The sequence below is a fragment of the Streptomyces sp. Ag82_O1-12 genome (assembly GCF_900182715.1).
GTDB classification, from domain to species: domain Bacteria; phylum Actinomycetota; class Actinomycetes; order Streptomycetales; family Streptomycetaceae; genus Streptomyces; species Streptomyces massasporeus.
Window position 1 is genome coordinate 1,539,521 of record NZ_FXUW01000001.1, and the last position, 908,774, is coordinate 2,448,294.

Sequence of the window (908,774 nt, forward strand, 5' to 3'; positions counted from 1 at the left end):
GGCGAGCAGCTTCGCCAGCTGGCTCTGCGAGCGGACCGGCTGCCGGTTGAGGATGTCCACGATCCGGCGGTGGCGGGCGGTGCGGGTCTGCGGCACGGCGGGCCCGTTCGCCCCCGGCTGCTCGTGGTCCTGCGCCTGGCTCATCGTCGTCTCATTCCCCGGATCGTCCGTCCCCGCTCACTGCCTGGAGGATGCCGGGCAGCGCCCCGAGAAGCGCGTCCACCTCGTCGTCGCCGAGGTTCAGCGGCGGCATCAGCCGGACGACGTCGGGGGCGGGCACGTTCACCAGGAATCCGGCCTCCTGAGCCGCCTGGCGCACCTGGGGCGCGAGCGGCTTCGTGAGCACGATACCCAGGAGAAGTCCCGTACCCCGGACGAAATCGATCAACGGATGGCCGAGGCCCTCGATTCCGTCCCGCAACCTTTCGCTCTGCCGCTTGACGTTCTCCAGCAACCCCTCGTTCTCGATGGTGTCGAGGACGGCGAGCCCGGCGGCGCAGGCGACGGGATTGCCGCCGAACGTCGTGCCGTGCTGGCCGGGCTGGAGCAGGTCGGCGGCCCGGCCGAAGGCGACGGTCGCGCCGAGCGGCAGTCCGCCGCCGAGCTGCTTGGCGAGGGTGACGACGTCGGGCAGGACACCCTCGTGGGCCTGGTACTCGAACCAGTGCCCGGTCCGGCCGATGCCGGTCTGCACCTCGTCGAGGACGAGCAGCGCCCCGGTCGCGGCGGTGATGGCCCGGGCGGCCTTGAGGTAGCCGGCGGGCGGGACGACGACGCCGAGCTCGCCCTGGATCGGCTCCAGGATGACGAGCGCGGTCTCGTCGGTGACCGCGGCGGCCAGCGCCTGCGCGTCGCCGAACGGCACGTGGGTGACCTCGCCCGGCAGCGGCAGGAACGGCTCGCGCTTGCCGGCCTGGCCGGTCATCGCCAGGGCGCCCATGGTGCGCCCGTGGAAGGCGCCCTCGGTGGCCACGACGTGGGTGCGCCCGGTCAGCCGGCCGATCTTGAAGGCGGCCTCGTTGGCCTCGGCGCCTGAGTTGCAGAAGAAGACCTTGCCGTCCCGGCCGAAGAGGCGCAGCAGCCGTTCGGCGAGGGCGACGGTGGGCTCGGCCATGAAGAAGTTGGAGATGTGGCCGAGGGAGCCGATCTGCCGGGTGACGGCCTCGACGACGGCCGGGTGGGCGTGGCCGAGGGCGTTGGTGGCGATGCCGCCGACGAAGTCGAGGTAGGAGGTGCCGTCGGCGTCAAAGACGCGGGTGCCCTCGCCGCGTGCCAGGGGCAGCAGCGGGGTGCCGTAGTTGTTCATGAGCGCGCCCTGCCACCGCTCGGCGTACTCCTGGTGGGCGGTCATACGGCTTCCCCCTGTTGCTCGTCGGGCACGACCATCGTGCCGATGCCCTCGTCGGTGAAGATCTCCAGCAGGATCGAGTGCTGGACCCGGCCGTCGATGACGCGGGCGGTGGTGACGCCGTTGCGTACGGCGTGCAGGCAGCCCTCCATCTTCGGCACCATGCCGGACGACAGGTCCGGCAGCAGCCGTTCCAGTTCGGCGGCGGTGAGGCGGCTGATCACCTCGTCGCTGTGCGGCCAGTCCTCGTAGAGGCCCTCGACGTCCGTGAGGACCATGAGGGTTTCGGCGCCCAGAGCAGCAGCGAGTGCCGCAGCCGCCGTATCAGCATTGACGTTGTAGACATGTCCGTCGTCCTGGGAGCGGGCGATCGAGGAGACGACCGGGATGCGGCCGTCGGCGAGCAGGGCCTCGATGGCGCCGGTGTCGATCGCGGTGATCTCGCCCACCCGCCCGATGTCGACCAGCTCGCCGTCGATCTCGGGCTGGTGCTTGGTGGCGGTGATGGTGTGCGCGTCCTCGCCGGTCAGGCCGACGGCGAGGGGGCCGTGCTGGTTGAGCAGCCCGACCAGTTCGCGCTGGACCTGCCCTGCCAGCACCATCCGTACGACGTCCATGGCGTCCTCGGTGGTCACCCTCAGGCCGGCCTTGAACTCGCTGACGATGCCGTGTTGATCGAGCGCCCGACTGATCTGCGGGCCGCCGCCGTGCACGACGACGGGCTTGAGGCCGGCGTGGTGCAGGAACACCACGTCCTGGGCGAACGCGGCCTTGAGGTCCTCGTCGATCATGGCGTTGCCGCCGAACTTGATGACGACCGTCTTGCCGTTGTGCCGGACCAGCCAGGGCAGGGCCTCGATGAGGATCTGCGCCTTGGGCAGGGCGGTGTGCTTGCGCGTGGCTCCACTGCTCATGACGAGTACGCGCTGTTCTCGTGGACGTAGTCCGCGGTGAGGTCGTTGGTCCAGATGGTGGCGGTCTCGGACCCGGCGGCGAGGTCGGCGACGATGTGCACCTCGCGGTAGCGCATGTCGACCTTGTCGCGGTCCTCTCCGACGCCGCCGTTCTTGCAGACCCAGACGCCGTTGATGGCGACGTTGAGCCGGTCGGGCTCGAAGGCGGCCTGCGTGGTGCCGATCGCGGAGAGCACGCGGCCCCAGTTGGGGTCCTCGCCGTGGAGGGCGCATTTGAGGAGGTTGTTGCGGGCGATGGAGCGGCCCACCTCGACGGCGTCGTCCTCGGTCGCGGCGTTGACCACCTCGACCTTGATGTCCTTGCTGGCGCCCTCGGCGTCCCGGATGAGCTGCTGGCCGAGGTCGTCGCAGACCTGCCGTACCGCCTCGGCGAACTCCTCGTACTCCGGGGTGACTTCGGCGGACCCGGAGGCGAGCAGCAGCACGGTGTCGTTGGTGGACATGCAGCCGTCGGAGTCGACCCGGTCGAAGGTCGTGCGGGTGGCCGCGCGCAGGGCCTGGTCGAGGACGTCGTTGTCCAGGGCCGCGTCGGTGGTGAGGACGACGAGCATGGTGGCGAGGCCGGGGGCGAGCATGCCCGCGCCCTTCGCCATGCCGCCGACGGTCCAGCCGTCCTTGGTGACGACGGACGTCTTGTGGACGGTGTCGGTGGTCTTGATGGCGATGGCGGCCTTCTCACCGCCGTGCTCGCTCAGGGATCCGGCGGCCGTCTCGATGCCCGGGAGCAGTTTGTCCATGGGGAGCAGGAGGCCGATGAGGCCGGTCGAGCAGACGGCCACCTCGATGGCGCCGCGGCCGAGGACCTCGGCGACCTTCTCGGCGGTCGCGTGCGCGTCCTGGAAGCCCTTGGGCCCCGTGCAGGCGTTGGCACCACCGGAGTTGAGGACGACGGCGGACACCTGGCCGCTCTTCAGCACCTGCTCGGACCACAGGACCGGCGCGGCCTTCACGCGGTTGGAGGTGAACACGCCCGCGGCGGCACGGCGGGGGCCGGTGTTGACCACGAGGGCCAGGTCGGGGTTGCCGTTCTCCTTGATCCCGGCGGCGATGCCCGCCGCCGTGAATCCCTTTGCTGCCGTCACACTCACGGCGCAACTCCGATCGTCGTCAGTCCGGTGGTCTCGTCGAGACCCAGGGCGATGTTCATGCTCTGGACGGCACCGCCCGCGGTGCCCTTGGTGAGGTTGTCGATGGCGCTGATCACGATGATCCGGCCGGCGTCCGCGTCGTACGCGACCTGCACCTGAACGGCGTTCGAACCGTAGACGGACGCCGTGGCGGGCCACTGACCCTCGGGGAGCAGGTGCACGAACGGCTCGTCGGCGAAGGCCTTCTCGTAGACGGCGCGCAGGGACTCGCCCGTGACTCCGTCGGCGGCCTTGGCGCTGCACGTGGCGAGGATGCCGCGGGGCATCGGCGCGAGGGTCGGTGTGAAGGACACGGACACCGTCTCCCCCGCCGCCGCGCTGAGGTTCTGGGTGATCTCGGGGGTGTGCCGGTGCCCGCCGCCGACGCCGTAGGGGGACATCGAGCCCATGACCTCACTGCCGAGCAGATGCGGCTTGGGCGCCTTGCCCGCGCCGGACGTGCCGGACGCGGCGACGATCACGGCCTCGGGTCCGGCCAGGCCCGCCGCGTACGCCGGGAAGAGGGCGAGGGAGACGGCGGTGGGGTAGCAACCGGGCACCGCGACGCGCTTGGACCCCTCCAGCGCGGCGCGGGCACCCGGCAGTTCGGGAAGGCCGTAGGGCCAGGCTCCGGCGTGCGGGGAGCCGTAGAACCGCTCCCAGGCGGCGGCGTCGGTCAGCCGGAAGTCGGCGCCCATGTCGACGACGAGCACGTCCGGGCCGAGCTGCTCGGCGACGGCGGCGGACTGCCCGTGCGGCAGCGCGAGGAAGACGACGTCATGGCCGGCGAGGATCTCCGGGGTGGTCTCCTGGAGCACTCGGCCGGCCAGGGGCAGCAGGTGCGGCTGGAGCGCACCGAGCTTCTGCCCCGCGTTGGAGTTGCCGGTCAGGGCGCCGACCTCGACCTCGGGGTGTGCCAGGAGCAGACGCAGCAGTTCTCCGCCCGCGTATCCACTCGCTCCGGCCACTGCCGCACGTACCGCCATGGAACCTCCTCCTAGAGGGCATGACTATACGTTTCGATGCACGTTTATGCAATCCCATGCGGAGGCGGCGCGGCCGTCGCGAGGGCACGCCCGGAAACCGGTTTTGTCCTGACCATGACGACAGGTTAGGGTCCGCGGGCACATTTCAGGGGATCACGGTGGGTGGGGGAACATGACCGGGGACATCGACGCGCCCATGAAGAGCGTGAACGCGTGGGGGCAGGCGCTCGCGGCGGTGGTACTGGTGGGGGCGCTCGGCGCCGGTTTCTGGGGGCTCGCGAAGACGTCGGCCGCGGAGAGCGAGCCGAAGCCGGCCGCCTGCTCCGACGGTGCCACCCCGGCCGCCAAGGGCAAGCACCTCTCCGGGGCGCAGTTGTGCGAGGCGCTGAACCGGTCCGACCTGGCCGCGCTGCTGGGCACGCCGACGGAGATCGCGAAGACCGCCTCCGGCAGCGACAGCTCCATCGGGAAGATCGCCACTCCGCAGGCCCAGGTCGAGTTCGAGACGTACACCGTGACACTCTCGGCGACCTACGACGGCCTGCCGGTGGCAGGGTCGGAGGCTCTCCTCGGACCCGACGCCCGCCCGCGCAAGACACTGGGCCGCCCGGGTGTCCTCTATTCGACCCGCACCATCAGCATCAGCTTCCGGCTCGACGGCGGGGACGCCGACAGCGGGCCCGGCGTTCCGGCCCGGGCCCTGACCGTGGCCCGGGACAGCAAGGACCGTGGCGGCTCCCTCGACGTCACCCTGTGGCGCGCGGACGGAGTGGTACCGGACGACGCGGTGCTGCTGCGCGTCGCCGAGAAGGTGTTGCCGACGGTCCCTGGTTGGAAGTCCGGCGCGTGACACTCCCGCGATGACGGCGCTGTGCGGCCGCCGCCCGGGGACGGCGGCCGCACAGCGGGATATCACCTCTGCTTGATCCTCAGGAACGTCACGGAGTTCGCGGGGAAGGTGTAGGTGAACTTCTTCGCCACACCCCGGAACGTGGACGTCACCGGCGTCACCGGGGTGTCCGTCTCGGTGTTCACGGCCGTCTCGTCGGCGGCCAGCGTGGTGACACGGGCCGTGGAGGCGACCTTGGCGCCACCGAGGTCGACGGCCGTACGGGCCTCGGCCGACTGGGCGTTGACGACCTTGACGACCAGGTCCCCGGTCCGGGCGTCCTTGGTGACGACCTGGCGGAACGGCTCGGCCGGCTTGTCGTCCTTGAAGCTGCCCCACTCCTTGCCGTCGAGGAACAGGGTGACCTGGCGGCCGCGCACCTTGATGTCGATGTCGTAGGCCCGGCCCGTCTCGATCGACCCGGCCTTCGTCATCAGGGTGCCCTTGCCGCCGTCCACGGCCTGCTCGATCGCGGACTGGGTGTTGTTCCAGCCGCCCAGGTTCCACCAGTAGTAGTTGCCGGTGTCCTTGACGCCGAAGGCGACGAGGAAGCCCTCCTTGCCGGACTTCTTGGTGGCCTTCACATGCAGGTCGTAGTCCTTCCAGGCCGGGTCGCCCGCCGTGACCATGGTGTTCTCGGCGGCGGTGTCGGTCTGGACGTAGGCCCCGTCCTGGATGCTCCAGCTGCCGGTGCCGGCGTGCTTCCACTTCGAGGCGTCACCGGAGAAGTCGTCGCCGAACAGGGTCGAGCCGTCGGCGGAGGTGACCTTTACGTCGTCGTACGCGGCGCTGGTCGCCCACGTCGACAGGCCGACGGCGCCGGTGATGGGACCGCTGACGTCCGGGGTCCCGGTGGCCTTGGAGGGGACCACGCGGTCGCCGACGTTGTTCATGAACAGCTTCTGGACCTCGTAGTTGGCCGAGTTCCAGGAGGCCCGGTTGTTGAACCAGATCATGTCCGGCCGCCACTGGACGTAGTCCTCGTTGGCGAGCAGCGGGGCGTACGAGGCGAGCTTGACGACGTCCGCGTTGCGCTCCAGGCCGGTCATGAAGGCGGCTTCGGAGAGGCCGTTCTTCCAGGCGTTGCCCTGGGAGGCGTACTCGCCGAGGAAGACCTTGGGACCGTTGCGGTCGTAGGAGTCGTAGCGGTCGTTGTTCTGCAGGAACCAGTTCGGGCTGTTGTAGTAGTGCTCGTCGACCATGTCGACCTTGGCCTCGCGGTTGAGCTGCCAGGCGGTGTCGAAGGTCGAGCCGGCGTCGTCCGGGCCCGAGTTGGAGATGACGGTGATGTCCGGGTACTTCGCCTCGATGGCGGCCCGGAAGTGCTGGAAGCGGGCGAAGAACTCCTTGGGGAGGTTCTCCTCGTTGCCCACCTCGATGTGGGTCAGGTGGAAGGGCTTGGGGTGGCCCATCCGCGCGCGGACCTTGCCCCAGGTGGAGGTCGCCGGGCCGTTGGCGAACTCGATGAGGTCGAGGGTGTCCTGGATGTGCCGCTTGAGCAGCGCCTCGTTGTCGGTGGCCTTGTTCTGGCCGCAGCCGGTCACCAGGGCGGGGACGACGGGCAGCGGCATGGCGCCGATGTCCTCGGAGAAGCGGAAGTACTCGTAGTACCCGAGGCCGTAGCTCTGGTTGTAGCCCCAGAAGTTGGCGTTGGTGGCACGCTCCTCGACCGGGCCTACGGTGTCCTTCCACTGGTAGCTGCGCTTGCGCTGCCAGTTCGAGGCCGCGCTGTAGTCCTCCATGGAGCCGGTGTTGACCAGGCAGCCGCCGGGGAAGCGCACGAAGCCCGGCTTCAGGGCCGCGATCTTCTCGGCGAGGTCCTTGCGCAGGCCGTTCGGCTGGTTCTTGTACGTCTCGCGCGGGAACAGCGACACCTCGTCGAGCGCGGCGGCGTCCGCCGAGGCGACGGCGAGCCGGCCGCGGTTGCTCGTGCGGGTCGCCGTGAAGGTGGCCTTGTACTTGGCCCAGCCGCCCTTCACGGCGACCTGGCGGGCGGTGGCCAGGCTGCCCGCGGCGTCCTTCAGCGAGACGGTGAGCGTACTGCCGCTCGCGGCGCGGGCCCACACGGAGAAGTCGTAGCGCTTGCCCTGCTCGACCCTGATGCCGGTGTTGTAGCCGGAGTTCGTGACGGACGAACCGGCGCCCAGGGAGAGGTAGTTGCGGTTGCGTTCGTTGAGCCGTCCGGAGTCGTCGACGACCTGGGCCGTGCCGCCCGCCGACCAGGAGGTCAGGGGCGTGTAGGAGCCGTTGTCGGCGGTGGAGTACTCGAAGGATCGGTTCTGCACGAGCTCGGCGTACAGACCGCCGTCGGCGGCCCGGTTGATGTCCTCGAAGAAGACGCCGTACATCGTGTCGTCGATCTTCGCGCCCTGGGCGGACGGGTCGACGGTGATCGCGTAGTCGGGGGCGTCCTCGGCGTGCGCGGGGGCCGGTACGAGGGCTGTCGCCGTCAGGAGGGCGGTGGTCGTGAGACCCAGTCTCCATCGGGGGCGGGCGGCGGTGCGTGGCATGGATACTCCGCGGCTCTCTGGTAGAGGAGTGTTCGAAATATCAGACATTGGTCAGCACTTCGAACGGCAAGATAGGGAGGGGGCGGATGCGCGTCAATGGGTCGCGCAGGAACGGTGGGGACGGAGAGCGGGGCAGGATGGGCGAGTTCTGGCCAGTGCCGGACGCGCTGGCGTATCTGGCCGGGCGCTGGCGGGTGTCACGGTCGGTGCGGGATCTCGCGAGCGGCGCGGAAGGCGAGTTCACCGGAACCACCGAGTTCCGCGAGGACGGAGAGACGCCCGGCGGGCTGCTGCACCACGAGTCGGGCACCTTCGTCTGGCACGGCGTCGCCCGGCCCGCCGAGCGGACGCTGCGCTTCCTGCGGGGCCCGGGCGGCACGGCTCAGGTGCGGTTCGCCGACGGGAGGCTGTTCCACGACCTGGACCTGACGTCCGGCCGGCATGTCGCCGCCCATCCCTGTGCGGCGGACCTCTACCGCGGCGAGTTCACCGTCCACGACTTCGACCGCTGGCGGACGGTGTGGCGCGTCGGCGGCCCCGCCAAGGACCTGGTCCTGCGGACCGACTACGCGCGCGAGGGCTGAGACGCCCCGTCGAAGCGCAGGTTCCAGCGACCCGCCCGGCCCGTCACGGCGGTCGTCGACAGCGGGCGGACGTCGATGTTCCAGTACGTCGAGGGCGGTGCCTTCAGGGCGTACACCAGGGCGGCCCGGATCACGGACGGCTCGGCCACCGCCACCACCCGGCAGCCGTCCTCGACGGGCCGGGTGTCGAGCCAGCCGCCGACGCGGGTGATGAAGTCGACCAACGACTCACCTCCGTGCGGTGTGGCTCGGGGGTCGGCGAGCCACGCGTCCACGGCGTCCGGCTCCCGCGCCATCGCCTCGCCGAGGGTCAGCCCTCGCCACCGGCCCATGTCGCAGTCGCGCAGGCCCAGCTGGACCAGCGGCGCGTACCCGAGCCCCTCCCCCGTCGACCGGCTGCGCGGAGTCGGCGAGCAGTAGCGCAGTTCGGCCGCGGCGAGCGGCAGCAGATCCTGCGCGAGGCGCTCCACCTCACCCCATCCGGCCTGGTCCAGCGGCCGGTCGTCCTCGAAACGCTCGGCGAGCAGCGGAGAGCTGCGCGCGGAGGCGACGAACGTGACCCGAAGTGGCATGCGGCGATCGTGGGCGCAGCAAGTGCGCAGGTCAAGAGGTGTTACCTACGAGTTACCGAGGGTGTGCCGGCCTTCACTGGCCGAAGACGAGCGCCATCCAGTGCTCGGGCCGTTCCAGCTGCGCGAACCCGAGTTTCGCGTACACCCCGTGCGCGTCGTGCGTGGCGAGGAGGACGCGCCGCACCCCGTACTGCCGCATCTCGTCCCGTACGGCGGCCACGAGCGTGCTGCCGACGCCCTTGCCGCGCACCGACGGATCGACGTACACGTCACACAGCCATCCGAAGGTCGCCCGGTCGGTGATCACCCGGGCGTACGCGACCTGCTCCCCCGACACCGTCTCGTGGACGCCGAAGTTGAGCGAGCCGTCGATCGCCCGGTCCTGCTTCTCCCTCGAACGCCCCAGCGCCCAGTACGCGTCGGTGGACAGCCAGTGGTGCACGCGCGCGCGGTCGACGCGTCCGGGGTCGGTGGAGATCTCGTAGCCCTCGGGCAGGCTCGGCGTGTCGGTCATGTCCGCGATGCTCGCAGTTGGCCCGCAGGCGCGTCGAGCGGTTATCCCAGCACCTCGTCACAGGCCCTGCGCAGCCGTCGTACGCCCTCCGCGATCTCTCCGGTCCCGGCGACCGCCGCGAAGCTGAGCCGCAGGTGCGCGGCCGGTGGCTCGGCGCTGAAGTACGGGCGGCCGGGTGTGAGGGCGACGCCGGCGCGCAGGGCCGCGGAGGTCAGGGCCGAGTCGTCCGTGCCGTCGGGCAGGCGGGGCCACAGGTGGTAGCCGCCGGAGGGGATGTGCGGCAGGGCCAGCTCCGGCAGGTGCAGGGCGAGGGCGCCGGTCATCGCGTCCCGCCGGGTCTTCAACTCCGCGGAGACGGCCCGCAGATGACGCGGCCAGGCGGGCGAGCCGACGAGTTCGAGGGCGGCCTCCTGGAGCGGGCGCGGCACGAAGAACGTGTCGACGACCTGGATGGCGCGCAGTCGCTCCAGCACCGGCCCGCGCGCGGCCAGGGCGCTCACCCGGAAGCTCGGCGAGGTCGCCTTGGTCAGCGAGCAGACGTGGACGACGACGCCGTCGGGGTCGTCGGCGGCCAGCGGGCGCGGCAGGGGCCCGGCGTCCTCGTGCACGAGCCTGCGCACGAAGTCGTCCTCGACGACGAACGCGCCCGCCTCGCGGGCGATGCGCTGCACCTCGGCACGCCGCTCGGGCGCGAGCACCGCGCCGGTGGGGTTCTGGAAGAGCGGCTGGCAGACGAAGGCCGGGGCTCCGGTGGCGCGGAAGGCGTCGGCGAGCAGCGCGGGTTTCACGCCGTCGGCGTCCACCGGGACCGGCACCGGGCGCAGACCGGCGGCCCGGGCGATGGCGAGCATGCCAGGGTAGGTGGGCGACTCGACCAGGACGGGGGCGCCGGGCGGGGCGAGGGCGCGCAGGGCGGTGGTGAGCGCGGACTGACCGCCCGCGGTGACCAGCACTTCGGCGGCGGTGAAGGACCCGCCGATGCCGCGCGCGAACCACTCGCGCAGCTCCGGCAGCCCCTCCATGGGCGGGCGTCCCCAGGCGCCGGGACGCCGCCCGGCCCGCGAGAGGGCTGCGGCCATCGCCCGCTCCGGCTGCAACGACGGGTGGAGATAGCCGCCGTTGAACTCGATCACGCCGGGCGGCGGGGCGGCCAGCGACACCAGCACCCCCGAGGCGTCGACCGAGCGTGGGACGAGGTCGGCCGCGCCGTCGGCGCTGAGGGCGACCTCCTGCCAGGAGGTGTCCCCGGCGGGGGCCGGCGCCGTCCGGGCCGGTGCGCGGAACGCGCCCGCGCCGGGCCGGGTGACCACGAGACCCTCGGCGGCGAGCTGAGCCAGGGCCCGCGACACCGTCACGGGGCTCACCCGGAACCGCTCCACCAGAGCACGACTCGACGGCAGCTTTCCACCGGGAGAGTAGCGGTCGAGCTCCCGCTTCAGCTGTTCCGCCAGGTCACCTACGCTGCTACGCTCTTGCATGAGAGCACAGAGTAGCGCTACTGCCGCACCTTCGATAGCGGTCGCCAGCTCGGAACCGGAGCGTCCCGGCTTCGGCACCCTCCAGGCCGCCCTCGGCGTCGTCGCCTTCTCCCTCACGTTCCCGGCCACCGCCTGGGGGCTGGAGGGCTTCGGACCCTGGTCGCTGGTCGCCGTGCGGAGCGTTCTGGCAGCGGTGATCGCGGGCGGCTGTCTGCTGACCCTGCGCGTGCCGCTGCCCGCCCGCCGGCACTGGGCGGGGCTCGCGGTGGTCGGGGCCGGTGTCGTCCTCGGCTTCCCCCTGCTGACCACGCTGGCGCTGGAGACCTCCACCACCGCGCACGCCGCCGTCGTGGTCGGACTGCTTCCGCTGACCACCGCGCTCTTCTCCGCGCTGCGCGTCGGCACCCGGCCCTCGCGCACCTTCTGGGTCGCGGCCCTGGCGGGCGCGGCGGCGGTGCTGGCCTTCACCGTGCAGCAGAGCGGCGGCGCCCTGACCACCGCCGACCTGTACCTCTTCGCCGCGCTGCTGGTCTGCGCGGCCGGCTACACCGAGGGCGGCCGGCTGGCCCGGATCATGCCGGGCTGGCAGGTGATCGGCTGGGCGCTGGTGCTGTGCCTGCCGCTGACCGTGCCGGTCGCCGCGCTCGCCCTGGCGCACGAACCCGTGCGGCTGACCGCGCACAGCGTCACCGGCCTGCTGTGGGTCGCGGCGGGCTCGCAGTTCGTCGGGCTGGTCGTCTGGTACCGCGGCATGGCGGCCATCGGCATCCCCAAGGCCAGCCAGTTGCAGCTCGCCCAGCCGCTGCTCACACTGGTGTGGTCGGTGCTGCTGCTGGGCGAGCACCTCACGGTCGCCGCCCCGTTGACGGCCGCGGCGGTGCTGCTCTGCATCGCCGTCACGCAGCGATCACGCGGCTGAGCGGGAGCGCGCACGGCCACTGCCGACAGGCGCCCCCCGCCGTAGACTCAAAGGCCACGGACCGCTGCTCCGCACATCGTGAGGAGGCCCCAGATGCTCGCAACCGTGGGCGACCAGCTTGTCCAGCACGGCAGGGTGGTCGGTCAGCACGACAGGATCGGCGAGATCGTCGAAGTGCTCGGCCCGGAGGGCAACCCCCCGTACCGCGTCCGGTTCGAGGACGGGCACGAGGGCGTGTGCTCCCCGGGACCCGACACCGAGATCCGGCACCGGGAGACCACCACCGGGCCATGACTCAGCGCGGGGGCGGCGCCGGCTGCCCGTAGTGGTCGGCGACGACCCGCGCCATCGCCCCGATCCGGTCGGCCGCCACGTCCTTGGCGGCGAAGTAGACGTGCCCGCGCACCTGTGCGTGCTCCCCGGCGAGCGTCAGGTGCCGGGACAGCTCGCCCGTCTGCTGCCACGCCGCGGGCTGCGCCGGATCGCCGGCCTTGTACAACGCCTCCCCCACGTAGAGCTGCGTCGAGCTGCCGCGTGCGACCTCCGCCCACCAGGGCACCAGCTTCGCGTAGTCGGCGGCGGCGAAGCCGATGTTCCAGTACAGCTGCGGGACGATGTAGTCGATCCAGCCCTCGCGCACCCACTTGCGGGTGTCCGCGTGCAGATCGTCGTACGTCTCCACGCCCGCCTCGGTGTCCGAACCGAGCGGGTCGGTCCCGGCGTTGCGCCATACGCCGAAGGGGCTGATGCCGAAGCGTGCGTCCGGCCGGACCTCCTTGACGCGGTCCGCCGTCTCCCGCACCAGCCGGTCGATGTTGTCCCGGCGCCAGGCGGCCCGGTCCGGGAAGCCGCCGCCGTGCTCGTCGTAGGCGGCGTCGTCGTCGAAGGTCTGCCCGGCCACGGGGTACGGGTAGAAGTAGTCGTCGAAGTGGACGCCGTCCACACGGTACTTCGCCACCGCGTCGAGCATCGCGTCCTCGACGAACGCGCGGACCTCGGGCAGCCCCGGGTTGTAGAAGAGCTTCCCGCCGTACGTCACCACCCAGTGGGGGTTCTCGCGGGCGGGGTGGGAGGCGGTCAGGCGGGACGGGTCGGCGTGCACGGCGATGCGGTACGGGTTGAACCAGGCGTGCAGCCGAAGACCCCGGGCATGGGCCTCCTCGACGGCCGTGCCCAGCGGGTCCCAGCCGGGGTCCTTGCCCTGGGTGCCGGTGAGGTACTGCGACCAGGGCTCGTACGGCGAGGGCCACATCGCGTCCGCCGTGGGCCGGACCTGGAAGAACACGGTGTTGAGGCGGTTGTCGGCCGCCGTGTCGAGATGGGTGAGCAGTTCGGCGCGCTGCTGCGACGCGGTCAGCCCGGACTTCGACGGCCAGTCGCGGTTGGCCACGGACGCGATCCAGACACCCCGCATCTCGGAGGCCGCTGCCCCGCCCCGGTGCCCGGTCGCGGCGGACGCCCGAGGCATCATCGTGAAAGCCGACAGCGCCGCCACCGCGAACGCCCTGCGTGAGACTCGTCCCATCCGCATGCCCCAAAAAGCCGCGGATCCGCCCGGTCGCGGATCGCTCCGGGCCCAGCATGCCCGAAGCGGAGCCGACCCCCGCGATCGATCATCGATACTTCGGAGTAACGTGCTCGAACGGAGCAGGCACCGGGACCCGGCGAACCTGCCCGGACGTGGATCAGCAGCGAAAGGGACGATGTGACGGACATCCCAGCGGGAGACATTGCACGCGTCGGAGTCGTGGGCTGCGGTCAGATGGGCGCGGGCATCGCCGAGGTGTGCGCCCGGGCCGGCCTGGACGTCATGGTCGCCGAGACCACCGGCGAGGCCCTGGAGATCGGCCGCACCCGGCTGTTCACCTCCCTGGCCAAGGCAGCCGAGCGCGGCAAGATCACCGAGGAGGAGCAGGAGGCCACGCTGGCCCGCCTGAGCTTCACCACGGACCTCGGCGAGTTCGCCGACCGTGACCTGGTGATCGAGGCCGTCGTCGAGAACGAGCAGGTCAAGACCGAGATCTTCCAGGTGCTCGACCAGGTCGTGACCCGGCCTGACGCGATCCTGGCCTCCAACACCTCCTCGATCCCGCTGGTGAAGCTCGCGGTGGCGACCTCGCGGCCCGACCAGGTCATCGGCATCCACTTCTTCAACCCGGCCCCGGTGCAGAAGCTCGTCGAGCTGATCCCGGCGCTCACCACGTCCGAGGGCACGATCAGCCGCGCCCAGGTGTTCACCGAGAAGCTGCTCGGCAAGCACGCCATCCGCGCCCAGGACCGCTCCGGATTCGTGGTCAACGCGCTGCTGATCCCGTATCTGCTCTCCGCGATCCGGATGTTCGAGACGGGCATCGCCAGCCGCGAGGACATCGACAACGGCATGGAGATGGGCTGCGCCCACCCGATGGGCCCCCTGAAGCTCTCCGACCTGATCGGCCTGGACACGGTCGCCTCGGTGGCCCAGTCCATGTACGAGGAGTACAAGGAGCCCCTGTACGCCGCTCCCCCGCTCCTGCAGCGCATGGTCGACGCGGGCCGGCTGGGCCGCAAGACGGGCTCGGGCTTCTACACGTACGCCTGACCGCCACCCGAGGCCGATTACGGACGGTCAGATTTCGGCCAAGCAGCGGGCCCGACACCTGAACAGGTGCCGGGCCCGTTGCATTCACACACCGTGTGCGCGCCGGGCTCGCATATGCCCCTCGCACACTCTCCCCAGGCGCCCACCAGGCGAGTTGACTCCTCATGCGCATGCAAGGGATGTAAAACGACTACGGAAAGGAGCGGACTCGTGACCGCCGATCCCGAGCATCCCGCCGTATCCGGAGAACTCGCAGAGTTACGACGCCGCCTCGACGTGGCGTACGCCCGCGTCGAGGGCGGCCTGGCTCTGCTCAGCCACCGCACCGAGGAGACCGCCAAGGAGATCGACGAGCTCAACACCCGGATCCACACGCTCGAACACACGCGTTGGCCGCTGCCCGCGGTCGCCGCCCTCACCGCCGTGGGTGCCCTCGTCCTGGCGATCTGGCAGGCGCTGGGACGCTGAGACCCTGTAGGACCTTAAGGCAACGCGTCCTGTCCGAGCCTGAGATGGTGCAGCAGAAGTAACGCGGCCGCCATGTTGGCGGCCGGGACCTCGCCGCGGGCGACCATGTCGGGGACGAGCTTGAGAGGCACCCATTCCCGGCGGTCCGACTCGAAGTCGTCCACGGGGTGCCCGACGTAGTCGCCCTCGTCGGCCCAGTACACGTGGTGCCGGGCGTCGGTGAGCCCGTTGGACGGCTCCACGCTCATGAGGTGGCGCAGGGGTCCCGGCCGCCAGCCGGTTTCCTCCTCCAGTTCCCTGGCGGCCGCGCGGGCGATGTCCTCGCCGTCCTCGACCACCCCGGCCGCGAGTTCCCACCCCCAGCTGTCGGTGATGAAGCGGTGCCGCCAGAGCAGCAGCACCTCGTTGGCCTCGTTGACGACCGTGGCCACCGCAACGGGCCGCAGCCGTATGAGGAAGTGGTCCAGATGCCGGCCGTCAGGCAGTTCGACATCCGCGAGATTGACGCTGAACCAGCGGTTTGAGTACACAGTTTGTTCGTTGCGTTTCGTCCACTGCACGGTTCTGCCACCTTCCGTCGAGTAAGTGGCAATATCGCAGCAGGGACGGAGGGACAGCAGGCGCACGGGAAGCGCCTTGGAGTGACACGGGCACCACCGCCCGGATCTACAACGGTACGCGCAAGGCCCCGTCGATGAGTTCGGCCGCCTCGGTCGTGCCCGCGCAACCGCTGCGCACCAGGTGCTCCCGCACCGCGCGCAGCCGGTCGCGCAGCCGCTGGGACTCCATGCCCCGGGCCTGCTCGGCCATCTGCACGGCGATGGCCACCGCCTTGTCGGCGTTGCCCTGCCGCAGCTCGATGGTGCTGAGCATCGCCAGCCGGTGCACCCGGCCGCGGTCGTGCGCCGGATTGCCGACGGCGGCCGCGGCGTGCTCCCCTGCGGCCGCGATCTCGCCGAGGCTCAGCAGCGCCTCCGCCACCTGCACGTTGACGAGCCCGGGCTGGACATAACCGGTCTCGTCGGGCTCGTAGCCGCGCCGGATGCGCTCGGCGGACTGCTCGGCCCGCCGGATGCAGGACAGGGCGCTGCTGCCGTCGCCGAGATGCGCGTACGCCTTGGCCTGCATCGCGTACAGGTCGGAGGCGAGCGCCGGGGTGATGTGCTTGCCGGCGGCCCGCAGCGCGGCCTCCGCGAAGGCCACCGACTGCCGGTACTCCCGCATGAACAGCGACTGGTTGACGAGCAGGGCGATCACATACGCCCCGAGCCCCCGGTCCCCGCTTGCCTTGGCGAGCCGCAGCGCCTGGTGGAAGTAGCGCTGGGCGAGTCCGTGGGCGTCGGAGTCGTACGCGCAGATGCCGGCGACCGCCACCAACCCGCCGGTGGCCCGGTGCAGTTGCCGGCCGGTCTGGTCGGTGTAGCTGCCGCGCAGCAGCGGGGCGGCCTCGGCGTTGAGGAAGCCGACGATCCGGGCCCGCGTCGCGATGCCCCCGGCCTTGCGGTACAGCTGCTCGTAGTGCGCGCGGGCGGCCCGCAGCATCTCCAGGTCGCCCGTGGTGACCCGGTGTCTGCCGCCGCGTGAGACGTCCACGTCCTCGGGCGGGTTCTCCCACTCCCACACCGGCATCACGGCGGGCGTGCCGGTGAGCGCGGGTGCGCCCAGGATGTGCGGACGCTGCTGCTGGTCGGAGCGCCACAGGGCGGTGGCCCGTTCGACGAACCCGGACAGCGAGCCGGTGTGCGGGGCGGACGGCTCGCCGGGTACGCCGAGGCCGATGTCGTCCAGGGTGACCTGCCGTTGCAGCCGGCCCGCGAGCACCTCGCAGATCAGGTCGGGCACCTGGCCCCGGGGCCGCTGCCCCTTCAACCACCGGGCGACGGCGGTGTGTTCGTACCTCAGGGACAGACCACGTGCCCGTCCCGCTTGGTTGACGTGTGCGGCCAGCCCCGCGTGCGAGATCCCCGCCTCGTCCAGGATCGCGTCGAGCAGAGTGTTGGGCTGCATGTGGGCCCCCCGGATGGCTCGGTGCGGACAGGTTAGTGGCTCCGCCTTCACACGGGGTGTGAACGGAGTGCTCGAATCCGCACGGTGTGCGCACTGTCGCACACAGTCGCCGACCGGTTGACTGAATTTCCTCGAAAGAGGCCGGCCGGGCCGCCGGCTCCCCCTCGTACAGTGCGGCGGCCCGCACCCGCCGTCCGCCCGGCTGCCTGCCCGACACTCCGTGGCGGGGCGGACGGCTCCGCCGGCAGTGTTCTCTCTCGCCGTGGTGTCTAAGGTGCCGTCGTAGGCTGCGGGTGCGTCGTGGCCGTTCGCGCAGTTCCCCGCGCCCCCAGGTTGGCAGGCCCCCCGTTTCTCAGGACCAGCAGCGCGATGTCATCCGGCGGTGTGCCCCTGGTGTGGTGTCGCAGAGCGGTCGAGATCCTGCCGACGACCGCCTGTGAGAAGAGCGGGCCTTCCGCCACCGCACTCGACAGCGCGGCCGCCAGGGGGAAGAAGCGGCCACGGGCGTCCCGGGCGTCCTGCGCGCCGTCGGTGAAGAGGAACAACGCCTCGTCGGGCTCGAGGCGGCCGAGTCCCGCCGTCGGAAGAACCGGCGGCAGCGGAAACAGGCCCAGGGGCGGATGCGGGTCGCCGGGGGCGAGTTGGTCCGCCCGGACGCCGCTCAGCAGGTACGGCCAGGGATGGCCGCAGTTCAGCGCGAGCATCTCGCCGTCGGGCCGGATCTCCACGAGGAGCAGGGTCACGAACTCCTCGGCGGCGCCCACGGGATGCTCCTGGCGCAGATGACGGGCCAGGGCGCGATCGAGCCGGCGCAGCACCCCGTCGAGGCCCTGCTCGTCGTGAGCGGCCTCGCGGAAGCAGCCCAGCACGGCGGCGACGGTCCCGAACGCGCCGATCCCGTGCCCGCGTACGTCACCCATCACGGCCCGCACGCCGTGCTCGGTGGCGACGACCTCGTACAGGTCGCCCCCGACCGCGGCGCCACGCTCCGCCGACACCTGTGCGGCGGCCACCTCCAGCCCGTCGATCCGTGAGGGCAGCGGCCGCAGCAGTGCGCGCTGCGCGGCGCCGGCGACCCGGCGCAACTGGCGCAGCTCCCGCGTCAGCGAGTGCCGCACGTGCAGGATCAGCGCGGTCCCGACGGCGAAGAACACGGCGCTGGTGACGATCCGCGCCTGGAGACCGGACGCCCGGGCTAGCGGACAGAGCAGCTTGTACGCGACGGCCGCCGCGCCCCAGGCGATGGGAAGACCGAGGCTGCGCACCCGACCCCTGACGCGGATCATGCCGATGGCCCCCCAATAGGCCCTGACACACAGAATCGGACCGGCCCGAGAAGGCCGGTCCGATTCTGTCGACAGCACGCCGGAAAAGGGGAGATCACCCACCTTTACCACTCAAACGAGTGAGGTGACCCGCCCCTCTCCTGGGGCCCCTTGGGCACTCAGCTCCGCAGCTCGGCACCCACACGCTCGCCCGCGAGGGCGACCGCCGCGTCCCGGGCCGCGGACGCCTCGTCCACGGTCAGCGTCCGGTCGGGGGCACGGAACCGCAGCGCGTACGCCAGCGACTTCCGCCCCTCGCCCAGCTGCTCGGCGTTCTCGTACACGTCGAACAGCCGGATGGACTCCAGCAGTTCCCCGGCTCCGTCCCGCAGCGCCGCCTCGACCTCCACGGCCGGCACGAACGCGTCGACGACCAGGGCGACGTCCTGCGTGGCGACGGGGAACGTGGAGATCCGGGGTGCCGCCACCGTGGCGTCACCGGCGGTCTCCACCGCGTCCAGGTCGAGCTCCATCGCGCAGGTGCGCGCGGGCAGCCCGAGGGCCTTCACGACCCGCGGGTGCAACTCGCCCGCGTGCCCGACGACCCGCTCGGCGCCGTCCACGGTGACCGCCAGCTCGGCGCACCGCCCGGGGTGCCACGGCCCGTACTGGCCCTTGCGGATGACGAGCTCGGCGCCGGCCTCACGGGCGACGGACCGTGCGGCCTCGACCGCGTCGGCCCAGTCGGCCGGACGGCCCTTGCCCCACCAGCCGGCCTGCTCGCGCGCCCCGGCGAGGACGACGGCGATGTGCCGCGGCTGGTCGGGCAGCGCCGCGTTCAGTTCGGCGAGCTCCTCGTCGGTCGGGCGGCGGTCGACGGGCAGCACGGCCGCGACCCGCTGCTCCTCGCGCGGCCGGAAGACCAGACCGGACTCGAACAGCGCGAGGTCGTGCGAGCCCCGGCCGTCGTTGCGGCGCAGGGCGGCGAGCAGACCCGGCAGCAGCGACGTGCGCAGCGCGGGCTCCTCGTCGCTCAGCGGGTTGCTGAGCTTGACGACGCGGCGGGCCGGGTCGTCCGCCTCGAGCCCGAGCTGGTCGAAGACCTGCTCGCCGATGAACGGGTAGTTCAGCGCCTCGACGTATCCGGCACCGGCCAGGGCGCGGCCGACGCGGCGGTGCAGCCGCTGCCGGTCCGTCAGGCCGAGGCCCGCCGGCGGCTTGGGCAGCGTGGAGGGCAGGTTCTCGTAGCCCTCCAGCCGGATGACCTCTTCGGCCAGGTCGTTCGGGTCGGTGAGGTCGGGCCGCCAGGACGGGACGGTGACGATCAGCTCGTCCTGCCCGTACACGTCGCAGCCGACCTCCTGGAGGCGGCGCACGACGGTCTCGCGGCCGTAGGCGACGCCCGCGACCTTGTCCGGGTGGTCGGCCGGGATGGTGATGGTGCGCGGCGCGGAGGGAGCGAGGACCTCGGTGACGCCGGCCTCGGCGGTGCCGCCCGCGAGCAGGACCAGCAGGTCGACGGTGCGCTGCGCGGCGGCCGCCGCGGCCTGCGGGTCGACGCCGCGCTCGAAGCGCCGGGACGCCTCGGAGGACAGCTTGTGCCGGCGGGCGGTGCGCGCGATCGACACGGCGTCGAAGTGCGCGGCCTCGATGACGACGTCCGCCGTGGCGTTGTCGACGTTGTCGTGATCGGCGATCTCCGTGTTGGCGCCGCCCATGACACCGGCGAGCCCGATCGGGCCGCGGTCGTCGGTGATCACCAGGTCCTCGGCGTCCAGCGTGCGCTCGACGCCGTCGAGGGTGGTGAGCTTCTCGCCCGCCTCGGCCCGGCGGACCCCGATGGTGCCCTGGACCAGGCCGCGGTCGTAGGCGTGCAGGGGCTGGCCGAGCTCCATCATCACGTAGTTCGTGACGTCGACGGCGAGCGAGATCGGGCGCATGCCGACCTTCTGCAGGCGGCGCTGGAGCCAGATCGGGGAGCGCGCCTCGGCGCTGAGGCCGGTCACCGTGCGGGCGGTGAAGCGGTCGCAGCCGATGGGGTCGGAGATCCGCACCGGGTAGCCGTACGCGTTCGGGCCGGGCACGTCGATCAGGGCCGGGTCGCGCAGCGGCAGCCCGTACGCGGTGGCCGTCTCGCGGGCGACGCCGCGGATGGACAGGCAGTAGCCGCGATCGGGCGTGACGGCGATGTCGAGGACCTCGTCGACCAGTTCCAGCAGCTCGACGGCGTCCTTGCCGATCTCGGTCTCCGGCGGCAGGACGATGATGCCCTTGGTGCCGTCGTCGCCCATGTTCAGCTCGTCGCTGGAGCAGATCATGCCGCGCGACATCCGGCCGTAGGTCTTGCGCTCGGCGATCTGGAAGTCGCCGGGCAGGACGGCGCCGGGCAGGGCCACGACGACCTTGTCGCCCACGGCGAAGTTGCGGGCGCCGCAGATGATCTCCTGCGGCTCGCCGGTGTTGTTCGCCTGGCCGACGTCGACGGTGCAGAAGCGGATCGGCTTCTTGAAGTCCGTCAGCTCCTCGATCGTCGCCACCTGGCCGACGACCAGCGGACCCTTGAGGTCGGCGCCGAGCTGCTCGACGGTCTCGACCTCCAGACCGGCCGAAATGAGCTTGGCCTGCACGTCGCGACCGGTCTCCGTCTCCGGCAGGTCGACGTACTCCCGCAGCCAAGAAAGCGGGACCCGCATCAGATCTCCATCCCGAACGGCCGGGTGAACCGGACGTCACCCTCGACCATGTCTCGCATGTCTTCGACGTTGTGGCGGAACATCAGCATCCGCTCGATGCCGAACCCGAAGGCGAACCCGCTGTACTTCTCGGGGTCGACGCCGCAGGCGGTGAGCACCCGCGGGTTGACCATGCCGCAGCCGCCGAGCTCGATCCAGCCCTCGGAGGAGCAGGTGCGGCAGGGGCGGTCGGGGTTGCCGGCGGACTCGCCCTTGCACACGTAGCAGAGCATGTCCATCTCGGCGCTCGGCTCGGTGAACGGGAAGTAGGCCGGCCGCAGCCGAGTCTCCATGTCCGCGCCGAACAGGGCCTGGACCATGTGGTCCATCGTGCCCTTGAGGTCCGCCATCGTCAGGCCCTCGTCGATGGCCAGCAGCTCGATCTGGTGGAAGACCGGCGTGTGCGTGGCGTCCAGCTCGTCGGTGCGGAACACCCGGCCGGGGCAGACGATGTAGACCGGCAGCTCACGGTCGAGCAGCGCGCGGGCCTGTACCGGGGAGGTGTGGGTGCGCAGCACGACGCCGGACCCGGACTCGTCGGTGCCCTCGGGGCCCTGCACGAAGAAGGTGTCCTGCATCTGCCGGGCCGGGTGGTCGGGCAGGAAGTTCAGGGCGTCGAAGTTGAACCACTCCGCCTCGGCCTCCGGCCCCTCGGCGACCTCGTAGCCCATGGCCACGAAGACGTCCGCGACCCGCTCCATCATGGTGGTGAGCGGGTGCCGGGCGCCGGACGGTACGCGGTCGTACGGCAGCGTGACGTCCACCGCCTCCTCGACGAGCACGCGCGCGTCCCGCTCGGCCTCGAGCTCCACCTGGCGGGCGGCGAGGGCCTTGTTCACGGCGCCTCGGGCCTGGCCGACGCGCTTGCCGGCCTCGGCCTTGGCGTGCGGGGGCAGGGCGCCGATCTCGCGGTTGGCGAGGGCCAGCGGGGAGGTGGGGCCGGTCTGGGCGACCTTGGCCTCGTGGAGCGCGTCGAGGGAGTCCGCGGCGGCGAAGGCGGCGAGCGCCTCGTCCCGCATGCGCTCGATCTCTTCCGGTTTCAACGTCTCGACCTCGACAGGGTCGTACGACTTATTCGGTGCCGACATCTCTTCCCGTGCTTCCGATTGGCTGGCTGGAGGTCCCCGTCTCCGACTCGGACGGCCGCCTGAAGGGACACAAAGGTGCCAATGGCCGAGTCTAACGGGGTGGAGGTACGCGAATGCGCCCGCGGTGCTCAGGCGAGATAGGCCGGAGCGCTCACGGGCAACGTAAATCGGAACTCGGCGCCGGCGCCGGGGGCGCGGCCGACCGTGATGGTGCCGCCGTGGGCCTCGACGATGCCCTTGACGATGTAGAGCCCGAGGCCCGTCCCACCGCGCTTGCTGCCCCGCCAGAAGCGGGTGAAGACGCGGTTCATGGACTCCTCCGGGATGCCGGGCCCCTCGTCGCTCACCGTGACCGACGTGCCGGTGTCCTCGTCCTCGCGGGGGGACACCGTGGCCGTGACGTCGATCGTGACAGTTCCCTCGCCGTGCCGCACCGCGTTTTCCAGCAGGTTGCTCAGCACCTGGTCGATCTTGTCCGGGTCGGCCCACAGGTCGGGCAGCGGCTGCTGGACACGCAGCAGGAACCGGTCGGCGGGCTGCCCCGCGGCGACGTAGGCCTGGATGTGCCGTCCGACGGCGGCGCCGATGTCGACGGGCTGGCGCCGCACCTCCAGGCGGCCGGAGTCGATCCGGGAGATGTCGAGCAGCTCGGCGATGAGCCGGGTGACCCGGTCGGCGTCGGCGTCGACGGTCTCCAGCATCAGGCGTTTCTGGTCGTCGGTGAAGCGTTCCCACTTGGCGAGCAGGGTGGCGGTGAAGCCCTTGACGGAGGTCAGCGGGGAGCGCAGTTCGTGGGCGACGGTGGCGATCAGCTCGGCGTGGCTGCGCTCGGTGCGGCGGCGGGCCTCGGTGTCGCGCAGGGTGACGACCAGGCGCCGGAGGGGCCCGGTGGGCCGGGTGCGGACGTAGCGCGCGCAGACCAGCACCTCGCGGCCGCCGGGCAGGAGCAGGTTGCGCTCGGGCTGTCCGACGCGGATGGCGAGGCCCCCGTACGGGTCGGTCAGCTGCCACCAGCGCCGGCCCTCCAGGTCCTCTAACGGCAGGACCTTCTCCAGGCGCTGCCCGAGAGCGTCCTGGGCACGGACGGCCGTGATGCGCTCGGCGGCCGTGTTGAAGCAGATGACGTGGCCCTGCTCGTCGGCGACGACGAGTCCGTCGGGCAGCTGGTCGGGGTCGATGCCGAGTCCGGCGGGATCACCGGGTGGCCGGGACGCGGCGGGCGGGTTCCCGGCGTCCTGGGCTCCCGGTGCGCTGCTCGTGCCGACACTCATCCCCGTACCCCACCTCCAAGGCTCCGCAGAGGGGTCCCTGAGCTGGTCACCCTACTAGTTCCCGGTGACGGAGCGGCACCCTCCGGAGGCGCGCTGTGCACGCGCCGACGCATAGAGACATACGGCGGCCGCGGTGGCGAGGTTCAGACTCTCGGCCTTCCCGTGGATCGGAACGCGCACGACGGCGTCCGTGAGGGCGCGGGTCTCTTCCGGAAGGCCCCACGCCTCGTTGCCGAAGACCCAGGCGGTCGGCCCGCCCATGGTGCCCTTGTCGAGCTCGTCGTCGAGGTCGCGGTCGCCCGCGCCGTCGGCGGCGACGACCCGGACGCCGGCGTCCCGCAACCGGTCGACGGCCTGCTCCACGGGGACGCCGACGGCGACGGGCAGATGGAACAGGGAGCCGACGGAGGCGCGGACGGCCTTGGGGTTGTACACGTCGACGGAGGCGTCGGTCAGCACGACGGCCTCGGCTCCGGCGGCGTCGGCGCAGCGCAGCACGGTCCCGGCGTTGCCGGGGTCACGGACGTTGGCGAGGAGGGCGACGAGCCGCGGTCGGGCCGCGAGGACCTCCTCGAAGGGCGTGTCCAGGAACCGGCAGACACCGACGAGGCCCTGCGGGGTGACGGTGGTGGAGATGTCGGCGATGACCTGCTCGGCGGCGAGGTGCACGCGGGCTCCGGCGTCCCGGGCCGCTCCGACGATGTCGGCGTAGCGCTCGGCGGCCTCCAGGGTGGCGAACAGCTCCACGAGCGTCGCCGCGTCCCCGGCCCGGTGCCCGGCGGCTTCCCGCACGGCCTGCGGTCCCTCCGCGAGGAACAGCCGGTCCTTCCCCCGGAAGTTCCGCTTGGCCAGCCGCCGCGCGGCCAGGACGCGGGGGGAGCGGGGGGAGATGAGCTCGGGGGTGGCGGGAGGCATCCGGTTCGCTTTCTGGGTAGCTGCACAGCAGGACCCGCAGACCGTCCGGCCTGCGGGTCCTTCAGTCACATCGGCTCGGAGCCGGCGTCACGCAGCCTTCGGCGCGTTCACGTCGCTCGGCAGCGCCTTCTGGGCGACCTCGATGAGCGCGGCGAAAGCACCGGCGTCGTTGACGGCCAGCTCGGCCAGGATCTTGCGGTCGACCTCGATGTTCGCGGCCTTCAGACCCTGGATGAAGCGGTTGTAGGTCATGCCGTTGGCGCGGGCAGCGGCGTTGATGCGCTGGATCCACAGCTGACGGAAGTCGCCCTTGCGCTTCTTGCGGTCGTTGTAGTTGTAGACCAGCGAGTGGGTGACCTGCTCCTTGGCCTTGCGGTACAGGCGCGAGCGCTGACCGCGGTAGCCGGAGGCCTGCTCGAGGATCGCCCGACGCTTCTTGTGGGCGTTGACTGCCCGCTTGACGCGTGCCACTTGTTAACTCCTTGTAGCGGGGCCGTGGGGGTGCTCACACGACCCGAAATCGATTGGGTCCCGGTCTGACGTACGTCCGGCGCTCACGCGCCCGGACGTCACTTGCCGAGAAGCTTCTTGATCTTCGCGGCGTCGCCCGGGGCCATCTCGGCGTTGCCGGTGAGGCGACGCGTCACACGGGACGACTTGTGCTCGAGCAGGTGGCGCTTGCCGGCGCGCTCGCGCAGCACCTTGCCGGAGCCGGTGATCTTGAAGCGCTTGCTGGCACCGCTGTGCGACTTGTTCTTCGGCATAGCGCCGTTCTCTCCTCGTCGGTGGCACTCCGGTGCCCGGTCGCGAAACCGGGCACGGTGGAGCGTCGTCTTGTTTCGGTTGCTTCCTGGGACTGGCGTCCCGGGAGTCACGCCTCGGCGGGCTCCTCAGCCGGCGCCTCGGCCATCGCCTCGGCCTCCGCGGCGTTCTGCGACTTGCCGGGGTTGGCCTTCGCTTCCGCCTTGCGGGCTTCCTGCGCCTGGCGAGCCTCGGCCATCGCCTCGGTCTTCTTCTTGTGCGGACCGAGAACCATGATCATGTTGCGGCCGTCCTGCTTCGGGTTCGACTCAACGAAACCGAGGTCGGCCACGTCCTCCGCGAGACGCTGCAGCAGTCGGTAGCCCAGCTCGGGCCGGGACTGCTCGCGACCACGGAACATGATCGTGATCTTGACCTTGTCGCCCTGCTTGAGGAACCGAACGACGTGACCCTTCTTGGTGTCATAGTCGTGCGGGTCGATCTTCGGCCGGAGCTTCATCTCCTTGATGACCGTGTGCGCCTGGTTCTTGCGCGCCTCACGGGCCTTCATGGCCGACTCGTACTTGAACTTCCCGTAGTCCATGAGCTTGCACACAGGCGGACGGGCGGTCGCCGCCACCTCGACCAGGTCCAGGTCGTACTCCTGCGCAAGCTCCAGTGCCTTGGCCAGGGGAACGATGCCCACCTGCTCGCCACTGGGACCGACAAGTCGCACCTCTGGAACGCGAATCCGGTCGTTGATGCGGGGCTCGGCGCTGATGGATCCTCCTCGGTAGCACCACGCGACGGTCTGGCGGACGGCCGCGTAACGTCTCTATTCGATAGACCTAACCGCGCCGAAGCACAAAAAATGCCCCGGACGATTCCCAGGCGGGGCTCCTCGAACTACCGGAGCACCGCCGCGGGAAGCCGCGGGGCGCGCTTTCGGACGGATCGCCGCCGCTGGGACGGGACCGCCTGACCGGTGACCCGCCGCCCTGAGGGTGATCGGGTGGGAGTTCGAAAGCCTCCACTTGTGGGCCGAACTCGCGGGCTGTGAGGCACACGTGTCCGACCGGTCGTTACACGAGGTTACCAGCAATGGCCAGGAACGGCCAATTGGGGCGAGCCGGGGCCACGTGGGGTTCGCCCGCTCCCTGCGCCTATCGTGTGGGGCATGAGTGACACCCCTCCTGAGTCCCCCGACTTCGACGCCATGGCCCGCGACATCGCCGAGGTCCCGGCGGTCGAGGTGATCGTGACGGTCGCCGTCAACCTGATGAGCGCCGCCGCGGTGAAGCTCGGTCTGACCGAGGAGGGCGAGCACCACAAGGACCTGGACGAGGCCCGCAAGCTGGTGCACGCGCTGGCCGGTCTGCTGGACGCGACGGCGACCGAGATCAGCTCCTTCCACGCGGCTCCCCTGCGCGACGGCCTGAAGTCCTTGCAGCTGGCGTTCCGCGAGGCCTCCCTCGTCCCGGACGAGCCGGGCCAGGGACCGGGCGAGAAGTACACGGGCCCGGTCTACGGCTAGCCCGACGGACGTCCCTCTCCTCAGCGTACGAACAGGGGCTCGCCCGGGGGCGTGACCTCGGCCGGCAGCAGTGCCAGGTCGAGGCCGCGCACCAGGCGGGCCCTCAGTGTTTCGTCGGCGGCGAGCCGCTCCGCGACGGCCCGGGCGGCCTCGGCGGGTACCGCGGAGGGGTCCAGCACCAGGGCGAGGGTGCCGTCGGCCTGCCCCGGCCCGAGGTGGGCCCGCACCACGGCGGGCTCGGCGGCCACGGCGTCCCGTACGGCCGCCACGACGACCGGGTCGGCGAGCGGGTCGGTGCTCGCGCGGCCCTCGGCGAGGGCGAGCAGCGCGGGACCCGTCAGTTCGAAGGGCACCGGTCCGGCCATGTCGAGCACGACCGTGTCCGCCTTCTCGTGCGCTGCGGCCTGGAGGGCCTGGTGCAGGGGTACGGCGACGGGGCGGGCCTGCGGGTCCCAGCGGGCGAGGGAGTCCGTGGAGGTGAAGGCGGGCAGGGCGGTGCGGTCGCCGGCCTTCAGGGTGGGGACGGCCATGTCGCTGGTCTTCTCGCGGCGCAGCCCTCGCTCGTCCTCCTCGACCTCGCCGAGCACGGCCACGACGGGGACGAGCAGCCGGGCGCCCTTGAGGGCGGCCAGGACCGGACCCACGGCGCTTCGGTCCGCGGACCAGGCGGCGAGTGCCGCGCTCAGCCGGGGGTCGGCGGAGCCGTCGTCGTCGGAGAAGCCGGAGTCCGGGATGTTCTTGTTCGCCACGCGTCGACCCTATCGGCCGGATGGTGTGCGTCCGGCAGCGGCTCAGTAGTCCTCGCGGCCGGTACGGCGGCCGCGCCACAGGACGACCGCCGAGACCAGCAGGACGCCGCCGGCGCCGCCCGCGAGGGGGGCGGCCCAGTCGGCGGTGCCGTCGTCGGAGGCCTCGGCGTCCGGTCCGCTGCCGAAGTACTTCGCACCGTAGGACGCCGACCGGAGGCCCTCGGGCTCGATCCGGCCGGCGGCCTCGATGGCGGCGGCCGGGTCGATGAAGCCGAAGCCGCGGGAGTCGTCGCGGCCGCCGGACGGGGCGTTGCGGGCGGTGTCCTCCAGCAGCGACTTGATCTGGGCCGGGGCGAGGCCGGGGTGGGCGGCCTTGACCAGGGCGGCGGCGCCGGAGACGAAGGCGGCGGCGGCGCTGGTGCCCCAGCCCTCGTAGTACTTGTGGTCGGGATCGGCGATGACGACGTCGACGCCGGGGGCGCTGACGGTGGCGTACCAGCGGCGGGTGGAGAAGGAGGCGCGGGTGCCGGCCCGGTCGACGGCCGTGGCGGCTATGACGCCGGGGTAGGCGGCCGGGTAGGAGATGTGGTCGCCCTTCTCGCCGCCGTTCCCGGCGGAGGCGACGACGACCACGCCCTTCTTCAGCGCGTACTGGACGGCCTGGTCCTCACTGGGCTCGGGGTGCGCCGAGGCCGAGTCGTCGCCGAGGGAGAGGTTGATGACATCGGCGCCGTGGTCGGCGGCCCAGCGGATGCCCTCGGCGAGGGCGTTGCCGCGGGTGGAGCGGGCCTTGGCGCGGGAGGGGTCGCCGTCCTCGAGGATCACGCGGACGGGGAGGATCTTCGCCTCGGGTGCGATGCCGAGGACGCCGTCGCCGTTGCCGGGGCCGTGTCCGTGGCCGGCGATGATACTGGCCATGGCGGTGCCGTGCCGGGCCCAGGCGCGGTCCCCGGGTTCGGCTCCGAAGCCGACCAGGTCCTTGCCGGGCAGGACGTTGCCGGCCAGGTCGGGGTGGTCGTCCTCGACGCCGGTGTCCAGGACGGCGACGGTGATGCCCCGGCCCTTCGTGGTCTGCCAGGCCTGCTCGGTGTGCATGGCGTCCAGGGCCCACTGCTGGGCGCGGATGCCGTCGGCGTGCGCGGTGGCGGCGGGGAGGAGGACGAGGCCGGCGGTGAGCAGGGCACCGAGGGCGACGGCCGTGCGGGAGGGCTTGCGCGGGCGTGTCCCGGCAGGGGTGTGGTCGGCGTTCACGACGGCTGCTCCGAGGCCGAGCGGACGTTTCTGCGGAAGTCGCGTTCGACGCGGTCGGCCAGGCCCTGTGCCTCGTTGCCGAGGCCGGCCTGTGCGGCGGCGGTGGTGGCGTCGGCCTCGACGGCGTCCCCGGCGGGCTGGGGGTCGTCGACGGTACGGCCGTCGGCCCAGCCGGAGACGGCGTAGACGACGACCGGGGCCTCGGTGAGCACGGAGACGGTCCAGGAGGCGCGTTGCGGGGCACCGAAGCCGGCGGCGGGCGTGCCCTTCGCGGCGTACGGCAGCGGCATCAGGTCGCTGCGGCGGTCCAGGCGTTCCTTGCGGAAACGGTTCGCGAGGGCGGTCATGCCGGGGGCGTCGGCCGTGGTGAAGAGCAGGCCGACGGTGGTCACGTAGCTCTCGGTGGCGTCGGTGTAGGTGGCGCGCAGGAGGCGTTCGCAGCCGACGGGGGCGAGGGCCTTGCGCAGCAGCGGGTCGAAGGCGTCCTTGCAGCCGCTGTCGGGGGCGACGGCGATGCGGGTCCAGGTGCGGTCGGCTCCGCCGGGGCCGGCGCCCCGGCCCTGCACGGTGGGCGGGAACAGCTGGTCGACGGGGACGCTGTGCCAGAGACTTCCGGCGGCGGCGAAGCTGCTGGGCGAGCCTTCTGCCCCGGAGTCGCCGACGAGCCAACTGCCGGTGACCGCTCCCGAGATGAGGCCCAGCCCGAGCACGAGGCAGACGGCTGCCGCGGCGGCCTGCGACGCCCCGCGGCGGCCGAGCGGCCGGGGCCGGGCGTCGCCGTCGTAGCCCTCGGGCTCACCGAACGACACCAGGGGGCGTGTGGCGCTCCAGGAGAGGGCGGGGTCGGGAGTGACAGGGGCGGAGGGGACCGGCGGTTGGTGCGCGGGACGGGGCGGTGTGGCGGGGCGAGTGGTCGTCGTCCGCTGCGCGGCGGGGCGGCCGAAGGGTGCGGCGGGCTCGTCCGGCGTCGGGTCGGCGGGGATCGGGCGCAGGCGTGCGGTCGTCTCGGACGAGTGCTCGTCGGGTGCGCCGGTACGGCGGGGCGCGGGCAGGCGGAACGGCCGCCCGGTCGTCTCCGACGCCACCCCGGCCGAAGCGTCCGAACGGCCGGGCACGGAGAGGCGGAAGGGCCTGCCGGAGGCCTCCGACGAGGTCCCGTCCGATGTGTCCGAACGACCCGCGCGCTCGGAGGATCCCGACGAGGGGAGGTGACGCGGCCGCGGGGGGACGTCAGGTGCCGGGGCGGTGGAGGCCGTGCCCGGGCCGGGGCGCGCCGCACGGCCTGTGCCGGGGGCCGTGGACGACTCGGGGCGCGTCCAACGACCGACACCGGGAGCGATGTCCGTCCCCGGGCGGGTCTCGCGGCCGACACCGGACGCCGTGGACGACTCGGGACGCGTCGCACGAACGCCGCCGGGCGCCGCGTCCGTCCCCGGGCGGGCCTCGCGCGCTGTGCCGGGCGCCGTGGTCGACTCAGGACGCGTCCCACGACCGACACCAGGCGCCGCGTCCGACTCATGGCGGACCTGGCGGCCGACACCGGACGCCGCGTCCGACTCAAGACGGGCCCCGGGGCCGACCGTGGGCGGCGTGTCCGGGAAGCGGGTGGAGGCTCGGGGCGGGGGCGGTGCGGCGGGCTCGGAGCGGCCGGGTGGCGTGGGCTCGGAGAGACGGGACGCGGCGGCGTCGAGGTTCGTGGCGTCGAGGGTCGGGAAGCGGGGGTGGCCGTTCGGTCGGTCGGAGGGGCGCGCGGCGTCCGTCCCGGGCGGGGTCGTCGCGGGGCCGGAGGCTGTGCCCGGGGTGTCCCGCTCGTCCGTCGCAGGGGAATCCTGCGTGGCCGGGGAGTGGGACGGGCGGGGTGGGGTGCTGGGGCGCGGGGGGAAGGAGGCACGTTGCGCTTCCGTGCTCATGCACCCCCCGTTTCCTGATGCCCGGGCCGCTCGTCCGACGCGGGCGGTGTCGTCCTGCCCGAGGCCCGGCACCAAAACGTCCCGGGCACACATACCCGTACGGATGGGGCGTCATCCCGGCGCGGGTCCCCGGCCGGCGTCGCCCCCCGTACGTGCGCGTCACTCTACGGCTTGTTCCTGGGCGAACGGGAACCAGTCCACGAGGCCGGGGCATCTGCCCGGTACGTCCCCCTACCCCGCGGTAATCCAGTCTGGCAGGCTGCGTTCATGACTGCGCGTGCCGCCGACCGGCCCCGTTACGACCGTGCCACCGCCCATCTCGACGCCCCTCTCGCGATCGTGGACCTGGAGGCTTTCGACGCCAACGCCGCCGATCTGGTCCGCCGCGCCGGGGGCAAGCCGATCCGCGTCGCCAGCAAGTCCGTGCGCTGCCGGGCGCTACTGGAGCGCGTCCTGGCCCGGGACGGCTTCGCGGGGATCATGTCGTTCACGCTCGCCGAGTCGCTGTGGCTGGCCCGGTCGGGGTTCGACGACGTGCTGCTCGCCTACCCGTCCGCCGACCGTGCGGCCTACGCCGAACTCGCCGGTGATCCCAAGCTCGCCGCCGCCGTGACCGTGATGGTCGACGACGTCGCCCAGCTGGATCTGATCGACGCCTCCCGGGGTGGCGGGCGTGAAGTGGTGCGGGTGTGCCTGGAGTTGGACACCTCTCTGAAGCTGCTCGGCGGGCGGGTGCGGGTCGGGGCCCTGCGTTCACCGCTGCACTCCCCCGCCCAGGTCGCCGACGTGGCGCGGGCGGTGGCCCGGCGGCCCGGCTTCGAGGTCGTGGGGATCATGGCGTACGAGGGGCATGTCGCCGGGGTCGGGGACTCGCTGGCCGGCCGTCCGCTGCGGTCCCGTGCCATCCGGCTGATGCAGGCCGCGGCCAAGCGTGAACTCGCCGAGCGGCGTGCGGAGGTGGTGCGCGCGGTGCGGGCCGTCGTGCCGGACCTGGAGTTCGTCAACGGCGGCGGCACCGGCTCGGTGCAGCACACGGCGGCCGAGGACGCGGTGACGGAGATCGCCGCCGGTTCGGGGCTGTACGTGCCGCGTCTCTTCGACAACTACACGTCGTTCAGCGGCCGTCCGTCGGCCCTCTTCGCCATGCCCGTGGTGCGGCGGCCGGGGGTCGGGGTCGTGACCGTCCTCGGCGGCGGGTATCCCGCCTCGGGTGCGGCCGGGGCCGACCGGTCGCCCGTGCCGTATCTGCCCGAGGGGCTGCGCTACGACCCTCAGGAGGGTGCCGGTGAGGTGCAGACGCCGCTGCTCGGCTCGCCCGCCGACGATCTGCTGATCGGGGACAAGGTGTGGTTCCGGCACGCGAAGGCCGGTGAGCTGTGCGAGCGGTTCGACGCGCTGCATCTGATCGAGGGCGACGCGGTGACGGCGACCGTGCCCACCTACCGCGGCGAGGGCCACACGTTCCTGTAGGGGCCGTGGGACGTCAGTCCGTCGGGCCGATGCTGCTGCCGACGCCGCCGCCGGTGTCCGCGTCGCCGAACGGGCGGATGCCCTTGGTGACGCGGTCCATGTCGGCGAGCGGCGGTCCGTCCGCGCCGGCGTCGAAGACGTACCGGACGAGGACCGGCGACTCGGTGCCGACGCTGGACGGGAAGACGAGCGACTGGACGTAGCCGCCGGGCCCCTTGGCGGTGGTGACGCGCCAGCGCACCAGGTACCCGGCGCGGCCCGCCACCGCGACCGGCCCGGACTTGACGACCTGGTGCGCCTTCATGCCGCCGTGGAGTTCGCGGCCGAGGCTGTCGCGGTCGTAGGCCTCGTCGGCCGCCTCGGAGATGTCGGCCTTGGCGAGGGCCTCGGGGGACTTCTCGTCGTTCTCGGTCACCGTGCGGGAGAAGACCATGCCGTGCCGGCACAGGCCCACGCCGCCGGGGCAGTCGTAGGTGCCGTCGGTCGTCATGACGACGTCGTCCTGGGCGACGTACTGCGGGCGGACCCAGCCGTCGAGCAGCGGGAACGTGATGCCGTTGAGCTGGTCCTCGACGACCTTGGGGTCGTCGGCGGAGGGCGCGGAGGTGGACGCCTCGGGGGTCGGCTCCGGCGAGTCCGGGGTGTGAGCGGGGGTGGTGGGGGCCGTCCTGGTTCTGGTGCCGTCGCCGTCACCCCCGCCGAGGGCGACGGCTCCGGTGACGATCGCCGCGACCAGCACCACGGCCGTGGCCGTGAGCGCGACCGCCTTGGTGCGCCCGGTGCCGCCGCCCGGCGGCGGGGCGGCGGGGCCCTCGGGCGCGCGGCGGTGCTCGGTCCAGGCCGTGCCGTCCCACCAGCGCTGCCGGTGCGGGGCGTGCGGGTCGGGATACCAGCCGGGCGGAGGCGTCATGCTCATCCCGGCACTGTAGGGCGCGGCCCGGCCCGTCGGACCCGCGGCTACAGGGGTGTGACGTACGCCCCCGCGATCCCGCCGTCGACCAGGAAGTCGGTGGCGTTCACGAACGAGGAGTCGTCGCTGGCGAGGAAGGCCACGGCGGCGGCGATCTCCTCGGCCTCGGCGAACCGGCCCAGCGGGATGTGCACCAGGCGGCGCGCGGCCCGCTCCGGGTCCTTGGCGAACAGTTCCTGGAGGAGGGGGGTGTTGACCGGGCCGGGGCACAGGGCGTTCACGCGGATGCCCTCGCGGGCGAACTGCACGCCCAGTTCTCGGGACATGGCGAGGACGCCGCCCTTGGAGGCCGTGTACGAGATCTGGGAGGTCGCCGCGCCCATCCGGGCGACGAAGGACGCGGTGTTGATGATCGAGCCCCGGCCCTGGCTCCGCATGTAGGGGATGGCGGCCTTGCAGCACAGGTAGACGGAGGTGAGGTTGACCTCCTGGACGCGCTTCCAGGCCTCCAGGCCGGTCTCCAGGATGGAGTCGTCGTCGGGCGGGGAGATGCCGGCGTTGTTGAAGGCGATGTCGACGCTGCCGTAGGTGTCGTGGGCGGTCCTGAAGAGGGTCTCGACCTCGTCGGGATCGGTGACGTCGACCTTCACGAAGGTGCCGCCGACCTCCTCGGCGGCGGCCTTGCCGCGGGTGTCGTCGACGTCGCCGCAGACGACGTGGGCGCCCTCGGAGGCGAGGCGGCGGGCGGCGGCGAGGCCGATGCCGCTGCCGGCTCCGGTGACGACGGCGGTGCGGCCGACCAGGCGGCGGCAGATGTTTTCCTGGGCAGTCACTGTGCGGGGCCCTCCGTGCTGATGAAGACGTTCTTGGTTTCGGTGAAGGCGGCCAGGGCGTCGGGGCCGAGCTCACGGCCGACGCCGGACTGCTTGTAGCCGCCGAACGGGGTCCAGTAGCGGACGCTGGCATGGGAGTTGACGGACAGGTTGCCGGCGCGGACGGCCTGGGAGACGCGCAGGGCGCGGCCGACGTCGCGGGTCCAGATGGAGCCGGAGAGGCCGTAGGGGGTGTCGTTGGCGAGGCGGATGGCGTCCTGCTCGTCGGTGAAGGGCAGGAGGACGGCGACGGGGCCGAAGATCTCCTCGCAGGCCGCCGCCGAGTCGGGGCTCTCGCCGGTCAGGACGGTGGGCGGGAACCAGAAGCCCGGGCCCTCGGGGGCGCTGCCGCGCAGGGCCGGGGCGCCGTCCGGTACGAAGCCGCGGACCCGGTCGAGCTGCTGCCGGGAGATCAGCGGGCCCATCTGGGTCTTCTCGTCGGCCGGGTCGCCCACCACCACGTCGGCCAGGGTCTTCGCGAGGAGCTCACGGACCTCGTCGTAGACCTGCTCCTGGACCAGGACGCGGGTGCGGGCGCAGCAGTCCTGGCCGGAGTTGTCCAGGAAGGAGAAGGGGTCGACGGCCGTCTTGAGGTCGGCGTCGGCGAAGACGATGTTGGGGCTCTTGCCGCCGAGTTCGAGGGTGACGGGCTTGACCTGCTCGGCGCCGAGGGCCGCGACGCGCGTCCCGGTCCGGGTGGAGCCCGTGAAGACGATCTTGGCGACTCCGGGGTGGCGGACCAGGGCGTCGCCCGTGATGTCGCCGCGTCCGGGCAGGACCTGGAAGAGGTGCTCCGGGAGTCCGGACTCCAGGGCGAGTTCGGCGAGGCGCAGCGCGGTGAGCGGGGTGGTCTCGGCGGGCTTGAGGATGACGGCGTTGCCGGCCGCGAGGGCGGGGGCGGTGCCCCAGGCGGCGATCGGCATGGGGAAGTTCCAGGGCGCGATCACGCCGACGACGCCGAGCGGTTCGAGGATCGTGACGTTCAGGCCGCCGGGCACCGGGATCTGACGGCCGGTGAGCCGCTCCACTCCCCCGGCCGCGTAGTCCAGCAGGTCGCGGACGTTGCCGGCCTCCCAGCGGGCGTTGCCGATGAGGTGGCCGGCCTCGCGGACCTCCAGGCGGGCCAGTTCCTCCAGGTGCTCGTCGACGGTGGCCGCGAAGCGGCGCAGCAGCCGGGCACGCTCCCCGGGCGCGAGGGCGGCCCAGATCCGCTGTGCCCTGGCGGCGTGGGTGACGGCCGCGTCGACGTCGGCCGGGCTCGCCCCGGCGATGGCGGCGACGACCTCCTCGGTCGCGGGGTTCAGTACTTCCAGAAGGTGCTCGGAGGACAAGAGGGGCCTCACAGACGTTCGAAGGAGCGGCGCAGCTCCCAGTCGGTCACCGCGGCGTCGTAGGCGTCCAGTTCGACGCGCGCCATGTTGCGGTAGTGCGCGACGACCTCGTCGCCGAAGGCGGCCCGGGCGACGGTGCTGTTCTCCCAGAGCTCGGCGGCCTCGCGCAGGGTGGTGGGGACGTGGTCGAGGTCGGCGGCGTAGGCGTTGCCGGGGCAGGGTTCGGGCAGTTCCAGCTTCTGCTCGATGCCGTGCAGTCCGGCCGCGACCAGTCCGGCGACGGCGAGGTAGGGGTTGACGTCGCCGCCGGGCAGGCGGTTCTCGAAGCGCAGGGAGCGGCCGTGGCCGACCACGCGCAGGGCGCAGGTGCGGTTGTCCTGGCCCCAGGCGACGGCGGTCGGGGCGAAGGAGCCGGGCTGGAAGCGCTTGTAGGAGTTGATGTTGGGGGCGTAGAGGAGGGAGAAGTCGCGCAGGGCCGCCAGCTGTCCGGCGAGGAAGTGCCGCATGACCTCGGACATGCCGCCGTCGAGGTCGCCGGCCATGGCGTTGGTGCCGTCGGCGTCGGCGAGCGAGAGGTGGATGTGGCAGGAGTTGCCCTCGCGCTCGTTGTACTTGGCCATGAAGGTGATCGACATGCCCTCCTGGGCGGCGATCTCCTTGGCGCCGGTCTTGTACACCGTGTGCTGGTCGCAGGTGACCAGGGCCTCGTCGTAGCGGAAGGCGATCTCGTGCTGGCCGGGGTTGCACTCGCCCTTGGCGGACTCGACGGTCAGGCCGGCGCCGGCCATCTCGTTGCGGATGCGGCGCAGCAGGGGCTCGATACGGCCGGTGCCGAGGACGGAGTAGTCGATGTTGTACTGGTTGGCCGGGGTGAGGCCCTTGTAGCCGGCGTCCCAGGCCTGTTCGTAGGTGTCCTTGAAGACGATGAACTCCAGCTCCGTGCCGACCTGGGCGGTGTAGCCGAGCTCGGCCAGGCGCTCCAGCTGGCGGCGCAGGATCTGGCGGGGGGCGGCGACGACCGGGGAGCCGTCGCTCCAGGCGAGGTCGGCGTGGAGCATGGCCGTGCCCGCGTTCCAGGGGACGCGGCGCAGGGTGGTGAGGTCGGGGTGCATGGCGAAGTCGCCGTAGCCGCGGTCCCAGGAGGACATGGCGTAGCCGTCGACCGTGTTCATCTCGGTGTCGACGGCGAGCAGGTAGTTGCAGCCCTCGGTGCCGTGCTGGAGGACCTCGTCGAGGAAGAAGCGTGCGGCGAACCGCTTGCCCTGGAGCCGCCCTTGCATGTCGGGGAAGGCCAGGACGACAGTGTCGATCTCACCGCCGGCGACGAGGGTGTGCAGTTCCTCGACGCTCAGCGGGGCTGTGCGGTCTGCCACGGGAAGGCCTCCTAGGCTCCTTGGATCCGCTGCCTTGGATCCGCCGGGAGCCATAAGGTATTGCCGAGAACCATTGCTTGGGAAGGGGGTGCGGCCACATGTCGGAAGAAGCTGGTGGCGGCGACGTGCGGGACGGGCTGACGCCGGTGCTGCGGCCGGTGCGCGCGGGCAACGGCTTCGAGGAGGCGCTGGAGCAGATCCTCCAGGTCGTACGGCTGGGTCTGGTGCCGGGGGGAGAGCGGCTGCCGGCCGAGCGGGAGCTGGCGGAGCGGCTGGGGATCAGCCGGGTGACGCTGCGCGAGGTGCTGAAGGTGCTCCAGGACCAGGGGCTGGTCGAGTCGCGGCGCGGCCGGTACGGGGGGACGTTCGTGCTGCCGCGTGCCGAGGCCGTCGGCGAGGACGAGCTGCGGCGCCGGGTCGCCGAGGTCGACATAGAGGACGTGCTGCGGTTCCGGGAGGTGCTGGAGGTGGGCGCGGCCGGGCTGTGCGCGGCGCACGGGCTGGAGGAGAAGCAGGCGGACCGGCTGCGCGAGGCCCTGGCGCGCACGCACGACGCGCCGCTCGCCGAGTACCGCCGCCTGGACACGCTGCTGCACCTCACGATCGCCGAGCTGTCCGGCTCCCCCACGCTCACCGCCCAGTACGCGGCCGTCCGCGCGACCGTCAACGACCTGCTCGACGGCATCCCGCTGCTGGTGCGCAACCTGGAGCACTCCCAGCGGCAGCACACCGCCCTGGTGGAGGCGGTGATCGAGGGCGACGCCGACCAGTCGCGGGAGATCATGCGCGAGCACTGCGGGGGCACGGCGGCACTGCTGCGGGGGTTCCTCGGCTGAGCCGGGCGGCGCCCCGGAACGGCGTCGCGGCGACTCGGCGCCCCGGCGTCTCGGCGTCTCGGCGTCTCGGCGGGGTGAGGATTTACGGGCGATTAACGCAGAGGTATTGCCTTCCCGGGTCGGCACCGCAAAGGTATGGCTCCATTCCATTGAGTCGGAGCCCGCTCGCCCCGTGACCGCCGCCGCCCCGTCGGGAGTCTGCTTATGTCCCAGGAACCCACTCTCACACCCGCCGCCCCGGAGGGCGACGACTATCTCGAACGCAGAGCGCTGCGCCGCGGCAGCGCCGGTTGGGTGCTGCTGACCGGCCTCGGCGTCGCCTACGTCGTCTCCGGCGACTACTCGGGCTGGAACTTCGGCCTGGCCGAGGGCGGCTTCGGAGGCCTCGCGATCGCCATGGTGCTCATGGGCGCGATGTACGCGTGCATGGTCTTCGCCCTCGCCGAGCTGTCCTCGGTCCTGCCCACCGCGGGCGGCGGCTACGGCTTCGCCCGGCGGGCGCTCGGCCCCTGGGGCGGCTTCCTGACCGGCACGGCGATCCTCATCGAGTACGTCCTCGCGCCCGCCGCCATCGTCATCTTCATCGGCGACTACGTCGAGTCGCTGGGCCTGTTCGGCCTGGAGTCCGGCTGGCCGATGTATCTGGTCTGCTTCGCGATCTTCCTCGGCATCCACCTGTGGGGTGTCGGCGAGGCGCTGCGCTTCAGCTTCGTCGTCACTGGCATAGCCGTGGCCGCGCTGATCGTGTTCGCGCTGGCGGCTCTGCCCGACTTCTCCTTCGCGTCGCTGGACGACATCCCGGTCGACTCCTCCGCCGCGGGCTCGAACTCCTGGCTGCCGTTCGGCCTGCTCGGCATCTGGGCGGCGTTCCCCTTCGGCATGTGGTTCTTCCTCGGCGTCGAGGGCGTGCCGCTGGCGGCCGAGGAGACCAAGGACCCGGCCCGTACGCTGCCGAAGGCGATCCGCTGGTCGATGGGCATCCTGGTGGTGCTGGCGGTGGTCACGTTCTTCGCGGCGGCCGGGGCACGCGGTTCCGCCGCGATCCAGGAGGCGGGCAACCCGCTGGTCGAGGCGCTCCAGCCGAACGGCAAGGCGACGACCCTGAGCCGGATCGTCAACTACGCCGGGCTCGCCGGCCTGGTGGCGTCCTTCTTCTCCCTGATCTACGCGGGCTCGCGCCAGCTGTTCGCCCTGTCCCGCGCGGGGTACCTGCCCCGCTTCCTGTCGCTCACCAGCGGCCGCAAGGCGCCGTACCTGGGCCTGCTGGTGCCCGGCACGATCGGCTTCCTGCTGGCGGCGGTCTCGGGCAACGGCGCGCGGATGCTGAACATCGCCGTCTTCGGCGCGACCATCTCCTACGCGCTGATGTCCCTGTCGCACATCGTGCTGCGCCGCAGGGAGCCCGAGCTGGAGCGGCCGTACCGGACGCCGGGCGGGGTGCTGACCTCCTCGGTCGCCCTGGTGCTGGCCTGCGCGGCGCTGGTCGCCACCTTCCTGGTGGACGTGACGGCGGCGCTGATCGCCCTCGCGGTGTACGTCGTGGCGCTCGGGTACTTCGGCCTGTACAGCCGCAAGCGGCTGGTGGCGAAGGCGCCGGAGGAGGAGTTCGCGGCGCTGGCGGCGGCCGAGGCAGAGTTGGCAAGGGACTGAGTGGTTCGACCGTGAGGGAGTTGTCGTGGGCAGGCCGTTGATCGGGGTCAGCACCTATCTGGAGTCCGGTGCGCGCTGGGGTGTGTGGGAGCTGGAGGCCGCCCTGCTGCCGGTCGGCTACCCCCGGCTGGTCCAGCGGGCCGGCGGCCTGGCCGCGATGCTGCCGCCGGACGACACGCGGTACGCCGCGGAGGCCGTGGCCCGGCTGGACGGGGTGGTCATCGCGGGCGGGCCGGATGTCGAGCCGGTGCGCTACGGGGCGGAACGCGAGCCGCGGACGGGGCCGCCGGCGCCGGAGCGGGACGCGTGGGAACTGGCGCTGATCGATGCGGCGCTGGCGGCCCGGGTGCCGCTGCTGGGGATCTGCCGGGGGATGCAGCTGCTGAACGTCGCTCTCGGGGGGACGCTCGTGCAGCACATCGACGGGCACGCCGAGGCCGTGGGCGTCTTCGGCGGGCATGCCGTCAAGCCGGTGCCGGGGAGCCTGTACGCCGGTGTCGTCCCGGAGGAGACGTTCGTGCCGACGTACCACCACCAGGCCGTGGACCGTCTGGGCGAGGGCCTCATCCCCTCGGCGTACGCGGCGGACGGCACGGTGGAGGCGGTGGAACTGCCCTCCGCCGACTGGGTGCTGGGCGTGCAGTGGCATCCGGAGATGGGCGAGGACGTGCGGGTGATGAGGGCACTGGTGGAGGCGGCGACAGGAGGCTGAACCCCAGGGGGTCCGCCTCCTGGACCCCCGTCCCATGCCCTCCCACCACCCGAATCGGGCGGCCAGGAGCCCCGACTCGCCCTCCGGACGCCGAGACACAGTTACGGGGCGAGACCCTACCCCCGCGTCAGCGACAGCAGGTCCCGCGCCGGCCCCGTAGGCCGGTGCCCTGTAGGCCACACCGCCCTCAGGTCCCGCGCCAGGGCCACCCCCTCCACCGGCACCGACACCAGCCGCCGCATCGCCAGCTCCTCCCCCACCGCCAGCTCGCTCAGCACCGCCGGACCCGCCCCGCTCACCACGGCCGCCTTCACCGCCGTCGTCGAGGACAGCTCGATCAGCGGCCGGGCCAGTCCGCCGAGCGCCGCGTCCAGCACCTGCCGCGTTCCCGACCCCTTCTCGCGGAGGATCAACGGCGTCGACGCCAGTTCCTCCGCCGCCAGCGACCGCCGCCGCCTGGCCCACGCATGCCCCGGCGCGGTCACCACTATCAGCCGGTCATGGGCGATGACCGCCGAGTCGAGACCGGCCGGCACCGACAGCCCCTCCACGAACCCCAGATCCGCCTCGTCCGACAGCAGCCGCTCCGCCACCGCCGTCGAGTTCCCCGCGTGCAGCGACACCGCCGTGTCGGGCCGCTGCGCGCGCAGCGCGAGGAGCCAGCCCGGCAGCAGATACTCGGCGATGGTCATGCTGGCGGCGACCCGCAACCGGGAGTCGCGCCGGTCGCGCAGCGCCTGCGCCCCCACGTCGAACGCCTCCGCCGCCTCCACGATCCGCCGCGCCCAGTCCGTCACCAGCGCACCGGCGTCCGTCAGCCGGGACCCGCGGGGCGACCGGTCGACCAGCGCGACACCGAGCTGCCGCTCCATCGACCGGATACGGCTGCTGGCCGCGGGCTGGGTGATGCCGAGCTCCCGCGCCGCGCCACCGAGGCTGCCCAGTCGCGCCACCGCCAGCAGCAGCTCCAGTGCGCCCAGATCCGGCACCCGGTGCGCCACGGAGCCGGTGACGGCCGGCCCGGTCTGCTCATCCGCGTTGCTCATAAACCCAGCTTATGCCGCCATAGAGGCATGATCCCTGGTGGTGCGCCTCCCTGGGCCCCACCGTGGAACCATGGTCACCGCAGCCCGGCCCCGCGCGTATCCGCTCTCCGTCCGCCATCTCGGACCCAACTGGTACGCCACCGTCATGGGCACCGCCGTCGTCGCCACCGCCGGGGGCGCCCTCGCACCGCACGTCCCGGGGCTGCGCGGCGTGCTCGCGGCTGTCTGGGCGCTGTCGCTGGCGCTGCTCGTGACGCTGCTCGGCGCGCGGGCCGTGCACTGGAGCCGGCACCGGGACCAGGCCCGCTCCCACCTCCTCGACCCGGCGGCGGCGCCCTTCTACGGCTGCCTCGCCATGGCCCTGCTCGCCGTGGGCGGCGGTGCCCTCACCGTCGGCCGGGACTGGATCGGGCCGCGGACGGCCGTGGCGCTCGACGCGGTGCTGTTCACCGCCGGCACGGTTCTCGGGCTCGCAGCGGCGGTCGTGGTGCCGTATCTGATGGCCGTACGGCATCGGGTGGAGCCGGGGCAGGCCACGCCCGTCTGGCTGCTGCCGCTCGTCGCGCCCATGGTGTCGGCCGCCGTCGGGCCGCTGCTGGTGCCGCATCTGCCGCCCGGGCAGGCCCAGGAGACGCTGCTGCTCGGCTGCTTCGCGCTGTTCGGACTCAGCCTGCTCGCGACCCTGGTCATGCTGCCGCTGGTCTTCGCCCGGTCGCTCACCGGCGGGCCGCTGCCCCTCGCCCTCACCCCGACGCTGTTCCTGGTGCTCGGCCCGCTCGGGCAGTCCACCACCGCCGTCGGCGCCTTCGCGGACGTCGCACCCGGGGTCGTGCCGGTGCCGTACAGCGAGGGTTTCGGTGCTCTCGCCGTGCTCTACGGCGTGCCCGTGATGGGGTTCGCGCTGCTCTGGTTCTGCCTGGCGAGCGCCCATGTCGTCCGCGCGCTGCGGCACGGGATGCGGTTCTCGATGACCTGGTGGTCGTTCACCTTCCCGGTCGGCACCTGTGTCACGGGTGCCGAGGCGCTGGCCCGGCACACCGGGCTCGTCGTCTACGCGGGCCCGGCGGTCGTGCTCTACGGGGTGCTGGTCGCGGCGTGGGGCACGGCCGCCGTGGGCACCGTGCGCGGGTTGCTCAGGGGCGAGCTGCTCGCAGCGCCTCGCCCAGCACCCGTGGCGCCTCGGCCAGTGACGGCCCGTACCACGTCAGGTGCCGTCCGCTGACGAGCGCGCAGGGCAGGCCGGGGAAGGCCTCGGGGCCGTCGTCGGCGGTGAAGCGGTACGGCTCGTCGGGGAGGACCACCACGTCCGGTGCGCAGGCGCGCAGTTCCTCCAGCGGGAGGCGGGGGTAGCGGTCGGGGTGCGTCGCGTGCGCGGGGTCGACGCCGAGGCGGGCGAGGACGTCGCCGGCGAAGGTGTCGCGGCCCAGCACCATCCACGGCCTGCGCCAGATCGGCACGACCGCCGTGCGGCGCGTCCCGGGCTCCGGCAGGGACGACCAAGTCCGCTCCGCCTCGTCCAGCCAGCGCGGCCGGGCCGTCACCCCGCAGGCGTCCAGCACCCGGGCCAGTTCACGGAAGGCCTGCGGCACGTCGCGGATCTCCGTCACCAGGACCTCGGCGCCCGCCGCCCGCAGGGCCGCGAGGTCGGGTGCGCGGTTCTCCTCCTCGTTGGCGATCACCAGGTCGGGCGCCAGGGAGAGGATCCGGTCGGTCGCGGGGTTCTTGGTGCCGCCGACGCGTACGACGTCGAGGCCGGGGGGATGCGTGCACCAGTCGGTGACGCCGACGAGGGCTCCGGGCGCGGAGCGGGCCACGGCCTCGGTCAGCGAGGGGACCAGCGAGACGACTCTCACCGGCGAGGCCGGTCCCGGACCGCCTCGATGTGCTCCGCCACGGCGACGACGACCACGCGGGTGTCCGACTCGGTCGCCCGCCAGCGGTGCCGTACGCCACCGGTCAGGTACAGCGTGTCGCCGCGGCCCAGGCGGTAGGCGCGGCCCTCCGCCTCGATCTCCACCGCGCCGTCGGCCACGTACATCAACTGGTCGTTGCGGTACTGGAATTCACGGCCCGCGTCATGGTCGCCGGTGAACTCGGAGGCATGCATCTGGTGGTGGCCGCGGACCAGGGAGCGGGTCCGGGGCTGAGGCTGGGGATCGGTGCCGTCGGCGCGGACGACGTCCACGCTGCACGCCGGGTCGGCCGCGGCCAGGAGCTCCACGGCGGTGGTGCGCAGGGCGTCGGCGACCTTCTCCAGGGAGCTGGTGCTGGGCCGGGCCCTGTCGTTCTCGATCTGGCTCAGGAAGGGGACGGACAGGCCGCTGCGCGCGGCCACGACGGCAAGGGTGAGCTCCAGCGCGCGGCGCCGCCGGCGCACGGCCGCGCCCACCCGAAGGGGTTGCTCTTTGTGGTCGCCCATCGCTCCGGCTCCCTCCTTCGCCCGTCGTTCCGCTCCCCGTGCGGCGGTGTCCCGGCGCACTGCTCCTGTTGAGTTGTCTGCACCCTACGCACGTTCGGCAAACCGTTTCATGCGCCCGTCACATCGACGTCATACGGGACGGTGCACGACCTCACACTTCGCGCCAGGGGATGCGCCGCCGAAGGGGCGGAGCGGGTGTTCCTCCCGCGGGAGGAACAGGCAGGGAGAGGGGGTTCAGGGGGTCGCGTAGCGCTCTGTGGTTGTCCGGATCCCGCTCGTGGGATCGGGGGCGGGGTGGGGCGCGGCGTGTCGCGTCCCACCCCGGAACCCTACTGCGGTGTCATGCGCTGCACCATGTCCGGGTGCTGCTCGAGCCACTCGGCCACGGCCTCTTCCTCATGGCCCTGACCGCGGTCCTTGATCTCGCTCTCCAGCGTGCCGAGCTCCTCCTCGCTCATCTTGAAGTTCTTGATCCACTTCGTGAGCTGCGGGTACTCCTCGGGGAACTTCTCGTTGGAGATGGTGCGGATCGTGTTGCCCTCGCCGAAGGCCTTCTTGGGGTCCTTCAGCTTGGTCAGCTCGTAGTCGCTGTACGCCCAGTGCGGCGACCAGAGGGTGACGGCGATCGGTTCCTTCTTGGCGTACGCGCGCTTCAGCTCGGCCAGCATCGCGGGCGTGGAGCCGTCGACGACCTCGTACTCCTCGTCCAGGCCGTAGCCGGGCAGGACCTTGTTCTTCAGCAGGTCCATCTCGCCGGTGCCCGGCTCGATGCCGATGATCTTCCCCTTGAAGGTGGAGGACTTGCCCTTGAGGTCCTCCAGGGAGTCGACGCCCTTCACGTAGGACGGTACGGCGAGCTCCAGGGAGGTCGGCTCGTACCAGGTGCCGAGGTCCTTGAGCCGGTCCTTGTTCTTGTCCCAGTAGTTCTTCTGGGCGTAGGGCAGCCAGGCGTCGAAGTTGAGGTCGAGATCGCCCGAGGCGAGGCCCGTGTAGACCGGGCCGACGTCCATCTGCTTCAGGTTCAGCTTGTAGCCGCGCCGCTCCAGGACGTTCTTCCACAGGTAGGTGACGGCGATGTCCTCGTCCCAGGGGAACCAGGCGACGTCCAGGGGCTGCTTGGCCTCGGCGGGTGTGCTGCCGGCGGCGTTGCGCACCGGGGCCATCTTGTCGACGAAGCCGGGGTTCTGCTTCAGCCAGGCACGGACGGCCTCCTGCTGGTTGCCCTTGCCGGCCTTGTTGATCTCGGCTTCGAGGCTGGTGAGCTCCTTCTCGCTCATCTTGAACTTCTTCAGCCACGTGGCGACCGTCGGGTCGTCGTCCGCGAAGCCCTCGCGGGACAGGGTGTGCACGCCGTCGCCCGCGCCCCAGGCGCCCCTGGGGTCCTTGAGCTTCTTGAGGTCGTAGTCGTTGTACGCCCAGTGCGGCGACCAGAGGGTGGTGACGATCGGCTTCTTCTGGGCGTAGGCGCGCTTCAGCTCGGCCAGCATGGCGGGCGTGGAGCTGTCGACGACCTTGTACTCCTTGTCGAGGCCGTAGTCCTTGAGGACCTTGCTCTTCAGCAGGGCCATCTCGCCGGCGCTGGCCTCGATGCCGGTGATCTTGCCGCCGAACTCGGAGGCCTTGCCCTTGAGGTCCGCCAGGGAGTCGATGCCCTTCATGTAGGAGGGCACGGCGAGCTCCAGGGACGTCTTGTCGTACCAGGCGCCGAGGTCGTCGAGCTGCTTGCCGTACTTCTTCCAGTACTGGGCGTGCGTGGTGGGCAGCCAGGCGTCCGTCTGGAAGTCGACGTCGCCCTGGGCGAGGGAGGTGTACAGCGGGCCCGCGTCGAACTGCTTGGCCTCGACCTCGTAGCCGCGCTGCTCCAGGGCTTCCTTCCACAGGAAGGTGGAGGCGACGCCCTCGTCCCAGGGGATGTAGCCGATGGTGATCTTCTTGCCCTGGCCGACGTTCTTGCCGTCCGCCACGGCCTCGGTGCCGCTGCCGCCACCGAAGGCGCCCATGCCGCCCGCGGTGAGCGCGAGGACGACGACGCCGATCATGGCGACGACCGGGCGGGGCCGGTACGACCAGATCTTCAGCCCCTGGGTGGCGCGCAGCTTGGCGGCGGCGCGGCGGCCGAGCGGGGAGACCTGGGTGCCCAGCGCGCTGGTCATGCGGTCGAGGTAGATCGCGAGGATCACGATGCCGACACCGGCCTCGGCACCCAGGCCGACGTTGAGCTGGCCGATGGCCTGGTTGACGTCGCCGCCGAGGCCGCCGGTGCCGACCATGCCGGCGATCGCGGCCATGGACAGACCGAGCATGATCACCTGGTTGACGCCGGCCATGACGGTGGGCAGCGCCAGCGGGAGCTGCACCCGCAGCAGGGTGTTGCGCGGCGAGGTGCCGAACGCCTCGGCCGCCTCGACCAGTTCCTTGTCGACCTGCCGGATGCCCAGCTCGGTCATGCGCACGCCCGGGGCGAGCGCGAAGATCAGAGTGGCGACGATGCCCGCGGCTGCGCCGCTGCCGAAGAAGAGGATCGCCGGGACGAGGTACACCATCGCCGGCAGCGTCTGCATGAAGTCCAGGACGGGCCGCACCAGACCGCTGACCCGGTCGGAACGGGCTGCCCAGATGCCCACCGGTATCGAGATCACGAGTGCGATGACGGTCGCCACGAGAACGAGCGACAGGGTCATCATCGCGTTCTCCCACAGTTCGAGGGAGTCGATGAACGCGAATCCCACGAACGCGAGGACACCGGCGAGGGTGCCGCGCAGCCAGAAGGCGATCACGGCGAAGATACCGGCGAGGAGCAGCGGTTCGGGCGCCTGGAGGACGGCGTTGATGCCGTCGTACAGGCCGAGGAAGACGGTCTTGCAGAAGTCGAACAGCCACGCCATGTGGGTGGTGAGCCAGTCGACCGCGTCGTTGACCCAGCTGCCGAGTTGAATCCTAGGCACGGGCGGTCACCTTCTCTCCGCCCTTGTCCCGCGGGGAGTCGCAGGGCTCCGGGGTGGCGTCCTGCGCGTCACCGAGGAAGCCGACCAGGCGCTGCCGGGGGACGACGCCGATCTGCTTGTTGTCCTTGTCCACGACCGAGACGGGGTGGGTGAGCCGGGCGCTGATGGCGCACAGCTCCGTGAACGGGGTGTCGGGCGTGGCGGTCTCGCAGTGGCAGCCGGGGTCGTCGGCGGTGACCGCGGCGTCCATGAGCTCGCCCGCGGTCAGGACGCGGGAGCGGTCGACGTCCTGGGTGAAGGAGGCGACGTAGTCGTTCTCCGGCCGCAGCAGGATGTCCTGGGCGGTGCCGATCTGGACGATGCGGCCGTCACGCATGACGGCGATGCGGTCGCCCAGGCGCATGGCCTCGTTCAGGTCGTGGGTGATGAAGACGATCGTCTTCTTGAGCTTCTGCTGGAGTTCCAGCAGCTGGTCCTGCATGTCACGGCGGATCAGCGGGTCCAGGGCGCTGAAGGACTCGTCCATCAGCAGCAGGTCGGCGTCGGTGGCGAGCGCGCGGGCGAGGCCGACGCGCTGCTGCATGCCGCCGGACAGCTCGTCGGGCCAGGACTTCTCCCAGCCGGCCAGGCCGCACAGGGCGAGCGCCTCGTCGGCGCGGCGTGCGCGCTCGGCGCGGGGCACGCCCTGCACTTCCAGACCGTAGGCGGCGTTCTCGCGCACGCTGCGGTGCGGGAAGAGCGCGAAGTGCTGGAACACCATGCTGATCTTCTTGGAGCGGACCTCGCGCAGTTCGCGGGCGCCGAGCGTGGTCAGGTCCTGGCCGTCGAAGCGCACATGCCCGGCGGTCGGCTCGAGCAGGCCGTTCAGCATGCGCAGCAGGGTGGACTTGCCGGAGCCGGACAGGCCCATGACGACGAAGATCTGGCCGGGCTCCACGGTGAAGGACGCGTCGATCACGGCGGCGGTCGTGCCCTCGGCGCGCAGTTCGTCACGGTCGGCTCCCTCGCGGAGCCGCTCGACCGCTCGGTCCGGTCTTCTGCCGAACACTTTGTAGAGGCTCTCGGCCTCGAGGGTTGCTGACACGTGCACCTCTATTTCGATGACAACAGAACAGAGCGAGGACAGGGCGCAAACAGTTGAAATGCGCAACCAGCCTCGCTCCGGGGCGGCGCCTCCCCCCGATCCCCGGCAGCAAACTCGAAAGTGGGGCGCTTCACACGGAACGCGCAGGGCGCAACGCGTTGCGCTGCGGCGAGTCACTGTCGGCGGCGTACGGCATGATGCGTGGCGTGACCGGACGACTGATGCTCCTCGACACCGCCTCCCTGTACTTCCGCGCCTACTTCGGCGTCCCGGACTCGGTCCGGGCCCCGGACGGCACGCCGGTGAACGCCGTGCGCGGACTGCTCGACTTCATCGACCGCCTGGTCAAGGACCACCGGCCGGACCTCCTGGTGGCCTGCATGGACGCCGACTGGCGGCCGCAGTGGCGGGTGGACCTGATCCCCTCCTACAAGGCGCACCGGGTCGCCGAGGAGCACGCGGTCGGCCCGGACGAGGAGGAGGTGCCCGACACGCTGTCGCCGCAGGTGCCGGTCATCGAGGCGGTGCTGGACGCGGTGGGCATCGCGCGCGTGGGTGTCGCCGGGTACGAGGCGGACGACGTGATCGGCACGTTCACCGCCGGGGCGAAGGGTCCGGTCGACATCGTCACGGGCGACCGCGACCTGTACCAGCTGGTGGACGACGCACGCGGGGTGCGCGTGCTGTACCCGCTGAAGGGCGTGGGCACGTTGCAGCACACCGATGAGGCGGTGCTGCGTGAGAAGTATGGGGTCGACGGCAGGGGGTACGCGGATCTGGCCTTGCTGCGCGGCGACCCGAGCGACGGCCTGCCGGGCGTGCCGGGCATCGGTGAGAAGACAGCCGCCAAGCTGCTGGCCGAGTTCGGGGACCTGGCCGGGATCATGGCGGCGATCGAGGACCGGGGGGCGAAGCTGACGCCGACCCAGCGCAGGCGACTGGACGAGGCGCGTCCCTATCTGGCGGTCGCCCCGAAGGTGGTCCGGGTCGCGGACGACGTACCCCTGCCCGACGTTTCCACGGCGCTGCCGCGCAGGCCGCGCGACCCGGCGGCACTTGAGGCGCTGGCGGCCCGCTGGGGACTGGGCGGATCCCTGGAGCGGCTGATGGCCACGCTCTCGGCGTGATCTCTCGCCACAGGAGGTGTGAAGTGGGGGCGGGGTGTTAACTTAGGTTAGCCTAACTATGTGAGACAGGGAGGTCCTCATGGCAGAGCGACCGGGCCGCCAGCCGCGCAGGCTCCACTCCGCGCAGGTCGTGCGCACCGAGCGGCTGACCCCGCACATGCAGCGCGTGGTGCTCGGCGGCGAGGGCCTCGCCGACTTCGCGGCGGGCACGTGCACCGACCACTATGTGAAGCTGCTGTTCCCGCCCGCGGGCGTCACCTATCCGGAACCCTTCGACCTGCAGCGCGTCAAGGACGAACTGCCGCGCGACCAGTGGCCGGTGACCCGGACTTACACGGTCCGCCAGTGGGACGCCGAGCACCGCGAGCTGACGCTGGACTTCGTCATCCACGGTGACGAGGGCCTGGCCGGTCCGTGGGCCCGCCGCGTCCGGCCGGGCGAGACCGTGCGCTTCATGGGACCCGGCGGGGCTTACGCGCCCGACGCGGACGCCGACTGGCACCTGCTCGTCGGCGACGAGAGCGCGCTGCCCGCGATCGCCTGCGCCTTGGAGGCGTTGCCGCGCGGGGCCAGGGCGTACGCCTTCGTGGAGGTCTCCGGCTCCGAGGAGGAGCTGAAGATCGACTCGGACGTGGACGTCGTCTGGCTGCACCGCGGCGCGCGGCCCCTGGGCGAGGCGCTGGTCGAGGCCGTCCGGGACCTGGAGTTCCCCGAGGGCCGGGTGCACGCCTTCGTCCACGGCGAGGCGCACTTCGTCAAGCAGCTGCGCCATCTGCTCCGCGTGGAGCGCCAGGTCGCGCGCGAGGACCTCTCGATCTCCGGCTATTGGCGCCGCGGGCACAACGAGGACGGCTGGCAGGCCTCCAAGCGCGAGTGGAACGCCCGGATCGAGGCGGAGCAGGAGAGCGTGTCCGCGGCCTGACGGCTCACCGGCGCGCCGCGGTGCCCGGCTCAGTCCCTGCGGATCCGCGCGTGCAGGTGCATGTCGTGCCAGCCGTCCGGCTGCAGGATCGCGCTGCGCTTGGTGCCCTCGAGGGCGAAGCCGGTCCGGGAGGCGACGCGGCAGGACGCCTCGTTGCGCACGGCGTGCAGGAGCTCCAGGCGGTGGAAGCCGATCTCGTCGAGCGCCCAGTGGGTGAGCGCGGTCGTGGCGCGGGCGGCGACGCCCCGGCCCCGCGCCTGCGGGGCGGTCCAGTACGCCACCTCCGCCGTCCCGTCGTCGAGCCGTAGCTCGCGCAGCGCCACCCTGCCCAGCAGCTCTCCGGACTCCGCGTCGGCCACGGCCCAGTGCGCCTCCCGCTCGCCCTCCCACGCCTGGTGCCAGGCCTGGATCCAGGCACCGGCCTCCGCCACGGAGTCCGCGGCGCGGGCGTGCCACTGGTGCATCACGGGGTCCTGGAAGACCTCGTACACCGCGGGCGCGTCCCCGGCCCGCCAGGGGCGCAGCGCGAGTCCGCCGTCGGCGGGGAGAGTCGGTTGCGGGCGGTCCGCGAGGGTACCGGCGGTCAGGACCGGGCTGATGAGGAACGGCATGCCCGCATCCTGACAAGGTCCGGCCGGGCGGCCCCAGTCATTTTCCGGCCCGGAACACCGGGGCTTCCGTCCCCGCACGCCAGGGACGTTCATCCCCGCCACCGGGTCTTCCACCCATGGCGGCGACGAACCGCACGCAGCGTCTTCCGCCCCCGCACACCGACTCTTACGCCCCTGCACACCGGGGCCGTCCGCCCCGCACGCCGGGGTCGTCCACCCACGCGGACCAGGGCTTTCCGCCCCCGCACCTCCGCCTCGTACGCTGGGCCGCGATGAGACGCAAGACCCGCATCCCGCCCTCTCCCCTGCCGCAGCGCCACGGGGTGGATCCGGTGCGCGTGCGGCTGCCCGCCGCGGGGGCGTGGGGCACGGTGCGTGCGCACCTGGTGGAGCGGCTCTCGGGGGCGGGTACGGGAGTCGTCGACGGCATGTTCGAGGCAGGCCTGATCGTCGGGGCGGACGGACGGCCCGTGGCGGCCGACGCGCCCTTCGTGCCGGGGATGTTCGTCTGGTTCCACCGGGACCTGCCCGACGAGGTGCCGGTGCCCTTCTCGGTGCGGGTCGTGCACCGGGACGAGCACATCGTCGTCGCCGACAAGCCGCACTTCCTCGCCACCACCCCGCGCGGCGGCCACGTCGCCGAGACCGCGCTGGCCCGGCTCCGCCGCGACCTGGACCTCCCCGAGCTCACCGCGGCGCACCGGCTGGACCGGCTCACCGCGGGACTCGTGCTGTTCACGGTGCGCCCGGAGGAGCGCGGGGCGTACCAGTCGCTGTTCCGCGACCGCCGGATCCGCAAGGAGTACGAGGCCGTCGCCCCGTACGACCCCGCTCTCGCCCTGCCCCGGACCGTCCGCAGCCGGATCGTGAAGGAGCGCGGGGTGCTCACCGCCCGGGAGGTTCCCGGCGAGCCCAACGCCGTGAGCCGTGTCGAGCTGGTCGAGCACCGCGAGAGCCCCGGCGGGCCCGGCGGGCTCGCCCGGTACCGGCTCGCGCCCGCCACCGGGCAGACGCACCAGCTTCGCGTGCACCTGAGCGCGCTGGGCGTGCCGATCCTCGGCGACCCGCTCTACCCGGACGTGACCGCGCCCGGGCCGGCCGGTGACTTCCGCCGTCCGCTCCAACTGCTGGCGCGGTCCCTGGAGTTCACCGACCCGGTCACGGGCGCGGAGCACCGGTTCCGCAGCGGCCGGGTGCTCGCGGCCTGGGCGTCGTACGACCGGTGGGCCGCCGGCGGGTACGACGGCCCGTCAGACGGTCAGTAGCCGCGCCACCAGCTCAGGAACCGCTGCCAGACACCCTTGCGGCGGGCCGGTTCCGCGACGGCGGGCTGCCCCGGCACCGGCACCGGCACCGGCACCGGCACCGGCTGGGGCTGTACCGGGTCCGGCTGCGGCTGTGCGGTGACCGGCTGCGGCTGCGCCGCGGCCGGCTGGGGCTGCGCCGCGGCCGGTGCGGCCTGCGGCTGCGCGATGCCGATCTGCCAGTCCGAGCGCTGGGCTGCGACTGGCTTGTGGTTGGGCACCTCCTGCACGTCCTGCGGCGGCTTGGGCGCGAACTGCACCGGCAGTTCGACCAGGTGCCGGGAGGCGATGGACGCCGTCCAGCGCAACTCCTCCTCGTCGCAGTCGAGTTCCACGTCCGGCAGCCGCATCAGCAGCGCGTCGACGCCCACGTCGGCGATGGAGCGGCCGATGTCCTGCCCGGGGCACTCGTGCGGACCGCCGCCGAAGGCGAGGTGGGAGCGGTTGCCCTGCATGCTGGCCTTCAGGTCCGGCCGTACCCGCGGGTCGACGTTGGCCGGGAGCGGCGCGAAGAGCAGCCCGTCGCCCCGGCGGATGCGCTGCCCGCCCAGTTCGGTCTCCTGCTTGGCGAAGTAGGCGAACACCGTGCTGAACGGCGGTTCGTTCCACAGGGACTGCTCCACCGCCTCCGGCACCGTCATCTGGCCGCCGTTGAGCTGGGCCCGGAAGCGCGGGTCGATCAGCACCGTGAGCAGCACGTTGGACAGCAGGTTGGTGGTGGCCTCGTAGGCGGCGAAGAGCACCAGGCGCAGGTGCTCCCTGACCTCGTCGTCGCTCAGCCGGGCCGGGTGCGTGATCAGGTAGCTGGCGAGGTCCTCCTCCGGCTGCGCGCGGCGGATGGTGGTGAGCCGGCTCAGGGCGTCCATGACGTAGGAGTGGCTGGCGATGGCGGTCTCGGTGCCCTTGAGCGCGTCACGGGCGGCCTCGACGATCCGGTCGTTGTACTCGTCGGGCATGCCGAGGATCTCGCACATGACCGCCATCGGCAGGTGCTCGGTGAACTGGCCGACGAGGTCGGCTTCGCCCGCCTCGCAGAACCGGTTGACGATCACCTGCGTACTGCGGTTGATGTAGCGGCGCAGGCTGCGGAAGTCGATCGTGGAGATGGCGCCCATGACCGCGCCGCGCAGCCGCTTGTGCTCGTCGCCCTCGGCGTGCGAGGCGATGGGCTGCCAGGCGATGTGCGGCATCAGCGGGTGGTCGGGCTTGACGAGGCCCTCCCTGAGCGGGGTCCAGATCCGGCTGTCCCGGCAGTACTGCGAGGGCGAGCGCACCATGTGCAGGTTCTCGGCGTGGCCGAGGACGATCCACATCGGCACGTCGTCGTGGAGCAGCACGGGCGCCACGGGACCGTGCTGCTCCCGCAGTTGCTCGTACAGCGCTCCGAGGTCCTCCGCCTCGTGCAGCCGGTGCAGTCCCCCGGGCCCGAGGCCGTGCGCGGGGCAGCCGGGGGGCGGGCCGGGCCGGAGGTCGTCGTCCGTACTGGTCGGGGCGTGGGATTCAGGCGTCACAGTGATCGCTCCGAAGCTTTCCAGGTGTCATGGGGGGAGGGGCGGGGTGGACGGACACGGATCAGGTGAGCGAGCCCGTCATGGCGAGCGAGTGCAGGAAGCGCATGAGCGTCATCAGGACGTCGCGGCTGGAGGCGCGCCGCCGCGCGTCGCACTCGATGATCGGGATGTCCGGCGTGAGGTCGAGGGCCGTGCGCAGCTCCTCGACGGCGTAACGGGGGGCGTCCGGGAAGGAGTTGATGGCGACCACGAACGGCACGCCGCGCTCCTCCAGGCGTCCCATGACGTCGAAGCTGACCTCCAGCCGCCGGGTGTCGACCAGCACCACCGCGCCGAGCGCGCCCTCGAACAGGCCGTTCCACAGGAACCAGAAGCGCTGCTGGCCGGGCGTGCCGAAGAGGTACAGCACCAGCTGTTCGGTGATGCTGATCCGGCCGAAGTCCATGGCCACGGTGGTGGCCGTCTTGGACGCGGAGCCGAAGTTGTCGTCGACACCGATGCCGGCCTGCGTCATGGTCTCCTCGGTGGTCAGCGGTGTGATCTCGCTGACCGAGCCGACCATGGTCGTCTTGCCGACGCCGAAGCCACCCACGATCACGATCTTGGCCGCGGCCTGTGCCGTGTGGGGCAGCTGGTCCTCGGCCCGGGGGCCCGGGATGGTGTCAGAGCCGTTGAAGTCCATTCATCACCGCTTCGAGGAGGGAACGGTCGGAGCGCGCCTTGCGGACGATCGGGGCGCGCGCCTGCACCAGTTCCGCCGTCAGCAACTCGGTGAGCAGCACGCCCATCGCGCTGAACGGCAGGTGGAGGTAGGCCGACAGCTCGGCCACGGACAGGGGGGCGGCGCAGAGTCGGAGCAGCGCCGCCTGCTCGGGAGAGGCGGACGGCGGCGGGTCCGTGGCACGCGCCACGATTAACGTCACGAGGTCGAGCTCGGCCCGTTCACCGTCCGGGCCGGCCACCACGTACATCCGCTCCGGGTTCCCGGGTTTGCCGTCGCCCTCCTGGGGCGTGGCCGGTTCCGGGACGAGGTCGCGCCTCTGGCGTTGGGGAGGCGTCATACGATCTGCCCGTTCCGCCGGGGCGGACTGGTGAGGTGGCCGCCGATCCGGACGACCAGGTCGCGCATCATCGCGCTCATCCGGCCGGGTTCGCATCGCACGTCGGAGAGCACCGCCAGGAAGGCGTTGGCGCCCGCGCCCATGAGGTAGAAGTAGCCGCGGTCGATCTCGATCATGACGAGCTTCATCTCGCCGTCGCCCACGGTGAGTTCCTGGCAGATGCTGCCCGCGAGGGACTGCAGGCCGGCGCAGGCCGCGGCGACCCGGTCGGCCGCGTCCGGCTCGCCGCCGTAGCGTGCGATGCGCAGACCGTCGGCCGAGAGCACCACGATCATCTCGATGCCCGGAACGCCGTCGGCGAGCTGCTTGAGCATCCAGTCGAAGTTGCCTCGCTGCTGGATCACTTGAGGTCCCCCTCGTCGTCGGCCTCGGTGGGGGCCGGGTCGTTGATCAGGTGCAGGTACTTGGTCGGGTTCCGGATGAAGTCCGTCGGGTGGGTGCCGGGCTCGATGCCCTGCTTGAGCCCCTCCCAGAAGGCTTCGAGACCCTTTCCGGGGGCGTCGGGGGACGACATGTCGTGCCATGACTTGGGCTCGGGCTCCGGTGTCGCCCAGGGGTTGAACTCGCCCCGTTCGGCGGCCTCCCGGTCGGCCTTCTCGTTGGCGGCCTGCTGGGCGAGCCGCTCGGCGAGGGGCATCTTCACCTTGCTGCGGCGCTGCGGCAGGCCGTTCGCGGTCCACTCGGTGACCTCGGGGACGTCGTCGTCCTCCATGGAGACCGTGGCGGGGATCTTCGGGCTGGTGGGGCGTCGCCTCTTGGGCGCGCGCTTGGGGCCCTCGGGGATACCGACCGTCATGGGGATGCCGGTGGCACCGATGCCGTGCGCGAGTCCGACACCGGGCTCGTGGGTGATCATCTCGCTCGGCACGATGAGGATGGCCCGGACGCCGCCGTACGCGGAGGCGCGCAGCGAGACCTGCATGTTGTACGCCGTGCAGAGGCGGCCCACGACGGCCAGTCCCAGGCGCGGGTGCTCACCGATGTCCTGGAGGTCGACGCCGGCCTTGGCGGCCTCCAGCATGCCCTCGATCCGGGCGCGGGCCTCCTCGTTGAGGTTGACACCGCCGTCCTCGATCTCGATGCAGACGCCGGTCTGCACCTCGGTGGCGGTGACGTGCACCTTGGTCTGCGGCGGCGAGTAGCGCGTGGCGTTGTCGAGGAGCTCGGCGGCGGCGTGGATGACCGGCTCGACGTAGATGCCCTTGACGCTGACCTTGGCGATGGAGGACAGCTGGATGCGCCGGTACTCCAGGATGCGGGACATGGCGCCGCGCAGGGTGCTGTACAGGGACACCGGCTCGGGCCACTGCCGCCCGGGGCGGCCGCCGCCGAGGACGGAGACGGAGTCGGCCAGGCGGCCGATCAGGGCGTTGCCGTGGTCGATGCGCAGCAGGTCGTCGAAGACCTCGGGGTTGCGGCCGTGGTCCTCCTCCATCTCCCGGAGTTCCTCGGCCTGCTGGTGGATGATCGCCTGGACGCGCCGGGCGACACTGACGAAGGAGCGCGCGGCCGCGTCACGCATGGTCACTTCGCGGTCGACGATCTTGAGCACCGTCAGCAGCGTCTCGGCCTGTGGGGCCGGCAGGTCGCGGAACGCGGGGTTGGCGAGGGTGAGCTTGCGCATCACCCCCCTGGGGGATTCTCCGGTGCGCAGCAGGTCGAGCGCGGCGGGGACGAGCTCCCTGGAGAAGCGGACCAGATCGTTCTCGTGGGCGCCGATCCGCTGTTCCAGATGCGCGCTGTGCCGGGCGTGCTCCGCACGCTGGTCGCGCAGCGCACGGCCGCGGCGCACCGCCTCGGCCGCCGTCGCGAGCACCAGCGCGGTGGCGATGCCGCCGCACCAGCCGACGGCGCCCCGGGCGGGCTCCGCCACCAGGGCGACGGCGGCTCCGGTCGCCGCGGCCATGACTATGGCCGGCAGCAACAGCACGCGCGCGTAGGGCAGTTCACGGCGACCGGGAGGGGATTGAACACTCACCATGTGGGCCTTCTGACAGGAGTCGACTGAGGTTCGGGGGACTTACAGGGGGGTATGTCATGAAGCAGTCGGGATCTTCCACACATTGGGGAACAAGCGCACGAATTCATCTCAAGCCGGTGCGCTGCGGGCGAGCTTAGTCCGACCGGATCATCGCCGTGTCATATTCAGCAACTGCCGGAAACCGGACGCGAAGGGATAGTACGCTCGGTCGTTTACACGGTGCGACATCGTTCGAATACCGTGCGTAGCGGCGAACGGGCATACGAAAGCCCACTCACCGTGAGGGTGAATGGACTTCAGTACGACGCCGCTTCAGGGGCGCGGGGAACTGCGCGAGCACCCCCCCACAACCGGCACCCGCGCGCCAACGGTCACCCCACCGACGAGTAGGCGACCACTCCCCGAAGCAACAGATCGACGGCCTTACGCGCGTTCTTCACCACCGACGACCCCTGCGGAGCAGCCGCGGCGACCTGGCCCAGCACGTCGATGACCTGCTTGCACCACCGCACGAAGTCCCCCGCCGGCATCTCCGCCTCGCGCAGCACCTCGTCGAGCCCCTTCCCGGAGGCCCACTCGTACGCCGCCCAGGCGAAGCCGAGATCGGGCTCGCGCTGCCCGACCCCCTCGGTCTGGGTGATCCGGAAGTCCTCCTCCAGCGCGTCCAGCCGCCCCCAGATCCGCACCATCTCGCCCAGCGCGGCCTTGGCCTTCCCGGACGGCACCTTCGGCGCCATCGCGTCGTCCGCGGCTCGCGCCTCGAACACCAACGCCGAGACGCACGCGGCCAGTTCGGCCGGGCCCAGGTCCTCCCAGACACCCGCGCGCAGACACTCGCTGGCGAGCAGGTCCAGCTCGCCGTACAGCCGCGCGAGCCGCTTGCCGTGCTCGGTGACCTCGTCGCCGCGCAGGTAGTCCAGCTCGGTCAGCAGCGCCACGATGCGGTCGAACGTCCGGGCGATCGTGTTCGTACGGCCCTCGATCCGCCGCTCCAGCTGCGAGGTGTCGCGCACCAGCCGGTGGTACCGCTCGGCCCAACGGGCGTGGTCCTCACGGTCGTTGCAGCCGTGGCAGGGATGAGCGCGGAGCGCTGTCCGCAGCCGGGCGATCTCACGGTCGTCGGCCGCCTGGGAGCGCCGCTTGCGGTGCTTCTCGGCCGGGATGTGCCCGGCCTTGGTGCGCAGCGCCGACGCGAGGTCCCGACGAGACTGCGGGGAGCGGGGGTTGAAGGACTTCGGGATCCGCATCCGCTCCAGCGGTTCGACGGGCACCGGGAAGTCCATGGACGCCAGCCGCTTCACCTGCCGCTCGGCGGTCAGCACCAGCGGGCGCGGTCCGTCGTGGTGCTCGAAGCCGCGGTGGCCGTTCGAACGGCCCGCCGGCAGGCCCGGGTCGAGCACCAGCGCCAGGCCGGCGAACTTGCCGGTGGGCACGTGGATGACGTCACCGGGCTTCAGCTTCTCCAGCGCGACGGCGGCCTCGGCGCGCCGCTGTGCCGCGCCCTGCCGGGCGATCTCGTTCTCCCGGTCCTTCAGTTCGCGGCGCAGCCGTGCGTACTCCTCGAAGTCGCCGAGGTGGCAGGTCATGGAGGCCTTGTAGCCCTCCAGACCTTCCTCGTTGCGCTGCACCTGCCGGGAGATGCCGACGACCGACTTGTCCGCCTGGAACTGTGCGAAGGACGTCTCCAGCAGCTCACGCGAGCGGTGCCGCCCGAACTGCTCGACCAGGTTGACCGCCATGTTGTACGACGGCTTGAAGCTGGACCGCAGCGGGTAGGTGCGCGTGCCGGCCAGGCCCGCGAGGTGCTCGGGGCTGGAGCCGCGCTGCCACAGCACCACGGCGTGGCCCTCGACGTCGATGCCGCGTCGCCCCGCGCGTCCCGTCAGCTGCGTGTACTCGCCCGGCGTGATGTCAGCGTGCTGCTCGCCGTTCCACTTGACCAGCTTCTCCAGCACCACCGAGCGGGCGGGCATGTTGATGCCGAGGGCGAGGGTCTCGGTCGCGAACACGGCCTTGACCAGGCCGCGCACGAAGAGTTCCTCGACGACCTCCTTGAAGGTCGGCAGCATGCCCGCGTGGTGGGCGGCGATGCCGCGCTCCAGGCCCTCGAGCCACTCGTAGTAGCCGAGGACGTGCAGGTCCTCGGTCGGGATCGAGGCGGTGCGCTCCTCGACCAGGGTGCGGACCCGTTCCCGCGCCTCCTCGTCGTTGAGGCGCAGTCCCGCGTGCAGGCACTGCTGGACGGCGGCCTCGCAGGCGGCGCGGCTGAAGATGAAGGTGATGGCGGGCAGCAGCCCCTCGGCGTCGAGCCGCTCGATGACCTCGGGCCGGCTCGGCGTCCAGATCCGGGACCGCTGCCGGCGCTCGCGCTCACGGTCGGCCTCGCGCATGGACCGGCCGCGCCGCCGGTCCTGGTACGACGGCCGGCTCGCCTCCATGCGCGCCATGCGCGTGAGGTCGGGGTTGACGGCCTTCTTGTGGCCCTCGCCCTCCTCGAACAGGTCGTACATCCGCCGTCCCGCCAGCACGTGCTGGAACAGCGGTACGGGCCGGTGCTCGGAGACGATCACCTCGGTGTCGCCGCGGACCGTGTCGAGCCAGTCGCCGAACTCCTCGGCGTTCGACACGGTCGCCGAGAGCGAGACGAGCGTGACCGACTCGGGAAGGTGAATGATCACTTCTTCCCATACCGCACCCCGGAACCGGTCGGAGAGGTAGTGCACCTCGTCCATGACCACGTATCCGAGGCCCAGGAGGGTCTGGGAACCGGCGTACAGCATGTTCCGCAGCACCTCGGTGGTCATCACGACCACCGGCGCCTCGGAGTTGACGCTGTTGTCGCCGGTGAGCAGGCCCACCTTGTCCGTGCCGTAGCGGCGGCACAGGTCGGCGTACTTCTGGTTCGACAGCGCCTTGATGGGTGTCGTGTAGAAGCACTTCTTGCCCTGCTGGAGGGCGAGGTGGACGGCGAACTCGCCGACGATCGTCTTGCCGGAGCCGGTGGGCGCCGCGACGAGCACGCCCTTCCCCGCTTCGAGCGCCTGACAGGCCTCGATCTGGAAGGGGTCGAGACCGAAGTCGTACATCTCGCGGAAGCCCGCGAGCGCGGTGGCCTGCTCGGCTGCCCGCAGGCGGGCTGCCGCGTACCGCTCGGCCGGTGAGAGGTCCTCTGTCATCGTGCTTTCGAGCGTACCGGGCCGCACTGACAACAGGACGATCATTATCCGGATCCGTTCCTGTGAAACCAGGGATCGGCGCAGCTCAGGGGCAGCGGACCTCAGGGGCCGACGACCCGCACGCCCCCGCGCACGCAGCGCGCACGCAGCGGCAGGGGGCCGAGCGGCTCCCCGTCGGCGTAGCCGGTGACGCCCTCGGCGGCGATCTCGACCTGGGCCGCCCGCAGCACGGTCACCTTGGGATGGTCGACGTGCGTCCCCCGGTACACCTTCGGGAAGACCCGCAGCAGTGTGGTGCGGGTGCAGTCCCCGACCACCGTGATGTCGAACAGTCCGTCGGTCAGGTCGGCGCCGGGGCAGATCCGCATGCCGCCGCCGTAGGAGGAGCCGTTGCCGACGGCCACGAGGGTCGCCTCGACCTCCAGGACCTCGTCGTCGAGCCGGATCCGGTACGGGACGGGACGGAACCCGGCGAGTTCGCCGATCATCGCCAGGTCGTACTTGAGACGGCCGGTGGGCCATCTCATGCGGTTGCCGCGGTCGTTGACGCGGGAGTCGAAGCCGGAGGCGAGGACCGTGCCGAACCAGCGGTCGCCGACCTGCCCGAGGTCGATGTCGCGGATCCGGCCGCACTTGAGGGCGTCTGCGATCATGCGGCCCGCGGCGGCCGGCTCCCGCACGGGCAGGCCGAGGGCGCGGGCGAAGTCGTTGCCGGTGCCGACGGCGACCAGGCCGAGCGGGGTGCGGGTGCCCGCGACCGCCCGCAGCGCGAGGGCCGCCATCCCGTCGCCCCCGACGGCGATCAGCGCGCCCGTGCCGGCCTCGACGGCGGCACGCGCGCGGACCAGGGCGTCCGCGGCGTCCTCCCCGAGGACCGTCCGCACCGAGAAGCCGGCCGCCCGCAACGCGGAAGCGGCCGGCCGCGCCGCGCGGGCGCCCCGGCCGCGGCCCGCGGTGGGGTTGACGAAGAGGGTGATCTCGCTGGTCACGGGACCGACCCTATGAGCTGTCCGTCGATCTTCAGGTCACGTCGTCATAACCGTTGACCCGGTCCGAGCGGTCCGAGCTCGCCTGCTCGGGCAGGGCGGCCCGGCTGGTGGTCACGGGCTCGATCTCGCCGATGTCGTCGGGGGTGAGATCCAGCTCGGAGGCCTCGTCGTCGGCGGGTCCGAGGGCGTCGCGTCGGGCCTTACGGCGATCGTTGACCAGGGAGAAGGCGACGGCTGCGAAGTACAGGATCCAGATCGGCGCCGCCAGCGCCAGCATGGTCAGCGGGTCGGTGCTGGGGGTGGCGATGGCCGCGAAGACCGTGATGCCCATGATCATGCCGCGCCACCAGCCGAGCATGCGCTTGCCGGTCAGTACCCCGGTGAGGTTGAGCATGGCCAGGAGCAGCGGCAGCTCGAAGGACAGGCCGAAGACGAGCACCATCCGCATGACCAGGTCGAGCAGGTCGTCCAGCGGAAGGAGGTTGGACGTGCCGCCCGGGGTGAACTCCAGGAGCACCTTGGCCGTGGTGGGGAGCACCGTGTAGGCGAAGTAGGCGCCGACGATGAACAGCGGCGCGCCCGTGCCGACGAAGGCGTAGGCGTACTTCTTCTCGTGCCGGTGCAGGCCCGGGGCGACGAAGGCCCACAGCTGGTAGAGCCAGATCGGCGAGGCCAGCACGACACCGGCCATCAGCGACACCTTCAGCGCCAGCGTGAAGGGGGTGAGCAGGCCGTTGATGGTGATCTGCGCACAGGGCTTCGTACCCGGCTGCGACTGGGCCAGTTCCGCGAAGGTCTTGTCACAGCCGACCGAGTCGAGGATCGGCTTGGTGATCAAGTTGATGATGTCGTTGTAGAAGAAGGCGGCGAAGACCGTGACGACGACGATCGCCAGCATCGCCTTGGCGAGCCGGTTGCGGAGCTCGCGAAGGTGCTCCGCGAGGGGCATGCGCCCCTCGGGATCCCTCTCCTGCTTGCGGGCAGACTTCAGCAACCCACGTTCCCATCTCGTGCGGCGGGCCGGAGGTCACCGGCCCTGCGTCAGCGCTTGGTCGTGTCCGTGGGCTCGCTGACCGGGCGCGAGCTGTTCACGTCACCGGGCGCCGCCTGGATGGTGCGCTGCGAGGACTCGTCGGTGTTGGGCGGGCCCGCCGGGGTCGTGGAGGACTTGCTCTCGTCCTTCATCGCCTTCGCCTCGCTCTTGAGGATGCGGGCGGACTTGCCGAGCGACCGAGCCATGTCCGGAAGCTTCTTCGCGCCGAACAGCAGGATGATGACGACGAGGATGAGAATGATCTCGGGGGCTCCGAGCCTTCCGAACATAAGTCTTTACCTTCTCACCGAGGCGGCTGTGGTGGGGTGCTGTCCGACCGGTCGGACACCTGTCCGAACGATCGTGTTGGCAGCGATCGTAACGCTCGGGGGTGAACGTGAGGCAATCCCTCTGCATCCCCTGTGCGTACTCCCGTCCGCGACCAGTGCCTCGTTAACCGGGCCGCGACCAGCAGCGTACCTGCACGAACCGCCGAGGTGACAGGGCGAAGTGTCCCAAAAGCAACTCATGGCCGACGCTTGGACGACTCATAGAGCGTCCACGGATCGGGCCGCGGTCTCCGCCGCCCGCTCCAGGTCCTCGGCGGCCCGGTTGATGCGGCGCGCCGAGTCCGTGACCTGCCTGCCCAGCCGCTGTGCCTCCACGAAGACCCGCACGGCGAGCACCCCGAGCACGACAAGACCCACGAAACCCACAGCAACCGCGAACATCGGCCAGAACATGACGCCGAGCCTAGACCTTCCTGAACGGGCGAACGCCCCGACCCTCTAGACGGCGGAGTGCAGCCGCAGGGTCCGCACACCGCCGCCGGTGAGCAGCTCCACGATCCGCTCCCCCGCGGGCTTGCGGACCGACGCGCCGCACTGCGGGCAGGTGAAGGAGTAGAAGGTGGTGCGGCTCGTGGCACCGATGGCCAGGCGCAGGGCGCCCGCGGCGAGCTCGAAGGACCCGCGGCAGTCGGGGCAGCCCGCCCTGAACACGACCGGGGCCACGCTTCTCATTCCGGCGAACGCGGACTCCACCGTCATGCCCCCGACACCACCGGACGTCGCCGACTCGTTCAAGCCCTCGCTCCTCTTTCTGGGGTCGTTCGCCTCCGGGGCGCCACGCCCGGTGCCGCGGGTCCGGCGGGCCTGCCCGGCCGTGGACCCCGAGGGGGCGCCCGCGGCTCACTCGGGTCGCTCGCCCGGCCCGTCCGGAACCGCGTGCGCCGCGTGCGGCCCTCGCGCGTCGGCCTCCGCGACGCGCGTCGTCCGCGCCGCCTCGATCCCGTCGTACGCCGCCAGCGCCTCGCGGGCCGCCCGGCGGGCGCTGTCGGCGAGGTCCGGCGGCGAGACGATCCGGCCGTCCCGCCCGAGCCGCAGCGCCAGGCGCCGCAGCGACGCCGGGTCGGGGGTCCGCAGGGTGATACGCAGTCCGCCGTCCGGCAGCTCATCCGCACTGTCGTGCGGGTAGTACTCCGCGACCCAGCGGCCGCCGGGCCCGACCTCGACCACGACCTCCGGGTCCTCGGCCGCGGGCTGCACCAGCGCTTCCGACAGATCCCGCAGCTCGATCTCCGGCGGTGCCGACGGCTCGTCCAGGATCTTGATCTCGGCCACCCGGTCGAGCCGGAAGGTGCGGCGCGCCTCGGAACGGCGGCACCAGGCCTCGACGTACGTGTGCCCGACGCTGACCAGGCGGATGGGGTCGATCTCCCGCTCGGTGACCTCGTCACGCGCGGGCGAGTAGTAGCGGATCCACAGCCTGCGGCGCTCGGCGATCGCCCGGTCGACGTCCGCGAAGACACCGCCCTCGGACTCGAAGGTCACCGACAGGCGCGAGCTGGCGCCCGCCGCCTCGCCGGCCGCGGTCTCCACCTTGGCCGTCGCCCGCAGCAGCGCCTGCCGGTCGCTCTCGCGCAGCCCGGGCAGCGTGGACACCGCGCGAGCGGCGACGAGCAGGGCGGTGGCCTCGTCGGCGGCGAGTCTGAGCGGCTCGGCCGCTTCCGCCGCGAGGGCGGCCGGGTTGTGCCACCAGATGCGCTCGCCGTCGGTGTCGATGTCGAGCAGGTCGCCGCCGCGGAAGCTGGTGCCGCACATGGGCAGCACGTCGAGGTCGGAGACCAGCTCGTCCTCGCTGATGCCGAAGGCACGCGCGACGTCCTCGACCCTGGCTCCGGGGCGCTCCTTCAGATACGTCACCAGCGAGAGCATCCGCCGGGTCTGGTCGATGGCGTTCACGGGCCTGACCGGTTTGCCTGCCACTGTCTTTCCGCTCCCCCTCAACCCTTGGCCACGGCCCGCAGCCGGTCCACCACGTCGGCCCGCAGCTCGGCGGGCTCCAGGACGACCACGTCCGGCCCGAACTCCACCAGCCAGGCGTCCAGCCCGTGGCCGTACGGAATCTCCAACTCGTCCCAGCCGTCGCCGAGTTCCCGGACGGAGGTGGCCTTCGCCCGAAGGGGGTACCCCGCGCCGGCACGCAGCCGGATCCGCGCCGAGCGGTCGGCGACCTCGCCGGCCCAGCTCGCCACGGTCTCCCGGACGGTGACGACGTCCGGTACGGGAGCGGTGTACCGGCCGCCGCGCGAGCGGACCTTGCCGGTGATCCGCGACAGCCGGAAGACCCGCTCGGCGCCCCGGTCGCGGTCCCAGCCCGCCAGGTACCAGTGGCCCCGCCAGCACTCCAGCGCCCACGGCTCCACGTGCCGCTGCTCGGGGTGGGCCGCGGTGGCCTTGCGGTAGTCGAAGGCGACGGGCCTGCGGTCCCGGCAGGCCAGCATCAGCGGCTCGAAGGCGGCCTCGTGCACGGGGATACGCGGCTCCAGCGCGCCGTGCGACCCGTACGGGTCGACGTCCTCGGGGAGCCCGGCCGCGCGCAGCTTCTGCAGGGCGCCGCTGGCCGCTCCGGCGAGCCGGGCCTGCTGCCACACCTTGGCGGCGAGCCCGAGGGCGGCGGCCTCCTCGGCGTCCAGGGTGATGGGCGGGAGGCGGTTGCTGTCGCGGCGGGCCAGATAGCCGACCTCGCCGTCGAGGTTCTCGACGGTCTCGATGACCAGCCCGAGTTCGCGCAGGTCGTCCTTGTCGCGCTCGAACATGCGGTTGAAGGAATCATCGGAGCCGGTCGCGCCGTTGCCCGGCCCGAAGGCCTCGACGTAGGCCTCGATGGAGTCGCGCAGCTCACGCTTGCTGAGCGGCCGGCGTGTCCCGAGCAGACACAGCGCCAGATTCATCAGCCGCTCCGCCTTGGCAATGGCCATCGACGCGCTTCGCCTCCCTATGGTGCTTACGAGCGATGACCGTACCGCCACACGGTGGCACGGCAAAAGCCGAGGGCCCATGCCCGAACAGGCATGGGCCCCACATGATCGAGTCTGTCGGAGCTTGCTCAGACCCCGAGCAGGTCGACCACGAAGATCAGCGTCTCGCCGGCCTTGATCAGAGGCGACGGGCTCTGGTTGCCGTAGGCGAGGTGGGCGGGGATGGTCAGCTGGCGACGGCCACCGACCTTCATGCCCTGCACGCCCTGGTCCCAGCCCTTGATGACGCGGCCGCCGCCCAGCGGGAAGCGGAACGGGGCGCCGCGGTTCCAGCTGGCGTCGAACTCCTCGCCCGTGCTGAAGGAGACACCCACGTAGTGCACGGTGACGGTCTGGCCGGCCTGCGCGACCGGGCCGTCACCCTCCCAGATGTCCTTGATCTCGAGGTCCGCCGGGGGCTCGCCGCCCGGGAAGTCGATCTCGGGCTTGTCGATGCTCACTTCATCTCTCCTTGTTACGTGACCTGCGTCGGGGACAGTCTCACAGACCGGCCGGGTCAGACCGTGCCGAGGATGTCCACCGTGAAGACCAGTGTGTTCTTGGCCAGCTCGCTCTGCGGGCTCGCGCCGTAACCCAGCTTGGGCGGGATCACCAGCAGCACCCGGTCGCCCACGTGCTTGCCGACGAGGCCCTTGTCCCAGCCTGCCACGACGGAGCCGTTGCCGATCTGGAAGGCGGTGGCGCCGCCGTGGTCCCAGGAGGAGTCGAACTTCTTGCCGTCCTCCCACTTGACGCCGGTGTACTGGGCGATGAGGCCCTGGCCGGCCTCGACCTTCTTGCCGTCGCCCTTGATCAGCACCTGCTCCTTGAGGTCCTTGGGAGCCTTCTCCCCCTTGGGGACGGTGATGACCGCGGCCTTCTGCGACGGGGACTTCACCTCGGGCATGCCCGGCTCGGAGGGCGCCTGCTCACCCTTGGCCTCGGCCTTGGCGTCGACACTCGCGGCACCGACCGGGTCGACCACCCAGATCAGCACGTCCTTGGCGGAGATCCCGGAGGAGGTGTTCAGGCTCTGGCCGATCAGATCGCCCGCGGTGCCCTGCACCAGGATGCGGCTGCCCGGCTTCTCGCCCTTCACCGCGTCGAGGACCTTCTCGGGAAGCTGCTGGCTCGGCTTGCCGATCTGCTCGATGGACTGCCTGCGAGGCGCCTTGTCACCCGTCGCGCCCGCGGCCCACGTGCCTCCGAGCTCCTGCTTCCCGCCCCACTTCTCGACGGTCCAGTCCAGCCGGACGAAGTCGGAGCCCTTGATCGGGGTTCCGCTGCCCGCCGAGACCGTCTTGACCACGGTCTTGTCGGACGGCTTGCCGTCCTTGGGCACGGAGATCTCGGGCTTCGCCCCGACCTTCCCCTTGATCTCGGCGACGCCTCCGGCCGCGTCGCCGTTGTTCCCGTCGTCCGATCCGCACGCGGCGGTGAACAACAGGGCGGGAACGGCCAGCAGCGCGGCCACGAGTCGTTTCGTGTTGTAGTTCATCAGTCCAACTGGGATCGGGAGTGGGGGGCAATGGGCGCCACTCTACGGCGTACACGCTCCGCACTCGCCTCACCCCGCGACACGACGTCGCCCGGGCCGCTCCCCACAGCCGGAGCCGGGCCGGAAAAGGCCGGTGCCCGAAGGTGTGAAAACCTCCGGGCACCGGCATTCGGAAGGCCGGCTCAGGCTCACATTCCGGCGATCAGCTTCTCCACCCGGTCGTCCACGGAACGGAACGGGTCCTTGCACAGCACGGTCCGCTGCGCCTGGTCGTTGAGCTTGAGGTGAACCCAGTCGACCGTGAAGTCACGGCGCTGTTCCTGGGCCCGCCGGATGAAGTCGCCGCGCAGCCGGGCCCGAGTGGTCTGCGGCGGAACGGACTTGCCCTCGAAGATCTTCAAGTCGTTGCAGATACGGGCCGCCTGGCCCTTCTTCTCGAGCAGGTAGTACAGGCCACGACGACGGTGGATGTCGTGGTAGGCGAGGTCTATCTGCGCGACCCGCGGGTGCGACATGGTCATGTTGTGCTTGGCGCGGTACCGCTCGATGAGCTTGTACTTCATGACCCAGTCGATCTCGGTGCCGATGCGGTCGAGGTCCTCGGCCTCGATCGCGTCCAGTGTGCGGCCCCACAGCTCCAGGACCTGATCGACGGTGCCGGTGCGGATGCCCCGGCGCTCGCAGAAGTCCAGGGCCTTCTCGTAGTACTCGCGCTGTACCTCCAGGGCGGAGGCCTCGCGTCCGCTGGCCAGGCGCACCTTGCGGCGACCCGTGATGTCGTGGCTGACCTCGCGGATCGCCCGGATCGGGTTCTCCAGGGTGAGGTCCCGCATCACCGTGCCCGCCTCGATCATGCGCAGCACCAGGTCGGTGGCCCCGACCTTGAGCAGCATGGTCGTCTCGGACATGTTGGAGTCGCCCACGATGACGTGCAGGCGGCGGTAGCGCTCGGCGTCCGCGTGCGGCTCGTCACGCGTGTTGATGATGGGCCGGGAGCGGGTCGTCGCCGAGGAGACGCCCTCCCAGATGTGTTCGGCCCGCTGGCTGACGCAGTACACGGCGCCGCGCGGCGTCTGCAGCACCTTGCCGGCACCGCACAGCAGTTGCCGGGTGACCAGGAACGGAATCAGAATGTCCGCGAGTCGGGAGAACTCCCCGTGCCGGGCGACCAGATAGTTCTCATGGCAGCCGTAGGAGTTGCCCGCCGAGTCGGTGTTGTTCTTGAAGAGGTAGACGTCGCCCGCGATTCCCTCCTCGTGCAGGCGTCGTTCGGCGTCCACCAGGAGTCCTTCGAGAATGCGCTCGCCTGCTTTGTCGTGGGTGACCAGTTCGGTCACGTTGTCGCATTCCGGTGTCGCGTATTCCGGATGCGATCCCACGTCGAGATAGAGGCGGGCGCCGTTTCGCAGAAAGACATTGCTGCTGCGGCCCCATGACACGACACGGCGGAAGAGGTACCGCGCCACCTCGTCAGGAGACAGGCGGCGCTGTCCCCTGAACGTGCACGTGACGCCGTACTCGTTCTCCAGCCCGAAAATGCGGCGGTCCATGAGGGAACATTACGCCCGATCCCCTGAACTGAAACGGGGTTCGGGGGCACGGTTTGGATCATTTTCCGAACCGGACACAACAACCGCTCCCTGGCCGGGAGCTGCGACTACCCGTCCTGTGGCGATCAAAACCAGCAGAGACACGCCACCGGCGACACCCGGCACGGCGAAGCCCCACAGGGCCCCGCCCGCCTCGACGACGGGCCCCGCGACGCCCGCTCCGACCGAGTGGCCCACCGTGAACGTCGTCACCAGCCAGGAGAACGCCTCGGTCACCGTGCCCCGCGGGGCATGACGGTCGACCAGGACGAACGCGCAGGCGATGGCGGGCGCGAGGAAGACCCCGGCGAGCGCGGTGAGCGCCACCATGGGCACCGCGCCCGGCATGAGCGTCAGCGGGAGGTAACACACCACCAGAAGGGCCACCAGCACCTGGAGTCGCCGCGCGGGCTCACCGGCCCACTGCCGGGCCCCGTAGACGGTGCCGCCGACCAGCGCACCGAATCCCAGGGCCGCCATCAGCCAGCCGTACACGGCGTCGCCCCCGTGGGCGTCCGCGTAGGGCACCGAGGCGACCGTGATGGATCCGAGCGCCATCCCGATGAACAGGAACGCCGCCAGCAGCGCGAGCAGTCCCGCCGAGCGCAGCGCGCCGAGCCAGTGCGCCTCCCGCGGCGCCGACCGCCAGGCACGCGAGGGCGGCGAGACGACGACGGACAACGCCCCCAGCACCCCGATCACGTTCAGCACGAGCAGCGCGGCCTGGGCCGACCACAGAGACGTGCACAGCGTCACGAGCAGCGGCCCGACGGTGAACATCACCTCCTGGGCCACGGCGTCCATCGCGTACGCCGTGTGCACCTGGTCCTCCCGCCGCAGCACGGAGGGCCACAGCGCCCGCAGCCCGCCCTCCAGCGGCGGCGTGAAGAGCCCGGCTCCGGCGACGGCCACGTAGGCGAGCGGCAGCGACCCGATGCCGGAGAAGGCGAAGAGGGCCATCGCGAGCGCGGAGAGGACGGCCGCCGGCAGCTGCACACGCGGCTGCCCGCGCAGGTCCACTCTCCTGCCCAGCACGGGCTGCCCGACGGCGTTGGCGACGCCGTAGACGGCCGCCAGCGCCCCCGCCAGGCTGTACGAGCCACCCTCCGCCCGGACGAACAGCACGATCGCGATGGCGGCCGTGGCGTTGGGCAGCCGGCCGACCAGCGTCCCTGCGAGCAGGCGGGCGGCGTGCCGCGCCCGAAGGATCTCCAGATATCCCGTGGCCATGTCCCCGCCGTCCCCGCCTAAGGTTGTACGTATAACTTCGGTTTCCATACGTACCATGTCCGCTGTTCACGAGTCCAGACGAAGGAGCAGGCCACCGGTGGCACGAGGCAGCACCCGCCCCACGAGCCGGGACGTCGCCCAGGCCGCCGGCGTCTCCCAGGCAGCCGTGTCCCTGGTCCTCGGCGACAAATGGCGCGGCCGGGTCTCCGAGGCGACCGCCGAACGCGTCCGCGAGGCCGCCCGCGACCTGGGCTACCGCCCGAACCTGGCCGCCCGCAACCTGCGCCTGGGCCGTACCCGCACCGTCCTCCTGGTCGTCCCCGCCCTCACCACCGAGTTCTTCGCCGGCGTCTACACCGGCGCCACCCGCGTCGCGGCCGAGCACGGCTTCGGCGTGGTCCTGTACCCCTCCCCCGAGGGCATCGGTCCCGCCCGCGACCCCTTCGCCTCGGCGCAGGCCGCGCTGGACGGCGTCATCGCCTCGTCCATGGCCGCCGACGCGCTGACCGCCATCCGCGGCGAGGCACTCCCCCTGGTGATGCTCGACAGCGACCCCGCCGGGAGCCTCGGCGCGGCGACCGTGAACCTGGACATCGCCGACGGCGTCCGCCAGGTCACCAGGCACCTGCTGTCCCTGGGCCACCGCCGCTTCCTCCACCTGGCGGCGGACGTGCCCTCCTGGACCTTCGAAGTACGCGCCCGGGAGCTGACGGCGAGACTGGCGGAGGTACCGGACACGTCGGTCCGCACGGCCCGGGCCCCGATCTCCATCGAGGGAGCCGTGGCCGCCGCCGAGGCCGCCCTCTCGGCTCCCGGCACCCGCCCCACCGCCGTGATCTGTGACGACGACCAGCTCGCGGCCGGCACGTACAAGGCGGCCCGCCGTCTGGGGCTGCGCATCCCGGACGACCTGTCGGTCACGGGCATCGACGACCTCGCCCTCGCGACGGCCATGGACCCGGAACTGACCACGGTCCACCTCAACGCCGAACTCTTCGGCGAGCACGGCATGCGCGCCCTGCTGGCCGTCCTGGAGGACCGCACCCCCGAGAGCGGAGACATCCCGGTACAGCTGATCGTACGAAGCTCCACGGCACCACCGCGTTGACTGTGCGGGCCATTGCCGCTGGGGCCGGGTGGGTGGACCCCCACGCCCACCCGTGCCGCCCCAAGCGGCACGCATGCCCGCAGCGGGGGCGAAAGCCACGACGCGCCCGCACCCACGTACGGCGAGATGGGCCGTGTCGGGGGGTGTCCGCCCGCAGCGGTTGGCGCGTCAAGGAACAGTCAGTCGGTACGCAACCCCATCGCGCCGTTCCGAGGACGGACACCCCCCGGCGCGGCCCCGACCCCCACCCACCGCGAAGGCGAAACGAACGAACACCCCCACCGGCGCCAGACACAGCGGACGCGCCCCCGTACACGGCAACGCGCCCCGGCCACGAACCACCGGCCGGAGCGCGTCACACCACGTCAGAACTACTCGGCGTCCTCCGACGCCCCCTCGTCACCGCCGGAAGCACCCGCAGCGAGCAGACGGGACAGCTGAGGCCCGCTGATCCGCCTGAACTTGCGCTTTTGCGGCCGGGTGCGGTCCAGCACCGCCACCTCGAGCCGCTCCGCGGGGATCTCCCGCTCGCTGCCGTTGGTGTCACGGGACAGCGCCTGCACCGCCAGCTTCAGCGCCTCCGCCAGCGTCATGCCCTCCTGGTGGCGCTGGTCCAGATAGCTGCTGATCTGCTCGGCATTGCCGCCCACCGCGACCGAGCCGTGCTCGTCCACGATGGAACCGTCGTGCGGGAGCCGGTAGATCTGGTCGCCCTCGGGCGTCTCCCCGACCTCGGCGACGACCAGCTCCACCTCGTACGGCTTCTCGGCCGCGCTCGAGAAGATCGTGCCCAGCGTCTGCGCGTACACGTTCGCCAGGCCCCGGGCCGTCACATCGTCCCGGTCGTAGGTGTAACCCCTCAGGTCGGCGTAACGGACACCGCCGATCCGCAGGTTCTCGTACTCGTTGTACTTGCCGGCGGCCGCGAAGCCGATCCGGTCGTAGATCTCGCTGAACTTGTGCAGCGCACGGGACGGGTTCTCGCCGACGAACACGATGCCGTCGGCGAACTGCAGCACGACCAGGCTGCGACCACGGGCGATGCCCTTCCGGGCGTATTCCGCCCGGTCGGCCATGGCCTGCTGGGGTGAGACATAGAACGGCGTCGACACCGGTTATCCGTCCCTCTCTTGAAGATTCCGTCGGTTCACTGGACCACCCTCACGAAGACGATCGCCGCTACAGCAGCGCGGCCCGCGGCCCGTCGGGCTGCTCCAGCCGCCGCTCGAGAATCGAGCGGGCGATCTCGGACGCCTCGTTCTCGGTGAGCCGGCGGAAGCCGTCGTCGGTGATCACGGTGACGATGGGATAGATCCGACGGGCGACATCGGGACCACCGGTCGCCGAGTCGTCGTCTGCCGCGTCGTAGAGCGCCTGGACCACCAGCGTGGTGGCCTCGGCCTCGCTGAGGTCGTCCCGGAAGAGCTTCTTCATCGCACCGCGCGCGAAGATCGACCCGGAGCCGGTGGCCGCGTAGTGGTGCTCCTCGGAGCGGCCGCCGGTGACGTCGTAGGAGAAGATCCGGCCCTTGCCGCGGTCCACGTCGTACCCGGCGAACAGCGGCACCACGGCCAGGCCCTGCATGGCCATGCCGAGGTTGGAGCGGATCATCGTCGACAGCCGGTTCGCCTTGCCCTCGAGGGACAGCTGCGCGCCCTCGACCTTCTCGAAGTGCTCCAGCTCCAGCTGGAACAGCTTCACCATCTCCACGGCCAGGCCCGCCGTGCCGGCGATGCCCACCGCCGAGTACTCGTCGGCCGGGAAGACCTTCTCGATGTCCCGCTGCGCGATGACGTTGCCCATGGTGGCCCGCCGGTCACCGGCGAGGACCACACCGCCGGGGAACGTCACGGCGACGATCGTGGTCCCGTGCGGTGCCTCGATCACGCCCTGGGTGGGGGGCAGTTGCCGGTTGCCGGGCAGGATCTCCGGCTGGTGCTCGGACAGGAAGTCCATGAAGGAGGAGGACCCTGGCGTCAGGAAGGCAGCCGGTAGACGCCCGGTGCTACGAGTGTTGGCTTCCACGCGATTCCTTCCAAGTAAGCGGCGGCCCGGCGGACGGCGTCGGGATCGTCACCCAACTTGCCGATGGCCGAATTGCAGTTGAAGCACAGTACGCCACGGACCTTACCCGTCTCGTGGCAGTGATCCACATGGACAGCCGGGGCTTTCAGGCAGATCACGCAGAGGCCCCTTTGAGAGGCGATCATCTCGTCGCGCTCAGCTTCGGTCAGCCCGTAGTGGCGCTTCAGATGACGCGCACGCCCTTCGATGGCTCGGCATGCCTTGCAGGCTGTCGAAAGGCCATCGGAAGCCGTTCTGTTGCGATCCCACTCGGAGTGCGGCTTGATCTCCCGGCAGCGTTGGCAGTACTTGTGCCCTTCCGGAGCGGCAACCCTCGGGCGGGGCTTCCTGCCCTGGGCATCCTGGCGCTGCCGGTAGTACGCCGCAGAGCACTCGCGGCAGTACGCCTGGAGACCGCCCCTCATCGCCTTGTTACTCGCGAAGGCCGCTCGCGGCTTGTACTGCTTGCACCGCGAGCAGCGCTTCACGCTCTCACTGTCGAGCAACCCCACTCCCCCACCCAGCCTTCGAATCGAAGGAGGAAGTCACTCTCCACCCTTCTGAACGAAGGAGCGCACGAAGTCCTCGGCATTTTCTTCGAGCACATCATCGATTTCGTCCAGGACCGAGTCCACGTCGTCGCTCAGCTTCTCCTGACGCTCCTTGAGGTCCTCGGAGCCCTGCGCGTCCTGCGCCTGCTCCTCGACCTCCTCGGTGGACCGGGTGGCCTTCTGCTGTCCGCCGCCGGTGTCCTTGGTCGCCATATCCCTCACCCCGCTCGGTTCGCCCGACACAGTTGCTCGGTCAAGATCAGACCCTACTCGCCGGGTCTGACAATGGCCCCGCAGTTGCTCCAACGTACGGGGGCCACCTCGATGATTCCCGGACCAGGGCTTTTCCACCCTGTCCGGCCGGTTCCCGACGAGTACCCGCTCAGCGCGTTCACCCGCCCGACAGGACCCTGACCAGGTCTTCCGCGGTGCGGCAGCGGTCCAGGAGCTCCTTGACGTGATTACGCGTTCCGCGAAGCGGTTCCAGGGTTGGGACCCGCTGCAGCGAATCCCGGCCCGGCAGGTCGAAGATCACCGAGTCCCAGGAGGCCGCCGCGACGTCGTCCGCGTACTGCTCCAGGCAGCGGCCTCGGAAGTACGCCCGAGTGTCCTCCGGCGGCGCCGTACGGGCCCGCTCCACGTCCGCGTCGGTCAGCAGCCGCTTCATGCGCCCGCGGGCCACCAGACGGTTGTACAGACCCTTCTCGGGCCGTACGTCCGCGTACTGGAGGTCGACCAGGTGCAGTCGCGCCGCGTCCCAGTCGAGGTTGTCCCGGCGCCGGTAGCCCTCCATGAGCTCCCGCTTGGCGACCCAGTCCAGCTCCCCGGCCAGACTCATCGGGTCGTGCTCCAGACGGGTGAGGGTGTCCTCCCAGCGGGACAGGACGTCCTTGGTCTGGTCGTCGGCGTCGGCGCCGAACCGCTCCTCCACGTACTTGCGCGCCAGCTCGTAGTACTCCATCTGCAACTGGACCGCCGTGAGCGTGCGGCCGCTGCGGAGTGTGACCAGGCGCTTCAGTGACGGGTCGTGCGAGACCTGGTGGAGCGTGCGGACGGGCTGGTCGACGGCCAGGTCGACGGCGATGAAACCGTCCTCGATCATCGACAGCACCAGCGCGGTCGTGCCGAGCTTGAGGTAGGTCGAGATCTCCGACAGGTTCGCGTCGCCGATGATCACATGGAGGCGCCGGTGCTTCTCGGCGTCCGCGTGCGGCTCGTCGCGGGTGTTGATGATCGGGCGCTTGAGCGTCGTCTCGAGGCCGACCTCGACCTCGAAGTAGTCGGCCCGCTGGCTGAGCTGGAAGCCGTGCTCGTGCCCGTCCTGGCCGATGCCGACGCGGCCGGCTCCGGCGAAGACCTGGCGGGAGACGAAGAACGGCGTCAGGTGGCGCACGATGTCCGAGAAGGGGGTTTCCCGCTTCATCAGGTAGTTCTCGTGGGTGCCGTAGGACGCGCCCTTGTTGTCGGTGTTGTTCTTGTACAGGTGGATCGGCTGGGCACCGGGCAGCTGAGCGGCCCGTTCCGCGGCCTCTGCCATGATCCGCTCGCCGGCTTTGTCCCAGAGGACGGCGTCCCGGGGATTGGTCACCTCGGGGGAGCTGTACTCGGGGTGTGCGTGGTCGACGTAGAGCCGTGCACCGTTGGTGAGGATCACGTTGGCGAGGCCGATGTCCTCATCGGTGAGCTGGCTGGAGTCCGCGGCCTCGCGGGCGAGGTCGAAGCCTCGCGCGTCCCGCAGCGGGTTCTCCTCCTCGAAGTCCCAGCGGGCCCGGCGGGCCCGGTGCATCGCCGCCGCGTAGGCGTTCACGATCTGGGACGAGGTGAGCATGGCATTGGCGTTGGGGTGGCCGGGGACGGAGATCCCGTACTCCGTCTCGATGCCCATTACTCGCCGTACGGTCATGCGGCCCTCCTTGCCCGGCGGCACCCTCGGTCGTGGGCGCCACTCAGATACCGCTGGCGCTCGGTTGCGTGTGCGGTGCCCGTCCCCGCACTGCGCGACTCGGCGGTATGGAAGAGCCTAGAACGCCTTTGCGCTGGTGGGGAGATCATTTGCGTCATTGCGTTGCTCCAGCCGTGGCCTGAAAAGCAGTCGGCTGCGGGTACCCGCCGAGGGCACCCGCAGCCGCCCTGCCTTTTACAGGTACTGACCGGTGTTCGCCACCGTGTCGATGGAGCGTCCGGTGTCCGCGCCCTGCTTTCCGGTGATGAGCGTACGGATGTACACGATCCGTTCGCCCTTCTTTCCGGAGATCCGGGCCCAGTCGTCGGGGTTGGTGGTGTTCGGCAGGTCCTCGTTCTCCTTGAACTCGTCCACGCAGGCCTGGAGGAGGTGGGAGACGCGGAGGCCCTTCTGGTTCTTCTCGAGGAAGTCCTTGATCGCCATCTTCTTGGCGCGGCCGACGATGTTCTCGATCATGGCGCCGGAGTTGAAGTCCTTGAAGTAGAGGACTTCCTTGTCACCGTTGGCGTAGGTGACCTCCAGGAAGCGGTTTTCCTCGGACTCGGCGTACATGTGTTCGACAGCCGTCTGGATCATGCTCTGGACCGTGGTGGCCTTGGAGCCGCTGTGTTCGGCGAGGTCGTCGCCGTGCAGCGGGAGGCGCTCGGTGAGGTACTTGCCGAAGATGTCCTTGGCCGCCTCGGCGTCCGGACGCTCGATCTTGATCTTCACGTCGAGCCGGCCGGGCCGCAGGATGGCGGGGTCGATCATGTCCTCACGGTTGGAGGCGCCGATCACGACCACGTTCTGCAGGCCCTCCACACCGTCGATCTCGGCGAGCAGCTGCGGGACGATGGTGTTCTCCACGTCCGAGCTGACACCGGAGCCACGGGTGCGGAAGAGGGACTCCATCTCGTCGAAGAAGACGATGACGGGGGTGCCCTCGCTGGCCTTCTCGCGGGCCCGCTGGAAGACGAGGCGGATCTGCCGCTCCGTCTCACCGACGTACTTGTTCAGGAGCTCGGGGCCCTTGATGTTGAGGAAGAAGCTCTTGCCGGCGGCCTGGCCGGTCACCTCGGCGACCTTCTTGGCCAGTGAGTTGGCCACGGCCTTGGCGATGAGCGTCTTGCCGCATCCGGGGGGCCCGTACAGCAGGACGCCCTTCGGCGGCCGCAGTTCGTGCTCCTTGAACAGGTCCGGGTAGAGGTAGGGGAGCTCGACGGCGTCCCGGATGGCCTCGATCTGGCCGCCGAGACCACCGATCTGCTCGTAGCCGATGTCGGGGACCTCTTCGAGGACGAGTTCCTCGACCTCGCTCTTCGGAACGATCTCGTAGACGTAGCCCGAGCGGGGTTCGAGCAGCAGGGCGTCACCGGGCCGGATGTTCACGTCCAGCAGCGGCTCGGCGAGCCGTACCACCCGCTCCTCGTCGGTGTGCCCGAGCACGAGGGCCCGCTCGCCGTCCTCGAGGATCTCCTTGAGGGTGACGATGTCACCGACGCGCTCGTACTCCATGGCCTCGACCACGTTGAGCGCTTCGTTGAGCATTACTTCCTGGCCGCGCCGGAGCTCCTCGAGCTCGACGCTGGGGCTGACGTTCACCCTGAGCTTGCGGCCGCCGGTGAAGATGTCGGCGGTGCCGTCCTCGTTCGCCGTCAGGAAGACCCCGAAGCCGGCCGGCGGCTGCGCGAGCCGGTCGACTTCCTCCTTGAGGGCCACGATCTGGTCACGGGCCTCACGGAGCGTGTTGGCGAGTCGTTCGTTCTGCGCGGACACGCCGGCCAGGTTGGTCTGCAGCTCGACGATCCGCTCTTCGAGAATCCTCGTGTGTCGCGGAGAGTCGGCGAGCTTGCGCCGCAGGACGGCGATCTCCTGCTCAAGGTAAGCAATCTGCCCGGCCGGGTCGTCGGACCCGCGTCCCGGGCGGATGCCGCGGTTCATGTCGTCGTCGTGGGCTGCCACGGTCCTCACCTCCTCCAAGGGGAGCTGGACGCTTCCAGACCCTACCTGGGCGGGTGTCGATTGAAACCCCTAGATCACAAAGACGGTCGGGGTGTGTCCGATCTTCACCCTTGCGCTCTCCCTCACGCCAGGGGAATACCCAGCGAACATGATTGGAACCCAGCCGGAGGTAGGGTCGAACTGTTCAACACCCGCCAGAGCTGGCCGGATTCCCGATACGGCTCGGCGGAGAAACGGCAGGAGAGATGAGCGTGCAGCAGGTGGCCGGGGTCGACGGCGAGGCGCTGGAGGTCTGGATCGACCAGGACCTGTGTACCGGCGACGGCATCTGCGCGCAGTACGCGCCCGAGGTGTTCGAGCTGGACATCGACGGTCTGGCCTATGTGAAGAGTGCCGACGACGAGTTGCTCCAGGACAAGGGCGCGACAACGCCCGTTCCGCTGCCACTCCTCACGGACGTGATCGACTCCGCGAAGGAGTGTCCGGGCGACTGCATCCACGTGCGACGGGTTTCGGACAGGACCGAGGTCTACGGACCGGACGCAGAGTGACTACTTCTCTACGTTCCGTCACCGCTGTCTGATATCTCACACGCGCCGTCGCATGCGCCTCACACGCTGCGAGCCCCGGCCGGGGTCGAGCGGACGAACGAGCCGCCCTGCCAACGCCATTTCGCGTCGGTCTTCTCGTCGGGGCAGCAACGCGGCACGTCGGCCGACGAGTAGCCGAGGAGCGTGGCCGTGACGGCGCCGTGGCGAACGGCGAAGTCGCTGACGGTGGTGCCGTCCTTGGGGTCGAGCAGGGTGGCCACGACGCGGGGTTTGCCCCCGTCGGCGTCGCGCGTCAGGACGTACACGCCGTCCGGCGGGGTGCCCATCGGCGAGTCGCAGTGGACCACGGCCACCGTCTCGGGCCTGCCGTCGCCGTCGAGGTCGCCGGAGCCCCGCTTCTGCACGACGGCCTTCACCGGGCCGCACTCGATCGGGAACGTCACCGCGGCCGGGTCGGGCGGAGTCATGTGCGCCGGAGCGCGCTTGGTCTCGGGAGCGGCCGGCTGGGCCGCCGTCGCCGCGCCGGGCTGCAGGACCGAGGAGAAGGCGACGACGCCCGCGACGGCGGTCGCGGTGGCGAGCCAGTGGATGGGACGGGTGTGGGTGTGGGCGAGCTCCGGGACGGCGGAAGACTGCACTAGGAGGGTCTCCTGAGGCTGTGCCGGTGGGGTGGCCAGCATGGTGCCACACGTCACACCGCGAGGGAACGGCGGGGTGTGCACGTCCTGCGCCGGGGAAGTCTGAGGGGTTGCGGTTCCTGCCGCTGCGTCAGCGGGCCTGTGCGGGCCCGGCTCCCGCTCACCGCGCCGTGGCCCCGTGCGGTCCGCGCGGCAGGTCAACGGCGTCGGGTGAGGGTTCACCCGGGGCGGCAACGGAAAGGCGCCGTGGCGGAGTTCCGATAGGTATCCGGGAACTCCGGCACGGCGCCGGTGCGTTGGACGCGGTGACGGGCCGCCTCAGCGGCCGGCGCCGCCGTCGGCGTTGGGACCTGCGTAGTCCTCGCCGTAGGCGCCCTTGGCGGGGCGGCGGCGGCGCATGGGCGGCTCGACGCCGTCGGCGAGGCGGCGCGCGGTGAGCAGAAAGCCGGTGTGGCCGATCATCCGGTGGTCCGGGCGGACGGCCAGGCCCTCGATGTGCCAGTTGCGGATCATCGATTCCCAGGCGCTCGGCTCGTTGAAGCAGCCGATCTCGCGGATGGACTCGACGGTCCGGGCGAGCTGGGTGGTGGTCGCCACGTAGCAGCACAGGATGCCGCCGGGGACGAGCGCCTTGGAGACGGCCTCCAGGCACTCCCAGGGAGCCAGCATGTCGAGGATGACGCGGTCGACGTCGGCGTCGGACAGGTTGTCCTGGAGGTCGCCGACGGTGAGCTGCCAGGCGGGGTGCGGGCCGCCGAAGTAGCGCTCGACGTTCCCCTGGGCGATCTCTGCGAAGTCGGCGCGGCGCTCGTAGCTGTGCAGCATGCCCTGGTCGCCGATGGCCCGCAGCAGGAAGCTGCTGAGCGAGCCGGAGCCGACGCCCGCTTCCACGACGCGGGCGCCGGGGAAGATGTCGGCGAAGGCCAGGATCTGCCCCGCGTCCTTGGGGTAGACCACGGCGGCGCCGCGGGGCATGGACAGGACGTAGTCGGGGAGCAGGGGGCGCAGCGCGAGGTAGGCGACGTTCCCCGTGGTGCGGACAACGCTGCCCTCGGGAGCGCCGATCAGCTCGTCGTGGGGGAAGGAACCCTTGTGGGTGTGGAAGTTCTTCCCGGCCTCGAGCGTGAACGTGTAGTGGCGGCCCTTGGGGTCGGTCAGCTGAACCTGGTCCCCGACCTTGAAGGGCCCGCGCCTGCGGGCGGCACCGGTCGGTTCGGACATGTGACCAGCCTACCGGCCCCGGAGAGGGCCACCGACCACTAGGAGGGCCTCGCCATCGCTTTCACGAAGGCGCGCTCCACGTCGGCCGCCGACAGGACGCCGTAGATCTCGCCGGTCTCCTCCACCACGAGGTATTCGGTGGCCGGGGTGGCTCGCAGGGCGTCCAGGAGTTCCTCGCCGGAGAGCTCCGCCGAGACGCGCATGCCGTCGGTGAGGTCCTGGGCGAGACCGCTGACGGCGACCCAGGGACGGCGGTGTTCGGGCACGCCGACGATGGCGGCCTCGCGGACGAGGGAGAGGGGCTTGCCGTCGGGGTCGACGACGACCAGGGCGCGGGCCCCGGCGGTGTTGGCGCGGCGCAGCGCCTCGGAGAGCGGGGTGTCCGATTCGACGGGTACCGCGCGGCGGGTGAGTGCGCGGGCGCGCAGCTCGGGCAGGTGCTCGCGCAGGCGGGCCATGCGCAGGCTGTTGCCGGCGCCGGTCCAGATGATCGCGGCGAGGATGGCGGCGAGCAGCGCGTCGAGGACGGTGTCCATGCCCACGTTGTCGACGGCGTCGGTGCCGAGTGCGCCGGACTGGGTCAGCAGGGGCAGTCCGATGAGCACGGAGATGGCGAGGGCGCGGCCGACCCAGGCGGCGGCGATGGTGCCCTTCATCGGCTTGCCGGTGATCTTCCAGACGACGGCGCGGAGCATGCGGCCGCCGTCGAGGGGCAGGCCGGGCAGGAGGTTGAACGCGGCCACGATGAGGTTGGAGATCATCAGGCCCGCGAGCAGGACGCCCGGGACGGTGCCGGGTTCCACGGTCTGCGCGGCGGCGTAGAAGACGCCGGCGAGGACGAGGGAGAGCAGGGGCCCGACGAAGGCCAGCACGAACTCCCGGCCGGGGGTCTCGGCCTCCTTCTCGATCTCGGAGACGCCGCCGAAGAACTGGAGCTGGATGCGGCGGACCGGGAGCTTGAAGCGGAGGGCGGCGACGGTGTGCGCCAGTTCGTGGACGAGCACGGAGGCGTAGAAGGCGACCGCGAAGAAGAGGGAGACCAGGTAGCGGGCGGCGCCGAGCTCGGGCAGCACTCGCTCCAGCTGGCCGCCGAACACCCAGGTGATCAGCGCGGCGACGAGGAACCAGCTCGGGGCGACGTACACCGGCACGCCGAAGGGCCGGCCCATGAGCAGGCCGCCCCGGGGCTCCGGCCGCTGGGGGGCGGGGCCCTTGCCGTCGGCGGAGTGGGCGAGGTGGCGGTCGCCCTGGGGGTGGTTCGGATGGCCGGTGCCCGGGGCCGGGGCCGAGGGCTGCTGCGGGCGGTTCTGGTCACCGGAGCCGGGGGCCGGGGCGTGTGCCTTGTGCAGACGGTCCGCCTCGGGCCGGCCGGAGACGGGTGCCGAGTGCGGGCCGCTGGCGTAGGCGCGGTCGGGGTGCGTGTCGCCGTCCGGCGCGTCACCGCCCTCGCGGTCGCCTCGGGCGGGTGCCGGCTGCGATACGGCGGCGTCGGCGGGGGCCGTGTGCGGGGTCTCGGCGTCGGCGCGGTCGGGGTGGGTGTCGCCCTGCGGCGCGTCACCGCCGTCGCGGTCGCCTCCGGCGGGTGCCGGCTGCGACACGGCGGCGTCGGCGGGGGCCGTGTGCGGGGTCTCGGCGTCGGCGCGGTCGGGGTGCGTGTCGCCCTGCGGAAGACGGTTCGCGGCGGGCTCGGCGGGCGTTTCGTCACCCGGCGCCGGGCCGTCCGCCGCCGAGTCGTCCCGCGCGGCGTCCGAGGGGGTCACCGGCGTGTCCGCGGGCGTGGCCGGGCCGGGCGGCTCCGGGGCGGGGGTGGGCTGTTCAGGGGTGAAGGGGCGCTCGTCCGTGGGCTGTTCGTCGGTGGGGGTCGGCTCGGCGGCCCGGGCCGCGGGCCCCGCGTGGCGCTCGGCCGACTCGTCGTTGCCGGACCGCGGCCGCCCGCGCCCGCCGCTCTCGTCCACCGGTGTCCCCTCGATCGAAGCGTCTCCCGTGCCTGCCGGACGGGAGGTCTCGAGTCGATGGTATGCGTCCGTCGAGGTGCGTTCCGCCCCGGCACCCCTGTGTTTCCCGTACGTCGACCTCCTCTCCCGGCTTCCCCCACGGAACACGGCTGGGTCACTGTCAGTGGCGGGCCGTATGGTCTGGGGCATGGAGACGAGCACCGAGGGCGCGCCGCGGCCCGACAGCAGCCGGGCCGCGGCGGAAGAACCGCCGGGCCCGGCCGGGCCCGTGGAGACGGCAGTGGAGACGGCGGCGGACGCGCGGACGGTGGCGGAGGCGGCGGCCGAGACCGCCGCCGTGAGCGACCTCGTGACCGGGACCACCGCCATAGCGCCCGCCTCGCTGTCCCCCTCGCGAGCGAGTGACTTCATGCAGTGCCCGCTGCTCTACCGCTTCCGGGTCATCGACCGGCTGCCGGAGAAGCCGAGCGAGGCGGCGACCAGGGGCACGCTGGTGCACGCGGTCCTGGAGCGGCTCTTCGACGCCCCGGCCGCCGAGCGCACGCCGCCCCGGGCGAAGTCGCTGATCCCCGGACAGTGGGACCGGCTGCGCGAGACGCGGCCGGAGGTCGTGGAGCTGTTCGCCGACGATCCGCAGGGCGAGCGGCTGGCGCGCTGGCTGGGTGAGGCGGAGCAGCTCGTGGAGCGCTGGTTCTCCCTGGAGGACCCCAGCCGTCTGGAGCCGGCCGAGCGGGAGCTGTTCGTCGAGACCGAGCTGGAGTCCGGGCTGCGGCTGCGCGGCATCATCGACCGGGTCGACGTGGCTCCCACGGGCGAGGTCCGGATCGTCGACTACAAGACGGGAAAGGCGCCCCGGCCCGAGTACTCCGAGGGCGCCCTGTTCCAGATGAAGTTCTACGCCCTGGTGGTGTGGCGGCTGAAGAACGTGATCCCCCGGCGGCTCCAGCTGGTCTACCTCGGCAGCGGCCAGGTCCTGACGTACGACCCGGTCCTCGCCGACCTGGAGCGGGTCGAGCGCAAGTTGCTGGCGCTGTGGGAGGCGATCCGGCTGGCCACCGAGACGGGCGACTGGCGGCCGCGCCCCACGAAGCTGTGCGGCTGGTGCGACCACCAGGCCCACTGTCCGGAGTTCGGCGGTACTCCCCCGCCCTATCCGCTGCCGGTGCGCGCGGCGGAGCTGCCGGTGCGGCCGGCGCCGGGCGAGGGCGGCTGAGTCGGGCAGGCCCGCGCAGGGCAGAATGGGGCCGGACGAGCGAAGGAGACTTACGTGGCCATCCGCGTCCTACTGGTCGACGACCAGCCGCTGCTCCGTACCGGCTTCCGGATGATCCTGGAGGCCGAGCAGGACATCGCGGTCGTCGGGGAGGCCGGTGACGGACTGCAGGCACTCGACCAGGTGCGTGCGCTTCAGCCCGATGTGGTTCTGATGGACATCCGTATGCCGCGGATGGACGGTGTGGAGGCGACCCGGCAGATCACCGGGCCGGGGCGGGACGGCCCGGCGAAGGTGCTGGTCCTGACCACCTTCGATCTCGACGAGTACGTGGTGGAGGCGCTGCGCGCCGGCGCCAGCGGGTTCCTGCTGAAGGACGCGCCGGCCAACGAGCTGGTGCAGGCGATCCGGGTCGTGGCCTCGGGCGAGGCGATGCTCGCGCCGAGCATCACGCGCCGGCTGCTCGACAAGTACGCCACGCATCTGCCCTCCGGTGAGGAGCCGGTGCCGGACACGCTGCACACGCTCACCGACCGCGAGGTCGAGGTGCTGAAGCTGGTGGCGCGGGGGCTGTCCAACGCGGAGATCGCCGCCGACCTGTTCGTCAGCGAGACCACCGTCAAGACGCACGTGGGGCATGTACTGACCAAGCTGGGGCTGCGCGACCGCGTCCAGGCGGCGGTGTACGCGTACGAGAGCGGACTGGTGCGCCCCGGCGCGCAGTAGCGGCCGCGAGCCGGCATGTGAGAGGGCGCCCCCCGCCGAGCGGGAGGCGCCCTTCTTCAGATCGGTGCGTCAGGCGTCCTTGCTGAGCTCCCAGAAGCGGAAGACCGTCGACGCGTCGAGGCAGTACTCCAGGCCGTAGACGCCTTCGCGGACGACCGCGTACTGCTTGGCCTGCCACACCGGCAGGACGGGGAGTTCGTCGGCGACGATGTCCTGCAGCTCCCCGAACTCCTTGTCCGTGGCGGCCCGGTTGGTCAGAGCGGCGGTGCGCGGGACGAGCGAACCGGTGATCGTGCCGTTGTCGTAGTTGTTGCCCAGCACGTTGCCCTTGCCGAAGAAGGGGGCCGTGAAGTTGTCGGCGTCCGGGTAGTCCGGCACCCAGCCCTTCACGTAGACGCCGTACTTGCCGGCGGCGATGTCCTTCTCGTACCGGCCGAAGGAGACGGACTTGACGTCGGCGTCGAACAGGCCGCTGGCGTTGAGCTGGCCGGCGATGGCGTTCAGCTCCTGGTCGGTCGCGGGGCCGTAGCGGGACGGGGTCGACCAGAGGGTCAGCTTCACCTTGCCGGTGATGCCGTCCTCGCGCAGCGCGGCCTGGGCCTTCGCCTTGGACGGGCGGGCGCCGTAGGTGTCGAAGAAGGCGGTGTTGTGGCCCGCGATCCCGGCCGGGATGATCGAGTACAGCGGGGTCGCGGTGCCCTGGTAGACGTCCTTGATGAGGGCTTCGCGGTCGAGCAGGTGGGCGATGGCCTTGCGGACGCCGAGCTTGCCGGCGACCGGGTCGTCCATGTTGAACACCAGGTGCTGGACCTCGGCGCTGCTGCCCTCGACGACCTCGACGCCGGTGTCGTCGTCGGCCTTCTCGGTGTCGGCGATGTCGCCCGCGGTGAGACCGCGGTAGGCGATGTCGACGTCCCCGTTCTGGATGGCCTGCTTGAGGGCCGTCTGGTCGCCGTCGAAGAACTTGAGCGTCACGCCGGTGTTGTTCACCTTGGCGGTGCCCTTGTAGTTCTCGTTGACGGAGAAGACCGCCTGGCCGTCGTCGAACGAGTCGAGCCGGTAGGGGCCGGAGCCGACGGCCTCGCCGTCCTTGCGGAGTCCGTCCGCGTCGTACTGGTCGTGGTCGACGATGGAGCCGGCGCCGGAGGCGATCTTGCTCGGGAAGGTGGCGTCGGCCGTGTTGAGGCGGAAGACAACCGTCTTGGCGTCGGGCGTCTCGACCTTGTCCAGCATGGGGAACATGATCGCGGGCCCGTCGGGGTCGTTGATCTTCAGCATGCGGTCGAAGGAGAACTTGACGTCCTTGGAGGTGAGCTCGTCACCGTTGCTGAACTTGAGGCCGTCCTTCAGCGTGCACGTGTAGACCGTGGTCTGCGTGTCGGTGAACGCGCAGCTCTCGGCCGCCTCGGGCTGCGGTTCCGTGGCGCCCTTGGGGAAGCTCAGCAGGGACTGGAAGACGTTGTTGAACAACAGCCAGGAGCCGGGGTCGTAGCCGGAGGCCGGGTCCGTGGCCAGGACGTCGTCGGACATCCCCACCACCACGTTGGAGCCGTCCCCCGCGGAGTCTCCACTCTCCGTGCCACAGCCGGTCAGCAGTCCGGAGGCGAGGCCCGCCACGATGGGCAGGACCGGCCACTGGTTGCGAATCTTCACGTGTGTGCCTTGTCGTCGGTTCTCGAGAACTCCCGGAGCATGTCCCTGGCTCCGGGGCACGGCTCCCCGGGGGCCGCGGTCACAGGCCCCGGGGATCCAGCGGGTGCGTCAGCCGCTCACGCCCCGCCCGAGCTCCCACAGCTGGAGCGTCGAGGCGGAGTTGAGCGCGTAGGCGGTACCCGTGACGTCGTCGCGAGCGGCGACGTACTGCTTGCCCTGCCACAGCGGCAGCACCGGCACATCGCCGGCGACGATGTCCTGAATGTCCGTCAGGCTGGAGGAGGCGGAGAGCCGGTCCGCCTCACGGCGGGATTCGGGGATCAGGGTGTCCCGGATCCGGCTGCTGTCGTACGGCGAGCCGAGGGTGTTGTCCGCGTCGAGGAACGGCGCGAGGAAGTTGTCGGCGTCCGGGAAGTCCGGGAACCAGCCCATGCCGTAGACGTCGTACTCGCCCTTCTTCTCGGCCGGGCGGAACGTGTCCCAGGGGGTGCCCTTGATGTCGACGTCGAACAGGCCGCTGGAGTTCAGCTGCTCGCGCAGGACCTCGAACTCCTTCTTGGTGGCCGGGCCGTAGTGGTCGGTGGTGTAGTGCAGCGTCAGCTTCACGGGCGTGGTGATGTTCGCCTGGTTGAGCAGGGAACGGGCCTTGGTGACGCTCGGCTCGCCGTACTTGTTGAAGAACGAGTTGGAGTGGCCGGTGACGCTGGCCGGAACCAGCGAGTACAGCGGCTCGGCCTGGGAGCCGTAGACCTTGGAGATCAGTTCGCTGCGGTTGACGATCTGGGCCATGGCCTGGCGCACGGCCTTGGACTTCACCGTCGGGGCGTCGGTGTTGAAGCCCAGGTAGCGGATCTCGAGGCCGGGCATCTCGACGAGGTCGACATCGGTGTCCGCGTCGTCCGAGAGCTTGCGGATCTGATCCGGCGACATGGCGCGGGTCATCAGGTCGATGTCGCCCTTGTCCAGCGCCTCGCCCATGGCGTCGGCGTCCTTGAAGGAGACCATGTCGACCTTGTCGTTGTTCACCTTGAGGGTCCCCTTGTAGTCGGGGTTCTTGGTGAACTCGGCCTTGACCAGCTCGCCGTTCTCGACGTCGGCCTTGAGGGTGTACGGGCCGGAGCCCTCCAGGTCGAAGCCGTCACGCAGCTTGTTCTTCGGGTAGTCGTCGGGGTCGACGATGCCGGCGACCGGGGTCGACAGCTTGTACGGGAACGTCGCGTCGGCGGTCTTCAGGTGGAAGATGACCTCGCGGTCGCCCTGTGTCTCGACGGTGTCGATGGTGGACAGCAGCGCGAACACGCCGCTGTCGGCCTTGAGGGACCGGGCGCGGTCGATGGAGTACTTCACGTCGGCCGCCGTGACAGCTTTGCCGCCTGCGAACGTCAGGCCGTCCCGCAGGGTGCAGGCGTAGCGCTCATTGCCGGTGTCGGTGAAGCCGCACCGCTCGGCGGCCTCCGGTACGGGCTCGCCCTCGCCGCGCGGCTGGACCATCAGGGTCTGCACGGTCTGGCGCAGGATGTTCCAGGTGCCGACGTCGTAGGCGTAGGCGGGATCGAGGGGCGCGGGGGCGTCCTTCGAAGCGGTGAACCGGTCCGTGGTGCCGACGACGATCGCGCCGCTGTCGCCGCTCCCGCTGTCGGACCCGCCGCAGGCGGCGAGCACCGGCGCGAGCAGGCCGATCACGGCCGGCAGCACCAAAGTCTTGCGGTTCATGCTCGAGTTTCTCCAGAGCTGTCGACTCCGTGTACCCGGCATGCAGGGGTGGCGCAGCGGATCACGGGGGTGGGGCGATGTTCTCGCGACGAGATTAGTCGGGGCCGGCAGGAGGGTTCACAGCCACCGGAGTTGAGCACCCCTCACGCTGCGGAACCGGGCGTGGACAGACCGAAGGCCCGACAGTGGAAGCTTTGGTGCAGCGTTCCATCAATCGGGACACAAGGGCACGCCCACGACCCGCTGGAGGGGGTGCGCAGCACACGCCGGATCGACTGTCGACCCCGGACCGCGTGGGGAACGTCACACGCGTAAACGGGTTCGAAGGTACGGGAATTCGATCGCCCGTCGGGCTTCGAATTCACCTTGGGAATTACCGCCCTAACGCCGCTGCACGCTGGGTGAACGCCTAGCGCATTTCCGTCATCAGCCCGTGCAGAAATGTCAGGTCGACCTCTTCGAGGGAGGTCACGACCGTGCGGCGCAGGGCCGGGGCGATGGGGGCCACGGAGGGCACGGCCACGACCTGGCAGCCTGCGGCCTCGGCGGCGGCGACCCCCGTCGCGGTGTCCTCGATGACGGCACACCGGGCCGGGTCCACTCCGAGCCCGGAGGCGGCGGCCAGATACGGGTCGGGGTGCGGCTTGGTGCGCGGGACCTCGTCACCGGCCACCGTCAGGCTGAAGTGGTGGGCACCGAGCGAAGTCAGGACCCGGTCGATGATGCGCCGGTGGGAGGCGGAGACGAGGGCGGTGGGGATCTCGTACTCGTACAGCTCGGCGAGCAGCCGTCCGGCGCCCGGCATCAGCGGCAGGGCGCGGTCGATGCGGGCCTCGAAGCCGTCGTTCAGGAGCACGGTGAGCTCGTCGAGGGTGACGTCGGCGCCGGTGGCCTCGATGAGGAAGCCCGCGCTGCGGGTCATGGGGCCGCCGACCACGACATGCCGCCAGGACTCGTCGAGCGTGTGGCCGAGGGAGGCGAAGACCTCGACCTCGACGTCCCACCAGAAGCCCTCGGTGTCCACCAGGGTGCCGTCCATGTCGAGGAGCACGGCTTGGAGGGCCGATCCTTCGGCTGTTGGGGTATCCCCTGCTCGAGCGGAGCCGAGAGCTTGGGGAAGGGTTCCGAGCGCGGGGACCGTACTGGTCATCCACGTACCTCCTTGAGGGACGTTCAGGCCGGCTCCCACGAGGGGAACCGGCCTGCGGTGGACCGACCAGTCTACGTCGTGCGCGCTCGAAGCGCCTCTTTTGGCCCGTGTGCCCGGTGGGACGGCTCAGCGGGCGTTGAAGTACTTCGCCTCCGGGTGGTGGATCACGATGGCGTCCGTGGACTGCTCGGGGTGCAGCTGGAACTCCTCGGACAGCTCGACGCCGATGCGCCCCGGTTCGAGCAGGTCGGCGATCTTGGCTCGGTCCTCCAGGTTGGGGCAGGCGCCGTAGCCGAGGGAGAAGCGGGCGCCCCGGTACTTCAACTCGAACATGCCCTGCATCTCGTCGGGGTCCTCGCCGGCGAAGCCGAGCTCGGAGCGCACGCGTGCGTGCCAGTACTCGGCGAGCGCCTCGGCCAGCTGCACGGACAGCCCGTGCAGTTCGAGGTAGTCGCGGTAGGCGTTGGCCTCGAAGAGCCGCGCGGTCTCCTCGCCGATGCGCGAGCCGACGGTGACGACCTGGAGGCCGACGACGTCGATCTCTCCGGACTCCTCCGGACGGAAGAAGTCGGCCAGGCACAGCCGGCGGCCCCGGCGCTGGCGCGGGAAGGTGAAGCGGGTGCGTTCGTTGCCCTGCTCGTCCAGGATGATCAGGTCGTCGTCCTTGGAGACGCACGGGAAGTAGCCGTAGACCACGGCCGCCTCCAGCATGTTCTCCGTCTGGAGCCGGTCCAGCAGGCCGCGCAGCCGGGGCCGGCCCTCGCTCTCGACGAGCTCCTCGTAGGACGGGCCCTCGCCGGTGCGGGCCTGCTTCAGACCCCACTGGCCCTTGAACAGGGCGCCCTCGTCGAGCCAGCTCGCGTACTCCTTGAGCTGGATGCCCTTGATGACGCGGGTGCCGCGGAAGGGCGGCTCGGGGACGGGGTTGTCGATGGCGACGTCGGAGCGGACGTGCCCCTCCTCGGGGCGCTCCTCGGTGGCGGCCGGGGCCGCGGCCCTGACCCGGCGCTGCTTGAGCTCGGGGAGCTTCGCGCCGGGCACGCCGCGCTTGACGCCGATGAGGGCGTCCATCAGGCGCAGGCCCTCGAAGGCGTCGCGGGCGTAGCGGACCTCGCCCTGGTAGATCTCGTGCAGGTCCTGCTCGACGTAGGCGCGGGTGAGGGCGGCACCGCCGAGGATGACCGGGTAGCCGGAGGCCAGGCCGCGCTGGTTGAGCTCCTCCAGGTTCTCCTTCATGATCACCGTGGACTTCACCAGCAGTCCGGACATGCCGATGACGTCGGCCTTGTGCTCCGCGGCGGCTTCCAGGATCGCGGAGACCGGCTGCTTGATGCCGAGGTTGACGACGTTGTAGCCGTTGTTGGACAGGATGATGTCGACGAGGTTCTTGCCGATGTCGTGCACGTCGCCGCGCACGGTGGCCAGCACGATGGTGCCCTTGCCGGCCTCGTCGGTCTTCTCCATGTGGGGTTCGAGGTGGGCGACGGCCGTCTTCATGACCTCGGCGGACTGCAGGACGAACGGCAGCTGCATCTGGCCGGAGCCGAACAGTTCGCCGACGACCTTCATGCCGTCCAGCAGGGTCTCGTTGACGATGTCGAGCGCGGGCCGCTCCGTCAGGGCCGCGTCGAGGTCCGCCTCGAGGCCGTTCTTCTCGCCGTCGATGATCCGTCGCTTCAGGCGCTCGTCCAGCGGCAGGGCGGCCAGTTCCTCGGCCTTGCCGGCCTTGAGGGACTTGGCGGTGGCGCCCTCGAACAGCTGCATGAGCTTCTGCAGCGGGTCGTAGCCCTCGGCGCGGCGGTCGTGGATGAGGTCCAGGGCGGTCTGGACCTCCTCCTCGCTGAAGCGGGCGATCGGCAGGATCTTCGAGGCGTGCACGATCGCCGAGTCCAGACCCGCCTTGACGCACTCGTCGAGGAAGACGGAGTTCAGCAGGATGCGGGCGGCCGGGTTGAGGCCGAAGGAGATGTTGGACAGGCCGAGCGTGGTCTGCACCTTCGGGTGGCGCCGCTTGAGCTCGCGGATCCCCTCGATGGTGGCGATGCCGTCCCCCCGGGACTCCTCCTGGCCGGTGCAGATGGTGAAGGTCAGGCAGTCGACGAGGATGTCCTCCTCGTGGATGCCCCAGTTGCCTGTCAGGTCCTCGATGAGCCGTTCGGCGATCTCGACCTTCTTCTCGGCGGTGCGGGCCTGGCCCTCCTCGTCGATGGTGAGCGCGATGAGGGCGGCGCCGTGCTCCCCTGCGAGGGCCGTGACCTTGGCGAAGCGGGACTCGGGGCCGTCGCCGTCCTCGTAGTTCACCGAGTTGATCACCGCGCGGCCGCCGAGCTTCTCCAGGCCGGCCCGGAGGACGTCGACCTCGGTGGAGTCCAGCACGATCGGCAGGGTGGAGGCGGTGGCGAAGCGGCCGGCCAGCTCCTGCATGTCGGCGACGCCGTCGCGGCCGACGTAGTCCACGCACAGGTCGAGCATGTGCGCGCCCTCGCGGATCTGGTCGCGGGCCATCTCCACGCAGTCGTCCCAGCGGCCGTCCAGCATGGCCTCACGGAACTTCTTCGAGCCGTTGGCGTTGGTGCGCTCGCCGATGGCCAGGTAGGAGGTGTCCTGCCGGAACGGCACGGACTGGTACAGGGAGGCCGCGCCGGGCTCGGGCTGCGGGGCGCGCTCGGTCGGGGCGGTGTCCCGGACGCGCTCGACCAGCTGCCGCAGGTGTTCCGGGGTGGTGCCGCAGCAGCCGCCGACGAGGGAGAGTCCGTAGTCCCGGACGAAGGTGCCCTGCGCCTCGGCCAGCTCGGGCGCGGTCAGCGGGTAGTGGGCGCCGTCCTTGGTCAGCACCGGCAGGCCCGCGTTGGGCATGCAGGACAGCGGGATGCGCGAGTGCCGGGACAGGAAGCGCAGGTGCTCGCTCATCTCGGCCGGGCCCGTGGCGCAGTTCAGGCCGATCATGTCGATGCCGAGCGGCTCCAGCGCGGTCAGGGCCGCGCCGATCTCGGAGCCGAGCAGCATGGTCCCGGTCGTCTCGACCGTGACGGAGACGATCAGCGGTACGGACTGGCCGGTGGCCTCCATGGCCCGGCGGGCGGCGATGACGGAGGCCTTGGTCTGGAGCAGGTCCTGGGTGGTCTCCACGAGCAGCGCGTCGGCGCCGCCGGCGAGCAGGCCCTCGGCGTTCTGCTGGTAGGCGTCCCGGATGGCGCCGAAGGTGGTGTGGCCGAGGGTGGGCAGCTTGGTGCCGGGCCCCATCGAGCCGAGCACCCAGCGCTGCTGCCCGGTGCCGCGGGTGAACTCGTCGGCCACCTCGCGGGCGATCCGGGCACCGGCCTCGGACAGCTCGGTGACGCGTTCGGGGATGTCGTACTCGCCGAGGGCGGTGAGGTTGGCGCCGAAGGTGTTGGTCTCCACGCAGTCCACACCGACGTCGAAGTAGGCGGAGTGGACCGAACGGACGATGTCCGGGCGCGTCAGGTTGAGGATCTCGTTACAGCCCTCGAGATTCTCGAAGTCCTCGAGCGTGGGGTCCTGCGCCTGGAGCATGGTGCCCATCGCTCCGTCGGCCACGACCACGCGGGTGGCCAGGGCTTCTCGGAGCGCGGACACACGGGCCCGGCTGTCTGCGGAAGGGGTCGGCGGCAACGAGGCCATGAAAAGGGCTCCCTCGGATGCGACGGCTGTCGGCTTTGCGGCTTCCCGGACAGCCGGAGGGCATCCGGGATGGGCGCACCGCGCCAGCGTAACCGGGAGTGGGCTTGGATGGGCAGCACGTCCACGGGGCGGACGCCGGTGGTGCCGGATCGGCCGCCGGGCGGCGTATCGGCCACCGGTGGCGCAAAAATGGCGTCCTGCCATTAGCGAGAGGTCGACATCGACCGGTAGTGTTCGACATTGCCGAACGACGGCTGTGGTGCCGCTTGTCGGCGGTCGAAGGGGACGGAGGCAGGACGGCGATGGCACGGAACATCCAGTCGCTCGAGCGGGCGGCCGCGATGCTGCGGCTGCTCGCGGGCGGCGAGCGGCGGCTCGGCCTGTCGGACATCGCCTCGTCGCTGGGCCTGGCCAAAGGCACCGCCCACGGCATCCTGCGCACTCTCCAACAGGAGGGTTTCGTGGAGCAGGACGACGCCTCCGGGCGCTACCAGCTGGGCGCCGAGCTGTTGCGCCTGGGCACCACCTACCTCGATGTGCACGAGCTGCGGGCGCGCGCTCTGGTGTGGGCCGACGACCTGGCCCGCTCCAGCGGCGAGAGCGTCTATCTGGGCGTCCTGCACCAGCAGGGCGTGCTGATCGTGCACCACGTCTTCCGGCCCGACGACAGCCGGCAGGTGCTGGAGATCGGCGCCATGCAGCCGCTGCACTCCACGGCCCTGGGCAAGGTGCTGTCCGCCTACGACCCGGTGGCGCACAGCGAGGCGCTGGAGGCCGACCGCAAGGCGTTCACCGACCGGACCGTGTGCGAGCCGGAGGGCTTCGAGCACATCCTCGACGTCACGCGGGCGCGTGGGTACGCGGCGGACGTGGAGGAGACCTGGGAGGGCGTGGCGTCCCTCGCCGCCCCCATCCACGACCGGCGGCGCATGCCGGTCGGCTCGGTCGGCATCACCGGCGCCGTGGAGCGGCTGTGCCGGTCCGACGAAGAGGGAGCGCTGCGGCCGGAGCTGATCGCGGCGGTGCGGGACTGCGCCCGCGCGGTCTCGCGGGACCTGGGCGCCGGGCGGTTCTGACGGGTCACGAGCGGACCGGGGCGCCGTACGGCGTTCCGGTCCTCGGCATACCCGCGCCCACCTGCGGCAAAGATCCTCGGGACCGCAGCGATCAGTAACGATCGTATTTTCGACAACACAGCCCTTGACGTGCTCGTAACCCCGAAGCAAGACTCCCGTCCATCGGTCGACATTGTCGAACAGCTACCGGCAATACGCGCTAGAGTGTGACAACGCCAGGCCGGTATCGAACTTCCCTGGACGTATGACAAAGGAGTCGCGGGTGTCCAGCTCCGACATCTTCATCGGCGAGACCATCGGTACCGCCATACTCATCCTCCTCGGCGGCGGCGTCTGTGCCGCCGTCACGCTGAAGGCCTCCAAGGCTCGTAACGCCGGCTGGCTCGCCATCACCTTCGGGTGGGGCTTCGCGGTGCTCACGGCCGTCTACACCTCGGCACCGCTGTCGGGTGCCCATCTGAACCCGGCCGTGACGCTGGCCATCGCCATCAAGGACGGCGACTGGAAGAACGTCCCGGTCTATTGGGCCGGCCAGATCCTCGGCGCCATGATCGGTGCCGCTCTGGTCTGGATCGCTTACTACGGTCAGTTCCACGCCCACCTCACCGACCGCGAGATAGTCGGCGGTCCGGGTGCGCAGGACACCACGGCCAAGGCCGTCGAGGCCCAGGAGAAGGGCGCCGGCCCCGTGCTGGGCGTCTTCTCCACCGGCCCCGAGGTCCGTGTCGCCTGGCAGAACATCGCGACGGAGGTCATCGGCACCATCGTGCTGGTGCTCGCCGTGCTCACCCAGGGCCTGAACGACAAGGGCAACGGCCTGGGCAACCTCGGCGCCCTGATCACCGCGCTCGTCGTGGTCTCCATCGGCCTGTCCCTCGGCGGTCCGACGGGGTACGCGATCAACCCGGCCCGTGACCTCGGTCCGCGCATCGTCCACGCCCTGCTGCCGCTGCCCAACAAGGGCGGCTCCGACTGGGGCTACGCCTGGATTCCGGTGGTCGGCCCGCTCATCGGCGGGGCCATCGCCGCAGGCATCTACAACGTCGCGTTCGCCTAGGAGCGGTATTCACCGCCGCTTCGCGAAACTCTCGGCACGCGCCGTACGTAAAGCCCCATAAACACGGAACTTTCCAGGAGACACAGTGACCGACGCGCACACCGCCGGCCCCTTCATCGCCGCCATCGACCAGGGCACCACCTCCAGCCGCTGCATCGTCTTCGACCGGGACGGTCGGATCGTCTCCGTCGACCAGAAGGAGCACGAGCAGATCTTCCCGAAGCCGGGCTGGGTCGAGCACAACGCCACCGAGATCTGGACGAACGTCCAGGAGGTCGTGGCCGGAGCGATCGCCAAGGCCGGCATCACCCGTGACGACATCAAGGCCATCGGCATCACCAACCAGCGCGAGACGACCGTGCTGTGGGACAAGAACACCGGTGAGCCCGTCCACAACGCCATCGTGTGGCAGGACACCCGCACCGACGCCCTCTGCCGCGAGCTCGGCCGCAACGTCGGCCAGGACCGCTTCCGCCGTGAGACGGGCCTGCCGCTCGCCTCCTACTTCGCCGGCCCCAAGGCCCGCTGGCTGCTCGACAACGTCGACGGCCTGAAGGAGCGCGCCGAGGCGGGCGACATCCTCTTCGGCACCATGGACTCCTGGGTCATCTGGAACCTGACCGGTGGTGTCAACGGCGGCGAGCACGTCACGGACGTCACCAACGCCTCGCGCACGATGCTCATGAACCTGCACACCATGCAGTGGGACGCCAAGATCTGCGAGTCCATCGGCGTCCCGCAGCAGATCCTGCCCGAGATCCGCTCCTCCGCCGAGGTCTACGGCGAGATCACCGGCGGCAAGCTGGGCGACCTGCTCGGCGGCATCCCGGTCGCCTCGGCGCTCGGCGACCAGCAGGCGGCCCTGTTCGGCCAGACCTGTTTCGCCGAGGGCGAGACCAAGTCGACCTACGGCACCGGCACCTTCATGGTGATGAACACCGGTGACAAGATCATCAACTCCTACAGCGGCCTGCTGACCACCGTCGGCTACAAGATCGGCGACCAGAAGACGGTCTACGCCCTGGAGGGCTCGATCGCGGTCACCGGTTCGCTGGTGCAGTGGATGCGCGACCAGATGGGCCTCATCTCCACCGCCGCCGAGATCGAGACCCTCGCCCTGTCGGTCGAGGACAACGGCGGCGCCTACTTCGTGCCGGCCTTCTCCGGCCTGTTCGCCCCGTACTGGCGCTCCGACGCCCGCGGTGTGATCGCCGGCCTGACCCGGTACGTCACCAAGGCGCACCTCGCGCGCGCCGTCCTGGAGGCGACCGCCTGGCAGACGCGGGAGATCGCCGACGCCATGACGAAGGACTCCGGCGTTGAGCTGGCCGCCCTGAAGGTCGACGGCGGCATGACCTCCAACAACCTGCTGATGCAGACCCTCGCCGACTTCGTGGACGCCCCCGTGGTGCGCCCGATGGTCGCCGAGACCACCTGCCTCGGCGCCGCCTACGCCGCCGGCCTCGCCGTCGGCTTCTGGAACAGCACCGACGACCTGCGCGCCAACTGGCGCCGGGCCGCCGAGTGGACCCCCCGCATGGACGCGGAGACCCGCGCCCATGAGTACAAGAACTGGCTCAAGGCCGTCGAGCGGACCATGGGCTGGCTCGAGGACGAGGAGTAAGAAACAGCATGACCACCAAGTCCACCCTGCAGTCCGTGCCTGCCCTGGGGACGCACCCGGCCTCCGGCTCGAACCCGAGCCGAGCCGAGACCAGGGAGCAGCTCTCCAAGGCGTCGTACGACCTTCTCGTGATCGGCGGCGGCATCCTGGGCATCTCCACCGCCTGGCACGCCGCGCAGTCCGGCCTCAGGGTGGCTCTGGTGGACGCCGGCGACTTCGCCGGCGCCACGTCCTCCGCCTCCTCCAAGCTCCTCCACGGCGGTCTGCGCTACCTGCAGACCGGCGCGGTGAAGCTGGTGGCGGAGAACCACTTCGAGCGCCGTGCGGTCTCCCGCCAGGTGGCCCCCCACCTGGCGAACCCGCTCACGTTCTACCTCCCCGTGTACAAGGGCGGGCCGCACGGCGCGGCGAAGCTCGGCGCGGGTGTCTTCGCCTACTCCGCGCTCTCCGCGTTCGGTGACGGTGTCGGACACCTGCTCTCCCCCGCCAAGGCGGCGCAGGACGTGCCCGAGCTGCGCACCGAGAACCTCAAGGCCGTGGCCGTCTACGGCGACGACCAGATGAACGACGCCCGCATGGCGCTGATGACGGTCCGCGGAGCCGTCGAGGCGGGTGCGGTCGTCCTGAACCACGCCGAGGTGACGGGCCTGCGCTTCACGCAGGGCCGGGTCACCGGCGCCGACCTGAAGGACCGCCTGTCCGGCGACGAGTTCGGCGTCAACGCCCGGCTGGTGCTGAACGCGACCGGCCCCTGGGTCGACCACCTGCGCAAGATGGAGAACCCGAACGCGGCGCCGTCCATCCGCCTGTCGAAGGGCGCGCACCTGGTCCTCAAGCGCACCTCCCCCTGGAAGGCCGCGCTCGCCACCCCGATCGACAAGTACCGCATCACCTTCGCCCTCCCCTGGGAGGACATGCTGCTGCTCGGCACCACCGACGAGGTGTTCGAGGGCGACCCGGCGGACGTCTCGGTCACCGAGCAGGACATAACCCAGATCCTCGACGAGGCCGCCTTCTCGGTCCGCGACCAGCAGCTCAGCCGCGACCTCATCACCTACTCGTTCGCCGGCCTGCGGGTGCTGCCGGGCGGCCCCGGCGACACCGCCAAGGCCAAGCGCGAGACGGTGGTGACCGAGGGACGGGGCGGCATGCTGTCCATCGCGGGCGGCAAGTGGACCACCTTCCGCCACATCGGCCGCACGATCATGAAGAAGCTGGAGACGCTGCCGGGCCACCCGCTGGGCGACGACTTCGAGCCGATCAGCGCGCTGCCGAAGAAGCTGCCGCTGCCCGGCATCGCCAACCCGCGCGCGGTCGCCCACCGGCTGCTCACCGACCGGCCGGCGCCCGGCCCGCGCATGGCGGCCGACACGGCCAAGCACCTGGCCACGCACTACGGCTCGCTGGCCTTCGACATCGCCCGCATGGCCAACGAGAGCCCCGAGCTCGCCGAGCGCGTCCACCCCGACGCCCCGGAGATCTGGGCACAGGTCGTCTGGGCCCGGGACCACGAGTGGGCCGAGACGCAGGACGACGTGCTGCGCCGCCGCACGACGCTGACGATCCGCGGCCTCGCCACGGACGACGTCCGCGCCAAGGTGCAGGACCTGCTCGACAAGAAGTAGGCACGGGTCCGGGGGATCCCCGATCCGGGAGGGGTGGTTCCACGCCGACGGAGCCGCCCCTTCCGCGTTTCCGCGCCCGCATAATGACCTGATACGTCGGAGGTCTTGAACGCACTGGGAGGCCGGCCATGGCAGTCACCGACGAGGCGATCGAGAAGATCAAGGGAATGATCGTCTCCGGCGCGCTGCGCCCGGGCGACCGGCTGCCCAAGGAGAGCGAACTCGCCGCCGACCTCGGGCTGTCCCGCAACTCCCTGCGGGAGGCGGTGCGCGCCCTGTCACTGATCCGGATCCTGGACGTGCGGCAGGGCGACGGCACGTACGTCACCAGCCTCGACCCGCAACTCCTGCTGGAGGCGCTGAGCTTCGTCGTCGACTTCCACCGCGACGACACGGTCCTGGAGTTCCTGGCGGTGCGCCGCATCCTGGAGCCGGCCGCGACCGCGATGGCGGCCGTGCGGATCAGCGAGCAGCAGCTGGACGCGCTGACGGCCCAGCTGGACAAGCTCGGTGAGGCCCCGTCGGTGGAGGATCTGGTCGCCTGCGACCTGGAGTTCCACCGGGGCATCGTGCACAGCTCGGGCAACTCCGTGCTGTGCTCGCTGCTCGACGGACTCTCTGGCCCCACCACCCGGGCCCGGATCTGGCGCGGCCTCACACAGGAGGACGCCGTCGCCCGCACCCTGCGCGAGCACCGTGCGATCCTCGCCGCGCTGCGCGACCGGGACGCCGAGGCGGCCCGTTCGTGGGCGACCGTGCACATCGCGAGTGTGGAGCAGTGGCTGCGCTCCACGCTGTGACCAGGGCCTCACGGACCGCTCGGATGAATCCGGGGTGTGTTCAGGGGCGGATCGCGGGGCAGTGATGGGGGCACTCCCCCTGCGAGGGGGCTGCGGGCGCCCCCGCGGCACGCCGTAAGGTTGGGTGGTCAAGCGAGGGCACGTCGGAAGGAGGCGCTGGGTGATCGAGCTCGAGGGGGTTCCCGAGCTGGTCGACCCGGTCATGGTGGCCGCGTTCGAGGGCTGGAACGACGCCGGCGACGCCGCCTCCACCGCGGTCGCGCATCTGGACAGGGAATGGAAGGGCGAGGTCTTCGCGGCGCTGGACGCCGAGGACTACTACGACTTCCAGGTGAACCGCCCCACGGTGTTCATGGAAGCGGGCGTCCGCAAGATCACCTGGCCCACGACCAGGCTGTCGGTGGTCCGGGTCGGCGGCGAGAAGCCGCGCGACCTCGTCCTCGTGAGGGGCATCGAACCGTCCATGCGGTGGCGGTCGTTCTGCAACGAACTGCTCGGCTTCGCGCACGAACTGGGCGTGGAACTGGTGGTCGTCCTGGGCGCCCTGCTCGGCGACACCCCGCACACCCGTCCGGTCCCGATCAGCGGCACGACGTCCGACCCGGACCTGGCCCGCCGCATGGATCTGGAGGAGACCAAGTACGAGGGCCCCACGGGCATCGTCGGCGTCCTCCAGGAGGCGTGCACGCACGCGGGCGTCCCGGCCGTGTCGCTCTGGGCGGCGGTGCCGCACTACGTGTCACAGCCGCCGAACCCGAAGGCCACGATGGCCCTGCTGAACCGCCTGGAGGACCTGATCGACGTGCGCATCCCGCTGGGCGAGCTGCCCGAGGACGCGCGCGCCTGGCAGGTCGGCGTGGACCAGCTGGCCGCCGAGGACAGCGAGGTCGCCGAGTACGTCCAGTCGCTGGAGGAGGCCCGGGACACCGCCGAGTTGCCGGAGGCGTCCGGCGAGGCCATCGCCCGGGAGTTCGAGCGCTATCTGCGGCGCCACGACGGCGGCGGACCGCCCGCGCCGGGCGGTCACGCCACGGCGGACGGCAGCGACAGCACGTCGTACCTGCGGGACAACCCCAGCGGCCGCACCCGCCCGCCCAAGCCGCCGAAGCCGGGCACGGACGACGACGAGTCGTCGGACGACTGAGCACACGGCAGCAACAGCCAAGAGGGGCGTCTCCCGGCCGGGAGACGCCCCTCTGCGTACTTCTCGCTGTGGCTACAGCGCTACACCCAGCAGCGCGTCGACCGCCCGGGAGACCACCCCGGGCGCGCCGATGTCCGTACCGCCGCCCCGCTCCTGGAGCGCGGCCCAGCGGTCGACCGCGGTGAGCGCGGCCGGCGCGTCCAGGTCGTCGGCGAGGGCCTCGCGGATCTCGTCGACGAGCGCCTCCGCCGGCGGCCCGTCGGGCCGGGACACGGCGGCCCGCCAGCGGCCGAGCCGTGCGACGGCGTCCTGGAGGACCTGGTCGGTGTACTCCCAGTCGGCGCGGTAGTGGTGGGCGAGCAGCGCGAGCCGGATGGCGGCCGGGTCGACGCCGTCATGCCGGAGCTTGGAGACGAAGACCAGGTTGCCCTTGGACTTGGACATCTTCTCGCCGTCCAGGGCGACCATGCCGGCGTGCACGTACGCCTTGGCCATGGGGAACTCGCCGGTGAGGGCCTGGGCGTGCGAGGCGCCCATCTCGTGGTGCGGGAAGGCGAGGTCGGAGCCGCCGCCCTGGATGTCGAAGCCCATGCCGAGGTGGTCGAGGGCGATGGCCACGCACTCGATGTGCCAGCCGGGCCGTCCGCGCCCGAGCGATCCGCCGTCCCAGCTGGGTTCGCCCTCGCGGGCCGCCATCCACAGCATCGGGTCGAGCGGGTTCTTCTTCCCGGGGCGGTCGGGGTCGCCGCCGCGCTCGGCGGACAGCAGCCGCATCGCCGCGGCGTCGAGGTTCGAGACCTTGCCGAAGTGCGGGTCGGACTCGACGGAGAAGTAGACGTCCCCCTCCAGTTCGTAGGCCGCGCCGACGTCCCGGAGCCGCTCGACGAGCGGGACGATCCCGGGTATGGCCTCGACGGCGCCTATGTACTGCCGCGGCGGCAGCATCCGCAGGGCCGTCATGTCCTCGCGGAAGAGGGCCGTCTCCTTCTCGGCGAGCGCGGTCCAGTCGAGGCCGTCGCGCTGCGCCCGCTCCAGGAGGGGGTCGTCGACGTCGGTGACGTTCTGGACGTAGTGAACCTGCCGCTTGGTGTCGAGCCACACGCGCTGCACGAGGTCGAACGCGTTGTACGTCGCCGCGTGTCCCAGGTGCGTGGCGTCGTACGGGGTGATGCCACAGACGTAGATACGGGCGACGGGACCGGGGTCGAGGGTGACAAGACCGCCGGTCGCGGTGTCGTGGATCCTCAGGTCGCGGCCCTGACCAGGCAGGGCGGGGACCTCGGAAGCGGGCCAGGCATGCATGCCTTGAGCCTAACCGGACTGGAGTTCCAGATACGAACGGGAGCGGGCCACACGGCCGAGAAGGCGCTCTTGCGGTGTTCCGGGTGCCTGTGCTGCTACACGGGTGGCCAGGGAATCGCCGGCCACTCGCCGCTCGGCTCCGGGTGGGTCCCCGAGGAGAGCAGGGCGCCGACCCGCGCGCGGGTGGCGTCGATCTCGGCGCCGGTGATCAGCGGTTCGAGCCGCGCGGCGAGCGGACCGCCCTCGGCCAACCCCTTCCTGAGGCCTTCGAGGACGTCGACGGCCTCCTCGGTGAGGGCCTCCCCCGCCCAGCCCCACAGCAGGGTCCGCAGTTTGTTCTCGGCGTTGAACGTGACCCCGTGGTCGATGCCGTACAGCCGTCCTTCGCCGGTGGGCAGCAGGTGCCCGCCCTTGCGGTCGGCGTTGTTGATGACCGCGTCGAGGACCGCGAGCCGCCGCAGCCGTTCGTCGTCGGCGTGCACGAGCAGCGCGGTGCGCCCCTCGCCGACCTCGGCGAAGCCGATCGCCTTCCAGCCCGGCTCGGGCTCCTCGCCGTCGACCAGGGCGAGCAGTTCCGCCTCGGGCGTCACCTCGACCCACAGCTGGCACATGCCCTCGCCGTAGGGGCCCTCGCGCAGCACGGTGGGGGGCACGAGGCCCCAGCCGGTGGCCTCGGAGACCTCGTAGGCGGCGACCTCGCGCTGGGCCAGCGTCCCGTCGGGGAAGTCCCACAGGGGCCGCTCCCCCGCGACCGGCTTGTAGACGCAGGCCGCGTCCTGGCCGTCGTAGGACACCGTGCAGTACAGGGCCGCGTTGGAGGCCTCACGGATGCGTCCGCGTACGGTCAGTTCGCCGCGGGCGAGCAGCCCGGCGGCGTCCGGTGGAGGCGTCACGCTCCGCGGCGGTATCCGTTCTGGCGCGGACATACGTGTCCTTCCGGGTCGAGCGGGAGGCTGCACAGCGGGCACGGCGGCCGCCCGGCGTTGACGACGTCGAGGGCGCGCTTGGCGAAGGCCCTGGCCTGCGTGCCGGTGAGCCGCACCCGCAGCATCGGCGGACCGTTCTCCTCGTCCTGGAGCAGCCGCTCCTCGGCCTCGGCGAGGTCCTCCTCTGATTCGGCGTCGAGCTCCACGAGCGCCTGCGCCTCGACGATCATGAGCTGCTCGTCGCCGTCCCAGGCGAGCGCCATGGTGCCGACCCGGAACTCCTCCTCGATGGGGGTGTCCAGCGGGCCGGTGTCGGTGTCCGACGGCGCGACGGCGGGGACGTGGGCGCTGCCGCCGCTACGGCGTACGACCTCGTCGAGCAGTTCGTCCATGCGTTCGGCGAGCGCTGCGACCTGCGTCTTCTCCAGGGCCACGCTGGTCACCCGGGAGCCTGCGGTGGCCTGGAGGAAGAACGAGCGGCGCCCGGGCAGTCCGACCGTACCGGCCACGAAACGCTCCGGATGGTCGTAGAGGAACACCTGACGGGACACGTCCTGTCTCCATTGGGATCGTGGGAACCGTGTGAGCACGGCACTGCTGCGACCGCTTCACCCTACTGCGGCGAACGATCACGGTGCGCCCGCACCACCCCCGACTTCGGCCGCGCCGCCCGGCGGTTCCTCGCGCGGCGCCAGGGACGTGAAGTCGCCCGTGTCACCGAGGCGGACGAGAAACGGTCGCAGTCGTGTGTAGCGGATCGCGGTGATGGAACACGGTTCAACGGAAATCCGCTGGAAGAGGTCCAAGTGAAGTCCGAGTGCGTCGGCGACGAGCGACTTGATGATGTCGCCGTGCGAGCACATGAGGTAGACGGCGTCGGCGCCGTGGTCGCGCTCCACGCGCGCGTTCCACTCGCGTACGGCCTCGGCGGCGCGCGTCTGCATGGCCCGCATGGACTCCCCGCCCGGGAACGCGGCCGCGGACGGATGGGCCTGCACCACCTCCATCAGGGGCTCGTCCGTGAGCTCGGCGAGCTTGCGTCCGGACCAGTCGCCGTAGTGGCACTCTCCGATGCGCTCATCGGTGTGCGGGCTCAGGTCGGGCCGGGCCTCCAGCAGCGGCCGGAGGGTTTCCCGGCAGCGCTGGAGCGGGCTGGTGACGATTTCGGCGAGGGGCAGTTCGGCCAGCCGCCCGGGGAGCGCGGCGGCCTGGGCGGCGCCGCGCTCGTCGAGGGCGACGCCGGGCGTCCAGCCGGCGAGGAGTCCCTCGGTGTTGGCGGTGGAGCGTCCGTGCCTGACCAGGATCAGCGTGGGCATGCGCTCCAGCGTAGGCGCACGCGCGCGTGCGGTGTCGTTCGAGTGACGGGAGACTCGCTTCGTGATCGTCGACTGTGCCATCTACCGCGACGGACAGCGGACGGAAGGGCCCGAGGACCTCTCCGACGCCCTGGGTGAGGCCCGCACGGCGGGCGGGTTCGTGTGGATCGGGCTGCACGAGCCGACGGAGGCCGAGTTCGACCATGTGACCCGGGAGTTCGGGCTGCATCCGCTGGCCGTCGAGGACGCCCTGAAGGCCCACCAGCGGCCCAAGCTGGAGGTGTACGACGACTCGCTCTTCGTGGTGGTCAAGCCGGTGGCGTACGAGCAGCGGAGCGACACCGTCTCCTCCGGCGAGATCATGATCTTCCTGGGCGACTCGTTCGTGGTGACCGTCCGGCACGGCGAGGGCTCCCCGCTCAAAGCCGTGCGCCAACGGCTGGAGCAGGAGCCGGAGCTGCTCGTCAAAGGCCCCACGGCCGTGCTGTACGCGGTCGCCGACGCGACCGTCGACCACTACCTGGACGTGGCGACCGAGTTGCAGACCGACCTGGAGGGCCTGGAGGCGGAGGTGTTCTCGCCGGACGGCGGGGGCTCACGGAACACGGCGTCCCGGATCTACGGCTTCAAGCGGCAGGTCCTGGAGTTCCGCCGGGCGACCGGGCCGCTGGCCCCGCCGATGAGCCGGCTGGCGGGCACGGCCTCGACCGGAGTGACCGTGCCGTTCGTGGACGACCGTGCCCGGCCGTTCTTCCGCGACGTCAACGACCACCTGACGCGCGTCAACGACTCCGTGGAGAACCTGGACCGGCTGGTGTCGGACATCCTCTCGGCGCACCTGGCGCAGATGAGCGTCCGGCAGAACGACGACATGCGGAAGATCTCCGCGTGGGCGGCCATGGCCGCGATCCCCACGATGGTCGCGGGGATCTACGGCATGAACTTCGAGCACATGCCCGAGCTGCGCTGGGTCTGGTCCTATCCGGCGCTGCTCGCCCTGATGGCCGTCGCGGAGCTGATGATCTTCCGGCTGTTCAAGCGCCGCGGGTGGCTGTAGCCGGTCCGGCTCAGGCGAACTCGGGCTCCGGGGTCGCGGGCCCGCCGAGGGCGTTGCGGCGCTCGGGAGTCGTCAGCGACACCATCCGGCGCCAGCCGCCCATGCGTTCGTAGGCGTACACCGCGTGGATGCCCGCCGCGAGCACCGCCGACTTGGCCTTGGACCAGCCGAGGACGCGGCCCATGTGCGCCATGACGGCGAGGCTGACGTCGCGGTAGATCCGGATCTCGGCCAGCGCGCACTCGCGCAGGGTGCGCTGGATGACCCGGCCGTGGCCCGCGTAGGCGAAGCGCAGCAGTTCCTCGTGGCAGTAGGCGAGGTGGTTGTCCTCGTCGTTGGAGATCTGCTTGACCGCACGGCCGATGTCGGGGTGGTCGGCGAAGTGCTTGCGCAGCAGGTCCATCTGCTCGGAGGCGCGCTGCTCGGTGACCCTGCTGTGCGAGAGATAGGTGACGATGTCCTGGACCGTGAGCCGCTCGTCGCGGTTGAGCTGCTCGTGCGCGAGGCCGATGCCGTTCTTCTCCAGGAGCATGGTGTAGTCGGTCTCCGGCGGGACCGGGACGGGGTCGAGTCCGCGCTTCTTCATCAGGGCGCTGAAGATCCGGCCGTGCTTGTCCTCGTCGGCGCCGTGCCGGCTGATCTTGGGGGCGAGGTCACGCTCGGCCTCGGGCACGAGCGCGGCGATACGTGCGTTCTCCCAGCCGCCCTGGGACTCGCCGCTCGCGGCGATGGAGCAGAACAGGGCGAAGGACTCGTCGTTGTCGAGGATCTCCTGGAACAGACTCTTGGCCGAAAGCATCGTGGGCACCTCTCCCGCGCGCGTGGGCGTACTGCGGCTTTCCCGCAGGTTCCGCGAACAACGAGTCAAGTGCGGGGCGGGGGGTGCTGCAACAGGTGTGAGGGACAACTCCGCCGAATGGAGGACGCCGGGGAGGCGCGCCGGGCCGGGCGAGGGGCCGCCGTGCCGTAACCGCAGGGGGCCCCACGCGTTGTTCTGCGTGACGGCCGTGGCGGGGTAGACCCCCGAGCCCCCACCACGGCCGCTGAAACCTCCCGGTCGGTTCAGGCGAGCCCGGCGCGCTCCAGGGCCTGGGTGCCGGCCCGCAGGGACGCGAGCCGCTCGTCGAGCGTGAAGCCCGCCGGCGCGAGGGACAGGGTGGTGACCCCGGCCGCGGCGTAGGCCTTCATCCGGTCCGCGATCCGGTCCACGGAACCGAGCAGGGTCGTCTGGTCGATCAGGTCGTGCGGTACGGCGGCCGCGGCCCCCTGCTTGTCGCCGGAGAGGTACTTGCTCTGGATCTCGGCGGCTTCCTGCTCGTAGCCCATGCGCCGGGCGAGCTGGTTGTAGAAGTTCTGCTTGGGGCTGCCCATGCCGCCGACGTACAGCGCGGTGTACGGGCGGAAGGTGTCGGCGAGCGCGGCCACGTCCTTGTCGTCGCCGACGGCGAGCGGCAGGGTCGGGCAGACGTCGAACCCGTCGAGGGTCTTGCCGGCCTTCTCGCGCCCGGCCCGCAGGTGGGAGATCGTCGTGTCCTCGAGGTGCTCGGCGGACGGGAAGATCAGCAGGGCGCCGTCGGCGATCTCGCCGGTCTGCTCGAGGTTCTTAGGGCCGATCGCGGCGATGTACAGGGGGATGTGCTCGCGCTGCGGGTGCACGGTCAGCTTGATCGGCTTGCCGGGGCCGCCGGGCAGGGGCAGCGTCCAGTGCTGCCCCTCGTAGGACAGCCGCTCGCGGGTCATGGCCTTGCGGACGATCTCGACGTACTCGCGGGTGCGGGCGAGCGGCTTGTCGAACTTGACGCCGTACCAGCCCTCGGAGACCTGCGGGCCGGAGACGCCGAGGCCGAGGCGGAAGCGGCCGCCGGAGAGGGAGTCGAGGGTGGCGGCGGTCATCGCCGTCATCGCGGGCTGGCGGGCCGGGATCTGGAAGATGGCGGAGCCGACGTCGATGCGCTCGGTCTGGGCGGCGACCCAGCTCAGCACGGTGGCGGCGTCGGAGCCGTAGGCCTCGGCGGCCCAGCAGACGGCGTATCCGAGCCGGTCGGCCTCCTGGGCGACGGCCAGGTTGTCCGCGTCCATTCCGGCACCCCAGTAGCCGAGGTTGATACCGAGCTGCATGCCGCATCCCCTTACTGATCAGTAACGTGCCTTGTGCGGGCACCTTAGCGCGGGGGCCGGGGCGAGGTACACGGCCACAGTCGGTCGGTCGCGCCGATCCGTCGTTTAGATGAGTGAACAGGAATCATGGACGCGACCATTGACGCGTCCACGACGAGTCCCTACCTTTCGCGGGAAAGCGCTTTCCACCCTCTATCTTCCGCAGTCGAACGGAGAGGCACCGATGAAGCGAGCACTCCCCCTGCGACTCCCCGCGGCCCTGGCCACGATGGCCCTCGCCGCCGCGACCGGCACCCTCGTGTCGATGCCCGCCGCGTCGGCGGCCACCGGCAGCGCCACCGGCTACGCGACCCAGAACGGCGGAACCACCGGCGGCGCCGGAGGCCAGACGGTCCGGGCGACGACCGGAACGGCGATCCACCAGGCCCTGTGCAGCCGGGCGAGCACCAGCACTCCGATCACCATCGAAGTCACCGGGACCATCAACCACGCCAACACCAAGAAGGTCTCCGGCACCGGCTGCGACACCGCCGACGGCGTGATCGAGCTCAAGAAGGTCAGCAACGTGACCCTCGTCGGGGTCGGCAGCGGCGCCGTCTTCGATCAACTGGGCATCCACATCCGCGAATCGAAGAACATCATCGTCCAGAACGTGACCGTCCGGAACGTCAAGAAGTCGGGCTCCCCCACGTCCAACGGCGGGGACGCCATCGGCATCGAGCGCAACGTCCGCAACGTCTGGATCGATCACACCACCCTGGAGGCGTCGGGCGGCGAGTCGGAGGGCTACGACGGCCTGTTCGACCTCAAGGACAACACCCAGTACGTCACCCTGTCCTACAGCGTCCTGCGCAACTCCGGCCGCGGCGGCCTGGTCGGGAACAGCGAGAGCGACCGGACCAACGGCTACATCACGTACCACCACAACCGGTACGAGAACATCGACTCCCGCGCCCCGCTGCTGCGCGGCGGCATCGCACACCTCTACAACAACCACTACGTGCGCCTCAACGAGTCCGGCATCAACTCCCGCGCCGGCGCCCGCGCCAAGGTGGACAACAACTACTTCGAGGACTCCAAGGACGTCCTCGGCACCTTCTACACCGACGAGGCCGGATACTGGCAGGTCGGCGGCAACATCTTCGACAACGTGACCTGGTCCGGTCCCGGCAGCGAGAACCATCCGGCCGGCCCGGACCCGAAGTCGAACACCACCGTCGCCATCCCGTACGCGTTCGGTGCGGACGCCGCCGCCTGCGTGCCGGCCATCGTGAGCCGGACCGCGGGCGCCGGAAAGGGCCTTCAGGTGTCGGACGGCAGGTGCTAGCCGAGCGCTCCCGGCACCACCGGATCGCGCGGGGTCACGGTCCCGCCCCCGCCCCGTCCTCGGAAAATCCGTGGTCCGCAGCCACCCACACCGTAGGTTCTGGCCAGTAATCTCGGCGTTCATGGAGCAGAGGCATCTCGGCCGCACCGGCCTTCGTGTGTCCCGGATCGGGCTCGGCACCCTGACCTGGGGGCGGGACACCGACGAGCATGACGCCGCGGACCTCATGAAGACGTTCTGGGAAGCGGGCGGGACCCTCGTCGACACCGCGGACGTGTACGGCGACGGCGAGGCCGAGTACCTCCTCGGCAGGCTCATGGACGGCCTCGTGCCGCGCCGTGACCTGGTCATCTCGACCAAGGCCGGCAGCGTGCCGGACCCGGACCGCCGCTTCGACGGTTCCCGCGGCCATCTGCTCTCCGCGCTGGACGCCTCGCTGGCGCGGCTCGGCACCGACTACGTCGACCTGTGGCATGTACACGCGTACGACCCGGACACCCCGCTGGAGGAGACCCTCCAGGCCCTCGACCTGGCGGTCTCCAGCGGGCGTGCCCGCTACGCCGCCGTCTCCAACTTCTGCGGCTGGCAGCTGGCCAGGGCCGCGACCTGGCAGCTGGCGGCTCCCGGCATCCGGACCCGGGTTGCCGGTACGCAGCTGGAGTACTCCCTGCTCCAGCGTGGTGTCGAGCGCGAGGTGCTGCCGGCCGCGCTGGACCTCGGCATAGGCCTGCTGCCGTCCTCGCCGCTCGGGCGCGGGGTGCTGACGGGCAAGTACCGGGGCGACACGATGCCGCCGGACTCACGCGGTGCGTCGGAGCATCTCGCGCCCTTCGTCGCGCCGTACCTCGACGACACGGCGAGCCGCATCGTGGACGCCGTGGCGACCGCGGCCGACGGCCTCGCGGTGACGCCGCTCCACGTCGCCCTGGCGTGGGTGCGCGACCGGCCCGGCGTGACCGCCCCGATCGTCGGCGCGCGCAACGCACTGCAGCTCACGGCGGCATTGTCAGTGGAGACCCTTAGTCTTCCTGACGAGATCTGCCGGGCGCTCGACGATGTGTCGGCGCCCGTGCACCGCTATCCCGATCACGACTGGAGCACGCTGTGAGCACGGAGCCCGAGACCACGGAGGACACCGAGCCGGGGACGCCGGGCACCGGGCAGGTACCCGACACCGTGGGCGGGGGCGCGGGAGCCGGGCAGGCCCCTGGCCCTGGGGCGGAGGACGGCGGGCAGGGCCCCGAGGCAGAAGCCGCCGACGCGGACGCCGGGCAGGTGTCCCAAGCCGAGGGCACTGAAGCGGGCGTCGCGCGGAAGTCCGAAGCCGAGACCGCCGACTCGGACGCCGGGGAGACGTCCGGGGCCGAGGGCACTGAAGCGGGTGTCGGGCAGGTGTCCGAGGCCGAGGCCGAGTTGCGGGCCCAGCAGGCCGAGCGGGAGCGCATCGAGCAGCGCAAGGCCGAGAAGAAGGCGCCGATCGAGAGCGGCACCAAGCTGAGCGGCAAGGCCGCCGACCTGCTCGCGGCCGTACGGGCCGTCGAGAGCGGCGAGAAGCCGGTGGCCGCGGTGTTCGAGGAGTCCCGGCCGGCCCCCCGGCGCTCCGCTCCCGAGCCGGAGCGGCGCCCGCAGCCGGTTGCGCCCCCGCCCGCCGCCACGTCGGCGGCTCCCGCGCCGGAGGCGGTCCAGGCCGTGCGGCGGGTGCTCGCCGAGGGCGGTGCCCCGGAGGTGCTCGCACCGCAGGTCGCCGCGGCACTCGGCGAGGGTGCGGACGACCAGTTGCGCGCCGACCCCTGGCAGTTGCTCCGGACCGCCGGCGTGCGGCCCGAGCAGGCCGACGGATTCGCGCGTTCCCTGCTCGGTGCCGAGTGCGGGCCGGACGACGAGCGGCGCGGCCGGGCCGTCACCGGCTGGCTCCTGGAGCAGGCGGCGCTGGCCGGGCACACGGCCCTGGAGATGCCGGCGCTCCTCGCGGCCCTGGCCCAGCGCGGTGTTCCGGAACCCGAGAGCGCCGTGCAGGACGCGATCGCGGAGGGGGACGCGCTGGTCTTCCAGGACGCCCTGGAGGAGGCCGGCACCCCGGCCCCGACGGCCGCGGAGGGAGACGAGGAGGACGCGGAGCGCCCGGTCCGTGTCCTGGTCGGCCTCGAGCGGTACGCGCTGGCGGAGGAGAGTCTGGCCGACGGCCTGGGCCGGCTCGTCAACTCGGTGCCCAAGCAGGACGGTTCGGCCGAGGACTGGGAGCGGGCGGCCGCCGCGGCCCAGGGGTCGACGGCGGAGCTGATCCGCGCGGTGGCCGGCCAGGGCCTGGTGCTGCACACCGGCGGGGAGGCGTCCCTGGCCGAGCCCGCGGCACTGCTGAACGCCGCGAGGACCCTCGGACTGCGGGCCTGGGCTGCCGCGCACGGCCCGATCGGCCGCAGCCGCTTCGCGGCCCTGCTACGGCGGTCCGGCCAGGCGGCGGACGTCCCCGAGCGAGCCGGCGGGCCCCCCGCCGGACCGGGCGACTCTCCCGTCGCCACCGTCTCCGGGCTGCTCGCCGGCGCCGAAGGGCCCGGCCGGGACGCGGACGGGGCCCTCGATCTCGATCTGCTCGTCGTGCTCGACGCACCGCAGCTGGATGTCGAGACGGCGGCTCTGCTGACGGAGTCGCTGCCGGACGGGGCACGGCTGGTGCTGGCCGGGGATCCGGCGGTGCTGTGGTCCGTGGGGCCGGGGCGGGTGTTCGCGGATCTGCTCGCGGCGCGGATCTGCCCCCAGGTGGCCTCGCGGCGGCCCGATCCGGGGCCGCTGGGCGAGCTGGTCTCCGGCATCGGCATCGGCGAGCTGAACCAGGTCGAGGCCCCCGGCAAGGAGGTCGTGATCGTGCCGGTGCGGGACGCGGGCGAGGCCGTGCACCGGACGGTGCAGCTCGTCGCGGACTCGGTGCCCCGGGCGATCGGTGTACCGGCCGAGGAGACCCAGGTGATCACCCCCGGGCACGGCGGCGCCGTCGGGACGCGTGCGCTCAACGCGGCCCTGAAGGAACGGCTCAATCCGGGCCCGGGCCGCTTCGGCGGCTTCGACCCCGGTGACCGGATCGTTTACTCCCCCACCCCGGGGCGTGCGCTGCCGGGCCGGGTGGTGACGGCGGACGCCGAGGGACTGCACCTGTCGTGCGAGGGCGAGACGGTCGTCGTACCGAAGGAGCGGGTGGAGCAGTCGGTGCGGCACGGATGGGCGCTGACCGCGCACCAGGCCGTGGGGAGCCGGTGGCCCGCGGTGGTCGTGGTGCTCCCCGGCGATGCGGCGCAGGCGCTCAGCAGGCCGTGGGTGTACACGGCGTTCGGGCGGGCCGACCGGCATCTGTCCGTGGTGCACGGGGTGGAACAGGCACTGCCCCGGGCCGTGGCCGAGGTCCCGGCGAAGCCGCGGACGACCCGGCTTCCGGTGCTGCTCGCGCCGCAGATCAGCGGCACGTGACGGGGGTGGTGGTCAGGGGCCCGGGCCCCTGACCACCACCCCCGTGGTCGCCGTCGTGCGTGCTCAGCGGCGGTCCGCGTCCAGCGGTTCCAGGTCCTCGTCCTCGTCCAGGTGGCTGTCGAGCTCGTCCTCGAGCTCGTCCTCGAGATCGTCGCCGTCCTCGTCGTCGACGTCGTCGAAGACGGCGCTGACGTCGAAGCGGCAGACCACCTGCTGCGGGTCGACCTGCTCGAACGGCGCCTCCAGCCACTCGCCGGGCTCGGCCGGTTCGTCCGCCGCCGTCACCCAGAGGGTGGAGTCGCCCTCCTCCAGCCCGAACTCCTTGTGCCGGGACGCGATCTCGTCGGGCTCGAACTCGCCGAACAGCAGCCCCAGCGCGCCGTGCACGGTCCCGGAGGCCGGGGAGCCGTCATCACCCTCCGCCGCCTCGATCCGCTCGGCGTGCGCCAGCAGGCGCTGCGGCTCGGCGACGGCGTAGTCACGACGGATCAGCACGCTCAGCGCGTTCGGTTCCTCGGGGCCCGTGTACGGGGGCAGCGCGTCCTCCGCACCGGGGATCTCGAAGGGCGTGACCTCGTCGTAGCGGTCGTAGAGCAGTTCGTCGTACACCTCTGCGGCCGCGGCCAGCTGGTTGAACGCCTCGAACACGGCCGGGTCGTCCTCCCCCGACCGGCGTTCGACCGCGGCCAGGTGGCGGTCGAGCGCGGTCTTGACCGCCTCGGCGGCGGCGCGTACCTCGGCAGCGGTGGGCTGCGCAGCATCAGACATAGTGCAGACGCTATCCGTACCGGGCCCCAGCCCGCACAATAGATGCGATGCCGGAATACGAATTTGTCGACGTGTACGTCCCCCGCGGGGTCTCCCGCAAGGAGACGGCACGTCTGCTGACGGACCACGCGGAGTACGGACACTGGGAATTGCACCGTCTGACCCTGCTGCGCGACGGCAGCCGCAAGGTGCGGTTGCGCCGGCGGATCATCCGCCAGGTGCGGGCCACGTGGTGAGCGGGGACGGGGCACTGGGAGAACACACATGACGGAGCGGGCCCCGCGGCAGCGGGGCCCGCTCCGTGTGCGGCGCGTGTCAGGCTGAGGCGCGGGCCTTGCGGTAGAGGATCGCGCCCGCGAGCAGCGCGCCCGCGCCGGCCGGCAGGGCGAGACCGAGCGGCAGATCGCTGCCGGTGCTGGCGAGCTGGGCGTCGCCGTCGGGCTGCGTGACGAACTGGCCGCCCGGCTTGTTGCCGTGCGAGGAGCCGACCGGGGTCACGCCACCCGTGGAGGGTGGGGTGCCCGGGGTGCCGGGGTGACCGGGGTTGCCCGGGTGACCGGGGTTGCCCGGGTTACCGGGATTGCCCGGGTTACCGGGATTGCCCGGGTTACCGGGATTGCCCGGGTTACCGGGGTTACCCGGGTTACCGGGGTTTCCCGGCTTGCCCGGGGTCTCGTGGCCGCCGCCCGGCGGGGTGCCGTGGTGGCCGCCGTTGGAGCAGTCGTTGCCCGTGCTGGGGTTACCGACGCCGATGACGTCGACGCTGTTGCCGCAGACGTTCACCGGCACGTGGATCGGCGCCTGGACGTGGTTGCCCGAGCCGACGCCGGGCGAGTCGGTGGCGTGCCCACCAGCGTGGGAGCCGCCGTGACCACCGTGGCCGCCGTGTTCGCCGTATCCCCCCGACGACGATCCACCGCCCTGGTTGGCGCACGAGTTGCCCACCGACGGGTTGAGCACACCGACGACGTTGACTGTGTTCCCGCACACGTTGACCGGCGCGTACACCGGCGCCTGCACCGAGTTTCCGGACAGTACGCCGGGCGAGCCCGACGCCGAACCCTGGGCGCCCGAGTCGGCGTGAGCGGAGCCGCCCGCGGCGGCGATCACGCCGGTCGCGGCCGCCACGGTCATCAGACCCTTGCGGGTAGCCTGTCGCATTTGCTGAATACCTGCCTTCGACCCTGTCTCGAATTCTTCTCGAATTCCTCGAAAGAAGCGTTCGGTCCCGGGGCGCATGGCACGCGCTCCGGGACCGATGGCTTCGAACTCCCCTCAGCGAGGGGAAAGCATCACTTGTTGATGCAGGTGTTGCCGAAGGCGGGGTTCAGCAGCCCGATCACGGAGACCGTGTTGCCGCAGACGTTCACCGGGACGTGAACGGGCACCTGGACAACGTTGCCGGACAGGACGCCCGGGGAGTGCACGGCGGCACCCTGAGCACCCGAGTCGGCGACGGCCAGGCCCGCGCCCGCGAGAACCAGCCCACCGGTGGCAGCCGCAGCAGCGACGACCTTCTTGATCATTATTCCTCCTAGTTGGCAAAGCGACCCATCTTGCGATCGCATTACCTGTAACGAGGAGGGAGTAATGAGGCTACGAGCTTATGGTCGCATTCACTCTTCCCAGTCGATTCCGTACGCGCGACCGAATACCGGCGTTGCGCAGGGGTGGCTCAGGACAGGTCGATGAAGCGGTCCAGCACCCGCACGCCGAACTGCAGGCCCTCCACCGGCACCCGCTCGTCCACACCGTGGAACATGCCGGCGAAGTCCAGCTCCGGCGGCAGCTTCAGCGGCACGAAGCCGAAACCGCGGATGCCCAGGTCGTCGAAGGACTTCGCGTCCGTGCCGCCGGAGAGCATGTAGGGGATCGCCTTCGCGGTCGGGTCCTCGGCCAGCAGCGCGGACTGCATCGCCCCCACGAGCGCCCCGTCGAAGGTGGTCTCCACGGCCTTGTCGGCGTGGACGTCCTCGCGCCGCACGTTCGGGCCGAGGATCCGGTCGAGGTCGGCGAGGAACTCCTCCTCGTGGCCGGGCAGGAACCGTCCGTCGACATGCGCGGTCGCCTCGCCCGGGATGACGTTGACCTTGTAACCGGCACCGAGCTGCGTCGGGTTGGCCGTGTTGCTCAGGGTCGCGCCGATGAACTTGGCGATGCCGCCGAGCCTGACGAGGGTGGACTCCATGTCCTCCGGGTCGAGCTCGGTGCCGAGCGCGTCGCCGAGTTCGTCGAGGAAGGCGCGGGTGGTCTTGGTGACCCGCACCGGGAACGTGTGCCGCCCGAGCCGCGCGACGGCCTCCGACAGCTCGGTGATCGCGTTGTCCCGGTGGATCATCGATCCGTGCCCGGCGGTGCCGGCCACGGTGAGCTTCATCCAGTGCATGCCCTTCTCGGCCGTCTGGATCATGTAGAGCCGCCGCTGCTCGCTGACGGTGAACGAGAACCCGCCCACCTCGCTGATCGCCTCGGTGACGCCCTCGAACAGCTCGGGGTGCTTGCGCACGAGGTGCTTCGCGCCGTAGGTGCCGCCCGCCTCCTCGTCGGCGAGGAACGCGAGGACGATGTCGCGCGGAGGCTTGCGCCCGCTGCGCAGCCGGTCGCGGACGACCGCCAGGGTCATCGCGTCCATGTCCTTCATGTCGACGGCGCCGCGGCCCCACACACAGCCGTCGGCGACCTCGCCGGAGAAGGGGTGGTGGGTCCAGTCGTCCGCGTTGGCCGGTACGACGTCGGTGTGGCCGTGGATGAGGAGCGCGGGCCGCGAGGGGTCCTCGCCCTCGATCCGGGCCACGGTGGAGGCGCGGCCCGGGTGGGACTCGAAGATCTGCGGTTCGAGCCCGACCTCGGCGAGCTTCTCGGCGACGTACTCGGCCGCCTTGCGCTCACCGGGACCCGAGTGGTCGCCGTAGTTGCTGGTGTCGATCTGGATCAGCTCGCGGCAGAGGTCCACGACCTCGTCCTCGCCGGTGACGCTCCTGGCCGTGTCCGTCTCGCTCACGTGCTTCCTCCCGCTGTCACTGCTGGTGGGTCCCCCTCATCCTCTCTCTCCCGCGGCCGCACCCCAAGAGCGCTCCCGGCCCGTCACACGCCGTTCACGCCTCGCCGGGGTGCGGCCGGGGGGTGATCGGCCACCCAGGAAAGCCTGGTAATGTTTACGTCGTCGCCGCGGGGAGAACCCACGCGACAGACACCTTGTCCGGGTGGCGGAATGGCAGACGCGCTAGCTTGAGGTGCTAGTGCCCTTTATCGGGCGTGGGGGTTCAAGTCCCCCCTCGGACACATGAAGCCTGAGGGCCGTGACCACGAGGTCACGGCCCTCAGGCGTTTCCCGGAGAGGTGACCATGACCAGCCGTTCCTGCCCGTGCGGGCTCCCCCAGGCCTACGAGGCGTGCTGCGGCCGGTTGCATTCCGGGACCGCCGCCGCGCCGACCGCCGAGGCGCTGATGCGGTCGCGGTACTGCGCCTTCGTGAAGGGGGATGCCGGGTACCTGCTGCGGACCTGGCATCCGCGGACGCGGCCGGGGCGGCTGGAGCTGGATCCGGGGATGCGGTGGACCGGGCTGGAGGTCCTGGGGACGAGCGAGGGGTCCGCTTTCCACACCACCGGCACCGTGGAGTTCCGGGCGTCCTACCGGGGCGGGTCCCTGCACGAGCTGAGCCGCTTCGAGCGGGTCGACGGGGCCTGGGTGTACGTCGACGGGGAGTTTCCCGCGTAGCCGCTACGGCGCCAGGATGTCGAGTTCCTGGAGGGCGCCGACCGTGATCTCGCGGGTCAGTTCCTCCGCCCGGGCGGCGTCGCCCTCGCGGACCGCCTCGGCGACCTTGACGTGCAGGGTGACGGCGGCCGGGTCGGGGTCCTCGAACATCACGTCGTGCTGGGTGCGGCCCGTCAGGACCTCGGCGACGACGTCGCCGAGGCGGGCGAACATCTCGTTGCCGGAGGCGACGAGGACGACGCGGTGGAAAGCGACGTCGTGGTGGAGGTACCCCTCCAGTTTGTGACCGCGTGAGTGGGCGACCATGCCCAGCGCGCACTCGGTGAGCTCGGCGCACTGCTCGGCCGTGGCGTGCCGGGCGGCGAGTCCTGCCGCGACCGGTTCGATGGCCGAGCGCAGCACCGTGAGGGACCGCAGCTGCCCGGGGCGGTCGGCTCCGGTCAGGCGCCAGCGGATGACCTGCGGGTCGTAGACGTTCCACTCGGACTTCGGGCGGACCGTCACGCCGACGCGGCGGCGGGACTCGACCAGGTACATGGACTCCAGGACGCGGACCGCCTCGCGCATCACGGAGCGCGACACGTCGAAACGCTGGGCGAGCTCGTCGGTGCGCAGAACACTACCCGGCGGGTACTCACCCGCCGTGATCTCGGGGCCGAGGGTGTCCAGTACCCGGCCGTGCAGCCCCCGGCCCGTTGCGCTCATGCACTCAGCGTACGGGGTAGATCACGGAGACAAAAAGTCAGACTTATTCATCACGGCCTCTTGAATTCGTCGTACCTAATGGGTTTCAGTGGCGTCGACATCACGTGTCGACCTCGGACAGCAGACAGTGAGGCAGCGATGAACACCCCCCATGTCGTCGTGGTCATGGGCGTAGCGGGCACCGGCAAGACCACCATCGGTCCCCTGCTCGCGGCCCGGCTCGGCGTTCCGTACGCCGAGGGCGACGACTTCCACCCGCAGGCCAACATCGCCAAGATGTCGGCCGGCACCCCGCTCACCGACGAGGACCGCCTGCCCTGGCTCGACGCCATCGGCGCGTGGGCGCACGGGCGGGCCGGGCACGGCGGGGTCGTCAGCTGCTCGGCGCTGAAGCGGTCGTACCGCGACCGGCTGCGGGCCGTCGCGCCGGGCGTGGTCTTCGTGCATCTCACGGGTGACCGCGCGCTGATCGAGGACCGGATGTCGCACCGGCAGGGGCACTTCATGCCCACGGCGCTGCTCGACTCCCAGTTCGCCACGCTCCAGCCCCTCGCGGCGGACGAGGCAGGGGTCGGTGTGGACGTCGCGGGCGGCCCGGAGGAGATCACCGAGCGGGCGGTGCACGCCCTGCGGGACCTCCCCGAGCCCGTTCAGTAGCCCCTGGCGGTTCCCCCCTTTCCTCTCCCCTTCTCCCCAACGCAAGGGAACCCACCGTGACCAGACTCAGCGTCGAGATGCTGGCAGCGGACGCACCCGAGCCGATCACCTCGGCCGGCCACGCTCAGCTGGGCATCGCCGTCCTGGCGGGCATCGCCGTCATCGTCCTGCTCATCACTAAGTTCAAGCTGCACGCCTTCCTGTCGCTGACCATCGGGTCACTGGCGCTCGGCGCGATCGCCGGGGCGCCCCTGGACAAGGTGCTGCTCAGCTTCAGCGCCGGCCTCGGCTCCACGGTCGCCGGCGTCGGTGTGCTGATCGCCCTCGGGGCGATCCTCGGCAAGATGCTCGCCGACTCCGGCGGCGCCGACCAGATCGTCGACACCATCCTCGCCAAGGCCGGCGGGCGGTCGATGCCGTGGGCGATGGTGCTGATCGCTTCCGTGATCGGGCTGCCGCTGTTCTTCGAGGTCGGCATCGTGCTGCTGATCCCGGTCGTGCTGATGGTCGCCAAGCGCGGCAACTACTCGCTGATGCGCATCGGCATCCCGGCGCTCGCGGGCCTGTCCGTGATGCACGGCCTGGTGCCGCCGCACCCCGGCCCGTTGGTCGCGATCGACGCCGTCGGGGCCGACCTCGGCGTGACGCTGGCGCTCGGCGTTCTCGTCGCCGTCCCGACGGTGATCATCGCCGGGCCGGTGTTCTCCAAGTACGCGGCTCGCTGGGTCGACGTCCCGGCCCCCGAGAAGATGATCCCGCAGCGCGCCTCCGAGGAACTCGACAAGCGTCCCGGCTTCGGCGCCACGCTCTTCACCGTGCTGCTCCCGGTGATCCTCATGCTCGCCAAGGCCCTGGTCGACATCGTCGTGGACGACCCCGAGAACGCGGTGCAGCGCGTCTTCGACGTCGTCGGCGCCCCGATGATCGCTCTGCTCGCCTCGGTGCTGGTCGGCATCTTCACGCTGCTGCGGCCCGCCGGGTTCTCCAAGGAGCGGATCTCGCCGCTCGTCGAGAAGAGCCTCATGCCGATCGCGGGCATCCTGCTGATCGTCGGCGCTGGCGGCGGCTTCAAGCAGACGCTCATCGACACGGGCGTGGGGCAGATGGTCCTGGACATCTCCGAGGACTGGGCCATCCCCGCGCTGCTGCTGGCCTGGCTGATCGCGGTGGTGATCCGGCTCGCGACCGGTTCGGCGACGGTGGCCACGGTCTCGGCGGCCGGCCTGGTCGCCCCGCTCGCGGCGGACATGTCCACCACGCACACCGCTCTGCTCGTCCTGGCCATCGGTGCCGGCTCGCTGTTCTTCAGCCACGTCAACGACGCCGGGTTCTGGATGGTGAAGGAGTACTTCGGGCTGAGCGTCGGTCAGAACATCAAGACCTGGTCCGTCATGGAGACGATCATCTCGGTGGTCGCCGGCGGTCTGGTCCTGCTGTTGTCCCTCGTGATCTAGGAGCGCCGCGGCGATGACGGCTCATCCCCTCTTCGACATCGGCGGCCGTACGGCCCTGGTCACCGGCTCCAGCCGGGGCATCGGACTCGCCCTCGCGCGCGGTCTGGCGGAAGCCGGCTGCACGGTCGTGCTGAACGGACGCGACGAGGACCGGCTCGCCGAGGCCGCCGCCGGACTGCCCGGCGACCGGGTGCACACGGCCGCGTTCGACGTGACCGACGGATCATCGGTGGCCTCGGGGGTCTCCGAGGTCGAGGAGCGGGTGGGTCCGCTCGACATCCTCGTCAACAACGCGGGCCTGCAACTGCGCGCCCCGCTGCTGGAGTTCGGGGAGTCCGACTGGCACCGGATCCTGGACACCAACCTGACCAGCGCCTTCCTGGTCGGCCGGGAGGCGGCGCGCCGGATGACGGAACGCGGCCACGGGAAGATCATCAACATCTGCTCGCTGCAGAGCGAGGTGGTGCGGCCCGGGATCGCGCCGTACGCCGCCACCAAGGGCGCGCTGAAGATGCTCACCAAGGGCATGTGCGCGGACTGGGGGCCGTACGGAGTGCAGGTCAACGGCCTGGGCCCGGGTTACATCGAGACCGAGCTGACCCGGCCGCTGGTGGAGGACGAGGAGTTCAGCGCCTGGGTGCGGCGGCGTACCCCCGCCGGGCGCTGGGGGCGTACGCAGGACCTGGTGGGCGGGGTGCTGTTCCTCGCCTCCCCCGCGGCGGACTTCGTCAGCGGTCAGGTGCTGTATGTCGACGGCGGTATGACGAGCGTGCTGTGACCTGCCGGGAGGCCTCGATGCTGGGTTGTGTGATCCACGGTCAGGGCGATCTGCGGGTGGCGGAGCTGCCGGTGCCGCGGCCCGGACCGGGGCAGGCGCTGGTCGCCGTGCGGTACGGCGGGGTGTGCGGGTCCGATCTGCACTACTGGCGGCACGGCGGGGTCGGCGATTTCCGGCTGCGGGAGCCGATGGTGCTCGGGCACGAGGTCGTGGGCACCGTCGTGGAGTACGGCGCCGACACCTCGGGACCGGCACCGGGCAGCGCCGTCGCCGTGCATCCGGCCACTGTCTGCGGGGGCTGCCCGGAGTGCGCGGCCGGGCGGCGCAACGTCTGCCGGGACACGCGGTATCTCGGCAGCGCGGCGCGGTTCCCTCATGTCCAGGGAGGTTTCGCGGCCCGGGTGGTCGTGCCGGTGGAGCAGGTGCGGGCGCTGCCCGAGGGGCTGGAGCTGCGGCGGGCCGCGCTGGCCGAGCCCCTGTCGGTCGCGTTGCACGCGGTGCGGCGGGCCGGTGGGGTGGCGGGCCGGCAGGTGCTGGTGACGGGCGCCGGGCCCATCGGGTGTCTGGTGGTCGCGGCGGCGAAGGCGGCCGGGGCCGCGCACGTCACCGTCTCGGATCTGCTGCCCGAGGCGCTCGCGTGCGGGCGGATCGCCGGGGCCGGGACGGTCGTACGGGCCGATGATCCCGACGACCGCGGGTGGCCGGACGAGGTCGATGTGGCCATCGAGGCGTCCGGGGTGGCCGCGGGGCTCGACGCGTGTCTGCGGCGGGTGCGGCGGGGCGGGGTCGTCGTACAGCTGGGGATGCTGCCGGCGGGGCACAGTCCGTTCGCGGGGAACCTCGTGGTGAGCCGGGAGATCGAGCTGCGCGGGGCGTTCCGCTTCGACGGTGAGTTCGACGAGGCGTTGGCGCTGCTGGCCGGGGAGCCGGCGTTCGACGGGCTGATCAGTGCGGTGGTTCCCGTGGGGGAAGCCGAGTCTGCCTTCGCCCTGGCCGGTGATCGGAGTCGGTCCTGCAAGGTGCTGTTGGATTTCGCCCCCGAGCCGTAGACCTGACCGTCGCTGCGCGCGTGCGGGTGCGTCGTGGTTGTTCGCGCGGGTCCCCGCGCTCCTGAAGACTCAAGGACGCCACAGAGGGTGCTCTTGGTCCGCCCACTCTCCGCTCACCTTGCCCGTGCGCATACCCCTCCTGGATTCCGGGTCCGCCAGGGCCATGCCGATGTGGCCGGCCAGGACGATGCCGATGGTGAGGGCCAGCCAGTCGTGGACGAAGGTGGCGCTGGTGCGCCAGAGCAGGGGGGTGAGGTGGGTGAACCACATGACCAGGCCCGTGGCGAGCATGACCAGTGTGGCGCCGGCGATCCAGGCCGCGTAGAGCTTCTGGCCGGCGTTGAACTTGGCCGCGGGGCGGGACGACCGGCGCTTGTCGCGGTGCAGGGCGGCGCGCAGCCAGGTGCGGTCGTGCGGGCCGAAGCGGTTGAGGCGGCCGAGGTCGGCGCGGAAGGCCCGGGAGGCGAGGGCGGCCAGGACGGGGACGGGCAGGGCGAGGCCGGCCCACTGGTGCAGGGTGACGACCAGGGCGCGGCGGCCGACGAGTTCGGCGAGCTGGGGGATGTAGAGGCAGGCCGCGGTGACGACGCAGATGCCCATCAGGACGGCCGTGGTGCGGTGGGTCCAGCGCTGCAGCGTGGTGAAGCGGCGCACGTCGGCCGTGACCGGCGGTGTGTCAGCTCGTAGGGTCATCGTCGCGTCCGTTCGAGCGGCCCACCCAGGCGTCGACGTCGTAGCCGCGCTCCTCCCAGTAGCCCGGCCGGACCTCGTCGGTGACGGTGATGCCGGAGAGCCACTTGGCGGACTTGTAGAAGTACATGGGCGCCACGTAGAGGCGGACCGGGCCGCCGTGGGAGTGGCCGAGGTCCTTGCCCTGCATGCGCAGGGCGACCAGGACGTCCGCGCGGCGGGCCTGGCCGAGGGTGAGGCTCTCGGTGTACGTGCCGTCGAAGCAGGTGAAGCGGATGGCCTTGGCCGTAGGGCGGACCCGGGCGGCGTCCAGGATCCGGGACAGGCGTACGCCCTCGAAGGGGGTGTCGGGGACGCGCCAGCCCGTGACGCACTGGACGTCGCGGACCATGCGGGTCTGGGGCAGGGCCTTGAGGTCGTCGAGGGTGTACGTCGTGGGGCGGTCGACCAGGCCGTCCACGGTGAGGCGGTAGCTGCCGGCGTTCTTGCGCGGGACGGAGGAGGCGACCGAGTAGTAGCGGAAGCCGCCGCCGTTGGGGAGCAGGCCGGTCAGGCCGGTGGGGTCCTGGTCGGCCGCTCCGCCGAGGAAGGCCTCCAGGCCGCGTTGCAGCGGGGGTGCGGCGACCACGCCCGCGGCCCCCAGGGCGAGGGTGCCGAGGAAGACGCGGCGGCCGATCGGGGTGCCCCGCTCTTCGGGGTGCTCGTCGTTCACACCCTTGGGTACGTCCTGGTTCACGTTCTCATTCGAACACCCGCGGCCCCGCTACGACAGGGATCGCGGGTGCTCGTCAGACTTGCGTAACCACTTCTTACGCGGGCCGCGTCAGGAGGAGGCCGCCTTGTCGAGCTGGAACGCCTCGTTGCCGAGGCCGATCCGGGCGTGCTTCTCGGGGGCGCGGGCGCGCAGCACCAGGCCGAGGACCACACCGGCGAGTGCCGCGAGGCCGATGATGCCGGGCAGCACCCAGCTCAGCGAGGAACCGGGGCCGGCGCCGACCAGCACCTCGAAGTCCTTCACCGTGTAGCCCGCGATCACCAGCAGGGCGATGCCCGCCAGCGCGGACGTGACCAGCCGCCAGGCCTGGGTGCCGGCGGCGCCGCGGCGGACGAAGAAGACGACGACGGACAGGGACGCCGCCGCCATCAGCACGATCACGCCGAGGGCGCCGACGTTGCCGAACCAGGTGAACAGGTGCAGGACGGGCGCGGTCGGGTCGCCGGCCGGCTTGTCGTCGGCGATGGCGAAGGCGGCCACGACCACCACGGCCACGACGGTCTGGAGCAGCGAACCGGTGCCCGGGGCGCCGCTGCTGCCGCTGGTGCGGCCGAAGGCGGCCGGCAGCAGCCCCTCGCGGCCCATGGCGAAGGCGTAGCGGGCGACGACGTTGTGGAAGCTGAGCAGCGCGGCGAACATGCCGGTGACGAACAGGATGTGCAGGACGTCGGTGAAGGTGCCGCCCAGGCGGGACTCGGTGAGGAAGAACAACAGCCCGGCGCTCTGCTTCTGGGACGTGCCGACGATCGCGGAGGGGCCGGTGGCGACGGTGAGGGCCCAGGAGCTCAGCGCGAAGAAGACGGCGACCCCGCCGACGGCGAAGAACATCACGCGCGGCACCAGGACGTGCGGGCGGCTGGTCTCCTCGGCGTAGACGGGGGCCTGCTCGAAGCCGAGGAAGGCGGCGATGCAGAAGCACAGCGCGGTGCCGACGCCCGCGCCGGTGAGCGTGTCGGGGTTGAAGGCGTGCAGCGACAGGCCCTCCTTGCCGGGGTCGGCGAGGGCGGCGATGTCGAAGATCACGACGAGGAGCACCTCGATGACCAGCAGCACGCCGAGCACGCGGGCGTTGACGTCGATCTTCAGCCAGCCGAGCAGCCCGACGGCGAGCGCGGCCACGAGCGCCGGTATCCACCAGGCGATCTCCACGTCGGCGTAGGTGGCGAAGAGCCCGGAGACCTCGAAACCGAAGATGCCGTAGATGCCGACCTGGAGCGCGTTGTAGGCGACGAGGGCGACCAGGGCGGCGCCCGCGCCGGCGGTGCCGCCGAGGCCGCGGGAGATGTAGGCGTAGAAGGCGCCCGCGTTGTGGACGTGGCGGCTCATCTCGGCGTATCCGACGCTGAACAGGATCAGGACGACGCCGAGGACGACGAAGAGCAGCGGCTGCCCGACGATGCCCATCACCGCGAATGTGGTGGGCATGACACCCGCGACGACCATGAGCGGGGCGGTCGCGGCGAGGACGGAGAGCAGCAGGCCCCCCGTGCCGAGCCGGTCGGCGCGCAGGGCGCGCTCCTGCCCCTTGAACGTACTGATGCCGCTGGAGGCGGATGGGCTCGTTCTCGAACTGTCCGTGGTCATCGGGGGGAGCGTCCTCACTCTTCGGGTCGGGGGGTCAGGCCGTGCCGAGCGCGCGGGCGCGGGCGGCGGCGAAAGCGGTGTGCGGGTCGCGGTCCGGGTACGACCAGGGCGCCGGGGTGGCGTGGCGGCCGATCCGGTGGAACAGGGCGGCGGCCTCGGCGCCCCGCCCTTCGCAGAACTTGGCGTGGGCGAGGAAGTTCAGGTCGATCAGCCGCCGCGGGTGCCCCTCCAGCTCCCACTCCAGCCACCAGTCGAAGGCGGCCTTCATGACCTGCCGGGCACGGCGGCCCGTCCAGTGACCGGAGGCGGCCGGGTCGGCGGGTTCGTGCCCGGCGGCGGCCAGCGCGCGGTACCGCTCGGCGTGCGCGATGACCGGCAGGATCGCGAGGGGGGAGTCGGCGGGGGCCTGTTCGGCGGCCCAGTTGGCGAAGTCGTAGACCTCGTGCAGCGGGTCCGGACCGGCCTCGGTACGGCGGCCGGCGAGCTGGGCGACCATCAGGTGGTGGGCGTGGTGGTGGTCGGCGTAGCGGGCGCGGACCGCCTCGAAGCCGCGGACCGCGTCCTGGTCGGCGCCGACCGCGCAGTCCAGCATGAGCAGGCCGAGCCAGGGGGTGGGGTCGGCGGGGGCACGGGTCGCGGCGGTCCGGCAGGCCTCGCGGGCCCGGACCGGTTTGGCCTTACCGTGCAGGGCGCGCCGGACCTGGGCGAGGGCGAGCAGCACGGCGGCGTCGGCGGACTCGGGTTCGGCGAGCAGCCACTCCCGGGCCCACGCGGCGCAGTAGGACTCGCGGGCGAGGACGGTGACGCGGTGGCCGCGCCGGTCCCAGTCGTCCCCGGTGTGGACCAGGAGGGAACGGGCGTTCTGCCAGCGGCCCTGCGCCAGTGCGGCACGGGCGGCCACGAGCTCGGCGTCGTCGAGGGCCTCGTCGAAGGCCTGCGCCGCACGTCTGCGGCCACGGCCGAGGGGAGGCGGGGGTGGGGGCACCGCGAACTTCCTCACGCGCTCTTCTTGTGTTCCGGCTCACGGCGACAGGGGGAGCGCGGATGTGCGCACTGCCATGAACTGATCACGCACAGACAACCTCCAGCCAACGGTTGTCGTCAAGGGGCGTCAGGGCGTTACACGCGTCAACTGGCGTCACCTGTGAGGGAATTGTGATCCAAGGGGTATGAGCGACGGGCGTGACGGGCGGGCGATTTTTCCGTTTCGCCCTTTGTGACGTACGTCATAGCGTGGGCTGCCTCCGCCCCCGACGATGGCATGACGTACGGGCGCGCCGGGTGGAGCCGGCCGGTACAGTCGGCCCCTACGCAACCGTGAACCCGACCTGACGATCGAGGTACACCGCGTGTCGGTTCTAGTTCTGGCGCTCGCCCTGGGTGCCGCCTGCTGTCTGGGCTTCGGCTTCGTGCTCCAGCAGAACGCGGCTCAGCGTGCCCCGCTGGGCGACTTCCTCTCCTTCCGGCTACTGCTCGACCTCGTGAAGGTGCCGCGTTGGCTCGGCGGCATCGCGCTGATGGTGGTCGGCATGGGGTTGGGCGCCGCCGCCCTGGGGCAGGGTGAGCTGTCGCTGGTGGAGCCCCTGCTGGCGACGAACCTGCTCTTCGCGCTCGCGCTCTCCCGCAAGCAGACCCGGCAGCCGCTCGGCCGCCAGGGCTGGGCGGGCCTCTTCCTGCTGGGGGGCGGTGTGACCGCGTTCATCGTGGCGGGCCGGCCGGAGGGCGGCGCCGCGACGGCCGACCCGGTGCGGCAGTGGCTGATCATCGGGGTCATGATCGGGCTCGCCCTGCTCCTCACGACCCATGGCAAGCGGTCCCGGCTCAGCTCCGGCCCGGTGCTGCTGGCCCTGGCCGCCGGGCTGCTCTACGGCGTGCAGGACGCGCTGACCAGGGTCAGCGGGCAGAAGGCCGCCGACGGCGGCTTCGCCGAGCTGCTCACGGGCTGGGAGCCGTACGCGGTACTGGCGCTGGGCGTCACGGGGCTGGTCCTCGTGCAGAGCGCCTTCGAGACCGCGTCCCTGCGCAAGTCGCTGCCCGCCCTGACCGCGGCGCAGCCGCTCGCCGGGATCGTCTGCGGCGTCGGCTTCCTCGGCGACCGGCTGCGCACCGACGCGGTGGCCCTGAGCTGGGAGGCCGGTGGTCTGCTGGCCGTGGTCGCCGGGATCGTGCTGCTGGGTCTGCATCCGGCGATGCCGCAGGGTGCACCGGAGCGGGCCCGGGTGGCCACGCCCGCGGTCAGCCCGGCCTCGCCCTGACGGGGTCCGTGCCCCCCGGGAGCGCGTGTCCCGCGAGGATCGCCCGGGGCGTGTGTGCTGCTTGGATGAGGACATGAGCGCTGCTGACGAGATCCTCGACATCGTCGACGAGAACGACCAGGTCGTCGGGCAGTGCCCGCGCGGCGAGGTCTACGCCCGGGGGTTGCGCCACCGCTGTGTGTTCATCCAGGCCCGGGACGCCGAGGGCCGGATTTTCGTGCACCGGCGCACCCCGACCAAGCTGGTCTTCCCCTCCCTCCACGACATGTTCGTCGGCGGAGTCGTCGGGGCGGGCGAGTCCTACGACACGGCGGCCCTGCGCGAGGCCGAGGAGGAGCTGGGCGTGAGCGGCCTGCCGCAGCCGCGGCACCTCTTCACCTTCCTCTACGACGACGGCGCCGGCCGGACCTGGTGGTCGGCGGTCTACGACGTCCGCTGCGAGCTCCCGGTGCGGCCGCAGGCCGAGGAGGTGGCCTGGCACGACTTCCTGTCCGAGGCGGAGGTCGAGCGGCGCCTGACCGACTGGGAGTGGGTGCCGGACGGGCTGGCGGCGTACGAGCGGCTCAAGGTGTTCCGGTCGGCCGGCTGAAGCGGAGGCGGGCCGGGCGCCCGGGTAGGGTCGCGCACGTGATCGAGTTCGTACGGAACGTCCGGTTGTGGTTCGCGCCCGCGGAGGTACGGGAGGACGGCGAGACGCCCGACTACCGGTTCTCGCTGGCGAACGAACGCACCTTCCTGGCCTGGCTGCGCACCGCGCTCGCGCTGATCGGCGGCGGCTTCGCCGTGGACCAGTTCCTGCCGGACCTGCGCTGGGCCTGGCGGGCCGGACTGGCTCTCGCGCTGCTGGCGGCGGGCGTGCTGTGCTCCCTGCGGGCGGTCAACCACTGGGTGCGCTGCGAACGGGCCATGCGCCGGGGCGAGGACCTTCCGGTGTCCCGGTTCCCGGCGCTCCTGAGCCTGGTCGTCGCGGTCGTGGCCGTCGCCATGGTCGTGGTGGTGCTCGTGGGGTGGGAGGGGTGAGCGCCCCGGCCGCCCGGCCGCGGGGCCCCGACCGCGATCCCCGAGTGCGGCCCATCGGGACCCGGCGCACGGCGCCGTCGGACACGGGCGTCGCCGTACTCGCGGGGAGCGAGCGGTGAGCGCCCCGGCGCCCCGGCCGCGGGACCCCGACCGCGATCCCGGGTTGCAGCCCGAGCGCACCCGGCTCGCGTGGCGGCGTACGACGCTGTCGGGCACGGTCGTCGCCGTGCTCGCGGTGAAGACCGTGCTGCACGGTGGGGCGTCGGCGGCCGGGGTCGTCGCGTGCGCGCTGTGCTGTGTGCTCTGGCTGGGCTTCCTGCGCGTCGCCCACCGGCGCATCCACACCCTCTCGACCGCCCCGAGCCCCGCCGCGTTCGCCCCCCGGCACGCGGCGGCCGCGGTGCTGTGCACGGTGGCCATGGCGGTGTGCGGAGCCGCCCTCGTGCTCTAGGGCGTCCCGGCCCTCACTGGCCTCCAGGGCGTGGTTCCTCACTCGCCGTCCAGGGCGTGGTTCCTCAGTCGCCCTCGACCTCGCTGCCCCAGTCCACCGTCACCACGATCTTGCCGCGGGTGCGGCCCTCCTGGTTCAGCCGGTGCGCGTCCGCAGCCCGCTCCAGGGGGAACGTCTCGTCGACGTGCACGCTCACCACGCCCTGCTCCGCGAGGTCGGCCAGGTGCCGGAGGTCCTGCGCGTCGGGGCGGACGAAGTAGTAGCGGCCGCCGTAGTTCACGACGTCGTTGTCCGCGATCGAGGCCAGGCGGCCCTCGGGGGCCAGCAGGTTCGCCGACACCTTCAGCGCGTCCCCGCCCACCGTGTCGAACACCGCGTCCACCCCCTCGGGGGCCAGCCCGCGCACCCGCTCGCCGAGCCCCTCGCCATACACCACCGGCTCCCCGCCGAGGCCCCGCACGAAGTCGTGGTTGGGCTCGCTCGCCGTACCGATCACCCGGGCACCGAGGTGGACGCCGAGTTGCACGGCGATCGAGCCGACGCCCCCGGCCGCGGCGTGCACCAGGACGGTCTCGCCCCGCTTCACCTGGAGCACCTTGGTCAGCACCTGGTACGCGGTGAGCCCGACCAGCGGCAGCCCGGCCGCCTCCTCGAAGGAGAGGTTGCGCGGCTTGCGGGCGAGGGTGCGCACGGGCGCGGCCACGTACTCGGCGAAGGTGCCGCGGGAGAGGAAGTCCTCGCGCACGTACCCGATGACCTCGTCCCCGACGCCGAACTCCGAGACGGCCACGCCGGGCCGTACGACGATGCCCGAGACGTCCCAGCCCGGCACCACGGGGAAGACGGGGGCGAGGATCCCGTCGAGGTATCCCTCACGGGCCTTCCAGTCGACGGGGTTCACGGCCGCCGCCCGCACCTTCACCAGCACCGCGTCGGGGCCGACCTTCGGATCGCGGACCTCGCCGAACGCCAGCGCCTCGGGTCCGCCGTACCGTGAGTAGCTGATGGCCTTCATGGCTCTGACCTTCCGGGCTCGTCGGGCGCCACGCAAGCCGGATGGCCTGAACGAACCGGCCGAAACCTCCCCCGTCGCCTCCCGTGGGCAGTGATCGGCCTATCGTGGCTCCGATCACGTTTCGGCCCCGCTCTGGACGACATACCGACCGGTCGGCATCATGAGTCGGGAACTGTCCACCCTGCCCGTAGGAGCGACGCATGAGCCCCGACCACCCGCCCGGACTCGATCTCGAACGGTTGCGCGGCCTGCTCGACCGCGAGCGGCCCGGCCTGGTGACCGGACCGCTGTCCGGCCGGCTGATCGAGGGCGGACGGTCGAACCTCACCTACGCGGTCTCCGACGGCACCTCCCGGTGGGTCGTCAGACGGCCCCCGCTCGGCCACGTCCTGGCCACCGCGCACGACATGAAGCGCGAGCACCGGGTGATCAGCGCCCTGCACCCGACCGCCGTGCCGGTGCCGGAGCCGGTGCTGCTGTGCGAGGACGAGGAGGTGCTCGGATCGCCGTTCTACGTCATGGAGTTCGTCGAGGGCACCCCCTACCGCACCGCCGACCAGCTCCTCCCGCTCGGTGCGGAGCGGACCCGGGGCGCCGTGCTGAACCTGGTCGACACACTGGTGGAGCTGCACGCGGTCGACCCGGGCGAGGTGGGTCTCGCCGACTTCGGACGGCCCGAGGGCTTCCTGGACCGGCAGCTGCGGCGCTGGGGCAAGCAGCTGGACGCCTCGCGCAACCGCGACCTGGACGGCATCGACGAGCTGCACGCCGCCCTCGGGCGCGAGCTGCCCGACTCCCCCGCCCCGGCCGTCGTGCACGGCGACTACCGGCTCGACAACGTGCTGATCGGCGAGGACGACCAGATCAAGGCGATCCTCGACTGGGAGATGTCGACGCTGGGCGACCCGCTCACCGACCTCGGCCTGCTGGTCATGTACAGCATGCCGCTGGCCATGCCCGAGTCCCCCGTCTCCACGACCGCCGAGGCGCCCGGGCACCCGGCGCCGTCGGAACTGATCGAGCGGTACGCCGCGCGCTCGGGGCGCGACGTCTCCGCGGTCTCCTGGTACACGGCGTTCGCCTGGTTCAAGCTCGCCGTGATCCTCGAGGGCATCCACTACCGCTACACGCTGGGCCAGACGGTCGGGCGCGGCTTCGACCGCATCGGCGACCTCGTCCCCGTCTTCGTCCGGCACGGACTGACCACGCTCCACGAAGGCCTCCAGGAGGGCTGATCCACATGGACTTCGCTTATGACGCGCGCACCGAAGAGCTGCGCGGCAAGCTCCTCGCCTTCATGGACGAGTACGTCTATCCCGCCGAGGCGGTCGCCCACGAGCAGCGCGAGCGGCTCGCCTCGCCGTGGGAGACCGTGCCCGTGGTGGAGGAGCTGAAGGCCGAGGCCCGCAGGCAGGGCCTGTGGAACCTCTTCCTGCCGGACTCCGAGTACGGGGCCGGGCTCACCAACCTCCAGTACGCGCCGCTCGCCGAGATCATGGGCCGCTCCCCGCAGCTGGCGCCGACGGTGACGAACTGCGCGGCGCCCGACACCGGGAACATGGAGGTGCTCACCCAGTTCGGCGACGAGCAGCAGCGCAAGCAGTGGCTGGAGCCGCTGCTGGCCGGCGAGATCCGCTCGGCGTTCGCGATGACCGAGCCGGAGGTGGCCTCCTCCGACGCCACCAACATCACCACCCACATCGAGCGGGACGGCGACGAGTACGTCATCACCGGCCGCAAGTGGTACATCTCCGGGGCGATGCACCCCGACTGCAAGATCTTCATCGTGATGGGCAAGACCGACCCGGACGGGGAGGACATCCGCCGCCAGCAGTCGATGGTGCTGGTGCCGCGCGACACCCCGGGCGTCACCATCAAGCGGGCCATGCAGGTGTTCGGCTACGAGGACCACTACCACGGCGGTCACGCCGAGGTGATCTTCGACCAGGCGCGCGTGCCGGTGTCGAACCTGATCGGTGAGGAGGGCGGCGGTTTCGCCATCGCGCAGGCGCGGCTCGGGCCGGGGCGGATCCACCACTGCATGCGGCTGATCGGCATGGCCGAGCGGGCGATCGAGCTGATGTGCCGCCGGGCCGTGTCGCGGACCGCGTTCGGGAAGGCGCTGGCGCAGCAGGGTGTGGTGCACAACTGGATCGCGGACGCGCGGGTGACGGTGGAGCAGTTGCGGCTGCTGGTGCTGAAGACCGCGTGGCTGATGGACACGGTGGGCAATCGCGGTGCGCACACCGAGATCCAGTCCATCAAGATCGCCACGCCTCGGGCGGTGGTGGACATCCTCGACCGGGCGATCCAGTTGCACGGTGCCGGTGGGGTGAGCCAGGACTTCCCGCTGGCGGAGCTGTACGCGGGGGCGCGGACGCTGATGATCGCGGACGGGCCGGACGAGGTGCACCAGCGGTCGCTGGCGCGGCGGGAGTTGAAGCGGCACGTGTGACGTGCTGCGGGCGGCCGGGGCGACGGGGACTTCCCCAACGCGCCGGCCGCCCCTTCCCGTCGACGGACGGCTGCGGTCGCCCGGGGTGTGGACGGGATGTGAACCTTCGCACGGTCTCGTGACCGGCCTTCGGGGTGGACAGTGCGCCTGGAACAGCACATCCCCGCGATACGGGACTGCAGCGCACCGGCCCGCACACCGTGCGCCTGGCCCTCACCGGCGATCTGGACCACGACACCTGCGGGGAACTGCTCCGGCGGGTGCGGACCGCCCTCGACGGCCGCCGGGAGGTCACGGACCCGCACCTGGACTGCCGGGGCCTGACGAGCCCTCAACGGTCCGGGACGTCCGCCGGGGGCCGCCACGGCCGCACCTGAGGCGGGGCGGGGCGGCCGCTACGGGCGCAGGGCGCGCAGCAGGAGGTCGGCCAGGTGGTCCGCGACCTGCTGGGGCGTGAGGGGCCCGTCGGGGCGGTACCAGGTCGACAGGTGGTGGACCGAGCCGAAGTGGTAGTCGACCACGAGGTCCGCCGGGGTCGCCTTGGAGAAGACGCCGGACTCCTGGCCCTCCTCCACGAGCGCGCGGAAGCGTTCGTGGTAGCGGCGGCGCTCGGCGCGGACCTGCTTGTTCTTCTCGGGGCTGAGGTGGTGCATGGAGCGCCAGAAGATCATCGCGTCGTCGAGGCTTTCGATGGTCGTCACCACGACGTCCGCGGCCGCGGCCCGCAGCCGCATCTCCACCGGCTCGTCGGCACCGGCCACGGCGTCCAGCCGCTCCTGCTGGATGCGCAGCACGCGCGCGTACACCTCGTGCAGCAGGTCGTCCTTGGAGCCGAAGTAGTGGTACAGCGCCCCCTTGGTGACGCCGGCCGCCTCGACGATCTCCTGCACCGAGGTGCGGTCGTAGCCCTGCTCGGCGAAGAGCCGGGTGGCGGCGGCCAGGAGCCGCTGAGGCACGGGCGTGCCGTCCGAGTCCGTGGTCCTGGGCACTGCCGCCACCTGCCTTTCCGTTCTGCTGTCAGTTGCCTTGCGTACGGGAACGCAGTTCCCGCCGGAGGATCTTCCCACTGGCCGTCTTCGGCAAGTCCGGCAGGATCTCCACCTGGCGCGGATATTTGTAGGCGGCCAGTCTCTCCTTGCAGTAGGCGGCGAGTGCATCCGGGTCCGTGTCGGCGTCCGGTCGCAGGCTGATGTACGCCTTGACGGTCTCCCCGCGGTACCCGTCGGGCACGCCGACGACGGCGGCCTCGCGCACCGCCGGATGCGTGTAGAGGACGTCCTCGACCTCGCGCGGCCACACCTTGAAGCCGGAGGCGTTGATCATGTCCTTCTTGCGGTCGACGACGTAGAGCCAGCCCTGTTCGTCCATGAAGCCGATGTCGCCGGTGCGCAGTTCGGCGCCGGGGAAGGTCTCGGCGGTGGCGTCGGGGCGGCGCCAGTAGCCGGGCACGACCTGCGGGCCCCGGACGACGATCTCGCCCTGCTCCCCGAAGGGCACCTCCTCGCCGGCCTCGTCGACGATCCGTACGACCGTGTCGGGGCCGGGCAGTCCCACGGCGAGGGTCCCGGACACCGGGTCGACCGGCGCCTCCAGACCGGGCGGCACGGAGGCGCAGGGCGCGGTGCACTCGGTCAGTCCGTAGCCGTTGCGAATGTACGGGCCGAAGCCGGCCCGGAACTTCTCCACCAGGGCGGGCGGCAGCGGGGCGCCGCCGGAGGAGATCACCCGGAAGGAGGAGAAGTGGTCGCGGGTGACGGAGGGGTGAGCGGCCAGCGCCATGAAGGCCGTGGAGGGTCCGACGGTGTAGTGCGGGCGGTGCTCGGCGAACGCGTCCAGCACCACGCCCGACTCGAAGCGGTAGGCCAGCACGAGCGTGCCGCGGCTGTTCAGACAGGCGCCGAACTGGCAGACCATGCCGGTGATGTGGAACAGCGGCGCCATCGCGAAGTACACGGGCCGCTCGGGCAGACCGAGGCCGGTCCGCTGCCGCTCGGCGTTGTACATGATGTTGCCGTGCGTGTTGGTGGCGCCCTTGGGCGTGCCGCTGGTGCCCGACGTGTAGCTGATCAGCGCGATGTCGGAGGGGCCGGGATCACGATCCTCGGGCGCCTTGTGCCCGGCCCGTGCCACGGTCACCAGGTCGTCGGCGTCGGGGGCCTGCGGCAGGCGCTCGAAGGTCAGCACGCGCGCGTCGTCGCGGCTCTGGAAGTCCAGCTCGCACCCGGTGAGCACGATCCGCACGGGCGAGTCGGCGGCCGTCTCGCGCAGATACGACTCCCAGGCCCGGTCCGAGCAGATCAGCGCGGCCACCTCGCCGTCCCGCAGGACGTGGGCCACCTCGCCCGACTTGTACATCGGGTTGACGGGCACGACGACCGCGCCCGCCTTCCACGCGCCCAGCAGGGCGAGCACGAAGTGCGGGGAGTTCTGCAGCAGCACCGCGACGCGGTCGCCGCGCCGGAGACCGCGGGCGGCGAGGTGCCCGGCGACTGAGTCGCTGAGCTCGTCGACCTCCCGGTAGGTGAGCCGGCCGTCGAAGTAGGCCAGGAAGTCGCTGCCGGGCGTCTCGGCCACGGCGGCGCGCAGGGCGTGCACAAGGGAGCCGGCCGGGCTGATCGCGCCCTTCTGGGCGTCGCTGAGCAGGCCGAGCCAGGGCTTGGCCGCGTAACGGGACTCGGTCACCGGGCCTCCTCCCACTGCTGCTGGATGCGGTTCATGCCGGACAGCCACCGGTCGGGGTCACCGGCCCGGGCCTGGTGATAGGCGGCGACCTCGGGGTGCGGCAGGATCAGGAAGCGGTCCGCCTCGATGCCCTGGAGCAGCGCGTCCGCCACGGCCTCCGGCTCGATCGCGGTCGGCCGCAGCACCAGGTCGCCCGCGCTGCCGGTGGCGGCCAGCATGTCGGTGCGCACGCCCTGCGGGCAGATCGCGTGGACCTTCACGCCCCGGTGCCGGTACGTCAGGGAGAGCCACTCGGCGAAGGCGAGCGCGCCGTGCTTGGTGACGGCGTAGGGCGCGGCGCCGATCATGGTGAGCAGCCCGGCGGCGGACACGGTGGAGACGAACCGGCCGCTGCCGCGCTCCAGCCAGGCGGGCAGCAGTTCCTGCGCGGCCCGCACATGAGCCATGACGTTCACGTCCCAGGACAGGGCCCACGCCTTCTCGTCCAGCGGCTGCCCGGGTTCGATGCCGTCGGCGGCGACACCGGCGTTGGCGCAGTAGACGTCGACGGTCCCGCCGAGTGCGTCGCGGGCGTCGCCGACGATCGCCGAGGCGTCGCCGGGCACGGCGATGCCTCCGATGTCGTCCGCGATCTGCTTGGCCCGCTCGGCGTCGAGGTCGTTGACGACGACCCGGGCCCCTTCGGCGGCGAACCGCCGGGCGAGCGCGGCCCCGATCCCGCCGCCGGCCCCCGTGACAACGACTCCGGCCTCTTGAAAGGCTCCCACCATCGGTCTCCTCAGTCGCGGCTCTGCAATGGCGCCAGACTAACCGGTCGGTATGTACCAGGGAAGGGGTGCCGGGAACGCCCCTGCAAGGGCCGCGCGGAACGCCCCGAAAGGGGCGCGGGGAACTGCGCGACAAGCCACCGACGACCCGCGGCCTCCCCACAACCCGCAGAAGCGCATACCGTGCCCATGCCGACCGTCCCCGCTCAAGGAGGTCACCGTATGCGCCCTTCCAGACGAGCCGTCATCACCACCGCCACGGCGGCAGCCGTATCGGCCACATCCACCGCCTCCGCCGCCCAGCGCCGCAGGCACCTGCGCACCGGCTTCGAACAACTCGCCCAGGACGGCTACTCTCTGCTCGACGGCCAGAAGGTCGGCATCGTCACCAACCCCACCGGCATCACTCGCGACGCCCGCCACATCGTCGACGTCATGCACGCCGACGCCCGCGTCGACCTCACCGCCGTCTTCGGCCCGGAGCACGGCTTCCGCGGCACCGCCCAGGCCGGCGGCTCCGAGGGCCGTTACGACGACCCGGCGACCGGCCTGCCCGTCTACGACACGTACCTCAAGAGCGGCCGGGCGCTCGCGGACATCTTCACCGCGTCCGGCGTGGACACGGTCGTCTTCGACATCCAGGACGTCGGCGCCCGTTTCTACACGTACATCTGGACGCTGTACGACTGCATGGAGGCCGCCCAGCTCGCCGGCAAGCGGTTCGTCGTGCTGGACCGGCCGAACCCGGTGACCGGCCGCACGGCCCTCGGCCCGGTCCTGCACAAGGAGTTCGCCACGTTCGTCGGGCGGCAGCCCATCGCCCAGGCGCACGGGATGACCGTCGCCGAGCTGGCGCGGCTGTTCAACGAGGAGTTCCTGACCGAGGCCGTACCGCTGGAGACCGTGACGATGTCCGGCTGGAGGCGCTCGGACTTCTACGACGCCTCCGGGCTGCCCTGGGTGCCGCCGAGCCCGAACATGCCGACGCCTGAGACGGCCCTGGTGTACTCGGGGACGTGTCTGTTCGAGGGCACGAACCTGTCGGAGGGGCGCGGCACGACCCGGCCGTTCGAGTTGCTGGGCGCTGAGGGCGTCGACCGGCGCTGGGCGGCCGCGGCGAACGAACTCGCCCTGCCCGGGGTTCGGTTCGGGGAGGCGTACTTCGCGCCCACGTTCTCGAAGTTCCAGGGGAGGACGATCGGCGGTGTGCAGGTGCATGTGCACGACCGGGCCGCGTTCGATCCGGTGCGGACGGGGATCGCCCTGCTCGTCACCGCCAAACGGGTCTGGAGCGGTTTCGCCTGGCGCCCGGACAACTGGATCGACAAGCTCACGGGCTCCACCCGCGTGCGGACGATGATCGACGCGGGCGCGGACACCGACGAGGTGGTGGCGGGGTGGCAGCGGGATCTGGCGGCGTTCCGCAGGACGCGGCGGACGTACCTGCTCTACCGCTGAGGCGAATGCGCCCGTGACGTATGGCCAAGCTCCCCCGTTGGCAGGACGATGCGCCACATCGTGGCGTCACCCGGGGACCAGGGGGCCTGTCATGGCGGATCCGGCGATGAGTGTGACTCCCTACTGGGAGCTGACCTTCGACGCGGACGGGGACCCCGGGGACCGCGGGCGCGACCGGCTGCTCGCCGGGGTGCGGGAGCGGGGCGTGCGCGATCTGATCGTCTTCGCGCACGGCTGGAACACCGACCGCTCGGGCGCGAACCGCCTCTACGACCGCTTCTTCGCGCCCGTGCCGCGGCTGGCCCCGGGGGCCCGGGTCGGATACGTCGGGGTGCTGTGGCCGGCGATGCGGTTCTCCGACGAGCCGATCCCGGACTTCCCGCGGGCCGTGGCGGCCGAGCCGGCGAGGCGTCCGGTGCTGGACAAGGACACCCGGCACGCGCTGCTGGAGACGTTCCCGGGCCGGGCGATCCTGGTCGACCAGATCGCCCGGCTGCTGGAGCAGCAGCCGCCGGAGGTGGGCGAACTGGAGGAGTTCGGGCGGCTGGTGCGGACGCTGGTGGAGGTGGTGGCGCCCGGGCCGCAGGCACTGTTCGCGGCGGACACGGTGGCGGAGGGCGTGCCGCAGAGCGAGCCGGAGATGTTCGCCGGGTCGTCGGCGGCGGCCTGCGAGGAGTTCGCGCGGGCACTGGCGGAGCTCGAAGCGTCCGGGCCGCAGCGGGGATGCAGGATCCCCGACCCCTGGGACGGTGCGCACGAACTGCTGCGGCAGGCGACGTACTACGCGATGAAGCGGCGTGCGGGAACTGTCGGGGAGCGGGGCCTGGGCCGGGTCGTCGGGCAGCTCGCGAAGGCGGCTCCGAAGGTGCGGGTGCACCTGGTCGGGCACAGTTTCGGCGCGCGGCTGGTGTCGTTCGCGCTGCGGGGCCTGCCCGAGGGCGTGCGCACGGTGAAGTCGGTGACGCTGCTCCAAGGGGCCTTCTCGCACTACGCGTTCGCGGCCCGGCTGCCGCACGACGCCCGGGCCGGAGGGGTGCTCCAGGGGCAGCAGAACCGCATCGACGGGCCCCTGGTGTGCTGCCACTCCCGGCACGACGCGGCCCTGGGCACGATGTACCCGCTGGCCTCGCGGATGGCGGGCGACAGCCGGACGGCCGGCGACCTGGACCTGGGGCGGGCCCTGGGCGCCACGTGGGGCGCGATGGGCCACGACGGGGTGCAGGCGGTGCCGGGCACGCGTGCGTACACCCTCGCCGAGGCCCTGGAGGCGAGCCTGCCCGCCTCGGGGTGCGTGAACGTCGACGCGGCCGCGGTGGTCCGACGCGGCGGGCCGCCGGCCGGTGCGCACAGCGACATCCTGCACGCGGAGCTGGCCCGGCTGGTGCTGGCGGCGGGCCGCGTGCGCTGACCCGCCGCCGGTTCACGCGTCACCGGTGTGAGGTGGTCACCGGTGTGAGGTGGTCACTGGTGTGCGGTTGTCACCGGTGTGAGGTGAATTCCACGACCTGCTGGTAGGTCGGCCGGTTCTGCCAGCTGATCTTGCCGTGCTTGATGCCGCCGAGGGTGCGGTGGTTGATGGAGTCGGCGCACCACTGGTCGCCCGCCGCGCACACGTCGTCGCCGGGGTAGACCTGGGCCGCGGTCTTCGTGGCCGCCTGCTTCAGGGTGCCGATGAGGGTGTCCCGGCAGGCGCCGAGGCTGCCGTCGCCGCAGTACGTGCGGGCCAGTGGCCCCTTCACCTGCTCACCGAGGACCGTACGGATGTCCTTGTCGACGTAGCTCCACCAGCCGTACTGGAAGGAGCTGCCCGCGTGGGAGCCGGTCGGGCCGTGCGCGGCCGAGGGGGACTCGTCGACGGGGAGGTTGGCGGTGACGGCCGTGTAGAGGTCGCTGCCGAGGCCCGGTTCGAACTCGGCCTTGACCAGGAGCGGCCACCAGGCGTCCAGGATGCGGATCGCGTCGGCGTCGGCGTACTTCTTCGAGTCGGCGGCGGTCTCCGTGCGCTTGCCGCCGGCGGCGACCCAGGCCTGGAGTTTGCCGACGGCGGCCGACGCGGCCGGGTCGGTGACGGGCGAGCTGGTGACGACCTTCAGGAGCTTGGGCAGCACGTCCTCGGCCCGCAGGTCCGCCAGTGCGGCGTCGGCCATGGCCTTCACCAGGGCGGCCCGGGTCACCCCGCCCTGCTGGACCAGCTTCTTCACCCGGTCCTCGAGGAGGTTGCCGCGGTGCACCGAGCCGTTGCCCCAGGGCGCGGTCGTGTAGTCCCTGGCCTGCTTGTTGTTCCAGGAGACGTAGTAGTCCTGGTCGGTGGAGTGGGGGTGGGCGGAGGGCGGGGTGTAGTCGGCCGTGTTGGTCGCCGGGTCCCAGCCGCGCCACTCGTACGCCGGCCGCGCCCACGCCGGGAACTCGGCGTCGACGCCGCTCGCGCGGACCGGGTTGTCGCCGCTGTTGTAGTACGCGGTGTGCTCGGAGTCGGCGTAGAACCAGTTGAAGGTGTAGTTGATGTGCTGGACGGCCTTCTGGAAGGTGTCCGGGCCCCTGACGTAGTCCGGGTCGTTCAGCATCTGGAAGCCGATGATGGAGTCGGCCTCGTGCATGAAGGACGAGCGCAGGGTGGTGTAGGCGACCTTCTTGCCGCCGACCGTCGCGCGGTACTCGACGGGGCCGTACTTCGTGCGCCAGACGCGCATGGTGTAGGAGCCGGCCGCGGTGCCGTCGGCGGTCGTGGGCTTCCAGGCGTTCTTCTGCTCGATCTTCTCCATCGGCGTGCAGGTGCCGCGGTACAGGTAGTGGTAGTCGTCCTGGCACAGCTCGACGGCGTAGGAGTCGATGATGTCCTGGCCGGAGGTCGTGGCGCTCCAGGCGTAGTCCTGGCCGCGGCCGAGCTCGACGTACATGCTCAGGCCGGCGAAGGAGGCGCCGCGGGCGCTGATGCCCGGGCCCTGGATCTCCTGGAGCAGGAGCAGCTGGGGGGCGAAGTAGCCGGTCTGCGGGCCGAACACGGCGACGGGGTGGCCGCTCGCGGTGTGCTCGCCGCTGACCACGAGGGCGTTGGACATGCCGCGTTTGGCGGAGGACCGGGCGGCCTTCGCGGCGTCGCCGGACGCACTGGTCGCGCCGGCGGCCGTGGCGCTGCCGGTGCGGTCGTACACGAGCGGCTCGGGCTCCACCGAACCGGCGTCGGGCAGAGCCGTGCCCTGCGGGTCGGCCGGCTTGGCGCCGTAGGGGAAGCTGCCGTCGTGCTGGGTGAGGACGGCCTCCGGGTCGTTGCGCATCCGGAAGGACTCCCAGACCTTGGTGCCCTCGGTGACGCCGTACTTCTCCTGGGCGGCCATGAGCGAGAGGGCGTTGTTCACTTCGCCGCCTCCGCCCGAGCCGAACAGCGCGCCGATGACGGAGGCCAGCGCGACCATGTCGGTGATCTTGAAGTGTTCGATCGTGCCGGCGTTGGTGACTGAGTCCTTGTGCCCGGTGAGTACGTACTCACCGGGGAAGGTGCGCCCGCTGTCGGAGGCGTCGATGTAGGAGTTGATGCCGTCGAGGTAGGCCTTGACGTCGGCGAGGGCCTGCTGTCCGCGCTCGCCGTTCGTGGCCACGGCGTTGTCGATCTGCGCCTGCAGATCGGCCTCGCTGTACGGGGCGTGCCGCCAGAACTGCTGCTCGAGGCCCTGGTTGGAGGGCGCGCCGCCCGCGAAGGAGGTCAGCTGACCGCGACCCACGTGACGGAAGACGTCCATCAGCCACAGCCGGTCCTGGGCTGCCGCATATCCGGCGCCGAACTCCGTGCCGTATCTGGTGGTGCCGGTGATGTGCGGCACACCGGTCTTCTTGTCCCGGACGATCGTCACGTCACCGCGTCCGGCGGGTTTGACGCTGGAGGCGACCTGGTCGGCGGGAACCCCGAAGGACGCGTCGTTGAAGAAGTTGTTGATCTTGTCGTTGGTGAGGCCGGGGTAGCCCTTGGCCAGGTTGGCGTAGGGCCCGAGCTGGTCCTCGGCGTGCTCGGGCTGGGTGCCGAAGGCCTGGTTGAGGAGGATCTGGGCGAGGGTGGCGTTGCCGTTCTGGCCGGGCGGGAGGATGTCCGAACACTGGTTGCCGCAGTGGTCGTTCGCCGCGGCCGTGACCTGCGCGGCCGCTGTTTCCGAGGCGGCAGCCGGGGCAAGCGGCGACAAGAGACCTGCGATCAGGGCGCATACCGATGCCGTCTTCAGGAACCCGGGGATTCCGCTGGGAGTTCTCATTCTGTCGAGAACGGTGCGTGGGGCACGCCGTGACATGGGGGCTCCTCCCGACGGGGGTGGGCCGGATGTTACCGCCGGTATCCCCCGGCTTGAAGATGAACAAGCGTCACTTTTCGAAGTCAGTACAACAGGCACACGGACCACGGCAGTCGACTCGCGAGCCTCTTCGGCCCGCTTATGGAGGCCATTTGAAATCGGATGGAGCCGATTCGCTTGTCGATACGTCTATTCGGCGACGTCCGTACGACGACGCCGAAGTGACCGGATTACAGGTGCAGGTGTGACGGAGGTGCAGGACGATGGCGGGTTTCCGGAGTCTGGCGAGACAGGTCCGCGATCCGCGGTGCGATCTGGCCTTGCGGCGTTATTCGCTGCGCAAGTGCCTTGAGAGGTTCGCGCCTTACGGACACAGGGCGACCTGGGACCATCTGTGCTCCCGGGCGGGGTTCGGCCCCGAGGACCGCTCCCCCGATCCGGTGCGGCTCGTGGCCGCACTGGACGAACTGGAGGAGGCACGGGCGGTCTGGCTGGCCTACGAGGTCGAGTTCGCCGAGCGCCGCAAGAAGGAGAAGCACGACGGGCTGCGCAGGCCGGGCAGTGTGGACGACTGGCACCGGCTGACCTGGGGCGGTTTCGGTGTGGCGTGGTGCGACGATCCGGCGGTCCATCCCCGTGAACCGCTGGCCGAGGTGCTGCGCCGGCTGATCGCCGCGCTGGAGCGCGAGCCGGGCTCGGAGTGCCCGGTGTGCGACGGGCAGCGGCTCATGTGGAGGTACGGCCTGGACCACGAACCCTCGTCCGGGCCGGTCTGCACGGACTGCGGAATCCTGGTGCCGCGCCCCGTGCTCACGCCCGAGTCCCTGGCGTACGCCCGGCGGACGAGGCTGTTGGTGTCGGCTTGACGGATGCGGGTGCGCGGGGGGTGCGCCGGGGATGCCGCACCCCCACTGTCGGTGGTGACTGGCACCATCGACACCATGATGCAGGTGTGCCTGAACGGTTCACGGACGGCCGCTGACGGTGTGGCCGTGCCGCTGACACCCGAGTCGATCGCCGACTCGGCCGCCGAGGCCGTCGCCGCCGGGGCGACGGACATCCATGTCCACCCCAAGACGCCCTGCGGGCAGGACACGTTGTCGCCGCGGGTGCTCGCGCCGGTGCTGTCGGCGATCCGGGCGCGGGTACCGGTGCCGGTGGGTGTGACCACGGGCGCGTGGGCGGAACCCGACCCCGCCGCCCGGCTGCAACGGATCCGCGACTGGACCGTGCTGCCCGACCACGCCTCGGTCAACTGGCACGAGCCGGGGGCGGAGGAGACGGCCGCGCTGCTCATGGAGCTCGGAGTGGGTGTGGAGGCCGGCATCTGGTCGGGCACGGACGGAGCCGAGAAGTTCGCGGCCTCCCCGCTCGGGCCGAAGGTCCTGAGGGTCCTGGCGGAGGTGACGGACACGGACCCATCGGTCGCCGTTTCCTCCGCGCGGGCGCTGCTGTCCGGCCTCGGGCCGGCGCACGGACGCCCGGTGCTGCTGCACGGCGAGGACGGGGGCGCCTGGCCGGTGCTGCGGCTCGCGGGCCGGCTGGGCATGGCCACGCGGATCGGGCTGGAGGACGTCCTGGTCCTGCCGGACGGGGAGCGTGCGGGGTCGAACGCGCACCTGGTCGCGGCCGGGCTGGCGGAGTACGGGGCGAGCCGGGCGGACGTTACCCGCGACCGCCCCGGTCGACCATCAGGCGGGAACCCGTGAGGCGTTCACCGAAGACGTCGTCGGGGTTGGACAGGACACAGGTGTCGAGGGAGAGGCAGCCGCAGCCGATGCAGTCGGCGAGGTGGTCCCGCAGCCGGTTCAGCTGCTTGATGCGCTCTTCCAGTTCGGTGCGCCAGACGTCCGAGAGGTGCGCCCAGTCCTCCCGGGTGGGCGTGCGCCCCTCGGGGAGTTCCGCGAGCGCTTCACGGATCGTCGCCAGGGGGATGCCGACCCGTTGCGCGGCCCGGATGAAGGCGACCCGGCGGAGCGTGTCACGCGCGTAGCGACGCTGGTTGCCCGAGGTCCGGCGACTGCTGATCAGGCCCTTGGACTCGTAGAAGTGCAGGGCCGAGACGGCGGCACCGCTGCGCGCCGCGAGCTGGCCGACCGTGAGCTCATGGATCTTCTCTGGAATCTGGGGCACCCCTCGAACCCTACCGAGTCCGTTGACACAGCCCCCACGGCCGACCATGCTAAGCAGTCGCTTAGACATTGAGCGCGCAGACCCCCTGCATACGAGAGGCCTGGAAGACATGGCAGAGCCGAGGATCTTCACGTCCGTCGACGACCTGAAGTCGGCGGTGGGCGAACAACTGGGGTACACCGACTGGCTGGACATCGACCAGAAGCGGATCGACCTCTTCGCGGAGGCCACCGGCGACCACCAGTGGATCCACGTCGACCCGGAGAAGGCCGCGGCCGGTCCCTTCGGCACCACCATCGCGCACGGCTATCTGACCCTGTCGCTGCTGCCCCTCTTCGGACCGCAGCTGATCGCTGTCGAGGGCGTGAAGATGGGCGTCAACTACGGCACGAACAAGGTGCGCTTCCCCGCCCCGGTCCCCGTCGGCTCCCGGCTGCGGGCCACGGCGACGATCAGCGCCGTCGACGAGGTGCCGGGCGGCGTCCAGGTGGCCGTCGCCTTCAGTGTCGAGCGCGAGGGCGGCGACAAGCCGGTCTGCGTCGCCGAGTCCGTGGCGCGCTACTACTTCTGAGGCCCCGGCTCCCGGACCTCAGGCCGCCGCACCCCGGGCCCCGACCATCCGCAGCACCAGGTCGGCGTACAACTCGCCGACCTGCTCCGGCGTCCGGGGCCCGTCGACGTTGAACCACCGCGCCACGTCGATGCAGAGGGACAGCACGGCCAGCGTCGTGCCGTGCACGTCGATGACCTCGAACTCGCCCGAGCGCGTGCCCTCCTCGATGATCCCGCGCACCTCGCCGTCGACCTGGCGCCGGAGCGCGAGGATCTCGGCGCGGGCGTCGGGCCCGAGCGACTCGAGTTCGTACTGCACGACCCGCGCGGTGGTGCGCCCGCCCGCGTGCCAGCGCACGAAGGAGCTCACCGCGTCGGCGAGCCGCTCGGTGGGGCTGCCCTCGCGCCGGGACGCCGTCCGCAGGATCTCCAGGGCCTTCTCGTGCCCGATCCTGCTGATGCGGTGCAGCAGCTCTTCCTTGGTCTTGTAGTGGATGTAGAGCGCCGCCGGGCTCATCCCGGCGCGGCCCGCGATGTCGCGGGTCGTCGTGGCGTGGTAGCCACGCTCGGCGAAGGCCTCCACCGCGGCGACCAGCAGCCGCCGCGCCGCGTCGGGCGTGACCTCGCCCCACGCCTGCGCCTCGCCGCCGGCCGTCTCCTCCGCCGTACTCATCGCTCGCCCCTCTCCACTGGCAGGAGCAACACCATACCGCCGAAGGTGAGCGAGCGCTTAGTGCGGCTGCTCAGTGCTTCTCGTAGGGGGCGTACGAGGGGGCCGCCCCCGCGCTCTCCTGCCGGTCCCGGATCACCTTGGACAGGGTGAAGGCCGAGGTGACCAGGTACAGGACGGCGATGGCGAGGAAGGCCCGCACCCAGGCGTCGGCGCTCAGCTGGTAGATGCCGATGGCGGTGGCCGCCATGGCGACGGCGAAGGAGGCGACGGCCTGGCCGTAGAAGGCGGCCGTGTTCTGCTGCTTGCCCGGTGTGTCACTCATGAGGGAAAGCATCGGCGGACGTGGCCCGCGCCACATCCGCCGAAGTACTCAGGCACGTACTCAGAAGGCCGAAACCCCCGTCAGCGCCCGCCCGATGAGCAGCTTCTGGATCTGGCTCGTGCCCTCGTAGAGGGTCATCACGCGGGCGTCCCGCAGTAGCTTGCCCGCCGGGTACTCGTCGATGTAGCCGTAGCCGCCGAAGACCTGGAGCGCGTTGTTCGCGGCGCGGACGGCGGCCTCCGAGGCGAACAGCTTGGCCTTGGACGACTCCACGGCGAACGACTGCCCCCGGTCGATCAGGTCGGCGACCCGCCAGGTGAGCAGGCGGGCGGCGTCGACGTCGAGGGCGATGTCGCTGAGCAGCTCCTGGACGAGCTGGTGGTGGGCGATGGTCCTGCCGAACTGCTCGCGCTCCCCCGCGTACCGCACGGCCGCGTCCAGGGCGGCCTGGGCTAGGCCCACGCAGCCCGCCGCGACCGACATCCGGCCCTTGGCGAGGGCCGACATGGCGATCGAGAAGCCCTTGCCCTCCTCCCCCAGCAGGGCGGAGGCCGGTACGCGCACGCCTTCCAAAACGAGTTCGGCGGTGGCCTGGCCGCGCAGCCCGAGCTTGCCGTGGATGGTGCGGCGGGTCAGGCCGGGCGTGTCGGTGGGGACGAGGAAGGCGGAGACGCCCTTGTGGCCGGGGGCGTCCGTGGAGCGGGCGAAGAGCAGGACGACGTCGGCCCAGGTGCCGTTGGTGATGAACATCTTGGTGCCGTCGAGGACGTAGTCGTCACCGTCCCGTACCGCCCGGGTCGCGAGACTGCCCGCGTCCGAGCCCGTGCCCGGCTCGGTCAGGCCGAAGCAGCCGACCGACGCTCCGGACGTCAGGCCGGGCAGCCAGCGGCGCCTCTGCTCCTCGCTGCCATGGGCGGCGACGGTCTTGGCGACCAGCCCGAGGGAGACCGAGACGATGCCGCGCACCGACGAGTCGCCCCGGCCCAGCTCCTCCGTGACCAGGCAGTACGCGAGGTGGTCGCCGCCGGAGCCGCCGTACTCCTCGTCGATCGTCAGGCCCAGGAAGCCGACTTCGCCGAGCTTCTTCACGATCGCCCGGTCGACCTCCTCGGCGCGGTCCCACGCGACGACGTGCGGGGTGATCTCGCGCTCCACGAAGTCCCGCGCGAGCTGCCGGACCGCGCTCTGCTCCTCGCTGAGCTCCAGATTCACCACGAGTCACCCCACTTGGAAGCCATACATTTAAATTAGCACTGCTAGTTTTGTGCCCAGCCCTACTATGTGCGCCATGGCCCGACCGCGCAAGCCCCTGCTCAGCACCGACCGGATCGTCGAGACGGCCCGCGCGCTCGTGGACGCGGAGGGTCTGGCCGCCGTCTCCACGCGGCGGCTCGCCGCCGAACTGGGCGTCAGCGGACCCTCGCTGTACAACCACTTCCGCACCAAGGACGAGATCCTGGAGGCGGTCGCCGACTCCGTGAGCGGCCAGGTGGACCTGTCGATGTTCCAGGACGGCCGGGACTGGCGGACCGCGCTGCACGACTGGGCCGTCTCCTACCGGGCCGCCCTGCGCGACCACCCGAACATCGTGCCGGTGCTGGCCCGCGGCCCCGGCCGCCGCCCGGCCGGACTGCGCCTCGCGGACGCCGTCTACGGCGCGATGGTCGCCGCGGGCTGGCCGCCGGCGCAGGCCACGTCCATCGGCGCGCTGATGCGGTACTTCGTGATGGGCTCCGCGCTCGGCTCCTTCGCCGGGGGTTTCGTGGACGACGCGAGCGCCTACGACCCCGCCGACTACCCCCACCTCCAGCAGGCCCACCTCCTCGCCGAGCAGCAGGAGAAGATCGACGAGCGCGCCTTCGAGACCGGGCTGACGGCCCTGCTGGACGGGCTGGCGCAGCAGTACGCGCAGGTGCGGCGCACGGCGTAGGGCCACGCCACGGACACTTCGGCGGTGACCGAACCGTTCGTGTTCCATGCTGGTGGCATGACGACGAGGGACCCGCAGGCGACGGCCCTGGCACGGCTCGCCGCGCTGTTCGCCGACGAGACCCGGGCCGCGTGCCTGCTGGCGCTGCTGGACGGACGGGCCTGGACCGCGAGCGAGCTGGCACGGCACGCGGGCGTGGCCGCGTCGACGCTGAGCGAGCATCTGGGCCGGCTGGTCGCGGGCGGGCTGCTCGCCGAGGAGCGCCAGGGCCGCCACCGGTACGTCCGGCTGGCCGACACCCGCGTCGCCCAGTTGGTGGAGGACCTGGCCGCCCAGGTCTCGCCGGGTACGGCCGTACGGCCGCGGAGTCTTCGGGAGTCGAGCGCCGGCTCGGCGATGGCCCGGGGCCGCACCTGCTACGACCATCTCGCCGGGCGGCTCGGCATCGCGGTCACCGACGCACTGACGGCCCGCGGTCTGCTGGAGCAGGAGACGGGGTTCGCGCTCACCGACGCCGGGCTGGCGTGGTTCGCGTCGGCCGGGATCGGCCTGGAGCGGCGGGGCCGTCGTCCCCTGGCCCGGGCCTGTCTCGACTGGACCGAACGCCGCCCTCACCTGGCGGGCGTCGCGGGCGCGGCCCTGTGCCGGCACGCCCTGGAGACGGGCTGGTGCGTGCGCATCGGCTCGGAGCGGGCCGTGAAGGTGACGGCGGCCGGTGAACGGGCCCTGTGGGATCTGCTGGGGGTGGAGGCGGTGGCATTGCGATAACCCCGCACGGCTCCCGGTCCGGCCCGACGCCATGCCCCTCCGGCCCGGCACGGCATCCCCCTCCGACCACGCGCGCCGCCCGACCGGCCCGGCACCACGCCCCCGACCCGCGCAGCGCCGGACCGGCCCCGCACGGCAACCCCTCCGACCACGCGCAGCACCCGACCGGCCCCGCACGGCAACCCCTCCGACCACGCGCAGCACCCGACCGGCCCCGCACGGCAACCCCTCCGACCACGCGCAGCACCCGACCGCCCCGGCACGGCAACCCCTCCGACCACCCCCGGCGGCTTTGCGGCCGTGGCTGGTGTGCCGTCCGAAATCCGCGAGCTTCCGGCCCCTCCCCCTCCTAGTCTCTGGAGCATGATGTCGAACACCTCCCCGTCCCGCCCCGCCCGGCGGGCGGAGCTGCTGGCCGCCGGTGCGGCCGCGGTGACCGTCGTGCTGTGGGCCTCCGCCTTCGTCTCGATCCGCAGCGCGGGGGACGCGTACTCGCCGGGTGCGCTGGCGCTCGGGCGGCTGCTGGCCGGGGCGCTGACACTGGGGGTGATCTGCCTGCTGCGGCGGGAGGGGCTGCCGCCGCGCTCGGCCTGGCGCGGCATCGCGATATCGGGGCTGCTGTGGTTCGGCTTCTACATGGTCGCCCTCAACTGGGGCGAGCAGCAGGTCGACGCGGGTACGGCCGCCCTGGTCGTGAACACCGGGCCGATCCTCATCGCCCTGCTCGGGGCCCGGCTGCTCGGCGACCCGATGCCGCCGCGGCTGCTGGCGGGGATGGCGGTGTCGTTCGCCGGCGCGGTGACGGTGGGTCTGTCGATGTCGGGCGAGGGCGGTTCCTCGGTGTTCGGTGTGGTGCTGTGCCTGCTGGCGGCGATCGCGTACGCCGGTGGTGTCGTGGCGCAGAAGCCGGCGCTGAGCACGGCGAGCCCGCTGCAGGTGACGACGTTCGGCTGCCTGGTCGGCGCGGTGCTGTGCCTGCCGTTCGCGGGGCAGCTCGTCCAGGAGGCCGCGTCGGCGCCCGCCTCGGCGACGCTGAACATGGTCTACCTGGGCGTCTTCCCGACCGCGCTGGCCTTCACGACGTGGGCGTACGCCCTGTCCCGCACGACCGCGAGCAAGATGGGCGCGACGACGTACGCGGCGCCCGCGCTGGTCGTCCTGATGTCGTGGCTGTTCCTCGGCGAGGTGCCGGGGGTGCTGACGCTGGTGGGCGGTGTGCTGTGCCTGGCCGGTGTGGCGGTGTCCCGGTCGAGGTCGCGGGCGGCGGCGCGGGCCGTGGCTCCGGGAGCGGTTCCGGAGCCACGGCCCGAGGAGGCCAAGGCGGCCGAGGACTCAGCCCGCTGACTCGGCCTTCGTCTCCGTCTCGGCCTTCGTCTCCGGCACGGCGCCCGTCTCCGGCACGGCGCCCGTCACTGACACGGCGCCCGTCTCCGGCTCGGCGTTCGTCCGGGGTTCCGCCGACGCCTCCGCCGCGCGCGTCCGGTCCGCGAGGATCTTGATCGACACCAGGGCGATCACCGAGAGCGCGACGATGTACCCGGACACCGCCATCGACGTGCCCGTCGCCTCAAGCAGCAGCACCATCATGAAGGGAGCGAGCCCGCCGCCCGCGACAGCCGCGATCTGGTAGCCGAGGGAGGCGCCGGTGTAGCGCATCTCGGGCGTGAACAGCTCGGCGAACAGGGCGGCCTGGGGGCCGTACATGATGCTCAGGAAGCAGCTGGCGACGAACGTGCCGACCGCGAGCCACAGCAGTGAGCCCGTGTCGATCAGCAGGAAGAGCGGTACGGCCCACAGGGCGATACCGGCCGCGCCGAGGGCGTAGATCCGGATGCGGCCGACGCGGTCGGAGAGTGCGGCGGCGGCCGGGATCAGTACGAGCTGGGTGAGGCTGACGCAGAGCGAGACGGTGAGCACCGCGCTCTTCTTCATGTCCAGCTCGCGGGTCGTGTAGTCGAGGACGCCGGTGATGAGGATGTAGAAGGTGGCGGTGTTCACGGCGAAGGAGCCGCCCGCCAGGAACACGGTGCCGAGGTGGCCGCGCAGGATCGTGCGCAGCGGCGAGCTCTGCTCGGTCTTCTCCTTCTCGGCGAGCGCCCGCTCGGCCTCGCGGAACGCCGGGGTCTCCTCGACGCGTGTGTGGATGTACCAGGCGAGGACGAGGACCAGCAGCCCGGCCAGGAACGGCACGCGCCAGCCCCAGGCCTCGAACGCCGAGTCGGTGGTGAGGGCTCCGGCCAGCAGGAAGACGGTGTTGGCGGTGACCACGCCGATGGGGACGCCGAGCTGGACGACACTGCCGTAGACACCGCGCTTGCCCTCCGGGGCGTACTCGGTGGCCAGGAGCATCGCGCCGCCCCACTGGGCGCCGACGGCGACGCCCTGCGCGACCCGGAGCAGGACGAGCAGGATCGGGGCGGCCACGCCGATCGTGTCGTAGGTCGGCAGCAGGCCGATGGCCGTGGTGGACACGCCCATGAGCGTGAGCGCGAGGACGAGCATCGGCTTGCGGCCGCGCTTGTCGCCGAGGTGGCCGGCGACGATGCCGCCGATGGGGCGGGCGAGGAAGCCGACGGCGAAGGTCGCGAACGAGGCGAGGACGCCTGCCGTGGCGCTGCCGGCGGGGAAGTAGAGGTCGCCGAGCACGAGGGCGGCGGCGATGCCGAAGACGAAGTAGTCGTACCACTCGACGGCCGAGGCGAGCGCCGCCGCGGTGGCCACCCTTCGGCGGTTGCCGACGGCGGGCGTGGTCGTGGCGGGCTGAGCGGAAGGTGCCGTGTCCATGCGGTGCACGCTCCGGGGGTGCGGGGGACGGAACGGGGGGGTGGCTCGAGTTCCGGGGAACGTACTGACCGGACGGTATGCCCGTCAACGGGTCGCGCACCAGGAGTTTTGCCTGCACTTGGCATCGACCGCGGGCCCGGACATGCCGAAGACCCCGGCCTCGCGAGGAGGCCGGGGTGCCCCGGAGCCGGGGCTAGAAGACGATCAGGGCCCGGCCGCCCTTGCCCGCCAGCATGTTCTCGAAGGCCGCCGGAATGCCGTCCAGGGAGATGCGTTCCGTCACCAGCGCGCTCAGGTCGAGGCGGCCCGCCCGGATGTGCTCGGCCAGGATGGGGAGGTCCTGAGCCGGGTCGGAGTTGCCGTAGACGCAGCCGGAGAGGGTGCGGCCCCAGTGGAAGATCTCCAGGGCGTTGAAGGTGACCTGCTGGTCCTTGCCGCCGATGCCGACGACCGTGGTGCGGCCGCCGCGGCGGGTCGAGTCCCAGGCCGCGCGGATGCTGACCGCGCGTCCGGCGCACTCCACGGCGACGTCGACGCCCTGCTTGCCGGTGAGCCCGCGGATCTCGCGGGCGGTGGTGTCGGAGGCGACGACGTAGTCGGTGGCGCCGGCCGCCCTGGCCAGCTCCTCCTTCTCGGCGGACACGTCCACCGCGACGATCTTCGAGGCACCCGCGATCCGGGCGGCCTGGAGGGCGGAGAGACCCACTCCCCCGACGCCGAACACCGCGACCGTCTCGCCGGCCCGGACCCGGGCCGAGTGGTGGACGGCGCCGTAGCCGGTGAGGACGGCGCAGCCGAGGAGGGCCGCGTCGGTCAGCGGGACGCCGTGCGGGACCGGCAGGACGCAGGACGCGGAGACGACCGTCTCCTCGGCGAACGCGGCGACGTTCAGGCCGGGGTGCAGGTCGGTGCCCTCGGTGGTGCGGGCGTAGACGTCGGCGGCGCCGCTGAGGGCGTTGGCGCACAGCCACACCTCGCCGAGCGAGCAGGCGTGGCAGGCGCCGCAGGACGGCGCCCAGTTGAGGACGACCCCGTCGCCGGGCGAGACGTGGCCGACGCCCTCGCCGACGGCGACGACCGTGCCGGCGCCCTCGTGGCCGAGGACCGCGGGGACGGGCACGCGCATGGTGCCGTCGGACAGGGACAGGTCGGAGTGGCAGACCCCGGCCGCGGCGAGCCGGACGCGGACCTGGCCGGGTCCGGGGTCGGGCAGGTCGATGCCGGTGATCTCCAGCGGGGAGCCGATGGCGGGCAGGACGGCGGCGCGGACAGCCATGACGGAAGGGACTCCCTGACTAGAACTGGAGGGACTTGGTCTGGAGGTACTCGGCCAGGCCGTGCACGCCGAGTTCACGGCCCACGCCCGACTGCTTGTAGCCGCCGAAGGGCGCGAGCGGGTTGAAGCGGCCGCCGTTGATGTCGACCTGGCCGGTCTCCATCCGGCGCGCGAAGGCCACCGCCTCGGCCTCGTCACCGGCCCAGACGGCGCCGGCCAGGCCGTACACCGTGCCGTTGGCGATGCGCAGGGCCTCCTCCTCGTCCTCGTACTTCAGGATCGACAGGACCGGGCCGAAGATCTCCTCCTGCGCGATGGTCATGTTTTCGGTGACGTCCGCGAAGACGGTGGGGGCCACGAACCAGCCCTGCTCGCGCGGGGCTTCGGGGCCGCCGGCGACCAGGCGGGCGCCCTCCGCGACGCCCTTCTCGATGTAGCCGCGCACCCGGTCCTGCTGCTTGGCGTTGACGACCGGGCCGATGCGGTCGCCGTACTTGGCGGCGGCGGCAGCGGCGAGCTCGACGGCCTCGTCGTACCGGTCGCGGTGGACCAGCATCCGCGTCCAGGCGCTGCACGTCTGCCCGGAGTTGGACATGACGTTGGCGACCCCGACGTTGACCGCCTTGGCCAGGTCGGCGCTCGGGAGGATGACGTTGGCGGACTTGCCGCCCAGTTCGAGGGCGACCTTCTTGACCTGCCCGGCGGCGATCGCGGCGATCCGGCGTCCCACGGCGGTGGAGCCGGTGAAGGAGACCAGGTCGACGCCGGGGTGTTCGGCGAGGGCCTGTCCCGCCACCGGGCCGAGGCCGGTGACCAGGTTGAAGACGCCCGCCGGGAGACCGGCCTCGTGCACGGCGTCGGCGAACAGCCGGGCGACCAGCGGCGTGTCCTCGGCGGGCTTCACCACGACAGTGCAGCCCGCCGCGAGGGCCGGGGCGACCTTGGCGACGATCTGGTGCAGCGGGTAGTTCCAGGGCGTGATCGCGGCCACGACACCGACCGGCTCGTGGTGAACGACCGAGTTGCCGGTCTTCTCCTCGAAGGCGTACGTCGCCGCGAGCTCGGCGTAGGAGCCCGCCACCGCGATCGGCACGCCCGCGTGGACGGCCTGCGAGAACTTCAGCGGGGAGCCGAGTTCGGCCGTGACGGTCTCGGCGATCTCGTCCGCGCGAGTCACGAGCGCGTCCCGCAGGGCGGCCAGGCGCGCCGCGCGCTCGGCGGGCGGGGTCGCGGCCCAGTCCGGCAGGGCGGCGCGGGCGGCCCGTACGGCGGCGTCGACGTCCTCGGCGGTGCCCGCCGGGACCGTGCCGATGACCTGCTCGTCGACCGGGTTCAGGACCTCGATCACGTCCTGGCCGGCGGCGGGGCGCCAGGCGCCGTCGATGTACATGCCGTCATGAGCCTTCATCGCGCATCCTCCGGGGCGGGGCGTCGTCGTCCGACACATAAACTAGCGACGATAGTTTTCTGGCGCCAGACATCCCTGCCCATCACAGCACCCGGACGGCTACGTCCGGGTGTGCCGCTCCTCACTCCCCCAGGTCGGGCAGGCGATCCGGGTGCGGGCAGATCCGGTCGCCGTGCTGGTCGAAGACGAAGAGGTGGGCGAGGTCCACGAGGAGCGGTACCTGCATGCCGTGACGGAGGGCCAGGTCCGGGGTGGTGCGGACGATGAGATCGCCGGGCAGGCGCGCTTCGGCGGTCGCGGGGACGGCGGCGGCCTCCGGGTGGTCCAGGGCGATCACGGGTCCGGCCCGTCCGGCCCCGGACCGCTCCCGGAGCCTCGTGAGGACCGAGCCGTCGCGGCGGCGCCGCCGGGCGGGGCGTCCGGGGCGGGGGCGCGGGGCCTCCAGTTCGGGGACGACGGCGGGGCTGGAGCCGGTGTTGAAGTGGACGAGGATCTCGTGCCCCTGGAACTCCACGTGCTCGACCAGGCCGGTGATAGGCACCTCGCCGGGGCGGGCCGCGCTGTGCTTGGCGATCCGGACGGCCTCGGAGCGCAGACCGACGATGACCTCGCGGCCCTGCTGGACGCGCAGCAGTTGGTGGTCCAGGGAGAGCGGCTCGGGCAGGCGCAGGAACTGCTTGCCCAGGCTGATGGTCATCGCCCCGTCGAGCGGGGCACGCACCAGGCCGCGCAGCAGGTTGATGCGCGGGGTGCCGATGAACGCGGCGACGAAGACGTTCCTGGGCAGCGCGTAGACCACGCGTGGGCTGTCGACCTGCTGGAGCACACCGCCGCGCAGCACGGCGACGCGGTCTCCGAGCGACATGGCCTCGGCCTGGTCGTGGGTGACGTAGATCGTGGTGACGCCCAGCTCCTGGGTGAGCTGGGAGATCTCGGCCCGCAGATGGGTGCGGAGCTTGGCGTCGAGGTTGGACAGCGGCTCGTCCATCAGGAACGCGGAGGGGTGGCGGGCGATGGCCCGGCCCATCGCGACGCGCTGGCGTTCGCCGCCGGAGAGCTGGCCGGGCAGCCGGTCGAGGAGGTCCTCGATGCCGAGCATGCGGGCGGTGGCGTCGACACGGGGGCGGTGGTCCGCGCCCGGATCCTCGATGCGCAGTGGGAACCCGATGTTCGCGCGGCTGGTCATGTTCGGGTACAGGGCGAAGTTCTGGAAGACCATCGCCATGTCCCGGCCGGACGGCGGCAGGTCGTTGGCGTACTCGCCGTCGAGCAGCAGTCGGCCCTCGTCGATCTCCTCCAGCCCGGCGATCATTCTGAGCACGGTCGACTTGCCGCAGCCGGACGGGCCGAGCAGCACGAGGAACTCGCCGGGGGTGATGTCCAGCGACAGCCGGTCCACCACGCGGGCGCCCCGCGTGTAGGACTTGCTCACATCGTGCAGGGAGATGGCGCGTGTCATGAGGTGCCCCCGAGGGGTCATCAGGGCGCTGGTGCTCCGCGGTCGGAAGCCCCGTACGGGTCGTACGGGGCTGTGGGTCACGGAAGTTAACGGAATGTGTGCGGCCTGGGGAAGAGACCGGACAGGATCGGGGGCTCCGGTCCATCTGGTGAGAAGGCGGACGACCAGGCCCGGCCGCCGGTGAGGGAGTGGTCCGGGTCAGCGGATGCCGGTGAGGGAGTGGCCGGGTCAGCGGATGCCGGTGAGGTGGGCGAAGACGACCACGTTTCCGGAGTAGCCCTTCCTGCGGTCGTAGCTGCCGCCGCAGGTGATCAGGCGCAGCTCGGGACGGCCCCGGGCGCCGTAGACCTCCTGACTGGGGAAGTGCGCCTTCTCGTACGACTTGATCTTGTCGACCGTGTAGACGGCGATCCGCCCGTCGGCGCGGCGGGCCTGGACGATCCGGCCGCGCTTCAGCTCGGGCAGCCCGGCGAAGACGGCCGGTCCGCTGTCCGTGTCCAGGTGTCCGACGGCCACGGCGGTGCCCTGCTCGCCGGGCGAGGCGCCGTGCCGGTACCAGCCGACGAGTGTGGGGTCGTCGTCCGGCGGCGCGGTGAGGCGGCGGTCGCGGTCGAGGCCGAGGTCCATGACCGGGGCGTCGAGGCGGAGGTAGGGGATGAGGAGGCGGGTGGCCCGGGAGCGGGGCAGGGGGCGGGGGCCGGTCGCGGGGCGGGGCTTGCGGACGGCGGGGGCGGCTGGCTTGGGAGCGGGGCGGGGGGCGGCGGCTGCGGGCCGGGGGTGGGGCGGGAGCGTGGCGGGGTTGGGGGTGCGGGGCGCTGGACTCCGGCGGGTGTTGGTGACGCCGCCGCCCGGGGGCTGGAGCCCTTGGGCGCGGGGGGCGTTGCCGGCGGGCCCTGGGGTGCGGGCCGGGGGTGCGGGGGGCCGGGATGGGCCGGTGCGGGGGCCGGCGGGGTCGTGGGGGTCGGCCGGCCGAGCAGCGGTGCCGGTGCCGGTGCCGGAGGGTCGCGGCAGGGCGGCCTCACCTGCGCCGGAGGCACCGGGCAGGGGGGCATCGCCCGCACCGGGCGCCCCGGGCAGGGCAGCCGTCCCCGTGCCGGAGCCCGCCGGGTGGGCGGCCGTGGTGAAGTCCGGCGGGAGGGCCGTGACCGTGCCGCCGGCGTCTTCGCCCCGGTCCCAGGAGACGCCGACCACCACCAGCAGCGAAACGGCCACCACGATCGTCCGCGTCAGCCGATAGGCACGCGTCCGGCGCCAGGGCCTACGGGGCCGTCGGGGCCACGCGCCGGGGGAGCCGGGGGCAGCTGCGTACCGCCCCGCCCGGACGGAACCGGAGCCGGAGCCGGAACCGGAGCCGGAGACGGAGCCGGAGACGGAGACGGAGCCGGAGACAGAGACGGAACCACGCCCGGCCCGGGGGCCCGCACCAGAGCCGGCCCCCCGGCGAATCCCCGGAACATCGGCAGCAGCAGGCCCGCGCCGACGCACCGGGGCGGCGGTGGATCCGGAACCCGAACGGGCGCCCCGGGCCCCGAGGCCGGCGGCGGCACCCCGTCGGCCCGGCGGAGCCGCCGCGGCCCCGGCCCCTCCCCCGCGCCGCCCCGACGGCGCGTCGGCGGAACCGGAACCGGAACCCGAACCGAGACCAACACCGACACCGGCACCGGCACCGGCACCGGCACCGGAGCCTGAACCGACACCGGAGCCGGAGCCGGCGCCACGCCGAACCGCCGAGGCGGCACCGTGTCCGGCACCGCCTCCACGCCGCCTTTCCGGCCCGGCGTCGGGACCGAGCGCGTCCCCGCTCCGCCCCGGCCGGGGGGCGGAGCGCTCCGCGGATCGTGCCTTACGCGGCGCCATCGGGGCGGCGACGGAGCCGGAACCAGACCGTCCCGGCGACGGCGGCCAGGCCGACCGCGGCCGCGCCGGTGACCGGCGTGAAGGCCTCACCGCGGGCGATGCCGCCACCGCCCGCGGGCGGGCCGCCGACCGGCGTCGTCGGCTTCGAGGTCGGGCAGTCGACCTTGAACACCTTGAACTTGCCCGCGCCGTGGGCCTGGTCGGTGAGCCACGTCAGCTTGTACTGCCCGTTGGGCAGGTCGACGGCCGTGGTACGGCCCGCACCGGTCGCGTCGGCGGTGAAGGTGCCGGTGCGTGTGGCTCCACCCGGGACCTCGGGCTGGGTCTGGATGGTCCAGTTGACCTTCTCGCGCGCGTCGAAGTTGAACGCGGCGAGGTAGAAGTCGCAGACCTTCGGGTCGTTGCGCTGATTGGCCGCGGCCGTCGTGCTGGCGTGGATCTTGACGTCTCCGTTGTCCCCCGGGATCGGAGCGGCGACGGCGGACACCCCGCTCAGGGTGGTCCCTGCGAGGGTGAGGGCGGCGAGGACGGCGGTGCGGGTGCCGGCACGACGCGCGAGGGGTACGACGGGCATGAACATGCCTCCAAGTCAGATGATTTACATACAAACACCTCGTCACCTGACTCTCTGTCACCTCACGGCCGAAAAGGCCGCAGCACCGCCCTACGACGCGTCAGATATCGCTCTTCCGGCGCAGCGACACCCCACGCCTGAGGCCTCTGCGTGCCTCGGGGACCTCGCCGCCCGCCTCCTCCGACACGTCGGGCTCGTCCGGCTCATCCGGGTCGCCCGGCATCTCCCGCCCCTCCGGCTCCTCCGGCTCCTTCGGCGACCGCACCGCGACCCCGGACGAGAGCAGCAACAGCACGCCCAGCATGACGAACGGCGCCGCCACACCCGCGACTCCGGCGATCAGTCCCGCCGCGGCGGGCGCGGCGACCTGGCCGAGCCGGTTGCCGGTCAGGCGCAGGGCCAGAGCCGTGGAGCGGGCGTCGTCGGGGGCGGCCTGGACGACCGTCGTCATGGACAGCGGCTGACCGACCCCGAGGCAGAAGCCCAGCGCGGCCAGCAGCAGGCCGAGCGCCCACACCGGCACCGGCAGGGCGATGCCCGCGCAGAGCAGGGCGGCGAGCAGACAGGTGAGCGTCAGCAGCAGGGTCCGGCCGAGCAGCCGCAGCAGGGGCGTGAGCACCATGCGGCAGGCGATCGTCGCCGCGGCGCGCAGGCTGAGCAGGACGCCGATCACGGACGGCGCGATGCCCCGGTGTTCGCCGACGACCGGCAGGTAGGCGGTCAGGATGTCCGTCGCGGACAGCACGGCGAGGCTGATGAAGATGCCCGCCGGCACCCCCCGGGTGCGCAGGATGCCCCCGACCGGGATCCGGTCGCCCTTGTCCGGGCGGGACGCGGACGCCGTGCTGCGATGCTCGATGCGCCACAGCGAGGTGAACGCGACCGCCGCCGTCGCACCCGCCACGATCAGGGCCAGCGCGCTGCTGCCCGCCATGTCGTCGCCGCCGATGAGCGCGCCCGCGGCGACCGGGCCGACCAGCTGGCCGAGGGCGGCGCCGATGGTGAAGTGGCCGAAGTTGCGGTCCTGTTCGTGCGGCGCGGACTGGCGGGCGACCAGGGACTGGGAGCCGATGACGAAGCACAGGTGCCCGAGGCCCATCACCCCGCTCCACAGGGACATCGTCCACAGGGAGCCGGCGACGCCGCTGAGGGCGCAGCCGCCGGATATGAGCACCACGCCGACCGGCAGCAGGGGCGCGCAGCGGCCGTGGTCGGTGCGGCGGCCCAGGGGCACGGCGGCGAACAGGGGCAGCAGCGCGTAGACACCGGCGATCACACCGATCGCGCGCTCGTCCGCGCCCAGAGCGAGGGCCCGGTAGGAGACGGCGGGCCGGGCCATCGACACCGCCCCCTGCGCGAAACTGAAGGCGACGACGAGGCGGAGCAGCCAGCCGCGGTTCCCACCGGGCCTCACGATGGCGTCCTCCATGGGTGGCTAGATGATCCCGAACAGCATGCCCGCGCCGAGGATGACCAGGCAGGTGAGGGCGGCCCACTTCACGACGAACTTGGTGTGGTCGCCGAACTCCACCTTGGCCATGCCGACCAGGACGTAGACGGCCGGCACGAGCGGGCTGGACATGTGCAGCGGCTGGCCGACCAGCGAGGCGCGGGCCATCTCCAGCGGGGTGACCCCGTGCGCGGCACCGGCCTCGGCGAGGACGGGCAGGACACCGAAGTAGAAGCCGTCGTTCGACATGAAGTACGTGAGCGGCAGGCTCAGGATGCCGGTGACGAGGGCCATGTGCGGGCCCATGCTGCCGGGGATGACGTCCACCATCCACTTGGCCATGTGGTCGACCATGCCGGTGCCCTGGAGGACGCCGGTGAAGACGGCGGCGGCGAAGACCATGCCGGAGACGTTGAGGACGTTGTCGGCGTGGGCGGCCAGGCGGGCCCTCTGGGCGGGGATGTGCGGGAAGTTCACGGAGAGGGCGAGCGCGGCGCCGATCAGGAACAGCACCGGGATCGGCAGCCACTCCATGATCATGGCGGTGAGCAGGGAGACCGTGAGGAGCGCGTTGAACCAGTAGAGCTTGGGACGCAGGGTCGCCCGGTTCGGGTCGAGGCCCTGGAAGTCGTCGTCGTCCGCGGAGTCCGTGGAGTCCCCGGAGCCCTCGGGAACGTCGGTGCCGGAGCCCGTGCCACCCGTACCGGCCGCGGCGCCCTTGCGCATCGAGACCTTGCCGTCGCCGGAGCCGCCGGAGCCGACGAGGACCGTCTCGGTCTCCTTCTCCTCCTCCAGCACGTCGTCCAGCGTCAGCACGCCCAGCCGCCGGCGCTCGCGCACACCGAGCACGTAGGAGAGGACGAAGACGAAGAGCAGGCCCACCAGGAGCGCCGGGATCATCGGGACGAAGATGTCGCTGGCGTCGAGCTTCAGCGCGGTCGCGGCGCGGGCGGTCGGGCCGCCCCACGGAAGGGTGTTCATCACGCCGTTGGCCATGGCGGCGACACCGGTCATCACGACCAGGCTCATCTTCAGGCGCTTGTACAGCGGGTACATCGCCGAGACGGTGATCATGAAGGTCGTCGAGCCGTCGCCGTCCAGCGACACGATCGCGGCGAGCACGGCGGTGCCGACGACGATCCGCATCGGGTCGGCTTTACAGAATTTGAGAATGCCGCGGACGATCGGGTCGAAGAGACCGACATCGATCATCACGCCGAAATAGACGATCGCGAACATGAGCATCGCCGCGGTGGGGGCGAGGTCGGTCACGCCGTCGAGGACGTAGTCGCCGAGGTGGGCGCCCTTGCCGACGAACACGCAGAACAGCGCGGGAATCAGCACGAGCGCCGCGATCGGCGACATCTTCTTCATCATGATCAGGACCAGGAAGGTCGCGATCATGGCGAAGCCGAGGATGGTCAGCATGAGTGGATACCTAACGTTCGCCCTTGAACATCCCACCAGGGCCGGCGGTGTCCGAGACGTTAGGTGCCGTCAAGCAGCGTTAACAAGACGTTGACGTGCGAGCAATAAGAGCAAAACTGCTGGTCACAGCTTTGCTCAGGTCAGAGCGGTGAGCTTTTCGGTCACTGTGGGGGATTCCGGCGCGGTCCCGGGGGCGACTTCGACGGGTACGCCGTTGAGGACCGCGTTGCCCGACAGCGGGTCGAGCAGACGGCCGTCGAGGAGCTGGTTGACGTTGACGCCGGGGTCGGTGGAGGCGTGGCTGAGGCGGGTGCCGGGACGGTCGTGGCCCCAGCCGTGGGGCAGACTCACCACACCCCGGCGGACCGCGTCGGTGACCTCGGCCTTCACCGTCACCTCTCCCCCGGCGCCCTTCACCCGCACCGGCTCCGCGTTCCGCACGCCCAGCCGCTCGGCGTCCTCGGGGTGGATGTGCAGGGTGCAGCGGTTCGAGCCGCCGGTGAGGGCGGGCACGTTGTGCATCCAGCTGTTGTTGGAGCGCAGATGACGGCGGCCGACCAGGACGAGTCCCTCGGGGCGTTCCGCGAGGGCCGCGCGCAGGCGGGGCAGGTCGTCCGCGATCGGGCCGGGCAGCAGCTCCACCTGGCCGCTGCGGGTCTTCAGGGGCTGCGGCAGGCGGGGTTCGAGCGGGCCGAGGTCGATGCCGTGCGGGTGCGCGAGCAGCTTCTCCAGGCTGAGTCCGTCCGGTCGTACGCCGAAGCCGTCGCCGTAGGGGCCGAGGCGCAGCATCATGTCGAGCCGGCGCTCGGGGCCGGTGTCGCCGGTGAGCCGGCCGGCGAGCTCGCGCGGGTCGCCGCCGTGGACCGGCGAGTGCGGCTCCTTCACCGCCTTGCCGAGGGTCTGGTCGATGACCATCCGGTCGACGGCCGCCGGGTCGGCTCCGTGCATGCCCGTGACGGCCAGGATCAGCCGCGCCAGGATCTCCGTCTCCGCCATGCGGCCGGGTTCCAGGGGGATCGCGGGGCGGGTGTAGCGGACCTGGTTGCGTACGGCGAGGGTGTTGAAGGCGAAGTCGTGGTGCGGGCTCTGGGAGGGCGGGGGCGGGGGCAGGACCACGTCGGCGTGGCGCGAGGTCTCGTTGAGGTACGGGTCGACGCTGACCATGAAGTCGAGCGAGTCGAGGGCCTTGTCGAGGCGGTCGCCGTCGGGCGCGGACAGCACGGGGTTGGCGGCGACGGCGATCAGCGCGCGCACCGGCTCGCCCTCCTCGGTGGCGGTGTCGATCTCCTCCGCGAGGGCGGAGAGGGGGAGTTCGCCCTTCGCCTCGGGGTGCCGGCTCACCCGGGAGTGCCAGCGCCCGAGGGCGAAGCCGCGGCCGGGTCCGGCGGGGCGCGGGGTCTTGTCGGTGGCGGCCTGCGGGAAGAGCGCGCCGCCGGGCCGGTCGAGGTTGCCGGTGAGGATGTTCAGGACGTCGACGAGCCAGCTGGCCAGGGTGCCGTGCGGGACGGTGCAGCTGCCGATCCGGCCGTAGACGGCGGCGGTGGGGGCGGCGGCCAGCTCGCGGGCGAGGGTGCGGATGACGCCGGCCTCGACGTCACAGGCCTCCGCGACCGCCTCGGGCGTGAACTCCCGCAGTTCCCCGGCGAGTTCCTCGACGCCCTGGACGTGCGGGGTCGGGTCGACGAGGCCCTCGTCGTAGAGCACCTGGGCCATCGCCGCGAGCAGCAGCGCGTCGGTGCCGGGCCGGACGGCGACGTGCCGGTCGGCGAGCTTCGCGGTGCGGGTGCGCCGCGGGTCGATCACGACGAGGGTGCCGCCGCGGGCCTTGAGGGCCTTCAGCTTGCCGGGGAAGTCGGGGGCGGTGCACAGACTGCCGTTGGACTCCAGCGGGTTGGCGCCGATCAGGAGCAGATGGTCGGTGCGGTCGAGGTCGGGCACCGGGATGGCGTTGGCGTCGCCGAAGAGGAGGCCGCTGGAGACGTGCTTGGGCATCTGGTCGACCGTGGAGGCGGTGAAGACGCTGCGGGTGCCGAGCCCGGCGAGCAGGACGGTCGGGTAGAGGGCACCGGCCATGGTGTGCACGTTGGGGTTGCCGAGAACGACGCCGACGGAGTTCGGGCCGTGCCGTTCCACGACGGGCCGGATGCCGGCGGCGACCGCGTCGAAGGCCTCCTCCCAGGTGGCCTCGCGCAGCTCGCCGTCCCGTCGTACCAGCGGGGTGCGCAGCCGGTCGGGGTCGGAGTCGACGGCCCCGAAGGAGGCGCCCTTGGGGCAGATGAACCCCTGACTGAACACGTCGTCGCGGTCACCTCGGGCGTGGGTGACGCGCGTTCCCTCGATGGTGAGGGTCAGGCCGCAGGTGGCCTCGCACAGGGGGCAGATACGCAGGGCGGTGCGGGACACGGGTCCTCCCGGGGCGGCGGCTACGGTGACGCGCTGACGCGCCCGAGCATACCGACCGGTATGCACGGTGGGGAGGCCCTCGCGGGATTCGGCCGGTCGAGCAGTGGAGGCCTGCGCGGGATCCAGGTCAGTCGAGCACCCGCGCCAGATAGGCCCGCAGCATCTCCCGGGCCTCGTCGATGATCCGCCGGTCCCCCTCCGGCGCGACCCGGAACGCCAGGTGCACGAGGGTGTCGGCGGTCTCGACGGCGATGAGGAAGACGCGGCGCAGATCCTCGTCGGGCTCGCGGTCGAGGTATCCGGAGAGAAGCTCGGTGAGGCGGTCGGCGACGCGGTGGTTGGGTTCGGCGCGGGCGCCGACCGGGATCTGGTTGCCGAAGTCGACGAGAGAGAAGCCGGGCGCGGTGCGCTTCATCTCCAGGTACTCGTCGAGCATGACGTCCATGGCCGTGCGCCAGCCGCCGTCCTCGCCGGTCTGCCGCAGGCGCTCGGTCACGCGCACGGTGTACCGCTCCAGGTTGCGCTGCGCCAGCGCGTCGACCATCTGACGCTTGTTGCCGAAGAAGCGGTAGACCGAACCGATCGGGACCGAGGCCCGCTGGGCGACGGCACGGGTGCTCAGGGCGTCGTAGCCGACCTCGTCGAGGAGATCGGCGCAGGCGTCGAGGATCCGGGTCAGCCGTTCGGCACTGCGCCGCTGCACGGGCGCACGACGGAGCGATGTCGCGGGGGGCACGGGCTTCATGATGCCCCTCCGGCGCGGTCGGGTGAACCTCGCCCCCCGGTGTCCGTGCCCTGTGTCCGGGCCTTGCGCCGGGAGGCCGCGTCCGGCGGGACGCCCGGGCCGGGCTCCGAGGACGTGATGTCGGCCGTGCTCTCCACGGGCTTGCCGTCCACCGCCCACACGGTGCCGTCGTCGGCGTAGAGGCGGGCCGTGACGTGGTGGGTGCCGCGCGGCACGAGGCGGGTGTCCAGGCGGTAGGCAAGGGCGCGCAGCCGGGTGACGGGACGGCCGTCGACGAAGAGGCGCGCGAGACCTCGTCCGGCCACCGCGCGGGCCGCCGCGCCGGTCGGGGAGAAGCGGAAGTTCCGCACGCTCAGGCGCACGTCCCAACCGCCGGCGGCGTCGGGCTGCACCTCGATCCCGACGTCGGGGGCGTCCTCCTGCCCGACCTCGCGATAGGGCCGCCCCTCCTGGTCCCGGTCCTCCAGGATCTTGCCCACCGGTGCCGCCGACCCGGCACCGTCCTGGGCGTCGCCGGAGCCGCAGCCCGCGGATCCGGCCAGCAGGAGAACACAGACCGCGAGCGCGGCAAGAGGTCTCCGTGTCCACGTCATGTCCGGGAGCGTAGAACACACGTCCGGCCCGGCGGATCGTTCTCAAGTCGGGTTCAGGTCATCCGTCGAGAGGATGCCGCGCGCCCCTCTTGCGTCGGGGAAAACGCAATCCTACGGTACTGCATAGGAATCAATCGGCAAGGGAGCAGCGATCATGGGCGATGGGGGCACCACCCGCGCGAGCGGGTTCGAGCCTGGAGGAGCGCGGAAGACCGCCGAAGGGCTGACCTACCTCTCCGGCTTCGGCAACGAGCACAGCTCGGAGGCCGTCCCGGGCGCACTGCCCGAGGGCCGCAACTCGCCCCAGCGGGCCCCGCTCGGGCTGTACGCGGAGCAGCTGAGCGGTTCGGCGTTCACCGAACCGCGGGCGCACAACCGCCGCTCGTGGCTGTACCGGATCCGCCCCTCGGCCGCGCACCCGGCGTTCACCCGGACCCACAGCGGCTCGATCCGCACCGCCCCCTTCACCCAGACCGTGCCCGATCCCAACCGCCTGCGCTGGAACCCGCTGCCCGACCCGGCACCCGAGACCGACTTCCTGGCGGGCCTGTGGACCCTGGGCGGCAACGGTGACGCCACCCAGCGGACCGGCATCGCCGTGCATCTCTACTCGGCCAACGCCTCGATGGACCGGGTGTTCAGCGACGCCGACGGCGAGTTGCTGATCGTCCCCGAGCGCGGCGGGCTGCTGCTGCACACCGAGTTCGGCCTGCTCCATGTGGAGCCGGGACATGTGGCGCTCGTTCCCCGTGGGGTCCGCTTCCGTGTGGAGCTCCTGGACACGGCGTCCGACGGCGGGCAGAGCCCGACGGCCCGCGGCTATGTGTGCGAGAACTACGGCGCCCCCTTCCGCCTCCCCGACCTGGGTCCGATCGGCGCCAACGGGCTCGCCAACCCCCGGGACTTCCGCGCACCGGTGGCGGCGTACGAGGACGTCGAGGGCCCGGTGGAGGTGGTGAACAAGTTCTGCGGCAACCTGTGGACGGCCACCTACGACCACTCCCCGCTCGACGTCGTCGCCTGGCACGGCAACCATGTGCCGTACGTCTATGACCTGCGGCGTTTCAATGTGCTCGGCACCATCACCTACGACCACCCCGACCCGTCGATCTTCACGGTGCTGACGTCTCCGTCGGACACCCCGGGGCTGGCGGGTGTCGACTTCGTGGTGTTCGCGCCGCGCTGGCTGGTGGGCGAGGACACGTTCCGGCCGCCGTACTTCCACCGGAACGTGATGACCGAGTACATGGGCCTGATCGAGGGCGCGTACGACGCGAAGGCGGAGGGCTTCGTGCCGGGCGGCGGTTCGCTGCACAACATGATGTCGGCGCACGGCCCGGACCGGGAGACGTTCGACCGGGCGAGCGCCGCGGAGCTGAAGCCGCAGAAGATCGACGACGGTCTGGCGTTCATGTTCGAGACGCGCTGGCCGCTCACCCTCACCCCGCACGCGGCACGCGCGGAACACCTCCAGCAGCGCTACGACGACGTCTGGCGGGGCCTGGAGCGGCACTTCCGCCCCTGAGGGACCCCTTGCACTGATCATTTCCTACCGGTACGGATGGCCCGTGACCTCCTTCGCCCCGGATTCCATCGTCCTGAACCGCAAGCTGCCGCTGTGGTATCAGGTGTCGCAGTCGCTGCGCGCCTCGATCCTCGGCCGCTCGCCCCAGGACCCGCTGCGGCTGCCCACCGAGGAGCAGCTGGCCGGGCACTACGGCGTGAGCGTGCTGACGATGCGGCAGGCGCTGAAGGAGCTGGAGGACGAGGGGCTGATCTCGCGCCACCGCCGGCGGGGCACGTTCATCGAGCCGCACGCGCGACGGGGTTCCCCGGTGCGCCTGCTCGGCTCGGTGGACGCGATCGTGGCCCAGCAGTCCGGCATGACGACCGAGCTGCTGGACCACGGCAGCGGGGCCGTGCCGGGCGAACTCGCCGAGTTCTTCCCGGATGTCCGGGAGGTGTCGACGTACCACCGGCTGCGCAGCGACGAGAAGACCGGTGAGCCGACGAACCACGCCCGCAACTACGTGCGCCCCGAACTGGCCGCGCGGATCGACCTGGACGACCTCGTCCGGTGGCCCATGACCAAGGTGCTGCGGGACGTGGTGGGGGCGGACATCAGCCGCATCACGGACACGGTGGAGGCGCGGCTGGCCGACCCGGAGACCTCGAAGCTGCTCCAAGTCCCCCTGCTGAGCCCGATCCTGCACTACACCGGGGTGACGTACGACGCCGACGGGCGGCCTCTGGACGTGGCCGTCATCCACTACCGGGGGGACCGGTTCTCCTTCACGGTGACCCTGGACGCCACGTGAGCGCTCCGCTGGAAGCACCGCGCCCGTCCGCGCGCCGGCGGGGGCCGGTCGCGCCGTTCCCCGCGCCCGTTCGGGGCGCTGGATCCGTCGTACGATGCCCAGCGTGACGCACGACGACGCTCCGCTGCTGGCGGACCTCATGCCGTGGTCCGTCGCACCGCCGCGGCTCGGCCGGGGCTGGCCGGCGGCCCCCGACGCGGGGTCCCTGAAGGCCCGCTGGGACGCCCTGGTCAAGGCCGAGGGCCCCGACCGCGAGTCGCTGTTCGAACCGACGCGGTCGCGCACGCTGCACACGGCGGTCGGCCGGTTGCCGGGCCGAAGCGGCAGCGGCGGCACGGAGAAGCTGGTGCGCGCCTCGGGACCCTGCCCGGAGCCGGTGCGCGTGCTGCTCGCGCCCTACGACGAGCAGTGGCTGATCCCCGACCAGCGGCTGATCGACGCGGCCCGCCCGGAGCTGTGGCGGGTGGCGGACGAGCGGCAGGTCTTCGCGGCGGAGGCACCCGGGGCCACCCCTCCCCTGCTCGTCACCTCCCTGCTCCCGCTGCTCCGCCCCGGCCGGGTCCGCCCGCTGTTCCGCCGCCCGGGCGGCAGAGAGCCGAATCTGGCCCCGGGTCTGCTGGAGCACCTCGGCAGCAGGCTGGGCAGCGTCCCGGCGCCGCTGGACGTGCTCGCCTGGATCACGGCCACGGTCCGCCCGGACCTCACCGTCCCGCTCACCGGGGACGCCGACGCGTGGGAGCGGGGCCTGGAGCTGGGGCACCGGCTGCTGTGGCTGATGCGCCGCGACGGCGAACGCCCGAAGCTGCCCGGCGGCCGCCGCCCCTATGTCCGCGCCCCACTGCCCTCCCGGCCCGTGACGCTGCGCTACGACCGGGACGAGGAGGCCCTGTTCCTGGACGAGGGCCGCGTCTCCCCGGTGCCGCCGCAGGCCTGGGACTTCGAGGTGAGCGGAGTGCGCGTCCTGGAGCAGTGGTTCGCGACCCGCGTCGCCGTCCCCGAGCCGGGCACGCTGGCGGCGATCCGTCCCGCCACCTGGCCCCAGGTCTGGACGTCGGAGCTGCTGGAGCTGATCACCGTCCTCGCGCTCCTGGCCGAACTGCGTCCCCTGGAGGAGCCGGAGGTCCCCGACCCTGTCACGGCGACGGACCTGGGCAAGGCCGGCGTCCTCCCGGTGCCGAGCGCGGCCCGCCGCCCGGCGTCGGTGCTGGAGGGGCCCGAGGAGGGCCCCGAGGGGCAACTGGCGCTGCTCTAGCCGCGCCGGCTGCTTCAGCCGCGCCGGCTGCTCCGGCTGGTCTGGCTGGTCTGGCTGGTCTGGCTGGTCTGGCTGCTTCAGCGCGACTCGGGGTCGAAGGCGTCCAGGACGCGTTCGAGCGCCCGTCTGAACACGGCCTCCAGATCGACCGGCCCGCTCTGCTCCGTGAAGGCCGCCATCATCCGCGGATAGGCGCCGGTGGCGATCTGGCTGCCGAGATAGGCCATGCGGACCGCGTTCTCCTCCTCCGCCGTCCACGGCATGGAGCGGGTGCGCTCAGCGGTCGCGATCTCGTTCCCGGCGTAGGCCGTCACGACGGCGTTGAGGAGCGCGACCAGTTCCGTCTTCGTGCCGGCCGGCACGTCGAGCGGTTCGAGGCACGCCAGACAGTGCTCCAGGTAGCGCAGGGTGTTGGGGCTGAAGCCGAACACCCCCGGCATCAGACGCGGCACCCAGGTGTGGCGGTACATGATCGCGCGCGTCTCCTCCGCGTTGCGGAGCATGTCGGCGCGCCAGTCGCCGGTGGGCTCGAACATCTCGTGCTCGGCACCGACGGCGTCGATCATCAGCTCGTAGAGGTCCTCCTTGCGGGGGACGTAGTTGTACAGCGACATCGTGCCGCAGCCCAGTTCGGTCGCGACATGGCGCATCGTCACCCCGTCCAGCCCGTCCGCGTCGGCGATCCGCACCGCCGCCGCCGCGATGTCGGCGCGGGTGAACGCCGGTTTCGGCCCACGGCCGGTGCGCTCGGGGCGCGCCCAGATCACTTCGGGTACGGCCGCTCGGCCCGCCATCGATCATCACCTCTGCCTCCATCCTAGTTACGTACAGCGTACGTAGTGCGCTATGGTCATGCCATGACTTCTACGTACGCTGTACTTAGTGAAGGTCTGGAGAAGCGGTTCGGGGAGGTCCATGCCCTGCGCGGGCTGGACCTCGCGATCGCCGAGGGGACGGTCTGCGGGGTCCTCGGGCCGAACGGGGCGGGCAAGACGACGGCCGTACGGCTGTTGACGACGCTGCTGCGGCCGGACGCGGGCTCCGCCCGGGTGGCGGGCCACGACCTCGTCCGGGAGCCCGCCGCCGTACGGGCCCGGATCGGCGTCACCGGGCAGGACACGTCGATCGACGGAGACCTCACCGGACGCCAGAACCTCCAGCTGTTCGGCCGGCTCCACCGGGTGCGCGGCCCGGCCGCCCGGACCGCGGAACTCCTCGACCGCTTCGGCCTGTCCGAGGCCGCCGACCGTCCCGCGTCCACCTACTCCGGCGGCATGCGCCGCCGCCTGGACCTCGCGGCGAGCCTGACCCGCCGCCCCGACGTGCTGTTCCTGGACGAGCCGACGACCGGCCTCGATCCGGCCAGCCGCACCCTCATCTGGGACGTGGTGCGCGGCCTGACCGCCGAGGGCACGACCGTGCTGCTCACCACCCAGTACCTGGAGGAGGCCGACCAACTGGCCGACGACATCGCCCTGGTGGACCGGGGCCGGGTCGCGCACACCGGCTCCCCGGCGCAGCTCAAGTCGCTCGTCGGCGCGCACGCCGAGGTCGTCGTGCCGGACGCGGACGTGCTGGCGAAGGCCGCGGCCGTGCTCGACCGGCTGACGGGCGCGCAGCCGTCGTTCGACCACGAGCGCAACGCCGTCGGCGCGGTCAGCAAGGACCCGACGCTCACGATCCCGCTGCTGGTGCGCGCGTTGGACACGGCCGGGGTGCCGCTGCTCGACGTGAGCCTGCGCCCGCCGACCCTCGACGACGTGTTCCTGCGTCTGACGGAGACCTCGACCGAGACGACCGACGAGAAGGAGCGTGCCGCATGAGCATGCTGGCGTACGACGGGACCGCGATGCTGGGCCGCCAGCTGCTGCGGATGCGGAACAACCCGGGGCTGCTGATCCTCACGCAGGTCATGCCGATCAGCATGCTGCTGTTCTTCGGCTACGTCTTCGGCAGCGCGCTGGCGGTGCCGGGCGAGGCGTACCGGTCGTTCCTGGTGCCGGGCCTGCTGGTGGCGACCGCCTCGGGCGGGATCATGACCGGCATGTTCCAGGCGGCCGGGGACACGCACCGGGGTGTGACGAACCGCTTCCGTACGCTGCCGATGAGCCGGGCGGCGGTGCCGCTGGGGCAGGCCGCGGCGGACCTCGTGGCCACGACCGCGGGGACCGTGCCGTTCCTGCTGGTGGGTCTCGCCGTGGGCTGGCGGATCGAGGGCAGCCCGCTCGCGGCTCTGGGGGCGTTCGCGCTGCTGCTGCTGTTCCGCTTCGCGTGCACCTGGGCCGGGATCTACCTCGGCCTGCTCACCCGCAACGAGGAGGCGGCCGGTCAGCTGGGCGGTGCGACATTCCTGCTGCCGCTGCTGTCCAGCGCCTACATCCCGACGAGCGGGCTGCCGGGCTGGCTGCGGACGGTCGCGGAGTGGAATCCGATCAGCGCGGTGGCCACGGCCCTGCGGGACCTCTTCGGCAACGCGCCGGTGCCCGACGGGGCGGCCTGGCCGGTGGCCCACCCTGTCGCGGGGTCGCTGTTGTGGTGCGCCGTACTGCTCGGGGTGTTCGTGCCGCTGGCCGTGCGCCAGTACGCGCACGGGGAGCGGTGAACGAGCGGCCGCCTGAGCCGCGGGCGTGGCCCCCGGTCACTGCCGGGCGGGGATGAGGCACCGACAGGGGGCGTGCCGCGCTCGGGAACACACCTGGCGTCGCTGCGAGCCGCGGGGATGACGGACGACGAGTGTCGCAGCGCTGTGCCAGGAGCGGTGTGACCGCCCGAGCGCGGGCCCCTACCTGCTGCCGAACAGCGAGCGGCGCAGTCGGCGCAGCGGCGCGAAGAGCGAGACGCGACGCACGCGCGCGCCCCTGCCACTGCGGTCGTGCGGCTGACGCGCGGTCAGTTCCCGCATCAGCGAGGTCGCCTCGACCGTCTCCCGCTGGGGGACGGCAGGGCCGCCCAGCACCGAGAGGTGGCGGTCGAGGCGCGAACTGGTCGCGCTGCTCCCGCAGGTGATCGCAGGGACCCTGGCCCTGCTGCGCACTGTTATCTGATCCATGTCACTCCCCACCCGTACGAGTCCACCCGGCCCGGGCAGGTTAACCCTATCGCCCCGTCCGGGCACTCGTGTATCGCGGTCACAGGATTCACCTTCCCCATAAGGGGGTTGACGATGTATCTCCGATTACTCTCCGAATCCAACAGATTTCAGGGCGAGTTGGACGATCGGCTGCGTAGTGGGCTGCGGCGATCCTCCACCGGGCTCGACGGTCACGGCCAGTGACGTCGCGGAAGTCCCCAGACCCGTTGCGACCAGGGGCGTGTCGCCCTCGAAGAGCCCGAGGGAGCGGGGTTGCGCGCCCGGGCGCATGAGCCACAACTGGTGCACGCGGCCACCCGAAGGGGCTCCGTATCCGCCGAGGGTGACCACCGCACTCCCCTCCGTGGCGGAAGCGACCACTCCGATGGTGCGGCCCCGGCCGTCCCGGCCACTGCTCGCACGGGCGTCCGGAGCTGCCAGAACGTGGGCGATCTCACGTGACCGATCTTGCTCGGCGGTCAGCCGGTCCTGGGTCCGGTTCGCCTGTACGGCGAACAGCGAGGCGACGACGAGGGCCGCGGCGGCGGTGGCCGTGGCGAAGGGCACGAACAGCGGGATCCGGCGCCGCTGCCGCGGCGGCGGCTGGGCGCCCCAGACGTGCGGCGGCAGCTTCGTCGCCCGCGCCCGGGCCGGCTCACGCTCCGCGCCCCGCGGCGCCGGGTCCTGCGGAGTCGTCCGGACGGCGAGCATGACCCGGTCGCGCAGCGCGGCCGGGGGCGGGGCGGTCGTGGACCAGGCGAGCCGGACGGCGTCCTCGGTCAGGGCGCGCACCTCGGCGGCGCAGCGGTCGCAGTCCCGAAGGTGCTTTTGGAAGCGGACCCGCTCCGGGGGCTCGAGGGCGTCCAGCGCGTAGGGCGCGGCGAGCGAGTGAAGGTCCTCGCGGCGGAAGAGGCTCATGCCACTCCTCCCAGGCACTCGCGCATCCGGGTCAGCCCGTCCCGCATGCGCGTCTTGACGGTGCCCAGCGGCAGGGAGAGCTGCTCGGCCACTTCACGGTACGTGTAGCCCTCGTAGTAGGCGAGGGTGACCGACTGGCGTTGCAGGACGGTGAGCCGGTCCAGGCAGCGGCGCACCCACTCGCGTTCGAGACCGGCCTCGACCTCCTCGGTGACCTGGTCGAAGGCGGGCTGGTTCGCGCGCAGTGCCTCGCGCCGCTCGCGCTCCCCGGCCGCCCGGGCGCTGCGGACCCGGTCGACGGCGCGGCGGTGGGCGAGGGTGAGGATCCAGGACATCGCGCTGCCCCGGCCCGGGTCGAACTTCGCCGCGGAGCGCCACAGTTCGAGCAGCACTTCCTGAGCCACCTCCTCCGACTGGGCGGGGTCGCGCACCACGCGCCGTACGAGTCCGAACACCGGGCCGGACACCACTGCGTACAGCTCCTCGAAAGCCTTCTGGTCCCCACCTGCCACGAGCAGCAGCAGCTCGTCCGCCTCCACTCGGTCCCCCTCTCCGAGGCCGCACCGGGCCTGTCCCCTCACGCGAGGCATTCGCAACGCACACACCTCCGGACGGTGTTACGGATCAGCGCGCCGAAAACGCGGGTCGCCCGGCGATGAAACAACTTCATCCACTCGCCGTAAGAACGTTTGAGATTCGACCAATCCGCTCTGCCGACCGCTCCGAATGGCGTGTGTCAGGCAAGTTGGCACGGAGGACGGACGGCATGACACCTATCTCCAGGACCGGTGCGGGACGCGCGAGCATCGCGACCGTGATCTGTGGCGCGCTGGCCGCCGGCGGGCTCGCAGCCGCCGGTGTGACCGCGCTGGAACCTGAGGCGGCCTCCGCCTCCAGCCACCGCGAGGCCCCGCTGATCTCGGGGACCCCGCAGTACGACAACACCGATGTGTACGCGTTCGTCAGCCCGGACAAGCCGGACACGACGACCATCGTCGCGAACTGGATCCCGTTCGAGGAACCGGCCGGCGGGCCCAACTTCTTCCCGTTCGCGGAGGACGCCCAGTACGACCTGCGCATCGACAGCAACGGGGACGCGCAGGAAGACCTGCTCTTCCGGTACACGTTCAAGACTCATACGAAGAACGAGAAGACGTTCCTGTACAACACGGGCCCGGTCGAGAGCCTCGACGACCCCGACCTCAACATCACGCAGACGTACGACCTCGAGCTGATCAAGCTGAAGCACCTCAAGGCCGTGTCGAAGACCAAGGTCGCCGACGACGTGCCGGTGGCGCCGTCGAACGTGGGCAAGGCGTCGATGCCGGACTACGACACCCTGCGCAAACAGGCGGTCCACAAACTCGCCGGGGGCGCCCAGACGTTCGCCGGGCAGGCCGACGACCCGTTCTTCCTGGATCTGCGCGTCTTCGACCTGCTGTACGGCGGGAACCTCTCCGAGGTCGGCAACGACACCCTCAAGGGCTACAACGTCAACTCGATCGCCCTCCAGGTGCCCAACAGCTTCATCACCGAGTCGCACGAGCAGCCGGTCGTCGGCGTCTGGTCGACGACCCAGCGCAAGAACGCCAAGGGTTACTTCTCCCAGGTGTCGCGCCTGGGCAACCCGCTGGTGAACGAGGTCGTCAACCCGCTGAAGGACAAGGACAAGTTCAACGCGTCCACGCCGCGGGACGACGCCGAGTTCCTGGAGAACGTCACCAACCCGGAGCTGCCCAAGCTCATCGAGGCGATCTACAAGATCCCGGCCCCCGCCGAGCCGCGCAACGACCTGGTCGACGTCTTCCTCAAGGGCGTCAAGGACCTCAACCAGCCGCCGCACGTGACGCCGTCGGAGCAGCTGCGCCTCAACACGTCCATCGAGCCGGCCGCCGAGCCCAAGCGGCTGGGCGTCCTGGACGGTGACAACGCGGGCTTCCCGAACGGCCGTCGCCTCACCGACGACGTGATCGACGCCTCGCTCCAGGTCGTCGAGGGCGAACTGCTGGGCGCGAAGAACGACCTCGGTGACGCGGTCGACAAGAACGACAAGAAGTTCGAGAAGTCCTTCCCGTACGTGGCCCTGCCGACCGAGGGTTCGCGCGGCCCGCTCGCCAAGGGCGTGGACGGCGGCAACGACGTCCGCAGCCAGCTGGGCGACGCGCTCCAGCCGGCCGGTGCGGAGGGCTCGGACGACATGCGCCTGATGGCCGCCTCCGCCGGGGCCGGGGCGGGCGGCATCGTCCTGATCGGCGCGGCCCTGATGTGGTGGCGCCGCATGCGGAACCGGGCCTACTGACCCGCTCCGCACTCACGAACTGGCGCGGCCCGTTTCCCCGTCCCCCCACGGCGCGGGCCGCGCCGCCGATTCCACTCACCCACCAGCACATCCGATCGAGGAGAGGTCATGCCTGCGCGTACGACCGACAGCACACCGGAGAGGCCCGACGACGACCGCGCGCCGTCGACGGCCCCGGAGCCCTGCGCCGGTGACGACGCGCACACCCCTCCTCCGGCCGGCGGAGGCGAGGCCGAGAGCAAGGCCGACATCGCGGCCGAGAGCAAGGCCGACGTCGAGGCCGAGAGCAAGGCCGACGTCGAGGCCGAGAGCAAGGCCGACGTCGAGGCCGAGAGCAAGGAAGAGAAAGTAGAGAAAGGGGACAAGGCCGAGGTGGACTCCGGTCAGCGGATCGCTGCGGTGCGGCGGGCCGCCGCAGGAGGGCGGCGGTGGCGGGCTCTGCGTCTGACGGGGTGCGCCGTGCTGCTGGCGGTCGCGGTGACCGGTGGGGCCATCGCGGTCGGGGGTGGGCAGGACCGCGGGGCCGGGGTCGACGCCGTCTCGGCGGCCGGGGCGTTGTCGCCGGGCGATCTCGCCCGGGGGGATCTCGACGCGGGGATCGCCTCCTTGCAGCAGCATCTCCGGGCCCAGCCCAAGGACTTCGGCAGTTGGGCCACCCTCGGGGTCGCCTACGTCGAGCAGGCCCGCACGAAGGGCGACCCCTCCCGGTACCCGCAGGCGCAGCGTGCTCTGAAGCGATCCCTCGGACTGGAGCCCGGCAACGACCAGGCCCTGGCGGGGCAGGCCGCCCTCGCCGCCGCCCGGCACGACTTCCCCGGCGCCCTGGCCCACGCCGACCGGGCCCTGAAGCAGAACCCCTACAACGAACGCGCCCTGTGCACCCGGATCGACGCCCTCGTCGAACTCGGCCGGTACGACGACGCCGCGAAGGCCGCCGACACCGCCGACGACAGGCGCCCCGGGATCCCCGTCTTCACGCGGTACGCGTACGTGCGCGAGCTGCGCGGCGACGTCCGCACGGCGCGTGAGGTGCTGGAGCGCGCCCTGAGCTCGGCGCACGCGCCCGCAGACGTCGCCTACGTCGCCACCGCCCTCGGCCAACTCGCCTGGAATCAGGGCGAGTACAAGACGGCCCTCGACCACTACGCCCGTGCCCTCGCCGCCGACGACGCGTACCTGCCCGCCCTGGAGGGCCGCGCCCGCGCCCAGGCCGCGAGCGGGGACCGGACGGCCGCCGTGCGGGGGCTGGAGCAGGTCGTCGCCCGGTTCCCGCTCCCCGGCCCGCTCGTCGCCCTCGGCGAGCTGTACGAGGACCGCGGCGCCGACGGCGACCGTGCGAAGGCCGGCGACCAGTACGCCCTCGTCGACGCCTGGACGGCCCTCGCCCGCGCCGGCGGCGCCAACACCGACCTCGAGACGGCCCTGGCCGCCGCCGACCACGGCGACGAGAAGGAAGCACTGCGCGCCGCCCGCGCCGAGTGGGACCGCCGCCACAGCGTGCACACCGCCGACGCCCTCGCCTGGGCCCTGCACGTCAACGGCCAGGACGAGGAGGCCCTGCCGTACGCCCGCCGGGCGACCGCCACGGGCTACCGCAACGCCGTCTTCCTCTACCACCGCGGCGTCATCGAGCGCGACGCCGGCGACAAGCGCGAGGCCCGCACGCACCTGAAGGCCGCGCTGGACCTGAACCCCGGCTTCTCGCCCCTCGGCGCGCGTGAGGCCCGTACCGCTCTCAAGGACCTGGAGGGGAACCGGTGACCCTGCGCCGGCTGTTCGCGTCCGGCGCCGCCGTCCTCACGGCCGCCTGCGCGCTCACCCTGCTGCCCGCCGCCACGGCGAGCGCCCACCCGCTGGGCAACTTCACCGTCAACCGCTACGACGGCCTGGTCGCGGCCCCCGGCGAGCTGCGGGTCCATCACGTCGAGGACCTCGCCGAGATCCCGGCGACCCAGGCGGGGCCGGACATCGAACGGCTGGGCATCGCCATGTGGGCGCGCGAGCGGTGCGCCACGGCCGCCGAGGACAGCCGCGCGACCGTCGACGGACGCGCGGTCGCCCTCACCGCCGAGCGCAGCCACGCGCGCGTGCGGCCCGGGCAGGCGGGGCTCGACACCCTCCGGGTGGAGTGCGAGCTGACCGCGCCGCTCCCGTCGGACGAGAGGACCCTGTCCCTCGGCTTCCGCGGCGCGGGTGCCTCGACCGGCCCGGGCTGGCGGGAGATCACGGCACGGGGCGACCGTATGACGCTCGCCGCCTCGGACGTGCCGGAGAAGTCGATATCGGACGAACTGACCGGCTACCCGGAGGAGTTGCTGTCCTCCCCCGCCGACACCGCGTCGGCCGCCCTGCGGGTGCGCCCCGGCGGCGTCGCCCTGGCCGAGGAGGAGCCGGACGCTCCCGCGGCCTCCGTGCTCCCGCGCGGCGCGGACCGCTGGACGCGTGCCCTGGACGACCTGGTGGCCCGGCAGGACCTCACCGCCGGCTTCGCCGCGCTGGCGCTGCTCATCGCCGTCGTCCTGGGTGCGATGCACGCGCTCGCCCCGGGCCACGGCAAGACCATCATGGCCGCGACGGCGGCGGCCCGGGGTGGCCGGGCGAGGATGAAGGACGTCCTGCCCATGGCCGCCTCGGTGACCATCACGCACACCCTGGGCGTGGTCGCCCTGGGCCTGCTGGTCACGGCCGGCTCGGCCGCGGCGCCCTCGGTGATCGCCTGGCTCGGCGTCGCCAGCGGCCTCCTGGTGACGCTGGCGGGCGCGAGCCTGGTCCGCCGCGCCCTGCGCAACCGCGCGCACACCCACCACCCGCACGGTCATCAGCACGGCCGCCCTCACGACCACGGAAGCCACACCCACGACCACGACGGCCACACCCACGACCACGACCACGACCATCACGGCAAGCAGGACCACGACCGCAAGCACAGCCACGACCACCCGCACGATCACAGCCACTCCCACTCCCACCCCCACACGGTCGAGCACACCCACGGCGGTTCCACCCACAGCCACGCCATCGCCCCCACCCTGCGCGGCACGATCCTCATGGGCTTCGCGGGCGGTCTCGTGCCCAGCCCGTCCGCCGTGGTGGTGCTGGTCGGCGCCGCCGCCCTCGGGCAGGCCTGGTTCGGTCTGCTCCTCGTTCTCGCGTACGGCGTCGGGCTGGCGCTCACCCTCACGGCCGCCGGGTACGCCGTCGTCAAGGCGGGCAGCGGCATGACCCGGCTCCTGGACCGGCGCCCCCGCTGGACGGGAGGCCCGATGGCGGCCCTGGTGCGCCGCACCGCACCGCTCGGTTCGGCCTTCGCCGTGGTGGTTCTCGGCGCCGGACTGGTGTTCAAGGGGGCGGCATCCGCACTCGGCTGAATTACGTTCGTGAGACATCGGGCGTCAGGAGAAAAGCGGACGTCGTGAGGAAAACCGACCTCAGGGGGAAGACACACCCCATGGAGATTTCGCCCGGCTGCGAATGGGGGCGCCGTGTTCGAAGAACCGGGCCATGAGCGTGTGATCGCGGGCCGCTACCGGCTCCTGGCACCGCTGGGCGAGGGTGGCATGGGAACGGTGTGGCGCGCCCGCGACGAGGTGCTGCACCGCGAGGTCGCCGTCAAGGAGGTGCGCGCCCCGTCCGGCCTGGCGGGCGACGACGTGCAGCGGATGTACGCGCGACTGGAGCGGGAGGCGTGGGCGGCGGCCCGGGTCGCCAACCGCAACGTGGTGACCGTGTACGACGTGGCCACGGACGACGGCCGGCCGTGGATCGTCATGGAACTGGTCCGTGGCCTCTCCCTGGCCGAGGTCCTCGACGCCGAGGGCCCGATGGCACCGCAGCGCGCCGCGCACATCGGCGCCGAGGTGCTGGCCGCGCTGCGGTCCGCGCACGAGGCCGGGGTGCTGCACCGCGACGTGAAGCCGGCCAACGTGCTGATCTCGAACGACGGCCGGATCGTGCTCACCGACTTCGGCATCGCCATGGTCGAGGGCAGCTCGGCGCTGACCATGACCGGAGAGGTCATCGGCTCGCCCGAGTTCCTCGCCCCGGAGCGGGCGCTGGGCCGCACGCCGGGACCGGAGTCGGACCTGTGGTCGCTCGGGGTGCTGCTGTACGCGGCGGTCGAGGGCCACTCCCCCTTCCGTCACGACACCCCGCTGAGCACGCTGCGGGCGATCGTCGACGAGGAGTTGCCGCCGCCGTACCGGGCCGGGCCGCTCGCCCCGGTGATCGAGGGGCTGCTGCGCAAGGATCCGGAGCAGCGACTGCCACCCGAGCGGGCCGAGGAGGATCTGCGGGTCGTCGCCGCAGGGGGTTCGCCTCGTGCGGACACCACACGGGCGGTTCCGTTCCCGCCGACGGTCGCGGGCCACCCCGAGCCCGCTCCCACGCCCCCGATGCCGTTCCCGGGCCGTCCGGCGGCGTCCGGGTCGACCGCGCCCACGACGGCCGCCGACCGGGACGGAGAGCGCAGGACCGGGCGGGTGCTGGTCGCGGGTGTGATCGCGCTGGCGCTCGCGGTGGGCGGGCTGACGTACGCGCTGCTGAACAACGGGGACGGCTCCGACGGCAACGACCAGGGCGCCGGGGACGGTACGCCCACGGCGACCAAGAGCCCGCCGCGCAGCACCGGGAAGGAGAAGTCCAGCCCGTCGCCGACCCCGAGCGAGTCGAAGGAGAGCAGTGCGCCGCAGCAGTCGGTGCGGGTCGCCGTGCAGGGCCGGCGCACGGACTACTCGGGCCCGTGTCCGCCGCCGAACGCCCGGGCGCCCGAGTTCACGGCGACCCTCACGGTGGGCCGGTTGCCGGCCGAGGTGAGCTACCGCTGGGTGACCCAGGACGGCCAGGTCCTCGACGGGGGCTGGAAGACGCTGTCGTTCGCGGAGGGCGGCGGCCGTTCGAAGCGGGACAGGGTGCGGGTGACGACCGAGGCGGAGAGCGGGACGTTCGAGAACGAGATCAGCGTGGAGGTGCGCGAGCCGGTGCGGACGACGTCCGAGTCGGTGCCGTTCTCGGTGGCGTGCGAGACGGAGACCCCGACGGGCGGGGCCTCCCCTTCTCCCTCCGGCACGGACCCGGACTCGGGCTCGGATCCGGAGTCGAATACGGACTCGGGTTCGGACTCCGGGTGAGCGGTCAGTCGTTGCTGTTGAGCACGGGCAGATAGCCGCCCGACTGGCCGGGCGCCTTCGGGTGGTACGACTCGCCGATGTTCAGCCAGCTGACGCTGTGCAGCCAGGAATCGCCGGAGCAGATCTCGTGGCCGGTGAAGGTGGTGCGTACGTCGCCGAAGGCGAAGCCGTGGTTCGCGGCGCGCTTGGCGAGGGCGGTGTTGAGGTGGTCGGAGGCGTCGTTGATGGCCTTGCGCTTGGTCTCGGACAGACCGAGGCAGGTGGCGCCGAGCTGGTAGAAGCGGGGGTAGCCGAGGACGACGACCCGGGCGGCGGGGGCCTTGGAGCGGATGGCCGAGTACACGCCGTCGAGCTTGCCGGGCAGCGTGGAGTCGACGTACGCGCGGGCGGTGTCGATGCGGGAGACGCAGGAGCTGTCGGACTGGGTCACGCAGGTCGTCATGACGTCGGCGAATCCGGCGTCGTTGCCGCCGACGCTGATCGAGACGAGGGCGGTGGAGGCGCTGAGCGGGGTGAGCTGATTCGCCAGAACATCACCCGTTCGGGCGCCCGAGCAGGCGGTGAAGTCGAAGGTCGAGGGTGAGTGGGCGGCGGCCCAGAGGTAGGGGTAGGCCTTGGTGCTGCGCTTGCAGTCGCCGCTGGAACTGATGTAGCTGCCGGCTCCGACTCCCGAGGAATAGGAGTCACCGAGCGCCACATAGCCGCCAGTTGCGGCGAGTGAGGACGCCTGCGCCGTCGCTGCCCCGGTGAGGGCGGTGCCGACGGCGAGGAGGAGCGAGCTCACGAGGACGACAAGTCGGGAACGTCTCATGGAACCTCCCTTTAGCAGGATCTCTGCCATAACCGTCGTAGCAGCTACGCGTGTTGACAGGAAGTGTCCATGCCAAGCCTTTTCGGCCCTTCCCGGCTCCACGTGGCCTGTTCACGGCGGGTTGTGTTACGCACCCACCTCCCTTGTTGCGCGGACATGACAAATATGTTGACGGGTGCTCAACTCTCTTGTTCTACGCCGGTAGTTGGCCGACGCTTTACTCCGGCCGGGAGCGGAACGCGACGCTCCCCGGCCCGTGTGCGCGAGCACGCGCACATCCCCCACACGACGCGCGCCCCACCCAGGCGCGCGCCGCCCAGAGGAGGACTCCCTCGAATGGCACAACTGCGCAGCAAGAGACTCGGGGCCGCCGCACTCACCTCGCTGGCGACCGCCGCCCTCGTGGGCGGGCTCACCACGCTTCCCGCCCAGGCCGCACCCGCCGAGGGCCGGGTGCTCGCCGCGGACTCCCCGACCGCGATCAAGGACAGCTACCTCGTCACGCTCAAGAAGAGCGCGGGTGTCAAGGCGTCCTCGGCCGCGGGCAAGGGCCTGGTGAAGGAGTACGGCGGCTCGGTCGACAAGACGTTCGGCAAGGCACTGAACGGCTACTCCGCCACCCTCTCCGCCGCCGAGGCCAGGCAGCTCGCCGCCGATCCGGCCGTGGCCTCCGTCGAGCAGAACCAGCGCGTCACGCTCGCCGCCACCCAGACGAACGCCCCCTGGGGCCTGGACCGCGTCGACCAGGCCTCGCTCCCGCTGTCCGGCACCTACACCTACCCGGACAGCGCGGGCAGCGGTGTGACGGTCTATGTGATCGACACTGGTGTGCGCATCACCCACCAGCAGATCAGCGGCCGTGCCTCACACGGCTACGACGCGGTCGACGGCGACAACAACGCCTCCGACGGCAACGGCCACGGCACCCATGTGGCCACCACGATCGCGGGCACGACCTACGGCGTCGCCAAGAAGGCGAAGATCGTGGGGGTGCGGGTGCTGGACAACAGCGGCTCCGGCACCACGGCCGGTGTGATCGCGGGCATCGACTGGGTCACGCAGAACCACTCCGGCCCCTCGGTCGCCAACATGTCGCTCGGCGGCGGCGCCTCCGCCACCCTGGACACGGCCGTCCGCAACTCCATAGCCAGCGGTGTCACGTACGCCGTCGCCGCGGGCAACAGCAGCACCACCGCCTCCTCGTCCTCCCCCGCCCGGGTCGCCGAGGCCATCACGGTCGGCGCCACCACCAGCACCGACGCCAAGGCGAGCTACTCCAACTACGGCTCCGCCCTGGACATCTTCGCGCCCGGCTCCTCCATCACGGCCGGCTGGAACACCAGCGACACCGCGACCAACACCATCTCCGGCACCTCGATGGCGACCCCGCACGTCGCGGGCGCGGCGGCGGTCTACCTGGCCGGTCACACCTCGTCCACCCCGGCCCAGGTCGCCACGGCCCTGGTGAACGGCGCCGTCACCGGCAAGGTCACCAGCGCGGGTTCCGGCTCGCCGAACCGGCTGCTGCAGATCGTGCAGTGACCGACGTCAGCACCGGCACCTGAACACGTGTTCCCCGGAGGCCCTGATCGCCTCCGGGGAACGCATGTTTATGGGACGGGAACGTGCAACTTGCGTCGCACAAGGCGTCTGACGCAACGCCCAAACCAACAAAAACGTGAGCGGCCGTTCCAGGTCTTGCCATACGGGTTCAATCGTCAATACCGTCATACATCTCACCCGCATCGGTCCGTCAGTACGCGGCTCTAGGGGAGGGCTCAAGGACCGCGACGAACCGGCGCGGGGCGCGGTAGGGGGGTGCCGTGCTCGGTGACCGCATTTGGTGACCGGGCCGTGCCGCGCGGTCGGCTGCCGTTTTTCGCGTCCGGCCAGCTTTGCCAGCTCACCCGGCGTGCCCGAAGTTCCATGTCGGCGTGCCTCGAGTGAGAACCCCCCTTTCGAACCGGATTGGATCCGGACTGCCCTGGGGGGGCGGTCCACCGGACGAGAGGGACCAGACCCATGAGCTCAGTTCTGCAGCCGGCCGCCGCGGAGCAGCATCCGCCGGTCGCCGGGAAGTACCGGCCCGTCTCCTCGCACCTGGCCATCGCGCCGCCGGTGAGCGTGGTCATCCCGGCCATGAACGAGGCGGAGAACCTTCCGTACGTCTTCAAGTCCCTGCCCGACTGGATACACGAAGTGGTCCTGGTCGACGGCAACTCCACCGACGACACCATCAAGGTCGCCCGCGAGCTGTGGCCCGAGGTCAAGGTCGTCGAGCAGCGCGGCAAGGGCAAGGGCGACGCCCTGATCACCGGGTTCCAGGCCTGCACCGGCGACATCATCGTGATGATCGACGCGGACGGCTCGGCCGACGGCGGCGAGATCCTCTCGTACGTCTCCGCCCTGGTCTCCGGCGCGGACTTCGCCAAGGGCTCCCGCTTCGCCAACGGCGGCGGCACCGACGACATGACCTTCATCCGCAAGCTCGGCAACTGGGCGCTGTGCACGGTCGTCAACCGCAAGTTCGGCGCCCGCTACACCGACCTCTGCTACGGCTACAACGCGTTCTGGCGGCACTGCCTCGACAAGATCGACCTCGACTGCACCGGCTTCGAGGTCGAGACCCTGATGAACATCCGCGTCGTCAAGGCCGGGCTGAAGGTGCAGGAGATCCCGAGCCACGAGTACCTCCGCATCCACGGCGTCAGCAATCTGCGGGCCGTGCGGGACGGACTGCGCGTGCTCCGGGTGATCCTTCAGGAGCGCTCCAACCGCCGTGCGCTGCGCCGCCGTTCGCCCCAGTCGCCGATGCTGGACGCGATGCGGGGAGAGGTGTCTTGAGCGGTCCCGGCATCTCCGTCGTGATCTGCGCGTACACCGAGGACCGCTGGGAGGACATCCTCGCCGCGGTCTCCTCGGTCCACGCGCAGTCGCGGCCGGCCCTGGAGACGCTGCTGGTCGTCGATCACAACGACACGCTCCGGGAGCGGCTGGCCAAGGAGTACAAGGAGTCCTCCGACGGCGCCGTGGTGCGGGTGCTCGCCAACGCGGGCCCCCGCGGCCTGTCCGCCGGCCGCAACACCGGCATCGCCGCGGCCCGCGGCGAGATCGTGGCCTTCCTCGACGACGACGCCGTGGCCGAGCGCGACTGGCTGCGGCACTTCGCCGAGGCGTACACCGACGAGCGGGTGATGGCGGTGGGCGGGCGCACGGTGCCGGTCTGGGCGTCGGGGCGGCGGCCGGACTGGTTCCCGGAGGAGTTCGACTGGGTGGTGGGCTGCACGTACCGGGGCCTGCCGCGCGGCCGGGTGCGGGTGCGCAACGTGCTCGGCGGCAACGCCTCGTTCCGCCGCAGCGCCTTCGACGCGGCGGGGGGCTTCGCCACCGGCATCGGCCGGGACGGCGACAAACGCCCGCTGGGCTGCGAGGAGACGGAACTGTGCATCCGCCTCAGCCGGGCCCGGCCCGACGCGGTGCTGCTGATCGACGACCGGGCGGTGATTCACCACCGGGTGCCCGAGATCCGAGAGCACTTCCGCTACTTCCGCACCCGCACCTACGCCGAGGGCCTGTCCAAGGCCCTGGTGGCCCGCAGCGTCGGCGCCGAGAAGGGCTTGGAGTCGGAGCGCCGGTACGCCACCCGGGTCCTGCCGGCCGGGGTGGCCCGGGGGCTGCGGGACGCCCTGCTGGCCCGGCCGGGCGGTGCGGGCCGGGCGGGGGCGATCGTGGCCGGGGTGCTGACGGCGGCGGGCGGTTACGTCGTCGGCAGCGTCCGGGCGCGCCGGGGCGGGACCACGTTCTCGGTGCCGAAGGTGGAGGCGGCGGGCCCGCGTGTGCCGGTCGAGGGAGCGGCGAGGGAAGGGGCGAGTCCGTGAGTGACGTCCGCGTCCCGATCCTCATGTACCACGCGGTGGCGACCGACCCGAACGAGGCGACCCGCGCCCTGTCGGTGCCCCCGGAGGCGTTCGCCGAGCAGATGGCGGTGCTCGCCGACCGGGGCCTCACGCCGGTCACCACGGCCGAACTGGCGGCGTATTGGCGCTCCGGTCGCGCGCTGCCCGAGCGGCCCGTCCTCATCACCTTCGACGACGGCTACGAGGGCGTGCACCGGCACGCCCTTCCCGCGCTCGCCAAGCACGGCTTCCCGGCCACCCTGTTCGTCTCGACCGGGTGGCTGAGGGGGCCGTACGACACCGGGGGCGGCCTGGACACCATGCTGGACTGGGACCAGGTGCGCGAACTCGCGGCGGCGGGCGTCGAGATCGGCGGGCACAGCCACAGCCACCCGCAGCTCGACCAGGTCTCCGACGCCACCCTGCGGTTCGAGCTGATCCACTGCAAGGAGATCGTCTCGGACCAACTGGGCACCGTCCCCACCTCGTTCGCCTACCCCTACGGCTACTCCAGCCGCCGGGTCCGGCAGGCGGTGCGCGAGACGGGCTACGCCCAGGCCCTCGCCGTGGGCAACGGCCTCGCGCGGCGTGCGCAGGGGCCGTACGCGCTGCGGCGGGTGACGGTGCGCCGCGGCACGGAGATCGAGGAGTTCGAGCGGGTCGTCGAGGGCCGCGCGATCGCCCGTACGTTCGCCGGGGACCGTGCCCTGACCAAGGGGTACGCCGTCGTCCGCAGGGTTCGGCAGGCTCGTCGGCTGGTCTCCCGCTCCGTGGGCTGACCTGCGCGGGGCGACATGCCGCGTGCACCTGGAAACCGGGTGCACGCGGCGTCCCCGTGCCGGATCATGGCGGGCATGTCTGGAAACCCGCACGAGGCGCTGCCGATCCGGCTCAACGTCGACGACTCCGACTCCCCGTCCGACGTCGTCGACGCGCTGTTCCTCGGCCGCTTCGCGACGGGCGAGCAGCCGTACTCCCACGCGGTGAACATCGACCGCGTGCGGTCCGGTGCGACGCTGATGCCGCCCGGCGCCCGGGTGCTGCGCGTCGCCCGGGACGACGACCGCAGCGCGACGCTCGCCGAGGGCGACGGCTGGACGCTGCTGGTCTCCCGCTGGAACCGGGGCGCCGACGTCACGGTGACGGCGACCGGCGAGGACCTCGCGAAGAAGATCCTCGACCAGGCCACGGACGGCGCGGCGGACGAGCCCGAACCGCAGCCGGAGAACGTCACGATGGGCTTCTGGTACGTCTCCCCGCGCCGCGGCCCGCACCGCACCACCCGCCAGATCGCGGCCGGCACCTGGGACGAGGTCCGGCCCAACTACACCGCGCCGGTGGCGGACGCCATGGACCGTCTGATGAAGACGACCCCCGAGGACATCGCGGGCCGGCTCCTGCTGCTGCACGGCCCGCCGGGCACCGGCAAGACCTCGGCGCTGCGGACGCTGGCCCGGTCCTGGCGCGACTGGTGCCAGGTGGACTGCGTCCTGGACCCCGAGCGGCTCTTCTCCGACGTCGGCTACCTCATGGACATCGCCATCGGCGAGGAGGACGCGACGGGCAAGGGCCGCTGGCGGCTGCTGCTCCTGGAGGACTGCGACGAACTGATCCGCGGCGAGGCCAAGCACACGGCGGGCCAGGCCCTGTCGAGGCTGCTGAACCTGACGGACGGCCTGCTCGGCCAGGGCCGCAACGTCCTGGTCGGCGTCACGACCAACGAGGACCTGGAGCGTCTGCACCCGGCCGTGGTCCGCCCCGGCCGCTGCCTCGCCCGGATCGAGGTCGGTCCGCTGACCCGCTCCGAGGCGGTGAACTGGCTGGGCCAGGAGGACGGCGTCGGCCGTGAGGGCGCGACGCTGGCGGAGCTGTACGCGCTGCGCCGGGGCACGTCCCCGACGTCCCTGCCGGAGCCGCGCGGGGGCGTCGACGCGGGCCTGTATCTGTAGGAGGTCCACGCCCACCGGTGTTTTGATGGGTGTATGACCCTGTTCGTCGGCACGTCCGGGTGGCAGTACAAGGACTGGCGGGACGTCCTGTACCCGTCCGGGCTGCCGATGCGGCTCTGGCTGGAGGAGTACACGCGGCACTTCGCCACCGTCGAGATCAACAACGCCTTCTACCGGCTGCCCGCGCGCGAGACGTTCGAGGACTGGCGGGGGCGGGTGCCCGGGGACTTCGTCGTCGCGGTCAAGGCGAGCCGCTATCTGACCCACATCAAGCGGCTCAAGGACCCGGAGGAGCCGGTGCACCGCCTGATGAGCCACGCGGCGGGTCTCGGCGACCGGCTCGGCCCGGTGCTGCTCCAGCTGCCGCCCACCCTGCGCGCCGACCCGGGCCTGCTGGACGCGTGCCTGGCCTGCTTCCCGGCCTCGACGCGGGTCGCGGTCGAGCCGCGCCACGACTCCTGGTGGACACCGGAGGTCCGCCGCGTCCTGGAGTCCCGGCGCGCCGCCCTGTGCTGGGCCGACATCCTGGCCCGCCCCGCGACCCCCCTGTGGCGCACCACCGACTGGGGCTACGTCCGCTTCCACCAGGGCCGCGCCCGACCCTGGCCCCGCTACGGCCGCCGCTCGCTGGCCACCTGGCTCGACCGCATCGCCACGACGTGGTCCGGCGGCGAGGACGTCCACGCGTACTTCAACAACGACCCGGGCGGCGCGGCGGTGGAGGACGCGATGGCGTTCGCACGGGCGGGGAGGTCTGCGGGGCTGGACATCACGCGGACGCCGGGCCGTCTGACGCGGGCCGGCTGAACCGATCTTCTCCGCCGCGGAAGGCCGTACGCCGACTGCGGCGCCGTTGTGGCCGGTCGCGCAGTTCCCCGCGCCCCTAGGGCGACGCCCTCTAGGGGCGCGGGGAACTGCGCGAACAAGCCCCACCGGCCCGCACCCGGACGACAACCGAACCCGAGCAGCAAGCCCGACGCCCTACTCCCCGTAAGCCGCCCGCAGGGCATCGCGTACCGCCGCCAGCGCATCGGCCTCCGTGAACCCGAGCCTCCGGCCGCGCTCCGCATAGGCCTGGGCGGCCGAGGCCAGTTCGCGGTCCGCCGCCGAGCCGGCGGCGGCCACGAACGTGCCGTTGCGGCCCCGCGTCTCGATCACCCCGTCCGCCTCCAGCGCCCGGTACGCCTTGGCGACCGTGTTCGCGGCGAGGCCCAGCGACTCGGCCAGCCCTCGCACGGTCGGCAGGCGGTAGCCCACCGGCAGCGCACCTGAGCGCGCCTGCTCGGAGATCCGCGCCCGCACCTGCTCGTAGGGCGGGGCACTGTCGTCGATGTCGATCTTCAAGGTCACAGGCCGATTGTCGCGCACCCGGCGGAAAATGAGAGGCACCCCGGTCGGCTCCCCGCGTAGCGTGCGCCTCCATGACCGTGATCGTGCGCGACCTGCGCCCCGACGTCCGAGCCGATGCCGAGGGGTTCTCCGACACCCGGCGCCTCGCCCTGCCGTACATGCTCTCCACGGCCGAGTCCGTGGTGCACACCCTGACGCACGCCCACCCGGACGCCCACTTCGGGCAGCTCGTCGCCGAGGAGGACGGCGAGATCATCGGTACCGCCCAGGTCAGCGTCGCCCACGACAGCCCCGAACCGGGCCGGGGCTCGGCCAACATCTATGTGCGCCCCGACCGCAGGAACCGCGGCGCCGGTGCGCTCCTGCTGCGCACCGCGGAGGAGCGCCTGGGGCGCCTGGGCGTCACGAAGCTGTTCGCCTGGGTGCTGGACGAGCCGGACAACCGCGCCTTCGCCGAGCGGCACGGCTTCCGGGCCAGCCGTTCCGCCTGGTTCCTGCGCCTGGACCTGGCGACGGGCACGCTGCCGCCCCGAGCTGACGTCCCCTCCGGCGTCGAGCTGCGCACGGCCGCCGACTTCGCGGACGACCCGCGCCCGATGTTCGAACTGGACGCGGCGACGTCGTCGGACGAACCGAGCGACATCGACGTCGAGTTCACCGACTACGAGGCCTGGGTCGAGGAGCACTGGAAGCACCCGCTCCTGAACCGCGATCTGACCACGGTCGCGGTCGTCGACGGCCGGCCCGCCGCGTTCAGCGTGGCGTACACCGACGGCGCGTCCCGCTATGCCACGGCCATGACCGGCACCGCCCGTGAGTTCCGCGGCCGGGGCCTGGCGAAGCTCGCCAAGAACGACTCCCTGCACCGCGCCCGCGCGGCGGGATGCACGGAGGCGTTCACCGGCAACGACACCGGCAACGAGCCGATGATCGCCATCAACAAGTGGTTCGGCTACGAGATCTGTGCTAAGGAAGTGCGCTATGTCCGTGAACTCGGCTGATCTGCCCGCGCGGCTGGAGGTCGTGCTCGTCAAGGCGGGCCGTACGAAGATCCGTTACACCGGTGAGCTGCTGGCGGACGACGGGACGCGCGTGGCGGTCCGCGCCCCCTGGGCGGGGTCCGGCGTCCGCGACTTCGGGTTCGTCCGCTTCGAGCCCGGGGACGTCTTCACGGAGTACTACTGGCGCGACCGCTGGTACGCGGTGAAGGAGGTCCGCTCCGCCGCGGGCGCGCTGAAGGGCTGGTACTGCGACATCACCCGCCCCGCGCGGCGCTCCGGTCCGGAGCTGGTCGTGGAGGATCTCGACCTGGACCTGTGGCGCTCCGCGGACGGCACGGACGTACGGCGCTTGGACGAGGACGAGTTCGCCGAGAGCGGCCTCGGCGCGTCGGATCCGGAGGCGGCGCGGGCCGCCCTGGCCGCGCTCGACGAACTGGAGTCACTGGCCCGGGGCGGCGGTTTCACCGCGCTCCTGGCCTGACGGGAGGATCTCGGCGACCACCGCGTACCGCTCGTCCGTCACCTCCCCGCCCCACAGCAGCGGGTCGTCCGAGAGCCGCTCCACACGCACCGGTCCGGCGATCGGGTCGAGCAGTGCGGTGAGCCGCTCGGCGGGTATGCCGACCGGCTCGATGCCGCCCCACACGCCCTCGACCAGCACGAGCCGCCCGCCCGGCCGCAGCAGCCCGCGCCAGTACCTCAGGGCGCGGCCGGGGTCGGGCAGGGCCCACAGGACGTGGCGGACGAGCACGGTGTCGAAGCGCTGCTCCCCGACCGGCGGTGACGCGGCGTCCCCCACGAGGAACACCGCGTCGCGACCGGCGAGCTTCTCCCGGGCGAGCGCCACCATGGCCGGGGAGAGGTCCACGCCCGTCACCCGGTGCCCCTGCTCGGACGCGAGGAGTGACAGGCTGCCGGTGCCGCAGCCGAGATCGAGGACGTCTCCCGCCCTTCCGGGCAGCCAGCCGCGCAACCGCCCGGCCCAGGCGCGGCGCACCTCGGGGTCACGCAGGCCGTGGTCCGGTTCCTCGTCGAAGGAGGCGGCCTCGGCGTCCCAGTCCACGTTCGTCATGGGCCCAAGAGTGACACCCGCCACTGACACTCGAATCGTGACTGCCGCCACTGACAGACCAGGAACGATGAGTAACCCTCCCCCGAAAGGTCTACCTCCGTGAGAACGCGGAACCCGGTAGACCCTTAAGGAGGCAGCCATGCGCCGTGTGACCGTGCAGAAGCCCCTGAAGAAGACGGATGTCCGCCGGGTCCGCGAAGAGGCCGACGAGTGCCCCGCGGGGCGCCCGGAGGTCCGCAAGGACATCGCACGCACCTGGTGGCCGGACGCCTGAAGGGCCGGTACCGATCATGAGACGCACGCCTCAGAGCAGCCGCTTGCGGTAGTGGACGCGGTCGTAGGGCCCTTCCACGCGGCGTTCCACCAGTTCGTAGCCGTATCTCGGATAGATCTTCTGGTTCTCCCACATCAACGCGTTCGTGTGGAGCCTCACCTCGGGAAGCCCGCGCGCACGCGCGTGTGCGTCCACGAACCGCAGCAGCCGCCGCCCCACTCCCCTGCCGTGCGCGGAGGGGTGGACGGCGATGATGTCGAGGAAGAGATGGTCCGCGAACGCCTCGACCACGACGAGCCCGGTCACGGGATCGCCCGTCACGAACACCTTGCCCGCGGCCACGTTCGCCGCGTGGTCCTCCTCCATGGGCTGCGGCACCCGCCCGATGCGCGCGATGTAGGGGCGGAAGGCCGCGTCGATCACGTCCGCGACGACCGGTACGTCGGCAGCCCCGGCCGGCCGGATGTCCTCGTCTGCCATGCCGCGACGGTACCTACCTGATGCCAGTCCGAACACCCCCTTAAGCGGGCCATAAGGATCTCCTCCACCCGCCCTCAGCAGGCGATTTCGCGGTTCTCACGGGCTAGCTTCGGATCACCCCACGGGATCCGGTCCACCCAGCCGGACCTGTCCCACGAACCGTTCGAGGAGTTCCCGTATGCCCGCACGTCGCCAGGTGGCCACCGTCGCAGCCCTCGGCAGCCTCCCGCTCGCCCTGACCGCGCTGACCGCCGCCCCGGCCGCCGCGCACGGTTCGATGGGCGACCCGGTCAGCCGGGTCTCGCAGTGCTACGCGGAGGGTCCCGAGAGCCCGAAGTCGGCCGCGTGCAAGGCGGCGGTCGCGGCGGCCGGCACCCAGGCCCTCTACGACTGGAACGGCATCCGCATCGGCGACGCGGGCGGTCGGCACCAGCAGCTCATACCGGACGGCAAGCTCTGCAGCGCGAACAACGCGGAGTTCAAGGGGCTCGACCTCCCCCGCGCCGACTGGCCCGCGACCGGCGTCCACAGCGGCTCGCACACCTTCAGGTACCGCGTGACGGCCCCTCACAAAGGCACCTTCAAGGTCTACATCACCAAGCCCGGCTACAACCCGGCCAAGCCGCTCGCCTGGAAGGACCTGGATCTCGCGAAGCCGGTCGCGACGTCCACCGACCCGGCCGCCGCCGGCGGTTTCTACACCTTCTCCGGCACCCTGCCCCAGCGCTCCGGCAAGCACCTGCTGTACGCGGTCTGGCAGCGGTCGGACAGCCCGGAGGCGTTCTACTCCTGCTCGGACGTCAGCTTCGGCGGCGATGGCGGTGCGGCAGGCGGCGCCGCTCCGGCCCCGTCCGCCTCCGCTCCCAGCGAGAAGCAGATCGAGGACGGCAACGCCAAATCGACCGTCGAGCACCACGGGCACGGCGACGACGACCCCAGCACCTCGGCGGAGCCGGCCGCGGCTCCGAAGGAGAGCACCCCGAACCGGCCGAAGGCCGCCGCACCCGCGCCCAACCGGCCCGAGGCGGCCGGTGCCACGGAGAACCTCGCCGAGACCGGCGGTGACAGCACCACCCCGTACGTCGCGATCGGCGGCGCGGCGGCGCTGGCACTCGGCGCCTCGGCGCTGTTCCTCTCGCCCAGGCGCCGGACGGTGAGCGGCGGCCGCCAGGGCCGCTGACCCCCACCGCCCCACGACCCGGGGCCTGTCCGGCGGCTCAGGCCGGGCAGGCCCCGAAACGTTTCCCTGGCACGTGTCAACGGGCGACACGTCAACGGGTGACACGTGTCATTCGAAGGCCGAAAGGCAGGTGGTGGGCGTGGCACGCCCCGGATCGAGGGCGTTGGCCACCTCGTGGAAGACGACCCGGTCCAGCAGCCCGACGGCCACGTGCTCGGACAGGTCGACGGAGCACAGGTCCTGGAGCAGGACGTTGCGCACGTCCGGCCCGTTCAGGTACTGGCTGCGCCACGGCGTGACCACCTCGTCGTACTGGGTGGCGATGACGGTGTACCGCACGCCGGGCACGGTGTCGCCTCCCGTGTTGAGCTTGGTGAGGAAGGCGGAGCCGGTGACCTGGTCGGCGAGGGCGGGGGTGTTCTTCGACAGCAGGTCCGCCGCGCCCGGGAAGTAGGGCAGCAGTTTGGTGAATCCGTTCAGGTCGGTGCCGTGGTTGCTGGGGGCGATGCCGACCAGGGCGTTCACCTTGGCGGCTCCGCCGAGGAACTTCAGGTAGTAGCGGGGCATCATGCCGCCCTGCGAGTGCCCGACGACGTCGGTCTCGGCGGCTCCGGTCGCGGCGAGCACCTGGTCGACGAAGTCCTTCAGCTGCCCGGCGGACTTCTCGGCGGGTCCGAGGCCGTGGAAGAAGGGGACGCCCTCCAACTGGCCGTAGTCGAGGGAGAAGACGCAGTAGCCGCGGACCTTCAGGTAGGGGGCGAGGCCCAGCCAGTTGTCGACGGAGTTCCCGAGGGTGCCGTGGACGAGGACGACGGGGCGGGGGTGGGCGGCGGACGGCTTGCAGGAGTAGTCGTTCCAGCCGGAACTCGGGGCGCCGGCGGCCTCGGCGGTGGTGGCGGGAACGGTGACGGCGGCGGCGGTCAGCAGCAGCGCGGACAGGGGTCTGAGCACTCGCTTCCAGGGCAGCATCGGGTGATCTCCTTGCGGCTCAAGGGGGATGCGACGGCACGGGGCCCTGTGATCCGGATCACGAGGATGCTGTTCACTCGTCAAGTTACGGGCGAGTAGTCAAACTGGGAAGTTACGCGTCAGTAAAAACTTGCGGCGGTAACCTGCGCGTGAGGCTCCAGCCGACACGCCCTCACCAGGCGGGCCGGATGGGCCCGTGCGGCGCGATGCGCAGCAACTGCCGAGCCAGCGAGCGCACTTCCCGCTCCCCCAGCAGGTCTCCCCACTCCCGCACGGCTTCCGCGGCCGCCTCCTCCGCGGCCCGCGTGCAGGCCCACCCCCGCTCGGTCAGCACGACCAGCCGCGCCCGCGCGTCCTCGGGGTGCGGCCGCCGCTCGGCGTACCCCTTGCGCACCATCTCGTCGACGAGCTGGCTCGCGGCCTGCTTCGTCACCCTCCATCGGTCTGGAGGCACGGCTGGCCGACGGCACCCGCATCGTGCCGCCGTGGGCCAACTGACGTCACGGGCAGGGAGCTACGCCGCCCGCCCCCCTAGTCCCCCGGGCATCACCGCCCGCGGCCCGAACTTCGCCCGCGCCTGGTCCGCGACCTCCTCGATGCGGCGGACCTTCTCGTCCACCGGGTCGAAGGTCAGCTGGTGGGAGGCCTGGTCGGCGGGGTCGAGCCCCTCGGCGCGCAGGGCGATGGCCCGCACCCGGGCCCGCTGCAGCCCGAGTGCCTCGTACATGCCGTACGCGGCCCTGGTCAGTGCCGGGGAGTGCGCGGTCGGTTCGGTCAGGGTGCGACTGCGGGTGGTGGCGGACCGGTCGGCGTAGCGCACGGTGAGGGTGAGCGTGCGGCAGACCTTCTCCAGGGCGCGCAGCCGGGCGCCGATCTCCTCGGCCGCCGACAGCAGCGCCCGGCGGTGCCGCTCCGGGTCCAGCTCGTCGCGTCCGAAGGGGCGTTCCGTCGCGAGGGACCGGGAGACGGCGTTCGGCACGACCCGGCCGCGGTCGACGCCGTTCGCCTTCTCGCGCAGCTCACGGCCGGGCTTCGCGCCGATCAGCCGTTGCAGTGTGGACAGCGGCGCGGCGGCGACCCGGCCGAGGGTGTCGAGGCCGTAGTCGCCCAGCGTGCGGGCGGTCGCGGTGCCCACGCCGGGCAGCGCGGCGACGGGTTGGTCCGCGAGGAACTCCGCGATGGCGTCCGGCTCGTCGGGCACCGTACGCGTCACCCCGGGGGCCGCGTCGCGCAGCGCCATCCGGGCCAGCATCGGCCCGGGCCCGGCCCCGATCACGCAGTCGACGCCGTGCAGCGCGAGCGAGCGCACCCGGATCACCGAGGCCAGTTCGACGGCGTCCCGCCGGAAGTACCGCTCGGCGCCGCGCAGGTCGGCCAGCGCACCGTCCGGTGGCAGGGCCTGGACGACGGGGGTGAACTCCTCGAGCATCCCGAGCAGATGGGGCAGATCCGCCTCGCTCGTCGGAGGCGGCTGGAAACGTACGCAGAGGATGGTCATCCCGCACTCCCCGGACTCTGGTGCCACAACTTCCTTGTGTTCGCGGGCCCTTCGCCCGCCGGACGCAGATCGGCCCAGGGGTGCATCTCGTACCCCGTGGACATGCGGATCTTCCGCTGCTCCATCGGATCCTTGGCCGCGGAACCCGTCGGCGCGGGCGCACCGTCCGATCCGGCGAGCCGCCGCCGCGCGGCTCCCTCGCCGTCGTCACCGGAACCGCCGTCGCCGGAACCCTCCTCGCCGGAACCACCGGAGCCGGGGCCGGGGCCGGGGCCGACCAGCCGGGCCGCGACCCCCTCCAGCCCCTCCTCCCGGCGCACTTCCAGCAGGTCCGCGAGGTTCCAGGCGGCGGCGCCCACCACGCTGAGGCTGCGCGGGCCGCGGCGCTGCACCACCCCGCGCACCAGCAGCAGCCAGGAATGGAAGACGGTGTGGGCGCAGGCGTCGTGGGAGTCGTCGAAGAAGGCGAGGTCGACCAGGCCCGTGCCGTCGTCCAGGGTGGAGAAGATGACGCGCTTGCCGGACCGGATCGGCGGCGTCTGGGTGGCCGCCTTGGCGCCCGCGACCAGCACGGTCTCCCCGTGCCGGGCCTCGCGCAGCCGCCGCGCCGAGACGACGCCCAACTCGTCGAGGAAGACACGGTGGTCGTCCATCAGATTGCGCGAGGCGTCCATGGACAGCACGCCCAGCTCGGCGCTGAGCCGCTCCGAGGAGGTGAGGTCGGGCAGCCCGGCCGGCGCGGTCCTGCGCCCCCCGGCCAACGGCAACTGACCACCGCCCCCGCCCCGGGCACCCCGGTGCAGCTCGGTCAGATGCAGTTGCAGATCACGGCGGTTGGCGCCGAACGCGTCCAGCGCTCCCACCTGCGCGAGCCGCTGGGCCAGCGGACGACTGGGCCGGCCCCGCTCCCAGAAGTCGACCAGCGAGTCGTACGGCTGCCCCTCGGCGATCCGCGCCGCCTCGGCCTCGCTGATGCCGTGGACATCGGAGAGGGCCAACCTCAGCCCCCATTTACCGGACACCAGTTCGATACGATGTGCGACTCCCGACGCGTTCACGTCCAACGGCAGCACCGGCACCCCTCGTCGCCGCGCGTCCGCCAGCAGCAGCCGCTTCGGGTACATCCCGGGGTCATGCGTCAGCAGCCCGGCGTAGAAGGCGGCCGGGTGATGCGTTTTCAGCCACGCCGACTGGTAGGTCGGCACGGCGAAGGCGACCGCGTGCGCCTTGCAGAATCCGTACGAACCGAAGGCCTCGACGATCTCCCAGGTCCGCTGAATCGTTTCCGCGTCATATCCCCGGGCCGCCGCGTGCTGCGCGAACCACACCTTGATCCGCGCCTGCGACTCCGCGTCCGACAACCCGCGCCGCACCCGGTCCGCCTCACCGCGTCCGCAGCCGGTCATGATGTCGACGATGTCGATGATCTGCTCGTGGAAGACGACCACCCCGTACGTGTCCCGCAGCGGTCCCTCCAGATCAGGGTGCGGATAACGGATCGGCGCCCGCCCGTGCCGCGCCTCGATGAACGGCCGCACCATGTCGGCGGCGACCGGCCCGGGCCGGAACAGCGAGATGTCGACGACGAGGTCGTGGAACGTGGCCGGCTGGAGCCGCCCGACCAGATCCCGCTGGCCGGGCGACTCGATCTGGAAGCACCCGAGCGTCTCGGTGGACTGGACCAACCGGTACGTCTCCGGATCCCCCGGCGGCAGGGCGTCCAGATCGACCCTCACCCCCGACACCCGCTCCACCTCCCCCACCGCGTGCGCCATGGCCGACTGCATCCGCACACCCAGCACATCGAGCTTCAGCAGCCCGAGGTCCTCGACGTCGTCCTTGTCGAACTGCGACATCGGAAAGCCCTCGCCACTGGTCGGCATGACCGGCGTACGCGCGAGCAGCGAGGCGTCCGACAGCAGCACCCCGCACGGATGCATGGCCACCCCGCGCGGCAGGGCGTCCAGCGCCTCGACCAGCTCCCACAGCCTCCCGTACTTCTCCTTCTCCCCGGCCAGCGCGCGCAGCTCGGGCAGTTCCTCCAGTGCCGCACGGGCGTCCCGCGCCCGGATATGGGGAAAGGACTTGGCGACCCGGTCGATCTCGGCCGGGTCCATGGACAGGGCGGCGCCCACATCCCGGATCGCGTGCCGCACGCGGTACGTCTCCGGCATCGCGACGGTCGCGACCCGCTCGGTGCCGAACCGGCCGATGATCGCGCGGTAGACCTCCAGCCGGCGCGCGGACTCCACGTCGATGTCGATGTCGGGCAGCACGACCCGTTCCTTCGACAGGAAGCGTTCCATCAGCAGCCGGTGCTCGATCGGATCGGCGTGCGCGATCCCGAGCAGATGGTTGACGAGCGACCCGGCCCCGGACCCGCGGGCGGCGACCCGGATCCCCATCGTCCGTACGTCCTCCACCACCTGGGAGACGGTCAGGAAGTAGGAGGCGAACCCGTGGTGGGCGATGATGTCCAGCTCGTGGTGCATCCGCTCCCAGTACTCCCGCCGCCGGTCGTACCCGCGCAGCACCATCCCGGCCGCCGCCCGCGAGGCCAGCGTCCGCTGGGCGGTGCGGCGCCCCGCGCCGACCAGATGCGGCTCGGGAAAGTGGACGGTGCCGATCCCGAGATCGTCCTCGGGGTCGACCAGGCACTCGGCGGCCGTGGCCTCTGTCTGCTCCACCAGCCGGTGAGCGGTCTCCCGACGGAACCCCGCGGCCTCCACGATCCGCTCCGCCACACCGACCATGTCCCCGGCACCCTTGAGCCAGGCCGCACCGGAGTCCAGCCCCTTGGCCGGGTCGATGGGCACCAGCCGCCGGGCGGCGTCCAGCACGTCGGCGACCGGCCCGAGCCCCGGGTCGGCGTACCGCACCGCGTTGGTGAGCACGGGCCGGATGCGCTGCTCGGCGGCGAACCCGACGGTACGGGCGGCCAGCCGCAGCGACCCCGGCCCCGTCCCCTCCCGGCCGTGCCAGACGGCCTCCAACCGCAGGTCGTCGCCGTAGACGTCCCGCCAGGGCACGAGCAGCCGCGCCGCCCGGTCGGGCCGCCCCGCGGCCAGGGCGCGCCCGACGTCCGACGCGGGCCCGAGCAGCACGGTCAGCCCCTCGGCATGATTGCGCCCCCAGGGCAGCAGGGGTGTCCCCTCCCCCTCATGGGCAGCCGAGACGAGCCGGCACAGCTCCCCCCACCCTCGGGCACCGTCCCGGGCAAGAAAGGTCACGCGGGGAGCCGACTCGTCGACAAAGGCACCACCCCGCACCGGGGTCCGCCGCCGCTCAACCCTGGGCTCCGTACCCGCCACCGCCAGACCGACCCCGAACAGCGGCCGGACCCCCGCCTTCCCGCAGGCCTTCGAGAACCGGACCGCGCCGGCGAGCGTGTCGCGGTCGGTCAGCGCCAGGGCGTCCATGCCCCGCTCGGAGGCACGTTCGGCCAGCCGCTCCGGGTGCGAGGCTCCATAGCGCAACGAGAATCCGGAGACGGTGTGCAGATGCGTGAACTCCGGCACACGCACCTCCCGTACTCGTGAGCCACACCAGCCCTCGAACATCTGTTCCCAACTACCTCACCCCCACCATACCCCCATCCTCGAATGTATGTGCGACATCCGTTCGGCCCCGCCCCACCTGCGGAAACACCCCATATCCCCCGACCGTGGAGGCATGCCGCACAGCTCGTTCCTCGCCGAGGTGAGAGACGCCGTCACCCCGCGGGCCACCCTGCTCATCGTCGGCGTGATCGCGCTCCAGCTGCTGTTCATCGCCTCGTACGTGGGAGCGCTGCACGACCCGAAACCCAAGGACGTGCCCTTCGGTCTCGTCGCCCCCCAGGCCGCGGCCGCACAGGCGATCACCCGACTCGAACGCCTCCCCGGCTCCCCCCTGGACCCTCGCGCCCTGCCCGACGAGGCAGCAGCACGGAACCAGCTCACCCGGCGCGACATCGACGCGGCCCTGATCATCGACCCCAGAGGCAGCACCGACACCCTCCTGGTCGCCTCCGGCGGCGGCAGAGTCCTCTCCACCACGCTGACGGCCCTCGTCACCACCCTGGAGAAGTCCGAGCGGCGCACGATCCGGACGATCGACGTGATCCCGTCCGCGCCCCACGACCCCAACGGACTCTCGTCCTTCTACCTGGTGATCGGCTGGTGCGTGGGCGGCTACCTGGGCGCCGCGGCCCTGGCCATCAGCGCCGGGGCGAAACCCTCCAACCCCACCCGCGCCGCGATCCGCCTGGCGGTCATGGCCCTGGTCGCGATCACCGGCGGCCTCGGCGGAGCCCTCATCACCGGCCCGATCCTGGACGCCCTGCCGGGCAGCACCGCGGCCCTCTGGGGCCTGGGCACCCTGATCATCTTCGCCGTAGGCGCGGCCACCCTCGCCCTCCAGGGCGTCTTCGGCACGATCGGCATCGGCCTGGTCATCCTGCTGGTGGTCATCCTCGGCAACCCCAGCGCGGGCGGCGCCCTCCCCCCGCCCCTCCTCCCACCCTTCTGGAAGGCGATCGGCCCGGCCCTCCCCCCGGGCGCCGGCACCTGGTCGACGCGCTCCATCGCCTACTTCGACAACAACGCGATGACGGCATCACTCCTGGTCCTGGCAGCGTGGGCGGTGGCAGGAACGGCGATCACCCTGGCGGCGGCCACGGTACGAAAGCGCGCAAACACGACGTAACCCGCCACGACCCGCACCCGCGTACGGCGAGAAGGGGCCGTGTCGGGGGGTGTCCGCCCGCAGCGGTTGGCGCGTCAACGAACAGTCAGTCGGTACGCAACCCCATCGCGCCGTTCCGAGGACGGACACCCCCCGGCGCGGCCCCGACCCACCACCCACCGCGAAGGCGAAACGCACGCGCACCCCCACCCACCACGAAGGCGAAACGAACGCGCCCCCCACCCACCGCCAGGCGAAACGAACGCGCACCCCCACCCGAAACACACGCGCACCCCCACCGGAGCCCGCCACACACAGCGGAAAGCCCCACCCCTCACAAGGGGCGGGGCTCCACGAACTCCGAGCGTCAGCCGATCTCGGTCCCGGTCGCCGACAGCGCCTCGGTCACCGGCTGGAAGAACGTCTCCCCGCCCGAGGTGCAGTCACCGCTGCCACCGGACGTGAGCCCGACCGCCTTGTCGCCCGAGAACAGCGACCCGCCACTGTCACCCGGCTCCGCGCACACGTCGGTCTGGATCAGCCCGTTCACGATGTCGCCGTTGCCGTAGTTCACGGTGGCGTCCAGCCCCGTGACCTTGCCCTCGTGCACCTGCGTGGTCGACCCGCTCCGGGTCACCGCCATGCCGACGGTCGCGTTCGCCGCACCCGAGATCTTCTGGGTGGACCCGTTGTACAGGTTCACCTCACTCGGGTGAGCAACCTCCGCGGTGTACTTGACCAGCCCGTAGTCGTTGCCCGGGAACTGGGAGTCCGCGTTGGTGCCGATCTCCTTGCCGCTGGAGTCCGACCACGTGGAGATGCCCTCGGTGCAGTGCCCGGCGGTCAGGAAGAACGGCTCGCCGCCCTTGACCACGTTGAAGCCCAGCGAGCAGCGCCCGCTGCCACCGGTGATCGCGTCGCCACCGGCGATGAAGGGCTTGTACTCCCCCTTCGACCGCTTGAGTTCGGCCTTCGCCCCGAGCCCGTCCACGACCTTCGTCAGCGTCGTCCACTCGGCCTTGGACACCGTGCGGTCGGCGGTCACGACGACCTTGTTCGTCGTCGGGTCGGTCACCCAGGCGGTGCCCGGGATCGTCGCGTCCTGCTTCAGCGTGCTGCGGGCGCTCTTGAGCTCGGCGAGGGAGTTCGCCACGACTCTCGCCTTGGCGCCGGCCTTCTCGACGGCCTGCGCGGCGGCCTCGTCGAGCACGTTCACCACGAGGCTCTTGCTCTTGGTGTCGTAGTACGTCCCGGCCGCGTCGCCACCGAGGTCCTCAGTCAGCGTCGAGGCGAGCTTTCCGGCCGCCGTGACCGACAGGGTCCGGGGTGCGGACGCCTCAGGGGTCTCACTGGCGTTCGCGGTCTGGAACGTCACTCCCGCGGCAACCAGCGCGGCCATGCCCGCGCCTGCCACGACTGCACGCCGCTTGGGTATGCGTCGGTGCTTCAACTTCTGTCCTCCTGTGGGGGGTCGGCACGAGAGGTTGTGGGGACCTCACGAGCCGGAAGGCTTCGTTGACGAGCGCCCACTATTCCGAGGACAACGGGGAGCACACAAGGGTGAGTTCGAGACGCGCGTAGACAGCGCTTCGCGCGCCCTCTCATTTTGACCGTCCGCGATCAAATCGGACCCAACTCCCGCGCGTTCACACTGCAAACATTACGCGTGAGTAATGTGTGCCCACTCTGTGAGGTCTACCCGTGGCTGAATTTCGCCCCCTTGACGGCCGGTTCGGAGAGCCACCCACACACAGCCCAAACCCCCGCGAACAACACGAAGCCCCCGCACGCGACGCGTGCGGGGGCGATGAGCCGTGAAGTGCTGCGAACTGCCGCCGGGGCCTGGCGGACGACCTAGTAGACGCTGACGCCGTAGGCGCTCAGGGCCTCCGTGACGGGCTGGAAGAACGTCGTGCCACCGGAGGTGCAGTCGCCGCTGCCGCCGGAGGTCAGCCCGTACGCCGTGCCGTTGCTGCCGTAGAGCGAGCCGCCGGAGTCACCGGGCTCGGCGCAGACGGTGGTCTGGATCAGGCCGGACACGACGTCTCCGCCGCCGTAGTTGACGGTGGCGTTGAGGGCCGTGACACGACCGCTGTGCGTACCGCTCGTGGAGCCGTCACGGATGACCGTGGTGCCCACGCTCGGGGTGGCCGCGCGCGTGATGTCCACGCCGTTCGCGGTACCGGGACGGCTGACGGACCCGCTGTAGCGCACGAGGCCGTAGTCGTTGCCCGGGAAGCTGGAGCCGGCGGTGGAGCCGATGACCGTGGTGCGGCCGGAGTTGGAGTACCAGGTGCCCGCGCCGTCGGTGCAGTGACCGGCGGTCAGGAAGTACTCGGTGCCGTTGCTGGCACGGACGTTGAAGCCGAGGGAGCAGCGCCAGCTACTCGCATAGATGGCGTCGCCGCCTTGGATGAGCTTGTTGAACTTGCCCGGGGTGCGCTTGATCGTGAGCGCGTCGGCGCTGCCGCCGGCCTGCTGCTTGATCTTCGCTATCTCGGCCTGCGTGACCGTGCTGTCCACGGTCAGGAGCACGCGGTTGGTCTTGCTGTCGACGGCCCAGGCGGTACCCGGGATGTCGGCCTTCAGCAACGAGCCGCTGGCGCTCTTGAGCTCGGCGGCGCTGAAGGTGGTGGGGGCGTCGGACGCGTTCGCGCTGGGGATCGCGATCGCTGCGGCGGCAACGAGGCCGGTGGAAACGGCGATCAGCCGGGTCCGTCTCGAAATGCCACTGCGAGGGGTGGTGCGCTTGATCCTCACTTTTCGTTCCTCCACAAAGGAAGTCGGGGGCCCTCGTGGGGTTTCGGGCCCGTGAGGCGCAGCCTGGGACCGGCTGTCCGGATTCCGAACACGCCGTGCCCCTGACAAGCGCTGAGGGGGAGTATTCGGCCGAACGGCCGGTCGGCGCAAGAGTGCCTTTCGGACTTCGACCTTTGACGGTTCTTTACGAAGCACCCCCGGGCCTGCGCCCGCACTCCCGCCCCGGCGTCACGAAAGTGTGCGCTCCCCCGCCGCGACCTCGACGTCCAGCGTGTTCCCCGGCGGCGGGAAGGGGCAGACGAAGTGGTCGGCGAAGGCGCACGGCGGCAGCAGCGCGCGGTTGAAGTCGACCGTCGTACGCCCCTCGGCGTCCGGCGCGGCGGGATGCAGGAACCGGAAGCGGTAACTGCCGCTCCCGCTGGTGGCGTCGGCGAACACCGCCCACAGCGAGCCGTCGTCCTGGAGCGACACCTGAAGGCTCAGCTCCCGCCCCTCCAGCTCGAAGACCAGTTCCCCGCCGAGCCCGAGCCCGCGCTCCCGCCCGTCGACGTTCGGCACCCGGACCGTGCGGCCGGTGTCGTACGGGGTGAAGCGCCCCGGCACCGCCCAGCGCGGGTCGTACGGCGTGACGCGCAGACCGTCGAACGCCCGGCGTGCGGAGGATTCCGGGTCGAAGTCCCGCACGCCCCACGCCCCCTCACGCACCAGCACGACCAGCCGCCGCTCCCCGTACGCCACCCGGGCCGCGCTCGCGGGCCCCGGGTCGGCGGCGATCCGCACCTCGCCGCCGAAGGGCTGTCCGTCAACGGTGAGTCCGTCCGCCTCGGGGGCGGTCAGCACCACCGCGTCGCCGTCGGCCCGCCAGGACCCGGGGATGTCCGGAAGTCGACCGTCCGGATAGTCCTCGAGCCAGTGGGTGCCGATGAGCGCGAGCGGCCCGTACGGCGCCGACACCGTCGCGACGCGTCGCTCGTGCCACCGCCGCCAGTCCTCGAAAGCGTCCGTCGTCATACGGGCGACCCTGCCACACGGGGCGGGCCGACCCTCGTAGGGCCGGCGAGCGCGGACGGGTCAGCCGTCGCAGGCGCGGACGGGTCAGCCGTCGCAGGGGCAGCAGCAGTCGCACCCGTCGCAGTCACAGTCCCGGCAGACGCCCTCGCGCTTCTTACGGGACCACGGCCCCTCGTACTCCTCGGCGCAGCACAGCTTGCAGGTGCAGCACAGCAGCCAGAACATCCCGCAGCCTGCCCAGAACCCACGCCGGCGGGGCGGCTGGGGCGCCGGAACGCCCCCACCGAAACCACCGCCGAATCCGTCGCCGCCGTACGCCCCTCCCCCACCGGCGTACGGATTCCCGCCACCGCCCGCGTACGGGGGCTGCGGGGAGCCGTAGGGCCCCTGCGGCTGCTGCCCGTAAGGTCCCTGCGGCTGCTGCCCGTAAGGCTGTCCGGGATGTCCGGGCTGTCCGTGGGGTCCGCCGCCCTGGTGGGAGGCGCAGACCGGCACCGTGCCGAACGCGCGGTCGACCGAGCGCCGCAGTTCGTGCACGAGCAGCAGATGCACGAGCTGCGCGTCGGTGAACTCGGCGTCGCGCAGCGCGAGCCGCACGCCGTGCACCGCGTCGTCGGCGAGCCGCCGGACTTCCATCAGGGAGGTGCCGGTCGCGGCGATCGGGTTCCAGGCGCCTGACGCGGCATCAGCGTGCAGGTCCTCCACGGCGTCCAGCAGATGCGCGAGCCGCCCGAAGAGCCGCCCGGCCTCGGCGAGCGGCCCGGCGTTGTCCGGCCGGCCGGCGAGGACCGCGGTGTGCGCGAAGGCCGCGGCGGTCGCGGTCTCGGTCGGTTCGGTGATGGTCAGGAGCGGCGTCCCGGGCCCGGCCAGCGCCTCGATCCCGGCCTGCCGGTCCACGGCGTCGACCAGGAGCGCGGTGTCGAATCCCACGGCGGAGCCGGTCCGCGCACCGGCCGTGTCCCAACTCACTGCGACCCGGCGCGCGGCACGCGCCACCGGTTTGCGGGCCAACAGCCCGTCACCGTCGGTGACGTGGTCGCGCACCTTCGCCGAGGCCAGCACCAGGGACACGGCCGCCGCGAGCCGGGCTCCCTCGCCGTGTGCGACGGAGGCGGTGCGCATGCCGCGCAGCGGGCACGGCCCGGCCGTACGCCGGCCACTGCCGTCCGCCTTCGCCTGAGCCTCCGTCAAAACAGAGACGAGCAGTCCGTCATAGTTCGTGACAATCCGGGCGAACTGCCCGTGGTCACCGCGCAACGCGAGGCAAAGCCCGCACAAATGCGCCATCCACTGGCTGGTGAGCTTCTCCCCGAGCCGGTGTCTACAAGGTCTGACGATTCCGAACACGACGCTCCCCCGAACTCCATGACGACGTTGAGCTGCGGCATCGTACCGGCCCCGCATTCACCCGTACGCCCCGGCCGTCACCCGTACGCCGGGAAGAATCATATTTCACTCACAGTCAGCAGCCGTTTGGGAAACGGCCCTTGGGACACACGGACTCTCGACGGATTCGCTGTGCACCAGTACCGTCACAAACCCCCCGTGCGGCGTCTATCCACTTGGCGCGCCATCCGCATCATGGACGACCATAGGGATGCGGAAAGCAGAAAGACCGCTGTGAGAGGAGGCGTCCATGGGATCGGTACGCAAGGCAAGTGCCTGGCTTGGCCTCGTCGACGACAACGAAGACGAGCGTTACTACGACGACGACGACTACTCCGACGGAAACGAGCCCGGGGAAGCCTGGGTGACCGATCCGCGCGTCAAGGTGGCCTCGGACGTCGCCGAGGAGAAGGGCCGACGCATCGGCACGGTGACCCCGGACAGCTTCCGGGACGCCCGCGCCATCGGCGAGCTGTTCCGCGAGGGCGTGCCGGTCATCATGAACCTCACGGCCATGGAGGCCTCCGACGCCAAGCGCGTGGTCGACTTCGCGGCCGGGCTGATCTTCGGCCTGCGCGGCTCGATCGAGAGAGTGTCGACGCGCGTGTTCCTGCTGACCCCGGCGAACACGGAGATCGTCAACGGCGATCCGGCCGGGCACCGCACGGACGGCTTCTTCAATCAGAGCTGAGGCAGGGCCGCTCACCGGCCCTGCCCCCGCGCAGGGATTACCGGACCGGCCTACCGGAAGGCATCGAGTCCGGTGAGCGCCTTGCCCAGCACGAGCTGGTGCATCTCGACGGTGCCCTCATAGGTGAGCACCGACTCGAGGTTGGTCGCGTGCCGCATCACGGGGTATTCGAGCGAGATCCCGTTGGCGCCGAGAATGGTCCGGGCCGTGCGGCAGATCTCGATCGCCTCCCGGACGTTGTTGAGCTTGCCGAAGCTGACCTGCTCGGGACGCAGGCGGCCGGCGTCCATCCGCCGCCCCAGATGATGGGCGAGCAGAATCCCCTTGTGCAGTTCGACCGCCATGTCGGCGAGTTTGGCCTGGGTGAGCTGGAAACCGCCGATGGGCCGCCCGAACTGCTCCCGCGACTTCGCGTAGTCGACCGCGGCCTCGAAACTGCTGCGGGCCGCGCCCATGGCGCCCCAGACGATTCCGTAGCGGGCGTGGGACAGACAGCTAAGGGGTCCGCGCAGGCCGGTGACCTCCGGGAGGACGGCGTCGGCGGGCAGCCGCACGTCGTCGAGCACGAGCTCGCTGGTGACGGAGGCCCTGAGGGACCACTTGTGCTTGATCTCGGGAGCGGAGAACCCGCGGCTGTCGGTGGGCACCGCGAACCCGCGGATCCCGTCCTCGGTCCGCGCCCACACGACGGCGACGCCGGCGACCGACCCGTTGGTGATCCACATCTTGCGGCCGTTGAGGATCCAGTCGGAGCCGTCGCGCTTGGCGTGCGTCGTCATGGCGGCGGGGTCGGAGCCGTGGTCGGGCTCGGTGAGACCGAAGCAGCCGATGACCTCGCCGGCGGCCATACGCGGCAGCCACTGCTGCTTCTGCTCCTCGCTGCCGAAGCGGTGGATCGCGTACATGGCGAGGGAGCCCTGCACGGAGACGAGGGAGCGGATGCCGGAGTCGGCGGCCTCCAGCTCCAGGCAGGCGAGTCCGTACTGCACGGCTGACGCGCCGGCGCAGCCGTACCCCTCCAGGGACATCCCGAGGGCACCGATGCCGCCGAGCTCCTTGGCCAGCTCCCGGATCCCCGGCAGCTCCCCCTTCTCGTACCACTCGGCGACGTACGGCAGCACCCGGTCCGCGGCCCAGGCCCGCACGGTGTCCCTGATCCCGAGGTCCTCCGGCTCCAGCAGGTCGTCCAGGCCGAGGGGATCGCCGGGATCGAAGGGAGGCAGCTTGGACGAACCGGACATGACGACACCCTCCGAAACTCTTTAACTAGCACCGCTAGCCAAGACGCTACGACGTCCGCCCGCCTCCGCACCACCCGTAGCCGCCAACTGTGAGCGGAACTCGCCGGCGGCCATCACCACACCGCGGGCATCCGCGAGCCGTGGATCGAGGAAACAGCGAGTGGCGGATACAGATCAGCCCGACGACGGGACCGGGACCGGTGCGGAGGGCATCAGACCGAGACGCGTGACTCCGCCGCGTCCCTGGGTGCAGGGAGTTCCACCGGGCCCGGCTCGCAACTCATGACCCGCGGCAACCGCAACGCCATCACCGCACCGAGCAGCAACAATCCCGCACTCACCAGCAACGTCACATGCAGCCCGTGCACGAACGCGTCCCGGGCGGCATGCCGCAGCGCGGCACCGGCGGACCCGCCCAGCTGCGCGGCGACCTCGTACGCCTCCCCCAGCGAATGCCCCGCGGAGGAGGACGCCGACGCCGGAACCCCGTGCACCCCGGACAGCCCCGGCGCGTACGCCGCGTTCATCACCGTGCCGAGCAGCGCGATCCCGATCCCCGCCCCGAGCTGGTACGACGTCTCCCCGATCGCCGCCGCCCCACCGGCCTGCTCCTGCGGCGCCTCGCTCAGCATCGACTCGTACGCCCCGAAGAGCGTCGTCTCCAGCCCGAAGCCGAGCAGGACGAACCCGCTCACCATCAGCGCACAGTCGTCGGTCCGGCCCAGCGCCGTCAGCAGCACCACCGCGATCGCCGTGAGGCAGAACCCGGCGCACACCATCCGCCGCGGCCCGAACCGCCGAAGCAGCCGCGCCCCGGCCAGCCCGGCCGCCATCGCCGCGAACGTCAGCGGCAGCAGCCGCAGCCCGGTCTCCAGCGGCGACAGCCCGAGCACCAGCTGCAGGTACTGCGCCGCGATCAGTTCCAGACCCACCAGCGCGAGCATCGCCAGCACGATGCACCCGACGGACGTGCTGAACGCCGGCCGCGCGAACATCGTGAGGTCCACCAGCGGATACGCCCGCCGCCGCTGCCGCCGTACGAAGGCGACCAGCAGCGCGGCGCCCACCACCAGTGACGGCACGGTGAGCAGACTGCCCAGCGACTCCCCGCTGCCGAGCCGCTTCACGCCCAGCACGACACCGAACAACCCGACCGCCGCCATCAGCGCGCCGACCACATCCCAGGGACCCCTGCCGTCACCCTTCGACTCGGGCAGCAGCAGCCGTCCCACCGGGAGGCTGACCAGCATCAACGGAATGTTGACGAGGAACACCGAGCCCCACCAGAAGTGCTCCAGCAGGAAGCCGCCGAGCAGCGGACCGACCGCCGCGCCCACCGCGGCCACGGCGCTCCAGATGCCGATCGCGAGCGCCCGCTCGCGCCGGTCCGGGAAGACCTGCCGCAGGATCGAAAGGGTCGCGGGCATGATCATCGCGCCGCCCACGCCGAGCAGCGCCCGCGCCACGATGAGTACCTGGGCGCTGTCGGCCAGGGCCGCGAGGCCGGAGGCGACGCCGAACAGCGCGTATCCGAGGAGCAGGACTCTTCGGCGGCCGATGCGGTCGCCCAGCGTGCCGAACAGGATCAGCAGCGAGGCGCAGACCAGTGGGTAGACGTCGACGATCCAGAGCAGCTCGATTCCGCCGGGCCTCAGGTCCTCGGTGACGGCGGGGACCGCCACGTGCAGCACGGTGGCGTCGACGGCGACCAGCAGCAGGCTGACGCAGAGGACGACGAGCACCACCCAGCGGTTGGCACCGGCCCCGGCCGCCCGACGGCGCAGCGCAGCGGCGGCCGTGGTCGTCCCGGACATGTACGTACCTCCCAGATGTTCCTCGCGATCGGCGGGCTCACGGGGTGGGGGACGCCCCCGCGACTCGGCCGGAGAGGAGCGGTGGTCCCCGGCCCGCGCAAACGAAAAGCGAGTGACACGTCAGAGTACGCGAGTCCTCGACGGAGACCAGTGGCGGACCTCTCACACCTCCGGCGGAAGGATGTGGCGTACGCCACTCCCTCCCACCTCGTCCACGCCCCGGCCGGCCGGGTGGTTCCGGCCCGGGTCGATAATCGGGCGCGTGACGGATCTTGAGACGGGCGCGGCTCCGACCCGCGCCGGGGCGCTGCGCCGGGCGGCCCCGGCGCTCGCCGGATACGTGGCCGTCCGCGCCCTGGGCCTGCTGGCCCTGTTCCTGTGGAGCGCGGCGCGGGACAAGAGCGCGTACACGCTGCTGACCGCTCGCTGGGACGCGCTCTGGTACGTCAGGGTCGCCGAGCTCGGCTACGGCTACGAGGTGCGGCTGGCGAACGGGGACGTGCACTCGAACCTGGCGTTCTTCCCGCTGCTGCCCTGGCTGGAGCGGTTCGTGGCGGCGGTGTCTCCGCTGTCGTACGCGGACGGCGGGTTCCTCGTGAGCGTGGTCTCCTCGCTCGCCGCGGCCTGGGGGATCTTCGCGGTGGCGGACCGTGTGTACGGCCGCCGGGCCGGGGTGTGCGCGGTGCTGCTGTGGGCTGTCCTGCCGGTCGGGATCGTGCAGTCGATGGCGTACAGCGAGTCCTTGTTCACGGCGCTCGCGGCGTGGTCGCTGTACGCGGTGCTGACCGGCCGCTGGGTGACGGCGGGCACGCTGGCCCTGTGCGCGGGACTGACCCGTCCGGTGGGACTGGCCGTGGTGGCCGCGGTGTGGGTGGCGGCGCCGGCCTCCTTCGCACGGGACAGGCGTGCGGCCGCCGCGGGTGCCCCCCGGGACACGTTGGACACCCCCGACGCCCAGGGCATCCCGCCCGGCCCGGAAGCCTCACCCGCCCCCGGGATCCGGCTCCGGCGGATCCTCGGCATGGTCCTGGCCCCGCTCGGCGCCGTCGGCTACGTGCTCTGGGTCGGGCACCACACCGGCAAGGGCCCGCTGGGGTATCTGGACGTCCAGGCCGGATGGCGCAACGGCTTCGACGGCGGCTGGGCATTCGCCCGGTTCGTCGCCGACAAGTTCACGTCGTTCCCGGCGGCTCTGGCCGGCGTGGGGCTGATCATCGGGGTCGCGTCAGTCGTCTGGCTGTATGCGACCGGAGTACGTCAGCGCCAGCCGCTGCCGCTGCTGGTCTACACGGGGGTCGTGACCGCGCTGGCCCTGTGCGCGTCGAGCTACTTCGGCTCGAAACCGCGTCTTCTGCTGCCCGCCTTCCCCCTGCTCCTGCCTCTCGCGCGGGCCTTGGCCGGAGCGCGTATCCGCAGGTCAGCGGCGGTGCTCGGGGTCGTGGCGGTGGCATCCGCGGTGTACGGGGCGTTCTGGCTGAACGGCTCCGGTCCGCCCTGACCGGCTGTGAGCGCCAGGGGAATTCCGCGCCATGCCCCGGTGAACGAATTCAAAAGCGCAATAAAACCCCCATCCGGAATGATCAAAGGAATTGAAGGCCGCAGCGGCCGACGATTGCAGATTCGCTGGAAATAAACCTCCTCCTGAGAGGAATCCCACATCACATCGTCATCACAAAGCCGTTGATTCGCCCGGGATCTGAGCTCACTCGCTGTAACGTCGATTGGGTGCGTACCGAACCGAAGCTCACCCGTCTGGACCGGGTGTTCGCCCGGCTGGACCGTGAGCCGGAACGACCGGCCCACATCGATGTGCCGAAGATGAGCAGGCACCGCATCGTGCTCTTCGCGGCGACCCTGGCCTTCTACGGCGCGATCGTGTGGGCCGTGGTGATCACGTCCTGGCTGGTCCGGCTCGACTGGCAGGTCATGTTCTTCCGCCCGTACCAGCAGTGGTCGGAGATCCACTGGTTCGTCGACTACTACGTGGTCCTCGGCCAGCGCGGCCCGACCGCCGTGATGGTCGCGGCGTGGCTGGGCTGGCGCTCCTGGCGGCAGCACACCCTGCGGCCGCTGCTCGCGCTCGGCGTCTCACTGCTGCTGCTGAACATCACGGTGGGCGCCGCCAAGTACGGCATGGGGCGTCTGGGGCCCCACTACGCGACCACGATCGGCGCGAACGAGATGTGGCTCGGCGGCGATATATTTCCGAGCGGTCACACCGCGAATGCCGTGGTGACCTGGGGAATCCTGGCCTACCTGGCGTCCGGCGCGAGAGCGCAGCGCTGGCTGTCCGCCGTGTCCGCGGTGACCTCGCTCGGCGTCGGGATGGCCACCGTCTACCTCGGTACGCACTGGCTGAGCGATGTGCTCCTCGGCTGGACCGCGGGGCTGCTGATCCTGCTCGGTCTGCCGTGGTTCGAGCCGCTGATCGCCCGTGCCGAGGACGCGATCTTCGACCTGCGCGACCGCCTGCGGGCCCGCCGCCGCACCCCGGCCGTCCCGGCCGGCGCGCCGCCCGTGCTGGTCACGCCGGTGCCGGCCGACCGCGACGACGTCGCGGCCCACTCGCCCCGGACTCCGGCCTACCTGGCGCCGGGCCCGCACACCACTCGCTCGGAGCGCACCCCGACCACCCCGGCCGGCAGTCGTCGCCCGCCGCACCCGGAGCGCCACCCCCGCGGCTCGACCCCGTCCGCCCGCCCCGTGACGGGCGGCTGACCACGGGACGGCGCGCACCCCGTCCGGCATGGCTAAGGCCCCGATTCCGCTGCGGAACCGGGGCCTTAGCCGGGTCTCAGCCCTTCCAGGCCCGCGCCACCCGGCCGCCCTTGACCTCGAAGTTCAGCCGGCCCACGCGGTACTCCATGGTGATGATCGCCCCGGACGGCAGCGCGCGCACCGTCGGCCAGCCGCGCTCACGCGCGAGGTGTTCGGCCCGGCCGGCCTCCAGGCCGACGTAGGTGTCCGGGCTGTCGTCGGGTTCCGTGGGAGGTGTCGGAGTCGGTGCCATGCCGCCACGCTATGTCCTGCCCGGCGAGCGCGGAAGTCCGGGGCCCCGGGCGGTCACTGTCCGCCTCCGGTCACGCTTCTGTCACAAGATCACGACAGGAGTTTCGGGCGTCCCCCGTCACACGGACGAGCGGTTCCGTACGCCTTCCGCACGCATTCGATCGCAATTCCCGCGTGTCACATGAGCTCATGGAAAAGCCCGGCGGAAAGTGCCGGGAGAAGTGCCGGTGAGGCCCCATTCCTTTCCGGTGCCGCACCGGCCCGGCGGCGTCGGCGCGGTACGGGAAATGCATGGCTTCGGCACCGAGAGGCCGGTACGCCCCCTGTCGGAGCGCGCGGTGACGCGAGCATCATGGCGTGAGCTCGCGGGCATGTGAGGCGCGGGCTGCGGGCCCGGCACGCGATGAGCGAAGGGGCGAGCGAGCGATGGGGACGCAGACCGTACAGGCCGTGGCGCCCTCCGAACCGCGCACGCGGCACGGACGGGTGGTGGTCGACTGGCTGACGACGACGGACCACAAGAAGATCGGCCATCTCTACCTGGTCACGTCGTTCCTGTTCTTCCTGATCGCCGGGGCGATGGCGCTCCTGATGCGCGCCGAGCTCGCCCGCCCGGGCCTGCAGATCATCGACCACGAGCAGTACAACCAGGCGTTCACGATGCACGGCACGATCATGCTGCTGCTGTTCGCGACGCCGAGCTTCGCGGGCTTCGCCAACGAGCTGATGCCGTTGCAGATCGGCGCGCCCGACGTCGCCTTCCCGCGGCTCAACATGTTCTCGTACTGGCTGTTCCTGTTCGGCGGGCTGATCGTGCTCGGCTCGCTGCTGGTGCCCTCCGGGCCCGCCGACTTCGGCTGGTTCGCCTACGCCCCGCTCAACAGCGCGGAGCGCTCGCCGGGTCTCGGAGCGGATCTGTGGATCATGGGGCTCGCGTTGTCGGGCTTCGGCACGATCCTCGGCGCGGTCAACTTCATCACCACGATCATCGGGATGCGCGCCCCGGGCATGACGATGTTCCGGATGCCGATCTTCGTGTGGAACACCCTGTTCACGTCGATCCTGATCCTGATGGCGTTCCCGGTGCTCGCGGCGGCGCTGCTGGTGCTGGAGGCGGACCGGCGGTTCGGCGCGCAGGTCTTCGACGCGGCCAACGGCGGGGCGATCCTGTGGCAGCACCTGTTCTGGTTCTTCGGTCATCCCGAGGTGTACATCATCGCGCTGCCGTTCTTCGGCATCATCACGGAGATCATCCCGGTCTTCAGCCGCAAGCCGCTGTTCGGCTATCTGACGCTGGTCGGCGCGACGATGGCGATCACCGGCCTCTCGATGATCGTGTGGGCGCACCACATGTTCGCCACGGGCGCGGTGCTGCTGCCGTTCTTCTCCTTCACGAGCTTCCTGATCGCGGTGCCGACGGGTGTGAAGTTCTTCAACTGGGCCGGCACCATGCTCAAGGGCTCGCTGTCCTTCGAGACGCCGATGCTGTGGGCGACGGGCTTCCTGGTGACGTTCCTGTTCGGCGGGCTGACCGGGGTGATCCTGGCGTCGCCGCCGATGGACTTCCACGTGACGGACTCGTACTTCGTGGTCGCGCACTTCCACTACGTCGTCTTCGGCACGGTCGTCTTCGCGATCTTCGCCGGCTTCTACTTCTGGTGGCCGAAGTTCACCGGGAAGATGCTGGACGAACGGCTCGGCAAGATCCAGTTCTGGGCGCTGTTCGTCGGCTTCCACACCACGTTCCTGGTGCAGCACTGGCTGGGCGCCGAGGGCATGCCCCGCCGGTACGCGGACTACCTCGCCGCGGACGGGTTCACCGCGCTCAACACCGTGTCGACGATCGGTGCGTTCCTGCTCGGCATCTCGACGCTGCCGTTCCTCTACAACGTGTGGAAGACCGCCAAGTACGGCGAGAGGGTCGAGGTCGACGACCCCTGGGGCTACGGCCGTTCCCTGGAGTGGGCGACCTCGTGCCCGCCACCGCGGCACAACTTCACGACGCTGCCCCGGATCCGCTCCGAGTCGCCGGCGTTCGACCTGCACCATCCGGAGTACGCGGCGGTGACTGCGCAGCCCGAGCCAAAGCGCCATCAAGCCGGTCCCGAGTCCTCCTGATCGCCTCGACCAGCTCGACCGGCTCCAGCACCTCGAAGTCGAAGCCCAGCATCACCACGTGGATGACCATCACGTCGAGGCTGCCGGCGCCGCAGCGCAGCAGACAGGTGTCCGCGCTCTCCGCCTCCAGCACCCCGGCGGAGGGCGAGATGTTCTGGACGGCCTCCTCCAGGGGCGCCAGGAGCCGCACGAGGGCGTGAGCGGCGTACGCGCGCGTGGAGACGCCCTGGGAGACGTAGGCGGCCAGGTCCTCGGCCGGCGGGTCGCGCGGCACGAAGCGCGGCCCGTGCGGGGGCCTGGGCGTGATGCGGTCCGCGCGGAACGTACGCCAGTCGTCGCGGTCGAGGTCCCAGGCGACCAGGTACCAGCGGCGTTCGGTGCACACCAGGCGGTGCGGCTCGACGCTGCGGCGGGTGGAGGTGCCGTCGTGGCCGCGGTATTCGAACCGCAGCCGTTCGGCGTCCCGGCACAGGTGCGCGAGATCGGTGAGCACGGCCGGGTCGACCGAGGAGGGCAGCGTGCTGCGCAGCATCGGCACGGTGACGGCGTTCAGGGCGCTCACGCGGCGGCGCAGCCGGTTCGGCAGCACCTGCTCCAGCTTGGCGAGAGCGCGTACCGAGGTCTCGCCGATGCCGTCGATGCCCTGTCCGGCGGCGGTGCGCAGTCCGACCGCCACGGCGACGGCCTCGTCGTCGTCCAGGAGCAGCGGCGGCAGTTCGGCTCCGGCGCCGAGCTGGTAGCCGCCGCCGGTGCCGGGGCTGGCGTTGACCGGGTAGCCGAGCTCGCGCAGCCGGTCGACGTCCCGGCGCAGGGTTCGGGCGCTGACGCCGAGCCGGCCGGCCAGGTCGGCGCCGGACCACTCGCGGTGGGCCTGGAGCAGGGACAGCAGACGCAGCAGGCGGGCCGAGGTCTCCAACATGGGGCGAGTCTGTCAGGCCTTGCGGACAGCCGCTGTCCTCAAGGTGCGTAGGCCAGTTGCGGGACGGTGAAGCAGGTGCGGTTCATGTCCCCCTGCCCCACCCAGCCCTTGCCGTCCTGCCAGCGGGCCACCGACAGGCAGGTCCGGCTGGTCTTCGGCGGCTCGGGCAGGCGGTCGAAGCGGACGGGGAGCAGCAGTCCTCCGGCGGTGTAGCCCTGGCTGCGGTTCATGTGGGCGTCGACGCACGCGCGCGTGATGCCCGTGGCCGCGCAGGACGTCGCGGCGTCCGTGAACCACCGCGCGGCGGCCCATCCCTCCAGCTGCCACTGGGAGTGCGTCTTCAGGCCCTTGGTCGCCTCGCGGAACTCCCGTACGGCCGGGTTGCCGGTGTCCTCGAAGTTGCGGCTGGCGCCGGTCGCCCACAGGGCGTTGCGGCAGCGCGGGGCGTCCTTGTAGTCGTCGGCGACGGTGGACGTCCAGTTCTGCACGTTGGTCACCTTGGCGGTGACGTGGGCGCCGGCCTCGTCCATGGCCTGGCAGAGCCGGGCGTTGCCGTGCCCGTCGATGGCGTCGAACACCAGGTCGGCGCCCTGTTCCTTGAGGTCGGCGGCGACGGCGCGGAAGTTGGGCAGGGCGAAGTCGACCTGCTCGGTCACGACCTTGTAGCCCTCGGCGCGCAGGCCGCGCTCGACGAGCCGGGCGTAGGCGGCCGAGGCGGACTGGTTGTAGGAGACGACGGCGGCGGTGCGGGCGCCGTGCTCGCGTTTGAAGTAGCGGTAGACCTCGGTGCCGCCGTACAGCTTTCCGTCCCAGCCCGGGGTGCCGTCGCGGGGGGCGAGGCTGCCGTAGATGCCGTAGAGGTGCGGGTAGGTGTCGTAGGCGGTGCCGATGGGCTGGCCGCCGATGTCGGGGACGCCCGCTCGGGAGACGCGGGAGGCGCCCGCGTAGTCGAGGGCGGTGGTGGCGACCAGGGCGACGACCTCGTCCTCCTCGACGAGTTTGTGCACGCATTCGTTGTTGCCGACGCCGCTGCCTCCGTCGTCGCAGGTGCGCACCTCGACCGGGCGGCCGTCGATGCCCCCGCGCGCGTTGAGCCGGTCGAAGTAGGCCCGGGCGCCGTCGCGCGGGCCGGTGAAGGCGCTGCCGCCGACCGGGCTGGTGGCGCTGGTGATGATGCCGACCCGCAGGGGCGCGGACTCGCGGGGCGCGGGGGTGCGGTCGTCGTGCTCGAAGTCGCTCTCCGGGAGCCGGCTGCCGCAGGCCGCGCTCAGGGCGAGCAGCAGCGCCGCGGCAATGGCCTCAGCAGCCCGGGATCGGTGACGCATTGCCGCTCAGTTGCACCAACGCGCACAGCGTCTTCGCGGACACCTTCCAGGTGCCGTCCTGCTCGACGGCGCTGCCGGAGGCGTCCGGCAGGGCGGTGGCGCCCTTCAGCGTGAGCGTGTACGTCACGTCCGCGCCGGTCGCCGAGGTGAACGCGACCTTGGTGACCTTCGCCTGGACCTGTCCGCCGCGCTTGTCGCCGCTGAAGGCCTGGAGAACCGGGCCCATCCGGTCGCCGTTCTCCAGGACGGCCTGCTTCTCCTCGGTCGAGGTCTTCGGGTCGAAGAACTTCTGCCAGTTCTGCCGAATCTCCGCCTCCGCCGCGGCCCGGTCCGCCGGCGCGGAGGCCGGGGCGCTCGTGGTCCGCTCCGCGGTCGGGGTGGGAGGCGTGGACTCGCTGCCGCCGCCGCTGTCGTCGCTGCAGGCCGCCAGGGCCGGGGCGAGAGCGAGGACCAGGGCGGCGGCGATCGCCGTACCCCGGCCCGCGGTGCGTGGACCCCCCGTCGCGTTCCCCCGCTTGAGGTCGCTGCCGAGAACCATCTGGCTCACCACCGGGTGTCGGTCCGGGCCATGTGCGCCCGGTGCTTTCAGGGTCAGCTTCCACAGGGCATAGTGCAAGCGATCGGCGGACTTGAACAGGCAGCCCGACGCACGCACAGCCGAATCCGACGTGTGGGAGCCAGCGATGCGGACCAGCCGACTGCGGACCGTGCATCCCGTCCTGTGGGCCGGCTGGGCGGCCCTGGCCGCCGGCGCGGTGCTGTGCGTCGTCGGCTGGTACGGAGTCTCCGGCGAGCGTTACGCCGAACGGCAGCTGCCCTACCTGGCCTCCTGCACGATCCCCGGCGCCGCGCTGATCATCGCCGGGGCGGTGCTGCTGGCCCGCGGCCGGGAGTCGATCGCCGCCCGGCGCGTGGAGGAGCTGTACGGCCTGCTGGTGGAGGACGGGCCCGCCGGGCCGGAGGAGGAGACCGGGCGGGCCGCGCTCGCGCCGCTCGCGGTCAGCGGCGACCTGCTGATGGTGCCGGGCGGCACGCTGTGGCACCGCGCGGACTGCCCACTGGTCGCGGGCAAGGCGGAGGCGGTCCCGGTCGACTCCAAACTGGTGGCCGGCGGCGAGCTGGACCCCTGCCCGATCTGCGAGCCCGCCGAAGAAACCGACTGATGTCCTCGCTGACGTACGACCTCACGCTCGCCGGGCTCTCGGTCGGCAGTGCGGCGGCGCTGACCGGGATCGGCCTGATCGTGACGTACCGCGCGACGGGCGTGCTGAACTTCGCGCACGGCGCGATCGCGATGGTGTGCGCGTACGTGCTGCGGCAGTGCGTGGTCGAGTGGGGCTGGCCGCTGTGGCTCGGGGCGTCGGTGACGCTGCTGGTGCTGGCGCCGGGGCTGGGTGTGCTCCTGGAACGGTTCGTGTTCCGGCCCCTGGCTGTCCTGGGCGGTGATCCGGCGCAGACGCTGGTGGCGTCCATCGGGGTGTTCGTGCTGCTGGTGGGCGGGGCGGCGCTGGTGTGGGGGCAGGGGGCGCGGGACGACGCGCCGGTGCTGGTGCCGGACGAGCCGTGGGGGCAGCTGGCGGTGGTGCTGGTGCTGGCCGCCGGGGTCGCGGCGGTGGTCCGCCGGACGCGGTTCGGGCGGGAGCTGCGGGCCGTGGTCGACGACCGGCGGCTCGCCGAGCTGGGTGGCATCGACGCGGATCGGGTCGCGGCCACGGGGTGGGCGTTCGGCTCGTTCACGGCCGGTCTGACGGGTGTGCTGCTGGCGCCGTACGTGCGGCTCGACCCGTACGGCCTTTCGCTGCTCGTGATGGAGGTCGTCGCGGTCGCGGTGGCCGCCCGGATGCGGAGCCTGACCGTCGCGGTGGTCGTCGCGCTGGGCATCGGGGTGGCGCAGAGCCAGCTGACCCGGCTGCACCCGTCGGGCTGGGCCGAGCCGCTGCTCCAGGCGGCCGGCACGAATCTGTTCGTCGTCGCGCTGCTGGTCGCGGCCCTGGTCCTGCCGGGCGTCGGGGAGCGGGACGCGCTGCCCCGCACGGCCACGGCGCGCGTGCCGACCCCGCCGGGTGCCTGGATCGTGGTGCTCGTGCTGTTCCTGCTGCCGCTGGGGCTCGCCGGCCGGGACCTGCACACCTCGGTCCAGGTCCCGGCGCTGGCCGTGATCCTGCTGTCCCTGGTGGTGGTCACCGGCCGCGGCGGCCAGATCTCGCTGGGGCAGGCGGCGTACGCGGGCCTGGGCGCCCTGTTCACGGCCCTGCTGGCGGCGGGCCGGTTCCCGGGGCTGCCCGCGTTGCCGGAACTGGCCGCCCTCGCGGTGGCGGTGGTCCTGGTGGCGCCGCTCGGTCTGCTGACGGGCTGGCCGGCGATCGGCCGCCGGGGCCTGGCGCTGGCGCTGGCGACGTTCGCGGTCGGCGTGGGGGTGAGCCGCTTCGTCTTCGCCCAGCCGTACGTCACCGCGGGCCTGTCGCTGGGCCGCCCCGCGGGCTTCGACGGGGACCGGGCGTACTACGTCCTGGAGCTGCTGCTGCTCGCGGTCGCGCTGCTGGCGGCGCACACGCTGCGCCGGGGGCGGACGGGCCGGGCCCTGGCGGCGATGCGGGATCACGAGCGGGGCGCGCAGGCGGCGGGCGTCGGCGTGCCTTCTCTGAAGCTGCTGGCCTTCGTCGCGGGCGCCGCGCTGGCCGCGCTGGGCGGTGGCATGCTCGGCATGGGTCTGCGTGCGTTCGACGCCGCCGCCTATGACCCCGTGCGGGGCCTGCTGTGGTTCGCGGCGGTGGTGGTGCTGGGCGCCGACAGCACGCTCGGCGCCCTCGCCGCGGCGGCTCTCCTGGTCGGGCTGGACGCGGGCACCCGCGGCGGGTTCGCGGCGGCCCTCATCGGCATCCTGGCGATCCTGGTGGGCCGGTTCCCCGGCGGCCCGTACGAGGCCCTGCGCACGGCGGCGCAACGCCTGCGGCCGCGCCGCGCCCCGGCCCTGACGGCGGCGGGCGCCCGAGCCCGCGGGAGGCTGCGCCCGGCGTCGCCGGAGACGGCCCGGAGGACACCGGTGCCGAGCGGCGCGACGGGCGTGACAGGCGGGACGGAGGGCGCGGGAGCGGGGGGCCGACGCGAACTCCGGAGCGACGCGAGCGGTTCGGGCCCACGGAGCGACGCGAGCCGTTCGGGCCCCAGAGGCGACACGGACCGTTCGGGCCCATGGGGCGACGCGAGCCGCTCAGACCCCCAGCGCGACACGAACCGCCCGGCCCCCCAGCGCGACACGAACCGCTCCGAGTCCCGGCGCGACACGGACCGCACGGACCGCACGGACCGCACGGACCGCACGGACCCCAGAGGCGACACGGACCGCACGGGACGCGGCCCGTCGGGACGCGCCGTCACCCACCTGTCGAGCAACGGCGGCCACCCGTCGGCCGGAGGGCACGAGAGGGGCCCCGAGCCACCCGACTCCTCCGCAGCCGCCAGGCCGGAGGCGACGCCCGAGGCTTCCGGGCGCTCCTCCGCCACCCGGGCCGACGCGGCCCTCGGCCCCTCTTCTGGCCCTCGGCGGCGCCCGGCGGCGCCCGGCGGCGGCGCGCCGCCGTCCACGGGACCGGCCACCGCCGCCGCCCCCGCCCGCCCCCTTCTCACCGCCCGCCACCTCCACGCGCACTACGGCCGCTTCACCGCCCTCGACGGGGTGGACCTGGACCTCTCCCCCGGCCGGATCACCGCAGTCGTGGGGCCCAACGGGGCCGGGAAGAGCACCCTGTTCCACTGTCTGGCCGGGACGCTGCGGCCCGCGCGCGGGGCGGTGCGGCTCGGCGGGCGGGACATCACCGCGCTGCCCGCCCACGCCCGCACCCGGCTCGGTGTCGCACGCACCTTCCAGCAGCTGGCCGTCTTCCCCTCGCTGACCGTGGCCGAGAACGTGCGGGTGGGTGCCGAGCAGGGGCGGGTGACCGACCCGGGCGCCGTGGAACGCACCCTGAGGCTGCTCGGCCTCGACGGCCCCGTGCGCGCGCTGCCCGCCGCCGGGCTGCCCACCGGGACGCTGCGCCGCGTCGAACTGGCCCGGGTCCTCGCGGGCGGCCCCCGCGTCCTCCTCCTCGACGAACCCGCCGCGGGTCTGGACACCGCCGAGGTGTCCGCACTGACCCGGGTCCTGAAGGCGCTGGCCGCCGAGGGCACGGCTCTCCTCGTCGTGGAGCACGACCTGGACCTGGTGGCCGGTCTCGCCGACGTCGTGCACGTGATGACCGCGGGCCGGATCGTCGCCTCCGGGCCGCCCGGACGCGTCCTGGACACCCTGGAACCGGAGGCCGGCCGATGACGACCGTCGCCCTGCGCCACGCGCGCGTGCGCTACGGCCCCCTGGAGGCCCTGCACGGCATCGGCCTCACCGCCCCCGGCCCGGGCCTCACCGTGCTGCTGGGCCGCAACGGCTCCGGCCGCACCACCGCCCTGCGCGCCCTGGCGGGCACGGTGCCCCTGTCGGGCGGCGCGGTGCTGTGGGACGGCGCCGACGTGACCCGCGTACCCGCCTACGAACGCGCCCGGCGCGGCATGTGCCTGGTGCCGGAGCGGCAGGCCGTGTTCGGCTCGCTCACCGTGCGCGAGAACCTCGAACTCGTCGCGCGCGACCCCGCCGTGGCCCTCGACGCCTACCCGCAGCTGCGGCCCCTGCTCCAGCGGCGGGCGGGCACTCTCTCCGGCGGGGAGCAGCGGATGCTCGCCCTCTGCCGGGCGCTGCTCGCCCGCGCGCGTGTGGTGCTCGTCGACGAGCCCGCCCAGGGCATGTCGCCCGCGGTCGCGGCCCGGACGTACGCACTGCTGGGCGCGCTCGACGCGTGCGTGGTGGTGGCCGAACAGCGGCTGCCGCCCGCTCTGCGGGGGCGGCCCGCGATCGTCTACGAACTGCGCCGCGGGGCCGTCGTGTTCGCCGGGGAGGCGAGTGAGCTCGACGGGTGATCCGGGACGCCGAGACCCCGCCCGGTCGGTCGACCGGACGGGGCCCGTGTCCCGGCGAGGGGGAGCAGCGGCTCAGAACTCGAGGCGCAGGCCGGGCACGATCACGTCGGGATCTTTGCCGATGGCGGCCTTGTTGACGGCGTAGAGGCGCTGCCAGGTGGTCCCGTGCCGGGCGGCGACGCCGCTCAGTGTGTCGCCCCGGCGGACGGTGTAGTCACCGCGGGAGGAGCCTCGGTCCGCGTGTTCCGTGGCACGCGCCGGCGCCTTCGACGGTTTCGCCGGGGCCTGTTCGGTGGAGGTGACCGGGTCGGCGGCGGGTGCGCCGCCGCTCGCCCCGGCGCGTGCCGAGCAGGTCGGCCAGGCGCCCCATCCCTGGGCGCGCTGGACCTTGGTGGCGACGGCTATCTGCTGGGACCTGCTCGCCCGGTCGGCGGTGGGCGCGTAGGCCGTGCCGCCGTAGGCGTTCCAGGTGGAGGGGGCGAACTGGAGTCCGCCGTAGTAGCCGTTGCCGGTGTTGATGTGCCAGTCGCCGCCGCTCTCGCACTGGGCGATGCGGTCCCACACTCCGCTGTCGGCCGCCGCGGCGTTTCCGGTCGCGGCCAGCAGTCCGAGGGGCGCGAGCAGTGCGGCCCCGGCGAGGACCGCCGTCGTTCGAACCTGGTTCCTCCGGGCGGTGGAGCGAGTGGTATCGGCACATTCGGACATGTAGGTCCCTCTCGGAACACCCGGGCTTCCCCCAAGGCGGAGCGCCACTCCCGCGCCATGGGGCGCGGGGGCCGCGCTCGCCCCGTCCACCGGAGCGGTGCTGCGCCCGGTTCCTGGGAACCCGGCGGCCGGCGGACGTACCCGAGCGGTGCTCGTTGCACACGGCGGAGGAATCTAAGGAGGCCGGCGGCTTCCATCAACCAGTCGCCCGTCCTGGCAGGCCAGTTCGGTAATACCTCGGGTAACGGCTATTTCCGGACACCCACTTCATTAGCGGATTTCCGGATTTGTCGGCCCACCCTCCCGACGACCTGTGACCCACTTCACTCCCTCAAGAGCCTTGCCACAACGGCGAGTTGACGGTGAGTGCTGGATTCCGCGCCGAGCGTGACCCTGTGCGCTGGTTGGTTCGATTCCGTTCGCCCTGGGGCGTGACTCCCGCCACAGATCACCCGTTGTCTCCTTCATGAGCCGGGACCTACCCGGACCACGGGCCGGGAGCCACCCGGCTTTGCCACGCACCGCATCCCCGAGGGAGCCACCCGTGCCGCGCATGCTCGACGTCAGCGACGAGGTACGCGCCGAGATCGGCGACGAAGAAGCCGACCGCCTGCTCGCCGGAGAGACCGCCCCGGGCAGCTACGACTGCACGTCGTGCCGCACTCCGGGCGACTCCGAGCAGGAGCGCACCAGCACCGTCCTGTTCATCGGGGACGAGACCGCCGTCCTCGCCTTCGCCCACGCCGGCTGTCTGCCCTCGCAGGTCGTGCAGGTCACCGAGGAGCAGCTGCGGGGCGCCGTGAAGTCCATCGCCGGCGACACCGTCGACCTGGAGCCCGACAAGATGGTGCCCGAGCAGGCGGTGCTCGGCGTGACCAGCGGGCTCGTCCTGATCGGCGGGGAGCTGCACCCGGCCCTGGTGGTGGAGCCGACGGGGCCCATCGCCCGGCCCGGCACGACCGGGTCCGGCGACGACTTCCTGCCGCTGCTCATCGAGCAGGGCTTCATGCCCCTGACCGACCTGTCCGCCGTACCGCCGGTGCTGCACGGCTGGTCGGTGCTGCTCGCCGTGGGCCAGCTGCACGCGGTGCTCCAGCCGGGCAGCAACGGCGGCCAGCCGGTGGCCTGGTGGCAGGCGCACCAGCCGCTCCAGGTGACCGACCCCTGGCGCGCGGCCGCCAACAAGCACCAGCAGGTGCTGATGTTCGCCGCGCCCGCCGGCTCGATCGGCCGCCAGCCGCGCGAGGACCTGCTGCGGGACGCGCTGGACAAGGCGGCGGCCAACGGCAAGCTGGTCGCCTCGGCGCTGCCGCTGGCCGGCACCTGAGCCACGCGTCACCCGCGCGGCCCGTACACCCGCGAAAGCCGTACCCGGGCCGCATCCCTTGACCCGCGGGGTCGTTTGGACATACGTGCACGCATACGACGTTCCCCGCCGCCACTCCTTCTCGCCGATCCCGTCCGCGCGATCGGCTCAGGACTCCCACGGCGGCCCATCGGCCACGCCGATCTACGACGCGCTCTACGCCGAGTACGTCAAGTCCTTCCGCGCACTGCCCGGCGATCGCAGCGGCGAGGAGAAGCTGGGCTTCACCGCCTTCGGGAACACCCCGCACGGTTCGGGCTCGTACGGGGGCGGGTCGTACGGGGGCACGTACGGCAGCTCGTACAGCGCCTACAGCGCGGGCGCCCAGAGCGCCCGCCATGCCGCCGGGCAGCAGCCGCAGTGGCAGCGCGTCGGCACCATCGGCTCGCACGGCACGGGGATGCACTACGTGCCCGCCGGGCTGCCGCCGGGGCGGCGCGGCGGCGTCTGAGCGAGCACCGGACACCGGAAAGGGCGGCCCCGTCGGGGCCGCCCTTTCCGGTGTTCTCGCGCTACTTCTTCTTGCCGCGCTTCTCGCGCACCCGCACGGAGATGTGGATCGGCGTCCCGTCGAAGCCGAACTCCTCGCGCAGACGGCGCTCGATGAAGCGCCGGTAGCCCGCCTCGATGAAGCCGGAGGCGAAGAGCACGAACCGCGGCGGCTTGGTGCCCGCCTGCGTGCCGAACAGGATGCGGGGCTGCTTGCCGCCCCGGACCGGGTGCGGGTGGGCGGCGACGAGCTCACCGAGGAAGGCGTTCAGCCGGCCCGTCGGGACCCGGGTCTCCCAGCCCGCCAGGGCCGTCTCGATCGCCGGGACCAGCTTCTCCATGTGCCGCCCGGTGCGCGCCGAGACGTTGACCCGCGGCGCCCAGGTCACCTGGCCGAGCTCGGTCTCGATCTCCCGCTCCAGGTAGTAGCGGCGCTCCTCGTCGAGGGTGTCCCACTTGTTGTAGGCGAGGACGATCGCGCGGCCCGCCTCGACGGCCATGGTGACGATCCGCTGGTCCTGCACCGAGATGGACTCGGAGCCGTCGATCAGGATGACCGCGACCTCCGCCTTCTCGACGGCGGCCGCCGTGCGCAGCGAGGCGTAGTAGTCGGCGCCCTGCTGGAGGTGGACGCGCTTGCGGATGCCCGCCGTGTCGACGAACTTCCAGGTGACGCCGCCGAGTTCGATCAGCTCGTCGACCGGGTCACGGGTGGTGCCCGCCAGCTCGTTGACGACGACGCGCTCCTCGCCCGCCACCTTGTTCAGCAGCGAGGACTTGCCGACGTTCGGGCGCCCGATCAGGGCGATGCGGCGCGGGCCGCCGATGCCGCCCCCGCCGAACGTCTCGCGCGGCGCCTCGGGGAGCACTTCGAGGACCTGGTCGAGCATGTCGCCGGTGCCGCGGCCGTGCAGCGCGGAGACCGGGTGCGGCTCCCCCAGGCCCAGCGCCCACAGGTATGACGCGTCGGCCTCGCCGCTCGGGCCGTCCACCTTGTTGGCGCACAGCACGACCGGCTTGCCGGCCTTGCGCAGCAGCCGGACGACGGCCTCGTCGGTGTCGGTGGCACCGACCTTGGCGTCGACGACGAAGACGACCGCGTCGGCGGCCTCGATGGCGTACTCGGCCTGGGCGGCGACGGAGGCGTCGATGCCGAGGACGTCCTGCTCCCAGCCGCCGGTGTCGACGACCTTGAAGCGGCGGCCGGCCCACTCGGCCTCGTAGGTGACGCGGTCGCGGGTGACGCCGGGCTTGTCCTCGACGACGGCTTCGCGGCGCCCGATGATGCGGTTCACCAGAGTCGACTTGCCGACATTGGGGCGGCCGACGACGGCGAGCACGGGCAGCGGGCCGTGGCCCGCCGCCTCGATGGCGCCCTCGACGTCCTCGGGGTCGAAGCCCTCTTCCGCGGCGAGCTCCATGAACTCCGCGAACTCGGCGTCGCCGAGCGCCCCGTGGTCATGCTCGAGCGCGCCCTCGGACGCGTCCGAGCCGTCGGGCTGGATGTGGTCGTTCATGAAGTCCGTACCTCGTCGTTCATCGTGGTGGTCGGTGGAGTACCCGCTGTTCCGGGCTGATCCACTACTCAGTGTCGTCTAGCGCCCGGTGAGGCGCCTGGCGTTTTCCAGGTGGGCCGCGAGCTGCTTCTGGATGCGCCCGGTCGCCTCGTCCAGCGCCTTGCGCGTCCGGCGGCCGCTGCCGTCGCCCGCCTCGAAGGGCTCTCCGAAGACGACGTCGACGCGGGAGCGCAGCGGAGGCAGCCCCTTTATCAACCGTCCGGGCTTGTCGGAACTTCCCAGCACGGCCACCGGGACGATCGGTGCGTCGCCGCGCACCGCGAAGTACGCGAGGCCGGCGCGCAGCGACGCGAAGTCGCCCTCGCCCCGGGTGCCCTCCGGGAAGATGCCGAGCACGCCGCCGTCGGCCAGGACGCCGAGCGCCTGGGTGATCGCCGTGCGGTCGGTGGTGTCGCGGTCGACCTTCACCTGCCCGATACCGAGCAGAAAGGGGTCCAGCGGCCCGATGAACGCTTCCTTCTTGATCAGGAAGTGGGTCGGCCGGGGCGCCACACCCATGACCATCGGACCGTCGATGTTGTGGGAGTGGTTGACCGCGAAGATCACCGGCCCGGTCGCGGGCACCCGCCAGGCGCCGAGCACGCGCGGCTTCCACAGCCCGTACATCAGGCCGACGCCGATACGCCGCCCGACCTCGGCACCCCGCGCCGAAGGCAGCTCGGTCACTTTCCGGCCCGCTTCTCCTCGACGAGGGTGACGACGCACTCGATGACCTGGGCCAGCGTGAGCTCGGTGGTGTCCACCTCGACGGCGTCGTCCGCCTTGGCGAGCGGGGAGGCCTTGCGGCTGGAGTCGGCGGCGTCCCGCTTGATCAGGGCCTCGCGGGTGGACTGGACGTCGGAGCCCTTCAGCTCGCCGCTGCGGCGGGCGGCACGCGCCTCCGGGGAGGCGGTGAGGAAGATCTTGAGGTCGGCGTCCGGCAGCACGGTCGTGCCGATGTCCCGGCCCTCGACGACGATGCCCTGCTCGGCGGAGGCGGCGATCGAGCGCTGCAGCTCGGTGATCCGGGTGCGCACCTCGGGTACCGCGCTGACCGCGCTGACCTTGGCGGAGACCTCCTGGGTGCGGATCGGACCGGCCACGTCCACGCCGTCGACCGTGATGGCCGGCCCCTCCGGGTCGGTGCCGGAGACGATCTCGGGCTTGCCCGCGGCGGCGGCGATGGCGGACGGGTCGTCTATGTCGATGCCGTTGCTCACCATCCACCAGGTGATCGCCCGGTACTGGGCGCCGGTGTCCAGGTAGCTCAGCCCGAGCTGGGCCGCCACGGCCTTCGAGGTGCTCGACTTGCCGGTGCCGGCGGGGCCGTCGATGGCGACAATCACTGGCGTGGCGCTTTCCACAGTGGGGGACCTTCCTGGACCGGGCTCGGCGGGGGTGAGGGCGAGAGTGCCCCGCACAAGGTTACTGGGTTCGCGTCACTCGTCCGGCCGCGCGTCGGTCGGCCCCTCGCGGCCCGCCCTACTGCCGGAGCGCCCAGCCCCTCTCCCGCAGCGCGGCGCTCAGGACCGGGGCCGCCTTCGGCTCCACCATCAGCTGCACCAGACCGGCCTGCTGCCCCGTGGCGTGCTCGATCCGTACGTCCTCGATGTTGACGCCGGCCAGGCCCGCGTCGGCGAAGATCCGGGCCAGCTGTCCCGGCTGGTCGTCGATGAGCACGGCCACGACCTCGTAGGCCCGGGGCGCGGAGCCGTGCTTGCCGGGGACGCGGACCTGCCCGGCGTTGCCGCGCCGCAGCACGTCCTCGATACCGCCGGCGCCCTCGCGGCGCTTGTGGTCGTCGGAGGACTGCAGGGCGCGCAGGGCCCGCACGGTCTCCTCCAGGTCGGCGGCGACGTCCGTGAGCAGGTCGGCGACCGGCGCGGGGTTCGCGGAGAGGATGTCGATCCACATCCGGGGGTCGGAGGCGGCGATCCGCGTCACGTCCCGGATGCCCTGCCCGCACAGCCGTACGGCGGACTCCTCTGCGTGCTCCAGCCGCGCGGCGACCAGGCTGGAGACCAGGTGGGGCATGTGGGAGACGAGGGCGACGGCACGGTCGTGGGCGTCGGCGTCCATGACCACCGGCACGGCCCGGCAGTGCGAGACCAGCTCGAGGGCGAGGTTCAGCACCTCGGCGTCGGTGTCCCGGGTCGGGGTCAGCACCCAGGGCCGGCCCTCGAAGAGGTCGCCGGTCGCGGCCAGCGGTCCGGACTTCTCCCGGCCCGACATGGGGTGCGAGCCGATGTACGCCGACAGGTCGAGGCCGCGTGCCTCCAGTTCGCGGCGCGGCCCGCCCTTCACGCTGGCGACGTCGAGGTAGCCGCGTCCCGCACCGCGGCTGAGGGCATCGGTGAGCACGTCCGCCACGTGCGCGGGCGGGGCGGCGACGATCACGAGGTCGACGGGCCCGTCCGGCGCCTCGTCGGTGCCGGCGCCGAGGGCGGCCGCCGTACGGGCCTGCTCCGGGTCCGGGTCGGCGAGGTGCACGGTGACGCCCCGCTGGGACAGGGCCAGGGCGGCGGACGTCCCGATCAGGCCGGTGCCGATGACGAGTGCGGTCCTCACTGGGCGATGTCCTTGCGCAGGGCGGCGGCGGCACCGAGGTAGACGTGGGCGATGTCGGCGCGGGGCCGGTCGGACTCGATGTGCGCGAGGACCCGGACGACACGCGGCATGGCGCCTTCGATGTCCAGCTCCTGGGCGCAGATGAGGGGCACGTCGACGATGCCCAGCTTGCGGGCGGCGGCGGCCGGGAAGTCGCTGTGCAGGTCGGGCGTGGCCGTGAACCAGATACTGATCAGGTCGTCGGCGGCGAGATCGTTGCGCTCCAGGATCTCCGTGAGCAGGGCTCCGACCTGCTCGTCCATGTGCCCGGCCTCGTCCCGTTCGAGTTGGACGGCGCCCCGGACCGCTCGTACCGCCACGGCGATGCTCCTTGCTGACGTGCGTGTCGCTCTACGTCCGACCAGCCTAGTCAGCCCGGGCTGCCCGGGGGCGCGGCGCCCGCCCGGTGAGACGCCAGGGTCGGCACGTTTGGGTAAGTTCGGTGCCAAGATGATGCAAATTCCGATTTACCCCTCTTCGGCACTTTCGGAGTGACGACATGACCTACGAGACCACGCGCCGCACGGTTCTCCTCGCGACGGGCGCGACCGGTGCGACGGCGCTCGTCGCGGCCTGTGGCGGGGGCGGTGACGACAGCGGCTCCGCGTCGACGCAGTCCCCCACCGGCGACGGCGCGACGAGCGGGGCCGCCGGCCAGGTCCTGGCCAACCTCGACGAGATCCCGGTCGGCGGCGGCAAGATCTTCAGTGACGAGAAGGTCGTGGTGACCCAGCCGGAGCAGGGTCAGCTCAAGGCCTTCTCGGCGATCTGCACCCACATGCACTGCCTGGTGGGGTCCGTTTCCGACGGCACGATCAACTGTCCCTGCCACGGCAGCAAGTTCAAGATCGCCGACGGTGCGGTGGCCCACGGCCCGGCGACCCAGCCCCTGCCCGCCGAGCAGATCACCGTGGAGGGGAACTCGATCCGCCTCACCTGAGCGCCCGCGCCCGGCACCGGGCCGTCACGCGTCCCACAGTGCCCCGAGGGTGAGCAGGTCGGTCCGGTACTCGACGCGGTCGGCCCACTCGGCGGGCCAGGCCTCCGCACCCAGGTAGGCGCCCGCGAAGGCGCCCGTGAGGCAGGCGATCGAGTCCGAGTCGCCGGCGGTGCACGCGGCGCGGCGCAGGGCCGTCACCGGTTCGTCGGCGAAGAGCAGGAAACACAGCAGCCCGGTCGCCAGGGCCTCCTCGGCGATCCAGCCCTCGCCGGTGGCCAGGCAGGGGTCGGTCTCCGGCGAGACGGTGCGCACGGCGTGCTGGAGCCGTTCGAGGATCTCCAGGCACTCGTCCCAGCCGCGCGCGATGAACTGCCCGGGGCTGGGGTCCCCGGCGCGCCGCCACAGGTCACCGAGCCAGCGCTCGTGGTAGTGGCCGCGGTTCTCCAGGGCGTACGAGCGGAGCAGCCCGATCAGCCCGGTCGGCTCCGCGCCCTGCGCGAGCAGGCGTACGGCGTGCGCGGTGAGGTCGGACGCGGCGAGCGCGGTGGGGTGCCCGTGGGTGAGGGCGGACTGCAACTGGGCGGCTCCCGCGCGCTGTTCGTCACTCAGGCCGGACACCAGGCCCAGCGGCGCGACGCGCATGTTGGCACCGCAGCCCTTGGATTCGATCTGGCTGGCGTCCTGCCAGGGGCGGGATTCGTCCTTCAGCAGGGAGCAGGCCTTCATGCAGGTGCGGCCCGGAGCCCGGTTGTTCTCCGGGGACTGGTACCAGGTCACGAACTCCTCCCGCAGAGGCCGGGCCAGCCCCAGCGGGGTGAGCAGCCCCCGGTCCGTCGCCGTGCGCACCGCCCGGCCGAGCGCCAGCGTCATCTGGGTGTCGTCCGAGACGAAGGCACGCTTCGGCAGCTCCATCTGCCGCCACGGCCCGCACTTGGCGAGGATCGAGGGGACGTCGTAGAACTCGGTGGGATAGCCCAGCGCATCCCCGAGCGCGAGACCCGTGAGCGCTCCGGTGGCGGCCTGCTTGTGGACGAGGGTGGTCATGCGGGGCGTCCTTCCCGGGTGGGCCGGAGGAGAGGCGGGTGGAGGGCGGTGGCGGTGCCGGCGCGGTACAGGGCGGCGGGTTTGCCGCGGCCGCCGGTCAGTCGCGCGGCGCCGGGAACGGGTGCGACGAAGCCCGGCGTGGCGAGCACCTTGCGCCGGAAGTTGGGCCGGTCGAGTTCGGTGCCCCACACGGTCTCATAGACCTGCTGGAGCTCGCCGAGGGTGAACTCGGGCGCGCAGAAGGCGGTGGCGAGGCAGGTGTACTCGAGCTTGGCGCCGACGCGGTCGTGGGCGTCCGCCAGGATGCGGTCGTGGTCGAAGGCGAGCGGCCCCGCTGTGCCGTACGGCACCCAGCGGGCCTGCGCCGCGTCGCTGCCGCCGTGCGCCTCGGGGGCGTCGGGCAGCAGCGCCGCGAAGGCGACCGAGACGACCCGCATCCGGGGGTCGCGGCCGGGCTCGCTGTAGGTCCGCAGCTGCTCCAGATGCAGCCCCGAGACGTCGGACAGGCCGGTCTCCTCGGCGAGTTCACGCCGGGCCGCCGTCTCCGCCGACTCGTCCGGCTGCACGAACCCGCCGGGCAGGGCCCAGCACCCGGCGTACGGCTCCTGCCCTCGCTCGACGAGCAGCACGTGCAGCGCGCCCTCCCGCAGCGTGAACACCGCGAGGTCGACAGTGACGGCGAAGGGCTCGTGAGCGTACTTGTCGTAGCCGTTCATGCACCGGCACCCCCTTTATGGTCAGCACGACTATAAAGGGGGTGCCGGTCACTCACAAGGTCTAGAGGTCGACCTCCTGCATCAGCATGCCGACCTCCGTGTTGGACAGCCGCCGCAGCCAGCCCGACTTCTGGTCGCCCAGGGTGATCGGCCCGAAGGAGACCCGGACCAGCTTGTCGACCGGGAAACCGGCCTCAGCCAGCATCCGGCGCACGATGTGCTTGCGGCCCTCGTGGAGGGTGACCTCGACGAGGTAGTTCTTGCCGGTCTGCTGGACGACCCGGAAGTGGTCCGCGCGGGCGTAGCCGTCCTCCAGCTGGATGCCGTCCTTGAGCTGCTTGCCCAGGTCACGCGGGATGGGCCCGACGATGTGCGCGAGGTAGGTCTTCTTCACGCCGTACTTCGGGTGGGTCAGCCGGTGGGCCAGCTCACCGTGGTTGGTGAGCAGGATGACGCCCTCGGTCTCGGTGTCGAGCCGGCCGACGTGGAAGAGCCGCGTCTCGCGGTTGGTGACGTAGTCACCGAGGCACTGCCGGCCCTCCGGGTCCTCCATCGTGGACACGACACCGGCGGGCTTGTTGAGCGAGAAGAACTGGTAGCTCTGTGTGGCGACGGTCAGGCCGTCGACCTTGATCTCGTCCTTCTCCGGGTCGACGCGCCGCCCCTGCTCCAGGACGATCTCGCCGTTGATCTCGACGCGGGCCTGCTCGATCAGCTCCTCGCAGGAGCGCCGGGAGCCGAAGCCCGCGCGGGCGAGGACCTTCTGCAGCCGCTCGCCCTCCTGCTCGGCGCCGGGGAAGGTCTTCGGGAGCTTGACCTCCTTCTTCCCGGCGTACCGGTCGCGGTTGCGCTCCTCCGTGCGCGTCTCGTACTCGCGGGAGCGCGCCGGAGCCGTCCCGCCGGAGCGCTGGCCCTGCTTGGGGCCGCCCTTGGCGCCACCGCGGGCCGAGGGGCCGCGGCCCGACTTCGGGCCGTCCTGCGTGGCGCCGGGGCCGACGTCGTAGCGCCGCTCCTCCGGGCGCGGCTTCTTCGGACGGCCGCTGCCCTGCTTGTCGTCGCGGTTGTTGCCGGCGCCGCGGAAGTTTCCGCGGCCACCGCCACTCCCGCCGCGGCCGCCGCTGTTGCCACCACGGCTCCCGCCGTTGTTTCCGCTGCTGTTCCTGCCGCTGCTGCTTCGCATCAATATTCCGTCTAGTCGTCTGCGTCGTCGGAACCCGGCGCATCGGGTGCGTCCGGGTCGAACGACGGTACGCCTTCCTGGGTCTCGGCCTCGATCGCCTCCGCCTCCGGGAGGAAGGGCGCGAGCTCCGGGAGCTCGTCCAGACCGCGCAGGCCCATCCGCTCCAGGAAGTAGTTCGTCGTCCTGTACAGGATCGCACCTGTTTCGGGTTCCGTGCCCGCCTCCTCTATCAGACCGCGCTGGAGGAGGGTGCGCATGACACCGTCGCAGTTGACTCCGCGGACGGCCGAGACCCGGCTGCGGGTGACCGGCTGCCGGTAGGCGACGACCGCCAGGGTCTCCAGGGCTGCCTGGGTGAGGCGGGCCTGCTGGCCGTCCAGGACGAAGCGCTCGACGGCCGGGGCGTAGGCGGCCCGGGTGTAGAAGCGCCAGCCGTTCGCGACGTAGCGCAGCTCGAAACCGCGGCCCTGGACGGTGTACTCGTCGGCCAGCTCGCGCAGGGCGTCCGCGATCTGGCGTCCGGGCCGCTCCAGTATCTTCGCGAGGTGCTCCTCGGTCGCCGGCTCGTCCACGACCATGAGGACGGCCTCCAGGGCCGGCTTCAGATCGAGGTCGGCGACGGTACGCGGTCCGGTCGGCAGCTCGGTCGTTCGCTCGCTCACGCCTTCTTCTCCTCCTTCGGCGGCTCGGGAGGCCGGTCGAACTCGTCGGTGACGGTCGGGGTCTCGTCACCGTCGCCGCCGGTCCACCGTACGAGCAGGTCCCCGAGCGCGGTCTCCTGCTCCAGCGCGACGGCCTTCTCGCGGTACAGCTCCAGCAGGGCGAGGAACCTCGCCACGACGGTCAGGGTGTCGTCGGTGTCCGCCACGAGCGCCCGGAAACTGGCCTCGCCGAGCTCTCTGAGCCGGGCCACGACGATCTGCGCCTGTTCCTGCACGCTGACCAGCGGGGCGTGGATGTGGTCCACGTAGACCTGCGGCTTGGGACGCGGCTGCATCGCCTTCACGGCGAGCTTGGCGAATCCTTCCGCCCCGATGCTGATGACGACGTCGGGCAGCAGCTCGGCGTGGTGCGCTTCGAGGCCGACGGTACGGGGGTAGCGCCGGCCCTCGTCGTCGAGCCGCCCGCTGAAGATGTCGGCGATCTGCTTGTACGCGCGGTACTGCAGCAGCCGGGCGAACAGCAGGTCCCGTGCTTCGAGCAGCGCCAGATCGCCCTCGTCCTCCACCTCGGCGGCGGGCAGCAGCCGGGCGGCCTTCAGATCGAGCAGGGTGGCGGCGACGACCAGGAACTCGGTCGTCTCGTCCAGGTCCCAGTCCGGCCCCATCGCCCGGATGTGGGCCATGAACTCATCGGTCACCTTCGACAGCGCGACTTCGGTGACATCCATCTTGTGCCGCGAGATCAACTGCAACAGCAGATCGAAGGGCCCCTCGAAGTTGGCGAGCCGAACCTTGAAGACCCCGTCGTCCGCCGCCGCGTCGGCGTCCCCGGCGGGGGGCGTGGGGCTCGGGGCGGATGCGGAAGACCCCTCGGACACGGTCACCACACCGGCGGCCCGCGCCTCGGCACCATTCCCGCTCGCCTCCCCCACGACCACCGCCCCGGCCGCACCCGCAGGCCGCGCGACGGGCCCGGCCGGGTCCGCAGGCGGCTTCACCGGCCCGGCCGCGTTCGCGTTCGGCTCGATGGGTTCGACCACGTCCGCAGGCGGCGCCATGCGCCCGGCGGCCTCCGCAGGCAGTGCCATGGGCCCGGGGGCGGTGGCTTTCAGGGATCCGGCCCGCTCAGTCACGGGCCCGGCGTCGCGGGGCGAGGAACTCGGCTCGGCCACCGGGGCAACGCGCCCCAGCGGCGCGACGCTCTCACTCGCGGGCGACGCCCCGTACGAAACCGCCTCCGCCCCCAGCCCGACCGGCGAAGCCGTCCCGTCACCATCCACGGAGGGCCCGGGCGACTCGGCCGCCTCGGTGCCGGTCCGCTCGACCGGCAGAGCAGCGGGGCCGGCTTCCTCCGGTGAGGTATGCGGCGCGGCCTCTCTCGGCTCAGCCGGCGGAGCCGCCGGCCCCCTCCCCAGCGCACGCCGGCGGCCGGCCGGGCCGCCGGGGGGAGGTGGGGAAGCGTTCGAGGTCATGGCCCCCGCAGGCTACCGCTACCGCCCGCGCAGTCGTCGTACGAGGATGCTGGCGTCTCCGCGGGTCTCCAGGTCGGCGAGGACCACCGCGACCGCCTCGCGGACGATGCGTCCGCGGTCCACGGCCAGGCCGTGCTCGCCGCGGAGCACCAGACGGGCGTGCTCCAGGTCCATGAGCTCCTCGGCCGACACGTACACCGTGATCTTCTCGTCGTGCCGCTCACGGCCGCTGGGGCGGCGCGAGGGACTCCGACCGCGCTTGCGGGGCGCGGCCCCCGCGGCACCGGCGGCAGAACCTTCCTGCGCCGTCTGCCGACCGGCGGAGCCGGAGCGCTCGGCGGCAGCGGAACGGCTGTGGGCCTCCCCGGCCTCGGCCGGCTCCGCGTCCGCCGCGACGTGCTCCGGACCCTCACCGTCACCGCCCTGCGCGGGCACCGACTGCGGCGCGTCCTCCGCGGCCGCCGCGTCGCCCTCCCCCGCCGGAGCGGGCACCCGGGCGTCACCGTTGGCCTGACGCCTGGGCTGGGACGACTGAAGCGCCATCCCCCCTGTCGTACGGAAGAGTTCGTCGGCCCCCGGCAGACTCACTCGGCGTGACACCGGGCGAGCACCTCCCTGGCGAGCTGGCGATAGGCGGCGGCACCGACGGAGTTGGAGGCGTACGTGGTGATCGGCTCTCCGGCGACCGTGGTCTCCGGGAAGCGGACCGTGCGCCCGATGACCGTGTGGTAGACGTGGTCGTCGAACGCCTCGACCACACGCGCGAGCACCTCACGGCTGTGCACCGTGCGCGAGTCGTACATCGTGGCGAGGATGCCGTCGAGCTCCAGCTCCGGGTTGAGCCGTTCCTGGACCTTCTCGATGGTCTCCGTCAGCAGGGCCACACCACGCAGCGCGAAGAACTCGCACTCCAAAGGCACTATCACCTTGTGCGCGGCCGTCAGGGCGTTCACCGTGAGCAGGCCGAGCGAGGGCTGGCAGTCGATGACGATGAAGTCGTAGTCGGGCAGCAGCGGCTTCAGGGCGCGCTGCAGCGTCGACTCGCGGGCGACCTCGGAGACGAGCTGGACCTCGGCCGCCGACAGGTCGATGTTGCTGGGCAGCAGGTCCATGTTGGGGACCGCCGTCTTCAGCAGCACCTCGTCGGCCGCCATCCCCCGCTCCATGAGCAGGTTGTAGACGGTGAGGTCGAGCTCCATCGGGTTGACGCCGAGTCCGACCGACAGCGCGCCCTGCGGATCGAAGTCCACGAGCAGGACCCGGCGTCCGTACTCCGCGAGCGCGGCACCCAGGTTGATGGTCGACGTGGTCTTGCCCACGCCGCCCTTCTGGTTGCACATCGCGATGATCTTCGCGGGTCCGTGTTCGGGCAGCGGGCCCGGGATCGGGAAGTACGGCAGCGGGCGCCCGGTCGGACCGACGCGCTCGCGGCGCTGTCTGGCAGCGTCGGGCGCGAGAGTGGCCGCGTACTCGGGATCGGGCTCGTACTCCGCGTCGGGGTCGTAGAAGTGCCCCTCGGGCAGTTCGTCGTAGTCGGCGAAGTGGTTGTGGGGCGCGCCACTTCCGTCGCCGGCCATGGCGTTCACGTGATGGCCATCCATCTTCTGGTGTGCTGTGTGAGTCGCCTGCTGACTCTGGTGGGCTGCGAAGGTGCGCACAGCGACGGAGCCGACAGCCGCGAATCCCGCGGGCTCCTGGTCCCGTGCAGGCATTCCTGGTTGGCCACCCCCGGGAGTAAATGTCGACTCATTCACAAGTCGTCTTACCTCCTTGGTGACCAGGAAACTTCTAGACAGGTCAGCGTGGCACCATGCCGACAGCTGGCGACTCTATGGCGTGTCGGGCGTCCGCAGCAACACAATCCGCCGGACCCGGCCCGATGTGTCGGCAATGAAACATCCCGCTGTCAAGGGCGTACGGCCGTCGCACGGCAGGTTTCACCGGTGTGCGAATCGGTTGAAGGGTTACGTTCGAGGCGAGTTGCGCGAGAATCGCGAAGTGACCATACACACATCCGGCCGGACCTTGTCGGGCAAGGTCCGGCCGGGTGCGCGGCGTTGACGACCGGGGTTGACGTATCGCCTTTGCCGGTTGGTCACTTAGCCGACTTTGCGGCTGTGGGGGCTCAGCCGAGCAGCGAGGTCAGCTCCACGTGCTCCACGCCGTGCGCCTCGGCGACCTCGCGGTAAACGACCTTGCCGTCATGCGTGTTGAGGCCCTTGGCCAGCGCCGGGTCGCGGCGCAGCGCGTCCGCCCAGCCGTGGTTGGCCAGCTCGACGATGTACGGCAGCGTCGCGTTGGTCAGCGCGTAGGTGGAGGTGTTCGGCACCGCGCCGGGCATGTTGGCGACGCAGTAGAAGACCGAGTTGTGGACCCGGAAGGCCGGTTCGGCGTGGGTGGTCGGGCGGGAGTCCTCGAAGCAGCCGCCCTGGTCGATCGCGATGTCGACAAGGACACTTCCGGGCTTCATCCGCGAGACGAGCTCGTTGGTGACCAGCTTCGGGGCCTTGGCGCCGGGGATCAGCACGGCGCCGATGACGAGGTCGGCCTCCAGGCAGGCCTTCTCCAGCTCGAAGGCGTTGGAGACGACGGTCTGGATCTTCGTGCCGAAGACCTTGTCCGCCTCGCGGAGCTTGTTGATGTCCTTGTCGAGCAGGGTCACGTGGAAGCCCATGCCGATGGCGATCTGCGCGGCGTTCCAGCCGGAGACACCGCCGCCGATCACGACGGCACGGCCGGCCAGCACGCCGGGGACACCGCCGGGCAGCACACCGCGGCCACCGTTGGCGCGCATCAGGTGGTAGGCGCCGACCTGCGGGGCCAGTCGGCCCGCGACCTCGGACATCGGGGCGAGCAGCGGCAGCGCGCGGCTGGGCAGCTCGACGGTCTCGTAGGCGATGGCGGTGGTGCCGGACTCAAGGAGGGCGTCCGTGCACTCCTTGGAGGCGGCCAGGTGCAGGTAGGTGAAGAGCGTCTGGTCCTTGCGGAGGCGGTGGTACTCCTCGGCGATGGGCTCCTTGACCTTCAGCAGCAGGTCGGCGGTGGCCCACACCTCGTCGGCGGTGTCCAGGATCCGCCCGCCGGCGGCGACGTACTCCTCGTTCGTGATCGAGGAGCCGACGCCGGCGTCGCGCTCGATGACGACCTGGTGGCCGTGGCGCACCAGCTCGTGCACGCCGGCGGGGGTGATGGCCACCCGGAACTCGTTGTTCTTGACCTCGCGGGGGATGCCGACCTTCACGTCGATCACGGTCCTTGGCTCAGAGGGTATGGGGGGTCTTACTAAGACATACCCGGGCACGCACGGGCACACCGGGAGAGACCGCAGGAGAACGTGCGGCAGAGCCAGTCTAATGAAGGTGTTCTCGCTGTCTAGCCTTTCATTGCATCAATCTTCGAGTGATGCGGTACGGATTTCGCAGGCGTCAGGGTCATTTTGAAGGTTTGACTCGCCGAGAATCCGCTCGGCGGCGCCCCGGTGCAGCGCGGCCGAGGCAGGGTCACCGAGGTGTTCCAGGGTGTCGGCGACCCGCAGGTGCAGGGCCGCCTGCAACCGCGGATCCTCGGCGCGCCGGGCCCACTCCACGGCCTCCCGGCAGGTGCGCAGCGACTCCTCCGGGCGGCCCGCGTACTCCTGGACCCGCGCCAGCTCGCTCAGGGCCCGCGCCTGGGCGGCCACGTCGCCGTTCTTGCGGTGTCCGGCGATCGCCGCGCGCCAGTTCCGCAGGGCCTCGCCGTAGCGGCCGGCGAAGGTGTGGGCGGCGGCGATCCGCCCGTAGAGCCGGGCGGCCTCCGCGCGCTCGCCCCGGGCGAGCCGCTCGACCAGGGCGCGTCCGAACCAGTCGGCGGCCCGGTCGAAGTCGCCGAGGTCCAGATGCGCGCCGCCTACGGATTCCATCGCGCGGCCGGTCGCGTACGGGTCGTTCACCTCGCGCCCGGCGTCCAGCGCGGCCCGGTAGCGCGTCAGCGCGTCGGCCGTGCGGCCGGTGCGGGCGTCGAGGTCGCCGAGGTTGAGCAGGGCGGCGGCGCGCTCGCGGGGCAGGTTCCGGCGCTCGGCGACGCCGAGGACCATCCGGTGGATGTCGTAGAGGTCGGGCGCGGCGGCCTGGGTGCCGATGTGGGCCGCCATCGCCCGGACCAGCTGGGACATCAGCCGTCGTGCCAGGGTGTCGAGCTCGCCGTCGGCGACCGCGAGCCGGGCCGAGGCCAGCAGGGCGGGCCGGGTCAGGCGCAGCCAGTCGGCGGCGGCCCGCGGGGTGGCGAAGCGCAGGGCGCGCGGCATGTCGAGGAGTTTCTGGCGGGCCTGGGGGCTGTCGGTCTCGGTGATGGCCCGGCAGGCCTGGAGCAGCCGTACGGTCCGCTCCAGCATGCGGGCACGGGCCAGCTGGAGCTCGGCGGGGCGTTCGTGGTGCTCGGCGAGGATCCGCAGCTGCGGGTGCAGACAGCCGGGTACCTCGTACTGCGGCAGCGGGGAGTCCACCGCGTGCAGGAAGCCCAGGGCGACGAAGTCGTCGAGGAGGGTGCGGGCGCTGCCGACCGAGGAGCCGACGAGGGCGGAGGCGGTCTGCGGGTCGACCAGCCCGGCCGGGGCGAGGGCGAGCAGGCGCAGCATCCGGGCCGCGGTCGCGGGCAGGGCGGCGTGGGCGAGCCGGAAGACCCGGGTGAGGGCGGTGCCCTCGGTGTCCTCGGCGCGCAGCTGCTTGGCGAGGTCGGAGACGGCGGCTTGGGGGCGGGCCGCGAGCCAGCCGCCCGCCAGCATCAGCGCGGCGGGCTGCCCCTGGCACTCCTCGGCGAGGCCCTCGGCGGCCCGGGGGTCGACGGTGATGCGGACCGAGCCGGTGTGACGGGCCAGCAGCTCCACTCCGGACTTGGCGTCCAGACCGCCCAGGGTGCAGGGGCGGACGTCGGAGATGCCGGTCAGCGGGCCTTCGGAGACCGCGACGACGAGGCAGTCCGGTGTGTCGGGCAACAGGGCGTCGACCTGTTCGGCGTCGGCCGCGTCGTCCAGCAGGAGCAGCACCCGGCGGTCGGCCAGGGCGGTGCGCAGGGCGTCGGTGAGGTCGTCCTCGCAGGCCCCGGCCGGCGCCTGCTCGTCCAGGGCGGTGAGGAGGTCCCGGGCGGCCCGTCCGACGGGGACGGGGGTGCCGTCGGGTTCGGTGAGGCTTGCGCGCAGTACCCCGTCGGGGTAACGGTCCGCGACCTGCCGGACGAGTTCCCCGGCGAGTGCGGTGCGGCCCGAGCCGGGCCGGCCGGCGATGAGCAGCACGCGGGCGCGGGGTGCTTTGCGGCCGGCCAGGGTGTCCAGTCCGGCGCGCTCGATGTCGGCGCGCAGTTCCTTCAACTCCCGTGTGCGGCCCAGGAACTCGATGTCCCCGGCAGCGCGCCCGGCCGGCCGCACGTCGCCTGTCTCCACGACCTGATCCGTCACGGGCCACACTCCCGTCCCACCGCACACGCGAGCCCGCCGGGACTCCGGTTCGGGCGTGCCACAGAGCCTAGTTCACGCTCTGCAACGGCCCGGGTGGAGCGCGGCGGGCGGGACGACCACTTCCCCCGATCGGATCAGCAGATCGTAGGACCGACAGCGTCAGGGTCGCGCCCCAAAGGGGCGCGGGGCTGTGCCTGATCTGCGGCTCCGCCGCGCGGGCGCGCCAAGCCACGACGCAGCCGCACCCGAACGACGACCCGCGCGGCACGAACCCCTCGCAGCACCCAGCGGAGCGCCTACGCCTCGAACGGCCGCGCCGGCCAGGGCGCCTGTGCCGGACGCAGGGCGTCCAGGCCGTCGCCACCGCGCGCGGCCACCAGGGACAGCACGCCCACGACGAGGCAGTTGTTGTGGAGCTCGCCGGCCAGGACACCCCGGACGAGGTCCGCCACCGGCACCCGGTCGAGCTCCATGTCGGCCTCTTCCTCCTCGACCGCGAAGCGTTCGCCCTCGGCCTCGGACAGATCGCGCGCGAGGAAGATCCGGACGGCCTCGTCGCAGCCGCCGGGTGTGGTGTAGACGTCGGTCAGCACCCGCCAGTCCTCGGCCTTGACGTGCGCCTCCTCGTACAGCTCGCGCTGCGCGGCGTGCAGCGGGTTCTCGCCGGGGACGTCGAGCAGTCCGGCCGGGATCTCCCACAGCTTGTGGCGGACGGGGTGGCGGTACTGGCGCAGGACCAGGACACGGTCGGCCTCGTCGAGGGCGAGGACGGCCACGGAGCCGGGGTGGACCTGGTAGTCACGGCCGACCACGGTGCCGTCGGGCATGACCACGTCGTCGGTGCGGACGGAGGTCTTGTTGCCCGTGAAGGGGGTCTGAGTCGCCCGGATCTCCCACTCCTCCGGGGTGTCCTTGATCGTCATGCCTGTCCTTCCACGTGCCGCGCGACCTGCCGAAACGAAACCGGGGTGCACACCCTTTGAAGGGATGCACCCCGGCCACCGTACAACTGGTGTGTTACTTCGAAGTCTTCCGCTCGACCGAAGCCTTGACGAGCCCGGCGAACAGCGGGTGCGGACGCGTCGGCCGGGAGCGCAGCTCCGGGTGGGCCTGCGTGGCGACCAGGTACGGGTGGACGTCGCGCGGGTACTCGACGTACTCGACGAGCTTGCCGTCCGGGGAGGTGCCGGAGAACTGGATGCCCGCCTTCTTCTCCAGCTCGGCGCGGTAGGCGTTGTTCACCTCGTAGCGGTGCCGGTGGCGCTCCTCGACGTACTCCTTGCCGTCGTACACCTCGCGCACGATCGAGCCCTCGGCCAGCTTCGCCGGGTACATGCCGAGCCGCATGGTGCCGCCCATGTCACCCTCACCGGCGACGATGTCGAGCTGCTCGGCCATGGTGGAGATGACGGGGTGGCCGGTGGCCGGGTCGAACTCGGTGGAGTTGGCGTCGGTGATGTCGGCCAGGCTGCGCGCGGCCTCGATCACGATGCACTGCAGGCCGAGGCAGAGGCCGAGCAGCGGGATCTTGTTCTCGCGGGCGTACTTGATCGCGCCGACCTTGCCGAGCACGCCGCGGTCGCCGAAGCCGCCGGGGATGCAGATGCCGTCGACGTCGCCGAGCTGCTGGGCCGCGCCCGCCGGGGTCTTGCAGTCGTCGGAGGTGACCCACTTGATCTTCACGCGGGCCCGGTTGGCGAAGCCGCCGGCGCGCAGCGCCTCGGTGACCGACAGGTAGGCGTCGGGCAGGTCGATGTACTTGCCGACCAGGGCGAGGGTGATCTCGTGGTCGGGGTTGTGCACGCGGTCGAGCAGGTCGTCCCAGGTCGTCCAGTCCACGTCGCGGAACGGCAGGTCCAGCTTGCGGACGACGTAGGCGTCCAGGCCCTCGCCGTGCACGGTCTTCGGGATGTCGTAGATCGAGCGGGCGTCGGGGCAGGCCACGACGGCGGCCTCGTCGACGTCGCACATCAGCGAGATCTTCCGCTTGATCGCGGTGGGCACCTCGCGGTCGCAGCGCAGCACGATCGCGTCCGGCTGGATACCGATGTTGCGCAGGGCCGCAACCGAGTGCTGGGTGGGCTTCGTCTTCAGCTCACCCGAGGGGCCGATGTACGGCAGGAGCGAGATATGGACGACGAAGACGTTGTCACGGCCGACCTCGTGACGGACCTGACGGACGGTCTCCAGGAACGGCAGCGACTCGATGTCGCCGACCGTGCCGCCGACCTCGGTGATCACGACGTCGACCTCGTCCGTCGCCATGCGGCGGATGCGGTGCTTGATCTCGTTGGTGATGTGCGGGATGACCTGCACGGTGTCACCCAGGTACTCGCCGCGCCGCTCCTTGGCGATCACGGTGTTGTACACCTGACCCGTGGTGACGTTGGCGGAGCCGTCCAGGTCGCGGTCGAGGAAACGCTCGTAGTGGCCGATGTCCAGGTCGGTCTCGGCGCCGTCGTTCGTGACGAACACCTCACCGTGCTGGAAGGGGTTCATCGTGCCGGGGTCGACGTTCAGGTACGGGTCGAGCTTCTGCATCACGACGCGCAGACCGCGGGCCTTGAGCAGCATGCCGAGGCTGGAGGCCGTCAGCCCCTTGCCGAGCGAGGAGGCGACACCCCCGGTGACGAAGATGTGCTTGGTCGTCGAATTACGAAAAGCGGCGGGCGGCATGGCCAAGACGGGGCTCCCGTGGTCGCGGTCTGGAGGTGCGGTGCGGCTGCCTGCCGGAAAACTCCGGGGCGCCGTCGCTGCGGTTCGGGGGTTCCCTGTCGGGAAGGGGCCCACCGGTCCACGGGCTACCAGCGTATCAGCGCCGCGGGGCGACGGCTTCCGGCCACGCTCCGCACACATCCCGACACGGAGACGATCACCGTCACCGGTCCCTCACCCGTTGCTCACTCGTTCGGCGTATCCACCTTGCCTGGACGGGCACCCGGATCATCTGCGTGCGTCGTATCCTGCTCGGACACTCGCTGCCGAGCCCGTCCGGCCCAACGGCACCACCCCCCGCCCGTAAGCACCGGAACAACGTGAGCTCGTCAGTTCGTTGAGCAACAATTGGCGCTTTGCATCACGGCCGAGTGACCTGTTTTGCTTCATCTCTCAATGACGCAACGCGAGACCTGCTGAACCCCCCTTGACCGCACTAGCGACAGCCCCCTCGTGGGGTGACGTGGCCGTTCGACTGGAGTTGCACGTGGCCGGGCGCATCGAAGACTACGCACTCATCGGAGACATGCAGACCGCCGCTCTGGTCTGCCGGGACGGCACAGTCGACTGGCTGTGCCTGCCCCGCTTCGACTCGCACGCCATCTTCGCCGGCCTGCTGGGCACCGAGGAGCACGGCTTCTGGCGGCTGGGTCCCGCGTACGCCTCCGACCAGCAGCCCCCCACCGCCGCGCGGCGCAGCTACCGGGGCGACTCGTTGGTCCTGGAGTCCGAGTGGGACACCCAGCGGGGCACGGTCCGGGTGACCGACTTCATGCCGCCGCGTGACGGCGCCCCGCAGCTGATCCGGATCGTCGAGGGCGTCTCGGGCCGGGTGCCGATGCGCTCGGCGCTCCGGATGCGGTTCTCCTACGGGCGGGTGGTGCCGTGGGTGCACAAGCACGAGGGGCGCACGGTGGCCGTGGCGGGTCCCGACTCCGTGTGGTTCGACACATCCGCGGAGACCTACGGCAAGTCGCTGACGACCTACGCGGACTTCACGGTCGCGCCGGGTGACCGGATCGCGTTCACGATCTCCTGGCAGCCCTCGCACAAGGAGCCGCCGCCGCTGCCGGAGCCGGAGCAGTCGCTGGAGGCGACGGAGGACTTCTGGCGCGAGTGGGTCGACCACTGTACGTACCACGGCCCCTACCGGGAGGCAGTGGTCCGCTCGCTGATCACGCTGAAGGCCCTGACGTACGCCCCGACCGGCGGCATCGTCGCCGCGCCGACCACCTCCCTGCCGGAGGACATCGGCGGCGTCCGCAACTGGGACTACCGCTACACCTGGCTGCGCGACGCGGCGATCACGCTGTCCTCGCTGCTGCGCACCGGCTACCGCGAGGAGGCCCGCGCCTGGCGCGAGTGGCTGCTGCGGGCGGTGGCCGGCGACCCGGAGAACCTGCAGATCATGTACGGCATCGCCGGCGAGCGCGAGCTCGGCGAGGCGGAGCTGGACTGGCTGCCGGGCTACGAGAACTCCGGCCCGGTCCGGGTCGGCAACGGCGCGGCCCACCAGCTCCAGCTGGACGTGTACGGCGAGGTCACCGAGGCCTTGCACCTGGCCCACATGACGGGCCTCGCGCGCAACGACTACGCCGCGCTGCTCCAGCTGAAGCTGATCCGCTACCTGGAGGACCACTGGCAGGAGCCGGACGAGGGCATCTGGGAGGTGCGCGGCCCGCGCCGCCACTTCGTGCACTCCAAGGTGATGGCCTGGGTCGCGGTCGACCGCACGATCAAGCTGATCGAGTCCGGTGACGCGGACGGCCCGCTGGAGCGCTGGCGCGAGCTGCGCGACGACATCCACCGGGACGTGTGCGAGCGGGGCTACGACAAGGAGCGCAACACCTTCACCCAGTCGTACGGCTCGAAGGAGCTGGACGCCTCCCTGCTGCTGATCCCGCAGATGGGCTTCCTGCCGCCGGACGACAAGCGGGTCATCGGCACGATCGAGGCGATCCAGCGTGAGCTGTCCACGTCGGACGGCTTCATCCTGCGCTACCCGACCACCAGCGGCGACGAGAACGTCGACGGTCTGCCCGGAGACGAGGGCGCGTTCCTGGCCTGCTCGTTCTGGATGGCCGACGACCTGGCGATGATCGGCCGCGTCGACGAGGCCCGCAAGCTGTTCGAGAAGCTGCTGTCCCTGCGCAACGACCTCGGTCTGCTGGCCGAGGAGTGGGACCCGCGCCTGCAGCGTCAGGTGGGCAACTTCCCCCAGGCGTTCAGCCACGTGCCGCTCATCGACACGGCGCTGCGTCTGACGGCCTCGGGCGCGTACGGGGGCTGAGCGGGGCGGCCCGCGGGGGAGCGCACGCTCACGGCCCTCGCGGGCCTCACTGCGGCCCTCGCGGGGACGTCACTGCGGCCCTCGCGGGCCTCACTCCAGCCCCTCACCGGGCCTCACTCCAGCCCCTCGCGGGGCGTCACCTCGGCCTGAGGGCCGTGAGCGTGCGCTCCCCCGCGGGATCCGCGGCCGTGGCGGGGACGAGGGCTATCTCGTCCAGCCCGGCCTCCGCGTAGGCGGCGATACGGGCGCGGACGGTGTCGGTGTCGCCCACGAGGGCGACCGTGCCCGCGGCCTCGGGCGGCAGTGCCCGCAGCAGGGTGTCGGCGTCGGCGCCCTTGGCGGCCAGCTCGACGACCTCGGCGAACCCCGCGTCGACGAACATGTCGCTGTAGCCCGGCACGGCGAGATAGCCGACGACGCTGCGCAGGACCTGGGTGAGCGACTCCGGCTCCGGATCCACGGCGGCGGGCAGCCAGGCAGCCAGCCGCGGCGGCGTGCGGCCCGCCTTCTCGGCGGCGGCGAGCATCCGGTCCCGCAGTATCCGGACCTGCTCGGGCGAGACGATGTCGAGCAGCATCCGGTCGGCGTGCGCGACGGCCGCGCCGACCGCCTTCTCCCCGAACGCGGCGACGGTGACCGTGCCGCCGGGCGGCGGCAGCCGGCGCGGGAAGCCGCTGCCGGGCACGATCGGCTCGCCCGGCACGCTGTCCATCAGCGCCCGTACGGCCGCCGCCGACTCCGCGAGGGTGGCGGCGGGCCGGGTGCGCGGCCGACCGTGCACGCCCTCGACGACGCGTTTGCTGGAGGTGCCCAGGGCCACGCCGACGGGCCGGCCGGTGACGGCCGCGGTGGAGGCGGCGCCCCGGACGATGGTCAGCGGATCGCGCACCGACACCGGCACGGGTCCGGCGGTCAGCGCGACCCGCTCGGTGGCGGCGCCGATCGCCGTCGCGAGGACGAACGAGTCCCATGTGGGTCCCTCGCCCGCCCACACCTCCCGGTAACCGAGCCGGTCGGCGAGCACCGCGACCCGCAACGGCTCCTCGACCGGACTGTCGTCCTCCCGCCCCACCGCGACCACGCTCATGTCCATGGGGCGCCCGTACCCGGTCGAACACGCGGCAATCCGGGGAGATCCACGGCGGGATCCGGGAAGTGATCGTCCCGGTGCCCGTCCGGAGATGTCCGGGAGGCACCCGCGCGGGTAGCGTCCGGCACATGGACAGCGGGACGGACAGCGGTTACGACACCCAGGGCGCCGGGATCACCGTGCAGCGGGCGCTGGAGCTGCCGGGGCTGCGCAGCGGGCTGCCCGAGGTGCTGGCGGGCGCGGAGCGGCTCGGGCGGACCGTGCGCTGGGTGCACGCCGGAGAGGTGCCGCACATCGCCTCCCTGCTCAAGGGCGGCGAGCTCCTGCTGACCACGGGCTACGGCCTGGGCACCCGCCCCGCCGAGCAGCGGGCGTTCGTGCGCACCCTGGCCGAGCGCGGCATCGCGGCCCTGGTCGTGGAGCTCGGCCCGCGCTTCACCCGGCTGCCCGCGGCCCTCGTCGACACGGCACGCACGGCCGGGCTGCCGCTGGTCCAGCTGCACCGCGAGGTGCCGTTCGTGACGGTCACGGAGGAGGTCCACACCGAGATCGTCAACGGCCACTACGCCCTGCTCCAGCGGGCCGAGGAGGTGCACCGGCGCTGCACGCAGGCCGTGCTGGGCGGCGGCGGTGTGCCCCAAGTGCTGGGCATCCTGGCCGACTTCGCCGGAAATCCGGTGTTCCTGGAGACGGCGGACGGGCAGTTGCTGTACGCGGCCGGGGCCGGTCCCGAGGGCGCGGACCCGCTCCAGGTGTGGGAGGGGCTGCGCGGCCAGCACAGGGACGAGCCGCCGCTCGCGGGTTCGGTGCTGGTGGACGTGCCGGGCGGCGGGCCCGGCAGCGGGGGCGTCCGGGCGCGTCTGGTCCTGCTGCCCGTGCGCACGCCCCTGGCGCCGGTGCACCGGATGGCGACCGAGCGGGCCGCGGGCATCCTGGCCGTGGTGCTGATGCAGGCCCGCCAGGAGGAGGAGCTGGCGGCGCGCGGGCGGGGCGACTTCCTCACGGACCTCGCCGAGGGCCGGGTGACGGCCGAGGACGCCCCGGCTCAGGCACGCGTGCTGGGCTTCCGGCCGGGCGAAGGGCCGCTGCTGCCGGTGGTGATGCGGCTCGGGGACGCCCTGTCCCCGGATGGGGGTACCGCCCGCTCGAGCGGAGCCGAGAGTGGGGGAGGCTGGGCGGTGCTGGCCCGGGCCGTCTCGGAGGAGCTGGCGTCGGTGGGGGTGCCGGTGCTGCTGGGCGTGCGGCCGATGGAGGGCCGGGTGCTGGTGCTGCTCGGGCTGCGGGCGGAGTCGGAGCGGGCGGCGGTCGCGGACCGGGTCGCGGCGGCGCTGCGGGCCGGTGTGGGCCGGGCCGGGATGCCGCGGCCGGGCGGACAGCCGCCCGTGGTGGTCGTGGGGACGGCCGGCGGCTGGCCGGCCGCGGCCTCGGGGCTGCGGCACGCGGCCGAGACGGCCACGGCGGCGCAGGGTCTGCCGGACCGGCCCTGGTACGACGCCCGTCGCCTCGACATCGACCTGCTGTTGTGGCGGTTGCGGGACCAACCGGACCTGGCGGCCTTCGTCGACCGGGCCCTCGGCCCGCTCCTGGAGCACGACCGCCGCTCCCGGCCGCCGCTGCTGCCCACGTTGACGACCTACCTCGCCCACGCCGGGCGCAAGGCGGAGACCGCCCGGGAGCTGCATCTGAACCGGCAGACCCTGTACAACCGGCTGGCGCGCATCGGGGAGTTGCTGGGCACGGACCTCGACGACCCGCAGACGGTCCTGGCCCTGAGCCTGGCCCTGCGGGCCCGCAGGCATGTCCCGTAGGGCTGCCGGGGCTGTTACGGGAGGGGCCGGGGTGGTTACGGGAGGGGCCGGGGCTGGGTCAACTCGTCGTACACGCTGAGCACTTGGGCGACCGTCTCGTCCTCGGTCGGCCAGCTGGCCGCCTGCCGGGCGCCCTTGGCGGTCAGCGCGTCCCGGCGGGCCCGGTCGCCGAGAAGCCGTACGACGGATTCGGCGAGGGCCTTCGCGTCCCCGTACGGGACGAGTTCGGCCGCGTCGCCGACGAGTTCGGGGATGCCGCCGACGTTCGTCGCGACGAGCGGCACGCGCGCGTGAAGGGCCTCCTGGGCGAGGACGGAGCGCGCCTCCCAGCGGCTCGGCAGCAGGGCGAGGTCGGCGGCGGCGAGCAGGTCGGTGACGTCGTCGCGCCGCCCGATGAGCCGGACCGGCAGCCCCTCCTCCTCGATCCGCCCCTGGAGTTCACCGCGCAGCGGCCCCTCCCCCGCGATCACGACCAGGGGCACGGGATCGAGCCGGCGCCAGGCGCGCGCGGCGTCCAGCAGCACGTCGTATCCGCGGTGCCGTTCCAGGGAGCCGACGGCGATCAGCAAGGGCCGTCCGATGGCGCCGAGTTCGGCACGCACCTTGGGCCGCAGCCGGTCGGGGTCGTCGGGTTCGAGTGGCCTGCTGGGGCCGGGCAGCGCGACGGCCGCGAGCCGTGCGTCCCGCGCGCCGGTGCGCCGGGCCCGGTCCACGAGCGGCGAGGTCGTGCCCAGCACGACGGTGGCCGCCTTCACGACCCTGCGCTCCAGGGCCCGCAGCATGTGGGCACGCGCGCCGTCGGCGTGCGCCCGGTCGTGCCACGTCACGACCAGCGGGGTCCGCACCCGTCGGCCGCTGAGGGCCAGCACGGTGCGGAAGGAGGCGTGCAGTCCGTGCGCGTGCACCAGATCGGCGTTGGCGCAGGCCGCCCGCAGGGCCGCCACCGACACCGGGTCGCTGCTGCGCGGCACGTGCACGTGGTCGGCCCCGACACCGCTGAAGTCATAGGCGCGGTCGGCCTCGTAGGGGGCGCACACCGTGACTTTCACGCCCCGCGCGACGAGCCCCGCGGCCAGCGAGCGCACATGCGCACTGCTGGCGGCATTGCCTCCGCCCAGCACCTGCACGGTGCGCAGCGGCAACTGGCCGTGCGGTGAGGGGCTGCTCACGGGGGTCACGTGGCCGGGCTCCTGGTTCGGGTCGGGCGGTCACGACGCGTACTCCGCCAAGGATGCCAGGACATACGGGGGTTCCGGGAACGCCGGAACCCCCCGCGGCGCGACAGCGGGGCGCGGCAGCGGGGGAATGCGCCGGGCCGGGTCACCCACACGAGTGAAATCGGGCGACCCGCCCGGCCTTGCCGCACCGCCGCCGGTACGCCGCTGACTACTAGCCGTCCGCCCGGGCCGCCGCGAGCAGCTCCTCCGCGTGCGCCCGGGCCGTCTCGGAGTCCTCCTGGCCGGCGAGCATGCGGGACAGCTCCCGAACCCGGTCCTCGCCCTCGAGGACCTTGACGCCCGAGCGGGTCACGGACCCGTCGTTGGTCTTCTCCACCAGCAGCTGCCGGTCGGCGAAGGCGGCCACCTGGGGCAGGTGCGTCACGACCACGACCTGCGCGCTCTTCGCCAGCCGTGCGAGCCGTCGGCCGATCTCGACCGCCGCCTTGCCGCCGACCCCGGCGTCGACCTCGTCGAAGAGGTACGTCGGCACCGGATCCGTCCCCGCGAACACGACCTCCACGGCCAGCATCACCCGCGACAGTTCGCCGCCGGACGCGCCCTTGGCGATCGGCCGGGGCGGCGCGCCCGGGTGCGGGGCGAGCAGCAGCTCGACCTCGTCGGCGCCGGCGGGACCGTAGGCGACCGGACGGCCGCCGACCTCGACGCCCTCGGGGTCCTCGGTCTGCCGGATGTCGAAGGACACGCGCGCGTGCGGCATGGCGAGCGAGGCCAGCTCGGCGGTCACGGCGGCGGCGAACCGCTCGGCGGCCTCCGTCCGGGCGTCCGTCAACGCCTGCGCCAGCCCGCCCAGTTCCGACCGCAGGGCGTCCCGCTCGGCGGTCAGCTCCCCGATCCGCTCGTCGTCGCCGTCGAGTTCGGTCAGCCGGGCGGCGCTCTGCTCGGCCCATGCCAACACGGTGGCGATGTCCTCGCCGTACTTGCGCGTCAGCCCGGTGAGCGCGGCCCGGCGCTCCTCGACGGCCGAAAGCCGCAGCGGATCGGCGTCCAGGTCGTCGGCGTAACCCGCCAGGTCCCCCGCCGCGTCGCGGAGCAGGATCCCGATCTCCCCGATGCGGTCCGCGAGCGCGGCCAGCGCCGGATCGTGCGACCGTACGGCGTCCAGAGCCCGCTGGGAGCCCGCGACGAGCGTCCCGGCGTCGACGCCCTCGGGGTCCTCGGGGTTGCCCGCGAGGGCGGCGTGCGCGGACGCGGCGGCGGACGCCAGCGCCTCGGCGTGCCCGAGCCGCTCGGCCTCCTCGGCCAGCTCCACGTCCTCACCGGCGCGGGGTTCGACGGCGGCGATCTCGTCGAGCCCGAAGCGCAGCAGGTCGGCCTCCTGGGCCCGTTCACGCGCCCGGGTGGTGATCTCGTCGAGTTCGGCGGAGACGGCCCGCAGCCGCTTGTACGCCTCGCCGTACTTGGCCAGCGGCCCGCCGACCGCGTCGCCCGCGTACCGGTCGAGCGCCTGCCGCTGCCGGGACAGCTTGAGCAGCCCCTGCTGGTCGGTCTGCCCGTGCACGGCCACCAGCTCGTCGGCGAGCTCGGCCAGCACGCCCACCGGCACGCTGCGCCCGCCCAGGTGCGCCCGCGAGCGCCCCTCGGCCGAAACGGTACGGCTGATCAGCAGGGCCCCGTCGTCGAGCTCCGCCCCGGCCTCCTCGGCGCGTACCGCGGCCGTGGCGTCGCGGGCGACGGTGATCCGCCCCTCCACGACGGCCTTGCCGGCCCCGATCCGTACGAGCGCGGGGTCGGCCCGCCCGCCCAGCAGCAACCCCAGGCTGGTGACCACCATGGTCTTGCCCGCACCCGTCTCACCGGTGACCGCGGTGAACCCGGGCGACAGCTCGACCACGGCGTCGTCAATCACGCCGAGCGACCGTATCCGCATCTCCTCCAACACGGACACGACCTTACGAGGTCCCAGCCACGGATTGCGACTGGCCCACTCTTGTCACCCACGAGTGTGGCGGCGCCCATTCCCTGGGGACGCGGGGAACTGCGCGAACAGCCACAATCCACCCGCCACATCCGCCGCACCCGCCGCACCCGCCGCACCCGCCGCACCCGCCGCACCCGCTGACGAAGCGGAACCACCCCCTAGACCGCTAGTGAGGCGCTCCCCGCCACCCGGAAACAGGCAGCGCGAACTTGGCCACCAGCCGGTCCGTGAAGGACGCATGATGCAGCCGGGCCAGCCGAACCGGCACAGCGCCCCGCCGCACCTCCACCCGCGCTCCCGGCGGCAGCTCCACGGTCCGCCGCCCGTCGCACCACAGCACACCCGGCGGAATGTGGGGCAGAACCTCCACAGCCAACACAGAATCCGGCGATGTCACCAACGGCTTCGCGAACAGCGCGTGCGCGGAGATCGGCACCATCAGCAGCGCCTCGACCTCCGGCCACACCACCGGCCCGCCCGCCGAGAACGCGTACGCCGTCGACCCCGTGGGCGTCGCGCAGACGATCCCGTCGCAGCCGAAGCCCGTCACCGGCCGCCCGTCGATCTCCAGGACGATCTCCAGCATCCGCTCGGCGGACACCTTCTGCACGGCCGCCTCGTTCAGCGCCCAGTCCGTGTGCACGATGTCCCCGTTGCGGTGCACGACGACATCGACGGTCATCCGTTCCTCGACCTCGTACGCCTTGGTCACCACCCGGTCGACGACCTTGTCGAGGTCGTCCCGCTCGGCCTCCGCGAGGAACCCGACGCGCCCGAGGTTGACCCCGAGCATCGGCACGCCCGACGCCCGCGCGAACTCGGCGCCGCGCAGCAGCGTGCCGTCGCCGCCCAGCACGATGAGCAGCTCACACCCGTCGAGGCACTGCGGCGTGGCCTCCCTGACCAGCTCCACCTCCGCCGGCAGGGGCAGGTCCCGCGCCTCGGCCTCCAGGACGCGCACGCCCAGCCCGGAGCGCAGCAGCCCCTTCACCACGAGCTCGGCACTGCGCACGGCCGCGGGCCGGCCCGTGTGGGCGAGCAGGAAAACAGTACGAGCTCGGTTCTCGGTCAACGCGGCCCCTCCGCCACTGCACGGTCTGCCTCGGCCGGGTCCAGTGCCGGTGCCCCGGACCGCAGCCACAAGAAGTATTCGACATTCCCCGACGGCCCGGGCAGCGGACTGGCCGTCACGCCCTTCACCCCGAGCCCCAGCCCCCAGGCCTTCTCGGCCACCCCCCGTACCGCGTCGGCCCGCAGCTGGGTGCTGCGTACCACTCCCCCGCTGCCGAGGCGCTCCTTGCCCACCTCGAACTGCGGCTTGACCATCATCACCAGGTCGGCGTCCGGTTTCACGCACCGCACCAAGGCGGGCAGGACCAGCCCGAGCGGGATGAAGGACAGATCCCCCACGACAAGATCCACTGGCTCCCCATCGATCGCTTCAAGCGTCAACTCGCGTACGTTCGTACGGTCCTTGACGGTGACGCGTTCATCCTTCTGGAGGGACCACGCGAGTTGTCCGTATCCGACGTCCACGGCGACGACGTGGGCGGCGCCCGCCCGCAGCAGGACGTCGGTGAAACCGCCGGTGGAGGCGCCCGCGTCGAGCGCCCTGCACCCCTCGACGGGCAGCCCCTGCGGAGCGAACACCGCGAGCGCCCCGGCCAGCTTGTGACCGCCGCGCGAGACGTAGTCCGGGTCGCTGTCGTCCTCGGCCACCAGGATCGCGGCCGCGGTCTCCACTTGCGTGGCGGGTTTGGTCGCGACGGTCTTGCCGACGGAGACCCGCCCCGCGGCGATCAGCTGCGCGGCGTGCTCACGCGAGCGCGCGAGCTTCCGGCGGACCAGCTCCGCGTCCAGACGGCGACGTGCGACTCCTGCCACGTTCGGTTCAGCTCCTGTGCTCGTAAGGCCGCGGGGGCACCGGAGGTCCCGGGCGTACGTCGAGCGCGGTGAGCGCGTCGCGCAGCCCCCGGTGTACATCCTCGTACACCTCGACATGCCCGTCCGTGGCGAGGTGGTCCGCATCGCCGAGCCGGCCCAGGGCGGCGTCCACATCGGCGTCGCCGGTGGGCGTGCGGGGCACGTTCAGGGGAGCGGGGGCGGCGGGGTCGTACGCCGGCTCCTCCTCCGCCGCCGGAGGGGCCTCGGGAACTGCGTCGTCCATGCCCCGACGCTACCGCGAACCGCTGCGGTACCGTCGACCGCGATGGCCACGATCGAGGAGTGCCGCAGCGCGCTCGACAAGCTCTCGGACAACATGCAGCGCGCCGAAGGGGACGTCCGCGACGCCGCGGCCCTGGACCGCTCGGTGAGCTGCCACATCACGGACCTCGACGTCACCTTCGTCGGCCGGATGCGCGGCGGGCGGATCGAGGTGCACGACACCGTGCCGGGGCCGCCGCCCGGCAGGGCCGAGATCAGACTCGCCATGACCGGCGACGACCTGGTGGCCCTGGTGGGCGGCGAGCTGAGCTTCGCCAAGGCCTGGGGCTCCGGCCGGGTGAGGCTGCACGCGGGCGTGCGGGACCTGCTCCAGCTCAGGAAGCTTCTGTAGCCGCGACAGCTCAGGAGACTTCCGCAGCCGTGGCCTTCCCGCCCGCGGTCCCGGCCCGGGCCTTGCGGGCCGCCGGCACGACCAGCGGTGTGCCCGTCTCCGGGTCGTCGATCACCTGGCAGCGCAGCCCGAAGACCTCCTCGACCAGTGCGGCCGTGACGATGTCCTTCGGCGCGCCCTCGGCGATGACCCGGCCCTCGCGCAGGGCGATGAGGTGGGTGGCGTAGCGGGCGGCGTGGTTCAGGTCGTGCAGCACGGCGACGAGCGTGCGCCCCTGCTCCTCGTGCAGCTCGGCGCACAGATCCAGGACGTCGATCTGGTGCTGGATGTCCAGGTACGTCGTCGGCTCGTCGAGCAGCAGCAGCGGCGTCTGCTGGGCGAGGGCCATGGCGATCCACACGCGCTGACGCTGACCACCCGAGAGCTCGTCGACGTAGCGGTCGCCGAGCTCGGCGACGCCCGTCTGCCGCATGGATTCCTGGACGACCCGCTCGTCCTGCGTCGACCACTGGCGCAGGATGCCCTGGTGCGGGTAGCGGCCGCGGCCGACGAGGTCGGCGACGGTGATGCCGTCGGGCGCGACGGACGACTGGGGCAGCAGGCCGAGGGTCCGCGCGACCTTCTTGGCGGGCATCGACTGGATGACGTTCCCGTCCAGCAGCACCCGGCCCTCGCTCGGCTTGAGCATCCGCGACAGCGCCCGCAGCAGCGTCGACTTGCCGCAGGCGTTGGGGCCGACGATCACCGTGAACGACTGGTCGGGTATCTCCACCGACAGTTGCTCGGCGATGACCCGCTGGTCGTAGGCGAGGGTGACGTTCTCGGCGGACAGGCGGTTCACGGGGCTCCTTCGGTTGTTCAGTCCGCTGTTGGTGCTGCTCTCGGCGCTCTTACCGGCCCTCATATCCGGCCCGCCCTGCGCTCGCCGACCAGCAGCCACAGCAGGTAGACCCCGCCGAGCACGCCGGTGACCACGCCCACGGGCAGCTGCTCGGAGCCGAACGCCCGCTGCGACACCCAGTCGGCGACGACCAGCAGGGTGGCGCCCATGCACAGCGAGGGCAGCAGGTTCGGCCCGGGCGATCGGGTCAGGCGCCGGGCCAGCTGCGGCGCGGTGAGTGCGACGAAACTGACGGGACCGGCCGCGGCGGTGGCGGACGCGGTGAGCAGCACCGCCGCCACCATCAGCAGCAGCCGCACCCGCTCGACCCGCACCCCGAGGGCGTACGACACGTCGTCGCCCATCTCCATCATCCGCAGCCCCCGCGCGTTGACGAGGACGAGCGGCACCAGCACGGCGGTCAGTGCGAGCAGCGGCCACACCTGGTCCCAGTCCCGGCCGTCGAGGGAGCCGGTCATCCACACGACCGCGCGGGTCGCGTCCACGATGTCGGACTTGGTCAGCAGATAGCCGTTGACGGCCGTGACGATCGCGGAGACGCCGATACCGACCAGGACCAGCCGGTAGCCGTGCACCCCCCGCTTCCAGGCGAGCACGTAGATGGCGAGGCCGGTCACCAGGCCGCCCACCAGCGCCCCGACGGCGACCTGGTTGGCGCTGCCGGAGGTCAGCACGATCACCGCGAGGGCGCCGGCCGTCGCCCCCTGCCCGAGACCGAGCACGTCCGGACTGCCCAGCGGGTTGCGGGAGATGGCCTGGAACAGCGCGCCCCCGAGCCCGAGCGAGGCGCCGACCAGCAGCCCGACCAGGACCCGCGGCAGCCGCAGCTCGTTGACGATGAACTCCTGGCCCGGGTTGCCCTCGCCGACCAGCGTCCGCAGCACGTCGGCGGCCGGGATCGGGAAGTCGCCGGTGCCGATGAGCACGACACTCGCCGCGAGCGCCGCGACGAGCAGCAGGAGCACGACGGTGACGGCCCGCAGGTCCAGGCGTATGGAGAGCCCGCCCGGGGTCCGCACGGCACGGTTGGTGGTCTTCACAGCTGCGCCGTCCTCCGCCGTCGTACGAGAAAGATGAACACCGGTCCGCCGAGGATCGCGGTGACGATGCCCACCTGGAGCTCCGCGGGCCGGGCCACGATCCGGCCGACGACATCGGCGCCGAGCAGCAGCACGGGCGACAGGATCGCCGCGTACGGCAGGATCCAGCGCAGGTCGGGTCCGGTGAAGGAGCGCACGACGTGCGGCACCATCAGCCCGACGAACACGATCGGCCCGCAGGCGGCGGTCGCGGCCCCGCACAGCACGGTCGCGGCCAGCATGGACAGCGCCCGCGTGCGGTTGAGGTTGGCGCCGAGGGCCTTGGCGGTGTCATCGCCCATGGCCATGGCGTTGAGCGGCCGGGCCAGGGCGAGGGCCAGGACCGTGCCGGCCAGCAGGAACGGCAGGACCTGCGTGATGGTCGAGTTCGTCGCCGAGGCCAGCGAACCGACCGTCCAGAAGCGCATCTTGCCGAGCGCCGCCTCGTCCATGATCATCACGGCCTGGAGGTAGCCGTACAACGCGGCGCTGATGGCCGTGCCGGCGAGCGCGAGCCGCACCGGCGTCGCGCCCCGGCTGCCGCCGAGGAACCAGACCAGCGCCCCGACCGCGGCCGCGCCGAAGAACGCGAACCAGACGTAGCCGCTGAGCGAGGTGACCCCGAAGTACGTGATGGCCGTGACGACCGCGGCGGACGCTCCCGCGTTGATGCCGAGCAGGCCGGGATCGGCCAGCGGGTTGCGCGTGAGGGCTTGCAGGACCGCCCCGGCCAGGCCGAGAGCGGCGCCGGCGAGGAGTCCGAGCAGCGTCCGCGACACCCGCTCGGCCACGACGACGTCACCGTAGGTCCCCGAGTCCTGGAACAGGCCGTGCCAGACCTGCCCGAGGGACAGCTCTTTCGCTCCGATCGCGATACTCGCCAGCGCGACGAGCACGAGGAGCACGACGGACAGGAGGAGCCCGAAGGCTCGGACCGCCCGTCGGGGCGGGGGCGCGGGGGCGGTCTCCGCGCGCTGTTCGGGGGGACTCTCGACCAACACGTAGTTAGGTTAGCCTACCCTCGCATTCGAGCAAGATTCGGATGTCCGACCCGGCCGCGGGGGTTCCCGGCTCGGCCACGGCTGCCGGGCGGCGCCACGAGTACCCGGCCACGCAGCCGCACCACAGGCAACGACAGGCACCGACAGGCACTGACAAAGACTCAGAGACCCAGCCGCGCCAGTGCCTTCCCCCCGTCCAGCTCGCACACACCCTCACCGGCCGCCGTCCACGCCACGGCACACAGCGCGCGCAGCCCGTCCAGAGCCTCACCCTCGCCGTCGAGCTCCAGCCGGTCCGCCCCGGCCGTCGCCGTCCAGCCCCCGCACCGGAATCCGCCCTCGCCGGCCTCGACGACGTCCGGCTGACCGCCGAGCATCCCGCGCAGATCGGCGTCCACATACGTCGGCCGGTGCTGCGGCGGCGCGGACAGCAGCTGGGCGCCGTCGGTCACACCGGTCAGGACGAGCAGCGAGTCGACCTCCCCGTTGAACGCGCCCTCGATGTCCGTGTCCAGCCGGTCCCCGACCACCAGCGGCCGCCGCGCACCGGTGCGCAGGATGGTCTCCCGGTGCATGGGAGGCAGCGGCTTGCCCGCGACCTGCGGCTCCGCGCCCGTGGCGATCCGCACGACCTCCACCGCGGCTCCGTTGCCCGGTGCGATCCCCCGCCCGCTCGGAATCGTCAGGTCGGTGTTGGACGCGAACCACGGCACACCGCGCGCCACCGCGTAGGACGCCTCGGCGAAGCGGCCCCACGGCAGATCCGGACCACCGAACCCCTGCACCACCGCCGCCGGATCGTCGTCCGCCGACTCCACGGGCACCAGCCCGCGCTCGCGCAGCGCGACCCGCAGCCCCTCACCGCCGATCACCAGCACGCGGGCACCCTGCGGCACCTGCTCGCTGATCAGCCGCGCGACGGCCTGCGCCGACGTGATGACGTCCTCCGCACCCGTCGGTATCCCCAGCTCCGTCAGATGCCCGGCCACGGTGTCCGGGGTCCGCAGCGCGTTGTTCGTCACGTACGCCAGGCGCATACCGCCCTCCCGGGCCGTCGCCAGCGACTCGACGGCGTGCGCGATCGCGTTCCCGCCCGCGTACACCACACCGTCCAGATCGAGCAGGGCCGTGTCGTACGCCTCGCTCAGGGCCTGCCCACTGCCCTCGGGCCTCGTCCTGACGCTCCGGCTCATCCCGTATCGCTCCTTGTTCGACGGCTTTCCCCCGATCATCCCCCATGCCACCGACAGCCGTACGATGCCCTGATGAAGACAGCAGGTCACTCGGAGGCAACGGCGCACCGAGGCCTGGAACTCACCCCGTTCCGTGGCCTTCGTTACGACCCCGACCGGGTCGGCAGCCTTGCCGCCGTCACATCCCCGCCCTACGACGTCGTGGTGCGCCCCGACGGCCTGCACCACCTCGAGTCCGCCGACCCGTACAACATCGTCCGTCTGATCCTCCCCCAGGCCGCGACGCCCAGCGCCCGCAACGAACGGGCCGCCGACACCCTGCGCCGCTGGCTGTCCGAGGGCATCCTGACCACCGACCCGGAACCCGGCCTCTACGTCTACGAGCAGCAGGACGGCAACGGCATGCTGCAACGCGGCATCATCGGCGCCCTGCGCGTCTCGGACCCCGCCGAGCAGGTGGTGCTGCCGCACGAGGACGTCATGCCGCACGTCGTCGCCGACCGCGCTGCCCTCATGCGCGCCACCTCGGCCAACCTCGAACCCCTGCTGCTCACCTACCGGGGCGACAGCTCGACGACCACCACGGCGGACCTGATCGAGCGCACCGCCGACCGGCCCCCGCTCCTCGCCACCACCACGGAGGACGGTTTCAGCCATCGTCTGTGGTCGGTCACCGACCCCGACGACCTGGCCGCGATCCAGACGGATCTGGCGCGGCACCAGGCACTCATCGCCGACGGCCATCACCGCTGGGCGACCTACCGCCGGCTCCGCACGGAGCACGCCTCGCCCAGCCCGTGGGATCACGGCCTGGTCCTCCTAGTCGACACGGCCCGCTACCCCCTGCGGGTCCGCGCCATCCACCGCCTCTTGCACGACCTGCCGGTCGGCGACGCCGTGGCCGCCCTGGAAGGTCACTTCCGCGTGCGCCGGCTCGAAGTCCCGCTGGCCGAGGCCCTCGACACGCTCGCCGACGCGGCCTGTGCCGGCAACGCGTTCCTGCTGGCCGGCGACGGCGCCTTCCACCTGGCCGACCAGCCGGACCCGGGACTGCTGGCCCGTACGATCCCCGCCGACCGCCCCGCCGCCTGGCGCACCCTGGACGCGACGGTCCTGCACGCCACGCTCCTCGAGCACGTCTGGCGCATCTCCGAGGACTCCCCCGCCCACATCGCCTACATCCACGACACGGCGGCCACGGTGGAGAAGGCGGAACGCGACGGCGGCACGGCGGTCCTGATGCACCCGGTCCGCGAGGAGGTCGTCCGCGACCTGGCCCGCCAGGGCGTCACGATGCCCCGCAAGTCGACGTCGTTCGGCCCGAAGCCGGCGACGGGCCTGGTGCTGCGGGCCCTGGATCTCTGACAGGCGAAAGCCGGCTTAGACATGACGAAGGGGCGGGACCCCAGGCCTCACGGCCGGGATCCCGCCCCTCTCTGCTACGGACGTCAGTCCTTGTCGTTCTCGCCGTCGCCCTGGGTCTCGCCCTCGACGTCGGCCTGGGTCTCGCCCTCAACGTCGGCCTGGGTCTCGCCCTCGACCTCCGCCTCGACCTCGGCCTCCGCCTCGTCAGCCTTCGGCGTGTTCGAAGCCGGGGCCTGGTCGTTCTCGCCCTCGTCCGCATCGCCGGCCATGGCGTCCACGAACTCCACGCCGTCCAGCTCGGCGAGCCGGTCCGAGGCGTCGGTGCTGCCGTCGCGGTCGGCCTCGACGGCCTTGGCGAACCACTCCCGCGCCTCGCTCTCCCGTCCGGCGGCGAGCAGCGCGTCGGCGTAGGCGTAGCGCAGGCGCGCGGTCCACGGCTGCACGGCGTTGGCGGCCAGCTCCGGGCTCTGCAGCGTCACGATGGCCGCGTCCAGCTGCCCCAGGTCCCGCCGCGCACCGGCCGCGACGAGCCGCATCTCGACCTGGCCCGCCTTGTCGAGCTTGTGCACCTCGGGCGCCCCGGCCATGTCGAGCGCCTTCTCCGGCCGCTCGAGCCCACGCTCGCAGTCGGCCATGACGGGCCACAGGTCGATGTTCCCGGTCATCCGCTTCGCGGCCCGGAACTCGGCCAGCGCCTCGCCGTACTTCTGGCTGGCGTACGCGGCGAACCCGGCGGCCTCCCGTACGGCAGCGACACGCGACGCCAGCCGCAACGCCACCCTGGAGTAGCCGTACGCGCCCTCAGGGTCCTCGTCGAGGAGCCGCGCGACCATCACCAGGTTCTTGGCGACGTCCTCCGCGAGCGTCTTGGGCAGGCTCTGCAGCTCCTGCCGTACGTCCTTGTCGATCTCGTCGCCCGTGACGTCCTCGGGGATCGGCAGCCGCTTGATGGGCTCCCTGTCCCGCTCCCGCTCGTCACGGAACCGGCCGGTGCCACGCCGGTCGTCCCGACCGCGAAAGCCGCCCCGGTCGCCATCGCGCCGGTCGCCGTCACGCCGGAAACCCCGGTCGCCCCGGTCGTCCCGTCGGGGACCGCGTCCGCCGCGGTCATCGCGTCGGTCGTCACGGCGGTCGTCACGTCCGCGGAAACCACCGCGGTCACCGCGGTCACCGCGGGTGTCGTCCCGTCGGAAATCGCCCCGGTCGCTGCGGGGGCCGTCGTCGCGACGGAAGCCGGGGCGCCCACCCCGACCCGCGTCGTCGCGACGGAAACCACCGCGCTCCCCACGGTCGTCTCCACGCCGCTCGTCGCGTCGGTCATCACGGCGGTCGTCACGGCGGTCGTCACGGCCGCGGAAACCACCACGGTCGTCACGCCGGAAGCCGCGGTCGCCGTCCCTGGAACGGTCCCGGTCATCGCTACGGAAGCCACGGTCGCGGTTGTCGTCACGACGGAAGCCACCACGGTCGTCGCGGCGGTCGTCGCGGCGGGGGAACCCACCGCGGTCGCCGTCACGCCTCTCGCCACGCCGGTCATCACGGCGGTCGTCCCGCCGGTCATCCCGACGGTCGTCGCGCCGGAAGGCGGGCCGGTCGCCTCGGTCGTCACGGCGGAAGGCGGGGCGGTCACCGCGGTCGTCACGGCCACGGAAGCCGCCGCGGTCGCGGTCGTCCCTGCGCGGACCGCGGTCACGGTCATCGCGTCGGCCGTACCCACCGCCACGGTTGTCACCGCCACGGCTGTCATCACGACGGAAACCACCGCGGTCCCGGTCGTCGCGACGCTCACCACGGTCGTCGCGGTCGTCACGCCGGAAGGGGGGGCGGTCGCCCCGATCGTCACGACGGAAGCCACCGCGGTCGCGGTCGTCCCTGCGCGGTCCACGGTCACGGTCGTCGCGCCGGCCGTACCCACCGCCACGGTTGTCACCGCCACGGCTGTCATCACGACGGCTGTCATCACGACGGCTGTCATCACGACGGCTGTCATCACGACGGAAACTACCGCGCTCGCCGCGCTCGGGGCGATCACCGCGGTCGCCGCGGTCCCCTCGGTCGCCTCGGTCGCCTCGGTCGCCTTCACGACGTCCGTAGCCGCCACGGTCGTTGCCGCCACGGTCGTCGCGGCGGAAGCCTCCACGGTCCCCGCGGCCCCCGCGCTGACCGCCGCGGTCGTTGCGGTCGCTCCGGTCCCCCTCCCGTCGCCGCTGGTCGCGCTCCGGTCGGTCGTCGGGAGAGTTGGTGGACATGGTGACTCCTGTCTTCGGTACCGCAAGTCATTCTCGCGCAGCCGGGTACCCGGCGCGCACTGCAAAAACAAAAAGGACCCCTGGTCCCAGCTGAACGCTGGGACCAGGGGTCCTTCCAAAGATTGTTCGGCGGCGTCCTACTCTCCCACAGGGTCCCCCCTGCAGTACCATCGGCGCTGTAAGGCTTAGCTTCCGGGTTCGAAATGTAACCGGGCGTTTCCCCTACGCTATAACCACCGAAACCCTAATGGTTTCGAGCGAACAAGCACACTCTTTAATTGTTTGTTCTGCTCAAAGCCGACAACTGTTCGTTGTCTCAGAACTAACACAGTGGACGCGAGCAACTGAGGACAAGCCCTCGGCCTATTAGTACCGGTCAACTCCACACGTTACCGTGCTTCCATATCCGGCCTATCAACCCAGTCGTCTACTGGGAGCCTTACCCTCTCAAGGAGGTGGGAATACTCATCTCGAAGCAGGCTTCCCGCTTAGATGCTTTCAGCGGTTATCCCTCCCGAACGTAGCCAACCAGCCATGCCCTTGGCAGAACAACTGGCACACCAGAGGTTCGTCCGTCCCGGTCCTCTCGTACTAGGGACAGCCCTTCTCAATATTCCTACGCGCACAGCGGATAGGGACCGAACTGTCTCACGACGTTCTAAACCCAGCTCGCGTACCGCTTTAATGGGCGAACAGCCCAACCCTTGGGACCGACTCCAGCCCCAGGATGCGACGAGCCGACATCGAGGTGCCAAACCATCCCGTCGATATGGACTCTTGGGGAAGATCAGCCTGTTATCCCCGGGGTACCTTTTATCCGTTGAGCGACGGCGCTTCCACAAGCCACCGCCGGATCACTAGTCCCGACTTTCGTCCCTGCTCGACCCGTCGGTCTCACAGTCAAGCTCCCTTGTGCACTTACACTCAACACCTGATTGCCAACCAGGCTGAGGGAACCTTTGGGCGCCTCCGTTACTCTTTAGGAGGCAACCGCCCCAGTTAAACTACCCATCAGACACTGTCCCTGATCCGGATCACGGACCCAGGTTAGACATCCAGCACGACCAGACTGGTATTTCAACGACGACTCCCCCTGAACTGGCGTCCAGAGTTCACAGTCTCCCAGCTATCCTACACAAGCCGAACCGAACACCAATATCAAACTGTAGTAAAGGTCCCGGGGTCTTTCCGTCCTGCTGCGCGAAACGAGCATCTTTACTCGTAGTGCAATTTCACCGGGCCTATGGTTGAGACAGTCGAGAAGTCGTTACGCCATTCGTGCAGGTCGGAACTTACCCGACAAGGAATTTCGCTACCTTAGGATGGTTATAGTTACCACCGCCGTTTACTGGCGCTTAAGTTCTCAGCTTCGCCCCACCGAAATGGAGCTAACCGGTCCCCTTAACGTTCCAGCACCGGGCAGGCGTCAGTCCGTATACATCGCCTTACGGCTTCGCACGGACCTGTGTTTTTAGTAAACAGTCGCTTCTCGCTGGTCTCTGCGGCCACCCCCAGCTCGAACAGCAAGTGTTCTCACCAGGTGTGGCCCCCCTTCTCCCGAAGTTACGGGGGCATTTTGCCGAGTTCCTTAACCATAGTTCACCCGAACGCCTCGGTATTCTCTACCTGACCACCTGAGTCGGTTTAGGGTACGGGCCGCCATGAAACTCGCTAGAGGCTTTTCTCGACAGCATAGGATCATCCACTTCACCACAATCGGCTCGGCATCAGGTCTCAGCCTTATGTGCGACGGATTTGCCTATCGCACGGCCTACACCCTTACCCCGGGACAACCACCGCCCGGGATGGACTACCTTCCTGCGTCACCCCATCACTCACCTACTAACCGCTTGGTCCGGCGGCTCCACCACTTTCCTTTCCCCGAAGGGTCCGGAACGGCTTCACGGCCTTAGCATCACGATGCTCGATGTTTGACGCTTCACAGCGGGTACCGGAATATCAACCGGTTATCCATCGACTACGCCTGTCGGCCTCGCCTTAGGTCCCGACTTACCCTGGGCAGATCAGCTTGACCCAGGAACCCTTAGTCAATCGGCGCACACGTTTCTCACGTGTGTATCGCTACTCATGCCTGCATTCTCACTCGTGAACCGTCCACAACTCGCTTCCGCGGCTGCTTCACCCGGCACACGACGCTCCCCTACCCATCCACACAGGCGTTGGCCCTATTGTGTGAATGACACGACTTCGGCGGTACGCTTGAGCCCCGCTACATTGTCGGCGCGGAATCACTAGACCAGTGAGCTATTACGCACTCTTTCAAGGGTGGCTGCTTCTAAGCCAACCTCCTGGTTGTCTCTGCGACTCCACATCCTTTCCCACTTAGCGTACGCTTAGGGGCCTTAGTCGATGCTCTGGGCTGTTTCCCTCTCGACCATGGAGCTTATCCCCCACAGTCTCACTGCCGCGCTCTCACTTACCGGCATTCGGAGTTTGGCTAAGGTCAGTAACCCGGTAGGGCCCATCGCCTATCCAGTGCTCTACCTCCGGCAAGAAACACACGACGCTGCACCTAAATGCATTTCGGGGAGAACCAGCTATCACGGAGTTTGATTGGCCTTTCACCCCTAACCACAGGTCATCCCCCAGGTTTTCAACCCTGGTGGGTTCGGTCCTCCACGAAGTCTTACCTCCGCTTCAACCTGCCCATGGCTAGATCACTCCGCTTCGGGTCTTGAGCGTGCTACTGAAACGCCCTATTCGGACTCGCTTTCGCTACGGCTTCCCCACACGGGTTAACCTCGCAACACACCGCAAACTCGCAGGCTCATTCTTCAAAAGGCACGCAGTCACGAGAATGAAGCAAGCTTCATTCCGACGCTCCCACGGCTTGTAGGCACACGGTTTCAGGTACTATTTCACTCCCCTCCCGGGGTACTTTTCACCATTCCCTCACGGTACTATCCGCTATCGGTCACCAGGGAATATTTAGGCTTAGCGGGTGGTCCCGCCAGATTCACACGGGATTTCTCGGGCCCCGTGCTACTTGGGTGTCTCTCAAACGAGCCGCTGATGTTTCGACTACGGGGGTCTTACCCTCTACGCCGGACCTTTCGCATGTCCTTCGCCTACATCAACGGTTTCTGACTCGTCCTGTCGCCGGCAGACGACAGAAGAGAGATCCCACAACCCCGCATACGCAACCCCTGCCGGGTCTCACACGTATACGGTTTAGCCTCATCCGGTTTCGCTCGCCACTACTCCCGGAATCACGGTTGTTTTCTCTTCCTGCGGGTACTGAGATGTTTCACTTCCCCGCGTTCCCTCCACACTGCCTATGTGTTCAGCAGCGGGTGACAGCCCATGACGACTGCCGGGTTTCCCCATTCGGAAACCCCCGGATCAAAGCCTGGTTGACGACTCCCCGGGGACTATCGTGGCCTCCCACGTCCTTCATCGGTTCCTGGTGCCAAGGCATCCACCGTGCGCCCTTAAAAACTTGGCCACAGATGCTCGCGTCCACTGTGCAGTTCTCAAACAACGACCAGCCACCCATCACCCCGAACCATCCGATTCGAGTGCACTGGGGCCGGCGACTGAGGAAATTTCGTTCCCTCAGACACCCAACAGCGTGCCCGACACACTCCCCGCTCCCCTCAACGTTCCACGCTCCGAAGAGCAGTACTAGAAGGAGAAGACGATCAAGTATGCCGAATAGTCAACGTTCCACCCATGAGCAACCAGCATCAGACATTCGCTGATGTACTGGCCTCTGACCTCGCCCCGAAGGACTCGGTAAGAAGTGCTCCTTAGAAAGGAGGTGATCCAGCCGCACCTTCCGGTACGGCTACCTTGTTACGACTTCGTCCCAATCGCCAGTCCCACCTTCGACAGCTCCCTCCCACAAGGGGTTGGGCCACCGGCTTCGGGTGTTACCGACTTTCGTGACGTGACGGGCGGTGTGTACAAGGCCCGGGAACGTATTCACCGCAGCAATGCTGATCTGCGATTACTAGCGACTCCGACTTCATGGGGTCGAGTTGCAGACCCCAATCCGAACTGAGACCGGCTTTTTGAGATTCGCTCCACCTCGCGGTATCGCAGCTCATTGTACCGGCCATTGTAGCACGTGTGCAGCCCAAGACATAAGGGGCATGATGACTTGACGTCGTCCCCACCTTCCTCCGAGTTGACCCCGGCGGTCTCCCGTGAGTCCCCAGCACCACAAGGGCCTGCTGGCAACACGGGACAAGGGTTGCGCTCGTTGCGGGACTTAACCCAACATCTCACGACACGAGCTGACGACAGCCATGCACCACCTGTACACCGACCACAAGGGGGCGCCTGTCTCCAGACGTTTCCGGTGTATGTCAAGCCTTGGTAAGGTTCTTCGCGTTGCGTCGAATTAAGCCACATGCTCCGCCGCTTGTGCGGGCCCCCGTCAATTCCTTTGAGTTTTAGCCTTGCGGCCGTACTCCCCAGGCGGGGCACTTAATGCGTTAGCTGCGGCACGGACAACGTGGAATGTTGCCCACACCTAGTGCCCACCGTTTACGGCGTGGACTACCAGGGTATCTAATCCTGTTCGCTCCCCACGCTTTCGCTCCTCAGCGTCAGTATCGGCCCAGAGATCCGCCTTCGCCACCGGTGTTCCTCCTGATATCTGCGCATTTCACCGCTACACCAGGAATTCCGATCTCCCCTACCGAACTCTAGCCTGCCCGTATCGACTGCAGACCCGGGGTTAAGCCCCGGGCTTTCACAACCGACGTGACAAGCCGCCTACGAGCTCTTTACGCCCAATAATTCCGGACAACGCTCGCGCCCTACGTATTACCGCGGCTGCTGGCACGTAGTTAGCCGGCGCTTCTTCTGCAGGTACCGTCACTTTCGCTTCTTCCCTGCTGAAAGAGGTTTACAACCCGAAGGCCGTCATCCCTCACGCGGCGTCGCTGCATCAGGCTTTCGCCCATTGTGCAATATTCCCCACTGCTGCCTCCCGTAGGAGTCTGGGCCGTGTCTCAGTCCCAGTGTGGCCGGTCGCCCTCTCAGGCCGGCTACCCGTCGTCGCCTTGGTGAGCCACTACCTCACCAACAAGCTGATAGGCCGCGGGCTCATCCTGCACCGCCGGAGCTTTCGACCACCATGGATGCCCAAGGTGGTCAGTATCCGGTATTAGACCCCGTTTCCAGGGCTTGTCCCAGAGTGCAGGGCAGATTGCCCACGTGTTACTCACCCGTTCGCCACTAATCCCCACCGAAGTGGTTCATCGTTCGACTTGCATGTGTTAAGCACGCCGCCAGCGTTCGTCCTGAGCCAGGATCAAACTCTCCGTGAATGTTTTCCCGTAATCGGGATGACACGCACGAGAGCGGAACAGTCAGGCGGAATAAGCCCGACCGTTCACAGCGTCCTCGCTGTGTTTTCTTCAAAGGAACCTCGACCATCGGGTATCCGATGGACGGGGTATCAACATATCTGGCGTTGACTTTTGGCACGCTGTTGAGTTCTCAAGGAACGGTCGCTTCCTTTGTACTCACCCTCTCGGGCTTTCCTCCGGGCTTCCCTTCGGTCTTGCGTTTCCGACTCTATCAGATCCTTTTCGATCCGATTCCCTGTCGGCGGGATTTGCCGTTCGGCCCGGGCTTTCGCTCGTCGGCCTTTCGACATTCACTACGTTAGCGGATTCCCCGTCCAACTCATAATCGAGTCTGTCGGCGTCGAATTCAGGCATGCGGGCACGCCGAATTCGCCCCTGCTGAGGGGAGTCGCTAGGTAGTGGTTTGGCCGCTTCCGACTGCAGGGCGAGTGCCCCACCTGGAACAGCGGCTCGGGCTACATTACGCACCCCGGCAGGGCTCGTCAACTTCGGCGGCGCCTCGGGACATGGGCGCGATAGGGGCTCACCGTCGGGACGTTGGCGACCCAGAAGCGCCAGGGGTGCACGGCTCCGTCCCCGCCCACACCGGTGCGGGGGCCGTTGAGTACCTGGTCGGAGGGCACGGGAGTGCCCGTCAGCATGCGGAGCGGGGTGTCCTCCGAGGTACACGCGTCCGTGCCGTCCAGGGATCGGTCCACGTTCAGGGCTGTGGCCAGCCGGGCCGGTCCTTTGGCCAGTTCCTTGTCGTTACGGGCCGAGAGTCGACGGGGCCGGGCCAGTTCGGCACCCTCGATGATCTCCCCTGCGCGGAGCAGGACCGCGCTCGCCTTTCCCTCGGGGCCGCAGACCAGGTTCATGCAGAACCACATGCCATAGGTGAAGTAGACGTACACATGACCGGGCGGACCGAACATCACCTCGTTGCGGGCCGTGCGGCCGCGATAGGCGTGCGAGCCGGGGTCGTCGGCGCCGTCGTAGGCCTCGACCTCGGTGAGGCGGAGGGCGATCGGACCGTCCGGGGTGCTGCGTACCAGGATGCGGCCGAGCAGGTCGGGGGCGACATCGAGGACGGGCCGGTCGAAGAACTCCCTGGACAGGGGCGTACGGTCGGGGGTCGCGATCATGCCGACCGAGGGTACTGGAGACGAGTGGTGCCGGGGGGTGGCCGTCGGGCACCCGCCTTGCCAGGGTGGGGCACGGAACCGGTCACGGCCGGATCGCGTTTGTATGGATCAAGGATCCACCCGTAGTGGGCGAGAGGGAGAGACATGGCGTTCAAGAAGCTGCTCGCGAGCCTGGGGGCCGGCGGGGCTTCGGTAGAGACGGTGCTGCACGAGGTCAACGTCGTCCCGGGCGGTGTCGTCCAGGGCGAGGTGCGTATCCAGGGCGGATCCGTCAACCAGCAGATCGAGGGGCTCTCGGTCGGGCTGCAGGCCAAGGTCGAGGTGGAGAGCGGCGACCAGGAGTACAAGCAGGACATCGAGTTCACGAAGTCGCGACTGGGTGGGGCGTTCGAGCTCCAGGCGAACGCCGTGCACGCGGTGCAGTTCGGGCTGGAGATCCCGTGGGAGACGCCGATCACGATGATCGACGGTCAGGCCCTGCGCGGTATGAACATCGGGGTCTCGACCGAGCTGGAGATCGCGCGTGCGGTGGACTCCGGTGACCTGGACCCGGTCAACGTGCACCCGCTGCCGGCGCAGAAGGCGATCCTCGACGCCTTCATCCAGCTGGGCTTCCGGTTCAAGAACGCGGACATGGAGCGCGGTGTCATCCGGGGTACGCGGCAGAAGCTGCCGTTCTACCAGGAGATCGAGTTCTACCCGCCGCAGCAGTACCGCGGGCTGAACCAGGTCGAGCTGAGCTTCGTCGCCGACCAGAACGCCATGGACGTGGTGCTGGAGATGGACAAGAAGCCGGGGCTGTTCAGCGAGGGCAGCGACACCTTCCGCTCCTTCCAGGTGGGTCTGAACGACTACCAGGGGACAGACTGGACCGCGTACCTGAACCAGTGGCTGTCGGAGGTCGGCAGCAAGCGCAACTGGTTCTAGGCTCGGGGGCTACTGCACGAAACGATCAGGAGGTACCGAGGTGACCGAGCTCAAGCGGCGGCCGCTCCCCCACGACTTCCATCCGCCCGTCGCGTCGTTCACGGTGACGAGCGAGGACGTCGAGGAAGGTGCGACGCTCAAGGACGCTCAGGTCCACGCGGCCGGCAACACCTCGCCGCAGCTGCGGTGGGAGGGCTTTCCGCCCGAGACCAAGAGCTTCGCCGTGACCTGCTACGACCCCGACGCTCCGACGGGCAGCGGCTTCTGGCACTGGGTGCTGTTCGACATCCCGGTGTCGGTGACCGAGCTGCCGGTGGGTGCCGGCGGCGGCAAGTTCGAGGGCCTGCCGGAGGGCGCGGTCCACGCTCGTAACGACTACGGCGGCAAGGAGTTCGTCGGGGCCGCTCCGCCTCCCGGGGACGGTCCGCACCGGTACGTGTTCACGGTGTACGCCGTGGACCAGGAGAAGCTCGGTCCGGACTCGGACGCGTCGCCTGCGGTCGTGGGCTTCAACCTGCGGTTCCACACGATCGGGCGGGCCCAGCTGATCGGCGAGTACGAGGTGCCCGCCGAAGGCTGAGCGGGTCGCCCGCAATCCCAGCGTTCATGGAACGTTTGCCCGCTCCTGGTCTTGGAATTGATCAGGAGCGGGCATTTTTGTTGCCGGGGGTCGCGGGGGTCACCCCCCGTGGGAGCAGCAGATATTGCGTTGTCCATCTCGGCGTGCCCGGCCAGAGTTGATCCCAGCCCGCCAGGGGGTGGGCCGGTGCACACGGGAGGTGGGCTGGTATGCGGGACACGCTGGTACTGAACGCGAGCTTCGAGCCGCTGTCGACGGTGACGTTGAACCGAGCCGTCGTTCTGGTGCTTCAGGACAAGGCCGTCGTCGAGCAGGCCCACCCCGAGCTGCGGATGCGGGGAGCCGCGGTCGACATACCGGCGCCTCGGGTGATCAGGCTCTGCCAGTACGTACGGGTGCCGTTCCGAAGACAAGCGCCGTGGTCGAGGCGGGGTGTGCTGGTCAGGGACCGGCACCGGTGCGCGTACTGCGGGAGGCGGGCGACGACCGTGGACCACGTGGTGCCGCGGTCGCAGGGTGGGCAGGACACGTGGCTGAACACGGTGGCCTCGTGTGCGCAGGACAATCACCGCAAGGCGAACCGGACTCCGGAGGAGGCGGGGATGCCGCTGCTGCGGCGACCGTTCGAGCCGACTCCGGCGAATGCGATGTTGCTGACGCTGGCGCAGGAGGACTTCGCGGCGCTGCCGGATTGGCTGGTGCTGGACGCGGCGTGAGCAGGCGCCGTAGGGCTTTCGGCGGCTCTTCGGCCGCCGGTTCGTCGTGGTTGATCGCGCAGTTCCCCGCGCCCCTGAAAGACGGTGGGTGCGGGGAACGTGCGCGGTAGGTGCCGTCAGTCGATGGACGGCTTCTCGCGGCGTTCCTGGGCCGGGACGGTGCCGCCGTTGCCGCCGGAACCGCCGCCGATGCCGCCGAAGTTGCCCATGGCGCCGGAGAGGCCCTTGAGGGCGTCTCCGATCTCGCTGGGGACGATCCAGAGCTTGTTGGCGTCGCCCTCGGCGATCTTGGGGAGCATCTGGAGGTACTGGTAGGAAAGCAGCTTCTGGTCCGGGTCGCCGGCGTGGATGGCCTCGAAGACCGTGCGGACGGCCTGGGCTTCGCCCTCGGCGCGCAGGGCTGCCGCCTTGGCCTCACCTTCGGCGCGCAGGATCTGGGACTGCTTCTCACCTTCGGCGCGCAGGATCTCGGACTGCCGGACACCCTCGGCCTGGAGGATCGCGGCGCGCTTGTCGCGGTCGGCTCGCATCTGCTTCTCCATCGAGTCCTGGATGGAGGTGGGCGGCTCGATCGCCTTGAGCTCGACGCGGTTGACGCGGATGCCCCACTTGCCGGTGGCCTCGTCGAGGACGCCGCGCAGGGCCGCGTTGATCTCCTCGCGGGAGGTCAGGGTCCGCTCCAGGTCCATGCCGCCGATGATGTTGCGGAGCGTGGTGACGGTGAGCTGCTCGATCGCCTGGATGTAGCTGGCGACCTCGTACGTCGCTGCCCGCGCGTCGGTCACCTGGTAGTAGATGACGGTGTCGATGTTGACCACCAGGTTGTCCTGGGTGATCACCGGCTGCGGTGGGAAGGGGACGACCTGCTCACGCAGGTCGATGCGGTTGCGGATGGTGTCGATGAACGGGACGACGATGTTGAGGCCCGCGTTGAGTGTCCGTGTGTAGCGCCCGAAGCGCTCGACGATGGCCGCGCTGGCCTGTGGGATGACTTGGATCGTCTTGATCAGGGCGATGAAGACCAACACCACCAGAATGATCAGGACGATGATGACCGGTTCCATCGTCGTTCCCCGTGTCCCTTCTCCGCTTCGGCGCCTTCGGCAGATCTTATGGTTGTCGAAGATCTTGCTGGTCGAGTCTGACAGACCGTCGTGCGGCTGGCGAGGAGTTCACTCCAGTTACGTCTCGCGAGGTCACATGACGATCGCGGTGGCTCCCTCGATGTCCACGACATCCACTTCCTGGCCCACTTCGTAGGCGTGGCCGGTGTCGAGGGCACGGGCCGACCAGACCTCGCCGGCCAGCTTGATCCGGCCGCCGGAGGCGTCGACGCGTTCCAGCACGACGGCTTGTCTGCCCTTCAACGCGTCCACTCCGGAGGCGAATTGGGGTCGCTGGGCGCGATGGCGGTTCGCGATGGGCCGTACGACGGCGATGCCCGCGGTCGAGATGACGGCGAAGACCGCGACCTGGGCGACGGCTCCGCCGCCGAAGACGCCGGTGACCACCGCCGCGGCGATGGCTCCCACCGCCAGCATGCCGAGTTCGGGCATCGCGGTGACCACGAGCGCGATGCCGAGCGCTGCCGCGCCGATCAGCCACCACAGCCATGCGTCGATTTCCACATGGTCATGGTAGGTCCGCGGGCCCTGTCGCCGACAGGGCGCCCGTGGTGTGAAATGCCGTTCCTACTCCGGCATTTGTGGGGTGGCGGTCCGGTTCAGGAGAGCGGGAGGCCCTGTGCGGTCCAGCGCTCGCCCGACTGTTCGACGACGAGCGGGAGGCCGAAGCAGAGGGAGAGGTTGCGGGAGGTGAGCTCCAGCTCCAGCGGGCCGGCGGCGAGGACCTTGCCCTGGCGGATCATGAGGACGTGGGTGAAGCCCGGGGGGATCTCCTCGACATGGTGGGTGACCATGAGCATCGAGGGGGCGATCGGGTCGAGGGCGAGACGGCCGAGGCGGCGGACGAGGTCCTCGCGGCCGCCGAGGTCGAGGCCGGCTGCGGGCTCGTCGAGGAGGAGCAGCTCGGGGTCGGTCATCAGGGCGCGGGCGATCAGGGTCCGCTTGCGCTCGCCCTCGGAGAGCGTGCCGAACCGGCGCTCCAGGTAGTCGCTCATGCCGAGGCGGTCGAGGAAGGCGCGGGCGCGCTGCTCGTCGATGTCCTCGTAGTCCTCGTGCCACGTGGCGGTCATGCCGTACGCGGCGGTCAGGACCGTCTCCAGGACCGTCTGGCGCTTGGGGAGCTTCTCGGTCATGGCGATGCCGGCCATGCCGATGCGGGGGCGCAGCTCGAAGACGTCGGCGCCGGGCCGGCCGAGGGTTTCGCCGAGGATGGCGGCGGTGCCCGAGCTGGGGAAGAGGTAGGTGGAAGCGAGGTTGAGGAGGGTGGTCTTGCCGGCGCCGTTCGGGCCGAGGATGACCCAGCGCTCGCCCTCCTTGACCGACCAGGAGACCTGGTCCACCAGAGCCCGGCCCTCACGGACCACGGATACGTCCTGAAGCTCCAGAACATCGCTCATGAGCGCGTTGTCTCCCCTTGCAGTGTGCCGGTCTCGGCTGTCGCGTAAGCCTGTGGCTCGGTCCGCCGCGCCGGTGGGCGCAGCCCTCCATGAAATCTACGCCACCGGTCGGCCCGGGCATTCCCTCGGTCCGGTCCTTGGAGGGTCCTAGGGTGGAGACATGCTCTCGGAACCACGTGCTGGACGTCTCGCAGCTTGGGGAAATGCCCTTTTGGCCGGACATGTCTCACCGGACGACGCTGTGCTCGCCGTCGTCGGTGAGGACGCGGTGCATCGGGTGGAGGGGCTGCCCGGGGAGTCGGCGCCCGTGGGGCTCACTCTCGCCCTCGGGCGGCTGCGGACGCTCGGGGTGACCGGACTACGGGTCGCGCTGCCCGCGCCGGGGCATCCGCTGGGGTTGAGCGGGCCGCCGGAGTTCAACGCGCGGGCGCTGGACGCGGAGCAGGCGGTGCTCTGTCACGGCGCCGCGCTCGGGCTGGTGCCGGAGGTCCACGAGGCCGGGCCCCGGGGTGATGTGCACGTCGAGGTCGTGTGGCGGGTGCTGCCCGTGCGGGAGGCGCCGCCGGCGGATGTGCCGTCGCTGGGTGAGGCGGAGCGGGAGTTGGCGGAGGCCCTGCGGGAGGCCACCGAGTTGCTGACGCGGCTGGACGTGGCCGGGTCGGGGCCGGTGGCCCAGGCGGCGATCGACGCGTACCGGGCGCGGGCCGAGCGGGGGCGGGAGGTGCTGGCGCCGGGGTATCCGCCGCGGGCGGTGCGGGTGCTGGAGCTGGCGCAGCGGGTGGGGGCGTTGATCGCCGTGGCGGCGGAGAGTGGGCACGGGGGTGCGGTGAGTTCGTCGGAGATCTCTGCGCGGCGGGAGGCGTTGCGGCCGGTGGAGCGGACGGCTCGGCGGGCGCAGGTCGCGGCGTACAACTCCGTTGTGGAGGAGCGGGAGCGGGGGGTGCGGTGACGGTTCTTCGTGGGGTGCTCGGCGTTTGTGCTGGGGGCGGGGGGTTTCTCAGCCCGGCGTAGCTGGGTGCTCGGCGTTTGCGCTGAGGCCGGGTGGGTCCGCAGCCCGGACGGAACGGGGTGCTCGGCGTTTGCGCTGAGGCCGGGTGGGTCCGCAGCCCGGGCGGAACGGGGTGCTCGGCGTTTGCGCTGAGGCCGGGTGGGTCCGCAGCCCGGCGTAGCGGGGTGCCGCTGCGCCCACCTGTGCCGCCCCACCGGCACGCATGCCCGCAGCTGGGGGCGCACATGCCGAACGGCCTCCCGGGCAGGACCGGGAGGCCGGGGGCACCTCCGGCTCGGAGACGGAGGTGGGGCGTCAGTGGTTGACGGCGAGGTTGCCGAAGGCCGGGTTCAGGATGCCCACGACGTTCACGCTGTTGCCGGACACGTTGACCGGGACGTGCACCGGGGCCTGGACGACGTTGCCCGAGCCGACGCCCGGGGAGCCCACGGCCTGGCCGTCGGCGTGGGCGCTGGTGGCGGAGGCCATGCCCGCGCCGGCGGCCAGCAGGCCACCCGTCACCATCGTCACGGCCGCTGCCTTCTTCAGGTTCTTCACTTCTGAGCCCTCCTTGCGATCGCCGCGGCAGGCGCCGCGGCACGCATGGAGAACGGTGGAGATCCATCGAGGTTGCGCCATATGAGGGACGTTCCCACGACAGTATGAATCTCGGTCCGGAACGCAACCTTCCGTGTTGCCGTGGGGTGAGCGGGTCAGCCGGTCACGCCATGGCGAACGGCCCACAGGGCGGCCTGTGTCCGGTCGGACAGGTCGAGTTTCATCAGGATGTTGGAGACGTGGGTCTTGACGGTCTTCTCGGAGAGGACGAGCGCGCGGGCGATCTCCCGGTTGGAGCGGCCGTCCGCTATGAGGCCGAGCACCTCGCGCTCGCGCTCGGTGAGCGAACCGGCCCTTCCCGTACCCGAGTTGGACTCCTCCTGCGCCAACAGGGCGTCGGCGACCTCCGGCTGGAGGAGGATGTGTCCGGCGTGGACCGAGCGGATCGCGCCGGCGAGGGCGTCCGGGTCGACGTCCTTGTAGACGTACCCGGCGGCGCCCGCGCGCAGGGCGGGGACCACCGTCCGCTGCTCGGTGAAGCTGGTGACGACGAGCACGCGCGCGGGGTTGCCCAGCTCTCGGAGTCGGCGCAGGGCGTCGACTCCGTCCATGCCCGGCATCTTGACGTCCATGAGGATGACGTCGGGCCTCAACTCCTCGGCGCGGTCGACTCCTTCGGCGCCGTCCGCCGCCTCCCCGACGACCTCGATGTCGTCCTGCACTTCGAGGAAGGTGCGCAGGCCCCGGCGGACGACCTGGTGGTCGTCGACGAGCAGCACCTTGATCGCGTCAGCCACCGGGGACCTCCATCTCGATCGCGGTGCCCTTGCCGGGCACCGATTCCACGGTCAGCGTGCCGCCGACGCCGCTCGCCCGGTCCCGCATCGAGACCAGGCCGAGGTGGCGTCCCGCGTGCCGGACCGCCCTGGTGTCGAAGCCGCTGCCGTCGTCCGTGACCCTGAGGACGGCTCCGCCGCCGCGGCGGTCCAGGGTCACGTCGACGTGGTCGGCACCGGAGTGGCGCAGGGCGTTGTGCAGGGCCTCCTGGGCGACCCGCAGAAGGGCTTCCTCCTGGGAGGCGGGCAGGGCCTTCACGCCGTGGCCGGCGAAGGTGACGCGGGCGCTGTGAGCCCGGTCGAGGACCTGGATCTGCGTCCGGAGGGTCGCGACGAGGCCGTCCTCGTCGAGCGCGGCGGGGCGCAACTCGACGACCGCCGCGCGCAGTTCGTCGGCGGCCTCGGCGGCGAGGACGGCCACCTGCTGGAGTTCGCCCTTGGCGCGGGAGGGGTCGCGGTCCACCAGGCGGGCCGCGGCCTGGGCGGTCAGGCGCAGGGAGAACAGCTTCTGGCTGACCGCGTCGTGCAGTTCGTGGGCGAGGCGGGAGCGCTCCTCGGCGATGGTCAGTTCGCGGCTGCGCTCGTAGAGGCGGGCGTTGGTGAGGGCGATCGCGGCGTGCTGGGCGAGGATGCCGAGCAGTTCCTCGTCGTCCTGTGTGAAGCCGCAGCCGCCGTCCGGCTCGGGGCACGGGGCGTGTCCCGCCTCGGGACGCAGCTTGTTGGCGAGGAACAGGGCGCCGATGACCTCGTCGCCGTCGCGGATCGGCAGGCCGAGGAAGTCGACCAGGTCGGGGTGGGCCTTCGGCCAGCCCTCGAAGCGGGGGTCCTTGCGGACGTCCGCGAGGCGCTCGGCCCTGGCCTCGTGCAGCATCGCGGCGAGGATGCCGTGCTGGCGCGGGAGGGGGCCGATGGCCTTCCACTGCTCCTCGCTGACGCCGTCGACCACGAACTGGGCGAAGCCGCCGTGGTCGTCCGGGACGCCGAGCGCGGCGTACTCGGCGTCGAGCAGCTCGCGGGCCGAGGCGACGATCGTCTTGAGGACGTCGCGCACCTCGAGATGCCTGCTCATGGCCAGCAACGCGGAACTCACCGCGGCGAGGCCGGACCGGGGACCGTGACTCATGTCCTCACGGTACCGGCGGGCTGTGACAGGGCGGATCGGACCGCCGGCGGCCGGGCGCCCGGCCGGTGGGCCTAGGTCCCGGGGCCGAGGCGGCCGGGCGGCGGGCCTACGGCCGGGGCCGCCGGGCCCATGGCGTAGGGCGAAGGGACCCGGCGGATTGCGGCTCGCGTCCGAGGCGGCGCGGGTGGCCCCGTTCCTAGGTTGAGGGCACGCGATCACGACGAGGGAGCGGATCATGCCGGTTGCGATCATCACCGGGGCATCGAAGGGGCTGGGGCGGGCGCTCGCCCTGGCCCTGGCCGGGCGGGGCTGGGACCTGGTGCTCGACGCCAGGGGCGCACAGGCGCTGGCGGAGACGGCGGAGGCCGTGTCCGCGCAGGGCACGCGGGTGTCGGCCCTGCCCGGGGACGTCACGGACGCCGGGCATCGGGTGGAGCTGGTGGCGGCGGCCTGGCGGCTGGGCGGCGTCGACCTGCTGGTGCACAACGCGAGCGCGCTGGGTGCCGAGCCGCTGGTCAGGCTGGAGGAGCTGCCTCTGGACGGGCTGCGCCGGGCGCTGGAGGTGAACCTGGTGGCGGGGCTGGGTCTGGTCCAGGAGGCGCTTCCGCTGCTGCGGGCCTCGAGGGCGGGCGCTGTCGTCGCGGTGAGCTCGGACGCGGCCGCCGAGGCGTACGAGACCTGGGGCGGATACGGGGCGTCCAAGGCGGCCCTGGACCATCTGGTGGCCGTGCTCGCCGTGGAGGAGCCGGGGCTGCGGGTCTGGGCGGTCGATCCCGGGGACATGGCCACGGACCTGTACGCGGCGGCCGTACCGGAGGACCGGGAGCCGCGGACGGAGCCGGAGGATGTCGTGCCGGGGTTCCTGCGGCTGCTGGACGAGCGTCCGGCGAGCGGGCGCTACGGGGCGCCGGCGCTGCTGGACGGAGCCCGATGACACTGGCCGTGCGAGTGCCGGAGGAGTTGTCGGCCCGGGTGCCCGTCGAGCAGCGGGGGCCGGGACTGGAGCGGGACGCCGTACGGATGCTGGTGTCGCGGGGTGCCGAGGTGGCGCATCACACGTTCCGGGAGCTGCCGCGGTTGCTGCGGGCCGGGGACCTGCTCGTGGTCAACACCTCGGCCACGCTGGCGGCGGCCGTGGACGGATGGACCGGGCACGCGCGCGTGGTGGTGCATTTCTCGACGCGCGGGGACGACGGCCGCTGGGCGGTGGAGCTGCGGGAGCCCGACGGGCGGGGCACCACGCGCGCGCGAGCGGGTGGGCCTGCGGGGAGGGAGGTGTGCCTGCCGGGAGGCGTGCGGCTGGTTCTGGAGGAACCGCTGAGCGGGCGGGGCGAGCGGCTGTGGTGGGCGCGGGTGTCCGGGGCGGGGGTGCCGGGGCTGCTGCGGGAGTGCGGGCGGCCCATTCGCTACGCCTATACGGAGCGGGACCAGCCGCTGTCCGCCTATCAGACGGTGTTCGCGCTGCCGTCGGCGGACGGGACGGGCAGTGCGGAGATGCCGAGCGCGGCGCGGCCCTTCACGGCGCGGCTGGTGGCGGAGCTGGTGAGCCGGGGGGTGCTGTTCGCGCCGGTCACGCTGCACACGGGGGTGGCCTCGGCGGAGGCGCACGAGCCGCCGTATCCGGAGCGTTTCGCGGTGCCGGAGGCGTCGGCGCGGCTGATCGGGGCCGCGAGGGCCGGTGGGGGCCGGGTGGTGGCGGTGGGGACGACGGCGGTGCGGGCCGTGGAGTCGGCGGTGGGCGCCGACGGGGCCGTACGCGCGCGTGCGGGGTGGACGGACCTCGTCGTCACGCCGGAGCGCGGGGTGCGGGGGGTGGACGGGCTGCTGACCGGGCTGCACGAGCCGGAGGCCTCGCACCTGCTGATGCTGGAGGCGGTCGCGGGGCGGGTGGCGGTCGAGCGGGGGTACGAGGCCGCGCTGCAAGGGCGCTATCTGTGGCACGAGTTCGGCGACGTGCACCTCGTCCTGCCCTGAGTACACCCCTGAAAGGGCCTCACCCAGAGCATCACTTGTGCAACTGCGCGTGAGACTGATCTAGGGGCGGTGTGAGCCCTCGCATAGGACCCACGTCACGTACGAATGGACGTAGGAGACAAAGCCGCCCCTATTGAGCGGCGCGGATAGTCCAATCTGCCCGTATTTACCCAACCCTGATCCACTATCTTCCTTCGTACGTCACACCTTTGCCACGCCATTTTGCTGCCGCTAAGAATTGGCGACGTCGCTCAGCGCCGTGGGTTCACCTCCGCGGCGTTTGTGTCGGAAACACACCGAGTCCAACGCCGGACGCCGAGCGACTCCCGCGCTATTCGAAGAGGTCCACGCAGCATGCCCAAGAACATCTTCAGCCGTGTTCAGAGTCGTAGCCTGACCCGTCACCACAAGATCGCCATGGCCGGTGTCGCCACCCTCGGCGCCGTCGCCATCGGGGTCTCCGCGGTACCGAGCGGCGCCTCGACCAAGACCACGACCGAGGCCGCTCAGCCGGCTGCGGTGGCGTACAGCACCCAGCAGATCAAGGACGTCAAGGCGAGCGTCACGGACCAGATGGCCGGCGCCAGCCTGAAGGCCGAGCAGATCGCGGCGAAGAAGAAGGCCGACGCCGCGGCCGCCGCCAAGAAGAAGGCCGCCGCCGAGGCGGCGAAGAAGAAGGCCGAGGCCGCGCGCCAGGCCAAGGAGGCCGCGAGCCGCGCCGCCAAGCGCGCCGAAGCCAAGAAGGTCGTCAGCTACCCGAACAACCTCGACGGCTGGATCCGCGAGTCGCTCTCCATCCTGAAGAAGAACGACATCCCGGCGTCCTACGACGGCATCCACCGCAACATCATGCGGGAGTCCTCGGGTAACCCGAAGGCGATCAACAACTGGGACATCAACGCCATCAACGGCATCCCGTCGAAGGGCCTGCTCCAGGTCATCCCGCCGACCTTCAAGACCTGGCACGTCCCCGGTACCTCCTGGGACATCTACGACCCGGTAGCCAACATCACCGCCGCCTGCAACTACGCGGCCGACAAGTACGGCTCCATGGACAACGTCGACAGCGCGTACTGAGGTCGGCGCGGACCTCTCTGACCGCTGTACGAACGCCGAAGGGCGGCACCCTCCTGACGGGGTGCCGCCCTTCGGGCGTCGTGTCGTATCGCGGTGACTACTTGCGCATGACCTCGGGCTCGTGGCGGCGCAGGAAGCGGGCCACGAAGAAGCCGCAGATCACGCCGAGGACGAGGAGCGCGCCCATGTCCATCGCCCAGGCCCCGACCGTGTGCTCCCACAGCGGGTCGGTGTCGCCGGCCGTCTCGGGCGGGCTGATCTTGTTGAAGTCCAGCGTTGCGCCGGAGGCGGCGACCGCCCAGCGCGACGGCATCAGGAACGAGAACTGGTTGACGCCGACCGAGCCGTGCAGCGTGAACAGGCAGCCGGTGAAGACGACCTGGATGATGGCGAACATCACCAGCAGCGGCATGGTCTTCTCGGCGGTCTTCACCAGCGAGGAGATGATCAGGCCGAACATCATCGACGTGAAGCCCAGGGCCATGATCGGCACAGACAGCTCGACGAGCGTGGCACTGCCGAAGACCAGGCCCTCCTCGGGGATCTCCCGGCTGGAGAAGCCGATGACGCCGACGAGCAGGCCCTGGAGCACGGTGATCATGCCGAGCACGAACACCTTGGACATCAGGTACGCCGAGCGCGAGAGGCCGGTGGCGCGCTCCCGCTCGTAGATGACTCGTTCCTTGATCAGCTCTCGGACCGAGTTCGCCGCGCCCGCGAAGCAGGCGCCGACCGCGAGGATCAGCAGGACCGTGGTGGCCGTGCCGTTCGGGATGACGCGGCCGGTCTGCGGGTTGGCCGGGTTGGGCAGCAGGCCCTTGTCGGCGTCGATGAGCAGGCTGACCGCGCCGAGCACGGCCGGCAGGATCACCATCAGGGCGAGGAAGCCCTTGTCCGAGGCGATCACCGAGACGTATCGCCGGACAAGCGTGACGAACTGCGACATCCATCCCTGCGGCTTCGGCGGCTTCATCGCCTGCATCTGCGGGACCTGTACGGACTGCGGCGCGACGGCGTCGATGTCCGCGGCGTACATCTGGTAGTGCTGCGAGCCCTTCCAGCGGCCCGCCCAGTCGTAGTCGCGGTAGTTCTCGAAGGCGGAGAAGACATCGGCCCAGGTGTCGTAGCCGAAGAAGTTCAGCGCCTCCTCGGGCGGGCCGAAGTAGGCGACCGAGCCGCCCGGCGCCATCACCAGCAGCTTGTCGCAGATCGCCAGCTCGGCCACCGAGTGGGTGACGACCAGGACCGTACGGCCGTCGTCCGCGAGGCCGCGCAGCAACTGCATGACGTCGCGGTCCATGCCCGGGTCGAGGCCGGAGGTGGGCTCGTCCAGGAAGATCAGCGACGGCTTGGTGAGCAGCTCCAGGGCGACCGAGACGCGCTTGCGCTGGCCGCCGGAGAGGGACGTGACCTTCTTGTCCTTGTGGATGTCGAGCTTGAGCTCGCGCAGCACCTCGTCGATGCGGGCCTCGCGCTCGGCGCCGGTGGTGTCGGCGGGGAAGCGCAGCTTGGCCGCGTACTTGAGGGCCTTCTTGACGGTCAGCTCCTTGTGCAGGATGTCGTCCTGCGGGACCAGACCGATGCGCTGGCGCAGCTCGGCGAACTGCTTGTAGAGGTTCCGGTTGTCGTAGAGCACCTCGCCCTGGTTGGCGGGGCGGTAGCCCGTGAGCGCCTTGAGCAGGGTCGACTTGCCGGAGCCGGACGGGCCGATGACCGCGATCAGCGACTTCTCCGGGACGCCGAAGGAGACGTCCTTGAGGATCTGCTTGCCGCCGTCGACCGTGACGGTCAGGTGGCGGGCGGAGAAGGACACCTCACCGGTGTCGACGAACTCCTCGAGCCGGTCACCGACGATGCGGAACGTCGAGTGGCCGACGCCGACGACGTCGGTCGGGCCGAGCAGCTGCGTGCCGCCCTTGGTGATGGGCTGGCCGTTGACGTACGTGCCGTTGTGCGAGCCGAGGTCGCGGATCTCCATGCGGCCGTCGGGCGTGGCGTGGAATTCGGCGTGGTGCCGGGAGACCTGGAGGTCAGAGACGACCAGTTCGTTCTCCAGGGCACGGCCGATGCGCATCACGCGGCCGAGGGAGAACTGGTGGAACGTGGTCGGGCTGCGGTCGCCGTGGACCGGCGGCGCCCCCGCGACACCGCCGGGACCCTGCTGCTGCGGGATGTGCGCCGCGGCGTGCTGCGGCTGCTGCCAGCCGGCCTGGGGGGCCTGCTGGTGCGGCTGCTGGTGCGGCGGCTGCTGGGCCGGAGCCTGCTGGCCCCAGCCGGGGTTCGCGCCCTGCGCCGCGTACGGCTGCTTCTGGGGCTGGACCTGCGGCGTGGCGACGGAGGCCGCGGCGCCGGACAGGTTCAGGCGCGGGCCGTCGGTCGCGTTGCCCAGGTTGACGGCCGAACCGGGGCCGAGCTCCATCTGATGGATGCGTTGCCCCTGCACGAACGTGCCGTTGGTGCTGCCGTGGTCCTCGATGACCCAACTGCGGCCGTTGAAGCTGACCGTGGCGTGACGCCAGGAGACCCTGGCGTCGTCGAAGACGACGTCCCCCTGCGGATCACGTCCGAGGGTGTAAGCCCTGGACGGATCGAGCGTCCAGGTACGTCCGTTTGATTCCAGTACGAGTTCCGGCACTCCATGCCCCACTGAGTTGTCCCCCGAGTTACCCCCGACATGGGGAGTCTAGGGATGTCGAACATCGGGGGGAACTATTTCAGGAGCGGCCCCCTGACCGAAAGTCGGGCCTTGTGAAGACCGCGTTCGGACGCATCGGCCGATTCCGTTGACGGGGTTGAAACCGGGCCGGAGAGTGGTATTTCGACGCGAGGGGGACATGCGTGTGTTCCCGTCGCGCAGCGGATCGGGGGGTCTGCCATGAGTACTGCCGCAGGGGTCGAGACGGCGAGGGACGGCGCGCGCGTGCCGTGGGGGGACGTGCTGATGTCCGCCGTGGCCGCGGTGAGCTGGGCGTTGATCGGCATGGCGGGGGCGGCGGCGCTGGGCCTGCGGATGCTGGAGGCGGACGCGGCGGGCTCGTTGGGGCCGATGGCCGCGGCGGTGGTGGCTCTCGGGGCGGGCGGTTCGGTCACGCCGTCCGGTGATGTGTCGGCGTTCGGCCTCACGGGCGCGGAGGCGGACACGGCCATCGAGATCACGCCACTGGGGGTGAGCCTGGTCGGGGCGGTGCTGCTGGCGTGGTTCTTCCTGCGGTCCCTGCGGGCGGCGGGAGTTGTGATCTCGCCGGCCGAACTGCTCGCGCGGGCGGGGTCGGTGGTGGTGTTGTTCGTGGCGATGCTCGGCGGGCTGGCCTGGGCGGGACACGACGTCATCACGGTCGACGGGGGCTCGCTGGGGCTCGACGACGTCACCGGCGGGAGCGGGGGCGTCGACATCCCGGGACTCGGGGACATCGGGGGGATGCTGCCGGACCGGCTCGGCGACCTGGTCGACGCGCAGGCCGCGGTCGGCTTCACGGTCGACACGGCACCGACGCTGCTCGGCGGGCTCGGCTGGTCGACCGGCATCCTCGTCATCGCTCTGCTGGCCTCGCGCCGTACGCCGCTGCCGCGGGGCTGGGAGGCCGTGCACCGGGTTGTGCGGCCGGCCGTGTCGGCGCTGGTCACGGTGCTGCTGGTGGCGGTGGCGGCGGGGGGCGCGGCGGCGGCGTACGCGGCGGTCGGCGACGACCATCCCCGGCGCATCGCCGGCGCGGCGCTGCTCGGGGCGCCGAACGGGGTGTGGCTGGGTGTGCCGCTCGGCCTGCTGGTGCCCTGGGACGGGCGTGCGACGGGCGAACTGACCCGTTTCCTGCCGGACCCGCTGGACGACCTGCTCGGCTCCGGGACCGACCGGCCGGTGACGCTGGGCCGGCTGGCCGAGCTGGACGGGCGGGTGTGGCTGCTGGGGGTGGCGACGGCGTCGATGATGCTGCTGGCGGGTGTGCTGGCGGGAGTCCGGACGCCGCTCGGGGCGGCGGTCGGGGAGGGTTCCGGCGCCCTGCGCTTCGCGGGCCGGTGTGCGCTGCGACTGGGGGTGGCGACCGCACTCACCCTGCCCCTGCTGGCCTGGCTGACGGACGTCTCCGTGACCGCGTCCCTGTCGGTGCTCGGCTTCGACGCCTTCGGCGCGGGCATCGACCTGCACGGCCACCTCGGCATGGCCTTGCTCCTGGGCGCGGCGTGGGGCGCGGGGGCCGGGGCACTGGGCGCGCTGCTCGCGTGGGGGTGCGGGGCGGCGGGACTGCGGGCTACGGCGTTGGCGCGGGGGAATGGGTTGTCGGCGGGGACGGGAGGGCCGTCGGCGGGGGCGGGTGGGACGGCGGGTCTGATGGGTGCCGGGGGGTCTGGGTACGGGGGTGGGGGCGGTGGGGCAGGCGGGCTGCCGGAAGCCGGGGCGGCGCAGTACGGGACCGGGACGGCTGAGGCAGAGGGTCGGGCGGCGGGGTACGGGGACGGCGCCGGGCAGGCGGAGGCTTGGGGTGACCTGGGGCCGGGGCGGGCGGGGTATGGCGGGGGCAGCGGGCAGAGGGCTTGGCCGGAGGCCGGTGCGGGACGGGCGGGATATGGCGGGGGCAGCGGGCAGCAGGCTTGGCCGGAGGCCAATGCGGGGCGGGTCGGGGACGATGCCGACGCCCGGCCCGCCGCGACCTGGGGCGGCCCGGGCCCTGTGGGGCACAGCCAGGACAGCGGGTACGCCGGAGCAAGGCCCGGGGACGGCATCGCCCGGTCCGGAGCCGGCACCGGGCCCGAGGGTGACGCCGAGGCCGGGAGGCCCGGGGCCCGGGGCGAGGGACGAGACGGCTGGGCGGCACCGGGCGAGGAGGCCGGGCCCTACGCGCCGGGTACGCCGCACCGGCCGCCCAACCCGGGTACCAACCCGTACCTCCGGGTGCCGGACGAGTTGCGAGAGCCCGAGGACGCACGGCCTTCCTGGGCCGCACCGCCCTCCGATGCTGCGCCCGAGGGGGCCTCCGGACCCCCGCCCGGGCCCGACGCCCACACCGACACCGGCACACCGGCGGACGACGAGCCCCCCGCCCCCGGCGACGTCTACGGCGCCCCTACCGTCGTACGGCCGGTCGGGCCGCCGCCGCGTGGTCCCCGGCAGGCGCCCGGTCCGCGGAACGGGAACGGGCCGCCGCCTCCTCCCCCGCCGCCACCACGGAAGCCGCGCGGGGGGAAATGATCAGCGAGGGACGGGCCGGAGGTACGGGGCGGCGTACCCGTGCGTAAGGTTCGTGTCATCGGCGCGACATGCAGTGTTCGCTGTCCGCCAGACGGACCTCGGGGGCGGTACGCCCCGCCCGCCGGATACGGTGGAACCACCATGAGCGCTTCGCAGACCTCGTCTTCCGACATCCCTGCCGACGTCCCCACCCTCCTTGTGAAGATCTTCGGCAAGGACAGGCCGGGCATCACCGCCGGGCTCTTCGACACCCTCGCCGCCTACTCCGTCGACGTCGTCGACATCGAGCAGGTCGTCACCCGTGGCCGGATGGTGCTGTGCGCGCTCGTGACCGAGCCGCCTCCCGGGCAGGAGGGGGATCTGCGGGCGACGGTCCACAGCTGGGCCGAGTCGATGAAGATGCAGGCGGAGATCATCTCCGGCCTCGGCGACAACCGCCCGCGCGGGCTGGGCCGCTCCCTGGTCACCGTGCTCGGACACCCGCTCACCGCCGAGGCGACGGCCGCGATCGCCGCCCGGATCACGAAGACCGGCGGCAACATCGACCGTATCTTCCGGCTCGCCAAGTACCCCGTGACCGCCGTGGAGTTCGCCGTCTCGGGCGTGGAGACCGAACCGCTGCGCACCGCCCTGATGACGGACGCGGCGCGGCTCGGCATCGACGTGGCGGTCGTCGCCGCCGGTCTGTACCGGCGCGCGCAGCGCCTGGTCGTCATGGACGTCGACTCGACGCTGATCCAGGACGAGGTCATCGAACTGTTCGCCGCGCACGCCGGCTGCGAGGACGAGGTCGCCGAGGTGACGGCGGCCGCGATGCGCGGGGAGCTGGACTTCGAGCAGTCCCTGCACGCCCGCGTGGCGCTGCTTCAGGGGCTGGACGCCTCGGTCGTGGACAAGGTGCGCAGCGAGGTGCGGCTGACGCCGGGCGCCCGCACCCTGATCCGTACGCTGAAGCGGCTCGGCTACCAAGTCGGTGTCGTCTCGGGCGGGTTCACCCAGGTCACGGACGATCTGAAGGAGCGGCTGGGGCTGGACTTCGCCCACGCCAACACCCTGGAGATCGTCGACGGCAGGCTGACCGGCAAGGTCACCGGCGAGATCGTCGACCGTGCGGGCAAGGCCCGGCTGCTGCGCCGGTTCGCCGCGGAGGCGGGTGTGCCGCTGTCACAGACCGTGGCGATCGGTGACGGTGCCAACGATCTGGACATGCTGAACGCGGCCGGTCTCGGCGTCGCCTTCAACGCCAAGCCGGTGGTGCGCGAGGCCGCACACGCCGCGGTGAACTTCCCCTTCCTCGACACGGTCCTGTACCTGCTGGGCGTCACACGCGAAGAGGTCGAGGCGGCGGACACCCTCGACATCGACTGAACCGGGATCGGTCGGGAAGGGCCCGGCGCCGCACCGGCGCCGGGCCCTGTTCACGCGGAGATCGTCACTCGGCCGGGGCCCAGTAGTCCCGCAGCGCGGCGGCACCCGGCTCCAGGCTCTTCCACGTGCTGCCGAACGACAGCACGGCGAAGGCGGCGGCCGGGAAGCCGCGGCGGGTCATCCGCTCGCGGGCCTCGTCCTCGCCCGAGCCCGCCAGTACCTCGGCGAGGCCCTGGATGCCCGGGTTGTGCCCGATCATGAGGATGTTCCGCACGTCGTCGGGGGTCTCGTTGAGCAGGGCGATCAGCTCGCCCGGCGAGGCCTCGTAGATCCGCTCCTCGTAGACGGTTTTCGGCCGCTGCGGGAACTCCTGGACGGCGAGCTTCCAGGTCTCCCGGGTCCGGACCGCGGTGGAGCACAGGGCCAGGTCGAAGGCGATACCGGTGTCGGTCAGCCTGCGCCCGGCCTCCGCCGCTTCCGTTCGGCCCCGGTCGGCGAGCGGACGCTCGTGATCCGTGACCTGTGGCCAGTCGGCTTTCGCATGGCGGAAGAGGACAATCCTGCGGGGTTCTGCGACGCTCATGAGATCCAGCTTCGCATGAAACACGCCACGGGGCGCAGGGAGTTGACCACGGTGTTCGGCCGTGATCAGCGGGTCATCAGCTGCTGCACGTGCTCGAAGAGCCGGGTGATCGCGGGGTCGCCGGTGGCCGCGTGGGCGTCGGACGGGTTGAGGATCAGGGCGAGCAGCGCGGTGAAGGCCAGCACGGGCAGGGCGAGAGCCCACCAGGGCAGTCGGCCGGCGGCACCGGCCCGGCTCGCCGGGTGAGGCCGCGTGTGCGTAGGGGCCGACATGGGTGCCTCCGCTCTTCGAGTGGTCGGTGACCGTCTCGCGGTCACACACTTGAAGCTACGGAATCCTCGGCAGCCAACCCATCCGGTGATCCACCCACTTGACCCTGACCCTCACCCCCTAGGGGACAGGGGGGCCAACCCCACCACGGGCCGCGCGGGCGCGGGTCATGGTGAGGCGATGGTCGCGATGACGGCGATGACGATGAAGATCGCGAAGAAGGCTCCGAAGACGAGCAGCATCTTCTTCTGACCGTGCTGGGGATTCGGATCGAGCACTGGCATGGGGCCAGTCTCCCACCCTCCGTACCGGCCGGGCGCCCCGGGGTGACCACGGCTCCCCGGGTCGGGGCTCAGCGGGCGGCCTCGTCCTCCACCGTGCGGTCCCGCCCGGCCAGGAAGCCGACGACCATCTGCGGGATCAGCAGGGCGCTCATCAGCGCGATCGGCAGGCCCCAACCGCCGCTGTGCTGGTAGAGGACACCGACCAGGAGCGGTCCGGGGATGGAGATGAGGTAGCCGGTGCTCTGCGCGAACGCCGACAGCTGGGCCACGCCCGGGCCGGTCCTGGCCCGCATGCCGACCATGGTCAGGGCGAGCGGGAAGGCGCAGTTGGCGACGCCGAGCAGCACGGCCCAGGCCCAGGCGCCGGCGGCGGGTGCGAGGTACAGCCCGGCGTAGCCGACGAGGCCGCTGATGCCCAGGGCGAGCACGATCGGGCCCTGGTGGGGCAGCCGGGTGGCCAGGCGGGGTATGACGAAGGCCAGGGGCACGCCCATCACCATGGTGACCGCCAGCAGCAGGCCCGCGGTGCCGGCGGGGACACCGGCGTCCCGGAAGATCTGCGCCATCCAGCCCATCGTGATGTAGGCGGCGGTGGCCTGGAGGCCGAAGAAGACGGCCAGGGCCCAGGCGGTGCGGCTGCGGGCCATGCGCAGCCGGGGGGCCTCTACGCGCGCGTGCTCCGCGGGGGCGGAGGCATGCACCCCTGCCGCCTCGTCCCGGTCCCGGGACACGTGCCCCGCGAGGGCGGAGGCCTGCGCCCCCGCCGCCTCGTCCCGGTCCCGGTCGGACGTGTCACCGTCAGACACGTCACCGCCGGTCGCGGCCTCCGCCGTCTTCTCCGCCCCGGGGGGCGTGGCGCGTCCCCGGACGAAGGGCAGCCACGGCAGCACGGCCGCCACGGCGAGCCCCGCCCACAGGGCCAGGCCGGTCTGCCAGCTGCCGCCGAGGGTGTCGGTCAGGGGGACCGTCACAGCGGCCGCGAGGGCCGTGCCGAGGGCGAGGGCCATGGAGTACAGGCCGGTCATGGACCCCACGCGGTCGGGGAACCAGTGCTTGACGATGACCGGCATCAGGACGTTGCTGACCGCGATGCCCATGAGGGCCAGGGCGCTGCCCGCCAGGAAGCCGGCCGTGCCGCCCGCGTACGGCCGTATCAGCAGGCCGGTGGCGATGGCGACCATGCCGGCGCACACCACGGCGCCGGCGCCGAACCGGCGGGCGAGCCGCGGGGCCATGACGCCGAAGACGGCGAAGCACAGCGGCGGCACGGAGGTGAGCAGCCCGGCCACGCTGCCGCTCATGCCCAGCCCGTCGCGGACCTCCTCCAGGAGGGCGCCGAGGCTGGTGATGGCGGGGCGGAGGTTCAGCGCGGACAGCACGATGCCGAGGACGAGCAGTCGCATCGTCCACGCGCGCGTGGACGCGCCGCCGGCTTTCCCCGCGTCGTGCGCGGCCGAGCTGCGTACGGTCGGGGGCGTCATCGTCCGGGTTTCCTCACTAGGCATGAGACCCATCATAGAATCATGGGATGATTGACTGTCCACTCCCCGGCTGCCCCCGGGCGCCCCGGTCGTGCGAAGGTGTGCCATGCCCCTGAGCCATCCCCGCCGCTCGGCCCTGTCCGAGCAGGTCATCGCCGCGCTGCGGGCCCAGATCACCTCGGGCGAGTGGCCGGTCGGCTCCCGGATCCCGACCGAGCCGGAACTGGTCGAGCAGCTGGGCGTCGCCCGCAACACGGTCCGTGAGGCCGTCCGTGCCCTGTCGCACAACGGCCTGCTGGACATCCGCCAGGGTTCCGGCACGTACGTCGTGGCGACGAGCGAGCTGGCGGGCGTGATGCAGCGGCGGTTCGCCGAGGCCGACCCCCGGCACATCGCCGAGCTGCGCTCCACGCTGGAGTCGGCCGCCGCCCGGCTGGCCGCCGAGCGGCGCACGGAGAAGGACCTCAAGCAGCTCGACGCGCTGTTGCGGCGGCGCGAGGAGGCCTGGGAGTCGGGTGACAAGGAGGCGTTCGTGACCGCGGACGCGACGTTCCACCTGGCCGTGGTGTCCGCGTCTCACAACGACGTGATGACGGCCATGTACGCGGACCTGGGCGAGGTGCTGCGGGACTGGCTGCGTGAGGACGTCGGCGAGAAGCTGACGCCGGAGACGTACATGGACCACGGGCGGCTGCTGGAGGCCATCCGCGCGGGCGAGGCGGACACGGCGGCGGCGGAGGCGGCCCGTTACCCGTTCCTGTGCCGCCTGGGCGGCGTCACCTCCCCCACCGGTGACTGACACCGCCCGCCGGGCTCAGCTCAGCTCTCCCGCCGGTGGCTGATCCACACGTCGCCGACCTCTTTCCAGCACCGCCCCGTCAGCCGCACGGTCTGCGTGGGCCCGGCCTCGACCGGTGAGCTGTCGGTGTCGATGTCCCACCAGCGGGCGCACTCGACGTGCAGGCTCACGCGGTCGGGCTCCGGGTAGGGGTTGTGGCAGTACGCGGTCACCTTGGAGCCGGTCACGCGGATCCGGCACGCGGCGCCGAAGGGATCGGCGGACTCCCGCTCGTCGGCGGGCACGCGCGCGTGGGGCACCGCCTCGTACGCCAGGGTCAGCACGAGCGCGACGGCGAGGGACACTGAGGCCGTTCGGCGGGAGAAGCGCACAAGCTGACCTCCTCGGCCGTGCATGGGGAGGGACTCGGGTGGTGAACGCGTACTCCAGAGTGCCCAGTTGTGGGCCTCCCCCGCCCGGTCGGCTGAGCCGAACGGGTGACGCCCCGCTCCCCGCGCGCGGCGGGAAACGGGGCGTCGAGGACGTGCGGGAGATCAGGCTCCGATGGCGTGCAGACCGCCGTCCACGTGGACGATCTCGCCGGTGGTCTTCGGGAACCAGTCGCTCAGCAGGGCGACGATGCCGCGTCCGGCCGGCTCGGGGTCCTTCAGGTCCCACTCCAGCGGGGAGCGACTGTCCCACACCGAGGCCAGCTCGCTGAAGCCCGGGATGGACTTGGCGGCCATGGAACCGATCGGGCCCGCCGAGACCAGGTTGCAGCGGATGTTCTGCTTGCCCAGGTCACGGGCCATGTAGCGGCTGGTGGCCTCCAGCGCGGCCTTGGCCGGGCCCATCCAGTCGTACTGCGGCCAGGCGAACTGCGCGTCGAAGGTGAGGCCGACGACGGAACCGCCGTTCTGCATCAGCGGCAGGCAGGCCATGGTCAGCGACTTCAGGGAGTACGCCGAGACGTGCATGGCGGTGGCGACGGACTCGAACGGCGCGTTGAGGAAGTTGCCGCCGAGGGCGTCCTGCGGGGCGAAGCCGATGGAGTGCACGACACCGTCGAGGCCGCCCAGCTCCTCGCCGACGAGGTCGGCGAGCCGCCCGAGGTGCTCGTCGTTGGTCACGTCCAGCTCGATGACCTTGGTGGGCTTGGGGAGCTTCTTGGCGATGCGCTCGGTCAGCGTGGGCCGCGGGAACGCGGTGAGGATGACCTCGGCGCCCTGCTCCTGGGCCAGCTTCGCGGCGTGGAAGGCGATGGAGGCCTCCGTCAGCACACCGGTGATCAGGATGCGCTTGCCCTCGAGAATTCCGCTCATGGTGATCAGTGACCCATTCCCAGTCCGCCGTCAACGGGAATGACGGCTCCAGTGATGTACGAGGCGTCGTCGGAGGCGAGGAACCGCACCGTGGCGGCGATCTCCTCGGGCTGGGCGTACCGGCCGAGCGGGACCTGCTTCACGATGTTCTCGCGCTGCTCGTCGGTGAGCGCCTTGGTCATGTCCGTGTCGACGAAGCCGGGCGCGACGACGTTGAAAGTGAGGTTGCGCGAGCCCAGCTCACGGGCGAGGGAACGCGCGAAGCCGACCAGGGCGGCCTTGGAGGCGGCGTAGTTCGACTGGCCGGGGCCGCCGTACAGACCGACGACCGAGGAGATGAGCACCACGCGGCCCTTCTTGGCGCGCAGCATGCCGCGGTTGGCGCGCTTGACGACGCGGAAGGTGCCGGTGAGGTTGGTGTCGATGACCGAGGTGAAGTCCTCCTCGGACATGCGCATCAGGAGCTGGTCCTTGGTGATGCCGGCATTGGCGATGAGGACCTCGACGGGGCCGTGGGCTTCTTCGATCTCCTTGTAGGCCTGCTCCACCTGCTCGGCGTCGGTGATGTCGCACTTGACGGCCAGGCAGCCCAATTCCGTCAGGGCGGCCGGCGGCTCACCCGAGCGGTACGTGATGGCGACCTTGTCGCCGGCATCGGCGAAAGCGCGGGCGATGGCGAGGCCGATGCCCCGGTTGCCTCCGGTGACGAGAACCGAGCGGCTCAACGGATCACCCTTTCGATAGCGGTCTGATACCCGCCCGGCCACCTGGACGACAGGCGGTGATGACAGGCGGCTTCTTCGAAAACCTATCGGTCCGGGCACGCCCGCGGACAATCGGGCACCGACAGTGGCGTACGGGACTCACTGTCGGGTCCCTACAGAAACCCGTCGGCCCGGCTCCGGAAACTCATGGCCCGCGCGCGGGATGGACGACATGATCGGAGCAGTCACGACGTACGGCAACCACGGTCACCTCGACAGAAAGAGACGGCGGTGCCTCATACCATCGACGAGGCCTTCACGGCCCTCCCCCTACGCGCCCTCGCCGACGCGGCCCTCGCACGCGCGCGTGCGCTGGGCGCCGAGCACGCGGACTTCCGGTTCGAGCGGGTGCGGGGCGCCTCCTGGCGGTTCCGGGACGCCAAGCCCGCCGGCTCGTCGGACACCACCGACCTCGGGTACGCGGTGCGGGTGGTGCACGGCGGTACGTGGGGCTTCGCGTCCGGCGTCGACCTCACCATGGACGCCGCCGCCCGGGTCGCCGGGCAGGCGGTGGCGATGGCCAAGCTGTCCGCCCAGGTGATCAAGGCGGCCGGCTCGGACGAGCGTGTGGAACTGGCCGACGAGCCGGTGCACGCCGAGAAGACGTGGATCTCCTCGTACGAGACCGACCCCTTCTCCGTGCCCGACGAGGAGAAGGCCGGGCTGATCGCGGACTGGAGTGCCCGGCTGCTGGCGGCCGACGGCGTCGACCACGTCGACTCCTCACTGCTCACGGTCCACGAGAACAAGTTCTACGCCGACACCGCGGGGACGGTGACCACACAGCAGCGGGTGCGGCTGCACCCGGTGTTCAACGCCGTGTCGGTGGACGAGTCGAGCGGCGAGTTCGACTCCATGCGCACCCTCGCACCGCCGGTGGGACGCGGCTGGGAGTACCTGACGGGCACCGGCTGGGACTGGGCGGGCGAGCTGGAGCGCATCCCGGAGCTGCTCGCCGAGAAGATGCGCGCACCGAGCGTGGAACCGGGCCTTTACGACCTGGTCGTCGACCCGTCCAACCTGTGGCTGACCATCCACGAGTCCATCGGGCACGCCACCGAGCTCGACCGGGCGCTCGGCTACGAGGCCGCCTACGCCGGCACCTCCTTCGCCACGTTCGACCAGCTCGGCAAGTTGCGCTACGGCTCGGAGCTGATGAACGTCACCGGCGACCGCACCGCCGAGCACGGCCTGGCCACCATCGGCTACGACGACGAGGGCGTCCAGGGCCAGTCCTGGGACCTGGTCAAGGACGGCACGCTCGTCGGCTACCAGCTGGACCGCCGGATCGCGAAGCTGACCGGCTTCGAGCGGTCCAACGGCTGCGCCTACGCCGACTCCCCCGGGCACGTACCGGTGCAGCGCATGGCCAATGTGTCGCTGCGGCCGGACCCGGCCGGGATGTCCACCGAGGACCTGATCGGGGGTGTGGAGCGCGGCATCTACGTCGTCGGCGACCGGTCCTGGTCGATCGACATGCAGCGCTACAACTTCCAGTTCACCGGTCAGCGCTTCTACCGCATCGAGAACGGGCGGCTCGCCGGGCAGCTGCGCGATGTCGCCTACCAGGCGACGACCACCGACTTCTGGGGCTCGATGTCCGCGGTGGGCGGGCCGCAGACCTATGTGCTCGGCGGCGCCTTCAACTGCGGCAAGGCCCAGCCCGGGCAGGTCGCCGCCGTCTCGCACGGCTGCCCGTCGGCCCTGTTCAAGGGCGTCAACATTCTGAACACGACCCAGGAGGCCGGTCGATGAGCGCGCGTTCCAGCAAGCCGCACGAGGTCGTCGAGCGCGCCCTCGAACTGTCCCGGGCGGACGGCTGTGTCGTCATCGCCGACGAGCAGTCCACCGCGAACCTCCGCTGGGCGGGCAACGCGCTGACCACGAACGGCGTCACCCGCGGGCGCACGCTCACCGTCGTCGCCACGGTCGACGGCAAGGAGGGCACGGCCTCCGGGGTCGTGTCGCGGTCCGCCGTGACCCCCGACGAGCTGGAGCCCCTGGTGCGGGCCGCCGAGGCCGCCGCGCGCGGCGCCGGACCCGCCGAGGACGCGCAGCCGCTGGTCACTGGGGTGACCCAGGCGCCGGCGTTCACGGAGCCGCCCGTCGAGACCTCTTCCGCCGTGTTCGCCGACTTCGCCCCCGCCCTCGGCGAGGCCTTCGCACGCGCGCGTGCGGGCGGCCGCGAGCTGTACGGCTTCGCCAACCACGAGCTGGTGTCCTCGTACGTCGGCACGTCCACGGGGCTGCGGCTGCGGCACGACCAGCCGAACGGGACGCTGGAGCTGAACGCCAAGTCACCGGACCGGACCCGGTCCGCGTGGGCCGGGCGCTCCACGCGGGACTTCAAGGACGTCGACCCGGCGGCCCTGGACGCGGAGCTGGCCGTGCGCCTCGGGTGGGCCGAGCGGCGGGTGGAGCTGCCGGCGGGGCGCTACGAGACGCTGCTGCCGCCGACGGCCGTGGCGGACCTGCTGATCTACCAGATGTGGTCGGCGTCGGGCCGGGACGCTGTCGAGGGCCGCACGGTGTTCTCCAAGCCGGGCGGGGGCACGCGGGTCGGCGAGAAGCTGACCGACCTGCCGCTGACCCTGCGCAGCGACCCGAACGAGCCGGGCCTGGAATCGGCGCCGTTCGTGATCGCGCACTCCTCCGGGGGCGATCAGTCGGTGTTCGACAACGGGCTGCCGCTGGCGGCCACCGAGTGGATGCGCGAGGGCGAGCTGCGGCATCTGACGACCAGCAGGCACAGCGCGGGCCTGACCGGTCTGCCCGTGGCGCCGGGGATCGACAACATCATCCTGGACGGGGGCGAGGACCGGTCCCTGGAGGAGATGGTCGCGAACACGGACCATCGCGGGCCCTGCCTGCTGCTGACCTGCCTGTGGTACATCCGCGAGGTCGACCCGGCGTCGCTGCTGCTCACCGGTCTGACCCGGGACGGCGTCTACCTGGTCGAGAACGGCGAGGTGACGGGCGAGGTGAACAACTTCCGGTTCAACGAGTCGCCGGTCGGGGTGCTGGGCCGGGCCACGGAGGCGGGGCGGACCGAGAAGACGCTGCCGCGGGAATGGAGCGACTGGTTCACCAGGGCCGCGATGCCGGCCCTGCGGGTGCCGGACTTCAATATGAGCTCTGTCAGCCAGGGCGTATAACCTCGTACCTGATTACGAGCCCACGCAAGGAGATACGAGAACCGTGACGGACATCGTCGACGAGCTGAAGTGGCGCGGGCTGTTCGCCCTGTCCACTGACGAGGACGCTTTGCGCAAGGCGCTCGCGGACGGTCCCGTCACGTTCTATTGCGGTTTCGACCCGACGGCGCCGTCGCTGCACGTGGGGCACCTGGTGCAGGTGCTCACCGTGCGCCGGCTCCAGCAGGCCGGTCACCGGCCGCTGGCGCTGGTCGGCGGTGCCACGGGCCTGATCGGCGACCCGCGCCCGACCGCGGAGCGCACGCTGAACGACCCGGAGACGGTCACCGGCTGGGTCGCCAAGCTGCGCGCCCAGATCGAGCCGTTCCTGGACTTCGAGGGCGAGAACGCGGCCGTCATGGTCAACAACCTCGACTGGACGGAGAACCTCTCCGCGATCGAGTTCCTCCGTGACATCGGCAAGCACTTCCGCGTCAACAAGATGCTGACGAAGGACTCCGTGGCCCGGCGCCTGGAGTCCTCCGAGGGCATCAGCTACACGGAGTTCAGCTACCAGCTGTTGCAGGGCATGGACTTCCTCCAGCTGTACCGGCGCTACGGCTGCACGCTCCAGCAGGGCGGCAGCGACCAGTGGGGCAACCTCACGGCGGGCCTGGACCTGATCCACCGCCTGGAGCCGGACGCGACCGCGCATGCGCTGGCGACGCCGCTGATGACCAAGGCGGACGGCACCAAGTTCGGCAAGACCGAGGGCGGCGCCGTCTGGCTCGACCCGGAGATGACGACGCCGTACGCGTTCTACCAGTTCTGGCTGAACGTGGACGACCGGGACATCTCCCGGTACATGCGCATCCTGTCCTTCCGCTCCCGTGCGGAGCTGGAGGAGCTGGAGCGGCAGACCGAGGAGCGTCCGCAGGCCCGGGCCGCGCAGCGCGCGCTGGCCGAGGAGCTGACGACGCTGGTACATGGCGCCGACCAGACGGCCGCCGTGATCGCGGCGTCCAAGGCCCTCTTCGGCCAGGGCGAGCTGGCGGAGCTGGACGAGCGGACGCTGGCCGCGGCCCTGTCGGAGGTGCCGCACATCCAGGTCTCCGAGCCCGGCCCGGTCGTCGACCTGTTCGCCGAGGTCGGCCTGGTGGCCAGCAAGTCGGCCGCGCGCCGCACGGTCAAGGAGGGCGGCGCCTACGTGAACAACGTCAAGGTCGCCGGTGAGGACGCCGTCCCCGCCAAGGAGGACCTGCTGCACGGCCGCTGGCTGGTGCTGCGCCGGGGCAAGAAGAACCTGGCCGCGGTCGAGGTCACGGGCGGCTGAGCGCGCGTGGAGGGGGGCGGTCTCCGGTGCCGGAGGCCGCCCCCTTCGCCGTGCGCCCCGTCAGGCCTTTGCCTTGCCTCTGTCTCCCCTGGCCGCCGTCCAGGCCCGGTCGCCGAGACCGACGAGGATGATCGCCATCACCAGCTGGAAGATGTGCCGCCACCAGTCGATTCCCGACGTGGCCTCGACACCGGCCGCCCGCGCGATGGCGTTGCCGGCGATACCGCCGATCATGCCGAGGATGACGGTCAGCCACAGGGGAATGTGCTGCTTGCCAGGGATGATCGCCTTGGCGAGCAGGCCGAGCACCAGTCCTACGATGATCGCCCACAACCAGCCCATTGCTGCCTCCTCGTACGGCTCGACGCGAGCATTACGGCCAGTGTCGGCCCAGGCGTCGTACGCCGCATGCCGACGCGGGCCGTACGCGGGACGGCGCAGGGCGTACGCCGGGGCGGTGCGCCACCCGGTCTCGTAGCCGACCCGGCCGCGGCGTAACGTGGGAGCTGTCCTGGTCAGGTTTCCCCGACCGGCCGAGGGCGGCTACGGGGCGGGGAGAGTCCGATACGGGCGGATGGTGGAATGCGATGCGGAAGCAGCATGGCGGCGGCAACGTCCAGGTTTTCCGGATCACCGGCGCCCGGGCGGGACTCCAGGAGGACGTACGCGGGCGGCAGCGCCGGTACGTGATCTCGATGACGGTCCGCACGATCTCCGTGATCCTGGCGGCGACGTTGTGGAACGTCGAACGGCACGTCGCCATCGTGGCGTTGGTGCTCGGCTTGGTGCTGCCGTACATCGCGGTGGTGATCGCGAACGCGGGGCGCGAGAACGCGCCGTCTCTGCCGTCGACGTACGTGGTGTCGCAGACGCGTCCGATGATCGCGCCGCCGGGCCCCGGTGGAGAGCGGGCGGAATCCGTCGCGGAAGACGCCGTGTCCGGGCCGGTGCCAGGTGCGGGGAGCGAATCGCACGAGCGGTAGGGGCACCCGCGGGGAGATCACGAGGGCTCGGGAAGGGAAGTCACCTTCCCGCCAAGCTCAAGAAAAGCTCAGATCAATCATGTTGTTCCAGTGCCGGGCCCGGGGTTACCCGTGACATACTTCGTACGCGCTCCGCATCCCCCGTCGGAGCGACGGACCGACGCCGGGCAGCTCCCCCCGTGGCTGCTCGGCGTCGCCTTTTGTGCCGTGATGATGTGCAGTGGTGAGACGAAGCTGTGAGTGACGAGACGCCCATCTGTTCCGCGAAGGGCTGCCGCGCCGAGGCCGTGTGGGTGCTGGCGTGGAACAACCCGAAGATCCACACGCCGGAGCGGCGCAAGACGTGGCTGGCCTGCGAGGAGCATCGCGAGCATCTATCGCAGTTCCTCGGAGTGCGGGGGTTCCTGAAGGACGTGGTCCTGCTGAAGGAGTGGGAGTCGGAGGACTCCCCGCCCCGGAACGCCTGACGGCGGGCCTCAGCCTCCGATGGCCGACATCGGCCGGTCGGGCTGCACGAACGTCGGGTCGTCCAGGCCCGCTCCCGCCTTCTTGCCCCACATGGCCAGGCGCCAGATGCGGGCGATCTCCTCGTCCGGGGCGCCCGAGCGCAGTGCGGCGCGCAGGTCCGTCTCCTCCTGGGCGAACAGGCAGGTGCGGACCTGGCCGTCGGCCGTGAGGCGGGTGCGGTCGCAGGCCGCGCAGAACGGCCGGGTCACGGAGGCGATGACGCCGACGACATGCGGTCCGCCGTCGACGAGCCAGCGCTCCGCCGGTGCCGAGCCGCGCTTCTCCTCGCCCTCGGCGGTCAGTTCGAAGCGGGTGCGCAGGGAGGCCAGGATGTCCCCGGCCGTGATCATGCCGTCGCGCTTCCAGCCGTGCTGGGCGTCCAGGGGCATCTGCTCGATGAAGCGCAGCTCGTAGTCGTGCTCCACGGCCCAGGCGAGGAGGTCGGGGGCCTCGTCGCCGTTGAGCCCCGGCATCAGGACCGAGTTGACCTTGACCGGGGTCAGGCCCGCGTCGCGGGCGGCGTACAGGCCCTCGATGACGTCCTTGTGGCGGTCGCGGCGGGTGAGGGTCTTGAAGACGTCCGGGCGGAGGGTGTCCAGGGAGACGTTGACCCGGTCCAGGCCCGCCTCCTTCAGGGCCGCCGCCGTGCGCTTGAGGCCGATGCCGTTGGTCGTCAACGACATCTGGGGGCGGGGCTCCAGCGCCGCGACCCGCTCGACGATGCCGACCAGGCCCGGGCGCAGCAGCGGCTCGCCGCCGGTGAAACGGACCTCCTCGATCCCGAGGGACGTGACCGCGATGTCGATCAGGCGGACGATCTCGTCGTCCGTGAGCAGATCGGGCTTGGCCAGCCACTGCAGGCCCTCCTCGGGCATGCAGTACGTACAGCGCAGGTTGCACCGGTCGGTCAGTGAGACCCTCAGGTCGGTGGCCACCCGGCCGTAGGTGTCGATGAGCACGTGGGCCCCCTCCCTCGTCGCGGATCATGCGTGCGGCACTGCTTCTCCGACACCTGCGAGCCTACGTGACGCCACCGACAACGCCACAGGCCCGATCCCACGACGCACGGCGCGGCCGGGTCGCAGGGACCTGGAGGTTCCTACGACACGGCCGCGCGGGAGGGGTCGTGCTCAGTGGGCTCCGGTGCCGGTCAGGGACCGGACCTCCAGCTCCGCGTACTTCTTGGCGTCGGGCTCCTCCTTGGACAGGACCGTGCCGAGCCAGCCCATGAGGAAGCCGAAGGGGATGGAGATGATGCCCGGGTTCTTCAGCGGGAACCAGGCGAAATCGACCTCGGGGAACATCGCCTTGGGGTCGCCGGAGACGACGGGCGAGAACAGCACCAGGCCGACGGCGACGATCAGACCGCCGTAGATCGACCACAGTGCGCCCTGGGTGGTGAAGCGCTTCCAGAACAGGCTGTAGAGGATCGTGGGGAGGTTGGCGGAGGCGGCGACCGCGAAGGCGAGGGCGACCAGGCCGGCCACGTTCAGGTCGCGGGCGAGGGCACCGAGGCCGATGGAGACGATGCCGATGAACAGGGTCGCCCAGCGGGCCGCGCGGACCTCCTCGGCGCCGGAGGCCTGCCCCTTGCGGATGACGTTGGCGTAGATGTCGTGCGCGAAGGAGGACGACGAGGCGAGGGTGAGGCCGGCGACGACGGCCAGGATCGTCGCGAAGGCCACCGCCGAGATGGTGGCGAGCAGGATCGCGCCCCAGGTCGAGTCGACACCGCCCAGATGCAGGGCGAGCAGGGGTGCGGCCGTGTTCCCGGACGGGTTGGACGCGATGATCTCGTCCTGGGAGATCAGTGCGGCGGCGCCGAAGCCGAGGGCGATGGTCATCAGGTAGAAGCCGCCGATGATGCCGATGGCCCAGTTCACGGACTTACGGGCGGCCTTGGCGTCGGGCACCGTGTAGAAGCGGATCAGGATGTGCGGCAGGCCGGCGGTGCCGAGGACCAGGGCGATGCCGAGGGAGATGAAGTCGAGCTTGGAGGTGCCGGTCGCGCCGTACTGCAGGCCGGGCTCCAGGAAGGCGGCGCCCTTGCCGCTGTTCTCGGCGGCCTGGCCGAGCAGGTCGGAGATGTTGAAGTTGAACTTCAGCAGCACCAGGAAGGTGATCAGGATGGTGCCGCCGATGAGCAGCACGGCCTTGACCATCTGCACCCAGGTGGTGCCCTTCATGCCGCCGATGGAGACGTAGACGATCATCAGGACGCCGACGAGGGCGACGATGAGGATCTTGCCGGCGTCGGAGGTGATGCCGAGCAGCAGCGAGACGAGGACGCCCGCTCCGGCCATCTGGGCCAGCAGGTAGAAGATCGACACCACGATGGTGGAGGTGCCGGCGGCGGTGCGCACCGGGCGCTGGCGCATGCGGTACGCGAGGACGTCGCCCATGGTGTAGCGGCCGGAGTTCCTCAGTGGTTCGGCCACCAGGAGCAGGGCGACCAGCCAGGCGACCAGGAAGCCGATGGAGTAGAGGAAGCCGTCGTAGCCGAAGAGGGCGATGGCGCCGGCGATGCCGAGGAACGACGCGGCGGACATGTAGTCGCCGGAGACGGCGAGGCCGTTCTGGAAGGCGCTGAACTGGCGGCCGCCGGCGTAGAAGTCGGCGGCGTCCTTGGTCTGGCGGCCCGCCCAGATGGTGATGCCGAGGGTCGCGAGGACGAACAGCGCGAACAGGGTGATGATCAGCGGGCGGTGCTCGCTGGCCTCGTTCGCGGCGAGAAGGGTGTGCTGTACGGGGCTCATGCGCCGCTCTCCATCCGGGTCTTGATGGCCTCGGCCTTGGGGTCGAGCTTCGCGGCGGCGTGCCGCGAGTACCACCAGGCGATGAGGAACGTGGTGACGAACTGGGCGATGCCGAGGACGAGGGCGACGTTGATGTTGCCGAAGAGCTTGGTGCCCATGAAGCCGCCCGCGTAGTTCGAGAGCAGGACGTACAGCAGGTACCAGGCGATGAAGCCGACGGTCAGCGGGAAGGCGAAGGAGCGGTAGGAGCGGCGCAGTTCACCGAACTCCGCGCTCTCCTGCACCTCGGCGAACTCCTCGGGTGAGGGGAGCTTGTGTTGCTCTTTCGACGGGGGCGGTGCGTCGGTGGCCACGGAGTCTCCTCGCAGGGACGGAAGCGGTTGTGAACGGGGGCGGAGGCGAGTGTCCTCGCGCTCCTTGTTCAACGTCACGGCGGCACGGGAGAACCGGTTCAACCACCCGGCGTTCTTTCCGAAGTCGTTTCGACAAAGCGTTGCTGGCCAGCGAGAGGCCGGGATAGCTTCGCCCTGCACCACCACGTCATGTACCTGCCCGAGCACCACCTGTGCCTCGGGCCGGTTTCGTTTCCGGAGGATGTGGAGACCCCATGTCTCACTTGCGTTCCAGACGCCGGCTCGCTCTCGCTGTGCCCGTCGTGCTGTCCCTGACGGCCTCGCTGGGCTTCCTGCCGGCCGCCGCGTCGGCGGCCCCGCAGGCGGAGTCGGCCACCCGGACGGCGGACGCGCCGATGCTGGCGTACGTCGTCAACACCAAGGTGGACCGCCACACGATCGCCTCGGTGAAGAAGGCGATCGCGAAGGCCGACGGCTCGGTCGTGACCACGTACGAGCGGATCGGCGTCATCGTCGTCCACTCCTCGAACCCCGACTTCGCCACGACCGTCCGCAAGGCGCGCGGGGTGCGGTCGGCCGGCGCCACGCGGACGACGCCGCTGACGGCCGCGGGGACGAAGGAGGAGGGCGCGGTCGAGTACCTGACGGGCGCCCAGGCGAAGCGCACCGAGGCCGCCTCGGCGAAGACGCCCGAGAGCGAGCCCCTCGAGGCGGACCAGTGGGACCTCCGCGCGATCGGCGCCGACAAGGCCGCCCGGATCAACCCGGGCAGCCGCAAGGTGACCGTCGCCGTGATCGACACCGGCGTGGACGACACCCACCCCGACATCGCCCCGAACTTCTCCGCGTCCCAGTCCGCCAACTGCGCCGGCGGCAAGCCCGACACCAGCGAGGGCGCCTGGCGGCCGTACACCGCCGAGGACTACCACGGCACGCACGTCGCGGGTGAGATAGCCGCCGCCCGCAACGGCGTGGGCGTCGCGGGCGTCGCGCCCGGTGTGAAGGTGTCCAGCATCAATGTGACCGACCGGGCGAACGGCCTCTTCTACCCGGAGAGCGTCGTGTGCGCGTTCGTGTTCGCCGCCGACCACGGCGTCGAGATCACGAACAACAGCTACTACGTCGACCCGTGGTTGTACAACTGCATGGACGACCCGGACCAGCGGGCCATCGTCGACGCGGTCAACCGGGCACAGCTGTACGCCCAGAAGAAGGGCACGCTCAACGTCGCCGCCGCGGGCAACTCCAACCACGACCTGGACTCGGACGCGATCGTCGACGACTCCAGCCCCGACGACTCCACCCCGGTGGAGCGCACCATCGACCCGCACGAGTGCTTCGACGTGCCGAACCAGCTGCCGGGTGTCGTCACGGTGAGCTCGACGGGTGTCGACAACGTCAAGTCGTACTTCTCGACGTACGGCAAGGGCGTCGTCGACGTGGCGGCGCCGGGTGGCGACGGGCGCTACCAGACCCCGGACACGCCCTCGAAGAACGGCCGCATCCTGTCCACCCTGCCGGGCGGCACATGGGGCTTCCTGCAAGGCACCTCGATGGCCTCGCCGCACGCCTCCGGGGTCGCCGCGCTGCTGAAGTCCAAGCACCCCTGGGCGTCTCCGGCCCAGCTCCAGGCGCTGCTGAAGGCACAGGCCGACGAGACCGCCTGCCCCACCTCCTACGACCAGGACGGCGACGGCACCCAGGACGCGGTCTGCAAGGGCGGCAAGCGCCTCAACGGCTTCTACGGGCACGGGATCGTCAACGCGCTGCGCGCGGTCAAGTGACCCGACCGCTCACCGGGACCCCTCGCAAGATCAGCTCGTACCGTGAACGAACTGGAGACACCATGACTGCGCCGTACGCGCGCTACCGTCGCGCCGCCGCGATCCCGGCCGGGATGGCCATGGCCACGGCCCTCGCGTTCCTGCCGAACACCGCGGCCACGGCCGCCGAGGACGCCCCGGCCCCCGCTGCCGCCCAGGCCGACGCGACCTCGCTCAGCTACGTCGTCAACGTCAAGCCGGGGCACGGCACTTCGGCGCACGTGAAGAAGGCCGTCGTGAAGGCCGGCGGCACGATCGTGACGTCGTACGACCAGATCGGCGTCATCGTCGTCCACTCCTCGAACGCCGACTTCGCCAGCACCATCCGCAAGGTCCGCGGCGTGCAGTCGGCGGGCGCCACCCGTACCGCGCCGCTCCCGTCGGCGTCGACCGGTGACCTGGGCGCGCCGAAGGTGCTGAGCGCGGCCGAGGTCGCCGCGGCTGACGCGCCCGCCGGGCAGGACCCGCTGCAGCCCCAGCAGTGGGACCTGCCGGCCATCAAGGCCGACAAGGCGCACGAGAAGACGCTGGGCAGCAAGAGGGTCACGGTCGCCGTGATCGACACCGGTGTCGACGACACCCACCCCGACATCGCGCCCAACTTCGACCGCAAGGCGTCGGTCAACTGCGTGTCGGGCAAGCCGGACACGGCCGACGGGGCCTGGCGGCCGAGCGCCGAGGAGAGCCCGCACGGCACCCATGTCGCTGGTGAGATCGCCGCCGCCAAGAACGGCGTCGGCATGACCGGTGTCGCGCCCGGTGTGAAGGTCTCCGGCATCAAGGTGTCCACCACGGCCGGCTTCTTCTACACCGAGGCCGTGGTCTGCGGCTTCGTGTGGGCGGCCGAGCACGGGGTCGACGTCACGAACAACAGCTATTACACGGACCCCTGGTACTTCAACTGCAAGAACGACCCGGACCAGAAGGCGCTCGTGGAGGCCGTCGGCCGGGCCTCGCGGTACGCGGAGAAGAAGGGCGCGGTCAACGTCGCCGCGGCGGGCAACGAGAACTACGACCTCGCCTCCGACGAGATCACCGACCCGTCGTCCCCGAACGACACGACGCCGGGCGACCGGGTCGTCGACCCCTCGAAGTGCCTCGACATCCCCACGCAGCTGCCGGGTGTCGTCACGGTCGCCTCGACGGGTGCGAAGGGCATCAAGTCGTCCTTCTCCAACCACGGGCTGGGCGTCATCGACATAGCCGCCCCGGGCGGCGACTCGACCGCCTACCAGAAGCCGGACGCGCCGGCCACGAGCGGCCTCATCCTGGGCACGCTGCCGGGCGGCAAGTGGGGCTACATGGCCGGTACGTCGATGGCGTCCCCGCACGTCGCGGGCGTCGCCGCGCTCATCAAGTCGACGCACCCGTACGCCTCTCCGGCGCTGGTGAAGGCCCTGCTGTACGCGGAGGCCGACGCCACGCCGTGCACGGATCCGTACGACATCAACGGCGACGGCAAGATCGACGCGGTGTGCGAGGGCTCGAAGAACCGCAACGGTTTCTACGGCTGGGGCATCGCGGACGCGCTGGACGCGGTGACCAAGTAGAGCAAGCAGAGCAAGTAGAGCTTGTGTGAAGGTGATCCGGGCTGGGCGGGGGTATCCGTCCGGCCCGTTTCACGCCTGCGGCAGGATTCCTTGTCATGGACGTGTACGAGGATCCGATGACCTGGACAGCCCGACCCACGCGACCGCAGTGGCAGTTGGCCCTGCGGTTCGCCGGCAGTGTGCTGTGGTTCCCGGTCGTGTGTGTGCTGTGGGCGGCGGTGTTCGCCGTGTTCCTCGTCGTGGGCATGTTCGCGGAGGTCGTCACGACCTTCAGCAAAACCCTCGAACGGGGCTACCTCGACGCGCTGGGCGGGGCGCTGGACCGCGTCGGGTGGCTGGCCTCCTGGTGCGTGTCCTGGCGGGAGCTGCGTCACGAGGGCGACGTGGAGTACTACAAGGCGCGCGTGGAGAAGGTGGTGGGCAAGTGGACCGCCCGGGCCTCCGCCCCGGTCGAGCCGAAGAAGCCGAGGCCGCCCGTGGAGTGCGCGATACCCCTGCGGCACTACCGGGGGGTCGGCGGGTGGTACGTCGCCGAGGTCGCGCTCGCGCAGGGGTGGGAGCTGCGGCCGACGGACGAGAACAAGGAGGTGCGGCTGTGGTGGGCGGCGGCGTCCCGGGGTGAGTGAGTACGGCCGACTTGCCCCGCCGTGTGGAGGTTGGTGAAGATCCTGGGGTGACTTCGCCAAGACCGATACCCGGGGCGACCGGTTCGCGCGGCCCGCTGCGGCCCATCGGTGCGGGCCGGGCCGTCGCCGTCCTGGTGCTGGTGGCACTGGCCGCGTCGATCCCGCTGCTCGGCCCGTCCGCCGCGCTGCACGGCACCGGTGAGGCCGAAGTGCCCGGCGCCGGCGGCATGGCCCTGCTGCGCACGGTGCTGTTCGCGGCGCTGTGCATACCCGTCGGCGAACTGTTCGTGAACCGGCTGGCGCGTTCGCTGCCCGGCACGCGGGCCGGGCCCCCGGCTCTTCCCCGCAGTTGGTCCCCCGTCGCGGCCGCCGCCGGTTTCGTCGCCGCCCTCGGGCTCGCCACGCTCGTGGCCACCGGCAATCTCGTGCCGGGCGAGGTGGCGGACATCGACGTCGGCGGACTCTACGCGTCCCGGGACGGCAAGCTGGCCCTGCTGGAGGTCAACGCGTTCCTCGCGGCGGGGCTGTGCGCCGTGTCGCGCCGTCCGGCCACACAGGTGTGGCCGCTGGCCGCCCTGGTCGTCGCCGAGGCCCTGCGCGCCCACCCCACGACCGAGCAGAGCCCGCTGACCGGCTCCGCGCTGACGCTCGTCCATCTGACCTGCGCGGCACTGTGGGTGGGGGGACTCCTGCACGCCTTGCGCGTGCTGCGGCTCTGGTCCGGCCGGGGCGGCACGGCGGCCGGTGCGGCCCTGCTGGGTCACTACGCGCGCGTGGCGGTGGTGCTGCTGGCCGCCATCACCGCTACGGGCGTGTGCAGTTCACTGCGCCGGATGCCGCCGGAGACGGTCCTGGAGCAGCTGACGGGGACGGCGTACGGGCGCGCCCTGCTCGCCAAGGTGCTCCTCGTGGTGGTCGTAGCCACCCTCGCCGCTTGGGCCCGGCGGAGGCTGCGCCGGGCGGCCGACCCGCTGACCGCCTGCGCGCCGGCCCGGGCCGAGGTCGCCGCCCTGGGCCTGGCGGTCGCGGCGTCCGGACTGCTGACGGTGCTTCCGGTGCCCATCCGCTGGTGACGCCGTTGCGCCGGCCGGTCTCAGGCGGTGCGCATCTCCACGGTACGCGCTTGCTCCTTGGCGGTCCCCGCCCATCCGACACGGGATGAAGAGGGACGTCGACGGGCGAGACGTACGTCTGATCGACTGAGCATCGATCAGACGTACGCCCCGTGAACGGACAGACCGGACAACACGCCTGAGGGGGCGTCGGAGGACCCCGGCAGGCGCACCTGGCGGACGGGGCTGTCAGTCGAGGCCCGTATCCTCAGGAACCATGCTGGAAGACCTCACGACCGCAGTGTTCTCCGCCACGCCGTGGCCGACCGCGTATCCCAAGGGGTACGCGGTCGTTGACGTGGAGACCACGGGCCTGGCCCGGGACGACCGCATCATCTCCGCGGCGGTCTACCGGCTGGACGAGCGCGGCGAGGTCGAGGACCACTGGTACACGACCGTCAACCCCGAGCGCGACCCGGGACCGGTGTGGATCCACGGGCTGACGAGCGAGGCGCTCGAGGGGGCGCCCCTCTTCCCGGACATCGCCGAGGAGTTCACCGCCCGGCTGGCCGACCGGGTCCTCGTCGCGCACAACGCCGTCTTCGACTGGCAGATGATCGCCCGGGAGTACGCACGCGCCGAGCGCGAGGCGCCGGTGCGGCAGCGGCTGTGCACCATCGCGCTCTCCAAGGAGCTCGGACTGCCGCTGCCCAACCACAAGCTGGAGTCCCTCGCCGCGCACTTCGGCGTCGTCCAGCAGCGGGCGCACCACGCGCTGGACGACGCGCGCGTACTGGCGGAGGCGTTCCGCCCGAGCCTGCGGGCCGCGGCGGCGAAGAACGTACGGCTGCCGCTGCACGAGTGCCGGCCGCTGACCGAATGGGCGGACCGCCCCGCCACGCCCCGCATCGGACAGCAGGCGGGCCCCGGGGGCTACGGCGGCTACCGGCCGAGCAGCTGGCGCCCGTCCCGCAAGCGCCCCGCCTGCCCCTACCCCAATCCCGGGCGGTACGAGCCGGGCGGGCGGCTCAAGCAGGGCATGCGGGTCGCCTTCTCCGGCGACACCTCCACCGAGCGGGACCTGCTGGAGGACCGCGCGACCGAGGCCGGGCTGCACGTGGCCACGAGCCTGTCCCGGCTGACCAGCCTGCTCGTCACGAACGACCCGGACTCGGGCACCTCCAAGGTCGTCAAGGCCCGGCAGTTCGGCACGCCGGTCGTGGACGAGGCGGCGTTCGGGCAACTCCTCGCGGATGTGGAGCCCGCGTCGGAGGGGTGACCGTACGGACGGGTGATTGCCGGGCGACTCGCCCGGCGCCCGCTCGCCCGCGCGGGGACGACGGCCCACCCTGTGGCGCATGGCGACCTGTGAGGTATGTGGCAATCAGTACGGAATGACCTTCGAGGTGCACGCGCAGGGCTCGGTGCACGTCTTCGACTGCTTCTCCTGCGCGATCCACCGCATGGCCCCGATCTGCGAGCACTGCCGGGTGCAGATCATCGGCCAGGGCGTCGAGGTCGAGGGCCACTGGTACTGCGGCGCCCACTGCGCCCGCGCGGAGGGAAAGGTAGGAATTGTCGACAAGGTGTGAACCCGTACCCGCCTGAATGCACCCCACGACCGAGTTGTACGGTCGTGGGGTGTACCGCTTCCTGATGTCCCGGCAGTGGGTGATCCTCACGCTGATCGCCCTGCTTCTCATCCCCACGATGATCAGGCTGGGCATCTGGCAGATGCATCGCTACGAGGAGCGCACCGCCCGGAACCAGCTGGTCACCGACGCGCTGGCGGCCGAGCCGGTGCCCGTGGAGAAGCTGACGGCGCCCGGGCACACCGTGACCAGCGCCGAGCGGTACCGCACGGTGACCGCGAAGGGCCGCTTCGACACCGAGGGCGAGGTCGTCGTCCGGCGCCGCACCAACTCCGACGACGAGGTCGGCTACCACGTGCTGACCCCGCTCGTCCTGGACGACGGCAAGGTGCTGCTGGTCAACCGGGGCTGGATCCCCTCCGACGGCCCGAGCCAGACGACGTTCCCGAAGGTCCCGGCACCGCCGGGCGGCGAGGTCACCGTCAAGGGGCGGCTGATGCCCGACGAGACGACCGCGGCGAGCGGCATCAAGAACCTCCAGGGCCTGCCCGACCGGCAGATCATGCTGATCAGCAGCGAGCAGCAGGCCCGGCGCCTGGACGCCCGGGTGCTCGGCGGCTACATCGCCCAGACGTCCCCCGAGCCCAAGGGCGACACCCCCGAGCTGATGGGCAACCCGGGCAAGGAGGACGCGGCGCTGAACTACGCGTACGCCATCCAGTGGTGGCTGTTCGCCGCGGCCGTCCCGGTCGGCTGGACGGTCCTGGCCCGCCGCGAGGCCAGGGACCGGGCCCGGAAGGCGGCCGAGGCGGCCGACACGACGGAGGCGGAGCCGGCGGCGGTGTAGGCACCGGCGCCGGCGGTGGACGGGGTGGAGACACCGGCGGTGGACGGGCCCCGGGGCGTCGGGGCCGGCGCCCCCGTTCTGCCGGCCGGGGCACATCACTCCCCCGGCCCCCGCCCTGATTGCCACGCCGAGTTGCCGGGAACCCGCACTCCGTGCACCCCAGCATCGAGGACTACGCGCTCATCGGCGACGAGCAGACCGCGGCCCTGGTCGGTACGGACGGATCCGTCGACTGGTTGTGCCTGCCCCGCTTCGACTCGGCCGCCTGCTTCGCCAGAATGCTCGGTGACGAGGACAACGGCTACTGGCGCATCGCCCCCGTGGGCGCGGACCGCTGCACCCGGCGCTCCTACCGCCGCGACACCCTCGTCCTGGACACCGAGTGGGAGACGGAGCAAGGGTCCGTCCGGGTCACCGACCTGATGCCACAACGCGACCGCGCCCCCGACCTCGTACGCGTCATCGAGGGCCTCGACGGCGAGGTGACGCTGCACAGCGTCCTCAAGCTCCGCTTCGACTACGGCTCGATCATCCCCTGGGTACGCCGGGTCGACGGCCACCGCGTGGCGGTCGCCGGCCCGGACTCGACCTGGCTGCGCAGCGAGCCGGAGGCGAGCAGCTGGGGCGAGGACTACGGCACGCACGCGGAGTTCACCGTCAAAAAGGGGGAGAAGGTCGCGTTCGTCCTCACCTGGCACCCCTCCCACGAGCCGCGGCCGCCGCTCATCGACCCGTACGACGCACTGCGCCACAGCGTGGAGGACTGGCGGGCCTGGGTGTCGCGCTGCCGCTACAAGGGCCCGTACCGGGACGCCGTCGTCCGCTCCCTGATCACCCTCAAGGCGCTCACCTACGCCCCGACGGGCGGCATCGTCGCCGCCCCCACCACCTCGCTGCCCGAGGAACCGGGCGGGGTCCGCAACTGGGACTACCGCTACTGCTGGCTGCGCGACTCCACCCTCACCCTGAACGCGCTGCTCGCCGCGGGCTATCAGGATGAGGCGGAGGCCTGGCGCAACTGGCTGCTGCGCGCGGTCGCGGGCGACCCCGCGGACCTGCAGATCATGTACGGCGTCGCGGGCGAGCGACGGCTGCCCGAGTTCGAGCTGCCGTGGCTCTCCGGCTTCCTCGGGTCCGCCCCCGTACGCATCGGCAACGACGCCGTGAAACAGCTCCAGCTGGACGTCTACGGCGAGGTCATGGACTCCCTGTCGTTCGCCCGTGAGTCGGGCCTGTCCGCCCAGCCGGACGTGTGGGCGCTGCAGACCGCCCTGATGGACTTCCTCCAGACGAACTGGCGGCAGCCGGACGAGGGACTGTGGGAGGTGCGCGGCGGCCGGCGCCAGTTCGTGCACTCCAAGGTGATGGTGTGGGTGGCCGCCGACCGGGCCGTGCGCACCCTGGAGCGTCATCCGGAGCTGGGCGGCGACCTGGACGGCTGGCGCGCGCTGCGCGACGAGGTGCACGAGGAGGTGTGCGAGAAGGGCTATGACGCCGAACGCAACACCTTCACGCAGTCCTACGGCTCTCGCGAACTGGACGCCGCGCTGCTGCTCATCCCGCGCGTGGGATTCCTGCCTCCGGACGATCCGCGGGTGATCGGCACGATCGACGCGGTCCGCGAGGAACTGGCCCACGGCGGCTTCCTGCGCCGCTACAGCACGGACGACGGGGAGGTCGACGGGCTGCCCGGCGGCGAGGGCACCTTCCTGGTGTGCTCGTTCTGGCTCGCGGACGCCCTGTACATGACGGGTCGCACGAAGGAGGCCCGCGAGCTGTTCGAGCGGCTGGCGGGGCTCGCCAACGACGTCGGGCTGCTGTCCGAGGAGTTCGATCCGGTGACGGGCCGGCACCTCGGCAACTTCCCGCAGGCGTTCAGCCACATCGGGCTGGTGAACACCGCCCTCGCCCTGTTCGGTGAGGACGGGGCAGGATAGGGACCATGGATCTTGGACTGAAGGACCGGGTGTACGTCGTCACCGGGGCCACGCGGGGCCTCGGCAACGCCACCGCGCGTGAGCTCGTCGCGGACGGGGCGAAGGTGATCGTCTCGGGGCGGGACGAGAAGACCGTCGCCGAGGCGGCGGCCGAGCTGGGACCGAACGCGGTCGGGGTCGCCGTCGACAACGCCGACCCGGAGGCGGCGGCCCGGCTGATCGCGGCCGCGCGGGAGCACTGGGGCCGTTTCAACGGCGTGCTCATCAGCGTGGGCGGCCCGCCGGCCGGCTTCGTCGCGGACAACACGGACGAGCAGTGGCAGACGGCGTTCGAGTCGGTGTTCCTCGGCGCGGTACGGCTGGCCCGCGCCGCCGCCGCCGAGATGGAGGCCGGCGGCGTCATCGGGTTCGTGCTGTCCGGGTCGGTCTACGAGCCGATCCCGGGGCTGACCATCTCCAACGGGCTGCGGCCGGGGCTGGCCGGGTTCGCCAAGTCGCTCTCCGACGAGCTGGGGCCGCGCGGCATCCGGGTGGTCGGTGTCCTGCCCGGGCGGATCGACACCGACCGGGTGCGGCAGCTGGACGCGCTGTCGGCGGACCCCGAGGCGACCCGGGCGGCGTCCGAGTCGCGGATCCCGCTGCGGCGGTACGGGGCTCCGGAGGAGTTCGGGCGGGTGGCGGCGTTCCTGATGTCGCCCGCGGCTTCCTACCTGACCGGCGTCATGGTGCCGGTCGACGGTGGAGCGCGGCACGGCTTCTGACGGGCCCCGACCGGCTCTGCGGGTCCTCAACTCACCCGTTCGGCGCCGTGCTTGACGCCCTTGAGCCTCACCTCCGCCGGGAGTGAGGCGAGGCCCGCCGACGTCTTGGCGTGGGTGAGGGGGCCGGTCGTGAAGTCGGTCAGTGCCGTCCCCGGGTCCACGTGCGGCTCCAGTGCGAGGCGTACGTGGGCCTCGGGGACGCTGTGGCGGCGTCCCTTGAGGTGCGCGTGTGCTCCGCCCACGCCGTCGATGTGGGCCGCCTCCTGGGTGAGGACGTTCTCCAGGGCCCTGCCGCGCAGGAGCGCGCCCTCACCGTCGCCGGTGTCGACGAGTACCTCGGCCAGGCGGCGTCGGCGCAGCACCGCGACGAGCCACCACAGGGCGAGCAGCAGCAGGACCGCGAGGACGGCGATGACGACCGGCCACCACCAGCCGTCGTCGCGCCAGCGGGTGCGCTCGGCGTTGCTCAGCAGCACGTCGTGCTTGCTGTCGTGGATCCACCACGAGGGTGCCGAGACGCCGAGGCCGACGGCCAGGACGGAGCCGCCCAGCACCAGCAGGACCAGGCCCACAAGGCCGAGGAACACGCGGTTGACGGTCCTGAGCACCACTCTCACCCCTTCGGGCCGGGCCGCCGGACGCGGACCGACGGCGAGGGCGGCCGGGACAGCCCCAGTCCGCGGACCGCGTCGGCGAGCACGGCGTCCAGATCGGTTCGTACGTCGTCCGGTTCCCGGAAGTGCGACACGGCGCGGACGCGCGCCCGCCTCCGGCGCACCCGTACCCGTGCCGACTGCACGCCGGACACTTCCATGGCCCGGTCCCGCAGCGCGGTGGCGGCGGCGTCCCGGTGCAGTCCGGCGCGTACGCCGGCATGTCTGCGCCGCATCGGGAGCACGTCCCGCAGGCCGGGTGTGGCGGCCAGGATCAGCAGCCAGAGGCCGAGGACGGCGGCCACCCCGGCGCCGACGAGCACCCAGGTGTCGTCCAGCGGCCGTTCGGCGAGCTGGTCGGCCAGTTCCCGGCGCCAAGCCATGCCGGGACGGCCGGCGCGCACGGAGACGATGTCGTAGAGGAACAGCCCGGTGAGGCCCAGGAGCAGCAGGGCGACGATGCCGGCGGGGACGCGCCGTGCCGACCAGAAGCGGCTCTCGTGGCCGCCCTCGCCCTCGAGTTCGGGCGGTGGCCCGGGGGCGGGCGACGACTCGGCCCGGTCGGGTCCGTCGCCGTTGTCCGTCCCCTGTTTGTCGAGGACGGGCAGGCGCTGTGTGCTGTCCTCGGGGGGCTGAGTGCCCCGGGGTTCGCTCATTGCGTCCTCCCCTGTACCGCGCCGAGCGCCGCGTCCAGGTGCAGCCGCTCCACCTGGACGACGACCTCCGGCACCTGCATGCCCGCCAAGGTGTTCACCCGCTCGACGACTTGGTGACGCACCGTGCGGCAGCGGGCGCCGATGTCGCAGGGGTAGCCGAGTTCGAGCTGGATCCGGACGTGGGCGACCTCATGGTGGACGGCGACGGACGCGGAGGGCCTGTCGGCGTCGGGAGGCAGCGTGCCGACGGCCTCGCGGGCCGCCTGCGCGGCGATCTTCGCGACGACCCGGTCGGCGATCCGCGTCGCGCCGCGCTCACCCGGCGGGACGACGGTCCGGGGTCTGTCGAGCTCACCGGCCCCCGTACTCATGGGCGTCACCGCCGCCGTTCACGTTCGCGAGGGCGGAAGAAGTCGCCGAACTCCAGGTCCCCGTCCAGGAACCGGCCGACGACGAAGCCGACGGCGCCCAGTGCCGCCACCAGCAGGAAGGCGCCGAATCCGCCGAAATATCCGGCGAAGGCCAGCGCCATGCCGGCGATCATGCCGACCACGGCCATGCTCATGCGCTCCTCAGCTCCTCAGCCGCTGTGTCGTTGTCCGATGGCCCGTGCCTCACTGGATCCGGCGCTCCGGTTCCTCTTCCTCCTCGTCCGGCAGCTTCACGTCGCTCACCGCGATGTTGACCTCGACGACCTCCAGGCCGGTCATCCGCTCCACGGCGGTGATGACGTTCTCCCGTACGTCGCGGGCCACATCGGCGATCGACACGCCGTACTCGACCACGATTTCCAGGTCGAGGGCCGCCTGCACTTCGCCGACCTCGGCCTTCACACCGCGCGACACCGACTTGGTGCCGCCGGGCACGCGGTCGCGCACTGCTCCGAACGTGCGGGACATGCCGCTGCCCATGGCGTGCACCCCGTCGACGTCCCGTGCGGCGAGGCCGGCGATCTTCTCCACGACGCCGTCCGCGATGGTCGTCCGCCCGCGGGAACCGGCGTCTCCGCTGTGCTTGGCCAACGGGCTCCTGCGTACCGCCGCGGTCTCGCTCTCCCCGCCCCGGTTCTCGGTCATGTCAGTCATCGCCGTACGTCCTTTTCGTCGTCCTTCGACCACGGTAAGCACGGTTGCGGGGAAGCGCGCCTCTGATGCGGCAGGCTGGAGGAATGACGGCCGATCGATGGACACAGGCAGTGAGACATCAGCTGGGAATCGGCAGGCTTCTGCCGTTGGGTGACGCGCGGGACGGCGCGTGGATCGCGGAGCGGGCAGCCGAGGCGGTGCTGCGGAGCGCGGCGTGGGACGCGCCGGGCGTGCGTCTCGACGCGCTCCGTGTCGCGGGCGCCGACCCGGAGGACACCGAGGAGCCGGCCGTACCGGCGCCGCCGAGTGCGCTGCCGCCCGGTCCGCTGCGGGTGACGGCGGAGTTCGCCGCGACGGCCTCACAGCCCCTGCCGGCGACGGCGGCCCTGCTGCGGGAGACCCTGGCGGCCGCGGCGACCCAGCGGCTCGGCCTGACGGTGACGGAGGTGGACCTGCGGGTGACGGGGCTGCTGGAGGAGGAGGGACCCGGGGAGGCCGGGGTCGCCGCGCGGCTTCCCGAGCCCCCGAGTGCCGCCCTGGCCGAGGGCGACGACGAGGGCCGGGTGGCCGCCGCCGCGCTCGGGGTCCGGGGCGTACTCCATCTGACCGGCACGCTGGGCCACCCCGTGCACATCGAGCTGCTGTTCCCCGAGGGCGCAGCGCTGCCCCACCGGCATGTCCGGCTGGAGCTGGCGGTGGGTGCGGACCAGCGGGCCCGGGACGTGGCCCACGAGGTCCGCAGGGCGGTCAGGAGGACGCTGTCGGATCACCCGACGGTGGCGGTCGTGGTGAGCGCGGTCGGCTGACCACGCTCCCGGCCTGCCGGTGGTCCTCAGTCGCCTACGCCGGCGAGGTCGCGCAGGCGGCGGGCCTGGGACTGGCGCTCGGCCGTGCGCTGCTCCTCGTACGTGCGGTCCTGGGCGCCGCGCAGCAGCGCCTTGGTCTCGATGACCGCGTCGCGGGGCGCGGCGAGGACGGCCGACGCGAGGTCGCGCACGGCGTCGTCGAGCTGCCCGGCGGGCACGGCGAGGTTCGCGAGACCGGTGTTCACGGCCTCCTCGGCCGCGACGAAGCGCCCGGTCACGCAGATCTCCAGCGCGCGGGCGTATCCGACGAGTCCCACCAGCGGATGCGTACCCGTCAGGTCGGGCACGAGTCCGAGGCTGGTCTCGCGCATGGCGAATTGCACGTCGTCGGCGACGACGCGCAGGTCGCAGGCGAGGGCGAGCTGGAAGCCCGCCCCGATGGCATGCCCCTGGACAGCGGCGACGGAGACGATGTCGCTGCGCCGCCACCAGGTGAACGCCTCCTGGTATTCGGCGATGGTCGCGTCCAGCTCGGCGTCGGCGCCGCGCGCGAGGTCGACGAACGACGGTTCGCCGTCGAAGCCCTCGGGCGTGAACGCCTGCCGGTCGAGCCCGGCCGAGAAGGACTTGCCCTCGGCCCGCAGCACCACGACACGGACGGTGCCCGGCAGCTGCCGCCCGGCCTCGGTCAGCGCCCGCCACAGAGCGGGGCTCTGGGCGTTGCGCTTGGTCGGGTTGGTCAGCGTCACCGTGGCGATCGCGTCGTCGACGGTGAGCCGTACGCCGTCCTTGTCGAGTACGGGAACGAGGTCCTGGTCGGACGAAGCCATGGGACGCCTCCGATGTGTGCGGTCGTCTGACGTGCCCCGCGACGGCTTCACCGCCGCAGCAGGCCACGCTTAAGTGACTGCACAGTAACCACCCGGCCGATCAGTCGACCGACCGGGTGGCCACCATCGAAGCCGAGGGGCCACCCGGGGTCAGGCCGTGGCCTTCTTGCCCCGGGTCGCCCCGCCACGCCCTCGCAGCGTGACGCCCGACTCACTGAGCATGCGGTGCACAAAGCCATACGAGCGGCCGGTCTCCTCGGCCAACGCCCGGATGCTCGCACCGGCGTCGTACTTCTTCTTCAGGTCTGCCGCGAGCTTGTCGCGCGCGGCGCCGGTCACCCGGCTGCCCTTCTTCAGAGTCTCGGCCACCCGTGCCTCCTCATGGGAAGTGCGCTCTGGTCTCCTCATGATCACCCCTCAAGGCCTTCATGGCCACCCATTCGGCAAGGTCCGTGAGACAAGGTTGTGACGACGGGAGCGCATCCCCACATGCGGAATGCCGAATTCCGAAGAGCGGTATCCGCACGACCGAACGGATGATGGAGGAAAAGGCCAGGTCAGAAAGGCAACGCGGCCGAGCCCGGAAGAATCGGGGGCTCGGCCGCGAAATCGTTGTAGGACACACCTCGGTACGAGGAGATCTCACACAGATGATGGATCACCGCTAGGCCGAATGATCCATACGCCGTTGATCACGCATTCGATCAAGCGAACGCGACACTCGGTCAAGCGAGGGCGACGAGATCCGCGTAGTCGGCGCCCCACAGGTCCTCGACGCCGTCGGGCAGCAGGATGATCCGCTCCGGCTGGAGCGCCTCGACCGCGCCCTCGTCGTGGGTGACGAGGACGACAGCGCCCTTGTAGGTGCGCAGCGCGCCGAGGATCTCCTCGCGGCTGGCGGGGTCGAGGTTGTTCGTCGGCTCGTCGAGGAGCAGCACGTTCGCCGAGGACACCACGAGGGTGGCGAGGGCGAGACGGGTCTTCTCACCGCCGGAGAGGACCCCGGCCGGCTTGTCGACGTCGTCGCCGGAGAACAGGAAGGAGCCGAGCGTCTTGCGGACGTCCACCAGGTCCAGGTCGGGGGCGGCCGAGCGCATGTTCTCCAGGACCGTGCGGTCCGGGTCGAGGGTCTCGTGCTCCTGCGCGTAGTAGCCGAGCTTGAGGCCGTGCCCCTCGATGACCTTGCCGGTGTCGGGCTGCTCCGTCCCGCCGAGGAGGCGGAGCAGGGTCGTCTTGCCGGCGCCGTTGAGGCCGAGGATGACCACGCGCGAACCCTTGTCGATGGCCAGGTCGACGTCGGTGAAGATCTCCAGCGAGCCGTAGGACTTCGACAGACCCTCGGCCATCAGCGGGGTCTTGCCGCACGGGGAGGGCTCGGGGAAGCGCAGCTTGGCGACCTTGTCGGACTTCCGCTCGGCCTCCAGGCCCGCCAGCAGCTTGTCCGCCCGGCGGGCCATGTTCTGCGCGGCGACGGTCTTGGTGGCCTTGGCCCGCATCTTGTCGGCCTGCGAGTGCAGCGCGGAGGCCTTCTTCTCGGCGTTCTGCCGCTCGCGCTTGCGGCGCTTCTCGTCGGCCTCGCGCTGCTGCTGGTAGAGCTTCCAGCCCATGTTGTAGATGTCGATCTGGGCGCGGTTGGCGTCCAGGTAGAACACCTTGTTGACGACCGTCTCCATCAGGTCGACGTCGTGGGAGATCACGATGAAGCCGCCGCGGTAGGACTTCAGGTAGTCCCGCAGCCAGACGATCGAGTCGGCGTCGAGGTGGTTGGTGGGCTCGTCGAGCAGCAGGGTGTCCGCGTCGGAGAAGAGGATCCGGGCCAGCTCGATACGGCGGCGCTGACCGCCGGAGAGCGTGTGCAGCGGCTGGCCGAGCACCCGGTCGGGCAGGTTGAGCGCGGCGGCGATGGTGGCGGCCTCGGCCTCGGCGGCGTACCCGCCCTTGGTGAGGAACTCCGTCTCCTGGCGCTCGTACTGCTTGAGGGCCTTCTCACGGGTGGCGCCCTGGCCGTTGGCGATGCGCTGTTCGTTGTCGCGCATCTTGCGGAGCAGCACGTCCAGGCCGCGCGCGGACAGGATGCGGTCGCGGGCGAGGATGTCGAGGTCGCCGGTGCGGGGGTCCTGCGGGAGGTAGCCGACCTCGCCGGAGCGGGTGATGGTGCCGCCGGCGGGCATGCCCTCGCCCGCCAGGCACTTGGTGAGGGTGGTCTTCCCCGCGCCGTTGCGGCCGACGAGGCCGATGCGGTCGCCCTTGGCGATGCGGAACGAGGCGTTTTCGATGAGGACGCGGGCACCGGCGCGCAGCTCGATACCGGAGGCGGAGATCACGGACAGACTCCAGGGCGGATACGGGGGCGGGATGGGCGGCTGAGGACGTTCCCGCCGTCTAATGCGCGAGGAGAATGGCCATGGGGACAGTCTAACGGGGGCGTGCAACCACTTTTTCTGTGTGCGGGTGTTCGATCACCCGGCGGTCGGGCGAGGGCCGTTGTCGGTGGCCGATGGAACACTGAAGGCACAGCCCCGCGAGACACGAGGAAGTGATCGCCATGGCAGGTATGTCCGGCGGGCGTCCGAGCATCTATCCGACGCTGCTGTACGCGGACGCGAAAGCCGCGATCCGGCAGCTCACGGAGGCCTTCGGCTTCACGGAGCTGTCGGTGTACGAGGGCGAGGACGGCTCGGTGATGCACGCCGAGCTGGCACAGGGCAACGGCGCGGTGATGGTCGGCACCAAGGGCCGGGGCGGCCAGTTCGACGCGGCCATGAAGGACGCGGGCACCACGGGGGTGTACGTGGTGGTGGACGACGTGGACGGCCACCACCGCCACGCCGTCGACCACGGCGTGGAGGTGCTGATGCCCCCGACGGACCAGGACTACGGCTCGCGGGACTACATGGCCCGGGACCTCGAAGGCAATGTGTGGAGCTTCGGGACGTACGCGCCCGAGATAGCGGCGGGCTGACGTCCCGCGGGTCGGGCCGCGGCCCTAGGGCCTGTCGTTTGGATCAGGTCGCAGACGCGGGGCTTGGCACGCGCATCTGCCGCGTTGTCGTCAGTCGCCGACTCCCCCACGCTCGGCTGCGCTCGCGCGGGAGGGACCCCCATCGCGTCGACTCCCTCCTCCGCCTTGCAGCTACACGCACCAAGCCCCGCTCACCGGCATCGAGAAGCACCGCCGATTTCCTGCGACCTGATCCAAACGACAGGCCCTAGCTGCCGCCGGTGTGCACCTGGAAGGCGGCCCGGCGCACCGCCTTGGCCAGGGCCGGGTCGGGGTGTGCGGCGGCGAGGGCGACCAGGACCTGCACGGTGCGCGGGTGCCCCACCGCGCGTACCTCGTCCAGGAGCATCGGGACGGTCGGCTGCACCGCGGACTCCAGGTGGCGCACCAGCAGCGGCGCCTCACCGTGGTCGGCGACGGCGGCCGCGGTGTCCACCCACAGCCATGTCGCCTCCTCGCGGGTGAGGACCTCGTGGGCGTCCTCGGGGTCGGCGCCGTCGTGCTCGGCCAGCCACAGCAGCCCGTAGGGCCTGAGCGTGGGCTCCTCCAGCACGCCGCGGACGTCCGGCTCGGCGGGCGCGCCGACCACGCGCAGCGCCTCGAAGGCGAGGCCGCGCAGCAGGGCGTCCTCACCGCGCGCGGCGCCGAGGAGCTCGGTGACGGCGCTGCCGACGGGGCGGGCGGCGAGCCAGGCGCGGTACTCGGCGCGGGCCGCGTTCGGGCGCAGCTGGGCGCAGCCGCGGAGCATGTCCTCGGCGGCCTGCTCGATGTTCCCGGCGGGGCTCTGCGCGGCGACGCAAATCTGCTCCAGCTTGACCCAGACGGCCCAGCTGCCGAGGGGGGTGAGGGTGGCCTGGCCGTCGCCGTAGGTGAGGGCGCCGACGGAGGCGAGGGCGCGCAGGGCCCAGTCGAGCAGCGGGGCGAGCGGGGCGTCGGTGTGCTCCGGTTCGGCCGACGGCTCGGGCTGGGGGCCGTAGGGGATCTCGCAGCGGGCGGTGCGCAGCTCGGTGACGCGCTGCTCAAGGAGGTCGAGGAGCTGCTCCACGGGGACGGGCCCGGCGGACAGCTGGAGGAAGGAGAGCGCCTGCGGCATGGCGGAGACGACCTCGGCGACGGCGGCGGGCTCGTGCTCCGCGGGCTCCGGGTGGGCGAGCGACCAGGCGTCGAAGAGGGCGACCCAGCCGCGCAGCACGGCGCTGTCGTCGCGGTTCCAGGCGCGCAGCCGCCAGCCGGGGCGGGCGCTGTCGCCGTGCACCTCGATGAGACCGGCGAGGCGGGCGGTGTCCCAGTCGGCTCTGACCTGAGCCGGGGTCAGCCCCAGGTCGCGGGCCGCCCGTTCGGCGGTCGCCTCGGAGAGGGTGGCCTTGCCGTCGTCGGTTCCGCTGTCCCGGCCGGGGCCGAGCGCGGCGTCGGCCCAGCGGGCGACGCGGGCCGCGTCGGCCAGGCCTGAGCGTGCCATTCTGGCCAGCTCCGCCGGTGCCGGGGTGCCCTCCGGAGGGCGCGGTGCGGGGCGGCGCGAGCGCCGCTGGTTCATCGCTGGGGGGGCGGCGGCCAGGGGTCGCGGGCGGACGAGTCGAAGCCTGGAGTCGCGCGGGATACGGGACGTCACGGGGGCAGTCTTCCGGTTGACGGTCCGAAAACCCAAACGGAATGTCACGGCGGGCGACGGGGATGGCCAACGCACCTGTTCGCAGGAGTGGCCGAGGACCGGGAACAGGCCAGTGGTACGACGCTAAACGGAATCGTCGCGACCGGTCGGTGCCGAGCGGGACGGGACGTGGTTGCGGCAGGGCGAAGGGGGCGTGAACGGGGGGTGTGTGAGCGGGCGGCAGGGGGGTTGCGTGGACGGGTGCGGGAGAGGCCGGCAGGGCAGCCGCATCGACGGGTGCGCGAGAGACCGGCAGGGGCAACCGCGCCGACGGGGGCGTTGGAGACCGGCAGGGCAACCGCGCCGACGGGTGTGCGAGAGACCGGCAAGTGGCACCGCGTCCATGCGTGCGCCACCGAGCGGCGACAGGGCCGCATCGTCGGGCGGATGTGAGTGGGGTCACATGAGGGGCGTCATGAAGCGGCGGAGCGCCTCCTCGTAGGCCTCCGGGTCGGCGTTCCACATGGCCCCGTGGGGCGCGTCGGCGACGGTGCGCAGGGCGACCATGTCGGGGCGGGCGTCGGCGAGCCGGCGCGAGAGCTGCCAGGGGGCGACGGTGTCGTCCGGTCCGTGGAAGACGAGCGCCGGGACGCGCAGGTTGTCGGCCGGGGCCGGGCCCGTGGCGCGGTCGCCGGTCAGGCCGGTGCGGCCCTGGGCGGCGCGGACCGCCAGGGGCAGCAGCGCGCCCGGGGTGCGGCGGGCCGAGGCGAGGGCACGCAGGGTGGCCTCCCAGCTGAGCACCGGGGAGTCCAGGACGAGCCCGGAGACGCGGTCACGCAGTCCCGAGTGGGCGGCGGCGCGCAGGGCCATGGTGGCGCCGGTGGACCAGCCGTGCAGGACGACCTGGCGGGCTCCGTAGCGCACGGCGTAGCGGATGGCGGCGTCCAGGTCGCGCCACTCGGTCTCGCCGAGGTGGTTCAGGCCGTCGGGCGGGCGGGGCGCGCCCAGGTCGCCGCGGTAGGCGAGGGCGAGCACCGGGAAGCGGCTGCGGTGCAGGAACCCCATGACGTTCATGGCGAGTTCCCGGGTGGTGCCCAGGCCGTGCACGGCGATCACCCAGGTGTCCCGCTTGCCCGGCACGAACCACGCGGGCAGGGCGCCGAGTTCACCGGGGACGTCGACGTCGGCGTGTTCGAGGCCGAGGGCTGCGCCCGGGTTGCCGACGTACACGTTCGGGGTGAGCCAGACCTTGTCGCCGGACGTCAGCGTGCCGTGCGTGACGCCCTCCAGGCGGCGCACGACGGTGTCGGCGGAGTGCGAGGCGCCGGTCAGGACGGGGCCGACGACCGCGTGGGAGCCGCTGCCGGAGAGGCCGTAGCGGCCGGGGCGCAGGGCGGCGAGGTCCCGGGTGAGGGTGATCTGCCCGGCGGCGGTGCCGTGCACGGTGAGCCGGGGTTCGGTGGGCAGGGGCCTGCCGGGGGGCGCCTTGAGCGCGGCGTCGCTGGCGAGCCGGCCGGCGGCCACCGCGGCGGCACCGGCCCCGATCACGGCGGTGACGGCAGCGGCCGTCGCTTTGACAGTGCGCACGGGTCCAGTGTCCTGGCGGATGCCGTGGGCGACCAGTGGGAGGCAGCGGCGGGGTGACGTCCGTGGCGGCCTGGGGGCGGCTCAGTCCCGCTGGCCGTAGCCGCGCAGGCGTTCTTCCACCTCCGTCAGCTGTTCCCGGGACAGCAGGCTCGGGGCCGGGCCGGGCACCGAGGAGGCCGTGAGCCACAGGCGGCACATCCACTCCAGCTGGGCGGTGCGGTCGTAGGCCTGGGCGAGGGTGGCGCCGTGGGCGATGGTGCCGTGGTTCTGGAGGAGGCAGCCGGAGCGGTCGGCGAGGGCGCGGAGCATGTTCTCGGCCAACTCGTCGGTGCCGTAGGTGGCATAGGGGGCGACCCGGACGGGGCCGCCGAGCGCGGCGGCCATGTAGTGGATCAGCGGGAGCTCGCTCACGAGCGTCGAGACGGCCGTCGCGTGGACGGCGTGGGTGTGGACGACGGCCAGGGCGCCGGTGGTGCGGTAGACCGCGAGGTGCATGGGCAGCTCGCTGGTCGGGACCAGCGTGCCGAGGACCTGCCGGCCGTCGAGGTCCACGCCGGTCACGTCGTCCGGCGCCAGCCGGTCGTAGGGGACACCCGACGGTGTGACGAGGACGGTGTCCCCGACGCGTACCGAGACGTTGCCGGACGTGCCGACGACGAGTCCGTCCGAGACCGTCCGGCGGGCCGTCGTGACGAGGTCCTCCCAGGCGCGTGCCTCCTCGGGGCGCGCACTCCCGCGCCGCGCCTCCCCCGCACCCTTTTCGCTCTCCCGCGCGTCTGCCGTGTCCCGCTCGTCGCCTCGCTGCTCAGCCATGCCGCGATCCTGCCAGGCAAGGGCTCAAAGCGCCGCCGGGCGGGGGCACTTCGGCCCCGCAACCGAAACGGTCCCGACCGCCGGCCCTGCTGGACGGAACGTGTTCGACGGGTCACTCGATCGACTGAAGCGGTTCGCTCGGGGCACCTGGTCGTGCGGGCGCGGAGGCCGCTGTTCCGGTGCGGAACGAGGACCCCTCATCGCAGTCATCCCTGCGCCCCTCCCAGTTCATCTTCCGTTCACTCAGGTTGCCTACGTTCGTCTGGCCAATGACCTCGAACGATTGCCTGGGTAAATGGAAAGCTTCTCGCTGATCCTCGCGATTGTGGTAGTAACCGCTCTCGCGTTCGATTTCACGAACGGTTTCCACGACACCGCGAATGCGATGGCCACGACCATTTCCACGGGCGCCATGAAGCCCAAGGTTGCGGTGGCCATGTCCGCGGTCCTCAACCTGGTCGGCGCCTTCCTGTCCGTCGAAGTCGCCAACACGATCTCCAAGGGCCTCGTCGACGAGGCCGGCATCCGTCCCGAGGTCATCTTCGCCGCCCTGGTCGGCGCGATCCTCTGGAACCTGCTGACCTGGCTGGTCGGTCTGCCGTCCAGCTCCTCCCACGCCCTCATGGGCGGTCTGATCGGTGCCACGATCGCCTCGGCGGGCGTCGGCGCGGTGCACGGCGACGTGCTGGTCACCAAGGTGCTCATCCCGGCGATCGCCGCTCCGATCGTCGCGGGCATCGCGGCGTTGCTCGCCACGCGGCTGACGTACTCCCTCGGCAGGAAGGCCGACGGCAACGCGTCCAAGAAGGGCTACCGGGCCGGCCAGATCGCCTCCGCGGGCCTGGTCTCCCTGGCCCACGGCACCAACGACGCGCAGAAGACGATGGGTGTCATCACCCTCGCCCTGGTCGCCGGCGGCGCCGTCGCGCCCGACTCCGACCCGCCCATGTGGGTCATCCTCTCGGCGGGTCTCGCCATCGCGCTCGGCACGTACCTGGGGGGCTGGCGCATCATCCGCACCATGGGCAAGGGCCTGACCGACCTCCAGCCGCAGCAGGGCTTCGCCGCCCAGACCTCCGCGGCCACGGTCATCCTCGCCTCCTCGCACCTCGGCTTCTCCCTCTCCACGACGCACTCCGTGTCCGGCTCGGTGATGGGCGCCGGGCTCGGCCGCAAGGGCGGCGTGGTCCGCTGGTCCACCGCGACGCGGATGTTCGTCGCGTGGGGCCTGACGCTGCCGGCGGCGGCTCTGGTGGGCGCGCTCGCCGAGTACGTCACCGGCTTCGGCAGCTGGGGCACCGCCGTGGTGGCGGTCTTCCTCATCGCCTCCAGCGCGGCGATCTGGAAGTTGTCGCGGCGCGAGGTGGTCGACCACACCAACGTCAACGACACCGACGACGCGGAGCCCGCCGGCGTGGTCACCACGGCGATGGCCGCGGTGACGCCGCCCCCCGCGAGTGGTTCGGCCACGGCGTCGGAGGACCCGATCCCCGCGTTCCCGTCGCAGGCCACCGCCGAGCGCACGCCGACCACGACCACCACGGTCTGACCCCGCCACCGGTTACAAGGAAGAGTCTCCGATATGAAGATCGACTGGGCGGCCCTCGGTTCCGTCTTCGGTGTCAGCCTCGTGGTCACCGTGGCCCTCGTCGGCCTGTTCACCCTCGGCGTCACGGGCCTGTCGCGCCGCGAGCGTGCGGTGGCGCAGGGCGGGACCGCGGGACTCGCGGTCACCGGCGCGTACGCGTGCTTCGCGGCGTGTGCGGCGGCCGTGGGGTACGGGATCTATCTGATCGTGGCCTGAGGGCCTGACGTCACGTCGTGTCCGCCGGGCGGCACGGAACTCCGGTTCCGTGCCGCCCGGTCGTCGTGTGTACACAAGGGGGCGATGTGGGGTTCTCCACACTCTCCCCTCGCAGGTCAACGGCAAGTTGACGGCGGTTCCCGGCCGTGGTGGACTGCCGGGGCCAATACGGCGGCAGGAGAGGAAGCCGGTGAAAGTCCGGCGCGGTCCCGCCACTGTCACCGGGGTAGCAATCCCCGGGAGCCAGGAACTCTCACCGCCGGTCTCGTCGAACCAGGGCGTGGACACCCTGAGTGAGGACACATATCGCCATGCGCGGCTGCCGATCGAGGTTCAACACCCCACCCCTGCCCGCCCTCCTGGCCGGCTGAGCCCATGGGTGCCGATCGCGTCTTCGCGTACGGCGCCGCCGCCGGCCTGATCGGTGACCTGCTGCTCGGTGATCCTCGCCGGGGGCATCCGGTCGCCGCGTTCGGGCGGGCCGCGGGTGCCGTGGAACGGGTGTTGTGGCGGGACCACCGCGGGTGGGGCGCGCTGCACACCGCCGTGTGTGCCGGAGGGGCCGTCGCCCTCGGGTCCGTCGCCGCGCGTGCCGTGCGGCCGTCCGCCGTCGCCTCCGTCGCGCTGACCGGCGCCGCCACCTGGGCCGTCGTCGGGGGTACGTCGCTGGCCCGGGAGGCGCGGACCATCGGGCGTGCCCTGGAGGCCGGGGACGTCGAGGCGGCCCGGGCCCGGCTGCCGCATCTGTGCGGGCGGGACCCGCACGCCCTCGACGCCGACGGCATGGCCCGGGCCGTGGTCGAGTCGGTCGCCGAGAACACCTCCGACGCCGTGGTGGGGGCGCTGGTGTGGGGGGCCGTCGGCGGGGTGCCGGGGCTGCTGGGGTTCCGGGCCGTCAACACCCTGGACGCCATGGTCGGGCACAAGTCGGCCCGGTACCGCCGGTACGGGTGGGCCTCCGCGCGGCTGGACGACCTCGCGGGGTGGCCGGGAGCGCGGCTGACCGCCGTACTCGCCGTGCTGGCCGGACCGGATCCGCGGGGGGCCGTACGGGCGTGGCGGGCCGACGCGGCGCGGCATCCGAGTCCCAACGCCGGTCCTGTGGAGGCCTCGTTCGCGGGGGCGCTCGGGGTGCGGCTGGGCGGGACGCTCTCGTACGGCGGGCGGGTGGAGCACCGGCCCGTGCTGAACACGCAGGGGCGGGCCGTCGGCACGCACGACGTCGAGCGGGCCGTGCGGCTGTCGAAGCGCGTCACCTGGCTCGCGCTCGGGGTGTGCGCCGGTGCGCGGTTGCTGAAGAGTGCGCCGTCGCTCGCGAGTGCGCGGTCGCCGAAGAGGGGGAAATGACATGAGCGGTGGGCTTCTCGTCGCCGGAACCACCTCCGACGCCGGCAAGAGCGTCGTGACCGCCGGGATCTGCCGGTGGCTGGTGCGCCAAGGCGTCAAGGTCGCGCCCTTCAAGGCGCAGAACATGTCCCTGAACTCCTTCGTGACGACGGAGGGGGCCGAGATCGGGCGGGCGCAGGCCATGCAGGCGCAGGCCTGCCGCGTCGAGCCGACCGCGCTGATGAATCCGGTGCTGCTCAAGCCCGGTGGCGAGCAGAGCAGTCAGGTCGTGCTGCTGGGCAAGCCGGTCGGGGAGCTGAGTGCGCGCGGCTACCACGGCGGCCGGCAGCAGCAGTTGCTCGGGACGGTGCTGGACTGCCTGGAGCAGTTGCGGGGCACGTATGACGCGGTGATCTGTGAGGGGGCCGGTTCTCCCGCCGAGATCAATCTGCGGCGGACGGACATCGTGAACATGGGGATCGCCCGGAACGCCGGGCTGCCCGTGCTCGTCGTCGGCGACATCGACCGGGGCGGTGTGTTCGCCTCGTTCTTCGGGACGGTGGCGCTGCTGTCGCCCGAGGACCAGGCCTGTGTCGCCGGGTTCCTCGTCAACAAGTTCCGCGGGGACGTCTCCCTGCTGGAGCCGGGCCTGGACATGCTGTACGGGCTCACGGGGCGCAAGACGTACGGCGTGCTGCCCTTCCGGCACGGGCTCGGGATCGACGAGGAGGACGGGCTGCGCGTCTCCCTTCGGGGAGCCGTCCGGGAGTCCGTCGTCGCCCCGCCGGTCGGCGAGGACGTGCTGCGCGTCGCGGTCTGTGCCGTGCCGCTCATGTCCAACTTCACCGACGTGGACGCGCTGGCCGCCGAACCGGGCGTCGTGGTGCGGTTCGTGGACCGGCCGGAGGAGCTGTCCGACGCCGACCTCGTCATCGTGCCCGGCACCCGCGGGACGGTCCGGGCGCTGGAGTGGCTGCGCGAGCGGGGGCTCGCCGAGGCCCTGGCCCGCCGGGCCGCCGAGGGGCGGCCCGTCCTCGGTATCTGCGGCGGCTTCCAGATCCTCGGCGAGCACATCGAGGACGACGTCGAGAGCCGGCGAGGGCACGTCGACGGGCTCGGGATCCTGCCCGTGCGGGTGCGGTTCGCCCGCGAGAAGACCCTCACCCGGCCGCAGGGCGAGGCCCTCGGGGAACGCGTCGAGGGATACGAGATCCACCACGGGGTCGCCGACGTCCAGGGAGGCACCGCCTTCCTGGACGGCTGCCGGGTCGGCCAGACCTGGGGCACGCACTGGCACGGCTCACTGGAGTCGGACGGCTTCCGGCGGGCCTTTCTGCGCGAGGTGGCGGCCGCCGCGGGCCGCCGCTTCGTGCCCGCGCCGGACACCTCGTTCGCCGCGCTGCGCGAGGAGCAGCTCGACCGGCTCGGCGACCTGATCGAACAGCACGCGGACACCGACGCGCTGTGGCGGCTCATCGAGTCCGGCGCGCCGCAAGGACTGCCCTTCATTCCACCGGGAGCACCCGCATGAGCACTGTGTTGTTGTTGTCCACCGCCGACACGGACCTGCTGGCGGCCCGGGCCGCCTCCGGTGCCGACTACCGGATCGGCAACCCGACCCGCGTGGACGTCCGGGAGGAGCTTCCGGCCCTGCTGGACGGGGCGGGCATCGCCGTCGTCCGGCTGCTCGGCGGCAAGCGGGCCTGGGAGGACGGGCTCGCCGCGCTGAAGGCCTCCGGCATCCCCACCGTGCTGCTGGGCGGCGAGGCCGTGCCGGACGCGGAGCTGATGGCCGAGTCGTCCGTGCCGGCCGGTGTCGTCGCGGAGGCGCTGCGGTACCTCGTGGAGGGCGGGCCGGACAACCTCACCGAACTCGCCCGGTTCCTCTCCGACACCGTGCTGCTGACGGGCGAGGGGTTCGACGAGCCGCGGAAGATGCCCGAATACGGCGTCCACGGCGAGCGTGAACTCGTGCCGGGCCGTCCGACCGTCGGCGTGCTCTTCTACCGGGCGCACGAGCTGAGCGGCAACACCGGGTTCGTGGACACGCTGTGCGACGCGATCGAGGCGCGGGGCGCCAACGCGCTTCCCGTGTACTGCGGTTCGCTGCGCGGGGCGGACGCGGGGCTGTACGAGATCCTCGGGCAGGCGGACACCCTGGTCGCCACCGTCCTCGCCGCGGGCGGCACCCACGCCTCGCAGGCCTCGGCGGGCGGTGACGAGGAGGCCTGGGACATCGGCGCTCTCGCCGAGCTGGACATCCCCGTGTTGCAGGGCCTGTGCCTGACGTCCTCGCGGCAGGCCTGGGCGGACTCGGACGCCGCCCTGTCCCCCATGGACGCCGCGATGCAGGTGGCCATCCCGGAGTTCGACGGGCGGCTGATCACCGTGCCGTTCTCCTTCAAGGAGCAGGGCCCGGACGATGTGCCCGTCTACGTCGCCGATCCGGAGCGGGCCGCCCGCGTCGCCGGCATCGCCGTACGGCACGCGCGGCTGAAGCACAAGGAGAACGCCGAGAAGAAGCTGGCGCTGGTCTTCACCGCGTACCCGACCAAGCACTCGCGGGTCGGCAACGCGGTCGGGCTGGACACCCCGGCCTCGGCGGTGCGGGTGCTGGACGCGCTGCGGGACGCCGGGTACCTCGTCGAGGGGCATCCGGACGAGGGCGACGAGCTGATCCACCGGCTCATCAACGCCGGCGGGCACGACGTGGAGTGGCTGACGGAGGAGCAGCTGGCCGCCGCGCCCGCGCGGGTGCCGCTGGCCGACTACCGGGCGTGGTTCGAGAAGCTCGACCCGGAGCTGAAGGACGCCATGACCGAGGCGTGGGGCGAGCCGCCGGGCAGCCTCTACGTCGACGGCGACGACATCGTGCTGGCGTCCCTGCAGTTCGGGAACGTCGTGGTGATGATCCAGCCGCCGCGCGGCTTCGGCGAGAACCCGATCGCGATCTACCACGACCCGGACATGCCTCCGTCCCACCACTACATGGCGGCCTACCGCTGGCTGGAGAACAGTTTCGGCGCCGACGCCATCGTGCACATGGGCAAGCACGGCACCATGGAGTGGCTGCCGGGCAAGGGCCTCGGACTCAGCGGCGGCTGCGCCCCGGACGCGGTCCTCGGGGACCTGCCGCTGATCTACCCGTTCATCGTCAACGACCCGGGCGAGGGCACCCAGGCCAAGCGGCGCGGGCACGCCACGGTCGTCGACCACCTCGTGCCGCCGATGGCCCGCGCCGACACCTACGGCGACCTGGCCAAGCTGGAGCAGCTCCTCGACGAGTACGCGCTGGTCTCCGACCTGGACCCGGCGAAGGCCCCGACCGTGCGCGCCCAGATCTGGACGCTGGTGAAGGCGGCCGAACTCCACCACGACCTGCACGTCGACGAGCAGCCGGACGACGCGGAGTTCGACGAGTTCGTCATGCACATCGACGGCTATCTGTGCGAGATCAAGGACGTGCAGATCCGCGACGGACTGCACATCCTGGGCGGCGGACCGGTCGGCGAGCCGCGGGTGAACCTCGTACTGGCCGTGCTGCGCGCCTCGCAGGTGTGGGGCGGGCAGGCCAACGCGCTGCCGGGCCTGAGGGCGTCGCTGGCGCAGCACTTCGGGCTGGTGGAGAAGGAGTTGCTGGCCGAGCCCGGCGCTCCGGTGAAGGTGCCGGTCGAGCTGACGGACCTGGTGGACGGCCCCTCGCGCAGTGCCGCCGACGCGATCGACCTGCTGGAGCAGCTGTGCCGGCGGATCGCCGAGGGCATGGAGGAGCGCGGCTGGGCGGTCGCCGAGAGCGCGCCGCTGGTCCGGGAGGTCCTGCGCACCGAACTGCCGGACGCCGTCGCCGTGCTGGAGTTCGCCTGCACCGAGGTCGTGCCCCGGCTGGAGAAGACCACCGACGAGATCGGGCACATCCTGCGGGCGCTGAACGGCGGCTACGTCCCGGCGGGCCCCTCCGGTTCGCCGACCCGCGGGCTGGTCAACGTCCTGCCGACGGGCCGGAACTTCTACTCCGTCGACCCCAAGGCCATTCCGTCCCGGCTGAGCTGGGAGGTCGGGCAGTCCCTCGCGGACTCGCTGGTGCAGCGGTATCTGCAGGACACCGGTGAGTACCCGACGTCCGTCGGCCTGACGGTGTGGGGCACCTCGGCGATGCGCACCCAGGGCGACGACATCGCCGAGATCCTGGCGCTGCTGGGCTGCCGTCCGGTGTGGGACGACGCCTCGCGGCGCGTGACCGGGTTCGAGGTGGTCCCCCTGGCGGAACTCGGCCGGCCGCGCATCGACGTGACGGTCCGCATCTCGGGCTTCTTCCGGGACGCGTTCCCGCACGTCGTGGGCCTGATCGACGACGCCGTCCGCGCCGTCGCCGAGCTGGACGAGCCCGCGGAGTCCAACTACGTCCGGGCCCACGCCGACCAGGACACCGCCGAGCACGGCGACCGCCGCCGGGCCACGGCCCGCATCTTCGGCTCCAAGCCGGGGGCGTACGGGGCCGGTCTGCTGCCGCTGATCGACGCCCGCAACTGGCGCTCCGACGCGGACCTCGCCGAGGTGTACGCGGTGTGGGGCGGCTACGCCTACGGGCGGGGGCTCGACGGGCGGGCCGCGCGCGGGGACATGGAGACGGCGTTCAAGCGGATCGCGGTCGCCGCGAAGAACGTCGACACCCGTGAGCACGACCTGGTCGACGCCGACGACTACTTCCAGTACCACGGCGGCATGGTGGCCATGGTGCGGCACCTGACGGGCGCGAGCCCCGAGGCGTACGTCGGTGACTCGGCCACCCCGGACCAGGTGAAGACCCGCACGCTCGGCGAGGAGACGCACCGCGTCTTCCGCGCCCGGGTGGTCAACCCGCGCTGGATGGCGGCGATGCGGCGGCACGGCTACAAGGGCGCCTTCGAGATGGCGGCGACCGTGGACTACCTGTTCGGGTACGACGCCACCGCCGGGGTCGTGGACGACTGGATGTACGAGAAGCTCAGCGCCGAGTACGTCTTCGACCCGGAGAACCGGGACTTCATGAAGAAGTCCAACCCCTGGGCGCTGCGCGGCATCACCGAGCGGCTGCTGGAGGCCGCGGACCGCGGGCTGTGGGCCGAGCCGGACGCGGAGACGCTGGAACGGCTGCGCGCCACCTACCTGGAACTCGAAGGCGACTTGGAGGGCGACGAGAAGTGACCACCCCCTTTCCGTTCACGGCCGTCGTGGGCCAGGACGACCTACGGCTCGCGCTGCTGCTGAACGCGGTGTCCCCGGCGGTCGGCGGAGTGCTGGTGCGCGGCGAGAAGGGCACGGCCAAGTCGACGGCGGTGCGGGCGCTGTCGGCGCTCATGCCGACGCTGGACGTCGTCTCCGGCTGCCGCTTCTCCTGCGACCCCGGCTCCCCCGACCCCGGCTGCCCGGACGGGCCGCACGAGCCGGGGGCGTTCGAGACCCGGGCCGCGCGCATGGTCGAGCTGCCCGTCGGCGCCTCCGAGGACCGACTGGTCGGCGCACTGGACATCGAGCGGGCCCTCTCGGAGGGCGTGAAGGCCTTCGAGCCGGGCCTGCTGGCCGACGCGCACCGCGGGATCCTCTACGTCGACGAGGTCAACCTCCTCCACGACCACCTCGTCGACCTGCTGCTGGACGCCGCCGCGATGGGCGCCTCGTACGTCGAGCGCGAGGGCGTCTCCGTGCGGCACGCCGCCCGTTTCCTGCTCGTCGGCACCATGAACCCCGAGGAGGGCGAGCTGCGGCCGCAGTTGCTCGACCGGTTCGGGCTGACCGTGGAAGTCGCGGCCTCGCGGGAGCCGGACCAGCGGGTGGAGGTCGTCAGGCGGCGCCTGGCCTACGACGACGACCCGGCCGCCTTCGCCGCGCGCTGGGCCGAGGAGGAGGCCGCTGTACGGGCCCGGATCGTCGCCGCGCGGGAGCTGCTGCCGTCGGTGCGGCTGGGCGACGGGGCGCTGCGGCAGATCGCGGCGACCTGCGCGGCCTTCGAGGTGGACGGTATGCGCGCCGACATCGTGATGGCGCGGACCGCCACCGCGCTGGCGGCCTGGGCCGGGCGTACGGACGTGCTCGCGGAGGACGTCCGGCAGGCGGCGCTGCTCGCGCTGCCGCACCGGCGGCGGCGCAACCCCTTCGACGCGCCGGGGCTCGACGAGGACAAGCTCGACGAGACCCTGGAGGAGTTCGGCGGCTCGGACGACGACAACCCCGACCCGGACCCCGGGCCGGACGGGCCCGGCGGGGGCGGCGGACAGCCGGAACCCGACGACGCGCCCCAGGGCGGCGACGACACCGCGGCCCGGCCGGAGGCCGGAGAGGGCGGGCAGCCGCAGCCGTCGGGCGCCGGCGAGCAGTCGGCCGTACGGGCGTCGGAGCCGTTTCGCACCAAGGTGCTGAGCGTGCCCGGCATCGGCGAGGGTGCCGCCGGGCGGCGTTCGCGGGCGCGGACCGAGCACGGGCGGACGACCGGGGCCCGGCGGCCCCGGGGCGCGCTCACAAAGTTGCACCTGGCGGCGACCGTGCAGGCGGCGGCCCCGCACCAGCGGGCGCGCGGACGGTCCGGGCCGGGCCTGGTCGTGCGCCGGGACGATCTGCGGCAGGCCACCCGCGAGGGGCGCGAGGGCAATCTCGTGCTGTTCGTCGTGGACGCCTCCGGGTCGATGGCGGCACGGCAGCGGATGAGCGCCGTGAAGGGCGCCGTGCTGTCGCTGCTGCTGGACGCCTACCAGCGGCGCGACAAGGTGGGCCTGGTGACCTTCCGCGGCACGGGCGCGGACGTCGCGCTGCCGCCGACCTCGTCGGTGGACGCGGCGGCGGCCCGCCTGGAGACGCTGCCGACGGGCGGGCGTACCCCGCTCGCCGCGGGGCTGCTGCGCGCCCATGACGTGCTGCGCGTGGAGCGGCTGCGCGATCCCGCGCGGCGGCCGCTGGTCGTACTGGTGACGGACGGGCGCGCCACCGGCGGCCCGGAGCCGGTCGCCCTGGCCGGGCGGGCGGCGCGGCTGTTCGCGGCCGACGGGGTCGCCTCGGTCGTCGTGGACTGCGAGTCGGGGCCGGTGCGGCTGGGGCTCGCCGGGCAGCTCGCGGGCGAACTGGGCGGTACGGCGGTGACATTGGACGAGCTGCGGGCGGACAGCATCGCCGGGCTCGTGAAGGACGTGCAGAGGAGGGCCGCGTAATGCCGCAGGGACAGCCGAGTGTGGTGCCGGACGACGGACTGACGACCCGACAGCGGCGGAACCGGCCGCTGGTCGTCGTCCACACGGGCGTCGGCAAGGGCAAGTCCACCGCTGCCTTCGGGCTCGCGCTGCGGGCCTGGAACCAGGGGTGGCCGATCGGGGTGTTCCAGTTCGTCAAGTCGGCGAAGTGGAAGGTCGGCGAGGAGAACGCGCTGCGGGTGCTCGGCGCCTCCGGCGAGGGCGGGTCCGTCGACTGGCACAAGATGGGCGAGGGCTGGTCCTGGGTGCAGCGCGACGCGCAGATGGACAACGAGGAGAAGGCCCGGGAGGGCTGGGAGCAGGTCAAGCGGGACCTGGCGGCCGAGACGTACAAGCTGTACGTGCTCGACGAGTTCGCCTACCCGATGCACTGGGGGTGGGTGGACACCGACGAGGTGATCTCCGTCCTGCGCGACCGGCCCGGGACCCAGCACGTCGTCATCACCGGGCGGAACGCCCCGGAGAAGCTCGTGGACTTCGCCGATCTCGTGACCGACATGTCCAAGGTCAAGCACCCCATGGACGCGGGGCAGAAGGGCCAGAGGGGCATCGAGTGGTGAGTGCTTCCGTCCCTCGGCTGGTCATCGCCGCGCCCTCCTCGGGCAGCGGCAAGACCACCGTCGCCACGGGGCTGATGGCCGCGTTCGCCGCGCGGGGGCTCGCCGTGTCCCCGCACAAGGTCGGGCCGGACTACATCGACCCCGGGTACCACGCGCTCGCGACCGGGCGGGTGGGACGGAACCTCGACGCGTACCTGTGCGGGCCCGAGATGGTCGGACCGCTGTTCCTGCACGGGGCACAGGGCTGTGACATCGCCGTCGTCGAGGGCGTGATGGGGCTGTACGACGGGGCCGCGGGCGAGGGGGAACTCGCGTCCACGGCTCATGTCGCCAAGCTGTTGCGGGCGCCGGTGGTGCTGGTCGTGGACGCGTCGTCGCAGTCCCGGTCGGTGGCGGCGCTGGTGCACGGGTTCGCCTCCTGGGACCCGGAGGTGCGGGTCGGGGGCGTGATCCTGAACAAGGTCGCCTCGGACCGGCACGAGGAGCTGTTGCGGGAGGCGTTGGAGCAGGCCGGGGTGCCGGTCCTCGGGGTGTTGCGGCGCGTTCCTCAGGTGGACACGCCGTCGCGGCACCTGGGGCTGGTGCCGGTCGCCGAGCGGCACGAGGACGCCGTGGAGGCGATTGCGGCGATGGCGGCGCAGGTCTCCGAGGGTTGTGATCTGGACGCGTTGGCGGGGCTGGCGCGCAGTGCCGGTGCGTTGTGGGGGGCGGCTTGGGATGCGGCCGAGGTCGTTTCCTCGCCCCCGCCGCCCCTACCCTTCCCGTCCTCCAGGGGCTCCGCCCCTTCGACCCTGCCGGGGGGCTCCACCCCCCGGACCCCCGGTCGGCCTGAACGGCCTCGTCCTCAAACGCCGGACAGGCTGGTTGTCGCTGTTGCCGGCGGGGAGGCGTTCACCTTCTCCTACGCCGAGACCACCGAACTCCTCACCGCCGCCGGTGCCGACGTCGTCACGTTCGACCCCCTGCGGGACGAGGAACTGCCCGACGGAACCGCCGGCTTGGTGATCGGGGGCGGGTTCCCCGAGGTGTACGCCTCGGAGCTGTCCGCCAACGAACCCCTGCGCGAGGCCGTCGCCGAGCTGGCGGCAAGCGGCGCTCCCGTCGCCGCCGAGTGTGCCGGGCTGCTGTATCTGTGCCGGGAGCTGGACGGGCTGCCGATGTGCGGGGTGCTGGACGCCTCGGCGCGGATGACCGAGCGGCTCACTCTGGGCTACCGGGACGCCGTGGCCGTGGGCGACAGTGTGCTCGCGGCGGCCGGGACACGGATGCGGGGGCACGAGTTCCACCGGACCGCCGTGGAGCCCGGCTCGGGGGCGGAGCCCGCCTGGGGGGTCCGCGGTCCCCGGCCGCGGGTCGAAGGTTTCGTGGAGCGCGGTGTGCACGCGAGCTATCTGCACACGCACTGGGCGTCCGAGCCCGGTGTCGCCCGTAGGTTCGTCGAGAGGTGCCGGACGTCATGAGCAGCAGGCTGGTCGGAGTCGGGGTGGGTCCCGGGGATCCGGAGCTGGTGACCGTCAAGGGCGTCAACGCCCTGCGGGAGGCCGATGTCGTGGTGGTCCCCGTGATGGACACCATGGAGCGCGGCCGGGCCGAGGCGACCGTGTTGCACTACGTGCCCGAGGAGAAGGTCGTCCGGGTCGTGTTCGCGCTGAACGAGCGCAGCGACCGGGGGCGACGCGAGGCCGCGTGGGACGCGGCGGGCGGACGCGTCGCCGAGCTGCTGCGCGCGCACGACGGCGTGGCCTTCGCGACCATCGGCGACCCCAACGTGTACTCGACCTTCACCTATCTCGCGCAGACCATCGCCGAGCTGGTGCCGGGGACCGTCGTCGAGACCGTCCCCGGGATCACCGCCATGCAGGACCTCGCCGCCCGGTCGGGCGCCGTGCTGACCGAGGGCACCGAGCCGCTCACGCTGGTGCCGGTCACCGCCGGGGCGACCGTGCTGAAGGAAGCCCTCGCCGGGCCCGGCACCGTCGTCGCCTACAAGTTCGGCCGACAGGCGCACGAGGTCGCCGAGGCGCTGCGCGAGACCGGGCGGATCGACGACGCGGTCTGGGGCTCGGCGCTGGGGCTCACGGAGGAGTCGATCCGCCCGGCCGCCGACCTCGACGGCGCTCCCCTGCCTTACCTGTCGACGCTCATCGCGCCCGCCCGGCGCGACGGCGGACGCGGCGGCAAGTTGTGACACCCGTGAACCACGAAAGGACCCTTCCCATGGCCGACGCCCCTGCCGGCAAAGTGACCTTCGTCGGTGCCGGCCCCGGCGCCGCCGACCTGCTGACGTTCCGCGCCGCGCGTGCCATCGCCGAGGCCGACGTCGTGATCTGGGCGGCCAGCCTGGTCCAGGAGGAGGTCCTGGAACACGCCCGTGAGGACGCGGAGATCCTCGACTCGGCGACCATGTCCCTGGAAGACGTCGTCGCCGTGTACGAGCGGGCCCGCGCCGAGGGGCTGAAGGTCGCCCGTATCCACTCCGGCGACCCGGCCCTGTGGGGCGGCACGCAGGAGCAGGTCGACCGCTGCGCGGAGATCGGCATCGCCACCGAGATCGTGCCCGGGGTGTCCTCCTTCTCGGCCGTCGCGGCGCTCGCGCAGCGCGAGCTGACCATCCCGGAGGTCGCGCAGTCGGTCGTGCTGACCCGGCTCGGCGGCGGCAAGACGCCCATGCCGCCCGGGGAGGAGGTCCGGGAGTTCGCCAAGCACGGCACCACCATGGCGGTGTTCCTCTCCGCCGCCCGCAGCGGGCAGCTCGTGCGGGAGCTGCTGGAGGGCGGCTACCCGACGACGACGCCGGTCGTGGTGGCGTACCAGGCGACCTGGCCGGAGGAACTGGTCGTGCGGTGCACCATCGGCACGCTGGAGGAGACGGTCAAGGAGCACAAGCTCTGGAAGCACACCCTGTTCCTGGTCGGCCCGGCGCTCGACGCGCACGGCACGCGCTCGCACCTGTACCACCCGGGTCACTTCCACGGCTACCGCAAGGCCGACCCGGAGGCCCGCAGAGCGCTGCGCGAGCGGGGTGCCAGTACATGATCACCGTGGTCGGGACCGGCACCGGTGCGCCGCTGGGCGAGGACGTCCTGGCCGGGGCCGGGCTGGTCGTCGGCGGGCGGCGGCATCTGGACGCCGTACGGCTGCCGGAGTCGGCCGAGCGGATCGTGCTCGGGCCGCTGGCGCCCGCCCTCGACGCCGTCGAGAAGCAGGTCGGCAAGGGGGGCCGGGTCGTCGTGCTGGCGTCCGGGGATCCGGGGTTCTTCGGGATCGTGCGGGTGCTGGCGGAGCGGTTCGGGCCGGAGCGGCTGGATGTGCGGCCCGGGGTGTCGTCGGTCGCCGCCGCGTTCGCCCGGATCGGGCTGCCGTGGGACGACGCCGTGGTGGTGAGCGCCCACGGGCGGGAGCTGCGGACGGCCGTCAACGTGTGCCGGGCGCAGCCGAAGACGGCCGTGCTGACCGGTCCGGGCGCGGGTCCGGCGGAGCTGGGTGCCGCGTTGCGGGACGCTGCGCGGATGCTGGTCGTCGCCTCCGGGCTCGGCTCGGACGCGGAGCGCGTGGAGCGGGTGACGCCCGCCGAGGCCGCCGCCCGGGACTGGGGCACCGCGGTGAACGTGGTGCTGTGCCTGGACGAAGCACGGGCGCTCGGCCCGGTGCGGACGGTCGCGGGCCCCGGGGAGCTACCTGCCGGATGGGCCTTGGACGAGGCGGAGTTCACCCACCGGGACTCGATGATCACCAAGTTCGAGGTGCGGGCACTGGCCCTGGCGCGGCTGGGGCCGCGCCAGGGCGACCTGGTGTGGGACGTGGGCGCGGGCTCGGGGTCCGTGGCCGTGGAGTGCGCGCGGCTCGGTGCGGCCGTCACCGCCGTGGAGAAGACCGCGGACGGCGTGGAGCGGATCCGCGCCAACGCCGCCGCGCACGGCGTGGACGTGCGGGTGGTGCGGGGCACGGCACCGGAGGCGCTGGCGGAGCTCGCCGAGAACCCGGACGCCGTGTTCGTGGGAGGCGGCGGGCGCGAACTGCCCGCGATCGTCGCCGCGTGCGCGCGGCGTGCCCGGCGCACGGTGGTCGTCGCCATGGCGGCGCTCGACCGGGTGCCGGCCGCACGCGAGGCCCTGACGAGCGCCGGTCTCCGCTGCGACGGCGTGCTGCTGCAGTCGTCGCGGCTCTCGCCGCTGCCCGGGGACGTGACCCGGCTCGCGGCGACCAACCCCGTTTTCCTGCTGTGGGGCGTCCGGCCCCCGGCAGCTGTCGAAGAAGGAGTCGCCCAGTGATCGGCCTCATTTCCGCCACCGCGGCGGGAGCGGCTGCCCGGGACCGGCTGGCCGCCGCGTGGCCGGACCGCACCCGGGTGTACGAGGGTCCCGTCGGGGACGCCGTACGGACCGCGTTCGCGCAGTGCGAGCAGCTCGTGTGCTTCCTGGCGACGGGCGCGGTGGTGCGGCTGGTGGCACCGCTGCTGTCCGGCAAGACCGAGGACCCGGGCGTGGTGTGCGTCGACGAGGGCGGGCGGTTCGCGGTGTCCCTGCTGGGCGGGCACGCGGGCGGCGCGAACGAACTGGCCCGCGAGGTGGGTGACCTGCTGGGTGCCGAGCCGGTGGTGACGACGGCCACGGACGCCGTGGACCTGGCGGGCCTGGACACCTTCGGCCTGCCCGTGGAGGGCGATGTCGCCGCGGTGTCGCGGGCGCTGCTGGACGGTGAGGCGGTGGCGCTGCGGGCCGAGGTGGCCTGGCCGCTGCCGCCGCTGCCGGTGACGGACGAGGGGCCGTACACGATCCGGCTCACCGACCGGCTCGTGGCGGCGGCCGAGCGCGAGGCCGTGCTGCGTCCGCCGACCCTGGTCGTCGGGGTCGGGGCGTCGAAGGGCGCCCCCGTGGAGGAGGTGTTCGGACTGGTCCGGGACGCCCTGCGGGAGGCCGGGCTGTCGGTGGCGTCCGTCGCCGAACTCGCCACCGTCGACGCCAAGGCCGGGGAGCCTGGCATCGTCGAGGCCGCGCGGCGGCTCGGGGTGCCCCTGGTGACGTACTCCGCGCAGGAGCTGGCCGGGGTCGACGTGCCCAATCCGTCCGACGCGCCGCTCGCGGCCGTCGGGACCCCGTCCGTGGCGGAGGCCGCCGCGCTTGTCGGCGGGGGCGAACTCCTCGTCCCCAAGCGTAAGTCGGCCACGAGCCCGGCGATGGCGACCTGTGCCGTCGTACGGCGGCCGGGGCGCGGGCGGCTCGCGGTGGTCGGGCTCGGGCCGGGCGCCCGGGACCTGCTCACGCCGCGCGCCCAGACCGAACTGCGGCGCGCTTCCGTGCTCGTGGGGCTCGACCAGTACGTCGACCAGATCCGTGATCTGCTGCGACCCGGCACCCGGGTCGTGGAGTCGGGGCTCGGCGCCGAGGAGGAGCGGGCGCGCACGGCCGTCGAGGAGGCCCGCAAGGGGCAGGCCGTCGCGCTGATCGGCAGCGGGGACGCGGGCGTCTACGCCATGGCCTCCCCCGCGCTGGCCGAGGCCTCGGACGACATCGACGTGGTCGGCGTGCCCGGGGTGACGGCGGCGCTCGCGGCCGGTGCGATCCTGGGCGCCCCGCTGGGCCACGACCACGTGTCGATCAGCCTGTCCGACCTGCACACGCCATGGGAGGTCATCGAGCGGCGGGTCCGGGCGGCGGCCGAGGCGGACATCGTGGTCACCTTCTACAACCCCCGTTCGCGCGGCCGTGACTGGCAGCTTCCCAAGGCGCTGGGCATCCTCGCCGAGCACCGGACCCCGGCGACGCCGGTCGGTGTCGTGCGCAACGCCTCGCGGCCGGACGAGTCCAGCCGGCTCACCACCCTGGGCGCCCTCGACCCGGCCACGGTCGACATGATGACGGTCGTGACCGTGGGCAACACGGCGACCCGGGACATCGCGGGGCGCATGGTGACGCCGCGCGGCTACCGCTGGCAGGCAGCGCGGGAGGGCGCCGAGTGAACCGTGTCGTTCATCCGATCGAGGTGGAGTCCTACCGGCGTATGCGCGCCCGGCTGGACACCTCGCACCTCCCGCCGTTGACCCGGGCGGTCGTGGAGCGGGTCGTCCACTCCGCCGCCGACCTCGACTACGCCGACGACCTCGTCCTGGACGAGGCCGACCTGGCGACGGCGCACGCGGCGCTGCACGCCGGGGCGCCCGTGGTCGTGGATGTGGAGATGGTCGGCGCCGGCATCACCCGCCGCGAGACCGTCTGCCGCCTGAGGGACGCCGAGTCCGGTCCCGGTCTGACCCGGTCCGCGCACGCCATCCGGCTCGCTTTCGAACAGGTCGGTCCCGGCGCCCTCTGGGTGATCGGCAACGCGCCGACCGCGCTGGAGGAGCTGCTGACGCTCGACGCCGACCCCGCGCTCGTCATCGGCCTGCCCGTCGGCTTCGTCGGAGCCGTCGAATCGAAGGCCGCGCTGCGCGAGAGCGGCCTGCCCGCCGTGAGCAACGTGTCCGAGAAGGGCGGGTCGGCGGTCGCCGCCGCCGCGCTCAACGCCCTGCTGTACCACCCCACTTCCGCCGAGGAGAAACTGTGACCACCCCGCCCGCCCTGCTCATCGCCGGCCACGGCACCCGGGACGACGCCGGAGCCGAGGCGTTCCGCGACTTCGTACGGCAGCTGGGGGCCCGGCACCCCGAACTGCCCGTCGCGGGGGGCTTCATCGAGCTGTCCCCGCCGCCGCTGGGCGAGGCCGTCACCGAGCTGGTCGAGCAGGGCGTGCGGCGCTTCGCCGCCGTCCCGCTGATGCTGGTGTCCGCCGGGCACGCCAAGGGCGACATCCCGGCGGCCCTGGCCCGCGAGAAGGAGCGGCACCCGGGCATCTCGTACACCTACGGGCGTCCGCTCGGCCCGCACCCGGCGCTGCTGAACGTGCTGGAGCGGCGGCTGGACGAGGCCCTGGGGTCGGCGGGTCGCACGCCCGGCGACCGGGCCGACGTGACGGTGCTGCTGGTCGGGCGCGGCTCCACGGACCCGGACGCCAACGCCGAGGTGCACAAGGCGGCCCGGCTGCTGTGGGAGGGACGCGGCTACGCGGGCGTCGAGACGGCGTTCGTGTCGCTGGCGGCGCCGGACGTGCCGAGCGGACTCGACCGCTGTGTGCGGCTGGGCGCGCGCCGGATCGTGGTCCTGCCCTACTTCCTGTTCACGGGCATCCTGCCGGACCGGGTGCGGCACCAGACGGAGGGCTGGGCCGCCGCGCACCCGGAGGTCGAGGTGCTGTCGGCTGACGTCATCGGACCGGAGCCGGAGCTGCTGGACCTGGTGTGGGAGCGGTACGAGGAGGCCGTCAAGGGCGATCTGCGGATGAACTGCGACTCGTGCGTGTACCGCATCGCGCTGCCGGGCTTCGAGGACAAGGTGGGCATGCCGCAGCAGCCGCACTTCCACCCGGACGACGACGACCACCACCACGGGCACGGACACGGCCACCACCACGGCGCTCCCTCGCATGCGCACTGAGAGCGGGCACGATCTGCGTCACCACGGTGACGCGGAGGTCCGGGACGACGGCGGCTCGCTCGTCGACCTGGCCGTGAACGTCCGCGCGGACACGCCGCCGGTCTGGCTGCGGGAGCACATCGCCGCGTCGCTCGGCGGACTCGCGGCCTACCCGGACGGCCGGGCGGCGCGGGCGGCGGTGGCCGCACGGCACGGGCTGCCGGCGGAGCGGGTGCTGCTGACGGCGGGCGCGGCGGAGGCGTTCGTGCTGCTGGCGCGGGCGCTGAAGGTGCGCCGGCCGGTCGTCGTGCATCCCCAGTTCACCGAGCCGGAGGCGGCTCTTCGGGACGCCGGGCACACGGTCGGCCGGGTGCTCCTGCGGGAGCGGGACGGCTTCCGGCTGGACCCGGCGGCCGCCCCCGAGGACGCGGACCTGGTGGTGATCGGCAACCCGACGAACCCGACGTCGGTGCTGCACCCGGCGGACGCGATCGCCTCACTCGCCCGGCCCGGGCGGGTGCTGGTGGTGGACGAGGCGTTCATGGACGCGGTGCCGGGCGAGAGCGAGACCCTGGCCGGGCGGGTCGACGTGCCCGGGCTCGTGGTGCTGCGCAGCCTGACCAAGACGTGGGGCCTGGCCGGGCTGCGGATCGGGTACGTGCTGGCGGCGCCGGAGACGATCGAGGACCTCCAGCGGGCGCAGCCGCTGTGGCCGGTGTCGACGCCGGCGCTGGCCGCGGCCGAGGCGTGCGTGGGGCCGCGGGCGGTGGCGGAGGCGGCCCACGCGGCGCACCGCATCGCCGCGGACCGCGCTCATCTGCTGGCCGGCCTCGCCCGCTTGGCCCCGGCCGGGCTGCGGGTGGCCGGGCCCGCGCAGGGCCCGTTCGTCCTGCTCCGCCTGCCGGGGGCGTCCGCCGTCCGCCGGCGCCTGCGCGACCTCGGCTACGCCGTGCGCCGCGGGGACACGTTCCCCGGACTGGACGGGGAGTGGCTGCGGCTTGCGGTACGGGACCGCAGGACGACCGACGGATTTCTGAAGGCGCTGGAACGGGCGCTGGAGGCCTGAGGGCCTGGTTCGCCCGGGCTCCGGACAGGGCTCAGACGCCCCGCCGGGACGCGAACGGATCCGAACCGCTGAAGCCCGGAGTTCCGCGGGCGTACCGGGCCTCGCTCATCGAGCTCCGGGATTCCGAGGACGCCGGGCAGACCCGTGGCACGCGCTGGGCCGAGGGCCCCGACGGGACTTGAGCGGCCGCTGGACCCGGGTTCTGCGGTCCCCGGCGCGCCTGTGATCCGAGCCCCTCCGGCCCCGTTCCCCCGGAGGGATCAGCTCCGGCGGCGGGCCAGGACCACCGCTCCCCCGCCTGCCGCGAGCATGACGATCGCGGCGCCCACGAGGTACGGCGTGGTCGAGCTGCCGCCCGTCTCGGCCAGGTCCGCCTCGGCGGGTTCGCCCTGCGGCTTCACGTCGGCGGGCGGGGCGGACGGCTCGGCCGGGGGCTGTGCGGCGGGCTCGGCCTTCGGTGTCCGGCACGTCGCCTCGGCCAGGGTGACCGTGCCGTCGACCTCCGCGACGTTCAGTTTCAACGGGTTGACGGACACCTTGAGTTCGAGGGCGGTGGCGGCGGCCGTACGGGCCGTGGTCCGGGTGCTGGAGAGGTCCAGGCGCACCTCGCCGACGCCCGGCACCTTGACGTCCGTCGGGCCGCCGGCGGTCAGCGCCACGCGCTTGCCGAGCACGGTCACCGAGCCGGGCAGGCCGGTCGTGGCGAACGGCTTCTTCCCGACCTCGCAGGTGGCCCTGGCCGTGACCTTCTCGACCTCGATCAGCGACAGCAGCGGCAGGCCGGGGACATGGAGGCGGGCGTGGGCCAGGGTCGTGCTCCCCTCGGCCTTGCCGGCGGTCGTCGTGGCTCTCGCCTCGGCCACCTCCGCGCGCAGCACGCTGAACGGCCGGCCGCCGTCCACCGCGTCGAGGGTGGCCGTCAGCGTGGTCTTGTCGGCGCTGCGGGGAGCCCGGACGTCATTGAGGGAGACCGTGAGGGGGACGTTCACCGACTTGTTCAGCAGGGAGACGTCCAGGCCGGTGCGCAGAACGACGGCGCTCGCGCGGCCGTGGTCGCCGGTGGCGTGCGCCGGGCTCACGCCGGTCAGAGCGAGGGGCCCGGCGGCGAGGGCCGAAACGGTCGCGACGGTCGCCAGCCGGCGTGCGGGCATGCGGAAGGAAGGGCTGTTCACGGTGGGGACTCCAGGAGAGACAGGCTCGGGACCCGGAAAGAATCGCCGCACCGCGCGCACGGCGTCAGCGATCTGACACCGCTTCACTCCAACGTGGCGATACCGAGGATCCATTCGAATCCCCCGGCACAGGCGTTCCCCGCCGTCACCCTCGCGGTGGCCCGACCATCACGCTCACGATCCGCCCACCGCCCGACCACCACGCTCGCGATCCGCCCACCGCCCTCGCGGCTAGCCGACCACGCGTCCGTTCAGCACCACCCGGCGCGGCGAGGCCAGGACGCGTACGTCGGCCCGCGGGTCCTCGTCGTAGACGACGAGGTCGGCCGGGGCGCCCTCGTCCAGGCCCGGGCGGCCGAGCCAGGCGCGGGCCGTCCAGGTGCCCGCGGCGAGGGCCTCGACCGGCGGGATGCCGGCGGTGACGAGTTCGCCGACCTCGGCCGCGGCCAGGCCGTGGGCGAGGCCGCCGCCGGCGTCGGTGCCGACGAAGACCGGGATCCCGGCGTCGTAGGCGCCCCGGACGGTGTCGTAGCGGCGTTCGTGGAGCCGGCGCATATGGGCCGACCAGCGCGGGAACCGGGCCTCGCCGCCGTCGGCGAGCTGCGGGAAGGTGGCGATGTTGACCAGCGTCGGGACGATGGCGACGCCGCGTTCGGCGAACAGCGGGACGAGGTCCTCGGTCAGGCCCGTCGCGTGTTCGATGCAGTCGATGCCCGCCTCGACGAGGTCCCGCAGGGAGTCCTCGGAGAAGCAGTGCGCGGTCACCCGGGCGCCCAGGCGGTGGGCCTCGGCGATCGCCGCCTCGACGGCCTCGCGCGGCCAGCACGCCGACAGGTCGCCGAGGTCGCGGTCGATCCAGTCGCCGACCAGCTTGACCCAGCCGTCGCCGCGCCGGGCCTCCTGGGCGACGTAGGCGACCAGGTCCTCCGGCTCGATCTCCCAGGCGTAGTTGCGGATGTAGCGGCGGGTACGGGCGATGTGCCGCCCCGCGCGGATGATCTTCGGCAGGTCCTCGCGGTCGTCGATCCAGCGAGTGTCGGAGGGCGAGCCGGCGTCGCGGATGAGCAGTGTGCCCGCGTCCCGGTCGGTCAGGGCCTGCTTCTCGGCGACGTCCTCGGGGACCGGGCCGTGGCGGTCGAGTCCGACGTGGCAGTGGGCGTCGACGAGGCCGGGCAGGGCCCAGCCGACGACCGTGCGGATGTCGCGGGCGCCGGCGGGACGGTCGTAGGAGATGCGGCCGTCGACCACCCACAGCTCGTCCCGGACGTCCTCGGGCCCGACGAGCACCCGTCCCTTCACGTGCAGCACCGTGCGATCGCTCATGCACCGCACCTTAATGAGCCGCCCGGCGGGACTCGAAGGGGGCCGGTGTGCGCGGGACTCGGCGCGCAGGGGGGTGCGGGCCGCCGGTTACCCTCGATGCGATCGAACCTGCTGTGAGTGAAGAGAGCTTTGCCGTGACGCATCCGTTTCTGGACCTGGCCCCGCTCGGCGCGGACCGCTTCGCCGCGATCGAGGACCGCGTGGCGCGGCTGCTGAGCACCGAGCAGGACATCGTGATCATGCAGGGCGAGGCGCTGCTGCCGCTGGAGGGCGCGATCCGTGCCGCGGCCGGTGCGGGCACGACGGCGCTGAACGTCGTCACGGGGCCGTACGGACAGACCTTCGGCGACTGGCTGCGGGACTGCGGTGCCACGGTGATCGACCTGGCGGTGCCCTTCCACACGGCGGTGACGGCCGAGGAGATCCGGCAGGCCTTCGCCGACCACCCGGAGATCGACTTCGTGTCGCTGGTGCACGCGGAGGCGGCGACCGGCAACACCAACCCGGTCGCGGAGATCGGCGAGGTCGTGCGGGCGCACGGGGCGCTGTTCTACCTGGACGCGGTGGCGTCGATCGGGGCCGAGCCGGTACTGCCGGACGCGTGGGGCGTGGACCTGTGCGTGATCGGCGCGCAGAAGGCGATGGGCGGTCCGGCCGGAGTGTCGGCGGTGTCGGTGAGCGAGCGGGCCTGGGCGCGGATGGCGGCCAACCCGAAGGCGCCGCGACGGTCGTACTTGTCGCTCCTCGACTGGAAGGAGCGGTGGATCGACGGTGGCCGCAAGGCGCTGCTGCACGCGCCGGCGCAGCTGGAGATGCTGGCCCTCGAGGCCTGTGTGGAGCGGATCGAGGCGGCCGGTCTCGACGCGGTGATGGCCCGGCACGCGTCCGCCGCGGCGGCGACCCGGGCCGGGGCGGTCGCGCTCGGTGGCGGGCTGGAGCCGTACGTGTACGAGGCGCGGGACGCGGCGCCCGTCGCCACGACGCTGCGGGCGCCGTCCGGGGTGGTGGCGTCGGAGCTGGTCCGGCGGGCGCTGGAGGCGGATCCGGCGGTGCCGCTGGCCGCGGGCGGGGGCCCGCTGGCCAAGGAGATGATCCGGGTCAACCACTACGGCGCCGACGCGACGCCGGGCGCGGTGCGGGCGAGTCTGGCGGCGCTGGGCGCGGCGCTCTCCGAGCAGGGGCTGCCGGTGGATGTGGAGGCGGCGCTGCGGGCCGTCGAGGGGGCGTGGCGGTAGTCGTCGGCTGTCGTGAACCGGGGCACCGGTGTCGGTGCCCCGTGCCATGCTCCCCGTATGACCGCCAACACACCTGCTGACACCCCTGCCCTGCCCGACGGCCGTCCCGTTCCCCGCCTCACGGGCGACGAGCGGGCCATGCTCGAGAGCTGGCTGGACTTCCACCGGGCCACGCTGGAGCTGAAGTGCGCCGGGCTGGACGACGCGCAGGTGCGGATCGCGGCGGCCGAGCCGTCGTCGCTGACCCTGCTCGGGCTGGTGCAGCACCTCGCCGAGGTCGAGCGGAACTGGTTCCAGCGGGTGGCCGGCGGGCTCGCCGTGCCGCCCGTGTTCGAGGACGCGACCGGCTACGCGCTGGATCCGGCGCGTGGGCTCGACGAGGCGCTCGGGATCTGGCGGCGGGAGATCGCACGGGGACGGGAGCTGTGCGCCGGGCTGCCGCTGGACCAGGTCGGGCGGGTGGCCGAGGGGCCGGTGCCCGGCATGGAGGTCAGCCTGCGCTGGGTCCTCATCCACATGATCGAGGAGTACGCACGGCACAACGGTCACGCCGATCTCCTGCGGGAACGCATCGACGGAGTGACCGGGGCTTGAATTCCTCGTGCTATCCGGACCATCCCACATGTAAGCTGGCACACAATTAAGAATTGAATTCTTCCAAGAACAGGTTGCCCTATTCTTCTGCCCGCTTTTCCCGGTCCTAAACGCGCAGATTTTGAGGACACTTCGAGGGGAAATTCGGGCAGATCCCGTGGGACTTACACGGCTGTGACGCGTTACACACTGTGACCGCTTTGCCCGGTAATTACCGGACAAAATCGGGCGCTCTGCCGCCTCGATACGTCGATCCGCACGGTCGCGCGATAACACAGACGAGGTCCATATGTAACCCCGACCGGCGATGCAATTTTGAATTTCGCTGGGTAAGTTCAATTCACATGACCGCCGTACAAGCAGATCCGCAAATCGACCGCCCCACAGTGGCCGACGGAGCCGCACTCTGGCGGATGGCGAAGGACTCGAAGGTTCTCGACCTGAACTCGTCCTACAGCTATCTGCTGTGGTGCCGTGACTTCGCCGCCACCTCGGCCGTCGCCCGCGACGAGCAGGGCGAGCCGATGGGCTTCATCACCGGGTACGTGCGGCCGGACAGCCCGCGCACCCTGCTGGTCTGGCAGGTGGCGGTGGACGAGGCCCACCGCGGGCGCGGACTGGCCGCCGCGCTGCTGGACGGCCTGGTCGCACGGACCACGGCCGAACTGGAGGTGACGACGGTGGAGACCACCATCACCCCGGGCAACACCGCCTCGGAGCGCCTGTTCACGTCGTTCGCCGAGCGTCACGGCGCCCGGCTGGAGCGCGAGGTGCTGTTCGACACGGGCCTGTTCCCCGACGGGCCGCACGACGCAGAGGTGCTGTACCGCATCGGCCCCCTGCCCCACTGACTTTCCCGACGTACCGCCCGACCCCCGCAGACTTCCCCCACGCACCGAGGAGCGATTCTTCGTGACCATCACCCAGCCGGACCTGAGTGTCTTCGAGACCGTCGAGTCCGAGGTACGCAGCTACTGCCGCGGCTGGCCCACCGTCTTCGACCGTGCGGTGGGAAGCCGTATGTACGACGAGGACGGCCATGAGTACCTCGACTTCTTCGCCGGAGCGGGGTCACTGAACTACGGGCACAACAACCCGGTCCTGAAACGCGCGCTGATCGACTACCTGGAGCGCGACGGCGTCACGCACGGGCTCGACATGTCGACCACCGCCAAGCGCACGTTCCTGGAGGCCTTCCAGAACCTGCTGCTGCGCCCGCGCGACCTGCCGTACAAGGTCATGTTCCCGGGCCCGACCGGCACCAACGCCGTCGAGGCCGCGCTGAAGCTGGCGCGCAAGGTGAAGGGGCGCGAGTCGATCGTGTCGTTCACCAACGCCTTCCACGGCATGTCGCTGGGCTCGCTGGCCGTCACCGGCAACGCCTTCAAGCGCGCCGGCGCCGGTATCCCGCTGGTGCACGGCACCCCGATGCCGTTCGACAACTACTTCGACGGCACGGTCGAGGACTTCCTGTGGTTCGAGCGACTGCTGGAGGACCAGGGCTCCGGCCTCAACAAGCCGGCCGCCGTGATCGTCGAGACCGTGCAGGGCGAGGGCGGCATCAACGTGGCCCGGCCCGAGTGGCTGCGCGCCCTGTCCGAGCTCTGCGAGCGGCAGGACATGCTGCTGATCGTCGACGACATCCAGATGGGCTGCGGCCGTACCGGCGCCTTCTTCTCCTTCGAGGAGGCGGGCATCGTGCCGGACATCGTCACCGTCTCGAAGTCGATCAGCGGTTACGGCATGCCCATGTCGCTGTGCCTGTTCAAGCCGGAGCTGGACGTCTGGGAGCCCGGCGAGCACAACGGCACCTTCCGCGGCAACAACCCCGCGTTCGTCACGGCCACCGCGACCCTGGAGACCTACTGGGCCGACGGTTCCGCGATGGAGAAGCAGACCCGCAAGCGCGGCGAGCAGGTCGAGCAGGCGCTGATCTCCATCACCGAGGAGAACCTGGCCGACGTGAAGGAGTACCGGGGCCGCGGTCTGGTGTGGGGCCTGGAGTTCCACGACAAGGCCCGCGCGGGCAAGGTCGCCAAGCGCGCCTTCGAGCTCGGACTGCTCATCGAGACGTCCGGCCCGGAGAGCGAGGTCGTGAAGATGCTCCCGGCCCTCACCATCACGCCCGAGGAGCTGGACGAGGGCCTGAGCGTGCTGGCCCGCGCCGTCCGAGAGACCGCCTGACCAACCGAGCACCACTCATCTAGGAGGCATCGCAGCACCGTGATTGTCCGTTCGTTCAAGGAGATCGAAGGTACCGACCGGCACGTGAAGGCGGCGTCCGGTACGTGGGAGAGCAAGCGCATCGTCCTCGCCAAGGAGAAAGTTGGCTTCTCCCTGCACGAGACGGTCCTCTACGCGGGTACGGAGACGTCGATGTGGTACGCGAACCACATCGAGGCCGTCGTCTGCGTGGAGGGCGAGGCCGAGCTGACCGACCACGAGACCGGGCTGACGCACACCATCACGCCCGGCACCATGTACCTCCTGGACGGGCACGAGAGGCACACGCTGCGGGTCAAGCAGGACTTCCGCTGCCTCTGCGTGTTCAACCCGCCCGTGACCGGACGGGAGGACCACGACGAGAACGGCGTCTACCCGCTGCTCACCGAGGAGGTGTGACGTTTCCATGACCGCCACCACCGACACCACCACCGGTATCCCCGACCTCTACCCCAGTCGCGGTGCCGCCGAGGCAGTGACCCCGCGCCAGGACCCGGTCGTCTGGGGCGCACCCGACGCCCCGGGCCCGGTCGCCCCGGCCGACCTGCTGTCCTTCGAGCGCGACGGCTTCCTGGCCATCGACGAGCTCATCACCGAGGACGAGGTCGCGGTCTACCGCAACGAGCTGAACCGGCTGGTGCACGACCCGGACATGCGGGCCGACGAGCGGTCGATCGTCGAGCCGAAGTCCAAGGAGATCCGCACGGTCTTCGAGGTGCACAAGATCAGCGAGGTGTTCGCCCGGCTGGTCCGCGACGAGCGGGTCGTCGGACGGGCGCGGCAGATCCTCGGCTCGGACGTGTACGTCCACCAGTCGCGGATCAACGTCAAGCCGGGGTTCGGCGCCAGTGGCTTCTACTGGCACTCGGACTTCGAGACGTGGCACGCCGAGGACGGTCTGCCGCGGATGCGCACGGTGTCGGTCTCGATCGCGCTGACCGAGAACTACGACACCAACGGCGGACTCATGATCATGCCGGGGTCGCACAAGACGTTCCTCGGGTGTGCGGGTGAGACGCCGAAGGACAACTACAAGAAGTCGCTGCAGATGCAGGACGCGGGCACGCCCTCGGACGAGGCGCTGACCCAGCTGGCCACGCAGCACGGCATCAAGTTGTTCACGGGCAAGGCCGGTTCGGCGACCTGGTTCGACTGCAACGCCATGCACGGTTCCGGCGACAACATCACGCCGTTCCCGCGCAGCAACGTGTTCATCGTGTTCAACAGTGTGGAGAACACGGCGGTGGAACCCTTCGCGGCGCCGGTGCGGCGGCCGGAGTTCATTGGCGCGCGGGACTTCACACCGGTCCGGTGACCGCTCTTCGGCCGGGGGTCCGGGGGTTGCTCCCCGGACGGCACAGCATTGGCGCGCGGGACTTCACACCGGTCCGGTGACCGCTCTTCGGCCGGGGGTCCGGGGGTTGCTCCCCGGACGGCACAGCATCGGGGCGCGGGACTTCACGTCCGTGCGGTGACCGCTCTTCGGCCGAGGGCGGTGACCGCCGGTCAGCGGTGGGACGACCGTGTGACAGAGCTGCCGGGTGGGGCCTCCTCGTGTGGGACGGGAGGCCCCACCCGGTTTTTTCATGCCGCCAAGACGTCCAGGAGCCGGTCGACGTCCGCCGCGGTGTTGTAGAGGTGGAACGCCGCCCGCAGGTTCCCGGCCCGGTCGGAGACCTCGATGCCGGCCCGGCTCAGCTCACCCTGCCGGTGGCCCAGCCCCGGCACCGACACGATCGCCGAGCCCGGCGCGGGCACCGGCTCGTGGCCAAGACCGGCGAGCCCGGCACGGAACCGGTCCGCGAGGCCGACGTCGTGGGCGTGCACGACGTCGACGCCGATCTCCTCCAGCAGCTCCAGCGAGACACGCAGCCCGGCGTAGGTGAAGAGGGCCGGGCTGACGTCGAACCGCCGTGCGGAGTGGGCGAGTTCCTCGACGGGGCCGTAGCAGCTGTCCCAGGGGCGTTCCCCGGCGACCCAGCCCGCGAGCAGCGGCGTGAGCCCGCCGAAGTCCCGCGGGGCGACGAAGAACGAGGCCCCGTGCGGGCCCAGCAGCCACTTGAATCCGACGGCGGCGAGGAAGTCGTCCGCCTCGGCCTCCATCGGCAGCCAGCCGGCCGACTGCGAGGCGTCGACGTAGGTACGGGCGCCGTGGGCCCGGGCCGCCGCCCGCACGGCCGGCAGATCGGCGAGGCGGCCGTCGGCGGACTGCGCGGCGCTCACTGCGACCAGCGCGGTGTCCGGGCGGACGGACTCGGCGAGCCGCTCCAGCGGCACGGCGCGCACCTTGAGGTCGCCGCGCGTGTGGAACGGGTTCACCAGCGAGGAGAAGTCGCCCTCGGCCGTGAGGACTTCGGCCCCCGCGGGCAGCGAGGCGGCGATCAGCCCGCCGTACTCCGCGACCGAGGCCCCGGTCGCGACGCGTTCGGCCGGAACGCCCGCCAGCCGGGCGAAGGACGCGCGGGCGGCCTCCACGTCCTCGTACAGGGGACCCAGGGGCGTGCCCTCGGCACGCATCCGCACCGCCGCCTGCACGGCGCCGACGGTCCGGGCGGGCAGGAGCCCGTTGCTCGCGGTGTTGAGGTAGGTGTGCTTCGGGGTGAACTCGGCACGGACGAGGTTCTCGAAGGTCTCCATGGAACCACTCTGCGTCCCCGGGATCTCCCCGTCCATTGCCGATTTCTGCGTGACGCCGCTAAGGAGCGCTTATGGGTGCGCTCCGACCTGGGCGTTTCAGTGCTGGGGCACGGCGCAGCCGTCCGGGCCGCAGGCGTCCGCGTCGCCGTCGCCGTCGACGATCTTCAGGGGCGAGGGCTCGCCGTACGCCTGGGTGAGGGCTCGGGCGAAGACCTCGGCGGGCTGGGCGCCGGAGACGCCGTACTTGCGGTCGAGGACGAAGAAGGGCACGCCGTTCGCCCCGAGCCGCGCGGCCTCGCGCTCGTCGGCGCGGACCGCGTCGGCGTACGCGCCCGGGTCGGCGAGCACCGCGCGCACGGCCTCCGTGTCGAGACCGGCTGCCGAGGCGAGCTCCACCAGCCGCTCGTCGTCGTCGAAGACGGACCGCTCCTCGGCGAAGTTGGCCCGGTAGAGCAGGTCGAGCAGCTGCTCCTGGCGGCCCTGCTCCTTGGCGAAGTGCAGCAGGCGGTGCATGTCGAAGGTGCTGCCGTGGTCGCGGCCCCGGGTGCGGTAGTCGAGGCCCTCCGCCGAGGCCTGGACGCCGAGGTTGTCCTCGCCGGCCTCGGCCTGCGCGGCGCTCATCCCGTACTTCTTGGTGAGCATCGTGATCACGGGCTGGATGTCGTCCTTGGCGCGGCCGGGGTCCAGCTCGAAGGAGCGGTGCACGACCTCGACCTGGTCGCGGTAGGGGAAGTCCCGCAGCGCCTTGTCGAAGCGGGCCTTGCCCACATAGCACCAGGGGCAGGCGATGTCGCTCCAGATCTCGACGCGCATGTCTCGGCTCTCTCCAGGTCGTACGAATACGGAGACTCCCTCCGCCGAGTGGATGAACGTTCAAGCAGCGGGCTTCATTCCCCGGGCAGGGCGCATCGCATCCGCAGGTGGTGGTCCCCCGGCCCGGCCGGTTCGGGGACCCACCCCTGCCGCCGGTAGAACTCCTGCGCCCGCCGGTTGCCGACGTGCACCTCCAGGAGGGCCGTCCGTCTGCCGTCGGCCCGCCACTCCTCCACACAGGCCGCGTGCAGGGCGGTGCCGATGCCTGCGCGCCAGTGGTCGGGGTCGACGTGGAACTGGAACAGCTTCACCGTGTCCGCCGGGGCGTCCTGCGGGGTGCGGAAGGAGGCCAGAGCGACGATGCGCCCCGCCTCGACGAGGCACAGCACCCGCCCGTCCGGCCGCGTGAGGGCACCGCGCCAGGCCTCGGTCCAGTCGGTGCCGTCCTGCGGCACCCCGCCGGGGTAGTACGTCGCCCGGGCCCGCGCGTGCAGCGCGACGACGTCCGCCACCTCGGCGGGCAGGACGGTACGGATCACACGGCCCGGAACCACTCGGTTGCTGATCATGGAACGGAGGACGAGACCGGGCCGGGACACGGTTCCCGGCCGGCCCTCAGCTGCCGTCGCGCAGGTCGTCAGGCCAGCTCGGCCGGAACTCGATGTGGTCGTACGTCACCACGCACCCCTCCCCCATCGGGGACTGCGCCATGAAGCCGACCAGGGCCGCGCCGGTCTCCTTCTCGTCGCCGAGGGTGAAGAGGCGGACGAAGGTCCAACGTTGGCCGTCACGGGAGGCGTGGAAGGCGAAGGCGCGGCCGGTGCGGCTGATCCGGAGCCAGACGGAACTGCCGTCCACGGTGAAGGAGTTGGCGTCGTCGGAGTGCCCTCGGGTGACCACCGTGCAGACGGTCGGGACGTCCGGGGAGTACTCCAGGCAGAGCTTGGCCCAGGCCCGCTCCCCCACGTGCGCGTAGAGCACCCCGGCGTCGAAGGCCGCGCCGAACCCGACGGTGACCTTGGCGATCAGCTGGAAGTCCCCTTCGGGCGCCCCGAGCAGCCGGGGAGCGTCGGAAGCGGGGTCCAGCTGCTCGTCGGTGGGCGGAACGAACCGGTCCTGCCGCGATCCGGCCCACCCGGTGAGCACGCCGTCCTCGTAGGACCAGTGACCGTCGGGCCCGTACGTACGCAGGGGGAAAGGGAGTTCGGGAAGTTCGAGATCCATTCGACCGAGTCTTTCAGGTCCGCCTCTCAGGGGCGCGGGGAACTGCGCGACAAGCCACAGCGAACCGCAAGCCGGCAACCCACCGCGCCCCTACGGCGCTTACCGCTCCAAACGCCCGTTGAACCTACGAGGCAGCCCCAAGGGGTTCTCGTCCCTCAGCTCCTGCGGCAGCAACGCCTCGGGGGCGTTCTGGTACGCAACCGGCCGCATCCACCGCTCGATCGCCGTACCACCCACCGACGTGGACGTCGACGTCGTCGCCGGGTACGGCCCGCCGTGGTGCTGAGCCGGCGCGACGGCGACCCCCGTCGGCCAGCCGTTCACCAGCACGCGCCCCGCGAGCGGCGTCAGCTCCGCGAGGATCTCGGCGCCGCGGCCCTGGCCCGCCGCCTCCTCCTCGGACAGCTGCACCGTCGCCGTGAGGTTGCCCGGCAGCCGCGACAGCACCGCCTTCACCTCGGTCTCGTCCTCGTAGCGGGCGACGACGGTGACCGGCCCGAAGCACTCCTCCAGCAGCAGGTCGTGCTCACCCTCCGCGGCCAGCCGGCTCGCCGGCACGGTGAGGAAGCCCGCGCTGACGGTGTGCTCGCCGCCCGCGCCGGGGGTGACCGGGGAGTCGACGTCGGGCAGCTCGGCCCGCTCGGCGACGCCGGCCACGAAGTTGTCGCGCATGCGGTGGTCGAGCAGGACCCCGGCGTCGGTGTCGCTGACGGCGTCCGTCAAGGACTTCAGCAGGGCGTCACCCGCGGCACCGGCCGGCGCGAGGACGAGGCCCGGCTTCACGCAGAACTGGCCGACGCCCAGCGTCATCGAACCGGCGAGCCCGGCGCCGATCGCCTCGGCCCGCTCGGCCGCCGCGGCCTCGGTGACGACGACCGGGTTCAGGGAGCCCAGCTCGCCGTGGAAGGGGATCGGGACCGGGCGGGCCGCCGCCGCGTCGAAGAGGGCGCGGCCACCGCGCACGGAGCCGGTGAAGCCGGCCGCCGCGACCAGCGGGTGCTTGATCAGCTCGACGCCCGCCTCGAAGCCGTGGACCAGACCCACGACGCCCTCGGGGATGTCGTGCCGGGCGGCGGCGCGGCGCAGCACCTTGGCGACGTACTCGGACAGGGCCGGGTGGTCCGGGTGGGACTTGACGACGACCGGGCAGCCGGCCGCGAGGGCGCTCGCGGTGTCGCCGCCCGCGACCGAGAAGGCGAAGGGGAAGTTCGACGCCGAGTAGACGGCGACGACGCCCAGCGACACCTTGTAGCGGCGCAGGTCGGGGATGGGCGGGGTCGCGGTGTCGTCGGGGTGGTTGATGACGACGTCGAGGAAGGCGCCCTCGTCGACGATGTCCGCGAAGGCGCGCAGCTGGTAGCAGGTGCGGGCGAGCTCGCCGGTCAGCCGGACCGGGCCGAGCGCGGTCTCGGCGTCGGCGGTCTCCACGAGACCGTCCTTGGCCGCCTCCAGCTCGTCGGCGGCGGTGCGCAGGAAGGCCGCGCGGACCGTGCGGTCGGCGAGGGCGCCGCGCGCCTCGTGCGCGGCGCGGACGGCGGCGTCCACCTCCTGGGCTGTGGCCTCCACCGCAACCTGTTCACGCTGCTTCCCGGTTCGGGGGTCGACACTCCAGACTGGTGCTGCTGCCACCGCGGGTCCCTCCACACATGTATTGCCGCAGTACTGGGTCACCCACCAGGGACGTTCGATATACTGAACGCTGTCTCTGATGATGAATATGCTGTGGAGACTATTTCCCGTCCAACGAAGGGGTCAAGGGCGATGTCGGCTGGCGAGACGGGCGGCGGGGCGCAGGTCAAGTCCGCGGTACGAACGGTTGAACTGCTCGAATACTTCGCCGGACGCCCCGGCATGCACTCCCTCGCGGCGGTCCAGGAGGCCGTCGGGTATCCCAAATCCAGCCTCTACATGCTGCTGCGCACCCTGGTCGACCTGGGCTGGGTGGAGACGGACGCGACGGGCACGCGATACGGCATCGGCGTGCGGGCCCTGCTGGTCGGCACGTCGTACATCGACGGTGACGAGGTCGTCGCGGCGGCCCGCCCGACGCTGGACCGGCTCTCGGACGACACGACCGAGACGATCCACCTCGCCCGCCTCGACGGCACGAACGTCGTCTATCTGGCCACCCGCCAGTCCCAGCACTACCTGCGTCCCTTCACCCGGGTCGGCCGCCGGCTGCCCGCGCATTCCACGTCCCTCGGCAAGGCGCTGCTGAGCACGTACGCGGACGAGCAGGTGCGCAAGATGCTCCCGGAGACGCTGCCCGCGCTGACCGAGCACACGATCACCGACCGCGAGAAGCTCATCGAGGAGCTGCACCAGATCCGGGAGCAGGGCTTCTCCGTGGACCGCGAGGAGAACACCCTGGGGCTGCGCTGCTTCGGCGTGGCGATCCCGTACCGCACCCCGGCGCGGGACGCGATCAGCTGCTCGGTGCCGGTGGCGCGGCTGACGCCGGCGCACGAACAGCTGGTCAAGGACGCGCTCTTCGACGCGCGGGACCGGTTGACACTGGCCACCCGTAGGCTCTGAGACATGAACGTCGAGCTGCGCCAGGTCCACGACAGCGATCTGCCGGTCTTCTTCCGGCAGATGAACGACCCCGAGTCCCTGAGCATGGCGGCCTTCACCCCGGAGGACCCGGCCGACCGGGCCGCCTTCGACACCCGCTGGTCCCGGATGCGCTCCTCGCCCGACGTCGTCGTCCGTACGGTCCTGGCCGACGGGGACGTGGTCGGCAGCGCGGGGGTGTACGGGGTGCCGGGCGAGCGCGAGGTGACGTACTGGGTCGACCGCGCGTACTGGGGCAAGGGCATCGCCACGCGGGCGCTGCGGGCGCTGCTCGCCGAGGTGCCCGAGCGCCCGCTGTACGCGCGGGCGGCGTCGGACAACACGGGGTCGCTGCGCGTGCTGGAGAAGTGCGGGTTCCGGGTGACGGCGACGGCCCGCGGGTACGCCCCGGCCCGAGGCGCCGAGATCGACGAAGCGGTGCTCATCCTGGAGGGCTGAGCGGCCGCGGACCGGGGCGGTGACTTCTACGTCCTGGAGGCCCCCTGTACGTCGTGTTCCTGCTCGCTGCGGTCACCGGGGCCGTGCTGCCGGCCTTCCGGCGCGGCCGGGCCCTGCCCGTGTCGGTGCCCCCTCGCTCGTCCGGATCGGCTCGGGGGCCTTGGCCTGCTGGGACGGGTGGCTGCCGCCGGCCTCCCTCGGCGGCCCGGCGGACCTCGCCGACCGCGCCACGCCGCCGATGAACCTCGCCTACGCTGGCCAGATGCTCGTCGGCCTCCTCGTCTCCGCCATCGGCGTCCACCACTTCGCCGAACGCTCGGCCGGGACCGCGCGGCGGGCGGCGTGAGCGCAGTCGTCCGGTCGCTGTTCGGCCGGCGGGCTCGGCTGCGCTGGATCCATCTGATCCTCGGCGGTGCGCTGGCCATGCCGTACGTGCTGGTCGGCTCGGTTGTCATCGGCCCGGTCACCGGCTCCGCGGACGTCTTCGGCTCCTTCCCCCCTCCAACTCGCCTCGTTCGCCGTGGGCCTGCCGCTCGCGGCCGTCACCTCGCTGTTCCCGCTGACCCGGCCGCTGGAGTCGGCGGCGGTGCGCTGGCTGTGCGGGGTGGACACGGACCGGCTCGCCCTCGGGCCCGCGCGCACACGGGGCGAGAAGGGCCGTACGGCCGCCTGGTTCACGCTGCATCTCGGGTTCGGCGGGATCATCGCGGGGATGTCGCTGGCGCTGCCGCCGTTCGCCGCCACGCTGATCGTGCTGCCGGTCCTCTCGGGGCTGCTCGGCAGCCGGCTCAGGCTGCCCGAAGTCTTCGACCACGCCTGGGTGTTGGCGCTCGCCCCGGTCGCGGGCGCGGTCGGGCTCGTCGCTCTCGCCGGCTGCGCGGCCTGCTGCGGTGCGCTGCTGGCCCGCTGGGCGCCCCTGCTGCTCGGTCCCACGCCCCGGGAGCGGCTCGCCGCCGCCGAGGCCCGCGCGGCCGACCTGGCCGTGCGCAACCGGCTGGCGCGGGAGCTGCACGACTCCGTGGGCCACGCCCTGAGCGCGGTCACGCTCCAGGCGAGCGCGGCCCGCCGGGTCCTCGACTCCGACCCGGAGTTCGTCCGCGAGGCCCTCGCCGCGATCGAGGACACGACCCGGCGCACGGTCGGTGAACTCGACGCCGTGCTGGGCGTGTTGCGTGAGGGCGACGCCCCCGGCACGGCCCCGGCGCCGACCCTCGCCGCCGACCTCGACGGGCTGCTGCGGCGTACCCGGGCGGGCGGGCAGCGAGTGAGCGCCGCCGTGGACGCCGACCCGGAGGCGCTGCCCCCGCTGCTGTCCCGGGAGGCCTACCGCATCGTGCAGGAGGGGCTGAGCAACGCCCTCAAGCACGCCGGTGAGCGGGCGGCCGTGGACGTGCGGATCGCGGTGGCGGACGGGGAGCTGGAGATCACCGTGGAGAACCCGGTCACCGGCCCCGCGCCCTCCCGCGCCGGTGGCGGCCACGGGCTGCGGGGCATCGCGGACCGGGCAAGGCTGCTGGGCGGCACGGCAACGGCGGGACCGGCGGCGGCCCCCCGGCCGGGCAGCACCCCGACAACCGAACCGACCGCGACACCACCCCCGGGCAGCACCCCGACAGCCGGAGCGGCTCCGGCGCAGACCTGGCGGCTGCACGCACGCCTGCCGATGAAAGGACCCGTATGAACCGCCCGGCCCCGATCCGTGTCGTCCTCGCCGACGACGAGCGCATGGTGCGCACCGCGCTGCGCGCCATCCTCTCCGCCGAGCCCGACCTGGACGTGGTGGGCGAGGCGGCCACCGGCGCCGAGGCGATCTCGGTCGTCCGGGAGATGCGGCCGGACGTCGTCCTCATGGACGTGCGGATGCCGGAGACCGACGGGATCCGCGCCACCGAACAGATCCTCGCCACGCTGGACGATCCGCCGCGGATCGTCGTGGTGACGACGTTCGAGAACGACGCCTACGTGTACGACGCGCTGCGGGCCGGAGCCGCCGGGTTCCTGCTGAAGCGGGCGGACGCCGACGCGCTCGTGCAGGCGATCCGGCTGGTGGCGCGCAGCGACAGCCTGCTGTTCCCGGCGGCCGTGCGCACCCTGGCGACCGAACACGCCCGCGCGCACCCGGCGCCGCCCGCGTGGGTGGCGAAGCTCACGGGGCGCGAGGGGGAGGTGCTGCGCCACATGGCGCGAGGCCTGACCAACGCGGAGATCGCCTCTCTGATGGAGGTCGGCCCGGCCACGGTGAAGTCCCACGTCGCGGCGGTCCTGGCCAAGACCGGCACCCGGGACCGCACGCAGGCGGTGATCGCCGCGTACGAGGCCGGTTTTCTGAACGGCGGATGAGAAAACCGGCCCGCCGGATGAGAAACCAGGACGGACGGGAACGATCCGCCCGGTGTGGCTCGTCCTCCAGTTCGGAATGAACAAGACGATCAGGCGCGCTTCGGTCTTCTCGCTGCTCCTGGTGCTCGCTCTGCTGGTCAGGGCGACCTGGGTGCAGTTCTACGACGGCCGGGCGCTCGCAGACGACAAGGACAACCGGCGGAACGCGATCGAGACGTACTCGGCGCCGCTCGGGAACATCATCGTGGGCGGCCGGTCGGTGACCGGCTCGGCGCCGACGAAGAAGAGCGACCTCAAGTACAAGCGGACGTACACCGACGGCGCGCTGTACGCGGCGGTGACGGGGTACGCGTCGCAGGCGTACGCCCCGACCCAGCTGGAGGGCATCTACAGCGACCTGCTCAACGGCACGGACAGCCGGCTGAAGTCCGTGATGGACACGCTCACCAACCAGCGGGCCGAGCCGGGCAACGTGGTCACGACCATCGACCCGGACGTGCAGAAGGCCGCCTACGAGGCGCTCGGCGGCAAGAAGGGCGGTGCCGTCGCCGTCGACCCGAAGACCGGGAAGATCCTCGCGGTCGTGTCGACGCCGTCGTACAACCCCTCCTCGCTGACCGACGCCAACACCGCGGGGGCGGCCTGGCAGCAGCTCACCTCGGACCCCGAGAAGCCGCTGGTCAACCGTGCGCTGCGGCAGCCGCTGCCGCCCGGTTCGACGTTCAAGCTGGTCGTGGCGGCGGCCGCGCTGGAGGACGGGCTGTACTCGTCGGTGGACGAGCGGACGGACAGCCCGGACCCGTACACGCTGCCGGGCACCAGCCAGGACCTGACGAACGAGAACCCGAACGCGCCCTGCACGAACGCGACCATCCGCACGGCGCTGGAGTACTCGTGCAACAACGTCTTCGCCAAGATGGCCGTGAAGCTCGGCCAGGACAAGGTGAAGGCGATGGCCGAGAAGTTCGGCTTCAACGACGACAAGCTGGACGTGCCGGTCCGCGCCTACCCGAGCGTGTACCCGTCGGACATGGACCCGGCGCAGACGGCCCTGACGGGCATCGGCCAGTTCGACGTCACGGCCACCCCGCTGCAGATGGCCATGGTGTCGGCGGCCATCGCCAACGGCGGCAAGCTGGTGTCGCCTCACATGGTCTCGCAGATCACCGACAGCGGCGGTGATGTGCTGGAGGACTACGACGACGACGCGGGCACGAAGGAGATCGTCAGTTCCTCGACCGCCGAGCAGTTGCAGTCGGCGATGGAGACCGTCGTGAACAAGGGCACCGGCACGAACGCCAGGGTCCCGGGCGCGACCGTGGGCGGCAAGACGGGCACGGCCCAGCACGGCGAGAAGAACAGCCAGGTGCCATACGCCTGGTTCACCTCGTACGGCAAGTCCGACTCGTCGGGCAAGGAGGTCGCCGTGGCGGTCATGGTCGAGCAGTCGGACGCGGCCCGCTCGGAGGTCAGCGGCAACGGCCTGGCGGCGCCGGTCGCCAAGGCCATGATGCAGGCGGCGCTGAAGGACTGAGCCTCCGCCACTGAACCTCCGCGGCCGACAATCCGTCTGTACGGACGAGACGGGCCGCCCCCTTCCCCCCGGGGGCGGCCCGTCCTCGTGTCAGCGCGCGCTCGGCGTCACTTCGCTCCCAGCAGCTGCTCGATCGGGTCGATGGCGAAGTACACGAGGAACAGCGCCGAGGTCCCCCACAGCAGCCAGTGGACCTCCTTGGCCTTGCCGAGGACGGTCTTGATGACGACGTAGGCGAGGAAGCCGGCCCCGATGCCGTTGGTGATGGAGTAGGTGAACGGCATCACGGCGATGGTGAGGAACGCGGGGATGGCGATGTCGTAGCGGTCCCAGTCGATGTGCTTGACCTGGGTCATCATCAGGAAGCCGACGGCGACCAGGGCCGGGGCGGCCGCCTGCAGCGGGACTATGGTGAGCAGCGGGGTCAGGAACAGCGCGAGGCCGAACAGGCCGCCGGTGACGAGGTTGGAGAAGCCGGTGCGCGAGCCCTCGCCGACACCGGCCGCGGACTCGATGTAGGAGGTCGCCGAGGAGGCGGAGGCCGCGCCGCCGGCGACCGCGGCGGCACCGTCGATGAGCAGCACCCGGCCGAGGTTCGGGACCTTGCCCTCCTCGTCGAGCAGGCCGGCCTCGGCGCTGATGCCGACGACCGTGCCCATGGTGTCGAAGAAGTCGGACAGGATCAGCGTGAAGATCAGCAGGACGACGGTGATGACGCCGACGCCTGGAGCGCTGAAGGCGCCGAACAGGTCGAAGTCACCGATGAGGCCGAAGTCGGGGGCGTCGACGAGGTTGTCCGGCCAGGAGGGCGTGGTCAGGCCCCAGGACTTGATGTCGGCGAGGGAGTTGATCACGATCGCCAGCGCGGTCATGGTGACGATGCTGATGAGGATGGCGCCCTTGACCTTGCGGGCGAGCAGCCCGATCGTCAGCAGCACGCCGAGGCAGAAGACCAGCATCGGCCAGCCGGCGAGGGTGCCGGTGCCGCCCAGCTGAACGGGGACGGTGGTGTTGGCGGCGTCCGGAATGCGGCTGACGAATCCGGCGTCGACGAAGCCGATGAAGGCGATGAACAGGCCGATGCCGACGCTGATCGCCTGCTTGAGCGGCTGGGGTATCGCGTGCATGACGGCCTCGCGCAGACCGGTCACCACCAGCACGCAGATCAGCAGGCCTTCGAGGACGATCAGGCCCATCGCGTCGTCCCAGCTCATCAGCGGGGCGATCTGGAAGGCGACGACGGCGTTCAGGCCGAGTCCGGCGGCGAGCGCCAGGGGCAGGTTCCCGCCGACGCCCATGATGATCGTCATGACCGCGGCCACCAGGGCGGTGGCGGTGGTGAGCTGGACGGCGTCCAGCTGGTGCCCGAACTTGTCCTTCGCGCTGCCCAGGATGATGGGATTCAGGACAAGGATGTAGGCCATCGTGAAGAACGTGGCGAAGCCGCCGCGTATCTCACGGCCGAAGGTGGACCCCCGCTCGGAGATCTTGAAGAACCGGTCGACGCTGTTCGCCGCGGGTGGCGCGGCGTCGGACCGGTCGGCCACCTTCTGCGATTCGGACATGGCGCGTGCTCCTCGATGCCTGGGTGATCGGTGTGCGGGTGCTGGCTGGATTTTCGTCGTGTTGAACCACGTTCAGGTTGTCTTCGTGTTACGAAATCGAAGTCCGGCCTGCCATACGACGTTCGAAGCTCCGTACGAACCATCCGACGATCGCTGCTACGCTTCCCGATCTCGTCCGGGCCTCCCCCGGATGATCACATGTCATCTACATGACAGCCACAGGGCGCCCCGGCCGGGAGCGCCCGTAGCCGCTGCGAGGAGAGGTCGCCCGTGGGCACAGTCGTCGACGACGCCGCCTCCGTGGAGTTCCACGCCTTCTTCGAGCGTCACTACGCCGAACTGTCCCGCCTCGCCTATCTGTTGATGGGCGAGTCGGACACCGCCGACGACCTGGCGGCGGACGCGTTGCTGGCGCTGTGGCACCGCTGGGACCGGGTGCGCGCGGCCGACCATCCGGCCGCGTACGCGCGCGGTGTGGTCGCCAACCTGGCCCGGACCCGCATCCGCAGCGCGGTGCGCGAGCGGCGGCGCATCGCCCTGTTCTGGTCGCAGCGCGAGGAGAACACCGAGAACCCGGACATCGCGGGTGTGGTCGACGTGCAGGAGGCGTTGCGCAGGCTGCCGTTCCGCAAGCGGGCCTGTGTGGTGCTGCGGCACGCGTTCGACCTGTCGGAGAAGGACACCGCGCTGGCGCTGGGTGTGTCGGTCGGTACGGTGAAGAGCCAGACCTCCAAGGGGATGGCCGAACTCCAGCGGTTGCTGGGGACGCAGGGGGTGCCGCGGCGGATGCACGCGGCGCTGGGCGCTCCCCGCTGCTCGCCCGCCGTGGAGGGCGTGCGCACCGGCCAGGGCGGAGGGAGGGACCGATGAGCATGCGGCGGGACATGCACGAGGAGGTGCGCTCCCGGCTGCACGAGGCGGCCGGGGCACACGAGCCCGACCGGGAGCGCATCCTGGCCCGGGTCGAGCGCGGCATGACCGGTCCGGCCGGCTCCGGCCACCGGGAGACGCGTCCGCCGGTGTTCGGCTGGATGCGGGTGGCCGGTGCGACGGCCGCGGTCGCCGGCGTGCTGGCGGTGGGCGGTTACGCGGTGGCGTCCGCGGTGAAGGACGAGGCCGCCCCGCGGCAGCGGGAGGTCGCGACATCGCCGACCCCCACCCCGTCCCCGGAGGCGACGAGCCGGCCCCCCGCGCCACCGGCTCCGGTGGAGCCGACGCCGAGCCGGTCGACCGAGCGCCGCGAGTCCGGCCCTCCGCCGTCGAGGACACCGAGCGCCCCGGCCACCGAGCGGCCGCCCGCCGCCACCGAGGACGGTCCGCTCTGGTCGGACGGCTCGGTCGACCCGCACAGCAACGACTTCTGGGCGCAGAGCAACATCACCCTCAAGACCCGCGGGCAACTGACCGCGCTGACCGTGCGGTTGAAGGTCGCGCAGACCGGCGGGGTCTCGAACGCGGGCGCCTGGCGCTCCCTGCCCGAGAACGACTTCACTCTCACGGTCGCCGAGCGGGACGGCTTCCTCGTCTACACCTGGACCCTCAAGGAGGGCCGTACGGTGCCGGCGGGCGAGTGGGTGTTCGCCGGGCAGTTCGACCACGCCCGCGGCGGCCGTGACGCGGGGAAGGACGCCTACTCGGCGACGGCCACCGCCGCTTCGCGGCAGCTGTCGGTGGGCGGCGGCTTCGCCGCGGTCGACGACGGCGACGGCGACTCGTGAAAAAAACCTGGAGAGGCGGCAACCCTTTCCTCACCGGTGACCACCACAACGCGCAAGAGTCACCCCCCATCTGAGGAATCGGTACATGACTGCACCAGCAGAACAGCGCGTCCGCCATCGCCGCAGTGCCACCAAGCGGCGGGCCGTGATCGCCGCGGTGTCCGCGCTCGGCATCACGGGTGCGGCGATCGTCACCACGTCGATGCTGTCGACGGCGGGCGCCGCGTCCTCCTGGCCCACGGACACGGGCAAGACCCCTGTGTCCAAGACGATCCCGGTCTCCGGTGTGCGCGACGGCGGGATGAAGATGTTCTACGGCACCGGCGCGCTCGGCGGCGGCAGCCAGGACGAGGGTCAGGACCCGCTCTTCGAGCTGGCGGACGGCGCGGTCCTCAAGAACGTCATCATCGGCACCCCGGCGGCGGACGGCGTGCACTGCAAGGGCAGTTGCACGCTGCAGAACGTGTGGTGGACGGACGTCGGCGAGGACGCGGCCAGCTTCAAGGGAAAGTCCTCCTCCGCGGTGTACAAGGTGATCGGCGGCGGCGCGAAGAACGCCGACGACAAGGTGCTGCAGTTCAACGGCGCCGGCACGCTGAACGTGTCCGGCTTCCAGGTGCAGAACGCCGGCAAACTGGTCCGCTCCTGCGGCAACTGCAAGACGCAGTACAAGCGCACGATCGTGCTCAGCGACATCGACGTCACGGCGCCGATGAACTCCATCGTCGGGGTGAACGCCAACTACGGCGACACGGCGACGCTGTCGAAGATCCGCATCCACGGCGACGACAAGAAGAAGATCAAGACGTGTGTGCGCTTCGAGGGCAACAACACGGGCAAGGAGCCCAAGGAGCTGACACCGCCCGGTCCGGACGGCAAGAGCTGCAAGTTCAAGGCGTCCGACATCAGCTACCAGTAGGACCCGCCCCCCTGTGACTCCGGTCGGCCCTCGTCCCCCTGTGACTCCGGTCGGCCCTCGTCCCCCCTTGGGCCGACCGGAACGCCGGGAGTCCGTCCCCCCAGCCGGACTTCCTGGCACCTCGGCCCTCCGGAGCCCCCCTCCGGACGGCCGGACGGTACCGGCCGAGCCCCCCTCGGCCGGTCGGCAGGACGCCCCCGCCGTTTCGCACCGGCGGGGGCGTCGTCGTGCGAGCGGGAGCGCGGCCTCAGTCCATCGTGGAGCCGACGGTCGTGGAGCCGGTCGTCAGGAACGTCGTCACGGGCAGGGAGCCGTCCGCCCGGCGCGCTCCGTACGCACCGGTCGCGTCGGTCGACCTGAAGGGCGGCGTGGCGATGCCGCTGTCCCAGGTGTTGCCCGCCGAGACCGTCGAGGAGCCGAGCTTCGCCGCTCCGCCCTTGTCGCCGGCGGCGAGGTTCCTTCCGAGGCGGGCCGTGCCGGTCGCGAAGTAGAAACCGCTCTGGGCGTTGGCGTACGCGGTGTTGCGGTTCAGGGTGATGGCGCCGGTGTTGGAGTTCTCGGTGAAGCCGTGCAGCGTGTTGTCCCAGGCCGCGTTGTTGTTGACGACGTGGGCGACGGACGCGCCCCCGCCGCCCAGCTTGAAGCCGTTGCCGTTGCCCTCGAAGGCCGCGTCGTTCCAGCGGTTCTCGCCGTTGCCGAAGGCCCAGGAGTGCTCGATGGTGACCGGTGAGGAGAACTGCCACAGGTCGAGGCCGTCGTCGGAGTTGTTGTACAGCCGGGCTCCGGTGATCCGGTTCCCGCTCCCGGAGCCGAACTTGACGGCGATCCCGTCGGCGTTCTGGCCGTGCCCCGCCGGGTCGTAGTTGCCGTGGCTGTCCAGGTTCTGCACGAGGTTGCCGGTGGTGCCGTCGCCGCGCAGGGTGAAGCCGGAGTCGCCGTTGTCCGCGGTGACCAGGTTCCTGAAGACGCCGCCGACCGAGGACGTGGCGACGAATCCCTGGGCCGGGGAGTTGACGAAGGCCAGGTCCTGGACGGTCCAGTGGTCGCCGTAGATCCCGGCCAGCCAGGAGCCGGCGGGCAGCTTGGACCCGTCGATCCGCACCTTCTCGGCGCCGTGGGCCCGCAGGGTGATGGGTGCGGAACTGGTGCCGTTCGCCGTGGACTTGAGGGTGGCGGCCGGGTAGTAGGTGCCGCCGCGGACCTCGATCACGGTGCCGGCGGCGGCGTTCCTCACGGCCTGTTCGAGCTGGGCGGTGGTGGACACGGTGATCGTCGTCGAGGCGGCCTGCGCGCCGCCGGTCGACAGCCCGAGGTAGACGCCGCCGGCCCCCGCGGCACAGGCGACGGCCGCGGCGATGGAGAGCGTACGGGTCCTGCGATGACGTCCGGTGCTCGGCAGCACGGAGCGTTCCTTTCCTAGGGGATCGGGGACGGAAACGGCTCGGAGGGGCCCGCTCCGGCACGTTTTCCGTCCACCAGTCGCCGCCGCGCCGGAAAGGGTTGCCGCCGTCACGTGCGCCGGAGACCTCGACGTTCCGAAAGTTTCGGAACCACCGGCCTCACACGCACCCGTTGACGCCCTGCGTCCCTCCGGTGAGACTCCCAAGGCCGCTACCCAACAGAATCCCCCAGACTCCGACAGGAAGTGTCATGCGCCCCCGCATCGCCCGCACGCTCCTGCTCCCCTTCCTGGCCCTGACCGGTCTTCTACTGACCCTCCTCAGCGCGCCGCCCAGCACCGCAGACCCCGGAGCCCCACCCGTGAAGCACAGCAAGTACGCCGGTTACCTCTTCGCCTACTTCACCGGTGAGGGCACCGCCGACGGCGAGCAGATCCGCTACGCCCTCAGCCGCGGCAACGACCCGCTGCACTGGCGTGAGCTGAACGCCGGCAAGCCGGTGCTGACGTCCACGACCGGCGAGAAGGGCCTGCGCGACCCCTTCGTGATCCGCTCCCCGAAGGGCGACAAGTTCTACCTGATCGCCACCGACCTGCGGATGTACCAGAACTCCAGCGGCAGCTGGGACGACGTCCAACGGCACGGCAGCAAGTCGATCATGGTCTGGGAGTCCACCGACCTGGTCCACTGGACCGACCAGCGCCTGGTGAAGGTCTCCCCGGACAGCGCGGGCAACACCTGGGCCCCGGAGGCCTACTGGGACGACGAGCTCGACTCGTACGTCGTCTTCTGGGCGTCGAAGCTGTACGCCGACGACGACCCGGACCACAAGGGCAACACGTACAACAAGATGCTCTACGCGACCACGAAGGACTTCCGCACCTTCAGCGAGCCGAAGGTCTGGAACGACCCGGGCTACTCGGTGATCGACTCCACGGTCGTGAAGTACAAGGACGAGTACTACCGCTACACCAAGGACGAGCGCGACCCCAGCTCCTCCAGCCCCTGCTCGAAGTTCATCACCGGCGAGAAGTCGACCTCGCTGACGTCCACGAAGTACGACCTCGTGGCCGACTGCATCGGCAAGGGCGCGATGGACCGCGGCGAGGGCCCGACGGTGTTCAAGTCGAACACCGAGAAGAAGTGGTACCTGTTCATCGACGAGTACGGCGGCCGCGGCTACGTCCCCTTCGAGACCACCGACCTCGCCTCCGGCAAGTGGACCCCGTCGACGGACTACCAGCTCCCGGCGAGCCCCCGGCACGGCACCGTCCTGCCGGTGACGCAGAAGGAGTACGACCGCCTGCTGGCCGCCTACCCGGCGACCTCCACCTCGGTCGTGGACGCGACGGCGAAGCACCAGAAGGGCTACGCGATCGTCACGGACAGCGCCTCCAAGGTCGTTCTGCCCATGAAGCCGGACGCCGGCCTGCGGGACCTCGCCCCGAAGCTGTGGGTCGGTGAGGGCGCGAAGCTCAGCCCGAAGTCCGGCACCCGCCGCGACTTCCGCACACCGCAGACGTACACGGTCACGGCCGCCGACGGCACCAAGCGCACCTGGACGGTCGAAGCGGTGCGCACCCGCAGCCCGATCCTGCCGGGTCTGAACGCCGACCCCGACGTGCACTACCTGAACGGCCGGTACTGGATCTACCCGACCACGGACGGCTTCCAGGGCTGGAGCGGCACCAAGTTCAAGGCGTACTCGTCGAAGGACCTGGTGAACTGGAAGGACCACGGCGTCATCCTCGACCTCGGGCCGGACGTGAGCTGGGCCGACAAGAACGCCTGGGCACCGGCGATCGCCGAGCGGAACGGCAAGTACTACTTCTACTTCTGCGCCGAGCAGCAGATCGGCGTGGCCGTCGCCGACTCCCCCGCCGGCCCGTTCAAGGACGCGCTCGGCAAGCCGCTGGTGGCCAAGGGCGGTTCGCTCAAGGGCCAGATGATCGACCCGGCGGTCTTCACGGACGACGACGGCCAGGCCTACCTGTACTGGGGCAACGGCCACGGGTACGTGGTGCCGCTCGACGACGACATGGTGTCGTACGACGCGTCCAAGGTGAAGGACATCACCCCGGACAACTTCCGCGAGGGCTCCTTCGTCATCAAGCGGAAGGGCACGTACTACTTCATGTGGTCCGAGGACGACACCCGCAGCGAGAACTACCACGTGGCGTACGCGACGGGACCGTCCCCGCTCGGCCCGTGGACCAAGCGCGGGACGATCCTTCAGAAGCGGCCCGAGTACGGCATCCTCGCCACCGGCCACCACTCGGTGGTGAACACCCCCGGCACCGACGACTGGTACATGGTCTACCACCGCTTCGCCCTCAACGGCCCCGGCCTGCCGGGCGGCGACGGCATGCACCGCGAGACCACCGTCGACCGCATGGAGTTCGCGGCCGACGGCACCATCAAGCCCGTGGTGCCGACGCTGGAGGGGATCAAGCCGGTCCGGCGGTGACGCCGCCCTGCCTCAGCTGACGAAGTACGTCGGGTTCGGGAGCTTGTACGTCCGGTCGGCGTGACCGCCCTGGAGGTCCGAGTACTGGTCGCCGAAGTTGGCGATGATCTCGTACCCGAGGTCCTTCTCGATGTGCCCCCGGGTACCGGACTTGTACTGCACGGTCGTGCAGGTCCAGGTGCCCGGGGTGGCGCATCCGCTGAGGTAGGACGGCGGGTTGTCCTTGTCCTTGAGGAACATGTGGCCGGCGTCGAGGTTCACCTCGGCGCCGGCCTTCTTCAGGTTCTCGACGGCGGCGGAGCGCTGCGCCTCGCTCAGGCCCGAGTTGTAGAAGACCTCGACGCCCTTGCGGTCCGCGTAGCGGACGAGCTCGGGGCTGCCGAAGACGGCGGGCCGGTCGGCCCGGTCGACGTAGGCGGCCCAGGTGGCGCTGTTGTAGCCGTAGTTGTTCTTCTTCTCGTAGTCGAGGCTGAGCAGCAGGGTGTCGTCGATGTCGAAGACGACGGCCGGCTTCTCGCCCTTGTGCAAAGCCTTGCGGGCCGCCTTGTCGATGTACGCCCGGGCGGACGCGTCGAGGCGGGCGAGGTCCTTGGCGTAGGGACTGTCCGGGGAGGCCTGGTAGACGCCGTTCGCGTCGAGGGTGGTGCCGTAGTAGGTGTCGATGTCCTTGGCCAGCAGTCCGATGTTGTAGGGCTCACGGGTGGAGTTCGCCGTCGACTGGCCGGCCGTGGCGGCGCCGGTCCCGTACAGGGTGACACCGGCGACGGCACAGGCCGCGGTGACCGCGGCGATACGCAGTGGCTTATGCATGACAGGGTTTCTACGCGCGTCACCCCCGTGGGCGCGAGACCCGCCGGGCAAAAAGCGGGTCAAGCGCCCGGGGCGTGGCGGACCGGACGTCAGTCCATCGTCGCCCCGATGCTGGTGCTGCCCGTCGTCAGGAACGTGGTCGCGGGAAGCGCGCCGCCCGACTGGCGGGCGTTGTAGACCGTCGAGGCGTTGGTGGACCGGAAGGCCGGGGTCGCGATCCCGGAGTCCCAGTTGTTGCCGGACGACACCACCGACGAGCCCCTGCTCACCGACCCGCCGCCGTTGCTCACGGCGAGGTTCTTGCCGAGCCTCGCCGAGCCGGTCGCGAAGTAGTAGCCCCACTTGGCGTTGGCGTAGGCGGTGGTCCGGTTGATGACGATGGCGCCCTTGTTGCTGTTCTCGGTGAAGCCGTTGCCGGCGTTGTCCCAGGCGGCCGAGTTGTTGATGACGTGGGCGACCACCTCCCCGTCCCCGCCCAGTTTGTAGCCGTTGCCGTCACCCGCGAAGGCGGAGTCGCTCCAACGGTTCTTTCCGTTGCCGAACGCCCAGGTGTGCTCGACGGTGACCGGCGAGGAGAAGGACCAGAAGTCGAGTCCGTCGTCCGAGTTGTTGTACAGGCGTGCCCCGGTGATGAGGTTGCCGGAGCCGGAGCCGAACTTCACGGCGATGCCGTCCGCGTTCTCGCCGTGCGTGGCCTTGTCGTAGTGGCCGTAGGAGTCGAGGTTGCGCACCGTGTTGTTCACGGTGCCGTCGCCGGTGAGCGTGAAGCCGGAGTCGCCGCCGTCGATGGTCTTGATGTTGTTCCAGTTGGTGCCGGTGCAGGACTGGCAGACGACCGCGCTGTCCGGGGAGTTCTGGAAGGTGAGGTTCGAGACGTTCCAGTAGTCGGCGGTGAGCTTGAGAATCCAGTCTCCGGCGGGCAGGTTCGAACCGTCGATCTTGACGGTCTCCGAGCCGTACGCCGTGAGGGTGACCGGCGACGAGGACGTGCCGTTGGCCGTGGACTGGAGGGTGGCCGTCGGGTAGTAGGTGCCGCCGCGCACCTGGATGACGGTTCCCGGTACGGCGTTCTTGATCGCATCGGCCAGGGCGGTGGAGTTGGCGACGACCACGGTGGCGGCCTGGGCCTGGGTGGGGAGTACGGCAAGGCCGGTGGCCAGGGTGAGGGCCGCCAGGGCGGCGAGGGCGCTACGACGGGACATGGGAGCGGTTCCCTTCTCGTACGGGTGGGGGGATGGTTCACAGGACGGAGTCGAGCCAGCGGAAGACCTCGTCCTGGAGGGGGTCGGTGAAGACGTGGCCGAGCTCCGGCCATGTCTTCAGCCGCAAGCGCTCCTCGGCGTGGCGGGACCGCCAGACGGCGCGCAGCTTGTCGTGGGCGACGCGCACGCCGTCCGCGGGGAACAGCGGGTCGAGCCCGCCGTTGAGGAAGAGCATCGGCCTGGGGGCGGCGATGCTCGCCACGTCGGGGATGTCGAGGTGCCGGGCGAGGCCGGGGTGGAGCATGTGGAACGACGACTGCCCGCGCAGCGTGTTGTTGCCGGGCACCATCATCTCCTTCAGGCCGGTCATCCAGCAGACGCTCGCGGCTGCCGCGACGTGGTCGCTGAGGGCGGCGGTCTGCCAGGCGCGGTAGGCGCCCATGGAGAAGCCGACGGCCGCGACCCGCCGGGCGTCCACCCGGTCGAGCCCCGCCAGGAACGCGGCGGCCCGTTGGTCCTCCCGGGCCATGAGCCCGGCGAGCGAGGAGCCGAGGTTGTAGAAGGTGGATGCCAGGGCCTGCTGCTGGTCGTAGGCGAGGGGGCCGCGGTCGCCCCAGCCGAGGGCGTCCAGGCACAGCACCACATAGCCGCGCCGGGCCAGTTCGTCCCCGACGAAGCGCCCGCTGAAGTACTTCTCCGCCCATGCCCGGGCGGAGGCGAGGCGCGTGTCGTCGTACCAGGGCCGGACGAGCTTCTCCTTCCCGATGTCGAACCTCGCTCCGTGGTCGTGCAGGAGCAGCACGGCGGGGAACGGCCCGCGGCCGTGCGGGGTGAGGAGGGCGCCGCGGACCCGTTCGTAGCGGGTGAGGGAGACGGTCACCAACTCCCGGGTATATCCCGCGCCTTGAGAGCGGCCGCCGAACTCGGGTGCGTACGGCGTCCCGTCCTGCCGCTCGACGAGGAGGTGTTCCTCGACGGTGGCCCGGGCGGCACGCCGCCAGGCGCGGAACTCGCGGATCGGGGACCGGCCCCAGGCGAGCGGGAAGGTCAGGGCGTCCTTCAGCGCCGGGTGGAAGTCGGGAAGCGGGCCGTCCACGACCGCCGCCTCCGCCCCGCTCACCGCTCCCCCGCCCAGCAGCGCGGTCCCCGCCCCGACCACGAACGTCCTTCGTCCCAGGGCTTCATGGGCGTCCATGGGGCCTCCCGGCTCCGGCGTGCCGAGTCACGTACCGCTCGACCGCCGCCGGGGAGGTCAGGGCACGGTGGTCGTAGACGTCGGCCGGGTCCCAGCCGACGTCGTTCCCGAGGCCCAGAGCGCTCGCCACGGCGTCGAGTCGGGCGGGCCGGCCGTTGAACCAGGAGCCGGTGTCGTGGAACTGCGCGCCCCCGTAGGCGGCGACGGCGAGCGACGGCGCTGCGCCGGGATACCGGAAGACGTTGCGTTCGGAGAAGATCGCCGACTCCACGCCGACGCCCAGGGCGTAGAGCGGTGCCCGGCCCCGGTGGACGTTGTTGACGACGTGCACCTGCCCGAAGCGGACCCGGGGGGCGCGCTGCACGATGTCGCTGAACAGGTTGCGGGCGAAGGTCACCTTGAGGTGCCCGCGGTCGCGGTCGCCGCGCCCGTCGCCCGACCCGATGAGGATCGCCTTGTCGTGGTTGTAGAAACGGCTGTCGGAGACGGTGACGAAGTCGGAGCCGTCCTCGATGTCCAGCAGCCCGTCGTGCCGCTGCACGCGCTCGCCGTGGAAGCCGAGGGGCGCCTCGCGGTCGGGGAAGCGCCCGTCGGTGAAGGTGCAGTGGTCGATCCGGATGTACTTGCCGGTGATCACGGTCATGGCGTCGAAGCGGGCGTTCCAGTTGCCGTGGGTGCCGTCGTCCGGGGACCAACTGGTGAAGTGGTCGACGGGTGCTTCGAGGTGCAGGTTCCGCACGATGATGTTGCTGCCGGTGTTGACGGTCAGGAACACCCCGAGCAGCCGGGCGTCGCGGCCGGCACCGACGAGCGTGGTGTTGCTCGGCACGGTGAGCTGGATCTGCGCCTTCTCGTTGTTCGACCCGGTCTGCCGGAGCTGCCGCTGCCGCTTGCAGTAGTCGAAGCGGGTGTCGGACCAGGTGGAACCGTCCTCGCCGAAGCAGGACATGTACGTGGCGAGGTCGTATCCGGGCGCGTAGTCCTGCTCGCCGAGCAGGGAACCGTCGTCGCTCTCGTGGCCGTTGATGTCGCCGTGGACGCGGATCACCTTGGGCGCGCTCGGGTCGCCGTCGTTCGCGAGAGCTGCCTTGAGCTCGGCGCGCGTGTGCACGGTCCAGGTCCGGCCGCCCGCCCCGCCGGTCGTGCCGGGTCCGGTGGAGGCCCAGCCGGTGGGGGCGCGGTCGGCGGGGGCGCGGTCGGCGGCGGTGGCCGGTGCGGCCGGCCAGAGCAGGCACAGTCCCAGGAGGAGCGCGGCGGCCCTACGCATACGGCCGCCAGTCGCCGAGATAGGTCTCCCTGGTGTGCGACCGGGCCTGTGCGCGGCTCAGCAGGGGCCGGTTCCCGGGCACCTGGACCGCCGCCCCCGGCCCCGTGTTCCGGTACTCGGCGAACCGCATGCTCTGCCACGGGTAGGCGTCCCGCATGTTCGTGTACGGCGCCACCGCGTCGATGCCGGGCCCGATCCGGGTCTCCCGCACGACCAGCGAGGGCCATGCCGTGGTCTCGTACGACGGCACCCAGGGCCGGGCCAGTTTGTACGCCGCGTCCTCGGCGCCGGAGGTGATCCGGCAGCGCACGGCGAGGATGCCGTGCGGATTGGCCCGGGCCGTGGAGGGGGCGAAGACCATGCCCTTGGGCGTGAAGTCCACGTCCCGCGCCAGCGTGCGGAAGTGGCAGTGCTCGAACACCGCCGTGGCGCGCCCGAAGACGAAGTCCACGTCGCCCTCGATGTAGCAGTCGCGGAAGTACTGCCGGTCGAAGGTGTCCAGGGCGCCGGTCTCGACGAAGAGGGTGTCCTGGTGGGCCAGGAGCCGCACGTTCTCGAAGCGGGTCCGGTCGCCGTACGTGTACGCCGCCACGGCCTGCGTCCCCGTGATCTCGGGGTGGTCGGCGCGCAGCCAGTCGTTGGCCAGGGTCAGATCGCGGACGGTCAGCCCGGGAGCCGCCGAGGTGAAGGTGGCGGAACCGGCGGTGCCGTAGGTGCCCGAACCGTCCGGCCTGGGCGTGCCGTTCGCGTTGTCGTGGATGATGACGGTGTCGCGTGGGTCCCTGCTCGCACCCCTGAGGGTCAGTCCGGCCTTGGCGGCCGGGACACTGACGACCTCGCGGTACGTCCCCGGGTGCACGACGACGGTCCAGCCCGGGCCGTCCACGGCGTCGACGGCGGCCTGGACGGAGTCGCCGGGGCGGACCTGCAGGACGCGCCGGCCCGCCGAGGCGAAGGCGGGTGCGGTGCCCGCGGCGGCCAGCCCGGCGGTGATCCCGGTGAGAAGGGCGCGCCGGTGCACTCAGCACACCTCCTTCCACGGCTCCCAGTCGCCGAGCCAGGCGGCGCGGGTCGCGGACCGGGCCTGCCTCGGGGTGAGCTGGGGCCGGTTGGCGGGGACCGTGACGGCCGCGCCCGGCCCGGTGTTGCGGTACTCGGCGAAGCGCTGGGCCTGCCACGGGTACGCGTCCGACATGTTGGCGTAGGGCGCGACCGCGTCGATGCCCGGGCCGAGCCGGGTGTCCCGCACGGTGAGCATGGGGCGGGCGGTGGTGTCGGAGCTGGGCACCCAGGGCCGGGCCAGCTTGTAGTAGCCGTCGGGTGCCTCGCTGCTGACGCGGCTGCGGGTCACCAGGTAGCCGAGCGGATTGGCCCCCGCGGTCGACGGCGCGAAGACGAAACCGTAGGGGGCGCCGGCCAGGTCGGTCCGGGACAGGGTCCGGAAGTGGCACTGCTCGAAGACGGCGGTCGCCCGTCCGAAGACGAAGTCGACGTCGCCCTCGGCGTAGCAGTGGCCGAAGTACTGGCGGGCGAAGGTGCCGAGGGCCATGGAGTCGGCGTACAGGGTGTCCTGGTGGCCGAGGAACCGGCAGTGGTGGAAGGCCGAGCGGTCGCCCTGGACCTTGAGGGCGACGGCCTGGGTGCCGGTGATGTCGGGGTGGTCGGCGCGCAGCCAGTCGTTGGCGAAGGTGATCCAGCGGGCGCTGAAGCCGTCGGCCTGGACGGTGGTGGTCGCGGAGCCTGTCGTGCCGTGGGTGCCGCCACCCGGCTTGGGCGTCCCGGCCGCGTTGTCGTAGACGACCACGACGTCACGGGGGTCCTCGCTCGCCCCGATCCAGGTCATGGCGGTGCGGGTACGGTCGACGGCCACCGTCTCCCGGTAGGTGCCGGGGGCGATGACGAGGGTGTGCCCGGACCCGTTCGCGGCGGCCACCGCGTCCTGGACGGTGGTGACGTCACCGGCGCCGCCCGGATGGACGTACAGCGTCCCGGGCGTCAGGCGCGCGGCCGGTGAGCCGTACCGGCCGAACGGGCGGGGGCGGCCGGCGGCCCGCGCGGGGGCCGCACCGAGCGCGGCGCCCGCTCCGGCGCTCACCGTCAGGAATCGTCTTCTGGACAGGGGCATGCGGGTGCTCCTTCGATGTCACTGCGGGAGAAGCCGGGGCGGGCGCACCCCCAGGGGTGCGGGCCGCCCCGGCCGGTGTCCGGGAGCGTCAGCAGATCCGGCCCGCGCCGGCCTGCCGGTCGACGATCTGCGGCACGGCCTTCGGCGAGTCCACCTTCGTGCGCAGGGTCGGCTTCCAGCCCGCGCCGGGCTTGAGGATCTCGCCGGGGATCTCCGCGTTGTGCACGGCGATGAGATCGGTCCGCTTGCCGTTGACGTAGTTGTTCTCTGCGGTGAGCGGCGCCTCGTTCCACTTCTTCAGGGTCTTGCCGGCGCCGGCCCCGGCGGGCAGCGAGAAGGCGTTGTCCGTGGCGTACAGCTGCGAGGAGGCTCCGATGCCGAAGGTGTAGGCGTACGGCTGGTCCTTGGTGACCACGAAGTGGTTGTTGTACGAGTCGACCTGCCCGAACCGCACGCGCGGGGCCCGCTCGACGATGCCCTCGAAGCGGTTGTGGTGCAGGGTGACCTTGAGTTTGCCCGTGTCGTCGGCGCCGGCGGCGTCGCTGTTGCCGATCAGCATGGTCTTGTCGTGGTCCTCGAAGGAGTTCCAGGACACCGTCACGTGGTTGGCGCCGCGCACGACGTCGAGCAGGCCGTCGTGCTGCTGGTAGACCTTGCCGAAGTAGGTCGGCAGGCTGCTGTCGGGGTAGCGCCCGTCGGTGAGGGTGTTGTGGTCGATCCACACATGGGTGGAGCCGTACACCACCACGCCGTCGTACTCGGAGTTCCAGGCGCCGGTCTTGTTGTCGTCGGTCGGGTCCCACTGCGGGAAGCAGTCGATCGGGGCCTCGAAGGCGAGGTTGCGGACGATGACGTTGTCCACGCCCTTGATCTGCAGGCTGCCGCCGCGGATCCCGGCGTCCTTCCCCACACCGACGATGGTGGTGTTGGCGGGCACGTTCGCCTTGATGGTCTTGTCCTGCGCGGCGGCCGACGCGGCCCTCAGGTCCTCCTGCTCGCCGCTGACCGGCTTGTCGTGGCCCCAGACGGCGGGGTCGTAGGCGGCGAGGTACTTCTGGAGGTCGTACCCGGCGGCCGCGAACGCGTCGCAGCCCTCGGACACGGCGTCGATCACGCCCTTGACCTTGATGATCTTCGGGGCGGACCCGCCGTCCTTCAGGGCGGCGCGGAACTGCTCCCAGGTGGTGACGGTGTAGACGTGCGCGGCGTCCGCCTGGGAGCCGCCCGTGGTCCCGGAGCCGTAGGAGGCCCACCCGTCGTTCGCCGCGAGGGTCTGGCGGGCGACGTCCCGGGGCTGGGCCTGCGCGCCGGTGCCGCTCAGGGACAGCACGAGCGCGGTGCAGCCGATGAGCACGGCCGCTCTCGCAATGGCATGATCATGACACTTCTGAACGCTCATGGTGCGGCTCTCTTCCTTCTTCGTCAGGGGTGGCACGCCGGACTACGGCCAGGTGATCCAGGACCCGGGAATCCGCTCGTCCAGCCGCCGCACATCACGCGGCCCGAGCACCCGGGTCCGCAGCAGCTCACGCGCCACGAGCCGGGCCACCTCGATGGCCCCCGGCGGATTGAAGTGCGTGTTGTCCTGCTCGGTGGCGGTCCAGTTGAAGTACTTCTTGGTCTCCTCGACCCCGAGCCGCTGCCACAGGGCGAGCGACAGCGCCTGGACGTCGAGCAGCGGGACCCGCTCCTCGCCGGCGAGCGCCCGCATGGCCGCCGGGTACTCCCCGTGCGTCGGCAGGGCCTTACCGGCGGCGTCGAACCGCCGCCGCTCCACGGAGGTCGCCAGCACCGGCCGCGCCCCACGCGCCCGGGCCCCGTCCAGGTACATCCGCAGATACTGCTGATACGTCGACCAGGGCTCGGTGTACCGGGTGGGATCCTCCGCCTTCTCGTCGTTGTGCGCGAACTGGACGAGCAGGAAGTCCCCGGGCCGGATGGCGGACAGAATCACCTTCAACCGCCCCTCGTCGACGAAGCTCTTCGAACTCCGCCCGTTCACGGCATGATTGGAGACGGCGACCCGGGATCCCTGCAGAAAGAACGGAATCGCCATTCCCCACCCGGTCTCGGGCGCGGCGTCCTTGTACTTCTGCGCGGCGGTGGAATCACCGGCGATGTAGAGAGTGGGGGTACGACGAGCACCGGCGTGAGCGGTACCGGTAGCGGCAAACGCCAGCGGAACAGAGGCTGCGGCAACAGCAACCTGTCTACGACTGAGAGACACGCGGAGTCCCTTTCTGGGGGGCGGTGTATGTCCTGCTTCAGGGGCGCGGGGCTGTGTCGATGTGCGGCTCCGCCGCGTGGGCGCGACCAGCCAGGGGCGGCCCGTACCCTGCAATCCACAGGCCGCCCCTGCGGCGAAACTCAGCAGACATCAACCCTTCTGCTGGTCCCATTCCTCCTGCGCGGCATTCAGCTGCTCGGCCATCGTGTCCAGGAAGTCCTTCGCACTCATCTTCCCGAGCAGCACCTTCTGGAAGTTCGGCTCGTTGTCGGCCTTGGAGATCGTGTTCCAGTCCGGCAGGTAATACGGCAGCTGCACGATCGTCGTCGACCCGTCCGACAACGCGTCAGCGGCCAGCTTCGTCGGCTCGGCCTTCGAGATCCACGCGTCCTTCGCCGCGTCCGTGTTCGACGGCACCTGCCCCGCCGCCTCGTTGAACTTCGAGTTCTCCGCCTTGGACGTGGCGAACTCGATGAACTTCCAGGCCGCGTCCTTGTTCTTGCCGCTCTTGAACAGCCCCAGCCCGTCGACCGGGTTGGACACCTGCACCCGCTTGCCGCCGGCACCGACCGGCTGCGGAATGCCCCGGAACTTCTCGACCCCGAGCGCCTTCACATGGTCCTGGTACGACCCCAGGTTGTGGTTCAGCATCCCGATCGTGCCGGAGTCCCACTGCGCGACCATCTTCGTGAAGTCGTTGTTGAGGTCGGCGGCCGGAGTGACCTTCTTGTACAGCGCCGCGTACTTCTCCAGCGCCGCCACGTTCTTGGGGTCGTTGACCGTGGTCTTCTCACCACTGGAGTCCCAGAACGACGTGATGCCGGACTGCCCGTACATGGCGTCCAGCGCCTGGGCGATGGAACCCGCACCACCGCGAATGGTGTAGCCGAACTCGTTCTTGCCCGAGTTCGTCAGCTTCTTCGCGGCCTCGTAGAACCGCTCCCACGTCGTCGGCTCCTCGAGCCCCGCCTTCTTGAACAGATCGGTGCGGTAGTACAGCACCCCGTTGTTCGCGGAGGTCGGGATCGAATACAGCTTGTCGTCCCCGCCGCCGGCCGCCTTCAGCGACTCGACCATGTCCTTGTTGAGCTTGCCGCTCAGCGACGACGAGCCGAGCCGCTCGTCCAGCGGTTCCAGCGCGCCCTGCGCGGCGAACCCGGCGAGCATCGCCGCGCCCACGCCGCCGACGTCCGGCAGGCCACCGCCCTGGAGGGCGGTGTCGACCTTGGACTGATATTCGGTCGAGGCGATCCCGACGTACTCGACCTTGATGTCGGGGTTGGCCTTCTCGAAGTCGGCGATGATCTCCTTCCAGCTCTCGGTGCGGACACCGCCGTTGTTGTCCCAGAAGACGATCTTGCCCTTGCCGCTTCCGTCGGCGCCCTTGTCGCCGCCCGCCCCGCTGCCGTCGTCGCCGCAGGCGGTCGCGGTCAGCGCGAGCACGGCCCCCAGGGCCACGGCGGCCGAGGTGCGGCGGCGCCCGCCTCTGCTGCCAGTGTGATTGCTGATCTTCATTGGTCGGCTCTCTTCTTCTGGATCCAGCGAACTTGACGGTGTGGGGGTGGGTGTGGGGGTGGGTCAGCGGTGGGTGTGCGGTGCCCAGCCGTCGGCGCCCGCCAGATAGGCGGTGACGGTGTGGGAGCGCGCGTCCCGGTCGCTCATCTGCGGGCGGTCCGGGGTGACCGACGCGCCCGGGCCGTAGGTGCGGTACTCGGTGAACCGCGCGTCCTTCCACGAGAAGCCGCTCATGTCGGTCCACGGCGAGGCCTTGATCGCGGCGGGCAGGCGGGTGTCGCGGATCAGCACCTGGGCGACCGCGTTCGGCTCGCCGCCGGGGTGCCAGGGCCTGCCGAGGTGGAAGCTGCCGGCCGGCGCGTCGCTCACGATCTTCGAGCGGGTGATCAGGAACCCGTGCGGGTTGCCCGTCCAGGTCGAAGCGGCGGTGACCCACCCGTTGTTGGTCGTCGACCCGCGGCTGAGCGCCTTGATGACGGACCGTTCGATCACGGTCGTGGCACGCCCGTAGATGAAGTCGACGTCGCCCTCGATGTAGGAGTCGCGGACATACACCCGGCTGATCACGTTCAGCTTGGGGCTGTCGGTCATCAGGGTGTCCTGGTTCCCCAGGAAGGCCGTGTTCTCGAAGACGATCCGGTCGCCGGTCGTCTTCATGGCGAGGGCCTGCTCGCCCTTCAGCTCGAAGGCGGCCTCGTCGAAGTCGTTGCTGAAGGTGAGGTTGCGGGCGGTGACGTCGTTCGCCGCGATCCGCACCGTGGCGCTACCCGTCGAACCCCCGTACTCGGCCGGCGTGTCGAAGACGATGACGGTGTCGGAACGGTCGTGTCCGGTCCCCCGCAGCAGGATCTTCGGCTTGGCCGCCGGGATGAACACCTTCTCGCGGTAGGTGCCCGGCGCGACGGCGATCGTCACCGGCACGTCGTTGCCGTCGGGGACGGCGTCCACGGCGGCCTGCACGGTCGGGTAGGCCCCCGGGACGTCGAGGGTCACACCGATCCGCTGCTGCGGCCCGGAGGACTTCTTCACCAGGGCGGGGACGGCAGCGGCGGGGTCGAGCCGGTAGTCGTAGAAGTCCCGCGGGTCGAAGGCGGCACCCCACTCGTCGGTCCGCCCGCTCGTCTTCCTCAGGATCGATCCGCGCTCGACCAGCTCCGCGGTGGTGTCGGCCTGGTAGGGGTGCTGGACCCGGTCGTAGTAGCTGTTCTCGATGACCATCTTGGTGCGGCCCCGGGACCAGTTCCCGTACGTCCACACAGGGTCGCCGTCGGCCACCTGCGCCGAGACGTAGTTGTTGTAGAGGTGCGCGTAGGCGCAGTTGTCCGCCGAGGGGTTGCGCTGCTTCGTGCCGGTGAACCAGTTGTGGTCGATGGTGATCTGGGTCCGGACGTTGTCCGTCCAGCCGATCCCGAACGCCTTGTTGTGGTTGCTGAACTGGTTGTAGGAGACGGTGACGTACTGGCTGTCCTTGCGGATGTCGAGCAGGCCGTCGCCCATGTGCGTGAAGCGGTTGTGGTCGATCCATACGTGGTGGACGGAGTCCATCTGGATGGCGTCGAAGTCGGTGGTCTTGCCGTCCCAGTCGCCCTCGACGTAGGAGTCGCGGATCGTCAGGTTGCGGATGATGACGTTGTGCGTGCCCGGGTTGAGGTGCAGTTCGCCGTGGACGATCTCACCGGCGTCCCCGACGCCGATGATCGTCTTGTTCGAGGCGACGACGATGTTCGAGCCGAAGGGCTCGACGGCGACCGTCCCCGCCACCCGGATGACGTACGGCTCCTCGGCGGCCGCGTACTTCGCCAGCGAGGCCTGGTCGGTGACCGTGACGACCTTGCCGCCCGCCCCTCCCGTGGTGCCTCCCGCCAGCGAGGCGAAGCCATGGGCCTGGTCGGTCCAGCGGGCTGCCGTCGGTGCGGACATCGCGGCGGGGGCGGGTTCGGCGGCCCCCGCCTCACTGGTCACGCCAAGTCCCAGGGCGGCGACCAGACCGGCTACGGCGGCCAGGGCGACACCCGGTCTGGGCAAGCGCTTGCTACGGAGGTGCGTCATTGCGGCTCCAACAGGCGTGAGGGGGTACGGGCGCGGTGGATTACAGGGCGGTGATCCGGAACTGCGTGAACGTCGCGGCGCCCGCGTGCCCCTGACCGGCGGGCGCGAGGGCGAAGAGGCCGAGCAGGGCTCCGACCCAGCGCCACGGGGTGGCGGTGAAGACGGGGCCGGACGGACGGAATCCGTCGCCGTCGCCGACGTCCGCGGAGAAGCGGCACCGTGCCCCCGCGCCGATCTCGATCCGCAGCCGGGCCCGGCCCTCGGGGGCGATGCGGGGGTGCGCGGCGTCGCGCTCCCTCTCCGCGACGCCCTCGGCGAACCGGTGCACGAGGTGGACGGTGCCGTCCGTGCCCCGCTGGAGGCCGATCCAGCCGAACGCGTCCCCGAGGAGCGCGAGCCCGGCCCGGGCGCCGGGCTCGTCGCTGTCGAGGCGCAGCTCCACCTCGGCGGCGCAGGGCGCGCCGGGCAGCCGTTGGGTCAGCACGTGGGGCAGTTTCCGCAGGTCGTGGGCGTCTGCCGAGCGGACGCAGGTGAGCCGCAGTCCGTCCCCGGAGTGCTGGGTGGCCCAGCCGTCGCCCGGGTTGGCCGTCCACTGCCACTGGCGGCCGTACCGTCCGCCGGGGAAGTCGTCGTCGGTGGCGGGGGCGGAGGGCGGCTGCGGCGGCAGGGCGGGGCGTCGGTGTTCGGCGACGGGGGCGCCGTCGTCCCCGAGCACCGGCCAGTCTCCCCCACTCTCGGCTTCGCTCGAGCGGGAGGTGCCCCCATGGCCCCAGCGCATGGGCTGGAGGTGGACGACCCGGCCGTAGGCGCCGCGCTGCTGGAAGTGCAGGAACCAGTCCTCGCCGGACGGGGTGCGCACCCAGCCGCCCTGATGGGGGCCGTTGACGTCGGTGTCCTTCTGCTCCAGGACGATCCGCTCCTCGTACGGCCCGAAGAAGCCGCGCGAACGGAAGGCGCCCTGCCAGCCGGTCTCCACGCCGCCGGCCGGGGCGAAGATCCAGAACCAGCCGTCGTGACGGTAGACCTTGGGGCCTTCGAGGGTGAACCAGCCGGGTATGCGGTCCCCGTCGACGATGACCTTGCCCTCGTCGAGGAGGCCGGTGGCGTCGGGGCGCATCCGGTGGCCGGTGAGGCGGTTCTTGACGCCGGAGCGGGACTTGGCCCAGGCGTGGACCAGGTAGGCCTCTCCGGTCTCCTCGTCCCACAGGGGGCAGGGGTCGATCAGGCCCTTGCCGGCCTTCAGCAGGTGCGGGCGGGTCCAGGGACCCCTGATCTGCGGGGCGTTGATCTGGAAGACGCCCTGGTCGGGGTCGCCCCAGAAGATCCAGAAGCGTTCGTCGTGATACCTGAGAGACGGGGCCCAGACGCCGCAGTCGTGCCGGGGTCTGTCGAACTCGGCGGCCGGTTCGAGGCGTTCCAGGGCGTGGCCCACCAGGGTCCAGTTGACCAGGTCCCGGGAGTGCAGCAGTGGCAGTCCGGGGGCCCGGCCGAAGCTGGAGGCGGTCAGGTAGAAGTCGTCGCCGACGCGGACGACGTCGGGGTCGGACCAGTCGGCGTCGAGGATGGGGTTGCGGTAGGTCTCAGAGGTCACGGGCTCACCAACAGGCGAGGTCTCGGACGTCACGGGCTCACCCCCTTGCGAGGTCTCTGCGGTCACGGGCTCACCGCCTTGCGGACCAGGGATGCCGCAGCGTCCCGGTCGAGTCGGCCGTCGGCGACGACGGTGACCACCCGGCGCACCACGGTCTCGCCCGGCGGGAGTGGTACGCGCTCCTCGTGCGCCAGGGAGGATCCGACGCCCGGGTACTCCCCGGTGCGCACGAACCACGGGTCGCGGCGGGTCTGTTCGGTCGCGCCGGCGAAGACCAGCGTCCAGGTGCCGCCCCGCAGGGCGAGCCAGTCGGCGGGCCGGCCGTGGACCTCGTCCTCACCGTCGGCCCCGGCCGTGAAGACCTCCGCCGCCGAGTCCTCCTTGCGGGCCCGCCAGAAGAAGCCCCCGTAGGCCGCGCCCGGGCGCCCGTTGGTCGCGGGGCTGCCGATCGACAGGGGGCCCTCGGTGACGTTGGTGAGGGAGAAGGTGAGGTCCAGCGCCCAGGCCTGGTCGGTGAGTTCGGTGGCGGCCACCGTACGGCGCTCGCGCAGCAGCTCGCCGTCCGCGGCCACCCAGCGCAGCTCCTCCACGAAGCCGTCGGGGTCGCGCAGCTGGAAGGCGATGTGCCGCTGCGAGCCGTGGTTGTCGAGCTCGGTCGGGCCCTGGTCGCGGACGTAGGTGCGCCCGCCCCAGAAGTTGAACCCCTCGACGTCGGGAACGGCGACACCGACGCCGAGGTGGTGTGCGTGGTCGGCCGGGGCGAGTTCGGTCACGGCCGTGCCGGCCAGGGTGGTGACGGGGTGCAGGTAGGGGCGCGGGGAGAGCCGGGCGGGCAGTTCGGGCCGGGTGACGTAGCGGCCGACAGGCCGGCCCGCGACGCGCAGGACCGTGGTGTCGTTGCTGGTCATCGGGTGTTCACCTCGTTCGGCAGGTGCTCCGCGGACAGGGCCCAGGGGGCGCCGAGCTCGGAGTAGAGGGAGAGGGTGTCGGCGGCGGCCGCGACGAGTCCGTCGATGCCGGGCACCACCCGGCGGTTCTCGCCGGGGATCCGGTGCCAGGCGGTGTCCGGCAGCGGCGCCGGGTCGGGGGCGGTGCGGATGGCCTCCACGACCTTCATGAAGGCCCCGGTCTCGTCCGGCGGGACCAGCAGGTCCGCGCCGGTGGTGAGGTGGTCGACGAGGTTCTCCAGCAGGTCGGTGCGACCGTGCTCGGACTCCTGCGGGCCGTGCCCCGCACGCTGCAGCAGCACCCGGTCCTGCTTGTACCAGAAGGTGATCCGGCCGCTGTCGCCGTGCACGAGGACGTACGGCTCGTCCGACTCCTCGGCGCACAGCGTCGCGGCGACGGTCACCGGGTGGCCCTGCGTGGTGGTGACGCGGACACAGGAGGTGTCGTCGGACTCGATGGCGTTGGCGCGCAGCAGCTCGGTCTCGATGCCGGTGACGTGCTCGGCGCGGGTGCTGCCGCCGAGCGCGAGGGCGGTGGCGACGGCGTGGGCGAGGGGGTTGGTCAGCGCCCCGTCGATCACGTCGACGCCGTTCAGCCGCCGCTTGCCCGCCCAGGGCGCCCGCCGGAAGTAGTCCTCGTCGCGGACCCAGGCACCGGCCCCGCCGAGCCCGACCAGTTTCCCGATCGCGCCCTGCTCGATCAGCTCGCGGACGGCGGGCAGGGCGTGCGAGCCGAGCGACTGGAAGCCGATCTGGCAGACGACTTTGGCCGCGGCGACCCCGTCGGCCATCCGGCGGAACTCGGCATAGGAGGGGGCGGGCGGCTTCTCCAGGAGGAGGTGCACCCCCCGCTCGGCCGCCGTGAGGGCGAGGTCGGTGTGGGTCGGGATCGGGGTGCAGATCACCGCGACCCGGGCGCCGGTGGCGTCCAGCAGGGCGCCGAAGTCGGCGGACTGCTCAGGTGTGCCCAGGTCGCCCAGTTCCTCCTCGGTCAGCGGTGTCAGCTCGCAGATCCCGACGAGCCGGACGATGCCCTTGTGCTGGAGGCGGCGGATGTTCTCGACGTGCCAGCGGCCGTGACCGCGGGCCCCGGCGAGGACGACGGGCAGGGGTGTGCTCGGGGATTCGCTCATGGTGTCGATCATGCGACCGGTCATGGGATCCTCCCCGCACCCGCGCCGCGGGCCACCGCCCGGTCGGCCGCGCGGGCGCTGTCGATCGGGCCGTGCAGCGTGGGCGTCCAGCCCACATCGGCCGTCAGATCGCGCTCGCTGCCCGAGTTGTAGGCGTTGTAGATCGCGAGCAGGTCGACCGGGAAGCCGTTGAAGAGCGTGCCGCTCTGGTGCAGGGCGCTGCCGTTCCAGCTCTTGACCAGGTCGGCGACCTCCACGTGGCCGGGCGCGTGGAAGGCGTTGTTCTCGGCGTGGATCCTCGACTCGGTGGAGACGCCGAGGGAGTAGCGGTAGTCGTCGCCGGTGATGTCGTAGCGGTTGTTGTAGACGTGGACCTGGCCGAAGCGGACGCGTGGGGCGCGCTGGAGGACGGACTCGAAGGCGTTGTGGTGCAGGGTGACGCGGAGTTTGCCGCGGTCGCTGGTCGCCGTGTCGCTGTTGCCGATCAGCATCGCCTTGTCGTGGCCGGCGAAGCGGCTCCAGGAGACGGTGACGAGGTCGGAGCCGCCTGTGATGTCCAGCAGGCCGTCGTGGCGCAGGTAGTTGCGGGCGAAGTAGGTGGGTTCCTTCGCGTCGGGGTGGCCCTTGTCGCTCAGGGTCACATGGTCCACCCACACATGGGTGGCCCCGGTCAGCCAGATGTTGTCGTAGGCCGTCTTCCAGTCGCCGAGGCCGCCGGTGTTGGGCTGCCAGACGGGGAAGCAGTCGTAGGCGTCGCGCAGGTCGAGGTTGCGGACGATGACGTTGTCCGCGTCCTTGATCTGGAGGCTCGCGCCCTTCAGGACGGCCGAGTCGCCGAGTCCGACGAGGGTGGTGTTCGAGCCGACGGGCAGCACGACCCGTTCGGCCTGCCGCGCGGCGGACGCCTTGCGGGCCTCCTCCTGGGGGCCGCTGGGCTTGGCGGAGCCCCAGGTGCGGGGGTCGTAGGCGGCGAGGTACTTCTTCAGGGCGTAGCCGCCGGTGGCGTAGTCGGCGCAGTCCAGGCGGTCGCCGTCGTCGTCGGTGTTGGCGTCGATCGTCCCGGCGATCTTGATGATCTTCGGGGTGTCGCTGCCGCCGTCGAGGGCGCGGGCGAGGCCGGCCCGGTCGGTCACGGTGAAGACGTGGGCGTCGTCGGCGGCGGCACCTCCGGTGGTCCCGGCGCCCTCCGCCGCCCAGCCGTCGTTCGCCGGGAGGGTGTCGCGGCCGATGTCCCGGGCCTCGGCGTGCGCGGGCACGCAGAGCACGCCCAGCAGGGAACAGGCGACGGTCAGCTGCCGGAGCCTCATCCCTTCACCGCCCCCGCGCTGAACCCGGTGATCAGCCACTTCTGGATGAAGGCGAACACGATCACCACCGGGACGGCCGCGATGATGCCGCCCGCGGCGAGGGCGCCCAGGTCGACGCTGTCGGCGCTCATCAGGGAGTTGAGGCCGACGGGGATCGTCTGCTTGTCCTGGTTGTTCAGGAACATCAGGGCGAACAGGAAGTGGTTCCAGGAGTGGACGAAGGCGAACGAGCCGACGGCGATCAGACCGGGCCGCAGCAACGGCAGCACCACGATACGAAAGGCCGTCATGCGGTTGCAGCCGTCGACCCAGGCCGCCTCCTCCAGGGTGTAGGGCACGTTCTTGATGAAGTTGCTGATCAGGATCATCGACAGCGGCAGCTGGAAGACCGTCTCGGCGAGGATGACACTGCCGAGCGAGTTGATCATCTGGAGCTCGGCGAAGATCTCGAACAGCGGCACCAGCAGCAGCGCGCCCGGCACGAACTGGGAGCACAGCAGGGCCAGCATGAACGCCCGCTTGACCTTGAAGTCGAACCGGGCCAGGGCGTAGCCGCCGGCCAGCGCGACGAGGGTCGTCATGAGCAGGGTGGCGACGCCGACGAGCACGCTGTTGGTGAAGTAGGTGCCGAAGCTGCGGTCCGTCCAGACCTTCTCGAAGTGGTCGAAGGTCATCGGCCAGGGCACGAGCGAGGTCGAGCCGGCCGGGCGCAGCGAGAAGAGCAGGATCCAGTAGAAGGGGATGAGGGTGAAGATCAGGTAGATGCCCAGGGGCAGGTAGATCTGCCAGCGGGGTGCCTCGTCCCAGGCCCGCTGGCCCTTGGTGGGGCGCGGCGGTTCGGGGGTGGCGGGCACGGGGGCGGGCACCGTCTTGGTGGCTTCCTTGACGCTCACTTGCTCTCGCCTCCGAACTTGCTCAGGCGCAGGTAGACCATCGAGCAGAAGAGCAGGATCACGAACGCCACCGTGGTCAGGGCCGACGCGTAGCCGAAGTTGTGGGCGTCGACGGATGTGTTGGCGATGTACAGCGGCAGCGTGGTCGTCTCGCCCGCGGGGCCGCCGCCGGTCAGGGTGTAGAGCAGGTCGACGTTGTTGAACTCCCACACCGCGCGCAGCAGCGTGGACAGGATGATGGCGTCCTTCAGGTGCGGCAGCGTGATGTGCCAGAACTGCTTGACGCGGCTCGCGCCGTCGACCTCGGCGGCCTCGTAGAGGTCCTTGGAGACGGACTGGAGGTCGGCGAGGATGAGGATCGCGAAGAACGGCACCCCGCGCCACAGGTCCGCCACGACCGCCGCCGGGAACACGGTCGAGGTGTCCGACAGCCAGCTCGTCCCGTAGGAGCCGATGCCCATGTCGGCCAGGTAACGGGTGACGCCCGTCTGGGAGTTGTAGAGCAGCACCCAGATCGCGGAGGTCAGCACGCCGGAGACGGCCCACGGGGAGAACACCAGGGCGCGTCCCAGGCCCCGGCCCACGAAGGTCTGGTTGACGATGAGGGCGAGCGCGAGGCCGAACAGCAGTTGGAGGCCGACCTCGACGACGACCCACTTGGCGCTGAAGACCAGCGTGTCCCAGAAGACGGGGTCCTTGGTGAAGGCGTGGACGAAGTTGTCGAAGCCCGCGTAGCCGTTCCGCCACGGCTTGGTGGGGTTGTAGTTCTGCAGGCTGTAGTAGAAGACGCTGATGACCGGGTAGGCGATGAACCCCAGCATCAGCAGGGCGGCCGGCGCGATCAGCAGGTACGGGAGCCTGCGCGGCGTGGCGGAGGCCCGGCGCCGCCGGGGTGGCGCGGGCGGTTTCGCCACGGCTGCGGCTTGGGCCATGACAGGGTCTCCGATCTGGGTACGGTCGTACGGGAAGCGCTTTCTCGATGTGCGGGAGTCCGCCGGGAAGCGCGGTACGGGTGCCTCGTGCGGCGATGGTGCCTCGTGCGGCGGTGTGGCGAGTGCGGACTCGTTGTGCTCTGTCGCGCCGTTCCCCGCGCCCCTGAGTGGGACCGGTCAACCGGCGTAGGGATCCGGGGCCTTGCCGGGCCGTGCCAGGAACTCGAAGTCGCAGCCGGTGTCGGCCTGGGTGATCTGGTCGTTGTACAAGGCGCCGTAGCCGCGTTCGTAGCGGGTGGGCGGTGGCGTCCAGTCCTTGCGGCGGATCTCCAACTCCTCGTCACTCACGTTGAGTTGGAGGGTGCGGGCCTCGACGTCCAGGGTGATCGAGTCACCGCTGCGGACCAGGGCCAGCGGGCCCCCGACGTACGACTCGGGCGCGATGTGCAGGGCGCACGCGCCGTAGCTCGTGCCGCTCATCCGCGCGTCGGAGATGCGGACCATGTCCCGGACGCCCTGCTTGAGCAGGTGGTCGGGGATGGGGAGCATGCCGTACTCGGGCATGCCCGGGCCACCCTTGGGTCCGGAGTTGCGCAGCACCAGGACGCTGTCCGCGGTGATCCCCAACTCCGGGTCGTTGATGGTGCGTTGCATGGTCTTGTAGTCGTCGAAGACGACGGCGGGGCCGGTGTGCTTGAGCAGGCGCCGCTCGGCGGCGATGTGCTTGATGACCGCGCCGTCCGGACAGAGGTTGCCGCGCAGTACGGCGACACCGCCCTCGGCGGCGACCGGGTTCTCGCGGGTGCGGATGACGTCGTCGTCGTGGACGACGGCGCTCTCGATCTGCTCCCCCAGGGTGCCGTTGACGGTGGGCCGGTCCAGGTGCAGCAGGTCGGTGATCCGCGAGAGGAAGGCGGGCAGACCTCCGGCGAAGTGGAAGTCCTCCATGAGGTACCTCTGCCCGCCGGGGCGGACGTTGGCGAGCACCGGCACGGTCCGGGCGATGCGGTCGAAGTCGTCGAGGGTGAGCTCGACCTGGCAGCGCCCCGCCATCGCGATCAGGTGGATGACGGCGTTGGTGGAGCCGCCGAGCCCGAGCACCGTGGTGACGGCGTCCTCGAAGGCCTCGCGGGTGAGGATCCGTGACGGCTTGAGCCCGGTCCAGGCGAGCTCCACGGCACGGCGCCCGGAGGCGGCGGCCATCCGCTCGTGCCCGGAGTCGACGGCCGGGATGGAGGAGGCGCCCGGCAGGGTCATACCGAGGGCCTCGGCCGCGGCCGTCATGGTCGACGCCGTCCCCATGGTCATGCAGTGACCGGGCGACCGCGCCAACCCGCCCTGTAGCTCCCGCAGTTCGCAGTCGGTCAGGTTGCCCGCGCGGTGCTCGTCCCAGTACTTCCACATGTCGGTGCCGGACCCGAGGGTCTCGCCGCGCCAGTGGCCCGGCAGCATCGGCCCCGCGGGCACGAAGAGGGCCGGCGCGTCGGCCGAGGCCGCGCCCATGAGCAGGGCGGGCGTCGACTTGTCGCAGCCGCCGAGCAGCACCGCCGCGTCGACCGGGTACGACCGCAGCAGCTCCTCCGTCTCCATCGCGAGCAGGTTGCGGTAGAGCATCGGGGTCGGCTTCTGGTACGTCTCGGAGAGCGTGGCGACCGGGAACTCCAGTGGGAAGCCGCCGGCCTGCCACACCCCCCGCTTGACCGCCTCGGCCCGCTCGCGCAGATGGACGTGGCAGGGGTTGATGTCGGACCAGGTGTTCAGGACGGCGATCACCGGGCGGCCCTGGTACTCCTCCGCCTCGTAACCGAGCTGGCGCATCCGGGCGTTGTGCGACCAGGTGCGCAGCTGGCCCTCGGCGCCGTACCACTGATGACTCCTGAGGTCCTCGGGGCGCAGTCTGCCGGTCATATCGACCACCCCGCGGCGATCGCGGCGACCTCGGCGCGCTGTTCCTCCCGGAGGGTGCGGCTCGGCGGGCGGACCTCGCGGCGGCACAGGCCGAGGGAGGCGAGGGCCTCCTTGACGACGGTGACGTTGTCGGCGGAGCCGTTCGCGGCGCGCAGCTCCTCGAAGCGGCGGATCTGCTCCCAGACCTTCATCGCGGCCCGGTAGTCGCCGGCGCGCAACGCCTCGATCATGTTCAGGGAGACCGCCGGGGCGACGTTCACCAGCCCCGAGGTGAAGCCGGTGGCACCGGCGGAGAAGTAGGAGGGGGCGTACGGCTCGGCGAGCCCGGCGACCCACACGAAGCGTTCCAGACCCGCGTCCCGGGCGAACGCGGCGAACCTGGCCGCGTCGGGAACGGCGTACTTCACGCCGATGACGTTCGGGCAGTGGTCGGCGAGTTCGGCGAGCCGGGCGCCGGTGAGCTGCGCGTTGCGGATGTACGGCACGACGCCCAGCTCGGGCACGGCCTCGGCGATGGCGCGGTGGTAGTCGACCCAGCCGGCCTGCGAGACATAGGGGTGGACGGGCTGGTGGACCATCACCATCTGGGCGCCGAGCTCCCGGGCGTGCCGGGCGGAGGCGACGGCGGTCGGGATGTCGTGTCCGACACCGACCAGGACGACGGCCCGCTCCCCGGCCTCGTCGATCGTCAGCTCCGTGACGAGCCGGCGCTCTTCGGGGGTGAGGGCGTAGAACTCGCCGGTGTTGCCGTTCGGAGTGAGGGTGGTGATGCCGCCGTCGAGCAGGCGGCGCAGCAGGGCCCGGTGGGTGTCCCGCGCGACGGAGCCGTCCTCGGCGAACGGGGTCACCGGGATCGCCACCACGTCGGCCAGGGCCGCCCGCTGGGTCTCGAACGCCACGCTGCTCATTACTGACCTTCCTGTTCCAGTGCCGCCTCGGGGAAAGCGCGCTGCACGAAGGACGCGATGTGGGCGTGCAGGGCACGCGCCGCGCCGTCGGCGTCACCGTCGAGGGCGAGCCGCAGGATCTCCCGGTGCTCGCCGGCCTCCCGCTCCCAGGAGGGAGAGGCTGCCCAGGCGACGGCGGAGACCAGGGCGGCCTGGTCGCGGACCTCGTCGAGCATCCGGCCGAGCAGCGGGTTGCCGCACGGCAGGTACAGGGCGCGGTGGAACTCCCGGTTGGCGAGGGAGCGTTCGGCGGTGTCGGTGGCGGCGTCGGCCCGGGTCAGCGCCTCGCGGGCGACGTCCAAGGAGGCCCCGCGCTGCACGGCCCGCTTCAGCGCCTCGGGCTCCAGCAACAGCCGTACGTCGTAGACCTCGCGCGCCATGTCCGCGTCCACCATGCGCACGGTGACGCCCTTGTACTGGCTCATCACGACCAGCCCGGTCCCGGCGAGGGTCTTGAGCGCCTCGCGCACCGGGGTCTTCGACACCCCGAACTGCGCGGCGAGCTCGGTCTCGACCAGCGCCTGCCCGGGCGTCAACTGCCCGGTGAGGATGCGGTGTTTGATCCCCTCCAGCACGTACTGCGTGCGGGAGGGGATCGGCGTGGGCACAGAGGTCATGCGCGCCTCTCGGATCTCGCGTCTCGGTGGATCGCGTATCGGATCTCGCGTATCGCGTCTCATATATGACGTACGAAGTACGACGCGATGACGGTAGGAGGGCGCGTGGGGTTCGTCAATGCTTTCGGCAAAGAAACAGCAATCGCTTTCTACGAAGCGCCTTCTGGGGTGATGCGTTCGCACGTGGTGCGTTCTGGCGTGGTGCGTCCTGGCCTGGCGCATCCTGACCTGGCGCATCCTGACCTGGCGCATCCTGGCCTGGCGCGGGCTGGCCTGCGTCCTACCTGGCGCGTCCTGACCTGACGCGGGCTGGCCTGGCGCGTCCTACAGGGCGCGCGTCCACCCCGGGTCCCGCCCGCTCAGCCCGATCGCGCGGTCCAGCAGGGACGCGTCCGCCTCGGCGGCGACGATCGGGCCGAAGATGGCGCCGCGCTGTGGGTCGTCGGCGGACGCGGCGAGGAAGTCGTGGCTGGCCCGGAGTGCGGCCGGGTCGGGGGTGTACGGCCGGCCGGTCGCGCGGGCCAGGTCCCAGCCGTGGATCACCAGTTCGTCGGCGGCGACGAGGCCGGCGATCTCACCGGGCAGGTCGACGCCGCCGGCCCGGGTCATGCCGGTCCAGGCGGCCGGGTCCCGCCAGGCCTCGGCCATCTCGGCGAGCACCTTGGGCAGTTCCTCGCGCCAGTCGGGCCCGAGCTCCGGCAGGGAGGAGCCCGGGCTGGTGTCGGTCGTGACGCCGAGGTCCTTGCCGCCGGCGTCCCGGAAGGCGCCGGCCAGGTGGGTCAGGTGGGCCAGCATGTTGCGTACCGCGTACTCGGGGCAGGGTGTCGGGTCGGCCAGTTGCTCGTCGGTGACGGCCTCGGCGAGGCGGGCCACGACCGCCGCCTGCGGTCCGAGGTCGAGGGTCGGGTTCGGGGTCGTGTCGGTCATCCGCTGCTCCTCCTGGTTGCGCTCTCGGGAGGTAGACCGACGGCGGCCGCGGAACTCATCGCCCGGACGCGCGTTTCCCAAGGCACCTTCCCGATGCCCGCGCACGGGCCTTAGCGCCACGATGACCAGGCATGACGACCAAGACGACCTGGCCCGTGGCGCGCGTCCTGCGGGACCGCGACGCGGGCCTGTACCTCTCCGGCGTGGTGGTCTCCGGCTTCGGCACCTCCGCCCTGTGGCTGGCGTCCGGCGTGTGGGTGAAGGACCTGACCGGCTCGGACGGCCTGGCCGCGCTGTGCATGCTCGCCATGTGGCTGCCGACCCTGGCGGGGCCGCTGCTGGGCGGCCTGGCCGACGGCCGCCGCCGCAGACCCCTGCTGATCGGCGTGAACCTGCTCCTGGGCGTGCTGCTGCTCGCCCTCGTGCGCGTCGACACCCCGGGCGACCTGTGGCTGCTGTACGCGGTGCTGTTCGTGTACGGCGCGGCGGGTGTCGTTCACGACGCGGCCGAGTCGGCGCTCGTGGCGACCGCCGTCGAGCCGTCCCTGCTGGGCGACTTCAACGGCCTGCGCACCACCGCCACCGAGGGCATGAAACTCCTGGCCCCGCTGGCGGGCGCGGGTCTCTACGCGGCGCACGGCGGCGCGGGCGTCGCCCTCCTGGACGCGGCCACCTTCGTGCTGGCCGCGGGGCTGTACACGGCGCTGCGGGTGAGGGAGGAGAAGCCCGCGCCGCCCACCGGCAGCCGTCGGCGGCGGACCGCCGAGGGCGTCCGGCACCTGTGGGCGCACCCCGTGCTGCGCCCCCTGGTCCTGGCGGGCGGCGCCACGATGCTGTGCGCCGGCCTGAACGGGGCGATGGTGTACGCCGTCGTCGACGGCCTGGGGCACTCCCCCGCGTACACGGGCGTGCTCTACGCCGTGCAGGGCGCCGGTTCGGTCGCGGTCGGTCTGCTCTCCGGCCCCGCCCTGCGCCATCTGGGGGCGCGGCGCTTCGCGGCGTCCGGCATCGCCCTGCTGGCTCTCGCGGTGGCACTGCGGGCGGTGCCGTCCGACCCGGTGGCGCTGGTGTGCGGCGCGGCGATCGGCATGGGGCTGCCCGCGGTGCTGATCGCCGCGCTGACGTCCGTGCAGCGCGAGACGCCCGGTGCGCTGCTGGGCCGGGTCACGGCCACCGCCCACACGCTGGTGTTCACACCGAACGTGATCGGGCTGGCCGCCGGGGCGGCCCTGGTCGAGCTGGTGGACCACCGGCTGGTGCTGGTGACCCTGGGCATGGCCCTGCTGGTGACGGCGGCAGCGCTGTGCGCTCCTCCGGCCGGTGTCGAAGCCGTCCCGCTCCGGTGACGGCCGACCCGCCGCCTCAGAGCCCGGCGAGGGCGGAGCGGACCGTCTCCAGGTCGTCGTCGGATGCCAGCCCGGCGTGATACAGCCGCAGTTCGGTGGCGCCGAGCCGCCGTGCCTCGGCGGCGTCGGCGGCGAGGGTGCCCGGGCTGCCGCCCATCCCCGAGACCACGGTGAAGTTGGCCGCGATGACGGCGCCCTCGCGCTCCTGCCGTGCGAACGGCGTGAGCGTGCCGGTGCCACCCGCGCAGGGCACGACCACACCGTCCGCGACGGACAGGATGTGTGCCGGGTCGACCCCGGGGTTGGCGCCGACGTGGTACGACACCGGGTCCGCGTGCAGCAGCACCTGGAAGCCGTCGGGAGCGGCCGCCCGGACCGCCGCGACGGCCTGCTCCTGGAGCGTGCGGGCGGTGTCGTCGCGGTACGCGCGCGTGGTGTGCGCGAGCGTCTCGCCGAGGAGCTTCTCGATGCCCGCCCAGCCTCCGTCGGAGGGCGCCCCCTGCCACACCGGCTCCAGGGCGGTCCGTACGGCGGCCGCCAGCCGGTCGGCGTCGAGGCCGTGCCGGCCGTAACCCTCCCGGCAGGACGGGCAGAAGCACAGCGCCATCAGGTACTGCCCGGCGTCCCCGAGGCCGATGCCGCCGGTCTTGTCGTGGGCGTGCAGATGCTGCAGGCCGTACCAGCCGAGGGACTCCAGCTCGGTGCCGCGCGCCCCGGGCCGGACGGCCGCCTCGGCCGCCAGGTCGGTCAGGTACGCGCGGGTGGCGGGCTGCGCGATGCACGGCGCCCAGGGGTAGCGGTCGCCGTAGGCGTTGACGACCGAGGTGTCCGGGTGTTCGGCGCCCAGGCGGGAGTTGTGTGCGAGGACGACCCAGGTGTGCACCTCCAGACCGGCCTCGGTGAGCGCGCCGGCGGCCTGGCCGAAGGCGTCCCCCGGGGCCCAGTCGCCGGCCGCGTAGGGGCGCAGCTCGCGTCCGGCCCAGCGGTCGTCCGCCGGGTACAGCACCGCGGCGTGCTCGGCGGTGACGATGCGGTGGCGCGGGTGACGGGGCGTGAGGGCGCGGGTGGAGTGGTAGGCGGCGGCGAGCGTCACCTGTGCCACGCCCAGCGCGGCGATGCGCGCGGGTGCCTCCGGGTCGCCGTTGACGTCCCAGGGGTAGACGAATGTCGACGCCTTCACGTGGCCTCCTCCAGCAGTGCGTAGCCCCGCTCGATCACTTCGGCGAGCTGCTTCACATGATCCCCGGCCGGCTCGTGCAGCGGGGGCCGCACCTCCCCGACGTCGAGGCCGCGCAGCCGTACACCGGCCTTGACCAGGGCGACCGCGTAACCGCGGCCCTGGGCGCGCAGTTCGACGAACGGGCGGTAGAAGCCGTCCAGGAGCTTGTCCACGGTGGTGGCGTCGCCGGTCCGCAGGGCCTGGTGGAAGGCGAGGGCGATCTCCGGCGCGAAGCAGAACACGGCGGACGAGTAGAGCGTCACGCCGAGGGCGCGGTAGGCGAGCTGGGTCTGCTCGGCGGTCGGCAGGCCGTTGAAGTAGAGGAAGTCGCCCGGGGTCTCGGCGCGGACGGCGCTGATTATGCGCTGCATGAGGTCGAGGTCGCCGAGCCCGTCCTTCAGGCCGATGATCCCGTCCGTGCGGGCGAGTCCGACGACCGTCCCCGGGGTGAACACGGCGTTGTCGCGCTGGTAGACGATGACCGGCAGGGCGGTGGCGGCGGCCACTTCGCGGTAGTGCCGCAGCAGCCCCTCCTGGCCGGCGACGACGAGGTAGGGCGGCATGGCGAGCAGCCCGTCCGCCCCGGCGGCCTCGGCGAGGCGGGCGTAGCGCACGGCGAGCGCGGTGCCGTACCCGGCGCCGGCGACGACCGGGACGCGCCCGTCGGCGGCCTCGACGGCGGCCCGTACGCAGGCTTCGAACTCCTCGGGCGTCAGCGCGTGGAACTCGCCGGTGCCGCAGCAGGCGAACACCGCGGCGGCTCCGGCCTCCACCCCGCGCCGGACGTGCGTGCGGTAGGTGTAGAGGTCCACGGAGCCGTCGGGTCCGTAGGCGGTGACCGGGAAGAACAGCGGCCCGCTGGGGATGTCGAGTCGAGCGGCGAGAGGGGCTGACGTCACAAGCTCTCCCGGTTCCATATTCATGATTGGCGTCTATATTTCTGAACGACTCCACGCTAAAGCGCCCCCTTGGCGCCGGTCAAGCGCGCACACCCGCGACGCACCTGCGGATTCACCCCCTCCGCGACATACTTGACGGGCTCCGCCCCGGATCCTTAGCGTGTCCACGCATATGAATGCCGTGCGCTCATCTGCACGCCTGGCGATCAGCACGGTTGGCGATCAAGGAGACCCGAGGATGCCCGCTCCCCGCACCGTCCTGCTCACCGGCGCCGCCGGCGGCCTCGGCACCCTGATGCGGGACCTGCTCCCGGCCTACGGCTACGACCTGCGCCTGCTGGACCTGCGTCCGATCGAGGGCGAGCCCGACGCGATCGCCGCCGACCTGGTCGACCGGGACGCCGTGCGCGAGGCGGTCCGGGGCGTCGACGCGATCATCCACCTCGCGGGCATCTCCCTGGAAGCCCCCTTCGAGAAGATCCTCAAGGCGAACATCGAGGGCACCTACCACCTGTACGAGGCCGCCCGCGAGGAGGGCGTCGGCAGGATCGTCTTCGCCTCCTCCAACCACGCCGTCGGCTACACCCCGCGCCCCCGGGGCGACGACCCCCTGATCCCGGTCGACACCCCGCGCCGCCCGGACACCTTCTACGGCCTGTCCAAGTGCTTCGGCGAGGACCTCGCGCAGCTCTACTGGGACCGGCACGGCCTGGAGACGGTCTCGGTGCGCATCGGCTCGTGTTTCCCCGAGCCGACCAGCGTGCGCATGCTCTCCGTGTGGATGAGCCCCGAAGACGGCGCCCGCCTCTTCCACGCGGCCCTGACCGCCGAGCACGTCGGCCACACCGTCGTCCACGGCTCCTCCGCCAACACCCGGCTGTGGTGGGATCTCACCAGCGCACGGGCGCTCGGCTACGAGCCGCAGGACGACTCCGAGCCCTACGCCGAGAAGCTCATCGCCGAGCAGGGCGAACTGCGGGACGGCAACGAGGCGCACGCCTACCTGGGCGGCCAGTTCGTGACGGACCCGCCGATCTGGCCGTACTGACCGGAAACGGTCGTCACCAGGGCGGGCGGGCAGAGAACGGGCCCGCCCGCTCGGGCATTCGGGCATGACCCGGAGAGGGCAGGGAAGCGCCCTCAGGGGCGCGGAGAACCGCGCGACCAGCCACAACGCATCCGCAGACGCCCACGGCCTCCCCTCGCCGCTCCGCGCACCCGCACGACCGAACGGGCACATCCGGGCAGGATCACGCCCGCAACAGACCTGGTCACCGCGGAACACCCGCTGTAGAACTTCCCCCAAGGCCCCACCGAGGGCCCGAACGGGCAGCACAGCAGGAAGGCGGGTGACGGTCATGGACAGGACGGCGGAAGAACGCCGGCGCGACATCGTGCTGGCCGCGCGGCGCGACGGCTCGGTCGACGTCACCGCCCTCGCCGCGGAACTGGGCGTGGCCAAGGAGACCGTACGAAGGGACCTGCGCGTCCTGGAGGACCACGGCCTGCTCCGCCGCACCCACGGTGGCGCCTACCCCGTCGAGAGCGCCGGCTTCGAGACGACGCTCGCCTTCCGGGCCACCAGTCACGTCCCCGAGAAGCGCCGGGTCGCGGCCGCCGCGGCCGAACTGCTCGGCGACGCCGAGACCGTGTTCGTCGACGAGGGCTACACCCCGCAGCTCATCGCCGAGGCACTCCCCCGGGGCCGGCCGCTGACCGTGGTCACCGCGTCCCTGCCCGTCGCGGGCGCACTCGCCGAGGCCGAGCAGGTCTCCGTGCTGCTGCTCGGCGGCCGGGTGCGGCGCGGCACCCTCGCCACCGTCGACCACTGGACGACGAAGATGCTGGCCGGCTTCGTCGTCGACCTGGCCTTCATCGGCGCCAACGGCATCTCCCGCGAACACGGCCTCACCACCCCCGACCCGGCCGTCAGCGAGGTCAAGGCCCAGGCGATCCGGGCCGCCCGGCGCGTGGTCTTCGCCGGCGTGCACACCAAGTTCGGAGCGGTCAGCTTCTGCCGGTTCGCCGAGGTGGGCACGCTGGAGACGATCGTGACGAGCACCCTGCTGCCGGCCGCCGAGGCCCACCGCTACTCACTGCTCGGGCCCCAGGTCGTCCGGGTCTGACACACCGCACCGACGTCCCCCACCGGGCGCAGCCACGCCCTGTGCTGCCCCTTATCTCCCCATACATCCAGGAGCGATCCATGCGAACCCAGAGCCGACGACGGCCACCGCGAGCCCCGCTCGCCCTGGCCGCCGCAGGGACGCTGCTCGCCCCGCTGCTCTCCGGCTGCTGGGTCGGCGCGGGCGGGGCCGGATCCGGCGGCGACGCCATCAACGTCCTGATGGTCAACAACCCCCAGATGGTCGAGCTGCAGAAGCTGACTCGCGCCCACTTCACCAAGGAGACGGGCATCAAGGTCAACTTCACGGTCCTGCCCGAGAACGACGTCCGCGACAAGATCAGTCAGGACTTCGCCAACCAGGCCGGCCAGTACGACGTGGCCACCCTGTCCAACTACGAGATACCGATCTACGCCCGCAACGGCTGGCTGCACGAGATGAACGGCTACGTCGCCGAGGACCCGGCCTACGACGAGCAGGACGTCCTGAAGCCGATGCGCCAGTCCCTCACCGCGGACGACGGCAAGCTCTACGGCCAGCCCTTCTACGGCGAGTCCTCGTTCCTCATGTACCGCAAGGACATCTTCGAGAAGAAGGGCCTGACGATGCCCGAGCGCCCCACCTGGCAGCAGGTGGCGGACCTCGCGGCGAAGGCCGACGGCGCCGAACCGGGCATGAAGGGCATCTGCCTGCGCGGCCTGCCCGGCTGGGGCGAGGTGATGGCCCCGCTCACCACGGTCGTCAACACCTTCGGCGGCACCTGGTTCGACAAGGACTGGAAGGCGCGGCTCGACTCCCCCGCCTTCGAAAAGGCGACGAAGTTCTATGTCGACCTGGTGCGCGGGCACGGCGAGTCCGGCGCCGCCCAGGCCGGCTTCGCCGAGTGCCTGAACAACATGACCCAGGGCAAGGTCGCCATGTGGTACGACGCCACCTCCGCGGCCGGATCCCTGGAGGCGGCGAACTCCCCGGTCAAGGGCAAGGTCGGCTACGCCCCCGCTCCCGTCGAGAAGACCGAGTCCTCCGGCTGGCTCTACACCTGGGCCTGGGGCATCCAGCAGGCCTCCCGCAACCCGGACAACGCCTGGAAGTTCGTCTCCTGGGCGTCCGGAAAGGGCTACGAGGAGCTGGTCGGCGACCAGGTGGGCTGGTCGAACGTCCCGGCCGGCAAACGGGCGTCGACCTACGCCAACGCCGACTACCGCAAGGAGGCCGGGGCCTTCCAGGAGATGACCAAGGAGGCCATCGAGCGGGCCCGCCCGACCGACCCCGGCGTGCAGCCGCGGCCCGCTCCCGGCATCCAGTTCGTCGGCATCCCCGAGTTCACCGACCTCGGCACCAAGGTCTCCCAGGAGATCAGCGCGGCCATCGCCGGACGCCAGTCCGTCGAGTCGGCCCTGAAGAAGTCCCAGGCGCTCGCCGAGAAGATCTCCGAGGAGTACGAGGGACGATGACCGCCACGACAACGGCCCCCGCGGCCTCCCCCGAGCTCCGCACCCCGGTCCGCCGGCCCTCCGCCCGGCTGCGCGCCTGGGCCACCCGGGCCCCGCTGCTGCCCGCCCTGATCTTCATGATCGTCGTCACCCAGCTGCCCTTCGTGGCCACGCTGGTGATCTCGTTCTTCGACTGGAACTCCCTGTATCCCGACGCCCGGCACTTCACCGGCGTCGACAACTACCAGGAGGTCCTCACCGACCCGGACCTGCGCCACTCGGTGTGGACGACCGTGCTGCTGACGGTGGCGGTGGTGCTGGCCAGCCTGGTCCTGGGACTCGCGCTCGCCCTGCTGCTGGACCGGAGGTTCCGGGGCCGCGGCATCGTCCGCACCCTGCTGATCGCGCCGTTCCTGGTGGTGCCGGTCGCGGCCGCCCTGCTCTGGAAGCATGTGCTCTACAACCCTGAATACGGCCTGTTCAATGGGTTGTTGCACTATGTGGGCGGCCCACAGCCCGACTGGATCTCGAACACCCCGCTGCTCGCGGTCGAGGCGTCCCTCGTCTGGCAGTGGACACCGTTCATGATGCTGATCCTGCTGGCCGGACTGCAGAGCCGCGACCACGAGCAGATCGAGGCGGCCCGGGTCGACGGCGCGAGCGACTGGCAGATCTTCGTCCATCTGACGCTGCCGCACCTGCGCCGCTACCTCGAACTGGGCGCCCTGCTGGGCTCGATCTACATCGTGCAGAACTTCGACGCGGTCTTCACGATCACGTCCGGGGGCCTCGGCACCGCCAACCTCCCCTACACCGTCTACCAGAGCTTCTACCAGGCCCACGAGAACGGCCTCGCCTCGGCCGCGGGCGTCCTGGTGGTCATCGGCTCGATCGTCATCGCCACCTTCGCCCTGCGCGTGGTGTCGTCCCTGTTCCGCGAGGAGGTGTCCCGCGCATGAGCACGACCGCACTGCGTGCCCGCCGTGTCCGTGGCCAGGGTGCGGGCCTGGGCCTGCTGGCCTGGCTGCTCGGCATCGCGTTCTTCCTGCCCATCGCGTGGATGGCGCTGACGTCCTTCCACTCGGAGACGGACGCGGCGACCAACCCGCCGTCCTTCGCGGCCGCGCTCACCCTGGACGGCTACCGCGAGTTCTTCGGCGCGGGCGGCGGCGCGAGCCCCTGGCCGGCCCTGATCAACTCGACGGTCGCCTCGCTGGCGTCGACCCTGCTGGTCCTGCTGCTGGCCTTCCCGGCGGCGTACGCACTGTCCGTCAACCGCGTCCGCAAGTGGACGGACGTGCTGTTCTTCTTCCTCTCCACGAAGATGCTGCCGGCCGTGGCGGGCCTGCTGCCGATCTACCTGTTCGCCAAGAACGCCGGGATGCTCGACAACATCTGGCTGCTGGTCATCCTCTACACGTCCATGAACCTGCCGATCGCGGTGTGGATGATGCAGTCCTTCCTCGCCGAGATCCCGGTCGCGGTGATCGAGGCGGCGAAGGTGGACGGGGCCCGGCTGCCCACGATCCTCGCGCGCGTGGTCGCCCCGATCTCCCTCCCCGGTATCGCCGCCACCGCCCTGATCTGCTTCATCTTCAGCTGGAACGAGCTGCTGTTCGCCCGGGTGCTCACGGGTGTGGTCGCCGAGACCGCGCCCGTCTTCCTGACCGGCTTCATCACCAGCCAGGGCCTGTTCCTGGCGAAGGTGTGCGCCGCGTCGCTCGTCATCTCCCTGCCGGTGCTCGCCGCGGGGTTCGCCGCCCAGGACAAGCTGGTCCAGGGCCTGTCGTTGGGAGCCGTGAAATGAAGGCCGCCGTCATCGAGTCCGTGGGCAAGGCCGTCGTCGCCGAGGTCCCCGACCCGACGCCCGGCCCGCGCGAGGTCGTCGTCGAGGTCGCGGCCTGCGGCCTGTGCGGAACCGATCTGCACATCCTCCAGGGCGAGTTCGCCCCGAAGCTGCCGATCGTGCCCGGGCACGAGTTCGCGGGCGAGGTGGTCGGGGTCGGCACCCGGGTCACGGAGGTGGCGGTGGGCGACCGGGTCGCCGTCGACCCGTCCCTGTACTGCTACGAGTGCCGCTACTGCCGTACCGGCCACAACAACCTCTGCGAACGCTGGGCGGCGATCGGCGTGACGACGGCCGGGGGCGCGGCGCAGTACGCCGTCGCCCCGGTGGCGAACTGCGTGAAGCTCCCGGAACACGTCCGCACCGAGGACGCCGCCCTCGTGGAACCGCTGTCCTGCGCGGTACGCGGCTACGACGTGCTCCAGTCCCGCCTCGGCGCGCACGTCCTGATCTACGGCTCCGGCACCATGGGCCTGATGATGCTGGAGCTGGCCAAGCGCACCGGCGCGGCGAGCGTGGACATCGTCGACGTGAACCCGGCCCGCCTGGAGACCGCCCGCGGCCTCGGCGTCTCGGCGTCGGCGGCGAACCCCGACGAACTGGACCGTCCACAGGGCTGGGACCTGGTCGTCGACGCCACGGGCAACGCGGCGGCGATCCAGGACGGCCTGGACCGGGTGGCGAAGGCGGGCACGTTCCTGCAGTTCGGCGTGGCCGACTACGCGACGCGCGTGACGATCGACCCGTACCGCATCTACAACCAGGAGATCACCATCACGGGCTCGATGGCGGTGCTGCACAGCTTCGAGCGGGCGGCGGAGCTCTTCGCGAACGGTGTCCTCGACCCGGACGTCTTCATCAGCGACCGCATCCCGCTGGAGCGCTACCCCCAGGCGCTGGACCAGTTCGCGGCGGGCGTCGGCCGCAAGATCGTGGTCGTGCCGTAGGGGGGAAAGGACCACCGCGGGCGGGGGCGGGCGAAATTCGCTGGGGCGCCTGCTCCCCGCCTCTTACCCTCACGGCATGCCGAGACCTCATGGATTCACCTACGAGCAGCACGCGGGCGGCTCCGTCCGCATCAGCCACCACGGCCGCCCCGCCACCACCCTGAACGGCCCCCGCGCCGCGCAGTTCCTCGCCGAGGCCGAGACCTCCGACCCCCAGCTCGTCATGGCCCGCTGGACGGGCAACTACAAGCGCGGCAACGAACGCACCGCCCGGGATCACCCCCGCAATCGCCGGTGACCCGATTGGCGGCAAGGTAAGGGAACGGCAAAACCGCTTCGCTCGTTCACCCGGCATGACAGCTATGACCCCCGGCTCGAACATCCCCCTGTCCGCCGCCCGCGTGACGGTGGACGTCGCCGCTCCGGTGCGGCTCGACGTATCGGGCCTGCTGCTCACCGCCGACGGCAAGGTGCGCTCCGACGACGACTTCATCTTCTACAACCAGCCGTCGGGCCCGGGCGTGACATACCGCTCGGGCGGTGGCAGCGCGCCCGACGCGATCGTGGTCGACACCACGGCCCTTCCCCCCGGCATCGAGAAGATCGTCGTCACGGCGAGCCCGGACGCCGCGGGCCAGACCTTCCGCGGCATCGAGCCGACGGCCACGATCCGCAGCGCGGACGACAACTCCGTCCTGGCCTCCTTCACGCCCCCGCAGCTCGGCGACGAGACGGCCCTGGTCATCGTGGAGGTCTACCAGCGAGGCGGGCAGTGGAAGGCCCGCGCCGTCGGCCAGGGTTACGCCAACGGCCTGGCGGGCATCGCCACGGACTTCGGGGTCACGGTGGAGGAACCGGCCGCCGCCGCCCCGCCGCAGCCGGTGACCCCGCCGCCGGCCCCGGTGCAGCCGCCCGCCCCGCCCGTCTCCACCCCCGCCGCGCCCCCGGCCGCCCCGGCCACACCTCCCCCGCCCGCACCCGGCGCCGGGAAGATCAACCTCGACAAGGGGCGCGTCAGCCTCCAGAAGAACCAGACGGTCTCCTTGATCAAGGGCGGCCAGCCCCTGCTCTCCCAGGTCCGCATGGGTCTCGGCTGGGAGCCGGCCTACCGCGGCAAGGACATCGACCTGGACGCCTCGGTCATCGCCTACGGGCCGCAGCGCAACCACATCGACAGCTGCTACTTCGGCAAGCTCCAGATCGTGGGCGGCGCGATCCAGCACTCCGGCGACAACCTCACGGGCGAGGGCGGCGGGGACGACGAGACCATCATGGTCGACCTCGGCCGACTGCCCCAGGAGGTCACGGGCCTGGTCTTCGTTGTGAACTCCTTCTCCGGCCAGAAGTTCACCGAGGTCGCCAAGGCCTACTGCCGCCTCCTGGACGGCACGACCGGCGAGGAACTGGTCCGCTTCGACCTCACCGGCGCCGAACCGCAGACCGGCGTCCTGATGGCCAAGCTCATCCGCCAGTACTCCGGCGAGTGGGAGATGACCGCCATGGGCGACTTCGTGAAGTCCCGCACGGTGAGGGGCATGGTGAAGCCGGCGGCGCAGGCGCTCTGACCCGCCACCGGACCGGACTCCGCGGACGCCCCCTCACCAGGGGGCGTCCGGCTCACCACGTCAGCGGCGCCCCGCGCCCAGCCCCTCCATCAACAGCGTCAGATACCGCCGGAGGTGCCGGTCCTCCCCGTCGGCCAGTTCCGACGCCGTCGCCATCCCATGAGCCAGCCGCAGCACATCGCCCGGCTCGACGTCCGCCCGCAGCGTGCCCTCTTCCTGCGCCGCCCGGACCAGCCGCCCCGCCGCGGCCCTGACCGAGTCGCCGCAGGCCGTGTTCACGAGGGAGCCGGAGTCCGTCACGGCCGGACCCAGCAGCGCCTTCAGCCCCCGCATCCGGATCATCCCGGCGCCCAGTTCGTACAGCCACTCCCCCAGCGCCGCGCCCGGCGGCAGTTCGTCCGCCAGCACACCGGCCCGGGCCGCGATCGCCTCGACACGGTCCAGATACGCGGCCTCCAGCAACGCCTGCCGGGTCGGGAAATGCCGGTACAGCGTGCCGGAGCCGACCCCGGCACGCTTGGCGATGTCGTCGAGCGAGGCGCCCTCCCCGTGCTCGGCGAAGGCCTCCGCGGCGACCGTCAGCAACCGCTCGTGATTGCGCCGGGCATCCGCCCGCATGGGCCTGACCTGCGCCACGCGACCTCTCCTCACGAACCGGGGACTTTCTTGGCACTCTACCGAGACGGCGCGCCGGCACCCGGCTCCTACATCTTCATCGCCCCCGCCGCCAGGTCCCGCAGGAAGTGCCGCGCCCCGAACAGGAACATCACGATCAACGGGATGACACTCATCAGCGCACCGGCCATCACCAGGGCGTAGTCCGCGTTGTAGAGGACGTTCAGGTTCGCCAGCGCCACCTGGAGTGTGACCTTCTCCGGGTCGATCATCACGACCAGGGGCCAGATGTAGTCGTTCCAGAGGCCGATGAACGTGAAGATGCCGAGGAACGCCAGGGCCGGGCGGAAGAGCGGCAGGGCGACCTGCCCGTAGAGGCGGAAGAAGCCGGCGCCGTCGATGCGCCCGGCGTCCAGCAGTTCGTCGGGCAGGGAGTTCTGCGCGTACTGGCGCATCCAGAAGATGCCGAAGGCGTTGGCCGCGCCGGGGACGATCAGCGCCTTCAGCGAGCCGGCCCAGCCGAACTCGGCGATGGTGACGAACTGCGGCACCAGGGACAGCTGCGCGGGGATCATGTACGTGACCAGCAGCATGCCGAAGAGGAACTTCTTCGCCGGGAACTCGTACTTGGCGAAGGCGAAGGCCGCCAGCGAGTCGAAGAACAGCACGAGCGCGGTGCCGACGACGGCCACCACGACCGTGTTGAACAGCGAGCCGAAGAAGTCGATCGTGTCGAGCACCCGGCTCATGTTGTCCAGCAGATGCGGGCCCGGCACCAGCTTGGGCGGGTAGTCGTAGATGTCCTGGGTCGTGCCGGAGGCCATCACCACCAGCCAGTAGAAGGGGAACAGCGACATCAGCACACCGAGCAGCAGCACGCCCCGGACGCAGATCCGGGAGAGCCTGCTGCCGGAGCCGATCGCGAGCCCCGCGTGTCCGGTCGCCCGGCGTTCAGCGGCCATCACGAGCCCCCTTGCGGCGCAGCAGTCCGGCGATGCCGGGCCGGCGGTCGTCGCGGTCGGAGCCGGACACCAGCCGCCAGTTGATGATCGTGAACACCGCGATGATGGCGAAGAGCAGCCAGCCCATCGCGGCGCCGTAGCCGAACTGGTGCTCCTTGAAGGCCTTCTGCCACAGATAGAGCACGATGGTCATCCCTTCCTGACCCGGTCCGCCCGTGGTTCCGACGTCGGTCGACTGGAAGAGCACCTGGGACTCGGTGAAGATCTGCAGGCCGTTGATGGTGGAGGTGACCGCGGCGAAGAGGACCACCGGACGCAGCTGCGGCACCACGACCCGGAACAGGGTCTGCCAACTGTTCGCGCCGTCCACGCGCGCGGCCTCGAAGTGCTCGGTGGGGATGGCCTGGAGCCCCGCGAGGAAGATCAGCGCGTTGTAGCCGACCCACCGCCAGATGATCATGATGGACACCGACGACTTGATGCCCCACTCGGAGGACAGCCAGCCGATGCCGTCCAGCCCGACGGCCCTGAGCAGCGCGTTGGCGAGACCCGCCTGGGCGAAGACCGAGCCGAAGACGATGGTCATGGCGACCATCGAGGTGACGTTGGGGATGAAGTACGCCACCCGGTAGGCCCCGGCGAAGCGGACCTGCGAGTGCAGCAGGAACGCCAGCACGAGCGCCAGGAAGAGCATCGGCACCGTCGACAGGAACCAGATCTCGAAGGTGTTGAGCACCGAGTGCCAGAAGACCGAGTCCTTCAGCAGCCAGCCGTACTGCTTGAGCCCCACGAAGCGCATGTCCCCGATGCCGTCCCAGTCCTGGAAGGACAGGTACATGGAGAAGACCACGGGAAAGGCGCCGAAGACGGCGAACAGCGCGTAGAACGGCGAGATGGCGAGCAGCGGCGGGACATACCTCCGGTGTCCGGGAGGGGTGGATCCCCCACGGCGATCGGTATGCCGCTCGCCGGCCGCCGGCGCACCGGCCGGGTCGAGAACCGTGGTCATGTCAGCTCACCCCCAGCCGTGTCAGCGCGGTCTCGGCCGTGTTCACGGCGTCCCGCCAGGCCCGCTCGGGGTTCTTGCCGAGCGTCTCGACATTGGTCAGCTCCTGGAAGAACGGGGTTTTGGCGGTCTCCTCGTAGGGGCTGAAGTAGACGATGGGCGCCTTTTGGGCGGCCGGGCCGAAGACGTCGATGGGCTGCTGGCCGCCGAAGAAGGGGTCGGGCGTGCGCATCGCCGGGTCGGCGTAGGAGGCGGGGGTGGTGGGGAACAGGGCCATCTCCTGGTAGCTCTTGAGCTGGTTCGCCGGGCTGAGCAGCCACGTCAGGAAGGCGAAGGCCGCCTCCGGTTCCCGGCAGTAGCGGGTCAACGTCACGTAGGAGCCGCCGTAGTTGCAGGGGCCGTCCGGCAGCGTGGTCAGCCGCCAGGACCCCGAGGTCTTCGGCGCGGTGTCCTTCAGGCCGTTGATGGCCCACACGGCCGTGGTCATGGTGGCGACCCGGCCGCCGCTCATGGCCGCGTTGAAGTCGGGCGTGCCGTCCGTGATCCGGGCGCTGAGGCCCTGGCGAAGGATGTCCACCGACAGGTCCCAGGCGCGCCGGATGTGCTCCTGGTCGCCGATGAAGCGGTTGTCGGCGTCCACGAACTGCTTCGGGCTCTGCAGCAGCACCTGCTGGAAGACGTTGCCGATGTTGCTCACGAGGCAGGGCTTGCCCGGCCCCTTCCGCCGCAGCGTCCGTCCGGCGGCGATGAACTCCTCCCACGTGGAGAGCTTCTCGGCGACATCCGCCGGCTCGTGGGGCAGCCCGGCCCGCTCGAACAGATCGCGGCGGTAGTAGAGCGCCGTGGGACCGGCGTCGAGGGGAAAGCCGATCATCCGGCCCGTCGGCGTGAAGCAGGCCTTCCACTTCCAGTCGAGGTAGCGGTCGCGGACGGACTCGGCGCCGAGGTCCCGCAGGTCGAGGAACTCGTCCTCGTCCGGGAAGAACGTGGCGAGGCTGTCGTTGTTGACGACCGTCAGGTCCGGAACGTAGGCGCGGGCGGCCAGACTTGTGCGCACCTTGGAGTCGATGTCGCCGTCCGGGACCTGGGAGCTCTTCACCTTCAGCCCCGGGACGCCGGGGACGCCGCGCCGGGCGGTGGCGAGCAGCTTGTCGCTGAGTGAGCCCTTCCAGTACCAGAGGCTGAGGTGGTCGGAGCCGGCGGACGCGGATCCCTCGGCGGTCCCGCATCCCGAGAGCGTCAGCAGGCCGGCGCCCGCGCCGCCCAGGGAGGCCCCCAGAAAGCGTCTGCGGGACATCGTTCGGTGTTCCATGGGCGCGCACTCGCTTTCCGGGCGTGCCGCGGCCGAGGCACAGCGCTGCCGCGGGCCCGTTCGCACAGGGGTGGGGGGAATGCTTCCGGGATGAGGAAGCGAAGACAACGATGTCGGCGGGCGGCTGGTGGTCGGGCCGACGATCTCGCGGGGGGGGATTCCGAGCGCCCGTGAACGTTCACGTGAGCGCTGCCGTCGAGTATCAGGGGGCTCGAAATCCGGTGTCAAGGGAACGGCCGGGCTGATCCATCGGGCCGGTCAGGCGGAGTCGCGCACCACGAGTTCGGGTGTCACCCACGCGTCCGCGCCCCGCAGCGGCTCCTCCCCCGCGCGCAGGCGGGCCACCTGCTCCACGGCCAGCCGCCCCAACTGCCGCTTGTCGATGTGCAGGGTGGTCAGGGCGGGTTCGACGAGCTCGCCCAGCGAGAGGCCGTCGAAGCCGAGCACGGCCAGGTCGCCCGGAACGCTCCGGCCATTGCGGCGAGCGGCACGCATCGCCCCGACCGCGATCAGGTCGTTGAAGCCGAAGACCGCGGTGACGTCGGGCCGCTGGGCCAGCAGCCGCTCCATGCCGGCCTCGCCACCGGCCACGCTGTGCTCGGGGCACACCACGACCCAGTCCTCGTCGACCGGCAGACCGAGCCGCCGTGCCTGCTCCACGAAGGCCTGTCTGCGGGGGCCGGGGCCGTGCACACCGTCCAGCATGCCGATCCTGCGGTGCCCGGCGCGGAACAGATGGTCCATGCCCTGCTCGACACCGGAGGCGGCGTCGATGCCCACGGCCGCGAACCGGGTCTGCTGCGGGCCGCGCTCCAGCAGCACCAGCGGCACGCCCCCGAGGTGCCGGGTGAGCACGTCGTCCGGGTCCTTGAAGTAGCCGACGACCGCGTCCGCCTGGTGGGAGAGCACGTCGAGCGCCTCCCGTTCCCTGGCCTCGTCGATCCGGGAGTCCCACACCACGACCTGCCAGCCCCGCTGCTCGGCCGCCTCCAGCACTCCGGCGGCCACCTCGGGGAAGAACGGATTGCGCAGGTCCGGGATGACCAGACCGGCCGTCACCGCGCCCTTCTGGACGAGTCCGCGCGCGAACCGGCTGGGCCGGTAGTCCAGGAGCCGCGCCGCCTCGAGGACCCGCTCCTTGGTGCCGGGGTCGATCTCACCCTTGTCGTTGACCGCCCGCGAGACCGTCTGACGCGACACCCCGGCGAGCCGTGCGACGTCGTGGATCGTGGCCCGGCGCCGGGCACCGTCGGACCGCTCTGCACGCTGATTGTCCGTCCACACGTCCAGCACTGTATCCGTCCCCGAACCCTGCCCGGCAGGGGAAGCCGGACGGACGCCCTCCGCCACAGACGCCACCGCGCTCCCGCACCCGCGTACGGCGAGAAGGGGCCGTGTCGGGGGGTGTCCGCCCGCAGCGGTTGGCGCGTCAACGGACAGTAAGTCGGTGTGAGGGTCCATCGCGCCGTTCCGAGAACGGACACCCCCCGGCGCGGCCCCGACCCACACCCACGGTCAGGCGAAACGAGCGCCGCCGCACCCGGCACCGCCCCGCCCGGCATCCACCGCCCCGTCACTCTCCGAGCTCGGTGAAGAGCGTCAGCTGAAGCGCACCAGGCGCTTCGAGCCGGGAGTTCAGGGAGTTCCACGGAGTGCGTGTCGGCTCGGCCACGACCTCGGCCCCCGCGGCGGCCAGCTTCGCCGTCGTGGCGATGGAGTCGTCCACCTGGAAGGCGACCCGGATGTGCCCGGCCACCCGCCGCCCCACCTCCACCTCGTCGATGAACGCGGCGTGGTTCGGGTCGGTCAGCTCCAGGGTGGCCCGCCCGGCGTCGAGGATCGTGACCCGCCCGTCCTCCGAGGCGAACGCGCCCTGCTCGGTCAGGCCGAGCACGTCCCGGTAGAAGTGCAGCGCGGCGTCGTAGTCCTCGGCGGTGACGACCAGGCGCAGTTCGCGGACGGCGGGCTGATCGGACATGGCGGCTCCTCCAGGACGTCGACTGACCGCCACAACCCGAGGGCCTGCCGGATGATTCCCCCACACCCTCCACCCCCCGCAGCCCCCGCCGATCAGAACAACGCGCTGTAAGCGTTGAGCGCTGGCTGCCCACCCAGATGGGCGTAGAGCACCGTGGCGTCGGAGCCGATCTCGCCCTTCGACACCAGGTCGATCATCCCGGCCATGGACTTGCCCTCGTAGACGGGGTCGGTGACCATCCCCTCCGTCCGGGCGGCGAGCCGCATCGCCGCCAGGGTGGTCTCGTCGGGGACGCCGTAGACACCCGCGTGGTACCGCTCGTCGAGTTCGACGTCGGACTCGGTCAACTCGCGCTTCAAGCCGATGAGCTGCCCGGTGCTGTCGGCGATACGGGCGATCTGGCCGCGGGTCGCGGCCGGTTTCGCCGAGGCGTCGATGCCGAGCACACGCCGGGCCATCCCACCCGCCTCCTCCAGCGCGGCGAACCCGGCGACCATGCCGGCCTGGGTCGACCCGGTCACCGAGCACACCACGACGGTGTCGAAGAAGACGCCCAGCTCCCGCTCCTGCTCGGCGACCTCGTACGCCCAGCCGGCGAAGCCGAGTCCGCCGAGCGGATGGTCGGAGGCCCCGGCCGGGATGGCGTACGGCTTCCCGCCGCCCTCCTCGACCTCCCTGAGCGCCCGCTCCCAGCTCTCCTTGAAGCCGATGCCGAACCCGGCCTTCACCAGCCGCACATCGGCCCCGGCGAGCCGGCTGATCAGGATGTTGCCGACCTTGTCGTACACGGCGTCGGGCCAGTCCACCCAACTTTCCTGCACGAGGACGCACTTGAGCCCGGCCCGGGCGGCGACGGCCGCGACCTGACGGGTGTGGTTGGACTGCACGCCACCGATCGACACGAGGGTGTCGCAGCCCTGGGCGAGCGCGTCGGCGACCAGGTACTCCAGCTTGCGGGTCTTGTTGCCGCCGTACGCCACACCGGAGTTGCAGTCCTCGCGCTTGGCCCAGAGGGAGGCGCCGCCGAGATGCGCGGTGAGCCGCTCCAGGGGGTGCACGGGCGAGGGCCCGAAGAGCAGGGGGTAACGCTCGTACGAGGAAAGGGACATGAGTCCTCCCGGGTAGGTCTGGATCGATACCGGCCGGTGCCCCACCGGTCTCAGCCGGTGCCGGCCGGTCTCAGTCGGCGAGTTCCTCGAGCCCTCGCCAGATCTCCGCCGTGACGAGCACCGCCGCGTCCACGTCACCGGCCGCGCAGGCCCCGATCAGCCGCTCGTGCATCCCGGAGGATCGGCAGCTGCCGCCCTCGCCGAAGCGCCGTCGCTCCAGGCGGCGGATGAGCGGGGTGTAGCGGGCGACGGTCGCGGCAGCCGCGCGGTTGCCGCTCACCCGGACGAGGACGTCGTGCAGGTCGTCGTCGGCCCGCAGCGCCGCGTCCACGTCTCCGGCGGACACGGCGGCGGCGAACCGCTCGTTCGCGGCGCGCATCACCGTGAGGTCGGCGGCACCCAGCCGGGGCACGGCCACCCTCGTCACGAGTTCGTGCAGGGCCCCCACGACGGCGGCGGCGTCCCGGACGTCGGAAGCCACGAGCGGGGTCACGCGGGTGTAGCTCTGCGGCTTGCTCTCCAGCAGCCCGTCGTCCACCAGCCGGGAGAACGCATCGCGCACCGGCGCCCGGGACAGCCCGAGCCGCTCCGCGAGCTCGGCGTCGCGCACCACCGCGCCGGGCTCGATCTCCCCAGCCACGATGGCGTCCCTGATCGCCTCGTACGCACGGTCCCTGAGCAAGGTCCGGGGCACGGGCCGGATGGCGTCCACAGACTGAAATGTTAAATGTCAGCTGCGTCGCCGACAAGGGAGTGACCCTGGCATGCGTTGGCCACCTGCTCGGGGACCGAGGCGTCCGGTCACTCGGCTACTGAACTTCCTGCGACAGCGCGCAATCTGCCACCGCTGCGGAGGTCGCATCGCCTGCCCCCGTGACCAGGCCATTGACCACGAACAGGCCGGAAGGATTCACAGCGACGCCGTGCACGAGGCGGACACCTACTGAGGAAATGCTCTTGACGCGATCCAGAGCCACGGACTCGTCATAGCCGTGCATCTCACTGCGTGCCGGAGCAACGTGCCCGACCGTGGACCTCAGCCTCTGCAGCCTGGACGCCTTGTACCCAATGCGAAGGTCCAACAGCCCGGCGACACGAACGAGGGCAGTGGCTCGTGAAATCTCGACGCGCTGAATCGGGCGTCGGCTCGTGATGACGTAACCGCTGATCGAGCGTGCGGGCTCCTGCTGCCTTCTGGCCTCCCGCACCCTGTTGGCGACTCCCAAGCGCAAGAGAGCGTCGGACACCTGCATGGCGAGCGGAGGGGACACTGTGGCGAACTCGACGGAGCCGTGCTTCGTGCCCCGAGGATTGACCCTTTCTCGAACACAGCCATCGGTGTCAATGAGTCCGGAAAGGCATCCGATCCAGAAGTCACGGCTGAACGGGACAGCGGGCAACTGCTTCTCATCGCATCGCTGGCCCCAGACGCCGAAGCGCCGCAGACAGTCTGTTACCGGGTTGCGCCGCCCCGCCCTGAAGGGAAAGCGCAGGCGCACGATCGAGCCCTGCGGAATTTCACGCACGCCGCATCCGTGTTCCACAGCGAACTGCCGCATGAATTCCACGGCACCATCCCGCGGGTCTCCGTGAAACTCCGGAGTGCAGGACGTCATCCCACCGTCCCCGAGCATGGCGCCGACGAAGTACCCCTCGCGGGCACTGCCCTCCGTCCCGAAAAATGCAGCGGACAACGGAAACGGCACACGGTCACCCGGAACCAGATCAACGCTGCGCTTCCACTGCCACGCCTTCCGTCCCGTCCGCCTTTGCGTCACCCACGGCTGGCTGGACGCTGCTTCGACAACGCGGCCGGACGCGAATCCGATTCTCATCACCTCTTGGGACGTGCCACCGAAAGCAGCGTCCGGTACCCGGGCAACGAGTTCACCGACCGAATGATCTCGCGGGCCCTGGTTCGCTCCGTACCGAACCGGCCTGGTGTCCCACTGCTTGCTGAAGGAAAGGACAGGGAGGCGCTGAGCGACCACGTCCTCGACCGCGCGCACCGATCCGTCGGGCAGCCACACGCGCGAGCCCTCGACAAGCCCGCCGTGCCAGACCGCATCCACAGCCCACCCCCACATCGAGCGACAACCAGCGCGAGTGACAAACACTATTGCGATGCAGGAGTGATCTGGGAAAAACGATCAGTAGCCACTCGTGTGAGGGACTGTGCCCCTCACCGGCGCTGGCGCTTCCAGGGACCGGTGATGGCGAGCATGATGCCGGGCGTCTGGATGTTGGCGTAGAGGGTCCGGCCGTCCGGAGAGAAGGTGACGCCGGTGAACTCGCTGTATTCCGGCTCCTCTTCGGTGCCGATGTTCAGCTCGTTGCGGGCGATCGGGTAGGTGCGTCCGCTGTCGGTGGCGCCGAACAGGTGCTGCACGCCTTCCCCGTCCTCGGCGATGACGAGGCCGCCGTACGGGGAGACGGTGATGTTGTCCGGACCGTCGAACGCCCCGTCCTTCGACGGGTCGGGGTTCACTCCGAGCAGGACCTTGAGTGTCAGCGTGCGGCGCTTGGGGTCGTAGAACCAGACCTGGCCGTCGTGCCGGACCGGGCTCTCCTCACGGGCGTAGGAGGAGACGATGTAGGCACCGCCGTCGCCCCACCACATGCCCTCCAGCTTGCGGGCGCGGGTGACCTCGCCGTCCTTGAACTGCTTGCGCACGGGCGTGGTGCGGGCGTCGCGGTCGGGGACGTCCACCCAGTCGACGCCGTACACGGTGCCGATCTTCGTGGCGCGGGACAGGTCGTCGACGAACGTGCCGCCGGAGTCGAAGCACTTGGGCGCCTGGAGCACGCCGGCGTCGTCGGCGAGCCCCCGGAACTTCCCGGGGCCGTACTCGAAGCCGCGGGGCGGGGTCCAGCGGAAGAAGAGGCCGTTGGGGCCGGAGGCGTCCTCGGTGAGGTAGGCGTGGCCGCGCTTGGGGTCGATGACGACGGCCTCGTGGTCGTAGCGGCCGAAGAACTTCAGCGGCTTGGGACCGCGATTGGCGCGCCGGTCGCACGGATCGACCTCGAACACGTAACCGTGGTCCTTGGTCATGCCGTTGACGCCGGCCTTGTCGGAGTTCTCCTCGCAGGTGAGCCAGGTTCCCCAGGGGGTGGCGCCGCCCGCGCAGTTGGTGGAGGTGCCGGCGATGCCGACCCATTCCGCGACCCGTCCGTCGGGCCGCACCTCGACGACGGTGCAGCCGCCGGCGGCCGCGGGGTCGTAGACGAGGCCCTCGGTGAGGGGCACCGGGTGCTCCCAGTTGGCGCGTGGGCCCTTCAGCTCGTGGTTGTTGACGAGCAGGGTGGTGCCGCGGGGGCCGTCGAAGGCGGCGGTGCCGTCGTGGTTGGACGGCGTGGACTCGCCGGACTCCAGCTTGGTTGTGCCGCTGTGGGTGATGACCCGGTACGCGAAGCCGGCGGGCAGGGCGAGGATGCCCTCGGGGTCCGGGACGAGCGGCCCGTAGCCGACTCCGTGCCGGGCGTCCGCCGACCGGTCCCCCGCGCTGCCGGTGTCGTCGGAGGCGAGGGCGTTCGGCGCGGTGGCGAGGGCGCCGACACTGCCCGCCAGCGCGACACCGGCACCGGTGATCGCGGAGTTTCTGGCGAAGTCCCTACGGGTGAGCGACATGGTGTCTCCTGTGACGGTGGTTATGCCGTGGAGGGTGGCGGACCTCGTTCGGCGAAACCGTCCCGCTCGTCCATGAACGCCGGTTGAACAACACCCCAGGGGCGCGGGGAACTGCGCGACAAGCCGAAACGACGCGGCACCCGCGAGACGGGATCAACCCCCCTGTTGGGATCGCGCCTTGAACGCCGCCTTCCGCGCTTCCTTCGCCACCTTCTTGTCGGGATGCAACCGCCCCATGGCCTCCAGCACATCAGCGGTCGCAGGATGGTCGACCCGCCACACCGCCGCGAAGAACCCCCTGTGCTGTTGCGCAAGCCCCTGCACCAAGGCCCGCAGCTCCTCGGAGTTCCCTTCCGCCGCGAGCTGCGCGGCCACCGTGTCGATGGTCAGCCAGTACACCATCGCCTCGGACGGCGCGGGCACATCCACCGCGCCGTTCTCGGTCAGCCACACCCGCGCGAGGCCGCCCAGTTCGGCGTCGTCGAGCACCTCCCGCAGTGCGGGCTCGGCCGAGGCCCCCACCAGCGACAGGGCCTGCTGGCACCGCAGCCGCCGCAGCGGCGCCCCGGCGTCGGAGCCCCGGGCCGCGGCGAGCAACTCCCGCGCCGCGCCCAGCGACTCCCGCCGCCGGAGCCACTGCTCGGTCTCGGCCTGCGCGGCACCGGGCGGGAACTCGGCCGTGCCGTCGAGCAGTACGTCGGCGCCCTTGTCGGCGAGGTCCCCGACGGCCGGCACCTCGTACCCGGCCTCCATCAGCCGTGCGCGCATGCCGTACAGCCCGAGCGGGGTGAGCCGGACCATGCCGTACCGGGACACGTCGGTGTCGTCGACGGGTGCCGCGGGCTCCTCGTCGGCGTCGGCCATGAGCGCCTCGTCGACCGGCTGGTACGCGACGAACCCCATCGGCTCCAGCATCCGGAACTGGTCGTCCAGCCGCATCATGGCGTCGGACACCTGCTCCAGGACGTCGTTGGTGGGCTCGCCCATGTCGCTGGGCACGATCACCGAGGCGGCCAGCGCGGGCAGCGGCACCGGGGCGCCGTCGGGTGCGTCGTCGCCGGCGGTCAGGAGGTAGAGGTTGCCGAGGACGCCGTCGAGGAACTCGGCCTCGGCCTCGGGGTCCCAGTCGAGGGAGGAGAGGTCGACCTCGCCGTCCTCGTCCACGAGCCCGTCCAGGTCGGGCACGCTCGCGTCGGCTAGCACGGTCTCCAGGGCGGCGAGCCACACGGCGAGCACGTCCTGCGGGGAGCCACCGGTGAGCAGGGCCAGGTCCTCACCGGCCGTCACGGTGCCTTCCTCCTCGTCGACGATCTCGACGAGCCCGGCGTCCACGGCGACCCGCCACGCCTCGCTCGCGTCGGCGGCGGCGTCGTCCCCGCTCAGTCCGAGCGCCTCGACGGCCGCGGGCAGCTGCTCGTCGACGAGCCCGCCCCCGGCGTCGACACGGGTGTCCGGCCCGGCCCAGCGGGCGAGCCGGGCGGCCCGGGACAACAACGGCGTGGACAGGGCGTCGCGCGCCAGCTCCGCTTCGGGGTGCAGCCGCACCGGCGGCAGGGGGGAGCTGTCTGACATCGGCTGTTTCTCCTAGGGCGCCTCATACGACTCAGCCGCTCAGCCTAGACGGATTTCCACCCATGCCGCCCACTTCATCTCCCCGTCAGCCGCCGTACATGGCCGAAACCTTGACAAGTGACATGAGCAGGCTGGAGATTGACGCGCGTAGAAGTCGGCGGACACTTGTTCACCGGGCCGGCCCCACCCGGTCCGCCCGTCCCCTCCTTCTACGCGCGTCACCGCATCCGCCCCACAGGTAGCGACAGCCAGCCATTCCACACGTGTCCGCCCTCGTCCCGGCGCCCTGTCACGTCCCCGGAGGGAATCCCGTTGCCGAGCAAGTCGTCCGCGCGTCTCGCCGCGCTCACCGTCGCCGCCGCGTGTTCCGCGGCATCCACGATCGTCCTCACCAGCCCCGCGCACGCGGAGTCGGTCCGCATCCACGACATCCAGGGCAGCACCCGGATGTCCCCGTACGCCGGCCGGCAGGTGACGGACGTGGCCGGAATCGTCACCGGCATCCGGACCTACGGCTCCTCCCGCGGCTTCTGGATCCAGGACCCGAGCCCGGACGCCGACCCGGCGACCAGCGAGGGCGTGTTCGTCTTCACCAGCTCGGCCCCGAAGGGGGTCGCCGTCGGTGACTCCGTCACGGTCGCCGGCACGGTCTCGGAGTACGTCCCCGGCGGCGCGACCTCCGGCAACCAGTCGCTGACGGAGATCACCAAGCCGACGACCACGGTCGTCTCCAGCGGCAACGCGCTCCCCGCCGCCACGGCGATCACCTCACGCTCGGTCCCGGCCGCCTACGCACCGGCCGGCGACAGCGCCGCGAACGGCTCGGTCAACACGCTCCCGCTGAAGCCCTCGAAGTACGCACTCGACTACTACGAGGCGCTGGAGGGCATGTCCGTACGGGTCACCGACACCCGCGTCGTCGGCGCCACCGACCCGTACACCGAGCTCTGGGTGACGGTGAAGCCGCACGAGAACCGCAACCGCGACGGCGGCACGGTCTACGGCTCCTACGACGACCAGAACTCCGGCCGCCTCCAGATCCAGTCCCTCGGTGCGACGGCGGAGTTCCCCAAGGCGAACGTGGGCGACACCCTCGCCGGCATCACCGCGGGCCCCCTGGACTACAACCAGTTCGGTGGCTACACCCTGGTCGCGAGCGAACTCGGCACCCTGAAGAGCGCGGGCCTGGAGCGCGAGACGACCCGCAAGCAGCGCTCCTCCGAACTCGCGGTCGCCACCTACAACGTCGAGAACCTCGACCCGACCGACGACACGTTCGCCGCCCACGCCTCGGCGATCGTGCACCACCTGAAGTCGCCCGACATCGTGTCCCTGGAGGAGATCCAGGACAACAACGGCGCGAAGAACGACGGCACCGTCGCCGCCGACCAGACGCTGACCAAGCTGATCGACGCGATCGTCGCGGCCGGCGGCCCCAAGTACGACTGGCGCTCGATCGACCCAGCGGACAACACCGACGGCGGCGAGCCGGGCGGCAACATCCGCCAGGCCTTCCTGTTCAACCCGGAGCGGGTCTCGTTCACGGATCACCCCGGCGGCGACGCCACCACGGCCACCGCCGTGACGAAGATCCGCGGCAAGGCCCACCTCACCCTCAGCCCCGGCCGCATCGCCCCCGCCGACGAGGCCTGGAAGAGCAGCCGCAAGCCGCTGGCCGGCGAGTTCGTCTTCCGCGGCCGCACGGTCTTCGTGATCGCCAACCACTTCAACTCCAAGGGCGGCGACCAGGGCCTGACTTCCCAGTACCAGCCGCCGTCCCGCAGCTCCGAGACGCAGCGCCACCAGCAGGCCACCCTGGTGAACGCCTTCGTCAAGGACATCCTCGACACCCAGAAGAACGCGGACGTCATCGCGCTGGGCGACATCAACGACTTCGAGTTCTCGAAGACCGCACAGCTCCTCGAGGGCCGCGGCGAGCTCTGGTCGGCGGTCAAGTCACTCCCCCGCAGCGAGCGTTACTCGTACGTCTACCAGGGCAACAGCCAGGTCCTCGACCAGATCCTGATCAGCCCGTCGATCCGCCGCGACTGCGACTTCGAGTACGACAGCGTGCACGTCAACGCGGAGTTCAACGACCAGATCAGCGACCACGACCCGCAGGTCCTGCGCTTCCGCCCGTAACACCCGTCAGGAGCCGGCCGGGAAGGACAAGACCCGGCCGGCCCCTCCATGCTCACCCAGGCACCAGCCCCAGGGCACCCTCGTACCGGCTGCCGACGCTCCCCTTCAGACCCGGATACGTCCGCACCCGCTCCCACCCCTCACTCGACGGCGCGGCGAGAGCCCGGTCGTAGTCGTCGGCACTGGCCCACTCCGCGTAGTTCAGCACGTGTCCGCCGTCCGTACTCAGATGGAAGTGCGCGGACACCAGCCCGGCGTGCCCCTCCGGGTCGTCGTCCAGGGCCTTCACCACGAGATCGACCCACTCCTCCCGACGCTCCTCAGCCTCGAAGTCGACCCGCACGGTGACGATCAGCCCCGGCACCCTCGCGTCTCCCACGGCGCGCTCCCGGCTCCGGTACCGCCGGTACCGCCCGAGCCCGACCCGCTCGATGCCCGGTACGGCGGTGTCGATCTCGTCGACGCGCTCCTGCCGGTGTGTCTTCACGAACGACTCGTAGGCGTGCTCGACGGTCCACTGCGAGTAGTGCATCAGGGTGGACCCGTCGTGCCCCGCGTACACGTAATACCCCAGCAGATCCTTGGCGGGCCAGGGCCGCCGCTCCCAAGTACGCCCGATGGCCTCCACCGTCCGCCGCTGCCGCTCGGGGGTGTCCACCCGCCACGTACTGAAGCAGGGAGCACCGACGCGGGGGTCGGTGAGGTCGGGATGCTGCTCGGTTCGACGGCTCATGAACACTCCAGTCGTAGCGCCGGTCGCGAACACACCCCACCTTTCAACCTCGACCAAGCTTGAGGTCAAGAGGCGACAGAACGACGTCACAACTGGAGCCAGCCGGGTCCGCAGCCCGGCGTAACGGGATGCCACCCCAGCGGCACGCATGCCCGCAGCGGGGGCGGAAGCCACGACGCGCCCGCACCCGCGTACGGCGAGAAGGGGCCGTGTCGGGGGGTGTCCGCCCGCAGCGGTTGGCGCGTCAACGGACAGTCAGTCGGTATGAAGGCCCATCGCGCCGTTCCGAGGACGGACACCCCCCGGCGCGGCCCCGACCCACCCCCACCGCGACAGCGAAACGCACGCGCACCCCCACCCACCGCGAAGTCGAAACGACCGCACACCCCCACCCACCGCGAAGTCGAAACGACCGCACACCCCCACCGGCGTCAACGATGCCCGTGCGCATGCCTCCACCGCACCACCCCGACAGCCACCACGGCCCCCGCCGCCCCAGCTACCAGCACCGGCTTCGGATGCCGCATCCCGGCCTGGACAACGGTCCGCACCGGCCCGGGCCCCGCATGCGTCGCCCTGTCGTGCACGGAGTGCCCCGCCTGCGCGGCGCTGCTCCGCAACTGCACCGTCATCGCCCCGGCCTTGTCCCGCAGATCGGCGGCCCGCGCCCGCGCACGCCCCTTCACGTCCGCCTTCCCCGCCAACTCCTCCACCGTGTTGCCCAGTTCACTACGGGTCCGCTCGATCTGCCGCCGCAGCTCATCGGGCCCCTTCGCCCCACCCGTCGCGTCCGTCATCGATGCGCCCTCTCCTTGATCTCCTCCATGTCCGCCCTGACACTCCCGAGAGCCTGCTCAGGCGTAGGCGGCGTGGCCCGCCGCAGCTGCGCCCGCCCGGTCGCCGCCAGCACGGCCGCGATCACGAACAGCACCCCCGTCACGATCAGCGCCGCGGCCCACACCGGCAGCACCAGCGAGAGCGCCGCGACACCCGCACCGGACAGAACGAGCAGCCCGGCGTACGCGACGGCGCCCGCCGCCCCGAGCAGCCCGCCGCCGCGCCCCGCACGCCGCCCCTTCTCGGCCAGCTCCTCCTTGGCGAGTGCCACTTCCTGCCGCATGAGCGTGGAGAGCTGCTCCGTGGCCTGCCCGACGAGCTCACCCACGGAGCGGCGCTCGTCGTGCACGGCCCGGTGATCGATGGTCCCGGTCACGGTTCCGCCTCCTCCCGAAGTCAGGACCAGCCGAGTACCCGAACGACCCCGCGGCTATCCCAGCGGAGACGACTACCCGCACCGTGCCGCCAACTATTAACCAATACTTACCAATACTCGGTAACAAAATTAAGTGGAGCTACACAAACATCGAGCCGAGACTACCCCCATGACCACATCGCCACCACCACCGCCACCACCGCCACCGCCACCGCCACCGCCACCCGCACCACTCCTAGGCCGCACCCTCTGCGCCATGATCACCCCCTTCACGCCGTCCGGAACCCTGGACCTCGACGGCGCCCAGCACCTCGCCACCCACCTCGTGGCGAACGGCTGCGACGGCCTGATCCTCTCCGGCACGACGGGCGAGTCCCCCACCACCACGGACGCCGAGAAGTCGGCCCTCGTGGCTGCCGTCAAGGAGGCGGTGGGCGACCGGGCGAAGGTCGTGGCAGGCATCGGCACCCCCGACACCCGGCACACCACAGAACTGGCCCGGGAGGCCGAGAAGGCGGGCGCGGACGGCCTGTTGGTGGTGTCGCCGTACTACAGCAGACCCCCGCAGGACGCGATCGAGGCCCACTTCCGAGAGATCGCGGACGCCTGCGAACTCCCGCTCATGCTCTACGACATCCCGGCCCGCACCGGCACCCGCATCGAACCGGAGACGATCCTCCGCCTCGCCGACCACCCCGGGATCGTCGCGGTCAAGGACTGCTCCCAGGACTTCCTGGGAGCCCAGAAGGTACTGGCCCGCACCGCCCTGGCGTACTACGCGGGCTGCGACGAACACAACCTCGCGCTGTACGCCGTGGGCGGCACCGGGTACGTCAGCACGGTCGCGAACGTGATCCCGGCCCACCTCCGAGCAGTCCTGGACGCGTTCGACGCGGGTGACACGGCCCGGGCGGCCCGCCTCCAGCAGCAGGCGATCCCCCTCATCGAGGCGATCATGTCGGCGGGCCTGCCGGGCACCGTCACGGTCAAGGCTCTCCTCGGCGAACTGACCCTCCCCGCGGGCCCCGTCCGCCGCCCCCTTCGGCCCGCCGACCGCAGCACGACCGACGAGCTACGGGCGCTCCGCGAAGACCTGGTCAGCGGATGATCACCGCTCCGCGAACACGGCTCCCACCGCCCCTTGGTGTTGTCCTTGGGCGACCGGAAGTCGCTGAGCGGGATCGTCTGACAAGAACGGGGACGGCCCGCGCCGCAGTTCCCTGCGGCACGGGCCATCCCGTCTGTCTGCCTGCCTGATCCGCGCGTTCAGTTCCAGGCGTACCCGTCGCCGAACAGCAGCGTGTGCTCCAGCACGTCCTCCGCCGGGTCGTCGATCTGACCGACGTTGACGTTGATCAGACCGACCCGGTGGCCGTTGTGCGAGCCGGTGTTGGTCTCGTCGGCGTGCGCGGCCCCCGCGGGGAGCCAGCACACCGCCAGCGCCGCGACCACTCCGGCCAGCCGGCGCGCCCCGGCCCGCCCCCGCTCGTTCCTCATGCCCCGGTCCTCGTTTCGTCGGTTCGGCGTCTGATCGGACACTGCGTCCACCCGTTCATCTGCCAAAACCATCGTGAGGTCACGCCGGGTCATCCGTACGGGAAGGCCCGGGGCCGTCAGTTGTGGCTGTGGAGGATCTCGTTCAGGCCGCCCCACACCGCGTTGTTCGGCCGGGCCTCGACCGTGCCGGTGACCGAGTTGCGGCGGAAGAGGATGTTGGAGGCGCCGGAGAGGTCGCGGGCCTTGACGATCTGCCCGTCGGGCATGGTGACGCGGGTGCCGGCGGTGACGTAGAGGCCGGCCTCGATGACGCACTCGTCGCCGAGCGCGATGCCCACGCCCGCCTCGGCGCCGATCAGGCAACGCTCGCCGACGGAGATGATGACGTTGCCGCCGCCGGACAGGGTGCCCATGGTGGAGGCGCCGCCGCCGATGTCCGAACCGTCGCCGATCACGACGCCGGCGGAGATACGGCCCTCGACCATCGACGTGCCGAGCGTGCCGGCGTTGAAGTTGACGAAGCCCTCGTGCATGACGGTGGTGCCCTCGGCGAGGTGCGCGCCGAGGCGGACCCGGTCGGCGTCGGCGATCCGGACGCCCTTGGGGGCCACGTAGTCCGTCATGCGCGGGAACTTGTCGACGGAGGTCACCTGGAGGTGCAGACCCTCGGCGCGGGCGTTCAGCCGCACCTTCTCGAGGTCGTCGACGGCGACCGGGCCGAGCGAGGTCCAGGCGACGTTGGCGAGGAAGCCGAACTGGCCCTCCAGGCTCAGGCCGTGCGGCTTGACCAGACGGTGGGAGAGCAGGTGCAGACGCAGGTAGACGTCGTGCGCGTCGACCGGCTTCTCGTCGAGCGAGGCGATGACCGAGCGGACCGCGACCACCTCGACGCCCCGGCGGGCGTCCGGGCCGATCGCCGCGGTCGCGCCACCGCCGAGCAGCTCCGCGGCACGCTCGGCGGACAGCCGCTCGGTGCCGGACGGGCCGGGCTGGTCGGCCAGCTCGGGCGCGGGGAACCAGGTGTCGAGAACGGTGCCGTCGGCGGCGATCGTGGCGAGGCCGGCGGCCACCGCGCCGGTGGTGCGAGGAGCAGTCGTGTCGGTCATGAGGGCAACCTAACCGGCGGACGCCGATGGACGCGAACCGGTGTGGGGGCGTCTCACGGGACGGGCGGTATCCGCACCGGCGAAGACCCCCTCAACAGCACGTACACCCACCCGGGGGCGCCTCGCTCACGGACGCCCCAGCCGGACTGGTCCCGCCTGGAAACGCCCCCTGCGGATGCCCCCGCGCTCTGGCCCCCAGGGAACGACTCACTCACGAACACCCGCCCGTACGGGCCCCGCCCAGGCACGCCTCACCCCTCGGCCCCCGCCCCAACCCGACCCGTGTGCGCCCCGCCCACGGACACCCACCGGGCTGACGCTCACCCCCCGGAACACCCGGACGCACCCCGCACCTCGCCCTCACCCGCCCGCCCCCGCAAGCACCCGCCCCAGCACCCCCCGCGCGTACGCCTCGTCATACGGCACCCCCGTCAGCAGCACCTGCAGACAGATGCCGTCGACGACCGCCACCAGTGCCCGCGCGGTCACCGGATCCGTGTGCCGGGACAGCAGCTCGGCGACGCCCTCGGCCCACTCGGCGGCGACGGGCCGCAGGGCGGGCCGACGCAGCGCGGCGAGGTACAGCTCGTACTCCAGCTCCACCCCCGTCCGGTCGCCCGCGAGCCACTCCCCCATCCACGCGGCGAGTTCGGCCGCCAGATCGGTGCCCGGGTCCTCCAGGCCGCCGCGCGAGGCGACCACCTTGGCGAAGCCCTCGTTGGCCTGCCGCAGCGCGGCGACCAGCAGCTCGTCGAGGGTTTTGAAGTGGTACGTCGTCGAGCCGAGCGGCACATCGGCCTCGGCGGCCGCACTGCGGTGACTCAGCCCGGCGATCCCCTTCGCTCCGACGACCCGGATCGCCGCGTCGATGATCCGCTGGCGCCGCTCGGGGTCGTGACGCCGGGCCATCAGTGGGCTCCGCCCAGGTTCAGCACCACGACCCCGACGATGATCAGCGCGATGCCGGCGGCCTTGGCGCCGGTCATGCCCTCGCCCATGAACGCGATCCCGATCGTGGCGATGGCTGCGGTGCCGACTCCGGCCCAGATGGCGTAGGCCGTGCCGACCGAGACGGTCTTCAGGGTCTGCGCGAGCAGCGCGAAGGAGACGACGTAGCCGAAAACCGTGAGCAGCGACGGTCCGAACCTGCTGAAGCCGTCGCTGTACTTCATTGCGGTGGTCGCACCGACTTCGGCGGCTATGGCCCCGGCCAGCAGCAGATATCCCATATGTACAAGCGTACAGAGCGGATGTACACCCGTACACAACGCGATGTGGATATCGGAGGGAAACCGCTCTCCCAAAACCAGTCACAGGCGCCCCACGTGTCCACTACGGTGTCACCGATCACACCCCGGGCCACCACTACTGCGCCGCCGTCAAGGGTGCCCCGCTGGAGGAACAGCGCATGTCAGAAGACAAGTCCCGGCCACCACAGGACCGCCCCTGGGAGAGCGGCTGGGCTCCGGACACCACCCGGGCGCCGGGGACGCGACGGCTCTGGCTGGCGGGCACGCTGGCCCTCGCCACGATCACCGCGTGCGTCACGGCCATCGCCGTGATGGACAGCGAGTCCAATGAGCCGGAATCCCGGGCGGCGGTGCCGACCACCCTGAGCAGTTCGGCACCGGGAGGCCTGATCTCCTTCGCGACCCCCTCCAAGGACGGCACCGAGAAACCAGGCGCGGACCGTGCCGAGCCGTCCCCCACCCCCAGCACCAGCGCTTCGAGCGCCTCCGCGAGTCCGAAGCCCGGGGAGAAGGCCCCGAAGCCGCCGAAGACGTCCCCGCCCCCCTCGAAGCAGCCGAAGCCCCCGTCCACGCACGGCATATCCATACGCGCGGTCAACTTCCCCGACCGCTACTGGCGGGTGCGCGACGGCTACGTGCGTCTGGACCAGATCGGATCGGGCTCCGAGCAGCGTGAGGACGCCACCTTCAGGCGCGTCGCGGGCCTCGCCGACTCCTCCTGCTACTCCTTCACCACCGCGGACGGCCGCTATCTGCGCCACCGCAGCTTCGTCCTGGTCGCGAACACGAACGACGGCTCGTCCCTCTTCCGCGAGGACGCCACGTTCTGCCCCCGCTACTGGTTCGCGTCCGGCACGCTCTCGCTGGAGTCGGTCAACTACCCGGGCCGCTTCCTGCGCCACCGTAACTTCCAGCTCCGCCTGGACCCCTACGAGAACAGCCAGCAGTACCGCTCGGACTCGTCGTTCCAGATGGTGGCCGGGCTGGACTGAGCGCAATGCGTGAGGGCGGCACCCGGTCCGGGTGCCGCCCTCACGTGGGTCGGTGGATCTCAGACGTTGAAGCCGAGAGCCCGCAGCTGCTCGCGTCCGTCGTCCGTGATCTTGTCGGGGCCCCACGGGGGCATCCAGACCCAGTTGATCCGCAGCTCGCTCACGAGGCCGTCCGTGGCGGACTTCGCCTGGTCCTCGATGACGTCCGTCAGCGGGCAGGCCGCCGACGTCAGGGTCATGTCGAGCGTCGCGATGTTCGCGTCGTCGATGTGGATGCCGTAGATCAGGCCGAGGTTGACGACGTCGATGCCCAGCTCGGGGTCGACCACGTCGTACAGCGCCTCACGGACCTCTTCCTCAGAGGCCGGCTTCATCTCAACGGTCTCGCTCATGCCGTCGTCTCCTTCTCGGCGTCGGCTCCGCCCAGTACCTGGGCCGTCGCGTCCTTCCAGGCCATCCAGCTCAGCAGGGCGCACTTCACCCGGGCCGGGTACTTGGACACCCCGGCGAACGCGACCGCGTCCTCCAGGATCTCCTCCATCGCGTCGTCGGGTTCGAGCTTCCCCTTGGACTGCATCAGCTCCAGGAAGGTCTCCTGGATCTTCCGCGCGTCGGAGAGGTCCTTGCCGACGAGGAGGTCGTTCAGTACGGACGCGCTCGCCTGGCTGATCGAACAGCCCTGGCCCTCGTACGAGACGTCCTCGATCGTGGTGCCCTCGTACTTCACGCGCAGCGTGATCTCGTCACCGCACGTCGGGTTGACGTGGTGCACCTCGGCGTCGCCATCCCGCAAGCCCCGCCCGTGCGGGTTCTTGTAGTGGTCCAGGATGACTTCCTGGTACATGGAGTCCAGTTTCACCGTTCAGCACGCCCCTCAGCCGAAGAAGTTCCGTACGTGCTCCAAGCCGTCGACCAGTGCGTCGATCTCGGCCGGCGTGGAGTACAGATAGAACGACGCTCGCGTGGTCGCAGGAATTCCGTAGCGGAGGCAGACCGGCCGTGCGCAGTGGTGGCCGACCCGGACCGCGATGCCCTGCTCGTCGAGGACCTGGCCCACGTCGTGCGGGTGGATGTCCCCGAGGGTGAAGCTGATGGCCGCGCCGCGGTCCTCGGCCGTGGTCGGGCCGATGATGCGCAGGTCGGGGACCTCCGCGAACCGCTTCACCGCGTACTCGGTGAGTGCGTGCTCGTGGGCGAGGACCTTGTCCATGCCGATCGAGTTGAGGTAGTCGATCGCCGCGCCGAGTCCGACCGCCTGGGCGATCGGGGGCGTGCCCGCCTCGAACTTGTGGGGCGCCGGGGCGTAGGTCGAGGAGTGCATCGACACCGTCTCGATCATCTCGCCGCCGCCGAGGAACGGAGGCAGGTCCTCCAGCAGCTCCTGGCGGCCCCAGAGGACACCGATGCCGGTCGGGCCGCACATCTTGTGGCCGGTGAAGGCCACGAAGTCGGCCTGAAGGGCCTGTACGTCCAGCGGCATGTGCGGCGCGGCCTGGGAGGCGTCGATGCACACCAGCGCACCGACCTCCTGGGCGCGGCGCACGATCGCCTCGACCGGGTTCTGCGTGCCGAGGATGTTGGAGACCAGCACGAAGGAGACGATCTTCGTCTTCTCCGTGATGACCTCGTCGATGTTCGACAGGTCGAGGCGGCCGTCGTCGGTCAGGCCGAACCACTTCAGCTTCGCGCCCGTGCGCTGCGCGAGCAGCTGCCACGGCACGATGTTGGAGTGGTGCTCCATCTCCGTGATGACGATCTCGGTCTCGGAGTCCACGCGGTAGGGCTCGTCGGCCCAGCCCAGCATGTTCGCCACGAGGTTGAGCGACTCCGAGGCGTTCTTGGTGAAGATCACCTCGTCACGGCTGGGTGCGTTGATGAACTCCGCGACCTTGTCGCGCGCACCTTCGTACAGCGCCGTGGCCTCCTCGGCGAGCACATGCACACCGCGGTGGACGTTGGCGTTGTAGCGCTCGTAGTACTCGCTCAGGGCGTCCAGCACCTGGCGCGGCTTCTGGCTGGTCGCCGCGTTGTCCAGGTACACGAGCTTCCGGCCTTCGTGGACCTGGCGGTCCAGGATGGGGAAGTCCTTGCGGATCGCCTCTGTGTCGAGGAGGCCCGGCAGCAATGTCACGCGGATGCGCCACCCTTCGTGTCGGCTCCGTCGTGCTTCGCGTAGGCCTCGTAGCCCTCGTTCTCCAGCTTGTCGGCGAGCTCGGCGCCGCCGGATTCGACGATCCGGCCGCCGGAGAAGACGTGCACGTGGTCGGGCTTGATGTAGCGGAGGATGCGCGTGTAGTGCGTGATCAGCAGGGTGCCGACCTCGCCCGTCTCGCGGACCCGGTTCACGCCCTCCGACACGACACGCAGCGCGTCGACGTCCAGGCCGGAGTCGGTCTCGTCGAGGACCGCGACCTTCGGCTTGAGCAGTTCGAGCTGGAGGATCTCGTGGCGCTTCTTCTCACCGCCGGAGAAGCCCTCGTTGACGTTGCGCTCGGCGAAGGACGGGTCGATGTTGAGGCGCTCCATGGCCTCCTTGACCTCCTTCACCCAGGTGCGCAGCTTGGGGGCCTCGCCGCGGACGGCAGTGGCGGAGGTGCGCAGGAAGTTCGACACGGAGACGCCCGGGACCTCGACCGGGTACTGCATGGCGAGGAACAGGCCGGCGCGGGCGCGCTCGTCGACGGACATCTCCAGGACGTCCTCGCCGTCGAGGGTGACGGTGCCGCCGGTGATCGTGTACTTCGGGTGACCCGCGAGGGAGTAGGCGAGAGTCGACTTGCCGGAGCCGTTGGGGCCCATGATGGCGTGCGTCTCGCCCTGCTTCACGGTGAGGTCGACACCCTTGAGGATTTCCTTCGTACCGTTCTCGACCTCGACGGTGACGTGCAGGTCTCGGATTTCAAGCGTTGCCATGGGTGCCTCAGGACTCCTGGGTGAGGGAGACGAGCACGTCGTCCCCATCGATCTGTACGGGGTATACGGGGACGGGGCGCGTCGCCGGAAGGGCGTCGGGCTTGCCGGAACGGAGGTCGAAACGCGAGCCGTGCAGCCAGCACTCGATGTGGCAGTCGTCGACCTCGCCCTCCGACAGGGAGACGTTCGCGTGCGAGCAGATGTCGTGGATCGCGAACACCTCGCCCTCGGTCTGCACGATGGACAGGGGCGTGCCGTCGAGTTCCACCCGTTTGGGGGTGTCCTCCTCCAGCTCGCCCAGTCCACAGACGCGTACGAAGGTCATGCGACCGCCGCCTCCAGCTCCTCCTCGATCCGGGCGATCAGGCGCTCCTCGATGTCGGGGAGGCCGATCTGCTGGACGAGTTCGGCGAAGAAGCCGCGGACCACCAGACGGCGGGCCTCGTACTCCGGGATGCCGCGGGCCATGAGGTAGAAGAGCTGCTCGTCGTCGAAGCGGCCGGTCGTCGAGGCGTGGCCGGCGCCGACGATCTCCCCGGTCTCGATCTCGAGGTTCGGTACGGAGTCCACCCGCGCCCCGTCCGTGAGGACCAGGTTGCGGTTCATCTCGTACGTGTCGGTGCCCTCGGCCTTGGCCTCGATGAGCACGTCGCCGATCCACACCGCGTGCGCGTCCTCGCCCTGGAGCGCGCCCTTGTAGACGACGTGCGACTTGCAGTGCGGGACGTTGTGGTCGACCAGGAGGCGATGCTCCTGGTGCTGGCCCTGGTCGGTGAAGTACAGGCCGAACAGCTCGGCCTCGGCGCCGGGGCCGGCGTACTGCACGCGGGGGTGCAGTCGGACGAGGTCGCCGCCGAAGGTGACGACGACCGACTTGAAGGAGGCGTCGCGGCCGACGAGCGCGTTGTGCTGGGCGACGTGGACGGCCTTGTCGTCCCAGTCCTGGACGGAGACGACGGTGAGCTTGGCGCCGTCGCCCAGGAGGTAGTCGACGTTGGCGGCGAGCACCGCGTCACCGGTGTGGTCGATGACCACGACCGCTTCGGCGAAGGCGCCCAGCTCGATCACCTGGTGGCCGAAGGCGGTGCCGCCCTCGCCGTGCACCGCGATGCGGATGGGCTCGGTGAGGACGGTCTCCTTGGGGACGGTCACGACACCGGCCTTCTCGAACGCCGAGTAGGCCTGGGCGGCGACGCGGTCCACCGGGGTGCCGGCCTTGCCGAGGCGCGCGTCGTCACGGCCGACGGCCTCGACGGTGACGCCCTCGGGGGCCTGGACCTCGACCTTGACGCCGTTGCCGGTGGCGACGGCGGTGCCGTCGTGCAGGCCGCGCAGGCGCTCCAGCGGGGTGAACCGCCACTCCTCCTCACGGCCGTGCGGGACGGGGAAGTCCGCCACGTCGAAGGAGGGGGGCGCGCTCATGCGCGTGGCGACGGTCGACTCCGCGGCGACCGCGATCGAGCCCGCGGTGGTGGATCCCACGGGGATGTTCTGGGCCTCAGCCATGGCTGTCGTAGTGCTCTCTTTCCTGGGTAGGACGTCTGCTGTCGAGGGGGCGGGTCAGCCGACCGCGCCTTCCATCTGCAGCTCGATCAGCCGGTTGAGCTCCAGCGCGTACTCCATGGGGAGCTCCTTGGCGATGGGCTCGACGAAGCCGCGCACGATCATCGCCATGGCTTCGAACTCGCTCAGGCCGCGGCTCATCAGGTAGAAGAGCTGGTCCTCGGAGACCTTGGAGACGGTCGCCTCGTGGCCCATGGACACGTCGTCCTCGCGGACGTCCACGTAGGGGTAGGTGTCCGAGCGGGAGATGGTGTCGACGAGCAGCGCGTCGCAGAGCACGTTCGACTTGGAGCCGTGGGCGCCCTCGCCGATCTCGACGAGGCCGCGGTAGGACGTACGGCCGCCACCACGCGCCACGGACTTCGAGACGATGTTGGAGGACGTGTTCGGCGCCATGTGGACCATCTTGGAGCCGGCGTCCTGGTGCTGGCCCTCGCCGGCGAAGGCGATGGACAGGGTCTCGCCCTTGGCGTGCTCGCCCATCAGGTAGACGGCCGGGTACTTCATCGTCACCTTGGAGCCGATGTTGCCGTCGATCCACTCCATGGTCGCGCCCTCGTAGGCGACGGCGCGCTTGGTGACCAGGTTGTAGACGTTGTTCGACCAGTTCTGGATGGTCGTGTAGCGGCAGCGGGCGTTCTTCTTGACGATGATCTCGACGACCGCGGAGTGCAGCGAGTCCGACTTGTAGATCGGGGCGGTGCAGCCCTCGACGTAGTGCACGTAGGCACCCTCGTCGACGATGATCAGGGTCCGCTCGAACTGGCCCATGTTCTCCGTGTTGATGCGGAAGTAGGCCTGGAGCGGAATCTCCACGTGGACGCCCGGCGGCACGTAGATGAAGGAGCCGCCCGACCACACGGCGGAGTTCAGCGACGCGAACTTGTTGTCGCCGACGGGGATGACGGTCCCGAAGTACTCCTTGAAGAGCTCCGGGTGCTCCTTCAGCGCGGTGTCGGTGTCGAGGAAGATGACGCCCTGCTCCTCCAGGTCCTCACGGATCTGGTGGTAGACGACCTCGGACTCGTACTGCGCGGCGACACCGGCGACGAGGCGCTGCTTCTCCGCCTCGGGGATGCCGAGCTTGTCGTACGTGGCCTTGATGTCCTCGGGCAGGTCCTCCCAGGACTCCGCCTGCTTCTCCGTGGAGCGCACGAAGTACTTGATGTTGTCGAAGTCGATGCCCGACAGGTCCGAGCCCCAGTTCGGCATGGGCTTCTTCTCGAACAGGCGCAGGCCCTTGAGCCGGAGCTTGGTCATCCACTCCGGCTCGCTCTTCTTGGAGGAGATGTCCCGGACGACGTCCTCGTTGATGCCGCGCTTGGCAGAGGCGCCGGCCGTGTCGGAGTCGGCCCAGCCGTACTCGTACTTGCCCAGGCCCTCGAGCTCGGGGTGGGCAGTCTCCGTGGGGAGAGTCATGCGGGGTTCCTCCCGGCCGTGCTTGCAGATGCGTTGTGGGAAATCTTGGGGATGAACGTCGTGCAGACACCGTCGCCGTGCGCGATGGTGGCGAGCCGCTGTACGTGCGTACCGAGCAGCTCGGCGAAGAATTCCGTCTCCGCCTCGCACAGTTGCGGGAACTGCTCGGCGACGTGGGCGACCGGGCAGTGGTGCTGACAGAGCTGCTCACCCTTCTGGGGGTGGGGCGCGTTGCGCGCCGTAGCAGCGTACCCGTCGGCACTCAGAGCCTTGGCCAGCGCTTCGGCCCGCTTCTCGGGCGGTACGCCCTCGACCGCCCGGCGGTAGGCGCCCGCCTGTGCGGCGATCCTGGCGCGGGCGAAGGCGGCGATCGCCTCGTTGCCGCCCTCGCGGTCGGCGATCCAGCGCAGGGCGTCCGCCGCGAGCGTGTCGTACGACTGGTCGAAGGCGTCCCGGCCGCAGTCCGTCAGGGCGAACGCCTTGGCCGGCCGGCCGCGGGTCCGCGCGCCGTACACCCGCTGCTCGCGCGCCTCCACGACACCGTCGCCCGTGAGGGCGTCGAGGTGCCGGCGCACGGCCGCCTGGGTGAGGCCCAGCCGCTCGGCGAGCTCGGCGACGGTCGAGGGGCCGTGGTCCAGGATGGACCGGGCGACCCGGTTGCGGGTGGACCGCTCCCCGGTCACCAGCTCCTCGTGGGATGCCTCGCCGACGTTTTTCACAACGCCATTGTTGCGTAATTCTTCCGGACCGGGCAAGCCGCGTGTGCCGCACACCACGGTGCCCTGCGTCACTTAGGTGAACCTAATCTGACCTGCGGAAACGATCTCTGATCGATCAAACGGGTGGCATCCGGCAGCCGCATCGGGGACACTCCGGAACCATGCCCACACCCCCTCCGACCGGCCCTCTTGTCACCCGCGAGACGCTCCGGACGCAGCTCGGCGACCTCGGTGTACAGCCCGGCGAGACCCTTCTCGTGCACTCCTCGCTCAGCGCCCTCGGATGGGTCAACGGCGGCACTGTGGCTGTGGTACGGGGATTGCTCGACGCACTCGGCCCCGAGGGCACGCTCGTGGTCCCCACCCAGACCGGCGACCTGTCCGACCCGGCCCTGTGGAGCAACCCGCCCGTGCCCCCCGAATGGTGGACGGCCATCCGCGCCACCATGCCCGCCTACGACCCGCTGACCACGCCCTCCCGCGGGGTCGGCGTCGTCCCGGAGACGGTGCGGACCTGGCCCGGCGCCCTGCGCAGCGCGCACCCGCAGACCTCGTTCGCGGCGCTCGGCCCGCGCGCGGCGGAAGTGCTCGAGGGACACGCACCCGACTGCCGGCTCGGTGAGCGGAGCCCCCTGGCGAAGCTGGAGGCGATGGGCGCCCGGGTGCTGCTGCTCGGCGCCGGCTACGCCTCCTGTACGAGCTTCCACCTGGCCGAGTACCGGATCCCGTCTCCGACCGTCGCCGTGGGCCGCCCGGGTCCGGAAGGCTGGGAGACCGTGACCGAGGTGTCGATCAGCTCGGACCGTTTCGACGAGCTGGGCTACGACTTCGAACGGGACCGTCCCGTCGTGCGCGGCAAGGTCGGGGCCGCCGAGGCGCGGCTGTTCCCGGTGAAGGACGCGGTGGACTACGCCGGACGGTGGCTCGCGGTGCACCGGCCGCGCGACGAGGAGTAGCCGCACCCCCCGGTCCGGACCGCCGCGCGCCTACCTAGACTCTGGACCCATGCGAAGTGAGCCCGTGGTCCAGGTCCAGGCCCTGGTGAAGCGGTACGGCACGAAGACCGCGGTGGACGGGCTCGACCTGGTGGCCCGGGCGGGCGTGACCGCCGTACTCGGCCCCAACGGGGCGGGCAAGACGACCACGGTCGAGACCTGCGAGGGGTACCGGAAGCCGGATTCCGGCACGGTGCGCGTCCTGGGCCTCGACCCGGTGAGACAGTCCGCCGCCCTGCGGCCCCGCATCGGCGTGATGCTCCAGTCCGGCGGCGTCTACTCGGGCTCCCGGGCCGACGAGATGCTCCGCCACGTCGCCAGGCTGCACGCGCATCCGCTGGACGTGGACGCGCTGATCGAGCGACTGGGGCTCGGCTCCTGCGGCCGTACGACGTACCGGCGGCTGTCCGGCGGGCAGCAGCAGCGGCTCGCCCTGGCCATGGCCGTGGTCGGGCGACCGGAACTGGTCTTCCTCGACGAGCCCACCGCCGGGCTCGACCCCCAGGCCCGCCACGCCACCTGGGACCTCGTCCGGGACCTGCGCGCGGACGGTGTCTCGGTGATCCTCACCACCCACTACATGGACGAGGCCGAGCAGCTCGCCGACGACGTCGCGATCATCGACGCCGGCCGGGTCATCGCCCACGGCTCCCCGGAGGAGCTGTGCCGGGGCGGCGCCGAGAACACGCTCCGCTTCACGGGCCGGCCCGGCCTCGACGTGGGCTCGCTGCTGAAGGCCCTGCCCGCCGACTGCTCGGCCGCCGAGCTGACGCCGGGTTCCTACCGGGTCGTCGGCAAGGTCGACCCGCAACTGCTCGCCACGGTCACCTCCTGGTGCGCCCAGCACGGCGTGATGCCGGAGAGGATCTCGGTCGAGCGCCACACCCTCGAGGACGTCTTCTTGGAGCTCACCGGCAAGGAGCTGCGCTCATGACCGCCACCGGGATGTACACGCCGAGGCCCGGCGCGGCCCCGCTCCCCCGCATGATCGCGGCCCAGGCCGCGCTCGAGACGAAGATGCTGCTGCGCAACGGCGAGCAGCTGCTGCTGACCGTCGTCATCCCGACCCTGCTCCTGGTGCTCTTCAGCACCGTGGACATCGTCGACACCGGCGCCGGCGAGGCGGTCGACTTCCTCGCGCCCGGCATCCTCGCCCTCGCGGTGATGTCGACGGCGTTCACCGGCCAGGCCATCGCCACCGGCTTCGAGCGCCGCTACGGCGTGCTGAAGCGGCTCGCGTCCTCGCCCCTGCCCCGCTGGGGCCTGATGACGGCGAAGACGCTGTCCGTCCTGGTCACCGAGATCCTCCAGGTGATCCTGCTGACGGTGATCGCCTTCGCCCTCGGCTGGTCGCCGCAGGGCAATCCGGTCGCGGTCCTGCTGCTCCTGGTCCTCGGCACGGCGGCCTTCTCGGGCCTGGGCCTGCTGATGGCCGGGACGCTGAAGGCCGAGGCGACGCTGGCCGCGGCCAACCTGGTGTTCCTGCTGCTGCTCGTCGGCGGCGGGGTCGTCGTGCCGCTGGACAAGTTCCCCGCCGGCGCGCAGGACGTGCTGGGTCTGCTGCCGATCGCGGCCCTGTCCGACGGGCTGCGGGACGTGCTCCAGCACGGCGCCGGGATGCCCTGGGGCGACCTCGGGATCCTGGCCGTCTGGGCGGTCGTGGGGCTGGCGGCGGCCGGGAAGTTCTTCCGCTGGGAGTAGGCGAGGTGTTCTGTGACCGACCCTCGTGAAAGCGTGCACAAGCGGCGGCCTACGATGGTTCGCGTGCCAAACGTGACCCGCGCCGACGCCACCGCCGCCCTGCGCAACCCGCTCGCCTTCATCGCCGAGCGCTGGACCCCCGAACCCCGGACGGTCCGGCGCGCGGCCCTCACCGCGCTGCTGATGTCGGTGATCATCGTCGTCACCGGTGGCGCGGTGCGGCTGACCGGCTCGGGCCTGGGCTGCCCGACCTGGCCCAAGTGCACCGACGACTCGCTCACCGCGACCAGCGCGATGGGCTTCCACGGCGCCATCGAGTTCGGCAACCGCATGCTGACGTACGTGCTGTGCGCCGCGGTCGGCTGGGCGATCATCGCCGCGCGGTCGCAGAAGCCGTACCGGCGCGCTCTGGTCCGGCTGGGCTGGGCGCAGTTCTGGATCGTCATGAGCAACGCGGTGCTCGGCGGCATCGTGGTGCTGGTCGGCCTCAACCCGTACACGGTCGCGGCGCACTTCGTGGCGACGTCCGCGCTCATCGCGGTGGCCACGGTGATGTGGCAGCGCACCCGGGAGGGTGACGCGGCACCGCGCCCGCTGGTCGGAAAGGCCGTGCAGCAACTGGTGTGGTTCCTGGTCGCGGCGGCCGTCCTGCTCATCCTGGTCGGCACGGTCGTCACCGGCGCGGGCCCGCACGCGGGCGACTCCAGCGAGGTCGAGCGGATGCCGGTCGACTGGGAGACGGTGAGCAAGCTGCACGCCGTGCTGGCGTGGATCGTGGTGACGCTGACGTTCGCCCTGTGGTTCGTCCTCAAGGCGGTCGACGCGCCCAGGAACCCGCTGAACCGCACCCGCGAGCTGTTCCTGATCCTGCTCGCGCAGGGCGTCATCGGCTACGTCCAGTACTTCACGGACCTGCCCGAGGTGCTGGTCGGCCTGCACATGCTCGGTTCGGCCGTGATGTGGATCTGGGTGCTGCGGGTGGTGCTGTCGCTGCGCGAGCGGCCGGAGGCCGCTGTGGACCTGCCCGGTCCCACCGCCGAGGCCACCCTGACCAAGGCCTAGTCGAGCCCGTACACCCGTCGCGCGTTCCCCGACGCCAGCATGGCCGCCACCCGCTGCGCGTCGGCGAGCGACCAGGCACCCTCGGCCACCCAGGTGCCGAGCACGCGGCCGAGGGCCTCGCGGAACAGGCGGGCGCCCACCACGTGCAGTTCGGGCAGGCCCTGAGCCCCGGTGGAGAAGAGGATCTTGCCGAACGGGGCCAGCTCCAGGATCTCCGCGAGGACGGTCGCGGCCCGGGCGCCCGTGCGGACCAGGGCGGCGCCGCAGTCGACGTGGACGTGCGGGAAGACACCGGCGAGATGGGCGGCGTGCCGGTGGTACGGGTAGCCGTGCAGCAGCACGAGGTCCGTGCCCAGGCCGGCCGTGGCCCGCACGAAGTCCGTCAGCAGCACCGGGTCCGTACGGTCGATCCGCAGCCCCGGCGCGCCCAGCCCCGCGTGCAGCTGGAGCGGCAGGCCGGAGGCGACGGCGCTCCACAGCAGATGCCGCAGCAGCACCGGGTCGCTCAGCTCCCCGCCGACCCCGCGCCCGGCGAGCCAGCGGCCGGCCGCCCCGCGCACCTCCCCCGGCCCGGGCGGCTCCGGTGCGAGCGCGAGACCGTGCCGTACGCCCGCGACCGAGGTGAAGGCGACGGCGTCGGCGGCGGCCGCGTGCACCGACTCGGCGAGGTTGGCGAGGAAGGACTCGACGGTCCCGGAGGTGTCGGCGACCTGCTCGGCGAGGAGTTCCAGACGCACGATCTCGCGGGCCTCGGCGGCTCCGGCGGAGGCCAGCTCACCGGGTTCCGTCAGATCGCCGGGGAGTCCGGTGTCGACCAGGTACGTGGTGATGCCGCTGCCGCGCAGGAGCCGACGGCCGGATTCAAGGACGCCCAGTTCCCGGCGTCGGCCCAGGTAGCGGGCGGGCGTGCAGTGCGGTTCCAGGCCGAGCAGGGGTGGGCACCAGCGCCGCACGGCGAAGCCGGTCTGGGTGTCGAACAGGGTGGTGCCAGGAGCGGGTGGGCCCTCGGTGCGGCTGAGCTGGGCCTCGAAGGTGCCGAGGCCCAGCTCTGTGCGGAGCACTCCGTGGCAGTACTGGTCCACCAGTGACGGAGTTTCGATCATCCGGGCCTCCCGGTTGGACCTTGTTGCTCTCAAGGGTCCTAACGGGTGAACCGGGTTCGAGGTCGCGGCCCCCATGGGGGGGTGCGGGTGTTCTGGCGGCCGCGGGAGGTGTGTGGCTGGTCGCGCCCACGCGGCGGAGCCGCACATCGACGCAGCCCCGCACCCCTTGAGGTCAGTCGTTCTTGGGGCCGCCCACCTGGATCCCGGCCATCCGCGACCACTCGTAGCGGCCCGTCTTCACCTTCGCCGCGAACTCGCCGTCGAAGGACTCGTGGGTCGTGATGCCCGACTTCTCCACGGCCTGCACGGCGATCTCGTGGGAGGGTGCGACCAGGTCGCCCCAGTTGCCGTCCTCGCCGACCAGGACGATGCGGGCGCCGCGCTCGCCGAGGTAGGCGACCTGGCCCTCGGCGCCGCCGTGGGCCTTGGAGAAGGAGGAGATCTGCTGGGCCAGCCGGGCCACCTTGCGCTCGGCCTTCGGGTCAACCTGCTGCGTGTCTGCCATGGCCAGGATGCTACTCACGAGTAGATCGACTGGCGAGGGCAGGGGCCTGTGACGTACGTCGGTGCGTCAGCGCAGGAACGGGTCGACCGCGACCGCCACGAACAGCAGCGAGACGTAGGTGATCGACCAGTGGAACAGGCGCATCTCCTTCAGCTTCGCGCCCGTCACCTCCGCCTTCGCGCGGTTCTGAAGGCCGTGCGCCTCCCAGAGCCAGAAGCCGCCCGCGAGCAGCGCGACCGAGGTGTAGAACCAGCCGGTGTAGCCGAGCGGGGTCAGCAGGAGCGAGACGGCGACCATGACCCAGCTGTAGATCACGATCTGCTTGGCGACCACCTTGTTGGAGGCGACCACCGGCAGCATGGGCACCCCGACGCGCGCGTAGTCCTCCTTGACCTTCATGGACAGCGGCCAGTAGTGCGGCGGCGTCCAGAAGAACATGACCATGAAGAGGATGACCGGCGCCCACGACATCGAGTTCGTGACCGAGGACCAGCCGATCAGCACCGGCAGGCAGCCGGCGATGCCGCCCCACACGATGTTCTGCGAGGTACGGCGCTTGAGGATCATCGTGTAGACGACCACGTAGAAGAGGAGCGCGCCGAGGGCGAGCCAGGCGCTCAGCCAGTTCACCGTGAGGCCGAAGAGCAGGGTGGACGTGATGGCCAGGGTGATGCCGAAGGCCAGGCACTCGCGCGGGCTGACCATGCCGGTGACCAGCGGGCGCTGCGAGGTGCGGTCCATCAGCGCGTCGATGTCGCGGTCGATGTACATGTTGAGCGCGTTGGCGCCACCCGCGGACAGGTAGCCGCCGAGGCACGTCAGCAGCACCAGCGTCAGGTCGGGCACGCCCTGCTGCGCCAGGAACATCACCGGCACCGTCGTGATCAGCAGCAGTTCGATGATCCGCGGCTTGGTGAGAGCCACGAATGCCATGACACGGGCCCCGAGCGGCCGGTGGGCCGGGCTCTGGTCCGTCCCGGTCATCCCCGCTGGACGGGATTCAACGGCCGTCACGCACACCCCTACAGAGACATCCCAGCAAGCCTCACCCCTGTGAAGTCCCGGTAAAGGCTCGCGCGTACCACGCCACTTTAGACGTTGCCCAGACTCGGACATTCGCGGGGGTCCGGTCGTGTTGGCGGACACCTTCCGAAGGGCGCGCCGAAGCTCGATTGAGCACCCGGATGAGCGGCTCCGTATTCACCTGTCGACTGCGCTACGGCCCAGTCAGGAAGCGGATCGGGATCCGTCCCGGCACTCTGGAGTGACTCGAAAAAACGCACGTCCCACGGGGGTAGGCTCGACTGCGGCCGGTGGGCGCCCCGATACACCGGCATCCGACATGTGGAGAGGAGCCCTGACTCAGGGTGAGCACCAAGCCGACCACCACAGACCTCGAGTGGACCGAGTTGGACCAGCGGTCCGTCGACACCGCGCGTGTCCTGGCCGCCGATGCCGTACAGAAGGTCGGTAACGGCCATCCGGGTACGGCGATGAGCCTGGCGCCTGCCGCCTACACCCTCTTCCAGAAGGTGATGCGGCACGACCCGGCGGACGCCGACTGGGTCGGGCGGGACCGCTTCGTGCTGTCCGCCGGCCACTCGTCCCTGACCCTCTACACCCAGCTGTACCTGGCCGGCTTCGGCCTGGAGCTGGACGACCTGAAGTCCTTCCGCACCTGGGGCTCGAAGACCCCCGGCCACCCCGAGTACGGGCACACGACCGGTGTGGAGACGACGACCGGGCCGCTCGGCCAGGGTGTCGCCAACGCGGTGGGCATGGCGATGGCCGCCCGCTACGAGCGCGGCCTGTTCGACCCGGAGGCCGCCGAGGGCGAGTCGCCGTTCGACCACTTCATCTACTGCATCGCCGGTGACGGCTGCCTCCAGGAGGGCATTTCCTCCGAGGCCTCGTCCCTCGCGGGCCACCAGAAGCTCGGCAACCTGATCCTGCTGTGGGACGACAACCACATCTCGATCGAGGGCGACACCGAGACGGCCGTCTCCGAGGACACGGCGAAGCGGTACGAGGCCTACGGCTGGCACGTGCAGCGCGTGGAGCCGAAGGCCGACGGCGACCTGGACCCGGCCGCGATCTTCGAGGCGATCCAGAAGGCCAAGGCCGTCACGGACCGGCCGTCGTTCATCGCGATGCGCTCGATCATCGCCTGGCCGGCCCCGAACGCGCAGAACACCGAGGCCGCACACGGCTCGGCGCTCGGCGACGACGAGGTCGCGGCGACCAAGCGCGTCCTGGGCTTCGACCCGGAGCAGTCCTTCGAGGTCTCCGACGAGGTCATCACGCACACCCGCAAGGCGCTGGAGCGGGGCCAGGCGGCCCGCGCGGTGTGGGACAAGGCGTACCAGCAGTGGCGGGACAACAACCCCGAGCGCGCCGCGGAGTACGACCGGATCGCCAAGGGTGAGCTGCCCACCGGCTGGGAGGAGAAGATCCCGGTCTTCGAGGTCGGCAAGGGCGTGGCCACGCGTGCCGCCTCCGGCAAGGTGCTGCAGGCCCTCGGCGGGGTCATCCCGGAACTGTGGGGCGGCTCGGCCGACCTGGCCGGCTCCAACAACACCACGATCGACAAGACCAGCTCCTTCCTCCCGGCGGACAACCCGCTGCCGGAGGCGGACCCGTACGGCCGCACGATCCACTTCGGTATCCGCGAGCACGCGATGGCCGCCGAGATGAACGGCATCGCGCTGCACGGCAACACCCGCATCTACGGCGGCACCTTCCTGGTGTTCTCCGACTACATGCGCAACGCGGTGCGGCTGTCGGCGCTGATGCACCTTCCGGTGACGTACGTGTGGACGCACGACTCCATCGGTCTGGGCGAGGACGGCCCGACGCACCAGCCGGTCGAGCACCTGGCCGCGCTGCGCGCGATCCCGGGCCTGAACGTCGTGCGTCCGGCCGACGCCAACGAGACCGCCATCGCCTGGCGCGAGATCCTGGGGCGCTGGACGAAGGAGTTCGGCAAGGGGCAGCCGCACGGTCTGGCGCTGACGCGTCAGGGCGTTCCGACGTACGAGCCCAACGAGGACGCGGCCAAGGGCGGTTACGTCCTGTTCGAGGCCGAGGGCGGTGACGCCGAGGTGATCCTCATCGCCACCGGCTCCGAGGTGCACGTCGCCGTCGAGGCGCGCGAGCAGCTCCAGGGCGCCGGCGTGCCCACGCGCGTGGTGTCCATGCCGTCGGTGGAGTGGTTCGAGCAGCAGGACCAGGGGTACCGGGACAGCGTCCTGCCGCCGTCCGTCCGGGCCCGTGTCGCGGTGGAGGCCGGTATCGGTCTCACGTGGCACAAGTACGTGGGGGACGCCGGCCGCATCGTTTCCCTGGAGCACTTCGGTGCTTCGGCCGACGGCAAGGTCCTTTTCCGCGAGTTCGGCTTCACTCCCGAGAACGTGGCCGCCGCCGCGCGGGAATCGATCGCCGCAGCTCAGCGCTGACGCTTATACACGACACGTAGGAGATGGAATTTCCATGACAGACGCACTCAAGCGCCTCTCCGAGGAAGGCGTGGCGATCTGGCTGGACGACCTGTCGCGCAAGCGGATCACGTCCGGCAACCTCGCCGAGCTGATCGACCAGCAGCACGTCGTGGGCGTCACCACCAACCCGTCGATCTTCCAGAAGGCGATCTCGCAGGGCGACGGCTACGACACCCAGCTGACCGACCTCGCCGCCCGCAAGGTCACCGTCGAAGAGGCCATCCGCATGATCACGACGGCGGACGTCCGTGACGCCGCCGACATCCTGCGCCCGGTCTTCGACGCCACCGGCGGCAAGGACGGCCGGGTCTCGATCGAGGTCGACCCGCGCCTGGCGCACAACACGCGGGCGACGGTCGCCGAGGCCAAGCAGCTCGCCTGGCTGGTGGACCGGCCCAACACGCTGATCAAGATCCCGGCGACCGAGGCGGGCATCCCGGCCATCGCCGAGACCATCGGCCTGGGCATCAGCGTCAACGTCACGCTGATCTTCTCGCTGGAGCGCTACCGCCTGGTCATGGACGCGTTCCTGGAGGGCCTGGAGAAGGCCAAGGAGCGCGGCCTGGACCTGTCGCAGATCCACTCCGTGGCGTCGTTCTTCGTGTCCCGCGTGGACACCGAGATCGACAAGCGGATCGACGCGCTGGGCACCGACGAGGCCAAGGCCGCGCGCGGCAAGGCCGGCGTCGCCAACGCCCGGCTGGCCTACCAGGCGTACGAGGAGGTCTTCTCCTCGGACCGCTGGAGCGCCCTGGAGAAGGCGGGCGCCAACAAGCAGCGTCCGCTGTGGGCGTCCACCGGCGTCAAGGACAAGGCGTACAAGGCCACCCTGTACGTCGACGAGCTGGTGGCTCCGAACACGGTGAACACCATGCCGGAGGCGACCCTGTTCGCCACGGAGGAGCAGGGCGAGATCCGCGGCAACGCCGTCGCCGGCACGTACGAGCAGGCCCGCGCCGACCTCGACGCGGTCGAGAAGCTCGGGATCAAGTACGACGACGTGGTCCGGCTGCTGGAGGAGGAGGGCGTCGAGAAGTTCGAGGCGTCCTGGACCGACCTGCTGAAGTCGACCGAGGCCGAGCTCAAGCGCCTCGCCCCCTCGGAGGGCTGAACAGGTGTCGAGCAGCAACCCGCTGCGTGACCCCGCGGACCGACGGCTCCCGCGTATCGCGGGGCCGTCGGGCCTGGTCATCTTCGGCGTCACGGGAGACCTGTCCCGCAAGAAGCTCATGCCCGCCGTGTACGACCTCGCCAACCGGGGTCTGTTGCCTCCGGGCTTCTCGCTGGTGGGCTTCGCCCGCCGTGAGTGGGCGCACGAGGACTTCGCGCAGGTAGTGCACGACGCGGTCAAGGAGCACGCCCGCACGCCCTTCCGCGAGGAGGTCTGGCAGCAGCTCATCCAGGGCATGCGCTTCGTGCAGGGCACGTTCGACGACGACGACGCGTTCGAGCGGCTGCGCTCCACGATCGACGAGCTCGACAAGGCACAGGGCACGGGCGGCAACTTCGCCTTCTACCTGTCCGTGCCGCCGTCGGCCTTCCCGGTGGTCATCCAGCAGCTGAAGAAGCACCAGCTGGCCGACCAGACGGGCGGCTCCTGGCGGCGCGCGGTCATCGAGAAGCCGTTCGGCCACGACCTCGCCTCGGCGGAGGAGCTCAACAAGGTCGTCCACGAGGTCTTCGCCCCGGACCAGGTCTTCCGCATCGACCACTACCTGGGCAAGGAGACCGTCCAGAACATCCTGGCGCTGCGCTTCGCCAACACGATGTTCGAGCCGATCTGGAACCGGTCCTTCGTGGACCATGTGCAGATCACCATGGCCGAGGACATCGGCATCGGCGGCCGGGCCGGCTACTACGACGGCATCGGCGCCGCCCGTGACGTCATCCAGAACCACCTGCTCCAGCTCATGGCCCTCACGGCCATGGAGGAGCCGGCCTCCTTCGACGCGGACGCGCTGGCCGCCGAGAAGACCAAGGTGCTCGGCGCCGTGCGGCTACCGAAGGACATGGGCCGGGACACCGTGCGCGGCCAGTACTCCGCGGGCTGGCAGGGCGGCGCGAAGGTGATCGGCTACCTCGAGGAGGACGGCATCAACGCCTCCTCGAAGACGGACACCTACGCCGCGATCAAGCTGGAGATCGACAACCGCCGCTGGGCGGGCGTCCCCTTCTACCTGCGCACCGGCAAGCGGCTGGGCCGCCGCGTGACGGAGATCGCCGTCGTCTTCCAGCGGGCTCCGCACTCCCCCTTCGACTCCACGGCCACCGAGGAGCTCGGCTCCAACGCGATCGTCATCCGCGTCCAGCCGGACGAGGGCGTCACGGTCCGCTTCGGCTCGAAGGTGCCGGGCACCTCGATGGAGATCCGGGACGTGTCGATGGACTTCGCCTACGGCGAGTCCTTCACGGAGTCCAGCCCGGAGGCGTACGAGCGTCTGATCCTGGACGTTCTGCTCGGTGACTCCAACCTCTTCCCGCGTACCGAGGAGGTCGAGCTGTCCTGGGAGATCCTCGACCCGATCGAGCAGTACTGGGACAAGAACGGCAAGCCCGCCCAGTACCAGGCCGGTACCTGGGGGCCCGTCGAGGCGGACGAAATGCTCGAGCGACACGGACGGAGCTGGCGCCGGCCATGAAGATAGACCTCACGGACACCACCGCCAGCAAGGTCAACAAGGCGCTGGTGCAGGGCCGCCGGGCGATCGGTACCCCGGCGGTGGGCATGGTGCTCACGCTGGTCATCGTGACGGACGAGGAGAACGCCTACGACGCGCTGAAGGCCGCGAACGACGCCTCGCACGAGCATCCCGCACGCACGCTCGTGGTCATCAAGCGCGTCTCCCGCTCACCGCGTGACCGTACGCAGTCCCGCCTCGACGCGGAGGTCCGGGTCGGCGCGGACGCCGGCTCCGGCGAGACGGTGGTGCTCCGGCTGTACGGCGAGGTCGTCGACCACGCCCAGTCGGTGGTGCTGCCGCTGCTGCTCCCGGACGCCCCGGTGGTGGTGTGGTGGCCGGTGAACGCGCCGCTCGACCCGGCGAAGGACCCCCTGGGTGCCCTCGCCCAGCGCCGCGTCACCGACACGTACGCCTCCGAGCAGCCGGTACGGGACCTGGCCACCCGGTCCCGGGCCTACACCCCCGGTGACACGGACCTGTCCTGGACCCGCATCACGCCCTGGCGCTCCATGCTGGCGGCGGCCCTCGACCAGGTCACCTGCGAGGTGCGGACCGTCGAGGTGGAGGGCGAGGAGTTCAACCCGAGCTGTGAGCTGCTGGCGATGTGGCTCGCGGACCGGCTGGACGTCCCCGTGAAGCGGTCGCTGTCCAGCGGGCCCGGCCTGACGGCGGTCCGGATGGACACCAACTGCGGCCCGATCAAGCTGGACCGCGCCGACGGCTCCCTGGCGACGCTCTCCATCGAGGGCCAGCCGGACCGGGCGGTGGCGCTCAAGCGCCGGGAGACCGCCGAGCTGATGGCGGAGGAGCTGCGGCGGCTGGACCCGGACGACACGTACGCGTCCGCGCTGCGGTACGGGGTGGACCGGCTGAAGTCCTCGTCCTCGGTGCCGTCGGTGTCGTCGGTGCCCAAAAGTGAGGGGCGAGCAGGACTCGCCCTCCCCGCTCCCGTTGAAAGGGCTGCGAAAGCACCCGCTGCGGCAGCGACGGCGCAGGCACCGGTGAGGCGGGAACCGCCCGAGCTGGAACCGGTACGGAAGGCGACGAAGAAGTGAGTACGGCACCGCAGCTGGTCGTGCACCGCGACAAGGAGCTGATGGCGCAGGCCGCGGCGGCGCGGCTGATCACCAGGATCGTGGACGCGCAGGCCTCCCGGGGCTCGGCGTCCGTGGTCCTGACGGGCGGCCGCAACGGCAACGGCCTGCTGGCCGCGCTGGCCGCGGCGCCCGCCCGGGACGCGATCGACTGGAGCCGGCTCGACCTCTGGTGGGGCGACGAGCGGTTCCTGCCCGAGGGTGACCCCGAGCGCAACGTCACCCAGGCGAGGGAGGCTCTCCTCGATTCGGTGCCGCTCGATCCGAAGCGGGTGCACGCGATGCCCGCGTCGGACGGGCCGCACGGCACCGACGTGGACGCGGCGGCCGCCGCGTACGCGGAGGAACTGGCAGCGGCGGCGGGCCCGGAGAACCACGGGCCCGTGCCCACGTTCGACGTGCTGATGCTGGGCGTCGGACCGGACACGCATGTCGCGTCGCTGTTCCCGGAGCTGCCGGCGGTCAGGGAGACCGACCGCACGGTGGTCGGCGTCCACGGCGCACCCAAGCCGCCACCGACCCGGGTGACGCTGACGCTGCCGGCGATCCGGGCGGCGCGGGAGGTATGGCTGCTGGCCGCGGGCGAGGACAAGGCCCAGGCGGCGGCGATCGCCCTGTCGGGAGCGGGAGAGATCCAGGCTCCTGCGGCGGGGGCGTACGGCAGGAGCCGGACCCTGTGGCTCCTGGACGGGGCGGCGGCGTCGCAACTGCCGCGTTCCTTGTATCCGCCGGCTTCGGCGTGAACGTCTTCGGGCCCCCGCTTCGTGACGAAGTGGGGGCCCGAAACGCATGCGCTACTTGACCGACCCCGCCATCACGCCCTGCACGAAGTGCCGTTGGAAGGCGAAGAACACGACCACCGGGACGACCAAGGACACGAACGCCCCCGGCGCCAGGACGTCGATGTTGCTTCCGAACTGGCGTATCTGGGACTGGAGTTCCACGGTCAGCGGCTGGGACGCGCTGTCCGCGAACAGCAGCGCCACCAGCATGTCGTTCCACACCCACAGGAACTGGAAGATGGCCAGGGAGGCGATCGCGGGCCGCCCCACGGGCAGGACGAGCCGCGTGAAGATGCGCCACTCGCTGCCGCCGTCCATGCGCGCGGCCTCCAGCATCTCCTTCGGCATCTCGGCGAAGTAGTTGCGGAGCAGGAACACCGCGAACGGCAGGCCGTAGGCCACGTGGAAGAGAACGACGCCGGGGATCGTGCCGAACAGGCCGAGCTGCCCGAAGAGTTTGGCGACCGGCAGCAGGCCGATCTGCACGGGCACCACCAGCAGCGCGACCACGACCAGGAAGATCGCCTCCCGCCCGGGGAAGTCCAGCCACGCGAAGGCGTACCCCGCGAGTGCCGCGACGACCACGACCAGCACGGTCGTCGGCACCGATATCAGCACCGTGTTCCAGAACGCCTGCGTGATCCCGGCGTTCCCGAGCAGCGACGAGTAGTTGTCGAAGGACAGCTGCCCGGGGCTGGAGAACACCGTCCACCAGCCGCCCTTCGCCGTGTCCTCGGCGGACCGCAGCGAGGACAGGAACAGTCCGGCCAGGGGCGTCATCCAGACCAGCCCGACCACCACGAGGAAGGCCTGAACGACCCCGTTGCCCAATCCGCGCCGAACCGCGTTCATCGCTGACTCCTTCGGAAACGGCGGACGTTGAACACCATGGCCGGGACGACCAGCAGCAGCAGGAGCACGCCGAGCGCGCTGCCGAGCCCCTGGTTGTTGCCGCCGCCGAACGACACCAGCCACATCTGCGTCGCGAGGACGGTCGCGTCCTCCTGCACGGGACCGGGCGCGATGATGTAGACGAGGTCGAAGACCTTCATCACGTTGATGACGAGGGTGATGAAGACGACCGACAGCACCGGTGCCAGCAGCGGCACGGTGATCCGCCGGAAGATCTGCCACTCGTTGGCGCCGTCCATCCGCGCCGCCTCCAGGGCGTCCCGCGGCAGCGTCGACAGACCCGCCCCGATCAGCACCATGGCGAAGCCGGTCCAGATCCACAGGTACGCGCCGATGATCGCCGGGGTGACCAGCGCCGGGCCCAGCCAGGAGACGCCCTCGTAGGGCTGGGCGAAGTTCGACGACGGCAGTCTCACCTCGTAGGAGCCCGATGCGAGGCCCTCGAAGCGGAAGGAACCGTCGGCGGCCGTGGTGGTCGCGGCGATCGTCTCGCCGTCGCGGACCGCCTCGACCTTCATCTCCGGCAGTCCGCTCTCCCTCCGGTCGACCTTCCCCTGCTCCCCTCCGCCGCCGGGCGTGAAGTCCAGGTAGACGACACCGCGCAGTTCGTCGGCGGCGGCCTTGCGCCCCGCCGCCGCGTACGCCGGCTCGGCCCCGCCCGGCAGGTCGACGGGCTGCACTCCGACCAGGCCCAGCGCCACCGCGTCCCCGGGCGCCACGCTCGTGCTCGTGCGGTACGAGCCGTCCTTGTCCTTCGTCAGGCCCTGGGCGTCACGCGCCCGGGCCGTCGGGTAGGAGGACTCTTCCTTGAAGGCGTCGTGGACGGAGACGACCGCGGCGTTGAGCACGCCCTTGTCGGGGTCCTCGTCGTAGGCGAGCCGGAAGATGATGCCCGCGGCGAGGAAGGAGACCGCCATCGGCATGAAGAGGAGCAGTTTGAAGGCCGTGGCCCAGCGGACCTTCTCCACCAGTACGGCGAGGATCAGCCCGAGGCCGGTGAGCAGGGCCGGGGCGATGACGACCCAGATGGCCGTGTTGCGGACGGCCTTGAGGGTCGCCGGGTCGCGGAACATCTCGGCGTAGTTGTCGCCGCCGACGAAGCTCGTCCCGGAGGCGTCGAAGAAGCTGCGGCCGATGCTGAACAGCACGGGGTAGACGACGAGCGCGCCGAGCAGCAGCAGCGCGGGGAGCACGAACAGCAGGGCGATGATCTTCCCGCGCCGGCGCAGTCGCCGGGTGCGGTCGGCGACCGGGCCGGGCGGTGGGGTGCTCGTGTCTTTCACGAGGGTCGCTGTCATGGCGTATCAGTCCTGGTACGCCTTGGCCGCCGCGGCCTCCAGCTTCGCCGCGGTGCCCTTCGGGTCGGACGGGTCGCGCAGGAAGTCCTGGAGGAGCTTCCACTCGCCGGTGCCCTTCGTGCCGCCGAAGGCCGCCGGGGCCTGGTCGGACATGTCGAAGCGGACCGAGTCCCCGGCCCCGACGAGGGACTTGGCGGTGGCGCGGGTGACGTCGTCGCCGTAGGAGGCGAGGTCGACCTTCTTGTTCGGGGAGAGGAAGCCGCCGGCCTCGGCCCACACCGCGGAGGCCTCGGGGGTCGACAGGTACTCCAGAAGGGCCTGGGCGGCCTTCTGGTTCTTGCCGTCCTTGAGGACGACGGCGGCGTCACCGCCGCTGACGACCGGTGCCTCGCCGCCGCCGACCGCCGGGAACGGGAAGAAGTTCGCGTCCTGGCCGACCTTCTTGCCGAACTGGTCCTTGGCGACACCGGCGACGAAGTCGCCCTCGTAGACCATGCCGGCCTCGGGTTCGGGGCCGAACACCTTCTCCACCGAGCCGGGGAAGTCGGTGTTCAGGGCGCCCTTCTGGCCGCCGGCGATGAGCTGCTTGTCCTTGAAGAGCTTGCCGAGGGTGGTGAGGGCGTCGACGACGGACGCGTCGGTCCACTTCAGCTTGTGGGCGGCGAGGGCGTCGTACTTCTCGGGTCCGGCCTGTGAGAGGTAGACGTTCTCGAACCAGTCGGTGAGGGTCCAGCCGTCCTCTCCGGCGACGGAGAACGCGGCGAGGCCGGAGTCGGACACGGTCTGCCCGGCCTTCAGCATCTCGTCGTAGGACTTCGGGGGCTTCACGCCGGCCTGTTCGAGGGCGTCGGGGCTGTACCAGACGGTCGACTTGTGGGCGGCCTTGAAGTACAGGCCGTAGAAGGTGCCGTCGACGCTGCCGTACTTCTTCCACACGGGGGCGTACCCGGCGTCCACGGCCTCCTCGGTCTTCTTCGACAGCGGCTTGAGCCAGCCCTTCTGTGCGAACTGCTTGAGCACGCCGACCTGCGGGACCATCACGACGTCGGGGGCGTTGCCGCCCTCGATCTTGCTGCCGACGACGGTGGAGACGTTGTCGCCGGTGGACGTGAACTGCGTCTTGGCGCCGGTCTTCTCGGTGAAGGCGTCGAGCACCTTCTGGAAGTTCTTCTGCTCGGTGCCGGACCAGACACCGGCCACGGTGACCGACTGGCCGCTGAGCGCCTTGTCGCCGCCGCCGGCCGAGACGGGGCCGCCGCCGCAGGCGGTCGCGCCGAGCGCCAGTCCGCCAAGGATGCCGGTGCAGCCGGTGAGCAGGGTGGTACGTCGTCGCATCATCGTTGATGTCCCTTCGGAGGGTTCGCTTGCGGAAGTTCGCTCGCGCGGACGTTGCTTACGCGGAGGTCGCTTTCGGGTGTTCAGGAACGGATCCACCAGGCGGCCGTCGAGCCGGAGAGCACTCCGGGCGGGCAGGGGCCGCTGGCGAGCAGGGGGGTGCCGGAGACCGGCGCGGGGGTGGGGGCGGTGCCGAAGTTGACGGCGCAGACCAGGTCGCCGCGTTCGAAGGCCAGGACGCCGGGCGAGGCGTCCAGCCAGCGCAGGGTTCCCTCGCCCAGCTGCGGCAGGGTGCCTCGCAGTTGGAGGCCGTCGCGGTACAGGTGCCAGAAGGAGCGGGTGTCGGCGAGGGCACGGTCGGTGGCGTACTCGGCGAAGTACTCCGGCTGCGGCAGCCACGGCTTGGCGCTCTCCACGCCCGGGGTGAAGCCGAACGGCGAGGCCTGGCCCGACCAGGGCAGCGGGACCCGGCAGCCGTCGCGGATGCGGGCCCTGCTGCCGGTGCGGCGGAAGATCGGGTCGGTGAGCACGTCGTCGGGCAGGTCCACGACCTCCGGCAGCCCCAGCTCCTCGCCCTGGTAGATGTAGGCGGCACCGGGCAGGGCCAGCATGAGCAGCGCGGCGGCGCGGGCGCGGGCGGCGCCGAGGCCGCTGCCCTCGGTGGCGGGTTCGCCGTAGCGGGTGACGGTGCGGACCTGGTCGTGGTTGTTGAGGACCCAGGTGACGGTCGAGCCGGTCCCGGCGATGTCCTGCATGGCCTCCGAGATGACCTTCCGGAAGGCGTCGGCGTCCCAGGAGGCGCTCAGCAGGTCGAAGAAGAAGGCCTGGTGCAGTTCGTCGGAGCGGACGTACTGCGCGTGCTCGCGGGCGGTCGGCACGGACACCTCACCGACGAGGAGGCGTTCGCTGCCGTCGCGCTCGGTGTACTCCTCGCATATGGAGCGCCAGCGGCGCCACACGTCGTGCACCTCCGGCTGGTTCCAGGCGAGCGGGTTGACCGAGTCGCGGGTGCGGGCGTCGGCCTCGGGGTCGTCGGAGTCGGGCAGCTCGGGGTGCTTGTAGAGGCCGGCGGCGACGTCGATGCGGAAGCCGTCGACACCCCGGTCCAGCCAGAAGCGCAGCACCCGGTCGAACTCGGCTGCGACCTGCGGGCTGCGCCAGTTCCAGTCGGGCTGCTCGGGCGTGAACATGTGCAGGTACCACTGACCGGGACGCCCGTCCGACTCGGTCACCCGGCTCCACGCCGGGCCGCCGAACATCGCGTGCCAGTTGTTGGGCGGCTCGTCACCGCCGGGGCCGCGGCCGTCGGCGAAGTGGAAGCGGGCCCGGGCCGGGCTGCCGGGAGCCGCCGCGAGCGCCTCGCGGAACCAGGGGTGTTCGCTGGAGCAGTGGTTCGGGACGATGTCGAGCAGCACCTTGACGCCGTGCCGCCGGGCGGCCCCCACGAGCCGGTCGAACTCGTCGAGGTCGCCGAAGACCGGGTCGACGCCGCAGTAGTCGGCCACGTCGTAGCCGTGGTCGTGCTGCGGCGAGGGGTAGAAGGGGCTCAGCCAGATCCCGTCGACGCCGAGCTTCTTGAGGTACGGCAGTCCGGCCCGGACGCCGGCGAGGTCGCCGATGCCGTCGCCGGTGCTGTCGAGGAAGCTGCGGACGTACACCTGATAGATCACTGCGTCACGCCACCAGTGGTGCCTGTTCAACCCATCGACCTGTCTCTGTGGAGGGCAGCGGTTATGCATGCATGTTAAGTAGGCGTGTCGAGAGGGTGTCAATGAAAAGGCGGAAGATACCGAGCGGTTGTGGTGGCTGAATCCGGACAGACCAGGGCGAAATTCAGCGTTTCGAGACGTCCGCGTTACCTAACAAGTAACTAGGAGGTCGATGAGCGAGCGGCGCGGGGGCGGCTAGCGGCGCGAGATGGCGGCGAGCTCGCGCGCCAGACGGCGCATCGCGGCGGCGGGCGTCTGGTGCCCGGCCATCGCGTCGTGCACGACCGCCTGCACGACCAGGCTGACCTGGTCGTAGCGCGGGCTCTTGGGGCGCGGCTCGGCGGCGAGGACGCTCGTCCGCAGCGTCGGCAGGTACGGGAACCTGCGGATGAGCGCGGGGTCCTGGTAGAGATCGGCCCGCACGGGCGGCAGCGCGCCGCGGGTGAGGACCTGGCGCTGGACGCGCTCACTGGTGAGGTACGCGATCAGACGGGCCGCCGAGTCGGGGTGCCGCGCGTGCGCGCTGACGGCCAGGTTGGAGCCGCCGAGGACACTGGTCCCCGGCCCGTCGGACCCGGGCAGGGGGACCGCGCCGACCTTCCCGGCGATCTTCGAACCGGGGGCGGAGGCGCCGACGTAGGCGTACGGCCAGTTCCGCAGGAAGAGCAGCCGGCCGTCCTGGAAGGCCTGTTTGGACTCTTCTTCCTTGTAGGTCAGCGCTTCCCTGGGGATCCAGCCCTCGCGCACTCCGCGCGCCAGGAACCCGATGCCCTCGCGGGCCGCCGCCGAGTCGACGGTGACGCGTTCGCCCTCGTCGCCGAGGATCGAGCCGCCCGCCGAGTAGACGGCCTCGGCGGCGTTCACGGTGAGGCCCTCGTAGGGCAGGAACTGTCCGGCGTAGCCGTCGAGGCCGTGCTTCGGAGCGATGGTCTTCGCGTACCGCTCCAGCTCCGCCCAGGTGCGCGGCGGCGCGACGCCCTCCTCGGCCAGGACGTCCTTGCGGTACAGGAGCAGGCCGGCGTTGGTGACGTACGGGACGGCGTAGAGCTGCCGGTCGTAGGTCGCCGTGTCCACGACCGGCTGGAGGAAGGTCTTCAGGGGGAAGCGGTCGCGGGGCAGCGGTCTGATCCAGCCCGCCGCCGCGAACTCCGAGGTCCAGTTGACGTCGATGTTGAGCACGTCGAAGCGGCTGCGGTCGCCGTCGCGCAGGTCGGTGACCATCTGGGCCTGAGTCTCGTCGGCCGAGTCCGGCAGCTCGACGAGGGTGACCTTCTCGCCGGGGTGGGTACGATTCCAGCCTTCGAGCAGGGGGCCGAGGTAGCCGGTGAGGTCTCCGGCGGTGGCCAGGGTCAGGGGGCCGCGGCTGCTCCCGGAGGGCTCTCCCGCCCGCGCTCCGGCGGCGACGTAGCCGGTCAGGACCACGACGAGAACGAGGAGGCCCCTACCCGCGGCATGGATCCACCGCATAGGTTCCTCCCTGTACACCGGCGCTGGGCACCCTTGCCCGGAATCAGAGGCCATGTATACCTGTTAGGTATGGGCGATACTAGGGCCTGGAGCACATTGGACCAGACAGGAGGACTGCACGCGTGCGCCTGCACCTCCTGGCACTCCTCGCCCGCGGACCCGCCCACGGCTACGAGCTCAAGCAGGACCTTGAGCAACTGCTGGGCTCCGCGTACCCTCAGCCGAACGTCGGCCAGATCTATGTGACCCTCGGCCGCCTCGAGAAGTCGGGACTGATCGAGGGCGAGGACGTGGCGCAGTCCAGCCGGCCCAACAAAAAGGTCTACCACCTCACCGACGCCGGGCGGGAGGCGCTGCGCGCCTGGTTCGAGGAGCCCGAGGACGAGCCGCGGGTACGGGACGACTTCTTCATGAAGCTGGCGCTCGCTCCGCGGACCGGTCTCGCCGAGCAGATCACCCTGATCAACCAGCAGCGGCGTCAGTACCTGAACACCATGCGGCAGATGTCGAGGCTGGCCGCCGCCGAAGACCGCGACAACCGCATCGCCCATCTGCTGATCGAGGGCGCGATGCTGCACCTGCAGGCCGACCTCGACTGGCTGGAACGGTGCCAGGAAGAGCTGGAGGAGCTGGAGTGAGCGACAACCGTCCCGCTCCTGTGCTGCGCGCCGAGGGGCTGGTGAAGACCCACCACGGCGAGGGCGCCCCGGCGCAGGCCGTGCGCGGGGTCGACCTGTGCGTACGGCAGGGCGAGTTCGTGGCGATCACCGGCCCGTCCGGCGCCGGCAAGTCGACGCTGCTGCATCTGCTCGGCGGGCTCCAGCGTCCGGACGCGGGGCACATCCTGCTCGACGGCGAGTCCACCGCCACCTACAGCGAGGCCCGCTGGGCGGTGGAGCGCAGGAAGCGGATCGGGATCGTCTTCCAGTTCTTCAACCTCGTCTCCAACCTGTCCGTCGCCGACAACGTGGAGCTGCCCGCCCTGCTCGCCGGGACCCCGCCGAAGCAGGCGCGCGCCGAGCGCGAGGCGCTGCTGGCCGAGCTGGGCCTGACGGGCAAGGAACGCAGCATGCCGGGCGAGCTGTCCGGCGGCGAGCAGCAGCGCGTCGCGCTGGCCCGTGCCCTGGTCAACCACCCGCCGCTGCTGCTGGCCGACGAGCCGGCCGGCAGCCTCGACAGCAAGGGCACCCGCGAGGTGATGCGGCTGCTGTCCCGTTTCCACCAGCGCGGCCAGACGATCGTGCTGGTCACGCACGACGCCCGGCTGGCGAGCGCCGCGGACCGGGTGATCAGCTTCTTCGACGGCCGGATCGCCGACGACGCGGAACTCGACGGCGGCACCACCCCGCCGCGCCGCTCCGGCATATCCGGTGTGCTGGAACTCAAGGACTGACATGCGCGTCCACGACGGCTGTGCCGGCCTGTGTGTCCACGACCGTGCCGGGAGGCGCGTCCACGGCCGTGCCGACAGGCGCGTCCTCGTCGACCGCGTGACCCGCGGGCCGAGGGGCTGAGGCCCGTGCGAGCCACTCTGCGCTGGGCGCACTCCGATCTGCGCACACACCGCGGCGAGGCACTGTTCCTCGTCCTCGCCACCGCGGGCATCGTCGCCTCCCTGCTGCTGGCCACGGCCCTGTTCGGTTACGCGACCAACCCCTGGCAGCGTGTGTTCACGCAGTCGCACGGTGCCCATGTGTGGCTGCACACCGACAAGGCGGCCGACACCGGGAAGCTGGCCGATCTGGCCGGCGTGGACTCCGTCACCGGCCCCTACCCGACCGCCGCCACCACCGTCTCCTCGCGCGGCAGCCGCGCCGCCGTCGAGCTGCGCGGCACCCCGGAACGGCCCTCCGCCGACCGTCCGCCGATCGTCTCCGGGCACTGGCTGGACCCCTCCACCCCGAACGGCGTGGTCCTGGAGAGCCGCCTCGCCCGTGCCCTGCTGACCGAGCCCGGCGACACCCTCACCATGCCCGGCACCGCCCGCGAGCTGACCGTCGTGGGCCTCGCCGACAGCGCCGAGCCGCGCTACCGGCCCGGTGAGCAGCCGGGCCTGGTGTGGGCACTGCCGTCGGCGGTGCCGGACCCCGGTGGCCAGGTGATCGGGCTGCGGCTGACGGATCCGGGCGACACGTCCTACGTCGTCCAGCGCGCGGTGACCGTGCTGGGCTCCGGGGCGATCGGCGAGGTCTCCACCTGGCAGCAGGCACGGGCCGAGGCGCAGGGCGACAACCGGCTGCTCGGGCAGGTGCTGGGCCTGTTCGGGCTGGGCGCGCTGGTCGCGGCCGGGTTCGCCGTGCACGGGGCGATCGGCACCCGCATCCGCGGCCACCTGCGGGACCTCTCCGTCCTGAAGGCCATCGGCTTCACCCCCGGCCAGGTGGTCCGGATCTTCCTGCTCCAGCACCTCGCCTACGCCCTGCTCGGTGCCTTGGCCGCCGCCGGTCTCGCCGAGGCCCTGGGCAGCCGGATCCCGGGGCGGCTCGGGGACGCGGTCGGAGTGTGGCAGGGGCTGCCCGGGCACACCGTGGCGCTGCTCGTGATCCCGGCCGGCGCGGTGCTGTTCATCGGTGCGACCACCGGGCTGGCCGCCTGGCGGGCCGGACGCGTGCCGCCGGTGCCGGTGCCGCGCCCCGCCGCCCCCTCGGGCGGACGGCTGTCCGAAGTGGCGCGCCGGGCCCTCGGCGTGCGGATCCCGCCCGCGCTCGTGCTGGGCTGGCACAAGGCGTTCACCCGCCGCCCCCGGTCCCTGGCCACGGTCGCCCGCCTCACGCTGCCGCTGCTGCTGATCGTCGTGGCGATGAGCGCCTGGACCACGCTCGACCGCTTCCACAGCGAGCCCGAGCGGATCGGCCTGCCCACCACGCTCAGTGTCCGCGCCGACGACTCCGGCCTGAGTGAACAGCAGACCCGTTCCCTCCTGGAACGCGACCCCGACGTCGCCGCCGCCTACCCGGGCGTCGAGACGGCGGCCCTGGGTGCGAGTCAGACGGCGACCATCGCGCTGCGCGGCCTCGGCACCCACCAGGACCCCTACCCGTACACCCTCGCCGAGGGCCGCCCCGCCCGCGGCGCCGACGAGGCCGTGGCCGGGCAGGGGTTCCTCGACCTGCTGAACGTGCGGGTCGGCGACTGGGTCCGGATGACCGTCGGCGACCAGCCGCAGATCCTGCACATCGTGGGCCGCAGCATCGAGCCGGAGAACGCCGGCCGGGTCATCTCGACGTCCCTCGACACCCTCCGCGAGAACGACCCGGATCTCCGCCCGACCCTCTACGAACTCCGCCTGGCCCCCGGCGCCGACCCGCGCGAGGTCGCCGGCCGGCTCGCCGAGGCCGGGGGCGGCCACCTGGACGTGCACACGGTGACCAACCCGGCCGACGGGCTCTCGCCACTGCGCGCCGTCGTCGCCGGGCTGATCGCCGTGCTCGCCCTCATCGGGCTCATCGAGCTGCTGACCGCGATCGGCGGCACCGTCCGCGAGAGCGAACGGGACCTGCTGGCCCTGAAGGCCATCGGGCTGTCCCCCCGGCAGATCACGGCGATCACCGTCACGGCCACCGGCCTGACGGCTTTGGCGGCCGTCCTCGCCGCCACCGCCCTCGGTCTGCCGCTTGCCCGGTGGCTGATCGACGCCCAGGGCCGGTCCAGCGGCATCGGGGCGGGGATCGCCCAAGCCCCCTCCGCGATCCTGATGGTGCTGCTCGGGGCGGCAGCGGTGCTCTGCGCGGCCGTGCTGGCCGCCGTCCCCGCGGCCCGGGCGGCCCGGCGGCGCCTCGCGGACACGCTGAGCGCGGTGGCCTGACGCCGGGCGCGGCCCGGGGATCAGCCTCCGTACGGGTGCTGCGGGTTGTACGGCGGCTGCGGGTGCGGGGCGTAGGGGTGCTGCCCATTCGGCGCGTAGGGATGACCGTACGGGTTCCCCTGCGGCGGGAGGTACGGCGATCCCGCCGGGGGCATCGGCGGGACCGGCCCGGGCACGGGAGGGTGGGTCGCCGGGTGGGCGTTCAGCCGGATTCCGTAGCGGCGCTTCAGCCGTCGCATCTCCAGCAGCGCGATGGCGGTGACCGTCACCGGCGCGCCCAGGATGAAGACGATGCCGAGGGTGAGGCTGAGTCCGTGCAGATCACCGGTCACCAGGTCCGGGACGGCCACCAGCCAGCTGATCACCATGGCGAGCAGCGGCGGCAGGCAGCGGTGGACGGCGGCCGTGCCGAAGAAGTTGCCCGAGACCCGCACGGCTCCGGAGGCCGTGAAGACGAGCAGCCACAGCATCGTCATGCCGAACCCGATGATCACGGCGACGTTCGCGGACGCGTTCACCGTCCGCACCAGCAGCAGCACCGCGGCCACGCAGCCGACGAACAGCATCAGCAGTGCGAGGGACCTGAGCAGCGGCGTCCGCACCTGCCGCACCGTGCCGCCACGCCGCCACACCCAGAGCATGGCCCCGACGGTGAGCGGGGTGAGGAAGAGCAGGACGACCGAGGCCGTCATCGCGTTCTCCAGCAGCTCCGTGAGGTCGAAGCCGCCCTCGACGAAGGTGTAGACACCGAGCGAGGTGACCGCCCCGGCGATGACACGGACCCGCTTCAGGCGCTCCACGGACGGGTCGAGCGGCTGCGGGATCCAGGCGGGGTGGAACACCGCCCGCGCCACGTCCTGAGGTTTGAGCAGGGACCGGGCCGTCAGCGTGCCACCGGTCCAACTTCCGCGTGTGCGTGCCACTTCGCGCTCCCCCGAGCACTCGCCCTGATGATCGCCCGGGAGTCTACGGGAAGCGGACGGCGCGCGCTGCCGCCCACCCCCCCGTCCGGCGCCCGTGGCTACCGGCCGCGCAGCTCCCGGTATGTGGCGACCAGCGCCTTGGTGGAGGCGTCCAGGCCCTCGACCTCGGCGCCCTCGGACAGCGCGGGCTCGACGCGCTTGGCGAGGACCTTGCCCAGCTCCACGCCCCACTGGTCGAAGGAGTCGATGTTCCACACCGCGCCCTGCACGAACACCTTGTGCTCGTAGAGGGCGACCAGCTGACCGAGGACGGACGGCGTCAGCTCGGGCGCGAGGATCGTGGTCGTCGGGTGGTTGCCCTGGAACGTCTTGTGCGGCACCAGCTCCTCGGGCGCGCCCTCGGCCCGGACCTCGTCGGGCGTCTTGCCGAACGCGAGTGCCTGCGTCTGCGCGAAGAAGTTGGCCATCAGCAGGTCGTGCTGCGCCTTCAGTTGCTCGCTCAGCTCGTCGACCGGCCGCGCGAAGCCGATGAAGTCCGCCGGGACGATCTTCGTGCCCTGGTGGATCAACTGGTAGTAGGCGTGCTGCCCGTTGGTGCCCGGCGTGCCCCACACCACCGGCCCGGTCTGCCACTCCACCGGGTTCCCGTCGCGGTCCACCGACTTGCCGTTGGACTCCATGTCGAGCTGCTGGAGGTAGGCGGTGAACTTGGACAGGTAGTGGCTGTAGGGCAGGACGGCGTGCGACTGGGCGTCGTGGAAGTTGCCGTACCAGATGCCCAGCAGGCCCAGCAGCAGCGGCACGTTGGACTCGGCGGGCGCGGTCCGGAAGTGCTCGTCGACGATGCGGAAGCCGTCGAGCATCTCCCGGAATCGGTCCGGGCCGATCGCGATCATCAGGGCGAGACCGATCGCGGAGTCGTACGAGTAGCGGCCGCCGACCCAGTCCCAGAACTCGAACATGTTGGCCGTGTCGATGCCGAACTCGGCGACCTTCTCGGCGTTCGTCGACAACGCGACGAAGTGCTTGGCGACAGCGGTCTCTCCCCCAGCGAGGGTGTCCAGCAGCCAGGAACGCGCCGACGTGGCGTTGGTGACCGTCTCGATGGTGGTGAAGGTCTTGGAGGCGATGACGAACAGCGTCTCCGCGGGGTCCAGGTCCCGTACCGCCTCGTGCAGGTCGGCGCCGTCCACGTTCGACACGAAACGCACCGTCAGCGAGCGGTCGGTGAAGGCCCGCAGGACTTCGTACGCCATCGCGGGGCCGAGGTCGGAGCCGCCGATGCCGACGTTGACGATGTTCCGGATCCGCTTGCCGGTGTGGCCGGTCCACTCGCCCGAACGCACCCGGTCCGCGAAGGCGGCCATCTTGTCGAGCACGGCGTGCACATCCGGCACCACGTTCTCACCGTCGACCTCGATCACCGCGTCCCGCGGGGCGCGCAGCGCGGTGTGCAGCACGGCCCGGTCCTCGGTGGTGTTGATCTTCTCGCCGCGGAACATGGCGTCCCGGAGCCCGAAGACGTCGGTGGCGGCGGCCAGTTCGCGCAGCAGCCGCAGGGTGTCGTCGGTGACGAGGTGCTTGGAGTAGTCGACGTACAGGTCGCCGACCCGGAGGGTGTACGCGGTGCCGCGGCCGGAGTCGGCGGCGAACAGCTCGCGCAGCCGGACTTCACCCAGCTCCTCACGGTGCTTGGCCAGTGCCGTCCACTCGGGCGTCTGGTTGAGCCTGGTACGGCCGTCTGCGTTCATCTGGGACTTCAGCCTTCTTCCTTGCCTGCCTGTGCTGCCGCGTACCTGCCCCGCTGCCGGTCCAACCTAATTGATCAGCGGTTGCCGTGGCCTGTCGTCGCGCCGTCGTCCGGCGCAACAACAGGTACGTCCGACCGGCGCGCGGGTATCAGCGCGGAGACGGACAGAACGAAGAAGGCGGCCGCCAGCAACGCGGGGGTGTTCTCCCCCCAGGCGCCGGCGACGGCTCCGCCCAGCAGCGCGCCCAGGGGTGCGCCCGCGACCGCGAGTGTCCGGAAGGCGGAGCTCACCCGGCCCAGCAGCTCGGCGGGGCAGCGCTGCTGCATCAGCGTCGTGGTGTTGACGTTCCACACCATCCCCATGAACCCGAAGACGGCCAGGGCGGCCACGAGCGCGACCATGCTGCGCACCGAGCCCATGACAAGGAGGGCGGCGGTCTGCGCCGTCCCGGCGGCGAGCACCAGGCGCATCCGTCCGAAGCGGGCGGCGAGCCGACCACCCGCCGCTCCCCCGGCCAGGCTGCCGACCGTGTACGCGGTCATCGCCACCGCGTATCCGGCGTTGCCCGCGTCGAGCCAGCCGGTCACCAGGATCACGAGCGTGGCGACAAGGGCACCCATGCCGATGTTGCACAGGGCGGTGGCGGTGCACAGTCCGCGCAGGGCCTTGTCGCGGCTCAGGACGCGCAGCCCCTCGGCGATCTCCCGCCGCAGTGTGCTGCCCGCCGGCCGCGGCTCACGGTCCGCCGCGGCAGCCGGCAGCGTGGCGATGAGCGCGGCGGCCACCAGGAAGGTCACCGCGTCCGCCGCGAACGGCACCGCCACCCCGGCGGCCAGCAGCAGCGGCACGACCGGTCCGCCCAGCAGGCCGCCCGCGATGCGCTGGCCGGTCAGCAGCCGGGTGTTGGCACTGCCCAGCGCGTCCCGGTCGACCAGGGCGGGCAGCAGCGCGGTGGCGGCGTTGTCGAAGAGGGTCTGAAGGGTGGTCAGCGCGAAGGCCAGCACGATCAGCAGGGCGATCGAGGCGTGGCCGAGGGCGACGGCCACCGCGAAGGCGGCGACCAGCAGCCCGCGTAGGGCGTCCACCATCCACATGGCCCGCCGCTGGTCCACCCGGTCGGCGACGGCCCCGCCGAGCAGGCCGAAGACGATCCAGGGCAGATAGCCGCAGGCCGTGACGGAGGCGATGAGCAGCGGATCCTCGGTCAGCGTGACGGCGAGCAGGGGCAGTGCCGCCGTCCGCAGGGCGTCACCGAAGCTGGACAGGACGGCGGCGCTCCACAGCCGCCCGAACCCCCCGCGCCACGCGGGGGCGCGAACTCCCCCGCGCTTTTCGCGCAGGGAGGTATCCCCACCCACCTCGCCCGTCGCCACAGCTCCCCCTCATGGTTCGTCCGATGCACAAACCGTAGAGGGCACCACTGACAATCGGTCCGCGAGCGGTCCGCGAGAGCAGCTCCGGCCGGGCACCTGCTGGTGCCCGGCCGGTCTCGACGTCTAGATCTCGCCCCGCAGTTTGGCGAGCGCCTCGGCGAGGATCGCCTCGCCGTCGGCGTCGCTGCGCCGCTCCCGCACATACGCCAGGTGCGTCTTGTAGGGCTCGGTGCGCGGCGGGTCCGGGGGGTTGTCCCGGTCCTGGCCTGCCGGAAAGCCGCAGCGGGGACAGTCCCAGGTATCGGGCACCTGCGCGTCGCTGGCGAAGCTCGGCTGGGTCTCGTGTCCGTTGGAGCACCAGAAGGAGATGCGCAGCCGCGGCGCGGACTCGCCGCGCTCGGCCTCGCCCATCGGCCCCGCCCCGACCCGGCTTCCCCGGATCGCGTTGCCACTTGCCACGGTCGTAACTCCCTGCGTGATGGTGCCGCGAAGCGAGTCGGCGTTCCGCTTCGCTGCGAGCGCCTCAGTCTACGTAAGGCCCAACGCGCGTCCAGTGATTGGAGTTACAACCCTCACACCTAGACGCAAGCCCCATGATAGGCCGCGCTCAGCTGCGCGTACCGAACATGGGGCCTTACGTACGGGTTCCGTGCGGATTGCGGCTCGGTCAGTTGTTCACCTTCATCAGGATGCCGAGCACGACAATGCACGCGAACCATCCCAGACCGATCACGACGGTGATCCGGTCGAGGTTGCGCTCGGCGACCGAGGAGCCGCCGACGGAGGACTGCATGCCGCCGCCGAACATGTCGGAGAGGCCGCCGCCCTTCCCCTTGTGCATCAGCACCAGCAGCATCAGCAGCAGGCTGAAGACGATCAGGGCGATCGAGAACCCCAAAACCACGGCTGGACCAACTTCCTCGGATTCGGATGGACGACGCGGGGCCCAGCACAGAGCTGGACCCCGCAAGGGTACGACGGATCGCCGCTAGCGCATACTCACTGGTCGCGGAAGCGCACGATCTTGACGAACTCGTCGGCGTCCAGCGAGGCGCCGCCGACCAGGGCGCCGTCGATGTCGGCCTGGGCCATGATCTCCGCGACGTTGCCGGCCTTGACCGAGCCGCCGTACTGGATGCGGACCTTGTCGGCCAGGTCCTGCGAGTACAGCTCGGCGATCTTGCCGCGGATCGCCGCGCAGACCTCCTGGGCGTCCTCGGCGCCGCAGACCTTGCCGGTGCCGATGGCCCAGACGGGCTCGTAGGCGATCACGACGGTCTCGGCCTGCTCGGCGGGGAGGTCCTTCAGGCCGCCCTCGACCTGCGCGAGGGTGTGGGAGACGTGGTTGCCCGCCTCGCGGACCTCCAGTTCCTCGCCGACGCACAGGATCGGGGTCAGGCCGTGCTTGTAGGCGGCCTTGACCTTGGCGTTCACCAGCTCGTCGGTCTCGGCGTGGTACTGCCGGCGCTCGCTGTGGCCGATGGCGACGTACGTGCACTTCAGCTTGGCCAGCATGGGGCCGGAGATCTCACCGGTGAAGGCACCGCTGTCGTGCGCCGAGATGTCCTGGGCGCCGTACTTGATCTTGAGCTTGTCGCCGTCGACCAGGGTCTGCACGGAGCGCAGGTCGGTGAAGGGCGGCAGGACGGCGACCTCGACGGCCTCGTAGTCCTTGTCGGCCAGGGCGAAGGCGAGTTTCTGGACGTGCGCGATGGCCTCGAGGTGGTTGAGGTTCATCTTCCAGTTGCCCGCCATCAGCGGCGTGCGCGTGCTCATTAAGGTCAGTCCTCCAGTGCGGCGAGGCCGGGGAGCGTCTTGCCCTCGAGGTATTCGAGGGAGGCGCCGCCACCGGTCGAGATGTGGCCGAATGCGTTCTCGTCGAAGCCCAGGATGCGGACGGCCGCGGCGGAGTCGCCACCGCCGACCACCGTGAAGGCCTGGGAGTCGAGGAGGGCCTGGGCGACCGCCTTGGTGCCCTCGGCGAAATCGGGGTGCTCGAAGACGCCCATGGGGCCGTTCCAGAAGACGGTGGCGGCGTCGACGATCTTCGATGCGTACAGCTTGCGGGACTCGGGGCCGATGTCCAGGCCCATCTGCCCGGCCGGCATGGCGTCCGCGGCTACGGTGCTGGGCCGGCCCGGGGCCTTGGTCTTGAGGTCCGGGAACTCCGGCGCGACCACGACGTCCACCGGCAGGACCAGTTCGACGCCGTTCTTCTCGGCGCGCTCGATGTACTCCAGGACGACCGGGAGCTGGTCCTCCTGGACCAGGGAAGAGCCGATCTCGTGGCCCTTGGCCTTGAGGAAGGTGAAGACCATGCCGCCGCCGATGAGGAGTCGGTCGGCCTTGCCGAGCAGCTGGTCGATGACGGCGAGCTTGTCGGACACCTTGGCGCCGCCGAGGACCACGGCGTAGGGCCGCTTGACGTCGTCGGTGAGCTTCTTCAGGACGCCGACCTCGGTGGCGATGAGGTATCCGGCATAGTGCGGCAGGCGGGCCGGAAGGTCGAAGACGGAGGCGTGCTTTCGGTGCACCGCGCCGAAGCCGTCGCCGACGTAGACGTCCGCGAGGGCGGCGAGCTGGTCGGCGAAGGCGCCGCGCTCGGCGTCGTCCTTGCTCGTCTCACCGGCGTTGAAGCGCAAATTCTCGACGACCGCGACCTGGCCGTCGGCGAGGTCGGCGACGGTGGTCCGGGCGGAGTCGCCGACCGTGTCGGTCGCGAAGGCCACGTCCGACCCGAGGAGCTCACCGAGGCGCGCGGCGGCCGGGGCGAGGGAGAAGGCCGGGTCCGGGGCGCCCTTGGGGCGGCCCAGGTGGGAGGCGACGACGACCCGGGCACCCGCGTCGGCGAGGGCCTTGACCGTGGGCAGCACGGCGCGGATACGGCCGTCGTCGGTGATGCGCGTGCCGTCCAGCGGCACGTTCAGATCGGCGCGGACGAAGACTCGCTTGCCCGCGACCCCTTCGGTGAGGAGTTCGTCGATCGTCTTCATGAGGGGACTCCTGAAAGAGCTCGTGATCGGTCGTAAGCGCTCGTGATCGAACAGCTCTGATCTGTACGTGAGTCAGGGCTCGGACGGCGCGTCCTCGCGCCGCCCGAGCCCTGCTCTCACATGGACGTGCCTACTGGGTTGATCAGAGCTGGTTGCCGACGAAGACCGTAAGGTCCACGAGGCGGTTGGAGTAGCCCCACTCGTTGTCGTACCAGCCGATGACCTTCACGCTCTTGCCCTCCTGGACCATGGTCAGGGAGGAGTCGAAGGTGCAGGACGCCGGGGCGTTCACGATGTCGGAGGAGACGATCGGGTCCTCGGTGTACTCGAGGATGCCCTTGAGCTCGCCCTCCGCGGCCTTCTGGAAGGCGGCGTTGACCTCTTCCTTGGTGACCTCGCGGGACAGCTCGAGAACCAGGTCGGTGACCGAGCCGGTCGGGACCGGGACGCGCATGGCGATGCCGTCCAGCTTGCCCTTGAGCTGCGGCAGGACCAGCGCGGTGGCCTTGGCGGCACCCGTGGTGGTCGGAATGATGTTCTCGGCGGCGGCACGCGCGCGACGCAGGTCCTTGTGCGGGAAGTCCAGGATGCGCTGGTCGTTGGTGTACGCGTGCACCGTCGTCATCAGGCCCTTGACGATGCCGAAGTTCTCGTCGAGGACCTTCGCCATCGGCGCCACACAGTTGGTGGTGCAGGAGGCGTTGGAGATGACGTGGTGGTTCGCCGGGTCGTACTTGTCCTGGTTGACGCCCATCACGATGGTGACGTCCTCGTCCTTGGCCGGAGCCGAGATGAGGACCTTCTTCGCGCCACCGGCGATGTGCTTCTCGGCGTCGGCCTTCTTGGTGAAGATGCCGGTCGACTCGATGACGATGTCGACGCCCAGCTCGCCCCACGGGATGTCGGCGGGGTTGCGCTCGGCCAGGACCTTGATCGTCTTGCCGTCGACGGTGATCGTGTCGGCGGTGTGGGTGACCTCCTGCTTGAGGCGGCCCAGGATCGTGTCGTACTTCAGCAGGTGAGCGGTGGTCGCGGTGTCACCCAGGTCGTTGACAGCCACGATCTCGATGTCTGCACCCTGCTCCAGGAGCGCGCGGAAGTAGTTACGACCGATGCGGCCGAAGCCGTTGATGCCTACGCGGATCGTCACGAACCGATCTCCTCGTTGGTACGCCGGCCATGAAGTGCCGGCGAGCTCTGTTTGGGATGTCCCCGACCGCCTACGACCCTACCTCCCTGGAGCTCTGGTGGTGACATCCAGATGCCCCATACACGGCAGGGCGGTCCGTACCCGCCAGTAGGGGTACGGACCGCCCACCGCCGAGAGCAGGATCACTCGAACTGGCTACCCCTGGCGTGTCCCGTTGACCTGGGACGTCACCCGTCGAGGGAAGCGAGCGCCTTCCTCATCAGCGCCGTCCGGGCGGCCGGTGCGGTGACGTGCTCCAGGCCGAAACCCAGCAGCACGGTGTCGTCCGTGGTGACCGCGCCGTACGTCTGGAACAGGGCGCCGGTGCGGGCCCAGTCCTTGAGGACGGCCGGGCTGCCCTCGGGCGGTCCGGCGACCTTCCAGGCGCCGAGCGAGGTCTCGAAGCCCTCGGTCTCCTTGGCCGTGCCGCCGACGACGAGCGAGGCGTCGTCGGCGAGGACGCCGTGCCCGCCGCTGCCCGGGTCGGTGACGTAGCTGATCGAGATCTCGACCGTCTTGCCGGCGTAGGCGCTCAGGTCGAAGTTCACCTGCTGCCAGCCGCCCGAGGCGCCGGTGAGGCTGTTCCACGCGCCGGTGGTGCCGGTCGCGGTGCAGCCGTCGTCCGCCGCGGTCAGGTAGTGCTTGAGCCAGGGGTGCTCGTTGACGTAGAAGCCGCCCTGGCACTCCGTCGGCACCGCGCTCTTGGTGGCACCGCCCGCCTCGGGGAGAGTCGTCCAGTCGTCGGCCCCGGTGGTGTGGGCCTCGACGATGGCGTGGTCGTAGCCGGACTCGGTGTCCCAGAGGAGCTGGGTGCGCAGGGTCGGCCTGTCGGCCGCGGTGGTGCCGGTGAGGTCCACGGTGCGGGTGAGGCGCTTGTAGGCGTCGTCGGTGTGGACGGCGGCCGCCATCGAGGAGCCCGCGAACGGGCCGTAGGGGTTGACCGTGCCGGCGAACTGCCCGGCGCCCTTGCTCGCGAACTGCGGGAAGTCGCCGGTCCCCAGTTCGTCCGAGGTGACGCTGTAGGTGCCGGCCTTGTCCAGCGGGTTGCCGGGGGCCGTGCCCAGGGGGCCGGTGACGCCGCCCAGCTCGCCGGAGCCGGTGAAGCCGGTGGCCCCGGGGGTGGCGGTGCGGGTGTAGGCGCCCAGGTAGTACTGGCTGAAGTCGTTCGACAGCGCGCCGCCGCCGAGATCGACGTTGCCGCCGGCCTGCTCGCCGGCCTCGATCAGCCGGCCGCCCTCGTTGAGGAAGGCCCGCAGCTGGAGCTGGGTGGCGTTGCCCGGGACGCTCGCGCCCGTGTAGTGGACGACGGTGTCGAAGTGGCTCAGCACGCCGAGCGCGTCCGGCGCGCCCTGCTGGGCGACGTCCCAGACGATCGCCTTGCGGCCGCTCGCCTTGAGCGCGTCCACGTACGTCTGCGCCTGCGTGGCGGCCGCGCCTTCCTCGGCGACGACGAGGGTGTTCGCCCGGGGCCGCTCGGCGACGGTGTAGGTGAAGCGCTGGCTGGAGAGCTTCTTGCCGTTCCTCGCCTCGCCGGTGAACCACACCTCGACCTTGTCGCCCGGCTCGCCGTCCTTGACCTTCGCCCGGTACTCGTCGAAGTAGAGGTTGTCCTCACCGCCGTAGGTCTCGCCGCCCTTCCAGGGCTTGAGCGCCATGTCCAGGGTGCGGCCGCCGTTGACGCGGTACTTGAGCTCCTTGTCGCGCACCGACTTCCGGACGACGACGGAGACCTCCTGGTCGGCGCCGCGGGAGTACGACGTGGCGAACGCGGCCGGGGTGAAGTCGGCGGCGCTCAGGCCGACCGACGAGGACGGCCGGTCGGGGTGGGCGGCGGACTCGGCGACGGAGAGCGCGAACGGGACGTTCTTGGCGAACTCCCGCTGGATCAGCTTCTCGTCGTCCGGGAAGGTGAAGACCGACTGGCAGTCGGACGCCTTCCACTCGTCGTTCGGGTCGAGGTCCGAGGCGGTCTGGCAGGTCGACATCTCGGGGGTGAACATCGCCAGGCCGTTGACGTTCGCCGCGTGGCCGTCGGCCTCACCGTTGGTGGTGTACAGCTCGGAGGAGAGCTGCGGGTGGTAGCCGGGGATCGCGGAGTCCTCGGGCGTCCCGGCGAGCGCCTCGTACAGGACGTCGTCGGGAGTGTGCGTGGCCACCTGCCAGCCGACCCCGTAGAGGAGGAGTTCGGCGGCGGAGTGGTAGTTGATGCCGTACGTGAAGCCGATGCGCTTCTGGAAGGCGTCCAGGGCCTGGGTCTCCGGCTCGGAGTTCGGGCCCGCACCGCGGTAGGTCTGGCTGGTGGGGTTGGGGGACGAGCCCTCGTCGTCGTAGCCCCACTTGTAGGCGAAGTTGCGGTTGAGGTCGACGCCGTCGCCGGTGGTGATGGTGCCGTCGCCGTTGACGTCCCGCAGGTTCTTGCGCCACTGGCGGTTGGCCGGGTCCGCGAAGGTGTAGTCGTAGCCGTCGGGGTTGGCCGACAGCAGGAACCACAGTTCGGTGGAGTCGACGATCTTCTTGACGCGCCGGTCCTTCTTGTAGTTGTCCAAGTAGTGGTGCATCAGGCGCCGGGTCATCTCCGGCGTGATCCACTCGCGGGCGTGCTGGTTGGACATGTAGAGGACGGAGGGCTTGGAGCCGTCCTTCGCCTTCTTCGCGCCCTTGGTGAGCTTCAGCGCGAGGATGTCCTGGCCCTTGACGGTCTTGCCGATGGAGACGACCTTGGTGAGGTCCGGGTTCTCCTGGGCGGTGCGCAGGAGTTCCTCCCGCAGGCCCCCCTTGCCGCTGTACGGGCGGAACACGCCCTCTGCGGCGTCCTCGACGCGGGCCTCGGCCCGGGTGGAGAGTTCGTGCTCGGTGAGGCCGACGCCCTGCTTCTCCAGCTTCTTCGCCTGCTGGTCCGTCAGGTAGACCTCGACGGTCGCGGTGCCCTTCTCGGGCACCCGCTCGCTCAGTTCGTGGCCGTCCTGGCCGGCCGCCAGCAGCAGGGGTACCTGCTTCTGGGTGACCTCGGCGCGGAAGACTTTGACTTCGTCCGGGTCGGACGGGGTCGAACTCCCCGGTTGTGCCTGGGCGATGGGCGCGAAGCTCGCTCCGCCGATCAGGAGCGCGCCGACAGCGAGGATCGATCTCGCTCTTCGTCTCATGAACCCCCCTAGCGTGGGTCCGCCACAGCAGCGAACAGATGCCAGGCTCATGACAGACCATGATCGAGTCAAGGGTGCCTCAGCGACACGCAAAAGCCGGTGCCGGTCACCCAAGTGGGCTCCGGCACCGGCTTCTTGACGTCGTGGGGGATCAGCCCACCAGGTTGTCGGCCAGCTCGTCGCTGAGATTGGCCTCCGTGCCCGGGATGCCGAGGTCGGAGGCGCGCTTGTCGGCCATGGCCAGCAGGCGCCGGATCCGGCCGGCGACCGCGTCCTTGGTCAGCGGCGGGTCCGCGAGCGCGCCCAGCTCCTCCAAGGAAGCCTGCTTGTGGTCCATGCGCAGCCGGCCGGCCGCGGCGAGGTGCTCGGGCACGTCGTCGGCGAGGATCTCCAGGGCGCGCTGCACCCGGGCCCCGGCGGCGACGGCCGCGCGGGCCGAGCGGCGCAGGTTGGCGTCGTCGAAGTTGGCCAGCCGGTTCGCCGTGGCGCGCACCTCGCGGCGCATCCGGCGCTCCTCCCAGGCCAGCACCGACTCGTGCGCGCCGAGGCGGGTCAACAGGGCGCCGATCGCGTCACCGTCCCGGACGACGACCCGGTCCACGGTGCGCACCTCGCGGGCCTTGGCGGGGATCTGGAGGCGCCGGGCGGCGCCGACCAGGGCGAGCGCCGCCTCGGGGCCCGGGCAGGTCACCTCCAGGGAGGAGGAGCGGCCGGGCTCGGTGAGCGAGCCGTGCGCCAGGAACGCGCCACGCCAGGCGGCCTCGGCGTCGCAGGTGGCCCCTGAGACCACCTGCGGGGGCAGGCCTCGGATCGGGCGGCCCCGCCCGTCGACCAGGCCGGTCTGGCGGGCGAGCTGGTCGCCGCCCGCCACCACGCGCACCACGTAGCGTGAGCCTCGCCGCAGCCCGCCCGGAGCCATCACGATCAGCTCGGAGCTGTGGCCGAAGATCTCCAGGATGTCCCGCTTGAGACGGCGGGCCGCCATCGCGGTGTCCAGCTCCGCCTCGATCACGATCCGACCGCTCACCAGGTGAAGGCCGCCGGCGAACCGCAGAATGGCGGAGACCTCCGCCTTTCTGCAGCAGGTCCGGGTGACGGGGAGCCGGGAGATCTCATCCTTCACCGCTGCCGTCATCGCCATGGGCCGATCCTTCCATGCATCCGAAAAATACGGTCGTACGCGGCGGCCAACAGCTCCGGGTCGTGCCTCGGGGTTCCGTCGGGTCTGGCCACCGGCGCCAGCTCGACCGCGGCCCCGAACCGCTTGGCGGCATCGGTCAGGGAGTCACGGTCGGGCACGGCGGCCTCGTCGGCCAGCACCACGTCCAGGGCGAGTTTAGGGGCGTGTCGTCCCAAAACCTCCAAATGACGCTGCGGGGAGAAGCCCTCGGTTTCTCCGGGCTGCGGCGCGAGGTTCAGGGAGAGTACCCGGCGGGCCTTCGTCTGCGTGAGCGCGTCCAGCAGCTCGGGCACCAGCAGGTGCGGGATGACCGAGGAGAACCAGGAGCCGGGGCCGAGCACCACCCAGTCCGCGTCCAGGACGGCCTCGACCGCCTCGGGCACGGCCGGCGGGTCGTTCGGCACGAGGTGCACGGACTGCACCTCGCCCGGGGTGAGGGCGACGGTCGCCTGGCCGCGGACCGTGTCGACCTCCTCCGGGCGCTCCGGGTCGTGCCCCTTGACCAGGGCCTGCAGCTCCAGCGGCACGGCGGACATGGGCAGCACGCGCCCTTGGGCGCCGAGCAGGCGTCCGACCAGGTCGAGGGCCTGCACGTGGTCGCCGAGCTGCTCCCAGAGGGCGACGATCAGCAGGTTGCCGACCGCGTGTTCGTGCAGGTCGCCCTGGGACTGGAAGCGGTGCTGGATGACCCGGGCCCAGGTCTGGCCCCAGTCGTCGTCACCGCACAGGGCGGCCAGCGCCTTGCGCAGGTCGCCGGGCGGCAGCACGCCCAGCTCGTCGCGCAGCCGGCCGCTGGAGCCGCCGTCGTCGGCCACGGTGACGACGGCGGTGAGGTCGCCGGTGATCCGGCGCAGCGCGGCGAGCGAGGCGGACAGGCCCATGCCGCCGCCGAGGGCGACGACCTTGGGCTGGGTGCCCCGGCGGCGCGGCTTGCCGCCCCGGGCCTCGGCGGGCCGGCCGCTCTTGCCGCCGGGAACGTCCTTCCCGCCGTGGCCTTCGGGCACCACCCGGCGCAGCCGGCTCAGCCGCGGTGTACGTCGTGTCATTCGCGTCCCATGTCCCGGTGTACGACCACCGTCTCCACGCTCTCGGCGGCGAGCCGGGCGGCGAGCTTCTCCGACATGGCGACGGAGCGGTGCTTGCCGCCCGTGCAGCCCACGGCGATGGTCACGTAGCGCTTGCCCTCGCGGCGGTAGCCGGTGGCGACGAGCTGGAGGAGCTCCGTGTAGCGGTCCAGGAACTCCTTGGCGCCCGGCTGGTTGAAGACGTACCCGGCGACCTCCTCGTTGAGGCCGGTGAACGGGCGCAGCTCCGGGACCCAGTGCGGGTTCGGCAGGAAGCGGCAGTCGACGACGAGGTCGGCGTCGACCGGGAGGCCGTACTTGTAGCCGAACGACATGACCGTGGCCCGCAGCTCCGGCTCCTCCTCGCCGGCGAACTGGGCGTCCATCTTGGCGCGCAGCTCGTGCACGTTCAGGCTGGAGGTGTCGATCACCAGGTCGGCGTCGCCGCGCAGCTCGCGCAGCAGCTCGCGCTCGGCGGCGATGCCGTCGACGATGCGGCCGTCGCCCTGGAGGGGGTGCGGGCGGCGCACCGACTCGAAGCGGCGGACCAGGGCCTCGTCCGAGGACTCCAGGAAGACGATCCGCCGCGTGACGCTCTTCGCCTCCAGGTCGGCGAGGGACTCACGGAGATTGTCGAAGAAGCGGCGGCCGCGGACGTCGACGACGACGGCGATCCTCGCCACGTTGCCCTGGGAGCGGGCGCCGAGCTCCACCATGGTGGGGATCAGCGCGGGCGGCAGGTTGTCCACGACGAACCAGCCGAGGTCCTCCAGGCACTTCGCGGCCGTCGAGCGGCCCGCCCCGGACATGCCGGAGATGATCACCAGCTCGGGGATGGCCGCGTCCGGGACCTGGGCCTTGTCGTTGGGCGTGCCCGTACTCACCTGTGCTCCGTCTCCGGCTTGCTCTTGTTGCCCGTGGTGCTCGTTCACATTCATGTCTCCTGCCCCCGTCGTTCGTCCGGGGCGCCCGCTGCCACGGGCTCCCCACTGGAACCCATGGTGCCCGGTTCCTCTTCCATGATCTCTCCAGTCGCCGTGTTGACGGCGGGTGCGGCCGGGGCCGAGCGGGCGAGGGCCACGGCGATCGTCTCGGCCGTCTTGCGGCCTATGCCGGGGACCTCGCAGATCTGGTCGATCGTGGCGGATCGCAGTTTCTTCAACGAACCGAAGTGCTTCAGAAGTGCCTGCTTGCGCGTGTCCCCGAGGCCGGGGACGTCGTCCAGGGGGCTGGAACGGAAGCGCTTGGACCGCTTCGCGCGCTGGTAGGTGATCGCGAACCTGTGGGCCTCGTCACGGACGCGCTGGAGCAGGTACAGGCCCTCGCTGGTGCGGGGCAGGACCACCGGGTCGTCGTCGCCGGGCAGCCAGACCTCCTCGAGGCGCTTGGCGAGGCCGCACACGGCGATGTCGTCGATGCCGAGCTCGTCCAGGGCGCGCCGGGCGGCCGCGACCTGCGGGGCGCCGCCGTCGACGACCACGAGCTGGGGCGGGTAGGCGAACTTCTTGGGGCGGCCGTCGTCCTCGGTGGGGCCGGTCCCGACGATCTCGCCGTTCCTGTCGATCTCGGGGGTCTCGGCGCTCTCGCCGTCGGTCCACTCCCCCGTCTTCTCCTTCTCGGCGAGATAGCGGCGGAAGCGGCGGGTGATCACCTCGTGCATGGAGCGGACGTCGTCCTGCCCGGCGAAGCCCTTGATCTGGAAGCGGCGGTACTCGCTCTTGCGTGCGAGCCCGTCCTCGAAGACGACCATGGAGGCCACGACGTCGTCACCCTGGAGGTGGGAGATGTCGTAGCACTCGACCCTGAGCGGGGCGCTGTCCAGGTCGAGGGCGTCGGCGATCTCCTCCAGGGCGCGCGAGCGCGTGGTCAGGTCGGAGGCGCGCTTGGTCTTGTGCAGCACGAGCGCCTGCTGGGCATTGCGCTCCACGGTCTCCATGAGGGCTTTCTTGTCGCCGCGCTGCGGGATGCGCAGGGAGACGCCGGAGCCGCGCCGCCCGGCGAGCCACTCCTGGACCGGCTCGACGGGGTCGGGCAGGGCCGGGACCAGGACCTCCTTGGGGACGGCGTCGCCCGTCTCCTCCCCGTACAGCTGCTGCAGGGCGTGCTCGACGAGGGCGCCGGTGGTGATTTCCTCCACCTTGTCGGTGACCCAGCCGCGCTGGCCGCGCACGCGTCCGCCGCGTACGTGGAAGATCTGGACGGCCGCCTCCAGCTCGTCCTCGGCGACCGCGATCAGGTCGGCGTCGGTCGCGTCGGCGAGCACGACCGCGTTCTTCTCCATGGCCTTCTTCAGGGCCCCGATGTCGTCGCGCAGCCGGGCCGCCCGCTCGTACTCCATCTCGTCGGCCGCTTCCGCCATCTGCTTCTCCAGCCGGCGGATGTACGTGTTGGTCCGGCCGGTCATGAAGTCGCAGAACTCGTCGGCCAGTTCGCGGTGCTCCTCGGCGGAGACGCGGTCCACGCAGGGGGCCGAGCACTTGCCGATGTAGCCGAGGAGGCAAGGGCGGCCGGTGCGGGCCGCGTTCTTGAACACGCCGGCCGAGCAGGTGCGTACGGGGAAGACGCGCAACAGCAGGTCGACGGTGTCGCGGATCGCCCACGCGTGCGCGTACGGCCCGAAGTACCGGACGCCCTTCTTCTTGTGACCGCGCATCACCTGCACGCGCGGGTACTCCTCGTTCATCGTCACCGCGAGGTACGGGTAGCTCTTGTCGTCGCGGTACTTGACGTTGAACCGGGGGTCGTACTCCTTGATCCACGAGTACTCCAGCTGGAGCGCCTCGACCTCCGTGGACACCACCGTCCACTCCACGGACGCCGCCGTGGTGACCATGGAGCGGGTGCGCGGGTGCAGGCCCGCCAGGTCCTGGAAGTAGTTCGCCAGGCGCTGGCGCAGGCTTTTCGCCTTTCCGACGTAGATCACCCGGCGGTGCTCGTCACGGAACCTGTAGACCCCCGGTGAGTCGGGGATCTCACCCGGTTTGGGGCGGTAGCTGGAGGGGTCGGCCATGTCTCACACCCTACTGGCGAGCACCGACACTCCGGCGCGGCCGTGGGGCACGATCGGGGCCCGGCTGTGGGGCACGATCGGGGCCCGGCCGGGAGGCAGTTTCCTGCGGCATGCCCCACCCCGGGGTTACGGCCCCCCGGGAGCGGGAATGTGGCTCACCCACGGGACACGGCGACGTCCGGCGGGCGGGGCCCGTCCCGGGTGCAGGCACAGGTTGTCGGTGCGGACCGTCCTTCCCCCCTGGGGGCGGGCGGGCCACGGGTCGGAGGGCTGCGCACATGAAGCAGATGCGGATCGAGAAAACCCGGCGGGCGGTCCGTGCCCGCAGGTACACGGACGAGCCGTTGGCGCTGCGCGACGCCCTGGACCCGCGCGATCCCGACATCGCGCGGGCCAAGCGCCTGGCCCTGAGGGAACAGGGCGGAAGCGACCGCTCCTAGACGCACACGTCGACTGCGAACGCCCGGGGCGCACGCCCCGGGCGTTCGCATGTCCGGACGGAACCGGCCGGGAGCCCGTACGTCACTGTCCGGCATCAGGTGTTGTCGGGACCAGGTCAACACGCTTCAATGCGGGGGAACTCGGGGCCCTGAACGACGGCGTACGGATGTGAAGAGCTGCCCTGCGCCTCTGTGACGGCCCCGCGCGAACGGTCTGACCAGCCGTTGCCGACTCAGAGAGAGGCCCCTGCATGCCGCACGCCACACAGAACGCGGACGTCGCCACCGCGGAACTGGACTCGGCCCTGCGAGGCGGCCCCTTCCACGTCGCCCTGCGGGCCGCGATCGCCGCCCGCGGACTGCCCCTGCAGCGCGTGCAGCACCATCTATCCCGCCACGGTGTGAAGGTCGGCGTCACGAGCCTGAGTTACTGGCAGCAGGGGGCCCGGCGCCCGCAGCGCCCCGAGTCGCTGCGGGCCGTGCGCGCGCTGGAGGAGATCCTGGAGCTTCCGGAGGAGTCGCTGATCCGGTTGCTCGCCGAGTCCGGGGAGAGCCCGTCCGGGCTGCGGTCCGCCGCCCGCTCCTACCGCTCCCTCGTCGAGGCCTCCGGGGTCCTGGACCAGTTGCTGGCCGAGCTGGACTGCCCGCCGGACGGGGGCCTGCACACCCTCGGCCACCACGAACGGCTGCGGATCGGCGCGCGGCGCGAGCTGGCCGAGCGCGAATCGCACCACATCGTGCGCGCCCACCGGGACGGCATCGACCGCTTCGTGGCCGTCCACCACGGCGACCGGGGAGCCACGCCGGAGCTGATGCGGGTGCACGCCCTGGAGAACTGCCGTACCGGACGCGTCCGTTGGCACCGCGACACGGGAGTTCTCGCGGCCGAGCTGCTCTTCGACACCCGGCTGCGGGCCGGGGACACCTTCCTGTTCCGCTACGGCGTCGAGGACGGGACGGCGGGTGTGTCACGCGAGTACGTGCGCGGCTGCGACTCCCCCGGCGGCCAGTACGCCCTCCAGGTGTGCTTCGACGCGGCGGCCGTGCCGGTGCGCTGCCACCGCTTCGCCCAGCACTCGGCGGCGGCGCCGCGCAGCGGATGCCAGGACCTGGCGCTGAGCGGACGGCACCGGTCCGTCCATCTGGTCGAGCCGCGGCTCCGGGCGGGGTTCCTGGGGATCGGCTGGGACTGGGAGTAGGGACTCGCCCGGGCGGCGGCCGGCTGTTCGTGCCGCTGCCCTGGTGTCTGGCCTGTGCTCGGTGTCTGACCTGTTGCCCGGTGTCCGTCCTCCTGCCCGGCGTCCGTCCTGCTGCCCGTGTCTGGGCGCCGGACGTAAACGCTTGCGCAATCGTTTACGTCCGTCGCGGGATGCGATACGTTCCCCGCCTGGACCTGATGGAGGAGGCGGGAACGGCATGGCGACCATGGCCGATGTCGCGCGGAGTGCCGGTGTCTCCGTGGCGACGGTCTCGCATGTGCTGAACGGCACCCGGCCGGTGCTGCCGCACACCCGCCAGGCGGTCCTGGACGCCGTGGAGGAGCTCGGCTACACCACGAACACGCTGGCCCGTTCCCTGGTGACGGCCCGCACCCGTTCCATCGGGCTTGCGGTGTCGGCGATCAGCAACCCGTACTTCACGGAAATCCTCCAGGGCGTGGAGGCCGCCGCGCTGGAGGCCGGCTACAGCCTGCTGATCGCCGATCCGCACGACGACCCGGGGCACGAGCGCAAGGTCGTCCAGCTGCTGCACGAGCGCCGCGTGGACGGCATGATCGTCGCCCCCTCCGCCGATCCGCGCGACCTGCTCGCCTACCTCGAGCGGCACGACGTGCCGGCCGTGTTCCTGGATCGGCTGGTGGACGCGCCGGGGGCGGACGGCGGTCCGCGGTTCGACCAGGTGTGCGCCGACAACGCCGAACCGATGTCCCGGCTGGTCACCCATCTCGCCGGGCTGGGTCACCGGCGGATCGGGCTGGTGGCGGGGCGGCCGGGGCTCAGCACCACGAGCGAGCGGATCATCGGCTACCGCAGCGGTCTGGCCTTCGCGGGGCTGGCGTACGACGAGCGGTTGCTGGTGCACGGCGACTCCGAGTCGGCCGGTGCCGAGCAGGCCACCGAGGCCCTGCTGTCCCTGGGCGTGCCGCCCACCGCGCTCGTCACCGGCAACAACGCCATGACCATCGGGGTGCTGCGCGCCCTGGGCGCGCACGGCCTGTCCGTGCCGGGCGACATCGCGTTGTGCTGCTTCGACGACTTCGCGTGGGCGGATCTGTTCTCGCCCCGGCTCACGGCGATCGCGCAGCCCGGCAGGGACATCGGCGCGCGGGCCGTCCGCGTGCTCCTGGAGCGCCTCGCCGAGCCGGACCGGTCCGCTCGGACCGTGCGTCTGCCCTGCACCTTCATCCACCGCACGTCGTGCGGCTGTACCAGCCCGTCCGAGGAAGGAACCCCGTCATGATCGTCGTCGCCGGTGAGGCACTGATCGACCTGGTGCCACAGGGCACGGGTGCCCTGGCGGCGCTGCAGCCGGCGCTCGGCGGTGGCCCGTTCAACACGGCCGTGGCGCTGGGCCGCCTCGGCTCCCCCGCCGCCTTCTGCTCCCGGGTGTCGGTCGACGCCTTCGGGGAGGCCCTGCTGGACCGGTTGCGGGAGACCGGGGTCGACGTGGCCTCGGTGCAGCGCGGCTCCGAGCCCACGACCCTCGCCGTCGCCACGGTCGGCGCGGACGGCTCGGCGGCGTACTCCTTCTACGTCGACGGGACGGCGGACCGGCTGTTCGCGGCGCCCCCCACGCTGCCGTCCGATACCCGGGCGATCTCCTTCGGTACCTGCTCGCTGGTGCTGGAGCCGGGGGCGAGCGCGTACGAGGAGCTGATGCGCCGGGCGGCCGCGCAAGGCGTGTTCACCGCGCTGGACCCGAACATCAGGGCCGGCCTGATCCCGGACCCGGACGCCTACCGAGCGCGGTTCAAGAGCTGGCTGCCGTCGGTGTCGCTGCTGAAGCTGTCCGAGGAGGACGCCGCGTGGCTGGGCGGCACGCCCCGGGAGTGGCTGTCGGCCGGTCCGGCAGCGGTCGTGATCACCCGGGGCGGCGACGGGCTGACCGCTTTCACCGCCGAGGGCGGCGAGTACGCGGTGCCGGGCGAACGTGTGGAGGTCGTGGACACGATCGGCGCGGGCGACACGGTCAACGCGGCCCTGCTGCACGGGCTCGCGGTGCGCGACGCCCTCAGCGCCCGCGCGCTCACCGGACTGGGATCCGCGGGCTGGACGGAACTGCTGGGCTTCGCGGCCCGTGCGGCGGCGGTGACCTGCTCGCGGGCCGGGGCGGAGCCGCCCTACGCGCACGAGCTGGAGAGCTGACTCCGGCAGGGTCCCGTGGTGCGCCGGCGGTGCTTCAGCCGGTCTCCCTCATCGCGACCGCCCGCAGTGCGCCCGGGCGGCGGCCGTGGAGGCGTTCCAGGGCGACGGCCGTGGGCTCTGCTCGGCGACGTGGTCAAGATCCAGCTCGACATGCAGTTCGTGGAGCCGAAGGCCGCCTGACCGCACACGAAACGCGCCGTGCCCCACAGGTCGTGGCCTGTGGGGCACGGCGCGTTCGGCAGGGAGGGCCTCAGCCCTTGCTGGTCCGGGTCGTCTTCTTCGCGGCGGCCTTGGTGGTCTTGGTCGCCGTCTTCTTGGCGGCCGTGCTGTCGACCGACTTGGTCGCGGTCTTGCGGGTCGACGCCGTCTTGGCGGCGACCGTCTTACGAGCCGCCGTCTTGCGGGCGGTCGTCTTGCGGGGCGCCTTGACCGAGGACGCGTCGCTGACCCGGTCGGCGCCGAGGATCTCCCGCAGGAACTTGCCGGTGTGGCTGGCCGGGACGCCGGCCACCTGCTCGGGCGTGCCCTCGGCGACGACCAGGCCGCCGCCGGCGCCTCCTTCGGGCCCCATGTCGACGATCCAGTCGGCCGTCTTGATCACGTCGAGGTTGTGCTCGATGACGATGACCGTGTTGCCCTTGTCGACCAGCCCGGACAGGACCGTCAGCAGCTTGCTGATGTCCTCGAAGTGCAGACCGGTGGTCGGCTCGTCCAGGACGTAGACCGTGCGGCCGGTGGAGCGCTTCTGCAGCTCGCTGGCGAGCTTCACGCGCTGTGCCTCACCGCCGGACAGGGTGGTCGCGGCCTGACCGAGGCGGACGTAGCCGAGGCCGACGTCCTTCAGCGTGTTGAGGTGCCGGGCGATCGCGGGGACCGCCTCGAAGAACGCCGTGGCCTCCTCGATCGGCATGTTCAGGACCTCGGCGATGGACTTGCCCTTGTAGTGGACCTCCAGGGTCTCCCGGTTGTACCGGGCGCCGTGGCAGACCTCGCACGGGACGTAGACGTCCGGGAGGAAGTTCATCTCGATCTTGATGGTGCCGTCGCCCGCGCAGTTCTCGCAGCGGCCGCCCTTGACGTTGAAGGAGAAGCGGCCGGGCAGGTAGCCGCGGACCTTCGCCTCGGTGGTCTCGGCGAACAGCTTGCGGATGTGGTCGAAGACGCCGGTGTACGTGGCCGGGTTGGAGCGCGGGGTTCGGCCGATGGGCGACTGGTCCACGTGCACGACCTTGTCGACGAGGTCGTCGCCGTCCACGCGCGTGTGCCGCCCGGGCACGCTCCGGGCGCCGTTCAGCTCGCGGGCCAGGTGCGTGTAGAGGATGTCGTTGACCAGCGTCGACTTGCCGGAGCCGGACACGCCGGTGACGGCGGTGAACACGCCCAGGGGGAACGAGACGTCGATGTCCTGGAGGTTGTTCTCCCGGGCGCCGTGCACCGTGAGCTGCCGGGAGGGGTCCAGCGGGCGGCGGATGTCGGGCAGCGGGATGGCCTTCTTGCCGGACAGGTACTGACCGGTCTGCGACTCGGCGTTGGCGAGGAGCTCCTTCAGGGAGCCGCTGTGCACGACCTTGCCGCCGTGCTCACCGGCGCCGGGGCCGATGTCGACGATCCAGTCGGCCATCTTGATCGTGTCCTCGTCGTGCTCGACGACGATGAGCGTGTTGCCCATGTCGCGCAGCCGGACCAGGGTCTCGATCAGCCGGTGGTTGTCGCGCTGGTGCAGACCGATGGACGGCTCGTCGAGAACGTACAGGACGCCGACGAGGCCGGAGCCGATCTGGGTGGCCAGACGGATGCGCTGGGCCTCGCCGCCGGACAGGGTGCCGGCCGCGCGGTTCAGCGAGAGGTAGTCGAGGCCGACATCGACCAGGAACCGCAGCCGCTCGTTGACCTCCTTCAGCACGCGCTCGGCGATCTTCTTGTCGCGGGCGGTGAGCTTCAGCTCGCCCAGGAAGTCCGCGCAGTCGCTGATCGACATCGCGGAGACCTCGGCAATGGACTTGTCCATGACCGTGACCGCGAGGACGATCGGCTTCAGGCGCGTGCCCGAACAGGTCGGGCAGGGCACCTCGCGCATGTAGCCCTCGAAGCGCTCGCGGCTGGAGTCGCTCTCGGCCTCGCTGTGCCGGCGCTTGACGAACGGGACGGCGCCCTCGAAGGCCGTGGTGTACCGGCGCTCACGGCCGTAGCGGTTGCGGTAGCGGACCTCGACCTGGGTCTTGTGGCCGTGGAGCAGGGCCTTCTTGGCGCGCTGCGGCAGGCCGCCGAAGGGGATGTCCGTGCGGAAGCCCAGCGCGTCGGCGAGGGCGCCGATCAGACGGCCGAAGTAGTCCTTGGTGTGGCCGTGCGACCAGGGGTGGATGGCGCCCTCGTCGAGGCTCTTGTCCGGGTCCGGGACGATCAGCTCCGGGTCGACCTCCATGCGCGTGCCGATGCCGGTGCAGTCCGGGCAGGCGCCGAAGGGCGAGTTGAAGGAGAAGGATCGGGGCTCGAGCTCCTCGAAGGACAGGTCGTCGTACGGGCAGTACAGGTGCTCCGAGAACATGCGCTCGCGCTCGGGGTCGTCCTCGGGGAGGTCGACGAAGTCGAGCACGACCATGCCGCCGGACAGTCCGAGGGCGGTCTCGACGGAGTCGGTGAGGCGGCGCTTGGCGCCGTCCTTGACCGTGAGGCGGTCGACGACCACCTCGATGGTGTGCTTCTCCTGCTTCTTCAGCGTGGGCGGGTTCGACAGCTGGATCGTCTCGCCGTCCACCCGCGCGCGGGAGTAGCCCTTGGTCTGGAGGTCGCCGAAGAGGTCGACGAACTCACCCTTGCGCTCGCGCACCAGCGGCGACAGCACCTGGAAGCGGCTGCCCTCGGGCAGCTCGAGGACCCGGTCGACGATGGCCTGGGGCGACTGGCGCGCGATCGGGCGGGAGCACTCGGGGCAGTGCGGCTTGCCGATGCGCGCGAAGAGCAGACGCAGGTAGTCGTAGACCTCGGTGATGGTGCCGACCGTGGAGCGCGGGTTGCGCGAGGTCGACTTCTGGTCGATGGAGACGGCCGGGGAGAGGCCCTCGATGAAGTCGACGTCCGGCTTGTCCATCTGGCCGAGGAACTGCCGGGCGTACGAGGAGAGGGACTCCACGTAGCGCCGCTGTCCCTCCGCGAAGATGGTGTCGAAGGCCAGCGAGGACTTGCCCGACCCCGACAGGCCCGTGAAGACGATGAGCGAGTCGCGCGGGAGGTCGAGCGAGACGTTCTTGAGGTTGTGCTCGCGCGCTCCACGGACGATGAGACGGTCGGCCACGCCGGTCCGCACCTTTCTTGAGAGAAGTGACAGGGGCGGGGCCCCCGTCTTTCTCAGACTAGGGGGAGCCACTGACAACGCCGGACGGATTCACGGGTTGTCAACAAACCCCGGCTCTCCAGCATGCCCGACGCCACGTCCGACCTTATAGCACGTGCTTTCGATTTACGGCACTGCTTCACCACCTTCACCCGAAGGAGTGGCGGAGCTAAGGTCAGCACCATGATTGATCACGCTCATGACCTGGCGTCTGTACGTGACGCGACGGAGCGGCTGCTGACCGCAGTCGGCAAACTGGACAACGCGTCTGTGACCCACCCGTCACGGCTGCCCGCCTGGAGCCGCGGCCACGTCCTGGCCCACCTCGCCCGCAACGCGGACGCCCTCGTGAACGTGCTCCAGGGACGCCCCATGTACGTATCCGGAGAGGCCCGGGACGCGGACATCGAGCGGGACGCCCCGCGCGGCCTCGACGTCCAGCTCGCCGACCTGCGCGAGAGCGCGGCCCGCTTCCAGGAGGCCGGGGACACCCCGGCGGACTGGGCGCGCACGGTGGAGCTGCGCAACGGGGTCACGGACTCCGCGTCCCGGGTGCCGTTCCGGCGGTGGGTCGAGGTGGAGCTGCATCACGTGGACCTGGGGATCGGGTACGAGCTGGAGGATCTTCCGGCGGATTTCACCGAGCGGGAGATCGACTTCCTCGCCGACCGGTTCGCCGGGCACCCTGACGTACCCCCCACACACCTCACCGACGGCACGCGCGCGTGGATCACGGGACGGGAGGCGGAGGGCGGACCGGAGGTGACCGTCACGGGCTCCCCGGCGGACCTGCTGGGCTGGCTCGCCGGCCGCCGCACCGGCGCCGCACTGACGGTGGACGGAGGCCCGCTGCCGGCACTGCCCCCGCTGTAGGACAGCCGCCCCGGCCGCCGCACCGGGGCCGCTCCCCCGCTATAGGCTGGCGGACATGACGTACAGCGGAGAGGTGACGGTCGGCGGACCGGCCGATGTGCACGAGCTCAAGGACCTGATGATCACCAAGATCGCGGTGGGTCCGATGAACAACAACGCCTATCTGCTGCGCTGCAGGGCCACGGACGAGCAGTTGCTGATCGACGCCGCGAACGAGGCGGACACGCTGCTCGGCATGATCGGCGGCGACGGCATCGCCTCCGTCGTCACCACCCACCGGCACGGTGACCACTGGCAGGCGCTCGCCGAGGTCGTGGCGGCCACCGGCGCCCGTACCTACGCGGGCCGGGAGGACGCCGAGGGCATCCCCGTACGGACCGACGTGCCGGTCGACGACGGCGACACCATCCGGGTGGGGCGCGTGGAACTCACCGCGCGCCACCTGGTCGGGCACACGCCCGGTTCGATCGCGCTCGTCTACGACGACCCGCACGGGCACCCCCATGTGTTCACCGGGGACTGCCTGTTCCCGGGGGGGCCTGGGCGGACAACACGTCCCCAGGACTTCGAGTCGCTGATGTCGGGCCTGGAGGCGAAGGTCTTCGCACTCCCGGACGAGACCTGGATCTACCCGGGCCACGGCAACGACACCACACTCGGCGCCGAGCGGCCTCACCTCGGGGAGTGGCACAAGCGGGGCTGGTAGGTCGGCGGCATCGCCGCCCCGGTGCTCTCAGGGAAATAGCCGCGCCTCTGGCAGTCGGTCGGAGTCTCGACTGTGTTGCGCAAGTACTCGGCAGCGGTGAAGCAAGCCGCGCCCACTACGAAGGCGCCTGCCCCTGCTGTGGGCGCTCCCGCCAACGCCGCTCCCGCCGTGCACGCCTCTCCGGCCATGAGCCAGGAGACGTGCTCGATCAACTCGGGCGGAAAGTCGTGCATGGAAGGATCCAGTAGGCCACGCCGATGCCCTGGTCCATTGTTTTGGAAGCGCCGAGCAGCTTTGCTCCGATTCCCACCTTGCCGCCCACCGCACCCACAAGAGCTACGGCGGCAATCGAGGACCCGATCTTTCCTTGCATGGCCCCGCCTGCAGCCTCCATACCGATCGATGCAGCGCTGAGGCCGGCCGCTACGAGCGCGCCGCCGGGTACGAAAATGGAGGCAAACCCCAGCGCTTGGCCACCGTAGCTGAGCCATTCGCCCCCGGACAACCCGAGGAATTCCAGGCCACTCGGGTCGATGCGGTTGACGGAATCTCCGGCGGCGTAGGCGTAGGGGTTGCTTTCCTTGCCGGAGGGGTCGGACTGGGTGAAGCGGCCGAGTTGGGGGCCGTAGTAGCGGGCGCCCATCTTGTAGAGGCCGCCGGGGTCGAGGTAGGTGCCGGTGTAGCGGTAGGGCTGCTTCCACCTCGTCCGGCTCCACCTGGAGGCCGGCCACCCGCTGCCGACCGAGCCCGGCGACGTCGTGCACCAGGGCGAGGACCTCGGCCGGTGCGCTCGGTCCGGCTCGGGTGGGACAACCTGACGACCGTGCAGCAGTGGGTGTGCGAGCAGGTGCTTGGGTCGAGCCCGCGGCCGAGGACGAGAAGCCGCCCCCGCGCCGTACACAGGCCGACAAATGGGCGCTGAACTACCAGGCCGCAACGCTGTCCCCGGAACGGGTGGAGCTACTGTCCGCCATCGGCATGCGATGGGCATAGGTTGCAGACACCAGCAACCTGACAAGAAGAGCCCCCGGCCGAGAGTCAGCCGGGGGCTCCGTGTGTAGTGGCTTCAGCCAGATCAGAGCGTCTCGCTACTTCTTTTCACGCTTGAGTCGCCAGTAGAGCAGGGCGAATGCCACCACCATGACTATCGCTCCGAGGATGACGGTGGCTGCTGTGTTGTCCTCGAACCCGATGCCCACTACCGCTAGGTCCACTCGTTTTCACCTTTCAGAGCCATCCGCCCGTATTCCTGCACCGCCGAAGTAACCCAATGCGGTTATCCGAGGTCAACCCTCAGCCTTGTTTTCCCCCTATACCTGGAGACCAAGCTCTTCGACGTCCTGCCCGACGAGACGTGGATCTACCCCGGCCACGGCAACGACACCACCATGGGCACGGAGCAGCCCCACCTCGCGGAGTGGCGCGCACGAGGCTGGTAACCGTCCGACGCCGACCGCTCCAGTTTCGAAACCGAAGCGGGGGCGGTCGCGCGTTCAGGCCCGTTCCGCGCTCGGGCCGGGAGGGTCATACCCCACGGACGATGGCCTCCAGAGCAACGTCACCGACGTCGGCAGCCGTGACCGCCATGATCAGGGGGACTGCTGTATGGGCTGCGGTCTGCCGGGCCGGGTTCCCTCACGGCCCTTGGCCTCCGGGCCGCCCCGGAGGAGAGCCCCGGGGCGGCCCGGAGGCCGAGGACGGTGAGGTGTTCCGGCAGAGGATCCGCGTGGCCGTGGACCGTGGACCACGCCCGCGCCCGGCGCGTCTCGCGCCGCCGGGCTCCTGCCCGACGCGCCTGGCGGACGATCCGACGGAGGCGGTGCCCGGCGACGCGGCGGACGCGGCCCCGGCAATCCGGTGGACGCCCCGCCGGCGAGCTAGCGGGTGGACCCGGTGTGCTCCCGCACAGTCGCCGCCTCGCTCGCCGTCGTCCCGGCCCCCGGCTCGGCGCTCTTCTTCGCGGACCCGCGCCGGCCCGGCAGGATGGCGAGGACGATCAGTGTTCCGGCGGCCATGATGATCCCGCCGATGAGGCTGGTCTGGGCGACTCCGTGGGCGAATGCCTGGTGGACGGCGTCCACGGCGGCCTGGGCCTGTTGGGGCCCGGCGGAGGGATCCTGCGCGACCCGCTCCGCGACGGCCAGGCCGGCGCCGACCGAGTCCTTGGCGGTCTCCATCGCCTGCGCCGGGAGCCGGTTGCCCACCAGGTCGGTCAGCTCGTCCCGGTAGGCCGTGCCCAGGAGCGAGCCCAGCACCGCGATGCCCAGCGCCCCGCCCAGCTCCAGCGCGGTGTCGTTGACACCGCCGCCGACGCCCAGCTCGGACTCGGGGAAGGAGCCCATGATCGTGTCGGTCGCCGGGGAGATGGCCAGTCCGAGCGCGAGGCCCAGCATCATCAGCGGCGCCAGGAAGTCCCCGTACGTCGACCCCTTGTCGATCTGGGTGAGCAGGAACATGCCCGCCGTGCCGACGGCCAGGCCGGTCACGGCCATCACCCTCACCCCCAGCTTCGGGGCGAGCACCCCGGTCACCGCGGACCCGAGGAACACCGCACCGCCCAGCGGCAGCAGCCGTACACCCGTGTCCAGGGCGCCGTAGCCGAGGACGAACTGCAGGAACTGCGTCGAGTAATAGATCACGGCGAACATGCCGAAGAAGAAGAACATCACCGCGAGCATCGAGCCGCTGAAGGGCCGCAGCGCGAACCTTCGGACATCCAGCATCGGGTGCGGGTGCCGCAGCTCCCAGGCCACGAAGGCGACCAGACCGACACCGGCGATCACGGCGGCGGTGACAGGGCCGACGCCCCAGCCGGCGTGCGGGCCCTCGATGACGGCGTAGATCAGGGAGCCGACCGTGACGATCGACAGCAGACCACCGACGTAGTCGATCCGGCCCATGCCCTCCGCCTTGGACGGCGGTACCAGGGCGAGCGCGCCGAACACGGCGAGGACGGCGATCGGCACGTTGATCAGGAAGGTCGAGCCCCAGGCGTGGTCCTCAAGCAGCCAGCCGGAGACCAGCGGGCCGACGGCTACCGCCACCCCGGAGGTCGCGGCCCAGGCGGTGATGGCCTTGGCCCGCTCGCTCCGGGGGAAGGTCGCGACCACCAGGGACAGCGTGGCCGGCATCACGACCGCGGCACCGACACCCATGATCGCGCGGGCCACGATGACCAGCGAGGTCTCGTCGACCATGCTCCCCATCACCGAACCTCCGGCGAAGATCAGCAGACCCAGCACCAGCGCGCCGCGTCGGCTGTACTTGTCGCCGATCGCGCCCAGCACCAGCATCAGCGCCGCGTACGGAACGGTGTAGGAGTCGACGACCCACTGCAGATCACTGCTGCTCAGGCCTAGGTCGGTGGTCATGTCGGGGGCGGCGACGATCAGCGACGTGTTCGCCATCACCGTGATCAGCAGGCTCAGGCACAGCACGAGCAGCGCCCACCAGCGCTGCGCGTAAGGCCCGGTCATCTTCTCCACGGGGGTATGTGCAAGGAAGGGCATCAGTAGCTCCTGAGAGGGACGGGGCGGACGAGGGGAATCACGTAATTGCCCGTGCGGGGAGCGGGCGACGGGCTAGATCTCAGGGCTTCGAGATCATCCTGTGGCCCCTTGTGGGCTTCCCTCGGCGATCCCCTGGAGGGCCGCGTCGGTGTCCGCGGTGGCCAGCATCCTGTTGATGTAGTCGCCGGCCAGTGCGCCGGCCGCTGCGGAGGCCCCGACCTGGGCGACCGGATCGGTGGCGTTGCCGGCCACCCACACACCCGGCACCTCAGTGGTGCCGGCCGTGCCAGAGGCGAAACCGCGGCCCATGTTGTTCGGCAGGTCCTGCACCGGCAGGCCCAGACCTTCCAGTCCCTGGGTGCGGGCCTGCATCTGCGGGGCGACCGCGAGGACGCGGCGGGCCACGACCTGGCCGTCGGCCAGGCGCACCCCGGCGAGGGCACCGTCCTCGTCGTTGACGACCTCGGTGACCGGGGTGTCGATGATGCGGATGCCGCGGGCGGCGAAGCGGGCGCGGCTGTCCTCGTCCAGGTCGGTGCCGTGGGTGAAGTAGGTCAGGTCCTCGGTCAGCTGACGGAACAGATACGCGTGGCCGATGGAGGCCGGGCCGGTGGCGAGAATGCCGATGGGCTCGTCGCGCATCTCCCAGCCGTGGCAGTACGGGCAGTGCACCACACTGTGCCCCCAGTGCTCGGCGAGCCCGGGCACCTGTGGCAGCACATCCGTGAGGCCGGTGGCCACCAGGATGCGGCGGGCGGTGATGCTGCGGCCGTCGGCCAGGGTGACGGTGAACCGCAGGTCCCCGTCCGCCGACGGGGCGGCGGACTCGGCCGAGACCACCTCGCCGAACACGACGCGTCCACCGTACTGGCGCACCTGCTCCCGGCCCCGTCGAAGGATCTCGGACGGCGGGGTGCCGTCCAGGACGATGAAGCCGTGCATGGCCTCCGCGGGCGCGTTGCGCGGGGAGCCGCTGTCGATCACGACGACCGAGCGGCGGGAGCGGGCGAGGATCAGTGCACCGTTCAGCCCCGCGGCGCCCCCGCCGATCACCACCGCGTCGACGGCCCCCTCGGCCAGTGCGTCGCTCACGTACGGAGGAGTCGCCACAGCCATGGCCTCCTGCGTTTCCTTATCAGTCATGGTTCGGTCAACCCTTCGAGTTCTGGGTGGTTGGAGGGGGCAGCTGATCAGAAAGCCGAGGATGCGGTCGGCGACCGTCTTGGGATGTTCGAGGTGCAGGAAGTGCCCCGCGCCGAGGACGGCCAGCATGGGTTGCTCTCCATCGCGCCAGGCGTGCACGCGGCCTGTCCGGTGAGCTCAGGACCGTTATGGACTGAACAGTCAGAAACCTAGGCGGTTCTGTACTGAGTTGTCAAATACGGTGGGTCGGCTTTACCTTCGATGTATGGCGAGACCACGAAGCTTCGACCCCGACCACGTCCTCCACGCCGCCGAGCGGCAGTTCCGCACCTCGGGCTACAACGGCACGAGCGTCGACGACATCAGCGCCGCCACCGGCCTGGGCCGCGGCAGCCTCTACGCCGCGTTCGACGGCAAACACGGCGTGCTGCTGCAGGCGATGGCCGGCTACTTCGCCCGGCTGGGGCAGGGCCCGCGGAAGTTGCTCGCCGGACCGGACGAGGGCGCCCTGGATCGACTGCACGCGTACCTGCTCCGCGCCGTCCACGGGGTGCCACTCGCCGCCGACGTACCCCCCGCCCCCGACCGGACGGCCGCAGCCTGCTTCGCCGCCAAAATGGCCCTGGAGATCGGCGCCTCCGACCCCGAGGTGAAACGCCTGGCCAACGACTGCTTCTCCGTAGTCCGGACGGCGGTGGCCGAGTGTGTGCGAGCGGCCCAGCGCAACGGCGACATCGACCCCGACGCGGATCCCGACGACCTCGCCTACCTCCTGCTGACCATCATCCGCGGGACCGATGTCGTAGGCGCGTACGGCCACAGCCCCGACCGCCTGACCTCGATCGCGGAGAGCGCGTTCGCCTTGCTGCCTCGCCCGCGCCACCGCTGAGAAGAGCACGGGCGGCCTCATTGCACAGGCATCTGATGCGGTCGGCCCACTTCGACGCCGCGGAGGCACGGCCCGTAGGTCTACGCGCCGCCGTGACCTCGTGTGTTGGCGCGTGCTGTGGTGCTCCCCGGCGATGTGGGCAACACCCACAAGGACCCGAAGGCGTTCGCCAGCCTCATCCACGACGTCGAGACCAAGATCTTCGGCACCCTCCCGGACGAGACCTGGGTCTACCCCGGGCACGGCAACGACACGTCGCTGGGCACGGAGCGCCCGCACCTGCCGGAGTGGCACGCGCGCGGGTGGTGAGGTTCGAGCGGGTGGTGAGGTACTAGCGCGGGTGGTGAGGTACGCGCACCCCTCGGCGCGCGCCGCGCACGTGCGCCCCGTGTGAATCGTTCGCACACGCCGATGTCGCACACGCGCTCCCCTCGAACGTAGTTGCGCGGTCAACTGGTATCAGCCCCGCGCAGGATGACGGCTCCTGTGCGGTTGGGCCGCCGGCCTGTCGATCCCCGCCCTCGGCCGGCGGCCCCGGCACACGCTGACACGACCGGGATCGGGGCCCGTTCACAGAACCGCAACACCCGTTCCCACCATCCGGACAGGTGGTGCCGTGACCTCGACAAACGGGGCCGTCGGCTGCCAATCTCCCGCCATGCATCCTGCCCCGCGTGCCCTGCGCCGCGCCGCCGTCGCAGTCGTCGTCCTCGCCGCCGCCGTGAGCTGCGCCCCGCAGCCCGAGGAGGCGGACAAGCCGTCGTCGTCCGCCGGGAACGCGTGCGAGAAGGGCGAGTTGGCCACCCGGACGTCGGGCAAGCTGACGATCGCCACCGACGAGCCCGCCTACGAGCCGTGGTTCAAGGACGACAAGCCGGCCAACGGCGAGGGCTTCGAGTCCGCGGTCGCCTACGCCGTCGCCGAACAACTCGGCTACGGCAAGGACAAGGTCGCCTGGCAGACCGTCCCCTTCAACAAGGCCTTCGCGCCCGGCGAGAAGACCTTCGACTTCGACATCAACCAGGTGTCCGTCAGCGAGGAGCGCAAGAAGGCCGTGGACTTCTCCTCCGGCTACTACGACGTGCGCCAGGCCGTCGTCGCGCTGAAGGGCTCCAAGGCCGCGAAAGCGAAGAGCGTGGCCGACCTGAAGGGCATGAAGCTGGGCGCGCAGGTCGGCACCACCAGCCTGAACTACATCGACGACGTGGTGAAGCCGAAGCAGGCGGCGGCCGTGTACAGCAAGAACGACCAGGCCAAATCCGCGCTGAAGAACGGCCAGGTCGACGCCATCGTCGTCGACCTGCCGACCGCCTTCTACATCACCGGGGCCGAGATCACCGACGCGACGATCGTCGGTCAGTTCGCGCACCAGGGCGGCACGCCGGAGCAGTTCGGCCTCGTGCTGGACAAGGGCAGCGCTCTCACCTCCTGTGTCTCGCGGGCCGTGGACGCCCTGCGCGAGGACGGCACGCTCGCGAAGATCGAGCAGCGGTGGCTGTCGGACGCCGTCGACGCGCCGGTGCTCAAGTGACCATCCCCAAGGAGGAGCTGGGCTCCGGCGAGCAGGAAGCGGCGGACGACTACGTGCCGTCGCCGCGACGGCTGGACCGGGAGCGCTACAAGCGCGCCCGCGCCCGGCGCGCGACGGCGATCGGCGCGCTCTCGACCCTCGTCACCGCGGTCGTCCTCTACCTGGTCGTCGTCAACGCCCCGGGCTGGCCGCGCACCAAGGAGACCTTCTTCGACTGGGGGTACGCGCGCGAGGCGTTCCCGAAGGTCCTCGAAGGCCTGTGGCTGAACGTCCGGCTGCTGCTGATCTGCGGGGCCGCGGTGCTCGTCCTCGGCATGCTGATCGCCGTCGCCCGCACGCTGCGCGGACCGGTGTTCTTCCCGCTGCGCTTCCTGGCCGCCGCGTACACGGACTTCTTCCGGGGGCTGCCGCTCATCATCAACCTGATGATCGTGGTCCTCGGCGTCCCGGCGCTGCGGCTCCAGGGGGTGACCGTCGACCCGGTGCTGCTCGGCGGTACCGCGCTCACCCTGACGTACTCGGCGTACGTCGCCGAGGTGTTCCGCGCCGGCATCGAGTCCGTGCACCCCTCGCAGCGCGCCGCGGCCCGCTCGCTCGGGCTGAACAACCGGCAGGCGCTGCGGTACGTGGTGCTGCCCCAGGCGGTGCGCCGCCAGGTGCCGCCGCTCCTGAACGACCTGGTGTCGCTGCAGAAGGACACCGGGCTGGTCTCGATCGGCGGTGCGGTGGACGCCGTACGGGCCGCCGACATCATCGTGGGCCGCAGCCTCAACTACACGCCGTACATCGTCGCCGGGCTGGTCTTCGTCGCGCTGACCATCCCCATGACCCGCTTCACGGACTGGGTGACGGCCCGGATGGACCGCCGCCAGGCCCATGGAGGAGCCGTATGAGCCAGACGCCCGTGCTGCGCATGGAGTCCGTCCGCAAGACCTTCGGCGGCTCGGTCGTCCTGCGGGACGTCGACCTGGAGGTCGCCCCTCACACGGTCACCGCGTTGATCGGCGCCTCCGGCTCCGGCAAGTCCACCCTGCTGCGGTGTGCCAACCTGCTGGAGGAGATCGACGACGGGGCGATCTGGCTGGACGACGAGGAGATCACCGACCCGCGCGCCGACCAGGACGCCGTGCGCCGCCGGATCGGCGTGGTCTTCCAGGCGTACAACCTGTTCCCGCACATGACCGTGTCGGAGAACATCACGCTCGCGCCGCGGCGTGTGCACGGTGTCGCCCGCGCCGAGGCCGAGGCACGCGCGCGTGAGCTGCTGGAGCGGCTGGGGCTCGGTGGAAAGGCGGACGCGTACCCGGACCGGCTGAGCGGCGGACAGCAGCAACGGGTCGCGATCGTCCGCGCCCTGGCCGTACGGCCCCGGCTGCTGCTGCTCGACGAGATCACCGCCGCCCTCGATCCCGAGCTGGTGGGCGAGGTGCTCACCGTCGTCCGCGGCCTGAAGGACGAGGGCATGACCATGGTGCTGGCCACGCACGAGATGAGCTTCGCCCGCGAGGTCGCCGACCAGGTGTGCTTCCTGGAGGGCGGCGTGGTGCTGGAACGCGGCACCGCCGAGCAGGTCTTCGGGGATCCGCAACAGGAGCGCACGCGGCGCTTCCTGCGGCGGATCGTGGAGGCGGGGCGGCTGTAGGAAGCAGGGCGGTAAGGGGCGCCCGCCATGGCCGGCGGGGCTTACAGGCTCCTGCTCACGTGTCGGCCTTGCCCGCCCCCGCCAGCGCCGCGACGCGCTCCACACCGAACACGTACCCCTGCACCCCGCAGCCCGCGATGACCCCGTCGGCGCGCAGCGAGACGTAGGAGTGGTGCCGGAACGACTCGCGCTGGTGGATGTTGGAGATGTGGACCTCCAGCACCGGCATGCCGTCACATGTGTTGAGGGCGTCCAGGATGGCGACGGAGGTGTGCGAGTAGGCACCGGGGTTGATCACGATGCCGCAGTGGTTCAGCCGCGCCTCGTGGATCCAGTCGACCAGCTCGCCCTCGTGGTTGGACTGGCGGAAGTCGACCGTGCCCCCGTGCGCGGCCGCCGCCTTGGCGCACAGTGCCTCGACGTCGGCGAGGGTGTCGGAGCCGTAGATCTCCGGCTGGCGCTGGCCGAGCAGGTTCAGGTTGGGGCCGTTGAGGATCATGATCGGGGCGTGGGCCAGGGTGCGGGGCACGGTTCCTCCGGTCCGTTCGGGGTCGGGCGGCCCGGGGCGGACCGCTGCTCACTGCCGGTTTATCACGGTGCGACGGCGGCCTGTCGGGCCGTAACCTCCCGGCATGACGAGCCTGACCAGCCCGACCTATCCGCCGAAGCCGTCCCCCGGTGACCGCATCGCCGTGCTCTCGCCCTCCTCCGGTCTGCCGGGGCTCTTCCCGCTCCCCTACGAGCTGGGCCTGGAGCGGCTGCGCAAGGAGTACGGGCTGGAGCCGGTCGAGTATCCGGCGACCCGCACGATGGGCTCCACGCCCCGGGAACGGGCCGCCGACATCCACGCCGCCTTCGCCGACCCGGGGATCAAGGCCGTCATCGCCTCGATCGGCGGAGACGACCAGATCACCGTGCTGCCGTACCTGGACCGGGAGTTGATCCGGGCCAACCCGAAGCCCTTCTTCGGGATGAGCGACAACACGAACCTGCTCGCCTTCCTGCGCACCTGCGGCATCGTCGGCTTCCACGGCGGGAGCGTGATGTGCGAACTGGGCCGCCCCGGCGCCATGCACCCGCAGACCGCCGAGTCCCTGCGCGCGGCCTTGTTCACCCCGGGACCGTACGAGTTGAGGCCCGCCGAGCGGTGGCGTGACATCGACCGGGACTGGGCGGACCCGGCGACCTTCGACGCGGAGCCGGAGACCCGGCCCGGGTCCGGCTGGACCTGGGTGAACCCCGACCGGGTGGTCGAGGGCCGCAGTTGGGGCGGCTGCCTGGAGATCGTCGGCTGGCTGCTGATGGCCGACCGGGAGATCGCACGCGACCTGTCCGAGTACGACGGCGGGGTCCTGCTCCTGGAGACCTCGGAGGACATGCCGAGTGCCACGGAGGTCTTCTCCACCCTGCGGAACATGGGCGAACGCGGGCTGCTGGGGCGCTTCCCGGCCCTGCTGATGGGGCGACCGAAGACATGGTTCTTCGAGCGGCCCAACACCCCCGAACAGGCTGCCCGTTACGCAGCCGACCAGCGCGAGGCCGTACTGCGCGCGATGCGGACCTACGCGCCCGACACCACGATCGTCTTCGACGTGGACTTCGGGCACACCGATCCGCAGCTGGTGATCCCGTACGGCGGCACCGTACGCGTGGACGGGCCCGCCCGGCGCATCACGGTCACGTACTGAGGGCCCGAGCCCCCCGCGCGCCCCCGTAACCGCCGATCACGGTGGGCATCATGGGGGCGGTGCGATCGGGTGCGCGGCCCGCGGCCCCGTGGTGTCCCGATGGTCGCGCCCCTCTCCACCGGGGCGCCGCTGCCGATGTTCCTCGGCTTCCTCGGGGCGTTGCTCGCGTCATCACGATGATCGCCGTGATCGCCGCGTACTTGCCGGAGCTGTACGAGCCCCGGGTGCGCTGAACCGGCGCCGCCGTCGGCTACCACCTCGGCGGGGTGGTCGGGGGTGCGTAAGCGCTTGCGCGAGCGCTTACGCATGCCCTACGGGTTGATCGCCAGCTCCAGATACGCCGCGAACAGCACCAGGTGGACCCCGCCCTGGAGCGGCGTGGCCCGGCCCGGCACCACGGTCAGCGAGGCGACCACCACCGTCAGGGCGAGCAGGACCATGTGGGTGGCGCCGAGACCGAGGACGAGAGGGCCGGAGAGCCACACGGAGGCGAGTGCGACGGCCGGAATGGTCAGGCCGATGCTGGCCATGGCCGAACCGAAGGCCAGGTTCAGACTGGTCTGCACACGGTCGCGGCGGGCGGAGCGCAGAGCGGCGATGGTCTCCGGGAGCAACACCAGCAACGCGATGATCACGCCGACGACCGCCTGGTGGAGCCCGGCGGCGTCCACCCCGGACTCGATGGTGGGTGAGACCCCCTTGGCCAGGCCGACCACGCCGACCAGGGCAAGACCCAGCAGGGCCAGGCTGGTCCGGGCGGAGGCGGAGGTGGGCGCCTCGGCGTGCTCCTCGGCGGTGATCACCTCGCCGTGGCGGGTGATCGGCAGGAAGTAGTCCCGGTGCCGCACGGTCTGCGTGGCGACGAACAGGCCGTACAGGATCAGCGAGGACAGCGCCGCGAAGGTCAGCTGGACGGTGGAGAACTCCGGTCCCGGCTTGCTGGTGGTGAACGTCGGCAGGACCAGGCTGAGTGTGGCCAGGGTCGCGACGGTGGCGAGTGCGGCGCCGGTGCCCTCCGGGTTGAAGACGGCCGTGCCGTGCCGCAGTGAGGCGACGAGGAGGCACAGGCCGACGATGCCGTTGCAGGTGATCATCACCGCCGCGAAGACCGTGTCCCGGGCCAGGGTCGCGCTCTTGTCCCCGCCATCGACCATCAGGGTGACGATGAGAGCGACCTCGATGATCGTGACGGCGACGGCGAGCACGAGGGAGCCGAACGGTTCTCCGACCCGATGAGCCACCACTTCGGCATGGTGCACAGCGGCCAGGACCGCTCCCGCGAGGACCAGGGTCACCAGGGCGACGACGGCGACCGGAAGGTCCCGTCCCCAGGTCAGGACCAGCAGCACGGCCGCGAGCAGGGGCACCAGGGTCGTCCACTGTGCCGCGAGCCGCCTGCGCCGAGCGATCATGCAGAGATGGTCGCAGACCCGCGGGGGCCCCGCACTCCGGTCGTGCCGGGCCCCCGGGGCACCCTTGTTGGGCTACGTGAGGTCACGCATGTCCAGGACGTCGCAGTTGGTGTACACCCGCTCGCCGATGCTGAGCGCGTTGAGCCGCTCCGCCATCCTGGTCGTCTCGGGGTCGTCGCTGTTGCGCATGGCCTCGTCGAACGATTCGAACTCGACCAGCGCCAGATAGCGGTGGGGCTTGTCCCGGTCCCTCAGCAGCGTGCTGCGGGTGGGACCGCCCGCGCGGTCGGCGTTGCGCTGCCCCGCCTCGTCGAGCACCTGCTGCATCTCTTCCAGACGCTCGGTCTCGAACTCGATGATCTGCACGAACTTCATGGCACCTCCAGCCGGCCGCGGCGCCCCCGGGCCGGGGAACGCGCTCAGGAACAAGCAAGCACCGGGACCGGTGGTCGGCAATTCGCCGAGCACCGATCCCGGTGTTGGTTGTTCCTATGCCCGACGCCGTCAGACGTCGATGCTGTCCTTCGGAGCGCCTCCGCTCTCGCTCTGCGCCGCCTCGGCCGCCGCCTGCTTCTTGGAAGCGTGCAGGCTGGTGATCGTGGTGACGATCAGCACGGCACAGATCACGCCGAGCGAGACCGGAATGCTGATCTCGGGGACGTGCACCCCGGACTCGTGCAGGGCGTGCAGCACCAGCTTCACGCCGATGAAGCCCAGGATGATCGACAGGCCGTAGGAGAGGTGGACCAGCTTCTTCAGCAGGCCGCCGATGAGGAAGTACAGCTGGCGCAGGCCCATCAGGGCGAACGCGTTCGCCGTGAAGACGATGTACGGGTCCTGCGTCAGGCCGAAGATCGCCGGGATGGAGTCGAGGGCGAACAGGACGTCGGTGGTGCCGATCGCGAGCATCACGACCAGCATCGGGGTCATGACCCGCTTGCCGTTCTCCTCGATCCACAGCTTGGTGCCGTGGTACCGGTCCGCCACGCCGAAGCGGCGCTCGGCGGCCTTGAGCAGCTTGTTCTCCTCGAACTCCTCGTCCTCCTCGTCCGCGCGGGCCTCTTGGATGAGCTTCCAGGCGGTGTAGATGAGGAAGGCGCCGAAGATGTAGAAGACCCAGGCGAAGCTGGCGAGGATCGCCGCGCCGGCGGCGATGAAGATCGCTCGTAGGACCAGGGCGATGAGGACACCGATCAACAGCACACGCTGCTGGTACTGCGACGGCACCGCGAACTTCGCCATGATCAGGACGAAGACGAAGAGGTTGTCGACGCTGAGCGACTTCTCGGTGATGAAGCCCGCGAAGAACTCACCGGCGGGCTGGCCACCGGCGAACAGGAGCAGACCGAGCCCGAAGAGCGCGGCCAGCACGATCCAGACGACCGTCCAGATCCCGGCTTCCTTGATCGACACGTCGTGCGGCTTGCGGCCGATGAAGAAGTCGACCGCGATGAGGGCGGCAAGGCCCACGATCGTCAGGACCCATAGGGTCACGGAAACATCCACTGCGCCTCCGGCAGTCGTAACGGCAAATGTCAGCGTCGTCGCTGCCGGAGGTCTCTTCCACCCAATGATGGGCCGACGCCCCGGGATCTGGCCTGATCCGTATTGACGGGTACGTCGCAGCAGACAGGGAGTACTCCCCTCCGTGCCGTCAACAGTACCCAATCACCAAGAGAAGGTAAAGCGCTTGGCAAAGGAAGGGCCAAAGTCCCTGATCAGGGGGCTTTACATGAACTTGGTGCGGGCGGCTGCGACCTGGGCGAGCACCTGCTGGAGAACCTGACTGCCGGGCGGCACGAGCGACGGCTCGTACGTCCAGGCATGACCGACCCACGGGTCGGCGAGGTGATCGTCGGCCACCGGCGTCAGTCGCAGCAGCGAACGCCACAGCGGGTCGAGCAGGGGCCCGTAACCGGAGGACTCCTCCCGGTCGGCCACCATCATCAGGTGCACGCCGAAGGCGGGACCCTCGTCGGCCAGGTAGCGCAGCTGGTTCACGGCCCGGTCGTCGAACCCGTGCGGGAAGTCGTTGACGATCAGGAGCTGCTGCGAGGTGTCGAACCCGGGCGGGAGGGAGTCGGCGGCGCCGCCCCGGACCGCCATCTGCACCAGGTCGACCCGCTGGGTGAGCCGGCCCAGCACGTCCGCCACCCCGGCGGCGCCGAGCGCGGGCGGGCCCGCGAGCACCCCGGTCTGCACCAGGGGCGCCAACGGCTGCGCCCCGGAGCCGGCCGGGTCGATGACATGGACGGTGAACTCGCCCGCCGGGTAGACGGCGAGCAGCCGGGCCGCGTGCGCGACCGCCGTCTCCATGGCGAGACGACTCATGGTGTGCGAGTCGGTGAACGAACCGTCGGACGCCCCGGCCGCTCCGCTGTCGATCCACAGGCCCCGCTCCAGCGGCAGCCGGACCAGCATCGGGATGCGGATCCGGTCGGCCTCGGGGAGGTGGAGGTCGCCCAGCCGCAGGGCCATGGGGATCTCCATCGGCACCCGGTAGGCGTGCCACGCCGGGTTGTCCCAGCGGGCGTACGCCGGTGGCAGGGCCGGTTCGACGACGTCGGCCTCGGCCGCGAGCTGGGTGAGGTCCCGGTCGAGTGCCTCGCGGGCCTGGGTGACGAGCTGGGTGTGCCGGGCCCGGGCCGCCTCGCGGGCCGCGTCGCCCTGTCCGCCTATCCGGCTGCGCGGGTCGGAGAGGGCCTGCTCCAGCTCCTTGTCCATGCGCGACTCGGCGAAGTCGACGGCGCTGCGGTAGGCGGCGGTGGTGCGGGCCAGGTCCTCGAACATGCCCCACACCTGGTTGTAGAGCCGCTCCTCCATGGACCAGCCGGTCGCGTCGCCCGCGACGGGCCGGGCGGGCTGCCCGGGTGCGGCCGGGGGCGCGGTGGGCGGAGGCGGGGGCGGGGCGGCGTTCTGACGGCGCGGATGGCTGTAGTCGATCGGGCCGCCCGCCGTGGGCGCGGACGGCTGGGTGACGGCACCCGGGTCCGGCGCGGTGCCGGGATACGGCTGCTGCGGGGCGGGCTGTCCGGGGCCGCCGGGCGTCTGGCCGCCGTACGGGGACACCGGTGGCACGGGACCGGGCTGGGGCGCGGTGCCACCCTGGTCCGGGCCGAGAGCGGGAGCCGCTGTCTGCCGGGAGCGGTCGCCGTCCGCCGTGCGGGGCGGGGGCGCCTGCACCGAGCGGGCGAGTCCCTGGGCCACCGCGTCGTTGATGGTGCCGGCGAACTGGTGGGCCTGCGGCAGGCCCTGGTCGGTGAGGAGTTCCGCGAGGCCGCCCGCGTAGCCCTGGCCGACGGCGCGCACCTTCCAGGCGTCTTGGCGGCGGTAGAGCTCCAGGGCGACGACGGCCGACTCGGCCTCCAGGCCGGTGATGGTGTAGCTGGCGACCTCGTCGCCGCCGAGGCCGGTGACGGCGACGAACGGGGCCGCCACGGCGCCGAAACGGACCGGGCCCGTCCCGCCGACGGGCAGGGCGAGCAGCACGCTGACACGGTGGACGGCCTCCGGCACGGCGCCCAGGTCCACCGCGAGGCGGTGGTCGGCGGCGGCCTGCCGGGAGACCTCGAGACCCGGCTGGGTGGGTGCGCCCGGGTGGGCCACCCACTCCACGCCGTGGATCCGGCCGTTCTCGTCGCCGAGCGCGGCCACGGCCACGATCGGTGTACCGGCCGAGATCCGGATCTCGAGACGGGCCTGGGAGAGCGGATGGTTCTGCCCCCGCACCAGCTCGGCCGTCATCGCCTTCGTCCCCCTGTGTCGTTGTGTGAAGTCGGGTGCTGCTCGCCGGGCCCGCCGGTCCGGGCCCGGGGTGCGTCAGAGCACCGGCAGGATCGCCGGCATCAGGTCCTGGAAGGTGCGGCCGTTGGCCGGGTTGCCCAGGGCCGTCATCGACCAGCCCTGGCCCGCGCGGTGGACCTTGGCCATGATCTGGGCCGTGTACTGGCCGCCGCCGGCGAGCGTGTAGCGGGCGAGCTCCTGGCCGTTGGTCTCGTCGACCAGGCGGCAGAACGCGTTCTGCACCTCCTGGAAGGTCTGGCCCGTGAAGGAGTTCACGGTGAAGACGATCTGGTCGATGTGGACCGGGACCCGCGCGAGGTCGACGAGGATCGCCTCGTCGTCGCCGCCCTGGCCGACACCGCCGACGAGGTTGTCACCGGTGTGGCGAACCGAGCCGTCGTCGCTCACCAGGTGGCGGAAGAAGACGACGTCGACGGGCTGCTTGTCCGCGAACAGGACGGCGGAGGCGTCGAGGTCGATCTCGCGCGTGCGCGAGCCGAACAGGCCGCGCCGGGGTGCCGCCTGCCAGCCGAGACCCATACGAACCGCAGTCAGGCTGCCGCCGTCGTTCTTCTGCAGACTGATGGCCTGACCCTTGGTCATGTTGACGGTCACGCGCTGATTCCCCTCTCGAACGTCCCCTGTTGCCGCGTAATCGCGGTTGCCCAGAACCCTACGCAGGGGCACTGACAGCGACGTACCCCGGTCCGCACTTTGTGTCGGTCTTGCAACACTGCGCGTACGGGGCACGCTGTCAGGACAGACCCGCCTCCTTCATCTGGCGCAGTTCCTTCTTCATCTCGGAGACCTCGTCGCGCAGCCGGGCCGCGATCTCGAACTGGAGCTCCGCGGCGGCGGCCCGCATCCGCGCGGTGAGCTCCTCGATCTGCCCGGCCAGTTCGGCGGCGGGACGGTCGGTCGGCACCGTCTCCTCGGCCTTGCCCTTGCCCTTGGCGGACTTGGCCGCCCCGGCCGCCTTGCCGAGGGAGGGCACGGGCGCCTTGGTGCCCCCGCCGTCCTTCTTCGCCTTGCGGTAGCCCGAGCCGAGCAACTGCTCGGTGTCGATGTCCTCGCGGGCGATCTGGGCGACGATGTCGTTGATCTTCTTGCGCAGCGGCTGGGGGTCGATGCCCCGCTCCGTGTTGTACGCGATCTGCTTCTCACGGCGCCGGTTGGTCTCCTCGATGGCCTTCTCCATCGCCGGAGTGATCTTGTCGGCGTACATGTGGACCTGACCTGACACGTTGCGCGCGGCGCGGCCGATGGTCTGGATCAGGGACGTCCCGGAGCGCAGGAAGCCCTCCTTGTCGGCGTCGAGGATCGCCACCAGGGACACCTCGGGCAGGTCGAGGCCCTCGCGCAGGAGGTTGATGCCGACCAGCACGTCGTACTCGCCGGCGCGCAGTTCACGCAGCAGTTCGACGCGGCGCAGAGTGTCGACGTCGCTGTGCAGATAGCGCACCTGGATGCCCAGCTCCAGGAAGTAGTCCGTGAGGTCCTCGGCCATCTTCTTGGTGAGCGTGGTGACCAGGACGCGTTCGTCCTTCTCCGTGCGCAGCCGGATCTCGTGCACCAGGTCGTCGATCTGACCCTCGGTGGGCTTGACGACGACTTCCGGGTCGACGAGGCCGGTAGGTCGGATGATCTGCTCGACGAAGCCGTCCGAGCGGGACATCTCGTAGTTGCCCGGGGTGGCCGACAGATAGACCGTCTGGCCGATGCGCTTCTGGAACTCCTCCCATTTCAGGGGGCGGTTGTCCAGGGCGGAGGGCAGCCGGAAGCCGTGGTCGACGAGGGTGCGCTTGCGGGAGGCGTCGCCCTCGTACATGGCGCCGATCTGCGGGACGGTCACGTGCGACTCGTCGATGACGAGGAGGAAGTCGTCGGGGAAGTAGTCCAGCAGGGTGTTCGGCGGGGAGCCGGGCGAGCGGCCGTCGAAGTGCATCGAGTAGTTCTCCACGCCGGAGCAGCTGCCGATCTGGCGCAGCATCTCGATGTCGTACGTGGTCCGCATGCGCAGGCGCTGGGCCTCCAGCAGCTTCCCCTGCTTCTCCAGCTCCGTCAGGCGCTCGACCAGCTCCTTCTCGATGTCGTTGACGGCCCGCTCCAGGCGCTCGGGTCCCGCGACGTAGTGGGAGGCCGGGAAGACGTAGAGGTGCTCGTCGTCGCTGATGATCTCGCCGGTGAGCGGGTGCAGGGTGGACAGCGCCTCGATCTCGTCGCCGAACATCTCGATGCGGACGGCCAGCTCCTCGTAGACCGGGAAGATCTCGATGGTGTCGCCGCGGACGCGGAAGGTGCCACGAGTGAAGGCCAGGTCGTTGCGTGTGTACTGGATGTCCACGAAGCGTCGCAGCAGCTCGTCGCGGTCGATCTCCTCGCCGACCTTGAGGGGGACCATGCGGTCCACGTACTCCTGCGGGGTGCCGAGGCCGTAGATGCAGGAGACCGAGGCGACCACGACGACGTCGCGGCGGGTGAGCAGCGAGTTGGTCGCGGAGTGGCGCAGGCGCTCGACCTCCTCGTTGATCGAGGAGTCCTTCTCGATGTAGGTGTCCGACTGCGGGACGTACGCCTCGGGCTGGTAGTAGTCGTAGTACGAGACGAAGTACTCGACGGCGTTGTTCGGGAGGAGCTCGCGGAACTCGTTGGCCAGCTGGGCGGCCAGTGTCTTGTTCGGCGCCATCACGAGTGTGGGGCGCTGGAGCTTCTCGATCATCCACGCGGTGGTGGCGGACTTGCCGGTGCCGGTCGCGCCGAGCAGTACGACGTCCTTCTCGCCCGCCTCGACGCGCCGGGCGAGGTCGGCGATGGCCGTCGGCTGGTCGCCGTTCGGCTGGTAGGGGCTGACGACCTCGAAGGGCGCCACCGTGCGTTCGATCTTTGAAACGGGCCGCATGGGATCCACCGTACGACCCCGCACTGACAATGGGCTCTGATCAGCGGTTCTGCGGGGTGCGGGAACCCCTGTGCTCCATGGTGCGGCGGGGGCGGAACCGCAGGCGGCGGGCGGAGTGCCGGACGTGGGTGTGGGCGGGGATGCCGGGCTTGTGCTCGACGGGGACGACGGCGGGCTTCCCCATGACCATCAGCGGGTCGAACATCACCACGACGCCCGCGAGGAGCAGGAAGGCGAGCGGCCCGATCAGCATGGGTGCGAGCAGGCTCGCGGGCGAGTCCCCCGTGGCGGGTTCGGACGTGCCGTGCAGGTGGACGCTGAGGGCGGCCATGCCGGTGTAGTGCATGCCGCTGACGGCCAGTCCCATGACGAGACTCGCACCCACGCTCCACAGGAAGCCCCTGACCTGGCCGGCGGCCCAGAGGGCGGCGGTCGCGGCGGCCATGGCGATGGCGACGGAGATGCCGACGGTGACGGTGTTGTACTCCAGCTTTCCGTCCAGGCTCATGCTGGCCATGCCGAGGTAGTGCATCGACGCGATGCCGAGGCCGGTGATGGTGCCGCCGGTGAACAGGGCCGTCCCCCGGGGTCCCCGGTAGCCGACGATGAAGATCCCGACGCCCACCATGACGATGGCGACGGCCAGGCTCGCGAAGGTCATCGCCTTGTCGTAGTGGATCGGGGTGCCGCGGACCGTGAACCCCATCATCGCGACGAAGTGCATGGTCCATATGCCGGAGCCGATGGCTGCGGAGCCGAGGGCGAGCCAGCCGGGGCGCCAGGACTGGGCGACGAGCATGGATCTGGTGGTGCAGCGCAGGCCCAGCGCGCCGCCGAGGCAGGCCATGAAGTAGGCCACCAGGGGTGTGACCAGGCCATAGCTGAATCCGTCGACCGTGCCCTGCATGCGCGGCTGCCCTTCCCGCCCTTGTACGTCCCGGAATTCCCGATGTACGCCCCCTCCCAGGACCGCCACGAGCGGTCAGGGTTGTCGCAGAGAGTATGACCCCCACCGGAATGGTCGAACGACTTTCCGGCAAAGAAACACGGCCTTGCCGCAGTTGTGCGGTACCAGTGAGCGGAGTTGGGTCATCTCCGTTCAACGTGTGGCCATCCTGTACTCCTCTCGCGTTGACCCTCTGCTGTCACAGTTGTGCTGTCTGTGATGTCGCCGTTCGCTCGTCGCGAGGAGTACGCATGCACGCGCGCGCTGTTGCCGCCTCGACCACCGCACTCCTGGGGACCGCCGCCCTGCTGTTCCCCGTCTCCCCCGCCCGTGCCGCGCATGGCGGCACATCGCCGCTGGTCATCGCGCACCGGGGTGCCTCCGCCTACGCCCCCGAGAACACCCTGGCCTCCGTGGACAGAGCGGCGGAGCTCGGCATCCGCTGGGTGGAGAACGACGTACAGCGCACGAGGGACGGCGAGCTGGTCGTCATCCACGACGACAACCTGCGCCGCACCACCGACGCCGAGGAGGTCTTCCCGGGCCGGGCCCCCTGGAAGGTGAAGGACTTCACCGCCGCGGAGATCGCCCGGCTGGACGCGGGCAGCTGGTTCGGACCCGCGTACGCGGGCGCGCGCGTGCCGACGCTGGAGCAGTTCGTGCACCGCCTGGAGCGCCATCGCCAGAAGCTGCTCCTGGAGATCAAGAATCCCGAGCTGTACCCGGGCATCGAACGGCAGACGCTGAAGGTCCTCAGCAACGAGGGCTGGCTCGACCGGTCGCATCTGCCGGGCCGGCTGATCGTGCAGAGCTTCAGCGCGGACAGCGTGCGGACGGTGCACGAGCTGAAGCCCGGTGTGAAGACGGGCCTGCTGGGGACGCCGCCGGTGTCGGACCTGCTCGACTGCGCCGAGTTCGCCGACCAGATCAACCCCTCATACAGCTCGCTGTCCCCTGCGTACGTGGCCTCCGTGCAGGCGTTCGACGGGCCGCACGGCAGGCCGATGGAGGTCTTCGCCTGGACGGTCGACGACGCGCGGACGGCCCGGCGGGTCGCCGGGTACGGGGTCGACGGGATCATCACGAACAAGCCGGACGTGGTGCGCAAGGCCGTGGGCGGCTGATCCGGCGTTCGGCCCGGGGCGTTGTCAGTGAGGGGTCCTACTGTGGGCGCATGGACAGCCGAGAGCAGGTCGAGCCGCGGGTCGTGTGGGCGGTCGTCGAGAGCGGGATCGGGCCGTTGCTGCTGGCCGCGAGCCGGGACGGTCTGGTCAACGTCGTCTTCCACGCCACGGACGCGGTGCGGGACAAGGCCGTCGAGCGGCTGGCGTCGCGGCTGGGCACCGAGCCCGTCGAGGCGCCCGGCTCCCCCCTGCTGGCCGAGGCGATACGCCAGGTCGAGGCGTACTTCGCGGGTGAGCGACGCGACTTCGACCTGCCGCTGGACTGGTCGCTGATCTCCGGCTTCAACCGGGAGGTCCTGCGCGAGCTGGCCTCGGGCGTGCCGTACGGCCAGGTGGTCGGATACGGCGACCTGGCCGTACGGGTCGGCCAGCCGGGCGCCGCCCAGGCCGTGGGCATGGCGATGGGCGCCAACCCGCTGCCGGTGGTGGTGCCCTGTCACCGGGTCGTCGAGAGCGGCGGCGGCATCGGCGGCTTCGGGGGCGGGCTGGAGACCAAGCGGAGGCTGCTCGCCCTGGAGGGCGTTCTCCCGGAGCCGCTCTTCTAGGAAGCGTGCCCGGTCAGTCGTAGTGCCGGGCCTCGAAGACATTGCCGTCCGGGTCGCGGAAGTAGAAGCTGCGGGTGGCCTTGCCCCGGGCTCCGAAGGAGTCGTGCGCGAGGTCGGACATCGGTACGGAGCGCTCCGCGAGGCGGCTGAGGAGGGCGTCGAAGTCGCCGCGTGGCAGCGACAGGCAGACGTGGTTGACCGGGTGCCCCGCGCTCTCGGCGGAGCCGGGCAGCATCGTCATGCGCTCCACGAAGCTCTGCGGCATGAGGTCGAGGATGGTCTCGTCGTTGACGCGCACGGAGGGGAACGGCGCCTCACCCGCCGCGAACTCCGCGAGCCGTACCGCCTCCAAGCCGACGGCCTTCTCGTAGAAGTCGGCGGCGGTGAGCGGGTCGCGCACCCAGAGGACGACATGGTCGAGGCGTGGTGTGTGGTCCGTCATGCACCCCAGGCTCGTGAATGACTCCGGCAGCCCGCAAGGGTTTGGCCCGGCCCGCCGGTCGCCAGAGATGAGGGAAGACGACTGACCGACTGACAGGAGGCAGGCGCGTGGTGCTGGTGGTGTCCGAGGAAGTGCGGGAGGCGATCGACGCGGGCCGGCCCGTCGTCGCCCTGGAGTCCACGATCATCGCGCACGGGCTGCCCCGGCCGCGCAACCTCCAGGTGGCGCTGGAGCTGGAGGCGGCCGTACGGCAGGAGGGCGCGGTCCCCGCCACGATCGCCGTGCTGGACGGGCGCCCTCACGTGGGCCTGGACAAGGAGCAGCTGGAACGGGTCGCGAACGAGGACGGGATCCGCAAGCTCGGCCACCGTGATCTGCCGCTCGCGGTGGCGTCCGGGGCGAGCGGGGCGACCACGGTGTCGGCCACCGCGCTGCTGGCGGCGCGGGCGGGCGTGCGGGTCTTCGCGACGGGCGGGCTCGGCGGGGTGCACCGGGAGTGGACGGTGACGCAGGACGAGTCGGCCGATCTGGGGCTGCTGGCGCGCACGCGCATCACGGTGGTGTGTGCCGGGGTGAAGTCGATCCTGGACGTGCCGGCGACCCTGCAGCGGCTGGAGACGCTGGGGGTCGCCGTGGCGGGTTACGGCACCGGCCGGTTCCCCGGCTTCTACCTCGCCGACTCGGGGCATCCGGTGGACTGGACGCTGGAGACGCCGGAGCAGGTGGCGGACGTCATGCGGGCGCAGGACGCGCTCGGCGGGCCGGAGTCGGCACTGATCGTCGCCAACCCCGTCCCCGAGGAGGAGCAGCTCGATCCGGATCTGCACGCGCGCGTGCTCGCGGCCGCGCTGCACGCGTGCCAGGAGGAAGGCGTCACCGGGCAGGCGGTCACGCCGTTCCTGCTCGACTATCTGGTGCGGCACACGGACGGCGCCTCCCTGAGCGCCAATCTGGCCGCGGTCCGCGGCAACGTACGCCTCGCGGCACGGATCGCGGCGGCCCGGGCCCGGGGATGACGGCGGGCGGCGGGGCGGAGCCGGAAGGGGGACCCGCTTCCCGGGGCACGGATTCGGCGGCGGGCGGGGGGCTGCTGGTCGTCGGGGATGTCATCACCGACGTCGTCGCGCGGCACCGAGGACCGCTCGCGGCCGGCACGGACACGGCTGCCTCGATCCGGACGGTGGCGGGCGGGGCGGGCGCCAATGTCGCGTGCTGGGCGGCGCACCGGGGCGCGGCGGACGTACGTCTGCTCGGGTGCGTCGGGGCGGACGCGGCAGCCTGGCACGAGCGGGAACTGGTCGCCCAGGGAGTACGTCCACAGCTCGTCGTCGACCCGCTCGCGCCGACCGGCACGGTGATCTGCATGGTCGACGGGGGCGCTTCTGCGGAGCGGACGTTCCTCACCGACAGTGGCGCGGCCTTGCGGCTCGGGCCCGCCGACTGGTCGGACGCGCTGCTCGACGGCGTGGGCCGGCTGCATCTGTCGGGCTACCTCCTGTTCTCCGGGCCGAGCCGGGACCTGGTGGCGGTGGCGCTGAAGGCCGCACGCGCGCGGGGAGTGCCGGTGAGTCTGGATCCGGCGTCGGCCGGTTTCCTCGCGGAGCTGGGCGCGGAGCGGTTCCTGTCCCTCGTCGAGGGCGTGGACGTCCTGCTGCCCAGCCGGGACGAGGCGTGCCTGCTGACGGGGCTGGCGGACCCGGCTGAGGCGGCGGCCGAGCTGAGCCGGCGCGTGCCGTTGGTCGTCGCCAAGCAGGGCCACGAGGGGGCGCTCGTGGCCCGCTCGGGAAAGGTGCGTGCCCGTGTTCCGGCCCTACCGGCGGCTCCGCGGGACACCACCGGCGCCGGTGACGCCTTCACCGGCGCGTTCCTCGCCGCCCTGCTGGCGGGCGCCGGGCCGCAGGACGCCGCGGCGGAGGGGTGCCGGGCGGGCGCGCGAGCGGTGGAACGGGTGGGTGGCAGACCGCCCGCGCCGGGCTGACCGGCCCGGCCCGGGGCACCGACTACTGCTTGCGCCCCCACGCCGAGATCATCGGTGCCGTCGTCAGATCGAGCGCGCCGGACGTGACGTTCTCGAGGTGCCGGTCGATGTCCTGGTCCGTGGCCAGGCCGGCGGTGACGAGCTGGTCGCGGATCTGGCGGATCGTGACCGACTCCAGAGCCGCGCAGGCCGGGGAGGCGAGGGGGAAGTAGGCGTCGGCGTGGACCCGGGTCAGCCCGGCGTCCCGGAGCAGGCGCGGCAGAGTGCGGCCGCACGGCAGGTCGGTCCCGCGATCGGCGAGCAGTCTGCGGAAGCCGTGCCGCAGCCGGTTCGCGAGCTGCTGCTCGGGGCCGTGCTCGTCGGGGCAGAGGAGCGGCTGGAGCCCGGGGTCGGCGTCCTCGACGAGGAGCCGGCCTCCGGGGCGCAGAGCCTTGACCATGGAGCGCAAGGCCCGTTCGCGGTCGGTGACGTGGGCGAGGGCGAGGCGGGCGTGCACCAGGTCGAAGCCCTCCCCGGGCGGCTCCTGCCCGCCGAGGTCGTGGGCCCGCACCTCGACGGGCGGCCGGGCGGCGGAGGCGAGCCGGGCGGTGTCGGTGTCGGTCGCGACGACGCGGCCGGTCGGGCCGACCTTCTTGGCCAGCCAGGACACCACGGTGGTGCCGGCGCCGACCTCCCAGCATCGCCAGCCGGATCCGACGCCGAGCTCTTCGAGGTGCCGGAAGGTCGTGGGGTCGAAGAGGGCGGCGAAGGCGCTGAAGTGCTCTGCCGCCGCGGTCTGCCGGTTGTCCAGGAGGTACCCGTCGGTTCGCGTCATGCCGCGATCATCCCAGTTGTCCGACTTATCCGTACCGGTCGACGCTCCGGCACGGAGAAGCGCGTCGGACGCGTCCGTACGGAGAACCGTCCGGCACCGGCATGCGTCGATGGGGCAGGGCACGGTGTCGGCGCCGTGGTTCGTCCACAGCCGGGAACCAAGCGGAATGGGGCGTATCCACAGGCTTACCCGCAGCTCACGCAGGCCTGGCAGACTGGCGCGCCACGGCACAGGAACGGCGCGATGGGTTCCACGCAAGGAGATCCGGATGTCCATGGCAGGGAATCTGCGGAAGGTCACGAGCCTCGGCGGGGTCGGCGGTCTGCGCAAAGTGGCTCGGCTGGCCCGGCGGCGCCCGCGCGTCGACCTGAGTCACCCGGCCCGCTCCCCGCTGGGCTCCTCGGTGGTGAACTGCGTGACGTACCGGGAGGGTGTCCGCACCCCCGAGCGCGGCGATCTGGTGGACACCGTGGAGCGGGTGCGCAAGAGCCGGGAGGGCTTCGTCTGGCTCGGTCTGCACGAGCCCACCGACCAGGAGTTCGCCGGCGTCGCCGAGCTCTTCGACCTGCACCCGCTGGCCGTCGAGGACGCGATCGAGGCCCATCAGCGTCCCAAGCTGGAGCGCTACGGCGAGACGCTCTTCGCGGTCTTCAAGACGGTCTGTTACGTCGAGCACGAGGAGCTGACGGCCACCAGCGAGGTGGTGAACACCGGCGAGATCATGGTGTTCGTCGGCGCGGACTTCGTGATCACGGTGCGGCACGGCCGGCACGGCTCACTGGGCCCGCTGCGCGAGGAGCTGGAGTCCGATCCCGGTCAGCTCGCCAAGGGCCCGTCGGCGGTGTTGCACGCGCTCGCGGACCACGTGGTCGACGACTACCTCACGGTCACGGACGCGGTGCAGGCGGACATCGACCAGGTCGAGACCGACGTGTTCTCGGAGACCGGCGCGCGGGCCGACCCGGGGCGTATCTACCAGCTCAAGCGTGAACTGCTCGAGCTGAAGCGGGCGGTGGTGCCGCTCAGCCGGCCGCTCGAGGATCTCGCCACCCGGCCGATCCGGGCGGTCGACCCGGAGATACAGGCGTACTTCCGCGACGTCTCGGACCATCTTCTGCGGGCCAAGGAGCAGATCGCCGCCTTCGACGAACTGCTCAACTCCATCCTCCAGGCGCACCTCGCCCAGGTCACGGTCGCGCAGAACGAGGACATGCGGAAGATCACGGCCTGGGCCGCGATCGTCGCCGTGCCGACGATGGTCTGCGGGGTCTACGGCATGAACTTCGACCACATGCCGGAGCTGCACTGGCAGTACGGCTACGGCATGGTCATCGGCGTGATATCCGTGGCGTGTCTCGCGCTGTACCGGGGGTTCCGGCGCAGCGGCTGGCTCTGACACGGGCGGCGCCCCGCACAGAACCGGTGGGGCGCGGGCGAAGTGACCCGCGGGGTCAGTGCATCGCGGTCGTGGCGTAGACGCTCTCCGCCCAGGAGGCGATCTGGTCCTTCGCGAGATGCCGGGCCAGGTCGGCTTCGCTGATCATGCCGACGAGCCGCTTGTCCTTGATCACGGGCAGCCGGCGGATCTGGTACTCCCGCATCTCGTGGAGCACCTCGCCGACATCGGCGTCCGCGTCGATCCAGCGGGGCGTGCCCTTGGCCATCTCGCCCGCCGTGATCCTGGCGGGGTCGTGGCCCATGGCGACGCAGCCGACGACGATGTCACGGTCGGTGAGGATGCCGCAGAGCCGCTCGTTCTCGTCGCTGATGGGCAGGGCGCCGACGTTCAGCTCGCGCATGAGCTGGGCGGCGCGGTCGAGGGTTTCGTGGGCGGGGATCCATTGCACGCCGCGGTGCATGATGTCTCCGGCGGTGGTCATGGAGTACCTCCCGGTGCCGGACGGCCGGCGCGGAGCGGGACGCACCGCGAGTCCCGGCGCCCCTAATTCTCGCCGTGCGACCGGACGCCCGCACATGGAAGCCGGGCGCCTGCCGCCCGGGCGGTGAACTCGGGCCCGCTTCAGCCGCCCCACGCCGGATGGCGCGGATCGTCGGCCCGCACCAGGACGTCCGCCGTCGCCACCGGGTCCGTCTCCTGCGCGTAGCGCTCGAATGCCGGGAGGGTCCAGTGCTCGGCCTCGGGGGTGCGGCGGCGCAGGGCGCCCTGGGAGAGGAGGACGTGGACGCTCAGATCGAAGGGGAACCAGTGCTTGAGGAGGAAGGGACCATGCAGCAACAGCACGCCACCGGGCGGGAGTTCGGCGTAGGGGCTGCGGGTGGCACGGTCGGCGGCAGGGTCCCACAGGTCGGGCAGGACACGACCGGAGCCGTCGGCCTCGAGCGGGCCGAACACCTCGCGCCACAGGGCGCCGGTGTCGTACCAGCCGCTGTAGTAGGCCTCGACGTCCTGGTGGCCGTACTCCAGCCGTACGGACGCGGGGCGCCAGAAGCCCTCCGTGCCGACGACGAGCGAGGAGCGGCCGCGTACGCGCAGCGCCTCCGAGACCCGGTGGGCGAGGTCTCCCGGGCGGGCTGCCGGGGCGCCGTCGAAGGCGATGCGCGGCCAGGGGCTGCCGTCGGCGGGCTTCAGATCGAGCAGGCGTTCGGCGAGCAGGTCGCCGAGCCGTTCCCAGGTGATCGCTTCGAGTCGCACACGGCCCATGATGCGTCAGGCCGGGGCGGGAGAGGGTCCACCCGCGGACGCCTCCCCGGGGCGGCGACAGGGTCGCCAGGGTCTGTCGTGAAGTGCGTAGTTCGCGCCGCTGTCAGGGGGAATGAACCTTGTATGGCCCCCCGTGTGACGCTCCCGCCCCTCACCGGACTTCTCGTCTTCCAGCCCCTCAAGCGGCGGTACTGCGCCGAATGCCGGCGAGGGCCGCTGCCGCTGCTGATCCTCGAGGACGGCGCCCCGCGCTGCCTCGACTGCGCCGACTTCGGGCATCTGGTGTTCCTGCCGAGCGGCGACACCGCGCTGACCCGCAGGGCCAGGGAGGAGAGCACGCTGTCGGCGGTGGTCGTGCGGTTCAACCGGCGCCAGAGCCGGTACGAGCGGCAGGGCGTCCTGGTCGAGGAGGAGGCGCTCGCGCGGGCCGAGCTGCGGTGTCTGGCGGACGCCGAGGCGAGACGGCGGCGCCGGGTGCGGGACGCGCGGCGGCGGGCGGCTCAGGACGCCCTGTTCGCGCAGGCGTTCGCGGCGGAGATACGCCGGTTGTTTCCCGGGTGCCCGGCCGACCGGGCGCGGGCCGTCGCCCTGCACGCCTCGGAGCGGGGCAGCGGGCGGGTGGGCCGTAGCGCGGCGGGGCGCGCGTTGTCCGAGGGCGCGGTGACCGCGGCGGTCGTGGCGTCCGTACGGCATCTGGACACGCCGTACGACCGGCTGCTGATGAGCGGCGTGCCCAGACACGAGGCGCGGCGGCGGATCGCGGCGGCGGTGGCGACGGTGCTGCGGGGCTGGACCGAGGCGGGCCTCGGGTCGGCGGGGTGACGCGAGGGCCCGGGGCCTGGAGCCGCCGGGTGCCGTATGGGCGTCGAAGGTGCCGCCGAGTGCCGCCGGGTGCCGCCGGGGCCTTCGGCGCCCCTCGGAGAGAGCCGTTCGGTGGACCGTGGACGTCTGCTCATGGCTCCGCGCCCCTCGGCCATGGTCACTGTGCCCGTACGGGAATTCACTTGTGGTGAGGAAGGGTGCCGGGCAGGATCCCGGCTCGACGGGCGGGAGAGGGACATGATCGACGGACCGTACTTCGTGCTGACGGTGCTGGGTGTCCTCGGGACCGGACTGGTGGCCGGGGTGTTCTGCGGGTTCTCGACCTTCGTGATGCGGGGCCTCGGCATGCTGCCGCCGGCGCAGGGGGTGGCCGCGATGAAGGCGATCAACGTGGCCGCGGTGACGCCGCCGTTCATGATCGTGTTCCTGGGGTCGGCGGTGCTGTGCGCGGTGATCGCCGTGGTGACGTTCGTGCTGTGGCCGGATGAGGGAACCGTGGCGTTGCTGGTGGGCAGCGCGCTGTATCTGTTCGGGTCGTTCGGGCTGACCATGGTCGCGAACGTGCCGCGCAACGACGCACTGGCCGAGCTGGAGCCGGGCACCCCGGAGGCGGCGGCGTACTGGCCGGCGTATGTGCGCGAGTGGACGCTGTGGAACCACGTCCGCACGGCGGCCTCGGCCGGGGCGGCGCTGTCGTACGTGCTGGCGCTGACCTGACGGCCGCACTGTCCGTGCCGGCGCTCACCTGAGGGCCGCGCTGTCGTACGTGCCGCTCACCTGAGGGCCGCGCTCTCGTACGTGCCGCTCACCTGACGGCCGCGCTGTCGTACGTGCCGGCGCCCCTCTGACGGCCGCGCCACGCGGCGACAGGCACCGGCCCGGAGGCGGACGTATCGTGGCGAAAAGACCGCCGCACCACGAGTACGAGGACGCGGCCGCACGAGAGCCGCACCACGAACGACAAGAGCGCCGCCCGACGACGCACGGCCTGTCACACGCGCACGCAAGGAAGACGGCCATGGCCGATCCCAAGGGTTTCATGACCACGCCCCGCCAGGACTGGCCGCGCCGGCCGGTGGAGGAACGGGCGCGGGACTGGGACGAGGTCTACGTCCCCGGGGCGCTGCTGCCGATCATCAGCAAGCAGGCCGACCGTTGCATGGACTGCGGCATCCCCTTCTGCCACGACGCCTGCCCGCTGGGCAACCTGATCCCCGAGTGGAACGACCTGGTGTCCAGGGAGGACTGGCGGGCGGCGGCCGACCGGCTGCACGCCACGAACAACTTCCCGGAGTTCACCGGCCGGTTGTGTCCGGCGCCGTGCGAGGCGGGGTGCGTGCTGGCGATCAACCAGCCGGCCGTCACCATCAAGAACGTCGAGTGCGCGATCGCCGACCGGGCCTGGGAGGAGGGCTTCGCACCGCCGAGACCTCCGGAGCGGCTCTCCGGCAGGACGGTGGCGGTGATCGGTTCGGGCCCCACCGGACTGGCCGCGGCCCAGCAGCTGACGCGGGCCGGGCACACGGTCGCCGTGTACGAACGGGACGACCGGCCCGGCGGGCTGATGCGGTACGGCATCCCCGAGTTCAAGATGGAGAAGCGCCATCTGGAGCGGCGCTTGGAGCAGATGCGGGCCGAGGGGACGAAGTTCCGGACGTCGACGGCGGTCGGGCGGGACATCGGGGCCGACGAGCTGCGCACCCGCTACGACGCCGTGGTGCTCGCCACCGGGGCGACGGCATGGCGTGAACTTCCGGTGCCGGGACGGGAGCTGACGGGCATTCACCAGGCGATGGAGTATCTCCCGCTGTCCAACCGGGTGCGTGAAGGTGATCTGGAGAGCTCTCCGCTGTCGGCCGCGGGAAAGCACGTCGTCATCGTCGGCGGCGGCGACACCGGGGCGGACTGCCTGGGCACGGCCGTCCGGGAGGGCGCCGCGTCCGTGACCCAGCTGGACATCTACGCGCTGCCGGACGCGGCGCGCGACGAGGACACCGAGCCCTGGCCGACGTACCCGATGCGGGTCTACCGGCTGTCCGCCGCCCATGAAGAGGCCCGTGACCTGCGGACCGCCCCGGTCGCCGACGCGGACGCACGGCTGTTCGCGGCGTCCACGCTGCGCTTCGACGGTGACGAGCAGGGGCACGTGCGGTCGCTGCACCTGACCGAGGTGGACGCGCGGCGCAGCCCGGTGGAGGGCACGGGGCGGACGCTCCCCGCCGACCTCGTGCTGCTCGCCCTCGGCTTCTTGGGGCCCGACCGGGAGGACGGGCTCGTCGACCAGCTGGGGCTGGAGATGGAGCCCCGCGGGACGATCGCGCGGGACTCCGGTTTCGCCACGAACGTGCCCGGGGTGTTCGCCGCGGGGGACGCGGCCCGGGGGCAGTCGCTCATCGTGTGGGCGATCGCCGAGGGGCGGGCGGTGGCGGCGGCCGTCGACCGTCATCTGACGGGCAGTTCGAGGCTGCCGGCCCCGATCGGGCCGCACGACCGGCCCATGGCGGTGTAGCGCCGCCGCCGACGGCAGCCCATCCGTCGATATCTTCGTCCACCCTGCCGCCGGGCTCCCACGGACGTCACCGCTCGTCCGTCCCCGCCACCTTCCCCGTGGACAGCGCCACTCGGTTCCACGTGTTGATCGTGCAGATCAGGGCGAGGACCTGGGCCAGCTCCCGCTCGTCGAACTGCGCGGCGGCCCGCGCGTAGACGTCGTCCGGGACGCCGGCGTCGGCGATGAGGGTCATGGCGTCGGTGAGGGCGAGGGCCGCCTGCTCCCGCTCGGTGAAGAAGTGGCGGGCCTCGCGCCACACCGCGACCATGTGCAGCCGGTCCTCGCTCTCGCCGGCCTTGCGGGCGTCGTTGGTGTGCATGTGGAGGCAGTACGCGCAGTGGTTGAGGTGTGAGGAGCGGATCTGGATCAGTTCGACCAGGGCCGGGTCGAGGCCCTCGCGGGCGGCGGCGTCGAAGGCGATGAGGGCCCGGAAGGCCTTCGGGGCGGACCTGCCGAAGTCCAGCCGGGCCGGCGTCACATCGGCGCTGTTCGTGCTCGTGTTCGTCGTCATGCCCTTCAACCTACGAGCCGGAAAGACCCACTGTAGGGTGCACTTCCATGGCTGATTCCTGGGTCAATGCGGCGGAGCGGATCGGTTCCGACCTGCATCTGGAGCTGACCGGGCCGGGCGGCAGACGGGCGGCGCTGATCCGGGCGCTGCGCGAGGCCGTGCGCAGCGGGCGGCTCGCTCCGGGCACGCGGCTGCCGCCGTACCGCTCGCTCGCGGCGGACCTCGGAGTCGCCCGCAACACGGTGGCGGACGCGTACGCGGAGCTGGTCGCCGAGGGCTGGCTCACGGCCCGGCAGGGCTCGGGGACCAGGGTCGCGGAGCGGGCCGAGCCGCTGCGGCCGGCGGCCCGGGTGCCGAAGAAGGCGCCCCCACGCGCGCGTGGCCCCCGGCACGACCTGATGCAGGGCACGCCGGACGTCTCGGCGTTCCCGCGCACCGCCTGGCTGGCCTCCTACCGGCGGGCCCTCCAGCAGGCGCCCAACGAGGTGTTCGGGCCGGGCGACCCCGCCGGCCGGCGGGAACTGCGGGAGGCGCTCACCGAGTACCTGGCACGCGCGCGTGGCGTGCGGACCGCACCGGACCGGATCGTGATCTGCTCCGGTTTCGCGCACGCGCTGCGGCTGCTGTTCTCAGGCGGCGTCCTGCGCGGGCCCCTGGCGGTGGAGGCGTACGGACTCGGGTTCCACCGGGAGGTCCTGGCCGCCGCCGGTGTGCGGACCGTGCCGCTCCCCCTCGACGAACACGGGGCGCGGGTCGACCGGTTGGGGCGCGAGCGGGCGGTGCTGCTCACGCCGGCGCACCAGTTCCCCACCGGCGGACCGCTGCACCCCGGGCGCCGGGCCGCCCTGATCGACTGGGCGGGGGTGCGGGACGGGCTGGTCCTGGAGGACGACTACGACGGGGAGTTCCGTTACGACCGCAAGCCGGTCGGCGCCGTCCAGGGGCTCGACCCCGAGCGCGTGATCCACATCGGCTCGGTCAGCAAGAGCCTGTCACCGGCGGTGCGGCTGGGCTGGATGGTGCTCCCCGAGCGGTACGTCGATGCCGTCCTGGCCGCCAAGGGCGAGCGCGAGGCGTGGGTGAGTGTCCTCGATCAGCTGAGCCTGGCGGACTTCCTCGTCTCGGGATCTTACGACCGGCACGTACGCCGGATGCGGCAGAGGTATCGCAGCCGCCGGGACCGGCTCGTCGCGGCGCTGGCCGCGCACGCGCCGCACATCGAGGTGACCGGCGTGGCGGCCGGTCTGCACGCGGTGCTGCGGCTGCCGCCCGGCACCGAGGCGTCCGCGGTCAAGGCCGCCGCCTGGCAGGGCATCGCCCTCGACGGCCTCGCCGCGTTCCGGCACCCGGAGACGGAGATGCCGGCGGACGACGGTCTCGTGGTCGGGTACGCGACCCCCTCCGAGCACGCCTACGGGCCGGCCCTGGAGGCGCTGTGCGGCGCACTGCCGCCGCCGTGACCGGCCCGTAGGCGGCACCTGGAGGTCCCCGAGGGGCCTAGGCCTTCCGCCCGACCGCCCCGTAGCCCGGGATCACCCCGTCGTCCTGGCCGGGCACGGGCTCGCCCAGCTCGGGGTGCCAGTGGTGCGGCACCTCGACGCCGGGCTCGACGAGGTCGAGGCCGTCGAAGAAGCGGGTGAACTCCCCGCGGGAGCGCAGGGCGAGGGTGACGCCCGCGGCGCGCAGCTTCTCGGTGGCCGCCTTCGACTCCTCCGGGGTGAAGTCGGCGGTCGCGTGGGTCATCACCAGGTAGCTGCCGGAGGGCAGTTCGGCGAGCAGCCGGCGGACCAGGTCGTGGGCGCCGTCCTCGTCGGAGACGAAGTGCAGCAGCGCGATGAGCGACAGCGCGACGGGCCGGGTGAAGTCCAGGACCTTCTTCGCGCCCTCCAGGATGGCGTCCGGGTCGCGCACGTCGGCCTGGAGGTACTCGGTCACACCCTCGTCCGTGCCGCGCAGCAGTGCGGCCGCGTGCGCCAGGACGATGGGGTCGTTGTCGCAGTAGACGACCCGGGCCCCGGGCGCGGTCTCCTGCGCGACCTGGTGGAGGTTGGGCTCGGTCGGGATACCGGTGCCGATGTCCAGGAACTGCCGTACGCCGCTGCCGGCCAGCCAGCGCGTGGCCCGGTGCATGAACGCGCGGTTGACCCGCGCCATCACCGGCACCCGGGGGTCGAGGGTGAGCATCTGCCGGCCCATCTCCTCGTCGACCGGGTAGTTGTCCTTTCCGCCGAGGTACCAGTCGTACATCCGCGCGGGATGGGGTCTGGTCGTGTCGATCTGGACGGCCGGTATGGGGTCCTGCCCGGTCATGAGGCTCTCCGTAAGGCACAGAGGGTGGTCAATTCAGCACCGAATCAAGGAAGTCGAACAACAGAAACGGCAATCACGTCAGGACAGCAGGAAGTCCGCCTCCCCTGCCTTGGCTCCTTCGATGAAGGCGGTCATCTCGTCGGTGGTGTAGATCAGCGCCGGCCCGTCCGGGTCGGTGGACTGCCGGAGGGCGATCCGGCCGTCGGCGAGTTTCATCGCCTCCAGGCAGTTGCCTCCGTTTCCACCGCTCCACGGCTTGTGCCAGCCTTCGCTGCCCAAGTCGCGCGCGGGCATGCCGTTGTAGACCTGTTTGCGCGGCTTGATGCGATCCATTCACAGCTCCTTGCGGAGATCCCGGAGGATCTCCTTCGTGCGATGTGCCGTAGCGGCCTGCGCCGCCATGCGGTCCATGACCTCGAGGTGGGTCGCCACCTCGGTGCGCGCGTCGAGATAGACCGCGCCGGTCAGGTACTCGCTGTAGACCATGTCCGGCAGTTCGGGCACGGCGAATCGGAACAGCACGAACGGCCCGTACGTGCCCGGGTGCGGCCCGCCGGCGAACGGGGCGATCTGCAACGTCACGTTGGGCAGCTTCGTGGCGTCGAGCAGTTTGTCGATCTGGGCGCGCATCACCTCCGGGCCACCGGCCGGGCGCCGCAGCGCGGTCTCGTCCATCACGACCCAGAGCCGGGGAGCGTCCTCACGGGTGAGCAGGTCCTGGCGCCGCATGCGCAGGGCGACATGGCGCTCGATGTCCTCGGGCCGGGTCTGGCCGATGGCGCCCGACCGGAGCACTCCGCGCGCGTAGTCCTCGGTCTGCAGCAGCCCGGGGACGAAATGGGGCTCGTAACTGCGGATGACACTGGCCGCGCCCTCGAGGCTCACGTACATCGAGAACCAGCCAGGCAGGATGTCGTGGAAACGCTGCCACCAGCCTGGCCTGTTGGCGTCCTCGGCCAGCTGGACGAAGGCTTCGGCTTCCTCGTCGGAGATTCCGTAGGCCTTGAGGAGCAGTTGCAGATAGGGGATTTTGAGCGCGACCTCGGCCATCTCCATGCGCCGGACCGTGGCGGGGGCGACGCGCAGGATGCGCGCGGCCTCCTCGCGCCTCATCCCCGCGCGTTCCCTCAGGTCCAACAGACGTCGGCCGAGTACGACCTGACCGACCGTCGGCGCGGACCGCGGTTCACTCACGCTCCACCTCCACGAAGAGTTCTGACGAGCCGGCCGGAAAAGAACGCCGACAGCCCGGCGGCGCCATTCGAGGACCCTTTCGAAGAACCGATCCGAACAAATGTTTCGAACGAATCTTCGACGATCTCAACTGGCGCCGCGCGGGGTGCTGTTGCGAGCAGTGTGCCACGGCCTTCCAGACCGTCACACAGCACTCTGCAATTTTCAGAGTGACACTTGCCAAGTGTTCACGGCGGGGCGATAGTGGCAAGCGTGATTCCGTCCGCGCCCTTAGGAACAGACGCCGCCGCAAGCCCTCCCGGGCTTGGCGCCGCTCCGGGAGAGACCCCCCTCGGGGCCGCTGCCGAGCGCCGGTTCCGTTTCGAGCTGGCCGCCCATCCGGGTTCTCCCGCCCAGGCCAGACGCCTGACGCGGGCCCGGCTGACGGGCTGGTCGGTGTGCGAGGACACGTGCGACAGCGCGGCCCTGGTGGTGTCCGAGCTGGTCACCAACGCCATCGTGCACACGGCGAGCACCCACATAGTGTGCGAGCTGCTCGACGGCGACGACCGGGTGCGGATAGCCGTGCGCGACGAAGGCTGCGCCCCGGGCCAGCCCCACGCCGCCGGCCGGACACGGCCCGAGGAGGAGCACGGGAGGGGCCTGCTCCTCGTCGACGCCCTCTGCCATTCCTGGGGTGCCCATGAGAACGGCCCCGGACTGCTGGTCTGGGCCGAGCTGCCACGCACGGCGGACACCCCGGACACCCCGGACGCCTCGGACGCCCCCGGCACCGCGCAGTGCCCGGCCGGGCCCCGGAGCGACCTGGGCTGGGGCGCCCGCCCCAAGCGGGGTCCGTCCGACGACTCGGACGACGGGGACGAAACCCATCAGGCGCGCCACCTGCGCGGCGCCCCGGAGGTTCCCCCGCAGGGACACCACCGAGAGCGGAGGCACGCATGAGCATGGTGCGGGGAGGCCGCGTGCTGAACCTGGACACGCTGGTGCGCGTCCGGCGCGGACTGCGCACGCCGGGCCCCGCCCTGCGGCTGCCCGTGCCCGACGGCATGACCGCCCCGCTCGGCTGCGACGCGATCGCCGTCCCCGCCCGCGTCGGCCCGCTGGTCATGCCGCGGCTGCCCCGGGTGGGCTGCGTCTACGCCGACGACGCGCACTGGTGGTGGCTGGTGCCGGCCGATTCCGACCACGCCCTGGAATGGCCCGCCCCGGCGCGGTACGTCACCGGCGCGGTCGTCCCGGACCTGCTGGAGATCCCCGAACTGATCCACCGCCCGGACGGCACGCTTCCATACACCCCGCCGATCCCCCTCTATCTGGCGCTGTGCCGCGTGACGGGAACGGCCCCGTCCTGGTCACGCCCGGTCAGCGCGTAGGCGGCACCCGCCCCCACGTGCCACCGGCCTTCGCACGCCGGGCCCTCGTCACCCCGCCCCGAGAGCCGCATCCACCCCCGGCGCGGCCCTCCGCTCCCGCACCACCCCACACCCCCGCGCCGCCCCGCACCTCCCCCGGTCAGGTCGTGCGCCCGCGCGCATCCGGCACCCCGGTCCGCGCCCTGCCCGGGCGGACGCCCGCCCCGCGATAGTGGCCGTTCGTTCACGTGCGGGTCCGGACGGGGAGGTCGGTCGACGGTGGGGAAGAAGCGGACCGCGCCGGAGGTGTCCGAGTCGGAGCGGCTGCTCTTCGGCGGGCCCCTGCGCTACGACATGGGCTGGAACCAGCACGCCGACGCGTTCCTGGAGCTGAACTTCCGCGCCATGATCACCCGGCTGCCGTCGCTGCTCGCGTCCAGCCTGGAGCTCGCCCGGCAGGCCGACCGGGGCGCCGCGCGGATCGTGCTGGCCGCCGAGGTGGGCCGGGGTGTGGCGCAGGCGGTGGCCCTGCTCGCCGTCAACAGCGTGCTGGCGGGGCTGATGAGCGGCGGCCCGATCGACGACCGGCTGCGCGGAGCCGTCCCCGCCCTGGTCACGGTGGCCGCCGTGATGTTCCTCGCCGCCCTTCTGCGGGCCGCGAGCACCTACGCCACCGGCCGGCTGGAGCCCAAGGTCGAGCGGGTGGCGACCGAGCGGTACCTGGAGCGGGCCGCGGCGGTGGAGCTGGCCGCGATCGAGGACCACGCCTTCCACAAGCTGCTCGACACCGCGCAGTACGGCGCCGCATCCGCGCGCCGGATGATCTCCTACGGCACACGCGTGATCAACGCGATGATCTCCCTGGTCGCGGCGGCGGGCGTGCTGACCGTGCTGCACCCGGCCCTGCTGCCGCTGCTCGTCACGATGACCCTGCCGAGCGCCTGGAGCGCGCTGACCGTCGCCCGGCGGCGCTACGAGTCCTTCCACGCCTGGGTGCAGCACGCCCGCGCGGGCCGGCTGCTCGGCAACCTGCTGATCGAGCCCGAAGCGGCCCCCGAGATCCGGGTGCACGGGGTGGGCTCCTTCCTGCTGCGGCACTTCCGCGCGATGTCCGAGACGGCCGAGGCCGAGCAGGCCCGCCTGGCCGGGCTCGCCGCCCGCACGGGTCTGATCGCGGCGGCCTGGACGGGCCTGGCGACGGTGGCGACGTACGCGACGCTGGGCGGGCTGCTGCTGGCGGGCGCGATGGCCCTGTCCGTGGCGGGTACGGCCGTGATCGCGATCCGGACCGGGTCGCAGAGCCTCGACACGCTCGTGGTGGAGGTCAACGCGCTGCACGAGGAGGCGCTCTTCGTCGGTGATCTGCAGCGGCTGTACACCGAGGCGGACCAGTGGGCGATCCCGGTGGGAGGCGCGCCGCTGCCGGAGGACCCCCGCGAGATCCGCTTCGAGAACGTCACGTTCCGCTACCCGGGCGACTCGGCCCGGCCCGCCCTCGACGACGTGACGCTGAGCCTGCCGCTCGGCCGCATCGTCGCGCTGGTCGGGGAGAACGGCTCCGGCAAGACCACCCTGGTCAAGCTGCTCGCCGGGCTCTACAGGCCGGAGCGGGGGCGGATCCTGTGGGACGGCGTGGACGCGGCGAGCGCCGACCGGCACCGGCTGGCCGAGCGGATCGCGATGGTGGCGCAGGACTTCAAGCGGTGGCCGTTCACGGCCCGGGTGAACGTCGCCCTGGGCCGCCCCTCGGTGCCCCTGTGCGAGGACCGGCTGGCCGCGTCGGTCGCCGAGGCCGGGGCGGAGACGGTCATCGCGGACCTGCCGCGCGGGCTGGACACGCTGCTCGCCCGCAACTTCAGCGGGGGGCACGAACTGTCGGGCGGCCAGTGGCAGCGGCTCGGCATCGCCCGGGCGGCCTACCGCCGGGGCCGCATCCTGATCGTGGACGAGCCGACGGCGGCCCTGGACGCCCGGGCCGAGCTGGAGGTCTTCGAGCGGATCCGTGCCCTGGCCGACAGCGGCCAGACGGTCGTGCTGATCACACACCGGCTGGCGTCGGTACGGCACGCGGATCTGGTGCACGTCCTGGACCAGGGCCGGCTCGTGGAGTCCGGCACGCCGGACGAGCTGCTGGCGACCGGCGGGCTCTACGCCGAGCTGTACGCGCTCCAGGCGGAGCAGTTCGCCCCGTCACCCGCGCCGGTCCGGAAGGTGCCGGCGCCGAAGGCGGGCTGACGGCACACGTCAGGCGGTGGCGTCGGCCACGCCGCCGCTGCGCACGATCACCAGGAACATGTCCGTGGCGAGGTCCATGACGACCTCGGCGGGCAGGCCTTCGCTTCGCCGCGCCTGCGCGAACTCCTCCGCAGGCCAGGAGCCACGCGGCCCACCGGCGGGAAAGCGCTCGAGCACCGTTCGCCCGTTCACCCTGCACCTCCATGTAGCGCTGTACTCGTAGAGTTAAACGCCAACGATGGGGTGAACGGCTCGCGAAGTGACGGTTCTGAGACGTAGTTGACACGCGTTCACCATCAAGTGTGACCAACCTCTCAGCCTCTTGGCGGATGTGTTCACTTTCCGTATCAGTCGTCGTACTCGTCGTGATACCGGATGCGTTCACTTCCCGCAGGCGCACCGTAGGCCGACGCGCGCCCCTTGGGCTCCTCCCACTCCTCCTGCCGGCCGAGTGCGGTGAGGTCCAGCAGGCTGGTCGTCGAGCCCAGGCCGTCGAGGCCGCGCTCGTACGTCGTGTACGTGTGGAAGACCCGGTCGCGGTCCCGCAGGAAGCAGCTGAGGCCGGGCCGCTCGACGAGCTCGCCCTCCCGCTCCAGGGTCACCTCGAAGTCGCGGTTGAAGCCGCTGCCGTACGACGAGTACCAGGGAAGCGTCCAGCCCATCCGCGCCTTGAACGGCAGGATCCTCGGATAGGGCGCGCGGGACACGGCGGCGAACGACGTGTCACGGGCGTGGAGATGGGCGAGATGCCCCACTTGGTCCAGGAATCCGGAGCAGCTGCGGCAGCCCGCGTCCCACTCGGGCGCGAACATGAAGTGGTAGACGACGAGCTGGCGCCGGCCCTCGAACAGGTCGAGCAGGGTGGCCTTGCCGTCCCCGCCCTCGAACACGTACTCCTCGTCGACCTCCACCATGGGCAGTCCGCGCCGCTCCGCGTTGAGCGCGTCCCGCGCGCGGGTGGCGGCCTTCTCCTTGAGCAGCAGTTCCGCGCGCGCCGCGCGCCACTCGCCGCGCGAGACGATCTCCGGAAGCGACATGGGCCCTCCTGTGACAACGGTCCGTCCGGGGTGGTGACCGGCGGGAGACGCGGAACTCATCGCGGCCCGGGAGAATTTCCGGAAGTCCTTCGCGTGCCGTACGGACGCCCTCCCGCGGATGCGGCAGTCGTCGGACGCCCTCCCGCGGATGCGGCGGTCGTCAGGTGTCGTACCGCTGGATGCGGCGGCCATGGCTGCGGTCGACGAGGGCGGGCAGGCGCTCCTCCAGTTCCCGTGCCACCTCCGGCACGTCGACGGTCAGCAGTTCCCGGTCGCGCATGAGGATCCGTCCGTCGACGATCGTGGTGCGGACGTCGGCCGAGCGGGCGCTGTGCACGAGGGTGGCGGCGAGGTCGTGGACGGGCCGGGTGTGCGGCCCGGTGAGGTCGACCAGGACGATGTCGGCCCGCCGGCCGGGCGCGATGCTGCCGGCGCTGTCACCGAGGCCCACGGCCCGCGCGCTCTGCAGGGTGGCGTGGTGCAGGGCCTGGCGGGAGGTCAGCCGGCGGGGGTCGCCCCCGGCCGACTTCTGGACCAGTGAGGTGAGGGCCATGGACTCCCACACGTCGAGGGAGTTGTTGGAGGCGGCGCCGTCGGTGGCGAGTCCGACGTCGACGCCGATGTCGCGCAGGGCGCGGACCGGTGTGGTGTCGGGCCAGGCGAACTTGAGGTAGCCGCGGGGCGCGGTGGCGACGGCCGTCCGGCCGCCGGCCCGCTCCAGGAGGGGGAGGTCGCTGTCGACGATGCCGGTGCCGTGGGCGAGGAGCAGGTCCGTGTGGAGGATGCCGGTGCGTTCCAGGACCTCGATCGGGGTGACGCCGTGGCGGGCCAGGCTGGTCTCGGTCTGGTCGCGGTTCTCGGCGGCGTGCAGGTGCACGGGCAGGCCGTGCGCGCGGGCGAGTTCGGCGGTGCGGGCGAGGTCGGTGTCGTCGACCGTGTAGGGGGCGTGCGGCGCGAGCGCGGTGGTGATCCGGCCGTCGGCCGCTGCGCGGTGCCGCAGCGCGAACTCCACTGACCGCTCCAGGCCTTCGGGGCCCTGCGAGGAGAAGAAGGCCTCGCCGAGCAGCGCCCGCATCCCGCAGTCCGCGACCACCCGCGCCACCGCGTCCATGGCGAAGTAGTGGTCGGCGAAGCAGGTGACGCCCGCGCGGATCATCTCGGCGCAGGCGAGCCGCGCCCCCAGCTCGACGTCCCGCTCCGTCAGGTTGGACTCCACGGGCCAGACGACGTCGTTGAACCACTCCTCGGTGGGAAGGTCCTCGGCGAGGCCGCGCAGCGCGACCATCGGCGCGTGCGTGTGACAGTTGATCAGGCCGGGCAGGGCCACCTGGCCGCGGGCGTCGATCCGCTCGGCGGCGGTCAGGTCAGCGGCTTCCGCGGTGGTCGTGACGGCCTCGACGATCCCGCCCCGTACGACGATCGCGGCGTCCTCGGCGAACCCGATCCGCTCTTGATCGTCGTGCACGAGGACGGTACATGCGCTGATGATGAGGTCGATGGGACTGTCCGCGGCAGAAGGCGTCATCACGCCAACGTACGACGGCGTCGTAGGGCGGCATGAGCTGAACCGCACGTCCCGTCACGGCTCTGTCGCGGGGCGGGCCGGTCGCGCACCCTGGCCTCACCACCCCGACTGTCGGCTTCTGAAAGGAGCCCGGCATGCTTCTCGGCACCTGGAATCTGGAGAATCTCTACCGGCCCGGAGGCCCGTACGGCCCGCACGACGAGGCCGGGTACGAGGCGAAGCTCGCCGCGCTCGCCGCCGCGATCACCGAACTCGATCCGACCCTGCTCGGCGTGCAGGAGGTGGGCGACCCGGAGGCCCTGAAGGACCTGGCCGGGATGCTCGACGACGACTGGCACGTCGCCCTGTCGGAGCATGCGGACAGCCGGGGCATACGGGTCGGGTTCCTGAGCCGTACGGCCATGACGGTGGTGGCCGACACGCGGTCGTTCCCGGCGGAGCTGCGTCCCGTCCAGGCGGACGATTCGGGGCTGACGGCGGGACAGGCGGGGCGGGGCGTCCTGGCCGTGGAGGTCGCGGGCGGGGACGGGCCGCTGCGGGTGGCGGTCTGTCACCTGAAGTCGAAGCTGCTGTCGTATCCGGGCGGCCGGTTCCAGCCGCGCGACGAGGGCGAACGGGCCCGCTACGGCGCCTACGCCCTGTACCGCCGGGCGGCCGAGGCGACGGCGCTGCGCGCGCTGGCGGACGAGCTGCTGGCCGGTGACGGGCGGGCGCGGGACGTCGCCGTCCTGGGCGACCTGAACGACGAGGTGCAGGCGGCGACCACGCAGATCCTGCTCGGCCCGCCCGGCTCGGAGATCGGCACCACGGGTTACGACCGACCCGACCGGGGCGATGCGACGCGACTGTGGGACGTGGCCCCGCTCATCCCGCCCGGGCAGCGCTGGTCCCGGGTGAACTCCGGGCGGCGCGAGCTGATCGACCACGTCCTGCTCAGCCACCGCCTGGTGCACCGGGCGACGCAGGCGGGCACCGGCCTGCCCGGCGAGGGCCCGCCCGGCCTGCCGTCGGTCGGCCCGGACCCCTCGGAGCGCCGGGGCGAACCCGGCTCGGACCACGCTCCGGTGTGGGTGCGGATCGACGGCTGAGCCCGACGGCCTCGCCGGAATCTGTCGCGACCGTGCGGGCGGCAACCGGCGGGCGGCGCCGGGCCTGCTAGCCGGCGAGAGGTGTCCGGGGCGGCCGTAGTCCCACCCGTTCTCCTCGTCCGGCGAGTTCGGCGAGGACGACCGTGAGGCGTTCCTGGTGGCGGGGTCCGATCCGGCCGGTGTCGTCGAGGTGCACGGCGCAGGCGGTCGTGGTGTCGACGAGGCGTTCGAGGAGGTCGGCCACTTCGTCCGCGCCCTCGGCGTGCCGGGCGAGGGCGGGCAGTTCGTGCGCGGCGAGGGAGATGGCAGAACGGGCCTCGGACAGGGTGCGGTAGGCCTCGCGGCGCAGGGTCCAGCGGGTGGCGCGGTGGTCGGAGGGGGTGCCGGAGTTCCCGATGCGCGGGGCGTCGGCCTCGTCGAGCACGTGCGTGAGGTAGGCGTACGCGGCGTCGCCCGCCGCCGCGAGCCGGGCGCGCACGGTCCCGCCGCGCTGGCCGGGCATCGGCAGGTGCCCGGTGATCAGCACGATCGCGCAGGCCAGCAGCGTCTCGCCGATCCGCCCAGCGGAGGCTTGGGGTTCGCCGCCGACCATGACGAGCGCGAGGACGAGGACGGTGACGACGGCCGTCTGGGCGGCGAAGTGCCGGGTGGCGACGGGTATGAGCGCCCCGCTGAGGGCGACGAGCGCGATCAGGCCTTCCGGGCGGGGCAGGACGGCGGCGAGCCCGGCGAAGAGCAGCGCCCCGAGGACGGTCCCGGCGGCCCGGTTCAGCACGCGCGAGACGAGCGGCCCGAGGTCGGGCTTGACGAGGAAGACGGCGGTGGCGGGCAGCCAGTACCAGTGCTCGTGCTGCCCGTACCACTGGCTCTGGTGCAGGGCCTGGGCGACCGCGGAGGCGGCGCCGAAGCAGAGGGCGACGCGGAGCCCGTACTCGCGTCCGGCGGTGCCGAAGGCGGCGCGCAGCCGGTCCCCGGCGCCGCGCGGCCGGGTGTGCAGATCCCCGCCCCGGCCCTGGTCGAACACCTCGGCGGCGTGCAGGAGGGCGTCGTCGAGGGCGCGCAGGGCCGGCGCCGAACGGGACGGTGCGGGCAGCGGCCCGGTGTGGGTGTTGCCCTGTACGGCCGCGGCGAGCCGCCGGGGGCCTTCGGAGGCCCGCTCGGGGACGGCCTCCTCGGCCCAGGCGAGGGCGGTGGCCGCCTCGGCGAGGGGCAGGGCCGCCGCGTACTGCGCGTGCAGCCGCCGCTCGGTGGAGGAGGAGGCGTACCTCCGCAGCCGGGGCCCGGCGAGGGCGTCCTGGGCGTGGTCGAGGGCGGCGGTCAGCGCGGCCCGGCGGCGGATGGCGTCCGGCCCGCCGACGGCGTCGAGCAGCTCGGCCACGGCCTCGTACACGCCGGCCACGGCATCCCGCTCCCCGTCGAACCGGAAGTCACCGGCGAGGGACCCGGGCGTGGGCAGGGCGAGCCGCAGCACAAGCAGCCACCCCGCCCCGGCGAGAAAGGCGAGCGCCCGTTCCCACCCCGGTTCCGGCAGGGGCATCCCGGCGCCGATCGCCGCGCCGACGAGCAACTGCGTGCCGACGGCGGACGCGACGGGCCCGACGGCGCTCACCCCCCCGGCGACGAGCCCGACGGCCGTGAGCACCAGGGTGAGCACGACCGCCCCGGTGCCCTGCCCGGTGTACGTCCCGACCACGAGCCCCACCGCGCCGCCCAGGGCGGGCACGCCGATCCGCTTGACGGAGACGCGCCGGCTCCCGGGCCGGTCGTTGATCCCGGCGAGCATGGCGGCGATGGCGGCGACGACGCCGAGGGAGGTGAGTCCGGTCTGTACGGCCACGAGCAGCAAGGGCCCGGCGGACAGGGCCCCCCGCGTCACCGCACTCCAGGGCACCGGCCCCCGCTGGGCGTGCAGGGCGTGCGCGAGCCAGGGCGGAAGGTGGGGGGCGATGCGGCGGGACACGGGGCTCCTGTCGTCTCGACGAGGGCAGGGGTGAGCCTTCGGGCGACGGTGGCCGGGGCGGGGTGTGGCTGCCCACGGTAGGCGGCGTTCCTGGAGGATAGGTTTCCGGAACGTGTCGGACGGCTCGGAACCGGCGTTCTTTATGTACGCAATCAAGAACCGGGGCGATCGAGAGCCGGCAGCGGCAACCTTTCCCGGTCCGGCGACCACTGGTGGGTGTGAGCGCGCGTTCTCCTGAACCACGCAAGGACCCGAAGGACTCAACCGTGGCATCCGCATCCCACCGTCGTCCCCTCCGCAGGCGGCGCACGGCCCTCGTCTGGGCCGTCGCCGTGGCAGCGGTGGGACTGCTCGTCTCCCTCGTGATCGTCCTGCGCCCCGGCGGCGAACCGGACACGGTACGGACGGCCGCCGGCACGAGCCCGAGCGCCTCGCCGACGACTCGCGAGCCCGCCCCGGCACCGAAGCCCTCCACGGCGTCCCCGACTCCGAGGCGTACCCCGGCCGCCGCGGTCTCCGCGACCACCCCGCCGGCGCGGCCCTCGCCCGCCGCCCCCCGGTCGTCCGCACCGCGTCCGGCGTCCGGCGCGGCGCCCCTGGCGGGCCGGATCAAGCCCGGGACCACCTATGACGGCGCCGCCACCCACTACGACGCCAAGGACGGTGACGGCGCCTGCCTGTACGGCCCGAGCCCCGACCTCATGGTCGCGGCCATGAACCACACCGACTACGAGACGTCCCAGGCGTGCGGGGCGTACATCCTGGTCCGCGCGGCGAGCGGCGCCTCCGTCACCGTCCGGATCACCAACGAGTGCCCGCTGCCCTGCGCCCCGGGGCAACTCGACCTGAGCAAGGAGGCGTTCGCGAAGCTCGCGGGCCTCTCCGCGGGGCGGATACCGATCACCTGGAGCCTGCTGAGCCCCAGCACGTCCGACACGGTCTCGGTCCGCTACAAGACCGGATCCAGCAGCCACTGGTGCGGCATCCAGGCGCTGGGCCACCGCAACCCGCTGGCCCGGCTGGAGGTCAGGACGGGCAACGGCTGGAGCCGGCTGACGCGTACCGAGTACAACTACTTCCTCTCCCCCGACGGCACCGGCTGCGGCGGTTCCCTCAGGCTCACCGACATCTACGGCGAACAGCTCACCGTCGACGGCGTCGCGATCCGTCCGGACACCGTCCAGCCGACCCGCGTCCAGTTCACCCGGCGGTGACGGCCGCCACGGCCCGCGCGAGGAGCTCCTCCACGTCGGTGACGGCCCGGGCGAGCGCGGCCGGACCGTCCGTCAGGTCGCGTACGACCGCGTCCACTTCCGCCAGACCCGCCCGCGCCACCAGCTCCTTCTCGTTGGTGACCCACTCCCCGCGCGCCGCCAGCACCGCGTGCGCGGTCTGGGTCGCGGCGAGGGCGATCGCCCCGGCGACCTGGGTGACGGCGTTCTTCGGGGCGTGGCCGGCCCTGGCGTAGGCGAGGGTGGCGGCGGCCATGCCGTGCCAGTGCGCCGGGGCGCTCTCGCGCAGGGCCCGTGGATAGGCGTCCGGGCGCGGCAGTTCGCCCCGCAGCACCTGGTTGATCGCGAGTTCGGCGACGAGCAGGTAGGTCGGGATGCCCGCCAGGTGGAACATGAGGGGCTCGACACGGAAGCGGCCCGCCTCCGCTTCCGCCAGTTCGTGCTCGACGACGTCCAGATCGCGGTAGTGGACGTCCACGCGACGGCCCTCGATCGTCAGCCAGGCCCCTCCGTTGAAGACGCCTCCGCCCCACGCGCCGATCTCGCAGACCTCGCCCTCCCAGCCGACCGCGCGGAGATCGGCCGGGTCGAAGGCGCCGCGGTAGTAGACGGCCAGGTCCCAGTCGCTGTCGGGCCGTTCGGTGCCCTGGGCCCGGGAGCCGCCGAGGGTGACGGCCTCGACGGCGGGGAGCGGGGCGAGGCGGTCTGCGACGGTGTCGAGGAAGGCGGGCACGGTGCGGCTCCCGGGCGGACGGACGGTGAGGGCTCGGGCAGCGTAAAGGGGCGGCTCGACCGCCGTGAAGCGAAATACGGGTGCGTCCGTGCGCCCGTCCTCGCATGATCGGTGGGTTGCCCTGTCGCCGCCCGTAGATCGGAGACCCCACGTGATCCGCCGCGTCACCGTCCCGAGCCTCTTCCCGCCGCCCACCTACGCGCACGCCTCCATCGTCGAAGCGGGCACCAGGCTGGCCTTCCTCGCCGGGTCCGTGCCACTGGACGCCGGTGGCGAGCTGGTCGGTCCCGGGGATCCGGTGCGGCAGGCCGAGCAGGTGATCGCCAACCTGGAGGAACAACTGAGGGCCGTGGGAAGCGGTCTGGCCCACGTCGTGGCGACCGAGGTGTACGTCGTGAGCGGCGAACCCGCCGTGCTGTCCGCCGTCTGGAGTGTGGTGGAGGCGTCCGGTCTCAGTGCGGGTCCGCACTCGTCGACGCTGATCGGCGTGGCGTGTCTCGGGTACACGGGACAACTGGTGGAGATCACGGCGACAGCCGTCGTACCCGAGGGGTCCTCCGCCGAGGAGTCGTCCGCCTGAGGAGAGCCTGAGGAGAGTCCATGCTGATCGAGCACCGCGGGCGGCGTCCCGTCGTCCCCGAGTCCGCGTAGGTCGCCCCTACGGCCGTCCTGTGCGGGGCCGTCGTCCTCGGTGAGCGCAGCCGGGTGCCGCACAGCGCCGTGCTCATGGCGGAGGACGGGGAGGTGCGGGTCGGGTCGGACGTCGTCGTCATGGAGAACGCGCTGGTGCGGGGGCGGTCCGCGCACCTCGCCGTGATCGGGGACGCGGTGCTCGTCGGCCCGCACGCCCATGTCAACGGGGCGACCCTGGAGGACGAGGTCTTCGTGGCCCACCGGCGCCTGCGTCTTCCCTAGCGGCTTCCGGTGGCCAGGCCCGCCGCCCGCCCGGCCCTCCGCAGGACGTCACGCAGCATGGTGGGCGTGAGGCGGCCGGTGAAGGTGTTGCGCTGGCTGACGTGGTAGCAGCCGTAGAGTTCCAGGTCGTCGAGGCGGACGCGGGCGCCGTGCGAGAAGGCGGGGCGCGGCCGGGGCACGGGCCAGCCGGCCTCGGCGAACGCGGGCAGCGCGGCCTGCCACCCGAAGGCGCCGAGCACGACCACGGCCCGCAGGGTCGGGCGCAGCAGCCGCAGTTCCTGCACGAGCCAGGGACGGCAGGTGTCCCGCTCCTCGGGGGTGGGCTTGTTGGCGGGCGGGGCGCAGTGCACGGGCGAGGTGACGCGCACGCCGTACAGCTCCAGGCCGTCGTGCGCGTGCTCGGCGGTCGGCTGGGAGGCGAGGCCCACGTCGTGCAGCGCCTCGTAGAGGACGTCGCCGGAGCGGTCGCCGGTGAACATCCGGCCGGTGCGGTTGCCCCCGTGGGCGGCGGGGGCGAGTCCCACGATCAGCAGCCGGGCGTCCGCCGGCCCGAAACCGGGGACAGGCCGGGCCCAGTACGTCCAGTCCGCGAAGGCCGCTCGCTTGACGCGGGCCGTCTCCTCGCGCCAGGAGACCAGCCGCGGGCAGGCCTGGCAGTCCGTGATGCGCAGGTCGAGGAGGGGAAGACCGCTGACGTCCATCACTCCACCGTAGGCGCAGGTGAGGTCACCGTCGTCACGGGGGCGAGATCCACGGGGACCGGTCCGGACCCCCCTCCTGTGGGTCAGACGCCGGTGACCCGCACGGCCCGCTCATCGCCCCGGCGCCGCCAGAGCAGAGCCCCGGACAGCAGTACGGCGCTCGTCAGCAGCCAGGGCAGGGGGCCCGGGCGCAGCGCCCCGACGGCCAGCCCCGTGAGCGCGCCGACCAGTTGCTGGGCGAGGGACTGGACGGACAGGGCGGTGGCGCGGCCCGCACCGGCGACCCTGCGGTGCAGCAGGTCGTTCTCGTTCGGGGCCGCCGCGCCGAGACCGAGGTAGACCAGGCCGAAGCCGACGACCGCGAGGGCCGTGGCCGCCGGGTGGGCAAAGGACGCGGTGATACCGAGCAGCAGCAGGCCACCCGCACCGGCCGCGAGGCTGACGAGCACGGCCCGTTCACCGCTGCCCGCCGCCCGGGCGGTGAGCGGCCCGAGGTGGCTGCCGACGCCGGAGCACACGAAGCCCGCGCAGGACAGGGCGGCGTAGACCATCGCTGCGGAGCCGGTCGCGCCGGTCAGTGCGGCGGTGCGGCCCGGTACGAGCAGTTCGATCACGGCCAGGGCGCTTCCGGACGCCGCGGCGCCGAGCAGGACCCGGCGCACGACCGTGTCCCGGCCGCCCAGCCGGAGTCCGGCGAGCACGGTGACGGGGACGCCGCGCAGCACGGATCGCAGGGTCGCCGGTGGTCGCGGGGGCTCCCGCAGGGCGGCCAGCACATAGGCGACGAAGACGATCCGCAGCGCGGCCCCCAGCAGCAGTGGAACGGACAGGGGCAGCACCGCCCCGGAGGTCGCCTCGCTCAGCCGGGCACCGAGGTCGGGTCCCAGACCGAGCAGCCACGGCAGGGCGCCGCCGAGCAGAATGCCGGCCGCGAGCGCGGCGGAGGTCGCGGTGCCGCCCCGGGCCAGGCCCGTGCGCAGCTCGGCGTCGGGGCCGGAGCACGCCTGGACGGTGTCGACGTACCAGGCCTCGGCGGTACCGCTGGCCAGGGCACGGGCCGCACCCATGAGGACCATGCCCGCGGTGAGCAGCCAGGCGGTGGTGCCGACGCCGATCAACGTGAAGGCGACCATGGTGAGCACACCTGCCGCGGCCAGGACCGGCCGGCGCCCGAGGACGTCCGAGAGCCCTCCCGTGGGCAGTTCCAGCGCGGCCACGGTCAGCGAGTGCGCGGCGAACAGTCCTGCGATCGCGGCGAGCGACATGCCGCGCTCGCTGAACAGCAGGACCATCGTGGCCAGGCCCAGGCCCGGCGGCAGCCAGAGGAGCGCGCAGACGGTGACGTACCGGCGCCGAGCGGTCCGCTCCCCGGGCGGCCCGGTCATGAGTCGCGTCACGGGTTGAGGTCTTTGCGATCGATGGCGGGGGCGTCAGGGGTGGGGGCGTCAGGGGTGGGGGCGTCGGGGGTGGGGGCGTCGGGTTCGTGCGGGGCGAGCGGCAGCCCGGCGGCGAGGAACACGACGTTTTCCGCGCGCGGATCACCCGCGTCCCGGACGGTCAGCTCCTCCAGCTTCGCGGCGACCGTGTCGAAGAGCTCGGTGAGCGACTCGGCCGTCAACCGGGGCATGAGATCGCTGATGCCCGACGGCTCCACCCACTCCTCGCCGAGCCGACCGGCGGCCATGTCCGCCTCGTGCCGGGTCAGGGACCTCTCCAGGTGCTCGATCTGCCGTCGCCGCGACAGACTGACGAAGGCCCGGCCCGCTGCGGTGGACTCCATCGTCTCGTTGCTCCAGGACGTGACGGTGTGCAGCGCCCGCCAGCGCCGCTCCCGCCCGTCGCGGTGCTCGGCCTCGGCGATGAACGCGTATTTCGCCAGCACCCGCAGGTGGTAGCTGGCCGACGCCGACGACTCCCCCGTCCGTGCGGCCAGCTCACTCGCCGTGGCGGGCCCGTCCTGCCGCAGCAGCCCGAGCAGTTGGATGCGCAGGGGGTGGGTGAGTGCCTTCAGGGCGGCGGTGTCGTGCTCGGGATCGAGTACGCGCTTGTGCTCGTCGCTGTCCATGCCGGGAGGTTAGGCCGCCCCGACCCATTGGCAAAAGAGTTTTTGCAAAACTACTTCGGCAGAGTTGGCCGCGAGGCCGATACTCCGCCCGGCGGGACGACTCGGAGGACTAAGGTCGGGGCATGGCTTCTCAAGGTGCGCAGTGCGAGGGGACGGACGGGACCACGGGCGGAACCACAGACGGGACCGCCGACGCGGCGCCCGAGCCCCCCGAGGCCACGGGCGGCTCCGGGAACGGCGATGCCACGTCCTTGGATTCGCGGTCCTCGGATCCGAAGTCCCTGGATCCGAAGGTCGCCGCCGCGATCGCCGCCGCCGAGGCCGCGGGCCCGCAGGGCGCCTCGACGGTGCGCGTCGACAGCTGGATCTGGTCCGTGCGCCTCGTCAAGACCCGCTCCATGGGCGCCACCGCCTGCCGGGGCGGCCATGTGCGTGTCAACGGCGAGCGCGTGAAGCCCGCACACGGTGTCCGCGTCGGTGACGAGGTGCGTTTGCGGCACGAGGGCCGAGAGCGGGTCGTCGTCGTCACAAGGCTGATCCGCAAGCGGGTCGGACCTCCCGTGGCCACCCAGTGCTACATCGACAACTCCCCGCCGCCCCCGCCCCGCGAGGCCGTCGCCCCCGCCGGCATCCGCGACCGCGGCGCGGGCCGGCCGACGAAGCGCGACCGCCGCGAGATGGAACGCCTGCGCGGAGTGACCGGCCCGGGCAGCGTGTCCGGCCCCGGCCCTGTTCCCGGCAAGGGCTTCGGCAGCGCCCCGGGCAAACCGAGGCCGTGAGCAGGGCGAGGAGCCCACATCACCCCTCGGGCCGACGCCCGGGGACCGGCCCTCGGCCCCACTCCGGACGCAGCCGGAGTCTCGAAGGCACCCCGGTCGCGCCCAGCCACGCCCGGTCACACCCGTCGCCGCAGCAGCCGCAGCAGCTCCGCGTTGTGCCCCCGCCGCACCCAGGCTATGAGGACGAGCGGCACGATCAGGATCAGCGGCGTCGCGGCGTACTGCCCGTCGAAGACGGCTATCTGCACGACGAACGCTCCCAGCATCAACGCGCTCAGCGCCATCGCCGCCACCGACTGGAGCACCGGGATCAACAGGGCGATCGCCCCGGCCAGTTCGAGCGCGCCGATGGTGTACATCCCCGCGCTGCCCCAGCCGAGCCGTTCGAACGACTCGGCGGCCGACGGGTGCCCGATCAGCTTGGGCAGGGCGCTCGGAATGGCGTAGAAGAGGGCAAGCAGCACCTGCAGCGTGCGCAGCGCGATGCGAGCACGCCGCCCGCGAGCGGCAGCGGACTCGGCGATGACGACGCCGGCCGGGGTGCGGTCGGCGGTGACGGTGGGGGTGTGGTCGGGGGTGACGGCGGCGGTGGTCTCGGACATGAAGGTCTCCTGGGGACGCGGTCCGTGCTGGTGTCGGAGAGGTAGACCGGCCCGCGTCCCTGAACTCATCGCCGCTGGGGGGACGTCGAGTGGAATGGCACCCCGTCCCGAGGGGGACACGCTTCACGAAGACCGGCGTGCCGGACACGTCCAGCCGGGCAGACGTTTCGCCGATACCCGCACCCAACGAAACAGCACCGTCCACCAGTTCGCGCAGTTCGGTGTCCCCGGCAGAGCCAGGGAGGTCGCGACCGTGTCGTAGTCGCTCAGACGCCCCGGCTCCGTTCCCGCGGAAGGGAGCCCGCGCATCCGGCCCAACTAGACCGCCACCGCCCGCACCCATATCCGGTCCTCCGTCAGGTAGCGGTCCACCCTCAGGCCCGCCTCCGCCAGGGCCTCCTCGAACTGCTCCTTGGTCAGTGGTCGTGCGCGGAACGTATGGGTCCAGAACGCGTCCGGGAACTCGTACTCCGCGCGGACCGAGTTGACCCCGTTGCCGAGCGGCTCCGCGGACGCGATGCGCACGGTGAAGCCGCTGGGGTCCTTGCGCTCGCGCGGCACGTTGTCGTGGTAGTCCTCGCCCTCCCGCTGGATCAGCACGCAGCCGCCCTCCGCGACATGGCGCACGCAGGTGCGCAGCAGGCCTCGCCGCACCTCGACGTCCCCCGTGTGCACGAGGAACGACGCGAGCAGCACCACGTCGAACGTCTCCCCCAGGTCGAGGTCCTCGATCGGGCTGCAGATCGTCCGCGCGCCGCGCACGCGCGCCAGCATCGGCGCGGACTCGTCCACCGCCGTGACCGTGAACCCGCGCTCCAGCAGTGCGTGGGTCATGCGGCCCACCCCGCTGCCGAGTTCCAGGATGCGCGCGCCCTCGGGGACCGCGGCGGCGATGACCTCCGGTTCGTCCCCGACGGGCAGCCGTGAGTAGAGCTCCACCGCGCAGCCGTCCGGGGTGATGGCCCCGGGTCCCGTCCCCTCGTACCCCTCACGCATTTTCATCTCCATGCCCGTCCAACGGACCGCATCCGCACACCCGTTCCCGCGACGCCCCTCTTCACCCGTCCGAGTGAACGAGACGGTGCGGGCGGGGAGTTGAGGCACATCGCCGACGGGGCGGACCCGCTGCGAGCCCCCGCAGCGGACCCCGTCGGCTACAGCCGAAGCCAGCCCTGCCCCATGTACCAGTGGCCGCCCGCCCTCAGGTGGTCCCCCACCGCCCCCTCCACGGACGTACGCCTCGGCAGGCCGGCCACACGTACCAGGCCCTCAACGCACTCCTCCAGGAGCCCCATGGCCCGGACATCCGCGGTGAGGGTCCGCCGCAGGGCGACCAGGTCGTTGATGTCCTCGTGCGGCACCGCCGGATCGAGCAGGATCTCGGGCAGTGCGTCGGCGTCCGGCAGCATGCGCGGCTCCCCGGTCGGCCTTGGTGATCCCTCGCCACGAAGAGTACGTTGCAAGAAGGAGTGGTGATCGACGATGCGTACCGGCAGTGAACCGCGGACCGCGCGCAGTGCCCTGCGGGCGCGCTTCTGGCTGAGCCTGTGGGGGCTGGTCTGGGCGCTCTTCGGGACGGTGGCCTTCGCGATCGCCGGGCGCAACGGCTGGGCCATCGCCTGCGGTGTGCTGCTGCTGATCGTCACGATCGATCTGGCCGTCGTCCTGCGGCACATCCGCCAGGGCCCGCACTACCAGCCCGGCCGCGACATCCCGCCCTACCGGCCGCCGGACGAACGCCCCTGACGCGGGCGGGCGCGACTGGTCACGAGTCGAAGCGCGCGGCCTTCAGGAACTCCGGGTTCGGATCCAGCGCCGCCGCCAGGCGGAAGTGGCGCCTCGCCTGGTCGGGACGGCCCTGGCGCTCGTAGGTGCGGGCGAGGGCGAAGTGTGCGAACGCGTTGTCCGGCTCCCGCTCCAGGACGATCTGGAACTCGAGCTCCGCCGGCCTCAGCTGCGCCGCCGCGAAGAAGGCCCGCGCCCGCAGCAGCCGGGCCGCGGTGTTCTCCGGGTGCGTGGCGATGACGCCGTCGAGCAGCTTCACCGCACCCCGCGGGTCCCGGGCCGCGAGCAGTTGCTCGGCGGCACGGAAGTCGATGACATGCGTCTCCGGGGTACGTCCGGTGGAACCGCTGGTCTCGGGCACGGCAGAGTCCTTCCCTCACTGCAGGGGTTCAACGCCCCCGCGCGGTGCCGCTATTCCGCGGGAGACGGCCGGGACGCCTGCGACCTGCGCACCAGCTCGGCCCACACGTCTTTCACGCGCTGCTCCAGCTCCTCCAGCGGGACGTCGTTGTCGATCACGATGTCCGCGATCTTCCGGCGCTGCTCGCGCGTCGCCTGGGCGGCCATCCGCGCCCGGGCGTCCTCCTCGGTCATGCCGCGCAGCCGTACGAGCCGGTCGAGCTGGGTCTCGGGGGCGGCGTCGACGACGATCACCAGGTCGTACAGCGGCGCCAGGCCGTTCTCCGTGAGGAGCGGGACGTCGTGGAGCACGACCGCGTCCTCGGCGGCGGCCTCCTCCAGCTCGCGGGAGCGGGCGCCCACCAGGGGGTGCACGATCGAGTTGAGAGTGGAGAGCTTCTCCGCGTCGGAGAAGACGATGGCGCCGAGTCGGGGCCGGTCCAGGCTGCCGTCGGCGGCGAGGATCTCCTCCCCGAAGGCCTCGACGACCGAGGCGAGCCCCGGCGTCCCCGGTGCGACGACCTCCCTCGCGATGCGGTCCGCGTCGATCAGCACGGCCCCGCACGCGACGAGCAGCCGTGACACCTCACTCTTGCCGGCACCGATGCCGCCGGTCAGGCCCACCTTCAGCATGTCCCGCAGCTTAGGCCCTGCCACTGACAGGGCCCTCGCCCGGGCCGCGTGACGGGATCAGTTGTCGCCTTCGCGTTCCGCCAGGAACTTCTCGAACTCCTGGCCGATCTCGTCCGCCGACGGGATGTCCACCGGCTCGGCGAGCATGTTCCCCCGGGTCTCGGCGCCCGCGACGGCGTCGTACTGGTGCTCCAGGCCCTCGATGAGGGCGCTGAGGTCCTCGTCGCCCTCGCGGATCTGCCGGTCGATCTCCGTCTGGGTGCGGTGGGCGTCCGAGCGCAGGGCGTGGGCGATGCCGGGCAGGACCAAGCCGGTCGCCGCCGTGATGGCTTCCAGAACCGTCAGGGCCGCGTCCGGGTACGGGGAGCGGGCGATGTAGTGCGGGACGTGGGCGGCTACGCCCAGGACGTCGTGCCCCGCCTGGAGCAGGCGGTACTCGACGAGGGACTCGGCGCTGCCGGGCACCTGCGCCTCCTCGAACGGGCTGGGGTGGCCCGGGACGAGGTCGGTGCGGTTGCCGTGCGGGGTGAGGCCCACGGGCCGGGTGTGCGGTACGCCCATGGGGATGCCGTGGAAGTTCACGGAGAGCCGGACGCCGAGCCGCTCCACGATCTGCTTCACGGCGGCGGCGAAGCGCTCCCACTCCACGTCCGGCTCGGGGCCGGACAGCAGCAGGAAGGGCGCACCGGTGGCGTCCTGCACGAGCCGCACCTCGAGGGCGGGGTCCTCGTAGTCGGTCCAGCGGTCGCGCTTGAAGGTCAGCAGCGGGCGGCGGGCGCGGTAGTCCACGAGCCGGTCGTGGTCGAAGCGGGCGACGACCTGGTGGGGCAGGGAGTCGAGCACGCGGTCGACGATCTGGTCGCCCGTCTCGCCGGCGTCGATGTATCCGTCGAAGTGGTAGAGCATGACAAGTCCGGCCGACTCCTGGGCGAGCGCCATGTCGACGACGGCCAGCCCCTTCGGCTCCCAGGCGTACAAATCCTGCGGATCAAGCACAGTGACCGCTCCTCCTCGTGTTCACAGTCCACAACGCCGTTGCGGGCGTGGGCATTCCCGGAAGAGGGGAACTTCGATCTTGGCAGCGGGCAACGCCCTTCGAGGGGCACAGGGAACTGCGCCACAAGCCCCCACCGGCCGGCAGCCGACCGATCGCCCCCGGCAAGCGCTGAGGGCCCGCACCTCGAAAGGTGCGGGCCCTCAGTCAGGAAGAGCTACTGCTCAGTGGGCGTTCAGCTCTGCCCACCGGCCAGCTTCTCGCGCAGCGCGGCGAGCGCCTCGTCCGAGGCCAGCGCACCGGAGTTGTCCGGGCCCTCGGAGGAGTACGAACCGCCGCCACCGCCGCCGGACGCGGCCGGAGCGGCAGCCTCGCCACCCTCGGCAGCGGCCTTCTCGTCCGCCTCGCGGGACTTGATGACCTGCGCCTGGTGCTGCTCGAAGCGCTGCTGCGCCTCGGCGTACTGGGTCTCCCACGCCTCGCGCTGGGTCTCGTAGCCCTCGAGCCAGTCGTTGGTCTCGGGGTCGAAGCCCTCGGGGTAGATGTAGTTGCCCTGGTCGTCGTACGACGCGGCCATGCCGTACAGCGTCGGGTCGAACTCGACCGAGGCCGGGTCCGAACCGAAGGACTCGTTGGCCTGCTTCAGCGAGAGGCTGATGCGACGACGCTCGAGGTCGATGTCGATGACCTTGACGAAGATCTCGTCGTTGACCTGGACGACCTGCTCCGGGATCTCCACGTGGCGCTCGGCCAGCTCGGAGATGTGGACCAGACCCTCGATGCCCTCGTCCACGCGGACGAACGCACCGAACGGAACCAGCTTCGTGACCTTGCCGGGCACGACCTGGCCGATCTGGTGGGTGCGGGCGAACTGCTGCCACGGGTCTTCCTGGGTCGCCTTCAGCGACAGGGAGACACGCTCGCGGTCCATGTCCACGTCGAGGACCTCGACGGTGACTTCCTGGCCGACCTCGACAACCTCGGACGGGTGGTCGATGTGCTTCCAGGAGAGCTCGGAGACGTGGACCAGACCGTCGACGCCACCCAGGTCCACGAAGGCACCGAAGTTGACGATCGAGGAGACGACGCCGGAACGGACCTGACCCTTCTGGAGGGTCGTGAGGAACGTCTGGCGGACCTCGGACTGGGTCTGCTCCAGCCAGGCACGGCGGGACAGGACCACGTTGTTGCGGTTCTTGTCCAGCTCGATGATCTTGGCCTCGAGCTCCTTGCCCACGTAGGGCTGGAGGTCGCGGACGCGGCGCATCTCGACCAGGGAGGCCGGGAGGAAGCCACGGAGGCCGATGTCGAGGATGAGACCACCCTTGACGACCTCGATGACGGTACCGGTGACGATCCCGTCCTCTTCCTTGATCTTCTCGATGGTGCCCCAGGCACGCTCGTACTGGGCGCGCTTCTTCGAGAGGATCAGGCGGCCTTCCTTGTCCTCCTTCTGGAGAACAAGGGCCTCGATCTCGTCACCGACGGCGACGACCTCGTTCGGGTCGACGTCGTGCTTGATCGAGAGCTCGCGGCTCGGGATCACACCTTCGGTCTTGTAACCGATGTCGAGCAGGACCTCGTCCCGGTCGACCTTCACGATGACGCCGTCGACGATGTCGCCGTCGTTGAAGTACTTGATCGTCTCGTCGATCGCGGCGAGGAAGGCTTCCTCGTTACCGATGTCGTTGACCGCTACCTGCGGGGTGGTGGCGGTGGTCTCGGTGCTGCTCGTCATGTGGGAAAGGGCTCCGGTACGGACATTGAAGTCGTAGGTACTGCTACGCCGGGAGCCCGTTTCGCTCTGCAGAAGGCCGGACAGCCAAGGAAGCGCCACATAAAAACGGTGACGCCTCGACAACCGAGGGGACATACATACAGATGCGAGCGCAACCTGCTACGTCTGAGGTACGCAGGCTCGCAGCGCAACTTGTAGCATACGGGGGCAGCCGGGCAGGGTCAATGCGCGAAGCCGCCCACGCGGGGCGGATCGCCGCATACCCGGCACAAGTCCTGTCGCTCGAGGCCACACAGGCCGCGCGACGTCCCCTTTTGTGCCACCGCCGGGGCCGGCTGGACGGAAGAGTACGACGAGGGAGCCGATCATCCAAGAGTCCGAAGCGTCCGAACCCGAGGCCACCCGGCGCGACGCCGATGTCACGGAAAGCTCCCGGGCCAATCGTGGCTGGTGGGACCGCAACGCGGACGAGTACCAGGTCGAACACGGCACGTTCCTCGGCGACGACCGCTTCGTATGGGGCCCCGAGGGTCTGGACGAGGTGGAGGCGGAACTGCTCGGCCCGCCGGAGGGACTCAAAGGCCGGGACGTCCTGGAGATCGGCGCCGGCGCCGCCCAGTGCTCGCGTTGGCTGACCGTCCAGGGTGCGCGCCCGGTCGCCCTGGACATCTCGCACCGGCAGCTGCAGCACGCGCTGCGCATCGGCGGTTCCTTCCCTCTGGTGTGCGCCGACGCCGGCGCGCTCCCCTTCGCGGACGGCTCCTTCGACCTGGCCTGCTCGGCGTACGGGGCGCTGCCCTTCGTCGCCGATCCGCGCCTGGTCCTGCGCGAGGTGCGCCGGGTGCTGCGCCCCGGGGGCCGTCTCGTCTTCTCGGTGACGCATCCGATCCGCTGGGCCTTCCCGGACGAGCCGGGGCCGGAGGGGCTGTCGGTGTCGGGCTCGTACTTCGACCGCACTCCCTATGTCGAGCAGGACGACGAGGGCCGGGCGGTCTACGTCGAGCATCACCGCACGCTGGGCGACCGCGTCCGCGACGTGGTCGCGTCGGGCTTCCGACTCGTCGACCTGGTGGAGCCGGAGTGGCCCGCGTGGAACACCTCCGAGTGGGGCGGCTGGTCTCCGCTGCGCGGGAACCTGATCCCGGGTACGGCGATCTTCGTGTGCGAGCGCGACTGAGCACACGCGCGTGGGACCTCGTCCCGGGCGTACGACACTGATGGCGTGATCCGTTACGACGCCCTGGAGTCCCTGCCCGTACGCGGCGCCCTGCCCGCCCTGGACGACGCCCTGGAGGGGCACGGCACCGCCGTCCTCGTGGCGCCGCCCGGCACCGGCAAGACGACCCTGGTGCCGCTCGCGCTGGCGGGACTGCTCGGGGAGGGGCCCGGGCGGCGGGTGGTCGTGGCCGAGCCGCGGCGGATCGCGGCCCGGGCCGCGGCGCGGCGGATGGCGTGGCTGCTGGGCGAGAGGCCCGGTGAGAGCGTCGGCTACACCGTGCGCGGGGAACGGGTCGTCGGGCGGCACACGCGCGTGGAGGTCGTCACGACCGGTGTGCTGGTGCAGCGGCTGCAACGCGACCAGGAGCTCTCCGATGTCGACGTGGTGGTGCTCGACGAGTGCCACGAACGGCACCTGGACGCGGACACGGCGGCGGCGTTCCTGTGGGACGTGCGGCAGACCCTGCGCCCGGAGCTGCGGCTGGTGGCCGCCTCGGCGACGACCGACGCGCAGGGGTGGGCGCGGCTGCTGGGCGGAGCGCCGGTGGTCGAGGCGCACGGCACGGCCCATCCGGTGGAGACCGTGTGGGCGCCACCGGTGCGGCCCGTACGCCCGCCGCACGGGATGCGGGTCGATCCGGCCCTCCTGGCCCATGTGGCGTCCGTGGTGCGGCGGGCGCTGGCCGAGCGGGACGGGGACGTGCTGTGTTTCCTGCCGGGCGTGGGCGAGATCGCCCGGGTCGCCGGCCAGCTCGGCGGACTCGGTGACGTCGAGGTGCTCCAGGTGCACGGGCGGGCGCCGGCGGCGGTGCAGGACGCGGTGCTGGCGCCCGGGGAGCGGCGACGGATCGTGCTGGCCACGTCCGTCGCGGAGTCGTCGCTGACCGTACCCGGGGTGCGGGTCGTGGTGGACGCGGGGCTGGCGCGTGAGCCACGGGTGGACCACGCCCGCGGGCTGAGCGCGCTGACGACGGTCCGGGCCTCCCAGGCGGCCGGGCGGCAGCGGGCGGGGCGGGCCGGGCGTGAGGCGCCGGGGACGGTGTACCGCTGCTGGGCGGAGGCCGAGGACACGCGGCTGCCGCGGTATCCGTCGCCGGAGATCAAGGTGGCCGACCTGACGGCGTTCGCGTTGCAGGTGGCGTGCTGGGGGGATCCGGACGCGTCCGGCCTGGCGCTGCTGGACGGGCCGCCGAGCGGGGCCATGGCGGCGGCGCGGGAGGTCCTGACGGCGGTGGGGGCGGTGGACTCCGCCAGGCGGGCCACGGAGCGGGGTGTCGCCCTGTCCCGGCTGGGACTGCATCCACGGCTGGGGCGGGCGCTGCTGGACGGGTCCGGCCTGGTCGGGGCGGAGCGGGCCGCCGAGGTCATCGCGCTGCTCAGCGAGGAGGCTCCGCGGGAGTACGGGGACGACCTGGCGGGCGCGTTGCGCCGTGCTCGGCGTGGGGGTGACGCCTACACGTCGCGGTGGCGGAGTGAGGTGCGGCGGCTGAGAGCCGTCGTTTCCGGTGTGCCGTACGAGGCAGCGGCGGAAGCGGAGACGCGGGCGGGTCTCTCCGAGGAGCAGCAGGCCGGGCTCGTGGCCGCTCTCGCCTTTCCCGAGCGGGTCGCCAAGGCCGACGGCGGGTCCTATCTGATGGCGTCCGGGACCCGCGCCGAGGTCGGCGCCGGCAGCGCGCTGCACGGTTCCCCGTGGATCGCCGTCGCCATGGCCGACCGGCCCGTCGGCAGGGGGCACGCGCGGGTGCAGCTCGGGGCGGTCGTCGACGAGGAGACGGCCCGCCTCGCGGCAGGGGCACTGCTGGAGGAGCGGGACGAGGTCCGCTGGGACGGCGGGGATGTCGTGGCGCGTCGGGTGGAGCGGCTGGGGGCCGTCGAGGTGACGGTGCGGGCGCTGAAGGACGCCGATCCCGGGCTGGTGCGTGACGCGTTGCTCGACGGGCTGCGGCGGGAGGGGTTCGGGTTGTTGCGGTGGTCCGCGGAGGCCGATGCGCTGCGGCAGCGGCTCCGCTTCCTGCGGTTGCACCTCGGTGTGCCCTGGCCGGACGTGTCCGATGACGCGCTGCACGCGCGCGTGGAGGAGTGGCTGGAGCCGGAGCTCGGCCGGGCGCGGCGGCGGGCCGATCTGGCGCGGATCGATGCCGGGGAGGCGCTGGCCCGGCTGCTGCCCTGGGCTTCCGGGGAGGCGGGGCGGCTCGACGAGCTGGCTCCGGAGCGGATGACCGTGCCGAGCGGGTCGAGGATCCGGATCGACTACTCCCGGCCCGAGCAGCCTGTGCTGGCGGTGAAGTTGCAGGAGATGTTCGGGCTGCACGAGTCGCCCCGGGTCGCCGGGGTGCCGCTGCTCGTGCACCTGCTGTCCCCGGCCGGGCGGCCGGCCGCCGTCACCGCCGACCTCGCCTCGTTCTGGCGGGACGGCTACAAGGGCGTGCGGGCGGAGCTGCGGGGGCGGTATCCGAAGCATCCGTGGCCCGAGGACCCGGCCTGCGCCGAGCCGACCCGGCACACCAACGCGCGGCTCAGGCGCTGACCGACGGTACTGCCTCGGCCGCCGAGGGGGCCGTTCCCGCGGGGCGGCGGCCGCGGGCTTCCCAGTACAGCGCGAGGGCGAGCAGGAGGACGCCGAGGGTCAGGAAGCCCCACGGCAGGTAGGACGTCAGCAGCGCGATGAGCAGACGCTGGGACTTCACCAGGTCGACGGTGTGCGTGACGTAGTCCTCGCGCATCTTCACGTGGCCGGCGAAGGCGGTCACCTTCTCGCGGTCGCCGAGGAGGGTGCCGCCGCGCAGTTCCTCCTGGTGGATCTCCTCGCCGTACACGGGGGCTCCGGTGAGGGGTTCGACCCAGAACTTGCGGACCGTGGTGTACCAGCGTGTGGTGCCGGTCTGTTCCACCGCCTCGGAGGTGAGGCCCTCGACGGGCAGGGTCTTCGGGATCTTCACCTCGGTCCAGGGGATGGTCTGCTCGAAGTAGTAGACCTCCAGGCCGCGGAAGTCCTGGGTGCCCTTGTACCTGATGGGCGCGGTGACGCGGGCCTGGGCGTCGAAGTACTCGTAGTCCCGCTTCCCGGTCAGGAAGGGCCATTTGAACTCGATGCCCTGGCGGCGCACCGGGTCTCCGTCGACCATCTCGCCGGTGGCGTGGACGGGTTCCTGGGTGTGGGCGTCGAAGATGTAGCGCTCGGGGATCCTGGAGACCATCGTGCCGTCGGGGCCGACGACATAGGACAGGCCGTCCCAGACGACGACGTCCCGGCCGGCCGATTCCTCGATCCGCTCGGAGGCCTCCACGTCGCCCTTGAGGGTCTGGACGATGGTGACCTTCGAGACCTTCTTCGCCTTCATCGTGCCGTAGTCGAGGAGGGTGGCGTCCTTCGCCTCCAGCACCATGTCCTGGTACTGGTTCGCGGGGACCTTGGCGAGGCGGGGGAAGGCGTACCAGCGCAGCAGCGGGGACAGGGCCGCGAAGAACACGGCGAGGGCGAGCAGGACCAGGCCGGCCTTGCGGCGCATCTCGGCCTCCCTCCCGGTGGGGCGGTCAGGGGTGTGCGGGCACGGTCGTCAGCAGCGGCTTCGGAGATGTCCCGCCCGAGGGGGAGCCGAGGGCGGTCAGCGTCAGGACCACGGCGAACGCGAGGGCGAGACCGGTGGCGGCGGCGATGAGGGCGCGCATACGGAGCCTCCCCACGGGTCGTGACGGCCAGAACTGATGCACCGTCAGGTTGTTCGGCACCGTAGCAACGCGCGGCGGAGATGAGAACACGTTGCACACACAACGACGCCCCTCCTTATAAGAGGGGCGTCGTCTGTCGTACCTGAGAGCTACGCGCTCGGGCTGGCCGACGGGCTCGGCGAGGAGGTCTCGGCCGCCGCGACGGTCAGTTCGACGGTGAGTGTCGCGCCTCCTGCCGTGGTGACGCGGAGCAGGAAGGTGCCGGTCGTGTCGTCCGCGTACAGCTTGGGCAGCTTCAGCAGGCCCTTGGCATCCGTCTTGAGGCCCGTGAGGGTGCGGACGGTCTTGCCGTCGGCGTCCTTGAAGTAGGGGCCCTTGTCGGTGACGGTCGGGTCGTCCGCCGACTTGATCAGCGTGGCGGTGGCCGCGACACCGTCGGCGACGGCCCCCTTGTAGGTGGCCTTCAGCTCTACCTGGTTCGCGAACGTGCCGCCCGGGGCGCAGGTCAGCGCGGCGTCACCGGTGCGGGCGAGGGCGTCGGCGGCGCGCTCGGTGACGGTGGCCTTGTAGTCGAGGCCAGGGACGGCACGGCCCACCACGGTGGCGCGGACGGTGACGGTCCCGGTCTTCTCCCCCGCCTGCAGGGCGGGCGCCACGGCCACGCCGGAGCTGTTGGTGGCGACCGTGGCCACGTCCTCGCCGCCGGTGAAGGTGGTGTCCGTGTCGCCGACGATCGTGAAGCGGACCCTGACCTTGGCGACGGCCTTGCCGGCCTCCGTCTCGGCGCGGGTGCTGATCCGCCGGCCGAACGCGTCGCCTGCCATGGCGGTGAGCTTCGCGGTTCCGGCGTCCTCCAGGTGGTCCACCGTGTCGGTGGGGGTGGGGGGCGTGGTGGGAGGCGTGGTGGGCGGCGTGGACGGGGTGGTGGGCGGCTTCGGCGTCGTCGTGCCGCCACCGCCGGGCTTCTGGGGCGTGTCGGGCTTCCCGGGCTTGGGGCCGGGCCTGGGCGTCGAGCCGGCCGGGGGCGTCGCGCCCGGGACGGTGGGGGTCGGGCCGGCGCCCGCGCCGTCGTCGCTGCGGTTGTCGGGGAGCGTGCCGGTGCCGTCCGGGACCTCGTGCGTGCCCTTGCGGTAGTACTCCAGCCACCTCATGACGAGGTTCAGGTAGTCCCGCGAGTTGTTGTAGCTGAGGATCGCCCGGTCGAGGTCGCCCTGCTGGGACAGGTCCCAGTCGTTGCGGCACAGGTAGTGGCCGGCGGCGAGCGCGGCGTCGTAGATGTTGTTGGGGTCCTTCTTGCCGTCGTCGTTGCCGTCGCGGCCGGCCCAGGCCCAGGTGGAGGGGATGAACTGCATGGGTCCGACGGCCTGGTCGTACGAGCTGTTGCCGTCGTACGCGCCGTCGTCGGTGTCCTGGATGAGGGCGAAGCCGTTTCCGTCGAGCTGCGGGCCCAGGATCTTCTTGATGGTGGTGCCGTCGGCGTCAACGCGGCCGCCGCGCGCCTGTCCCGACTCCACCCGGCCGATGGCCGCGAGGAGTTGCCAGGGCAGGTTGCAGCCGGGCTTGGCCTCGCGCAGCGTGGTCTCGGCCTTCTTGTAGGCGTCGAGGACGGTCGCGGGGATGCCGGCTTCCGTGATGCTCGTGCCGCCGGGGGCGGGGCCCGTGGACGGGGACGGGTTCGGGCTCTTGAGCGGGGGCAGGTCCGTGTAGTACGGCGAGTTGCCGGTGGCGCTGCCGTCGGAGGCACTCGCTTCGGGGGACGGGGTGGCGTCGGCAGCGGTCTGTCTGCCGTGGTCGTTCACGCCCGGAGCCTGGGAGGCGGACAGGGCCGCGACCGCTACCGCGGCCACGGCGGTGGTCGCCGCCCCCTTGCGCAGCCTCCTGCCGAATTGCGCCGCCATAGAGTGAACCCCTCCCGTGGACGCCCGAGCGTCCGGTCTACGTCTGCAGTGTTCGCCCTGTTGTGACGATCCAACCGCCCGAGGGGTTGCCCTCCGACGGTCACAACTCTGTTCTCTTGCGTGCTCTGCTCTTTACCGCGGTCGCGTGTTCGACGCGCTCCCCGCGCGGCGACTCTGGCGACCCTACGACAACTTCCTTTGCTCGGGCACCCGTTCGTGACCGTTTTTCACCAGTTGGTCATGTCCGCTGGTGACGCCGTCGGCCTGGCGGCATCCCGCATACTGGGCGACTGACCGCCGGGCTCCCCGCCTGGCGCAACGACCGTCGCGAGGAGCCGAGTTGCCGTTCACGCTGAGCCATGCGGCAGCCGTACTGCCCGCCGTCCGCACCGACGGCACCGGCCGGGGCCCACTGGTGCCCGCAGTGCTCGTGGCGGGGTCGTTCGCGCCCGACATGACCTATTACGCGGCGAGTGTGCTGTCCGGGGCGATGGAGTTCGGCGACGTCACGCACTCGATGCCGGGCGTCTTCACGGCCGATGTGCTCATCGCCTGGGCGCTGGTGGGGTTGTGGCTGCTGATGCGTGAGCCGCTCGTGGCGTTGCTGCCGCGGGCCCGGCAGGGGCGGATGGCGGCCCTGCTGCGGTGCGGGGCGCCCCGCACCCGGGTGCGACCGTCGCTGGTGGCGCGGTGGTACGCGTCCGCGGCGCTCGGGGCGCTGACCCATGTGGTGTGGGACGCGTTCACGCATCTCGACCGGTGGGGCATGCGGTTGTTTCCGGTGCTGGGCCGTGAGGTGGCCGGCTCACCGCTGTACTGGTACCTGCAGTACGGGGGTTCGGCGGTGGCCGCTGTCGTGATCGCCGTGTTCGTGGCGCGGGCGCTGCGGCGGGCGCCCGTGTGCGAGCCGGTGGGTGTTCCCGTGCTGGCGGTACGGGACCGCTTGGCGGCCGCTGCCGTCGTCGGCGGCTTCGCGCTGGTGGGCGCGGTGCAGCGGGCGTCGCGGTGGTGGGCGTACTGGGGCTCGGCAGCGAAGCCCTGGGAGATCATTCCGACGGTGTGCTTCGGCGCGGGCGCGGGACTCGTCCCGGCGCTGCTGCTCTACGCCGTGGGGATCAGGGTGCTGCGTCCGGTTCCGGTCCCCGCCGGTCCTGCCCCTGTCGCCGAGACGGAGCCGAGCCGCCCGGCCACTCGCTGAGGACGCTGTCGGTCGTCGTGATGTACACGGTGATCGTGGTGTGCGCGGGGCGGGGGCGTGGGAGCAGGGTGAGGACGAGGGCCAGGTAGTCGCGGGCCAGTCGGGCCCAGGGGCGGGAGGGTTTGCCCGGGGGTTCGGGGCTGCAGGGGGGCCGGGCCCCGGCGGGGACGTCGCCGGTGACGGCGGTCGGGTCGGCAACGGTCAGCGTGTTGTCGGCGCCGATGACACCGGCGAGGACGGCCAGTGCTTCGGTGCCGGTGAGGCCGGTGAGGGCAGCGAGAGCTTCCGTGTCGGCGAGACCCGTCAGGGTGGACAGGGCATCGGTGTCCGCGAGACCGATGAGGGCGGCCAGTGCTTCGGTGCCGGTGAGGGCAGAAGCGATGCTCACGTCGTCCGCACCCGGGAGAGCCGTCGCGGCGGTCAGCGCGCTGGTGTCGGCGGAACCGGTGGGGCGCCGTTCGCGAGCCAAGCGCTGCCGGAGGTCCGCCGTCGCGTGGCGCAGAGCCGAGGTGAAAGTGACGGGGACGCGAACCGTACTCGCGGCGGCCTCGAACGCCGGGACCGGCGGCAATGCCACGCCTGATGCCGCGCGGCTGAGGAGCGTGCGTATACCCATGCCCCGCATCTTTGCGAGCACCGTGGGCGCAGGCGCCTTCTCGGGGTCCACGCGAGTGACGGATCAGTGAGGGCCGGGGGGCGGGGCGGGTGACCGGGGCGGGCCGGTGCCCCGGCCGAGGCGTGGGTCAGAGGCGTGCCTCCGAGGCATGTCTCCAAGGCCCGGCTCAGGCAAGGCTCGGCGTGGCTCCGAGGCATGCCTCCGAGTCCGGCTCAGGCAAGACTCCGGCGCCCGGGGCTCGGGCGGACGACGGCCCGAGGCCAGGGCGAGACCTCGGCACCCCAGACCAGCCGGGAAGCCCGACGCACCTCCGGCTCAGGCGAGCCGCAGTGTCCGGCCGAGGCGGCACCCCGGCGGCCTGGCAGAGACGGCACCCGGGCTGCGACGGTCTCCCCCGGGTCGGCCATGCGGACCCTGGCACCACGCCCCCTGCCGGGGCGGGACCCGGGCCACGGGAGGAAACCCCCCGCCCACCCGGCCACCGCACCCGATCCGCCCGGCGGGCTAGTGCGCCGCCGACTCCCAGTCCGGGCCCGCGCCCACCGAGACGCCCAGCGGGACGCGGAGGTGGACGGCGTTCGCCATCTCGCGGCGGACCAGTTCCTCGGCGGCGGGCCGCTCCCCGGGGGCGATCTCCAGCACGATTTCGTCGTGGACCTGGAGGAGCATGCGGGAGGCGAGGCCCGCCTCCTTCAGTGCGTCGTCGACCTTGAGCATGGCGATCTTGACGATGTCGGCCGCGGTGCCCTGGATGGGCGCGTTGAGGGCCATCCGCTCGGCGGCCTCGCGGCGCTGGCGGTTGTCGCTGTTGAGGTCGGGGAGGTAGCGGCGGCGTCCGAAGAGCGTCGCCGTGTAGCCCGTGGCCCGGGCCTCGTCGACCGCCCGGCGCAGATAGTCCCGTACGCCGCCGAACCGCTCGAAGTACGCGTCCATCAGGGCGCGGGCCTCCGCCGCCTCGATGTTCAGCTGCTGGGAGAGGCCGAAGGCGGACAGGCCGTAGGCCAGGCCGTACGACATGGCCTTGATCTTGCGGCGCATCTCGGCGTCGACCCCGGTCGGCTCGACCGCGAAGACCTGGGAAGCGGCCGTGGTGTGCAGGTCCTCGCCCGAGGTGAAGGCCTCGATCAGGCCCTCGTCCTCGGAGAGGTGCGCCATCACGCGCAGCTCGATCTGGCTGTAGTCGGCCGTCATCAGCGACTCGAAGCCCTCACCGACGACGAAGCCGCGGCGGATGGCGCGGCCCTCGTCGGTGCGGACCGGGATGTTCTGCAGGTTCGGGTCGGTCGAGGACAGGCGGCCGGTGGCGGCGACCGTCTGGTTGAACGTGGTGTGGATGCGGCCGTCCGCGGCGATCGTCTTGATCAGGCCCTCGACGGTCACGCGGAGCTTGGCCTGCTCGCGGTGACGGAGCATGATCACCGGGAGCTCGTTGTCCGTCTGGCCGGCGAGCCAGGCCAGGGCGTCGGCGTCCGTGGTGTAGCCGGTCTTGGTCCGCTTGGTCTTGGGCAGGGCCAGCTCGCCGAAGAGGACCTCCTGGAGCTGCTTGGGCGAGCCCAGGTTGAACTCGTGCCCGGCCGCCGCATGGGCCTCCTTGACCGCCTGCTGGACCGCGCCGGCGAACATCTGCTCCATGGCCTCCAGGTGGGACCGGTCCGCCGCGATGCCGTGCCGCTCCATGCGGGCGAGCAGCGCGGACGTGGGCAGCTCAATGTCACGCAGCAGGTCGGCGGCGCCGACCTCCTCCAGACGGCCCTCGAAGGCCTGGCCCAGGTCGAGGACGGCACGGGCCTGGATCATCAGGGCCTCGGCCTCGGCGCCGTCGTCCGCCCCGAAGGCGAGCTGGCCGTCGGCCGCGGCGGCCGGCGTCAGCTCACGGTGCAGGTACTCCAGGGACAGCGCGTCCAGGTCGAAGGAGCGGCGGCCCGGCTTGACCAGGTAGGCGGCGAGCGCGGTGTCCATGCGCACGCCCTCGACGCTCCAGCCGTGCTCGGCGAAGACACGCATGGCGCCCTTGGCGTTGTGGAGCACCTTGGGCCGTGCGGCGTCGGCGAGCCAGGCCGCGAAGGCCCGCTCGTCGGCCTCGTCGAGCTCGGAGGGGTCGAACCAGGCGGCGGGGCCCTCGGGCGCGGCGAGGGCGACCTCGGCGACCGAGCCGGTGCCGAGCCCCCAGGTGTCGACCGTGGCGATGCCGAGGGGCTGCGTGCCGTGCTCGGTGAGCCAGGCGGACAGCTCGCCGGTGCCGAGCACCGTGCCGTCCAGCTCCACGCCCTCGGAGCTGACCGGGGTGGTCTCGGCCTCCTCGGCGCCCGGGTCGACGGCGAAGAGCCGCTCGCGCAGCGACGGGTTACGGATCTCCAGGGTGTCCAGGATCATCGCGACGGCCTTGCGGTCGTAGGCCGCGCGCTCCAGCTCGGTGACGCCCTTGGGGAGCTCGACGCGGCGTTCCAGCTCGGTGAGCCGGCGGTTGAGCTTGACGGACTCCAGGTGGTCGCGGAGGCTCTGGCCGGCCTTGCCCTTGACCTCCTCGGCGCGCTCGACGAGCTCGGCGAACGAGCCGAACTGGTTGATCCACTTCGCGGCGGTCTTCTCGCCGACGCCGGGGATGCCGGGGAGGTTGTCGGAGGGGTCGCCGCGCAGGGCCGCGAAGTCGGGGTACTGCGCGGGCGTCAACCCGTACTTCTCGAATACCTTCTCCGGGGTGAAGCGGGTGAGCTCGGAGACGCCCTTGGTCGGGTACAGCACCGTCGTGTGCTCGCTGACCAGCTGGAAGGAGTCGCGGTCGCCGGTGACGATCAGCACCTCGAAGCCCTCGGCCTCGGCCTGGGTGGCGAGCGTGGCGATGACGTCATCCGCCTCGAAGCCGTCCACCGCGAAGCGCTGGGCGCCCATCGCGTCCAGGAGCTCGCCGATCAGCTCGACCTGGCCCTTGAACTCGTCCGGGGTCTTGGAGCGGTTGGCCTTGTACTCCGTGAACTCCTGGGACCGCCAGGTCTTGCGGGAGACGTCGAAGGCGACCGCGAAGTGCGTGGGCGCCTCGTCGCGCAGCGTGTTGGCGAGCATCGACGCGAAGCCGTAGATCGCGTTCGTCGGCTGGCCCGTCGCGGTGGTGAAGTTCTCCGCGGGCAGCGCGAAGAACGCGCGGTAGGCCAGCGAGTGCCCGTCCATGAGCATCAGTCGCGGCCGGCTGCCGCCGGAGGTCTGGTCGGTCGTCTTCGATGCTGTCTCTGCCACGCCCCCGATCCTGCCACGCCCCACTGACACTCGGCCCCGCCCCCGCGAGTGCCGGGCCTGGGCGCACCCCACGGGGACACCGCCCACCCCCGCCGTCACACCCCACGGAAACACCGCCCACCCCCGCCATCGCACCCCACGGGAACACCGCCCACCCCCGCCGTCACACCCCACGGGAACACCGCCCACCCCCGCCATCGCACCCCACGGGGGACATTGCTCACCCCCGCCATCGCACCCCACGGGACATTGCTCACGCCCGTGATCGCCGCCTCCCGGACCGACTGCACTCGCTGTCACCCCTGCGTGCGAGGATGCGGAGGCCTACCTCACAGCGCAGTCGAAGGGGAGTGTGCGATGGCGTCGAAGCCGCCCAAGAGCGATCCGGTCCAGGACGCGCCGCAGGTCGCCGGGCCGAAGCACGCGGCCGCGGGGCTCCCGGCCATCGGGCACACGCTGCGGATCGCCCAGCAGCAGATGGGCGTGAAGCGCACCGCGCTGACGCTGCTGAGCGTGAACCAGAAGGACGGCTTCGACTGCCCGGGCTGCGCCTGGCCCGAGCCGGAGCACCGGCACAAGGCGGAGTTCTGCGAGAACGGCGCGAAGGCCGTGGCCGAGGAGGCCACCCTGCGCCGGGTCACGCCCGAGTTCTTCGCCGCGCACCCGGTCGCCGACCTGGCCGGCCGCAGCGGCTACTGGCTGGGGCAGCAGGGCCGGCTCACCCACCCCATGTACCTGCCCGAGGGCGGCTCGCACTACGAGCCGGTCACCTGGGAGCGCGCCTTCGACATCATCGCCGAGGAGATCGCCGCGCTCGCGTCCCCGGACGAGGCCCTGTTCTACACCTCCGGCCGCACGAGCAACGAGGCCGCGTTCCTCTACCAGCTGTTCGCCCGCGAGCTCGGCACGAACAACCTGCCGGACTGCTCGAACATGTGCCATGAGTCGTCCGGGTCGGCCCTGTCGGAGACGATCGGCATCGGCAAGGGCAGTGTCCTGCTGGAGGACCTCCACAAGGCCGACCTGATCATCGTCGCCGGGCAGAACCCGGGGACGAACCACCCGCGCATGCTGTCCGCGCTGGAGAAGGCCAAGGGCAACGGCGCGAAGATCATCAGCGTCAACCCGCTGCCGGAGGCGGGCCTGGAGCGTTTCAAGAACCCGCAGACCCCGCAGGGCATGGTCAAGGGCGCCGCGCTCACGGACCTGTTCCTGCAGATCCGCATCGGCGGTGACCAGGCCCTGTTCCGCCTGCTGAACAAGCTGATCCTGGAGACGGACGGCGCGGTCGACGAGGCGTTCGTGCGGGAGCACACGCACGGCTACGAGGAGTTCACCGAGGCCGCCCGCGCCGCCGACTGGGACGAGACGCTCACGGCGACCGGCCTGACCCGGGAGGAGGTCGAGAAGACCCTGCGGATGGTCCTGGCCTCCGAACGCACCATCGTGTGCTGGGCGATGGGCCTCACCCAGCACAAGCACTCCGTCCCCACGATCAGGGAAGTCGTCAACTTCCTCCTGCTGCGCGGCAACATCGGCCGTCCGGGCGCGGGCGTGTGCCCGGTGCGCGGGCACTCGAACGTGCAGGGCGACCGCACGATGGGCATCTTCGAGCGGCCCGCCCCGGCGTTCCTGGACGCCCTGGAGAGGGAGTTCGGCTTCGCGCCCCCGCGCGAGCACGGCTATGACGTCGTACGCGCCATCCGCGCCCTGCGCGACGGCGAGGCGAAGGTCTTCTTCGCCATGGGCGGCAACTTCGTGGCGGCGTCCCCCGACACGGACGTCACCGAGGCGGCCATGCGCCGGGCCCGGCTGACCGTGCACGTGTCGACGAAGCTGAACCGTTCGCACGCGGTCACGGGCGCGCGTGCCCTGATCCTGCCGACACTGGGCCGCACCGAGCGTGATCTCCAGGGCGGCGGCGAGCAGTTCGTGACGGTCGAGGACTCGATGGGCATGGTGCACGCCTCCCGGGGCCGCCTGGAGCCCGCGAGCCGGCACCTGCTGTCGGAGCCGGCCATCGTCAGCCGGCTCGCCCGCCGCGTGCTCGGCGAGGACAGCCGCACGCCGTGGGAGGAGTTCGAGAAGGACTACGCGACGATCCGGGACCGCATCGCGCGCGTGATCCCCGGCTTCGAGGACTTCAACGCGCGCGTGGCCCGTCCTGGCGGCTTCGCCCTCCCCCACGCCCCGCGCGACGAGCGCCGCTTCCCCACGGCCACCGGCAAGGCCAACTTCACCGCCGCGCCCGTGGAGTACCCGCGGCTGCCCGAGGGCCGCCTGCTGTTGCAGACGCTGCGCTCGCACGACCAGTACAACACCACGATCTACGGCCTCGACGACCGTTACCGGGGCATCCGCAACGGCCGCCGGGTGGTGCTGGTCCACCCCGAGGACGCACGGGCCCTGAAGCTGGCGGACGGTGTCTACGTGGACCTGGTCAGCGAGTGGAAGGACGGCGTGGAGCGCAGGGCGCCCGGTTTCCGGGTCGTGCACTACCCGACGGCCCGGGGCTGCGCCGCCGCGTACTACCCGGAGACCAACGTGCTGGTGCCGCTGGACGCCACCGCGGACACCAGTAACACCCCGGCCAGCAAGTCCGTCGTGGTGCGTCTGGAACAATCGGCGACCGACTGAGCGTTTGCTCAGTGACACAGGCAGCCGAGTGCCGAGGACGAACGGAGCCGGGCCCGATGGGTGAGCAGCAGCATGTGAAGTTCCCGCAAGAGGTCATCGACGAGTACGCCGCGCTCGGCGTGGACCTCCTGGCCCTGTTCTCCGCGGGCCACCTCGGGAACCGGATGGGCGTCCAGATCTCCGAGGCGTCGGCGGACCGGGTCGTCGGCACGATGCCGGTGGAGGGCAACACCCAGCCCTACGGCCTGCTGCACGGCGGGGCCTCCGCGGTGCTGGCCGAGACCCTCGGCTCGATCGGGTCGATGCTGCACGGCGGCAGCTCCAAGATCGCCGTGGGTGTCGACCTGAACTGCACCCACCACCGAGGCGTGCGCTCCGGACTGGTCACAGGCGTGGCCACGCCCGTGCACCGGGGGCGGTCGACCGCCACGTACGAAATCGTCATCACGGATGAAAACGACAAAAGGGTCTGCACGGCCCGGCTGACCTGCCTCCTGCGGGACGTGAAGCCGGGCGACGAGGACCTCATCCGCGGGGCGAACTGACCCCCGCGGTCCGGCCGACGCAGGGAAACCCTGGCGGGGCGGGCGCGCTCTCCTCGCGACCGCCCCCCAACACACCGAGGTCGGCGCGCTCGCGGCCGCCTGAGGCGACGACGGCGACCCCGCGGCCCCCGACCGGGTCCACTCGGTCTGCGCCGGCACCATGAGCACCGCCGGCTTCCCGCAGGCCGCCTTCCCCACCCCACCCCCCTCCCCTACCGTGGCCCCATGAGGCTGCGCCCATGAGCGGCATCGGCCCCGTCGAACCGGCCGACTCGACGGACGAGGAACGCAGTTACGACGTCGTCGGCAGCGGCGCGTCGCGTCCTGGCGACCGGCTCTCCGGTCGTTGGAGCGGACTCCCGCCCGGGCGGAGGAGGGCGGTCGTCGCGGCGGCCGTGATCGCCGTCGCCACGGCCTCGGCCCTCGGGCTCCCCCAAGCCCTCGCGCCCGACCGACACCCCCCGCCGTACGACCCGTCACCCGCCCCCGCCCCCTGGCCCGCGACCGTCACCGCCTGGCACTACCTCGGTCGCGCCGAACCCCTCAACTCACCTGGAAAGACTGGGCGGTTCCGCTTCACCGTCACCGTCGAACGCGGCCCCGCCGTCACCCTCCGGGTCGTCGGCACCTCCTACCCGGGGCTCACCGCCCGCGCCGTCCCCGGCCCGGCCTTCACCGTGCCCGCGGGCACACCCCGCGGCATCACCGTGGAAATCACCGTTTCCGATTGCGCGGCGCTCCCGCCGGAAGTCGATCACCCTTTTCTCGACGTAACGCTCCGTAACGCGCGCGCAATACAACACCACAGTTTCATCTTCGGCCGCGCCTACGCCCGGGACCTTTCCGATCTCTTCCGGGCCGCGTGCGGCCCGAGGACCACACGATCTCAGCCATGGCCAACCGGAAGTGCGGGTTCTCAGAATGCGGACCTCGCCGAAAATCCACCAAACCCGTCGAGAGGACCCGCCGTCGAGACCGGGCATCCACGCCGTCATAACAAGAAAGTCACAAGCGAGCCCGCGCCGCTGACCCTGCCCTTACCCCGGGCTTAGAGTCACGGCCAGTCACCGCTCCATCGGGAGTTCGGTACCAGCGCGGCACTCACCCCCCGACCAGGGCGGGGCCTGCCTGTGAAAGGACTGATTGTGCGACAGCGTTCCTTGGTGATTCTTACCTCCGTTCTCACGACCGGAGCTCTGACTCTCACCGCCTGCGGTTCCCGAGACGACAGCGGTGACAAGGGCGGAGACAACGGGAGCGGCACCACGCTGACCATCGGCGTCGACGCCCCGCTCTCCGGTGAGAACTCCACCACCGGCCTCGGCATCCAGTACGGCGCCCAGATCGCCGTCGACGACGCCAACAAGAACAACTGGGTCCCGGGCGTGAAGTTCAAGCTCAAGGCCCTGGACGACAAGGCGCAGCCCGCCACCGGCCAGTCCAACGCCACCAGCATCGTCGGCGACAAGACCTCCGTCGGCGCCGTCGGCCCGCTGAACTCCGGCGTCGCCCAGACGATGCAGCAGGTCTTCGCCTCGGCCAACATGGTCCAGATCTCCCCGGCGAACACCAACCCCGAGCTGACCCAGGGCAAGAACTGGCAGACGGACAAGAAGCGTCCCTACAAGACGTACTTCCGCACCGCCACCACCGACGAACTGCAGGGCAGCTTCGCCGCCGGCTACGCGTACAACGGCCTCAAGAAGAAGAAGGCCTTCGTCGTCGACGACAAGCAGACCTACGGCGCCGGCCTCGCGAAGATCTTCGCCGAGCAGTACAAGAAGCTCGGCGGCAAGGTCGCCGGCACCGACCACGTCAACACCGGCGACAAGGACTTCGGCTCCCTCGTCACGAAGATCAAGAACTCCGGCGCCGACCTGCTCTACTACGGCGGCCAGTACGACGAGTCCGCGCTGATCACCAAGCAGCTCAAGGACGCCGGCGTCAAGATCCCGCTGTTCGGCGGCGACGGCATGTTCGCCTCCACCTACATCGAGGCCGCCGGCAAGTCCTCCGAGGGCGACCTCGCCACCGCCATCGGCGTCCCCGCCGACACCCTGCCCGCGGCCAAGACGTTCATCCAGACGTACAAGGACAAGGGTTACAAGGGCGACTACGGCGCGTACGGCGCCTACGCCTACGACGCCACCACCGCCATCATCAAGGCCGTCAAGGCCGCCGCCGACGCCAACGGCGGCAAGGTGCCCACCGACATCAACGACCTGCGCTCCAAGGTCGTCGACGGTGTCCAGAAGTCCGACTTCGAAGGCCTCACCGGCAAGATCTCCTTCGACCAGTACGGCGACACCACCAACAAGCAGCTGACGGTCTACCAGGTCGAGAAGGGTGCCTGGAACGACGTGGAGACCGGCACCGCCGACCTGCAGTAACCCGGCCCGCCACAACGCCACACCACGGGCCGCGCGGAAGGGGACCCCGACCGCGCGGCCCGTTTCCACACCCCCACACAGCACGCGACCACGCACACATCCAGTGCACACGACCACCAGCGACATGGAGGCCATGCGGTGAACACCCTGCCGCAGCAGCTGGCCAACGGGCTGCTTCTCGGCTCGATGTACGGGCTGATCGCCATCGGCTACACGATGGTGTACGGCATCGTCCAGCTCATCAACTTCGCGCACGGCGAGATCTTCATGACCGGGGCCTTCGGCGCCCTCACGGTCTACTTCTACATCCTGCCCGACGGCACCTCGATGGCCATCGCCGTACCGATGATGCTCATCGGCGGCGCCCTCGTGGCCATCCTCATCGCCGTCGGGGCGGAACGGTTCGCCTACCGCCCCCTGCGCGGAGCACCACGCCTGGCACCGCTCATCACGGCCATCGGCCTCTCCCTGGCCCTCCAGGAGGTCGTGCGCAACTTCTACCCCGGCGCCGACCGCGCCCGCGCCTTCCCCGGCCTCGACGCCACCCACGACATCGGCTCCGTCACCATCAAGGACGCCGACATCTTCCTCATCCTCGCCGCCATCCTCTGCATGGCCGCCCTCGCGATCTTCGTCCGCCGCAGCCGCACCGGCCGCGCCATGCAGGCCACCGCGCAGGACCCCGACACCGCGCAGCTGATGGGCATCGACACCAACCGCATCATCGTCATCGCCTTCGCCATCGGCGGGTTCTTCGCCGCCGTCGCCGCCGTCGCCTACGGACTCAAATACGGCAACGTCGACTACCGCATGGGCTTCCTCATGGGCCTCAAGGCCTTCACCGCGGCCGTCCTCGGCGGCATCGGCAACATCTACGGCGCCATGCTCGGCGGCGTCGTCCTCGGCATCGCCGAAACCCTCGCCTCCGCCTACATCGACGAGATCCCCGGCATGCAGCAGCTCGGCGGCCAGAGCTGGGCCAACGTGTGGGCCTTCTGCCTCCTCATCCTCGTGCTCCTCTTCAGGCCACAGGGCCTGCTCGGCGAGCGCGTCGCGGACAGGGCGTGATCACATGACCGAGACGACCAAGACGCCGGTGCCGGACGCCGCCCCCACCCCGCCGCCCGCACCGCGTGGACTCATACCCCTGCCCGCAACGGCCGCCCGCGCCCTGCTGCTCGCCGGCGGCATCGCCACCACCGCCTCCACGTTCCTCGCCTGGACCTGGACCGCCGAATTCCCCGGCAAGCTCACCATCAACGGCTACCCCGGCGGCCTGCAGTGGCTGACCTTCACCGCCGGCGTCCTCACCGCCCTGTTCGCCCTCGCCTCCTACGGCATCCGCGGCCTCGGCTGGCTCCTGCCCGCCCGCAACAACGCGCCACTCGCCCTCACCGCACTCGGCGGCTTCACCGTCACCTGGTTCACCGTCATCGCCATCAGCGCCAAGCTCGGCGGCGTCGTCAACCTCGAACCCGGTGGCTGGATCGCGGCCATCGCCTCCCTGCTGCCCGTCCTCGGCGCCTTCGCCCTCCCCCAGGAGCGCACCGCCACCGACAGCACCAAGGAAGCCCTCAAGGCCTACATCGCCAAGCCCGACCACATCCCCGCCGCCCAGGCCATCGCGCCCTGGATCCAACGGGCCGTCATCACCGTGGTCACCATCATCGGCCTCGGCGTCTTCACCTACGGCATCGACACCGAGTACGGCGAACTCTTCATCGGCTACCTCTTCGTCGTCACCTTCGCCATGTGGGCAGTGCACACCGCCGGCCTCATGGACCGCTTCTCGGCCCTCGTCGCCGCCAACCGCAGCTTCACCCTCGCCATGGGCTTCGCCGCGGCCATCGCCTTCCCCTTCACCCAGACCGACGACCACTACGCCAACATCGGCGTCAACATCCTGATCTTCGGGACCGTCGCCCTCGGCCTCAACATCGTCGTCGGCCTCGCCGGACTCCTCGACCTCGGATACGTCGCCTTCCTCGGCGTCGGCGCCTACACCGCCGCCCTCGTCTCCGGCTCCGAGTTCTCCACCATCTCCGGCGTCCACCTGCCCTTCTGGGCCTCCGCCCTGGCCGGCGCCGCCGCATCCCTCGTCTTCGGCGTCCTCATCGGCGCCCCGACCCTGCGACTGCGCGGCGACTACCTCGCCATCGTCACCCTCGGCTTCGGAGAGATCTTCCGCATCGCCGTCAACAACATGGACGGCGACTCCGGACCCGACGTCACCAACGGCCCGAACGGCATCCCCGCCATCCCCGACCTCAACCTCTTCGGATTCAACCTCGGCCAGGCCCACGACATCGGCGGATTCACCCTCGGCCGCTTCGCCAACTACTACCTGCTCATGGTCCTCATCATGGCCATCGTGGTCCTCGTCTACACGCGTGCCGCGGACTCCCGCATCGGCCGCTCCTGGATCGCCATCCGCGAGGACGAGACCGCCGCCACCGCCATGGGCATCAACGGCTTCCGCGTCAAGCTCGTCGCCTTCGCCCTCGGCGCCGCCCTCGCCGGCCTCGCCGGCACCGTCAGCGCCCACGTCACCTACAGCGTCGTCCCCACGCCGTACCAGTTCGCCGGCTCCACCCCGCCCAACTCCGCGTTCCTCCTGGCCGCGGTCGTCCTCGGCGGCATGGGCACCGTGGCCGGACCACTCCTCGGCGCGGCCCTGCTCTACCTGCTCCCCGAGAAGCTGGTCTTCCTCCAGGACAAGTCGCTCCTCGCCTTCGGCATCGCGCTCATCCTCCTGATGCGCTTCCGCCCCGAAGGCATCATCGCCAACCGCCGGCGCCAGCTCGAATTCCACGAGACCGGCCAACTCGACGTACCCAAACAGACCACGCTGACCGACGAACCGGCCGTCACCAAGGCGGGGGCGTAAGAAACATGACCACACCTGTACTCGAAGCACGCGACGTCACGATGCGCTTCGGCGGCCTCACCGCCGTACGCTCCGTCGACTTCACGGTCAACGCCGGCGAAATCGTCGGCCTCATCGGACCCAACGGCGCCGGCAAGACCACCTTCTTCAACTGCCTGACCGGCCTGTACGTCCCCACCGAGGGCACCGTCTCCTACAAGGGCACCGTCCTCCCCCCGAAGCCCCACCTGGTCACCCAGGCCGGCATCGCCCGCACCTTCCAGAACATCCGCCTGTTCGCCAACATGACGGTCCTGGAAAACGTCCTCGTCGGCCGCCACACCCGCACCAAGGAAGGCCTCTGGTCCGCCCTCCTGCGCGGCCCCGGCTTCAAGAAGGCCGAACGCGCCAGCGAGGAACGCGCCATGGAACTCCTCGAGTTCATCGGCCTCGCCCACAAGCGCGACCACCTCGCCCGCAACCTCCCCTACGGCGAACAGCGCAAACTCGAGATCGCCCGCGCCATGGCCTCCGAGCCCGGCCTGCTGCTCCTCGACGAACCCACCGCCGGCATGAACCCCCAGGAGACGCGCGCCACCGAGGAACTCGTCTTCGCCATCCGCGACAAGGGCATCGCCGTCCTCCTCATCGAGCACGACATGCGCTTCGTCTTCAACCTCTCCGACCGCGTCGCCGTCCTCGTCCAGGGCGAAAAACTCGTCGAAGGCACCTCCGACGTCGTCCAGGCCGACGAGCGCGTCGTCGCCGCCTACCTCGGCGAGCCCTTCGAAGGCGACCCCGGCCAGGCCGAAGCCGCCGAGGTCGAGGCCGCCGAAGCCGCCGCCGACGCGACCAGCACCACCAGCAGCACCAAGGGAGAAGCCCAGTGACCGCACTCCTCGAGGTCGAGGACCTCCGGGTCTCCTACGGCAAGATCGAAGCCGTCAAGGGCATCTCCTTCAGCGTCGAAGCCGGCCAGGTCGTCACCCTCATCGGCACCAACGGCGCCGGCAAGACCACCACCCTGCGCACCCTGTCGGGCCTGCTCAAGCCCACCTCAGGGAAGATCCTCTTCGACGGCAAGCCGCTCAACGGCGTCGCCGCCCACAAGATCGTCGCCCTCGGCCTCGCCCACTCCCCCGAAGGCCGGCACATCTTCCCCCGCCTCACCATCGCCGAGAACCTCCAGCTCGGAGCCTTCCTCCGCAAGGACAAGGACGGCATCGAAAAGGACATCCAGCGCGCCTACGACCTCTTCCCCATCCTCGGGGAACGCCGCAAGCAGGCCGCCGGAACCCTCTCGGGCGGCGAACAGCAGATGCTCGCCATGGGCCGCGCCCTCATGTCCCAGCCCAAGCTCCTCATGCTCGACGAGCCCTCCATGGGCCTCTCCCCGATCATGATGCAGAAGATCATGGCGACGATCTCGGAGCTGAAGTCCCAGGGCACGACGATCCTCCTCGTCGAGCAGAACGCCCAGGCCGCGCTCTCCCTCGCCGACCAGGGCCACGTCATGGAGGTCGGCAACATCGTCCTCTCCGGAACCGGGCAGGACCTGCTGCACGACGAATCCGTGCGCAAGGCGTACCTGGGCGAGGACTGAGGTCCCGGCCTGTACGCCGAGAGGCCCGCTCCCCTTCGAACCGGAAGGGGAGCGGGCCTCTCTCGTCCGTGACTCAGCCCTTGTTGGCCTTCTTCTCGTCGGCGTCCTCGATGACGGCCTCCGCGACCTGCTGCATCGACATCCGACGGTCCATCGACGTCTTCTGGATCCAGCGGAAGGCCGCCGGCTCCGACAGCCCGTACTCCGTCTGCAGAATCGACTTCGCCCGGTCCACCAGCTTGCGCGTCTCCAGCCGGAGCGTGAGGTCGGCGACCTCCTTCTCCAGCTCCTTCAGCTCCGTGAACCGCGAGACGGCCATCTCGATCGCCGGCACGACGTCGCTCTTGCTGAACGGCTTCACCAGATAGGCCATGGCACCGGCGTCCCGGGCCCGCTCCACCAGATCCCGCTGCGAGAACGCGGTCAGCATCAGCACCGGCGCGATGCTCTCCTCCGCGATCTTCTCCGCCGCGGAGATACCGTCCATCTTCGGCATCTTCACGTCCAGGATCACCAGATCGGGCCGGTGCTCACGAGCCAGCTCCACCGCCTGCTCACCGTCACCGGCCTCACCGACGACGCTGTACCCCTCCTCCTCCAGCATCTCTTTGAGATCGAGCCGGATCAGCGCCTCGTCCTCGGCGATGACGACCCGCGTCGTCATCGGAGGCACGTGCGACTTGTCCTCATCAGGCACGTCAACAGGCTGGGGCGACTCGGGGGCACTCACGTGGGCTCCTTGGTAGGGGCAGGCCGGTACTGCTCCCAAGAGCGTACCTAGCTGCGGTATGGTGGTCAGGCAGTGGGTCGAGGTTGACCTTCGATTCGCAGGAGCTCCGGTAGTCCAATCGGCAGAGACGATACCCTCAAAAGGTATTCAGTGTGGGTTCGAGTCCCACCCGGGGCACTTTTCCTTCAAGTCCAAGGATCACCCAGAAAGCGGATGTCCACGTTCTCGTGAACATCCGCTTTTCGCTGCGTGTCGCCATGACCGCACTCCCACAGTGGCCTCATGTACGACGTCAGCACACGCAAACGAGCACTCGCGCTGGTGACCCAGGGCCGCAGCCTGAATTCGGTGAGCCGCGAAACGGGCATCTCCCGAGCCGCCATCCGTTCCTGGCAGGACCGCATCGAGCCGCGCCTTCGTATGCCACATCCAGACCCCGGCCCACCATCTGACGAGTCCGCATACGCCTACCTCCTGGGCCTCTACCTCGGTGATGGTTGCATGAGCCCCCACCCGCGTGGCGGCTACTACCTCAGGATTGCTTGTGCGGACGCCTGGCCCGGGCTCATCGAGGAGTGCCGTAGGGCCATCGGGAGGGTGCGCCCTGGCGTAGGCGTCTACGTCGCGCAAAAGCAGGGCTGTGTCGCGGTCACCAGCTATTCCCGGAGCTGGCCGGTCCTCTTCCCGCAACACGGACCCGGCAAGAAGCACGAGCGGCCCATTGTTCTCGAACCCTGGCAACAGGCCATCGTCGACGCCCACCCCTGGGAATTCATCCGCGGTCTCATCCACTCCGACGGCTGTCGGATCACCAACTGGACGACCCGGATGGTCGCCGGTGAGCGGAAGCGCTACGAGTATCCCCGGTACTTCTTCACCAACGTCTCCGACGACATCCGGCGGCTGTACACCGACACCCTGGACAAGCTCGGCATCGAGTGGACGCACTGCACCCGTAACGGCAACCCGTTCAACATCTCCGTTGCCCGCAAAGCCTCCGTCGCTCTCATGGACGCCCACGTCGGGCCCAAGTACTGACCCGGCTACTCCGCGATGTGGTGGACGCGGACCATGTTCGTCGAGCCCGACACCCCGGGTGGGGAGCCCGCCGTGATGACGACCGTGTCGCCCGGCCGACAGCGGCCGTAACGCAACAGCAGTTCGTCGACCTGGTCGACCATCGCGTCCGTGGAGTCGACGCACGGGCCGAGGAAGGTCTCGACGCCCCAGGTCAGGCTGAGTTGCGAGCGGGTGGCCTGGTCGGGGGTGAAGGCGAGGAGGGGGATCGGGGAGCGGTAGCGGGAGAGGCGGCGGGCCGTGTCGCCTGACTGGGTGAAGGCGACCAGGAAGCGAGCGCCCAGGAAGTCGCCGATCTCGGCAGCCGCGCGGGCGAGCGCGCCGCCCTGGGTGCGGGGTTTGTTGCGTTCGGTCAGAGGCGGGAGGCCCTTCGCCAGGATGTCCTCCTCCGCCGCTTCGACGATGCGGGCCATCGTGCGGACCGTCTCGATCGGGTGCTTGCCGACGCTCGTCTCGCCGGACAGCATCACCGCGTCGGTGCCGTCGATGACGGCGTTGGCGACGTCGGAGGCCTCGGCCCGGGTGGGCCGGGCGTTGTCGATCATCGAGTCGAGCATCTGGGTGGCGACGATGACCGGTTTGGCGTTGCGTTTGGCGAGTTTGATGGCGCGTTTCTGGACGATCGGGACGTGTTCCAGTGGCATTTCGACGCCGAGGTCTCCGCGGGCGACCATGATGCCGTCGAATGCGGCGACGATGTCGTCGATGGTGTCGACGGCCTGGGGTTTTTCGATTTTGGCGATGACGGGGAGGCGGCGGCCTTCTTCGTCCATGATGCGGTGGACGTCCTGGATGTCGCGGCCGGAGCGGACGAAGGAGAGGGCGATGACGTCGAATCCGGTGCGCAGGGCCCAGCGGAGGTCGTCTTCGTCCTTTTTGGAGAGGGCGGGGACGGAGACGGCGACGCCGGGGAGGTTGAGGCCTTTGTGGTCGGAGATCACTCCGCCTTCGAGGACGGTGGTGTGGACGCGGGGGCCGTCGACCGTGGTGACTTCGAGGCAGACTCTGCCGTCGTCGATGAGGATGCGTTCGCCGGGCGTGACGTCGGTGGCGAGGCCGGCGTAGGTGGTGCCGCAGATGTGGCCGTCGCCTTCGATGCCTTCTTCGACGGTCATGGTGAAGGTGTCGCCGCGTTCGAGGAGTACGGGGCCTTCGGTGAAGTGGCCGAGTCGAATTTTGGGGCCTTGAAGGTCGGCGAGGAGGCCGACGCTGCGACCGGTCTCGTCGGCGGCCTTGCGGACCCGGTGGTAGCGCTCCTCGTGTTCGGCGTGGCCGCCGTGGCTGAGGTTGAAGCGGGCTACGTCCATTCCGGCGTCGACCAGGTGTTTGATCTGGTCGTACGAGTCGGTGGCGGGCCCCAGGGTGCAGACGATTTTTGCTCGGCGCATGAATCGAGCCTATGAGTTACCGACTGGTAGTGAATTGGTCGAGGGTGGCCACTCAACGGACTTTGGGTTTAAGCGTTATTGACAGGTGTTGAATTGTGCGGCGGGGTGCTCCGATGAGCGCCTCAAGGCATTCGGTCCGATTTTCGAAGGAATGCCGTGGGTGTGCCTACAGCTGCGGCGGCACCATGGTGAAGCGGGCGTTGATCTGGGCGTGGACGCGTTGGCGCTGGGGTTCGAGGTCGAGGGGGGCCGGGGTGTCCTCGGGGGCGCCGGCGAAGGCGGCGGAGCGCATGCGGCCGGGGGCCTGGGGGTAGGCCGGCGGGGCGCTCTCGGCGCCGATGTCGGCGAGTTCGACGAGGGCGGAGAGGCTCGTGCCGAGGGCTTCGGCGTACTCGCGGGCGCGTTGGACGGCTTCGTGTACGGCCTTCTTGCGGGCTTCGCGGTGGGCGGGTGAGTCGGGGCGCAGGGCCCACCAGGGGCCGTCGACGCGGGTGAGCTCGAGGTCGGCGAGGCGGGTGGTGAGTTCGCCGAGGGCGGTGAAGTCGGTGAGTTCGGCGGTGACGCGGACACTGCCGTGGTAGGTGCGGACGCGTTCGCCGCGGCCGTGTTTGGTGAGTTCGGGTGTGATGGAGAAGGCGCCGGTCTCCAGGCGTTCGACGGCGTCGCCGTAGGACTTGACGAGGTCGAGGATGCCGGCGTTGCGGCGGGTGAGGTCGTCGAGGGCGGAGCGGCGGTCGCGGCCGCGGGCGGCGACGGTGATGCCGATGCGGGCGATCTCGGGGTCGACTTCGAGGCGGGCTTCGCCGCGGACGGCGATGCGGGGGGCCTCGGGTGTGCCGTAGGGGACGGCGGGCGGGGAGGCGTCTGCGGTGGCCGCGGTCATACGCCCCACTCTGTCATGTCTGGGCTGGTTGGCGGCCGGGAGTTCGGGGCCGAGTCATCAGATCGCAACCTGCCGGGTCTGTTGCGGCCGGTCGTGGACGGGTCAGAATCTACGCGCGTTATCTACGCGCGTCGTTCACAGATTCCGCAGGGGAGCCAGACATGCCGTTGAACCGCCGGAAGTTCCTGGAGAAGTCCGCCGTGACCGGGGCGGGGGTGGCGCTGGCCGGTGCGGTCTCGGCGCCGGGTGCGCAGGCGGCGGAGGCGAAGCGGGGCGCCAAGCGGTACGCGTTCACCGTGCTGGGGACGACGGACCTGCACGGCAACGTCTTCAACTGGGACTACTTCACGGACAAGGAGTTCGACGACAAGGACCACAACGACGTGGGCCTCGCGAAGGTCTCGACGCTGGTGAACCGGGTCCGTGCGGAGAAGGGCCGCCGCAACACGCTGCTGATCGACGCGGGCGACACCATCCAGGGCACGCAGCTGTCGTACTACTACGCCAAGGTCGACCCGATCACGGCCAAGGGCGGCCCGGTGCACCCGATGGCGCAGGCGATGAACGCGATGGGCTACGACGCCGCGGCGCTCGGCAATCACGAGTTCAACTACGGCATTCCGGTGCTGCGGAAGTTCGAGCAGCAGTGCGACTTCCCGTTGCTGGGTGCGAACGCGCTGGATGCGAAGACGCTGCGGCCGGCGTTCGCGCCGTACAGCATGCACCGGCTGCGCACGCCGCACGGGCGGGACGTGAAGGTGGCGGTGCTGGGGCTGACCAACCCGGGCATCGCGATCTGGGACAAGGCGAACGTGCAGGGGAAGATGACGTTCCCGGGTCTGGAGGAGCAGGCGGCGAAGTGGGTGCCGAAGCTGCGGTCGATGGGCGCGGACGTGGTCATCGTGTCGGCGCACAGCGGTTCGTCGGGGACGTCGTCCTACGGTGACCAGCTGCCGTACATCGAGAACGCGGCGGCTCTGGTGGCGGAGCAGGTGCCGGGGATCGACGCGATCCTGGTCGGGCACGCGCACACGGAGATCCCCGAGTATTTCGTCACGAACAAGAAGACCGGCAAGCAGGTCGTGCTGTCGGAGCCGCTGAAGTGGGGGCAGCGGCTGACGCTGTTCGACTTCGAGCTGGTCTTCGAGAAGGGCTGCTGGAAGGTCGAGAAGGTGGGCGCGAAGGTCCTGAACTCCAATACGGTGGAGGAGGACTCGAAGATCACGAAGCTGCTCGTCGACGAGCACGAGAAGGTCGTGGCGTACGTCAACCAGGTCATCGGCACGAACGCGGCGGAGATGACGTCGGCGGAGGCCCCGTACAAGGATGTGCCGATCATCGATCTGATCAACCACATCCAGGCGGACACGGTGAAGCAGGCGCTGGTGGGCACGGAGCACGCGTCGCTGCCGGTGCTGTCGCAGGCGGCGTGTTTCTCGCGCAGTGCGCGGATCCCGGCGGGTCAGGTGACGATCCGGGACGTGGCGGGCCTGTACGTCTTCGAGAACACGCTGGAGGCGCGTCTGATGACGGGTGCGCAGATGAAGGCGTACCTGGAGTTCTCGGCGAACTACTACGTGCAGACCGCTGCGGACGCCCCGGTGGATCCGGCGAAGCTGACGAACGCGAATGCCACGCCGGACTACAACTACGACGTGGTGAGCGGTCTGTCGTACGAGATCGACATCGCGAAGCCGGCCGGGTCGCGGGTGACGAACGTGCGGTTCGAGGGGCAGCCGCTCGCGGACGACGCGAAGTTCGTGTTCGCGGTGAACAACTACCGGGCCAATGGCGGCGGTAACTTCCCGCACGTCGCCGCGGCCCAGGTGCTGTGGTCGAACTCGGAGGAGATCCGCAACACCATGATCGCCTGGGTGAAGGCGAAGGGGTCGATCGACCCGGCCGTGTTCGCGGGGGTGGACTGGAAGCTCACCCGTAACGGCACGCCCGTGTTCTGATCCGCGCGCTTCGTCACCTTCGGTCGTCGACGAGCGGGGTCAGTGCCGGTGCCTCGCGGGGCGGCGGGACGTGCCGGCGCTGGGTGAGGCCGAAGGTGGTGAAGGCGGTGCGGCCCGGGAGGGCGTAGGTCTCGCTGCCGGTCAGGGAGTTGAGGATGATCGCGCTGCGCCAGGCGGCGAGGCCGAGGTCGGGGGCGCCGACGCCGTGGGTGTGGGTCTCGGCGTTCTGGACGTACACCGTGCCGGTGACGGACGGGTCGAGGACGAGCCGGTGGTCCTCGTCGATGCGGGGCCGTTCCTGGTTGTCGCGGCGCATGTAGGGGTCGAGGCCGGCGAGGATCCGGTCGAGGGGGCGTTCGCGGTAGCCGGTGGCGAGGACGACGGCGTCGGTGGTGAGGCGGGAGCGGCTGTCCTGGAGGGTGTGTTCCAGGTGCAGTTCGACCTTGGTCGTCGCGACGCGGCCGGCGGTGCGGACGCGGACGCCGGGGGTGAGGACGGCGTCGGGCCAGCCGCCGTGCAGGGTGCGGCGGTAGAGCTCGTCGTGCACGGCGGCGATGGTGGCGGCGTCGATGCCCTTGTGCAGTTGCCACTGGCCCTCGACGAGCCGGTCGCGGGTGGATTCGGGCAGGGCGTGGAAGTAGCGGGTGTGGTCGGGGGTGAAGTGCTCCAGGCCGAGTTTGGAGTACTCCATGGGGGCGAAGGCCTCCGTGCGGCCCAGCCAGTGCAGTTTCTCGTGTCCGGCGGGCCGGTTGCGGAGCAGGTCGAGGAAGATCTCGGCGCCGGACTGTCCGATGCCCACGACGGTGACGTGCTCGGCGGCGAGCAGGGCGGCGCGGTGGTCGAGGTAGTCGGCGGCGTGGACGACGGGTACGCCGGGTGCCTCGACGAGGGGCTTGAGGGGGTCGGGGACGTAGGGCTCGGTGCCGATGCCGAGGACGACGTTGTGGGTGTAGGTGCGGCCGAGGGCCTCGGCTTCTCCGTCGGTGTCGAGCTGGGTGTAGTCGACCTCGAAGACGTCGCGTTCGGGGTTCCAGCGGACGGCGTCGACCTGGTGGCCGAAGTGCAGGCCGGGGAGGTTCTCGCAGACCCAGCGGCAGTAGGCGTCGTATTCGGCGCGCTGGATGTGGAAGCGCTCGGCGAAGTAGAAGGGGAACAGCCGCTCGCGGGACCTGAGGTAGTTGAGGAAGGTCCAGGGGCTGGTGGGGTCGGCGAGGGACACCAGGTCGGCGAGGAACGGGACCTGGATGGTGGCGCCTTCGATGAGCAGGCCGGGGTGCCAGTCGAAGGCGGGTCGCTGGTCGTAGAAGACGGTGTCGAGGCCGTCGAGCGGGTGGGCGAGCGCGGCGAGGGAGAGGTTGACGGGGCCGATGCCGATGCCGACGAGGTCGCGGGGGGCGTCGGGTTCGGGGGTCGGGGCGGGGTTCATCGGGGGGTGTGTCCTTCCACGAGGGTGGCTCGGCTCGTTGCCGCGAGGTGCAGCAGGGCGGCCAGGTCGTCGGGCCCGGTGGCGGGGTTGAGGAGGGTGGCCTTGAGCCAGAGCCGGCCGTCGAGGCGGGCCCGGCCGAGGACGGCGGAGCCGTCGGTGAGCAGCGCGCGGCGTACGGCGGCGACGGTGGTGTCGGTGGCGCCGGTGGGGCGGAACAGCACGGTGCTGATGACGGGTGGGGCGTGCAGTTCGAAGTCGGGGTGCGCGTCGACGAGGGCGGCGAACTGCCGGGCGTGGCAGCAGACTTGGTCGACGAGCGCGCCGAGGCCGTCGCGTCCGAGGGTTTTGAGGGTGACGGCGAGTTTGAGGATGTCGGGGCGGCGGGTGGTGCGCAGGGAGCGGCCGAGGAGGTCGGGCAGTCCGGCTTCGGTGTCGTCGTCGGCGTTGAGGTAGTCGGCGCGTTGTCGCAGGGCGGTGAGGTCGTGGGCGTCGCGAACGGCGAGGAGGCCTGCGGCGACGGGCTGCCAGCCGAGTTTGTGCAGGTCGAGGGTGACGGTGTCGGCGGCGTCGAGGCCGGTGAGCCGGGTGCGGTGCCGGTCGCTGAAGAGGAGGCCTCCGCCGTAGGCGGCGTCGATGTGCAGCCGGGCGCCGTGGGCCGCGCAGTGGGCGGCGATCTCGGGCAGCGGGTCGATGAGTCCGGCGTCGGTGGTGCCGGCGGTGGCGGCGACGAGCAGCGGGCCGCTCAGGCGGGTGAGGGTCGCGTCGAGCGCGTCGGGGTCGAGGGTTCCGCCCGGGGTGGGTACGACGACGGGTTCGGGCAGTCCGAGCAGCCAGGCGGCGCGGGGCAGTGAGTGGTGGGCGTTGGCTCCGCACACGAGCCGGACGGATCCGCGGTGGGCCTCCCGGGCGAGCAGCAGGGCGAGTTGGTTGGATTCGGTGCCGCCGGTGGTGACGAGGGAGTCGGGGGTTCCGGCCGGGTGGACCTCCTGGGCCAGTGCTGTGGTGACCAGCCTCTCCAGTTCGGATGCGCCCGGTGCCTGGTCCCAGGAGTCCATCGACGGGTTGAGGGCGGAGGCGGCGAGGTCGGCGGCCGCGGCGACGGCGAGCGGGGGGCAGTGGAGGTGGGCGGCGCACAGGGGGTGGGCGGGGTCGGCGGCGGTCGCGGCGAAGGCGTGGACCAGGGTGCGGACGGCGTGCGGGTCGCCGCGGTCGGGGAGGACTTCTCCGACCGCCTTCCGGATCCGGGCAGCGACGTCCTGCGGGCCGCCCGCCGGCAGGGGCCCGCCCCGCGCCCGGGCGCCGGTGTCCAGGGCGTCGAGGACGGTGTCGAGCAATGGCCGCAGGGCGTGGGGGCCTTCGTGGCCTGAGGCGAGGGGCGGCGTGCTCATGGGGCTGACCTCCGGGGCGCGGGGCGGCGCGCCCCGGAGAGTTCAACGACCCAACCCGGGTGGAGGTACCTCCGTGCGGGAAATCCTGTCGGAGCCGCGGCGGTCCGGGCCTCAGTTCCTGAAGTCGGCGGTGTGGTCCTCGGCCCAGGTCGCGAAGGGGCGGGCCGGCCTGCCGGTGATCTCCCGGACCGTGTCGGTGATCTCGGGGGTGGTGCCGACCGTGGCGGCGAAGGTTGTCAGCAGGGCCGTGAGCATGCCGGGCGGGACGTGCGGGAACAGTTCGGGGCCGGCCTCGTGCGGGGGCAGCTCGGTGAAGCGCAGGTCGCGGCCGAGGGCGTGTCCGATCGCGGCGACCTGTCCGGCGTTGGTGATGGCGTCGGGGCCGGTGAGGCGGTGGGCGGCGCCCTCGTGGCCGTCGTCGAGGAGGGCGCGTTCGGCGACGGCGGCGATGTCGTCCTCGTGGACGGGCGCGGACCGTGCGTCGGCGAAGACACCGCGGACGGTGTCGCCGGTGCGGATCTGGGGGGCCCACTGGAAGGCGTTGGCGGCGAACGCGCCCGGCCGCAGGAAGGTCCACGCCAGGCCGCTGTCACGGACGTGCTGTTCGGCGGTGGCGTGCATGACGTGGATGGGGTGGGTCTCGTCGGCGCCCGGTTCGATGATCGCGGAGGACAGCAGGACGACGTGGCGCACTCCGGCGGCCCGGGCCGCCGCCAGCAGGCCGGGCGTGCGGTCGCCGCCGGCCTGGACGTACAGGAACAGCTTGGTGGCGCCTCCGAACAGGGTTGCCGGGTCGTCGTACTGGAGTCGTACCGTCTCGGCGCCTGCGGGCAGGCGGGCCCGCTCCGGGTCGCGGGTCAGGGCCCGCACGGGCCGGCCGGCGGTGACGAGGCGTTCGGTCAGGGCGCGGCCGACGTTTCCGGTGGCGCCGGTCACTGCGATCATGGAGGGCTCCTCGGGCTTGGTCGTGTCCTCCCGAGGCTAGGGAGGGCGGCCGGTCCGCCGCATCGGCGAAAGGGACCAGCCGCCCCGCGGGCGTCCTACGTCGGCGGTCCTACTTCTCCCCGGCGCCTTGGACCCGCAACGCCCTCGCCAGGTCGTCCAGTTGGTCGACGAGCTTGCGGCGCAGGGCGGGGCTGGGGTCGGCGTCGCGCAGGCAGGCCTCGCCGAGGCGGAGGGTGTCGGCGTCGACGGCGTGGGCGGGGAAGGCGTCGCGGCCGACGGCCACGGCGATGGCGGGGCCGCGGCGGTCGGCGACGGCGACCGCGTCGGCGTAGTAGCGCCCGACGTACTCGCCTACCAGGTCGGCCTGTTCGGGCTGCCAGAAGCCCCGGGCGGTGGCGGTGAAGAGGTAGTTGGACAGGGTGTCGGTGCCGAACATGGTCTCCCAGGCGCGGGCCTTGGCCTCCGGGTCGGGCAGGGCGGCCCGGCAGCGGGCGGCGCCTTCCTGGCCGGTGGCGCTCGGGTCGCGTTCCAGTTCGGCGGCGATGGCGTCCTCGTCGGTGGCGCCGAGGACGGCGAGCCGGGCGAGGACGCGCCAGCGCAGTTCGGGGTCGAGTTCGGGGCCGCCGGGGACGGTGCCGTCGGCGAGCCAGGCGGCGATGGTGTCGGGGTGGGCGGCGACGTCGATGCGGTGGCGTACGGCGATCAGGCGCAGGCCGGGGTTGTCGCCGTCCTCGGTGCGGCGGATGAGGTCGCGGCACAGGTCGGAGAGGGTGGCGAGGGCCGCGGGCCGCTCCTCGGGGGTGAGGTAGCGGTCGGTGATGTAGGTGGAGGCGAAGGCGAGCACGCCTTGGACGATGGCGAGGTCCGTCTCCAGCGGGAGGTGGGCGCGGGCGGTCTCCAGGTAGGCGCCGGGGGCGAGTTCGCCGTCGCGGACGGCGTCGCGCAGGGCGTTCCAGACGACCGCGCGGGTGAGCGGTTCGGGCAGGCCGGACAGCTCCTTGCGGACGGTCTCGAAGGATTCGGGGTCGAATCGGACCTTGGCGTAGCTGAGGTCGCCGTCGTTGAGGAGGAGCAGGGCGGGCCGCTTGCCGATGGGGTGGGCGTCGGTGTGCGGGAGGTCCAGGTGGAGGCGGTCGCGCAGGACGAGCTGGCCGCCGTCGTCGCCGAGGTCCCGGTCGTAGAGGCCGGCGGCGATGCGGTGCGGGCGGCTGCCGGCGTGGTCGACGGTGAGGGCGCAGGTGCCGTGCTCGCCGGGGGTGACGCGCGGGGTGAGGGTGTCGACGCCGGTGGTGCGCAGCCAGGCGTCGGCCCAGGCGTGGACGTCGCGGTCGGTGGCGCCGGCGAGGTTGTCGATGAAGTCGGCGAGGGTGGCGTTGGCGAACTTGTGCCGGGCGAAGTGGGTGTTGATGCCGGCGAGGAAGTCCTTCTCGCCGAGCCAGGTGACCAGTTGGCGCAGTGCGCTGGCGCCCTTGGCGTAGGAGATGCCGTCGAAGTTGAGCAGCGCGGAGGCGGTGTCGTCGACGGCCTCGGGGGCGACGGGGTGGGTGGAGGGGCGCTGGTCGGCGTCGTAGCCCCAGGACTTGCGGGTGACGCCGAAGTCGGTCCAGGTGTCGGTGAAGCGGGTCGCTTCGGTGAGGGTCTGGTAGCCCATGTACTCGGCGAAGGACTCGTTCAGCCAGATGTCGTCCCACCACTTGAGGGTGACGAGGTCACCGAACCACATGTGGGCCATCTCGTGGGCGATGACCATGGCGCGGGTCTGGCGTTCGGTGTCGGTGACGGCGGAGCGGTAGACGAACTCGTCGCGGAAGGTGACCAGGCCCGGGTTCTCCATGGCGCCGGCGTTGAACTCGGGGACGAAGGCCTGGTCGTAGGAGTCGAACGGGTAGGGCTCGTCGAACTTCTCGTGGTAGCGGTCGTAGCAGGCGCGCGTGATGTCGAGGAGCTCGTCGGCGTCGGCGTCCAGGTAGGGGGCGAGGGAGCGGCGGCAGTGCAGGCCGAAGGGCAGGCCGCGGTGTTCGGTGCGCACGGAGTGCCAGGGGCCGGCGGCGACGGCGACCAGGTAGGTGGAGATCAGCGGTGTGGGGGCCGCCTTCCATACGCCGTCGGCCTGTTCGGTGATGCCGTTGGCGAGGACGGTCCAGTCCTGCGGGGCCTTCACCGACAGCTCGAAGACGGCTTTCAGGTCGGGCTGGTCGAAGGCGGCGAAGACCCGCTGGACGTCCTCCATGAACAGCTGGGTGTAGACGTAGGTCTCGTTGTCGGTGGGGTCGGTGAAGCGGTGCATGCCTTCGCCGGTGCGGGAGTAGCGCATGCGGGCGTCGATGCGCAGTTCGTGTTCGCCGGCGGTGAGGTCCTTCAGCGGGAGCCGGTTGCCGTCGAGGGCGTCCGGGTCCAGGGGGTGTCCGTCGAGGGTGACGGAGCGCAGCTCGGCGGGCTTGAGCTCGACGAAGGTGTCCGCGTCCACGCGGGCAGCGAACCTGATCAGGGTGCGGGAGTCGAAGGTGTCGTCTCCGCAGGTCAGGTCGAGTTCGATCGTGTAGCGGTGGACGTCGAGGAGCTCTGCTCGGGTCTGCGCTTCGTCGCGCGTCAGTACGGACATGCGAGACATGCTGCCTGATGGCGTCGGCAACGCACAGAGGCGGATCGGTACGCGCCCAATGTCCGGTCTACGTGCGGTCCTTTTCCAGCTCCCCGGCGTGCGCCCCCATGGGCCGCTGTGTCGGTACGTGCGCGTCGGGGTGCGGCAGGCCGCGGCGGGGGTGTGCGGCGGTCTCGGTGTGCTCCCCGGTGAGGGCGCGCAGGTGGCGCACTTCCCGTTCCAGGGCGAGGTGGCGCCGGTGGGCTTCGTACAGGTAGCGGACCTTGGTGCGCAGGGCCCAGGGGTCCACGGGCTTCAGGACGAGGTCGGCGACGCCGAGTTCGAAGGCGGTGGTGGTCAGTTCGTGGTCGGCGCCGAAGCCGGTGAGCAGGATCACGGGAATGTGCTGGGTCTGCTCGACGCGCCGCATGTAGCGCACGACCTCCAGTCCGCTGACGCCGGGCATGCGCACGTCGAGCAGGAGCAGGCCGACCTGGCCGCGCAGCACCTGTTTGAGTGCCTCGTCGCCGCTGGTGGCCCGGCTGAGCTGGTAGCCCAGCGGGGCCAGGGCGCTCTCCAGCGCGTAGAGCGTGTCCTCGTGGTCGTCGACGATGAGGATCCTGGTATCCGACGGCATGGCCCGACGCCCCCTCCCTCGTGGAGGTCCAGAGTAGTCCGGGACACTGACGCGCAGTGCTCGTCAGCTGACATGCTGTGCACAGCGCAGCATGCCTCGGGCTGGCCGCCGTGTCACTCCCGCCGGGGGGGTGCGCGAGGTCAGTTGCCGCTTGTGGTGGAGCCGTTGAGGGCCTCTTCGGCGATGCGCTCGTGGTGCCGGATGACCTCGGCGACGATGAAGTTCAGGAACTTCTCGGCGAAGGCCGGGTCCAGCTTGGCGTCCTCGGCGAGTGCGCGCAGCCGGGCGATCTGGCGGGCCTCGCGGGCCGGGTCGGCGGGCGGCAGCTGGTGCTGGGCCTTGAGGTGTCCGACCTGCTGGGTGGCCTTGAAGCGCTCGGCGAGCATGTGGACGACGGCCGCGTCGATGTTGTCGATGCTGTCGCGCAGCCGGGCGAGCTCTTCGCGCACGGCGGGGTCGACGTCGGGGGAACCGGTGTTGCTGGTGGTCATGGGGCGTCAGCCTACGGGGATCATGCCGGGTGGCCGCCGGCCGTCTCATCCTTCGGCGGTAGGAGTCGCTTGTGGAAGTAGATGTCCTCGTGGCCGCCGGGGACGCCCCGGACGCGGGCCCGTTCCGTGAAGCCGAGCCTCGGGTAGAAGGCGCAGCTCCTCGTCGAGGCGCCTTTCGAGGTCGTCGTCCTGGCCGCCCACCCGGAGCGAAGTGGCGACGGTTGCTGTTCGCTGGTCACGGCCCGGATTCTGCCCCGGGCCGGGCGGTGACGACCGGTTTTCTGCCGTCCCTGCGCCCGTCCACGGCGGGGCGGGGCGGCTCCTCGTACAGTGGAGGGTTCAGGGGCGTCTTGGGGGTGAGGCGTGGCGAACGACGGGCCGGTCGAGCACGGCTACCCGCATCTGGAGACGGTGCGGGCCGCCATCACGGCGCTGTACAAGCGGCTGTCGTACGACACCGTGCGGACGTTCGCGACCAGCGTGCTCCCGGTCGACGTGGCGTTCTGCGACACCGACGACCTGTATCTGGGGGCGCAGCGGGTGGCGCACGAGATGGTGCGGCACTACCGGCTGCCGGACGCCCGGCTGGTCGTGAGCTTCCGGAAGATGCGGCACGCGGCGAACGTGGAGCTCACAGCCGGGCCGGAGTACTTCGTGGAGCTGAACGACCGGTTCCGTGACCATCGGCGAGACATCGGGGCGGCCCTCGCGCACGAGGTGATGCACGTGTATCTGCATCGTCTCGACCTGTCATTTCCGGGCGTCCGGGACAACGAGATCCTCACGGACACGGCGACGACGTATCTGGGGGCGGGGTGGCTCCTGCTGGACGCGTACCGGGAGGACGGGGCGTCCTCGCAGAAGCTGGGGTATCTCACGCCGGAGGAGTTCGGGTACGTGCTGGCCAAGCGGTCGCTGCTGTTCGGGGAGGACCCGTCGGTGTGGTTCACCAGTGCGCAGGCGTACACGGCCTACGTGAAGGGGATGGAGCTGGCCCGCCGGGACGGGCAGCAGCCGCCGCTGACCGCGGCGGGGTGGGCGGGGCGGCGGCGGTACGCCCGGGACCGGCGGCACGCGCCGGCGGGTCCGCCGCAGCCGGGGGTGCGGTACGCGTTCTCCCCCGACGGGGGCGGGCTGCGGGTGTCGTTCCCCTGCCCCACGTGCCACCAGCGGATCAGGGTGCCCGTGCGGGGGCGGGTCCGGGCGCGGTGCGCGTTGTGCCGGAGCGTGCTGGAGTGCGATACGTGAACGTCTGCGATACGTGACCGGCTGCGATACGTGACCGGCTGCGATACGTGACCGGCTGCGATTCGTGAACGTCCGCGACACGTGAACGGCTGGGACACGTGAACGCCTAGGTTCCGTACACCGGTCCGGGCTCGGCCGCCTCGGACAGGAGTTTCCGGGCCTGCTCGCCCGCCTCGGCCGGGGTCCACCGGCCGTCCCTGTCCGTGCTCGGGCCCGGACGCCAGCCCTCCATGACGGTGATCCGGCCGCCCTCCGCCTCGAAGACCCGGCCGGTCACCCCCGCGCTCGCCGGGGAGCCCAGCCAGACCACCAGGGGGGAGACGTTCTCCGGGGCCATGGCGTCGAATCCGGAGTCGGGGGCCGCCATGGTGTCGGCGAAGGTGCGTTCCGTCATCCGGGTCCGGGCGGCGGGGGCGATCACGTTGACCTGGACGCCGTAGCGCCGCAGTTCGGCCGCGGCGACCAGGGTCAGGGCGACGATCGCGGCCTTGGCGGCGCTGTAGTTGCCCTGCCCGACCGAGCCGAGCAGGCCCGCGCCGCTGCTGGTGTTGATGATCCGGGCCTCGGGCCGGCGGCCGGCCTTCGCCTCGGACCGCCAGTGCGCGGCCGCGTGCCGCAGGGGCAGGAAGTGGCCCTTGAGGTGGACGCGTACGACAGCGTCGAAGTCGTCCTCGTCGAGGTTGACCAGCATGCGGTCGCGCAGGAAGCCCGCGTTGTTGACGAGGGTGTCGAGCCGGCCGTACGTCTCCAGGGCGGTGCGGACGAGGGCGGCGGCGCCCTCGGCCGTGGCGATGTCGCCGCCGTGCGCCACGGCCTCGCCGCCCGCCGCGCGGATCTCCTCGACGACCCGGGTGGCGGGGCCGTCGGGTTCGGGCGTGCCGTCGAGGCCCACTCCGAGGTCGTTGACGACGAGCCGGGCTCCCTCGGCCGCGAACGCCAGCGCGTGGGCCCGGCCGAGCCCCCGGCCCGCGCCCGTCACGACCACGACCCGGCCCGCGCAAAGTCCCCTCATGCCGGCTCTCCGCTCATCTCGGCTCCCCGCCTCACGTCAGCTCTCCGCCTCATGTCAGCCCTCCGCTTCAAGTCAGCTCTCCTCGTCCGCGGCAGATGTGCGGCCGGCGGTGGCCGCGTCCAGGAACGCCGGACGTTCACCGCCCCCGTGCACCAGCAGGCTCGCTCCGCTGATGTAGGCGGCGGCGCCGGACGCCAGGAACACCGCGGCGGAACCCACCTCGGACGGCTCGGCGAGGCGCCCCAGCGGGACCGTGCGGCCGACGGCCGCTACACCGTCCCGGTCGCCGTAGTGGAGGTGGGACCGTTCCGTGCGGACCATGCCGACGACGAGGGTGTTGACCCGGACGTCGGGCGCCCACTCCGCGGCCATCGACCGGGCCAGGCTCTCCAGGCCCGCCTTGGCGGCACCGTAGGCGGCGGTGCCGGGCGAGGGGCGGCCGCCGCTGACGCTGCCGATCATGACGATCGAGCCCCGGGCGCACCGGAGCCGGTCGTAGGCGGCGAGGGAGACGGCCAGCGGCGCGAGCAGGTTGAGTTCCACCACGCGCGCGTGCCGGTCCGCCCCGGCCTCGGTGAGCAGCCGGTGGGGTGCGCCGCCCGCGTTGTTGACGAGGACGTCCACCCGGGGCAGGCCGGCGAACAGGCGTCCGGCGGCGTCGGCGTCCCGGACGTCCAGCGGCATGAACTCGGTGCCGGGCAGCGGGGTTTGCGGCGGCCGGCGGGCGCAGACCACGACCTCGGCGCCCGCCCGCACGAAGGCCCGCGCGATGCCGGCGCCGACGCCGCGGGTCCCGCCCGTGACGACGGCGACCTTCCCGTCCAGCTCCATGCGCTGCTACCTTTCCACCTAACAAACGTTTGGTGGAAAGGTAGCTGATGCGGCCATGGGTGTCTCCACCTCGTGCGGGGAAAAGGGCATAGCCGTCGTCACGGTCGACTTTCCGCCGGTGAACGCCCTGCCGGTGGCGGGCTGGTTCGCCCTGGCCGACGCGGTACGCGCGGCCGGGCGCGACCCGGAGGTGCGGTGCGTGGTGCTGTCCGCCGAGGGGCGCGGGTTCAACGCGGGCGTGGACATCAAGGAGTTGCAGGCGGACGACCGGGAGCACAGCGCGCTGCGCGGGGCGAACAGCGGCTGCGCGGAGGCCTTCGCGGCGGTCTACGAGTGCGAGGTGCCGGTCGTGGCGGCGGTGCGGGGCTTCTGCCTGGGCGGCGGTGTCGGCCTGGCGGGCAACGCGGACGCGATCGTGGCGAGCGAGGACGCGGTGTTCGGGCTGCCCGAGCTGGACCGCGGCGCCCTGGGCGCGGCCACCCACCTGGCCCGGCTGGTCCCCCAGCACCTGATGCGGGCGCTGTACTACACGGCCCGTACGGCGAGCGCGGCCGAACTGCACGCGCACGGGTCGGTGTGGCGGGTGGTGCCGCGCGCCGAACTGCCCACCGCCGCCCTGGAGCTGGCCCGGGAGATCGCCGCCAAGGACGGCCGGCTGCTCCGCCTGGCCAAGGCCGCGCTCAACGGCATCGACCCCGTGGACGTGCGCCGCAGCTACCGCTTCGAGCAGGGCTTCACCTTCGAGGCGGGCCTCAGCGGGGTCGGCGCGCGGGTGCGCGGCGGCTTCGGGGGCTCCGGTACACCCGGTGAGTCCGGCGGCCCCGACGCCCCCGGCGGGTCCGGCGACTCCCACGCACCCGGCGGCTCCGGCGACGACGGGCAGGAGGGAGCGCGATGAAGGACAAGACGATGCCGGCGGACGAGGCCGTGGCCCGGCTGTCCAGCGGCATGACCCTCGGCATCGGCGGCTGGGGCTCGCGCCGCAAGCCGATGGCCCTGGTGAGAGCGCTGCTCAGGTCGGGGATCACCGACCTCACTGTCGTCTCGTACGGCGGCCCGGACGTGGGCATGCTGGCCGCGGCCGGGCGGATCCGGAAGCTGGTCACGGCCTTCGTCACCCTCGACTCGATCCCGCTGGAGCCGCACTACCGGGCCGCCCGCGAGCGGGGCGCCTTCGAGCTGACGGAGATCGACGAGGCGATGTTCCTGTGGGGGCTGCGGGCGGCGGCGAACCGGCTGCCGTTCCTGCCGGTGCGGGCGGGGTTCGGCTCGGACGTGATGCGGGTCAACCCCGGTCTGCGGACGGTCACCTCGCCGTACGAGGACGGGGAGACGTTCGTCGCCGTGCCCGCCCTGCGGATGGACGCGGCCCTGGTACACGTCAACCGCGCCGACCGCTCCGGCAACGGGCAGTACCTGGGCCCGGACCCGTACTTCGACGACCTGTTCTGCGCGGCGGCCGACACGGCGTACGTGAGCTGCGAGCGGATCGTCGAGACGGCCGAGCTGACGAAGCAGGGCCCGCCCCAGACGCTGCTGATCAGGCGCCACACGGTCACCGGCGTCGTCGAGGCGCCGAACGGGGCGCATTTCACGTCCTGCGCGCCCGACTACGGCCGGGACGAGGCCTTCCAGAAGCGGTACGCGACCACGCCCTGGCCCGAGTTCGAGGCCGGGTTCCTCGCCGGGGACGAGCAGACGTACCAGGCGGCCGTGCGGGAGGGGACATGACCGGGCCCACCCGCGCCGAGTACTGCGTGATCGCCTGCGCCGAGGCCTGGCGGGACGACGGCGAGGTGCTGGCGAGCCCCATGGGCCTGATCCCGTCGATCGGCGCCCGGCTGGCCCGGCTCACCTTCGCGCCAGAGCTGCTGCTGACCGACGGCGAGGCCCTGCTCGTCCGCCCGGACGGGACGCCCGAGGGCTGGCTGCCCTACCGCGAGCATCTGGCCTGGGTCACGGGCGGGCGGCGGCACGTGATGATGGGCGCGAGCCAGATCGACCGGTTCGGCAACCAGAACATCGCGTGCATCGGCGACTGGGAGCGGCCGAGGCGGCAGTTGCTCGGGGTGCGTGGCGCTCCGGTCAACACCCTGAACAACCCGACCAGTTACTGGATCCCGAGGCACTCCCGGCGGGTCTTCGTCGACCGGGTCGACATGGTCTGCGGGGTCGGCTACGACCGTGCGGCCGGGGCGCGCTACCACCGCATCCCGCGGGTCGTCTCCGACCTGGGCGTCTTCGACTTCGCCACGCCCGACCGCTCGATGCGGCTGGCCTCGCTGCACCCCGGCGTCACGGTCGAGCAGGTCAGGGAGGCCACGGGCTTCGAGCTGACCGTGCCGGACGAGGTGCCGGCGACCAGGGAGCCGACCGACGAGGAGCTCCGGCTGATCCGCGAGGTCGTCGACCCGGCCGGGACCCGGGGCCGGGAGGTCGCCGCGTGAGGGGGACGGCGCTGACCCGGCTGACCGGCGTCCGCCATCCGGTCGTGCAGACCGGGATGGGCTGGGTGGCCGGTCCCCGTCTGGTCTCCGCCTCGGCGAACGCGGGCGCCCTCGGCGTCCTGGCCTCGGCGACGATGACGCCGGGCCGGCTGCGTGAAGCCGTACGGGAGGTGAAGGCGCGGACCGACGCGCCGTTCGGGGTGAACCTGCGCGCGGACGCCGCCGACGCGGGCGACCGGGTGCGGATCCTGATCGAGGAGGGCGTCCGCGTCGCCTCCTTCGCCCTCGCCCCCTCCCGGGAGCTGATCGCCGAGCTCAAAGAGGCCGGCGTGGTCGTCATGCCGACCGTGGGGGCGCGCCGGCACGCCGAGAAGGTCGAGGCGTGGGGCGCGGACGCGGTGCTCGTGCAGGGCGCGGAGGGCGGCGGGCACACCGGCGAGGTGGCCACGACCGTGCTGCTGCCGCAGGTGGTGGACGCGGTGCGGATCCCCGTCGTCGCGGCGGGCGGCTTCTTCGACGGGCGCGGGCTGGCCGCGGCCCTCGCCTACGGGGCCGCGGGCGTGGCGATGGGCACGCGGTTTCTGCTGACCTCGGACTCGACGGTGCCGGACGCGGTGAAGGCGCGGTACCTCGCGGCGACCGTGCGGGACGTGACGGTGACCCGGGCGGTGGACGGGCTCCCGCACCGCATGCTGCGGACGGAACTGGTGGCCGCCCTGGAGGACACCGGCCGGGCCCGTGCGCTGGTGCGGGCCGTGCGCGCGGCGGCCGGTTTCCGGCGGCTGTCCGGGCTGACCTGGCCGCAGCTGGTTCGCGACGGGCTCGCCCTCCGGCACGGCGAGGACCTGTCCTGGAGCCAGGTGCTGCTGGCCGCGAACACGCCGATGCTGCTGAAGTCGGCGATGGTGGACGGCCGTACGGACCTGGGGGTGATGGCGTCCGGGCAGGTCGCCGGGGTGATCGACGACCTGCCGTCGTGCGCGGAGCTGGTGGAGCGGATCGTGAAGGAGGCCGACGAGACGCTGGCGCGGCTCACAGCCGTTCGATGACCGTCACATTGGCCTGGCCGCCGCCCTCGCACATGGTCTGCAGGCCGAACCGGCCGCCGGTGCGCTCCAGTTCGTGCAGCAGGGTCGTCATGAGCTTGACGCCGGTCGCGCCGAGGGGATGGCCGAGGGCGATCGCGCCGCCGTTGACGTTGACCCGGTCCGGGTCGGCGCCGGTCTCCTTCAGCCAGGCCAGGACGACCGGCGCGAAGGCCTCGTTGATCTCGACGAGGTCGATGTCGTCGATGGTCAGGCCGGTCTTCTTCAGGGCGTGGGCGGTGGCCGGGATCGGGGCGGTGAGCATCCGGATCGGGTCCTCGCCGCGCACCGAGAGGTGGTGCACACGGGCGCGGGGGGTGAGCCCGTGGTCGCGCACGGCCCGCTCGGAGGCCAGCAGCATCGCCGCCGCCCCGTCGGATACCTGCGAGGAGCAGGCGGCGGTGACGGTGCCGCCGTCGAGGACCGGCTTGAGCCCGGCCATCTTCTCCAGGGAGGTGTCCCGGCGGGGTCCCTCGTCGGCGGTGACCTCCCCGTACGGCACGGTCTCGCGGCCGAAGCGCCCCTCGTCGACGGCCCGCACCGCCCGCTGATGGGAGCGCAGGGCGAACTCCTCCTGGTCCTGCCGGCTGATCCCCCACTTCGCGGCGATCATCTCGGCGCCCACGAACTGGTTCACGGGCTTGTCGCCGTACCGGGCCCGCCAGCCGGCGCTGCCCGCGAAGGGGCCCCGCGTCAGCCCGAGCGGTTCGGCGGCCTGCCGGGTGGCGAAGGCGATGGGGATCATCGACATGTTCTGCACCCCGCCCGCGACCACCAGGTCCTGGGTGCCGGACAGCACGGCCTGCGCGGCGAAGTGCACGGCCTGCTGCGAGGAGCCGCACTGCCGGTCGACGGTCACGCCCGGCACCTCCTCGGGCAGCCCGGCCGCCAGCCAGCAGGTCCGGGCGATGTCCCCGGCCTGCGGCCCGACCGCGTCCAGGCAGCCGAGGACGACGTCCTCCACGGCGGCCGGGTCGATGCCCGAGCGGTCCATCAGCTCCGCCAGGACGTGCGCGCCGAGGTCGGCCGGGTGGACCGCGCTCAGCCCTCCCCCGCGCCGCCCGACGGGCGTGCGGACCGCTTCGACGATGTAGGCCTCGGCCATGACGACTCCCTCGCACCTAGGGGCTGTTCGCGTACGGCGATCCCGTCCAGCACCATCGACAGGTACTGCCGGGCGATCTCCTCGGGGCTGTGCTGTCCGCCCGGCCGGTACCAGGACGCGGCGACCCAGACCGTGTCGCGCACGAACCGGTAGGTGAGCCGGACGTCGAGGTCGGCCCGGAAGGCCCGCTCGGCGACGCCGCGCTCCAGCGTGGACAGCCAGGCCTTCTCGAACCGGCGCTGCGATGCGGCGAGGAACGCGAACCGCTCCTGCACCACGAGCTGTTTGCTCTCCTTCTGGTAGATCGCGACGGCCGCGCGATGCCGGTCGATCTCCCGGAACGACTCGGTGACCAGGGCCTGGAGCGTCTCGCGCGGTCCCAGGCCGGCGCCGAGGACGGTGTCGTAGCCGTCCCACAGCTCGTCGAGGAAGGTGCGCAGGATCTCCTCCAGCATCGATTCCTTGGAGTCGAAGTGGTAGTAGAGGCTGCCGGCGAGCATCCCCGCGTGGTCCGCGATCTTGCGGACGGTGGTGGCGTTGTAGCCCTGTTCGGCGAAGACCTCGGCGGCGGTGTCGAGGAGTTCACGGCGGCGCGCGGGCGCTGCGGCGCTCACCTGGGGCTTCTTCTTGGTCGGCACGTCGTCCATTGTCCTAGGCGTGTTGACTGCTGACGGCGACGACCTCGCCCGTCATGTACGAGGAGTAGCCGGACGCCAGGAACACGATGACGTTGGCCACCTCCCAGGGCTCGGCGTAGCGCCCGAAGGCCTCGCGCGCGGTCAGGTCCGCCAGCAGTTCCGCCGAGGTCACCTTCACCAGGTGCGGGTGCATGGCGAGGCTCGGTGAGACGGCGTTGACCCGGACGCCGTATGCGGCGGCCTCCTGCGCCGCGCACCGGGTCAGGGCCATCACCCCGGCTTTCGCGGCGGCGTAGTGCGCCTGTCCCGCCTGCGCGCGCCAGCCGACGACGGAGGCGTTGTTGACGATCACGCCTCCCCCTGACTGCCGCATCAGGCGCAGGGCGGCGCGGGTGCACCGGAAGGTGCCGTTCAGCGTCACGTCCAGGACGCGGGACCACTGCTCGTCGGTCATGTCGGCGAGCTCCGCGGTGCCGCCCAGTCCGGCGTTGTTGACCACGACGTCGAGGCGCCCGTGCTCGGCCGCCGCCGTCTCGAACAGGGCGCGCACCTGCGTCTCGTCGGTGACGTCGCAGGGCACCGCGGTGACCGACTGCCTGCCGAACTCCCCGGCCAGCCGGGCCTCGTACTCCTTGAGCCGTCGCGCGTGCGCGTCGCTGATCAGCACGCGGGCCCCCTCCTCCAGGAAGCGCCGCGCCGTGGCCCCGCCGATGCCCGCACCGGCCGCCGCGGTGACGACGGCGGTCCGCCCTTTCAGCAGGCCGTGCCCGGGCACATACGCCGGGCTCTCGACGTCTGTCATGGGCTCACGCTAACCTACCAAACACTTGTTAGGGAAGGAGGGGCGGTCATGGACCTGGCGTTCTCCCCGGCGGACGAGGCGTTCCGCGCCGAGGTGCGGGAGTGGCTGCACGCGCACGTGCCGCGCGCGCCCCTGCCCTCCCTGGAGACCGAGGAGGGCTTCGCCGCGCACCGCGCCTGGGAGGCGGAGCTCTCCGCGGACCGCTGGTCGGTCGTCAACTGGCCTTCGCGCTACGGCGGGAGGGACGCGGGGCTCCTGCGGTGGCTGCTCTTCGAGGAGGAGTACTGGGCGGCCGACGCGCCGGGCCGCGTCGGCCAGAACGGCATCCAGCTGCTCGCCCCGACCCTCCTCGACCACGGCACCGAGGAGCAGCGGTCCCGGGTCCTGCCTCCGATGGCCTCCGGCGAGGTGATCTGGGCGCAGGCCTGGTCGGAGCCGGAGGCCGGTTCGGACCTGGCGTCCTTGCGGGCGAGGGCCGTGCGCACGGACGGCGGCTGGCTGCTGACCGGCCAGAAGACCTGGTCCTCGCGGGCGGCGTTCGCCGATCGCGCCTTCGGTCTGTTCCGCAGCGACCCGGACGCGGCGAAACCCCACCAGGGTCTGACGTACCTGATGTTCGGTCTGCGCGCCCCGGGTGTCACGGTCCGCCCGATCGCCCGCCTCGACGGCAAGCCGGCCTTCGCGGAGCTGTTCCTGGACGAGGTCTTCGTGCCCGACGAGGACGTGATCGGCGAGCCGGGCCAGGGCTGGCGGATCGCGATGTCGACGGCGGGCAACGAACGGGGTCTGATGCTCCGATCCCCCGGCCGTTTCCTCGCCTCGGCCCACCGGCTGGAGGAGTTGTGGCGGCGGCAGGGCCGGCCGGCGTCCGCGCGTGACCGGGTGGCCGACGCCCTGATCGGCGCCCGCGCCTACCAGCTCTTCACCTACGCGGCCGCCTCCCGCCTCCTGGACGGCGAGCGCGTCGGCCCCGAGTCGAGCCTCAACAAGGTCTTCTGGTCCGAGCTGGACATCGCTGTGCACGAGACGGCCCTCGACCTGCTCGGCCCCGACGGCGAGCGCGCCGACACCGACTGGGCGGAGCGGTACGTCTTCGCCCTCGCCGGGCCTCTCTACGCGGGCACGAACGAGATCCAGCGGGACATCATCGCCGAGCGCCTGCTCGGCCTGCCGAAGGGCCGCCGCTGATGCGTTTTCTCTTGGACGCCGAGCAGCGGGCCTTCGCCGCGTCGCTGGACGGCCTGCTGACGGCGGCGGACACCCCCGCGGTGATCCGGGACTGGAGCCGGGGCGACCATGCGAGCGGGCGGGCGCTGTGGTCCCGTCTCGCGGAGGCGGGCGTGTTCGCGCTGGCGGTGCCGGAGGCGTACGAGGGGCTGGGCCCGCGGCCGGTCGAACTGGCGGCGGCCTTCGTGGAGCTGGGCCGCCACGCGGTGCCGGGCCCCCTCGTCGAGACGGTCCTGGCGGCGGTGCTCCTCGAGAGGGCGGACCCGGGGACGGCGAAGCGGCTGGTGCCGGCGCTGGCGTCCGGGGAGACGATGGCGACGGTGGCCGCCGAGGGGGCGTACGCCCTGGACGGCGACGCGGCCGCCCTCCGGATCTCCTGGGGGCCCGGCCGCATCCGCCTCTCCCCCGGCCACGGCCCCGTGCGCCCCTCCCTCGACCCGGCCCGCCGCCTCACCCCGCTCCTCCCCGGCGGCGACCTCCTCGCGCTCCCCCCGGACGAGGCCCTCACCTGGGCCCGCCTCGCCACCGCCGCACAGGCCCTCGGCGTGGGCCTGGCACTGCTCGACAGAACGGTCGGATACGTCAAGCAGCGCACCCAGTTCGGGGTCCCCGTCGGTTCGTTCCAGGCGGTCAAGCACCGGCTGGCCGACGCGAGGATCGCCCTGGAGTTCGCGCGCCCGCTGGTGTTCGGCGCCGCGCTGACCATGGAGCCCTCCGACGCCGCCGCCGCCAAGGCCGCCGCGTGCGAGGCGGCGTACGCCACCGCCCGGACCGCGCTGCACCTGCACGGGGCGATCGGCTACACCGCGGAGTACGGACTGTCGCTGTGGCTGACCAAGGCCCGGGCCCTGCGCACCGCCTGGGGCGCGCCCGAGGAGTGCCGGGCCCTGGTCGTCAGTGCGGATGATCGCCGCTGGTGATCTCCCGGTACTCCTCCACCGTCGGCTTCTCGATCCGCGCGTCGGGCCCGTACATGGCCTTCGCGAGCCGGGCGCGCAGCCGCTCGGACCGCTTGACCTTGCGGCGGACACCCCCCGCGTCGACCTCGCGCCCGACCTCGTACGGCGGGTGCTGCACATGCTGGGTGAGGGTGAACAGCTCGGCCTGCGCGAGGGGCTCGTGGACCTCGATGTACTCACCGGTCGGCAGCCGCTTGACGGTGCCGGTCTCCCTGCCGTGCAGCACCTTGGCGCGATCGCGGCGCTGCAGGCCCATGCAGATCTTCTTCGTGACGATGAAGGCGGCGACCGGCAGCACGAAGACGCCGATCCGCACGAACCAGGTGATCACGTTGATGGACAGATGCAGATGGGTGGCGACGATGTCGTTGCCGCCGCCGATCAGCAGCACCGCGTACAGGGTCAGCCAGGCCACGCCCAGGCCGGTGCGCACGGGCGCGTTGCGCGGCCGGTCCAGGATGTGGTGCTCGCGTCTGTCGCCGGTGATCCAGGCCTCGATGAAGGGGTAGAGGCCGAGGGCGAGCAGGATCAGCGGGAACAGCGAGAAGGGGATGAACACGCCGAGGACGAGCGTGTGCCCCCAGAAGTTGATCTCCCACCCCGGCATCACCCGGATCAGGCCCTCGGAGAACCCGAGGTACCAGTCGGGCTGGGCGCCGGTGGTGACCAGGTCGGGGCGGTAGGGGCCGAAGGCCCACACGGGGTTGATCTGGGCGATGGCGCCCATCACCGTCAGGACGCCGAAGACGAGGAAGAAGAAGCCGCCGGCCTTGGCCATGTAGACGGGCAGGAAGGGCATCCCGACGACCGACCGCTCCTTGCGTCCGGGGCCCGGGAACTGGGTGTGCTTGTGGTAGAAGACCAGGATCAGATGGGCGGTGACCAGGCCGAGCATGATCCCGGGCAGCAGCAGGATGTGGACGGGGTACAGCCGCGAGATGATGTCCTCGCCCGGGAACTCCCCGCCGAACAGGAAGAACGACAGGTACGTCCCGACGATCGGGATCGACAGGATCGCGCCCTGCGCGAAGCGGATGCCGGTGCCGGACAGCAGGTCGTCGGGGAGGGAGTAGCCGGTCAGGCCGGTGATGATGCCGAGCATCAGCAGGGTCCAGCCGAAGAGCCAGTTCAGCTCGCGCGGCTTGCGGAAGGCTCCCGTGAAGAACACCCGCATCATGTGCACCAGCATGCCGGTGATGAAGACCAGGGCCGCCCAGTGGTGGATCTGGCGGATCAACAGCCCGCCGCGCACATCGAAGCTGATGTCCAGGGTGGACTCGAACGCCTTGCTCATGAGCACGCCGTTGAGCTCCGTGTAGGAGCCGTTGTAGACGACCTCCTGCATGCTGGGCTCGAAGAACAGGGTGAGGTAGACGCCGGTGAGGATCAGCACGATGAAGCTGTAGAGGGTGACCTCGCCCAGCATGAAGGACCAGTGGTCCGGAAAGACCTTGCGCATGTTGGCCTTGGCCAGGCCGTAGAGCCCGAGCCGCCCGTCCGCCCAGTCGGCGAGCTTCTCGCCTTTGCCGGCGGGAGGTCTCCGGTCCGCGGAGTCCGTCCCGTACACCCGTCGTGCGCCGTCGTCGCCCATACGTCGTCGCCTCCCCGTCGGATCCTTCCCAGCGTGGCACGGTGTCGCGGCCGTGCAAACGGGGCGTGGGCCAAGGGGCGGGACGGTTGGGCCAGGGGAGCGAGCCCCGGTCAGCGGCTGCGGGGGTCCCTGACGATGCCCTGGGCCCGCGCGGCCACCAGCCACTTCGGGAACTCGCCCACCAGTCGGTCGTACAGCTCGGTGTCCGAGACCTTCCGGGGATCCTCCCCCGCGTGGAAGAACCCCGCGATGGGCCGCATCCTCTCACTCCTCGGCGACCGCTCCGATCGCTCCCGGACCACCGCCCCGCTCACCGCTGGACCGACCCAACGCTCCGATCACTCCTCGACGACCGCACCGTCGCTCAGCTCCAGCACCCGGTCGGCCAAGCCCAGGAGTTGGGGGTCGTGGGTGGCGACGAGGGCCGTGACGCCCTCGCTGCGCACCACGGCCCGCAGCAGCTCCATCACCGCCAGGCCGGTGGCGGCGTCGAGCTGGCCGGTCGGCTCGTCGGCGAGCAGCAGGGCTGGGCTGTTGGCGAGGGCCCGGGCGATGGCGACCCGCTGCTGCTGCCCGCCGGGGTTCTGCCGGCGGCCGGTTCCGGGCTCGGTCCGAAGGCGCTGCGGGCGGCCGTGCGCGGCGCCGGCCCGGACCTCTCGGTGCCCCTGCGCAGCGAGGAGCGCGCGGCGCTGTCGTACACCGCGGCCCTGGGCATGGCGGACCGGGTGCTGCTGGAGCTGGAGGAGGACCACATCCAGGTGTGGCCGGACGGGCACGCGAACGCACCCGGAACCGGGAACGAGAACCGCTGAGGACGTGCGACGGCGCCCGCCCATTCGTCCGGTCGGGGACAAGGGGCAGGCGCCGTCAGTGTTCCGCACGCCTTTGTGCGGGACGTCTTGAGAAGTGCGGTCGGACCACGGATGAGGTGGCCGGACCACGGGTGAGGTGGCGGACCGCGGTTGTGGTGCGGTCAGACCACGGTCGAGGTGGCCAAACCGCGATTGAGGTGCGGTCAGACCATCAGCGCGCGGTCCGTCGGGCGGATCGGCGCCGGCAGCTCGCTCGCACCCGTGAGGGCACGGTCCACTCCGCGCGCCGCCGAGCGGCCCTCCGCGATCGCCCAGACGATGAGCGACTGGCCGCGGCCGGCGTCACCGGCTACGTACACGCCGGGCACGTTGGTCCGGAAGTCGTCGTCGCGGGCGATGTTGCCGCGCTCGTCGAGCTCCAGGCCGAACTGCTCGACCAGGCCGTTCTCCCGGTCGGTGCCGGTGAAGCCCATGGCGAGGGTGACCAGCTGCGCGGGGATCTTGCGCTCGGAGCCCGGCTTCGGGGTCAGCTTGCCGTCGATGAACTCCACCTCGGTGAGGTGCAGCCACTGGACGTTGCCGTCCTCGTCGCCCTCGAAGTGGGTCGTCGAGACGGAGTAGACCCGCTCACCGCCCTCCTCGTGGGCCGAGGTGACCTTGTACAGCATGGGGAAGGTCGGCCACGGCTGGGAGGCCGCGTTCCGCTCCTCGCCCGGGCGGGGCATGATCTCCAGCTGCGTGACGGAGGCCGCGCCCTGACGGTGGGCGGTGCCCACGCAGTCCGCGCCGGTGTCGCCGCCGCCGATGACCACGACGTGCTTGCCCTCGGCCGAGATCGGGGGCGCCACGAAGTCGCCCTCCTGCACCTTGTTGGCCAGCGGCAGGTACTCCATGGCCTGGTAGATGCCCTTGAGTTCACGGCCGGGCACCGGCAGGTCACGCGCCATGGTCGCGCCGACGGCCAGGACGACCGCGTCGTAGCGCTTCTTGAGGTCCGTGGCCTTCAGGTCGCGGCCGATCTCGATGCCGGTGCGGAAGCGGGTGCCCTCCGCGCGCATCTGCTCGATGCGGCGGTTGATGTGCCGCTTCTCCATCTTGAACTCGGGGATGCCGTAGCGGAGGAGACCTCCGATGCGGTCCGCGCGCTCGTAGACGGCGACGGTGTGGCCGGCCCGGGTCAGCTGCTGGGCGGCGGCGAGTCCCGCCGGGCCCGAACCGATGACCGCGACGGTCTTGCCGGACAGGCGCTCCGGGATCTGCGGGGCGACGTCCCCGGTCTCCCACGCCTTGTCGATGATCGAGACCTCGACGTTCTTGATGGTGACCGGCGGCTGGTTGATGCCCAGCACACACGCCGCCTCGCAGGGAGCGGGGCACAGACGGCCCGTGAACTCCGGGAAGTTGTTCGTCGCGTGCAGACGCTCCGAGGCGGCCGCCCAGTCCTCGCGGTAGGCGTAGTCGTTCCACTCGGGGATCAGGTTCCCGAGCGGACAGCCGTTGTGGCAGAACGGGATGCCGCAGTCCATGCAGCGGCTGGCCTGCTTGCTGATGATGGGCAGCAGGGAGCCGGGAACGTAGACCTCGTTCCAGTCCTTGACGCGCTCCTCGACGGGGCGGGACTTGGCGAGCTCGCGCCCGTGGTTCAGGAAGCCCTTCGGGTCAGCCATTGATCGCCGCCTCCATCATCTTCTCGTGGGTCTCGGTCTCGGAGAGACCGGCTCGCTCGGCGGCTTCCTTGGCGGCGAGCACTGCCTTGTAGGTGCTGGGGATGATCCTGCTGAACCGCTCGACGGCGGAGTCCCACTCGGCCAGGAGCTTCTCGGCGACGGTCGAGCCCGTCTCCTCCTGGTGGCGGCGGACCACGTCGTGCAGCCACTGCTTGTCGTCGTCGTCCAGCGCCTCGACGGCGTCCAGGTTGCCGACGTTGACGTTGTCGCGGTCCAGGTCGATCACGTACGCGATACCGCCGGACATGCCGGCCGCGAAGTTGCGGCCCGTCTCGCCGAGGACCACCGCGTGACCGCCGGTCATGTACTCGCAGCCGTGGTCGCCCACGCCCTCGGAGACGACCGTGGCGCCGGAGTTGCGGACGCAGAACCGCTCGCCGACCTTGCCGCGCAGGAACATCTCGCCGCCGGTGGCGCCGTAGCCGATCGTGTTGCCGGCGATGACGCTGTACTCGGCGAGGTGGTCGGCCGCGCGATCCGGGCGGACCACGATCCGCCCGCCGGACAGGCCCTTGCCGACGTAGTCGTTGGCGTCGCCCTCCAGGCGCAGCGTGACACCGCGCGGCACGAAGGCGCCGAAGGACTGGCCCGCGGAGCCGGTGAAGGTGATGTCGACGGTGTCGTCGGGCAGGCCCGCGCCACCGAACTTCTTCGTCACCTCGTGGCCGAGCATGGTGCCGACCGTGCGGTTGATGTTGCGGATCTGCACCTGGGCGCGCACCGGCTGGGCGTCGGTGGCACCGGTCGCGGAGAGCGCGTCCGAGGCCAGCTTGATCAGCTGGTTGTCGAGCGCCTTCTCCAGACCGTGGTCCTGCGCGATGATCTGGTGGCGCGCCGCGCCGTCGGGCAGTTCGGGCACGTGGAACAGCGGCTCCAGGTCCAGGCCCTGTGCCTTCCAGTGGTCGACGGCCCGCGTGACGTCGAGGGCCTCGGCGTGGCCGACGGCCTCCTCGATGGAGCGGAAGCCCAGCTCGGCGAGGATCTCGCGGACCTCTTCGGCGATGAACTGGAAGAAGTTCACGACGTACTCGGCCTTGCCGGAGTAGCGCTCGCGCAGGACCGGGTTCTGCGTGGCGATGCCGACCGGGCAGGTGTCCAGGTGGCAGACGCGCATCATGACGCAGCCGGAGACGACGAGCGGAGCGGTCGCGAAACCGAACTCCTCGGCGCCGAGCAGCGCGGCGATGACCACGTCACGGCCGGTCTTCAGCTGGCCGTCGGTCTGGACGACGATGCGGTCGCGCAGGCCGTTGAGCAGCAGCGTCTGCTGGGTCTCGGCGAGGCCGAGCTCCCAGGGACCGCCGGCGTGCTTCAGCGACGTGAGCGGCGAGGCACCCGTACCACCGTCGTGCCCGGAGATCAGGACGACGTCCGCGTGCGCCTTGGAGACACCCGCGGCGACCGTGCCGACGCCGACCTCGGAGACCAGCTTCACGTGAATCCGCGCCTGCGGGTTCGCGTTCTTCAGGTCGTGGATCAGCTGGGCGAGGTCTTCGATGGAGTAGATGTCGTGGTGCGGCGGCGGGGAGATGAGCCCCACGCCCGGCGTCGAGTGCCGCGTCTTGGCGACCCACGGGTAGACCTTGTGGCCGGGCAGCTGGCCGCCCTCGCCGGGCTTGGCGCCCTGGGCCATCTTGATCTGGATGTCGTCGGAGTTGACCAGGTACTCGGAGGTCACACCGAAGCGGCCGGAGGCGACCTGCTTGATGGACGACCGGCGGGCCGGGTCGTACAGGCGCTCCGGGTCCTCGCCGCCCTCACCGGTGTTGGACTTGCCGCCCAGCTGGTTCATGGCGATGGCGAGGGTCTCGTGCGCCTCCTGGGAGATGGAGCCGTACGACATGGCGCCCGTGGAGAAGCGCTTGACGATCTCGGAGACCGGCTCGACCTCGTCGATGGAGATCGGCTGCCGGTCCGACGTGAAGCCGAACAGGCCGCGCAGCGTCATCAGCCGCTCGGACTGCTCGTTCACGCGCTCGGTGTACTTCTTGAAGATGTCGTACTTGCCGGAGCGCGTGGAGTGCTGGAGGCGGAAGACCGTCTCCGGGTCGAACAGGTGCGGCTCGCCCTCGCGGCGCCACTGGTACTCGCCGCCTATCTCCAGGGCGCGGTGCGCCGGGGCGATGCCGGAGGCCGGGTAGGCCTTGGCGTGCCGGGCGGCGACCTCCTTGGCGACGACGTCGATGCCGATGCCGCCGATCTTGGTGGCGGTGCCGTTGAAGTACTTCTCGACGAAGGCCTCGTCGAGGCCGACGGCCTCGAAGACCTGGGCGCCGCGGTAGGAGGCGACCGTCGAGATGCCCATCTTGGACATGACCTTCAGCACGCCCTTGCCCAGGGCGTAGATGAGGTTGCGGATGGCCTGCTCGGCCTCGATGCCGGGCAGGAAGGTCCCGGCGCGGACCAGGTCCTCGACGGACTCCATCGCCAGGTACGGGTTGACGGCGGCGGCGCCGTAGCCGATGAGCAGGGCGACGTGGTGGACCTCGCGGACGTCACCGGCCTCGACCAGCAGACCCACCTGGGTGCGCTGCTTGGTGCGGATGAGGTGGTGGTGGACGGCCGCGGTGAGCAGCAGCGACGGGATCGGCGCGTGCTCGGCGTCCGAGTGGCGGTCCGACAGGACGATCAGGCGGGCGCCGTTCTCGATGGCGGCGTCGGCCTCGGTGCAGATCTCGTCGATGCGCGCGGCCAGCGCGTCACCGCCGCCGTGCACTCGGTACAGGCCGGAGAGCGTCGCGGCCTTGAAGCCGGGCATGTCGCCGTCGGCGTTGATGTGGATGAGCTTGGCCAGCTCGTCGTTGTCGATCACCGGGAAGGGCAGCAGGACGCTGCGGCAGGAGGCCGCGTTCGGGTCGAGCAGGTTGCCCTGGGGGCCCAGCGACGAGCGCAGGGAGGTGACCAGTTCCTCGCGGATGGCGTCCAGCGGCGGGTTGGTGACCTGCGCGAACAGCTGGGTGAAGTAGTCGAAGAGCAGGCGCGGGCGGTCCGACAGCGCGGCGATCGGCGAGTCGGTGCCCATGGAGCCGATCGGCTCGGCACCGGCCTTGGCCATCGGCGCCACGAGGACGCGCAGCTCCTCCTCGGTGTAGCCGAAGGTCTGCTGACGGCGGGTGACCGAGGCGTGCGTGTGCACGATGTGCTCGCGCTCGGGCAGGTCCTCGAGCTCGATCTCGCCGGCCTCGATCCACTCCGCGTAGGGGTTCTCGGTGGCGAGCTCGGCCTTGATCTCGTCGTCCTCGATGATGCGGTGCTCGACGGTGTCGACGAGGAACATGCGGCCGGGCTGGAGGCGGCCCTTGCGGACGACCTTGGAGGGGTCGATGTCCAGGACGCCGACCTCGGAGCCGAGGACGACGAGGCCGTCGTCGGTGACCCAGTAGCGGCCGGGGCGAAGGCCGTTGCGGTCCAGGACCGCGCCGACCTGCTTGCCGTCGGTGAAGGTGACGCAGGCCGGGCCGTCCCAGGGCTCCATCATCGTGGAGTGGAACTGGTAGAAGGCGCGCCGGGCCGGGTCCATGGAGTCGTGGTTCTCCCACGCCTCCGGGATCATCATCAGCACGGAGTGCGGCAGGGAGCGGCCGCCCAGGTGCAGGAGCTCCAGGACCTCGTCGAAGGAGGCGGAGTCGGAGGCGTCCGGCGTACAGACCGGGAAGATCCGGTCGATGGGCTTGTCGTCGGAGCCGAACAGGTCGGAGACGAGCTGCGACTCGCGGGCCACCATCCAGTTGCGGTTGCCCTTGACGGTGTTGATCTCACCGTTGTGCGCGACGAAGCGGTAGGGGTGGGCCAGCGGCCACGACGGGAACGTGTTCGTCGAGAACCGGGAGTGCACGAGCGCGATCGCGGAGGCGAAACGGCGGTCGGACAGGTCCGGGAAGAAGGGCTCCAGCTGGCCGGTGGTCAGCATGCCCTTGTAGACGATGGTCCGCGCGGACAGCGACGGGAAGTACACGCCGGCCTCGCGCTCGGCGCGCTTGCGCAGCACGAAGGCCTTGCGGTCGAGGGCGATGCCCTCCGAAGCGCCGTCGCTGACGAAGATCTGGCGGAAGACCGGCATGGTCGACCGGGCGGTGGCTCCCAGCAGCTGGGGGGCGACCGGCACCTCGCGCCAGCCGAGGACGGTGAGGCCCTCGTCGGCGGCGATCGTCTCGATCTGCGAGACGGCGTCGGCGGTGGAGTCCTCCGGCAGGAAGGCGATGCCGACGGCGTAGGAGCCGGCGTCGGGCAGTTCGAATCCGGCCACGTCACGGAAGAAGGCGTCCGGGACCTGCGACAGGATGCCGGCGCCGTCGCCGGAGTCGGGCTCGGAGCCGGTGGCGCCGCGGTGTTCGAGGTTGCGCAGGACGGTCAGAGCCTGCTCGACCAGGGTGTGGGACGCCTCGCCGGTGAGGGTGGCGACGAAGCCGACGCCGCAGGCGTCGTGCTCGTTGCGGGGGTCGTACATACCCTGCGCAGCAGGGCGAGCATCCATGAAGGACCAGTTCTGGCCATTCGCGGAATGCTGGGACGGCTGGCGCGGCGTACGCATCGGCTCTCCCGTCGTCGTCATCTGGCATATGCAAGTGCCGAGGGACGACGTTGGCCCTCGCGTGATCGCAAAATTTCGTGCAGGTTACATGATGGAGCGGTTCTCGGGAACCGGGATAATCCGTTCCAGCATGCGGACACCGCGGGTGCGCGGCGGGGGTACCGCGCCCTGCGGTGGAAGCTATGGAGGGACCGCGCGGAACGATCGGGTCAGATCGGTTTCCATCGGCCCGAGGAGCGGGACGGGCGTCGTCGCCCACCCCGCCGGGGGGGTGCGCGGCGAGCGTCGTTGCCCGCAGCGCTTACGGCTCATGCCCGGTGGTTCCCCATTCGAAACCAGCGAGTAACGGCTACCTATGCAGTCCCTTGCATAGGTCCGAGCCGCGCTATCCTACGGCCGTTCCGAACAAGGTGCCCAGGGCGTACGTCACACCGGCCGCCGCGCCTCCCAGAAGCAGCTGCCGAAGGCCGCTGTACCACCAGGTGCGTGCCGTCACCTTGGCCACCACCGCGCCGCACAGGAAGAGCCCCAGCAGCGCCAGCATCACCGCGGGCCACATGCTGCTCGCGCCCAGCAGAAAGGGCAGGACGGGCGTCAGCGCGCCCAGCGCGAAGGAGCCGAAACTCGACACCGCGGCCACGGTCGGCGAGGGCAGATCGCCGGGGTCGATACCCAGTTCCTCCCGGGCGTGGATCTCCAGCGCCTGCTCGGGGTCCTTCGACAGCTGCCGCGCGACCTCGCGGGCCAGCCCCGGCTCGACGCCCCTCGACTCGTAGAGCGCGGCGAGTTCGGCCTCCTCGTCCTTGGGGTGCTTGCGCAGCTGGCGCCGCTCCACGTCCAGCTCGGCCTCGACGAGCTCACGCTGCGAGGCGACGGAGGTGTATTCGCCGGCGGCCATGGAGAAGGCACCGGCGGCCAGGCCCGCGAGGCCGCTGAGGACCACGGTGTGCTGGCTGACCGCTCCGCCCGCGACGCCGGTCATCAGGGCGAGGTTGGAAACGAGGCCGTCCATCGCGCCGAACACCGCGGGACGCAGCCAGCCGCCGTTCACGTCCCGGTGCGTGTGGTTGTCCCGGTGCGCCTCGTGCAGCGTCGCCTCGGTCTCGATGATGGCCATGGAAGGAACCCCACTCCCCGTCTTTTGGACACGTTCCAGAGTTTTACAGCAACAAAAGTACCCGTCGAATTCCGACCTCGCCAGCAAGGAAAGGCTGCGCTAACCTGCGGTTTTACCGTTTCGCGCTCACTTGATCATCAGTGCGCCCAGATGTCGACCGGGTGACGCTGAGGCTCGTGAGGCTCGGCGGCGTCACCGGAGTGGGACACATGCCGTATGGCATCGATCGCCTGCATCCCCTCCGTCCCGGCGCCCGGGGACGCCACCGGGCTCCGCGCACGCGCACGCGGCGCACTGCTGGGTCTGGCCGTCGGTGACGCCCTCGGGGCCCCGGCCGAGAACCTGAAGCCCTCCGAGATCCGCGCCCGGTGGGGCCGCATCACCGGCTACGTCACTGATAACCCGTCCGGCACGGACGACACCGAGTACGCGATCTTCTCCGGCCTCCTGCTGGCCCGGCACGGCTCCGCGCTCACCCCGGCCCATGTGGAGGCGGCCTGGCACGAGTGGATCGCCGACCGCGACGAGGGCCCCTTCCGAGGCGCCGGTTTCAGCGAACGCGGCACACTGGAGAACCTCCGCCGGGGGCTGGCCGCCCCGATCTCCGCGCAGCACCGGCACGCCTGGAGCGACGGCCTGGCCATGCGCGCGGCTCCCTTCGGGGTGTTCGCGGCGGGCCGCCCGGCGGAGGCGGCCCGGCTGGTCGCGATCGACGGTTCGGTGAGCCACGACGGCGAGGGCATCTACGGCGGCCAGGCGGTGGCGGCTGGCGTCGCGGCGGCCATGGCCGGCGCGCCGTCGACGGCGGTCGTGGCCGCGGCCCTCGCGGTCGTCCCCGACGACTCCTGGACGGCCCGCAGCCTGCGCCGCGCGGTGGCCGTCGCCCACCGCGGCGAACGCGCGGTCCGCTCCGCGGTCGTCATCGGCGGCTACCCCTGGACCGACCTGGCCCCCGAGGCCGTCGCCCTCGCCTTCGGCGCGTACGCGGCGGCCGACGGCGACTTCGAGCAGTCCGTCCTGACCGCGGTGAACATGGGCCGCGACGCGGACACGACGGCGGCGGTGGCGGGGGCCCTGGCGGGCGCGACCCGGGGAGTGTCGGCGATCCCGCGGTCCTGGACGACCCCCATCGGCCCGGTCCTCGGCAGATGCCTCCCGGCGATGGCGGGCTACCACGTCCTGGACGTGGCGGACCTGCTGACACCGGCGGAGGACGAGGACCGGCCGACCGCCGGCGCCGAAGCCCCGGGCCCGACGGACTTCATCCTGGTCGCCGGCGACGGATCGGAGACCCCCACATGACGACCCACGCACCCGCGACCGGCGAGGGCGAAAGCGCCCCACGGGAGACCAGGGCCTCTCGGGTGACAGTGACGGGCGGTGCGCGGGCGGGAGACAAAGGGGCCGAAGGCGAAGCCGAGGCCACAAGGAGGGCCGAAGGACTCCTGCTCGGACTGGCCGCCGGCGACGCCGCAGGCTGGCCCGCCGCCCGCCACAGAGCCGCCCGCATGCCCGACTGGACCCGCCGCCTCACCCGCGAACTCGACACCTTCGCCGAACACAACGCCACGACCACCCTCCCCGTCCCCATCGCCCTGAACCAGCCCCCCGAGCCCCTCCGCCTCGGCCCCTCCGACGACGCCGAGTGGGCGGCCTTCGCAGCAGAAGCCCTCCTGCGCGCGGGCGACGACACCGTCCGAGACGACCTCAGCCGCGAACGCCGCATCCGAGCCGCCATCGACCTCACCTGGAACGCCCTCGCCGCCGAGGTCGCCGCCGCGGCGAACCGCGCCCCCGAGATCGAGTCCGCCGTACTCCCCCTGCGCGCCCGCATCTCCGTCCGCGCCGGCCTCGGCAACCTCGCCACCGGCCTGCGCCCACCCGCCACCGGCCACGACAACCCGCACTACTTCGACGACGCCGCCTGCGTACGCGCCTGCGTCCTGGCCGTGGCCCACCCCGGCGACCCCCGCAGCGCCGCCGACCTCGCCGAGTTCGACGCCCGCTACACCCAGGACGGCGACGGCGTCCACGGCGCCCGCGCGATGGCGGCGGCCCTCGCGCTCGCCCTGGCCGGCGCGGACGTCGACGCCTGCGTCACCGCGGCCCTCACCGAGCTCCCCGAGGAGACGGAGATCGGCCGCAACGCCCGGCAGGCCCTGGCGCTCGCCGCCGCCGCGGACAGCGCCTTCGCCCTGGTCCCGCCCCTGGAGCACCAGATCGTCGACCACGTCTACAGCTACGGCATCGCCGCCGCCGAGACGGTCCCGGTCGCCCTCGCCCTGGCCACCGCCGCCCACGGCCGCACCGCGGAGGCGATCCCGGCCGCGGCCTGCCTGTCCCGCGTCGCGGACTCCGCCCCGGCCCTGGCGGGCGCCCTCACCGGCGCCCTCGGCGGCGGCGCCTCGATCCCCGCCTCCTGGCGGGAGACCTGCCGCACCCTCTCCGGCTGCGTCCTCCCCCGCCTCACCGGCACCGACCTCGTGGAACTCGCCGAACTCCTGGAAGCGGTGCAACCGGCCCGCCCGGGTGGATGATGCGGCCATGCAGCCCAAAACCCAGCAAAACGCCCCGCTGGACGAGCGAATCACCGGAGCCCTGGTCGGCGCCGCCGTCGGCGACGCGCTCGGCGGCCCCGTCGAGGGCTACTCGCCCGAGCAGATCCTCGAACGCCACGGCGGCCGCGTGCACGGCGTCGTCGGCCCCTGGCACGGTGACGACTGGCGCACGGCCCGCCCCCTCGCCCCGTACCACAAGGGCGACGGCCACGTCACCGACGACACCCTGATGACCCACGCCCTGGTCCGCGTCTACGCCCGGGTCCGCGACCACCTCGACGCCTACGCCATCGCCGACCACCTGGTCCCGGACCTGATGACGGAGCCGCGCTGGATCCCGGAACTGGAGAGCGAGGCCCTCCCCCTCCAGCGGATCTTCCTGGCGGAGAAGTGGCTGGTGACGCGGATCCACTACGGCCACGCCGACCCGCGCGAGGCCGGCACCGGCAACATCGTCAACTGCGGCGCGGCGATGTACATGGCCCCGGTCGGCCTGGTCAACGCGGCCGACCCGCGGGCGGCGTACGCCGAGGCCCTCGACATCGCCGGCGCGCACCAGTCGTCGTACGGCCGTGAGGCGGCCGGTGTCCTGGCCGCGGCGGTGGCGGCGGCGTGCACCCCCGGCGCGAGCCCGGACTCGGTCGTCTCGGCCTGTCTCGCCCTCGCGAAGGACGGCACCCGGGCCGCGATCGAGCGGGTCTGCGAGGAGGCGGCCCGCCACACGGACTTCGAGTCGGCGCTGCGCCCGCTGCGCGAGGCGGTGACCCCCTACGACACGGTCGGCCCCGACTACCGGGCCCCTTCGCTCGGCGCCCGCCGCCCGTCCCGCCTGCACGCGATCGAGGAACTGCCCGTCGCGCTGGGCCTGTTGCTCGTGGCGCGGGGTGATTACCGCCACGCGGTCCTCGGCGCGGTGAACTACGGCCGCGACTGCGACTCCATCGCCACGATGGCCGGAGCCGTGGCCGGGGCCCTGGGCTCACCGGTCCCCGAGGAGTGGGCCAAGACGGTCGCGGAGGCCAGCCGCCTGGACCTCTGGGAACCGGCGGCCACCCTCACCGCCGTGACCCGCGAGATCTTCGACCGGGACGTGGCCCGCCGCCGCACCCACGAGCAGGCCTTCGCGTCCCTCGGAGGCCCGGCATGCTCCGACTGACCTGGGTCCAGCCGGAGGACCTGCTCGGCCACGAGCTCCGCCAGGCGGCCCAGGACGGCCGCGAGCCGAAGGCGGTCGCGGCCCGCTGGCGAGCGGCGGGCGGCCCCGAGGCCCCGGCCACCGCGGGCGCGTCCCCCACCCCGGCGTCCCGCTACCTCCGTCAGCTGGCGGAAGACCTTCTGGACGAACTGGCCGATCTCCCGAGCGCGTTGGCGGACGACGAACCCACGGACCTGGGCAGGATCCGGTCCGCCTGCCCCGACTGGCCGGAGCCGGTGGGCACCCCGGCCACCACCCCGCACGCCCTGGAGGCCGCCTGGCTCGGTCGCGCCACCGGCTGCCTCCTCGGCAAACCGGTCGAGAAGCTCCCCCTCGACGCCATCCGCCGACTCGCCCGGGCCGCCGGCAACTGGCCCCTCGCCACCTACTTCACCGCCCGGGGCGTCCCGGAGGAACTCCTCGCACGGCACCCCTGGAACCGCCGCTCGGCGTCCACCTCCCTCGCCGAGAACATCGACGGCATGCCCGAGGACGACGACCTCAACTACCCCCTGATCAACCTCGTCCTCCTGCGACGCCACGGCCGGACGTTCACCACCACGGACGTGGCCCGCACCTGGCTCGACGAGCTCCCCGCCGGCCGCACGTTCACCGCCGAACGCATCGCCTACCGCAACCTCCTCTCCGGCCTGGAGCCCCCGCGCACCGCCCGCCACCACAACCCGTTCCGCGAATGGATCGGCGCCCTGATCCGCGCGGACGTCCACGGCTGGACCAACCCCGGCCACCCGGCCGCGGCAGCCGAACAGGCCCACCGGGACGCGACCCTCACGCACACCGCCAACGGCGTCTACGCGGCGATGTTCACGGCGGCCACCATCGCCACGGCGGCGACCGGCGACCACGACGTCCACACCTGCCTGCGCACCGGCCTCGCCGTCGTCCCCCCACGCTCCCGCCTGGCCCGAGCCGTCCACCAGGCCGTTCAACTCGCGCACGAACACGCGGACTTCGAATCGGTCGTCGACGCACTCCACGCCACCCACGCCGACACCCACCACTGGGTGCACGCCGTCCCCAACACCGCCCTGATCGCCGCCGCCCTGACCCACGCGCACGGCGACTTCGCCGGCTCCATCTGCCGTGCCGTCAGCGGCGGCTGGGACACCGACTCGGGCGGCGCCACGGCCGGCTCCGTCGCCGGACTGCTGGCCGGACACCCCGCGGCGCTCCCCGACCGCTGGACGGCACCCCTGAAGAACCGGCTGGCCACCTCCATCGGCGACTTCGACGGCATCGGCTTCGACACCCTCGCCCACCTCACGCACCGGGAGACCCGCCGCCCATGACCGCCTCCACCACCGCGCCCCTCACCGGCCTCCGCGTCCTCGACCTCGCCACCCTCTTCGCCGGCCCGATGGCCGCCACCCTGCTCGGCGACTTCGGCGCCGAGGTCGTCAAGATCGAGCACCCGGGCAAGCCGGACCCCTCCCGCGGCCACGGCCCGTCGAAGGACGGCGTGGGCCTGTGGTGGAAGATGCTCGGCCGCAACAAGCGGACCATGACCCTGGACCTGTCGAAGCCCGGCGGCCGCGCCACCCTCCTGCGCCTGGCCGCCACGACCGACGTGATCATCGAGAACTTCCGCCCCGGCACCCTGGAGAAGTGGGACCTGGGCTGGCCGGAGCTGTCGGCCGTCAACCCCCGACTGGTCCTGGCCCGCGTCACCGGCTTCGGCCAGTTCGGCCCCTACGCGCACCGCCCCGGCTTCGGCACCCTCGCCGAGGCGATGAGCGGCTTCGCCGCGATGACCGGCGAACCGGACTCGCCCCCGACCCTCCCGCCGTTCGGCCTGGCCGACTCCATCGCGGGCCTGACGACGGCGTACGCGGTGATGACGGCGCTCGCCGCCCGCGAGCGCACCGGTGAGGGCCAGGTCGTCGACATGGCCCTGATCGAGCCGATCCTGGCCGCCATCGGCCCCCAGCCCCTCTGGTACGACCAGCTCGGCCATGTCCAGCCCCGCACCGGCAACCGCTCCCCCAACAACGCCCCGCGCGGCGTCTACCGCACCGCGGACGGCACCTGGGTCGCCGTCTCCACCTCAGCGCAGTCGGTCGCGGAACGCGTGATGCACCTGGTCGGCCGCCCGGAACTGATCGACGAGCCCTGGTTCGCCTCGGGCGCCGAGCGCGCCCGGCACGCGGACGTCCTGGACGAGGCGGTCGGCGGCTGGATCGCCGCGCGCACCCGCACCGACGTCATGGCCGCCTTCGAGAAGGCCGAGGCGGCGGTGGCCCCGGTCCAGGACGTCCGGGACGTGATGGCGGACCCGCAGTACCAGGCCCTGGGCACCATCACCACCGTCGACGACCCCGAACTCGGCCCGCTGCGCATGCAGAACGTCCTCTTCCGGCTCTCCGCCACGCCCGGCGCGATCCGCTGGGCCGGCCGTCCGCACGGCGCCGACACCGAGGAGATCCTGACCGAGCTGGGCCTGACCCCGGACGACGTCACGGCACTGCGCGCGGAGGGCGCCCTGTGACGGCGTACCCGCTCACCTGGCTCTACGCCCCGGGTGACCGCCCTCAGGTGGTCGCGAAGGCCCTGGCCTCCGGCGCCGACGTCGTCGTCGTCGACCTGGAGGACGCGGTCGCCTCCGACCGCAAGGACTACGCCCGCGCCGCCACCGCCGACCTGCTCGAACACCCGCCGGCCGTCCCGGTCCACGTCCGCGTCAACGCCCTGGACAGCCCCTGGGGCGAGCGCGACATCGCGGCCCTGGCCCCGGCTGTCGGGCTCTCCGGCCTTCGCCTCGCCAAGATCACCTCACCCGCCGAGGTCGCCCACGTGGCACGCCGGGCCGCTCGGGCCGACCTGTACGCCCTGCTGGAGACGGCCCTCGCCGTGGAGCAGGCGTACGCCATCGCCGGCGCCCATCCGAACCTGCGCGGCATCGCACTCGGCGAGGCCGACCTGCGGGCCGATCTCGGTGTGCGCGACGACAGCGGCCTCGACTGGCCCCGCTCCCGGGTGGTCGTGGCGGCCCGGGCCGCCGGTCTGCCCCCTCCGCCCCAGTCCGTCCACCCGGACACCCGCGACCTGGACGGGCTGGCGGCCTCCTGCGCCCACGGCCGCGCCCTGGGGTTCCTCGGCCGGGCCGCGATCCACCCCCGTCAGCTCCCGGTGATCGAACGCGCCTATCTGCCCACCGAGGCGGAGATCGAGCGGGCGGAGACGGTGCTCAAGGCCGCCGCCGCGGACCGGGGCGCCCAGGCCCTGCCCGACGGCCGCTTCGTCGACGCGGCGGTGGTGACGGCGGCCCAGCGCACCCTGTCCCTGGCGCGCCGACGCTGACATGCCGAGAGCGCCCGGGGAGATCTCCCCGGGCGCTCTCGGTTCGTCACGTGTGCGGGTCGTCAGGTCTTCTTGCCCGACCCGGCCTCGTCCTTGGCGTCCGCCGCCTCGGCTTCGGTCTCGTCCTCGTTCCCGTCGTCCTTGCCGGCGTCCACGGACGTAGCGGTGTCCTCGGACTTCTCGCCGCCCTCGGCGTCGTCACCGGAGGTCACGGCGCCCGGCTCCACGACGTCCTCCCGCCCGGGTCGCTTCCTGGACGACACGACCAGGTAGGTCACCGCGAGCAGGAACACCAGCATCGCGGTCCAGACGTTCAGCCGGAGCCCCAGGATGTGGTGGGCGTCGTCGACACGCATGTACTCGATCCACGCCCGGCCCGTGCAGTACGCGGCGACGTACAGCGCGAACGCCCGGCCGTGTCCGAGGCGGAAGCGGCGGTCCGCCCAGATGACGAGGAACGCCACACCGACGCACCACAGCGACTCGTAGAGGAACGTCGGGTGGTACGTGCCCGGCACCCGCCCGTCCGACGAGGAGGTGATCTCCAGGGCCCACGGCAGATCGGTGGGCTTGCCGTACAGCTCCTGGTTGAACCAGTTGCCCCAGCGGCCGATCGCCTGCGCGAAGGCGATGCCCGGCGCGATGGCGTCGGCGTACGCGGGCAGCGGGATGCCACGGCGGCGGCAGCCGATCCACGCGCCCACCGCGCCGAGTGCGATCGCGCCCCAGATGCCGAGGCCGCCCTCCCAGATCTTGAAGGCGTCCACCCAGTCGCGGCCCTCGCTGAAGTACAGCTCGTAGTCCGTGATCACGTGGTAGAGCCGGCCGCCGACGAGACCGAAGGGCACGGCCCAGACGGCGATGTCGGCCACCGTGCCGGCCCGCCCGCCCCGGGCGATCCAGCGCTTGTTGCCGAGCCAGACCGCGACGAAGACGCCGATGATGATGCAGAACGCGTAGCCGCGCAGCGGAATGGGGCCGAGGTACAGCACCCCGCGTGACGGGCTGGGAATGAAGGCAAGTTCCATGGCAAGGTCGACGCTACCGTGCCGCACCGGGCGCGCGGCAGGCAGCCCGGCTACGGGTCCATAACGGGGGCGTGGGAAGACCCTTACTCCTTGTTCGCCTCCTGCACCATCTGCTTCAGCTTGGCCGGGGTCATCGTCCGGTCCTGGTAGATGTTCTTGCCGTCGAACAGCACGGTCGGCGTGCCCGAGAAGCCGCCCTTGTTGAAGGCCTGGTGGGACTTGGCGACCCAGCCGTTGTGCGTGCCCTTCTCGACGCAGGTGCGGAAGGCGGGGGTGTCCAGACCGTCGACCTTGCCGGCCAGCTCGATCAGCCTGGCGTTGTCCGCGTAGGCGTCGTCGACCTCCGAGGGCTGGTTGTCGAAGAGCACGTCGTGGTACGCGGGGAACTTCCCGGCGTCCTGGGCGCAGGCCGCGGCGTTGGCAGCGGTGCGGGAGCCCGTGCCGCGCATGTTGCCGTCGATGAGGGTGACCAGGTGGTACTCCACCTTCAGTTCGCCGGCGTTCGTCAGCTCGTGGATCACCGGCCGGTACGCCGTCTCGAAGGACTTGCACGCGGGACAGCGGAAGTCCTCCCACACCGTGAGCGTGGACTTGGCGCTGTCCTTGCCGACCGGGATGGCCAGGCTGTCCTTGCCCTGGGCCCCCGAGGGCGCCACGACCGGGCCGGAGGCCTCGCTGTCGTCGTCCTTGCCGGCGTTGGCCGCGACGACGCCGATCACGGCCGCGAGTCCCAGGACGGCGACGACGGCCCCGCCCACGATCAGCGCGCGCCGGCGCTTGTCCGCGGACTTCTGCTTCTCGCGCTCGACCGCCAGCTTCTCCCGGGCGGTGCGCTTTCCCTCACGGTTCTTCTCGCTCACACCCCGGAAACGAACCGGGGAGGCGCAGCGCGCCTCCCCGGCCTCAGGTCCACCCGTACGAGGGACCGGTATGACTTCCGGCGTTCTTACGCCTGTCCGCGCACGCCCTTGGCGAGGTCACCGGCGAGCGCGCGCACGGCCTCGACACCGGCCGCGTCGTCCGGGGCGTCCAGCATGGCCTGGACGAAGGCCGAGCCGACGATCACGCCGTCGGCGAAGCGCGCGACCTCGGCGGCCTGGGCGGGGTTGGAGACGCCGAGCCCGACGCACACCGGCAGGTCCGTCCCCGTGGCCCGGGTGCGTTCCACCAGGTCCTGGGCCTGATTGCTGACGCTGGCGCGGGTGCCGGTGACGCCCATGAGGGAGGCGGCGTAGACGAAGCCGCTGCCCGCCGCGGTGATCTGCGCGAGCCGTTCGTCCTTGCTGCTGGGGGCGACGACGAAGACGGTGGCGAGACCGTGCTTGGCCGCGTGCTCCCTCCACAGCGCCGCCTCCTGCACGGGCAGGTCGGGCAGGATGCACCCGGCGCCGCCCGCCTCGGCGAGCTCGGCGGTGAACCGCTCGACGCCGTAGCGGTCGATGGGGTTCCAGTACGTCATGACGAGGATCGGCTTGCCGGTGGCGGCGTGCGCCTCGCGGACCGTGCTCATCACGTCGGCGATCCGCACACCGCCGCGCAGGGCGATGTCGTCGGCCGTCTGGATGACGGGGCCGTCGAGGACGGGGTCGCTGTGCGGCAGGCCCACCTCGACGACGTCGGCGCCGCCGTCGACGACGGCCTTGATCGCCTCGATGCCGCCGTCCACGGTCGGGAACCCGGCCGGGAGGTAGGCGATGAGGGCGGAGCGCCCTTCGGACTTGGCCGCGGCGAGGGTGTCGCTCAACAGCTGGATGTTGCCGCTCACTTGGCGTCCCCCTCGATCTCGGCGGTGCCGGAGGCGTCCTCGGCGACCTCGGCGTCGGTGTCGTACAGGCCGAAGTAGCGCGCGGCGGTGTCCATGTCCTTGTCGCCGCGGCCGGACAGGTTGACCACGATCAGCCCGTCCTTGCCGAGCTCCTTGCCGACCTCCAGGGCGCCGGCCAGCGCGTGGGCGCTCTCGATGGCCGGGATGATGCCCTCGGTGCGCGACAGCAGGCGCAGGGCCTGCATGGCCGCGTCGTCGGTGACCGCGCGGTACTCGCCGCGACCGGAGTCCTTCAGGTACGAGTGCTCCGGGCCGATGCCCGGGTAGTCCAGACCGGCCGAGATGGAGTACGGCTCGGTGATCTGGCCCTCGTCGTCCTGGAGGACGTAGGAGCGGGAGCCGTGCAGGATGCCGGGCTCGCCCGCGGTCAGGGTGGCCGCGTGCTCGCCGGTCTCGACGCCGTGCCCGGCCGGCTCGCAGCCGATGAGGCGGACGTCGGCGTCCGGGATGAAGGCGTGGAAGAGGCCGATGGCGTTGGAGCCGCCGCCGACACAGGCGACGGCCGCGTCGGGCAGGCGTCCGGCGCGCTCCAGGAGCTGGCGGCGGGCCTCGACGCCGATGACCCGGTGGAAGTCGCGGACCATCGCCGGGAAGGGGTGCGGTCCGGCGACGGTGCCGAAGAGGTAGTGGGTGTGGTCGACGTTGGCGACCCAGTCGCGGAAGGCCTCGTTGATGGCGTCCTTCAGCGTGCGGCTGCCGGACTTCACGGCGATGACCTCGGCACCGAGCATGCGCATGCGGGCGACGTTGAGGGCCTGGCGCTGGGTGTCGATCTCACCCATGTAGATGGTGCACTCGAGGCCGAACAGCGCACAGGCGGTGGCGGTGGCCACGCCGTGCTGGCCGGCGCCCGTCTCGGCGATGACCCGGGTCTTGCCCATGCGCTTGGTGAGCAGGGCCTGGCCGAGCACGTTGTTGATCTTGTGGGAGCCGGTGTGGTTGAGGTCTTCCCGCTTCAGGAAGATCCGTGCGCCACCGGCGTGTTCGGCGAACCTCGGCACCTCGGTGAGGGAGCTGGGGCGGCCGGTGTAGTTGACCAGGAGGTCGTCGAGTTCCCGGGCGAACTCGGGGTCGTGCTTGGCCTTGTCGTACTCGACGGCCACCTCGTCGACTGCGGCGACGAGGGCCTCGGGGATGAACTTGCCGCCGAAGGCCCCGAAGTAGCCTTCGGGGTTGGGCGTTTGGCCCTCGGGGTCGGGGATGAAGAACTGGCTGGGCATGCGGATACCTCACGGTGAGTGTGTGTTGATCACTAATCGCCGTGGGGGCGAGGATGGCCTGTCGGCTGCGGGCCCGTTGGGGCTGGTCGCGCAGTTCCCCGCGCCCCTAGAGGGCGCGCTGCCATCGCATTCCGTTGACCTGCCCGGGCTCGTCACCGATGACGTACCGGACGCGGCGGCCGTGGACCCGGCGCGCGGGCGCACGGCAGCCGCGGGGGCGGCAGCCGCGCGCGAGGCGGGCGTACCGGTCCACGGTCGTCAAGGTGGGAGTCATCGGGGCAAGCCTAGCGGGTGATCAGCTCCGGCCGTGCCGGAGCGCGGGGTGCTCGCCGGCCGCCACCAGGTCCGAGACCGCCGTCCTCGGGTCCTTGCCCGTGACGAGGGACTCGCCGACCAGGACCGCGTCGGCGCCGGCGTTGGCGTACGCGATGAGGTCGTGCGGGCCGCGGACGCCGGACTCGGCGATCTTGATGATGTGGTCGGGGATCTCCGGAGCCACCCGCTCGAAGGTGCCGCGGTCGACCTCGAGGGTCTTGAGGTTGCGCGCGTTGACGCCGATCACGCGGGCGCCGGCGTCGACGGCGCGCTCGACCTCGTCCTCGTCGTGCACCTCGACGAGCGGCGTGAGCCCGATGGACTCGGCGCGCTCGATGAGGGACTCCAGGGCGGGCTGGTCGAGGGCGGCGACGATCAGCAGCACGACGTCGGCACCGTAGGCGCGGGCCTCCCACAGCTGGTACGACGTGACGATGAAGTCCTTGCGCAGCACGGGGATGTCCACCCGGGCGCGGACCGTCTCGAGGTCGGCGAGCGAGCCGCCGAAGCGGCGCTCCTCGGTGAGGACGGAGATGACGGCCGCGCCGCCCGCCTCGTAGTCCGCGGCGAGTCCGGCCGGGTCGGCGATCGCGGCCAGCGCGCCCTTGGAGGGGCTGGAGCGCTTGACCTCGCAGATGACCTTGACGCCGTCGCCGCGCAGTGCGGCCGCGCCGTCCTTGGCCGCGGGAGCCTTCGCCGCACGCTCCTTGAGCTCGTCGAGGCTGACGCGCGCCTGCCGCTCCGCAAGGTCGGCACGGACTCCGTCGATGATCTCGTCGAGCACACTCACGCGAGCGGCCCCCTTCCAGACTCTTGGCAGTTCCAGCGACCGATCGAAAACCGATGGTCACTGCGATGGTATCCGCAGCGGGGCGTACGCCTCACATCCGGTTGACGCCGGTCCCACTACCTGGACGTCCTGCTGTTGATCAAGGATGGAGCCAGCCACCGAAGGGCAGGTTCCGGACAACGGCGAAGACCAGCAGCAACGCTCCGAGGCTCCACACCAGCCCCGGGTGCGGGTCGATCCGCAGGGGGCGCCCGCGGACCGCGTGGACCACCCATGCGGTCCACAGCACGGCGAAACCCAGATAGCCGAGGGTCGCGAGCGCGTTGGCGTGCAGCGCCGCGAGGAGGTCCCCGTGGATGAAGGCGTGCGCGCTGCGCAGTCCGCCGCAGCCGGGGCAGTAGAGGCCGGTGTAGCGCAGCAGCGGGCAGACGGGGTAGTGGCCGGGCTCGTTGGGATCCACGGTGCCCACGTAGGCGAACGCGGCGGCGACGGCCGCGAGCGTCCCGGCGGGGACGGCCAGGCGGCTCGGGACGCTCTGCGTCACCCTTCGGCTCTCGGCGTTCACGGTATGCATTGTGCCCCGCACGCGCGTGAGGGGCGGTTCCGGCACCCGTGTGCCGGGCCGCCCCTCACGTGAGGACGTGCTCCGCGGATCGTGCCGCGGAGGTCAGCTCCCGGCGCCGGCCGGCTCGCGGTCGCCCGTGGTCCGGTGCGGCTGGTGCGCCTCCTTGGGCTGGCCCAGGCCCATCATCCGCATGATGCCGCCGACGACACCGCCGAGCAGCACGACCACCATGCCCGCCCAGAAGCCCACCGGCCGGTCCAGCACCATGAACGCGCCCGAGACGCAGAAACCGATGAAGGCGATCGTGACACCGGTCCAGGCGGCCGGGGTGTGACCGTGGCTGCTGCCCGCCATTGCTTGCTCCTCGTTGCTGTGTGCGTGTCTGAGCAGGACGCTCGGAGCCATTGTCCCGCACGCGCGCCCGCGGGGTGAGCGGGGGTGCTCCCCCGGTCCTGCGGGTCCCCCGTGTGGGCTCGTGCGGGCTCAGGCCCCGGTCGGGTCCTCGCCGCGGTCGAGTGCCTTCCACAGGTCCTCGGGCCGGTCGGGGTCGACGGCGGGGGCCTTGCGGCGCGGCTGGGGCGTCGCACCGCGCTCGTAGCGGCCGGACATGGCGGGCCACATCCGGCCGTAGCGCAGGGCGAGCAGTCCGGCCACGAGGATCAGGACACCACCGACGACCGCGACGTACGGCCAGGCGGTGTGGCTGAGGGCGTCGACGGAGGCAGAGGCGTCGCCGGAGGCCTGGGCGGCCTGCTCGTCGAGCGCGGAGCTGTCGGAGGCGCCGAGCAGGGCGGCGACGACGATGCCGACGCCGGAGAGCGCGAGCAGCGCGGCGACGACGAAGCGGCCGGCGCGGCGGACGGCGAACACGGCGACGAGCGCGGCGAGGCCCACTATGGCGAGCGCCGCGGGAACACCCGTGACGTCGCTGCCCCTGGCGGTCAGGGGGAAGGCGCCGCCGGCCACCGTCGCGGTGCCCTGCGACCATTGCTGCCGGGTGGCGAGCAGCGCCACGGCGGCGCCGAGTGCGCCGCTCAGCAGCGCGACGGCGAGGCTCAGGCGGCCGGCCCGGGCGGATCCGGGGGCTTCGGAACGGGGGTGCGGTACAGCAGTCACGTGTCCCACTATCGCCTGAACCCCGGGCGAACCGTCACCCGGGGTTCGTCTCAGGCCTTTCCCAGCCGGTTCGCCGTGTGGACGGCCCGCAGCACCGCGGCCGCCTTGTTGCGGCACTCGGTGTCCTCGGCGACCGGGTCGGAGTCGGCGACGATGCCCGCCCCGGCCTGGACGTAGGCGGTGCCGCCTCGCAGGAGGGCGGTGCGGATGGCGATGGCGGTGTCGGAGTCGCCGGCGAAGTCGAGATAGCCGACGCAGCCGCCGTACAGGCCGCGCCGGGACGGTTCGAGTTCGTCGATGATCTGCATGGCGCGGGGCTTCGGGGCGCCGGAGAGGGTGCCGGCCGGGAAGCAGGCCGTGAGGACGTCGAAGGCGGTGCGGCCCTGGGCGACGCGGCCCGTCACCGTGGAGACGATGTGCATCACGTGCGAGTACCGCTCGACGGACATGAAGTCCACCACCTCGACCGAGCCCGGCTCGCAGACCCGCCCCAGGTCGTTGCGGCCCAGATCGACGAGCATGAGGTGCTCGGCGCGCTCCTTGGGGTCGGCGAGCAGCTCCTCGGCGAGGGCCTGGTCCTCCTGCGGGGTGGCGCCGCGCCAGCGGGTGCCGGCGATGGGGTGGACCATGGCCCGGCCGTCCTCGACCTTGACCAGGGCCTCGGGGGACGAGCCGACGACGTCGAACCCGTCGAAGCGGAACAGGTACATGTACGGGGACGGGTTGGTGGCACGCAGGACCCGGTAGACGTCCAGCGCGCTCGCCGTGCACGGCGTCTCGAAGCGCTGGGAGGGGACCACCTGGAAGGCCTCACCGGCGCGGATGCGCTCCTTGATGTCCTCGACGGCCACCTGGAAGTCGGGGCCGCCCCACAGCGCGGTGTACTCGGGGAGCTCGGAGGGCGGCAGGACGGCCGGGGGCTGGGCGACCGGGCGGGAGAGGTCGGCCTCCATGGCGTCGAGGCGGGCGACGGCGTCGGCGTGGGCCTCCTCGACGCCGGTCTCCAGGTCGTTGTGGTTGATCGCGTTGGCGATCAGCAGGACCGAGCCCTCCCAGTGGTCCATGACGGCCAGGTCGCTGGTGAGGAGCATGGTCAGCTCGGGCAGCTTCAGGTCGTCGCGCTCGCCGGGGCCGATCCTCTCCAGGCGGCGGACGATGTCGTAGCCGAGATAGCCGACCATGCCGCCGGTGAAGGGCGGCATGCCCTCCTGGTGGGGCGTGTGCAGGGCCTCGATGGTGGCGCGCAGGGCGGCGAGCGGGTCGCCGTCCGTGGGGACGCCGACGGGCGGGACGCCGAGCCAGTGCGCCTGCCCGTCCCGTGCGGTCAGTGTGGCGGCGGACCGCACGCCCACGAAGGAGTACCGGGACCAGGAGCGGCCGTTCTCCGCGGATTCCAGCAGGAACGTGCCGGGGCGCTCGGCGGCGAGCTTGCGGTAGAGCGCGACCGGGGTGTCGCCGTCGGCGAGGAGCTTGCGGGTGACGGGGATGACCCGCCGGTCGGTGGCGAGCTTGCGGAAGGTCTCGAGGTCCATGGCCGCTGACCTTACTGATCCGTGGCGGAGCCGGCGGGACCGCCGTCCTTGAGGAGCACGTCCTCGTCGAAACAGGTGCGCGCGCCGGTGTGGCAGGCGGCGCCGACCTGATCGACCTTGACCAGCACGGTGTCGGCGTCGCAGTCCAGGGCGACGGACTTCACCCACTGGAAGTGGCCGGAGGTGTCGCCCTTGACCCAGTACTCCCGGCGGCTGCGCGACCAGTAGGTGCACCGGCCGGTGGTCAGGGTGCGGTACAGCGCCTCGTCGTCCATCCAGCCGAGCATCAGCACCTCGCCGGTGTCGTACTGCTGGGCGATGGCGGGCAGGAGACCGTCGGGGCTGCGCTTGAGGCGCGCGGCGATCTCCGGGGCGAGGCTGCCGGATGGAGCACTGTGGCGCGAAGCGCCTCCGTGAGGGGCGGTGGCCGGGCGACGGGCGGGCGTGCTGGTCATGCCGACCATTGTGCCGCGCGCCACCGACAGGCCCGGTGGAGTGTCCACTGGGCGGACCACCGGGGCGGTCGTAGGCTGGCCTCCATGTCGACCCATGCCAAGCGTGAACGACTTCTCCTCGCCGACCTGTTGGAGACCGCGGGTCCGGACGCGCCCACCCTGTGCGAGGGCTGGACGACCCGGGACCTCGCGGCGCACGTCGTGGTGCGCGAGCGCCGCCCGGACGCCGCCGGCGGGATACTGATCAAGCAGCTCGCGTCTCGCCTGGACAAGGTGATGGCGGAGTACACCGACAAGCCGTACGAGGAGCTGATCCAGCTGATCCGTACGGGCCCGCCGCGTTTCTCGCCCTTCTCCCTCAAGCCGGTCGACGAGGCGTCGAACATCATCGAGTTCTACGTCCACACCGAGGACGTCCGGCGCGCCCAGCCCGACTGGTCCCCGCGCGACCTCGACCCGGTCTTCCAGGACGCCCTGTGGTCCCGCCTGGAGCGCACCGCCCGTCTGATGGGCCGCGGCGTCCCGACGGGCCTGGTCCTGCGCCGGCCCGACGGCCAGACCGCGGTGGCCCACCGCGGCACCCCGGTGGTCACGGTCACCGGTGAGCCGTCCGAACTGGTCCTGTTCTGCTACGGCCGTCAGAGCGCGGCCAAGGTCGACCTGGACGGTGACGAGAACGCGATCGCGAAACTGCACGAGACGAAGCAGCTCGGGATCTGAGAGGTCCGAGGGACAGGCGAGAGCCCCGGCCGCACCACGCGGCCGGGGCTCTCGGCAGACGGGGCGTCACCGCACCGGGTGCCCCGCCTCCCGCAGCGTCTCCTTGACCTGGCCGATGCGCAGGTCGCCGAAGTGGAACACCGAGGCCGCCAGGACCGCGTCCGCGCCCGCCTCGACGGCCGGGGGGAAGTCGGTCAGCGTGCCGGCGCCGCCCGAGGCGATGACCGGGACGGTGACGTGCTTGCGTACGGCCCGGATCATCTCCAGGTCGTAGCCGTCCTTGGTGCCGTCGGCGTCCATCGAGTTGAGCAGGATCTCACCGGCGCCCAGCTCGGCGGCCCGGTGGGCCCACTCGACGGCGTCGATGCCGGTGCCTTTGCGGCCGCCGTGGGTGGTGACCTCGAAGGAGCCCGACTCGGTGCGGCGGGCGTCGACCGACAGCACCAGCACCTGACGGCCGAAACGCTCGGCGATCTCGCGGATCAGGTCGGGGCGGGCGATCGCGGCCGTGTTGACGCCGACCTTGTCCGCGCCGGCCCGCAGCAGCTTGTCCACGTCCTCGGCCGTGCGGACGCCGCCGCCGACCGTGAGCGGGATGAACACCTGCTCGGCCGTGCGGCGCACCACGTCGTACGTGGTCTCGCGGTTGCCCGACGAGGCGGTGATGTCCAGGAACGTCAGCTCGTCCGCGCCCTCGGCGTCGTACACCTTGGCCATCTCGACGGGGTCGCCCGCGTCGCGCAGGTTCTGGAAGTTGACGCCCTTGACGACCCGGCCGTTGTCCACGTCCAGGCAGGGGATGACTCGGACCGCCAGGGTCATGAATCGTGCTCCTCTAGTGTTCCTCTGAAGGTGTCCCTCTGAATGCTTCCACTTCCACCGACACCAGGACCCGGGAGTCGATGAAGCCCTGCACGACCAGCAGGGTCGTGACCGGGCGTACGGCGTCGAACATCTCCTTGTGGGCCCGGCCCACCGCGTCGACGTCCCGGGCGTGTGCCAGGCACACCCGGGTGCGGATCACGGACTCGGGCGTGAGCCCGAACTCGGCGATCGCCTCCAGGGCGGTGGTGAAGGCCACTTTGGTCTGCTCGTACGGGTCGCCGTCGCCGTAGAGCACATCGCCCTTGAAGGCGGTCGTGCCCGCGACCAGCACACGGTCGCCCGCCGCGACGGCGCGTGCAAAACCGAAGGACTCTTCCCAGGGACTTCCGCTCTGCACACGCCGCACGGTCATGACGACACAGCCTCCAAGGCCTCTTCCAGGGTGAACGCCTTCGCGTACAGCGCCTTCCCGACGATGGCGCCTTCGACACCGAGCGGGACGAGGTCGGCGATGGCGCGCAGGTCGTCGAGCGAGGAGACCCCGCCGGAGGCCACGACCGGGCGGTCGGTGGCGGCGCACACGTTGCGCAGCAGGTCCAGGTTGGGGCCCTGGAGCGTGCCGTCCTTGGCGATGTCGGTGACGACGTACCGCGCGCAGCCCTCCTTGTCGAGGCGCTCCAGCGTCTCGTAGAGGTCGCCGCCGTCGCGGGTCCAGCCGCGCCCGCGCAGGGTCGTGCCGCGGACGTCGAGACCGACGGCGATCTGGTCGCCGTGCTCGGCGATGACCTTGGCGACCCACTCCGGCGTCTCCAGGGCGGCCGTGCCCAGGTTGACGCGCTTGCAGCCGGTGGCGAGGGCGGCGGCGAGGGTCTCGTCGTCGCGGATGCCGCCGGACAGCTCCACCTTGATGTCCATGGCGCGGGCGACCTCGGCGATCAGCTCGCGGTTGTTCCCGGTGCCGAAGGCGGCGTCGAGGTCGACCAGGTGCAGCCATTGGGCGCCGGAGCGCTGCCAGGCGAGGGCGGCCTCCAGCGGGGAGCCGTAGGAGGTCTCCGAGCCGGACTCGCCGTGCACCAGGCGGACGGCCTGGCCGTCCCGGACGTCGACGGCGGGGAGGAGTTCGAGCGTGCTCACAGGGTTCCGATCCAGTTGGTGAGGAGCTGGGCTCCGGCGTCGCCGGACTTCTCGGGGTGGAACTGCGTGGCCCACAGGGCGCCGTTCTCGACGGCGGCTACGAACGGCTTGCCGTGGGTGGACCAAGTGACCTTGGGGGCCGTCATCGCCGGGTTGTGCGTCTGAAGCGACCAGTCGTGGACGGCGTAGGAGTGCACGAAGTAGAAGCGGGCGTCCGGGTCGAGGCCGGCGAACAGCTGCGAGCCGGGCGCCGCTTCGACGGTGTTCCAGCCCATGTGGGGCACGATCTCGGCCTGGAGCGGCTCGACGGAGCCGGGCCACTCGTCGAGGCCCTCGCTCTGAACGCCGTGCTCGATGCCGCGCGCGAAGAGGATCTGCATGCCGACGCAGATGCCCATGACGGGGCGGCCGCCGGACAGGCGGCGGTCGACGATCCAGTCGCCGCGGGCCTCGCGCAGGCCCGTCATGCAGGAGGCGAAGGCGCCTACGCCGGGCACCAGCAGGCCGTCGGCGTTCAGGGCCTCGTCGTAGTCACGCGTGATCTCGACGTCGGCACCCGCGCGGGCGAGGGCGCGCTCGGCGGAACGGACGTTGCCGAAGCCGTAGTCGAAGACGACGACCTTCTTCCGCGTCTTCACCGGGCCGCTCAATTCCACACCTCCAGCCTCACCACACCGGCCGCCAGGCACATCGCGGCGCCGATCGACAGCAGCACGATGAGGCCCTTGGGCATCTTCTGCTTGACGAAGGAGTAGATCCCGCCGACGAGGAAGAGACCGACGACGATCAGCAGGGTCGAAGTGCCGTTCACAGGGCGCCCTTCGTGGACGGGAGGATGCCGGCCGCGCGCGGGTCACGCTCGGAGGCGTAGCGCAGGGCGCGGGCGAGCGCCTTGAACTGGCACTCCACGATGTGGTGCGCGTTGCGCCCGTAGGGCACGTGCACGTGCAGCGCGATCTGTGCCTGGGCCACGAAGGACTCCAGGATGTGCCGGGTCATCGTCGTGTCGTACTCGCCGATCATCGGCGCCATCTTCTCGGGCTCGGTGTGCACGAGGTAGGGGCGGCCGGACAGGTCGACGGTGACCTGGGCGAGGGACTCGTCCAGCGGGACCGTGCAGTTGCCGAAGCGGTAGATGCCCACCTTGTCGCCGAGGGCCTGCTTGAAGGCGGCGCCGAGGGCGAGGGCGGTGTCCTCGATGGTGTGGTGCGAGTCGATGTGCAGATCGCCCTCGGTCTTCACCGTGAGGTCGAACAGACCGTGCCGGCCGAGCTGGTCGAGCATGTGGTCGTAGAAGCCGACGCCGGTCTTGATGTCGGTCTTCCCGGTGCCGTCGAGGTCGATCTCGACGAGGACCGAGGTCTCCTTGGTCACCCGCTCTATGCGGCCTACGCGGCTCATGCGCTCTGCTCCTTCTTCAGTTCACGTACCGCGTCGAGGAACGCGTCGTTCTCTTCGGGGGTCCCGGCGGTGACCCGGAGCCAGCCGGGCACGCCGTTGTCCCGGACCAGGACGCCCCGGTCGAGGATCTTCCGCCAGGTCTCGTGGGAGTCCTCGAACCGGCCGAACTGCACGAAGTTCGCGTCCGACGCGGTCACCTCGTAGCCGGCCGCGAGCAGTTCGGTGACCAGGCGGTCCCGTTCGGTCTTGAGCTGCTCGACGTAGCCCAGCAGCGTGCCGGTGTGTTCCAGGGCGGCCAGGGCGGTCGCCTGGGTCACGGCCGACAGGTGGTAGGGCAGTCGGACCAGCTGGACGGCGTCGACGACGGCCGGGTGCGCCGCGAGGTAGCCGAGGCGCAGGCCCGCCGCGCCGAACGCCTTCGACATGGTGCGGGAGACGACGAGGTTCGGGCGGCCCGCCAGCAGGGGCAGCAGCGAGTCGCCGTGGCTGAACTCGATGTACGCCTCGTCGACCACCACCATCGACGGCTTCGCCGCCTGCGCGGCCTCGTACAGCGCGACGACCGTCTCGGGCGGGACGGCGGTGCCCGTGGGGTTGTTGGGGGTGGTGATGAAGACGACGTCCGGCTGGTTCTCGGCGATCGCCTTCTCGGCGGCGGCGAGGTCGATGGTGAAGTCCTCGTTGCGGGGGCCGGAGATCCAGCCCGTGCCCGTGCCGCGTGAGATGAGGCCGTGCATCGAGTACGACGGCTCGAAGCCGATGGCGGTGCGGCCCGGTCCGCCGAAGGTCTGCAGCAGCTGCTGGATGACCTCGTTGGAGCCGTTGGCCGCCCAGACGTTGGCCAGGCCGACCTCGTGGCCGGAGGTGTCGGTGAGGTACTGGGCCAGCCGTGTGCGCAGCTCGACCGCGTCCCGGTCCGGGTAGCGGTTGAGGTTCCGGGCGGCTTCCCGGACCCGCTCGGCGATGCGTTCGACCAGCGGCTCGGGCAGCGGGTAGGGGTTCTCGTTGGTGTTCAGCCGTACGGGGACGTCCAGCTGGGGCGCGCCGTAGGGGGACTTGCCGCGCAGCTCGTCCCGTACGGGGAGATCGTCGATGCGTACGTCGTTCACTTGCCCTGGGGAACCTTCCAGTCGAACCTCGCCTTGATCGCCGCGCCGTGGGCCGGCAGATCCTCCGCCTCGGCCAGCGTGACCACGTGGTGCGCGACGTCGGCCAGCGCCTGGCGCGTGTAGTCGACGATGTGGATGCCGCGCAGGAAGGACTGGACGGACAGCCCCGAGGAGTGGCAGGCGCAGCCGCCGGTGGGCAGGACGTGGTTGGACCCGGCCGCGTAGTCGCCCAGCGACACGGGCGCCCAGGGGCCGATGAAGATCGCGCCGGCGTTGCGGACGCGGTCGGCCACGGCGGCGGCGTCGGCCGTCTGGATCTCCAGGTGCTCGGCGCCGTACGCGTCGACCACCTTGAGGCCCTCGTCGATGCCGTCGACCAGCACGATCGCGGACTGGCGGCCGGACAGGGCCGGGACGATCCGGTCCTCGACGTGCCGGGTGGCCGCGATCTGCGGCTCCAGCTCCTTCTCGACGGCGTCGGCGAGGTCGACGGAGTCGGTGACCAGGACGGCGGCGGCCAGCGGGTCGTGCTCGGCCTGGCTGATCAGGTCGGAGGCGACGTGCACCGGGTCGGCCGTGTCGTCGGCGAGGACCGCGATCTCGGTCGGGCCGGCCTCGGCGTCGATGCCGATCCGGCCGGTGAAGTAGCGCTTGGCGGCGGCGACCCAGATGTTGCCGGGGCCGGTGACCATGTTCGCGGGCGCGCAGGACTCGGTGCCGTAGGCGAACATCGCGACGGCCGTGGCACCGCCGGCCGCGTAGACCTCGTCGACGCCGAGCAGCGCGCAGGCGGCGAGGATGGTCGGGTGCGGCAGGCCGCCGAACTCGGCCTGGGCGGGAGAGGCGAGCGCGACGGACGCGACGCCGGCCTCCTGGGCGGGCACCACGTTCATGATCACGGAGGACGGGTACACGGACCGGCCGCCGGGCGCGTACAGCCCGACGCGGTCGACCGGCACCCACTTCTCGGTCACGGAGCCGCCGGGCACGACCTGCGTGGTGTGCGTGGCGCGGCGCTGGGCGCGGTGGACGGTGCGGGCGCGGCGGATGGACTCCTCCAGGGCCGCGCGCACGGCCGGGTCGAGTTCCTCCAGCGCGCGGGTGAGCGCGGCGGCCGGCACCCGTACCTGATCCAGCCTGACCCCGTCGAACCGCTCGGCGAAGTCGATCAGCGCCGCGTCGCCCCGATGATGCACGTCCTCGCAGATCGGACGCACCTTCTCGAGGGCGGCCGCTACGTCGAAGTCGGCTCGGGGCAGCAGGTCACGCAGGGCGGGGCCCTCGACGAGGGCGTCGCCGCGCAGATCGATTCGGGAGATCACGTGCTCAATTCTCTCAGACCCGGGTGAGGCGCCGTTCGCGCGTATCAATGGCTGATACAGAACGCCGCGGGACCCCGGAAGATCACCCTCACGTCTTGTGTTCGGGCCGTCACACAGCGGGCATGAACTGGTGTACGAGGCAAGTGACCCGTGAGTACCTGGGGAGGAAGGAAGAGCTGTGACCGAGGGGGCCCGCGTCCGAGCCGGGGAGCTGCCCGACGACCTGACCGCGGCCGAGGCCGGCATGTGGCAGGCCTTCCGCAACGGCACCGTGTACGACCTGAGCTGCGGCGACGCCGTGGCCGACGATCCGCATGGCGGGCAGCCGTGGGGCGAGGAGCGGACCGTCCGGGCGCGGATCGTGTGCTGGCTGCTCCTCGACGGGCCGCCTGCCCTGGCCGGCCGCGTGTCGTCGCTGAAGCTGATCGGCGTGCAGGTCAGCGGCTCCCTGGACCTCGCGGGCGGCACGGTGGTGCCGTACGTCGAGATGCGCCGGTGCCGGTTCGAGCAGGACGTGCTGCTGCCGGAGGCCCGCTTCACCACCCTGCGCATGGTGGACTGCTCGGTCCCCCGGCTGGAGGCGGCCCGGGTGCACACCGAGGGCGATCTGCATCTGCCGCGCTGCCGTTTCCACCACGGCATCCGGCTCACGGACGCGCAGATCGGCACGGACCTGATGCTCAACCAGGCGATCGTGCACCGGGATCACAGCGGCCGGTCGATCGCCGCGGACGGCATGAACGTCGGCCAGGACCTACAGGCGGAGCTGCTGGAGTCGCACGGGGAGCTGAGTCTGCGCGCCGCGACCATCGGCGTGTCGCTGAGCCTGCGCGGCGCGCGGCTGAGCAACCCCTTCGAGCGGCTCGCGCTGAACGCCCCGCAGCTGACCGTCGAGCGCAGTCTGTATCTGACACCGGCGGGGGTCGGGGCCCAGGCGATGAGCGGGATGACCCCGGCGCAGGGGACGCGCATCCAGCGCTTCGCGTGCGAGGGCGGGATCCGGCTGGACGACGGCCGGTTCGGCGACGCCGTCGACTTCGAGCAGGCCCGGTTCACTCTCACGGACGACCAGGAGTTGTCGCTGCGCCGGGTGCAGACGCCGGAGCTGCGCTTCCTCGGGGAGCAGCCGGTGCGCGGGCGGGTGGTGCTGTCCGGGGCCAGGGTCGTCAACCTGATGGACCGGGCGGACGCCTGGCCGGGCCCGGGGCGGCTGCACATGGGCGGCTTCGCCTACGAGAACCTCGTGCCGCGCGGACCGTTCCCGCCGGCCGAGCGGCTGCGGTGGGTGGCGGCGGCGACCGCCGAGTACAACCCGGAGCCGTACGAGCGGCTCGCGGCCGTGCTGCGGGCCGGCGGGGAGGACGAGGACGCCCGTGAGGTGCTGCTGGCCAAGCAGCGCCGGCACCGCGAGAGCCTGCCGATGGCGGCCAAGCTGTGGGGCTACGCGCAGGACTGGACGGTCGCCTACGGGTACCGGCCGGGCCGGGCCGCGGTATGGATGGCGGTGCTGTGGGCGGCGGGCTCCTTCGCCTTCGCGCAGTCCGGGCATCCGCCGATGAAGCGGGGCGAGCACCCGGAGTGGAACCCGACGCTGTTCACCCTCGACCTGCTCCTGCCCGTCATCGACCTGGGCCAGGTGGGGTTCTGGCAGCTGCGGGGGCCCTGGCAGTGGCTGGCGACGGCGATGATCCTGCTGGGCTGGATCCTGGCGACGACGGTGGCGGCGGGGGCTACGCGCCTGCTGCGGCGCAACTGATGGTGCCGGTGTGACCACAGTTATTGAACTGTCAAGGCTTTACGTTCTCTTGACCATCGAATGTACAACTTTCCGTAGGTTCCATGAACAGTCTGGCGCCGCCATGACCAGCCGACTTTCAATGGTCGGCACCATGGCAATGCAGCTGCCGTTCATCCGCGCGAGCCGGATGGCAAGGACCTCCCCCCACCTCGTCGGCGAGCCGTGCGCCGACGACGAGGTGCTGCTCGACGCGCCCGACGCCCGGCTGAGCCCGGCTCTGGTCGCCGCCGCCCGGGGCGACCACGTCCCGGCCGCCTCGCTGCTCCTGGCCACCCGCGTGGCCTCGGAGTGGGAGCGGCGCGACCGGTACGTGACCCGGCTGGCCGCCTTCGCCCGCTCCCGGCCCGAGTGGCTGGACGCCTGGCTCGCCACCGCCCCGCAGGACCCCGACGCGCTGCTGGTCGGGGCCCAGCTGGCGGTGGACCGCGCCTGGCAGTCGCCGGCCCGGGCCGAGCTGTTGCGCGAGGTGAGCCCGCTGATCACGGCGGCGGCCCGGGGCGACCAGCGGGACCCCGTGCCGTGGCGGCTCGCGCTCGACCACGCCCGGGGCGCGCAGGCCGGGCACACGTACTTCGAGGAGCTGTGGGCGGCGGCCGTCCGCCGTGCCCCGCACCACTACGGCTGCCATGTGGCGGCCCTGCGCTACCTGGCCTCCTCCTGGCACGGCTCGCACCGCGAGTGCTTCGACTTCGCCGACCGGGCCGCCCAGGACGCTCCCCCCGGCGCGCTCGTCCAGGCCCTGCCGCTGCGGGCCGCCTTCGGCTACCTCACCGACGACTGCGGGCCCGAGGTGCCGCGCGAGCGGCTGGACGCGGCAGCCGACCGGGCGATCGCGCTGTCCCCGCGGCTGCCGGCCCACGACCCCTGGCCGGCCCGGATGCGGAACCTGCTGATCTTCGTCCTGGTGCGCCTGGAGCGCTGGCAGGACGCCGTCGAGCAGCTGCGCCTGAACGGCCCGTACGCCACGTCCTTCCCCTGGGACCAGGTGTCGGACGACCCGCTCGGGCACTTCCTGCGGGTGTGCGAGGACGTGCGGTCCGCGGTGGCCGGGGACACGTCCTGGCATCCACGGAGTGAACGGGGCGGTCGAGTCCGTCCCGGCGACCATTAGGCTTTTGCGTCGTGACCACCGTCCGGCTCCCCCTCTTCCCCCTGAACTCGGTTCTGTTCCCGGGGCTCGTGCTCCCGCTCAACGTCTTCGAGGAGCGGTATCGCGCCATGATGCGCGAGCTGCTGAAGACGCCCGAGGACGAGCCGCGCCGGTTCGCCGTCGTGGCGATCCGTGACGGCCACGAGGTGGCCTCGACCGCGCCCGGCATGCCCGACCCGACCGCCCTGCCCGAGCGGGGACCGTCGGCCGGTTTCGGCTCGGACCCGGTCAAGGCGTTCCACAAGGTGGGCTGCATCGCCGACGCGGCGACGATCCGGGAGCGCACCGACGGCTCCTTCGAGGTCCTGGCGACCGGCACGACCCGGGTGAAGCTGCTGTCGGTCGAGGCGTCCGGGCCCTTCCTGACGGCCGAGCTGGAGCCGCTGGACGAGGAGCCGGGCGACGAGGCCGCGCCGCTGGCCGAGGGCGTGCTGCGGTCCTTCCGCCAGTACCAGAAGCGGCTGGCCGGGGCGCGGGAGCGGTCTCTCGCGACGGGGGCCGAGCTGCCGGACGAGCCGGGCGTGGTGTCGTACCTCGTGGCGGCGGCGATGATGCTGGACACCCCGGCCAAGCAGCGCCTGCTCCAGGCTCCCGACACGGCGTCCCGCCTGCGCGACGAGCTGAAACTCCTTCGCTCCGAGACAGCGATCATCCGTAGTCTGCCGTCGTTGCCCGCGTCGGAGCTGACGCGCGGCCCGATGAGCCTCAACTGAGCGGATCCGCATGGCGAAGAAGTCGAAGAAGCAGCACCAGCCGGGCGGCACCCCCGCGACAGTGGCCCTCACGGCGGCGGGCGCGACGTACACGGTCCACTCCTACGACCACGACCCCGCGCACCCCTCCTACGGCGAGGAGGCGGCCGAGGCCATGGGCGTCTCCCCCGACCGCGTCTTCAAGACCCTGGTCGCGGACGTCGACGGCGCCCTGACGGTCGCGGTGGTCCCGGTGGCGGGCCAACTGGACCTGAAGGCGCTGGCGGCGGCCGTGGGCGGCAAACGCGCGGCGATGGCCGACCCGGCGCTCGCGGAACGCACCACGGGCTACGTCCGGGGCGGCATCTCGCCGCTGGGCCAGCGCAAGAAGCTCCCGACGGTCCTCGACGAGTCGGCCTCGTCCCACCCGACGATCTGCGTGTCGGCGGGCCGGAGGGGCCTGGAGGTGGAGCTTGCACCGGAGGACCTGGCCAAGCTGACGGAGGCGGTCCTGGCCCCCGTCGCACGCGCCTAGCCTGCGGGCGGCCGAGCCACCCCGGCCGCGGGCGCCCCCGCCACGCTGGGCTGCGGCCCTACCCGCCGCCCAGCCGCAACGCCGTGCGCCTATGCGGCAGGCGGTGCCTCATAAGGCCCGTGCCCGAACTCCGGCTCCGGGTCGCGGGGCCCGAACAGCGCCATGAGCCCGAGGTGGAGCACCAGCGCGGCGAGCGGCCAGGCCAGCAGCGCGCCCTTCGCGCCCAGTTTCAGCGGCGCGGTGAACGTCACGCCCCGCCCGACTTCGCGCGCGTGCGCGATCACGTCCTCGGTGGGCCCGAGCCACACCCCGACCCGCCAGGCGAGCAACGACCCGAGCAGGCCTCCGAGGGCCAGCCCCACCACCAGCGGCACGCCTCCGCGCCGTCGCAGCAGGAAGACGACCAGCGCGCTGACGGCGCCGAAGCACAGGCCGAGCAGCGTGAACGTGCCGTCGACACCGATGGCCTGCTCCCCCTCGGTGTCCTTGAGGTAGACGACCCAGCTCTTCGCCACCACGTCGCCGACCAGCGGCACGTGCGGCGCGAGCCACCACCACAGCACTCCGAGCAGCACCCCGCCGAGCGCCACGGCCACCGCGATCACGGCGGCCTCCCGCAGTTCCGTCCTCATTCCGGGGCCGTCCTGTCCGTACCAGCCGTGCCCGGCGTACTCGGCGTGCTGGGAACCGGGAGCCTGAGGCCCGGCGGCCGGCGGCTGCCACGCACCCTGTGCGGAGTGCTCATGCGGGGGCGGTGGCGGAGTCAGTGGTGCGGTCACCCTGCCATCGTGCCAGCCCCGCTCGTGCGCCGCGTCACCGGAGGACCGCTCCGCGCTCAACGGACGGCCGCCCGGCGGTACGCCCAGGTCGCCACGGCCAGCGAGACGACGCCCACGACCCCGCACACCGCGAGGTCACCGAGCACGAAGGCCCAGTCGGGGTGCGGCCCGAACGTCCGCGCGAAGGCCTCCACGCCGTACGTCGACGGCAGCAGGTCCCGCGTGAAGCGCACGGCCTCCGGCATCCGGTCCGCCGGCAGCACGCCCAGCAGCAGCGCCGCCGACATGCCCAGCTGCCCGAGCAGCGTGGCCAATTCCGGCCGGGGCGCGAGCAGCCCCAGCGCCGCCCCGAGCCCGGCGAGCGCGGCGCCCGCGAGCGGGATCACGGCCATGAGGACCCAGAGATGGGCCATCGGCAGCCCGAACAGCACACAGCCGAACAGCGCGGTCACGACCGTCCCGGGCACGGTGAACGAGGCGTACGCGCCCGCCGCGCCCAGCACCACGGCGGCCGGCGGCACCGGCAGCGTCGCGTAGTGGTCGAGCCCGCCGCTGGCCCGCAGCTGGCCGAAGTACTGCGCGAGCAGGTTCAGCGCGACGAAGGCGACCACCAGGACCGACGCCCCGGCGACGACGGCCTGCGCCTCCGCCCCGTCGTCCACGACCCCGCGCATCAGGATCATGATCCCGACCGACTGGAAGGTCGCCACGAACAGCAGCGGGATCCGTGCCACCCGCGCCCGGGACAGCTGGGCCCGGTACACGGCCGCCAGCGACGGCCACAGCCGCGCGCGAGGTCCGAGCTCGGCCGCACACGCGGCGGGCTCCTCCACGGCCAGGGCACTGCCCGGCAGGACATCGGCGGGTACGACACTCACGTCGCGCTGCTCCCCTTCGCTCGGGTCCACTGCGGCAGTCGCCTGTTCGGTACGTATGCGGCGGCCGGTCTGCTCACGGCCCGCGCGCCGGGAGTCTTCGCGCTCACGCCTTCACCAGCCCCTGCCGCACGGCCCCGCCGAGGGCGAGATACACATCTTCCAGGCTGGGGGTGGCCAGGGTGAAGTCGTCCAGGGCGGCGAAGGCGGCCCCGCCGGTGACGGTCGCGACGACCGTCCGGGCCTCCTCGGGCCCGAGCCGCAGCGTCCAGCGGCGGCCCGACTCCACGACGCGGTCCTTCAGCGCGGCCACCTCGGGCACGTGCAGCGGAGCCGCGTCCCGCCACACCAGGTCGACGCGCACCTCACCGGCGACCTGCTCCTTGAGCCCGGCGGGGGTGTCGCAGGCGATCACCCGCCCCCGGTCGAGGACGGCCACCCGGTCCAGCACCGTCTCGGCCTCGATGACGTTGTGGGTCACGAGCAGCACGGTCGTCCCGTGTTCGGCCCGGCGCCGGTCGACGGCGGACCACACGGCCCGCCGCGCCACCGGGTCCATGCCGGTGGTCGGCTCGTCGAGCACGAGCAGCGGCCGCTCCCCCACCAGGGCCGCCGCGAAGCACGCCAGGCGCCGCTGGCCCCCGGAGAGCTTCTTCAGCGGCCGCCCGGCGAGCGGCGCGAGCCCCAGCTCGTCGAGGACGGCGTCCCGCTCGGCCCGCGCGTGCCGTATGTCCAGGCCGCGCAGCCGCCCGGTGGTCTCGGCGGCGAGCGACACGGTCAGTTCGTCGAGGGCGGTCGACTCCTGCCCGAGGTAGGCGAGGATCCGCGCGGCCCGCTCGGGGTGGCGGACGATGTCGTGGCCGAGGATCTCCACGCTGCCGCGGTCGGGCCGCATCAGCCCGGTCAGCTGGCGCACGAGGGTGGACTTGCCGGCCCCGTTGGGACCGAGCAGGCCGAAGATCTCGCCGCGGCGGATGTCCAGCGTCACGTCGTCCGTGGCCCGGACCTCGGGTGTTCCCGGGGCGCCGCGCCGGCCCCGGACCGCCGGATAGGTCTTGGTCAGCCCGCGCACCGCGCACACGACGTCACCATCGTGCCGAAATGCCTGTGCCGCGCGCTTACTCACAAGGGACGAGACTACGGGGTCGGCGCCCCCGGTCCGCTCTCGGGTGGGTCCGTACCGGGAAATCCGTCGGCAAAGAACTCAGGCGTCGAGGGGTGGGTGCTCCACGCCCGTGCGCACGCTGATCTCCCGCCAGAAGCCGGCCCGGATGGCGTAGCGGTCCCGCTCGTCGATCTGGTCGTCCTTGTGGGCGAGCAGGCCGAAGCGGGCGGCGTAGCGCAGCAGCTCCCCGTCGACGCGGTGCGGGATGCGGGGATACATCCCGGACAGTTTCTGCAGGTGGCTCTGGTCGCCGAGGCGCTCGACCCAGCGCCGGGCGAAGACCTGTCCCACCTCGTACGGGTCACCGCCGACGGTGGTGATGTCCTCCTCGCGGTCGGCCCACCGCTGCTCGGCCGTGGTCAGCTGGGCGAGCGTCGGCATCGAGGCGGCCTCGGGGGGCTCGGCCGTGGGCCGGTCGACCCAGCCTTTGTCGGAGGACCACCGGAGGGTGGCGGAGGCGGGGTGCTGGGCGGGCTGGGCGGGCTGGGTGCCGGGGGCGCGCAGGGCGGCCAGGTCTTTGGGCGTGGGGACGCCTTTGGCGGCCCCACGCTCCTCGGTGCCGTTCTGCCCGGGGCCGTCCACCGGGTGGCGGGGCTGCGGGGCGGGTCGTTCGGCCGGGGCGCCGAGCGCGGACTCGGGCAACGGCGCGGAGAGGATCGCGGCGATCTCGGGCCGGGGCGCGGGCTGCGGGGCGCACACCCCGGTGTAGTCCTTGGCGCGGACGGCCTTGGTGATCCACGTGCGGTCCAGGACGCGCCGCTCGTCGGCCTCGGCGACCAGGTCCTCGGACTGGTTGTAGTCGCCGTCGGCGGCCTGGACGGCCCACAGGTGGACGGCGACGCCGTGCTCCTTGGCGGCCATCATGCCGGGCAGCAGATCGCCGTCGCCGGTGACGAGGACGACGTCGGAGCAGGCGCGGTTGCGGGCCAGCTCGGTGAGTTCGGCGTGCATCGCGGCGTCCACGCCCTTCTGCGCCCAGCGGCCGTCGCTGCGGGTCAGGGCGCCGAGCCGGACGGTGACCCGGGGCATCACGCGCAGTCTGCGGTGCTCGGGCTGCGGGACGCGGTCGGGGGCGCCGTCGAACCAGTAGATGCGCAGCAGCGGCTGCTGGGTGTCGGACTCGGCGCGTTCGCGCAGCCCCTGGATGAGGGCGGTGTGATCGACGGTGATGCGGGACCGCGAGGGCTCCCCGGCGAGGAGACTCGCCGCGGCTCCCAGCAGATACCCAGCGTCCACCAGGACGATGCAGCGGTCCACGCGACTCACCCTCTTCCCAGGAGGTTTGCTTCGGGCCTGCTTCGAGTCTGCCCGACGGCGCGGAGGTTAACGGCCGGAACTCGATCTTCGGCGTGGCGTTTCGGGACTTCCCGCTCCGACCACCCCTGTCACGCACGGTAATTGTCCGACATGCGATCGTTGTCGGCCTGTGTGAATCTGGTCCCGGCCCTGGCCCCTAGTCCCCCACAGGAGGCATCACCATGGCCAAGAACAAGAACCGTGACCGTAAGCAGCAGCGTCCGACCGAGCGTGGTCAGCGGGCGGACCGCAGCCCCGCCTCGCAGACGGAGCCCCAGGCCGAGGTCGAGGTGACCCCCGGCGAGATGGCGCCGTCCGGCAAGCGAAAGCGCAGCTTCGGCCACAACTGACGTCTGCGTGACGGGCTTTGAGCCCGCGCGACACGCACACGCACGAGGGGCGTACCCGATGCATGCCGGGTACGCCCCTCGAGTGCGTCAAGATCCCTGCGTCACCCGGCCAGGCAGGACGGTCCGAGCAGCACCTTCAGGTCGCCGAAGAGCGCCGGGTCCGGCTTCACCCGGTGCCGGTCCAGCCGCAGCACGGTCGTCTTGGTCGGTCCCTGGAGCTTGATCCGGACCTCGCTGTCGCCCTTGTGGTGGCTGAGCACCTCGCCGAGGCGGCTGACCAGCGGCGGGGTGACCCGGGTGGCCGGGATGGTGAGGATCACCGGCGCGTTGGTGCCCGCGTTGGACAGGTCCGGCACCATCAGCTCCATCGCCACGAGCCGCGGGATGTCCTCCCGCTTGTCGAGGCGGCCCTTGACGAACACCACGGCGTCCTCGACGAGTTGGGTCGAGACCAGCTGGTAGGTCGCGGGGAAGAACATGCACTCGATCGAGCCGGCGAGGTCCTCGACGGTGGCGATGGCCCAGGCGTTGCCCTGTTTGGTCATCTTGCGCTGCAGGCCCGAGATGATGCCGCCGATGGTGACGACCGCCCCGTCTGAGTGCTCGCCTCCGGTCAGCTGGGAGATGCCCGCGTCGGCCTTGTCGGACAGGATGTGCTCCAGGCCGAACAGCGGGTGGTCGGAGACGTACAGACCGAGCATCTCCCGCTCCTGGGCGAGCAGATAGGTCTTGTCCCACTCGTCGGGGGAGAACTCCACGTCGAGTCCGAAGCCCGGTTCGCTGGTCTCGGCCTCGCCCATGCCGCCGAAGAGGTCGAACTGCCCCTCCGCCTCCTTGCGCTTGACCGCGACCACGTTGTCGATCATCGGCTCGTAGTGCGCGGTGAGGCCCTTGCGAGTGTGGCCCATGGCGTCGAAGGCGCCGGCCTTGATCAGCGACTCGGTGGTGCGCTTGTTGCAGACCACCGCCTCCACCTTGTCGAGGTAGTCCGGGAAGGAGACGTACTTCCCCTTGGCCTTGCGGCACCTGATGATCGACTCGACCACGTTCGTACCGACGTTGCGGACGGCGGAGAGGCCGAAGAGGATCACGTCGTCGCCCTGGGCCGCGAAGTTGGACATCGACTCGTTGACGTCCGGCGGGAGCACCTTGATGCCCATGCGGCGGCACTCGTTGAGGTAGACGGCCGACTTGTCCTTGTCGTCCTTCACCGAGGTGAGCAGGGCGGCCATGTACTCGGCGGGGTGGTTCGCCTTCAGGTACGCGGTCCAGTACGAGACCAGGCCGTACGCGGCGGAGTGCGCCTTGTTGAACGCGTAGCCGGCGAAAGGGACCAGCACGTCCCACAGGGCCTGGATGGCCTCGTCGCTGAAGCCCTTCTTGCGGGCGCCCTCCTGGAAGAGGACGAAGTTCTTCGCCAGCTCCTCGGGCTTCTTCTTGCCCATCACGCGGCGGAGGATGTCGGCCTCGCCGAGCGAGTACCCGGCGATGATCTGGGCGGCCTTCTGCACCTGCTCCTGGTAGACGATCAGGCCGTGGGTGACGTCCAGGACCTCCCTGAGCGGCTCCTCCAGCTCGGGGTGGATGGGCGTGATGTCCTGCTGGCCGTTCTTTCGAAGGGCGTAGTTCGTGTGGGAGTTCATGCCCATCGGGCCCGGGCGGTACAGGGCCGACACGGCGGAGATGTCTTCGAAGTTGTCCGGCTTCATCAGCCGGAGCAGGGAGCGCATGGGGCCGCCGTCGAACTGGAAGACACCGAGGGTGTCGCCGCGCTGGAGCAGTTCGAAGGTCGTGGGGTCGTCGAGCGGGAGGCTCAGGAGGTCGATGTCGACCCCCTTGTTGGACTTCACCATCTTGACGGCGTCGTCCATGATCGTCAGGTTGCGCAGGCCGAGGAAGTCCATCTTCAGCAGGCCGAGCGACTCGCAGCTCGGGTAGTCCCACTGGGTGATGGTGACCTTGTCCGTGTGCCTGACCCAGACGGGCACGTGGTCGGTGATGGTCTCGCTGGACATGATCACGCCGGCGGCGTGCACGCCCATCTGCCGGACCAGGCCCTCGACGCCCTTGGCGGTGTCGATGACCTTCTTCACGTCCGGCTCGTTCTCGTACATCGCCCGGATCTCGCCCGCCTCCGAGTAGCGGGGGTGCTCGGGGTTGGTGATGCCGTCGAGGTTGATGCCCTTGCCGAGGACGTCGGCGGGCATGGCCTTGGTGAGGCGGTCGCCCATCGCGTACGGGTAGCCCAGCACGCGCGCGGAGTCCTTGATCGCGTTCTTGGCCTTGATGGTGCCGTACGTGCCGATCATGGCGACCTTGTCGGCGCCGTACTTCTCCGTCACGTACCGGATCACCTCGACGCGCCGGCGCTCGTCGAAGTCGATGTCGACGTCGGGCATCGAGATGCGCTCGGGGTTGAGGAACCGCTCGAAGATCAGGCCGTGCGGGATGGGGTCGAGGTCGGTGATGCCGAGCGCGTAGGCGACGATCGAGCCGGCCGCGGAGCCTCGGCCGGGGCCGACCGCGATGCCCTGCTTCTTGGCCCACATGATGAAGTCGGCGACCACGAGGAAGTAGCCCGGGAAGCCCATCGAGATGATGGTGTCCATCTCGTACTCGACCTGCTTCATGCGGTCGTCCGGGATGCCGTCCGGGAAGCGGCGGTTCATGCCGCGCAGGGTCTCCTCGCGGAACCAGCTGACCTCCGTGTAGCCCTCGGGAATGTCGAACTTGGGCATGAGGTCGCGCTTTTCGAACATGCCCGTGGTGTCGACCATCTCGGCGATCAGGCGGGTGTTGGCGCAGCCCTCCTGCCAGGCGTCCGAGGAGTCGATGGCGTACATCTCGTCCGTGGACTTCAGGTAGTAGCCGGTGCCGTCGAACCTGAAGCGGTCGGGGTCGGAGAGGTTCTTGCCGGTCTGGATGCACAGCAGGGCGTCGTGGGCGCTCGCCTCGTGCGCGTACGTGTAGTGCGAGTCGTTGGTGACCAGCGGGGGGATGCCGAGCTTCTTGCCGATCTCCAGGAGGCCGTCGCGGACCCGGTGCTCGATCTCGATGCCGTGGTCCATCAGCTCCAGGAAGTAGCGGTCCTTGCCGAAGATGTCCTGGTAGTCGGCGGCTGCCTTGAGCGCCTCGTCGAAGTGGCCCAGGCGCAGCCGGGTCTGGACCTCGCCGGAGGGGCAGCCGGTGGAGGCGACGATCCCCTCGGACCACTGGGAGATGGTCTCCTTGTCCATCCGGGGCCACTTCTGCAGCCAGCCCTCGGCGTACGCGTCGGAGGACAGCCGGAAGATGTTGTGCAGGCCGGTGCTGTTCACCGCCCACATCGTCTTGTGGGTGTAACCACCGGAACCGGAGACATCGTCCCGCTTCTGGTGCGGCTGGCCCCACTGGATCTTGCGTTTGTTGCGCCGGGACTCGGGCGCGACATAGGCCTCGATCCCGATGATCGGGGTCACACCGGACTTCTGGGCCGTGTGGAAGAAGTCGTACGCGCCGTGGAGGTTGCCGTGGTCGGACATGGCGATGTGCGTCATGCCCATCTCGTTGCACGCGTTGAACATGTCCTTCAGCCGCGCGGCACCGTCCAGCAGCGAGTACTGGGTGTGGACGTGCAGGTGCGTGAACGGCGGCTTTGACACGGCTGCGGCCTCCAGAGGGAACATACGACAAATGGGGCCCGGCAGGCTGCGGACAGTCTGGGGGACAGCGTCGAAGTCTATGCCTCGGCACTGACACCCCGAGGGCCGACCCGCGTACCTTCGTGCGAGGGTTCGCGGGCACTCCCGCGGGCCGTCGCACGTTAGGCAGAGGGCGGACCTGCCGCCCCGAAACGCATGCACCAGGAGGCACCCAGCGATGTCGTTCCCGCAGCTCAACGACGAGCACCGCGGTGAGGAGATCCTCGCCGTCTTCGACACCGCCTTCGGCGAGCTCCTGGCCGCCGACCCGGCCGCGTTCCGCGTGAAGTTCCGCAAGATGGCGGCCTCGGCCTTCGCCTTCTACCGGGGGACGGCGGGCCTCTTCTACCACGACCTGGACGAAGAGAAGCGAGGCGGACCGTACCTGGACGAGCGCACCTCGCGCGTGTGGATCCACGGCGATCTCCACGCGGAGAACTTCGGCACGTACATGGACGCCAACGGCCGCCTGATCTTCAACGTCAACGACTTCGACGAGGCCTACGTCGGCCCCTTCACCTGGGACCTCAAGCGCCTGGCGGCCTCCATCGCGCTGATCGGCTACGCCAAGGCGCTCAGCGACGAGCAGATCTCCGAGCTGGTGACGATCTACGCGGTCGCCTACCGCGAGCGGATCCACGCCCTGGCGACGGGCGCGAAGAGCGACGAGGTGCCGCCGTTCACGCTGGACACGGCGCAGGGTCCGCTGCTGGACGCGCTGCGTGACGCCCGCTCGCTGACCCGCTTCGGCCTGCTGGACTCGATGACGGAGATCCGCGACTTCGAGCGCCGCTTCGCCTCGGGCGGCGGCTCCGTCGAGCTGGACGCGGCCACACGCTACAAGGTCCTCGCCGCCTTCGACGGCTACCTGGAGACGCTTCCGGACAGCTCGCTGACGCGTCCGGACTCCTACCGCGTGAAGGACGTCGTCGGCCGGCGCGGCATCGGCATCGGCTCGGCGGGGCTGCCGTCGTACAACATCCTGCTGGAGGGGCACAGCGACGCCCTGGAGAACGACGTCGTGATCTACATCAAGCAGGCCCAGACCCCGGCGGTCTCCCGGCACATCACGGACCAGGCGATCCGCGGGTACTTCCAGCACGAGGGGCACCGCACGGTCATCTCCCAGCGCGCCCTCCAGGCGCACGCCGATCCGTGGCTGGGCTGGACCGAGCTGGACGGGGCGGGCCAGCTGGTCGCCGAGGTCTCGCCGTACGCGGTGGACCTCGACTGGGGCGACATCGACGACCCGGAGGAGATCGCCCAGGTGGTGGCCGACCTCGGCCGGGCGACGGCCACGATGCACTCGGCGGCGGACGACCAGTCCGGCGAGTCCCTGGTGCCGTTCTCCACGGAGCGGGCCATCGACGCGGCGCTCGCGGCCGACGAGGAGGGCTTCGCCCCCCTGCTGGTCGACTTCGCGCACACCTACGGAGCACGCGCGCGTGCCGACCATCAGACCTTCGTGGACCTGTTCCGCAACGGCCGGATTCCGGGCCTGTGACGGAAAGGCCTCTCACAGGCATCCTTTAGGGGTCTCTTACAGGCCCCCATGACAGACTCTCCTTTCGCTATGGACATATCCGGGATCCAGCTCAGAGCCGTGCGCGCGGCGCTGTTCACGGCCGTGGTCGTGACGCTCAGCACCGCGTCGCACGTCCTGCTGTCCCGGGCCCCGCTGCCGGTGAGCACGGTGGCCGCGGTCGCCACCGCCGTGTTCGTGATCGCGTTCGCCCTGGCGGGCCGGGAGCGCTCCTTCGGACGGATCGCGGCCCTGCTGATCCCGCTGGAACTGGCCGCGGACACGGTGTTCACCACGGGCCAGCACGCCTGTTACGGCCCGGCGGGCGGCCCGGTCACCGGTCCGCTGCGTTCGGTCGGCCTGGACGTGCTCTGCGGCGGCGGCGAGGTCGGCACGCCGCTGGCCCGGATGGCCGGAGCCACCGGCACCGACCGGCTCGCGGCCGCGGTCGTCCACACCGAGCCCGTCATCGCCTGGCTGCTGCTCGGCGCGCACATCGGCGTCGGGCTCCTCGCGGCCGTCTGGCTGCGCCGCGGCGAGCGGGCCCTGGGCCAGCTGCTGCGGGCGGTGACGGCGACCACGTTCCGTCCGCTGCTGCTGGCGGTCGCCGCGGTGACGGTGGAACGGGCCCCCTCCGGGCGCCGGCCGTCGTCGCGCGCCGCGGACCGTACGCCCAGCGCCCGCGACCGGGTCCTCACGTACTCCCTGGGACGGCGTGGACCGCCGTGCTCACCCGCCTTCGCCTGAGGCACTCGCCTTTGCCGAGGCACTCGCCCTCGCGGCAGGCTCCGTGCCCCCTGCGGCCCTTTCGAGCACCGGCAGTCCCCCCTACGTTTCCCGCACACACAGGTGTGCGCGTCCCCCACGGAGAACATCACCATGAGCAAGCGGAACACCCAGGCTGCGAAGACGGCGGCCCGCGAGCGGCTGCGCATCGAGCGTGAGCGCGAGGCCAAGCGCGCGAAGACCAAGCGGCAGGTCGTCGTCGCCTGCTCGATCGTCGGCGTGCTGGCGATAGCCGGCGGCATCGGCTACGCCGTCGTCCAGGCCAACAAGCCCAGCTACTGGGAGGGCCAGAAGGACGCCAAGGTCACCGCCCCGGCCAACACCACGGGCACCGACGGCACCACGGTCGTCATCGGCAAGGACTCGGCCAAGACCCTGAAGGTCTACGAGGACCCGCGCTGCCCCATCTGCGCCCAGTTCGAGCAGGCCGTCGGCCCGACCATGAAGAAGGACATCGACGACGGCAAGTACAAGATGCAGTTCATCGGCGCCACGTTCATCGACAACAAGGACAACGGCGAGGGCTCCAAGAACGCCATGAGCGCCCTGGGGGCCGCGCTGAACGTGAGCGACAAGGCGTTCCTCGACTACAAGGCCGCGCTGTACTCGGCCAAGTACCACCCGGAGGAGACGACCGACAAGTTCAAGGACGACAGCTACCTCATCAAGGTCGCGAACACCGTCCCCGAGCTGAAGAACAACAAGAAGTTCCAGGACGCGGTCGAGAAGGGCACCTACGACGCCTGGGCGATGGCCATGTCGAAGGCCTTCGACGACAACAAGGACGGCGTCCAGGGCACCCCGGGCTTCGTGATGGACGGCAAGCAGCTCGAGACCTCCAGCCCCAACCTGCCGTGGTCGGTGGAGGAGTTCAACAAGGCGGTGGACGCGGCCCTCAAGGGCTGACCCCTCCGGGGAATTTCACACTCCGCATGAAGAGCGGGCGAACTTCGGGAGTTCGCCCGCTCTGGCGCATACCGACCAGTAACCTGATCGGTCGTGACCAGTCGATACAGATCATCGAATACGTCAGAGGGCCTCAACTTCCTCACTCCGCGCCGCCGTACGGTCGTCAAGGCCGCGGCGGCGACCGCTGTCCTGGCCGGCCCGCTGGCGGCGACCCTGCCGGCGCGCGCCGTCGACCAGGCCCCCGCCTTCCTGCACGGCGTCGCCTCCGGTGACCCGCTGCCCGACGGCATCCTGCTGTGGACCCGCGTCACCCCGGTCCCGGAGGCGATACCCGGCTCCGGAGCCGGCCCCGACACCGAGGTGAGCTGGGTCGTCGCCAGGGACAAGGCGTTCAGCAGCGTCGTCGCCAAGGGTTCCACCACCGCGACGGCGGCCTCGGACCACACGGTGAAGGCCGACATCCGCGGTCTGCAGCCTGCCACCGACTACTGGTTCCGCTTCTCGGCCGGCGGCACCGACTCCCCGGCGGCGCGCACCCGCACCGCGCCGGCGGCCGACGCCGCCGTCCCCGGCCTGCGTTTCGGCGTGGTCTCCTGCGCGAACTGGGAGGCCGGCTACTTCTCTCCCTACCGCCACCTCGCGGCCCGCGGCGACCTCGACGCCTGGCTGCACCTCGGCGACTACATCTACGAGTACGGCACCGGCGAGTACGGCACCCGCGACAAGGTCGTCCGCCCGCACGCCCCGGCCCACGAGATCGTCACGCTCGCCGACTACCGCATCCGGCACGCCCGCTACAAGACCGACCCGGACCTCCAGGCGCTGCACGCCACGGCCCCGGTCGTCGCGATCTGGGACGACCACGAGTTCGCCAACGACACCTGGTCGGGCGGCGCGGAGAACCACACCGAGGGCGCGGAGGGCGCCTGGTCCGTCCGCCAGGCCGCCGCCAAGCAGGCCTACTTCGAGTGGATGCCGGTGCGCCCGGCGATCGCGGGCACGACCTACCGCCGGCTGCGCTTCGGCAAGCTGGCCGACCTCTCGCTGCTGGACCTGCGCTCGTTCCGCTCGCAGCAGGTCAAGGTCGGCAACGGCGAGGTCGACGACCCGGACCGCACGCTCACCGGCCGCGCGCAGCTGGACTGGCTCAAGGCGGGGCTGAAGGCGTCCGACACCACCTGGCGGCTGGTCGGCAACTCGGTGATGATCTCGCCTTTCGCCGTCGGCTCGCTCTCCGCCGATCTGCTCAAGCCGCTGGCCAAACTGCTGGGCCTGCCGCAGGAGGGCCTCGCCCTCAACACCGACCAGTGGGACGGCTACACCGACGACCGTCGCGAGATCCTGGCGCACCTGCGCACGAACGCGATCCGCAACACCGTCTTCCTCACCGGAGACATCCACATGGCCTGGGCCAACGACGTGCCGGTGGACGCCGGTACGTATCCGCTGTCCCCGTCGGCCGCCACGGAGTTCGTCGTCACGTCGGTCACCTCCGACAACCTCGACGACATCGTCAAGGTCCCGGAGGGCACGGTCTCCGCGGTCGCCTCGCCGGTCATCCGCGCCGCCAACCGCCACGTCCACTGGGTCGACACCGACCGCCACGGCTACGGCGTCCTGGACATCACGGCCGAGCGCGCGCAGATGGACTTCTACGTCATCTCCGACCGCGCGAAGCGCGACGCGACGGCCAAGTGGTCCCGCTCGTACCGCACCCGCAGCGGCACGCAGAAGATCGAGCGCGCCGACAGCCCGGTGTAAAGACTCGGCAAGCGAAGCAACCGAGAAGATCTCGGCTCCATCGAACAGGCTGGCGGACCACCGCACTTGGCGGTCCGTCAGTTCTGTTCAGGATTGGAGTCACATGCCCACCCCCCAGAGTGTCCTGAGGAAGAGCGCGGTGCTCGGCGCCGCCCTTGCCCTCGCCGGAGTCACTGCCACCGTTCAGGCGCAGGAGGCCTCGGCGGCACCGGCGTACGTCAACCTGACCGTCGCGTCCCCCGGCGGCGCCCCCATATACGCGAAGCCCACTTCCTCGTCGACCCGGTACCGCACGGAGCCGTACAAGACGACCCTGCGAATCCAGTGCTCGACCACCAAGACCCCCTCGGGGGCGCTGTGGTTCCGGATCTACGACTCCCAGCCGACGGCCTGGGTGTGGTCCGGGCACTTCCCGTCGCTGGTGCACAACCCCAAGGAGTGCTTCCCGGGCTGAGGCCGCGGGGCACTCCCTACAGCGAGGTGAGGAAGCCGAGAGCCACCCGCCAGGTGGCCTCGGCGGCCTCCTCGTCGTAGTCGGGCAGGTCGGGGTCGGTGTAGAGGTGGCCGGCCCCGGCGTACCGGTACACCTCCACGTCGGCCCCGGTGCGGCCCATCTGGAGGTACCAGGCGCTGAGCCAGTCGTCCGTCTCGAAGGGGTCCGGCTCCGCCACGTGCAGCTGGACCGGCAGGTCGTCCGCCGTGACGTCCGGCGCGATGTCCGACGTGCCGTGCAGGAGCAGCAGGCCGCGGGCCTTGTCGTCGCCGAGGGCGAGGGTCTGGGCGATGGAGGCGCCGAGCGAGAACCCGGCGTACACCAGCCCTCGCTCGGAGTAGGGAGCGGCGGCCAGCACGGCCCGCTTCAACAGCTCCTCCTTGCCGATCTTCTCCTTGTGCTCCATGCCCTCCTCGACCGACTCGAACGTGCGCCCCTCGAAGAGGTCGGGCGTCCACACCTCGTGTCCGGCCGAGCGCAGCCGGTCAGCGGCCTGGAGCACCGCGGGCCGCAGCCCGAAGGTCGAGTGAAAAAGCATGATGTTCATGAGGCCATGGTGCCAGCCGGGTGGGACCAGCCCGGAGGACGGCACTACCCACGACGCAGCGGAAGTCACATGTTCATGCACCCCGGGAGCCGGTTAGGTTCGGGGGCATGGAGAACCTGCTACGACCGCTGATCGTGGTCGGTGGCTCGGTCGTGCTCACGCTGGTGATCGGCTGGGCCACCGACTTCCTGCTGCGCAAGGCCGACGAACGACACCACGAGACCCCGCTGTGGGGCCTGCTCCGCCGTGGCCGCATCCCCTACATGCTGGTCCTTTTCGCGGCCCTGCTGAGAGGGTCGTACGACGAGGCGGAACTGCTGGAGAGCCGCGCCGACGGCGTCGGCCGGACGCTGACCCTGATACTGATCGGGTCGGCCGCCTGGCTGGTGATCCGTATCGCGGCGGCGATCGTCGAGACGTCGTACAGCCGGTACGCCAGCGCCCGGGCCCACCGCGACCCGGCCAGGGTCCGCCGGGTGCGCACGCAGGTGACACTGATCATGCGGGTGGTGTCCGCGATCGTCGGCGTGGTGGCCGCGGCGACGATGCTGCTGACCTTCCCGGCGTTCCGGGCGGCGGGCGCCTCGCTGCTGGCTTCGGCCGGCATCCTCGGCATCGTCGCCGGTGTCGCCGCCCAGTCCACCCTGAGCAACATGTTCGCGGGGTTCCAGATCGCCTTCGGCGACATGGTGCGCATCGGCGACACCGTGGTGGTGGACGGCGAGTGGGGCACGGTCGAGGAGATCACCCTGACCTTCCTGACCGTCCACACATGGGACGAGCGCCGCATCACCATGCCGGTGTCGTACTTCACGTCCAAGCCGTTCGAGAACTGGTCGCGCGGCACCCCGCAGATGACGGGCATCGTCTTCTGGCACGTCGATCACTGCGCCCCCGTGGAGGCGATGCGCGAAAAGCTCCGCGACATCCTGCGCGAGTGCCCGGCCTGGGACGGGCGCGCCTACAACCTGTCCGTCACGGACAGCACCCCGAGCACCATGCAGGTGCGGGCCCTGGTGACGGCCAAGGACGCGGACGACATCTGGACGGTGCGGGTCGCGGTCCGCGAGCAGATGCTCGGCTGGCTGGCCGAGCAGCATCCGTACGCCCTGCCCCGGGTCAACACGGCGGACGCGATCCTGCCGCCCTCCCGCAACGGCTTCGGCAACGGCAACGGCAACGGCCACCGTCCCTCCCAGGACGGCGTGTCGGCGCAGCAGCGCCGCTACCACGGCAACCACAGCTCGGGACGGCCGGACCGGTGACCACACGCTCGGACGGCAGGAGGGCTCCCCGCGCCGCGGGGAGCCCTCCTGCCGTCCGGCGGTTCAGTGGCCGCGCTCGGCGCCGCCGTTGACCTGGATGATCTGCGAGGTGATGTGCCCGGCGCCCGGGGAGGCCAGCCAGTGCAGCGTCTCGGCGACGTCCCCCGGGGTCCCGGCCCGCCCGTTCGAGGTCTCGCCGACGAGCCGTGCCCTGCGCTCCTCGGCCATCGCGTCCCCGAAGAACTCGGTGTCCTCGATGTACCCGGGCGCGACCACGTTCACGGTGATGCCGTGCGGCCCCAGCTCCCGGGCCAGATCATGGGCGTACGGGTGCAGTCCCGCCTTGGCCGCCGCGTACGCCCCGCTCCCGGACCCCCGGTAGGCGGCGATGGAGCTGAGGAACAGCACCCGGCCGCCGGGCTCGGCGAGCCGCGGCTTCAGCGCCTCGGTGAGCAGGACCGCGGTGAGGGTGTTGAGCCGGAAGTTCACGCTCCAGGTGTGCGCGACCGCCGCGAGCGGATCGCCGTCCGGGGCGTCCGGTTCGAGCAGCCCGCTGCCCCCGGCGCTGTGCACGAGCACGTCCACGGCCCCCAACTCCCGCTCCACGAAGGCGGCGACACCGCGCACGTCCCCCGGCTCGGCGAGATCGGCCGCGTACGTCAGCGCGCCGGGCACCTCGGCCTGCTCCAGTACGTCGGCGCGCCGTCCGAGCAGCAGGACCCGGTCCCCGCCCGCGGCGAACGCCCGGGCCGCCGCGAGCCCAATTCCCGTTCCTCCACCACTGATTACTACATTCCGTGCCATACGAACGACCCTACGACGCCCCGCCCGCCCGAGGTCAAACCGGCGCGGCCGCTGCCACCGGCCTCATCGCAGGCTGCGCACGTCGAGGTGCCGCAGAACCCGGTCGACCACCTCGGGATCCGCCCCCGGCTCGCTGCGCGCCGCCAGCACCTCGTGCCGCGCCGCGCTCAGCATCTCCTGCTGGATCCGCCGCAACCGCTTCACCCGCCGGGCACCCTCCCGGTACACCTCCCGCCGCTCGTCCTCCGCGAGTTCGGGACTGATCCGCACGCCGATGTCGTAGGCGCGCCGCAGCATCTGCTCGGACAGCTCCTCCGGCAGTTCCTCGTTGTCCTCGATCTCCCGCAGTCTCTGCTTCGCCGCCTTGGCCGCCCGGATCGCCAGCTCCTTCGCCAACTCCTTCTCCCGGTCCGTGTCGGCCTTCACGCCGAGCCGCCGCACCAGCCATGGCAAGGTGAGCCCCTGGAGCACCAGCGTCGCCATGATCACGCCGAACGCGATGAAGATGATCTCGTCCCGGCTGGGGAACGGCGCACCCGTGTCGGTCTCCAGCGGGATCGCCAGCACCAGCGCGACCGAGGCCACCCCGCGCATCCCCGACCACCACATCACCACGGTCTCGCGCCAGCTCACCGGGATGTCCTCGTCGTAGTCCCGCCGGGCGTGCAGCCGTTTGGTCAGCCAGGTCGCCGGCAGCAGCCACAGCAGCCGTGCGAAGACGACCACGACCACCACGACCGCCGCCCACCAGAGCAGCTCGCCCCAGCGCCCGGAGGCCGTGCGGATCGCGTTGTGCAGTTCGAGACCGACCAGCCCGAACGCCACTCCGGTGACGAGCGTGTCGACGATGTTCCAGAAGGTGTGCCCGGCCAGCCGGGTCATGACGTCGTCGGCGTCGGAGCCGTACTCCGCGAGGAACAGCGCGGTGGTGAGCACGGCGAGCACACCGGAACCGTGCAGTTCCTCGGCCATGACGTAGGACGCGTAGGGCACCAGCAGGGTCAGCCCGATCTGCAGGGTCGCGTCATCGAGCACTTCCATCAGCTTGTTCGCGCCCCAGCCCAGCGCGAGGCCCACGGCCACCGCCACCACGGCCGACAGCACCAGATCGAGCCCGGCCTTCCAGGGCGAGAAAGTCCCGCTGACGGCGGCGGCGATCGCCACGTGGTAGAGGACGATGGCCGTGACGTCGTTGAACAGCCCCTCGCCCTCCAGGATCGACACCAGCCGGCGGGGCAGGCCGAGCTGCCCGGCGACGGCCGTCGCCGCGACCGGGTCCGGCGGCGCCACCAGCGCGCCCAGCGCGAAGGCCGCGGCGAGCGGCAGCCCCGGCACGATCGCGTCGGCCACGGCGGCCACACAGGCCATGGTGACGAACACCAGGGCCACGGCCAGCAGGAAGATCGGCCTCTTGTTGGCCGCGAACTGCCGCCAGGAGGTGCGCCGCACGGCGGCGTACAGCAGGGGCGGCAGCAGCAGCGGCAGGATCAGGTCCGGCGCGATCTCGACGTTCGGTACGAACGGCAGCAACGCGAGGACTATCCCCAGGAGCGTCATCAGCACCGGCGCGGGAACCTTGAACCGGTCACCCACGGGGACACTGATCACGGCCCCGAGCAGCAGCACGAACAGCAGGGCCAACTGATCCACGGTCAGCGCTCCGGGAGGTCAAGTGGTCACACGACTGACTTCAAGCCTGCCACGCAACTCCCGGGACAAACCGTTTCGGCACCCCCCAGGGAGGGCTAGAGCGGACCCCAGGGAGGGCTAGAGCGGACGCCGCATCCCCTGGTGCGGAATGCCCGCCTCCAAGTACTCGGGCCCATAGGGCTCGTAGCCGAGCCGCTCGTAGAAGCCCAGCGCGTGCGTCTGCGCGTGCAGGTCCACCGCGGCGAGCCCGCGCGCGCGTGCCGCGTCCTCGATGGCCCGCACCAGGGCGGCGCCGACACCGAGCCCGCGGGCGGCGCCCGTCACGGCCAGCCGGCCGAGGCAGCCCACCGAAGGGCCGGCGCCGGTCTGCGCCACGGCCGCATCCCCGTGCAGCAGCCGCCCGGTCCCGAGCGGCACACCGTCCGGGCGGACCGCGAGCACATGGACCGCGCCGGCGTCGTACGCGTCGTACTCCAGGTCCTCCGGCACGCCCTGCTCGCCGACGAAGACCTCCTTGCGCACCGCGAAGCACGCCTCCCGGTCGGCCGGGTCCTCGGCGAGGCGCACCACGTACGGGGTGCTCACGCGTATGTCTCCTCGCGGACCTGCGCCAGGGCCTTCTGCAGGTCCTCCGGGTAGTCGCAGGAGAACTCCGCCCACTGCCCGTCCCCGGGGTGCTCGAAGCCGAGCCGCACCGCGTGCAGCCACTGCCGGGTCAGGCCGAGGCGCTTGGCGAGCGTCGGGTCGGCGCCGTAGGTCAGGTCGCCGACGCAGGGGTGCCGGTGGGCGGCCATGTGGACGCGGATCTGGTGCGTGCGGCCGGTCTCCAGCTTCACGTCGAGCAGGGAGGCCGCGCGGAACGCCTCGATGAGGTCGTAGTGCGTGACGGACGGCTTGCCCTCGGCGGTGACGGCCCACTTGTAGTCGTGCTGCGGGTGCCGGCCGATGGGCGCGTCGATGGTGCCGCTGGTCGGGTCGGGGTGGCCCTGGACGAGCGTGTGGTAGCGCTTGTCGACCGTGCGCTCCTTGAACTGGCGCTTGAGCGAGGTGTAGGCGCGCTCCGACTTGGCGACCACCATGAGGCCCGAGGTGCCCACGTCGAGCCGGTGGACGATGCCCTGGCGCTCGGCGGCGCCGGAGGTGGAGATCCGGTACCCGGCGGCGGCGAGCCCACCGATCACGGTCGTCCCGGTCCAGCCCGGGCTGGGATGCGCGGCGACACCGACCGGCTTGACGATCACGACCACGTCATCGTCGTCGTGCACGATCTCCATGCCCTCGACCGGCTCGGCCACGATCTGCACCGGCGCGGGCGCCTGCGGCATCTCGACCTCCAGCCAGGCGCCGCCGTGCACGCGCTCCGACTTGCTGACCACCGACCCGTCGACCATGACCTTCCCCGCGGCGGCGAGCTCGGCCGCCTTGGTACGGGAGAAGCCGAACATGCGGGAGATGGCGGCGTCGACGCGCTCGCCCTCCAGGCCGTCGGGCACGGGCAGGGTACGGATCTCGGGAAGCGTGCTCACCCGTCGAGTATGCCGGACGGCTACGACAGGGCTGTACGCGCGCTCAGTCCTTGTGGACGGTCCCGTCCGGGTCGAGGCCCCGGAAGGACAGCAGCACGATCAGGATGCCGCCGCACACGATCGCCGAGTCGGCCAGGTTGAAGACGGCGAAGTGCTTGGGCGCGATGAAGTCCACGACCGCGCCCTCGAAGACGCCCGGCGCCCGGAAGATCCGGTCGGTGAGGTTGCCCAGCGCACCGCCGAGCAGCAGGCCGAGCGCGATCGCCCAGGGCAGGCTGTACAGCTTGCGGGCGAGGCGGGCGATCACCACGATCACCGCCGCCGCGATCATGGTGAAGATCACGGTGAAGGCCTCGCCGAAGCCGAAGGCCGCGCCCGCGTTGCGGATCGCCTCGAACTTCAGCCAGTCCCCGACGATCTCGATGGGCGGGTGGTGTTCCAGCTTGGCCACCACGATCAGCTTGCTGATCAGGTCGAGGGCGTAGGCGAACGCGGCGACGGCGAACAGGACCGCGATCCGGCGCCTGCCCCGGGGCGGTGCGGCGGTGGCCTCCGCCTCGCCGGTACCGGACGCTCCCGTCGCGGCCGCCGGGCCGGCGCCGGGCTCACCGGCCGCCGGGGTGCCCTCGGAGTCGGGCCGCTCCTTGCCGCCCCCGGCCGCGTCCGGTGTGTCCGGCGTACCGATGATGCGCTCCGCCTCTGCCACGTGAGTCCCTCAACCTAGGTGCCTGACTGAGCACGAGGGTACGACACACCCCGTACGTCGCACGTGCTCAGGAGGCATTCGGCGGCCGGTCGCCGGGGCCGGTCAGTACCGGCGCTCCTGCTTCTGCTTGCACTCCACGCAGAGTGTGGCCCGGGGGAAGGCCTGCATGCGGGCCTTGCCGATGGCGTTGCCGCAGTTCTCGCACAGGCCGTAGGTGCCCGCGTGCAGGCGTTCCAGGGCGCGCTCGGTCTGGATGAGCATCTCCCGCGCGTTGGCGGCCAGGGCCAGCTCGTGCTCGCGGGTGATGTTCTTGGTGCCGGTGTCCGCCTGGTCGTCGCCCGCGCCGTCCCCGGAGTCCCGCATCAGACCGGCCAGCGACCGCTCCGACGACGTGATCTCCTCGCGCAGCCGGGTCTCCTCGGACGTCAGCTCGGACCGGGCCTCCTCGACCTCCTCCTCCGTCCAGGGATCCTCGCCCGGGCGTACCGCCAGCTCACCGGGCTCCGCCGCGGCGATCCGCGCCTTCGGAACGGCGGTCTTCGCCGCCGTGGCCGTGCCAGGAGTCTTCTTAGCAACCACCGTCGTCGCTCCCGTCTGCCGGGCGGCCTCGGCCGCACCCGCCTTCTTGGCCGTGCTGCTCGCGGCCGTGTCCTGTGTGACCGCGCCGGTCCGGGCAGCGCCCTTGCCGGCCGCGCTCCTGGTGGTGCTCTTGCCTCCGGCGACCTTCTCGGCGGAGGTCCTCTTGGCGGCGGTCCGCTTGGCAGCAGTCCGCTTGCCGGCCGCCTTCTTGGCCGCGGCTTTCTCACCGGTGGCCCTGCCGGCCGGGGAGGTCTTCCCGGCCGGGACCTTCTTGCCGGCGGCGTTCCCGGCGGCCGGAGCTGCCTCCACGGGCGCTTCGGGCGATGCCGTGTGCGCCGTGGCCTTGTGCGCTGATGCCTTGGCCGATGCTGTGGCTGTCGGCGCCTTGTGCGCCGTGGCCTTGGCCGCCATGACCTTGGCAGATGCCGTGGGCGTCGGCGCCTTGGCCGCCGTGCCCTTTTCCGCCGTGGCCGTGGCCTTGTCCGTCGGCGCCTTCTCCGCCGAAGCCTTGACCGGTGACCGTTCCGCCGAAGCCTTGACCGATGCCCTGGCCGGTGACCTCTCCCTCGCAGCCCTGGCCGATGCCCTGGCCGGTGCCGCCCTCTCGGCCGAAGCCCGGGGCGATGCCTTCCCCGCCGGCGCCTCGGCCGTGGCCTTCCCGGCCGACGCGGATCGGGCCGGTGCCGATCGGGCCGCCGCCTTGGTCGCCGCCTTCTCGACCACGTCCTTCTCGGCCGCGCCCTTCTCAGCCACGGCGCCCTCGGCCGCGACGTCCTCGGTGCCGGCCCCCTTCGCCACGGCCTTCCGGGTCACGGCCTTCCGAGTCACGGCCTTCCTGGCCGTCGTCTTCTTCTCGGTCGTCTTCTTCTCGGTCGTCCGCTTCTCGGTCGCCTTCGTCCCGCCGGCGGCCTTCCTCCCGCCCTCCTTCGCCGACCGCCGCATCGAGCCCCCCTGCGTGGACTTCTTCCCGCCCACGTCCTTGGCCGCGCCGCCGGAGGCCTCCGCGGATCTGCCGGACGCCGGCTGCTGTACGGCGGTCTTCTTCGCCACCATGGCCGCGGCCCCTTCACACATTGTGACCTTGCTCGCGAATCGTGCTGGGACGATAAATCGACTCGAGTCCCGCGGCAACGGGGCACACCGCCCGATTCGCCCGCCTCGCGCACGCCGCGCGGCGACCTGCATCCGTTGTGCCCAGCTCCCTGCCCGGTAATCCGCCGAGCCGGACGTCCCAGGATCCGAACACCTATACCGCGCCATTCGGGTCATCAAACCCATATCGCACCCCACCTGGCACGAACACCGCACCCCACGGGCCACACCGGACCCACCGGCCCCGAAAACCGGTCGGCCGCCGTTCGCCCGGCGCCGTACACTGGGCGGAGCGAAAAGCGTGGATGGGGACGAGTAGCGGCGTACGCAGCCCAGAGCGACCCGGGGACGGTGGAAGCCCGGGGGCGAGCGCGACGTGAAGATCACCCCGGAGCCGCCGGAAGAACGCCGTGGACAGTGGGCTCCGCCCACGGGCCCCACGGCCGGTAGACCCGGCATCGCGACCCCAATGAGGGGGCTCGCCGGCGCACACCCCGTGCCGGAGGGCCAAGGAGGGTGGTACCGCGGGAGCGCGCCGAAGAAACGGCGCAGGCAGACGTAGCTCTCGTCCCTCCGGACGGAAGGCAGCAAGTCCGCCGGAGGAAGCCCGCTGATGACATCGCCGACGTATCGCCAGGTACCCGCCCAGGTCGACCTGCCCGCCCTCGAGCACGCCGTGCTCGACTTCTGGCGCGAGCAGAAGATCTTCGCCAAGAGCCTGGAGCAGTCCGAGGGCCGCCCCGAGTGGGTGTTCTACGAGGGCCCGCCCACCGCCAACGGCATGCCCGGTGCCCACCACATCGAGGCGCGCGTCTTCAAGGACGTCTTCCCCCGCTTCCGGACCATGCGCGGCTACCACGTGGCCCGCAAGGCCGGCTGGGACTGCCACGGCCTCCCGGTCGAGCTCGCCGTCGAGAAGGAGCTCGGCTTCTCCGGCAAGCAGGACATCGAGGCGTACGGCATCGCGGAGTTCAACGCGAAGTGCCGCGAGTCGGTGACCCGGCACACCGACGCCTTCGAGGCGCTCACGACCCGCATGGGCTACTGGACCGACCTCCAGGACCCGTACCGCACGATGGACCCCGAGTACATCGAGTCCGTCTGGTGGTCGCTTAAGGAGATCTTCAACAAGGGCCTGCTGGTCCAGGACCACCGCGTCGCCCCCTGGTGCCCCCGCTGCGGCACGGGCCTGTCCGACCACGAGCTGGCGCAGGGCTACGAGACCGTCGTCGACCCGTCGGTCTTCGTCCGCTTCCCGCTCACCTCCGGCCCGCTCGCCGGCGAGGCCGCCCTCCTGGTGTGGACGACCACGCCCTGGACCCTGGTCTCCAACACGGCGGTCGCCGCGCACCCCGAGGTCACCTACGTCGTCGCGACCAACGGCGAGGAGAAGCTGGTCGTCGCCGAGCCGCTCCTCGCCAAGGCCCTCGGCGAGGGCTGGGAGACCACCGGGCAGTCCTTCACGGGCGCCGAGATGGAGCGCTGGACGTACCAGCGCCCGTTCGAGCTGGTGGAGTTCCCGAGCGTCAGCGAGGGAACCAATGGTCACAGCCCCGAGGCGGCCCACTTCGTGGTCAACGCCGACTACGTCACCACCGAGGACGGCACGGGTCTGGTGCACCAGTCCCCCGCCTTCGGTGAGGACGACCTCAAGGTCTGCCGCTCCTACGGCCTGCCGGTCGTGAACCCGGTCCGCCCGGACGGCACCTTCGAGGAGGACGTCCCCCTCGTCGGCGGCGTCTTCTTCAAGAAGGCCGACGAGAAGCTCACCGAGGACCTCGACAGCCGCGGCCTGCTCTTCAAGCACATCCCGTACGAGCACAGCTACCCGCACTGCTGGCGCTGCCACACCGCGCTCCTCTACTACGCGCAGCCCTCCTGGTACATCCGCACCACGGCGCTCAAGGACCGCCTCCTCGCGGAGAACGAGGGCACCAACTGGTTCCCGGACACGGTCAAGCACGGCCGCTACGGCGACTGGCTGAACAACAACATCGACTGGGCCCTGTCCCGCAACCGCTACTGGGGCACCCCGCTGCCGATCTGGCGCTGCGAGGACGACCACCTCACCTGCGCCGGATCCCTCGCGGAACTGTCCGAGCTGACCGGCACGGACCAGTCGGGCCTGGACCCGCACCGCCCGTTCATCGACGAGGTCACCTTCGCCTGCCCGCAGGGCGGTTGCGGCAAGACGGCCACGCGCGTGCCCGAGGTGATCGACGCCTGGTACGACTCGGGTTCGATGCCGTTCGCGCAGTGGGGCTACCCGTACAAGAACAAGGAGCTGTTCGAGGCCCGCTACCCGGCGCAGTTCATCTGCGAGGCCATCGACCAGACCCGCGGCTGGTTCTACACACTGATGGCCGTCGGCACACTCGTCTTCGACAAGTCGTCGTACGAGAACGTGGTCTGCCTCGGGCACATCCTGGCCGAGGACGGCCGCAAGATGTCCAAGCACCTGGGCAACACCCTGGAGCCGATCCCACTCATGGACCGGCACGGCGCCGACGCGGTCCGCTGGTTCATGGCGGCCGGCGGCTCCCCGTGGGCGGCCCGTCGCGTGGGCCACGGCACGATCCAGGAGGTCGTCCGCAAGACGCTCCTGACGTACTGGAACACGGTCGCCTTCCAGGCCCTCTACGCCCGTACGACGGACTGGTCCCCGTCCGAGGCCGACCCGGCCCCGGCCGACCGCCCGGTCCTGGACCGCTGGCTGCTGTCCGAACTGCACGCGCTCACCGACCAGGTCACCCAGGCACTGGACGCCTACGACACCCAGCGCGCCGGCAAGCTGCTGTCCGCGTTCGTCGACGACCTGTCCAACTGGTACGTGCGCCGCTCCCGTCGCCGCTTCTGGCAGGGCGACAAGGCGGCCCTGCGCACGCTGCACGAGGTCGTCGAGACGGTCACGCAGCTGATGTCCCCGCTGACCCCGTTCATCACCGAGCGGGTCTGGCAGGACCTGATCGTCCCCGTCACCCCGGGCGCCCCCGAGTCGGTCCACCTGTCCTCTTGGCCGAAGGCGGACCTCACCGCCATCGACCCGGAGCTGTCGAAGCAGATGGTGTTGGTGCGCCGCCTGGTGGAGCTGGGCCGTGCCACGCGCGCGGAGTCGGGCGTCAAGACGCGTCAGCCGCTGTCCCGCGCGCTGATCGCGGCGACGGGCTTCGACGCGCTGGGCACCGAACTGCGCACGCAGATCACGGAGGAGCTGAACGTCGAGTCCCTGGCGACGCTGAGCGAGGTCGGCGGCAGCCTGGTCGACACCACGGCGAAGGCCAACTTCCGTGCCCTGGGCAAGCGGTTCGGCAAGCGCGTCCAGGACGTGGCCAAGGCCGTGGCGAACGCGGACGCGGCCGCCCTGTCCCTGGCCCTGCGCGAGGGCACGGCGTCGGTCGAGGTCGACGGCGAGACCATCACGCTGGCTCCCGACGAGGTCATCATCACGGAGACCCCGCGCGAGGGCTGGTCGGTGGCCTCCGACTCGGGTGCGACGGTCGCGCTGGACCTGGAGATCACCGAGGAACTCCGCCGGGCGGGCCTGGCCCGTGACGCGATCCGCCTGATCCAGGAGGCCCGCAAGAACAGCGGCCTCGACGTGGCCGACCGCATCGCACTGCGCTGGACGGCCACGGACCGGGCGGCGGTGGAGGCCCTCACCGACCACGCCGGCCTGATCGCCGACGAGGTTCTGGCCACGGACTTCGCCCAGGGCGAGGCGGACGACACCTACGGCGAGCCCTTCACCGACGAAGGCCTGTCCCTGACGTTCCGCCTGCGCAAGGCGTAACGCTCAGACCGAAGGCCCGGTCCCGCCAAAGATCTTGGCGGGACCGGGCCTTCGGCGTTGCGTGCGCACGACCGCGACTGCGTGCGCACGAACGCGCGTGGCAAAAGGGCGAGGCCCCGGGTGGTCACCCGGGGCCTCGCCCTGAACGCTGCCGACGTCTGTGCCGTACTACTGGCCATCAGGCCGTCAGTTGTCATCCTCGTCGATCAGGAAGCCCCGCATGGGCGAGGGCGCCTGACCCATCTGCGACGGGCCCTGCGGACGCACCGGCGCCATCGGCTGGGTCATCGCCGGCGACATCTGCTGCTGGCCACCGTAGGACGGGGCGGACGGCGAGGGAGCGCCGCCCATCGTCTGGTTGCCACCGCCGTAGGACGGAGCGCTCGCGCCGGCCGGAGCCATGGAAGGCGCCGGGGACGGCGGGAGGGACGCGGCCGCCGGAGTGCGCGGCGGAGCCAGCGAGTCGTCGGCCTGGGTCTCCAGCTGGCGCAGCTGCGACTCCAGGTACGACTTCAGGCGCGTGCGGTACTCGCGCTCGAAGCCGCGCAGGTCCTCGACCTTGCGCTCCAGCGTGGCGCGGGCGGACTCCAGGGAGCCCATCGCGACGCGGTGCTTCTCCTGCGCGTCCCGCTCCAGGGCGTCGGCCTTGGCACGGGCGTCACGCTCCAGACCCTCGGCACGCGAACGGGCCTCGCCGACGATCTTGTTGGCCTCGGAACGAGCCTCGGCGATCGCCTGGTCGGCGGTCTGCTGGGCCAACGAGAGGACACGGGCGGCGCTGTCGCCACCGGGACCTCCCTGACCGGGGCCGCCCATCGGACCGCCCATCGGGCCGGGGCCGCCCATGGGGCCGCCCATCTGCTGCTGCATCGGGGGCTGGCCCATCGGACCCGGCCCCTGACCCATCGGGCCGGGACCCTGAGGTCCACCCTGACCGCCGGGACCGGCGGGCAGCTGCGGGGCACCGCTCGGCAGCTGGGGCGGGCCACCCATGGGGCCACCCATCTGCTGCTGCGGCGGGCCCGATATGCCGGCGGGGACGGGACCACCCGGACCGCGCATACCCTGCTGCTGCTGTTGCTGCTGCTGATCCTGCTGCTGCTCCGGAGGCTTGCGCATGTTCTGCTGGTTCTGCGCAGCAGCGCGCGTGGCCGCGGCCAGTTTGGCGCGCAGGTCCTCGTTCTCACGGAGCAGGCGGGTCAGTTCGGCTTCGACCTCATCGAGGAAGGCATCGACCTCGTCCTCGTCATAGCCTTCTCGGAGGCGGACGGTCGTGAACTGCTTGTTCCGCACGTCCTCGGGGGTCAACGGCATCTCTTCACCTCAACGTAGTCGTCGGCAGTCGGCAAGACGTATCTGTCACATCGTTCACATCACGTTCCGCACGAGTGTGATCAGGATGTAGACGATGATCATCAGTACGAAGAAGGACAGGTCGAGCGCCACGCCCCCGAGACGCAGCGGCGGAATGACCCGCCGCAGAAGCTTGAGCGGTGGATCGGTGACAGTGTAAGTGGCCTCCAGAACGACCACCATCGCCTTGCCGGGTTGCCATGAGCGGGCGAACTGGAAGACGTAGTCCATGACCAGTCGGAAGATCAGCACGATGAGGAAGCACATCAGCGCGATGTAGACGACATCCAAAACCACGCTCATGACCTCTTGCTTCCCTCTCCCCTGTGCCCTGCTCGGTACTGCTGTTCCGGTGGTGCGTCTCAGCTCTGGTTGAAGAACCCACCCTCTGCGATGCGGGCCTTGTCCTCCGCCGTGACATCGACGTTAGCAGGCGACAACAGGAACACCTTCTGCGTCACCCGCTCGATACTGCCGTGAAGACCAAACACCAGACCAGCCGCAAAGTCGACAAGTCGCTTCGCATCTGTGTCATCCATCTCAGTCAGATTCATGATCACCGGAGTGCCTTCACGGAAGTGTTCCCCGATGGTACGGGCCTCGTTGTAGGTCCGTGGGTGAAGCGTGGTGATCCGGTAAGGCTCTCGTTCCGACACGACCTTGGGCATGATCACCGGTGCGTTCTTCTCCAGACTTGCGCGTTCTTGTGTGATGGATGCCACGGGCGCGATGCGCGCCGGGCGGTTGGATTCCGCGGGGAGCGAAGCGGAACGGGCGGCCGGTTCGCGAGGCGCGGGCGGCTGTACGACTCGTACCTCTTCGTCCCTTTGGGGCTGATGTGAGACGTGTGACTGATGGGACGGCTCGTGCCGCCGGTGGTCCCGCTCGGGCTCCGGGTCCAGTTCGGGTTCGAAGTCGTCGTCGGGGTCGAATCCGCGGCCGTCGTACCCATCGTCCTCCACGAGGCCGAGGTAGACCGCCATCTTGCGCATCGCGCCGGCCATGCTCTGAGTCCTCCGCTCTGTGGTGGATCGGCTGACGACTGCCAAGTGCCCGCGATCCACGAGGTCCTTAAATCCGCCTATTGGCGGCAATGACCATATTTTCTGCTGTGGTCCGACTTCTTGGCGACGTTACCCGAGCCTGGGGCGGACTCCGAGTACCGCGCTGCCGACGCGCACATGTGTCGCTCCGGCCGTCACGGCCTGTTCGAGGTCCGTACTCATCCCTGCCGAGACCATGGTGGCAGCCGGATGACTCCGGCGCAGGTCAGTCGACAAATCCATCAACCGCTCGAAGGCCGCCAGTTCGCGTCCCGCGTACTCCCCCGTGAGCGGTGCGACGGTCATCAGTCCGTCGAGGCGGAGCCCCGGGGCGTCGGCCACGAGACCGGCCAACTCCTCGATGCCGCCGGGCCCGACACCTCCTCGTTCACCCCGGCCGCTCTCCCCGGCGTCGAGTGCGACCTGGAGCAGGCACCCCAGTTCACGCCCGGCCCGGACGGCCTCCTTCGACAGGGCCGTGACGAGCTTGGAACGATCGACGGACTGCACGAAATCCGCGTAACCGACCACCGATCGCACCTTGTTGGTCTGGAGTTGACCCACGAAGTGCCAGGTGAGGGGCAGATCCGAGCAGGCCTCGGCCTTGGGGGCCGCGTCCTGGTCGCGGTTCTCGGCGACGTGCCGCACGCCGAGTTCCGCGAGGATCCGCACATCGCTCGCGGGGTAGGTCTTGGTGACCACGATGAGGGTCACCTCGTCTCGTGCCCGCCCCGCGGCCGCGCACGCGTCGGCGATACGCCGTTCCACTTTCGCCAGATTCGCGGCGAGTTCGTCCTTACGGTCCGTCATGTCCTGTCAGTCCAGCCACACATAACCCGCGAGCCGACCGGTGGTGCGGTCGCGGCGGTACGAAAAGTGATCGTGCGACTCCAGCGTGCACACCGGCGACCGCTCCCGGTCACGCACCCCGAGCCGCTCCAGCTGGGCATGCACTCCGGCGCTCACGTCGACCGCCGGTGTGCCCCAACTCGTCTCGGCGTACGCCGCCGGCTCGACGGCGGACACCTCGGCGCGCATCGCCTCGGGCACTTCGTAACACCGGCCGCAGACGGTGGGCCCGGTGCGGGCGACGATCCGGGAGGGCTCGGCGCCCAGTTCCGTCATCGCGCGTAGCGCGGCCGGGACGACTCCGGCGATCATGCCGGGCCGGCCCGCGTGGGCCGCGGCGGCGATCCCGGCGACGGGGTCGGCGAGCAGCACCGGCACGCAGTCGGCGGTGAGCACGGCGAGGGCGAGCCCCCGGCGCGTGGTGACGATGGCATCGACCGACGGGATCGCGGTCGAAGATCCCCACGGCCCGTCCACCACGGCCACGTCGGCCCCGTGCACCTGGTTCATCCAGACGACCCGGTCCGGCTCGACGCCGAGGGACTTGGCGGCCAGGTCCCGGTTGGCGCGTACGGCGTCGGGATCGTCGCCGACCGCTCCGCCGAGATTGAGCTCCTCATACGGAGCGGCGCTCACCCCGCCCCACCGGTCGGTGAAGCCGAAGTGCGCGCCGCTCGCGCTTTCGCGCTGTCCTATCACGACTGAAGGATCACTTGAGGAAGTCCGGTACGTCCAGTTCCTCGGCCGCGCTGTCCGAGTAGGTCCGCGGCGCCGGCGGAGCCGGCGGGGCGACCGGGATGTCCTCGACCGGCTTCGGAGCGGGCTCCGGGTCCTCCTTCGGGGTCACGCTGCCGAGCGATCCGAAGGAGGGGCGGCTCTCGGTCTGCCTCACCGGGGTCGGCTCCTCGCGCTTGGCCGAGGACGAGCCGAGGACGTTGTCCCGCTTGGCGGGCGGCTGGCCGCCGTCGAAGCCCGCAGCGATCACGGTGACCCGCACCTCGTCGCCGAGGGCGTCGTCGATCACCGCGCCGAAGATGATGTTGGCCTCGGGGTGCGCGGCCTCACTCACCAGTTGGGCGGCCTCGTTGATCTCGAACAGACCGAGGTCGGAGCCGCCGGAGATGGAGAGCAGCACGCCGCGGGCGCCGTCGATGGACGCCTCCAGCAGCGGCGAGGAGATCGCCATCTCGGCGGCGGCCACCGCGCGGTCGTCGCCGCGGGCGGAGCCGATGCCCATCAGGGCCGAGCCGGCCTCGGACATGACCGACTTGACGTCGGCGAAGTCGAGGTTGATGAGGCCCGGGGTGGTGATGAGGTCGGTGATGCCCTGGACACCGGAGAGCAGGACCTGGTCGGCCGACTTGAAGGCGTCCAGCACCGAGACCTGGCGGTCCGAGATGGACAGCAGCCGGTCGTTCGGGATGACGATGAGGGTGTCGACCTCTTCGCGGAGTTCGGCGATGCCGTCCTCGGCCTGGTTCGCGCGGCGCCGCCCCTCGAAGGTGAACGGGCGGGTGACCACACCGATGGTGAGGGCACCGAGCGAGCGGGCGATGTTGGCCACGACGGGCGCGCCGCCGGTGCCGGTGCCGCCGCCTTCACCGGCTGTCACGAAGACCATGTCGGCCCCCTTGAGGACCTCCTCGATCTCCTCGCGGTGGTCCTCGGCGGCCTTGCGGCCCACGGCCGGGTTGGCTCCGGCGCCGAGTCCGCGGGTGAGTTCACGGCCGACGTCCAGCTTGACGTCGGCGTCGCTCATCAACAGAGCTTGCGCGTCGGTGTTGATGGCGATGAACTCGACGCCCTTGAGACCGACCTCGATCATCCGGTTGATGGCATTGACACCACCGCCGCCGACACCGATGACTTTGATGACTGCGAGGTAGTTCTGCGGTGCTGCCACGTCGAAGGCCTCTCGCCTCGAGTTACGTGTCGCCGAATCAGCGTGACGCCTTGCGCCCCGCGACCCGACGACTGATGCCGAATGGGACGGTCCGTATCGCCGACCCGAACCCTAACCCTGAAGTTTAGGGTTACCAGTGTGTCTGTTCCTTGGAGTCTTCTGAACAGGACACTAAGTCGACAAGTGGCGCACGTTCAACGAACACGCCGAACCTCCCGTTTTTCTTTTCACCCTATGTGATCAGCCGTAGCACTGCCCAACCAGGGTGCTGGCCTGCGCGGATGTGCGTCAACTCCGCGATGACGCGGGCGCGGTGGGGACGCTCACGTCGAAGTACCGCGCGCCGGGCGAGGCTTTCATCAGAGCGGTGAGTGTGCGAGCCTTCGCGGCGCCCTTCTCACCGCTCCCCCAGAGGACCGTGCGGCCGTCCCGCAGCTCCAGCGAGATGTCGTCGTAGGAACGGACCTTGACGGTCCGTGTCTCGTGCGCGACGGCTTCCGGAACCGCGCGGGCGACGCCGACCGCGGCGCGCACCAGCCGGGGCTCGCCGAAGCGGCGCAGGCTCGCGGCGGCGGAGCCGGCGCGGGAGAGCGTCAATTCCAGTGCGGGGACGCCTTTCGGGGCCTCGGACACCGTGGCGAAGCGGACACCGTCGTCGTCCACTTCCACGAACTTTCCGCCCTTTTGGACAATCAGAACCGGAGTCCGTTCAACCACTTTCAGGTCGATTCCGCGGGGCCAGGAACGGACCGCGTCAACCGAGTCAATTCGGGGCAATTTTCGGCGCAGTCGCGTCTCGATCGCATCGGTGTCGACGGAAATCAGCGGCTTCCCCAGCGGAACCTCGGCCGCCGTCTCGACCTGAGCCGGTGTCAGCACCCGGGTGCCGGACACCGAGACGTGCTCGGCGCGCAACCAGTCGGAGCCGTAGAACAGCCAGACGGTCGGGATGCCGAGGAACACCAGGGCGAGGCCCAGGAGGACGATCGCGCGGAGCCGGGCCCGCCTCGACCGCAGGCGGGGCGGCGGGCCGGACGACTCCTGCTGGCGTTCACCGCGCTCGGCGGTGGTCGATCCGGCCACGCTCCCTGCCTTCCGTCATACAGTCCTATCGGTGTGCACGACTGGCGGCGATCGCCTCGTACACCATGCCGACGAGCAGGTCGTCGGCGTCCCGGCGGCCGAACTCGGCGGCGGCGCGGGACATCTGGTACAGCCGGTGCGGGTCGGCGAGCACGGGCAGGACGTTCTGCTGGACCCACTCGGGGGTCAGCTCCGCGTCGTCGACCAGCAGTCCGCCGCCGGCCTTCACCACCGGCTGGGCGTTGAGCCGCTGTTCGCCGTTGCCGATGGGCAGCGGGACGTAGGCGGCCGGGAGCCCGACGGCGGAGAGTTCGGCGACGGTCATCGCGCCCGCGCGGCAGAGCATCATGTCGGCCGCGGCGTACGCGAGGTCCATCCGGTCCAGGTAACTTACCGGGATGTAGGGGGGCATCCCCGGCATCTGGTGGACCTGCGGCAGTTCGTTCTTCGGGCCGACCGCGTGCAGGATCTGGATCCCGGCCTGCTGGAGCCAGGGCGCGACCTGCTGGACGACCTCGTTGAGACGGCGGGCGCCCTGGGAGCCGCCGGTGACCAGCAGCGTGGGCAGGTTCGGGTCGAGCCCGAACGCGGCCCGGGCCTCGGGGCGTACGGCGGCCCGGTCGAGCGTGGCGATGGAGCGGCGCAGCGGGATGCCGATGTAGCGGGCGCCCCGCAGCTTGCTGTCGGGCGTGGAGACGGCGACCTGGCTGGCGTACCGCGAGCCGATCTTGTTGGCCAGTCCCGGGCGGGCGTTGGCCTCGTGGATGACGATCGGTACGCCCAGGCGCTTGGCCGCGAGGTAGCCGGGCAGGGCGACGTAGCCGCCGAAGCCGACCACGGCGTCCGCCTTGGTGCGCTCCAGGATCTGCTCGGTCGCCTTGATCGTGCCGCGCAGCCGGCCCGGGACGGTGATCAGCTCGGGGGTGGGCTTGCGCGGCAGCGGAACGGCGGGGATCAGCGCGAGTTCGTACCCGCGCTCGGGTACGAGACGGGTCTCGAGGCCGCGCTCCGTGCCCAGGGCCGTGATGCCCACGCTCGGGTCCTGCCTGCGCAGGGCGTCCGCGAGGGCGAGCGCGGGCTCGATGTGGCCCGCGGTTCCTCCGCCGGCGAGTACGACATGCACCGAAATTCACCGCTCTCCGGACGAGCGCGCCGCCGAGGCACGCCGTCGCATCGTGTTCCATCTCCGGGGACTCCGACCGGAACCGGTGCCCCCCGCCCCCCGCTTTCTACCAAAGCGGGGTTGCCGCATCGCAAGCGCCATCCGCGCAGCGGGGTCCTCACGCGCGAAGGCGATGAGCAGCCCGATGGCGAACATGGTCGGCAGCAGGGCGGAACCTCCGTAGGAGAACAGCGGGAGGGGGACGCCGGCGATCGGCAGCAGACCGAGCACCGCACCGATGTTGATCACGGCCTGGGCCGTGATCCAGGTGGTCACGCCTCCCGCGGCATACCTCACGAAGGGGTCCTCCGTGCGTCCGGCCACGCGGATACCCGCATAGCCTAGAGCCGCGAAGAGGGCGAGTACCGACAGCGTCCCCGCCAGGCCCAGTTCCTCACCGGTGACGGCGAAGATGAAGTCGGTGTGGGCTTCGGGGAGTTGGCCCCATTTCTCCACACTCGCACCCAGCCCGGAGCCGAAGATTCCGCCCGAGGCGAGGGCGTAGATCCCGTGCACGGCCTGCCAGCAGTCGACGGGCCCCGACTGGGGTTCGGTGGCGCCCAGGCACTGCAGCCGGGCCATGCGGTTGGGGCTGGTCTTGATGAGGATCAGGCCGAGGACGGCGGCGATCGACAGCACCCCGGCGAACAGCCGCGTGGGGGCGCCGGCCAGCCAGAGCAGGCCGAACAGGATGGCCGTGAGGATGATGGCGGTACCCATGTCGCCGCCGATCATGATCAGACCGAGCAGCATGAAGGCGGCCGGGACCAGCGGCACGAGCATGTGCTTCCACTGGTTCAGCAGCTTTCTGTCCTGCTTGCGGGCCAGCAGGTCGGCGCCCCACAGCACGAGGGCGAGCTTGCCGAACTCGCTGGGCTGGATCTGGAAGGAGCCGCCCAGGGAGATCCAGTTCTGGTTGCCGTTGACCGAGACCCCTATCCCGGGGACCTGCACCAGGATCATGAGGAAGACGGCGCCCGCGAGGATGGGATAGGCGAGCGCCCGGTGCAGCTTCACCGGCATCCGCGAGGCCGCGAGCAGCAGACCGGTGCCGATCCCCGCCGCGAGCAACTGCTTGCGGAAGAAGTACGAGCCCGGCAGCGACATCTGCAGCGCGGTGATCTGGGAGGCCGAGTAGACCATCACCAGCCCCAGCACGGTGATCAGCAGACTGCCGCCGAGGATCAGGTAGTAGGCGGTCAGCGGCCGGTCCCAGCCCTTGCGCGCGCGGGTGTAGAGGCTCAGGACGCGGTTCTCACGCGCGAGCCGTGGCGCGACGGGGCGTTTGACGGCGCGCGGGGTCGGGGGCCGTCCGGTGCGGCTGGTGGGCATCGCCGCTCACCCTGCCATGCCGGAGGGGAGCGTTGCGCGGTGAACGCCCCCAGGCCGCTCGGGCACCAGCCACATCCGTGTCACGCGTCCCTCCCAGGTACGCCCGGCACCGCCGCCGGGCGAGGCGGACCCGGGTCAGCCGTCGGCGGAGCCGAGCTCGCGAACGGCATCCGCGAAAGCGTCCCCGCGCTTGTTGTAGTTGGCGAACATGTCCATGGAGGCACAGGCCGGGGCCAGCAGCACCGTGTCGCCCGTCTGAGCGAGTCTTTGCGCCTCCTGGACCGCCGCGCGCATCGCCCCAGTGTCGGTCCGGTCGAGGTCGACCACGGGTACCTGCGGGGCGTGTCGCGCGAGGGCTTCCCGGATGAGCGCGCGGTCCGCGCCGATCAGCACGGCGCCCCGCAGCCGCTTCGCCGACTTGGCGACCAGTTCGTCGAAGGTCGCGCCCTTGGCGAGCCCGCCCGCGATCCAGACGATCGGCTCGTACGCCGCCAACGAGGCTTCCGCCGCATGTGTGTTGGTGGCCTTGGAGTCGTCGACGTAGGCGACCCCGTCCACGTCCGCCACGTGCGCGATGCGGTGGGCGTCCGGGGTGAACGCCCGCAGGCCGTCCCGTACGGCCCTGGCGGGCACGCCGTAGGCGCGGGCGAGGGCCGCCGCGGCGAGGGCGTTGGCGATGTTGTGCGGGGCCGGCGGGTCGACGTCGCCGACCTCGGCGAGTTCCTGGGCGTTCTTGTGCCGGTCCTCGACGAAGGCGCGGTCGACCAGGAGGCCTTCCACGACGCCGAGTTGGGACGGGCCGGGGGTGCCGAGGGTGAAGCCGACGGCGCGGCAGCCCTCCTCGACGTCGGCCTCGCGGACCAGGTCCTCGGTGGCCTTGTCCGCGACGTTGTAGACGCAGGCGACGCGATTGCCCTCGTAGATACGGCCCTTGTCGGCGGCGTACGCCTCCATGGAGCCGTGCCAGTCGAGGTGGTCGGGGGCGAGGTTCAGCACCGCGGCCGAGTGGGCGCGCAGGGAGGGCGCCCAGTGCAGCTGGTAGCTGGAGAGCTCCACGGCCAGGACGTCGTAGCGCTCCTCGCCGAGGACCGCGTCCAGCAGGGAGACGCCGATGTTGCCGACGGCTGCCGTGCGCAGGCCCGCCGCCTTCAGGATCGAGGCGAGCATCTGGACGGTCGTCGTCTTGCCGTTGGTGCCCGTGACGGCGAGCCAGTCGGCGGCGTCGGGACCGCGCAGGCGCCAGGCCAGTTCGACGTCGCCCCAGACCGGGACGTCCGCCTGCTCCGCCGCCGCGAACAGCGGCTTGTCCGGCTTCCAGCCGGGCGCGGTGACGATCAGCTCGGAGCCCTCGGGCAGGGTGTCGCCGTCGCCGAGGCGCACGGTGATGCCGAGCGCCTCCAGCTCGGCCGCCTGCGCCCGGGCGCGCTCGTCGGCGCCGTCGTTGACGACCGTGACGCTCGCGCCGAGGCCGTGCAGCACCTTGGCCGCCGGGACGCCGGAGACGCCGAGCCCGGCGACGGTGACGTGCTTGCCCTGGAAGTCGAAGGGCTCCGAGGAGGTCACTTGTCCGCTGCCCATCCTGCGTAGAAGAGGCCAAGTCCGACGATCACACAAATGCCCTGGATGATCCAGAAGCGGACCACCACGAGCACTTCGGACCAGCCCTTGAGTTCGAAGTGGTGCTGGAGTGGCGCCATCCGGAAGACGCGCTTGCCCGTGAGCTTGAAGGAGCCGACCTGGATGACCACCGACATGGTGATCAGGACGAACAGGCCGCCGAGGAGGGCGATCAACAGCTCGGTGCGGGAGCAGATCGCGAGGCCGGCGAGCACACCGCCGAGCGCGAGCGAACCGGTGTCACCCATGAAGATCTTGGCCGGCGAGGTGTTCCACCACAGGAAGCCGAGACAGGCGCCCATCAGCGCGGAGGCCACCACCGCGAGGTCGAGGGGGTCGCGCACCTCGAAGCAGGCGCCCGGATTGGTCAGCGTCTGCGCGTTGGCGCAGGACTCCTGGAACTGCCAGACACCGATGAAGGTGTAGGCGCCGAACACGAGCACCGAGGCGCCGGTGGCCAGACCGTCCAGACCGTCGGTCAGGTTCACGCCGTTCGACATCGCGAGGATCATGAACAGCGCCCAGACCACGAACAGCACGGGGCCGATCGTCCAGCCGAAGTCCGTGATGAACGACAGCTTCGTGGAGGCCGGGGTGTTGCCGCGATTGTCAGCGAACTGCAGCGACAGCACCGCGAAGCCGATGCCGACGATCAGCTGGCCGGCCATCTTCGCCTTGGCGCGCAGGCCGAGCGAGCGCCGCTTGACGATCTTGATGTAGTCGTCGAGGAAGCCGACCAGGCCCATGCCGACCATCAGGCCGAGCACCAGCAGGCCCGAGAACGTCGGCGCCGCGTCGACGTCCGGGTCCAGATAGCCCGTGATCACCTTGGCCAGGAAGTACGCGGCGACGGTCGCCAGGATGAAGGCGATGCCGCCCATGGTGGGCGTACCGCGCTTGCTGGCGTGCTCGCGCGGGCCGTCGTCGCGGATGTACTGGCCGTAGCCCTTGCGCGCGAGGAGCTTGATCAGCAGCGGGGTGCCGACCAGCGTGAGAAAGAGACCAATGACTCCTGCGAACAGGATCTGCTTCATCATCGGGCGGAAACCTCACCCTCGGCACCGGACTCGATGAGCGCCTGCGCCACGCTCTCGAGGCCGACCGAACGGGACGCCTTCACGAGTACGACGTCCCCCGGGCTCAACTCGCTGCGCAACAGGTCGACCGCCGCCTGTGCGTCGGACACGTGCACCGACTCCTCACCCCACGAACCCTCGTTATATGCGCCCAGTTGCAGCCAGGCGGCTTCCCTGCCGCCGACCGCCACGAGCTTGCTGACGTTGAGCCGGACGGCGAGCCGTCCGACCGCGTCGTGCTCGGCGAGAGCCTCGTCCCCGAGCTCGGCCATCTTGCCGAGCACCGCCCACGTACGGCGTCCTTTGCCCATGGCCGCCAGCGCGCGCAGCGCGGCCTTCATGGACTCGGGATTCGCGTTGTAGGCGTCGTTGACGACCGTCACGCCGTCCGGGCGCTCGGTGACCTCCATCCGCCAGCGGGAGAGGGAGCCCGCCTCGGAGAGCGCCACGGCGATCTCGTCAGCGGACATGCCCAACTCGTGGGCGACGGCGGCCGCGGCGAGCGCGTTCGACACGTGGTGCTCACCGTACAGGCGCATGGTCACATCGCTTGCACCGGAGGGTGTGTGAAGCCTGAACGAGGGCTGTCCGGTGTCCGTGAGTCGCACGTTCTCAGCTCGAACGTCCGCTTCGCCGGACTCTCCGAAAAAGATCACCTTCGCCTTCGTACGGGAGGCCATGGCCCGTACGTAGGGGTCGTCCGCGTTGAGGATCGCGGTGCCGCCGTCGGCCTCGGACGGCAGTGCCTCCACCAGCTCGCCCTTGGCCTGTGCGATCTGCTCGCGACCGCCGAACTCGCCGATGTGGGCGCTGCCGACGTTCAGGACGAGGCCGACCTTAGGGGGCGTCAGACCGGCGAGGTAGCTGATGTGCCCGATACCCCGGGCCCCCATCTCCAGGACGAGGAACCTGGTCTCCTCGGTCGCGCTGAGCGCGGTCAGCGGCAGCCCGATCTCGTTGTTGAGGGAGCCGGGCGTGAACACGGTCGGCGCCTTGCGCCGGAGCACCTGCGCGATGAGGTCCTTGGTGCTGGTCTTGCCCGCCGAGCCGGTGAGGGCGACGAGGGTGGCGCCGAGGCGCCGTACGACGTGCCGGGCGAGGGCGCCGAGGGCGGTCTGGACGTCGTCCACGACGATCGCCGGTACGCCGACGGGGCGGGTGCCGAGCACGGCCGCCGCTCCCGCCTCGACGACCGCCGCCGCGAAGTCGTGGCCGTCCACGCGTTCCCCGGCGAAGGCCACGAACAGGCTGCCCGGCCCCGCCTCGCGGGAGTCCCGGACGACCGGGCCGGTGACCTGGACGGACGGATCCGGTATGTCGTGCGTCTGCCCGCCGACGACTTCTGCGATCTCGGCGAGGGAGAGGGCGATCACAAGTTCATCCCCTGGGTCTTCTGGATTTTCATCCCTGGGTCTTCTGGATGGCTTCGCGGAGCACCTGGCGGTCGTCGAAGGGACGGACCACCCCGGCGATGTCCTGGCCCTGCTCGTGGCCCTTGCCCGCGACCAGCACGGTGTCGCCGGGCTCGGCGCGGGCGACGGCGGCGGCGATCGCGGCGGCCCGGTCCTCGAAGACCTGCACCTCGCCGCGCTCGTGCGCGGGCACGGACGCCGCGCCCTGAAGCATCGTGGCGAGGATCGCGAGGGGGTCCTCGCCACGGGGGTTGTCGGAGGTCAGTGTGGCGGTGTCGGCGAGCCGGGCCGCCGCGGCGCCCATGGGCTCGCGCTTGGTCTTGTCCCGGTCGCCGCCGCAGCCGAGGACGATGTGCAGCTTGCCCTCGGTGACCTTGCGCAGGGCGCGCAGCACGGACTCGACGGCGTCGGTCTTGTGGGCGTAGTCGACGACCGCGAGGTAGGGCTGCCCGGCGTCCACGCGCTCCAGGCGTCCCGGGACCCCGGGGACGGCGGCGACGCCGTCGGCGGCGGCCTGCGGGTCCAGGCCGGCGACGGCGAGGGCGACGATCGCGGCGAGGGTGTTGGCCACGTTGAAGGGCCCGGGCAGCGGCGATTTGGCGCTGATCCGCTCGCCCTTGGGGCCGACGACGGTGAACGTCGAGTCCAGCCGGCCGACCTCGACGTCCTCGGCGCGCCAGTCGGCGTCGGGGTGGCCCTCGGCGGAGTAGGTGACGACCGGGACGGTGGCCTCGTTCGCCAGCCGGCGCCCGTACTCGTCGTCGACGTTGACCACGCCGAGTTTGCCGCGTTTCGGCGTGAACAGCTGCGCCTTGGCCTGGAAGTAGTCCTCCATGCCCGAGTGGAACTCCATGTGTTCCGGGCTGAGGTTGGTGAAGACGCCGATGTCGAAGACGCAGCCGTCGACCCGGCCGAGGACCAGGGCGTGGCTGGAGACCTCCATGGCGACCGCGTCGACCCCGCGCTCGCGCATGACGGCGAACAGGGCCTGGAGGTCGGTGGCTTCGGGGGTGGTGCGCTCGGACTTGATGCGCTCGTCGCCGATGCGCATCTCGACCGTGCCGATCAGGCCCGTGGACCTGACCGTCTTCAGGCCGCCCTCGACGAGGTAGGCCGTGGTGGTCTTTCCGGAGGTGCCGGTGATGCCGATCTGGAGCAGGCCCCGGCCGGGGTGGCCGTAGATCGTGGCGGCCAGCTCGCCCATCTGCGCGCGCGGGTCGTCGACGACCAGGACGGGCAGCCCGGACGCGGCGGCGCGCTCGGCGCCGGTCGGGTCGGTCAGCACGGCGGCGGCGCCGAGGCCCGCGGCCTGGTTGACGAAGTCGGCACCGTGCAGCCGGGCCCCCGGCAGGGCGGCGTACAGGTCGCCGGGGCGCACGGCCCGGGAGTCGTGGGTGATGCCCGTGACCTCGGCGGCGTTCTCCGGTGTGGAAGCACCCAGCTGATCGGCGAGTTCCGCGAGGGGTGTGGCGGAGACCTGCACCGGCCTGGGCGGCCCGGGGTATGTCACGGGATGGCCCTTCTGGGTGGTATGGGACTGATCAGCGTGTGGCACGGCGGTGAGCGTACCGGGCGCACCCGCCTCCGGGCGAAGTGAGGGGCCGGAGCTGCTCTGGTTGCCGGGCTCGGGGGTGATCGTTGTCACGGAGGCGGTCCTGGTGGCTCGGTGGGGCTGAGTGCTGATCAGGGCGGTCGGCGCTGATCACTGCTGGGCTGATCACTGCTTGAAGGAGACGGGCAGCTTCGCGGCCTTGGCGCCGGTCGGGGGGACCTGGAGGGACTTCAGTGCGAACTCCATGACCTTCTTGTAGACCGGTCCGCAGATCTGACCGCCGAAGTAGCTGCCCTGGGTGGCGTTCTGGATGGCGCAGTAGACCGTGACGCGGGGCTTGTCGGCGGGGGCGAACCCGGCGAACGACGAGGTGTAGCCGTGGTACTTCCCGGTGGCCGGATCCACGCGGTTGGCGGTACCCGTCTTGCCCGCGACGCGGTAGCCGGGGATGCGCGCCTTGGTGCCGGTGCCCTCCTCGTCGTCCACGACGGACTCCAGCATGTGGGCGAGGGTCTTCGCCGTCTTCGCGTCGACGACCCGGTTCTTCGCGGGCTTCGGGGCGGGTGTGAAGCGCCCGTCGGCGCCCTTGGTGCCGCGCACGAGGGTGGGCTCGACGCGGACCCCGCCGTTGGCGATGGTCGAGTACACCGAGGCCGCCTGCATGGCGTTGATGGAGACGCCCTGGCCGAAAGGGATCGTGTACTGCTGCGAGGTGGACCACTTGTCGGGCGGGGCGAGGATGCCCTTGGTCTCGCCGGGGAAGCCGAGGCCGGTGTAGCTGCCGAGGCCGAACTCGCGCAGGTAGTCGTAGAGGACCTTGTTGGCCTGGGCCTGGGTCTTTCCGAGCTGTCCGGTGGCGAGGATGGTGCCGATGTTGCTGGACTTGGCGAGGACGCCGTTGAGCGTCAGGTACCAGGTCGGGTGGTCGATGTCGTCCTTGAACAGCCGGTCCCCGCGGTGCAGCCGGTTGGGCACGACCACGTGGGTCCCGGGGGCGGCGGCGTTCTCCTGGAGGACGGCCGCCATCGACATGACCTTGGCGGTGGAGCCGGGCTCGAAGGCGTCCTGGAGGGCGGCGTTGCCGAGGGCGGCCGGCTCGGCGTCGGACAGGTCGTTCGGGTCGAAGCCGGGCGAGTTGGCCATGGCCAGGATCTGCCCGGTGCGGGTGTCCTGGACGATGACGTAGCCGCGGTCGGCGGCGGACTCCTTCACCTGGTCGCTGATGGCGTTCTGGGCGGCCCACTGGATGTCGCGGTCGATGGTGAGCTCGACGTCGCTGCCGGGGACGGCGGGTGTCTCGGTGGAGCCCGCTGTGGGCACGAGACGGCCGCCGGACTGGGCGTAGCGGATCTTGCCGTCCTTGCCGGCGAGCTGCTTGTTCAGCTGCAGTTCGATGCCGCCGCCGGGCTTGCCCTCGGCGTTGACCCAGCCCAGTATCCCGGCGGCCAGGTCGCCGCCCGGGTACACGCGCTTGCTGGTGGCCACGGAGAAGACGCCCGAGAGGACGTTGGGCGTGGACTTGTCGGCCTCCGCCTTCTTGGCGAGCGCCGACTTGAGGTCCTTGATCTGCTTCCAGACCTGCGGGGTCTGGCGGGAGGCCAGCTTCACGTAGCGCAGGGCCTTGTTCTCCGGCCGCAGCTTCCTGACCAGGTCCTCCTGCTCCTGGCCGAGGATCGGCGCGAGGAGCGCGGCCGCCTGCTCGGGCCCGTCCCCGATCTTCAGCATGTCGGGGGCGAACATCGTGGGGTCGGCGGTGATGTCGTAGGCGTCCTCGCTGGTCGCCAGGGCCACGCCGGACCGGTCGGTGATCTCGCCCCGGTCCGCGGCCAGCACCTGCCCGACGTAGCGGTTCTGCTCGGCCTTGGCGGCGTAGGTGCTCGCGTCGACGGCCTGCACCTGGAAGAGCCGCACGACGAAGGCGGTCAGGACCAGGGTCAGCGCGAGTCCGACCAGGCGCAGGCGGGGGCGGGGGCTGCCGAGCCGCAGCGGCTTGGGCGCCGCCGGGCGGGCCTGCCCCGGCCGCCGGGCCGGACGGGCACCGGGGCCGGGACGGCGCCGGGCGTCGGGGCGGCGCCGGGCGTCGGGGCGGGCGGGCCTGGCGGGGCCGGGCACACGGCGACGTGGCGGTTCCCTGTCGGACACTTCCGTCACCTGCCGGTCGGAGTAGGGCCGTCGGTCATGGCCTCGGGGGCGAGGACCAGGGGGGTGTAGGCGGCGGGCTGCCGGACGCCGGGGGCGGGGCTGGGGACGCCCTTGACGGTGCCGTCGGGATCGAGGAACGCCGGGTCGCCGCCGGGCACCATGCCGAGCTCGCGGGCGCGGCGCTGCAGGGCGTCGGGGGCGGAGTAGGCGTCGATGTCCCGCTGGAGGGCCTGCTCCTCGTCGGTGAGGTTCTTGGTCCCGCGCTGGAGGTCGTCGAGTTTGAACGCGCCCTCGCTCAAGGCCGAGTTCAGCACCAAAAGGCAGATGAGACCGCCGCCGAGGAGGAGGACGACCAGCAGGACGAAAGGTGTGCGGGCCGCCTGCCCGGGGCCGGTCGGGAGGAGCCGCGCGAGTCGGGCGGCCCTCCCCTTCAGTTCGGGTTTGCCGCTCACGCCCGCTCCCTCGGTCCGGCCTGCTCACGCCTCACTCGACGTCCTCCCTGATGCGCTGGGCGCCGCGCAGCCGCGCCGGTGCCGCCCGCCGGTTCTCGGCGATCTCCTCTTCGGTGGGGAGTTCGGCACCGCGCGTGAGGAGCTTGAGCCGCGGCTGGTAGCGCTCGGGGACGACGGGCAGCCCGGGGGGCGCGGTGGTGGCGGCGCCCGCCGCGAAGACCTGCTTGACCAGCCGGTCCTCCAGCGAGTGGTACGACAGCACGGCGATCCGTCCGCCCACGTCGAGTGCCTTCACCGCGGCGGGGATCGCCCGCTCCAGGACCGACAGCTCGCCGTTGACCTCGATGCGCAGGGCCTGGAAGGTGCGCTTGGCCGGGTTGCCGCCGGTGCGCTTGGCGGCCTGCGGGAGCGCGTCCCGGATCAGTTCGACGAGCCGCGCGCTGTTGCTGAACGGCTCCTTCTCCCGCTCCCGCACGATCGCGCTCACGATCCGCTTGGCCTGCTTCTCCTCGCCGTAGGCCCGCAGGATGCGCACGAGTTCGCCCGGCGGGTAGGTGTTGAGGACCTCGGCGGCGCTGACGCCGGTCGTCTGGTCCATGCGCATGTCGAGCGGGGCGTCCTGGGCGTAGGCGAAGCCGCGGTCGGCCTCGTCGAGCTGCATGGAGGAGACGCCCAGATCGAACAGGACGCCCTGCACGCGCGCGATGCCGAGCCGGTGCAGCACCTCGGGGAGCTCGTCGTAGACGGCGTGCACGAGGGTGGCGCGCTCGCCGTGGGGCGCGAGGCGCTCGCCGGACAGGCGCAGGGCCTCCTTGTCACGGTCGAGGGCGACGAGCCGGGCGTCGGGGAACCTCGCGAGGAGCGCCTCGCTGTGGCCGCCGAGGCCGAGGGTGCAGTCGACGACCACGGCGTCCGGGCCCTCCAGGGCGGGTGCCAGCAGATCCAGGCACCGCTGGAGCATCACCGGGACGTGTCGACTCTCTCCCTCCCGTCGCCCGCCACCCTCATTCGAATGCGCTTCGCGCCCCATCGATCCCGGGCCCTCTCAGATCCGGCGCGGCCATGCGCACCGCCGGGTCCCCGCCCGCTCGTGGACATGAGACCTGCCGGCGCCGGAAGCGTCAGCCGACCGGGAGCGGGAGGAGGCCGAGCCGTACGTACGCGCCGCGCACGCGGGGAGATCACCGGTCGTCGCCCGGGTCTCCGAAGAACATCAGTCCAGCGGGGAGAGTCTCGCCTCCCGCTTCGCGTCACTTTAGTCCACCCTGTCGCCCGGTCAATCAACCGGCCTGCGCGTCGCCGCCGTTCGCACGGAGACCGGGACATCGCCCTTGTGGATTACCTCACACGCCTCCCCCGGCGGCATTCTTTGTTCACTTCCACAGGAGGCCTGGACGGGGTGTGACCAGTAACGTCATGCCTATGACGACTTCTGCATCGATTCCCACAGGTTCGGAGAGCGCCATAACGGCCGGCGACACGGTCACCGACCGTCTCGTGGCGGCGAACGCCCGGTACGCCGAGGCCTTCACCGACCCGGGGATGGACGCCCGGCCCGTGCTGCAGGTCGCCGTCGTGGCCTGCATGGACGCCCGTCTCGACCTGCACGCGGCGCTCGGGCTCGAGCTCGGCGACTGCCACACGATCCGCAACGCGGGCGGCGTCGTCACCGACGACGTGATCCGCTCCCTCACCATCAGCCAGCGCAAGCTGGGCACCCGCAGCGTGGTGCTCATTCACCACACCGGCTGCGGTCTGGAGAACCTCACCGAGGACTTCCGCAACGAGCTGGAGGCCGAGGTCGGCCAGCGTCCGGCGTGGGCCGTGGAGTCCTTCCGGGACGTCGACCAGGACGTGCGTCAGTCGATGCAGCGGGTGCGCACCTCGCCGTTCGTGCCGCACACCGACGACGTGCGCGGATTCGTGTTCGACGTGCTCACCGGCCTGCTGCGGGAAGTCGACCCGGCCTCCTGATCCCGGCCCGCCGGCCAGTGCGCCGCGGGCCGCCCGCCCCGGAAGGCCATCTGCTGTAGCTGTCGAAATCCTGTCAGTCACGCGTTCGAATGGCTGCAAGACCGACATATCGCGGCCAGTTGTCCACAGTCGAGTGACACGAAACGGTAACGGCAGCAAGAATGCGGGAGTGGCGTCGCGCGGAACTTTTCACGCGTGGTGTCCGTGGTTCGGGGTGGGCCGGCCTGCGTCATGCGGCGCCGGCCCGGGAAAATGGGGTGTCCCGTGCTCCTTGGGGGCACGGGAAAGGCCGAGGAGGGCCGGGTGACGACCTATGACGATCGAGCGAGCCTCACTGATCTGACCGCCGTGGTGGAACGCGTGCGGGAGTCGGTGGAAGGCGTGATCGAGGGCAAGCCCGAGGTCGTACGGCTCTCGCTGACCGTGCTGCTCGCCGAGGGACATCTGCTGATCGAGGACGTCCCCGGCGTCGGCAAGACGATGCTGGCCAAGGCGCTGGCGCGGTCCATCGACTGCTCGGTGCGGCGGATCCAGTTCACGCCGGACCTGCTGCCGTCGGACATCACCGGTGTGTCCATCTGGGACCAGCAGCGCCGCGACTTCGAGTTCAAGCCGGGTGCGATCTTCGCGCAGGTGGTGATCGGCGACGAGATCAACCGCGCCTCGCCCAAGACGCAGTCCGCGCTCCTGGAGTCCATGGAGGAGCGCCAGGTCACCATCGACGGCAAGACCTACGAACTGCCCAGCCCCTTCATGGTGGTGGCGACGCAGAACCCGGTCGAGATGGAGGGCACCTACCCGCTGCCGGAGGCCCAGCGCGACCGCTTCATGGCCCGGGTGTCGGTCGGCTACCCGAGCGCGGACGCCGAGCTGCAGATGCTGGACGTGCACGGCGGCATCTCGCCGCTGGAGGACCTCCAGCCCGTGGCCCACGCCCACGAGATCCTCAAGCTCGTCGAGGCGGTGCGCGGTGTGCACGTCGCCGAGCCGGTCCGGCGCTACGTGGTCGACCTGGTCGGCGCGACGCGCACGCACCCCGACCTGAGACTCGGCGCCTCTCCGCGCGCGACGCTGCACCTGCTGCGCGCGGCGAAGGCGTCCGCGGCCCTGAGCGGCCGGGAGTACGCGCTGCCGGACGACGTGCAGGCCCTCGCCGTCGCCGTCCTGGCCCACCGGCTGCTGCCCACCGCCCAGGCCCAGCTCAACCGGCGCACCGCCGAGCAGGTCGTCGAGGAGATCCTGCAGCGCACCCCGGTGCCGGCGGCGCAGCAGCAGAGCGGCTTCGGCGGCCTGAGCCGTACGGCGCCCACGTATCCCCAGCAGCCGCCGCGGAGGCTGTGATGACCACCGCGGGGGCGGGGCAGTCGGAGGCCGACCGGGGCGAGAAGGGCGGCATCCGCACCGCTCTGGCCGGTCTGACCACCCGCGGACGCTCCTTCCTGGCCGCCGGCGTCGCGGCCGCGATCTGCAGTTACGTGCTCGGCCAGAGCGACCTGCTGCGCGTGGGTCTGCTGCTGGCGGTGCTGCCGCTGGTGTGCGCCGGGGTGCTGTACCGCACGCGCTACCGGGTCGCGGGCAGCCGCCGGCTCTCCCCCGCGCGCGTGCCCGCCGGCAGCGAGGCCCGGGTCCACCTGCGGATGGACAACGTCTCGCGGCTGCCCACGGGCCTGCTGATGCTCCAGGACCGAGTGCCGTACGTGCTCGGCCCCCGGCCGCGTTTCGTGCTCGACCGGGTGGAGGCGGGCGGCCGGCGCGAGGTGTCCTACCGGGTGCGGTCCGACCTGCGCGGCCGCTACCCGCTGGGGCCGCTCCAACTGCGCCTGACCGACCCGTTCGGCATGTGCGAGCTGACCCGCTCCTTCTCGACGTACGACACCCTCACCGTCATCCCGCGCGTGGAGCCGCTGGCGCCGGTGCGCCTGAGCGGTGAGGCGAAAGGGTACGGCGACGGACGGCAGCGTGCGCTCGCCCTGGCCGGCGAGGACGACGTCATCCCGCGCGGCTACCGCTACGGCGACGACCTGCGCCGCGTGCACTGGCGCTCCACCGCCCGCTACGGCGAGCTGATGGTGCGCCGCGAGGAGCAGCCGCAGCGCGCCCGCTGCACGGTGCTGCTGGACACCCGCGGCATCGCCTACGAGGGCGCGGGACCGGACTCGGCCTTCGAGTGGGCCGTGTCGGGCGCCGCGTCCGTGCTGGTGCACATGCTCGAACGGGGCTACTCGGTACGACTGCTGACGGACTCCGGCAACGCGGTGCCCGGCGAGGGCGGGGACGGCTTCGCCGGCGCGAGCCAGGAGTCGGCGGACGCGGCCGGACTGATGATGGACACCCTCGCGGTGATCGACCACTCCGACGGCGCGGGCCTGTCCCGGGCCTACGACGTGCTGCGCGGCGGGAACGAGGGGCTGCTGGTGGCCTTCCTCGGCGACCTGGACGAGGACCAGGCGGCCGTGCTGGGCCGGATGCGGCAACGCAGCCCGGGCGCGGTCGCCTTCGTGCTGGACAGTGACACCTGGGTGCGGGAACCGAGCGATGTGCCCGGCCCGTTGGACGGGAGCGGAGACCGGTTGCGCATGCTGCGCGAGGCGGGGTGGACGGCCCTGCGCGTGCCGCGGGGCGCCTCCATGGACGAGCTGTGGCGGCAGGCCGACCGGGAGCGCAGGGGCGTGGCCGCCGCGAGCGGCGGGGAGGGACCGTGATGAGCGGGCGCGTACGACTGACGCTGGGCGCCTGGGCGGCCACGCTGATGGCCGCGTGCGCCCTGCTGCCCCTCGTCAAGCCGGCCACGTGGATCGTGCAGGCGGCCTTCCTGCTGGCTCTTCAGTCGGGCGCGGGGGTGGCTGCCCGCAGGGTGCCGCTGGCCCGGCCGCTGACGGTGGCGGCGCAGGCCGTGGTCACCGTCGCGCTGCTGACCTTCGTCTTCGCCCGCGAGCAGGCCCTGGCCGGACTGGTGCCGGGGCCACAGGCCATCGACCGCTTCGCGCTGCTGCTCCAGCAGGGCGGGGACGACATCGCGCGGTACGCGATCCCGGCGCCTCTGGAGTCCGACGGCATCCGGCTGATGCTCGTCGGCGGGGTCCTGATCATCGGACTGCTGGTGGACACCCTCGCGGTGACCTTCCGCAGCGCCGCTCCGGCCGGGCTGCCCCTGCTCGCGCTGTACTCGGTGGCCGCGGGGCTGTCCGACGGGGGCATGGACTGGCTGTGGTTCCTGGTGGCGGCGGCCGGCTATCTGATGCTGCTCCTGGCCGAGGGGCGGGACCGGCTCTCGCAGTGGGGCCGGGTCTTCGGCGGCGCACCGCGCACGGGCGCCGGGGAGCCGAGCGGGGCGGTCGCCCCGATCCGCACCGGCCGGCGCATCGGCGTGGTCGCGCTGGGCATCGCCCTGGTGGTGCCGCTCGGTCTGCCCGCGATGAACGGCGGCCTGCTGGACTCCGTGGGGGCGGGCGCGGGCGGTGGCCCGGGCGGCGGGGGCACGATCTCCGCCGTGAACCCGCTGGTGTCGCTGCGGGACAGTCTGAACGCGGACGACGACCAGCAGGTCCTGTCCGTGCGGACCAAGATGGAAGACGTCTCGGAGCTGTATCTGCGGATCGTGTCCCTGGACGACTTCGACGGCACCACGTGGAAGCCGTCCCGGCGGTCCATCACGGCCGTCCCCGACGGCACCTTCCCGGACCCGGTCGGCCTCAGCCCGGACGTCAAGCGCACGGAGATCGACACCACGATCTCGGCGGCCGACTGGTACGCCCAGGACTGGCTGCCCATGCCGTACCCGCCGAGCGGCGTGCGCATCAGCGGCAACTGGCGGTACGAGCCGCAGGGCATGACCCTGGTCGGCGACCACGGGCAGAACACGCGAGGCCTGACGTACCAGGTCAAGAGCCTGGACGTGCGTCCGACGGCGGAGCAGCTCGCCTCGGCGGGACCGCCGCCCGCGGACATCGAACGCGACTTCACCGAGCTGCCCGACTCGCTGCCGTCGGTGGTGGGCCGTACAGCCCGCAAGGTCACCGCGGGCGCCGCCGACCCGTACGACCAGGCGGTCAAGCTGCAGGACTTCTTCGCTGTGACCGGCGGCTTCGAGTACGACACGCAGGTGCAGGTCGGCACCGGCTCGCAGGCGATCGCCCGCTTCCTGAAGGACAAGCAGGGCTTCTGCGTGCACTTCTCCTTCGCGATGGCGGCGATGGCCCGCTCCCTGGGCATACCGGCCCGGGTCGCGGTGGGCTTCGCGCCCGGTTCCCCGCAGGCGGACGGCTCGGTGTCGGTGGGGCTGCGGGACGCGCACGCCTGGCCCGAGCTGTACTTCGAGGGCGTGGGCTGGACCCGTTTCGAGCCCACTCCGAACCGCGGCTCGATCCCGTCGTACACCCTGCCCGACAACCCCGACAGCTCGGCGCCCGACCAGGCGCGTCCGTCCCAGTCGGCGTCCACCGCGCCCTCGGCGGCGCCTTCGGCGAGCGAGACCTGCACGCCGGAGCAGAAGAAGCTGGACGGCGGCTGCGCGAGCGAGTCGCCGCAGGCGGCGCTGCCCACGGACGACGACGGTCCGAAGTGGTACGCGTTCCTGGCGTGGGCTCTCGCCGGTCTCGCCGTCCTGGCGCTCCCCCTGGCACCGATGCTGTGGCGGCTGCGGACGCGCACGGCTCGGCTCGGGGCGCACGGCCGCGGTGAGGCGGACGCGGCCCCGCACACGCTGGCCGTCTGGCAGGAGCTGACCGACACGGCGTGGGACTACGGGATCCCGCCGGACGAGTCGCAGACCCCGCGCAAGGCGGCCGCCCGTATCGTCCGCCTCGGCGACCTGGACGCGACGGCCGCGGCCTCGGTGCACCGGGTGGCGAACGCGGTGGAGCAGGTCCTGTACGCACCGCACCCCCGCCCGGTGGCGGGCCTCGCGGACGACGTCCGCCGTGCGAGGGCGGGCCTCGGCGCGGCGGCCGGCCGCGTGGCGAGGCTCCGCGCGCTGCTGGCCCCCCGCTCCACCGTGCGTGTGGTGTGGTCGGCGTCGGCCTGGTGGACGAGGGTCCGGGAACGCGCGCTGGCGCTGCGGCCGACGTGGCGGAAGGCGTCGGGGCAGCAGGGCTGAGGGGCAGGGACACACGCGGCTGAGGCCGGCCGGTGGTGCGCATGCACCGGCCGGCCTTGCTGTGTCCGTGCCCGGCGGGAGCTGCCCGCGGCCTGTCCACGCATACGTCGGGCCTCGGCCTGCATACGCATACGCATACGTCAGGGGGTGACCACCGGATCGGTGGTCACCCCCTGACGTACGTGTTTCACGTAGCCCTGGAGAGGCTGCGCGGAGGGCTAATGGCCGCCCTGCTCGTCGCGGCGCTTCTGCCAGCGCTGTTCGATGCGGTCCATTACCGAGCGGCGCTGCCGATCCTGTCGGCGAGCCTGGGGCCCCGCGGCACCGCCGGCCTGTTCGCCCGGCTTGGGGGCCTTGCGCCAGCCGGTCACGGCGAGCACCGCACAGCCCAGCATGACGAGGAAGCCCACGACGCTGAGCCAGACCTGCTTGGCGACCATTCCAGCCATGAGGAGCGCGATACCTACGAGGAAGCCCGCGACCGCCTGGTAGACCCGTCGCCGGGTGTACGTGCGCAGCCCGCTTCCCTCAAGCGCTGTCGCGAACTTGGGATCTTCGGCGTACAGCGCTCGCTCCATCTGCTCGAGCATGCGCTGCTCGTGCTCCGAGAGCGGCACGGAGTCCTCCTCATCGTGCAGTCGCCGGGGCGACCCGGGGGGTCCCTTCAGGATAGGCAGGGAATCGCCCCCGTGAAACCCGCCCCTCTGCGCCAATTGACCAACCGAAACCCGCCATGGCCGGTCCCGGCTCGCTGAGGCTTCCATTCCCCGGCGGCCGACCCGTCATGCCGGAACGGTCTCCCTCGATCATACGGCGCGCCGCCCCCGTTCGGGGGGCCTGTGGCGTACTCCATGCGCAGCCAAGGCGCTGATCAGCGGCGGTACCTCACGAAGCGGCTCAGGCCTCGGCAGCCCCATGGGCCTCGCCGGCCCCACTCGTCCCAGCGGCCCCACCGGTCTCACCCAGCACATGCAGCTGCGTGGCCACCGAGTGGAAGGCGGGGAGCTCGGCCGCGGCCTCCTCCAGCTTCAGCAGCGCTTCCAGGGCTCCGGGCTCGGTGTCCACGAGGACGCCGGGCACGAGGTCGGCGAAGACCCGCACGCCGTGCACGGCACCGACGCGCAGGCCCGCGCCCTCGACCAGTCCGGTGAGCTGCTCGGCGGTGAAGCGGCGCGGCACGGGGTCACCCGTGCCCCATCGTCCGTTCGGGTCGTCGAGCGCCTGCCGGGCCTCCTTGAAGTGCCCGGCGAGGGCGCGGGCCAGCACGGCACCGCCGAGGCCGGCGGCGAGCAGGCTGAGGACACCCTCCGCGCGCAGGGCCGCCACCGCGTTGCGGACGCCTTCCGCCGGGTCGTCCACGTACTCCAGGACGCCGTGGCACAGCACCACGTCGTAGCCACCGCGCTCGGCCACGTCGAAGAGGCCGTGGGCATCGCCCTGGACGCCCTTGACCCGGTCGGCGACGCCGGCCTCGGCGGCGCGGCGCTCCAGGGCGAACAGCGCGTTGGGGCTGGGGTCGACGACGGTGACCCGGTGGCCGAGGCGGGCGACGGGCACCGCGAAGTTGCCGCTGCCGCCTCCGGTGTCGAGGACGTCCAGCGACTCCCGACCCGTGGCCTTGACCCGGCGGTCCAGGGCGTCCTGGAGGACCTCCCAGACCACGGCGGTACGGAGTGAGGCGCGGGGGCGCATCGGGTCCGACACGGCAGTTGACTCCTCGGCGCGGCACCGCCTCTTGCCGGCGGCGCGAACGGGGCGTCTCCCCCGGCCCCGGCCGCGGGGAGGGAAGACTTCAGGCGTCCCCCACCTTATTGCCTCGGCCACGGCGTCCGGATGACCCGGTCCCGGGATGCGCCGCGGGTCAGGCGGGCCCGGGGCGGGGATGCGCCGCGGGTCAGGCGGGCCCGGGCCGCGTTCAGCCCGCGTCCGGCATGTCCCTCCCCGCGCCGGGGCCCTCCGGCCGGTCCTGGTCCGGGCGGGGCTGCGGGAGGACCGGCTGGAGGACCAGCATCCGCTCGACGAGGCGCAGGAACATCGCCACGTCCCGTATCAGGTCGTCCGCGTCCCGGCCGGTGGCCGCGTCCTGGATGCCGGCCTCGGCCCGGGCGCGACGGCGGGCACCGGAGGCGAACAGCGCACTCCACTCGGTCAGTTCGGGCGCGATCTCCGGGAGCACTTCCCAGGCGCTCCGGATCTTGGCCCGGCTCCGGGGCGAGGTCTCCGGGCGCCCCCGGGCGGCGAGCACCGCGGCGGCGGTGCGCAGGGCGGCGAGGTGGGCCGTGGCGTAGCGCTCGTTGGGCGTCTCCAGGGCGGTGGCCTCGTCGAGGCCGGCGCGGGCCTGGGCGAGCAGGTCGAGGGCGGCGGGAGGGGCCGAGGCCCGGCGCAGTACGGGGTGCACGTCGCTCGCCGGGCCGGTCAGTGAGGGGGCAGGGCCGGTGGCGCGGCGCCGACGGGCGGCTGCTGCGTGATAGCTGGCCATGACGAACCTCCTGTCGTCTGGGTGACGGCACGTCCGGTCACGGAGTGCCGTATGTGACCCATCGTGAGGTATGGCACTGACAATCCGTTCTGACCTGCTGTTTTGCTTCGCTCGTAGGTTCGGAGTAGTTTTTGCACTGACCAGTCAGTTCAAATTCAGGGGAGACCCATGGGGGAACAGGCGGGAGGGGTGCGGATCGTCGCCGACGGCCTCGGGATCAAGGGGCCACGGGGGTGGGCGGTCCGCGGGATCTCCGTCGACGCCGAGCCGGGTGCGCTCATCGCGGTCGAGGGCCCGTCCGGGTCCGGCCGTACGTGCCTGCTGCTCGCGCTGACGGGGCGGATGAAGGTCGCGGAGGGCACGGCCGCCGTGGGCGACGCGCGGCTGCCGAAGCAGATGGCGGCGGTGCGCGGCATCAGCGCGCTGGCGCACGTCCCGGGGGTCACCGACCTCGACCCGGCGCTGACCGTCGCCGAGCACCTGCGGGAACGGGCGCTGCTCCAGCGGCGGTTCGGCGCGTCACTGCGCGGACTGCTGCGGCCCCGCGGCGAGCGGGCGGCCGAGGCCGGGCGGCGAGTCGAGGCCGCGCTCGAGGGCGCCGGGCTCGACGTCGAGGCGCTGCCCAAGGGGCCGCGCACGGCCGTCCGGGACCTGGAGCGCCTGGAGGCACTGCGGCTGTCGGTGGCGCTCGCCCTCGTCGGCGGACCGCGGCTGCTCGGCATCGACGACACCGACCTCAAGCTCTCGGACGGTGAACGCGGGGAGGTCTGGGCGCTGCTCGGATCGCTGGCCGATGCCGGGACGACGGTCGTGGCGGTATGCAGCGAGGCTCCCGAGGGCGCCGTCAAGGTCTCCACCGCGCCGAGCCGCGAGGAGCCGCCCACCGAGGACGAGGCAGACCGGGCCGACGAGACCGATCAGGCCGACAGGACCGACGAGGCCACCGAGGCCGACCAGGCCGCCGACAAGACCGACCAGGGAGAGGGGAAGGCCGGTGCGCTCACCGAAACTGGCCGCGCTTGAGCTGCGCCGCTTCGGGCGGGGGAAGCTGCCGCGCGCCGCGCTGGTCGCGCTGCTGGTGCTGCCGCTGTTGTACGGCGCGCTGTACCTGTGGTCGTTCTGGGACCCGTACGGCCGTCTGGACAAGATCCCGGTGGCGCTGGTGAACGACGACAAGGGTGCGACCGCCGACGGAAAGAAGATCACGGCGGGCGACGACATCACGAAGGGCCTGCACGACAGCAAGACCTTCGACTGGCAGGAGGTGAGCGCCGCCGAGGCCCGCAGGGGCGTCGAGGACGGCAGCTACTACCTCTCGCTCACGCTGCCCGCCGACTTCAGCGAGCGGATCGCCTCCAGCTCCGGGAACACCCCGGAGACCGGCGCCCTCCAGGTGCGCACGAACGACGCGAACAACTACATCGTCGGGCAGATCTCCCGGACGGTCTTCAGCGAAGTGCGGCAGGCGGCGTCCACGAAGACGTCCCGGTCGTTCCTGGACAAGATCTTCGTGTCGTTCTCCGACATCCACGGCAAGACCGTGAAGGCGGCGAAGGGCGCCGACCGGCTCAACGGCGGCATCGGCAAGGCCGAGAAGGGCTCCAAGGACCTCGCCGACGGCCTGAAGGACGCCAAGGACGGCAGCGGCAAGCTCGCCACGGGCCTGAAGAAGCTCAACACCGGCGCGGGCGACCTGGAGGACGGTTCGAAACGGGTCGCCGAGGGCACGCAGAAGCTCGCCGACCGGGTCAACGGCACCGCCGACAAGGTGGGCCCCTTCCTGAAGGGCAACGAGAAGACCATCGGTGACACCGCCCAGTTGGTCGCCGACTCCTCCGGGGTGATCCGCAAGCACCTGGACACCTTGGTGAAGACGGCCCCGACCGCCGCCAAGGGCGCCCGCGCCGCGTCCGGCACGCTGACCGACGTCTACGCCCGGCGCTGCGACGATCCCGTCCTGCCCGACGCGGCCTGCTCCGACCTGAAGAAGGCCAAGGACGCCGCCGCCGACGTCACCACCATCGCGGACGACCTCAACACGCTGATCGCGGACCAGGACGGCGACCTGGACAAGCTCGACAAGAACCTCGCCACCCTCCAGAAGCAGTCACAGGCCCTCGCGAACCGCGCACCGCATCTTTCGGAGGACCTCACCGACGCCGTCAAGAAGATCAACAAGCTGAACGACGGGGCGGCCGAGGTCGCCGCCGGTGCGAAGAAGCTGCACAAGGGGATCGGCACGGCCAAGACCGGCGCCGTCGACCTGGACAAGGGCGTCGGCAAGCTGAAGACGGGCGCGGACGACCTCAACGGCGGCATCTTCAAGCTCGTCGACGGCTCCGGGGAGCTCGCCGGCGGCCTGCACGACGGGGCGAAGAAGATCCCCGACTACGACGAGCAGGACCGCGACCGGCGCACCGAGGTCATGGCCGACCCCGTGCGGCTCGCCTCGCACGACATGCACAAGGCGCCCAACTACGGCACCGGGTTCGCCCCGTACTTCATCCCGCTGTCCCTGTGGGTGGGCGCGATGGTGGCGTACATGCTGATCGCGCCCATGAACCGGCGCGCGCTCGCCGCGGGCGCCTCGGCGTGGCGGATCGCCCTGGCGGGCTGGCTGCCGGTGGTGGCGATCGGGGTGCTCCAGACCGTGGCGCTGATGTCGGTGCTGCACTGGGCCGTCGGCCTTCAGATGGCCCGAGCGGCCGGGACGGTGGGATTCCTGTTCCTGGTGACGGCGTGCTTCGCGGCGATCGTGCAGTGGCTGAACGCGCGCTTCGGGGCGGCGGGCCGGATCCTCGTCCTCGCGCTGCTGATGCTCCAGCTGACCTCGGCGGGCGGCACGTACCCCGTGCAGACCAGTCCCGGGTTCTTCAACGCGCTCCACCCGTTCCTGCCGATGAGCTACGTCGTCGAGGCCCTCAGGCGGCTCATCACCGGCGGTGGACTCGAACCGGTGTGGCACGCGTGCGTGGTGCTGACGGCGTTCACCGCGGGCGCGCTCGCGCTGACCGCCGTGGCGGCCCGCCGACGTCAGGTGTGGACGCTGGACCGGCTGCACCCGGAGCTGACCCTGTGAGCCCCACCGTCGCGTCCCCCGGAGAGGTTCCTGTGACAATCAGGGCCATGGAAAGCAGCAGTGCCGCGTCGGGCGGCAGCACGCGCCGCGAGGCCACCCGGCAAAAGCTCTACGAGGCGGCCGTCACGCTCATCGCCGAGCAGGGGTTCTCCGCGACCACCGTGGACGAGATCGCCGAGCGGGCCGGGGTCGCGAAGGGCACGGTCTACTACAACTTCGCGAGCAAGTCCGTCCTCTTCGAGGAACTGCTGCGGCACGGAGTGGGGCTGCTGACCGCCTCCCTGCGGGAAGCGGCCGATGGCACCGCGCGGGAGGGCGGCAGCAAGGTCGACGCCCTGGACGCGATGATCCGGGCGGGACTGGTCTTCATCGACCGCTACCCGGCCTTCACCCAGCTCTACGTGGCCGAACTGTGGCGCACCAACCGGACCTGGCAGTCCACGCTGATGGTGGTGAGGCAGCAGGCCGTCGCGGTGGTGGAGGACGTGCTGCGCGACGGCGTTGCGGGCGGTGAGTTCAGCGAGGAGATCGACATCCCGCTGACGGCGTCCGCGCTGGTCGGCATGGTCCTGGTGGCCGCCCTCGACTGGAAGTCCTTCCAGGCGGAACGCTCCCTGGACGACGTCCACGCGGCGCTGTCCCGGCTCCTCCAGGGGCGGGTCAGCGGCTGCCGCTGAGCGAACCCGCGCCGCACATGTGAAGGCGCCGGTCCGATACGGCCGCGTCCCCCGCGGGCCGCCTCGAACCGGCGCCTTCCGTGCTCCCCCGTGCGTCCCCCCGCACGACCCCCGTTCGGTCGTCCCCCGGTTTCCCCCGTGCCTCGCTCCCGCCGGCACCGCCGGCGGAAGGAGCGGATCGTGGGCCGGCTCCGTTCCGGCGCCCCGTGTCGCCGGTGCCGGAGCCGTGCCCCTCTCCGTGCCCCCACTCTCTCGTCCGCGCAGGTCGTCCCCCATCCGCGCGCGTACTCAACTCCACCACTAGGTACGCGTACTCAGGCCTGCGCACGGGGCCCCACGACGCTCCGTCGTCACCTGGTCACGATCGCCTCCGCGCCCGTACTCGCAGGACCGCGGGCCGGCGTTGTCGGTGGCGGCCGATAAAGTCGCCGGCATGGCACGGATTGCGGTGATCGGCGCAGGGATGGGCGCGCTGACGGCTGCCGCCCGGCTGGCCGTGGCGGGCCACCGGGTGGCGGTGTACGAGCGGACGGACACGTACGGCGGAGCGCTGCGCCGTTTCGAGCGCGAGGGGTTCTCCTTCGACACGGGCCCCGGTCTGCTGCCGCTGCCGGCCGTCTACCGCGACCTGTTCGTCAAGACGGGCAAGGAGCCACTGGAGTCCCGCGTCGAGCTGGTCCAGGTCGACCCGTCGTCCCGGCACGTGTTCGCGGACGGCACGGAGGTGTCGCTGCCGAACGCCTCACGCGCGGGCGTCGTGGCCGCCCTGGACGAGGCACTGGGCGCGGACGCCGGGAAGCGCTGGGGCGACGTCCTGGTCCGGGCCCGCGAGGCCTGGGACCGGACCCGCCGACCGCTGCTGGAGGAGCCCCTGTGGCCGAACTGGCAGGTGCTGGCCGAGCGTGAGCCCTACCCGTCGGTGCCCCACAAGCGGCTGCTGCGCACCCGCCGGGCCGCCACCCTCGCCGAGGTCGGCGCCTGGGAGCTGCGCGACCCCCGGCTCACGGCGCTCCTGGAGAGTCACGCCCTCGGCCACGGCCTGGATCCCCGGGTCACCCCGGCGAGCGCGGTCGTCCTGCCGTACATGGAGCACGCCTTCGGCACCTGGTACGTGCGCGGCGGCCTGCGCGAGCTGGCGCGGGCGGTGTACGAGCGGTGCCTGGACCGGAAGGTCGAGTTTCACTTCGGCGCCGACGTCACCGGTGTGCTGGAGAAGGACGGCCGGGCGTCGGGGGTGGAACTCGCCGACGGGTCGGTCGCGGAGGCGGACTTCGTGGTGGCCGGTGTCGCGCCGGGCGTCCTGGACCGGCTGACGGAGGGGACCCCGGTGCGGGGCGACGGCGAGGTGCCGCCACAGCCCGCCGCGGCCAGCCGGCTGACCGTGCTGCTCGCCCTGCGCGGCGCCCGCCCCGAGGGCACGGCACACCGCACGGTGGTCCATGCGCGCGACCGTGACGCGGAGCTGGACGCCCTCTTCGGCACGGCGGCGCGGGACCCGCACCCCACGGTCACGGTTCTGCGGCCCGACGACCCGCGACTCGCCCCGGAGGACCACGAGTCGGTCACCCTGACGACGGTGGTGCCCGCCCGGCTCGACCGGTCCGGCGACGACCTCACCGACGATGTGATCACCGTCGCCGAGCGGGCCGTCCCCGGCCTGCGAGAGCGCCTCCTGTGGCGCGAGGTGCGCACCCCGGCCGACTTCGCGGACGCGACGGGCGCGGAGGGCGGGGCGGTGCCCGTGCCGGCCCTGGCGGCGGCCGGCGGACGGCTGCTGCACCCGTCCAACAGCACGCGGGTGCCTGGTCTGTTCACCGTGGGCGGCTGGACCCACCCCGGCGGCGGACTGCCGCACGCGGGCATGTCGGGCGCGCTGGTCGCGGGACTGATCGTGGAGGGGCCGGAGTTCCGCGGCTCTCAGTGAGCGCGCCGTCCCGGCGTGGGCGGGGCTTCAGAAACGGTACTGCTCGTCGAAGCCGTTCCCCTGCGGCTGCTGCCCGCCGCCCTGGTACGGGTACGGCTGCTCCGGCGGCAGTTCCTGCCCGTACTCGTCGGTGTTGCGCTGCTGCGGGACCCACACCCCGCCGGGCGGGGTCTCGCCGCCGTAGGTGCCGGTGTACTGGTCCTGGGTGTAGCCCTGCTGGCCGTAGTACTGCTGGTCGCCGTACGTGGTGTCGTAGGAGCCCTGGCCGTAGTTCGAGGAGCCGATGTACGGGTCGGAGTAGGCGGCGTACTGCTGCTGGCCCGTGGCGTCATAGCCCTGCTGCTGGCCGTAACCGGAGTAGTCGTAGGAGTACGACTGGTCGGCCGCCTGGGCCGCGTGCTGGTCGTGGGCCTGCTGGCCCGCCCCCTGGTACCCGTTGTCGTAGACGCCGTAGGAGCCGGTGTCGTCGGGCATGGGCTGCGGCTCGTAGATGGCTGTGGTCTCGGCGGCCGTCGGGTCGTGGGCGGGGCGGGCGGGGGTGAAGACGTCGTCGCGGTCGTAGTCGTCGTCCTGGCCGTAGGCGGCGGGGTCGCGGCGGTAGGCGCCAGCGGCCTCCTCGTCGTGGCCCCCCTCGGCCTCCAGGCCGGAGACCTCGAGGGTCGGCTCCCGGCGGCCCCGCTCACCGCGGCGGCGCTTGCTGCCGCCCAGCGCGGGCGCGTTCATCGCCCAGCCGGCCGCGAAGCCGCTGCGGAACGACAGGGTGACGTACGTCTGCCCGACCGCGAAGGCGGCCGCGCCCAGTCCGATCACCACGACCGACGGGATCAGGACACCGACGACGACACCGAGGAACCCGACGAAGGCCAGCAGGCGCCAGCGCAGCCGCGCCTTGTACTGCAACAGCACCTCGCCCAGCAGCCACAGCGCGACGATGCCGAACGCGATGTAGAGGACCGCCCAGCCCATGTACGCCCCTCTCCCAGTGGCCGTTACGCAGTGTGTCGTATACCGGTGCGAACGGTCTAGGCCTGCGGTGAGTGGTGCAGGCCCAGGTTCTCGTAGATCTCGAGTGTCGCGGTGGAGTTGTTGAGCGTGATGAAGTGCAAGCCGGGCACGCCCTCGTCGAGCAGCCGCGCACAGAACTCCGTGGCGAATTCGATCCCAATGGAGCGTACAGCGGCCGGATCGTCTTTTGCTGTGAGGATCCGCTCTTTCAGGGCAGACGGGAACGCGGCGTTGGTGAGCGACCCGATCCGCTCCAGCGACTTCACGCTCGCGATCGGCATGATCTCGGGAATGATCGGGGTGTCGCAGCCCGCGGCCGAGACCCGGTCACGCAGCCGGAGGTAGTCCTCCGGCTGGAAGAACATCTGCGTGATGGCGTAGTCCGCGCCCGCCCGGCACTTGTCGACGAAGTGGCGGACGTCGGCGTCCCAGTCGGCGGAGCGCGGGTGCATCGCCGGGAAGGCGGCGACGCCCACGCAGAAGTCACCGGAGGCCTTGATCAGCTCGACGAGTTCGGCGGCGTAGGCCAGGCCCCGGGGGTGCGGCACCCAGTCGCCCATCGGGTCGCCGGGCGGGTCGCCGCGCAGGGCGAGCATGTTGCGGATCCCGGCGTCGGCGTACTGGCCGATGATGTTGCGCAGGTCGGCCACCGAGTGGTCGACCGCGGTGAGGTGGGCGATCGGGGTGAGGGTGGTGTCGGAGGCGATCGCCTCGGTCGCCTTGACCGTGCCCGCGCGGGTCGAACCGCCCGCGCCGTAGGTGACGGAGACGAAGTCGGGCGCCACGGCCTCGACCCGGCGCAGCGCGTTCCACAGGTTCCGCTCGCCCTTCGGGGTCTTGGGGGCGTAGAACTCGAACGAGTACGTCGTCTTGCCGGCCGCGAGCATGTCGCGGACGGTGCGAGCGTGGTCCGACCTGATGGATGCGGTGCCGAGGGCCATACCGGCAGGTTAGCCAGGGGCCGTCGGTCCCCCAACCGCAGGCCGACATTTGCCCGGATTGTCCGCCTGTTGTCCATCCCTTGGACAAACCGTCGTAACTACGCCTCCCGCAGCCGTTTGGCGAACTCGGCCGCCGCGGCCCCCGGGTCGTCGGCCTCGGTGATCGCCCGTACGACGACGACGCGCCGGGCCCCGGCCTCCACGACCTGGTCGAGGTTGGAGAGGTCGATGCCGCCGATGGCGAACCAGGGACGGTCGGTGCCGAGGGCGGCCGTGTACCGGACGAGGTCCAGGCCTGGCGCGTGACGGCCGGGCTTGGTCGGCGTCGGCCAGCACGGGCCGGTGCAGAAGTAGTCCACGCCCGGCTGGACGGCGGCCGCAGCGGCCTCGGACTCGGCGTGGGTGGAACGGCCGATCAGGACGTCGTCACCGAGGAGCGCGCGGGCCGCGGGGACCGGGAGGTCGCCCTGGCCGAGGTGCAGGACGTCGGCGCCGGCGGCGTGGGCGACGTCCGCCCGGTCGTTGACCGCGAGCAGCTTGCCGTGCCGGGCACAGGCGTCGGCGAAGACGGCCAGGTGCTCCAGCTCCTCACCGGCCTCCATGCCCTTGTCCCGCAGCTGCACGATGTCGACGCCGCCGGACAGCGCGGCGTCGAGGAAGTCCCCGAGGTCGCCCTGTCGCGTGCGCGCGTCGGTGCAGAGGTAGACGCGGGCGTCGGCGAGCCGGGCCCGTGCGGTGGCGGCTGCGGTGCCGGTCATGCGTGTCCCCCAGGGTGTCGGTGGTGTGCGGGTGCGGACGCGCCCGCGGATCGGTGGGTCCGCGGTGCCGGAGCACCCGCTGCGGGTGTACAGGTCCCGGGTGCCGGAGCACCCGCTGCCGGGTGTGCGGCTCCCGGGTGCCGGAGCACGTGGCTGCCGGGCGTGCGACGCGGGAGCACCCCTGTCCTGCCGCGAACGCCTCGGGCACCTTACGCCTGCCCCGGGCCCGGGTACGCCCGGCCGGAACGGGCGCGAGTCACCCCCGGGCCGTGACCTCTCGGGCCACGGCCCCACATCGGGCGGTTGTTCAGGTCCGGCCCCGCTCACACGGCACCGGACGGTTGTCCCGTCGCGGCCGGGTCAGACCGCGAGCGCCTGGGCGCGGCGCTTCACCTCCGTGCCGCGATTCTCGCTGAGCGCCTGCGCGGGGGTGCCGGGCAGGCTGTCGTCCGGGGTGAAGAGCCACTCCAGCATCTCTTCGTCCGTGAAGCCGTCGTCCCGCAGGAGCGTCAAGGTCCCGGACAGGCCCTTGACGACCTTGTCCCCGTCGATGAAGGCGGCGGGGACGTGCAGCGCGCGGTTCTCACCACGGCGTACGGCGATGAGCTGGCCGTCCTTGACCAGCTGCCGCACACGCGTCACCTCGACGCCGAACTGTTCGGCGATGTCGGGGAGGGTGAGCCAGGCGGGGACGAGAGCATCGATCTTTGCGTCAATCTCGGTCACGGAAACCAGCCTGCCATTTACCACTGACAGTCGGAAGTCGGCTCGGTCCGGCCGGGCTGCCGCGCCCCTCCCCGTCAGCGCCGCCCCGCGGCCCCGCGACGGCCCGGGCTGCCTACGCCGTGGCCGCCTTCAGGGGCCTGGCCGGATCCGTCAGCAGTACCGGATTCATCGGGACGCCCGACTCGATCAGGCGGCGGCCCTGCGCCAGATCCCGGGGCCGGCCGACCGCCAGCAGCGCGACCAGCCGCTCCCCGCGCAGCCAGCACACCGTCCAGGCCGGTCCGGAGGGGTCGCCCCGCCACAGGGTCGTGTCCGCGTCCGCGTGGTGCCCGGCGTACTGGACGAACCGCCCGAACTGCTCGGACCAGAAGTACGGCACCGGGTCGTACACCGCCGGCGCCTCCCCCGCGACCCGGCCGACGATGTTCCGGGCCACCGTGCGCGGCCCCTGGAGGGCGTTGTCCCAGTGGTGGACCAGCAGACGCTCGCCGTAGCGCCCGGAGGGGAAGGAGGCGCAGTCGCCGACCGCGTACACGTCCACAGCGGTGGAGCGCAGATGTTCGTCGGCCACGATCTCGCCCTGGGTGCCCAGCTCGATCCCGGAGCCGGCCAGCCAGGCCGTGGCGGGGCGGGCGCCGATGCCGACGACGACCGCGTCCGCGGGCAGCCGCGAGCCGTCGTCGAGGAAAACGGCACCGGGCTCCACGTGCGCCACACGCGCGTGCGTCCGCAGGACCGCGCCCGCGTCGGCGTACCAGCCGGCCATCGGGGCGGCGACCTCGGCGGGCAGTGCCCCGGCGAGCGGCCGTTCGGCGGCCTCGACGACGGTCACCGCGCAGCCCGCCTCGCGCGCGGCCGTGGCGAACTCCGCGCCGATCCAGCCCGCGCCGACGACCACGATGTCGTGCCGGCGGGCCAGCACCGGCCGCAGCCGCTCGGCGTCGTCCAGGGTGCGCAGCAGATGCACGCCGGGCACGCCCTCCGCGCCCGGCAGCCGGACCGGTTCGGCGCCGGTCGCGACGACCAGGACGTCGTAGGGCACGGGCCCGTCCTCGGTGTCGAGCTCGTGGTCGGCGGGGCGCAGGCCCAGTACCTCGCAGCCGAGCCGCAGTTCGATGCCGAGGGCTTCGAAGTCGACGTCGAAGGCGGAGCCCTCGGACTTGCCGAGCAGGACGGCCTTGGACAACGGGGGCCGGTCGTAGGGCTGGTGGGGCTCGGCGCCGATCAGGATCACGTCCCCGGCGAAGCCCTGCTCGCGCAGGGCGACGGCGGTCTGCACCCCGGCCATGCCCGCGCCCGCCACGACGACGCGCCGCGGCGCGGACGAACCTGGTTGCTGCGTCTGCTCGCTCACCTGATCACCATAGACACCTGACACATTGTCAGTCAGTGCTCATGCGCCGTGACCTGCTCCACAACGCTCGTGCCGTCGCCCCGCTGGGACTCCCACTCCCAGGTCTCCTCCAGCCGCACCCGCCCGTCGGGCAGCTCCACGACCGTCGAGACGCAGTGCCCCGAGGACGTGGTCCCGTCCCGCTTGAGCTGGACGTACCGGAAGTCCAGCCGGTCACCCTCACGGGTACCCACGAGATGCCCGCGTACGACGTCGCCGCCCGTGTACTCGGCCCAGATCTCGCCCTGCCGTTCGTGGTACGTGAACCGGGTGCGGGTGCCCACCTGACCGGGTGCCTGGTCGGCGACCGGGGCGAGGACGAGACCGTCGAGGGATCGGGCCATGGACGGAGGCTCCCTTACTGCGAGCTACGGCATCGGGCTAGGGTGGCCAACGTAAAGCACTCGCGGGAGCCCGGACGCACCGGGCTGAGAGGGAGGCTGGCGGCCTCCGACCGTACGAACCTGATCCGGGTCATGCCGGCGAAGGGAGGGGCTGGACGCCCATGTCGCCTACGTCCACATCCACATCCACATCCACACCCGCGTCGTCAGACGTCCTCGTCATCGGGGGCGGGATCATCGGCCTGGTCACGGCCTGGCGGTCCGCGCAACGCGGGTTCACCACCGCCCTCGTGGACCCCGAGCCCGGCGGCGGAGCCGCACAGGTGGCGGCCGGCATGCTGGCCGCCGTCACGGAACTGCACTACGGCGAGCAGACCCTGCTCGGCCTGAACCTCGCCTCGGCCCGCCGCTACCCGGACTTCGCCGCCGAGCTCACCGAGCTGACCGGCCAGGACCTCGGCTACCGCCGCTGCGGCACGCTCGCCGTGGCCCTGGACGCCGACGACCGGGCCCACCTGCGTGAACTGCACGCCCTGCAACAGCAGTCGGGCCTGGAGTCGCAGTGGCTGTCGGGGCGCGAGTGCCGGCGCCTGGAGCCGATGCTCGCGCCGGGCGTGCGCGGCGGACTGCGGGTCGACGGCGATCACCAGATCGACCCGCGACGGCTGGCCGGGGCGCTGGTCGTCGCCTGCGAGCGGGCGGGCGTGGTCTTCCACCGGACGTGGGCGGAGCGGCTGACCGTCGTCCGGGACCGGGCCACGGGTGTCGTCCTGGCCGACGGGAGCGAGGTGGCCGCCGGGCAGGTGGTGCTCGCCGGGGGCAGTCTCAGCGGGCGGCTCGCGGGCGTCCCGCAGGACGTGCTGCCTCCCGTGCGGCCGGTGAAGGGTCAGGTCCTGCGGCTGACCATGCCGCGGCGGCACGGGCCGTTCCTGAACCGGACCGTGCGCGCGGTCGTGCGCGGCAGCCACGTCTACCTGGTGCCGCGCGCGAGCGGCGAGCTCGTCGTCGGGGCGACCAGCGAGGAGCTGGGCTGGGACACCACCGTGACCGCGGGCGGCGTGTACGAGCTGCTGCGGGACGCGCACGAGCTGGTCCCGGGCATCACCGAGCTGCCGCTCACCGAGACCCGGGCCGGCCTGCGGCCCGGCTCCCCCGACAACGCGCCGCTGCTGGGCCCGACCGGTCTGGAGGGGCTGCTGCTGGCCACCGGCCACTACCGCAACGGCGTCCTGCTCACGCCCGTGACCGGCGACGCCATGGCGCACGTCCTGGCGACGGGCGAACTCCCCGAGGAGGCGCGCCCCTTCACGCCGAAGCGCTTCAGTCCCGCCACCGCACTCTCGGAGCAGCCCGCATGAACATCTCCGTCAACGGGGAGCCCCGGGACGTCCGGCCCGGCACGGCTCTCGACACCGTCGTGAGGTCGCTCACCGCCTCGCCCTCGGGCGTGGCCGCCGCCCTCAACGAAACCGTCGTCCCGCGCACGCAGTGGCCGGCCACGCCCCTGACCGAGGGAGACCGCGTGGAAGTCCTCACCGCCGTCCAAGGAGGCTGACCATGGCCGACGATCCGTTCGTCCTCGGTGGTACGTCGTTCACCTCCCGTCTGATCATGGGCACGGGCGGGGCGCCCAGCCTGGATGTGCTGGAGCGGTCGCTCGTCGCCTCGGGGACGGAGCTGACGACCGTCGCGATGCGCCGGGTGAACGCCTCGGTGCACGGCTCGGTGCTGTCCGTCCTGGACCGGCTCGGCATCCGGGTGCTGCCCAACACGGCGGGCTGCTTCACCGCCGGCGAGGCCGTCCTCACGGCCCGTCTCGCGCGCGAGGCCCTCGGAACCGACCTGGTCAAGCTGGAGGTCATCGCCGACGAGCGCACGCTGCTGCCGGACCCGATCGAGACGCTGGAGGCGGCCGAGACCCTGGTCGACGACGGGTTCACGGTGCTGCCGTACACCAACGACGACCCGGTGCTGGCCCGGCGGCTGGAGGACGTGGGCTGCGCGGCGATCATGCCGCTGGGTTCGCCGATCGGCTCCGGGCTGGGGATCCGCAACCCGCACAACTTCCAGCTGATCGTGGAGCACGCGCGCGTGCCGGTGATCCTGGACGCGGGCGCGGGCACGGCCTCGGACGCGGCGCTGGCGATGGAGCTGGGGTGCGCGGGTGTGATGCTCGCCTCGGCGGTGACGCGGGCGCAGGAGCCGGTGCTGATGGCCGCCGCCATGAGGAACGGGGTGGAGGCCGGGCGGTTGGCGTATCGGGCCGGGCGTATCCCTCGGCGGCATTTCGCGGAGGCGTCTTCGCCGTCGGAGGGAATGGCCGCCCTGGACCCCGAGCGGCCCGCTTTCCAGTAGGGGCTCGTCCACACGTCACAGGTCGGCTGCAGTCGCGCCCCGAAAACGGGCGGGGCGGGAGAGCTGTCGGTGTCGGCTCGTACACTCGCCTGCGTGGACACGACCCTTCAGGACCCCTTGGTCGGGCAGGTGCTCGACGGCCGGTATCGCATCGATTCGCGGATCGCGGTCGGCGGGATGGCCACGGTCTACCGGGCCGTGGACACCCGGCTCGACCGGATCCTCGCGCTCAAGGTGATGCACCCCTCGCTCGCGGTCGACGCCTCGTTCGTCGAGCGGTTCATCCGCGAGGCGAAGTCCGTGGCCCGGCTGGCCCACCCGAACGTGGTGCAGGTCTTCGACCAGGGCAACGACGGCTCGTACGTGTACCTGGCGATGGAGTACGTGGCGGGCTGCACCCTGCGGGACGTGCTGCGCGAGCGCGGCGCCCTGCAGCCGCGGGCCGCGCTGGACATCCTGGAGCCGGTGCTGGCCGCGCTGGGCGCCGCGCATCGCGCCGGGTTCGTGCACCGCGACATGAAGCCCGAGAACGTCCTGATAGGGGACGACGGCCGGGTGAAGGTCGCCGACTTCGGGCTCGTCCGGGCCGTGGACACGGTGACGAACACCACCGGCACCGTCCTCGGCACGGTCTCGTACCTCGCCCCGGAGCAGATAGAGGACGGCACCGCCGATCCCCGCGTCGACGTGTACGCGTGCGGCGTGATGCTGTACGAGATGCTGACCGGCGACAAGCCGCACGACGGGGACTCCCCCGCCGTGATCCTCTACAAGCACCTGCACGAGGACGTGCCCCCGCCCTCGGCGGCCGTGCCCGGCATGGCGTACGAGCTGGACGAGCTGGTCGCCTCGGCGACGGCCCGCACCCCGGCCGTCCGCCCGTACGACGCGGTGGCGCTGCTCGCGCAGGTCCGTGACGGACGCGGCCGGCTGAGCGAGGACCAGCTGGACGCGGTGCCGCCGCAGGCACTCGCCGTGGAGCATGACAACGGCGACGACCGGACGACGGTGATCCCGCGCGCCCTGACCACGCCGCGCCCGCTGCCGGTCAACGAGGACGACGAGGCCTCCGGAGCCGCCCTCGACCGCACCAGCCGCTTCGCGTCCCCGCCGCCGCCCCCGCCGAGCCGGCGCCGCTCGGGCTCCCGGCGCGGCCCGGCGGCGATCGTCGTCGCCGTCCTGCTCGTGCTCGGCCTCGGCGCCGGCATCTGGTACATCAACTCCGGCCAGTTCACCGAGGTCCCGCCGCTGCTGGCGAAGACCCAGGAGCAGGCCGAGGACCGGCTGCAGGACGCCGGTCTCGAGCTCGGCAAGGTGAAGCACGCCTACAGCGACACCGTGGAGCGCGGCCAGATCATCAGCAGCGACCCGAAGGCCGGGGCGCGCATCCGCGGCAACGACGCGGTGGGCATCACCGTCTCCGACGGGCCCGAGACCGTGCGGGTGCCCGCCCTGGCCGGCCGGAAGCTGGACAAGGCGCGGAGCCTGCTGAAGGAGGACGGGCTGGAGCCGGGCATGGTCACCCGGGAGTTCAGCGAGGACGTGCCGCGCGGCTCGGTGATCACCGCGCGCCCGGCGGACGGCACGAAGGTGCGCGCGGGCACGGGTGTCGCGCTGGTCGTCAGCAAGGGCGCCCGCATCGACATCCCCGACGTCACCGGCTCCGACGAGGCCGACGCGAGGTCCGAGCTGACGGAGGCCGGCCTCAAGGTGAAGATCGCCACCGAGCGGGTCACCTCCTCCGAGTACGACAAGGGCCAGGTCGTCCGGCAGACACCGAAGTCCGGCGGCGCGGCGGCCGAGGGCGACACCGTGACGCTGACGCTGTCCAAGGGCCCCGAGATGATCGAGGTCCCGGACGTGGTCGGCGACAGCGTCGACGACGCCAGGCAGGCGCTGGAGGGCGCCGGGTTCGAGGTCGACGAGGACCGCGGGCTGTTCGGCATCTTCGGCGACGAGGTCAAGAGCCAGTCCGTCGAGGGCGGTCGCACCGCGCCCAAGGGCTCGACGATCACCATCAAGATCAGGTGACGACGGCGGGCGGGAGCCCGTGGACGGGGCAGGGCCGGACGCATGACACCCTGAACGGGTGAACAGTCAGCTGTCCGGCGCCTCCCGCAACCCGGTGGGCGGCCACGTCCCCGTGGCCGGTGGGCTCCACTCCGTAGGCCTGTCGTACGCCCGTGACCTGAAGGCGGAGGCCGTCCAGGTCTTCGTCGCCAACCCGCGCGGCTGGGCCACGCCGACCGGAAACCCCAAGCAGGACGAGGCGTTCCGCGCGGTGTGCGCGGCCGAGTCGGTCCCGGCCTATGTGCACGCCCCCTACCTGATCAACTTCGGCTCGCACACCGAGGCGACCGTGGAGCGGTCGGTGGAGTCGCTGCGGCACTCGCTGCGGCGCGGGCGGGAGATCGGAGCGCTGGGCGTGGTCGTGCACACCGGCAGCGCGACCGGCGGCCGGGAGCGGTCGGTGGCGCTGAAGCAGGTGCGGGAACACCTGCTGCCGCTGCTGGACGAGCTGACCCACGACGACGACCCGTTCCTGCTGCTGGAGTCGACCGCGGGCCAGGGCGCCTCCCTGTGCTCGCGGACGTGGGACTTCGGCCCGTACTTCGAGGCGCTGGACGCCCACCCGATGCTCGGCGTGTGCCTGGACACCTGCCACATCTTCGCGGCCGGGCACGACCTGACCGGCCCCGCCGGCATGCACCAGACGCTGGACCTGCTGGTGGACACGGTCGGCGAGGGCCGGCTGAAGCTGATCCACGCCAACGACTCCAAGGACGTGGTGGGTGCCCACAAGGACCGGCACGAGAACATCGGCGTCGGCCACATCGGCGAGGACCCGTTCCGGGCCCTGATGACGCACCCCGCGACCGAGGGCGTGCCGCTGATCATCGAGACGCCGGGCGGCAAGCAGGGGCACGCGGCCGACGTGGAACGGCTGAAGAAGCTGCGCGACGGCTGAGCCCGCCGACCACGACCGAGCCCGTCGGCGACGCCTGGGTCCGTCAGAGGTCGGGCCCGTCCCCGGGCAGCTCCTGGTACGAGTAGCGCTGCTCCTGCCAGGGGTCGCCGATGTTGTGGTAGCCCCGCTCCTCCCAGAACCCACGCCGGTCGGCGGTCATGTACTCCACGCCGCGCACCCACTTGGGGCCCTTCCAGGCGTAGAGGTGGGGAACGATCAGGCGCAGGGGGAAACCGTGCTCGGCGGTGAGCAGCTCACCGTCCTTGTGGGTGGCGAAGAGGACCTGCTCGCCGGCGAAGTCGGCGAGCCGGAGGTTGGAGCTGAATCCGTACTCGGCCCACACCATCACATGGGTGACGTCGTCCGCGGGCGGGGCGAGGTCGAGGAGCGTGCGCGCGGGGATTCCGCCCCACTCGGCACCCAGCATGCTGAACTTCGTGACGCAGTGCAGATCGGCCACGACGGTGGTGTGGGGCAGGGCCGTGAACTCCTCGTGGGTCCAGCAGTACTTGCCGCCGTCGGCGGTGGCGCCGAAGACCCGGAACTCCCAGCGCTCGGGCCGGAACTTGGGAACGGGGCCGTAGTGCGTGACCGGCCAGCCGCGTTGCAACCGCTGCCCCGGGGGCAGGTCGGGTTGCGTCGCTCCTGCTGGATCGCGCCCTTCTCCCGATTCGTGTTCCAGCGGCTGACCCATGACTCCATCCTGACAGACCCCGGGCGATGCCCCTGACCGGGCCCACTCCGAAAGGGGACAAACTCAACTAAGCACGCCCTTACTTACTAAGTGGAGACTTACTGGACGATCTTCTTCCCCAGTGGAATCATGCGGCGCAACCTGCCAGTTCCCCCGCGTGGAAGGAGCCTCTGCGATGCAGGGCGACCCCGAGGTCCTCGAATTCCTCAACGAGCAGTTGACCGGCGAGCTGACGGCGATCAACCAGTACTGGCTGCACTACCGGATCCAGGACAACAACGGCTGGACCAAGCTCGCCAAGTACACGCGTGAAGAGTCCATCGATGAGATGAAGCACGCGGACAAGATCACCGAGCGCATCCTCATGCTGGACGGCCTGCCGAACTACCAGCGACTTTTCCACGTACGGGTCGGCCAGACGGTCACCGAGATGTTCCAGGCGGACCGGCAGGTCGAGGTCGAGGCGATCGACCGGCTCAAGCGCGGCATCGAGGTGATGCGCACCAAGGGCGACATCACGTCGGCGAACCTCTTCGAGTCGATCCTCGAGGACGAGGAGCACCACATCGACTATCTGGACACGCAGCTGGAGCTGATCGACAAGCTCGGCGAGGCGCTGTACATCGCGCAGCAGATCGAGCAGCCGAGCTAGCCGGGGTCCGGCGGCGTCAGGCGGCGTCTTCGAGGTCCGAGAGCACCGGCCGGCCCTCGTCGGCCAGGTCGCGGCGAGGGCAGGCTCCCCTGCCCAGGATCGACTGGATGCGGCGCACACAGGACCCGCAGTCCGTGCCCGCCTTGCAGGCGGAGGCTATCTGGCGGGGGGTACAGGCGCCGCCGTCCGCGTGCTGCTTGACCTGCTGCTCGGTGATCCCGAAGCAACTGCAGACGTACACGCGGTTCACCTCCCGACGGGTCGTTCTCGGATGCGCCGTCCCCGTTGATCGGTGAGGCTAACCTAACCTTACCCGCCGGGTCCGGAGCACAAAAGTGGAGAGGGGCGCGGATCGTGTGATCCGCGCCCCAGTCCATGCTCCGGTAACAGCGGACCCGTTACTGGTCCCTGTACATCTCGGCCACGAGGAACGCCAGGTCGAGCGACTGGCTGCGGTTGAGCCGCGGGTCGCAGGCCGTCTCGTAGCGCTGGTGCAGGTCGTCGACGAAGATCTCGTCGCCGCCGCCCACGCACTCGGTGACGTCGTCGCCGGTGAGCTCCACGTGGATGCCGCCCGGGTGGGTGCCGAGGGCCTTGTGGACCTCGAAGAAGCCCTTGACCTCGTCGAGCACGTCGTCGAAGCGGCGGGTCTTGTGCCCGGAGGCCGCCTCGTAGGTGTTGCCGTGCATCGGGTCGGTGATCCAGGCGACGGTGGCACCGGAGGCGGTGACCTTCTCGACCAGTTCCGGGAGCTTGTCGCGGACCTTGTCGGCGCCCATGCGGACGATGAAGGTCAGTCGGCCCGGCTCGCGGTCCGGGTCGAGACGGTCGATGTACTGGAGCGCGTCCTCGGCCGTCGTCGTCGGACCCAGCTTGATGCCGATCGGGTTGCGGATCTTCGAGGCGAACTCGATGTGCGCGTGGTCCAGCTGCCGGGTGCGCTCACCGATCCACACCATGTGCCCGGAGACGTCGTACAGCTGCCCCGTGCGCGAGTCGACCCTGGTCAGCGCGGACTCGTAGTCGAGCAGCAGCGCCTCGTGCGAGGCGAAGAACTCGACCGTCTTGAACTCCTCCGGGTCGGTCCCGCAGGCGTGCATGAAGTTCAGCGCGTTGTCGATCTCGCGCGCCAGCTGCTCGTAGCGCTGACCCGACGGGGACGACTTCACGAAGTCCTGGTTCCAGGCGTGCACCTGACGCAGGTCGGCGTAACCGCCGGTGGTGAAGGCGCGCACCAGGTTCAGCGTGGAGGCGGACGCGTGGTACATCCGCTTCAGCCGCTCGGGGTCCGGGACGCGCGCGGCCTCGGTGAAGTCGAAGCCGTTGACGGAGTCGCCGCGGTACGTCGGCAGCGTCACGCCGTCGCGGGTCTCGGTCGGCTTGGAGCGCGGCTTGGAGTACTGGCCGGCGATCCGGCCGACCTTCACGACCGGCACGGACGCGGCGTACGTGAGCACGGCGCCCATCTGGAGCAGCGTCTTCAGCTTGTTGCGGATGTGGTCGGCGGACACCGCGTCGAAGGCCTCGGCGCAGTCGCCGCCCTGGAGGAGGAACGCCTCTCCCTTGGCGACGGACGCCATCCGGGCGCGCAGCTGGTCGCACTCGCCCGCGAAGACGAGCGGCGGATACGACTCGAGCTCCGCAACGACTGCGCGCAGAGCCTCGGTGTCGGGGTACTCGGGCTGCTGCGCCGCGGGCAGGTTTCGCCAGGTGTTGCCAGCACTCGCGCTGGTCTTAGCGTTCACGGTCACGACCTCAACACTACGGGGTCGGGTCGGACGTCCAGACCCATGCCCAGCAAGTGAGACACCCCGTACGCCCCTCGGACGTGGGGTAGGGTGCGTCGCATGTTCGCGCATTCGACCCAGACCTGGTGGTGGACCGCTCATCCGGCGGCCCGCTGACTGCGCGTACTCACGACTTCGCGAAGGCCGCCCGAGGGGCGGCCTTCGGCGTTTCCCGGGGTCCGTTCCTCTCTCACCGAGATGGAGTACGGACCCATGAACCTGCTCGGCTTGCTGGACGACCCCCGTCCGTTCGCCCTGCTGCGCCGCCGCACCCCGGGCCACGACCAGGATCTGGTCGAGGTCCTGGTCGGCCCGGTCGCCCCGCACGACCGCCTCGCCGACCTGCCCGACCGGAGCCTCGCGCTGGTGCCCTTCCGGCAGATCCGTGAGCGTGGCTTCGACGTCCGCGACGACGGCACGCCCCTGCTGGCCCTCACACCCGAGGAGTCGTACGGCGTTCCGCTGGCCGAGGCCCTGGAGCAGCTCCCGGCGCACGACGTGCGCGTCGAGGACGGCGGCTTCGATGTCGCCGACGAGGAGTACGGCGAGATCGTCGGACGTGTGCTGCGCGAGGAGATCGGGCGGGGCGAGGGCGCGAACTTCGTGATCCGGCGGACGTACGAGGGCGAGATCCCGGGGTTCGGGCGGGCCGACGCGCTGGCGCTGTTCCGGCGGCTGCTGGAGGGCGAGCGGGGTGCGTACTGGACGTTCGTCGTGCACACCGGAGATCAAGAAGGGCCCGAAGGGCCTTCCTTGGAAGGGCGGGGGCGGGAGACGGGTGGGCGCACGCTGGTCGGGGCCAGCCCCGAGGTGCATGTGCGGATGTCCGGCGGCACGGTCGTCATGAACCCGATCAGCGGCACCTACCGCTACCCCGCCGAGGGGCCCACCCCCGAGCACCTGCTCGGTTTCCTCGCCGACGGCAAGGAGATCGAGGAGCTGTCGATGGTCGTCGACGAGGAGCTCAAGATGATGTGCACCGTCGGTGACATGGGCGGGGTCGTGGTCGGGCCCCGGCTGAAGGAGATGGCGCACCTCGCGCACACCGAGTACGAACTGCGCGGCCGGTCCTCGATGGACGTGCGGGAGGTGCTGAAGGAGACCATGTTCGCGGCGACCGTCACCGGCTCGCCGGTGCAGAACGCCTGCCGGGTGATCGAGCGGCACGAGAGCGGCGGGCGCGGGTACTACGCCGGGGCTCTGGCCCTGATCGGCCGGGATCCGGGCGGGTCCCAGACCCTCGACTCCCCCATCCTGATCCGCACCGCCGACATCTCCGCCGACGGGCATCTGCGGGTGCCGGTCGGCGCGACCCTCGTGCGCGGCTCGGACCCGGCGGGCGAGGTGGCCGAGACGCACGCCAAGGCGGCGGGTGTGCTGGCGGCGCTGGGCGTACGGCCGTCACGGCCGCGTACGGAACACACGCGGGAACGCCTCGCGGACGACCCTCGCGTGCGGGCCGCGCTGGACGGACGCCGGGCCTCGCTGGCCCCCTTCTGGCTGCGCATGCAGGAGCCCGCGGCGGAACTGGCCGGACACGCCCTGGTCGTGGACGGCGAGGACACCTTCACGGCGATGCTCGCGCACGTGCTGCGCTCCAGCGGCCTGGAGGTGTCCGTGCGGCGGTACGACGAGGACGGGCTCCGGGAGGCGGTGCTCGCGCACGAGGGGCCCGTCGTGCTCGGCCCGGGGCCCGGGGACCCGGCCGATCTCACCGATCCGAAGATGCGGTTCCTGCGCTCGCTGACCGCCGAGGTGATCCGCGGCGAGAACCACGGCGTGCTCGGCGTCTGCCTCGGGCACGAGCTGATCGCGGCCGAGCTGGGGCTGGACATCGTGCGGAAGGACGTGCCGTACCAGGGGGCGCAGACGGAGATCGATCTGTTCGGGCGGCGGGAGACCGTCGGCTTCTACAACAGCTTCGTGGCGCGTTGCGACGACGAGGTGGCCAAGGAGCTGGCCGCGCACGGTGTCGAGCTCAGCAGGGCCACGGGCGGGGAGGTGCATGCCGTGCGCGGGCCGGGGTTCGCCGGTGTGCAGTTCCACCCGGAGTCGATCCTGACGCTGAACGGCACGGCTGTCGTGCGGGAGTTGATGGGTCGGTTGCGCAACACGACCGTGTAGCCGTCCGGGGGCCGTCGCCCCCGGACACCCGCGTCCCGGTCAGCCGAAGAACACCCCGACCTCCTCGTACAGCGCCGGGTCCACCGTCTTCAGGCGGGCCGTGGCGTCCGCGATGGGGACGCGGACGATGTCCGTGCCGCGCAGGGCGACCATCCGGCCGAAGTCGCGGTCGCGGACGCAGTCGATGGCGTGCAGCCCGAAGCGGGTGGCGAGCCAGCGGTCGAAGGCGCTGGGGGTGCCGCCGCGCTGGACATGCCCGAGGACGGTCGTGCGGGACTCCTTGCCCGTGCGCTTCTCGATCTCCTTGGCGAGCCACTCCCCGACCCCGGACAGCCGGACGTGCCCGAAGGAGTCCAGCGACTGGTCCTTGAGGACCATGTCGCCGTCCTTGGGCATGGCTCCCTCGGCGACGACGACGATCGGCGCGTACGACGCCCGGAAGCGGGAGGTCACCCAGGCGCACACCTGCTCGACGTCGAAGCGCTGCTCGGGAATGAGGATGACGTTGGCGCCGCCGGCCAGGCCCGAGTGGAGGGCGATCCAGCCGGAGTGCCGGCCCATCACCTCGACGACCAGGACGCGCATGTGGGACTCGGCGGTGGTGTGCAGCCGGTCGATGGCCTCGGTCGCGATGCCGACGGCGGTGTCGAAGCCGAAGGTGTAGTCGGTGGCGGACAGGTCGTTGTCGATCGTCTTGGGTACGCCCACGCAGGGCACGCCGTGCTCGTCGGACAGCCGGGCGGCCACACCCAGGGTGTCCTCGCCGCCGATGGCGATGAGCGCCTCGACCTCGAGACCGGCGAGGGTCTCCTTGATCCGGCGGATGCCGTTCTCCACTTTCAGCGGGTTGGTCCGCGAGGAGCCGAGAATGGTGCCGCCGCGAGGCAGGATGCCGCGCACGGCGGGGATGTCGAGACGGACGGTGTCGCCCTCCATGGGTCCTCGCCAGCCGTCCCGGAAGCCGGTGAAGTCATAGCCGTACTCCTGCACGCCCTTGCGGACGATGGCCCGGATGACGGCGTTGAGGCCGGGGCAGTCGCCGCCTCCGGTCAGTACTCCGACGCGCATGGAACAGTCCCTTCGCCGCAGGTGCCTGACGAAGGGTCAGTGTGACGTGCGCCTCACTCGTCGTCGAGCCCGCGCTCTATCGCGTACCTGACGAGTTCCACGCGGTTGTGCAACTGGAGCTTGCCGAGCGTGTTCTGGACGTGGTTCTGCACCGTGCGGTGGGAGATGACCAGGCGTTCGGCGATCTGCTTGTAGCTCAGGCCCTTGGCGACCAGGCGCAGCACCTCGGTCTCGCGGTCGGTGAGTCGCGGCGCCTTGGGTTCGCCGGTGTCTGGGGCGGGGCCCGGTTCGGAAGCCAGGCGGCGGTACTCGCCGAGGACCAGTCCGGCGAGGCCGGGGGTGAAGACCGGGTCGCCGACGGCCGTGCGGCGGACCGCGTCCTGGAGTTCCCCGGTGGAGGCGGACTTGAGCAGATAGCCGGTCGCGCCGGACTTCACGGCCTCCAGGACGTCGGCGTGCTCACCGCTCGCGGACAGCACGAGGACGCGCAGGGCGGGGTTCGCGGCGACCACCTCCTTGCAGACCTGGACGCCGGGCTTGGCGGGCAGGTTCAGGTCGAGCACGAGGACGTCGGGTGCGGCTGCCTTGGCGCGGCGTACGGCCTGGTCGCCGTCGCCGGCGGTGGCGACGACCTCGAAGCCCGACTCGGCGAGGTCGCGGGCGACGGCGTCGCGCCACATGGGGTGGTCGTCGACGACCATGACCTTGATCGGGCCCTGCCGGTCTCCGCTGGTCTGCGTCATCGCCGCTCCGCCTTCCCCCGTGTGTCCGCCACGTCCTTCGGTACCTTCAGCTCGACCTCCGTGCCCTGGCCGGGCACCGAGATCAGTTCCGCGCTGCCGCCCAGGTCGCGCAGCCGGCCGCGGATCGACAGGGCGACGCCGAGCCGTCCCTCGCCCTCGGCCTGGAGGAGCCGCCCCTCCGGGATGCCGGGTCCGTCGTCCCGGACGGTGACGATCACCTCGTCCGGCTCGTCCTCGACCAGGATCCACGCGCGTGCGTCCTCACCGGCGTGCCGGCGGACGTTGTCCAGGGCCGCTCCGACGGCGGCGGCCACCTCCCGGGCGGCGGCCGGGGCCAGCGGCACGGGCGCGCCGGGCTCGGCGAGGCTGACCATGGCGCCCGCGTACGGCGCGAGCAGGGCGCGCAGGTCGACGGGGCCGCCCGGCTCCGGCTCCTCCTCGACGGCCCGGACGACGGCGCCCTCGGCGGCGTCCTCCGAGACCCGCGACACCGGGACGAGCCCGCCGGAGACCAGGGTGCGCAGCGCGACCTCCTGCTCACCGGCCATCCGGCCCAGCTCGGCCGCCTCTCCCCCGATCACGGCCCCGCGGCGCTGCACCATCGCCAGCACCTGGAGCACGCTGTCGTGGATGTCCCGGGCGAGGCGTTCCCGCTCGCGCGTCGCGGCCTCGATCTCCAGGGCGCGGGCGAGGGTGCGCTCGGAGGCGCGGGCGACCTCGACGACGTAGCCGATGGCGACGGAGGCGATGCAGACCAGGATGACGTTGTGGACGGTGTCGCGGGCCGGGCTGCCGCGCTCGACCAGGTTGGCGACGGCCACCAGACAGGAGGCGAGGGCCGCCCAGCGCCAGCCGCCCTTGAGGGCGAAGGCCAGGACGGAACCGGCGGTCCATATCGACGGCAGGGTCGGGCCGCCCGCCTGGACCCGCTCGTGCGCGTCGGCGACGGTCGTGAGCACGATGCCGGTGACGGCGATGGTGAGGTCGGCGGCGAGGAACCGCTTGGTGCAGCGGGCGGCGTTCGCGACCCGGGGCAAGGTGGCCAGGGTCCAGCCGCACAGCACGGCGTAGTAGGCGACAGCGACCCAGGGGCGGACGAACTCGTCGTAGGCGGTGGCGAACAGGCCGACCGCGTACAGCATCGTGAGCACCCGGTAGGCGGTGAGCGCACGCCACAGCGGCTGCTCGACCGACATCCTCATGACACGCTCGCGCTTGGCCATCTCCCCCTGCCCCCCCGGCGAAGCCCCGGCTAGGGCTCGGACCGCCGCTGCTCCGTCTGCTGTTCCCTCTCGGCCTTTTCCTTCTCGGCCTGTTCCCTCTGGGCCTTTTCCTTCTCGGCCTGTTCCTTCTCGGCCCGCGCGAGAGCGGCCTTGGCCACCTTCTCGGCTTCCTTCTCCGCCTTCGCCGCATCCGAGAGCTGCCGCTTCATGGCCGTCGCGTACATGTCGACGTACTCCTGGCCGGAGAGCTTCATGATCTCGTACATGACCTCGTCGGTCACCGCGCGCAGCACGAACCGGTCGTGCTCCATGCCCTGGTAGCGGCTGAAGTCCAGGGGCTTGCCGATGCGGATGCCGGGGCGCATCAGCTTCGGCATGACCTTCCCGGGCGGCTGGATCTTCTCCGTGTCGATCATGGCGACGGGGAGGACGGGGGCACCGGTCGCGAGGGCCACGCGCGCGAGGCCGCCCGGCTTGCCCCGGTAGAGCCGTCCGTCGGGCGAGCGCGTGCCCTCCGGGTAGATCCCGAACAGCTCACCGCGCTCCAGCACCTCTATGCCGCTCTTGATGGCCGCCTCACCCGCGCCGCGCGCACCGGAACGGTCCACGGGGAGCTGCCCGACCCCCTTGAAGAAGGCCGCCGTCATCCGGCCCTTCACGCCGGGCGTGGTGAAGTACTCGGCCTTCGCGATGAAGGTGACCTTGCGGTCGAGGACGGCGGGCAGGAAGAAGGAGTCGGAGAACGACAGGTGATTGCTCGCCAGGATCGCAGCGCCCTCGGCGGGTACGTTCTCCAGGCCCTCCACCCAGGGCCTGAAGGCGAGCTTCAGCGGCCCCCCGATGGTGACCTTCATCGCGCCGTACAACAACCGAGTGCCTCCTGTATGTGTCGATCAGACCTTAACCCGGAGCGCTGTCAAAGGCTCCGACGGCCCTGGTCGGTGTCAGTGCGGTCGCGTACGGTGAAGGTCCCGCGAACGACGTGCGACCCCTTCCATGACGTTCCGTGACATTCCGTGATCGTGCCAGTCCCTTCTCACGACCAGGAGGCCGAAGGTGCCGGTCCTTGCCGGAGCCGAGCCGTTTCACCACGAGGGCGGAGAGGTCGCCGTCCTCCTCTGCCACGGCTTCACCGGATCACCGCAGTCGCTGCGCCCCTGGGCGGAGCACCTCGCCGAGCACGGCATGACCGTCTCCCTGCCGCTGCTGCCCGGGCACGGCACGCGCTGGGAGGACCTGCGGATCACGGGCTGGCAGGACTGGTACGCGGAGGTGGACCGGGAGCTGCGCCTGCTGTGCGAGCGCCGCGAGACGGTCTTCGTCGCCGGTCTGTCCATGGGCGGCGCGCTGGCCCTGCGGCTGGCCGCGAAGCACGGCGACGCCGTCCGCGGTGTCATGGTCGTCAACCCCGCGAACAAGGTGCACGGCCTGGCCGCGCACGCCCTCCCGGTGGTGCGCCACCTCGTCCCCGCGACGAAGGGCATCGCCAGCGACATCGCCAAGCCGGACGGCAGGGAGCTCGGCTACGACCGGGTGCCCCTGCACGCGGCGCACTCGCTGCGCCGGTTCTTCCAGGCCACGGACCGCGAGCTGCCGCAGGTCACCCAGCCGGTGCTGCTGATGCGCAGCCCGCAGGACCACGTGGTGCCGCCCGTCGACTCCGCCCGGATCCTCGGCCGCATCTCGTCGACGGACGTGAAAGAGGTCATCCTGGAACAGAGCTACCACGTCGCCACGTTGGACCATGACGCGGACCGGATCCACGAGGAGAGCCTCGCGTTCATCGGCCGCATCGCGTCCGGCCTCGGCAAGGAGCCCGGGCTCGGCAAGGAAGGGACGACCGCAGGTGGCTGAGCACGACTCCGACCGCGAGGGCCGGGAGCCGGACGAGAAGGGCGTCCCCTTCGACGAGGAGGCCGCCTGGGCGGCGATCGTCGCCGGGTACGGCGAGGAGCCGCCGGACCCGCCGGGCGCCAAGCCGTTCAAGTCGATCGAGGACCTGGCCCTGCCGGCGAGCGGGCCCAACGACGCCGGGATCGACGGCGACCGGGGCGACACGGCCGTGAAGTCCGGGGACGCCGTCAAGCCCGCCGAGCCGCAGGAGGCCGAGGGCCCCGGGGAGGCGCCCGTGAAGCCCCTGGGCGGGTCGGTGTCGTTCGCGCCCGGCGTCGGCCCGCGTGACTACACCACGCCCGAGCCCGCCGAGGACGACTTCGACGAGGACGACGAAGGCCACTTCGTGCCCCCGGAGCCGCCCCCGCTGCCCACCGCCGACCCGACCTCGAAGTTCGCCTGGCTCGGCGTGCTCGGCGGTCCGGTGCTGCTCCTGCTGGCCGTGCTGCTCGGCTGGGACATGACCTGGTGGCTGACCACGCTGGGGATCGGCGGGTTCCTCGGCGGGTTCGCGACGCTGGTGATGCGGATGCGGACGGACGACGAGGAGGACGACGACCCCGGGCGGGGTGCGGTCGTCTAGGAGCCTTCCGTCGGACCTCCGCCGGGGGCCTCCAGGGAAGCCGGCACCCTGAGGGCGGCCAGGACCGGAAGGTGGTCCGTGGCCGCCCTCAGGTCTGCGTCGGACACCCCCGGCTGCCCGGACGGCACGCCGCAGCCCAGCACCTCGATGCCGCCGGTGGCGAAGATCGCGTCGATGCGCTGGTAGGGGTCGGTGGGGGTCCAGGTGTGCTCGCCGCCCCAGGGGGCCGCGGTCCGGCAGTCGGTCAGCCGGCCGGCCAGTCGGCGGAAGGCCGGGCCCTCGGGGCGTTCGTTGAGGTCGCCGCCGGCGATCGCGTGCTCCACGCCCAGGCCGGCGAGCCGGTCCAGGAGCATGCCGGACTGCTCGTAGCGCTCGTCCTTCTGGAGGGACAGGTGGCAGCTGAGCACGCCGAGGCGGGCGCCGGCGAACCGCACGACCGCGGTGGCGAAGCCGCGGCGGTGCAGGCCGGGGGTGGGGGGCAGGAGGATGTCCTCGGTGCGTTCGACGCTCGCGCGGAGCGAGCTGAGGATGGCCGGTCCCGTGGTGGTGGCGCCACCCGTGACGATCACCAGGTCGGAGGCGAGGGCGAGGCGGGCGAGTTTCTTGCGCCAGCGGAAGAAGCGGGGGGCTTCCTGGATGAGGACGAGGTCGGGTGCGCAGGCCTTGATGACACGGGCCAGGGCGTCGGTGTCGTCGCGCATGGAGCGGATGTTGTAGCTGAGGACCCTGATGACCGCGGAACCGTCGGGTTCCGTACGGGAGTTGGGGAGCAGCGGCATGTGATCAATTTACGCCTCATGGCTCGGGGCGCGAGGTACGTGCGCGCGTGCCGGCCGTTCGTGGCTCGTCGCGCAGTTCCTCGCGCCCCCAAGAGCGAGAAAGCAGGGCGTCACATGATCGGGTCGGGTTCCCTCGCCAGGTCCGCCGCGCCCACCAGGCCCGCCTTGTTGCCCAGTTCCGCCGCGCGGAGCTCGGCCACCGGGCGCCAGTTGCCGCCGACCAGCCAGCGCTTGTAGGACTTGCGGATCGGGCCGAGGACCAGTTCGCCCTCGTCGGAGAGGCCGCCGCCGACGATGAACGCCGACGGGTCGAAGAGGGAGGCCAGGTCGGCCAGGCCCGCGCCGACCCAGCGGGCCAGTTCGCGGTAGGAGTCGACGGCCACCCGGTCGCCCTGGCGGGCGGCCATGGAGATGTGCTTGCCCTCGATGCCGTCGGGCGTGCCGTTGCCGAGGCCGAGCAGGATCTCGGCGTTCTCGGGGGTGGCGTTGGCGCGCTGCTTGGCGTACCTCACCAGCGCCCGGCCCGACGCGTACTGCTCCCAGCAGCCCTGTGAACCGCAGCCGCACAGCAGGCCGTCCGGCACCATGCGGATGTGGCCGAACTCGGCGGCCACGCCGAAGTGCCCGCGGCGCAGCTTGTTGCCGATGATGATGCCGCCGCCGAGGCCGGTGCCCAGCGTGATGCAGATGACGTTGCGATGGCCCTTGCCCGCGCCGAACTTGTACTCGCCCCACGCCGCGGCGTTCGCGTCGTTCTCCACGACCACCGGGAGGCCCACGCGAGCCTCGACCTTTTCCTTGAGCGGCTCGTTGCGCCAGTGGATGTTGGGCGCGAAGTAGACCTCGGAGCGCTGCCGGTTCACGTAGCCGGCGGCACCGATGCCCACGCCGACGATGTCGTGACCGACGCGTGCGCCGTCCACCGCCGAGGCGATGGCGTCCACGATGCCCTCAGCCGTGCCCGGGGTCGGCACCTTGTGGGTCGAGAGGATGTTGCCTTCCTCATCGACCACGCCGGCCGCGATCTTCGTGCCGCCGATGTCGACGCCGATGGTGAGTCCCATGAATCCCTCAGTTTCGGTCGAGCCCCGCTACGGCCAACGGTACCCGAGCCCTGCCCCCGGGTTCGCTGTCGTCCGCACGGTGGGCACCCCGGGCGGCCGCACCGGGACCGCCGCTCGGCCGGGGCCGGGGACTCAGTCCAGGTCGATGCGCTCCCCGGGGCCGGCGTCGTCGCCGCCGTCCCGGCGTCCGCCCTGGTCACGGGTGACGTCCTGGTCGTCGCTGCCGGTCCAGCGCCGCTCCTGGGCCTGCACGGCGGAGCGGTAGGCCGCGAGCAGTTCGTTCCCGGCCGCCGCCAGGTGGTCGAAGACGTCCGGATTGCGTTCGATGACGGGTTCGACGGCGTCCTTGGCCTGCTGGACGACCTGTCGTACGACCTGCTGGGCGGCGGGCCCCGCGACCGCGCCGAGCAGCGGGGACTGGGCACCGGACAGCTTCTCCGCGACGGCGTCGACGAGCTTCTTCAGTTCCTCGGCGGCGGAGCCCGGGGGCGTGCCGTGCTCGGCGCGGCGGCGGGCCTTCTCCGCCTGGAGGTCCTCGGCGCACGCGGTCGCCCAGGCGTCGGCGTCGCTCGCCCGCACCTCGTCCGCGGCCTCTTCGCGGGCGGCGTCGGACGGGGGGAGCTCTTCGCTCATGACGGACTCCTGACTACGGTTCGTCTCTACGACGTTACCCGAACGGGCGTACCGGGTTCACGGGCCGGTACCGGCCGTGTTCGCCCGGTTCCGCCCCGCTGTCTCACCGGCCCTGCGGCCACAGCTTCGGGTCGGGCGCGAAGCGGATCCGCAGCTCGCCGTCGCGCAGGGCGGCTCCGTCGACGGTGCAGCGGCGCAGCACGGAGGGCAGCGGGACGACCCGGCGGAACCGCCCCACCGTGACGACGAGTTCGTCGCCGCGCCGGACGAGGTCCAGTTCCTCCCGTATGGCGCCGGGCAGCGGGATCTGCCAGACCAGCACGCCGTCCTCGCCGAGCCGGTCGGTCACCGGCCAGTCGGCGGCGGGGGCCCGCTGTGCGACGCCGGGCACGGCGAGGGCGGTGAGGTCGTCGGCGCCGCGCGGGTCGTGTCCGAGGTGGGCGACGGTGCGCACGTCGTAGGAGTCCCGCCACTCCTCCAGCGTCTTGCGCTGCTGGGCGACCGGGCCGGCGAGCCAGGTGTCCGGGGACGCCTCGGGCAGGACTCGGTTGGCGACCACGACGTCGGTGGCGAGACCGCGCAGGGCGAGGCCGAGGCCGGCGGTGCGCAGCGCGTCGGCACCGGCCGGCCCGGGCTCGGCGACCAGCCGTACGACGGTGCCGCGGTCGGCGACGACCGCCTCGACGGCGGCCAGTTCCAGGTCCCAGCGGGCCGCCGTCTCGTAGAGCCACTCGGCGGGCATGGGAACGCCGGCGAGGCGGCCGAGGACGGGGCGCAGGGCGCGGGCGGCCTGCCGTTCGGGCGGCAGGAGGCGGCGCAGATAGCGGCGGAGTTCCTCGGGCAGGGCGAGGAGGGCGAGGGCCTGCGGGGCCGGGGGGAGGTCGACGACGAGGGTGTCGTACTTCTCGGACAGCGCGGCGTCCCGCAGGGCGCGCAGCAGGGCGAGTTCCTCGGCGCCGGGCAGGGGGGTGAGTTCTTCGGGGTCGAGGCGGGAGGCGCCGAGCAGGTCCAGGGCGGAGGAGGCGCGGTCCTGGAGGGCGACGAGGTCCCTGCGGAAGTCCTGCGCGGCGTCGGGGCGCCAGGCGGTGAGGTGCGGGGCGGCCTGGACCGGGGCCGGGCCGGTCTCCACTCCCAGGGCGGCACCGAGGCTGTCCGTGCGGTCGGTGCCGAGGACGAGGGTGCGGTCGCCCTCGGCCGCCGCGGCCAGGGCGGTCGCGGCCGCGAGGGTGGTACGACCGCTGCCGCCGGGGCCGGTGATCAGGATGGTGCGCATGGGGCTGAACGGTACCGGGCGTCGCCGGAGCACCCGGTGCTGCCGCCGGGTGGCCGCGCGGCCAGGGCTACTTGCCCGCTTCGACCCGCTTCTTCAGCCCCGCCAGCGCCCGGTCGATGATGACCTTCTCGGCCTTGCGCTTGATCATGCCGAGCATGGGGATCTTCACGTCGACGGTCAGGGCGTAGGTGACCTCCGTGGCGCCCGCGCCGGACGGCTTGAGGATGTACGCGCCGTCGAGGGACCGGAGCATCTGGGACTTCACCAGCGTCCAGGACACCTCGTTCTCGCCGGTCCAGGTGTAGCCGAGGACCTGGTCGTCCTTGATGGCGCCCGCGTCCATGACGAGGCGGACCTGCTCGGCGCGGCCCTGGGCGTCGGTCTTGAGGACCTCGGCCTCCTTCACCTCGCCGGTCCAGTCCGGGTAGCGGGCGAAATCGGAGATGACCGCCATGACGTCGGCCGGGGCCGCCTCGATGGTGATGCTCGAGCTGGTGTGTTCCGCCATCGCCGTGGCTCCTCCAGGTGCGGGCCGGTATGAGGTCGTGCGCACGTGCGCGCAGCGTGAAGGCTACCGCGCACGGGACCCGCGGATCTCACCCGACCTGGGGCGTCCTCACCACTCCAGCGCCCAGGGCGTTCCGGTCGACGCGAAGTGCCCCACGTTCACGCACTCGGTCGCCCCGATCCGCATCCTCTTCATCAGCGGCTGGTGGACGTGCCCGAAGAGGGAGTAGCGGGGCCGGGTGCGGCGGATGGCGTCCAGCAGGGCGCGGCTGCCGCGCTCGAAACGGCGGGCGACGGTGTCGTAGACGAGCTCGGGGACCTCGGGCGGGATGTGCGTGCAGAGCACGTCGACCTCGCCCACGGCCTCGATCTTCGCCGCGTACTCCTCGTCGCTGATCTCGTACGGCGTCCGCATCGGTGTGCGCAGGCCGCCGCCGACGAAGCCGAAGATCCGGCCGCCGATCTCGACGCGCTCGCCGTCGAGGACGGTCATGCCGGGGCCCGCGTACTCCCGCCACAGGGGCGGCATGTCGACGTTGCCGTAGGTGGCGTACGTCGGAGTGGGGAAGGCGGCGAACATCTCGGCGTACTGCTTGCGCACCGCCTCCTCGATCACCGAGGCACGGTCCTCGCCGACGCCGGCCCACAGCCGGGCGCCGAACTCCCGGGCCTCCTGGAAACGGCGGGCGGTGCGCAGCGCGACGATGCGGTCGGCGTTCTCGACCCCGAACAGGTCGGGGAAGATGCCGCGGGAGTGGTCCGCGTAGTCGAGGAACAGGACGAGGTCGCCCAGACATATCAGGGCGTCCGCGCCCTCACCGGCCCTGGCCAGGTCGCGGGCGTTGCCGTGCACGTCGCTGACCACGTGTACGCGTGTCCGGTGGTCGCGGGCTGGTGTGGGTGCCATGACGATCAAGCGTAAGCGGGTGCGGCAGACGTGAACAGTGGCGGCCGGACCTGCGGTTACTGGCCAGTCAGTTAGTCCGTGGACTACTGTGCGCGAAGGAATACCCAACTGTGTGACGCAGCGAACATCTCGACGGGACCCCCTGTCGGAGAAGCCATACCGGCGGGTAACGTCCGGGCAGTCCAGTCGTGCTCTGCATTTCAACAAGTGAATGCCTGAGTACCTCCCCGAGCCTTGGACCGCACCGTCGCAGCACACACCGTCGTGGCGCCGGCGCCCTATGAGGAGCAGCAGTCTTGCGCGAGTTCAGCCTTCCGGCTTTGTACGAGGTCCCTGCGGACGGAAATCTGACCGACATCGTCCGCAGAAACGCCGCGCAGCACCCGGACGTCGCCGTCATCGCCCGCAAGATCGGCGGCAGCTGGCAGGACGTCACGGCCACGGAGTTCCTCGCCGAGGTGCACACGGCCGCGAAGGGGCTGATCGCCGCCGGGGTCCAGCCGGGCGACCGGGTGGGCCTGATGTCCCGCACCCGCTACGAGTGGACGCTGCTGGACTTCGCGATCTGGAGCGCGGGCGCGGTGACCGTGCCGGTGTACGAGACCAGTTCGCCGGAGCAGGTGCAGTGGATCCTCGGCGACTCGGGCGCGACCGCCTGCGTCGTGGAGTCGGACGCCCACTCGGCCACGATCGAGTCGGTGCGCGACCGGCTGCCGGCGCTCAAGCACGTGTGGCAGATCGAGGGCGGCGGCCTCGACGAGCTGGGCCGGCTCGGCCAGGACGTCACGGACGAGACGGTCGAGGAGCGCGGCTCGTTCGCCAAGGCCGACGACCCGGCGACCATCGTCTACACCTCGGGCACCACCGGCCGTCCCAAGGGCTGTGTGCTCACCCACCGCAGCTTCTTCGCCGAGTGCGGCAACATCGTGGAGCGGCTGCGTCCGCTGTTCCGCACGGGCGAGTGCTCGGTGCTGCTCTTCCTGCCGCTCGCGCACGTCTTCGGCCGGCTGGTGCAGATCGCGCCCATGATGGCGCCGATCAAGCTCGGCTGCGTCCCGGACATCAAGAACCTCACCGACGAGCTGGCCTCGTTCCGCCCGACGCTGATCCTCGGGGTCCCGCGCGTCTTCGAGAAGGTCTACAATTCGGCGCGTGCCAAGGCGCAGGCCGACGGCAAGGGCAAGATCTTCGACAAGGCCGCCGACACCGCGATCGCCTACAGCAAGGCGCTGGACACCCCCTCGGGCCCGTCCTTCGGCCTGAAGATCAAGCACAAGACGTTCGACAAGCTCGTCTACAGCAAACTCCGCGCGGTCCTCGGCGGCCGGGGCGAGTACGCCATCTCCGGCGGCGCCCCGCTCGGCGAGCGCCTCGGTCACTTCTTCCGCGGCATCGGCTTCACGGTCCTGGAGGGCTACGGCCTGACCGAGTCCTGCGCGGCCACCGCGTTCAACCCCTGGGACCGGCAGAAGATCGGCACGGTCGGCCAGCCGCTGCCCGGCTCGGTGGTGCGGATCGCCGACGACGGTGAGGTGCTGCTGCACGGCGAGCACCTGTTCAAGGAGTACTGGAACAACCCCGGCGCTAGTGCGGAGGCGCTGGCCGACGGCTGGTTCCACACCGGTGACATCGGCACCCTCGACGAGGACGGCTACCTGAGGATCACCGGCCGCAAGAAGGAGATCATCGTCACCGCGGGCGGCAAGAACGTCGCCCCGGCCGTGATCGAGGACCGCATCCGGGCACACGCCCTGGTCGCGGAGTGCATGGTGGTGGGCGACGGGCGGCCGTTCGTGGGCGCGCTGGTCACCATCGACGAGGAGTTCCTGGGCCGTTGGTGCTCCGACCACGGCAAGCCGGCGGGTTCCACCGCGGCGTCGCTGAGCGAGGACCCGGACCTGCTGGCCGCGATCCAGGCGGCGATCGACGACGGCAACGCCGCGGTGTCGAAGGCGGAATCGGTGCGGAAGTTCCGCATTCTGTCCTCCCAGTTCACGGAGGAGTCGGGCCACCTGACCCCCTCGCTGAAGCTGAAGCGGAACGTGGTGGCGAAGGACTACGCGCACGAGGTCGAGGCGATCTACGCCAAGTAGGGCGCTCTACGCCCAGCAGTGCGCGCGCGGCGTCATGGCGCGGTGTCCTCGGCGAGGACCCGCGCCATCGTGCGTTCGGCGAGCGCGGTGATGGTCACGAAGGGATTCACCCCGAGCGACCCGGGCACGAGCGAGCCGTCGGTGACGTACAGCCGGGGGTATCCCTTGACCCGCCCGTAGTCGTCCGTGGCCCTGCCCAGCACGCAGCCGCCGAGCGGGTGGTAGGTGAAGTCGTCGGCGAAGACCTTGTTCCCCGAACCGAACAGGTCGTAGCGGTAGATCGTCGCGTTGGCCGCGTTGATCCGGTCGAAGAGCCTCTTGGCCATGGCGACGGAGACCGCGGAGTCCGCGGCCGTCCAGCCCAGCCGCAACCTGCCCGAGCCGGTGTCGTAGGAGAAGGACGCCCGTTCCGGGTTCCTGGTGATCGCCAGATAGAGGCTCACCCAGTGCTCCAGGCCCGTCGGCAGCGGCGCGATCTCGGCGAACACCGGGTTGGCGGTGTTGGCCCAGTCGTCGATGCCCATGACCGGCATGGTCGACTGGTTCGCTCCGACCGTGTCCCACAGGTGGTTGGCCCGGCCCAGCATCACGTTGCCGTTGGTGCCCCAGCCGGCGCCGACACTGGCGTCGAGGCCGGGCAGGGTGCCCGTCTCCCGGGCGCGCAGCAGCAGTTCGGTGGTGCCGAGGCTGCCGCCGCCGAGGAAGAGGTACGTGCAGCCGTACTCCTTGGTCTGGACGACCCGGCCGGTCTCGTCGACGCGGTCGGCCGTCAGGACGTAGGTCCCGTCCGGCGCGCGGCTGACGGCGCGCGCCTTCTCCAGGGTGTGGATGGTGACGTTGCCGGTGCCGAGCGCGGCGGCGAGGTAGGTCTTGTCGAGGCTGCGCTTGCCGTGGTTGTTGCCGTAGATGACCTCGCCGCCGAGCGCCGACTTCGGGGCGGTGCCGGCCGCCTCGCGCTGCATGTGGCCGAAGTCGTAGACGCTCGGCACGAAGGTGGTCCGCAGGCCCGTCTTCTCGGCGTGCTTGCGGGAGACGCGGGCGAAGCGGTACCACTCCGTCGACTCGAACCAGGCGGGGTCGACGGTGTTCACGCCGAGGGCGGCGCGGGCGCGCGGGAAGTACGTGCCGTACATCTCGTCGGCGTCGACGGTGGGGAACTGCTCGGCGAAGTACGACCGGGGCGGGGTGACCGCCATGCTCCCGTTGACCAGGGAGCCGCCGCCGACGCCCCGGCCGACGTACACGGACATCTGGTCGAAGTGCACGCGGTCCAGGACCCCGGGGTAGGGGTCGATGTCCCGGTTGACCACGTCCAGCCACAGGAAGCTGGACAGGGGGGCCTCGGTGCGGGTGCGGAACCACATGGACCGCTGGTCGGGGGCGTTGGTGGCGCAGAAGACCTTGCCGTCGGGGCCGGTGGTGTTCCAGAGACGGCCCATCTCCAGGACGATCGTGCGGATGCCGGCCTGGCCGAGACGGAGGGCGGCGACCGCTCCGCCGTAGCCGGAGCCGACGACGATCGCCGGGGCGGTGTCGACTGCGTCGGGCTGGGCGGCTCGGGCGCTTTGGAGGCCGATGCGGGTGAAGCCGAGGGCGGCGGCTGTCTGGAGGGCTGCCACGCCGAGGATGTGACGTCTTGTCAGCTGACGCTGCATCAGTTTTACTGTCATGCGCGCAGCATCGGCGGAATTTGTGGTTCCGCCTAGTGGGGTGCGGCTTGATCCTTGTGGGCGGGTGCGGGGTTGTCCGTGGCTTGCCGCGCCCACGCGGCGGAGCCGCACGTTGACACAGCCCCGCGCTCCTGAGGGGCGATTGCTCTACAGCAAGTTTTTGAGCCGCTCGGCGAGCAGGTCCCAGCGCCACTTCTCCTCGACCCACTCCCGGCCCCGCTCCCCCATCCTGCGGCGGAGCTCGGCGTCGCCGAGGAGGACGGTGATGCGGTCGGCGGCCTCCTCCGGGGAACCGCCCTTCACCACCCAGCCCGTCTCGCCGTCGAGGACCGCGTCCGGGGCGCCGCCCGAGTCGCCGGCCACCACCGGCAGGCCCGTCGCGGAGGCCTCCAGGTAGACGATGCCGAGGCCCTCGACGTCGAGGCCGCCGCGGCGGGTGCGGCAGGGCATCGCGAAGACGTCGCCGGCGCCGTAATGTGCGGGCAGCTCCGACCAGGGCACGGCGCCGGTGAAGCGGACGGCGGAGGCGACGCCCGTCTCGTGCGCGAGTCGCCGCAGGTCCTTCTCGTAGGGGCCGCCGCCGACGATCAGCAGGACGGTGTCCGGCTCGGCGGCCAGGATGCGGGGCAGGGCCCGGATCAGGGTGTCCTGCCCTTTGCGCCGCACCAGCCGGGAGACGCAGACCACCACGGGCCGGTCCGTCAGGCCCAGCCGGGCCCGCACCTCGTCGCCGCCCGAGCCGGGGTGGAAGGTCTTCTCGTCGACGCCGGGCGGCAGCTGCGCCATCCGGGCGGCGGCCCCGGGCGTCAGGGCGGGGGCGATGCGCGAGCGGGTGTACTCGCCGAGGTAGGTGATCGTGTCCGTGGCGTCGCCGATCCGGCGCAGCAGCTGCCGGGCGGCGGGCAGCTGGGCCCAGCCCGCCTCGTGGCCGTGCGTGGTGGCGACCAGCCGCTCGGCGCCCGCACCGCGCAGCGCCGGGGCCATCAGGCCGAGCGGGGCCGCCGCCCCGAACCACACCGAGGCGCAGCCGTGCTCCCGCAGCAGTCCGACGGCCCGCCGCGTGGCGCCCGGCGTCGGCAGCAGCATGGTCGTGCGGTCCCGTACGACGGTGAAGGGCTGCTCGGCGTCGAAGGCGCGGGTCGCCTCGACGCCCTCCCGGGTCCGCTTCCAGGTCGAGGCGTAGACGACCAGCTGCTGCGGGTCCAGCCGCAGCGCCATGTTGTGCAGGAAGGCCTGGATGCCGCCGGGCCGGGGCGGGAAGTCGTTCGTCACGATCAGGGTCTTGCGCACGCCGCCGACCCTACCGAACCGCCCTCGTCGCCCTGTACGGCAGCGTGTATGGCACGCTCACAGCTGACGGGCCCATCATGGCCCCCTCGACACGGCAGGCGGACGGGCAGGGATCACGACGTGAAGACGACGGGCACGGGGCGGTCCCTGGCATGGCTGCCGGTGGTCTGGTGTCTCACCAGGCTGGTGCTGCTGCTGTTCGTCCTGAAGGTGTACGTCTTCCCGGGCCCGGACGTGACGAGCGACGTACAGGTGATCTACCAGGGCTGGTTCGACGTCCTGAGCACCGGAACGTTCCCGCTGGGCGATGTCACCTGGCAGTACCCGCCCGCCGCCGCGCTGGCGATCCTCTCCCCCGGCCTGCTGCCCTTCCTGGACTACGCGACCGCGTTCTACGTCCTGGTCTGCGTCACCGACCTGGCCGTGCTGGCCCTGATGACGTACGCGGGCCGCCGCCCGGGCCGGTCGATGCGCGGCGCCTGGGTGTGGGTGATCGGCGTCCCGCTGCTCGGCCCGACGGTGTACGCCCGCTACGACGTGATGGTCACGGCCGTGGCGATGGCCGCACTGCTCGCGGGCGCCCGGCACCCCAGGGCGATGGGGGCCCTGGCCGCCTTCGGGGCGCTGCTGAAGGTGTGGCCCGCGATGCTGCTTCTCGCCGCCCGCCGGCGCGGCGCCTGGGTGTCGGCGCTGGTGACCGGCGTCGTGGTGACGGGGGTGTTCGCGCTGGCCATGCCGGGCGCGTTCGCGTTCCTGACCTTCCAGCGCGACCGGGGCACCGAGGTGGAGTCGCTGGGCGCGCTGGTCTTCCACGTCGCCCGGCACTTCGGCTGGCAGGGCGAGGTGAAGCTGAACTACGGATCGATCGAGTTCCTCGGGCCGTACGTGAGCGAGGTGAGCACCGGCGCGCTGTTCCTGACCGGGGCGGCCTTCGGCTGGCTGGTGCTGTGGCGGCTGCTGGCCCGGCACTTCGAGGAGCACACGCTCGCGGACGCGGCCTTCGTGGCGGTCCTGATGTTCACCACCACCAGCCGGGTGATCAGCCCGCAGTACATGGTGTGGCTGGTCGGGCTGGCGGCGGTGTGCCTGTACTTCCCGGGCAGCCGGATGCGGCTGCCGGTCGCGCTGGTGCTGGTGGCGTGCTTCGCGACGGTGCTGGAGTTCCCGTACTACTTCGCCGACGTGGTGGCCAGTGACGGCCTCGGCCTCACTCTGCTGTTCCTGCGCAACGGCCTGCTGGTGGTCGCCACCCTCCTCGCGGCCCGCGCCCTGTGGAAGGCGACGGTGCCGCGCACGGCCCCCGCCACCCTGCCGTCTCAGCCGGCCGCCCGAGCCGGGGAGACCCCCGTCTCCTCCTGAGCCGGGGCGCGCCGGAACAGCACCCCCGCCAGGGCACACTGCACCCCCGTCGCGAGCGCCAGCGCGAGACACACCCCCGGCAGCCCGAGCCCCGTCAGGCTGTCGGCGAGGGCCAGCTGCACCGCGGTCCCGAGCACGGTCACCCGCAGCAGCACGGAGGCGCCCCCGCTGCCCTCGAAGACTCCGCCGAGCGCGATGAGACAGGCCATGAGCAACAGGTAGGGCCCGACGCAACGCAGGAACAGCACACCCTGGTGCGCGACTTCGGGCCCGGCTCCGAAGACGGCCATGAGCCACGGGGCACCAACGGCCAGCAGTACGGCCGCGCCGAGGCCGAGGGCGCCGGAGAGAAGCACGGTCTGCCTCCCGATCGCCCGCCGTTCGTCCTCTCCCGCGCCCCGCGTGTGCGCGGTGTGGATGGCGGCGGCCTGGCGGACGGCGTAGAAGGCCATGGTCGCCACGTACATGACCTTGTAGGCGATCGCGTACGCGGCCACCGCCGTCACCCCGAGCCGCGCCACGATCGCGACCAGGGCCAGCGCACCCGTCTGCCGCACGGTGAAGTCGGCTGACATCGGCAGGCCGGTCGTCAGCGTCCGGCGCAGGGACGCGGCCGGGGACTCGCCCGGCCCGGCCCGCCGGGCCTCGCGCAGCAGGGCGTTGCGCCGGACCGCGAGGAGGCCCGCCCCGAGCGCCACGCACCGGGACAGCACGGTGGCGGCCGCGGCGCCCTGGACACCGTGGAGGTGGATGAGGAGCGGGTCCAGGGCCAGGATCAGGCCGCCTGCCAGCAGGGCGAGCCGCATCGGGGTCCGGGTGTCGCCGGCGCCCTTGAGGATGCCGTCGATGAGTTGCTGGGCGAAGAAGACTGCCATGCCCGGCATGGACAGGGTGAAGTAGGCGGCGGCGAGCGGGAGGGCGGCGCCGTCCGCCCCGCCGAGCACCAGCCGGGCCAGCGGTTCGCCGGCGATCAGGCCGCCCGCCACCGCCAGGGGCGTCACCAGCGCCCACAGCGCCCATCCGCCCCGCACGGCGGCCCGGACCGCCCCAGGGTCGCGGGCACCCCGGGCGTGGGCGACCAGCACGGTGGTGCCGGAGCCGAAGACCAGGGCGATGCCGAGCAGCACGTTTTCCGTGGTGGTCGCGACGGCCACGGCGGCCACGGCCGGACCGCCCAGCCGGGCGACCCAGACGGTGTTGATGATGCCGGCGGCGACGGAGGCGAGGAGCGAGAAGTAGACGGGGCGGGCGAGCAGCACGAGCTGTCTGCGGTGGGCGTTCACGGTGGCGGTCCCCCCGGGTCCTGGAGAGCCTCGGCCGAGGTCTGCCGAACCTCGATCCGAGCTATCTCGATTCGAGGTAGCTCGTTAAGAGGTAGCATGCGGTGTCGCCCACCCGCAAGGAGGACCATGCTGGAGCTGTCGATCCTGGGCTTCCTCGCCGAGGAGCCCCTGCACGGCTATGAGTTGAAGGAGCGCATCAAGGCGCTGACCGGCCACGTCCGGCCGGTCAGCGACGGCGCGCTCTACCCGGCGATCACCCGGCTCACCACGGCGGGCCTGCTCGATCAGCGCACCGAGCCGGGCGCGAGCGCCGCCCCGCGCCGGATCCTCGCCCTCACCGGAAAGGGGCGCGAGGAACTGCTGGAGCGGCTGCGCCACCCGAAGCAGACCGAGATCACCGACCAGGTCCGCTTCAATACGGTCCTCGCCTTCCTGCGCCACCTGCCCGACCGGCACGAACAGGCCACGGTGCTGCGCCGACGGCTGGAGTTCCTGGAGACCCCGTCGAGCTTCTTCTACGCGTCCGGCGAGCCGGTCCGCGCCGAGGAGGCCGAGGACCTGTTCCGCCAGGGCATGCTCCGGGTGGCCCGGGCGACGGGCGAGGCGGAGCGGGCGTGGCTGCGGGAGGCCGTCGAGGTGCTCGACCGGCCGGAGTGACGCGGGGCCGGCCGGAGTGACGCGGGGCCGGCCGGAGCGAGGCCGTCGGCGGCTCGGGCCCTGTTCAGCCCGGCGGCCCCGGGCGGCGCGCGTGTGGCCTTCGGCGGCTCAGGCTCTGCTCAGCCCAGCTGATCCCGCAGATAGGTCCGCCACTCCTGCGTGAAGGCGTCCGGTGTCGTGCCCAGCACCTTCCGCATCGCCTCCTCCACCGCCCCGGCCCGCTCCCGGTGCTCCCCGACGGCCCGGTAGAACGCGCCGAGCCGGGCCTCCCCCCAGTGGTCGGAGATCATCCGGCAGGCCGTCCAGCCGCTCTCGTAGGAGCGGGCCAGGCGGCTCGCGTCGCCGGTGAAGCCGAAGTCCTCGTCGTCCGGGAGGGCGGTGGGGAGCCGGTCCTCGGCGACCGCCCGGGACAGTTCGGGGGCGGCCTCGACGGGGGTGCGGCCGGCGGCGCGGTAGCCGACCCAGTCGGCGTACCCCTCGGAGAGCCACAGGGGCGTGGCGGCCGTGGTGCGGGCGCGGGTGGCGACGTGGGTGGTCTCGTGGGTGACGACGACCTGCTCGCCGAGGTCCCCGAGGAGCGCGAACGCGTCCGGGTTGACGATGATCCGGTCCGCCGGCGCCCGGGTCCGGGGCCCTGTCTCTCCGGTGGTGACCGCGGCGATCCCTCGGTAGGACGAGGCGGGCGAGCCGAGCAGCCCGGCCATGCCCTCCAGCGACTTCGGCACGACCAGGACGACCCGGCGGCTCCAGTCCGTGCCCCACGCGTCCGACACGGCCGGTACCGCACGGTCGGCCAGGTCCGCGAAGTCCCGCAGCGACCGCCCGGACTGACCGACGCCGAGCACGAGACTGCTCCGGCCCCGCACCAGGCGCACCGCCCCCTGGTCCCACAGTTGCTGCGCGGACTTCTTCGCGGGCCGGTCGGTGACGACGGACCACCGCCCGTGCGCGTCCCGGCTCAGCCGCAGGGTGCGTCGGGTGGTCACCGGCGTCTCGTCGTACCCGGCGACCCGGTAGCGCAGTTCGGCGTCGGCGGTGGCCGTGTCGCCGGTGCGGCGCACCGTGGTCACCCGGTACGACCAGGCGGCCACGGGCACCGCGCGCAGGCTGGCGAAATCCGTCCCCCTGCCCGTCCGTTCGTAGGCCCGCGCGTCGCGGTCGACGACCGCTTCGGCCCGCCGGTCCAGGAGCCGCTGCACATCGGCCGTGGCGCTGTCGGCCGCGGGCCGCCCACCGCACCCGGCCAGGGCGACGAGCAGCACGACGAGCGCCACCAGCGCGGACCCCGACCTTCGACCAGCCACGTTCCCGATCGTACGGGCGCCGGGCCGTGCCGGTCAGACCCTGGTGACCGACGAGACGGGCATCATCCCGACCGGGTCGTAGCGCACGGGCGCGCCGGGGTAGGGCGCGTGGATGACCTGGCCGTTGCCCATGTACATCCCGACGTGGCTGGCGTCGCCCCGGTAGACGACCAGGTCACCGGGGCGCGCCTCGGACAGCGGGATCTGCCGGCCGGCGTACCGCTGGGCCTGCGAGGTGCGCGGCAGGGAGACCCCGGCCTGCGCGTACGACCACTGCATCAGCCCCGAACAGTCGAAGCCGGAGGGCCCGTTGGCACCCCAGACGTAGGGCTTGCCGAGCGCGCTGCGGGCGGCGGCGACGGCGGCCGAGCCGCGTGCCGAGGCGGCGGCCCCGCCGAGGTCGGGCATGCCGGGGCGGCCGGAGCGGGAGGCCCGGCCGTAGGCGTCGCGCTCGGCGTCCGGCAGGGAGTTGAGCAGCCGCCGGGCCGTGGCGAGCTTGTGCTCGACGGTCTTCTTGTGGGCCGCCACGGCCTTGCGGCTCGTCTCCAGTTCGCGGAGCTTCCCGGCGGCCTCCTCGCGGTCCTGGGCGAGTTCGCGCATGGCGCCCTGGAGTGCCTTCAGCTCACCGGCCTGGTGGGCGGTGAGACGGTCGAGCCGGGACGCGTGGTCGAGGTAGTCCTCCGGGTCGTCGGACAGCAGCAGGGCGAGGGACGGGTCGATGCCGCCCGAGCGGTACTGGGCGCCGGCGAGCGAACCGAGGGACTCCCGCATGGAGTTGACGCGCTCCTGCTGGCGGGCGATGCGGTCCCGGGCGATGCCGACCTCGGCACGCAGCTCGTCGGCACGCTCGTCGGCCTCGTTGTAGGCCTCGGTGGCCTTCTCGGCCTGCTCGTAGAGGCGGTCCACCGTGGCCCGGGTGTCGTCGTGCGGTGTGGCGGCGGCCGGTACCGCGCCCAGGGCGGCGGCAGTGACGGACAGGATGCTGACCGCGGCACCGGCGCCCCGGTCGAACCCGGACGGTGCAAGGCGGCGATGGGACCCCACGGGAAGCCGCTCTCCTTCCGCTGGCGGACTTGGAACGCGGCAGACAGTAGCCCCGCGACAGGGGGCCGCCAACGGCCATCCGTGGGTATCCAGCAGTGCGCCCCGCCGCTGACGCAGGTCAATGGCGGGGCGTGGGCTCACTCGGGGCCGCCGTGATTCGCCCGAACGGCGGACACGGTGTCCTGATCTCGAGGGCTCCGGGAGCCGGTCGTCAGACCCGGACGCCGAACATGAACGGGCCGCCGATGGTGCTCATCGACTCGTAACGGACGACGGTGCCGGTGCGCGGGGCGTGGATGATCTGCCCGTTGCCGGCGTAGAGGCCGACGTGGTGCAGGTCGTTGAAGAAGAAGACCAGGTCGCCGACCTTGAGCTGACTGGTGGAGTAGATCTTGGTGCCGATCTGGGCCTGGGCCTCGGAGGTGCGCGGGATCTGCATGCCGGCGGCGGCGTAGGCCCGGGAGGTGAGGCCGGAGCAGTCGAAGGAGCTCATGCCGGTGGCGCCGTAGACGTAGGGCTTGCCGAGCTGGCTCTGGGCGAAGGCGAAGGCGGACGCGGCGCGGCCCGAGCCGGGCGGGACGTCGATGTCGAGGGCGTCGCGCTCGCTGGCCCGGCTGGCGCGGCTCTGCTCGGCGGCGAGTGCGGCCTTCTCGGCGGCGGTGAGGCTGTTGAGCAGCTTCTGCGCGGAGGAGAGCTTGCTCTGGACTTCCTTCTTCTTCTTGCCGAGTTCGGCCCGGGTGGAGGCGAGGTCCTTGAGCTTCTCGGAGGCCTCGGCGCGCTCCTGGGCCAGTTCGCGCTGCTTCTCCTGGACCTTCTTCAGCGCCTCGACCTGCTGGCTGCTCAACTGGTCGAGCGTGGAGGCCTTGTCGAGGTAGTCCTCGGGGTTCGCGGAGAGGAACAGCTGGACGGAGGGGTCGATGGAGCCGGTGCGGTACTGCGACGCGGCGGCGAGGCCCAGGCTGTCGCGGAGCTCGTTGAGCTCCTCCTGGCCGCGGGCCACGTTGTCCTGGATGGTGGAGATCTCCTTCTGGAGCTTCTCCTGCTTCTCCTTGGCCCCGTTGTACTTCTCGGTGGCCTGCTCCGCCTCTTCGTAGAGCTTGTCGACCTTGGTCTTGACCTCGTCCTTGCTCGGCTTCTCACTGGGGGCCGCGTTGGCGGCCTGCGAGCTGAAGGCGACGGCAGCGGCGGCGGCGGTGGTCAGCACGGTCACACGTGCGCGGCTCGGCTGCTTAGGACGACGGTGGGACGCCACGGGTGAAAAGCTCCTTCTGGCCCCTCCGCCGTCTCTCCCGATGAGTGATCACCCGAGCGGAGGTTCGGCCCGACCCTAGTGACCTTCCTGTGATCAGTTCAAATCCTCAGATGAAAAATCGCGTCACAGAAGGCCATCTTTTCATCTGGACTCACAGGCGGTGAGACCCACTTGACGCACCGTGGCTCACAGGTCCCACCAATTCGGGCATCACACCCGGACGTTACGCATGGTGCGTAAGGCCCCTAGGCCCGTGAAAGCCGCCTGAGCAGCATCGCGGAGGCTACCGGGCGGGCGCCGGCCCGGGCCACGCCGTCGGCGACCTCGCGGTCGGTGGACGCCACGATGACCGGACGGCCCGGCGGTTCGGCGCGCACCAGCTGGCGGATGAGCTCGTCGGCGGTGACGCCCGGCTTCGAGAACAGCACGCGCACACCGCGAGGCGGGGCCAGCAGCACCGGCGCGGCCAGCTCCGCGCCGTCGAAGACGCAGGTCACCTCGGCGCCGCTCTGCGCGGCCAGTTGGGAGAGCTGCCCGAGCAGCCGCAGGCGCTGCTTCTCCAGCGGCATCTGCGGATAGCCGGTCTTGGTGACGTTGTAGCCGTCGACGACCAGATGGGCCTGCGGCAGCGCCAGCAGCTGGTCGAGGACCTGCGGGTCGTCCTCCGACAGGGCGCGGGCGGCGATGTCCTTCGGGGTCATCCGGCCCGGCTCGACGGCGTCGACGGTCTCGGCGGGCCGTACCGACACCGGGGGCAGGGCCAGTTCGCGGCGGAGTCCCTGGGTCGCGTCCAGCAGGGTGTCCAGCAGCAGCCGGACCCGCATGTCCTCGACGCTGCGGCCCTCGCGGGCGGCCCGGCGCGCGGCCTCCAGGGCGGCCTCGCTCTCGCCCAGCCTCGACTTGAGACGCCGGGTCTCGCTCTCGGCGGCGGACACCTGCGCGTGCCCCTCGGCACGGATGGCCTCGATCTCGCCCTGTGCCTTGCGCAGGGCGGCCTCGCCCCGCTTGACGTCGCTGAGGGCGGCCCGCAGCTTGCGGTGCAGCGACTCGGTTTCCTTCTTGGCCGATTCCAGCTCCGTGCGCAGCCGCTCGGTCTCGGCCCGGGTGTGGTCACGGGCCCGGTCGAGCTCGGCGCGCAGCCGCTCCAGCTCGGCCCTGCTCTCCTCGTCGGCGCGCTCGGCGTCGGCCCGCTGGGCCTCCTCGCCGGCGGCGGTCACGAGCTTCACCCAGCCGAGGGGCCGCAGTACGTAGGCCGCGGCCGCCACATCGAGCGGGTCCGCGGCCGGGGGCGGGGAGCCTGAGTCGAGGGCGCCGGTCAGCTCCGGCTGGGTCTCTCTGAGCTTCTCCCCGATGCGCTGCCGGAACAGCGGATCGGTCTCCAGCGCGGCCGCCATCGCGTTGCCGGCGAACTTCGCCCGCCGGTTCGGGGCGAACCGGGCGTACTGCCTGAGCTGCGCGGGCAGCTCGCCGACCGTCAGCGAACCGAAGCCGTCGGAGACGATCTGCACCACTCTGCGGCGCACGCCGTCGGGCAGCGGACGGTCGAGCACCTCGGCGGCGCCGTCGCCCGGTCCCCCGCCCGTGGTCTCCGCCATCCGTCACACCCCAATGCTGTGCGGGGCCTGCTCCCCTCAGGAGCCGGCGCCCGGCCTGTCCACGAGTTCCACCTGGTCCACCGCGTTACACCAGCGGCAGCGCACCGACTCGATGGTCTCACTGAGGACCTCGCGCTCCTCGACCTTCGGCTCTCCGGCCAGGTCGAGGTGGACGTACTCGACGACCTTCGACGAGCGGGTCACGTCGAACCTCGTGAGGTTGCCGCAGAGGGTGCAGCGCCACCGCGTCTCGGCGGTCGGCAGGGGAACCGTCATCGTGACCTGTTCTCTTTCCTTCTAGTGTCCGTGACGCGACCGGCATCCCCGGTGCGTGTGGTCCGTAACCCTACGGCCTGGCGGGTACCCGCCGCCCGCGTGTCCACGGCGGCGAGGCGGTCTGGGTGGTTGCGTCCGGTTACGTCATGCTCTGTATTCATGATCCGCAAGTGGAGCGCGTCGATCGTCCGGGCCGGCAGATCGGTCAGGGGGTCGTCGGCGCCGGTGACGTACACCCTGATCGCCCTGTGCTGCCTGGCCTTCCTGGCCGGACCCGCCTCGGGCCTGAATCCGGCGTACGGCGCGGGCGACGAGCTGCTCGCCGTGCAGCGGGCCTACTTCCGGCGCTGGGGCGTGATCCCCGCAGAACTGTTCGAAGGGTCCGGGAGACCGGCCCTCACCCCCGCGACCGCGCTCTTCGTCCACGGCAGCTGGGTCCACCTGCTCGGCAACATGCTCTTCCTCTACGTCTTCGGGGCGATGACCGAGGAGCGGATGGGCCGGGTGCAGTTCACCCTGTTCTACGTCGGCTGCGGCTACCTGGCCCTGCTGGGCTACGCCGTCGCCAACGCGGACTCCGAGCAGTCCCTGGTCGGCGCCTCGGGGGCGATCTCGGCGGTCCTCGGCGCTTTCCTGTACCTGTTCCCCCGGGCCCGGGTGACCAGTCTCCTGCCGTTCCTGTTCTTCCTGCCGGTGCGCTTCCCGGCGTGGGTCGTGCTGCCGTTCTGGGCGGCGCTGCAGTGGCTGGCGGCGGGGCGGGCCCCGGACGGACCGGGGGTGGCCTACCTCGCCCACCTGATCGGATTCGGCCTGGGCTTCGGCTACGCGTCGGTCCGATACGGCCGTCCCGCCGGCCCTACTAGAGTGAAGGCCGCCCCTGCTCCGGCCCCCGAGGGAGAGAACCAGCCGTGATCACCGCGATCGTCCTCATCAAGACCAGCGTGGACCGGATCCCCGAGATCGCGGAGTCGATCGCGGCGCTGGACAGCGTCAGCGAGGTCTTCTCCGTCACCGGCACCTACGACCTGATCGCGATGGTCCGGGTGAAGCAGCACGAGGACCTGGCCGAGGTCATCCCGGGCCGGATCAGCAAGATCCCCGGCGTGGAGGGCACGGACACCCACGTGGCGTTCCGTACCTACTCGCAGCACGACCTGGAGGCGGCCTTCTCGATCGGGCTGGACAACTAGCGCCCCCGCCTGCCCGCCGGGTCCCGGATGAGGGGTTCTGCATCCGGGCTCCGTCCCGCTCCCCGGTCCGGTCCGGTCCGGTCCGCAGGATCGAGCCCAGGGCCTTCTCTCGCCGGATGGACGGCCCTGTCCGCCGTCGTGCTGGTCCCGCTGGGCATCGCCGCGACCCGTTACGCGCTCGCGGACAGCCTCGAGTCGCCCAGGGCACCCTCCCCCGGCCCGATCTCGATGCCGCGAGGGAGGCCAACCGGGACCTGCCCAGAGCTCTCAACCAGCGCGGCTGAGACGCCCTCCCAGCACCGCCTCCTGCACACGACCTGCCCGGCGGACGAGGCCACGAACGCCAGCAGCAAGCGCCCAGAACAGGAGGGGAAGCGCGGCGACTCGCTCCATACCTCCCATGCCGAGACCGAGGTAGTGGCGGGAAAGGAACAGCCCGAACGCTGTGATCGCGGTGACGCCCAGCACGCTGGTGCCCCACCGCAGTGGCGCAGGAACGTGTTCTGCCAGGCCGAACCCTGCCAGGAAAAGACCGATGTTGCCCATCGCCATGATGAGAAGGGCGCCCAAGGCGTGCTGGTTCTCGTTGACGTCCGCGGGAGCCAGCCCGGCCAGCACGAACCCCACGCCGACACTGGCGAGCAGCAGACGAGCCACGGCAGCGGCCGGGCTTCTGCGCCACAGGACACCACCGATCAGGGCGGCGCCAACAACGAGCAGCGCTCCCAGAGTGATGAACGAGGCGTTCATCAGGCTGTGCTCGGGGGAGCAGATATACCGCGGCTCAGGGTCTGACTGCACAGCGCAGTGAGCGTTTCCTAAGTCGCTGATGTTGTTCCGTGCCCAGCTATATGGTCTCGCCCAAGCCGACTCGGCAATCCCGTGGATGACGAAGAACTGCACTACGCCCACGATCCAAGCCGAATACCCGATCCGGACCCTCACCTGTCCACCTTCCGTCACGCGAATCCCGTGCGGACAGCCGATCATGCGACGCCGGACTCAGGCACTCCGACCAGCCCCAGGAACGGAGTGGGGAAGGCCCCACCCCGGCCCGGGCACGGAAGTTCTCGGAACGCTGGATCGTCCTGGGCACCGGGCGGCCGGCTCAGGCGGAGGTGTCCGGCACGCAGCGCCCGTCCTGCGTGCGGTAGTTCCACTTCGCCCCGTCCGCCACGAGCTCCTTCACCGCCCGGACGAACCGCTCCACGTGCTCGTCGGGCGTGCCCGCGCCGAAGCTGACCCGGATGGCGTTGAGCGACTTCTCCCCGGGCGCGGCTTCCGGCGACCCGCACTCCCCCTGCGCCTGCGGGTCGCTGCCGAGCAGCGTGCGCAGCAGCGGGTGGGCACAGAACAGCCCGTCCCGTACGCCGATGCCGTACTCGGCGGACAGGGCGGCGGCGAAGTGGGAGCTGTTCCAGCCCTCGACGACGAAGGAGAGCACGCCGACGCGCGGCGCGTCGTCCCCGAAGAGGGACAGGAACCGCACCTCGGGAACGTCGGCGAGACCGTCGCGCACCGCGCGGACCAGGTACTGCTCACGGGCGACGAGGGTGTCGAAACCGGCCTCGGACAGGGCCTTGCAGGCCGACGCGAGGGCGTAGGCGCCGATGACGTTGGGCGACCCGGCCTCGTGGCGGGCGGCGCTGTCGTGCCACTCGACGTCCACTCCCCCGTCCTCCCGCCGGCCGACCTTGCGGCTGGCGCCGCCGCCCGCGAGGTACGGCTCGGCCGCGCGCAGCCAGTCGGCCCGACCGGCCAGGACGCCCGAGCCGAAGGGCGCGTACAGCTTGTGGCCGGAGAAGGCGACCCAGTCGACGTCGAGGTCGGCGACGGACACCTGGTGGTGCGGGGCCAGCTGCGCGGCGTCCAGCACGATGCGCGCACCGTGGGCGTGCGCGGCCGCCGTGAGCTCCCGTACGGGCCACAGCTCACCGGTGACGTTCGAGGCGCCGGTGACGCACACGAGGGCCGGCCCGTGGGGGGCGCGGTCGGCGAGGGCGCGCTCCAGGGTCTCGACGGCCTCGCGGGGGCTGCGCGGGGCGTCGAGGTAGGTGACCTGGGCGCCCCGCCACGGCAGCAGCGAGGCGTGGTGCTCGGTCTCGAAGACGAAGACCCGGCAGTCGGCGGGGAGCGCGGCGGCGAGGAGGTTGAGGGAGTCGGTGGTGGACCGGGTGAACACGACCTGGTCGCCCTCGCGGCAGTCGAGGAACTCCGCGACGGTCCGGCGGGCGTTCTCGAACAGGTCGGTGGAGAGCTGGGAGAGGTACCCGGCGCCGCGGTGGACGCTGCCGTAGTACGGCGCGTAGGCGGCGACGTCGTCCCAGACCCGCTGGAGCGCCGGGGCGCTGGCGGCGTAGTCGAGAGCGGCGTAGGTGACCTCGCCACCGGTCACGAGCGGCACGGTGACATCCCGGCCCAGAACGGGCAGCGGGGCGCAAACGGACGGGGCGGCGGCAATGGTGGAGACGGACATGGGTGAACTCCCGTGAAGGCAGGTGGAATCCGCCCGCGAGCCGGTACGGCTACCAGCGGGGGGGGAAGGAAAGAGGGATGCGGAGGCGGGGCTCTGCGGCCCTATCGCATTCGCTGATTCACGGGAGAGCTCCTCGACGACCAGGACCCCTGGCCCCACACTTTTCAAAAGTGTGCGAGGGGTCCGCGCTTGCCACAGACCTCGCTGCCTGCGGCCTGGTCTTCACCCGGGGCACCCCGCCACGGACGGAGGGTTGCCGGACAGTCGGCCGGGGCCTCATGACTGTCACTCATGACCTGATCAGGAACGTACGCGAAAAGATCGGCGTCCCGCAACCCGAGTCCGGATCGCGGGACGCCGTCCGCGGTGCCCTATCTGTTGCTGGCGGCCACCCAGCGCTCCAGCGTGCGCTTCGCCGCGCCCGAGTCGATCGACTCGGCCGCCTTCACCATCCCGGCCCGGATCTGCTCGGTCAGTGGCGCGGCGGTGGGCTCCAGGGCCACCAGCGCGGCCGCCGAGTTCAGCACCACCGCGTCCCGCACCGGCCCCGTCTCCCCGTCCAGGAGCCGCCGCGCGACCTCGGCGTTGTACGAGGCGTCCGCGCCGCGCAGCGCCTCCACGGGGACCAGTTCGAGGCCGACGTCACGCGGGTCGAAGGCCTCCTCGGTCACCTCGCCGTCCCGGACGGTCCACACCCGGGAGGTGGCCGTGGTCGTCAGCTCGTCCAGGCCGTCGTCGCCCCTGAAGACCAGGGAGGAGTTGCCGCGCTCGGCGAAGACGCCCGCGACGATCGGCGCCATGCGGGGATCCGCCACACCGACGGCCTGGGCGCGGACCCGGGCCGGGTTGGTGAGCGGGCCGAGGGCGTTGAACACCGTGCGGATGCCCAACTGGCCGCGGGCGGCGCCCGCGTGCCGCAGCGCCGGGTGGAACTTCACCGCGAAGCAGAAGGTGATCCCGGCCTCCTCGGCGACCTCCGTGACCCGGTGCAGGGGCAGCTCCAGGTTGACGCCGAGCTTCTCCAGCACGTCGGAGGCCCCGGACGCCGAGGACGCGGCGCGGTTGCCGTGTTTGACGACCTTCGCGCCGGTGCCGGCGACGACGATCGAGGACATCGTGGAGATGTTGACCGTCTTCGCGCCGTCACCGCCGGTGCCGACGATGTCGACCGTCGCGCCGGGCACCTCGATCACGTTGGCGTGCTCGTACATCGTGCGGACGAGGCCGTTGATCTCCTCGACGGTCTCGCCCTTGGCGCGCAGGGCCACGACGAACCCGGCGATCTGCGCCTCGGTCGCCTCGCCGCGCATGATCCGGTCCATCGCCCAGGCGGTGTCGTCCGCGCTCAGGTGCCTGCGGTCCAGCAGGCCGTTCAGCAGCAGGGGCCAGGAGCGGCCCGCCGCGGTGTCGCCTCCAGCGGGGGTCACAGCGCTCATAAGCCGCTCCAGGGTCAGGCGTCCCGTACTGCGGGACGAGAGTCTCAACGGGTCCACCCTATCCAGCCGCGACCACGGCGAAGGGCCCCGTCCGGCGATCGGACGGGGCCCTTCTGTGGCGTGGCGAAGCAGTGATCAGTGGTGGCCGTGGCCGCTCGTGATCTCCCGGTACTCCTCGGAGGTGGGCTTCGGGATCTGGGCACCCTCGCCGTAGTAGGCGTCGCTGAGCTTGGCGCGCAGCTTCTCGGAGCCCTTCACCTTGCGCTCGACACCGTTCTCGTCGACCGTCGGGCCGATCTCGGCCGGCTTGTACTGCTCGTGGGCCGTGAGCGTGTACATCTGCTCCTGGCTGAGCGGCTCGTGCACCTCGATGAACTCACCGTGCGGCAGGCGCTTGATGATGCCCGACTCGCGGCCGTGCAGCACCTTCTCCTTGTCCCGGCGCTGCAGGCCGAGGCAGATGCGCTTGGTGACGACGAACGCCAGGACCGGCCCGAGGAAGAACCCGATCCGGACGAACCAGGTCACCGAGTTGATCGACAGATGGAAGTGCGTGGCGACGATGTCGTTGCCACCGCCGATCAGCATGATGATGTAGCCGGTCACCCACGCGACACCGACGCCCGTACGGGTCGGGACGTTGCGCGGACGGTCCAGGATGTGGTGCTCGCGCTTGTCCCCGGTGACCCACGACTCGATGAACGGGTACAGGGCGATGATCCCGAGGAACACGCCGAAGAGCACCAGCGGGATGAACACACCCAGGACGAGCGTGTGACCCCAGAGGTTGATCTCCCAGCCGGGCATCGCGCGGATGAGACCCTCCGCGAAGCCCATGTACCAGTCGGGCTGGGCACCGGTCGACACCTGATCGGGCCGGTAGGGGCCCAGGACCCAGATCGGGTTGATCGACGCGATGCCGGCGAGGGCCGCGATGGCACCGAAGACCAGGAAGAAGAAGCCTCCGGCCTTGGCCATGTAGACCGGCAGCAGCGGCATGCCGACGACGTTCTTGTTGGTCCGGCCGGGACCCGCGAACTGGGTGTGCTTGTGGTAGAAGACCAGGATCAGGTGGCCGACCACGAGCCCGAGCATGATGCCCGGCAGCAGCAGGATGTGGATCGAGTAGAACCGGGCGACGAAGTCGGTACCCGGGAACTCCCCGCCGAACAGGAACATCGAGATGTACGTGCCCACGATCGGCACGGACAGGATCGCGCCCTGCGTGAAGCGGACACCCGTACCGGAGAGCAGGTCGTCCGGGAGCGAGTAGCCGGTGAAGCCGGTGAACATGCCCAGGACGAACAGCAGGAAGCCGAACATCCAGTTGATCTCACGCGGCTTGCGGAACGCGCCGGTGAAGAAGACGCGCATCATGTGCACGAACATGCCGGCGAGGAAGATGATCGCCGCCCAGTGGTGGATCTGCCGGATCAGCAGACCGCCGCGGACGTCGAAGCTGATGTCCAGCGTGGAGGCGAACGCCTCCGACATCAGCTGCCCCTGGAGCGGGACGTAACTGCCGTGGTACTCCACCTCGTTCATCGACGGGTGGAAGAACAGCGTCAGGTACACACCCGTGAGGATGATGATGATGAAGCTGTAGAGGCAGATCTCACCGAGCATGAAGGACCAGTGGTCCGGGAAGATCTTGCGCATGTTGGCCTTGGCCAGGGAGTAGATCCCCAGGCGGCCGTCGGCCCAGTCGGCTACCCGCTCGCCGGCGGGCGCCTTGCGGCGGTCGTCCTTGTTACTCATCCGCGCTCCCAGAAGGCAGGACCGACGGGCTCTTCGAAGTCGCCGAGCGCCTCGAGGTAGCCCTCGTCGTTCACGCCGATGCGCAGCTGCGGCAGGGCGTGACCGGCGGGACCGAAGATCACTCGGGCACCGTCGGACAGGTCGAAGGTGGACTGGTGGCAGGGGCAGAGCACGTGGTGCGTCTGCTGCTCGTACAGGGAGATCGGGCAACCGACGTGGGTGCAGATCTTCGAGTACGCGACGATGCCCTGGTGCGACCACTCGAGCTCGCGCTTGTCCTTGATGTTCTCCGGCTGGATCCGGACGATCATCAGGGCGGCCTTGGCGATCTCGTTCTGGAAGTCGTGGTCGTGCTCCTCCAGGCCCTCGGGCTTGGCGAAGGTCAGCGAACCGACCGCGACATCGGACGGACGCAGCGGCTCGTTCGTGTTCATGTTGACGAGCAGCTTGCCCTTGGACCACAGCGTGTGGCGGAGCTTGGTGCCCGGCAGCGGGCCGAGGTCGCGCAGCAGCACGACGCCGGAGAGCGGCACCAGCGTGAGCGCGCCGAGCATCGTGTTGCGGATCAGCTTGCGACGGCCGAGGGCCGACTCCTTGGCGCCCTGCTGGAAGTCCGCGAAGACCTTCTCGCGGACCTCGGGCGACGCCTCGATCGCGTGCCGCTCGTCGGCGACCTCCACGTCGGACATCAGGGTGCGCGCCCAGTGGACGGCGCCCGCGCCGATGCAGAACAGCGCGATGCCGAGCGTCATGCCCAGTGCGAAGTTCAGCGCGCTGATGTGACCGAGCGGGAAGATGAAGACCGACTTGTCGACCGGGATCGCCACGAAGGAGGCGATGAAGCCGACCGTCGCCAGCATCGACAGGGTGAACAGGAAGGCGACCGCGCGCTCGGACCGCTTGGCGGCCCGCTCGTCGATGTCCTGGACCCGGTGCTCGTGGGGAGGCAGGCCCGGGTCGGCGAACGGGTTCTTGTCGTCCGCGACGCTCACCGCGCCGTGCCCGTGCTCGTCATGGCCTGCGGACTGCGCGGCAGGCAGGTTCTCTTCTGGAATGTCTTGGCTACTCATGACTTCTTGGCCTTTGCGGTCCGGGCGGCGACCCACACGGCGACGGCGATCAGACCGCCGAGACCGAAGATCCAGCCGAACAGGCCCTCGCTGACCGGCCCGAGGCCACCCAGTTCGAGGCCGCCGGGGCTCTCGGTCTTTTCGCTGTTGACCGCGTCGAGGTACGCGATGATGTCCTTCTTGTTCTTCTCCGACAGCGTGGTGTCGGGGAAGGACGGCATGTTCTGCGGGCCGGTCTGCATGGCCTCGTAGATGTGCTTCGGGGAGACGCCCTCGAGGGTCGGCGCGTACTTGCCGTGCGTCAGCGCGCCGCCCTTGCCGGTGAAGTTGTGGCACTGCGCGCAGTTGGTGCGGAACAGCTCACCGCCCTTGGCGATGTCGGCACCCTCGGGGCCGTACTGCTCCTCCGTCGGGACGGACGGACCGGCGCCCAGCGACGCGATGAACGCCGCGAGCTGGTCGATCTCGGCCTGCGAGTAGATGTTCTTCTTCGCCGGGACCTGGGGGCCCTGGGAGGTGGCGGCCGGCATCCGGCCGGTGCCCACCTGGAAGTCGACGGCCGCGGCGCCCACACCCACCAGGCTCGGCCCGTCGGAGGTGCCCTGACCGCCGGTGCCGTGGCAACTGGCGCAGCCGACCGAGTAGAGCTTCTTGCCCTCCTCGATGGTGAGGGACTGGGCGGTTTCGTCGGCCTGCGCCTGGTCCGCGGGTGCGAACACGGCGTACAGCCCCCCGGTGCATGCCAGCGCGAGGAGTAGGACGACGAGCGCCGCCAGCGGGTGGCGTCGTCGTGCGGAGAGCTTTTTCACGGATTACCCCGGTGTCAGGATCTTCTGCGTCGATGCTTCTGGGATGCGCGCTTCGTCGAGCACGCGCGGATGCGGGCCCTGCTACTTGATCATGTAGATCGTGGCGAAGAGACCGATCCAGACGACATCGACGAAGTGCCAGTAATAGGACACGACGATCGCGGCCGTCGCCTGCTCGTGGGTGAACCTCCGGGCCGCGTAGGTCCGTCCCAGGACCAGCAGGAAGGCGATGAGACCGCCCGTCACGTGCAGGCCGTGGAAGCCGGTGGTCAGGTAGAACACCGAGCCGTACGGGTCGGAGGACAGGGACAGGCCCGCGTCCTTGACCAGCTCGGTGTACTCGAAGACCTGACCGCCGATGAAGATCGCACCCATCACGAACGTGACGATGAACCACATCCGCAGCTTCTTCACGTCACCGCGCTCGGCGGCGAAGACGCCGAGCTGGCAGGTGAGCGAGGAGAGCACCAGGATGGTGGTGTTCGTCGCCGAGAACGGGAAGTTGAGATGGGCGGCCATCTCCTTCCAGTGATCGGGACCCGTCACCGATCGCAGGGTGAAGTACATCGCGAAGAGGGCCGCGAAGAACATCAGCTCGGAACTCAGCCAAATGATGGTTCCGACGCTGGTGAGGTTCGGCCGGTTGACCGACGGGTGCGCGTGCCCGGTTTCTACTGTCGTTGCTGTCGCCACGACCGACATTATGTCGGTCGCTTATCCCGCCCTCACTCCGGGGGGTGCCGTTCGGAGTGTCTTCCCCGGTCGTACCGGTGTTGACGTGGTGTTCAAGGGAGTAGCATCCGGCCCAACGGGCCTGTCCTTACGACGCTGACGTCACGGAGGAACAATGCAGCCGACCGCCACGGTGCTGGTCTACAGCGACGACTCCAACACCCGCGAGCAGGTGCGCCTCGCCACGGGACGGAGGCCGGCTCCGGACGTTCCCGTGGTGGAGTTCCTGGAGTGTGCGACTCCGGACGCGGTGCTGCGGGAGCTGGACCGGGGCGGGATCGACGTCTGTGTGCTGGACGGCGAGGCCGTGCCGATGGGGGGCATGGGCGTCTGCCGGCAGATCAAGGACGAGGTGTTCGACTGCCCGCCGGTGCTGCTGCTGATCGGGCGGCCCCAGGACGCCTGGCTGGCGACCTGGAGCCGTGCGGAGGCGGCGGTGACCCTGCCGGTGGAGCCGGTGGAGTTCGCTGCCGCGCTGGCTTCCCTGTTGCGGGAGAAGGCGGCTTTGAACGCCTAGGGGCTCGGCTCGCCTTGTCTCCGGCGGCTGCGGGCGCGTGGGGGTTGTTCGCGCCCACGCGGCGGAGCCGCATCGACACAGCCCCGCGCCCCTTGGGGACGTCCCTGAGGGCGTTCAGACGCTCTGCGGGCGCAGACGGGCCTGCTCGGCCGCGGCCGGGCCGTCCGGGGTGCCGCCGACGAGCGCGCTGCCGGTGCGCCACTTCGCCCAGTCGAGGTTCCAGTCGCCGAAGCCGTTGCCGAAGGGGGCCATCATGTCGCCTCCGGAGTTCACGACCTTGACGATGTCGCCCTCGCGGACGGTGTCGTAGAACCAGGCCGCGTTCTCGGTGCTCATGCCGGTGCAGCCGTGGCTGACGTTGGCAAAGCCCTGGGAGCCGACGGACCAGGGGGCGGCGTGGACGTACTCGCCGCTGTTGGTGACCCGGACCGAGTGGTGCACGACCAGGTCGTAGAAGTCCGACGAGCCGATGCTCGCGCTGGTCATACGGACGGTGCCCTCCTTGGCGAGGACGACCTTGACGCCGTTGCGGGTGTCGTAGCCGGGCTTGCCCGTGGTGACGGGTATCTGCCGGATGACCTCGTCGTTCTTGTAGACGGTCATCTGGTGGGCGGAGGCGTCCGTGACGGCTATGAGCTTGTCCGCGGTGGTGATGGTCAGCGGCTTGGCCTTGCCGCCCCACATCCGGTCGCCGATCTTGATGCCCTCCAGGTTGCTGCGGACCTGGACGGTCGCCCGGGCGGGCCAGTAGTCCTTCGGGCGGTAGTGGAGCTGCTTGTCGTCCACCCAGTGCCAGGCGCCGTCCGTGGCGGGCGTGGAGGAGACCTTGAGGGCGCGCTCCACGACGGCGCGCTGGGCCTTGTCCTTGATGGGCTGGGTCAGTTCGGCCGTGATGGGCTGGCCGACGCCGTAGGTGCCCGTCTTGGGGCCGAAGGCGACGTCCAGGCGCTTCTTGGTGGTGGGCTTGCCGGTGTCGAAGGTCACCACCTTGCGGCCGGGCGCCCCGTCCTCGTCCTCGGTGCTCACACGGACCGTGTAGCTGGCGTTGGCGGCGAGCGGGGTGGTGCTGTGCCAGCGGCTGCCGTCGGCGGCGAGTTCGCCCGCCACGTAGCGTCCTGAGGCGTCGTGGGCCGTCACGTCCGTGATGCGCCCGTCGGAGTCCTCGACGACTTCCAGGGGCTTGTCCGGGTCGGCCTTCTCGCGGCCCCCGTCGGGAGCGTTGAAGGAGATCTGGTCCGCCGCGTCGTAGGGGCGGGCGGCGAGCGGGTTGCCGTCCGAGCCGCAGGCGGTGACGCCCGCGCAGAGGGCGGTCACCAGCAGCGTGCAGCTGACGGCGGTGCGGGGGCGGGATATCGCTGTGTGGCTCATGGCCTCACGCTAGGAAGCCCCGTCAACGGCGGCACGCCGAGCGACCCGTACGAGTGACATGCGTTGCGGCAAAAAGCGGAGGCCCGGACGCTCCTCTCGGAGTGTCCGGGCCCCTGAACGCTCGGCGCGTGTTACTGGGTGCGGTTCTCACCGCGGTAGTACTCGAAGACCCAGCCCCAGACGCCGATCAGGATGATCGGCAGCGAGAAGTACATCAGCCACCAGCCGATGGCGACGGACAGGAAGGCGAGGGCGCCTCCGATGCCCAGGGACAGCGGCTGCCAGCTATGCGGGCTGAAGAACCCGACCTCGCCGGCGTCGTCCGCGACGTCCGCCTCCTTGTTGTCCTGCGCACCGGCGTCCACCCGCTTGGCCGTGAAGCCCAGGTAGAAGCCGATCATGATGCACAGGCCGAAGGCCAGGAAGAGGGCCGTGGTACCGGCCGGCTCCTTCGACCACACGCCATAGACCACAGCCATGGCGAGGACGAAGACGCTCAGCCACATGAACATCTTGCCCTGGATCTTCACTTGCCGGCCTCCTTGCCACCAGCGATGGCCTTCTCGCCGTGACCGGCGTTCTCGAGCTGGTCGAGAGCCGCGATCTCCGGGTGGTGCAGATCGAACGCCGGGGATTCACTGCGGATCCGCGGCATGGTGATGAAGTTGTGCCGCGGCGGCGGGCAGGAGGTCGCCCACTCCAGGGAGCGGCCGTAACCCCACGGGTCGTCGACGCCGACCGGCTTGCCGTACTTGGCCGTCTTCCACACGTTGTAGAAGAACGGCAGGATCGACATGCCGAGCAGGAACGAGCTGATCGTCGAGATCGTGTTCAGCGCGGTGAAGCCGTCGGCCGCCAGGTAGTCGGCGTAACGACGCGGCATGCCCTCGGCGCCCAGCCAGTGCTGGACCAGGAACGTGCCGTGGAAGCCGATGAACAGCGTCCAGAAGGTGATCTTGCCGAGGCGCTCGTCCAGCATCTTGCCGGTCCACTTCGGCCACCAGAAGTGGAAGCCGGAGAACATCGCGAACACCACGGTGCCGAAGACGACGTAGTGGAAGTGCGCCACCACGAAGTACGAGTCGGAGACGTGGAAGTCCATCGGCGGCGAGGCCAGGATGACACCGGTCAGACCACCGAAGGTGAAGGTGATCAGGAAGCCGGTCGCCCAGAGCATCGGTGTCTCGAAGGACAACGAGCCCTTCCACATCGTTCCGATCCAGTTGAAGAACTTCACACCGGTCGGTACGGCGATGAGGAACGTCATGAAGGAGAAGAACGGCAACAGCACGCCGCCGGTGACGTACATGTGGTGCGCCCACACCGTCACGGACAGACCCGCGATCGCGATCGTCGCGCCGATCAGACCCGTGTAACCGAACATCGGCTTACGGGAGAAGACCGGGATGACCTCGGAGATGATGCCGAAGAACGGCAACGCGATGATGTACACCTCTGGGTGCCCGAAGAACCAGAAGAGGTGTTGCCACAGCAACGCGCCGCCGTTGGCGGAGTCGAAGACGTGGGCGCCGAACTTGCGGTCCGCCTCCAGGGCGAACAGCGCGGCCGCGAGGACCGGGAAGGCGAGCAGGACCAGGACACCGGTCAGCAGCACGTTCCACACGAAGATCGGCATGCGGAACATCGTCATGCCGGGAGCGCGCATGCAGATGATCGTGGTGATGAAGTTGACCGAGCCGAGGATGGTGCCGAAGCCGGAGAAGGCCAGACCCATGATCCACATGTCGGCGCCGATGCCCGGGGAGCGGACGGCGTCGGAGAGCGGGCTGTAGGCGAACCAGCCGAAGTCGGCCGCGCCCTGCGGGGTGAGGAAGCCACCGACCGCGATGAGCGAGCCGAACAGGTACAGCCAGTAGGCGAACATGTTCAGCCGCGGGAACGCCACGTCCGGCGCTCCGATCTGCAGCGGCATGATCCAGTTCGCGAAGCCGGCGAACAGCGGCGTCGCGAACATCAGCAGCATGATCGTGCCGTGCATCGTGAACGCCTGGTTGAACTGCTCGTTCGACATGATCTGCAGACCCGGCCGGGCCAGCTCGGCGCGCATGAGCAGCGCCATCACACCGCCGATGACGAAGAACGCGAAAGACGTGGCGAGGTACATCGTGCCGATCGTCTTGTGGTCCGTCGTCGTCATCCACTTGACCACGACACTGCCGCGGTTCTGGCGCCTGACCGGCAGCTCGTCCTGGTAATGGGACCCTGCCGCCGCGGCACCCTGGGGTTCGTTGAGGATGCTCACAGGTTGTTCGTCTCCCGGTTCTTCTCGTGGCTCGTCTGCGCGATGCCGGCAGGAACGTAACCGTTCTGCTGCTTGTCCACGAGGTCCTTGAGGTGCTGCTCGTAACGCTCCTGGGAGACGACCTTCACGTTGAAGAGCATCCGGGAGTGGTCGACACCGCAGAGCTCGGCGCACTTGCCCAGGAAGGTGCCCTCCTTGTTGGGGGTCACCTGGAAGGAGTTGGTGTGGCCCGGGATGACGTCCTGCTTCATCAGGAACGGCACCACCCAGAAGGAGTGGATGACGTCACGCGAGGTCAGGACGAAGCGGACCGTCTTGTCCTTGGGAAGCCAGAGCGTCGGGCCCGGGTTGTTGGTCTGCGGGTTCCGCGTACCGGGGGTGCCGCAGTCGTAGACGCCGCCGGCGTTGGCCGGGAAGTCCTTCTTGAAGCGGTCCGGGATCGCGTCCAGGTCCTTCGAGGTCTTGGCGTCCCCGGTGGAACCGGCGACCGGCTCGATGTAGTTGAAGCACCAGCTCCACTGGAAGCCGACCACGTTGATCGTGACGTCGGGCTTCTTCTTGAGGCTGAGCAGCTCGGACTCGTCACGAGCGGTGAAGTAGAACAGCACCGAGACGATGACGAGCGGAACCACGGTGTACAGCGCCTCGATGGGCATGTTGTACCGGGTCTGCGGAGGAACTTCGACCTTGGTGCGGCTGCGCCGGTGGAAGAAAGCACTCCACAGGATCAGACCCCACACCAGCACGCCGACGGCGAGCGCAGCCGCCCAGGAACCCTGCCACAGGGAGAGGATCCGCGGAGCCTCTTCCGTGGTCGGGGTGGGCATACCAAGGCGGGGGAAGTCTTCCCAGTTGTACGAGCAACCGGTGGCTGTCGCCAAGACCAAGCCCGCGGTCAGTGCCTGCAGCAGCTTCCGCCGCATCGGGCGCCGCGGCGAGCGGTCGGAGCCGTTGGGACTCACGTAGCGCCTTCCCGAGAGTCTCGCCCGCGCGGATCGGCTGCGGCCTGGCCTTCTCGCTGGTCGGTCGCGGCCCTGCGTCGGGCAGGGGTTTGGATGTTTATGCGGACCAAACCCTAGCCGACGCCCTCCGGGGGTTCTCGGGGAGGGGGGCCTACTCACCCGGGGGGTTCGCTGAATTGGCGGCTGCGGGTTGTTTGTGGTTGTTCGCGCAGTTCCCCGCGCCCCTTGGGTCGGCCTCCCCCCGGGGACGTTCTAGCGTTGAGGTGTGGCCTACTTCGACGCTGCTTCCAGTGCTCCTCTTCATCCCGTCGCCCGGCAGGCTCTGCAGGCCTCCCTCGATGAAGGGTGGGCGGATCCCGCCCGGTTGTACAGGGAGGGGCGGCGGGCCCGGGTGCTGCTGGACGCGGCGCGGGAGGCCGCTGCCGAGGCGGTGGGATGCCGACCGGACGAACTGGTCTTCACCTCGTCCGGAACCCGTGCCGTGCACACCGGGATTGCCGGGGCGCTGGCCGGGCGGAGGCGGATCGGGCGTCACCTGATCGTGTCCTCGGTCGAACACTCCTCTGTACTGCATTCGGCGGAGCTCCTGGAGGCGGCCGGGGGGAGCGTCACCCAGGTCGCGGTGGACCGCACCGGGTCGGTGGACCCCGCGGCCTACGGTGACGCCCTGCGCGCGGACACGGCGCTGGCGTGTCTGCAGTCGGCCAATCACGAGGTGGGGACCGAGCAGCCCGTCGGGGCGGTGGCCGAGGTGTGCCGGGAGGCCGGGGTGCCGTTGCTGGTGGACGCGGCGCAGTCGGTGGGATGGGGGCCGGTGGACGGAGGCTGGTCGCTGCTGACGGCCAGTGCCCACAAGTGGGGCGGGCCGTCCGGGGTCGGGCTGCTGGTGGTGCGCAAGGGTGCGCGGTTCGCGGCGCAAGGGCCGGTGGACGAGCGGGAGTCGGGTCGGGCGCCCGGTTTCGAGAACATCCCGGCGATCGTGGCGGCGGCCGCGTCGCTGCGGGCCGTGCGGGCCGAGGCGGCCGAGGAGGCCGTGCGCCTGCGGGAGCTGACGGACCGGATCCGGGCGCGGGTGCCGCGGCTGGTGTCCGACGTCGAGGTGGTGGGCCATCCGGCGCGGCGGCTGCCCGGGGTCGTCACCTTCTCCTGTCTCTATGTCGACGGAGAGGCGCTGCTGCACGAGCTGGACCGGGAGGGTTTCTCGGTCTCGTCCGGATCGTCCTGCACGAGCAGCACGCTGACGCCCAGCCACGTCCTGCGGGCGATGGGCGTGCTGAGTGAAGGGAATGTGCGGGTTTCACTGCCGTCGGGGACCGCCGAGGAGGACGTGGAGCGGTTCCTGGCCGTCCTTCCGGGGGCGGTGACCGCCGTACGGGAGAAGCTGGGGGCGCCGGTCGCCTCCCAGGTCGCCCGCGAGGAGGACGTCCTGGTCGTGGACTCCCTCGGCAAGCGCTGCCCGATCCCGGTGATCGAGCTGGCGAAGGTCATCGGCGACGTGCCCGTGGGCGGGCTGGTCCGCGTCCTGTCGGACGACGAGGCGGCCCGCCTGGACATCCCCGCGTGGTGCGAGATGAGGGAGCACGAGTACGTGGGCGAGGAGCCGGCGGACCGAGGAACCGCGTACGTGATCCGCCGGGTGAGCTGACCGACCTTTTTTTGGGGGGGCGCGGGGCTGTGTCGCCATGCGGCTGCCGCCGCGGGGCGCGGCCAGTCCCCACGCACCCGCGGCCGGTGACGATCAGGCCAGATGCCCCCGCACTTCGGCAGCCGCCTCGTCCCCGTACGCCTTGGTGAACCGCTCCATGAAGTGCCCGCGCCGCAGCTGGTACTCCTGCGTCCCCACCGTCTCGATGACGAGGGTCGCCAGCATGCAGCCGACCTGGGCGGCGCGCTCCAGGGAGACGCCCCAGGCCAGACCCGACATGAAGCCCGCGCGGAAGGCGTCGCCGACGCCCGTCGGGTCGGCCTTGCGCTCCTCGTCCGGCGTGCCGACCTCGATCGGGTCCCCGCCGGCCCGCTCGATGCGTACGCCGCGCGCGCCGAGCGTGGTCACCCGGTGGCCCACGCGGGACAGGATCTCCGCGTCGCTCCAGCCGGTCTTGGTCTCGATGAGGCCCTTCTCGTACTCGTTGGAGAAGAGGTACGTCGCCCCGTCCAGCAGGATGCGGATCTCCTCGCCGTCCATCCGGGCGATCTGCTGGGAGAAGTCGGCGGCGAACGGGATGGACCGGGAGCGGCACTCCTCGGTGTGACGGAGCATGGCCTCCGGGTCGTCGGCGCCGATGGAGACCAGGTCGAGACCACCGACCCGGTCGGCGACGGTCTTCAGCTCGATGAGGCGGGCCTCGCTCATGGCGCCGGTGTAGAAGGAACCGATCTGGTTGTGGTCGGCGTCGGTCGTGCACACGAAGCGGGCGGTGTGCAGCGTGTCGGAGATGCGGACGGAGTCGGTGTCGACGCCGTGCCGCTCCAGCCAGGCCCGGTATTCGTCGAAGTCCGCGCCCGCGGCGCCGACCAGGATCGGCCGGGTGCCGAGCTGCCCCATGCCGAACGCGATGTTCGCGGCGACGCCGCCGCGGCGGACGTCGAGCTGGTCGACCAGGAACGACAGCGAGACCGTGTGCAGCTGGTCCGCTACGAACTGGTCTGCGAAGCGGCCGGGGAAGGTCATGAGGTGGTCGGTGGCGATGGAGCCGGAGACTGCGATGCGCACGGCGTGGACTCTCCTGAGGGAGGCGAACCTTGACGGTTCACGCTATCGGGTGGGCGGGCGGCGCTGAAGGCATCGAAACTACCCGATAGTAGATCTTCCTCGGTGAGCTCCACCGTGCCTACGGTGCCGGTATGACGAACCTCAAGTTCCACGCCCCCGTTCCGGTCGATCTGGAGGGTGACCTGGCGTCGCTGCCGGGTGACGGGGCGCGGATGGCTCCGCACTGGACGGTCCCCCGGATCGCTTCGCGGCCGGTCTCCCCGGCTCTGATCCACGGCGTGTCGGTACCCCCGGCGTCGGCGCGGCTGCTCGACGCCATGGAGGACTACGGGGACTGAACGGCGCACTCGCGGGAACCGTGTGCTCCCCCGCTGCGTCCCATCGCTGTCCCCCGTAAAGGGGAGGCGGGATACGACCCACCAGCGGGCCCGTATGTGACGGGCCGGGTCCCATGGGACAGCTGTGCAGCCGAAGGAGCGATGCGGTGAACACCGAGCGACCCGACAACGACGACGACGCCAGGGAGGCGGGCGCCACCGCCGACGCCCCGGAGGTCGAGGAGCCGGGTACGGCCGACGCCGGTACCCCGGCGGAGACCGGGGAGTCGCCGGAGGCCGCTGAGCCCGAAGAGGCCGCGAAGGCCGAGGAGGCCGAAGCGACCGCCGAGGCTTCGGAGGCTTCCGAGGTGCCGGGTCAGGACACGCACACCGCTGACGCGAAAGCCGCCGAGGGCGTGGACGGCGCGCCGGCCGCCGGGAAGCCGGGTGCGCCGGAGGCCGCCGAGACGGGTGCCGTCGAGGAAATCGCCGAGACGCCCGCGTCCGATGACCGGCAGGCCGACGGCGAGTCGGCGCCCGCGACGCCGGAACCGGCCGGCGCCCTCCCGGATGAAGCCGGCGACCTCCCCCGCCATGAAGGCGACGTACGCGACGACGAGGACCTGGTCCGCCACGACGGTGGCCGTCCCCGTACGCCCGCGATCATCGCCTCCGTTGCCGCCGCCGTGCTGCTGATCGGCGGTGGCGGGGCCTGGCTCGCCTCCAACGCGTCGAGCGGGTCGGGCGGCGGTACGACCTCCGGCGCCCCCGGCGGGGACGACACTCCCCCGCCGCTCGCGCTCGACGGCTTTTCGGAGTCCACGGCGGGCGGCGGCAACGGCATCGCGCCCGGCGAGCCCAACCCCTACGGCGCCACCTACCGGGTCGGCGGCCCCCTGCCGGACGGCCCGGGCAAGGCCCCGGTGTACCGGGCGCAGGGCGAGGTCACCAAGGAGGACGTGGCCCGGCTGGCGAAGGCCCTCGGGGTCGAGGGAGCGCCGGTGGCGCAGGGCGAGGCCTGGAAGATCGGGGGCCAGGACGGGTCGGGGCCGAGCCTCCAGGTGAACCGGCAGGCGCCGGGGTCCTGGACGTTCACCCGGTACGCCCCGGGCACCGACAACTGCAAGGGCACCGACACCTGCACCGCCCCGCGGTCCGGTGGCACACCGGTGAGCGAGGAGGTGGCCGAGAAGGCCGCGGCGCCCGTGCTGAAGGCGGTGGGTCAGGACGACGCGAAGCGCGACGCGAGCCAGGTCATGGGGGCCCAGCGGGTGGTGAACGCCGCTCCCGAGGTCGGCGGACTGCCCACGTACGGCTGGACGACCGGGATCGACGTCGGCTCGGACGGTGAGATCGTCGGCGGCAGCGGACAGCTGAAGACGCCGGTGAAGGGCGACACCTACCCGGTGGTCGGCGCCGAGAAGGCGCTGGAGCTGATGAACGGGCAGCCGAAGCACGACCACCGGATGGGCATCGGCGGCTGCGCCGGCCCCGTGCCACTGAAGGACCGGCTGGAGCAGCCCTGTGAGCAGCCGTCGGGCGGTGCCTCCGAGCCGGACACGGTGACGGTCGAGAACGCGGTGTTCGGGCTGGCCGCGCACGTCGTGGACGGACGGCAGGCGCTGGTGCCGTCCTGGCTGTTCGAGGTGACGGCGCCGGGCGCGAAGGACCCGTTCACGGTGACGTACCCGGCGGTCGAGCCGAAGTACCTGGCCTCCCCCGAGCCGAGCGAGCCGAGTGACCAGCCGACCTCGGCTCCCGGGCCGCGCGAGGTGAAGGTGGACGGCTATCGGGCCGAGGGCTCGGAGCTGACGGTGACCTTCACGGGCGGGGTGTGCGCCGATTACGACGTGAAGGCGAGCGAGAAGGGCGACGAGGTGACGGTCTCCGTGACGTCGACCCCGTGGCCGGACAAGGTCTGCGTCATGATCGCCAAGCAGTTCCAGGAGACCGTGCGGCTGGACGAGCCGCTCGGTGACCGGGCCGTGGTGAACTCGGACGGCAAGGCGGTGCCGCTGGCCAAGGAGGGCGCGCGGCTGCCGGCTCCCCCGACGCGGGAGCGGTAGGAGCGACAGCGCGAAGGCGGCGGCCCCGTCGGAGGGGGCCGCCGCCTTCGTCGTGTTCGCGGCCGCCGGAGCGGCTCGGCAGGCTCAGCTGAAGGAGTCGCCGCAGGCGCAGGAGCCCGTCGCGTTCGGGTTGTCGATCGTGAAGCCCTGCTTCTCGATGGTGTCCACGAAGTCGATCGTGGCACCGCCCAGGTACGGGGCGCTCATGCGGTCGGTGACCACCTTCACACCGCCGAAGTCCTTCTTGACGTCGCCGTCGAGGGCGCGCTCGTCGAAGAAGAGCTGGTAGCGCAGGCCGGAGCAGCCGCCGGGCTGGACGGCGACACGCAGCGCGAGGTCTTCGCGGCCTTCCTGGTCGAGCAGCGCCTTGACCTTGGACGCGGCGGCGTCGGTCAGGATGATGCCGTCGGTGACGGTGCTGGTCTCGTCCGATACGGACATCTACATCTCTCCCGGGTTGTACGGAGACTGCTTGCCGACGGTTGCAACCGGCGGGGCCGCGGATTCATTCCGGGCCGGGCGTCGATCCCGGCTCCTTTTCATGCTCGCACACGCGCCCGGAACCGGAAAACGGCTCTTTCCGGGTCTTCCCGGGAATGAACGCGGGCCCACCGGGATTCACGTCACACAGACGCTATGGCCGTCGTCAAAGTGACGTGAAGCGGTTATGATAGATAGCGTCAAATCGACGAAAAGTCGCAGAAACAGAAAGGGTGCGTGCCGTGACCACCGCCCAGACCCAGGAGCTCGACGTACAGCCGACGCCCCTCGCCCTGCTGCTCCTCGGCCGTGAGGCCGACCCGAAGAGCGAGCGCGGTGTGGAGTGTCCCGGCGACCTGCCCTCGCCGTCCGACCCGGACCTGGTGGAGCGCGCCCGCAAGGCGAAGGAGAAGCTCGGGGACAAGGTCTTCGTGCTCGGCCACCACTACCAGCGCGACGAGGTCATCCAGTTCGCCGACGTGACGGGTGACTCGTTCAAGCTGGCCCGGGACGCGGCCGCCCGCCCGGAGGCCGCGTACATCGTGTTCTGCGGCGTGCACTTCATGGCGGAGTCGGCGGACATCCTGACGTCCGACGACCAGAAGGTCGTCCTGCCCGACCTCGCCGCCGGCTGCTCGATGGCCGACATGGCGACGGCCGAGCAGGTCGCCGAGTGCTGGGACGTGCTGACCGAGGCCGGGATAGCCGAGCAGGTCGTGCCCGTCTCGTACATGAACTCCTCCGCCGACATCAAGGCGTTCACCGGCAAGCACGGCGGCACGATCTGCACCTCGTCCAACGCCAAGCGTGCCCTGGACTGGGCGTTCGAGCAGGGCGAGAAGGTGCTCTTCCTGCCCGACCAGCACCTCGGGCGCAACACCGCCGTCCGCGACATGGGCATGTCCCTGGAGGACTGCGTCCTCTACAACCCGCACAAGCCGAACGGCGGCCTTACGGCCGACCAGCTGCGCGCGGCGAAGATGATCCTGTGGCGCGGCCACTGCTCGGTGCACGGCCGCTTCAGCCTGGACTCGGTGAACGACGTGCGCGAGCGCATCCCGGGCGTGAACGTCCTGGTCCACCCGGAGTGCAAGCACGAGGTCGTGGCCGCGGCGGACTACGTCGGCTCGACCGAGTACATCATCAAGGCCCTGGAGGCCGCCCCGGCCGGCTCGAAGTGGGCCATCGGCACGGAGCTGAACCTGGTCCGCCGCCTGGCGAACCGTTTCGCGCCCGAGGGCAAGGAGATCGTCTTCCTCGACAAGACGGTCTGCTTCTGCTCGACCATGAACCGCATCGACCTCCCCCACCTGGTCTGGACCCTGGAGTCCCTGGCCGAGGGCAACCTCGTCAACCGCATCGAGGTGGACAAGGAGACGGAGGCCTTCGCGAAGCTGGCCCTGGAGCGGATGCTGGCCCTGCCGTAGGTCTGCTGCCCCCTGGGCTCACCCCGAGACGGGTTTCCGGTCGGGGTGGGCCGGGTCGAGGGTGAAGACGTCACCCTCCGCGGTGGCGACCACGAGGGCGCCCTCGTGGAGCCGCACCTCGGAGCGCCACCACCCCTGGTTGGTCACCCGCTGGGCACGCGGCAGGGTCTCCCACAGCAGCGTGCCCTTTCGCGTGTCGAGGGCGGCGACCCTTCCGCTGGCGCTGGACAGATAGACCACGTGGGCGCGCGGGTCGTCGGTGACGTCGCTGGGCTGCTCCAGGCTCGTCCGGGTCTGCCACAGCCGCTCGCCCGTGCGGACCGACACCGCGGTGACCTGTCCGGACGACGTGGCGAACCACAGGGTGCCGCCCGAGAGCGCCGCGTTGCCCTCCAGCGGCTCCGCGAGCTTCACCGTGCTTTCCCTGCCGGTGTCCGGATCCAGCAGCCGGATCCGGGCGAAGGCGTCGTCCTCCTCGTCCTCGGTCGGTTCGAGGAAGACCAGCCGCCCGTCGTAGGCGCCGACGGGGGTAATGCCGCTCGGCACCGTCAGGCGTCGTACCGAGCCGTCGGCCGGGTCCAGCCTCAGCAGGAGCGTCTCCTTCACGGGCACCAAGTCGGGTCCGCACACCAGGTAGCGGTTCCCGCCGGTGTCCGCCGGGCTGCAGTGCCGGCCCCCGGGCAGCGGTGCCGTCCAGCGCCCGGCGCCGGTGCGCGGCGAGCGGGCGGTCACCGAGCGACCGCCGTCGTCCGGCACGATCACGAGGTCGCCGAAGAGATACGGGCGGACCGTGTCGACGTTCACCGTGCGGTGCCACAGCCGCTTGCCGGCCCGGGTGTCGAGGGCGGCGACCGTGACCTTGACGTCCTCCCCGTGGTCGGGACTGTACGTCTGCTCCACCAGCACCGCGTCGTCCGTGACACCGAGGACGGAGAAGCTGTACGACCCCTTGCCCGTACCGGGGGGCAGCACGTCGGCGCGCCAGCGGGCCTGTCCGGTCAGGGCGTCGAGGCGCACCGGCAGGACTCCGTCGCCCGCGCAGTAGAGGCCTCCCTCGTACAGATCGCACTCCGGGCCGTCCAACGACCCGGTCCCGGCGATGCCGTCTGCCCGCTTCACTCCCTGTGCGGCGGGAGCGTCCACTGTCGTCTGCCAGGGCTTCCAGCCGGCCGGGACGGCCGTCCACCGGGAGGGCGCGGACCCGGCGGGGTCCGTCCCGCCGCGTGAGTCGTCCCCGCCTGTTCCGGGTCCGAACAGCAGATAGCCCGTGAGGCCGAGCGCGAGGGCGGCGGCCGTGCCGGCCGTGGCCCACAGCCGCCGGGCACGGCTGCGGCGTCGGACGGCGGCCGGCGGGCCGGGGGCGGCGACCGCGGCGGGCCGGGTGCTGACCAGGGCCACCTCGTCCGTGCGCAACGGCACCGTGCTCTGGTCCTGCGCACCCGTCTCCGGCAGCGCCGCCACGAACTCCCGCGCCAGTTCGTCCAGTCCGGGCCGGTCCGCGGGGCTCTTGGCGAGGCAACGTGCCAGCAGTGCGTGCAGGGGTTCCGGGACGCCGTCCAGGACGGGGGCGTCATGGACCACCCGGTAGGCCGTCAGATAGGGGCTGTCGGCGTCGAAAGGCCCCCGGCCGGTGCTCGTGTACACGAGCAGGGCGCCCACGGAGAACACGTCGGAGGCCGGGCCCACCGATCGGGCGTCGGTGAGCTGCTCCGGCGACATGAACGGCGGGGTGCCGATCATCTGGCCGGTCTCGGTCAGGGTGTTGTGGTTCTCGGCCGCGCGGGAGATGCCGAAGTCGATGACGCGCGGGCCGTCCTCGGCCATCAGGACGTTCGCGGGCTTGAGGTCCCGGTGCACCACCCCCGCCCGGTGGATCTCCCGCAGTGCCTCCACCAGCCCGAGCGCCAGTCGGCGCAGCGCGGTGCCCTTCAGCGGGCCCTGGTCGCGGATCAGGGCGGCGAGGGAGGGGCCGGGCACGTACTGGGTCGCCATCCAGGGCCGTACCGCCTCCGGGTCCGCGTCCAGGACCGGCGCGGTGAAGGCGCCGCTCACCTTGCGGACGGACTCGATCTCCTGTCGGAAACGGGCGCGGAAGACCGCGTCCTCCGCGTACTGGGCGTGCACCACCTTGACGGCGACCTCGCGCCCCGAACGGGCCCGGCCGCGGTAGACGATCCCCATGCCCCCGGAGCCGAGCCGGCCGACCAGTTTGTACCCGCCGATCGACTTCGGGTCGTCCTTCTGCAGCGGCACGCCCGGTTCCTCTCCCCCGCGATGAGTCCGGGGTCAGGATACGTAACGGGAACACGGCGGCGGCCGGGTCCCGAACCGTGCTGTCCGGTTCGGGACCCGGCCGCCGAAAGGGCTCGCCGTCCGGGCTCGGCGAGGAGCCCGCGATCAGACGGACGCGGGCTCCGGCTCGTCCGAGGCCGGCGTCGCGTCGGGCCGCTCCCCGGTCTTCTTCGCCCGCTTCGCCGCGCGCTTCTTCGCCCGGCGCTCCTTGCGGAGCTCGACCATCGCGTAGAGCGTCGGGACGAGGAGCAGGGTGAGCAGCGTCGACGTCACCAGGCCGCCGATCACGACCACGGCCAGCGGCTGGGCGATGAAGCCGCCCTCGCCGGTGATGCCGAGGGCCATCGGCAGCAGGGCGAAGATCGTCGCCAGGGCGGTCATGAGGATCGGGCGCAGCCGGTGCCGGCCGCCCTCGATCACCGCTTCGACGACGCCGTGGCCCTGCTTGCGGTACTGGTTGATCAGGTCGATCAGCACGATCGCGTTCGTGACCACGATGCCGATCAGCATCAGCATGCCGATCATGGCCGGGACGCCCATCGGGGTGCCGGTGGCGATCAGCAGGCCGATCGCGCCGGTGGCGGCGAACGGGATGGAGACCAGCAGGATCAGCGGCTGGACCAGCGACCGGAAGGTCCCGACCAGCAGCATGAAGACGATCGCGATGGCCGCCAGCATCGCCAGGCCCAGGTTGACGAAGGCTTCGTCCTGGTCCTCGGAGACACCGCCGATCGACGCCGTGGCGCCGTCCGGGAGCTTCAGCGCGCTGATCTTCGACTGGAGCTGGGTGCTGACCGCGCCGGTGTTGTCGCCGGTCGGCTTCGCGGTGATGGTGGCCGCGCGCTGGCCGTCGATGCGGGTCATGGAGACCGGGCCGTCGACCAGCTCGACGGTGGCGATGTCGCCGAGCTTCACCGCTCCGCCCAGACGGAGGTCCTTCAGCTGCTTCAGGGTCTTGGCGGGCTCGGCCGAGCGGATGACGACGTCGCGCTCGGTGTCGTCCAGGACGGCCTTGGCCGCGGGGGTGCCGCGGACGGCCTGGGCGACGGCGCCGCCGAGGGTCTGGTCGTCGAAGCCGGCCGCGGCCGCCTTGTCGTTGGCCTTCACCGAGACGCGCGGCACGCTCTGCGACAGGTCGCTGGTGACGTCCGTGACGTCGTCGAGCGAGGCGACCGTCTTGCGGACCTCCTCGGACGCCGTACGCAGCACGTCGGCGTCGGCGGCCTTCACCACGACACTGAGGTCCTGGGCGCCGAACCCGTCGCCGGCGGTGATGGTGGTCGTGCCGATGCCCTTCAGCCCGGCCAGGCCCTTCTCGATGCCGTCCTGGACGTCCTCGGCCGACGCCGAGTCCTCCAGCATCACCTGGTACGAGGCCTGGTTGGTGTCCGTGCCGCCGCCGAAGGCGGCCATGAAGCCGGACGAGCCGATGGTGACCTGGTAGTCCTTCACGCCCTCGGTGCCGGCGAGCAGCTGCTCGACCTTCTTCGCCTGGACGTCGGTCGCCGCCAGGCTGGTGCCGGGCTTCAGCTCCTGCTTGACCGTGAGGACCTCGACCTCGCCCTGGTCGAAGAAGTTCGTCTTCAGCAGCGGTGCCATGCCGAACGTGCCGACCAGCACGACGATCGCGAGGGCCACGCTGGTGAGGCGGCGGCGGGTCGCGAAGCGCAGGACGGGAACGTAGACGCGCTGGAGGCGGCTCTTGGCCTCCTTCTCCTCGGCGATCCGGCGGGCCTCGTCCGCGTCCTCGGGGGTGCCCTTCGGCGGGCGCAGGAACCAGTACGACAGGACCGGCACGACCGTCAGGGAGACGAGGAGGGACGCCAGCAGCGCGGCCGTCACGGTCAGGCTGAACGAGCCGAACAGCTCGCCGACCATGCCGCCGACCAGGCCGATCGGCAGGAACACCGCGACCGTGGTGAGCGTCGAGGACGTCACCGCGCCCGCGACCTCACGGACGGCCTGGAGGATCGCCGAGTGGCGCTCCTCGCCGTAGCCGAGGTGGCGCTTGATGTTCTCCAGGACCACGATCGAGTCGTCGACGACGCGGCCGATGGCGATGGTCAGGGCGCCCAGCGTGAGGACGTTCAGCGACAGGTCACGCGTCCACAGCACGATCAGGGCGAGGACCACGGACAGCGGGATGGACACCGCGGTCACGAGGGTCGAGCGGATCGAGGCCAGGAAGACCAGGATCACCAGGACGGCGAAGAGCAGACCGAGCGCGCCCTCGGTGGTCAGGCCCTTGATGGACTTCGAGACCGCCGGGCCCTGGTCGCTGACGACCGTGAGGGTGGCGCCGGAGCCGAGGTCCTTGCGCAGGTCGGGCAGCTTGTCCTGGACGGCGTCGGAGATGGCGACCGCGCTGCCGTCGCGGTCCATGGTGACGGCGACGGCGAGGCTGGGCTTGCCGTCGGTACGGGTGAGGGAGTCGGCCGGGGCCTCCTGCTGCTTCACCGTGGCGACGTCGCCGAGGCGCACCGGCTTGCCCTTGCCGGGCTCGCCCGTGACCATCAGGTCCTGGATCTGCTTCAGCGAGGTGAGACCCCCGCCAACCTGGACGGTGCGGTTGGCACCGCCCTCGTCGAAGGAGCCGGCCGGGACGGTCGCGCCGCCCGCCTTGAGCGCCTGGGAGACGGACAGCGAGGTCAGACCCGCCTTGGCGAGCTTCGCGTCGTCGGGCGTGACGGTGACCTGGACGTCCCGGACCCCGTCGACGGTGACCTGGCCGACGCCGTCGATGCTCTTCAGGTCCGGCACGACGGTCTTGTCGAGCTGGTCGGCCAGGGCCTGCTGGTCCCGGCCGGAAGTGACGGCCAGGACGACGGTGGGGATGTCGTCCGTGGAACCGGCGACGACCTGCGGGTCGACGTCGTCGGGGAGCTGGACGCGGGCCCGGTTGACGGCCTGCTGGACGTCGGCGACCAGCTGCTCGGTGTCGTTGCCGTAGTCGAAGGACGCCATGATCACGGCGTTGCCCTCGCTGGCGGTGGAGGTGACGCCGCTGATGCCGTCGACGGCTTCGAGGGTGTCCTCGATGGGTTCGACGACCTGCTTCTCGACCACGTCCGGGGACGCGCCCTGGTACGGCGCCAGCACGGACACCATGGGCAGTTCGATGGTGGGCAGCAGCTGCTGCTTGAGCTGGGGTATCGCGATCGCCCCGAAGACGAGCGCGATGATCGACATCAGCCCGATCAAGGCCCGTTGCGCGAGGCTGAACCTGGACAGCCAGGACATGGGTGAGGGTCTCTCTTCTGTTTAGCGGCAGAAGCGGCAGCGGACGCGCAGATGAGCGCCCGCCCCTACACCCTGAGCCATGCGGGAGCCGGGTTTCGTAGGCCCCAGGTCCAAATCCTTATGCGGCGCATACTCCGGCCGCAGTACACCCGGGTCGAACTCACTCCACCCTTGGACGGACCAGACCGGATTCGTACGCGGTGACGACGAGCTGGGCGCGGTCCCGGGCTCCGAGCTTGGCCATGGCCCGGTTGACGTGCGTCTTCACCGTCAGCGGACTCACTTCGAGGCGCTCGGCGATCTCGTCGTTGGAGTGCCCGCCGGCGACCTGGACCAGCACCTCGCGCTCCCGGACGGTCAGCGAGTCGAGCCGTTCGCCGCGGGCCGGGTCGCGGTCGGCGTCGGCCGGGTCGTCGGTGGCGAGGAACCGGGCGATCAGGCCCGTGGTGGCCGCCGGGGAGAGCAGGGCCTGCCCGCCGGCCGCGATACGGATGGCGCTCAGCAGTTCCTCGGGCTCGGAGCCCTTGCCGAGGAAGCCGGAGGCGCCCGCCCGCAGCGACTGCACGACGTAGTCGTCGACCTCGAACGTCGTCAGGATGACCACCCGGACGTCGGCGAGCTCGGGGTCGGCGCTGATCAGGCGGGTCGCGGCGAGGCCGTCGGTGCCGGGCATGCGGATGTCCATGAGCACGACGTCGGCGTGCTGCTCCTTGGTCAGCCGGACCGCTTCCGCGCCGTCGGCGGCCTCGCCGACCACCTCCATGTCGGGCTCGGAGTCGACGAGCACGCGAAAGGCGCTGCGCAGCAGCGCCTGGTCGTCGGCGAGCAGGACACGGATGGTCATGCGGGGTCCTCCCCGGTCGGTGTGCGGTTCTTGAGCGGCAGGATCGCATGGACGCGGAAGCCGCCGCCGTAGCGGGGACCGGTGGTGAGGGTGCCGCGCAGGGCGCTGACCCGCTCACGCATGCCGAGCAGCCCGTGGCCGCCACCGCTGTCCTGGGTCTCGTTCTCGCCGCTGCCGTCGTCGAGCACGGTGATCTCGATGTTCGGTCCGACGCGTACGACGCTGACCTCGGCCTTGGCCTGGGGCCCGGCGTGCTTCTGCACGTTGGTGAGGGCCTCCTGGATGATCCGGTAGGCGGCCAGGCCGACGGCGGCGGGGAGGGTGGTGCCCTGGTCGGCGCGGGCGACCTCCACGTGCAGGCCGGCGCTGCGGAAGGTGCCGGTGAGTTCGTCGAGGCGGTCCAGGCCGGGGGCGGGTTCGGTGGGGGCCTCCGGGTCACCGGACTGCCGGAGCAGGCCGACGGTGGCGCGCAGTTCGTTGAGCGCGGAGCGGCTGGCCTCGCGGACGTGCGCGAGGGCCTCCTTGGCCTGGTCGGGCCGCTTGTCCATGACGTGGGCGGCGACCCCGGCCTGCACGTTGACCAGGGCGATGTGGTGGGCGACCACGTCGTGCAGGTCCCGGGCGATGCGCAGGCGTTCCTCGGCGACCCGGCGGCGGGCCTCCTCCTCGCGGGTGCGCTCGGCCCGCTCCGCGCGTTCCCGGATGGCCTGGACGAAGGCGCGGCGGCTGCGGACGGCGTCACCGGCGGTGGCGCCGATACCGGTCCAGGCGAAGATGCCGAGGTTCTCCTGGGCGTACCAGGGCAGAGGTCCGGCGACCATGGCGGCGCCGGTCAGCACGGTCATCGTGAGCAGGCCGACCCGCCAGGTGGTGGGGCGGTCGGTGGTGGAGGCGACGGTGTAGAGGGCGATCACGGCGGACATCGCGACGGGGGTGCGGGGGTCGCCGGTGACGGACTCGACGACGGACAGCGTGCCCGTGAGGGCGAGGACCGCCATGGGGGCGCGGCGGCGGAAGACCAGGGCCGCGGCGCCGAGGGTCATGAGGAGGAGGCTGAGGAGGTCGGGGGTGCGCAGGACCCAGTTGACGCTGTCGCGGTGCCGGGGTTCCACGAAGGAGCCGGCGACCATGCAGACCAGGACGGCGAGGGCGAGGATGGCGTCCAGGGCCAGGGGGTGCGCCTTGGCCTGGTGTTTGGCCCGCGCGAGGGTGCTCACGGGTGTTTACGGTAGCTGGGCGGGGGGCTGGGCCCCCAGCCCCCTGCCGGCCCGCCCATGGGTGCCCGGACTCAGCCCGGAATCAAGCCGTCGTCGCTGAGGAGCTCCCGGACTTCCTCCAGCGTCGCGTCGGGGGACGGCAGGATCAGTTCCGACGGTTCCAGGGAGTCGTCCGGGAGGGGGTCGCCCAGGTCGCGGACCCTGGTCAGCAGGGCCTGGAGGGTGCGGCGGAAGCCGGGGCCGTCGCCGTTCTCCATTTCCGCCAGGAGTTCGTCGTCCAGCTTGTTCAGCTCGGCGAGGTGGCCGTCGGCCAGACTCACCTGGCCCTCCCCCATGATCCGTACGATCATGTCGCCCTCCTAGGCGTGGACCCCTACTGCTTGTCGAAGCGCGGAGTGTCCTGCGGCTGCTGCTGGGACTGCTGCCCGTTCGAGCCGCCTTCGATGGCCTGCTGCCCGCTGCCCGAGCCTCCAGCCAGTTCGGCCTTCATGCGCTGCAGTTCCAGCTCTACATCCGTACCACCGGAGAGCCGGTCCAGCTCGGCCTGGATGTCGTCCTTGTGCATCCCGGACTGGTCGTCGAGCGCCCCGGAGGCGAGCAGCTCGTCGATCGCGCCGGCCCGGGCCTGGAGCTGGGCCGTCTTGTCCTCGGCGCGCTGGATCGCCAGGCCGACGTCGCCCATCTCCTCGGAGATGCCGGAGAAGGCCTCGCCGATCCGGGTCTGCGCCTGCGCCGCCGTGTACGTCGCCTTGATCGTCTCCTTCTTCGTACGGAAGGCGTCGACCTTGGCCTGGAGCCGCTGGGCCGCGAGGGTGAGCTTCTCCTCCTCGCCCTGGAGCGTCGCGTGCTGGGTCTCCAGGTCGGTCACCTGCTGCTGGAGGGCGGCGCGGCGGGAGAGCGCTTCCCGGGCCAGGTCCTCGCGGCCCAGCGCGAGCGCCTTGCGGCCCTGGTCCTCGAGCTTGCCGGACTGCGACTGCAACTGGTTCAGCTGCAGCTCCAGGCGCTTGCGGCTGGTCGCCACGTCGGCGACGCCGCGGCGGACCTTCTGGAGCAGCTCGAGCTGCTTCTGGTACGAGTAATCGAGGGTCTCGCGCGGGTCCTCGGCCCGGTCAAGGGCCTTGTTCGCCTTCGCGCGGAAGATCATCCCCATACGCTTCATGACACCGCTCATGGGCTTCGCGCGCCCCCTTCTGACCGACTCCGGCAGCTGCTCCTGCGACAGAACCCACAGTACGGGCCCTGCATCCATTACCGCACTGTTCGGGGACGGATGCGCTCATCCCCAAGGACGACTGCGTACGCTCCCGCTCCGGCGTAGGGAGTAGGTGGTCCCCGGGGTTACCGGAGCCGTACACCCCGGGAAACATCCGGAGGCGTACGCAACGTCCCCTCTGTCCCCTTACTGACGACTGGTGTTGCCGGATCGTTCCCCACGAGGCTGGGGTCCATGCCCCAAAGCCCTTACCCTTGGGTTTTGTGTTCCGTAGCCGTGCGAAGGATGAGAAGGCCCAGGACGCCGACAAGGCGCCGGTGACCGACTCCAGTCAGCCCCGTCACCCCGAGGCCCCCAAGGGCCGCCCCACGCCCAAGCGCAGCCAGGCCCAGTCCTCGCGCCGCAGCGTGGCCAACACGTCGATGACGCGCAAGGAGGCCGCCAAGCGACAGCGCGAGGAGCGCCGTACCACGATGGAGCGGCAGCGCCAGGCGCTGGCGAGCGGCGACGAGCGCTATCTGCCCGCGCGGGACAAGGGACCGGTCCGCCGGTTCGCGCGCGACTTCGTCGACTCCCGGTTCAACATCGCGGAGTTCTTCCTGCCGATGGCCGTCGTCATCCTCGTGCTGAGCATGGTGCGGGTGGCCTCGCTGCAGAACGTCGCGTTGCTGCTGTGGCTCGTGGTGATCGTGCTGATCGTGCTCGACTCGTTCGTCACGTCCTTCCGTCTGAAGAAGCAGCTGAACGAGCGCTTCGCGGGTGAGAACAAGCGCGGCGCCGTCGCCTACGCCCTGATGCGCTCCCTCCAGATGCGTCGGCTCCGGCTGCCGAAGCCGCAGGTCAAGCGCGGAGAGCGGCCCTGACCACGACGCAGTTCTCCGGGGGTGCGGCGGATGCCTGGCTGGACAAGCTGGGCGGGCTGCGCGATGTCGTCCGTCAGGAGCTGGTGACTCGCCAGCTGGACGAGCAGATAGTCGGCCGGTTCCCGGTCGGTCAGCGCCTGCGGGTGCTGGACGTGGGAATGGGCCAGGGCACCCAGGCGCTGCGGCTGGCCCGGGCCGGACACCAGGTGACCGGTCTGGAGCAGGACGCGACGATGGTCGCCGTGGCCCGGGAGGCCCTCGCCGGGGAACCGGAGGGCATCCGGGAGCGGATGCGGATCATCGAGGGCGACGGCCGCGACACCGGTGTGCACTTCCTGCCGGGCAGTTTCGACGTGGTGCTGTGCCACGGCGTCCTCATGTACGTCGAGGAGCCCGACCCGCTGCTGGCGGGCCTCGCCCGGATGCTCGCGCCGGGCGGGCTGCTGTCCCTGCTCGTGCGCAACGGGGACGCGCTCGCGATCCGGCCGGGCCTGTCCGGTGACTGGTCCGGTGCGCTGGCGGCCTTCGACACGACCGCCTATCGCAACCGGCTGGGGCTCGACGTGCGGGCCGACCGGCTGAAGGACCTGACGTCGACGCTCGCGGGCATCGGGGCGCCGCTGCACGTCTGGTACGGGGTGCGGGTGTTCACCGACACGGCGCCGGACGACGCGCAGGCCCCGGCCGACGTGGAGACGCTGCTCGCGGTGGAGGAGAAGGCCGGGCGAACCGATCCGTACCGCGGGGTGGCCGCGCTGCTGCACCTGTGCGGCGTGCGCGGCTGACCACCCGCGGAAGAGGGGGTGGTGGGCGAGGGCCGTCGGCCCCCGCCCACCGGGCTCACGCCTCGGCCGCGTGCAGGCTCATCGGCCCGTAGATCTCCGTGACGTCCTCGAACAGCCTCACCTGGTCGGCGCCGCCCTCCTCGAGGGCCTTCCAGTGCTCCCCGATCCAGGACTCGGCGTCCCCCTGGGTGGGGAAATCCTCCGGCGTCACCGCGGGCTGGACCTCCGTCCCGTCGGTCTTCTCGAACCGCCACGTCCATGCCGCCATGTACGCCTCCCATGTGTGTGAGCACACTGCACAGCGAAAGCCGGATCTTGGTCCGGCCCCTCTCAGAGCGTAAGCGCTCCGCTGGGTTCGGCGTTATACGCCTTGCGGGGTGCGGGGCGGACGGACGCGTGCAGGTCGTCGTGGGCTGAGCGCGCCCGCGCGGCGGAGCCGCACATCGACACGGCCCGCGCCCCTTAGGGGCGTCTCCATCACGCGTGACCCATGGCCACGGGTGAGAATCGGGGCGTGGAACTTACTCTGCTCGGCACCGGTGCCCCCGCGGGTCTCCCCCGCCCCGACTGTCCCTGTGCGGCCTGTGCGGCGGCTCTCGGGCCGGATGCGCGGGCGGCCACCGCGCTGCTTCTGGACGGGGCGCTGCTGCTCGACCTGACGCCGGGCGCGGCGTTCGCGGCGGCGCGGGCGGGCCGTTCCCTGACCGGCGTGCGGCAGGTGCTGTTGTCGCATCCGCACGACGGGCCGGCGGTCGAGGTGCCCGCGGGACTGCCGCAGCCCGGACGGGTGCCGGACGGGCGGGAGTTGACGCTCCTGACGGGGCACCGGGTTCGGGCGGTGGCGCTGGACGCGCCGGGCACGGGGTACGCGGTGACCGGGCCGGAGGGGCAGCGGCTGCTGTATCTGCCGCCGGGCGGGGCGCCCGCGGGTCTGGCGGACGCGGCCGAGTCGTACGACATGGTGCTCGCGGACGTCGTGGGGCGGCCGGACGCGCTGGCGAAACTGCGGGCGGTGGGGGCGATCGGGCCGACGACCGACGTGCTCGCCGTCCATCTGGACCACGACGTGCCGCCCGGCCCGGAGCTCGGGCGGCGGCTCGCGGCGGCCGGGGCGCGGGCCGTGCCGGACGGGGTGACGCTGGCGGTGGGGGCGTACGAGGACGTGCCGGACGTGCCGCGGCGGACGCTGGTGCTGGGCGGGGCCCGGTCGGGCAAGTCGGTGGAGGCCGAGCGGAGGCTGGAGGCCTTTCCGCACGTGCTGTACGTGGCGACGGGCGGGGCGCGCAACGGGGACACGGAGTGGTCCTCGCGGGTGGCGGCGCACCGGGAGCGGCGGCCGGGGTCGTGGCAGACGGTCGAGACCTGCGATCTGGTGCCGCTGCTGAAGGAGGAGGGGCCGCCGCTGCTGGTCGACTGCCTGTCGTTGTGGCTGACGGACGCGATGGACTCCGTCGGGGCGTGGGACGACGCGGTGTGGGCGGAGCGGGGCGAGAAGGCCCTGCGGGAGCGGGTGCGGGAGCTGACCGAGGCGATGCGGGGCACCCGGCGGACGGTGGTCGCCGTGTCGAACGAGGTGGGGTCGGGGATCGTGCCGTCGACGGCGTCGGGGCGGCGGTATCGCGATGAACTCGGGCGGCTGAACGCGGGGTTCGCGGCCGAGTGTGAGCATGTGCTGCTGGTGGTGGCGGGGCAGGCGGTGGTGCTGCGGGGCTGACCGGGGCCCCGCGGCTTCCCTTCTCCCGGCCCGGGCTACGGGGCTGTGCGGGCGATCACCCGGTATGTGTTCGCGAAGCGGGTGCGGCGGGTCACCGGGGCGATGAGGTGGTCGGCCAGCGCCGCCACGGCGACCAGGGGCATGCCCGCGCGGAGCAGGGCCGCGCGGGTGTGCCGCTGGACGGGGGGCGGGGGGATGGCCCGCCAGGGGGTGTCCGGGGCCGGCAGGGCGTGGGAGAGGGCCAGGGACGTGGCGCCCGCGAGGTCGTGGGGGACGTGGACCGGGCGGTGGTCGAGCGTCAGGATCGTGCAGCCGGCCGACTCCAGTTCCGCGCGGACGTTCTGCGGGGGCAGCAGGTGGAGGTGGCGGGGCTGGTCGTAGGGGAGCCACCAGCGGCCCAGCAGGGCGGCGAAGACGCTGCGGGGGCTCAGGGTCTCGATGAGCAGGTGGCCGCCCGGGCGCAGGACGCAGAGGGCGGCCCGGAGTTCCGCCCGGGGGTCGGGCGTGCCCTCCAGGTGGTGGAGCATGCTGACCACGTCGTAGCGGGCGCGCAGCGGGGCGGCGATCCTGGGGTCCGTCAGGCGGCCGACGTGGGCCTCCTCGACGCGGTCGGCGGTGCGGGCGCGCACCACGCGCGGGGTGGGGTCCAGGCCGTCGAAGGCGGTGTAGGGGAAGAACTGCCGGGCCGTGGCCGGGAAGCGGGCGTGGCCCGTGCCGACGTCGAGCCAGCTCTCCGGCTCGCCGCAGCGCAGCATCGCGCGGGCCGCCGAGCGGTGTCGGCGCGGGCTGCCGCGCAGGGCGAGGAGGCCGTCGCTCGCCGGGTCCCTGGGCGCCCCGCGCACGGTCCGGTGGTAGAGGGCGAGGCCCTCCATCGTGAGGCGGGGGTTCTGGAAGGTGTGGCCGCACTCCCGGCACGCGTCGACGGTGAAGCTGCCCGGCTTGTACTGCCGCAGGTCACCGGTGCGCAGCCGGTTGCGCAGCCGGTCGGAGCCGCACCAGGGGCAGTCCTCCCGGCGCGGTTCGTGGACCCGTGTGGTCGCTTGGGGGACGGGGGGTGCTGAGGAGGCGGGATGTGCGGTCATGGGCGGCTCCCGGGCGCGACGGCGTACGACTGCTGCGTACGGCGAGGACGTACGGCGGGGACGTCGCACCGGCCACGTACGACAATCCTCTGCAAAACGGAACGTATGGGATGCCGATCTTGGGTGCAACGATGTCGCCGTGACGGAGTGGTCATGTGGCGCCGTGCTGTTCGACCGGGGCCGGTACTGTTCGGCGAATGAGCTCGCTTAATCTCGACGACTTCACCGATCTGATCGAGCGTCCGGACGGCGGGATCCGCCGTGACGCCGAGGCACGCCGGGAGCGACAGATCGTGCCGCCCGGGTCGCTGGGCCGCCTCGACGAACTGGGTGAGTGGCTTGCGGCGGCGCAGTCCGCCGTGCCGGTCCGGCCGGTCGAACGGCCGCGGGTGGTGCTCTTCGCCGGTGACCACGGCATCGCCGAGCTGGGCGTCTCGGCCCGGTCGGCGGGCGGCGCCGGGGAGTTGGTGCGCGAGGTGCTGGAGGGCGGCCGGCCCGTGTCGGTGCTGGCACGGCGGCTGGGCGTGCCGGTGCGGATCGTCGACATGGCCCTGGACTGCGATCCCGAGAGCCTGCCGGAGGACGTCGTACGGCACCGGGTGCGGCGCGGCAGCGGGCGGATCGACATCGAGGACGCGCTGACGCCGGAAGAGGCGGAGGCGGCGTTCCGGGCCGGGGTCGCGGTGGCCGATGAGGAGGCCGACTCCGGTACGGACCTGGTGGTACTCGGCGATGTGAGCGTCGGCGGGACCACGGTGGCCGGCGTGCTGGTCGCGGCGCTGTGCGGGGTCGACGCGTCGGTCGTCACCGGGCGCGGTGGGCTGGCGATCGACGACCTGGCGTGGATGCGCAAGTGCGCGGCGATCCGGGACGCGCTGCGCCGGGCCCGGCCGGTGCTCGGGGACCAGTTGCAGCTGCTGGCCGCGGTGGGCGGGGCCGATGTCGCCGCGATGACGGGCTTTCTGCTGCAGAGCGCGGTGCGCAAGCTGCCGGTGGTGCTCGACGGGGTCGTGACGGCCGCGTGCGCGCTGGTCGGGCAGCGGATCGCGTTCCGGGCGCCGGACTGGTGGCTGGCCGCGCACGACAGCGGCGAGCCCGGGCAGGCCAAGGCGCTGGACCGGATGGCCCTGGAGCCGCTGCTGACCCACGGGGTGACCGTCGGGGAGGGCGCGGGCGGTCTGCTGGCGCTGCCGCTCGTGCAGGCCGCGGCCGCGCTGGCCGCGGAGCTGCCCGAGAAGCCGAAGGAGTCCGAGGAACTCGGGGAGCAGGCCGGGCCGGACGGGTCCGAGGCGCCGGCCGAGCAGTAGAGGCGCCCCCGGCGCAGGGGCAGCGCCGAGATCCAGGTCACTCACGCCTGGCTCAACTTCGTCCCGTTCCGGTCGGTCTTGGAACGTGGTGTCGGTTTGACTGAGTCGCAGACACCCTCAGACGTTTCGACGCACGGACGAGGACGACCGCCGGATGACCACGCTCGCCCGCTGGGCCCGCGCCGAATGGGGTGCGCTGTACGCGGCGGTGCGCGGGCCGCTGGCCGCGCGGCGCCGGCGGGCCGTGCCGATGGCGGTCACGGCCGTGTGTCTCACGGCCGTGCTGCACTTCGCGCACAACCAGTCATGGGGTTACCGGTTCGTGCAGAGCGTCGGCGCCGTGCGGGCCGAGGACCCGTTGTGGCTGGCGCTGCTGCGGACGCCGCTGTCGCTGTTCGTGCCCGCGCTGGATCTGCCGGTGTGGGGCGCGCTCGTGCAGATCCTGCTGGTGTTCGGCATCGCCGAGCTGTGCCTGGGCTGGTGGCGGACGCTGGCCATCGCCTATGTCGCGACGCTCGCGGGGACCCTGTACGCGCGCCTGGGCATCCTCCTCGGCCCGCACTCCCCGCTCGGCCTGCCCGCCTCGGACGCCTGGGTGGTGGACACCGGGCCGTCGGCGGCGGTGGTGGGCCTGGCCGTGTTCCTGGGCTGGCGCTACCGGGCGTACGTCACGGCCTCGGTGGTGATCGCGGCGATGGTGGTCGAGGTCGTACTCAAGGAGAACCTCGCGGGCAAGGAGCACCTCGCGGCGATCGCGGCGGTGCTGGTGCTGTGCGCGGTCGGCGAACTGCGTCAGCGGCGTTCGAGGGAGCGGGCCGGTTCGGGGTCGGGCGCGCCGCCGATCCAGTCCTGAAAGGCGCGCCGGGGGCCCACCCAGCGGCGGTCGTGGTGGTAGGCCCGCAAGCCGGATTTCGCCCGGGCGCGGGGGCGGTTCCGGTAGAACCGCTTGGCCCACGGGGAGGTGGGGCGGGCCAGCCGTACGGCGCCGATCAGGGCGACGAGGGGGATGATCAGGCCCAGGACGGCGATGCGGACCTTGCCCTTGAACAGGGCGACGAGGGCGAACGCGAAGTTCACGAGGACGTTGACGAGGACGACGGCGCGGTTCTGCTGCTGGTCGTCATTGAGGTCGTTGACGCCGAGCGGCGAGAACCCGATCAGGAGCAGGCCGACCAGCGAGGCGGTGAGGACGACCATCTCCACGCTCTTGCGGCCGTCCGGGGTCCAGTAGACGTCGGCGAGGTGCAGGACCAGGGCGAACTCGTCGAGGACCAGGCCCGCGCCGATGCCGAAGATCACCGCGGCCAGTGCCGAGCCGAAGCCGTACTGGCCACCGGCGACCGCGCCGAAGCCGCCGACGATCGTCAGGATGACGCCGGGGACCACGTGGTGGACGTGGACACCGCCGCTGCCGCTGATGTTGCGGAAGGGGCCCTTCCCCGCCCGGATGAGACGGGTGATGCCACGGGTGATCACGAAGGTCAGGACGAAGGAGACGAGAGCGAGGAGCAACGGCAGCTTGCCGGGTTCCATGATGTTCCGCTCGAACCATCCCATATGTGAACTTTATCCTCGGCTGCCGTTCCCGCCCTCCTGACCGGCCGGTAGCCTGCGCCGGTGCCCACCACTTCGCCCCTCGACGGCCTCCGCTTCGCCTTCGGCACCCTCACGGTGATCCCCGTCCGGGTGACCCGGTGGGACCGGGAGGCCGCGCGCGGCGGCATGCTGTGCGCCCCGCTGGCCGGTCTCGCGGTCGGTACCGCCGCCGCCGGGCTCGGGCTGGTGCTGCTGTTCCTCGGTGCGGGCGCCCCGCTCGCCGCCGTGGCGACCGTCGCCGTGCCGGCCGTCCTCACCCGGGGGCTGCATCTCGACGGGCTCGCGGACACCGCCGACGGGCTGGGCAGCGGCAAGCCCGCCGAGGACGCGCTGCGGATCATGAAGCAGTCGGACATCGGGCCGTTCGGGGTCATCGCCCTCGTCCTCACCCTGCTCGCGCAGGTCGCCGCGCTCGCCCAGGTGTACGACGCCTCCTGGGCCCGGGGCGCGTGCGCCGCCGTCGTCTCGGCGACCCTCGCCCGGCTGGCCCTGACCCTGGCGGCCCGGGCCGGGGTGCCGGCGGCTCGGCCGGAGGGGCTGGGGGCGGCGGTCGCGGGGGTGGTGCCGCCGCGGGGGGCCGCGGTCACCGCCGTGGCCGTCGCCGGGGCCGCCGCGGCGGCCGGTGCCCTCTTCGGGCCGTACGACGTGATCCGGGCCGTGCTCGCGGTCGTCCTCTCCCTGGCCGCCGCCGAGGCGCTGCTGCGGCACTGCACCCGGCGCTTCGGCGGCGTCACGGGGGACGTCTTCGGCGGTCTGGCGGAGACGGCGGCGACCACGGCGCTGGTCGTTCTGTCACTGGGCTGAAACGATCTCCTCGTCCCCCTCCTGCACGGGCCTCCCAGCCGCTAGCTTCCTGCCCCGACACACCATTGATCGGGGGACGTTCATGCCGAAGCTGCGCCGGGTCCTGGCCTGGTTCGTCGATTTCGCGCTGGTCGTGGCGCTGGCCTCAGCGCTCGCCGTGCTCACCTTCCACCGGGTCTCCGCGCTCGTCACCGACGTGCCCGAACTGGCCACCCGCGGCGGCTTCGACCTGCTGACCTCGCGCGGTGACGTGCTCGACGCCTCCCAGGACCTGGGTCTTTCGCTGTGGAACAAGTCGGTGCTCTACGTCGAGCAGGCCTTCGGGCTGCTGGTGCTGACGGTGTTCCTCTACCAGTGGGCCTGCCTGGCCCTGGCCGGGCGCACGATCGGCAAGGCCCTGACCGGGCTGAAGGTCACCCCGAACCTCCCGCGCAGGGTCAGGGCCGCCCGGCGCGCCGCGGTCACCACCGCCGCGGACGTCGCCGTGTACGCCGTGGCCTGCGTGCTGCTGGTGGAGGGTCAGGTCGTGCTGTCGGTGCTGGTGTGGGCGGCCGCGGTGACGCTGTTCCTGCTGAACGCGCTGCCGGTCCTCTCCCCCGGCCGCCGGTCGTTGGCCGACCGGGTCGCGGGCACCGCGGTCACCGGGATCTGGCTCAGCAGGCCCGTCGCCACACCCCTAGTTCGTACTTCTTGAGCAGTGAACTGAGCTTCAGGCGGCGCGAGTCGGCGCAGAAGCGGGCGGTGGGAAGTTCGTACTCGACGTGGAAGACGGCCTTGCCCGCGGCGGTGAACGGCTTCAGGGCCGCGCACTCGCCGTACTGGGCACACTGTTCGTTGACCGCGAAGTCGAAGTCCCCGACCAGTTCCGGGATCTGGTCCAGGTCGTTCTTCAGGCCGACGGCCAGACCCCGGTCGTGGGCCAGCCGGGCGATGAGGCGGTTGTAGCGCAGCTGGTCGGTGGCGGTGAGCGGGAAGCCCGTGTCGTTGCGGTAGCCGTCCATGTTGTCGGGCTCCACCGCGTCGAAGCCCTTGTCGCGGCACATGTCGATCCGGGCCGCCATGAGCGGCTCCAGGACGTCGGCGCGGCGGATGTCGAGCCAGCGCTCGCCCTTCCAGCCGTTGCCGCGACCGAGAACGGATGCCGGGAAGTCGCCGGCGTCCGGGCGGAACTCCTCCCAGGCGCCCGTGGAGAGGTAGCAGATGACCTTGCGGTCGTCGCGGTGCAGCCGGGTGACCGTCTCCTCGGAGTGGTCGAAGCCGTCGATGTCGTAGACCGGCACGTCGACGGTGGCGTCCAGGCGTCCGCTGAGCTGCCACTGCCAGGCGGTGCCGGGGCGGGGCTGCCAGCGGGGGCCGGGCTTGTCGTCGGAGGTCCGGGCGCAGCCCGCGAGGAGCAGGACGAGCAGAGTGACGAGCAGGGACGGGCGTCTCACGGGGTGTTCTCCAGGGTGGGGGGCAGCGTGCCCCAAGGATGATCTCCGGTTCCGGGGACCGCGCAGTGCAGCGCCGCACCGCGCGCCCGGGCCGGGGCTTCCGGGTCGGCGTCGGGCGGGACGTCGTACACCAGGTGGCACAGCCGTACGTCCGGGCCGCCCGGCCACGGCTGCGGGATCTGTGCGCGGTACGAGGCCCAGGTGCCCTCGCGGGCAAAGCGGCGAGCAGGGCGCTCACCGGATCGCGAAGAGTGTGACCCGGTTCACCGGTGTGAGGGATCAAGAATTGGCCACTACGCCACCGACAGGTGAACGCCCGCAGGAATGAGCGAACGGGGCCACGCGCGTAGTCTCGTCGTCGAGTGTTCGCCGTACCGGGGAAGGCCCCGTGAATACCGGACCCTGAGGTCGCAATAGGGTCGGCAGTCGGGCCCGGTCGACCCACACCGCTCGACCACTGCAACTTCACATCGGAAGCGAGATTTCACCACCGTGACTGCTCTCACTCTCAGCACCTCCGCGGCGCCCGGCCTGCGGGCCGACGCGATCGTGATCGGTGTCGCCAAGGGTGCCAAGGGACCGGTCGTCGCACCGGGCGCCGAGGCCGTGGACAAGGCGTTCGACGGCAGGCTCGCCGGCGTTCTGGAGACTCTCGGCGCCTCCGGCGGCGAGGGCGAGGTGACGAAGCTGCCGGCGCCGTCCGGCTTCAAGACACCGCTCGTCCTGGCGGTCGGACTGGGCGCGGTCCCCGAGAAGGACGCCGAGTACGGCACCGAGGCCCTGCGCAAGGCCGCCGGCGTCGCCGCCCGCGCCCTGGCCGGGTCGAAGAAGGCCGCCTTCGCGCTGCCGCTGGACGACGCCGCCGACGCCGGTGCGATCGGGGAGGGCGCGCTGCTCGGCGCGTACTCCTTCGACGCCTACAAGGACAACGGCAAGGATCCCAAGGCGAAGAACGGCAAGGCTCCCCTCGCCGAGATCGTCCTGCTCGGCGGCAAGCCGCGCGACAAGGCGTACAAGGCCGCCCTCGAGCGTGCCGTCGCCGTGTCCGAGGAGCTCAACCGCTCCCGCGACCTGGTCAACACCCCGCCGAACGACCTGAACCCCGAGTCGTTCGCCGCGATCGCCCAGGCCGCGGCCAAGGAACACGGCATCAAGATCCAGGTGCTCGACGACAAGGCCCTGACCAAGGGCGGCTACGGCGGCATCCTCGGCGTCGGCTCCGGCTCCGCGGCCACCCCGCGCCTGGTCAAGCTGTCGTACACCTCCTCCAAGGCGAAGAAGCACCTCGCCTTCGTCGGCAAGGGCATCACCTACGACTCGGGCGGCATCTCGCTGAAGCCGGCCGGTCACAACGAGACGATGAAGTGCGACATGGCCGGTGCGGCCTCGGTGTTCGCCGCGGTCGTCGCCGCCGCGCGTCTCGGCCTGGAGGTCAACGTCACCGGCTGGCTCGCCCTGGCCGAGAACATGCCCTCCGGGTCCGCGACCCGTCCGGGTGACGTGCTGCGGATGTACAGCGGCAAGACGGTGGAGGTGCTCAACACCGACGCCGAGGGCCGGCTGGTGCTGGCCGACGCGCTGTGGGCGGCGTCGCAGGAGAAGCCGGACGCGATCGTGGACGTGGCGACGCTGACCGGGGCGATGGTGCTGGCGCTGGGCAACCGGACGTTCGGGATCATGGGCAACGACGACGCGTTCCGCGCGGCGCTGTGCGAGGCCGCCGAGGAGGTCGGGGAGCCGGCGTGGCCGATGCCGCTGCCGGAGCACCTGCGCAAGGGGATGGACTCGGCCACGGCCGACATCGCGAACATGGGTGAGCGGATGGGCGGCGGGCTGGTCGCCGGTCTGTTCCTGCGCGAGTTCGTGGGCGAGGGCATCACCTGGGCGCACCTGGACATCGCCGGGCCGGCCTTCAACGAGGGCGGGCCGTTCGGGTACACGCCGAAGGGCGGCACGGGGACGGCTGTGCGGACGCTGGTGCGGCTGGCCGAGCTGACGGCTGCCGGGGATCTGGGCTGACCTTCGCCTGAGAGCTCGGTCTCGCCCGTCGTGTGGCGAGTGCGGGGGCGTGGGGGCTGTTCGCGCAGTTCCCCGCGCCCCTTGGGTCGGCTGCCCTCGCGCCCACGCGGCGCAGCCGCAGATCAAACACAGCCCCGCGCCCCTTGGGTCGGCTGCCCTCGCGCCCACACGACGGAGCCGCAGATCAAACACAGCCCCGCGCCCCTCGGGCACTGCCCTTGGGGCATCTCGCGGCGTGGCTCATCTGAACGTGGGGCGTCTCACACCGCAGCCCGGCGTCTCCTTGTGTGCCGACAAGTGCGAAGATGGGGCTCGGCAGGACAGGGCCCCACCGAAGGGCCGAAGAACGAGCGGCCGGACACCAGCCGCCTGCCGGTCGTCGAAGACCGGCTCACGGCGCACATGCATGGAGGACGTGACGTGGCGAACGACGCCAGCACCGTTTTCGACCTAGTGATCCTCGGCGGTGGCAGCGGTGGTTACGCCGCGGCCCTGCGCGGGGCGCAGCTGGGCCTGGACGTCGCCCTGATCGAGAAGGACAAGGTCGGCGGAACCTGCCTGCACCGGGGATGCATCCCCACCAAGGCCCTGCTGCACGCGGGCGAGATCGCCGACCAGGCCCGCGAGAGCGAGCAGTTCGGTGTGAAGGCCTCCTTCGAGGGCATCGACATCGCCGGGGTCCACAAGTACAAGGACGGCGTGATCGCCGGCCTGTACAAGGGCCTGCAGGGGCTCGTCGCCTCCCGGAAGGTGACGTACATCGAGGGTGAGGGCCGCCTGTCCTCCCCCACGTCCGTCGACGTGAACGGCCGCCGCGTCGAGGGCCGCCACATCCTGCTCGCGACCGGCTCCGTGCCGAAGTCGCTGCCCGGCCTGGACATCGACGGCAACCGGATCATCTCCTCCGACCACGCCCTCGTCCTGGACCGCGTGCCGAAGTCCGCGATCATCCTGGGCGGCGGTGTCATCGGCGTCGAGTTCGCCTCCGCGTGGAAGTCCTTCGGCACCGAGGTCACGATCGTCGAGGGCCTGAAGCACCTCGTCCCGGTCGAGGACGAGAACTCCTCCAAGCTGCTGGAGCGCTCGTTCCGCAAGCGTGGCATCAAGTTCAACCTGGGCACCTTCTTCCAGAAGGCCGAGTACACCCAGGACGGCGTCAAGGTCACCCTCGCCGACGGCAAGGAGTTCGAGGCCGAGGTCCTGCTGGTGGCCATCGGCCGCGGCCCGGTCTCCCAGGGCCTCGGCTACGAGGAGCAGGGCGTCGCGATGGACCGCGGCTACGTCCTGGTCGACGAGTACATGCGCACGAACGTGCCGACCATCTCCGCCGTCGGTGACCTCGTCCCGACCCTCCAGCTCGCGCACGTCGGCTTCGCCGAGGGCATCCTGGTGGCGGAGCGCCTGGCCGGTCTGAAGACCGTTCCGATCGACTACGACGGTGTCCCGCGGGTGACGTACTGCCACCCGGAGGTCGCCTCCGTGGGTATCACCGAGGCCAAGGCCAAGGAGATCTACGGCGCGGACAAGGTCGTCGCTCTGAAGTACAACCTCGCGGGCAACGGCAGGAGCAAGATCCTGAACACCGCGGGCGAGATCAAGCTCGTCCAGGTCAAGGACGGTGCCGTCGTCGGCGTCCACATGGTCGGCGACCGCATGGGCGAGCAGGTCGGCGAAGCCCAGCTGATCTACAACTGGGAGGCGCTGCCCGCCGAGGTCGCGCAGCTCATCCACGCCCACCCGACCCAGAGCGAGGCGCTCGGCGAGGCCCACCTGGCCCTGGCCGGCAAGCCCCTCCACGCGCACGACTGACCCCTCGGTCGACACACGCGACGACACAGACTTCCGCACTTTCCGTAAGGAGCAACCGAAACCATGGCGGTTTCCGTAACCCTTCCGGCGCTCGGCGAGAGCGTCACCGAGGGCACTGTCACCCGCTGGCTGAAGGCCGAGGGCGAGCGCGTCGAGGCCGACGAGCCGCTGCTCGAGGTGTCGACCGACAAGGTCGACACCGAGATTCCTTCGCCCGCCGCCGGCATCCTGGCCTCCATCAAGGTCGCCGAGGACGAGACGGTCGAGGTCGGCGCCGAGCTGGCCCTGATCGACGACGGCAGCGGCGCGCCCGCTGCCGAGTCGGCCCCCGCCGCGGAGCAGGCCGCCGAGCCGGCGCCCGAGCCGGCCCAGGCCGCCCCGTCCACCGAGCAGGCCGCACCGGCGCCCGCTCCCTCCGCCGACGCCGCTGCCGGCGGCGGCTCCGCCGAGGGCACGGACGTCGTCCTGCCCGCGCTCGGCGAGTCCGTCACCGAGGGCACCGTCACCCGCTGGCTGAAGTCGGTCGGTGACAGCGTCGAGGCCGACGAGCCCCTGCTCGAGGTCTCCACCGACAAGGTCGACACCGAGATCCCGGCGCCCACCTCGGGCACGCTGCTGGAGATCGTGGTCGGCGAGGACGAGACCGCCGAGGTCGGCGCCAAGCTCGCCGTCATCGGCGAGGCGGGTGCGGCTCCGGCCGCCGCCCCGGCGCAGGAGGCCCCGGCCGCCCCGGCCCAGCCCGAGCCCACCGCGGCTCCGGCCCAGCCCGAGCCCACCCCGGCTCCGGCCCCGCAGGCTCCGTCGGCTCCGGCCCCGCAGCAGCAGACCACCCCGGCTCCCGAGCCGGCCCCGTCCGCTCCCGCACCGGCCCCGGCTCCGGCCCAGGCACCGGCCGCTCCGGCCGCCGCCAAGCCGGCCGACGACGGCGCCTACGTCACCCCGCTGGTGCGCAAGCTCGCCGCCGAGCAGGGCGTCGACCTGGCCACCGTCAAGGGCACCGGCGTCGGCGGCCGTATCCGCAAGCAGGACGTCGTCGCCGCCGCCGAGGCCGCGAAGAGCGCCGCCGCCACCCCGGCCCCCGCCGCTGCCGCCCCGTCGGCCGGCAAGAAGGCCCCGGTGCTGGAGGCGTCCCCGCTGCGCGGCCAGACCGTGAAGATGCCGCGGATCCGCAAGGTCATCGGCGACAACATGGTCAAGGCCCTGCACGAACAGGCCCAGCTGTCCTCGGTCGTCGAGGTCGACGTCACCCGCCTGATGAAGCTGCGCGCCCGTGCCAAGGACGCGTTCGCGGCCCGTGAGGGCGTCAAGCTCTCGCCGATGCCGTTCTTCGTCAAGGCCGCGGCCCAGGCGCTGAAGGCGCACGCGCCGATCAACGCCAAGATCAACGAGGCCGAGGGGACCATCACCTACTTCGACACCGAGAACGTCGGTATCGCGGTGGACTCCGAGAAGGGCCTGATGACCCCGGTCATCAAGAACGCCGGTGACCTCAACCTCGCCGGTATCGCCAAGGCCACGGCCGACCTGGCGGGCAAGGTCCGCGCCAACAAGATCACCCCGGACGAGCTGTCCGGCGCGACCTTCACCATCTCCAACACCGGCTCGCGCGGCGCGCTCTTCGACACGATCATCGTGCCGCCGGGCCAGGTCGCGATCCTCGGCATCGGCGCGACGGTCAAGCGCCCCGCCGTCATCGAGACGGAGGAGGGCACGGTCATCGGCGTCCGCGACATGACGTACCTGACCCTGTCCTACGACCACCGCCTGGTGGACGGCGCCGACGCGGCCCGCTACCTGACGGCGGTCAAGGCCATCCTGGAGGCAGGCGAGTTCGAGGTCGAGCTCGGCCTCTGACCTTCGGTCCACGGCTGATCGGTGCCCCGTCCGGATCTTCCGGGCGGGGCACCGTCGTACCCGAGGGTCGCGGGGCTGTATCGATGTGCGGCTCCGCCGCGTGGGCGCGAGCGACCACACACGACCACCGGCCGAACGACAACCCCACACCCCCCGTGTAAGTCTCGTCTCACCTGCACCAAAGCGCCCCCCGCCGCCCCACCCGCGGAGCGAACCGGCCGTATTGTCTAAACGTCGATCCCGCGTAAGGAGCCCTCATGACCGCGCCCGTCATCCACTCGCTCCGCGAGCAGATCCGCGAGCACATCCTGGAGGGGATCATCAGCGGACGCTGGCAGCCGGGCGAGCGGATCGTCGAGCGCCGGATCGCCACCGAGCTGGAGGTCAGCCAGACCCCGGTCCGCGAGGCCCTGCGCGAGCTGGAGTCCCTGCGCCTGATCGAGTCCGCTCCGAACAAGGGCGTGCGCGTCCGCAACCTCACGGCCGCCGACCTGGAGGAGAGCTACCCGGTCCGGGCCGGCCTGGAGGCCATCGCCGCGGAGCTGGCCGCCCAGGGCCTCTCGGAGGACTGCTCGGCACTGGAGCCCCACGTCAGCGCCCTGTACGAGGCCGACCGCAGCTCCGACGGCACGGGGCAGGTCCGCCACACCGTCGCCTTCCATCGCGAACTGGTCCGCGCCGCGGGCAACTCCGTGCTGCTGCACACCTGGGAAGGCCTCGGCATCGAGGTGTTCACGGCCCTGTCGATCCGCTGGCTGGGCACCCGGCAGCAGTCGTACGCGGAGGAGCACGAGGAGCTCGTCGCCGCGTTCAAGCGCCGTGACCCGCGGATCGCCGAACTGGTGAAGGCGCACGTCCTGGGCTGCGCACCCCGGGCGTGACACCCGAGCGCACCTTCGCTCAAACGCCTCCGACCTGCGAAAATCATTCGAAAATCGGTCACCGCGTGCCACCGTCGGAGGCACCGCGTGCCTATTTTCTCGTGATCAAGAGGTTTTGCCCCTCAACCCTTTGATCGATCATCGATCAGCGAGTTAGAGTCGCCGACGGGCCCACGCGGCAGAGCCGCATGGTGTTACAGCACCCAAGCCCCAGCCCTGTCCTGCCAAAGACAAAAGGGCACCCCCGATCCCCTTATGTGAGGGAACCCCCTTCGACTGAGGAAGGCGGCGACATGACCGACCCCAACGCCATCCAGCCGAGCGAGCTCGACCAGCTCCCCGACCGGGACCCGGAGGAGACCGCCGAATGGCAGGCCTCCCTGGACGCGGTCACCCAGGCTGCCGGGCCGCACCGTGCCGCATACCTGATGCGCCGCACGCTGGAGCGCGCCGAGGGCGCCGGCATCGCGCTGCCGAAGCTCCTCGAGACCGACTACGTCAACTCCATCCCGACCTCCGCCGAGCCGGCCGTGCCCGGTGACGAGGCGATGGAGCAGCGGATCACCGCGTGGAACCGCTGGAACGCGGCCGCGATGGTGACCCGGGGCAGCAAATACGGCGTCGGCGGCCACATCGCCACCTTCGCCTCGGCCGCCTGGCTGTACGAGACCGGCTTCAACCACTTCTTCAAGGGCAAAGAGGCCGACGGCTCCGGCGACCAGCTCTACATCCAGGGCCACGCCTCCCCCGGCATCTACGCCCGCGCGTTCCTCGACGGCCGTCTGAACGAGGAGCAGCTCGACAACTTCCGCCGGGAGGCGGGCGGCAACGGACTGCCCTCCTACCCCCACCCGCGCCGCCTGCCCTGGCTGTGGGAGTTCCCGACGGTCTCCATGGGCCTCGGCCCGCTGTCGGCGATCTACCAGGCGCGCTTCAACCGCTACCTGGCCAACCGCGGCATCAAGGACACCGCCGGTTCGCACGTGTGGGCGTTCCTCGGCGACGGCGAGATGGACGAGCCCGAGTCGACGGCGGCCCTCGCGCTGGCGGCCCGTGAGGAGCTGGACAACCTCACGTTCGTCATCAACTGCAACCTCCAGCGCCTCGACGGCCCGGTCCGTGCCAACTTCAAGATCGTGCAGGAGCTGGAGGCCCAGTTCCGCGGCGCCGGCTGGAACGTCGTGAAGACGCTGTGGGGCACGGCCTGGGACGAGCTGTTCCGGCTCGACACCACGGGCGCGCTCGTACGCCGCCTGCGCCAGGTACCGGACGCGCAGATCCAGACGTACCAGACCCGTGACGCGGCCTACATCCGCCAGGACTTCTTCGGCGGCGACCCGGCGCTCGTGGAGATGGCGAAGCTGCTGAGCGACGACAAGATCCTCGAGTGTTTCCACCTCTCGCGCGGTGGTCACGAGGCGCGCAAGGTGTTCGCCGCGTACAAGGCCGCCGTCGAGCACAAGGGCGCGCCGACCGTGATCCTGGCCCAGACGGTCAAGGGCCACACCCTCGGCGAGGGCTTCGCGTCGAAGAACGCCAACCACCAGATGAAGAAGCTCTCGGTGGACGAGTTCAAGAGCATGCGCGACCTGCTCGAACTGCCGATCAAGGACAGCGACTTCACCGACGGCGTGGTTCCCTACGGCCACCCGGGCGCCGACTCCCCCGAGGTCCGCTACCTCCAGGAGCGGCGTGCCGCCCTCGGCGGTCCGGCCCCGGCCCGGCGCGTGCACCCGGTCGCCCCGCTGCCCGCCCCGGCTCAGAAGGCGTTCGCGTCCTTCGACAAGGGCTCCGGGTCGCAGAACGTGGCCACCACCATGGCGTTCGTCCGTCTGGTCAAGGACCTGGTCCGCGACAAGGAGACGGGCAAGCGCTGGGTGCCGATCGTCCCGGACGAGGCGCGCACCTTCGGCATGGAGTCGCTGTTCCCGTCGCTCGGCATCTACTCGCCGAAGGGCCAGACGTACGAGCCGGTCGACCGTGACCAGCTGATGTACTACAAGGAGGCCCAGAACGGCCAGATCCTCAACGAGGGGATCACCGAGGCCGGTTCGATGGCCGACTTCATCGCCGCTTCGACGTCGTACGCGACGCACGGCGAGGCGATGATCCCGTTCTACATCTTCTACTCGATGTTCGGCTGGCAGCGCACGGCCGACCAGATGTGGCAGCTCGGCGACCAGCTCGGCCGCGGCTTCCTCGTCGGCGCCACGGCCGGCCGTACGACGCTGACGGGCGAGGGCCTGCAGCACGCCGACGGCCACTCCCCCGTGATCGCCGCGACGAACCCGGCGGCGCTGTCGTACGACCCGGCGTTCGCCTACGAGGTCGCGACGATCGTCAAGGACGGTCTGCGCCGGATGTACGGCGAGGCGGCCCCGGGTGAGGACCAGAACGTCTTCTACTACCTGACCGTCTACAACGAGCCGATGCCGCAGCCGGCGAAGCCGTCGGTGGACGGGATCGACGAGGGCATCGTCAAGGGCCTGTACCGCTTCAACACGGCGGAGTCGGCGGGCATCACGCCTCCTGCGAACGCCCCGCGGATCCAGCTGCTCGGCTCCGGTACGGCGATCCACTGGGCGCTGAAGGCGCAGCAGTTGCTGGCCGACGAGTGGGGCGTGGCGGCCGACGTGTGGTCGGCGACGTCCTGGAGCGAGCTGCGCCGGGACGCCCTGGAGGCGGACGAGGCGCTGCTGCGCGGCGAGGAGCGGGTGCCGTTCGTGCGGCGGGCGCTCCAGGGTGCCGAGGGCCCGGTGCTGGCGGTCTCCGACTACATGCGCCAGGTCCCGGACCAGATCGCGCAGTGGGTCGAGCAGGACTGGTCCTCGCTGGGCGCCGACGGCTTCGGCATCTCGGACACCCGTGAGGCGGCCCGCCGCCACTTCGGCGTGGACGCGGAGTCGATCGTCGTCGCGGCCCTGGCCCAGCTCGCGGGGCGCGGCGAGGTCAAGGCGACGTCCGTGAAGGAAGCGCGCGAGAAGTACGGTCTGTAAGGTCTGCGGCCCTCATCGGTCCCGGTCGTTCGTCGGCTGCGGGCCGGTGGGGGCCTGTCGCGCAGTTCCCCGCGCCCCCGAGAATGGGCCTGCCCGAGCAGGCCTGTTTCAGGGGCGCGGGGCTGTATCGATATGCGGCTCCGCCGCGTGGGCGCGACGAGCCCCCACACACACCCGCACCCGAACACGCACCATGATGGCCCTATGCGTGCTGCCCGGCTGATCAAGATGGTGCTGTTGCTCCAGTCCCGGCCCTCCATGACGGCCGCCGAGCTCGCCCGTGAGCTGGAGGTGTCGGAGCGGACGGTCACGCGTGACGCGCAGGCGCTGTCGGAGGCGGGCGTGCCGGTGTACGCCGACCGGGGCCGGGCCGGTGGCTACCGGCTGGTCGGCGGGTACCGGACGCGGCTGACCGGGCTGCACCGCGGCGAGGCGGAGGCGCTGTTCCTGTCCGGTGTGCCGGGGGCGCTGCGCGAGATGGGTCTGGAGGACGCCGCCTCGGCGGCCCGGCTGAAGGTGTCGGCGGCGCTGCTGCCCTCCCTGCGGGACGCCTCCAGGACGGCCTCCCAGCGGTTCCACCTGGACGCCCCGAACTGGTTCAAGGAACCGAGGACGCCCGAGCTGCTGCCGGCCGTCGCCGACGCGGTGTGGGACGACCGGCGGATCAGCGCCCGCTATCGGCGCGGTGAGGACGAGGTCGTCCGGGAGCTGGAGCCGTACGGGCTCGTGCTGAAGGCGGGCGTCTGGTATCTGTGCGCGCGGGTGGCCCGGGGCGCGTCCTTCCGGGTGTACCGGATCGACCGGTTCACGGCGGTGGACGCGGACGGCGAGCGCTTCGAGCGGGAGCCCGATTTCGACCTGCCCGCGTTCTGGGAGGAGCGGGCCGAGCAGTTCGCGCGGTCCATCCTGCGGGCGCGGGTCGAGGTGCGGCTGTCCCCCGACGGCGTACGCGCCCTGCCGTACGCCCTCGACGCGCTGACCGCCCGGGAGGCCCTGGCGGACGCGGACGCCCCGGACGAGGACGGCTGGGTGACGGTGGCCCTGCCGGTGGAGTCCGAGGAGGTCGCCCGCACGCAGCTGGCGGCGCTGGGACCGGAGGTGGAGGTGCTGGCGCCGGAGAGCCTGCGCGAGCGGTTCGCCGCCGACGCGGAGCGGCTGGCCCGGCTCTACCGGCCCGCCGGCGGCGCATAACGATCCCGCGCACTCCGGGTGCGCCCCTGTGTCCCAGGGCCGATGCTTGACCCGTGATGGACGAGACGGAGTTCTGGGAGCTGGTGGACGACGCCCGGGAGGCCTCCGAGGGCGACCCCGAGGAGCAGGCCGACCTGCTCGTGGACCGGCTCGCCCAGCTGGACCCGGACTCGGTCCTGGACTTCGCCCGTCACTTCGAGTCCCGCTACAACCGCGCCTACCGCTGGGACCTGTGGGGCGCCGCGTGGGTGCTGCTCGACGGGGCGAGCGACGACGCCTTCGACTTCTTCCGGTGCTGGCTGATCGGCCAGGGCCGCGAGGTGTTCGAGGGCGCCGTGCACGACCCGGACGCGCTCGCCGATCTGCTGGGCGACTTCGACGAGGAGATCGACGGCGACGGCGAGGAGCTCGGCTACGCGGCGGACGAGGCCTACGAACAGCTCACCGGCGTGGTCGCGCCCGACCTGGAGATCGCGCCGGCGCCCCCGGAACCGGAGGGCACGCCGCTCGACTTCGAGAACGAGGGGCTCCTCGCGGAGCGCTACCCCCGGCTGTGGGAGCGCTTCAGGGGCTGATCAGGCGGCCCGGCGGCGGCCGGCGTCGGACGGGAGGTACGCGTGCGTCCGATCGGCCCGCACCGCGTGGTGCAGCGGGGCGGCGTTGGCCTGGTCGAGCGCGGAGGCGGTGACCGCGGCCGGGCCCAGGACGACGGTCGCGACCGCGCACAGCACCGCCCAGGGGCCGCGCGGGGCCGCCGCCCGCGTCCCCGGCACTCCGGCGCTCCCCGCGTGCCTCGGGGCCTTCGTACGACCGTTGTTCATGGTCCCCACCTCCAGTCGGCTGCCTGTGGGACGACCGTAGGAGACCGGGATCTCAGGAGGCTGCGCGTTCGCTGTGGTCTTGCTGTGGGCCGTCCGGCCGGCCCTGGAGCCGGGCCGCGAGCTGCCGGATCTCGGGCAGGCGGGCGTGCAGGGCGGCGCCCGGGCAGCTGGTCATGTAGCCGTCGTTGTGCCCGGCGAGGGCGGGCAGCCGGGCGGTGGATCCGGCCGCGTACCGGCTCAGGCCGTTGCTGGAGACCAGGCGGACGTCCGAGCGGGGGTCGGTGCCGGTCAGGCCCAGTTTCCAGGCGGACAGCGCGGCGATCGAGCGGATCATGGGCCGTGGGACGGGCATGCCCTCGGTGAAGGTGCCGAGGGCGGCGATGCCCGCGGTGCGGTGGTTGAAGCCCTGGGTGTGGGCGCCGGTGACGGCGCGTTCCACGCCCCCGGCGCGGCCCTCGTAGATGGTTCCGCAGCGGTCGACGACGAAGTTGTAGCCGATGTCGTCCCAGTCGCGGGTGCCGGTCTGGCCGGTGTAGAGGTCCCGGATGATGCGGGGCGCGTCGGCGCAGTCGTAGCCGTTGGGCGAGTCGGTGTGGTGGACGAAGACGGCGGCGACCCTGTCGTCGTAGCGCGGGCGCGGCTGGGCGCGTGCGGCGTCGCCCAGCCAGTGCGCTCTCGGCTCGATGGGCGGGCGCGGGGCGGTGTAGGAGGTGGCCGGGGAGCGAGGCTGGGCGGCACGGGCGCCGGTGTCGGCGGCGTTCTCCACGCCGTGGGCGCACAGGAACAGCGCCACGACGGCGGCGACGCCCGGCAGGCAGCCGAGCAGCACCCGGGCCGCACGCGGCAGGCCGGCTATGCCGGGTGTCCCGTCGGCGGAGTGCCTGCGTGCGCCCCGCCGTCTTCGGAAGACACGCATGGTCCCACTGTCGGCCTGATCCGGTCCGTCCGCGATGTGTGATGTGCCACCCGGTGGAACCATCGTCACGGTCCGCGACGTTTCTCCCTGTGCGCGCCCGCGTGGCAGATTCCGATCAACGGGTGCGCGTGTGACTGATCACCGGGCCCTCCCCCCGCGTATTAAGGGGTTCCGAGAGAAAGGCGGCGTGCGTGGACCTGCTCGACATCCTGCTGTTGCTGGTCGTCCTGGCCTACGCGGCGTCCGGGTACCGGCGCGGGCTGGTGGCCGGCTGCGTGTCGCTGGCGGGCTTCGTGGGCGGTGCGGTCGTCGGCGTGTGGGCCCTGCCGTGGGTCATGGACCTGGTGGAGCCGGGGACGACGCGGGCGACGCTGACGGCGGTGTTCACGGTGCTGCTCCCGGCGGTGGTGGGGCACGAACTGGCGGGGCGCCTGGCGCTGCGGCTGCGGCGGGAGCTGGACCGGGGGCCGCTGCGGGTGGCGGACGGGGTCGGCGGGGCCGCGGCCAACGCGGTGGCCGTGCTGATCGTGGCGTGGGTGGCGGCCAGCGTCCTGGGCGCGTCCTCGTCGCCGCTGGTCACCTCGGCGATCCGGGACTCGCGGCTGCTCGGCGCGGTGCAGCGGACGATGCCGGACACGACGCCGGCCTGGTTCTCGGGGGCCACGTCCGCACTGACGCAGGCGGGCTTCCCGCAGGTCTTCAACCCCTTCGAGAACGAGTCGACGGCCGAGGTCGCCCGGCCCACCGGCGACAGTGTCACGGCCGCGGCGACCGACGCCGCCAAGCGGAGCACGGTGAAGGTCGAGGGCGTCGCGGGCACCCAGGGCCGCGAGGGCAGCGGGTTCGTGTACGCGCGTGAGCACGTGATGACCAACGCCCATGTGGTGGCCGGCATCGACGAGCCGACCGTGCAGATCGGCGGGGTCGGGCGGACGTACGAGGCGCGGGTGGTGCTGTTCGACCCGCAGAAGGACGTGGCCGTGCTGTACGTGCCGGGTCTGAAGGCGCCGGTGCTGCGGTTCGACGACGATGCCGAGCGCGGCGACTCGGCGGTCGTCGCGGGCTATCCGCAGGACGGCGACCTGAACCTCCAGGCGGCGACGGTCGCGAACCGGGTGCGGGCGACGGGCCAGAACATCTACAACGACGGGACGGCCACCCGCGAGATCTACTCGATCCGCTCCACGGTCCGCCCCGGCAACTCCGGCGGCCCCCTGCTCACCACGGACGGCAGGGTCTACGGCGTGGTCTTCGCCCGCTCCACCTCGGACGCCGAGACGGGCTACGTCCTGACGGCGGACGAGGTCGCCTCCGACGCGCGCAGCGCCGCGGGCGCGACGACCCCGGTGGACACCGGCGAACTGGCCGCCTCGTAGGGCCGGCTCACAGGAAGCGCCCCATGAACACGTCGTCCACGTAGGCCCCGTCGAGCAGGAACTCCTCGGGCAGGATCCCCTCGACCACGAACCCCTCGGCCTCGTAGAGCGCCCGGGCCGCGGTGTTGTGTCCGAGGACCCGCAGGGTGAGGCGGCGGGCCCCGCGCCGGCGGGCCTCGTCGACGGCGGCCCGGACCAGCGCCCGCCCGGCCCCACGGCCGCGTGCCTCCTCGGCGACGGCGAGGCCCTGGATCTGGCGCACATGCCGGTTCGAGTCGAGCGGGGTGGGGAAGCCGAGGTGGACATAGCCCGCGAGACGCCCGCCGAGCTCGGCGACCAGGCAGTCCTCGGGGGCGTGCCGCTCGCTGAAGAAGGGAGGGTACGGCGGCTGCGGCTCGGGCATCACCGCGTGCCGGTGCGACCAGGTGAGCCGGTCGAGCAGGGCCAGCTCCTCGTCGTCCTCGGGCCGGGCGACACGGATGCGCGGTGCGGGGTGCTCGGGCATGGGCGTCACCCTACGGCGAGCGGATCAAGACCTTGCAAGGGTTTTACGGGGCCACCCGGCAGGATGGATTCATGGAACATTCAAGGATTGCGGTGGCGGGTGCCTCCGGCCTCATCGGCAGCGCCCTGGTGCGGTCCCTGACCGCCGACGGGCACGAGGTGCGCCGCCTGGTGCGCGGCACGCCCCAGACGGCCGGGGAGATCCGCTGGGATCCCGAGGGCGGGCACGTGGACGCGGCCGGTCTCGCCGGCTGCCATGCCGTGGTCAACGTGGCGGGGGCCGGCGTCGGCGACCGGCGCTGGACGGACGCCTACAAGCGGCGGATGCGCGACAGTCGCGTGAACGGCACGGCGGCCCTCGCCGAGGCGGTCGCCTCGCTGGACACGAAGGACCGCCCGCGGGTCTTCGTCAACGGCAGCGCCATCGGCTACTACGGCGAGACCGGCGAACGGACGGTCGACGAGAGCGCGCCCGCGGGAGAGGGCTTCCTGCCCGCGCTGTGCGTGGAGTGGGAGGGGGCCACCGCTCCCGCCCAGGAGGCCGGTGTCCGCACGGTGTTCACCCGGACCGGGCTGGTCGTCTCCCGCGAGGGCGGCGCCTGGGGGCGGTTGTTCCCGCTGTTCCGGGCGGGGGCCGGCGGGCGGATGGGCGACGGGCGGCAGTACTGGTCGTTCGTCGCGCTGCACGACGAGGTCGCCGCGATCCGGCATCTGATCGAGACCGACGGCCTGACGGGGCCGTTCAACATCACCGCCCCCAACCCCGTGACGAACCGTGAGGTCACGGCGGCGATGGGCCGTGTGCTGCACCGGCCGACCCTGTTCCCGGTGCCCGCCACCGTCCTGCGCACCGTGCTCGGCGAGATGGCCGGGGACGTCCTCGGCAGCACCCGGGCGCTGCCGACGCGCCTGCTGGAGTCGGGCTTCCGCTTCGCCTTCCCGGAGATCGAGGGGGCGATCCGCGCGGCCCTGTGACGGCCTCCCCGCCCCGCCGGAACCCGGCCGGGCGGCGCACACCGGCCGCCTGTCCGGGATCCGACCGGCCGTTCCGAGACAGCTCCCCTGGGCGCACACCAGCCCCCTGTGACCACTTCATGCCCACCAGGTGTCCGTATGCGACCGCTGTGCGACCGTGCCCTGCCGATGCGCGACTCCCGCTGACCGATCACGGTCCTACCCTCGACCAGAACTCGCGTATCCCTGCGGCCTGTTGAGGGCATGACGTCTCCAGCGCCCGCGCAACCTCGAGGAGGGGCACGTGCTTGAGCCCGCGTACCAGGCGGACGTGGTCGTCGTAGGGGCCGGGGTCGCCGGACTCTCGGCCGCGCACCGGCTGACCAGCGCAGGAGTGACGACCATGGTCCTGGAGGCCGCCCACGGGGTCGGCGGCCGCATGGCGACGGAGAAGGTCGACGGCTTCCGGCTCGACAGGATCGGCCAGTTGCTGTCCACGGCGTATCCCGAACTACGGCAGACACCCGGTCTCGACGGCCTGGTGCTGCGGCCTTTCGCACCCGGTGTCCTGCTGCACGGCGACGGACGCCACCACCGCGCGGGCGTCCAGCCGGGTGCAGGGGGCGCACGGGGCGCACTGCACGCGGTACGCGCGCTGGCGAGTGCTCCCCGCCCGTCGTCCGCACCGAGGCCGCCGAGGAGGCCGGTGGCCGTGCCCGGCCGGCAGGTCTCCGTCCCCCGGAGCCGGTCCGGCGCCCCGCTCGGCACGGCCGTCGACCAGGCCCGGCTGGGCGCCGCCCTGACCCGGCTGGCGGGCACACCGGCCGAACGGCTGCTGGCCCGTCCGGAGTTGCCCGCCGGCCAGGCCCTGGCGGCCCGTGGGCTGCCCGCCCGTACGATCGACGGCTTCCTGCGTCCGCTGCTCGCCGCGCTGCTGTGCGACCCGGGCCTGACGACGTCCAGCCGGTGCGCGGACCTCGCGCTGCGCGCCTTCGCCCGGGGCCGGCTGTGTCTGCCGGAGGGCGGCGCCGAGGCCCTGCCGGACTTGCTGGCGCGCACCCTTCCACCGGGCACCGTTCACACCGGCGTGCGCGTCACCTCCGTCTCGACGACGTCGGTGACGACCGCGGAGCACGGTGAGATCCGGTGCCGGGCGGTCCTGGTGGCGACGGGTGCGCGCGCCGCCGCCGAGTTGCTGCCCGGGTTGCGGGTGCCGGAGTTCCATCCGGTGACGGTGGTGCACCACACGACGGACGAGCCTCCGGCGACGGGGGCGTCGTTGCTGCTCGACGCGGATCTCGGCGGGCCGGTCGCGCACACGGCGGTGGTCAGTGACGTCGATCCCTCCCGGGCGCCGGCGGGGCGGGCGTTGATCTCCTCCACGGTGCTGGGGCGGCCGCCGGGCGATGTCGACACGGCGGTGCGGATGCATCTGGCGCGGTTGTACGGGGTGCCGACGGCCCGTTGGGAGACGCTGGCCGTGCACCGGACGGCGGAGGCGGTGCCGGCGATGCGGCCGCCGCATGATCTGCGACGGCCGGTGCGGTTGATCGCCGGGCTGTATGTGTGCGGGGATCACCGGGACACCAGTACGGTCCAGGGCGCTCTGCACTCGGGGCATCGGGCGTCGGCGGCGATTCTGGCGGACCTGGGGGCGGGGCGGTCGATGCACGTTGCCGATCCGCTGCCTACTGTGCCGCGGGCCGCGTAGGCGCTTTGCCGGGTGCGGGTGCGTGGGGGCTTGTCGCGCCCACGCGGCCAAGCCGCACATCGACACAGCCCCGCGCCCCCACGCACCTCACCCCAAGGCCGCCACCTTGTCGCGGTACGTACGCACCGGCGCCGCGTCCTTGTACGGCTCCAGTCGTCGCTCGAAGTCCCTCACGTACTCCACCGCCCGTACCGAGCGCATCTCCGCGGCCTGGCCCGCCGCCTCCGCGGCGAGCTGGCAGGCCTGGTCGAGTTCGCCCAGGCCCAGGCGGGCGGTGGCGAGGACCACCCGGCAGAAGAGCCGGCTGCGGGCGAAGGAGGGTGCCCGCAGCTGGAGTGAGCGTTCCGCGTGCTGGGCGGCGGCGCGGAACTGCTGCAGGTCGCGGTGGCAGTGGCCGAACTCGTCGGCGAGCTGGGCCTCGTCGAAGAACTTCGCCCAGTGCGGGACGTCGTCGCCGGGCCGGGCCGTCTCCAGGGCGCGTTCGGCGCGGACCAGGGCGGCGGTGCAGGCCCTGACCTCGCCGAGCACCCCGTGCCCGCGCGCCTCGGAGGCGTGCAGCAGGGCCTGGACGACGGGCGGCCCGGAGGTGCCGACGCCCTGCTGGGCCACCCGGGCGAGCTGGACGGCTTCACGCCCGTGCCCGAGGTAGACGGCCTGGCGGCTCATGGTGACCAGCACATAGGCCCCGTACGCGCGGTCCCCGGCCGCCTGGGCGAGCCGCAGGGCCTGCACGAAGTAGCGCTGGGCGAGTCCGTGCGCGGCGATGTCGTACGACGTCCAGCCCGCGAGCCGGGTCAGGTCGGCGGCGGCGGCGAACAGCCGGCGGCCGGTCTGCTCGCCGTAGGTGCCGCGCAGCATGGGCTCGCACTCGTGCTCCAGGTAGCGCACGAGGGCCTGACGGGCGTGGCCGCCTCCGTAGGCGTCGTCGAGGGTGCGGAACAGCTCGCCGACCGAGCGCAGGGCGGCGATGTCGCCGGCGGTGACCTTCTGGCCGGGTCCGCGCTCGGCCCCGCCGCGGTGGCGGGGCAGGGACGGCACACCCTGCTCGGCCGTGGCCGTGGGGCGCAGGGCGGGGCGGCCCTGGGCCGGGATGCGGGCGGGGGCCGGCTCGCCCCGGGCGACCTTCTCGTCGGCCCGGCCGATCAGCCAGTCCCGGCTGGGCACGACGAGCCCGGCCGGGGTGAAGGCGATCTTGCGGAGCTCGGCGTGGCTGCCGGAGTCCTTGCGCCACAGCGCGCTGACGATGTCGACGGCCTCCTCGGGGGCGGCGGCGAACTCCAGCCCCGCGTAGACGGGGGCGCAGGCGTCCAGGCCGAGGTCCTGGGCGGTGAGGCGGCGGCCCAGGCGCCGGGTGAAGACCTCGGCGATGAGGGCGGGCGTGGTGCCCCTGGGCTGCTGCCCGCGCAGCCACCGGGTGACGGATGTCTTGTCGTATCTCAGGTCGAGCCCGTGTTCGAGACCGAGCTGGTCCACGCGACGGGCGAGTCCCGCGTTGGAGAACCCCGCTTCTGCGATGAGCGCGGCGAGCTGTCGGTTGGGGGTGCGCTGCGCGGGTCGTTCCGTCATGGTGCGGTGCGGTCTCCTGCCTTCCGGTGTGGGTGACGTGCCGGATTGCCTGTGAGCAGGCCTTTTGGCTTGCTGGACGGCGCGAATGTAGCGGAGAGTAAACACCCCATCACACACTTTCACGGACATTCATCCGATCGTGTGAGGATTGACCCCGGGACTGACGAGTCCGGGCCGGACGTACAGTGGCTTGGGCGCGTTACGTGCCTGACACACCCGTTCGAGGGAGGCACTTGCCGTGAGTGAGTTGCGGTTCGTCCGCGTGGGGTTCGGTGACGAGGCCGTCGAGTACCAGGAGGCGTGGGACGAGCAGCGCCGCGTGCACGCGGCGCGCTTCGCCGACGAGATCCCCGACACCGTGCTGCTCCTGGAGCACCCTCCGGTCTACACGGCCGGACGGCGCACGGCGGACAACGAGCGGCCCCTGGACGGCACGCCGGTCATCGACGTGGACCGCGGCGGCAAGATCACCTGGCACGGCCCCGGCCAGCTGGTGGGCTACCCCATCCAGAAGCTCCCGCGCCCGGTGGACGTCGTGGCGCACGTGCGCCGCCTCGAAGAGGCCCTGATCCTCACCTGCGCGGAGTTCGGCCTGGAGACGAGCCGGGTCGAGGGCCGCAGCGGCGTGTGGATCCTGGGCGACCCCATCGAGCAGCGCCCCGCGCTCGGCGGGCTGTCACTGGACTTCGACCCCCGGCTGCAGGACGAGGAGTTCGACCCGCGCATGAACGGCCCGGAGTACGCGCCGTCCAACGCGGGCCAGCGCCGCGAGGACCGCAAGATCGCCGCGATCGGCATCCGCGTCGCCAAGGGCGTCACCATGCACGGCTTCGCGCTCAACGTGAACCCCGACAACAAGTGGTTCGACCGGATCATCCCCTGCGGCATCCGCGACGCGGGCGTCGCCTCGCTGGCCGGCGAGCTCGGCCGGGACGTGACGATCGAGGAGGTCCTGCCGGTCGTGGAGCGGCATCTGCGGGACGTCCTGGAGAACGCGGAGCTGAAGCCGCGGGAGATCGAGAAGACTCCGGCGGCATAAATCGGCCCGCGCGGGAGCTGAAGGGGCCAGCACCCCCGCAGGCTTTCAAATCAACGGGCGTACCCTTGAGGACGCCGAAGAATCAATCGCTAGGGAGCCGGTCGTGTCCGCAGTCGCACCCGACGGACGCAAGATGCTGCGCCTGGAGGTCCGCAACAGCCAGACCCCCATCGAGCGCAAGCCCGAGTGGATCAAGACCCGGGCGAAAATGGGTCCCGAGTACACCGCGATGCAGAAGCTCGTGAAGAGCGAGGGCCTGCACACGGTCTGCCAGGAAGCCGGCTGCCCCAACATCTACGAGTGCTGGGAGGACCGGGAGGCCACGTTCCTCATCGGTGGCGACCAGTGCACCCGGCGCTGCGACTTCTGCCAGATCGACACCGGCAAGCCCGAGGCGCTCGACCGCGACGAGCCCCGCCGCGTCGGCGAGTCCGTGGTCACGATGGACCTGAACTACGCCACGATCACCGGTGTCGCCCGCGACGACCTGGAGGACGGCGGCGCCTGGCTGTACGCCGAGACCGTGCGCCAGATCCACCAGCAGACCGCGGGCCGCGAGTCCGGCCGCACCAAGGTCGAGCTGCTGGCCCCCGACTTCAACGCGGTCCCCGAGCAGCTGGCGGAGGTCTTCTCCTCCCGGCCCGAGGTCTTCGCGCACAACGTCGAGACGGTCCCGCGGATCTTCAAGCGCATCCGCCCCGGCTTCCGCTACGAGCGCTCCCTGAAGGTGATCACCGAGGCGCGCGACTACGGCCTGGTCACCAAGTCGAACCTGATCCTCGGCATGGGCGAGACCCGCGAAGAGGTCAGCGACGCGCTGAAGCAGCTGCACGAGGCGGGTTGCGAGCTGGTCACCATCACGCAGTACCTGCGGCCCTCCGTGCGCCACCACCCGGTGGAGCGCTGGGTGAAGCCCCACGAGTTCGTGGAGCTGAAGGAGGAGGCCGAGCAGATCGGCTTCTCCGGCGTGATGTCCGGACCGCTGGTGCGCTCCTCGTACCGCGCCGGGCGGCTCTACCAGATGGCCATGGAACAGCGTCATTCGGCCGCTCCGCGGCGGGGCGACGACCACATCGCGGCGCAGGCGGTCTGACGGACCGTCACCACCTCTGCCCCACACGGGGCGGGACAAGCGTGTGAATTCGCGCACAAGAGACTACCCGCCGGTAGCGACCGATTTGACGCGGTCCTGACCGTCCTCGCAGTTGAGGGCACATGTCAGGACCGCGTCGGCGTTCCACCGCCCCCCGCCAGGGCTTCATGGGTGTTTGACCGGCCGGTCACGCCCTGGTAACACCAATCAGTGACGCTGAACTCACAGCACGTACACCCATCACCCGAGGGGGGACCTCACCCATGCAGGCCGCGCCGCCCGTCCGCGCCACCGCGATTCCGTCCTTCACGACCGCACTGCGCGCCGTCGAGTCGCTGCTGATGAGCAGCGGTCAGCGCACCGCCCGCCGCAACGCCTGGACCTCCGTGCTGGAGGACCGCCGTCGCGCCAAGGACCGGGTCGAGACGCAGCGCGTCATCGAGCAGTCCCTGTCCGTCCGTCTCTGACCCCCGGCCCTCCCCCAGGGGCCCCCGCGGGCACTGCCGTCGTAGGCGCTTGTGGGGCCACGTAGACTTCGTGGCATGGCGAGGAAGGAACCTGCAGCGGACGCTGCGAACCCCGGGCGACTGAAGCAGATCGCTCTGACCTACAAGATGACCCGCAAGGCCGACAAGAAGATCGGTCTTGTACTCGCGGCAGTCGGAATCGTCACCTTCGGTGTCTTCCTCGCGATCGGTTTCTTGATCGGTCACCCCATCTATCTCGGCATCCTGGGCCTCCTGCTCGCCTTCCTCGCGTCGGCGATCGTGTTCGGGCGCCGGGCCGAGCGGGCCGCCTTCGGGCAGATGGAGGGACAGCCCGGCGCCGCGGCGGCGGTGCTCGACAACATCGGCCGGGGCTGGACGACGACCCCCGCGGTGGCGATGAACCGCAACCAGGACGTGGTGCACCGCGCGGTCGGCAAGGCCGGCATCGTGCTGGTCGCCGAGGGCAACCCGAACCGGGTGAAGACCCTGCTGGCCGCCGAGAAGCGGAAGATGAACCGCATCGTCGCGGACGTCCCGGTGCACGACCTGGTCGTGGGCACGGGCGAAGGTCAGGTCGAGCTGAAGAAGCTGCGGACGACCATGCTCAAGCTCCCGCGCGTGCTGACCGGTCCGCAGGTCACGGCCACCAACGACCGGCTGCGCGCCCTCGGTGACCTGATGAGCAACATGCCGCTGCCGAAGGGGCCGATGCCGAAGGGCATGCGGCTGCCGAAGGGCGGGCCGAAGGCTCGCTGACACTCCGCACACCGACATGAAGAGGGGCGCCCGGATCACACCGGGCGCCCCTCTTCATGTCGGATGTCCATGCCGGATCTTGTTGCGCGGCGCAGGTCAGATGCGGACCTCGACGGTCAGATGCGGACCTCGACCGTGCCCGCCAGCCGGTCGTGCAGGCCGCGGCCGTCGCGGTCCCAGATCAGCGCGGGGATCGCGAGGAAGAGCAGGACCGTGCGCAGCGCGGCGCGCCAGGGGCTGACCCGGCCGGTGTCCAGGGCGAGCACCCGCAGGCCGAACAGGCGCTTGCCCGGGGTGAAGCCGACCGTACCGACCGTGAGGACCATCAGCGCGAACATGATGAGCGGCGCCCAGATCTGGGCCGCCTCGTTGTAGCTCTGCGTGATGAGACCGTATGCGATCAGGAGACACAGGCCCCAGTCGACGGCGAGGGCGCCGATCCGGCGGCCCGGGCGGGCGATCGAGCCGGGTCCCTCCGCGGGCAGACCGAGCTGCTCACCCCGGTATCCGAAGTCGACACCGGCCTCTTCCGCGGCCGCACGGGGCCCGGAGAGCCACGATCCGAGTGCTTGCCTGTTGTCCACCCGTCCACGGTACTGCGCCCGTAAATGACCAGGGCACGGAGGGGTGTGTCCGGGCTACGGTGGAAGGTGAGCCGGTTAACTTGTGCGAAACAAACGAGTCACGCCCGAGAAACCACCCGTCCCTAGGGTCGAGGTCAGCGTGTGCCACCCGCACTGGCCGCACGAACGAACTACCACCCCGGCGGGACGGTCGGGAGTAGGAGGAGCTGGATGTTCCAGAACGCCGACGAGGCCAAGAAGTTCATCGCGGACGAGGACGTCAAGTTCGTCGACGTCCGTTTCTGCGACCTGCCGGGCGTGATGCAGCACTTCACGATCCCTGCCGAGGCCTTCGACCCGGCCGAGGAGCTCGCCTTCGACGGCTCCTCGATCCGCGGCTTCCAGGCCATCCACGAGTCCGACATGGCGCTCCGCGCGGACCTGTCGACCGCCCGGGTCGACCCGTTCCGCCGCGACAAGACGGTCAACATCAACTTCTTCATCCACGACCCGATCACGGGCGAGCAGTACTCCCGTGACCCGCGCAACGTGGCGAAGAAGGCCGAGGCCTACCTCGCGTCGACCGGTATCGCTGACACCGCGTACTTCGGTCCCGAGGCCGAGTTCTACGTCTTCGACTCCGTCCGCTTCGCGACCAGCGCGAACGAGAGCTTCTACCACATCGACTCCGAGGCCGGCGCCTGGAACACCGGTGCGGTCGAGAACAACCGTGGTTACAAGGTTCGCTACAAGGGCGGCTACTTCCCGACCCCGCCGGTCGACCACTTCGCCGACCTGCGTGCCGAGATCTCCCTCCAGCTGGCCGCCTCCGGCCTCCAGGTCGAGCGCCAGCACCACGAGGTGGGCACCGCCGGCCAGGCGGAGATCAACTACAAGTTCAACACCCTGCTCGCCGCGGCCGACGACCTCCAGCTCTTCAAGTACATCGTGAAGAACGTGGCCTGGCAGAACGGCAAGACCGCGACCTTCATGCCGAAGCCGATCTTCGGTGACAATGGCTCGGGCATGCACGTCCACCAGTCGCTGTGGACCGGCGGCCAGCCGCTGTTCTACGACGAGGCCGGCTACGCGGGCCTGTCGGACACCGCCCGCTACTACATCGGCGGCATCCTCAAGCACGCCCCGTCGCTGCTGGCGTTCACCAACCCGACGGTGAACTCCTACCACCGTCTGGTCCCGGGCTTCGAGGCGCCGATCAACCTGGTGTACTCGCAGCGCAACCGCTCCGCGGCCATGCGTATCCCGATCACGGGCTCCAACCCGAAGGCCAAGCGCGTCGAGTTCCGCGCGCCCGACTCCTCCGGCAACCCGTACCTCGCCTTCTCGGCCCTCCTCCTCGCGGGCCTCGACGGCATCAAGAACAAGATCGAGCCGGCCGAGCCGATCGACAAGGACCTGTACGAGCTGGCTCCCGAGGAGCACGCGAGCGTCGCGCAGGTGCCGACCTCCCTCCCGGCCGTCCTCGACCGCCTGGAGGCCGACCACGAGTTCCTGCTCCAGGGCGACGTGTTCACCCCGGACCTGATCGAGACGTGGATCGACTACAAGCGCACGAACGAGATCGCGCCGCTGCAGCTGCGTCCGCACCCGCACGAGTTCGAGCTGTACTTCGACGTGTGATCGACGCCTGACCGAGGCATCACGCCCGCGCCCCCGCTGTCGTTTCCGACGGCGGGGGCGCGGGCGTTTGTTCTATTCTTGGGGAAAGGACCACACGGGGGTGGAGCGGGAATGCCCGAGCACGAACAGGACGACCAGGAGCGCGAGTTCGACCTCAGATGGGCGGACGGAGCCGAGTACAAGGAGCCCTCGGCCCGGGCCCGTATGCTCGCCGCGCGCTGGAAGCACAACCCGCCCGGGCCCGTGCCCTTCCGCGCCGACCCGGAGCACATCGGTTCACGCCGCCGCTCCTCGTGGATCTCGACGGCCGTGGTGCTGGGCTGCGTGGCGGCGGTGATCGTGCTGCTGGGGTACATCAACTTCAGGGCCCCGTACTAGCAGCCGGCGACAAATCCGCGCGCCGGTCACCGTCCCTGTGTCGTACGGCTGACGGAGCGCCTCGCGGCGGAGCGGCCCCGGCACGTCCGGCTCGCCGCGCACCGGTTGGCCGAGGCACGGGGCCGGATCGTACGGCTGCCCGGCGGCCCGGGGCGCGGCTGCTAGCGTCCGGCCCCGTGGACGACAGCGTGTATGTGGGCAACGCCGGTGTGGACGCCGGCCTGGACCGGGGGTGGATCCTCGGGCATTTCAAGGACGCCGGGGATCCGCGGCACAGTGAGGCCGTGGAGATCAAGTGGGGGGTGCATCCCCCGGGGGACGAGCGGGCCGAGTGGGTGCGGGGTGAGGAGCGGACCGCGCTGCTGGTGCTCGTCAGCGGGCGCTTCCGGGTCGAACTGCCTGGGCGCAGCGTGCTGCTGGAGCGGCAGGGCGACTACGTCGTGTGGGGGCGCGGGGTCGATCACTCGTGGGTCGCGGAGGAGGAGTCGGTCGTGCTGACGGTGCGGTGGCCGTCCGTGCCGGGCTACGCGGTGGGCCGGGGCGGCTGACGACTTTGCCGGTCCTGGGGCCGATCGCGACCCGTTCATGGGAGGCGCCGGGTGCACACTGGCTGTGGGACGAGTGCGTGACTGCGGGGTGATGCAGATGCACAGCCGCTTCCGGAGCGACCGGCGGTTGACCACCCGGATGGGGATCACGCTGTTCCTGCTCGGATTGTTGTACGTGGGGTTCGTCGCCGCGTTGATCGTGCTGCTGAAGTCGTGGGTGCTGGTCGTGGTGATCGCGGCGGCACTGCTCGGCGCGCAGTACTGGTTCTCCGACCGGATCGCGCTGTACGCCATGCACGGGCGGGTCGTGGAGCGGGAGGAGTATCCCGAGCTGCACGCGGTGATCGACCGGCTGTGCGCCCTGGCCGACATGCCCAAGCCGGTGGTGGCGGTGTCCGGTATGGACATGCCGAACGCGTTCGCGACCGGGCGGAACCCCGACCACGCGGTGGTCTGTGTGACGACCGGGCTGCTGCGGCGGCTGAAGCCCGCCGAACTGGAGGGCGTGCTGGCGCACGAGCTGTCGCACGTGGCGCACAAGGACGTCGCCGTGATCACCGTCGCGTCGTTCCTCGGGGTGATCGCAGGGCTGATCGTGCGGTTCGCCTTCTACTCGCAGCTGTTCGGCGGGGCCAGGAGGGACCAGAACACGGCTGCCGTGTTCGCCGCGGTGATGGGTGTCGCCGCGACCGTGTACGCGATCAGCTTCCTGCTGATCCGGGCCCTGTCCCGGTACCGGGAACTGGCCGCCGACCGGGCGGCCGCGCAGCTCACCGGCCGGCCCTCGGCGCTGGCCTCCGCGCTCACCAAGGTCTCCGGCGACATCGCCCGCATTCCGACCAAGGACCTGCGCACGGCCCAGGCCTTCAACGCCTTCTACTTCACGCCCGCCCTGGGCCGTGAGCCCGGCATCGCCCGCCTCTTCTCGACCCACCCGAGCCTGGAGCAGCGGCTCGACCAGCTGGGCCGTATCTCCGCCGAACTGGGCGAGGCGGCGGCACCCGGAGGGGTGTGATCGGCGCATGGGGCTGCTGGACATCCTGCTCGGCCGGACGAAACCGGTCGTGGCGGATCTCGACCGGCTCTTCGCGCTGCCCTCGGCGGCCGTGACCCTGGAGGCCGCCGCCGGCTTCACACCGACCGGGCAGGGCGCGGTGTGCTTCGCCACGGTCGAGGGCGCGGCCTTCGAGCAGTCCCACCGCGAGGTGCAGGCCCTGCTGGACGCCGACACCGACCGCGACGGCCCCCCGGTGGAGCTGTGCCAGGACGACTACGGCTACTCCTGGCTGGTCTCCCGCCGTGCCCCCGACCAGCTCTCCGCGCTCGTGAACGACCTGCACGCCGTGAACAGCCAGATGGAGGTGAACGGGTTCGGCCCCCAACTGCTGTGTTCGCTGGCCGGGTTCGAGGATCCCTCCGGTCGGCGGCTCGCGCTCGTCTACCTCTACAAGCGTGGCACGTTCTACCCGTTCGCGCCCCTGCCGGACGGAACACAGCGGCGCGACAACGCTCTCGAACTCCAGGTGCGGGCCGCGCTCTCGGGCGACCTGCGCGTCGAGCAGGACCTGAGCCGCTGGTTCCCGGTGTGGGGAGCGCCGGGGTTGTGAACGCCCTCCGGGGCCGGGGGCCGCGTGAGTGAATGGCCGTATGAGTGAGCTGATCCCCTTCACCCATGTCCTCGACGGCGAACGGCTCAGCGGGCTGTCCTGCGGCGGGGCTGAGCAGGCCCGGGTGACGGTCGTGCTGCTGCACGGCGCGGGCAACGGCAGCAAGGAGCGGCTGGTGCCGTTGCTGGCGGAGTTCGCGGCCCGCGGCTGTCACGCCCTCGCCTTCGATTTCTCGGGGCACGGGGAGAGCACGGGCCTGCTGCGGGAGCTGAGCCTGCGGCGCCGCTTCGAGCAGGCCGTCTCGGTGATCGACGCACGCGCGCGGGTGGACGGGCCGCTGGTCCTGGTCGGGTTCAGCATGAGCGGCCAGACGGTGGCGGATCTCGTACGGCACTACGGGGAGCGGGTGGCGGCCCTGGGGCTGTGCGCGCCGGCGGTGTACGCGGGCGAGGCGTGGGACGTGCCGTTCGGCTCGGGCGACGGTCGGTTCAGCGAGATCATCCGCAGGCCCGGGAGCTGGCGTGCGGCGCCCGCGCTCGACGTCCTGAGGGCGTTCGAGGGCCGGGCGGTGCTCGCGGTGCCGGACACGGACGAGGTCATCCCGCCCGCCGTGACGGAGGCACTCTCCGAGGCGCTGGCCCGGCGTGCGCAGTTCACGCACCGGGAACTCCCGGGCGCCGGGCACCGGTTGGGTCTCCGGTTTCGCGATCACCCGGACGACCGGCGGGAGTTCGTCTCCGCTGTGCTGACCGGGCTCGGCGAACAGGGCTGGTCGGCGACCCGCGCGTGGGTGGCCAAGCAGCTCCCGGAGGGCCGCACGGTCGCCACGTCGTCCTTTCTGGCCGGGGGCTGGAGCGCCCAGATGCGGCGGCTGGCCCTCGACGACGGCACCGAGCTGGCGCTGCGGACGTTCGTGAAGCCCTTCTTCCGTCGGCACGCGCCCGGACTGCTGGCCCGCGAGGCGGAGATGCTCACGCTGCTGGCGGGGCGGGAGGGCGTGCCGGCCGCCGAGCTGATCGGTGTGGACGCGACCGGGGAGCACTGCGACCATCCGTCCCTGCTGATGTCGGTGCTGCCGGGGCGGGTCCGGGTCGACGAGGGGGAACTCGACGCGCGGGTGGACCTGCTGGCGGGCCAGCTGGCCCGGATCCACCGGGTCGTGCCCCGGGAGCGTCCGCGGACGTACCAGGCGTGGACCTCGCCTGCGGCGGTTCCCCCGGGGTGGGAGGGGGCCGTGGACGTCATCCGCCGCGATCCCCCGCCGTACGACGGCTGCTTCCTGCACCGGGACTTCCACCCCGGGAACGTGCTGTTCACGGGTGCGGGGGCCGAGCTGCGGATCAGCGGCGTCGTCGACTGGGTGGAGGCCTCGTGGGGGCCTGCCGACCTGGACGTCGCCCACTGCTCCACCGCACTCGCGCTGCTGCACGGCCCGGAGTGCGGCCTCGGTTTCCGGGAGCGCTACGAAGCCCGGGGCGGGCGGCGCCTGACCGACGGCCCGGAGCATCTGTACTGGCGGCTGCTCGACGCCCTGGCCTACGTCCCCGACGCGGCGAAGCTGGCGGTGCCGTGGCGGGAACTGGGCCGGACGGATCTGACGCCGGAGGTGCTGGGCGGGCGGCTGGAGGCGTATGTGACGGGGCTGCTGGAGCGGTACGGCTGAGGCGACAGGCCGGCACGGCTGAGGCGACAGGCCGGCACGGCTGAGGCGACAGGCCGGCACGGCTGAGGCGACAGGCCGGTACGGCTGAGGCGGCAGGCCGGTCAGGGGCGACTGTCAGTGGCGTCGGCGATGATGCCAGGAGGGTCACAGGACGCGGCGAGTGGAGGCCCAGCATGGGCGGCGGAGCGCGGTACATCGGCGTGGCGGAGCGGCGGGACCGGCTCGCGCTGCGCCAGCAGCTCGCGGGGCAGGCTCGGGCGGGGACGCCCGAGGAGGTCGCCGACGCGCTGGTCGCGCTGCACGGCACGGACCCGGCGACGGTGTATCTGGCGGTGGGCGCCCGACTCGCCGACCCCGCCGGGACCGTCGAGGAGACGGGGCGGGCCCTGTACGAGGACCGTTCCCTGGTGCGGATGCACGGCATGCGGCACACGGTGTTCGTGTTCCCCACCGGGCTGACCGCCGTCGTGCACGCCTCGACGGGGCTGGCCGTCGCCGCCCGGGAGAGGTCCTCACTTCTCAAGCACATGGCGACGGCGGGTGCGCCGGACGCGGCCTGGCTGAAGGAGGTCGAGGAGTCGACACTGGCGGCGCTCGCCCGGCGCGGACAGGCGACCGCGGCCGAACTCGCCCAGGACGAGCCGCGGTTGCGGGAGCAGTTCGTCTACGCGGCCGGGAAGGGCTACGAGGGGACGCACACGGTCTCGACCCGGCTGCTGAGGGTGCTGGGCGTCGAGGGGAAGGTCGTGCGCGGCCGGCCGCTCGGCTCCTGGACGTCCAGCCAGTTCCGCTGGGCCGTCGCGCCCGAGCATGCCGAGCTGGACACGGCGGAGGCGCAGGCGGAGCTGCTGAGTCGGTGGCTCGGCGCGTGCGGTCCGGCGACCGAGGCCGACCTGAAGTGGTGGACGGGGTGGCGCGTGACGGAGGTCCGCAGGGCCCTGGCCGCGATCGGGGCGGAGCCGGTGTCGCTGGACGAGGGCACGGGGTTCGTGGCCGCGGGCGACGCGGACCCGGTGCCCTCGCCCGACGAGCCCTGGGCCGCGCTGCTGCCCGCCCTCGACCCGACGGCGATGGGCTGGCAGCAGCGCGACTGGTACCTCGCCCCCGAGCTGCGGCCCCGGTTGTTCGACGGCAGCGGCAACGTCGGGCCGACGGTGTGGTGGAACGGACGGGTGATCGGCGGCTGGGCTCAGCGGCCCGACGGGGAGATCGCCTGGCGGATCCTCGACGAGGACGGCGTCGGCAGGGAGGCCCGCGCGGCGATCGGCTCGGAGGCGGAGCGGCTCACCGGATGGCTCGGCACGACGAGAATCACGCCCCGCTTCCGGACACCGCTGGAGAAGGAACTGGCGGCGGGCTGAAGGGCGGGGCTCTGACGGAAGCGCCCCCTAGGCCTTCCTCCCCCGTTCCGTGACGTACACCCCCGCCCGCGCCGCCGTCACGGCGGCCTCGGCGGCGCGGGCGGCCGTGGACTCGTCGAGCCGGTCCCCGCTGATCAGCAGGTGGTAGTAGAGCGGGGCGGAGACCGCGCGCACCACCTCGTGAGCGTCGGTGCCCTGCGGCACCTCGCCCCGGTCGACGGCCCGCCGGACGCAAGGGGCCCATTCCCGTACGCGGATGTCGTAGAAGCGGTGCAGTGCGGCGGCCGTTCTCGCGTCGCCGGTGGCGGCGGCGATCAGGGCCTTGAACAGCGGTCCCTGCCGAGGGTCCGTCAGCGTGCGCTGGACGAGCAGGGCGTTGGCCGTCAGGTCTCCGAGCAGCGAGCCGGTCTCGGTGCGCGGCGCGGACTGCTCGGCCATGTCCTGGAGGAGGTCGGCCACCAGTGCGGCCACCGTTCCCCAGCGGCGGTAGACGGTCGTCTTGCCCACGTCGGCGCGGCGGGCGATGTCGGCCAGGTCCAGGCCGCTGAGGCCCTGCTCGGTCAGGGCGTCCTCGGCCGCGTGCAGCACCGCCTCCCGCACTCGCGCCGTGCGTCCCCCGGGCCGGACGGTCCCCGGTTCGCCCCCGTCAGCCATAACGGCACTCCTGTTCCATTAGCGACCTCATCCTGCTACTTTAGTGACTGCTAACGGAACCGCAGACCCGTTAATGAGGTCGCTGCCGAGAGGGGCCCGCAATGGAATACAGGCGATTGGGCGCGTCCGGACTCATGGTCCCCGCGTTGAGCTTCGGAGCCGGCACCTTCGGCGGGCGGGGTCCGCTCTTCGGCGCCTGGGGCACCACCGACGCGCAGGAGGCACGCCGCCTGGTGGACATCTGCCTGGACGCCGGCATCACGATGTTCGACACCGCCGACGTCTACTCCGCCGGCGCCTCCGAAGAGGTGCTCGGCCAGGCGGTCAAGGGCCGCCGCGACCAGGTGATCCTCTCCACCAAGACGAGTCTGCCGATGGGTGACGGACCGGGCGACGCGGGCTCCTCCCGCTCCCGGCTGATCCGCGCCTGCGAGGACGCCCTGCGCCGGCTCGGCACGGATCACCTCGATCTCTTCCAGCTCCACGCCTTCGACGCCGGGACGCCGGTCGAGGAGGTGCTGGCCGCGCTCGACTCGCTGGTCCAGGCGGGCAAGGTCCGCTACACCGGCGTCTCCAACTTCTCCGGCTGGCAGGTGATGAAGTCCCTCGCGGCCGCCGAACGGCACGGCCGTCCGCGCTATGTGGCCCACCAGGTGTACTACTCCCTGATCGGCCGCGACTACGAGTGGGAGCTGATGCCGCTCGCCCTCGACCAGGGCCTCGGCGCGATCGTCTGGAGCCCGCTCGGCTGGGGGCGTCTGACCGGCAGGGTCCGCCGCGGCACACCGCTCCCGCCCGACAGCCGGCTGCACCGCACCGCCGAATTCGGCCCGCCCGTCTCCGACGAGCACCTCTTCGACGTCGTCGACGCACTGGACGAGATCGCGGAGGAGACGGGCAAGGCGGTGCCGCAGATCGCCCTGAACTGGCTGCTTCGGCGGCCGACCGTGTCCTCCGTCCTCATCGGCGCCCGGGACGAGCGGCAGCTGCGCCAGAACCTCGGCGCCGTCGGCTGGAGCCTCACCCCCGAGCAGGTGGCGAAGCTCGACGCGGCGAGCCACCGCCCGGCGCCGTACCCCTACTTCCCCTACGAGCGCCAGGAGGGCTTCGCCCGCCTCAACCCGCCGGTGCTCACGGCGCCCGACCGGGCGGCATGAGCGAGCGCCGGGCACCCCGCGGTTCGGGGCGCCCGGCGCTCGGAGCGGAGCAGGGTCAGCGCGCGTACCGCATGAACGCCCGCACCATGTGGCACGTCGTGTCCGACGGCGGGTGCACGCCGATCATTTCGGCCGTGTCGCGGATCGTCTCGTCGCGGGCCTGGTTCGGCATGTAGACGCCCGAGTCGAGCAGGGCGATGGCCAGGCGCATCGCCTTGAGGCGGCGGTTGTGCGTCACGTACCACTGGCGCGGCCGGCCCGGTGGCAGCGGCCGCTTCTGAACGGGCACATAGGGCAGGTCGAGCAGGACGGGACGCTTCGCGGTGGACTGGGTGGGCAACGGCTTCGACGTCAGGGCGGCAGCGGGCACAGGCATCCTCCTGTCGCGGTCGGGCGGCTCACCGAAGACGTCGGCATCCCCGGCGCCACCCTCGAACACTGCTTACAGTTTACCGCCCGGCACTGACAACCGGGAGTCCGCGCAGCTCGGCAAACACCCAGGTGAGCAAGGGATTTGGCGGCATGTCACGGCAGGTCGGCGAGGGGCCCGTGGGGCGCCAGAAAATCGAACAAGCGGGTCTGCGCGTACCGTGTGCGCATGGAGATCTGGATCAACCCCGCGTGTTCGAAGTGCCGCAGTGCCCTGACGCTGCTCGACGCCGAGGGCGCCGACTACACCGTCCGCCGCTACCTGGAGGACGTGCCGAGCGAGGACGAGATCCGGGGCGTGCTCGAGCGCCTCGGTCTCGAACCCTGGGACATCACCCGCACCCAGGAGGCCGACGCGAAGGAGGTCGGACTCAAGGAGTGGCCGCGGGACGCCGGTTCGCGCGACCGCTGGATCACGGCGCTCGCCACGCACCCGAAGCTGATCCAGCGCCCGATCATCACCGCCGACGACGGCACGGCCGTGGTCGGCCGTACCGACGAGGCCGTGCGGGACGCCCTGTCGCGCTGACCATGACGCCGCCCCACCGGCGCGTTGACCAGCCGACAACCGGCGTGTGGCGCAGGTCACTTGAGTGACTCCTGTAACCGCTGAGTAACCTCGTTCGGTATCTCGTACATAGCGGCGTACGCTCCCCTACCTCTTCAGGAGGCGCGCATGTCGCGCAGGAGAACGCTCGGCACGAAGAAGAAGATCGCGCTGCTGGTGAGCGCGGCGACGGTGGCGGGAGGCGGGGCCTTCGTCATGGCGAGCACGTCGAACGCAGCGCCGCCGGCCCCCAGGTCGGCGTCGGAATCGACGGTCTGCCTGGGTCTCGCCACCGCCCTCGGCAACAACCAGAAGTTCATCGCGGACCAGCGGGCCAACCCGGACGCGCAGTCCGAGGCGCGGATCGCCAACCGCGAGGCGGTCGTCGCGGAGATCAAGCGGAAGCAGGAGGCGTCGGGGTGCGCCGTCGGGGAGTCGGCTCAGGACTCCCAGACCGCGCAGCCCTCGCAGCCCGCCCAGTCGGCACAGCCCTCGGCCCCCGCCGAGTCGGCCCAGTCCTCGCAGCCGGCCGAGTCCGCCCCCGCGGGAAACGGCGGCGGTGCCGCTGCCTCCGGCCAGCAGGTGTGCAACGGCTCCACGGTCACGCTCTCCGGTGAGGGCGGTGCGCCTGCCGCGTCCAGCAACCAGTTCCCGGCCGGCACGAAGCTGAAGGTCACCAACCTGGACAACAACAAGTCCACGACGGTGGAGGTCACTTCGGTCTCCGGCAGCTGTGCGCTGCTCAACAACGCGGCCTTCGAACAGGTCCGTGAGCCCGGCAAGTTCCTGATCCGCCGGGCCCTGATCGAGAAGGTGGGGTGAGGCGTGACGACCGAATGAACGAATGAGGCGGCGGCCACCCCCTCGGCCGCCCCCTCGTACGTGTCACCGGTCCTGCCGCCCCCGGCCAGGGGCGGCAGGACCGGCGCGTGGGGGCCGCGCGGCGCCGGTCACCGGCTTTGACGGAGGGGAGCCGGTGACCGGCGCCGCCCCGCGACGTAAAACACCCTCCGGCATGAAGTGCGGCACAGCGTCACCAGGTAACACGGGGTTCACATTCGAGCAATGGCCGGGAAATCGCCTGTTGACAGGCTGCCGGGCAGGTGAGCGGCGCCTCAGTGCCGCAGCACCGCAGCACCCGCGACACGCGCCCAGACACACCCCCGAAGGATGTGGCCCCGTGACCTTCAAGGCTGAGTACATCTGGATCGACGGCACCGAGCCGACGGCCAAGTTGCGCTCCAAGACCAAGATCATCTCGGGCGCGCCCGCCGGTCTCGACGCGCTGCCGATCTGGGGCTTCGACGGGTCTTCCACCAACCAGGCCGAGGGGCACTCCTCGGACTGCGTCCTCAAGCCGGTCTTCACCTGCCCGGACCCGATCCGCGGCGGCGACGACATCCTGGTGCTGTGCGAGGTCCTGAACATCGACCTCACCCCGCACGCCAGCAACACCCGCGCGGCGCTGGCCGAGGTGGAGGAGAAGTTCGCGGCGCAGGAGCCGATCTTCGGCATCGAGCAGGAGTACACGTTCTTCCAGGACGGCTACCCGCTCGGCTTCCCCAAGGGCGGCTTCCCGGCTCCCCAGGGCGGCTACTACTGCGGTGTCGGCGCGGACGAGATCTTCGGCCGTGACGTCGTCGAGGCCCACCTCGACAACTGCCTGAAGGCCGGTCTCGCCATCTCCGGTATCAACGCCGAGGTCATGCCCGGCCAGTGGGAGTTCCAGGTCGGCCCGGTCTCCCCGCTGGAGGTCTCCGACCACCTGTGGGTGGCCCGCTGGCTGCTCTACCGCACCGCCGAGGACTTCGACGTCGCCGCCACCCTCGACCCCAAGCCGGTCAAGGGCGACTGGAACGGCGCCGGTGCGCACACCAACTTCTCCACCAAGGCGATGCGCGAGGGCTACGACGCGATCATCACCGCCTGCGAGTCGCTCGGCGAGGGCTCCAAGCCGCTCGACCACGTCAAGAACTACGGCGCCGGCATCGACGACCGCCTCACCGGTCTGCACGAGACCGCCCCGTGGAACGAGTACTCCTACGGCGTCTCCAACCGCGGCGCCTCGGTCCGCATCCCCTGGCAGGTCGAGAAGGACGGCAAGGGCTACATCGAGGACCGCCGCCCGAACGCCAACGTCGACCCGTACGTGGTGACCCGCCTGCTCGTCGACACCTGCTGCTCGGCGCTGGAGAAGGCCGGCCAGGTCTGACCGGCGCACCGCCCGGCTCCCGAGGGGGCGCCCACCGTTCACGGTGGGCGCCCCCTCGCGTTGTCGGCAGGGCGCCCCCTCGCGTTGTCGGCAGGGCGCCCCCTCGCGTTGTCAGTGGGGCGTGCCATCGTGGGGGCATGGAGATCGACGGGGGCCTCGCGGTCAAGGTGCTGACGGAGAGCGGGCGGACACACGCGCGGGTTTCGGCGGGTGAGCTGCGCGCGTTGGTGGAGCGGATCGGCGGTGCCGACGACCACTTCCTCGTGGTCCAGCGGATACCGGACCGGCCGAGGGTCTTCATCCAGACCGCGCGTGACGAGGACGGCGCGTACGACCTCCAGCACCGCACCGGGTCCGTTCCCCACCTGTGGGTGACGCGCGTGAGCGACCCGGGTCTCGTCGCCGAGGTGATGGTGCGCTGGGCGCGCCGGGAGGACGGCTGGGACGCCGGAGTCACCTGGGAGCGCGAGGAGTTCGGGCTGCCCGAGGAGCCGCCCGCGCTCGCGGCCGAGGTCGCCGCCCAAGCCGAGGGGCATGTCCGCGAGCTGCTCCGGGACGGCTACCTGGGCATCGACGCGATGATCCGCGAGACGGTGTATCTGCTGGAGGACGGCGAGGGCTCGTCCCCGCTGTCCCCCGCGCAGGCCCGCGCGCTGGTCGAGCGGCTGTGGCTGGAGCAGGTCGACGAGCAGGAGGCGTGGACCGGGCCGACCGATCCGGACCGGCTGGAGCGGGCCTTCGCGGCCTTGGAGGACGCCGGCATCGTCGCCCGGGAGAACTTCACCTGCTGCCGGGGCTGCGGCATGACGGAGATCGGCGCTGAGGTGGACGACGAGTCGGCGGTGCACGGCTTCGTCTTCTTCCACCATCAGGGCACGCGCGCGGCGGCGGAGGGGCACGGCCTGTCGCTGTACTACGGCGGGTTCGACGGCTCGGAGCAGACCACCACGGCCGTCGGACACGAGGTCGTGGCGGCGCTGACGTCGGCCGGGCTGTCCACGGAGTGGGACGGTGACCCGGGCAAGGCCATCGACGTGACACCGCTGGAGTGGCGCAAGCGCCTGGTGGGATGAGGGGCGAGCGGCCGCGCGGCGCCCCCGGCGCGTGTCCAAGCAGTGAGAGGAGACTCCCGGCGGAGGACCGGCTCTGCTTCAATGGGCACATGGCCAGCTACCAGAAGCACACCGCGACAGGTCGTCACGACCTCGAGCCCTTCTGGCCGTCCCGCCAGGACCACGACTTCGACCGGGTGTGTTGCCGCGCGATGAACGCGCAGGCCCTCTAAAGCCGCACCCCGGCCTTCGGCCAGCGCGAACCGCGTACGTCCCTCGGCGAGCCCGACCACGAATCGCGGCCGTCGACCTCCCGACGAACTCCTCGCGCGAAAAGAGCTGACCTCTCATGGCGACCACTCGTTCCCTGTCCACCGCCGCCCCCCTCACCACCCCCGCGCCCCACGGCCCACGGCACCGTTTGCGTTCCGTCGACCGGGACGAGGTGGTGACGGTCGCGGACCTGCTGCCGCCGGGCGCCACCTGGCTGCCGGCTCCGCAGCACACCCTGCCCACGCTGCCGGGGCAGCCGCCGATGGTCGGCTACCTGGTGCTCGTCCCGGCCGACCAGCAGCCGCCGTTCCCGGTGGCGGTGCCCGACCTGCCCCGGTCCCCCGGCCCGGACCTCGATGCCGAACCGGGCGGCGAGCCGCTGATCCGCGTCGACACCGTGCAGCGCACCGCCCGGGTGGCCGGGCAGCCGCTCGACCTCACCTACCTGGAGTTCGAGCTGCTGGCGCACCTGGTGGCGCACCCGAACCGGGTGCACACTCGCGACCAGCTGGTCGGCACGGTGTGGGGCTACGGGCACGTCGGCGACGGCCGCACGGTCGACGTCCACATCGCCCGCCTGCGCCGCAAGCTCGGCGCGGAGCACCGCGACACGATCCGCACCGTGCGCCGAGTGGGCTACACGTACGTCCCGGCGACAGCACACTGACACCGCCCCCGCCCTGTCCCGTCTGCCGACAGCAGATCCCCGTTCCCTCCTCTCCCCCGACCGGGCAGAGTCAGCGGCATGAGGCTTCTGATGCTGGGTGGTACGGAGTTCGTGGGGCGGGCCGTCGTGGAGGCGGCGCTGGGGCGGGGCTGGGACGTGACCGTCTTCCACCGGGGGCGGCACGACGCGCCGCCGGGAGTCCGGTCGTTGCTCGGTGACCGCACCGCTCCCGGCGGCCTCGCCGCCCTCGCCGACGACCCGGGCGAGTGGGACCTCGTCGTCGACACCTGGTCGGGGGCGCCCCACGCGGTGCGGGACACGGCGCGGCTGCTGCGGGGCCGCGCCGGCCGGTACGTGTACGTGTCGAGCTGCTCGGTGTACGCCTGGGCCCCGCCCGCCGGGTACGACGAGGACGCGCCCTTGGTGGAGGGGGCCTCGCCCGACGCCGAGCAGACCGCGTACCCGCAGGACAAGCGGGGCGGCGAACTGGCCGTGCTGGACGCCTTCGGCGCGGACCGGTCGGTGCTCGTACGGGCCGGGCTGATCCTCGGCCCGTACGAGAACATCGGCCGGCTGCCCTGGTGGCTGGGCCGTACGGCGCGCGGCGGCCCGGTGCTGGCGCCGGGCCCGCGTGACCTGCCCCTGCAGTACGTGGACGTCCGCGACCTGGCCGAGTGGATCGTGCTCGCGGCCGAACGGGAGCTGAGCGGGCCGTACAACCTGGTCAGTCCGCAGGGCCACGCCACCATGGGCGCGTTGCTCGAGGCCTGCGTGCGGGTCACCGGCGGCGCCGCCGAACTCCGCTGGACCGAGCCCGGGGTGATCCTGGAGGCGGGCATCGAGCCGTGGACCGAGCTGCCGGTGTGGGTGCCGCCGGGCAGCGACCTGTACGAGGCCCTGCACAGCGCGGACGTCTCCCGGGCGGTCGGGGCCGGGCTGGTCTGCCGGCCCGTCGAGGAGACCGTGGCGGACACCTGGCGGTGGCTCCAGGACCTCGGGGGCGTGGTGCCCCAGCGCCCGGACCGGCCGCGCTCGGGTCTCGATCCGGAGGTGGAGGCGAAGGTGCTGGCGTCCGGCACCGGTGCCTGAACGACCGCCCGGGGTGTACGTAACACCACCCCCCGGCCGGGTGTCCCGGCCCCGTGACCGGGCGGGCGCGCTCGGCGAGACTGACGCCATGACCATGGACACGAAGAACGGCAGCGGGCGGACGACAGGGCGGGGCATCGGGTTGGCCGCGGTGCGGGGGCTCGCGCTGGCCCTCGTCTCCCTGCCGGGGGCGGTGCTGTGCTTCTGCCTGTCCCTGGTCTCGATCGCGCTCATCCCGATCGGGGTCGGGATCGTCACCACGCCGTACGTGCTGACGGGGGTGCGGGCGTTCGCGAACGCACGGCGGGTGCTCGCGGCGGAGTGGGGCGGAGTGCGGATCCCTCCGGTGTACCGGCCGCTGCCCAAGGATGCCCACCCGTGGGCGCGCACCTTCGGGATGCTGCGTGACCCTGCGACCTGGCGGGACCTGCGGTGGCTGCCGGTCGACATGACCGCGGGGTTCGTCACCGCGCTGCTGCCGGCGGTGCTGCTGCTCTACCCGCTGGAGGGGTTCGCGCTGGCGATCGGGCTGTGGCGGGTCTTCCCCGACGGGTACTGGTACGGCTTCGTGCCGGTCACCGGCCAGGCGTCCGCCTTCGGTGCGGCGGCCCTGGGGCTGGTGCTGCTGTTCCTCGCGCACTTCCTCAACCCGCGCCTGCTCGGCGTCCACTTCCGGCTCACCCGGGCCGTGCTCGCCGGCGACCAGGGGGAACTGGCCGAGCGGGTGCGGGTGCTGACCGAGACGCGGCGCGACGCCGTCGACTCCTCCGCCGCCGAACTGCGGCGCATCGAGCGGGACCTGCACGACGGGGCCCAGGCCCGGCTGGTCGCCGTCGGCATGGACCTCGGCACCATCGAGGCGCTCCTCGACAAGGACCCGGCGCGGGCCAAGGAGCTGATCGCGCAGGCCCGGAAGTCCTCGGTGGAGGCGCTGACCGAGCTGCGCGAGCTGGTGCGCGGCATCCACCCGCCGGTCCTCGCCGAGCGCGGTCTGGGTGACGCCGTACGGGCGCTGGCGCTGCGGCTGCCGGTGACCACAGAGGTGAGCGTGGATCTGCCCGGGCGGTACGAGGCGCCCGTCGAGTCGGCCGCGTACTTCGCCGTCAGCGAGGTGCTCACCAACGCCGTGAAGCACTCGGGCGCCGACCGGATCTGGGTCGATGTGCACCGGGCGGACGGCATGCTCCGGGCGACCGTCACGGACAACGGCAAGGGCGGTGCGGTGATCGGGGCCGGTTCGGGACTGGCCGGGGTCGAGCGGCGACTGGGTACATTCGACGGCGTCCTGGCCGTCAGCAGCCCCGTCGGCGGCCCCACCATGGTCACCATGGAGATCCCTTGCGCGTAGTCCTGGCCGAAGACCTCTTCCTGCTGCGCGACGGACTCGTCCGGTTGCTCCAGGCGCACGACTTCGAGATCGCGGCGGCCGTAGAGACCGGGCCCGAACTGGCCGCCGCGCTGGCCGAACTGGACCCGGACGTCGCCGTGGTCGACGTCCGCCTGCCTCCCACGCACACCGACGAAGGTCTGCAGTGCGCGCTCGACGCCCGCCGGAACCGGCCCGGGCTGCCGGTGCTGGTGCTCTCCCAGCACGTGGAGCAGTTGTACGCGCGCGAGCTGCTCGCCGACGGCAGCGGCGGGGTCGGCTACCTGCTGAAGGACCGGGTGTTCGACGCCGAGCAGTTCGTGGACGCCGTACGGCGGGTGGCCGCCGGTGGCACGGCGATGGACCCGCAGGTCATCCAGCAGCTGCTGGCCCGCCGCTCGGCCGACGACCGGCCGCTGGCGCGGCTGACGCCCCGGGAGCGGGAGGTGCTGGAGCTGATGGCGCAGGGCCGCTCCAACGCGGCGATCGCGGGGAAGCTGGTCGTGACGGAACGGGCGATCGCCAAACACACCGCCAACATCTTCGCCAAACTGGGGCTGGAGGTCTCGGACGACGACAACCGCCGCGTGCTGGCGGTTCTCGCCTATCTCGACCACGGCCGGTGAAACCGGACGAGCCCATCCACCCTCTGTGGAAGATCGGCAACTCCTGGTGCCAAAGGGGCTGTTGAGGACACACGGCCCTCACGAATCTCGCATCAATTTCCGAGACATCTGAACACCTGTGGGACCACCCCCGTATGGAAGGGAGCCGCTTCACTCCTGTCGGGCGCCTCGATGCCCCCGAAAAAGGAAGTCAGAGGAGTTCCATGGGACGCAACACAAGAAAACGCCGTACGCCGCTGGCCACCAAGGCCATTGCCGCATCGGCGGCCCTAGCGCTCGGTGGGGGCGGGCTGATCTGGGCAAACTTCTACGCCTCGGCGCACGAGGAGAACTCGGCGAACCAGACGAAGTCCGCGGGCGCACAGATCGCCACGATCCAGTGCCCGGACGTAGGGCAGAAGCTGACCGATGTGCCGGACGGTGCTCGCCAGGGGGTGGACAAGGAACTGGCCAACCTGGACAAGCAGATCAGCGAGGCCTACACCCGTCTCGCCTCGACGCGTCAGGCCCAGGCCGGTGACTCGGGCTTCGTCAACAACGCCATCCTCGGCCCGCTGAAGTCGAAGCGGACCGCGGCCATCGACCGGATCGGCATCAACATCCGGCGGGTGGGCGGACAGGCCCCGGGCAACCTCGAGCAGCTGGCCACGTGCCAGGGCATGGCCGCTGACGCCAACACCAACGACGGCCAGGCCGGCGGTGGTCAGAACAACGACGGCCAGAACAACAACGACGGCCAGAACGACGGCGGTCAGGACCAGGGCCAGAACAACGGCGGTCAGGACAACGGCCAGGGGCAGGGCGGCAACGGCGGGCAGGGCGGCAACGGCGGGCAGGACGGCAACGGCCCGGCGGCGGACGACTTCATCAACATCGAGAACGTCCAGCCGAACTCCCGGAACCTGCCGAACGGCCTCGCCGCGAACGGCGACGGCGGTTCCACGGGCACGTTCACCACGCAGTGCGGCACCAACGAGAACGAGAACCGCAACTCGGACAACGTGATCGTGGCGCCCGGCGTGTCCAACGGTGCGCAGCACCAGCACGACTACGTCGGCAACCAGAACAACAACGCCTTCGCGAGCGACGACGACCTGGCCAACGGCCAGACGACCTGCCAGAACCAGGGCGACAAGTCCACGTACTTCTGGCCGGTCATCCGGATCCAGGACGGTTCGGACGACATCGACGCCGGTCAGCCCGGCGGTGGCCAGGACGGCAACGTCGGCAAGATCGTCGAGCCCGCCGAGGCCCAGCTGAAGTTCGTCGGCAACCGCACCAGCGACGTCGTCGCGATGCCTAAGGCCCTGCGCATCATCACCGGTGACGCCAAGTCCCTCACCAACGGCCTGAACAACGCCAACACGTCCTGGACCTGCACGGGTTTCGAGGACCGTCAGGTGACGGACAAGTACCCGATCTGCCCCGACGGCAGCAGCGTGGTCCGGTTGTCCAACTTCCAGAGCTGCTGGGACGGCCAGAACATCGACAGCGCCAACCACCGCACCCACGTGGACTTCGTCGAGGCGGACGGCAGCTGCTCGAACGGCTTCAAGGCCATCCCCCAGCTCCAGGTCCGACTGGTCTACGACGTACCGGCGCCGCAGATCAACAACGGCCAGGTGCAGAACGCCTTCGCGGTGGACTCCTTCCCGGAGCAGCTGCACAAGCCGATCACCGACCACAACGACTTCATCAACTTCTTCGACGAGAACGTGATGAACGAGATGGTCCAGTGCATCAACAACGGCGAGGACTGCCAGTAGTCCTGAACCGGTGACGCGGAAGGCCGGCGGTGGGAATTCCCACCGCCGGCCTTCCGCTGTTGCGACCCGCGTGCTCAGCCGTGGTGGCCGCTCTTGTTGTGGCTGCCGCCGGGGTTCATGTGCTCGGAGCCCTCTTCCATGGTCCCGCCTAGGGTGCCCTGCAGCGACGTGACCGTCTTCTGCTGGCCGACGGCGACCCACTTGCGGCCGACGAGGTAGTAGCCGCCGTAGTCCTTGGCGCTGTTCAGCCACTCGCGCTGGCCACGGTCCGTGGAGAAGGTCGCGAGGACGTACTTCTCCTTGCCCTTCTTGCAGAGGGCCTGGCGGATGGTGTCCGCGTCGGTCTGCATGTTCGGCTTGCAGTCGGCCTCGGCCGCGATGTGCTCCAGGCTGCCGCTCACCTCCTTCGGAACGGCCGCCTCGTCCTTGTCGCCGGATCCGCCGCAGCCGGTCAGCGCCAGTATCGCCACCGCGCCGCTCAGCGCGAGCATCGGTCGGGTCACCCTCATCTGTTCCTCCGGTCCTTGTCGGCACGGTCCTTGTCACGGCACGGTCCGGACGCATGCCGCACGGAGCCCCGGCAAGAGGCTCTCGCCTTCGATACGGCTGTGGAGCCCGCGGTGCTCAAAATCCGCTGCCCCGGTGTGCACTCCTGTGCGAGGGTGGCCCGGTGGATCAGGACTGGGAAGATCGTGTGGCCGCCCTGTGGGACCGTTTCGACGAGTACGCCGAGACGGAGGAGGACGAGGCCCGCTTCCGCGCCGACGTCGACGCCCTGGTCGCCGAGCTGCCCGAGGGCAGTCCGCACGGCCTGTTCGAACAGGCCTGCGCCTGGGACTCCACGGGCCGCTCCGACAAGGCGGTCCCCCTCTACCGGGAGGCGCTGGAGCACGACCTCGCCGACGTCAGCCCCTACAAGGCCCGCCGGACGAAGATCCAGCTGGCCAGCTCGCTGCGGAACATCGGCCGGGCCGAGGAGGGCGTCGCCCTGCTGACGCCCGAACTTCTCGCGCCGTCCGACGAGCTGGACGACCCCGTACGCGCCTGTCTCGCCCTGTGTCTGTCGAGCCTCGGCCGCGACCGGGAGGCCCTGGCGCTGGCCCTGGGCGCCCTGGCCCCGCATCTGCCGCGCTACCAGCGGTCCATGGCGAACTACGCCCGGCTGCTCGTGGAGCCCGGGGAGCACCCGGGGGCGTGACGCCGCGCGGCCAGGTGACCATCCACCGATTCGCTCGTTCTGCTGAACGTGCAGTCACAGGATGTCGCCCAGCGCCCCGCACCCCCCTCCCCGGCCGGCCCGGTCGTCGACGTCGAGCAGGCCGAGGCCGCGCTCGTCGAGCACTACCCGCGGCTCGTCCGGCTGGCCTATCTGGTGCTGCCACCCGGGCTGGGCCGCAGCCGCCGCGTCCTGACCGCGCACGCCCTCACCCAGCGGGCGCTCCCCCGCACCCGCACCCCGGCCCCGGTGATCCCGGCGCAGTCCACCGGCCGGGACGGCGACCCGGGGTACGCCCTGGTCCGTCTTCAGGTGCTGCGCACGGCGCTGGAGGCGGGGCTGCCGCTGAAGGCGAAGGCGTGGCCCAAGAGGTCCCAGCTGCCGCCGCTGCTGCCGCACGTGTGGGGTCTGAAGCTGTTCCCGCGCTCCGGCGGCGCCGACGAGCTCTCCCTGGACCAGCGGCTGTCCACCCTGTCGGGCCCGGCCCGGGCCGCCTACGCGATGCGCGGCCTGGAGCGGCTCACGGACGAGGGGGTGTGCGAGGTTCTCGCGGCGGCGGGCGTCGCCGACCCGGAGGGCGCCCTTCTGGAGGCCGACGGGATCCCCGCCCAGTACGGGCTGCTCGACTCCCCCGAGTTCGACCCCTGCTCGCTCCAGGCCCGTCCCACCGACCTGATGCGCCGCCGCCAGCACTTGAAGGCCGCCCTGGCCGCCGGCGCCGCGCTGCTGGCGTGCGGGGCGCTGCTCGGCCTGCCCGGTGAGGGCTGGGGGCCCGAGGGCGCCGCGGCACCCCCCTACGCGCGCAACCCGGCCGCGCAGGCCGCCCTGGACCCCTCGAAGCTGACCCGGATGCCCCCGACCGCCTGGCGCAGCTCGGCGCGCACCGACTTCTCCGTGTGGCCGGCCCGCGGCGACCTGACCGGCGACAAGGCCCTGCTGCGCCGCGCCCTGGCCGTGTGGGCCCGCCCCGGCGAGACGGTACAGGTGTCGGTGACCCCCGGCACCCTGTCCGGCGGCCCGGCCGGACCGCCCCAGCTGCTGTACGCGGGGACGGTCGACGCGGCGCGCGTGGTGATCCTCTACGACGGTCTGCGCATCGCCCGGTACGCCGAGCCGAAGGACGGCACCCAGGGCGCCGCCCTCGACTTCGCCCGGGTCGACGGGGCCGGCCGGGCCGAGGCGGGCGCGGTGGTCCTGGGCCGGTCCGACGGCAACGTCCGCTATCTGACGGCCCCTTGGGTGCGGAAGGCCGGCGAGCGGGACCTGATGAAGCCGGGCTCCGGCGCGATGGACCTCGCGCTCACCGACGGAGTGACCGCACCGCTGGCCAGCCCGGCGCTGCGGTCCGGCCCCTGCTCCTCGTGGAACGTGCTGCAGGTGACCGACGGCACCACGACCCGGCTGCTGACCGACCTCGGCGAACTGGTCCCGGCCCGGCTCACCGCCGGACGGCCGGGCTCCCCGCGCGAGGTGTCCGGGGCCGCGGCGCTGCACACCTGGCAGCCGTTCGCCTGCTCGCTGGGCACGGTGCGCTCGGCGGGGGTGCGCAGCGTCAACGCCTGGGCGTTCAACGAGCAGCCGCTGCCCGACGCGAGCGGCTCGGCGGCGTGGGTGTGCACCCGGGCCGAGACCTGGCGGGGCGGCGGGGCGCGGGTGCTGGCGCAGTTCCACACGCCGGGCGGGGCGTACGGAGCGGCTGCGGCGCAGGCCGAGAACGTCCCGGCGTGCGGGCCGCGGGACCCGCATGTGCTGGCCGGGGTGCTGTGGAAGGCGAAGGCCGGTGACTGGTATCTGCTGGCCGCGGGAAGCGCGGAGACCGCGTCGATCCGGGCGTCGGGCGGAGTGACGGGCGAGGCGCGGAGCAGTCTGCTGACCGTGCGGGCCGAGCAGGGGGCGCAGGCTCAGCTCAAGGGGACCTTGAAGGACGGGCGTTCGCTCCGCGGGCTGCGCTGACGGGGGCCGCTGCGGGGCCCGTCCGCTGAGGCCGGCGGAACCCCGCGATCGATCCGGGCCGTTCGAGGCCGGAATCGATCGGTAAGGTGTTCGTATGACTACCGGGGTTCGCCGCAGAATGGGAGTCGAGGAGCGGCGGCAGCAGTTGATCGGCGTCGCCCTCGAACTGTTCAGCCGCCGCTCGCCCGACGAGGTCTCCATCGACGAGATAGCGTCGGCCGCGGGCATTTCACGCCCGTTGGTCTACCACTACTTTCCCGGCAAACTCAGCCTGTACGAGGCCGCGTTGCAGCGGGCCTCGGACGACCTCGCGGCCCGTTTCGTGGAGCCGCACGAGGGTCCGCTGGGGGCGCGGCTGCTGCGCGTGATGCGCCGCTACTTCGACTTCGTGGAGGAACACGGGCCCGGTTTCTCCGCCCTCATGCGCGGCGGCCCGGCCGTCGGCTCCTCCACGACCAACGCGCTCGTCGACTCCGTACGGCAGGCCGCGTATGTCCAGATCCTTTCGCACCTGGGCGTGACCGATCCGCCCGCGCGCCTCGAACTGGTCGTCCGTTCCTGGATCTCCCTCGCCGAGGCGACGGCGCTGATCTGGCTGGACGGCCGGCGCATCCCGCGCGAGGAGCTGGAGCCCCAGCTCGTCAACGACTTCGCCGCCCTCGCCGCGGTCAGTGCCGCCTACGACGAGGAGATGGCCACGCTGCTGCGCGGCATCGTCAGGGACGAGCCGGCCGACGGCCCGTTCGCGCTCCTGGCCGGCCGGCTCATCGCCCTGGCGAGCTGATCGGCTCAGCTCTCGAACTTCGCGTACGACGGGTCCAGGTCGCGGACCTCGGCGGAGGCGTGCAGCGCGAGCCCCTGGGCCGGCTTCAGATGGGTCCGCAGCAGTTCCAGGGCGGCCTGGGTGAGGCGGGTCTTGACCTCGTCGGTGCGGCCGGCGAGCAGGGCGATGTGGATGTGGACATGGGCGTGCCCCTCGGTGTCGGGGCCGACCACGATGTCCTCGGTCGGACGGAACCGTGTCTTGCAGGCGGGCGGCTTGGCGGCCGCGATCTCGACCGTCGCCTCGTGCAGCGCCTTCGCGAAACCGGGCCGGTCGAAGTCGCCGGCGAGGTCGGCCGAGTAGTCGACGGTGATCTGCGGCATCAGTACTCCAGTTCTAGGCGGCCATCGGGCTCACCCTAACCGCAGGGCCAGCATCGCGATGTCGTCCTCGCGGTCCTGGCCGAAGCAGCCCAGCAGCACGTCGCAGAGGCCGTCGAGGCCGGCCGGGGCGCCGGCGGCTGCCGTGCGGAGCTGCTCCATGGAGGTCGTGAGGGGGATGCCGCGGGTCTCGATGAGGCCGTCGGTGATCATGAGCAGGCGGTCGGTGCGGTGCAGCCGGCACTCGGTCGCCGGGGGCCGCTCCAGGCCCAGCCCGAGCAGCGGACCGCAGGCGTCGGCGTACCCGGCGCCGCCCCCGTCGCGCAGGATCAGCGGCGGGATGTGACCGGCGTTGGCGATGCGCACCCGCCCGCTGCCGGGGTCGAGCAGGGTCAGGCACACGGTGGCGGTGATGTCGGGGTGGTACTCCTGGAGCATCCGGTCGAGCCGCGTGGCCAGCACGACGGGGTCGCTCTCGTCGACGCAGTAGGCGCGCAGGGCGTGGCGGATCTCGACCATGACGGTGGCCGCGTCCAGGGAGTGCCCGACGACGTCCCCGACCGCGGTGAGGACACCGTCGCGGGTGCGCAGGGCGGCGTAGAAGTCGCCGCCGATCTCGGCCTGCTCGGAGGCGGGCACGTAGCGGACGACGATGTCGACGCCCGGCAGGTGCGGCAGCTTGTGCGGCCGGGGCAGGAAGCTGCGCTGGAGGGTGAGGGCGACGTGCCGTTCCACCTGGTACATCAGCAGCGGTTCGGCGGCGAGCACGGTGGCCTGGGCGAGGCGGGCGCGCAGTCCGTCGTCCGCGGGGTCGCCGGTCGCCGTGGACCGCGCGGGCGTCGCGAGGCACACCGTCGTCCGGCCGTCCTGGGCCGTCGCCACGGTCAGGCGGGCGTCCTCCTCGACGCCGGCCCGGAAGACGCCGGTCGGCCACAGCGGCGCGGGGACGACGGTGGTGTGCACGCCCGCGCGACCCTCCGCGAGCCGGGTGACCAGCCGGGCCGCCGCCTGGTGGGCGTCGCCGCCGGCGCCCGCGGGGCGGCCCCGGGCCGTGCCGCGGTACGGCTCGCCGTCCGGGCCGACGACGAACACCACGGCGGGTGAGGCGGTGAGGCGTGCGGTGCCGTCGGCGGCGGCAGTGGCGAGTTCCCGGGGGCAGCGGGCCGCCTGCACGGTGATGACGGCCTCGGTCAGCAGGGTCAGCCGGTGGACGGCGGCCTCGGCGCCGGCGGTGCGGCGGGCTCCGCGCACGGCGGCCCGGACGACGGCCTGGATCTCCCGTGGTTCGGCGGGCACGGTCAGATAGGCGTCCCCGCCTGCGTCGAGTCCCCTGCACCGGTCGCCGGGTGCGGTCGCGGCTGCGGAGAAGTGCACGACGGGGAGCGCGGCCATGGGCGGCTGGGTCCGGACCCGGCGGCACAGTTCGAAACCGCTCATGTCGGGCAGACCCACGTCGACGAGGGCCACGTCGGGCAGGGTGCCCTCCCGCAGCCGGACGTCGAGTTCGATGAGCGCCTCGCCGCCGCTGGCGACGGGCACGACGCGGTGGCCGGCGCGTTGCAGCACCGCGCCCATGGCGTAGCGGCTGGCCGCGACGTCGTCGACGACCAGCACCGTGGTGCCGGGGCTCTGCTGCATGCCTCTGGGGTCCAAGTCGGCGGCCCCTCGGGAGCGTACGGGGGTGGGGCGGACCGTGGGTGTCACGGCCCGCCCCACCCAACGTAGTGCGCTATCCGGCGGACCGGGTGAAGACGGCGACGGTACGCCCCGGAACGGCGAACGTGCCCGATTCGGCAGCGTAGGAGGAGGACTTGACGGTAGAGTCCGCCCCCGCCGCCTGCACCGGGTGCAGCCGGTAGCCGGCCCCGGCGAGTGCCGGGACGCGCTGTTCCTGCGTCTTCGGCGTGGCGTTGAAGACGACGACGAGGTCACCGAGCCGCATGGTGATCACGCCGGGTGTCTCGTCCTCACCGGACAGCGGGAAGGAGAGCCGGGACTGCACCCGCTCGGCCGTGCCGAGGGAGAAGTCCTTCTCGGTGCTGCGGATCCGCAGCAGGTCGCGGTAGGCGGCCGAGGTGCCCTCGATCTGCTCGCAGCCCACCTTGACCGTGCTCAGCAGGGGCTTGGCGTACGGCCACTTGTCGGTGTTGTCGGCCGCCATGGGCAGTCCGCGGCCGAAGCCGTTGCCGTCCTCGCACCTCCAGTGGACGGCGTTGAACCAGTCGCCACTGTCGTAGGAGTTGCGGTCCAGGGACTTGGAACGCAGCAGGTCGGTGCCCGCCTGGGAGAGGGCCGGGCCCTGCGAGAGGGTGGCCGTCGCCATGGCCAGGACCTGCATCCGGGCCCGGTCGGCCGCGCTCGTCGAAGCGGGCAGCTTGAAGGCGAGCGCGTCGAACAGGGACTCGTTGTCGTGGGCGTCGGCGTAGGCGAGGGCGTCACCGGGGGCGTCCGCGTAGCCGGCGGGGGCGCCGTTGTAGTCGACCTCGGAACCCTTGACCTCCTTGCCCGCGGTGTCGGTGAACCGGTAGCCGGCGAGGTTGCCGGAGAGGCCGACCTTGATGAGGTCCTGGTAGTGCAGCAGGCGGGCCTTCTGCTCGGCCGGAGTGCCGTTGTTCTTCGAGGAGTTGGGGTCGGTGTACAGGCCGGAGGCGAAGCCCTGGACGCCGGGGTCCTCGTCGAAGGGGCCGCCGCCGCGGACCGCGTCACGGGCGCGGTCGGAGAAGGTGGCGATGCCGGTGCCGGCCATGTTCTTCTGCGTGGCCTGGACGAACCGGGCGTCGTCGGCGATCTCGCCGAAGTTCCAACCCTCCCCGTAGAGGATGATCTTCTTGCCGTCGACGCCGTCCTTCTCCACGGTGAGCGCGTCGAGGGCCTCCCGGACCGCGAGGATATTGGCCTTCGGGTGGTGGCCCATGAGGTCGAAGCGGAAGCCGTCGACCTTGTACTCCTTCGCCCAGGTGACGATCGAGTCGACGACGAGCTTGCCCATCATGGCGTTCTCGGTGGCGGTGTTGGCGCAGCAGGTGCTGTTCGCGACCGAGCCGTCGGCGAGAAGCCGCTGGTAGTAGCCGGGCACGATCCGGTCGAGGACGCTTGTCTTGTCCTGGCCGCTCGCGGCGGTGTGGTTGTAGACGACGTCCATGACGACCCGCAGTCCGTCGTCGTTGAGGGCCTTCACCATCTTGCGGAACTCGACCGTGCGGGCGGTGCCGTCCGGGTCGGTGGCGTACGAGCCCTCGGGCACCGTGTAGTGGTACGGGTCGTAGCCCCAGTTGTAGGCGTCCTTCGCGGCGGTCTTCCCGACGCACTCCTGCTGCTTGTCGGAGTCGGCCGGGAAGGAGGCCAGGTCGCAGTCGGGCTTCGCCTGGTCGGCCTTCTTCTCCGGGATGGTGGCGATGTCGAAGGCGGGCAGCAGGTGGACGTAGGAGGTGCCCGCCTTCGCCAGCTCGCGCAGGTGCTTGCCGCCGTCGGCGGTCCTGTCGGTGAAGGCGAGGTAGGTGCCGGGGTGCTTCGCCGTCCGGTCCGCCACGGAGAAGTCCCGGATGTGCAGCTCCTGGATCTGCGCGTCCTTCAGCGGTACGGCCCTGGGCTTGGTGTACGCCGACCAGCCGGAGGGCTTGAGCGCCTTGTCGTGCAGGTCGACGACGAGGCTGCGCTCGGAGTCGGCGGTGAGGGCGAGGGAGTAGGGGTCGGTGACCTTGTTGGTGACGATCTTGCGGACGCTGGGCGCCCAGACCTTGACGACGTACCGGTAGGGCTTGCCCTTCCAGGACGTCGGGCCGGTGACGGACCAGACGCCGGTGGCGGCGTCGCGCTTCATCGGCGCGGTGGAGTCGCCGATCTCCAGTGACACCTGCTGTGCGGTCGGCGCCCACACGGACAGTGTGGGGCGGCCCTTGGAGAACGTCGGCCCCAGGTCGGCCTTGGTGGCGCCGGGGTACAGGTCGTCGAGGGCTCCGGCGATCTGCACGCCGGTCGCGGCGAGCACCGCCCCGGTCGCGGTGTGCTGGGTGGCGACGACCTGGCCGCGCAGGGCCTCGCGGACCCGGTCGCGGTCGCGCGGGTCGACGGTCCAGGCGTCGTACTCCCTCAGATGCGGGAACTTCGCCTTCTGGGCGTCGGTCAGCTCGCCCTTCGACAGGCGCAGCCACTTGGCGTCACCGGTCAGGGTGCCGTCCTGCGCGGTGATCGAACCGTCGCGGGAGTACAGCAGCTGGGTGGAGGCGGCGGCGTCGGAGCCGTTCCAGGCGAGGGTGTTCCGGTCGATCCAAACGGCCTTGGAGGTGGTCGGGTCGAGGGCGGCCGCGCTGCCCGCGGGCTGTGGGAGCAGGTACTTCTCCTGGCCGTTCACCAGCCACACCTCATGGCCGTTCGCCTTGAGGTCGAGCGACTGGTCGGTGGGCAGGTCCTTCTCGTCGCCTTTGTGGATGATGTAGCTGAGGCCGGTGGCACCCTCGGTGAGCGGCACCTCGTAGACAGCGCCATAGGAGTCAGTCTTCACCGGTTTCAGGGGGTTCGACCAGTCGGTGGGGTTCGCGGCGCCGGTCCACACGTGCAGGCCCCAGCCGTCGTAGTCACCGTCGGCCCGGTGGTAGTGCAGGACGGCCTTGGTCCTGTCGGGCGCCGGTAGGTCGGGGCGCTCGGTGGTGACGGTGTCCTTGCCCTGCTCGATCCAGACCTCGCCGGTCTTGGTGACGTCGATGGTGCGGTCGGTGGAGACGTCCTTGTCGCCGTCCTTGTCGATGACGAGGAAGCCGACGTTCGAGGCGCCGGGCTTGAGCTTGACCCAGGCGAAGGCTCCGTAGGCGTCACGGCCGGTGAAGGGGTGGCTCTTCGGCCACTCGGTGGCCTCGCCCTCGGCGAGGTCGCCCCAGGCGTACAGGCCCCAGTCGGCGTAGTCGCCGTCGGCGCGCTTGTAGTGGACGATCGCGTAGTCGCGGGAGGAGGCGCTGGGCGGCTCCTCGGCGGGCGGGGTGCCGGTGGTGGAGGCGGCCGGCGCGCTCGCGGTGCGGCCGGCCGAGTCGATCACGACGGCCTTGTAGCGCAGGGCCGTGCCGGGCGCCACGTTCTTGCCGATGGTGTGGGTGACCTTGTACGGGGCGTGGTCGGCGGAGCCGAGGGTCTGCCACCTGCCGTTGCCGGTCTGCGCGGCGAAGACGACCCGGTTGAGCTGCCCGCCGCCGTCCAGGTCCGCGGAGACCTCCGCGGTGCCGGTGGCGCCGGCGGCCGGGGCCTTCAGGGTGATCGTGGGCACCGTGGCGGGCTTGGCGAGCCTGCCGGAGGCCTTGAGGACGACCGCCGAGCCGGCCGGGACGGTGACGGTGAGCTTCTTGTCGCCGTCGCTCTTCGGGGCGGCGTCGGTGCCGTGGATGCCCTTGAACGTCATGCCGGCCGAGCCGGTCGGGAAGGTCGCGGTCTTCGCCTCGCCCGCGTTGTTGAAGGCGACGACGTACTCGGTGCCGTTCTTCGCGTCGGTGCGGGAGAAGGCGTAGACGCCCGGGCCGTCGGCCGCGTACCGCTGCTGCTGGACGCCGTCGGTGAGGGCCGGATGGGCCTTGCGGAGTGCGGCGAGCGCGCTGATCTGCCGGTAGAGCGGGGCCTTGGTGTCGTAGGCGTCCTCGGCGTGGGTGCGGTCGGTGCCGATGCGGTCGTCGTCGAGGTAGTCGGCGGTGCGCGAGGCGAACATGCTCTGCCGGGCATCCTTGTCGCCGCCCGGGCCGGTGAAGCCCTGCTCGTCGCCGTAGTAGACGACCGGGTTGCCGCGGCTGAGGAACATCAGCTCGTTGGCGAGTTCGTCCTTGGCGAGGAGCTCGGCGTCGGTCGCCTTCGGGTCGTCCTGCTTCAGGAACGAGCCGATGCGGCCCATGTCGTGGTTGCCGAGGAAGGTGACCTGCTCGTACGCGTTGGCCTTGCCGGTCGTGTACTTGTAGTCGTCGCCGAAGACACCCGCGAGTTTCTGCGCGCTCGCGCCCTGCGAGGCGTACTGCCGGGCGGCCTCCTGGAAGGGGAAGTCGAGCGTGGCGTCGAGCCGGCCCTGGGTGACGTACGGGGCGGTGACGTTCGTGTCGGCCGAGTACACCTCGCCGAACATGAAGAAGTCGTCCCGGCCGCGCTGGGCGGCGTAGGTGTCGAGGGCGGTGGCCCACTGCGTCCAGAACTCCATGTCGACGTGCTTCACGGTGTCGATCCGGAAGCCGTCGACGTCGAAGTCCCGTACCCAGCGCTGGTAGATCTTCTCCATGCCCCGCACGACCTCGGGCCGTTCGGTCCACAGGTCGTCCAGGCCGGAGAAGTCGCCGTGCGCGGAGCTCTCACCGGCGAAGGTGGAGTCGCCCCGGTTGTGGTACATCGTCGGGTCGTTGAGCCACGACGGGACCTTGACGTTCTTCTTCGCCGCGGGGACGGCCGGGGTGCGTGGGAAGGAGCCGGTGCCGACCTCGGGGAAGGCCCGTCGCCCGTCCGCGTAGTCGGCGTCGTCGAAGGGCTCGCCGTCCTTCGTCAGGTACGGGAAGGCGCCCTTGGAGAGGTAGTCGTAGGACTTCTCCTCGTAGTCGACGACGTCCGCCGTGTGGTTGGTGATGACGTCGAAGAAGACCTTCATGCCCTTGGCGTGGGCCTTGTCGATGAGGGTCTCGAGGTCCTTGTTGGTGCCGAAGTGCGGGTCGACCTGGGTGAAGTCGGTGATCCAGTAACCGTGGTAGCCGGCCGAGGCGTTCGCCCCGGTGCCCTGCACGGGCTGGTTCTTGAAGATCGGGGCCATCCAGAGGGCGGTGGTGCCCAGGCCCTTGATGTAGTCGAGCTTCTTGGTCAGGCCCTTGAGGTCGCCGCCCTGGTAGAAGCCCTTGTCGGTGGGGTCGTATCCGGTGGCGAGGCGGGAGCCGGTGAGGCCGCCCCTGTCGTTGCGCGGGTCGCCGTTCGCGAAACGGTCCGGCAGGACGAAGTAGAACTGCTCACGGGTGGCGTCGTGCCGGGCGGGCTCGGCGGCGAGCTTGGCGTCGGACGGGGGCGGTGGCGGGGTGTCCGCCCGCGCCGCGAGGGGTTGGACGAGCGCTGCGGCCAGCGCGGTGACGGTGACCGCGGCGACCCGTCCGGCACGGGCGGTTCGGCGCCTTGCGGGCGCACGCCATCTCGGTATCACTGACGTGGACTCCTTGCATTGCGGCTCTCTCGGGTCCGACCCCGCGCGACCGTATCGCCGCCGAAACGCTTACAGCAAGAGTCTTGAAACTGTTGGTAAGAACTTTCAACAGATCGTCAGCAGGACGTGCGGTCTAGCGCGTGAGGGTGTAGGTGACGAGCGAGCGCGCGGGAACCGTGTCCTTCAGCGACCCCCCGGTGACCGGTACGGCCTGCTGCCGGGCGGTGCTGCGGGAGTTGTCCGTCACGTAGGGCGTCGCCGTCCCGGCCGTGAAGCCGATGTTCCGGAGGCTGAAGGACACCGGGGTGGCGGTGGCGGCCGCGTTGAGCGCCACGACCGTCACGGTGCCGTCGGCATTGCGGAACGCCGACAGTTTCAGGCCGGTGTCGGACGTGGTCGCGCCGATGCGGGTGGCCCCGGGCCGGATGAAGCGGCTGTAGTTCGCCAGCGCCCACAGGCGTTTGGAGACGCGGTAGTTCGCGCCGTCCATCTGGATCAGCCCGCGGGTCGCGCCGGTCGAGGCGCCGTACCAGTAGACGTAGCCGCTGGTGTTGCCCTTGGTCAGGGCGTCATGGACCGCGGAGGCGACCGTGAACCCGTCGTAGCCGCTGCCGTCGTCCCACGCCTCGTTCCAGGTGGTGCCGTCGGGCGACCACTCCGACATCCAGGTCCGTTTGCCGGTGGGCAGCGGACCGTCGACCTTGCTGGCGTACGTGTGGCCGGCATGGGTGTCGACGTAGCCGCGGGCCGTGGCGTCCGCCTCGATCGCGCTGGTGTAGCTCTTCTGCTGGTTCCAGCCGAAGGAGTCGCAGCACACGACCTTGTATCCGCCCGCCCTCGCCACGGGCCCGAAGACCTTGGTGAACTCGGCCGCCTGGGCGGGGGTGAGCCGCATGGAGTCGTACGTGGCGGTCCAGTCGGGTTCGTTGGTGAATCCGAGGTCGTTGATCCGGACGCCCTCCTGGGCGTAGAACTTCGCGTACTGGACGAGGTAGTTCGCGTACGCCCGGCGCCAGTCGCCGCTCGCGCAGGTGGCTCCCGCCAGACCGCACAGGGTGCCGCCGTTCGCGTCCGCGCCGTTGGTCTTCATGTACCCGGGCGCGGTCCAGGCGTCGGCGTAGAAGCGGTTCACGCCGTACGCCCTGGCCTGCTGGGCGAGCCACACCTGGCCCTTGTCGTCGCGGTCCCACACGTACTTCGGTGTCGCGTTCGGCCCGCCGGGGTCGGTCGGCTGGATGCCCGAGTCGATGCCGAGCCGCAGGATGCTCAGGCCGGCGCCGGTGCTCCGGCTGAACAACAGGTCCAGGATCTCGCGTTGGCGCTGGGCGGGCAGGCCCTGAGAGCCCCGCATGATCTGCGCCCGGCCGAAGTGCTCGGAGATGCCGAAGCCGTCGATCGGCTGATGCCCGGTGGATCCGTCGATGGTCGCGGAGGCTTGCGCCCCGGCGCCCGCGGGAGAGGCCCCCGCGGTGACTCCGGCGGTCGTCAGCAGGACCGCGAGGGAGGTGACCGTCCATGTTCTGAGCCCGAGCAGCGTGATCCGTGCCATGGGAGCGCTCCCAGTCCTATGCGGTCGCCCCTCGGGGCTTCCGAGGGGCGATGTTCGAGATGGTGAACAGCGTTCAGGGAGTTGGCGCTGGGGAGGGAACGTAAGGCAGCGTTCCGCGGGCGTCAATCCCGTCCGCACCGCAACCGGCCATGTGGATCTAGCAGGTGGACTTGCCCGCGTGGATCGCCAGGGCCGTGTGGGAGCCCAGGGAGGCCGTGAACTGCCCGCTGGAGTTCACCGTCACGGTCCTGTTGTTCTGCACGTCGCAGTACGTCCCCGCAGGCAGCGACGTCTGATATGTACGGCTCAGCGAACCCGGCTCGTGGTTGATGGCCACGAAGCCCTTGTTGCCCCGGCCGAAGGCGATCGCGTCGCCGCCGTTGTCCCACCAGTCGGTGACGGCCTGGCCCCGGGTGGCGTTGCGGAAGCCGACCATGGACTTGATCTCGGGCCAGTTGTGCTGGCACTTCCAGCCGTCCTGCCAGCAGGCGTTCACCTGGCCGCCGTTCGGCGGGCCGGCGTCGTGGTCGGAGAACTCGTAGCCGGAGTTGATGTCCGGGGCGCCGTAGGGCCAGGCCAGCATGAAGACGTTGGCCAGGGTGTAGGTGGCACCGTCCTTGTAGCTGAGCGTCGAGCCGTTGCGCTCGGTGTCGTGGTTGTCGACGAAGACGCCGGAGACGCCGCTGCTCATGTAGCCCCAGCCCTCGCCGTAGTTCTTCAGATAGGCGAGGTTCTCGTTGGTGAAGACCCGCTTGAGGTCGTAGGCGTAGCGGAACTCCTGGACATCGCCGTTACTCGTGTATTCGGTCGGCTGGACGGCCTCGCCGGAGCCGTAGATGACCTCCTGCTTCCAGTACACCGACGGGTTGCTCAGCCGGGACTTGATGGCGGCGAGGTCGGCGGTGTCGATGTGTTTGGCCGCGTCGATGCGGAAGCCGTCGACGCCGAGGGAGAGCAGGTCGTTCATGTACCCGGCGATCGCGCCGCGGACGTAGTTCTCGCCCGTGTCGAGGTCGGAGAGACCGACCAGTTCGCAGTGCTGGACGTTCCAGCGGTCCTGGTAGTTGCCGATCTGGCCGGTGCAGTCGTCGAAGTCGGGCGCGGAGTACAGGCCGGGGTAGGTGTACTTGCTGTAGGACGAGCCGCCGGTGCCGGTGCCGCTCCCGGCCGCCATGTGGTTGACGACGGTGTCGACGACGACCTTCACACCGGCCGCGTGGCAGGTGTTCACCATGTTCTGGAACGCCGCGCGGTCACCGAGCCGGCCGGCGATCTTGTAGCTGACCGGCTGGTACGAGGTCCACCACTGCGGGCCCTGTATGTGCTCGGCGGGCGGGGAGACCTGGACGTAGCCGTATCCGGCGGGCCCGAGGATGGTGGTGCACTCGCGGGCGACCGAGGCGAAGTTCCACTCGAAGAGGACCGCGGTGACGTCCTTGGTGCCGGGTGGGGAGGCCTGCACATTAGTCGGGTTCATGACAACCGCAGCCGCGGCGAGCGCGACGGCGGAGGCGAGGTATCTGCGTGCCATGTGGGGTTTCCTTCTTCTTTGAAGGTTCTTGCTGCAAGGTTCAGAAACCTTGCGGTGACGCAGATAGTAGAGGCCCGCCACCCGAAAGGGCAGCGGGCCGTACGAAATTCAAAGGAAAATCAGGCGCGAGCCCCCGCGGTCGCGGTGGTCCACCACACCGTGGTGTCGGCCGGCACCTTCGCCTCGTCGTCGACCTCGACGATCTCCCCGCTCGCCACCAGCACCCGGCCGTACGCCGGCATCGCCACCGACTCGGCGGTGGTGTTCGCGACGCACACGAACTCCCCGCGCCGGAAGGCCAGCACGCCCTCGGGCGCCCGCAGCCACTCCACGGAGGTGCCGGCGCCGAGGTCGGGCTGCTCGCGTCGCACGCGGAGCGCGGCCCGGTACAGCTCCAGGGTCGAACCGGCCTCGCCGGTCTGCGCCTCGACGCTCAGCTCACCCCAGCCCTCCGGCTGCGGCAGCCAGCTGCCGCCGTCACCGAAGCCGTACGACGAACCCGTCCGGGTCCACGGGATCGGCACCCGGCAGCCGTCGCGGAAGCCGTCCTGGCCCGCGCCCCGGAAGTACGCCGGGTCCTGGCGCACCTCGTCCGGCAGGTCGACGACGTCGGGCAGTCCGAGCTCCTCGCCCTGGTAGACGTAGGCCGAGCCGGGCAGCGCCAGCATCAGCAGGCTCGCGGCCCGGGCCCGGCGCAGGCCCAGTTCGCGGTCGCCGGCCAGGCGGATCTGGGTGCCGAGGCCGGGCGGGTTGGCGAAGCGGGTGGCGTGCCTGGTCACGTCGTGGTTGGACAACACCCAGGTGGCGGGGGCGCCGACCGGGCGCATGGCCTCCAGAGTGCGGTCGATGACCTCACGCATCTCCCCGGCGTCCCAGTGGGTGCTGAGGTACTGGAAGTTGAAGGCCTGGTGCAGCTCGTCGGGGCGGACGTAGTGGGCCGTGCGTTCGATGGTCGGCGTCCACGCCTCCGCGACGAAGATGCGCTCACCCGCGTACTCGTCGAGGATCAGCCGCCACTGCCGGTAGATCTCGTGCACGCCCTCCTGGTCGAAGAAGGGCATGACATCGTTGCCCAGCAGTTTCACCTGGTCGTGGGATCCAAGGTCGGGCAGGCCTTCCGCCTTCACCAGACCGTGGGCGACGTCGATGCGGAAGCCGTCGACGCCCATGTCCAGCCAGAAGCGCAGGATGGAGCGGAACTCGTCGCCGACCGCCGGGTGTTCCCAGTTGAAGTCGGGCTGCTCGGGGGCGAAGAGGTGCAGGTACCACTCGCCGGGCGTGCCGTCGGGCTCGGTGACCCGGGTCCAGGCCGGGCCGCCGAAGATCGACTCCCAGTCGTTGGGCGGCAGCTCGCCGTTCGCACCCTTGCCGGGGCGGAAGTGGTAGCGGTCCCGCAGCGAGGATCCCGGGCCCTCGGCGACGGCCCGCTTGAACCACTCGTGCTGGTCGGAGGAGTGGTTGGGGACCAGGTCGACGATGATCCGCAGGCTCAGCCGGTGGGCGTCGCGGATGAGCGCGTCGGCGTCCAGGAGATTGCCGAACATGGGGTCGACGGCGCGGTAGTCCGCGACGTCGTAGCCGGCATCGGCCTGCGGCGAGGCGTAGAAGGGGCTGAGCCACACGGCGTCCACGCCGAGGTCGCGCAGGTACGGCAGGCGGCTGCGGACACCCTCCAGGTCGCCCATGCCGTCGCCGTTGCTGTCGGCGAAGCTGCGCGGGTACACCTGGTAGATCACCGCGTCCCGCCACCAGTCGCGGCGCTTGGCGACGGCCACTGTGGGGGTGGGGGCAGGTGCAGCTGAGTGCTGGCTCATGTCGTCCTTGATGCGTAACAGGGGTGTGGTCATGTGAGGTGTGAGTGGGGTGACGAGGCGGCCGCGGCACAGCGGGGTCGGATGGGCACCGCGGCCACCTCGGGCTTCTGAGGGACGGTTCGGCAGCGCACCAAGGGGCGCGGGGAACTGCGCGACCAGCCACGACGTGAGCCGCGGACGGTCAACTCGCAGGGGTCACCCCTTGGTGCCACCGGCCGTCAGCCCGGTCACCAGGTTCTTCTGCACGAGGTAGAAGAACAGGGCCGCCGGTATCGCGATCAGTACGGCCGTCGCGGCCATCAGGTTGCGCTGGGCGTCGTGTTCGCTGACGAACGTCTGCAGACCGACGGCGAACGTGTAGTTGCCGTCGCTCAGCATGAACGTCGAGGCGAACGCGACCTCACCGAAGGCCGTGAGGAAGCTGTAGAACGCCGCGACCGCGAGGCCCGGCTTGGCGAGCGGCAGGATGAGCCGCGCGAACGTGCCGAAGGGGGTCAGCCCGTCGACGCGCCCGGCCTCGTCGATCTCGAACGGGATGGTGTCGAAATAGCCCTTCATCAGCCAGGCGCAGTACGGCACGATCGTGGTGCAGTTGACCAGGATGAGACCAAGGTAGCTGTCGATGAGCCGCAGATCCGAGAGGATCTGGTACATCGGCACGATCAGTACCGCGATGGGGAACATCTGGGTGACCAGCAGCACCCACATCAGCTTCCGGTAGCCGGGGAACCGCATGCGGGAGACGGCGTAGCCGGTGGACGCGGCGACGACGACACCGATGAGCGTCGTGCCCAGCACCACGACCAGCGTGCTCTTCAGCCAGTCGAAGAACCCGGTGTCCTGGAGGACATAGGCGTAGTTGTCGAGCGAGAGCTTGCCCCAGATGCGCCCGGGGTGCAGGTAGTCGTCCTTGTCCGGGCCGAGGGACAGGAACACCAGCCAGGCGACCGGGAAGAGCGCGGTCAGGCTGGCGGCGATCAGCACGGCGTGCGAGGCGAGGGAGGCGCCGCGGCTGCGTTCGCTGCGGCCGCGGACCTTGCCGGGGGCGGCCGCGGGGCGCCGTTCGCCGGCCGGTGCGGAGCTCTCGACGGTGGTCGTAGTCATGGGGGAACTCCTGCCTCAGATCGCGAGCTGCTGCTCGTTGCGGTTCAGCCAGCGGCGGTAGAAGGAGGTGAAGACGATCAGGATGGACAGGAGCAGGATTCCGTAGGCGGCGGACTGGGCGTAGTCGCGCGGCTGCTGCCCGAAGCCCAGTTGGTAGGCCCACGTGACGAGGATCTGGGCGTCCGGTGCGGTGTTGCCGAACAACAGGAAGATGATGGCGAACTGATTGAAGGTCCAGATGACACCGAGGAGCACGACCGTCGTGCTGACGGACCTCAGACCGGGCAGGGTGACGTAGCGGAATCGCTGCCAGGCGTTGGCTCCGTCCATCTCGGAGGCCTCGTACAGGCTCGCGTCGATCGACTGCAGGCCGCCGAGGAGCGAGACCATCATGAACGGCACACCGCACCAGGTGTTGACCATGATCGCGGCGAACCGCTGCCAGAAGGTGTCCTCCAGCCACAGCGGTGTCGGCAGACCGAGGCCCTCCAGGGCGCTGTTGATGACGCCGCCGTCCGCGAGCATGAACCGCCAGCCGAAGACGGTGACGAAGGTCGGCACCGCCCAGGGCAGGACGAGGATCATCCGGTAGAGCGTCCGGCCGCGCAGCTTCTGGTTGAGCAGCAGGGCGAGGCCGAGACCGATGCCGTAGTGCAGGGCGACACAGGCCGCCGTCCAGAAACCCGTCCACAGGAAGTGCGACCAGAAGCGGTCGTAGGCCGTCGGGCCCCAGAGGATGTCGGCGTAGTTGTCCAGGCCGATGAACGTGTACGTGGCGTCGATGTGGTTGACGCCGATCGTGCGGGCGGTGTTGAGGCTGGTGGCGTCGGTGAGGGTGAGGTACAGGCCGTACACCAGCGGGTACACCACGAGGACGCCGAGCACGACGGCGACCGGGGCGATCATCACGTAGGCGTACCAGTGCTTGTGGAGGCCGTTCTTCAGCCGCTGGGCCGGCCCGGGTCGCGGTTCCCGCTCACCTGGATCCCGCCGCTTGCCGGTCGCTCGGTCGATGGCGACTGTCATGGTTCGACACCTTCTGGAGGTTCAAGGAGGTCAAGGGGACTGCCGGGCGGCAGACGCGGGCCGGTGGCCGCGGGATCCCCTCCCCGTGGCAGGGGATCCCGCGGCCACCCGGCAGTCACTTGGAGAAGTCGGGCACCAGCTTGGCGATGGCGGTCTCGGCGTTGCCGAGGCCCTTGTCCAGGGACTCCTTGCCACCGGCGATCTTGATCAGCTCGTCGTCGAGCGGACCCCACAGGGAGCTGTACTCGGGCAGCGCCGGGCGCGGCTGGGCGCTGGAGAGCACGCCCTGGTAGCCGGCGATGCCGGGGTCGGCCTTGACCTTGTCGGTGTAGGCATCCTCGCGCGTGGGGAGCGTGGAGTTCTTCAGCGCGATGGTCTCCTGGGCCTTCGCCGAGGTCATGAAGTTCACGAACTTCATCGAGGCCTTCTGGTGGGCCTCGTCGGAGCCGGCGTAGACGGACAGGTTGTGGCCGCCGGTCGGGGCGCCCGCCTTGCCGGCCGAGCCGGCCGGGACGGTGGCGATGCCGAGGTTGTTCTTGTCCTTGAAGGCCGAGCCCTTGTAGAAGTTCGTGATCTCCCACGGGCCCTGGACGATCGAGGCGACCTTGCCGCTGACGAACGCCTCCTGGATGTGGGCGTAGGCGTCGGCGGTGGTGTCGGCCTTGTGCAGGCCCTTGCCGGAGAAGAGGCCCTGCCAGGTGCCGTAGGCCTTCTTGGCCTCGGGCGAGGTGACGGTGATCTTCTTGGCGTCGGCGTCGACGGTGTCGGTGCCCTCGCCGTAGAGGAAGGACTGGGCGTAGTAGGCCTGGGTGGAGCCCCAGTAGCCGTCGACGCCGGTCTTGCCCTTGATCGTCGCGGCGGCCTTCTTCAGGTCGTCCCAGGTCTTGGGGGCCTCGACGCCGGCCTTCTCGAACAGGGCCTTGTTGTAGACGAGGGCGAGGGTGTCCGTGGTGAACGGGACGCCGTAGGTCTTGCCCTCGTACTTCGCCTGCTCGATCAGGCTGGGCTGGAACCTGTCCTGGTCCTTGAGTGCCTCGGTGCCGTCCAGCGGCGCGAAGAAGCCCTTCTTGGCGAAGGCGGGGGTCCAGCCGACCTCGGAGCGCAGCACGTCCGGGGCGCCCTTGGAACCGGCGGCGGTGTCGAACTTGTTCTGCGCCTGGTCGAAGGGGACGTTGACGTACTTGACCTTGATGTCCTTGTTGGCAGCCTCGAACTGCTTCACCAGGGCCTGGTACGTCGGTGCCTCGTTGGTGGCGTTGGAGGTGTCCCACCAGGTGATGGTGACCGGGCCGCCGGCCTCGTCGCCGCTGTCGCTACCGTTGCAGGCCGTCGCCGCCAGGGCGAGGGACGCCACCAGCGCGGTGGCCGCTATGCCACGCCGCATGAGTTCTCCTTGAGGGTGAAAGCCCGTTGTGCTGCCGACTGCGCCGTTGGCGGCCGGGCGTCGGTGAGATTAGCCGCGCTGGAAGGACTTGCGAAAGACCTTGCAGCAAAAAGATGCAAGGGGTGCGGATGGTTATCCCGCCGTGACCTCTCCTCGGCCTCTCCCCAGCGCCCCGCAGCCCCCATTTCCAGCTGTTCGACGGGGAGTCGGACAGCTGTGCAAGACTCTGCAAGCACTTGCCATCCGCGTCCGTCGGGGGGAATCATCCGTTGCGGATCGGACGCCGACCACGAGTTTCGAGGGACCGCGATGACCAAGCCACCCACAGCGGGCCGTGCGACGGCGCGCATCAGGCGTCCCGTCGGTGTGCAAGGAGAACCCCGGCCGCTACAGTCCAGTGCTGTGACCACACGGCTTGCCGACATCGCTGTGCAGGCGGGGGTGAGCGAAGCGACCGTCAGCCGGGTCCTCAACGGGAAGCCGGGCGTCGCCGCCACCACCCGCCAGTCCGTGCTGGCCGCTCTCGACGTGCTGGGCTACGAACGCCCGGTGCGCCTGCGCCAGCGCAGCGAGGGGCTGGTGGGGCTGATCACCCCGGAGCTGGAGAACCCGATCTTCCCGGCCCTGGCGCAGGTCATCGGCCAGGCGCTGACGCGGCAGGGCTACACGCCGGTGCTGGCCACCCAGACGCCGGGCGGCTCGACCGAGGACGAGCTCACGGAGATGCTCGTGGACCGCGGGGTCGCCGGCATCATCTACGTCTCCGGACTGCACGCGGACACCACCGCCGACATGCAGCGCTACGACCGGCTGCGCGCCCAGGGCGTGCCCTACGTACTGGTCGACGGTTTCTCGCCGAAGGTGCAGGCGCCGTTCATCTCCCCCGACGACCGCGCGGCGATGAGCCTGGCGGTCACGCACCTGGCGTCCCTCGGGCACACCCGGATCGGTCTGGCCCTCGGGCCCAAGCGGTTCGTGCCGGTGCAGCGCAAGATCGAGGGCTTCGTGCGCGCGGTGCGGGATCAGCTGGGCCTCGATGCCGCGACGGTCGAGTCGGAGCTGGTGCAGCACTCCCTGTACACCCTTGAGGGTGGCCAGGCGGCGGCCGTCGCGTTGATCGAACGGAACTGCACGGCCGTGGTGTGCGCCAGCGACATGATGGCGCTGGGCGCGATCCGGGCGGCCCGGCAGCTCGGTCTGGACGTGCCGAAGGACATCTCCGTGGTCGGCTTCGACGACTCCCCGCTGATCGCCTTCACCGACCCGCCGCTGACCACGATCCGCAAGCCGGTCCCGGCGATGGGGCAGGCGGCCGTGCGCACGCTGCTGGAGGAGATCGGCGGGACGCCCGCGCCGCACAGCGAGTTCGTGTTCATGCCGGAGCTGGTGGTGCGTGGTTCGACCGCCTCGGCTCCGGGGGAACGCGGTCGCTCCTGAGACCTCCGGCCTGATTTCGCCGTAGAACATGCGGCTCGTGCGGGGCCGCGGGATGATCGGTGGGGAAGTCCTTTTCTGGCAGACTTTGCGCCTATGGGTGAAACGACCGTAACGAAGCCGGAGGGCCTGGAAGCGGCCCTCCCGGAGACCGTTGCGGCCGATTCGGGGCACGGTCCGCTGCGCCGGCTGCGCACCCCGCGCCGGCCCCGCTTCTGGTTCGAGATCCTGCTGATCGCGGTGAGTTACTGGACGTACTCGCTCGTCCGCAACGCCGTGCCCGAGCAGAGGACCGAGGCGCTGCGCAACGCCGACTGGATCTGGCAGGTCGAGCACCATCTGGGCATCGCCGTCGAGGAGTCGGTCAACCACGCCGTGAACTCGGTGCATTGGCTGATCGTCGGGATGAACTACTACTACGCGACGCTGCACTTCATCGTCACACTGGGTGTCCTGGTGTGGCTGTACCGTCGCCATCCCGGCCGTTACGCGGCGACCCGCCTGGTGCTGTTCGCGACCACGGCCGTCGCCCTGGTCGGTTACTACCTGTATCCGCTGGCGCCCCCGCGGCTGATGAACGGCGGCGACTTCGTCGACACGGTCATGGTCCACCAGACCTGGGGTTCGATGGCGTCCGGCGACCTGAAGCACATGTCGAACCAGTACGCCGCGATGCCGTCGATGCACATCGGCTGGTCCCTGTGGTGCGGGCTGACGATCGCCGCCCTGGCGACGGTCCCCTGGGCGCGGGTGCTGGGGCTGCTGTACCCGGCGCTGACGCTGGTGGTCATCGTCGCGACGGCCAACCACTTCTGGCTGGACGCGGTGGGCGGCATGCTGTGCCTGGCCTTCGGCTTCACGGTCGCGCGGCTCTGGTACGGCAGGCAGCCGTACGCGCTGCCGCGGACGGTGCCGACGCGCGGGCCGCGCGCCTCCCGGGGTGCGGCCAGGAGGGCTGGGACCAGGAGAGCTGCGGCCGGGAGGGCTGGGACCAGGAGCACCGAGGCCAGGAGGCCTGAGGCCAGGAGCGCTGAGGCCAGGAGGGCTGAGGCCAGGAGGCCTGAGGCCAGGAGCGCTGAGGCCAGGAGCGCTGTGGCCGGTAGGGCTGTGGCCGGGACGTCAGGACGTGGCGTGCCGGACAGGTCCCAGGGATTGCCGGACAAGTCCCAGGGATGGTCCGGCACGTCCCAGGGGTGGTCCGGCGAGTCCTAGCGCTCGGCGATGCCGTAGAAGAGTTCCTCCACCACACCGCGCGCCCGGCGTGCCGTGCGCCGGTACGCGTCCAGCATGTCGCCCGCGTGGCCGGGGCCGTAGCCCAGATACCTGCCCACGGCGGACAATTCCCGGGGCTCCGTCGGAAACGTGTCGCCGGCCCGGCCGCGGACCAGCATCACCGCGTTGCGGACGCGGGTCGCGAGGACCCAGGCCTCGTCGAGGGTCGCCGCGTCCTCGTCCGTGATGAGCCCGGCGGCGCGGGCGGCGGCCAGGGCCTCGCGGGTGCGAGTGGTGCGCAGGCCCGGCTCCGCCGAGCCGTGCCGCAGCTGCATGAGCTGCACGGTCCACTCCACGTCGGACAGGCCGCCCGGCCCGAGCTTGGCGTGCAGCTTGGGGTCGGCGCCGCGCGGCAGCCGCTCGGACTCCATGCGGGCCTTCAGCCGCCGGATCTCGCGTACCGCCTCGTCGGCGAGCCCGTCCGCCGGGTAGCGCAGCGGGTCGATCAGCTCGATGAAGCGACGGCCGAGGTCCTCGTCGCCGGCGACGGGCTCGGCCCGCAGCAGCGCGTGCGACTCCCACGTCAGGGCCCACCGACGGTAGTAGGCCGCGTACGACGTGAGGGTGCGGACCAGCGGCCCGGACTTGCCCTCGGGGCGCAGGTCGGCATCGATGAGCAGGGGCGGGTCGGCGCTGGGGATCTGCAGCAGGCGGCGCATCTCGGAGACGACCTTGTTGGCCGCCTGGGAGGCCTCCCGCTCGTCGACGCCGTCGCGCGGTTCGTGCACGAACAGCACGTCCGCGTCGGAGCCGTAGCCCAGCTCGTGGCCGCCGAACCGGCCCATGCCGATGACCGCGAACCGGGTGGGCAGGCTGTCGCCCCAGCCGTCCCGCACGACCGCGCGGAGCGTGCCGGCGAGGGTCGCGGCGGTCAGGTCCGACACCGCGCCGCCGACCCGGTCCACCAGGGCGCCCTGGTCGGCCTCGGCGGGCTGCTCCTCGGTGCCGTAGGAGCCGACGATGTCGGCGGCGGCCGTGCGGAACAGCTCGCGGCGGCGCACCCCGCGAGCGGCCGTGACCGCCTGGGCGCCGCCCTCGGCGCGTTTCACCGCGGCGTATATCTCCTGCTCCAGGTGGGCGCGGGGCCGTGGCTCCAGGCCGCCGCCGTCCCCGTCGCCGAGCAGCGCCACCGCCTCCGGGGCGCGCATGAGCAGGTCGGGCGCGAGCCGGCCGGCGGACAGCACCCGGGCGAGGTTCTGCGCGGCGGCGCCCTCGTCCCGCAGCAGCCGCAGGTACCAGGGCGTCTTGCCGAGCGCGTCGGAGACCTTGCGGAAGTTGAGCAGGCCCGCGTCCGGGTCGGCCGAGTCGGCGAACCAGCCGAGCAGCACGGGCAGCAGGGTGCGCTGGATGGCGGCCTTGCGGGTGACGCCGGAGGCCAGCGCCTCCAGGTGGCGCAGGGCGGAGGCCGGGTCGGCGTAGCCGAGGGCGACCATGCGCTCCCGGGCCGCCTCGGTGCTGAGCCGGGCCTCGCCGGTGGCGAGCTGGGCGACGGCGTCGAGCAGCGGCCGGTAGAAGATCTTCTCGTGCAGACGGCGTACGACACCCGCGTGCCGCCGCCACTCGCGGTGCAGGTCGGCGACCGGGTCCTTGCGCAGGCCGAGGGAGCGGCCGATGCGGCGCAGCTCGTCCTCCTCCTCGGGGACGAGGTGGGTGCGCCGCAGCCGGAACAGCTGGATGCGGTGCTCCATGGTGCGCAGGAAGCGGTAGGCCTCGTCGAGCTGCGCGGCGTCGGCCCGGCCGACGTAGCCGCCGGCGGCGAGGGCCTTGAGCGCGTCCAGGGTCGTGCCGCTGCGCAGAGAGGTGTCGGCGCGGCCGTGCACCAGCTGGAGCAGCTGCACGGCGAACTCGACGTCCCTGAGCCCGCCCGGGCCGAGCTTCAGCTGACGGTCGACCTCGGCGACGGGGATGTTCTCCACGACCCGGCGGCGCATCTTCTGCACGTCGGGGACGAAGTTCTCGCGTTCGGCGGCCTTCCACACCAGGGGCTGGACGGCGGCGACGTACTCCGCGCCGAGGTCGAGGTCGCCGGCCACCGGGCGGGCCTTGAGCAGCGCCTGGAACTCCCAGGTCTTGGCCCAGCGCTGGTAGTAGGCGAGGTGGCTGGAGAGGGTCCGCACGAGCGGGCCGTTCCTGCCCTCGGGCCGGAGGTTGGCGTCGACGGGCCAGATCGAGCCCTCGACCGTCGTCTCGGAGCAGATCCGCATCATGTGCGAGGCGAGCCGGGTGGCGGCGCGCACGGCCTTGGTCTCGTCGGTCCCCTCGGTGGCCTCGCCCACGAAGATGACGTCCACGTCGGAGACGTAGTTGAGCTCGTGGCCGCCGCACTTGCCCATCGCGATGACCGCGAGCCGGCACAGGGCGGCGTCCTCGGGCGCGGCCGCCTCGGCGATCCCGAGGGCGGCGCGCAGGGTGGCGGTGGCGAGGTCGGCGAGCTCGGCGGCGGACTCGGCGAGGCCGGTGGTGCCGCAGACGTCCCGGGCGGCGATGGACAGCAGGCAGCGCCGGTAGGCGACGCGCAGGGAGACCGGGTCGGTGGCCTCCGCGAGGCCGGCCTCGAACTCCTCCACCCCGGGGTGCAGGTCGTAGGCCTCGTACATGACGAGGGCCTGCCAGTCGTCCGGGTGCCGGGCGAGGTGGTCGGCGAGGGCGGTGGAGGCGCCGAGGACACCGAGGAGACGGTCGCGCAGCGGCTTGGAGGAGATCAGCGTGTCGAGCAGTTCCCGGGCGCCGGGGCTCTGCTGGGCCTCCAGCAGCCGGACCAGCCCGAGCAGCGCGAGATCGGGGTCGGCGGTGCCGCCCAGCGCCTCCAGCAGCACCGGGTCGTCGCGCAGCGGCGCGAGCTCAGGACTGTCCAGGAGCCGCTCGGCGGCGGAGGCGTCGGTGAAACCGTGCCGCAGCAGCCGTGTGAAGGTACTGCTCCTGCGCCCCGGCGCCGCCGCCATCCGGGCCTCCCTCGCACTGTTCCTCGGACATGCATCGGATCAAGGTCGTACGGCTTTGAGCGTAACCGCCCGGGGCCGGGGAAGCGCCGCTGAGTCCGGCAGGCGGACGGGGCGGGCGCGTGGCTACGGCGCCTGGCCGCGGAGGGGGAGGCACGCTACGGCGGGTTCCGGCCACCGGGGGTACGGGAGGGCCATTTCCCCCGCGGCACGGGCCGTGCGGCCGTTCACTCGGTGGCGCGGCACACCGTTATCGGCTTCGGTGAGGGGAACCGTTCAGCCGGCGTCAGCCCGCGTCAGCGGCTTCCGCCGGACCAGGTGATCGGTTCTCGTGAGGCCGGACGAAGGAGTCACGCCATGGACATCACCCTCGAAGTCATCCCGCTGCCCGTGTCGGACGTCGACCGTGCCCGGGACTTCTACCGGGACAAGGTCGGCTTCCATGTGGACATCGACCAGGAGGTCATGCCCGGGATGCGGATCGTCCAGCTGACCCCTCCGGGTTCCGGCTGTTCGATCGCGCTGGGCGAGTCGATCTGGCAGATGACGCCCGGCCCGACCCCGGCCCCGGGTTCCTACCAGGGTCTGCAGCTGTGCGTCGCCGACATCAAGGCGGCCCACGCGGAGCTGGTCGCCCGCGGCCTCGACGTCTCGGAACCCGTCCAGTACTCCCCCGACGACGGCGCGACGTTCATGCACTTCCAGGATCCGGACGGCAACGGGTGGGCGGTACAGGAGTACCGGCGCAGGGCCACCGAGCCACTGCACGTGCTGCTGGCGGAGCTGAAGCGGAAGCAGGCCTGAACAACCTGGTCAGGAATCGAGAAGCGGGGTTCGTGGGGCGCGATTAGCGTCGTTGTCATGACTTCCATCGCATCCGTCACCCTCGAGGTGGGCGACCCCGCGGCCGCCGACCGCTTCTACTCCGCCGCCTTCGATCCGGGCGACCGGCTGCGCCTGCGGGCGTCGGAGGAACCGACCTCCGGCTTCCGCGGGTTCACGCTGTCGCTCGTGGTCTCCCAGCCGGCCGATGTGGACGCCCTCCACGACGCGGCCGTGCAGGCCGGCGCGACGACGCTGAAGCCCGCCGCGAAGTCGCTCTGGGGCTACGGGGGCGTCGTACAGGCCCCCGACGGGACGATCTGGCAGCTCGCGTCGTCGTCGAAGAAGAACACCGGCCCGGCGACCCGGCAGGTCGACGAGTTCGTCCTGCTGCTCGGCGTCGAGGACGTGAAGGCCAGCAAGCAGTTCTACGTCGAGCACGGGCTGGCCGTGGGCAAGAGCTTCGGCAGCAAGTACGTCGAGTTCGCCACCGGCACGGGCCCGGTCAAGCTGGCCCTGTACAAGCGCCGGGGCCTGGCCAAGGTCGCCGGCGTCTCCCCCGACGGCACCGGCTCCCACCGCCTCACCATCGGCAGCGACGCCGGGCCGTTCACCGACCCGGACGGCTTCGCCTGGACGACGGCGTCGCAGAGCGCGTCGGTGTGACGGGGCGGGCCCCAGGACGGCCCAGCCGTCAGGCGGGTCACCGCCGGCCGCGTCAGCTCACGGCTGTGCGGCTCGCCCTCGAGGGCACGGTGCCGGGGTCAGTCCTTCGATCAGCGCGTCCCGTGACCGACAAGGGCCGGCGGTCGCGACTGCCGGCCCCTCGGACGTTCCACCTGCCCCTACAGCGCCGGCAGGTTCTTCCGCAGCTCGAACGCCGTGACCTCCGAGCGGTACTCCTCCCACTCCTGCCGCTTGTTGCGCAGGAAGAAGTCGAAGACGTGCTCGCCGAGGGTCTCGGCGACGAGGTCGCTGCGTTCCATGAGGGTCAGGGCCTCGCCCAGGTTCTGGGGGAGCGGCTCGATGCCCATCGCGCGGCGCTCCGCGTCGGAGAGGGCCCAGACGTCGTCCTCGGCGCCCGGCGGGAGCTCGTAGCCCTCCTCGATGCCCTTGAGGCCGGCGCCCAGCAGCAGTGCGTAGGCGAGGTACGGGTTGGCGCCGGAGTCGAGGGAGCGGACCTCGACCCGCGCCGAGCCCGTCTTGCCGGGCTTGTACATGGGGACGCGGACCAGCGCCGAGCGGTTGTTGTGGCCCCAGCAGATGTAGGAGGGGGCCTCGCCGCCCGCGCCCGCGGTGCGCTCCGCGCCGCCCCAGATGCGCTTGTAGGAGTTCACCCACTGGTTGGTGACCGCGGAGATCTCCGCCGCGTGCCGCAGCAGGCCCGCGATGAAGGAGCGGCCCACCTTGGAGAGCTGGTACTCCGAACCCGACTCGTAGAACGCGTTGCGGTCGCCCTCGAAGAGCGACAGGTGTGTGTGCATGCCGCTGCCGGGGTGCTCGGAGAACGGCTTCGGCATGAACGTGGCGTGCACGCCCTGCTCCAGAGCCACCTGCTTCATGACGAGGCGGAACGTCATGATGTTGTCTGCCGTGGAGAGCGCGTCGGCGTAGCGGAGGTCGATCTCCTGCTGGCCGGGGGCGCCCTCATGGTGGGAGAACTCGACCGAGATGCCCATCGACTCCAGCATGGTGATCGCCTGGCGGCGGAAGTCCATGCCGACGTTGGTCGGGGTGTGGTCGAAGTAGCCGGAGTTGTCGGCGGGCGTCGGGCGGCTGCCGTCCAGCGGCCGGTCCTTCAGCAGGAAGAACTCGATCTCCGGGTGGGTGTAGAAGGTGAAGCCCAGGTCGGAGGTGCGGGCGAGGGCGCGCTTGAGCACGTAGCGCGGGTCCGCGAAGGACGGGGAGCCGTCCGGCATGAGGATGTCGCAGAACATGCGGGCCGTGCCCGGGGCCTCGGCCCGCCAGGGCAGGATCTGGAAGGTCGACGGGTCCGGCTTGGCGATCATGTCGGACTCGTAGACCCGGGCGAAGCCCTCGATCGCGGAGCCGTCGAAGCCGATGCCCTCGTCGAAGGCCTGTTCCAGCTCGGCCGGGGCCACGGCGACCGACTTGAGGAAGCCCAGCACGTCCGTGAACCACAGGCGTACGAACCGGATGTCGCGCTCCTCCAACGTCCGGAGCACGAACTCCTGCTGCTTGTCCATCTTCCGCTTCCCCATCCTTGCTGGTCAGGCCGCCTTCCCTTCCGTACCACGGGAGGCGGTCGGGCACCAGAGCATCAGACCACACCGCCATTTCGTACGCGTTGCGGACCATGATCGCCCGGGGGGCCCGGGGTCGAACGCCTCGCATACGGCAGGTGGACTGCTCTTCCGCCCATAGTGCCTGCTCGCACCGGCATCCGTAACGGCCGGTTCCTTTCGTCGTCCGACCCACTTAATTTGTATATCAGATGCAACTTTAAATAGCGTGCCCTCAGCCGAGCCCTGAGGAGCCCAGATGCTGTCCGAGCAGTCCGCCGCCACCGTCCGCGCCACCCTCCCCGCCGTCGGCGCGGCCCTCGGCACGATCACCGAGCGCTTCTACGCCGGGCTGTTCGAGGCCCACCCGGAGCTGCTGCGGGACCTGTTCAACCGGGGCAACCAGGCCGCCGGCACCCAGCGCCAGGCACTGGCCGGTTCCATCGCCGCGTTCGCGGCGCACCTGCTGGACCGTCCCGGGCAGCGGCCGGACGCGATGCTGCGGCGCATCGCCCACAAACACGCCTCGCTCGGCGTCACGCCGGAGCAGTACGGCGTCGTCCACGAGCACCTGTTCGCCGCCATCGCCGAGGTGCTCGGCGACGCGGTCACGCCGGAGGTCGCCGCCGCCTGGGACGAGGTCTACTGGCTGATGGCGAACGCGCTCATCGCCGTGGAGAGGCGGCTGCGCGAAGAGCACGGCGGGCCCACCTGGCGGGCCTGGGAGGTCGTCGAGCGGGTCGCCGAGACCGCGGACGTCGCCACCTTCCGGCTGCGGCCGGCCGACGGCGGCCCGGTACGGGACTTCCTCGCGGGCCAGTACGTCTCCGTCCGCGTCACCCTCACGGACGGCGCCCGGCAGATACGGCAGTACAGCCTGTCCGGGGCGCCCGGCCCGGACCTGCGGCAGATCAGCGTGAAGCGCGTGAGCACGGCCGGTGCCCCCGACGGTGAGGTCTCGAACCACCTCCACGCGCGCGTGGAGGTGGGTGACGTCCTGGAACTGTCCGAGCCGTACGGCGACCTCGTCCTGGACACCGCTTCCCACACGCCGCTGCTGCTGGCCTCGGCCGGCATCGGCGTGACCCCGATGACCGCGATGCTGGCGCACCTCGCCGACTCGGGGCACCCCGCCCCGGTCACCGTCGTGCACGCCGACCACTCCCCCGCGACCCACGCCCTGCGCACCGACCACGAGGCCTACGCGGCCAAGCTCCCGGACGCGGCCGTCCACCTCTGGTACGAGCGGGACGCCCCGGCGGGCACCCACCCGGGCCTGGTCGACCTCACCGGCGTGCCGCTGGCCCCGGGCACGCGCGCGTACCTGTGCGGGCCGCTCCCCTTCATGCGGGCGGTGCGGACCCAGCTGATCGCGAAGGGCGTGCCACCCGCCGACATCCACTACGAGGTGTTCGGCCCGGACCTGTGGCTGGCGGGGCGGGCCTAGGCCCCCCGTCGGGGGAACCGGGCCCTCGGGGGAACCGGGCCCTGGACGTCGCGGGGATCGACGCCCCGCGAGATCCCCAGCAGCAGCACTCCCGTCGGCTCCGCCACGATGTCCTCCACCGTGACGGGGTCCAGTGAGGCGAAGAACGCCTCCTGGGCCCGGCGCAGGGCGCCGCGCAGGCGGCAGGCGGAGTTGAGGGGGCAGGGGGTGGCGCCCTCGCAGTCGACGACGTCGCCGCTGCCCTCGAAGGCACGGACCACGGCGCCCACCGAGGCCGTGCGGCCCTGCTCGGTGAGGGTGAGGCCGCCGCCTCGGCCGCGGCGGGCCTCGAGCAGGCCCATGTGCTGGAGCTCGGCGACGACCTTCGCCAGGTGGGTGTACGGCACGTCCATGCCGTCCGCGACCTCCCGGGTCGTCGGACTCGACCCGCCCGCGACGGCGAGCCGCATCAGGACCCGCAGGGCGAGGTCGGTGGAGCGCAGCAGCCGCATGCAGGCAGCGTAGGTAATGGGAATCCGGCGTTCAAATTATCCGGCGGATCTCCGACCGGCGATCTGGCCGGCGATCTGGCCCGTGCTCTGGCCGGCGGTCTGGTCGGTGCTCTGGCCGGTGCTCTGGCCGGAGACCGGCTCCCGCACCGGTGAACCTGTCGTCCAGCTGTCGGTGCCGTATCGATTCGGCCCATTCCGATGGCCGCTCTACGAGGCGCCCCGTCTCCCCCATTACGATCAGCGGACCCGACTGTCACTTTTCCCACGAAGGACACCTCATGGGCTCCGCACAGAAGAGCAACACGGACCGCAGGGCGCGAATAGAGGAGATGCGGCGCGCCGAGCAGTCCCGTGAGCGTCGCAACCGGGTCCTCACCATCGCGGCCAGTGTCGTGGTCGTCGCCGGGCTCGTGGTCGGCGGCGTCGTGCTCGTGCGGTCCCAGGACGACAAGGGCGGTGACACCGCTGCGGCGAGCGACTCCTCGGGCAAGGGCAAGTTCGTGACGGGCAAGGACGGCGTGAAGACCTGGGAGGGGAAGCTGTCCCGCAACCACGTCGCCAAGGCCGTGAAGTACGCCTCCGAGCCGCCGGTCGGCGGTGACCACAACCAGGTCTGGATGAACTGCAACGGCGACGTCTACACCGAGAAGCTGAACAACACCAACGCCGTGCACTCGCTGGAGCACGGGGCGGTGTGGGTGACGTACAACGCCGACGCGAAGAAGGCCGACATCGACGCGCTCGCGGCGAAGGTGAAGAAGACGCCGTACACGCTGATGAGCCCGATGGACGACCAGAAGGACCCGATCATGCTCTCGGCATGGGGCCACCAGCGCACGGTGACGGGCGCGAGCGACCCGAACGTGGACAAGTTCTTCGAGAAGTTCGTCCAGGGCGAGCAGACCCCCGAGCCGGGCGCCGCCTGCACGAACGGCCTGTCGAAGTGAGGCATGTCGGCCTGATCGCCGGGGCCGCGACGGCGGCGCTGGTCGCCGCCGGTGCGATCACCTACGCGGTCGCCGGGGACGACGGCGGCGGCAGGACGCCGTCCGCCGAGTCCGCGGACGCCGGGTTCGCCCGGGACATGGCGGTGCACCACCAGCAGGCCGTGGAGATGTCGTACATCGTGCGCGACCGCACGAAGGACGAGGAGGTCCGGCGCCTGGCGTACGACATCGCGCAGACGCAGGCCAACCAGCGCGGCATGATGCTGGGCTGGCTCGACCTGTGGGGCCTGCCCAAGGTGTCCTCCGAGCCGCCGATGACCTGGATGGACATGGGCGGCATGGCATCCGGCAAGGACGGCGCGCTGATGCCGGGCATGGCGACCAACTCGGAGATGAAGAAGCTCGGCGAGCTCGACGGGAAACAGGCGGAGGTCTTCTACCTCCAGCTGATGACGGTCCATCACAAGGGCGGCATCCACATGGCCGAGGGCTGCGTGGCCAAATGCCAGGTCGGCGTGGAGAAGCGGCTCGCGCAGGGCATGGTGGACGCGCAGCAGTCGGAGATCTCCCTGATGGCCGACATGCTCAAGGAGCGGGGCGCGACGCCGCGGTCGTAGAGCGGTTGGCGCGGGCGATGAGCCGTCGGCGCGGGCGTGGAACGGTCGCCGCAGGCCCGGAGCCGACGCCGCAGGCCCGGAGCCGACGCCGCAGGCCCGGAACAGTCGCCGCAGGCCCGGAACAGTCGCCGCAGGCCCGGACCCGTCGCCGCGGGCCCCGAGCGGCCCTCCCGGGCACGGTGCGGTCCACCCGGGCACGGTGCGGCCCTCCCGGACATGGAGCGGCCCACCCGGGCATGAGGCCGTCGGCGCGTAAGCCTCAAATCGCCCTGCCCAACCGTCTCTTGGGCTCTTCTTGGTCTCCATAGGGCGCTTCTTGGGCTGCGCAATTCCCTGGCATGAACGGTTCATCGCGAGAGTGGCGACCGTCGAGTGATCCACTCGCGACGAACCGCACAGGGGGTTCCATGAGATCCAACCGCGCCAAGGTGCGCGCCGTGAGCCTGGCAGCGACACTGCCGATGCTCGCCGGTGCGCTGGCGCTCGGCATACCCGCGGCGCACGCTGCCGACCACCCGCTCCGCGACCTGCTGGCCGGGACCCGGCCCACGTGGGCCACGGCCAAGGCGGACAAGGGCGCCACCTCCGACGGCGCCCGGGTCTCGGCCCGGGTCTACCTGGCCGGCAAGGACGCCGCAGGGCTCGCCGCCTACGCGAAGGCCGTCTCCGACCCGGACTCGGCCTCGTACGGCGAGTACCTGACGGCCAAGCAGGCGCAGGCCCGCTTCGGTGCGACGAAGGCCCAGGTGGCGGCCGTGAAGTCCTGGCTGACGGCGGCCGGTCTGAAGGTCACCGGCGTCACGCGGCACTACGTGTCCGTGAGCGGTGACGTGGCCGCGGCCGAGAAGGCGTTCGGTACCCAGCTGCACAACTTCGCCAAGGGCTCGAAGACCTACCGCGCCCCGGCGAGCGCCGCCTCCGTGCCGCAGGGCCTGGCCGACGCCGTCCTGACCGTGACCGGGCTGGACAACGCGCCGCACATGGCCACGCACGACGATCAACTGCCGCCGCCGGACACCGTGTTCCGCAACGCCGGGCCGTTCTCCTCGTACTACGGCTCGAAGACCGCGAGCACGCTCCCGAGCGCGTACGGCAAGAAGATCCCGTACGCCGTGAAGGGCTACACGGGCAAGCAGCTGCGGGCCGCCTACGGCGCGGGCAAGCGCACCGGCAAGGGCGTCCGGGTCGCCATCACGGACGCCTACGCCTCCCCGACGATCGCCTACGACGCCGGCACCTACGCCAAGCGCCACGGCGACGCGGCGTGGAGGACGGGCCAGCTGCACCAGTCGCTGCCCGCGACGTACACGAACACCGAGGACTGCGGGGCGTCCGGCTGGTACGGCGAGGAGACCCTGGACGTCGAGGCGGTGCACGCGGTCGCACCGGCCGCGGACGTCACGTACGTCGGCGCCGCCTCCTGCACGGACGGCGATCTGCTCGACGCGCTCGGCAAGGTCGTCGACAAGCACCTGGCCGACATCGTCTCCAACTCCTGGGGCGAGGTGGAGGCCGTGCAGACGCCCGACCTCGCGGCCGCCTACGACCAGGTGTTCCAGCTGGGCGCGGTCGAGGGCATCGGCTTCTACTTCTCCTCCGGCGACGACGGCGACGAGGTCGCGAGCTCCGGCACGAAGCAGGCCGACTCCCCGGCCAACTCGGCGTGGGTGACCGCCGTCGGCGGCACCTCGCTGGCCGTCGGCAAGAACGACACGTACCTCTGGGAGACCGGCTGGGGCACCGACAAGGCGGTGCTGTCGGCGGACGGCAAGAGCTGGACGGACTTCCCCGGCGCCTTCACCTCCGGCGCGGGCGGCGGCACCAGCAGGACCGTCGCCGAGCCCGGCTACCAGCGGGGTGTCGTGCCGGACGCCCTGGCCAAGGCCAACAGCGCGAACGGCAACCGGGTCGTCCCGGACATCGCGGCGATCGCCGACCCGAACACCGGCTTCCTGGTCGGCCAGACGCAGAGCTCGCCGGACGGGAAGAAGCAGGTGTACGGCGAGTACCGCATCGGCGGCACCTCGCTCGCCGCGCCGGCCATCGCGGCCGTCCAGGCCCTGGCCCAGGAGGCACGCGGCAAGGCGCTCGGCTTCGCCAACCCGGCGATCTACGCGAAGTACGGCTCGAAGGTCTACCACGACGTCACCGACAACCCGACGGGCAAGGGTCTCGCCGTGGCCCGGGTCGACTTCGTGAACGGATACGACGCCACCGGCGGCCTGGCCACGTCCGTGCGCAGCCTGGGCAAGGACAGCTCGCTGTCCGCCGTGAAGGGCTACGACGACGTCACCGGCGTGGGCACGCCCGCGAGCGGTTACGTCGAGTCGTACCGGCGCCGCTGACCTCCGCAAGGGGAACGGGGTGGTGTGGGGTGACCCACACCACCCCATTGCGTCGCACTGACGATTACACTGGGCGGCGTGCCTCAACTACGTCTCGCCCTGAACCAGATCGACGCCGGCGTCGGCGACCTCGCCGGGAACACCGAGTCGATCGTCCGCTGGACCCGGCACTCCGCCGAACAGGGAGCGCACCTCGTGGCGTTCCCGGAGATGGTGCTGACCGGGTACCCCGTCGAGGACCTGGCGCTCAGGTCGTCCTTCGTGGAGGCCTCCCGGGCTGCGCTGCGCGGGCTCGCGGCGCGCCTGGCCGACGAGGGCTTCGGAGAGCTGCCGGTGATCGTCGGCTACCTCGACCGCAGTGCGACCGCCCAGCCGAAGTACGGCCAGCCGGCCGGCGCGCCGCAGAACGCCGGTGCGGTGCTGCACCGCGGCGAGGTGGTCCTGAACTTCGCCAAGCACCACCTGCCGAACTACGGCGTGTTCGACGAGTTCCGCTACTTCGTGCCCGGCGACAGCATGCCGGTGCTGCGGGTGCACGGCGTGGACGTCGCCCTGGCCATCTGCGAGGACCTCTGGCAGGACGGCGGGCGCGTCCCCGCCGCCCGTTCGGCGCGGGCGGGCCTGCTGGTCTCGATCAACGCCTCCCCCTATGAGCGCAACAAGGACGACACGCGTCTGGAGCTGGTCCGCAAGCGGGCCCAGGAGGCCGGCTGCACCACGGCGTACCTGGCCATGATCGGCGGCCAGGACGAGCTGGTGTTCGACGGCGACTCGATCGTGGTCGACAAGGACGGCGAGGTCGTGGCGCGGGCGCCGCAGTTCTCCGAGGGCTGCGTGGTCCTGGACCTGGACCTGCCGGCCGCGTCGGCGGACGCCCCGACGGGCGTGGTCGACGACGGTCTGCGCATCGACCGGGTCGTCCTGTCGGAGGAGCCGCTCGCGCCGTACGAGCCCGAGCTCACGGGCGGCTACGCGGACCGTCTGGAGGACGACGAGGAGGTCTACTCGGCGCTGGTCGTGGGGCTGCGGGCGTACGTCGCGAAGAACGGCTTCTCCTCGGTCCTGATCGGCCTGTCGGGCGGCATCGACTCGGCGCTGGTCGCTGCGATCGCGTGCGACGCGGTGGGCGCACGGAACGTGTACGGCGTGTCGATGCCGTCGAAGTACTCCTCGGACCACTCCAAGGACGACGCGGCCGAACTGGCCCGCCGCACGGGTCTGAACTACCGCACGGTCGCGATCGAGCCGATGTTCGACGCCTACATGGGCTCGCTGGGGCTCACGGGCCTGGCGGAGGAGAACCTCCAGTCGCGCCTGCGCGGCACGCTGCTCATGGCGATCTCCAACCAGGAGGGCCACATCGTCCTGGCCCCCGGCAACAAGTCGGAGCTGGCGGTCGGCTACTCGACGCTCTACGGCGACTCGGTCGGGGCGTACGGCCCCATCAAGGACGTCTACAAGACGTCGGTCTTCCGGCTCGCCGAGTGGCGCAACCGGGCCGCCGGGGAGCGCGGCCAGACCCCGCCGATCCCGGAGAGCTCCATCAGCAAGCCCCCGAGCGCGGAACTGCGCCCGGGCCAGGTGGACACGGACTCGCTGCCGGACTACCCGGTGCTGGACGCGATCCTGGAGCTGTACGTCGACCGGGACCGGGGCGCGGACGAGATCGTGGCGGCCGGGTTCGACGCGGAGCTGGTCGCGAAGACGCTGCGCATGGTGGACACGGCCGAGTACAAGCGCCGCCAGTACCCGCCGGGCACGAAGATCTCCCCGAAGGGCTTCGGCAAGGACCGCCGCCTGCCGATCACGAACGGGTGGCGGGAGTCGCTCTGATGGGCCAGGGTCGTCAGGGACGGTTACGGGCCCGGCGGTCTCCCGCGCCTCAGGGTGCGGGAGACCCCCGCGCTCGCCCGGACCCGACCTCCAGCACCTGTCCCGGGAGCCTGCCATGCGGATCCATCTGACCAGTGTCTTCGTCGACGACCAGGCCAAGGCCCTCCGCTTCTACACCGAGGTCCTCGGCTTCGTGAAGAAGTACGACGTCCCGGTGGGCGAGACGGACCGCTGGCTGACCGTCGTCTCCCCCGAGGAGCCCGGCGGCACGGAACTGCTCCTGGAGCCCGCCGGTCACCCTGCCGTCAAGCCCTACCGCGACGCGCTCGCCGCCGACGGCATCCCGGTCGCCCAGTTCGCCGTCGACGACGTCCGGGCCGAGTACGAGCGCCTGAGCGGGCTCGGCGTCCGCTTCACCCAGGAGCCCCTGGACATGGGCCCCGTCACCACGGCCGTCCTCGACGACACCTGCGGCAACCTGATCCAACTCGCGACCCGACCACAGGAGTAGCCCCACGGCGCGGCCGCCCTCCCCATAGCGTCACCACCTTGACCGGTAACACGCCGGAGTGTCACCATCAATACCCGCTCAGGCGGTGACGCAGTCGGTGGACGGGACGCGGGAGAACGCATGGCGGAGATCCGCGGCATCGAGGTCGTCGTCTTCGACGTCCTCGGCACCATGGTCGACGAACCCGGCGGCCTTCGCGCGGCCGTACAGGAAGCGGCACGGCTGCCCGGCCCGGCGGCAGCCGACGCGCTCGTCGCCCTGTGGCGGCAGCACGGCGAGCAGGAGCAGGAACGCATCCGGCGGGGGCTGCGCCCGTACGCGAGCACCGAGGTCCTCGACGCCGAGGCCGCCCGGCTCGTGGCCGAGCGCGCCGGAGTCACCGATCCGGGGGGCATCGCCCGGCTCGCCACGGCGGGGCGGCGGCTGCCCCCGTGGGACGACTCCGTCGCCGGGCTGGAGCGGCTCGCCCGGCGGTTCCCCGTGCTCGGGCTGTCCAACGCCGCCCGCACGGCCCTGCTGCACCTCAACGCGCATGCCGGGCTGCGCTGGCATCAGGCTTTGTCCGCCGAGGCGGCCCTGGCCTACAAGCCGGCGCCGGAGGTGTACCGACTCGCCCTCGACAGCGCCGGATGCCCGCCGGAGCGCGTACTGATGGTGGCCGCCCACGCCTGGGACCTGCGCGGTGCGCAGGCGGCCGGCATGCGCACCGCCTACGTGCACCGCCCGGTCGGGGACCCGCCCACGGGCGCCGACGACTTCGACGGGTGGTTCGGCGAACTCGGTGAACTGATCAGCGCGTTGACGGGCGGTCAGGTAGCGTCGGGTCCGTCCTGAAGGGGGGTCCGGTCGTGAAGGGTCCGGTCATGAGTGAGCGCGCTGTTCCGGCGCGGGTGCTGGCCGCGGAACGCCTCGCCGCCGAGGCGGGGTTCGAGAAGAGCTGCATCGCGGAGGTCGGCAGGCTGCTGGGGACGGCCGCCGCTGCCAAGCCCGGCGGGGTCGTCGCCGAGAGCGGCACCGGATCGGGGGTGGGGACCGCCTGGCTGCACAGCGGACTCGGCGACGGTGCGCGGCTCGTCACCGTGGAGCGGGACGAGGAGCTGGCCCGGCGGGCGGCCGGGGTCTTCGCCGACGACGGCCGCGTCAGCGTCCTCACCGGCGACTGGCGGCTGCTCGAACAGCACGCCCCGTTCGACGTGTTCTTCTGCGACGGCGGCGGCAAGCGGGACGCTCCGGGGAGGGTCGTCGAGCTGCTCGCCCCCGGGGGGATCCTCGTCCTGGACGACTTCACTCCGTCGGCCGAGTGGCCGCCCCGGTTCGAGGGCGAGGTGGACGAACTGCGCCTGTTCTACCTGACCCATCCGGAACTGGACGCCACCGAAGTCCTCACCACGCCCACCAGTTCGGCGATCGTCGCGGCGCGGCGCGGGGCGCCCCGGTAGACGCGGCGGCGGCCCGCGGGAGGTGATCCCACGGGCCGCCGCCCACCGGTGACCGTCAGTGGTGCACCGCCTCCGCCTCCTGCGGGACGTGGCTCGCCACGATCCGCTCGCGTCCGGCGACCGGAGCCCGGCGCCGGTCCACCGCGAAGGCCAGCGACGCCACGGCCAGGCCGAGGACGGCCAGGGCCACACCGGCCACGGCCGGGGAGGTGACGCCGAAGCCCGCGGCCAGCGCGAGGCCGCCGATCCAGGCGCCGCCGGCGTTGGCCAGGTTGAAGGCGGCCTGGTTGGCGGAGGAGGCCAGGGATGGGGCCGAGGAGGCCTTCTCCATGACCATCAGCTGGAGCGGGGAGCCGGTGGCGAAGGCCGCCATGCCGAGCAGGATCACGGCCACGGCGGCCGTGAGCTCCGTGCGCATCAGCAGCGGGAACAGCGCCAGCACCGCCACCAGCGAGGTCAGGCCGCCGAACAGCGTGCCGCGCAGCGAGTGGTCGGCCAGCCGGCCGCCCAGCAGGTTGCCGGCGGTCGCGCCGACACCGAACAGCGCCAGCAGCAGGGTGACGCTGGCGTCGGCGAAGCCGGCGGCGTCGGTGAGCATCGGCGTGATGTAGCTGTAGGCCGCGAAGAGGGCTCCGAAGCCCGCGACGGTGGTGCCGAGCGACAGCCAGACCGGGAGGGAGCGCAGGGCGGCGAGTTCGCCGCGCAGGCCCTGGGCGGTGGTGTGCTCGTGGTCGCGCGGGATGAGGAGGGCCAGCGCGGCGATCGCCGCCAGGCCGATGGCGCTGACGCCGAGGAAGGTCGCCCTCCAGCCGAGGTTCTGCCCCATGAGGGTGGCGACCGGCACACCCAGGACGTTCGCGACCGTCAGGCCGAGGAACATCAGCGAGACCGAGCGCGCCTTGCGTTCGGGGGCGACCATGTTCGTCGCGACGACGGCGCCCACACCGAAGAAGGCGCCGTGCGGCAGACCGCTCAGGAAGCGGGCGGCCAGCAGCCAGCCGTTGTCCGGCGCGAGGGCCGACAGGGCGTTGCCCACGACGAACAGTCCCATCAGGCCGATCAGGACCGTGCGCCGGGACATCCTGGCGGTGACCGCGGCCAGCAGCGGGGCGCCGATGACGACGCCCAGCGCGTACGCCGACACCAGGTGGCCGGCGCTGGGTATCGAGATGTTCAGGTCGTCCGCGACATCGGGCAGCAGCCCCATCATCACGAACTCGGTCGTACCGATGCCGAAGGCGCCCACGGCAAGGGCGAGCAGGGCCAGGGGCATGAGTGAGCCTTTCGAGACTTGCTTGGAAATCCGTACGCGTATGTTCAAGTACGGAACAAAGTCTCTCAGGCGCGCTATTCCACGAGGTGACGCCTCGGTTGCGGATTTCTGACGGCAGTGCCCTGACCAGCGGGTTTCAGGAGCCGCTTGTGGTGACCCTCACACGGGCCGCGACCGGCAGATGGTCGCTGCCCGTCTGCGGAAGGGTCCACGAACTCTCCGGCTTCAGGCCCCGGACCATGATCTGGTCGATGCGCGCCATCGGGAACGACGCGGGCCAGCTGAAGCCGAAACCGCTGCCGGCCGCGCCCTGCGTCGAGCGCATCTGGGAGGTGACGGCGTTCAGCGCGCGGTCGTTCATGGTGCCGTTGAGGTCGCCGAGCAGGACGACGTTCTTCAGCGGCTCGTGGGCGATGGCCTCGCCCAGGTAGTCGGCGCTGCGGTCGCGCTGGCGGGCCGTGAAGCCGGCCTCCATCTTCACGCGCACGGACGGCAGATGGGCGACGTAGACCGCCAACTGCCCGGACGGGGCGGTCACGGTGGCGCGCATCGCGCGCGTCCAGCCCATGTCGAGGTTCACGTCCCGTACGCCGCTCAGCGGGTACTTGCTCCACACGCCGACCGTGCCCTGCACCGAGTGGTAGCGGTACGTCGACGCCAGCGCCTTCTCGTACGTCGGGACGGCGGCCGGCGTCAGTTCCTCCAGGGCCAGCACGTCCGCGCCGGAGGCGGCCACGTCACGGGCGGTGCCGGACGGGTCCGGGTTGTCGGCGTTGACGTTGTGCGTGACCACCGTGAGGTCACCGCCGGTCGCCGCCTTGTCGCTGAGCTGGCCGCCGAAGAGGTTCAGCCAGACCACGGACGGCAGCACCAGCGCGATCAGCGCGGTCGCGGACCTGCGGACCAGGGCGAGGACGAGCAGCACCGGGACGAGGAGCCCCAGCCACGGCAGGAACGTCTCGATGAGGCTGCCCAGGTTGCCGATCATGTTCGGGATGCGCGAGTGCAGCCCCATGACCAGGGCGAGCAGCACCGCACACGCGGTGACGAGCAGTCCACGCCGCCAGATCCGGGGGTCGCCCCGCCAGGGGCCCGCCAGCCGGTCGAACAGGCGCCGAAGCCGGGTTCCCCGGTGCTCGGGCCCCGAGCCGCCGTTGTCCGTCTCCGTCATGTACGCCTGCTGCGCCATACCGTCGCCTCACTGCCTGCCGTGCACACCATCGCCCCCGTGTCCTTACGACCCTAGGGGATGATCCGTTCCGTTCCCGCCGTCCTCCGACGGCCGTACGGGGGCGATGACGTTCGAGTCCCCGCGGGAAGTTCCGATCAGGCCCGCCGAAAGCGCCCTCTGTGACGAAACGCGCACACTAGGAGCCCTCGGAGGCCGATCTGACGGACAGTGAGCCGCCGGGCCGCAGCCCTTCGAGCAGGGTGTCGACGACCTGCTCGGCGAGGTCGTCGGGCAGGTCGGCGTCGGGGCGCAGCACGGCGCGCACGAGCACCGGGCCGACGAACAGGTCGTTCAGCAGTTCGAGGTCGAGGTCCGTGCGCAGTTCGCCGTTCTCCCGGCCGCGGCGCAGGACCTCCAGGCCGAGCCGGCGGCGCGGGGCGACGACCGTGGCGTGGTACGCCGCCCAGAGCTTCGGGCTGCTCTTGATCTGGGACTGCACGCTGTGCAGGATCGCCGAGGAGCGGTTGGCGAGGCCGCGCCGGCGCACCTGCTCCAGCAGGACCACGAGGTCGTCGCGCATGGAGGTGCCGGGCAGCGGCGGGTCCGGGGGTTCCGCGGCGCGCACGACGTCGACGAAGAGCTCCTCCTTGCCGCTCCAACGGCGGTAGATGGTGGCCTTGCCGACGCCGGCGGTGCGGGCGATGCGCTCGATGGACAGCTCCGCGAGGGGCACGCCCTCCTCCAGGAGCTTCATCACACCCTCGATGATGGCGCGCTCGACGGCCTCGCTTCTGGGGCGGCCCCTCGCGGGTCCGCCGTGCGGAGAGTGCCGTTCGGCGAGGCTCACGTCGCTGCGTCCTTTCCTGACCGGGTGGAGACCGTTCCTGGCGGTACGGAAGGTGAATTCTTCCGCAGGCCTACGCCCGCGTGTGCGTCAACTCCTTCTCCCCCTCGCCCTGCTGGGGCGCCGGCGGCTTGCCCGGCAGGAACAGCGCCACGACGACCGCGCCGATCAGGGCGACGCCCGCACCCCACAGGGCGGTGGTGTGCATCGCGTGCAGGAACGCGTCGTAGGCCGGGGCGACGAGGGACTCGCCGCGCGGGCCGAGCTTGTCCGCGACGCCGAGCGTGGCCTCGATGGACTCCCCGGCGGTGTGCCGCAGGGCCGGGGGCAGGACGCCGAGCTTGTCCTCGATGCCCGTGCGGTACGCCGTGGACAGCACCGAGCCGAGGACCGCGATGCCGAGGGCGCCGCCGACCTGCCGGAAGGTGTTGCTGAGCGCGGAGGCGGAGCCGGCCTTCTCGCGGGGCAGGGCCTGCATGATGACGACGCTGACCGGCGTCATGATGTGCGCCATGCCGGCGCCCATGAGGAAGAAGATCACTTCCAGGATCCAGATGGGGGTGTCCGCGTCCAGGGTGGCGAACGCGGCCAGCATGGCGGCGATGACGACCATGCCGGCCGTCGTCGTGACCCGGTTGCCGAAGCGGTCGACGACCAGCCGGGCGCGCGGCGCGAAGATCAGCTGGGCGGCGGCCAGCGGCAGCATCAGCAGGCCGGTCTGCAGCGGCGAGTAGCCGCGCACGCTCTGGGTGTAGAAGACGGCGAAGAAGGTCACGCCCATCAGGGCGAAGAAGACCAGCGCGATGGCGGCGATGGCGGCCGAGAAGACCTTGTCCTTGAAGTACGTGACGTCTATCGACGGGTGGTCGCTGCGCTTCTCGAACACGACGAAGGCGACGAGCACGGCGACACCGGCGCCGATGGTCGCCAGCACGGTCGTGTCGGTGAAGTCGGCGAGCTGGCCGCCCTTGATGATGCCGTAGACGAGCAGCACCAGGCCGACGACGGAGAGCACGACGCCGACGGGGTCGATCCGTCCCGGGTGCGGGTCACGCGAGTCGGGCACCAGCCAGAGCATCAGCGCGAGCCCGAGCACCACGATCGGCACGTTGACGAGGAAGACCGAGCCCCACCAGAAGTGGTCGAGCAGGACGCCGCCGGTGATCGGGCCGATGGCGACGGCGAGGCCGACACCGCCCGCCCAGATGCCGATGGCCTTGGGCTGCTCCTCACGCTCGAAGACGTTCATGAGGACGGCGAGAGTGGCGGGCATGACGAACGCGGCGCCCAGGCCCATCACCGCCCGGAAGGTGATCAGCTCGCCCGGCGAGCCGGAGAACGCGGCGAGCGCGGATCCGAGGCCGAACACGGCGAGACCGCCGATCAGCACCTTCTTGCGGCCCAGCCGGTCGCCGAGCAGCCCGGCGGTGAACAGCAGGCCCGCGAAGACGAGGGTGTAGGCGTTGATCGCCCACTCCAGCTCGCTCTGGGTGGCGCCCAGGCCGGTGGGGGCGGGGGTGGAGATCGTCTTGATGGCGACGTTCAGGATCGAGTTGTCGAGCACGACGATCAGCAGGCTGAGCATCAGCACGCCGAGGATCGCCCAGCGGCGACGGTGCACCGCTTCCGGTACGCGCGGGCCGGTGGGGGCGGCCGGGTCGGCAGGAGTAGTCATGTGTCCGAGCCTAGAACCATTTCGATACGAGACCGTCTCGTATTGGAATACTCTTACCCGGATCTTACGCAACGTCCCGCTTCCGGCTCCGGGCCGATACACACGGGGTCGTCCCTCCGGGGCGGAACTCTCAGTCGGAACTCACAGGGGCTCCCCTAGCCCTCGGTGGCACGAGGTGCCACCATGGACGTGGTCCGGGGACGCCGTCAGGGCGCCTCGAGATGACGTGTTAGGAGCCGTGCAATGACGCAGCTTCCGGCTGCCCAGACTGCTCAGACGAAGCCCTCCGACGGCGGCAAGGCGCTGTACGGGGGCAAGGGCACCCGCCGTATCACCGTGCGGGACATCGCCGCCGCCAAGGAGCGCGGCGAGAAGTGGCCGATGCTCACCGCGTACGACGCGATGACCGCGTCCGTCTTCGACGAGGCCGGCATCCCGGTGATGCTCGTCGGCGACTCGGCGGGCAACTGCCACCTCGGGTACGAGACGACCGTGCCCGTCACCCTCGACGAGATGACGATGCTGTCGGCGGCGGTCGTACGGGGCACCTCCCGTGCCCTGATCGTCGGCGACCTGCCCTTCGGCTCCTACCAGGAGGGTCCGGTGCAGGCGCTGCGCTCGGCGACCCGGCTGGTGAAGGAGGCCGGGGTGCAGGCGGTGAAGCTGGAGGGGGGCGAGCGGTCGCACGAACAGATCCGGCTGCTCGTCGAGTCCGGCATCCCGGTCATGGCGCACATCGGCCTGACCCCCCAGTCGGTCAACGCCATGGGCTACCGCGTGCAGGGCCGGGGCGAGGAGGCGGCCCAGCAGCTGCTGCGGGACGCGAAGGCCGTGCAGGACGCGGGCGCGTTCGCGGTGGTGCTTGAGCTGGTCCCCGCGGAGCTGGCCGCCGAGGTGACGCGGGTGCTGCACATTCCGACCGTCGGGATCGGGGCGGGCCCCGAGACCGACGCGCAGGTGCTGGTGTGGACGGACATGCTGGGCCTGACCGGCGGGCGGGTGCCGAAGTTCGTGAAGCAGTACGCCAACCTGCGTGAGGTGATGGGCGACGCGGTGAAGGCGTTCGCCGACGAGGTCGTCGGCGGCACGTTCCCGCAGGAGGAGAACTCCGTCCACTAGAGCCACAGCGGTACCACGGACAGCCCGTCGGCCTTCCCCCAGCCGACGGGCTGTTCCCTTTCCGCCGGGAGCACCCACTCCGCCGGCGGCACCGACAGGGCTGTCGGCGGCTTGTCGGTGATTTGTCGGTGGGCACTGAGACCGTCTGTCCCATGACGCGAATCGACACACGAACCGGCGACGCCGCTGTGACCGTGCGGGGGCTGGTGAAGCACTACGGGGAGACCAAGGCTCTGGACGGGGTCGACCTGGAGGTGCGCGAGGGCACCGTGATGGGGGTGCTCGGGCCGAACGGGGCCGGGAAGACCACCCTCGTGCGGATCCTGTCCACACTGCTGGCACCCGACTCGGGCCAGGCCACGGTGGCCGGGTACGACGTCGTACGGCAGCCGCGGCAGCTGCGGCGGGTGATAGGCCTCACCGGGCAGTACGCCTCCGTCGACGAGAAGCTCCCCGGCTGGGAGAACCTGTACATGATCGGCCGGCTGCTCGACCTGCCCCGCAAGGAGGCACGCAGGCGGGCCGACGAGCTGCTGGAGCGGTTCTCGCTGACCGAGGCCGCCAAGCGGCCGGCGAGCACCTACTCCGGCGGTATGCGGCGACGGCTCGACCTGGCCGCCTCGATGATCGGGCGGCCCTCCGTCCTCTTCCTCGACGAACCGACCACCGGACTCGACCCCCGCACCCGCAACGAGGTGTGGGACGAGGTCAAGGCCATGGTCGGCGACGGCGTGACCGTGCTGCTGACCACGCAGTACATGGAGGAGGCCGAGCAGCTCGCCACCGAGCTGACGGTCGTGGACAAGGGCCAGGTCGTCGCGGGCGGGGGCATCGAGGAGCTCAAGGCCAAGGTCGGCGGGCGGACCCTGCGGATCAAACCGGCCGACGCCCTGCACCTGCGGCCGCTCGCCGGATACCTGGACGAGCTCGGCATCACCGGACTCGCGACCACCACCGTGGACGCCGCCTCCGGCACCCTGCTGGTCCCGATCCTCAGCGACGAGCAGCTCACCGCCGTCGTGGGCGCCGTCACCTCCCGCGGCATCACACTCGCCGCCGTCACCACCGAACTGCCCAGCCTGGACGAGGTGTTCCTGTCCCTCACCGGCCACCGTGCCAGTGCCCCGCAGGACGCCACGCCCGCCGAGGACCGCGAAGAGGTCGCCGTATGAGCTCCGCCACCCTGTCCGCCCCCGCGACGAAGGACGACGCCCGCATCTCGCTGCGCGGGCACGTGCGGCACACCAGTGCCCTCGTCCGCCGCAACCTGCTCTGGATCCGCCAGGACCCGGAGTCGATGGCCGACGCGCTGCTGATGCCGGTCATCTTCACCCTGCTGTTCGTGTTCGTGTTCGGCGGCTCGATCGGGCAGGCGCTGGGCGGCGGGCAGGACCGGTACGTGCAGTACGTGATCCCCGGCATGATCGCGATGATGAGCATGACACTGTCCCAGGGCGTCGGCACCGGCTTCAGCCAGGACTTCAACTCCGGTGTCATGGACCGCTTCCGGTCCCTGCCCATCGGGCGCGGCTCGGTGCTGTTCGCGAAGATCTCGGTGGAACTGCTGCGGATGCTGTTCGCGACCGCGGTCCTCATGATCGTCTCCGTGGCGGTCGGATTCGACATCACCAACTGGCCCGGGCTGTTCGCGGCCGTCGCACTGTCCACGGCGTTCGCCTCGTCGATCATGTGGGTGTTCCTCACCCTGGGCGTGATCATGAAGAGCGCGCAGTCCGTACAGGCGATGGGCTTCCTGGTGCTGTTCCCGCTCCAGTTCGGCTCGTCGATCTTCGCGCCGACCACGTCCATGCCGGGCTGGCTCCAGGCCTTCACCGACTACAACCCGCTGTCCACGCTGGCGGACGCCGCACGCGGTCTGATGGTGGGAGGCCCGGTCGCGCACGACCTGTGGGTGACGCTCGGCTGGTCGGTGGCCATCACGGCCGTGATGGCGCCCGTCGCGATCCACAAGTTCCGCACCAAGAGCTGACCGGGCCGGACCGGTCCGATCCGCGTCAGAGCAGGGCGGTGGCCTCCTCGATGGACAGGCCGCCGCCCTCGGCGTACGCGGTCTCGTACGCCTGGTCGCCCAGCAGCGCCCTGGCGTGCCGCTCCGCCTGCGCGCGGGTCTCGCGCTCCTGCCACTGGGAGACGTGGCCGGGCGGCAGCAGGGCGTCGAAGGCACCCAGGCAACGGGCCGCGTCCGCGGCGCGCCGCCCGTCGTCCGAGGCGGCCAGCGCCCAGGCGCCGATGACCAGATAGCCCGAGCGCATATGGGGCGCGATGGCCTCGGACAGTGGGTCGGTGGCCCGCTCGATCCCTTTGCGGATCCGCTCCAGACAGTCCTCGTACCGTCCCTCCACGGCGTCCAGCCATGCCTCGGTCGCCAGGATGAACGCGTCGAAGACGATGAAGTGGGCGATGCGGAAGTCCTGGCGCAGCCGCCGCAGTTGCTCGCGCGCCTCGGCGAGGCGGCCCGTCATGCCGAGCCATCCGGCGAGGAACAGCCGGGCGGCGGGCATGGCCTCGCTGTGCGACTCCTCGTGCTGGGCGATCACCTCGCGCAGCAGCCGCTCACCCCGCTCGCCCTCGCCGGCCTCCAGCAGGGCGCTGCCCAGCCGGGCGCTGAGGACGGCCGCCTGGGCGCGGGCGCCGAGGTACTCGGCGTGGCCGATGGCCGCCTCGTAGTCGGCGGCGGCCAGGGCGTGCTCACCCCGGCGTTCGTGGGCCTCGGCGCGGGCGGAGAGGGCCTCGGCGGTGCCCCAGGCGTCGCCCAGGCGCCGGTAGATCTCCAGCGACTCGTCGGCGTCACGGGCGGCGTCGCCCGCCCAGTCGGTGCGGTTGGCTAGGAAGTTGGCCCGCATCTGGAGACCGGAGGCGAGCTCCCAGTCGAAGTCCGGGGCCTGCCGGCAGGTCCGGATGGAGGCGTCGATGATGACGCGCAGCCGGTCCATGTCGCCGGTCAGCATCACGGCGAAGAACCAGAGCAGGCCGGGGAGCCGGCAGTTCTGCGGCAGACCGGGCTCGTAGGTCCGGGCGATGGCGCGCAGCTTCTCCTGGGAGCGCGGGTTCTGCCAGGCGTCCAGCTCGGTGTCCATGCAGGCGAGATGGGCGAGGTGGATGCCGCGCCGGGCCTCCGCGAGGACCTCGCCGGTCATCGGGGGCGGGGCGTCGGTGCAGCGCTCCCACACCGCGGTCGCCGGGCGGACGGGCTCGGCGAAGGGGTCAGGGCCGAGCGCCATGACCTCGCGGCACCAGTTGCGCGCCTCGATGCGCAGGTCGCGCATCTGCCAGTACCAGACGAGGGACAGCGCCAGGCACAGCGCCTCCTGCTCGTCGCGGAACGCCACGGCGTGGCGCAGCGCCGTCCGCAGGTTCTCGTACTCCCGCTCCAGCCGGTGGATCGCGGCGAGCTGGCCGGAGCCGCGCAGCAACGGGTCGGTGACGCGGGCGAGTTCACGGAAGTACGTCAGGTGGGCGCGCTCGGCGTCGGCGCGCTGCCCGGACTCGTCCAGCCGTTCACCGGCGTACTCGGCGACGGTCTCCAGGAGCCGGTAGCGCATCTCCCCGTCGGCCGAACCGCCCGGCGGGGCGGCCACGACCAGGGAGCGGTCGACGAGGGAGCCGAGCGCCTCCAGGGCGGCCGGTCCGCACACCGCCTCGGCGGCGGGCAGGTCGCAGCCGCCGGCGAACACCGACAGCCGCCGCAGGACGTCGCGTTCGTCCTCGTCGAGCAGCTCCCAGGACCAGTCGACGACGGCTCTCAGGGTCTGCTGCCGGGGCAGGACGGTACGGCTTCCGGAGGTGAGGAGACGGAAGCGGTCGTCGAGCCGGTCGGCGATCTGGCGGGGGGTGAGCATCCGCAGCCGGGCGGCGGCCAGTTCGATGGCCAGCGGCAGGCCGTCGAGGCGCCGGCAGATCTCGGCGCACGCCGCGGGGTCGTCCTCGATCCGGAAACCGGGCCGGGCCGCCGCGCCCCGGTCGGCGAGCAGCCGCAGCGCGACCGGCTCGGGCAGCGGCTCCACCGGCCGCAGCAACTCCCCCGGTACGCCGAGGGGTTCGCGGCTGGTGGCGAGCACGGCGAGGTCGGGGCAGCGCGCCAGCAGCTCCTCGGTGAGCCGGGCGGCGGCGTCGGCGACATGCTCGCAGTTGTCGAGGATGAGCAGCATGCGGGGCCGGGAGCAGTGCTCGGCGAGCCGCTCGACGGGGTCGTCCAGCCGGTCGGCGACGGCGGCACGGATGCCCTCGGCGTTGGCGCCGTACAGCACGGTCTCGCGGGCCCCGACGGCGGTGAGTACGGCCTCCGGTACGGCGTCGGGGTCGTCGACGGGGGCGAGTTCGGCGAGCCACACGCCGCCGGGCATAGTCGCGCGCACGGCCTCGGCGGCCTCCTGCGACAGCCGGGTCTTCCCCGCGCCGCCCGGCCCGAGCAGGGTGACCAGCCGGGCCGCCGCGAGATCCCCGCGGATGGTCTCGATGTCGGATTCCCGGCCGATGAAGGAGGTGAGCCGGGCGCGGAGGTTGCCGACGGACCCGCCCGGCCCCCGGGGGGCGGGCGCGGGGACGGGCAGGTCCCCGAGGCTCAGCAACTCCGCGTGCAGGGCCCGCAGTTCCGGCCCCGGATCGGCGCCGAGGCGGTCGGCGAGGAGGCGCCGGACGTCCTCGTAGGCGTCCAGTGCCTCCGCCGCGCGGCCGACGTCCCGCAGGGCGCGCAGACGCAGCGCCTGAAGGGGCTCGTCCAGGGGGTGGCCGTCGCACAGGGCGGTCAGTTCCGGCAGGGACCGCTCGGCCTGGCCCAGGGCGAGGGCGGCGGTGTGGCGGGCGCGCAGCGCGTCCAGGCGTCGGGTGTCCCGGCGGGCCGCCTCGGCGGTGCGGTCGGGCAGGTCGGCGAGGGCGGGGCCGCGCCACAGGGCGAGGGCGTCGTCGAGCACCACGACGGCCTTGGCGGGGTCGCCGTCGGCCAGGGCCCGCAGTCCCTCGCCGGCCAGCCGCTCGAACCGGTGCAGGTCGACGTCGTCGGGGGCGGCCGTGAGCCGGTAACCGCCCTCGCCGGAGGCGATCGCGGCGGCGCCGAGCGCCCGCCGCAACCGCCCGACCAGCGCCTGCAACGCGCCGGGCGCGTCGGCGGGCGGCAGCCCGCCCCACACCTCGTCGACGAGCAGCCCCGCGGGCACGGTCCGTCCGGCCCGCAGCGCGAGCACGGTCAGCAACGCACGCAACCGCGCCCCACCGACCGAAACGACCGTCCCGTCGGTGCGAAGCGCCTGCGTGGTGCCGAGGATGCGGTAGTGCACGGGCTCATTGTCTCCGGTGTACGGGGGCGGGTCACGACGGTTGACGGCGCGGCGGGCGGGTCAGGGGCGGGTATGGGGTGCGTCGAGGGCGTCAGGGGGGCATCGGTGGCGCGGGCGGGGCGGGGCGGTTCACGGCCGGGCGCCGGGCGCGGGGCGGGGCCCTTCACGACCGGGCGCGGGCGCCGGAGATACGGCGCCGGGCACGGCAGGTCTCTTCACGAACCGGCACCGGGCGCCGGAGTCGCGGCGGCCCCGGCGCGGCAGGGGCCCTCACGTCGGTGGGAGTGGGCCGGGGCATCGGCGGGGCCGTTCACGCACCCGCGTGGCGGCGCCGGACTCGGCCGGCCGGGCGCCGCGGGGGCGTGGTCGTGCTCAATGCCTCCAGCAGGGCCGCCAGGTCCGCCGCCTCGATGCCCCGGGTCTCCGCGCCGGGCTCCGCGCCCTGCTCCGGGATGCCCCGGGCCTCGCGGACGGCACGGGAGAGCCGGGAGTCCGTGCCCGGCACGTCCAGGGTCACCACCACACCCGACTCGCGCGAGCGCCGTCCCCGCCCGTCGGCGTCCCGCTCCCCCTCGGCCTCGGTGAACCACCGCGGGCAGCGCTCCACCGCCCGCAGCCCACGCCTGCCCGCCACCGGCCCGTAGGAGCGCGATCCGGGAGCGGTCTCGGCCCAGGTCTGGGTCAGCACCTGCACGGCCCGCACCCGCCCGCCGGCCTCGGGCCACCGCGCGCCGTGCCGCCCAACGGACAGCAGCCCCACCGACCGGGCCCGGCTCCCCGGCTTCGGGCGCCGGTCCTCCTCGGCGTCGGGATCCGCCCCCAGTGCCACCGGGAGGCCCGTCTCCTCCCGGACCATCCGCACCCCGGCCACGTCCTCCACCGGACCGGCGACCTCGGTGAGCTGGTCGCGCCAGCCGCCGCCCAGCACGGTGTCCGCGTCCAGGAGCAGCAGCGGCCAGCTCACCTCGTCCCCGACCGAGAACGGCGTGCCGCAGCACTCCATCTGCCAGTCCTCGTAGAACACGTGCCACAGCCCCATGAGCCCACCCTCCCCGGAACCGACCGCCCCGCGCGAGACGTTTTTCACCTGAGCCCGGTACCGTCGGGCCGTCCCACCCCGTGTCGACGAGTGCAGGGAGCCCCATGACCACCGCCACCACCCGCCACAGCGAGCGACGGATCAGTCCCGTGTTCGTCGGGATCGTCGCCGTGACGGCGGTCACGGGATGGGCGACCTGGACCGGGTTCGCCGAGCAGCCCGGCGTCGCCGTGTTCCTGTTCGTGACGGCGGCGTGGATCGTCTCGCTGTGCCTGCACGAGTACGCGCACGCGCGCACCGCCCTGCACAGCGGCGACATCTCCATCGGCGCGAAGGGCTATCTGACCCTCAACCCGCTGAAGTACACGCACGCCCTGCTCAGCATCGTGCTCCCGGTGATTTTCGTGATCATGGGCGGCATCGGACTGCCCGGCGGTGCCGTGTTCATCGAGCGGAACCGGATCCAGGGCCGCTGGAAGCACAGCCTGATCTCGGCGGCGGGCCCGCTGACGAACGTGCTGTTCGCCGTGGTCTGCACCGCCCCGTTCTGGCTGGGCGCCCTGGACGGCGTGCCGAACGACTTCCGGTTCGCGCTGGCCTTCCTCGCACTGCTCCAGGTGACGGCCGCGCTGCTGAACTTCCTGCCGGTGCCGGGCCTGGACGGCTACGGCGTGATCGAGCCGTGGCTGTCGTACAACATCCGGCGCCAGGTGGAGCCGTTCGCGCCGTTCGGCCTGCTGTTCGTGTTCGCGCTGCTGTGGCTTCCGGCGGTGAACGGCGTCTTCTTCGACGTGATCGACACGATCCTGAAGTCCCTGGGGATCAGCGACTTCGAGACGTACTGCGGTCAAGAGCTGTACCGCTTCTGGCAGGGCTCGAACGAGTTCTGCTCGGCGGCCCCGTGACGGGTCAGCCGGTGGCGGACTTCTGCTGCCTGGCGCGCTTGACGTAGTACCAGCACATGTTGGACGACAGGCCCGCCAGCAGCACCCACACGATCCCCAGGAAGCTGCCCCGCGTGAAGGAGACGACGGCGGCGGCCACGGAGAGGACGCAGACGATCAGGGCGTAGAGGGCAAGGCGGGGCATGGCGGTCGGCTCCTGTCGGGGGGACACTTTCTGGCGCGGCTGGTACCGCTGCTGCCGTCCAGTGTCCCCCACGGACCTCACCGGCTCACACGTCGGTGACGCGGAGCCCGGCGTGCGCCTTGTAGCGGCGGTTCACGGAGATCAGGTTCGCCACCAGCGACTCCACCTGGTGGGCGTTGCGCAGCCGTCCGGCGAAGATGCCGCGCATGCCCGGGATGCGCCCGGCCAGGGCCTGGACGATCTCCACGTCCGCGCGGACCTCTCCGAGCACCATCACGTCGGTGTCGATCTCGTCGATCTCCGGGTCCTGGAGCAGCACGGCCGACAGGTGGTGGAAGGCGGCGGTGACCCGGGAGTCCGGGAGCAGGGCGGCGGCCTGCTCGGCGGCGCTGCCCTCCTCCGGCTTGAGGGCGTAGGCGCCCTTCTTGTCGAAGCCGAGCGGGTTGACGCAGTCGACGACGAGCTTGCCGGCCAGTTCCTCGCGCAGGGACTCGAGGGTCTTGCCGTGGCCGTCCCACGGCACGGCGACGATGACGATGTCGCTGCGGCGCGCGGTCTCGGCGTTGTCGGCGCCCTCGACTCCGTGGCCGAGTTCCTCCGCCGCGGCCTGAGCGCGGTCGGCCGCCCGCGAGCCGATGATCACCTTCTGGCCGGCCTTGGCGAGCCGGTAGGCCAGGCCCTTGCCCTGGGGCCCGGTTCCGCCGAGCACCCCGACCACGAGTCCGGAGACGTCGGGCAGGTCCCAGGGGTCCTTGGCGGGCGCCTTCTGGGCGTTGTCGGTGGCAGCACTGTCGGTAGAGGTCATGGCCCCGACTCTACGACCGCGCCGCCGGCCCGGACGGCTCAGGTCAGTTCCGTCACGGGCACCCGCCGGAAGGTGATCGTCTCGTAGGCGCCGAAGTCGCCGGTCTCGTACAGCAGACCCACGGTGTCCGTGTCGATCCGGACGAGATCCGAGTACGCGGCGGGCAGGCCGTCCACCGTGTACACCGGGCGCCAGGTGGTGCCGCCGTCGGTGGAGGCGCGGATCGTCATCAGGGCGCGGAAGCCCGGGTCGGCGGGGCCGGAGTACAGGAGCAGGTCGGGGTCGCGGAGCTGGAGGACGGCGGCCTCGCAGACCGGCGCGGTGAGACCGGCCTGCGGGCGGAAGGGCTTCACCAGGGTCTGTCCGCCGTCGGCCGAGTGGGCGTCGGCGCGGGTGCCGGGCGAGGGGGAGTCGTTGCGGGTGTTGAAGTAGACGAGGCCGTCGGGGAGTTCGGCGGCGGTGGTCTCGTTGGCGTTGATGTAGCCGTCGGTGTTGTCGTCGACGTAGCCGATCCGCCAGGTCGCGCCCGCGTCGTCGCTGAGCAGGCAGTGGCCGCCGTTGTAGCGGCCCTCGGTGCCGTTGTCGGTGCCGGTGGGCGGCAGGGAGTGGTTGGCGGGGACGACGATCCTGCCGGTGGTGAGCTGGATCGCGTGGCCGGGGGTGGTGGCGTACCAGCGCCATTCGGGCCGCTTGGTGTCCCGGGTGATCTCCTTCGGGGCCGACCAGGTGCGGCCGTCGTCGTCGCTGTGCCGCACCCAGACGCGGCGTCCGTCCGCCGCGCTCACCGTGCCGCGCCGGATGGCGTCCTCGGTGGCGAGGGCGGCGTTGCGCACGTGTACGAGGAGGACGCGGCCGGTGTCGAGGACGACCGGGGCAGGGTTGCCGGCGAGGGCGTCGCCGTTGCGCGCGGCGACCTGGAGCGGGCCCCAGGTGCGGCCGCCGTCGGTGGAGCGTTTGAGGACGACGTCGATGTTCCCGAAGTCGTCCCGGGAGCCGACCCGGCCCTCACAGAAGGCGAGCAGGTCGCCGGTGCGGGTGGCGACGACGGCGGGGATACGGAAACTGGCGTACCCCTCCTGCCCGGCGCGGAAGGGGACGCTGGCCTCGGTCATCGGCGGGCTCCTCCGGTCGTTCGACAGCGGTACGGATGACCGGTCGGCCTACCCAGCCCGGGCGAATGCGGGGTGAATTCCACGTCACGTATGACCGCTTGGGGCAGGATGCGGCCCCATGGATGCGGTACGGGTCGCGCTGCTGCGGGAAGTGCTCGCCGGGACGGAGTGGCTGGGGGCCACTCGGCGGTTCGCCGGGGCGCTGCGCGGCTCGGTGGTGTCGCACGGGGGCGGGCTGCTGCTCGTCGGCACGCCGGAGTACGAGCCGTGGCACCTCGCCGCGCACCTGGTGGACGAGGCGGCCTGGTCGGGCACGCCGGAGCTGGCCCCGACGCTGGTACGGCATGACGCGCGCCCCTCGGATCCGACGCACCTGGCGGTCGGTCTGGGGCGGCTGGAGGCGGCCCGGCGGGGCGAGACGCTGCTGGTGGTCGCGCCCGACGGTCCCGCCGCACCACTTCTGGAACGGGTGTCCGACGCCCGCCGCGCCGGAGCGACGGTCCTGGTCCTCGGCCCCGGCCGGGGCGAGCTCCTGTCCCTGGCGCACGAGGCCCTGGCCGTCCCGGACGGTTCGGAACTGGACCTCGACACGGTGCAGCACCTGGTCAGTGCGGCGGCCGGGGAGAACGCCCTGCCGGCCCCGCGGGGGCGGCGCCGCCTGCGGGACCGGGTGGCGTGGCTGGCGGAGCACCTGACGGCCCCGCCGCCGGCCCGCTGGTGACGTCCGGGCGGGCCGCTGCCGATGGCGTGGCCCCGGACATGTGAACGCCCGGGGCCGTGGCCCCGGGCGTCGGCGGGATCAGCTCTCGTCGTCCCGGCTGCCCGCCGGGGCGTCGTGCCACTTGGGGTCGTTCTCCCACTGGAGGTTGCGCTCGCGGGCGGTCGCCATCGCGTGTTCGGCCTCCGTGCGGGAGGCGTACGGCCCGAACCGGTCCTTGTTGGGGCACTCCGGCCCCTCCTCGACCTTCTTGTGCTCCAGGCAGTAGTACCACTCACCCGGCTTGCCGACCGTGCGCTTCTTGAACAGGGCCATGACCAGCTCCTCTCGCCATCGACATGTTCCCCCATCGCCGCTGGTTAGACTCGCTGGCATGTCTGGCCAGTCGCTGCTTGTACCGGGGGAGCTGTCCCCCGCCCGTTCCGTGCCCGGAAACATCCGCCGCCCCGAGTACGTCGGCAAACCCGCGCCGACGCCGTACACCGGACCGGAGGTGCAGACGCCCGAGACCGTGGAGGCGATGCGCGTGGCCGGCCGGATCGCGGCCCGGGCGATGGCGGAGGCCGCGAAGCTGATCTCCCCCGGGGTGACCACGGACGAGCTGGACAGGGTCGCGCACGAGTACATGTGCGACCACGGCGCCTATCCCTCGACGCTGGGCTACCGCGGCTTCCCGAAGTCGCTGTGCACGAGCGTCAACGAGGTCATCTGCCACGGCATCCCGGACTCGACGGTCCTGCGCGACGGCGACATCGTCAACCTCGACGTGACGGCGTACATCGGCGGTGTGCACGGCGACAACAACGCCACCTACCTGGTGGGTGACGTCGACGAGGAGTCGCGGCTGCTGGTGGAGCGGACCCGGGAGTCCCTGGAGCGGGCGATCAAGGCGGTCAAGCCGGGCCGGCAGATCAACATCATCGGCCGGGTCATCGAGTCGTACGCCAAGCGCTTCGGCTACGGAGTGGTGAGGGACTTCACCGGGCACGGCATCAACTCGTCGTTCCACTCGGGCCTGATCATCCCGCACTACGACAGCCCGCACGCGACGACGGTGATCCAGCCCGGCATGACGTTCACGATCGAGCCGATGCTGACGCTCGGCACGCACGAGTACGACATGTGGGACGACGGCTGGACGGTCGTCACGAAGGACCGGAAGCGGACGGCCCAGTTCGAGCACACGCTGGTGGTGACGGACTCGGGCGCGGAGATCCTCACGCTGCCGTAGCCCCACCGCCCGCACGCCACAGCGCGGCCCGCTCTCCCCCGAGGGCGGGCCGCGTCATTTCCGCACGGAGGTTTCGCACGGAGGTTCCGCACGGAGGTTTTTACCGACAGCCCGTCGGGAAAAGTGTGCGCATGGAATCCTTCTCGACGCTCCTTCGGACCGCTTCTCGTGAGCAACACGAGGAGGTCAGGGGCTCGACCTTCATCGGTGACCTGCTGGGGCACAAGCTGGGGGTCGAGGCGTTCGCGCGCTACACGGAGCAGCTGTGGTTCGTGTACGGCGCGCTGGAGTCCGGCGCCCGGCAGCTGGCCGCGGACCCGGTGGCCGGTCCCTTCGTCCGTCCGGAGCTGTTCCGCCTGACGGCGCTGGAGCGGGACCTGGAGCATCTGCGCGGCCCCGGCTGGCAGAGGACGGCCGGCGCGCTGCCGGCCACCCTGGAGTACGCGGAACGGATCGCGGCGTGCGCCCGCACCTGGCCGGCCGGCTACATCGCCCACCACTACACCCGCTACCTGGGCGACCTCTTCGGCGGGCAGATCATCCGCGACACGGCCGAGAAGACATGGGGCTTTTCGAAGAAGGGCGACGGAGTCCGCTTCTACGTCTTCGAGGAGATCCCCAACCCGGCCGCCTTCAAGCGGGCTTACTGCGAGCTGCTGGACGCGGTGCCCGGTGACGAGCTGGAGCGGCAGCGGATCGTGGCCGAGTGCAAGCGGGCCTACGGGCTGAACAACGCGATGTTCGAGGCGCTGGGCGAGGAGTTCCCCCTGACGGCGTGAACGGGCGGGGCCCCGCTCGCGCGCGGCGAGGGGGCCCCGGTGCCGGCTCGGGAGAGAGCCGGGGCTGTCCTGCTCAGATGTCGAACGGACCGTTGTGGCAGACGGCCCCGCCCCACTCGATCTCGGCGGTCTCGGCCTCGAGCTCACCGAAGTACGGGCTGCACGCCACGTGGTGGTCGTTGCGGTACTCCTGACCGTCGTCGTCGGCGGAGGCCGCGGCCGCACCGGTGGCGGACAGGGCGGCGGTCAGGGCGACGACGGCCAGAGCGGATCGAATGCGCATGAGAGTCCTCTCGCGGTGGTGCTTGGTCACGCCCAGTGGTCCCCGTTCACCACCGCCCACACACGCTGTTCCACCCGTACGGACGCGCTCCGTCCGGGTCAGCGTTCGAGGTGGACCCGTCCGCCGACCTCGGTCCATCCGCCCGGCTGGGGCGCGGTGAGGATCTGGGAGCCCGCGCCCTGGGTGATGTTGAGGGCCCGGCCCAGCCGGTCGGTGAGCAGCAGGGCCGCGGCCCCGGTCGCCTCGTCCTCGTCGATGCCGTCGCCCCGGCCGGGGAAGGCCCGGGCCCGGATCCGCCCGGCGGGCTCGTCCTCCCACGCCCAGGCGTACACCCACTCCCCCGGCGGCGGCACGGCCAGGTCGTCGACCTCGGCGGCGCTGCCGTACCGGCGCAGCGTCCGCGGCGGCACCCACTCCGCCCGCGCCTCGATCCAGCAGAACTCCCCGTCCTGCCGGGCCCCGACCACTCCGGCGGGCGTGACCAGCTCGGGCACGTCGAGCAGCCACGCCGTCCCGACGCAAGGGTGCCCGGCGAAGGGCAGCCGCAGCGTGGGCGTGTAGATGTCGATCACTCCGCGCTCGGGATCGTCGACGAAGACGGTCTCGCTGAACCCGACCTTCGCGGCGAACGTCTGCCGCTCGTCCCGGTCGGGCATCACGGACCCCTCGCGCACGACCCCGAGCTCGTTGCCGTACCCGCCGTTCGGCCCGCAGAAGACGCGGAGCACGTCGTAGTCAGTCACGGGAGGCATTCTCGCCGGTCAAGGAGGTGCGCCGGTGCGGCAGGGGGCGCGATGCGACCTTTGACCTTCCCTTGACCCAATCATGACGGCGATTTTGAGCCACTTAAGCCATTCTTATGTGCTGCCTTAGGTGAGCCTCACCTACCTCTTCTCTGGAGCCCTCATGCGACCCGCTCGTCCAGCTTCCGTCGTCATCGCCGCCGCGGCGGCCCTGGCCGCCGTCACCGGCTGCACCGAGAAGAGCGACGCGAAGGACGGCGACCACGTCATCAACGTGACGGCGACCGACGACAAGTGCCAGGTGTCGAAGAAGGAGTTCCCGGCCGGGCACGTCGAGCTCGCCGTCGAGAACAAGGGCTCCAAGATCACCGAGGTCTACGTCCTCTTCCCCGACGACCGCGTGGTCACCGAGCGGGAGAACATAGGCCCCGGCACCAAGCAGCGGGTCACCGCGGAGGTGAAGGCCGGCGAGTACCAGATCGCCTGCAAGCCGGGCATGAAGGGCGACGGCATCCGCCAGGCCGTCAAGGCCACCGGCGGCAAGGCCGTCCAGCGCGACCCGCGCCTGGACAAGGCCGTCGCCGCCTACCGCGCCTACGCGCAGGCGCAGGCCGACGAGACGCTGCCGAAGGCCGAGGCGTTCGCGAAGGCCGTCAAGGACGGCGACCTCGAAGCGGCCAAGAAGGCCTACGCCCCCTCCCGCATCGGCTGGGAGCGCACCGAGCCGGTCGCCGAGTCCTTCGGCGACATCGACCCCAAGGTGGACGTCCGCGAGGACGGTCTGGAGGACGGCCAGGACCCGGCCACCGACTGGACGGGCTGGCACCGCCTGGAGAAGGCCCTCTGGCAGGACAAGAAGATCGGCACCCGCGAGAAGGACCTCGCCGACCTGCTGATCAAGGACCTGAAGGACTGGCAGAACCGGGTCGGCAAGGCCGAGATCACCCCCACTTCCATGGCCAACGGCGCCAAGGAACTCCTCGACGAGGTCGCCACCGGCAAGGTCACCGGCGAGGAGGAGCGCTACTCGCACACCGACCTGGTCGACTTCAAGGCCAACGTCGAGGGCGCGCAGAAGTCCTACGACCTGCTGAAGCCGGTCGCGAAGGAGAACGACGCGACCCTCGTCACCGAACTCGACGAGCAGTTCGCGGCCCTGGACAAGCTGCTCGACCAGTACCGCCCGAACACCACGTCGTACGACTTCACCTCCTACGACAAGGTCGGCAAGGCCGACCGCAAGGAGCTCTCGGACGCGGTCAACGCCCTGGCAGAGCCGCTGTCGAAGCTCGCCGCGGCCGTGGTGAAGTAGCCATGACGGACACCAACTCCCCCTCCCCCAGCCGCCGTTCCCTGCTCGGCTGGGGCGGCGCCGGCCTGGCGCTCGGCGCGGCCGCGGCCGGCGGAGCGGTCGCGATGGCCCGCACCGAGGACGACGCCGAACCGGCCGGCTCGGCGATCGCCTTCCACGGCCCGCACCAGGCGGGCATCGCCACGCCGGTGCAGGACCGCCTGCACTTCGCCTCGTTCGACGTGACGACCGACGACCGCGAGGCCTTCGTCCAGCTGCTGAAGGACTGGACGGCGGCCGCCCGGCGCATGACGGCCGGACACGCCGTCGGCGAGGGCGCGTTCGGCGGACTGGCCGAGGCGCCGCCGGACGACACCGGCGAGGCGCTCGGCCTGAAGCCCTCCCGGCTGACCCTCACGATCGGCTTCGGCCCGTCCCTGTTCGAGAAGTTCGACCTCGCGGACCGCCGCCCGGAGGCGCTGGTCGACCTGCCGAAGTTCGCCGGCGACAACCTCGACAAGAGCCGCAGCGGCGGCGACCTGTGCATCCAGGCCTGCGCCGACGACCCCCAGGTCGCGGTCCACGCCGTCCGCAACCTGGCCCGCATCGGCTTCGGCAAGGTCGTCATCAAGTGGTCGCAGCTCGGCTTCGGCAAGACCTCCTCCACCACGCCCGAGGCGCAGACACCGCGCAACCTCATGGGCTTCAAGGACGGCACCCGCAACATCGCGGGCACGGAGACGGACCGCCTGAAGAAGTTCGTCTGGGTGGACGAGAAGGACGAACCGGCCTGGATGACGGGCGGCAGCTACCTGGTGGCCCGCCGCATCCGCATGCACATCGAGACCTGGGACCGCACCTCGCTGCAGGAGCAGGAGGACATCTTCGGCCGCGACAAGGGCGAGGGCGCCCCGGTCGGCAAGGCCAAGGAGCGCGACGAGCCGTTCCTGAAGGCGATGAAGCCCGACGCGCACGTCCGGCTCGCGCACCCCGACACCAACCACGGGGCGACGATCCTGCGCCGCGGCTACTCCTTCACCGACGGCACCGACGGCCTCGGCCGCCTGGACGCGGGCCTGTTCTTCCTGGCCTACCAGCGTGACGTGCGCAAGGGCTTCATCCCCATCCAGCGCAGCCTGGCCGCGGACGCGCTCAACGAGTACATCCAGCACGTGGGTTCGGCGCTCTTCGCCGTCCCGCCGGGCGTCCGCGACAAGGACGACTGGTGGGGCCGGACGCTGTTCTCGAAGGAGGCCTGAGCCGGTGTTCTCCAACTACCTGATCGGTCTGCGCGAGGGCCTGGAGGCGAGCCTCGTCGTCTGCATCCTCATCGCCTACCTGGTCAAGACGGACCGCAGGGACGCCCTGAAGCCGATCTGGGCCGGCATAGCCGTCGCGATCGCCCTCGCGTTCGGCTTCGGCTGCGCCCTCGAATTCGGCTCCCAGGAACTGACGTTCCAGGCCCAGGAGGCCCTGGGCGGGTCCCTCTCCATCCTCGCGGTCGGCCTGGTGACATGGATGGTGTTCTGGATGCGCCGCACCGCCCGCCACCTCAAGTCGGAGCTGCACGGCAGGCTCGACGCCGCCCTCGCGATGGGCACCGGCGCACTGGTCGCCACGGCGTTCCTCGCGGTGGGCCGGGAGGGACTGGAGACGGCCCTGTTCGTATGGGCCTCGGTCCACGCGGCGAGCGACGGCACACCGCGCCCCCTGCTGGGCGTCGCCCTGGGCCTCCTCACGGCGGTCCTCCTGGGCTGGCTGTTCTACCGGGGTGCGCTGCGCATCAACCTGGCGAAGTTCTTCACGTGGACCGGCGGCATGCTGGTGGTCGTGGCCGCCGGTGTCCTCGCCTACGGCTTCCACGACCTCCAGGAGGCCGACTTCCTGCCCGGCCTCACCGACAAGGCCTTCGACATCTCCGGCACGATCCCTCCGGACAGCTGGTACGGCACACTCCTCAAGGGCGTCTTCAACTTCCAGCCCGACCCCACGACGCTCCAAGTAGCGGTCTGGCTCCTGTACTTGATCCCGACCCTGGCCCTGTTCCTGGAACCGACCCGCACCACGACACCAACCCCGGTACGCGACAAGGTGTGACACGGCACCGCCCCTAAGCCGAGGCGGGGTGGGTCCGCAGCCCGGCGGTACGGGGTGCCTCCCCCAAGCTCTCGGCTTCGCTCGAGCAGGGGGGACCCCCACGCCCACCCGTGCCGCCCCTAGCGGCACGCATGCCCGCAGCTAAGCGCTCCGGCACCCGCGTACGGCGAGAAGGGGCCGTGTCGGGGGGTGTCCGCCCGCAGCGGTTGGCGCGTCAACGGGGAGTCAGTCGGTACGGGGGCCCATCGCGCCGTTCCGAGGACGGACACCCCCCGGCGCGGCCCCGACCCCCACCCAACGCCAAGGCGCAGGCGCGCACCCCCACCCGGCGTCAGCCGAGGAGAACGCACCCCCACCCCACCCCCACCCCCGCCCAACCGCCGGAGGCACCCGGTAGGGTTCGCCTCCGGAAAGGGGAAGGTGAAGGTACCCGATGAGCAGGGATCGCGACCCTCGAACGCTCCGCAGGCCCGCCCGGAGCGCCCTCATAGCAGCCTCGGCGACCGCTTTGTCGCTGACGGCCAGTGGCTGCGTCGTCGTGCACGGCGAACGGGAGATCCTCCCGTCCACGACCCGCGCCGAAGCCGCCAAGGCCCTCCAGCAGTTCACGACCGCGTACAACGAGGCCGACAAGGCCTACGACGGCACCCTGGACGCCGACCACACCACCGGCGCCCTCGCCGACATCGACGCGGCCCGCCTGAAGGCCGGGAAGGCGAACAACCCGGACGGCAACCCGAACCACACCCCCCTGACCCTGACGGACACGAAGTTCACCATCCCCAAGAAGGCCGGCTGGCCCCGCTGGTTCGTCGTCGACGCGGCCGGCAACAAGGGCGGTACCGCCCGTTGGCTCCTGGTGTTCACCCGCAGCAGCCTGGACGACCCGTTCCAGGTGGCGTACCTGACGCTCGTCGCGCCGGGCAAGGTCCCGCAGTTCAAGAAGGACGCCGACGGCTGGGCCGAGTCCGTCCCGGTCAAGTCGACCGACCTGGCCACCGACCCCGGCGACCTGAGCAGCACGTACGCGACGTACCTGAAGAGCGGCGGCGAGACCTTCACGGACGGCGCCCACACCAGCCAGTGGCGTGCCCTGCGCGAGAAGAACGGCAAGAAGCCGGGCATGGTCACCCAGTACATCGACGAGCCGCTGACGAACGGCGACTACGCACCGCTGGCGCTGCGCACGACCGACGGCGGGGCGCTGGTGTTCTTCACCACGCGCCACTACGAGAAGCAGACCGCCTACGCGGGTACGTCCGTGCCCACCCCGAACAAGGACGTCCTCGCCCTGACGAAGGGCGAGATCAAGCAGTCCCTCACGATGGAGTTCGTCTCCAACGAGGTGGCACTGGACCCCAAGGGCCCGGGCAAGGTGACGATCCTGGGCAGGATCCAGGGCATGACCTCGGCGGAAGGCTCGTAGCTCAGGCCCCCACCCAAGCCCTCACGCCCATGCAGGCCTCACGCCCAAGCCCCTCACACCCAAGCCCTCCCGGCCCAGTCGCCGACAGGCACTAGTGCCGCAGCGGCCAGCCCGCCCCCGCGGCATGGTCGGCGTCGCCGCCCTCATCCAGATAGCGCCCGCACACCTCCGTGAGCACCTCCAGCAGGCTCAGCGGATCCGGCAGCGCGTGCTCGGGCCCGCGCACCCACCGCACGGCCTGGCCCTCACCGGGCAGCGTCGCGGGCGGCACGAGGACGTAGGAGCCCCGGCAGTGCCAGCGCAACCCGGGGTGCTCGTCCGCCGTCTCGGGGTGGCAGTCCAGTTCGCACGGCCACCACTCGTCCTCGTCCTCGGGCGTACCGCGGGTGAGCGTGAAGAACAACAGGCGGCCGTCGTCGCTCTCGGCGACCGGCCCGACCTCGATCCCGGCGGCGAGCAGCCGCTCCAACGCGTCGCGACCGGCGTCGAGGGGCACGTCGAGGACGTCGTGCACCATGCCGGTCGCGGTGATGAAGTTGGCCTGCGGCTGGTGGCGGGCCCAGCGCTCGATCTGGGCGTGGTCGGTGGTCGACTGCGTCTGCCAGGCGAAGGACACCGGGTGCCGGGCGGGAGTGGGACAGCCGACCCGGTCGCAGGAGCAGCCGTACCCGGCCGCCGGGTGGGCCGCGGGCGCGAGGGGCAGTCCCGCGTCGGCGGCGGCGAGCAGCAGGGCCTCACGGCCGCCGTCCCCGGCGGTCTCCTTCGGCCGGCGCCCGGCGCGCAGCCACTGGGTGAGTTTGCCCTGCAGGCCGGTCCGGCCGCCGAACTCCGCGCTCATCTATCCCCTCGCCTCGCCGTCGTGCGGAACAGCATGCCTCATCGTCCCATCTTCCCGCGCACCGGGGGCCAGTACCCACATCCGGGACACCGGGGACGCAACGTACACCGGGCGCCCGATGGGAGGAGAAGCGGCGATCCCCGCTCTCGGCACGATCGGGTGTCATTGCCCGCTTTGACATGACATGGCGTCCTACCGTGGTCGCCATGGTCACAAGGATCGCGCTGACGGGTCTGGCCTCCGTGGCTTCCGTGGTCTCGCTGACCCTCACGGGCCCCGGCGGCCGTGCCCCGGCGCCGCTGGAGTGGGGCGCGGGTCCGCTGACCGTGGCGGCCCTGCCGAGGATCACGTACGTCGCGCACCGCGGCGGCGCCCGCGAGGTCCCCGAGAACAGCATGGCGGGGCTGACGACCGCCTACGAGCGCGGGACGGCGCAGGTGCTGGACTTCGACACGCGGCTGCTGCGCGACGGCACGCCGGTGGTGTTCCACGACGAGACCCTGAACCGCACCACCTACCTGGGCGGCGCGGTGGGCGGTCTGGACGCCCGGGAGTGGCAGGGCGTACGACTGCGCCCGAAGGACCGGCTCCCGGGGAGCTGGCGGTCGGAGCGGCCGCCGACGGTCGCCGAGGTGCTGGATCGTTTCGGCGGGCGGATCGTGCTGATGCTGGAGGCGAAGGACCCGCGGAGCCTGGACCGGCTGGCCGAGCTGATCCGGGCCCGCGGCCTGACCCGCTCGGTGTTCGTGAACTCCAACGACCCGGAGGTGGCCCGGCGCGTGCACCGCCTCGGGCTGCTCTCGCAGGTGTGGCGCTCGGCGCAGCAGCTGCGCACGGACCGCCCGGAACGCTGGAGGTCGTTCGTGGACCTGCTGGACGTGGACCACCGGGCGCGCGACGCGGACCTGGTGCGGGCGGTCAACTCGGGTATCGCGCGGGTGTGGGCGCACACCGTGCTGACGGACGCGCAGCGGGACCGGGTGCTGGCGCTGGGCTGCGGCGGCGTGATCACGGACGCGCCGGGGCGCTTGGCCCGGGCCGCTCAGCGCGGGGCGAGGCCGTGAAGGGCGTAGTCGACGAGGGTGTCGGTGTACTCGTGGGAGATCGGGCCGGTGTGCTGGAGCCAGCGCTGGGCGAGCGGGGAGATGAAGAGCTCCAGGGCGATGCGCGGGTCGATCTCGGGCCGCACCTGCCCGACGTCCTGCGCGGCACGCAGCCGGGTGATGTAGAGGTCGAGTGAGGGCTGCATCAGCTTGGCGACGAGCTCGCGCCCGAGCTGCTCGTTGACGACGCCCTCGGCGGCCAGCGCACGGGAGGGCACGTCGAACCTGGGGTCGTTCATCTGGTCGACGGTGGCGCGCAGGACGCCCTTGACGTCGGCGGCGAGGTCGCCGGTGTCCGGGAAGGTGTACGGCGCCGGCCCGGCCTCCTCCATGGACTGCTCGGCCAGGTCGAGGAAGGCCTCCATCAGGACGTCCGCCTTGGAGGACCACCAGCGGTAGATCGTCTGCTTGCCGACACCCGCGCGGGCGGCGATGCCCTCGATGGTGGTCTTCGGGTAGCCCACCTCGACGACTAGCGCGAGGGCGGCGTCGTAGATGGCGCGGCGGGACTTCTCGCTGCGCCGGGTGGAGTCGGGGGCGGGCTTGCCGGGGGCGGGCTGGGTGGACTTCTGGACGGCCATGGGCCGAATTTATCAGGTTGACAAGACGGAGCGTCTCGCGGACAGTGGAGGCATGCGAACGAGACGAACCGTCTCGTCGCGAGCAGTGGTGACGAGTGGTCACGGAAGGAGCCCGAGATGACCCGAGGCGGAGCCGGAAACATGCTGGGTGTCGGCGGATCGCGCAAGCACCTCGGCCGCAGCGCGCTGCGCGGCGGCGGCCGGGGCGGGCGGATCGGGGGCGGTCTCGACCCGCAGGCCCAGAAGCGCGAACTGCTGCGCAAGCTCCAGGAGAAACGACAGCAGCGGGAAGCGCAGGAGGGGGGCACTGCCGGCGAGGCGTCATGAGCCTCCCCCGCGGGAGGGAGAGCGGACCCCCGTGCGCGGGATCCTCCCGGGCAGTCCGGCGGATGTACTGAGGCGGTCGCGGCAAGCGACCGGCGGACACCCGCCCCACGGACACCCGGGAGGACTCGGCTCATGACCGCATGGACCAGACGACGGCTGCTCACCTCGGCGGCCACGGCCGTCTCGGCGGCGGGTCTCGCCACCGCGGCGGCCCGACCCGCGCGGGCGGCGGCCGCACCGGCCCGTCCCGAGGACACCGATGTGGCCGACGCCCTACGGGCCCTGCCCGGACTGCGCCTGATCGAGGAGCGGCACGACGCCGAACCGGGTTACCGGCACTTCGTCCTGGGCCTGCGCCAGCCGGTCGACCACACGAACCCGGACGCCGGCACCTTCGAGCAGCGCCTCACCCTGCTCCACACCGCCGCCGACCGCCCCACCGTGCTGCTCAGCACGGGCTACGAGGCGGTCCTCACGCCACGGCGGAGCGAACCGACCGTCCTGCTCGGAGCCAACCAACTCCAGGTCGAACACCGCTACTTCGGCCCCTCACGCCCCGCGGGCCCCGGCTACACGTACCTCACCGTCCGCCAGGCCGCCGACGACCACCACCGCGTCGTCCGCCTCTTCCGCCGGCTCTACCCCGGCGCGTGGATCTCCACCGGCGGCAGCAAGGGCGGGATGACGAGCGTCTACCACCGCCGTTTCCATCCCCATGACGTGACCGGCACGGTGGCCTACTCGGCCCCGAACAACGTCGACGACCGCGACGACTCCGCCTATCTCCGGTTCCTGGAGACGGTCGGCACCCCCGCCGCCCGGGAGGCCCTCAAGGCGGCCCAGCGGGCGATCCTGCTGCGCCGGGCCGGCATGGTCGCCCGCTACGAGGCCTGGGCAACCGCCAACGGCGACACCTTCCGGCTCGTCGGCAGCGCCGACAAGGCATTCGAAATCGCCGTCCTGCGTGTGCCGTTCATGTTCTGGCAGCGCGGCACACCGGCCGACATCGCCGCGATCCCCGGCCCCGGGGCGACGGACGGCGAGCTGTACACCTGGCTGGACCACACGGCGGGCCTGGAGCTGTACGCCGACACGACCGCCCGGCACTACATCCCGTACTGGTATCAGATCGGCACCCAGCTGGGGTACGGCGGCTTCCCCACGGCCCACCTCGCGGACCTGCTCCGCCACCCCGGTGCCGCCGAGCCGCGCAGTTTCGTCCCCCGGGACGTCCCCCTGCGCTTCGATCGGGCCGCCATGCCCGACATCGACCGCTGGGTCCGCCGCCGCGGCAGCCGGCTGCTGTTCGTCAACGGCACCCAGGACCCTTCCGTCGCCGAACACTTCCGCCCCGGGGGCCCGGACTCACGGGTGCTGTGGGCGCCGGGCGGGAACCACGGTGTCGGCTTCGCGGACCTGTCCCCCGCCGACCGGACGGCGGCGGAGGACACGCTGGTCCGCTGGGCGGGTCAGGAGTACTTCACGCACACGTTGGGCACGTAGCCCACGGTGCCGCGGTAGTTGACCTTGCGCCAGTAGTGGTAACTGTCGATCCCGCAGGTGTTCTTGTACGAACCACCGTCGACACCCTTGATGTCGCAGCCCTTGGTGCCCTTGTACCAAAGGCGCAGACTGGTGGACTTGGTGGTGGCCGACTTGCGGACGTGAACGGTCGACAGGGCCGTGAGGCTCTTGCAGCTCGCCGTCGCCGCGACGGTGGCCATGTCGTCGCTCTCGACCGTCGCCGTGCCGGAGGCGCTCGGCACGAACCCGGCCAAGGCCAGGGCCGCCGCCGCCAGCGGGGCGATCAGCAACTTCTTCAAAGGTTCCTCCCGTTTGTGGTACGTCATGCTCACGCCCGAAGGCGCGAGCTGATCTTATGCGTACCTGACAGGAGCTCAGGAAGGGGGCCAGGGGTCTCCCCAGTCGGCGTCCCGGGCGGCCTTGTACAGGTCGCCGTGGCGCTTGGTGACGGTGGCGCGACGGAGGGACGGTTCGCTCTCGCACAGGTCGAGGAGGACCTGGCCCTTGCGGATCTGGGGGCGCCGGACGACCCGGGAGGGGGCGGGTTCGACGGGGAAGCGGGCGGCGGCGACGTAGGCGAACTTCTCGTCCTCGTAGGCGAGGGAGCCGCCCTTGACCTGGCGGTGCAGGGAGGAGCGGCTGACCCGGGCGGAGAAGTGGCACCAGTCCGTGCCGGGGACGATGGGGCAGGCGGCGCTGTGCGGGCAGGGGGCGGCGATCCGGAAGCCGGCGGTGATCAGCAGGTCGCGGGCCTCGATGAGGCGGGCGTAGCCGTCGGGGGTGCCGGGTTCGACGATCACGACGGCCTGGGCGGCGGCCGCGGCGGCGTCGACGAGGGCGGTGCGGTCGGCGGCGGTCAGCTCGTTGAGGACGTAGGAGACGGTGACGAGATCCGTGCTCTCGAGAGTGAGCGCCGCCCCGATCCGGGAGCGCTGCCAGCGGACGTCCCTCAGCTCCGGGTTGGCCTCGGCGATCTCGCGCCCCAGGACGAGCGCGGGCTCGGCCCAGTCGAGCACGGTGGTGGGCCGCTGACCGCCCCAGACCGCGCTCACGGCCCAGGCCGCGGCGCCCGTGCCCCCGCCGAGGTCGGTGTGCCCGCCGGGCACCCACTCGGGAGCGGCGTCCGCGAACGCCTCCAGCGCGGAACGCACGGCCTCGAAGGTCGCGGGCATCCGGTAGGCGGCGTAGGCGGCGACGTCGGCCCGGTCCCGGAGGATGGGGGCGTCGGTCGGGGTGGCCCCCCGGTAGCTGGCGATCAGCCGCTCGACCGCCTGAGAGGCCTGCCGGGGCGGCAGCCCGTCGAGCAGACCGGCGAGGGCGGCGCGGAGGTTTTCGGCCGGGGGCGCGGGGGCGTTCACCCGGCGATTCTACGAGGCACACCGGGACGGCGGGGGCGGCGCTCCCAGCAGCCGCCTCACCCCACCCAGGAAGGGCCGCCCGCACCAGCCGCTGGGCTTCGCCCCAGCCCGAGCCCCGGCGCAAGTCCCACCCGCCCACAGCGCCGGAGACCTCGGACTCACCTCCCGCCGATGGCCCGGCGGGAGCGGCTCACCCCAGGCGGGAGCCCACCCCCGCCACGCCGAAGCCCGGGCACGACCTCACCGCACCGCCCGGACAGGCACCTCGAAAGCCCGCGGCAGCGTCACCGCACCGCCCCGACAGGCACCTCGAAAGCCCGCGGCAGCGTCACCGCACCGCCCGCGCCACCCGTGACGCCGCTGCCGCTCGCGGCGCGCTGTCGGGGCGGCGGCGGCGTGGGTGGACCGCGTTGGTGAGGAGGACGAGGAACGTGTCCGTGGCCGGGTCGAGGACGAGGGACGTGCCCGTGAACCCGGTGTGGCCCGCCGCGCCGCGGCCCGCCAGGTCGCCCATGAACCACGGCTGGTCGAGCGAGAAGCCGAGGCCCGGCGGGGTGAAGAGGAGCTCGACGAAGTCGGGGCCGAGGATGCGGGCGGGGCCGTGGGAGCCGCCGGCGAGGAGGGTGCGGCAGAACACCGCGAGGTCCCGGCCGGTGGAGAACAGGCCCGCGTGCCCGGCCACTCCCCCGAGGGCCCAGGCGTTCTCGTCGTGGACCTCGCCCCGCAGCATCCCCCGGTCCGCCTTGGCCCACGGCCGGCGCTGGTCCTCCGTCGCCGCGGCGCCCGGGCACGGCCCGAAGTCCGTCGCCGTCATGCCCAGCGGCCGGGTGATGCCGTCGCGGACGAGGACGTCGAGCGTGCGCCCGGAGACGCGCTCCAGGACATGCTGGAGGAGCAGCATGTTCAGGTCGGAGTAGCAGTACGTGCCCGGCACCCCGACCGGCGGCTCCGCCTGGAGCGCCGCCAGTCGTGCCGCGTCGTCGGCGCAGTCGTACAGCGGGAGTTCGGGCCGCAGCCCGGAGGTGTGGGTGAGCAGCTGCCGTACGGTGATGCCGTGCCGGGCGGCAGCCGTGAAGTCGGGCAGGTACGCCCCGACCTTCGCGTCGATGCCGAGCGTGCCGCGCTCGATCTGCTGCACGGCGGCCACGGACGTGAACAGTTTCGTGAGGGACGCCAGGTCGAAGGGTGTGTCGACGGTCATCGGCACCCGGTCCTCGGGGGGCAGCTCCACCCCGGCGTCGGCGTCGGGGTCGTAGGCCGCGTAGCGCACGGCCCAGCCCGCCGCCTCCTCGACGGCGATCACCGGGCCGCGTCCGACGACCAGGACGGCGCCGGGCGCCCAGGGGCGCTGCCCGGTGGTGAGGACGTGGACCTCCCGGACGAGGTGACGCAGCTCCGCTGGGTCGAGTCCGGCCCGCTCCGGCGTGCCGTCGCGCAGTCTGGGTGCGCTCAGCTGACTGCTCCCTCCACGCTCGCGCGGCCGCTCTCCTGCTTCCAGGGTCGGCACATTCCCATGAAGCAGGCCAGTGCCACCAGTGCGGCGGCCAGTTGGACGACGGCCATCGGGAGGGCGGTGTCCTCACCGGCGACGCCGACGAGCGGGGAGGCGATCGCGCCGATGAGGAAGGAGGTGGTGCCGAGCAGGGCCGATGCGGAGCCCGCGGCGTGCTTGGTGCGCATCAGGGCGAGGGCCTGGGTGTTGGGCAGGGTGATGCCCATCGCGGACATCAGCACGAACAGCGCGGCGGCGACGGGCACCAGACCGACCTCGCCGAAGGCGCCGAGGGACATCAGCAGCAGGGCGGTCGCGGCGGTGATGACGATCGCGAGGCCGATGCCCAGGACCCGGTCGAGGCTGACCCGGCCGACGAGGATCTTGCCGTTGATCTGGCCGACGACGACCAGCCCGACGGAGTTGACGCCGAACAGCAGGCTGAACGTCTGCGGGGAGGCGCCGTAGATCTCCTGGATGACGAAGGGAGAGGCCGAGATGTAGGCGAACAGGGCGGCGAAGGCGAAGCCGCCGGTGAGCATGTAGCCGGTGAAGGAGCGGTCGGCGAGCAGGCCGCGCATCGAGCGCAGGGCCTCGCCTACGCCGCCGCTGTGCCGCTCGGCGGGCGCCAGGGTCTCGGGCAGCCGCGTCCAGACCAGGGCGCCGATCAGTACGCCGATGACGGTGAGGACGGCGAACACGCCCCGCCAGTCCGTGACGCGCAGGATCTGCCCGCCGATCAGCGGCGCCACGATCGGGGCGACCCCGGAGATCAGCATGAGGGTGGAGAAGAAGCGGGCCATGGCCATGCCGTCGTAGAGGTCGCGGACGACGGCCCGGGCGATGACGATGGCGGCGGCGCCCGCGAGGCCCTGGGCCAGCCGGAAGGCCACCAGCAGCTCGACGGTGGGGGCGAACGCGCACAGCACGGTCGCGACGACGAAGACGGCGAGCCCGGCGAGCAGCGGGCGGCGGCGCCCCCACCGGTCGCTCATCGGCCCGACCACGAGCTGCCCGAGCGCCATGCCGGCCAGGCAGGCGGTCAGCGTGAGCTGGACGGTCGCGGCCGGCGCGTGCAGGGAGCGGGTGACCTCCGGCAGGGACGGGAGGTACATGTCCATCGCCAGCGGAGGCACGGCGGTCAGGCTTCCGAGGAGGAAGGTGACCAGGAGCCCGGTGCGGCGCTGCGATGTGCGGTCGGGCCGCTCCGTCCCGGCTGCGGCCTCCTGCGCGGTGTTCGATGCCTCCTGCGCGGTCTTCGATATGGACGCCCCACCTTCGGGCATGAGTCCCTCCCTCTGACAGTCGATCGCCACCTATGCTCTCAGCTCGTACGGAATGCTCGTACGACTGCATGTACGACTGCTTGTACGACTGATCGTGCGAGGGCTCGTACGAACTGCTCGGGGTCACGAGGTGGAGGCGGGGCGCGATGACGGCGGACACGGTGCGGTGGGGGATCCTGGCGACCGGCGGGATAGCGGGCGCGTTCACCGCGGATCTGATCGACCTGCCGGACGCGGAGGTCGTGGCGGTGGCGTCCCGGTCGGAGGCGTCGGCGAAGGCGTTCGCGGAGCGGTTCGGGATCCCCCGGGCCTACGGCGACTGGAACGCCCTGGCGCAGGATCAGGACATCGATGTCGTCTACGTCGCGACCCCGCACACGGCGCACCGGACCGCCGCCGGGCTGTGTCTCGCGGCCGGGCGGCACGTGCTGTGCGAGAAGCCCTTCACGCTGAACGTGCGCGAGGCGGAGGAACTCGTCGCGCTGGCGCGGGAGCACGGGCGCTTCCTGATGGAGGCGATGTGGATGTACTGCAACCCGCTGGTCCGGCGGCTCAAGGCGCTCGTCGACGACGGGGCGATCGGCGAGGTGCGCAGCGTCCAGGCCGACTTCGGGCTGGCCGGCCCGTTCCCGCCCTCGCACCGGCTGCGGAACCCGGAGCTGGGCGGCGGCGCGCTGCTCGATCTGGGCGTGTATCCGGTGTCGTTCGCGCAGCTGCTGCTCGGGGAGCCGTCGGACGTCGTGGCGCGGGCCGTGCTCTCCGAGGAGGGCGTCGACCTCCAGACGGCGGCGGTGCTCTCCTTCGACAGCGGCGCGCTCGGTTCGGTGCACTGCTCCATCGTGGGCGGCACGGCGACCTCCGCCTCGGTGACCGGCTCCCAGGGCCGGATCGACATCCCGCACGGGTTCTTCTTCCCGGACCGTTTCGTCCTGCACCGGGACGGCCGCGACGCCGAGGAGTTCACGGCCGACCCGGCGGACGGGCCCCGCAACAGCATGCGCCACGAGGCGCTCGAGGTGATGCGGGCCGTGCGCGCGGGTGAGACGGAGTCCCCGCTGGTCCCGCTCGACGGCACGCTCGCCGTGATGCGGACGCTCGACGCGATCCGCGACCAGGTCGGCGTCCGCTACCCGGGCGAGGCCCCGGACGAGGACCTCACGACGGAGCTCACGCCCGCCTGAGCTCCGCTCATGCAGGGGACCGGGGTGTTGCTCCCGTACGCTGCGGGCCCATGAATGCCAAGGACAATGCGATCGCGGTGGTGACCGGGGCGGGTTCCGGCATCGGCCGGGCGGTCGCCGTGGAACTGCTGCGTACGGGCTGGTCGGTGGCGCTGGCGGGCCGGCGTGCGGAGACCCTGGAGGAGACGGCGGCCCTGGCGTCCGGTGGCACGGACGAGGGCGTACCCGCCGGGGCGGCCGGGGGCGTACCCGCCGGGGCGGCTCTCACCGTACGGACGGACGTCTCACGCCCCGAGGACGTGAGCGCCCTGTTCGCCGCGACCGTCGAACGCTTCGGCCGGGTCGACCTGCTGTTCAACAACGCGGGCACGTTCGGCCCGGGCGGGGTGCCGGTCGAGGAACTGCCCTACGAGGCCTGGCGGCACGTGGTGGACACCAACCTCAACGGGGCGTTCCTGTGCGCGCAGGCGGCGTACCGGCAGATGAAGGAGCAGGACCCGCAGGGCGGCCGGATCATCAACAACGGCTCGATCTCCGCGCATACGCCCCGTCCGCTGTCGGTGGCCTACACGGCGACCAAGCACGCGCTGACCGGCCTGACGAAGTCCCTCTCCCTGGACGGGCGGCCGTACGGGATCGCCGTCGGGCAGATCGACATCGGCAACGCCGCAACCGACATGACGTCCCGTATGCAGACGGGAGCCCTCCAGGCAAACGGGGAAGTCGCCCCGGAACCGGTCATGGACGTCGCGGACGTGGCCCGCACGGTGCGGCACATGGCGGAGTTGCCGCTGGAGGCGAACGTGCAGTTCGCGACCGTACTGGCGACGGCGATGCCGTACGTCGGACGCGGCTGAGCGCACGGCGACATTCGTCAACTCATCAACATGCACAATCGGAATGCGAACGTCCGCACTATTGCGGCCGATAGGGAGCCTATGCTCAAATCTCCTACACCAAAGCTTCACACTTGGAGCAGAGAGCTCCCGTCGGCCACATCCAGGGGGGTGGCGGCAGTCGTTCCACGGCACCGGGTGGGGGTGGATTCCGCGAGGGACCGCGGAGTACGCACCGGTGCGCGTGGAACGACTGCCGCCCACATCAAGGATCGGACGGGGGATCACCGCCCGAGCAGCCGGTCGACCTCGGTGAGCTGCGCGCCCGTCAGGGCCCCCTTCTCAAGAGCCCCCGCGTTCTCCTCCGCCTGGGCGACCGACCGGAAACCGGGGATCGGAACCGTGCGCGGGCCGCGTGCCCACAGCCAGGCCAGGGCGCCCTGGGCGAGCGTGCGGCCCTCGCTGGTGAGGATCTCCCTGAGGGCGTCGACACGGGCGAGCCACTCCGGGTCGGCGCCGGAGTCACCGAATCCCCGCAGCCATTCCGGGGGCCTGCTGCGGATGCCCCCGCCTCCAACGCCTGCCCGTCCCGGCGCTTGCCGGTGAGCAGCCCCATGGCCAGCGGGCTGCGGTTGATGCTGGCGAGGCCCGCCTCCTCGCACAGCCTCAGCATCTCGGGAGCGTCCTGGAGGACGTTGAGCGCGTGCTGGACGGCGGCACAGTGCGGGCCTTCGGCGAACACGCAGGCGCGTGCGGGGTCGTCGGTGCTCCACGCGTAGGCCCGTATCAGCCCCTCGCGGACCAGTTCCTCGCACGCCTCCCGGAGCAGGACGGCCTGCTCGGGAGCGGCGTCGGACAGATGGAACTGGTAGAGGTCGACGTAGTCGGTGCCGAGCCGGCGCAGGGACGCGGTCAGGGCGCGGCGCAGATAGGCCGGCGAGTCGTCGCTCCCGGTGAGGGTGCGGGCGTCCTCGTCGAACACGTTGCCCCACTTGGTGGCGACGACGGCATCGGCCCTGCGCTTGCCGAGGGCCCGGCCCAGCACCCGTTCGCTGTGCCCGGCGCCATAGGTGTCGGCGGTGTCGAAGAAGGTGACGCCCAGGTCGAGGGCGCGCCGCACCGCCCGTACCGACTCCTCGTCGTCGACCCTGCCCCGGCCGAGCGGCTGCCCGTCCGCGGCCTGCCATTCACCGCCGATCGCCCAGCAGCCGAAGCCGAGTGCGCTCACCTCGATGCCGCCGCGTCCCAGCGGCCGTGTGGTCTCCATGCCGGGCGAGGCCAGGAGTTGGAGCGCACACGAGGACAAGCCCCGCAGGGGGCGGGGTCAGGCCTGACCGGTCTCGAAGCGCGTGATGCGGCCGTCGTCGTCCACCTGGAAACTCCACCGGGTGCGCATCTCGCCCCAGGTGTCGTTGCTGTAGCGGGCGAGGAGGGAACGGCCGCCGTTGGACTCGTTGTCGACCTCCATGTGGCCGTGGGAGGCGAAGATCTCCCGGTCCACCCAGTCGGCGAGGTCGCGGTCGGACCCGTCGTCGGTCATGGTCGCGCCCGGCGCGAGGACCTCCATGAAGCTCTCGCGGTCGTGGTTGTTCACGGCGGTCACGAAGGCCCGGACGGCCGGATCGCTGAGGCGCGTGGTCTGAATCGTCATGCGAGCAGCCTCGTACCGGCCACGGCTCCACGCCACCGGTGCCACCCGAACGGCGTCCCCCGGGGCTCCGCCAGGTGTAGCCACGGCTCCACGCCACCGGTGCCACCCGAACGGCGTCCCCGTGGGTTCCGCCAGGTGTAGCCCGGGGTCGCGAGTGCGACGGTGGAACCCGGCGAGAGCTGCCCTTCTGTCCCTGCTGTCCGCTCCGGGAGACGACGTGACGCGTAACGACCGACGTGATCTGGGTCTGCTGCTGCTCCGGCTGGGGGCAGGCGGCACGCTGGCCGCCCACGGGGCGCAGAAGCTGTTCGGCTGGTTCGGCGGGCACGGCATCGAGGGGACCGGCCAGTTCATGGAGTCCATCGGCTACGTCCCCGGCAAGGCGAGCGCGACGGCGGCGGGCCTCGCGGAGACCGGCGGCGGCACGCTGCTGGCCCTGGGCCTGGCCACCCCGGCCGCTGGCGCGGCGGCGGCCGGCGCGATGGCCGGCGCGGCGGCGGTGCACGCCCCGAACGGCTTCTTCAACCAGGGCGGCGGCTACGAGTACGCGGCGACGCTGGGCCTGACGGCGGCGGGCCTGGCCATCACCGGCCCGGGCCGCCTCTCCCTGGACCACCTGCTCGGCCACGCGGTGAACCGCGGCTGGATGATCCCGGTGGCCTTCGCGGCGACGGCGGCGGGCACGGCGGTGGTGGTGGGGGCCCGGGCGCGGCGGCTGCGGAAGGCGAAGGAGGGGGAGCAGGAGGCGTTGTTCGAGGAGGAGTACATGGAGTAAGGGGCCGGCGGGCCGGGACCCGGGGCGTTGTCAGTCCCGCATGGCAGGCTGCGCCCCCATGAACGAACAGTCCCCCGCCCCTGACCTCTGGTCCACCATCGACGCTCTGTGCGAGTGGCTCGACACCAACCGTCCCGTCGAGGGCCGCGAGGGCCTCCTCCTTCGCATCCTCAAACTCTCCGAGGAGGTGGGCGAGGTCGCGGAGGCGGTGATCGGGGCGACGGGGCAGAACCCGCGCAAGGGCGTCACGCATACGTGGGAGGACGTGGAGGCGGAGTTGTGTGATGTCGCCATCACGGCGTTGCTGGCGTTGCGGACGCTTACGCCGGAGGCCCCGGAGGTGTTCGCACGTCACCTGGAGCGGGTGACACGACGGTCCACGGCGCGGTCGGCACAGGCGGACGTTCCGCGTCAGTCGCTCTGATCACCGGATACCGCACAAGAGCCCGTTCACCCTTCCCCGGCCGGGTCACGCTGCGGTGAAAGGCGCCCGTCCTGCCTTCACAGCGCATCCACCGCGCTCACCTTCCACCCGTCGCCCGTGCGGTCCATCGTCATCCGCACCCGGTTCTGGTCCAGGCGGGACCCCGGCACCTGGGTGCTCTCGGTGACCTGGTTGACGAAGAGCAGAACCACGACCTTGTCAGGAGAGGCCGAGACGACGGAGGCGGCAGGTGCACCGCCGGAGCCGGGGGCGGCGACCCTTGCCTTCACGACGCCGTGGTACTTCTCGGCCGTCGGGGCGACCACGGTCTTCGTGGTCTTGCCGTACTCGTCGCGGAAGTCGCCCGTCAGGTGGGCGCGGGCCCTCGAGAAGTCCTTGTCCAGGTGGCGGTAGTCGTACGACAGGACGATCGGTGCCGCTTTGCGCGCGGCCGTGAGCGCCTCGGTCCGGGCGGACTCCGTCAGGCGGCCGTCGCGGTACTGCCATCCCAGGGCGGCCAGCGCGACCAGGCCGACGACGAGCAGGACGGCCAGGAGCAAGGCGAGCGGCCTCCGACGGCCGCCGGGGCGGGGCTCGCTCGGTTCCTGTGGCGCGTCTTCCTCGAACGCCTCCGGTGACGGCTCCGGCGGGTCGTCCCAGCCGTCCTTCGGGGCCTCGACGAGGACCGTGCGTCCGGCGCGGGGCCGCTCGGCCCGGCGCGGGGAATCCTCGTCGCCGGCCGTCGCCGCGCCCGCTTCACGGTGGCCGCGCTCCGCGCGCTTCGCCGCCGCGCGGGCGGCCGCCGTCATGGTGCGGCGGGCGCCGGGACCGGGGGCGCGGCGGGTGGTCGTCTTCGGCATGGTGGTACTCCTCGTCGGTGCTTGTCGGTCGGCGGATCGGCCCGTGGATCAGCCGACGAACTCGACGTCGGACGTCAGCCAGCGGCCGTCCTTGTGTACGAGGTCGAGCTGGAGCCGGTACGTGCGCGCCTCTCCCCCGGGCACGGCGGTGTTGGTCACCTTGCTGTCGGCGACCACCAGCACACGGGCCGAGTTCTCGTCGGAGCGGACGATGCCCGCCTCCAGAACCTGGCCCTCCGACACGGACTTGTTCTGGGCCACCAGCTTCGTCAGCTGCTCCGTCTGGGCGGTGAACTGCTTCTTGAAGGCGCCGGTCGCACCCGCCAGGACATTCGTGCTGTCGCGGTCGTAGTGCCGGTAGTCGAGGGAGGTGAAGTTCAGTGCCGACTGGCGGGCCGCGGCCAGGATGCCCTGGCGCCGTTGGTCCGCCTCGCGCTGTTCGTGGATGACGAAGGTCAGCCAGAGCGCCAGTGCTGTGGTGATGACGGTCGCCGCGACGAGTCCCGCCGTCATCACTCCGGGTCGCACCGGCCTCATGCCATGGGACCAACGAGCAGCCATTGCCACGACTCCTTTCCGAACGCGGCCTGCTGGCCGCCCGCCGAGCCGATCTCGACGTTCCTTCCGTCCGGGCCGGTGGTGGTGCCGGTCTCCGGGTCGTACGGGGTGACGTACGCCGCCTGGTTCGCGCCGCCGTCCGCGGTCGACGCGCCCGGGGCGTTCTGCGCGCCGCGCACCGACGACTCGCTGCCGCGTGGGAGCGTGCAGCGGGCGTCGGTGTTCGCCTCGCGTGTGCTGGTGTCCGCCGGGTCGCGGCGGGCCGTGCCGTATCCCTGGGTGCAGGCCGGCGGTTCGTCGGCGTTCAGCACCAGGCCGAAGTGGGTGGTGCCGTCGCCGGGGACGACCGTGTAGCTGCCCGCCACCGTCAGCGGGAAGGTGACGAGGGCCTGCTCCACGCCGGGGAGGCGGGCCAGCGTGACCTGGCCGCCGCTGATCAGGTTGGCCAGCAGGACCGACAGCTGCGGCCCGGTCGCCTTCAGCAGCGAGTTCAGTTCCTGCGCCGCCGGCCGCGCGTTTCCGATCAGCTTGCGCAGGTCCCCGTCACTGGCCTTCAACTGGGCTGACAGCGCCGCCAGATCGCGCGCGAACGACTTGATCGACGAGCCCTGGTCGGCCTGCGTCTTCAGGACCGTCCGTGAGTCCTCGATCAGGTCGATCGTCTCCGGCAGCGCCTCGGACGCCGACTCGACCAGGGTGTTGCCCGAGTCCACCAGGCGGCCCAGGTTCGGTCCGGTGCCGGCGAACGCCTTGCCCAACTCGTCGACCGTGACCCGCAGGTCGTCCTTGCCGACCGAGTTCACCAGGCGGTCCAGGCTGAGGACCATGTCCGTCGTCGACAGCGGCACCCGTGTGCTCTCGCGCGGTATCGTGCTGCCGTCCAGCAGGTACGGGCCGTGGGAGGCCCGGGGCTGGAGGTCGACGTACTGCTCACCGACCGCCGAGCGGTTCGCCACCACCGCCAGCGTGTCCGCCGGGATGTGCGGCGCCCCGTCCTCGATGTCGAGCGTGACCGAGACCCCGTCCTGGCCGGCCAGGCGCAGTGCGCCGACCTTGCCCACCGGCACCCCGCGGTAGGTGACCTCGGCGCCGGGGAACACGCCCCCGGAGTCGGCGAAGTCGGCCCGCACGGTGTAGCCGCGGTCGAGGACCTCGTCCACCAGGCCCGTGTACTCGGCGCCGACGTACGACACGCCCACGGCGGTGAGGGTGGCGAAGGCGACCAGTTGCGCCTTGACCGTACGGGTGATCACGGCTGGACCCCCTTCAGCATCAGCTCGGCGAGTTCGAGGTTGATCCCCTCGGCCCGGTAGCCCCCGGTCCGGTAGCCCCGGGGGCCGTAGCCGGCGGTGCACACCGGCGGGCACAGCGGGTCGTCGCCGCTCGAGGGGGCGGACGGGGACGACGGCACCGTCGGACTGCTCGGCAGCGCGGTGGGCTTCGGCACGCCCGGCACGTCCGGGAGATCCGGTGCGTCCGGCAGGTCGGGGGCCTCGGGAAGCTCGGGCACCCGGGTGTCTCCGCCGCCTCCGCCGCCCGGCTCGTCCGTCAGGTTGCCGTAGATCCCGGCGAGATCGAGGTCCGCGGTGAGGTGCAGGTTGACGTAGTCACCCTTGATGGCGTCCACCGCGTTGCGCGGGAAGGGGTAGGTGGTGAGCAGTTCCAGGGAGTTGGGCAGGTCGCTGCCCGCCTTGTTGAGCTGTCGCAGGATCGGCCGGAGCCGCTTGAGGTTGGCGACCGTGTCGTCGTGCGAGGCGTTGACCACCTTGGTGCCGGTCCTGCCCAGCTTGGACAGGGCGGTGAGCATCCTCGTCAGGTCGCGGCGCTGTTCGGCCAGGACCTTCAGGGCGGGCGGCATCGTGTCGACGGCCTCGGCGATCGTCTTCTTCTCCTTGCCCAGCCGTTTGGCCAGCCGGTCCACGGCCTTCAGCGCGCGGACGATGTCCTGGCGCTGGTCGTCCAGGCCGCCGATGAAGGTGTCGAGCTCCTTGAGCAGGGACTTGACCCGGTTCTCCCGGCCTTCCAGGGCCTTGTTCAGTTCCGTGGTGATCGTCTTGAGCTGGGCCACGCCGCCGCCGTTGAGCAGGGCGGACAGGGCGGACAGCACCTCCTCGACCTCCGGGTTGCGGCCGCTGCGGGACAGCGGGATCACATCACCGTCGCGGAGCCGGCCGACCGGTGCGCTCTCCGGCGGCCCGGACAGCGCCACGTACTTCTCGCCGAGCATGCTGGTCTGCCGCAGCTCGGCGATGGCGTTGGCGGGCAGCTTCACCGCGTCGGCGACCCGGAGGCGGACCCTCGCGTGCCACCCCTCCAGCTCCACCTTCTCCACCGCGCCCACGGTGACGTTGTCGACCTTGACCGACGACTGCGGAACCAGGTCCAGGACGTCGCGGAACTCGACGGTGACGTGGTAGGCGTGGCCGTCGGCGGCGGCTCCGCCGGGGAGCGGGACGTCGTACCAGCCGTTGAACTCGCAGCCGGACAGGAGCACCGTGCCGACGGCCGTCCACGCGACGGCCCCGCTCTTGAGGGGCCTCATGCGCTCGCCCCCAGGATTCCGCCGAGGGTGCGGTCGACCGTGCCGGCGCCCGAGGTGGCCCGGGGCACTTCGGGCAGGGAGTCGAAGAGGTCCCGCAAGTCCCCGCAGTCGGTCTTCTCCCCGGTCGTCTTCAGGATCGAGCACAGCAGTGAGGCAGGATCCTGCGGACGGTCCGGGTTGTTGCGGGTGTCGAGGGTGCCGGCGGAAGGGTTGTAGGCGTTGTGCAGGTTCGACACGCCCGTCGGCGCGACCTCCAGCAGCTCCTCCAGCGCCGCCCGTTGGGTGACGAGCACCTTGGTCACCTTGCTCAGGCCCTCCACGTTCGACGTCAGCGACTTCTTGTTCTTCTTCACGAAGGCGGACACGTCACCGAGCGCCGTGCCGAGGTGTTTCAGCGCCGCCGCCAGGTCCTTGCGCTCGCCCGCGAGTTGCCCGGCGACCTTGGCGAGGCTGCTGTTGAACGACCGCACGCTCTTGTCGTCCGCCGCCAGCGCCGCCGTGAACACCTGGAGGTTGCGGACCGTGCCGAACAGGTCCGTGCGGCCGTCGGAGAGGGTCGTGACCGCCTCCGAGAGGTCCTTCACCGTCTGGTGCAGGTTCTCGCCCTGGCCGTCGAGGTTGTCGGCGCTGACGCCGAGCAGCCGTGAGAGGGCGCCGTCCTTGTTGGCGCCCTCGGGGCCGAGCGCCTCTGCCGTGGTGTGCAGGCTGTCGAAGACGCGATCCAGTTCGACCGGCACGGCCGTGCGCGACTCGGGGATCTCGTCCCCGTCCCGCAGTACCGGGCCGCTCCGGTACACCGGCAGCAGCTGCACGTAACGGTCACTGACCACCGAGGAGTTGATGATCGCGGCCTGCGCGTCCGCCGGGACCTTCCGGTCCGCGTCGTACTCCAGCTCCACCCGCACCCGGCCGCCCTCCGGCGTGATCTTCCTGACCTCGCCGATCCGCACGCCCAGCACGCGGACGTCCGAGCCGGGGTAGATGCCGACGGTACGCGGGAAGTACGCCGTGACGCGGGCCGGTTCGGTCCGCGGCCACAGGACGTAGGTGAGTGCGGCGACCAGGGTCAGGGCGGTCAGCAGGGCCGCGCCCTTCTTCCAACGGTTGCTCACTGCGCGCCCCCCGTCTGCCTCCGCGGCACCACCGGGGCGGCGACCAGGTTCTGGACGTAGGAGTCGAACCAGCGGCCGTTGCCGAGGGTGTTGGTGAAGACCCGCACGTAGGGCGCCAGGAGCTCGATGCTCCGGTCGAGGCTGGACTGGTTGCGTTCGAGCATCTTCACCACGGTGTTGAGGCCCTTGAGCGCGGGCCCGACCTCCTTCTCGTTGTCCTGGACCAGGCCGGAGAGCTGAATGCCGAGCGCGGCGGAGGTCTTCAGCAGCTTGTGGATCGCCGTACGCCGCTTGCTGATCTCCTTGAACAGCTTGTCGCCGTCCTCGACCAGGGCGGTGAAGTCGCCCGACCGGTCGGCGAGTACACCCGTCACGCCGTTCGCATGGTCGAGGAGCTCCCCGAGGGCCTTGTCGCGCGAGGCCACGGTCCGGGAGATCTTCGACAGGCCCTTGATGGACTCCCGTACCTCCTGCGGTGAGTCCTCGAAGGTGGTGGAGATGGTGTCCAGGGCCTTGGCCAGCCGGTCGGTGTCGACCTTCTCCGTCGTGGTGGTGAGATCACTGAACGCCTGCACGACGTCGTAGGCGGGGACAGTCCGCTTCAGCGGGATCTCGCTGCCGGGCTCCAACCGGCCCCGCCCCCTGGGGTGCAGGGCGAGGTACTTGGCGCCGAGGATCGTCTTGACCCGGATCGACGCTCCGGTCCCGGTGCCGAACGCCGGCTCGCCCTTGATCTTGAAGGTGACCTTGACATGGTCGCCGTCCAGGTCGACCTCCTCGACCTTGCCGACCTTGACCCCGGCGATCCGCACCTCGTCACCCGGCTTGAGACCGCCCGCCTCCGCGAAGGCGGCACTGTACGTCTCGCCGTCGCCGATCACCGGCAGGCGGTCGGCGTTGAACGCGGCCGCGGTCAGCAGCGCCAGGACGGTGAGCCCGACGGCACCGATGAGGACGGGGTTGCGCTCGCGGAAGGGCCCGAGGCGCGGACGGCGGAGCCGTATCCTCGGCAGCTTCGGCGGGTCGACGCGGACCTTGACCAGCGGCTGCGGACGCGGCTTGCGGCGCGGCAGGAGCCGTGTCCTCGGCAGCCGTACTCTCGGGAGCTTCGGCGGGTCGATACGGACCTTGACCAGCGGCTCCGGGCGGTGCTTGCGGCTCATGCCCCACACCTCGCCCTCGCCACGTGCATCTCGGGGGTGAGCACCTGCTTCGTTTTCGGCAGCACGATCCGGCCGTCGAAGTCGCACAGGTAGAAGTTGAACCACGATCCGTAGGACGCCGTCCCCGTGAGCTCGCCCAGCTTGTTCGGCAGCCTCTTCAGCACGCCCTCCACGGTCTTCTCGTTGTCGTTCAGCGTCCCGGTGAGGTCGGTCAGTTCCGCGATGTCGTCCTTCAGCGGCGGACGCGCGTCCTTCAGCAGCCCCGAGGTGGCCTCCGTCAGATCGCCGATGCTCACCAGCGACTCCCCGATGGGCTTGCGGTCGGCGGACAGGCCCGAGATGACCCGGCGCAGTTGCTTGAGCAGTCCGGAGAAGCGGGCGCCGCGCTTGTCGAGCGTCTTCAGCACGGTGTTGAGGTTGTCGATCACCGAGCCGATCAGCTTGTCGCGGCCGGCCAGCGTCGTGGTGAGCGACGCCGTGTGCGTGAGCAGGCTGTTGACGGTGCCGCCCTCGCCCTGGAGGGTCTTGATGATCTCGGTGGCGAGCTGATTGACGTCCTTCGGGCTGAGCGCGGCGAACAGCGGCTTGAAGCCGTTCAGCAGCGCGTTCAGGTCGAGGGCGGGCTGGGTGCGCGCGAGCGGGATCGTGCCGCCGGGGCGCAGCCGGGTGCCGTCGCCGGCGCCCTCGGTCAGCGCGACGTACCGCTGCCCGACCAGGTTGCGGTAGCGGATGACGGCGCCCGTGCTGGTGAGCAGCGGCCGGTCCTGGCCGGCTGTGAAGGTGACCTCGGCCAGCGTCCGGTCCTTGATGCGGATGCCCTCGACCTCGCCGACCCGCACTCCGGCCACCCGGATGTCGTCGCCCTCCTCCAGGCCGGTGACGTCGCTGAAGACCGCGCGGTACTCGTGCTCGGGGGTGAAGGAGATGTTCACGATGGTGGCGGCGAGCAGGGCTGTCGCCACCACCGTCACCAGTGCGAAGAGACTGAACTTGATCAGCGGGGCGGCGGTCTGCCGGGCTCCTGCGGTGCTCATGCGACGCTCACCGCCGTCCCGCGCGCCATCGGCCCGAACAGCAGCGTCGCGACCGGCGGCACCTCGTCGGCGGGCACGCCCAGCACCGGCGCCACGAGCGAGCCGACAGCCCGCTGCTCGGCCCGGGTGGCGGAGACGCCCAGCGGACCGCCCGAGGACGAACTCGCCCCCTTGGAACCGTCGTCGAGGTGGGGGCCGGGCGCCGGCACCGGAGGGTGCGGCAGATCACGGCAGTTGGGGCCCGACCGCTCGCCGTAGCGCGGTTCCTCACCCGGTTCGTACGCGCCCTGCGGCCGTACGACCTCCAGCGTGATGTGCATCTTTCCGCCCTTGAACGCCTCCTCGGACGCCTTCTCCTGCCGGACCAGGCCGGCCAGCAGACAGGGGTACTGCGGGGAGTAGCGGGCGAACAGCTCCAGCGTGGGGCGGGAGACCCGGCCGAGGGTGATCAGCCGGTCGCCGTTCGCGTCGAGGAAGTCCTCAGCGGTGCCCGCGACGGTGGCCGTGCTCTTCAGTGCCGCCGCCAGCCGGTCCTTCTGATCGACGATCGTCCGGCTGGTGGTGACGGTGTTGCGCAGGATCTCCATCAGGTCGGGCGCGGCGTCGCCGTAGACCTCGGCGACGTCGGCGAAGCGTGCGATGTCCTCTTTGAGGGACGGCAGGTGCGGATTGAGGCGGCGCAGGTAGGCCTCCACTCGCGTGAGGTTGTCGCCGATCCGGTCGCCGCGGCCCTCCAGGGCGGTGGCGAACGCGGAGAGCGTGGCGTTGAGCTTGCCGGGCTGGACCGTCCGCAGCAGGGGCAGCAGGTCGTTCATCAGCTGCTGGACCTCGATGCCGACGCGCGTGCGGTCCTGGGTGATGACGTCACCGGCGCGAATGGGCCGGCCCGATGAGCCGCGCGGTGCGACCAGGTCGACGTACTTCTCACCGAACAGCGTCTTGGGCAGCAGGCGCGCGTGCACGTCGGACGGGATGTGGGCGACGTGCTCCGGCTTCAGCGCGATGTCGAGCGTCGCCTTCGTGCCGTCGGCCCGCACCTCGCGCACCTCGCCGACCAGCAGCCCGCGCAGCTTGACGTCGGCCCGCAGATCGAGCTGGTTGCCGAGGCTGTCGGCCTCCAGCGTGATCCGTACGACCGGCGTGAACGCCTGCCGGTAGACGGCGACGGACAGGGACAGCAGCAGCGCGAGCACGGCGATGAAGACGACGCCGTACAACCGCAGTCTCAGCACCTTCATCCGGCGGCTCACCCCGCGATCCGTACGGTCGTGCTGGCGCCCCAGATGGCCAGCGACAGGAAGAAGTCCAGGACGTTGATCGCCACGATCGAGGTCCGCACCGCGCGGCCCACCGCGACGCCGACGCCCGCCGGGCCGCCGCTCGCGTAGTAGCCGTAGAAGCAGTGCACCAGGATGATCAGGACGGCGAAGACCAGCACCTTCCCGAAGGACCACAGCACGTCCACCGGGGGCAGGTACTGCTGGAAGTAGTGGTCGTACGTGCCCGTGGACTGCCCGTAGTAGCCGGTGGTGATGGTGCGGGCGGCCAGGTACGAGGACAGCAGCCCGATCACGTACAGCGGGATGACGGCCACGAACCCGGCGATCATCCGCGTCGTCACGAGGAACGGCAGCGAGGGCACGCCCATGACCTCCAGCGCGTCGGTCTCCTCGCTGATCCGCATCGCGCCGAGCTGGGCGGTGAACCCGGCGCCGACGGTCGCGGAGAGCGCGAGCCCGGCCACCAGCGGGGCGATCTCACGGGTGTTGAAGTATGCCGAGAGGAACGCCACGAAGTTGGAGGCGCCGAGCTGGTTGAGCGCGGAGTACCCCTGCAGCCCCACTTCCGTGCCGGTGAAGAACGACAGGAAGGCGATCACGCCGACCGTGCCGCCCACGACGGCGAGCGCGCCGCGGCCGAAACTCACCTCGGCGAGCAACCGCAGGATCTCCTTCTTGTAGCGGCGCAGGGTGCGGCCGGTCCAGGCCAGTGACCGCCCGTAGAAGGACAGCTGGGCACCCAGCTCCTCCAGACGACTCAGCAGCGCCATGCCTCAGCCCCTCTGCGGAACGACTTGGAAGTACACGGCGGTCATCACGAAGTTCGTCACGAACAGCAACATGAAGGTGATCACCACCGACTGGTTCACCGCGTCGCCCACACCCTTGGGTCCCCCCTTCGCGGTCAGCCCCTTGTAGGAGGCGACGATCCCGGCGATCGCACCGAACACCAGCGCCTTGACCTCGGCCGCCCACAGGTCGGAGAGCTGGGCGAGCGTGGTGAAGGAGGCCAGGTAGGCGCCGGGAGTGCCGTTCTGGAGGACGACGTTGAAGAAGTAGCCGCCCGCCACGCCGACCACCGACACCAGGCCGTTGAGCAGCACCGCCACCAGCATCGACGCCAGCACGCGGGGAACGACCAGCCGGTGGATGGGGTCGATGCCCAGCACCTGCATCGCGTCGATCTCGTCGCGGATCTTCCGCGCCCCGAGGTCGGCGCAGATCGCCGTGCCGCCGGCGCCCGCGATCAGCAACGCGGTGACGATCGGCGAGGCCTCACGCAGCACGGCGAGCACGGAGGCCGCTCCGGCGAAGGACTGGGCGCCCAACTGCCGGGTCAGGCTGCCGATCTGCAGCGCGATGACCGCCCCGAAGGGGATGGAGACCAGGGCCGTCGGCAGGATCGTCACGCTCGCGACGAACCACGCCTGCTGGATGAACTCCCGTGCCTGGAAGGGCCGTCGGGGGATCGTCCGGACGACGTCCAGCGCCATCGCGAAGAGGCTGCCGGAGTGCCGCAGCGCTCCGGCCGGTGACAGGCTCATGCGCCGGCCACCTCCTTCTGGTCGAGCTGGGCCTCGCGCCGTGCGATCGCCTGCCAGCGGGGCGGCCGGGTGATGCCCGGTCCCGGCAGCAGGCGGGGAGTCAGCTCCTGCCCGCGCGCGCTGTCGTCGATCTGCGCGAGCTCCTGCTCGACCTGCGCCGCGTCCTTCTCCTCCGCCATGCCGATCGGGCCCTGCATCCGGCCGTTCAGGAACTGCCGTACGACGGGCTCGTCGCTGGTCAGCAGCTCTTCTCGCGGCCCGAACATCACCAGCTCGCGGCGGAACAGCAGCCCGATGTTGTCCGGCACCTGGCGGGCCGAGGCGATGTCGTGCGTGACGATCAGGAAGGTCGCGTCGATCTGGGCGTTGAGGTCGACGATGAGCTGGTTGAGGTAGGCGACGCGGACCGGGTCCAGGCCCGAGTCGGGTTCGTCGAACAGGATGATCTCCGGGTCCAGGACGAGGGCCCGGGCCAGCCCGGCGCGCTTGCGCATCCCGCCGGAGATCTCACCGGGCAGCTTCCCTTCCGCCCCGATCAGCCCGACCATGTCCATCTTCTCCAGCACGATGCGCCGGATGTCGCTCTCGGACTTGCGGGTGTGCTCGCGCAGCGGGAAGGCGATGTTGTCGTACAGGTTCATCGAGCCGAACAGCGCGCCGTCCTGGAACAGCACGCCGAAGAGCTTGCGCACCTCGTACAGGTCGTGCTCGCGGAGCTTGGTGATGTCCCGGCCCTGGATCGTGATGGAGCCGCGCTCCGGCTTCAGCAGTCCGACGAGCGTCTTGAGGAAGACCGACTTGCCCGTGCCCGAGGGGCCGAGCATGACCGAGACCTCCCCGGCGGGCAGCGTCAGCGAGACGTCCTGCCAGATGACCTGGTGGCCGAAGGACTTGGTCAGCCCTTCCACACAGATCTCGACACCCATCCGGTCCACCCTTCAGCCCATGGAGCAGTGCTCCTGGAGCAGCTCTGACATCTGCTCTACGGGGAGGGGCTGGGCGTCCGTCGCTCGTGTGGCCGATTTTTTTCGGGCGGGTTTCCGGGCGGTGCTTTCGGGTGGGTTTCCGGGCGGTGCTGCCGGACGGTACTTGCGGGCGGCGCCTTCGGGTCGGTTTACGGGCAGCGCTGCCGGACGGTGCTTGCGGGCGGTTGCCGGGCGGCGCTACCCGGGTGGGTTTCCTGGCAGCGCTCCGGAAGCGGGCTCGCCGTGGGCTCGGGGAACGAGATGGACGGTGCGTCGGAAGCCTCAGGAGCTTCCGGGACGGCCGTGTCCGCCATATCCGCCGTGTCCGCCACGTCCGTCGACACGGCGGAGGGCTCCACCGGCAGGTCGGGGACGTCGGGCACCTGCGGGACCTCCGGCGCGGACAGCCCGGGCAGCGGGGCCGCCGGGACCTCCGGAAGGTCCGGGACCTCCGGGACCTGCGCGACGACCGGGACTTCCGGAAGCGTCGGCACGGACAGCGGGAGGAACGATTCGCCGACGGAAGCCCCGGCCGCTCCGCGCTCGGCTGCCGCAGTCGGGGGCTCGGTCCCCCGAGGCGTACGGCCCTCGCCACCGCCGTCCGTCCGCAACGTCTCCGCGTCCGGCGAGGCGACCGCGGTCCGAGGCGCCGCGCCACCCTCACCCCCACCTCCACCGCCGTCGAGGGCGTACGGCAGCACGAACCCCGCCACCGCCAGGGACGCCGCCGTCGAGGCGACCGCCACGGCCTGTGCCCTGCCGACCCCGCGCGGCCGCCCCCACCCGATCAGGAACAGCGCGAACCCGAGCGTGGCGGCCAGCGACTGCCGCAGCGATCGCCGGGCCCGGGCCAGCAGCGACTCGACGGTCCGGTAGCTCAGTCCCATCCGGACGGCGACCTGGCCGACGTCCAGGTCCTGCGACTTCAGCCGCAGCGCCTCGGCCTGCCGCGCGGGCAGCTCACCACTGCGCACCGCCAGCCACTTCGCCTCGGCCCGGTCGCACACCGCATCCTCGACGGGAACCGGACCCGGGGCGATGAGCGTCGGGCTGGTACGCACCTCGGCCTCGCGGTTCACCTGCCGGTACCGGTCGACGCACAGCCGCATCGTCACCGTCGTCAGCCAGGCCGCGAGCCGTTCCTCGTCCAGGTCGGGCCGCTCGGCGGCGCGCAGCATCGCCTCATGCACCGCGTCCTCGGCGTCCTCCGGGCTCATCGACCTGCGCCGGGCCACCCTGAGCAGGTGCTCGCGGTGGCTCCACATACGCCGCCACCGCTCGTCGGCCGCGGTCACCTCCGCAGGTGTCTCTGCGGGCATGTCCGCAGGCGTGTCCGTCGCCATGAGGGCCCCTTCGCGCTCACCCACCGGTCTCGTGCTGTCCGGCGGTGGGCGACATTACCGCCCAGTATCGGCGGTTGTGGAGGGGGAGACGGCCATCGAGTCCGCGCTGTTACTGGTGAGCGGGGCGCCGCTGGGCAGCAGGTCGTCGCCGGGGAGCTCCATGTCCGGGGCAGGGACGGCGAGTTGCGGCTCTTCCGTCTCCGGGGGCTCGGCGGCCGGACGGGACGGGGTGGAGGCCGGTGAGGCGGGGGCCGACGACGGACGGGACGGGATGCCGGTCGGACGGCCGGAAGGGGTGGGTGCGGATCGTTCCGGCTTCGAGGGCGATCGTGACGGCTCAGGGCACGCGGAGGAGGACCCGGGGGAGCGGTCCGGCACCACCCGGTGCCCCTCCAGGAAGTACGCGTACCAGGCCCGGACCGTGCGCAAATAGGCCGCCGAGTGGTTGTAGCCCAGGATCGCCCGGTCCAGCGCGGCGGGAACGGAAAGATCCCGCCCGCCCGCACACAGATACCGTCCGGCGGCGAGTGCCGCGTCGAAGACGTTGTTCGGATCCGAACGCCCGTCGCCGTTGCCGTCCGCGCCCCAGCGGGCCCAGGTCGACGGGATGAACTGCATCGGCCCGACCGCACGGTCGTACGCCGTGTCCCCGTCGTGGACACCGCCGTCGGTGTCCCGGATCAGCGCGAAGGCCACGCCGTCCAGCCGCGGGCCGAGGATCGGCGCCACGGTCGTACCGTCCGACGTCACCCTTCCGCCCCGCGCCTGCCCCGACTCCACCTGCCCGATCGCCGCCAGCAGCTGCCAGCGCAACCGGCAGCCGGGCGCCTCGCGCGCGAGGCGGTCCTCGGCCCGCCGATAGGCGGCGAACACGCTCGCCGGCAGCGCACCGCCCACCTCCTCCGCCGCCCCGCCGCCCGTGGGCTTCCCGGTCCGCAGCGGCGGCAGCTCGGTCCGGTACGACGCGTCACCGGACACGCTGGGTCCGTCCTCGGCAGGTGCCTGACCGCGCGCCGGTGCGGCTGCCCGCGCCGGGACGGCCCCCGGTGCCTGGGACGCGGTGAGCGCCGCCATCGCCACCACCGCGGCCGCCGTACCCCTGACGCGTCTGCCCCTGTGCCCTGCCACGTCCTGTTCCCCTCCCTGTGAGCTTCCTGTCGTCTGCTCTACGGGGGAGGGGGGTTGGTCCGTCGCGGGGTTTCACGCACGTCGCGGCGTCCGTGACAGCGGGGTGCGGATAGGCGGCAGACGAGTCGGGCTGTACGCCAGGAAGAATCATCACAGCGCTATGACCTGCGCAGACGGACGTAACGCCTACCAACGCGACTACTTTGGTGGTTAGGCAAGCGGATGCGTCCCGTCTCGCCCCGTAAGCACAAAGTCCCTGCCCCGGCGCCAAACCGTCCAGCATGGATCTGTTCGCTTCTGGGTCAGTCGGTCCGCGGCATCCAAACCGTCATTGCGTGAGTGCACGCCGTGGTCGGAGTACGGTTCGGCACCGTCAGCTGCTGGAACCTGGGCATCGCCAGGTATTCCACAATCTTCACGTTGGTCACAGACAGTGGTCGCCCGCTGTCAACATCCATGCGCGGTCGCGGCCATCTCCTTAGCCAATTCACTTACTTCGGTCAGGAGGCCCTCCGGCGACTGGTCGAGGTCGAGGGCGTGCTGGTGCAGAACGATCCCCGCCTCGCGAACGCGATGACCGGCGTGCGCGGCGTTGCCCTTCGCGTACACGAGATGACCTGCGGGGAGTCCAAGCGCGGTGCAGTACGCCAGCATCTGATACAGGTCGGCGCCCGGATAGCCGTACTTGTTCTCCACCTTGTACTTGGCGTCGACGACAGCGAGAGGACGGCCCGGGTTCCCGTCGCCGTACCAAACGAAGTCCGGTTGCATACGGACGCGTTCCTCCTCGTCGAGGTGCACGCCCTTGGCTTGGAGCACGCCGCGCCCGCCGTACGGATACAGCGCTTCGCGCAGGGCGACGCAGACAAAGTCCTCGAATACCTTGTTCATGTCGAAGAGGAACCCGTCGATCCGCAGACCGCCTGGACGGTGCTCGGCCGAAGCGCCGTCGAGGATCGCCCCCGCCAGATGAAGCGCGTGCTGGTAGCGCGCATTGAGCCGGGAGGGACGCCACTCGGGGAGCCTCTGCCCGCGTACGAGCGGAGAGACGTCCGCGAGCCGGATCCGTTGATGCAGCAGCCGGGCCCGTACGGGACGCGGAACGCCGGGCAGACGCAGCAGCCGTTCAGTGGCGGCGCGCAGCAGCCGGTTCTCGGGGATGTCGGTGGTGAACTCGTCGTAGGCGATCTCGACGGGCAGCGCGGCGCCAAACCGTTTGCGGACCTGCTCGGCCTCGCGGATGCGACCCCGAACGACGAGAGCGGTGTCCTCAAACGTCCGGTATCCCTGGATCAACCCTGCTCGGAGCGCGCCCTCCACCTGACGCTCGAATGCGTGCGCCAGCGCGGGCAGCACCTCCCGATGTTCGGCCACATCCACCTGGCCGTCCTGCCAGCCGCGGGGATCGAGGCTGTAGCCCAGCAGGAAAAACAGCCGGGCCATCGGCACTTTGGGGGTGATCCGTACCGTGACCGGTCCCGCGCCGGGCACAGTCACGGACACGGCCCCCACCTTGCTGCCGGCCTTCAGGCACCAGTGACCGGCCACGTACGGGTCGGGCGCGGCCTCGACGATACGCGAGGCGGCGAGGGCCCGGCCCACCGCCTCGGGAAGGGGGCGACGCACCGCCCGCGCATGCTCGATGAGTTCGACGGGCACGGCGACGGCACTCACGTGACAGGCTCGTCTCCGCGGACCGCCAGCGTCGCACGCAGGGACGCGAGCCCGTACCGCTTCTCGATCTTCACGCCCTCTCCGTAGTGGTGTTCCTCCAGCAGCGGAAGAATCTTGGTGCGCCAGGTGCGTTCCAGACCGCCCTCCCGGTCCACCCCGGGCTTCATCAGGTACGCCGGCCCGATCTGGAAGTCCACATCTTCGATACGGGAGTTGAGCTCGTCCAGCAGCTCGGCCCGCTCCGCGTCCCTCTCCGTCCCCGCCAGCCAGCGACGCAGCAGGCCTCTCGTCGGTTCGGTGCGTGGGGAGAGTTCGACGAACGCGAAACGGCGCCGCATGGCCGCGTCCACAAGCGCGATGGAGCGGTCTGCGGTGTTCATGGTGCCGATGACGAAGAGGTTGTCCGGCAGGGAGAAGTCGTCACCAGAGTAGGTGAGCCGCAGTGTCTGGCGCCGGTATTCCAGCAGGAAGTACAGCTCTCCGAAGACCTTCGCCAGGTTGGCCCGGTTGATCTCGTCGATGATCAAAAAGTGGGGAATGTGCCGGTTGCCCTCCTTGTCCGCGCGGTCCGCGAGTTCGCGCAGCGGCCCGGCAGTGAGACGGAAGGCGACCTCCTTGGTCTTCGGGTCCTCCTTGGGACGGTAGCCCTCGAAGAAGTCTTCGTAGGAATAGGAGGGATGGAACTGCACCAGTTTGACCTGTTCGGGGCCACCGCCGAGGAACTCGGCAAGTTCCAGAGCGAGATGGGTCTTGCCCGTTCCAGGCGGCCCGTAGAACACGAGCTGCTTCTCGTCCCACAGCAGGTCCCGCACTTCGCTCAGCCACGAGACACTGTGCACGTTGAGACGGTCCGTCAGCGCCTGATCCGGGGCGGGAAGTTCCAGCTTCCGACGGGCGGTTTGGGCCGGCAGTTCTGCGCTCGGGTCGCTCACGGTGGCCTCGGCCTCGTCGGCCAGTTGCTCATCGGTCAGCCCCAGCCCGTCTATGAGGGCTTGTACGGCCGTGAGGTCGACGACATCGTGCTGGACCGACAGCTTCTGCTGGAGTTCCTCGGGCAGTTCCTCCCACTCATAACTGGTGTCCTGCCAGTCGACGGGCCGCCGCAGATTGGACCGCCCGTCCTCAGAAGCAATCTGCTCGGCGGCTCCAGTGACCTTGCCGACGTACAGCCGCCCGTCGGAGCGCGCGCACACCGTGTCGTCGGGCTTCATCCGGGTAAGGAAGACGTGCAGCGCCTCGACGAGTTCCTGCTTCTGGTTGTACGTGGCCGCCGACTCGTAGTCCTCCTCTACGAGGGTGCGCAGCAGGTTCCAGTCCGGGTTCGCTTCGACGCCCAGCCGCAACCTGGTGGCCGCGACGGTGACCAATCCTTCGGCGAGCCACAACCGCTGAACAAGATTGACGCCGGTGACGTTTGAGCCGCGGATGAGCCACGCACGGTTGGGCGCAGTCGACATGTGATCGAGGTGGGCGAGTGGTTGCCCATCGGCCGATTTCCACTCGCCCCAGCCATTGACACTGCAGCCTCGTAGGATTTCGGCGGCAGCCGAGGGCGAGGTGCACTCGATGTCCCAGGCCGCCTCCAGGTATCCCGGCCACCTCTCGGAATGCCGCAGCAGTCCCTGCGAGATGAGTTGCTGTCGTGTGCGGTACGACGTCGGCTTGCGTGCCGCAAACGAGGGAACCACCTTGGTCTGGGCTGGAGACCCCGCCGCGATGACGAACCTCTGACTCCCGCTGGCGCCCTTCTCCCCCAGCAGCCGACCCCGAGCCTCCGGCCCACCTCTCGGCAGTCTCAGGTAGAGCGCCGGGTATGCGTCGGTCATCGGTCTCCTCGTATGTCCTGCAGCTCACGTCGTACAGCAGCCTATGTGGGGGCAGTGACAGCCACGCTGGTCAGGCTGAACGCTTGCCCCGACGGGGAGGGCGGTCCTTCTTCGGCCTGAGCTGGGGGAGCCAGCGTTCGGGGCCGGGTAGGGGGAGGGACAGCTCCTCGCGGGGCGTTGGGCGCGGCGCCCAGGTGCGCGGGCCGGGGAGGCGGAGGGCCAGCCGGGAGACAGCAACCATGGCGGGCGAAGGGTCGCGCTCAAGGTAGTTGAGGATTAGAGGCATCCCGACCGAGTTCACCTGTGGGTTCCAAGTGCGGCACGCTATCTGGCAGTACTCACGGGCCTCGAAGAGCACGCCTCTGCACGCCGCCGGCTGCTCCCCATCCCTCATCCACAGGATGCGGTCCCCCGGCGCGAGGCGCTCACGGCCGATGAGTGCTCCGTTGGCGACGTTCCCCACGGCGTCGAGATGGGGCACGGGGTCGTCATCACCGCCGACGTCACCATCGCTGAACCCGGCTGTCTCATCCGGACCGTCCACAGCACAGATCTCGAACTGGTCGCCGTCGGCGTGCGCCTGCCAGAAGTCGAGCGGCTCCCACCCGCCATCGCCGAACAACGACGGCTGGGCCAGCAGGACGAAGACCTCGCCCGCCTCCAGGGAGAGCGTGATGCGGTCCTCACCGCCGATGGGATGGATCTCCCCGACCTCCCAGGCGTGGTTGCCGTTGACCTCCAGCACGCACTCACGGACGGTCGCCACGGCGATGTCGGCGGACACGGAGAAGTACTCCCGCCGAGGGTTGACCCGCTGTCTGCTCAGGCGCTGATGAACAAGCTTCTCAACCTTGGACCAACGCATGGTCAGCGCCCGGAAGAGGACCTCGAACGGCAGTGGTACGCCCTCGTGGCTGGATATCTTCGCCGCGCGTTCCTCCGGTAGCAGAGTGGTGAGGCCGATCTTCACCATGTCGGGCATCGCAGGATTCCGCATGACGTAGACGAAGCCAGTGCCGTGTGTGATCACACGCATATTCTGACGTGTGCGTGTGACGCGATGTTCACGGTTCGCACATATTCGGCCGCGTCTCGTAAGTGGCCGCAGAACGAGGGGGAACGAAAACATGGACAGCAGGCTGCCCGCCGGCGGGCCTCGCATCGAGGACTTGCTGGAGGCGGTACCCATCACGGTGGCCGAACTTCGGGGTGCGGTGGGCCTCTTCGACGAGGACACGGCGGGCATGCTGAGAGCCTCGGTCGACACGGCGGAGCGGGCATTCGCCGAACTGAACGCCTGCGACCGCGTGATCGATGAGGCCGGTGCCCGCGGTGAAGATGCCGCGGCCCACCTTCGGCACCTGCTCATTCGGGAGGCCCGGGAAGAGGTCGCAGCGGAACTGACGGCTCTCGACGTGATCGCCGGGGAGGTACGTCAGTCGGTGGCGACGCTGCGTCTGCTGAATCGGATTCTGGGCCGCGAGGCGGCCCTCGAGGACGACACGCCGCCGACGGACGTGTCCCGGCTCCGCGAGATCGATCTTCGCTCGGTGCCATCCACGTACGGCGACGATGCGGAGTACGAGGATCTTCTGGCGATGGCCGACCGTGGGGCGGAGCTCGCACCGCAACTGCAGAAGGCACACAGGGAACGAGTCTCAGCTGTGGCCGAACATCTGGTCACCGTCGTGCAACAGGCGGCAAGAACCGGCTTCGCGCACGAGCGGTTTGCACAGGAGTCGCTGCGTGAAGCACGGGCGGCTCATGCTCTGTGGCTGAGGTGCCTGGATCAGCGGCAGCACGACCTCGGGAGGTAGGCGGCAGTCGGCAGCCGCGCTCGGCCGAATACGGCATCGGCCAATTCGTGTGAGGCTCGCTAATAACGTGGCCCCGAGACTGACGCCCTGACACAGGTCCCGGGCGGTACTCATCGTGGACACACAATGAAGCGCACAGGTTCGGAGAGCACTCGCGTTGCCGGCTCCAGATCTGCCAGCCGCCTTGCCAGCGTCGATTCGGCGAGCCTGGGCGGCAGTGCATCCGCGAACTTCAGTCCTTTGACCGCCCGCTCGTCGACCTCCGGCAGGCACAGATGGTCCGAGGCGGTGACCGAAACCTGTTTCCAGGTGTCAGGGCTGAGGTCCTCACGCAGCCGGATCCAGCAGTCGTTGATCTGCTGGGCAGGTATGGCGACCTCGGCGAGCGTCGCTGCGAGTGTGGCGTTCGCCCGATGGCCGGCCCATGTCCACCACCTCACGTATCCTCCGGAACCGCGGGTGATCACCGTGCCTCCGGGGTGCACCGCTTCCATGAAGTGCTCCCGTGCTTCGACCAGGTACTTCTCCGCTCGCGCCGTGAGGTCCACCGGCGGGTTCGCCCCGAGGAGCACTTCTCGTACCGCGCGGGTGAGTTCGAAGGAGATGCCGAAGTCGAGCCCGGCACCGCTCCACTTCGCTCTGCCGCCGCCGTCGACGGGTTCGACGAAGCACCGCTTGCGCTTCCAGTCGATGTACGTGACCTGCCAGCTCCGCCCGGCCAGGAGCAACCGCCTTGGTCCGTCGGTCCGTTCGGTGAGAAGGCTCGGATCGGTCCTGCCGATCTCCCGGCGGCCTTGCAGCACGGTGAACTGGGGAGGCGCGGTGAAGACCGCCGTGAGGCTCATGAAGTGCCGGTGCCCGAAGCGCCGTTCCGCCTCGGGGCCGATGAACAGGAGTCCGCCGTCCTGGTTCAGGTAGCCGTTGTCGACCAGGTGCCGGACGATCGGCTCGGCGGACTGGCCGAACGGGCCGAGGCCATTCCACCACTCCTGCCAGAGACGGTCCCCGACCTGCGGTTCCTGCAGGCACAGCGCGAGAAGCTGTTGGGCCACGATGTGCCGCGGCTCCGGCGGGGCGACGACAGGCTCCACCCAGCCGCGCGACCACTGCAGGAGAAGGGCCGCGGCGCCGAGGAGTCCATCGCGGTCCAGCGCGAGGAACAGGCAGTTGCGTGATGCCCCGGGCCTGCGTCCGGTGCGGCCGAGCCGTTGCAGGAAGGAGGCGACGGTGAGCGGGGCGTCGATCTGGATGACCCGGTCCAGATCCCCGACGTCGATGCCGAGTTCGAGGGTGCTCGTGGAGACGATGACGCAGTCGCGGGCTTCTGCGAATGCCTGTTCCGCGCGACGGCGTTCGTCGACCGAAAGGGAGGCGTGGGAGAGGAAGGTCGTCACGCCCTTGGCTCGCAGCTTCTCGCCCAGCTCCTCGACGAGCCGACGGGACTCGCAGAAGACGAGCCGTTTCTCGCCGCGGTGCAGGGCCGCGATCACGGTGGCGGCGTTGTCGACGGAACCCACATAGTCGAGCTGGATGTCCGCCGGGGGCGGCGACACCGCTCCCGGTGTCGCCGGCTGCGGGTCGGCCAGATGCGGTGCCACCACCACGGACGGCTGCTTCCCCACTCCGGATCCCTGAAGCCACAGCAACAGCTCCTCAGGGTTGCCGACCGTGGCGGACAGCCCGACGCGCTGCACGGGTCGCCCGGCGACGCGCTGCAGCCGCTCCAGGACCGCGAGCAGATGCCAGCCCCGGTCGTCCCCGGCGAAGGCGTGCACCTCGTCGACGACCACGGTGCGCAGTCCGGAGAAGAAGGACGTGTGATCGACATTCGCGCTCACCAGCATCGCCTCCAGCGACTCCGGTGTGGTGAGCAGGATGTCGGGCCGCGCGGCCAGGATCCGCTTCCGCGTGCCGGAGGTGACGTCCCCGTGCCACAGGGCGGCCGTGCGTCCAAGCCACGAGGCGTACGTCTCCAGCCGGGGCAGCAGGTTGTTGAGTAGCGCCTTGAGCGGACACACGTACAGGACGGACGTCCCCGACCACTTCCGCTGCGTCATCTTCGACAGCAGCGGAAACGACGCGGCCTCCGTCTTGCCTCCGGCGGTGGGCGCCAGAAGGATCGCGTCGTCGCCCGCGAGCAGCGGCCCGATGGCCTCCTCCTGCAGGGGGCGCAGTCCGGGCCAGCCGAGCGTGTTGACGATGTGGTGGACGAGCGCGGGTTCGAGATCGTCGATGCCGCTCACGGCATCTCCAGGTCGATGTCGTCCGCGCGTGCGGCCGCCGCATTGCGTTCCACTTCGGTCAGCTCGCCGTCCGTAATGGTAAGCGCGTAGTGCTTGCGTGGATCGAAATCCTGGAACTCGTCCACCCGGTCGAGCACATCGGCGACGAGTTTGCGCAGGAAGACGCGGGGCGCGACTCCGACCTTGCCTCCGAGTCCGCCGGTGACGGCGGTGGCGAGTTCCATGAGATACGTGTCGTCCACTTGCTGCTTGACGCGTTCCGGATGCCGGGCGGCGCCCGCGTACAGATCACGCACCCGCCTGCCCAACTCGCCGAGCCGTTCCAGGTCGAAGCCGGCGAGCCGCAGTTGGACCGCCCGCGGCGAGTCGAAGCGCGGGTCGGTGGTGAAGTCGGTCGCCAGCCGCTGCGCGAGCGGGGGAAGCCGCTGCGCGCCCTGCTGACCGTCGTAGAAGGCCGGCGTTCCCGTGATGACGAGGAACAATCCCGGGAAGCGTCCCGCATCGATCTCGTCGAGAAGCTGCCGCAGTGCGTTGAGTCCCTTCTCCCGCACGTCACCGCGCACCCGCTGAAGGGTCTCGATCTCGTCGAGGACGAGCAGCAGACCGGGGTGGCCGCAGTCTCGCAGCACGGTGAGCAGCCCCTGCAGGAAGCCGAGCGCCGCGAAGTGGTCGAGGTCGCCCCGTACCCCGGCGGCCCGGCGTGCTGACGCGGCAACGGACTTCTGACCGCCGAGCCAGGCGATGAGGGCTTCCGCGGTCACCGCGTCGTCGGCCGCGACCGCGCGCCGGTACCCCCGCAGGGCCGCGGCGAACGCCGGTGTGGTGCGGGCCACTTCGGCGAGCCGACGTTCCATCAGCTCGTCGACCGCTTCGCCCAGCGCCGCTTCGTCCTCCTCGTCCACGTCCCCGTTGTCGAGGACCTCCTCCTCCAGCGTGTAGAACCAGGAGTCGACGATCGCGCGCAGTGCACTCGGTTGGTGGGTGGCCGTGGACAGCCGCTCGGTGAGCCGGCGGTACACCGTCTCCAGCCGGTGCAGAGGCGTCTCCGTCTCGGAGATCTGTACCTCGGCCGTGGCGAGCCCGGCGCGCTTGGCCCGCTCGGCGAGCCAGCGTGCGAAGAAGGTCTTGCCGGAGCCGTACTCGCCGCGGATGGCGTGGAAGGCTGCCCCGCCCCGCGCCACCGTGGCCACGTCCTCGTCGAGGGCGCCGGTGAACCGGTCGAGGCCGACCGCGAAGAGGTCGAGCCCGGAGTGCGGCACGGTGCCCCGGCGCAGTGCGTCGACGACCTCCCGCCGCCGGACCGCGCTCACGTCGGGCGACGGCGTCATCGGCGTCACGTCGGCTCCTTCGGGAAAAACTGGTCGCGCAGCAGGGTCACATCGAGTTTCACCGTGTGCCCGGCGTCGATGAAGCCGAGGACCGGGTAGCCCTCGATGTTGAGCAGCCGCTGCACGGTGGCGATGAACCCGTCGATGTTGCGCCGCACCCGCCCGGTCGCCGAGATGGCGCCGGCGAGCGCGGCCGGTGACATGGTGCCGCCCGCCCCGGCCAGCGCGTCGATGACGGCCGCCACGACCTTGCTCTCGGGAGCCTTGCGGACGTACTCCTTCTGCGCCTCGTACACCTCGCTGGCGACCACTCGCTCGCCCAGGGTGGCAGGGGCGGCTCCGTCCGCGGCCGGCACTACGACGTCGGCGGCGGCGAAGAGCCCTTCGCCCGCGTGCTGCTCCTTCGGCTTTCCCCGCTTCGGTTTGTGTGGTGGCTCCTGCGCTGCCACGGCCTCGGGCCGCCCGCCCTTGCAGGGGGCCCACCACCGGGGGACGGCCTGCTCCCGGGGCAGGGCCTCCCACCCCTTCGGCACCAGGTCGCGGTCGGGCACCAGGACGAGCAGCGGCACCGTGACCTCCGCGAGCGCGGCTCCGCCGTGGTACCCGGCCCGGCGGCCGGTGTAGCGGATGTCCTCCCGCCAGGGCGCGACGATGGTGCCGCCACCCTCCAGGACACGCGGCCCCGACAGCTGGACCTCGCCGTCCTTCGCCGCGCCCGTACGCCATCGGGCCGAGCCGGGCCCCGCGCCCTCATCACCCACAGGTCCTTGGCTCGCACCCCGCTCCAGCACATGGCCGTGGTCCGCGACGAGCACGACCGGGCGCCCGTACCCCTTGGCCGCCGACAGCAGTTCCCGCAGGTAGGTGACGTCACCCAGGCTCCACTGGGTACGCCGCCCCTGCTGTCCCTTGTCGAGGGCGTCGTCGATGGTGTTCAGTACGACGCCGACGACCGCATCCGAGGCGAGCGCGGCCATGATCTCCTCGGAGAGGAACCTTCCCGCTCCTCCCTCTATCCCTGCCTTGTGGAAGAGCAGCGCGTCGAGTCGCCGCTGCTTCCAGAAGGCGGCGAATCCCGAACTCTCCTTCGCCTGCCCGCCCTTGACCGCCGTTCCGGTGAGCAGGGAGGCACGACTGACCTCGGTGACCGAGGGCAGCATGGACACCGCGGCCATCCGCCGCGGCTCTTCTTCCGAGCCCGCCTTGCCGGGCACGGCCTCGGTCCAGCCCTCGCGCTCGGCCTCCTCGCCCAGTTGCGCGGCGACGGCGCAGCTCATGCCGTCCAGCACCAGGACGAGCGGAGCCGTATCGCCGGCCAGCGGCCTGACGGCTTCGGCCAGTACGTTCTCGACGACCAGGCAGCCGCCGGGGTGGAGCGCGGTGGCATTCGGCGTCCAGGAGGCCAGCCGCCGGGCGAACTCCTCGTCCAGCCGTTCGCGCCGCTCCCTAGCCGCCTCGTACAGCGCACGGAGGTCCTCGCCCGCGGCGGCGTCACCCTCGGGGTCGCCGGCCCACAGAACGGCGAGCGCCCGGTCCGCCCAGCCCCACTCCCCTGCCTGGCCCCGTACTCCGGCCGCCACCGACGCCACCGAGGGCCGCGGAAGGGCCAGCCAGCGGGCGATTCGTACGGCCATCTCGGCCACGCCGACGCGGTCCGCGTTCAGCCGGGCCAGCATGTGGGCCTTCAGCTCGGCCAGGGCCGCTTCCCCGGCTTCCGGGGAGGTGCGGGCCGCTGCCGTCACGTGCCGCAGCTGGGCCGTGAAGCTGGACGGCAGGAAGCGGTTGGATTCGAGGGCGGTGGTGAGTCCGGCGTCCTCGGCGAGCTTGTCTGCGCGTTTGAGGACGGCGGAAACCCGATCCAGCGCGGCGGCGTTGTGCCGGGCCTCCCCGATCCAGCGGATGAGGGCGCCCTCGACGGCCTCGGTGAAGGACTGCAGTTCCGTCCGGCGCGGCATCACCTGGCCGAACAACCCGCCGACGGCGAGCACCACGTCGGGGCTCGCGGTCTGGTCGCGCAGAACTGCTCCCAGCAGCCCGAGCGGCATCGCGTCCTGCCCGCGCCCGGTCTCCGCCAGGGACATCAGAACTGGTGCGGCCGGCCCCGTTGTCTCACCGAGCCACTTCTTCAGCTCGTCCCGTTCGGTCTGCTCCAGTTCCACGAAGCGCAAGGGCCCCGCGGGCGTACGGGACCAGGTGAGCAGGGCGTCCAGATCGACGGCGGTCCCGGCCGCCGAGCCCGCCCCGTCGTCGCCGTCGCCCAGCCCGAGCCGGGCCACGACCAGCGCGCGCAGCGCCGCGTCCCGCGTCAGGACGGAGCCCGCGCGTGTCCACCCCCGGGACGGCTCGGCGTCGAGCAGCGCCTCCAGCAGCCATCCTTCGTCGTACATGCGCGGGTCGAGTCCGGCCGCTCCGAAGCGCTGCATGACGATTTCGGCGTTCTCCACCGTGAGCGTCTGCCGCCGTACCGCCTGACCGCGCAGGTCCCAGCCGATCTGACCGTCGTCGACGCCGGTGGTGACGACGAGCAGGTCCGCACCGGCGGCCTTGTCCCGGTGCTTGGTCCACTCCTCGAGGATGCCCAGGACGGACGCCTGGTGGCTGACGCGGACGCGCCGCGTCTCCTCCCCCGCCCGCACGGTGAACTCCTCGGGCGCGCCGGCCGTGTAGCGCCCGTGCACCAGGACGAGACGCCGGTCTCCGAGCCCGGAGGCGTGCGTGGCGAGCAGAGCCTCGATGGTGCGACGGCCCACCTGGGGCAGGGCGGCGCCCATCAGCGTCCGGTCTCCTTCTCCTGATCGCCGGTGGGCACGGGGCGCCAGGTGACCTGGATGCGGGTGCCCGGATGGGTGGCGAGGTACGACCTGATCTCCTCCTCCACATCGGCGACCGTGGCGGCGAGGGACGCTTCGAGCCGAGTGGGCTCGACGACATGCGGAGCCCCCGGGCGTACGGCGTGAGCGGGTACGTCGACCGGTCGCCCGCCACCGTCGACCTGCTGGGGCGTGTCCTCCGGCACGACGGGCGCCGACGGGATCACCGGCTTCCCGTGTTCCGTGAAGCTGATGTCGCCGGCGGTCGGCTGTGGTTGTTGCGGCTGAGGTGGCACGGGCTGGGCGACCTGCGCGAGGCGTGCGACTTCGTTGACGAGGGCCAGTGCCCGGTCCTGGAGCTGTTCGAGTACGGGGACGAGCGAGCGGGCCTGCTCGTGGTCGTTCGCGGTCTCCTCGATGACCTGGATCAACCGTGCGGCCCGGTCGCCCACGCCGTCGTCCCGGCCGGTGAAGCCGCGTACGCTGCCCAGCAGCTTCCAGTTGGTGTCGTCGAGCGCGGCCAGCACCTCGGGGGCCTGCTTGAGGGCTGCCCCGATCTCCTGGTCGGTCACGTCGTACGCCACCGCCGCGAGCTCGCGCACCACCACGGCCGCGTCGTCGGTGCGCCCGAGCCGGGCCACGAGGTCCGCCGCGGCCTTCATGGACCTCATCCGCGGGGCGTCCGCCCCCTGGGGGCCCTGCAGCCCCAGTTCCCCGGCCCGCTTCTGCAGCACGGACCGGACCCCGCTCACGGCATCGCGATGCCTCTCGGCCACTTCCTTCACGCCGGTGGCGAGTTTGGCGACGTTCAGTGCGATGAGCGCGGGCGGTACGTGAACCCCGAAGATCCTTCCGGCCCGTTCACGCGCGGTCGCGAACTCCTCGTCGGTCGGCTTCTCGACGGCGCGCAGTCCGTAGCCGGGACCGATCTTGTCCAGCTCCGGCGCCTGCCGCAGCGGTGAGGTCTGGTACACCCACGTCCGGTCGTCGAGCAGTGCGTAGGTGGCGATGATCAGGTTGCTGACGTTCTTCTCCAGGCCGGTGAACCCGAGCTGGCCGATCCACCTGCGGATGTCCTCGACGGACAGGTCCGTGCCGGCGTGCGCGTCGGCGGCTTTCTGGTTGATCCGCAGCCGCCACTCACGGCTGACGTTCAGCGGACCGTCGTACACCTCGCCCAGTCCCAGCGGATGCACGATCTTCTTCACCATGGCCAGCTGGTGGCTGTCGACGACGATGCGTCGCTCGCCGCTCTCCATGGCCCGGCCGATCCATTCGAGCGCCGTCTTCAGCTCGCGCAGGGTGACCGGCTTGCGGGTGAGGGCGGGGTCGAAGTCGGGGTGCTTCGGGTAGAGCACGGCGAACATCTCGTCCGCGAGGGCGTAGAGGTTCTTCTCGAAGCCGATTCCGGGCTCGGGCTTCTGCCGCGTGAAGCCGGGCCGCAGCGACCACACGTGCTGGTCCGCCGGGACCTCGGCTCCGACGTTCGCGGCCTCCGCCTTGCTGATCCCGTACAACTGCTCGAGTACGGCGGAGAGTTGGGTGGTGAGATTGTCGCTCTGCGCCTTGAGCTGGTGGCGGATCTGGATCCGTTCCTCGGTCGGGCGGGTGGCGGTGACGTCGTCGAGGCGGTCGCGCTCCAGCAGATAGTTGATCTTCAGGAGTCGTCCGAGCTGCCGTGCCCGCTGCTCGGAGAAGAAGTCGGGCAGCCAGACGATGGTGTTCCCGGACCGTCCCGACCGCTTCAGGGCCTCGATCCGGTGGACGTCCTCGATAGGCGAGCGCTGCGGCTCGTCGAAGGGATAGTCCAGCACGAAACGGATGTTGCCGTCCGTCTGCGGTTCGAACTGCTCGTCGGGCAGATGGGGATCCCGCACGTTCCCGAAGACGAACTCGGCGGTCCGCTTGGTGCCCCGCCAGACGATCTCGCGCTCGCATACGAACGCCTGCGTGTCCTTGATACCGAAGGCCGCCCACAGCTGGTCCTTGACCCACTGCCGCCGGTGTCCGCCCTTGTCCGCGACCCCCTGGACCTCTTCGAGCAGCGGCTCGACGTCCAGGTCGGACAGGTGCAGATGGAACACCGGGTCGGCGTCGCCCTCGCTCCTCAGCTCCCCGAAACCCTGGGCCTGGAGGTCTCGCAGCGCCTTCACCGCGATCGATCCGGCCGACCCCACCCGGGCCCTGATCGTGCCGTGGTTGAGGGCGGCGAGCCGCCCACCGGTCAGCCGTGCCAGAGCCGGGACGTTGGGGGCGAGCGCGGCGAGCAGCAGCGTTTTGACGAGCCGGTCGTCCCGCCGGTAGCGCGGATCGTCGACGGACCCGTACTTCTCCAGCAGATGCGCCCGTACGCGCGCGTGGAAGCGGTGCGCGATCTCGGACTCGCGGCGCAGCTTGGCGGTGAACGCCTCGCCGGTGCCCGACGCTATGACGTCCCACAGATCGCCGAGCGGAATCAGCTCCCCCATCCTCAGGTCGTCGCGTCGGCGCCGCAGCAGTTCCTGGACGAGTTTGAGGCCGGTGCGTTCACGCTGGAGCGCTCCGGAGAGGTCCACTAGGACGTTGAGCAGCGCGGGCGAGAGCGGGTACAGGGTGCGGAAGTCGTCCCAGCTGGCCTCGGTCCGCCCGTGGGCGTCGAGCAGCACCTGCCGGACCTCGTCCTTGGACGACTCGACGAGCGTGAAGGCCTCGTCGCGGGCCGATTCCATCCCTGGCTTCGGTTCCAGCACACGGCGCTTGATGATCTCGACGAGGTTGCTGTCCTCCAGATTGACGACGTCGATACGCCCGGCGAGATATTCGATCTGCTGTTCCAGGTTCTGCACCTCGGCGCCCGCCACATCGGAGCCGATGAGCTGCGACAGGTCGCGCTGACGCGAGATGAAGGACACGATCGGTACGGGCCGGTCGGTGTCGCCGGACTCGATCAGCTTGACCAGCCGCTGCACCTGGTCGCGTACGAAGTCCTGCTCGCCCATGTGCGCCTGGAGCCAGAGGATCAGCTCGTCGAGGAAGAGCACGATGCCGTCGTAGCCGAGGGACTTGGCATGCCGGGAGATGACCGACAGCCCGTTCTCCAGCGGTACGAAGGCGTCCTTGTCGCCGCGGGCTCCTTGCGCGTACGCCGCCATGGGCCCGGAGAGCAGGGCGGAGACGAGTGCCTCGCGGTACGGGTCCCCGGCGGGCGCGTCGAAGGCACGGTCCAGGTCGGCGGAGGTCCAGCTGCCGGCGGCCGGGGCGGCGTCGTCCGCGTCCAGCATGTCGAGGTCGTCGTCATCGCCGTCCGCGCCCAGGGCACCGCCACCAGGGGCCACCGCGGCGGCCCCGTCCCCGAGCCACTGCACGAACTTGGCGTCGTCGGCGAGGAACTCCCGCTGCCTGCGCGCGTCCGCGAGCGCGGAGTCGGCCCGGTAGACGGCGGGGGTCGGCTTGTTCCCTTCCAGGGACCGCACGGCGTGCACGTAACCGCCGAGGATGGCCGAGTCCAGGTCGGTGGAGCCCACGAGGTGGTAGGGCACCATGAGGAACGTGCTGTCGCGCAGCCAGTCGTCGTGCTCGGCGATGACCTCCTGAAGCCGCGGCTTGGAGCGGGCCGCCGCGCTGTTGTTCAGCACGGCGTGCAGCACGGTCAGGAAGTGGCTCTTACCGGCACCGAACGAACCGTGCAGGTAGGCGGCGTGCGAGTTCCCCGACCTGACCGCCGCCCCGACCAGCCCGAGCGCGCTGCGGAAGGCCCCTTGCAGCTGCTCGGTGACCACGTACTCCGCGACGCGGGCATCGGTTTCGGTGAACCCGCCGGACAGCTCGACCTTGAAATCGCCGGCATGGACGTCTTCCTTGATGTCGATGACATCCCGCAGGAAGAGTTCGCTGGTGGGCATCCGGCTCTCGTTCCCTCACTCGGCAGCAGTCGGGGCGCGGCGATCTCCCGGATCTCACGCGCGACATCCAATCTTGCCAGTCTTGCCATGCCTTGTGCCCAGGTCAGACGGAAGTTCCGTGACACCGGTGTCACGTTGCGCGACTCGAGCACACGAATATCTCACGCAAAGCGACGAGTAGGCACCTCTCCGTGACTTTCACCTGGGTGCAGGCCTGTCGACAGCCTGGCCGAGAACCGCTTAAGCCCGCATACGACCGTCTTGTGCTCCTTTTCGACCGGCTCTGACACTCGTGACCAGCGGGAGATGCCGGCGTGCTTGAGGACCGCGAGGGGGACCCCATGGGGAGCACCGGGATCGAGGGCTTACTGCGCGACAGGTTACTGATCATGGTGAACGACAGGTCGGCGATCGGCCTGTTGCCGCACATCGACGGAAACGCCGGAGGGCTGCTCCTCACGGGCGCCGATGCGGCGGTGAGGTGCCGGAACATACGCAACAGCTACCCGGACACGGTCGTGGCCGTGGATTACGGCGGCCACGAGCACCGGGTCGCGACCGTAGACCGCCCCTTCGGCTATCAGGCGGCCGACGGCTGGCACGCGCTCGACTTCTCCGGCCTGGAGGAGGCCCTGAACGGCCAGCTCGCCAACAAGGCGGCGTTCGCGGTCACCCCGACCTGCTTCATACCGCCGGACGAGGACGGCGACGCGCGCGTACTGCGTGCCGTGATCACCCAGGCCAACCTGCTGGAGCGAACGGACACGGTCGTTCTGCTGCCGTGCAGCTACCGCTGGCTGCGGGACGAGTCGCTGCTGCACCTGGTGGCGGCGGTACGGGCGAGTCGGCATCCCGTGGCGTTGATCATGCAGCACTCCAAGGACCCGCTGGAGCGGGCGGGGGTCGCCGAGGGCCTGCGTGTGCTGTGCCGGTCGTGCCCGCGTCTGCTGCTGTGGCGCACGGACCTGGCCGCCTTCGACGCCCTGGCGCACGGCGCCCTGGGCACGGCGGTGGGGGTCACCGCCATGCTCCGCCACGGCATGGACCCGCGCCGCAAGGGCCGGGGCTGGCGGCCGTATCCGGTGGTGCTCGTCCGTGAGCTGCTGAAGTACCACCGGGTGGAGGTGCTGCAGAACTGGTTCGCGCGCGTCGAACCGTGGACGTGCGGGTGCGCGGTGTGCGAGGGCGCCGAGTTGTCCCGCTTCAGCGAGAGCACCGCCGGCGTACGCGAGTCGCAGTGGCACAACACGTGTGAGCTGTACGCGCTGCACGATGAGTTGATCTCGGCCGACGCGGGACCGGACAGGCTGGAGTGGTGGCGGCAGATCGTCGACGACGCGGTTGCCCGGCATCACCTGCTGACCTCCGATCTCGGGGAGGAGGTCGCGCATCCTCCGGTGCTGCACTACTGGCAGCGGCCGAGCCCACCTGCGGTTCGGATGCCGTGACGGATGCTTGGGGCGCTGTCGAGGAGGTCGATCTCGGCCCAGACCACCTTGCCGGGCCCCTGGCGGTCGGTGACGCCCCAACGGGAGGCGAGGGCGCCGACGATCACGAGGCCTCGGCCGTGGTCTTGATCGGTGGTCGCGTCCGTGGCGCCGGTCGCGGGCGGCTGTGCGGTGAGGGGGCGGTCACCCCGGGCGTCGGCGACCTCGATGCGGAGTGCGTCCGTACGGTGTTCAAGGTGGAGGGCGAAGTCGCGGCCGGGTACGCGGGCGTGGAGTACGGCGTTGGACGCCAGCTCGGCGACGACGAGGGCGGCGGTGTCGGAGAGGTCCGAGCCGAACGGGATGCCCCAGACGTCGAGTTGGTGCGTGGCGAGGTTGCGGGCGAGGCGGGCGCCGCGCCGGGTCGCGCTCAGCCTCTGGAAGAACACACGTACGGTGACGGCCGGTTGGGCCTGAGGTGCGGTCATGCGGTCCAGCGTTGTGAGAGGGAGGGTCGTTCACCAGGCACGGCACTGGTACAGCCGCGGCTGGGCGGGTTCACTGAGTGGACAGGGTGGGTGACGCCCCGTAACCATGGGTGGGTTGGTGTCCCGGTGGGCTACGTGGGAGGTGGGCCGGGCGTGTTGGACGGCGTCGCGAGCAGTGAACCGGAAGTGTCGGACGGCCTCAAGAGCTTCGGCGCGGTCCTGAAGGCGTTGCGGGAGGAAGCGGGCCTGACGCAGGAGGAGTTCGCGCCTCAGGTGCGATACTCGGTGCATGCAGTGGCCAAGCTGGAGCAGGGCAAACGGTTCCCGTCGGTGAGGTTCATCGAGCGGGCCGGGGTGGTTCTCCAGGCGCCGAAGGTGCTCAAGGCGGCGGCACGGCATTTGACTCGGAGGCAGGGGCTGGCTTCGTGGTTTGTGCAGTGGGCGGGGATCGAGGAGGAGGCGATCTCGCTCTATGCGTATGAGTGCCGGGCGATTCCTGGGTTGTTGCAGCCGGAGGCTTATATCCGAGCGATCTTTGACCGAAGGTTGCCGCCGGTGACCGAGGAGCAGGTGGAACGCGAGACTGCGGCACGACTTGAGCGACAGCAACTCCTGACGCAGAAGCCGAACACGGCCTTCAGCTTCGTCATCGAACAGACGCTGCTGGAAAGGCGGGTGGGTGGAGCGAGCGTCACGAAGGCCCTCATCGAGCACCTCCTGGAGGTCGGGAAGCTGCGCAACGTGGAGATCCAGCTCATGCCACTGCAGCAGGAGGACCACGCGGGCGTTGACGGCCAGATGTACCTGGCAGAGACTCCTGACAACCAGTGGATCGGCTACACCGAGGGTCAGCGTTCCAGCACCCTGATCACGGCATCGAAGGACGTGAGCGTCCTGCTCCAGCGCTATGGCAAGCTGCGTGCGCAGGCCCTCGATTGCAGGGCCACGGTGAGCCTGCTGGAACACATGCGAGGAGCGCTATGAGCACTACGGAACCGGCGTGGTTCAAGAGCAGCTACAGCGGTAGCGAGGGCGACAACTGCGTCGAAGTCGCTGACTGCCCTGAAGCCATCCGCGTCCGGGACTCCAAGGACAAGGAGGGCGGCCAGCTGGCCCTCTCCCGCACCACGTGGTCGACCTTCGTCGCATACGCGGCAGACGCCCGAGTCTGACGCCCGCCCAATGCCCCTGGGGCTGACGGAGTTCTGAACTCCGCAGCCCCACCGCCACGTTCCGCCTACTCGACGTCGAGGGCGGGCTGTTCCGGGGTGCTCGCCTTCTTCGAGGCTGCAGCCTTGCGCCCTCGCGCCCGCTTCACTGGCCGCCAGGCCTTGAGATCCGCCGCGCTGAGCCGATGCTTGCCCATCTGCTCGTCCAGGAAGGCATCACAGTCCTCCGCCGGCACGGACTCCCACTCGGCGTCGTACTCACCGTGCCACTGCCGCACCCAGGGCATGACCTCGTAGAGCCCGGCAATCAATGGGGTGAGCCGCTCGGTGCCCCAACCGCTTTGCTCCGTACGATCCTCAATCAGGTTGATGAGCGCCTGGGCTTGATCCTTGTGGTCCCACCCGGCCCACCCGAGCAGTGTGGTCGGGTCCGCCTCGGGCTCGGCCTCCAGATAGGAGATGAACCGCTCCTTGGGCACGTCGAGCTTGCCGCGGTGGGACCAGTAGGAGTGCTTGAGGAAGTCGGCGGACGAGTACTTCGGCGGTACAGGGATATCAAGCCGCTGCCCGGTCTGGTCCTCCTCCCGCTGCTGCTCCCAAACCTCTTCCCACTGCCCACGCTTGCGTAGACCGGGGTCCTTGTACCGCATTGCGGCGAGATACGGCACGTGCTCGTCCGCGATGACATCGGCGAGTACTTGCCCGAGCGGGAGATCGGGTTTGTTGAGGTGGTCGGAGGCGTAGAGCGCGGCGACAGAGGTGAAGTCAGCGTCGGAACTCAGCGCATCAGCAAGCTGATTGACGGTGAGTGGACGCGGCTGCTTCACACCCTCACGGAGGCTGAACCACAGCGCGGGATCCTCACACCGGTCGAGCAACCAGGTGCGCAGAGCGGCCTTCTCCTTCTTCTCCCAGGGCTCTGCGGACCAACGCCTCTTACAGTCAGGCCGCTCGATTAGCTTGACGTCTTTTCGCCGTTCGATGATGTCGATACGAGCCTGGACGATTTCCCGGTACGAGTCAGGCCAGTGGCGTGGAATCTCCGTGACCGGCGTCGACCCGTGCCGCTCGAACCACGCGGTCTCGGTGTCCCCGCTCACCACCTTGCGAGCCAACACGATCTCAAACGCCCGCTCCCCGAGCCGCACTTCGGGGATGGTGTCCGGATCAGGCGACTGTACGGTAGTGCGTGCTACCTCAGCCTCAGATAGCAGGCCGTACAGCCCGTATACCTGCCAGTCCAGCTCTTCCTGCAGAGCAATCATCCGCGCACGGAGGCGGATGTACTCGGCGTGAGCCTCATCAAGAGCAGGCCGCGCAGGAGCAACCCTGTCGATAACAGCAGATGGTTCAACCTTGGCCAACCCTTGAGCCAGAGAGTCCAAGACGCGCCCCATGGAAAGCGGCAGCTTCTCGGGGAGCGGGAATTCCTGAATCTTTGTTCCAGTGAACTCGTATCGATCGATCCAGGCTTCCGGAGTCCAGCGATTACCCCCACCGCTGGAGTTATCAGTCCCTCCCTTAGCCTGACTCACCTGCTTCAACCAGAAACAAGCTGTGGATGAGTTGAGCAGACCCAACAATTCCAAATGCTCATCAACACTCGCCTCGGCCTTTAGCTTAATCACGGGAGCGGACTTATTGAAAACCTTCCCGCCGCGGTCAAGTACAAAGTGATTGTGGGTGGCTACAAAGGCAAAGGCGATAGAAAGTGGAGTTGTATACGCAGAAGCAGTATGCTGCATATATTCCCACCACTGCAGACCTGCATCCTCCATATCTCCTTGAAACGTACGGCGCGCAGCAAGGGGAGTTCGCCACGGCCACAGCTCTTCCGCAAGCTCTCCCCTCGCTACAGCTAGCGAATAAGGATCCCAAATCGCTGCATTTGGGTTGCCACTCCAGTCTCGAACGATTTCCCCAAGGAGAAAAGGCCTCAGGCCACGCCGATCTGCCCGTGTCTGATACGTAGAGCGCGTCGGCCGCATGAACGCCTCATCAGCGCCCGCGCGAATTGCTCGGCCAATCGGAGGAGAAATTCTTTCCCGAAGCACAGGACGTTCAGCCGCAACCCGTTCTAGCAGTTGCCCGGCCCCGCCCCCGCTAACCGACCAGGGATGGTCCAGGAAGGCGGTTGCCGCAAGATCCTCAACCGATACCCACGCAGACTCCTCGCCTGGCCTCCCCACCTGCCCTACGATCGCCTCCCAAACGAGCCCCTCCGCGGCGTTATCTGGTTGTGAGGGTTCGCCCCGCACGCCCAGCACCGCCCGAACCTTCCGCTTGAGATTCGGCACCCGGTTCCGCCCCACAAGAATCACCGTCGGCGTACCATGCCCCGGGATGAACGCCCCGGATGTATCGATCACATGCGAAAGCTCAACCCGGTTCCGGAAAACTACCTCGATCAGCTTCTTACCGAACTCTCTCTTCATAAAGGAGTTCGCAGTGATCTGCCCGACAAAGCCACCCCCACCCGCCGAACCGCCAGCACCCTTCGCTGCCAGTTCAAACAGGCGCTGCGCGAACGGAACCGACAAAGCATAGGTGCCCGCACAAGCATCGTACGCCGCCCGATAGTTCTCGTTCTCCTGCTTGTCCTTCACAGTGATATACGGCGGATTCCCCACCACAACGTGATACGACCCTCGCCCCAGCAGATCCACCCGCCGAGCGAAATCTCCCACATCCTCCGTCGAGTAAACAAAGGCGCCCCCACCCCCAGAGTCGCCTCCCTCCAACTCCGCAAACAACGTCCCCAAATCCGTCTGAATACCCGCCGCATCCCGCCCATGCAGCAACGAGTCCCCCACCGCCACATTGATGGGAAACACCGGCGCAACCGACAACCGCTCTGCCCCCGCAGCCCGCATAGCCGCGACCAGCAACCGGAAACGAGCAATGCTCACCGCAAAGGGATTCTTGTCGCACCCGTGGACGGACTCCAGAGCCCTCCGCACCACAGACCACTCGTCAGCGCCCGGCTCCGCCTCCCGCCACTTCTCGACGAGCCGCTCGAAGATGCCCAGCAGGAAGTGCCCGGACCCGCACGCGGGGTCGATCGTCCGCAACCCCCGCCGCTCGACACCCCCCGGCCCCTCCACCACGGGATCCAGCCCGAACTCCTCGATGGCCGGCTCCAGCGTCAGATCGAGGATGAACTCCTCGACGAACTCCGGCGTCTGCAACAGCGCGTACGTCTTCCGGGCATGGTCACTCAGGTCCTGGTACAGGTCACCGAGGAACCGCGTATCCCAGTCCAGATCCGAGAAGTCGTAAACGATCCGCCCGTCCGCATCCCATCGCCGCCAGAACCGCAACAACTCCGTCGCGGCCTCATAGCTCGGCATCAGCTCCCACAGCGGATTGTGTGCACGGTCGAAGAGACCGGCCACGGTCTCATGGGCCTCCGCAAGATGCTGGAACGCCGCAAGCAGCCAGTCCCGGTCGTTGTGGTCGGGATGCTCACGGAAGTGCGCCTCGTGCCGCTCCTCCGCCTCGACCAACCGCTCCCCGGGCCCGGCGATGAACGGCGCCTCGATCAGCCCGTGGTCCTCACAGAACCGTACGAAGACACATGCCAGCACCCAAGCCACCGCAGCCTGAGTCACCCGCTCGTCCCGCCACGCCCCATACGTCGCCGCCGTACGCTGCGCCTCCCGGGCTCGCCGGTACTCGGACTCCAGCCGGACGCGGTACTCGTCCTCGGACTCACTACGCGCACGCAGATCGTCCTCAAGGACAACGACCTGCCGCCGCAGATCCTTCAGCAGCGCCGCCTGGTCCAGCCCTGCCCGCGCATCCTGGCCCGTGACCGTCACTCTTCGCATCCCTCTCTCAGCACCACGTCACCCACCGCACATCGCCATACGGTTTCGCGTCCCAATCCTGCCAGCACCGTCGACCGAAACAGATCCCGCAGGAGTCCTGGCAAAGTACTCTCATCTGCCATGATCACGCCGCTAAGGTGATCACCGTGACGGCTCAGACACCCTCTCCGGTCCCGGCGGCCTCGACCACACCCGCAGTCCCGGCACCCGCAGCACCTACGCCGACACCCCCACTCGCTCCCGCCCACCCGCACTCCTTCTTGGAGGCGGGCCATTGCCATTTCAACGCGGCAACGCAGCTCGCCAAGTCGCCGCAGCATTTCGGCCCCGCTGACCATCTGGCCGGTATCGCCGCCGAGTGCGCCATCAAGGCGATGCTCCTCGACTTCTTCGGTTCCGTACAGGACACGCCGCAGGGGATTCCGTACAGCCCCGTGATCCGGAACAGACCGACACAGAGTCAGCGGCAGGCAGACAGAGCGCGGAGGGACTCCCAGCATGGCCACCTGCCCCACGTCTGGGACCAACTCCTCCTCCTCGCGAACGGCCACCGCGGCGCCACCGTCCTCGCGCAGATCCCCCAGCAGAACCCCTTCCGAGAATCCGCCGACGAGTGGGACGTGGCCCACCGCTACCGTGACAGCAGCCAGATATCGGATCAGCGCGTGAAACGTCACCTCACCGCGGCCCGTACCGTGATCGCCGCCTACCAACAGGCCAAGTAGCCCAAAGCACAAACGCAGCCGAAGCCAAGCCAAAGCCAGAGCCGAAGTGGAAAAGCAGGCGCCCGCCCCATGAACCCCACCCGATTCGACGCCGCGTGGCACGCCGCCCTGGGCCACGCCCACAGGGCCGCCGAAACCGGCCGGGACACCGTCCTCGTACGCGACCTGTTCGGGCGTGCGTCGCTCCTCATCGACGACGAGTCCGAGCCACTGCCCGTCGAGGAGCTGGAATCGCTGGCGGAGGCGTTCCGACGCGACACCCAGGCCTTCGCAGGCCCCCAACCCGTCCAGGCCGCGTCCACGATGTTCGCACCGGAGATGTTTTTCGGCTCCCGCGAACTCATCGTGCAGGACGAGGGCGAGCCAGGCCATCGAGGCAGGGTCGCCGTACTCGAACGGACCGTCGTGGGCGCCGACTGGGCCCGGGAAGCCGCACCAGGCGCTTCACCGCAGCCCGAGGTGCGAGAGCAACGCGTCGCCCTGTACGGCTTCAAGGGCGGAGTCGGCCGCTCCACCGCCACCGCCGTCCTCGCCCGCCATTTCGCCGACAAGGGCAAGTGCGTCCTCGTCGTCGACCTCGATCTGGAGTCCCCGGGAGTCTCCACGCTCCTGCACGGCCTCGACGAACTGCCCGAGCACGGCATCGTCGACCACCTGGTCGAAGCCGGCGTCGGCAACGCGGACGAGCTGGACCTCGTCACTCAGAGCTCGTTCTTCACGCCCGCCCAGGGCAACGGCGAGATCTGGCTGGCCCCCGCCGGAGGACGCCCCCGCGACGACTACGACTACCTCGCGAAGCTGAACCGCATATACAGCGACCTACCGGCCGCCGAACCGGGTGGCGCGCCCAAGCCGTTCTGCGTACGGCTGGAAGAGGCCATCGCCGCCTGCGAGGCGCAGGTGGCCGGGATCTCGCGGCAACCGGACGTCGTCCTGCTCGACAGCCGCGCCGGCATCCACGACATCGCCGCCGTCACCCTCACCCAGCTCAGCGGGCTGTCCCTGCTCTTCACCGTCGACAACCCGTCCACCTGGTACGGCTACGGCATGCTGCTCTCCCAGTGGAAGCAGCGCCCGGACCGGGCCGTCGACCTGCGTGAACGACTCCGGATCGTCGCCGCCATGTTCCGATCCGCCGGGGACATACAGCGCCTGCACAAGCTCCGCGACAACGCCCAGAAGATGTTCGCCGACACGCTCTACGACGACGCGGAGGGCGCGGACCTGGATGCGTACCACCCGGCCCTGGAGGACGACCAGGCCCCGCACTCGCCCATCCCGATCCTCTTCAGCCACGACCTGATCGGCCTCGACCCGCTCCAGGACCGCGACTGGCCCGAACTGCCCTTCGTGGAGGCCGCGTACAAGAGGTTCCTCGACGAGGTCTACCAACTCGTCTTCCCCAGCGAGGAGCTGTCATGACGGACCGGGACCCACTGTCCACCGACGAGTACCGGACGCTGCTCGCCACCGCCCCCGGCAGCGCCTTCGACGCCGACACCGTGAGCCCCGACGTCACGCGGCTGTTCACGCCGTCGAGCCACCGGCGTGCGCTGGACCCCGACGTGACGGTGGTGCGCGGCGCACGCGGTTCGGGCAAGACCGTGTGGACCAAGGTGCTCAGCGACGACCGCATGCGCGAGATCGCCGCGGCCTCGTACATGATGCCCCGGCTGCAACGGATGACGGTCGCCACGGGCCACGCGAAAGGCGGCGAGCCCAATCTGCACCACCCCAGCAAGAACGTCATCAGCAAACTCCTGGAGGACGGCGTCAAGCCCCAGCACCTCTGGTCAGCCGTGGTCCTGACCGGACTCGGGGCCCCGGAGATCCTGCGCATCGAAGGCTGGGACAAGCGGGTCCGCTGGGTCGCCGAGCACATGGAGTCCTACGAACGAGCCCTGTGGACGATCGACCAGGAGGCCCGCAAGAGCGGCCGCACCCGCCTGCTGATCTTCGATGCCCTGGAGCACCTCCACAACGAGAGGCCGGTCGTCGACCAGCTGGTGTCCGGCCTCTTCGAGGTGGCGTTGGATCTTCGCATGAGCACCAGCGCGGTCCGGGCGAAGATCTTCGTCCGCCCGGACATGTACGAGAGCGCGCCCAAACACTTCCCCGACGCCTCCAAACTCGGCGCCAACGCCACCGACCTGACCTGGACCACGGAGAACCTGTACGGCCTCCTCTACCACCAGTTGGGCAACCACCCGAGCCCCGAGGCGGAGAAGTTCCGTTCGTGGACCGGCAGTTGGCGCAGTGAGGGCGAAGGCCGGTGCATCGCCCCTGTCGACGTCATCGCCACACCGAAACGCCAGCACGATCTGTTCATCACGATGGCCGGCCCGTACATGGGCCCGAGCCACCGCCGCGGCCACACGTACACCTGGCTTCCCAACCACCTGCAGGACGGCAAGGGCCAGGTGAGTCCACGCACGCTCCTCCAGGCCGTCTCCACAGCGGCGACCATCAGCCGGGATCGATACCCCGCACACGAATACGCCCTTCACTACGACGCCATCCGAGCGTCCGTGAGTACCGCCTCCCAGATCCGCGTGGACGAGATCACGGAGGACATCCGCTGGGCGGCGGTCGCCGTCGAGCAACTGCGGGGCGGCCAGGTGCCGATGCAGCCGTCCGTGGTCCTCGCCTACTGGCGGGACGCCTCCCTCTCCGCGAAGCTGCGCGAGGTCCTGGCGAACGGCTCACAGGGCAGCGGCCCGGAGGATGTCGACAACCACCGTGAACTGATCGACGAGTTGGAGAGGCTCGGCGTGATGACACGGCGAGCGGCGGGCGCCACCGACCTGCGCGACTACGCGGTCGACATCCCCGACGTCTACCGCCTGGCTTTCGGCATCGGCCGCAAGGGGGGCGTCTCCCGGCGCGCGCACTGACGACAGGCAGATCCCGGTGTGCGCCCTTGAAGGCGGCGGAGGGCGCCCCGAAGGGGCGCGGGGAACCGCGCGGCCGGCCACCACGGCGCCGGAGACGACCGACGGCACATCGCGGCACTTCCACCCGGCACTTCCAGCGGAGCGCTCAGGCGGCCGCGGTCACTGCCGTCAGGAAGTCGCCGTCGAGGTAAGCCCGTTCCCCGTCGCCGCCGATCACCTCGACCGTCCGCCCGTCCAGGTGCGGGACCTGCGTCCGCGTGTCCACGGGGCACAGCAGCCACAGCCCGTGCGGGTCGTCGGCCGGTCGGCGGGCCGCCGTCTGCAGCCGGACCAGGAGGTCGTGGCCGCCTTCGTCCCAGTACCGGGCGAGCAGCCCCGCATCATGCAGGAAGAGGACCGTGCGAGGTGCCGCGGCCCGCTCCAGCAGGGCCGCCTCCAGACGTACCCAGACCGCACGTACGAACGAAGCCAGACCCCGCTTGATCTGCCCCGGCGCGGAGCCCGCGTCGGCGCGCAGGACCTTCTCCCAGTTCTGCCCCTTCTCCGCCGCCAGCGCGCGGAACTCGGCGAGGAACTCCCGCCCCAAGTCGACGGGTTCGACGGGGAACGCCGCGGCCACCGCCTCGGCGGCACCCGGCAGCCGGCTGCCCTTCACGGTCAGCGCGAGGAACCCGCCGCGCTGAACGCGGGAAGCGAGCCTGGCACGGGTGGCGGCATGCGGATCCCCGTCCACCTCCGCGACCGCCGGAATGCCGTGGCCGGGTGACACGTAGCTGGTGCCCGTCCCGGTGGACGTCCACTGGCCGGCCGTCTCCAGGGCAGGCGGGAAGAACCGCTCCAGCTTGGTGTCGTACTGGAGCTCGAAGCGCGCCTCCCTGAGCGGGTCCTCCAGCTCGACGTACGTCGGCTCTCGCTCTGTGGAGAGCGCGTCGAGCACGGGGAAGCGCGCGCGCAGCCGCGCCAGCAGCTCGGCGACGGTGATGCCACGGTCCCGTCGTACTCCCGCCCCTGCCTGCGAGATGCGCAGGGCGCGGTCCAGGCTGAGGTCACGGGGGTACAGCTCCAGGCGCGGAGTGACCTCGGTCCCCACGGCGACGGCGGCTGCGAGGTCGACCAGCCGGGTGTCCGCGAGCGGGGCGAAGCCCTCCGGGGCGGGTACCGCGCGCAGGTCCCGGACCACCGCGGCTCGTCCCGGCAGTGGCTCCTGACGCGCCAGTCGCTCCGCCACCGACCCCAACTCGGCTGCATAGTCGGCCAGTTCACGGGGGCTGGGGTCGTCGGTCCCGGGCAACGACTCCGCGGCGATCAGTACGGTGTCGCCCCGTCGGTGCACGGCCAGGCGCGGCTCGTGCTGTTCCGCGCCCTCGCCGTCCCACAGCTCGGCCTCGGTGGCGGCCCGTACCACGGCCAGCGCCCTCGCGAGCGTACGCTCGGGGGTGTCGTCGCCCGCGCCGTGCCGGACGCGCAGCTCGGCGGCCGCCTCCTGCGCGGTCATGACCCGCCCGGCCGCCGTGACGATCTCGACCAGCTCTTCGCGCACCCGTCGCAGCCAGTCCGCCTCGGCCCACTGCTTGATCTCGATGCGGTGGTGACGGGAGACCGGCGGCTGCTTGATCTTGAGGTGGTCGGCGATGCGGGCCTGGACCGGCCAGGGGCCCAACGGCGACAGCCCGCCCTCCTCGGGCGGCAGACCGAGCGTGAGCCGGACCACCGGCGCACGGTGGGAACCCTTGCGACCGGGTTCGGGGGTGAGCCTGGCGGCCATGTCTTCTATCGACAGGAGCAGCGATCCG

815 protein-coding genes, 2 tRNA genes, 3 rRNA genes, 10 pseudogenes and 3 riboswitches (2 of these 833 running past the window's edge) are annotated in these 908,774 nt (G+C 71.4%); of the genes and pseudogenes, 346 read left to right on the top strand and 484 right to left on the bottom strand.

All coding sequences use genetic code 11. The features are described from left to right. The 5 genes in view from QOL88_RS07110 to argC are tightly spaced (at most 7 nt apart) and all read right to left on the bottom strand, a layout consistent with a single transcriptional unit that may run on beyond the window. On the bottom strand, positions 1-144 hold the start of the coding sequence (locus tag QOL88_RS07110) for an arginine repressor (protein WP_097215607.1). Its footprint begins 408 nt before the window's first position; the window shows 144 of its 552 coding nt (coding positions 1-144); the start codon lies at positions 142-144; the stop codon falls past the left edge of the window. Positions 145-151: 7 nt separating this feature from the next. Next, positions 152-1,351 carry an acetylornithine transaminase gene (locus tag QOL88_RS07115; RefSeq protein ID WP_097215608.1) on the bottom strand — a complete coding sequence of 400 codons (1,200 nt, stop codon included), beginning with the start codon at positions 1,349-1,351 and terminating at the stop codon, positions 152-154. Further along, positions 1,348-2,262: an acetylglutamate kinase gene (gene argB / locus QOL88_RS07120; RefSeq protein ID WP_097215609.1), complete on the bottom strand. Its 915-nt coding sequence runs from the start codon at positions 2,260-2,262 to the stop codon at positions 1,348-1,350. Before argB ends, QOL88_RS07115 begins: the two co-directional genes overlap by 4 nt. After that, positions 2,259-3,410, bottom strand: a complete 1,152-nt coding sequence (gene argJ, locus QOL88_RS07125; RefSeq protein WP_097215610.1) for a bifunctional glutamate N-acetyltransferase/amino-acid acetyltransferase ArgJ — start codon at positions 3,408-3,410, stop codon at positions 2,259-2,261. Before argJ ends, argB begins: the two co-directional genes overlap by 4 nt. Then, entirely contained in the window at positions 3,407-4,435 is a 1,029-nt protein-coding gene (gene argC / locus QOL88_RS07130) for an N-acetyl-gamma-glutamyl-phosphate reductase (RefSeq protein ID WP_097215611.1), read from the bottom strand. The genes argJ and argC overlap by 4 nt, the downstream gene beginning before the upstream one ends. Before the next feature lie 172 nt (positions 4,436-4,607). Here argC and QOL88_RS07135 point away from each other — a divergent pair, with 172 nt between their 5' ends. Then, positions 4,608-5,285 (top strand): DUF6215 domain-containing protein, encoded by a 678-nt coding sequence (locus QOL88_RS07135; protein WP_097215612.1) that lies wholly within the window; start codon positions 4,608-4,610, stop codon positions 5,283-5,285. 62 nt (positions 5,286-5,347) lie between these two features. Here the strand turns inward: QOL88_RS07135 and QOL88_RS07140 are convergent, their stop codons facing one another. Then, on the bottom strand, positions 5,348-7,834 hold the full coding sequence (locus QOL88_RS07140) for an alpha-L-arabinofuranosidase family protein (RefSeq protein ID WP_097215613.1): 2,487 nt from the start codon (positions 7,832-7,834) through the stop codon (positions 5,348-5,350). Between the two features lie 137 nt (positions 7,835-7,971). On the opposite strand from QOL88_RS07140, the gene QOL88_RS07145 reads away from it, so the two are divergent. Then, positions 7,972-8,418 carry a DUF6314 family protein gene (locus QOL88_RS07145; RefSeq protein ID WP_097215614.1) on the top strand — a complete coding sequence of 149 codons (447 nt, stop codon included), beginning with the start codon at positions 7,972-7,974 and terminating at the stop codon, positions 8,416-8,418. Here the strand turns inward: QOL88_RS07145 and QOL88_RS07150 are convergent. The 3 genes from QOL88_RS07150 to QOL88_RS07160 form a co-directional block, all read right to left on the bottom strand. Continuing rightward, positions 8,400-8,990 carry a histidine phosphatase family protein gene (locus tag QOL88_RS07150; protein WP_097215615.1) on the bottom strand — a complete coding sequence of 197 codons (591 nt, stop codon included), beginning with the start codon at positions 8,988-8,990 and terminating at the stop codon, positions 8,400-8,402. The two genes, QOL88_RS07145 and QOL88_RS07150, sit on opposite strands and share 19 nt — an antisense overlap. Before the next feature lie 73 nt (positions 8,991-9,063). Then, positions 9,064-9,504: a GNAT family N-acetyltransferase gene (locus QOL88_RS07155; RefSeq protein WP_097215616.1), complete on the bottom strand. Its 441-nt coding sequence runs from the start codon at positions 9,502-9,504 to the stop codon at positions 9,064-9,066. Positions 9,505-9,545: 41 nt separating this feature from the next. Then, entirely contained in the window at positions 9,546-10,982 is a 1,437-nt protein-coding gene (locus QOL88_RS07160) for an aminotransferase-like domain-containing protein (protein WP_097215617.1), read from the bottom strand. Here QOL88_RS07160 and QOL88_RS07165 point away from each other — a divergent pair. Next, on the top strand, positions 10,981-11,901 hold the full coding sequence (locus QOL88_RS07165) for a DMT family transporter (RefSeq protein ID WP_097215618.1): 921 nt from the start codon (positions 10,981-10,983) through the stop codon (positions 11,899-11,901). The two genes, QOL88_RS07160 and QOL88_RS07165, sit on opposite strands and share 2 nt — an antisense overlap. Positions 11,902-11,994: 93 nt before the next feature. Continuing rightward, positions 11,995-12,195: a DUF1918 domain-containing protein gene (locus QOL88_RS07170; RefSeq protein WP_097215619.1), complete on the top strand. Its 201-nt coding sequence runs from the start codon at positions 11,995-11,997 to the stop codon at positions 12,193-12,195. A 1-nt stretch (position 12,196) separates the two neighbouring features. Here QOL88_RS07170 and QOL88_RS07175 read toward each other — a convergent pair whose 3' ends face one another. Further along, positions 12,197-13,426, bottom strand: coding sequence for a glycoside hydrolase family 10-like protein (locus QOL88_RS07175; RefSeq protein ID WP_097222893.1), 1,230 nt, complete (start codon positions 13,424-13,426; stop codon positions 12,197-12,199). A gap of 180 nt (positions 13,427-13,606) precedes the next feature. Here QOL88_RS07175 and QOL88_RS07180 point away from each other — a divergent pair, with 180 nt between their 5' ends. Further along, complete coding sequence (locus QOL88_RS07180) at positions 13,607-14,482, top strand: 3-hydroxybutyryl-CoA dehydrogenase (protein ID WP_097215620.1); 876 nt, start codon at positions 13,607-13,609, stop codon at positions 14,480-14,482. A gap of 210 nt (positions 14,483-14,692) precedes the next feature. Continuing rightward, positions 14,693-14,950, top strand: coding sequence for a hypothetical protein (locus tag QOL88_RS07185; protein ID WP_097215621.1), 258 nt, complete (start codon positions 14,693-14,695; stop codon positions 14,948-14,950). A 14-nt stretch (positions 14,951-14,964) separates the two neighbouring features. Here the strand turns inward: QOL88_RS07185 and QOL88_RS07190 are convergent, their stop codons facing one another. From QOL88_RS07190 to infC, 10 genes are all read right to left on the bottom strand, one after another. Further along, positions 14,965-15,510, bottom strand: coding sequence for an NUDIX hydrolase (locus tag QOL88_RS07190; RefSeq protein ID WP_097215622.1), 546 nt, complete (start codon positions 15,508-15,510; stop codon positions 14,965-14,967). 106 nt (positions 15,511-15,616) lie between these two features. Further along, the gene (locus tag QOL88_RS07195) at positions 15,617-16,957 is read right to left on the bottom strand and encodes an NsdA family TPR-like regulatory protein (protein ID WP_097215623.1); all 1,341 of its coding nucleotides are present in this window, start codon (positions 16,955-16,957) and stop codon (positions 15,617-15,619) included. A gap of 269 nt (positions 16,958-17,226) precedes the next feature. Further along, a complete protein-coding gene (locus tag QOL88_RS07200; protein WP_097215624.1) occupies positions 17,227-18,243 on the bottom strand; it encodes a PP2C family protein-serine/threonine phosphatase in 1,017 nt (338 codons plus the stop codon). Positions 18,244-18,401: 158 nt separating this feature from the next. Continuing rightward, on the bottom strand, positions 18,402-20,915 hold the full coding sequence (gene pheT / locus QOL88_RS07205) for a phenylalanine--tRNA ligase subunit beta (protein WP_097215625.1): 2,514 nt from the start codon (positions 20,913-20,915) through the stop codon (positions 18,402-18,404). Further along, positions 20,915-22,042 carry a phenylalanine--tRNA ligase subunit alpha gene (pheS, locus tag QOL88_RS07210; protein WP_097215626.1) on the bottom strand — a complete coding sequence of 376 codons (1,128 nt, stop codon included), beginning with the start codon at positions 22,040-22,042 and terminating at the stop codon, positions 20,915-20,917. Before pheS ends, pheT begins: the two co-directional genes overlap by 1 nt. A gap of 128 nt (positions 22,043-22,170) precedes the next feature. Then, positions 22,171-23,313, bottom strand: a complete 1,143-nt coding sequence (locus tag QOL88_RS07215; RefSeq protein WP_097215627.1) for a sensor histidine kinase — start codon at positions 23,311-23,313, stop codon at positions 22,171-22,173. A 54-nt stretch (positions 23,314-23,367) separates the two neighbouring features. Further along, entirely contained in the window at positions 23,368-24,228 is an 861-nt protein-coding gene (locus QOL88_RS07220; protein WP_097215628.1) for a TrmH family RNA methyltransferase, read from the bottom strand. Positions 24,229-24,315: 87 nt separating this feature from the next. After that, entirely contained in the window at positions 24,316-24,699 is a 384-nt protein-coding gene (rplT, locus tag QOL88_RS07225) for a 50S ribosomal protein L20 (RefSeq protein ID WP_097215629.1), read from the bottom strand. A 98-nt stretch (positions 24,700-24,797) separates the two neighbouring features. Further along, positions 24,798-24,992, bottom strand: a complete 195-nt coding sequence (rpmI, locus tag QOL88_RS07230; RefSeq protein ID WP_003977225.1) for a 50S ribosomal protein L35 — start codon at positions 24,990-24,992, stop codon at positions 24,798-24,800. A gap of 107 nt (positions 24,993-25,099) precedes the next feature. Further along, a complete protein-coding gene (gene infC, locus QOL88_RS07235; protein WP_097215630.1) occupies positions 25,100-25,750 on the bottom strand; it encodes a translation initiation factor IF-3 in 651 nt (216 codons plus the stop codon). Positions 25,751-26,146: 396 nt separating this feature from the next. On the opposite strand from infC, the gene QOL88_RS07240 reads away from it, so the two are divergent. After that, positions 26,147-26,503 carry a DUF1844 domain-containing protein gene (locus QOL88_RS07240; protein ID WP_097215631.1) on the top strand — a complete coding sequence of 119 codons (357 nt, stop codon included), beginning with the start codon at positions 26,147-26,149 and terminating at the stop codon, positions 26,501-26,503. Between the two features lie 20 nt (positions 26,504-26,523). Here QOL88_RS07240 and QOL88_RS07245 read toward each other — a convergent pair whose 3' ends face one another. From QOL88_RS07245 to QOL88_RS07255, 3 genes are read right to left on the bottom strand one after another with little or no spacing between them, the layout of a single operon-like run. Beyond that, a complete protein-coding gene (locus tag QOL88_RS07245; protein WP_097215632.1) occupies positions 26,524-27,252 on the bottom strand; it encodes an SseB family protein in 729 nt (242 codons plus the stop codon). Between the two features lie 42 nt (positions 27,253-27,294). Next, complete coding sequence (mycP, locus tag QOL88_RS07250) at positions 27,295-28,503, bottom strand: type VII secretion-associated serine protease mycosin (RefSeq protein ID WP_179878792.1); 1,209 nt, start codon at positions 28,501-28,503, stop codon at positions 27,295-27,297. Next, positions 28,500-29,312 carry a hypothetical protein gene (locus tag QOL88_RS07255; RefSeq protein ID WP_097215633.1) on the bottom strand — a complete coding sequence of 271 codons (813 nt, stop codon included), beginning with the start codon at positions 29,310-29,312 and terminating at the stop codon, positions 28,500-28,502. Before QOL88_RS07255 ends, mycP begins: the two co-directional genes overlap by 4 nt. Positions 29,313-30,680: 1,368 nt before the next feature. On the opposite strand from QOL88_RS07255, the gene QOL88_RS07260 reads away from it, so the two are divergent. Then, positions 30,681-31,883, top strand: coding sequence for an amino acid deaminase/aldolase (locus QOL88_RS07260; RefSeq protein WP_097215635.1), 1,203 nt, complete (start codon positions 30,681-30,683; stop codon positions 31,881-31,883). A gap of 13 nt (positions 31,884-31,896) precedes the next feature. Here the strand turns inward: QOL88_RS07260 and QOL88_RS07265 are convergent, their stop codons facing one another. Genes QOL88_RS07265 through QOL88_RS07280 form a run of 4 tightly spaced genes read right to left on the bottom strand, consistent with a single transcriptional unit; the run spans position 31,897 to position 36,369 of the window. Then, positions 31,897-32,793, bottom strand: a complete 897-nt coding sequence (locus QOL88_RS07265; RefSeq protein WP_097215636.1) for a DUF2510 domain-containing protein — start codon at positions 32,791-32,793, stop codon at positions 31,897-31,899. Positions 32,794-32,840: 47 nt separating this feature from the next. After that, positions 32,841-33,626, bottom strand: coding sequence for a 3-oxoacyl-ACP reductase (locus QOL88_RS07270; protein ID WP_097215637.1), 786 nt, complete (start codon positions 33,624-33,626; stop codon positions 32,841-32,843). Further along, on the bottom strand, positions 33,623-34,996 hold the full coding sequence (locus QOL88_RS07275; protein WP_097215638.1) for an aldehyde dehydrogenase family protein: 1,374 nt from the start codon (positions 34,994-34,996) through the stop codon (positions 33,623-33,625). Before QOL88_RS07275 ends, QOL88_RS07270 begins: the two co-directional genes overlap by 4 nt. 8 nt (positions 34,997-35,004) lie before the next feature. Then, positions 35,005-36,369: a glutamine synthetase family protein gene (locus QOL88_RS07280; protein ID WP_097215639.1), complete on the bottom strand. Its 1,365-nt coding sequence runs from the start codon at positions 36,367-36,369 to the stop codon at positions 35,005-35,007. A gap of 98 nt (positions 36,370-36,467) precedes the next feature. Between QOL88_RS07280 and QOL88_RS07285 the strand changes: the two genes are divergently transcribed. The 3 genes from QOL88_RS07285 (at position 36,468) to QOL88_RS07295 (ending at position 39,567) form a co-directional block, all read left to right on the top strand. Beyond that, entirely contained in the window at positions 36,468-37,205 is a 738-nt protein-coding gene (locus QOL88_RS07285; protein WP_097215640.1) for a FadR/GntR family transcriptional regulator, read from the top strand. A 204-nt stretch (positions 37,206-37,409) separates the two neighbouring features. Next, the gene (eat, locus tag QOL88_RS07290) at positions 37,410-38,855 is read left to right on the top strand and encodes an ethanolamine permease (RefSeq protein WP_097215641.1); all 1,446 of its coding nucleotides are present in this window, start codon (positions 37,410-37,412) and stop codon (positions 38,853-38,855) included. A gap of 37 nt (positions 38,856-38,892) precedes the next feature. Beyond that, the gene (locus QOL88_RS07295; RefSeq protein ID WP_179879094.1) at positions 38,893-39,567 is read left to right on the top strand and encodes a gamma-glutamyl-gamma-aminobutyrate hydrolase family protein; all 675 of its coding nucleotides are present in this window, start codon (positions 38,893-38,895) and stop codon (positions 39,565-39,567) included. Positions 39,568-39,683: 116 nt separating this feature from the next. Here the strand turns inward: QOL88_RS07295 and QOL88_RS07300 are convergent, their stop codons facing one another. Then, positions 39,684-40,613 carry a LysR family transcriptional regulator gene (locus tag QOL88_RS07300; RefSeq protein ID WP_097215643.1) on the bottom strand — a complete coding sequence of 310 codons (930 nt, stop codon included), beginning with the start codon at positions 40,611-40,613 and terminating at the stop codon, positions 39,684-39,686. Positions 40,614-40,683: 70 nt separating this feature from the next. Here QOL88_RS07300 and QOL88_RS07305 point away from each other — a divergent pair, with 70 nt between their 5' ends. Then, positions 40,684-41,835 (top strand): TDT family transporter, encoded by a 1,152-nt coding sequence (locus QOL88_RS07305; RefSeq protein WP_097215644.1) that lies wholly within the window; start codon positions 40,684-40,686, stop codon positions 41,833-41,835. Here the strand turns inward: QOL88_RS07305 and QOL88_RS07310 are convergent. The 4 genes from QOL88_RS07310 to QOL88_RS07325 form a co-directional block, all read right to left on the bottom strand. Beyond that, complete coding sequence (locus QOL88_RS07310) at positions 41,747-42,466, bottom strand: helical backbone metal receptor (RefSeq protein ID WP_097215645.1); 720 nt, start codon at positions 42,464-42,466, stop codon at positions 41,747-41,749. The genes QOL88_RS07305 and QOL88_RS07310 overlap by 89 nt on opposite strands. Further along, entirely contained in the window at positions 42,463-43,032 is a 570-nt protein-coding gene (locus tag QOL88_RS07315) for a helix-turn-helix domain-containing protein (protein WP_031108946.1), read from the bottom strand. Before QOL88_RS07315 ends, QOL88_RS07310 begins: the two co-directional genes overlap by 4 nt. Positions 43,033-43,361: 329 nt before the next feature. Beyond that, positions 43,362-45,977: an ABC transporter permease/substrate binding protein gene (locus tag QOL88_RS07320; RefSeq protein ID WP_097215646.1), complete on the bottom strand. Its 2,616-nt coding sequence runs from the start codon at positions 45,975-45,977 to the stop codon at positions 43,362-43,364. Beyond that, positions 45,970-47,061 carry a quaternary amine ABC transporter ATP-binding protein gene (locus QOL88_RS07325; protein WP_097222895.1) on the bottom strand — a complete coding sequence of 364 codons (1,092 nt, stop codon included), beginning with the start codon at positions 47,059-47,061 and terminating at the stop codon, positions 45,970-45,972. Before QOL88_RS07325 ends, QOL88_RS07320 begins: the two co-directional genes overlap by 8 nt. Positions 47,062-47,258: 197 nt before the next feature. Between QOL88_RS07325 and QOL88_RS07330 the strand changes: the two genes are divergently transcribed. Then, complete coding sequence (locus QOL88_RS07330) at positions 47,259-48,188, top strand: 5'-3' exonuclease (RefSeq protein ID WP_257028042.1); 930 nt, start codon at positions 47,259-47,261, stop codon at positions 48,186-48,188. 79 nt (positions 48,189-48,267) lie between these two features. Next, positions 48,268-49,110: a siderophore-interacting protein gene (locus QOL88_RS07335; protein ID WP_097215647.1), complete on the top strand. Its 843-nt coding sequence runs from the start codon at positions 48,268-48,270 to the stop codon at positions 49,108-49,110. A 29-nt stretch (positions 49,111-49,139) separates the two neighbouring features. Here the strand turns inward: QOL88_RS07335 and QOL88_RS07340 are convergent, their stop codons facing one another. Further along, positions 49,140-49,721: a GNAT family N-acetyltransferase gene (locus QOL88_RS07340; protein ID WP_097215648.1), complete on the bottom strand. Its 582-nt coding sequence runs from the start codon at positions 49,719-49,721 to the stop codon at positions 49,140-49,142. A 272-nt stretch (positions 49,722-49,993) separates the two neighbouring features. On the opposite strand from QOL88_RS07340, the gene QOL88_RS07345 reads away from it, so the two are divergent. After that, on the top strand, positions 49,994-50,986 hold the full coding sequence (locus tag QOL88_RS07345; protein ID WP_097215649.1) for an RluA family pseudouridine synthase: 993 nt from the start codon (positions 49,994-49,996) through the stop codon (positions 50,984-50,986). Here QOL88_RS07345 and QOL88_RS07350 read toward each other — a convergent pair. The 17 genes from QOL88_RS07350 to QOL88_RS07430 form a co-directional block, all read right to left on the bottom strand. Further along, entirely contained in the window at positions 50,980-52,536 is a 1,557-nt protein-coding gene (locus QOL88_RS07350; protein ID WP_283445879.1) for a cytochrome P450, read from the bottom strand. The two genes, QOL88_RS07345 and QOL88_RS07350, sit on opposite strands and share 7 nt — an antisense overlap. A gap of 61 nt (positions 52,537-52,597) precedes the next feature. After that, positions 52,598-53,218, bottom strand: coding sequence for a GTP-binding protein (locus QOL88_RS07355; RefSeq protein WP_097215650.1), 621 nt, complete (start codon positions 53,216-53,218; stop codon positions 52,598-52,600). Next, positions 53,199-53,597 (bottom strand): DUF742 domain-containing protein, encoded by a 399-nt coding sequence (locus tag QOL88_RS07360; RefSeq protein ID WP_097215651.1) that lies wholly within the window; start codon positions 53,595-53,597, stop codon positions 53,199-53,201. The genes QOL88_RS07355 and QOL88_RS07360 overlap by 20 nt, the downstream gene beginning before the upstream one ends. After that, on the bottom strand, positions 53,594-54,001 hold the full coding sequence (locus QOL88_RS07365; protein ID WP_030848665.1) for a roadblock/LC7 domain-containing protein: 408 nt from the start codon (positions 53,999-54,001) through the stop codon (positions 53,594-53,596). Before QOL88_RS07365 ends, QOL88_RS07360 begins: the two co-directional genes overlap by 4 nt. Beyond that, complete coding sequence (locus QOL88_RS07370; RefSeq protein ID WP_097215652.1) at positions 53,998-55,638, bottom strand: sensor histidine kinase; 1,641 nt, start codon at positions 55,636-55,638, stop codon at positions 53,998-54,000. The genes QOL88_RS07365 and QOL88_RS07370 overlap by 4 nt, the downstream gene beginning before the upstream one ends. Before the next feature lie 371 nt (positions 55,639-56,009). Continuing rightward, a complete protein-coding gene (locus tag QOL88_RS07375) occupies positions 56,010-58,859 on the bottom strand; it encodes a DEAD/DEAH box helicase (protein ID WP_097215653.1) in 2,850 nt (949 codons plus the stop codon). A gap of 56 nt (positions 58,860-58,915) precedes the next feature. Next, positions 58,916-59,803: a diacylglycerol kinase gene (locus QOL88_RS07380; RefSeq protein WP_097215654.1), complete on the bottom strand. Its 888-nt coding sequence runs from the start codon at positions 59,801-59,803 to the stop codon at positions 58,916-58,918. 31 nt (positions 59,804-59,834) lie between these two features. Further along, complete coding sequence (gene tatC, locus QOL88_RS07385) at positions 59,835-60,797, bottom strand: twin-arginine translocase subunit TatC (RefSeq protein ID WP_097215655.1); 963 nt, start codon at positions 60,795-60,797, stop codon at positions 59,835-59,837. A gap of 47 nt (positions 60,798-60,844) precedes the next feature. Then, positions 60,845-61,126, bottom strand: a complete 282-nt coding sequence (tatA, locus tag QOL88_RS07390) for a Sec-independent protein translocase subunit TatA (protein WP_097215656.1) — start codon at positions 61,124-61,126, stop codon at positions 60,845-60,847. Between the two features lie 258 nt (positions 61,127-61,384). Further along, complete coding sequence (locus QOL88_RS07395) at positions 61,385-61,579, bottom strand: G protein-coupled receptor family protein (protein ID WP_097215657.1); 195 nt, start codon at positions 61,577-61,579, stop codon at positions 61,385-61,387. 45 nt (positions 61,580-61,624) lie between these two features. After that, the gene (locus tag QOL88_RS07400) at positions 61,625-61,921 is read right to left on the bottom strand and encodes a hypothetical protein (RefSeq protein WP_097215658.1); all 297 of its coding nucleotides are present in this window, start codon (positions 61,919-61,921) and stop codon (positions 61,625-61,627) included. 105 nt (positions 61,922-62,026) lie between these two features. After that, positions 62,027-63,103 (bottom strand): helix-turn-helix transcriptional regulator, encoded by a 1,077-nt coding sequence (locus QOL88_RS07405; RefSeq protein WP_257027604.1) that lies wholly within the window; start codon positions 63,101-63,103, stop codon positions 62,027-62,029. A gap of 17 nt (positions 63,104-63,120) precedes the next feature. Continuing rightward, positions 63,121-64,098, bottom strand: a complete 978-nt coding sequence (locus QOL88_RS07410; protein WP_031106196.1) for a helix-turn-helix transcriptional regulator — start codon at positions 64,096-64,098, stop codon at positions 63,121-63,123. Positions 64,099-64,226: 128 nt separating this feature from the next. After that, a complete protein-coding gene (locus tag QOL88_RS07415) occupies positions 64,227-64,598 on the bottom strand; it encodes an FKBP-type peptidyl-prolyl cis-trans isomerase (protein ID WP_097215660.1) in 372 nt (123 codons plus the stop codon). A 56-nt stretch (positions 64,599-64,654) separates the two neighbouring features. Then, entirely contained in the window at positions 64,655-65,635 is a 981-nt protein-coding gene (locus QOL88_RS07420) for an FKBP-type peptidyl-prolyl cis-trans isomerase (RefSeq protein ID WP_097215661.1), read from the bottom strand. A 188-nt stretch (positions 65,636-65,823) separates the two neighbouring features. After that, positions 65,824-67,185 (bottom strand): Pup--protein ligase, encoded by a 1,362-nt coding sequence (gene pafA / locus QOL88_RS07425; protein WP_097215662.1) that lies wholly within the window; start codon positions 67,183-67,185, stop codon positions 65,824-65,826. Between the two features lie 9 nt (positions 67,186-67,194). Then, positions 67,195-68,454 carry an MFS transporter gene (locus tag QOL88_RS07430; protein WP_097215663.1) on the bottom strand — a complete coding sequence of 420 codons (1,260 nt, stop codon included), beginning with the start codon at positions 68,452-68,454 and terminating at the stop codon, positions 67,195-67,197. Positions 68,455-68,509: 55 nt separating this feature from the next. On the opposite strand from QOL88_RS07430, the gene QOL88_RS07435 reads away from it, so the two are divergent. Beyond that, positions 68,510-69,562: a LacI family DNA-binding transcriptional regulator gene (locus QOL88_RS07435; RefSeq protein ID WP_097215664.1), complete on the top strand. Its 1,053-nt coding sequence runs from the start codon at positions 68,510-68,512 to the stop codon at positions 69,560-69,562. A gap of 371 nt (positions 69,563-69,933) precedes the next feature. Here the strand turns inward: QOL88_RS07435 and prcA are convergent, their stop codons facing one another. The 6 genes from prcA to arc all read right to left on the bottom strand — a co-directional run bounded on the left by prcA (position 69,934) and on the right by arc (position 76,081). Continuing rightward, positions 69,934-70,674: a proteasome subunit alpha gene (prcA, locus tag QOL88_RS07440; protein WP_097215665.1), complete on the bottom strand. Its 741-nt coding sequence runs from the start codon at positions 70,672-70,674 to the stop codon at positions 69,934-69,936. A 67-nt stretch (positions 70,675-70,741) separates the two neighbouring features. Then, positions 70,742-71,587, bottom strand: a complete 846-nt coding sequence (prcB, locus tag QOL88_RS07445; protein ID WP_097215666.1) for a proteasome subunit beta — start codon at positions 71,585-71,587, stop codon at positions 70,742-70,744. Then, entirely contained in the window at positions 71,539-72,132 is a 594-nt protein-coding gene (locus tag QOL88_RS07450) for an endonuclease VII domain-containing protein (protein WP_373559272.1), read from the bottom strand. The genes prcB and QOL88_RS07450 overlap by 49 nt, the downstream gene beginning before the upstream one ends. Before the next feature lie 39 nt (positions 72,133-72,171). Continuing rightward, positions 72,172-72,390, bottom strand: a complete 219-nt coding sequence (locus QOL88_RS07455) for a ubiquitin-like protein Pup (protein WP_030848612.1) — start codon at positions 72,388-72,390, stop codon at positions 72,172-72,174. A 178-nt stretch (positions 72,391-72,568) separates the two neighbouring features. Next, complete coding sequence (gene dop / locus QOL88_RS07460; RefSeq protein ID WP_349362265.1) at positions 72,569-74,080, bottom strand: depupylase/deamidase Dop; 1,512 nt, start codon at positions 74,078-74,080, stop codon at positions 72,569-72,571. A gap of 234 nt (positions 74,081-74,314) precedes the next feature. Beyond that, positions 74,315-76,081, bottom strand: a complete 1,767-nt coding sequence (gene arc / locus QOL88_RS07465) for a proteasome ATPase (protein ID WP_030848606.1) — start codon at positions 76,079-76,081, stop codon at positions 74,315-74,317. Between the two features lie 245 nt (positions 76,082-76,326). On the opposite strand from arc, the gene QOL88_RS07470 reads away from it, so the two are divergent. Further along, positions 76,327-76,632, top strand: coding sequence for a ferredoxin (locus QOL88_RS07470; RefSeq protein ID WP_031108683.1), 306 nt, complete (start codon positions 76,327-76,329; stop codon positions 76,630-76,632). A 59-nt stretch (positions 76,633-76,691) separates the two neighbouring features. On the opposite strand, the gene QOL88_RS07475 is transcribed toward QOL88_RS07470, so the two are convergent. The 3 genes from QOL88_RS07475 to QOL88_RS07485 all read right to left on the bottom strand — a co-directional run bounded on the left by QOL88_RS07475 (position 76,692) and on the right by QOL88_RS07485 (position 80,446). After that, on the bottom strand, positions 76,692-77,270 hold the full coding sequence (locus tag QOL88_RS07475) for a hypothetical protein (protein WP_097215669.1): 579 nt from the start codon (positions 77,268-77,270) through the stop codon (positions 76,692-76,694). Positions 77,271-77,588: 318 nt separating this feature from the next. After that, entirely contained in the window at positions 77,589-78,491 is a 903-nt protein-coding gene (locus QOL88_RS07480) for a tRNA (adenine-N1)-methyltransferase (RefSeq protein ID WP_097215670.1), read from the bottom strand. Between the two features lie 38 nt (positions 78,492-78,529). Then, complete coding sequence (locus QOL88_RS07485) at positions 78,530-80,446, bottom strand: site-2 protease family protein (protein ID WP_097215671.1); 1,917 nt, start codon at positions 80,444-80,446, stop codon at positions 78,530-78,532. 187 nt (positions 80,447-80,633) lie between these two features. Between QOL88_RS07485 and QOL88_RS07490 the strand changes: the two genes are divergently transcribed. Both QOL88_RS07490 and QOL88_RS07495 read left to right on the top strand, forming a co-directional pair. Further along, complete coding sequence (locus QOL88_RS07490; RefSeq protein ID WP_257027608.1) at positions 80,634-81,659, top strand: RecB family exonuclease; 1,026 nt, start codon at positions 80,634-80,636, stop codon at positions 81,657-81,659. 54 nt (positions 81,660-81,713) lie between these two features. Next, positions 81,714-82,385 (top strand): response regulator, encoded by a 672-nt coding sequence (locus tag QOL88_RS07495; protein WP_097215673.1) that lies wholly within the window; start codon positions 81,714-81,716, stop codon positions 82,383-82,385. Between the two features lie 69 nt (positions 82,386-82,454). On the opposite strand, the gene QOL88_RS07500 is transcribed toward QOL88_RS07495, so the two are convergent. The 4 genes from QOL88_RS07500 to metH all read right to left on the bottom strand — a co-directional run bounded on the left by QOL88_RS07500 (position 82,455) and on the right by metH (position 90,543). Beyond that, on the bottom strand, positions 82,455-84,038 hold the full coding sequence (locus tag QOL88_RS07500) for an ABC transporter substrate-binding protein (protein ID WP_097215674.1): 1,584 nt from the start codon (positions 84,036-84,038) through the stop codon (positions 82,455-82,457). Positions 84,039-84,146: 108 nt separating this feature from the next. Continuing rightward, the gene (locus QOL88_RS07505; RefSeq protein WP_097215675.1) at positions 84,147-85,751 is read right to left on the bottom strand and encodes an ABC transporter substrate-binding protein; all 1,605 of its coding nucleotides are present in this window, start codon (positions 85,749-85,751) and stop codon (positions 84,147-84,149) included. Positions 85,752-86,160: 409 nt separating this feature from the next. Continuing rightward, a complete protein-coding gene (locus QOL88_RS07510) occupies positions 86,161-86,901 on the bottom strand; it encodes an HAD family hydrolase (RefSeq protein ID WP_097215676.1) in 741 nt (246 codons plus the stop codon). A 126-nt stretch (positions 86,902-87,027) separates the two neighbouring features. Continuing rightward, positions 87,028-90,543, bottom strand: a complete 3,516-nt coding sequence (gene metH, locus QOL88_RS07515) for a methionine synthase (RefSeq protein WP_097215677.1) — start codon at positions 90,541-90,543, stop codon at positions 87,028-87,030. A 302-nt stretch (positions 90,544-90,845) separates the two neighbouring features. Here metH and QOL88_RS07520 point away from each other — a divergent pair, with 302 nt between their 5' ends. The 6 genes from QOL88_RS07520 to QOL88_RS07545 all read left to right on the top strand — a co-directional run bounded on the left by QOL88_RS07520 (position 90,846) and on the right by QOL88_RS07545 (position 97,869). Beyond that, the gene (locus QOL88_RS07520; protein WP_097215678.1) at positions 90,846-91,619 is read left to right on the top strand and encodes an IclR family transcriptional regulator; all 774 of its coding nucleotides are present in this window, start codon (positions 90,846-90,848) and stop codon (positions 91,617-91,619) included. Positions 91,620-91,881: 262 nt separating this feature from the next. Continuing rightward, a complete protein-coding gene (locus tag QOL88_RS07525; RefSeq protein WP_097215679.1) occupies positions 91,882-92,676 on the top strand; it encodes an MIP/aquaporin family protein in 795 nt (264 codons plus the stop codon). A gap of 85 nt (positions 92,677-92,761) precedes the next feature. Continuing rightward, on the top strand, positions 92,762-94,300 hold the full coding sequence (gene glpK / locus QOL88_RS07530) for a glycerol kinase GlpK (protein WP_097215680.1): 1,539 nt from the start codon (positions 92,762-92,764) through the stop codon (positions 94,298-94,300). Between the two features lie 8 nt (positions 94,301-94,308). Continuing rightward, a complete protein-coding gene (locus tag QOL88_RS07535; protein WP_097215681.1) occupies positions 94,309-95,925 on the top strand; it encodes a glycerol-3-phosphate dehydrogenase/oxidase in 1,617 nt (538 codons plus the stop codon). 128 nt (positions 95,926-96,053) lie between these two features. Beyond that, positions 96,054-96,725, top strand: coding sequence for a FadR/GntR family transcriptional regulator (locus QOL88_RS07540; protein ID WP_097215682.1), 672 nt, complete (start codon positions 96,054-96,056; stop codon positions 96,723-96,725). A 160-nt stretch (positions 96,726-96,885) separates the two neighbouring features. Continuing rightward, entirely contained in the window at positions 96,886-97,869 is a 984-nt protein-coding gene (locus QOL88_RS07545; protein WP_097215683.1) for a PAC2 family protein, read from the top strand. 72 nt (positions 97,870-97,941) lie between these two features. Here QOL88_RS07545 and mshC read toward each other — a convergent pair whose 3' ends face one another. The 4 genes from mshC to QOL88_RS07565 all read right to left on the bottom strand — a co-directional run bounded on the left by mshC (position 97,942) and on the right by QOL88_RS07565 (position 101,413). After that, complete coding sequence (mshC, locus tag QOL88_RS07550; RefSeq protein ID WP_097215684.1) at positions 97,942-99,171, bottom strand: cysteine--1-D-myo-inosityl 2-amino-2-deoxy-alpha-D-glucopyranoside ligase; 1,230 nt, start codon at positions 99,169-99,171, stop codon at positions 97,942-97,944. A gap of 95 nt (positions 99,172-99,266) precedes the next feature. Further along, the gene (locus QOL88_RS07555) at positions 99,267-100,097 is read right to left on the bottom strand and encodes an SCO1664 family protein (RefSeq protein WP_179878793.1); all 831 of its coding nucleotides are present in this window, start codon (positions 100,095-100,097) and stop codon (positions 99,267-99,269) included. Next, a complete protein-coding gene (locus tag QOL88_RS07560; protein WP_097215686.1) occupies positions 100,061-100,648 on the bottom strand; it encodes a DUF3090 domain-containing protein in 588 nt (195 codons plus the stop codon). Before QOL88_RS07560 ends, QOL88_RS07555 begins: the two co-directional genes overlap by 37 nt. Positions 100,649-100,726: 78 nt before the next feature. After that, positions 100,727-101,413 (bottom strand): histidine phosphatase family protein, encoded by a 687-nt coding sequence (locus tag QOL88_RS07565; protein ID WP_097215687.1) that lies wholly within the window; start codon positions 101,411-101,413, stop codon positions 100,727-100,729. A 61-nt stretch (positions 101,414-101,474) separates the two neighbouring features. Here QOL88_RS07565 and corA point away from each other — a divergent pair, with 61 nt between their 5' ends. After that, complete coding sequence (gene corA / locus QOL88_RS07570) at positions 101,475-102,470, top strand: magnesium/cobalt transporter CorA (protein WP_097215688.1); 996 nt, start codon at positions 101,475-101,477, stop codon at positions 102,468-102,470. A 10-nt stretch (positions 102,471-102,480) separates the two neighbouring features. Here corA and QOL88_RS07575 read toward each other — a convergent pair whose 3' ends face one another. Both QOL88_RS07575 and QOL88_RS07580 read right to left on the bottom strand, forming a co-directional pair. Then, positions 102,481-103,269: a hypothetical protein gene (locus tag QOL88_RS07575; protein ID WP_097215689.1), complete on the bottom strand. Its 789-nt coding sequence runs from the start codon at positions 103,267-103,269 to the stop codon at positions 102,481-102,483. A gap of 263 nt (positions 103,270-103,532) precedes the next feature. Further along, positions 103,533-104,588, bottom strand: coding sequence for an LLM class F420-dependent oxidoreductase (locus QOL88_RS07580; protein WP_097215690.1), 1,056 nt, complete (start codon positions 104,586-104,588; stop codon positions 103,533-103,535). A 223-nt stretch (positions 104,589-104,811) separates the two neighbouring features. Between QOL88_RS07580 and QOL88_RS07585 the strand changes: the two are divergent. The 3 genes and pseudogenes from QOL88_RS07585 to QOL88_RS07595 form a co-directional block, all read left to right on the top strand. Then, positions 104,812-105,912, top strand: a pseudogene (locus tag QOL88_RS07585) (pectate lyase family protein); the annotation flags it as partial. Positions 105,913-106,036: 124 nt separating this feature from the next. After that, positions 106,037-107,023, top strand: a complete 987-nt coding sequence (locus QOL88_RS07590; RefSeq protein WP_097215692.1) for an aldo/keto reductase — start codon at positions 106,037-106,039, stop codon at positions 107,021-107,023. Beyond that, positions 107,020-109,374, top strand: coding sequence for a helix-hairpin-helix domain-containing protein (locus tag QOL88_RS07595; protein WP_097215693.1), 2,355 nt, complete (start codon positions 107,020-107,022; stop codon positions 109,372-109,374). The genes QOL88_RS07590 and QOL88_RS07595 overlap by 4 nt, the downstream gene beginning before the upstream one ends. Positions 109,375-109,437: 63 nt before the next feature. Here the strand turns inward: QOL88_RS07595 and QOL88_RS07600 are convergent, their stop codons facing one another. Continuing rightward, complete coding sequence (locus QOL88_RS07600; protein WP_097215694.1) at positions 109,438-110,142, bottom strand: hypothetical protein; 705 nt, start codon at positions 110,140-110,142, stop codon at positions 109,438-109,440. A gap of 47 nt (positions 110,143-110,189) precedes the next feature. Between QOL88_RS07600 and QOL88_RS07605 the strand changes: the two genes are divergently transcribed. Further along, positions 110,190-110,378 (top strand): DUF5703 family protein, encoded by a 189-nt coding sequence (locus tag QOL88_RS07605; RefSeq protein WP_030848528.1) that lies wholly within the window; start codon positions 110,190-110,192, stop codon positions 110,376-110,378. A 79-nt stretch (positions 110,379-110,457) separates the two neighbouring features. Here the strand turns inward: QOL88_RS07605 and QOL88_RS07610 are convergent, their stop codons facing one another. The 3 genes from QOL88_RS07610 to QOL88_RS07620 form a co-directional block, all read right to left on the bottom strand. Next, complete coding sequence (locus QOL88_RS07610) at positions 110,458-111,303, bottom strand: chaplin (RefSeq protein ID WP_097215695.1); 846 nt, start codon at positions 111,301-111,303, stop codon at positions 110,458-110,460. A gap of 131 nt (positions 111,304-111,434) precedes the next feature. Further along, positions 111,435-111,668, bottom strand: coding sequence for a chaplin ChpH (gene chpH, locus QOL88_RS07615; RefSeq protein ID WP_030608446.1), 234 nt, complete (start codon positions 111,666-111,668; stop codon positions 111,435-111,437). A 149-nt stretch (positions 111,669-111,817) separates the two neighbouring features. Continuing rightward, positions 111,818-113,143: a M20/M25/M40 family metallo-hydrolase gene (locus QOL88_RS07620; protein WP_097215696.1), complete on the bottom strand. Its 1,326-nt coding sequence runs from the start codon at positions 113,141-113,143 to the stop codon at positions 111,818-111,820. Positions 113,144-113,339: 196 nt separating this feature from the next. Here QOL88_RS07620 and QOL88_RS07625 point away from each other — a divergent pair. After that, a tRNA-Leu gene (locus tag QOL88_RS07625) sits at positions 113,340-113,424 on the top strand. A 63-nt stretch (positions 113,425-113,487) separates the two neighbouring features. Then, positions 113,488-113,862, top strand: coding sequence for a YchJ family protein (locus tag QOL88_RS07630; RefSeq protein WP_097222898.1), 375 nt, complete (start codon positions 113,488-113,490; stop codon positions 113,860-113,862). Positions 113,863-113,865: 3 nt separating this feature from the next. Here QOL88_RS07630 and QOL88_RS07635 read toward each other — a convergent pair whose 3' ends face one another. Then, entirely contained in the window at positions 113,866-114,567 is a 702-nt protein-coding gene (locus tag QOL88_RS07635; protein WP_097215697.1) for a FadR/GntR family transcriptional regulator, read from the bottom strand. A gap of 138 nt (positions 114,568-114,705) precedes the next feature. Between QOL88_RS07635 and QOL88_RS07640 the strand changes: the two genes are divergently transcribed. Genes QOL88_RS07640 through QOL88_RS07655 form a run of 4 tightly spaced genes read left to right on the top strand, consistent with a single transcriptional unit; the run spans position 114,706 to position 118,505 of the window. Further along, positions 114,706-115,224: a gluconokinase gene (locus QOL88_RS07640; protein ID WP_097215698.1), complete on the top strand. Its 519-nt coding sequence runs from the start codon at positions 114,706-114,708 to the stop codon at positions 115,222-115,224. 56 nt (positions 115,225-115,280) lie between these two features. Beyond that, a complete protein-coding gene (locus QOL88_RS07645) occupies positions 115,281-116,678 on the top strand; it encodes a GntP family permease (protein WP_097215699.1) in 1,398 nt (465 codons plus the stop codon). A gap of 13 nt (positions 116,679-116,691) precedes the next feature. Further along, positions 116,692-117,456, top strand: a complete 765-nt coding sequence (locus tag QOL88_RS07650; RefSeq protein ID WP_097215700.1) for an SDR family oxidoreductase — start codon at positions 116,692-116,694, stop codon at positions 117,454-117,456. Between the two features lie 17 nt (positions 117,457-117,473). Beyond that, the gene (locus QOL88_RS07655) at positions 117,474-118,505 is read left to right on the top strand and encodes an L-idonate 5-dehydrogenase (RefSeq protein ID WP_097222899.1); all 1,032 of its coding nucleotides are present in this window, start codon (positions 117,474-117,476) and stop codon (positions 118,503-118,505) included. Between the two features lie 69 nt (positions 118,506-118,574). Here the strand turns inward: QOL88_RS07655 and QOL88_RS07660 are convergent, their stop codons facing one another. The 4 genes from QOL88_RS07660 to QOL88_RS07675 form a co-directional block, all read right to left on the bottom strand. Then, a complete protein-coding gene (locus QOL88_RS07660; protein WP_097215701.1) occupies positions 118,575-119,198 on the bottom strand; it encodes a cytochrome b/b6 domain-containing protein in 624 nt (207 codons plus the stop codon). Next, positions 119,182-119,907 (bottom strand): molybdopterin-dependent oxidoreductase, encoded by a 726-nt coding sequence (locus QOL88_RS07665; protein WP_097222900.1) that lies wholly within the window; start codon positions 119,905-119,907, stop codon positions 119,182-119,184. Before QOL88_RS07665 ends, QOL88_RS07660 begins: the two co-directional genes overlap by 17 nt. Positions 119,908-120,018: 111 nt before the next feature. After that, on the bottom strand, positions 120,019-121,554 hold the full coding sequence (locus QOL88_RS07670; RefSeq protein ID WP_097215702.1) for an APC family permease: 1,536 nt from the start codon (positions 121,552-121,554) through the stop codon (positions 120,019-120,021). A gap of 34 nt (positions 121,555-121,588) precedes the next feature. Next, positions 121,589-122,539 carry a hypothetical protein gene (locus QOL88_RS07675; protein WP_179879096.1) on the bottom strand — a complete coding sequence of 317 codons (951 nt, stop codon included), beginning with the start codon at positions 122,537-122,539 and terminating at the stop codon, positions 121,589-121,591. 364 nt (positions 122,540-122,903) lie between these two features. Here QOL88_RS07675 and QOL88_RS07680 point away from each other — a divergent pair, with 364 nt between their 5' ends. From QOL88_RS07680 to QOL88_RS07695, 4 genes are all read left to right on the top strand, one after another. Beyond that, positions 122,904-123,809, top strand: a complete 906-nt coding sequence (locus tag QOL88_RS07680) for a DMT family transporter (RefSeq protein WP_097215704.1) — start codon at positions 122,904-122,906, stop codon at positions 123,807-123,809. Positions 123,810-123,882: 73 nt separating this feature from the next. Further along, positions 123,883-124,398: an NUDIX hydrolase gene (locus QOL88_RS07685; protein WP_097215705.1), complete on the top strand. Its 516-nt coding sequence runs from the start codon at positions 123,883-123,885 to the stop codon at positions 124,396-124,398. Between the two features lie 38 nt (positions 124,399-124,436). After that, a complete protein-coding gene (locus QOL88_RS07690; protein WP_097215706.1) occupies positions 124,437-124,829 on the top strand; it encodes a YidH family protein in 393 nt (130 codons plus the stop codon). Between the two features lie 115 nt (positions 124,830-124,944). Next, a complete protein-coding gene (locus QOL88_RS07695) occupies positions 124,945-125,280 on the top strand; it encodes a DUF202 domain-containing protein (protein ID WP_097215707.1) in 336 nt (111 codons plus the stop codon). A 64-nt stretch (positions 125,281-125,344) separates the two neighbouring features. Here QOL88_RS07695 and QOL88_RS07700 read toward each other — a convergent pair whose 3' ends face one another. After that, entirely contained in the window at positions 125,345-126,295 is a 951-nt protein-coding gene (locus QOL88_RS07700) for an NADP-dependent oxidoreductase (RefSeq protein WP_097215708.1), read from the bottom strand. 200 nt (positions 126,296-126,495) lie between these two features. Between QOL88_RS07700 and QOL88_RS07705 the strand changes: the two genes are divergently transcribed. The 3 genes from QOL88_RS07705 to QOL88_RS07715 all read left to right on the top strand — a co-directional run bounded on the left by QOL88_RS07705 (position 126,496) and on the right by QOL88_RS07715 (position 129,127). Next, complete coding sequence (locus tag QOL88_RS07705) at positions 126,496-127,530, top strand: phosphotransferase family protein (RefSeq protein WP_097215709.1); 1,035 nt, start codon at positions 126,496-126,498, stop codon at positions 127,528-127,530. Positions 127,531-127,535: 5 nt separating this feature from the next. Beyond that, entirely contained in the window at positions 127,536-128,750 is a 1,215-nt protein-coding gene (locus tag QOL88_RS07710) for an acyl-CoA dehydrogenase (protein WP_097215710.1), read from the top strand. A gap of 200 nt (positions 128,751-128,950) precedes the next feature. Continuing rightward, positions 128,951-129,127 (top strand): hypothetical protein, encoded by a 177-nt coding sequence (locus QOL88_RS07715; RefSeq protein WP_179878794.1) that lies wholly within the window; start codon positions 128,951-128,953, stop codon positions 129,125-129,127. Between the two features lie 18 nt (positions 129,128-129,145). On the opposite strand, the gene QOL88_RS07720 is transcribed toward QOL88_RS07715, so the two are convergent. Genes QOL88_RS07720 through QOL88_RS07730 form a run of 3 tightly spaced genes read right to left on the bottom strand, consistent with a single transcriptional unit; the run spans position 129,146 to position 132,202 of the window. Next, positions 129,146-129,739 (bottom strand): TetR/AcrR family transcriptional regulator, encoded by a 594-nt coding sequence (locus QOL88_RS07720; RefSeq protein ID WP_031107884.1) that lies wholly within the window; start codon positions 129,737-129,739, stop codon positions 129,146-129,148. Between the two features lie 28 nt (positions 129,740-129,767). Continuing rightward, a complete protein-coding gene (locus QOL88_RS07725; protein WP_097215711.1) occupies positions 129,768-131,432 on the bottom strand; it encodes a class I adenylate-forming enzyme family protein in 1,665 nt (554 codons plus the stop codon). Then, a complete protein-coding gene (locus QOL88_RS07730) occupies positions 131,429-132,202 on the bottom strand; it encodes an SDR family oxidoreductase (protein WP_097215712.1) in 774 nt (257 codons plus the stop codon). Before QOL88_RS07730 ends, QOL88_RS07725 begins: the two co-directional genes overlap by 4 nt. A 219-nt stretch (positions 132,203-132,421) precedes the next feature. On the opposite strand from QOL88_RS07730, the gene QOL88_RS07735 reads away from it, so the two are divergent. Together QOL88_RS07735 and QOL88_RS07740 are read left to right on the top strand one after the other, a co-directional pair. After that, entirely contained in the window at positions 132,422-133,657 is a 1,236-nt protein-coding gene (locus tag QOL88_RS07735) for an exo-beta-N-acetylmuramidase NamZ family protein (RefSeq protein WP_097215713.1), read from the top strand. A 91-nt stretch (positions 133,658-133,748) separates the two neighbouring features. Next, the gene (locus tag QOL88_RS07740) at positions 133,749-135,065 is read left to right on the top strand and encodes a serine-threonine protein kinase (protein ID WP_097215714.1); all 1,317 of its coding nucleotides are present in this window, start codon (positions 133,749-133,751) and stop codon (positions 135,063-135,065) included. Positions 135,066-135,135: 70 nt separating this feature from the next. Here the strand turns inward: QOL88_RS07740 and QOL88_RS07745 are convergent, their stop codons facing one another. Beyond that, positions 135,136-137,934, bottom strand: coding sequence for a penicillin acylase family protein (locus QOL88_RS07745; RefSeq protein ID WP_097215715.1), 2,799 nt, complete (start codon positions 137,932-137,934; stop codon positions 135,136-135,138). Positions 137,935-138,197: 263 nt separating this feature from the next. Between QOL88_RS07745 and QOL88_RS07750 the strand changes: the two genes are divergently transcribed. Then, positions 138,198-138,800, top strand: coding sequence for a hypothetical protein (locus QOL88_RS07750; RefSeq protein WP_097215716.1), 603 nt, complete (start codon positions 138,198-138,200; stop codon positions 138,798-138,800). Positions 138,801-138,875: 75 nt separating this feature from the next. Further along, a complete protein-coding gene (locus QOL88_RS07755) occupies positions 138,876-139,643 on the top strand; it encodes a 3-keto-5-aminohexanoate cleavage protein (RefSeq protein ID WP_179879097.1) in 768 nt (255 codons plus the stop codon). Here QOL88_RS07755 and soxR read toward each other — a convergent pair. Beyond that, the gene (soxR, locus tag QOL88_RS07760; protein WP_097215717.1) at positions 139,600-140,067 is read right to left on the bottom strand and encodes a redox-sensitive transcriptional activator SoxR; all 468 of its coding nucleotides are present in this window, start codon (positions 140,065-140,067) and stop codon (positions 139,600-139,602) included. The genes QOL88_RS07755 and soxR overlap by 44 nt on opposite strands. A gap of 109 nt (positions 140,068-140,176) precedes the next feature. Between soxR and QOL88_RS07765 the strand changes: the two genes are divergently transcribed. Then, on the top strand, positions 140,177-140,638 hold the full coding sequence (locus QOL88_RS07765; protein ID WP_097215718.1) for a MaoC family dehydratase: 462 nt from the start codon (positions 140,177-140,179) through the stop codon (positions 140,636-140,638). Between the two features lie 18 nt (positions 140,639-140,656). Here the strand turns inward: QOL88_RS07765 and QOL88_RS07770 are convergent, their stop codons facing one another. The 3 genes from QOL88_RS07770 to QOL88_RS07780 form a co-directional block, all read right to left on the bottom strand. After that, the gene (locus QOL88_RS07770; RefSeq protein WP_097215719.1) at positions 140,657-141,292 is read right to left on the bottom strand and encodes a TetR/AcrR family transcriptional regulator; all 636 of its coding nucleotides are present in this window, start codon (positions 141,290-141,292) and stop codon (positions 140,657-140,659) included. Positions 141,293-141,362: 70 nt separating this feature from the next. Beyond that, positions 141,363-141,614 (bottom strand): YiaA/YiaB family inner membrane protein, encoded by a 252-nt coding sequence (locus QOL88_RS07775; RefSeq protein WP_097215720.1) that lies wholly within the window; start codon positions 141,612-141,614, stop codon positions 141,363-141,365. Positions 141,615-141,674: 60 nt separating this feature from the next. Next, entirely contained in the window at positions 141,675-142,826 is a 1,152-nt protein-coding gene (locus QOL88_RS07780) for an acyl-CoA dehydrogenase family protein (RefSeq protein ID WP_097222902.1), read from the bottom strand. Positions 142,827-142,902: 76 nt separating this feature from the next. On the opposite strand from QOL88_RS07780, the gene QOL88_RS07785 reads away from it, so the two are divergent. The 3 genes from QOL88_RS07785 to QOL88_RS07795 all read left to right on the top strand — a co-directional run bounded on the left by QOL88_RS07785 (position 142,903) and on the right by QOL88_RS07795 (position 145,656). After that, positions 142,903-143,544 (top strand): TetR/AcrR family transcriptional regulator, encoded by a 642-nt coding sequence (locus QOL88_RS07785; RefSeq protein WP_097215721.1) that lies wholly within the window; start codon positions 142,903-142,905, stop codon positions 143,542-143,544. Between the two features lie 57 nt (positions 143,545-143,601). Beyond that, complete coding sequence (locus QOL88_RS07790) at positions 143,602-144,312, top strand: ArsR/SmtB family transcription factor (protein WP_097222903.1); 711 nt, start codon at positions 143,602-143,604, stop codon at positions 144,310-144,312. Between the two features lie 366 nt (positions 144,313-144,678). Then, the gene (locus tag QOL88_RS07795) at positions 144,679-145,656 is read left to right on the top strand and encodes a DMT family transporter (RefSeq protein WP_179879098.1); all 978 of its coding nucleotides are present in this window, start codon (positions 144,679-144,681) and stop codon (positions 145,654-145,656) included. Here the strand turns inward: QOL88_RS07795 and QOL88_RS07800 are convergent. The 11 genes from QOL88_RS07800 to QOL88_RS07850 all read right to left on the bottom strand — a co-directional run bounded on the left by QOL88_RS07800 (position 145,645) and on the right by QOL88_RS07850 (position 160,289). Further along, positions 145,645-147,096: an MFS transporter gene (locus tag QOL88_RS07800; RefSeq protein WP_097215723.1), complete on the bottom strand. Its 1,452-nt coding sequence runs from the start codon at positions 147,094-147,096 to the stop codon at positions 145,645-145,647. The two genes, QOL88_RS07795 and QOL88_RS07800, sit on opposite strands and share 12 nt — an antisense overlap. Before the next feature lie 193 nt (positions 147,097-147,289). Next, positions 147,290-148,372 carry a Zn-dependent alcohol dehydrogenase gene (locus tag QOL88_RS07805; protein WP_097215724.1) on the bottom strand — a complete coding sequence of 361 codons (1,083 nt, stop codon included), beginning with the start codon at positions 148,370-148,372 and terminating at the stop codon, positions 147,290-147,292. Positions 148,373-148,391: 19 nt separating this feature from the next. Further along, positions 148,392-149,780 (bottom strand): aldehyde dehydrogenase family protein, encoded by a 1,389-nt coding sequence (locus QOL88_RS07810; RefSeq protein ID WP_097215725.1) that lies wholly within the window; start codon positions 149,778-149,780, stop codon positions 148,392-148,394. Between the two features lie 121 nt (positions 149,781-149,901). Further along, positions 149,902-151,239 carry an ABC transporter ATP-binding protein gene (locus QOL88_RS07815; RefSeq protein WP_097215726.1) on the bottom strand — a complete coding sequence of 446 codons (1,338 nt, stop codon included), beginning with the start codon at positions 151,237-151,239 and terminating at the stop codon, positions 149,902-149,904. A gap of 228 nt (positions 151,240-151,467) precedes the next feature. After that, positions 151,468-152,451 carry a class F sortase gene (locus QOL88_RS07820; RefSeq protein ID WP_283445880.1) on the bottom strand — a complete coding sequence of 328 codons (984 nt, stop codon included), beginning with the start codon at positions 152,449-152,451 and terminating at the stop codon, positions 151,468-151,470. 631 nt (positions 152,452-153,082) lie between these two features. Continuing rightward, positions 153,083-153,670: a hypothetical protein gene (locus QOL88_RS07825; RefSeq protein WP_306456173.1), complete on the bottom strand. Its 588-nt coding sequence runs from the start codon at positions 153,668-153,670 to the stop codon at positions 153,083-153,085. Positions 153,671-153,770: 100 nt separating this feature from the next. Beyond that, entirely contained in the window at positions 153,771-155,084 is a 1,314-nt protein-coding gene (locus QOL88_RS07830; RefSeq protein WP_097222904.1) for an MFS transporter, read from the bottom strand. 21 nt (positions 155,085-155,105) lie between these two features. After that, positions 155,106-156,548 (bottom strand): CitMHS family transporter, encoded by a 1,443-nt coding sequence (locus tag QOL88_RS07835; RefSeq protein ID WP_097215729.1) that lies wholly within the window; start codon positions 156,546-156,548, stop codon positions 155,106-155,108. Positions 156,549-156,683: 135 nt separating this feature from the next. Continuing rightward, the gene (locus QOL88_RS07840) at positions 156,684-158,951 is read right to left on the bottom strand and encodes a molybdopterin oxidoreductase family protein (protein WP_097215730.1); all 2,268 of its coding nucleotides are present in this window, start codon (positions 158,949-158,951) and stop codon (positions 156,684-156,686) included. Positions 158,952-159,078: 127 nt separating this feature from the next. Continuing rightward, positions 159,079-159,696, bottom strand: coding sequence for a TetR/AcrR family transcriptional regulator (locus QOL88_RS07845; protein WP_097215731.1), 618 nt, complete (start codon positions 159,694-159,696; stop codon positions 159,079-159,081). Further along, entirely contained in the window at positions 159,693-160,289 is a 597-nt protein-coding gene (locus QOL88_RS07850; protein ID WP_097215732.1) for a hypothetical protein, read from the bottom strand. The genes QOL88_RS07845 and QOL88_RS07850 overlap by 4 nt, the downstream gene beginning before the upstream one ends. A 154-nt stretch (positions 160,290-160,443) precedes the next feature. Between QOL88_RS07850 and hmgA the strand changes: the two genes are divergently transcribed. From hmgA to QOL88_RS07865, 3 genes are all read left to right on the top strand, one after another. Beyond that, the gene (gene hmgA, locus QOL88_RS07855) at positions 160,444-161,814 is read left to right on the top strand and encodes a homogentisate 1,2-dioxygenase (protein ID WP_097215733.1); all 1,371 of its coding nucleotides are present in this window, start codon (positions 160,444-160,446) and stop codon (positions 161,812-161,814) included. A 43-nt stretch (positions 161,815-161,857) separates the two neighbouring features. Continuing rightward, entirely contained in the window at positions 161,858-162,607 is a 750-nt protein-coding gene (locus tag QOL88_RS07860) for a GntR family transcriptional regulator (RefSeq protein WP_097215734.1), read from the top strand. Positions 162,608-162,701: 94 nt separating this feature from the next. Next, positions 162,702-163,859 carry a type ISP restriction/modification enzyme gene (locus tag QOL88_RS07865; protein ID WP_097215735.1) on the top strand — a complete coding sequence of 386 codons (1,158 nt, stop codon included), beginning with the start codon at positions 162,702-162,704 and terminating at the stop codon, positions 163,857-163,859. 77 nt (positions 163,860-163,936) lie between these two features. On the opposite strand, the gene QOL88_RS07870 is transcribed toward QOL88_RS07865, so the two are convergent. Beyond that, positions 163,937-164,653, bottom strand: coding sequence for a TetR/AcrR family transcriptional regulator (locus QOL88_RS07870; RefSeq protein WP_097215736.1), 717 nt, complete (start codon positions 164,651-164,653; stop codon positions 163,937-163,939). A 63-nt stretch (positions 164,654-164,716) separates the two neighbouring features. Between QOL88_RS07870 and QOL88_RS07875 the strand changes: the two genes are divergently transcribed. Beyond that, positions 164,717-165,682, top strand: a complete 966-nt coding sequence (locus tag QOL88_RS07875; protein WP_097215737.1) for an ATP-binding cassette domain-containing protein — start codon at positions 164,717-164,719, stop codon at positions 165,680-165,682. Next, positions 165,679-166,461 carry an ABC transporter permease gene (locus QOL88_RS07880; RefSeq protein WP_097215738.1) on the top strand — a complete coding sequence of 261 codons (783 nt, stop codon included), beginning with the start codon at positions 165,679-165,681 and terminating at the stop codon, positions 166,459-166,461. Before QOL88_RS07875 ends, QOL88_RS07880 begins: the two co-directional genes overlap by 4 nt. A gap of 180 nt (positions 166,462-166,641) precedes the next feature. Here the strand turns inward: QOL88_RS07880 and QOL88_RS07885 are convergent, their stop codons facing one another. The 3 genes from QOL88_RS07885 to QOL88_RS07895 form a co-directional block, all read right to left on the bottom strand. Beyond that, positions 166,642-166,908, bottom strand: coding sequence for a hypothetical protein (locus QOL88_RS07885; protein WP_030850794.1), 267 nt, complete (start codon positions 166,906-166,908; stop codon positions 166,642-166,644). 126 nt (positions 166,909-167,034) lie between these two features. Then, positions 167,035-167,847: an anti-sigma factor gene (locus QOL88_RS07890; protein ID WP_097215739.1), complete on the bottom strand. Its 813-nt coding sequence runs from the start codon at positions 167,845-167,847 to the stop codon at positions 167,035-167,037. Beyond that, on the bottom strand, positions 167,844-168,386 hold the full coding sequence (locus tag QOL88_RS07895) for a sigma-70 family RNA polymerase sigma factor (protein ID WP_179878795.1): 543 nt from the start codon (positions 168,384-168,386) through the stop codon (positions 167,844-167,846). Before QOL88_RS07895 ends, QOL88_RS07890 begins: the two co-directional genes overlap by 4 nt. A 227-nt stretch (positions 168,387-168,613) precedes the next feature. Here QOL88_RS07895 and QOL88_RS07900 point away from each other — a divergent pair, with 227 nt between their 5' ends. The 4 genes from QOL88_RS07900 to QOL88_RS07915 all read left to right on the top strand — a co-directional run bounded on the left by QOL88_RS07900 (position 168,614) and on the right by QOL88_RS07915 (position 175,272). Continuing rightward, on the top strand, positions 168,614-170,146 hold the full coding sequence (locus QOL88_RS07900; protein WP_097215741.1) for a DUF4331 domain-containing protein: 1,533 nt from the start codon (positions 168,614-168,616) through the stop codon (positions 170,144-170,146). A gap of 108 nt (positions 170,147-170,254) precedes the next feature. Continuing rightward, complete coding sequence (locus QOL88_RS07905; RefSeq protein ID WP_097215742.1) at positions 170,255-171,907, top strand: tetratricopeptide repeat protein; 1,653 nt, start codon at positions 170,255-170,257, stop codon at positions 171,905-171,907. Further along, positions 171,904-173,514, top strand: coding sequence for a HoxN/HupN/NixA family nickel/cobalt transporter (locus QOL88_RS07910; protein WP_097215743.1), 1,611 nt, complete (start codon positions 171,904-171,906; stop codon positions 173,512-173,514). Before QOL88_RS07905 ends, QOL88_RS07910 begins: the two co-directional genes overlap by 4 nt. A gap of 114 nt (positions 173,515-173,628) precedes the next feature. After that, positions 173,629-175,272, top strand: coding sequence for a serine/threonine-protein kinase (locus QOL88_RS07915; RefSeq protein ID WP_257027622.1), 1,644 nt, complete (start codon positions 173,629-173,631; stop codon positions 175,270-175,272). A gap of 4 nt (positions 175,273-175,276) precedes the next feature. Here QOL88_RS07915 and QOL88_RS07920 read toward each other — a convergent pair whose 3' ends face one another. Continuing rightward, on the bottom strand, positions 175,277-176,083 hold the full coding sequence (locus QOL88_RS07920) for an SGNH/GDSL hydrolase family protein (RefSeq protein ID WP_097215744.1): 807 nt from the start codon (positions 176,081-176,083) through the stop codon (positions 175,277-175,279). 336 nt (positions 176,084-176,419) lie between these two features. On the opposite strand from QOL88_RS07920, the gene QOL88_RS07925 reads away from it, so the two are divergent. From QOL88_RS07925 to QOL88_RS07950, 6 genes are all read left to right on the top strand, one after another. Then, positions 176,420-177,625, top strand: a complete 1,206-nt coding sequence (locus QOL88_RS07925; RefSeq protein ID WP_097215745.1) for a S8 family peptidase — start codon at positions 176,420-176,422, stop codon at positions 177,623-177,625. Between the two features lie 480 nt (positions 177,626-178,105). Continuing rightward, complete coding sequence (locus tag QOL88_RS07930) at positions 178,106-178,927, top strand: glycosyltransferase family 2 protein (RefSeq protein ID WP_097215746.1); 822 nt, start codon at positions 178,106-178,108, stop codon at positions 178,925-178,927. Then, entirely contained in the window at positions 178,924-179,961 is a 1,038-nt protein-coding gene (locus tag QOL88_RS07935) for a glycosyltransferase family 2 protein (RefSeq protein WP_097215747.1), read from the top strand. The genes QOL88_RS07930 and QOL88_RS07935 overlap by 4 nt, the downstream gene beginning before the upstream one ends. Continuing rightward, a complete protein-coding gene (locus QOL88_RS07940) occupies positions 179,958-180,758 on the top strand; it encodes a polysaccharide deacetylase family protein (protein WP_179878796.1) in 801 nt (266 codons plus the stop codon). The genes QOL88_RS07935 and QOL88_RS07940 overlap by 4 nt, the downstream gene beginning before the upstream one ends. A gap of 75 nt (positions 180,759-180,833) precedes the next feature. After that, the gene (locus tag QOL88_RS07945; RefSeq protein ID WP_097222907.1) at positions 180,834-181,928 is read left to right on the top strand and encodes a DUF5925 domain-containing protein; all 1,095 of its coding nucleotides are present in this window, start codon (positions 180,834-180,836) and stop codon (positions 181,926-181,928) included. Positions 181,929-181,961: 33 nt separating this feature from the next. Next, positions 181,962-182,735 carry a DUF72 domain-containing protein gene (locus QOL88_RS07950; protein WP_097215748.1) on the top strand — a complete coding sequence of 258 codons (774 nt, stop codon included), beginning with the start codon at positions 181,962-181,964 and terminating at the stop codon, positions 182,733-182,735. Positions 182,736-182,909: 174 nt separating this feature from the next. Here the strand turns inward: QOL88_RS07950 and QOL88_RS07955 are convergent, their stop codons facing one another. Beyond that, positions 182,910-183,278, bottom strand: coding sequence for a GntR family transcriptional regulator (locus QOL88_RS07955; protein ID WP_179878797.1), 369 nt, complete (start codon positions 183,276-183,278; stop codon positions 182,910-182,912). Between the two features lie 71 nt (positions 183,279-183,349). Between QOL88_RS07955 and QOL88_RS07960 the strand changes: the two genes are divergently transcribed. Together QOL88_RS07960 and QOL88_RS07965 are read left to right on the top strand one after the other, a co-directional pair. Next, the gene (locus QOL88_RS07960; protein ID WP_097215750.1) at positions 183,350-184,279 is read left to right on the top strand and encodes a GNAT family N-acetyltransferase; all 930 of its coding nucleotides are present in this window, start codon (positions 183,350-183,352) and stop codon (positions 184,277-184,279) included. Further along, complete coding sequence (locus tag QOL88_RS07965) at positions 184,260-184,760, top strand: ribonuclease FAU-1 family protein (RefSeq protein ID WP_097215751.1); 501 nt, start codon at positions 184,260-184,262, stop codon at positions 184,758-184,760. Before QOL88_RS07960 ends, QOL88_RS07965 begins: the two co-directional genes overlap by 20 nt. Here QOL88_RS07965 and QOL88_RS07970 read toward each other — a convergent pair. Continuing rightward, positions 184,719-185,351 (bottom strand): class I SAM-dependent methyltransferase, encoded by a 633-nt coding sequence (locus QOL88_RS07970; protein ID WP_097215752.1) that lies wholly within the window; start codon positions 185,349-185,351, stop codon positions 184,719-184,721. The two genes, QOL88_RS07965 and QOL88_RS07970, sit on opposite strands and share 42 nt — an antisense overlap. 139 nt (positions 185,352-185,490) lie before the next feature. On the opposite strand from QOL88_RS07970, the gene QOL88_RS07975 reads away from it, so the two are divergent. Continuing rightward, complete coding sequence (locus QOL88_RS07975; RefSeq protein WP_097215753.1) at positions 185,491-185,625, top strand: hypothetical protein; 135 nt, start codon at positions 185,491-185,493, stop codon at positions 185,623-185,625. Between the two features lie 30 nt (positions 185,626-185,655). On the opposite strand, the gene QOL88_RS07980 is transcribed toward QOL88_RS07975, so the two are convergent. Further along, entirely contained in the window at positions 185,656-186,105 is a 450-nt protein-coding gene (locus QOL88_RS07980) for a GNAT family N-acetyltransferase (RefSeq protein ID WP_097215754.1), read from the bottom strand. Between the two features lie 178 nt (positions 186,106-186,283). Here QOL88_RS07980 and QOL88_RS07985 point away from each other — a divergent pair, with 178 nt between their 5' ends. Next, the gene (locus tag QOL88_RS07985; RefSeq protein ID WP_097215755.1) at positions 186,284-187,285 is read left to right on the top strand and encodes a lytic polysaccharide monooxygenase auxiliary activity family 9 protein; all 1,002 of its coding nucleotides are present in this window, start codon (positions 186,284-186,286) and stop codon (positions 187,283-187,285) included. A 108-nt stretch (positions 187,286-187,393) separates the two neighbouring features. Here QOL88_RS07985 and QOL88_RS07990 read toward each other — a convergent pair whose 3' ends face one another. The 4 genes and pseudogenes from QOL88_RS07990 to QOL88_RS08005 form a co-directional block, all read right to left on the bottom strand. Continuing rightward, entirely contained in the window at positions 187,394-188,254 is an 861-nt protein-coding gene (locus QOL88_RS07990) for an esterase/lipase family protein (protein ID WP_097215756.1), read from the bottom strand. 172 nt (positions 188,255-188,426) lie between these two features. Beyond that, positions 188,427-188,687 (bottom strand): annotated as a pseudogene (locus QOL88_RS07995) (MarR family winged helix-turn-helix transcriptional regulator); the annotation flags it as partial. Between the two features lie 81 nt (positions 188,688-188,768). Continuing rightward, entirely contained in the window at positions 188,769-189,752 is a 984-nt protein-coding gene (locus tag QOL88_RS08000) for a DNA polymerase Y family protein (RefSeq protein WP_097215757.1), read from the bottom strand. Further along, entirely contained in the window at positions 189,749-193,270 is a 3,522-nt protein-coding gene (locus QOL88_RS08005; RefSeq protein ID WP_097215758.1) for a DNA polymerase III subunit alpha, read from the bottom strand. Before QOL88_RS08005 ends, QOL88_RS08000 begins: the two co-directional genes overlap by 4 nt. Before the next feature lie 154 nt (positions 193,271-193,424). Here QOL88_RS08005 and QOL88_RS08010 point away from each other — a divergent pair, with 154 nt between their 5' ends. After that, positions 193,425-194,438 carry a DUF3533 domain-containing protein gene (locus QOL88_RS08010; protein WP_097215759.1) on the top strand — a complete coding sequence of 338 codons (1,014 nt, stop codon included), beginning with the start codon at positions 193,425-193,427 and terminating at the stop codon, positions 194,436-194,438. A 346-nt stretch (positions 194,439-194,784) separates the two neighbouring features. Here QOL88_RS08010 and QOL88_RS08015 read toward each other — a convergent pair whose 3' ends face one another. The 4 genes from QOL88_RS08015 to QOL88_RS08030 all read right to left on the bottom strand — a co-directional run bounded on the left by QOL88_RS08015 (position 194,785) and on the right by QOL88_RS08030 (position 199,535). Continuing rightward, positions 194,785-195,867, bottom strand: coding sequence for a S1 family peptidase (locus QOL88_RS08015; RefSeq protein ID WP_097215760.1), 1,083 nt, complete (start codon positions 195,865-195,867; stop codon positions 194,785-194,787). Positions 195,868-196,271: 404 nt separating this feature from the next. Further along, positions 196,272-197,177 (bottom strand): S1 family peptidase, encoded by a 906-nt coding sequence (locus QOL88_RS08020; RefSeq protein WP_097215761.1) that lies wholly within the window; start codon positions 197,175-197,177, stop codon positions 196,272-196,274. Positions 197,178-197,405: 228 nt separating this feature from the next. Then, on the bottom strand, positions 197,406-198,188 hold the full coding sequence (locus QOL88_RS08025) for a DUF1684 domain-containing protein (RefSeq protein ID WP_097215762.1): 783 nt from the start codon (positions 198,186-198,188) through the stop codon (positions 197,406-197,408). An 84-nt stretch (positions 198,189-198,272) separates the two neighbouring features. Then, positions 198,273-199,535: a DUF5685 family protein gene (locus tag QOL88_RS08030; RefSeq protein WP_179878798.1), complete on the bottom strand. Its 1,263-nt coding sequence runs from the start codon at positions 199,533-199,535 to the stop codon at positions 198,273-198,275. Between the two features lie 289 nt (positions 199,536-199,824). Here QOL88_RS08030 and QOL88_RS08035 point away from each other — a divergent pair, with 289 nt between their 5' ends. Beyond that, positions 199,825-200,265, top strand: coding sequence for a cell division protein SepF (locus tag QOL88_RS08035; protein ID WP_030850887.1), 441 nt, complete (start codon positions 199,825-199,827; stop codon positions 200,263-200,265). A 50-nt stretch (positions 200,266-200,315) separates the two neighbouring features. Here the strand turns inward: QOL88_RS08035 and QOL88_RS08040 are convergent, their stop codons facing one another. Next, complete coding sequence (locus QOL88_RS08040) at positions 200,316-201,506, bottom strand: acyl-CoA dehydrogenase family protein (protein WP_097215764.1); 1,191 nt, start codon at positions 201,504-201,506, stop codon at positions 200,316-200,318. Between the two features lie 212 nt (positions 201,507-201,718). Further along, a complete protein-coding gene (locus QOL88_RS08045; protein WP_097215765.1) occupies positions 201,719-203,320 on the bottom strand; it encodes an MFS transporter in 1,602 nt (533 codons plus the stop codon). A gap of 262 nt (positions 203,321-203,582) precedes the next feature. Between QOL88_RS08045 and QOL88_RS08050 the strand changes: the two genes are divergently transcribed. Beyond that, a complete protein-coding gene (locus tag QOL88_RS08050; protein WP_097215766.1) occupies positions 203,583-204,818 on the top strand; it encodes a putative hexosyltransferase in 1,236 nt (411 codons plus the stop codon). 227 nt (positions 204,819-205,045) lie between these two features. Continuing rightward, positions 205,046-206,038: a phosphatase PAP2 family protein gene (locus tag QOL88_RS08055; RefSeq protein WP_097215767.1), complete on the top strand. Its 993-nt coding sequence runs from the start codon at positions 205,046-205,048 to the stop codon at positions 206,036-206,038. 76 nt (positions 206,039-206,114) lie between these two features. Here the strand turns inward: QOL88_RS08055 and QOL88_RS08060 are convergent, their stop codons facing one another. Beyond that, complete coding sequence (locus tag QOL88_RS08060) at positions 206,115-206,330, bottom strand: proteinase inhibitor I78 (protein ID WP_097215768.1); 216 nt, start codon at positions 206,328-206,330, stop codon at positions 206,115-206,117. Between the two features lie 425 nt (positions 206,331-206,755). Here QOL88_RS08060 and ctaD (QOL88_RS08065) point away from each other — a divergent pair. After that, positions 206,756-208,441: pseudogene (gene ctaD, locus QOL88_RS08065) on the top strand (aa3-type cytochrome oxidase subunit I); the annotation flags it as partial. Here the strand turns inward: ctaD (QOL88_RS08065) and QOL88_RS08070 are convergent. From QOL88_RS08070 to QOL88_RS08080, 3 genes are read right to left on the bottom strand one after another with little or no spacing between them, the layout of a single operon-like run. Then, the gene (locus tag QOL88_RS08070; RefSeq protein ID WP_107426735.1) at positions 208,326-209,366 is read right to left on the bottom strand and encodes a helix-turn-helix transcriptional regulator; all 1,041 of its coding nucleotides are present in this window, start codon (positions 209,364-209,366) and stop codon (positions 208,326-208,328) included. The pseudogene ctaD (QOL88_RS08065) and the gene QOL88_RS08070 overlap by 116 nt on opposite strands. Before the next feature lie 38 nt (positions 209,367-209,404). Further along, positions 209,405-210,691, bottom strand: a complete 1,287-nt coding sequence (locus tag QOL88_RS08075; RefSeq protein ID WP_097215770.1) for an ABC transporter substrate-binding protein — start codon at positions 210,689-210,691, stop codon at positions 209,405-209,407. Then, positions 210,666-211,229 (bottom strand): MTB12 C-terminal domain-containing protein, encoded by a 564-nt coding sequence (locus tag QOL88_RS08080; protein ID WP_179878799.1) that lies wholly within the window; start codon positions 211,227-211,229, stop codon positions 210,666-210,668. Before QOL88_RS08080 ends, QOL88_RS08075 begins: the two co-directional genes overlap by 26 nt. 145 nt (positions 211,230-211,374) lie before the next feature. Between QOL88_RS08080 and QOL88_RS08085 the strand changes: the two genes are divergently transcribed. The 3 genes from QOL88_RS08085 to QOL88_RS08095 are packed head-to-tail and all read left to right on the top strand — an operon-like array spanning position 211,375 to position 215,638. Continuing rightward, on the top strand, positions 211,375-211,854 hold the full coding sequence (locus QOL88_RS08085; protein WP_097215771.1) for a hypothetical protein: 480 nt from the start codon (positions 211,375-211,377) through the stop codon (positions 211,852-211,854). Beyond that, positions 211,854-215,000: a branched-chain amino acid ABC transporter permease/ATP-binding protein gene (locus QOL88_RS08090; RefSeq protein WP_097215772.1), complete on the top strand. Its 3,147-nt coding sequence runs from the start codon at positions 211,854-211,856 to the stop codon at positions 214,998-215,000. The genes QOL88_RS08085 and QOL88_RS08090 overlap by 1 nt, the downstream gene beginning before the upstream one ends. Further along, positions 214,997-215,638 (top strand): ATP-binding cassette domain-containing protein, encoded by a 642-nt coding sequence (locus QOL88_RS08095; protein WP_097215773.1) that lies wholly within the window; start codon positions 214,997-214,999, stop codon positions 215,636-215,638. Before QOL88_RS08090 ends, QOL88_RS08095 begins: the two co-directional genes overlap by 4 nt. A 72-nt stretch (positions 215,639-215,710) precedes the next feature. Here the strand turns inward: QOL88_RS08095 and QOL88_RS08100 are convergent, their stop codons facing one another. Continuing rightward, entirely contained in the window at positions 215,711-216,343 is a 633-nt protein-coding gene (locus QOL88_RS08100) for a LysM peptidoglycan-binding domain-containing protein (protein ID WP_097215774.1), read from the bottom strand. 544 nt (positions 216,344-216,887) lie between these two features. Between QOL88_RS08100 and QOL88_RS08105 the strand changes: the two genes are divergently transcribed. Together QOL88_RS08105 and QOL88_RS08110 are read left to right on the top strand one after the other, a co-directional pair. Further along, complete coding sequence (locus QOL88_RS08105) at positions 216,888-217,670, top strand: DUF8842 C-terminal domain-containing protein (protein ID WP_097215775.1); 783 nt, start codon at positions 216,888-216,890, stop codon at positions 217,668-217,670. An 85-nt stretch (positions 217,671-217,755) separates the two neighbouring features. Further along, positions 217,756-218,160 (top strand): hypothetical protein, encoded by a 405-nt coding sequence (locus QOL88_RS08110; protein WP_097215776.1) that lies wholly within the window; start codon positions 217,756-217,758, stop codon positions 218,158-218,160. A gap of 61 nt (positions 218,161-218,221) precedes the next feature. On the opposite strand, the gene der is transcribed toward QOL88_RS08110, so the two are convergent. From der to aroH, 5 genes are all read right to left on the bottom strand, one after another. Continuing rightward, entirely contained in the window at positions 218,222-219,715 is a 1,494-nt protein-coding gene (gene der / locus QOL88_RS08115) for a ribosome biogenesis GTPase Der (protein ID WP_097215777.1), read from the bottom strand. A gap of 78 nt (positions 219,716-219,793) precedes the next feature. Further along, positions 219,794-220,441, bottom strand: coding sequence for a lysophospholipid acyltransferase family protein (locus tag QOL88_RS08120; RefSeq protein ID WP_097215778.1), 648 nt, complete (start codon positions 220,439-220,441; stop codon positions 219,794-219,796). After that, positions 220,438-221,100, bottom strand: coding sequence for a (d)CMP kinase (cmk, locus tag QOL88_RS08125; protein WP_373559273.1), 663 nt, complete (start codon positions 221,098-221,100; stop codon positions 220,438-220,440). The genes QOL88_RS08120 and cmk overlap by 4 nt, the downstream gene beginning before the upstream one ends. A 136-nt stretch (positions 221,101-221,236) precedes the next feature. Next, positions 221,237-222,322, bottom strand: a complete 1,086-nt coding sequence (locus tag QOL88_RS08130; protein WP_097215780.1) for a prephenate dehydrogenase — start codon at positions 222,320-222,322, stop codon at positions 221,237-221,239. Continuing rightward, positions 222,319-222,681 (bottom strand): chorismate mutase, encoded by a 363-nt coding sequence (gene aroH / locus QOL88_RS08135; RefSeq protein ID WP_031106761.1) that lies wholly within the window; start codon positions 222,679-222,681, stop codon positions 222,319-222,321. Before aroH ends, QOL88_RS08130 begins: the two co-directional genes overlap by 4 nt. Positions 222,682-222,860: 179 nt before the next feature. Here aroH and QOL88_RS08140 point away from each other — a divergent pair, with 179 nt between their 5' ends. Continuing rightward, positions 222,861-223,301, top strand: a complete 441-nt coding sequence (locus tag QOL88_RS08140) for a Rieske (2Fe-2S) protein (RefSeq protein WP_097215781.1) — start codon at positions 222,861-222,863, stop codon at positions 223,299-223,301. Between the two features lie 24 nt (positions 223,302-223,325). Here QOL88_RS08140 and QOL88_RS08145 read toward each other — a convergent pair whose 3' ends face one another. The 11 genes from QOL88_RS08145 to pyrG form a co-directional block, all read right to left on the bottom strand. Then, positions 223,326-224,345: an ADP-ribosylglycohydrolase family protein gene (locus QOL88_RS08145; protein WP_097215782.1), complete on the bottom strand. Its 1,020-nt coding sequence runs from the start codon at positions 224,343-224,345 to the stop codon at positions 223,326-223,328. Beyond that, a complete protein-coding gene (locus QOL88_RS08150; RefSeq protein WP_097215783.1) occupies positions 224,342-225,061 on the bottom strand; it encodes an NUDIX hydrolase in 720 nt (239 codons plus the stop codon). The genes QOL88_RS08145 and QOL88_RS08150 overlap by 4 nt, the downstream gene beginning before the upstream one ends. A 61-nt stretch (positions 225,062-225,122) precedes the next feature. Continuing rightward, complete coding sequence (locus QOL88_RS08155; protein WP_097215784.1) at positions 225,123-226,241, bottom strand: pseudouridine synthase; 1,119 nt, start codon at positions 226,239-226,241, stop codon at positions 225,123-225,125. Between the two features lie 11 nt (positions 226,242-226,252). After that, positions 226,253-226,903 carry an SMC-Scp complex subunit ScpB gene (scpB, locus tag QOL88_RS08160; protein ID WP_097215785.1) on the bottom strand — a complete coding sequence of 217 codons (651 nt, stop codon included), beginning with the start codon at positions 226,901-226,903 and terminating at the stop codon, positions 226,253-226,255. Then, positions 226,900-227,991 (bottom strand): segregation and condensation protein A, encoded by a 1,092-nt coding sequence (locus QOL88_RS08165; RefSeq protein ID WP_257027628.1) that lies wholly within the window; start codon positions 227,989-227,991, stop codon positions 226,900-226,902. Before QOL88_RS08165 ends, scpB begins: the two co-directional genes overlap by 4 nt. A 402-nt stretch (positions 227,992-228,393) precedes the next feature. After that, a complete protein-coding gene (locus QOL88_RS08170) occupies positions 228,394-228,975 on the bottom strand; it encodes a hypothetical protein (protein ID WP_179878800.1) in 582 nt (193 codons plus the stop codon). Then, the gene (locus QOL88_RS08175) at positions 228,960-230,087 is read right to left on the bottom strand and encodes a ParA family protein (protein WP_078625596.1); all 1,128 of its coding nucleotides are present in this window, start codon (positions 230,085-230,087) and stop codon (positions 228,960-228,962) included. The genes QOL88_RS08170 and QOL88_RS08175 overlap by 16 nt, the downstream gene beginning before the upstream one ends. A 413-nt stretch (positions 230,088-230,500) precedes the next feature. Next, the gene (ald, locus tag QOL88_RS08180; RefSeq protein ID WP_179878801.1) at positions 230,501-231,625 is read right to left on the bottom strand and encodes an alanine dehydrogenase; all 1,125 of its coding nucleotides are present in this window, start codon (positions 231,623-231,625) and stop codon (positions 230,501-230,503) included. A 138-nt stretch (positions 231,626-231,763) separates the two neighbouring features. Next, positions 231,764-233,803, bottom strand: a complete 2,040-nt coding sequence (locus tag QOL88_RS08185; protein ID WP_097215788.1) for a tetratricopeptide repeat protein — start codon at positions 233,801-233,803, stop codon at positions 231,764-231,766. A 296-nt stretch (positions 233,804-234,099) separates the two neighbouring features. Continuing rightward, the gene (locus QOL88_RS08190; RefSeq protein WP_097215789.1) at positions 234,100-234,726 is read right to left on the bottom strand and encodes an NUDIX domain-containing protein; all 627 of its coding nucleotides are present in this window, start codon (positions 234,724-234,726) and stop codon (positions 234,100-234,102) included. Positions 234,727-234,820: 94 nt separating this feature from the next. Continuing rightward, a complete protein-coding gene (pyrG, locus tag QOL88_RS08195; RefSeq protein WP_097215790.1) occupies positions 234,821-236,479 on the bottom strand; it encodes a CTP synthase in 1,659 nt (552 codons plus the stop codon). Positions 236,480-237,005: 526 nt separating this feature from the next. Here pyrG and QOL88_RS08200 point away from each other — a divergent pair. Continuing rightward, positions 237,006-238,808 (top strand): glycoside hydrolase family 15 protein, encoded by a 1,803-nt coding sequence (locus tag QOL88_RS08200; RefSeq protein WP_097215791.1) that lies wholly within the window; start codon positions 237,006-237,008, stop codon positions 238,806-238,808. 136 nt (positions 238,809-238,944) lie between these two features. Here QOL88_RS08200 and QOL88_RS08205 read toward each other — a convergent pair whose 3' ends face one another. Continuing rightward, positions 238,945-239,901 carry an LLM class F420-dependent oxidoreductase gene (locus tag QOL88_RS08205; protein WP_097215792.1) on the bottom strand — a complete coding sequence of 319 codons (957 nt, stop codon included), beginning with the start codon at positions 239,899-239,901 and terminating at the stop codon, positions 238,945-238,947. A gap of 125 nt (positions 239,902-240,026) precedes the next feature. On the opposite strand from QOL88_RS08205, the gene QOL88_RS08210 reads away from it, so the two are divergent. After that, entirely contained in the window at positions 240,027-241,706 is a 1,680-nt protein-coding gene (locus QOL88_RS08210; protein WP_097215793.1) for a PucR family transcriptional regulator, read from the top strand. A gap of 35 nt (positions 241,707-241,741) precedes the next feature. Here the strand turns inward: QOL88_RS08210 and QOL88_RS08215 are convergent, their stop codons facing one another. The 5 genes from QOL88_RS08215 to QOL88_RS08235 all read right to left on the bottom strand — a co-directional run bounded on the left by QOL88_RS08215 (position 241,742) and on the right by QOL88_RS08235 (position 247,032). Further along, on the bottom strand, positions 241,742-242,884 hold the full coding sequence (locus tag QOL88_RS08215) for a glycosyltransferase family 4 protein (RefSeq protein WP_097215794.1): 1,143 nt from the start codon (positions 242,882-242,884) through the stop codon (positions 241,742-241,744). A 211-nt stretch (positions 242,885-243,095) separates the two neighbouring features. Further along, positions 243,096-244,814: a DNA repair protein RecN gene (gene recN, locus QOL88_RS08220; protein WP_097215795.1), complete on the bottom strand. Its 1,719-nt coding sequence runs from the start codon at positions 244,812-244,814 to the stop codon at positions 243,096-243,098. 217 nt (positions 244,815-245,031) lie between these two features. Then, on the bottom strand, positions 245,032-245,937 hold the full coding sequence (locus QOL88_RS08225; protein WP_030850991.1) for an NAD kinase: 906 nt from the start codon (positions 245,935-245,937) through the stop codon (positions 245,032-245,034). Beyond that, entirely contained in the window at positions 245,934-246,749 is an 816-nt protein-coding gene (locus tag QOL88_RS08230; RefSeq protein WP_097215796.1) for a TlyA family RNA methyltransferase, read from the bottom strand. The genes QOL88_RS08225 and QOL88_RS08230 overlap by 4 nt, the downstream gene beginning before the upstream one ends. 7 nt (positions 246,750-246,756) lie before the next feature. After that, a complete protein-coding gene (locus tag QOL88_RS08235; protein WP_097215797.1) occupies positions 246,757-247,032 on the bottom strand; it encodes a hypothetical protein in 276 nt (91 codons plus the stop codon). 42 nt (positions 247,033-247,074) lie between these two features. Here QOL88_RS08235 and QOL88_RS08240 point away from each other — a divergent pair, with 42 nt between their 5' ends. Further along, positions 247,075-247,422 (top strand): sterol-binding protein, encoded by a 348-nt coding sequence (locus QOL88_RS08240; protein ID WP_097215798.1) that lies wholly within the window; start codon positions 247,075-247,077, stop codon positions 247,420-247,422. A 10-nt stretch (positions 247,423-247,432) separates the two neighbouring features. Here QOL88_RS08240 and QOL88_RS08245 read toward each other — a convergent pair whose 3' ends face one another. The 4 genes from QOL88_RS08245 to QOL88_RS08260 form a co-directional block, all read right to left on the bottom strand. Beyond that, complete coding sequence (locus QOL88_RS08245) at positions 247,433-248,326, bottom strand: ABC transporter ATP-binding protein (protein ID WP_097215799.1); 894 nt, start codon at positions 248,324-248,326, stop codon at positions 247,433-247,435. After that, positions 248,323-249,363 carry a FecCD family ABC transporter permease gene (locus QOL88_RS08250; RefSeq protein ID WP_097215800.1) on the bottom strand — a complete coding sequence of 347 codons (1,041 nt, stop codon included), beginning with the start codon at positions 249,361-249,363 and terminating at the stop codon, positions 248,323-248,325. The genes QOL88_RS08245 and QOL88_RS08250 overlap by 4 nt, the downstream gene beginning before the upstream one ends. Then, on the bottom strand, positions 249,360-250,403 hold the full coding sequence (locus tag QOL88_RS08255; protein WP_097215801.1) for a FecCD family ABC transporter permease: 1,044 nt from the start codon (positions 250,401-250,403) through the stop codon (positions 249,360-249,362). Before QOL88_RS08255 ends, QOL88_RS08250 begins: the two co-directional genes overlap by 4 nt. Positions 250,404-250,564: 161 nt before the next feature. Further along, positions 250,565-251,596, bottom strand: coding sequence for an HAD hydrolase-like protein (locus QOL88_RS08260; RefSeq protein WP_097215802.1), 1,032 nt, complete (start codon positions 251,594-251,596; stop codon positions 250,565-250,567). A gap of 72 nt (positions 251,597-251,668) precedes the next feature. Between QOL88_RS08260 and QOL88_RS08265 the strand changes: the two genes are divergently transcribed. After that, positions 251,669-252,961: a DUF1015 domain-containing protein gene (locus QOL88_RS08265; protein WP_097215803.1), complete on the top strand. Its 1,293-nt coding sequence runs from the start codon at positions 251,669-251,671 to the stop codon at positions 252,959-252,961. A gap of 83 nt (positions 252,962-253,044) precedes the next feature. On the opposite strand, the gene QOL88_RS08270 is transcribed toward QOL88_RS08265, so the two are convergent. The 6 genes from QOL88_RS08270 to QOL88_RS08295 all read right to left on the bottom strand — a co-directional run bounded on the left by QOL88_RS08270 (position 253,045) and on the right by QOL88_RS08295 (position 261,676). Further along, on the bottom strand, positions 253,045-253,902 hold the full coding sequence (locus tag QOL88_RS08270; protein WP_218892933.1) for a tetratricopeptide repeat protein: 858 nt from the start codon (positions 253,900-253,902) through the stop codon (positions 253,045-253,047). Continuing rightward, entirely contained in the window at positions 253,794-255,275 is a 1,482-nt protein-coding gene (locus tag QOL88_RS08275) for a hypothetical protein (protein WP_179878711.1), read from the bottom strand. The genes QOL88_RS08270 and QOL88_RS08275 overlap by 109 nt, the downstream gene beginning before the upstream one ends. A gap of 59 nt (positions 255,276-255,334) precedes the next feature. Next, positions 255,335-255,451 (bottom strand): 5S ribosomal RNA (gene rrf / locus QOL88_RS08280). A 105-nt stretch (positions 255,452-255,556) separates the two neighbouring features. Then, positions 255,557-258,676 (bottom strand): 23S ribosomal RNA (locus QOL88_RS08285). Between the two features lie 308 nt (positions 258,677-258,984). Beyond that, a 16S ribosomal RNA gene (locus QOL88_RS08290) occupies positions 258,985-260,510 on the bottom strand. The 16S, 23S and 5S rRNA genes sit together here, the layout of an rRNA operon. Positions 260,511-261,034: 524 nt before the next feature. Further along, positions 261,035-261,676 (bottom strand): DNA-3-methyladenine glycosylase, encoded by a 642-nt coding sequence (locus tag QOL88_RS08295; RefSeq protein ID WP_097215804.1) that lies wholly within the window; start codon positions 261,674-261,676, stop codon positions 261,035-261,037. Between the two features lie 144 nt (positions 261,677-261,820). Between QOL88_RS08295 and QOL88_RS08300 the strand changes: the two genes are divergently transcribed. The 3 genes from QOL88_RS08300 to QOL88_RS08310 all read left to right on the top strand — a co-directional run bounded on the left by QOL88_RS08300 (position 261,821) and on the right by QOL88_RS08310 (position 263,899). Further along, entirely contained in the window at positions 261,821-262,603 is a 783-nt protein-coding gene (locus tag QOL88_RS08300; protein ID WP_097215805.1) for a sporulation protein, read from the top strand. 40 nt (positions 262,604-262,643) lie between these two features. Next, positions 262,644-263,183: a YbhB/YbcL family Raf kinase inhibitor-like protein gene (locus QOL88_RS08305; RefSeq protein WP_097215806.1), complete on the top strand. Its 540-nt coding sequence runs from the start codon at positions 262,644-262,646 to the stop codon at positions 263,181-263,183. A 209-nt stretch (positions 263,184-263,392) separates the two neighbouring features. Continuing rightward, positions 263,393-263,899, top strand: a complete 507-nt coding sequence (locus tag QOL88_RS08310) for an HNH endonuclease (RefSeq protein ID WP_097215807.1) — start codon at positions 263,393-263,395, stop codon at positions 263,897-263,899. A gap of 116 nt (positions 263,900-264,015) precedes the next feature. On the opposite strand, the gene QOL88_RS08315 is transcribed toward QOL88_RS08310, so the two are convergent. The 3 genes from QOL88_RS08315 to QOL88_RS08325 form a co-directional block, all read right to left on the bottom strand. Continuing rightward, positions 264,016-264,963: an SPFH domain-containing protein gene (locus tag QOL88_RS08315; RefSeq protein WP_097215808.1), complete on the bottom strand. Its 948-nt coding sequence runs from the start codon at positions 264,961-264,963 to the stop codon at positions 264,016-264,018. A 132-nt stretch (positions 264,964-265,095) separates the two neighbouring features. Further along, a complete protein-coding gene (locus QOL88_RS08320; RefSeq protein ID WP_031110172.1) occupies positions 265,096-265,527 on the bottom strand; it encodes an NfeD family protein in 432 nt (143 codons plus the stop codon). Between the two features lie 95 nt (positions 265,528-265,622). Continuing rightward, the gene (locus QOL88_RS08325; RefSeq protein ID WP_097215809.1) at positions 265,623-266,420 is read right to left on the bottom strand and encodes an ABC transporter ATP-binding protein; all 798 of its coding nucleotides are present in this window, start codon (positions 266,418-266,420) and stop codon (positions 265,623-265,625) included. 160 nt (positions 266,421-266,580) lie between these two features. On the opposite strand from QOL88_RS08325, the gene QOL88_RS08330 reads away from it, so the two are divergent. Beyond that, entirely contained in the window at positions 266,581-267,369 is a 789-nt protein-coding gene (locus QOL88_RS08330; protein ID WP_097215810.1) for an Rv1486c family protein, read from the top strand. A 354-nt stretch (positions 267,370-267,723) separates the two neighbouring features. Here the strand turns inward: QOL88_RS08330 and QOL88_RS08335 are convergent, their stop codons facing one another. From QOL88_RS08335 to QOL88_RS08345, 3 genes are all read right to left on the bottom strand, one after another. Continuing rightward, complete coding sequence (locus tag QOL88_RS08335; protein ID WP_030852293.1) at positions 267,724-267,966, bottom strand: chaplin; 243 nt, start codon at positions 267,964-267,966, stop codon at positions 267,724-267,726. 155 nt (positions 267,967-268,121) lie between these two features. Further along, positions 268,122-268,763, bottom strand: coding sequence for a response regulator (locus QOL88_RS08340; RefSeq protein ID WP_097215811.1), 642 nt, complete (start codon positions 268,761-268,763; stop codon positions 268,122-268,124). Continuing rightward, positions 268,756-269,925: a GAF domain-containing sensor histidine kinase gene (locus tag QOL88_RS08345; RefSeq protein ID WP_097215812.1), complete on the bottom strand. Its 1,170-nt coding sequence runs from the start codon at positions 269,923-269,925 to the stop codon at positions 268,756-268,758. Before QOL88_RS08345 ends, QOL88_RS08340 begins: the two co-directional genes overlap by 8 nt. 235 nt (positions 269,926-270,160) lie before the next feature. Here QOL88_RS08345 and QOL88_RS08350 point away from each other — a divergent pair, with 235 nt between their 5' ends. From QOL88_RS08350 to QOL88_RS08360, 3 genes are all read left to right on the top strand, one after another. Then, positions 270,161-270,859, top strand: a complete 699-nt coding sequence (locus tag QOL88_RS08350) for an SDR family NAD(P)-dependent oxidoreductase (RefSeq protein WP_097215813.1) — start codon at positions 270,161-270,163, stop codon at positions 270,857-270,859. Next, the gene (locus tag QOL88_RS08355; protein ID WP_097215814.1) at positions 270,856-271,899 is read left to right on the top strand and encodes an S-adenosylmethionine:tRNA ribosyltransferase-isomerase; all 1,044 of its coding nucleotides are present in this window, start codon (positions 270,856-270,858) and stop codon (positions 271,897-271,899) included. The genes QOL88_RS08350 and QOL88_RS08355 overlap by 4 nt, the downstream gene beginning before the upstream one ends. 354 nt (positions 271,900-272,253) lie before the next feature. After that, positions 272,254-272,976 carry a transglycosylase SLT domain-containing protein gene (locus QOL88_RS08360; protein WP_097215815.1) on the top strand — a complete coding sequence of 241 codons (723 nt, stop codon included), beginning with the start codon at positions 272,254-272,256 and terminating at the stop codon, positions 272,974-272,976. Positions 272,977-273,073: 97 nt separating this feature from the next. Here the strand turns inward: QOL88_RS08360 and QOL88_RS08365 are convergent, their stop codons facing one another. Then, positions 273,074-275,611, bottom strand: a complete 2,538-nt coding sequence (locus QOL88_RS08365; RefSeq protein WP_179878802.1) for an ABC transporter ATP-binding protein/permease — start codon at positions 275,609-275,611, stop codon at positions 273,074-273,076. A 240-nt stretch (positions 275,612-275,851) separates the two neighbouring features. On the opposite strand from QOL88_RS08365, the gene QOL88_RS08370 reads away from it, so the two are divergent. Together QOL88_RS08370 and serB are read left to right on the top strand one after the other, a co-directional pair. Then, the gene (locus tag QOL88_RS08370; RefSeq protein ID WP_097215817.1) at positions 275,852-278,161 is read left to right on the top strand and encodes a streptophobe family protein; all 2,310 of its coding nucleotides are present in this window, start codon (positions 275,852-275,854) and stop codon (positions 278,159-278,161) included. A 141-nt stretch (positions 278,162-278,302) separates the two neighbouring features. Next, a complete protein-coding gene (gene serB / locus QOL88_RS08375) occupies positions 278,303-279,529 on the top strand; it encodes a phosphoserine phosphatase SerB (RefSeq protein WP_097215818.1) in 1,227 nt (408 codons plus the stop codon). A gap of 64 nt (positions 279,530-279,593) precedes the next feature. Here serB and QOL88_RS08380 read toward each other — a convergent pair whose 3' ends face one another. The 4 genes from QOL88_RS08380 to QOL88_RS08395 form a co-directional block, all read right to left on the bottom strand. Then, entirely contained in the window at positions 279,594-280,112 is a 519-nt protein-coding gene (locus QOL88_RS08380; RefSeq protein ID WP_097215819.1) for a SixA phosphatase family protein, read from the bottom strand. Positions 280,113-280,177: 65 nt separating this feature from the next. Beyond that, entirely contained in the window at positions 280,178-280,384 is a 207-nt protein-coding gene (locus QOL88_RS08385; RefSeq protein WP_097215820.1) for a hypothetical protein, read from the bottom strand. Between the two features lie 165 nt (positions 280,385-280,549). Beyond that, positions 280,550-280,666, bottom strand: coding sequence for an SGM_5486 family transporter-associated protein (locus QOL88_RS08390; protein WP_097215821.1), 117 nt, complete (start codon positions 280,664-280,666; stop codon positions 280,550-280,552). A gap of 68 nt (positions 280,667-280,734) precedes the next feature. Next, positions 280,735-282,183, bottom strand: a complete 1,449-nt coding sequence (locus QOL88_RS08395; protein WP_097215822.1) for a CynX/NimT family MFS transporter — start codon at positions 282,181-282,183, stop codon at positions 280,735-280,737. 70 nt (positions 282,184-282,253) lie between these two features. Here QOL88_RS08395 and QOL88_RS08400 point away from each other — a divergent pair, with 70 nt between their 5' ends. Then, positions 282,254-282,946, top strand: a complete 693-nt coding sequence (locus QOL88_RS08400; protein ID WP_097215823.1) for a FadR/GntR family transcriptional regulator — start codon at positions 282,254-282,256, stop codon at positions 282,944-282,946. 20 nt (positions 282,947-282,966) lie between these two features. On the opposite strand, the gene QOL88_RS08405 is transcribed toward QOL88_RS08400, so the two are convergent. The 3 genes from QOL88_RS08405 to fabG form a co-directional block, all read right to left on the bottom strand. Then, positions 282,967-283,317 carry a hypothetical protein gene (locus QOL88_RS08405; protein ID WP_097215824.1) on the bottom strand — a complete coding sequence of 117 codons (351 nt, stop codon included), beginning with the start codon at positions 283,315-283,317 and terminating at the stop codon, positions 282,967-282,969. A gap of 162 nt (positions 283,318-283,479) precedes the next feature. Continuing rightward, a complete protein-coding gene (fabI, locus tag QOL88_RS08410; RefSeq protein ID WP_097215825.1) occupies positions 283,480-284,247 on the bottom strand; it encodes an enoyl-ACP reductase FabI in 768 nt (255 codons plus the stop codon). A gap of 5 nt (positions 284,248-284,252) precedes the next feature. Further along, complete coding sequence (gene fabG, locus QOL88_RS08415; RefSeq protein ID WP_097215826.1) at positions 284,253-284,972, bottom strand: 3-oxoacyl-[acyl-carrier-protein] reductase; 720 nt, start codon at positions 284,970-284,972, stop codon at positions 284,253-284,255. 270 nt (positions 284,973-285,242) lie between these two features. Between fabG and QOL88_RS08420 the strand changes: the two genes are divergently transcribed. The 3 genes from QOL88_RS08420 to tyrS are packed head-to-tail and all read left to right on the top strand — an operon-like array spanning position 285,243 to position 289,478. Then, a complete protein-coding gene (locus tag QOL88_RS08420) occupies positions 285,243-286,766 on the top strand; it encodes a TldD/PmbA family protein (protein WP_097215827.1) in 1,524 nt (507 codons plus the stop codon). After that, entirely contained in the window at positions 286,763-288,166 is a 1,404-nt protein-coding gene (locus QOL88_RS08425; protein WP_097215828.1) for a metallopeptidase TldD-related protein, read from the top strand. Before QOL88_RS08420 ends, QOL88_RS08425 begins: the two co-directional genes overlap by 4 nt. Positions 288,167-288,209: 43 nt before the next feature. Further along, positions 288,210-289,478 (top strand): tyrosine--tRNA ligase, encoded by a 1,269-nt coding sequence (gene tyrS, locus QOL88_RS08430; protein ID WP_097215829.1) that lies wholly within the window; start codon positions 288,210-288,212, stop codon positions 289,476-289,478. 60 nt (positions 289,479-289,538) lie between these two features. On the opposite strand, the gene QOL88_RS08435 is transcribed toward tyrS, so the two are convergent. After that, positions 289,539-289,820 carry a GlsB/YeaQ/YmgE family stress response membrane protein gene (locus QOL88_RS08435; RefSeq protein WP_097215830.1) on the bottom strand — a complete coding sequence of 94 codons (282 nt, stop codon included), beginning with the start codon at positions 289,818-289,820 and terminating at the stop codon, positions 289,539-289,541. A 245-nt stretch (positions 289,821-290,065) separates the two neighbouring features. On the opposite strand from QOL88_RS08435, the gene QOL88_RS08440 reads away from it, so the two are divergent. Beyond that, positions 290,066-290,461, top strand: coding sequence for a DUF3099 domain-containing protein (locus QOL88_RS08440; protein ID WP_097215831.1), 396 nt, complete (start codon positions 290,066-290,068; stop codon positions 290,459-290,461). Between the two features lie 236 nt (positions 290,462-290,697). Further along, entirely contained in the window at positions 290,698-290,928 is a 231-nt protein-coding gene (locus tag QOL88_RS08445) for a hypothetical protein (RefSeq protein ID WP_097215832.1), read from the top strand. Between the two features lie 9 nt (positions 290,929-290,937). Here the strand turns inward: QOL88_RS08445 and moaA are convergent, their stop codons facing one another. From moaA to QOL88_RS08460, 3 genes are all read right to left on the bottom strand, one after another. Beyond that, complete coding sequence (gene moaA / locus QOL88_RS08450) at positions 290,938-291,927, bottom strand: GTP 3',8-cyclase MoaA (protein WP_097215833.1); 990 nt, start codon at positions 291,925-291,927, stop codon at positions 290,938-290,940. A gap of 171 nt (positions 291,928-292,098) precedes the next feature. Next, positions 292,099-293,724 (bottom strand): monocarboxylic acid transporter, encoded by a 1,626-nt coding sequence (locus QOL88_RS08455; RefSeq protein WP_097215834.1) that lies wholly within the window; start codon positions 293,722-293,724, stop codon positions 292,099-292,101. Continuing rightward, on the bottom strand, positions 293,721-294,077 hold the full coding sequence (locus QOL88_RS08460) for a DUF485 domain-containing protein (protein ID WP_097215835.1): 357 nt from the start codon (positions 294,075-294,077) through the stop codon (positions 293,721-293,723). Before QOL88_RS08460 ends, QOL88_RS08455 begins: the two co-directional genes overlap by 4 nt. Before the next feature lie 254 nt (positions 294,078-294,331). On the opposite strand from QOL88_RS08460, the gene QOL88_RS08465 reads away from it, so the two are divergent. The 9 genes from QOL88_RS08465 to QOL88_RS08505 all read left to right on the top strand — a co-directional run bounded on the left by QOL88_RS08465 (position 294,332) and on the right by QOL88_RS08505 (position 304,265). Beyond that, positions 294,332-295,861 carry a S8 family peptidase gene (locus tag QOL88_RS08465; RefSeq protein ID WP_097215836.1) on the top strand — a complete coding sequence of 510 codons (1,530 nt, stop codon included), beginning with the start codon at positions 294,332-294,334 and terminating at the stop codon, positions 295,859-295,861. Positions 295,862-295,923: 62 nt separating this feature from the next. Beyond that, a complete protein-coding gene (locus QOL88_RS08470; protein WP_097215837.1) occupies positions 295,924-297,450 on the top strand; it encodes a S8 family peptidase in 1,527 nt (508 codons plus the stop codon). Between the two features lie 95 nt (positions 297,451-297,545). Beyond that, positions 297,546-298,076: a hypothetical protein gene (locus tag QOL88_RS08475; protein ID WP_097215838.1), complete on the top strand. Its 531-nt coding sequence runs from the start codon at positions 297,546-297,548 to the stop codon at positions 298,074-298,076. A gap of 47 nt (positions 298,077-298,123) precedes the next feature. Beyond that, positions 298,124-299,149: a CopD family protein gene (locus QOL88_RS08480; RefSeq protein ID WP_097215839.1), complete on the top strand. Its 1,026-nt coding sequence runs from the start codon at positions 298,124-298,126 to the stop codon at positions 299,147-299,149. Positions 299,150-299,405: 256 nt separating this feature from the next. Then, entirely contained in the window at positions 299,406-300,407 is a 1,002-nt protein-coding gene (locus tag QOL88_RS08485; protein ID WP_097215840.1) for a DEDDh family exonuclease, read from the top strand. Between the two features lie 79 nt (positions 300,408-300,486). After that, the gene (locus QOL88_RS08490) at positions 300,487-300,720 is read left to right on the top strand and encodes a metallothionein (protein ID WP_097215841.1); all 234 of its coding nucleotides are present in this window, start codon (positions 300,487-300,489) and stop codon (positions 300,718-300,720) included. A 49-nt stretch (positions 300,721-300,769) separates the two neighbouring features. Beyond that, positions 300,770-301,567 carry an SURF1 family cytochrome oxidase biogenesis protein gene (locus QOL88_RS08495; RefSeq protein ID WP_257027647.1) on the top strand — a complete coding sequence of 266 codons (798 nt, stop codon included), beginning with the start codon at positions 300,770-300,772 and terminating at the stop codon, positions 301,565-301,567. Between the two features lie 152 nt (positions 301,568-301,719). After that, positions 301,720-303,504: a glycoside hydrolase family 15 protein gene (locus tag QOL88_RS08500; protein ID WP_097215843.1), complete on the top strand. Its 1,785-nt coding sequence runs from the start codon at positions 301,720-301,722 to the stop codon at positions 303,502-303,504. 5 nt (positions 303,505-303,509) lie between these two features. After that, positions 303,510-304,265: an SDR family oxidoreductase gene (locus QOL88_RS08505; protein WP_097215844.1), complete on the top strand. Its 756-nt coding sequence runs from the start codon at positions 303,510-303,512 to the stop codon at positions 304,263-304,265. Positions 304,266-304,291: 26 nt separating this feature from the next. Here the strand turns inward: QOL88_RS08505 and amaP are convergent, their stop codons facing one another. From amaP to QOL88_RS08530, 5 genes are read right to left on the bottom strand one after another with little or no spacing between them, the layout of a single operon-like run. Further along, positions 304,292-304,882: an alkaline shock response membrane anchor protein AmaP gene (gene amaP / locus QOL88_RS08510; protein ID WP_097215845.1), complete on the bottom strand. Its 591-nt coding sequence runs from the start codon at positions 304,880-304,882 to the stop codon at positions 304,292-304,294. Further along, the gene (locus QOL88_RS08515) at positions 304,879-305,574 is read right to left on the bottom strand and encodes a DUF6286 domain-containing protein (protein WP_097215846.1); all 696 of its coding nucleotides are present in this window, start codon (positions 305,572-305,574) and stop codon (positions 304,879-304,881) included. The genes amaP and QOL88_RS08515 overlap by 4 nt, the downstream gene beginning before the upstream one ends. After that, a complete protein-coding gene (locus QOL88_RS08520; RefSeq protein WP_097215847.1) occupies positions 305,571-305,945 on the bottom strand; it encodes an Asp23/Gls24 family envelope stress response protein in 375 nt (124 codons plus the stop codon). Before QOL88_RS08520 ends, QOL88_RS08515 begins: the two co-directional genes overlap by 4 nt. Before the next feature lie 5 nt (positions 305,946-305,950). Next, positions 305,951-306,139 (bottom strand): hypothetical protein, encoded by a 189-nt coding sequence (locus QOL88_RS08525; protein WP_031142734.1) that lies wholly within the window; start codon positions 306,137-306,139, stop codon positions 305,951-305,953. 49 nt (positions 306,140-306,188) lie between these two features. After that, complete coding sequence (locus QOL88_RS08530; RefSeq protein ID WP_097215848.1) at positions 306,189-306,659, bottom strand: Asp23/Gls24 family envelope stress response protein; 471 nt, start codon at positions 306,657-306,659, stop codon at positions 306,189-306,191. A gap of 83 nt (positions 306,660-306,742) precedes the next feature. Between QOL88_RS08530 and QOL88_RS08535 the strand changes: the two genes are divergently transcribed. Beyond that, entirely contained in the window at positions 306,743-307,465 is a 723-nt protein-coding gene (locus QOL88_RS08535) for a nucleopolyhedrovirus P10 family protein (RefSeq protein ID WP_097215849.1), read from the top strand. Positions 307,466-307,491: 26 nt separating this feature from the next. Here the strand turns inward: QOL88_RS08535 and QOL88_RS08540 are convergent, their stop codons facing one another. The 3 genes from QOL88_RS08540 to QOL88_RS08550 form a co-directional block, all read right to left on the bottom strand. Continuing rightward, positions 307,492-308,295 carry an enoyl-CoA hydratase/isomerase family protein gene (locus QOL88_RS08540; protein ID WP_097215850.1) on the bottom strand — a complete coding sequence of 268 codons (804 nt, stop codon included), beginning with the start codon at positions 308,293-308,295 and terminating at the stop codon, positions 307,492-307,494. 150 nt (positions 308,296-308,445) lie between these two features. After that, a complete protein-coding gene (locus QOL88_RS08545) occupies positions 308,446-308,664 on the bottom strand; it encodes a helix-turn-helix domain-containing protein (protein WP_010037790.1) in 219 nt (72 codons plus the stop codon). A gap of 356 nt (positions 308,665-309,020) precedes the next feature. After that, positions 309,021-310,619 (bottom strand): ABC-F family ATP-binding cassette domain-containing protein, encoded by a 1,599-nt coding sequence (locus tag QOL88_RS08550; RefSeq protein ID WP_097215851.1) that lies wholly within the window; start codon positions 310,617-310,619, stop codon positions 309,021-309,023. A 221-nt stretch (positions 310,620-310,840) separates the two neighbouring features. On the opposite strand from QOL88_RS08550, the gene QOL88_RS08555 reads away from it, so the two are divergent. Then, positions 310,841-311,257: a VOC family protein gene (locus QOL88_RS08555; RefSeq protein WP_097215852.1), complete on the top strand. Its 417-nt coding sequence runs from the start codon at positions 310,841-310,843 to the stop codon at positions 311,255-311,257. 247 nt (positions 311,258-311,504) lie between these two features. Here the strand turns inward: QOL88_RS08555 and QOL88_RS08560 are convergent, their stop codons facing one another. The 3 genes from QOL88_RS08560 to QOL88_RS08570 form a co-directional block, all read right to left on the bottom strand. After that, the gene (locus QOL88_RS08560; protein WP_179878803.1) at positions 311,505-312,905 is read right to left on the bottom strand and encodes a hypothetical protein; all 1,401 of its coding nucleotides are present in this window, start codon (positions 312,903-312,905) and stop codon (positions 311,505-311,507) included. A 438-nt stretch (positions 312,906-313,343) separates the two neighbouring features. After that, positions 313,344-314,471, bottom strand: a complete 1,128-nt coding sequence (locus QOL88_RS08565; RefSeq protein ID WP_097215854.1) for an alpha/beta hydrolase family protein — start codon at positions 314,469-314,471, stop codon at positions 313,344-313,346. Positions 314,472-314,552: 81 nt separating this feature from the next. Further along, positions 314,553-315,284, bottom strand: coding sequence for a class II aldolase/adducin family protein (locus QOL88_RS08570; protein WP_097215855.1), 732 nt, complete (start codon positions 315,282-315,284; stop codon positions 314,553-314,555). 295 nt (positions 315,285-315,579) lie between these two features. Here QOL88_RS08570 and QOL88_RS08575 point away from each other — a divergent pair, with 295 nt between their 5' ends. The 15 genes from QOL88_RS08575 (at position 315,580) to cobC (ending at position 334,705) form a co-directional block, all read left to right on the top strand. Beyond that, positions 315,580-316,833, top strand: a complete 1,254-nt coding sequence (locus QOL88_RS08575; RefSeq protein WP_097215856.1) for an inorganic phosphate transporter — start codon at positions 315,580-315,582, stop codon at positions 316,831-316,833. Positions 316,834-316,866: 33 nt separating this feature from the next. Continuing rightward, entirely contained in the window at positions 316,867-317,088 is a 222-nt protein-coding gene (locus QOL88_RS08580) for a hypothetical protein (protein ID WP_097215857.1), read from the top strand. 117 nt (positions 317,089-317,205) lie between these two features. Continuing rightward, positions 317,206-317,363, top strand: a riboswitch (cobalamin riboswitch). Between the two features lie 100 nt (positions 317,364-317,463). Next, the gene (locus QOL88_RS08585; RefSeq protein WP_097215858.1) at positions 317,464-318,435 is read left to right on the top strand and encodes a cobalamin biosynthesis protein; all 972 of its coding nucleotides are present in this window, start codon (positions 317,464-317,466) and stop codon (positions 318,433-318,435) included. A 1-nt stretch (position 318,436) separates the two neighbouring features. Continuing rightward, positions 318,437-319,945: a cobyric acid synthase gene (locus QOL88_RS08590; RefSeq protein WP_097215859.1), complete on the top strand. Its 1,509-nt coding sequence runs from the start codon at positions 318,437-318,439 to the stop codon at positions 319,943-319,945. Then, positions 319,942-323,598, top strand: a complete 3,657-nt coding sequence (gene cobN / locus QOL88_RS08595; protein ID WP_097215860.1) for a cobaltochelatase subunit CobN — start codon at positions 319,942-319,944, stop codon at positions 323,596-323,598. The genes QOL88_RS08590 and cobN overlap by 4 nt, the downstream gene beginning before the upstream one ends. Next, complete coding sequence (locus QOL88_RS08600) at positions 323,595-325,592, top strand: putative cobaltochelatase (RefSeq protein ID WP_097215861.1); 1,998 nt, start codon at positions 323,595-323,597, stop codon at positions 325,590-325,592. The genes cobN and QOL88_RS08600 overlap by 4 nt, the downstream gene beginning before the upstream one ends. Further along, complete coding sequence (gene cobO / locus QOL88_RS08605; protein ID WP_079308227.1) at positions 325,592-326,191, top strand: cob(I)yrinic acid a,c-diamide adenosyltransferase; 600 nt, start codon at positions 325,592-325,594, stop codon at positions 326,189-326,191. The genes QOL88_RS08600 and cobO overlap by 1 nt, the downstream gene beginning before the upstream one ends. Further along, complete coding sequence (locus QOL88_RS08610; protein WP_283445881.1) at positions 326,188-327,651, top strand: cobyrinic acid a,c-diamide synthase CobB; 1,464 nt, start codon at positions 326,188-326,190, stop codon at positions 327,649-327,651. The genes cobO and QOL88_RS08610 overlap by 4 nt, the downstream gene beginning before the upstream one ends. Further along, the gene (gene cobI / locus QOL88_RS08615) at positions 327,648-328,379 is read left to right on the top strand and encodes a precorrin-2 C(20)-methyltransferase (RefSeq protein WP_097222910.1); all 732 of its coding nucleotides are present in this window, start codon (positions 327,648-327,650) and stop codon (positions 328,377-328,379) included. The genes QOL88_RS08610 and cobI overlap by 4 nt, the downstream gene beginning before the upstream one ends. 29 nt (positions 328,380-328,408) lie before the next feature. Beyond that, on the top strand, positions 328,409-329,227 hold the full coding sequence (gene cobM, locus QOL88_RS08620; protein ID WP_097215862.1) for a precorrin-4 C(11)-methyltransferase: 819 nt from the start codon (positions 328,409-328,411) through the stop codon (positions 329,225-329,227). Beyond that, the gene (gene cbiE, locus QOL88_RS08625) at positions 329,224-330,462 is read left to right on the top strand and encodes a precorrin-6y C5,15-methyltransferase (decarboxylating) subunit CbiE (RefSeq protein ID WP_097215863.1); all 1,239 of its coding nucleotides are present in this window, start codon (positions 329,224-329,226) and stop codon (positions 330,460-330,462) included. The genes cobM and cbiE overlap by 4 nt, the downstream gene beginning before the upstream one ends. Further along, complete coding sequence (gene cobJ, locus QOL88_RS08630; protein WP_097215864.1) at positions 330,459-332,150, top strand: precorrin-3B C(17)-methyltransferase; 1,692 nt, start codon at positions 330,459-330,461, stop codon at positions 332,148-332,150. Before cbiE ends, cobJ begins: the two co-directional genes overlap by 4 nt. Beyond that, on the top strand, positions 332,147-332,734 hold the full coding sequence (locus tag QOL88_RS08635) for a precorrin-8X methylmutase (RefSeq protein WP_097215865.1): 588 nt from the start codon (positions 332,147-332,149) through the stop codon (positions 332,732-332,734). Before cobJ ends, QOL88_RS08635 begins: the two co-directional genes overlap by 4 nt. After that, on the top strand, positions 332,731-333,660 hold the full coding sequence (locus QOL88_RS08640) for a sirohydrochlorin chelatase (protein WP_097215866.1): 930 nt from the start codon (positions 332,731-332,733) through the stop codon (positions 333,658-333,660). Before QOL88_RS08635 ends, QOL88_RS08640 begins: the two co-directional genes overlap by 4 nt. After that, on the top strand, positions 333,650-334,705 hold the full coding sequence (cobC, locus tag QOL88_RS08645) for an Rv2231c family histidinol phosphate aminotransferase CobC (protein WP_097215867.1): 1,056 nt from the start codon (positions 333,650-333,652) through the stop codon (positions 334,703-334,705). Before QOL88_RS08640 ends, cobC begins: the two co-directional genes overlap by 11 nt. 260 nt (positions 334,706-334,965) lie before the next feature. On the opposite strand, the gene QOL88_RS08650 is transcribed toward cobC, so the two are convergent. Continuing rightward, a complete protein-coding gene (locus QOL88_RS08650) occupies positions 334,966-335,877 on the bottom strand; it encodes an SCO1860 family LAETG-anchored protein (RefSeq protein ID WP_097215868.1) in 912 nt (303 codons plus the stop codon). A gap of 231 nt (positions 335,878-336,108) precedes the next feature. Continuing rightward, the gene (locus tag QOL88_RS08655) at positions 336,109-337,200 is read right to left on the bottom strand and encodes an amidohydrolase family protein (RefSeq protein WP_097215869.1); all 1,092 of its coding nucleotides are present in this window, start codon (positions 337,198-337,200) and stop codon (positions 336,109-336,111) included. Between the two features lie 134 nt (positions 337,201-337,334). Between QOL88_RS08655 and QOL88_RS08660 the strand changes: the two genes are divergently transcribed. From QOL88_RS08660 to thpD, 6 genes are all read left to right on the top strand, one after another. Next, complete coding sequence (locus QOL88_RS08660; RefSeq protein WP_257027651.1) at positions 337,335-338,435, top strand: pyridoxal-phosphate-dependent aminotransferase family protein; 1,101 nt, start codon at positions 337,335-337,337, stop codon at positions 338,433-338,435. A 57-nt stretch (positions 338,436-338,492) separates the two neighbouring features. After that, the gene (locus tag QOL88_RS08665; RefSeq protein ID WP_097215871.1) at positions 338,493-339,029 is read left to right on the top strand and encodes a DinB family protein; all 537 of its coding nucleotides are present in this window, start codon (positions 338,493-338,495) and stop codon (positions 339,027-339,029) included. 344 nt (positions 339,030-339,373) lie between these two features. Then, complete coding sequence (gene ectA / locus QOL88_RS08670) at positions 339,374-339,880, top strand: diaminobutyrate acetyltransferase (RefSeq protein WP_030852474.1); 507 nt, start codon at positions 339,374-339,376, stop codon at positions 339,878-339,880. A gap of 61 nt (positions 339,881-339,941) precedes the next feature. Beyond that, positions 339,942-341,213, top strand: a complete 1,272-nt coding sequence (gene ectB, locus QOL88_RS08675; protein WP_097215872.1) for a diaminobutyrate--2-oxoglutarate transaminase — start codon at positions 339,942-339,944, stop codon at positions 341,211-341,213. A 39-nt stretch (positions 341,214-341,252) separates the two neighbouring features. Beyond that, positions 341,253-341,651 carry an ectoine synthase gene (locus QOL88_RS08680; protein WP_053670739.1) on the top strand — a complete coding sequence of 133 codons (399 nt, stop codon included), beginning with the start codon at positions 341,253-341,255 and terminating at the stop codon, positions 341,649-341,651. 7 nt (positions 341,652-341,658) lie between these two features. Then, complete coding sequence (gene thpD, locus QOL88_RS08685; RefSeq protein WP_097215873.1) at positions 341,659-342,567, top strand: ectoine hydroxylase; 909 nt, start codon at positions 341,659-341,661, stop codon at positions 342,565-342,567. Between the two features lie 269 nt (positions 342,568-342,836). Here thpD and QOL88_RS08690 read toward each other — a convergent pair whose 3' ends face one another. The 5 genes from QOL88_RS08690 to QOL88_RS08710 form a co-directional block, all read right to left on the bottom strand. Beyond that, a complete protein-coding gene (locus QOL88_RS08690) occupies positions 342,837-343,889 on the bottom strand; it encodes an aminotransferase class V-fold PLP-dependent enzyme (RefSeq protein WP_179878804.1) in 1,053 nt (350 codons plus the stop codon). 96 nt (positions 343,890-343,985) lie between these two features. Continuing rightward, on the bottom strand, positions 343,986-344,702 hold the full coding sequence (locus QOL88_RS08695) for a DsbA family oxidoreductase (protein WP_097215875.1): 717 nt from the start codon (positions 344,700-344,702) through the stop codon (positions 343,986-343,988). 74 nt (positions 344,703-344,776) lie between these two features. Further along, positions 344,777-345,271, bottom strand: a complete 495-nt coding sequence (locus QOL88_RS08700; RefSeq protein ID WP_179878805.1) for a GNAT family N-acetyltransferase — start codon at positions 345,269-345,271, stop codon at positions 344,777-344,779. 46 nt (positions 345,272-345,317) lie between these two features. Then, positions 345,318-345,926, bottom strand: coding sequence for a DUF1349 domain-containing protein (locus QOL88_RS08705; RefSeq protein WP_097215876.1), 609 nt, complete (start codon positions 345,924-345,926; stop codon positions 345,318-345,320). Positions 345,927-346,025: 99 nt separating this feature from the next. Then, the gene (locus QOL88_RS08710; RefSeq protein WP_097215877.1) at positions 346,026-347,555 is read right to left on the bottom strand and encodes an aldehyde dehydrogenase (NADP(+)); all 1,530 of its coding nucleotides are present in this window, start codon (positions 347,553-347,555) and stop codon (positions 346,026-346,028) included. Positions 347,556-347,687: 132 nt separating this feature from the next. Between QOL88_RS08710 and QOL88_RS08715 the strand changes: the two genes are divergently transcribed. The 6 genes and pseudogenes from QOL88_RS08715 (at position 347,688) to QOL88_RS08740 (ending at position 352,812) form a co-directional block, all read left to right on the top strand. Next, positions 347,688-348,461 carry an IclR family transcriptional regulator gene (locus QOL88_RS08715; protein ID WP_097215878.1) on the top strand — a complete coding sequence of 258 codons (774 nt, stop codon included), beginning with the start codon at positions 347,688-347,690 and terminating at the stop codon, positions 348,459-348,461. Between the two features lie 3 nt (positions 348,462-348,464). Next, complete coding sequence (locus QOL88_RS08720) at positions 348,465-348,938, top strand: GNAT family N-acetyltransferase (protein WP_097215879.1); 474 nt, start codon at positions 348,465-348,467, stop codon at positions 348,936-348,938. Between the two features lie 160 nt (positions 348,939-349,098). Continuing rightward, a complete protein-coding gene (locus QOL88_RS08725; protein ID WP_179878806.1) occupies positions 349,099-349,284 on the top strand; it encodes a hypothetical protein in 186 nt (61 codons plus the stop codon). Next, positions 349,281-350,619: pseudogene (locus QOL88_RS08730) on the top strand (sensor histidine kinase). Before QOL88_RS08725 ends, QOL88_RS08730 begins: the two are co-directional and overlap by 4 nt. After that, positions 350,616-351,278, top strand: coding sequence for a response regulator transcription factor (locus tag QOL88_RS08735; protein ID WP_097215880.1), 663 nt, complete (start codon positions 350,616-350,618; stop codon positions 351,276-351,278). Before QOL88_RS08730 ends, QOL88_RS08735 begins: the two are co-directional and overlap by 4 nt. A 76-nt stretch (positions 351,279-351,354) precedes the next feature. Further along, positions 351,355-352,812, top strand: coding sequence for a peptidoglycan D,D-transpeptidase FtsI family protein (locus tag QOL88_RS08740; RefSeq protein ID WP_097222912.1), 1,458 nt, complete (start codon positions 351,355-351,357; stop codon positions 352,810-352,812). Between the two features lie 107 nt (positions 352,813-352,919). On the opposite strand, the gene QOL88_RS08745 is transcribed toward QOL88_RS08740, so the two are convergent. Further along, entirely contained in the window at positions 352,920-354,377 is a 1,458-nt protein-coding gene (locus QOL88_RS08745; RefSeq protein ID WP_031109047.1) for an NCS2 family permease, read from the bottom strand. A gap of 270 nt (positions 354,378-354,647) precedes the next feature. Here QOL88_RS08745 and QOL88_RS08750 point away from each other — a divergent pair, with 270 nt between their 5' ends. From QOL88_RS08750 to QOL88_RS08760, 3 genes are all read left to right on the top strand, one after another. After that, positions 354,648-355,247 carry a SigE family RNA polymerase sigma factor gene (locus QOL88_RS08750; protein ID WP_097215881.1) on the top strand — a complete coding sequence of 200 codons (600 nt, stop codon included), beginning with the start codon at positions 354,648-354,650 and terminating at the stop codon, positions 355,245-355,247. Next, positions 355,244-356,095: a hypothetical protein gene (locus QOL88_RS08755; protein ID WP_097215882.1), complete on the top strand. Its 852-nt coding sequence runs from the start codon at positions 355,244-355,246 to the stop codon at positions 356,093-356,095. Before QOL88_RS08750 ends, QOL88_RS08755 begins: the two co-directional genes overlap by 4 nt. 85 nt (positions 356,096-356,180) lie before the next feature. After that, on the top strand, positions 356,181-357,014 hold the full coding sequence (locus QOL88_RS08760) for a pectate lyase (RefSeq protein WP_097215883.1): 834 nt from the start codon (positions 356,181-356,183) through the stop codon (positions 357,012-357,014). Positions 357,015-357,261: 247 nt separating this feature from the next. Here the strand turns inward: QOL88_RS08760 and QOL88_RS08765 are convergent, their stop codons facing one another. After that, complete coding sequence (locus QOL88_RS08765; protein ID WP_097215884.1) at positions 357,262-358,416, bottom strand: right-handed parallel beta-helix repeat-containing protein; 1,155 nt, start codon at positions 358,414-358,416, stop codon at positions 357,262-357,264. A gap of 248 nt (positions 358,417-358,664) precedes the next feature. Between QOL88_RS08765 and QOL88_RS08770 the strand changes: the two genes are divergently transcribed. Then, complete coding sequence (locus QOL88_RS08770) at positions 358,665-360,881, top strand: glycoside hydrolase family 43 protein (RefSeq protein WP_097215885.1); 2,217 nt, start codon at positions 358,665-358,667, stop codon at positions 360,879-360,881. A gap of 12 nt (positions 360,882-360,893) precedes the next feature. Here the strand turns inward: QOL88_RS08770 and QOL88_RS08775 are convergent, their stop codons facing one another. From QOL88_RS08775 to QOL88_RS08865, 19 genes are all read right to left on the bottom strand, one after another. Continuing rightward, entirely contained in the window at positions 360,894-361,691 is a 798-nt protein-coding gene (locus QOL88_RS08775) for an HAD family acid phosphatase (protein WP_097215886.1), read from the bottom strand. An 89-nt stretch (positions 361,692-361,780) separates the two neighbouring features. Then, complete coding sequence (locus QOL88_RS08780; protein ID WP_097215887.1) at positions 361,781-362,893, bottom strand: right-handed parallel beta-helix repeat-containing protein; 1,113 nt, start codon at positions 362,891-362,893, stop codon at positions 361,781-361,783. Positions 362,894-362,930: 37 nt separating this feature from the next. Beyond that, positions 362,931-364,088 carry a dienelactone hydrolase family protein gene (locus QOL88_RS08785; RefSeq protein WP_097215888.1) on the bottom strand — a complete coding sequence of 386 codons (1,158 nt, stop codon included), beginning with the start codon at positions 364,086-364,088 and terminating at the stop codon, positions 362,931-362,933. After that, on the bottom strand, positions 364,075-365,355 hold the full coding sequence (locus QOL88_RS08790; protein WP_097215889.1) for a pectate lyase family protein: 1,281 nt from the start codon (positions 365,353-365,355) through the stop codon (positions 364,075-364,077). The genes QOL88_RS08785 and QOL88_RS08790 overlap by 14 nt, the downstream gene beginning before the upstream one ends. Beyond that, on the bottom strand, positions 365,348-366,376 hold the full coding sequence (locus QOL88_RS08795) for a pectinesterase family protein (protein ID WP_097215890.1): 1,029 nt from the start codon (positions 366,374-366,376) through the stop codon (positions 365,348-365,350). The genes QOL88_RS08790 and QOL88_RS08795 overlap by 8 nt, the downstream gene beginning before the upstream one ends. Next, complete coding sequence (locus tag QOL88_RS08800) at positions 366,377-367,480, bottom strand: pectinesterase family protein (protein WP_097215891.1); 1,104 nt, start codon at positions 367,478-367,480, stop codon at positions 366,377-366,379. It abuts the gene before it with no gap. Between the two features lie 88 nt (positions 367,481-367,568). Further along, positions 367,569-368,879 carry a pectate lyase family protein gene (locus QOL88_RS08805; RefSeq protein ID WP_097215892.1) on the bottom strand — a complete coding sequence of 437 codons (1,311 nt, stop codon included), beginning with the start codon at positions 368,877-368,879 and terminating at the stop codon, positions 367,569-367,571. Between the two features lie 42 nt (positions 368,880-368,921). Next, a complete protein-coding gene (locus tag QOL88_RS08810; RefSeq protein WP_097215893.1) occupies positions 368,922-369,707 on the bottom strand; it encodes a rhamnogalacturonan acetylesterase in 786 nt (261 codons plus the stop codon). A gap of 150 nt (positions 369,708-369,857) precedes the next feature. Then, positions 369,858-371,222 (bottom strand): ABC transporter substrate-binding protein, encoded by a 1,365-nt coding sequence (locus tag QOL88_RS08815; protein ID WP_097215894.1) that lies wholly within the window; start codon positions 371,220-371,222, stop codon positions 369,858-369,860. Between the two features lie 63 nt (positions 371,223-371,285). Next, the gene (locus QOL88_RS08820; RefSeq protein ID WP_097215895.1) at positions 371,286-373,271 is read right to left on the bottom strand and encodes a pectinesterase family protein; all 1,986 of its coding nucleotides are present in this window, start codon (positions 373,269-373,271) and stop codon (positions 371,286-371,288) included. A gap of 40 nt (positions 373,272-373,311) precedes the next feature. Further along, positions 373,312-374,862 carry a glycoside hydrolase family 43 protein gene (locus tag QOL88_RS08825; RefSeq protein ID WP_097215896.1) on the bottom strand — a complete coding sequence of 517 codons (1,551 nt, stop codon included), beginning with the start codon at positions 374,860-374,862 and terminating at the stop codon, positions 373,312-373,314. 62 nt (positions 374,863-374,924) lie between these two features. After that, positions 374,925-375,770, bottom strand: a complete 846-nt coding sequence (locus QOL88_RS08830; protein WP_097215897.1) for a DUF6807 domain-containing protein — start codon at positions 375,768-375,770, stop codon at positions 374,925-374,927. Beyond that, on the bottom strand, positions 375,767-376,966 hold the full coding sequence (locus QOL88_RS08835; protein ID WP_179878807.1) for a Gfo/Idh/MocA family protein: 1,200 nt from the start codon (positions 376,964-376,966) through the stop codon (positions 375,767-375,769). Before QOL88_RS08835 ends, QOL88_RS08830 begins: the two co-directional genes overlap by 4 nt. Further along, entirely contained in the window at positions 376,963-378,249 is a 1,287-nt protein-coding gene (locus QOL88_RS08840; RefSeq protein WP_097215898.1) for a pectate lyase family protein, read from the bottom strand. The genes QOL88_RS08835 and QOL88_RS08840 overlap by 4 nt, the downstream gene beginning before the upstream one ends. Continuing rightward, positions 378,246-379,142 carry a carbohydrate ABC transporter permease gene (locus tag QOL88_RS08845; RefSeq protein ID WP_097215899.1) on the bottom strand — a complete coding sequence of 299 codons (897 nt, stop codon included), beginning with the start codon at positions 379,140-379,142 and terminating at the stop codon, positions 378,246-378,248. Before QOL88_RS08845 ends, QOL88_RS08840 begins: the two co-directional genes overlap by 4 nt. Beyond that, the gene (locus QOL88_RS08850; RefSeq protein ID WP_097215900.1) at positions 379,139-380,074 is read right to left on the bottom strand and encodes a carbohydrate ABC transporter permease; all 936 of its coding nucleotides are present in this window, start codon (positions 380,072-380,074) and stop codon (positions 379,139-379,141) included. The genes QOL88_RS08845 and QOL88_RS08850 overlap by 4 nt, the downstream gene beginning before the upstream one ends. A 177-nt stretch (positions 380,075-380,251) precedes the next feature. After that, complete coding sequence (gene araD / locus QOL88_RS08855; protein ID WP_097215901.1) at positions 380,252-381,982, bottom strand: L-arabinonate dehydratase; 1,731 nt, start codon at positions 381,980-381,982, stop codon at positions 380,252-380,254. Beyond that, positions 381,979-382,890 carry a dihydrodipicolinate synthase family protein gene (locus tag QOL88_RS08860; RefSeq protein WP_097215902.1) on the bottom strand — a complete coding sequence of 304 codons (912 nt, stop codon included), beginning with the start codon at positions 382,888-382,890 and terminating at the stop codon, positions 381,979-381,981. The genes araD and QOL88_RS08860 overlap by 4 nt, the downstream gene beginning before the upstream one ends. After that, positions 382,890-383,546 (bottom strand): GntR family transcriptional regulator, encoded by a 657-nt coding sequence (locus QOL88_RS08865; protein ID WP_097215903.1) that lies wholly within the window; start codon positions 383,544-383,546, stop codon positions 382,890-382,892. The genes QOL88_RS08860 and QOL88_RS08865 overlap by 1 nt, the downstream gene beginning before the upstream one ends. A 105-nt stretch (positions 383,547-383,651) precedes the next feature. On the opposite strand from QOL88_RS08865, the gene QOL88_RS08870 reads away from it, so the two are divergent. Continuing rightward, entirely contained in the window at positions 383,652-383,849 is a 198-nt protein-coding gene (locus tag QOL88_RS08870; protein ID WP_143668845.1) for a hypothetical protein, read from the top strand. A gap of 21 nt (positions 383,850-383,870) precedes the next feature. On the opposite strand, the gene QOL88_RS08875 is transcribed toward QOL88_RS08870, so the two are convergent. Further along, a complete protein-coding gene (locus tag QOL88_RS08875) occupies positions 383,871-384,473 on the bottom strand; it encodes a TIGR03086 family metal-binding protein (protein ID WP_097215904.1) in 603 nt (200 codons plus the stop codon). A gap of 131 nt (positions 384,474-384,604) precedes the next feature. On the opposite strand from QOL88_RS08875, the gene QOL88_RS08880 reads away from it, so the two are divergent. Next, on the top strand, positions 384,605-385,819 hold the full coding sequence (locus QOL88_RS08880) for an MFS transporter (RefSeq protein ID WP_097215905.1): 1,215 nt from the start codon (positions 384,605-384,607) through the stop codon (positions 385,817-385,819). Between the two features lie 16 nt (positions 385,820-385,835). Here QOL88_RS08880 and QOL88_RS08885 read toward each other — a convergent pair whose 3' ends face one another. Both QOL88_RS08885 and QOL88_RS08890 read right to left on the bottom strand, forming a co-directional pair. After that, on the bottom strand, positions 385,836-386,999 hold the full coding sequence (locus tag QOL88_RS08885) for a hypothetical protein (RefSeq protein WP_097215906.1): 1,164 nt from the start codon (positions 386,997-386,999) through the stop codon (positions 385,836-385,838). Further along, positions 386,996-387,937 carry a 5-dehydro-4-deoxyglucarate dehydratase gene (locus QOL88_RS08890; RefSeq protein WP_097215907.1) on the bottom strand — a complete coding sequence of 314 codons (942 nt, stop codon included), beginning with the start codon at positions 387,935-387,937 and terminating at the stop codon, positions 386,996-386,998. Before QOL88_RS08890 ends, QOL88_RS08885 begins: the two co-directional genes overlap by 4 nt. Before the next feature lie 238 nt (positions 387,938-388,175). Here QOL88_RS08890 and QOL88_RS08895 point away from each other — a divergent pair, with 238 nt between their 5' ends. The 8 genes from QOL88_RS08895 (at position 388,176) to QOL88_RS08930 (ending at position 395,854) form a co-directional block, all read left to right on the top strand. Continuing rightward, positions 388,176-388,985 carry an NAD-dependent epimerase/dehydratase family protein gene (locus tag QOL88_RS08895; RefSeq protein WP_097215908.1) on the top strand — a complete coding sequence of 270 codons (810 nt, stop codon included), beginning with the start codon at positions 388,176-388,178 and terminating at the stop codon, positions 388,983-388,985. A 310-nt stretch (positions 388,986-389,295) separates the two neighbouring features. Then, on the top strand, positions 389,296-390,063 hold the full coding sequence (locus QOL88_RS08900) for a DeoR/GlpR family DNA-binding transcription regulator (protein ID WP_097222914.1): 768 nt from the start codon (positions 389,296-389,298) through the stop codon (positions 390,061-390,063). Positions 390,064-390,143: 80 nt separating this feature from the next. Further along, entirely contained in the window at positions 390,144-391,517 is a 1,374-nt protein-coding gene (locus QOL88_RS08905) for an ABC transporter substrate-binding protein (protein WP_097215909.1), read from the top strand. Further along, positions 391,514-392,455 (top strand): carbohydrate ABC transporter permease, encoded by a 942-nt coding sequence (locus QOL88_RS08910; protein ID WP_097215910.1) that lies wholly within the window; start codon positions 391,514-391,516, stop codon positions 392,453-392,455. Before QOL88_RS08905 ends, QOL88_RS08910 begins: the two co-directional genes overlap by 4 nt. Beyond that, positions 392,452-393,303 carry a carbohydrate ABC transporter permease gene (locus QOL88_RS08915; protein ID WP_097215911.1) on the top strand — a complete coding sequence of 284 codons (852 nt, stop codon included), beginning with the start codon at positions 392,452-392,454 and terminating at the stop codon, positions 393,301-393,303. The genes QOL88_RS08910 and QOL88_RS08915 overlap by 4 nt, the downstream gene beginning before the upstream one ends. Beyond that, complete coding sequence (locus QOL88_RS08920; RefSeq protein WP_097215912.1) at positions 393,300-394,289, top strand: zinc-dependent alcohol dehydrogenase family protein; 990 nt, start codon at positions 393,300-393,302, stop codon at positions 394,287-394,289. Before QOL88_RS08915 ends, QOL88_RS08920 begins: the two co-directional genes overlap by 4 nt. A gap of 76 nt (positions 394,290-394,365) precedes the next feature. Beyond that, positions 394,366-394,587: a hypothetical protein gene (locus tag QOL88_RS08925; RefSeq protein ID WP_097215913.1), complete on the top strand. Its 222-nt coding sequence runs from the start codon at positions 394,366-394,368 to the stop codon at positions 394,585-394,587. Between the two features lie 64 nt (positions 394,588-394,651). Next, positions 394,652-395,854 carry a TerD family protein gene (locus tag QOL88_RS08930; RefSeq protein WP_097215914.1) on the top strand — a complete coding sequence of 401 codons (1,203 nt, stop codon included), beginning with the start codon at positions 394,652-394,654 and terminating at the stop codon, positions 395,852-395,854. A 60-nt stretch (positions 395,855-395,914) separates the two neighbouring features. Here QOL88_RS08930 and QOL88_RS08935 read toward each other — a convergent pair whose 3' ends face one another. From QOL88_RS08935 to QOL88_RS08985, 11 genes are all read right to left on the bottom strand, one after another. Further along, on the bottom strand, positions 395,915-396,490 hold the full coding sequence (locus QOL88_RS08935) for a TetR/AcrR family transcriptional regulator (protein ID WP_179878808.1): 576 nt from the start codon (positions 396,488-396,490) through the stop codon (positions 395,915-395,917). A 68-nt stretch (positions 396,491-396,558) separates the two neighbouring features. Next, on the bottom strand, positions 396,559-397,431 hold the full coding sequence (locus QOL88_RS08940) for a carbohydrate ABC transporter permease (protein WP_097215916.1): 873 nt from the start codon (positions 397,429-397,431) through the stop codon (positions 396,559-396,561). After that, entirely contained in the window at positions 397,421-398,440 is a 1,020-nt protein-coding gene (locus QOL88_RS08945; RefSeq protein ID WP_097215917.1) for a carbohydrate ABC transporter permease, read from the bottom strand. The genes QOL88_RS08940 and QOL88_RS08945 overlap by 11 nt, the downstream gene beginning before the upstream one ends. Position 398,441: 1 nt before the next feature. Further along, on the bottom strand, positions 398,442-399,734 hold the full coding sequence (locus tag QOL88_RS08950; protein ID WP_097215918.1) for an ABC transporter substrate-binding protein: 1,293 nt from the start codon (positions 399,732-399,734) through the stop codon (positions 398,442-398,444). A gap of 273 nt (positions 399,735-400,007) precedes the next feature. Beyond that, on the bottom strand, positions 400,008-401,033 hold the full coding sequence (locus tag QOL88_RS08955) for a LacI family DNA-binding transcriptional regulator (RefSeq protein WP_097222915.1): 1,026 nt from the start codon (positions 401,031-401,033) through the stop codon (positions 400,008-400,010). A gap of 289 nt (positions 401,034-401,322) precedes the next feature. Beyond that, on the bottom strand, positions 401,323-401,727 hold the full coding sequence (locus tag QOL88_RS08960) for a VOC family protein (protein WP_097215919.1): 405 nt from the start codon (positions 401,725-401,727) through the stop codon (positions 401,323-401,325). A gap of 92 nt (positions 401,728-401,819) precedes the next feature. Further along, the gene (locus QOL88_RS08965) at positions 401,820-402,836 is read right to left on the bottom strand and encodes a 1-aminocyclopropane-1-carboxylate deaminase (RefSeq protein ID WP_097215920.1); all 1,017 of its coding nucleotides are present in this window, start codon (positions 402,834-402,836) and stop codon (positions 401,820-401,822) included. 70 nt (positions 402,837-402,906) lie between these two features. After that, positions 402,907-403,548 (bottom strand): GntR family transcriptional regulator, encoded by a 642-nt coding sequence (locus QOL88_RS08970; RefSeq protein WP_097215921.1) that lies wholly within the window; start codon positions 403,546-403,548, stop codon positions 402,907-402,909. Between the two features lie 97 nt (positions 403,549-403,645). Then, a complete protein-coding gene (locus QOL88_RS08975) occupies positions 403,646-404,908 on the bottom strand; it encodes an LAGLIDADG family homing endonuclease (RefSeq protein ID WP_179878809.1) in 1,263 nt (420 codons plus the stop codon). A 110-nt stretch (positions 404,909-405,018) separates the two neighbouring features. Then, a complete protein-coding gene (locus QOL88_RS08980) occupies positions 405,019-406,464 on the bottom strand; it encodes an alkaline phosphatase PhoX (RefSeq protein WP_097215923.1) in 1,446 nt (481 codons plus the stop codon). A gap of 153 nt (positions 406,465-406,617) precedes the next feature. After that, positions 406,618-408,036, bottom strand: a complete 1,419-nt coding sequence (locus QOL88_RS08985) for a hypothetical protein (RefSeq protein ID WP_097215924.1) — start codon at positions 408,034-408,036, stop codon at positions 406,618-406,620. Between the two features lie 312 nt (positions 408,037-408,348). On the opposite strand from QOL88_RS08985, the gene QOL88_RS08990 reads away from it, so the two are divergent. Further along, positions 408,349-410,178, top strand: a complete 1,830-nt coding sequence (locus QOL88_RS08990) for a DUF8508 domain-containing protein (protein ID WP_097215925.1) — start codon at positions 408,349-408,351, stop codon at positions 410,176-410,178. A gap of 52 nt (positions 410,179-410,230) precedes the next feature. Here the strand turns inward: QOL88_RS08990 and QOL88_RS08995 are convergent, their stop codons facing one another. The 3 genes from QOL88_RS08995 to QOL88_RS09005 all read right to left on the bottom strand — a co-directional run bounded on the left by QOL88_RS08995 (position 410,231) and on the right by QOL88_RS09005 (position 412,124). Then, positions 410,231-410,911: an antibiotic biosynthesis monooxygenase gene (locus QOL88_RS08995; protein WP_097215926.1), complete on the bottom strand. Its 681-nt coding sequence runs from the start codon at positions 410,909-410,911 to the stop codon at positions 410,231-410,233. A 431-nt stretch (positions 410,912-411,342) separates the two neighbouring features. Further along, positions 411,343-411,708, bottom strand: coding sequence for a DUF3618 domain-containing protein (locus QOL88_RS09000; RefSeq protein ID WP_097215927.1), 366 nt, complete (start codon positions 411,706-411,708; stop codon positions 411,343-411,345). After that, entirely contained in the window at positions 411,705-412,124 is a 420-nt protein-coding gene (locus QOL88_RS09005) for a phage holin family protein (protein ID WP_097215928.1), read from the bottom strand. The genes QOL88_RS09000 and QOL88_RS09005 overlap by 4 nt, the downstream gene beginning before the upstream one ends. Positions 412,125-412,293: 169 nt before the next feature. Between QOL88_RS09005 and dapA the strand changes: the two genes are divergently transcribed. After that, on the top strand, positions 412,294-413,232 hold the full coding sequence (dapA, locus tag QOL88_RS09010) for a 4-hydroxy-tetrahydrodipicolinate synthase (RefSeq protein ID WP_179878810.1): 939 nt from the start codon (positions 412,294-412,296) through the stop codon (positions 413,230-413,232). A gap of 158 nt (positions 413,233-413,390) precedes the next feature. Here dapA and QOL88_RS09015 read toward each other — a convergent pair whose 3' ends face one another. From QOL88_RS09015 to QOL88_RS09030, 4 genes are all read right to left on the bottom strand, one after another. Further along, complete coding sequence (locus tag QOL88_RS09015; protein ID WP_097215930.1) at positions 413,391-413,621, bottom strand: hypothetical protein; 231 nt, start codon at positions 413,619-413,621, stop codon at positions 413,391-413,393. Positions 413,622-413,737: 116 nt separating this feature from the next. Further along, positions 413,738-414,727: a 2,3,4,5-tetrahydropyridine-2,6-dicarboxylate N-succinyltransferase gene (gene dapD, locus QOL88_RS09020; RefSeq protein ID WP_097215931.1), complete on the bottom strand. Its 990-nt coding sequence runs from the start codon at positions 414,725-414,727 to the stop codon at positions 413,738-413,740. Positions 414,728-415,087: 360 nt separating this feature from the next. Continuing rightward, a complete protein-coding gene (locus QOL88_RS09025) occupies positions 415,088-415,636 on the bottom strand; it encodes a TetR/AcrR family transcriptional regulator (RefSeq protein ID WP_097215932.1) in 549 nt (182 codons plus the stop codon). After that, complete coding sequence (locus QOL88_RS09030; protein WP_097215933.1) at positions 415,636-415,956, bottom strand: DMT family transporter; 321 nt, start codon at positions 415,954-415,956, stop codon at positions 415,636-415,638. The genes QOL88_RS09025 and QOL88_RS09030 overlap by 1 nt, the downstream gene beginning before the upstream one ends. 332 nt (positions 415,957-416,288) lie before the next feature. Here QOL88_RS09030 and QOL88_RS09035 point away from each other — a divergent pair, with 332 nt between their 5' ends. After that, the gene (locus QOL88_RS09035) at positions 416,289-416,969 is read left to right on the top strand and encodes an AbfB domain-containing protein (protein WP_373559339.1); all 681 of its coding nucleotides are present in this window, start codon (positions 416,289-416,291) and stop codon (positions 416,967-416,969) included. 59 nt (positions 416,970-417,028) lie between these two features. Here the strand turns inward: QOL88_RS09035 and QOL88_RS09040 are convergent, their stop codons facing one another. Genes QOL88_RS09040 through QOL88_RS09075 form a run of 8 tightly spaced genes read right to left on the bottom strand, consistent with a single transcriptional unit; the run spans position 417,029 to position 423,583 of the window. Next, the gene (locus QOL88_RS09040; RefSeq protein ID WP_028809645.1) at positions 417,029-417,361 is read right to left on the bottom strand and encodes a metal-sulfur cluster assembly factor; all 333 of its coding nucleotides are present in this window, start codon (positions 417,359-417,361) and stop codon (positions 417,029-417,031) included. Continuing rightward, positions 417,358-417,828: a Fe-S cluster assembly sulfur transfer protein SufU gene (gene sufU, locus QOL88_RS09045; RefSeq protein WP_097215935.1), complete on the bottom strand. Its 471-nt coding sequence runs from the start codon at positions 417,826-417,828 to the stop codon at positions 417,358-417,360. The genes QOL88_RS09040 and sufU overlap by 4 nt, the downstream gene beginning before the upstream one ends. 15 nt (positions 417,829-417,843) lie before the next feature. After that, on the bottom strand, positions 417,844-419,100 hold the full coding sequence (locus QOL88_RS09050) for a cysteine desulfurase (protein WP_097215936.1): 1,257 nt from the start codon (positions 419,098-419,100) through the stop codon (positions 417,844-417,846). Then, on the bottom strand, positions 419,097-419,882 hold the full coding sequence (gene sufC / locus QOL88_RS09055) for a Fe-S cluster assembly ATPase SufC (protein WP_097215937.1): 786 nt from the start codon (positions 419,880-419,882) through the stop codon (positions 419,097-419,099). The genes QOL88_RS09050 and sufC overlap by 4 nt, the downstream gene beginning before the upstream one ends. A 7-nt stretch (positions 419,883-419,889) precedes the next feature. Next, positions 419,890-420,207, bottom strand: a complete 318-nt coding sequence (locus QOL88_RS09060; RefSeq protein ID WP_097215938.1) for a non-heme iron oxygenase ferredoxin subunit — start codon at positions 420,205-420,207, stop codon at positions 419,890-419,892. After that, the gene (gene sufD / locus QOL88_RS09065; RefSeq protein ID WP_097215939.1) at positions 420,204-421,388 is read right to left on the bottom strand and encodes a Fe-S cluster assembly protein SufD; all 1,185 of its coding nucleotides are present in this window, start codon (positions 421,386-421,388) and stop codon (positions 420,204-420,206) included. Before sufD ends, QOL88_RS09060 begins: the two co-directional genes overlap by 4 nt. Positions 421,389-421,442: 54 nt before the next feature. Beyond that, positions 421,443-422,864, bottom strand: a complete 1,422-nt coding sequence (sufB, locus tag QOL88_RS09070; RefSeq protein WP_097215940.1) for a Fe-S cluster assembly protein SufB — start codon at positions 422,862-422,864, stop codon at positions 421,443-421,445. Then, positions 422,861-423,583, bottom strand: coding sequence for a helix-turn-helix transcriptional regulator (locus QOL88_RS09075; RefSeq protein WP_097215941.1), 723 nt, complete (start codon positions 423,581-423,583; stop codon positions 422,861-422,863). The genes sufB and QOL88_RS09075 overlap by 4 nt, the downstream gene beginning before the upstream one ends. A gap of 161 nt (positions 423,584-423,744) precedes the next feature. On the opposite strand from QOL88_RS09075, the gene QOL88_RS09080 reads away from it, so the two are divergent. The 4 genes from QOL88_RS09080 to QOL88_RS09095 are packed head-to-tail and all read left to right on the top strand — an operon-like array spanning position 423,745 to position 427,341. After that, complete coding sequence (locus tag QOL88_RS09080; protein ID WP_283445882.1) at positions 423,745-424,539, top strand: AAC(3) family N-acetyltransferase; 795 nt, start codon at positions 423,745-423,747, stop codon at positions 424,537-424,539. Positions 424,540-424,588: 49 nt separating this feature from the next. Beyond that, entirely contained in the window at positions 424,589-425,512 is a 924-nt protein-coding gene (locus tag QOL88_RS09085; protein ID WP_097215942.1) for an ABC transporter ATP-binding protein, read from the top strand. Then, positions 425,509-426,279 (top strand): ABC transporter permease, encoded by a 771-nt coding sequence (locus QOL88_RS09090; RefSeq protein WP_097215943.1) that lies wholly within the window; start codon positions 425,509-425,511, stop codon positions 426,277-426,279. Before QOL88_RS09085 ends, QOL88_RS09090 begins: the two co-directional genes overlap by 4 nt. 54 nt (positions 426,280-426,333) lie before the next feature. Then, positions 426,334-427,341: a COX15/CtaA family protein gene (locus QOL88_RS09095; RefSeq protein ID WP_097215944.1), complete on the top strand. Its 1,008-nt coding sequence runs from the start codon at positions 426,334-426,336 to the stop codon at positions 427,339-427,341. On the opposite strand, the gene QOL88_RS09100 is transcribed toward QOL88_RS09095, so the two are convergent. The 3 genes from QOL88_RS09100 to QOL88_RS09110 all read right to left on the bottom strand — a co-directional run bounded on the left by QOL88_RS09100 (position 427,338) and on the right by QOL88_RS09110 (position 429,933). Next, positions 427,338-428,444 carry an amidohydrolase family protein gene (locus tag QOL88_RS09100; protein ID WP_097215945.1) on the bottom strand — a complete coding sequence of 369 codons (1,107 nt, stop codon included), beginning with the start codon at positions 428,442-428,444 and terminating at the stop codon, positions 427,338-427,340. The genes QOL88_RS09095 and QOL88_RS09100 overlap by 4 nt on opposite strands. 172 nt (positions 428,445-428,616) lie before the next feature. Beyond that, on the bottom strand, positions 428,617-428,949 hold the full coding sequence (locus QOL88_RS09105) for a hypothetical protein (protein ID WP_097215946.1): 333 nt from the start codon (positions 428,947-428,949) through the stop codon (positions 428,617-428,619). 66 nt (positions 428,950-429,015) lie between these two features. Continuing rightward, the gene (locus QOL88_RS09110) at positions 429,016-429,933 is read right to left on the bottom strand and encodes a heme o synthase (RefSeq protein WP_179878811.1); all 918 of its coding nucleotides are present in this window, start codon (positions 429,931-429,933) and stop codon (positions 429,016-429,018) included. A 383-nt stretch (positions 429,934-430,316) separates the two neighbouring features. On the opposite strand from QOL88_RS09110, the gene tkt reads away from it, so the two are divergent. The 5 genes from tkt to pgl are packed head-to-tail and all read left to right on the top strand — an operon-like array spanning position 430,317 to position 436,964. Continuing rightward, positions 430,317-432,404 carry a transketolase gene (tkt, locus tag QOL88_RS09115; protein ID WP_097215947.1) on the top strand — a complete coding sequence of 696 codons (2,088 nt, stop codon included), beginning with the start codon at positions 430,317-430,319 and terminating at the stop codon, positions 432,402-432,404. A 34-nt stretch (positions 432,405-432,438) separates the two neighbouring features. Beyond that, positions 432,439-433,557 carry a transaldolase gene (tal, locus tag QOL88_RS09120; protein WP_097215948.1) on the top strand — a complete coding sequence of 373 codons (1,119 nt, stop codon included), beginning with the start codon at positions 432,439-432,441 and terminating at the stop codon, positions 433,555-433,557. 4 nt (positions 433,558-433,561) lie between these two features. Then, the gene (zwf, locus tag QOL88_RS09125; RefSeq protein ID WP_097215949.1) at positions 433,562-435,085 is read left to right on the top strand and encodes a glucose-6-phosphate dehydrogenase; all 1,524 of its coding nucleotides are present in this window, start codon (positions 433,562-433,564) and stop codon (positions 435,083-435,085) included. Then, positions 435,082-436,182: a glucose-6-phosphate dehydrogenase assembly protein OpcA gene (gene opcA / locus QOL88_RS09130; RefSeq protein WP_097215950.1), complete on the top strand. Its 1,101-nt coding sequence runs from the start codon at positions 435,082-435,084 to the stop codon at positions 436,180-436,182. Before zwf ends, opcA begins: the two co-directional genes overlap by 4 nt. After that, on the top strand, positions 436,179-436,964 hold the full coding sequence (gene pgl / locus QOL88_RS09135) for a 6-phosphogluconolactonase (protein WP_031107402.1): 786 nt from the start codon (positions 436,179-436,181) through the stop codon (positions 436,962-436,964). Before opcA ends, pgl begins: the two co-directional genes overlap by 4 nt. A 51-nt stretch (positions 436,965-437,015) precedes the next feature. Here pgl and QOL88_RS09140 read toward each other — a convergent pair whose 3' ends face one another. The 5 genes from QOL88_RS09140 to QOL88_RS09160 form a co-directional block, all read right to left on the bottom strand. Further along, positions 437,016-437,855, bottom strand: coding sequence for a carbohydrate ABC transporter permease (locus QOL88_RS09140; protein ID WP_097215951.1), 840 nt, complete (start codon positions 437,853-437,855; stop codon positions 437,016-437,018). After that, positions 437,852-439,213: a carbohydrate ABC transporter permease gene (locus tag QOL88_RS09145; protein ID WP_097215952.1), complete on the bottom strand. Its 1,362-nt coding sequence runs from the start codon at positions 439,211-439,213 to the stop codon at positions 437,852-437,854. Before QOL88_RS09145 ends, QOL88_RS09140 begins: the two co-directional genes overlap by 4 nt. Positions 439,214-439,219: 6 nt before the next feature. Next, complete coding sequence (locus QOL88_RS09150) at positions 439,220-440,551, bottom strand: ABC transporter substrate-binding protein (RefSeq protein WP_097215953.1); 1,332 nt, start codon at positions 440,549-440,551, stop codon at positions 439,220-439,222. Positions 440,552-440,631: 80 nt separating this feature from the next. Then, a complete protein-coding gene (locus QOL88_RS09155; RefSeq protein ID WP_179878812.1) occupies positions 440,632-442,287 on the bottom strand; it encodes a glycoside hydrolase family 13 protein in 1,656 nt (551 codons plus the stop codon). Between the two features lie 165 nt (positions 442,288-442,452). Then, positions 442,453-443,724 (bottom strand): ABC transporter substrate-binding protein, encoded by a 1,272-nt coding sequence (locus QOL88_RS09160; protein WP_097215955.1) that lies wholly within the window; start codon positions 443,722-443,724, stop codon positions 442,453-442,455. Positions 443,725-443,846: 122 nt separating this feature from the next. On the opposite strand from QOL88_RS09160, the gene QOL88_RS09165 reads away from it, so the two are divergent. From QOL88_RS09165 to QOL88_RS09175, 3 genes are all read left to right on the top strand, one after another. Continuing rightward, the gene (locus tag QOL88_RS09165) at positions 443,847-444,362 is read left to right on the top strand and encodes a PadR family transcriptional regulator (protein ID WP_097215956.1); all 516 of its coding nucleotides are present in this window, start codon (positions 443,847-443,849) and stop codon (positions 444,360-444,362) included. Continuing rightward, positions 444,359-445,117: an ABC transporter ATP-binding protein gene (locus QOL88_RS09170; protein WP_097215957.1), complete on the top strand. Its 759-nt coding sequence runs from the start codon at positions 444,359-444,361 to the stop codon at positions 445,115-445,117. Before QOL88_RS09165 ends, QOL88_RS09170 begins: the two co-directional genes overlap by 4 nt. Positions 445,118-445,243: 126 nt before the next feature. Beyond that, entirely contained in the window at positions 445,244-447,529 is a 2,286-nt protein-coding gene (locus QOL88_RS09175) for an ABC transporter permease (protein WP_097215958.1), read from the top strand. 20 nt (positions 447,530-447,549) lie between these two features. On the opposite strand, the gene QOL88_RS09180 is transcribed toward QOL88_RS09175, so the two are convergent. The 13 genes from QOL88_RS09180 to uvrC form a co-directional block, all read right to left on the bottom strand. Beyond that, positions 447,550-448,452 (bottom strand): hypothetical protein, encoded by a 903-nt coding sequence (locus QOL88_RS09180; RefSeq protein WP_097215959.1) that lies wholly within the window; start codon positions 448,450-448,452, stop codon positions 447,550-447,552. Between the two features lie 98 nt (positions 448,453-448,550). Beyond that, entirely contained in the window at positions 448,551-450,203 is a 1,653-nt protein-coding gene (pgi, locus tag QOL88_RS09185; RefSeq protein ID WP_097215960.1) for a glucose-6-phosphate isomerase, read from the bottom strand. Between the two features lie 74 nt (positions 450,204-450,277). Beyond that, positions 450,278-451,576 carry an MFS transporter gene (locus QOL88_RS09190; RefSeq protein ID WP_373559274.1) on the bottom strand — a complete coding sequence of 433 codons (1,299 nt, stop codon included), beginning with the start codon at positions 451,574-451,576 and terminating at the stop codon, positions 450,278-450,280. A gap of 123 nt (positions 451,577-451,699) precedes the next feature. Further along, the gene (locus QOL88_RS09195; RefSeq protein WP_003957010.1) at positions 451,700-452,035 is read right to left on the bottom strand and encodes an RNA polymerase-binding protein RbpA; all 336 of its coding nucleotides are present in this window, start codon (positions 452,033-452,035) and stop codon (positions 451,700-451,702) included. A 208-nt stretch (positions 452,036-452,243) separates the two neighbouring features. Beyond that, a complete protein-coding gene (gene secG / locus QOL88_RS09200) occupies positions 452,244-452,480 on the bottom strand; it encodes a preprotein translocase subunit SecG (protein WP_031108484.1) in 237 nt (78 codons plus the stop codon). A 95-nt stretch (positions 452,481-452,575) separates the two neighbouring features. Beyond that, a complete protein-coding gene (tpiA, locus tag QOL88_RS09205; protein WP_033310745.1) occupies positions 452,576-453,352 on the bottom strand; it encodes a triose-phosphate isomerase in 777 nt (258 codons plus the stop codon). Positions 453,353-453,357: 5 nt separating this feature from the next. Then, entirely contained in the window at positions 453,358-454,569 is a 1,212-nt protein-coding gene (locus QOL88_RS09210; protein ID WP_097215961.1) for a phosphoglycerate kinase, read from the bottom strand. Between the two features lie 142 nt (positions 454,570-454,711). After that, complete coding sequence (gene gap / locus QOL88_RS09215; RefSeq protein WP_031108480.1) at positions 454,712-455,719, bottom strand: type I glyceraldehyde-3-phosphate dehydrogenase; 1,008 nt, start codon at positions 455,717-455,719, stop codon at positions 454,712-454,714. A gap of 227 nt (positions 455,720-455,946) precedes the next feature. After that, positions 455,947-458,901 carry a M14 family metallopeptidase gene (locus tag QOL88_RS09220; RefSeq protein WP_097215962.1) on the bottom strand — a complete coding sequence of 985 codons (2,955 nt, stop codon included), beginning with the start codon at positions 458,899-458,901 and terminating at the stop codon, positions 455,947-455,949. 151 nt (positions 458,902-459,052) lie between these two features. Beyond that, on the bottom strand, positions 459,053-460,042 hold the full coding sequence (gene whiA / locus QOL88_RS09225) for a DNA-binding protein WhiA (protein ID WP_097215963.1): 990 nt from the start codon (positions 460,040-460,042) through the stop codon (positions 459,053-459,055). After that, a complete protein-coding gene (locus QOL88_RS09230; protein WP_097215964.1) occupies positions 460,033-461,127 on the bottom strand; it encodes a gluconeogenesis factor YvcK family protein in 1,095 nt (364 codons plus the stop codon). The genes whiA and QOL88_RS09230 overlap by 10 nt, the downstream gene beginning before the upstream one ends. Continuing rightward, on the bottom strand, positions 461,124-462,083 hold the full coding sequence (gene rapZ, locus QOL88_RS09235; protein WP_097215965.1) for an RNase adapter RapZ: 960 nt from the start codon (positions 462,081-462,083) through the stop codon (positions 461,124-461,126). The genes QOL88_RS09230 and rapZ overlap by 4 nt, the downstream gene beginning before the upstream one ends. Continuing rightward, positions 462,080-464,155, bottom strand: a complete 2,076-nt coding sequence (gene uvrC / locus QOL88_RS09240) for an excinuclease ABC subunit UvrC (RefSeq protein ID WP_097215966.1) — start codon at positions 464,153-464,155, stop codon at positions 462,080-462,082. Before uvrC ends, rapZ begins: the two co-directional genes overlap by 4 nt. Before the next feature lie 278 nt (positions 464,156-464,433). On the opposite strand from uvrC, the gene QOL88_RS09245 reads away from it, so the two are divergent. The 4 genes from QOL88_RS09245 (at position 464,434) to QOL88_RS09260 (ending at position 467,960) form a co-directional block, all read left to right on the top strand. After that, a complete protein-coding gene (locus tag QOL88_RS09245; protein WP_167455403.1) occupies positions 464,434-464,595 on the top strand; it encodes a hypothetical protein in 162 nt (53 codons plus the stop codon). A 251-nt stretch (positions 464,596-464,846) separates the two neighbouring features. Beyond that, positions 464,847-465,794, top strand: coding sequence for a hypothetical protein (locus QOL88_RS09250; RefSeq protein WP_097215967.1), 948 nt, complete (start codon positions 464,847-464,849; stop codon positions 465,792-465,794). 217 nt (positions 465,795-466,011) lie between these two features. After that, positions 466,012-467,055: a LacI family DNA-binding transcriptional regulator gene (locus tag QOL88_RS09255; protein ID WP_097215968.1), complete on the top strand. Its 1,044-nt coding sequence runs from the start codon at positions 466,012-466,014 to the stop codon at positions 467,053-467,055. After that, complete coding sequence (locus tag QOL88_RS09260) at positions 467,052-467,960, top strand: carbohydrate kinase family protein (protein WP_097215969.1); 909 nt, start codon at positions 467,052-467,054, stop codon at positions 467,958-467,960. Before QOL88_RS09255 ends, QOL88_RS09260 begins: the two co-directional genes overlap by 4 nt. A 250-nt stretch (positions 467,961-468,210) precedes the next feature. On the opposite strand, the gene uvrA is transcribed toward QOL88_RS09260, so the two are convergent. After that, the gene (gene uvrA / locus QOL88_RS09265; RefSeq protein WP_097222917.1) at positions 468,211-471,252 is read right to left on the bottom strand and encodes an excinuclease ABC subunit UvrA; all 3,042 of its coding nucleotides are present in this window, start codon (positions 471,250-471,252) and stop codon (positions 468,211-468,213) included. A 222-nt stretch (positions 471,253-471,474) separates the two neighbouring features. On the opposite strand from uvrA, the gene QOL88_RS09270 reads away from it, so the two are divergent. Together QOL88_RS09270 and QOL88_RS09275 are read left to right on the top strand one after the other, a co-directional pair. Beyond that, positions 471,475-472,164, top strand: a complete 690-nt coding sequence (locus QOL88_RS09270; protein ID WP_097215970.1) for a maleylpyruvate isomerase family mycothiol-dependent enzyme — start codon at positions 471,475-471,477, stop codon at positions 472,162-472,164. Between the two features lie 55 nt (positions 472,165-472,219). Continuing rightward, positions 472,220-472,870 (top strand): MBL fold metallo-hydrolase, encoded by a 651-nt coding sequence (locus QOL88_RS09275; RefSeq protein ID WP_283445883.1) that lies wholly within the window; start codon positions 472,220-472,222, stop codon positions 472,868-472,870. Between the two features lie 208 nt (positions 472,871-473,078). On the opposite strand, the gene QOL88_RS38595 is transcribed toward QOL88_RS09275, so the two are convergent. Beyond that, positions 473,079-473,513, bottom strand: a complete 435-nt coding sequence (locus tag QOL88_RS38595; RefSeq protein WP_306456174.1) for an RHS repeat-associated core domain-containing protein — start codon at positions 473,511-473,513, stop codon at positions 473,079-473,081. 673 nt (positions 473,514-474,186) lie between these two features. Between QOL88_RS38595 and QOL88_RS09290 the strand changes: the two are divergent. Continuing rightward, a pseudogene (locus QOL88_RS09290) lies at positions 474,187-474,309 on the top strand (MBL fold metallo-hydrolase); the annotation flags it as partial. A gap of 438 nt (positions 474,310-474,747) precedes the next feature. Here the strand turns inward: QOL88_RS09290 and QOL88_RS09295 are convergent. Beyond that, a complete protein-coding gene (locus tag QOL88_RS09295; protein ID WP_097215971.1) occupies positions 474,748-476,379 on the bottom strand; it encodes an MFS transporter in 1,632 nt (543 codons plus the stop codon). Between the two features lie 93 nt (positions 476,380-476,472). Further along, positions 476,473-477,495 (bottom strand): NAD(P)/FAD-dependent oxidoreductase, encoded by a 1,023-nt coding sequence (locus tag QOL88_RS09300; protein WP_097215972.1) that lies wholly within the window; start codon positions 477,493-477,495, stop codon positions 476,473-476,475. A gap of 292 nt (positions 477,496-477,787) precedes the next feature. Here QOL88_RS09300 and QOL88_RS09305 point away from each other — a divergent pair, with 292 nt between their 5' ends. From QOL88_RS09305 to QOL88_RS09325, 5 genes and pseudogenes are all read left to right on the top strand, one after another. Continuing rightward, positions 477,788-478,411: a TetR/AcrR family transcriptional regulator gene (locus QOL88_RS09305; RefSeq protein ID WP_179878813.1), complete on the top strand. Its 624-nt coding sequence runs from the start codon at positions 477,788-477,790 to the stop codon at positions 478,409-478,411. Between the two features lie 126 nt (positions 478,412-478,537). Beyond that, positions 478,538-478,720: pseudogene (locus QOL88_RS09310) on the top strand (MBL fold metallo-hydrolase); the annotation flags it as partial. A gap of 349 nt (positions 478,721-479,069) precedes the next feature. Beyond that, entirely contained in the window at positions 479,070-479,942 is an 873-nt protein-coding gene (locus QOL88_RS09315) for an ABC transporter substrate-binding protein (RefSeq protein WP_097215974.1), read from the top strand. Beyond that, the gene (locus tag QOL88_RS09320) at positions 479,939-480,835 is read left to right on the top strand and encodes an amino acid ABC transporter permease (RefSeq protein WP_097215975.1); all 897 of its coding nucleotides are present in this window, start codon (positions 479,939-479,941) and stop codon (positions 480,833-480,835) included. The genes QOL88_RS09315 and QOL88_RS09320 overlap by 4 nt, the downstream gene beginning before the upstream one ends. Continuing rightward, positions 480,832-481,584, top strand: a complete 753-nt coding sequence (locus tag QOL88_RS09325; protein WP_097215976.1) for an amino acid ABC transporter ATP-binding protein — start codon at positions 480,832-480,834, stop codon at positions 481,582-481,584. Before QOL88_RS09320 ends, QOL88_RS09325 begins: the two co-directional genes overlap by 4 nt. A gap of 55 nt (positions 481,585-481,639) precedes the next feature. Here QOL88_RS09325 and aroQ read toward each other — a convergent pair whose 3' ends face one another. Next, the gene (gene aroQ / locus QOL88_RS09330; protein WP_097215977.1) at positions 481,640-482,113 is read right to left on the bottom strand and encodes a type II 3-dehydroquinate dehydratase; all 474 of its coding nucleotides are present in this window, start codon (positions 482,111-482,113) and stop codon (positions 481,640-481,642) included. 112 nt (positions 482,114-482,225) lie between these two features. On the opposite strand from aroQ, the gene QOL88_RS09335 reads away from it, so the two are divergent. After that, entirely contained in the window at positions 482,226-483,272 is a 1,047-nt protein-coding gene (locus QOL88_RS09335; protein ID WP_097222920.1) for a S66 family peptidase, read from the top strand. Between the two features lie 96 nt (positions 483,273-483,368). Continuing rightward, a pseudogene (locus QOL88_RS09340) lies at positions 483,369-483,502 on the top strand (MFS transporter); the annotation flags it as partial. 81 nt (positions 483,503-483,583) lie between these two features. On the opposite strand, the gene QOL88_RS09345 reads toward QOL88_RS09340, so the two are convergent. The 7 genes from QOL88_RS09345 to QOL88_RS09375 form a co-directional block, all read right to left on the bottom strand. Then, positions 483,584-484,684 carry a calcium:cation antiporter gene (locus QOL88_RS09345; protein WP_097215978.1) on the bottom strand — a complete coding sequence of 367 codons (1,101 nt, stop codon included), beginning with the start codon at positions 484,682-484,684 and terminating at the stop codon, positions 483,584-483,586. A 72-nt stretch (positions 484,685-484,756) separates the two neighbouring features. Continuing rightward, entirely contained in the window at positions 484,757-485,059 is a 303-nt protein-coding gene (locus tag QOL88_RS09350; protein ID WP_097215979.1) for a hypothetical protein, read from the bottom strand. Between the two features lie 129 nt (positions 485,060-485,188). Further along, a complete protein-coding gene (locus tag QOL88_RS09355) occupies positions 485,189-486,190 on the bottom strand; it encodes a TerC/Alx family metal homeostasis membrane protein (RefSeq protein WP_097215980.1) in 1,002 nt (333 codons plus the stop codon). A gap of 222 nt (positions 486,191-486,412) precedes the next feature. Further along, positions 486,413-488,428 (bottom strand): TerD family protein, encoded by a 2,016-nt coding sequence (locus tag QOL88_RS09360; protein WP_097215981.1) that lies wholly within the window; start codon positions 488,426-488,428, stop codon positions 486,413-486,415. A 75-nt stretch (positions 488,429-488,503) separates the two neighbouring features. After that, a complete protein-coding gene (locus QOL88_RS09365) occupies positions 488,504-489,082 on the bottom strand; it encodes a TerD family protein (protein WP_031109141.1) in 579 nt (192 codons plus the stop codon). A 139-nt stretch (positions 489,083-489,221) separates the two neighbouring features. Further along, entirely contained in the window at positions 489,222-491,366 is a 2,145-nt protein-coding gene (gene uvrB / locus QOL88_RS09370) for an excinuclease ABC subunit UvrB (RefSeq protein WP_097215982.1), read from the bottom strand. Between the two features lie 40 nt (positions 491,367-491,406). Beyond that, entirely contained in the window at positions 491,407-492,273 is an 867-nt protein-coding gene (locus QOL88_RS09375) for an MHYT domain-containing protein (RefSeq protein WP_097215983.1), read from the bottom strand. A 290-nt stretch (positions 492,274-492,563) separates the two neighbouring features. Between QOL88_RS09375 and QOL88_RS09380 the strand changes: the two genes are divergently transcribed. Both QOL88_RS09380 and QOL88_RS09385 read left to right on the top strand, forming a co-directional pair. Next, positions 492,564-493,436 carry a glycerophosphodiester phosphodiesterase gene (locus tag QOL88_RS09380; RefSeq protein ID WP_097215984.1) on the top strand — a complete coding sequence of 291 codons (873 nt, stop codon included), beginning with the start codon at positions 492,564-492,566 and terminating at the stop codon, positions 493,434-493,436. A gap of 50 nt (positions 493,437-493,486) precedes the next feature. Further along, positions 493,487-494,041, top strand: coding sequence for a methylated-DNA--[protein]-cysteine S-methyltransferase (locus QOL88_RS09385; RefSeq protein WP_097215985.1), 555 nt, complete (start codon positions 493,487-493,489; stop codon positions 494,039-494,041). A gap of 13 nt (positions 494,042-494,054) precedes the next feature. On the opposite strand, the gene QOL88_RS09390 is transcribed toward QOL88_RS09385, so the two are convergent. After that, complete coding sequence (locus QOL88_RS09390; protein WP_097215986.1) at positions 494,055-494,483, bottom strand: VOC family protein; 429 nt, start codon at positions 494,481-494,483, stop codon at positions 494,055-494,057. 107 nt (positions 494,484-494,590) lie between these two features. Here QOL88_RS09390 and QOL88_RS09395 point away from each other — a divergent pair, with 107 nt between their 5' ends. Then, positions 494,591-495,499, top strand: coding sequence for a pseudouridine-5'-phosphate glycosidase (locus QOL88_RS09395; RefSeq protein WP_097215987.1), 909 nt, complete (start codon positions 494,591-494,593; stop codon positions 495,497-495,499). Then, on the top strand, positions 495,496-496,461 hold the full coding sequence (locus QOL88_RS09400; RefSeq protein WP_097215988.1) for a carbohydrate kinase family protein: 966 nt from the start codon (positions 495,496-495,498) through the stop codon (positions 496,459-496,461). Before QOL88_RS09395 ends, QOL88_RS09400 begins: the two co-directional genes overlap by 4 nt. Positions 496,462-496,483: 22 nt before the next feature. On the opposite strand, the gene QOL88_RS09405 is transcribed toward QOL88_RS09400, so the two are convergent. Next, complete coding sequence (locus QOL88_RS09405; RefSeq protein ID WP_097215989.1) at positions 496,484-497,275, bottom strand: methyltransferase; 792 nt, start codon at positions 497,273-497,275, stop codon at positions 496,484-496,486. 268 nt (positions 497,276-497,543) lie between these two features. Here QOL88_RS09405 and QOL88_RS09410 point away from each other — a divergent pair, with 268 nt between their 5' ends. Beyond that, positions 497,544-498,671, top strand: a complete 1,128-nt coding sequence (locus QOL88_RS09410) for a magnesium and cobalt transport protein CorA (RefSeq protein ID WP_097215990.1) — start codon at positions 497,544-497,546, stop codon at positions 498,669-498,671. Positions 498,672-498,726: 55 nt separating this feature from the next. On the opposite strand, the gene QOL88_RS09415 is transcribed toward QOL88_RS09410, so the two are convergent. Further along, positions 498,727-499,155 (bottom strand): CBS domain-containing protein, encoded by a 429-nt coding sequence (locus QOL88_RS09415; protein ID WP_097215991.1) that lies wholly within the window; start codon positions 499,153-499,155, stop codon positions 498,727-498,729. A gap of 140 nt (positions 499,156-499,295) precedes the next feature. Further along, complete coding sequence (locus tag QOL88_RS09420; RefSeq protein WP_097215992.1) at positions 499,296-499,937, bottom strand: nucleoside/nucleotide kinase family protein; 642 nt, start codon at positions 499,935-499,937, stop codon at positions 499,296-499,298. Between the two features lie 123 nt (positions 499,938-500,060). Here QOL88_RS09420 and QOL88_RS09425 point away from each other — a divergent pair, with 123 nt between their 5' ends. The 3 genes from QOL88_RS09425 to QOL88_RS09435 all read left to right on the top strand — a co-directional run bounded on the left by QOL88_RS09425 (position 500,061) and on the right by QOL88_RS09435 (position 503,268). Continuing rightward, complete coding sequence (locus QOL88_RS09425) at positions 500,061-500,759, top strand: DUF2293 domain-containing protein (RefSeq protein WP_097215993.1); 699 nt, start codon at positions 500,061-500,063, stop codon at positions 500,757-500,759. Positions 500,760-500,996: 237 nt separating this feature from the next. Further along, positions 500,997-501,476 (top strand): anthrone oxygenase family protein, encoded by a 480-nt coding sequence (locus QOL88_RS09430; RefSeq protein ID WP_097215994.1) that lies wholly within the window; start codon positions 500,997-500,999, stop codon positions 501,474-501,476. Positions 501,477-501,777: 301 nt separating this feature from the next. Beyond that, positions 501,778-503,268: a glutamate synthase subunit beta gene (locus tag QOL88_RS09435; RefSeq protein ID WP_097215995.1), complete on the top strand. Its 1,491-nt coding sequence runs from the start codon at positions 501,778-501,780 to the stop codon at positions 503,266-503,268. 67 nt (positions 503,269-503,335) lie between these two features. Here QOL88_RS09435 and QOL88_RS09440 read toward each other — a convergent pair whose 3' ends face one another. Beyond that, on the bottom strand, positions 503,336-503,821 hold the full coding sequence (locus QOL88_RS09440; RefSeq protein WP_097215996.1) for a carboxymuconolactone decarboxylase family protein: 486 nt from the start codon (positions 503,819-503,821) through the stop codon (positions 503,336-503,338). Positions 503,822-503,868: 47 nt separating this feature from the next. Between QOL88_RS09440 and pdxR the strand changes: the two genes are divergently transcribed. After that, positions 503,869-505,281 carry a MocR-like pyridoxine biosynthesis transcription factor PdxR gene (gene pdxR / locus QOL88_RS09445; RefSeq protein ID WP_097215997.1) on the top strand — a complete coding sequence of 471 codons (1,413 nt, stop codon included), beginning with the start codon at positions 503,869-503,871 and terminating at the stop codon, positions 505,279-505,281. A gap of 37 nt (positions 505,282-505,318) precedes the next feature. Here the strand turns inward: pdxR and QOL88_RS09450 are convergent, their stop codons facing one another. From QOL88_RS09450 to QOL88_RS09460, 3 genes are all read right to left on the bottom strand, one after another. Next, positions 505,319-506,131 carry an SAM-dependent methyltransferase gene (locus tag QOL88_RS09450; RefSeq protein ID WP_097215998.1) on the bottom strand — a complete coding sequence of 271 codons (813 nt, stop codon included), beginning with the start codon at positions 506,129-506,131 and terminating at the stop codon, positions 505,319-505,321. Between the two features lie 78 nt (positions 506,132-506,209). Then, positions 506,210-506,464 carry a DUF397 domain-containing protein gene (locus QOL88_RS09455; RefSeq protein ID WP_097215999.1) on the bottom strand — a complete coding sequence of 85 codons (255 nt, stop codon included), beginning with the start codon at positions 506,462-506,464 and terminating at the stop codon, positions 506,210-506,212. After that, positions 506,465-507,325: a Sco1979 family transcriptional regulator gene (locus tag QOL88_RS09460; protein WP_097216000.1), complete on the bottom strand. Its 861-nt coding sequence runs from the start codon at positions 507,323-507,325 to the stop codon at positions 506,465-506,467. It lies immediately after the preceding gene. Positions 507,326-507,568: 243 nt separating this feature from the next. Here QOL88_RS09460 and QOL88_RS09465 point away from each other — a divergent pair, with 243 nt between their 5' ends. The 3 genes from QOL88_RS09465 (at position 507,569) to QOL88_RS09475 (ending at position 510,912) form a co-directional block, all read left to right on the top strand. Beyond that, positions 507,569-508,267 (top strand): ATP-binding protein, encoded by a 699-nt coding sequence (locus tag QOL88_RS09465; RefSeq protein ID WP_097216001.1) that lies wholly within the window; start codon positions 507,569-507,571, stop codon positions 508,265-508,267. Further along, positions 508,264-508,698 carry a hypothetical protein gene (locus QOL88_RS09470; protein ID WP_097216002.1) on the top strand — a complete coding sequence of 145 codons (435 nt, stop codon included), beginning with the start codon at positions 508,264-508,266 and terminating at the stop codon, positions 508,696-508,698. The genes QOL88_RS09465 and QOL88_RS09470 overlap by 4 nt, the downstream gene beginning before the upstream one ends. 258 nt (positions 508,699-508,956) lie before the next feature. Beyond that, positions 508,957-510,912, top strand: a complete 1,956-nt coding sequence (locus QOL88_RS09475) for an ABC transporter ATP-binding protein (protein ID WP_097216003.1) — start codon at positions 508,957-508,959, stop codon at positions 510,910-510,912. 9 nt (positions 510,913-510,921) lie between these two features. Here the strand turns inward: QOL88_RS09475 and QOL88_RS09480 are convergent, their stop codons facing one another. From QOL88_RS09480 to QOL88_RS09490, 3 genes are all read right to left on the bottom strand, one after another. Then, entirely contained in the window at positions 510,922-511,104 is a 183-nt protein-coding gene (locus QOL88_RS09480) for a DUF8839 family protein (RefSeq protein WP_097216004.1), read from the bottom strand. A 155-nt stretch (positions 511,105-511,259) separates the two neighbouring features. Next, complete coding sequence (locus tag QOL88_RS09485) at positions 511,260-511,949, bottom strand: DUF899 domain-containing protein (protein ID WP_097216005.1); 690 nt, start codon at positions 511,947-511,949, stop codon at positions 511,260-511,262. A gap of 160 nt (positions 511,950-512,109) precedes the next feature. Then, on the bottom strand, positions 512,110-513,474 hold the full coding sequence (locus QOL88_RS09490) for an amidohydrolase (protein ID WP_097216006.1): 1,365 nt from the start codon (positions 513,472-513,474) through the stop codon (positions 512,110-512,112). Between the two features lie 134 nt (positions 513,475-513,608). Between QOL88_RS09490 and QOL88_RS09495 the strand changes: the two genes are divergently transcribed. Beyond that, positions 513,609-514,562 carry an endonuclease/exonuclease/phosphatase family protein gene (locus QOL88_RS09495; protein WP_097216007.1) on the top strand — a complete coding sequence of 318 codons (954 nt, stop codon included), beginning with the start codon at positions 513,609-513,611 and terminating at the stop codon, positions 514,560-514,562. Between the two features lie 67 nt (positions 514,563-514,629). Here QOL88_RS09495 and QOL88_RS09500 read toward each other — a convergent pair whose 3' ends face one another. Then, complete coding sequence (locus QOL88_RS09500) at positions 514,630-516,522, bottom strand: FUSC family protein (RefSeq protein WP_097216008.1); 1,893 nt, start codon at positions 516,520-516,522, stop codon at positions 514,630-514,632. Between the two features lie 266 nt (positions 516,523-516,788). Here QOL88_RS09500 and QOL88_RS09505 point away from each other — a divergent pair, with 266 nt between their 5' ends. Then, positions 516,789-517,736 (top strand): expansin EXLX1 family cellulose-binding protein, encoded by a 948-nt coding sequence (locus tag QOL88_RS09505; RefSeq protein ID WP_097216009.1) that lies wholly within the window; start codon positions 516,789-516,791, stop codon positions 517,734-517,736. Here QOL88_RS09505 and QOL88_RS09510 read toward each other — a convergent pair. Beyond that, a complete protein-coding gene (locus tag QOL88_RS09510; protein WP_097216010.1) occupies positions 517,723-518,487 on the bottom strand; it encodes a nucleotidyltransferase domain-containing protein in 765 nt (254 codons plus the stop codon). The genes QOL88_RS09505 and QOL88_RS09510 overlap by 14 nt on opposite strands. Positions 518,488-518,638: 151 nt before the next feature. On the opposite strand from QOL88_RS09510, the gene QOL88_RS09515 reads away from it, so the two are divergent. Beyond that, a complete protein-coding gene (locus QOL88_RS09515; protein WP_097216011.1) occupies positions 518,639-519,067 on the top strand; it encodes a RidA family protein in 429 nt (142 codons plus the stop codon). Positions 519,068-519,192: 125 nt separating this feature from the next. Beyond that, a complete protein-coding gene (locus QOL88_RS09520) occupies positions 519,193-519,402 on the top strand; it encodes an LbetaH domain-containing protein (protein ID WP_257027671.1) in 210 nt (69 codons plus the stop codon). Here the strand turns inward: QOL88_RS09520 and QOL88_RS09525 are convergent. From QOL88_RS09525 to QOL88_RS09535, 3 genes are all read right to left on the bottom strand, one after another. Further along, positions 519,399-520,103 (bottom strand): uracil-DNA glycosylase, encoded by a 705-nt coding sequence (locus tag QOL88_RS09525; RefSeq protein WP_097216012.1) that lies wholly within the window; start codon positions 520,101-520,103, stop codon positions 519,399-519,401. The genes QOL88_RS09520 and QOL88_RS09525 overlap by 4 nt on opposite strands. Before the next feature lie 83 nt (positions 520,104-520,186). Then, on the bottom strand, positions 520,187-521,488 hold the full coding sequence (locus QOL88_RS09530; protein ID WP_097216013.1) for an MFS transporter: 1,302 nt from the start codon (positions 521,486-521,488) through the stop codon (positions 520,187-520,189). 8 nt (positions 521,489-521,496) lie between these two features. Next, on the bottom strand, positions 521,497-522,168 hold the full coding sequence (locus tag QOL88_RS09535; RefSeq protein ID WP_097216014.1) for a winged helix-turn-helix domain-containing protein: 672 nt from the start codon (positions 522,166-522,168) through the stop codon (positions 521,497-521,499). Between the two features lie 122 nt (positions 522,169-522,290). Between QOL88_RS09535 and QOL88_RS09540 the strand changes: the two genes are divergently transcribed. Further along, complete coding sequence (locus QOL88_RS09540; protein WP_257027672.1) at positions 522,291-522,947, top strand: RNA-binding S4 domain-containing protein; 657 nt, start codon at positions 522,291-522,293, stop codon at positions 522,945-522,947. Between the two features lie 116 nt (positions 522,948-523,063). On the opposite strand, the gene QOL88_RS09545 is transcribed toward QOL88_RS09540, so the two are convergent. The 3 genes from QOL88_RS09545 to QOL88_RS09555 form a co-directional block, all read right to left on the bottom strand. Then, positions 523,064-523,549, bottom strand: coding sequence for a DoxX family protein (locus tag QOL88_RS09545; RefSeq protein ID WP_097216015.1), 486 nt, complete (start codon positions 523,547-523,549; stop codon positions 523,064-523,066). Positions 523,550-523,867: 318 nt separating this feature from the next. Beyond that, positions 523,868-524,545 carry a class I SAM-dependent methyltransferase gene (locus tag QOL88_RS09550; RefSeq protein WP_097216016.1) on the bottom strand — a complete coding sequence of 226 codons (678 nt, stop codon included), beginning with the start codon at positions 524,543-524,545 and terminating at the stop codon, positions 523,868-523,870. 158 nt (positions 524,546-524,703) lie between these two features. Then, positions 524,704-524,958: an acyltransferase domain-containing protein gene (locus QOL88_RS09555; protein ID WP_097216017.1), complete on the bottom strand. Its 255-nt coding sequence runs from the start codon at positions 524,956-524,958 to the stop codon at positions 524,704-524,706. A gap of 73 nt (positions 524,959-525,031) precedes the next feature. Here QOL88_RS09555 and QOL88_RS09560 point away from each other — a divergent pair, with 73 nt between their 5' ends. Next, the gene (locus tag QOL88_RS09560; protein ID WP_031105982.1) at positions 525,032-525,295 is read left to right on the top strand and encodes a DUF6343 family protein; all 264 of its coding nucleotides are present in this window, start codon (positions 525,032-525,034) and stop codon (positions 525,293-525,295) included. 19 nt (positions 525,296-525,314) lie between these two features. Here the strand turns inward: QOL88_RS09560 and QOL88_RS09565 are convergent, their stop codons facing one another. The 4 genes from QOL88_RS09565 to rpsA form a co-directional block, all read right to left on the bottom strand. Beyond that, entirely contained in the window at positions 525,315-525,695 is a 381-nt protein-coding gene (locus QOL88_RS09565; protein WP_031105981.1) for a tetratricopeptide repeat protein, read from the bottom strand. A gap of 50 nt (positions 525,696-525,745) precedes the next feature. Further along, complete coding sequence (coaE, locus tag QOL88_RS09570; protein ID WP_097216018.1) at positions 525,746-526,366, bottom strand: dephospho-CoA kinase; 621 nt, start codon at positions 526,364-526,366, stop codon at positions 525,746-525,748. Between the two features lie 57 nt (positions 526,367-526,423). Then, positions 526,424-527,362: a PAC2 family protein gene (locus QOL88_RS09575; protein ID WP_031105979.1), complete on the bottom strand. Its 939-nt coding sequence runs from the start codon at positions 527,360-527,362 to the stop codon at positions 526,424-526,426. A 233-nt stretch (positions 527,363-527,595) separates the two neighbouring features. Then, a complete protein-coding gene (gene rpsA, locus QOL88_RS09580; protein WP_097216019.1) occupies positions 527,596-529,098 on the bottom strand; it encodes a 30S ribosomal protein S1 in 1,503 nt (500 codons plus the stop codon). A gap of 316 nt (positions 529,099-529,414) precedes the next feature. Between rpsA and QOL88_RS09585 the strand changes: the two genes are divergently transcribed. Together QOL88_RS09585 and hrpB are read left to right on the top strand one after the other, a co-directional pair. After that, positions 529,415-530,275: a class I SAM-dependent methyltransferase gene (locus QOL88_RS09585; RefSeq protein WP_179878815.1), complete on the top strand. Its 861-nt coding sequence runs from the start codon at positions 529,415-529,417 to the stop codon at positions 530,273-530,275. Positions 530,276-530,320: 45 nt separating this feature from the next. Further along, the gene (hrpB, locus tag QOL88_RS09590) at positions 530,321-532,843 is read left to right on the top strand and encodes an ATP-dependent helicase HrpB (RefSeq protein ID WP_097216020.1); all 2,523 of its coding nucleotides are present in this window, start codon (positions 530,321-530,323) and stop codon (positions 532,841-532,843) included. On the opposite strand, the gene pgfA is transcribed toward hrpB, so the two are convergent. From pgfA to QOL88_RS09605, 3 genes are all read right to left on the bottom strand, one after another. After that, positions 532,833-533,825: a cell envelope lipid trafficking protein PgfA gene (gene pgfA, locus QOL88_RS09595; protein WP_097216021.1), complete on the bottom strand. Its 993-nt coding sequence runs from the start codon at positions 533,823-533,825 to the stop codon at positions 532,833-532,835. The two genes, hrpB and pgfA, sit on opposite strands and share 11 nt — an antisense overlap. Positions 533,826-533,850: 25 nt before the next feature. Further along, a complete protein-coding gene (locus tag QOL88_RS09600) occupies positions 533,851-533,985 on the bottom strand; it encodes an SPW_0924 family protein (RefSeq protein WP_107426737.1) in 135 nt (44 codons plus the stop codon). 149 nt (positions 533,986-534,134) lie between these two features. Then, complete coding sequence (locus QOL88_RS09605; protein ID WP_097216022.1) at positions 534,135-535,883, bottom strand: lytic transglycosylase domain-containing protein; 1,749 nt, start codon at positions 535,881-535,883, stop codon at positions 534,135-534,137. A 340-nt stretch (positions 535,884-536,223) separates the two neighbouring features. On the opposite strand from QOL88_RS09605, the gene QOL88_RS09610 reads away from it, so the two are divergent. Continuing rightward, the gene (locus QOL88_RS09610; RefSeq protein ID WP_097216023.1) at positions 536,224-537,081 is read left to right on the top strand and encodes a DUF4184 family protein; all 858 of its coding nucleotides are present in this window, start codon (positions 536,224-536,226) and stop codon (positions 537,079-537,081) included. Here the strand turns inward: QOL88_RS09610 and QOL88_RS38600 are convergent. Beyond that, complete coding sequence (locus QOL88_RS38600) at positions 536,999-537,697, bottom strand: hypothetical protein (protein ID WP_143668846.1); 699 nt, start codon at positions 537,695-537,697, stop codon at positions 536,999-537,001. The genes QOL88_RS09610 and QOL88_RS38600 overlap by 83 nt on opposite strands. A gap of 504 nt (positions 537,698-538,201) precedes the next feature. Next, positions 538,202-540,928, bottom strand: a complete 2,727-nt coding sequence (gene polA, locus QOL88_RS09620) for a DNA polymerase I (protein ID WP_097216025.1) — start codon at positions 540,926-540,928, stop codon at positions 538,202-538,204. 357 nt (positions 540,929-541,285) lie between these two features. Here polA and QOL88_RS09625 point away from each other — a divergent pair, with 357 nt between their 5' ends. The 8 genes from QOL88_RS09625 (at position 541,286) to QOL88_RS09660 (ending at position 550,969) form a co-directional block, all read left to right on the top strand. After that, on the top strand, positions 541,286-543,565 hold the full coding sequence (locus tag QOL88_RS09625; protein WP_097216026.1) for an FdhF/YdeP family oxidoreductase: 2,280 nt from the start codon (positions 541,286-541,288) through the stop codon (positions 543,563-543,565). Between the two features lie 56 nt (positions 543,566-543,621). After that, on the top strand, positions 543,622-544,110 hold the full coding sequence (locus tag QOL88_RS09630; protein WP_097216027.1) for a PaaI family thioesterase: 489 nt from the start codon (positions 543,622-543,624) through the stop codon (positions 544,108-544,110). Positions 544,111-544,349: 239 nt separating this feature from the next. Then, positions 544,350-545,162: a hypothetical protein gene (locus tag QOL88_RS09635; protein WP_097216028.1), complete on the top strand. Its 813-nt coding sequence runs from the start codon at positions 544,350-544,352 to the stop codon at positions 545,160-545,162. A gap of 108 nt (positions 545,163-545,270) precedes the next feature. Continuing rightward, positions 545,271-546,500: a branched-chain amino acid ABC transporter substrate-binding protein gene (locus QOL88_RS09640; protein ID WP_097216029.1), complete on the top strand. Its 1,230-nt coding sequence runs from the start codon at positions 545,271-545,273 to the stop codon at positions 546,498-546,500. A 138-nt stretch (positions 546,501-546,638) separates the two neighbouring features. After that, positions 546,639-547,568: a branched-chain amino acid ABC transporter permease gene (locus QOL88_RS09645; RefSeq protein ID WP_097216030.1), complete on the top strand. Its 930-nt coding sequence runs from the start codon at positions 546,639-546,641 to the stop codon at positions 547,566-547,568. A 4-nt stretch (positions 547,569-547,572) separates the two neighbouring features. Then, positions 547,573-549,387 carry a branched-chain amino acid ABC transporter permease gene (locus QOL88_RS09650; protein ID WP_097216031.1) on the top strand — a complete coding sequence of 605 codons (1,815 nt, stop codon included), beginning with the start codon at positions 547,573-547,575 and terminating at the stop codon, positions 549,385-549,387. A gap of 5 nt (positions 549,388-549,392) precedes the next feature. After that, positions 549,393-550,256: an ABC transporter ATP-binding protein gene (locus QOL88_RS09655; protein WP_097216032.1), complete on the top strand. Its 864-nt coding sequence runs from the start codon at positions 549,393-549,395 to the stop codon at positions 550,254-550,256. Continuing rightward, positions 550,253-550,969 (top strand): ABC transporter ATP-binding protein, encoded by a 717-nt coding sequence (locus tag QOL88_RS09660; RefSeq protein WP_097216033.1) that lies wholly within the window; start codon positions 550,253-550,255, stop codon positions 550,967-550,969. The genes QOL88_RS09655 and QOL88_RS09660 overlap by 4 nt, the downstream gene beginning before the upstream one ends. 73 nt (positions 550,970-551,042) lie before the next feature. Here QOL88_RS09660 and QOL88_RS09665 read toward each other — a convergent pair whose 3' ends face one another. Next, positions 551,043-551,699, bottom strand: coding sequence for an ANTAR domain-containing response regulator (locus QOL88_RS09665; protein ID WP_097216034.1), 657 nt, complete (start codon positions 551,697-551,699; stop codon positions 551,043-551,045). Between the two features lie 103 nt (positions 551,700-551,802). Between QOL88_RS09665 and QOL88_RS09670 the strand changes: the two genes are divergently transcribed. Then, positions 551,803-551,876 (top strand) — tRNA-Leu (locus QOL88_RS09670). Between the two features lie 105 nt (positions 551,877-551,981). After that, on the top strand, positions 551,982-552,737 hold the full coding sequence (locus QOL88_RS09675) for a helix-turn-helix domain-containing protein (RefSeq protein WP_097216035.1): 756 nt from the start codon (positions 551,982-551,984) through the stop codon (positions 552,735-552,737). Positions 552,738-552,742: 5 nt separating this feature from the next. Here the strand turns inward: QOL88_RS09675 and pyk are convergent, their stop codons facing one another. Together pyk and QOL88_RS09685 are read right to left on the bottom strand one after the other, a co-directional pair. Further along, positions 552,743-554,164 carry a pyruvate kinase gene (gene pyk, locus QOL88_RS09680; RefSeq protein WP_097216036.1) on the bottom strand — a complete coding sequence of 474 codons (1,422 nt, stop codon included), beginning with the start codon at positions 554,162-554,164 and terminating at the stop codon, positions 552,743-552,745. Between the two features lie 166 nt (positions 554,165-554,330). Continuing rightward, entirely contained in the window at positions 554,331-555,047 is a 717-nt protein-coding gene (locus QOL88_RS09685) for an SIMPL domain-containing protein (RefSeq protein ID WP_097216037.1), read from the bottom strand. A gap of 161 nt (positions 555,048-555,208) precedes the next feature. On the opposite strand from QOL88_RS09685, the gene QOL88_RS09690 reads away from it, so the two are divergent. Beyond that, positions 555,209-557,005, top strand: coding sequence for a bifunctional metallophosphatase/5'-nucleotidase (locus tag QOL88_RS09690; protein ID WP_097216038.1), 1,797 nt, complete (start codon positions 555,209-555,211; stop codon positions 557,003-557,005). Positions 557,006-557,018: 13 nt separating this feature from the next. Here the strand turns inward: QOL88_RS09690 and QOL88_RS09695 are convergent, their stop codons facing one another. The 7 genes from QOL88_RS09695 to QOL88_RS09725 all read right to left on the bottom strand — a co-directional run bounded on the left by QOL88_RS09695 (position 557,019) and on the right by QOL88_RS09725 (position 564,712). Further along, positions 557,019-558,431, bottom strand: a complete 1,413-nt coding sequence (locus QOL88_RS09695) for a lysine N(6)-hydroxylase/L-ornithine N(5)-oxygenase family protein (protein WP_097216039.1) — start codon at positions 558,429-558,431, stop codon at positions 557,019-557,021. Then, a complete protein-coding gene (locus QOL88_RS09700) occupies positions 558,428-559,819 on the bottom strand; it encodes a pyridoxal phosphate-dependent decarboxylase family protein (RefSeq protein WP_097216040.1) in 1,392 nt (463 codons plus the stop codon). The genes QOL88_RS09695 and QOL88_RS09700 overlap by 4 nt, the downstream gene beginning before the upstream one ends. A gap of 111 nt (positions 559,820-559,930) precedes the next feature. Further along, the gene (locus QOL88_RS09705) at positions 559,931-560,764 is read right to left on the bottom strand and encodes an NAD(P)H-binding protein (protein ID WP_097216041.1); all 834 of its coding nucleotides are present in this window, start codon (positions 560,762-560,764) and stop codon (positions 559,931-559,933) included. A 109-nt stretch (positions 560,765-560,873) separates the two neighbouring features. Next, positions 560,874-563,366 carry an aminopeptidase N gene (gene pepN, locus QOL88_RS09710; protein ID WP_097216042.1) on the bottom strand — a complete coding sequence of 831 codons (2,493 nt, stop codon included), beginning with the start codon at positions 563,364-563,366 and terminating at the stop codon, positions 560,874-560,876. Positions 563,367-563,433: 67 nt separating this feature from the next. Beyond that, entirely contained in the window at positions 563,434-563,982 is a 549-nt protein-coding gene (locus QOL88_RS09715) for a response regulator (RefSeq protein WP_097216043.1), read from the bottom strand. A 140-nt stretch (positions 563,983-564,122) separates the two neighbouring features. Further along, complete coding sequence (locus QOL88_RS09720; protein WP_097216044.1) at positions 564,123-564,473, bottom strand: chorismate mutase; 351 nt, start codon at positions 564,471-564,473, stop codon at positions 564,123-564,125. 20 nt (positions 564,474-564,493) lie between these two features. Further along, entirely contained in the window at positions 564,494-564,712 is a 219-nt protein-coding gene (locus QOL88_RS09725) for a hypothetical protein (protein WP_143668847.1), read from the bottom strand. Positions 564,713-564,836: 124 nt separating this feature from the next. Here QOL88_RS09725 and QOL88_RS09730 point away from each other — a divergent pair, with 124 nt between their 5' ends. Beyond that, positions 564,837-565,721 (top strand): hypothetical protein, encoded by an 885-nt coding sequence (locus QOL88_RS09730; protein WP_283445884.1) that lies wholly within the window; start codon positions 564,837-564,839, stop codon positions 565,719-565,721. A 106-nt stretch (positions 565,722-565,827) separates the two neighbouring features. Here QOL88_RS09730 and QOL88_RS09735 read toward each other — a convergent pair whose 3' ends face one another. Next, positions 565,828-566,733: an SDR family oxidoreductase gene (locus QOL88_RS09735; protein WP_097216045.1), complete on the bottom strand. Its 906-nt coding sequence runs from the start codon at positions 566,731-566,733 to the stop codon at positions 565,828-565,830. Positions 566,734-566,805: 72 nt separating this feature from the next. After that, positions 566,806-567,564: an SDR family oxidoreductase gene (locus QOL88_RS09740; RefSeq protein ID WP_097216046.1), complete on the bottom strand. Its 759-nt coding sequence runs from the start codon at positions 567,562-567,564 to the stop codon at positions 566,806-566,808. A gap of 55 nt (positions 567,565-567,619) precedes the next feature. Between QOL88_RS09740 and QOL88_RS09745 the strand changes: the two genes are divergently transcribed. From QOL88_RS09745 to QOL88_RS09760, 4 genes are read left to right on the top strand one after another with little or no spacing between them, the layout of a single operon-like run. Continuing rightward, positions 567,620-568,462, top strand: coding sequence for an enoyl-CoA hydratase family protein (locus tag QOL88_RS09745; protein WP_097216047.1), 843 nt, complete (start codon positions 567,620-567,622; stop codon positions 568,460-568,462). Beyond that, positions 568,459-569,295 (top strand): CoA transferase subunit A, encoded by an 837-nt coding sequence (locus QOL88_RS09750; RefSeq protein WP_097216048.1) that lies wholly within the window; start codon positions 568,459-568,461, stop codon positions 569,293-569,295. The genes QOL88_RS09745 and QOL88_RS09750 overlap by 4 nt, the downstream gene beginning before the upstream one ends. Then, complete coding sequence (locus QOL88_RS09755; RefSeq protein ID WP_097216049.1) at positions 569,292-570,011, top strand: CoA-transferase subunit beta; 720 nt, start codon at positions 569,292-569,294, stop codon at positions 570,009-570,011. Before QOL88_RS09750 ends, QOL88_RS09755 begins: the two co-directional genes overlap by 4 nt. Beyond that, positions 570,008-571,060, top strand: coding sequence for an NAD(P)H-dependent flavin oxidoreductase (locus QOL88_RS09760; protein WP_097216050.1), 1,053 nt, complete (start codon positions 570,008-570,010; stop codon positions 571,058-571,060). The genes QOL88_RS09755 and QOL88_RS09760 overlap by 4 nt, the downstream gene beginning before the upstream one ends. Here QOL88_RS09760 and QOL88_RS09765 read toward each other — a convergent pair. The 3 genes from QOL88_RS09765 to QOL88_RS09775 are packed head-to-tail and all read right to left on the bottom strand — an operon-like array spanning position 571,044 to position 573,641. Beyond that, positions 571,044-572,201: an acetyl-CoA C-acetyltransferase gene (locus QOL88_RS09765; RefSeq protein ID WP_097216051.1), complete on the bottom strand. Its 1,158-nt coding sequence runs from the start codon at positions 572,199-572,201 to the stop codon at positions 571,044-571,046. The genes QOL88_RS09760 and QOL88_RS09765 overlap by 17 nt on opposite strands. Then, a complete protein-coding gene (locus QOL88_RS09770; protein ID WP_257027674.1) occupies positions 572,138-572,839 on the bottom strand; it encodes a TetR/AcrR family transcriptional regulator in 702 nt (233 codons plus the stop codon). Before QOL88_RS09770 ends, QOL88_RS09765 begins: the two co-directional genes overlap by 64 nt. 13 nt (positions 572,840-572,852) lie before the next feature. Beyond that, positions 572,853-573,641 (bottom strand): SDR family oxidoreductase, encoded by a 789-nt coding sequence (locus QOL88_RS09775; protein WP_097216052.1) that lies wholly within the window; start codon positions 573,639-573,641, stop codon positions 572,853-572,855. 48 nt (positions 573,642-573,689) lie between these two features. On the opposite strand from QOL88_RS09775, the gene QOL88_RS09780 reads away from it, so the two are divergent. Further along, on the top strand, positions 573,690-574,829 hold the full coding sequence (locus QOL88_RS09780) for an acyl-CoA dehydrogenase family protein (protein ID WP_097216053.1): 1,140 nt from the start codon (positions 573,690-573,692) through the stop codon (positions 574,827-574,829). After that, positions 574,829-575,788 (top strand): acyl-CoA dehydrogenase family protein, encoded by a 960-nt coding sequence (locus tag QOL88_RS09785; RefSeq protein ID WP_097216054.1) that lies wholly within the window; start codon positions 574,829-574,831, stop codon positions 575,786-575,788. The genes QOL88_RS09780 and QOL88_RS09785 overlap by 1 nt, the downstream gene beginning before the upstream one ends. Here the strand turns inward: QOL88_RS09785 and qcrB (QOL88_RS09790) are convergent. The 6 genes and pseudogenes from qcrB (QOL88_RS09790) to QOL88_RS09815 all read right to left on the bottom strand — a co-directional run bounded on the left by qcrB (QOL88_RS09790) (position 575,763) and on the right by QOL88_RS09815 (position 585,605). After that, positions 575,763-577,418, bottom strand: a complete 1,656-nt coding sequence (gene qcrB / locus QOL88_RS09790) for a cytochrome bc1 complex cytochrome b subunit (protein WP_097216055.1) — start codon at positions 577,416-577,418, stop codon at positions 575,763-575,765. The two genes, QOL88_RS09785 and qcrB (QOL88_RS09790), sit on opposite strands and share 26 nt — an antisense overlap. A gap of 110 nt (positions 577,419-577,528) precedes the next feature. Further along, a pseudogene (locus QOL88_RS09795) lies at positions 577,529-577,672 on the bottom strand (VWA domain-containing protein); the annotation flags it as partial. A gap of 84 nt (positions 577,673-577,756) precedes the next feature. Continuing rightward, a pseudogene (locus tag QOL88_RS38810) lies at positions 577,757-577,999 on the bottom strand (ATP-binding cassette domain-containing protein); the annotation flags it as partial. 434 nt (positions 578,000-578,433) lie between these two features. Next, positions 578,434-579,897: a glutamate synthase subunit beta gene (locus tag QOL88_RS09805; protein WP_031108862.1), complete on the bottom strand. Its 1,464-nt coding sequence runs from the start codon at positions 579,895-579,897 to the stop codon at positions 578,434-578,436. After that, a complete protein-coding gene (gene gltB, locus QOL88_RS09810; protein ID WP_097216056.1) occupies positions 579,890-584,488 on the bottom strand; it encodes a glutamate synthase large subunit in 4,599 nt (1,532 codons plus the stop codon). The genes QOL88_RS09805 and gltB overlap by 8 nt, the downstream gene beginning before the upstream one ends. Before the next feature lie 385 nt (positions 584,489-584,873). Beyond that, on the bottom strand, positions 584,874-585,605 hold the full coding sequence (locus tag QOL88_RS09815) for a VIT1/CCC1 transporter family protein (protein WP_097216057.1): 732 nt from the start codon (positions 585,603-585,605) through the stop codon (positions 584,874-584,876). A gap of 216 nt (positions 585,606-585,821) precedes the next feature. Here QOL88_RS09815 and QOL88_RS09820 point away from each other — a divergent pair, with 216 nt between their 5' ends. The 6 genes from QOL88_RS09820 to QOL88_RS09845 are packed head-to-tail and all read left to right on the top strand — an operon-like array spanning position 585,822 to position 592,676. Further along, positions 585,822-586,907 (top strand): ADP-ribosylglycohydrolase family protein, encoded by a 1,086-nt coding sequence (locus tag QOL88_RS09820; RefSeq protein WP_097216058.1) that lies wholly within the window; start codon positions 585,822-585,824, stop codon positions 586,905-586,907. After that, positions 586,904-588,142: an ADP-ribosylglycohydrolase family protein gene (locus tag QOL88_RS09825; protein ID WP_097216059.1), complete on the top strand. Its 1,239-nt coding sequence runs from the start codon at positions 586,904-586,906 to the stop codon at positions 588,140-588,142. Before QOL88_RS09820 ends, QOL88_RS09825 begins: the two co-directional genes overlap by 4 nt. 7 nt (positions 588,143-588,149) lie before the next feature. Beyond that, on the top strand, positions 588,150-589,319 hold the full coding sequence (locus QOL88_RS09830) for an ADP-ribosylglycohydrolase family protein (protein WP_097216060.1): 1,170 nt from the start codon (positions 588,150-588,152) through the stop codon (positions 589,317-589,319). Next, complete coding sequence (locus QOL88_RS09835) at positions 589,307-590,668, top strand: ADP-ribosylglycohydrolase family protein (protein WP_097216061.1); 1,362 nt, start codon at positions 589,307-589,309, stop codon at positions 590,666-590,668. The genes QOL88_RS09830 and QOL88_RS09835 overlap by 13 nt, the downstream gene beginning before the upstream one ends. Next, positions 590,665-591,864 (top strand): CaiB/BaiF CoA transferase family protein, encoded by a 1,200-nt coding sequence (locus tag QOL88_RS09840; protein ID WP_097216062.1) that lies wholly within the window; start codon positions 590,665-590,667, stop codon positions 591,862-591,864. Before QOL88_RS09835 ends, QOL88_RS09840 begins: the two co-directional genes overlap by 4 nt. After that, on the top strand, positions 591,861-592,676 hold the full coding sequence (locus QOL88_RS09845; protein ID WP_097216063.1) for an HpcH/HpaI aldolase/citrate lyase family protein: 816 nt from the start codon (positions 591,861-591,863) through the stop codon (positions 592,674-592,676). The genes QOL88_RS09840 and QOL88_RS09845 overlap by 4 nt, the downstream gene beginning before the upstream one ends. A 62-nt stretch (positions 592,677-592,738) precedes the next feature. Here the strand turns inward: QOL88_RS09845 and lgt are convergent, their stop codons facing one another. From lgt to hisI, 11 genes are all read right to left on the bottom strand, one after another. Next, complete coding sequence (lgt, locus tag QOL88_RS09850; RefSeq protein ID WP_097216064.1) at positions 592,739-593,704, bottom strand: prolipoprotein diacylglyceryl transferase; 966 nt, start codon at positions 593,702-593,704, stop codon at positions 592,739-592,741. 83 nt (positions 593,705-593,787) lie between these two features. Continuing rightward, positions 593,788-594,564, bottom strand: a complete 777-nt coding sequence (locus QOL88_RS09855) for a DsbA family protein (protein WP_097216065.1) — start codon at positions 594,562-594,564, stop codon at positions 593,788-593,790. Positions 594,565-594,650: 86 nt separating this feature from the next. Then, on the bottom strand, positions 594,651-595,469 hold the full coding sequence (gene trpA, locus QOL88_RS09860) for a tryptophan synthase subunit alpha (protein ID WP_097216066.1): 819 nt from the start codon (positions 595,467-595,469) through the stop codon (positions 594,651-594,653). Further along, entirely contained in the window at positions 595,466-596,749 is a 1,284-nt protein-coding gene (gene trpB, locus QOL88_RS09865) for a tryptophan synthase subunit beta (protein WP_097216067.1), read from the bottom strand. Before trpB ends, trpA begins: the two co-directional genes overlap by 4 nt. Positions 596,750-596,855: 106 nt before the next feature. Next, entirely contained in the window at positions 596,856-597,023 is a 168-nt protein-coding gene (trpM, locus tag QOL88_RS09870) for a tryptophan biosynthesis modulator TrpM (RefSeq protein WP_179878816.1), read from the bottom strand. Between the two features lie 21 nt (positions 597,024-597,044). Next, on the bottom strand, positions 597,045-597,854 hold the full coding sequence (trpC, locus tag QOL88_RS09875) for an indole-3-glycerol phosphate synthase TrpC (RefSeq protein ID WP_097216068.1): 810 nt from the start codon (positions 597,852-597,854) through the stop codon (positions 597,045-597,047). A 139-nt stretch (positions 597,855-597,993) separates the two neighbouring features. Next, on the bottom strand, positions 597,994-598,428 hold the full coding sequence (locus tag QOL88_RS09880; RefSeq protein WP_097216069.1) for a DUF2752 domain-containing protein: 435 nt from the start codon (positions 598,426-598,428) through the stop codon (positions 597,994-597,996). A gap of 93 nt (positions 598,429-598,521) precedes the next feature. Then, entirely contained in the window at positions 598,522-598,773 is a 252-nt protein-coding gene (locus tag QOL88_RS09885; RefSeq protein WP_097216070.1) for an HGxxPAAW family protein, read from the bottom strand. A 129-nt stretch (positions 598,774-598,902) separates the two neighbouring features. Beyond that, the gene (locus QOL88_RS09890) at positions 598,903-599,544 is read right to left on the bottom strand and encodes a TIGR02234 family membrane protein (RefSeq protein ID WP_097216071.1); all 642 of its coding nucleotides are present in this window, start codon (positions 599,542-599,544) and stop codon (positions 598,903-598,905) included. Between the two features lie 41 nt (positions 599,545-599,585). Further along, on the bottom strand, positions 599,586-601,067 hold the full coding sequence (locus tag QOL88_RS09895) for an anthranilate synthase component I (RefSeq protein ID WP_097216072.1): 1,482 nt from the start codon (positions 601,065-601,067) through the stop codon (positions 599,586-599,588). 11 nt (positions 601,068-601,078) lie between these two features. Next, positions 601,079-601,522: a phosphoribosyl-AMP cyclohydrolase gene (gene hisI / locus QOL88_RS09900; RefSeq protein ID WP_179878817.1), complete on the bottom strand. Its 444-nt coding sequence runs from the start codon at positions 601,520-601,522 to the stop codon at positions 601,079-601,081. Between the two features lie 84 nt (positions 601,523-601,606). Here hisI and QOL88_RS09905 point away from each other — a divergent pair, with 84 nt between their 5' ends. Then, positions 601,607-602,242: a TIGR03085 family metal-binding protein gene (locus QOL88_RS09905; protein WP_097216073.1), complete on the top strand. Its 636-nt coding sequence runs from the start codon at positions 601,607-601,609 to the stop codon at positions 602,240-602,242. A gap of 66 nt (positions 602,243-602,308) precedes the next feature. On the opposite strand, the gene hisF is transcribed toward QOL88_RS09905, so the two are convergent. The 8 genes from hisF to hisD are packed head-to-tail and all read right to left on the bottom strand — an operon-like array spanning position 602,309 to position 608,033. After that, positions 602,309-603,064 carry an imidazole glycerol phosphate synthase subunit HisF gene (gene hisF / locus QOL88_RS09910; protein ID WP_097216074.1) on the bottom strand — a complete coding sequence of 252 codons (756 nt, stop codon included), beginning with the start codon at positions 603,062-603,064 and terminating at the stop codon, positions 602,309-602,311. Positions 603,065-603,077: 13 nt separating this feature from the next. Continuing rightward, positions 603,078-603,479: a RidA family protein gene (locus QOL88_RS09915; protein ID WP_097216075.1), complete on the bottom strand. Its 402-nt coding sequence runs from the start codon at positions 603,477-603,479 to the stop codon at positions 603,078-603,080. Then, complete coding sequence (gene priA / locus QOL88_RS09920) at positions 603,476-604,201, bottom strand: bifunctional 1-(5-phosphoribosyl)-5-((5-phosphoribosylamino)methylideneamino)imidazole-4-carboxamide isomerase/phosphoribosylanthranilate isomerase PriA (RefSeq protein WP_097216076.1); 726 nt, start codon at positions 604,199-604,201, stop codon at positions 603,476-603,478. The genes QOL88_RS09915 and priA overlap by 4 nt, the downstream gene beginning before the upstream one ends. Next, positions 604,198-604,839 carry an imidazole glycerol phosphate synthase subunit HisH gene (hisH, locus tag QOL88_RS09925; protein WP_097216077.1) on the bottom strand — a complete coding sequence of 214 codons (642 nt, stop codon included), beginning with the start codon at positions 604,837-604,839 and terminating at the stop codon, positions 604,198-604,200. The genes priA and hisH overlap by 4 nt, the downstream gene beginning before the upstream one ends. An 8-nt stretch (positions 604,840-604,847) precedes the next feature. Further along, positions 604,848-605,012 (bottom strand): CG2302 family histidine operon protein, encoded by a 165-nt coding sequence (locus QOL88_RS09930; protein ID WP_003989585.1) that lies wholly within the window; start codon positions 605,010-605,012, stop codon positions 604,848-604,850. Next, positions 605,009-605,602 carry an imidazoleglycerol-phosphate dehydratase HisB gene (hisB, locus tag QOL88_RS09935; protein WP_053671868.1) on the bottom strand — a complete coding sequence of 198 codons (594 nt, stop codon included), beginning with the start codon at positions 605,600-605,602 and terminating at the stop codon, positions 605,009-605,011. The genes QOL88_RS09930 and hisB overlap by 4 nt, the downstream gene beginning before the upstream one ends. Further along, entirely contained in the window at positions 605,599-606,711 is a 1,113-nt protein-coding gene (locus QOL88_RS09940; RefSeq protein ID WP_097216078.1) for a histidinol-phosphate transaminase, read from the bottom strand. Before QOL88_RS09940 ends, hisB begins: the two co-directional genes overlap by 4 nt. Next, on the bottom strand, positions 606,708-608,033 hold the full coding sequence (gene hisD, locus QOL88_RS09945) for a histidinol dehydrogenase (RefSeq protein WP_097216079.1): 1,326 nt from the start codon (positions 608,031-608,033) through the stop codon (positions 606,708-606,710). Before hisD ends, QOL88_RS09940 begins: the two co-directional genes overlap by 4 nt. 178 nt (positions 608,034-608,211) lie before the next feature. Here hisD and QOL88_RS09950 point away from each other — a divergent pair, with 178 nt between their 5' ends. From QOL88_RS09950 to ybaK, 4 genes are all read left to right on the top strand, one after another. Continuing rightward, positions 608,212-609,789 carry an oxidoreductase gene (locus QOL88_RS09950; RefSeq protein WP_097216080.1) on the top strand — a complete coding sequence of 526 codons (1,578 nt, stop codon included), beginning with the start codon at positions 608,212-608,214 and terminating at the stop codon, positions 609,787-609,789. A 121-nt stretch (positions 609,790-609,910) separates the two neighbouring features. After that, positions 609,911-610,942, top strand: a complete 1,032-nt coding sequence (locus tag QOL88_RS09955; RefSeq protein WP_097216081.1) for a hypothetical protein — start codon at positions 609,911-609,913, stop codon at positions 610,940-610,942. 11 nt (positions 610,943-610,953) lie between these two features. Beyond that, positions 610,954-611,694 carry an LON peptidase substrate-binding domain-containing protein gene (locus QOL88_RS09960; RefSeq protein ID WP_097216082.1) on the top strand — a complete coding sequence of 247 codons (741 nt, stop codon included), beginning with the start codon at positions 610,954-610,956 and terminating at the stop codon, positions 611,692-611,694. A 10-nt stretch (positions 611,695-611,704) separates the two neighbouring features. Continuing rightward, complete coding sequence (ybaK, locus tag QOL88_RS09965) at positions 611,705-612,208, top strand: Cys-tRNA(Pro) deacylase (RefSeq protein ID WP_097216083.1); 504 nt, start codon at positions 611,705-611,707, stop codon at positions 612,206-612,208. Between the two features lie 89 nt (positions 612,209-612,297). On the opposite strand, the gene QOL88_RS09970 is transcribed toward ybaK, so the two are convergent. The 4 genes from QOL88_RS09970 to QOL88_RS09985 form a co-directional block, all read right to left on the bottom strand. Continuing rightward, positions 612,298-612,987, bottom strand: a complete 690-nt coding sequence (locus tag QOL88_RS09970; RefSeq protein WP_097216084.1) for an AAA family ATPase — start codon at positions 612,985-612,987, stop codon at positions 612,298-612,300. A gap of 56 nt (positions 612,988-613,043) precedes the next feature. Then, positions 613,044-613,865: an ABC transporter permease gene (locus QOL88_RS09975; RefSeq protein WP_179878818.1), complete on the bottom strand. Its 822-nt coding sequence runs from the start codon at positions 613,863-613,865 to the stop codon at positions 613,044-613,046. Between the two features lie 103 nt (positions 613,866-613,968). Further along, positions 613,969-614,943, bottom strand: coding sequence for an ABC transporter ATP-binding protein (locus QOL88_RS09980; RefSeq protein ID WP_097216086.1), 975 nt, complete (start codon positions 614,941-614,943; stop codon positions 613,969-613,971). A gap of 123 nt (positions 614,944-615,066) precedes the next feature. Beyond that, positions 615,067-616,284 carry an NYN domain-containing protein gene (locus tag QOL88_RS09985; RefSeq protein WP_097216087.1) on the bottom strand — a complete coding sequence of 406 codons (1,218 nt, stop codon included), beginning with the start codon at positions 616,282-616,284 and terminating at the stop codon, positions 615,067-615,069. A gap of 221 nt (positions 616,285-616,505) precedes the next feature. Here QOL88_RS09985 and QOL88_RS09990 point away from each other — a divergent pair, with 221 nt between their 5' ends. Continuing rightward, entirely contained in the window at positions 616,506-616,673 is a 168-nt protein-coding gene (locus QOL88_RS09990) for a hypothetical protein (protein WP_097216088.1), read from the top strand. Between the two features lie 101 nt (positions 616,674-616,774). Here the strand turns inward: QOL88_RS09990 and dnaE are convergent, their stop codons facing one another. Next, the gene (gene dnaE / locus QOL88_RS09995; RefSeq protein WP_097216089.1) at positions 616,775-620,314 is read right to left on the bottom strand and encodes a DNA polymerase III subunit alpha; all 3,540 of its coding nucleotides are present in this window, start codon (positions 620,312-620,314) and stop codon (positions 616,775-616,777) included. 217 nt (positions 620,315-620,531) lie between these two features. Between dnaE and QOL88_RS10000 the strand changes: the two genes are divergently transcribed. The 5 genes from QOL88_RS10000 to QOL88_RS10020 all read left to right on the top strand — a co-directional run bounded on the left by QOL88_RS10000 (position 620,532) and on the right by QOL88_RS10020 (position 625,785). Then, complete coding sequence (locus QOL88_RS10000; RefSeq protein ID WP_097216090.1) at positions 620,532-621,857, top strand: DUF2252 domain-containing protein; 1,326 nt, start codon at positions 620,532-620,534, stop codon at positions 621,855-621,857. Between the two features lie 69 nt (positions 621,858-621,926). Beyond that, positions 621,927-622,622: a hypothetical protein gene (locus QOL88_RS10005; protein WP_097216091.1), complete on the top strand. Its 696-nt coding sequence runs from the start codon at positions 621,927-621,929 to the stop codon at positions 622,620-622,622. A gap of 132 nt (positions 622,623-622,754) precedes the next feature. After that, positions 622,755-623,567, top strand: a complete 813-nt coding sequence (locus QOL88_RS10010; protein ID WP_097216092.1) for a thioredoxin domain-containing protein — start codon at positions 622,755-622,757, stop codon at positions 623,565-623,567. A 93-nt stretch (positions 623,568-623,660) separates the two neighbouring features. Then, entirely contained in the window at positions 623,661-625,331 is a 1,671-nt protein-coding gene (locus QOL88_RS10015; protein ID WP_097216093.1) for an alkaline phosphatase D family protein, read from the top strand. Between the two features lie 103 nt (positions 625,332-625,434). Continuing rightward, on the top strand, positions 625,435-625,785 hold the full coding sequence (locus QOL88_RS10020) for a hypothetical protein (protein ID WP_097216094.1): 351 nt from the start codon (positions 625,435-625,437) through the stop codon (positions 625,783-625,785). A gap of 16 nt (positions 625,786-625,801) precedes the next feature. On the opposite strand, the gene QOL88_RS10025 is transcribed toward QOL88_RS10020, so the two are convergent. Then, a complete protein-coding gene (locus QOL88_RS10025; RefSeq protein WP_097222924.1) occupies positions 625,802-626,371 on the bottom strand; it encodes a dienelactone hydrolase family protein in 570 nt (189 codons plus the stop codon). A gap of 107 nt (positions 626,372-626,478) precedes the next feature. Here QOL88_RS10025 and QOL88_RS10030 point away from each other — a divergent pair, with 107 nt between their 5' ends. Then, complete coding sequence (locus QOL88_RS10030) at positions 626,479-627,636, top strand: mechanosensitive ion channel family protein (RefSeq protein WP_097216095.1); 1,158 nt, start codon at positions 626,479-626,481, stop codon at positions 627,634-627,636. Between the two features lie 63 nt (positions 627,637-627,699). Here the strand turns inward: QOL88_RS10030 and QOL88_RS10035 are convergent, their stop codons facing one another. The 6 genes from QOL88_RS10035 to QOL88_RS10060 form a co-directional block, all read right to left on the bottom strand. Continuing rightward, the gene (locus QOL88_RS10035; protein WP_097216096.1) at positions 627,700-628,440 is read right to left on the bottom strand and encodes an SDR family NAD(P)-dependent oxidoreductase; all 741 of its coding nucleotides are present in this window, start codon (positions 628,438-628,440) and stop codon (positions 627,700-627,702) included. A 63-nt stretch (positions 628,441-628,503) separates the two neighbouring features. Continuing rightward, on the bottom strand, positions 628,504-630,090 hold the full coding sequence (locus QOL88_RS10040; RefSeq protein ID WP_097216097.1) for a Na+/H+ antiporter: 1,587 nt from the start codon (positions 630,088-630,090) through the stop codon (positions 628,504-628,506). A 117-nt stretch (positions 630,091-630,207) separates the two neighbouring features. Next, entirely contained in the window at positions 630,208-630,675 is a 468-nt protein-coding gene (locus tag QOL88_RS10045; RefSeq protein ID WP_097216098.1) for a GNAT family N-acetyltransferase, read from the bottom strand. Continuing rightward, complete coding sequence (locus QOL88_RS10050; RefSeq protein WP_097216099.1) at positions 630,672-631,616, bottom strand: RluA family pseudouridine synthase; 945 nt, start codon at positions 631,614-631,616, stop codon at positions 630,672-630,674. The genes QOL88_RS10045 and QOL88_RS10050 overlap by 4 nt, the downstream gene beginning before the upstream one ends. A 43-nt stretch (positions 631,617-631,659) precedes the next feature. Continuing rightward, a complete protein-coding gene (gene lspA, locus QOL88_RS10055; RefSeq protein WP_097216100.1) occupies positions 631,660-632,322 on the bottom strand; it encodes a signal peptidase II in 663 nt (220 codons plus the stop codon). 102 nt (positions 632,323-632,424) lie between these two features. Then, positions 632,425-633,954 carry a TraR/DksA family transcriptional regulator gene (locus tag QOL88_RS10060; protein WP_306456175.1) on the bottom strand — a complete coding sequence of 510 codons (1,530 nt, stop codon included), beginning with the start codon at positions 633,952-633,954 and terminating at the stop codon, positions 632,425-632,427. Between the two features lie 652 nt (positions 633,955-634,606). Between QOL88_RS10060 and ileS the strand changes: the two genes are divergently transcribed. After that, positions 634,607-637,783 carry an isoleucine--tRNA ligase gene (gene ileS, locus QOL88_RS10065; RefSeq protein ID WP_097216102.1) on the top strand — a complete coding sequence of 1,059 codons (3,177 nt, stop codon included), beginning with the start codon at positions 634,607-634,609 and terminating at the stop codon, positions 637,781-637,783. A 186-nt stretch (positions 637,784-637,969) separates the two neighbouring features. Here the strand turns inward: ileS and QOL88_RS10070 are convergent, their stop codons facing one another. The 16 genes from QOL88_RS10070 to rsmH all read right to left on the bottom strand — a co-directional run bounded on the left by QOL88_RS10070 (position 637,970) and on the right by rsmH (position 655,789). Next, complete coding sequence (locus QOL88_RS10070; protein WP_097216103.1) at positions 637,970-639,097, bottom strand: DivIVA domain-containing protein; 1,128 nt, start codon at positions 639,095-639,097, stop codon at positions 637,970-637,972. A 54-nt stretch (positions 639,098-639,151) separates the two neighbouring features. Next, positions 639,152-639,439, bottom strand: a complete 288-nt coding sequence (locus QOL88_RS10075; RefSeq protein WP_030848238.1) for a YggT family protein — start codon at positions 639,437-639,439, stop codon at positions 639,152-639,154. 59 nt (positions 639,440-639,498) lie between these two features. Next, complete coding sequence (locus QOL88_RS10080) at positions 639,499-640,140, bottom strand: cell division protein SepF (RefSeq protein ID WP_097216104.1); 642 nt, start codon at positions 640,138-640,140, stop codon at positions 639,499-639,501. Positions 640,141-640,269: 129 nt separating this feature from the next. Beyond that, the gene (locus QOL88_RS10085; RefSeq protein WP_097216105.1) at positions 640,270-640,989 is read right to left on the bottom strand and encodes a YggS family pyridoxal phosphate-dependent enzyme; all 720 of its coding nucleotides are present in this window, start codon (positions 640,987-640,989) and stop codon (positions 640,270-640,272) included. A gap of 6 nt (positions 640,990-640,995) precedes the next feature. Beyond that, complete coding sequence (gene pgeF, locus QOL88_RS10090) at positions 640,996-641,727, bottom strand: peptidoglycan editing factor PgeF (RefSeq protein WP_097216106.1); 732 nt, start codon at positions 641,725-641,727, stop codon at positions 640,996-640,998. Positions 641,728-641,737: 10 nt separating this feature from the next. Beyond that, on the bottom strand, positions 641,738-642,931 hold the full coding sequence (gene ftsZ, locus QOL88_RS10095; protein WP_097216107.1) for a cell division protein FtsZ: 1,194 nt from the start codon (positions 642,929-642,931) through the stop codon (positions 641,738-641,740). Positions 642,932-643,219: 288 nt separating this feature from the next. Continuing rightward, positions 643,220-644,014, bottom strand: coding sequence for a cell division protein FtsQ/DivIB (locus QOL88_RS10100; RefSeq protein WP_097216109.1), 795 nt, complete (start codon positions 644,012-644,014; stop codon positions 643,220-643,222). A 25-nt stretch (positions 644,015-644,039) separates the two neighbouring features. After that, positions 644,040-645,137, bottom strand: a complete 1,098-nt coding sequence (gene murG / locus QOL88_RS10105; protein WP_030848223.1) for an undecaprenyldiphospho-muramoylpentapeptide beta-N-acetylglucosaminyltransferase — start codon at positions 645,135-645,137, stop codon at positions 644,040-644,042. Positions 645,138-645,143: 6 nt separating this feature from the next. After that, positions 645,144-646,508 carry a putative lipid II flippase FtsW gene (ftsW, locus tag QOL88_RS10110; protein WP_097216110.1) on the bottom strand — a complete coding sequence of 455 codons (1,365 nt, stop codon included), beginning with the start codon at positions 646,506-646,508 and terminating at the stop codon, positions 645,144-645,146. A gap of 135 nt (positions 646,509-646,643) precedes the next feature. After that, a complete protein-coding gene (gene murD / locus QOL88_RS10115; RefSeq protein ID WP_179878819.1) occupies positions 646,644-648,086 on the bottom strand; it encodes a UDP-N-acetylmuramoyl-L-alanine--D-glutamate ligase in 1,443 nt (480 codons plus the stop codon). Next, positions 648,068-649,159: a phospho-N-acetylmuramoyl-pentapeptide-transferase gene (gene mraY / locus QOL88_RS10120; protein ID WP_030848214.1), complete on the bottom strand. Its 1,092-nt coding sequence runs from the start codon at positions 649,157-649,159 to the stop codon at positions 648,068-648,070. The genes murD and mraY overlap by 19 nt, the downstream gene beginning before the upstream one ends. Further along, positions 649,159-650,574: a UDP-N-acetylmuramoyl-tripeptide--D-alanyl-D-alanine ligase gene (locus tag QOL88_RS10125; protein WP_097216112.1), complete on the bottom strand. Its 1,416-nt coding sequence runs from the start codon at positions 650,572-650,574 to the stop codon at positions 649,159-649,161. Before QOL88_RS10125 ends, mraY begins: the two co-directional genes overlap by 1 nt. 28 nt (positions 650,575-650,602) lie before the next feature. Continuing rightward, complete coding sequence (locus tag QOL88_RS10130; protein WP_097216113.1) at positions 650,603-652,123, bottom strand: UDP-N-acetylmuramoyl-L-alanyl-D-glutamate--2,6-diaminopimelate ligase; 1,521 nt, start codon at positions 652,121-652,123, stop codon at positions 650,603-650,605. A 207-nt stretch (positions 652,124-652,330) separates the two neighbouring features. Further along, complete coding sequence (locus tag QOL88_RS10135) at positions 652,331-654,307, bottom strand: peptidoglycan D,D-transpeptidase FtsI family protein (RefSeq protein ID WP_283445885.1); 1,977 nt, start codon at positions 654,305-654,307, stop codon at positions 652,331-652,333. A 5-nt stretch (positions 654,308-654,312) separates the two neighbouring features. Next, positions 654,313-654,759, bottom strand: coding sequence for a cell division protein FtsL (gene ftsL / locus QOL88_RS10140; protein WP_097216115.1), 447 nt, complete (start codon positions 654,757-654,759; stop codon positions 654,313-654,315). A 31-nt stretch (positions 654,760-654,790) separates the two neighbouring features. After that, entirely contained in the window at positions 654,791-655,789 is a 999-nt protein-coding gene (rsmH, locus tag QOL88_RS10145) for a 16S rRNA (cytosine(1402)-N(4))-methyltransferase RsmH (RefSeq protein WP_179878820.1), read from the bottom strand. Between the two features lie 392 nt (positions 655,790-656,181). On the opposite strand from rsmH, the gene QOL88_RS10150 reads away from it, so the two are divergent. From QOL88_RS10150 to QOL88_RS10165, 4 genes are all read left to right on the top strand, one after another. Further along, on the top strand, positions 656,182-656,733 hold the full coding sequence (locus QOL88_RS10150; protein ID WP_097216117.1) for a beta-class carbonic anhydrase: 552 nt from the start codon (positions 656,182-656,184) through the stop codon (positions 656,731-656,733). Positions 656,734-657,036: 303 nt separating this feature from the next. Then, positions 657,037-658,074 (top strand): AAA family ATPase, encoded by a 1,038-nt coding sequence (locus tag QOL88_RS10155; RefSeq protein ID WP_097216118.1) that lies wholly within the window; start codon positions 657,037-657,039, stop codon positions 658,072-658,074. Beyond that, a complete protein-coding gene (locus QOL88_RS10160) occupies positions 658,074-659,435 on the top strand; it encodes a DUF58 domain-containing protein (RefSeq protein ID WP_097216119.1) in 1,362 nt (453 codons plus the stop codon). The genes QOL88_RS10155 and QOL88_RS10160 overlap by 1 nt, the downstream gene beginning before the upstream one ends. Further along, positions 659,435-661,828, top strand: coding sequence for a transglutaminase TgpA family protein (locus tag QOL88_RS10165; RefSeq protein WP_179878821.1), 2,394 nt, complete (start codon positions 659,435-659,437; stop codon positions 661,826-661,828). Before QOL88_RS10160 ends, QOL88_RS10165 begins: the two co-directional genes overlap by 1 nt. A 218-nt stretch (positions 661,829-662,046) precedes the next feature. On the opposite strand, the gene QOL88_RS10170 is transcribed toward QOL88_RS10165, so the two are convergent. From QOL88_RS10170 to QOL88_RS10180, 3 genes are all read right to left on the bottom strand, one after another. Continuing rightward, positions 662,047-662,445, bottom strand: a complete 399-nt coding sequence (locus tag QOL88_RS10170) for an SCO2097 family morphological protein (protein WP_097216120.1) — start codon at positions 662,443-662,445, stop codon at positions 662,047-662,049. A 280-nt stretch (positions 662,446-662,725) separates the two neighbouring features. After that, positions 662,726-663,532, bottom strand: coding sequence for a methyltransferase (locus QOL88_RS10175; protein ID WP_097216121.1), 807 nt, complete (start codon positions 663,530-663,532; stop codon positions 662,726-662,728). A 211-nt stretch (positions 663,533-663,743) separates the two neighbouring features. Beyond that, entirely contained in the window at positions 663,744-664,307 is a 564-nt protein-coding gene (locus QOL88_RS10180) for an SAV_6107 family HEPN domain-containing protein (RefSeq protein WP_097216122.1), read from the bottom strand. A gap of 168 nt (positions 664,308-664,475) precedes the next feature. On the opposite strand from QOL88_RS10180, the gene QOL88_RS10185 reads away from it, so the two are divergent. The 4 genes from QOL88_RS10185 (at position 664,476) to QOL88_RS10200 (ending at position 669,987) form a co-directional block, all read left to right on the top strand. After that, on the top strand, positions 664,476-665,330 hold the full coding sequence (locus QOL88_RS10185; protein ID WP_097216123.1) for an ATP-binding cassette domain-containing protein: 855 nt from the start codon (positions 664,476-664,478) through the stop codon (positions 665,328-665,330). Beyond that, a complete protein-coding gene (locus tag QOL88_RS10190) occupies positions 665,302-667,386 on the top strand; it encodes a YhgE/Pip domain-containing protein (RefSeq protein WP_097216124.1) in 2,085 nt (694 codons plus the stop codon). Before QOL88_RS10185 ends, QOL88_RS10190 begins: the two co-directional genes overlap by 29 nt. Before the next feature lie 47 nt (positions 667,387-667,433). Continuing rightward, a complete protein-coding gene (locus QOL88_RS10195; RefSeq protein WP_097216125.1) occupies positions 667,434-668,063 on the top strand; it encodes a TetR/AcrR family transcriptional regulator in 630 nt (209 codons plus the stop codon). Between the two features lie 433 nt (positions 668,064-668,496). Beyond that, entirely contained in the window at positions 668,497-669,987 is a 1,491-nt protein-coding gene (locus QOL88_RS10200; RefSeq protein WP_097216126.1) for a phytoene desaturase family protein, read from the top strand. Between the two features lie 27 nt (positions 669,988-670,014). Here QOL88_RS10200 and QOL88_RS10205 read toward each other — a convergent pair whose 3' ends face one another. From QOL88_RS10205 to QOL88_RS10230, 6 genes are all read right to left on the bottom strand, one after another. Next, a complete protein-coding gene (locus QOL88_RS10205) occupies positions 670,015-670,953 on the bottom strand; it encodes an SCO2102 family sporulation regulator (protein WP_097216127.1) in 939 nt (312 codons plus the stop codon). A 56-nt stretch (positions 670,954-671,009) separates the two neighbouring features. After that, positions 671,010-671,933: a methylenetetrahydrofolate reductase [NAD(P)H] gene (metF, locus tag QOL88_RS10210; RefSeq protein ID WP_097216128.1), complete on the bottom strand. Its 924-nt coding sequence runs from the start codon at positions 671,931-671,933 to the stop codon at positions 671,010-671,012. 98 nt (positions 671,934-672,031) lie between these two features. Continuing rightward, positions 672,032-672,691, bottom strand: a complete 660-nt coding sequence (thiE, locus tag QOL88_RS10215) for a thiamine phosphate synthase (protein WP_097216129.1) — start codon at positions 672,689-672,691, stop codon at positions 672,032-672,034. A 360-nt stretch (positions 672,692-673,051) separates the two neighbouring features. Beyond that, positions 673,052-673,417, bottom strand: a complete 366-nt coding sequence (locus tag QOL88_RS10220; protein WP_030848153.1) for an Rv2175c family DNA-binding protein — start codon at positions 673,415-673,417, stop codon at positions 673,052-673,054. A 112-nt stretch (positions 673,418-673,529) separates the two neighbouring features. Further along, the gene (locus tag QOL88_RS10225) at positions 673,530-674,771 is read right to left on the bottom strand and encodes an NAD(P)/FAD-dependent oxidoreductase (protein WP_097216130.1); all 1,242 of its coding nucleotides are present in this window, start codon (positions 674,769-674,771) and stop codon (positions 673,530-673,532) included. Positions 674,772-674,803: 32 nt separating this feature from the next. Beyond that, entirely contained in the window at positions 674,804-675,154 is a 351-nt protein-coding gene (locus tag QOL88_RS10230) for an avidin-fold protein (protein ID WP_031112823.1), read from the bottom strand. Positions 675,155-675,206: 52 nt separating this feature from the next. Next, a riboswitch (TPP riboswitch) is annotated at positions 675,207-675,318 on the top strand. On the opposite strand from QOL88_RS10230, the gene thiO reads away from it, so the two are divergent. The 5 genes from thiO to QOL88_RS10255 all read left to right on the top strand — a co-directional run bounded on the left by thiO (position 675,316) and on the right by QOL88_RS10255 (position 680,477). Continuing rightward, a complete protein-coding gene (gene thiO, locus QOL88_RS10235) occupies positions 675,316-676,512 on the top strand; it encodes a glycine oxidase ThiO (RefSeq protein ID WP_097216131.1) in 1,197 nt (398 codons plus the stop codon). It overlaps the preceding riboswitch by 3 nt. Then, positions 676,509-676,709 carry a sulfur carrier protein ThiS gene (gene thiS / locus QOL88_RS10240; protein ID WP_097216132.1) on the top strand — a complete coding sequence of 67 codons (201 nt, stop codon included), beginning with the start codon at positions 676,509-676,511 and terminating at the stop codon, positions 676,707-676,709. The genes thiO and thiS overlap by 4 nt, the downstream gene beginning before the upstream one ends. A gap of 2 nt (positions 676,710-676,711) precedes the next feature. After that, positions 676,712-677,509 (top strand): thiazole synthase, encoded by a 798-nt coding sequence (locus QOL88_RS10245; protein ID WP_097216133.1) that lies wholly within the window; start codon positions 676,712-676,714, stop codon positions 677,507-677,509. 93 nt (positions 677,510-677,602) lie between these two features. Further along, on the top strand, positions 677,603-679,540 hold the full coding sequence (pknB, locus tag QOL88_RS10250; protein ID WP_179878822.1) for a Stk1 family PASTA domain-containing Ser/Thr kinase: 1,938 nt from the start codon (positions 677,603-677,605) through the stop codon (positions 679,538-679,540). Between the two features lie 58 nt (positions 679,541-679,598). Further along, the gene (locus QOL88_RS10255) at positions 679,599-680,477 is read left to right on the top strand and encodes a deoxyribonuclease IV (RefSeq protein ID WP_097216135.1); all 879 of its coding nucleotides are present in this window, start codon (positions 679,599-679,601) and stop codon (positions 680,475-680,477) included. A gap of 43 nt (positions 680,478-680,520) precedes the next feature. Here the strand turns inward: QOL88_RS10255 and QOL88_RS10260 are convergent, their stop codons facing one another. Next, on the bottom strand, positions 680,521-681,171 hold the full coding sequence (locus tag QOL88_RS10260; protein ID WP_097216136.1) for a sulfite oxidase-like oxidoreductase: 651 nt from the start codon (positions 681,169-681,171) through the stop codon (positions 680,521-680,523). Between the two features lie 175 nt (positions 681,172-681,346). Between QOL88_RS10260 and bfr the strand changes: the two genes are divergently transcribed. Continuing rightward, a complete protein-coding gene (gene bfr, locus QOL88_RS10265) occupies positions 681,347-681,823 on the top strand; it encodes a bacterioferritin (protein ID WP_097216137.1) in 477 nt (158 codons plus the stop codon). 16 nt (positions 681,824-681,839) lie between these two features. On the opposite strand, the gene QOL88_RS10270 is transcribed toward bfr, so the two are convergent. After that, complete coding sequence (locus tag QOL88_RS10270) at positions 681,840-682,064, bottom strand: (2Fe-2S)-binding protein (protein WP_179878823.1); 225 nt, start codon at positions 682,062-682,064, stop codon at positions 681,840-681,842. Positions 682,065-682,221: 157 nt separating this feature from the next. Next, on the bottom strand, positions 682,222-683,574 hold the full coding sequence (locus tag QOL88_RS10275) for a class II 3-deoxy-7-phosphoheptulonate synthase (protein WP_097216139.1): 1,353 nt from the start codon (positions 683,572-683,574) through the stop codon (positions 682,222-682,224). Between the two features lie 96 nt (positions 683,575-683,670). Here QOL88_RS10275 and QOL88_RS38815 point away from each other — a divergent pair, with 96 nt between their 5' ends. Beyond that, positions 683,671-683,727: a trp operon leader peptide gene (locus QOL88_RS38815; RefSeq protein WP_078625594.1), complete on the top strand. Its 57-nt coding sequence runs from the start codon at positions 683,671-683,673 to the stop codon at positions 683,725-683,727. Positions 683,728-683,823: 96 nt separating this feature from the next. After that, positions 683,824-685,734, top strand: a complete 1,911-nt coding sequence (locus QOL88_RS10280) for an anthranilate synthase family protein (protein ID WP_283445886.1) — start codon at positions 683,824-683,826, stop codon at positions 685,732-685,734. Between the two features lie 39 nt (positions 685,735-685,773). On the opposite strand, the gene QOL88_RS10285 is transcribed toward QOL88_RS10280, so the two are convergent. The 4 genes from QOL88_RS10285 to QOL88_RS10300 are packed head-to-tail and all read right to left on the bottom strand — an operon-like array spanning position 685,774 to position 689,622. Then, complete coding sequence (locus QOL88_RS10285) at positions 685,774-686,802, bottom strand: 6-phosphofructokinase (protein ID WP_097216140.1); 1,029 nt, start codon at positions 686,800-686,802, stop codon at positions 685,774-685,776. Positions 686,803-686,855: 53 nt separating this feature from the next. Then, complete coding sequence (locus tag QOL88_RS10290; protein WP_097216141.1) at positions 686,856-687,545, bottom strand: response regulator; 690 nt, start codon at positions 687,543-687,545, stop codon at positions 686,856-686,858. Then, positions 687,542-688,768: a MacS family sensor histidine kinase gene (gene macS / locus QOL88_RS10295; protein WP_097216142.1), complete on the bottom strand. Its 1,227-nt coding sequence runs from the start codon at positions 688,766-688,768 to the stop codon at positions 687,542-687,544. The genes QOL88_RS10290 and macS overlap by 4 nt, the downstream gene beginning before the upstream one ends. Positions 688,769-688,797: 29 nt before the next feature. After that, the gene (locus QOL88_RS10300; protein ID WP_097222926.1) at positions 688,798-689,622 is read right to left on the bottom strand and encodes a lysophospholipid acyltransferase family protein; all 825 of its coding nucleotides are present in this window, start codon (positions 689,620-689,622) and stop codon (positions 688,798-688,800) included. Positions 689,623-689,824: 202 nt separating this feature from the next. Here QOL88_RS10300 and QOL88_RS10305 point away from each other — a divergent pair, with 202 nt between their 5' ends. Continuing rightward, on the top strand, positions 689,825-690,622 hold the full coding sequence (locus QOL88_RS10305; protein WP_097216143.1) for an alpha/beta hydrolase: 798 nt from the start codon (positions 689,825-689,827) through the stop codon (positions 690,620-690,622). Then, positions 690,615-691,244 carry a hypothetical protein gene (locus QOL88_RS10310; protein WP_097216144.1) on the top strand — a complete coding sequence of 210 codons (630 nt, stop codon included), beginning with the start codon at positions 690,615-690,617 and terminating at the stop codon, positions 691,242-691,244. The genes QOL88_RS10305 and QOL88_RS10310 overlap by 8 nt, the downstream gene beginning before the upstream one ends. Here the strand turns inward: QOL88_RS10310 and QOL88_RS10315 are convergent. The 6 genes from QOL88_RS10315 to QOL88_RS10340 all read right to left on the bottom strand — a co-directional run bounded on the left by QOL88_RS10315 (position 691,241) and on the right by QOL88_RS10340 (position 696,407). Next, positions 691,241-692,023, bottom strand: a complete 783-nt coding sequence (locus QOL88_RS10315; RefSeq protein ID WP_097216145.1) for an endonuclease/exonuclease/phosphatase family protein — start codon at positions 692,021-692,023, stop codon at positions 691,241-691,243. The genes QOL88_RS10310 and QOL88_RS10315 overlap by 4 nt on opposite strands. A gap of 110 nt (positions 692,024-692,133) precedes the next feature. Then, positions 692,134-693,087, bottom strand: a complete 954-nt coding sequence (locus tag QOL88_RS10320; RefSeq protein ID WP_097216146.1) for an ROK family glucokinase — start codon at positions 693,085-693,087, stop codon at positions 692,134-692,136. A gap of 132 nt (positions 693,088-693,219) precedes the next feature. Continuing rightward, entirely contained in the window at positions 693,220-693,720 is a 501-nt protein-coding gene (locus tag QOL88_RS10325; RefSeq protein WP_097216147.1) for a DUF5304 domain-containing protein, read from the bottom strand. A 103-nt stretch (positions 693,721-693,823) separates the two neighbouring features. Next, positions 693,824-694,993 carry an ArsA family ATPase gene (locus tag QOL88_RS10330; RefSeq protein ID WP_097216148.1) on the bottom strand — a complete coding sequence of 390 codons (1,170 nt, stop codon included), beginning with the start codon at positions 694,991-694,993 and terminating at the stop codon, positions 693,824-693,826. A gap of 67 nt (positions 694,994-695,060) precedes the next feature. Next, a complete protein-coding gene (locus tag QOL88_RS10335; RefSeq protein ID WP_097216149.1) occupies positions 695,061-695,501 on the bottom strand; it encodes an SRPBCC family protein in 441 nt (146 codons plus the stop codon). 108 nt (positions 695,502-695,609) lie between these two features. After that, positions 695,610-696,407, bottom strand: a complete 798-nt coding sequence (locus QOL88_RS10340; protein ID WP_097216150.1) for a metallophosphoesterase family protein — start codon at positions 696,405-696,407, stop codon at positions 695,610-695,612. 296 nt (positions 696,408-696,703) lie between these two features. Here QOL88_RS10340 and QOL88_RS10345 point away from each other — a divergent pair, with 296 nt between their 5' ends. After that, positions 696,704-698,500 carry an AMP-dependent synthetase/ligase gene (locus QOL88_RS10345; protein WP_097216151.1) on the top strand — a complete coding sequence of 599 codons (1,797 nt, stop codon included), beginning with the start codon at positions 696,704-696,706 and terminating at the stop codon, positions 698,498-698,500. Between the two features lie 32 nt (positions 698,501-698,532). Here the strand turns inward: QOL88_RS10345 and QOL88_RS10350 are convergent, their stop codons facing one another. Together QOL88_RS10350 and QOL88_RS10355 are read right to left on the bottom strand one after the other, a co-directional pair. Beyond that, positions 698,533-700,155 (bottom strand): GMC oxidoreductase, encoded by a 1,623-nt coding sequence (locus QOL88_RS10350; RefSeq protein ID WP_257027685.1) that lies wholly within the window; start codon positions 700,153-700,155, stop codon positions 698,533-698,535. Positions 700,156-700,317: 162 nt separating this feature from the next. Beyond that, entirely contained in the window at positions 700,318-701,460 is a 1,143-nt protein-coding gene (locus tag QOL88_RS10355; RefSeq protein ID WP_097216152.1) for a glycosyltransferase family 4 protein, read from the bottom strand. Between the two features lie 120 nt (positions 701,461-701,580). Here QOL88_RS10355 and QOL88_RS10360 point away from each other — a divergent pair, with 120 nt between their 5' ends. After that, on the top strand, positions 701,581-702,819 hold the full coding sequence (locus tag QOL88_RS10360; RefSeq protein WP_097216153.1) for a glycosyltransferase 87 family protein: 1,239 nt from the start codon (positions 701,581-701,583) through the stop codon (positions 702,817-702,819). Here the strand turns inward: QOL88_RS10360 and QOL88_RS10365 are convergent. Further along, complete coding sequence (locus tag QOL88_RS10365; RefSeq protein ID WP_097216154.1) at positions 702,777-704,102, bottom strand: MATE family efflux transporter; 1,326 nt, start codon at positions 704,100-704,102, stop codon at positions 702,777-702,779. The genes QOL88_RS10360 and QOL88_RS10365 overlap by 43 nt on opposite strands. Positions 704,103-704,228: 126 nt before the next feature. Here QOL88_RS10365 and QOL88_RS10370 point away from each other — a divergent pair, with 126 nt between their 5' ends. Then, on the top strand, positions 704,229-704,759 hold the full coding sequence (locus QOL88_RS10370; RefSeq protein ID WP_097216155.1) for a PadR family transcriptional regulator: 531 nt from the start codon (positions 704,229-704,231) through the stop codon (positions 704,757-704,759). 119 nt (positions 704,760-704,878) lie between these two features. Here QOL88_RS10370 and QOL88_RS10375 read toward each other — a convergent pair whose 3' ends face one another. The 5 genes from QOL88_RS10375 to QOL88_RS10395 form a co-directional block, all read right to left on the bottom strand. Continuing rightward, positions 704,879-706,063 (bottom strand): hypothetical protein, encoded by a 1,185-nt coding sequence (locus QOL88_RS10375; protein ID WP_179878825.1) that lies wholly within the window; start codon positions 706,061-706,063, stop codon positions 704,879-704,881. Between the two features lie 33 nt (positions 706,064-706,096). Next, positions 706,097-707,107, bottom strand: coding sequence for a C40 family peptidase (locus tag QOL88_RS10380; RefSeq protein WP_097216156.1), 1,011 nt, complete (start codon positions 707,105-707,107; stop codon positions 706,097-706,099). A gap of 211 nt (positions 707,108-707,318) precedes the next feature. Continuing rightward, positions 707,319-708,359 (bottom strand): C40 family peptidase, encoded by a 1,041-nt coding sequence (locus tag QOL88_RS10385; RefSeq protein ID WP_097216157.1) that lies wholly within the window; start codon positions 708,357-708,359, stop codon positions 707,319-707,321. Between the two features lie 245 nt (positions 708,360-708,604). Beyond that, positions 708,605-709,954: an NYN domain-containing protein gene (locus QOL88_RS10390; protein ID WP_097216158.1), complete on the bottom strand. Its 1,350-nt coding sequence runs from the start codon at positions 709,952-709,954 to the stop codon at positions 708,605-708,607. A gap of 36 nt (positions 709,955-709,990) precedes the next feature. Further along, a complete protein-coding gene (locus QOL88_RS10395) occupies positions 709,991-710,230 on the bottom strand; it encodes a hypothetical protein (RefSeq protein ID WP_003989675.1) in 240 nt (79 codons plus the stop codon). Positions 710,231-710,389: 159 nt separating this feature from the next. Between QOL88_RS10395 and QOL88_RS10400 the strand changes: the two genes are divergently transcribed. Together QOL88_RS10400 and QOL88_RS10405 are read left to right on the top strand one after the other, a co-directional pair. Beyond that, on the top strand, positions 710,390-711,142 hold the full coding sequence (locus tag QOL88_RS10400) for a rhomboid family intramembrane serine protease (protein ID WP_097216159.1): 753 nt from the start codon (positions 710,390-710,392) through the stop codon (positions 711,140-711,142). Beyond that, positions 711,139-711,420 (top strand): Lrp/AsnC family transcriptional regulator, encoded by a 282-nt coding sequence (locus tag QOL88_RS10405; RefSeq protein ID WP_097216160.1) that lies wholly within the window; start codon positions 711,139-711,141, stop codon positions 711,418-711,420. Before QOL88_RS10400 ends, QOL88_RS10405 begins: the two co-directional genes overlap by 4 nt. Positions 711,421-711,687: 267 nt before the next feature. Here the strand turns inward: QOL88_RS10405 and QOL88_RS10415 are convergent, their stop codons facing one another. The 7 genes from QOL88_RS10415 to ctaE all read right to left on the bottom strand — a co-directional run bounded on the left by QOL88_RS10415 (position 711,688) and on the right by ctaE (position 719,671). Continuing rightward, entirely contained in the window at positions 711,688-712,323 is a 636-nt protein-coding gene (locus QOL88_RS10415) for a DUF998 domain-containing protein (RefSeq protein WP_179878826.1), read from the bottom strand. A 205-nt stretch (positions 712,324-712,528) separates the two neighbouring features. Then, the gene (locus QOL88_RS10420) at positions 712,529-713,896 is read right to left on the bottom strand and encodes an aminotransferase class V-fold PLP-dependent enzyme (RefSeq protein WP_097216162.1); all 1,368 of its coding nucleotides are present in this window, start codon (positions 713,894-713,896) and stop codon (positions 712,529-712,531) included. 180 nt (positions 713,897-714,076) lie between these two features. Then, positions 714,077-714,193, bottom strand: a riboswitch (SAM riboswitch). A 74-nt stretch (positions 714,194-714,267) separates the two neighbouring features. Further along, positions 714,268-715,332 (bottom strand): anthranilate phosphoribosyltransferase, encoded by a 1,065-nt coding sequence (gene trpD / locus QOL88_RS10425; protein ID WP_097216163.1) that lies wholly within the window; start codon positions 715,330-715,332, stop codon positions 714,268-714,270. 135 nt (positions 715,333-715,467) lie between these two features. Next, positions 715,468-717,090 carry a cytochrome bc1 complex cytochrome b subunit gene (gene qcrB, locus QOL88_RS10430; protein WP_097216164.1) on the bottom strand — a complete coding sequence of 541 codons (1,623 nt, stop codon included), beginning with the start codon at positions 717,088-717,090 and terminating at the stop codon, positions 715,468-715,470. Continuing rightward, a complete protein-coding gene (gene qcrA / locus QOL88_RS10435; RefSeq protein ID WP_097216165.1) occupies positions 717,087-718,160 on the bottom strand; it encodes a cytochrome bc1 complex Rieske iron-sulfur subunit in 1,074 nt (357 codons plus the stop codon). The genes qcrB (QOL88_RS10430) and qcrA overlap by 4 nt, the downstream gene beginning before the upstream one ends. Continuing rightward, the gene (gene qcrC / locus QOL88_RS10440; protein WP_097216166.1) at positions 718,157-718,969 is read right to left on the bottom strand and encodes a cytochrome bc1 complex diheme cytochrome c subunit; all 813 of its coding nucleotides are present in this window, start codon (positions 718,967-718,969) and stop codon (positions 718,157-718,159) included. The genes qcrA and qcrC overlap by 4 nt, the downstream gene beginning before the upstream one ends. A gap of 81 nt (positions 718,970-719,050) precedes the next feature. Then, positions 719,051-719,671, bottom strand: a complete 621-nt coding sequence (ctaE, locus tag QOL88_RS10445) for an aa3-type cytochrome oxidase subunit III (protein WP_020272940.1) — start codon at positions 719,669-719,671, stop codon at positions 719,051-719,053. 145 nt (positions 719,672-719,816) lie between these two features. Here ctaE and QOL88_RS10450 point away from each other — a divergent pair, with 145 nt between their 5' ends. Further along, the gene (locus QOL88_RS10450; RefSeq protein ID WP_097216167.1) at positions 719,817-720,218 is read left to right on the top strand and encodes a response regulator; all 402 of its coding nucleotides are present in this window, start codon (positions 719,817-719,819) and stop codon (positions 720,216-720,218) included. 114 nt (positions 720,219-720,332) lie between these two features. On the opposite strand, the gene QOL88_RS10455 is transcribed toward QOL88_RS10450, so the two are convergent. The 4 genes from QOL88_RS10455 to ctaC all read right to left on the bottom strand — a co-directional run bounded on the left by QOL88_RS10455 (position 720,333) and on the right by ctaC (position 724,811). Beyond that, on the bottom strand, positions 720,333-721,586 hold the full coding sequence (locus tag QOL88_RS10455; protein WP_097216168.1) for a L,D-transpeptidase: 1,254 nt from the start codon (positions 721,584-721,586) through the stop codon (positions 720,333-720,335). 131 nt (positions 721,587-721,717) lie between these two features. Continuing rightward, entirely contained in the window at positions 721,718-722,116 is a 399-nt protein-coding gene (locus QOL88_RS10460) for a cytochrome c oxidase subunit 4 (protein WP_097216169.1), read from the bottom strand. After that, positions 722,113-723,849, bottom strand: a complete 1,737-nt coding sequence (ctaD, locus tag QOL88_RS10465; RefSeq protein WP_097216170.1) for an aa3-type cytochrome oxidase subunit I — start codon at positions 723,847-723,849, stop codon at positions 722,113-722,115. Before ctaD (QOL88_RS10465) ends, QOL88_RS10460 begins: the two co-directional genes overlap by 4 nt. Further along, a complete protein-coding gene (gene ctaC / locus QOL88_RS10470) occupies positions 723,846-724,811 on the bottom strand; it encodes an aa3-type cytochrome oxidase subunit II (protein ID WP_097216171.1) in 966 nt (321 codons plus the stop codon). Before ctaC ends, ctaD (QOL88_RS10465) begins: the two co-directional genes overlap by 4 nt. A gap of 265 nt (positions 724,812-725,076) precedes the next feature. Between ctaC and QOL88_RS10475 the strand changes: the two genes are divergently transcribed. Continuing rightward, a complete protein-coding gene (locus QOL88_RS10475) occupies positions 725,077-726,456 on the top strand; it encodes a cysteine desulfurase/sulfurtransferase TusA family protein (protein WP_097216172.1) in 1,380 nt (459 codons plus the stop codon). A 93-nt stretch (positions 726,457-726,549) separates the two neighbouring features. On the opposite strand, the gene QOL88_RS10480 is transcribed toward QOL88_RS10475, so the two are convergent. Continuing rightward, positions 726,550-727,524 (bottom strand): carbohydrate kinase family protein, encoded by a 975-nt coding sequence (locus QOL88_RS10480; RefSeq protein WP_097216173.1) that lies wholly within the window; start codon positions 727,522-727,524, stop codon positions 726,550-726,552. Between the two features lie 131 nt (positions 727,525-727,655). Between QOL88_RS10480 and QOL88_RS10485 the strand changes: the two genes are divergently transcribed. Next, positions 727,656-727,862: a hypothetical protein gene (locus QOL88_RS10485; RefSeq protein ID WP_097216174.1), complete on the top strand. Its 207-nt coding sequence runs from the start codon at positions 727,656-727,658 to the stop codon at positions 727,860-727,862. A 146-nt stretch (positions 727,863-728,008) separates the two neighbouring features. Then, a complete protein-coding gene (locus tag QOL88_RS10490) occupies positions 728,009-729,907 on the top strand; it encodes a hypothetical protein (RefSeq protein WP_097216175.1) in 1,899 nt (632 codons plus the stop codon). A gap of 84 nt (positions 729,908-729,991) precedes the next feature. On the opposite strand, the gene QOL88_RS10495 is transcribed toward QOL88_RS10490, so the two are convergent. Beyond that, complete coding sequence (locus tag QOL88_RS10495; RefSeq protein WP_097216176.1) at positions 729,992-730,348, bottom strand: HesB/IscA family protein; 357 nt, start codon at positions 730,346-730,348, stop codon at positions 729,992-729,994. Positions 730,349-730,629: 281 nt separating this feature from the next. Between QOL88_RS10495 and nadA the strand changes: the two genes are divergently transcribed. Further along, on the top strand, positions 730,630-731,814 hold the full coding sequence (gene nadA / locus QOL88_RS10500) for a quinolinate synthase NadA (protein WP_097216178.1): 1,185 nt from the start codon (positions 730,630-730,632) through the stop codon (positions 731,812-731,814). Positions 731,815-731,832: 18 nt separating this feature from the next. Here the strand turns inward: nadA and QOL88_RS10505 are convergent, their stop codons facing one another. The 6 genes from QOL88_RS10505 to QOL88_RS10530 form a co-directional block, all read right to left on the bottom strand. Next, positions 731,833-734,067 (bottom strand): serine/threonine-protein kinase, encoded by a 2,235-nt coding sequence (locus tag QOL88_RS10505; protein WP_097216179.1) that lies wholly within the window; start codon positions 734,065-734,067, stop codon positions 731,833-731,835. Positions 734,068-734,211: 144 nt separating this feature from the next. Beyond that, a complete protein-coding gene (locus tag QOL88_RS10510) occupies positions 734,212-737,346 on the bottom strand; it encodes an efflux RND transporter permease subunit (protein WP_097216180.1) in 3,135 nt (1,044 codons plus the stop codon). A 160-nt stretch (positions 737,347-737,506) separates the two neighbouring features. Beyond that, the gene (locus tag QOL88_RS10515) at positions 737,507-738,190 is read right to left on the bottom strand and encodes a response regulator (protein ID WP_097216181.1); all 684 of its coding nucleotides are present in this window, start codon (positions 738,188-738,190) and stop codon (positions 737,507-737,509) included. Beyond that, positions 738,187-739,407 carry a sensor histidine kinase gene (locus tag QOL88_RS10520; RefSeq protein ID WP_097216182.1) on the bottom strand — a complete coding sequence of 407 codons (1,221 nt, stop codon included), beginning with the start codon at positions 739,405-739,407 and terminating at the stop codon, positions 738,187-738,189. The genes QOL88_RS10515 and QOL88_RS10520 overlap by 4 nt, the downstream gene beginning before the upstream one ends. Before the next feature lie 71 nt (positions 739,408-739,478). After that, complete coding sequence (gene pspAA, locus QOL88_RS10525; RefSeq protein WP_097216183.1) at positions 739,479-739,757, bottom strand: PspA-associated protein PspAA; 279 nt, start codon at positions 739,755-739,757, stop codon at positions 739,479-739,481. 23 nt (positions 739,758-739,780) lie between these two features. After that, positions 739,781-740,566, bottom strand: a complete 786-nt coding sequence (locus tag QOL88_RS10530) for a PspA/IM30 family protein (RefSeq protein WP_267958791.1) — start codon at positions 740,564-740,566, stop codon at positions 739,781-739,783. 317 nt (positions 740,567-740,883) lie between these two features. Here QOL88_RS10530 and QOL88_RS10535 point away from each other — a divergent pair, with 317 nt between their 5' ends. Then, positions 740,884-741,483, top strand: a complete 600-nt coding sequence (locus tag QOL88_RS10535; protein ID WP_097216184.1) for a DUF3043 domain-containing protein — start codon at positions 740,884-740,886, stop codon at positions 741,481-741,483. A gap of 83 nt (positions 741,484-741,566) precedes the next feature. Beyond that, positions 741,567-742,268 (top strand): class I SAM-dependent methyltransferase, encoded by a 702-nt coding sequence (locus QOL88_RS10540; protein WP_097216185.1) that lies wholly within the window; start codon positions 741,567-741,569, stop codon positions 742,266-742,268. A 55-nt stretch (positions 742,269-742,323) separates the two neighbouring features. Here the strand turns inward: QOL88_RS10540 and QOL88_RS10545 are convergent, their stop codons facing one another. Then, complete coding sequence (locus QOL88_RS10545) at positions 742,324-742,536, bottom strand: hypothetical protein (protein WP_097216186.1); 213 nt, start codon at positions 742,534-742,536, stop codon at positions 742,324-742,326. A gap of 246 nt (positions 742,537-742,782) precedes the next feature. On the opposite strand from QOL88_RS10545, the gene QOL88_RS10550 reads away from it, so the two are divergent. Further along, positions 742,783-743,982: a bifunctional adenosylcobinamide kinase/adenosylcobinamide-phosphate guanylyltransferase gene (locus tag QOL88_RS10550; RefSeq protein ID WP_097216187.1), complete on the top strand. Its 1,200-nt coding sequence runs from the start codon at positions 742,783-742,785 to the stop codon at positions 743,980-743,982. A 35-nt stretch (positions 743,983-744,017) separates the two neighbouring features. Here QOL88_RS10550 and QOL88_RS10555 read toward each other — a convergent pair whose 3' ends face one another. Continuing rightward, positions 744,018-745,064: a class I SAM-dependent methyltransferase gene (locus tag QOL88_RS10555; RefSeq protein WP_283445887.1), complete on the bottom strand. Its 1,047-nt coding sequence runs from the start codon at positions 745,062-745,064 to the stop codon at positions 744,018-744,020. Positions 745,065-745,261: 197 nt separating this feature from the next. On the opposite strand from QOL88_RS10555, the gene cobT reads away from it, so the two are divergent. Together cobT and QOL88_RS10565 are read left to right on the top strand one after the other, a co-directional pair. After that, a complete protein-coding gene (gene cobT / locus QOL88_RS10560) occupies positions 745,262-746,371 on the top strand; it encodes a nicotinate-nucleotide--dimethylbenzimidazole phosphoribosyltransferase (RefSeq protein ID WP_097216188.1) in 1,110 nt (369 codons plus the stop codon). A 154-nt stretch (positions 746,372-746,525) separates the two neighbouring features. Next, complete coding sequence (locus QOL88_RS10565) at positions 746,526-747,224, top strand: hypothetical protein (RefSeq protein WP_179878827.1); 699 nt, start codon at positions 746,526-746,528, stop codon at positions 747,222-747,224. Here the strand turns inward: QOL88_RS10565 and QOL88_RS10570 are convergent. After that, the gene (locus QOL88_RS10570) at positions 747,164-747,928 is read right to left on the bottom strand and encodes a hypothetical protein (RefSeq protein WP_097216189.1); all 765 of its coding nucleotides are present in this window, start codon (positions 747,926-747,928) and stop codon (positions 747,164-747,166) included. The two genes, QOL88_RS10565 and QOL88_RS10570, sit on opposite strands and share 61 nt — an antisense overlap. Before the next feature lie 60 nt (positions 747,929-747,988). On the opposite strand from QOL88_RS10570, the gene QOL88_RS10575 reads away from it, so the two are divergent. Further along, on the top strand, positions 747,989-748,771 hold the full coding sequence (locus QOL88_RS10575; protein WP_097216190.1) for an adenosylcobinamide-GDP ribazoletransferase: 783 nt from the start codon (positions 747,989-747,991) through the stop codon (positions 748,769-748,771). A gap of 82 nt (positions 748,772-748,853) precedes the next feature. After that, complete coding sequence (locus QOL88_RS10580; RefSeq protein ID WP_097216191.1) at positions 748,854-749,465, top strand: RDD family protein; 612 nt, start codon at positions 748,854-748,856, stop codon at positions 749,463-749,465. Here the strand turns inward: QOL88_RS10580 and QOL88_RS10585 are convergent. Next, a complete protein-coding gene (locus QOL88_RS10585; protein WP_097216192.1) occupies positions 749,425-750,204 on the bottom strand; it encodes an endo alpha-1,4 polygalactosaminidase in 780 nt (259 codons plus the stop codon). The two genes, QOL88_RS10580 and QOL88_RS10585, sit on opposite strands and share 41 nt — an antisense overlap. A 492-nt stretch (positions 750,205-750,696) precedes the next feature. On the opposite strand from QOL88_RS10585, the gene QOL88_RS10595 reads away from it, so the two are divergent. From QOL88_RS10595 to QOL88_RS10625, 7 genes are all read left to right on the top strand, one after another. Further along, positions 750,697-752,223, top strand: coding sequence for a leucyl aminopeptidase (locus tag QOL88_RS10595; RefSeq protein WP_097216193.1), 1,527 nt, complete (start codon positions 750,697-750,699; stop codon positions 752,221-752,223). A 420-nt stretch (positions 752,224-752,643) separates the two neighbouring features. Beyond that, positions 752,644-754,032, top strand: coding sequence for a dihydrolipoyl dehydrogenase (lpdA, locus tag QOL88_RS10600; protein WP_179878828.1), 1,389 nt, complete (start codon positions 752,644-752,646; stop codon positions 754,030-754,032). 63 nt (positions 754,033-754,095) lie between these two features. Next, positions 754,096-755,886, top strand: a complete 1,791-nt coding sequence (gene sucB, locus QOL88_RS10605; protein WP_097216194.1) for a 2-oxoglutarate dehydrogenase, E2 component, dihydrolipoamide succinyltransferase — start codon at positions 754,096-754,098, stop codon at positions 755,884-755,886. Between the two features lie 257 nt (positions 755,887-756,143). Next, positions 756,144-756,767, top strand: a complete 624-nt coding sequence (locus QOL88_RS10610) for a GntR family transcriptional regulator (protein WP_097216195.1) — start codon at positions 756,144-756,146, stop codon at positions 756,765-756,767. Positions 756,768-757,060: 293 nt separating this feature from the next. Then, positions 757,061-759,763 (top strand): pyruvate dehydrogenase (acetyl-transferring), homodimeric type, encoded by a 2,703-nt coding sequence (gene aceE, locus QOL88_RS10615; protein WP_097216196.1) that lies wholly within the window; start codon positions 757,061-757,063, stop codon positions 759,761-759,763. A 204-nt stretch (positions 759,764-759,967) separates the two neighbouring features. After that, complete coding sequence (locus QOL88_RS10620) at positions 759,968-760,954, top strand: helix-turn-helix transcriptional regulator (RefSeq protein ID WP_097216197.1); 987 nt, start codon at positions 759,968-759,970, stop codon at positions 760,952-760,954. A 56-nt stretch (positions 760,955-761,010) separates the two neighbouring features. Next, positions 761,011-761,529: a DUF4240 domain-containing protein gene (locus QOL88_RS10625; RefSeq protein WP_097216198.1), complete on the top strand. Its 519-nt coding sequence runs from the start codon at positions 761,011-761,013 to the stop codon at positions 761,527-761,529. Here the strand turns inward: QOL88_RS10625 and QOL88_RS10630 are convergent, their stop codons facing one another. Continuing rightward, positions 761,530-761,775 (bottom strand): hypothetical protein, encoded by a 246-nt coding sequence (locus tag QOL88_RS10630; protein WP_257027694.1) that lies wholly within the window; start codon positions 761,773-761,775, stop codon positions 761,530-761,532. A gap of 52 nt (positions 761,776-761,827) precedes the next feature. Then, the gene (locus QOL88_RS10635) at positions 761,828-762,604 is read right to left on the bottom strand and encodes a peptidoglycan recognition protein family protein (protein ID WP_257028048.1); all 777 of its coding nucleotides are present in this window, start codon (positions 762,602-762,604) and stop codon (positions 761,828-761,830) included. Between the two features lie 278 nt (positions 762,605-762,882). On the opposite strand from QOL88_RS10635, the gene QOL88_RS10640 reads away from it, so the two are divergent. Then, positions 762,883-764,067, top strand: coding sequence for a MarP family serine protease (locus tag QOL88_RS10640; RefSeq protein ID WP_097216201.1), 1,185 nt, complete (start codon positions 762,883-762,885; stop codon positions 764,065-764,067). A gap of 7 nt (positions 764,068-764,074) precedes the next feature. Here the strand turns inward: QOL88_RS10640 and QOL88_RS10645 are convergent, their stop codons facing one another. Next, positions 764,075-764,572 carry a GNAT family N-acetyltransferase gene (locus tag QOL88_RS10645; RefSeq protein WP_097216202.1) on the bottom strand — a complete coding sequence of 166 codons (498 nt, stop codon included), beginning with the start codon at positions 764,570-764,572 and terminating at the stop codon, positions 764,075-764,077. 71 nt (positions 764,573-764,643) lie between these two features. Between QOL88_RS10645 and QOL88_RS10650 the strand changes: the two genes are divergently transcribed. Both QOL88_RS10650 and QOL88_RS10655 read left to right on the top strand, forming a co-directional pair. After that, positions 764,644-765,546 carry a TIGR01777 family oxidoreductase gene (locus tag QOL88_RS10650; RefSeq protein WP_179878829.1) on the top strand — a complete coding sequence of 301 codons (903 nt, stop codon included), beginning with the start codon at positions 764,644-764,646 and terminating at the stop codon, positions 765,544-765,546. A 283-nt stretch (positions 765,547-765,829) separates the two neighbouring features. After that, a complete protein-coding gene (locus tag QOL88_RS10655; protein ID WP_097216204.1) occupies positions 765,830-767,236 on the top strand; it encodes an NAD(P)/FAD-dependent oxidoreductase in 1,407 nt (468 codons plus the stop codon). A gap of 87 nt (positions 767,237-767,323) precedes the next feature. Here QOL88_RS10655 and QOL88_RS10660 read toward each other — a convergent pair whose 3' ends face one another. Then, on the bottom strand, positions 767,324-768,802 hold the full coding sequence (locus tag QOL88_RS10660; protein ID WP_097216205.1) for an NsdA family TPR-like regulatory protein: 1,479 nt from the start codon (positions 768,800-768,802) through the stop codon (positions 767,324-767,326). Positions 768,803-769,040: 238 nt separating this feature from the next. Between QOL88_RS10660 and lipB the strand changes: the two genes are divergently transcribed. From lipB to QOL88_RS10680, 4 genes are all read left to right on the top strand, one after another. Beyond that, positions 769,041-769,841 (top strand): lipoyl(octanoyl) transferase LipB, encoded by an 801-nt coding sequence (gene lipB / locus QOL88_RS10665; protein ID WP_097216206.1) that lies wholly within the window; start codon positions 769,041-769,043, stop codon positions 769,839-769,841. 103 nt (positions 769,842-769,944) lie between these two features. Next, a complete protein-coding gene (lipA, locus tag QOL88_RS10670; protein ID WP_097216207.1) occupies positions 769,945-770,934 on the top strand; it encodes a lipoyl synthase in 990 nt (329 codons plus the stop codon). 263 nt (positions 770,935-771,197) lie between these two features. Further along, positions 771,198-771,401: an SCO2195 family GlnR-regulated protein gene (locus QOL88_RS10675; protein WP_097216208.1), complete on the top strand. Its 204-nt coding sequence runs from the start codon at positions 771,198-771,200 to the stop codon at positions 771,399-771,401. A 75-nt stretch (positions 771,402-771,476) separates the two neighbouring features. Continuing rightward, positions 771,477-772,178, top strand: a complete 702-nt coding sequence (locus tag QOL88_RS10680; protein ID WP_031109922.1) for a DUF4191 domain-containing protein — start codon at positions 771,477-771,479, stop codon at positions 772,176-772,178. Between the two features lie 116 nt (positions 772,179-772,294). On the opposite strand, the gene QOL88_RS10685 is transcribed toward QOL88_RS10680, so the two are convergent. Next, the gene (locus QOL88_RS10685) at positions 772,295-772,762 is read right to left on the bottom strand and encodes an RDD family protein (RefSeq protein WP_097216209.1); all 468 of its coding nucleotides are present in this window, start codon (positions 772,760-772,762) and stop codon (positions 772,295-772,297) included. Positions 772,763-772,972: 210 nt separating this feature from the next. Between QOL88_RS10685 and glnA the strand changes: the two genes are divergently transcribed. The 7 genes from glnA to QOL88_RS10720 all read left to right on the top strand — a co-directional run bounded on the left by glnA (position 772,973) and on the right by QOL88_RS10720 (position 779,939). Continuing rightward, positions 772,973-774,382: a type I glutamate--ammonia ligase gene (gene glnA / locus QOL88_RS10690; protein ID WP_097216210.1), complete on the top strand. Its 1,410-nt coding sequence runs from the start codon at positions 772,973-772,975 to the stop codon at positions 774,380-774,382. A 111-nt stretch (positions 774,383-774,493) separates the two neighbouring features. Next, positions 774,494-774,760, top strand: a complete 267-nt coding sequence (locus QOL88_RS10695; RefSeq protein WP_097216211.1) for an SCO2583/SCO2584 N-terminal domain-containing protein — start codon at positions 774,494-774,496, stop codon at positions 774,758-774,760. Between the two features lie 176 nt (positions 774,761-774,936). After that, positions 774,937-775,308: a cupin domain-containing protein gene (locus QOL88_RS10700; RefSeq protein ID WP_097216212.1), complete on the top strand. Its 372-nt coding sequence runs from the start codon at positions 774,937-774,939 to the stop codon at positions 775,306-775,308. Between the two features lie 97 nt (positions 775,309-775,405). After that, the gene (htpX, locus tag QOL88_RS10705; protein WP_097222930.1) at positions 775,406-776,323 is read left to right on the top strand and encodes a zinc metalloprotease HtpX; all 918 of its coding nucleotides are present in this window, start codon (positions 775,406-775,408) and stop codon (positions 776,321-776,323) included. A gap of 7 nt (positions 776,324-776,330) precedes the next feature. Then, entirely contained in the window at positions 776,331-776,915 is a 585-nt protein-coding gene (gene pspAB / locus QOL88_RS10710) for a PspA-associated protein PspAB (RefSeq protein ID WP_097216213.1), read from the top strand. A gap of 40 nt (positions 776,916-776,955) precedes the next feature. After that, positions 776,956-778,578, top strand: coding sequence for an alpha/beta fold hydrolase (locus tag QOL88_RS10715; RefSeq protein ID WP_097216214.1), 1,623 nt, complete (start codon positions 776,956-776,958; stop codon positions 778,576-778,578). Positions 778,579-778,751: 173 nt separating this feature from the next. Then, complete coding sequence (locus QOL88_RS10720) at positions 778,752-779,939, top strand: winged helix DNA-binding domain-containing protein (RefSeq protein WP_097216215.1); 1,188 nt, start codon at positions 778,752-778,754, stop codon at positions 779,937-779,939. A gap of 27 nt (positions 779,940-779,966) precedes the next feature. Here QOL88_RS10720 and QOL88_RS10725 read toward each other — a convergent pair whose 3' ends face one another. Continuing rightward, positions 779,967-780,593, bottom strand: coding sequence for a TetR/AcrR family transcriptional regulator (locus QOL88_RS10725; protein ID WP_097216216.1), 627 nt, complete (start codon positions 780,591-780,593; stop codon positions 779,967-779,969). Positions 780,594-780,694: 101 nt separating this feature from the next. Between QOL88_RS10725 and QOL88_RS10730 the strand changes: the two genes are divergently transcribed. Beyond that, positions 780,695-781,750 carry an aldo/keto reductase gene (locus QOL88_RS10730; protein ID WP_097216217.1) on the top strand — a complete coding sequence of 352 codons (1,056 nt, stop codon included), beginning with the start codon at positions 780,695-780,697 and terminating at the stop codon, positions 781,748-781,750. A gap of 55 nt (positions 781,751-781,805) precedes the next feature. Here QOL88_RS10730 and QOL88_RS10735 read toward each other — a convergent pair whose 3' ends face one another. Further along, complete coding sequence (locus tag QOL88_RS10735; protein ID WP_097216218.1) at positions 781,806-782,120, bottom strand: hypothetical protein; 315 nt, start codon at positions 782,118-782,120, stop codon at positions 781,806-781,808. Between the two features lie 228 nt (positions 782,121-782,348). Here QOL88_RS10735 and QOL88_RS10740 point away from each other — a divergent pair, with 228 nt between their 5' ends. The 10 genes from QOL88_RS10740 to QOL88_RS10785 all read left to right on the top strand — a co-directional run bounded on the left by QOL88_RS10740 (position 782,349) and on the right by QOL88_RS10785 (position 791,777). Then, positions 782,349-782,708, top strand: coding sequence for an arsenate reductase family protein (locus QOL88_RS10740; protein ID WP_097216219.1), 360 nt, complete (start codon positions 782,349-782,351; stop codon positions 782,706-782,708). A 147-nt stretch (positions 782,709-782,855) separates the two neighbouring features. Continuing rightward, on the top strand, positions 782,856-783,548 hold the full coding sequence (locus QOL88_RS10745; RefSeq protein ID WP_097216220.1) for an SCO2207 family protein: 693 nt from the start codon (positions 782,856-782,858) through the stop codon (positions 783,546-783,548). A 358-nt stretch (positions 783,549-783,906) separates the two neighbouring features. Then, positions 783,907-784,938, top strand: a complete 1,032-nt coding sequence (gene glnII, locus QOL88_RS10750; RefSeq protein WP_097216221.1) for a glutamine synthetase — start codon at positions 783,907-783,909, stop codon at positions 784,936-784,938. A gap of 137 nt (positions 784,939-785,075) precedes the next feature. Beyond that, complete coding sequence (locus QOL88_RS10755) at positions 785,076-786,011, top strand: DUF6891 domain-containing protein (RefSeq protein ID WP_097216222.1); 936 nt, start codon at positions 785,076-785,078, stop codon at positions 786,009-786,011. Between the two features lie 89 nt (positions 786,012-786,100). After that, the gene (locus QOL88_RS10760) at positions 786,101-786,223 is read left to right on the top strand and encodes a hypothetical protein (RefSeq protein WP_097216223.1); all 123 of its coding nucleotides are present in this window, start codon (positions 786,101-786,103) and stop codon (positions 786,221-786,223) included. Between the two features lie 116 nt (positions 786,224-786,339). Continuing rightward, positions 786,340-786,930 carry a winged helix-turn-helix domain-containing protein gene (locus tag QOL88_RS10765; RefSeq protein ID WP_097216224.1) on the top strand — a complete coding sequence of 197 codons (591 nt, stop codon included), beginning with the start codon at positions 786,340-786,342 and terminating at the stop codon, positions 786,928-786,930. Between the two features lie 78 nt (positions 786,931-787,008). Beyond that, positions 787,009-788,019 (top strand): SDR family oxidoreductase, encoded by a 1,011-nt coding sequence (locus QOL88_RS10770; RefSeq protein ID WP_107426738.1) that lies wholly within the window; start codon positions 787,009-787,011, stop codon positions 788,017-788,019. Between the two features lie 88 nt (positions 788,020-788,107). Next, a complete protein-coding gene (locus QOL88_RS10775; protein WP_097216226.1) occupies positions 788,108-789,367 on the top strand; it encodes a sensor histidine kinase in 1,260 nt (419 codons plus the stop codon). Continuing rightward, the gene (locus tag QOL88_RS10780; RefSeq protein WP_097216227.1) at positions 789,358-790,011 is read left to right on the top strand and encodes a LuxR C-terminal-related transcriptional regulator; all 654 of its coding nucleotides are present in this window, start codon (positions 789,358-789,360) and stop codon (positions 790,009-790,011) included. The genes QOL88_RS10775 and QOL88_RS10780 overlap by 10 nt, the downstream gene beginning before the upstream one ends. A gap of 203 nt (positions 790,012-790,214) precedes the next feature. After that, positions 790,215-791,777: a DUF1996 domain-containing protein gene (locus QOL88_RS10785; RefSeq protein ID WP_097216228.1), complete on the top strand. Its 1,563-nt coding sequence runs from the start codon at positions 790,215-790,217 to the stop codon at positions 791,775-791,777. Between the two features lie 74 nt (positions 791,778-791,851). On the opposite strand, the gene QOL88_RS10790 is transcribed toward QOL88_RS10785, so the two are convergent. Continuing rightward, complete coding sequence (locus QOL88_RS10790; protein WP_179878830.1) at positions 791,852-792,286, bottom strand: hypothetical protein; 435 nt, start codon at positions 792,284-792,286, stop codon at positions 791,852-791,854. Between the two features lie 161 nt (positions 792,287-792,447). Between QOL88_RS10790 and QOL88_RS10795 the strand changes: the two genes are divergently transcribed. The 3 genes from QOL88_RS10795 (at position 792,448) to QOL88_RS10805 (ending at position 795,730) form a co-directional block, all read left to right on the top strand. After that, entirely contained in the window at positions 792,448-792,975 is a 528-nt protein-coding gene (locus QOL88_RS10795) for a tetratricopeptide repeat protein (protein WP_097216230.1), read from the top strand. A gap of 48 nt (positions 792,976-793,023) precedes the next feature. After that, entirely contained in the window at positions 793,024-794,946 is a 1,923-nt protein-coding gene (locus tag QOL88_RS10800) for a hypothetical protein (protein WP_097216231.1), read from the top strand. 94 nt (positions 794,947-795,040) lie between these two features. Next, positions 795,041-795,730 (top strand): TetR/AcrR family transcriptional regulator, encoded by a 690-nt coding sequence (locus QOL88_RS10805; RefSeq protein ID WP_097216232.1) that lies wholly within the window; start codon positions 795,041-795,043, stop codon positions 795,728-795,730. 5 nt (positions 795,731-795,735) lie between these two features. Here QOL88_RS10805 and QOL88_RS10810 read toward each other — a convergent pair whose 3' ends face one another. The 9 genes from QOL88_RS10810 to QOL88_RS10850 all read right to left on the bottom strand — a co-directional run bounded on the left by QOL88_RS10810 (position 795,736) and on the right by QOL88_RS10850 (position 811,635). Further along, positions 795,736-796,092 carry a 5-carboxymethyl-2-hydroxymuconate Delta-isomerase gene (locus QOL88_RS10810; protein ID WP_097216233.1) on the bottom strand — a complete coding sequence of 119 codons (357 nt, stop codon included), beginning with the start codon at positions 796,090-796,092 and terminating at the stop codon, positions 795,736-795,738. 30 nt (positions 796,093-796,122) lie between these two features. Next, positions 796,123-797,727, bottom strand: coding sequence for a fused response regulator/phosphatase (locus tag QOL88_RS10815; RefSeq protein ID WP_097216234.1), 1,605 nt, complete (start codon positions 797,725-797,727; stop codon positions 796,123-796,125). A 91-nt stretch (positions 797,728-797,818) separates the two neighbouring features. Beyond that, positions 797,819-803,227, bottom strand: coding sequence for a pullulanase-type alpha-1,6-glucosidase (gene pulA, locus QOL88_RS10820; RefSeq protein WP_097216235.1), 5,409 nt, complete (start codon positions 803,225-803,227; stop codon positions 797,819-797,821). A 133-nt stretch (positions 803,228-803,360) separates the two neighbouring features. Continuing rightward, on the bottom strand, positions 803,361-804,776 hold the full coding sequence (locus QOL88_RS10825) for a glycoside hydrolase family 30 protein (protein ID WP_097216236.1): 1,416 nt from the start codon (positions 804,774-804,776) through the stop codon (positions 803,361-803,363). A 157-nt stretch (positions 804,777-804,933) separates the two neighbouring features. Continuing rightward, positions 804,934-806,307 carry an alpha-amylase gene (locus QOL88_RS10830; RefSeq protein ID WP_097216237.1) on the bottom strand — a complete coding sequence of 458 codons (1,374 nt, stop codon included), beginning with the start codon at positions 806,305-806,307 and terminating at the stop codon, positions 804,934-804,936. A gap of 119 nt (positions 806,308-806,426) precedes the next feature. Beyond that, a complete protein-coding gene (locus QOL88_RS10835) occupies positions 806,427-808,121 on the bottom strand; it encodes a glycoside hydrolase family 13 protein (RefSeq protein ID WP_097216238.1) in 1,695 nt (564 codons plus the stop codon). A gap of 195 nt (positions 808,122-808,316) precedes the next feature. After that, the gene (locus QOL88_RS10840; protein WP_097216239.1) at positions 808,317-809,225 is read right to left on the bottom strand and encodes a sugar ABC transporter permease; all 909 of its coding nucleotides are present in this window, start codon (positions 809,223-809,225) and stop codon (positions 808,317-808,319) included. Between the two features lie 15 nt (positions 809,226-809,240). Further along, positions 809,241-810,251, bottom strand: coding sequence for a carbohydrate ABC transporter permease (locus tag QOL88_RS10845; protein ID WP_097216240.1), 1,011 nt, complete (start codon positions 810,249-810,251; stop codon positions 809,241-809,243). A 115-nt stretch (positions 810,252-810,366) separates the two neighbouring features. After that, positions 810,367-811,635 carry an extracellular solute-binding protein gene (locus QOL88_RS10850; protein WP_097216241.1) on the bottom strand — a complete coding sequence of 423 codons (1,269 nt, stop codon included), beginning with the start codon at positions 811,633-811,635 and terminating at the stop codon, positions 810,367-810,369. 402 nt (positions 811,636-812,037) lie between these two features. Between QOL88_RS10850 and QOL88_RS10855 the strand changes: the two genes are divergently transcribed. Next, positions 812,038-813,072 carry a LacI family DNA-binding transcriptional regulator gene (locus tag QOL88_RS10855; protein WP_097216242.1) on the top strand — a complete coding sequence of 345 codons (1,035 nt, stop codon included), beginning with the start codon at positions 812,038-812,040 and terminating at the stop codon, positions 813,070-813,072. A gap of 93 nt (positions 813,073-813,165) precedes the next feature. After that, on the top strand, positions 813,166-814,281 hold the full coding sequence (locus QOL88_RS10860) for a phosphatase PAP2 family protein (RefSeq protein ID WP_257027700.1): 1,116 nt from the start codon (positions 813,166-813,168) through the stop codon (positions 814,279-814,281). On the opposite strand, the gene QOL88_RS10865 is transcribed toward QOL88_RS10860, so the two are convergent. Next, on the bottom strand, positions 814,278-817,283 hold the full coding sequence (locus QOL88_RS10865) for a bifunctional [glutamine synthetase] adenylyltransferase/[glutamine synthetase]-adenylyl-L-tyrosine phosphorylase (RefSeq protein WP_097216243.1): 3,006 nt from the start codon (positions 817,281-817,283) through the stop codon (positions 814,278-814,280). The genes QOL88_RS10860 and QOL88_RS10865 overlap by 4 nt on opposite strands. A gap of 354 nt (positions 817,284-817,637) precedes the next feature. Between QOL88_RS10865 and QOL88_RS10870 the strand changes: the two genes are divergently transcribed. Further along, a complete protein-coding gene (locus QOL88_RS10870; protein ID WP_097216244.1) occupies positions 817,638-818,084 on the top strand; it encodes a VOC family protein in 447 nt (148 codons plus the stop codon). 57 nt (positions 818,085-818,141) lie between these two features. Continuing rightward, a complete protein-coding gene (locus QOL88_RS10875; RefSeq protein ID WP_097216245.1) occupies positions 818,142-818,768 on the top strand; it encodes a VOC family protein in 627 nt (208 codons plus the stop codon). Between the two features lie 179 nt (positions 818,769-818,947). Here QOL88_RS10875 and glnA2 read toward each other — a convergent pair whose 3' ends face one another. Further along, the gene (gene glnA2 / locus QOL88_RS10880; RefSeq protein WP_097222931.1) at positions 818,948-820,309 is read right to left on the bottom strand and encodes a gamma-glutamylpolyamine synthetase GlnA2; all 1,362 of its coding nucleotides are present in this window, start codon (positions 820,307-820,309) and stop codon (positions 818,948-818,950) included. 295 nt (positions 820,310-820,604) lie between these two features. Between glnA2 and QOL88_RS10885 the strand changes: the two genes are divergently transcribed. After that, positions 820,605-821,792 (top strand): globin domain-containing protein, encoded by a 1,188-nt coding sequence (locus tag QOL88_RS10885; protein WP_097216246.1) that lies wholly within the window; start codon positions 820,605-820,607, stop codon positions 821,790-821,792. Here QOL88_RS10885 and QOL88_RS10890 read toward each other — a convergent pair. Then, a complete protein-coding gene (locus tag QOL88_RS10890) occupies positions 821,789-822,283 on the bottom strand; it encodes an RrF2 family transcriptional regulator (protein ID WP_257027704.1) in 495 nt (164 codons plus the stop codon). The two genes, QOL88_RS10885 and QOL88_RS10890, sit on opposite strands and share 4 nt — an antisense overlap. Positions 822,284-822,561: 278 nt before the next feature. Here QOL88_RS10890 and QOL88_RS10895 point away from each other — a divergent pair, with 278 nt between their 5' ends. From QOL88_RS10895 to QOL88_RS10925, 7 genes are all read left to right on the top strand, one after another. Beyond that, complete coding sequence (locus tag QOL88_RS10895) at positions 822,562-823,230, top strand: thioredoxin-like domain-containing protein (protein ID WP_097216247.1); 669 nt, start codon at positions 822,562-822,564, stop codon at positions 823,228-823,230. Next, positions 823,227-823,847, top strand: coding sequence for a DUF305 domain-containing protein (locus tag QOL88_RS10900; RefSeq protein WP_097216248.1), 621 nt, complete (start codon positions 823,227-823,229; stop codon positions 823,845-823,847). The genes QOL88_RS10895 and QOL88_RS10900 overlap by 4 nt, the downstream gene beginning before the upstream one ends. Before the next feature lie 407 nt (positions 823,848-824,254). Further along, positions 824,255-826,192 (top strand): S53 family peptidase, encoded by a 1,938-nt coding sequence (locus QOL88_RS10905; RefSeq protein ID WP_097216249.1) that lies wholly within the window; start codon positions 824,255-824,257, stop codon positions 826,190-826,192. A 78-nt stretch (positions 826,193-826,270) separates the two neighbouring features. Next, the gene (locus QOL88_RS10910; protein WP_097216250.1) at positions 826,271-828,025 is read left to right on the top strand and encodes an NAD+ synthase; all 1,755 of its coding nucleotides are present in this window, start codon (positions 826,271-826,273) and stop codon (positions 828,023-828,025) included. A gap of 115 nt (positions 828,026-828,140) precedes the next feature. After that, the gene (locus tag QOL88_RS10915) at positions 828,141-828,536 is read left to right on the top strand and encodes a VOC family protein (RefSeq protein ID WP_097216251.1); all 396 of its coding nucleotides are present in this window, start codon (positions 828,141-828,143) and stop codon (positions 828,534-828,536) included. Between the two features lie 120 nt (positions 828,537-828,656). After that, positions 828,657-829,370, top strand: a complete 714-nt coding sequence (locus QOL88_RS10920; RefSeq protein WP_097216252.1) for a haloacid dehalogenase type II — start codon at positions 828,657-828,659, stop codon at positions 829,368-829,370. 29 nt (positions 829,371-829,399) lie between these two features. Beyond that, complete coding sequence (locus QOL88_RS10925; protein ID WP_097216253.1) at positions 829,400-829,975, top strand: O-methyltransferase; 576 nt, start codon at positions 829,400-829,402, stop codon at positions 829,973-829,975. A 55-nt stretch (positions 829,976-830,030) separates the two neighbouring features. Here the strand turns inward: QOL88_RS10925 and QOL88_RS10930 are convergent, their stop codons facing one another. From QOL88_RS10930 to QOL88_RS10945, 4 genes are all read right to left on the bottom strand, one after another. Then, positions 830,031-831,248 (bottom strand): MFS transporter, encoded by a 1,218-nt coding sequence (locus tag QOL88_RS10930; RefSeq protein ID WP_097216254.1) that lies wholly within the window; start codon positions 831,246-831,248, stop codon positions 830,031-830,033. A 136-nt stretch (positions 831,249-831,384) separates the two neighbouring features. After that, the gene (locus QOL88_RS10935; RefSeq protein WP_097216255.1) at positions 831,385-832,437 is read right to left on the bottom strand and encodes an endonuclease/exonuclease/phosphatase family protein; all 1,053 of its coding nucleotides are present in this window, start codon (positions 832,435-832,437) and stop codon (positions 831,385-831,387) included. Positions 832,438-832,615: 178 nt separating this feature from the next. Further along, entirely contained in the window at positions 832,616-833,266 is a 651-nt protein-coding gene (locus QOL88_RS10940) for a TetR/AcrR family transcriptional regulator (protein ID WP_179878831.1), read from the bottom strand. Positions 833,267-833,336: 70 nt separating this feature from the next. Next, entirely contained in the window at positions 833,337-834,938 is a 1,602-nt protein-coding gene (locus QOL88_RS10945; RefSeq protein ID WP_097216256.1) for an MFS transporter, read from the bottom strand. A 243-nt stretch (positions 834,939-835,181) separates the two neighbouring features. Between QOL88_RS10945 and panB the strand changes: the two genes are divergently transcribed. The 3 genes from panB (at position 835,182) to QOL88_RS10960 (ending at position 838,047) form a co-directional block, all read left to right on the top strand. Then, on the top strand, positions 835,182-836,057 hold the full coding sequence (gene panB, locus QOL88_RS10950) for a 3-methyl-2-oxobutanoate hydroxymethyltransferase (RefSeq protein ID WP_097216257.1): 876 nt from the start codon (positions 835,182-835,184) through the stop codon (positions 836,055-836,057). 152 nt (positions 836,058-836,209) lie between these two features. Beyond that, the gene (locus QOL88_RS10955) at positions 836,210-837,229 is read left to right on the top strand and encodes an ATP-binding cassette domain-containing protein (RefSeq protein ID WP_097216258.1); all 1,020 of its coding nucleotides are present in this window, start codon (positions 836,210-836,212) and stop codon (positions 837,227-837,229) included. Further along, positions 837,226-838,047, top strand: coding sequence for an ABC transporter permease (locus tag QOL88_RS10960; RefSeq protein WP_097216259.1), 822 nt, complete (start codon positions 837,226-837,228; stop codon positions 838,045-838,047). The genes QOL88_RS10955 and QOL88_RS10960 overlap by 4 nt, the downstream gene beginning before the upstream one ends. A 25-nt stretch (positions 838,048-838,072) precedes the next feature. On the opposite strand, the gene QOL88_RS10965 is transcribed toward QOL88_RS10960, so the two are convergent. Beyond that, positions 838,073-841,351: an ATP-binding protein gene (locus QOL88_RS10965; protein ID WP_097216260.1), complete on the bottom strand. Its 3,279-nt coding sequence runs from the start codon at positions 841,349-841,351 to the stop codon at positions 838,073-838,075. Positions 841,352-841,661: 310 nt separating this feature from the next. Next, the gene (locus QOL88_RS10970) at positions 841,662-842,390 is read right to left on the bottom strand and encodes a DUF6578 domain-containing protein (protein WP_097216261.1); all 729 of its coding nucleotides are present in this window, start codon (positions 842,388-842,390) and stop codon (positions 841,662-841,664) included. A gap of 104 nt (positions 842,391-842,494) precedes the next feature. On the opposite strand from QOL88_RS10970, the gene QOL88_RS10975 reads away from it, so the two are divergent. After that, positions 842,495-843,295, top strand: coding sequence for a site-2 protease family protein (locus tag QOL88_RS10975; RefSeq protein ID WP_097216262.1), 801 nt, complete (start codon positions 842,495-842,497; stop codon positions 843,293-843,295). A 4-nt stretch (positions 843,296-843,299) separates the two neighbouring features. Here QOL88_RS10975 and QOL88_RS10980 read toward each other — a convergent pair whose 3' ends face one another. Genes QOL88_RS10980 through QOL88_RS10990 form a run of 3 tightly spaced genes read right to left on the bottom strand, consistent with a single transcriptional unit; the run spans position 843,300 to position 845,396 of the window. After that, positions 843,300-843,551, bottom strand: a complete 252-nt coding sequence (locus tag QOL88_RS10980; protein WP_373559275.1) for a hypothetical protein — start codon at positions 843,549-843,551, stop codon at positions 843,300-843,302. Positions 843,552-843,564: 13 nt separating this feature from the next. After that, entirely contained in the window at positions 843,565-844,284 is a 720-nt protein-coding gene (npdG, locus tag QOL88_RS10985) for an NADPH-dependent F420 reductase (RefSeq protein WP_020269687.1), read from the bottom strand. A gap of 38 nt (positions 844,285-844,322) precedes the next feature. Beyond that, positions 844,323-845,396, bottom strand: coding sequence for a sialidase family protein (locus QOL88_RS10990; RefSeq protein ID WP_097216264.1), 1,074 nt, complete (start codon positions 845,394-845,396; stop codon positions 844,323-844,325). 118 nt (positions 845,397-845,514) lie between these two features. Here QOL88_RS10990 and QOL88_RS10995 point away from each other — a divergent pair, with 118 nt between their 5' ends. Then, a complete protein-coding gene (locus QOL88_RS10995) occupies positions 845,515-846,117 on the top strand; it encodes a hypothetical protein (RefSeq protein WP_097216265.1) in 603 nt (200 codons plus the stop codon). Positions 846,118-846,195: 78 nt separating this feature from the next. Here QOL88_RS10995 and QOL88_RS11000 read toward each other — a convergent pair whose 3' ends face one another. Continuing rightward, positions 846,196-846,429 (bottom strand): hypothetical protein, encoded by a 234-nt coding sequence (locus QOL88_RS11000; RefSeq protein WP_031105401.1) that lies wholly within the window; start codon positions 846,427-846,429, stop codon positions 846,196-846,198. A 58-nt stretch (positions 846,430-846,487) separates the two neighbouring features. Between QOL88_RS11000 and map the strand changes: the two genes are divergently transcribed. Both map and QOL88_RS11010 read left to right on the top strand, forming a co-directional pair. After that, complete coding sequence (gene map, locus QOL88_RS11005) at positions 846,488-847,345, top strand: type I methionyl aminopeptidase (protein WP_030837280.1); 858 nt, start codon at positions 846,488-846,490, stop codon at positions 847,343-847,345. A 131-nt stretch (positions 847,346-847,476) separates the two neighbouring features. Further along, the gene (locus QOL88_RS11010; RefSeq protein ID WP_097216266.1) at positions 847,477-848,124 is read left to right on the top strand and encodes a biliverdin-producing heme oxygenase; all 648 of its coding nucleotides are present in this window, start codon (positions 847,477-847,479) and stop codon (positions 848,122-848,124) included. A gap of 73 nt (positions 848,125-848,197) precedes the next feature. Here the strand turns inward: QOL88_RS11010 and QOL88_RS11015 are convergent, their stop codons facing one another. Further along, positions 848,198-848,407 carry a hypothetical protein gene (locus QOL88_RS11015; protein WP_097216267.1) on the bottom strand — a complete coding sequence of 70 codons (210 nt, stop codon included), beginning with the start codon at positions 848,405-848,407 and terminating at the stop codon, positions 848,198-848,200. Positions 848,408-848,505: 98 nt separating this feature from the next. Next, positions 848,506-849,150: a PhzF family phenazine biosynthesis protein gene (locus tag QOL88_RS11020; protein ID WP_097222933.1), complete on the bottom strand. Its 645-nt coding sequence runs from the start codon at positions 849,148-849,150 to the stop codon at positions 848,506-848,508. Between the two features lie 163 nt (positions 849,151-849,313). Here QOL88_RS11020 and efeO point away from each other — a divergent pair, with 163 nt between their 5' ends. The 4 genes from efeO (at position 849,314) to QOL88_RS11040 (ending at position 853,964) form a co-directional block, all read left to right on the top strand. Further along, on the top strand, positions 849,314-850,462 hold the full coding sequence (efeO, locus tag QOL88_RS11025; RefSeq protein ID WP_097216268.1) for an iron uptake system protein EfeO: 1,149 nt from the start codon (positions 849,314-849,316) through the stop codon (positions 850,460-850,462). Positions 850,463-850,464: 2 nt separating this feature from the next. After that, on the top strand, positions 850,465-851,700 hold the full coding sequence (gene efeB / locus QOL88_RS11030) for an iron uptake transporter deferrochelatase/peroxidase subunit (protein WP_097216269.1): 1,236 nt from the start codon (positions 850,465-850,467) through the stop codon (positions 851,698-851,700). 4 nt (positions 851,701-851,704) lie between these two features. Next, a complete protein-coding gene (gene efeU / locus QOL88_RS11035) occupies positions 851,705-852,538 on the top strand; it encodes an iron uptake transporter permease EfeU (RefSeq protein ID WP_097216270.1) in 834 nt (277 codons plus the stop codon). A gap of 433 nt (positions 852,539-852,971) precedes the next feature. Beyond that, a complete protein-coding gene (locus QOL88_RS11040; protein ID WP_097216271.1) occupies positions 852,972-853,964 on the top strand; it encodes an SCO2278 family lipoprotein in 993 nt (330 codons plus the stop codon). A gap of 91 nt (positions 853,965-854,055) precedes the next feature. Here QOL88_RS11040 and QOL88_RS11045 read toward each other — a convergent pair whose 3' ends face one another. Then, on the bottom strand, positions 854,056-854,802 hold the full coding sequence (locus tag QOL88_RS11045) for a bifunctional DNA primase/polymerase (protein WP_097216272.1): 747 nt from the start codon (positions 854,800-854,802) through the stop codon (positions 854,056-854,058). A 206-nt stretch (positions 854,803-855,008) separates the two neighbouring features. Here QOL88_RS11045 and QOL88_RS11050 point away from each other — a divergent pair, with 206 nt between their 5' ends. After that, positions 855,009-855,866, top strand: coding sequence for a glycerophosphodiester phosphodiesterase (locus QOL88_RS11050; RefSeq protein WP_097222934.1), 858 nt, complete (start codon positions 855,009-855,011; stop codon positions 855,864-855,866). On the opposite strand, the gene QOL88_RS11055 is transcribed toward QOL88_RS11050, so the two are convergent. Further along, on the bottom strand, positions 855,845-856,486 hold the full coding sequence (locus QOL88_RS11055) for a TetR/AcrR family transcriptional regulator (protein WP_097216273.1): 642 nt from the start codon (positions 856,484-856,486) through the stop codon (positions 855,845-855,847). The two genes, QOL88_RS11050 and QOL88_RS11055, sit on opposite strands and share 22 nt — an antisense overlap. A 117-nt stretch (positions 856,487-856,603) precedes the next feature. Between QOL88_RS11055 and QOL88_RS11060 the strand changes: the two genes are divergently transcribed. Beyond that, entirely contained in the window at positions 856,604-856,813 is a 210-nt protein-coding gene (locus tag QOL88_RS11060; protein ID WP_179878832.1) for a DUF6243 family protein, read from the top strand. A 132-nt stretch (positions 856,814-856,945) separates the two neighbouring features. Next, positions 856,946-858,316, top strand: a complete 1,371-nt coding sequence (locus QOL88_RS11065) for a S28 family serine protease (protein WP_097216274.1) — start codon at positions 856,946-856,948, stop codon at positions 858,314-858,316. Here QOL88_RS11065 and QOL88_RS11070 read toward each other — a convergent pair. From QOL88_RS11070 to QOL88_RS11085, 4 genes are all read right to left on the bottom strand, one after another. Beyond that, the gene (locus tag QOL88_RS11070) at positions 858,283-858,663 is read right to left on the bottom strand and encodes a hypothetical protein (RefSeq protein WP_143668848.1); all 381 of its coding nucleotides are present in this window, start codon (positions 858,661-858,663) and stop codon (positions 858,283-858,285) included. The genes QOL88_RS11065 and QOL88_RS11070 overlap by 34 nt on opposite strands. A 48-nt stretch (positions 858,664-858,711) precedes the next feature. Next, positions 858,712-859,695 (bottom strand): small ribosomal subunit Rsm22 family protein, encoded by a 984-nt coding sequence (locus QOL88_RS11075; RefSeq protein WP_097216276.1) that lies wholly within the window; start codon positions 859,693-859,695, stop codon positions 858,712-858,714. A 328-nt stretch (positions 859,696-860,023) separates the two neighbouring features. Then, positions 860,024-861,193, bottom strand: coding sequence for a serine hydrolase domain-containing protein (locus QOL88_RS11080; protein ID WP_373559340.1), 1,170 nt, complete (start codon positions 861,191-861,193; stop codon positions 860,024-860,026). Next, complete coding sequence (locus QOL88_RS11085) at positions 861,145-862,473, bottom strand: multidrug effflux MFS transporter (protein ID WP_097216278.1); 1,329 nt, start codon at positions 862,471-862,473, stop codon at positions 861,145-861,147. Before QOL88_RS11085 ends, QOL88_RS11080 begins: the two co-directional genes overlap by 49 nt. Before the next feature lie 146 nt (positions 862,474-862,619). On the opposite strand from QOL88_RS11085, the gene QOL88_RS11090 reads away from it, so the two are divergent. Beyond that, positions 862,620-863,654, top strand: a complete 1,035-nt coding sequence (locus QOL88_RS11090; protein WP_097216279.1) for a Gfo/Idh/MocA family protein — start codon at positions 862,620-862,622, stop codon at positions 863,652-863,654. Positions 863,655-863,704: 50 nt separating this feature from the next. Beyond that, a complete protein-coding gene (locus QOL88_RS11095; protein WP_097216280.1) occupies positions 863,705-864,511 on the top strand; it encodes an SDR family oxidoreductase in 807 nt (268 codons plus the stop codon). Positions 864,512-864,774: 263 nt separating this feature from the next. Here the strand turns inward: QOL88_RS11095 and QOL88_RS11100 are convergent. Further along, a pseudogene (locus QOL88_RS11100) lies at positions 864,775-865,757 on the bottom strand (aldo/keto reductase). A 57-nt stretch (positions 865,758-865,814) separates the two neighbouring features. Then, positions 865,815-866,141, bottom strand: a complete 327-nt coding sequence (locus QOL88_RS11105) for a hypothetical protein (protein WP_097216281.1) — start codon at positions 866,139-866,141, stop codon at positions 865,815-865,817. 217 nt (positions 866,142-866,358) lie between these two features. Between QOL88_RS11105 and QOL88_RS11110 the strand changes: the two genes are divergently transcribed. Together QOL88_RS11110 and QOL88_RS11115 are read left to right on the top strand one after the other, a co-directional pair. Next, positions 866,359-866,916 carry a DoxX family protein gene (locus tag QOL88_RS11110; RefSeq protein ID WP_097216282.1) on the top strand — a complete coding sequence of 186 codons (558 nt, stop codon included), beginning with the start codon at positions 866,359-866,361 and terminating at the stop codon, positions 866,914-866,916. Positions 866,917-866,974: 58 nt separating this feature from the next. Then, on the top strand, positions 866,975-867,340 hold the full coding sequence (locus tag QOL88_RS11115; protein ID WP_097222936.1) for a MazG-like family protein: 366 nt from the start codon (positions 866,975-866,977) through the stop codon (positions 867,338-867,340). A gap of 77 nt (positions 867,341-867,417) precedes the next feature. On the opposite strand, the gene QOL88_RS11120 is transcribed toward QOL88_RS11115, so the two are convergent. The 16 genes from QOL88_RS11120 to QOL88_RS11195 all read right to left on the bottom strand — a co-directional run bounded on the left by QOL88_RS11120 (position 867,418) and on the right by QOL88_RS11195 (position 885,399). Further along, on the bottom strand, positions 867,418-868,200 hold the full coding sequence (locus QOL88_RS11120; RefSeq protein ID WP_097216283.1) for an Rv1363c family protein: 783 nt from the start codon (positions 868,198-868,200) through the stop codon (positions 867,418-867,420). 48 nt (positions 868,201-868,248) lie between these two features. Next, positions 868,249-868,713: an Rv1363c family protein gene (locus QOL88_RS11125; protein WP_097216284.1), complete on the bottom strand. Its 465-nt coding sequence runs from the start codon at positions 868,711-868,713 to the stop codon at positions 868,249-868,251. A gap of 20 nt (positions 868,714-868,733) precedes the next feature. Beyond that, the gene (locus tag QOL88_RS11130; protein ID WP_097216285.1) at positions 868,734-870,011 is read right to left on the bottom strand and encodes an MCE family protein; all 1,278 of its coding nucleotides are present in this window, start codon (positions 870,009-870,011) and stop codon (positions 868,734-868,736) included. Continuing rightward, the gene (locus tag QOL88_RS11135) at positions 870,008-871,300 is read right to left on the bottom strand and encodes an MCE family protein (protein ID WP_097216286.1); all 1,293 of its coding nucleotides are present in this window, start codon (positions 871,298-871,300) and stop codon (positions 870,008-870,010) included. Before QOL88_RS11135 ends, QOL88_RS11130 begins: the two co-directional genes overlap by 4 nt. Beyond that, a complete protein-coding gene (locus tag QOL88_RS11140) occupies positions 871,297-872,412 on the bottom strand; it encodes an MCE family protein (protein WP_097216287.1) in 1,116 nt (371 codons plus the stop codon). Before QOL88_RS11140 ends, QOL88_RS11135 begins: the two co-directional genes overlap by 4 nt. Next, positions 872,409-873,575 carry an MCE family protein gene (locus QOL88_RS11145; RefSeq protein WP_257027709.1) on the bottom strand — a complete coding sequence of 389 codons (1,167 nt, stop codon included), beginning with the start codon at positions 873,573-873,575 and terminating at the stop codon, positions 872,409-872,411. The genes QOL88_RS11140 and QOL88_RS11145 overlap by 4 nt, the downstream gene beginning before the upstream one ends. Next, positions 873,572-874,609 carry an MCE family protein gene (locus tag QOL88_RS11150; RefSeq protein WP_097216288.1) on the bottom strand — a complete coding sequence of 346 codons (1,038 nt, stop codon included), beginning with the start codon at positions 874,607-874,609 and terminating at the stop codon, positions 873,572-873,574. Before QOL88_RS11150 ends, QOL88_RS11145 begins: the two co-directional genes overlap by 4 nt. Next, complete coding sequence (locus tag QOL88_RS11155) at positions 874,606-875,847, bottom strand: MCE family protein (protein WP_097216289.1); 1,242 nt, start codon at positions 875,845-875,847, stop codon at positions 874,606-874,608. Before QOL88_RS11155 ends, QOL88_RS11150 begins: the two co-directional genes overlap by 4 nt. Before the next feature lie 8 nt (positions 875,848-875,855). Next, positions 875,856-876,659: an MlaE family ABC transporter permease gene (locus QOL88_RS11160; protein WP_097216290.1), complete on the bottom strand. Its 804-nt coding sequence runs from the start codon at positions 876,657-876,659 to the stop codon at positions 875,856-875,858. 3 nt (positions 876,660-876,662) lie between these two features. Then, the gene (locus QOL88_RS11165; protein ID WP_033306010.1) at positions 876,663-877,433 is read right to left on the bottom strand and encodes an MlaE family ABC transporter permease; all 771 of its coding nucleotides are present in this window, start codon (positions 877,431-877,433) and stop codon (positions 876,663-876,665) included. Beyond that, the gene (locus tag QOL88_RS11170) at positions 877,430-878,359 is read right to left on the bottom strand and encodes an ABC transporter ATP-binding protein (RefSeq protein ID WP_097222938.1); all 930 of its coding nucleotides are present in this window, start codon (positions 878,357-878,359) and stop codon (positions 877,430-877,432) included. Before QOL88_RS11170 ends, QOL88_RS11165 begins: the two co-directional genes overlap by 4 nt. A gap of 188 nt (positions 878,360-878,547) precedes the next feature. After that, positions 878,548-879,741, bottom strand: a complete 1,194-nt coding sequence (locus QOL88_RS11175) for a sigma-70 family RNA polymerase sigma factor (RefSeq protein WP_097216291.1) — start codon at positions 879,739-879,741, stop codon at positions 878,548-878,550. A gap of 54 nt (positions 879,742-879,795) precedes the next feature. Then, entirely contained in the window at positions 879,796-880,815 is a 1,020-nt protein-coding gene (locus QOL88_RS11180; protein ID WP_097216292.1) for a lytic transglycosylase domain-containing protein, read from the bottom strand. A gap of 501 nt (positions 880,816-881,316) precedes the next feature. Next, positions 881,317-882,543, bottom strand: a complete 1,227-nt coding sequence (locus QOL88_RS11185; protein ID WP_097216293.1) for an McrC family protein — start codon at positions 882,541-882,543, stop codon at positions 881,317-881,319. After that, complete coding sequence (locus tag QOL88_RS11190) at positions 882,540-884,369, bottom strand: DUF4357 domain-containing protein (protein WP_097216294.1); 1,830 nt, start codon at positions 884,367-884,369, stop codon at positions 882,540-882,542. The genes QOL88_RS11185 and QOL88_RS11190 overlap by 4 nt, the downstream gene beginning before the upstream one ends. Positions 884,370-884,439: 70 nt before the next feature. Continuing rightward, positions 884,440-885,399, bottom strand: coding sequence for a GIY-YIG nuclease family protein (locus QOL88_RS11195; RefSeq protein WP_179878833.1), 960 nt, complete (start codon positions 885,397-885,399; stop codon positions 884,440-884,442). 97 nt (positions 885,400-885,496) lie between these two features. On the opposite strand from QOL88_RS11195, the gene QOL88_RS11200 reads away from it, so the two are divergent. Then, positions 885,497-886,186, top strand: a complete 690-nt coding sequence (locus tag QOL88_RS11200; protein WP_179878834.1) for a hypothetical protein — start codon at positions 885,497-885,499, stop codon at positions 886,184-886,186. Positions 886,187-886,296: 110 nt separating this feature from the next. On the opposite strand, the gene QOL88_RS11205 is transcribed toward QOL88_RS11200, so the two are convergent. Genes QOL88_RS11205 through QOL88_RS11220 form a run of 4 tightly spaced genes read right to left on the bottom strand, consistent with a single transcriptional unit; the run spans position 886,297 to position 896,448 of the window. Beyond that, positions 886,297-888,429 (bottom strand): DEAD/DEAH box helicase, encoded by a 2,133-nt coding sequence (locus tag QOL88_RS11205; RefSeq protein WP_097216297.1) that lies wholly within the window; start codon positions 888,427-888,429, stop codon positions 886,297-886,299. Beyond that, complete coding sequence (brxD, locus tag QOL88_RS11210; RefSeq protein ID WP_097222939.1) at positions 888,426-889,757, bottom strand: BREX system ATP-binding protein BrxD; 1,332 nt, start codon at positions 889,755-889,757, stop codon at positions 888,426-888,428. The genes QOL88_RS11205 and brxD overlap by 4 nt, the downstream gene beginning before the upstream one ends. 5 nt (positions 889,758-889,762) lie before the next feature. Beyond that, complete coding sequence (gene pglZ / locus QOL88_RS11215; protein ID WP_097216298.1) at positions 889,763-892,528, bottom strand: BREX-2 system phosphatase PglZ; 2,766 nt, start codon at positions 892,526-892,528, stop codon at positions 889,763-889,765. Next, positions 892,528-896,448, bottom strand: a complete 3,921-nt coding sequence (locus tag QOL88_RS11220) for a DUF6079 family protein (protein WP_097216299.1) — start codon at positions 896,446-896,448, stop codon at positions 892,528-892,530. The genes pglZ and QOL88_RS11220 overlap by 1 nt, the downstream gene beginning before the upstream one ends. Positions 896,449-896,789: 341 nt before the next feature. Between QOL88_RS11220 and QOL88_RS11225 the strand changes: the two genes are divergently transcribed. Beyond that, positions 896,790-897,896 carry a hypothetical protein gene (locus QOL88_RS11225; RefSeq protein ID WP_097216300.1) on the top strand — a complete coding sequence of 369 codons (1,107 nt, stop codon included), beginning with the start codon at positions 896,790-896,792 and terminating at the stop codon, positions 897,894-897,896. Here QOL88_RS11225 and QOL88_RS11230 read toward each other — a convergent pair. Then, positions 897,854-898,363: an ATP-binding protein gene (locus QOL88_RS11230; protein WP_179878835.1), complete on the bottom strand. Its 510-nt coding sequence runs from the start codon at positions 898,361-898,363 to the stop codon at positions 897,854-897,856. The two genes, QOL88_RS11225 and QOL88_RS11230, sit on opposite strands and share 43 nt — an antisense overlap. A gap of 153 nt (positions 898,364-898,516) precedes the next feature. Here QOL88_RS11230 and QOL88_RS11235 point away from each other — a divergent pair, with 153 nt between their 5' ends. Both QOL88_RS11235 and QOL88_RS11240 read left to right on the top strand, forming a co-directional pair. After that, complete coding sequence (locus QOL88_RS11235) at positions 898,517-899,347, top strand: helix-turn-helix domain-containing protein (RefSeq protein ID WP_179878836.1); 831 nt, start codon at positions 898,517-898,519, stop codon at positions 899,345-899,347. Next, positions 899,344-899,535, top strand: coding sequence for a DUF397 domain-containing protein (locus QOL88_RS11240; protein ID WP_097216301.1), 192 nt, complete (start codon positions 899,344-899,346; stop codon positions 899,533-899,535). The genes QOL88_RS11235 and QOL88_RS11240 overlap by 4 nt, the downstream gene beginning before the upstream one ends. 65 nt (positions 899,536-899,600) lie before the next feature. On the opposite strand, the gene pglX is transcribed toward QOL88_RS11240, so the two are convergent. Then, positions 899,601-903,362, bottom strand: coding sequence for a BREX-2 system adenine-specific DNA-methyltransferase PglX (gene pglX, locus QOL88_RS11245; protein ID WP_097216302.1), 3,762 nt, complete (start codon positions 903,360-903,362; stop codon positions 899,601-899,603). A 260-nt stretch (positions 903,363-903,622) separates the two neighbouring features. Here pglX and QOL88_RS11250 point away from each other — a divergent pair, with 260 nt between their 5' ends. The 3 genes from QOL88_RS11250 to QOL88_RS11260 all read left to right on the top strand — a co-directional run bounded on the left by QOL88_RS11250 (position 903,623) and on the right by QOL88_RS11260 (position 906,981). Further along, a complete protein-coding gene (locus QOL88_RS11250) occupies positions 903,623-904,087 on the top strand; it encodes a hypothetical protein (protein ID WP_097216303.1) in 465 nt (154 codons plus the stop codon). 69 nt (positions 904,088-904,156) lie between these two features. Further along, positions 904,157-905,509, top strand: a complete 1,353-nt coding sequence (locus QOL88_RS11255; protein ID WP_097216304.1) for a KGGVGR-motif variant AAA ATPase — start codon at positions 904,157-904,159, stop codon at positions 905,507-905,509. Beyond that, positions 905,506-906,981: a hypothetical protein gene (locus tag QOL88_RS11260; protein WP_097216305.1), complete on the top strand. Its 1,476-nt coding sequence runs from the start codon at positions 905,506-905,508 to the stop codon at positions 906,979-906,981. Before QOL88_RS11255 ends, QOL88_RS11260 begins: the two co-directional genes overlap by 4 nt. Before the next feature lie 145 nt (positions 906,982-907,126). Here the strand turns inward: QOL88_RS11260 and pglW are convergent, their stop codons facing one another. Then, positions 907,127-908,774 carry the 3' portion of a BREX system serine/threonine kinase PglW gene (gene pglW, locus QOL88_RS11265; protein WP_097216306.1) on the bottom strand. The gene runs 2,738 nt beyond the window's last position, so 1,648 of the gene's 4,386 nt are visible here — the last part of the coding sequence; its start codon lies beyond the right edge, outside the window; it ends in the stop codon at positions 907,127-907,129.

Bases quoted from the DNA above. Each gene is read 5' to 3' on its own strand.
- QOL88_RS07565 (WP_097215687.1), bottom strand. From the start codon at position 101,413: ATGCCCACGCTGATCCTGGTCAGGCACGGACGCTCCACCGCCAACACC.
- QOL88_RS09895 (WP_097216072.1), bottom strand. From the start codon at position 601,067: ATGGACCTCGAGACCTTCCGCAAGCTCGCCACCGACCGGCGGGTCATC.
- QOL88_RS08920 (WP_097215912.1), top strand. From the start codon at position 393,300: ATGAAGGCCGCCGTCATCGAGTCCGTGGGCAAGGCCGTCGTCGCCGAG.
- QOL88_RS11135 (WP_097216286.1), bottom strand. From the start codon at position 871,300: ATGAGGCCCCTCAAGAGCGGGGCCGTCGCGTGGACGGCCGTCGGCACG.
- QOL88_RS09820 (WP_097216058.1), top strand. From the start codon at position 585,822: ATGGCATCGATCGCCTGCATCCCCTCCGTCCCGGCGCCCGGGGACGCC.
- QOL88_RS10260 (WP_097216136.1), bottom strand. From the start codon at position 681,171: ATGGGTCAGCCGCTGGAACACGAATCGGGAGAAGGGCGCGATCCAGCA.
- QOL88_RS07590 (WP_097215692.1), top strand. From the start codon at position 106,037: ATGGAGCAGAGGCATCTCGGCCGCACCGGCCTTCGTGTGTCCCGGATC.
- QOL88_RS38600 (WP_143668846.1), bottom strand. From the start codon at position 537,697: ATGGGTATACGCACGCTCCTCAGCCGCGCGGCATCAGGCGTGGCATTG.
- thpD (WP_097215873.1), top strand. From the start codon at position 341,659: ATGACCGCCACCACCGACACCACCACCGGTATCCCCGACCTCTACCCC.
- QOL88_RS08540 (WP_097215850.1), bottom strand. From the start codon at position 308,295: ATGGCTTCGTCCGACCAGGACCTCGTTCCCGTACTCGACAAGGACGGC.
- QOL88_RS09540 (WP_257027672.1), top strand. From the start codon at position 522,291: ATGGCTTCTCAAGGTGCGCAGTGCGAGGGGACGGACGGGACCACGGGC.
- QOL88_RS10660 (WP_097216205.1), bottom strand. From the start codon at position 768,802: ATGACGGAACGACCCGCGCAGCGCACCCCCAACCGACAGCTCGCCGCG.
- efeB (WP_097216269.1), top strand. From the start codon at position 850,465: ATGACGGACACCAACTCCCCCTCCCCCAGCCGCCGTTCCCTGCTCGGC.
- glnA (WP_097216210.1), top strand. From the start codon at position 772,973: ATGTTCCAGAACGCCGACGAGGCCAAGAAGTTCATCGCGGACGAGGAC.
- QOL88_RS10935 (WP_097216255.1), bottom strand. From the start codon at position 832,437: ATGGCGCAGCAGGCGTACATGACGGAGACGGACAACGGCGGCTCGGGG.
- QOL88_RS08380 (WP_097215819.1), bottom strand. From the start codon at position 280,112: ATGAGCGTCGCAGAACCCCGCAGGATTGTCCTCTTCCGCCATGCGAAA.
- rapZ (WP_097215965.1), bottom strand. From the start codon at position 462,083: ATGAATGTGAACGAGCACCACGGGCAACAAGAGCAAGCCGGAGACGGA.
- QOL88_RS08145 (WP_097215782.1), bottom strand. From the start codon at position 224,345: ATGACCACCCTCGTCCACAAGCAGGCCGCCACCGGAGCGCTCACGGGT.
- QOL88_RS07430 (WP_097215663.1), bottom strand. From the start codon at position 68,454: ATGGCCACGGGATATCTGGAGATCCTTCGGGCGCGGCACGCCGCCCGC.
- QOL88_RS07700 (WP_097215708.1), bottom strand. From the start codon at position 126,295: ATGAAGGCCATCAGCTACTCACGGTACGGCGGACCCGAGGCGCTGGCG.
- QOL88_RS10995 (WP_097216265.1), top strand. From the start codon at position 845,515: ATGGATGCGGTACGGGTCGCGCTGCTGCGGGAAGTGCTCGCCGGGACG.
- QOL88_RS07930 (WP_097215746.1), top strand. From the start codon at position 178,106: ATGAGCTCAGTTCTGCAGCCGGCCGCCGCGGAGCAGCATCCGCCGGTC.
- QOL88_RS07805 (WP_097215724.1), bottom strand. From the start codon at position 148,372: ATGGCTGTCCGCGCCGCCGTCCTGCCCGCCATCGGCTCCCCGCTGGAG.
- QOL88_RS09635 (WP_097216028.1), top strand. From the start codon at position 544,350: ATGAGCGGCATCGGCCCCGTCGAACCGGCCGACTCGACGGACGAGGAA.
- ileS (WP_097216102.1), top strand. From the start codon at position 634,607: ATGACATCGCCGACGTATCGCCAGGTACCCGCCCAGGTCGACCTGCCC.
- hisF (WP_097216074.1), bottom strand. From the start codon at position 603,064: ATGACCCTGGCGGTCCGAGTCATCCCCTGCCTGGACGTGGACAACGGC.
- qcrA (WP_097216165.1), bottom strand. From the start codon at position 718,160: ATGAGTAGCCAAGACATTCCAGAAGAGAACCTGCCTGCCGCGCAGTCC.
- htpX (WP_097222930.1), top strand. From the start codon at position 775,406: ATGCACAGCCGCTTCCGGAGCGACCGGCGGTTGACCACCCGGATGGGG.
- QOL88_RS10180 (WP_097216122.1), bottom strand. From the start codon at position 664,307: ATGGCCAGCTATCACGCAGCAGCCGCCCGTCGGCGCCGCGCCACCGGC.
- QOL88_RS07655 (WP_097222899.1), top strand. From the start codon at position 117,474: ATGCTGGGTTGTGTGATCCACGGTCAGGGCGATCTGCGGGTGGCGGAG.
- QOL88_RS10945 (WP_097216256.1), bottom strand. From the start codon at position 834,938: ATGACTACTCCTGCCGACCCGGCCGCCCCCACCGGCCCGCGCGTACCG.
- QOL88_RS09035 (WP_373559339.1), top strand. From the start codon at position 416,289: ATGGACAGCGAGTCCAATGAGCCGGAATCCCGGGCGGCGGTGCCGACC.
- dapA (WP_179878810.1), top strand. From the start codon at position 412,294: ATGACCACATCGCCACCACCACCGCCACCACCGCCACCGCCACCGCCA.
- QOL88_RS09095 (WP_097215944.1), top strand. From the start codon at position 426,334: ATGGTTCGCGTGCCAAACGTGACCCGCGCCGACGCCACCGCCGCCCTG.
- QOL88_RS07305 (WP_097215644.1), top strand. From the start codon at position 40,684: ATGGTCACCGCAGCCCGGCCCCGCGCGTATCCGCTCTCCGTCCGCCAT.
- QOL88_RS10400 (WP_097216159.1), top strand. From the start codon at position 710,390: ATGATCCGCAAGTGGAGCGCGTCGATCGTCCGGGCCGGCAGATCGGTC.
- QOL88_RS09490 (WP_097216006.1), bottom strand. From the start codon at position 513,474: ATGACGCCTTCTGCCGCGGACAGTCCCATCGACCTCATCATCAGCGCA.
- QOL88_RS08490 (WP_097215841.1), top strand. From the start codon at position 300,487: ATGGCGACCTGTGAGGTATGTGGCAATCAGTACGGAATGACCTTCGAG.
- QOL88_RS08080 (WP_179878799.1), bottom strand. From the start codon at position 211,229: ATGGTTCTCGGCAGCGACCTCAAGCGGGGGAACGCGACGGGGGGTCCA.
- argC (WP_097215611.1), bottom strand. From the start codon at position 4,435: ATGGCGGTACGTGCGGCAGTGGCCGGAGCGAGTGGATACGCGGGCGGA.
- QOL88_RS10070 (WP_097216103.1), bottom strand. From the start codon at position 639,097: ATGCCGTTGACCCCCGAGGACGTGCGGAACAAGCAGTTCACGACCGTC.
- QOL88_RS09885 (WP_097216070.1), bottom strand. From the start codon at position 598,773: ATGGCGGGCAGCAGCCACGGTCACACCCCGGCCGCCTGGACCGGTGTC.
- QOL88_RS07875 (WP_097215737.1), top strand. From the start codon at position 164,717: ATGACTTCTACGTACGCTGTACTTAGTGAAGGTCTGGAGAAGCGGTTC.
- QOL88_RS07150 (WP_097215615.1), bottom strand. From the start codon at position 8,990: ATGCCACTTCGGGTCACGTTCGTCGCCTCCGCGCGCAGCTCTCCGCTG.
- QOL88_RS10890 (WP_257027704.1), bottom strand. From the start codon at position 822,283: ATGCGGCTGCTGCGCTCCACCGACCTCGCCCTGCGGGTCCTGATGCGG.
- QOL88_RS08475 (WP_097215838.1), top strand. From the start codon at position 297,546: ATGGACGTGTACGAGGATCCGATGACCTGGACAGCCCGACCCACGCGA.
- QOL88_RS07745 (WP_097215715.1), bottom strand. From the start codon at position 137,934: ATGTCACGGCGTGCCCCACGCACCGTTCTCGACAGAATGAGAACTCCC.
- QOL88_RS10850 (WP_097216241.1), bottom strand. From the start codon at position 811,635: ATGCGGCGTGGCATAGCGGCCACCGCGCTGGTGGCGTCCCTCGCCCTG.
- QOL88_RS08325 (WP_097215809.1), bottom strand. From the start codon at position 266,420: ATGAGCGATGTTCTGGAGCTTCAGGACGTATCCGTGGTCCGTGAGGGC.
- QOL88_RS07985 (WP_097215755.1), top strand. From the start codon at position 186,284: ATGCCCGCACGTCGCCAGGTGGCCACCGTCGCAGCCCTCGGCAGCCTC.
- QOL88_RS09675 (WP_097216035.1), top strand. From the start codon at position 551,982: ATGTACGACGTCAGCACACGCAAACGAGCACTCGCGCTGGTGACCCAG.
- QOL88_RS08070 (WP_107426735.1), bottom strand. From the start codon at position 209,366: ATGTTGGAGACCTCGGCCCGCCTGCTGCGTCTGCTGTCCCTGCTCCAG.
- cobM (WP_097215862.1), top strand. From the start codon at position 328,409: ATGGCCGACGCCCCTGCCGGCAAAGTGACCTTCGTCGGTGCCGGCCCC.
- QOL88_RS11045 (WP_097216272.1), bottom strand. From the start codon at position 854,802: ATGAGCGCGGAGTTCGGCGGCCGGACCGGCCTGCAGGGCAAACTCACC.
- QOL88_RS08300 (WP_097215805.1), top strand. From the start codon at position 261,821: ATGGCGTTCAAGAAGCTGCTCGCGAGCCTGGGGGCCGGCGGGGCTTCG.
- QOL88_RS09440 (WP_097215996.1), bottom strand. From the start codon at position 503,821: ATGACGACGAACACGAGCACGAACAGCGCCGATGTGACGCCGGCCCGG.
- QOL88_RS09735 (WP_097216045.1), bottom strand. From the start codon at position 566,733: ATGAGGGGACTTTGCGCGGGCCGGGTCGTGGTCGTGACGGGCGCGGGC.
- QOL88_RS09525 (WP_097216012.1), bottom strand. From the start codon at position 520,103: ATGGACGTCAGCGGTCTTCCCCTCCTCGACCTGCGCATCACGGACTGC.
- QOL88_RS08985 (WP_097215924.1), bottom strand. From the start codon at position 408,036: ATGTCAGACAGCTCCCCCCTGCCGCCGGTGCGGCTGCACCCCGAAGCG.
- QOL88_RS07900 (WP_097215741.1), top strand. From the start codon at position 168,614: ATGACACCTATCTCCAGGACCGGTGCGGGACGCGCGAGCATCGCGACC.
- pyrG (WP_097215790.1), bottom strand. From the start codon at position 236,479: ATGCCGCCCGCCGCTTTTCGTAATTCGACGACCAAGCACATCTTCGTC.
- trpM (WP_179878816.1), bottom strand. From the start codon at position 597,023: ATGACTCCCACCTTGACGACCGTGGACCGGTACGCCCGCCTCGCGCGC.
- QOL88_RS07885 (WP_030850794.1), bottom strand. From the start codon at position 166,908: ATGGATCAGATAACAGTGCGCAGCAGGGCCAGGGTCCCTGCGATCACC.
- metF (WP_097216128.1), bottom strand. From the start codon at position 671,933: ATGGCCCTCGGCACCGCATCCATCAGGTCGGACCACGCTCGCACCGTC.
- QOL88_RS07480 (WP_097215670.1), bottom strand. From the start codon at position 78,491: ATGTCCGAACCGACCGGTGCCGCCCGCAGGCGCGGGCCCTTCAAGGTC.
- QOL88_RS07575 (WP_097215689.1), bottom strand. From the start codon at position 103,269: ATGCTTTCGGCCAAGAGTCTGTTCCAGGAGATCCTCGACAACGACGAG.
- QOL88_RS07140 (WP_097215613.1), bottom strand. From the start codon at position 7,834: ATGCCACGCACCGCCGCCCGCCCCCGATGGAGACTGGGTCTCACGACC.
- QOL88_RS08770 (WP_097215885.1), top strand. From the start codon at position 358,665: ATGCGCCCCCGCATCGCCCGCACGCTCCTGCTCCCCTTCCTGGCCCTG.
- QOL88_RS07975 (WP_097215753.1), top strand. From the start codon at position 185,491: ATGCGCCGTGTGACCGTGCAGAAGCCCCTGAAGAAGACGGATGTCCGC.
- QOL88_RS07785 (WP_097215721.1), top strand. From the start codon at position 142,903: ATGGCCCGACCGCGCAAGCCCCTGCTCAGCACCGACCGGATCGTCGAG.
- QOL88_RS07850 (WP_097215732.1), bottom strand. From the start codon at position 160,289: ATGACGTGGACACGGAGACCTCTTGCCGCGCTCGCGGTCTGTGTTCTC.
- QOL88_RS09350 (WP_097215979.1), bottom strand. From the start codon at position 485,059: ATGAAGTTCGTGCAGATCATCGAGTTCGAGACCGAGCGTCTGGAAGAG.
- npdG (WP_020269687.1), bottom strand. From the start codon at position 844,284: ATGACCTCTACCGACAGTGCTGCCACCGACAACGCCCAGAAGGCGCCC.
- QOL88_RS10000 (WP_097216090.1), top strand. From the start codon at position 620,532: ATGTCGTTCCCGCAGCTCAACGACGAGCACCGCGGTGAGGAGATCCTC.
- QOL88_RS09360 (WP_097215981.1), bottom strand. From the start codon at position 488,428: ATGACGGCCGAGCTGGTGCGGGGGCAGAACCATCCGCTCTCCCAGGCC.
- QOL88_RS07770 (WP_097215719.1), bottom strand. From the start codon at position 141,292: ATGAGTACGGCGGAGGAGACGGCCGGCGGCGAGGCGCAGGCGTGGGGC.
- QOL88_RS10645 (WP_097216202.1), bottom strand. From the start codon at position 764,572: ATGCCCGAGCACCCCGCACCGCGCATCCGTGTCGCCCGGCCCGAGGAC.
- QOL88_RS09435 (WP_097215995.1), top strand. From the start codon at position 501,778: ATGGCCGATCCCAAGGGTTTCATGACCACGCCCCGCCAGGACTGGCCG.
- QOL88_RS10335 (WP_097216149.1), bottom strand. From the start codon at position 695,501: ATGGCGGAACACACCAGCTCGAGCATCACCATCGAGGCGGCCCCGGCC.
- QOL88_RS09255 (WP_097215968.1), top strand. From the start codon at position 466,012: ATGGCGACCATGGCCGATGTCGCGCGGAGTGCCGGTGTCTCCGTGGCG.
- QOL88_RS09210 (WP_097215961.1), bottom strand. From the start codon at position 454,569: ATGAAGACGATCGACGAACTCCTCACCGAAGGGGTCGCGGGCAAGCGA.
- QOL88_RS07640 (WP_097215698.1), top strand. From the start codon at position 114,706: ATGAACACCCCCCATGTCGTCGTGGTCATGGGCGTAGCGGGCACCGGC.
- ftsW (WP_097216110.1), bottom strand. From the start codon at position 646,508: ATGCCCACCAGCCGCACCGGACGGCCCCCGACCCCGCGCGCCGTCAAA.
- QOL88_RS09410 (WP_097215990.1), top strand. From the start codon at position 497,544: ATGTCCATGGCAGGGAATCTGCGGAAGGTCACGAGCCTCGGCGGGGTC.
- QOL88_RS09295 (WP_097215971.1), bottom strand. From the start codon at position 476,379: ATGCCCTTCCTTGCACATACCCCCGTGGAGAAGATGACCGGGCCTTAC.
- QOL88_RS09040 (WP_028809645.1), bottom strand. From the start codon at position 417,361: ATGAGCGAGACCGTTGAGATGAAGCCGGCCTCTGAGGAAGAGGTCCGT.
- QOL88_RS08095 (WP_097215773.1), top strand. From the start codon at position 214,997: ATGACGACCGTCGCCCTGCGCCACGCGCGCGTGCGCTACGGCCCCCTG.
- QOL88_RS07890 (WP_097215739.1), bottom strand. From the start codon at position 167,847: ATGAGCCTCTTCCGCCGCGAGGACCTTCACTCGCTCGCCGCGCCCTAC.
- QOL88_RS08880 (WP_097215905.1), top strand. From the start codon at position 384,605: ATGACGACCAAGACGACCTGGCCCGTGGCGCGCGTCCTGCGGGACCGC.
- QOL88_RS08390 (WP_097215821.1), bottom strand. From the start codon at position 280,666: ATGCCAGTGCTCGATCCGAATCCCCAGCACGGTCAGAAGAAGATGCTG.
- QOL88_RS10650 (WP_179878829.1), top strand. From the start codon at position 764,644: ATGGAACATTCAAGGATTGCGGTGGCGGGTGCCTCCGGCCTCATCGGC.
- ectA (WP_030852474.1), top strand. From the start codon at position 339,374: ATGACCGCCGTACAAGCAGATCCGCAAATCGACCGCCCCACAGTGGCC.
- QOL88_RS08035 (WP_030850887.1), top strand. From the start codon at position 199,825: ATGGGATCGGTACGCAAGGCAAGTGCCTGGCTTGGCCTCGTCGACGAC.
- QOL88_RS07630 (WP_097222898.1), top strand. From the start codon at position 113,488: ATGACCAGCCGTTCCTGCCCGTGCGGGCTCCCCCAGGCCTACGAGGCG.
- QOL88_RS08525 (WP_031142734.1), bottom strand. From the start codon at position 306,139: ATGAGCATGGCCGTGGTCGGCATGATCGCCGGCATGGCGCTGGCCTTC.
- QOL88_RS10785 (WP_097216228.1), top strand. From the start codon at position 790,215: ATGGGACGCAACACAAGAAAACGCCGTACGCCGCTGGCCACCAAGGCC.
- QOL88_RS08395 (WP_097215822.1), bottom strand. From the start codon at position 282,183: ATGATGGGTCTCATGCCTAGTGAGGAAACCCGGACGATGACGCCCCCG.
- QOL88_RS08940 (WP_097215916.1), bottom strand. From the start codon at position 397,431: ATGGCCGCTGAACGCCGGGCGACCGGACACGCGGGGCTCGCGATCGGC.
- cobT (WP_097216188.1), top strand. From the start codon at position 745,262: ATGAGCTCGCTTAATCTCGACGACTTCACCGATCTGATCGAGCGTCCG.
- sucB (WP_097216194.1), top strand. From the start codon at position 754,096: ATGGCGGTTTCCGTAACCCTTCCGGCGCTCGGCGAGAGCGTCACCGAG.
- pglZ (WP_097216298.1), bottom strand. From the start codon at position 892,528: ATGGGCGCCGCCCTGCCCCAGGTGGGCCGTCGCACCATCGAGGCTCTG.
- QOL88_RS09220 (WP_097215962.1), bottom strand. From the start codon at position 458,901: ATGAGACGAAGAGCGAGATCGATCCTCGCTGTCGGCGCGCTCCTGATC.
- QOL88_RS11015 (WP_097216267.1), bottom strand. From the start codon at position 848,407: ATGCGCATTCGATCCGCTCTGGCCGTCGTCGCCCTGACCGCCGCCCTG.
- QOL88_RS07395 (WP_097215657.1), bottom strand. From the start codon at position 61,579: ATGTTCTGGCCGATGTTCGCGGTTGCTGTGGGTTTCGTGGGTCTTGTC.
- QOL88_RS10020 (WP_097216094.1), top strand. From the start codon at position 625,435: ATGCCCACCCCCCAGAGTGTCCTGAGGAAGAGCGCGGTGCTCGGCGCC.
- QOL88_RS07880 (WP_097215738.1), top strand. From the start codon at position 165,679: ATGAGCATGCTGGCGTACGACGGGACCGCGATGCTGGGCCGCCAGCTG.
- QOL88_RS10805 (WP_097216232.1), top strand. From the start codon at position 795,041: ATGACTACCGGGGTTCGCCGCAGAATGGGAGTCGAGGAGCGGCGGCAG.
- QOL88_RS09385 (WP_097215985.1), top strand. From the start codon at position 493,487: ATGGACAGCCGAGAGCAGGTCGAGCCGCGGGTCGTGTGGGCGGTCGTC.
- QOL88_RS07355 (WP_097215650.1), bottom strand. From the start codon at position 53,218: ATGGACTTCAACGGCTCTGACACCATCCCGGGCCCCCGGGCCGAGGAC.
- QOL88_RS10420 (WP_097216162.1), bottom strand. From the start codon at position 713,896: ATGTCCGTCTCCACCATTGCCGCCGCCCCGTCCGTTTGCGCCCCGCTG.
- QOL88_RS07265 (WP_097215636.1), bottom strand. From the start codon at position 32,793: ATGACGCCTCCGCCCGGCTGGTATCCCGACCCGCACGCCCCGCACCGG.
- QOL88_RS09605 (WP_097216022.1), bottom strand. From the start codon at position 535,883: ATGGCGGCGCAATTCGGCAGGAGGCTGCGCAAGGGGGCGGCGACCACC.
- whiA (WP_097215963.1), bottom strand. From the start codon at position 460,042: ATGGCGATGACGGCAGCGGTGAAGGATGAGATCTCCCGGCTCCCCGTC.
- QOL88_RS08165 (WP_257027628.1), bottom strand. From the start codon at position 227,991: ATGGCACTGCCTGCGGAGGCCGCCGGGCGCATGGCGCCGCCTGCGGAC.
- QOL88_RS10330 (WP_097216148.1), bottom strand. From the start codon at position 694,993: ATGCGCACCATCCTGATCACCGGCCCCGGCGGCAGCGGTCGTACCACC.
- QOL88_RS11055 (WP_097216273.1), bottom strand. From the start codon at position 856,486: ATGGCCGTCCAGAAGTCCACCCAGCCCGCCCCCGGCAAGCCCGCCCCC.
- QOL88_RS08690 (WP_179878804.1), bottom strand. From the start codon at position 343,889: ATGGAGACCTTCGAGAACCTCGTCCGTGCCGAGTTCACCCCGAAGCAC.
- QOL88_RS09745 (WP_097216047.1), top strand. From the start codon at position 567,620: ATGGGTGTCTCCACCTCGTGCGGGGAAAAGGGCATAGCCGTCGTCACG.
- QOL88_RS09160 (WP_097215955.1), bottom strand. From the start codon at position 443,724: ATGCGGTGGATCCATGCCGCGGGTAGGGGCCTCCTCGTTCTCGTCGTG.
- QOL88_RS08740 (WP_097222912.1), top strand. From the start codon at position 351,355: ATGAACAAGACGATCAGGCGCGCTTCGGTCTTCTCGCTGCTCCTGGTG.
- uvrC (WP_097215966.1), bottom strand. From the start codon at position 464,155: ATGGCCGACCCCTCCAGCTACCGCCCCAAACCGGGTGAGATCCCCGAC.
- QOL88_RS38595 (WP_306456174.1), bottom strand. From the start codon at position 473,513: ATGGGCGCCCGCTACTACGGCCCCCAACTCGGCCGCTTCACCCAGTCC.
- rsmH (WP_179878820.1), bottom strand. From the start codon at position 655,789: ATGGGGCGCGAAGCGCATTCGAATGAGGGTGGCGGGCGACGGGAGGGA.
- QOL88_RS09840 (WP_097216062.1), top strand. From the start codon at position 590,665: ATGACCGCCTCCACCACCGCGCCCCTCACCGGCCTCCGCGTCCTCGAC.
- QOL88_RS10960 (WP_097216259.1), top strand. From the start codon at position 837,226: ATGAGCTCCGCCACCCTGTCCGCCCCCGCGACGAAGGACGACGCCCGC.
- sufB (WP_097215940.1), bottom strand. From the start codon at position 422,864: ATGACTCTCCCCACGGAGACTGCCCACCCCGAGCTCGAGGGCCTGGGC.
- mshC (WP_097215684.1), bottom strand. From the start codon at position 99,171: ATGCATGCCTGGCCCGCTTCCGAGGTCCCCGCCCTGCCTGGTCAGGGC.
- QOL88_RS10770 (WP_107426738.1), top strand. From the start codon at position 787,009: ATGAGGCTTCTGATGCTGGGTGGTACGGAGTTCGTGGGGCGGGCCGTC.
- QOL88_RS08075 (WP_097215770.1), bottom strand. From the start codon at position 210,691: ATGCGTCACCGATCCCGGGCTGCTGAGGCCATTGCCGCGGCGCTGCTG.
- recN (WP_097215795.1), bottom strand. From the start codon at position 244,814: ATGCGGATACGGTCGCTCGGCGTGATTGACGACGCCGTGGTCGAGCTG.
- QOL88_RS07170 (WP_097215619.1), top strand. From the start codon at position 11,995: ATGCTCGCAACCGTGGGCGACCAGCTTGTCCAGCACGGCAGGGTGGTC.
- QOL88_RS09155 (WP_179878812.1), bottom strand. From the start codon at position 442,287: ATGCATAACCGCTGCCCTCCACAGAGACAGGTCGATGGGTTGAACAGG.
- QOL88_RS09150 (WP_097215953.1), bottom strand. From the start codon at position 440,551: ATGATGCGACGACGTACCACCCTGCTCACCGGCTGCACCGGCATCCTT.
- brxD (WP_097222939.1), bottom strand. From the start codon at position 889,757: ATGACGCCGTCGCCCGACGTGAGCGCGGTCCGGCGGCGGGAGGTCGTC.
- QOL88_RS07865 (WP_097215735.1), top strand. From the start codon at position 162,702: ATGCCCAGCGTGACGCACGACGACGCTCCGCTGCTGGCGGACCTCATG.
- bfr (WP_097216137.1), top strand. From the start codon at position 681,347: ATGCAGGGCGACCCCGAGGTCCTCGAATTCCTCAACGAGCAGTTGACC.
- QOL88_RS08760 (WP_097215883.1), top strand. From the start codon at position 356,181: ATGACTGCACCAGCAGAACAGCGCGTCCGCCATCGCCGCAGTGCCACC.
- QOL88_RS08435 (WP_097215830.1), bottom strand. From the start codon at position 289,820: ATGGGCTGGTTGTGGGCGATCATCGTAGGACTGGTGCTCGGCCTGCTC.
- QOL88_RS10865 (WP_097216243.1), bottom strand. From the start codon at position 817,283: ATGGCGGCGGCGCCGGGGCGCAGGAGCAGTACCTTCACACGGCTGCTG.
- QOL88_RS08945 (WP_097215917.1), bottom strand. From the start codon at position 398,440: ATGACCACGGTTCTCGACCCGGCCGGTGCGCCGGCGGCCGGCGAGCGG.
- QOL88_RS08840 (WP_097215898.1), bottom strand. From the start codon at position 378,249: ATGAGGCTCCGGCAGCTGACCGTCGCCTGTTCCCTGCTGGGCGTGCTC.
- QOL88_RS08345 (WP_097215812.1), bottom strand. From the start codon at position 269,925: ATGAGTCACGGTCCCCGGTCCGGCCTCGCCGCGGTGAGTTCCGCGTTG.
- QOL88_RS09780 (WP_097216053.1), top strand. From the start codon at position 573,690: ATGGACCTGGCGTTCTCCCCGGCGGACGAGGCGTTCCGCGCCGAGGTG.
- rpsA (WP_097216019.1), bottom strand. From the start codon at position 529,098: ATGACGAGCAGCACCGAGACCACCGCCACCACCCCGCAGGTAGCGGTC.
- QOL88_RS07775 (WP_097215720.1), bottom strand. From the start codon at position 141,614: ATGAGTGACACACCGGGCAAGCAGCAGAACACGGCCGCCTTCTACGGC.
- QOL88_RS10395 (WP_003989675.1), bottom strand. From the start codon at position 710,230: ATGACGGTTCCCCTGCCGACCGCCGAGACGCGGTGGCGCTGCACCCTC.
- QOL88_RS08830 (WP_097215897.1), bottom strand. From the start codon at position 375,770: ATGACCAGCAACGACACCACGGTCCTGCGCGTCGCGGGCCGGCCTGTC.
- QOL88_RS07925 (WP_097215745.1), top strand. From the start codon at position 176,420: ATGGCACAACTGCGCAGCAAGAGACTCGGGGCCGCCGCACTCACCTCG.
- QOL88_RS10510 (WP_097216180.1), bottom strand. From the start codon at position 737,346: ATGTCCTGGCTGTCCAGGTTCAGCCTCGCGCAACGGGCCTTGATCGGG.
- tal (WP_097215948.1), top strand. From the start codon at position 432,439: ATGACAGACGCACTCAAGCGCCTCTCCGAGGAAGGCGTGGCGATCTGG.
- QOL88_RS11165 (WP_033306010.1), bottom strand. From the start codon at position 877,433: ATGAGCCTGTCACCGGCCGGAGCGCTGCGGCACTCCGGCAGCCTCTTC.
- cbiE (WP_097215863.1), top strand. From the start codon at position 329,224: ATGATCACCGTGGTCGGGACCGGCACCGGTGCGCCGCTGGGCGAGGAC.
- QOL88_RS09785 (WP_097216054.1), top strand. From the start codon at position 574,829: ATGCGTTTTCTCTTGGACGCCGAGCAGCGGGCCTTCGCCGCGTCGCTG.
- QOL88_RS10955 (WP_097216258.1), top strand. From the start codon at position 836,210: ATGACGCGAATCGACACACGAACCGGCGACGCCGCTGTGACCGTGCGG.
- QOL88_RS07240 (WP_097215631.1), top strand. From the start codon at position 26,147: ATGAGTGACACCCCTCCTGAGTCCCCCGACTTCGACGCCATGGCCCGC.
- QOL88_RS10555 (WP_283445887.1), bottom strand. From the start codon at position 745,064: ATGACCGCACATCCCGCCTCCTCAGCACCCCCCGTCCCCCAAGCGACC.
- QOL88_RS08655 (WP_097215869.1), bottom strand. From the start codon at position 337,200: ATGAGCGATCGCACGGTGCTGCACGTGAAGGGACGGGTGCTCGTCGGG.
- QOL88_RS09300 (WP_097215972.1), bottom strand. From the start codon at position 477,495: ATGGCTGTGGCGACTCCTCCGTACGTGAGCGACGCACTGGCCGAGGGG.
- QOL88_RS07670 (WP_097215702.1), bottom strand. From the start codon at position 121,554: ATGACCACGGACAGTTCGAGAACGAGCCCATCCGCCTCCAGCGGCATC.
- QOL88_RS09000 (WP_097215927.1), bottom strand. From the start codon at position 411,708: ATGACGGACGCGACGGGTGGGGCGAAGGGGCCCGATGAGCTGCGGCGG.
- QOL88_RS09550 (WP_097216016.1), bottom strand. From the start codon at position 524,545: ATGCGTGAGGGGTACGAGGGGACGGGACCCGGGGCCATCACCCCGGAC.
- pyk (WP_097216036.1), bottom strand. From the start codon at position 554,164: ATGCGCCGAGCAAAAATCGTCTGCACCCTGGGGCCCGCCACCGACTCG.
- QOL88_RS07845 (WP_097215731.1), bottom strand. From the start codon at position 159,696: ATGAAGCCCGTGCCCCCCGCGACATCGCTCCGTCGTGCGCCCGTGCAG.
- QOL88_RS07520 (WP_097215678.1), top strand. From the start codon at position 90,846: ATGGCACGGAACATCCAGTCGCTCGAGCGGGCGGCCGCGATGCTGCGG.
- QOL88_RS07815 (WP_097215726.1), bottom strand. From the start codon at position 151,239: ATGACACGCGCCATCTCCCTGCACGATGTGAGCAAGTCCTACACGCGG.
- QOL88_RS07970 (WP_097215752.1), bottom strand. From the start codon at position 185,351: ATGACGAACGTGGACTGGGACGCCGAGGCCGCCTCCTTCGACGAGGAA.
- glnA2 (WP_097222931.1), bottom strand. From the start codon at position 820,309: ATGGACAAGCAGCAGGAGTTCGTGCTCCGGACGTTGGAGGAGCGCGAC.
- QOL88_RS08865 (WP_097215903.1), bottom strand. From the start codon at position 383,546: ATGACCTCTGTGCCCACGCCGATCCCCTCCCGCACGCAGTACGTGCTG.
- QOL88_RS09415 (WP_097215991.1), bottom strand. From the start codon at position 499,155: ATGACCACCGCCGGAGACATCATGCACCGCGGCGTGCAATGGATCCCC.
- QOL88_RS10755 (WP_097216222.1), top strand. From the start codon at position 785,076: ATGGAGATCGACGGGGGCCTCGCGGTCAAGGTGCTGACGGAGAGCGGG.
- QOL88_RS10810 (WP_097216233.1), bottom strand. From the start codon at position 796,092: ATGCCGCAGATCACCGTCGACTACTCGGCCGACCTCGCCGGCGACTTC.
- tatA (WP_097215656.1), bottom strand. From the start codon at position 61,126: ATGTTCGGAAGGCTCGGAGCCCCCGAGATCATTCTCATCCTCGTCGTC.
- QOL88_RS07755 (WP_179879097.1), top strand. From the start codon at position 138,876: ATGATGCAGGTGTGCCTGAACGGTTCACGGACGGCCGCTGACGGTGTG.
- QOL88_RS11240 (WP_097216301.1), top strand. From the start codon at position 899,344: ATGAGCACTACGGAACCGGCGTGGTTCAAGAGCAGCTACAGCGGTAGC.
- QOL88_RS08530 (WP_097215848.1), bottom strand. From the start codon at position 306,659: ATGACTGACATGACCGAGAACCGGGGCGGGGAGAGCGAGACCGCGGCG.
- QOL88_RS10990 (WP_097216264.1), bottom strand. From the start codon at position 845,396: ATGACCGAGGCCAGCGTCCCCTTCCGCGCCGGGCAGGAGGGGTACGCC.
- QOL88_RS10300 (WP_097222926.1), bottom strand. From the start codon at position 689,622: ATGAAGGTCACCATCGGGGGGCCGCTGAAGCTCGCCTTCAGGCCCTGG.
- QOL88_RS10350 (WP_257027685.1), bottom strand. From the start codon at position 700,155: ATGCAGCGTCAGCTGACAAGACGTCACATCCTCGGCGTGGCAGCCCTC.
- QOL88_RS10870 (WP_097216244.1), top strand. From the start codon at position 817,638: ATGGACATCACCCTCGAAGTCATCCCGCTGCCCGTGTCGGACGTCGAC.
- map (WP_030837280.1), top strand. From the start codon at position 846,488: ATGTCTGGCCAGTCGCTGCTTGTACCGGGGGAGCTGTCCCCCGCCCGT.
- pglX (WP_097216302.1), bottom strand. From the start codon at position 903,362: ATGCGAAGAGTGACGGTCACGGGCCAGGATGCGCGGGCAGGGCTGGAC.
- QOL88_RS08995 (WP_097215926.1), bottom strand. From the start codon at position 410,911: ATGAGCCGTCGAACCGAGCAGCATCCCGACCTCACCGACCCCCGCGTC.
- QOL88_RS09485 (WP_097216005.1), bottom strand. From the start codon at position 511,949: ATGTCGCTTCCGGAGATCGTCTCGCGCGGCGAGTGGCGCGCGGCGCGC.
- QOL88_RS08330 (WP_097215810.1), top strand. From the start codon at position 266,581: ATGCTCTCGGAACCACGTGCTGGACGTCTCGCAGCTTGGGGAAATGCC.
- QOL88_RS07165 (WP_097215618.1), top strand. From the start codon at position 10,981: ATGAGAGCACAGAGTAGCGCTACTGCCGCACCTTCGATAGCGGTCGCC.
- QOL88_RS07410 (WP_031106196.1), bottom strand. From the start codon at position 64,098: ATGGCCATTGCCAAGGCGGAGCGGCTGATGAATCTGGCGCTGTGTCTG.
- QOL88_RS09085 (WP_097215942.1), top strand. From the start codon at position 424,589: ATGCGAAGTGAGCCCGTGGTCCAGGTCCAGGCCCTGGTGAAGCGGTAC.
- QOL88_RS08370 (WP_097215817.1), top strand. From the start codon at position 275,852: ATGAGTACTGCCGCAGGGGTCGAGACGGCGAGGGACGGCGCGCGCGTG.
- QOL88_RS08535 (WP_097215849.1), top strand. From the start codon at position 306,743: ATGACGGCCGATCGATGGACACAGGCAGTGAGACATCAGCTGGGAATC.
- QOL88_RS08960 (WP_097215919.1), bottom strand. From the start codon at position 401,727: ATGTCCGATCAGCCCGCCGTCCGCGAACTGCGCCTGGTCGTCACCGCC.
- QOL88_RS09080 (WP_283445882.1), top strand. From the start codon at position 423,745: ATGCCCACACCCCCTCCGACCGGCCCTCTTGTCACCCGCGAGACGCTC.
- QOL88_RS10930 (WP_097216254.1), bottom strand. From the start codon at position 831,248: ATGCCCCTGGCCCTGCTCGCCCTTGCCGTGGGCGCCTTCGGCATCGGT.
- QOL88_RS09955 (WP_097216081.1), top strand. From the start codon at position 609,911: ATGGTCGGCACCATGGCAATGCAGCTGCCGTTCATCCGCGCGAGCCGG.
- QOL88_RS08190 (WP_097215789.1), bottom strand. From the start codon at position 234,726: ATGACGATCAAGGACACCCCGGAGGAGTGGGAGATCCGGGCGACTCAG.
- QOL88_RS08715 (WP_097215878.1), top strand. From the start codon at position 347,688: ATGTCGGCTGGCGAGACGGGCGGCGGGGCGCAGGTCAAGTCCGCGGTA.
- QOL88_RS09275 (WP_283445883.1), top strand. From the start codon at position 472,220: ATGACGTACAGCGGAGAGGTGACGGTCGGCGGACCGGCCGATGTGCAC.
- QOL88_RS07145 (WP_097215614.1), top strand. From the start codon at position 7,972: ATGGGCGAGTTCTGGCCAGTGCCGGACGCGCTGGCGTATCTGGCCGGG.
- QOL88_RS10720 (WP_097216215.1), top strand. From the start codon at position 778,752: ATGGGCGGCGGAGCGCGGTACATCGGCGTGGCGGAGCGGCGGGACCGG.
- QOL88_RS11145 (WP_257027709.1), bottom strand. From the start codon at position 873,575: ATGAGCCGCAAGCACCGCCCGGAGCCGCTGGTCAAGGTCCGTATCGAC.
- QOL88_RS07765 (WP_097215718.1), top strand. From the start codon at position 140,177: ATGGCAGAGCCGAGGATCTTCACGTCCGTCGACGACCTGAAGTCGGCG.
- QOL88_RS09245 (WP_167455403.1), top strand. From the start codon at position 464,434: ATGAAGCAGATGCGGATCGAGAAAACCCGGCGGGCGGTCCGTGCCCGC.
- QOL88_RS10760 (WP_097216223.1), top strand. From the start codon at position 786,101: ATGGCCAGCTACCAGAAGCACACCGCGACAGGTCGTCACGACCTCGAG.
- QOL88_RS07195 (WP_097215623.1), bottom strand. From the start codon at position 16,957: ATGCAGCCCAACACTCTGCTCGACGCGATCCTGGACGAGGCGGGGATC.
- QOL88_RS07470 (WP_031108683.1), top strand. From the start codon at position 76,327: ATGAGCGTGCAGCAGGTGGCCGGGGTCGACGGCGAGGCGCTGGAGGTC.
- QOL88_RS08700 (WP_179878805.1), bottom strand. From the start codon at position 345,271: ATGATCAGCAACCGAGTGGTTCCGGGCCGTGTGATCCGTACCGTCCTG.
- serB (WP_097215818.1), top strand. From the start codon at position 278,303: ATGAGCGCTTCGCAGACCTCGTCTTCCGACATCCCTGCCGACGTCCCC.
- QOL88_RS08900 (WP_097222914.1), top strand. From the start codon at position 389,296: ATGGACAGGACGGCGGAAGAACGCCGGCGCGACATCGTGCTGGCCGCG.
- QOL88_RS08350 (WP_097215813.1), top strand. From the start codon at position 270,161: ATGCCGGTTGCGATCATCACCGGGGCATCGAAGGGGCTGGGGCGGGCG.
- QOL88_RS07490 (WP_257027608.1), top strand. From the start codon at position 80,634: ATGGAGACGAGCACCGAGGGCGCGCCGCGGCCCGACAGCAGCCGGGCC.
- QOL88_RS07200 (WP_097215624.1), bottom strand. From the start codon at position 18,243: ATGATCCGCGTCAGGGGTCGGGTGCGCAGCCTCGGTCTTCCCATCGCC.
- QOL88_RS10570 (WP_097216189.1), bottom strand. From the start codon at position 747,928: ATGGGATGGTTCGAGCGGAACATCATGGAACCCGGCAAGCTGCCGTTG.
- QOL88_RS11085 (WP_097216278.1), bottom strand. From the start codon at position 862,473: ATGCCCGAAGGTGGGGCGTCCATATCGAAGACCGCGCAGGAGGCATCG.
- QOL88_RS07155 (WP_097215616.1), bottom strand. From the start codon at position 9,504: ATGACCGACACGCCGAGCCTGCCCGAGGGCTACGAGATCTCCACCGAC.
- QOL88_RS07635 (WP_097215697.1), bottom strand. From the start codon at position 114,567: ATGAGCGCAACGGGCCGGGGGCTGCACGGCCGGGTACTGGACACCCTC.
- QOL88_RS08875 (WP_097215904.1), bottom strand. From the start codon at position 384,473: ATGACCGACACGACCCCGAACCCGACCCTCGACCTCGGACCGCAGGCG.
- QOL88_RS09600 (WP_107426737.1), bottom strand. From the start codon at position 533,985: ATGCGCGCCCTCATCGCCGCCGCCACCGGTCTCGCCCTCGCGTTCGCC.
- qcrB (WP_097216164.1), bottom strand. From the start codon at position 717,090: ATGAGTAACAAGGACGACCGCCGCAAGGCGCCCGCCGGCGAGCGGGTA.
- QOL88_RS08485 (WP_097215840.1), top strand. From the start codon at position 299,406: ATGCTGGAAGACCTCACGACCGCAGTGTTCTCCGCCACGCCGTGGCCG.
- QOL88_RS08260 (WP_097215802.1), bottom strand. From the start codon at position 251,596: ATGAGCCGGAGCGTCAGGACGAGGCCCGAGGGCAGTGGGCAGGCCCTG.
- QOL88_RS11155 (WP_097216289.1), bottom strand. From the start codon at position 875,847: ATGAAGGTGCTGAGACTGCGGTTGTACGGCGTCGTCTTCATCGCCGTG.
- QOL88_RS10450 (WP_097216167.1), top strand. From the start codon at position 719,817: ATGCAGCCGACCGCCACGGTGCTGGTCTACAGCGACGACTCCAACACC.
- QOL88_RS07115 (WP_097215608.1), bottom strand. From the start codon at position 1,351: ATGACCGCCCACCAGGAGTACGCCGAGCGGTGGCAGGGCGCGCTCATG.
- QOL88_RS09060 (WP_097215938.1), bottom strand. From the start codon at position 420,207: ATGACCTTCGTACGCGTCTGTGGACTGGGCGAGCTGGAGGAGGACACC.
- QOL88_RS08590 (WP_097215859.1), top strand. From the start codon at position 318,437: ATGAGCGGTGGGCTTCTCGTCGCCGGAACCACCTCCGACGCCGGCAAG.
- QOL88_RS08425 (WP_097215828.1), top strand. From the start codon at position 286,763: ATGAGCGCGCGTTCCAGCAAGCCGCACGAGGTCGTCGAGCGCGCCCTC.
- QOL88_RS11120 (WP_097216283.1), bottom strand. From the start codon at position 868,200: ATGCCGAAGACGACCACCCGCCGCGCCCCCGGTCCCGGCGCCCGCCGC.
- QOL88_RS08085 (WP_097215771.1), top strand. From the start codon at position 211,375: ATGCGGACCAGCCGACTGCGGACCGTGCATCCCGTCCTGTGGGCCGGC.
- QOL88_RS09375 (WP_097215983.1), bottom strand. From the start codon at position 492,273: ATGCAGGGCACGGTCGACGGATTCAGCTATGGCCTGGTCACACCCCTG.
- QOL88_RS08815 (WP_097215894.1), bottom strand. From the start codon at position 371,222: ATGAAGATCAGCAATCACACTGGCAGCAGAGGCGGGCGCCGCCGCACC.
- QOL88_RS10905 (WP_097216249.1), top strand. From the start codon at position 824,255: ATGAGATCCAACCGCGCCAAGGTGCGCGCCGTGAGCCTGGCAGCGACA.
- QOL88_RS07215 (WP_097215627.1), bottom strand. From the start codon at position 23,313: ATGAGTGTCGGCACGAGCAGCGCACCGGGAGCCCAGGACGCCGGGAAC.
- QOL88_RS07790 (WP_097222903.1), top strand. From the start codon at position 143,602: ATGACGACGAGGGACCCGCAGGCGACGGCCCTGGCACGGCTCGCCGCG.
- QOL88_RS09090 (WP_097215943.1), top strand. From the start codon at position 425,509: ATGACCGCCACCGGGATGTACACGCCGAGGCCCGGCGCGGCCCCGCTC.
- QOL88_RS10010 (WP_097216092.1), top strand. From the start codon at position 622,755: ATGAGCAAGCGGAACACCCAGGCTGCGAAGACGGCGGCCCGCGAGCGG.
- murD (WP_179878819.1), bottom strand. From the start codon at position 648,086: ATGGGCAGCGGACAAGTGACCTCCTCGGAGCCCTTCGACTTCCAGGGC.
- tpiA (WP_033310745.1), bottom strand. From the start codon at position 453,352: ATGAGCACGCGCACGCCGCTGATGGCGGGCAACTGGAAGATGAACCTC.
- QOL88_RS10005 (WP_097216091.1), top strand. From the start codon at position 621,927: ATGGACATATCCGGGATCCAGCTCAGAGCCGTGCGCGCGGCGCTGTTC.
- QOL88_RS07905 (WP_097215742.1), top strand. From the start codon at position 170,255: ATGCCTGCGCGTACGACCGACAGCACACCGGAGAGGCCCGACGACGAC.
- QOL88_RS09230 (WP_097215964.1), bottom strand. From the start codon at position 461,127: ATGACACGACGTACACCGCGGCTGAGCCGGCTGCGCCGGGTGGTGCCC.
- QOL88_RS08040 (WP_097215764.1), bottom strand. From the start codon at position 201,506: ATGTCCGGTTCGTCCAAGCTGCCTCCCTTCGATCCCGGCGATCCCCTC.
- QOL88_RS10895 (WP_097216247.1), top strand. From the start codon at position 822,562: ATGGGCTCCGCACAGAAGAGCAACACGGACCGCAGGGCGCGAATAGAG.
- QOL88_RS09625 (WP_097216026.1), top strand. From the start codon at position 541,286: ATGGCGTCGAAGCCGCCCAAGAGCGATCCGGTCCAGGACGCGCCGCAG.
- QOL88_RS08755 (WP_097215882.1), top strand. From the start codon at position 355,244: ATGAGCATGCGGCGGGACATGCACGAGGAGGTGCGCTCCCGGCTGCAC.
- QOL88_RS09830 (WP_097216060.1), top strand. From the start codon at position 588,150: ATGCAGCCCAAAACCCAGCAAAACGCCCCGCTGGACGAGCGAATCACC.
- pafA (WP_097215662.1), bottom strand. From the start codon at position 67,185: ATGGACCGCCGCATTTTCGGGCTGGAGAACGAGTACGGCGTCACGTGC.
- opcA (WP_097215950.1), top strand. From the start codon at position 435,082: ATGAAGATAGACCTCACGGACACCACCGCCAGCAAGGTCAACAAGGCG.
- QOL88_RS08910 (WP_097215910.1), top strand. From the start codon at position 391,514: ATGACCGCCACGACAACGGCCCCCGCGGCCTCCCCCGAGCTCCGCACC.
- QOL88_RS09825 (WP_097216059.1), top strand. From the start codon at position 586,904: ATGACGACCCACGCACCCGCGACCGGCGAGGGCGAAAGCGCCCCACGG.
- QOL88_RS09100 (WP_097215945.1), bottom strand. From the start codon at position 428,444: ATGATCGAAACTCCGTCACTGGTGGACCAGTACTGCCACGGAGTGCTC.
- QOL88_RS07435 (WP_097215664.1), top strand. From the start codon at position 68,510: ATGTCCGCTGTTCACGAGTCCAGACGAAGGAGCAGGCCACCGGTGGCA.
- QOL88_RS08800 (WP_097215891.1), bottom strand. From the start codon at position 367,480: ATGCCCCTGTCCAGAAGACGATTCCTGACGGTGAGCGCCGGAGCGGGC.
- cobI (WP_097222910.1), top strand. From the start codon at position 327,648: ATGAGCAGCAGGCTGGTCGGAGTCGGGGTGGGTCCCGGGGATCCGGAG.
- QOL88_RS09655 (WP_097216032.1), top strand. From the start codon at position 549,393: ATGACCACACCTGTACTCGAAGCACGCGACGTCACGATGCGCTTCGGC.
- QOL88_RS09380 (WP_097215984.1), top strand. From the start codon at position 492,564: ATGCACGCGCGCGCTGTTGCCGCCTCGACCACCGCACTCCTGGGGACC.
- QOL88_RS11090 (WP_097216279.1), top strand. From the start codon at position 862,620: ATGACGGCGGACACGGTGCGGTGGGGGATCCTGGCGACCGGCGGGATA.
- QOL88_RS08980 (WP_097215923.1), bottom strand. From the start codon at position 406,464: ATGTCGCTCACCCGTAGGGACTTCGCCAGAAACTCCGCGATCACCGGT.
- QOL88_RS07260 (WP_097215635.1), top strand. From the start codon at position 30,681: ATGACTGCGCGTGCCGCCGACCGGCCCCGTTACGACCGTGCCACCGCC.
- QOL88_RS08440 (WP_097215831.1), top strand. From the start codon at position 290,066: ATGCGGAAGCAGCATGGCGGCGGCAACGTCCAGGTTTTCCGGATCACC.
- QOL88_RS09025 (WP_097215932.1), bottom strand. From the start codon at position 415,636: ATGGCCCGGCGTCACGACCCCGAGCGGCGCCAGCGGATCATCGACGCG.
- macS (WP_097216142.1), bottom strand. From the start codon at position 688,768: ATGGCCAAGCGCGAGCGTGTCATGAGGATGTCGGTCGAGCAGCCGCTG.
- QOL88_RS07980 (WP_097215754.1), bottom strand. From the start codon at position 186,105: ATGGCAGACGAGGACATCCGGCCGGCCGGGGCTGCCGACGTACCGGTC.
- QOL88_RS08150 (WP_097215783.1), bottom strand. From the start codon at position 225,061: ATGAACGGCTACGACAAGTACGCTCACGAGCCCTTCGCCGTCACTGTC.
- QOL88_RS08045 (WP_097215765.1), bottom strand. From the start codon at position 203,320: ATGTCCGGGACGACCACGGCCGCCGCTGCGCTGCGCCGTCGGGCGGCC.
- QOL88_RS07600 (WP_097215694.1), bottom strand. From the start codon at position 110,142: ATGTCTGATGCTGCGCAGCCCACCGCTGCCGAGGTACGCGCCGCCGCC.
- metH (WP_097215677.1), bottom strand. From the start codon at position 90,543: ATGGCCTCGTTGCCGCCGACCCCTTCCGCAGACAGCCGGGCCCGTGTG.
- QOL88_RS07990 (WP_097215756.1), bottom strand. From the start codon at position 188,254: ATGCTGCCCTGGAAGCGAGTGCTCAGACCCCTGTCCGCGCTGCTGCTG.
- QOL88_RS09530 (WP_097216013.1), bottom strand. From the start codon at position 521,488: ATGACCGGGCCGCCCGGGGAGCGGACCGCTCGGCGCCGGTACGTCACC.
- QOL88_RS08905 (WP_097215909.1), top strand. From the start codon at position 390,144: ATGCGAACCCAGAGCCGACGACGGCCACCGCGAGCCCCGCTCGCCCTG.
- QOL88_RS11065 (WP_097216274.1), top strand. From the start codon at position 856,946: ATGACCGCATGGACCAGACGACGGCTGCTCACCTCGGCGGCCACGGCC.
- QOL88_RS09805 (WP_031108862.1), bottom strand. From the start codon at position 579,897: ATGGCTGACCCGAAGGGCTTCCTGAACCACGGGCGCGAGCTCGCCAAG.
- QOL88_RS10860 (WP_257027700.1), top strand. From the start codon at position 813,166: ATGGGTGAAACGACCGTAACGAAGCCGGAGGGCCTGGAAGCGGCCCTC.
- QOL88_RS09145 (WP_097215952.1), bottom strand. From the start codon at position 439,213: ATGACAGCGACCCTCGTGAAAGACACGAGCACCCCACCGCCCGGCCCG.
- QOL88_RS08950 (WP_097215918.1), bottom strand. From the start codon at position 399,734: ATGTCCCGCAGACGCTTTCTGGGGGCCTCCCTGGGCGGCGCGGGCGCC.
- QOL88_RS09690 (WP_097216038.1), top strand. From the start codon at position 555,209: ATGCCGTTGAACCGCCGGAAGTTCCTGGAGAAGTCCGCCGTGACCGGG.
- QOL88_RS10790 (WP_179878830.1), bottom strand. From the start codon at position 792,286: ATGAGGGTGACCCGACCGATGCTCGCGCTGAGCGGCGCGGTGGCGATA.
- QOL88_RS07370 (WP_097215652.1), bottom strand. From the start codon at position 55,638: ATGGTGAGTGTTCAATCCCCTCCCGGTCGCCGTGAACTGCCCTACGCG.
- QOL88_RS10075 (WP_030848238.1), bottom strand. From the start codon at position 639,439: ATGAGCGTGGTTTTGGATGTCGTCTACATCGCGCTGATGTGCTTCCTC.
- QOL88_RS07455 (WP_030848612.1), bottom strand. From the start codon at position 72,390: ATGGCGACCAAGGACACCGGCGGCGGACAGCAGAAGGCCACCCGGTCC.
- QOL88_RS07710 (WP_097215710.1), top strand. From the start codon at position 127,536: ATGGACTTCGCTTATGACGCGCGCACCGAAGAGCTGCGCGGCAAGCTC.
- QOL88_RS10080 (WP_097216104.1), bottom strand. From the start codon at position 640,140: ATGGCCGGCGCGATGCGCAAGATGGCGGTCTACCTCGGCCTCGTGGAG.
- QOL88_RS07540 (WP_097215682.1), top strand. From the start codon at position 96,054: ATGGCAGTCACCGACGAGGCGATCGAGAAGATCAAGGGAATGATCGTC.
- QOL88_RS11060 (WP_179878832.1), top strand. From the start codon at position 856,604: ATGACCCGAGGCGGAGCCGGAAACATGCTGGGTGTCGGCGGATCGCGC.
- fabI (WP_097215825.1), bottom strand. From the start codon at position 284,247: ATGAGCGGAATTCTCGAGGGCAAGCGCATCCTGATCACCGGTGTGCTG.
- QOL88_RS10970 (WP_097216261.1), bottom strand. From the start codon at position 842,390: ATGGGGCTGTGGCACGTGTTCTACGAGGACTGGCAGATGGAGTGCTGC.
- QOL88_RS07660 (WP_097215701.1), bottom strand. From the start codon at position 119,198: ATGACCCTACGAGCTGACACACCGCCGGTCACGGCCGACGTGCGCCGC.
- QOL88_RS08465 (WP_097215836.1), top strand. From the start codon at position 294,332: ATGTCTCACTTGCGTTCCAGACGCCGGCTCGCTCTCGCTGTGCCCGTC.
- QOL88_RS10315 (WP_097216145.1), bottom strand. From the start codon at position 692,023: ATGCCGCTGCTCCCCAACTCCCGTACGGAACCCGACGGTTCCGCGGTC.
- QOL88_RS08505 (WP_097215844.1), top strand. From the start codon at position 303,510: ATGGATCTTGGACTGAAGGACCGGGTGTACGTCGTCACCGGGGCCACG.
- trpB (WP_097216067.1), bottom strand. From the start codon at position 596,749: ATGCCCAGCCAGTTCTTCATCCCCGACCCCGAGGGCCAAACGCCCAAC.
- QOL88_RS10280 (WP_283445886.1), top strand. From the start codon at position 683,824: ATGAACCTGCTCGGCTTGCTGGACGACCCCCGTCCGTTCGCCCTGCTG.
- QOL88_RS09990 (WP_097216088.1), top strand. From the start codon at position 616,506: ATGGCCAAGAACAAGAACCGTGACCGTAAGCAGCAGCGTCCGACCGAG.
- QOL88_RS08010 (WP_097215759.1), top strand. From the start codon at position 193,425: ATGCCGCACAGCTCGTTCCTCGCCGAGGTGAGAGACGCCGTCACCCCG.
- QOL88_RS10530 (WP_267958791.1), bottom strand. From the start codon at position 740,566: ATGAAGCGTATGGGGATGATCTTCCGCGCGAAGGCGAACAAGGCCCTT.
- QOL88_RS09630 (WP_097216027.1), top strand. From the start codon at position 543,622: ATGGGTGAGCAGCAGCATGTGAAGTTCCCGCAAGAGGTCATCGACGAG.
- QOL88_RS08025 (WP_097215762.1), bottom strand. From the start codon at position 198,188: ATGACGACGGACGCTTTCGAGGACTGGCGGCGGTGGCACGAGCGACGC.
- QOL88_RS07505 (WP_097215675.1), bottom strand. From the start codon at position 85,751: ATGAACCGCAAGACTTTGGTGCTGCCGGCCGTGATCGGCCTGCTCGCG.
- QOL88_RS08720 (WP_097215879.1), top strand. From the start codon at position 348,465: ATGAACGTCGAGCTGCGCCAGGTCCACGACAGCGATCTGCCGGTCTTC.
- QOL88_RS07825 (WP_306456173.1), bottom strand. From the start codon at position 153,670: ATGCCCGTCGTACCCCTCGCGCGTCGTGCCGGCACCCGCACCGCCGTC.
- pheS (WP_097215626.1), bottom strand. From the start codon at position 22,042: ATGTCGGCACCGAATAAGTCGTACGACCCTGTCGAGGTCGAGACGTTG.
- QOL88_RS09720 (WP_097216044.1), bottom strand. From the start codon at position 564,473: ATGACCACCAGCAACACCGGTTCCCCCGACGTCGACCCCGCCGTGCGC.
- QOL88_RS10775 (WP_097216226.1), top strand. From the start codon at position 788,108: ATGACCATGGACACGAAGAACGGCAGCGGGCGGACGACAGGGCGGGGC.
- QOL88_RS07285 (WP_097215640.1), top strand. From the start codon at position 36,468: ATGTCGGAAGAAGCTGGTGGCGGCGACGTGCGGGACGGGCTGACGCCG.
- qcrB (WP_097216055.1), bottom strand. From the start codon at position 577,418: ATGGGCGACGACGGCGCACGACGGGTGTACGGGACGGACTCCGCGGAC.
- QOL88_RS10825 (WP_097216236.1), bottom strand. From the start codon at position 804,776: ATGGCACGGATCACGCTGCTCGGGCTCAGAACATGGACGGTCACCTCC.
- QOL88_RS10325 (WP_097216147.1), bottom strand. From the start codon at position 693,720: ATGAGCGAAGAGCTCCCCCCGTCCGACGCCGCCCGCGAAGAGGCCGCG.
- QOL88_RS08705 (WP_097215876.1), bottom strand. From the start codon at position 345,926: ATGGATCTCGAACTTCCCGAACTCCCTTTCCCCCTGCGTACGTACGGG.
- QOL88_RS10200 (WP_097216126.1), top strand. From the start codon at position 668,497: ATGGCACGGATTGCGGTGATCGGCGCAGGGATGGGCGCGCTGACGGCT.
- QOL88_RS08455 (WP_097215834.1), bottom strand. From the start codon at position 293,724: ATGAGCCCCGTACAGCACACCCTTCTCGCCGCGAACGAGGCCAGCGAG.
- QOL88_RS08060 (WP_097215768.1), bottom strand. From the start codon at position 206,330: ATGGCACCGACTCCGACACCTCCCACGGAACCCGACGACAGCCCGGAC.
- QOL88_RS07605 (WP_030848528.1), top strand. From the start codon at position 110,190: ATGCCGGAATACGAATTTGTCGACGTGTACGTCCCCCGCGGGGTCTCC.
- QOL88_RS09400 (WP_097215988.1), top strand. From the start codon at position 495,496: ATGACGGCGGGCGGCGGGGCGGAGCCGGAAGGGGGACCCGCTTCCCGG.
- QOL88_RS07795 (WP_179879098.1), top strand. From the start codon at position 144,679: ATGTCGAACACCTCCCCGTCCCGCCCCGCCCGGCGGGCGGAGCTGCTG.
- QOL88_RS11200 (WP_179878834.1), top strand. From the start codon at position 885,497: ATGGACAGCAGGCTGCCCGCCGGCGGGCCTCGCATCGAGGACTTGCTG.
- uvrB (WP_097215982.1), bottom strand. From the start codon at position 491,366: ATGCGGCCCGTTTCAAAGATCGAACGCACGGTGGCGCCCTTCGAGGTC.
- QOL88_RS08240 (WP_097215798.1), top strand. From the start codon at position 247,075: ATGGCCACGATCGAGGAGTGCCGCAGCGCGCTCGACAAGCTCTCGGAC.
- QOL88_RS09455 (WP_097215999.1), bottom strand. From the start codon at position 506,464: ATGGATCGCATCAAGCCGCGCAAACAGGTCTACAACGGCATGCCCGCG.
- QOL88_RS10715 (WP_097216214.1), top strand. From the start codon at position 776,956: ATGAGTGAGCTGATCCCCTTCACCCATGTCCTCGACGGCGAACGGCTC.
- sufD (WP_097215939.1), bottom strand. From the start codon at position 421,388: ATGGCTGAGGCCCAGAACATCCCCGTGGGATCCACCACCGCGGGCTCG.
- QOL88_RS09905 (WP_097216073.1), top strand. From the start codon at position 601,607: ATGTCGACCCATGCCAAGCGTGAACGACTTCTCCTCGCCGACCTGTTG.
- QOL88_RS08925 (WP_097215913.1), top strand. From the start codon at position 394,366: ATGCCGAGACCTCATGGATTCACCTACGAGCAGCACGCGGGCGGCTCC.
- QOL88_RS09715 (WP_097216043.1), bottom strand. From the start codon at position 563,982: ATGCCGTCGGATACCAGGATCCTCATCGTCGACGACCACGAGGACACG.
- hmgA (WP_097215733.1), top strand. From the start codon at position 160,444: ATGGGCGATGGGGGCACCACCCGCGCGAGCGGGTTCGAGCCTGGAGGA.
- QOL88_RS10370 (WP_097216155.1), top strand. From the start codon at position 704,229: ATGCTGGAGCTGTCGATCCTGGGCTTCCTCGCCGAGGAGCCCCTGCAC.
- QOL88_RS10845 (WP_097216240.1), bottom strand. From the start codon at position 810,251: ATGACAGTCGCCATCGACCGAGCGACCGGCAAGCGGCGGGATCCAGGT.
- rpmI (WP_003977225.1), bottom strand. From the start codon at position 24,992: ATGCCGAAGAACAAGTCGCACAGCGGTGCCAGCAAGCGCTTCAAGATC.
- QOL88_RS10545 (WP_097216186.1), bottom strand. From the start codon at position 742,536: ATGGCGGCATGGACGTGGCGGTTCGAGAAGACCGACGGGACGGAGGTC.
- QOL88_RS09545 (WP_097216015.1), bottom strand. From the start codon at position 523,549: ATGTCCGAGACCACCGCCGCCGTCACCCCCGACCACACCCCCACCGTC.
- QOL88_RS10285 (WP_097216140.1), bottom strand. From the start codon at position 686,802: ATGCGCGTCGGAGTACTGACCGGAGGCGGCGACTGCCCCGGCCTCAAC.
- QOL88_RS08000 (WP_097215757.1), bottom strand. From the start codon at position 189,752: ATGACCATCCTCTGCGTACGTTTCCAGCCGCCTCCGACGAGCGAGGCG.
- QOL88_RS10610 (WP_097216195.1), top strand. From the start codon at position 756,144: ATGACCGCGCCCGTCATCCACTCGCTCCGCGAGCAGATCCGCGAGCAC.
- QOL88_RS08515 (WP_097215846.1), bottom strand. From the start codon at position 305,574: ATGAGCGAACCCCGGGGCACTCAGCCCCCCGAGGACAGCACACAGCGC.
- QOL88_RS08245 (WP_097215799.1), bottom strand. From the start codon at position 248,326: ATGAGGGCCGGTAAGAGCGCCGAGAGCAGCACCAACAGCGGACTGAAC.
- QOL88_RS08790 (WP_097215889.1), bottom strand. From the start codon at position 365,355: ATGCGTAGGGCCGCCGCGCTCCTCCTGGGACTGTGCCTGCTCTGGCCG.
- QOL88_RS08210 (WP_097215793.1), top strand. From the start codon at position 240,027: ATGGACAGCGGGACGGACAGCGGTTACGACACCCAGGGCGCCGGGATC.
- QOL88_RS11255 (WP_097216304.1), top strand. From the start codon at position 904,157: ATGAACCCCACCCGATTCGACGCCGCGTGGCACGCCGCCCTGGGCCAC.
- QOL88_RS07160 (WP_097215617.1), bottom strand. From the start codon at position 10,982: ATGCAAGAGCGTAGCAGCGTAGGTGACCTGGCGGAACAGCTGAAGCGG.
- QOL88_RS07800 (WP_097215723.1), bottom strand. From the start codon at position 147,096: ATGGACACGGCACCTTCCGCTCAGCCCGCCACGACCACGCCCGCCGTC.
- QOL88_RS10815 (WP_097216234.1), bottom strand. From the start codon at position 797,727: ATGCAGCAGAGCCCCGGCACCACGGTGCTGGTCGTCGACGACGTCGCG.
- QOL88_RS11260 (WP_097216305.1), top strand. From the start codon at position 905,506: ATGACGGACCGGGACCCACTGTCCACCGACGAGTACCGGACGCTGCTC.
- QOL88_RS10630 (WP_257027694.1), bottom strand. From the start codon at position 761,775: ATGAACAACGGTCGTACGAAGGCCCCGAGGCACGCGGGGAGCGCCGGA.
- dop (WP_349362265.1), bottom strand. From the start codon at position 74,080: ATGACCGTACGGCGAGTAATGGGCATCGAGACGGAGTACGGGATCTCC.
- QOL88_RS08520 (WP_097215847.1), bottom strand. From the start codon at position 305,945: ATGAGTACGGGGGCCGGTGAGCTCGACAGACCCCGGACCGTCGTCCCG.
- lgt (WP_097216064.1), bottom strand. From the start codon at position 593,704: ATGGAACTTGCCTTCATTCCCAGCCCGTCACGCGGGGTGCTGTACCTC.
- QOL88_RS09315 (WP_097215974.1), top strand. From the start codon at position 479,070: ATGCATCCTGCCCCGCGTGCCCTGCGCCGCGCCGCCGTCGCAGTCGTC.
- pgi (WP_097215960.1), bottom strand. From the start codon at position 450,203: ATGAACGCAGACGGCCGTACCAGGCTCAACCAGACGCCCGAGTGGACG.
- QOL88_RS08310 (WP_097215807.1), top strand. From the start codon at position 263,393: ATGCGGGACACGCTGGTACTGAACGCGAGCTTCGAGCCGCTGTCGACG.
- QOL88_RS09700 (WP_097216040.1), bottom strand. From the start codon at position 559,819: ATGAGCACGCCGCCCCTCGCCTCAGGCCACGAAGGCCCCCACGCCCTG.
- argB (WP_097215609.1), bottom strand. From the start codon at position 2,262: ATGAGCAGTGGAGCCACGCGCAAGCACACCGCCCTGCCCAAGGCGCAG.
- QOL88_RS10680 (WP_031109922.1), top strand. From the start codon at position 771,477: ATGGCGAGGAAGGAACCTGCAGCGGACGCTGCGAACCCCGGGCGACTG.
- QOL88_RS10695 (WP_097216211.1), top strand. From the start codon at position 774,494: ATGCCCGAGCACGAACAGGACGACCAGGAGCGCGAGTTCGACCTCAGA.
- QOL88_RS09880 (WP_097216069.1), bottom strand. From the start codon at position 598,428: ATGCATACCGTGAACGCCGAGAGCCGAAGGGTGACGCAGAGCGTCCCG.
- QOL88_RS08585 (WP_097215858.1), top strand. From the start codon at position 317,464: ATGGGTGCCGATCGCGTCTTCGCGTACGGCGCCGCCGCCGGCCTGATC.
- QOL88_RS08850 (WP_097215900.1), bottom strand. From the start codon at position 380,074: ATGGCCCAAGCCGCAGCCGTGGCGAAACCGCCCGCGCCACCCCGGCGG.
- QOL88_RS07730 (WP_097215712.1), bottom strand. From the start codon at position 132,202: ATGGTGGGAGCCTTTCAAGAGGCCGGAGTCGTTGTCACGGGGGCCGGC.
- QOL88_RS09775 (WP_097216052.1), bottom strand. From the start codon at position 573,641: ATGACAGACGTCGAGAGCCCGGCGTATGTGCCCGGGCACGGCCTGCTG.
- QOL88_RS11170 (WP_097222938.1), bottom strand. From the start codon at position 878,359: ATGGGTGTCGAGATCTGTGTGGAAGGGCTGACCAAGTCCTTCGGCCAC.
- QOL88_RS09105 (WP_097215946.1), bottom strand. From the start codon at position 428,949: ATGGCAGACACGCAGCAGGTTGACCCGAAGGCCGAGCGCAAGGTGGCC.
- QOL88_RS09495 (WP_097216007.1), top strand. From the start codon at position 513,609: ATGCTTCTCGGCACCTGGAATCTGGAGAATCTCTACCGGCCCGGAGGC.
- QOL88_RS07335 (WP_097215647.1), top strand. From the start codon at position 48,268: ATGGCAGAGCGACCGGGCCGCCAGCCGCGCAGGCTCCACTCCGCGCAG.
- QOL88_RS07220 (WP_097215628.1), bottom strand. From the start codon at position 24,228: ATGCCTCCCGCCACCCCCGAGCTCATCTCCCCCCGCTCCCCCCGCGTC.
- QOL88_RS08835 (WP_179878807.1), bottom strand. From the start codon at position 376,966: ATGACCGGTCGCATGATCGACACCATGAGCGAATCCCCGAGCACACCC.
- QOL88_RS10765 (WP_097216224.1), top strand. From the start codon at position 786,340: ATGGCGACCACTCGTTCCCTGTCCACCGCCGCCCCCCTCACCACCCCC.
- pgfA (WP_097216021.1), bottom strand. From the start codon at position 533,825: ATGCGCCGCAAGGCCGGCCTGGTCCTGCTCGCCCTCGCCGTGTTCTTC.
- QOL88_RS10725 (WP_097216216.1), bottom strand. From the start codon at position 780,593: ATGGCTGACGGGGGCGAACCGGGGACCGTCCGGCCCGGGGGACGCACG.
- QOL88_RS11040 (WP_097216271.1), top strand. From the start codon at position 852,972: ATGAGCAGGGATCGCGACCCTCGAACGCTCCGCAGGCCCGCCCGGAGC.
- gltB (WP_097216056.1), bottom strand. From the start codon at position 584,488: ATGCGTACGCCGCGCCAGCCGTCCCAGCATTCCGCGAATGGCCAGAAC.
- QOL88_RS10835 (WP_097216238.1), bottom strand. From the start codon at position 808,121: ATGAGCCAGCACTCAGCTGCACCTGCCCCCACCCCCACAGTGGCCGTC.
- QOL88_RS07420 (WP_097215661.1), bottom strand. From the start codon at position 65,635: ATGAACTACAACACGAAACGACTCGTGGCCGCGCTGCTGGCCGTTCCC.
- QOL88_RS10885 (WP_097216246.1), top strand. From the start codon at position 820,605: ATGCTGTCCGAGCAGTCCGCCGCCACCGTCCGCGCCACCCTCCCCGCC.
- aceE (WP_097216196.1), top strand. From the start codon at position 757,061: ATGACCGACCCCAACGCCATCCAGCCGAGCGAGCTCGACCAGCTCCCC.
- pspAA (WP_097216183.1), bottom strand. From the start codon at position 739,757: ATGATCGTACGGATCATGGGGGAGGGCCAGGTGAGTCTGGCCGACGGC.
- QOL88_RS09765 (WP_097216051.1), bottom strand. From the start codon at position 572,201: ATGGCCGAGGCCTACATCGTCGAAGCGGTCCGCACGCCCGTCGGGCGG.
- QOL88_RS07580 (WP_097215690.1), bottom strand. From the start codon at position 104,588: ATGCAGCTCGGTATCAACCTCGGCTACTGGGGTGCCGGAATGGACGCG.
- QOL88_RS07315 (WP_031108946.1), bottom strand. From the start codon at position 43,032: ATGGGCGACCACAAAGAGCAACCCCTTCGGGTGGGCGCGGCCGTGCGC.
- panB (WP_097216257.1), top strand. From the start codon at position 835,182: ATGACGCAGCTTCCGGCTGCCCAGACTGCTCAGACGAAGCCCTCCGAC.
- QOL88_RS07340 (WP_097215648.1), bottom strand. From the start codon at position 49,721: ATGCCGTTCCTCATCAGCCCGGTCCTGACCGCCGGTACCCTCGCGGAC.
- QOL88_RS08100 (WP_097215774.1), bottom strand. From the start codon at position 216,343: ATGTCCGAATGTGCCGATACCACTCGCTCCACCGCCCGGAGGAACCAG.
- QOL88_RS10730 (WP_097216217.1), top strand. From the start codon at position 780,695: ATGGAATACAGGCGATTGGGCGCGTCCGGACTCATGGTCCCCGCGTTG.
- QOL88_RS08555 (WP_097215852.1), top strand. From the start codon at position 310,841: ATGGCAGGTATGTCCGGCGGGCGTCCGAGCATCTATCCGACGCTGCTG.
- QOL88_RS08785 (WP_097215888.1), bottom strand. From the start codon at position 364,088: ATGGACGCCCATGAAGCCCTGGGACGAAGGACGTTCGTGGTCGGGGCG.
- QOL88_RS09755 (WP_097216049.1), top strand. From the start codon at position 569,292: ATGACCGGGCCCACCCGCGCCGAGTACTGCGTGATCGCCTGCGCCGAG.
- QOL88_RS10185 (WP_097216123.1), top strand. From the start codon at position 664,476: ATGGGGGAACAGGCGGGAGGGGTGCGGATCGTCGCCGACGGCCTCGGG.
- QOL88_RS07135 (WP_097215612.1), top strand. From the start codon at position 4,608: ATGACCGGGGACATCGACGCGCCCATGAAGAGCGTGAACGCGTGGGGG.
- QOL88_RS07685 (WP_097215705.1), top strand. From the start codon at position 123,883: ATGAGCGCTGCTGACGAGATCCTCGACATCGTCGACGAGAACGACCAG.
- hisI (WP_179878817.1), bottom strand. From the start codon at position 601,522: ATGACCAGCACGCCCGCCCGTCGCCCGGCCACCGCCCCTCACGGAGGC.
- QOL88_RS10455 (WP_097216168.1), bottom strand. From the start codon at position 721,586: ATGAGCCACACAGCGATATCCCGCCCCCGCACCGCCGTCAGCTGCACG.
- QOL88_RS07920 (WP_097215744.1), bottom strand. From the start codon at position 176,083: ATGAGACGTTCCCGACTTGTCGTCCTCGTGAGCTCGCTCCTCCTCGCC.
- QOL88_RS10030 (WP_097216095.1), top strand. From the start codon at position 626,479: ATGGAGAACCTGCTACGACCGCTGATCGTGGTCGGTGGCTCGGTCGTG.
- QOL88_RS08575 (WP_097215856.1), top strand. From the start codon at position 315,580: ATGGAAAGCTTCTCGCTGATCCTCGCGATTGTGGTAGTAACCGCTCTC.
- QOL88_RS08400 (WP_097215823.1), top strand. From the start codon at position 282,254: ATGCCCCTGAGCCATCCCCGCCGCTCGGCCCTGTCCGAGCAGGTCATC.
- QOL88_RS11180 (WP_097216292.1), bottom strand. From the start codon at position 880,815: ATGGCGGCGCTCACCGCGTCCCAGGCACCGGGGGCCGTCCCGGCGCGG.
- QOL88_RS10580 (WP_097216191.1), top strand. From the start codon at position 748,854: ATGCCGAAGCTGCGCCGGGTCCTGGCCTGGTTCGTCGATTTCGCGCTG.
- QOL88_RS11095 (WP_097216280.1), top strand. From the start codon at position 863,705: ATGAATGCCAAGGACAATGCGATCGCGGTGGTGACCGGGGCGGGTTCC.
- QOL88_RS11225 (WP_097216300.1), top strand. From the start codon at position 896,790: ATGGGGAGCACCGGGATCGAGGGCTTACTGCGCGACAGGTTACTGATC.
- QOL88_RS11010 (WP_097216266.1), top strand. From the start codon at position 847,477: ATGGAATCCTTCTCGACGCTCCTTCGGACCGCTTCTCGTGAGCAACAC.
- QOL88_RS08965 (WP_097215920.1), bottom strand. From the start codon at position 402,836: ATGTCCCTTTCCTCGTACGAGCGTTACCCCCTGCTCTTCGGGCCCTCG.
- QOL88_RS07705 (WP_097215709.1), top strand. From the start codon at position 126,496: ATGAGCCCCGACCACCCGCCCGGACTCGATCTCGAACGGTTGCGCGGC.
- QOL88_RS10085 (WP_097216105.1), bottom strand. From the start codon at position 640,989: ATGACGGACCGTAAGGACGAACTCGCCGCGAATCTGGCGAAAGTGGAA.
- QOL88_RS09390 (WP_097215986.1), bottom strand. From the start codon at position 494,483: ATGACGGACCACACACCACGCCTCGACCATGTCGTCCTCTGGGTGCGC.
- QOL88_RS10620 (WP_097216197.1), top strand. From the start codon at position 759,968: ATGCGTGCTGCCCGGCTGATCAAGATGGTGCTGTTGCTCCAGTCCCGG.
- QOL88_RS10745 (WP_097216220.1), top strand. From the start codon at position 782,856: ATGTCGCGCAGGAGAACGCTCGGCACGAAGAAGAAGATCGCGCTGCTG.
- pspAB (WP_097216213.1), top strand. From the start codon at position 776,331: ATGGGGCTGCTGGACATCCTGCTCGGCCGGACGAAACCGGTCGTGGCG.
- QOL88_RS10925 (WP_097216253.1), top strand. From the start codon at position 829,400: ATGAGTGAGCGCGCTGTTCCGGCGCGGGTGCTGGCCGCGGAACGCCTC.
- QOL88_RS11190 (WP_097216294.1), bottom strand. From the start codon at position 884,369: ATGACCGACGCATACCCGGCGCTCTACCTGAGACTGCCGAGAGGTGGG.
- der (WP_097215777.1), bottom strand. From the start codon at position 219,715: ATGAACGACCACATCCAGCCCGACGGCTCGGACGCGTCCGAGGGCGCG.
- QOL88_RS11115 (WP_097222936.1), top strand. From the start codon at position 866,975: ATGAACGAACAGTCCCCCGCCCCTGACCTCTGGTCCACCATCGACGCT.
- cobO (WP_079308227.1), top strand. From the start codon at position 325,592: ATGCCGCAGGGACAGCCGAGTGTGGTGCCGGACGACGGACTGACGACC.
- QOL88_RS07750 (WP_097215716.1), top strand. From the start codon at position 138,198: ATGGCGGGTTTCCGGAGTCTGGCGAGACAGGTCCGCGATCCGCGGTGC.
- QOL88_RS07175 (WP_097222893.1), bottom strand. From the start codon at position 13,426: ATGGGACGAGTCTCACGCAGGGCGTTCGCGGTGGCGGCGCTGTCGGCT.
- QOL88_RS08360 (WP_097215815.1), top strand. From the start codon at position 272,254: ATGCCCAAGAACATCTTCAGCCGTGTTCAGAGTCGTAGCCTGACCCGT.
- QOL88_RS10495 (WP_097216176.1), bottom strand. From the start codon at position 730,348: ATGTCCGTATCGGACGAGACCAGCACCGTCACCGACGGCATCATCCTG.
- QOL88_RS10320 (WP_097216146.1), bottom strand. From the start codon at position 693,087: ATGGGACTCACCATCGGCGTCGACATCGGCGGCACGAAGATCGCGGCC.
- QOL88_RS08775 (WP_097215886.1), bottom strand. From the start codon at position 361,691: ATGCATAAGCCACTGCGTATCGCCGCGGTCACCGCGGCCTGTGCCGTC.
- ctaE (WP_020272940.1), bottom strand. From the start codon at position 719,671: ATGTCGGTCGTGGCGACAGCAACGACAGTAGAAACCGGGCACGCGCAC.
- thiE (WP_097216129.1), bottom strand. From the start codon at position 672,691: ATGACCGGCACCGCAGCCGCCACCGCACGGGCCCGGCTCGCCGACGCC.
- dapD (WP_097215931.1), bottom strand. From the start codon at position 414,727: ATGACCGACACGACTGCTCCTCGCACCACCGGCGCGGTGGCCGCCGGC.
- QOL88_RS08805 (WP_097215892.1), bottom strand. From the start codon at position 368,879: ATGAGCGTTCAGAAGTGTCATGATCATGCCATTGCGAGAGCGGCCGTG.
- QOL88_RS10390 (WP_097216158.1), bottom strand. From the start codon at position 709,954: ATGGCGGAGACCACGGGCGGGGGACCGGGCGACGGCGCCGCCGAGGTG.
- QOL88_RS11160 (WP_097216290.1), bottom strand. From the start codon at position 876,659: ATGGCGCTGCTGAGTCGTCTGGAGGAGCTGGGTGCCCAGCTGTCCTTC.
- QOL88_RS10515 (WP_097216181.1), bottom strand. From the start codon at position 738,190: ATGACCATCCGTGTCCTGCTCGCCGACGACCAGGCGCTGCTGCGCAGC.
- QOL88_RS10875 (WP_097216245.1), top strand. From the start codon at position 818,142: ATGACTTCCATCGCATCCGTCACCCTCGAGGTGGGCGACCCCGCGGCC.
- QOL88_RS11150 (WP_097216288.1), bottom strand. From the start codon at position 874,609: ATGAGCACCGCAGGAGCCCGGCAGACCGCCGCCCCGCTGATCAAGTTC.
- QOL88_RS08155 (WP_097215784.1), bottom strand. From the start codon at position 226,241: ATGCGAAGCAGCAGCGGCAGGAACAGCAGCGGAAACAACGGCGGGAGC.
- QOL88_RS08140 (WP_097215781.1), top strand. From the start codon at position 222,861: ATGACCTACGAGACCACGCGCCGCACGGTTCTCCTCGCGACGGGCGCG.
- QOL88_RS09420 (WP_097215992.1), bottom strand. From the start codon at position 499,937: ATGGGCCGTGTGCGACTCGAAGCGATCACCTGGGAACGGCTCGGCGAC.
- QOL88_RS08860 (WP_097215902.1), bottom strand. From the start codon at position 382,890: ATGAGCAGCGTGGCGTTCGAGACCCAGCGGGCGGCCCTGGCCGACGTG.
- QOL88_RS10195 (WP_097216125.1), top strand. From the start codon at position 667,434: ATGGAAAGCAGCAGTGCCGCGTCGGGCGGCAGCACGCGCCGCGAGGCC.
- QOL88_RS09555 (WP_097216017.1), bottom strand. From the start codon at position 524,958: ATGCTGCCGGACGCCGACGCACTGCCCGAGATCCTGCTCGATCCGGCG.
- QOL88_RS08090 (WP_097215772.1), top strand. From the start codon at position 211,854: ATGTCCTCGCTGACGTACGACCTCACGCTCGCCGGGCTCTCGGTCGGC.
- QOL88_RS11050 (WP_097222934.1), top strand. From the start codon at position 855,009: ATGGTCACAAGGATCGCGCTGACGGGTCTGGCCTCCGTGGCTTCCGTG.
- QOL88_RS08355 (WP_097215814.1), top strand. From the start codon at position 270,856: ATGACACTGGCCGTGCGAGTGCCGGAGGAGTTGTCGGCCCGGGTGCCC.
- QOL88_RS11125 (WP_097216284.1), bottom strand. From the start codon at position 868,713: ATGACGGCGGGACTCGTCGCGGCGACCGTCATCACCACAGCACTGGCG.
- QOL88_RS09705 (WP_097216041.1), bottom strand. From the start codon at position 560,764: ATGATCGCAGTGACCGGCGCCACCGGAAACGTCGGCCGCGCCCTGACC.
- efeO (WP_097216268.1), top strand. From the start codon at position 849,314: ATGCGACCCGCTCGTCCAGCTTCCGTCGTCATCGCCGCCGCGGCGGCC.
- araD (WP_097215901.1), bottom strand. From the start codon at position 381,982: ATGACCGGCAGACTGCGCCCCGAGGACCTCAGGAGTCATCAGTGGTAC.
- QOL88_RS09405 (WP_097215989.1), bottom strand. From the start codon at position 497,275: ATGACGCGAACCGACGGGTACCTCCTGGACAACCGGCAGACCGCGGCG.
- QOL88_RS10840 (WP_097216239.1), bottom strand. From the start codon at position 809,225: ATGACTACGACCACCGTCGAGAGCTCCGCACCGGCCGGCGAACGGCGC.
- QOL88_RS10675 (WP_097216208.1), top strand. From the start codon at position 771,198: ATGCAGGCCGCGCCGCCCGTCCGCGCCACCGCGATTCCGTCCTTCACG.
- QOL88_RS07950 (WP_097215748.1), top strand. From the start codon at position 181,962: ATGACCCTGTTCGTCGGCACGTCCGGGTGGCAGTACAAGGACTGGCGG.
- QOL88_RS09140 (WP_097215951.1), bottom strand. From the start codon at position 437,855: ATGAACGCGGTTCGGCGCGGATTGGGCAACGGGGTCGTTCAGGCCTTC.
- ybaK (WP_097216083.1), top strand. From the start codon at position 611,705: ATGGCGAAGAAGTCGAAGAAGCAGCACCAGCCGGGCGGCACCCCCGCG.
- QOL88_RS07330 (WP_257028042.1), top strand. From the start codon at position 47,259: ATGCGTGGCGTGACCGGACGACTGATGCTCCTCGACACCGCCTCCCTG.
- QOL88_RS09695 (WP_097216039.1), bottom strand. From the start codon at position 558,431: ATGAACCCCGCCCCGACCCCCGAACCCGACGCCCCCCGCGACCTCGTC.
- QOL88_RS08295 (WP_097215804.1), bottom strand. From the start codon at position 261,676: ATGATCGCGACCCCCGACCGTACGCCCCTGTCCAGGGAGTTCTTCGAC.
- QOL88_RS07960 (WP_097215750.1), top strand. From the start codon at position 183,350: ATGACCGTGATCGTGCGCGACCTGCGCCCCGACGTCCGAGCCGATGCC.
- thiO (WP_097216131.1), top strand. From the start codon at position 675,316: ATGTCGCCTACGTCCACATCCACATCCACATCCACACCCGCGTCGTCA.
- QOL88_RS09535 (WP_097216014.1), bottom strand. From the start codon at position 522,168: ATGGACAGCGACGAGCACAAGCGCGTACTCGATCCCGAGCACGACACC.
- trpD (WP_097216163.1), bottom strand. From the start codon at position 715,332: ATGAGCGCTGTGACCCCCGCTGGAGGCGACACCGCGGCGGGCCGCTCC.
- QOL88_RS10035 (WP_097216096.1), bottom strand. From the start codon at position 628,440: ATGGCACGGAATGTAGTAATCAGTGGTGGAGGAACGGGAATTGGGCTC.
- QOL88_RS10230 (WP_031112823.1), bottom strand. From the start codon at position 675,154: ATGGCCCGATCCCTCGACGGTCTCGTCCTCGCCCCGGTCGCCGACCAG.
- QOL88_RS09030 (WP_097215933.1), bottom strand. From the start codon at position 415,956: ATGGGATATCTGCTGCTGGCCGGGGCCATAGCCGCCGAAGTCGGTGCG.
- QOL88_RS07740 (WP_097215714.1), top strand. From the start codon at position 133,749: ATGGCGGATCCGGCGATGAGTGTGACTCCCTACTGGGAGCTGACCTTC.
- QOL88_RS10920 (WP_097216252.1), top strand. From the start codon at position 828,657: ATGGCGGAGATCCGCGGCATCGAGGTCGTCGTCTTCGACGTCCTCGGC.
- sufC (WP_097215937.1), bottom strand. From the start codon at position 419,882: ATGGCAACGCTTGAAATCCGAGACCTGCACGTCACCGTCGAGGTCGAG.
- QOL88_RS08265 (WP_097215803.1), top strand. From the start codon at position 251,669: ATGAAGACAGCAGGTCACTCGGAGGCAACGGCGCACCGAGGCCTGGAA.
- QOL88_RS09270 (WP_097215970.1), top strand. From the start codon at position 471,475: ATGATTGATCACGCTCATGACCTGGCGTCTGTACGTGACGCGACGGAG.
- QOL88_RS10830 (WP_097216237.1), bottom strand. From the start codon at position 806,307: ATGGCACGCAGATACCTCGCCTCCGCCGTCGCGCTCGCCGCGGCTGCG.
- coaE (WP_097216018.1), bottom strand. From the start codon at position 526,366: ATGCTGAAGGTGGGCCTGACCGGCGGCATCGGTGCCGGCAAGAGTGAG.
- QOL88_RS10025 (WP_097222924.1), bottom strand. From the start codon at position 626,371: ATGAACATCATGCTTTTTCACTCGACCTTCGGGCTGCGGCCCGCGGTG.
- QOL88_RS07610 (WP_097215695.1), bottom strand. From the start codon at position 111,303: ATGCGACAGGCTACCCGCAAGGGTCTGATGACCGTGGCGGCCGCGACC.
- QOL88_RS09750 (WP_097216048.1), top strand. From the start codon at position 568,459: ATGAAGGACAAGACGATGCCGGCGGACGAGGCCGTGGCCCGGCTGTCC.
- QOL88_RS07735 (WP_097215713.1), top strand. From the start codon at position 132,422: ATGCGCCCTTCCAGACGAGCCGTCATCACCACCGCCACGGCGGCAGCC.
- QOL88_RS08175 (WP_078625596.1), bottom strand. From the start codon at position 230,087: ATGCCTGCACGGGACCAGGAGCCCGCGGGATTCGCGGCTGTCGGCTCC.
- QOL88_RS08735 (WP_097215880.1), top strand. From the start codon at position 350,616: ATGAACCGCCCGGCCCCGATCCGTGTCGTCCTCGCCGACGACGAGCGC.
- QOL88_RS08205 (WP_097215792.1), bottom strand. From the start codon at position 239,901: ATGGACATGAGCGTGGTCGCGGTGGGGCGGGAGGACGACAGTCCGGTC.
- QOL88_RS10060 (WP_306456175.1), bottom strand. From the start codon at position 633,954: ATGGTGGCGAAGAAGACCGCCGTACAGCAGCCGGCGTCCGGCAGATCC.
- QOL88_RS11000 (WP_031105401.1), bottom strand. From the start codon at position 846,429: ATGGCCCTGTTCAAGAAGCGCACGGTCGGCAAGCCGGGTGAGTGGTAC.
- QOL88_RS08820 (WP_097215895.1), bottom strand. From the start codon at position 373,271: ATGACGCACCTCCGTAGCAAGCGCTTGCCCAGACCGGGTGTCGCCCTG.
- QOL88_RS07300 (WP_097215643.1), bottom strand. From the start codon at position 40,613: ATGAGCAACGCGGATGAGCAGACCGGGCCGGCCGTCACCGGCTCCGTG.
- QOL88_RS10485 (WP_097216174.1), top strand. From the start codon at position 727,656: ATGACGAACCTCAAGTTCCACGCCCCCGTTCCGGTCGATCTGGAGGGT.
- QOL88_RS08385 (WP_097215820.1), bottom strand. From the start codon at position 280,384: ATGTCGGCCCCTACGCACACGCGGCCTCACCCGGCGAGCCGGGCCGGT.
- QOL88_RS08235 (WP_097215797.1), bottom strand. From the start codon at position 247,032: ATGGACGACGCAGTTCCCGAGGCCCCTCCGGCGGCGGAGGAGGAGCCG.
- QOL88_RS07835 (WP_097215729.1), bottom strand. From the start codon at position 156,548: ATGCTGACCATCCTCGGCTTCGCCATGATCGCGACCTTCCTGGTCCTG.
- QOL88_RS07345 (WP_097215649.1), top strand. From the start codon at position 49,994: ATGAGACGCAAGACCCGCATCCCGCCCTCTCCCCTGCCGCAGCGCCAC.
- QOL88_RS08470 (WP_097215837.1), top strand. From the start codon at position 295,924: ATGACTGCGCCGTACGCGCGCTACCGTCGCGCCGCCGCGATCCCGGCC.
- QOL88_RS08930 (WP_097215914.1), top strand. From the start codon at position 394,652: ATGACCCCCGGCTCGAACATCCCCCTGTCCGCCGCCCGCGTGACGGTG.
- QOL88_RS07535 (WP_097215681.1), top strand. From the start codon at position 94,309: ATGACCACCAAGTCCACCCTGCAGTCCGTGCCTGCCCTGGGGACGCAC.
- QOL88_RS10625 (WP_097216198.1), top strand. From the start codon at position 761,011: ATGGACGAGACGGAGTTCTGGGAGCTGGTGGACGACGCCCGGGAGGCC.
- eat (WP_097215641.1), top strand. From the start codon at position 37,410: ATGTCCCAGGAACCCACTCTCACACCCGCCGCCCCGGAGGGCGACGAC.
- QOL88_RS10915 (WP_097216251.1), top strand. From the start codon at position 828,141: ATGCGGATCCATCTGACCAGTGTCTTCGTCGACGACCAGGCCAAGGCC.
- QOL88_RS08780 (WP_097215887.1), bottom strand. From the start codon at position 362,893: ATGTCCCGTCGTAGCGCCCTCGCCGCCCTGGCGGCCCTCACCCTGGCC.
- QOL88_RS11070 (WP_143668848.1), bottom strand. From the start codon at position 858,663: ATGACGTACCACAAACGGGAGGAACCTTTGAAGAAGTTGCTGATCGCC.
- QOL88_RS09015 (WP_097215930.1), bottom strand. From the start codon at position 413,621: ATGAGGAACGAGCGGGGGCGGGCCGGGGCGCGCCGGCTGGCCGGAGTG.
- QOL88_RS07650 (WP_097215700.1), top strand. From the start codon at position 116,692: ATGACGGCTCATCCCCTCTTCGACATCGGCGGCCGTACGGCCCTGGTC.
- QOL88_RS10245 (WP_097216133.1), top strand. From the start codon at position 676,712: ATGGCCGACGATCCGTTCGTCCTCGGTGGTACGTCGTTCACCTCCCGT.
- QOL88_RS07945 (WP_097222907.1), top strand. From the start codon at position 180,834: ATGTCTGGAAACCCGCACGAGGCGCTGCCGATCCGGCTCAACGTCGAC.
- QOL88_RS10565 (WP_179878827.1), top strand. From the start codon at position 746,526: ATGACCACGCTCGCCCGCTGGGCCCGCGCCGAATGGGGTGCGCTGTAC.
- pdxR (WP_097215997.1), top strand. From the start codon at position 503,869: ATGGCTGATTCCTGGGTCAATGCGGCGGAGCGGATCGGTTCCGACCTG.
- QOL88_RS08895 (WP_097215908.1), top strand. From the start codon at position 388,176: ATGCCCGCTCCCCGCACCGTCCTGCTCACCGGCGCCGCCGGCGGCCTC.
- QOL88_RS09685 (WP_097216037.1), bottom strand. From the start codon at position 555,047: ATGACCGCGGCCACCGCAGACGCCTCCCCGCCCGCCGTCCCCTACGGC.
- chpH (WP_030608446.1), bottom strand. From the start codon at position 111,668: ATGATCAAGAAGGTCGTCGCTGCTGCGGCTGCCACCGGTGGGCTGGTT.
- QOL88_RS10165 (WP_179878821.1), top strand. From the start codon at position 659,435: ATGAGCGGGCGCGTACGACTGACGCTGGGCGCCTGGGCGGCCACGCTG.
- QOL88_RS09815 (WP_097216057.1), bottom strand. From the start codon at position 585,605: ATGGCCATCATCGAGACCGAGGCGACGCTGCACGAGGCGCACCGGGAC.
- QOL88_RS08315 (WP_097215808.1), bottom strand. From the start codon at position 264,963: ATGGAACCGGTCATCATCGTCCTGATCATTCTGGTGGTGTTGGTCTTC.
- thiS (WP_097216132.1), top strand. From the start codon at position 676,509: ATGAACATCTCCGTCAACGGGGAGCCCCGGGACGTCCGGCCCGGCACG.
- QOL88_RS11175 (WP_097216291.1), bottom strand. From the start codon at position 879,741: ATGGCGACGGACACGCCTGCGGACATGCCCGCAGAGACACCTGCGGAG.
- QOL88_RS08570 (WP_097215855.1), bottom strand. From the start codon at position 315,284: ATGGCTGAGCAGCGAGGCGACGAGCGGGACACGGCAGACGCGCGGGAG.
- cobN (WP_097215860.1), top strand. From the start codon at position 319,942: ATGAGCACTGTGTTGTTGTTGTCCACCGCCGACACGGACCTGCTGGCG.
- QOL88_RS09560 (WP_031105982.1), top strand. From the start codon at position 525,032: ATGCGTACCGGCAGTGAACCGCGGACCGCGCGCAGTGCCCTGCGGGCG.
- QOL88_RS07510 (WP_097215676.1), bottom strand. From the start codon at position 86,901: ATGACCAGTACGGTCCCCGCGCTCGGAACCCTTCCCCAAGCTCTCGGC.
- QOL88_RS09430 (WP_097215994.1), top strand. From the start codon at position 500,997: ATGATCGACGGACCGTACTTCGTGCTGACGGTGCTGGGTGTCCTCGGG.
- QOL88_RS09650 (WP_097216031.1), top strand. From the start codon at position 547,573: ATGACCGAGACGACCAAGACGCCGGTGCCGGACGCCGCCCCCACCCCG.
- QOL88_RS09450 (WP_097215998.1), bottom strand. From the start codon at position 506,131: ATGACCGGGCAGGACCCCATACCGGCCGTCCAGATCGACACGACCAGA.
- QOL88_RS08745 (WP_031109047.1), bottom strand. From the start codon at position 354,377: ATGTCCGAATCGCAGAAGGTGGCCGACCGGTCCGACGCCGCGCCACCC.
- QOL88_RS08695 (WP_097215875.1), bottom strand. From the start codon at position 344,702: ATGCGCGTCGAGATCTGGAGCGACATCGCCTGCCCCTGGTGCTATGTG.
- QOL88_RS07555 (WP_179878793.1), bottom strand. From the start codon at position 100,097: ATGTCCGCGCCAGAACGGATACCGCCGCGGAGCGTGACGCCTCCACCG.
- QOL88_RS09325 (WP_097215976.1), top strand. From the start codon at position 480,832: ATGAGCCAGACGCCCGTGCTGCGCATGGAGTCCGTCCGCAAGACCTTC.
- mraY (WP_030848214.1), bottom strand. From the start codon at position 649,159: ATGAAGCAGATCCTGTTCGCAGGAGTCATTGGTCTCTTTCTCACGCTG.
- QOL88_RS11230 (WP_179878835.1), bottom strand. From the start codon at position 898,363: ATGACCGCACCTCAGGCCCAACCGGCCGTCACCGTACGTGTGTTCTTC.
- QOL88_RS08580 (WP_097215857.1), top strand. From the start codon at position 316,867: ATGAAGATCGACTGGGCGGCCCTCGGTTCCGTCTTCGGTGTCAGCCTC.
- QOL88_RS08665 (WP_097215871.1), top strand. From the start codon at position 338,493: ATGACCGCCAACACACCTGCTGACACCCCTGCCCTGCCCGACGGCCGT.
- QOL88_RS10290 (WP_097216141.1), bottom strand. From the start codon at position 687,545: ATGACGCAGACCAGCGGAGACCGGCAGGGCCCGATCAAGGTCATGGTC.
- QOL88_RS11220 (WP_097216299.1), bottom strand. From the start codon at position 896,448: ATGCCCACCAGCGAACTCTTCCTGCGGGATGTCATCGACATCAAGGAA.
- QOL88_RS09345 (WP_097215978.1), bottom strand. From the start codon at position 484,684: ATGATCGCTCGGCGCAGGCGGCTCGCGGCACAGTGGACGACCCTGGTG.
- QOL88_RS09305 (WP_179878813.1), top strand. From the start codon at position 477,788: ATGGCGAGACCACGAAGCTTCGACCCCGACCACGTCCTCCACGCCGCC.
- QOL88_RS07810 (WP_097215725.1), bottom strand. From the start codon at position 149,780: ATGAAGGCTCATGACGGCATGTACATCGACGGCGCCTGGCGCCCCGCC.
- QOL88_RS09250 (WP_097215967.1), top strand. From the start codon at position 464,847: ATGCCGCACGCCACACAGAACGCGGACGTCGCCACCGCGGAACTGGAC.
- pepN (WP_097216042.1), bottom strand. From the start codon at position 563,366: ATGTCCGTACTGACGCGCGACGAAGCGCAGACCCGAGCAGAGCTCCTC.
- QOL88_RS09915 (WP_097216075.1), bottom strand. From the start codon at position 603,479: ATGACCGTGCGGCGTGTGCAGAGCGGAAGTCCCTGGGAAGAGTCCTTC.
- QOL88_RS11105 (WP_097216281.1), bottom strand. From the start codon at position 866,141: ATGACGATTCAGACCACGCGCCTCAGCGATCCGGCCGTCCGGGCCTTC.
- QOL88_RS09835 (WP_097216061.1), top strand. From the start codon at position 589,307: ATGCTCCGACTGACCTGGGTCCAGCCGGAGGACCTGCTCGGCCACGAG.
- QOL88_RS10340 (WP_097216150.1), bottom strand. From the start codon at position 696,407: ATGGCACCCACACCAGCCCGCGACCACCGGACACGCGTACACGTGGTC.
- QOL88_RS08915 (WP_097215911.1), top strand. From the start codon at position 392,452: ATGAGCACGACCGCACTGCGTGCCCGCCGTGTCCGTGGCCAGGGTGCG.
- QOL88_RS07360 (WP_097215651.1), bottom strand. From the start codon at position 53,597: ATGACGCCTCCCCAACGCCAGAGGCGCGACCTCGTCCCGGAACCGGCC.
- QOL88_RS09260 (WP_097215969.1), top strand. From the start codon at position 467,052: ATGATCGTCGTCGCCGGTGAGGCACTGATCGACCTGGTGCCACAGGGC.
- hisB (WP_053671868.1), bottom strand. From the start codon at position 605,602: ATGAGCCGCGTAGGCCGCATAGAGCGGGTGACCAAGGAGACCTCGGTC.
- QOL88_RS07965 (WP_097215751.1), top strand. From the start codon at position 184,260: ATGTCCGTGAACTCGGCTGATCTGCCCGCGCGGCTGGAGGTCGTGCTC.
- QOL88_RS09740 (WP_097216046.1), bottom strand. From the start codon at position 567,564: ATGGAGCTGGACGGGAAGGTCGCCGTCGTCACGGGCGGGACCCGCGGC.
- QOL88_RS10160 (WP_097216119.1), top strand. From the start codon at position 658,074: ATGACCACCGCGGGGGCGGGGCAGTCGGAGGCCGACCGGGGCGAGAAG.
- QOL88_RS10205 (WP_097216127.1), bottom strand. From the start codon at position 670,953: ATGGGCTGGGCGGTCCTCTACATCGCGTTCGGCATCGTCGCGCTGTGG.
- QOL88_RS10150 (WP_097216117.1), top strand. From the start codon at position 656,182: ATGACGACTTCTGCATCGATTCCCACAGGTTCGGAGAGCGCCATAACG.
- cobC (WP_097215867.1), top strand. From the start codon at position 333,650: ATGCGCACTGAGAGCGGGCACGATCTGCGTCACCACGGTGACGCGGAG.
- QOL88_RS10740 (WP_097216219.1), top strand. From the start codon at position 782,349: ATGGAGATCTGGATCAACCCCGCGTGTTCGAAGTGCCGCAGTGCCCTG.
- QOL88_RS07375 (WP_097215653.1), bottom strand. From the start codon at position 58,859: ATGATCGTCCTGTTGTCAGTGCGGCCCGGTACGCTCGAAAGCACGATG.
- QOL88_RS07870 (WP_097215736.1), bottom strand. From the start codon at position 164,653: ATGGCGGGCCGAGCGGCCGTACCCGAAGTGATCTGGGCGCGCCCCGAG.
- pheT (WP_097215625.1), bottom strand. From the start codon at position 20,915: ATGCGGGTCCCGCTTTCTTGGCTGCGGGAGTACGTCGACCTGCCGGAG.
- QOL88_RS09470 (WP_097216002.1), top strand. From the start codon at position 508,264: ATGAGCATGGTGCGGGGAGGCCGCGTGCTGAACCTGGACACGCTGGTG.
- QOL88_RS09425 (WP_097215993.1), top strand. From the start codon at position 500,061: ATGGCCCCCCGTGTGACGCTCCCGCCCCTCACCGGACTTCTCGTCTTC.
- QOL88_RS10975 (WP_097216262.1), top strand. From the start codon at position 842,495: ATGACCACCGCCACCACCCGCCACAGCGAGCGACGGATCAGTCCCGTG.
- QOL88_RS09110 (WP_179878811.1), bottom strand. From the start codon at position 429,933: ATGACCGGGACGGACCAGAGCCCGGCCCACCGGCCGCTCGGGGCCCGT.